The 922,746-nt window shown below is 64.4% G+C and carries 731 protein-coding genes, 10 tRNA genes, 3 rRNA genes, 2 pseudogenes and 1 riboswitch (2 of these 747 only partly in view); of the genes and pseudogenes, 418 read left to right on the forward strand and 328 right to left on the reverse strand.

Translation table 11 applies throughout. The features are described from left to right. From llg_RS08140 to llg_RS08195, 12 genes are all read left to right on the forward strand, one after another. Positions 1-791, forward strand: partial view of a hypothetical protein gene (locus llg_RS08140; protein WP_338289250.1) — the 3' portion only. Its footprint begins 67 nt before the window's first position; the window shows 791 of its 858 coding nt (coding positions 68-858); its start codon lies beyond the left edge, outside the window; its stop codon occupies positions 789-791. Beyond that, positions 788-1,552 (forward strand): NAD-dependent epimerase/dehydratase family protein, encoded by a 765-nt coding sequence (locus llg_RS08145; protein WP_338289251.1) that lies wholly within the window; start codon positions 788-790, stop codon positions 1,550-1,552. Before llg_RS08140 ends, llg_RS08145 begins: the two co-directional genes overlap by 4 nt. A 130-nt stretch (positions 1,553-1,682) precedes the next feature. Next, on the forward strand, positions 1,683-2,510 hold the full coding sequence (locus llg_RS08150; RefSeq protein ID WP_338289252.1) for a TIM barrel protein: 828 nt from the start codon (positions 1,683-1,685) through the stop codon (positions 2,508-2,510). Then, a complete protein-coding gene (locus llg_RS08155) occupies positions 2,507-3,625 on the forward strand; it encodes an FAD-dependent oxidoreductase (RefSeq protein ID WP_338289253.1) in 1,119 nt (372 codons plus the stop codon). The genes llg_RS08150 and llg_RS08155 overlap by 4 nt, the downstream gene beginning before the upstream one ends. A gap of 27 nt (positions 3,626-3,652) precedes the next feature. After that, entirely contained in the window at positions 3,653-4,651 is a 999-nt protein-coding gene (locus llg_RS08160; protein ID WP_338289254.1) for a glycosyltransferase, read from the forward strand. Then, positions 4,648-5,454, forward strand: coding sequence for a glycosyltransferase family 2 protein (locus llg_RS08165; RefSeq protein ID WP_338289255.1), 807 nt, complete (start codon positions 4,648-4,650; stop codon positions 5,452-5,454). The genes llg_RS08160 and llg_RS08165 overlap by 4 nt, the downstream gene beginning before the upstream one ends. Further along, a complete protein-coding gene (locus llg_RS08170; RefSeq protein ID WP_338289256.1) occupies positions 5,451-5,978 on the forward strand; it encodes a GtrA family protein in 528 nt (175 codons plus the stop codon). Before llg_RS08165 ends, llg_RS08170 begins: the two co-directional genes overlap by 4 nt. Before the next feature lie 43 nt (positions 5,979-6,021). Beyond that, positions 6,022-7,182 carry a glycosyltransferase gene (locus tag llg_RS08175; protein ID WP_338289257.1) on the forward strand — a complete coding sequence of 387 codons (1,161 nt, stop codon included), beginning with the start codon at positions 6,022-6,024 and terminating at the stop codon, positions 7,180-7,182. 43 nt (positions 7,183-7,225) lie between these two features. After that, positions 7,226-8,644, forward strand: a complete 1,419-nt coding sequence (locus tag llg_RS08180; RefSeq protein ID WP_338289259.1) for a sugar transferase — start codon at positions 7,226-7,228, stop codon at positions 8,642-8,644. A 25-nt stretch (positions 8,645-8,669) separates the two neighbouring features. After that, positions 8,670-8,927 (forward strand): hypothetical protein, encoded by a 258-nt coding sequence (locus llg_RS08185; protein WP_338289260.1) that lies wholly within the window; start codon positions 8,670-8,672, stop codon positions 8,925-8,927. Then, the gene (locus tag llg_RS08190) at positions 8,927-9,691 is read left to right on the forward strand and encodes a hypothetical protein (protein WP_338289261.1); all 765 of its coding nucleotides are present in this window, start codon (positions 8,927-8,929) and stop codon (positions 9,689-9,691) included. The genes llg_RS08185 and llg_RS08190 overlap by 1 nt, the downstream gene beginning before the upstream one ends. Beyond that, a complete protein-coding gene (locus llg_RS08195; protein ID WP_338289262.1) occupies positions 9,637-11,628 on the forward strand; it encodes an O-antigen ligase family protein in 1,992 nt (663 codons plus the stop codon). The genes llg_RS08190 and llg_RS08195 overlap by 55 nt, the downstream gene beginning before the upstream one ends. 27 nt (positions 11,629-11,655) lie before the next feature. Here llg_RS08195 and llg_RS08200 read toward each other — a convergent pair whose 3' ends face one another. The 3 genes from llg_RS08200 to llg_RS08210 all read right to left on the reverse strand — a co-directional run bounded on the left by llg_RS08200 (position 11,656) and on the right by llg_RS08210 (position 15,503). Then, the gene (locus tag llg_RS08200; protein ID WP_338289263.1) at positions 11,656-13,623 is read right to left on the reverse strand and encodes a glycoside hydrolase family 2 TIM barrel-domain containing protein; all 1,968 of its coding nucleotides are present in this window, start codon (positions 13,621-13,623) and stop codon (positions 11,656-11,658) included. 165 nt (positions 13,624-13,788) lie between these two features. Beyond that, complete coding sequence (locus llg_RS08205; protein WP_338289264.1) at positions 13,789-14,517, reverse strand: exosortase-associated EpsI family protein; 729 nt, start codon at positions 14,515-14,517, stop codon at positions 13,789-13,791. Continuing rightward, positions 14,514-15,503: an exosortase/archaeosortase family protein gene (locus llg_RS08210; RefSeq protein WP_338289265.1), complete on the reverse strand. Its 990-nt coding sequence runs from the start codon at positions 15,501-15,503 to the stop codon at positions 14,514-14,516. Before llg_RS08210 ends, llg_RS08205 begins: the two co-directional genes overlap by 4 nt. Positions 15,504-15,598: 95 nt before the next feature. Between llg_RS08210 and llg_RS08215 the strand changes: the two genes are divergently transcribed. From llg_RS08215 to llg_RS08270, 12 genes are all read left to right on the forward strand, one after another. Further along, positions 15,599-16,525, forward strand: coding sequence for a ribose-phosphate pyrophosphokinase (locus tag llg_RS08215; RefSeq protein WP_338289266.1), 927 nt, complete (start codon positions 15,599-15,601; stop codon positions 16,523-16,525). A gap of 194 nt (positions 16,526-16,719) precedes the next feature. After that, a complete protein-coding gene (locus tag llg_RS08220; RefSeq protein ID WP_338289267.1) occupies positions 16,720-18,267 on the forward strand; it encodes an FAD-dependent oxidoreductase in 1,548 nt (515 codons plus the stop codon). A gap of 167 nt (positions 18,268-18,434) precedes the next feature. Next, entirely contained in the window at positions 18,435-19,022 is a 588-nt protein-coding gene (locus llg_RS08225) for a 50S ribosomal protein L25 (protein ID WP_338289268.1), read from the forward strand. A gap of 99 nt (positions 19,023-19,121) precedes the next feature. Continuing rightward, on the forward strand, positions 19,122-19,361 hold the full coding sequence (locus llg_RS08230; protein ID WP_338289269.1) for a hypothetical protein: 240 nt from the start codon (positions 19,122-19,124) through the stop codon (positions 19,359-19,361). After that, positions 19,351-19,728: a type II toxin-antitoxin system VapC family toxin gene (locus llg_RS08235; protein ID WP_338289270.1), complete on the forward strand. Its 378-nt coding sequence runs from the start codon at positions 19,351-19,353 to the stop codon at positions 19,726-19,728. The genes llg_RS08230 and llg_RS08235 overlap by 11 nt, the downstream gene beginning before the upstream one ends. A 21-nt stretch (positions 19,729-19,749) precedes the next feature. Further along, on the forward strand, positions 19,750-20,334 hold the full coding sequence (pth, locus tag llg_RS08240) for an aminoacyl-tRNA hydrolase (protein WP_338289271.1): 585 nt from the start codon (positions 19,750-19,752) through the stop codon (positions 20,332-20,334). Continuing rightward, complete coding sequence (rpsF, locus tag llg_RS08245; protein WP_338289272.1) at positions 20,331-20,618, forward strand: 30S ribosomal protein S6; 288 nt, start codon at positions 20,331-20,333, stop codon at positions 20,616-20,618. Before pth ends, rpsF begins: the two co-directional genes overlap by 4 nt. 68 nt (positions 20,619-20,686) lie before the next feature. Next, positions 20,687-21,187, forward strand: a complete 501-nt coding sequence (locus llg_RS08250; protein WP_338289273.1) for a single-stranded DNA-binding protein — start codon at positions 20,687-20,689, stop codon at positions 21,185-21,187. 173 nt (positions 21,188-21,360) lie between these two features. Further along, positions 21,361-22,632 carry a hypothetical protein gene (locus tag llg_RS08255; RefSeq protein WP_338289274.1) on the forward strand — a complete coding sequence of 424 codons (1,272 nt, stop codon included), beginning with the start codon at positions 21,361-21,363 and terminating at the stop codon, positions 22,630-22,632. 102 nt (positions 22,633-22,734) lie between these two features. After that, a complete protein-coding gene (locus llg_RS08260) occupies positions 22,735-23,160 on the forward strand; it encodes an organic hydroperoxide resistance protein (RefSeq protein ID WP_338289275.1) in 426 nt (141 codons plus the stop codon). Positions 23,161-23,252: 92 nt separating this feature from the next. After that, positions 23,253-23,696: a hypothetical protein gene (locus tag llg_RS08265; RefSeq protein ID WP_338289277.1), complete on the forward strand. Its 444-nt coding sequence runs from the start codon at positions 23,253-23,255 to the stop codon at positions 23,694-23,696. A 268-nt stretch (positions 23,697-23,964) separates the two neighbouring features. Next, on the forward strand, positions 23,965-27,252 hold the full coding sequence (locus llg_RS08270) for a c-type cytochrome (protein ID WP_338289279.1): 3,288 nt from the start codon (positions 23,965-23,967) through the stop codon (positions 27,250-27,252). Positions 27,253-27,300: 48 nt separating this feature from the next. Here the strand turns inward: llg_RS08270 and llg_RS08275 are convergent, their stop codons facing one another. Together llg_RS08275 and llg_RS08280 are read right to left on the reverse strand one after the other, a co-directional pair. Further along, a complete protein-coding gene (locus llg_RS08275) occupies positions 27,301-27,729 on the reverse strand; it encodes a hypothetical protein (protein ID WP_338289280.1) in 429 nt (142 codons plus the stop codon). Positions 27,730-27,928: 199 nt separating this feature from the next. Then, the gene (locus tag llg_RS08280; RefSeq protein ID WP_338289281.1) at positions 27,929-29,242 is read right to left on the reverse strand and encodes a bifunctional UDP-3-O-[3-hydroxymyristoyl] N-acetylglucosamine deacetylase/3-hydroxyacyl-ACP dehydratase; all 1,314 of its coding nucleotides are present in this window, start codon (positions 29,240-29,242) and stop codon (positions 27,929-27,931) included. A 327-nt stretch (positions 29,243-29,569) separates the two neighbouring features. On the opposite strand from llg_RS08280, the gene llg_RS08285 reads away from it, so the two are divergent. Further along, positions 29,570-30,319 carry an RNA pseudouridine synthase gene (locus llg_RS08285; protein ID WP_338289284.1) on the forward strand — a complete coding sequence of 250 codons (750 nt, stop codon included), beginning with the start codon at positions 29,570-29,572 and terminating at the stop codon, positions 30,317-30,319. Positions 30,320-30,350: 31 nt separating this feature from the next. On the opposite strand, the gene llg_RS08290 is transcribed toward llg_RS08285, so the two are convergent. The 5 genes from llg_RS08290 to llg_RS08310 all read right to left on the reverse strand — a co-directional run bounded on the left by llg_RS08290 (position 30,351) and on the right by llg_RS08310 (position 35,475). Further along, positions 30,351-31,127 (reverse strand): SUMF1/EgtB/PvdO family nonheme iron enzyme, encoded by a 777-nt coding sequence (locus llg_RS08290; RefSeq protein WP_338289286.1) that lies wholly within the window; start codon positions 31,125-31,127, stop codon positions 30,351-30,353. A 26-nt stretch (positions 31,128-31,153) separates the two neighbouring features. Next, a complete protein-coding gene (locus llg_RS08295; RefSeq protein WP_338289287.1) occupies positions 31,154-32,038 on the reverse strand; it encodes an SUMF1/EgtB/PvdO family nonheme iron enzyme in 885 nt (294 codons plus the stop codon). 74 nt (positions 32,039-32,112) lie between these two features. Continuing rightward, positions 32,113-32,871: an SUMF1/EgtB/PvdO family nonheme iron enzyme gene (locus tag llg_RS08300; RefSeq protein ID WP_338289288.1), complete on the reverse strand. Its 759-nt coding sequence runs from the start codon at positions 32,869-32,871 to the stop codon at positions 32,113-32,115. 119 nt (positions 32,872-32,990) lie between these two features. Continuing rightward, positions 32,991-34,337 carry a caspase family protein gene (locus tag llg_RS08305; RefSeq protein WP_338289290.1) on the reverse strand — a complete coding sequence of 449 codons (1,347 nt, stop codon included), beginning with the start codon at positions 34,335-34,337 and terminating at the stop codon, positions 32,991-32,993. 70 nt (positions 34,338-34,407) lie between these two features. Further along, the gene (locus tag llg_RS08310) at positions 34,408-35,475 is read right to left on the reverse strand and encodes a hypothetical protein (protein ID WP_338289291.1); all 1,068 of its coding nucleotides are present in this window, start codon (positions 35,473-35,475) and stop codon (positions 34,408-34,410) included. A gap of 64 nt (positions 35,476-35,539) precedes the next feature. Here llg_RS08310 and llg_RS08315 point away from each other — a divergent pair, with 64 nt between their 5' ends. Both llg_RS08315 and llg_RS08320 read left to right on the forward strand, forming a co-directional pair. Then, entirely contained in the window at positions 35,540-36,307 is a 768-nt protein-coding gene (locus llg_RS08315; protein ID WP_338289292.1) for a Nif3-like dinuclear metal center hexameric protein, read from the forward strand. Positions 36,308-36,309: 2 nt separating this feature from the next. Continuing rightward, on the forward strand, positions 36,310-36,873 hold the full coding sequence (locus tag llg_RS08320) for a DNA-3-methyladenine glycosylase (RefSeq protein WP_338289293.1): 564 nt from the start codon (positions 36,310-36,312) through the stop codon (positions 36,871-36,873). Between the two features lie 109 nt (positions 36,874-36,982). On the opposite strand, the gene llg_RS08325 is transcribed toward llg_RS08320, so the two are convergent. Continuing rightward, positions 36,983-37,056 (reverse strand) — tRNA-Gly (locus llg_RS08325). 164 nt (positions 37,057-37,220) lie between these two features. Here llg_RS08325 and llg_RS08330 point away from each other — a divergent pair. The 16 genes from llg_RS08330 to llg_RS08405 all read left to right on the forward strand — a co-directional run bounded on the left by llg_RS08330 (position 37,221) and on the right by llg_RS08405 (position 59,909). Next, positions 37,221-37,291 (forward strand) — tRNA-Gly (locus tag llg_RS08330). Between the two features lie 46 nt (positions 37,292-37,337). Further along, positions 37,338-38,183, forward strand: a complete 846-nt coding sequence (locus llg_RS08335; RefSeq protein WP_338289294.1) for a hypothetical protein — start codon at positions 37,338-37,340, stop codon at positions 38,181-38,183. A gap of 45 nt (positions 38,184-38,228) precedes the next feature. Further along, complete coding sequence (locus llg_RS08340; RefSeq protein ID WP_338289296.1) at positions 38,229-39,575, forward strand: hypothetical protein; 1,347 nt, start codon at positions 38,229-38,231, stop codon at positions 39,573-39,575. A gap of 124 nt (positions 39,576-39,699) precedes the next feature. Then, positions 39,700-41,874 (forward strand): polysaccharide biosynthesis tyrosine autokinase, encoded by a 2,175-nt coding sequence (locus tag llg_RS08345; protein ID WP_338289297.1) that lies wholly within the window; start codon positions 39,700-39,702, stop codon positions 41,872-41,874. A gap of 31 nt (positions 41,875-41,905) precedes the next feature. Next, the gene (locus tag llg_RS08350) at positions 41,906-42,475 is read left to right on the forward strand and encodes a polysaccharide biosynthesis/export family protein (RefSeq protein WP_338289299.1); all 570 of its coding nucleotides are present in this window, start codon (positions 41,906-41,908) and stop codon (positions 42,473-42,475) included. Between the two features lie 52 nt (positions 42,476-42,527). Then, positions 42,528-43,238: a PDZ domain-containing protein gene (locus tag llg_RS08355; RefSeq protein ID WP_338289300.1), complete on the forward strand. Its 711-nt coding sequence runs from the start codon at positions 42,528-42,530 to the stop codon at positions 43,236-43,238. Between the two features lie 91 nt (positions 43,239-43,329). Further along, a complete protein-coding gene (locus tag llg_RS08360) occupies positions 43,330-45,585 on the forward strand; it encodes a carboxy terminal-processing peptidase (RefSeq protein WP_338289301.1) in 2,256 nt (751 codons plus the stop codon). A gap of 4 nt (positions 45,586-45,589) precedes the next feature. Next, a complete protein-coding gene (locus tag llg_RS08365) occupies positions 45,590-46,288 on the forward strand; it encodes a YggS family pyridoxal phosphate-dependent enzyme (protein WP_338289302.1) in 699 nt (232 codons plus the stop codon). A gap of 17 nt (positions 46,289-46,305) precedes the next feature. Continuing rightward, positions 46,306-46,614 carry a DUF971 domain-containing protein gene (locus llg_RS08370; protein ID WP_338289303.1) on the forward strand — a complete coding sequence of 103 codons (309 nt, stop codon included), beginning with the start codon at positions 46,306-46,308 and terminating at the stop codon, positions 46,612-46,614. Positions 46,615-46,623: 9 nt separating this feature from the next. Then, positions 46,624-48,636 carry an ATP-dependent DNA helicase RecG gene (gene recG, locus llg_RS08375; RefSeq protein WP_338289304.1) on the forward strand — a complete coding sequence of 671 codons (2,013 nt, stop codon included), beginning with the start codon at positions 46,624-46,626 and terminating at the stop codon, positions 48,634-48,636. A 201-nt stretch (positions 48,637-48,837) separates the two neighbouring features. Beyond that, positions 48,838-52,278 (forward strand): autotransporter domain-containing protein, encoded by a 3,441-nt coding sequence (locus tag llg_RS08380; protein WP_338289305.1) that lies wholly within the window; start codon positions 48,838-48,840, stop codon positions 52,276-52,278. A gap of 111 nt (positions 52,279-52,389) precedes the next feature. Continuing rightward, positions 52,390-52,941, forward strand: a complete 552-nt coding sequence (gene grpE / locus llg_RS08385) for a nucleotide exchange factor GrpE (RefSeq protein WP_338289306.1) — start codon at positions 52,390-52,392, stop codon at positions 52,939-52,941. A gap of 21 nt (positions 52,942-52,962) precedes the next feature. Next, positions 52,963-54,120 (forward strand): molecular chaperone DnaJ, encoded by a 1,158-nt coding sequence (gene dnaJ, locus llg_RS08390; RefSeq protein ID WP_338289307.1) that lies wholly within the window; start codon positions 52,963-52,965, stop codon positions 54,118-54,120. A 13-nt stretch (positions 54,121-54,133) separates the two neighbouring features. After that, on the forward strand, positions 54,134-54,844 hold the full coding sequence (locus tag llg_RS08395; protein WP_338289308.1) for an RsmE family RNA methyltransferase: 711 nt from the start codon (positions 54,134-54,136) through the stop codon (positions 54,842-54,844). A gap of 48 nt (positions 54,845-54,892) precedes the next feature. Continuing rightward, complete coding sequence (locus llg_RS08400; RefSeq protein ID WP_338289309.1) at positions 54,893-57,973, forward strand: hypothetical protein; 3,081 nt, start codon at positions 54,893-54,895, stop codon at positions 57,971-57,973. A gap of 52 nt (positions 57,974-58,025) precedes the next feature. Continuing rightward, complete coding sequence (locus llg_RS08405) at positions 58,026-59,909, forward strand: ABC transporter ATP-binding protein (protein ID WP_338289310.1); 1,884 nt, start codon at positions 58,026-58,028, stop codon at positions 59,907-59,909. An 84-nt stretch (positions 59,910-59,993) separates the two neighbouring features. Here llg_RS08405 and llg_RS08410 read toward each other — a convergent pair whose 3' ends face one another. The 6 genes from llg_RS08410 to llg_RS08435 form a co-directional block, all read right to left on the reverse strand. Next, positions 59,994-60,671: a pseudouridine synthase gene (locus tag llg_RS08410; RefSeq protein ID WP_338289311.1), complete on the reverse strand. Its 678-nt coding sequence runs from the start codon at positions 60,669-60,671 to the stop codon at positions 59,994-59,996. Further along, positions 60,668-61,921, reverse strand: a complete 1,254-nt coding sequence (locus llg_RS08415) for a C39 family peptidase (protein WP_338289312.1) — start codon at positions 61,919-61,921, stop codon at positions 60,668-60,670. The genes llg_RS08410 and llg_RS08415 overlap by 4 nt, the downstream gene beginning before the upstream one ends. Before the next feature lie 60 nt (positions 61,922-61,981). Continuing rightward, on the reverse strand, positions 61,982-63,286 hold the full coding sequence (locus tag llg_RS08420) for an aspartate aminotransferase family protein (RefSeq protein WP_338289313.1): 1,305 nt from the start codon (positions 63,284-63,286) through the stop codon (positions 61,982-61,984). 199 nt (positions 63,287-63,485) lie between these two features. Further along, on the reverse strand, positions 63,486-64,670 hold the full coding sequence (locus llg_RS08425; RefSeq protein ID WP_338289314.1) for a rhomboid family intramembrane serine protease: 1,185 nt from the start codon (positions 64,668-64,670) through the stop codon (positions 63,486-63,488). 12 nt (positions 64,671-64,682) lie between these two features. After that, positions 64,683-65,225, reverse strand: coding sequence for a preprotein translocase subunit SecG (secG, locus tag llg_RS08430; RefSeq protein ID WP_338289315.1), 543 nt, complete (start codon positions 65,223-65,225; stop codon positions 64,683-64,685). A 78-nt stretch (positions 65,226-65,303) separates the two neighbouring features. Beyond that, entirely contained in the window at positions 65,304-65,651 is a 348-nt protein-coding gene (locus tag llg_RS08435) for an aspartate 1-decarboxylase (RefSeq protein WP_338289316.1), read from the reverse strand. 198 nt (positions 65,652-65,849) lie between these two features. Here llg_RS08435 and llg_RS08440 point away from each other — a divergent pair, with 198 nt between their 5' ends. After that, positions 65,850-68,627 (forward strand): phosphoenolpyruvate carboxylase, encoded by a 2,778-nt coding sequence (locus tag llg_RS08440; protein WP_338289317.1) that lies wholly within the window; start codon positions 65,850-65,852, stop codon positions 68,625-68,627. Positions 68,628-68,936: 309 nt separating this feature from the next. Then, positions 68,937-69,587: an NAD(P)H-dependent oxidoreductase gene (locus tag llg_RS08445; RefSeq protein WP_338289318.1), complete on the forward strand. Its 651-nt coding sequence runs from the start codon at positions 68,937-68,939 to the stop codon at positions 69,585-69,587. Between the two features lie 141 nt (positions 69,588-69,728). Here llg_RS08445 and deoC read toward each other — a convergent pair whose 3' ends face one another. Genes deoC through llg_RS08460 form a run of 3 tightly spaced genes read right to left on the reverse strand, consistent with a single transcriptional unit; the run spans position 69,729 to position 71,624 of the window. Further along, positions 69,729-70,466 carry a deoxyribose-phosphate aldolase gene (gene deoC / locus llg_RS08450; RefSeq protein ID WP_338289319.1) on the reverse strand — a complete coding sequence of 246 codons (738 nt, stop codon included), beginning with the start codon at positions 70,464-70,466 and terminating at the stop codon, positions 69,729-69,731. Then, complete coding sequence (locus llg_RS08455) at positions 70,459-70,977, reverse strand: hypothetical protein (protein ID WP_338289320.1); 519 nt, start codon at positions 70,975-70,977, stop codon at positions 70,459-70,461. Before llg_RS08455 ends, deoC begins: the two co-directional genes overlap by 8 nt. 5 nt (positions 70,978-70,982) lie before the next feature. After that, the gene (locus llg_RS08460; RefSeq protein WP_338289321.1) at positions 70,983-71,624 is read right to left on the reverse strand and encodes an OmpH family outer membrane protein; all 642 of its coding nucleotides are present in this window, start codon (positions 71,622-71,624) and stop codon (positions 70,983-70,985) included. A gap of 266 nt (positions 71,625-71,890) precedes the next feature. Between llg_RS08460 and llg_RS08465 the strand changes: the two genes are divergently transcribed. Together llg_RS08465 and llg_RS08470 are read left to right on the forward strand one after the other, a co-directional pair. Then, positions 71,891-73,828, forward strand: coding sequence for a KUP/HAK/KT family potassium transporter (locus tag llg_RS08465; RefSeq protein ID WP_338289322.1), 1,938 nt, complete (start codon positions 71,891-71,893; stop codon positions 73,826-73,828). 103 nt (positions 73,829-73,931) lie between these two features. Further along, the gene (locus tag llg_RS08470; protein WP_338289323.1) at positions 73,932-74,534 is read left to right on the forward strand and encodes a hypothetical protein; all 603 of its coding nucleotides are present in this window, start codon (positions 73,932-73,934) and stop codon (positions 74,532-74,534) included. Here the strand turns inward: llg_RS08470 and llg_RS08475 are convergent. Then, positions 74,494-75,204, reverse strand: a complete 711-nt coding sequence (locus tag llg_RS08475; RefSeq protein WP_338289324.1) for a hypothetical protein — start codon at positions 75,202-75,204, stop codon at positions 74,494-74,496. The two genes, llg_RS08470 and llg_RS08475, sit on opposite strands and share 41 nt — an antisense overlap. A 50-nt stretch (positions 75,205-75,254) precedes the next feature. Next, entirely contained in the window at positions 75,255-75,776 is a 522-nt protein-coding gene (locus llg_RS08480) for a hypothetical protein (protein WP_338289325.1), read from the reverse strand. A gap of 112 nt (positions 75,777-75,888) precedes the next feature. Between llg_RS08480 and llg_RS08485 the strand changes: the two genes are divergently transcribed. The 5 genes from llg_RS08485 (at position 75,889) to hemB (ending at position 79,404) form a co-directional block, all read left to right on the forward strand. Next, entirely contained in the window at positions 75,889-76,194 is a 306-nt protein-coding gene (locus tag llg_RS08485; protein WP_338289326.1) for a hypothetical protein, read from the forward strand. A gap of 37 nt (positions 76,195-76,231) precedes the next feature. Next, positions 76,232-77,620 carry a cysteine--tRNA ligase gene (gene cysS / locus llg_RS08490; protein WP_338289327.1) on the forward strand — a complete coding sequence of 463 codons (1,389 nt, stop codon included), beginning with the start codon at positions 76,232-76,234 and terminating at the stop codon, positions 77,618-77,620. Positions 77,621-77,713: 93 nt separating this feature from the next. Next, positions 77,714-77,899, forward strand: a complete 186-nt coding sequence (locus tag llg_RS08495) for a hypothetical protein (RefSeq protein ID WP_338289328.1) — start codon at positions 77,714-77,716, stop codon at positions 77,897-77,899. 24 nt (positions 77,900-77,923) lie between these two features. Then, positions 77,924-78,364 carry a hypothetical protein gene (locus tag llg_RS08500; protein WP_338289329.1) on the forward strand — a complete coding sequence of 147 codons (441 nt, stop codon included), beginning with the start codon at positions 77,924-77,926 and terminating at the stop codon, positions 78,362-78,364. 50 nt (positions 78,365-78,414) lie between these two features. Continuing rightward, positions 78,415-79,404 carry a porphobilinogen synthase gene (gene hemB / locus llg_RS08505; RefSeq protein ID WP_338289330.1) on the forward strand — a complete coding sequence of 330 codons (990 nt, stop codon included), beginning with the start codon at positions 78,415-78,417 and terminating at the stop codon, positions 79,402-79,404. Between the two features lie 131 nt (positions 79,405-79,535). Here hemB and llg_RS08510 read toward each other — a convergent pair whose 3' ends face one another. From llg_RS08510 to llg_RS08525, 4 genes are all read right to left on the reverse strand, one after another. Beyond that, complete coding sequence (locus llg_RS08510) at positions 79,536-80,219, reverse strand: hypothetical protein (RefSeq protein WP_338289331.1); 684 nt, start codon at positions 80,217-80,219, stop codon at positions 79,536-79,538. Between the two features lie 773 nt (positions 80,220-80,992). Then, on the reverse strand, positions 80,993-81,322 hold the full coding sequence (locus llg_RS08515; protein ID WP_338289332.1) for a hypothetical protein: 330 nt from the start codon (positions 81,320-81,322) through the stop codon (positions 80,993-80,995). A gap of 26 nt (positions 81,323-81,348) precedes the next feature. Continuing rightward, positions 81,349-82,866 (reverse strand): proline--tRNA ligase, encoded by a 1,518-nt coding sequence (proS, locus tag llg_RS08520; RefSeq protein ID WP_338289333.1) that lies wholly within the window; start codon positions 82,864-82,866, stop codon positions 81,349-81,351. 121 nt (positions 82,867-82,987) lie between these two features. Then, a complete protein-coding gene (locus llg_RS08525) occupies positions 82,988-83,473 on the reverse strand; it encodes a DUF3592 domain-containing protein (protein ID WP_338289334.1) in 486 nt (161 codons plus the stop codon). A gap of 66 nt (positions 83,474-83,539) precedes the next feature. Between llg_RS08525 and llg_RS08530 the strand changes: the two genes are divergently transcribed. The 4 genes from llg_RS08530 (at position 83,540) to llg_RS08545 (ending at position 88,103) form a co-directional block, all read left to right on the forward strand. Further along, complete coding sequence (locus llg_RS08530; RefSeq protein ID WP_338289335.1) at positions 83,540-86,113, forward strand: S8 family serine peptidase; 2,574 nt, start codon at positions 83,540-83,542, stop codon at positions 86,111-86,113. A 104-nt stretch (positions 86,114-86,217) separates the two neighbouring features. Beyond that, on the forward strand, positions 86,218-86,892 hold the full coding sequence (locus llg_RS08535) for a hypothetical protein (protein ID WP_338289336.1): 675 nt from the start codon (positions 86,218-86,220) through the stop codon (positions 86,890-86,892). Between the two features lie 197 nt (positions 86,893-87,089). After that, entirely contained in the window at positions 87,090-87,410 is a 321-nt protein-coding gene (gene trxA, locus llg_RS08540) for a thioredoxin (protein ID WP_211630230.1), read from the forward strand. 327 nt (positions 87,411-87,737) lie between these two features. Then, a complete protein-coding gene (locus tag llg_RS08545; RefSeq protein ID WP_338289339.1) occupies positions 87,738-88,103 on the forward strand; it encodes a VOC family protein in 366 nt (121 codons plus the stop codon). Positions 88,104-88,598: 495 nt separating this feature from the next. Here the strand turns inward: llg_RS08545 and llg_RS08550 are convergent, their stop codons facing one another. The 12 genes from llg_RS08550 to hemL form a co-directional block, all read right to left on the reverse strand. Next, on the reverse strand, positions 88,599-89,987 hold the full coding sequence (locus llg_RS08550) for an NTF2 fold immunity protein (protein WP_338289340.1): 1,389 nt from the start codon (positions 89,985-89,987) through the stop codon (positions 88,599-88,601). A gap of 55 nt (positions 89,988-90,042) precedes the next feature. Further along, on the reverse strand, positions 90,043-90,543 hold the full coding sequence (locus tag llg_RS08555) for a metal-dependent hydrolase (RefSeq protein WP_338289342.1): 501 nt from the start codon (positions 90,541-90,543) through the stop codon (positions 90,043-90,045). 89 nt (positions 90,544-90,632) lie between these two features. Beyond that, entirely contained in the window at positions 90,633-91,688 is a 1,056-nt protein-coding gene (locus tag llg_RS08560) for a ferritin-like protein (RefSeq protein ID WP_338289344.1), read from the reverse strand. A 25-nt stretch (positions 91,689-91,713) separates the two neighbouring features. After that, entirely contained in the window at positions 91,714-93,546 is a 1,833-nt protein-coding gene (locus llg_RS08565; protein WP_338289345.1) for a hypothetical protein, read from the reverse strand. A 58-nt stretch (positions 93,547-93,604) separates the two neighbouring features. Next, positions 93,605-93,979, reverse strand: a complete 375-nt coding sequence (locus llg_RS08570) for a VOC family protein (RefSeq protein ID WP_338289346.1) — start codon at positions 93,977-93,979, stop codon at positions 93,605-93,607. A 140-nt stretch (positions 93,980-94,119) separates the two neighbouring features. Next, the gene (locus llg_RS08575) at positions 94,120-94,686 is read right to left on the reverse strand and encodes a DUF1287 domain-containing protein (RefSeq protein ID WP_338289347.1); all 567 of its coding nucleotides are present in this window, start codon (positions 94,684-94,686) and stop codon (positions 94,120-94,122) included. Positions 94,687-94,717: 31 nt separating this feature from the next. After that, positions 94,718-95,497 (reverse strand): SDR family NAD(P)-dependent oxidoreductase, encoded by a 780-nt coding sequence (locus llg_RS08580; protein WP_338289349.1) that lies wholly within the window; start codon positions 95,495-95,497, stop codon positions 94,718-94,720. Positions 95,498-95,542: 45 nt separating this feature from the next. Then, the gene (locus llg_RS08585; RefSeq protein WP_338289351.1) at positions 95,543-95,821 is read right to left on the reverse strand and encodes a hypothetical protein; all 279 of its coding nucleotides are present in this window, start codon (positions 95,819-95,821) and stop codon (positions 95,543-95,545) included. A gap of 60 nt (positions 95,822-95,881) precedes the next feature. Next, positions 95,882-96,295 (reverse strand): type II toxin-antitoxin system VapC family toxin, encoded by a 414-nt coding sequence (locus llg_RS08590; RefSeq protein WP_338289353.1) that lies wholly within the window; start codon positions 96,293-96,295, stop codon positions 95,882-95,884. 1 nt (position 96,296) lies between these two features. Then, the gene (locus llg_RS08595; protein WP_338289354.1) at positions 96,297-96,551 is read right to left on the reverse strand and encodes a type II toxin-antitoxin system Phd/YefM family antitoxin; all 255 of its coding nucleotides are present in this window, start codon (positions 96,549-96,551) and stop codon (positions 96,297-96,299) included. Between the two features lie 26 nt (positions 96,552-96,577). After that, entirely contained in the window at positions 96,578-97,603 is a 1,026-nt protein-coding gene (locus llg_RS08600; RefSeq protein WP_338289356.1) for a hypothetical protein, read from the reverse strand. A 72-nt stretch (positions 97,604-97,675) separates the two neighbouring features. Further along, the gene (gene hemL / locus llg_RS08605; RefSeq protein ID WP_338289359.1) at positions 97,676-98,965 is read right to left on the reverse strand and encodes a glutamate-1-semialdehyde 2,1-aminomutase; all 1,290 of its coding nucleotides are present in this window, start codon (positions 98,963-98,965) and stop codon (positions 97,676-97,678) included. 135 nt (positions 98,966-99,100) lie between these two features. On the opposite strand from hemL, the gene llg_RS08610 reads away from it, so the two are divergent. Beyond that, positions 99,101-99,865, forward strand: coding sequence for a hypothetical protein (locus llg_RS08610; protein WP_338289361.1), 765 nt, complete (start codon positions 99,101-99,103; stop codon positions 99,863-99,865). Between the two features lie 232 nt (positions 99,866-100,097). Here llg_RS08610 and tnpA read toward each other — a convergent pair whose 3' ends face one another. The 6 genes from tnpA to llg_RS08640 form a co-directional block, all read right to left on the reverse strand. Further along, positions 100,098-100,550 (reverse strand): IS200/IS605 family transposase, encoded by a 453-nt coding sequence (gene tnpA, locus llg_RS08615; RefSeq protein WP_338289363.1) that lies wholly within the window; start codon positions 100,548-100,550, stop codon positions 100,098-100,100. A gap of 196 nt (positions 100,551-100,746) precedes the next feature. Then, positions 100,747-104,613, reverse strand: a complete 3,867-nt coding sequence (locus llg_RS08620) for an FtsK/SpoIIIE domain-containing protein (RefSeq protein ID WP_338289365.1) — start codon at positions 104,611-104,613, stop codon at positions 100,747-100,749. Beyond that, positions 104,597-104,809, reverse strand: coding sequence for a hypothetical protein (locus llg_RS08625; protein WP_338289367.1), 213 nt, complete (start codon positions 104,807-104,809; stop codon positions 104,597-104,599). The genes llg_RS08620 and llg_RS08625 overlap by 17 nt, the downstream gene beginning before the upstream one ends. Continuing rightward, complete coding sequence (locus llg_RS08630) at positions 104,806-105,339, reverse strand: hypothetical protein (protein ID WP_338289368.1); 534 nt, start codon at positions 105,337-105,339, stop codon at positions 104,806-104,808. The genes llg_RS08625 and llg_RS08630 overlap by 4 nt, the downstream gene beginning before the upstream one ends. A gap of 28 nt (positions 105,340-105,367) precedes the next feature. Beyond that, positions 105,368-105,640 carry a WXG100 family type VII secretion target gene (locus llg_RS08635; RefSeq protein WP_338289369.1) on the reverse strand — a complete coding sequence of 91 codons (273 nt, stop codon included), beginning with the start codon at positions 105,638-105,640 and terminating at the stop codon, positions 105,368-105,370. A gap of 147 nt (positions 105,641-105,787) precedes the next feature. Further along, positions 105,788-106,753: a ThuA domain-containing protein gene (locus llg_RS08640; RefSeq protein ID WP_338289370.1), complete on the reverse strand. Its 966-nt coding sequence runs from the start codon at positions 106,751-106,753 to the stop codon at positions 105,788-105,790. A gap of 140 nt (positions 106,754-106,893) precedes the next feature. On the opposite strand from llg_RS08640, the gene llg_RS08645 reads away from it, so the two are divergent. Then, on the forward strand, positions 106,894-107,478 hold the full coding sequence (locus tag llg_RS08645) for a sugar O-acetyltransferase (RefSeq protein ID WP_338289372.1): 585 nt from the start codon (positions 106,894-106,896) through the stop codon (positions 107,476-107,478). A 4-nt stretch (positions 107,479-107,482) separates the two neighbouring features. Here the strand turns inward: llg_RS08645 and llg_RS08650 are convergent, their stop codons facing one another. Then, a complete protein-coding gene (locus tag llg_RS08650; RefSeq protein ID WP_338289374.1) occupies positions 107,483-109,216 on the reverse strand; it encodes a cation:proton antiporter in 1,734 nt (577 codons plus the stop codon). 92 nt (positions 109,217-109,308) lie between these two features. Here llg_RS08650 and llg_RS08655 point away from each other — a divergent pair, with 92 nt between their 5' ends. The 3 genes from llg_RS08655 to llg_RS08665 all read left to right on the forward strand — a co-directional run bounded on the left by llg_RS08655 (position 109,309) and on the right by llg_RS08665 (position 114,868). Then, complete coding sequence (locus llg_RS08655) at positions 109,309-110,154, forward strand: carbon-nitrogen hydrolase family protein (RefSeq protein ID WP_338289376.1); 846 nt, start codon at positions 109,309-109,311, stop codon at positions 110,152-110,154. A 321-nt stretch (positions 110,155-110,475) separates the two neighbouring features. After that, positions 110,476-113,886, forward strand: coding sequence for a hypothetical protein (locus llg_RS08660; RefSeq protein WP_338289379.1), 3,411 nt, complete (start codon positions 110,476-110,478; stop codon positions 113,884-113,886). A gap of 22 nt (positions 113,887-113,908) precedes the next feature. Beyond that, positions 113,909-114,868: a hypothetical protein gene (locus llg_RS08665; RefSeq protein WP_338289380.1), complete on the forward strand. Its 960-nt coding sequence runs from the start codon at positions 113,909-113,911 to the stop codon at positions 114,866-114,868. A 71-nt stretch (positions 114,869-114,939) separates the two neighbouring features. Here the strand turns inward: llg_RS08665 and nagA are convergent, their stop codons facing one another. After that, a complete protein-coding gene (nagA, locus tag llg_RS08670) occupies positions 114,940-116,082 on the reverse strand; it encodes an N-acetylglucosamine-6-phosphate deacetylase (protein WP_338289381.1) in 1,143 nt (380 codons plus the stop codon). A 110-nt stretch (positions 116,083-116,192) separates the two neighbouring features. Here nagA and llg_RS08675 point away from each other — a divergent pair, with 110 nt between their 5' ends. Further along, entirely contained in the window at positions 116,193-116,996 is an 804-nt protein-coding gene (locus llg_RS08675) for a CHAD domain-containing protein (RefSeq protein WP_338289383.1), read from the forward strand. Here llg_RS08675 and pgsA read toward each other — a convergent pair. Then, complete coding sequence (gene pgsA / locus llg_RS08680; protein WP_338289385.1) at positions 116,985-117,575, reverse strand: CDP-diacylglycerol--glycerol-3-phosphate 3-phosphatidyltransferase; 591 nt, start codon at positions 117,573-117,575, stop codon at positions 116,985-116,987. The genes llg_RS08675 and pgsA overlap by 12 nt on opposite strands. A gap of 98 nt (positions 117,576-117,673) precedes the next feature. Here pgsA and gnd point away from each other — a divergent pair, with 98 nt between their 5' ends. After that, positions 117,674-119,092: a decarboxylating NADP(+)-dependent phosphogluconate dehydrogenase gene (gene gnd / locus llg_RS08685; RefSeq protein ID WP_338289387.1), complete on the forward strand. Its 1,419-nt coding sequence runs from the start codon at positions 117,674-117,676 to the stop codon at positions 119,090-119,092. 80 nt (positions 119,093-119,172) lie between these two features. Here the strand turns inward: gnd and llg_RS08690 are convergent, their stop codons facing one another. Next, positions 119,173-120,150, reverse strand: coding sequence for a hypothetical protein (locus llg_RS08690; RefSeq protein ID WP_338289389.1), 978 nt, complete (start codon positions 120,148-120,150; stop codon positions 119,173-119,175). A 131-nt stretch (positions 120,151-120,281) separates the two neighbouring features. Between llg_RS08690 and llg_RS08695 the strand changes: the two genes are divergently transcribed. The 9 genes from llg_RS08695 to llg_RS08735 all read left to right on the forward strand — a co-directional run bounded on the left by llg_RS08695 (position 120,282) and on the right by llg_RS08735 (position 135,515). Further along, positions 120,282-120,797, forward strand: a complete 516-nt coding sequence (locus llg_RS08695) for a sigma-70 family RNA polymerase sigma factor (protein WP_338289390.1) — start codon at positions 120,282-120,284, stop codon at positions 120,795-120,797. After that, positions 120,794-122,329: a hypothetical protein gene (locus tag llg_RS08700; protein WP_338289392.1), complete on the forward strand. Its 1,536-nt coding sequence runs from the start codon at positions 120,794-120,796 to the stop codon at positions 122,327-122,329. Before llg_RS08695 ends, llg_RS08700 begins: the two co-directional genes overlap by 4 nt. A gap of 307 nt (positions 122,330-122,636) precedes the next feature. Beyond that, on the forward strand, positions 122,637-125,051 hold the full coding sequence (locus llg_RS08705) for a LamG-like jellyroll fold domain-containing protein (RefSeq protein WP_338289394.1): 2,415 nt from the start codon (positions 122,637-122,639) through the stop codon (positions 125,049-125,051). Positions 125,052-125,271: 220 nt separating this feature from the next. Next, the gene (locus llg_RS08710; protein ID WP_338289396.1) at positions 125,272-125,871 is read left to right on the forward strand and encodes an ECF-type sigma factor; all 600 of its coding nucleotides are present in this window, start codon (positions 125,272-125,274) and stop codon (positions 125,869-125,871) included. Then, positions 125,868-128,045, forward strand: a complete 2,178-nt coding sequence (locus llg_RS08715) for a serine/threonine-protein kinase (RefSeq protein WP_338289397.1) — start codon at positions 125,868-125,870, stop codon at positions 128,043-128,045. The genes llg_RS08710 and llg_RS08715 overlap by 4 nt, the downstream gene beginning before the upstream one ends. Positions 128,046-128,300: 255 nt before the next feature. Further along, entirely contained in the window at positions 128,301-132,566 is a 4,266-nt protein-coding gene (locus llg_RS08720) for an autotransporter-associated beta strand repeat-containing protein (RefSeq protein WP_338289398.1), read from the forward strand. Between the two features lie 194 nt (positions 132,567-132,760). Continuing rightward, positions 132,761-133,627: an AraC family transcriptional regulator gene (locus llg_RS08725; protein ID WP_338289399.1), complete on the forward strand. Its 867-nt coding sequence runs from the start codon at positions 132,761-132,763 to the stop codon at positions 133,625-133,627. A gap of 80 nt (positions 133,628-133,707) precedes the next feature. Beyond that, positions 133,708-135,003, forward strand: a complete 1,296-nt coding sequence (locus llg_RS08730) for a dicarboxylate/amino acid:cation symporter (protein WP_338289400.1) — start codon at positions 133,708-133,710, stop codon at positions 135,001-135,003. A 32-nt stretch (positions 135,004-135,035) separates the two neighbouring features. Then, the gene (locus llg_RS08735; protein ID WP_338289401.1) at positions 135,036-135,515 is read left to right on the forward strand and encodes a hypothetical protein; all 480 of its coding nucleotides are present in this window, start codon (positions 135,036-135,038) and stop codon (positions 135,513-135,515) included. Between the two features lie 63 nt (positions 135,516-135,578). Here llg_RS08735 and llg_RS08740 read toward each other — a convergent pair whose 3' ends face one another. The 13 genes from llg_RS08740 to llg_RS08800 form a co-directional block, all read right to left on the reverse strand. After that, entirely contained in the window at positions 135,579-136,490 is a 912-nt protein-coding gene (locus tag llg_RS08740; RefSeq protein WP_338289402.1) for a ThuA domain-containing protein, read from the reverse strand. A 47-nt stretch (positions 136,491-136,537) separates the two neighbouring features. Further along, the gene (gene speD / locus llg_RS08745) at positions 136,538-136,921 is read right to left on the reverse strand and encodes an adenosylmethionine decarboxylase (RefSeq protein WP_338289403.1); all 384 of its coding nucleotides are present in this window, start codon (positions 136,919-136,921) and stop codon (positions 136,538-136,540) included. A 31-nt stretch (positions 136,922-136,952) separates the two neighbouring features. After that, complete coding sequence (locus llg_RS08750) at positions 136,953-138,476, reverse strand: FAD-dependent oxidoreductase (RefSeq protein ID WP_338289405.1); 1,524 nt, start codon at positions 138,474-138,476, stop codon at positions 136,953-136,955. Further along, the gene (locus tag llg_RS08755; protein WP_338289407.1) at positions 138,469-139,998 is read right to left on the reverse strand and encodes a polyamine aminopropyltransferase; all 1,530 of its coding nucleotides are present in this window, start codon (positions 139,996-139,998) and stop codon (positions 138,469-138,471) included. Before llg_RS08755 ends, llg_RS08750 begins: the two co-directional genes overlap by 8 nt. A gap of 7 nt (positions 139,999-140,005) precedes the next feature. Next, entirely contained in the window at positions 140,006-140,218 is a 213-nt protein-coding gene (locus llg_RS08760) for a DUF350 domain-containing protein (RefSeq protein WP_338289409.1), read from the reverse strand. Positions 140,219-140,227: 9 nt separating this feature from the next. After that, a complete protein-coding gene (locus tag llg_RS08765) occupies positions 140,228-140,377 on the reverse strand; it encodes a hypothetical protein (RefSeq protein WP_338289411.1) in 150 nt (49 codons plus the stop codon). 7 nt (positions 140,378-140,384) lie between these two features. Beyond that, positions 140,385-142,292: a DUF4178 domain-containing protein gene (locus tag llg_RS08770; protein ID WP_338289412.1), complete on the reverse strand. Its 1,908-nt coding sequence runs from the start codon at positions 142,290-142,292 to the stop codon at positions 140,385-140,387. A gap of 139 nt (positions 142,293-142,431) precedes the next feature. Continuing rightward, on the reverse strand, positions 142,432-143,640 hold the full coding sequence (locus tag llg_RS08775) for a Wadjet anti-phage system protein JetD domain-containing protein (RefSeq protein ID WP_338289413.1): 1,209 nt from the start codon (positions 143,638-143,640) through the stop codon (positions 142,432-142,434). 83 nt (positions 143,641-143,723) lie between these two features. Beyond that, entirely contained in the window at positions 143,724-147,044 is a 3,321-nt protein-coding gene (locus tag llg_RS08780) for an SbcC/MukB-like Walker B domain-containing protein (RefSeq protein ID WP_338289414.1), read from the reverse strand. 33 nt (positions 147,045-147,077) lie between these two features. Beyond that, on the reverse strand, positions 147,078-147,713 hold the full coding sequence (locus llg_RS08785) for a DUF4194 domain-containing protein (protein WP_338289416.1): 636 nt from the start codon (positions 147,711-147,713) through the stop codon (positions 147,078-147,080). After that, the gene (locus tag llg_RS08790) at positions 147,710-149,188 is read right to left on the reverse strand and encodes a Wadjet anti-phage system protein JetA family protein (protein ID WP_338289418.1); all 1,479 of its coding nucleotides are present in this window, start codon (positions 149,186-149,188) and stop codon (positions 147,710-147,712) included. Before llg_RS08790 ends, llg_RS08785 begins: the two co-directional genes overlap by 4 nt. 67 nt (positions 149,189-149,255) lie before the next feature. Next, a complete protein-coding gene (locus llg_RS08795; RefSeq protein ID WP_338289420.1) occupies positions 149,256-150,314 on the reverse strand; it encodes a DUF3500 domain-containing protein in 1,059 nt (352 codons plus the stop codon). Between the two features lie 170 nt (positions 150,315-150,484). Further along, on the reverse strand, positions 150,485-151,216 hold the full coding sequence (locus tag llg_RS08800) for a superoxide dismutase (RefSeq protein ID WP_338289421.1): 732 nt from the start codon (positions 151,214-151,216) through the stop codon (positions 150,485-150,487). Positions 151,217-151,300: 84 nt separating this feature from the next. Between llg_RS08800 and folP the strand changes: the two genes are divergently transcribed. The 15 genes from folP (at position 151,301) to llg_RS08875 (ending at position 170,907) form a co-directional block, all read left to right on the forward strand. Beyond that, a complete protein-coding gene (folP, locus tag llg_RS08805; RefSeq protein WP_338289422.1) occupies positions 151,301-152,164 on the forward strand; it encodes a dihydropteroate synthase in 864 nt (287 codons plus the stop codon). A gap of 75 nt (positions 152,165-152,239) precedes the next feature. Next, positions 152,240-153,079 carry a hypothetical protein gene (locus tag llg_RS08810; RefSeq protein WP_338289425.1) on the forward strand — a complete coding sequence of 280 codons (840 nt, stop codon included), beginning with the start codon at positions 152,240-152,242 and terminating at the stop codon, positions 153,077-153,079. 41 nt (positions 153,080-153,120) lie between these two features. Then, positions 153,121-153,672: a hypothetical protein gene (locus llg_RS08815; RefSeq protein ID WP_338289427.1), complete on the forward strand. Its 552-nt coding sequence runs from the start codon at positions 153,121-153,123 to the stop codon at positions 153,670-153,672. A gap of 48 nt (positions 153,673-153,720) precedes the next feature. Beyond that, complete coding sequence (locus llg_RS08820) at positions 153,721-153,921, forward strand: hypothetical protein (protein WP_338289429.1); 201 nt, start codon at positions 153,721-153,723, stop codon at positions 153,919-153,921. A 53-nt stretch (positions 153,922-153,974) separates the two neighbouring features. Then, the gene (locus llg_RS08825) at positions 153,975-154,769 is read left to right on the forward strand and encodes a hypothetical protein (protein ID WP_338289431.1); all 795 of its coding nucleotides are present in this window, start codon (positions 153,975-153,977) and stop codon (positions 154,767-154,769) included. Between the two features lie 73 nt (positions 154,770-154,842). Continuing rightward, entirely contained in the window at positions 154,843-157,722 is a 2,880-nt protein-coding gene (locus tag llg_RS08830) for an ATP-binding cassette domain-containing protein (RefSeq protein ID WP_338289432.1), read from the forward strand. Positions 157,723-157,894: 172 nt separating this feature from the next. Continuing rightward, positions 157,895-158,806, forward strand: a complete 912-nt coding sequence (locus llg_RS08835; protein WP_338289434.1) for a radical SAM protein — start codon at positions 157,895-157,897, stop codon at positions 158,804-158,806. Further along, on the forward strand, positions 158,803-159,201 hold the full coding sequence (locus llg_RS08840) for a DUF6375 family protein (protein WP_338289436.1): 399 nt from the start codon (positions 158,803-158,805) through the stop codon (positions 159,199-159,201). The genes llg_RS08835 and llg_RS08840 overlap by 4 nt, the downstream gene beginning before the upstream one ends. Positions 159,202-159,210: 9 nt before the next feature. Further along, positions 159,211-163,512, forward strand: coding sequence for a hypothetical protein (locus llg_RS08845; protein ID WP_338289438.1), 4,302 nt, complete (start codon positions 159,211-159,213; stop codon positions 163,510-163,512). A gap of 125 nt (positions 163,513-163,637) precedes the next feature. Then, positions 163,638-166,862: a right-handed parallel beta-helix repeat-containing protein gene (locus llg_RS08850; protein ID WP_338289440.1), complete on the forward strand. Its 3,225-nt coding sequence runs from the start codon at positions 163,638-163,640 to the stop codon at positions 166,860-166,862. 349 nt (positions 166,863-167,211) lie between these two features. Further along, the gene (locus tag llg_RS08855) at positions 167,212-167,832 is read left to right on the forward strand and encodes a glycine zipper domain-containing protein (protein WP_338289442.1); all 621 of its coding nucleotides are present in this window, start codon (positions 167,212-167,214) and stop codon (positions 167,830-167,832) included. A 78-nt stretch (positions 167,833-167,910) separates the two neighbouring features. Then, positions 167,911-168,174: a hypothetical protein gene (locus tag llg_RS08860; RefSeq protein WP_338289444.1), complete on the forward strand. Its 264-nt coding sequence runs from the start codon at positions 167,911-167,913 to the stop codon at positions 168,172-168,174. A gap of 23 nt (positions 168,175-168,197) precedes the next feature. Next, positions 168,198-168,782: a hypothetical protein gene (locus tag llg_RS08865; protein WP_338289446.1), complete on the forward strand. Its 585-nt coding sequence runs from the start codon at positions 168,198-168,200 to the stop codon at positions 168,780-168,782. Positions 168,783-169,079: 297 nt separating this feature from the next. Continuing rightward, on the forward strand, positions 169,080-170,282 hold the full coding sequence (locus tag llg_RS08870) for a S41 family peptidase (protein ID WP_338289448.1): 1,203 nt from the start codon (positions 169,080-169,082) through the stop codon (positions 170,280-170,282). A gap of 358 nt (positions 170,283-170,640) precedes the next feature. Continuing rightward, entirely contained in the window at positions 170,641-170,907 is a 267-nt protein-coding gene (locus llg_RS08875; protein ID WP_338289450.1) for a GlsB/YeaQ/YmgE family stress response membrane protein, read from the forward strand. Positions 170,908-170,960: 53 nt separating this feature from the next. On the opposite strand, the gene serS is transcribed toward llg_RS08875, so the two are convergent. From serS to llg_RS08905, 6 genes are all read right to left on the reverse strand, one after another. Next, positions 170,961-172,241, reverse strand: a complete 1,281-nt coding sequence (gene serS, locus llg_RS08880; protein WP_338289452.1) for a serine--tRNA ligase — start codon at positions 172,239-172,241, stop codon at positions 170,961-170,963. 66 nt (positions 172,242-172,307) lie between these two features. Next, the gene (locus llg_RS08885; protein WP_338289454.1) at positions 172,308-173,333 is read right to left on the reverse strand and encodes a hypothetical protein; all 1,026 of its coding nucleotides are present in this window, start codon (positions 173,331-173,333) and stop codon (positions 172,308-172,310) included. Positions 173,334-173,388: 55 nt separating this feature from the next. Beyond that, the gene (locus llg_RS08890) at positions 173,389-174,603 is read right to left on the reverse strand and encodes a TlpA disulfide reductase family protein (RefSeq protein WP_338289455.1); all 1,215 of its coding nucleotides are present in this window, start codon (positions 174,601-174,603) and stop codon (positions 173,389-173,391) included. A gap of 53 nt (positions 174,604-174,656) precedes the next feature. Then, the gene (locus llg_RS08895) at positions 174,657-176,276 is read right to left on the reverse strand and encodes a hypothetical protein (RefSeq protein WP_338289456.1); all 1,620 of its coding nucleotides are present in this window, start codon (positions 176,274-176,276) and stop codon (positions 174,657-174,659) included. Then, positions 176,273-177,958: a hypothetical protein gene (locus llg_RS08900; RefSeq protein WP_338289458.1), complete on the reverse strand. Its 1,686-nt coding sequence runs from the start codon at positions 177,956-177,958 to the stop codon at positions 176,273-176,275. Before llg_RS08900 ends, llg_RS08895 begins: the two co-directional genes overlap by 4 nt. A 261-nt stretch (positions 177,959-178,219) precedes the next feature. Beyond that, a complete protein-coding gene (locus tag llg_RS08905; RefSeq protein WP_338289460.1) occupies positions 178,220-179,965 on the reverse strand; it encodes an ABC transporter ATP-binding protein in 1,746 nt (581 codons plus the stop codon). Positions 179,966-180,107: 142 nt separating this feature from the next. On the opposite strand from llg_RS08905, the gene llg_RS08910 reads away from it, so the two are divergent. From llg_RS08910 to llg_RS08920, 3 genes are all read left to right on the forward strand, one after another. Then, a complete protein-coding gene (locus tag llg_RS08910) occupies positions 180,108-180,875 on the forward strand; it encodes a hypothetical protein (protein ID WP_338289462.1) in 768 nt (255 codons plus the stop codon). A 39-nt stretch (positions 180,876-180,914) separates the two neighbouring features. Next, positions 180,915-181,724, forward strand: a complete 810-nt coding sequence (locus llg_RS08915; protein WP_338289463.1) for a hypothetical protein — start codon at positions 180,915-180,917, stop codon at positions 181,722-181,724. A gap of 71 nt (positions 181,725-181,795) precedes the next feature. Next, a complete protein-coding gene (locus tag llg_RS08920; RefSeq protein ID WP_338289465.1) occupies positions 181,796-181,987 on the forward strand; it encodes a hypothetical protein in 192 nt (63 codons plus the stop codon). A gap of 7 nt (positions 181,988-181,994) precedes the next feature. On the opposite strand, the gene llg_RS08925 is transcribed toward llg_RS08920, so the two are convergent. Next, on the reverse strand, positions 181,995-182,438 hold the full coding sequence (locus llg_RS08925; protein ID WP_338289467.1) for a 23S rRNA (pseudouridine(1915)-N(3))-methyltransferase RlmH: 444 nt from the start codon (positions 182,436-182,438) through the stop codon (positions 181,995-181,997). Between the two features lie 65 nt (positions 182,439-182,503). On the opposite strand from llg_RS08925, the gene llg_RS08930 reads away from it, so the two are divergent. Further along, complete coding sequence (locus llg_RS08930) at positions 182,504-182,812, forward strand: EF-hand domain-containing protein (protein WP_338289469.1); 309 nt, start codon at positions 182,504-182,506, stop codon at positions 182,810-182,812. Between the two features lie 11 nt (positions 182,813-182,823). Here llg_RS08930 and llg_RS08935 read toward each other — a convergent pair whose 3' ends face one another. Both llg_RS08935 and llg_RS08940 read right to left on the reverse strand, forming a co-directional pair. Next, positions 182,824-183,987: an ATP-grasp domain-containing protein gene (locus tag llg_RS08935; RefSeq protein WP_338289471.1), complete on the reverse strand. Its 1,164-nt coding sequence runs from the start codon at positions 183,985-183,987 to the stop codon at positions 182,824-182,826. A gap of 14 nt (positions 183,988-184,001) precedes the next feature. Next, positions 184,002-185,918: an ATP-dependent DNA helicase RecQ gene (locus tag llg_RS08940; RefSeq protein ID WP_338289472.1), complete on the reverse strand. Its 1,917-nt coding sequence runs from the start codon at positions 185,916-185,918 to the stop codon at positions 184,002-184,004. An 83-nt stretch (positions 185,919-186,001) separates the two neighbouring features. Between llg_RS08940 and llg_RS08945 the strand changes: the two genes are divergently transcribed. Further along, the gene (locus tag llg_RS08945) at positions 186,002-187,732 is read left to right on the forward strand and encodes a hypothetical protein (protein ID WP_338289474.1); all 1,731 of its coding nucleotides are present in this window, start codon (positions 186,002-186,004) and stop codon (positions 187,730-187,732) included. A gap of 142 nt (positions 187,733-187,874) precedes the next feature. Continuing rightward, positions 187,875-189,617, forward strand: a complete 1,743-nt coding sequence (locus llg_RS08950) for a protein kinase (RefSeq protein ID WP_338289476.1) — start codon at positions 187,875-187,877, stop codon at positions 189,615-189,617. A gap of 6 nt (positions 189,618-189,623) precedes the next feature. Here the strand turns inward: llg_RS08950 and llg_RS08955 are convergent, their stop codons facing one another. After that, a complete protein-coding gene (locus llg_RS08955; protein ID WP_338289478.1) occupies positions 189,624-190,808 on the reverse strand; it encodes a cysteine desulfurase family protein in 1,185 nt (394 codons plus the stop codon). 93 nt (positions 190,809-190,901) lie between these two features. On the opposite strand from llg_RS08955, the gene llg_RS08960 reads away from it, so the two are divergent. The 6 genes from llg_RS08960 (at position 190,902) to llg_RS08985 (ending at position 197,156) form a co-directional block, all read left to right on the forward strand. After that, positions 190,902-191,423: a DUF1697 domain-containing protein gene (locus tag llg_RS08960; protein ID WP_338289480.1), complete on the forward strand. Its 522-nt coding sequence runs from the start codon at positions 190,902-190,904 to the stop codon at positions 191,421-191,423. A gap of 92 nt (positions 191,424-191,515) precedes the next feature. Next, the gene (locus llg_RS08965; RefSeq protein ID WP_338289482.1) at positions 191,516-192,208 is read left to right on the forward strand and encodes a CerR family C-terminal domain-containing protein; all 693 of its coding nucleotides are present in this window, start codon (positions 191,516-191,518) and stop codon (positions 192,206-192,208) included. Continuing rightward, positions 192,205-193,191: a secretion protein HlyD gene (hlyD, locus tag llg_RS08970; protein WP_338289484.1), complete on the forward strand. Its 987-nt coding sequence runs from the start codon at positions 192,205-192,207 to the stop codon at positions 193,189-193,191. Before llg_RS08965 ends, hlyD begins: the two co-directional genes overlap by 4 nt. After that, complete coding sequence (locus tag llg_RS08975) at positions 193,191-194,912, forward strand: ATP-binding cassette domain-containing protein (protein WP_338289485.1); 1,722 nt, start codon at positions 193,191-193,193, stop codon at positions 194,910-194,912. Before hlyD ends, llg_RS08975 begins: the two co-directional genes overlap by 1 nt. Continuing rightward, on the forward strand, positions 194,909-196,036 hold the full coding sequence (locus llg_RS08980; protein WP_338289486.1) for an ABC transporter permease: 1,128 nt from the start codon (positions 194,909-194,911) through the stop codon (positions 196,034-196,036). Before llg_RS08975 ends, llg_RS08980 begins: the two co-directional genes overlap by 4 nt. A gap of 7 nt (positions 196,037-196,043) precedes the next feature. Next, the gene (locus llg_RS08985; RefSeq protein WP_338289488.1) at positions 196,044-197,156 is read left to right on the forward strand and encodes an ABC transporter permease; all 1,113 of its coding nucleotides are present in this window, start codon (positions 196,044-196,046) and stop codon (positions 197,154-197,156) included. Positions 197,157-197,270: 114 nt separating this feature from the next. Here the strand turns inward: llg_RS08985 and llg_RS08990 are convergent, their stop codons facing one another. The 5 genes from llg_RS08990 to llg_RS09010 are packed head-to-tail and all read right to left on the reverse strand — an operon-like array spanning position 197,271 to position 203,913. Then, the gene (locus tag llg_RS08990) at positions 197,271-198,500 is read right to left on the reverse strand and encodes a hypothetical protein (RefSeq protein ID WP_338289490.1); all 1,230 of its coding nucleotides are present in this window, start codon (positions 198,498-198,500) and stop codon (positions 197,271-197,273) included. A gap of 1 nt (position 198,501) precedes the next feature. Continuing rightward, positions 198,502-200,049 carry an MBOAT family O-acyltransferase gene (locus llg_RS08995; protein ID WP_338289492.1) on the reverse strand — a complete coding sequence of 516 codons (1,548 nt, stop codon included), beginning with the start codon at positions 200,047-200,049 and terminating at the stop codon, positions 198,502-198,504. A gap of 11 nt (positions 200,050-200,060) precedes the next feature. Then, positions 200,061-200,945, reverse strand: a complete 885-nt coding sequence (locus llg_RS09000) for an alpha-1,2-fucosyltransferase (protein ID WP_338289493.1) — start codon at positions 200,943-200,945, stop codon at positions 200,061-200,063. Then, positions 200,942-202,357 carry a hypothetical protein gene (locus llg_RS09005; RefSeq protein ID WP_338289494.1) on the reverse strand — a complete coding sequence of 472 codons (1,416 nt, stop codon included), beginning with the start codon at positions 202,355-202,357 and terminating at the stop codon, positions 200,942-200,944. The genes llg_RS09000 and llg_RS09005 overlap by 4 nt, the downstream gene beginning before the upstream one ends. Positions 202,358-202,362: 5 nt before the next feature. Then, positions 202,363-203,913, reverse strand: a complete 1,551-nt coding sequence (locus llg_RS09010) for an MBOAT family protein (RefSeq protein ID WP_338289496.1) — start codon at positions 203,911-203,913, stop codon at positions 202,363-202,365. Between the two features lie 213 nt (positions 203,914-204,126). Here llg_RS09010 and llg_RS09015 point away from each other — a divergent pair, with 213 nt between their 5' ends. Both llg_RS09015 and llg_RS09020 read left to right on the forward strand, forming a co-directional pair. Beyond that, positions 204,127-205,119: a glycosyltransferase gene (locus llg_RS09015; RefSeq protein ID WP_338289498.1), complete on the forward strand. Its 993-nt coding sequence runs from the start codon at positions 204,127-204,129 to the stop codon at positions 205,117-205,119. 159 nt (positions 205,120-205,278) lie between these two features. Beyond that, a complete protein-coding gene (locus llg_RS09020; RefSeq protein WP_338289500.1) occupies positions 205,279-206,007 on the forward strand; it encodes a hypothetical protein in 729 nt (242 codons plus the stop codon). Positions 206,008-206,460: 453 nt separating this feature from the next. Here llg_RS09020 and llg_RS09025 read toward each other — a convergent pair whose 3' ends face one another. The 3 genes from llg_RS09025 to llg_RS09035 form a co-directional block, all read right to left on the reverse strand. Beyond that, the gene (locus tag llg_RS09025; protein WP_338289502.1) at positions 206,461-207,663 is read right to left on the reverse strand and encodes a hypothetical protein; all 1,203 of its coding nucleotides are present in this window, start codon (positions 207,661-207,663) and stop codon (positions 206,461-206,463) included. Between the two features lie 11 nt (positions 207,664-207,674). Next, positions 207,675-209,255 carry a glycine--tRNA ligase gene (locus llg_RS09030; RefSeq protein WP_338289503.1) on the reverse strand — a complete coding sequence of 527 codons (1,581 nt, stop codon included), beginning with the start codon at positions 209,253-209,255 and terminating at the stop codon, positions 207,675-207,677. Positions 209,256-209,354: 99 nt separating this feature from the next. Next, positions 209,355-210,326, reverse strand: coding sequence for a rhomboid family intramembrane serine protease (locus llg_RS09035; RefSeq protein ID WP_338289505.1), 972 nt, complete (start codon positions 210,324-210,326; stop codon positions 209,355-209,357). Between the two features lie 170 nt (positions 210,327-210,496). Between llg_RS09035 and kdpF the strand changes: the two genes are divergently transcribed. The 9 genes from kdpF to llg_RS09080 all read left to right on the forward strand — a co-directional run bounded on the left by kdpF (position 210,497) and on the right by llg_RS09080 (position 220,313). Next, positions 210,497-210,700, forward strand: coding sequence for a K(+)-transporting ATPase subunit F (gene kdpF, locus llg_RS09040; RefSeq protein WP_338289507.1), 204 nt, complete (start codon positions 210,497-210,499; stop codon positions 210,698-210,700). A gap of 5 nt (positions 210,701-210,705) precedes the next feature. After that, a complete protein-coding gene (gene kdpA / locus llg_RS09045) occupies positions 210,706-212,493 on the forward strand; it encodes a potassium-transporting ATPase subunit KdpA (RefSeq protein WP_338289508.1) in 1,788 nt (595 codons plus the stop codon). Positions 212,494-212,598: 105 nt separating this feature from the next. Beyond that, entirely contained in the window at positions 212,599-214,620 is a 2,022-nt protein-coding gene (gene kdpB, locus llg_RS09050; protein ID WP_338289510.1) for a potassium-transporting ATPase subunit KdpB, read from the forward strand. A 2-nt stretch (positions 214,621-214,622) separates the two neighbouring features. After that, positions 214,623-215,204 carry a K(+)-transporting ATPase subunit C gene (gene kdpC, locus llg_RS09055; RefSeq protein WP_338289513.1) on the forward strand — a complete coding sequence of 194 codons (582 nt, stop codon included), beginning with the start codon at positions 214,623-214,625 and terminating at the stop codon, positions 215,202-215,204. 12 nt (positions 215,205-215,216) lie between these two features. Beyond that, positions 215,217-215,612, forward strand: a complete 396-nt coding sequence (locus llg_RS09060) for a potassium-transporting ATPase subunit C (protein ID WP_338289515.1) — start codon at positions 215,217-215,219, stop codon at positions 215,610-215,612. Positions 215,613-215,634: 22 nt separating this feature from the next. Continuing rightward, a complete protein-coding gene (locus llg_RS09065) occupies positions 215,635-216,336 on the forward strand; it encodes a transposase (RefSeq protein ID WP_338289517.1) in 702 nt (233 codons plus the stop codon). Positions 216,337-216,377: 41 nt separating this feature from the next. After that, positions 216,378-219,074: a sensor histidine kinase KdpD gene (locus llg_RS09070; protein ID WP_338289519.1), complete on the forward strand. Its 2,697-nt coding sequence runs from the start codon at positions 216,378-216,380 to the stop codon at positions 219,072-219,074. Beyond that, complete coding sequence (locus llg_RS09075) at positions 219,071-219,733, forward strand: response regulator transcription factor (protein WP_338289521.1); 663 nt, start codon at positions 219,071-219,073, stop codon at positions 219,731-219,733. The genes llg_RS09070 and llg_RS09075 overlap by 4 nt, the downstream gene beginning before the upstream one ends. Before the next feature lie 16 nt (positions 219,734-219,749). Beyond that, the gene (locus llg_RS09080; protein ID WP_338289523.1) at positions 219,750-220,313 is read left to right on the forward strand and encodes a DNA-3-methyladenine glycosylase I; all 564 of its coding nucleotides are present in this window, start codon (positions 219,750-219,752) and stop codon (positions 220,311-220,313) included. Positions 220,314-220,414: 101 nt separating this feature from the next. Here the strand turns inward: llg_RS09080 and llg_RS09085 are convergent, their stop codons facing one another. Beyond that, positions 220,415-220,975 carry a TetR/AcrR family transcriptional regulator gene (locus tag llg_RS09085; protein ID WP_338289525.1) on the reverse strand — a complete coding sequence of 187 codons (561 nt, stop codon included), beginning with the start codon at positions 220,973-220,975 and terminating at the stop codon, positions 220,415-220,417. A 144-nt stretch (positions 220,976-221,119) separates the two neighbouring features. On the opposite strand from llg_RS09085, the gene llg_RS09090 reads away from it, so the two are divergent. Then, a complete protein-coding gene (locus tag llg_RS09090; RefSeq protein ID WP_338289527.1) occupies positions 221,120-221,560 on the forward strand; it encodes a DUF5069 domain-containing protein in 441 nt (146 codons plus the stop codon). A gap of 90 nt (positions 221,561-221,650) precedes the next feature. On the opposite strand, the gene cls is transcribed toward llg_RS09090, so the two are convergent. Next, positions 221,651-223,093 (reverse strand): cardiolipin synthase, encoded by a 1,443-nt coding sequence (gene cls, locus llg_RS09095; protein ID WP_338289529.1) that lies wholly within the window; start codon positions 223,091-223,093, stop codon positions 221,651-221,653. A gap of 831 nt (positions 223,094-223,924) precedes the next feature. Here cls and llg_RS09100 point away from each other — a divergent pair. The 6 genes from llg_RS09100 to llg_RS09125 all read left to right on the forward strand — a co-directional run bounded on the left by llg_RS09100 (position 223,925) and on the right by llg_RS09125 (position 229,317). Further along, a tRNA-His gene (locus llg_RS09100) sits at positions 223,925-223,999 on the forward strand. Positions 224,000-224,032: 33 nt separating this feature from the next. Next, positions 224,033-224,653 (forward strand): HNH endonuclease, encoded by a 621-nt coding sequence (locus llg_RS09105; protein ID WP_338289530.1) that lies wholly within the window; start codon positions 224,033-224,035, stop codon positions 224,651-224,653. A 13-nt stretch (positions 224,654-224,666) separates the two neighbouring features. Then, positions 224,667-225,233: a GNAT family N-acetyltransferase gene (locus llg_RS09110; protein ID WP_338289533.1), complete on the forward strand. Its 567-nt coding sequence runs from the start codon at positions 224,667-224,669 to the stop codon at positions 225,231-225,233. Positions 225,234-225,241: 8 nt separating this feature from the next. Continuing rightward, positions 225,242-226,771: an RtcB family protein gene (locus llg_RS09115; protein WP_338289535.1), complete on the forward strand. Its 1,530-nt coding sequence runs from the start codon at positions 225,242-225,244 to the stop codon at positions 226,769-226,771. Positions 226,772-226,985: 214 nt separating this feature from the next. Next, positions 226,986-228,068, forward strand: a complete 1,083-nt coding sequence (locus llg_RS09120) for an alpha-hydroxy acid oxidase (RefSeq protein ID WP_338289537.1) — start codon at positions 226,986-226,988, stop codon at positions 228,066-228,068. 229 nt (positions 228,069-228,297) lie between these two features. Continuing rightward, positions 228,298-229,317: a TerC family protein gene (locus llg_RS09125; RefSeq protein WP_338290179.1), complete on the forward strand. Its 1,020-nt coding sequence runs from the start codon at positions 228,298-228,300 to the stop codon at positions 229,315-229,317. A 289-nt stretch (positions 229,318-229,606) separates the two neighbouring features. Here the strand turns inward: llg_RS09125 and llg_RS09130 are convergent, their stop codons facing one another. Further along, positions 229,607-230,563, reverse strand: coding sequence for a TIGR04222 domain-containing membrane protein (locus llg_RS09130; RefSeq protein ID WP_338289540.1), 957 nt, complete (start codon positions 230,561-230,563; stop codon positions 229,607-229,609). Further along, the gene (locus llg_RS09135; RefSeq protein WP_338289542.1) at positions 230,560-231,081 is read right to left on the reverse strand and encodes a hypothetical protein; all 522 of its coding nucleotides are present in this window, start codon (positions 231,079-231,081) and stop codon (positions 230,560-230,562) included. The genes llg_RS09130 and llg_RS09135 overlap by 4 nt, the downstream gene beginning before the upstream one ends. A 1,154-nt stretch (positions 231,082-232,235) precedes the next feature. On the opposite strand from llg_RS09135, the gene xseA reads away from it, so the two are divergent. After that, a complete protein-coding gene (gene xseA / locus llg_RS09140; RefSeq protein ID WP_338289543.1) occupies positions 232,236-233,639 on the forward strand; it encodes an exodeoxyribonuclease VII large subunit in 1,404 nt (467 codons plus the stop codon). 18 nt (positions 233,640-233,657) lie between these two features. On the opposite strand, the gene llg_RS09145 is transcribed toward xseA, so the two are convergent. Continuing rightward, positions 233,658-234,155 (reverse strand): hypothetical protein, encoded by a 498-nt coding sequence (locus tag llg_RS09145; protein ID WP_338289545.1) that lies wholly within the window; start codon positions 234,153-234,155, stop codon positions 233,658-233,660. 137 nt (positions 234,156-234,292) lie between these two features. Here llg_RS09145 and llg_RS09150 point away from each other — a divergent pair, with 137 nt between their 5' ends. The 8 genes from llg_RS09150 to llg_RS09185 all read left to right on the forward strand — a co-directional run bounded on the left by llg_RS09150 (position 234,293) and on the right by llg_RS09185 (position 245,795). Then, entirely contained in the window at positions 234,293-234,952 is a 660-nt protein-coding gene (locus tag llg_RS09150; RefSeq protein WP_338289546.1) for a hypothetical protein, read from the forward strand. Further along, entirely contained in the window at positions 234,949-236,079 is a 1,131-nt protein-coding gene (locus llg_RS09155; protein WP_338289547.1) for an AAA family ATPase, read from the forward strand. Before llg_RS09150 ends, llg_RS09155 begins: the two co-directional genes overlap by 4 nt. Beyond that, positions 236,076-236,801 carry a hypothetical protein gene (locus llg_RS09160; RefSeq protein ID WP_338289550.1) on the forward strand — a complete coding sequence of 242 codons (726 nt, stop codon included), beginning with the start codon at positions 236,076-236,078 and terminating at the stop codon, positions 236,799-236,801. The genes llg_RS09155 and llg_RS09160 overlap by 4 nt, the downstream gene beginning before the upstream one ends. Beyond that, the gene (locus llg_RS09165) at positions 236,798-239,215 is read left to right on the forward strand and encodes a hypothetical protein (RefSeq protein WP_338289552.1); all 2,418 of its coding nucleotides are present in this window, start codon (positions 236,798-236,800) and stop codon (positions 239,213-239,215) included. Before llg_RS09160 ends, llg_RS09165 begins: the two co-directional genes overlap by 4 nt. Beyond that, positions 239,212-242,142 carry a hypothetical protein gene (locus llg_RS09170; protein WP_338289553.1) on the forward strand — a complete coding sequence of 977 codons (2,931 nt, stop codon included), beginning with the start codon at positions 239,212-239,214 and terminating at the stop codon, positions 242,140-242,142. The genes llg_RS09165 and llg_RS09170 overlap by 4 nt, the downstream gene beginning before the upstream one ends. 128 nt (positions 242,143-242,270) lie before the next feature. After that, a complete protein-coding gene (gene sucC / locus llg_RS09175) occupies positions 242,271-243,452 on the forward strand; it encodes an ADP-forming succinate--CoA ligase subunit beta (RefSeq protein ID WP_338289555.1) in 1,182 nt (393 codons plus the stop codon). Between the two features lie 45 nt (positions 243,453-243,497). Next, complete coding sequence (sucD, locus tag llg_RS09180; RefSeq protein ID WP_338289556.1) at positions 243,498-244,394, forward strand: succinate--CoA ligase subunit alpha; 897 nt, start codon at positions 243,498-243,500, stop codon at positions 244,392-244,394. 153 nt (positions 244,395-244,547) lie between these two features. Beyond that, positions 244,548-245,795 carry a hypothetical protein gene (locus llg_RS09185; protein ID WP_338289557.1) on the forward strand — a complete coding sequence of 416 codons (1,248 nt, stop codon included), beginning with the start codon at positions 244,548-244,550 and terminating at the stop codon, positions 245,793-245,795. 309 nt (positions 245,796-246,104) lie between these two features. Here the strand turns inward: llg_RS09185 and llg_RS09190 are convergent, their stop codons facing one another. After that, positions 246,105-247,742, reverse strand: a complete 1,638-nt coding sequence (locus tag llg_RS09190) for an FAD-dependent oxidoreductase (RefSeq protein ID WP_338289558.1) — start codon at positions 247,740-247,742, stop codon at positions 246,105-246,107. Between the two features lie 163 nt (positions 247,743-247,905). After that, entirely contained in the window at positions 247,906-248,931 is a 1,026-nt protein-coding gene (locus llg_RS09195) for a glycosyltransferase (RefSeq protein WP_338289559.1), read from the reverse strand. 109 nt (positions 248,932-249,040) lie between these two features. Here llg_RS09195 and llg_RS09200 point away from each other — a divergent pair, with 109 nt between their 5' ends. The 6 genes from llg_RS09200 to llg_RS09225 all read left to right on the forward strand — a co-directional run bounded on the left by llg_RS09200 (position 249,041) and on the right by llg_RS09225 (position 255,117). Next, complete coding sequence (locus llg_RS09200; protein WP_338289560.1) at positions 249,041-249,640, forward strand: hypothetical protein; 600 nt, start codon at positions 249,041-249,043, stop codon at positions 249,638-249,640. A gap of 4 nt (positions 249,641-249,644) precedes the next feature. After that, the gene (locus llg_RS09205; protein WP_338289561.1) at positions 249,645-250,040 is read left to right on the forward strand and encodes an RNA-binding S4 domain-containing protein; all 396 of its coding nucleotides are present in this window, start codon (positions 249,645-249,647) and stop codon (positions 250,038-250,040) included. Positions 250,041-250,388: 348 nt separating this feature from the next. Further along, the gene (locus llg_RS09210; protein WP_338289562.1) at positions 250,389-250,664 is read left to right on the forward strand and encodes a metal-sensitive transcriptional regulator; all 276 of its coding nucleotides are present in this window, start codon (positions 250,389-250,391) and stop codon (positions 250,662-250,664) included. A gap of 5 nt (positions 250,665-250,669) precedes the next feature. Continuing rightward, complete coding sequence (locus tag llg_RS09215) at positions 250,670-251,815, forward strand: permease (protein WP_338289563.1); 1,146 nt, start codon at positions 250,670-250,672, stop codon at positions 251,813-251,815. A gap of 51 nt (positions 251,816-251,866) precedes the next feature. Next, positions 251,867-254,029 carry a CHASE3 domain-containing protein gene (locus tag llg_RS09220; protein WP_338289564.1) on the forward strand — a complete coding sequence of 721 codons (2,163 nt, stop codon included), beginning with the start codon at positions 251,867-251,869 and terminating at the stop codon, positions 254,027-254,029. Beyond that, positions 254,029-255,117 (forward strand): hybrid sensor histidine kinase/response regulator, encoded by a 1,089-nt coding sequence (locus llg_RS09225; protein ID WP_338289565.1) that lies wholly within the window; start codon positions 254,029-254,031, stop codon positions 255,115-255,117. Before llg_RS09220 ends, llg_RS09225 begins: the two co-directional genes overlap by 1 nt. Positions 255,118-255,185: 68 nt before the next feature. On the opposite strand, the gene llg_RS09230 is transcribed toward llg_RS09225, so the two are convergent. Then, complete coding sequence (locus llg_RS09230) at positions 255,186-255,773, reverse strand: EF-hand domain-containing protein (protein WP_338289566.1); 588 nt, start codon at positions 255,771-255,773, stop codon at positions 255,186-255,188. A 188-nt stretch (positions 255,774-255,961) separates the two neighbouring features. Here llg_RS09230 and llg_RS09235 point away from each other — a divergent pair, with 188 nt between their 5' ends. From llg_RS09235 to llg_RS09305, 15 genes are all read left to right on the forward strand, one after another. Then, positions 255,962-256,684: a response regulator transcription factor gene (locus tag llg_RS09235; protein WP_338289567.1), complete on the forward strand. Its 723-nt coding sequence runs from the start codon at positions 255,962-255,964 to the stop codon at positions 256,682-256,684. Beyond that, entirely contained in the window at positions 256,681-258,276 is a 1,596-nt protein-coding gene (locus tag llg_RS09240; RefSeq protein WP_338289568.1) for an ATP-binding protein, read from the forward strand. The genes llg_RS09235 and llg_RS09240 overlap by 4 nt, the downstream gene beginning before the upstream one ends. A gap of 885 nt (positions 258,277-259,161) precedes the next feature. Then, positions 259,162-260,699: ribosomal RNA gene (locus llg_RS09245) — 16S ribosomal RNA — on the forward strand. Positions 260,700-260,886: 187 nt separating this feature from the next. Further along, positions 260,887-260,962, forward strand: a tRNA-Ala gene (locus llg_RS09250). 29 nt (positions 260,963-260,991) lie between these two features. Continuing rightward, positions 260,992-261,068 (forward strand) — tRNA-Ile (locus llg_RS09255). A gap of 229 nt (positions 261,069-261,297) precedes the next feature. After that, a 23S ribosomal RNA gene (locus tag llg_RS09260) occupies positions 261,298-264,127 on the forward strand. A 230-nt stretch (positions 264,128-264,357) separates the two neighbouring features. Further along, positions 264,358-264,473, forward strand: a 5S ribosomal RNA gene (gene rrf / locus llg_RS09265). The 16S, 23S and 5S rRNA genes sit together here with 2 tRNA genes alongside, the layout of an rRNA operon. A 297-nt stretch (positions 264,474-264,770) precedes the next feature. Continuing rightward, complete coding sequence (locus llg_RS09270) at positions 264,771-265,418, forward strand: phosphopantothenoylcysteine decarboxylase (RefSeq protein WP_338289569.1); 648 nt, start codon at positions 264,771-264,773, stop codon at positions 265,416-265,418. Positions 265,419-265,434: 16 nt separating this feature from the next. Beyond that, positions 265,435-266,184, forward strand: coding sequence for an inositol monophosphatase family protein (locus tag llg_RS09275; RefSeq protein ID WP_338289570.1), 750 nt, complete (start codon positions 265,435-265,437; stop codon positions 266,182-266,184). Between the two features lie 28 nt (positions 266,185-266,212). Beyond that, positions 266,213-266,677: a 2-C-methyl-D-erythritol 2,4-cyclodiphosphate synthase gene (ispF, locus tag llg_RS09280; RefSeq protein WP_338289571.1), complete on the forward strand. Its 465-nt coding sequence runs from the start codon at positions 266,213-266,215 to the stop codon at positions 266,675-266,677. Positions 266,678-267,202: 525 nt separating this feature from the next. After that, positions 267,203-267,643: a hypothetical protein gene (locus llg_RS09285; protein WP_338289572.1), complete on the forward strand. Its 441-nt coding sequence runs from the start codon at positions 267,203-267,205 to the stop codon at positions 267,641-267,643. Further along, positions 267,643-268,854, forward strand: coding sequence for an FKBP-type peptidyl-prolyl cis-trans isomerase (locus tag llg_RS09290; RefSeq protein WP_338289573.1), 1,212 nt, complete (start codon positions 267,643-267,645; stop codon positions 268,852-268,854). The genes llg_RS09285 and llg_RS09290 overlap by 1 nt, the downstream gene beginning before the upstream one ends. 7 nt (positions 268,855-268,861) lie before the next feature. Next, positions 268,862-269,335 (forward strand): rhodanese-like domain-containing protein, encoded by a 474-nt coding sequence (locus llg_RS09295; protein WP_338289574.1) that lies wholly within the window; start codon positions 268,862-268,864, stop codon positions 269,333-269,335. 40 nt (positions 269,336-269,375) lie between these two features. Further along, on the forward strand, positions 269,376-269,702 hold the full coding sequence (locus tag llg_RS09300) for a pyrimidine/purine nucleoside phosphorylase (RefSeq protein WP_338289575.1): 327 nt from the start codon (positions 269,376-269,378) through the stop codon (positions 269,700-269,702). A gap of 95 nt (positions 269,703-269,797) precedes the next feature. Next, positions 269,798-270,544 (forward strand): DUF2459 domain-containing protein, encoded by a 747-nt coding sequence (locus llg_RS09305; protein ID WP_338289576.1) that lies wholly within the window; start codon positions 269,798-269,800, stop codon positions 270,542-270,544. A gap of 19 nt (positions 270,545-270,563) precedes the next feature. Here the strand turns inward: llg_RS09305 and llg_RS09310 are convergent, their stop codons facing one another. Beyond that, complete coding sequence (locus tag llg_RS09310) at positions 270,564-271,715, reverse strand: 3-dehydroquinate synthase (protein WP_338289578.1); 1,152 nt, start codon at positions 271,713-271,715, stop codon at positions 270,564-270,566. A 52-nt stretch (positions 271,716-271,767) separates the two neighbouring features. Between llg_RS09310 and llg_RS09315 the strand changes: the two genes are divergently transcribed. The 3 genes from llg_RS09315 to llg_RS09325 are packed head-to-tail and all read left to right on the forward strand — an operon-like array spanning position 271,768 to position 274,036. Beyond that, complete coding sequence (locus llg_RS09315; protein WP_338289579.1) at positions 271,768-272,286, forward strand: NUDIX hydrolase; 519 nt, start codon at positions 271,768-271,770, stop codon at positions 272,284-272,286. A 57-nt stretch (positions 272,287-272,343) separates the two neighbouring features. After that, a complete protein-coding gene (locus llg_RS09320; RefSeq protein ID WP_338289582.1) occupies positions 272,344-273,225 on the forward strand; it encodes a sugar phosphate isomerase/epimerase family protein in 882 nt (293 codons plus the stop codon). Between the two features lie 19 nt (positions 273,226-273,244). Beyond that, positions 273,245-274,036 (forward strand): tRNA threonylcarbamoyladenosine dehydratase, encoded by a 792-nt coding sequence (locus tag llg_RS09325; RefSeq protein WP_338289583.1) that lies wholly within the window; start codon positions 273,245-273,247, stop codon positions 274,034-274,036. A 285-nt stretch (positions 274,037-274,321) separates the two neighbouring features. On the opposite strand, the gene ykgO is transcribed toward llg_RS09325, so the two are convergent. After that, the gene (ykgO, locus tag llg_RS09330; RefSeq protein WP_211631125.1) at positions 274,322-274,486 is read right to left on the reverse strand and encodes a type B 50S ribosomal protein L36; all 165 of its coding nucleotides are present in this window, start codon (positions 274,484-274,486) and stop codon (positions 274,322-274,324) included. Between the two features lie 196 nt (positions 274,487-274,682). Here ykgO and ruvB point away from each other — a divergent pair, with 196 nt between their 5' ends. Continuing rightward, positions 274,683-275,720, forward strand: coding sequence for a Holliday junction branch migration DNA helicase RuvB (gene ruvB, locus llg_RS09335; RefSeq protein ID WP_338289584.1), 1,038 nt, complete (start codon positions 274,683-274,685; stop codon positions 275,718-275,720). Positions 275,721-275,741: 21 nt separating this feature from the next. Continuing rightward, positions 275,742-276,197 (forward strand): transcriptional repressor, encoded by a 456-nt coding sequence (locus tag llg_RS09340; RefSeq protein WP_338289585.1) that lies wholly within the window; start codon positions 275,742-275,744, stop codon positions 276,195-276,197. A 6-nt stretch (positions 276,198-276,203) separates the two neighbouring features. Here the strand turns inward: llg_RS09340 and llg_RS09345 are convergent, their stop codons facing one another. The 3 genes from llg_RS09345 to llg_RS09355 form a co-directional block, all read right to left on the reverse strand. After that, positions 276,204-277,010: a hypothetical protein gene (locus llg_RS09345; protein WP_338289586.1), complete on the reverse strand. Its 807-nt coding sequence runs from the start codon at positions 277,008-277,010 to the stop codon at positions 276,204-276,206. Between the two features lie 105 nt (positions 277,011-277,115). Further along, entirely contained in the window at positions 277,116-278,069 is a 954-nt protein-coding gene (tilS, locus tag llg_RS09350) for a tRNA lysidine(34) synthetase TilS (RefSeq protein ID WP_338289587.1), read from the reverse strand. A gap of 376 nt (positions 278,070-278,445) precedes the next feature. Continuing rightward, the gene (locus llg_RS09355) at positions 278,446-279,483 is read right to left on the reverse strand and encodes an agmatine deiminase family protein (protein ID WP_338289589.1); all 1,038 of its coding nucleotides are present in this window, start codon (positions 279,481-279,483) and stop codon (positions 278,446-278,448) included. Positions 279,484-279,624: 141 nt separating this feature from the next. Between llg_RS09355 and llg_RS09360 the strand changes: the two genes are divergently transcribed. Together llg_RS09360 and llg_RS09365 are read left to right on the forward strand one after the other, a co-directional pair. Further along, positions 279,625-280,827 (forward strand): metallophosphoesterase, encoded by a 1,203-nt coding sequence (locus llg_RS09360; protein WP_338289590.1) that lies wholly within the window; start codon positions 279,625-279,627, stop codon positions 280,825-280,827. Between the two features lie 39 nt (positions 280,828-280,866). Beyond that, entirely contained in the window at positions 280,867-282,951 is a 2,085-nt protein-coding gene (locus llg_RS09365) for a DUF5722 domain-containing protein (RefSeq protein WP_338289591.1), read from the forward strand. A gap of 133 nt (positions 282,952-283,084) precedes the next feature. Here llg_RS09365 and llg_RS09370 read toward each other — a convergent pair whose 3' ends face one another. Beyond that, complete coding sequence (locus llg_RS09370) at positions 283,085-283,423, reverse strand: DMT family protein (RefSeq protein WP_338289593.1); 339 nt, start codon at positions 283,421-283,423, stop codon at positions 283,085-283,087. Positions 283,424-283,767: 344 nt separating this feature from the next. On the opposite strand from llg_RS09370, the gene llg_RS09375 reads away from it, so the two are divergent. After that, positions 283,768-287,229 (forward strand): Calx-beta domain-containing protein, encoded by a 3,462-nt coding sequence (locus tag llg_RS09375; protein ID WP_338289595.1) that lies wholly within the window; start codon positions 283,768-283,770, stop codon positions 287,227-287,229. Between the two features lie 42 nt (positions 287,230-287,271). Here the strand turns inward: llg_RS09375 and llg_RS09380 are convergent, their stop codons facing one another. Genes llg_RS09380 through llg_RS09395 form a run of 4 tightly spaced genes read right to left on the reverse strand, consistent with a single transcriptional unit; the run spans position 287,272 to position 291,455 of the window. Next, positions 287,272-288,030 (reverse strand): hypothetical protein, encoded by a 759-nt coding sequence (locus tag llg_RS09380; protein WP_338289596.1) that lies wholly within the window; start codon positions 288,028-288,030, stop codon positions 287,272-287,274. A 46-nt stretch (positions 288,031-288,076) separates the two neighbouring features. Then, the gene (locus llg_RS09385; protein ID WP_338289598.1) at positions 288,077-289,201 is read right to left on the reverse strand and encodes a glycosyltransferase family 4 protein; all 1,125 of its coding nucleotides are present in this window, start codon (positions 289,199-289,201) and stop codon (positions 288,077-288,079) included. Beyond that, on the reverse strand, positions 289,180-290,097 hold the full coding sequence (locus llg_RS09390; RefSeq protein WP_338289600.1) for a mitochondrial fission ELM1 family protein: 918 nt from the start codon (positions 290,095-290,097) through the stop codon (positions 289,180-289,182). The genes llg_RS09385 and llg_RS09390 overlap by 22 nt, the downstream gene beginning before the upstream one ends. Next, on the reverse strand, positions 290,094-291,455 hold the full coding sequence (locus llg_RS09395; RefSeq protein ID WP_338289601.1) for a hypothetical protein: 1,362 nt from the start codon (positions 291,453-291,455) through the stop codon (positions 290,094-290,096). The genes llg_RS09390 and llg_RS09395 overlap by 4 nt, the downstream gene beginning before the upstream one ends. Before the next feature lie 143 nt (positions 291,456-291,598). Here llg_RS09395 and llg_RS09400 point away from each other — a divergent pair. Together llg_RS09400 and llg_RS09405 are read left to right on the forward strand one after the other, a co-directional pair. Further along, positions 291,599-291,670: transfer RNA gene (locus tag llg_RS09400), tRNA-Arg, on the forward strand. After that, positions 291,670-293,181, forward strand: a complete 1,512-nt coding sequence (locus tag llg_RS09405; RefSeq protein ID WP_338289602.1) for an RES family NAD+ phosphorylase — start codon at positions 291,670-291,672, stop codon at positions 293,179-293,181. The genes llg_RS09400 and llg_RS09405 overlap by 1 nt, the downstream gene beginning before the upstream one ends. Before the next feature lie 165 nt (positions 293,182-293,346). Here llg_RS09405 and llg_RS09410 read toward each other — a convergent pair whose 3' ends face one another. Beyond that, positions 293,347-298,713 carry a LamG-like jellyroll fold domain-containing protein gene (locus llg_RS09410; protein ID WP_338289603.1) on the reverse strand — a complete coding sequence of 1,789 codons (5,367 nt, stop codon included), beginning with the start codon at positions 298,711-298,713 and terminating at the stop codon, positions 293,347-293,349. A gap of 224 nt (positions 298,714-298,937) precedes the next feature. Continuing rightward, a complete protein-coding gene (locus tag llg_RS09415) occupies positions 298,938-304,337 on the reverse strand; it encodes a LamG-like jellyroll fold domain-containing protein (protein ID WP_338289604.1) in 5,400 nt (1,799 codons plus the stop codon). Positions 304,338-304,621: 284 nt separating this feature from the next. Here llg_RS09415 and llg_RS09420 point away from each other — a divergent pair, with 284 nt between their 5' ends. The 7 genes from llg_RS09420 to llg_RS09450 all read left to right on the forward strand — a co-directional run bounded on the left by llg_RS09420 (position 304,622) and on the right by llg_RS09450 (position 310,096). Beyond that, positions 304,622-305,710, forward strand: a complete 1,089-nt coding sequence (locus tag llg_RS09420) for a LacI family DNA-binding transcriptional regulator (protein ID WP_338289605.1) — start codon at positions 304,622-304,624, stop codon at positions 305,708-305,710. 48 nt (positions 305,711-305,758) lie between these two features. After that, positions 305,759-306,187: a hypothetical protein gene (locus llg_RS09425; protein WP_338289606.1), complete on the forward strand. Its 429-nt coding sequence runs from the start codon at positions 305,759-305,761 to the stop codon at positions 306,185-306,187. Between the two features lie 14 nt (positions 306,188-306,201). Continuing rightward, complete coding sequence (locus llg_RS09430) at positions 306,202-307,176, forward strand: glycosyltransferase (RefSeq protein WP_338289607.1); 975 nt, start codon at positions 306,202-306,204, stop codon at positions 307,174-307,176. 48 nt (positions 307,177-307,224) lie between these two features. After that, positions 307,225-307,800 (forward strand): DUF1080 domain-containing protein, encoded by a 576-nt coding sequence (locus tag llg_RS09435; RefSeq protein WP_338289608.1) that lies wholly within the window; start codon positions 307,225-307,227, stop codon positions 307,798-307,800. 184 nt (positions 307,801-307,984) lie between these two features. Further along, positions 307,985-308,284, forward strand: a complete 300-nt coding sequence (locus llg_RS09440) for a hypothetical protein (protein WP_338289609.1) — start codon at positions 307,985-307,987, stop codon at positions 308,282-308,284. 59 nt (positions 308,285-308,343) lie between these two features. Further along, the gene (locus tag llg_RS09445) at positions 308,344-309,210 is read left to right on the forward strand and encodes a DUF692 domain-containing protein (protein WP_338289610.1); all 867 of its coding nucleotides are present in this window, start codon (positions 308,344-308,346) and stop codon (positions 309,208-309,210) included. Continuing rightward, positions 309,197-310,096: a DNA-binding domain-containing protein gene (locus llg_RS09450; protein WP_338289611.1), complete on the forward strand. Its 900-nt coding sequence runs from the start codon at positions 309,197-309,199 to the stop codon at positions 310,094-310,096. The genes llg_RS09445 and llg_RS09450 overlap by 14 nt, the downstream gene beginning before the upstream one ends. Before the next feature lie 120 nt (positions 310,097-310,216). On the opposite strand, the gene llg_RS09455 is transcribed toward llg_RS09450, so the two are convergent. After that, positions 310,217-311,692 carry a class I SAM-dependent methyltransferase gene (locus llg_RS09455; RefSeq protein ID WP_338289612.1) on the reverse strand — a complete coding sequence of 492 codons (1,476 nt, stop codon included), beginning with the start codon at positions 311,690-311,692 and terminating at the stop codon, positions 310,217-310,219. Between the two features lie 95 nt (positions 311,693-311,787). On the opposite strand from llg_RS09455, the gene llg_RS09460 reads away from it, so the two are divergent. Then, positions 311,788-312,360 carry a hypothetical protein gene (locus llg_RS09460; RefSeq protein WP_338289613.1) on the forward strand — a complete coding sequence of 191 codons (573 nt, stop codon included), beginning with the start codon at positions 311,788-311,790 and terminating at the stop codon, positions 312,358-312,360. A gap of 4 nt (positions 312,361-312,364) precedes the next feature. Beyond that, positions 312,365-312,646, forward strand: a complete 282-nt coding sequence (locus llg_RS09465) for a hypothetical protein (RefSeq protein WP_338289614.1) — start codon at positions 312,365-312,367, stop codon at positions 312,644-312,646. Between the two features lie 19 nt (positions 312,647-312,665). On the opposite strand, the gene llg_RS09470 is transcribed toward llg_RS09465, so the two are convergent. The 3 genes from llg_RS09470 to llg_RS09480 form a co-directional block, all read right to left on the reverse strand. Next, positions 312,666-313,409: a fused MFS/spermidine synthase gene (locus tag llg_RS09470; protein ID WP_338289615.1), complete on the reverse strand. Its 744-nt coding sequence runs from the start codon at positions 313,407-313,409 to the stop codon at positions 312,666-312,668. A gap of 63 nt (positions 313,410-313,472) precedes the next feature. Continuing rightward, on the reverse strand, positions 313,473-316,001 hold the full coding sequence (locus tag llg_RS09475; RefSeq protein WP_338289617.1) for an alpha-N-acetylglucosaminidase: 2,529 nt from the start codon (positions 315,999-316,001) through the stop codon (positions 313,473-313,475). A 130-nt stretch (positions 316,002-316,131) separates the two neighbouring features. Beyond that, entirely contained in the window at positions 316,132-319,452 is a 3,321-nt protein-coding gene (locus llg_RS09480; protein ID WP_338289619.1) for an autotransporter-associated beta strand repeat-containing protein, read from the reverse strand. A gap of 128 nt (positions 319,453-319,580) precedes the next feature. On the opposite strand from llg_RS09480, the gene llg_RS09485 reads away from it, so the two are divergent. Continuing rightward, on the forward strand, positions 319,581-320,654 hold the full coding sequence (locus tag llg_RS09485) for a substrate-binding domain-containing protein (protein ID WP_338289620.1): 1,074 nt from the start codon (positions 319,581-319,583) through the stop codon (positions 320,652-320,654). A 5-nt stretch (positions 320,655-320,659) separates the two neighbouring features. Here llg_RS09485 and llg_RS09490 read toward each other — a convergent pair whose 3' ends face one another. From llg_RS09490 to llg_RS09505, 4 genes are read right to left on the reverse strand one after another with little or no spacing between them, the layout of a single operon-like run. Further along, a complete protein-coding gene (locus llg_RS09490) occupies positions 320,660-321,391 on the reverse strand; it encodes an amino acid ABC transporter ATP-binding protein (RefSeq protein WP_338289621.1) in 732 nt (243 codons plus the stop codon). Further along, positions 321,381-322,157 carry an amino acid ABC transporter permease gene (locus llg_RS09495; protein ID WP_338289622.1) on the reverse strand — a complete coding sequence of 259 codons (777 nt, stop codon included), beginning with the start codon at positions 322,155-322,157 and terminating at the stop codon, positions 321,381-321,383. Before llg_RS09495 ends, llg_RS09490 begins: the two co-directional genes overlap by 11 nt. A 6-nt stretch (positions 322,158-322,163) precedes the next feature. Next, on the reverse strand, positions 322,164-322,955 hold the full coding sequence (locus llg_RS09500) for a transporter substrate-binding domain-containing protein (protein WP_338289623.1): 792 nt from the start codon (positions 322,953-322,955) through the stop codon (positions 322,164-322,166). Between the two features lie 17 nt (positions 322,956-322,972). Then, positions 322,973-324,145 carry a GAF domain-containing sensor histidine kinase gene (locus tag llg_RS09505; RefSeq protein ID WP_338289624.1) on the reverse strand — a complete coding sequence of 391 codons (1,173 nt, stop codon included), beginning with the start codon at positions 324,143-324,145 and terminating at the stop codon, positions 322,973-322,975. A 149-nt stretch (positions 324,146-324,294) separates the two neighbouring features. Beyond that, a riboswitch (cobalamin riboswitch) is annotated at positions 324,295-324,433 on the forward strand. 35 nt (positions 324,434-324,468) lie between these two features. Between llg_RS09505 and llg_RS09510 the strand changes: the two genes are divergently transcribed. The 3 genes from llg_RS09510 to llg_RS09520 all read left to right on the forward strand — a co-directional run bounded on the left by llg_RS09510 (position 324,469) and on the right by llg_RS09520 (position 327,225). Continuing rightward, entirely contained in the window at positions 324,469-326,301 is a 1,833-nt protein-coding gene (locus tag llg_RS09510; protein ID WP_338289625.1) for a TonB-dependent receptor, read from the forward strand. Between the two features lie 256 nt (positions 326,302-326,557). Beyond that, positions 326,558-326,890: a hypothetical protein gene (locus llg_RS09515; protein WP_338289626.1), complete on the forward strand. Its 333-nt coding sequence runs from the start codon at positions 326,558-326,560 to the stop codon at positions 326,888-326,890. Beyond that, the gene (locus llg_RS09520; protein ID WP_338289627.1) at positions 326,887-327,225 is read left to right on the forward strand and encodes a hypothetical protein; all 339 of its coding nucleotides are present in this window, start codon (positions 326,887-326,889) and stop codon (positions 327,223-327,225) included. The genes llg_RS09515 and llg_RS09520 overlap by 4 nt, the downstream gene beginning before the upstream one ends. A 30-nt stretch (positions 327,226-327,255) precedes the next feature. Here the strand turns inward: llg_RS09520 and lpxK are convergent, their stop codons facing one another. Continuing rightward, entirely contained in the window at positions 327,256-328,467 is a 1,212-nt protein-coding gene (lpxK, locus tag llg_RS09525) for a tetraacyldisaccharide 4'-kinase (RefSeq protein ID WP_338289628.1), read from the reverse strand. Between the two features lie 107 nt (positions 328,468-328,574). On the opposite strand from lpxK, the gene rph reads away from it, so the two are divergent. Together rph and llg_RS09535 are read left to right on the forward strand one after the other, a co-directional pair. Next, positions 328,575-329,354: a ribonuclease PH gene (gene rph / locus llg_RS09530; protein ID WP_338289630.1), complete on the forward strand. Its 780-nt coding sequence runs from the start codon at positions 328,575-328,577 to the stop codon at positions 329,352-329,354. Between the two features lie 143 nt (positions 329,355-329,497). Beyond that, positions 329,498-330,199, forward strand: coding sequence for a type II secretion system protein (locus llg_RS09535; protein ID WP_338289632.1), 702 nt, complete (start codon positions 329,498-329,500; stop codon positions 330,197-330,199). A gap of 130 nt (positions 330,200-330,329) precedes the next feature. On the opposite strand, the gene llg_RS09540 is transcribed toward llg_RS09535, so the two are convergent. Further along, positions 330,330-330,884, reverse strand: coding sequence for a hypothetical protein (locus llg_RS09540; protein WP_338289633.1), 555 nt, complete (start codon positions 330,882-330,884; stop codon positions 330,330-330,332). Positions 330,885-331,031: 147 nt separating this feature from the next. Between llg_RS09540 and llg_RS09545 the strand changes: the two genes are divergently transcribed. From llg_RS09545 to llg_RS09570, 6 genes are all read left to right on the forward strand, one after another. Beyond that, entirely contained in the window at positions 331,032-331,349 is a 318-nt protein-coding gene (locus llg_RS09545) for a hypothetical protein (RefSeq protein ID WP_338289634.1), read from the forward strand. A 15-nt stretch (positions 331,350-331,364) separates the two neighbouring features. Further along, the gene (locus llg_RS09550; protein ID WP_338289635.1) at positions 331,365-331,943 is read left to right on the forward strand and encodes a hypothetical protein; all 579 of its coding nucleotides are present in this window, start codon (positions 331,365-331,367) and stop codon (positions 331,941-331,943) included. 126 nt (positions 331,944-332,069) lie between these two features. After that, entirely contained in the window at positions 332,070-332,879 is an 810-nt protein-coding gene (locus llg_RS09555; protein ID WP_338289636.1) for a hypothetical protein, read from the forward strand. 26 nt (positions 332,880-332,905) lie between these two features. Continuing rightward, positions 332,906-333,238, forward strand: coding sequence for a hypothetical protein (locus llg_RS09560; RefSeq protein ID WP_338289637.1), 333 nt, complete (start codon positions 332,906-332,908; stop codon positions 333,236-333,238). 12 nt (positions 333,239-333,250) lie between these two features. Beyond that, on the forward strand, positions 333,251-334,186 hold the full coding sequence (locus tag llg_RS09565; RefSeq protein WP_338289638.1) for a hypothetical protein: 936 nt from the start codon (positions 333,251-333,253) through the stop codon (positions 334,184-334,186). A gap of 3 nt (positions 334,187-334,189) precedes the next feature. Next, positions 334,190-335,161 carry a hypothetical protein gene (locus tag llg_RS09570; protein ID WP_338289639.1) on the forward strand — a complete coding sequence of 324 codons (972 nt, stop codon included), beginning with the start codon at positions 334,190-334,192 and terminating at the stop codon, positions 335,159-335,161. 51 nt (positions 335,162-335,212) lie between these two features. On the opposite strand, the gene llg_RS09575 is transcribed toward llg_RS09570, so the two are convergent. The 3 genes from llg_RS09575 to hflX form a co-directional block, all read right to left on the reverse strand. Next, positions 335,213-336,586: an alpha-L-fucosidase gene (locus llg_RS09575; RefSeq protein ID WP_338289640.1), complete on the reverse strand. Its 1,374-nt coding sequence runs from the start codon at positions 336,584-336,586 to the stop codon at positions 335,213-335,215. Between the two features lie 155 nt (positions 336,587-336,741). Further along, entirely contained in the window at positions 336,742-337,905 is a 1,164-nt protein-coding gene (locus llg_RS09580; protein ID WP_338289641.1) for a L,D-transpeptidase, read from the reverse strand. 13 nt (positions 337,906-337,918) lie between these two features. Beyond that, positions 337,919-339,220 carry a GTPase HflX gene (hflX, locus tag llg_RS09585; protein WP_338289642.1) on the reverse strand — a complete coding sequence of 434 codons (1,302 nt, stop codon included), beginning with the start codon at positions 339,218-339,220 and terminating at the stop codon, positions 337,919-337,921. A 161-nt stretch (positions 339,221-339,381) separates the two neighbouring features. Here hflX and recJ point away from each other — a divergent pair, with 161 nt between their 5' ends. Next, a complete protein-coding gene (gene recJ / locus llg_RS09590; RefSeq protein WP_338289643.1) occupies positions 339,382-341,073 on the forward strand; it encodes a single-stranded-DNA-specific exonuclease RecJ in 1,692 nt (563 codons plus the stop codon). Positions 341,074-341,082: 9 nt separating this feature from the next. Here recJ and llg_RS09595 read toward each other — a convergent pair whose 3' ends face one another. Continuing rightward, positions 341,083-341,862 carry a hypothetical protein gene (locus llg_RS09595; protein ID WP_338289644.1) on the reverse strand — a complete coding sequence of 260 codons (780 nt, stop codon included), beginning with the start codon at positions 341,860-341,862 and terminating at the stop codon, positions 341,083-341,085. Continuing rightward, positions 341,859-343,805, reverse strand: a complete 1,947-nt coding sequence (locus llg_RS09600) for a sigma-70 family RNA polymerase sigma factor (RefSeq protein ID WP_338289645.1) — start codon at positions 343,803-343,805, stop codon at positions 341,859-341,861. Before llg_RS09600 ends, llg_RS09595 begins: the two co-directional genes overlap by 4 nt. A 117-nt stretch (positions 343,806-343,922) precedes the next feature. Here llg_RS09600 and llg_RS09605 point away from each other — a divergent pair, with 117 nt between their 5' ends. From llg_RS09605 to llg_RS09645, 9 genes are all read left to right on the forward strand, one after another. After that, on the forward strand, positions 343,923-344,480 hold the full coding sequence (locus tag llg_RS09605; protein ID WP_338289646.1) for a GNAT family N-acetyltransferase: 558 nt from the start codon (positions 343,923-343,925) through the stop codon (positions 344,478-344,480). 76 nt (positions 344,481-344,556) lie between these two features. Continuing rightward, the gene (locus llg_RS09610) at positions 344,557-344,805 is read left to right on the forward strand and encodes an addiction module protein (protein WP_338289647.1); all 249 of its coding nucleotides are present in this window, start codon (positions 344,557-344,559) and stop codon (positions 344,803-344,805) included. Further along, a complete protein-coding gene (locus tag llg_RS09615; protein ID WP_338289648.1) occupies positions 344,805-345,116 on the forward strand; it encodes a type II toxin-antitoxin system RelE/ParE family toxin in 312 nt (103 codons plus the stop codon). The genes llg_RS09610 and llg_RS09615 overlap by 1 nt, the downstream gene beginning before the upstream one ends. Before the next feature lie 129 nt (positions 345,117-345,245). Next, the gene (locus llg_RS09620; RefSeq protein WP_338289649.1) at positions 345,246-346,916 is read left to right on the forward strand and encodes a serine hydroxymethyltransferase; all 1,671 of its coding nucleotides are present in this window, start codon (positions 345,246-345,248) and stop codon (positions 346,914-346,916) included. 185 nt (positions 346,917-347,101) lie between these two features. Next, a complete protein-coding gene (locus tag llg_RS09625; RefSeq protein ID WP_338289651.1) occupies positions 347,102-347,362 on the forward strand; it encodes an AbrB/MazE/SpoVT family DNA-binding domain-containing protein in 261 nt (86 codons plus the stop codon). Between the two features lie 5 nt (positions 347,363-347,367). Further along, positions 347,368-347,778 (forward strand): PIN domain-containing protein, encoded by a 411-nt coding sequence (locus llg_RS09630; RefSeq protein WP_338289652.1) that lies wholly within the window; start codon positions 347,368-347,370, stop codon positions 347,776-347,778. 255 nt (positions 347,779-348,033) lie between these two features. Continuing rightward, a complete protein-coding gene (zwf, locus tag llg_RS09635) occupies positions 348,034-349,566 on the forward strand; it encodes a glucose-6-phosphate dehydrogenase (protein WP_338289653.1) in 1,533 nt (510 codons plus the stop codon). 101 nt (positions 349,567-349,667) lie between these two features. Beyond that, positions 349,668-350,753, forward strand: a complete 1,086-nt coding sequence (locus llg_RS09640) for a glucose-6-phosphate dehydrogenase assembly protein OpcA (protein ID WP_338289654.1) — start codon at positions 349,668-349,670, stop codon at positions 350,751-350,753. A gap of 107 nt (positions 350,754-350,860) precedes the next feature. Further along, positions 350,861-352,579, forward strand: a complete 1,719-nt coding sequence (locus tag llg_RS09645) for a flavodoxin domain-containing protein (protein WP_338289655.1) — start codon at positions 350,861-350,863, stop codon at positions 352,577-352,579. A gap of 88 nt (positions 352,580-352,667) precedes the next feature. On the opposite strand, the gene llg_RS09650 is transcribed toward llg_RS09645, so the two are convergent. Beyond that, the gene (locus llg_RS09650; RefSeq protein ID WP_338289656.1) at positions 352,668-353,135 is read right to left on the reverse strand and encodes a hypothetical protein; all 468 of its coding nucleotides are present in this window, start codon (positions 353,133-353,135) and stop codon (positions 352,668-352,670) included. 96 nt (positions 353,136-353,231) lie between these two features. On the opposite strand from llg_RS09650, the gene llg_RS09655 reads away from it, so the two are divergent. Together llg_RS09655 and llg_RS09660 are read left to right on the forward strand one after the other, a co-directional pair. Further along, positions 353,232-354,545 (forward strand): hypothetical protein, encoded by a 1,314-nt coding sequence (locus tag llg_RS09655; protein ID WP_338289657.1) that lies wholly within the window; start codon positions 353,232-353,234, stop codon positions 354,543-354,545. A gap of 33 nt (positions 354,546-354,578) precedes the next feature. Then, positions 354,579-354,899, forward strand: coding sequence for a hypothetical protein (locus tag llg_RS09660; protein WP_338289658.1), 321 nt, complete (start codon positions 354,579-354,581; stop codon positions 354,897-354,899). A 98-nt stretch (positions 354,900-354,997) separates the two neighbouring features. On the opposite strand, the gene llg_RS09665 is transcribed toward llg_RS09660, so the two are convergent. Further along, positions 354,998-356,107, reverse strand: coding sequence for a glycosyltransferase (locus tag llg_RS09665; protein ID WP_338289659.1), 1,110 nt, complete (start codon positions 356,105-356,107; stop codon positions 354,998-355,000). A 90-nt stretch (positions 356,108-356,197) separates the two neighbouring features. On the opposite strand from llg_RS09665, the gene llg_RS09670 reads away from it, so the two are divergent. Then, positions 356,198-359,416, forward strand: coding sequence for an ExeM/NucH family extracellular endonuclease (locus tag llg_RS09670; protein WP_338289661.1), 3,219 nt, complete (start codon positions 356,198-356,200; stop codon positions 359,414-359,416). A gap of 110 nt (positions 359,417-359,526) precedes the next feature. On the opposite strand, the gene llg_RS09675 is transcribed toward llg_RS09670, so the two are convergent. Together llg_RS09675 and llg_RS09680 are read right to left on the reverse strand one after the other, a co-directional pair. Continuing rightward, positions 359,527-360,201 carry a hypothetical protein gene (locus tag llg_RS09675; protein ID WP_338289663.1) on the reverse strand — a complete coding sequence of 225 codons (675 nt, stop codon included), beginning with the start codon at positions 360,199-360,201 and terminating at the stop codon, positions 359,527-359,529. A 14-nt stretch (positions 360,202-360,215) separates the two neighbouring features. After that, complete coding sequence (locus tag llg_RS09680) at positions 360,216-363,578, reverse strand: hypothetical protein (protein ID WP_338289664.1); 3,363 nt, start codon at positions 363,576-363,578, stop codon at positions 360,216-360,218. A gap of 1,023 nt (positions 363,579-364,601) precedes the next feature. Here llg_RS09680 and rpsL point away from each other — a divergent pair. The 29 genes from rpsL to llg_RS09825 all read left to right on the forward strand — a co-directional run bounded on the left by rpsL (position 364,602) and on the right by llg_RS09825 (position 383,733). Further along, positions 364,602-365,012 (forward strand): 30S ribosomal protein S12, encoded by a 411-nt coding sequence (gene rpsL, locus llg_RS09685; RefSeq protein WP_338289665.1) that lies wholly within the window; start codon positions 364,602-364,604, stop codon positions 365,010-365,012. Between the two features lie 40 nt (positions 365,013-365,052). Further along, the gene (gene rpsG, locus llg_RS09690) at positions 365,053-365,526 is read left to right on the forward strand and encodes a 30S ribosomal protein S7 (protein WP_338289666.1); all 474 of its coding nucleotides are present in this window, start codon (positions 365,053-365,055) and stop codon (positions 365,524-365,526) included. 57 nt (positions 365,527-365,583) lie between these two features. After that, the gene (gene fusA / locus llg_RS09695) at positions 365,584-367,746 is read left to right on the forward strand and encodes an elongation factor G (RefSeq protein WP_338289668.1); all 2,163 of its coding nucleotides are present in this window, start codon (positions 365,584-365,586) and stop codon (positions 367,744-367,746) included. A 32-nt stretch (positions 367,747-367,778) separates the two neighbouring features. Next, complete coding sequence (rpsJ, locus tag llg_RS09700; RefSeq protein WP_211631202.1) at positions 367,779-368,087, forward strand: 30S ribosomal protein S10; 309 nt, start codon at positions 367,779-367,781, stop codon at positions 368,085-368,087. Positions 368,088-368,142: 55 nt separating this feature from the next. After that, complete coding sequence (gene rplC / locus llg_RS09705) at positions 368,143-368,778, forward strand: 50S ribosomal protein L3 (RefSeq protein WP_338289670.1); 636 nt, start codon at positions 368,143-368,145, stop codon at positions 368,776-368,778. Between the two features lie 39 nt (positions 368,779-368,817). Beyond that, complete coding sequence (gene rplD, locus llg_RS09710; RefSeq protein WP_338289671.1) at positions 368,818-369,426, forward strand: 50S ribosomal protein L4; 609 nt, start codon at positions 368,818-368,820, stop codon at positions 369,424-369,426. A gap of 23 nt (positions 369,427-369,449) precedes the next feature. Continuing rightward, positions 369,450-369,734: a 50S ribosomal protein L23 gene (gene rplW / locus llg_RS09715; protein ID WP_338289672.1), complete on the forward strand. Its 285-nt coding sequence runs from the start codon at positions 369,450-369,452 to the stop codon at positions 369,732-369,734. A gap of 44 nt (positions 369,735-369,778) precedes the next feature. Next, positions 369,779-370,621: a 50S ribosomal protein L2 gene (gene rplB, locus llg_RS09720; protein WP_338289673.1), complete on the forward strand. Its 843-nt coding sequence runs from the start codon at positions 369,779-369,781 to the stop codon at positions 370,619-370,621. Between the two features lie 34 nt (positions 370,622-370,655). Continuing rightward, positions 370,656-370,928 carry a 30S ribosomal protein S19 gene (gene rpsS, locus llg_RS09725; RefSeq protein ID WP_338289674.1) on the forward strand — a complete coding sequence of 91 codons (273 nt, stop codon included), beginning with the start codon at positions 370,656-370,658 and terminating at the stop codon, positions 370,926-370,928. 28 nt (positions 370,929-370,956) lie between these two features. Further along, positions 370,957-371,661, forward strand: a complete 705-nt coding sequence (locus tag llg_RS09730; RefSeq protein WP_338289675.1) for a hypothetical protein — start codon at positions 370,957-370,959, stop codon at positions 371,659-371,661. Between the two features lie 32 nt (positions 371,662-371,693). Next, entirely contained in the window at positions 371,694-372,125 is a 432-nt protein-coding gene (gene rplV / locus llg_RS09735) for a 50S ribosomal protein L22 (protein WP_338289676.1), read from the forward strand. A 36-nt stretch (positions 372,126-372,161) separates the two neighbouring features. Beyond that, positions 372,162-372,911 carry a 30S ribosomal protein S3 gene (gene rpsC / locus llg_RS09740; RefSeq protein WP_338289677.1) on the forward strand — a complete coding sequence of 250 codons (750 nt, stop codon included), beginning with the start codon at positions 372,162-372,164 and terminating at the stop codon, positions 372,909-372,911. 58 nt (positions 372,912-372,969) lie between these two features. Continuing rightward, positions 372,970-373,389, forward strand: coding sequence for a 50S ribosomal protein L16 (rplP, locus tag llg_RS09745; RefSeq protein ID WP_338289678.1), 420 nt, complete (start codon positions 372,970-372,972; stop codon positions 373,387-373,389). Between the two features lie 53 nt (positions 373,390-373,442). Further along, entirely contained in the window at positions 373,443-373,640 is a 198-nt protein-coding gene (gene rpmC, locus llg_RS09750) for a 50S ribosomal protein L29 (RefSeq protein WP_338289679.1), read from the forward strand. 32 nt (positions 373,641-373,672) lie between these two features. Further along, on the forward strand, positions 373,673-373,945 hold the full coding sequence (gene rpsQ, locus llg_RS09755; protein ID WP_338289681.1) for a 30S ribosomal protein S17: 273 nt from the start codon (positions 373,673-373,675) through the stop codon (positions 373,943-373,945). A 74-nt stretch (positions 373,946-374,019) separates the two neighbouring features. Further along, on the forward strand, positions 374,020-374,385 hold the full coding sequence (gene rplN, locus llg_RS09760; protein ID WP_338289682.1) for a 50S ribosomal protein L14: 366 nt from the start codon (positions 374,020-374,022) through the stop codon (positions 374,383-374,385). 26 nt (positions 374,386-374,411) lie between these two features. Next, positions 374,412-374,636, forward strand: a complete 225-nt coding sequence (gene rplX, locus llg_RS09765) for a 50S ribosomal protein L24 (protein ID WP_338289683.1) — start codon at positions 374,412-374,414, stop codon at positions 374,634-374,636. 60 nt (positions 374,637-374,696) lie between these two features. After that, positions 374,697-375,272, forward strand: a complete 576-nt coding sequence (gene rplE / locus llg_RS09770; RefSeq protein ID WP_338289684.1) for a 50S ribosomal protein L5 — start codon at positions 374,697-374,699, stop codon at positions 375,270-375,272. A 31-nt stretch (positions 375,273-375,303) separates the two neighbouring features. After that, positions 375,304-375,699 (forward strand): 30S ribosomal protein S8, encoded by a 396-nt coding sequence (gene rpsH, locus llg_RS09775; protein ID WP_338289685.1) that lies wholly within the window; start codon positions 375,304-375,306, stop codon positions 375,697-375,699. 28 nt (positions 375,700-375,727) lie between these two features. Then, complete coding sequence (gene rplF, locus llg_RS09780) at positions 375,728-376,267, forward strand: 50S ribosomal protein L6 (protein WP_338289686.1); 540 nt, start codon at positions 375,728-375,730, stop codon at positions 376,265-376,267. Positions 376,268-376,308: 41 nt separating this feature from the next. Next, positions 376,309-376,665: a 50S ribosomal protein L18 gene (gene rplR, locus llg_RS09785; RefSeq protein WP_338289687.1), complete on the forward strand. Its 357-nt coding sequence runs from the start codon at positions 376,309-376,311 to the stop codon at positions 376,663-376,665. 17 nt (positions 376,666-376,682) lie between these two features. Beyond that, complete coding sequence (rpsE, locus tag llg_RS09790) at positions 376,683-377,372, forward strand: 30S ribosomal protein S5 (protein WP_345789194.1); 690 nt, start codon at positions 376,683-376,685, stop codon at positions 377,370-377,372. A 32-nt stretch (positions 377,373-377,404) separates the two neighbouring features. Beyond that, positions 377,405-377,851, forward strand: coding sequence for a 50S ribosomal protein L15 (gene rplO / locus llg_RS09795; RefSeq protein WP_338289688.1), 447 nt, complete (start codon positions 377,405-377,407; stop codon positions 377,849-377,851). Positions 377,852-377,947: 96 nt separating this feature from the next. Beyond that, positions 377,948-379,450, forward strand: coding sequence for a preprotein translocase subunit SecY (gene secY, locus llg_RS09800; protein ID WP_338289689.1), 1,503 nt, complete (start codon positions 377,948-377,950; stop codon positions 379,448-379,450). Between the two features lie 9 nt (positions 379,451-379,459). Continuing rightward, complete coding sequence (locus llg_RS09805) at positions 379,460-380,110, forward strand: nucleoside monophosphate kinase (RefSeq protein ID WP_338289690.1); 651 nt, start codon at positions 379,460-379,462, stop codon at positions 380,108-380,110. Between the two features lie 43 nt (positions 380,111-380,153). After that, entirely contained in the window at positions 380,154-380,933 is a 780-nt protein-coding gene (gene map, locus llg_RS09810) for a type I methionyl aminopeptidase (protein ID WP_338289691.1), read from the forward strand. Between the two features lie 28 nt (positions 380,934-380,961). Beyond that, positions 380,962-381,819 carry a lysozyme inhibitor LprI family protein gene (locus llg_RS09815; protein ID WP_338289692.1) on the forward strand — a complete coding sequence of 286 codons (858 nt, stop codon included), beginning with the start codon at positions 380,962-380,964 and terminating at the stop codon, positions 381,817-381,819. A gap of 90 nt (positions 381,820-381,909) precedes the next feature. Next, a complete protein-coding gene (locus tag llg_RS09820) occupies positions 381,910-382,461 on the forward strand; it encodes a hypothetical protein (RefSeq protein ID WP_338289693.1) in 552 nt (183 codons plus the stop codon). Between the two features lie 78 nt (positions 382,462-382,539). After that, a complete protein-coding gene (locus tag llg_RS09825) occupies positions 382,540-383,733 on the forward strand; it encodes an FtsW/RodA/SpoVE family cell cycle protein (RefSeq protein WP_338289695.1) in 1,194 nt (397 codons plus the stop codon). 227 nt (positions 383,734-383,960) lie between these two features. Here the strand turns inward: llg_RS09825 and pbpC are convergent, their stop codons facing one another. Continuing rightward, complete coding sequence (gene pbpC, locus llg_RS09830; RefSeq protein WP_338289697.1) at positions 383,961-386,225, reverse strand: penicillin-binding protein 1C; 2,265 nt, start codon at positions 386,223-386,225, stop codon at positions 383,961-383,963. Between the two features lie 25 nt (positions 386,226-386,250). Then, the gene (locus llg_RS09835; protein WP_338289698.1) at positions 386,251-392,040 is read right to left on the reverse strand and encodes an MG2 domain-containing protein; all 5,790 of its coding nucleotides are present in this window, start codon (positions 392,038-392,040) and stop codon (positions 386,251-386,253) included. Positions 392,041-392,194: 154 nt separating this feature from the next. Here llg_RS09835 and llg_RS09840 point away from each other — a divergent pair, with 154 nt between their 5' ends. After that, positions 392,195-392,761, forward strand: coding sequence for a ribonuclease H-like domain-containing protein (locus llg_RS09840; RefSeq protein WP_338289699.1), 567 nt, complete (start codon positions 392,195-392,197; stop codon positions 392,759-392,761). Between the two features lie 192 nt (positions 392,762-392,953). Here the strand turns inward: llg_RS09840 and llg_RS09845 are convergent, their stop codons facing one another. The 8 genes from llg_RS09845 to llg_RS09880 form a co-directional block, all read right to left on the reverse strand. Then, positions 392,954-393,322 carry a glyoxalase superfamily protein gene (locus llg_RS09845; protein ID WP_338289700.1) on the reverse strand — a complete coding sequence of 123 codons (369 nt, stop codon included), beginning with the start codon at positions 393,320-393,322 and terminating at the stop codon, positions 392,954-392,956. A 9-nt stretch (positions 393,323-393,331) separates the two neighbouring features. Next, positions 393,332-394,081 (reverse strand): ethanolamine ammonia-lyase subunit EutC, encoded by a 750-nt coding sequence (gene eutC / locus llg_RS09850; protein WP_338289701.1) that lies wholly within the window; start codon positions 394,079-394,081, stop codon positions 393,332-393,334. Then, the gene (locus llg_RS09855) at positions 394,078-395,463 is read right to left on the reverse strand and encodes an ethanolamine ammonia-lyase subunit EutB (protein ID WP_338289702.1); all 1,386 of its coding nucleotides are present in this window, start codon (positions 395,461-395,463) and stop codon (positions 394,078-394,080) included. The genes eutC and llg_RS09855 overlap by 4 nt, the downstream gene beginning before the upstream one ends. A 108-nt stretch (positions 395,464-395,571) precedes the next feature. Beyond that, on the reverse strand, positions 395,572-395,934 hold the full coding sequence (locus llg_RS09860; protein WP_338289704.1) for a VOC family protein: 363 nt from the start codon (positions 395,932-395,934) through the stop codon (positions 395,572-395,574). Between the two features lie 43 nt (positions 395,935-395,977). Continuing rightward, the gene (locus llg_RS09865; protein ID WP_338289705.1) at positions 395,978-398,074 is read right to left on the reverse strand and encodes a hypothetical protein; all 2,097 of its coding nucleotides are present in this window, start codon (positions 398,072-398,074) and stop codon (positions 395,978-395,980) included. A gap of 37 nt (positions 398,075-398,111) precedes the next feature. Next, positions 398,112-400,163, reverse strand: a complete 2,052-nt coding sequence (locus llg_RS09870) for a hypothetical protein (RefSeq protein WP_338289706.1) — start codon at positions 400,161-400,163, stop codon at positions 398,112-398,114. Positions 400,164-400,202: 39 nt separating this feature from the next. Continuing rightward, a complete protein-coding gene (locus llg_RS09875; protein ID WP_338289707.1) occupies positions 400,203-402,197 on the reverse strand; it encodes a hypothetical protein in 1,995 nt (664 codons plus the stop codon). A gap of 27 nt (positions 402,198-402,224) precedes the next feature. Then, entirely contained in the window at positions 402,225-402,845 is a 621-nt protein-coding gene (locus llg_RS09880) for a hypothetical protein (protein WP_338289708.1), read from the reverse strand. Between the two features lie 48 nt (positions 402,846-402,893). On the opposite strand from llg_RS09880, the gene llg_RS09885 reads away from it, so the two are divergent. Further along, the gene (locus tag llg_RS09885; protein WP_338289710.1) at positions 402,894-404,483 is read left to right on the forward strand and encodes a SpoIIE family protein phosphatase; all 1,590 of its coding nucleotides are present in this window, start codon (positions 402,894-402,896) and stop codon (positions 404,481-404,483) included. Between the two features lie 50 nt (positions 404,484-404,533). Further along, positions 404,534-405,409, forward strand: a complete 876-nt coding sequence (locus tag llg_RS09890; RefSeq protein ID WP_338289712.1) for a YihY/virulence factor BrkB family protein — start codon at positions 404,534-404,536, stop codon at positions 405,407-405,409. Here the strand turns inward: llg_RS09890 and llg_RS09895 are convergent. Next, complete coding sequence (locus tag llg_RS09895; RefSeq protein ID WP_338289714.1) at positions 405,378-405,917, reverse strand: flavoprotein; 540 nt, start codon at positions 405,915-405,917, stop codon at positions 405,378-405,380. The genes llg_RS09890 and llg_RS09895 overlap by 32 nt on opposite strands. Beyond that, positions 405,914-406,516 (reverse strand): guanylate kinase, encoded by a 603-nt coding sequence (gene gmk, locus llg_RS09900; RefSeq protein WP_338289715.1) that lies wholly within the window; start codon positions 406,514-406,516, stop codon positions 405,914-405,916. The genes llg_RS09895 and gmk overlap by 4 nt, the downstream gene beginning before the upstream one ends. Before the next feature lie 96 nt (positions 406,517-406,612). On the opposite strand from gmk, the gene llg_RS09905 reads away from it, so the two are divergent. Further along, positions 406,613-407,227, forward strand: a complete 615-nt coding sequence (locus llg_RS09905) for a hypothetical protein (protein WP_338289716.1) — start codon at positions 406,613-406,615, stop codon at positions 407,225-407,227. A 68-nt stretch (positions 407,228-407,295) separates the two neighbouring features. Here the strand turns inward: llg_RS09905 and llg_RS09910 are convergent, their stop codons facing one another. After that, positions 407,296-407,934, reverse strand: a complete 639-nt coding sequence (locus llg_RS09910) for a hypothetical protein (protein WP_338289717.1) — start codon at positions 407,932-407,934, stop codon at positions 407,296-407,298. Between the two features lie 85 nt (positions 407,935-408,019). On the opposite strand from llg_RS09910, the gene llg_RS09915 reads away from it, so the two are divergent. Continuing rightward, entirely contained in the window at positions 408,020-408,709 is a 690-nt protein-coding gene (locus llg_RS09915) for a hypothetical protein (RefSeq protein ID WP_338289719.1), read from the forward strand. Positions 408,710-408,786: 77 nt separating this feature from the next. Here the strand turns inward: llg_RS09915 and llg_RS09920 are convergent, their stop codons facing one another. Further along, a complete protein-coding gene (locus llg_RS09920) occupies positions 408,787-409,440 on the reverse strand; it encodes an outer membrane beta-barrel protein (RefSeq protein ID WP_338289720.1) in 654 nt (217 codons plus the stop codon). 99 nt (positions 409,441-409,539) lie between these two features. Continuing rightward, positions 409,540-412,017: a DNA mismatch repair protein MutS gene (gene mutS, locus llg_RS09925; protein ID WP_338289721.1), complete on the reverse strand. Its 2,478-nt coding sequence runs from the start codon at positions 412,015-412,017 to the stop codon at positions 409,540-409,542. Positions 412,018-412,121: 104 nt separating this feature from the next. On the opposite strand from mutS, the gene llg_RS09930 reads away from it, so the two are divergent. Further along, positions 412,122-412,544: a cytochrome b562 gene (locus tag llg_RS09930; RefSeq protein WP_338289722.1), complete on the forward strand. Its 423-nt coding sequence runs from the start codon at positions 412,122-412,124 to the stop codon at positions 412,542-412,544. An 87-nt stretch (positions 412,545-412,631) separates the two neighbouring features. Here the strand turns inward: llg_RS09930 and llg_RS09935 are convergent, their stop codons facing one another. Both llg_RS09935 and llg_RS09940 read right to left on the reverse strand, forming a co-directional pair. Continuing rightward, positions 412,632-413,294, reverse strand: coding sequence for a L,D-transpeptidase (locus tag llg_RS09935; protein WP_338289723.1), 663 nt, complete (start codon positions 413,292-413,294; stop codon positions 412,632-412,634). 79 nt (positions 413,295-413,373) lie between these two features. Next, positions 413,374-415,854 (reverse strand): glycoside hydrolase family 31 protein, encoded by a 2,481-nt coding sequence (locus llg_RS09940; RefSeq protein ID WP_338289724.1) that lies wholly within the window; start codon positions 415,852-415,854, stop codon positions 413,374-413,376. Positions 415,855-416,050: 196 nt separating this feature from the next. Here llg_RS09940 and llg_RS09945 point away from each other — a divergent pair, with 196 nt between their 5' ends. The 6 genes from llg_RS09945 (at position 416,051) to llg_RS09970 (ending at position 424,990) form a co-directional block, all read left to right on the forward strand. After that, on the forward strand, positions 416,051-417,343 hold the full coding sequence (locus tag llg_RS09945) for a glycosyltransferase (protein WP_338289726.1): 1,293 nt from the start codon (positions 416,051-416,053) through the stop codon (positions 417,341-417,343). Between the two features lie 37 nt (positions 417,344-417,380). Next, positions 417,381-418,622, forward strand: a complete 1,242-nt coding sequence (locus llg_RS09950) for a glycoside hydrolase family 57 protein (RefSeq protein ID WP_338289727.1) — start codon at positions 417,381-417,383, stop codon at positions 418,620-418,622. Between the two features lie 75 nt (positions 418,623-418,697). Beyond that, positions 418,698-419,417: a PEP-CTERM sorting domain-containing protein gene (locus llg_RS09955; protein ID WP_338289728.1), complete on the forward strand. Its 720-nt coding sequence runs from the start codon at positions 418,698-418,700 to the stop codon at positions 419,415-419,417. 54 nt (positions 419,418-419,471) lie between these two features. Beyond that, complete coding sequence (locus llg_RS09960; protein WP_338289729.1) at positions 419,472-422,819, forward strand: sulfatase-like hydrolase/transferase; 3,348 nt, start codon at positions 419,472-419,474, stop codon at positions 422,817-422,819. Positions 422,820-422,864: 45 nt separating this feature from the next. Next, positions 422,865-423,422: a sigma-70 family RNA polymerase sigma factor gene (locus tag llg_RS09965; RefSeq protein WP_338289730.1), complete on the forward strand. Its 558-nt coding sequence runs from the start codon at positions 422,865-422,867 to the stop codon at positions 423,420-423,422. Then, a complete protein-coding gene (locus tag llg_RS09970) occupies positions 423,419-424,990 on the forward strand; it encodes a LamG-like jellyroll fold domain-containing protein (RefSeq protein WP_338289731.1) in 1,572 nt (523 codons plus the stop codon). Before llg_RS09965 ends, llg_RS09970 begins: the two co-directional genes overlap by 4 nt. Here the strand turns inward: llg_RS09970 and llg_RS09975 are convergent, their stop codons facing one another. The 5 genes from llg_RS09975 to tyrS all read right to left on the reverse strand — a co-directional run bounded on the left by llg_RS09975 (position 424,991) and on the right by tyrS (position 431,067). Beyond that, a complete protein-coding gene (locus llg_RS09975; protein WP_338289732.1) occupies positions 424,991-426,283 on the reverse strand; it encodes a DUF1552 domain-containing protein in 1,293 nt (430 codons plus the stop codon). A 20-nt stretch (positions 426,284-426,303) separates the two neighbouring features. Next, positions 426,304-428,643 (reverse strand): DUF1592 domain-containing protein, encoded by a 2,340-nt coding sequence (locus llg_RS09980; RefSeq protein WP_338289733.1) that lies wholly within the window; start codon positions 428,641-428,643, stop codon positions 426,304-426,306. Positions 428,644-428,706: 63 nt separating this feature from the next. Then, positions 428,707-429,537, reverse strand: a complete 831-nt coding sequence (locus llg_RS09985; protein WP_338289734.1) for an alpha/beta hydrolase — start codon at positions 429,535-429,537, stop codon at positions 428,707-428,709. A 77-nt stretch (positions 429,538-429,614) separates the two neighbouring features. Then, a complete protein-coding gene (locus tag llg_RS09990) occupies positions 429,615-429,866 on the reverse strand; it encodes a glutaredoxin family protein (protein WP_338289735.1) in 252 nt (83 codons plus the stop codon). Between the two features lie 13 nt (positions 429,867-429,879). Further along, positions 429,880-431,067, reverse strand: coding sequence for a tyrosine--tRNA ligase (tyrS, locus tag llg_RS09995; RefSeq protein WP_338289736.1), 1,188 nt, complete (start codon positions 431,065-431,067; stop codon positions 429,880-429,882). A 165-nt stretch (positions 431,068-431,232) separates the two neighbouring features. Here tyrS and llg_RS10000 point away from each other — a divergent pair, with 165 nt between their 5' ends. Then, positions 431,233-437,517 carry an autotransporter-associated beta strand repeat-containing protein gene (locus llg_RS10000; RefSeq protein ID WP_338289737.1) on the forward strand — a complete coding sequence of 2,095 codons (6,285 nt, stop codon included), beginning with the start codon at positions 431,233-431,235 and terminating at the stop codon, positions 437,515-437,517. 254 nt (positions 437,518-437,771) lie between these two features. On the opposite strand, the gene llg_RS10005 is transcribed toward llg_RS10000, so the two are convergent. Then, positions 437,772-439,343: an alpha/beta hydrolase gene (locus tag llg_RS10005; protein WP_338289738.1), complete on the reverse strand. Its 1,572-nt coding sequence runs from the start codon at positions 439,341-439,343 to the stop codon at positions 437,772-437,774. A 105-nt stretch (positions 439,344-439,448) separates the two neighbouring features. On the opposite strand from llg_RS10005, the gene llg_RS10010 reads away from it, so the two are divergent. The 5 genes from llg_RS10010 (at position 439,449) to llg_RS10030 (ending at position 443,450) form a co-directional block, all read left to right on the forward strand. Continuing rightward, the gene (locus llg_RS10010; RefSeq protein ID WP_338289739.1) at positions 439,449-440,075 is read left to right on the forward strand and encodes a hypothetical protein; all 627 of its coding nucleotides are present in this window, start codon (positions 439,449-439,451) and stop codon (positions 440,073-440,075) included. Positions 440,076-440,153: 78 nt separating this feature from the next. Further along, positions 440,154-440,228 (forward strand) — tRNA-His (locus llg_RS10015). Between the two features lie 63 nt (positions 440,229-440,291). Further along, the gene (rnc, locus tag llg_RS10020; protein WP_338289741.1) at positions 440,292-440,993 is read left to right on the forward strand and encodes a ribonuclease III; all 702 of its coding nucleotides are present in this window, start codon (positions 440,292-440,294) and stop codon (positions 440,991-440,993) included. A gap of 78 nt (positions 440,994-441,071) precedes the next feature. Continuing rightward, positions 441,072-441,563, forward strand: a complete 492-nt coding sequence (locus tag llg_RS10025) for a hypothetical protein (protein ID WP_338289742.1) — start codon at positions 441,072-441,074, stop codon at positions 441,561-441,563. A gap of 144 nt (positions 441,564-441,707) precedes the next feature. Next, positions 441,708-443,450 carry a LamG-like jellyroll fold domain-containing protein gene (locus tag llg_RS10030; protein WP_338289744.1) on the forward strand — a complete coding sequence of 581 codons (1,743 nt, stop codon included), beginning with the start codon at positions 441,708-441,710 and terminating at the stop codon, positions 443,448-443,450. A gap of 46 nt (positions 443,451-443,496) precedes the next feature. On the opposite strand, the gene llg_RS10035 is transcribed toward llg_RS10030, so the two are convergent. Continuing rightward, a complete protein-coding gene (locus tag llg_RS10035; protein WP_338289745.1) occupies positions 443,497-444,354 on the reverse strand; it encodes a sugar phosphate isomerase/epimerase family protein in 858 nt (285 codons plus the stop codon). Between the two features lie 99 nt (positions 444,355-444,453). Between llg_RS10035 and llg_RS10040 the strand changes: the two genes are divergently transcribed. Beyond that, entirely contained in the window at positions 444,454-445,230 is a 777-nt protein-coding gene (locus llg_RS10040) for a GYF domain-containing protein (RefSeq protein ID WP_338289746.1), read from the forward strand. A gap of 106 nt (positions 445,231-445,336) precedes the next feature. Then, positions 445,337-447,352, forward strand: coding sequence for a thioredoxin domain-containing protein (locus tag llg_RS10045; protein ID WP_338289747.1), 2,016 nt, complete (start codon positions 445,337-445,339; stop codon positions 447,350-447,352). Positions 447,353-447,359: 7 nt separating this feature from the next. Here the strand turns inward: llg_RS10045 and llg_RS10050 are convergent, their stop codons facing one another. Both llg_RS10050 and llg_RS10055 read right to left on the reverse strand, forming a co-directional pair. Beyond that, positions 447,360-448,511, reverse strand: a complete 1,152-nt coding sequence (locus llg_RS10050) for a hypothetical protein (protein WP_338289748.1) — start codon at positions 448,509-448,511, stop codon at positions 447,360-447,362. 124 nt (positions 448,512-448,635) lie between these two features. Then, positions 448,636-449,109: a nuclear transport factor 2 family protein gene (locus tag llg_RS10055; RefSeq protein WP_338289749.1), complete on the reverse strand. Its 474-nt coding sequence runs from the start codon at positions 449,107-449,109 to the stop codon at positions 448,636-448,638. A 186-nt stretch (positions 449,110-449,295) separates the two neighbouring features. Here llg_RS10055 and llg_RS10060 point away from each other — a divergent pair, with 186 nt between their 5' ends. From llg_RS10060 to rpmB, 3 genes are all read left to right on the forward strand, one after another. Next, positions 449,296-452,055, forward strand: coding sequence for a PD-(D/E)XK nuclease family protein (locus tag llg_RS10060; protein ID WP_338289750.1), 2,760 nt, complete (start codon positions 449,296-449,298; stop codon positions 452,053-452,055). Continuing rightward, positions 452,052-455,066 carry a UvrD-helicase domain-containing protein gene (locus llg_RS10065; protein ID WP_338289751.1) on the forward strand — a complete coding sequence of 1,005 codons (3,015 nt, stop codon included), beginning with the start codon at positions 452,052-452,054 and terminating at the stop codon, positions 455,064-455,066. Before llg_RS10060 ends, llg_RS10065 begins: the two co-directional genes overlap by 4 nt. 73 nt (positions 455,067-455,139) lie before the next feature. Then, positions 455,140-455,403, forward strand: coding sequence for a 50S ribosomal protein L28 (rpmB, locus tag llg_RS10070; RefSeq protein ID WP_338289752.1), 264 nt, complete (start codon positions 455,140-455,142; stop codon positions 455,401-455,403). Between the two features lie 273 nt (positions 455,404-455,676). Here rpmB and llg_RS10075 read toward each other — a convergent pair whose 3' ends face one another. Next, positions 455,677-456,957 carry a hypothetical protein gene (locus llg_RS10075; protein ID WP_338289753.1) on the reverse strand — a complete coding sequence of 427 codons (1,281 nt, stop codon included), beginning with the start codon at positions 456,955-456,957 and terminating at the stop codon, positions 455,677-455,679. A gap of 20 nt (positions 456,958-456,977) precedes the next feature. Next, positions 456,978-457,574, reverse strand: coding sequence for a Holliday junction branch migration protein RuvA (gene ruvA / locus llg_RS10080; RefSeq protein ID WP_338289754.1), 597 nt, complete (start codon positions 457,572-457,574; stop codon positions 456,978-456,980). Positions 457,575-457,874: 300 nt separating this feature from the next. Between ruvA and llg_RS10085 the strand changes: the two genes are divergently transcribed. The 3 genes from llg_RS10085 (at position 457,875) to llg_RS10095 (ending at position 458,983) form a co-directional block, all read left to right on the forward strand. Further along, positions 457,875-458,180 (forward strand): hypothetical protein, encoded by a 306-nt coding sequence (locus tag llg_RS10085; protein WP_211631289.1) that lies wholly within the window; start codon positions 457,875-457,877, stop codon positions 458,178-458,180. Between the two features lie 106 nt (positions 458,181-458,286). Continuing rightward, the gene (locus llg_RS10090) at positions 458,287-458,658 is read left to right on the forward strand and encodes an NADH-quinone oxidoreductase subunit A (protein WP_338289755.1); all 372 of its coding nucleotides are present in this window, start codon (positions 458,287-458,289) and stop codon (positions 458,656-458,658) included. Positions 458,659-458,665: 7 nt separating this feature from the next. Next, entirely contained in the window at positions 458,666-458,983 is a 318-nt protein-coding gene (locus llg_RS10095; RefSeq protein WP_338289756.1) for a Dabb family protein, read from the forward strand. A gap of 356 nt (positions 458,984-459,339) precedes the next feature. On the opposite strand, the gene llg_RS10100 is transcribed toward llg_RS10095, so the two are convergent. Next, a complete protein-coding gene (locus llg_RS10100; RefSeq protein ID WP_338289757.1) occupies positions 459,340-461,760 on the reverse strand; it encodes a DUF87 domain-containing protein in 2,421 nt (806 codons plus the stop codon). 164 nt (positions 461,761-461,924) lie between these two features. On the opposite strand from llg_RS10100, the gene llg_RS10105 reads away from it, so the two are divergent. Next, positions 461,925-462,233: a hypothetical protein gene (locus llg_RS10105; RefSeq protein ID WP_338289759.1), complete on the forward strand. Its 309-nt coding sequence runs from the start codon at positions 461,925-461,927 to the stop codon at positions 462,231-462,233. Between the two features lie 53 nt (positions 462,234-462,286). Continuing rightward, positions 462,287-463,435 (forward strand): alanine racemase, encoded by a 1,149-nt coding sequence (gene alr, locus llg_RS10110; protein ID WP_338289760.1) that lies wholly within the window; start codon positions 462,287-462,289, stop codon positions 463,433-463,435. A 105-nt stretch (positions 463,436-463,540) separates the two neighbouring features. On the opposite strand, the gene llg_RS10115 is transcribed toward alr, so the two are convergent. The 7 genes from llg_RS10115 to llg_RS10145 form a co-directional block, all read right to left on the reverse strand. Continuing rightward, a complete protein-coding gene (locus tag llg_RS10115; protein WP_338289761.1) occupies positions 463,541-464,035 on the reverse strand; it encodes an RNA-binding protein in 495 nt (164 codons plus the stop codon). A gap of 147 nt (positions 464,036-464,182) precedes the next feature. After that, complete coding sequence (gene hisF, locus llg_RS10120; RefSeq protein WP_338289762.1) at positions 464,183-464,962, reverse strand: imidazole glycerol phosphate synthase subunit HisF; 780 nt, start codon at positions 464,960-464,962, stop codon at positions 464,183-464,185. Positions 464,963-465,077: 115 nt separating this feature from the next. Then, positions 465,078-465,350 (reverse strand): type B 50S ribosomal protein L31, encoded by a 273-nt coding sequence (locus llg_RS10125; protein ID WP_338289763.1) that lies wholly within the window; start codon positions 465,348-465,350, stop codon positions 465,078-465,080. A 110-nt stretch (positions 465,351-465,460) separates the two neighbouring features. Continuing rightward, entirely contained in the window at positions 465,461-465,871 is a 411-nt protein-coding gene (locus tag llg_RS10130) for a hypothetical protein (RefSeq protein WP_338289765.1), read from the reverse strand. Between the two features lie 253 nt (positions 465,872-466,124). Continuing rightward, positions 466,125-466,508, reverse strand: coding sequence for a hypothetical protein (locus tag llg_RS10135; protein ID WP_338289766.1), 384 nt, complete (start codon positions 466,506-466,508; stop codon positions 466,125-466,127). An 88-nt stretch (positions 466,509-466,596) separates the two neighbouring features. After that, positions 466,597-467,511: a hypothetical protein gene (locus llg_RS10140; protein ID WP_338289767.1), complete on the reverse strand. Its 915-nt coding sequence runs from the start codon at positions 467,509-467,511 to the stop codon at positions 466,597-466,599. A 216-nt stretch (positions 467,512-467,727) separates the two neighbouring features. After that, a complete protein-coding gene (locus llg_RS10145) occupies positions 467,728-468,699 on the reverse strand; it encodes a KpsF/GutQ family sugar-phosphate isomerase (RefSeq protein ID WP_338289768.1) in 972 nt (323 codons plus the stop codon). Between the two features lie 83 nt (positions 468,700-468,782). Here llg_RS10145 and llg_RS10150 point away from each other — a divergent pair, with 83 nt between their 5' ends. Both llg_RS10150 and llg_RS10155 read left to right on the forward strand, forming a co-directional pair. Further along, the gene (locus llg_RS10150) at positions 468,783-469,775 is read left to right on the forward strand and encodes a hypothetical protein (RefSeq protein WP_338289769.1); all 993 of its coding nucleotides are present in this window, start codon (positions 468,783-468,785) and stop codon (positions 469,773-469,775) included. Between the two features lie 9 nt (positions 469,776-469,784). Further along, the gene (locus llg_RS10155; RefSeq protein ID WP_338289770.1) at positions 469,785-470,384 is read left to right on the forward strand and encodes a hypothetical protein; all 600 of its coding nucleotides are present in this window, start codon (positions 469,785-469,787) and stop codon (positions 470,382-470,384) included. A gap of 3 nt (positions 470,385-470,387) precedes the next feature. Here llg_RS10155 and llg_RS10160 read toward each other — a convergent pair whose 3' ends face one another. Beyond that, positions 470,388-470,948, reverse strand: coding sequence for a chlorite dismutase family protein (locus tag llg_RS10160; RefSeq protein WP_338289771.1), 561 nt, complete (start codon positions 470,946-470,948; stop codon positions 470,388-470,390). 45 nt (positions 470,949-470,993) lie between these two features. After that, positions 470,994-473,024: a polysaccharide lyase family 8 super-sandwich domain-containing protein gene (locus tag llg_RS10165; protein WP_338289773.1), complete on the reverse strand. Its 2,031-nt coding sequence runs from the start codon at positions 473,022-473,024 to the stop codon at positions 470,994-470,996. Between the two features lie 153 nt (positions 473,025-473,177). Between llg_RS10165 and llg_RS10170 the strand changes: the two genes are divergently transcribed. The 12 genes from llg_RS10170 to llg_RS10225 all read left to right on the forward strand — a co-directional run bounded on the left by llg_RS10170 (position 473,178) and on the right by llg_RS10225 (position 490,535). Beyond that, positions 473,178-473,981 carry a hypothetical protein gene (locus llg_RS10170; RefSeq protein WP_338289774.1) on the forward strand — a complete coding sequence of 268 codons (804 nt, stop codon included), beginning with the start codon at positions 473,178-473,180 and terminating at the stop codon, positions 473,979-473,981. 516 nt (positions 473,982-474,497) lie between these two features. After that, positions 474,498-476,375, forward strand: a complete 1,878-nt coding sequence (gene thrS / locus llg_RS10175) for a threonine--tRNA ligase (protein WP_338289775.1) — start codon at positions 474,498-474,500, stop codon at positions 476,373-476,375. A gap of 94 nt (positions 476,376-476,469) precedes the next feature. Continuing rightward, entirely contained in the window at positions 476,470-476,691 is a 222-nt protein-coding gene (locus llg_RS10180; protein ID WP_338289776.1) for a hypothetical protein, read from the forward strand. After that, positions 476,688-477,089 (forward strand): type II toxin-antitoxin system VapC family toxin, encoded by a 402-nt coding sequence (locus llg_RS10185; RefSeq protein WP_338289777.1) that lies wholly within the window; start codon positions 476,688-476,690, stop codon positions 477,087-477,089. The genes llg_RS10180 and llg_RS10185 overlap by 4 nt, the downstream gene beginning before the upstream one ends. A gap of 38 nt (positions 477,090-477,127) precedes the next feature. Next, positions 477,128-477,637, forward strand: coding sequence for a hypothetical protein (locus tag llg_RS10190; protein ID WP_338289778.1), 510 nt, complete (start codon positions 477,128-477,130; stop codon positions 477,635-477,637). A 174-nt stretch (positions 477,638-477,811) separates the two neighbouring features. After that, positions 477,812-483,763 carry an autotransporter-associated beta strand repeat-containing protein gene (locus tag llg_RS10195; RefSeq protein ID WP_338289779.1) on the forward strand — a complete coding sequence of 1,984 codons (5,952 nt, stop codon included), beginning with the start codon at positions 477,812-477,814 and terminating at the stop codon, positions 483,761-483,763. A gap of 458 nt (positions 483,764-484,221) precedes the next feature. Further along, positions 484,222-484,878, forward strand: coding sequence for a translation initiation factor IF-3 (gene infC / locus llg_RS10200; protein ID WP_338289780.1), 657 nt, complete (start codon positions 484,222-484,224; stop codon positions 484,876-484,878). Positions 484,879-484,920: 42 nt separating this feature from the next. Next, positions 484,921-485,577, forward strand: a complete 657-nt coding sequence (locus llg_RS10205) for an HAD family hydrolase (protein ID WP_338289781.1) — start codon at positions 484,921-484,923, stop codon at positions 485,575-485,577. A gap of 204 nt (positions 485,578-485,781) precedes the next feature. Beyond that, entirely contained in the window at positions 485,782-487,236 is a 1,455-nt protein-coding gene (locus llg_RS10210) for a M60 family metallopeptidase (RefSeq protein ID WP_338289782.1), read from the forward strand. 55 nt (positions 487,237-487,291) lie between these two features. Further along, on the forward strand, positions 487,292-488,374 hold the full coding sequence (gene pelA / locus llg_RS10215) for a pectate lyase (RefSeq protein ID WP_338289783.1): 1,083 nt from the start codon (positions 487,292-487,294) through the stop codon (positions 488,372-488,374). A gap of 88 nt (positions 488,375-488,462) precedes the next feature. Beyond that, positions 488,463-489,965 (forward strand): sulfatase, encoded by a 1,503-nt coding sequence (locus llg_RS10220; RefSeq protein ID WP_338289784.1) that lies wholly within the window; start codon positions 488,463-488,465, stop codon positions 489,963-489,965. A gap of 90 nt (positions 489,966-490,055) precedes the next feature. Further along, entirely contained in the window at positions 490,056-490,535 is a 480-nt protein-coding gene (locus tag llg_RS10225; RefSeq protein ID WP_338289785.1) for a hypothetical protein, read from the forward strand. Positions 490,536-490,687: 152 nt separating this feature from the next. Here the strand turns inward: llg_RS10225 and llg_RS10230 are convergent, their stop codons facing one another. Further along, a complete protein-coding gene (locus llg_RS10230; protein WP_338289786.1) occupies positions 490,688-491,839 on the reverse strand; it encodes a hypothetical protein in 1,152 nt (383 codons plus the stop codon). Positions 491,840-492,057: 218 nt separating this feature from the next. Next, positions 492,058-492,969 (reverse strand): AraC family transcriptional regulator, encoded by a 912-nt coding sequence (locus llg_RS10235; RefSeq protein WP_338289787.1) that lies wholly within the window; start codon positions 492,967-492,969, stop codon positions 492,058-492,060. A 114-nt stretch (positions 492,970-493,083) separates the two neighbouring features. On the opposite strand from llg_RS10235, the gene llg_RS10240 reads away from it, so the two are divergent. From llg_RS10240 to llg_RS10280, 9 genes are all read left to right on the forward strand, one after another. Beyond that, entirely contained in the window at positions 493,084-494,121 is a 1,038-nt protein-coding gene (locus tag llg_RS10240) for a TIM barrel protein (protein ID WP_345789195.1), read from the forward strand. 14 nt (positions 494,122-494,135) lie between these two features. Continuing rightward, complete coding sequence (locus llg_RS10245) at positions 494,136-494,963, forward strand: aldolase (protein WP_338289790.1); 828 nt, start codon at positions 494,136-494,138, stop codon at positions 494,961-494,963. A gap of 12 nt (positions 494,964-494,975) precedes the next feature. Further along, positions 494,976-496,358 (forward strand): FAD-linked oxidase C-terminal domain-containing protein, encoded by a 1,383-nt coding sequence (locus llg_RS10250; RefSeq protein ID WP_338289791.1) that lies wholly within the window; start codon positions 494,976-494,978, stop codon positions 496,356-496,358. Between the two features lie 65 nt (positions 496,359-496,423). Continuing rightward, on the forward strand, positions 496,424-497,698 hold the full coding sequence (locus llg_RS10255; protein WP_345789197.1) for a (Fe-S)-binding protein: 1,275 nt from the start codon (positions 496,424-496,426) through the stop codon (positions 497,696-497,698). Next, positions 497,695-498,846 (forward strand): Gfo/Idh/MocA family oxidoreductase, encoded by a 1,152-nt coding sequence (locus tag llg_RS10260; protein ID WP_338289793.1) that lies wholly within the window; start codon positions 497,695-497,697, stop codon positions 498,844-498,846. The genes llg_RS10255 and llg_RS10260 overlap by 4 nt, the downstream gene beginning before the upstream one ends. Further along, positions 498,843-499,916 carry a carbohydrate kinase family protein gene (locus llg_RS10265; protein ID WP_338289794.1) on the forward strand — a complete coding sequence of 358 codons (1,074 nt, stop codon included), beginning with the start codon at positions 498,843-498,845 and terminating at the stop codon, positions 499,914-499,916. Before llg_RS10260 ends, llg_RS10265 begins: the two co-directional genes overlap by 4 nt. A gap of 67 nt (positions 499,917-499,983) precedes the next feature. Then, positions 499,984-500,838 (forward strand): TIM barrel protein, encoded by an 855-nt coding sequence (locus tag llg_RS10270; protein ID WP_338289796.1) that lies wholly within the window; start codon positions 499,984-499,986, stop codon positions 500,836-500,838. Between the two features lie 30 nt (positions 500,839-500,868). After that, on the forward strand, positions 500,869-503,730 hold the full coding sequence (locus llg_RS10275; RefSeq protein WP_338289797.1) for a hypothetical protein: 2,862 nt from the start codon (positions 500,869-500,871) through the stop codon (positions 503,728-503,730). 752 nt (positions 503,731-504,482) lie between these two features. Further along, positions 504,483-504,893, forward strand: a complete 411-nt coding sequence (locus llg_RS10280) for a hypothetical protein (RefSeq protein WP_338289799.1) — start codon at positions 504,483-504,485, stop codon at positions 504,891-504,893. 214 nt (positions 504,894-505,107) lie between these two features. On the opposite strand, the gene llg_RS10285 is transcribed toward llg_RS10280, so the two are convergent. From llg_RS10285 to llg_RS10300, 4 genes are all read right to left on the reverse strand, one after another. Beyond that, positions 505,108-505,184 (reverse strand) — tRNA-Met (locus llg_RS10285). A 116-nt stretch (positions 505,185-505,300) separates the two neighbouring features. After that, positions 505,301-507,634, reverse strand: a complete 2,334-nt coding sequence (locus llg_RS10290) for a hypothetical protein (protein WP_338289800.1) — start codon at positions 507,632-507,634, stop codon at positions 505,301-505,303. Positions 507,635-507,711: 77 nt separating this feature from the next. Beyond that, positions 507,712-508,860: a glutathionylspermidine synthase family protein gene (locus llg_RS10295; RefSeq protein WP_338289801.1), complete on the reverse strand. Its 1,149-nt coding sequence runs from the start codon at positions 508,858-508,860 to the stop codon at positions 507,712-507,714. 53 nt (positions 508,861-508,913) lie between these two features. Beyond that, complete coding sequence (locus llg_RS10300; RefSeq protein WP_338289802.1) at positions 508,914-509,843, reverse strand: hypothetical protein; 930 nt, start codon at positions 509,841-509,843, stop codon at positions 508,914-508,916. 191 nt (positions 509,844-510,034) lie between these two features. On the opposite strand from llg_RS10300, the gene llg_RS10305 reads away from it, so the two are divergent. Beyond that, positions 510,035-510,910 (forward strand): hypothetical protein, encoded by an 876-nt coding sequence (locus tag llg_RS10305; RefSeq protein WP_338289803.1) that lies wholly within the window; start codon positions 510,035-510,037, stop codon positions 510,908-510,910. A gap of 64 nt (positions 510,911-510,974) precedes the next feature. On the opposite strand, the gene llg_RS10310 is transcribed toward llg_RS10305, so the two are convergent. Continuing rightward, positions 510,975-512,924 (reverse strand): beta-N-acetylhexosaminidase, encoded by a 1,950-nt coding sequence (locus tag llg_RS10310; RefSeq protein ID WP_338289805.1) that lies wholly within the window; start codon positions 512,922-512,924, stop codon positions 510,975-510,977. 149 nt (positions 512,925-513,073) lie between these two features. Here llg_RS10310 and llg_RS10315 point away from each other — a divergent pair, with 149 nt between their 5' ends. From llg_RS10315 to purB, 3 genes are read left to right on the forward strand one after another with little or no spacing between them, the layout of a single operon-like run. Next, positions 513,074-513,547, forward strand: a complete 474-nt coding sequence (locus tag llg_RS10315; protein ID WP_338289806.1) for a DUF6438 domain-containing protein — start codon at positions 513,074-513,076, stop codon at positions 513,545-513,547. Positions 513,548-513,598: 51 nt separating this feature from the next. Further along, positions 513,599-514,072 carry a hypothetical protein gene (locus tag llg_RS10320; protein ID WP_338289807.1) on the forward strand — a complete coding sequence of 158 codons (474 nt, stop codon included), beginning with the start codon at positions 513,599-513,601 and terminating at the stop codon, positions 514,070-514,072. 58 nt (positions 514,073-514,130) lie between these two features. After that, positions 514,131-515,549, forward strand: a complete 1,419-nt coding sequence (purB, locus tag llg_RS10325) for an adenylosuccinate lyase (RefSeq protein ID WP_338289808.1) — start codon at positions 514,131-514,133, stop codon at positions 515,547-515,549. Between the two features lie 106 nt (positions 515,550-515,655). Here purB and llg_RS10330 read toward each other — a convergent pair whose 3' ends face one another. Continuing rightward, on the reverse strand, positions 515,656-515,835 hold the full coding sequence (locus llg_RS10330; RefSeq protein WP_338289809.1) for a hypothetical protein: 180 nt from the start codon (positions 515,833-515,835) through the stop codon (positions 515,656-515,658). Positions 515,836-516,049: 214 nt separating this feature from the next. Next, the gene (locus llg_RS10335) at positions 516,050-518,254 is read right to left on the reverse strand and encodes a family 20 glycosylhydrolase (protein ID WP_338289810.1); all 2,205 of its coding nucleotides are present in this window, start codon (positions 518,252-518,254) and stop codon (positions 516,050-516,052) included. Between the two features lie 205 nt (positions 518,255-518,459). Between llg_RS10335 and llg_RS10340 the strand changes: the two genes are divergently transcribed. After that, positions 518,460-519,863: an Nramp family divalent metal transporter gene (locus llg_RS10340; RefSeq protein WP_338289811.1), complete on the forward strand. Its 1,404-nt coding sequence runs from the start codon at positions 518,460-518,462 to the stop codon at positions 519,861-519,863. A 28-nt stretch (positions 519,864-519,891) separates the two neighbouring features. Here llg_RS10340 and llg_RS10345 read toward each other — a convergent pair whose 3' ends face one another. Continuing rightward, positions 519,892-520,845 (reverse strand): DMT family transporter, encoded by a 954-nt coding sequence (locus tag llg_RS10345; RefSeq protein WP_338289812.1) that lies wholly within the window; start codon positions 520,843-520,845, stop codon positions 519,892-519,894. Positions 520,846-521,017: 172 nt separating this feature from the next. Continuing rightward, positions 521,018-521,824, reverse strand: a complete 807-nt coding sequence (locus llg_RS10350; RefSeq protein ID WP_338289814.1) for a LuxR C-terminal-related transcriptional regulator — start codon at positions 521,822-521,824, stop codon at positions 521,018-521,020. A gap of 293 nt (positions 521,825-522,117) precedes the next feature. Here llg_RS10350 and llg_RS10355 point away from each other — a divergent pair, with 293 nt between their 5' ends. Continuing rightward, positions 522,118-522,483, forward strand: a complete 366-nt coding sequence (locus tag llg_RS10355) for a winged helix-turn-helix domain-containing protein (protein ID WP_338289815.1) — start codon at positions 522,118-522,120, stop codon at positions 522,481-522,483. 440 nt (positions 522,484-522,923) lie between these two features. Here llg_RS10355 and llg_RS10360 read toward each other — a convergent pair whose 3' ends face one another. From llg_RS10360 to llg_RS10370, 3 genes are read right to left on the reverse strand one after another with little or no spacing between them, the layout of a single operon-like run. Next, positions 522,924-523,496: a hypothetical protein gene (locus llg_RS10360; RefSeq protein ID WP_338289816.1), complete on the reverse strand. Its 573-nt coding sequence runs from the start codon at positions 523,494-523,496 to the stop codon at positions 522,924-522,926. Beyond that, the gene (locus tag llg_RS10365; RefSeq protein ID WP_338289817.1) at positions 523,493-523,720 is read right to left on the reverse strand and encodes a hypothetical protein; all 228 of its coding nucleotides are present in this window, start codon (positions 523,718-523,720) and stop codon (positions 523,493-523,495) included. The genes llg_RS10360 and llg_RS10365 overlap by 4 nt, the downstream gene beginning before the upstream one ends. A gap of 39 nt (positions 523,721-523,759) precedes the next feature. Further along, positions 523,760-524,617, reverse strand: a complete 858-nt coding sequence (locus tag llg_RS10370) for a carbon-nitrogen hydrolase (RefSeq protein ID WP_338289818.1) — start codon at positions 524,615-524,617, stop codon at positions 523,760-523,762. Between the two features lie 109 nt (positions 524,618-524,726). Between llg_RS10370 and llg_RS10375 the strand changes: the two genes are divergently transcribed. After that, positions 524,727-524,855 carry a hypothetical protein gene (locus llg_RS10375; protein ID WP_338289820.1) on the forward strand — a complete coding sequence of 43 codons (129 nt, stop codon included), beginning with the start codon at positions 524,727-524,729 and terminating at the stop codon, positions 524,853-524,855. Between the two features lie 281 nt (positions 524,856-525,136). Here the strand turns inward: llg_RS10375 and llg_RS10380 are convergent, their stop codons facing one another. Then, entirely contained in the window at positions 525,137-526,504 is a 1,368-nt protein-coding gene (locus llg_RS10380; RefSeq protein WP_338289821.1) for an alpha-L-fucosidase, read from the reverse strand. A gap of 265 nt (positions 526,505-526,769) precedes the next feature. Between llg_RS10380 and llg_RS10385 the strand changes: the two genes are divergently transcribed. The 6 genes from llg_RS10385 to llg_RS10410 all read left to right on the forward strand — a co-directional run bounded on the left by llg_RS10385 (position 526,770) and on the right by llg_RS10410 (position 543,832). After that, positions 526,770-535,757, forward strand: coding sequence for a tetratricopeptide repeat protein (locus tag llg_RS10385; protein WP_338289822.1), 8,988 nt, complete (start codon positions 526,770-526,772; stop codon positions 535,755-535,757). A 146-nt stretch (positions 535,758-535,903) separates the two neighbouring features. Continuing rightward, a complete protein-coding gene (locus tag llg_RS10390; RefSeq protein WP_338289823.1) occupies positions 535,904-537,589 on the forward strand; it encodes a hypothetical protein in 1,686 nt (561 codons plus the stop codon). Between the two features lie 28 nt (positions 537,590-537,617). Then, a complete protein-coding gene (locus llg_RS10395; protein ID WP_338289824.1) occupies positions 537,618-538,598 on the forward strand; it encodes a MoxR family ATPase in 981 nt (326 codons plus the stop codon). Positions 538,599-538,668: 70 nt separating this feature from the next. After that, positions 538,669-539,541, forward strand: coding sequence for a DUF58 domain-containing protein (locus llg_RS10400; protein WP_338289826.1), 873 nt, complete (start codon positions 538,669-538,671; stop codon positions 539,539-539,541). Next, on the forward strand, positions 539,538-541,307 hold the full coding sequence (locus llg_RS10405) for a BatA and WFA domain-containing protein (protein WP_338289828.1): 1,770 nt from the start codon (positions 539,538-539,540) through the stop codon (positions 541,305-541,307). Before llg_RS10400 ends, llg_RS10405 begins: the two co-directional genes overlap by 4 nt. Positions 541,308-541,321: 14 nt before the next feature. Beyond that, positions 541,322-543,832 carry a VWA domain-containing protein gene (locus tag llg_RS10410; protein WP_338289829.1) on the forward strand — a complete coding sequence of 837 codons (2,511 nt, stop codon included), beginning with the start codon at positions 541,322-541,324 and terminating at the stop codon, positions 543,830-543,832. A gap of 192 nt (positions 543,833-544,024) precedes the next feature. Here llg_RS10410 and llg_RS10415 read toward each other — a convergent pair whose 3' ends face one another. Continuing rightward, positions 544,025-545,944 (reverse strand): alpha-L-fucosidase, encoded by a 1,920-nt coding sequence (locus llg_RS10415; RefSeq protein ID WP_338289830.1) that lies wholly within the window; start codon positions 545,942-545,944, stop codon positions 544,025-544,027. A gap of 97 nt (positions 545,945-546,041) precedes the next feature. Between llg_RS10415 and llg_RS10420 the strand changes: the two genes are divergently transcribed. Then, complete coding sequence (locus llg_RS10420; protein ID WP_338289831.1) at positions 546,042-547,409, forward strand: GH1 family beta-glucosidase; 1,368 nt, start codon at positions 546,042-546,044, stop codon at positions 547,407-547,409. A 100-nt stretch (positions 547,410-547,509) separates the two neighbouring features. Here llg_RS10420 and llg_RS10425 read toward each other — a convergent pair whose 3' ends face one another. From llg_RS10425 to llg_RS10485, 13 genes are all read right to left on the reverse strand, one after another. Beyond that, positions 547,510-550,836: a hypothetical protein gene (locus tag llg_RS10425; protein WP_338289832.1), complete on the reverse strand. Its 3,327-nt coding sequence runs from the start codon at positions 550,834-550,836 to the stop codon at positions 547,510-547,512. Between the two features lie 162 nt (positions 550,837-550,998). Then, complete coding sequence (locus llg_RS10430) at positions 550,999-551,556, reverse strand: NlpC/P60 family protein (RefSeq protein WP_338289833.1); 558 nt, start codon at positions 551,554-551,556, stop codon at positions 550,999-551,001. A 115-nt stretch (positions 551,557-551,671) separates the two neighbouring features. Next, positions 551,672-552,922, reverse strand: coding sequence for a hypothetical protein (locus llg_RS10435; RefSeq protein ID WP_338289834.1), 1,251 nt, complete (start codon positions 552,920-552,922; stop codon positions 551,672-551,674). Positions 552,923-553,072: 150 nt separating this feature from the next. Beyond that, the gene (gene sufD / locus llg_RS10440) at positions 553,073-554,374 is read right to left on the reverse strand and encodes a Fe-S cluster assembly protein SufD (RefSeq protein ID WP_338289835.1); all 1,302 of its coding nucleotides are present in this window, start codon (positions 554,372-554,374) and stop codon (positions 553,073-553,075) included. Positions 554,375-554,432: 58 nt separating this feature from the next. Continuing rightward, the gene (sufB, locus tag llg_RS10445; protein WP_338289836.1) at positions 554,433-555,869 is read right to left on the reverse strand and encodes a Fe-S cluster assembly protein SufB; all 1,437 of its coding nucleotides are present in this window, start codon (positions 555,867-555,869) and stop codon (positions 554,433-554,435) included. A gap of 21 nt (positions 555,870-555,890) precedes the next feature. Next, a complete protein-coding gene (dps, locus tag llg_RS10450; RefSeq protein ID WP_338289838.1) occupies positions 555,891-556,421 on the reverse strand; it encodes a DNA starvation/stationary phase protection protein Dps in 531 nt (176 codons plus the stop codon). A 30-nt stretch (positions 556,422-556,451) separates the two neighbouring features. Beyond that, positions 556,452-557,210, reverse strand: coding sequence for a Fe-S cluster assembly ATPase SufC (sufC, locus tag llg_RS10455; RefSeq protein ID WP_338289840.1), 759 nt, complete (start codon positions 557,208-557,210; stop codon positions 556,452-556,454). Positions 557,211-557,227: 17 nt separating this feature from the next. Further along, on the reverse strand, positions 557,228-557,665 hold the full coding sequence (locus llg_RS10460) for a transcriptional repressor (RefSeq protein WP_338289841.1): 438 nt from the start codon (positions 557,663-557,665) through the stop codon (positions 557,228-557,230). Positions 557,666-557,766: 101 nt separating this feature from the next. Further along, positions 557,767-558,117, reverse strand: a complete 351-nt coding sequence (locus llg_RS10465; RefSeq protein WP_338289842.1) for a hypothetical protein — start codon at positions 558,115-558,117, stop codon at positions 557,767-557,769. Next, positions 558,114-560,021, reverse strand: a complete 1,908-nt coding sequence (locus llg_RS10470; protein ID WP_338289843.1) for a hypothetical protein — start codon at positions 560,019-560,021, stop codon at positions 558,114-558,116. The genes llg_RS10465 and llg_RS10470 overlap by 4 nt, the downstream gene beginning before the upstream one ends. A 19-nt stretch (positions 560,022-560,040) precedes the next feature. Then, the gene (locus llg_RS10475; protein ID WP_338289844.1) at positions 560,041-560,445 is read right to left on the reverse strand and encodes a hypothetical protein; all 405 of its coding nucleotides are present in this window, start codon (positions 560,443-560,445) and stop codon (positions 560,041-560,043) included. 81 nt (positions 560,446-560,526) lie between these two features. Continuing rightward, a complete protein-coding gene (locus tag llg_RS10480) occupies positions 560,527-562,266 on the reverse strand; it encodes an ATP-binding cassette domain-containing protein (protein ID WP_338289845.1) in 1,740 nt (579 codons plus the stop codon). Between the two features lie 86 nt (positions 562,267-562,352). Beyond that, positions 562,353-562,832: an iron-sulfur cluster assembly scaffold protein gene (locus llg_RS10485; protein ID WP_338289846.1), complete on the reverse strand. Its 480-nt coding sequence runs from the start codon at positions 562,830-562,832 to the stop codon at positions 562,353-562,355. A 119-nt stretch (positions 562,833-562,951) separates the two neighbouring features. On the opposite strand from llg_RS10485, the gene llg_RS10490 reads away from it, so the two are divergent. From llg_RS10490 to llg_RS10515, 6 genes are all read left to right on the forward strand, one after another. Beyond that, entirely contained in the window at positions 562,952-563,416 is a 465-nt protein-coding gene (locus llg_RS10490; protein ID WP_338289847.1) for a hypothetical protein, read from the forward strand. 79 nt (positions 563,417-563,495) lie between these two features. Continuing rightward, a complete protein-coding gene (locus llg_RS10495; protein WP_338289848.1) occupies positions 563,496-564,995 on the forward strand; it encodes an FGGY family carbohydrate kinase in 1,500 nt (499 codons plus the stop codon). A 4-nt stretch (positions 564,996-564,999) separates the two neighbouring features. Then, positions 565,000-565,695, forward strand: coding sequence for a lysophospholipid acyltransferase family protein (locus llg_RS10500; RefSeq protein WP_338289849.1), 696 nt, complete (start codon positions 565,000-565,002; stop codon positions 565,693-565,695). Next, complete coding sequence (gene folD / locus llg_RS10505; RefSeq protein ID WP_338289850.1) at positions 565,692-566,573, forward strand: bifunctional methylenetetrahydrofolate dehydrogenase/methenyltetrahydrofolate cyclohydrolase FolD; 882 nt, start codon at positions 565,692-565,694, stop codon at positions 566,571-566,573. Before llg_RS10500 ends, folD begins: the two co-directional genes overlap by 4 nt. A 99-nt stretch (positions 566,574-566,672) precedes the next feature. Continuing rightward, positions 566,673-568,025, forward strand: coding sequence for a nucleotide pyrophosphatase/phosphodiesterase family protein (locus tag llg_RS10510; protein ID WP_338289851.1), 1,353 nt, complete (start codon positions 566,673-566,675; stop codon positions 568,023-568,025). Between the two features lie 172 nt (positions 568,026-568,197). Next, positions 568,198-569,082, forward strand: coding sequence for a metallophosphoesterase (locus llg_RS10515; RefSeq protein ID WP_338289852.1), 885 nt, complete (start codon positions 568,198-568,200; stop codon positions 569,080-569,082). A gap of 146 nt (positions 569,083-569,228) precedes the next feature. Here the strand turns inward: llg_RS10515 and llg_RS10520 are convergent, their stop codons facing one another. The 3 genes from llg_RS10520 to llg_RS10530 are packed head-to-tail and all read right to left on the reverse strand — an operon-like array spanning position 569,229 to position 570,719. Continuing rightward, positions 569,229-569,633, reverse strand: a complete 405-nt coding sequence (locus llg_RS10520; RefSeq protein ID WP_338289853.1) for a PIN domain-containing protein — start codon at positions 569,631-569,633, stop codon at positions 569,229-569,231. A 3-nt stretch (positions 569,634-569,636) separates the two neighbouring features. Further along, positions 569,637-569,879 (reverse strand): AbrB/MazE/SpoVT family DNA-binding domain-containing protein, encoded by a 243-nt coding sequence (locus llg_RS10525; RefSeq protein WP_338289855.1) that lies wholly within the window; start codon positions 569,877-569,879, stop codon positions 569,637-569,639. Positions 569,880-569,924: 45 nt separating this feature from the next. Beyond that, a complete protein-coding gene (locus tag llg_RS10530) occupies positions 569,925-570,719 on the reverse strand; it encodes a histidinol-phosphatase HisJ family protein (RefSeq protein WP_338289856.1) in 795 nt (264 codons plus the stop codon). A gap of 76 nt (positions 570,720-570,795) precedes the next feature. Here llg_RS10530 and llg_RS10535 point away from each other — a divergent pair, with 76 nt between their 5' ends. The 3 genes from llg_RS10535 (at position 570,796) to llg_RS10545 (ending at position 575,720) form a co-directional block, all read left to right on the forward strand. Then, complete coding sequence (locus llg_RS10535; RefSeq protein ID WP_338289857.1) at positions 570,796-571,869, forward strand: phosphate acyltransferase; 1,074 nt, start codon at positions 570,796-570,798, stop codon at positions 571,867-571,869. Beyond that, positions 571,866-572,690, forward strand: a complete 825-nt coding sequence (locus llg_RS10540) for a methyltransferase domain-containing protein (RefSeq protein ID WP_338289858.1) — start codon at positions 571,866-571,868, stop codon at positions 572,688-572,690. The genes llg_RS10535 and llg_RS10540 overlap by 4 nt, the downstream gene beginning before the upstream one ends. A gap of 72 nt (positions 572,691-572,762) precedes the next feature. Next, positions 572,763-575,720, forward strand: coding sequence for a hypothetical protein (locus tag llg_RS10545; protein ID WP_338289859.1), 2,958 nt, complete (start codon positions 572,763-572,765; stop codon positions 575,718-575,720). Positions 575,721-575,889: 169 nt separating this feature from the next. On the opposite strand, the gene llg_RS10550 is transcribed toward llg_RS10545, so the two are convergent. Further along, positions 575,890-576,111, reverse strand: coding sequence for a hypothetical protein (locus tag llg_RS10550; protein ID WP_338289861.1), 222 nt, complete (start codon positions 576,109-576,111; stop codon positions 575,890-575,892). A 107-nt stretch (positions 576,112-576,218) separates the two neighbouring features. Between llg_RS10550 and llg_RS10555 the strand changes: the two genes are divergently transcribed. Together llg_RS10555 and llg_RS10560 are read left to right on the forward strand one after the other, a co-directional pair. Then, positions 576,219-577,082 (forward strand): GH25 family lysozyme, encoded by an 864-nt coding sequence (locus llg_RS10555; RefSeq protein ID WP_338289862.1) that lies wholly within the window; start codon positions 576,219-576,221, stop codon positions 577,080-577,082. Between the two features lie 44 nt (positions 577,083-577,126). Beyond that, positions 577,127-577,570, forward strand: coding sequence for a DUF5069 domain-containing protein (locus llg_RS10560; RefSeq protein WP_338289863.1), 444 nt, complete (start codon positions 577,127-577,129; stop codon positions 577,568-577,570). A 146-nt stretch (positions 577,571-577,716) separates the two neighbouring features. Here the strand turns inward: llg_RS10560 and llg_RS10565 are convergent, their stop codons facing one another. Beyond that, complete coding sequence (locus llg_RS10565; protein ID WP_338289865.1) at positions 577,717-579,702, reverse strand: alpha amylase C-terminal domain-containing protein; 1,986 nt, start codon at positions 579,700-579,702, stop codon at positions 577,717-577,719. A 147-nt stretch (positions 579,703-579,849) separates the two neighbouring features. Between llg_RS10565 and llg_RS10570 the strand changes: the two genes are divergently transcribed. Continuing rightward, positions 579,850-580,275 (forward strand): hypothetical protein, encoded by a 426-nt coding sequence (locus tag llg_RS10570; RefSeq protein ID WP_338289866.1) that lies wholly within the window; start codon positions 579,850-579,852, stop codon positions 580,273-580,275. A gap of 61 nt (positions 580,276-580,336) precedes the next feature. Here llg_RS10570 and llg_RS10575 read toward each other — a convergent pair whose 3' ends face one another. Continuing rightward, complete coding sequence (locus tag llg_RS10575; protein WP_338289867.1) at positions 580,337-580,861, reverse strand: cob(I)yrinic acid a,c-diamide adenosyltransferase; 525 nt, start codon at positions 580,859-580,861, stop codon at positions 580,337-580,339. A 216-nt stretch (positions 580,862-581,077) separates the two neighbouring features. On the opposite strand from llg_RS10575, the gene llg_RS10580 reads away from it, so the two are divergent. The 3 genes from llg_RS10580 (at position 581,078) to llg_RS10590 (ending at position 583,032) form a co-directional block, all read left to right on the forward strand. Continuing rightward, entirely contained in the window at positions 581,078-581,830 is a 753-nt protein-coding gene (locus tag llg_RS10580; protein WP_338289868.1) for a 7-carboxy-7-deazaguanine synthase QueE, read from the forward strand. Positions 581,831-581,936: 106 nt separating this feature from the next. Beyond that, on the forward strand, positions 581,937-582,338 hold the full coding sequence (locus llg_RS10585) for a hypothetical protein (RefSeq protein ID WP_338289869.1): 402 nt from the start codon (positions 581,937-581,939) through the stop codon (positions 582,336-582,338). A 37-nt stretch (positions 582,339-582,375) separates the two neighbouring features. After that, positions 582,376-583,032 carry an HAD-IA family hydrolase gene (locus llg_RS10590; protein WP_338289870.1) on the forward strand — a complete coding sequence of 219 codons (657 nt, stop codon included), beginning with the start codon at positions 582,376-582,378 and terminating at the stop codon, positions 583,030-583,032. A gap of 174 nt (positions 583,033-583,206) precedes the next feature. Here llg_RS10590 and llg_RS10595 read toward each other — a convergent pair whose 3' ends face one another. The 7 genes from llg_RS10595 to llg_RS10625 form a co-directional block, all read right to left on the reverse strand. Continuing rightward, a complete protein-coding gene (locus tag llg_RS10595; RefSeq protein ID WP_338289872.1) occupies positions 583,207-584,616 on the reverse strand; it encodes an ATP-binding protein in 1,410 nt (469 codons plus the stop codon). Continuing rightward, complete coding sequence (locus llg_RS10600; RefSeq protein ID WP_345789198.1) at positions 584,613-585,263, reverse strand: response regulator transcription factor; 651 nt, start codon at positions 585,261-585,263, stop codon at positions 584,613-584,615. The genes llg_RS10595 and llg_RS10600 overlap by 4 nt, the downstream gene beginning before the upstream one ends. An 11-nt stretch (positions 585,264-585,274) precedes the next feature. Beyond that, entirely contained in the window at positions 585,275-586,492 is a 1,218-nt protein-coding gene (locus tag llg_RS10605; protein WP_338289875.1) for an ABC transporter permease, read from the reverse strand. Continuing rightward, entirely contained in the window at positions 586,489-587,220 is a 732-nt protein-coding gene (locus llg_RS10610; protein WP_338289877.1) for an ABC transporter ATP-binding protein, read from the reverse strand. Before llg_RS10610 ends, llg_RS10605 begins: the two co-directional genes overlap by 4 nt. Then, the gene (locus llg_RS10615) at positions 587,217-588,545 is read right to left on the reverse strand and encodes an efflux RND transporter periplasmic adaptor subunit (RefSeq protein WP_338289878.1); all 1,329 of its coding nucleotides are present in this window, start codon (positions 588,543-588,545) and stop codon (positions 587,217-587,219) included. The genes llg_RS10610 and llg_RS10615 overlap by 4 nt, the downstream gene beginning before the upstream one ends. Before the next feature lie 33 nt (positions 588,546-588,578). Continuing rightward, the gene (locus tag llg_RS10620; RefSeq protein WP_338289879.1) at positions 588,579-589,994 is read right to left on the reverse strand and encodes an efflux transporter outer membrane subunit; all 1,416 of its coding nucleotides are present in this window, start codon (positions 589,992-589,994) and stop codon (positions 588,579-588,581) included. A 132-nt stretch (positions 589,995-590,126) separates the two neighbouring features. Next, on the reverse strand, positions 590,127-590,987 hold the full coding sequence (locus tag llg_RS10625) for an RNA polymerase sigma factor RpoD/SigA (RefSeq protein ID WP_338289880.1): 861 nt from the start codon (positions 590,985-590,987) through the stop codon (positions 590,127-590,129). Between the two features lie 361 nt (positions 590,988-591,348). Here llg_RS10625 and llg_RS10630 point away from each other — a divergent pair, with 361 nt between their 5' ends. From llg_RS10630 to llg_RS10640, 3 genes are all read left to right on the forward strand, one after another. Continuing rightward, positions 591,349-592,371, forward strand: coding sequence for a quinone-dependent dihydroorotate dehydrogenase (locus llg_RS10630; RefSeq protein WP_338289882.1), 1,023 nt, complete (start codon positions 591,349-591,351; stop codon positions 592,369-592,371). Positions 592,372-592,469: 98 nt separating this feature from the next. After that, a complete protein-coding gene (locus tag llg_RS10635) occupies positions 592,470-592,727 on the forward strand; it encodes a glycine zipper domain-containing protein (protein ID WP_338289883.1) in 258 nt (85 codons plus the stop codon). Between the two features lie 129 nt (positions 592,728-592,856). Then, on the forward strand, positions 592,857-595,019 hold the full coding sequence (locus llg_RS10640; RefSeq protein ID WP_338289884.1) for a thioredoxin family protein: 2,163 nt from the start codon (positions 592,857-592,859) through the stop codon (positions 595,017-595,019). A 9-nt stretch (positions 595,020-595,028) separates the two neighbouring features. Here the strand turns inward: llg_RS10640 and llg_RS10645 are convergent, their stop codons facing one another. The 3 genes from llg_RS10645 to llg_RS10655 are packed head-to-tail and all read right to left on the reverse strand — an operon-like array spanning position 595,029 to position 596,762. Beyond that, positions 595,029-595,310: a Smr/MutS family protein gene (locus tag llg_RS10645; RefSeq protein WP_338289885.1), complete on the reverse strand. Its 282-nt coding sequence runs from the start codon at positions 595,308-595,310 to the stop codon at positions 595,029-595,031. Between the two features lie 2 nt (positions 595,311-595,312). Continuing rightward, a complete protein-coding gene (locus llg_RS10650; protein ID WP_338289886.1) occupies positions 595,313-596,002 on the reverse strand; it encodes a glycosyltransferase family 25 protein in 690 nt (229 codons plus the stop codon). A 10-nt stretch (positions 596,003-596,012) separates the two neighbouring features. Beyond that, complete coding sequence (locus llg_RS10655) at positions 596,013-596,762, reverse strand: glycosyltransferase family 25 protein (RefSeq protein WP_338289887.1); 750 nt, start codon at positions 596,760-596,762, stop codon at positions 596,013-596,015. Positions 596,763-596,844: 82 nt separating this feature from the next. On the opposite strand from llg_RS10655, the gene llg_RS10660 reads away from it, so the two are divergent. Then, a complete protein-coding gene (locus tag llg_RS10660) occupies positions 596,845-597,165 on the forward strand; it encodes a hypothetical protein (RefSeq protein ID WP_338289888.1) in 321 nt (106 codons plus the stop codon). 57 nt (positions 597,166-597,222) lie between these two features. Here the strand turns inward: llg_RS10660 and llg_RS10665 are convergent, their stop codons facing one another. After that, positions 597,223-597,846 (reverse strand): DJ-1/PfpI family protein, encoded by a 624-nt coding sequence (locus tag llg_RS10665; RefSeq protein ID WP_338289889.1) that lies wholly within the window; start codon positions 597,844-597,846, stop codon positions 597,223-597,225. A gap of 18 nt (positions 597,847-597,864) precedes the next feature. After that, positions 597,865-599,310, reverse strand: coding sequence for a hypothetical protein (locus llg_RS10670; RefSeq protein ID WP_338289890.1), 1,446 nt, complete (start codon positions 599,308-599,310; stop codon positions 597,865-597,867). A gap of 268 nt (positions 599,311-599,578) precedes the next feature. Here llg_RS10670 and llg_RS10675 point away from each other — a divergent pair, with 268 nt between their 5' ends. Next, complete coding sequence (locus llg_RS10675; RefSeq protein ID WP_338289891.1) at positions 599,579-600,019, forward strand: SRPBCC domain-containing protein; 441 nt, start codon at positions 599,579-599,581, stop codon at positions 600,017-600,019. Positions 600,020-600,121: 102 nt separating this feature from the next. Here llg_RS10675 and llg_RS10680 read toward each other — a convergent pair whose 3' ends face one another. Beyond that, the gene (locus tag llg_RS10680) at positions 600,122-601,105 is read right to left on the reverse strand and encodes an aminopeptidase (protein ID WP_338289892.1); all 984 of its coding nucleotides are present in this window, start codon (positions 601,103-601,105) and stop codon (positions 600,122-600,124) included. A gap of 260 nt (positions 601,106-601,365) precedes the next feature. Then, on the reverse strand, positions 601,366-602,736 hold the full coding sequence (locus llg_RS10685; RefSeq protein ID WP_338289894.1) for an IS4 family transposase: 1,371 nt from the start codon (positions 602,734-602,736) through the stop codon (positions 601,366-601,368). A gap of 152 nt (positions 602,737-602,888) precedes the next feature. Between llg_RS10685 and llg_RS10690 the strand changes: the two genes are divergently transcribed. From llg_RS10690 to llg_RS10705, 4 genes are all read left to right on the forward strand, one after another. Beyond that, entirely contained in the window at positions 602,889-603,884 is a 996-nt protein-coding gene (locus tag llg_RS10690; protein WP_338289895.1) for an FAD-dependent oxidoreductase, read from the forward strand. Further along, positions 603,884-604,480 (forward strand): class I SAM-dependent methyltransferase, encoded by a 597-nt coding sequence (locus llg_RS10695; RefSeq protein WP_338289896.1) that lies wholly within the window; start codon positions 603,884-603,886, stop codon positions 604,478-604,480. The genes llg_RS10690 and llg_RS10695 overlap by 1 nt, the downstream gene beginning before the upstream one ends. 30 nt (positions 604,481-604,510) lie before the next feature. After that, positions 604,511-605,509 carry a transglutaminase-like domain-containing protein gene (locus llg_RS10700; protein WP_338289897.1) on the forward strand — a complete coding sequence of 333 codons (999 nt, stop codon included), beginning with the start codon at positions 604,511-604,513 and terminating at the stop codon, positions 605,507-605,509. A 79-nt stretch (positions 605,510-605,588) separates the two neighbouring features. Beyond that, positions 605,589-606,506 (forward strand): alpha/beta fold hydrolase, encoded by a 918-nt coding sequence (locus llg_RS10705; RefSeq protein ID WP_338289898.1) that lies wholly within the window; start codon positions 605,589-605,591, stop codon positions 606,504-606,506. A 283-nt stretch (positions 606,507-606,789) separates the two neighbouring features. Here llg_RS10705 and ndk read toward each other — a convergent pair whose 3' ends face one another. Beyond that, a complete protein-coding gene (ndk, locus tag llg_RS10710; protein WP_338289899.1) occupies positions 606,790-607,224 on the reverse strand; it encodes a nucleoside-diphosphate kinase in 435 nt (144 codons plus the stop codon). Between the two features lie 140 nt (positions 607,225-607,364). Beyond that, positions 607,365-608,147, reverse strand: coding sequence for a hypothetical protein (locus tag llg_RS10715; RefSeq protein ID WP_338289900.1), 783 nt, complete (start codon positions 608,145-608,147; stop codon positions 607,365-607,367). 47 nt (positions 608,148-608,194) lie between these two features. Between llg_RS10715 and llg_RS10720 the strand changes: the two genes are divergently transcribed. The 7 genes from llg_RS10720 to llg_RS10750 all read left to right on the forward strand — a co-directional run bounded on the left by llg_RS10720 (position 608,195) and on the right by llg_RS10750 (position 614,076). Then, on the forward strand, positions 608,195-608,590 hold the full coding sequence (locus llg_RS10720; protein ID WP_338289901.1) for a DUF3147 family protein: 396 nt from the start codon (positions 608,195-608,197) through the stop codon (positions 608,588-608,590). A gap of 184 nt (positions 608,591-608,774) precedes the next feature. Continuing rightward, entirely contained in the window at positions 608,775-608,996 is a 222-nt protein-coding gene (locus tag llg_RS10725; protein WP_338289902.1) for a DNA-directed RNA polymerase subunit omega, read from the forward strand. A 25-nt stretch (positions 608,997-609,021) separates the two neighbouring features. After that, positions 609,022-609,492, forward strand: coding sequence for an SsrA-binding protein SmpB (smpB, locus tag llg_RS10730; protein ID WP_338289904.1), 471 nt, complete (start codon positions 609,022-609,024; stop codon positions 609,490-609,492). A gap of 525 nt (positions 609,493-610,017) precedes the next feature. Continuing rightward, positions 610,018-610,269: a 30S ribosomal protein S15 gene (gene rpsO, locus llg_RS10735; RefSeq protein ID WP_338289906.1), complete on the forward strand. Its 252-nt coding sequence runs from the start codon at positions 610,018-610,020 to the stop codon at positions 610,267-610,269. Positions 610,270-610,472: 203 nt separating this feature from the next. Continuing rightward, entirely contained in the window at positions 610,473-612,614 is a 2,142-nt protein-coding gene (locus llg_RS10740; protein ID WP_338289907.1) for a polyribonucleotide nucleotidyltransferase, read from the forward strand. Between the two features lie 136 nt (positions 612,615-612,750). Next, a complete protein-coding gene (locus tag llg_RS10745; protein WP_338289908.1) occupies positions 612,751-613,074 on the forward strand; it encodes a hypothetical protein in 324 nt (107 codons plus the stop codon). Between the two features lie 84 nt (positions 613,075-613,158). After that, positions 613,159-614,076 (forward strand): DUF2167 domain-containing protein, encoded by a 918-nt coding sequence (locus llg_RS10750; protein ID WP_338289909.1) that lies wholly within the window; start codon positions 613,159-613,161, stop codon positions 614,074-614,076. Between the two features lie 174 nt (positions 614,077-614,250). On the opposite strand, the gene llg_RS10755 is transcribed toward llg_RS10750, so the two are convergent. From llg_RS10755 to llg_RS10780, 6 genes are all read right to left on the reverse strand, one after another. Beyond that, the gene (locus llg_RS10755; RefSeq protein ID WP_338289910.1) at positions 614,251-614,796 is read right to left on the reverse strand and encodes a hypothetical protein; all 546 of its coding nucleotides are present in this window, start codon (positions 614,794-614,796) and stop codon (positions 614,251-614,253) included. A gap of 135 nt (positions 614,797-614,931) precedes the next feature. Further along, on the reverse strand, positions 614,932-616,740 hold the full coding sequence (locus llg_RS10760) for an acyl-CoA dehydrogenase family protein (protein WP_338289911.1): 1,809 nt from the start codon (positions 616,738-616,740) through the stop codon (positions 614,932-614,934). Further along, on the reverse strand, positions 616,737-618,701 hold the full coding sequence (locus llg_RS10765; RefSeq protein WP_338289912.1) for a 3-hydroxyacyl-CoA dehydrogenase NAD-binding domain-containing protein: 1,965 nt from the start codon (positions 618,699-618,701) through the stop codon (positions 616,737-616,739). Before llg_RS10765 ends, llg_RS10760 begins: the two co-directional genes overlap by 4 nt. 157 nt (positions 618,702-618,858) lie before the next feature. Next, positions 618,859-620,124 carry an acetyl-CoA C-acyltransferase gene (locus tag llg_RS10770; RefSeq protein ID WP_338289913.1) on the reverse strand — a complete coding sequence of 422 codons (1,266 nt, stop codon included), beginning with the start codon at positions 620,122-620,124 and terminating at the stop codon, positions 618,859-618,861. Further along, positions 620,121-621,587 carry an AMP-binding protein gene (locus tag llg_RS10775; protein WP_338289914.1) on the reverse strand — a complete coding sequence of 489 codons (1,467 nt, stop codon included), beginning with the start codon at positions 621,585-621,587 and terminating at the stop codon, positions 620,121-620,123. Before llg_RS10775 ends, llg_RS10770 begins: the two co-directional genes overlap by 4 nt. Beyond that, the gene (locus llg_RS10780) at positions 621,541-622,566 is read right to left on the reverse strand and encodes a patatin-like phospholipase family protein (protein ID WP_338289915.1); all 1,026 of its coding nucleotides are present in this window, start codon (positions 622,564-622,566) and stop codon (positions 621,541-621,543) included. Before llg_RS10780 ends, llg_RS10775 begins: the two co-directional genes overlap by 47 nt. 254 nt (positions 622,567-622,820) lie before the next feature. Here llg_RS10780 and pheT point away from each other — a divergent pair, with 254 nt between their 5' ends. Next, complete coding sequence (gene pheT, locus llg_RS10785) at positions 622,821-625,202, forward strand: phenylalanine--tRNA ligase subunit beta (protein ID WP_338289916.1); 2,382 nt, start codon at positions 622,821-622,823, stop codon at positions 625,200-625,202. A 643-nt stretch (positions 625,203-625,845) separates the two neighbouring features. Here pheT and llg_RS10790 read toward each other — a convergent pair. From llg_RS10790 to llg_RS10810, 5 genes are all read right to left on the reverse strand, one after another. Continuing rightward, positions 625,846-625,920, reverse strand: a tRNA-Gly gene (locus llg_RS10790). A gap of 39 nt (positions 625,921-625,959) precedes the next feature. Beyond that, on the reverse strand, positions 625,960-626,199 hold the full coding sequence (locus llg_RS10795; protein WP_338289917.1) for a hypothetical protein: 240 nt from the start codon (positions 626,197-626,199) through the stop codon (positions 625,960-625,962). Between the two features lie 75 nt (positions 626,200-626,274). Then, positions 626,275-626,538, reverse strand: a complete 264-nt coding sequence (rpsT, locus tag llg_RS10800; protein WP_338289918.1) for a 30S ribosomal protein S20 — start codon at positions 626,536-626,538, stop codon at positions 626,275-626,277. A gap of 111 nt (positions 626,539-626,649) precedes the next feature. Then, positions 626,650-627,255 (reverse strand): L,D-transpeptidase, encoded by a 606-nt coding sequence (locus llg_RS10805; RefSeq protein ID WP_338289919.1) that lies wholly within the window; start codon positions 627,253-627,255, stop codon positions 626,650-626,652. A gap of 3 nt (positions 627,256-627,258) precedes the next feature. Continuing rightward, positions 627,259-628,758, reverse strand: coding sequence for a cellulose synthase family protein (locus tag llg_RS10810; protein WP_338289920.1), 1,500 nt, complete (start codon positions 628,756-628,758; stop codon positions 627,259-627,261). 239 nt (positions 628,759-628,997) lie between these two features. Here llg_RS10810 and llg_RS10815 point away from each other — a divergent pair, with 239 nt between their 5' ends. From llg_RS10815 to llg_RS10825, 3 genes are read left to right on the forward strand one after another with little or no spacing between them, the layout of a single operon-like run. Then, the gene (locus tag llg_RS10815; RefSeq protein ID WP_338289921.1) at positions 628,998-629,831 is read left to right on the forward strand and encodes a hypothetical protein; all 834 of its coding nucleotides are present in this window, start codon (positions 628,998-629,000) and stop codon (positions 629,829-629,831) included. Then, entirely contained in the window at positions 629,828-630,679 is an 852-nt protein-coding gene (locus llg_RS10820) for an NAD(P)-dependent oxidoreductase (RefSeq protein ID WP_338289922.1), read from the forward strand. The genes llg_RS10815 and llg_RS10820 overlap by 4 nt, the downstream gene beginning before the upstream one ends. Further along, entirely contained in the window at positions 630,676-631,524 is an 849-nt protein-coding gene (locus llg_RS10825) for a hypothetical protein (protein WP_338289923.1), read from the forward strand. Before llg_RS10820 ends, llg_RS10825 begins: the two co-directional genes overlap by 4 nt. A gap of 570 nt (positions 631,525-632,094) precedes the next feature. Here the strand turns inward: llg_RS10825 and llg_RS10830 are convergent. The 8 genes from llg_RS10830 to llg_RS10865 form a co-directional block, all read right to left on the reverse strand. Further along, positions 632,095-632,943, reverse strand: a complete 849-nt coding sequence (locus llg_RS10830; protein ID WP_338289924.1) for a hypothetical protein — start codon at positions 632,941-632,943, stop codon at positions 632,095-632,097. A gap of 82 nt (positions 632,944-633,025) precedes the next feature. Then, complete coding sequence (gene bamA / locus llg_RS10835) at positions 633,026-635,395, reverse strand: outer membrane protein assembly factor BamA (RefSeq protein ID WP_338289925.1); 2,370 nt, start codon at positions 635,393-635,395, stop codon at positions 633,026-633,028. A gap of 70 nt (positions 635,396-635,465) precedes the next feature. Next, positions 635,466-636,173 carry a 16S rRNA (cytidine(1402)-2'-O)-methyltransferase gene (rsmI, locus tag llg_RS10840; RefSeq protein ID WP_338289926.1) on the reverse strand — a complete coding sequence of 236 codons (708 nt, stop codon included), beginning with the start codon at positions 636,171-636,173 and terminating at the stop codon, positions 635,466-635,468. A 43-nt stretch (positions 636,174-636,216) separates the two neighbouring features. Beyond that, complete coding sequence (lptE, locus tag llg_RS10845) at positions 636,217-636,723, reverse strand: LPS assembly lipoprotein LptE (RefSeq protein WP_338289927.1); 507 nt, start codon at positions 636,721-636,723, stop codon at positions 636,217-636,219. A gap of 27 nt (positions 636,724-636,750) precedes the next feature. Further along, positions 636,751-637,683 (reverse strand): tetratricopeptide repeat protein, encoded by a 933-nt coding sequence (locus llg_RS10850; protein ID WP_338289928.1) that lies wholly within the window; start codon positions 637,681-637,683, stop codon positions 636,751-636,753. A 57-nt stretch (positions 637,684-637,740) separates the two neighbouring features. Beyond that, the gene (gene proC, locus llg_RS10855) at positions 637,741-638,547 is read right to left on the reverse strand and encodes a pyrroline-5-carboxylate reductase (protein WP_338289929.1); all 807 of its coding nucleotides are present in this window, start codon (positions 638,545-638,547) and stop codon (positions 637,741-637,743) included. A 1,628-nt stretch (positions 638,548-640,175) separates the two neighbouring features. Beyond that, positions 640,176-640,907, reverse strand: a complete 732-nt coding sequence (locus llg_RS10860) for a HupE/UreJ family protein (RefSeq protein WP_338289930.1) — start codon at positions 640,905-640,907, stop codon at positions 640,176-640,178. Continuing rightward, entirely contained in the window at positions 640,904-641,515 is a 612-nt protein-coding gene (locus llg_RS10865; RefSeq protein ID WP_338289931.1) for a HupE/UreJ family protein, read from the reverse strand. The genes llg_RS10860 and llg_RS10865 overlap by 4 nt, the downstream gene beginning before the upstream one ends. A gap of 172 nt (positions 641,516-641,687) precedes the next feature. Between llg_RS10865 and llg_RS10870 the strand changes: the two genes are divergently transcribed. The 3 genes from llg_RS10870 (at position 641,688) to llg_RS10880 (ending at position 650,390) form a co-directional block, all read left to right on the forward strand. After that, entirely contained in the window at positions 641,688-648,479 is a 6,792-nt protein-coding gene (locus llg_RS10870) for an SUMF1/EgtB/PvdO family nonheme iron enzyme (RefSeq protein ID WP_338289932.1), read from the forward strand. 85 nt (positions 648,480-648,564) lie between these two features. Beyond that, complete coding sequence (locus tag llg_RS10875) at positions 648,565-649,401, forward strand: peptidylprolyl isomerase (RefSeq protein WP_338289933.1); 837 nt, start codon at positions 648,565-648,567, stop codon at positions 649,399-649,401. Continuing rightward, entirely contained in the window at positions 649,398-650,390 is a 993-nt protein-coding gene (locus tag llg_RS10880) for a HupE/UreJ family protein (protein WP_338289934.1), read from the forward strand. The genes llg_RS10875 and llg_RS10880 overlap by 4 nt, the downstream gene beginning before the upstream one ends. A 126-nt stretch (positions 650,391-650,516) precedes the next feature. Here the strand turns inward: llg_RS10880 and llg_RS10885 are convergent, their stop codons facing one another. Together llg_RS10885 and llg_RS10890 are read right to left on the reverse strand one after the other, a co-directional pair. Then, positions 650,517-651,161 (reverse strand): response regulator transcription factor, encoded by a 645-nt coding sequence (locus tag llg_RS10885; protein WP_338289935.1) that lies wholly within the window; start codon positions 651,159-651,161, stop codon positions 650,517-650,519. Positions 651,162-651,227: 66 nt separating this feature from the next. Further along, entirely contained in the window at positions 651,228-654,152 is a 2,925-nt protein-coding gene (locus llg_RS10890; protein WP_338289936.1) for a two-component regulator propeller domain-containing protein, read from the reverse strand. 207 nt (positions 654,153-654,359) lie between these two features. Here llg_RS10890 and llg_RS10895 point away from each other — a divergent pair, with 207 nt between their 5' ends. From llg_RS10895 to llg_RS10910, 4 genes are all read left to right on the forward strand, one after another. Further along, entirely contained in the window at positions 654,360-659,114 is a 4,755-nt protein-coding gene (locus llg_RS10895) for an autotransporter-associated beta strand repeat-containing protein (RefSeq protein ID WP_338289937.1), read from the forward strand. A gap of 193 nt (positions 659,115-659,307) precedes the next feature. Then, the gene (locus llg_RS10900) at positions 659,308-662,607 is read left to right on the forward strand and encodes an autotransporter-associated beta strand repeat-containing protein (protein WP_338289938.1); all 3,300 of its coding nucleotides are present in this window, start codon (positions 659,308-659,310) and stop codon (positions 662,605-662,607) included. A gap of 30 nt (positions 662,608-662,637) precedes the next feature. Beyond that, on the forward strand, positions 662,638-663,960 hold the full coding sequence (locus llg_RS10905) for a hypothetical protein (protein ID WP_338289939.1): 1,323 nt from the start codon (positions 662,638-662,640) through the stop codon (positions 663,958-663,960). Between the two features lie 152 nt (positions 663,961-664,112). Then, positions 664,113-668,492, forward strand: a complete 4,380-nt coding sequence (locus llg_RS10910; RefSeq protein ID WP_338289940.1) for a polysaccharide lyase family 8 super-sandwich domain-containing protein — start codon at positions 664,113-664,115, stop codon at positions 668,490-668,492. On the opposite strand, the gene llg_RS10915 is transcribed toward llg_RS10910, so the two are convergent. Together llg_RS10915 and llg_RS10920 are read right to left on the reverse strand one after the other, a co-directional pair. After that, positions 668,485-668,901 carry a DUF4279 domain-containing protein gene (locus llg_RS10915; RefSeq protein WP_338289941.1) on the reverse strand — a complete coding sequence of 139 codons (417 nt, stop codon included), beginning with the start codon at positions 668,899-668,901 and terminating at the stop codon, positions 668,485-668,487. The genes llg_RS10910 and llg_RS10915 overlap by 8 nt on opposite strands. A 2-nt stretch (positions 668,902-668,903) precedes the next feature. Beyond that, a complete protein-coding gene (locus llg_RS10920) occupies positions 668,904-669,473 on the reverse strand; it encodes a pseudouridine synthase (protein WP_338289942.1) in 570 nt (189 codons plus the stop codon). Between the two features lie 245 nt (positions 669,474-669,718). Between llg_RS10920 and llg_RS10925 the strand changes: the two genes are divergently transcribed. Continuing rightward, complete coding sequence (locus tag llg_RS10925; RefSeq protein ID WP_338289943.1) at positions 669,719-670,777, forward strand: helix-turn-helix transcriptional regulator; 1,059 nt, start codon at positions 669,719-669,721, stop codon at positions 670,775-670,777. A gap of 302 nt (positions 670,778-671,079) precedes the next feature. On the opposite strand, the gene llg_RS10930 is transcribed toward llg_RS10925, so the two are convergent. From llg_RS10930 to llg_RS10985, 12 genes are all read right to left on the reverse strand, one after another. Then, positions 671,080-671,622 (reverse strand): hypothetical protein, encoded by a 543-nt coding sequence (locus tag llg_RS10930; protein WP_338289944.1) that lies wholly within the window; start codon positions 671,620-671,622, stop codon positions 671,080-671,082. A 117-nt stretch (positions 671,623-671,739) separates the two neighbouring features. Then, positions 671,740-673,218, reverse strand: a complete 1,479-nt coding sequence (locus llg_RS10935) for a hypothetical protein (RefSeq protein WP_338289946.1) — start codon at positions 673,216-673,218, stop codon at positions 671,740-671,742. Continuing rightward, positions 673,215-674,261, reverse strand: a complete 1,047-nt coding sequence (locus llg_RS10940; RefSeq protein ID WP_338289948.1) for a cytochrome c — start codon at positions 674,259-674,261, stop codon at positions 673,215-673,217. Before llg_RS10940 ends, llg_RS10935 begins: the two co-directional genes overlap by 4 nt. A gap of 123 nt (positions 674,262-674,384) precedes the next feature. Then, on the reverse strand, positions 674,385-675,449 hold the full coding sequence (gene nagZ / locus llg_RS10945; protein ID WP_338289949.1) for a beta-N-acetylhexosaminidase: 1,065 nt from the start codon (positions 675,447-675,449) through the stop codon (positions 674,385-674,387). Between the two features lie 184 nt (positions 675,450-675,633). Then, positions 675,634-676,590: a phosphatidate cytidylyltransferase gene (locus llg_RS10950; protein WP_338289950.1), complete on the reverse strand. Its 957-nt coding sequence runs from the start codon at positions 676,588-676,590 to the stop codon at positions 675,634-675,636. Continuing rightward, complete coding sequence (locus tag llg_RS10955) at positions 676,587-677,192, reverse strand: lysophospholipid acyltransferase family protein (protein WP_338289951.1); 606 nt, start codon at positions 677,190-677,192, stop codon at positions 676,587-676,589. The genes llg_RS10950 and llg_RS10955 overlap by 4 nt, the downstream gene beginning before the upstream one ends. After that, positions 677,189-677,821: a CDP-alcohol phosphatidyltransferase family protein gene (locus llg_RS10960; RefSeq protein ID WP_338289952.1), complete on the reverse strand. Its 633-nt coding sequence runs from the start codon at positions 677,819-677,821 to the stop codon at positions 677,189-677,191. Before llg_RS10960 ends, llg_RS10955 begins: the two co-directional genes overlap by 4 nt. A gap of 60 nt (positions 677,822-677,881) precedes the next feature. After that, positions 677,882-678,292, reverse strand: a complete 411-nt coding sequence (locus llg_RS10965; protein ID WP_338289953.1) for a type II toxin-antitoxin system death-on-curing family toxin — start codon at positions 678,290-678,292, stop codon at positions 677,882-677,884. Next, positions 678,289-678,516: a hypothetical protein gene (locus llg_RS10970; protein ID WP_338289954.1), complete on the reverse strand. Its 228-nt coding sequence runs from the start codon at positions 678,514-678,516 to the stop codon at positions 678,289-678,291. Before llg_RS10970 ends, llg_RS10965 begins: the two co-directional genes overlap by 4 nt. Positions 678,517-678,562: 46 nt before the next feature. After that, on the reverse strand, positions 678,563-680,182 hold the full coding sequence (locus llg_RS10975) for a CTP synthase (RefSeq protein WP_338289955.1): 1,620 nt from the start codon (positions 680,180-680,182) through the stop codon (positions 678,563-678,565). A gap of 19 nt (positions 680,183-680,201) precedes the next feature. After that, positions 680,202-680,957 carry a 3-deoxy-manno-octulosonate cytidylyltransferase gene (kdsB, locus tag llg_RS10980; RefSeq protein ID WP_338289957.1) on the reverse strand — a complete coding sequence of 252 codons (756 nt, stop codon included), beginning with the start codon at positions 680,955-680,957 and terminating at the stop codon, positions 680,202-680,204. Between the two features lie 72 nt (positions 680,958-681,029). Next, positions 681,030-681,260, reverse strand: coding sequence for a hypothetical protein (locus llg_RS10985; protein ID WP_338289958.1), 231 nt, complete (start codon positions 681,258-681,260; stop codon positions 681,030-681,032). Positions 681,261-681,342: 82 nt separating this feature from the next. Here llg_RS10985 and llg_RS10990 point away from each other — a divergent pair, with 82 nt between their 5' ends. The 3 genes from llg_RS10990 (at position 681,343) to dnaN (ending at position 686,028) form a co-directional block, all read left to right on the forward strand. Then, on the forward strand, positions 681,343-682,959 hold the full coding sequence (locus tag llg_RS10990; protein ID WP_338289959.1) for a sodium:solute symporter: 1,617 nt from the start codon (positions 681,343-681,345) through the stop codon (positions 682,957-682,959). 321 nt (positions 682,960-683,280) lie between these two features. Next, entirely contained in the window at positions 683,281-684,678 is a 1,398-nt protein-coding gene (gene dnaA / locus llg_RS10995) for a chromosomal replication initiator protein DnaA (protein ID WP_338289961.1), read from the forward strand. Positions 684,679-684,927: 249 nt separating this feature from the next. Next, complete coding sequence (gene dnaN, locus llg_RS11000; RefSeq protein WP_338289962.1) at positions 684,928-686,028, forward strand: DNA polymerase III subunit beta; 1,101 nt, start codon at positions 684,928-684,930, stop codon at positions 686,026-686,028. A 75-nt stretch (positions 686,029-686,103) separates the two neighbouring features. Here dnaN and llg_RS11005 read toward each other — a convergent pair whose 3' ends face one another. Together llg_RS11005 and ftsH are read right to left on the reverse strand one after the other, a co-directional pair. After that, complete coding sequence (locus llg_RS11005) at positions 686,104-688,065, reverse strand: hypothetical protein (RefSeq protein WP_338289963.1); 1,962 nt, start codon at positions 688,063-688,065, stop codon at positions 686,104-686,106. 208 nt (positions 688,066-688,273) lie between these two features. Next, a complete protein-coding gene (gene ftsH, locus llg_RS11010; RefSeq protein ID WP_338289965.1) occupies positions 688,274-690,625 on the reverse strand; it encodes an ATP-dependent zinc metalloprotease FtsH in 2,352 nt (783 codons plus the stop codon). Between the two features lie 243 nt (positions 690,626-690,868). Here ftsH and llg_RS11015 point away from each other — a divergent pair, with 243 nt between their 5' ends. Continuing rightward, entirely contained in the window at positions 690,869-694,402 is a 3,534-nt protein-coding gene (locus llg_RS11015; RefSeq protein ID WP_338289966.1) for an ATP-binding cassette domain-containing protein, read from the forward strand. Between the two features lie 4 nt (positions 694,403-694,406). Here the strand turns inward: llg_RS11015 and llg_RS11020 are convergent, their stop codons facing one another. Next, positions 694,407-695,042: a hypothetical protein gene (locus llg_RS11020; protein WP_338289967.1), complete on the reverse strand. Its 636-nt coding sequence runs from the start codon at positions 695,040-695,042 to the stop codon at positions 694,407-694,409. After that, positions 695,042-695,833 (reverse strand): ParA family protein, encoded by a 792-nt coding sequence (locus llg_RS11025; RefSeq protein WP_338289968.1) that lies wholly within the window; start codon positions 695,831-695,833, stop codon positions 695,042-695,044. Before llg_RS11025 ends, llg_RS11020 begins: the two co-directional genes overlap by 1 nt. 108 nt (positions 695,834-695,941) lie before the next feature. On the opposite strand from llg_RS11025, the gene llg_RS11030 reads away from it, so the two are divergent. The 6 genes from llg_RS11030 (at position 695,942) to llg_RS11055 (ending at position 702,576) form a co-directional block, all read left to right on the forward strand. After that, positions 695,942-698,125 carry a DUF255 domain-containing protein gene (locus llg_RS11030; RefSeq protein ID WP_338289969.1) on the forward strand — a complete coding sequence of 728 codons (2,184 nt, stop codon included), beginning with the start codon at positions 695,942-695,944 and terminating at the stop codon, positions 698,123-698,125. A gap of 27 nt (positions 698,126-698,152) precedes the next feature. After that, positions 698,153-699,214 carry a PTPDL family protein gene (locus llg_RS11035; protein WP_338289971.1) on the forward strand — a complete coding sequence of 354 codons (1,062 nt, stop codon included), beginning with the start codon at positions 698,153-698,155 and terminating at the stop codon, positions 699,212-699,214. Positions 699,215-699,239: 25 nt separating this feature from the next. Next, entirely contained in the window at positions 699,240-699,830 is a 591-nt protein-coding gene (gene hisB / locus llg_RS11040; RefSeq protein ID WP_338289975.1) for an imidazoleglycerol-phosphate dehydratase HisB, read from the forward strand. Between the two features lie 2 nt (positions 699,831-699,832). Beyond that, positions 699,833-700,456 carry an imidazole glycerol phosphate synthase subunit HisH gene (gene hisH, locus llg_RS11045; RefSeq protein ID WP_338289976.1) on the forward strand — a complete coding sequence of 208 codons (624 nt, stop codon included), beginning with the start codon at positions 699,833-699,835 and terminating at the stop codon, positions 700,454-700,456. Positions 700,457-700,563: 107 nt separating this feature from the next. After that, complete coding sequence (locus llg_RS11050) at positions 700,564-701,322, forward strand: metallophosphoesterase (protein WP_338289977.1); 759 nt, start codon at positions 700,564-700,566, stop codon at positions 701,320-701,322. A gap of 51 nt (positions 701,323-701,373) precedes the next feature. Continuing rightward, positions 701,374-702,576, forward strand: coding sequence for a glycoside hydrolase family 27 protein (locus llg_RS11055; RefSeq protein WP_338289978.1), 1,203 nt, complete (start codon positions 701,374-701,376; stop codon positions 702,574-702,576). A 134-nt stretch (positions 702,577-702,710) separates the two neighbouring features. Here llg_RS11055 and llg_RS11060 read toward each other — a convergent pair whose 3' ends face one another. From llg_RS11060 to dusB, 4 genes are all read right to left on the reverse strand, one after another. Beyond that, positions 702,711-703,097, reverse strand: coding sequence for a VOC family protein (locus llg_RS11060; RefSeq protein WP_338289980.1), 387 nt, complete (start codon positions 703,095-703,097; stop codon positions 702,711-702,713). A 39-nt stretch (positions 703,098-703,136) separates the two neighbouring features. Beyond that, positions 703,137-704,771 carry a fumarate hydratase gene (locus tag llg_RS11065; RefSeq protein ID WP_338289981.1) on the reverse strand — a complete coding sequence of 545 codons (1,635 nt, stop codon included), beginning with the start codon at positions 704,769-704,771 and terminating at the stop codon, positions 703,137-703,139. 231 nt (positions 704,772-705,002) lie between these two features. After that, on the reverse strand, positions 705,003-705,500 hold the full coding sequence (locus llg_RS11070) for a hypothetical protein (protein WP_338289982.1): 498 nt from the start codon (positions 705,498-705,500) through the stop codon (positions 705,003-705,005). Positions 705,501-705,555: 55 nt separating this feature from the next. Further along, the gene (gene dusB, locus llg_RS11075) at positions 705,556-706,566 is read right to left on the reverse strand and encodes a tRNA dihydrouridine synthase DusB (RefSeq protein WP_338289983.1); all 1,011 of its coding nucleotides are present in this window, start codon (positions 706,564-706,566) and stop codon (positions 705,556-705,558) included. Positions 706,567-706,682: 116 nt separating this feature from the next. Between dusB and llg_RS11080 the strand changes: the two genes are divergently transcribed. Further along, positions 706,683-707,642 carry a phosphoglycerate dehydrogenase gene (locus llg_RS11080; protein ID WP_338289984.1) on the forward strand — a complete coding sequence of 320 codons (960 nt, stop codon included), beginning with the start codon at positions 706,683-706,685 and terminating at the stop codon, positions 707,640-707,642. 8 nt (positions 707,643-707,650) lie between these two features. On the opposite strand, the gene llg_RS11085 is transcribed toward llg_RS11080, so the two are convergent. Both llg_RS11085 and llg_RS11090 read right to left on the reverse strand, forming a co-directional pair. After that, a complete protein-coding gene (locus llg_RS11085; RefSeq protein WP_338289985.1) occupies positions 707,651-707,833 on the reverse strand; it encodes a hypothetical protein in 183 nt (60 codons plus the stop codon). A gap of 189 nt (positions 707,834-708,022) precedes the next feature. Beyond that, positions 708,023-708,454: a septal ring lytic transglycosylase RlpA family protein gene (locus tag llg_RS11090; RefSeq protein ID WP_338289986.1), complete on the reverse strand. Its 432-nt coding sequence runs from the start codon at positions 708,452-708,454 to the stop codon at positions 708,023-708,025. A gap of 194 nt (positions 708,455-708,648) precedes the next feature. Here llg_RS11090 and llg_RS11095 point away from each other — a divergent pair, with 194 nt between their 5' ends. Then, entirely contained in the window at positions 708,649-709,308 is a 660-nt protein-coding gene (locus llg_RS11095; protein WP_338289988.1) for a hypothetical protein, read from the forward strand. Here the strand turns inward: llg_RS11095 and llg_RS11100 are convergent, their stop codons facing one another. The 3 genes from llg_RS11100 to llg_RS11110 form a co-directional block, all read right to left on the reverse strand. Then, a complete protein-coding gene (locus llg_RS11100) occupies positions 709,309-709,788 on the reverse strand; it encodes a hypothetical protein (protein ID WP_338289989.1) in 480 nt (159 codons plus the stop codon). Between the two features lie 64 nt (positions 709,789-709,852). Continuing rightward, positions 709,853-711,724 (reverse strand): SulP family inorganic anion transporter, encoded by a 1,872-nt coding sequence (locus llg_RS11105; RefSeq protein WP_338289990.1) that lies wholly within the window; start codon positions 711,722-711,724, stop codon positions 709,853-709,855. Positions 711,725-711,736: 12 nt separating this feature from the next. Continuing rightward, positions 711,737-712,834, reverse strand: coding sequence for an LptF/LptG family permease (locus llg_RS11110; protein WP_338289991.1), 1,098 nt, complete (start codon positions 712,832-712,834; stop codon positions 711,737-711,739). 342 nt (positions 712,835-713,176) lie between these two features. On the opposite strand from llg_RS11110, the gene llg_RS11115 reads away from it, so the two are divergent. Further along, positions 713,177-713,803, forward strand: a complete 627-nt coding sequence (locus llg_RS11115) for a D-Ala-D-Ala carboxypeptidase family metallohydrolase (RefSeq protein WP_338289992.1) — start codon at positions 713,177-713,179, stop codon at positions 713,801-713,803. A 262-nt stretch (positions 713,804-714,065) separates the two neighbouring features. Here the strand turns inward: llg_RS11115 and llg_RS11120 are convergent, their stop codons facing one another. The 3 genes from llg_RS11120 to rplM all read right to left on the reverse strand — a co-directional run bounded on the left by llg_RS11120 (position 714,066) and on the right by rplM (position 715,849). Then, entirely contained in the window at positions 714,066-714,824 is a 759-nt protein-coding gene (locus tag llg_RS11120; protein ID WP_338289993.1) for an exodeoxyribonuclease III, read from the reverse strand. A 175-nt stretch (positions 714,825-714,999) separates the two neighbouring features. After that, complete coding sequence (rpsI, locus tag llg_RS11125) at positions 715,000-715,398, reverse strand: 30S ribosomal protein S9 (protein ID WP_338289995.1); 399 nt, start codon at positions 715,396-715,398, stop codon at positions 715,000-715,002. A gap of 19 nt (positions 715,399-715,417) precedes the next feature. After that, the gene (gene rplM / locus llg_RS11130) at positions 715,418-715,849 is read right to left on the reverse strand and encodes a 50S ribosomal protein L13 (RefSeq protein ID WP_338289996.1); all 432 of its coding nucleotides are present in this window, start codon (positions 715,847-715,849) and stop codon (positions 715,418-715,420) included. 262 nt (positions 715,850-716,111) lie between these two features. Between rplM and llg_RS11135 the strand changes: the two genes are divergently transcribed. Then, positions 716,112-717,266, forward strand: coding sequence for a metal-dependent hydrolase (locus llg_RS11135; protein ID WP_338289997.1), 1,155 nt, complete (start codon positions 716,112-716,114; stop codon positions 717,264-717,266). Between the two features lie 73 nt (positions 717,267-717,339). On the opposite strand, the gene glmS is transcribed toward llg_RS11135, so the two are convergent. From glmS to llg_RS11160, 5 genes are all read right to left on the reverse strand, one after another. Beyond that, positions 717,340-719,181 (reverse strand): glutamine--fructose-6-phosphate transaminase (isomerizing), encoded by a 1,842-nt coding sequence (glmS, locus tag llg_RS11140; protein ID WP_338289998.1) that lies wholly within the window; start codon positions 719,179-719,181, stop codon positions 717,340-717,342. Positions 719,182-719,234: 53 nt separating this feature from the next. Next, the gene (locus tag llg_RS11145) at positions 719,235-720,077 is read right to left on the reverse strand and encodes a hypothetical protein (protein WP_338289999.1); all 843 of its coding nucleotides are present in this window, start codon (positions 720,075-720,077) and stop codon (positions 719,235-719,237) included. A gap of 3 nt (positions 720,078-720,080) precedes the next feature. Further along, complete coding sequence (glmM, locus tag llg_RS11150) at positions 720,081-721,433, reverse strand: phosphoglucosamine mutase (protein ID WP_338290000.1); 1,353 nt, start codon at positions 721,431-721,433, stop codon at positions 720,081-720,083. A 209-nt stretch (positions 721,434-721,642) separates the two neighbouring features. Further along, positions 721,643-722,443 carry a glutamate racemase gene (gene murI / locus llg_RS11155; protein WP_338290001.1) on the reverse strand — a complete coding sequence of 267 codons (801 nt, stop codon included), beginning with the start codon at positions 722,441-722,443 and terminating at the stop codon, positions 721,643-721,645. A gap of 34 nt (positions 722,444-722,477) precedes the next feature. Further along, complete coding sequence (locus llg_RS11160) at positions 722,478-723,143, reverse strand: FHA domain-containing protein (RefSeq protein WP_338290002.1); 666 nt, start codon at positions 723,141-723,143, stop codon at positions 722,478-722,480. A 93-nt stretch (positions 723,144-723,236) separates the two neighbouring features. On the opposite strand from llg_RS11160, the gene llg_RS11165 reads away from it, so the two are divergent. Both llg_RS11165 and llg_RS11170 read left to right on the forward strand, forming a co-directional pair. Beyond that, positions 723,237-724,004, forward strand: coding sequence for an endonuclease/exonuclease/phosphatase family protein (locus llg_RS11165; RefSeq protein WP_338290004.1), 768 nt, complete (start codon positions 723,237-723,239; stop codon positions 724,002-724,004). A 51-nt stretch (positions 724,005-724,055) separates the two neighbouring features. Next, positions 724,056-724,376, forward strand: a complete 321-nt coding sequence (locus tag llg_RS11170) for a polymer-forming cytoskeletal protein (RefSeq protein ID WP_338290005.1) — start codon at positions 724,056-724,058, stop codon at positions 724,374-724,376. 66 nt (positions 724,377-724,442) lie between these two features. On the opposite strand, the gene llg_RS11175 is transcribed toward llg_RS11170, so the two are convergent. From llg_RS11175 to llg_RS11195, 5 genes are all read right to left on the reverse strand, one after another. Further along, positions 724,443-725,987 carry a pyridoxal-phosphate dependent enzyme gene (locus llg_RS11175; protein ID WP_338290006.1) on the reverse strand — a complete coding sequence of 515 codons (1,545 nt, stop codon included), beginning with the start codon at positions 725,985-725,987 and terminating at the stop codon, positions 724,443-724,445. Between the two features lie 37 nt (positions 725,988-726,024). Continuing rightward, positions 726,025-726,465, reverse strand: a complete 441-nt coding sequence (locus tag llg_RS11180) for a TA system VapC family ribonuclease toxin (RefSeq protein WP_338290007.1) — start codon at positions 726,463-726,465, stop codon at positions 726,025-726,027. Further along, positions 726,452-726,715, reverse strand: a complete 264-nt coding sequence (locus tag llg_RS11185) for a hypothetical protein (protein ID WP_338290008.1) — start codon at positions 726,713-726,715, stop codon at positions 726,452-726,454. The genes llg_RS11180 and llg_RS11185 overlap by 14 nt, the downstream gene beginning before the upstream one ends. Positions 726,716-726,823: 108 nt before the next feature. Continuing rightward, positions 726,824-727,924 carry a hypothetical protein gene (locus llg_RS11190; protein ID WP_338290009.1) on the reverse strand — a complete coding sequence of 367 codons (1,101 nt, stop codon included), beginning with the start codon at positions 727,922-727,924 and terminating at the stop codon, positions 726,824-726,826. Beyond that, positions 727,921-729,231 carry an amino acid permease gene (locus llg_RS11195; RefSeq protein WP_338290010.1) on the reverse strand — a complete coding sequence of 437 codons (1,311 nt, stop codon included), beginning with the start codon at positions 729,229-729,231 and terminating at the stop codon, positions 727,921-727,923. The genes llg_RS11190 and llg_RS11195 overlap by 4 nt, the downstream gene beginning before the upstream one ends. 113 nt (positions 729,232-729,344) lie before the next feature. On the opposite strand from llg_RS11195, the gene llg_RS11200 reads away from it, so the two are divergent. Then, positions 729,345-730,208 carry an alpha/beta hydrolase gene (locus llg_RS11200; RefSeq protein WP_338290011.1) on the forward strand — a complete coding sequence of 288 codons (864 nt, stop codon included), beginning with the start codon at positions 729,345-729,347 and terminating at the stop codon, positions 730,206-730,208. A 59-nt stretch (positions 730,209-730,267) separates the two neighbouring features. Continuing rightward, a complete protein-coding gene (locus llg_RS11205; protein WP_338290012.1) occupies positions 730,268-731,314 on the forward strand; it encodes a PA0069 family radical SAM protein in 1,047 nt (348 codons plus the stop codon). A 142-nt stretch (positions 731,315-731,456) separates the two neighbouring features. Here llg_RS11205 and llg_RS11210 read toward each other — a convergent pair whose 3' ends face one another. Both llg_RS11210 and llg_RS11215 read right to left on the reverse strand, forming a co-directional pair. After that, a complete protein-coding gene (locus tag llg_RS11210; protein ID WP_338290013.1) occupies positions 731,457-732,131 on the reverse strand; it encodes a DUF4198 domain-containing protein in 675 nt (224 codons plus the stop codon). Between the two features lie 19 nt (positions 732,132-732,150). Then, positions 732,151-732,654: a hypothetical protein gene (locus llg_RS11215; RefSeq protein ID WP_338290014.1), complete on the reverse strand. Its 504-nt coding sequence runs from the start codon at positions 732,652-732,654 to the stop codon at positions 732,151-732,153. A 139-nt stretch (positions 732,655-732,793) separates the two neighbouring features. On the opposite strand from llg_RS11215, the gene llg_RS11220 reads away from it, so the two are divergent. After that, positions 732,794-733,183 carry a hypothetical protein gene (locus llg_RS11220; protein WP_338290015.1) on the forward strand — a complete coding sequence of 130 codons (390 nt, stop codon included), beginning with the start codon at positions 732,794-732,796 and terminating at the stop codon, positions 733,181-733,183. Between the two features lie 108 nt (positions 733,184-733,291). Here llg_RS11220 and llg_RS11225 read toward each other — a convergent pair whose 3' ends face one another. Beyond that, positions 733,292-735,013, reverse strand: a complete 1,722-nt coding sequence (locus llg_RS11225; RefSeq protein WP_338290016.1) for a hypothetical protein — start codon at positions 735,011-735,013, stop codon at positions 733,292-733,294. Positions 735,014-735,237: 224 nt separating this feature from the next. Between llg_RS11225 and llg_RS11230 the strand changes: the two genes are divergently transcribed. Then, a complete protein-coding gene (locus llg_RS11230) occupies positions 735,238-736,389 on the forward strand; it encodes a hypothetical protein (protein WP_338290017.1) in 1,152 nt (383 codons plus the stop codon). Positions 736,390-736,551: 162 nt separating this feature from the next. Here the strand turns inward: llg_RS11230 and ilvN are convergent, their stop codons facing one another. Both ilvN and ilvB read right to left on the reverse strand, forming a co-directional pair. Continuing rightward, positions 736,552-737,094, reverse strand: coding sequence for an acetolactate synthase small subunit (gene ilvN / locus llg_RS11235; protein WP_338290018.1), 543 nt, complete (start codon positions 737,092-737,094; stop codon positions 736,552-736,554). Between the two features lie 118 nt (positions 737,095-737,212). Next, entirely contained in the window at positions 737,213-738,940 is a 1,728-nt protein-coding gene (ilvB, locus tag llg_RS11240) for a biosynthetic-type acetolactate synthase large subunit (protein WP_338290019.1), read from the reverse strand. A gap of 461 nt (positions 738,941-739,401) precedes the next feature. Here ilvB and llg_RS11245 point away from each other — a divergent pair, with 461 nt between their 5' ends. Continuing rightward, positions 739,402-745,614 (forward strand): autotransporter-associated beta strand repeat-containing protein, encoded by a 6,213-nt coding sequence (locus llg_RS11245; protein ID WP_338290021.1) that lies wholly within the window; start codon positions 739,402-739,404, stop codon positions 745,612-745,614. 134 nt (positions 745,615-745,748) lie between these two features. Here llg_RS11245 and llg_RS11250 read toward each other — a convergent pair whose 3' ends face one another. From llg_RS11250 to llg_RS11265, 4 genes are all read right to left on the reverse strand, one after another. Continuing rightward, on the reverse strand, positions 745,749-746,876 hold the full coding sequence (locus llg_RS11250; protein ID WP_338290022.1) for a substrate-binding domain-containing protein: 1,128 nt from the start codon (positions 746,874-746,876) through the stop codon (positions 745,749-745,751). Between the two features lie 138 nt (positions 746,877-747,014). Beyond that, complete coding sequence (locus llg_RS11255; protein ID WP_338290023.1) at positions 747,015-747,551, reverse strand: hypothetical protein; 537 nt, start codon at positions 747,549-747,551, stop codon at positions 747,015-747,017. After that, positions 747,548-748,828, reverse strand: a complete 1,281-nt coding sequence (locus tag llg_RS11260) for a TIGR03118 family protein (RefSeq protein ID WP_338290024.1) — start codon at positions 748,826-748,828, stop codon at positions 747,548-747,550. The genes llg_RS11255 and llg_RS11260 overlap by 4 nt, the downstream gene beginning before the upstream one ends. An 84-nt stretch (positions 748,829-748,912) precedes the next feature. Beyond that, positions 748,913-749,725, reverse strand: a complete 813-nt coding sequence (locus llg_RS11265; RefSeq protein WP_338290025.1) for a Rieske 2Fe-2S domain-containing protein — start codon at positions 749,723-749,725, stop codon at positions 748,913-748,915. A gap of 245 nt (positions 749,726-749,970) precedes the next feature. On the opposite strand from llg_RS11265, the gene llg_RS11270 reads away from it, so the two are divergent. Together llg_RS11270 and llg_RS11275 are read left to right on the forward strand one after the other, a co-directional pair. Continuing rightward, a complete protein-coding gene (locus llg_RS11270) occupies positions 749,971-751,860 on the forward strand; it encodes a hypothetical protein (protein WP_338290026.1) in 1,890 nt (629 codons plus the stop codon). 73 nt (positions 751,861-751,933) lie between these two features. Further along, the gene (locus tag llg_RS11275) at positions 751,934-752,557 is read left to right on the forward strand and encodes an NF038129 family PEP-CTERM protein (protein WP_338290027.1); all 624 of its coding nucleotides are present in this window, start codon (positions 751,934-751,936) and stop codon (positions 752,555-752,557) included. An 85-nt stretch (positions 752,558-752,642) separates the two neighbouring features. On the opposite strand, the gene llg_RS11280 is transcribed toward llg_RS11275, so the two are convergent. Together llg_RS11280 and llg_RS11285 are read right to left on the reverse strand one after the other, a co-directional pair. Further along, complete coding sequence (locus llg_RS11280) at positions 752,643-753,809, reverse strand: PQQ-dependent sugar dehydrogenase (protein ID WP_338290028.1); 1,167 nt, start codon at positions 753,807-753,809, stop codon at positions 752,643-752,645. Positions 753,810-753,900: 91 nt separating this feature from the next. Continuing rightward, positions 753,901-754,824 carry a sugar phosphate isomerase/epimerase gene (locus llg_RS11285; protein ID WP_338290030.1) on the reverse strand — a complete coding sequence of 308 codons (924 nt, stop codon included), beginning with the start codon at positions 754,822-754,824 and terminating at the stop codon, positions 753,901-753,903. A 109-nt stretch (positions 754,825-754,933) separates the two neighbouring features. Between llg_RS11285 and llg_RS11290 the strand changes: the two genes are divergently transcribed. Continuing rightward, a complete protein-coding gene (locus tag llg_RS11290) occupies positions 754,934-756,481 on the forward strand; it encodes a hypothetical protein (RefSeq protein ID WP_338290031.1) in 1,548 nt (515 codons plus the stop codon). A gap of 148 nt (positions 756,482-756,629) precedes the next feature. Here llg_RS11290 and llg_RS11295 read toward each other — a convergent pair whose 3' ends face one another. Further along, on the reverse strand, positions 756,630-757,157 hold the full coding sequence (locus tag llg_RS11295) for a hypothetical protein (protein WP_338290032.1): 528 nt from the start codon (positions 757,155-757,157) through the stop codon (positions 756,630-756,632). Between the two features lie 111 nt (positions 757,158-757,268). Here llg_RS11295 and llg_RS11300 point away from each other — a divergent pair, with 111 nt between their 5' ends. Continuing rightward, positions 757,269-757,595, forward strand: coding sequence for a hypothetical protein (locus llg_RS11300; protein WP_338290034.1), 327 nt, complete (start codon positions 757,269-757,271; stop codon positions 757,593-757,595). 52 nt (positions 757,596-757,647) lie between these two features. Continuing rightward, positions 757,648-758,115 carry an NUDIX domain-containing protein gene (locus llg_RS11305; RefSeq protein WP_338290035.1) on the forward strand — a complete coding sequence of 156 codons (468 nt, stop codon included), beginning with the start codon at positions 757,648-757,650 and terminating at the stop codon, positions 758,113-758,115. A 369-nt stretch (positions 758,116-758,484) separates the two neighbouring features. On the opposite strand, the gene llg_RS11310 is transcribed toward llg_RS11305, so the two are convergent. From llg_RS11310 to llg_RS11335, 6 genes are all read right to left on the reverse strand, one after another. Then, positions 758,485-758,628: a hypothetical protein gene (locus llg_RS11310; protein WP_338290036.1), complete on the reverse strand. Its 144-nt coding sequence runs from the start codon at positions 758,626-758,628 to the stop codon at positions 758,485-758,487. A 20-nt stretch (positions 758,629-758,648) separates the two neighbouring features. Continuing rightward, positions 758,649-759,887 carry a 16S rRNA (cytosine(967)-C(5))-methyltransferase RsmB gene (gene rsmB / locus llg_RS11315; protein WP_338290037.1) on the reverse strand — a complete coding sequence of 413 codons (1,239 nt, stop codon included), beginning with the start codon at positions 759,885-759,887 and terminating at the stop codon, positions 758,649-758,651. Between the two features lie 76 nt (positions 759,888-759,963). After that, on the reverse strand, positions 759,964-761,289 hold the full coding sequence (locus llg_RS11320) for a UDP-glucose/GDP-mannose dehydrogenase family protein (RefSeq protein WP_338290039.1): 1,326 nt from the start codon (positions 761,287-761,289) through the stop codon (positions 759,964-759,966). Between the two features lie 139 nt (positions 761,290-761,428). Beyond that, positions 761,429-762,814, reverse strand: coding sequence for a Gfo/Idh/MocA family oxidoreductase (locus llg_RS11325; RefSeq protein WP_338290040.1), 1,386 nt, complete (start codon positions 762,812-762,814; stop codon positions 761,429-761,431). Positions 762,815-762,977: 163 nt separating this feature from the next. Next, the gene (locus llg_RS11330) at positions 762,978-765,002 is read right to left on the reverse strand and encodes an FUSC family protein (protein WP_338290042.1); all 2,025 of its coding nucleotides are present in this window, start codon (positions 765,000-765,002) and stop codon (positions 762,978-762,980) included. A 148-nt stretch (positions 765,003-765,150) separates the two neighbouring features. Then, entirely contained in the window at positions 765,151-765,954 is an 804-nt protein-coding gene (locus llg_RS11335; protein ID WP_338290043.1) for an SIMPL domain-containing protein, read from the reverse strand. A gap of 154 nt (positions 765,955-766,108) precedes the next feature. Here llg_RS11335 and hrpA point away from each other — a divergent pair, with 154 nt between their 5' ends. Both hrpA and llg_RS11345 read left to right on the forward strand, forming a co-directional pair. Next, positions 766,109-769,759 carry an ATP-dependent RNA helicase HrpA gene (gene hrpA / locus llg_RS11340; RefSeq protein WP_338290044.1) on the forward strand — a complete coding sequence of 1,217 codons (3,651 nt, stop codon included), beginning with the start codon at positions 766,109-766,111 and terminating at the stop codon, positions 769,757-769,759. A gap of 71 nt (positions 769,760-769,830) precedes the next feature. After that, positions 769,831-770,640, forward strand: coding sequence for a glycoside hydrolase family 16 protein (locus llg_RS11345; RefSeq protein WP_338290047.1), 810 nt, complete (start codon positions 769,831-769,833; stop codon positions 770,638-770,640). Between the two features lie 125 nt (positions 770,641-770,765). On the opposite strand, the gene llg_RS11350 is transcribed toward llg_RS11345, so the two are convergent. The 4 genes from llg_RS11350 to nusA all read right to left on the reverse strand — a co-directional run bounded on the left by llg_RS11350 (position 770,766) and on the right by nusA (position 775,356). After that, positions 770,766-771,272, reverse strand: a complete 507-nt coding sequence (locus tag llg_RS11350) for a protein-tyrosine phosphatase family protein (protein ID WP_338290048.1) — start codon at positions 771,270-771,272, stop codon at positions 770,766-770,768. A 148-nt stretch (positions 771,273-771,420) separates the two neighbouring features. Continuing rightward, positions 771,421-771,786 (reverse strand): 30S ribosome-binding factor RbfA, encoded by a 366-nt coding sequence (gene rbfA / locus llg_RS11355; RefSeq protein WP_338290049.1) that lies wholly within the window; start codon positions 771,784-771,786, stop codon positions 771,421-771,423. 111 nt (positions 771,787-771,897) lie between these two features. Then, entirely contained in the window at positions 771,898-774,024 is a 2,127-nt protein-coding gene (gene infB / locus llg_RS11360; RefSeq protein ID WP_338290050.1) for a translation initiation factor IF-2, read from the reverse strand. Between the two features lie 69 nt (positions 774,025-774,093). Continuing rightward, entirely contained in the window at positions 774,094-775,356 is a 1,263-nt protein-coding gene (nusA, locus tag llg_RS11365; protein WP_338290051.1) for a transcription termination factor NusA, read from the reverse strand. A 193-nt stretch (positions 775,357-775,549) separates the two neighbouring features. On the opposite strand from nusA, the gene llg_RS11370 reads away from it, so the two are divergent. The 12 genes from llg_RS11370 to llg_RS11425 all read left to right on the forward strand — a co-directional run bounded on the left by llg_RS11370 (position 775,550) and on the right by llg_RS11425 (position 784,365). Continuing rightward, complete coding sequence (locus tag llg_RS11370; RefSeq protein WP_338290052.1) at positions 775,550-776,227, forward strand: HAD-IIIA family hydrolase; 678 nt, start codon at positions 775,550-775,552, stop codon at positions 776,225-776,227. A 65-nt stretch (positions 776,228-776,292) separates the two neighbouring features. Beyond that, positions 776,293-776,364: transfer RNA gene (locus llg_RS11375), tRNA-Lys, on the forward strand. 89 nt (positions 776,365-776,453) lie between these two features. Beyond that, positions 776,454-776,906 (forward strand): helix-turn-helix domain-containing protein, encoded by a 453-nt coding sequence (locus llg_RS11380; protein WP_338290053.1) that lies wholly within the window; start codon positions 776,454-776,456, stop codon positions 776,904-776,906. A 590-nt stretch (positions 776,907-777,496) separates the two neighbouring features. Beyond that, the gene (locus llg_RS11385) at positions 777,497-778,585 is read left to right on the forward strand and encodes a DUF5131 family protein (RefSeq protein ID WP_338287145.1); all 1,089 of its coding nucleotides are present in this window, start codon (positions 777,497-777,499) and stop codon (positions 778,583-778,585) included. A gap of 325 nt (positions 778,586-778,910) precedes the next feature. Then, on the forward strand, positions 778,911-779,645 hold the full coding sequence (locus tag llg_RS11390) for a hypothetical protein (protein WP_338287144.1): 735 nt from the start codon (positions 778,911-778,913) through the stop codon (positions 779,643-779,645). A 103-nt stretch (positions 779,646-779,748) separates the two neighbouring features. Next, a complete protein-coding gene (locus llg_RS11395; RefSeq protein WP_338287143.1) occupies positions 779,749-780,993 on the forward strand; it encodes a hypothetical protein in 1,245 nt (414 codons plus the stop codon). Positions 780,994-781,289: 296 nt separating this feature from the next. Further along, complete coding sequence (locus tag llg_RS11400; protein ID WP_338287142.1) at positions 781,290-781,664, forward strand: hypothetical protein; 375 nt, start codon at positions 781,290-781,292, stop codon at positions 781,662-781,664. Between the two features lie 134 nt (positions 781,665-781,798). Continuing rightward, on the forward strand, positions 781,799-781,975 hold the full coding sequence (locus tag llg_RS11405) for a hypothetical protein (protein ID WP_338287141.1): 177 nt from the start codon (positions 781,799-781,801) through the stop codon (positions 781,973-781,975). Positions 781,976-781,984: 9 nt separating this feature from the next. Beyond that, the gene (locus llg_RS11410) at positions 781,985-782,128 is read left to right on the forward strand and encodes a hypothetical protein (RefSeq protein ID WP_338287140.1); all 144 of its coding nucleotides are present in this window, start codon (positions 781,985-781,987) and stop codon (positions 782,126-782,128) included. Between the two features lie 101 nt (positions 782,129-782,229). Beyond that, positions 782,230-782,997, forward strand: coding sequence for a DUF932 domain-containing protein (locus tag llg_RS11415; RefSeq protein ID WP_338287139.1), 768 nt, complete (start codon positions 782,230-782,232; stop codon positions 782,995-782,997). Continuing rightward, positions 782,994-783,455 (forward strand): JAB domain-containing protein, encoded by a 462-nt coding sequence (locus llg_RS11420; RefSeq protein WP_338287138.1) that lies wholly within the window; start codon positions 782,994-782,996, stop codon positions 783,453-783,455. The genes llg_RS11415 and llg_RS11420 overlap by 4 nt, the downstream gene beginning before the upstream one ends. Positions 783,456-783,615: 160 nt before the next feature. Continuing rightward, complete coding sequence (locus llg_RS11425) at positions 783,616-784,365, forward strand: hypothetical protein (RefSeq protein ID WP_338290054.1); 750 nt, start codon at positions 783,616-783,618, stop codon at positions 784,363-784,365. 9 nt (positions 784,366-784,374) lie between these two features. Here llg_RS11425 and llg_RS11430 read toward each other — a convergent pair whose 3' ends face one another. Beyond that, positions 784,375-784,623 (reverse strand): helix-turn-helix transcriptional regulator, encoded by a 249-nt coding sequence (locus llg_RS11430; RefSeq protein WP_338290055.1) that lies wholly within the window; start codon positions 784,621-784,623, stop codon positions 784,375-784,377. A 202-nt stretch (positions 784,624-784,825) separates the two neighbouring features. On the opposite strand from llg_RS11430, the gene llg_RS11435 reads away from it, so the two are divergent. From llg_RS11435 to llg_RS11530, 20 genes are all read left to right on the forward strand, one after another. Then, positions 784,826-785,368 carry a DUF4339 domain-containing protein gene (locus llg_RS11435; RefSeq protein ID WP_338290056.1) on the forward strand — a complete coding sequence of 181 codons (543 nt, stop codon included), beginning with the start codon at positions 784,826-784,828 and terminating at the stop codon, positions 785,366-785,368. Between the two features lie 86 nt (positions 785,369-785,454). Beyond that, positions 785,455-786,420, forward strand: a complete 966-nt coding sequence (locus tag llg_RS11440) for a hypothetical protein (protein ID WP_338290058.1) — start codon at positions 785,455-785,457, stop codon at positions 786,418-786,420. Positions 786,421-786,983: 563 nt separating this feature from the next. Further along, entirely contained in the window at positions 786,984-790,493 is a 3,510-nt protein-coding gene (locus llg_RS11445; RefSeq protein WP_338290059.1) for a hypothetical protein, read from the forward strand. A gap of 39 nt (positions 790,494-790,532) precedes the next feature. Then, positions 790,533-791,219: a hypothetical protein gene (locus llg_RS11450; RefSeq protein ID WP_338290060.1), complete on the forward strand. Its 687-nt coding sequence runs from the start codon at positions 790,533-790,535 to the stop codon at positions 791,217-791,219. A gap of 260 nt (positions 791,220-791,479) precedes the next feature. Next, a complete protein-coding gene (locus llg_RS11455) occupies positions 791,480-792,328 on the forward strand; it encodes a sialate O-acetylesterase (protein ID WP_338290061.1) in 849 nt (282 codons plus the stop codon). A 59-nt stretch (positions 792,329-792,387) separates the two neighbouring features. Continuing rightward, positions 792,388-793,479, forward strand: a complete 1,092-nt coding sequence (locus llg_RS11460; RefSeq protein WP_338290062.1) for an ABC transporter permease — start codon at positions 792,388-792,390, stop codon at positions 793,477-793,479. Between the two features lie 23 nt (positions 793,480-793,502). After that, positions 793,503-794,498, forward strand: a complete 996-nt coding sequence (locus tag llg_RS11465; RefSeq protein ID WP_338290063.1) for a substrate-binding domain-containing protein — start codon at positions 793,503-793,505, stop codon at positions 794,496-794,498. A gap of 7 nt (positions 794,499-794,505) precedes the next feature. After that, entirely contained in the window at positions 794,506-796,002 is a 1,497-nt protein-coding gene (locus tag llg_RS11470; protein ID WP_338290064.1) for a sugar ABC transporter ATP-binding protein, read from the forward strand. Positions 796,003-796,204: 202 nt separating this feature from the next. Continuing rightward, entirely contained in the window at positions 796,205-797,560 is a 1,356-nt protein-coding gene (locus llg_RS11475; protein WP_338290065.1) for a hypothetical protein, read from the forward strand. Positions 797,561-797,951: 391 nt separating this feature from the next. Continuing rightward, the gene (locus llg_RS11480; RefSeq protein ID WP_338290066.1) at positions 797,952-800,813 is read left to right on the forward strand and encodes an autotransporter-associated beta strand repeat-containing protein; all 2,862 of its coding nucleotides are present in this window, start codon (positions 797,952-797,954) and stop codon (positions 800,811-800,813) included. A gap of 207 nt (positions 800,814-801,020) precedes the next feature. Continuing rightward, complete coding sequence (locus llg_RS11485; RefSeq protein ID WP_338290067.1) at positions 801,021-802,637, forward strand: glycoside hydrolase 43 family protein; 1,617 nt, start codon at positions 801,021-801,023, stop codon at positions 802,635-802,637. A gap of 108 nt (positions 802,638-802,745) precedes the next feature. Continuing rightward, positions 802,746-804,722 (forward strand): glycoside hydrolase family 97 catalytic domain-containing protein, encoded by a 1,977-nt coding sequence (locus llg_RS11490; protein WP_338290068.1) that lies wholly within the window; start codon positions 802,746-802,748, stop codon positions 804,720-804,722. Between the two features lie 165 nt (positions 804,723-804,887). Beyond that, the gene (locus llg_RS11495; protein WP_338290070.1) at positions 804,888-806,162 is read left to right on the forward strand and encodes a glycoside hydrolase family 43 protein; all 1,275 of its coding nucleotides are present in this window, start codon (positions 804,888-804,890) and stop codon (positions 806,160-806,162) included. Positions 806,163-806,234: 72 nt separating this feature from the next. After that, positions 806,235-808,649 carry a glycoside hydrolase N-terminal domain-containing protein gene (locus llg_RS11500; RefSeq protein ID WP_338290071.1) on the forward strand — a complete coding sequence of 805 codons (2,415 nt, stop codon included), beginning with the start codon at positions 806,235-806,237 and terminating at the stop codon, positions 808,647-808,649. Positions 808,650-808,666: 17 nt separating this feature from the next. Then, complete coding sequence (locus llg_RS11505) at positions 808,667-809,980, forward strand: SGNH/GDSL hydrolase family protein (RefSeq protein WP_338290073.1); 1,314 nt, start codon at positions 808,667-808,669, stop codon at positions 809,978-809,980. A 129-nt stretch (positions 809,981-810,109) separates the two neighbouring features. Further along, positions 810,110-811,252 carry an endo-1,4-beta-xylanase gene (locus tag llg_RS11510; RefSeq protein ID WP_338290075.1) on the forward strand — a complete coding sequence of 381 codons (1,143 nt, stop codon included), beginning with the start codon at positions 810,110-810,112 and terminating at the stop codon, positions 811,250-811,252. Positions 811,253-811,540: 288 nt separating this feature from the next. Then, positions 811,541-812,131 (forward strand): AraC family transcriptional regulator, encoded by a 591-nt coding sequence (locus llg_RS11515; protein WP_338290076.1) that lies wholly within the window; start codon positions 811,541-811,543, stop codon positions 812,129-812,131. Continuing rightward, positions 812,131-815,076, forward strand: a complete 2,946-nt coding sequence (locus tag llg_RS11520) for a glycosyl hydrolase 115 family protein (RefSeq protein WP_338290077.1) — start codon at positions 812,131-812,133, stop codon at positions 815,074-815,076. Before llg_RS11515 ends, llg_RS11520 begins: the two co-directional genes overlap by 1 nt. Before the next feature lie 33 nt (positions 815,077-815,109). Further along, positions 815,110-815,895, forward strand: a complete 786-nt coding sequence (locus llg_RS11525; protein ID WP_338290078.1) for an alpha/beta hydrolase family protein — start codon at positions 815,110-815,112, stop codon at positions 815,893-815,895. A 339-nt stretch (positions 815,896-816,234) separates the two neighbouring features. Then, complete coding sequence (locus llg_RS11530; protein ID WP_338290080.1) at positions 816,235-821,319, forward strand: glycoside hydrolase family 98 domain-containing protein; 5,085 nt, start codon at positions 816,235-816,237, stop codon at positions 821,317-821,319. A gap of 113 nt (positions 821,320-821,432) precedes the next feature. Here the strand turns inward: llg_RS11530 and llg_RS11535 are convergent, their stop codons facing one another. Together llg_RS11535 and llg_RS11540 are read right to left on the reverse strand one after the other, a co-directional pair. Next, on the reverse strand, positions 821,433-821,693 hold the full coding sequence (locus tag llg_RS11535; RefSeq protein ID WP_338290081.1) for a hypothetical protein: 261 nt from the start codon (positions 821,691-821,693) through the stop codon (positions 821,433-821,435). Between the two features lie 210 nt (positions 821,694-821,903). After that, complete coding sequence (locus tag llg_RS11540) at positions 821,904-823,430, reverse strand: glycoside-pentoside-hexuronide (GPH):cation symporter (protein WP_338290082.1); 1,527 nt, start codon at positions 823,428-823,430, stop codon at positions 821,904-821,906. A 622-nt stretch (positions 823,431-824,052) separates the two neighbouring features. Between llg_RS11540 and llg_RS11545 the strand changes: the two genes are divergently transcribed. From llg_RS11545 to llg_RS23025, 6 genes and pseudogenes are all read left to right on the forward strand, one after another. Then, positions 824,053-825,078: a LacI family DNA-binding transcriptional regulator gene (locus llg_RS11545; RefSeq protein WP_338290083.1), complete on the forward strand. Its 1,026-nt coding sequence runs from the start codon at positions 824,053-824,055 to the stop codon at positions 825,076-825,078. Between the two features lie 72 nt (positions 825,079-825,150). After that, positions 825,151-826,830, forward strand: a complete 1,680-nt coding sequence (locus tag llg_RS11550) for a glycoside hydrolase family 43 protein (RefSeq protein ID WP_338290084.1) — start codon at positions 825,151-825,153, stop codon at positions 826,828-826,830. 278 nt (positions 826,831-827,108) lie between these two features. After that, positions 827,109-830,726 (forward strand): autotransporter-associated beta strand repeat-containing protein, encoded by a 3,618-nt coding sequence (locus llg_RS11555; RefSeq protein ID WP_338290085.1) that lies wholly within the window; start codon positions 827,109-827,111, stop codon positions 830,724-830,726. 368 nt (positions 830,727-831,094) lie between these two features. Further along, a complete protein-coding gene (locus tag llg_RS11560; protein WP_338290086.1) occupies positions 831,095-836,122 on the forward strand; it encodes a glycoside hydrolase family 98 domain-containing protein in 5,028 nt (1,675 codons plus the stop codon). Between the two features lie 119 nt (positions 836,123-836,241). Beyond that, positions 836,242-837,765: pseudogene (locus llg_RS11565) on the forward strand (DNRLRE domain-containing protein); the annotation flags it as partial. A gap of 241 nt (positions 837,766-838,006) precedes the next feature. Beyond that, positions 838,007-838,288, forward strand: a pseudogene (locus tag llg_RS23025) (TIR domain-containing protein); the annotation flags it as partial. Between the two features lie 390 nt (positions 838,289-838,678). Here the strand turns inward: llg_RS23025 and llg_RS11570 are convergent. The 14 genes from llg_RS11570 to llg_RS11635 form a co-directional block, all read right to left on the reverse strand. Beyond that, entirely contained in the window at positions 838,679-840,196 is a 1,518-nt protein-coding gene (locus llg_RS11570) for an IS66 family transposase (protein ID WP_338290089.1), read from the reverse strand. A 51-nt stretch (positions 840,197-840,247) separates the two neighbouring features. Beyond that, the gene (gene tnpB, locus llg_RS11575; protein ID WP_338290090.1) at positions 840,248-840,601 is read right to left on the reverse strand and encodes an IS66 family insertion sequence element accessory protein TnpB; all 354 of its coding nucleotides are present in this window, start codon (positions 840,599-840,601) and stop codon (positions 840,248-840,250) included. Further along, positions 840,595-840,996, reverse strand: coding sequence for a hypothetical protein (locus llg_RS11580; RefSeq protein ID WP_338285800.1), 402 nt, complete (start codon positions 840,994-840,996; stop codon positions 840,595-840,597). Before llg_RS11580 ends, tnpB begins: the two co-directional genes overlap by 7 nt. A 13-nt stretch (positions 840,997-841,009) precedes the next feature. Then, positions 841,010-842,152 carry a hypothetical protein gene (locus tag llg_RS11585; RefSeq protein WP_338290091.1) on the reverse strand — a complete coding sequence of 381 codons (1,143 nt, stop codon included), beginning with the start codon at positions 842,150-842,152 and terminating at the stop codon, positions 841,010-841,012. A 224-nt stretch (positions 842,153-842,376) separates the two neighbouring features. Further along, complete coding sequence (gene modA / locus llg_RS11590) at positions 842,377-843,138, reverse strand: molybdate ABC transporter substrate-binding protein (protein ID WP_338290092.1); 762 nt, start codon at positions 843,136-843,138, stop codon at positions 842,377-842,379. Next, the gene (locus tag llg_RS11595) at positions 843,135-843,635 is read right to left on the reverse strand and encodes a hypothetical protein (RefSeq protein WP_338290094.1); all 501 of its coding nucleotides are present in this window, start codon (positions 843,633-843,635) and stop codon (positions 843,135-843,137) included. Before llg_RS11595 ends, modA begins: the two co-directional genes overlap by 4 nt. Beyond that, positions 843,625-845,598, reverse strand: coding sequence for a TonB-dependent receptor (locus llg_RS11600; RefSeq protein WP_338290096.1), 1,974 nt, complete (start codon positions 845,596-845,598; stop codon positions 843,625-843,627). The genes llg_RS11595 and llg_RS11600 overlap by 11 nt, the downstream gene beginning before the upstream one ends. Positions 845,599-845,646: 48 nt before the next feature. After that, on the reverse strand, positions 845,647-846,009 hold the full coding sequence (locus tag llg_RS11605) for a hypothetical protein (protein WP_338290097.1): 363 nt from the start codon (positions 846,007-846,009) through the stop codon (positions 845,647-845,649). A 13-nt stretch (positions 846,010-846,022) separates the two neighbouring features. Beyond that, positions 846,023-847,252, reverse strand: a complete 1,230-nt coding sequence (locus tag llg_RS11610; RefSeq protein WP_338290099.1) for a 4-hydroxy-3-methylbut-2-enyl diphosphate reductase — start codon at positions 847,250-847,252, stop codon at positions 846,023-846,025. Positions 847,253-847,292: 40 nt separating this feature from the next. Next, positions 847,293-847,985, reverse strand: coding sequence for a TIGR02206 family membrane protein (locus llg_RS11615; RefSeq protein ID WP_338290101.1), 693 nt, complete (start codon positions 847,983-847,985; stop codon positions 847,293-847,295). Between the two features lie 56 nt (positions 847,986-848,041). After that, the gene (locus llg_RS11620) at positions 848,042-848,587 is read right to left on the reverse strand and encodes a DUF4240 domain-containing protein (RefSeq protein ID WP_338290102.1); all 546 of its coding nucleotides are present in this window, start codon (positions 848,585-848,587) and stop codon (positions 848,042-848,044) included. Then, a complete protein-coding gene (locus llg_RS11625) occupies positions 848,584-851,196 on the reverse strand; it encodes a glucosidase (protein ID WP_338290103.1) in 2,613 nt (870 codons plus the stop codon). Before llg_RS11625 ends, llg_RS11620 begins: the two co-directional genes overlap by 4 nt. Before the next feature lie 3 nt (positions 851,197-851,199). Then, on the reverse strand, positions 851,200-851,610 hold the full coding sequence (locus tag llg_RS11630; RefSeq protein WP_338290104.1) for a hypothetical protein: 411 nt from the start codon (positions 851,608-851,610) through the stop codon (positions 851,200-851,202). A gap of 178 nt (positions 851,611-851,788) precedes the next feature. Next, positions 851,789-852,661 (reverse strand): SDR family oxidoreductase, encoded by an 873-nt coding sequence (locus llg_RS11635; RefSeq protein WP_338290105.1) that lies wholly within the window; start codon positions 852,659-852,661, stop codon positions 851,789-851,791. Between the two features lie 118 nt (positions 852,662-852,779). Here llg_RS11635 and llg_RS11640 point away from each other — a divergent pair, with 118 nt between their 5' ends. Next, complete coding sequence (locus llg_RS11640) at positions 852,780-853,541, forward strand: hypothetical protein (RefSeq protein WP_338290106.1); 762 nt, start codon at positions 852,780-852,782, stop codon at positions 853,539-853,541. Positions 853,542-853,800: 259 nt separating this feature from the next. Here llg_RS11640 and llg_RS11645 read toward each other — a convergent pair whose 3' ends face one another. The 4 genes from llg_RS11645 to llg_RS11660 all read right to left on the reverse strand — a co-directional run bounded on the left by llg_RS11645 (position 853,801) and on the right by llg_RS11660 (position 856,815). After that, positions 853,801-854,271, reverse strand: a complete 471-nt coding sequence (locus llg_RS11645) for a hypothetical protein (RefSeq protein WP_338290107.1) — start codon at positions 854,269-854,271, stop codon at positions 853,801-853,803. Then, positions 854,268-854,690: a hypothetical protein gene (locus llg_RS11650; RefSeq protein ID WP_338290108.1), complete on the reverse strand. Its 423-nt coding sequence runs from the start codon at positions 854,688-854,690 to the stop codon at positions 854,268-854,270. The genes llg_RS11645 and llg_RS11650 overlap by 4 nt, the downstream gene beginning before the upstream one ends. 6 nt (positions 854,691-854,696) lie before the next feature. Then, entirely contained in the window at positions 854,697-855,032 is a 336-nt protein-coding gene (locus llg_RS11655) for a zinc ribbon domain-containing protein (RefSeq protein WP_338290109.1), read from the reverse strand. Between the two features lie 130 nt (positions 855,033-855,162). Beyond that, positions 855,163-856,815 (reverse strand): ABC-F family ATP-binding cassette domain-containing protein, encoded by a 1,653-nt coding sequence (locus tag llg_RS11660; RefSeq protein WP_338290110.1) that lies wholly within the window; start codon positions 856,813-856,815, stop codon positions 855,163-855,165. 295 nt (positions 856,816-857,110) lie between these two features. On the opposite strand from llg_RS11660, the gene llg_RS11665 reads away from it, so the two are divergent. Next, positions 857,111-858,139 carry a serine hydrolase domain-containing protein gene (locus tag llg_RS11665; RefSeq protein ID WP_338290112.1) on the forward strand — a complete coding sequence of 343 codons (1,029 nt, stop codon included), beginning with the start codon at positions 857,111-857,113 and terminating at the stop codon, positions 858,137-858,139. Between the two features lie 6 nt (positions 858,140-858,145). Here llg_RS11665 and llg_RS11670 read toward each other — a convergent pair whose 3' ends face one another. Both llg_RS11670 and llg_RS11675 read right to left on the reverse strand, forming a co-directional pair. Then, positions 858,146-859,828, reverse strand: coding sequence for a HAMP domain-containing sensor histidine kinase (locus llg_RS11670; protein ID WP_338290113.1), 1,683 nt, complete (start codon positions 859,826-859,828; stop codon positions 858,146-858,148). Then, positions 859,825-860,478 (reverse strand): response regulator transcription factor, encoded by a 654-nt coding sequence (locus llg_RS11675; protein ID WP_338290114.1) that lies wholly within the window; start codon positions 860,476-860,478, stop codon positions 859,825-859,827. The genes llg_RS11670 and llg_RS11675 overlap by 4 nt, the downstream gene beginning before the upstream one ends. 160 nt (positions 860,479-860,638) lie before the next feature. On the opposite strand from llg_RS11675, the gene llg_RS11680 reads away from it, so the two are divergent. Genes llg_RS11680 through truA form a run of 3 tightly spaced genes read left to right on the forward strand, consistent with a single transcriptional unit; the run spans position 860,639 to position 865,146 of the window. Further along, positions 860,639-862,372, forward strand: coding sequence for an MbnP family protein (locus tag llg_RS11680; RefSeq protein ID WP_338290115.1), 1,734 nt, complete (start codon positions 860,639-860,641; stop codon positions 862,370-862,372). A 48-nt stretch (positions 862,373-862,420) separates the two neighbouring features. Further along, on the forward strand, positions 862,421-864,244 hold the full coding sequence (locus tag llg_RS11685; RefSeq protein ID WP_338290116.1) for a YHYH protein: 1,824 nt from the start codon (positions 862,421-862,423) through the stop codon (positions 864,242-864,244). 53 nt (positions 864,245-864,297) lie between these two features. Further along, positions 864,298-865,146, forward strand: coding sequence for a tRNA pseudouridine(38-40) synthase TruA (gene truA, locus llg_RS11690; RefSeq protein WP_338290118.1), 849 nt, complete (start codon positions 864,298-864,300; stop codon positions 865,144-865,146). 1 nt (position 865,147) lies between these two features. Here truA and llg_RS11695 read toward each other — a convergent pair whose 3' ends face one another. After that, a complete protein-coding gene (locus tag llg_RS11695) occupies positions 865,148-865,726 on the reverse strand; it encodes a biliverdin-producing heme oxygenase (protein WP_338290119.1) in 579 nt (192 codons plus the stop codon). Between the two features lie 45 nt (positions 865,727-865,771). Between llg_RS11695 and llg_RS11700 the strand changes: the two genes are divergently transcribed. After that, positions 865,772-867,667 carry a GAF domain-containing protein gene (locus llg_RS11700; RefSeq protein ID WP_338290121.1) on the forward strand — a complete coding sequence of 632 codons (1,896 nt, stop codon included), beginning with the start codon at positions 865,772-865,774 and terminating at the stop codon, positions 867,665-867,667. Here the strand turns inward: llg_RS11700 and llg_RS11705 are convergent. Both llg_RS11705 and llg_RS11710 read right to left on the reverse strand, forming a co-directional pair. Continuing rightward, positions 867,642-868,190 carry an NADPH-dependent FMN reductase gene (locus llg_RS11705; protein WP_338290122.1) on the reverse strand — a complete coding sequence of 183 codons (549 nt, stop codon included), beginning with the start codon at positions 868,188-868,190 and terminating at the stop codon, positions 867,642-867,644. The two genes, llg_RS11700 and llg_RS11705, sit on opposite strands and share 26 nt — an antisense overlap. 174 nt (positions 868,191-868,364) lie before the next feature. After that, positions 868,365-869,576, reverse strand: a complete 1,212-nt coding sequence (locus llg_RS11710; RefSeq protein WP_338290123.1) for a M14 family zinc carboxypeptidase — start codon at positions 869,574-869,576, stop codon at positions 868,365-868,367. Between the two features lie 188 nt (positions 869,577-869,764). Here llg_RS11710 and llg_RS11715 point away from each other — a divergent pair, with 188 nt between their 5' ends. From llg_RS11715 to llg_RS11725, 3 genes are all read left to right on the forward strand, one after another. Next, positions 869,765-870,313 carry a sigma-70 family RNA polymerase sigma factor gene (locus llg_RS11715; RefSeq protein WP_338290124.1) on the forward strand — a complete coding sequence of 183 codons (549 nt, stop codon included), beginning with the start codon at positions 869,765-869,767 and terminating at the stop codon, positions 870,311-870,313. Then, the gene (locus tag llg_RS11720) at positions 870,310-871,755 is read left to right on the forward strand and encodes a hypothetical protein (protein ID WP_338290126.1); all 1,446 of its coding nucleotides are present in this window, start codon (positions 870,310-870,312) and stop codon (positions 871,753-871,755) included. The genes llg_RS11715 and llg_RS11720 overlap by 4 nt, the downstream gene beginning before the upstream one ends. 262 nt (positions 871,756-872,017) lie before the next feature. After that, a complete protein-coding gene (locus tag llg_RS11725) occupies positions 872,018-876,340 on the forward strand; it encodes an autotransporter-associated beta strand repeat-containing protein (protein WP_338290128.1) in 4,323 nt (1,440 codons plus the stop codon). An 88-nt stretch (positions 876,341-876,428) separates the two neighbouring features. Here the strand turns inward: llg_RS11725 and llg_RS11730 are convergent, their stop codons facing one another. Then, positions 876,429-877,310, reverse strand: coding sequence for a LysR substrate-binding domain-containing protein (locus llg_RS11730; RefSeq protein ID WP_338290129.1), 882 nt, complete (start codon positions 877,308-877,310; stop codon positions 876,429-876,431). A 70-nt stretch (positions 877,311-877,380) separates the two neighbouring features. Here llg_RS11730 and ilvD point away from each other — a divergent pair, with 70 nt between their 5' ends. Further along, positions 877,381-879,060 carry a dihydroxy-acid dehydratase gene (ilvD, locus tag llg_RS11735; RefSeq protein ID WP_338290130.1) on the forward strand — a complete coding sequence of 560 codons (1,680 nt, stop codon included), beginning with the start codon at positions 877,381-877,383 and terminating at the stop codon, positions 879,058-879,060. A 243-nt stretch (positions 879,061-879,303) separates the two neighbouring features. Then, positions 879,304-881,919 (forward strand): alpha-N-acetylglucosaminidase, encoded by a 2,616-nt coding sequence (locus tag llg_RS11740; protein WP_338290132.1) that lies wholly within the window; start codon positions 879,304-879,306, stop codon positions 881,917-881,919. A gap of 62 nt (positions 881,920-881,981) precedes the next feature. Here llg_RS11740 and llg_RS11745 read toward each other — a convergent pair whose 3' ends face one another. The 7 genes from llg_RS11745 to llg_RS11775 all read right to left on the reverse strand — a co-directional run bounded on the left by llg_RS11745 (position 881,982) and on the right by llg_RS11775 (position 887,825). Next, complete coding sequence (locus llg_RS11745; protein WP_338290133.1) at positions 881,982-882,611, reverse strand: hypothetical protein; 630 nt, start codon at positions 882,609-882,611, stop codon at positions 881,982-881,984. Between the two features lie 125 nt (positions 882,612-882,736). Next, positions 882,737-883,675, reverse strand: a complete 939-nt coding sequence (locus tag llg_RS11750) for a TauD/TfdA family dioxygenase (RefSeq protein ID WP_338290134.1) — start codon at positions 883,673-883,675, stop codon at positions 882,737-882,739. 13 nt (positions 883,676-883,688) lie between these two features. After that, entirely contained in the window at positions 883,689-883,940 is a 252-nt protein-coding gene (locus llg_RS11755; RefSeq protein ID WP_338290135.1) for a phosphopantetheine-binding protein, read from the reverse strand. A 50-nt stretch (positions 883,941-883,990) separates the two neighbouring features. Beyond that, positions 883,991-885,451: an AMP-binding protein gene (locus llg_RS11760; RefSeq protein WP_338290137.1), complete on the reverse strand. Its 1,461-nt coding sequence runs from the start codon at positions 885,449-885,451 to the stop codon at positions 883,991-883,993. Continuing rightward, positions 885,448-886,593: an MBOAT family O-acyltransferase gene (locus llg_RS11765; protein WP_338290139.1), complete on the reverse strand. Its 1,146-nt coding sequence runs from the start codon at positions 886,591-886,593 to the stop codon at positions 885,448-885,450. The genes llg_RS11760 and llg_RS11765 overlap by 4 nt, the downstream gene beginning before the upstream one ends. Position 886,594: 1 nt before the next feature. Then, a complete protein-coding gene (locus llg_RS11770) occupies positions 886,595-886,741 on the reverse strand; it encodes a hypothetical protein (protein WP_338290140.1) in 147 nt (48 codons plus the stop codon). A 13-nt stretch (positions 886,742-886,754) separates the two neighbouring features. Continuing rightward, positions 886,755-887,825, reverse strand: coding sequence for an SGNH/GDSL hydrolase family protein (locus llg_RS11775; protein ID WP_338290141.1), 1,071 nt, complete (start codon positions 887,823-887,825; stop codon positions 886,755-886,757). Between the two features lie 547 nt (positions 887,826-888,372). Here llg_RS11775 and llg_RS11780 point away from each other — a divergent pair. The 5 genes from llg_RS11780 (at position 888,373) to llg_RS11800 (ending at position 910,481) form a co-directional block, all read left to right on the forward strand. Beyond that, entirely contained in the window at positions 888,373-907,437 is a 19,065-nt protein-coding gene (locus llg_RS11780) for an SdrD B-like domain-containing protein (RefSeq protein ID WP_338290142.1), read from the forward strand. Between the two features lie 23 nt (positions 907,438-907,460). Then, positions 907,461-908,153, forward strand: coding sequence for a PEP-CTERM sorting domain-containing protein (locus llg_RS11785; RefSeq protein ID WP_338290143.1), 693 nt, complete (start codon positions 907,461-907,463; stop codon positions 908,151-908,153). A gap of 40 nt (positions 908,154-908,193) precedes the next feature. Continuing rightward, complete coding sequence (locus llg_RS11790; RefSeq protein WP_338290144.1) at positions 908,194-909,129, forward strand: hypothetical protein; 936 nt, start codon at positions 908,194-908,196, stop codon at positions 909,127-909,129. Between the two features lie 90 nt (positions 909,130-909,219). Next, on the forward strand, positions 909,220-909,825 hold the full coding sequence (locus llg_RS11795) for a YdeI/OmpD-associated family protein (RefSeq protein WP_338290146.1): 606 nt from the start codon (positions 909,220-909,222) through the stop codon (positions 909,823-909,825). A 101-nt stretch (positions 909,826-909,926) separates the two neighbouring features. Then, a complete protein-coding gene (locus tag llg_RS11800; RefSeq protein WP_338290147.1) occupies positions 909,927-910,481 on the forward strand; it encodes a hypothetical protein in 555 nt (184 codons plus the stop codon). A gap of 261 nt (positions 910,482-910,742) precedes the next feature. On the opposite strand, the gene llg_RS11805 is transcribed toward llg_RS11800, so the two are convergent. From llg_RS11805 to llg_RS11820, 4 genes are all read right to left on the reverse strand, one after another. Continuing rightward, positions 910,743-911,171, reverse strand: coding sequence for a 6,7-dimethyl-8-ribityllumazine synthase (locus tag llg_RS11805; RefSeq protein WP_338290149.1), 429 nt, complete (start codon positions 911,169-911,171; stop codon positions 910,743-910,745). 178 nt (positions 911,172-911,349) lie between these two features. Next, positions 911,350-911,892 carry an ATP-binding protein gene (locus llg_RS11810; protein ID WP_338290150.1) on the reverse strand — a complete coding sequence of 181 codons (543 nt, stop codon included), beginning with the start codon at positions 911,890-911,892 and terminating at the stop codon, positions 911,350-911,352. A gap of 371 nt (positions 911,893-912,263) precedes the next feature. Beyond that, complete coding sequence (locus llg_RS11815; RefSeq protein ID WP_338290152.1) at positions 912,264-912,713, reverse strand: hypothetical protein; 450 nt, start codon at positions 912,711-912,713, stop codon at positions 912,264-912,266. A 42-nt stretch (positions 912,714-912,755) separates the two neighbouring features. Next, complete coding sequence (locus llg_RS11820; RefSeq protein ID WP_338290153.1) at positions 912,756-914,291, reverse strand: YifB family Mg chelatase-like AAA ATPase; 1,536 nt, start codon at positions 914,289-914,291, stop codon at positions 912,756-912,758. A 290-nt stretch (positions 914,292-914,581) separates the two neighbouring features. Between llg_RS11820 and llg_RS11825 the strand changes: the two genes are divergently transcribed. The 8 genes from llg_RS11825 to llg_RS11860 form a co-directional block, all read left to right on the forward strand. Then, a complete protein-coding gene (locus tag llg_RS11825) occupies positions 914,582-915,220 on the forward strand; it encodes a hypothetical protein (protein WP_338290154.1) in 639 nt (212 codons plus the stop codon). A gap of 77 nt (positions 915,221-915,297) precedes the next feature. Beyond that, positions 915,298-916,374, forward strand: a complete 1,077-nt coding sequence (locus llg_RS11830) for a hypothetical protein (RefSeq protein WP_338290155.1) — start codon at positions 915,298-915,300, stop codon at positions 916,372-916,374. Positions 916,375-916,469: 95 nt separating this feature from the next. After that, positions 916,470-917,438, forward strand: coding sequence for a hypothetical protein (locus tag llg_RS11835; protein ID WP_338290156.1), 969 nt, complete (start codon positions 916,470-916,472; stop codon positions 917,436-917,438). A gap of 206 nt (positions 917,439-917,644) precedes the next feature. Then, positions 917,645-918,337: a hypothetical protein gene (locus llg_RS11840; protein ID WP_338290157.1), complete on the forward strand. Its 693-nt coding sequence runs from the start codon at positions 917,645-917,647 to the stop codon at positions 918,335-918,337. Between the two features lie 93 nt (positions 918,338-918,430). After that, a complete protein-coding gene (locus llg_RS11845; RefSeq protein WP_338290158.1) occupies positions 918,431-919,471 on the forward strand; it encodes a hypothetical protein in 1,041 nt (346 codons plus the stop codon). Positions 919,472-919,594: 123 nt separating this feature from the next. Then, positions 919,595-919,807, forward strand: coding sequence for a hypothetical protein (locus llg_RS11850; protein ID WP_338290160.1), 213 nt, complete (start codon positions 919,595-919,597; stop codon positions 919,805-919,807). Positions 919,808-919,823: 16 nt separating this feature from the next. Continuing rightward, on the forward strand, positions 919,824-922,292 hold the full coding sequence (locus llg_RS11855) for a glycosyltransferase (RefSeq protein ID WP_338290161.1): 2,469 nt from the start codon (positions 919,824-919,826) through the stop codon (positions 922,290-922,292). A 48-nt stretch (positions 922,293-922,340) separates the two neighbouring features. Then, positions 922,341-922,746: the 5' end (the start) of a hypothetical protein gene (locus llg_RS11860; protein ID WP_338290162.1), read on the forward strand. The gene runs 731 nt beyond the window's last position; 406 of the gene's 1,137 nt are visible here — the first part of the coding sequence; the start codon lies at positions 922,341-922,343; its stop codon lies off the right edge, out of view.

The following is a 922,746-nucleotide window of genomic DNA, read 5'->3' on the forward strand; positions in this document are numbered from 1 at the left end:
TCGCGCTGCAGGGGTTGGTGGCGTTCGGGCTGGGGTGGAAAGCGACCAAGACGGAATCGAACTACTTTTCCTCGCTGATTCGCTTCCAGGCGGCGGCTTCTGGGCCGGCGGAGTTGACGGTGGTGGGCTCCTCGATCACCGGACGCCTGCCCGGTCGGGAGATGGGGAACCCGGATGTCGCCAATTTGGGGACGGATGGCGGATCGTCCGCCGACGGGCTCAGATTGTTATGTGACGGTCGCATGCGGACGGGCAAATGGGTGATCCTTGAGACGAACACGTTCCTGCGGGTGGTGCTGGACCCGCCTTCCACGATGTTGGATTCGGTGGGTGGCGCGGCGTTCCGGGCGGGCGCGGGAGTTCCCGCGCTGGGCTATTCCGCCCGCCCGACCGGGATGTTGTATGGGAAGCTGCTCAACCGAAAAGCCGGGGGGGGGGAGGTCCAGGTTTTTCCCCTGGCGGCGGACGCGGCTCCCGTGGCGGAGGCTCCCGTGGCCGGCCAGGAGGCGACCCGTTACGCCGGGCTGGTGGATATGATCGGCCAGCTCCAGGCGAAGGGGTGCCGCGTGCTGCTGGTCGAGTATCCGTCCGAACCGATGGCACCCGAGGTGCGGGCGATGACGGACCGCGGCGTGGCCTATGTGACGGCCCGGACCCGCGTTCCCTTCCTCGACCTGGCCAGGCAGATTCCGCGCGACCGCCTGACCTTCACGGACACGGTCCATCTCTCGCCCGGCTCCGCCCGCGATGTGCTGGAGAGCCTTAGAAACTTCCTCGTCACCCAACCATGACCACAGCCCTCATCGGATACAGCGGCTTTGTCGGCGCCACCCTGGACGCCGCCCTGTCGCCCACCCACCGCTATCGCTCCACCGACATCGATGAAATCCGCGGGAAGTCCTTCGATCACGTGATCTGTGCGGGAGTGCAGGCGAAGAAGTGGTGGGCGAACCTGCATCCCGAGGAGGATCTCGCGGGCATCCTCCGGCTGCTCGGAGCCCTGGCGGAGGTGGAGGCCGGGCGCTTCACGCTGGTTTCCACGATCGATGTTTATCCCGCGCCGCGGGGTGTGGACGAGGACTCTTCGATTTCCAAGGACGGGCACCATGCCTACGGGCTCAACCGGCTGCTCGTGGAGGAACGGGTGGCGGCGGCCTTTCCCCGGGTGGCGATCCTGCGCTTGCCGGGGTTGTTCGGACCGGGTCTGAAGAAGAACCTGATTTACGACATGATCCACGGCAATGAGATGCAGAAGGTGCATCCCGGCGGTGTGTTTCAATACTATGATACCCGTAGGTTGGCGGCGGATATCAACCGTACCTGGGCCGCAGGCATTCCGCTGTTGAATGTTTCGTCCGAACCGCTAGCCACTTCGGAGATTCGCGACCGCTTTTTCCCAGGAGCGGTCCTAGGGGAGGAGGGTGAGACCCCAGTGGGTTATGACATGCGTTCGAAACATGCCGCGAAGTGGAACGGGAGCGATGGCTACCTATATTCGAAAGCGCGGGTGCTGGAGGATCTCGGGAGCTGGCTAATGGACAGTGAGCCGTGATCGGCTCGAATGGGATCGTTAGGCTCGGTAAACGTGAACACAACCGTCGGCTCCTAACACAAACGGAAAGCGGTGCTGGGCAGTTTCGCTCTGCCGCACTACGAACCGGCAAGTCCGATCCCCGACTCCGATGACCGCCTTTTCACCCCTTTCGATCTCCCACATCGCTTGGTCTCCCGAACGGGAGGGTGCCCTATTGGACAAGGTTCTGGAGCTGGGTGTGGGGACGGTTGAGCTGGCGCCGCTGCGGGCGTTCGGGGATCCGTTGCGGGCGGACGAGAGGGCGGTGCGCGCCAAGGCTGGATGGTATGTGGAGCGCGGTTTCCGGATCGGGTCTTTCCAGGCGCTGTTGTTCGGGGCGGAGGGGGTGTTTCTTTTCGAGGACCAGGCGGCCCGGCAGCGGATGAAGGAATGGCTCATCGCGGTCGGGCAGGTGGCCGGATGGTGCGGCGCGGGGCCGATGGTGTTTGGGTCGCCGAAGAACCGTCTCAAGGGTTCGCGCTCGCACGCGGAAGCGATGAGGATCGCGACGGAGTTTTTCAGGGAGGTGGGGGATGCTTGCCATCGGAGCGGTTCGTGCCTGGTGATGGAGGCGAATCCGGAGGCGTATGGGGCGGATTTTTGCACCCGCCTGGAGCAGGCGGCGGAGCTGGTGGAAGCGGTGGATTCTCCAGGGTTCAGGTTGCATGTGGATGCCGGGGGGCTGGCGCTGAGCGGCGAGCATTTCGAGCCGGTGGTGGCGCAGGCGGCCGGGCTCATCGCGCACGTTCATGCGAGCCAGCCGAACCTCGGTGCATGGGATGTCCCGGACCCGGTCCATGTCCGGCTTGCGGGGGCCTTGGCGACGGCGGGTTACCGTGGGCAGGTGGCCATTGAGATGAAGGCCCAAGAGGAGGAGGTGCCCGCGGTGGAGACAGCCATCCGCAGGGTGAGGGATTGTTACGGTATCCGGAAATGAACGGCAGGGAACCCGATGTGGTGATCGCGGGCGGAGGTTTTTTCGGCTGCTCGATCGCGCAGATGCTGTGCCGCCGCGGATTGACGCCGCTGGTGGTGGAGGCTGGCCCGGAGCTATTGGGCCGGGCTTCCCGTGTGAACCAGGCGCGGGTGCATGGCGGTTACCATTATCCCCGCAGCCTGATGACGGCCTACCGGTCCAGGCACAATTACGAGCGGTTCCGTGAGACCTACCGGGAGGCGATCGTGGACACGTTCACGAAGGTCTACGCGGTGGGCCGGCTTTTTTCGAAGGTATCGGCGGGGCAGTTCGAGCTGTTCATGAAACGGATCGGTGCGCCGTTGAAGCCCGCTCCGGACAAGATCAGCCGGTTGTTCAATCCCGTTCTGACCGAGGCGTCGTGGATCGCGGAGGAGTGCGCGTTCGATTGCTCCATCCTGCGCCAGCGTTGCCAGCGGGACTTGGAGACAGCCGGCGTGCCGGTGAAGCTGGAAACCCGGGTGGTTTCGGCGCGACCGGGGGCTGACGGCTTGACGGAGGTGTGCCTGGGCGATGGGAGCGAACTCCGGGTGAAGCTGGTGATCAATGCGACCTACAGTGGCTTGAATGTGCTGACGAGCGGCAGCGGCCTGCCAACGATCCCGCTCAAGCACGAGCTGGCGGAGATGGCGCTGGTGGAGCTGCCGCCCGCGCTGGACGGGCTGTCGGTGACAATGATGTGCGGCCCGTTCTTCTCGTTCATGCCGTATCCCTCGCGGGGACTCACAACCCTGAGCCACGTGCGCTACACGCCGCACCTCCAGTGGTTCGAGAAACCCGGTGAGGCGGCGACGGATCCTTACCGGCGCTTTGAACAACTTTCCAAACACAGCCATTTCGAATACATGGTCGGGGATGCTTCCCGATACCTTCCGGCGCTGCGCGACGCGGTGCACCGGGATTCGCTGTGGGAGGTGAAAACCCTGTTGCCCCAGACCGAGGTGGATGACGGCCGGCCGATCCTGTTTCGCCGGGATCCGGAGCTGCCGGCGGTGATCCATGTGATGGGTGGCAAAATCGACAATATTTTCGACGTCGAGGACGAGCTGGACTCTGTATTGTCCCGCGCGCCCTGAGGCGCGGCTGCTTTTTCCCATTTCATCATGGATCCTCATACCGTCATCAGCGTGGTGGTGCCGCTTGAAAACGACAGCGACATCCTTGACGCGTTTCTGGCCGATCTTTCCCGGACGATGAGCGGAGGTTTCCGCTTTTACGAAATCATTCTGGTGGACGATGGTTCCACGGATGCCACCCGGCAGACGGTGGACCGTCTGCTGAAGGATGTCTCGCGGGTGCGTTACTTGCGGCTGTCCCGTTCCTTTGGTCGTGAGGTGGCTCTTTCGGCAGGCATTGAGTCCGCCATCGGCGACTACGTGGTCACGCTTGACCCCACGGGGGATCCGGTGGCCGCGATCCCGGAGTTGATCGCGGTGTGCCGGACGAACGGCGGGATCGTGCACGGGGTGGCGTTGAACCCGCGGCTGCGCTCTGGGGTGCGTGAGTTCCTCGGGAATTTGTTCCGCCGCTATTGCAACCGCCGCCTCGGGGTCGAGCTGAAGCGCGGAGCGGAGGATTTCCGGGCGATGAGCCGCCAGGCGGTGAACGCGTTGCTCCAGGTGCGGGTGCAGAGCCGCTATCTGCGGGTGTTGACGCTCACGCTGGGGTACCACCACGAGTTTTTCCCTTACCGCCGGGAGGAGCGTTTGGAGCGGCCGAAGCGCAGTTCTTTCACCTCGGAAGCGGCTACGGCGATCGACCTGCTGGCTGCGAACACGCGGCATCCGCTACGGGTGGTGACGCTGGCGGGCCTCACGGGGGCGGTGCTCAATTTGCTCTACGCGTGCTACGTGGTGTGGATCTACCTCGCGAAGCCGAATGTGGTGGCCGGTTGGACCACCCTGTCGCTCCAGCAGAGCGGGATGTTCTTTTTCATCTGCCTCATTCTTGCGGTGCTCAGCGAGTATGTGGGGACGATCCTCGGGGAGGTGCGCAGCCGTCCGCTGTATTTCATCGGCCATGAGGCGAACAGCTCGGTGCTGCTGGAGGACACCGTGCACAGCAGCATCGTGAAGGAATCCACCGAGGAGGTCGCATCGTGAGTGGAGAAGGGAATTTGAGGGGCGATGACGTGCGGAGCCCGCGTTACGAGGTCGCATGGGAGAGGCCGCGTGCGCGGCGGTGGGCGACCTGCGTGTTCGTGATCAACGAGGGCGAAAAGATCCGGAAGCAGGTGCGGGCGATGGCCGCGTATGCGCCGCTGGTGGACGTGATCGTGGCGGATGGAGGCAGCACGGATGGATCGCTCGATGGGGCGCTGATGGGAGACGCGGGGGCGAAGGCGTTGCTGGTGAAGCGCGGACCGGGCAAGCTCAGCGCCCAGATGCGGATGGCCTTCGATTATTGCCTGGCCGAGGGCTACGACGGGGTGGTGGTGATCGATGGCAATGGCAAGGATGGCCTGGAGGCGATCCCTTCGATGGTGGAGCTGTTGGAAAATGGCTTCGACCATGTGCAGGGCAGCCGTTTCATTCCGGGTGGCCACCATGAGAACACACCGCGGAGCCGTTACCTGGCGGTGAATTTCCTGCACGCGCCGCTCATTTCACTGGCATCGGGTTTCCGCTATACGGACACGACGAATGGCTTCCGTGCGTATAGCCGTCGACTGCTGACGGACCGGGAGATCGGGGTGTTCCGGCCATGTTTCGACCGCTACCAGCTGCACTATCATCTCGCGATCAAGGCGGCTGCGCTCGGTTACCGGGTGATCGAGACCCCGGTGTCGCGGGTGTATCCGGCCACGGGCAAAACGCCGACAAAGATCAAGGGTTTCGGCGGATTGTTCGCGGTGATGCGCCAGCTCGTCGAGACCTGTATGGGCAAATACGATACGGACGCATGAAAGGCTTGGCCCGCTATCCCTTCGATGCCTTGCGGGATACTGCCGAATTGGTGTCGGACGCTCGTGCGCGTGGGTGGCGTCCGGCCCTGGCAACGATCCTGAGCCCGGAGGCGCGGGGGAGCTGGCAGTTCACGAAGTACCTGGCGATCGGCGGAACGTCGGTGGTGGTCTTTTTCGCGGTGTGCGCGGTGTTCCGATGGGCAGCGGTGGCGTTGGGAGCCTCCTACGGAAGCCAGCGGTTGCTGTGGAATCTGGTGGAGATCACGGTGGGTTTCATTCCCACCAACGCGTTCACCTACGAGACGAACCGGCGCTGGGTATTCGTGGCGGGTCGGCATGCGCCGCGGAAGGAGTTCGTTCTGTTCACGGCGGCTGCGGCTGCTAGCTTTGTAGCGGGACAGACCGCGGCATGGTACCTGATCACGTACTCGCATGTGAACGATTTCCTGGTCAAGCTGGGGGTGATCGTCGTTTCGACGTTGATCAACTACGCGTTCCGGAAGTTTGTCGTGTTCCACTCCTGATGTTTCCCCGATGAATCCGCCCTCCCCCTCCGAGCGAACGCGCGTGGCATTGGTTACCAATATGGTGGCACCCTATCGTGTCAGCTTTTACAACGCTCTTGCTGAGCTGTGCGATTTGACGGTCGTTGTCGATACCGATAGCGAGTTCAACCGAAGTTGGAAACTGGATGAACGTCAGTTTAGGTTCACCCGACTCGTGATGAATTCGACCTCGGTTGTGGTGCCAAGAAAAAGGAAGGACGTTGCTTACGAGGAGCAGCGGCAAGTGCATTTCTCGCAACGCCTTATGGGGGTGCTTCGGGCTGTAAAGCCAGATGTCGTGTTGAGCAATGAGCTTGGCTTGAGGAGCTTTTGGAGCTTTTTATATTCGCGTTTGTATAGGTGTCCATGGTTGCTCGTATCAGAGGCGACCGAGCACACCGAAGGCTGGGTCGGCATTACGAAGGCCTACTTCAGGAAATTTTTGATCTCTCAAGCGGATGGTTTTTGGAGCAACGGTATCGAAACGACACGATTTTTAATCAACCGAGGGGCGGCCAGCATCGGAATTACGTCGGATATGACAGGGATTGCTACCCGGGAGTTCCGAGAAGAAGCGCTACGAGCGTTTAGGGATCGCCAAGGCTTGCGAAAGCTGTTAGGTCTTGATGGCATCGTGTTTTTGTTTGCAGGTCGGCTGGAAAGTGGGAAAGGAATACCACAGTTACTTCAGGCGGTAATGGAGCGTCGTGTGGAATTGGCCGGACGATGCAGCTTGCTTTTCGTGGGAGACGGTACGTTGCGTGAAGAGGTGGAGTCGTTTGGACGGGAATTGCGGAGCGAAATTCCTGTTTATTTGACAGGCTTTGTTCAACCGGAGAAGCTCCCACCTTTGTTCGCTGCGAGTGACGTTTTTGTCATGCCCACCTTGGATGACAATTGGCCTCTGGTAAATCTGGAGGCATTGGCAGCTGGGCTACCTCAGATTTATTCCATTTATAACGGAGGGGCAGCTGATTTGAATTCCGTTGCTGGCGTTGGGATGGCCATCGACCCTTGCACGCTAGGAGAGCTTGCTGCTAAGCTCGTGGAATGCGTGAATGTGTTGCCAAGCAGGGTGCAGGGCGCTGCGGCCATCCAGCGGTTGGTGCATTACTCGCCGGAAGCGCAAGCTCAGCGGGCATTGGATTCTATTAGTCGATCTTTGGGCAGTCATAGGGCCTAATCTAGGATTATTTACGTAAAGAAAGGACCCATTCTTCATCCCCGTGTCCGCCAACCGACGCCAATCCTTTTCGATCCAAGTTCTGCAGCTCGTGGACGCGATGCTGATCTGGGGGGCTTTTGCGATGGCCGCGTTGCTGCGCGGGCCGTTGATCGATTGGCTCAATGGGATCGGGGTGCACATTTTCAAACAGGACATCTCCGGGCTGAAGGAAATCACCTGGTTGTTGTTCATCGTGGTGCCGTTCGCGCCCCTGGCGCTGGAGTTGTTCGGCTTTTACCGCAATCCGCTTCGGCAGAAGTTCGCGCCAGCCCTTTGGCAGATCATCAAGGCGTTCACGATCCTGGCGGTGGCGATCAGCGTGATGGTGGTGTTCTTCCGCTTCAATGCCTCCAGCCGCGCGGTACTGGCGATGGCGATTCCGTGTGCGGTGTTGTTCCTGCTGTTGAGGGCGTGGTTGGTGACGGAGCACGCGCGCCGGGCCAGCATCACGGACAACCGAAAGGAGGCGATCGTGCTGGCGGGGACGCCGGAGGACATCGACCAGTGGCTGCGGGAGGTTCCGGAGGACGAGTCGATGCTGTGGCGGATCGTGGGTCGGCATGATTTGACGGGCGATGACTGGCTGGGATTCCAGCGCCTGCTGGAGGACGAGGCGGTGGAGCGGGTGGTGTTCGCGGCGAAGCACGCGGCGTTCGACAAACTGGGCACCGCGATCGAGATCTGCGAATCACGGGGCATCGAGGCCTGGGTGGCGGCGAGTTTCATCCAGACCCAGGTGGCGCGGCCGACGTTCGATACCATCGGCGGGCGCCCGCTGCTGGTGCTGCGGTCCACGCCGGATCTTTCCTGGGAGCTGCTCGCGAAGGGGGTGATCGATTGGATCGGAGGGATGACTTTGCTGATCCTGACCGCGCCGTTGTGGGTGGTGGTGGCGATCGCGATCAAGATCCAGAGCCCGGGTCCGGTGTTCTATTTCCAGGAGCGGGCCGGGCGGTATGGCAAGCCGTTCCGGATGTGGAAATTCCGGACAATGATACCGGACGCGGACCGGAAGCTGGAGGAGCTGAAACAGCAATCGGGCAACCAGATGTCGGGCCCGGTGTTCAAGCTGCAACATGACCCGCGCATTTTCCCGGTCGGACGCATCCTGCGGAAGTTTTCCATCGATGAGTTCCCGCAGTTCATCAACGTGGTGCGCGGGGAGATGAGCTTGGTGGGGCCGCGTCCGATGGCGATGTATGAACTTCCGAAGATCGAGAATTCGTCCCACCGGCGGAAACTCAGCGTGAAGCCGGGGCTGACCTGCATCTGGCAGGTGAGCGGGCGGAACGAGATCACAAGCTTCGACGAATGGGTGAAACTGGACCTGCAGTATATCGACAACTGGTCGCTGTGGCTGGACATCAAGATCCTGGCACAGACGATTCCGGCGGTGTTGCTGGCCAAGGGAGCCAAGTGACGGAAGAATCCACCTGGCCACGGACATGCGCAATCTCCTGAGAAACATCGGTCATTTCTGGATCAGCCGTTTCGGCTCGCCGATCCGTGACGAGGAAACGGGGGAACTGTTGGGGCGGGCGCTGGTGGTGGTGTGGCGCGGGAAAATCCACCTCATCGGATTTTCCGGTAGCATGGTCCTGAAGCCCGTGTTCTGTGTGCAGGACCGTGTCCGCTACTGGAGGCAGACGATCGGTTTCACGCGTCCGCAGGAGCCTGACTTTCCCAGCAAATATCCGGAGTGATGGATCGTCTTCCCCTTGTAGCAACCGTGCTGGTGACGCACGAGGCGCCGGACGCTGTCGCCCGGATGTGCGCCTATTGGCAGGAACGGGATCCGGATCACGCGGTGGTGGTGGCCTACGGGGGGACGGAGGAGAATTTCGCCGCCCTGGATGTGGGGCCGAAGGTGTTCGTGAGCGATCCATGGCTGCGCACGAAGGATCATCCCCGGGAGCGGCAGAGTTATCTAGGCGTGTTCCAGGCGGTGTTGCCGGTGATCCGCGCGCTGGACGTGACCCATGTGCACGTGGCGGAGTATGACGAGATTCCATTGGTGAGCGGGATGAACGCCCGCTTGGTCGGGATGCTGGAGCGGGAAAAGGCGGATGTGGCGGGGCACCGCCTGACGCGGCTGGATGAAACCGGGCATCCCCATTACACATTCCATCGCAGGGATCCGGCATTCCACCGTTACTGGCGGACGATCACGTGCCGGGAGGAGCCGGAGGTGGTGCTGTCGATGCTTGGATGCGGGTCGTTCTGGAAGCGGCGGGCTTTCGAGGCGGTGGCCTTGTTGGAACCTCCGCTGCGGATTTATCTGGAGTTGATGTTGCCCACGGCGGCGCACCACCTGGGCTTCAGGGTCCGGCCGATGGATGGCGCGGACCGCTTCATGGCACCGGAGGTGCTGAAGACGCCGGGGGATTTCGAGGAATTCCGCCGTCAGGGCGCGTGGCGGATCCACCCGGTGAAGGGCTACTGGTCGGAGCCAGGAGGTGGAGCGTGAACGCGGGGAAATGGTCCGCGGTGCTGTTGTCCATCGCGTTGGCGCTGGGGGTGGCATTCGCCTCCTCGCTTGAGCCCACGGCTCCCGGGCTGGTGTTGCTGGCGTTGGCTCCGGCCTTGGCGCTGGGCGCCTTCGCGGTGACGGATTCGAAGCGGCCGGTGTTGCTGGCGTGCTTGGTATTCCTTGGCGGCGGGTATTTCGCGTGGCGGGCCACGGGGGCGACCGTGCGGGATTTCGGCCGCAGCGACCTATTGTTGTTGGCGGGCGGGCTGGCGGCCTGTTTCTGGGCGGGCTGGCTGGTGGACCGTAGGGCCCACCGCTGGGCGGCGATCGGGCTGGCGGTGCTGGCGATGGCGAATGTGGCGGTGGCGCTGGTGCAGTGGCACGACCCCGCGTTCACGCCGATCTTCGCCGGCCGGAAGACGGCCTCGTATCCCTCCGGGTTTTACGGGCACTACAACCATTTTGCGAACTTCCTGCTGGCAGCGGGTTTCGTGGCCTCGGGGTGCGCGTTGCTGGGGGAGGAAAAGCGGCGGAGCCGGATTGCGTGGACGTTGGTCGCCTTCGGGTGCTTCGGCGGGATTTTTCTGAGCAAGAGCCGCGGGGCCTGGGTGGCGGCGGCGGCGGGCGGGTTGGTGTTGCTGTTGTGCTGGATGCTGGATTTAAAGCGCCGCCATGTGAAGTGGTTCGGGCTGGCGGCGGTGGCGGCAGCCTTCGCGTTGCCGGTCCTTGGATTCAGCGGCTGGTGGATGGCGCGCCAGGTGCTGGCGGACCGCGGGGTGACGGGGGACGGGGCCAGAATGCTGGATGACAGCGGGCGCTTGAATTTCGCCTCCACGGCGATCGAGATCGCCTCGAATCAGCCGGTTACGGGGGGCGGCAGCCGCTCGTTCACGTATGAGATCTTCAAGCATTGGAACCCCGAGCAACTGTGGGTGGGGTCCGGGGACATTGACTTCGTCCACAATGAGTTTCTCCAAGCGGCTACGGATTACGGGTGGATCGGGCTGGCGGTGGTGGCCGGATTGCTGTTCGTGATCGGCCTGCGGGGGCTGCTGGTGATGGCGGTGGAGCCGGACAAGGGGAATCCGGGGCCGAGTGCCGGATTGGCGGCGGGGGCGATGGCTGGGATCGTGGCGGTCTCGGTCCAGGGTATGTTCAGTTTCGTATTCCACATGATCCCGGATGTGATCGTGTTGGGATTGTTGGCCGGGATCGTGATCGCCCAGCCGTGGCCGTTCGGGAAGCTGGCTTCCCGGCAGGTCGCGTGGGCGCGGCCCGCGCCGTGGGTGGCGGCGGGTTTGGCGGTGGGGTTGGTGACCTTGGGGTGGCGGGATGCCATGGCATGGTGGATCGCCGCGCGGCCGGGGTCCGGTGGCATGGAGAACCAGGTGGCGGTCCGCTACGATGCCTTGAGGCGCGCGGTCGCGGTGCGGCCGGATTTCCGGCTGGAGCATGATGCGGCGGAGATGGCGGCACGGATGTCGAAGACCGAATCCCCGCCGGCCTCGAACGAGTGGGCGGACAAGGCCTTCGGCCATCTCCAGCGGGCGGTGATCCGGAATCCGTATGACCATGCGGCGCGGTTGAGCATGGCGCGGGTGCTGGATGAGTTCGGCCAGTTTTCGGAAGCAGAGGAGAACTACCGGAAACTGCTGCCGCTGATGGACCTTCGTGAGATGTTCTACCGGACGCGGTTCGCCTACGGCAGCCATGCGTTCCGGCGGGCCAATGCATTGTTCCATGCCCGCAGGCCGGCGGAAGCGCTGGCGTGGGCGTTGGAAGCGCGGAATCAGATGGAAGCCAGCAAGCGCTTGTGCGGCTACGGCACGCAGTCGCCGGAGGGGATCGAGGCCGCGAAGGTCCAGGAGTTCATCAAGTGGCTGGAGGAGGCCCGTTACACTCCGGCTCCGGACGTGGTGCCGCCGTCCCCGTAGGGACGTCGGGAGGTGAGGCGGAAAAGGTCAGTGGGGTTGGCCGGGAGTGGATGATGTTTCATCGACCACGTAGCCGGTGGGGGAGACGAGGCTGGCGGAGAGGGAGGATCCGGTGGTCCCGGCCTTGAGGGGCGCTTCCCATGGGGTGTCACCCGGCTTGAGCGCGGGGACGGGCAGGACGCCCTCTTTGAGCACTCGGCCGGAGGCGTCCTTGCTTTGCCACTTCACCTGATAGCCGCGGAGCGGGTAGCTGGGCACTTCGTCCGCGGAGCGCGGTTCGATGCGGATGCGATCGCCGCTGACCACGAGGGCGTGTACGGGCGAGAAGGCCTTGCGGACCTGCTGGTAGGCGGCTTTCGGGCGGCGGTTGGCATCGACCACGCCCCACTCGCGGTTGCCGGAGGCCGGGGTGCCTTTGAAGCCGCTGCGGTAGTCGTTGAAGGTCCAGAGGGACAGGCCGATGAGGAAGGGATGGCCGGAGACGGTTTCGGCGTAGCCCTTTTCGAAGTTCGGGATACGGGAGTCTGGATGTGCGCCGATCTGTGCGAAGCCCCACTCGGAGAAGAAGACCGGGCGGTCCGGCCACTGCTGGTGCACTTTCGCGACGCGGTCGCCGAAGACGCGGTAACTGTTGATCATCATGATGTCGCTGATGCCCGCGGGGTCCTGCGCGTTGCCGAGGTAGGCGGTGTTGCTGGCGTAGGTGAGCAGGCGGGTGGAGTCGAGATCGCGGCGGATGTAGTCGAACATCGACTGCACGTAGTTGCGATGGTTGTTGATCTCGTTGCCAGGGCTCCAGCCGATGATGCAGGGGTGGTTGTAGTCGCGCTGGATCATCTCGGAGAGCCATTGGCGGGTCAGCGGGTTGTCCTTCTTGACCTGGGCATCGTCCCAACCCCAGACCGGGATCTCGGCGATGATCATCATGCCCTTTTCATCGAGGTAATCGAGGAGGTTGGGGGCCTGGGGGACGTGCATGAGGCGGGAGAAGTTCGCCCCGGCGGATTTCATGAGGTCGATGTCCTGGCGGACGAGCGCGTCGGGCTCGGTGTTGCCGTACTGGTTGCTGTCGCTGACGCGGTTGAAGCCGACCACGCGGACTTTCTCGCCATTGAGCAGCATGCCATCGGGCCGGATCTCGATCTTGCGGATGCCGAAGCGGTCCGAGCGTTGGTCGAGAGCGGTTCCGGCGGCGGTGAGCCGGGTGGCGAGGGTGTAGAGGTTCGGATGGTCGAAGTCCCAGAGGCGGACGTCCTGTTTCGGGAGGACGGCTTCGGCAGTCACGGTTTCGGTGGTACGGGGCTTGAGGGCGAGTTTGGCGGTCAGGGTGAAACCGCGGACGCCATTGAGGCTGGAAGCCAGTTCCAGGGGGAGTTCCTTGTCCGATTCGTTGGCAATCCGGTATTCGACGCGGATCTTGGCGGTGCCGGCCTGAAGATCCGGGGTGGAGGTGATGTGCTGCCAGACCAGGCGGGCGTCGTTGTCCGCGACGAGGCTGACGCTGCGGCTGATACCGCCCCACGGCCACCATGCGCCCCGGGAGACGGTGTTGTCGGCCTGGACGAGGAGGGTGTTCTGGCCTTCCTGCACGGCGGTGGTGATGTCGAATTCGAAGGGCGTGTAGCCGCCCACGTGGGAGCCCAGCTCCTTGCCGTTCAGGGAGACCCGCGCCTCGTGGTTCACCGCGCCGAAGCAGAGGCGGAGGTGTTTGCCCTTCATCCCGGCGGGCACGGTGAAGGTGCGGCGGTACCAGCCTTGACCGCGATGGGTGGAGTATTGGGGCAGGGTGTCCCAGTTTCCAGGCACGGTGATGGAATCCCAGCCGGGTTGATCACCGGTGGTGAGGGCCGGGGCGGTAGTGAACTCCCACGCGCCGTCGAGCGAAAGGGCGGAGGCCTGCACGGAGGATGTGGCGGTGGCTGACGCGGGTGCGGCCTGCAGGGGCGCGGAGCATCCGAGCGCGAGCAGGGAGAGGGAAAGCAATTTGGCAGTCATGGGGTTGCGTGAGGTTCGAGAAGACGAAGCTACTCCATATGACGCGCTTTCACGATAAAATGTTTCAGAAATGCGCAGGGTTATTCTGAGCGCATGAATCCCGGATTGAAGAACGAGGTGTGGATCGCCGCGCTCCGGGGCGGATGAAAGGGGGCCGGGAGCCGGTCAGCGCTCGGCGATCCGGTTCCAATCGATGTTGGTGTCCGCCAGGTTCCCGAGGAACAGGCGGGCTTCCTTTTCGGCCTGTTCGCGGGTGCGGAAGCCGTTTTCACCGTTCTCGCTGAACCACATCGAGGCGGAGACGTAGGCCCAGCGCTGGTCCTGGCCGCGGAAGATGCGGTCGCCCATGTCGAGGGCGGTGCGCCACATGTGGTTTTCGGTGATCTGGTGCTGGCCGACGAAGAAGTAGTAGGTGATGCAGTGGAAGGTGGCGGTCTTCTCGCCTTTCGGGTCGAGAGGAATCGTCTGCATCGAGGTGAGTTCGCGGACCGGGAAGGTCTTGCCGCCCGGGGTGGTGATCGATTCGGACTTTGCGTCGTAGATCCGGTGGCCTTGGGCGGGCATGCACCGTTCGGGGCGGTGGATCGAGTTGTTGATGTCCGATCCGGAGAGAACCACGGAGAGATCGACGCGCTGCTTCAAGCGCATGCCATCCGGTCCGTAGACGCCGGGGATGGGAGCGAGGCAGACCGCCTTGCTGAAATCGGTGTCCTTGGCGAGGATGTCGACTTCCTTCTGGCTGGCTGGGATGATGTGGAACTCCCACTCGCCAAGATCCTCCGGCAGTTTCATCAGGATGGCGGACTGGGCGACCTTGCCGGCCTTCGGCAGGAACGCCACGCAGCCCATCACGGCGGCGAGCGCGACCGGGAGAATGAGCGGGCGCAGCGTCATGGCACGCGGGGGTCCGGGGTGGAAGAAGTGGCGGAGGTGTGGTTGGTGACCACCACGCGGCGGATCTCGCGGCGGGCGGTTTTTTTCCACGGCAGGCCGCCTTCGAGGACCGAGTGGACGGTCAGCAGCAGGAATAGCGAGAAGGGGTAGAAGAACACCAGCGGGGACCAGTCGTGCCAGGTGCTGCTGGCGAATTCGACGTTGCTGTATTTCGCGATGACAAAGATCGAGACCAGCCGCAGGGCATTGCCGAGGATGGCGATGGGGAAGGCGCTGAGGAACAGCAGCGCTTTCTTCCAGAGGGGGAAGCGGGCGACGTAGGTCCAGGCGGCGGCGATGAGCATCAGGGCCCACAGCGAGCGGATGCCGGAGCAGCCTTCATCGACATCGAAGCCCTTGCCATCGGCCAGGATGAGGGTGTTTCCCTTCACGATCGTTTCGACCCCGCAGAGCGAGGAGCCGAGGTGGGCGAGCTTGGTGGCGATGAGCTGGAGGCCGCCGGTGGCCTGCTGGAGGAAGCCCACGGGGATGGCGAGCCAGATCAGGGCGAAGGGGAAGGCCAGCAGCCAGGCGGCGCGGCGGCCCCACAGATACCAAACGGAGCCGGTGAGGAGGAAGGGCAGGCCGATGATCGCCACACGCCACTGGATGGTGCGGTAGGAAAGGAGGAACAGCAGCGCGCCGAAGAGCGCGGGGACCAGGCCGAGGTTTTCACCGTGGCCGCGGGCGGCGAGGATTTCCTTCCGCCGCCAGAACAGCAAGCCGGGCAGGAGGAAAGGGAAGATCCAGCCGTGTTCGAAATCGCTCTCCTTGTTCCAGGCGCGTGCCCACGTTTCGAGGGCGAACTCACCGCGCTGCGGGCCGAAGTGGCGGAGACCGATGTAGAAGAATCCAAGCACCAGAGCCAGAGCGACCCACGCGATCACCTCGCCGCGGCGGTCCGGCGGTGTCGCGGGCGAGAGGGGACCTTCATCGCTCGGTGTCATGATCGAGGGGACCGCCAACTCATTTTCGTCGCGGCGTTGCAAAGAGTTGCCGAGCCCGGCGCTGGTGTCAACAATCGGGGCCGCCGCTCCGTCCCATGAAAATCATCAGTGGAACCGCCCACCGGGCCCTAGCCGAACGCATCGCAGACGTCCTCGGACAACCTCTTGCCGATGTGCATGTTACCGCCTTCCCGGACGGTGAAACTTTCGTCAAAATCAACGAGAACATCCGCGGCGAGGACGTCTTCATCGTGCAGCCATCGTGCCCGCCGACGAACCACAACATCATGGAGCTGCTGATCATGGTGGACGCCGCCCGCCGCGCCAGCGCGGAGCGGATCACCGCCGTGATGCCCTTCTTCGGCTATGCCCGCCAGGACCGCAAGGACCAGCCGCGCGTGCCGATCACGGCGAAACTGGTGGCGAACCTGCTGACCTCCGCGGGCGTGAACCGGGTGCTGACGATGGACCTGCACGCGCCGCAGATCCAGGGCTTCTTCGACATCCCGGTGGACCACCTCTACGCGAAGTCCGCGCTCATCGGCTACCTGCGTGAGCGTCATCCGGACACCTCCAATCTCACCGTGGTCTCCCCGGACGTGGGTGGCGTGAAGATGGCCCGCGCTTATGCGGAGGCCCTCGGCGCCGACCTGGCGATCGTGGCGAAGCACCGCGTCTCCGCCACCAAGGTGGAGGCGATGAACGTGATCGGTGAGGTGGAAGGCCGTGACGTGCTTTTGGTCGATGACATGACGGAAACCGCCGGCACGCTCACCGCGGCGGCCGAGATTCTCCAGAAGCATGGTGCCAAGCGCGTGTTCGCGGGCGTTTCCCATGCCGTGCTGGGCGAACTGGGCCACGATCGGATCCGCGATTCGGTGATCGAGGAAGTGATCACCACCGACTCCGTGCCGCAGGCCGAGGGGCCGAAGGTGAGGGCGGTGGGCATCGCGCCGCTGCTTGGCGAGGCGATCCGCCGCATCAGCGGGGGCCAGTCAGTGACCTCGTTGTTCGAGGTGTGAAGAGGTGTAGCTGAAAGCCCTGCTTTCAGAGTGTCCCGGATGGCTCCAGTCATCCGGCGGAAGCGGTTTGTTCGTTCCGTCCGCCACCGCCAACTGGAGCTGGCGGAGACGATCCGAAGGCGGAGCCTCCGGCTACATGGGAAGATGGAATTTCCTGTTAGGGAGATGAGTCATGTGCTGGGATGTGGACCATCATGAACCGTGGTCGTGTCCCGCTTTTCCGTTCCCTGATCGACTGTCTCCGCGAGGCCCATGTGGCCAATACCGCCGGGGAGGGCTGGTCCCGCCGTGAATTCCTGCAGACGCTCGGTGCGGTCGGGGCGGCGGGTGCCTTGTCCGGGTGCGTGGCCGTGCCGACGCCGGGGCGGAACGTGCGCGGGCCGGTGGTCATCGTCGGCGGTGGGATCGCGGGGCTGACGGCGGCGCTGCGGCTGATGCAGCAAGGGGTGGATTGCGAGCTCTACGAGGCCTCGCCGCGGTTCGGCGGGCGAATGTTCACGAAGCGGGACTTCAACCGCGACGGGATGTTCTGCGAGCTGGGCGGCGAGCTGGTGGACACCAACCACAAGGCGCTGATCGATCTGGCGCGGGAGTGCCATATTTCCACCCAGCCGCTGAAGAAGGGCGAGAAGGGCCTCGATTTCTACCACATCGGCGGGAAGGTCTTCACGGACCGGGACCTGATCCCGGCGTTCCAACCGCTGGCGAAGCGTATCGCGGCGGACGCGGAAGGGCTCACGGACGCGCAGGACGAGTACACGGCGAAGGCGCGGCGGCTGGATGCGGTCAACTTGAAGCATTACCTGACCGGATCGCGGCATGACACGCCCGCGTGGTTGATCGAGATGCTGGATGTGGCGTATTGCTGCGAGTACGGCGTGGACACGGTGCACCAGAGCGCGCTGAACCTGGTGAACTTCATCGGCACGGACACGAAGGACGGCTTCGAGATGTTCGGAACCAGCGATGAGTCGATGCGGATCGAGGGTGGCAACGACCGGGTGCCGACGGCGGTGTACGGGAAGATTTCGAAGAAGGTGCGGACGTTTCCGGAGCACGAGCTGGCGTCGATCGCGCGGACGAAGGGCGGGCTGCGGCTGACCTTCCGCCACGGCAGCCAGCGGGTGGTGAAGGAGGCGGCCCATGTGGTCTGCGCGATCCCGTTCACGGTGCTGCGGAACGTGGAGGGGATCGATTCGCTGGGGCTGAGCGCGGACAAGCGGCGCGCGATCCACACCTTCGGCTACGGGGCGAACGTGAAGGTGATGTGGGGCGTGAAGGAGCGGGTGTGGCGCGAGGAAACCGGCGGCCGGGACTTCTACTGCAATGGCTCGGTGGTGTCCGACCTGCCGTTCCAGCAGTTCTGGGAAACCAGCCGCGGCCAGAAGGGGCGCTCGGGGATTCTGACCAATTTCATCGGCGGCACGCCGGCTGCGACCTGGAGCGCGGAGCGCCTGAAGGCATTCCCGGGCGAGGCGGAGAAGGTGTTCCCGGCGCTGGCGGGCCAGTGGGACGGGAACCGGGCGGTGATGAACTGGCCGAAGGTGAAGTGGAACCGCGGCAGCTACAGTGCGACGCTGGTGGGGCAGTACACGTGGGCCTACGCGGCTTCGGCGACACCGGAGCTGGACGGGGCGCTGGTGTTCGCGGGCGAGCACACCAGCCCGGATTTCGGCGGATTCATGAACGGCGGGGTGGAATCCGGCGAGCGGGCGGCGAAGGAGGTGCTGGCGAAGGCCTGAGAGGGCGCTTTTTTGCGATTTCCGGGGTCCGGAGGGGCACAACGCCTGTCGAGGGAAGGGTTTAAGCAACAAAATTTTGACAAACCCGCGTTCTCCCGATACAGACCGCCCCCCGGTCCGGGGGTTGGAACCTCCGGCGCATCCCGCAACATCCACCACTTCCTGTCATGGCCACCAAGCAGACACTCAAAGCCGCCCCGCGCGCGCGCACCGGCTCCGGCCGCCTCAACCAGATGCGCAAAGAGGGCTGGCTGCCGTCCGTCATCTACGGGCGCAACACCGAGAACGTGAACCTCAAGGTCGATGCGAAGACCTTCGCCGAGCTTCTCGCCCACAGCACCTCGGACAACATCCTGATCAACCTCGATGTCGAGGGTCAGGGCGTCCGCCTCGCTTTCCTCCAGTCCATCCAGCACGACGCCATCTCCGGCGCCGCCCTGCATGCCGACTTCCTCGCCATCGACGAGAAGACCGAAATCACCGCCCACATCCCGGTGCACCTCAATGGTGAGCCAGCTGGCGTGAAGGCCGGTGGCGTGGTGGAACAGTACGTCCACACGCTCGAAATCGTCTGCCTGCCGAACGACCTTCCGGACACCATCGAGGTGGACGTGACCGGCCTCGGCGTGGGCGCCTCCCTCCACATCTCGGAGCTGGGCCTGCCGAAGGGCGTGAAGGCCACGCACGCCGGTGACGTCGTCGTCGCCCACGTGGGTGTCCCGGGTGCCGGTCTCGAGGAGACCCCGGCCGCCTGAGCCAACTGATTTTTCCGAAACGCCCGGTCCGCGCTGCGGAGCCGGGCGTTTTTGTGTTCGGGACTTGCGGAAAAAGACATCCCCGACTAGTCATTTGGCATGAAGGCATCGGTGGTCGACCTACGGTACCGAACCAAGGAAATCCTGCACGCGCTGGAGACGGGGGAATCCATCGAGCTGACCCACCGTGGTCAGACGAAGGGGGAGATCGTGCCGGTGGCGGCGAAGACGAGGTCCTCGCTGGCGGATCATCCGGCGGTGGGGATGTGGCGGGACCAGGAGGAACCGGTCGAGGACATGGTGAAGCGACTTCGAAAGCCGAGATTCCATGTTGATTGATACCGATGTGTTGATCTGGTGCCTGCGAGGGAACCCGAAGGCGCTGGCGCGGCTCGATGGGCTCGCGGACTGCCGGGTTTCCCAGGTCACGCGGATGGAATTGATCGCCGGTTGCCGGGACAAGGCGGAGATGCGCCTGCTGAAGCGGTTTCTAGCCGACGGCGGATTCCGGGTGATGCCGCTGAGCGAGGAGATCGGTCATCGGGCGGACCTGTGGCTGGAGGAACACGTGCTCCAGCACGGTGCGGGGCTGGCGGATTGCTTGATCGCGGCCACGGCGTCGTTGGCGGGACTTCCCTTGTTGACGGGCAATCACAAGCATTTCAGACACTTTCCGGCGCTGGAGGTGGAGGAGTTCCGCCCCTAGTCCAGACGCTTCCCATTTCCCGTGGACACATTTTCCCTGATCATCGGCCTCGGCAATCCGGGGCGGCAGTATGAAGGCACGCGGCACAATGTCGGGTTCATGGTGCTGGACCGGCTGGCGGCGAAGGCCGGGGTGGCCTTCGAGAGCAAGCCGAAGTGGCAGAGCCACCTGGCGAAGCTGCCGGACGGCACGCTGCTGCTGAAGCCGCAATCCTTCATGAACCTGAGCGGGCGGCCGGTGCAGCAGATCCTGGCCTTCCACAAGTGGACGCCGGACCGGATCCTGGTGGTGTATGACGACGCGGCGCTGCCGCTGGGCTCGCTGCGGTTCCGGGAGAAGGGGTCCCATGGCGGGCACAATGGCATCCGCTCGCTGCTCCAGCAACTGGGGACGGACGTGTTTCCGCGGCTGAAATTCGGGATCGGCGGCAGCGCCGAGGGCGAAATGGTGGGCCATGTGCTGGGGAATTTCCGACCGGAAGAGCGGGACCTGCTGGAAAACACGCTTGCTTCCGCCGTTGATGCCGTACAGGTTGCGCGCTCCCAAGGCGTCGCCGTCGCGGCGAACCGCTTCAACACCCGCTCCAACTTACCTCCAACACCATGAGCCGCAAATACGAAGGCCTGATTATCCTCAACACCAAGGGTGTCGAAGGCAGCGTCGATGAGACCGTCGCCAGCGTCGCCAAGGAACTTGAAACCGAAGGCGCCAAGGTCGGCGAGATCAAGCAGATCGGCCGCCGCAAGTTCGCCTACAACGCGCAGCACCTGGAAGCCGGCCACTACGTGACCTACGTCTTCTCCGCCGAGCCGGCCGCGATCACCAAGATCCAAGCCCGCCTCGCCCTGAACGCGAAGGTGCACCTCCAGCACTTCCAGCGCGTCGCCTGAGCCGCGTTCGCTCTTCGGAGCGATCCGTCTTGCGACACCCCGGACTTTCTCCGTAGGTTCACGCTCACATGGCCAATTTGAACAAAGTTCTCCTGCTGGGGAATCTGACCCGCGATCCGGAGCTCCGCTACACGCCGAAGGGCACCGCCGTGGCGGACATCGCCCTGGCGATCAACCGGGTCTGGACGAACGAGCAGAACCAGCGCCAGGAAGAAACCACCTACGTGGACATCACCCTGTGGGGACGGCAGGCCGAACTGGCCCAGCAGTACCTCACGAAGGGCCGCGGCTGCTTCATCGAAGGCCGCCTGCAGATGGACACGTGGGAGGACAAGGCCACCGGCCAGAAGCGCAGCAAGCTCAAGGTCGTCGCCGAGAACCTCCAGTTCCTGCCGGATGGCAAGGGCGGCCCCGGCGGTCCTCCGTCCGGTGCCAGCCATGCTCCGCAGGGCAATGGTGGTGGCTACTCCCGCCCCGCAGGCGGTCCTCCGCAGCGCTCCGGCCCGCCGCAGGGTGGCTCCGCCGCTCCGGTGGAGGATTACCACGACGAGGACGACATTCCGTTCTGAAGCGGTCGCCGAACCGATGATTTTGAAAAACGCGCTCCGGGAACGGGGCGCGTTTTGTTTTTCAGGGATGAAGCCGCGGAGCGTATCCGGAGGAGCGTTCAGGAGGGGCCTGGTCGCCGTTGAGTGACAGGCCATCACCTTCCCGTCATGTTGATCCGGGTAAGAGGGAGGGGATGAAAGTTCGTGCGAATCTCTTGTTGGTGCCGGTCGCCGTGATGGCGGGGCTGGCTGGATTCCTCGCCGGTCGACAGGCGGAACGAGGTGGGTCCGGAGGAGGATCCGGGGTGCCTTCCTTGACGGCGGATTGGAATCCGGGTGCCACCGGTCGGGCGGGGCGCTCGGATGCGGGTGAGGTGGCTGGTTCCGCTGGAGGCCGGCGTTCGCGGCTTTCCTCCCTGGCGAAGCTGGGTCGGGAGCAGGTTCAGGAAAAGATGGGCGCCTTGATGCGGAGTCCGGATGCGCAGGACCGGGCGCGGGCGTGGCTGGATTTTGTGGACGGGCTTGAACCGGGGCAGTTCGAGCAGGTGGTGGCGGATTTCCGTTCGATGGGATTGTCCGGCTCGAACCTGTCGGAGTATGCCACGCTTTTGTCCGCGTGGGCGAAGCATGATCCGCTGGCGGCGCTCGATTTCGCGGAGAAGAACACGGGCAACGTGTTCGCCCGGCAGACGATTCTGGCGACATGGGCGAATTCCGACTTGGCCGGTGCGATCGGTTGGGCAAACGGTCATTTCCAAGGGACACCGGATCAGGGAAACCCGTGGATGGTGGGGGTGATCCGGGGCATCGCGGCGGGCGATCCGGCGCGGGCGTCGCAATTGATGCAGGAGATGCCGTTTTCGCGGGAGCGCGGGGACGCGCTGGTGGCGCTGATCCCGACGGTGATGGCGCGGGGGGCGACCGAGGCGATGGCATGGGCGGATGGATTGCAGGACTCGTCGCTGCGGGATCGTGCGATGCGTGAAATCGCTCCCCGTCTGGCGGAGAAAGATCCCCAGGGGGCGGCGAACTGGCTGGCTGCGGCGAACACGCCGGAAGCCGCCAATACGATCGACGATGTCATGACGGTGTGGATGAAGGCGAGTCCATCCGAGGCGGTGGGTTACTATGAAAGGCTGCCCGCGGGGGCGATGCGGACCGAGGCGCTGAGCAGCCTGGTCAGCTCAATGGCCTCCACCGATCCGGGGCAGGCGCTGGCGTTCCTGAGCAGCCACCGTGGCGAGGCGACGGATCCGATCTACGGGGAGTTCATCAAGAACTCGGCGGGCAGCCAGCCGGAGCTGGCGGTGGAGCAGATCGCCAACATCCAGGACGTGCAGAACCGTGACCGGACCTACCTGAAGACGATCGGGAAGTGGATGAAGCGTGATCCGGATGCCGCTCGCCAGTATCTGGCGAGCGGCCGTGTGCCGGCGAATGTGGTCCAGCAGTTGAACGGCGGCTGAACTTGACTGCGGCGGGGGCGGCGTTAGATCCCATGATCGTGGCAGGAGGGTGATCCCGGTGCCTGCCACGCCTTGAATCCCAACATCAACCCCTGTCATCCCATGCAAGTTCTCTATACAGCCGAGGCCACCGCGACCGGTGGTGGTCGTGATGGAAAGTCCGCCACCTCCGACGGCAAGGTCGATGTGGCGCTTTCGATTCCCAAGGAGCTCGGCGGCCCCGGCGGTCCGGGGACGAACCCGGAGCAGCTTTTCGCGACCGGCTACTCGGCCTGTTTCCTGGGCGCGCTGCGGTTCGTGGCGGGTCAGGCGAAGATCCACCTCCCTGCGGAAACCAAGGTCACCGCGCAGGTGGGGATCGGGAAACGGGACGATGGCGGCGGCTTCGGGCTGGAGATCGAGCTGACGATCCAGTCGGAGGGCTTCGACCGCGCGCAGCTTGAGGAGCTGGTGCAGAAGGCGCACGTGGTGTGCCCGTATTCGCATGCGACGCGTGGCAACGTGCCGGTGACGCTGACGGTGGCGTGAGGATCGGCAGGTAATCCGATTGATTTCGAGGCAGCCGGGGGGAGCGATTCTCCCGGCTGTTTGCTTTTCCGGCGGGTTTTCTTGGGAAAGGGATGCTGACGATTCCGGAATCGAGGGGATGGCTGAGGATACTGCGGCTCGGGCTGTTGTTCAGCGCCTGCGGGTGGGGCATTTCCTTTTGGTTCACCTTCGTGCCGTGGGACGAGGCCGCCGACCAGCTCCAGGGGATGGGCGCGCGGCCGCTGCGGTATGATCCGATCCTGGATTACTGGCTGAAGATGGCGTCGAGCGCGTTCGGGTGCATCGGGGTCGCCTCGGCGCTCGCGTGCTGGCGGCCTGGGGCGTTCGCGGGGTTGGTGAAGCTGCTGCCGGGGTTCCATTTGTTCGTGGGCACGACGCTGCTGGTGTCGTCGCGGTTGAACCATCTGAACCCGCACCGGCATCAGACGTTCATCGCGGACATCACGTTCTGTTTCGTGACGGCGGTGCTGATCGGGTTGCCGTTGCTGGCTCGAGGTGGGCGGAGATGTAGCTGAAAGCTCTGCTTTCAGAGTGTATCGGACGGCTCCAGTCGTCCGGTGGGGGTGGGCGTCGCTTGGCCGGTGGGCCACCGCCAACTGGAGCTGGCGGAGACGATCCGAAAGCGGAGCTTCCGGCTACGATGGGATGTGCATCGCGGTTCAGTGAATGTGGAATGCGTGTGCGGGCGCGGCCTTTTGGGTGCGAGAAAGGGGCTGGGTGTAGCTTTCCGACGCGGAATCGCTTAAAGCTACAAGCTGGGCCTGCAAGGGTGGCCGAATCCCCATGACGTTCCGTTCCATCCCTGTCGCCGTCCTGTTGGCCGGCTGGTTTTGCCTGCCCGCCCATGCCGAGAAGGCGCGCTGGGCGGATGCCTCGATCCCGTTCGATGACGGGCTGGAGCTGTGGTTCGATGGCAGCCGGGAGAACGAGGCGCGGGAGGCTCACTACATGAACCGGCTGGCGGACGGCCAGCGGATGGATCTGTGGCACGATTCGTCCGGGCACTCGCGGCACCTTGCGCAGTGGACGGATGGGGCGCGGCCGGTGTGGAAGCGCGGGGTGGTGGAGTTCGATGGCGGCGATTATCTGGCGGCCTTGCTCGCGCCGGGGATGAAGAGCGCGGAATCCACGATGTTCATCGTAGCAGCGCCGGAGCCTTCGAAGGGCGATTTTCCTGGGCTGTTCAGCGCGGCGCGGCGGGAGGAGAACGATTTCACCAGCGGGCTGTGCGTGGATCTCGGGAAGGAGGCGTCGCAGGGCGGCGGGATCGAGCATCTGAACGTCGAGGGCGGCGGCCAGAACGGCGAGCGGAACCTGGTCACTACGCCGCTGGCGGGCGGGCAGGGGCACTTGTTGACGATCACCAGCGGGCCGGGCGGCACGGAGTTGAGGGCGGATGGGCAGGCGCAGGGGCGGAGGGACCGTGGCACGGTGGCGGCGAGCGTGGACCGGATCGCGGTGGGGGCGCGGTTCGTGGAGCCCTCGATGCGGCACTTCTACCGCGGCGGGATCACGGAGATTTTGTTCTTCAACCGCCGGCTCGATGCCGGGGAGATCGGGAAGGTGGAGGCGTGGTTGCAGAGAAAGCACGCGGGGTTTCTGGCTCCGGCCGATCCGAACGCGCCGAAGGAAGTGGCGCTGGAGACAGTGAAGAACGCGCCGGTGGTGCAGATGCTGGTGCCGGGGTTCACGGTGCGGGAGCTGCCGGTGGAGGTGACGAGCCTGAACAACATCGAGTACGCGCCGGACGGGCGGTTGTTCGCGGGTGGCTACGACGGACGTTTCCATCTGCTGCGGGATACCGATGGCGACGGGCTGGAGGACCGCGTGGACACGTTCTCGCCGCAGGTCACCGACGACTATCCGCTGGGGATGGTGGTGAAGGACGGGATGCCGCACGCGCTGCTTTCGGACGAGCTGGTGCGTTTCCGGGACACGGATGGCGATGGCATCCCGGACCAGCGCGAGACGGTGCTGAAGGGGTGGGACGATCCGAAGCTGCGGGACGATCCGGGGCTGATGCACCGCCGGGTGGACAGCGCGCTGGCGCTGGCGGCGGGGCCGGACGGGGATTGGTATTTGACGATGGGCAGCGCGAACCCGGGCAACGGCTACTGGCAGAAGGCGGAGGGAGATGTCTGGGCTCCGGACGCGAAGAAGACCGGCGCGCCGGCGTATTCCCCGGACAAGCGGCGCGGGTGCCTGCTGCATTTCACGAGGGACGGGAAGGTGGAGCAACTCGCGAGCGGGCTGCGCTACATCATGTCGATGCAATGGGACCGCCACGGCGAGTTGTTCGCGACCGACCAGGAGGGGGCCACGTGGCTGCCGAACGGCAATCCCTTCGATGAGTTCCTGCACCTGGAGAAGGGGCGGCACTACGGATTCCCGCCGCGGCATCCGGGGCTGCTGCCGGGCGTGGTGGATGAGCCGAGCGTGTGGAACTATTCGCCGCAGCACCAGAGCGCGTGCGGGTTCCGCTTCAATGGTCCGGCGAAGGACCGGGCGCGGTTCGGGCCGGAGGCGTGGGCGTATGACGCGATCGTGACCGGGGAATCGCGCGGCAAGCTGTGGCGGACCTCGCTGGCGAAAACGGCGGCGGGTTACGTGGCGGCGACGCGGCAGTTCGCGAGCGTGGGGATGTTGGTCGTCGATTGCGCGATCTCGCCGCAGGGCGATCTGGTGATCTGCTGCCACGCGGGACCGCCGGACTGGGGCAGCGGCCCGGCGAAGACGGGAAAGCTCTTCAAGTTCCACTACCAGGACCCGGCGGCGGCGCAGCCGGTGGCGGCGTGGGCGGAAAGTACGACGAAGACCGTAGTGGCGTTCGATCGACCGCTGGACGCGGCGGCGTGGCAGGATCTGGCGGAACGGGTGCGGATCGAGGGCGGGCGTTTCGTCGGCGCGGCGGACCGTTTCGAGGTGATCCGTCCGGGCTACGCGGTGGTGGGGCGGCAGCAGCATGAACCGCGGTTCCGGATTCCGGTGAAGGCGGCGGCGCTGGGCGCGGACGGCCGCAGTCTGGTGATCGAGAGCGGGCCGCGTGTGGCGGCGGGCGGCTACGCGGTGACGATCGATTGTCCGCGGCAGGAGGCGGGGATTCCGCAGGCAGGAGCGATCGATCTGGCCCACGAGCTGACCGGTCTGGAGGCGGCGTGGCGAGGCAAGGATGGCGGGACGTGGAGCGGCTGGCTACCGCATCCGGACTTCGCGGTGGCGCGGGAGCTTTACCGTGGCGTGGAGCTGGCGGGGCTGGGGTATCTGAAGCGGCCGGGGACGCTGGTGCTGCGGGCGCGGCTGGATCTGGCGAACCTGCTGCAACCGGCGACCCAGCCGGGATCGAAGCTGGACTACACGCCGGAGCCGGAGGTGGCGACGGTGACGTTCAAGAGCGACGCGGCGCTGGCGCTGAAGGTGGCGGGCGGTGCCGCGGCCACCGGCAAGTCGGTATCATTTACGCTGAAGGTCGTACCTGGTGAATGGCCGGAGGTGGCACTGGAGGTGGCGACGCCCGCGACCACGCTGGAGGCGACCTTCCACACGGCGATCGATCCGCGCGAGCGGCCGCTGGACACGCGGCGGTTCCTGATGCCCTTCGCGGTTCCTCCGGCGGGGATGAGGGCGGACGCGGCGCGGCCGGAGCTGGCGGGCGGGAACCGGGAGAAAGGGCGGGCCTTGTTCTTCGGCGCGGCCTCGTGTTCGACGTGCCACACCTTCGGCGGCCAGGGCCACGCGGTGGGGCCGGATCTGAGCAACACGGTGCACCGGGAATACGCCAGCGTGCTGCGGGACATCGAGGACCCGGGCGCTTCGATCAATCCGGACGCGGTGGCCTACCAGGTGACGTTGAAGGACGGCGGCGCGGTGGTGGGCACGCGGGTGGGCGAGACGCCGGAGGAGACGAAGTTCGCCGCGCCGGGCGGGAAGGTCACGGTGGTGAGGAAGGCGGACATCGCCTCGATCGCGCCGCTGCCGGTGTCGCTGATGCCGCCGGGGTTGTTGGGAGCGTTGAAGCCGGAGGAGGTGAAGGACCTGATGACGTTCCTGCTGACGCCGGGGGAGAAGGAATGAGCGGGCGGAAATAGGTCCTATGGGACGTATAGGGCCTATGGATGCGGCTCACTTCAGTTTCCCATCGCGGATGTCCGCGGCGATCTGGCCGACGGTGGTTTCGAAGACCATGCACCCGGCGGCGGTGGAGACGGCGGCCTTCGAGTCCTTGAAGGCGGGGAAGGCTTCGTCGAAGGCCTTCGGGTCCTGGAGTTTCAAGCCGAGCAGGCCGTAGAGCTGTCCGGCGGGGGTGGCGGAGGCGACGAGTTTCTTGCACTCGGCCACGGCGTCGGCACGGGTGAGCAGGGCGCGGAAAGCGTTTTCAGCGGCGGACCTGGTGCCGGCGAAGCCGACGCCGCCGATGGTGAACTGGGTGGCGGCGCGGAGCTGGGCGGGGGCCTTGTCGGCGGGTTCCGCCTGGGCGGGTGGCGGAGCGTCCGCGGTGGCGAGGCCGGGAGCGAAGAGCAGGGCGATCAGACAGGACGCGATCCGATGCATGAGGAGATCATAGCGGAAGATGGCGCGGGAGCGATGGATTGTTTTATGGGGCGGGGGCGTTGAGGGGTACGGTTCCACCGGCTCCACGAACGAAAAAGCCTCCGGTTTCCCGGAGGCTTCGTGAAATGGAAAAGGGAAGAACGGGACAGGAATGTTTGCCTCCGGCTATGTCCGCTGCGCTCCCATTCGACTCCTTGGATCAGCGGTCCATGAGGGCGAACTTGAGTTCGCCTTCGGAGACGACCTCGCCGTTGACGAGGCACTTGCAGCGGGTCTGGCCGATGGAGCCGCGGATCTTGATGACCTCGGCCTCGATGAAAAGGGTGTCGCCGGGGAGGACCGGGCGGCGCCATTTCACGTCGTCCGCGCTCATGAAGTAGCCGATCTTGCCGGCGTTCTCGGGCTTGCGGAGCATGAGCACGGAGGAGACCTGGGCCATGGCCTCGAGCTGGAGCACGCCGGGCATGATCGGGTGGTCCGGGAAGTGGCCGGGGAAGAACGGCTCGTTCATGGTGACGTTCTTCACGCCCGTGCACTTGGTGTCGCCCTCGAAGTCGACGACGCGGTCGACGAGCAGGAAGGGGTAGCGGTGCGGGAGGATCTTGAGGACGTCGTGGATGTCCAGGACGGTCTCGCCCTTCGGAATCGAGAACGGCGGGATCATCGAGCGCATGCGGGAGTATTCGCCCTTCAGGGTGGCGGCCATCTTGGTGTTCGGGCCGTGGCCCGGCTTCACGGCGATGACGTGGCCAAGGATGCGCTTGCCGGAGAGGATGAGGTCGCCGATGACGTCGAGCGCCTTGTGGCGGGCGAACTCGTTGGTGAAGCGGAGGGCTTCCTTCGACATCACCTCGTTGCCGCGGATGACGACGGCGCTTTCGAGCGAGCCGCCCTTGATCAAGCCCTTTTCGAGCAGCGGCTTGACGTCCTCGTAGTAGACGAAGGTGCGGGCGGGGGCGATTTCCTTCTCGTACTTCTCCGGGGTGACCTCGGTGGAGAAGTACTGGGTGAAGCGGCCGTCCGGGCCGACATTGGTGACGGAAACGCGGAAGGTCTTGCTCGGGACGATGGTGATGAGGGTGCCATCGCCGGTCTCGAGGTGGATGGGCTCGCGGATTTCCCAGGTCTTGCGCGGGGCGGTCTGGGCGGCGATGCCGGCCTTCTTGATGAGCTCGACGAAGGGCTTGGACGAGCCATCGCCGATCGGCGGCTCGTTGGCGTTCATCTCGATGAGGGCGTTGTCGACTCCCATGCCGGTGAGGGCGGAGAGGACGTGCTCGACAGTGTGGACCTTCACGGAGCCCTCGGCGAGGGTGGTGGCGCGCTCGACGGTCTGGACCTTGTCGACATCCGCGGCGATGAAGGGCTGGTCCGGCAGGTCGATGCGGCGGAACTTGAAGCCGTGGCCCTCCGGGGCGGGCTTCAGGGTCAGGGTGACCTTTTCACCGGTGTGAAGGGAGGTGCCTTCGAGGGTGGCGGAACCGGCGAGAGTGTGCTGGACGTCGGCGGGCATGGGCGCGCAGTGGAAAGGCTGGAGGGCCTGCTGGCAAGGCGGAATCCAGCTCAAGGGCTTGTATCGCAAGGGAGAGCGTGGGCGGGCGGGTTTGCTCCAAACAGATGGAATTGAACCACGGATGGACGCAGATGGACACGGATAGGAGAGGAAGAGGGATGGACGCCAAAGGGAGACATCTCTCCCAATTCGTCCTGTCTTCCATCCGTGTGCATCCGCGTTCATCCGTGGTTGAAGCTCTTTCCTTCATGAATCCATGGAGATCCCGGCGCCACTTGATACGCATCAGGGCTTGGTTTTGAAGGCGGCGGAGGCGAGGTTGCGGGCATGGGTGTGCATGCGATCGCCGATTTCCAGGTCCTCGGGGAGAGTGATGACTGGATCGTCGTGGACAAGCCCGCGCCCCTGATCGTCCACCCGGCGAACGGCAAGATCGAACCGAACCTGCTGGGCGGGGTGGAGACGCTGCTGATGTTCGAGATGGAGAACGGGGCGGCGCTTTCGATCATCACCCGGCTGGACCGGGAGACGAGCGGGGTGGTGCTGATCGCGAAGCACCGGGACGCGGCGCGGGATCTTTCCCGGATCTTCGAGCGCCGGGAGGCGCGGAAGGAGTATCTGGCGATCGTCCACGGCTGGCCGGCCTTCGATACCTGGACGAACGATTCGCCGATCCTGCGGGCGGGCGAGGTCCAGGAGTCTCCGATCTGGCTGCGGCAGATGGTGCACCCGGAGGGACGCGAGTGTGAGACCGGATTTTGGGTGGAACGGCGGTTCGAACGGAACGGCCGCCCCTTCGCGGTGGTGCGGTGTTTTCCGAAAACCGGGCGGATGCACCAGATCCGGGTGCATCTCCAGCACTCCGGCCACCCGATCGTGGGCGACAAGCTCTACTCGGGCGAGGGCGCGGAGTATTTGGAATGGACGCGCACCGGCTGGACCCCGGCGCTGCAGGAAAAGCTGCTGCTCCAGCGCCACGCGCTGCATGCGGCGCTGCTGGGCGTGCCGTGGGGAGGCCACGAGGTGACGTGGCAGTCCGGGCTGGCGGCGGATCTGGCGGAGTTCGCGGCCGGGTGAGGTCACCGGCCGCGGGTGGCCGCGGATCCGGTCAGTTTTCGATCACGCAGCGGAAGCCGTTGTCGAAATCGTAGAGGGGGCTGGTGACGATGGCGCGCTGGTTGACATAGACTTTGTCATTGTCCGCCCAGGAGCCGCCGCGGAGGGCTCTGGACTCGCACCATTCCCACACGTTGCCACCTAGGTTGTGGAGGCCCAGGCCGTTGGTGGTGCCGCTGTCCACGGGGGCGGTGTAGAGATAGGGGTCCTTGAAGCCGGTGATGAGGCCCTTGGTCCCCTTGCCGGCGTTCGATTTCCACAGATCCTTGAGGTGGGCGAGATCGGCCGGGGAGGCATCCCGCCATTCCTGGCCACAGTAGTTGTAGAGGCCGCTGGCGGTGGCGGGGGGCCACTCCTCGCCCCACGGATAGGTGCTACCGCCTGCGGCGGCATTCCATTCCGCGGAGGTGGGAAGCCGGTATTTACGCCCTTCCTTGGCGGACATCCAATCGCACCACGCCTTGGCGTCGTCCCACTTCAGATTGGCAGCGGGGTGGTTATAGCCCTGATTGTAGAAGGGGGCGGGATAGCCGCGGCCCGCGAGCTGGTATTGCGCCACGCTGGTTTCCGTCGTGCACATCAGGACCTTCGTTCCCGGCACGGGCACGAATTTCATGCCGATCGAGTTCACGAAGGGAGAGGCCACGGATGCGGTGGAGGGATTTCCGGAACCACTGCCGGAGGAGGTCGGCGCGCACTGGGTCAGCAGCCCGAAGGCGGAGCAGGCCGCCACGGAGGCCAGCCGGGTGAGGATGGGTTGTGTTTTCATGGTCGGACGAGGAGGCGGGAGAAATGTTAGTGGACCAGCACACAGCGGAAGCCAGTGGTGGTGCTGTGGGCGAGGCTTTTGACCGGCCAATCGGAGCTGCCCAGCGAGCCGCGTTCGTGGTTGCGGATCGCGTAGGCATTCGCGCTCTTCCAGTTGCTGCCGCGGGTCACCCGCAGGCCGGTCATCTTGTCCACCCAGCCATCGCAGACTTCCGAGACATTGCCGACCATGTCATGGAGGCCCGCGGCGTTGGGGGCATAGCTGCCTACGGGGGCTGTGAACTTATGGTGGTCGGTATACCCGCCGATGGCCGCGAAGCTTTTCGAAGTCATCGCGTCCCGGATCGTGGCGAGTTGCTGCTGATCGTAGAAGGAGTGGCTGTTCGGAACGTTCTTGCTGAATTCGGTCTTGAGTTGAGTCCGTTCGGATTCGGAGCTGCCTTTGAGTTCTTGCCCAGCCAGGTTGCCAACATTGCTCGCTGGCGGCCAGGAACCGGGGGACTTGCCCGCGGCGGCCAGCCATTCCGTTTCGGTAGGCAGGCGGTAGGTATGCCCGTCCTTCCGGCTCAGCCATTCGCAGAACTTCACGGCGTCGCCCGCGGTCATGTTCACGACGGGGTGGTTGCCGCCCTGGGGATATTCGGAGCCTTGGAAGGGGAGCCCGGATTGCTGATACTGGGCCACGGTGGTTTCGGTCGTACACATCAGGATGTTCGTGCCTGGAACAGGGACGAACTTCATGCCGAGCGAGTTGGTGTAGGGGCTTTCCTTCGTTACGGATTGGAGGTTGGCACCGCTGGTGCCGCCGCCCGTGGAAACCGGGGTGGTCGCGCACTGGGTGAGAAGGCAAACGGCGGAACACGCGAGGACACGGGCGAAAAGCGATGGGATGGAGGGAGGAGTGGCTTTCATGGGGAGAGGTGGTGGGGAAAAATGATCTAAGAGAATGGGCGAATGGCAGGCACGGGGGCGGTTGTGGAAACGGCTCACCGTTCCACCACCAGACGGAGACCTGCCTGGGATTGCCCGGAGGTAGGATAGTAGGTCTCCAGCTCGCGCTTGTCGTCACCCGCGCTGTTGTTGCTGCCTCCACGGGTCATGGGACCATCACCGACCCATTCCGCCACGTTGCCGAAGAGGTCATGGATGCCGAGGGCGTTGGCCGGGTAGCTCCCAACCGCGGCACGGGTGGGGTTTCCGTCCTGGAACCCCTTGATAATCGGAAGCTTTTGAACGCCATTGCCTCTCAGATAACTTTTCATGTCATCGGTTTTACGTTCCTCCCCGGAGTAGTTGGCGAAGTTCGAGGGCGGCGGCCAAGCGGAACCCCATGGGTAGGGCGTGGAGGCTCCCACCGCGGCGGCGCTCCATTCGGCATTGGTTGGCAGGCGGTAGCGTCGGCCTTCTTTGAGGGACAATTGTTCGCACCATTTTTTGGCTTCATTCCATCCGGTGTCCCATTGGGGGTGATTCCCACTGTTGCCCCAGGAATCCAGAGGGGGCGCTCCACCTCCGGCTACCCATTGTTGCTCGGTCGTCTCCGTGGTGCACATCAGGATATTGGTGCCAGGAACGGGCACGAACTTCATGCCCAGCGAGTTCACGAAGGGGGACGAGGCGGTGGCCGCCGCCGTGGTCCCGCCACCGCCAGACGAAACCGGGGTGGGAGCGCAGTGGGTGAGGAGGCATACGGCGGAACACGCGGCGGCGCGTGCCATGAAGGAAAGGACGGGGGCAGATTTCATGAGCAGGGGGCAGGATAAAGGATTGTTAGATCTCCTTCATATCCTGCCGATCCGCCTGTCTTCAATCTGGAAATGGCGCTCCCGCCCGCTTGTCGGGGCACGGGAGGTTCGTCGCCTGATCAGGTGTCGATGAAGAAGTCGTCCTTGGGCTTCTTCGGGGCCGGAGCGGGTTTGCGCGGGGCCGTGGGTGTCTCCGCTTTGGCCTTGGGTTTCGGGGTGGAGCGTGGCGTTTCGTCGTCCACCGCGGCGGCGGTTTCCTTGACGCCGGCGATCTGGAGTCCGGCCTGGGTGGCGGCGTCCAGCTTGCCGGTGCGGGGCAGGCCGCTCTGGGCTTGGAAGTCGAGGATCGCCTTCTGGGTGCCGAGGCCCATGTTGCCGTCCGCGGAGCCGCCGTAGAGCTGGTGTTGCTTCAGTTTCTCCTGGGCCTTGCCGAGGATCTTCTTCTTCGAGGAGGCGTTGTAGCCGCTGTAGGCGGTGCCGTCGAAAAGCTGGTCCATCGCGAAGAACCCGTTCGCGGGAATGGCTGGAAGCGCGGGTGCCTCCGGCGGCGGGGCCGGAGTGGTGGCCGCGACGTTGCTGGCGGCGGGGGCGAAATGGAAGGTGCCGTAGAACTTGCTGTTCGACCACGGTTCCTGCTTGCCGTTGGTGGCCTTGGAGACGCGCGCGCCGACGTTCTTGAAGACCTTTTCGAAATCGATGCCGGGTTGGCCGATTTCCTCGAGGAGAGCGGCGGTGTAGGGGCTGTTCGCACCACCCCCATCCTCGGCGGTGGTGTCCGGGCTGGTGGCGAAGGCGATGAACATGCCGCGGGGGATGTCCTTCGGCACCGTGAGGCCGCCGGAGCCGATCGAACGGGTGGTGGAGCCGGCGGGAGATGCGGTGCCACCGGTCGCCTGGGTGTCGGTGTTGCTGGTTTTGGCCCGCAACGCGTTGAGGCGGGTGGCTTTCGCGTCGTCGTCCTTGGCGGCCGCGGCCTTGCCCTTCGAGAAGGGATCGTCCCGGCAGCAATCGAGCACCAGCATGTTGAGGGAGCTGCCGGTGCCTTCGAGGGTCTTCATGACGGTGTCCATGGGCAGGGTTTCCTCCGGGACCTTGTATTCGGAGGAAAGATCGGCATCGACCGGCACGAGGTAGTTGCGGCCGTTGATCTGCAAACCGTGGCCTGCGTAGTAGATGAGGCAGACGCCGTCCTTCGGCACCTTGGCGGCGAATTCCTCGAGGGTGGCCTTGAGGGTTTTCTGGTTCGCGTCGAGTCGCTCGGTGACCTGGAAACCGAGGGTGCGGAGCTTGGTGGCCATGGCGGCGGCGTCGCTCCGGGGATTGATCAGGATGCGGGTGTGTTGGTAGGCGCTGTTGCCGATGACGAGGGCCTGGCGGGATTCCGCGCGGGCATGGTCCGCCATTCCCACAAGAAGGATCGTGGCGGCCACGGTGCCGAAGACAGGGAAACGGAAGCGTGTTGTCATGGCAGGGGGAGAGGTGATGGAAAGGGAAGATAGGGAAGCCGGGACGGATCATCAAGATCGTCCGTCGGGATCAGGGGACGGCGAGGGTGATCGTGCCGGGCTGGCGGTTGCGGCGGATCCGGAAGGTGGCCTTGGCACCGGGGGTGCGCACGAGATCGAACATTGTCGCGAAGCTGGGCGGCGAGCCACTGCCGTTGAGCTCGAGGATGCGGTCGCCGTCCTGGAGTCCGGCGTGTTCACCCGCGCCGCCGGGGAGGAGTTTCACGCAGAGCGCCGTGGTGCGGTCCGGATCGGGAAGGAAGGCGGCCTGGAGGCGGTTCGGCGGTAGCGGCTGGTAGGCCGGGGCTCGCTCGGAGGGCTGGAAGTAAACGCGCTTGCCGGGGCCATCGACGACCATGGTGGTGGTGGTGAAGGTTTCCAGTCCGAGGAGGATGGAGGCGCCATCGTGGCCGGGATCGAAGAAGGCCTCGCCGACATTGGTGTGGCGGAACTGGAGCGGAGGGAGATCGAAGGCGATGTCGTGGGCGACGGGGTTCGCGAAGGCACCGCCGGGGCTGGCCGGGCTGAGGCCTTCGGAAAGGGTCAGCGGGGTGTCCGGATGGGCCTTCCGCCAGGCGGCCCAGCGGTCATTGGTGAGGCAGACGCCACGGCGCGCGCCACTGTCCAGGAAGACCTCGCCAAGCTGGGGATGGCGGATGGCGAGGCTGTCGCGCTCGGCGATGATCGGAAACGAGGCCCAGCCGCGGACGTCGGGGAGGGTGGTGGGGAATTCGTGGCGGCCGGTGGGGAGGTCGAGCTTCCACAGGCTGCCCTTCAGCAGCGGCCAGCCGAGGATGCCCTTTGCACCGGGGATTTCCGCGGCGAGGACGGTGGCGCTTTCGGTGAGCGGCGGCTGTTTCGCGGAGAGACGGAGGTCGACCGCGGCGGTTTTGCCGGTGGCGTCGGGCAGGGTTTCCGGGAACACCACCAGCGGCACGGACGAGCCGGTGTCGACCAGCAGCGGCGTGGCCTTGCCATTGAGCTGGAGGGTGACGAGCGCCTGGGACCGGACTTCCCGGGGCTTGGCGACGATCGGAGGAGGAGCAGCCCGGGCAATCGCGACGGCCAGCAGCAGCGGCAGGAAACGGAGGGCGGGCATGCCTCGCCATCAAAGGGGGCGAGGGAGGGCTGGGCAAGCCCGCGGCCATGGGCTAGAGAGCGGCATGGATGCGAGCGGTGTGAATCTGGCGGCCCTGACGGGCGTTCTCGATGCGGAGCTGCGGATCGGCGAGATCGCGGACTACTCCGGGGCGGTCAACGGGCTGCAATTGGAGAATGGCGGCGCGGTGCCGCGGATCGTGGCGGCGGTGGACGCCTCGCTGGCGGTGGTGGAGGCCGCGGCGGCGGGCGGGCCGGGCCTGCTGCTGGTGCACCACGGGATGTTCTGGCAGGGGACGCAGCCGGTGCGTGGCGCGTTTTACCGGAAGCTGAAGGTGGCGATGGACGCCGGGCTGGCGATCTACTCGGCCCACCTGCCGCTGGACGTCCATCCGGAGTGGGGGAACAACATTCTGCTCGCCCGCGCGATCGGTTTGCAGGATCCGGTACCGTTCCTGGATTGGAAGGGGCGTCCGATGGGGCTTCGCGGCGGCTGGCAGGGGACTCGGCAGCAATTGGTGGAGGCGACCGCAGCGGCGGTGGGCGGCCCGGTGCATGTCTGCCCGGGTGGCAAAGATTCCATTTCAAGCGTGGGCCTGGTCACCGGCGGGGCGGGCAGCGAGGTGGCGGCGGCCGCGGCCAGCGGGATCGATGCCTTCCTTACCGGGGAGGGTCCGCACTGGAGCTATCCGCTGGCAGAGGAGTTGGGAATCAACGTGTTGTATGCCGGGCACTACGCCACCGAGACCTTCGGGGTGAAGGCGCTGGCGGCGGAGTTGTCACGTCGCTATGACATTCCTTGGGAATTCATCGACCGCCCGACCGGGCTCTGAAGATGGAGCGGATCGGTCCGGAGTTTTTCCAGCGGCATCCCGTGGCCTGCGCCCGGGAGTTGATCGGATGCCTGTTCCACTGGCACGGTTGTGCCGGTAGAATCGTGGAAACGGAGGCCTATGCGGCGGAGGGAGACCCGGCCTGCCATACCTTTTTTCGGCCCGGCGCGCGGCGGTTCGTGGCATCCCATGAAGCCGGGGATGCATATGTCTATCTCAACTACGGCGTCCACTGGCTGTTTAACATTCTCGTTCGGGGAGGCGGCATGGACGGCTTCGTGCTGCTCCGGGCGCTGGAGCCGGTGGCCGGGCTGGAGGCCATGCGGGAGCGCCGGCCGGATGTCCGGGATGTGGATCTTTGCGCCGGACCGGGTAAGCTGACCAAGGCCCTCGGCATCGATGGCGGACATCATGCCGCGGCATTTCTTGATGATCCGCAGTGCTTGATAATCAGGAATTCGGCGAAATCGGTAATGGAAGGACCCCGGATCGGGATCTCGACAGCCGTGGACTTGCCTTGGCGCTTCGGGCTGGCGGGGTCGGTGTCGCTCAGCCGGAAATTTTAGAAATTTGCCGGGAGGGCAGGAAGTTGATCCCGGTGGGCGGGCAAGCGGCGTGGAATGATGCCTTTTGCTGGAACCGATTGGAAATGAATTGGTTGCTCTGCCCGGAAAGTGGTACGGGTGATGAGAATCGAACTCACGTATCGAGCTTGGGAAGCTCGCGTTCTACCATTGAACTACACCCGCGTTGGGCGGACCGGGAGCAGGGCTAGCCCACCGGTGGTCAAAGGCAATGCAAAAACGCCCGCAATCGTCGAAAAACCGGGGTTTTGCCATGCAAATTGCCCGTCGGAAATCCAAAAAAACTCTTGCGGGTATTTTGGGGTGCCTGTTAGTTTGCGTTCGTCAACGCGGGCATAGCTTAGTGGTAAAGCTCTAGCCTTCCAAGCTAGCTATGCGGGTTCGATTCCCGCTGCCCGCTTATTTCTCAGCCGGTATTTTCACATCAGGAAATTGACCCAGTCCCCATGAACAAGACTGCCCAGCGCGCTATCTTCGGCGCAGCCTTCGGCTTCCTCGCTTCCGTTTCCGCGAATGGCGCGGAGGATTGCGCGAAGCTCACTGCCTCCGTGAAGGAGGCTATCGCGACCAAGCCGTCCGATCTTCTTTCCATCGTTGAGCGCAACGTGGCCGCTCACTCCACCTGCGCGTGCGAGGTGGTGAAGGCCGCGATTGAAGCCTCGCAGGCCAATGCCGACACGGTTGCCTCCATCGTCCAGACCGCCTCCACCGCGGCTCCGGACCAGATGCGCCTGATCGCCCAGTGCTCGCTGGCCGCGGCTCCGGATGCCATCACCAGCGTGCAGGCCGTGATCGCTAAACTCGATCCGGGCACCGGCGGCGGTTCTTACAGCGCCAAGGAAGACACCGATTACCTCTGGGCGAAGAACACCCGCCTTGGCCGCGCCGTCCCGACCGACAGCGCCGAGCACTACAAGGTGGTGGACACCAATGGCGTCTACCTCGGTGACCTCAATGCCAAGGAAGGCATCGACACCCGCGTCCGCGCCACCGCCACCGGCGGCGGCAGCACCTGGGTTTACACCGCGCGTGTCCCGGTTCCGGGTGAAGGCTGGATCAAGGTGGCCGGCGGCTACCTCGCCCTCCGCAGCGCCGACAATCTCGACTTCTATCTCCAGAGCATCGACGAGGAGTTCAACCCGCTGAATTTCCCGGGTCAAGGCGCGGTCAATTTCGGCCCTCCCGGCACCCGTCCCCCGGGTGGTCTGCTGCCTCCCGGTCCTGGTGCTGGATTCCCGCCGATTCTGGAGCCCCCGTCCTCCACGGAGACGGAGTTCTCCAATCCGACCTGAATAGACCTACCCCCCCATTCTGTTCACCCGTAATTTCCAGCTCCGATGAAACGCACCCTTCTTGCCGGCGTCGCCGGTTTGTCCGCCCTGGGCTCCGCCTCCGGGGAAGGCCTTTATTACGCCGGTTCCGAAAGCCAGGAGAGCACTCCGCTCAAATGGACCGTCGGCATCAATTTCACCTACGACGACAACGTCAACCCGACCGCCACCCCGGTCATTCCCGACCCGAACAACCCCGGTGGGCTGCTGGCGAATCCCGGCTACAAGGAAGAGGCGTTCAGCGCGAATCCTTACGTCGGTCTGTCGTTCGTGTCCACGAATCCGCAGACCACGTGGGATGTCTATGCCCGCCTCGGCCTGATTTACTACTTCGACAAGCCGAGCGCTTCCGGTTCGGATGATCTTTACACCCAGGCCCGTGCCGGGGTGAACCTGACCCACCGCTTCAACGAGCGCCTTCGCCTGAGCAGCCGCAGCTTCGTTTCCTACGAGCTGGAACCGGATTACGCTTACGGCTACGCCACGTCCCGTCAGGTCGGCGAGTATTTCTACTGGGAAACCGACAACGCTCTTGGCTACCGGTGGACCGAACGCCTTGCGACCTACACCGGTCTGGCGCTGCGCGGCCTCTCCTACGATAGCAACGTTCCGAATGCGGACCGTTTCACGTGGGAAGCTTACAACCAGTTCCGCTACCAGGTCAGCCCGCAGGCTGTCGTGACCGCGGAGTACCGCTACGGTCAGACCACTGCGGACGGCCTCGCTTCCGACGCGACCGACCAGTATGCCTTGCTGGGCGTGGAATACCGTCTCAGCCCGAACACCATTTTCGTGGCGAAGGCTGGTGTGCAGCTCCACGACGTGGATACCGTGAGCGGTAACGGTGATACCACCAACCCGTATTTCGAAGCGGCTCTGAATTCGCAGATCAACTCCGCCTTCCGGGTGCGTGCGTTCGCCCGCTACTCCAATGAGAACTACGACACCGTTCGCACCGTGTTCGGCGCCATCAACGGCACCAACCAGTTCGACCTGTATGAGTTCACCTCCCGTGAGACCCTGCGCCTTGGCGTGAGCGCGGATTACACGCTCTCCCAGCGCCTGTCGCTGTTTGCCGGCGTGGATTACATCCCGGCAAGCTTTGACAACGGTCTGCTCCGGAACTCGGCTGCGCAGCCGCCGGCCCAGATTGGCGACGATTTCGGGGGCATTCCCGCGGCGGTCAGTGGCCTGAGCGAAGACATGTTCAACGCCTACATCGGCGTGTCGGTCAAGCTCACCGATCGCATCACCGGCGACGTGTCCTACAACTACACGGACTCCAGCTCGGACCTCTTTGCGAACACTTACAACCGGAACCGCATCAACGTGGGTGTCCGTGCCGAGTTCTAAGTCGGTTCACGCTGTTACAAAACGTCACGACATTTGACTTCCCCGGGACTCCCGCAATGATTCCATTGCGGGAGTTCGTCTTTTGAAGGGGATCGTCTTTCAGAATCCTCTCCCGTCCCAAGCCATGAATCCGCAGACTCCCACCCCCTCCGAGGCGACCCTGCACGCGGTCGACTACTGGCAGGTTATCAAGAACCGGTATGGTGTCATCCTGTTGACGCTGCTTCTGGTGTTCATGACGGCCGCGGTGATCACCTACGTGATGCCGAAGAAGTACGAAAGCACCGCCGTGGTGGAAGTGCGCCCCCCGTCGCCAGGTTTGACGGTGCTGGGCAAGGAAACCGCCGAATTGAGCACGGGGGTGGTGACCCAGCAGTTCTTCGCGACCCAGTTCGAAATCATCAAGTCCCGCAATGTGCTGATGAAGGTCTCCGACCAGCTTGAGTTGCCGAACCGCTGGTCCTACGACAAGGAGAGCGTCTTGCTCATCCTGAAGGGGATCATCGACGCCCAGAGCCGCCGCGGCACCGACCTGATCGACATCAAGGTCCGCCATACCAACAAGGAAGACGCCCGCGACATCGCCGACGAGGTGGCGAAGGCCTACCGCGCGTATCGCATGGAGGATGAGAACGCCGATTCCGATGCCGCTCTCAAGGAGTTGCGCCGACTGGTGCAGGCCCAGGAGGACCGGGTGGAGGAGAAGCGGAAGCTGCTGACCAACATCCTGCGCACCAAGCAGATCATTCTGACCGGTCAGGAAAGTGTGTATCGTTCCGACATCAACGAGGATGATCGGGGGGCTGCCAGCGCCCGGGACACCGCCAACAAGCTCGAGCAGGAGAAGATCCAGCTCGAGAGTCAGATCCAGACCCTGCTCAAGTACAACAGCGACCAGCTCCTGGCCTATGCCGCCGGGCTCAACCTGCCGGAAAACATCATCAAGACGATGTATCCGCAGTATCTCGAACAGCAGCGGATGCTTGGCACGCTGAAGACCCAGGGTCTCGGCGATCGCCACCCGACGGTGCAGGCCCAGACGCAGGCGCTGGAGAAGATGAAGCGCCAGCTCGATGACGGGGTGGTGAGCCTGCGCGACACGCTGCGGGCCCAGCTTGCTTTGGCCGAGGATCGTCTCGCCAAGGTCAAGATCCTCAGCGAGCAGAAGTTGGAAGGCGCGCTCGAGCGCTCGATCGATTCGACGGATTACGCCTCGGCGAAGCGGGAGCTGGAAAGCTCCCAGACGATGCTGGACTCCATGAAACTCAAACTCGCAGGGGAAGAAGCCCAGCGCAAGGTGACGAGCCCGTTCGTGAAGGTTCATGAAAACCCGGTGATCGCGAATGGTCCTGTGAGCCCGAACGTGACGCTGAACCTGATCCTCGGTGCCGTGGTCGGCTTGGTCTTCGGGGTGGGTATCGCCTTCTTCCTGGAGTACCTCGACACCTCGGTGAAGACCCTGGAGGACGTCGAGCGCTACCTCCAGGTGCCGGTGCTTGCGGTGGTGCCGAAGGACGTGGGCGTGCTGCACAAGCAGAGCGGCATGAGCCCGGATGCGGAAGCCTACCGTATCCTGCGCACGAACATCGAGTTCAACCGCAAGAATCCCGAGGACAATTCGATCACGGTGGTGTCCGGCGGTGCCGGCGAAGGCAAATCGACCACGTTGGTCAACCTCGCCTACATCTGCGCCCAGGGCGGCTACACCACCCTCATGATCGACGCCGACTTGCGTCGTCCTCGCCTCCACACCTTCTTCGACATCAACAACTCGGTGGGCCTGACCAACTACCTCACCACCGAGCTGATGCTGGAGGACGTGATTCTTCAGACCCCGGTCGACAACCTCTATTTCATGCCGTCCGGCATCCTGCCGGCGGATGCCGCGGGCATCTTGAACTCCCGCCGCATGTCCGAGCTGATCCAGGATGTGAAGCAGCGCTTCGACCTGGTGCTGGTGGACAGCCCGCCGATCCTCGGTGTGAGCGATGCCTCCGTGCTGGCGAGCGAAGTGGACCTTACCATGATCGTGGTGCAGCACCGCAAGCTGCCGCGTAACATGCTGATGCGCGTGAAGCGCGCGGTGGAAGACGTGGGTGGCCACGTCATCGGGGTGGTGCTCAACAACGTGGATGTCCGCAGCGACAGCCAGTATCAGTACTACACCAGCTACTACACGTATTACGCTCCGGCGGAATCCCAGCCGGTGGCATCGACCGCGTCGGCTCCGGCGGCGGGTGCGGTGGCTCCCGCTCCCCGTCCGCAAGCGGGCGGCAAGGGCGATTCCGAGCTGTATTGACATCGTGCCGATCACCAGCACCTTTAAAAACATGAACTTGAAGAGTATCGTTTTCACCCTGCTTGCGGGTCTCGGGCTCGTGGCGTCTGCCGCGGCGCAGACCACGATCAAGGCCGGGCAGGCCATCAAGATCGACATTCGCGGCGTACCCTCGGAGGAGGTCGCCCGCGTGAGCGGGGAGTATCCCGTTTCCGACGGGGGCACCGTGAACATGCCGCTGATTGGCCAGGTGGCGGCCGCGGGCCTCAGCCCGGCATCGCTGGGCACCCGGATCGAGGCGGCTTACAAGGCCGCCGAGATCTACAAGAACCCGACCATCCTGGTGATCGCCTCGTCCGCGGAAACACTGGCGAAGCAGGTCGTGCACGTCGGCGGTCATGTCCGCCGCACTGGCCAGGTCGAGTTCGTGCCCGGACTGACCATTTACCAAGCGATCCAGGTCGCCGGTGGCGCGGATGAGTTCGGCGCCATCAACCGGGTGCTGCTGACCCGGAATGGCACGGTCCGGAAGCTCGATTTGAAGCAGGACCAGTTCAAGCGTTTCGTCCTCGAGCAGAACGACACGATCGAGGTTCCCGAAAAGAACATCTGGGGCCAGTAAGGTTCCCTCCGGCACCGGTTCTCATGAGCCGGTGCCTTTTTCGTGTACGACCATGCGATTTCACCGCTCCAGCCGCATGTGCCTGCCGTCGCTCTTGCTGGCGATGGCCTGGGGCGGGGTGGGGCGGGCGGCCACGGGGCCCCCTCCGGCGGTGCTGAAGCAGCTCGGTGCGGAGGATTTCAAGGAACGGCAAACGGCGCAGGACGCGCTGCTGGCGTGGGGGCGGAAGACGCCGAAAACGGCTCTGGAGTGGCTTTATCTCCGGTCCTTGGGTGAGGTCGATCCCGAGATCCGGCGGCGCTGCACCAGCGTGCTGCGGGAACTGGTGCTGGACGTCTACCGGCAGGAAGGGGAGGGCTATGTCGGCATCCTGATGCAGGCCGTGGCGGTGGTGGTCCCGGGCGATCCGGGCAAGCGCTTCGGGGTGCGGGTGACGTTCGTGATTCCCGGGGGGCCGGCGGCCAAGGCCGGAATCGCGGCGGGCGAGCTGATTGTCGGGGCCGGGGACCGGGTTTGGCGGGACATGGAGGCGGTGCCGGATTTCCAACGCTGGATCCGCGGCCACAAGCCGGGGACCAAGGTGACGCTGAAGGCGCTGCGTGGCAACCAGCTCGCAGACGTGGTGGTCGAGCTCGACCGCCGCCCGCCGGAGGTCGAGCGGATGCTGCCATTCGGGGATGTGCCGGACGTTGGCAAGCTGAAGCAGGAGGCGGAGGACACCTATTTCAAGGAGTGGCTGGAGAAGCGGAAAGCCCGCAAGTAAGCCGCCTTCCCGGTCTTTTAATAAATCGACATCACGCGGGGTTGTGGCAAGGTGGGGGGACTCCGCAAACACGTCCATCGTGCCCCCTTCCATGAGTATCATCCGCATCCGCCGGTCGGTGCTGGCCGTTCTGGCCGCCGCAGTGTCGAGCACCGCATGCGCCCAAAAGGCCGATTTCAACGAAGTGGGGCGCCAGATGGCGATCCTGTTGCAGAACAGCCACTACTCGCGGCTGCCGTTCAACGCCAAGCTCAGCGAGCAGTTCCTGGACGACTACCTGCGGGATCTCGATTATGGCCGCGTCTATTTCACGCAGCAGGATGTGGACCGCTTCAAGGCCGCTTACGGGGACAAGCTGCATTCGATGCTGCTCCAGAACGAGAGCATGAAGCCGGCCCAGGACATCTACCACACCTTCCAGGCGCGGGTGGAGGCCCGGGTGGCGGAGGCGAAGACGATGCTCTCCGGTCCGGATTTCGATTTCAGCAAGGATGAGACCGTCCAGCGCTCCCGCAAGGACGCTCCGTGGCCGAAGGATGAGGCCGAGGCGAAGGTGATCTGGCGCCAGCAGATCCGCGAGGCGGTGCTGGCCGAGACCCTGCGCCGCGACATGCTCGTGAAAATGGCCGCGGACCAGGGCAAGCCGGACCCGACCAAGGGCGACCGCGAGCCGAAGGACAAGATCAAGCTCCGCTACGACCGTTTCCTTCACAGCATCAAGGACGATGTGGATGACGAGGAGATCGCGAACTATTTCCTCAGCGCGGTGGCGCGGTCCTATGATCCGCACACGGACTACATGAGCTTCCGGGAGATGAACCGGTTCAAGGACGGCATGAAGAACGAGCTCGTCGGCATCGGGGCGCTGCTCCAGGCCGAGGAGGACGGTGCCACCAAGATCACCGGCATCGTGGTGAACGGCCCGGCCGACCGCGAGGCGAGCCTCAAGCTCAACGACCGTATCGTGGGGGTGGACAGCGCCAACGGCGGCGAGATGACGGACATCATGTTCATGAAGATCGACAAGGTGGTCGATCTGATCCGTGGCAAGGAGAACACCACGGTGCGCCTGAAGGTGGAGCCGGCTGGCGGTGCCCGCGGCGAGACGAAGATCGTCACCATCACCCGCGGCAAGGTGGAGCTGAAGGACGAGCAGGCCAGCGCCGAGATCATCGAAATGAAGCAGCCGGGAGGAACCCCGCGCCGCCTCGGTTGGATTACCCTGCCATCGTTTTACGCTGATTTCGACGAGGGCACCACGCGCTGCTCGGTGGACGTCGAGCGCATCCTCCAGCGCCTCAACGAGGAGAAGATCGACGGCCTCGTGTTCGACATCCGCAACGACGGCGGCGGCTCGCTCGACGAGGTGCGCCGCATGACCGGCTTCTTCATCAACCGCGGCCCGGTGGTGCAGGTGAAGAACACGCTCGGCCAGGTGCAGGTGAAGGACGCGGACAACCGCAAGCCGCTCTACGAGGGCCCGATGGTGGTGCTCATCGACAAGGCGAGCGCCTCCGCCAGCGAGATCCTCGCCGGCGCGCTCCAGGACTACAACCGCGCCGTGATCGTGGGGGATTCCTCCACCTTCGGAAAGGGCACCGTGCAGCAGCCGATGGACATCGGCAAGATGCTGCCGTTCTTCGCCGCCCGGGATCGCGCGGGTTTCCTCAAGGTGACGATCCAGAAGTTCTACCGCCCGTCCGGTTCCTCCACCCAGCTCGAAGGGGTGGCCTCGGACGTGGTGCTGCCGAGTCTCGCGGACGCGGTGGAGATCGGCGAGGCGTTCCTGGACCACGCGATGCCGCACGACCGCATCCGTCCGGCCGGGGAGTTCAACCAACTGCCGAAGGCGGATTTGTTCCTGCCGCGGCTCCAGGAGCTGAGCAAGGCGCGCGTGGCCGCGAGCAAGGACTTCGCCTACATCACGGAAGACGTCACGAAGGCGAAGACCCGCATGGCCGAGAACAAGGTCTCGCTGAACATCGCCACCCGGAAGAAGGAACTGGAGGAGGCGGATGCCACCCAGAAGACCCGCAATCTGGAGCGCAAGGACCGTTTCAAGAAGCAGCAGGGCGAGGACTCCGGCCGCTTCAAGTTCTACAAGCTTTCGCTCGAGGACATCGAGAAGGGCGCGGACATCCACGCCTACGACCCGTCCGTGGAGGACGAGGGCTTCATGCGCAAGGCGAAGGACAAGACCGAGGATCTCGATGACACCCCGCGTTGGCCCAGCGGCATGGACCCGGTGAAGCGCGAGGGCTTGATGGTGCTCAAGGACTTGATCGACATCACTGAGAACGCCCGCATGGCCGGGATGATCAAGAAACCGTCGGGAGACGCCCGCTGAGCTGATGTCGGAGGTGGCGGAGCAATTGGCGGCCGTGGAGGCCCGCATCGCGGCGGCGTGCCGTCGGGCGTGCCGGGAGCGGTCGGAGGTGGGGTTGATCGCGGTGTCGAAGACCTTTCCCGCCGAGGCGGTGGCGGAAGCTGCGGCGGCCGGGCAGACCCTTTTTGGCGAGAGCCGCTGGCAGGAGGCGGAGCCGAAGATCGGTGCGCTGCCGGACACGCTGCGCTGGCATTTCATCGGCGGTGTGCAGCGGAACAAGGTCCGGAAGATCCTGCCCTTGTTCGAGGCCGTCCACGCGATCGATTCACTGCGGCTCGCCGCCTACGCCGACCAAGTGGCGTCCGAGTTGGGGTTGAAGCCGAAGGTGTTCTTCCAGGTGAATCCGGCGGGTGAAGCATCGAAAGGCGGCTTCGAACCGGACACGCTGCGTCGCGAGCTGGAGGAGCTGCTCACGCTCCGGTCGCTGGAGGTCCAAGGGCTGATGGTGATTCCGCCGGACGATGATGAACCACGGCGCTGGTTCGCGGGAGTAAGGAAACTGCGCGATGAACTCGCTGCCGCGTCCGGCCATCCGCTCGCAGGTCTGAGCATGGGCATGAGCGGGGACTACGAGGAGGCGATCGAGGAAGGGGCCACGCTGGTGCGGGTGGGTTCGGCGATTTTCGGCCGGCGTGCCTATCGGGTGGACGGCGAGCTGGGATGATTCATGCTCTGCCGCGCATGGCCGCCACCTTTGCCCAAGCCACCGTCATCGGAACCGAACTCGCGATCTCCTTCTCGGATGGGGAGGAGCTCTACCTCGCGCTGCCGATGCTGCGCCGCGCCTGCCCGTGTGCGAATTGCCAGGGTGAGCCGGATGCCCTCGGACGGGTGGTGAAGCCGGTGGTCGAGCACGGTCCGCGCGCGTTCGAACTGGTGAAGATCGACACCGTGGGCGGCTACGCGCTCCAGCTTGGCTGGGCGGATGGCCATGCCACCGGGCTCTATAGCTTCGAGTATCTCCGCCGTCTGGCGTTGCTGGGTGAGTAACCGATTTCCATGATCCCCGCCACCGCCGACCTTTCCACGCTGCCGGTGCTGCCGACCAAGGAGGTCGCGGCGTTGGCCGCGGCGGGCTTGCGGACGCCGGGGCAGGTGCTGGAGTGGCTGCCGAAGCGGCATGAGGACCGGCGGCGTTTCGATGCCTTTCCGGTTCAGGCGTCCGGAGTGCCGGTGTGCCTGCGCGGCACCGTGGTGGATGCCTCGCTGCGTGGCTTCGGCGGGCGGCGGTTTTATGAAGCGGTGGTGATGGATGGCACCGGCGGCCTGTTCGGCTCGGGCAAGGTGACCTGCCGCTGGTTCAACATGCCGTTCATCCACAAGATGCTCGCCAGCGGTCATCCGGTGATCGTCTACGGCAAGGTGAAGGATTCGAACGGGCGGCTGGTGATCGATCACCCGGAATTCGAAATCCTGCGGGAGGACGAGGGGCCTTCGATCCACCTCGAGCGGATCGTGCCGATCTACCGGAACGTGTCTGGCATTCCGCAGCGCCGCCTGCGCGAGATCATCCATCTGATGCTGCACCAGGTGGATGCTGCCTCGCTGGCATGGTGCCACGATGTCGATCCGGCGATGCCGCGAGCGGAGGCGTTCCGGCAGGTGCATTTCCCGGACTCGCTGGAGGAAACCGCGGCCGCACGCCGGCGGTTCGCGCTGGAGGAGTTCTTCGCGCTCCAGCTCAACGTGCTGTGGCGTCGGGCGCGCCATGACGAGCATTCCGGCCGGGTGCAAGGCATCCGCACGACCCTGCTGAAGCGCTTTTACGAAAGCCTGCCCTTCGATCTCACCGGCGCGCAGAAGCGCTCGATCAAGGAGATCGTGGCTGACCTGCGGTCGCCGCGCGCGATGAACCGCCTGCTGCAAGGCGACGTGGGCGCGGGCAAAACATTCGTCGCCATGGCGGCGATGCTACTGGCGGTGGATTCCGGCGCGCAGGCCGCGTTGATGGCACCCACCCAGATTTTGGCAGAGCAGCATTTCCTCACCTTCCGGCGCTGGCTGGAGCCGCTGGGCGTGCGCATCACCCTGCTCACCGCCGCGAAGGAGGAATCGACGCACCTCGCGATCGAGGGCGAGCCGCAGATCGTGATCGGCACCCACGCGCTGCTGTATGACAAGGTGGCGTTCCACGACCTCGGGCTGGTGGTGATCGATGAGCAGCACAAGTTCGGCGTCGCCCAGCGCGGGCGCTTGGTCGGCCAGGGTTCGATCCCGGATGTGCTGGTGATGACCGCCACGCCGATCCCTCGCACACTCACCCTCACCATCTACGGCGACCTCGATGTCTCGCTGCTGGACGAGAAGCCGCCGGGTCGCGGTAAGATCGTCACCGCCCTGCGTGCCGGGGCGAAGCAGACGGACGTGACGAAATTCGTCAAAAGCCAGCTCGATGAGGGACGGCAGGCCTACCTCGTCTATCCGCTGGTGGAGGAAAGCGAGACCTTGAAGGCGGAGTCCGCCACCGAGGCCTTCGAGAAATGGCGGAAGCGCCTGCCCGGCCGCGAGATCGGCCTGCTGCACGGCAAGTTGCCGCCGGAGGAAAAGGAGACCGTCATGCGGCGGTTCCGGGATGGCGAACTCGCCGTGCTGGTGGCCACCACCGTGATCGAGGTCGGCGTCGACGTGCCGAACGCCAGCGTGATGATCCTCCACCATGCCGAGCGTTTCGGGCTGGCGCAGCTTCATCAGCTCCGCGGGCGCATCGGACGCGGCGGGCACAAGGGCTACTGCGTGTTGCTCACCGATGGGAAAAGCCCGGAGGCGATGGAGAAATTGAAGGTGCTGGAAAGCACCGCGGATGGATTCGAGATCGCGGAGGCGGACCTGCGGCTGCGCGGGCCTGGCGATGTGCTGGGCACCGCGCAGAGCGGCATGGCGGATTTGAAGTTCGTCGATTTCCTTTCGGATATCCCCTTGATCCGGGAGGCCAGGGCGCTGGCGGAGCGGGTGATTGACGTGGATCCGCGGTTGGAAGGTGCGTTTGTCAAGCTGGCCGTCCTGATCGCCTGAGGCGTATGGCTTATCCCCCCACCGCTCGTGGATAAGTCAAAAGTCTCATTTTAGAGGCTTGGTTTTGTGAGGGTTGGGATAGGTGATGGACGATGCTGTGATGCCGTTTTGAGGAACTATCCCCAAAGGGTATCGCGGCATTTCCCATGCTTGGCCCTGCGGCCCTGTGGTGGCCGGGCTATCCCTTACCCTGAAGAAAACATGAAACCGAAGTTCCTTCGTTTGGCGAAAACCGCGCTCCCTGCGCTCATCGTATTTGGATCCGCTCAGATCCTCCATGGTGCCATCATCGTCCCTGACACCCCGGGCAACGTGTTCGTGCCGGGCAACTACAACGGCGGTTTGGCCGCGGCGGACTCGATCGCCGCGAGCGGAGGCACCACTCCGCCTTACACGGTGACGGTCGCCAACGGCGCGATCCTGACAGGCAATGCCGGTGGCGACGTGGTCGTCGTGACTTCCGCCAATTACACCATCAACAATGCCGGCCAGCTCACGGGTTCCGGTGGCCGGGGCATCGGCGCGGCCGGTTTCGGGATCGATGTGATCAACACGGGCACGATCAGCGGTGGTGCGGGTAACTCGGCCGTGTCCGCCGGATCCATTGGCACGCTCACGAACAGCTCCCTGATCCGCGGTGACAACACCGGCATCTTCGTCACCGGCAATGCCACGACGATCACCAATAACCTCGGCGGAATCATCCAAGGCGACTTCAATGCCGATGGCTTTGGCAATGGCATCCGCGTCGGTGGAGCCCTGAACTCGCTGACGAACCGCGGCACGATCTCCGGCGTCAGCGGGGTGGTGGTGGTTGGAAATGCCCTCATCGACAACTACTCCTCGATCACCGGCAATGCGGGTTTCGGCGGCGACGGTGTCAACGTGGGCGGGGATGCGCTTCTGACGAACTATCTCGGCGCCACGATCACCGGTGCGGCGAATGGCGTCGTGGTGGGTGCCAACTCGGACGTGCTCACCTATGGCTCGATCACCGGCAACGGCGGCAGCGGCGTGGTCGCCGGAAACGGTTCGACCGTCAATACCCTCACCACCTACGATGTGCTCACCTCGCTTCCCATCGCCGGCGGATCGATCACCGGCAGTGTCCACGGCGTCAGCGGAGGCAACGGTTTGATAGTCACCAACACCTCGCTCGGCACGATCACCGGCAACGGTGGCAACGGTATCCTCGCCTTGGATTCCGCGAACATCATCAACGATAGCACGGCCTCGATCACCGGCAGCGTCGGCGGCATCAACGCCCAGAATTCGCTGATCTTGAACAACAGCGGCTCGGTCACCGGCAACGGCGGCGACGGGGTCCACGCCCAGGACAGCGGTTCGGTGACGAACAACCTCGGGGCCACGATCAGCGGCACGGTCGCCGGCGTCTGGCTCGATGATTCCGCCACCGTCGTCAACAACGGCACCATCACCGGCGGCACCGGCGACGGCGTGCGCGTCAGCGACAACTCCACGGTGACGAACACCGGCTCGATCAGCGGCACCACGGGTATCCAGGCCTTCGCGGGCGGGGGCACGTTCTCGCTGACAAACTCCTCCACCATCACCGGCACCGGGGGCACCGCCATTGATGGCGCGATCAGCGGCATCGACACGCTGAACCTGAACTCCGGTTCCACGGTCACCGGCGCGATCATCACCCGCGGCGGTGCGGATATCATCAACCTGACCTCCGGGGCCTCCAGCTCGCTCGTCAACGGCGCGATCAACATGGGCCTCGGCAACGACACGCTCAACCTGATCAACGGCCAGACGGCGATCGGCGGCGCGACGATCCGGGTGACCGGCCTGGTTTCCTTCACCGAGACCATCAACAAGTCGAATGCCGGCGTCGCCTTCCTCAACGGTGGAGCCAACGTCAACACCGTGAACATCACCGGCGGCGGGCTCTACATCAACGGCCCGGTCGATGGCAACACCACCTCCCAAGCCACCATCAACGCCGGCGGTTCCGCCCTCGGCGGCACCGGCACCTGGGACGCGAACATCGCCCTCACCGCCGGCGGCTTCAGCGCGGGCAGCGTGCCGATCACGCTCGATGCCGTGCCGACCAACGCGATCGGCCAGCTCAATCTGACCGGCAACGTGACCCACAGCCCGGGATCGTTCATCCGCTGGGACGTGGCCCCGCAGACCGCCGTGAACAACGGTGTCAACAGCGACCTCATCGTCCAGACCGGTGCGAACACCTACAACGTGAACGGCGCGAACATCCGCATCGCCGCCACCAACATCAACCAGGCGATCGGCAACGGCACCTACACGGTGGTCGACAGCGCCTCCGGCATCGTGAACTTCGGCACGATGGGAGCGCTCGGCGTGCAGTTCAACGGCAACATCGTGGACAGCGGCCCGTTCTTCGCCAGTGAGAGCGGCGCGAACGCCACCACCACCGTGCTCACGAATTTCTTCACCACCGCCGCGCTGGCGGATGGCGGGACGAACATCGTGCTCACCGTGCAGCACAACTTCGCCGGCCTGCCGGGCATCACTCCGAACCAGGCCTCGCTCGGCGCGGCCCTGGACGCCTCGGTGAATACCCCGAACCCGCTGGTGCAGGACTTCATCGCGGCGCTCGATTACTCGAACCTCGCCACGGTGCAGGCCAGCCTCGCCGCGATCGATCCGTCCACCTACCTGGCCCTCACCGCCTCCGTGGTGAACAGCGATTACACGCTGCACCGCCAGATCGGCGACCGCCTCGCGGGCCTGCGGGACAGCGATGAAGGCGGCGGCCTCTATCGCACCCAGGTCAGCGCGAAGGGTGGCATGGCTCCCTCGGCTCCGGCGTCGGTTTCCTCCAGCGGTCCGTTCAATGTCTGGGGCGGCCTGTCCTATGACTGGCAGGACTACAGCGGCCCGACCTCGCTCTCGGATTACGATGGCAACGTCTCCGCGTTCACCGTGGGCATCGACTACCGCGTTTCGCCGAACTTCGTGATCGGCGCGCTGCTCAATGGCTCGAAGAGCGATCTCGATTACACCGGCGGCAGCTCGGATATCGACAGCCTGCGCGGCGCGATTTACGCCACGCTCGGCGGCTCCACCGGCTGGTACTCGGACGCGCTCGTCGGCTACGGCAATCACAGCATCGATGCCTCGCGCTCGCTCGGCGGCGTGCTGGTGGGAGCCAGCGGCGCCAACTTCGATGCCAACAGCGTGCAGGCGCTGTGGACCGTCGGCTACACCTTCGATGCTGGTTCCTTCAAACACGGTCCATTCGCGGGCGTGGAGTACCAGAACATCGATGCGGACGGCTTCACCGCCGGTGGCCCGTTCCCGATCGGCATCAGCAGCTACAGCGTGGACTCGCTGCGCGGGCTGATCGGCTACCGGATCAAGGGTGCCTGCGGGCGCTTCAGTCCCTACGCCTCGGCAGCCTATGCCCATGAGTTCGAGGACGGCGGGAACACCGCGCTGGCCACCCTGCCGAACGGTGCTCCGTTCTCGGTGGTGGGTCCGGAGCTGAATTCGGCGATCTTGCTGACGGCGGGCACGGGCATCAGCCTGACTCCGGCGCTGATCCTGGACATCGGCTACCGCGGGGAGATCTCCACGGAGAGCGAGGGCCTGGATAGCCACGGCGGTTCGATCGGTCTGAACTACAATTTCTGATCCAACTTCTTGGATTCGTGACACCGGCCGCCGTCCCGCGAGGGGCGGCGGCCTTTTTTTCAGTGCCGCCCGGGGGTTGACGCGGGGGCTGGCGTCGATACAGGTAGCGCCATGAATTCCGACAACGACAAGGCCGCAGCCGAAACGGAGGTCCTCGAAGACGCCCCCGCCGCGACCCCGGACGTCGCTGCCGAAGCGGCGGAGCTGGATCCCTGGGAGCAGCTCGAGGCGGAAGCCGCGAAGTGGAAGGAAGTGGCGGTCCGCACCGCCGCCGACCTGGAGAACTACCGCAAGCGCGCCGCCCGCGAGCGCGAGGACGCCCTCCGCTACGCCAACCAGCGCCTGCTGGAGGAGCTGCTGCCGGTGATCGACAACTTTGAAATGGGCATGATGGCCGCCTCCAAGGACCAAGGCTCGATGATCTACATCGGCATGGACATGGTGCGCCGCCAGCTCTCCGACTTCCTCGCCTCGCAGGGCGTGGAGGAAATTCCGGCGGAAGGGAAGGACTTCGATCCGAACCTCCACGACGCTGTCACCGAGGAGGAAAGCGCGGAGGTGCCGGAAGGCCGGGTGCTGCGTGTGACACGCCGCGGGTTCCGCCTGCGCGACCGCCTGCTGCGCCCCGCCAGCGTCGTCGTTTCGAAAGCCCCTAGCGCCTGAGGAGCCCCAGCCATGTCCACCATGTCCGATAAACGTGACTATTACGAGATCCTGGGAGTGGCCCGGGATGCCTCGCAGGAGGAGATCAAGAAGGCCTACCGCAAACTGGCGGTGAAATTCCACCCGGATAAAAACCCGGGGGACAAGGAGGCCGAAGACAAGTTCAAGGAGCTCGGCGAGGCCTACGAGGCCCTGAGCGATGTCGACAAGCGCGCCGCGTACGACCGCTACGGCCATGCCGCCTTCGGCGGTGGAGGTGGTTTTGGTGGCGGCGGCTTCGGCGGCGGTGGTGGTTTCCACGATCCGATGGACCTGTTCTCGCAGGTCTTTGGCTCCGCCTTCGGTGGCGGCTTCGAGGAGTTCTTCGGGGGTGGCGGTGGCCGCCGCCAGAAGGGCAGCAAGCAGCGCGGCAGCGACCTGCGCTACGATCTGGAAATCTCCCTTGAAGAGGCCGCCCGCGGCGTCGAGAAGGAGCTGGAGATCGAGCGTTTCAACGGCTGCGACACCTGCCACTCCACCGGTTCGAAGGGCAGCGGCGGCACCCGCCCGTGCACGACTTGCGGTGGCCGCGGCGTGGTGGCCCGCCAGGCCGGCATTTTCATCCAGCAATCGACCTGCCCGGAATGCCGTGGCGCGGGCGAGGTGGTGTCCGATCCCTGCGGTTCCTGCAAGGGCGAGGGCCGTGTCCAGCGGGACAGCCGGATCAAGATCCGCATCCCGGCCGGCGTCGACACCGGCACCCGCTTGCGTTCCTCCGGCAACGGTGACGCGGGCGTCCGCGGCGGCGCGGGGGGCGACCTCTACGTCTTCCTCCATGTGAAGGATCACGACGTTTTCGAACGCGATGGCTCCGACCTGTTCTGCGAGGTGCCGCTGCCGTTCAGCACGGCGGCGCTCGGCGGCGAGCTGAGAATTCCGACGCTCGATGGCCAGTCCTCGATCAAGATCCCCGCGGGCACGCAGGGAGGCACGGTGTTCCGGCTCCGCGACAAGGGGATGCCGGCGCTTTCCGGAGGCCGCCGTGGCGATCTCCACGTGAAGGCCCAGGTGGAGGTGCCGACGAGACTGAGCAGCGAGCAGCAGGACAAGCTGCGCGCATTCTCGGAGTCCATCGGCGAGCAGAATTCCCCGATGCAGGAGTCCTTCTTCCAGAAGGCCCGGCGTTTCTTTGATCTCTGATCCCGCCCCGGCCATGGCGCGCTTCTATCTTTCCCCGGACTCGTGGAACGAGGAGGCGTGGCTGGCCGGAGACGAGGCGAAGCATCTCTCGCAGGTGCTTCGCATCCGCGCCGGTGACACGGTGACGGTGTTCGATGGCCGTGGCCGCCGCGCCGAGGCCGTGGTCCGTGAGGTGGCCCGGGACCGGGTGGGCCTCGCGCTGGGTGAAACCCGGACCCTGCCGCGGATGCAGCCCGCCATGGTGCTGGCGATCGCCATTCCGAAGGGCAAGACGATGGACCTCGTCGTCCAAAAGGCCGTTGAGCTCGGTGTGGCCGCGATCCAGCCGCTGGTGACCCGGCGCACGATCGTCCAGCCAGGCGATGGCAAGGCGGACAAGTGGCGGCGGGTGGCGCTGGAAGCCTGCAAGCAGTGCGGCACCGACTTCCTGCCGGAGGTCGCCGAACCGTTGGATTTCATGAAGTGGCTGGCGGCTCCGCCGGAGGGGCTGCGCCTGATCGCCTCGTTGGCTCCGGGCGCTCGCGAGATGCGTCATGTGGTCCGTGGCGCGGGCGAGGTGCCGGTGGTGACCACGTTGGTGGGGCCGGAGGGGGATTTCACTCCGGAGGAAACCGCCGCCGCGCTGGGGGTCGATTTCAAGCCGGTCACGCTCGGGCCGACGGTGCTGAGGACGGAGACGGCGGCGCTTTTTGCACTATCTGCCCTCCGTTACGAGTTTGCCTGAAGGCCTAACTGCTATTGATTAGGCGGCTGCGACCTTCTAGAAGCCCGCATGAATTTCGTGCGCGGCGGATGGCTCGGATTGGCTCTGGGATTGGGGTGGATACCGGCGGCGCAGGCATGGACCGGCAATGGCGCGGCCCCCGGCACGGATGGCTATTCGGTGGACACCACCCAGCGCAACGACGTGGTGTCGTTCTGGCAGTCGGTCTACAAGGCGTCGGAGGGATATGAAAGCCGCATTGGTTGGACCGGTAGCTACACCACCGGCGCTCCCGGGACGGTGGCGGCGGCTTTTTCCGATGATGTCGAGAGGCGGGTGAACTTCGTGCGCGCCCTCTGCAAGGTGCCGGCTTCCGCCCAGCTCAATACTTCCTCCACCATCGCCTACACCGCCGGTGATGCCGCTGCCCCGTCCTTGAGCACGCTCAAGTCGACCGCCGCGCAGGCTTCCGCCATGCTCATCGCGCGGAATGGATCGAGCGCGATGAATCATTCGCCGGCTTCGAACCTGACCGGTTGGTCCGCGGTGGCATGGAATGGCAACCATTACGGAAACCTCGCCAATGGCTTCTTCGGCCCGGGTGCGATCGATGCCTACATGCGCGAGGATGCCGCTGGTGTGTCGACCTGGAACACGGCCGTCGGCCACCGCCGCTGGCTGCTCCGCGTGCAGTCCACGAATTTCGCCACCGGTGACACCCCGGGCCTGAAGACCGAGCAGTCCGGCGGTCCGAAGGCCCCCACCAATACCCTCTACGTCGCCCAGATTTCGGGGGAGTCCGACACCGGGGCCGCTGCCCGCTACGTGCCCTATCCGGCCGCTGGCTATTTCCCGGCACCACTGAACAGCCCTTACTGGTCGCTTTCGTATCCCGGCGCGACCTTCACGGCGCAGACCACCGTGCAGATGTATGACGCGAACGACGTGGAAATCGCGCCGGCCGCGGGCTGGGGTGTGTTCTCGATCACATCCGGCTACGGGGACAATTCCATCGTCTGGCAGGTGCCGGCGGCGGCCGCCGTGAAGGCGGTCAATTCCGACACCACCTTCAAGGTGAAGGTCTCCAACTTCGACATCCCCAGCGGGCATGTGGGCTCCTACACCTACTCGGTGACGCTCATGAATCCGGAGAAGCTCACGGATTCGCTGATCGTTTCGGGCTCGGCCACGCCACCGGCCACGGGATCCACCAACTACTTCTTCGCCCGTCCCGATTTTTCGGACGCAGTGGAGGTCGGCTGCTTCAAGGTCCAGCCGGCCACCTGGACGGAGGGGGCGGAGGACTCGCCCGCGCCGAAGGTGATCGACCGCACCACCAATGGTGCCGCCGCCCCGCTGATCGCGACGACCTATCACAATACTGGCGCGAAGTCCTTCCGCCTCACGATTCCCACGTCCTACGACCCGGTCGTGGGTGGGGCTCCGGACCAGAGCTTCGAGATCGACCGCGACATCGTTCTGGCTTCCGGCGCGAAGCTGAACTTCGCCTACAAGCGCGGGCAGATGACCGCGAACATGTTCATGAACGTCGAGACGTCCCTGGACGGGGGCGTGACCTGGAGCGTGCTCAACACGCTTCAATACAATGGCACCAACAACCTCGACGCGGCCTTCACCAGCGCTTCGCTCGACCTCCCGACCTCGGGCATCCTGCGGGTGCGGTTCCGGTTGTACTACACCCCCGCCACCGGCGGCACCATTTACACGGTGGGCAACACGCCGGGAACGACCACTGGCATCTACCTCGATGACATCAGCGTCACCAACTGCAAGTGGCCGGACAAGAGGGGAACCCTGTCCACGGTCTCGCCCGCCACGCAGGTGGCCTTCAGTTCCGCCACCGTGGGGGAAACCCTGGTGCCTGGCGACACCTGGTGGCTGCGCGCCCGCGCGATGATGGGCGGGCGGTGGATGGCTTACGGTGCCTACACCGCTGTGGTGCCGCAGCCGCCGCTGCCCTTGACCGGTCCCGCCGCGCCGCCGGTGGCCGGTGCCACCTACCTGTTCACTCCGGAAAATACGCCCACCAGCTACCAGCTCGAGGTGGCGCGGATCGGTGCCGGCACTTGGACGGAAGGGGCGGAAGACAGCCCGACCCCGCAGGTGATCGATGGCACGGGCATCTACGAGCTGCGCAGCTCGCGGAACAAGAAAACCGGCAGCAAGGCGTTCCGTCTCGGCGTGGATTCCGTCTCCGACACCCTGGACACCTTCACGATCGACCGGAACATCATCCCCACCGCGACGAGCAATCTGACGTTCCAGAGCCGCCGCGGGCCGATGCTCAAGACAAACTTCATCCACGCGGAGATCTCCGCGGATGGCGGCACTACCTGGACGTCGGTCTGGAATCTGCCCGGTCTGGCGGCCTCCACTGGGGTGAACACCGCGGACACGGCCTTCACGGCGCGGACCGTTTCTCTCGCGTCCTACGCCGGGCAGACGATCCGCATTCGCTTCGCCTTCCGGAATGACGTGGGCTCCGCGATCCTTTCGACCAGCAACCTCACCACCGGTACCTCCCGCGCCGACACCTCCGGCGTGTGGATCGATGACGTGGCGGTCAGCAATTCCACGGTGCTGTCCCCGATCACGGTGACCAGCCTGCCGGGAACGGCCGCTTCGGCCCGCTTGGACGCGACCTCGGCCGGGGAAACCCTCGTGGCCGGAGCCAGTTATCGCCTGCGGATCCGCGAGATGAACGGCGCGGTGCCGGGTGTGTGGGGCCAGGCCCTCACCGTGGTGCCGACCAATACCCCGGCCCTGACCGGATTCAACGCGTGGTTGAACTACGACTACCCCACCTTGATCGGCGTTCCGCTTACCACCGATACGGATGGCGACGGCATCCCGAATATCCTTGAGTATGCCCTTTCCCTCAATCCGTTGGTGAGGAACGTGTCGACCGACTCCATGGTCTACGATTCCGGGGATTCCTCGTTCACGATTTCCCGCCCCTTGCCGGTGGATCGCGCTGACATCACCTATGGAGCCGAGTTCTCGTTCGATATGGTGAACTGGACCACCTCGGGGGTGACGGTCACCAAAACCGGCGGCCAGTTGAAGGCCTCGGTCGTCACCGGATCGGCCCAGAGGCGCTTCCTGCGCTGGAAAATCACCAAATCCTGAGGGGTTTATTCCGGCTTGTTACCCGGGCGGGTGCCCCCGATGCTCCCGCCCGATGTTCGAACGCTTCCGTCCCTACTTCGCGCTGCTCGGCCGGGTCAAAGGCCGCTTTGTCGCGTCCATGATCGCCGGGGTGATCTTCGCGGCCGCCAGCGGTTTCGGCATGCCGTTCCTGCTCAGCACCGTGTTCCCGGTGATTTTCGGGCAGTCGCAGACGGTGCTGGATGCCCGGGACGCGTTGGCGAAGACCAATGGCGAGGAGGAGGCCACCCGGATCATCGAGAAGGCGTTTCCGGGGAAGCTGAAGACCGCCGAAAAACAGCAGGAAATCGCGGCCGATTTCGAAAAATACGCCGGCAAGGAGAACGCGGGCATCTGGCTGCTCATCGCCGCCTGTGCCATCATGCCCATCGCCTTCCTGATCCGCGGGGCCGCGGGCTTCCTCAATGTCTACTGGACCACCCAGTGCGGCCTCGAGGTACTGAAGGACATCCAGCAGAAGGTGTTCGACAAGCTCCAGCGCCTGCCGCTCGGGTTCTTCAGCGGCAAGAAGACCGGTGACCTGATCAGCCGCGTGATGGGGGACACCCAGATGATGAACATGGTCATCACCACGGTGGCGAACGACATCGTGAAACAACCGCTCACGCTGGTCAGCGCCCTCGGCTTCCTCGCCTACAGCAGTTGGAAGAGCAAGGAGTCGTTCTTCCTGCTGCTGTGCCTCATCAGCATCCCGATCTGTGTGCTGCCGATCCGTCTCGTGGGCAAGAAGCTGATGCGTCGCGCGGCATTGATGCAGCATACCCAGGGGGACAACACCGCCGTGCTCAGCGAGACGCTCGGTGCCGCCCGTGAGATCCGCGCGTTCAACCTGGAGGATCTGATGGCCGGGCGCTTCCTCTCCGGCCTCGCCCGCTGGACGAAGCTCCATCTGAAGGTCATCAAGTACCGCTTCCTCGCCCCGCCCGCCATCGAGTTCGTGTCCGCCATCGTGGTGTCCATCGCGCTCTTTTATGGCGCGCGCCAGCACCTCACCTTGGAGGCCTTCATCCCGCTCGTGGCGGCGCTCTACATGTGCTATGACCCGATGAAGAAGCTCGGCGAGGTTCACAACCGCCTCAAGCAGGGCGGCGTGTCGCTCGACCGTCTCGAAGAGATTCTCAATGCCCCGGAAAGCACGCCGGACCCGGTGGCTCCCGCCAAAATTTCGAATGTGAAGGGCGCGATCACGTTCCACGATGTGTCGTTCTCCTACGGCGATTCCCCGGCGTTGAAGGACATCAATGTCGAGATTCCCGCCGGACAGATCGTGGCGCTCGTCGGTCCGTCCGGCGCGGGCAAGACCACCTTCGCCAGCCTGGTGCCGCGCTTCTACGATCCGCTCGCGGGATCCATCCAACTCGATGGCACCGACCTGCGCGAGGTGCGGAAGAAGGACCTGCGCGACCACATCACGCTGGTGCCGCAGGAGGCCGTTTTGTTCTCCGATTCGATCGAGGCGAACATCCGGCTCGGCCGGGAAGGCGCGAGCAAGGAGCAGGTGCTCGAAGCCGCCCGCCAGGCGAACGCCCATGATTTCATCGTCAAGCAGCCGCAGGGCTACGATACCCCGGTGGGCGAGCGTGGCGCGCAGCTCTCCGGCGGCCAGAAGCAGCGCATCTCGATCGCGCGTGCCTTCCTGCGTAATGCTCCGGTGCTGATCCTCGATGAGGCGACCAGTGCGCTCGATTCCGAGAGCGAGGCGCGCATCCAGCAGGAGCTGGCGGACCTCGCCCGCGGCCGCACCACGCTCATCATCGCGCACCGTTTCAGCACCATCCGCATCGCCGACCGCATCCTCGTTTTCGACGGCGGCCGGATCGTGGGCGATGGCACCTTCGCCGAGCTGGAGAAGTCGCACGACCTCTTCCGCCTGCTGCTCGAACAGCAGCGGCATTGACTGGGAGTAGGGACATTCTTGTCCCGTTTGGAAAAGCCACCCAGCTTCGCTGGCAAATTCTGAAGAGACGGGACAGGAATGTCCCTACTCCTTGGCTAAAAACCGCCACTCCCCCGGCTTCAAATCCTCCGGAAGCCGGAACTCCCCGACGCTCACCCGATGCAACGCCGTGACGCGGTTGCCGATGCGGTGGAACATGCGCTTCACCTGATGGTAGCGGCCCTCGTGGAGGGTGAGCCGCGCCTGCCGCTCGCCGAGAATCTCCAGCTCCGCGGGCAGGGTGGTGAGGTCCTCGGTGTGGAAATAGAATCCGGCGGCGAAGGCGGCCACTGCTTCCCGTGGAATCGGGTCGCGGGTCTCCACCAGATAGACCTTGTCCACCTTGTGGGCCGGGTCCATCAGCCGCTTTGACCAATTGCCGTCGTTGGTGAGCAGCACCAGCCCGGAGGTGTTCCGGTCGAGGCGTCCGGCGATGTGCAGCGTGTGCTTGTCCGGGTCATCGATGAGATCGATCACGGTGGTGTGCTCGGCATCGACGGTGGCGCTGACCACGCCGACCGGCTTGTGCAACAGGATGCGGAGCCGGCGTTCCGGCGCGCGGACGATTTCATCCTCCAGCGTCACGCCGCTGAAGCGGTCGACCTCCTGGTCGTGGCGCGTGACCACCTCGCCATCCACCCGCACGCTGCCGCGCAGGATGCGGCGGCGGGCTTCATTGCGGCCCATCGACTGGTGTTTGGCGAGGAGGCGGTCGAGCTTCACGAGGTGGGCGCCATCGTATACAGCGCCATCGTCATGCACCAAGCATGACCGGCGGGCATGCGCTTCAGCTCGTGCCCGGCTCCCCACGAGTCCGAGTAAATGACCTCCTCGGTCTTGGTGTTGTAGCCGATGATCAGCCGCATGTGGCCGCCGTGGGTCTGGGGCAGACCGGCTTCCTGGAACATGCCGAGCTGGAGCGACCAACTCACCGGGATGCCCTTGTCGATGGATTCCTGGATACGGGCGATGAAGCGCTTGTAGCCGGATTGCTTCACCTTCGCGGCGAGGTAGATCTCCGGCTTCACGGCCTGCTGGAGGGCGGCGACGTCGATGACGTTCGGGTTCGGCTCGAATTTCTCGCCTCCGGCGCGCTTGGCCGCGGAGTTGTAATCGCGGACGTCCTCCTCGTACTGCTTGGCGTCGTAGTCGAAACGCTTGGTGGTGCTGATGTGGAGGCGGCCGGTGATGCGTTTCAGCGCCTCTTCCATCTCCGCCATGCTGGTGCCGTTCTCGCCGGTCTTCGCGACCTGGGCCATCTCGTGTTGATCGACTTCTAGGCCGTAGTAGCGGGCGACCCGTTCGGCGGTGGCGACGGCGCAGTAGCCTTTCTGGCCCTGGTCGACCATCGGCACGTTGTCGATGTAAACGTCGCCATTGTCCTTCTTCACGAGGTGCTCGGTGAGGCTTGCGCGCTTCGCCACCTGGGCCTTCGTCCCGGCGGTGTCGAGCGAGGCGAGGCGGAGCCGCAGGAACTCGGCCTGCGGAGCGCCGTCGCCACGGCTGATCGAGGATTCGAGCAGCCACGCGGCCTTGTCCTTCTTCCACATCCAGCCCTTGAGGTTCACGGCGCTGCGCTGCGAGTAAACCTCGCCGGGATTGCCGAGGCCGATGGTCAGGCGCTTTTTCCAATCCTCGAAACGCGCTTCCAGATCCTTTACGGAAATCTCGCCGTCGTCGCCACGGTTGTAGAGCGACACGCTCACGGAGCTGGTCTTGGTCTCATCGCCGCGGATCACGATCTCGCCGGTCTTTTCACCGAACAACGACCAGCGGCTGGCATTGGCGCGCAGTCCGTCCTTCTTGTCGCTGAGCCAGGCGAAGCCGCCGGTGGCGGGCATCAGGTCCTTGACCGGTTTGGTGAAAAGCGCGGCATCCGTCAGCGTGGCGTCGATCGGCGCGGGAGCGGGATCGGCGTGGACGGGCAGGGTCAGGAGGGCAAGTGCCAGCGCGAAGGGGGCGTGGGATTTCATGCGGAAAACGGACGTTACAAAAACAGAGTGTCTTCCTGAGAGCGCCGCCGGACAGCCGGGTCACCTATTTTTCCGCCGTAACCCGTTGCGAAGCAATTCCGTGACGCAGTCGATTTCCTCCGCGGTCAGGCCGAGCGGCGGGCTGAAAGCGAGCACGTGGCCGACGGGGCCCTCGGGCAGCAGGAGGATGCCTTCCTGCAGGAGTTCCTGCACCAGGGCGATGGCGAGGTCTCCGGCGGGGCGGCCGTCCGGGTGATGGAGTTCGATCGCCTGGAGCAGCCCGCGGCCCCGGATCGCGGTGACGAAGGGCTCGCCGGAAAGGGTGGAAAGCGCGGCGTGCAGGGCCTCGCCCTCGGCCAGCGCGCGGGCGGGGGTGGACGGTTTCGCATGCTCGTCGAGCGCGGCGACGGCCATCGCGCAGCCCATCGGATTGCCGAGGAAGGTGCTGGTGTGGAGGGCTTCGCCGTGGGTCTCCGGCCAGCGGTCCATCACCGCGGCCTTGCCCACGCAGGCGGAGATCGGGAAGCCGCCGCTGAGCGCCTTGCCGAGACAGACGAGATCGGGCACCACGCCGTCCCACTCGCAGGCGAAGGGCTTGCCGGTGCGGTTCAGACCGGTGAAAATCTCATCGATCACCAGCAGCGCGCCGTGGTGGTCGCACCACTCGCGCAGTTCCCGCAGGAATGCCGGTGGCGGGATCACGATGCCGCCGCGGCCTTGGATCGGCTCGACCAATACCGCGCCGATGTCCGTACCGTCGACCTCCGCGAGCGCGGCTCGGAAGGTTTCGAGGGCGGTGTCATCGGCGGGGAAGGGGAGCAGGGTGGTGACGCGGGCGAGCTGGCCCTCGAACGGTTCGCGGAACCATGGGATGCCCGCGCCCAGCAGCGCGCCATAACCGAGGCCGTGGTAGGCACCCTGGAAGGCGACGATGCCCTTCCGGCCGGTGGCGAGCGCGGCGGTTTTCAGCGCGGCCTCCACCGCCTCGAAGCCGGAGTTGCCGAGCAGGGCCTTGCCTTTTTCACCGGTCCAGCGTTCGAAGGTCAGGGCGCTGAGGCGTTCGCACAGTTCCACCTTCAGGCGCGCCGGGTGGACATCGCCCATGGCGTGGAGCAGGTGGTGGGACTGGGCGCGCGCGGCGGCAGCGGTGAAGCCGTGGCCCAGTGTGGCCACACCGAAGGCGCTGGTGAGTTCCAGGAAGCGGTTGCCATCGGAGTCCCACACGTTCACCCCCTCCGCGCGTTCCCAAAACACCGGCCATTCCGGCGAGCGGAAGGTGGTGTTCCGGCACTCCACCGCGCCGAGGCGGGCGGCGAGTTCTTGGGAGCGCGGGCCGGGGACCGGGGTGACTAGGGCGGGCAGCATGGGGGAGAGGAGTTGAGCCTTCAGGCGAGGAAGGTCTTCCGCGAGGCGGAGGCTGGGGAGATTTCAGCCGCAAAGCAGCGCAAAAATCGCAAAAGGAAGAGCTGGAGGTCTGTCAGTCTTCACTTCTTGAAAACTGAACACTGCAAACCAGCAAACTTTTAGGCCTCCGCCCCCGGGAAGACCTTCCTCGCCTAAAGGCTCAACTCCTTCCGAGGACCTTCCAGATCGCGAAGCCCACCGAGGCCAGGGTGGCGGCGAGCGCGAGGCCGCCCACCACGCGGTCGGTGAGCGTGCTTTGCGGCCGGTGCGGGGAGGAGGATTTCGGGAACACGATGATCCCGTAGATCATGCCCGCGAGCAGGCCACCGGCGTGAGCGGCATTGTCGATGAAACGGTAGCCGATAAGGCCGATCAACGCGGTGAGTGCCACGCCCGCGAGCAAGCGCCGTCGCGACGAGCGCGGGACCAACCGTGAGTGCAGGGTTTCGAACACCAGCAGGAATCCGAGCCAGCCCATCAGCCCGCCGGAGGCTCCGACCGACATGGTTTCGACAAACCGGGCCGAGGCTTCGCCGCCGACCCACGCGGAGAACAGGAACACCACCACCAGATGCGGCCAGCGGGCGAGGACCTCCAAGCGCCTGCCGAGATAGAGCAGTGCCCCCATGTTCATGAACCAGTGAAGTTCATTGCCGTGAAGAAAGGGGGCGGTGAAAAGACGCCAGGTCTCGCCGTGGAGGTAGGCGGATTTCACCAGACCGGCGGTGACGATGGAGCTGTGGCCGGCGGGTGAGAAGATCTGCGCCAGGCCGGTCAGCGTCATCAGGACGAGGAACAACCGGGTGAACGGAGCGCGTTGGAGATCGAGCCAGGTTTCAAACCGCAGTGGTGCCACCGCGGCGGTCATGCTCTCGGGGGTCCAGGAGTGGAGTTCGCGGCCGCGTTTCCATGCTTGGTACCACGGGATCAGCGCGAACATCACGAACAGCAGCAGCGCGATGCCGAGCGGGGTGGAGGTGAGCAGCGGCTGGTCCTTCCACCAAGCCATGGCCACCATGGCGGCAACCCCGGCTCCGAAAATCTTGAGCTGGCCGTGGGAGTGCTCCAGATCGGCGGCGGTCCAGCGCCGGCGGGCGTGGAAGAGCGCGTGGAACAGCTCGGGGATTTCCTCCGGCACCACCATCCGCGGGCTCGCGGGGGTCCAGACGAGGTCGATGGCGGAGGAACGGTCCTCCCGGATCGAACCCGCGAGCTCCTCCAGGGAGGAAACGGGGTGCTGACCGCCCTTGCGATCGGTCCACCCCCATCCGTCGGGAGCTGCGGGGAATGCCTCCGCGCGTGCCCACACCGGGGCATCGTCGGAGATCTCAGGCGTGGCGGTCACGCCGGAAAAGCGTCACTGACCGGCGGGTTTTTCTCCGCCATTGGCCGGAGCCGGAGCGTCGGCGGGAGCGGCCGGTTGGGCCGGGGCCGCAGGCTCGGCCGGAGCTTCCGTCTTGGGAGCCTCGGTCTTCGGTGCTTCTTCGGTTTTCGGAGCGGCGTCAGCCGGGGCCGGAGCGGGAGCCGGGGTTTCCACCGGGGCGGCGGGAACGACCGGAGCAGCCGGGGTCGGCTCGGCAGGGGCGATTTCAGCAGGGGCTTCCTTCGCATTCTTGTCGACCAGCGACATGGCGTTGTTGCGGTGGCCGAAGAGGATGGCGAGCGTGAGGGCCAGCACGAAGAAAGCGGAGGCGAGGTAAACCGTGCCGCGCTGGAGGACGTTGGTGGTGCGGGCACCGAAGACCTGGTCGGTCACGTTGGCACCGAACGCGGCTCCAAGACCTTCCTGCTTCGGACGCTGCATCAGGATCAGCAGGACCATCATCACGCAGACGAAGAAGAAGATCACCAGCAACAGGTTGATGCTGAGGTTAAGCCAAGGAATGTCAGCGAGAATCATGGGCGCGGGACTATGGGAGGCGGTCCCCACCTTGTAAAGCGGGGAGTTGTGGCGAAAAATCGGGGGTATCCGGGGCGGTCAGCGGCCCTGGCGGATGATTTCGTTGGTTTCGGAGAGGACCAGCTTTTGCGCGACCACCTGGGTCTCGGACAGGCAGAAGGCCATGATGGCGACCCGCTCCCCGACTTTGATGCGGTGGGCGGCGCCGCCGTTGATGATGATGTGGCCCAGTCCCGGAGGGCCCGGCTGGACGTAGGTCTGGAGGCGGTTGCCGGTGGTGATGGAGGCCACGAGGACCTTTTCGCCCTCCCACAGTCCGGCGGCCTCCATGAGGTCCGTCGGGATCTCGATGCTGCCTTCATAGTCCACGTCGCCGTGGGTGATCATGGCGCGGTGGATCTTCGATTTGAGGAACTGACGGAGCATGGCGCGCGGGAAGGAAACTCCCCCGGGGCGCGCCGTCAAGCGGCAAGCTGTGTTTCCACAGCCCCGTTCGGCCGCCGGAAGCGTTTGAAGGCGCATCGTTTACGACGATCCGGAGCCCCCGGGCGGGCGGTGGGTTTCCGGAAACCACAAGGCTTCGCTTTCCCATTCGGCCCGCTTCGTGCTTGAGTGGCCGCGCCCATGACCGGAACGGCCACCACGACCCCCACCCGCGAACAACTGCGACTCGAAGGTTTCGACCTGATCGATGAGACGCTTTCCCTTCTGATCGGCTGCCTCGGCGAGGCCCTCGAATCGACGGGCGAAACCGCGCTGCTGCCTTATTTGCCGTGGTCCGGCACCATCCCGAACGACGCCAATCCGCCCGCCGGGATTCCCCAGCTTTACTCGATCGGCTTCCAGCTCCTGAACATGGTGGAGGAGCGCGTGGCCGCCGCCATCCGCCGTGAGCGTGAGAACGTCCTCGGCGCGGAATCGATCCGCGGGCTGTGGCCGCAGGCGCTCCGCGATCTCCGCGAGCTGGGCCTGAAGCCCGAGCAAATCCTCGAAGTGCTGCGGGACGTGAATGTCGAGCCGGTGCTCACCGCCCACCCGACCGAGGCGAAGCGCTCCAGCATCCGCGAGCGCCACCGTGCGCTCTACGACGATCTCGTCCGCAACGAGTATCCGAAATACACGGACCGCGAGCGCGGCCGCCTGCGCCAGCACATGGTGACCACGCTGGAAACCCTGTGGCGCACCGCGGAAATCCATCTCGTCCGCCCGGACATCATCAGCGAGCTGCGGAATTCCATCCACTACCTCCGCGACCTGTTCCCGGACGCGGTGAACCGCCTCGACCTGAACTTCACCGATGCCTGGCGCGATGCCGGCCTGCCGCTGGAGGCGTTGCGTTCCGCCGGCAACATCCCGCGCCTGTCCTTCGGCACGTGGATCGGTGGCGACCGCGACGGCCACCCGCTCGTCACCCCGCAGGTCACCGAGACCGCCTTGGTCCAGCTCCGCCAGGCCGCCTTCGAGCTGCTCCACCGCGAGTTCGCGGCGCTGTCGTCGCAGCTCACGCTGTCCCGCCACCTCACGCCCGCGCCGGATGATCTCCAGGCCCGCATCGATGAGCTCTCGTTCGTGCTCGGTTTCGGCGCGGAGGACGCGGTGAAGGAAATCTTCGATCGCCATAGCGAGGAGCCGTGGCGCCAGCTCGCGGCCTTGGTCGCGCTGCGTCTCCGCCTCCAGTCGAAGGGCGATCTCGGTTACGTGTCCCCGGATCAATTGTCCGCCGATCTCGACCTGTTGGCGCGCACGCTGCAGGACGCCGGTTGCCACCTCCTGGAGGAGCAGTACATCCGTCCGCTGCGCCACAAGATCGAGATGTTCGGCTTCCACTTGGCCACCCTCGACATCCGCCAGAATTCCGAGTTCCACGACAAGGCGATCGCCCAGCTCCTCACTGCCGCCCACGTGCCGGACGGCGAGAACTATCCGACCTGGCCGGAGGACAAGCGCCTGGAGTTCCTCAATGCCGAACTCACCTCGACCCGCCCGTTCCTGCACGAGGGCATCGTCGCCGGTCCGGAGGCCGCGGCCGTGCTCGATTGCTACCGCGTGCTGGTCCGCCACCGCCGCGCGTGGGGGGATGCCGGACTGGGCGCGCTCATCATCTCGATGACCCGCCAGCTTTCGGACCTGCTCGGCGTCTATCTGCTGGCCCGCGAGGCCGGGCTGATGGAGGTCATCGATGGCGGCCTCGCCTGCCCGCTGGAGGTCGTGCCGCTGTTCGAAACGATGGATGACCTCGATCGCTCGCCGGACATCCTGGCGGCCTTCCTGGAGCATCCGTTCACGCGCCGCAGCCGCTCGTATCTGGTGGGCACCAATGAGTGCTTCACCACCCAGCAGGTGATGCTGGGCTACTCGGATTCCAACAAGGACTGCGGCATCCTCGCCGCGCAGTGGGCCCTCCACAAGGCGGAGGAAGCCCTCACCGCCACCGGCAAGGAGCATGGTGTCCCGCTGTGCTTCTTCCACGGCCGCGGCGGCACCATTTCCCGCGGCGCGGGTCCGACGCACTGGTTCATGGCCTCGCTGCCGCACGGCGCGATGTCCGGCCATTTCCGCATGACCGAGCAGGGCGAGACCATCGCCCAGAAGTACGCGAACCTCGCCAACGCCACCTACAACCTCGAGCTGCTGCTCGCGGGTGCGGCGGTTACGACCGCGCGCCACCGCTTCGGCGTGAAACAGCAGGATCCGTGCGAGCGCTTCATGCCGCGCCTCGCGCAGGCCAGCCAGCAGGCCTACCAGGCCCTCCTCCACGCCGAGGACTTCATCACCTTCTACCGCCAGGCCACGCCGCTTGACGCGCTGGAGCACGCCCGCATCGGATCGCGTCCCGCCCGCCGCACCGGCAAGCAGGGTCACTCGATCTCCGACCTGCGCGCGATCCCGTGGGTGTTCTCGTGGACCCAGGCCCGCTATTACCTGCCGGGCTGGTTCGGCGTCGGCTCCGGTTTGGAGGCACTCAAGAAGGAAGACCCCGCTGGCTTCCAGGAACTGAAGGCCGCGCTGCCGGATTCCACCTTCCTGACCTACGTGCTGACGAACGTGGAGACGAACCTCGCCTCCGCGAACCTCCAGCTCATGCACGAGTATGCGGCGCTGGTGACGAACGAGAAGCTGCGCGAGCGCTTCCTGGCGATCATCGATGCCGAGTTCGAGCGCACCCGCGTGCTGCTCGCCGAATTGTTCGATGGCGAGATGGCGGACCGCCGCCCGCGTATGGCGAAGACCCTCGATATCCGCGAGGCCCCGCTGCGCGTGCTGCACCACCGCCAGATCGTCCTGCTGCGGAAGTGGCGCGAGCTGCTGGCCGCAGGAAAGCACCACGACGCCGACGCGCTGTTGCCGGACCTGCTGCTCTCCATCAACGCCATCGCCTCGGGCCTGCGTACCACCGGTTGATCCGGGGGAGTTGAGCCTTTGGGTGAGGAAGGTCTTCCCGGGAGGCGGAGGCCTGAAAGTTTGCTGGTTTGCAGTGTTCAGTTTTCAGGAAGAGAAGATGGGTTTCTCCGCAGCGAAATCCGATCTCTTCCCTTTTGCGCCCTTCGTGCGTCTTTTTGCGGCTAAAATCTCCGGAGCCTCCGCCTCCCTCTGAAGAGCTTCCTCGGCTGAAAGCCTCAACTCCTTCAGAGGGCATGCCGTGGAGTATGGCTCAGCCCAACGAAGCGGCATTGGGCGGCGCGGCGGGTTTCTGCCTATCGTGCGGCCATCATGAAAACCGCCACCCGCGAGCAACTCATCGACCAACTCAACTGGCGCTACGCCACCAAGCAGTTCGACGCCGATCGCCAGATCGATCCCGCCGATTGGAGCACGCTGGAGGAGGCGCTCCAGCTTTCCCCATCCAGCCTCGGCCTCCAGCTTTGGAAGTTCGTCGTCGTCGAGGACCCGGAGGTCCGCGAACAGCTCAAGGCCGCGTCGTGGGGCCAGTCCCAGATCACGGACGCCTCGAAGCTGGTCGTCCTCGCGGTGAAGAAGAACATCACCGAGAAGGACATCGATGCCCATCTCCAGCGCATCTCGGAGGTCCGAGGCGTGCCGGTGGAAGCGCTCGCGCCGCTGCGTGAGATGTCCGTGGGCAGCGTGATCCTCGGCAAGGACGATGCCGCCCGCGATGTCTGGGCGAGCCGACAGGTTTACATCGCGCTGGGCAACTTGCTCACCAGCGCCGCCCTGCTCGGTATCGACGCCTGCCCGATGGAGGGATTCTCGCCAGCGGATTACGATCGCATCCTCGGCCTTGAGGAAAAGGGTCTCGGCTCGGTCGTGGTCGCCGCCATCGGCTATCGCTCGTCCCAGGACAAATACGCCGGCCTGCCGAAGGTCCGCTTCCCGAAGGAAGAGGTGCTGCTGCACGTGTGAGTTTCAGCAGGTCGTCCAACAGCGTGGAGGGACGCGACCGAATCTCTTCCTTTTGCGCTCTTCGTGCGCCTCTTTGCGGCAAAAAATCCCGGGAGCCTCCGCCTCCCTCTAAAGACCCTCCTCGCCTAAAGGCTCAACTCCTCAGATCTCCGCGATCAGGTCGTCCAACAGCGTGGAGGCCCCGATGCGGAAATTCGCGGCGGTGACTTCCGGGAAGAATTCCGCCGCGAGATCGTGGTAAGCGCGGGCGTCGCCGGTGTTCCGGATGCCGCCCGCGGGCTTCACGCCGATCAGCTTGCCAGTGGCGGTGGTCCAGGCGGTTGCTTCCTCCAGCAGAATACGGGTGTGGCCGAGGGTGGCGCCGTGCTTGCCCTTGCCGGTCGAGGTCTTGAGGAAATCGGTGCCGCTTTCGAGCGCGATCCGGCAGGCGGTGCGGATCGCGGCCTCGTCCGGGAGGTCGCAGGTTTCGAGGATGACCTTGAGATGGGCGGGGCCGCAGGCGGCCTTCATCGCGGCGATCTCCTCACGCAACTCGTCATGGCGGCCGGAGAGAAACAGCCCGCGGTGGATCGCGATGTCGATCTCGGTGGCTCCCGCCTCCACGGCGGCGGCGACTTCGGCGACCTTGACCGCGAGCGGCGATTGGGAAAACGGGAAGGCACCGGCTACGCACGCGACCTCCACACCGCTGCCCTTCACGGCGCGGGCGGCCGTGGCGGCGAAGTTCGGCCACACGCACACCGCGGCGCAGCGGATTTCCGGGTGGCCGGGCACGGGAGCAAGCGCCCGCGCGGCGAGCGCTTCGACATCGGCCTCCGTGTCGGTGGGGCCGAGCGTGGTGAGATCGAGCAGCCCGATGAGGCGCGCGGGATCAGCCATCGGTCTTGTCATCGGTGACCAGCAGCGGCGCGCTGGCGGTGGAGCTGGAATTGCCGAGACCCGGGAGCACGCGGCGGACGAGCTTCTTCAAGCCGGAGTCCGCTGCGGCGAGATCGGTTTCGGCCTGGCGGATCGCCTTTTCCCACGCGGGAGCGAACCCCGGAGCCTGCTCGCGCATCAGGCGCACGGCGGTCTCGTTGATCTGGAGCTGGCGCAGCTCGGCCTGGCCGGGCTTCTGCTGGAGGGCGGCGAGGTTGATGCGCAGCGTCTCGTTCTGCTTCTTCAGCTCGTCGAGCTCGCTTTGCAGGGTCTGGTTGCCGCTGGCGTTGATCTTGAGCTGGGTATTGAGGTGGCTGGTCAGGTCGCGGTGTTCGTCGGCGATGCGCTTGTTCTCGCGGACGAGCGTGCGCTTCGCGTGGAAGCCGGATTTCCAGATGAATCCGGCGATCAGCAGGCCCAGCAGCAGGCCCCAGGTGAAGTGTTCGCTCAGGATGGCTTTGAGTGTTTCCATGGCAGTCAGCGGACTGGTTTGACGGGAGGTTTCGAAGCCGGGGTGGCGGGCGCGGCAGGTGCGGCGGTCGGGGCTTCAGGTGGCGTGTTCTGGGAAGTTTGTCCGGACAGGGCGGCGAGCACGTCGGCGGTCAGGTCCGGGGCGTTCTTTGAGTAGAGAACGACAGGGAGCCCGGTATTTGTGTTTCCGGAGCTGTCGATCAGCCAATCGTAGCCCTGTTTCTCGGCCACCGCACGGGCTTGTTTGGTGATCCGGTCGAAGGAAACGCGCATGGTTTTCACCATCTCGCGGTTGATCTCCAGGTTGCGCTCGCTGCTGAAAGTTTCAAATTCCTGCTGGAGGCTCTTCATCGCGGAAACCTTGCTCTCGTAGTCCTTCAGGAGCTTCTGGCGCGTCGGGTCGGAAGCGTCGCCCTCCTTCTGGATGCTGGCCTGGAGGGCCTTGAGTTCCTCCACCAGCTTGCGGATCTCGTCGGCGCGGCGGTCTTTCAGGACATCCGCGCGCTGGGCGTCGAAGCCGGCGATCTCCGCCTTGGTGGAGGGCAGGTCCTTGTAGAGATCGGTGATGCGGACCAGGGCGATGCGGGGCGGGGCCGCGGCGGCCCCGAGCGTGCCCAGGGCAATGAAGGTGGCGATCAATCGTCTCATGGATCTGGCCCGAGGATGCACCTGGAAATGATCCCTGTCGAGCCCCCGCGGGACGGTTCCGGGCGGAGCGGCGGAAAACCTGTTAGGACGCTTGGAACAGCCGCGCACGCGAATCACCACGGGGCTCCAAAGTCACTTCTAATTTTGCAACCATTTTATAAGTAGTGGCTTGTGCAAATTCGCTTGCTTTTCCGGTTAGGTTGGCCGCTCATCGGCGCGTGTCCGCCCCCCAGCGGGTCGGACACTTTAAAGAACCAAACCGCCGAATGAGTCAGGCTGAATCTGGGACGACGTCGCGCTGGCCTGTGGCTGCCGCGTTGGGTGCATTGGGAGTGGTTTTCGGGGACATCGGCACGAGTCCCCTGTATGCCTTCAAGGAGTGCTTCCTCAGTGGGCACGGTGCGGAGGTCACACAAACCAATCTGGTCGGAGCGGCCTCGCTGATCGTCTGGTCGCTGCTGTTCATCGTGGGCTTCAAGTATCTCCGGATGATCCTGCGCCTCGACAACCGCGGCGAAGGCGGCGTGCTCGCTCTCGCGGCGCTGATTCGAAACGCGGTGCCCGGCGAGAAGAACCAGAAGTGGTTCTTCATGCTCGGTTTGTTCGGTGCGGCACTGATCTACGCGGACGGGATGCTCACCCCGGCCATCTCGGTGCTCAGCGCCGTGGAAGGTCTGAAGACGGTGAAACCGCTGGTGGAAGCGTTCCCGCAGATCACGAAAAGCGAGCACCTCATTCCGCTGATCGCCATCGTCATCCTCGTGGGCCTGTTCGCCATCCAGCGCCACGGGACGGAGAAGGTCGGCAAGCTGTTCGGCCCGATCGTGCTGGCCTGGTTCGGGGTGCTGGCGATCACCGGCATCGTGTCGCTGGCCCAGACCCCGAGGGTGCTGTGGGCCCTGTCCCCGACCACGGCGGTGAATTTCCTGATCCACGAGTGGAAACACGGCCTGCCGCTGCTGGCCGCGGTCTTCCTTGCCGTCACCGGGGGTGAAGCTCTCTACGCCGATCTCGGCCACTTCGGCCGCCGCCCGATCCGCATGGCCTGGTGGGGAGTTGTTTGCCCCGCCTTGGTGTTGAACTACCTCGGCCAGGCGGCCCTGCTCGAACGCCAGCCGGAGATCATGGCCGGCGAGAACGCCTCGCCGTTTTTCCACCTGATCGATCCCGATCGCTTTCCCGGCCTGAACATCCTGTTGGTGGTCCTCGCCGTGTTCGCGACCATCATTGCCAGCCAGGCCCTCATTTCCGGAGCCTTCTCGCTCACCGCCCAGGCGATCCAGCTCAACTGCCTGCCGCGCCTGCGCATCTTCCACACCTCGGTTACCGAAAAGGGCCAGATCTACCTGCCGATGGTGAATTGGCTGCTGGCCATCGCCTGCGTGCTGCTGGTGGCGATCTTCCAATCCTCCGAGGCCCTCGCCGCGGCCTACGGCATCGCCATCGCGCTGACGATGACGGCCACTTCGGTGCTGTTCTGGGCCGCCGCGCGCAAGATCTGGCAATGGTCGGTGGCGAAGGCCGCGATCCTCTCCTGCATCTTCCTGGGCGTGGACGTCGCCTTCCTGGCCGCGAACTCGCTGAAGATCCACGACGGCGGCTGGTTGCCGCTGGTGGTGGCCTCCGCCGTGATGTTCCTGATGACCACTTGGACCTGGGGCCGCAACCGCAGTGCCATCCAGTTCGCCCGCCAGCGCATCCCGCTCGGCGACCTGCTCGATCAGGTGGCCCGCGGCACGATTCCCCGCGTCCGTGGCACCGCCATCTTCATGACCGGCCAGGCCGATGCCGTGCCGGTGCCGCTGCTGCACAACCTCAAGCACAACGGCGTGATCCACGAGCGCCTCATCCTGCTCCACGTGCTCACGCTGGACGTGGCGGTGGCGGCGAAGGAGGAGCGCTTCGAGTTCAAGGACCTGGGTCAGGGCTTCCACAATGTCATCATGCGCTTCGGGTTCGCCGAGGAGCCGGATGTCCCGCAGGCGCTGAAGGAGGGCATGCCGCCCGAGATCGGCTACCATCCGGGCCGGACCAGCTTCTTCCTCGGCCGTGAAACCATCGTCACCGGCAAGGCCTGCACCTCGAAGCACCGCGTCCGTCTCGCCATCTTCGCCTCGATGCTGCGCAACGCGACCCCGGCCTCCGCCTACTTCAAGCTGCCGCCGAACCGCGTGGTGGAGCTCGGTGCCCAGGTGACGCTTTAAAGCCATAAGGCCCATAGGACGTATAGGCCCTATGGGGGCCGCCGCTCTAACGCACCGCCTTTTCGATTGCGCTGCCGGGGGCGGCGGCGCAACGTGCCGCACTGTGAAAGCGATCCCGCTCCTCGTGCTCCCGGTCCTCGCCGTGCTGGTGGTTTCCTGTGCCGACAAAAAGGAAACCTCCTCCTCCGGCACCCCGCGGCCGAAGACCATGTCCGCGCGCATGAATGAGAAGACCGGCTTCGCGCAGGATTCGGAGGGCAATTGGAAGCCGCTGGTGAACCGCCGCAGCTCCTTCGAAACGAAGGGCGACTCGCCTTATTTCAAGGGCGAGTACTCCGGCACCAACAAGCAGTACAAGACCGGCGACTATCAGAAGAAGTCCTGGTGGGGGAACAAGGAATACTCCCTCAAGGAATACTCCGGCAACACCGATGGCAGCCGGTTCCAGAAGGCCTCCCATTTTGGTGACAAAGCGGCGCGCGATGCTGACAAGATCGCGCGCGATGCCGGGAAATCCGCCCGTGAGGGCGGCAGCCATTTCGCCACCAAGGACGCCCGCGAGGCTTCCGGCAAGATCCTCGATCATCCCTCCGATGCCGAGACCGACGAGCGCCGCCGGGTCTATGCCTCCCCGTCCGTGATCGACTGGCAGGAGGAGCGGAAGCTCAACATCCAGGAGACGAAGGGGATTCTTGGGAAACAGTGAGTTCCCGGGCCGTCGCCACCAAGGTGTCGATCAGGTGCTTCTTGAGCTTTTCCCAGCGCCACGGCCGGTTCTCGAGGAAGAACGATTGGGACACCCGTAGCACGATCGCCGCATAGGCCGCGGAGCCGAAAAACAGGCGCAGCGAGGCGGCGCCGGCGGGCATCACGGGCACGCTCCGGGTTTCCACCCGCAGCGGTTCATCGGCCTTCCGGATGGCGCTCGACCACGCCGTGGCCCAGGCGGTCCCGGAGGCATCGTCCTCATGGGCCTCCAGGGCCACCACGGCGTCTTCGTCCGGGGTGGTGTGGATCATCACATGCACGACTTGCGGATCCCGGCGGATGGCTTCGGTGATCTGCGCCACCAGCATGTCATGGTGCTTCGTTTCATGGCGCTCCACCAGCTTGGTGTGCTGGGCGTCGGTGAGCTGGCTGGAAAAGCGGCTCCACCGGGCATCGCCCGCGGCGTCCAGGTCGATCAGCAGCCGGGTGACGTCACCGTACACCAGCGGCGTGCGGAATTTCATCGCGAAGCCCTGCGCCAGATTCAGCGCGCCGGGTTCCCAGCCTTCGGTGGAGGCGACGATCTCCTCGCTGCCACGGAAGAGGTCGCGCCAAGCTTCCGGAATGGCGCAGGTGGCGTTTTCGCAACTGAAAAGCAGGGGAACCATGATTGCTCGCGACGTTCCATGGCAGATTCCCGCCGCCATGCAATCCCGCTTCAGCCTTCGGCCTCAAGTCGCCGTGCCAGGTCGTCCTTGCCGCTGGCACGGGCCAGGCGGATGCGCAGGGCTTTCGTCTCCGGCAGATGCAGCTCGGCATCGTCCATGGCGGCCACGGCATCGGCCGCGGCCTGGAAATCACCGATCGCCAGCGCGCCCTCCGCCTGCACCAGCAGCGAGGGTTCCTCGCCGGGAAGAGGCTCGGTTTTGTAGATCGCCCACTTCGCCTGGTCCGGCAGATCCTTGGCCTCCGGCTCCTGGATCTGGTCGAGATACACGAACTCGTCGCCCTCCTTCTTCATCCGCCAGTGGTTGAGTGCCAGCACGATGAGGAAACCGATGCAGAAGAAGGAGATCTCCAGGAAGACCGGAGTCGAGAGCACACCGGTGATCATGCCGAAGAATTCACCCGCGAGGCCGGGCAGAAAACTGGCCGCGCGGATCGCCAGGCTGACTACCAGCACGCAGGCCAGGATGCCCGCCGCTATCATCACCTGCTTGAACCGTTCGTCCCGTGGCATGTCGATCACGGCGGAACGGTAGTCCTGATCCCGTCCCAGCCAATCCCAGAGTGGGGGAAATTATTTTAAATAAATTGATATTTTTTAAAAATTTCCTATTTTGCGACCGTTCATGGTTGCCCGGGCGTTCCATCCGATCGTTCTCGCCGGAGCGCTGGTGGCCTTGCCCGCCTTCGCGGCGCTCGGTCGTTCCCGGGAAACGAGATCCACGGCCGCCACGGTGCCGGTGGCGGAGATTCGGGTCAGCTCGCCCGCGCCGGTTCCCGGGCCGGATGGGGCGGTGATGGTGCCGATCGAGGTGGTGGATGCCGGTGCGCTGCCGGTGCGGAAGCTGGTGGAGATTCAGGCGGTGCCGGAGCCCTCCGTGCTGCTGTTGCTCGCGCCCTCGTTGTTGCTGGTCTTGCGTCGCCGCCGATGAGGCTTGCCCATTGGCGTTCCAATCCGTTGCATCGCGCATGCGGCTTTTCGACACCCTGAGCCGGAGCGAACGCGAGCTCCAGCCCCTGGACGGGTCCACCTTCCGGTTCTACTGCTGCGGCCCCACCGTCTACGGGCCCGCGCACATCGGGAACTTCCGGACCTTCGTCCTGCAGGACGTGTTCCGCCGCACCCTGGAGACCAGCGGGGTCCGCACCTTCCACGTCCGGAACATCACCGACGTGGATGACAAGACGATCCGCGATTCGCAGAAGGCGGGGAAGTCGCTCACCGAGTTCACCGCTTTCTGGACGGAGAAGTTCCACACCGATTGCGAAAAGCTCGCCTGCCAGCCGCCGCACGTGGAGCCCGGTGCCGTGGAGCACCTGCCCCAGCAGATCGCGATGATCCAGACGCTGGTGGACAAGGGCCACGCCTACGCGTCCGAAGATGGCTCGGTCTATTTCAACATCGCCTCCTATCCCGCCTACGGGAAGCTATCCCGCCTCGACCAGCGCGAGTTGGAAATCGGCAAGACCCAGAACTCCCGCTCCAGCTCGGACGAATACGAGAAGGAGAGCCTATCCGATTTCGTGCTGTGGAAGGCGCGCAAGCCCGAGGACGGCGAGAACTTCTGGGATTCCCCGTGGGGCCAGGGCCGCCCCGGCTGGCACCTTGAGTGCTCGGCGATGATCGCGGAGTACCTCGGTGATACCTTCGACCTCCACTCCGGCGGCGTGGACCTCGTCTTCCCGCACCATGAGAACGAGATCGCCCAGAGCCAGTGCGCCTGCGGCGGCCACTTCGCCGAGCACTGGTTCCACACCACCCACCTGCTCGTGGATGGTGGCAAGATGTCGAAATCGCTCGGCAATCTCTACACCCTCGACGACCTCGAAGCGAAGGGCTTCACCGCGATGGAAGTGCGCTACGTGCTGATCGGCGCGCACTACCGGAAGCCGCTGAACTTCACGCTCGATTCGCTTCACGGCGCGAAAGAGGCCCTCGCCAAGCTGGCGAAGGGAGCCCGCGCGCTCGCTGCCAAGGCTCCGGCCGAGGCCCGCTTCGACAGCGTCGATTTCGGCCCGTTCCAAGCGGCGTGGGATTCGCTCGCGAACGACCTCAATACCCCCGGCGCGCTCGGCGGGCTCTTCACCGGGCTCCGTGAGGCCGCCGCGCTGGAAGGCGAGGCCGCCGCCAAGGCGCTCGCCGGGTTCAACCGCGTGCTCCGCGCCCTCGGCCTCACGCTTCCGGAGGAGGAAGCCGCCGCCGAAGTGCCGGAAGACATCCGCTCCCTCGCCGAGGAGCGCTGGCAGGCCCGCCTTTCCAAGGACTGGGCAAAGTCCGACGAACTCCGCGCCAAGCTCACCGATCTCGGCTGGGCCGTGAAGGACGCCAAGGACTCCTACGAGATCAGCCCGGTCTGAAGGAGTTGAGGCTTTAGCCGAGGAAGGTCTTCCTGGGGGCGGAGTCTGGGTTGCTGATTTGCTCGTTACTCTCGAAATTCGAATAATCCGATCATGTCTGCGAAGGAAGCTGCTCTCGATGCGATTGGTCGACTGTCCGAGCAAGCGACATGGGAGGAGGTGGTGGAACGTATTCGATTTACGGCTGCCATCGAGAAGGGTCTCGAAGAGGTCGGGAATGGCAGTGTCGTTTCTCACGAGAAAGTCCGAGAGGATTTGCAGCGTTGGATTTCCGAATAATTGGTAGCAACCACGGCGACGAAAATGGCTTCAGACTCTCTATACGGCCGTGTGGCGATTTTGGCGGCAAAGCTTTGCTGGGAAGACCGTAATCCGAGAGCTGCATGGATAGAGGCTGCTGGAGAAGTCTGTTCCAACGAAAGTTCTAAAACGAAGCATTGCCCTCAAGGTGCGTTTCTGGGGCTTTGCGCAAAGGCGCTGTTTAAGAATAAGAAGATCCAACCAGACCCAAAGGCTAAGATCGGCGTCAACGGGGAATACGCAATCCAACTTGTGGCCAAGCTTCAAAAGGACCATTCGCTGGAAGAGCTATCTGCGTCCGATTTTTGGAACCTGTTAGGCCTCAGAAGTCGTGTGGATCCTTCCAAGAAGAAAGCGCACAACAGCCAAGCTCATGTCGTTCTGGCTCTGTGGCGAGCAGGGCTTATCGACGGCTCTCCTCATGCGGAGGCATCGTGTAAATAGCTCTTCTTCCCATTCGTCATTAGGATTTAGTCATTAGTCATTTCTTTCCCATGAATTTCCCGCTTCGTCCCCGCCGCAACCGCCGCACGCCCGCGATCCGTTCGCTGGTCCGTGAAACCACGCTGTCCGCTTCGGATTTCATCCTGCCGGTGTTCCTCCACGAGGACGCGGAGGACACGCCGATCGCTTCGATGCCCGGCGTCACCCGCTGGTCGCTGCCGGGGCTGGTGAAGGAAGTCGGCGAGGCGATGGCACTCGGTGTGAACGCCGTGGTGCTGTTCCCGAAGATCGAAGAATCCCTCAAGACGCCGCACGCCGAGGAAGCCTTCAACGACGACGGCCTGGTGCCGCGCGCGATCGAGGCGCTGAAGGAGGCCTACCCGTCGCTCTGCGTCATCACCGACGTCGCCCTCGATCCCTACAACTCCGACGGCCACGATGGCGTGGTCGCGCGCGACGGCCTCGGCGAGATCCACATTCTCAATGACGAGACCGTCGAAATCCTCGTCGCCCAGGCGATCTGCCACGCCCGCGCCGGGGCGGACATCGTTTCGCCGTCCGACATGATGGATGGCCGCGTCGCCGCGATCCGCGCCGCGCTCGATGACTCCGGCTTCGAGCACGTCTCGATCCTCAGCTACACCGCCAAGTATGCCTCGGCCTACTACGGCCCGTTCCGCGGCGCGCTCGATTCCGCGCCGAAGGATGGCGACAAGAAGACCTACCAGATGGACCCGGCCAACGCCCGCGAGGCGATCCGCGAGCTCCAGCTCGACGAGGCCGAAGGCGCGGACATGGTGATGGTGAAACCCGCCGGTCCCTACCTCGACATCATCTCCACGCTGCGCGGCAGCACCACGCTGCCCGTGGCCGCCTATCAGGTCAGCGGCGAGTATCTCATGATCAAGAGCGCCTGCGCCGCCGGCTGGCTCGATGAAAAGGCGGTGGTCCTGGAGTCCCTCACCGGCATCAAGCGCGCCGGCGCGGACATGATCCTGACCTACTTCGCGAAGCAGGCCGCGGCGTGGCTGAAGGAGTAGCGTAAGCATTCCTGCTTGCGAGTGGGAACGCTCCGCTATCAGGCAAAAGCATCAATCGGATCATTCCGGTGGAATGTGAATCCATCCGGCAACGAGCCGCGCACGCTCACAAGCAGGAATGCTTGTGCTACTTAGCCCCTCCGGCGTTCGAGTAGCACCAGCATCATGAACGAGAGGATCTGGTTCATCTCCTCGCGCGGGGAAAGATCGCCGAGCTTCTCGATCTGGAAGCGGCCTTCGAAGAACGCGGGCTGTTTGGTCAGGCGCATCGCGGGCTGGCCGTTGCTGCGGGTCGAAAGGTACTTCGGGTGGAAGAAGTAGCCGGTGAGCAGGCCCAGCAGCGGGATCTCGCCGAGCAGGGCGTCCATCACCTTCGCGCCGGGGTTTTCCTCCCGGATCGAGAAATCCGGCACCTCGTCGCCGGGGTTGAAGCTCTCGTAGTGCGCGCGCCAGATCGAGCGCCAGCCGCGGCGGCCGACGCTGCCGATCTCGCCGCCTCCGGCATCGGTGAACATGTAGCGGGCCGACCAGTCGATCACCTTGCGGGTCTTGATCTCGGCCAGCAGGGTGGAGCGGGTGTTGTCGGTGAAGATCTCCACGTGCTCGCGGAACTTGAAGAGCTTCTGCTTGGTGTAGAGCACGGTGCGGCCGGAGGCATCGGTCACGGTCGCCTGGCTGGCCAGGGCGAGCACCTTGAAGGAAAGCTGGAGCGGGTATTGGAGTCCCGTGAGCGCCTTCGTCACCTGGTCATTGGAGAGCGGTGGCGGCGTGGCGATCTGGGAGGGCGGGGTGGCGTAAGGGTCGAGAGTGGACATGACGGCGCGGTCTAACATCTCCCGGCGAGCCTGTCAGCCCAAAGCGGCTCTCATCTGTCGTAGCCGCGCTCGTGAGAGCGTGGGCGGGGAAGAGCTGCCCAGATGCTCCGGGATGTTTGGTCGAGGGCGATCCCGAGAGGGCGAATCTTGGTCCTAACCACGCCTTGCCGGTCTTCCGCTCCTTTCGGAAGGTGCCCACGTTTGGTCAATTCGAGTAAGTGTGCCGACCGCCTTTTCCCCTCGGCCGTCATCTCAAGCCGTGCGATGATTCGCGGAGTGGGTTTCATGCTTCGGGATCAGGCAGCTTTCGGATGTGGAAGACCAGTCTTCTCTCGACGAACCATAACGCCACCAGCACGGCACCCACGGCTCCCGCCTTCCAGGGACTGTCTTGGATACTGTCCGGGAAATAGCGGAACTGCCCGTGGGAAACGGCGAACGAAAGAGCCCACGGGGGCGGAGGAGGACTTGGCGAACCATAAGATTTGATTCCGCTGATCGGAGTGGCCATCAGCCAAGGCCACCACCAGAGCAAAACCACCAGTCCGCATACGAATGCCAGGACCCTGGCAGCCAGCAAGGCCCGTCCGAGAGGGGAATGCCATGCCTTCATCCAATCGTCTGGAAGCGCCGCCATGGGTGACGATCCTACCAGTTCGACCCCGGGAACAAAAGGTCCGATCCGTAGAAGGGATGTGCCCGCTCAAGTGAGAGCGCATGGCGAACGGAAAGTATGCATTCCCACAAGGACAGGAATGTCCTTGCTCCCTGGGCTACGCCAACCGGGCGTCGTCGAGATCCACTTGCGCCCGGTTTTCTCCGATCTGTAGATCCAGCCGGAAATCCCGGCCGTTCGCGTGCATGTCCGTGACCACCGCCAACAAGGGTGGTCTATCGCACGTCTTCGTGCTGGTGACATGCATGATGCCGGTGAATTCGATCTTCCGGGGATTGCGAATCTTGCAACGGAATTCCGCGGCTCCATCGAAGAAAGAATCCGGCGAAGGCGCGTCCATCAGCCGCAGGGCGATGAACTCGAAAATGAAACCGAGATCCTCCGCGTATGGCTCCATGCTTTCCCCCGCGAAGAGCGAGGGAAGCATGGCGCGGAAACGTTCGAGTGGGCTCATCAATAGCTCCGGCCCCAGATCGCGCGGGCGCGGGTCGGGACGCCGGTGAGCACGCAGGGCGCTTCCGGTTCGTTCTGCTTGTCGAGCGGCAGGCAGCGGATCGAGATCTTGTGCTTGCCGGAAAGCTCGTCTTCCTGCTCCGGCGAGGCGGCCCAGGGAGTGATCAGCCAGCCCGGGTTTTCCTGGCTCCAGTGGGCGTGGAAGGTGTCGATGGAATCGCAGGGGGTGATGTTCTCGTCGCGGAAGGCGGTGGCCTTCGCCAGCAACGAGTCGTGGATCTCCTGCAGGATGTCCGCGGCGCGTTGGATGAAGTCCTCCTTGTCGGCGAATTCCTTCGCGGACACGGCCTGGTCGCGGCGCTGGAGGCAGACCTTGCGGGTCTCGATGTCGCGCGGTCCGATCTCGATGCGGATCGGCACGCCCTTCTTGATCCACTCCCACTTCTTCACGCCGCCGTTGAGGTCGCGGGTGTCGACGTGGACGCGCAGCGGCTCGCCGTGGAAGGTCTGGTTCCGCAGCGTGCTGGCCAGCGCCTGGCAGGAGGCGAGCACCGCCTCGCGCGTGTCTTCCTTCGGCGTCACCGGCGTGATCACGATCTGCTGGGTGGCCACGCGCGGCGGCAGCACCAGGCCGTCGTCGTCCGCGTGGGCCATGATCAGCGTGCCGATCATGCGGGTGGACACGCCCCACGAGGTGGTGTGGGCGTGCTGGATCGCGCCATCGCGGCCGGTGAAGGAAATGTCCTGCGCCTTCGAGAAATTCTGGCCGAGGTAGTGCGAGGTGCCGGCTTGGATCGCCTTGCGGTCCTGCACCATCGCCTCGACGGTGAGGGTCATGTCGGCACCCGGGAAACGCTCGTTTTCGGTCTTCTCGCCCGGGATCACCGGGATCGCGAGGTGGTCGCGGAGGAATTCCTCGTAGAGACCGTGGATCATCCGCGTCTCGACGATGGCTTCTTCCTGCGTCTCGTGTGCGGTGTGGCCTTCCTGCCAGAGGAACTCGGCGGTGCGGAGGAACAGGCGCGGACGCATTTCCCAGCGCATCACATTCGCCCACTGGTTGATGAGCAGCGGCAGGTCGCGGTAGGACTGCACCCAGCGGGCGAAGGCCGCGCCGATGATCGTCTCGGAAGTCGGGCGGATGACGTACGGCTCGGCGAGCTCGCCGGTCGGGATCATCTTGGTCTTGCCGGTCACCTCGTCCTTCTGCGCTTCCAGGCGGTGGTGCGTGACCACGGCGCACTCGGTGGCGAAGCCCTCGGCGTGCTCGGCTTCCTTTTCCAGGTAGGAAAGCGGGATCAGCAGCGGGAAATAGGCGTTCTGGTGGCCGGTGGCCTTGAAGCGGCGGTCGAGCTGCTGCTGGATGAGTTCCCAGATGCCGTAGCCCCACGGCTTGATCACCATGCAGCCGCGGGTTTCCGAATTTTCCGCCAGGTCGGCGGCACGGACGACCTGCTGGTACCACTCGGGGAAGTCCTGGGCACGGGTCGGGGTGATGGCGGTCTTGTCGTTGGACATGGGCGACGGGGTTTTCGCCGGTTCGCCCCGGGGATGCACGCGAAATTTGCGTGGTGAAGGAGTTGAGGCATTTAGCCGAGGAGGGTCTTCCCGGGAGGCGGAGTCCTTGGATCGCCGGTTTCTAGAAAACCGACCGGCTGGCCCCGCCGATCCGGCGGCTCCGGCCCCACCAGCCCACTCCACACAGGATCGTCCCCAGCACCGCCAGCACCAGCGGCCCCAGCCACAGGTCCACGAAGCCGCCGAATTTCCCGCCCGCCGGATCGCCAGGCGGCACCAGGATCTTCACCGCGTCGCCGGTCTTGAAGCGCGGCGGCTCGGTGTGGGCCGGGGATTCCGCCTGATAGATCTTCCCGCCGACCTCATACTCCGCCAGCGGGTGCTTCACCGTGTGGTTCCGGCGGTCCTGCACGATCTCCCGGTAGCCGGTGATCCGGCCGTCCACCGTCGTCGCTCCCGCGACCAGCCGCGCGCTCGAGCTGCCCCACCCGGCACCGACCACCAGCGCGGCCCCGCCGAGGGTGAAGCAGAGCCAACTGAAAATCCGCGCGCGGGTGGCCGTGGTCATGCCCTCATCCTGCCGGAGATCGTGCAATCTGTCACTCATCCGGGATGATATCCCGCGCGAAACATGGGATTGCCCGCCGTGAGCGCGGCCCGTTAGGTTTCACGGGTGATTCCGAGATCCCCCTCGCTCGCCGCCACGCTCCTGCTCGCCGTTTCCTCCCTGGCCCAGGGTGATCCGGCCTCCGATGCCCTGCTCGGGGCCGCCCGCGCATCGGACGCCTCCCGGCTGGTGCTCGCCCTCGCCGAGGCGAAGCCCGATGTCCGCGATACCCAGGGCCGCACACCCCTGATGCTGGCCGCGCAGGCCGGGTCCTTCGAGTGCGCGAAGCGTCTGATCTGGGCCGGAGCCGATCCCCGGCTCACCGATTCCGCCGGGAAAACCGCGTTCGATTGGCTCGATACCTCTTCACCCGCCTACGGCCCTCTCAGCCTGTTGCTGCGCTGCCACGCCTTCTGCCGCCAGAACGGCCGTCCCGGCGGCAAGGCCCGGATTCCCCACCTCGCCTTGGTCAATGACACTTTCGTCGACTACACCCATCCGGCGCTCGCCGCGGCCTATCAGGTGAACTCCGCCGAGTCGAAGGGCCGCCGCGGCGTGGACGACGACCGCAATGGCTTCGTCGACGACGTCTACGGCTGGAACCTCAACAACGACCAGCCCGTCCGCGCGCCGATGCTCTCGCTCGACGACTCCGCGGAGAACCGGAGCTTCCTCATCGGGATGCTGAACGACTACCTGAAGGCCCAAGGCGGCGACAAGGTGATGGAGACGAAGCTCCGGACCCGCTTCAACAACCCCCTGGTCCAACAGATCGGCCTCCAGAACCTGCTCGGCCAGAACATCGCGCTCAACGACCACGTCTACGCCGAGATGTTCATGGCCGCCTCCCACGGCACCCACGTGGCGGGCATCATCAAGCGCTACAGCGGCGACAAGGCGAAGCTCACCTGCGCCACCATCGGGGCGGTGGTTTCGCCGAAGGTCTCGGTGGTGTTCGATGAGGACACACTCTCCGGCCTCGCGGAGGAATCCGCGGACTACGGGGCTTTTGTCCTGGCCGTGCTCGATCGTTACCGCGGCGAGGCGATCGCGAAGGGCCGTCGCGCCTCGGACTATCTCCGGGCCAGCGGCGCGGGCATCGCGAACATGAGCTGGTGTCGCCCGAAGTCGTTTTTCGCCGGTTCCGCCGCCCGCTTGAAGAAGATCTACAAGGACCACGGGGCCGATCCGGCCAGCGTTGACCGCGCCTACACCGGCCAGGTGGCCGAGCGCATCGCCGAACTGCCGCTCGAGCTCAGCATCGCGGACGCCGCCGCCTTCGCGCTCGCGTTCTACGAGAACCCGGACGTGCTCGTGGTGGTGTCCGCGGGCAATGATCACCTCGACAACGACACCGGCCTGCCCTCGCCGCAATATCTCTCCCGCTTCTTCCCGAACGTCCTCACCGTCGCCTCCACCGATGACCAGGGGAAACCCTCGTCCTTCACCAACTACGGCGTGCGCTCGGTCCAGATCGCCGCACCCGGCGAGCAGATCCGCTCGACCATCCTCGGCGGGCTGGAGGCACCGATGAGCGGCACCTCGATGGCCGCTCCGGTCGTCGCGGGCGTGGCCGCCGGCATTCGTGCTGATTTCCCGAAACTCGCCGCCGCGGACCTGCGCCGGATCCTGGAATACTCGGCGCGGAAGGACCCGCGGCTGGCGGACAAGGTGGCCACCTCCGGCTGGGTGGATGCCGATGCCGCCCGGCGGATGGCCTCCACCTGGGCTGGTGCCACCGGCGCGATGCTGCTCGCCGAGGTCGCCCGCGATCGCCGCCCCGGCCAGGACGGGCCGAAAATCACCGCGCCGCCTGCCGCTGCACCGAAGCTCGCCTCGCTGAAGCTCAATCCCTTGCCCAAACCCGCCGCGCCGAACCCGGCTCCCACTCCGGCACCCGCGCCCGCGGTGCCGAAACCTTCCATTGGAAAAGGCTGGCGCATCACCACCACCGGCGGTTTCGCCGATTCCTGGCGGGTCGTGATGTCGAAGGGCGCGCCCTACACCGAACAGTGCCACCTCGGCACCGGCGAGTGGCCGGCCGATCAGATCGAGTCCTATTGGAAACAGGGCTACCGCGTCACCTCCATCGCCGGGGATGGGGATGGCTGGAACGTGGTCATGAGCAAGGGCGTGCCCGGTGGTCAGCGCGTGCTGGGCATGGACTTCGATCAGGAGCAGCTCGCGAAGCTCTTCACCGAAGGTTGGCGCATCACCACCTTCGGCGGCTGGAAAAACCAGTGGGTTTTCGCCCTCGGCGACCAGACCGGTTACGGCCCCCAGCGCTACACCCTGCCCACGCCCCTCAATGACAGCCGTCGCGATTGGATCCAGAAACGCCGGGCGGAGGGCATGATGATCACCGCCGTGGCGGGGGACGATACCCCGGAGGACGCCGAGGATGGCTGGTTGTTCGTGGCCACCGCGAATTCCGGCTACACCGATCAGGTGATGGAGGGCCCGGGACCGTGGCCGGGCCTGTGGATCGCCGGGAAACTGCGGGAGGGCTACCGCGTGACCTCGATCGCCGGTGGGCCGGGGCGCTCGCTGGTGATCATGTCGAAGGGCGCGAAACTGGGCGAACAGGTGCTTTCCGACGGCTCCTCCTACCCGGCGGACTGGATCCAGGAGCGCTGGTGACCCGGCAGTGGTCCGTTTCCGGTGAAAAACCCGGTGATGGGGGTTTGACAGCTCCGCGCTGGTTCGTCTTAGTAGCTTTCTCAAATCCCAAAACCCGCGTCTGAATGAGCGAGAATGAAAACCAACCGCCGGCTCCGTCGAAGCAGACGTCGAGCGTTCCTCTGAAGAAGGAAACCGTCCGCGTGACCCTCAAGGCGGCCGATGCTCCTCCTGCCGCCACCCTTCCGGGCGGCGCTCCGGTGGTCCGTCCGCCCTCGCCGACCGCTCCGCCGGTGCCCAGTGGCCTCGGTGGCGGCCCGCGTCCGCCGGCTCCGGCCCCGACCATTCCGCTCCGCCCCGCCGGTGCTCCCACCGTGCCGGGTGCCCCGACCGCCCCGGGCGGTGCCCCGCGCCCGCCGGGCCCGGCTCCGACCATCCCTCTCCGTCCTGCTGGCGCGCCGACCCTGCCGCCCGCCGCCGGTGGTGCTTCCGCCGCTCCCGCTCCGGGACCGACCGTCGCCCTGCCGAAGGCCACCGTGCAGCTCCAGGCTCCGACCCAGCCGCTCGGCACCGCCGCCCGCCCGTCCTTCAGCCAGGCCGCCACGCTGCAGGCCGATGACGAAGAGGATTCCGCCGGTGGCGAAGGCATCGCCAACGCGCTCTCCGTGGTCGGCTTCATCGCCGCCCTCGCCGTGCTCGCGTTCCAACTGATGATCGCCAACACCTGGATCAGCGCCGAAGACAATCCGGAAGCCGGCTCGTGGGGCCAGCTCTTCTCGTCCTCCGCTGCCGCCGAGTAACCTCTAGTTTCCAAAAACCATGTTCCTTCCCATTCTCAACCTGATCCTCGCCGGCGTCGTCGCGTTCCTCGCCTACTCCGCCGGGGCTCTCCCGCTGGGCTGATCTCCGGATCTCCCGCCGTTTGTTTTCCAAGGGCTGTCCTGCCATCCGCAGGGCGGCCCTTGACGTTTCGGCCCCCTGCATCCAAGTTCCGCGCATGGCACTCCAACTTACCGAAGCCAATTTCCAATCCGAAGTCATCGATTCCGACCAGCCCGTGCTCGTCGATTTCTGGGCCGAATGGTGCGGCCCGTGCAAAATGATCGGTCCGGTGATCGATCAGGTCTCGGCTGAACTGGAAGGCCAGGCCAAGGTCGCCAAGGTCAACGTCGACGACGCCCGCGAGCTCGCTGTGAAGTACGGCGTCCGCTCCATCCCGCTGCTCCTGTTCTTCAAGAACGGCGAGGTGAAGGACCAGATCGTCGGCGCCAACGTCACCAAGGACCAGCTCAAGTCGAAGCTGCTCGCGCTTGCCTGATCCGCCTGCCAGATCCGATTTTCCCAAACCGGCCTTCCTTCACGGGAAGGCCGGTTTTGTTTTTGGAGGAGTTGAGGCTTTAGCCGAGGAAGGTCTTCCGGGGGGGCGGAGTCTCCAGAGATTTTAGCCGCAAAGAGGCGCAAAAATCGCAAAAGGAAGAGCTCCTTGTCGCTGAAACGATCTCTTCCTCTTCCTGAAAACTGAACACTGCAAACCAGCAAACTCTTCAGGCCTCCGCCCCCCGGAAGACCTTTCTCGGCTAAAGCCTCAACTCCTTCCGCAACGGAGCTTTGAGGGTGCCCGCGGATCTGTTAGTTAGGAACCACCATGAACAGCCCATCCACGGTGAAACCCCAGGCGGTCAAGATGGTGCTCATGGCCGCCGACATGGAGCGGGCGGTCGCGTTCTACCGCGATGTGATGGGTTTCGAGGAGAGCTTCATCACTCCGCACTGGTCGGAGCTTCGTTTCGGGGACGCGGTTCTCGGACTCCATGGCGGCGGCGATGGCTCGCGCGTTCCGACCGGGCTCTCGATCCAATACGCGGACGTGGCCCAGGCCTACGCGGACGCGCTCGCCGCGGGAGCCACGGCCATCCAGGCACCGGAGCAACGCGGGGGTGAACCGATCATCCTCGCCACTGTGGTGGATCCCGAGGGCAACATCATCATGCTCACCCAGTACGTGGGATGAGCTTCTCCCGGGACCAGAACCTGGAGAACAAAGGATGCCCGGAATGCGGCTCCACCCTTGAGTGCATTCGCCAAGGTGGGTCGCTGGTCCATCGTTGCCATTCAGCCTCCTGTGGCTGGGGGGCCGTCACCTCGTATCTCCCGCCGATTCTACGGGATGGTGGCCGATACATCCTCCGCGTGCCAGCGACCTGTGACCTTTCTCCCTCCCAATGGATCGTTCTCAACCGCAAGTTCACAGGCAGCATCGTGGAATTGCGCCGCCTTGTCGCCGAGGCCGGCCTTCGGGTGGTCGAAGGGTCGGCGCTTGAGATCTGGAACGAAAGCGGGAGCCTGAGAAAGGCTTCCATTCCTATGGAGATCGAGCCGCCCTATCCATTCGACTTCGATCGACCTGAGATGGCTTTTGGGCCTCCGGATGGACCGGTGGATGGGCCTAGCTGAATACTTGCTCCGGGACGTTGCCCCCGCCACATCGCCACGGTGCCCTGTCGGCTTACTTCCTGTGTGACAAGCTCCACACCCGGCCATCCGATTCGCCGATGATGGCTTTGGCCGAGGGCCTGCCGTCGGAGGGCGGAGTGCTGGTGACCAGCCAAACCCCTTCGTCGTGTACCGCCTTGTAAGGCTTTTCGTGGGCAATGGTCTTTTCTCCGTAAGCTGCCTTCCAAGCTTCTTGGGCGATGGCGATTGCTTCCATTTCGCTCGTCACCCGCCGTGGAATGGATGACGGCCGAGGCAGGAACTGTTTGAACTGCCATTCGCTGTCCCTCTCCCCGAAGGCGAGCATCCCGAAGCTCCGTGTCATGACGAACAAGTCCCCCTGCTGGCTGACGGTTGCGGTCTTGAGAAACTGGAGGGACGGATGTGGCTCCGGTCGTTGCGGGAGCGATAGCAAGGTCTCGAACCTCCCATCGTTCCATCGGTAGACCTCGCTCTTGGTGATGAGCAGCAGGCGTTGGTCGCTGCCCGCGTTGATGCTCTCGAGGGTATTCGCGATCGGCAGCGATACCGGTCCCTCGTTCCTGTCTCCGAACCCGCGAATCACGGTGTGCCATTTGCCCGAGGCATCGCGCCGATAGAGCTCGCGCGTATTCATGCCCATGTGATCCGTCCCGCTGGCTGTCCACAGCTCCTTCCCCAAGGGAAGCAGGATGGCAACGCCACCGGAGTCCTCGATCCCGGTATCATCACCGGGCTCTCTCCCGGTGACCATCTTCCAAGCTGGCTTGCGGGCGGAGAGATCCATGGCGGCTAGTTGGCAATCTCCTTCATCAAGCGACCACGAGGCGTGGAGGAGGGGCCTCTGAAAGCAGAGATGGGTGAAGATGATCCAGGATGGGCGAAGGCGATCCTGGATATCGGGAGGCATCGGCGCTTCAAACTTGAAGTGATGCCATTCCCTTTCGAACCACCAGAACGTGTCCCCGATCCGCATCGCCGGGAGATCGGATCTGACCAGCGAACAGCTGCTCAGATCGGGCAGCCACTCTTTTGGCACCGGTATCGACTTCCGGGTGCCATCGCGAGACTCGACGAGCAGCACGACATGGCTGGCCCGCATGCCGAAAAATAGCAGGCCATCCTTGATTCGTTCATAAGACCAAATGTGGTCGATACCTTCGACTCTGAGTGGCACCGGGGCGTTGGAATCGAAATGTGTGAACAACAGTTCGTTCTTCACGGTTTCCCCTGTGGAAGTAGTCACCCCGTCTTTTGTTTCGTCACTTGCCCAAAAGATCACTCCATTCCGATAGGGGGCGATACCAGTGATCCAAGCGTCATTGTGGATGGCTAGCTTCTCCGGTACCAACGCGCTCAAATCCTTCGCCGCGAGTGACACCAGCGGTAAAACACCCATGAGAGCCAGAAGGCGACCGATCATGCCACATCGGTAGCTACGCAAGGTTGGGAAGTCGCGCGAAAATGCGCTGCGAGGATTACTCCACCCCTCTCAACTCCCGCTCATACGCCCGTAATTCCAGCCGTTGCCGCCAGCGCCACAGCAGCCAGGCGGCGAGGATGAAGACGGCGTCGTAGATCGGCCAGGTGAAGGGTTCGAGGTAGTATTCGCCGATCGGCTCCTCGTTCCACGGGGCCAGCCAGGCGATACCGCCGGACACGGCGTCCGCGGCGAGGTGAAGCATCGCCGCGAGCCACATCACCACCGCCACACGCAGGCGCATGCCCTTCTCGAACCAGAGGACGATCATCCCGCACACGGGCACCAGCACGGCGAGGAACAGCAGCGTGTGGGAGAAGCTGCCGTGGCGGTCTTCCAGCGAGATGTGCGGCGAGCAGATGTCCGGCAGCACGCCGAACAGGGCCACCAGCGGCAGCGTCCAGTCCGGAAACACCCGCTGGTGCCGGAACCGCAGCGAAATTACCTCCGCGGTGAGACAGCCGGTGACCGGCATCATCGAATGGAAGCCTGCCATCATGACGCGGCCATTAGACCGCGCCTGCCGCAGGAGGAAAGAAGATCCGCCGCCACCCCGCCACCATGCATGGGCGGGGTGGCGGACCGGCATCAGCCCGGGTTGACCGGCTGGTATTCGAAGCTCGGTCCGATCGGGCCGGGCAGGTTGGTGCCAGCCATCATGTCGAGCGCCTGCTGGCGCAGTGACATCATCGCGCCGAGCGTGCGGCGGAAGGTTTCCGGCTGGCCGTTGAAGAGGTCGTGGAGGCCCTTCAGCAGACTGGTGTAGGTGTAGTTGAAGTTGTCCATCGCGTGGCGCTGGGCCGAGCCGCTCGGATAGTCCGCGGCCTTCGGGTTGGTCGGGATCTGGGCGACCGCGGAGGCGTTGTAGGTGATCGGGGCACCGCCGTAGTAGTACTGCTGGTCCGGCGGATCGGTGGGCTTCGCGTTCGGATTCGGGATCAGCGCGTGGCCGTAGTAGATCTCGGCGAACTTGTAGTAGTGGGCCAGCTCGCCGTCCTCGCCCGCCAGCGGGGTGGTGCCGGTGCCTTCGCCCTGGTCGATGATGATGTCGATCGCTTCCAGCGCACTGGTGAGGTCGGTCACGATGCTGCCTTCCGGAAACGGCGGCTGCACCTGGAGCGCGGGATCGCCGGTGAAGGCGCCCTCGCCGAGGGCGATGAGCTGCTTTTTGATCTCATCGTAGAACTGGCCGATGGTGACGCCCTGCTCGCCGTTCGCGGCGAAGAGCGTTGCGGTTTCCGGATAATCGTTCGGGTGCTGCGGCTCCTCGATTTCCATGAAGACGTTCTTCACCACGTCCAGCGTGAACGGGGAGAGGTTCACGATCAGGCCGCTTTCCACGCCGCCGGGCAGCGGGCCCGGGTAGTCCGGGGTGAACACCGGGGTGTCGATCACCGGGTGGCCGCCGATGGCGTTGAGGACGTTGCACGCCAGCGTCATGTGCAGCATTTCCTCCGCCACGATGCTGCCGATGATGTCCGCCACCACGGCGTTCTCCTCGCTCTGGCCGAGCGAGTACATGGTGTAGAGATACGGCGGGATGGTGGCGTGCTCGAGCTGGACGGCCTGTTGGAGCGCGGTCTGGACGGCTTGCTTGCTGCCGGTCGCGAGGTTCCGGACCAGGTTGGCTTTGAGAAGGATCATAAGGTGTGAAATGAGAGGTTCGGGATCAGGCGGGTTGTTTGCTCCACAGGCGGCGGGAGAAGGCGGCGGCCTTGCCGCCGTGGCTCAGTGCCTCGCTGTGGGCCGGCGGCGCGGCGGCCAGCACCTGGGTCTTGGCCTGGGGCGGCGGCGTGCCTTCCAGCGGGTTCTGGAGCCACTCGAGGATGGCCTTCCGTTTCGCGGGCGCGAGGTCGCGGGTCACGGGCATGGCGTTCGGGTCCTTCTCCGGCAGGCTGAAGGCGAGCTGGAGCATCTGCCGGTAGCTCACCACCTGGGCGTAATCGCCGAGGTCCACGAAGCGCTCCATCACCGGGTAGAGGTTGGCGTACTGCTGGAAGATCGGCTGCATGCTGCCGTACCAAGTGATCGGGTGATCCGGCACGAAGGTGTCGAACACGAGCACGCTGACGAAGTTCCAGATGTTGGACGGGTAGAGCGGGCCCTGGTCGGCGAGGCCGTAGCCGACGCCGTAGACCTGGCCGTCGATGTAGTGGCGCGGGTTGCCCGGGTTGGCGGCGGTCAGCGTGAGCGTGGCGGTGCCGGCCACCGCGTCGGTGGTGATGCTGGCCGGGAAAGTCAGCGCGCTGGTCGGGGTGCCCACATCGGGATCGGTGGGGCCGGCCTGGAGACCGTTGGTGTCGTAATCGAAGGTGATCTCCTGGTTGGTGTAGGGCTGGCCGTAGGCCGTGGCGTAGAAGGGCACCGCCTGGGTGTCGCCCGGGCTCATGCGGAACACGAACATGTCCGCGCGGACGTAGAGGCCGCCCTCCGGCTCGGCGGTTGGCGCGTCCGGGTAGTCGGACAGCACCAGCGACAGCGGGTTGCTGCCGATGATCGCGAGCTGCGCGGCGGTCACCGGCACTTCCACCACCCCGGCGGTGGCCTGATACCAGCCCGGCTGGGTGTAGGCGATCGTGCCCAGTTCGACGGGCGTGTCGTCCTGGATCACCGACAGCGTGAGCGTGCCGTTGTCCACCTGGGTGCCGTCGGGATTGATCTGGAGCGCGTTGCCGAGGTCCACCCGCACCACGCCAGCGGTCTCATCGACCACCGCGGCGCAGTAGTTGATGGAGGGATTGAGGTTCTGGGCGGCGGCTTCCGGGGCCATGAGCTGGCGGCCGAGGATGAAATGTTTCGGCTCGGCGGCGGAGGCCGGTCCCAGCGTGCCGACGATGCGGCCGCGGCAGAACTGGCTGCCGGGAGGCGTTTCCGCGGAAGCCTCGGTGGTCGGCCAGGTCATCGAGTAGCAGTCGACGTTGAACTTCATCGACAGCAGCCCGGTGTTCGCGTCGGCCGCGGCCTTCAGGTCCTGGAGGAAAGGGGAGTTCGAAAGGTCGCCCCACTCGGTGGCGGTCACCACCGACTGCCACATCGCGCCCATCGCGAGGTCGCCGCCGCCTCCGACGATCTTCAGCCACAGCTCGGTGAACGGGCCGGGATCGAAGAAACCGCGCATCAGCGTGTTGCCGTGGCCATCGGCGATGCGGACCTGGAGTCCGAAGATGGTGGAAACCATCTGCTGCTCCGGATCGAGGTCCACGATCTTGGCCGGAGCGCTGTCGTCGGAATCCGCGATCGAGCAGTTGTAGATCTCGTCGCTGGCGGCGGGAGCGGTGCCGTCCGCGTTGTAGGCGGCGGTGATGTCGCAGCCCAGCAGGCGCCACACGCCGTCGCCGTCCGGATTCCACCAGCCGTTCATGTGGATCCCGTCCTGGCGCTCTTGGTAGGAGGGCTTGAAGGTGGCGTTGTTGAAGTGTTTCACATCGTTGTTCACGGTGGAAACGCTGGCCTGGAACTTGCCCGCGAAGTGCAGTCGCAGGCGGCTGGATAGATAACTCATGGTGGTTGCGATGGGTTGCGGATGAATGGAAATCCGGATGGACTGCCGGGAAAGCGGGTCAGGACTTGAACGGCTCGATCAGCCCGAGGAGGTTCTTCTCCGGGTCCTCGAACATGCCGAAGACGTAGTGGTCCACGGGCTTGCTCGGGACGATGATGGTGGCGCCGAGCCGCTCCGCGCGGGCCAGGGCGTCCGCCACGTTTTCCACCAGCACGTAGAGTGCGGTGCCCTTTTCCCAGCCGGGAACCCCGGCCTTCGCCTTGCCGATCCCGCCCAGCATCGGGCGTTCCGCGGGCGGCGACGGCGGGAAATGGATGTAGCCGAACCCCTCCGGGCTCAATTCGACATGCCAGCCGAAGAGCTCCTGGTAGAAGGAGATCAGGCGCGTCTGGTCCAGCGCCATGATCTCGAACATCGCCACGGGGTGATTCATCCGCCGCATGGGCTATGAAATCACGTCAACCTCGCGCAATGATCTTTTGTGTTATCTATGAAGATTGGTGTTTGTGGCCGAAAAACACCCTGTTAGATATGCCTTTTTTCGGCCATAAGGCCCTCTTGATGAGACGCGTCTCATTTCCACCGGTAGTGGCCGGTGAGCGGGAAGACGAACAGCACGTCCTCCTCCTGCGCGCCGCGTCCGATGTTGTGGATCACCAGCGGGCGGCCGTCGGCGGTCTTCTTGTCGCTCACGATCATGATGTGCGGCAGGTTGGGCGGCACCGTGCAGGTCACCAGGTCGCCTGGCTGGTAATCGCCCGGCTCCTTCGTCACCGGCTGCACCAGGCCGCGGCGCTTGAAGAAGGTCTGGAGGTTCGGCACCCGGCGGTGGTCGATGTTCTTGTCGGTCTTCGAAAGGCCCCACTGCTTCGGGTAGGAGCCGAAGTTCGCCTTCATGTCCTCGTGGACCAGTTTCTGGAGATCGTTCGAAAGCCCGTCCCGGAATGCGCGCACCACCACGTCCGTACACACCCCGCGTTCCCGCGGCACGTCGCCGCCGGGATAGCCGAGCACCGCGTAGGCGGGATCGTAGGTCAGGGTGACGCCCACCTGCTTCCGCGCCGCCTCCACCAGCTTCGGGCCGGGCGTTTCCGCGTGCAGCGGCAGCAGCAGGAGAAGGGAGGCGAGGAAGGTGCGCATGAAGGCATTACGCCCGGACAGCTCCGGCTTTTCAAGTCGTCGCCAGCAACACCCCGCCGTCCACTCGCACCGCCGCGCCATTGGTGGCGGAGGCGAGCGGGGAACAGAGGAAGGCCACCGTGTCCGCGACTTCGTCGACCGTGGCGAAACGCTGGAGCAGCGAAGTCCCGCGCACGCTGCGGAAAAACTCCTGCTCGAACTGCTCCGGCGTCTGTCCCGCCTCGCTGGCGAGCTGGCTGACGAAATCGGTGACGCCCTCCGAGGCCGTCGGGCCGGGCAGCACGGCGTTCACGGTGACGCCGCTGCCCTTGGTGGTGCGGGCGATGCCGTTGACCAGCGCCAGCTCCGCGGCCTTGGTCATGCCGTAGTGGATCATTTCCTCCGGGATCTGGATGCCGCTTTCGCTGGAGATGAACACCACCCGGCCCCAGTTCCGCGTCAGCATGCCCGGCAGCAGCGCGCGGGTCAGGCGGATGGCGGACATCACGTTGACCTGGTAGAAGCGCTCCCAATCCTCGTCCGGGATGTCCTTGAACGGTTTCGGTTCGAAGATCCCGGCGTTGTTCACCAGGATGTCCACCGGCCCGGCCTGTTCGGCGAGGGCGGCACAGCCCGCGGCGGTGGAAACGTCCGCGGCGATCCCGCGGGCGCCGTTGCCGATCTGGTCCGCGGCGGCCTTGGCGGAGGCCTCGCTGCGGCCGTTGACGATGACGCTCGCTCCCTCACGGGCCAGGGCGCGGGCGATGCCGAGGCCGATGCCCTTGGTGGAACCGGTGACGAGGGCGGTCTTGCCCGAAAGTTGGAGATCCATGCCGTCCCCGTTAGCACGGGTCCCCGGCGGCGTCAAAAAGCCGTGTCAGTCTTCCAACCGGGTGAACTGCCCGCGCAGGTACTTGCAGCGGAACGGGGGGGCCGCCTGGTCCGGCGTCCAGCCCGCCTTGCGGCCGTAGTCGATCGCCGCCTCGATCATCGTCTGGTTCACGATCCGCGGCAACTCGGCGATCAAGGTCTGGCCGTTCACCGACGCGGTCATTTCGATTTGCAGCTCGGTCTTCCCCTCCTTGTGGCCCATGTACCACAAGTATTGGGTGTCCTTGTAGTTCTTGCGGGTGGCTTTGTTGCGGGGAAACGGCATGCGGAGGCCCCTTTCAATGCCACCGGGGGGAGACTGACAATGGAAATTCTTGCCGCGCCATCAGGCGTTCCACGGGTTGAGGGTCCGCACCTCCGCTGGAAAATCCCGCGTGTTGCGGGTGACCACGACGAGGTCATGGTGCAAGGCGGTAGCGGCAATCAGACTGTCCAGCACCCCCATGTTGAAACCCTTGGACTCGTGTTTGGCGTAGAACTTTCCCCAGACTCCAAAGACCGCGGCGTCCAACGGCAGGAGCGCATCACGGAAATCCCTTTCGACCCGTTCCGCCCAGGCGGCGATGGCGTTCTTTCGCTTCCCGGCTGGCATCAGGTGGATACCCTTGAGGATTTCGCCCAGGGTCACGGCGGACAACACGCACTCATGGGCGTGGGTTTCACACCAGGCCAGCACATGGGGATCCGGTTCCCGGGCGGTGGCCTCGCAGACGACGTTGGTGTCCAGCAGGTAGGTCATCTTACTCGAAGCGGATGTTCCGTGCCGGTTCCTTCGAGCGCGGCCCGATCCACTTGGACAGATCCTCCGGGCATTCCCGGAGCACGGCCACGAGGGATTTCTCCGGCTGGCGGAGGCGGCGGTATTCCTCCGCGGACACGATCACCACGGCGGGTTTGCCATGCTTGGTCACAGTTTGCGCGCCGTGCTCCATGGCCTGCGTGACCACTTCACTGAAATGGTTCTTCGCGTCCTGGAGTTGCCAGACCTTTTGCATGTTGGAACTCTATCGCGCAATTCTGGCTAGTCTAGACAGAATCCGTCCGCCCCTGTGCGCATCGATTTTAAGGTTTCTTCGATGCTCATAGGAAACGAGACCATTCCAAATTTCGAATGATCTTCACGATCCATCGGATTGAACGCGATCCTTAGAATTGAGTCTTTGTTGGCCAGATCCCGATTGCTTGGAAAATACAGCTTCTCGTAGCTGATTCGGCAGTTCGAGCCGCATCTTACAATAATCGCGACAGCATCGACTACCGGAGCTTCCAACCCTTCGAAATAGCTGCGGACAAGGGATGCTTCCTCGTCAGAAGAAATCGAACCTCCATGGTAGGCGGTGATGGCGAGCACATTTATCTCATCGTGTCGGCTTATGCCGAATGACTTCTCAGGGTTGTCGCCAAATAGGTAAGCCCTTTTTTTAAAAGGAGTGCAGCCAATGGTGCCTTTCCGATTTTTGACCTCCAGATTGATGGAAACCTGGTTGCCCAATACGGTAAACTTCCAATCCACCGAGCTTGGTTTCGGCTTTGCTAGATTCTCCTTTTTGCAGTCTACTGTTTTTTCGTGCTCGACTGACTCATCGTCTATTCCGAGCCACCTAGCGAGCCACCACACTTCATTGAGCGTGTCCAGATGCTGAGTGCCAAGGCGCAAGCCTTTGCGAAGTTGGGAGTGTGAGGGCCAGATGTGCGGTATAATGGTGTGTCCAATCTCAGAGACTTTGCTGAGGTAGAGAAGGCTCTCGCGGCTCAGGCTGGTCCCTTCCATTGCATCGACGTTCTTTCTGATCGTAATAGGATCTCCCGCTCGATTGATGTCATGATCGGTTTTACCGAATTTGTATTCAAGCAGTGGGAAGGGCAGTTGTCCGAACCAGCGCGGCACTCCGATTTCGAATCCCGGAATGGCAAGTGCTTCCAAATCAGACTCTAACCATTTCGCTCGCCGCAATAATACGTCTTCGCTTAAGATGCCCCGATTTTTTGATGCTCCGGAGGCTTCGCAAAGACGTTGGAACAAGAAATCGGCTGAAAATCGGGGCATGGTTTACATCCGGAAGTGCTCGAATGTTGGTTGGAGTATTAGCAAACGATCCAGAATGCGTCCACAAAAGCCTCAAATCCCCCGCAGTACCTCTTCAAACACCGTCAGCGTGTCATCGAGATCCGCCTCGGTGTGGGCCAGCGAGAGGAAGCCGGTTTCATACGGGCTCGGGGCGATGTAGATGCCCTTCTCCAGGCTGCCCCAGAAGAACTTCTTAAACAGCTCCAGGTCCTGCTTCATCACGTCGCTGACGTTCACGATCTCGCGGTCGGTGAAGAACAGGCAGAACATCGAGCCGACGCGGTTGATGCGGTGCGGGATGCCGCGCTCGGTGAAGACCTTGCGCAGTCCGGCTTCGAAATGCGCGCCGAGTTCCTCCAGCCGCGGGAAGCCGGAGGGCTTCGCCAGTTCCTTGAGCTGCGCCAGGCCCGCGGCCATCGCCAGCGGGTTCCCGGAAAGCGTGCCGGCCTGGTAGACCGGGCCGATTGGCGCGAGCATGTCCATCACCTCGGCCCGGCCGCCGAAGGCACCCACCGGCAGGCCGCCGCCGATCACCTTGCCAAAGCAGCTCAGGTCCGGCGTGAGGTTTTCGAGCCCCTGCACCCCGGCCTTGCCGAGGCGGAATCCGGTCATCACCTCGTCGAAGATCAACAGCGCGCCGTACTTCTTCGTGATCGAGCTGAGCAGATCGAGATAACCCGGTTTCGGCAGCACGAATCCGGCGTTGGCGGGATAGGACTCCACGATGATCGCCGCGATCTGGTCGCCCTGCGCGGCGAAGACCTTCTCCAGCGCCTCGGGATCATTGTAGGGCAGGACGATGGTTTTTTCCGCGAAAGCCTTCGGCACTCCGGCGGAGTCCGGTTCGCCGTGGGTGAGGGCACCCGATCCGGCCGCGACAAGAAGGGAATCGCTGTGGCCGTGGTAGCAGCCGTCGAACTTGATGATGTAATCGCGCTTCGTGAACCCGCGGGCCACCCGGATCGCGGACATCGTCGCCTCGGTGCCGCTGCTGGTCATGCGGACCTTCTGCACGGACGGCACCCACTCGGTGATGGTGCGGGCCATTTCGACCTCGAAGGGGTTCGGGATGCCGAAGGAGATACCGGACTTGGCGACCTCGTGGATGGTGTTCGTCACCACCGCTGGGGCATGGCCGAGGATGTTCGGGCCCCACGAGCCGATGTAGTCGATGTAGGTCTTCCCATCCACGTCCTGGATGCGGCTGCCCTTCGCGCTGCGGACGAAGAACGGCTCGCCGCCCACGTTGCGGAAGGCGCGGACGGGGGAGTTCACGCCGCCGGGGATGAAGTCCTTGGCGGTGGCGAAAAGCTTCTGCGAGAGCGGGCCGGGCGAATTCATGCGGGGAGGATGCCCGCCGCGCCCGCCGCGTCCAATCCCAAGGTGGACGAATTTTCCGTGAATGGAAAACCCGCCCGGTCCGTCCCACGAATCCGGCTTGGGCTTTTCCCCGCCCTCGCCTATCGTGCCAACACCATGAAACCCATCGTCTTCCGTTTTCTCACCCTGGCCGCGGCCTGCGGGCTTTGCGCCGGGCCCGCCGCCGCGCAGAGCGCGCGCTTCGGCGGCGTCGGCCGCAGCGACCGCGACCGCCAGTCGAAGCTCGAAATGGAGGCCGGGGTGGTCTATTTCAACGACCCGGCGAAGCGCCCCGTCGAGCTGACGATCATCAAGGAGGCCCCCGTGTTCTCGGACAAGGAGGGCAGCCACCGGCTCGGGTTCATCCAGGCTGGCCAAACGGTGAAGCTCGAGGCCATGACCGAGCGGGCCTACTACGTCCGCGGCAAGGGCACCACCGATGGCATCGCCGGTTGGGTGCCGCCGTGGGCCTTCTCCTCGAAGGACCCGAATTTCGTCGAGAACCTCAAGAAGCTCTACAGCCGCCAGATCGTGGTCCAGCGCCTCATCGCGAACCACCAGGTGGCCGTCGGCATGACCGTCTCCGAGGTCGCCACCTCTCTCGGCAAGCCGACCAAGACCGACCTCCGCAAAACCGGCAAGGGCGAGACCGGCCGCTGGGAGTACATCGATTACGAGGACCAGAAGAACTACGCCCTCGTCCGCGATCCCTACACCGGCAACCTCTTCCGTCAGCTCGTCAGCGTGACCCGGATCGAGAAGGGCAAGACCTCGGTCGAGTTCGACAACGGCTTCGTCACCGCCATCGAGGAAAGCGAGAACAACCGCCGCGGGGCGGGGGACGTGAGGCTCATCGTCCCGCCGATCGTGTTCGGGTGGTGATGTTGTCGGGGAGGATCGCCCTGTTTCCTACAGCATGCTTCCTCGATTCTTCAGTCGCGGAGCGACGCTTGATCGTAGCGGTGGGTTTCAACCCACGGGCCTTGTGGGGATGCGGTTCTCTGAAGTCGCGGAGCGACGTCTGATCGTAGCCGTGGGTTTCAACCCACGGACCTCGCGGCATTGTGGATTCTTGAGTCGCGTAGCGACGATGGAAGGGCGGCAGGACCGGGAATCAGTCCCATACATATCGCGGATCGAAGTCGATCTCGTGGCGCTGGAGAAACGCCAGATATTCCTCCTGGAAGGTTTTCACCCGATGGTGTTCGCGCTGGTTCCGGATGTATTCCGTCACGTCTCCAATGGAGGAGCGGCTCACCGTGAAAGCCCCGTAGCCATCCTGCCACTGGAAATCCTTCCGCTCCGGAAATGTTTTGCGAATCCACCCGGACGAGCCTCCTTTGATCAATTGGGCCATCTTGCTGAGGGCCATTGTGGCCGGCGCCCTCAGCAGGATATGCACATGGTCCTCCACCCCGCCGATTTGCAAGGCGGTCATCGCGTTGTCGCGGGCAATCGCGGCCATGTAGCTCCAGATGCGCTCTTCCAGCTCCCGCGTGATCCATGGTTCACGGCCCTTTGTGCCGAAAACCACGTGGTAATGCAGGGAGGTGTAGGTGTTGCCCATGGTGCTTGTCTTCGAAAATGGATGGAGCGCCGGATCTAACAAAAATCAAACATGGGAGGGGGAGTCGAGCCCGCTCCATCGTCGCTCCGCGACTCCGATCGACATCCCCACGGGGTCCGTGGGTTGAAACCCACGGCTACGATCAGACGTCGCTACGCGACTGGAGAGAAGGTGCCGACCGAATGGTGAAAACCTCCTACTCTCTGAACTTCGCTGCCGCCTCCTCCAGCCACTCCTCATCCGGCAGCGCGTAGGGCCGGAAGGTCTCATCGCTGCCGAGGTGCTCGTTGTGGAAGAGCGCGCGGTGCAGCCCCAGCGCGGAGGCCGCTGGGCCGTCGATGAGGTTCGCGGAATCGTTCGCACTCATCTGGAACAGCACCCGCATTTCGAACTCGGCCATCAGCTTGCGCGGAATCCAGCGGCTGACGTTGTTCCAGGTATCTGTCGAGGTGATCACGTGCATGCCCGCGGGTCCGCCTTCGTTGAGGAGATTGGAGAACACCTGCGAGGGATTCGCGGCCGAGGAGGCATCGTCGTCCATCGAGAACCGGAAATCGTCCTCGGGCCGAAGCGCCTTGAACCGTTGCAGATCGCGCACGATCACGAAGACTTCCGGCGCATCGGCGGAAGCTCCCGCGGCGCGGCTTTCCAGCGTCGCGTTCACCTCCGTCATCAGCGCGGCCACCTCCGCCGGGCCGCCGACGCTGACCTTGTGCGGGAGGAGTTTGGTGAGCGCTTGGAACGACTCCTCGCCCGGCAGCTCCGCCGCGTTCGGATCGAGGATCACGAACTCCGCTTGGCCCGCGGGATACTGCGAGGCCAGTGAAAGGATCGAGACCAGCAGCAGCGAGAACGTGCGCTCGCCGGACTGCCCCACCACCAGCAGGTGGCTGCCGCTCTGGCGTTGGAAACGCGCCTCGGTCGGGCCCTTGATCGAGTTCGGGGCACCCAGCCAGGCGCGGCCCGCGGCGGGGCGTTGGCTCGGGCGGTTCCGGAGCGCGGCGGCCAGTTCGACGTTGTCGCGGATCTCGGCCGGGGCATTGCCCTCGAACACGATCGGCACCGCGGGAAACTCCGCGCGTTGGCGGGCGAGCGCGGCCACCTCGTCGAGCAGCTTGTCCCGCTCCTGCTCGGCCAGCCACACGATCTGGAACGGGCTGTTCGCGGCGAGCGCGCCGGCCTGGTCGTTGTAGATGCCCTCGCCGGGACGGGTGAGCAGCCGCGGCGCGGGATTGTCCTCGTCCATGATCAGATGGGCGTCCGCCTCGTTGCACTGGAGCGCCACCCGGATCACCATCTGGCCGAGCGTCGCGCGGGCCAGCGTGTAGGCGCCGCCGAGCGTCTGCGAACCGAGGATCACGTGGATCCCGAAGGCACGGCCCTGGCGCACGATGCGATCGAGCAGCAGCGAGGCTTCCTGCGCCACCGCGTCGTCCTCGGTGAAGAACTCCTGGAACTCGTCGATCAACAGCAGCGTCCGCGGCAGCGGCGAGCCATTGCGGTTGTAGGAGGCCAGATCCTGTGAGCCTCCCTTGCGGAACAGTTCGCCGCGGCGGCGCAGCTCCTGGTCCACCTGCTGGAGCACGCTCAGCGCGAATTCGCGGTCGCTCTCGATCGCCACCACCCGCGCGTGCGGCAGGTGCTTCGAGCCGTAGCACTTGAACTCCACGCCCTTCTTGAAGTCCACCAGGTAGAACTCCACCTGCTCCGGGCTGCACCACAGCGCCAGGTTGGTGATGATCACGTGGAAGAGGGTGGACTTGCCCGATCCGGTCTTGCCCGCCACCAGCATGTGCTGGCGCGTGCCCTTGCCGATCGCGAGCATCTGGAGCTTCTTCGCGCCCGCGCGCCCGATCGGCACGCGCAGTTCCTCGGAGGTGTCCAGCGTCCAGCGCTCGGCCACCGGCGGGGTGATGTGGGAGAACGGAACCTGCACCCGGTTCGAGTCGATGCTCGCTTGGCCGATGCGGTGGATCAGCGTGCTCATGTCCTCGTCGGAAGGCGGCGTGTCGAACACCACCTCGTGGGCCGCGTGCGTGGGATCGGCGAGGTGAAACTTGCCATGGTCCAGCGTCACCCGCAGGCAGGCGCGGCGCAGTTCCTCGTCGAGCCCCGGGTCGATCGTCTGCTGTCGGAGATCGCACTGGATCAGCAGGTGCACGCCGCAGCGCGCGCCGCTGGCCGCGATCGAGCGCAGCCGCTTCGATGCCGTCTCGCTGAAGGCCGCCGGGAATCCGCCGATCACCAGGAAACGGTATTTCTCCGCCACGCTGCCGGCCTGCGCGTTGTAGTCGGCGATGGTGGCGTACTCGTTGCGGAGATACATCTGGATCACCTTCTCGATGTGCTCGCACAGCTCGGCGAGGCGCTCCTCGATCTGCGTGGTTTGCGTCCAGATGCGGTTCGTGATGAGCGTCTCCTCGTAGTCGGCGAGGTGCATCAGCCCGGCGAATCCGCGCCCGAGTCCCACCGGATCGATGAACACGAACGAGGCCCGGCCCGGCGGAAGGCTTGCGAACAGGCGCAGCGCGATGCCATTGATCGCGGCGATGGCGGTCGCCGGATCGCCGGTGGTCTCGATCATCAGCGAACCATGCTGCGGGAACCCGAGCGCCAGCGGTACCTGGAGCACCGCTTCGCCCGGCAGCGGCAGGCGTGGGGATTTCGGAATGCCGCCGTTCTGTTTCGCGAGATCCACTTGGAGGTGGCCGATGCGGATCGCGGCGGGCGTTTCCTCCGGCGGTGCCCAGCGTTCACATTGTTCCTGCGTCCACGCCGGATAGCGGGCCTCGGCTGGCGCGGCCAAGGCGTCCACCTCGGCCTTCAGTGGGACAACGGCGGCCTCCCAAGGCGGAACCAATTCGGAGATCGAGGCGTTGATGGCGCGTTCGATTACCGCCATCGCGTCGTCGCGTTCGTGGGAACGCGTTAGCGCCATCTCCGCGGAGTCCGAGTGGCTCATTCCCAGCGCGGCCTCGTGGCGGCGCTTGAGGTTGGCGAGGTTCCGCTGGTGGAGTTGGTCGTGTTTCGCGGGGATTCGGGCATGGCGTGCATCGACCTTCTTCATCGCTTCCACCGTTTGGGCCCGCAGTTCGGCGTCGGTTTGCCCGAATACCTCGCTGATCCGCTCGTTCTGATCGTGCTCCTCCTTCTCCACCCGCGTCTTCAGATCCGCGACCCGCGCGCTGGAAAGCATCCGGGCCGCCGCCGCGTGTTCCTTGGCCGCTAGAAGCGCCGCGACCGCCCGGCGTCCGGTCGACCACGAGAGGCCGAGCGCCACCAGCCAGGCCGCGGCGATCGCGCCCTCGGTGATGGCCAGCCCCGGCATCAACGGCGTGCCGGAGCGGGAAAGCCAGACGTGCACCGCCGCGCCGATCGCCGCCAGCACCACCCACGGCAGGAAACGGAACAGTTTCGCCAGCGGCAGCCGGTGCGCCGCGGCCACTGCCTCGCGGGCTTCCTCCAGATCCGCCACCACGGCCTCGCGCAACACCGCGGGTTCGCCCGCCGCCAGGGTCTTCACCCGGGCCTTGTCGATCTGGTCGACACCGCGGAGCAGCAGCGGAGCGAACGATCGCAGCGCCTTCTTCAGCGAAACCTTCAGCTCTTCCCGTGCCTGGAGATCGCCCGCCAGCACTTCCTTGAACGCCCGGTGGCCCTCCGCTGCCCGGGCGAGATCCTTCTGTCGCCGCTGGCGATCCGCCACCATCGAACCATGCGCGGCGCGCACCTTGCCGTCCTTCTCCTCCTGCATCCGCGCCGAGAGCGCCTTCCGGCTGGCGTGCCACGCGTTCTGGATCCACGTACGACGTTTCTCGTAGAGAGCCTGCTGCCGCTCGACCCTCCGCTCGTGCTCCCGCCGCAGTTCCTCGGTGCGGTTGGCGAGCGTCTGGCGGTCGTGGTTCTCCTTCGCGGACACATCCCGGATCACGCGCACGCGCTGCTCCTCGCGGGACTTCGCCAGTTCCTGTTCGCGGGCCACGGTCCTGCCGATCCCTTCCTGGAGACGGGCGAGTTTTTCCAGCACCTGGCCGGGGTCGATGGGGTCATTCACAATCGGCATGGACTTGGGAAAGGAGGCGTTCGATCTCCTCGATGACTTTCACGGTGGCGCTCACGCTCGACTCGAGGTCGGAGAGATAGGTTTCCTCGAACTCGAGCGCCTTGCGGTCGCGCCACGAGCCGCGGGTTTCCAGCCACCGCGCCTGGAGCTGGCCGGTGGCGCCGGTGAGGAGCCCTTTGCTGTTCGAGACGCTCATGAGGGGTTTGGGGGATCGGTCGGGGTTTCGGGAGCCGGGTTCGCGGGCTGCACCGGACGCTGGGTTTCGGCGTAGGCCTGGAGGGATTTGATGGTCTCTCCCAAGGAGAAAACCCCGCGCGGCAATTGTTGTCCCAATTGTCCGAACATCCGGTCCAGTTGGCGGACCAGCGGCTCGGCGCGGTTGTCGAATTGCTTCCGCCAATGCTGGACCACCCGCAGCCGCTCCTCCGCCTCCTCGACCAGCCGCTTGCACTTCTGGACGTTCATTTTTTGCAGCGCGTGGCTGCCCTTCGGGTCGGTGAGGGTGGCGCTGTAGAGCTCCTGCTCGGCCTGTTCCAGCCGCTTCGCCTGGCGCTTCACCTGCATCCCCCAGTGCTGGAGGCGGTCGGTGTCCAGCCAGGTCCGGGTGCGGCGCACGTCGCCCACCATCTCCTCCAGCGCGGACCGCGCCTGGTTGATGTAGCGGATCAGGTCCGCCCGGAAATGTTCCAGGGCTTCGATCGAGGCGATCCGGGCTTGGTCCGACATGGCGGGTGGGGAAGGGAACCGGCCGGGTTCAGCGTTGGTCGAGGTACTGCTGGATGCGCTCCGCCTTCCGCAGCAGATACGGCGTGTGGCGGTCCGACAGCTCCAGAAAGGCCTTCAGGGTCTTCATCAACTGGGTGAACTCGCCCGCGAACTTCTCCTGCTCCTGATCCTGCCACGTTTCACCCAGCGCCGTGAAGCGCGCCATCAGCGAGGCGGAGCGCTCGCGCAGATCTCCATTGAAACGCTTCAGCTCCGCCGCGAAACGACGGACCTCCTCGGGATCGATGATGGCTTGGGACATGACGGTGGTGCCATTCCGGCACTTATCCATCATTCAACGTCATCCTCTTCGCGGACGCCAGTTTCATTCTCGGTTCCCCCGCCTTCGCGTGAAAGAAAAAGGGCACCTCCCGCCCGGGGAGGTGCCCTTTGTAAAAGAGCGGTAAAATCAATGGACGGCAGCCGGTGCCGGAGCCCCCGCGGCGGCCGGTTTCGCGGCGGCGGCAGGCTTCGGTTCGACGTACGGCGGGTTCGTCATCGCTCCCGGCGCGGTCGCCTTGAGGTTCGGCGTCACGTCCGCCTTCACCTCGCCCAGCGCCCACTTCACGCCGCCGGTGAGGATCGATTGGAAGATCGGGTTCGTCCACACATCCTCGCGGTGGCCCATCGCCGTGTACCAGACGCGGCCCTTGCCCTCCTGGCGGGCCCAGGTGTTCGGGAAGGCGGGGCGCTTGTAGGGATCGCCCTTCATGGCGGGGGAGTCGATCACCGTCAGCACGTGGATGTCGGAGTTGAAATCCTTCAGCGAGTACCATTCCTCCGGGAACGAGAAGTCCTTCGGCAGCTCCGCGAAACCCGGGAACTTCGGATCGGCCACGGTCAGCTTCGCCGGCTGCTGGGCCCCGTGGAGGATGAACTCCGCGCCGATGAAGTGGACGTAGGGATCCGCCTTCGCGCCGTGGTTCACATAGCGCTCCGGGCCCTTCTTGCTCTCGTTGTCGGTGTGGAAGGTGTCGGTCGCCGAGTGGGTGCCGATGAAGCCGTGGCCCGCCCGCACGTAGTCGAACAGCGCCTGCTTGCCCGCCGCTGTCATCGCCGGCTGCTTGTCGGTGCCCTCGGTCAGCAGGTCGCCGGTGGTGTAGAAGAACACCGCGTCGAACTGGTTCAGGTAGTCCTTGCCGAACTTCGAGCCGTCCTTCGAGAAGGTGAACTCCCAGCCGTTCTTCTCCCCGAGCTCGAGGAGCTGCTTCTCCGCGAAGCTCGGCTGGCCTTTCTTGTAGGAGATCACGTCGTGCTCGAACCCGCTCGATTTCGAGAAGAACAGGATCTTCTTCTTGGCGGCATCGGCAGCGTGGCTGGGAGCGGCGACGAGCATGGCAAGGGACCCCAGGGTCAGGGCGATTCGTGGCGACATGGGAAAAGCCTACCACGGCTTTCGTTGTTGAAAAGCGCCGTCTGCATGCAACTTTCTGCGCGGTTCTCCCATACAGTTCCGGCGGGAAAAGAGGGGATTTTTCCGGTGGCGGGGACGCCATTCCCGCCCATCTTCCGGCCATGACCGAAAAGGAGAAGATGCTGGCCGGGGAACCCTATTTCTCCTTCGGCGAGGAGCTGGCGAACGAACGCCTCCATGCCAAGGAGGTGCTGTTCGAGTTCAACGGCATGGCCCCGTCCAAGGTGGACGAGCGCCACGCCCTGCTCCGCGGGCTCTTCGGCTCGGTCGGCAGCCGCTTCTACGTCGAGCCGCCATTCCGCTGCGACTACGGCTACAACATCCACTGGGGCGAGGGCAGCTACGCGAACTACAACCTGGTGATTCTCGATTGCAACCGCGTCACCATCGGCGACCAGGTCCTGATCGGTCCGAACGTGAGCATCTACACCGCCGGACACCCGCTCGACCCGGTGACCCGCGCGCAGGACATCGAGTTCGCGCTGCCGGTCACCATCGGCAACCGCGTCTGGATCGGCGGCGGCGCGATCCTCAATCCCGGCGTGACCATCGGCGACAACACCGTCATCGGCGCGGGCAGCGTGGTGACCAAGGACATCCCGGCGAACGTGGTGGCCGTGGGAAATCCCTGCCGCGTGCTGCGGGAGATCCGGCCGGAGGAGATCGGAAACGGGCCCCGCGGTTGACGGGTCACGCCTCCACCGTGCCAAACAGCTCGCGGCGGATGCGGTCGCGCTCGCGGTCGACCTGCTCGTCGGTCGCGCCGAAGTATTCGAGGATGTGCTCGGTCATCGACAGCGCCACCTCGCCTTCGCCGGAAAACACGCCGTCCGCGCCCTCGTTGAGCAGCTCGTCGGCCTCGCGCAGGTAGGCGGTGCGGGCCAGCACCCGGATCTTCGGGTTCTGGCTCTTCGCCTGCTGGATTGCCTCGTGGCCCATGTCCACGCTGGAGGCGCTGAGGATGAAAATGTCCGCGCGCTCGATGCCTGCCGCCTTGAGGATGTCCGGGTGGCTGGCATCGCCGTAGATCGCGGGGATGCCCTTTTCGCGCAGCTTGTGGACGGTGTCGACGTTCATTTCGATCACCGCGGGGGTGAAACCGTTGTCCCGCAGCAGCCGCGCCACCGTCTTGCCGACGGGTCCGTAGCCCACGATCACCGCGCGCCGTTCCTGGTCGTCGCCCGGCAGGTCGTGGTTGTCCGGAGCTCCCGTCGCGCGGGCCGCCAGGGCGCGCATGCCCGGCAGCCGGGACAGCCAGCGGTCGAGCGGCGTCACCGAGCGGTAGATCAGAGGGGACACCGTGATCGTGACGATCGCCGAGGCCACCAGCACGTTGAAGGCTTTCTCATCCAGCAGCCCGTATTGCCGGCCCATGGTGCCGACGATGAAGGAGAACTCGCCGATCTGGGACAGCACCGCGCCGACGCCGAGCGCGGTCTTCAGCGGGTAGCGCAGCAGCAGCGCGATCACGATCGCGGCCAGCGGCTTGCCGATCAGGATGATGCCGATGGTCGCCACCGCCAGCCACGGGGTCGCCACCAGACTGCCCCAGTTGAACAGCATCCCCACCGAGACGAAGAACAGCACGCCGAAGGCATCCTTCATCGGCAGCGCGTCGGTGGCCGCCCGGGTGCTGAAATCGGAGCGGGCCACCACCATTCCCGCGAGGAAGGCGCCCAGTTCCATCGAGACGCCGAACAACTTCGCCGCGCCCACCGCGATGCCGAGCGCGATCACCAGCACGCCCAGCGTGAACAGCTCCCGTGAGCCGGTGCGGGCGATCATTGTCAGCAGCCGTGGGATCGCCCAACCGCCGACCAGGAAGGTGAAGGCCACCAGCGCCACGATCTTGAGCGCCGTCCAGCCGATCGCCATCGCCAGCGCGCCGCCGCCGCTCACCGTGCCGCCGAACACCGCCGGGATCAGCACCAGCACGAACACCGTGAACAGATCCTCCACCACCAGCCAGCCGATCGCGATGTGCCCGATCGGCTTGTGCAGGTCGTTGTGGTCCACCAGTACCCGCGTCAGCACCACCGTGCTGGCCACCGCGATCGCCATTCCGAACACCGCTCCCTGCGTCCAGCTCCAGCCGAAGAACTGGTGCATCACCACCATGCTCAGCACCGTGGCCGCCGCGCTCTGGACCACCGCCCCGGGAATCGCGATCCGTTTCACCGCCAGCAGCTCCTTGAAGTGGAAATGCAGGCCCACCCCGAACATCAGCAGGATCACGCCGATCTCCGCCATTTCCTTCGCCAAGTCCTTGTTCGCCGCGAAGCCCGGCGTGTTCGGGCTCACCAGGATCCCGGCCAGCAGGTAGCCCACGATCGGGGACAGTCCGAGCTTCTGGGAGCCCAGGCCGAGCGCGAGCGCGGCCGCGAGGCCGCCTGTTAGGGTGAGGATCAGGTCGAGGTGGTTCATGAAAGCGCCGTTGGAGGATACGCAGGTAGCCACCCCCGTCCCGGAAAATTTGCTCGCCTGGCGGATTTTTCGCCCGATCAGTGGGCTTGTTCATGCGCACCGCCTCCATCCAGTGGGACATGCAGCGTCCCGCGTCCGCCGAAGCCTTCCACGAGCGCGCCGCGTTCTTCGTGGAAACGGCCGTCGCGGACTATGGTGCGCACCTGGTGGTGTTTCCCGAGTATTTCACGCTGCCGCTGCTCTCGCTGGGTCCCCGCCGCCGCGCCATGGACTCGATCCGGGCCCTAGCGGAAATGACGGACGGGGTGAACGTGGAAATGGCCCGCCTTGCCCGCGAGCACCGGGTCTGGATCGTCGCTGGCTCCCAGCCGGTGGTACGGAACGGGAAGCTGCTGAACATCGCCTTCATCCATGGGCCGGACGGCCAGCTCCACGAGCAGCCGAAGCTCCACATCACCCCCTGGGAACGCCATGCCTGGGATGTCAGCGGTGGGGATGAGCTCGTCACCGTCGATACCGGAGAGGTCGTTTTCGGCGTGCAGATCTGCTACGATGTCGAGTTTCCCGAGCCGACGCGTGCCCTCGCGGACCGCGGCATCGAGCTACTGGTGGTCCCGTACTGCACGGACGACCGCCGCGGCCACCTCCGCGTGACCCGCTGCGCCATGGCCCGTGCCGTGGAGAACCAGATCGGCGTGGTCACGGCCGGTTGTGTCGGCACGCTCACCCGCGTCCCGGCCGCGAACCTGCACTACGCCCGCAGCGGCGTGTTCACCCCCGTCGATCTTGGATTTCCCAACGACGGCATCGCCGCCGAGGCCGAGCCCGCGCTCGAACAGCTCCTCATCGCCGACCTCGATTTGGACGCCCTCCGCCGCTCTCGTGGCGAGGGAACCGTCACCCCGCTGAAGGACCGGCGGCGTGACCTTTTTGCATAACGCCAAAAATCAGGTCGTTTTTTGCCAATCCCGATTTGGAGTTATTTGGCATTTTTTGGACTAATTGTGTCCATATTCTTGGAATGGCGTCTGCTCTTCCAAAAGCATGCGTGCAACTACGAGTGTATCGCCTGTATTCCAAAAATAAACACAATTGGCATACGGAAGGCTTGTAGAGGGGTGTAGTTTGCGGCAGTTTATGCACGTTCCGTTTGTTGCACGTATTTAAGTAATCCGAAAATCATGAAAATGATTCTCCTCGTACCGGGGCCTCGTCGTGCCCGGACACCTGCTGGTTTCAGTCTGGTAATCACCATTCTGATGATGGTTCTTCTGAGCACTCTGGCCTTGGGGTTGCTGTCCCTCTCGTCCATCACCCTGAGATCCAGCGAGGCGGGTGCGGCCATGGCCACCGCCAAGGCGAACGCGAGATTGGCGCTCGCGATGGCGATCGGGGATCTCCAGAAGTTCACCGGCCCTGACCAGCGGATCACCGCGGATGGCAGCCGGGATTCCGACCAAACCCGGAAGCATTGGATCGGAGCTTGGAAAACCACCCGCACCCAGGGCGGGACCGAGGTTCCCGTGGTCAACTGGGATGCCGGCTCCTCGGCGATCCTGGATGCGAGGTCCACATCTGGAGTCGCGGCCAAGGACCTCTTCCAAGGCTGGCTGGTTTCCGGATGGCCGAATATCGGCAATGAAAAGGTGGCGCTGGTGAGTACCGGCTCGGTGGCGAATGCGACCGATTCCGTGAACGTGCCGCTGGTGGCCATTTCCGACGGCAACCGCCGTCTGGGGAGCATGGCCTACTGGGTGAGCGACGAGGCGGAGAAAGCGGCTTTCGGCGTGCCGGATTATTTGGTCGGCAAGCAGCCCGCCACTCCGGGAGACGATGGTTACAAACGCATGTTGATGCCGCAGAACGCCGGTATCGAGGTGCTGGCGGGGTTGGAAGCCTACGACAAGGCCACGGCGGCGAATTTGGAGAAGGCCTTCAACCCGAACCAAGCGGCGCTCGCAGGTGCCTGGGGCACCACTCCCCTCAAGAATTACTTCCATGCGGTTTCGGCCACTTCCCACACCCTGTTGGCGGATCCGGTGCGCAGTGGACTGAAGCGTGACCTCAGCGTGTATCTGGAGAATGGCTCGGCTCCCGCTCGCGACACCTTGCTGCCGCAGGTGGACGACACCACCGCCCTGTTGGAAGGGAGCAAGCGTCAGGCCCAGGGGCCGAAGCTCGGCACTTTCCGCGCGTGGACGAAACTGGCCGACGATGTCACCACGGACGGGACGATCGCCCCGCGGGGCTCGGCCAATACCGTGAGCATGGGTTACACCCAGGGTGGCCTGCTGGCCTACGGCAAACTGCCGAGCATGCAGGCGTCGAACATGCCGATCGGGCCGGTGGTGGCCTCGGTGCAGATGTACACCCGCTTCTCCTACGTCCGCGGCTATCTCGTGACGAACCTCTACCCGCGGATCGTGCTGTGGAATCCCTACAATGTGACGCTCAAGTCCTCTGCCTACTCAATGGATTTGAACTTTGCCTTCAGCGACGACGGCAAGGTGATGAAAGGTTCCACCACCTATCCGGAAACCTACGACTACACGCCGCGGGGCAACAAGGACATGCGGCCCCGCCTGAGCATCGAGGCCACGGAATTCGCCCCCGGCGAGGCACTCGTGTTCAGCCCGAAAATCAGCACTCCCAACGTGGGCGGCAATTCGATGCAGCTCGTGGGACGCACCGCCACCGGTGAAAACCTGATGAGCGCCAAGACGGATCCGGCCCTGATGTCGAACTTCTACGTCACCCTGCGGACCACTCCGGTCACCGTCGCCGACCTGCCCGCCACCTTCGACCACAACCAGGGCGGTTACTACTGGGTCGATGGCATGGACTGGTGGGAGAATAACACCGGGAACGGCATGAAGGTGAGCCTGCATCTGGGCTCGGCCACGAACTACACCAACATGATGGCCAACCCGGTGCTCCAGGTCGTGGACATGGACAACTGGAAGCGCGAGTACAGCGGACGCTTCAATCCCGGCCGCTGGCGGGTCGGAGGGCAGGAACCGCTCTACGACTACGAGACCACCCAGACGATGATCCCGTGGTCGCGCACTTGCTATGGCTTCCGCTACAAGTGGCCGGTCGAGGTGAATCCGTATGACTTGGCCGGCACTTCGGGAAACCGCTACTGGGAAGCCGCGGTCCAGTCCGACTACAACCTGCGTGCGCCATTCTGCTACCGCAGCCCGTATGACAACATCACGGACAACGGCGAGTCCCACCACTGGTACATGTGGGGGCCGTATGCGTCGGACAGCGTCCAGTCGCTGGACTACAATTCGTCCCAGCTCGCGGTTTGGAAGAATTCCAGCGGCTACTACCGTGGCAGTCCGTTCTTCGGGGCGGCGAAGGCTTCCGCGAGCCACGTCTATCCGAAGTACGATCTGCCCTACCACGACGAGCGGGTGGTGTCGCTAGGCTCCTTCCAGCATGTTCCGCTCACGCCCTTCGTGTGGCATCCGGCATACGCCGTCGGTTCCGGATGGGTTCCGGCGAACCTGAAAGACCGTGCCCGGACCGCGGATTCCACCACGGCTGGCCAGTGGACCTCCGAGATCAAGTTCCTGCCGACCTGGTACCGCCAGACGCTTGGCAGCGACGAGACCGTGTATGATCTGGCCTACGAGGCGAACCACGAGCTTTGGGACCGTTATTATCTCTCCGGGTCGAAGGCCGCCGAGCGTGCGGGCTTCATTTCCCAGCCGACCGTCAACCGCATGCCGAACTCCAGGCTCGTCCCGCGAACGGATGTGAAGCCCAGCGCCACCCGGATGAACGACTACTATCAGGCCGCCTCGGAGGTGATGCTGGCGGGGGGATTCAACGTGAACTCGATGAACGCCGATGCTTGGAAGGCTGTCCTCGCATCGCTCCGCGACGTCACGGTTCCGGCCCAGAGCGGCGGCTCCGGTGGGGCGTCCGGGACGTCCTTCAACCGGTTCCTGACTCCTCCGGGCGGGGACGTGTCCCCGGTGGATTCCTACAAGGCCGCGAGCTGGAATGGTTTCCGCAAGCTCTCCGATGCCGAACTTGGAAACCTGGCCACGAAGATCGTGGACGTTGTCCGGGAGCGCGGACCGTTTCTCTCGGTTTCGGATTTCGTGAACCGCCGCCTGGTGCCGACGGGCACTTCGAGTTCGTCCGACCAAGGTCTGATGGGCGCGTTGGATGATGCGATTGCCCGGGCCGGCCTCAACCAATCGCTCATTTCGGGGGACACCTCGTTCCGCATGAGTGGCTTTGGTGCGGCCAGCTACGAGCCTGGAAACAATGCGGCGGCATGGGGGGAAACCAGCCACGTCACGAAAACGGGTGGCAGCTCGACCGGTTTCAGCAAGGCCGCCGGTATGCCAACCTTCCTCCAGCAAGGGGACATCCTCCAGTCGCTGGGTTCCACCCTCACCGCCCGTGGTGACACCTTCCGTGTCCGGGCCTACGGGGAAGCCCGCGATGGTTCGAACAAGGTCATCGCCCGGGCATGGTGCGATGCGGTGGTGCAGCGCCTCCCGGACTACGTGGACGCCTCCAACGCGTCCGAAATTCCGGCGTTCGCGTCCACCGGCACGCCCAATCCAGCCGTCAGCACCGTTAACCGGCAGTTCGGCCGCCGTTATCAAATCGCGTCCTTCCGTTGGATGCTGCCTTCCGAAATCTGAACGACCTGACCCATTGCAAATCATGAAGAAAACCGTTTCCGTTTCGATGCTCGTGTCGGTGTTGGCCGCGGCGCGATTGATGGCTCAGGCACCTCCGCCGCCCCCGCCGCCGTCCGGTGGTGGTGACGGCCCGCCGCCGGGAGCCGGGCGTGATCTCAGCTCCGCTCCAGTGCCAGCAGCCGATAAAGCGGCGAAAGGGCTGGGACTCACCGATGAGGAGAAAAAGGCCGGCCTGGTGACGGTGTCGGTGATGCCGGTGGGATTCATCCCGCCTCCGATCATCAAGCTCGATGCCTCCGGCATGCCGCGTGAAACCTACCGTAATCCGATGGAGTTCCCGCCGGTGGTCTACAAGGTCAAGACCGCCAAAGGTGAGGTCAAGATCATCGGGGCCCAGAACCAGCTCGGTCCCTCCTCCGTGATTCCACGCCAGGAGAGCACGACTCTTTACTACGTCTCCCCTCCTGATCCGAAGAGCACCACGGAGCAGAAGGGCGAGGACCTGCGTCCGATCGGAAAGCTGGCGATTGCGCCGGATGCCACCCACCTGCTGGTGGTGATTTGGAAGGAGCCGTCCGAAAAGATGTGGAACTCCCCGAAATACAAGGTGATCGACGTTTCCCCGTCCAAGCTCGCGCCGAACAGCCTGACCGCCATCAATGCCTCGGAGGCGACCCTCACCATCCAGTCCGGCAAGGGGCCGTTCAAAATGGCCCCCGGTTTCATGGGGCGGGTAGAGCTGCCCCTGAACAAGCAGGGGGAGGTTCCGATGTACGTGGCGACTTCCGCCAATGGTGAACTGGAGCCGCTGTCCCAGACCGTGGTGTCCACCGCCACCGACTCCCGGATTTTCCTGGTGGCGTGGGAAGCACCGAAATCGCGTGCGACTCCCGCGGGGGTGATGATGACGGTCGGCTCGAAGCAACTGGTCCTGCCGACCTTGCCCCCGGACACGAGCCAGGCGGCGCTGGACCGGCCGTGATCCGGAAAGCCTGATCCTCATGAAAAGCCCGCGCCGGATGTCCGGCGCGGGCTTTTTGATGAAGGGATGGCTCAGCGTTCCTCGCCGCCGACCAGCGTCTTCCAGACGTTGAAGTCGGAATCGAGCAGCACGATGTCGGCGTGGAAGCCGGGCTCGAGCTTGCCGAAGCCCTCGAGGCCGAGCGACTGGGCCTGGTTCCAGGAGGTGGTTTTGACGATCTGGGACAGCGGCAGGCCGGTGATGGCGGCCACGTTCTTCACGCCGTCGTTGTAGAGCAGCGCGGAGCCGGCGAGCGCGCCGCCGTGCTTGAGGCGGGCGACGTCGTTTTCCACGACCACTTCGAGGCCGCCGAGCATGCACTCGCCGTTGCCGATCCAGGACGCGGCCATGGAATCGGTGATCATCAGGATGCGGTCGATCGGGACGAGCTTGAAGATGAGCTTCAGCATGTCCGGGGCGAGGTGGACGGTGTCGCAGATCAGCTCGATCTTGATCGAGTCGTCCATCAGGCCGGTGCCGACCACGCCGATCTCGCGGTGGTGGAGCGGCGTCATGGCATTGCCGAAGTGGGTGAGATGGGTCAGGCCGGCGTCCTTCGCGGCGGCGATGTGGGCCGCGGTGGAGGAGGTGTGGGCGGCGGAGCTGGTGATGCCGTGCGCCTTGGCCTCGCGGATCACTTCGAGCGCGCCCGGCATTTCCGGGGCGAGGGAGACGATCAGGGCCGGGGCGATGTCATGGAACGCCTTGAGCTCGGGGAAATTCGGCAGGCGCACGTATTCCGGGTTCTGGGCACCGGCTTTCTCCTTGTTGATGAAAGGGCCTTCCACGTGCACGCCCGGAGCGCGGGTGAATTCCGGGTTCGCCATGTATTCGGCGATCTTGCCGGCGATTTCCTCCAGCTTGTCCTGCGGCTGGGTGAGGGTGGTGGGCAGCCAGGTGGTGACGCCTTCCTGGAGCTTCTTCCGCGCGATGTGGCGGATGGCTTCCAGCGAGTTGTCGCAGACGTCGTGGCCGTCCGCGCCGTGACAATGGATGTCGAAGAAACCGGGCATCGCAATGCGGCCGGCGGCGTCGATCACGGTGTCCGCGGCGGGGAGCTCGGCCCCGGCTTCATAGACGGCGGCGATTCGGCCGTCTTCCAGCAGGAGCGCGCCGTTCTCGAGGTCCCGGTCCGGCGATACAATACGGGCGTTCTGGATCAGTGTTCTCTTCATGGACAAAAACAGACAAAGGTTACGCGCAATAGGATCGGGCCAATTTCCGTGCCTGACAAGCCGGGACCTTGCGGTTAGGGTCCGGCGTTTTTTCCAAACCAGTTTGATCGATGACCGGAGACTCCATGCCCACGCCCGCCGAGGTCCGGGAACGCCTGGTGGAGGACTGCTTGGCGATGGAGGGCGGGCTGCGGCACCTCCTTGATCCGAAGGCACGGGTGGCGGATGAAACCCACGCGTTGCGGAAGAAGGGGAAGTCGCTGCGGGGAGGGCTGGTGCTCCTGCGGGCACCGAAGTCCGCCGTCCGGGCGGTGGGCGCGGTCGGCCGGTTCCTCGGCGCACCGCGGGATTCCGTGTCCCGCCAGACCACCTGGCGGCGGCTGGATCTGGAGGAGGGGCCATACGCGGAGGAGCCCTCGGTGGCGGCGATCGGCGCGCTTTTGGACGTCCACGCCCACACCGCCACCCGGCGGCCTCCGCCCGTGGCGGTCGAGTGGGCGGAGGCCAGGCTGCGCCATGCCCGGGCCGCGCTGGTGGCGATTCCCGATGAGCACCTGGATCGCCGGGTGGAGAAAGGACGGCGGTTTTTAGCCAAGCGCCTGCGCAAGCGGCTGAAGGCGGTGGGCCACGATCCCGGCGCCGAGGAGCTTCATGAAGCCCGGAAGGCGATCAAGGCCTGGCTCGGCGCGCTCGGTCATCTGGGTGAGGCCGCGGAGCCGGGGCTGGTGGAGTATGCGGACCTGCTCGGCGACGTGAACGACCTGCACGTGTTGTCCTCGTGGCTGGCGGTTCACGGCTTTTCGCCGGAGCTCGCCCCGATCCCGTGGCGGGCAGTGGAGGAACGGCTCGCCGCAGTGCTGGAGGCGATCTTCATCTCCACCCCGGCGGTGTGGAAAATCGTCTCAGCCCGCTGAACCTTTCAGCAGATGGCGACCGCTCCAGAGGTAATTGCCGCCGGAAATCACCGTCAGGGCGACCGCCGCCCACAGCGAGACCTGGGCCAGCCAGCCGTCCGGGCGGCTCAGGTTCACCCAGAAGGTGGTCGAGGCTCCCGGATTTGCGACATCGGAAAACGTCAGCCAGACCAGCCCGGTGATACAGAAGGTGAGCTGGAAGGTGGTCTTCCATTTCCCGAGATTGTCGGCGGCCAGCACCTGGCCGGCCTCGATGGCGATCTGGCGCAGGCCGGTGACCAGGAACTCCCGGGCGATGATCAAGGAGGTCACCCACACCGGGCATAACCCTCTGGCGCAGAAGAAGACAAAGGCGGCGCAGACGAGGATTTTGTCCGCCAGCGGGTCGAGCAATTTCCCCAGCGGGGTCACCAGGCCCATCTTCCGGGCGAGGTAGCCGTCCAGCCAATCGCTGGCAGCGGCGATGCTGAAGGCGATCAGGGCCACGATGTGTCCGGCCAGGCCGGCGGCCCCGGTTCCGACCACGAAAACGACGGTCAGGACCAGGCGGGAGAGGGTGATCGCATTCGGCAGATTCACGGCGGCAATGTGGGAAATGCATCCGGAAAACGCAACAAGGGGTTGCTTGCAAGCAGCCGGTATCCTACACCCCCGCCGCCTCCTAACTCCATCACACCATGAGCAACAGCGATTTCGGACTTATTGGTCTGGCCGTCATGGGCCAGAATCTCGTCCTCAACGTCGAATCCCGCGGCTTCCAGGTCTCGGTCTACAACCGCACCACCGCCGTCACGGACGAATTCGTCGCCGCCCACCCGGACAAGAAGCTGGTTGGTTCGAAGTCCCTCGAGGAGTTCGTCCAGTCCCTGGCCTCCCCGCGCAAGGTCATGATCATGGTGAAGGCCGGTGGTCCGGTGGACGCCGTGATCGAGCAGCTCATCCCGCTCCTCGACAAGGGTGACATCATCATCGACGGCGGTAACTCGCTTTACACCGACACCGAGCGCCGCGACAAGTGGCTCGGCGACCTCGGTTTCCGCTTCATCGGCGCCGGCGTGTCCGGTGGCGAGGAAGGTGCCCGCAAGGGTCCGTCCATCATGCCGGGCGGCCCGCTGTCCACCTGGGACGTCATGAAGCCGATCTTCGAATCGATCTCCGCGAAGGTCGATGGCGAGCCCTGCGTGACCCACATCGGCCCGGGTGGCGCCGGTCACTACGTCAAGATGATCCACAACGGCATCGAGTACGGTGACATGCAGCTCATCTGCGAAGCCTACAACATCTTCAAGGCCGCCGGCTTCACCCCGGCCGAGCTCGCCACCGTCTTCACCGATTGGAACGAAGGCGACCTCGAGTCCTACCTCATCCAGATCACCTCGAAGATCTTCGCCCAGCAGGACCCGGAAACCGGCAAGGCGCTCGTCGACCTCGTGCTCGACACCGCCGGCCAGAAGGGCACCGGCAAGTGGACCATCATGAACGCCGTCGAGAACGCCGTCGTGATCTCCACCATCAACGCCGCCGTGGAAGCCCGCATCCTGTCCTCCATGAAGGACGCCCGCGTGGCCGCCTCCGCCAAGCTCCAGGGCCCGAAGGCCGAGATCTCCGCCGAGAAGGCCGAGCTGGTCAAGAAGGTGCACGACGCGCTCTTCGCCTCCAAGATCATCTCCTACGCGCAGGGCCTCGACCTGATCGCCGCCATGGGCAAGGAGAAGAACTGGGGCCTCGACCTCGGCAAGATCGCCGCCATCTGGCGCGGTGGCTGCATCATCCGCGCCCGCTTCCTGAACCACATCACGGACAGCTACCGCTCCAACCCGGAGCTCAGCAACCTGATGCTGGCCCCGTACTTCACCGACCTCCTCAACCAGTTCCAGCAGAACTGGCGCGAAGTCATCGCCACCGCCACCCTCGCGGGTATCCCGGTGCCGGCGTTCTCCGCCTCCCTCGGCTACTACGACAGCTACCGCAGCGCCGTCCTCCCGGCCAACCTGCTCCAGGCCCAGCGCGACTTCTTCGGCGCGCACACCTACGAGCGCACGGACAAGCCGCGCGGCGAGTTCTTCCACACCGAGTGGCCGGAAGTCATCGGCTGAGCCGGTGGCGGCGCTTTCCAAGCGCCCAGCCTCTGAATCTGAAAGGAGTCGTGCGCGAGCACGGCTCCTTTTTTATTTGGCTACTCGGCCTTCGCGTTCTTCTCCCACTTGTCCGCGGGGATGAGCACCGCCTTCGCGCCGGAGCCGTTGAGCCAAGCCTTGGCGTCCTTATCACCCTTCAGCTCCGTGTCCCAGAAGGCGGTGGTGAGGGCGAGGATGGCGCGGTGGTAGCGCGGGTCCTTCGGCGCGGCGCCGAGCAGGTCGCGTTCGCCGAAGGTCATGTGCACGCCCTTGTCGAAGACCACCTGCCAGGCGGGTGCGCTTTTGAGATTGGGGAAAACCTTGAGGCGGTCCTCGGCGGAGGTGTTGCCGATCGGGCTGGTGTCGCCGGTGCCGGTCATCAGCAGGCAGGGGACCTTGATCGAGGCGAAGGCCTTTGCTGGATCGCCCATGGCGGGCGGGCTGGGGCTCATCATCACGGAGGCCTTGATGCGCGGCTCCAGGAACGACATGCCGCCGAGCGGATAGGTCTGGCCGGACACCGCCTGGGTGGTCACCGCGCCGAAGGAGTGGCCGGACATGCCGAGGTGGGCGAGGTCGAGCCGGTCGTGCAGCGGGTGGGTCTTGTCCGCATTCCAAGCCGTGAGGGCATCGATCACGGCGGGGATGTCCTTGCCGCGGGCGGTGAGGTTTTCCAACGAGGCGGCCTTTTTCAGCTCCGCCATCCGGCCGATCACCGGCGCGCCCTTCCACACCGCCTCATCGCTGCCCGCGTGCTGGACGAAGACCACCACATAGCCGCGCCCGGCCCAGTGGTTGCCGAGATAGGGGTTGTTGTCGCGGGACCCGCCGAGGCCATGGGAAAACAGGATCACCGGCGCGGGTTTGGCGGTCGCGGGCAGATAGACGCGGACCGGGATGGCCCGATCGCGCTTGGCGTCCTTCACCTCGAAGGTCTTCGTGTCGATTTTCGCCTCCGGCACCTTCAGCGGATCGTAGGGCGCGGCCCCTAGGGTGAGGACGGAAAGCAGCAGGGCGGCCAGGACGCGGAATCTCATGCAGGAGGAACCCGCGGGAAAACGGGAAGTTGTGCGGCACTCCCCCCCTGTCTCCGTCCCCGCAAAGATTTCCTGCTAACCTTCCGCGGGTTCCAGTATTCCAGAAGAGGTCCATGGAATCGGATGCGGACATGCCCTTCGTCAAGCTGCTGACCGAGCACCAGAGCGTGATCACCTCGTTCGTGATCTCGCTCCTGCCCGGCGCACCGGGGGTGGACGATGTGATCCAGGAAACCAACGCGCTGCTATGGACGAAGCGGAACCAGTTCCAGCTTGGCACGAATTTCCGCGCGTGGGCGCTGACGGTCGCCCGATTCCAGGTTCTCGTCCATCTGCGGACCCTCAAGAAACAGCGGTGGGTCACGCTGGACAGGGACGTGGCGGACCTGCTGGCGGATGAGTTGGAGGCGCAACCCGATCCCGAGCCCATCGAGCGGCGGATCGAGGCGCTGCGGACCTGCCTGGACAAGCTGCGTCCGACCGACCGCGAATTGCTGATGCAGCGCTACTGGCACAAGGTCCGCTTGCAGGATTTCGCGGTGAACCGCGGGAGATCGCTGAGTGGATTGAAGGTGCAGCTCTTCCGGTTGCGGGTCGCGCTGAAGCGGTGTGTTGAAAGCCGGCTTGTTTCGCAATGGCAGTCATGAAATCCGGACCTTCCAATCCACTCCGCCTCGAACGGGTCCTCCAGGATCTGGAAGATGGCGTCGTCAGTGCGGAGGATCACCGTTGGTTGATGTCCCAGTTGCGGAAACACCCGGAAGCCCGCGAAGCTTATCGGAAGCATATGGCTTTTGCGGCCGCCCTGCATGGCATGGCGAAAGCGTGGGAGCCGGAGCACGAGCGGGAGGTTCCGGAGCCCGTCGTGATCGAGCCGTTCCGCTGGCAGCCGTGGGTGGCGGCCGCCGCGCTCATCGCCATGCTGGCGGTGGCGGCGGTGTTCGTGCTCGGACGCCGGGGGCCGCCCGCGAATGTCACGGCTGGATCGGGAGGATCATGGGCGTATGTCAGCGGGGGAATCGGCTCCGATGGGGAGTTCCGCCCCGGCACGAGCCTGCGGGTGGACCGCGGCAGCGTGGAACTCGTCACCCGCCAGCGCACCCGCGCCGTGGTGGAGGCACCCGCGCTGGTCACCATGGACACGGCCCAGCAGGTCAGCCTCGCCAATGGCAATGCCTGGTTCGAGGGAGAGCAGGATACCCCGCTCACCGTCGTGACGGGGCTGTTGCGGGCCGTTTCCTCCGGGGCGCGGTTTGGCGTCGCGATCACCACCGCGGGGCACCGGCTCCAGGTGAAGGCGGGCGAGCTGCGCGTGACCCCGGCATTCCCCGGGGCTCCCACCATCATCCTGGGATCCGGCCAGGCCGCCACCGTGGATGACAGCGGCCGGTGGACCTCGGACCTCATGGACGCGGGGCTGTTCCTCGATCGGCTGCCCCGTCAGGCAACCTACATCCACTGGAGCTTCGATGAGGCGAAGACCGGTGTTTTCCCGGCGTCCGGCCATGGCATGGGTGAGGATCCGATCAAGGTGACCGGCACGGACCTGCAAGCCGCCGCGCCGCGCCTCGTCGCCGGGGCGTTCGGCAGAGGCCTGGATCTGACCGGCGGCGATGTCTTCGCGGAGAGCCGCTTCGCCGGCATCTCCGGCGGTGGGCCGAGGACGGTCGCGCTCTGGATCAAGGGCAGTCCCATCATCCGGCGCACCACTCCCAACCGTGCGGAATACACGCCCTCCGTGGTCCAATGGGGGGACGAGTCCATCGATGGCGGGAGCTGGACGTTCCGGGCCCATTGCGCCACCGGCATCATTGGCTCCCAGTGGGGCCGGGGCGGGCTTCTCACCGCCGGAAAGATCGGCACCCGGAGCGTGCTTGATGAGCAGTGGCACCACATCGTTTCGGTCTTCACCGGCGAGGTCAACGAACTCGGCGAGGCGGATGTCCGGCACTATATCGATGGCCAGCGCGTGCCCACGACCAACCCGGTCATGCGCGACCGTATCGATACCCGGATCGGCACCAGTCCGGAGACCCGGCTGCGGGTCGCCTGGGATCCCCGGTCTTCGACAGCCAACGTGCCGGTGATGGTGGATGAACTCTTCATCGTCCGCGGCGCCTTGAGCGATGCCCAGATCAAGACCCTGTGGCAGGAAAACCGGATCGCGGAAGGGGAGTGAGGGAATTGCAGGAAATTTTTTCGGAATCCTGCTAACCGGAACCGGGTTCCTGCATTTCCTAGTGCCGGAGCGAAGCCGCCCGGTGCTTCGCCGATGAAACCCATTCTGCCGGGACTTGCAGTCCTGTGGGCATCCGCCCCGCGTCATGCGGAGGTCGATGTCCGCCACAGTGTTGATGCGGACGCTCCTGCTTCTTCCGGAAGCGGTCGCCGGGTCGTGTGGGTGGAGCCCGGCGTGGTCCCCTGATTCTCATCCGCCATCCAACCCTAAAAAACCTGTGAAGATCCATCATTGCTGCCTGGCAGCCATGCTTCTCGTGAGTTCCGCCCATGCGGGCGTCTGGGCTCACTATTCATTCGATACCGATTGCTCCGATGTTTCCGGCAACGCCCGGAATGGAACGCTGACCGACGTCGGCACCACCGGGAACAGCGGCATCATCACCACTCCCGGCGATTTCAAATTCGGAAACGGTGCCATCAACTTCAGCGCGGACCGCGATTACGTCGCGATTCCCTCGAAGACCTTCAGCTCGGGAACCGCATACACGATCGCCTTCTGGGCTAGGAAGACCGCGGGGGACACCGGCCAGGCCGCGGATTGGGACATGGCGATCGGCCAGCGGGATACGTCGACGTTCTTCATCGCGTTGAGCGATGTCACCGGTTCCGGCCTGCGCTGGCGTGGCAACTCGAGCGCGACGGACCGTCAGGCCGATTTCACGGTGACGAAGGACTACACGTGGCACCACTACGCGGTGGTCGCCTCCGGCACGACGATCACCCTGTATGTGGATGGCGTGTTCTCCAGTTCCGCCACCGGCAAGCAAACCGGCTTCACCGTGGATACCATCGGGGAGGCTTATCTGGCGGCCAATGACTTCGATTTCAACGGCCAGATGGACGAGGTCTGGATCTACGATGAGGCCCTCGGAGCCAGTGCGGTCAACGCGTTGTTCCAATTCAACGACTCCAATGCGACCCCGGCCTACACGGGATTCCATCACCGCTACGATGGCAATTTCACCGACAGCACCTCCGCTGGAAACGGCGGCACGCCGCAAGGTTCCGCCGGCATCACCTCCGATCCCTCCTTGACCGTCGCGGGCAGCGGGGCGTTGGCGCTGGATGGCGCGGATGGCTCCTTCGTGACGCTTCCTACGGTCGGGACCTACAGCGCCACCCAGCCGTGGTCGATCGCGTGGTGGGCCCGCCGCCAGAGTCTCGGCACGGACAAGGGGATGGTGATCGGCCGGGGCGACAACACCGCCGATTTCATCTGGTTGAACGATTCGTTCACCGGTCTGCGCTTCCGTTCCTCGAGCTCGGGCACGCTGGATTTCACCGTGGCGAAAGACATGAACCTCCACCACTACGCGCTGGTGGCGGATGGAGCCGGTCACCTTACCCTCTACGTGGATGGCCAGCAGGGCCAGACGTTGAACGGCAATACCGCCTTCGCCCTCGACTCCATCGGCAAGGCGTATCCGACGACTTCCCTCCATTACAATTTCCAAGGGACGCTCGATGAGATCCACGTCACCCCCTCGGCGATGGATGCCGCGCAGGTGTTGAGCCTTTATCAGCAGGAAAAACCGCCCGCCACTCCGGACGCCCTGGTGACGCGGGTGCGGGTGGTCTTGATCGGCGGGCAATCGAATGCCGATGGCCGGGCGGCGGTGGGTTCCCTTCCAGCCAGCCTCCAATCTCCGCAGAGCGATGTGGACCTCTACTGCCGTGCTGGCAGCGGGTCCCCTGTCTTCACCACGTTGCGTCCGGGATTGAGCGGAACCTCCCAGTTCGGACCGGAGGTGGTGCTCGGACGGCGCTTGGCGGACCTCTACGCGCATGAATCCGGCACCCGGGTGGCAATCATCAAGTATGCGCGCGGCGGCACCACCCTCAGCACCCAGTGGAAGGCCGGTGGCGATGCCACCACCACGGGCGATGGACCGGACTATGTCAGTTTCCAGCAAACCGTGACGGAAGGGCGGGCTGCCCTCGCCGCGAAATATCCGTCCGCCACGTTGGAGCTGGATTCCATGGTATGGATGCAGGGCGAATCCGATGCGGTGCCGGGCTTGGCGGCGCTTTACCAGACGAACCTCACCAACTTCATCGCCGACGTCAGGGTCACCTATGATGCTGCCCTCCCGTTCATCATCGGTCGCCTCTCCAGCCAGCAGACATCCCTCGACGCCGTTTCGTTGGCCACGGTGCGCGCCGCGCAGGACGCGGTGGCCGCGGCCGATCCCCGCACCGGGGTCTTCTCGACCGACGCGTTCGCCGTGAACGGCGACAATCTCCACTTCGGTGCGGCCGGGCAACAGTCCCTCGGCAGCGCCTTCGCGGACGACGCCATTTACTACCGGTGGATGATCGAGACTTTCGGCGCTGCCGATATCGACGCGGGCCGCACCGAGCCCGACGCGGACTTCGATGGCGATGGCCAGACGAACCGGTCGGAGTTTCTCGGTGCCAGCAATCCCATGTCCGCGCTCTCGCGTTTCAGCGCTTCGGTTCTGGTGAACAACGCCACGGCGGGCACTGTCTCCTACACTTCCCTGAGCTCGAGGTTGTATGCGGTGGAGCGCTTCGCCGAAGGCACCGGCAGTTGGGAGACGGTGCTCTCCTACAGCCAGGGCCAGGATGGGCAGACCACCCGGCCTCTGACCTTGTCCGGTTCCCGGGGGATTTTCCGGGTGACCACGAAGTTGCCGTAAGCGGGTCGTCACGTCGCGGGCATGGGACGCATGGACCGTGCCCGCGAGAGCTGCCGGGGGCAGGCATCTGAGGTCGCGGCTCGACTGCCCCTTCCGAAAAGCGTGGTTCCCGCTCAAAAGCCGACGAAAGATTTCCGGCTTCCGCGTTTGGAAGAAGGCATGGTATTTACCATGGAGGGTCGTCCCTATGGGCAGCGGCTGGTTGGTAGTCCAGTCCCCTGTGTGGAACCCTGTTCGCATTTACACCACGGTGGACGAGATTCGGAAGATCCTGGAAGTGACCCAATTGCCCAAGGGCCGGGTGTCGTCGGAATTGTTGCCGCTCGTCTATGACGAGTTGCGGGTGATGGCCGAGAAACGGCTGGCGGATGAAAGTGTCTGCCAGACGTTGCAGGCCACGGCCTTGGTTCATGAAGCTTGGATTTCGGTGGCGGGAAACGACGAGCGGATGTGGACCAACCGGACCCATTTTTTCCGCGCCGCGGCCTTGGCCATGCGGCATATCCTCGTCGACCGGGCCCGTGCGAAGGCGACCTTGAAGCGCGGGGAGAACCCGGAGCTGGTGGACATCGAAAGCCTCGACATCGCGGACGCGTCCATCGACGAGCGCGTGCTGCTGGTCGATGAGATGATGGTCCTGCTGGAGCGCGACGACCCGGAGAGCGTGCGCCTGATCACGCTGAAGTTTTTCGGAGGACTCACCAACAAGGAGATCGCCGTGATGGACGGAGTGACGGAACGCACCGTCGAACGCAATTGGTCGTTCGCCCGCGCGAAGCTCTTCCGGCTGATTCGCAAGGAGATGAACGAACGGGAATGACCTCGCCGATCGACAGGCTAATGTTCGTCGCCGTCTCGGGCATTGCTTCGCCCGAGGACCGCCGCGCGTTCCTGGATTTCGCCTGCCATGGCGATCAGGCGCTGCGGGAACTCATTGAGGAACTGCTGCAGATCGAGGGCGAGGCCGAGTCGTTCTTCGAGTTCGAACCGGCGATGACGCGGGTCGAGGTCCGGACGGACGGCGAGCAGGATGGCATCGGCGCGTGGATCGGTCCCTATCGTTTGATCGACCGCCTGGGCGCGGGGGGCTGCGGCGTGGTGTATCTGGCGGAGCAGGAAGAGCCGGTGCGGCGGAAGGTGGCCTTGAAGATCATCCGCCTCGGCATGGACACGGAAAGCGTGATCCACCGCTTCGCGATCGAACGCGAGGCGCTGGCCCTGATGGATCATCCGAACATCGCCCGCGTGCTCGATGCCGGAACCACCTTTTCCGGGCGCCCGTTCTTCGTGATGGAGCTGGTCGATGGGGAGCGGATCACCGACTACTGCGATCGCAAGCGGCTGGGACTGCGGGAGCGGCTGGAGCTGTTCGTGCAGGTGTGCGAGGCCATCCAGCACGCGCACCAGAAAGGGGTGATCCATCGCGACATCAAGCCCTCGAATGTCCTGGTCCGGGAGCATGACGGGCGGCCGGTCCCGAAGGTGATCGATTTTGGCATCGCGAAGGCGACGCTCGGGGGTACCGAGGGCGATGCGACCTACACGCGCTCGGGCCAGTTCCTCGGCACCCCCGCCTACATGAGTCCGGAGCAGGCGGAGGGCAGTGAGGACATCGATACCCGCAGCGACATCTACAGCCTCGGCGCGATGCTGTGCGAACTGCTGGCGGGGCGGCCTCCGTTCGCGCCCGAGGATTTCAAGAACCGGGGGGTGGATCAGATCCGCACCATGCTGCGGGAGCAGGAGACCGGAGGTCCGTCCACCTTGCTGCGGAGCATCGCGAAGGAGGACATGGAGAAGGTGGCGGAGCGCCGGGCGGTGGATCCGCTGCGTTTGCCATCCCAGCTCGCGGGAGACTTGGACTGGATCGTGATGAAGGCGACGGACAAGGACCGGCACCGCCGTTACGGGACCGCCAATTGGCTGGCGATGGATCTCCAGCGCTACCTCAGGGACGAGCCGGTCTCGGCCCGTCCTCCCAGCCGCAGCTACCTTCTTCTCAAAATGGTGCGGAGGAACCGCCTGCTCTTCGCCGCGGGTTGTGTTGCCTTGTCCGGCTTGGTCGCCGGCCTCGGGGCCTCCACCTACCTGTTCATCCGCGAGCGGAACGCCCGGACGATGGCGGAACAGGCCCGGGCCAATGAACAGCGGATGTTCCAGGCCTCCGAGTACGCGGACGCGGTCACGCAGGCGGCCGTGTTCGTACGCTACAGGAACATGGAGGAGGCGGACCGGCTGCTCGCGACGATTCCGCCCGATCAGGTTCCAGCCTCCCTGGAGGCCGCGAACACCCTCATCGCCGTGGCGAACGGGAATCTCAGGAAGGGCAATGGCAAGGCCGCGGCGGATCGCTTCCACGCCCTCGTCCATGTCCTCGCCCACGTCGACATGACCGACACCGAGGCCCTTTCCCGCGAGTGGATGCCGGCCGCCGCCGCCATCACCGAGTGGGGAACGCCCGCGCAGTATGAAGATCTCCGCCGTTTGGCCGTCCGGCGCTTCGCGGGCTCGACCAATGCATCGGTGGCGGAGCATTTGCTCAAGTCGACCCTGCTGGAGCCGGTCGATCCCGAAACGCTGAAGGCGCTGGCTCCTTCGGCTGCTGTCATGGAGGCCACCCTTTCCGGACCGAAGAGGGAGAAGGTCGAGAATCTCGTGGCCTGGCGGGAGTTCGCCCTGGCCCTGCTGGCCTACCGGCAGGATGACCTCGGCAAGACCGAGTTCTGGGCCCGCGCGAGCCTGAAGGCATCCGGCCACGAGCAACGGGACGGCTTGGACCACATCCTCCTCGCCATGGTCGCCTACCGGCAGGGGAGGGTGGATGAGGCGAAAGAAACCCTCAAGGCTGTCCGCGCGGACATGACGGAGTGGGAAAAGTCGCCCATGACCGATGCCACCCGCCATTCATGGTCGAACTGGGGGTTCGGCAGGCCGCTCCTCCGGGAGGCCGAGCACCTGGTGGGGATGGACGTCGCGGCGCCGGAGGCGAAATAGCGGGAGGGGAACTCCGGGCAAACGTCCCGGGGTGGGGGTATGCCTAGGGATCATGGAGAGCCGTGAGGGGGCTTGGATAATTTCATGAAATTTTTCGTTCCAGGCGAAAAAACGTGTCGGGTCGTCGGCGGGAACATCGCCCATGTGAGTAGGGGGCATCCATTGCCGCCCCCCTCCTCATCGATCGCATTACCCATGAAACCGAAGAAGACCCCCTTGTTCCTCCCTGGACGCGGCTCCCTCCTTGCTGTTGCCATGACCTTCGTGACCACGGCCCCCTTGGTCCACGCCGCCACCCGCACCTGGGACGGCGGAGCCACGGTGGCTGGCACCAATGGCGCCGGCGTGAACATGGGAACGGCGGCGAACTGGTCCGCGGACACGCTCCCGGTGGCGGGTGACACCATCGAGTTCACCGGTTTCGACAGCGCCACCACCGATCTGGTGATGACCTCCACGCTCGGCGGGAGCGGCACCGGCTCGGGGCTGGCGGCCTTCAATGTGAATCAGGCGAACGCCCTGTCCTTCTCCGGCTCGACCACCTCGTTCTACACCCGCTTGGCCAACGGGGGAACCTTCACCGTTTCGAGCGGCGCGGGTGCGATCACGTTCGGAACGAATGCCCGCATGATCTGCGGTGCCGGCAGCAGCACCACCGAGTCCTTCACCTGGACCAATGATTCCGCCAACGCGGTGGTCTACGCCGCGGATACCAACGTCGCGGGAATTCTCGGCGGCAGCGGCACCCGCAACATCACCTTCACCGGTGCGGGTGCCGGTGGCTGGACCTTCAACCAAATTTTCCAGCAGACCGGAGCCTTCGCCGTGAATCTGACCAAGGATGGGGCCACGCAGTTGACCCTGGCGGCGGCGAACGCCGCGACGGTCGCGGGTAGCACCTTCACCATGAAGGCTGGCAAGCTCAACCTGAACAACGCCACGGCCCTCTTCAATACGAACATGGCGCTGCTCGTCCAGGGTGGCACGCTCGACAACACCAGCGGCGCGGCCCTCACCCTCACCAGCAACAATCCGCAGACCTGGAACGGGGATTTCGCCTTCGGCACCGTCGATGGTACCGCGAACAACAGCCTGAACCTGGGAACGGGTGCCGTCACCCTGGGCACCACTGCCGGCACCTCCCGGACCATCACCGCCAATGGCGGCGGGACCTTCACCGTGCCCAGCGTCATCGCCAATGGCACCACCGCCAACGCCCTGGTGAAGACCGGCAATGGGATCCTGCGCCTGGATGCCGCGAACACCTTCAGCGGCGGCCTGACCCTCCAGTCCGGCCCCCTGCACTTCGGCGGTGCCACCGCCGCGGGACCCGGCACCCTCACCATCAACGGCGGTTCGCTCGTCGCGCGCAATGGCAGCAGGACCCTCGCGAACAGCGTGGCCGTGGGCGGGGACTTCACCCTCGATGACATCACGGTTCCGAACAACGCGCTCAATCTCAGCGGCGCGATCAATCTGGGCGGCAGCACCCGCGTGATCACCGTGGCGGACGCCTCCACCGGAGTCGATTCCACCATCTCCGGTGTCATTTCGAACGGCGGCTTCACCAAGGCGGGCGCGGGCAGCCTCACGCTCTCCGCGGCGAACACCTTTGCCGGGGCGACCTCCATCACCGGTGGCACGCTCACGTTGAACAATGCCAATCCGATCAACTCCACCACCGGGGTCTCGATCAATGGCAGTGGCGCGAAACTCGTCCTCGCCTCCGCCGCCTCGGTCTCCGCGCCGGTCACCCTCACCCAGGGCGGGCTCGATGGCATCGGCACCATCAGCTCCCTCACCGTCGCCAACTCCTCTGGCAACACCCTCGCCGCGGGATCCGGTGCCACCGGCGTGCTGACCTTCGGCACCCTCACCTTCCAGGGAGCCGCCACCCTGAACCTGCGCGTGGCCGGAGCCTCCCCGGATGAATACCTCCAGACCACGACCCTTGAGACGAATGCCGCGGCCCCTGTGACCGTGAACGTCTCGAACTCCTCCACCACCTGGTCGAATGGCACGGACTACACCCTCATCCAGTTCTCCAGCTACAGCTCGGCCGCGGATGCTTCCCACTTCACCCTTGGCACCGTTTCCGGGCTCGCCCCGGGCCAGACCGCCGCGCTGATCAACACCGGCACTGCCATCGTGCTCCGCATCACCAGCGCCAGCCTGATTTGGACCGGTCTTCAAAGCTCGGATTGGACCACCACCGCGGTGGGCGGTTCCATGAACTGGACCCTCGGCGGGATCGCCGCGGAGTTTACCACCGGCAGCTCGGTGTCCTTCGATGACACCGCTGCGAACCACCTGGTGAATCTCGTCGAAAACATCACCGCGGGCTCGGTCGTGTTCTCGAACACCGGCACGAACAACTACACCCTCTTCAGTGCCGGCGGCTTCGGCATCGCCAGCGGGTCCCTCGTCAAGAACGGCAACGCGAAATTGACCATCGCCACCCCGCAAACCTTCACCGGCACCACCACCATCAACGCGGGGACCGTGGAGATCATCGAAACCGGCTCCCTCGCCAGCAGCTCCTCGATCGCGAATGCCGGCAGCCTGGTGCTCAATCCCGACTTGTCCGCCGTCTACGCCAATCCCATCACCGGCACCGGCAGCCTCACCAAGCTGGGCGGAAACGCCCTCACCCTTTCCGGTGACAGCACCTTCACCGGCGGGGTCGACCTGGAAAACGGCCTGCTCAATCTGAACAGCGCCGGAGCTCTCGGCTTGGGCACCACGGCCCTAGTGCTGAACGGCGGCTCGCTGGACAACAGCAGCGCGGCCGATGTCTCGCTCTCTTCGTCCCGCCCCATCTCGTGGAACGTCGACATGGCCTTCACCGGTACCCACAGCCTTAGCCTCGGCTCCGGCGCGGTGACCCTCGGCGGTACCGGCTCCCGCACCATCACGGTGGTGGCGAACACCCTGGCCATCGGCGAGGTGAAATCCACCACCCAGGGCCTGGTGAAAGAGGGGCCCGGTACGCTGGTCGTGTCTGGCAATGGTGGGGGCGCGGCAGGCAGTGTGCTCGGTGGCGCCCTGGCGGTGCCCTCCGGCACCCTGCAGATCAACCGCACCGGTGATGCCGTCGGCGGGGATTTCACCGCGACCGGACTTTCGGGCACCGGCACCATCACCAACGGTGCCGCCGTGGTCCGTTGGCTGCTCGTCAACACCACCGGCACCGAGACCTTCAATGGCACCCTGGCCAATGGTGGCGTCGGCCCCCTGGGCCTGCAGAAGCTCGGCACCGGCACCCTCATCCTCACGGGCACGAACAGCTACACCGGAGTCACCACGTTGAGCGCGGGGGCCCTCAACGTGAGGAGCAACGGCGCGCTGGGTGCCAGCGCCGTCAGCGGGGTGTCCCGGAACGGATACCTCCAGTTGGAAGGCGGCATCGAGATTCCCGCCACTGTCACCTACACCCTGAGCAATGACGGCACCGGCATCACCCCGTGCGCGGTCCAGAACGTTTCCGGCGCCAACAAGATCGATGGCGTCGTCACCATGACCTCCGGCGGGGGCAACCCGGCCTTCCAATCGGACGCGGGCTCGCTGACCCTGGCGGGGAACATCACCAGTGACCAGACCCGCTCCCTCGTCCTCCAGGGCGCATCCACCGGGGCGAACACCGTCAGCGGTGTCATCTCCAATGGCACCGCCGGCACCAACGGCGTCATCAAGAACGGCGCTGGCACCTGGACCCTCTCCGGTACCAACACCTACACCGGCGCCACCGCCGTGAACGCCGGCACCCTCGCGATCACCGGAAACTCCTCTGCCGTCACCGGCGCTGTCACCGTCGCCAGCGGGGCCACCCTCGCGGGCGCGGGCAATCTCGGGGGAGCGGTGACCGTCGCCAGTGGTGCCCACCAGGCGATCTCCGTCGCCGCCACCTCCGGCGCGCAGGTCACCCGCGTCATCAGCGGTGCCTTGACCCTCACCGCCGGCAATATCCTGGACCTCACCGCCGGGGCTACTCCCGCGGATGGCACCTACACCCTGGTCACCGCCAATGGCGGCATCACCGGCACCCCCACCACTGTCAACCTCAGTGGCATTACCGGCACCGTCGTGGTGTCGGGCAACAGCCTCGTGCTCATCGTGGGATCGGGCTACGACAGTTGGGCGGCTTCCAAGGGACTCACTGCGGCGAACAATGGCCCGACCCAGGATCCGGATGGCGACGGGATCTCCAACCTCCTTGAGTTCACCCTCGGAGGCGAGCCCCTCACCTCCGACCGCTCCATCCTTCCGACGCAGACCGTGACTCCCACCGATTTCATCTTCACCTTCCACCGGGCGGATGAATCGGAAATCGAGATCACCCTGACCTTCCAATATGGATCGGACCTCGCCGGCTGGTCGAATGTCGCCGTCGGGGCGACCTCGGCGGGACAGGTCACGGTCACCGAAAACGGTGCCGCCCCTGATACCGTCGTCGTCACCATCCCCCGCAGCAGCGCCGTCGGCGGCAAGCTCTTCGGTCGCCTGCGCGGAACCAAGCCGTAATGGCCGTGGACATCACGCGCCAGCCGGAAGGCTGGCGCGTGCTTCCCGTTGGTGAACCGTGTTTCGAGAGATGGCTCTGGAGAGGTTGAGTGTGTGGATCGATCCCCATCGTATTCATGGAAGATGCAATCTCGTGCGCCGATGCGCCTTTCATGGCCTGTGCTCCGGCTGCCGATTTGCCTGAGCGGGGTTCCATGCTTCCCGCCGGAGAGCCGCCGGTTCCCCAGGTGAATCCCACCATCCAGATCCGGAGCTTCATCGCCCGCAGCCACCATGGGCCCGGCCAGTGGTCCGCGTCGCACTATCACCGGGAATGGGAGATCGTGTTCATCCAGAGGGGATCCGGCATCCGCTGTATCGGGGACTCCGTGGAGAAATTCACCGCGGGGGACCTGGTGATCATTCCGGGAGGACTCGCGCATGTCTGGCATTGGAACGCCGGGCAGAAGCCCCGCTGCACGGTGCTGCATTTCCTGCCGCAGGCGTGGGGAACCACGTTCTGGGAACTCACCGAAATCCAGGCCTTCCGCAGGCTCTGTGAGAAGGCCGGAGGGGGCGCGCGCTTCAGCGGCCGCGGGGTGGCACAAATCGGCGGCAGGATGGAAGCGCTTACGAAAACCGATTCCGCGACTTTGGCCTCATTGTCCGAACTGCTCGGCATCTTCTCACGGATGACGGATTTGGAATGCTATCCCTTGAACGCGCAGGGGGCGGGAAACGGGACGCGCCGGAACCCCCTTTTGGAAGATCTGCTGGCGTGGGTGGCCGCCAACCTGCGGGGCGGGATCACACAGCAGGAAGCCGCCGACCGGATGAAGATGAATCCGAGTTCGTTCTGCCGCTGGTTCAAGATGAATGCCGGGTGCTCCTTCAAGCGCTATGTGAACGAGATCCGCGTGGCGAAGGTCTGCGCCAGGATCACGCGGGGTGACCAGTCGATCACCGAGGCTGCCTTCGCGGCCGGGTATAACAACCTGTCGAACTTCAACCGGCACTTCCTCAACATCACCGGGGTGACTCCGTCGGCGTTTCGAGACCGTCATCGGAAATCCGTGGAATAGCGGCCACCGCCGTTCGGTTGGAGCCCTTTCCTTGAAACGGGGTGTTGTGCGCCGGGAGGCGGATCGGCATAGTCCGCCCCATGGTGCGGAAACCGCTCTATCGTTCGCTCTATTTCCAGGTCCTCGCGGCGATCGCGATTGGCGTGCTGCTGGGGCATTTCAATCCCGAGAAGGGGATGGCGATGAAACCGGTGGGGGACGGCTTCATCAAGCTGATCAAGATGATCATCGCGCCGGTGATCTTCTGCACCGTGGTGACCGGGATCGCCGGGATGGAGGACATGAAGAAGGTCGGGAAGACCGGCGGGCTGGCGCTGCTCTACTTCGAGATCGTCAGCACCGTGGCGCTCATCCTTGGGCTGGTGGTGGTGAACGTCGTCCGGCCGGGGGAGGGGATGAACGTGAACGTCGCCACTCTCAAGACCGATGGGCTGGAAGCCTACATCGGGCCGGGGAAGATGCTGAACACCACGGACTTCATCCTCAATGTCATCCCGAACACGATCTTCGACGCCTTTGCCAAGGGCGAGGTCCTGCAGGTGCTGCTGATCGCCCTCCTGTTCGGCTTCGCCCTGCACCGGCTGGGCGGGCGGGAAACGCTGGTCTATCAGCTCATCGACAAGACCTCGCAGGTGCTTTTCGGCATCGTCGGCATGATCATGAAGCTGGCTCCGATCGGGGCCTTCGGCGCGATGGCCTTCACGGTGGGCAAGAGCGGGGTCGGCACGCTGCTGTCGCTGGGCAAGCTGATGGGCTCGTTCTACGCCACCTGCCTGCTGTTCATTTTCGTGGTGCTCGGCCTGATCGCCCGGACGCATGGCTTCTCGATCTGGAAGTTCCTTCGCTACATCCGCGAGGAGCTGCTCATCGTGCTGGGCACCTCGTCCTCCGAATCCGCGCTGCCGCGGATGATCGCGAAGATGGAGAACCTCGGCGCGAAGAAGTCCGTGGTGGGGCTGGTGATCCCCACCGGCTATTCCTTCAACCTGGATGGTACTTCCATCTACATGACGATGGCGGCCGTGTTCATCGCCCAGGCGACGAACACCCCGATGGACCTCACCCACCAGCTCACGCTGCTGGGTGTGCTGCTGCTGACTTCGAAAGGTGCCGCGGGAGTGACCGGCGCTGGCTTCATCGTGCTGGCGGCGTCCATTTCGGCGGTCGGCCACATGCCGGTGGAAGGGCTGGCGCTGATCCTGGGGATCGACCGCTTCATGTCCGAAGCCCGCGCGCTGACGAACATCATCGGCAACGGCGTGGCGACCGTGGTGGTGGCGGGATGGACCGGGGATTTGGACAAGGACCAGATGGCCCGGGTGCTGGATGGCGGAGTGGCTGAAAATGCCGGGGACTTGGATGCAGAGCCGTCTTGAAAGGGATGGGCGTGGAAACAGGATGTGGCCACATGGAGCCGAGCATACGGGTGTTTCAGTTTTGGGGCGGGCTCTGCGTGGCGGCATTTTGCCGACACCACCGTTTTGGTCATCGGTTCATCGACGAGCTGGTGTATCATCATGTGGAGCTCCTGCGTGCCCCGGATCTCCCGGCATGGGATATTGCCGGCGCGAGACTCGCGATCACGGGAAGAGGGGATGCGCCTCCACAAGAGGTGCTTGGGATCATTCCCACGGAATTGGGAGACGACTTTCACCGGTTGATCGAATGTGCCACCGAGATCGGCATCGTGGATCTCTATGGTGCTGCCACCGATCACCCGTCACGATTCCTCCTGAAATGCCTGGAGGTTCTCGACAAGCATGGCATCCCGAAACCTCGGGAGATCACTTGCCCCTTGCCCGCGATCGTGGGTTTCGGCGAGGCGCTGGGAGAGGAGGCATTCCGGAATGCCGTCGGTCGAGATTCCCTCCCGGGTGACGAGGAATGATCGCAACAAAACGGCCGGGATTCCTCCCGGCCGTCATGGTTTCAGAATGGTGTAAAGGGGCGCTTACTTCTTCCCCTTCGGGTCGAGGTTGGCCTGCATTTCGGCGTCGGTCGGGGTCTTGGAGGGCACGCCCTTGGCCGGGACCTCGAGGCCGGAGATCCAGACGATGGAGTTCAGCACCACGCGGCGGAAGTCGTCGTTCTGCCAGTTCTTGTGGAAGTGGCCGCCGGTGAAGCCGAAGGAGCGGCCCTTGCCCACGGCGTCCGGGCGCTCATAGACCCACATCATGTGCTGCGGCTCCTTGCGCTCCAGCACGGCGGCACGGACTTCCGGGTTGCCTTCGTGCGGGCCGTCCTTGCGGGTGAGCGTGTCCGGACCGGGCAGGGCGGTGAGGATCGGGGTCACGCCCGCCATCTTGTCGCGGAAGCGCATGTGGTAGTACCACTCGTCGAGCATGCTGAAGTTGTTGATGCCGCGGGTGACGGCGTGCTTCGGCAGGGTGTAGGAGGCGTTCCAGTGCGGGTTCACCGACCAGTCGCTCTCGAAGTAGCCGCCGAGGAGGTCGAGGAACGTGTTGCCGGGCTCGCCCTTCGGGATTTCCACGGCGTAGTGGATGCAGCCGATGCCGACGCCGGACTTGGCGAAGGTCTTGAGGGCTTCGAGCTGCTTGATGGCCGGGTGACCGCCACCGCCGTCCGAGTAGATGACGATCGCGGAGGCTCCGTCGAAGACGGAGGCGTCCTGCGGCCAGCCGTTGTCCACGACCTTCGCCTCGACCGGCAGGCCGCTTTTGTTGAGCTGGTCGGCCAGCAGCATGCAGCCCGCGCGGTGTTCGTGCTCACCGGGAGGATGGCTGGGACGACCGGCGACGAAGACGATCTTCTTCTTGGCGTCCTCGGCCTTCGCCACGGTGGCGAAGGGGAGCAGCGCGGTGACCGCGCCGGCGATGGCGAGCAGGGAGTTTCTCAGGTGCATGAATGGAACTGGTATGGAGGAAGGATTACGTGGCAATTGGCGAAATATTACCCGACTTTTTGGCCGTATTCTGAAACGGTGCGGTGGGCATGCAGGCCTCGCTCCCGGGGATCGACCCGGCGGCCCTCCGCCTCCAGCCACTCGCCGAGGCGGGCAATGATGACCTCCTGATCGAGCGCGGGGCTGCACGAGAAAATGTCCACGGCGGCGAAGCGGTGCTCCGGCCAGGTGTGGATGGCCACGTGGCTCTCCGCGATCACCACCACCCCGCTCAGACCGTGGGGGCTGAACTGGTGGAAAATGTCCGTCACGTAGGTGCCTCCGGCGGTGGCGATGGCCTCCAGCATGGCCGTGCGCAGGCCGTCGCCATCGGTGAGGCGGGCGAGGTCGCACTCGTGGAAGTCGATCAGGGTGTGCCAGGCGAGGGTCATGGGAGAAGTTTCAACTATCAGATTTGGGATTTCAGACAGCCAGAATCCCGCGGGCGGCCTCGTTTCCCCAGTGGCAGGCTTCCTCGAAGATGGACAGCCCGCTCATGTCGCTGTGGGCGAAACGGATCCGGCCGAGCGGATCGCGCATCCGGGCACGGGCTTCGCCGTGGATCACGCCGGGGAGGGGGCGGGCCATGGCGTGGCCCCACAGCCAGACATCGAGGTGGGTGAGGTGGTCGCGGATCTCCGGGTGGGGGCGCTCGAGGTCATCGAGGATTCCCTCGCACCAGTCGGCGTAGGAGGTTTCCAGCGCCTCTTTGCGGGCCTCGGCGGGCGACAGGTGATCGAGCGGCTGGTAGTAGGTGATGACGGTGGGGCCCTGCGCCGGGTAGAGGCTCTGGTGGGTGGCCACCACGTAGCCGAGCGCCGGGCTGTCGCGGAGGACATTGTCCCAGGTTTCCGAGAGCGGTTGGCGGAGGGTGAGGTTCGCCACCATCCACGGGGAATAGTCGGGGACAGGGGAGGAGGCGAGTTCCGGGATGAGGTGTTTCGCGATGAAGCGCGGGGCGGCGCAGACGATATCCTTCGCTTGCCAAGCGCGGCGTGTGCCGGTGGCGGCCTCGATGGCTTCGACCCGGCCGTCCGGCGTGAGCCGGGTGACGAGGTGGCCTGTTAGAATGTCGCCGTCGAGTTGTTCCCGCAGGCGGTTCACGATCCAGCCATTGCCCTCCGGCCAGGTGAAAAGCTCCTGCGAATCCCGCGCAGCGAAATAGTGGATGCCCGCCCACGCGGAAACCAGTGCGATGCCCGCCCCGTAGTCGTCGCGGCAGCCGTAGTCGATGTGCCACAGCAGTTCGCTGCTGGTGAAGTCCTCGCGCTTCAACCACTCCGCCATGGTGATGCCATCGAACGCGGTGAACTCGGGATCGCGCGAGCTGTGTTCCACCGGAATGGCGAAGGCGCGCTTGCCGTCGCTGCCACGGCGGGACTTGTAGGTCTCCATCAGGGCGAAGAAGCGTTCGATCTGCTGGCGATCATCCGGGGAGATCCCATACGATGGCACGATGCCGTCCTGCCAATGGCCGCGGATCCACAACCGCTCGGAGGGATCGTGGCAGAAGGTTTCCTCCTTCCACGCGCCGGGGCGGCCAAGGCCGAGCTCCGCGAGCAGCGTGCAGACGTCGGTCATGTCCGCGGATGGCACCGGCACGTAGTGGGCGCCCCAAGGGTAGGCGGAGGTGGTATTGCGGCCGCTGGTGGCATTGCCGCCGATGTTGGCATCCAGCTCGATTACCTTCACGCGGCGCCCCGCTTGCTTCAACCGCAGCGCGGCGATCAAGCCGGACATGCCGCCGCCGGCGACGATCACGTCCGCGGTTTCGGCCTGCACCGGCGGTCCGGTCATCGCCTGTCGGAGCAGGTGACCGGTCTGGTGCGATGCGCCGACGATGCCGCCGGTCCATCCATTCCCTCCACTTGTCCGGGAACTCCGGCCGCACGCGCCGAGCGCAAGCGATCCGGCGAGAAACGCGCGGCGGCTGAAGCGGTTATTCATAGCGCCCCCATTCCTCCTCGAAGTGGCGGACCAGGACCTGGTTGTTCAGGCGGTTCACGCCCGCGGGCACCACCGACATGTCCGGCGGAAACCGGAAGCACTGCACCAGCGTGTCCGGCGTGAGATAGCGCAGGCCCTCCGGCAGCGCGTGCGGCGCGCCATCCGCCAGCGTCGCCGGTTCCGGAGAGGCGAGGATGAACCCCCATTCGCCGAACGACGGCACATAAACGTGGTAGGGTGCGGTGCCGTAGCCGCAGGCGCGCAGCGTTTCATCCACGCACCAGAACGACTTCCGCGCGGCTAGAGGCGAGGTGCATTGGATCGAGATCAGCGCGGAGGGCGAGAGCACGTTACGGAGCTTCTCGTAGAATGCGGTCGAGTAGAGCTTGCCGATCGAGAAGTTCGAGGGGTCTGGGAAGTCGATGATCGCGGCATCGAATTTCAATCCACGCTTAGCGGCGGTCTCCAGCCAGGTGAATGCGTCGGCGTTTTCGACGTGGAGTTTTGGCGAAGTGAGCGACCCGGCATTGAGCGCGGTGAGCACCGGCTGTCGGGAAAACAGCCGGGTCATCTCCGCGTCGAGGTCCACCAGCGTGATGCTCTCCACCGCCGGGTAGCGCAGGATCTCCCGCGCTGCCAGACCATCGCCGCCACCGAGCACCAGCACCTGTTTCGGCTTCTCGATCCGGGACAGCACCGGATGCACCAGCGTTTCATGGTAGCGGTATTCGTCGCGGGAGCTGAACTGGAGGTTGCCGTTCAGGTAGAGCCGCAGGTCGTCGCGATGGCGGGTGAGGATCAACCGCTGGTACGGGCTGCTGTGCGCGAAGATGATGTTCTCGTTGTAGGCGGAGCGTTCGGCCCACGCCTGCCAGCGGTCGGCCCCGGCGAAACCCGCGGCGAGCAACAGCACCGAGAGAATGCCGCCGAGCCACAGCATCCGCTGGCGCTCCAGGCTGGAGCGCAGGAAATGCAGCGCCAGCAGCCCGACGCCCGCGTTGAGCAGGCCGAACAAGAACGACGAGCGCACCAGCCCGAGCTTCGGCACCAGCACCAGCGGGAACAACAGCGAGGCGGCCAGCGCGCCGATGTAGTCGAGCGACAGTACCCGCGACACCAGATCCTCGAACTTCAACTGGTCCTTCAGCAGGCGCAGCAGCAGCGGGATCTCCAGCCCGACCAGCGCTCCGGTGAGAAACACCAGCCCGTAGAGCAACACCCGGAACGACGCCACCTGGTCGAACAGCGCGAACAACAGCAGCGCTGAAAATCCCCCGATCAACCCGATCAGGAACTCCACCCGGATGAAGGTGGCGAGCACCTTCTCCTTCACGAACTTCGACAGCCACGAGCCCACGCCCATGGCGAAGAGATAGACGCCGATCACCGTCGAGAACTGCGTGACCGAGTCGCCCAGCAGGTAGGACGCCAGCGTGCCGGCGATCAGCTCGTAGATCAGCCCGCAGGTGGCGATGGTGAACACCGACGCCAGCAGCAGCAGGCGCATGCCGCGCGAATCCATGGGCGGCTCAATGGATCGCCGCGGCGATGATGATGCAGATCCCCAGGCCCACGCCGGCGACGACGATGGCGAGCGAGAGATTCTTCTGCTCGATCAGCTCCTTCCAGAGATCATACGGGGTGAGCTTGTCCACGATGATGAAGGACAGGCAGAAGATGATGATGCCGATGATCGAGTAGAGCAGGGAGGCGACGACGTCCTTCAGGTTGATGAGGTCCATGGCGGGCGATTATTTGTGGTGGAAGCCGGAACCATGTCCGGACGAGGAAAACAGGCGGGCGGGGGACATCGTGTGGACGAGGCTCCAGCCGCGGGAATTGGCGACGAAGAGGTAACCGGCGGCGGCCGCCGACCAGGCGAGGTAGACGAGGTGTTTCATCGGCGGCTCATGAGGTGAAATCGCTTTCGCTCCAGCGGCGGTTCTCGAAGGAGAAATTCCGGAACTTCGCCCACAACGGCCACACCCAGATGGCCAGCAGGCAGAGGAAGAAGTTCGACCAGAACACGCCGCCGCGTTTCAGAGTGACGTGGAAGGGCATCTTCGCCAGCGCGGGATCGGCATCCGGCGCGAGCTGGAGGTGGTAGCGCCCGGGCGGCACGCCGGGGATGTCGCTGCCCGCTCTCTGACTGCCTTCGGTCCAGTTGCCATCGTCGTAGCCGTGGTAGTACTCCACCGCGATGTCGGCGGGATAGGCCTGGCCAGTGGCCTCGTTGACGAGATCGGCGTCGAGGCCGATCCATGAATTGTCCACCGCGGCCTCGGCTTCGATCCGGGCCGGGCTTTGGCCGCCATCGAGCTCGAACGACGGCGACACCAGCGCGGGCATCGGCGGCGCGCCCGCGGCGGGTTTCTCGTAGCTGAAGTCCTGGTTGAACACCACTTTCTGGCCTGCTCCGCGCATGCCGAGAACCTGGATTGCCACCAGGATGGCGGTGGCAATCAGGGCATAGCGGCTCAGCGCCGGGGCCCGCGCCGTCCACGGGTTCGGCTGGTTGAGATAGATGCCGGAGGCGGATGGCAGGTTCTTCATCCCGAACGCCGCGCCCACCTCGTCACTGGAAAGATACTCCCCCTCCGACCATGTCACCTCCTCAAGCTCCGGATAAATCTCGGAGGACAGGATGCGCGGCGGATCGACATAGTCCGCCACCGTCGATTTCTCGCCGATGCGCACCCGCCAGTAGAACTCGCCCGCCACCGCGACCACCATCGATTCCTCGCGGGAGAAGAGCTTGTAGCGACGGCCTTCGAACACCGGCGAAATCGCGTCCGGTGATTCCAGCACCCGGCGCATGAAATTCCAGTGGCCGTTCCATTCCGTCAGCCACGCGAAACCCTGCCACGGATTGTAGAGCAGCCCTTCGGTCCATTGGGAATACGGATCACGGCGCTTCACGCAGCCGAGGATTTCCCACTCCACGCCTTTCAACGTCCCACGTGTACCGAGCGGCAACGGCGGATTCTCCAACCGCGAGGCCGCGTCGATCTTCTGCGCCACCGCCACCTTGCTGCCCTTCGCATCGAGCAGCGTGCCGCAGTGGCCGCACACCAGGCTCTGGGTCAAGCCGGCGGCCTTCACCTGGATCACGCCGCCGCAGGCCGGGCAACCGACTGCCTCGGAATTGCGCTTCTCCACCGGCACTGGCTCGCCGTTCCAGCCCGGCACCGGGCGCAGGCCCTCCCACGTGATTTCCTCCGGCTGGGCGGACACGCCGAAGAAAAACCGCGTCTCGCCGTCGTCCTGCTCCAGCCCCGCGAACTTCCGCCCCGGCCCGGTCAGGTCGATCCCCACCCATTCGTCGTTCGGCTTCGCGACGAACGGCAGCTCGCCTTCCCCGGCGATCACGCGGGTCTTCTTGTGATCCGTCTTCCGGTAGGCGTCCTGCCCGATCGCGATCGTCGAGTCGGGCCCCAGCATCGCGATCTTGTCGAACTTGAAGCCCGGCGGCACCGGCGCGGCCTCCGAGATCAGGAAAAAGCCCTGCGTCTCCGCGATCCAGCCGTAGCGGTCGCCGCCGAAGTCCGCGTACCACTCGTTCCACGTGCCATCCGTCCAGCCGACGCGCAGCCGCCCCATCAGCCGGAATCCCCGCCCGTTGTGCGTGCCGCGCGCGCCGATCTGCAGCGGGGTCACGTCCGGCGGCAGCTCGGCCATCTTGCCGATCGTCTCGACCGACGCGTCCTTCCGCACCACCATCGACTGGCAATGCTGGCACACGGCGAACACCGCCCCCGGTGTTTCAAAGGGAACCGGTGCCCCGCACTGTGGACAATCGAACTGGCGCATTTTCATCCAGTCTGGAGGGTTTTTCCGTTAGGGCCAATGATAAAAGGGTGACCAAGGAGTAGGGACATTCCTGTCCCGTCTTTTTATATTAGCCAGCAAAGCTGGGTAGCTTTTCAAAACGGGACAGGAATGTCCCTACTCCTTGCTAGAGCGCAGCGGCCCGGTCCAAAGTCTCCTGCTCGAAATCCCCCTTGTCCCCGGACTCCAGCATCTCCCGCAGCACCGGCCGCACGTCCTCCAGCCACGGATCCTCCAGCAGCCTCGGCAACAACCTCCGGTCATAATCCGTGAGTGGCACCGGCTCCGCCTTCAGGCGGCGGTGCATCTTCCACGGCGTCACCTCCCGCGGCGCGATCGACCGCAGTTTCGCCAGGATGTGGAAACCCGCTGGATCCGTGTCGCCGAAATGGAACAACGGCAGCTCCGGCGGCAGCAGCTCCAGCACTCGCCGCAATCCACGCGTCGGAAACGCGCAGGCCGCCATCAACTCCCCACCCTCGGCATTCCGTGCTGCCAGCCGTCGCAGGGTCGTCTTCGAATTCTCGACCGTCAGGAAACGCGTGGCCGGAGTGGTGATCCGCTCCGCCCGAGCCAGATCCTCATCGAGATGATACGTGCCGCGAATGGCATCGATCGGCTGCGACGTCCCATCCGCGAAATGCAGGCACAACGGCCCCGCGAGCTGGACCCGGTTCTCCGACGCGATGATGCCGAGCTCGGTGAGCGCCATCGGCTGCCCGAAAAACGACGACACCGCGGCTTCGGCGACATGCTGGCGACGCTCGATCACTTTCGAATCAAATCCCATCGCCACACTCGCCTCGCGGATCAAGGTGCCCGCCGACCATTCACGCGAAGTCAGACCATGGGCGAGACACAGGATTTCCTCCACCGATTCCGGAGATCGCCAGCGGAACGGACGCGGTGATTTTCCTTCGGTGAAAGCCGCGGCGATGGACGCACACCATTTCGCCCACGCGTTGCGATCCGGATGGTCGAGCTCCGCAGCCCGGGCCACATGGGCCAAGGAGTTCGCCAACAAATCCCCCGGTGAGGCTGTGGAAAATAAACCGCGCAGCCACCCTTCCGAATTCAACGGCACGATCACGCGCTCGATGAAACGGGAACGGTAGTATTTCAGCGCCAGCCGTCCCGCCTTCACCAATGCCGCGGCCTCGCGTTCCGCCGTCGCCACATCCTCCCCCCGCCGGACGTCCGCATCCTCCAGCAGCTTGTTCCAATCCCGCGCGAACGGCCGCGCGCGCCCGCCCAGCCGTTTCCCCCGCGCCGCCAGCCATTGGCGGTGCAGCTCGATGAGCCAGGGAGAAGTGGCGTAAGTTTCCAACTTGCGCATGGGTGCGGCGGATTGTTCGGGACAGTTCGACCGTCCCATTCAATCTCCGCCGCTCCCGCCCACAAGCAGGAATGCATGTGCGACTACGCCAGCGCCTCCGCGAGCTTCTCCCGGTCCACCTTCACGCACCAGTTCTCGATGTTCGTCACGGTGCCGCTGCGGTCGTCGTAGGCCCGCTCGACACGTGCCTGCACCACGGTCTCCGCATGCTGGATCATCGTCGGCAGGCGGTCCTCCGGGAAGGCCATGATGAGTTGGAGTCCGAAGTTCCGCGCCAGCGCGAGGCAGGCGTCGATGCGGTCTCCGGACAGCTTCGAGAAGGCCTCGTCCATGATCACCACGCCGAGGTTGCGGCGCTCCTCCCTACGGCCGATGTCATAGACGCGCTGGAAGGCCGCGAGCATCGCCACGAAGAAGGGCGCCTGGTTCTCGCCACCGCTCTGCTTCTTCGCGCTCTTGTTGAGCGAAATGGCCGCGCCCTCGCCCTTGCCGGCGGGCATCGCCTGGATGTCCCAGTGGTGGTAGTAACGGTAGTCGAGGGCCTTCTGGTGGCGCGGGTCCTCGGCGTTCTCGATGGCGGTCATCAGCGCCTCCTTGGCGCGCTCGATGTCCTCCTTGCCGCCCGCGGCGAAAAGCTCCAGCCCGGGGTTGAGCCCCTTGTCCACCAGCGTCCAGATCGCGCTGTGACTGCGGTCCGCCCGCATCGAAAGCTGGTAGCGCCAGCCGCCGATGTCGTGGTCCATCGCGCGGTTCAGCTCGCGCTTGGTGCGCTCCGCCTCGTCGAGCTTCTCCTTGAGCACGTCGAGCACCTGGTGCTGGAGACGTTCCTCCCACTCGCGGCGGGCATCCTCCGCGGCGATCCGGAAACGTTCGAGCTCGTGCTCCTCCAGCTCCCTACGGCGGGCATCGTAGCGGTCGTTGGATTCGTCCGCGGGATCGAAGACCTCGGCGGTTTCCGGGTGCTTCTCCGCCAGCGCGCGGCGTTCCAGGTCGCGCAGGTCGCGGGCCTTGTCGGCGTCGTGGCGGCTGGTGTCCGCCACCAGGCGGGTGGCTTCGATCCGCTGCGACCACTTCGGGAACTGGCCGCACAGCGAGTCGATCTTCTCCGTGATCTCCGCCTCGCGGATACCCTCCAACAGTTCGCGGCTGAGCTGGCGCGCGTGCAGCACGGACCGCTCCTCCTCCTCCGCACTGGCGATGGAATCGAGCAGCTCGCGCTCCTGTTGCGAGAACTTCGAAAGCGTGGCGTCGAGACGGCCGATGCGCTCGATCACCCCGTGGAAGGTCTTCTCCAGCACGCGCAGCTTCTCCACCGTTTCCTCGCGCTCCGGCGTGGCCAGCAGGCGGATCGTTTCATCGAGCTGCTGCGCCTCCTTCTTCAGGCGCGGGAGCTGGTGCAGGCCGGAGGTGCCCGCCGGCGGGTCAGCCTTGTCGAGATGCCACTCCTGGCCGCGGTGCAGCCACATCCTCCAGTCGTCGCGCGAACGCTTCAGGCGGGACAGCTCCTCGCGGACTTCTTCAAGTTCATCCTCGCGCATCGACCGCAGGCGGCGCAGGCCTTCCTCGCCGATCGTGAATTCCTTCGAGGGCTGGAGGTGAACGCGCAGCGGCGGGTCCTTCAGCCAGCCATCCTTCGAAAACGCGCGCGGGTGCTTGTCGAGCTGCCGCGCTTTCTCCACCGCCACCAGATCGCCGAAGAGATGCTGGAGGTAGGCTCCGGCCGAGGTGTTCTGCGTCGAGAAAAGCTCCGCCACCGAGCCTGCCTTCGGGTCGCGCTTCGCACCGAGTTCGCTGAGGTTCACCACCGGTTCGTCGATGTGGCCGAGACGCTGCGCCTGGTCCCACGCCGCGGTGAAGTCCTCCGCGAGCACCGCCTGGCGGTTCGGCCCGAGCAGCGTTTCGAGCAGCGGCCACCAGGCTTCCGCCTCCGGCTTCACCTCGATCACGCGGCCGAGCGCGACCGCCCGCTGTCCGCGCGAACGCAGCGCGTCGAGCAGTGGCGATGGTGCGGCGCTGCCCTTGCGGTCGAGGTCGTCGAGATCGCGCTGGAGACGGGCCTCCCGCGCTTCGAGTTCACGAAGCCGTTCCTCCAGCGGACGGAGCTGGTCCATCCCTTCGTTCACCAGCAGTTGATAGATGCGCGTCATCCGCGCGGCGGCATCGAGCGCGGGCGCTTCGTCCACGCCCTGCATCTGGCCTAGCCAACCTTCCGCGGGTTCCGGTTCCTGCAAGCCGAGTTCGGTCGCGTGCTTCAGCCACAGCTTCCAATGCTGCGTCCGTTCGTGGAGGAACTGCCGGGCCACCTTCGCCGCTTCCTTGAGCGCGTCGATTTCGCGGGTGAGTTCGTCCCGGCGGCTGCGGTTCTGGGCGAGGTGGGCGATCTGCGAGTCATTGCCCGCCACCAGGCGCACGGCGGCGAGCTGTTGGTCGAGCTCGTTGCGCTCGGCCACCGCGGACTCGTAGTCGGCCTTCTGCTCGGAGTTCTGGAGCCGCAGTTGATCCACCTTGGTGCGGCGCGTCGTCAGCGTTTCCAGCTTCTCCTCGTGAAGGAGCGCGTCCTTCAGGTGGGAGAACAGGCGCGCCTCGCGCCGGGCCTCGTGATACGCGAGGTGCTGCTCGCAGATCCGGCTCAGCCGCTGGTGCTGGTCATGCATCGTCTCCAGCCGCTCCTGCGCGCGGCGGTGCGCGTCCACGCTGGAGCGGACCGTCTTCACGTCCGGCAATCCCGGCTCGAGCAGGTAGTCGCGGATGAATTTCTCGAAGCTGTCGACCGGCTGGAACGCCATCGAGTTCGGCAGCGTTTTGTTCATCTGAGGGCGGTCGAAGCCCAGGTGCGAACGCGATGCCATTTCCTCCAGGTAGCTCGCCTGGCGGTCCCACACCTCGCCCTCGAGATCGCGGCGGACGTGCACGCGGAATTCCTCCTCGGAGAGGAACGAGATCGAGTCATCCAACAATTGCTGGGCGAGGAAATCGTCCTTCTCCAGACGACCCGGCACAGTGAACCACAGCGTGCGCGGTTTCGCCGTCGGGCCTTCGTATTCGATGCGCGCGCCCCATGTCTCGCGGCGCGGTTCGTCCTCATCCGCCTTCTTCGGCCACGCGAACTCCAGCGCCGCCAGCGTCACGCCGCTCGGGCGCAGGAACCGCTCCTGGCCGTCCTTGCCCACCGTGTTGGTGTCGCACAGACAGTAGCCGCGCAGCGTGCGACCGCTGCCCGCGCCAGCGGCGGCCTTGTTGAAGCGGCTGAGCGATTCGCCCAGCATCACGAACTGAAGCAGGTCGAGCAACGCGCTCTTCCCGGAGCCGTTCGCACCGGTGATGAGCGTGAGGCCGGAGACGTCGATGAACTGGCGGTAGCCGTACCAGTTCACGGCGATGATGCGGCTGAGATGAACCCTCATGGAAAGAAATGACTAAGGACTAAATCCCAATGACTAATTGGAAGCGTCGGTGGCGGCAGGGGCAGGTTGATAGAGTTCCGTGCGGGCGAGCCAGGACTCGATGGAGTCGAAGGGGATCACGCGCGGCAGGCTGGGCAGGATCTCGATGAGCATCTCGCCGAGCTGGGTGAGGCCGTCCGGCTTGTGGGTGCGGACCAGGCGGTGGCGCTTCAAGCGCGCGAGGAGCTGGTCGAGGTGCGTCTTTTCCGGTGGCTCGATGTTCTCGAAGGTGGTGCGGAAACGGTTCCACAAATCGTCCACGGTGATCACCACCGATTGCGCGGCCTGGGTGGTGCGGTGGTCGTCCCACGCGCGCCACATTACCAGCAGCATCAGCGTCTCGTCCTTGGTGAACTGGCCCAGCAGCATGCACGTCTCCGGACGCGGGCGCGCCTGGAGCAGCAGGAAATCCTCGTCGATCACCAGTTCCAGCCCGAGCGGCGCGAGGTAGTCCGAGAGGTGGCCGCGGTAGTGGTCGCGCGCCAGCAGGAACAGGTCGCGTCCTCCGCCCTCGCTGCCGAGCAGGGTGCCGCGGCCCAGCAACTCGGCCAGGATTTCGCGCAGCGGCTGGCGGTCGGTCTCGGGCACGTCCGGCCAGAAACGCGGCCAGTTGGAATCGGAATCGTTCATGCGTGGCGGGTGATGGCGAAGCGCTCCATGCGCCAGCCGGCTTGTTCGTCGTGAGGAATGCTTTCCGGCTCCATGCCGGCTTGGCGGCGGGTGCCGTCCACCTTCCAGCGCACCGTCCGGCCATCGGCCGTGGTCGCGTGGTCGTAGGCCGCGGTCGCCAGCAGATCGAGCATCTCGTCCACCGAGGAGGCGGCGAACGACGAGGTGCAGGCCGAGCCCGCCACCTGGTCCATCAGGCGGGCCACCAGCCGTGCGGCGCGCTGCGGCGTGAGCGCCAGCCGTTGGCGTTCGCGCAGCGCGGCCAGCGTGTCGTCCTCGTCGTGCTCGCGATCGGCGGACTGGGAGAAGGTGAGGTCCGCGGGTGACTTCACCCGGCGCGTCCGTGCCAGCGATTCGACCCCGTAGAAACAGCGCATCTCCGGCACCAGCGGCTGGAAATCCGGCGCCGTGTCCCGCATCGCGCCGACCCGGCTGCCGGCGTGCATCGCGTTGAGCGCGTCGCAGTAGGCCTTGATGATTTCGGGCCGGCGTCCGCGCAGCTCGGTCTGGTAGCGGTAGCGCTGTTGGGAAAGCTGGTTGAAGCTCGCCATGCGCGCGTCGATCGCGTCCGCCACCAGCCGGATCGCGGCCAGGCGGCGCTCCAGATCGCGCAAGGATCGCTCGCCGCGCGCGTAGGCCTCGTCGTTCGGCCAGCCGTAGTGGTTCGCCAGCCCCTCGGCGAGTCGTTCCTTCACCAGCGGCTGGTCGCGGCAGTCCGCCACCTTCGTGCGCGCCATCTGGAGCCGCGGCAGCAGGCCGTTTCTACGAAGCGCATCGTAGCAGACCATGTGCTGGCCGGAGCCGAACTCCGCGTAGAGCAGCCGCAGCGTTTCCGCGGGCGATTCGCTGGCGCGCTGGCGCTGGTCGAACATCGAGATCAGCTTTTCCACCCCGTGGAGCTGGATCACCGCGTTCTCCAGGCGGGCGTTCAGGTCGGTGACGGTGGCTCGCAGCTCGTCCGGCTCCCGGAACCGCGGGTCGAGCACCTCGGAGTTCTCCAGGGTCTCGCACACCCCGCGCACCGTGTCGGCGAAGGTTGTCAGCTCCGCGATCTCGTCCTCCGCCAGTTCGCGCAGCAGACGGAGCAGGGGACGCAGCCCGGGCGACACCAGCGCCCAGCGCTCGTGCAGGCCGAGCTGCTGGTCCTCGATCCAGCGGGCGTCGCACAGCCGGTTGAAAATCTGTCCCGCGCGCTGGCGGGCATCGCGCAGCAGCGCCCCCTCGTCCTCATCGAGAAGGATGCCCGGGTGGGCCGCCAGCGTCTCGCGGATCACCGCGATCGCGTCCGCCTGCGGAATCCGCCCGGAGTCCCCGGCGGTGTCCGCGATCCGGTCCGCGCAGTCGATGTAAAGTGCCGCCGAGGCCCGCGACAGCGGACGGAAAAAATCCCGCGAAACCGAGTCGAGGAGGCGGTGGCTGAGGGAATCGCGGGTCATGCAGGGGCGGCTGGGAGGCGCAGTCTACCCCGCGCCGCCGCCCTGCCAAGCCCGGGACGAAATCCCTTTATTCTGCGTGGCTTTTATAGTGCTCCGCCAGCAGATCCCGGCCGAAATCGCCTTTGAAATCGCGCCACGTGGTGTGCATGTGGTTGGCGTTGTTCTGGACGTTGGCCGTCTCGATCAGGAAGGTCGGCCCCTGGATCCGGTAATAAAACGCCTCGCCGGGTTTCAGGCCACCCGCCCAGCCGAAGCGGACCTTGTCCAGCCCCGCGTCGCGGATCTCCTTCCATTCGGCCGCGGCGATCTCCGGGCGGTAGCGGTCGATGTATTCGCCCAGCAATTGCTGGAGAACGAGTTCCTGCGCCTCGGTCATGTCGGACGCCAGCACGCCGACCGGGTCGAGCTGCTTCACCTCGCGCTCGGCGGCGGTGAGGATCTCGGCCGGGGCCTTGTCGTTGAACACCACCGGCTTCCCGGCTTCCGCCAGCGCCGCGGCCAATTGGCGGCCCTTGTCCTCCTCCCCGGCCAGCGCGCGGGTGCCCTTCTTCGGGCCCTCCACCCGGACCTCGCCCGGATTCGAGCCCATGAAGGTCGGGGTGATCGCGGCCTTGCCGTCCGCCAGGCTCATGTTGATGGAGACATGGTGGCCTTCGAAGCGCCAGGCCCAGCCCTTCTTGTCGCCCGGGGTGCCGAAAATCGTCACGCAGTAGAGCCCGGCGTCGCGCTTCACCGGGTCGTTCTCGATCCCCGCCAGCACCGCCTCCAGCGACATGATGGTCTCCGCCTTGGCCATGCCCTTGTCGCTGAGCGCCGAGTGCAGCAACTCTAGAGCGGCTTTCTTCTGCGCCTCATCGAGGTCCTTGAAAGGGATGCCGTTGCGCGGCTTCGGGATGAAATGCCAGTTCAGCCGCTCGTCCGACTCCATCGGATAGGTCGCCTTCTTGGTTTGCTCCGGATTCAACAGGGCAAGGAAGGCCTTGGCGGCCTTCTCCATCCCCGGCTCGGCCGAGGCTTGGGCGGTTTCGGCTGGCTTGGCGGGAGCCGCCGCCGGTTCGGCGTGCGCGGAAACGGCCAGGGCCGCCACGCAAAGGACGGGAAGAAGGGTTTTCGACGGGAGGTTCATGGCAATGGAGTGCAATCGACCTCTATAGACGCGACCCACCGGCCGTTTCTAGCGGGAAGATTGGAAATGTCCTATGGGTCCTATTCCATTTTCCGCCCCAGCCCTGACTCTAACAAAAACGCCCGGCGGGTCGGCCGGGCGTTCTCAAAATCAGGGGCAGACAGTGCCGATCACACCGTCTTCTTGAACCGCTCGTTCACCTTCGACCAGTTCACCACGTTCCACCACGCGTTGATGTAGTCCGGGCGGCGGTTCTGGTAGTGCAGGTAGTAGGCGTGTTCCCACACGTCCAGACCCAGGATCGGCGTGCCTTGGTCGGAGGCCGGGACGATGCCCTTCATGTGCGGGTTGTCCTGGTTCGGGGTGCTCACCACCTTGAGCTTGTCGTCCGCGGTGACGATCAGCCACGCCCAGCCGGAGCCGAAGCGCTTGGTGGCCGCCTCGTTGAACGCGGTCTTGAAGGCGTCGAAGGAGCCGAAATGCTTGTCGATCGCCTTCGCCAGTTCGTCGGACGGCTTGCCGGACTTGTCGGCGGGCGCGAGCGTTTCCCAGAAAAACGAGTGATTCCAGTGGCCGCCGCCGTTGTTGCGCAGCGTGGTGCGCAGCGCCTCGTCGTTGAGGCTCGGCAGCGTCCGAAGCGTGTCGATCAGCGGTTCGGCCTTCAGCTCCTCGTTCTTGGCGAGGGCCTCGTTGACCTTCGCGATGTAGGCCGCGTGGTGCTTGTCGTGGTGGATCTCCATCGTCAGCGCGTCGATGTGCGGCTCCAGCGCGTCCTTGGGGTAGGGGAGATCGGGCAGAACGATGACCTCGGCGGCGGAGCTGAGCCCGGGAACCAGGGCGGTGGACGCGGCGGCGAGCGCGCCGAGTTTGACGAAAGTGCGGCGATTGAGTTCCGGAGTCATGGTCAGGCAGGCTAGCGCGCCTTCCCGGGCGCGCAAATGGAATCCATTCTCGGCAAGCGCCCTCCTGCCGGTTAGACCGCCCGCATGCTCTGGCGCCTGCGCGACCGCGAAATCCACTTCCCCCGCCGACCGCTGGTGATGGGGATCGTGAACATCAACGACGACTCGTTCTGCGCCGATGGCACCCTCGATCCCGCCGCCGCCCTGGAGATCGCCCGCCAGCAGCTCGCTGAGGGCGCGGACATCATCGACGCCGGGGCCGAAAGCGCCCGCACCAACCGCGCCGCCATCTCCGTCGACGAGGAAATCGCCCGCCTCCGCTCCTTCCTCGCCGGCTGGCCGGACCTCGTCGCCCGCAGCCAGCCGCGCGATTCCATCCAGCTTTGGCCGCCCGTCCTGTCCATCAACACCTGGCGGCCCGAGGTCGTCGCCGCCATCGTCACCGATCCCGCCGTCGCCCTCGTCAATGACATGGGCGGCCTCCCGGACGACCGCAATGCCCGCCTCTGCGCCGCCGCCGGGGTGGCCCTCCTCGTCATGCACAGCGTCGGCGAGCCGAAGGTTCCCCATTTCCACCAGCAGTGGGACGACGTCATGGGCTCGCTGGCCGCCTTCTTCGTCGAAAAGATCGCCCTCTGCGAGGCCGCGGGCCTTTCCCGCGAACGACTCATCCTCGATCCCGGCATCGACTTCGCCAAACAGAAGGATGACAACCTCATGATCTATCAGCAGTTGGATCAACTCCAGCGCTTCGGCTGCCCCGTTCTCGTCCCCGTTTCCCGGAAAACCGTCATCGGCGAAACTCTCGGCATCCCCGAGCCCGCCCGCCGCGATGCCGGCACCGTGGCCTGCATTTCCGCCGCCATGCGCCGCGGCGCGCAGGTCTTCCGCGTGCACAACGTCCCCGCCGCCTGGCAGGCCGCCGGCGTGCTATTTGCATTGAAGTAGCAAGGGTTTCGCGACGTTAGACTTACCATTTTGATCTTGCTTTGGATTGCCCGCCGGTGATATGCGCATCAGGCAATGAATTGGCGTTCTCTAACACCGGCGCTCGCCGCCGCGCTTCCCTGTCTCACCCTCATCGGCACCGTCCAGGCCCAGAAGGAGGAGTCCGGTCCGAAGAATCCCCCGATCGACATCAAGAACGCGGTCGACAAGGGCGTGGCCATGCCCACCCCGCTCGACAAGTTCCTCGCCCTCACCCTGCTGGTCAAAACCAAGGACATCGATTGGAACGGCACCTTCAACGCAGTCGCCGTCGACATCGACCCGGACAAGTTCACCGACAAGGAAGTCCTCATCCCCGAGCTCCTCGGCATCCGCATCGCGGACGGCGTGATGGCCATCCAGGCCAAGGACGCCGAAATGCTCGGCAAGGCCGCCTCCGACATCGAGAAGCTCGCCGACAAGCTCGATGAGAAGATCGACCTCGGCCGCGCCAAGCGCGTCCGCACCATGGCCAACGAAGGCAAGTGGATGGACGTCTTCCGCGAGCTCGGCTTCCTCCAGCAGGACATCATGAAGAAGCTCGAGGAAAAGCCGAACGATCCGCGCAGCTCCCTGCTCATGGTCACCGGCTGGATCCAGGGCAGCCGCTACTCCAGCAAGCTCATTTCCGCCCACTACAGCGATGCCAGCTCCAACATCCTGCGCGAGCCGCTGCTCGTCGCCGCCCTCCAGGCGAAGATCGACCGCCTTCCCGCCAATGTGAAGGCCGCCCCGTCCGTCGCCAAGATCGCCGCCGCGCTCCCGCGCATGAAGGAGATCGTCAACGTCGGCATCGACAAGCCCATCGCCAAAAAGAACGTCGACGAGCTCCAGACGCTCGCCACCGACTGCATCAAGAGCGTCCTCGCGAAGTGAGGGCCGCCCGCCTCGATCCTTCCCCGATCAAGAAGACTCCCATGAAAACCAAATCATCGTTGGCAACCCTTGCCTTGGGCCTCGCCGCCCTCATCCTGCCGACCGGCAAGCTGCTTGCCGATCCGGCCTCCGCCGAAGACGACGCCTACCAGATGGCCGTCAAATACACCCAGCGTGGCTACGCCATGGCTCCGACCAACACCAGCGGTGTGGGTGCCGGCGGCACGCTGATCCGGTTCATCGTCCCTGTCAGCCGCGGTCTGGACTACGTCTTCCTCGCCGGCATCGATGATTTCGTCCGCGACATCGACATCTACGTCTACGATGAAGTGGGCAACCTGATCCTCGACGACCGCCGCCCGACGCGCCGCGCCGGTGTCCAGTTCCGCTCCGGCTACAACGGCACCGTCCAGGTCTACCTGCACCTTCGCCAGACCAATGGAATGGGTGCCTACTCCGTGCTCGTCGGCCGCCGCGGCGCCGTCCGTGACAAGAACGAGACCACCAATCCGGATGGCTCGCTCGTCACCGATCCCACCCTCCCGGGCGGTGGCGCTCCCGCCACCACCAAGGAAACCCCGGCCGGCCCGTAAGCCACCGATCCCTCCTTCGTCTTCCGAATTTCCATCCAACCTACTTCGATGAAATACCTCACCATTCTCGCCTCCGCCGTCGTCGCCCCGATGCTCCTGACCTCCTGCCCGGAGCCCCGCCGTGACGTCGTCTACTACGTCCCGGTCCAGCCGAAGAAGACCACCAAGACCACCGTCGTGGTGAAGCCGAAGCGCGAGTCCGCCGAAGGCTTCGAGGCCGTCAGCAAGCCGGGTTCCTACTCGAACTGAAAAACAACTTTCCTTTGCCGGGCCTGCAAAGGCCCGGCATAGTTGTTTTTACCATGACCGCTTCCACCAAGATCGCGGTGCTCGCCACCGCCTGTGCCTGTGTCCTTTCCAGTTGCGATCGCCAGGGCGATCCCGGCCTCAAGGAACGGATTTCACTGCTGGAAGCGGAAGTTTCCCAGCGGGAGGATTCCCTGAAGAACCTCAAGGAGGAGATCACCGCGAAGGAAAAGGAATCCTCCGCGGCTTCCGAATCCGCGGCTCCCGCCGTCATCGATCCCGCCAAGGCCCGCCAGGCCTACCTCGCCGCCGTCGAGTCCATCCAGGCCTCGCTCGGCAAGGCCCTCGGCTCGGACGGCACCGTCCAGGGAGCCTCGATCTCCCCGGTCGTCGGCCCCGATCCGGACTACCCGATCTCCTCGAAGGTTGCCTTCACCATCGTCGCGAAAAACGGCCGCAAGGGCGAAATCGTCGTCCCGCTCGTCGCCAATGCCGCGGGCGAGTGGAAACAGCCCTCCGCCGACTCCATCGCCGCCGATTTCCGCAAGTCCCTCTCGTCCCTGCCCGCCGTCGCCGACAACACCGGCACCACCCCGGCCCCGCAGCCCCAGCCGCGCCCTCAACCGCAGCCGCAGGCCAAGCCCCAGCCCACCGACGTCATGGGCGCGAACCGCACCGTCCAGGTCGGCTGGGACGAACCCACCGCCGCCCCGCAGCCACCGGCCCGTGCGACCAATCCCGCGCCCCAGCCGCAGCCGACGCCGCAACCGCCCGCGTCGAAACCCGCGCCCCAGCAGCCGGTGAAGCCGATGCCCAGCAACCGCGACGTCATCATCGACTTCGACCGCTGACCTCTCTCCCGGCGGCGCTTCCCCGAAGCGCCCCGCCCCTTTCTTCTCCCAAGACCTCCGCGTCCCTCATTTCATGCTCGCACGGCTGATCGTCACCGACCCGAACGGCAACCGCATCGACGCGGAACTCCCCAAGGATCTCGCCACCCTCGGCAATACCCCCGCGGACAAGATCCGCGTCCCGGCCCTGCCGCCCACCCTCGGCTCGCTGCTCGAGTTCGCCTTCCAGCCGTCCCGCTCCACCTGGACCGTCCGCCCGCTGCCGAACACCGGCGCCGTCTGGCTCAATGGCAACGAGCTCCTGCCCTCGCCCGGCGGCATGCCCCTCCAGTCCGGCGATGAAATCCGCGCCGCCGGCATGCCCATCCGTTTCCAGGTCGCGCCCGCCTCGCCCCTCTTCAACGGCCAGCCCGTCACCACCATCCCCATGCCCGCGAAGGGCGAGCTGGTCATCGGCCGCTCCGCCGAGGCCGGGGCCGCCGCCTCGGCCACCCGTGTCGATCTCGATGCCGATGACCACCGCGTCTCCAGCGACCACGTCAAAATCCGCATCGAGGGCAAGGAAGCCGTCATCGAGGACGTCAGCCGCCTCGGCACCACCCTCAATGGCTCCGCCTTCTCAAAGGCCCCCCTCGTCTACGGCGACCGCTTCCAGATCGGCTACTACGTCTTCGAATACGACGGCCGCTCGCTCCGCTGGCTCGACGACGCCTCCTCCGGCACCATCGAGGCCATCGGCCTCGTCCGCCGCGCCGGTGGCCGCACCATCCTGAACAAGGTCTCGATGCACATCCGCCCCGGCGAGTTCGTCGGCATCCTCGGCGGATCCGGGCAGGGGAAATCCACCCTCCTCAATGCCCTCTGCGGCATCGTCCCCGCCTCGGAGGGCGAGGTCCGCATCAGCGGCCAGCCCCTCACCGACCGGAAAAGCATCCGCGACCTCGGCGTCGGCTACGTCCCCCAGGACGACATCGTCCACAAGGAACTCACCGTCGATGACGCCCTCCTCCTCAGCGGCCGCCTGCGCCTGAATCTCCCGCTCGCCGCCATCAAGGCCCGCATCGACCGCATCATCGAGCAGCTCGGCCTCCAGCCCCACCGGCACAAGCGCGTCTACATGCTCTCCGGCGGCCAGCGGAAGCGCGTCAGCATCGGCATCGAGCTCCTCTCGAACCCCTCCGTCCTCTTCCTCGACGAACCCTCCTCCGGCCTCGACCCCGCCACTGAGGAGAACCTGATGTCCCTCCTCCAGCGCCTCGCGCTCACCGGCATCACCATCGTCTGCACCACCCACGTCCTTCAAAAAGCCTACCTCTTCGACCGCCTCCTCTTCATCCAGGACGGCCGCCTCGTCTTCGCCGGGAATAGCGACGAAGCCCGCGCCCACTTCCTCGGCGGCGAAACCTCCCACCCCGGCCAGGTCGAGGCCCCGCTGGAGAAAATCTACGCCATCCTCGCCGATGGCGCCCACACCGGCGAGCAGCTCGAGCAGGCCTTCCGCCAATCCCCCTACGCCGCCTCCGTCGCCCCGCGCCAGGACATCGTCGCCCGCCCCGTGAAGCCGGACCAGGCCCGCAAGGTCCCCGCCCTCGTCTCCCTCTACATCCTTCTCAAGCGCCAGTGGAAGGTCCTCATGGCGGACCCGCTCAATCTCGCCTTCCTCCTCGCCCAGGCCGTCGTCATCGCCGTCCTCATCGCCTGGGTCAGCGATGACATCGGCATGCGGATGTTCCTCGCCGTCGTCGCCTCCATGTGGTTCGGCTGCTCGAATGCCGCCCAGCAGATCATCGGCGAGATCATGATCTTCCGCCGCGAGCGCGTCTGCGGCCTCGGCCTCCAGACCTACTACCTCAGCAAGGGCATGTTCCTCTGCGCCCTCACCGGCGTCCAGACCCTCCTCCTCTTCGGCTGCGCCCACCTCCTCGGCCACGTCTGGCACCCCGTCGATTTCAACCGCGCCGAGTTCGACCGCCGCCTCACCGAGCGCGTCACCGCCGTCGCCGGAAAGGAAGACCCCGCCCCCGCCAATGACGAGGACTTCGATGTCGTCGGCGGCGAGGAAGAAGGCGCCGCTGCCAAGAAAACCGCCGCCGCCCGGCCCGCCGGACCCGTCGCCCCCCCGCCGCCCAGCGAGGGCACGAAGGGCCGACTCGCCTGGGTCGCCAAGTCCTTCTACCTCGAGCCCAATATCGTCGAAAGCGGCCCCCGCGACCTCCTCCTCACCAATGGCGAGCGCGCCCGGGGCAAGGACGGGAAGCTCCTCACCTTCTCCGGCATCCCCATCAGCAAGGTCCTCTTCACCACCCTCGGCCTCCGCTTCGGCGGCCTCCTCGCCGCCGGCATGATCGGCGTCGTCCTCGGCCTCACCATCTCCGCCCTCGTCCGCAGCCCCACCCAGGCCGTCATGTGGGTCCCCCTCATCCTCATCCCCCAGATCCTCTTCGGCGGGTTTGTCATTCCCTTCCCGGAAATGAGCCCCTCCGCCCGCGGCTTCTCGCAGATGGTCCCCAGCTTCGCCGCCCAGCGCCTCATCGATGTCTCCCACGTCTTCGGCCGCGCCACCCCCTTCCTCGCCAACCGCACCAAGACCCCCGTCTTCCTCACCCCGGATGGCGCGAAGGAAACTGTCAAGTGGACCGCAACCGGCGGCGAAAAGAAGGACCTGAACCAGGACTACGACAAGATCTCGCCCTTCAACCGCTCCATGCAGAACCTCCTCGTCTACCCGGACATCCGCGGCCAGCACAAGCAGGAGGCCACCCCCGTCGCCGGCACCTTCACCACCATCCTCCGGGACTCCGTGAAGAAGCGGGACGACGTCATGTACCTCAAGGGCACCGTCTTCTCCACCGTCTGGCCCGCCGCCCGCGCCGCCATCACCCTCGCCGCCTGGGCCCTCCTCGGCTACATACTCACCGTCGCCGGCCTCGCCTTCAAGCAGTCCGGGAGCTGATAGTTCGCTGCCGGGGAGGATACTTGGGACGCCTAATGTCGTAGGGCGATGAATTACGCCAATTACTTTTCGAGATCAGGAAACGTCCATCGCAATAATTGCTATACATGAGGATGAATGGCACGGTCGCTAAAAATCACTTATCGGCGTGCCTGAAAGCAGATGATATCCTATGGGTAACAAATTTAAATTTCGAGCTAGCCCGGCTGGGGTTCATTTGTTCGATCGATCAACGGGCTTCAATGTGCTGATTGATGAGATAAGGCCGTCATCTCTCTTTTGGTCGAAAGCCCCTAGGCAAATATCAATCGCTTTAACGAACGCTTGTGATTTGTCGTGCCACTATTGCTATGCGCCAAAGCATTATTCAGTTGCGAATTTCGAATCACTCAAAAAATGGCTAATTGAATTGGATGAGAACGGATGTATGGGAGTCGGGTTTGGTGGTGGGGAACCGACGCTATATCCAAAGCTGCAAGAGTTACTCTCATTCGCTGCGAAAGAAACCCGCATGGCGATCACGATGACCACCCATGGGCATCAATTGTCTGATCGTATCCTTTCGGGCATTGCTGGAAATATCAATTTCGTCCGAGTAAGCATGGATGGTGTTGGTGAGACATACGAATCGATCCGAGGACGTGCATTTTGCGATTTGTTAAAGCGGGTAGAAAAATTAAAACAAATCACGTTGTTTGGAATCAACTATGTCGTGAATTCCCAAACAATGAAAGACCTTCCTAAAGCTGTCGAAATAGCATCTGATATAGGAGCCTCCGAGTTCCTGCTATTACCCGAAGAGCCAGTCAAATTGATGCCCGGCATAGATGAAGGGACAATGAGAATATTGATTGAATGGATTGAAAATTACAAAGGTTCACTCCCGATGTTCATCAGCGAAAGTCGAGCTGGATTCTTGAGCACTTGTGATCCATTGAAATCCGAAACTGCCTTAATGGCCTATGCTCATATAGATGCAGAAGGATGCATAAAAATCAATTCATATGAATCTCAGGGGGTTTTTATTGAAAAAACGGGAATTGTTGACGCGCTTCAAAAACTAAAATTCAATCTTGGGAAATGAAAATATGGAAAGCCTATGGGTCTGAGCATTCGATGAATCTTGTAATGGTTGGCCATTTCAAGAGCGAAAAGGATGCCGAAAAAACCCAAAAAATATTTGAGAATCTTGCTTCCGAATTAGCTGGAAAGGTCGACATTGGGTCGAATAATCAATATTTTGGGAGCGAAATATTGGATATAGTTGTCAAATTGGGATGTGGCATCTTAAGTCCCTCAGAACTGGAACATTTCTTGTATGACGTTGACACCCGAGTCGAAGGTGACCGCATTGTGATTACCACAGACGAAACTGAAGTCGCCGGGTTCTTTAAGGTAATGATTGATAATGGAGCCAAGGTAGAAATATACTCAGCCCATCATTATCCAGGAGAGCCTGAGAGTCAAGATGACAAGTAGAATGCTTTAATGACGACTCAACTGAATTGGCCTAAATTTCGCGAGCTTGCGGGTTCTTCTAGCCGAAATTTTGAAAATCTGTGTCGAGGTCTAATTCGATTGCACTTCGGGAGTTTTGGAGAATTTCGTGCTCTGAGAAATCAACCTGGCGTAGAGTTTCATCTTAAGCTCTCCCGCGATTGTCTAACACTTGGATCACCTCCTCGCTGGTGGGGTTGGCAGAGTAAAGTTCACGATTTGACGGTCGCTGGGCATATGCGAGCTGCGAGCAAGACAGATATCCAAGAATCGTTGAAGACGACTGAAAAGCATCTGCCATATTTGACCGACTGGGTGCTATGGACCCCTTATAGCCTTAGCAAGGAAGATCAGGAATGGTTTAGAGCTTTGGATACAAAAATGGAATTGCATCTCTGGTCGGAAGAAGAGGTGGATACCTATTTGAGTGGTCCTGGAATTGTCCTGAGAAATACATATTTTGGCGAGCTGATTGCAACCCATGAAGAATTAGAGATACGCCATCGACAATCCATTCAGCCGATAAAAGAAAGATGGTTTTCGCCAGTTAATCAAATAACAGAAACAGAAAGAAGCCTTCGCCGTATGCTGGGCGAGGCCGGATCGTGGGAACGGTTGATAGAGGTAGGCGAGCGATTACAAAATGCAGCCGAAAGAATCACTAAGTTTGTTGCATCCGCCGAATCGTTTCCAGAGGAAACCGTAGGAGATTTTTTGCAGTCGTGCGAGATGTTTGGCGAAGTTCTGCTTCAGTTCCACGAGCTTTTGTCAGATGGGGACCTTGAAATTATACAGCAACAGCTTCGTGATCGACAACTGCTTCTCAATGATGTAGTCAAATCGACTCCCCGCCGCCTACGGAATTTAAGAGCTTCCATTGCGCCCTATGCCGCAAATGCACTGCATGATATGCGGATTGCCCAAGTTCTTCTCGATGAGGTTCAAGATTTTCTGTCGGTAGGGCTTGTTGCCGTAATGGCGGAGGCGGGTGGGGGAAAGACCCAATTGGCGGCTGAAATTACATCGTCTAACACGAGGCCTGCTGGCATTCTTCTTCATGGGCGTAGTCTTCATCGCGGCCAAGATCTCAATGATCTAGCGAGAAACTATACGCTCAACGGTAGTCAGATTGATGGATTCGAACGAATGCTGGCAGCCCTTGACGCCGCCGCCAAGCGATCCCGTTGCCGTCTACCGATTGTCATCGATGGCTTGAACGAAGCTGAAAATCCCAAAGATTGGAAAGCTCCTCTTGCATCATTGAATGAGACCTTGAAAGCGTATCCCAATGTCATCGTGATTTGCACACTTCGAACAGGGGAGCGTAATCGAGATGATGCAATGTGGGACAATCGCCCACGGGCGAATGATCGAGAATCGTTCGCAGTTATGGCTCTACCTAATGAAATACGGCGAATAGAGAGTAATGGATTTGGTTCCGATACGGGAGAAGCGGTCAAAAAGTATTTCGAATACTTTAAGATTGAAGCTACAGACATCGAGATCCCAATTGAATTTCTCCAGCATCCACTTACACTCAGGATTTTTTGCCAAGTCACAAACCCCAATCGTGAATCGATTGTCGTAGTCGACTATTTCCCGGCGTCCCTTACTCCTCTGTTTGAGAAATACCTCGAAAACTCAGCCTTACGTATCGCCGAGTTGCCGAATCTCTTTCATCCATACACTACGCATGATGTGCGGGCAGCTCTGCATATATTTGGCGGAATGCTTTGGCGGCGAAAGACGCGGCACATTTCTGAAAAAGAGTTGAGAACAGAAATTGGAGACGCAAGTAGACCTTGGCAAAGCAGTATTGTAAATCTTCTTATACAAGAAGGTATAATTTTTCGTGATCCCGGAGATACTCCATGCGATTATGAAATTATTCCGGCCTACGATGCTTTGGGCGGTTTCGTTATAGCGAAATCGTTGCTTGAATCAAATGCTGGCGACATTTCGTTCAACTGGCTGAATGGGGCTGAGGTTGTTCCCGCGTTCTCAGGGGATGATAGCCACCAATTGGCGTTTGATATTTTTAAAGCGCTTGTGGCTCTTACTCCCATAATGATGAGGGGGTGCCAATTATGGCGGGTTGCCCCAGAAAACTTCAAATATGCAGCTCTTAGATTAACGACCGAACTTGATTCAGAATATTTGGATGACGAGACAATTGGCGCTCTGAAGTCACTATTTGCGTCTCATCTGAAGGAGCGGAATCGTTTCTTTTCGCGTCTGTATGCGACTCGGGCTGCATCAAACCACCCGTTAAATGCAGTGTTTCTAGATGATGTCATTAGGCCCATGACTCCAGTTGCAGAAAGGGACATGTCATGGACCGAATGGGTTCGGCAGACTAGAGGAGAGCGCGTTTCCGATGTTCTTGCTTTGGAAAACAGATGGAAATTACGGATAGTTGATCGGCCTAGGTCCGATGGCCTTCGAATGAAATGGCTCATGTGGCATCTAACGAGCACGGATCGCGAATTAAGGGATATTACGACTCGTGCACTTTATTGGTTTGGGCGAGGTAATCCTTCGGATCTCTTCGCAGAAACTATTAGATCTTTGGAAATAAACGACCCATATGTCCCGGAGCGGATGCTAGCGGCTAGCTATGGAGTGGCTATGGCTCTTTTTGGCGGGGATGACCGAGAAGCACTCGTGTCGAGCGGGTTTCTTGAATTCGCAAGATCGTTATATGAATCGATTTTCGCCTTGGGTGGAATGTTTCAAACGACCCATATTTTGCTTCGTGAGTATGCATTGCGAACTGTCGAACTTGCAGTTGTTTATGAGCCCTGCCTTTTCTCATCTGAAGAAAAAAGCAGGTTTAGTCCGCCGTTTCGGATGGAAAATGCTCCTGGATGGGGTATGAGAAATGAATCCGAGAGAAAAGAAGGGCATTTTCCTCCTTCTCCATTCCAGATGGATTTTGAAAACTATACGTTGGGAAGATTAGTTCCGGATCGCGGGAATTATGATTACGAGCATGAGGGGTATAAGATCACGAGATCTCAAGTTCTTTGGCGTATTGACCAGTTAGGATGGTTTGAGAATGATTTGAATAAAATTGATCTCGAAATAAGCCGAGCCCAAAATTGGTCAAGATCCGACAACGATCCCCGGAAAGTCGATAGATATGGGAAAAAATACTCATGGGTTGCATATTTTGAGATGTCCGGCTTGCTGCACGATAATGGAGTCATCGATAGAACTTATGATCGTGGCAGGACGTCAGATGTAGACATTGATCCGAGTTTTCCGGATAAAGTTTTGAAAGCCGTTTTCTTTGATGCTGATCTATTGGGAGCTCATGAAATGACAACGGCAGATTGGATCTCGGCGGGCGAAAAAATCGACATGGATCCTTACTTGAAAGCGCAAGCAATCGGAGGTCAAGAGGGGCCTTGGATTACACTGGATGGTTTTGTTGTTCAACAAGATGAAGGTCGAGGACGACGGGCATTTTGTTTTGTCAGATCCTTCATGGTGGAGGCGGCAACCTCAAAAGAGTTTTTAGATCATTTGACTCGGCAGAATCTCGAAGGACGGTGGCTTCCGGAGAAACCTTCAGTGATCTATACTTTCGGCGGGGAAATTCCGTGGTGCGCAACTTATCCGGGAAACGAACCAGTCGAATTCTCATTTGTCGAAGAGGAAAAGATCATCAAGGTTCAGAAGACTATGTCTGAATTTTATCTTGATGGTCAAAAAGTGAACTTTTCCCCCCTCGATTTAATGAGGCGGAAAATGTTCGGTTTGGCAAAGCATGCGGATAAGGAAGACGGGCTGTCTCAGGGTGATATTGAAAGAGTTGAAGTGAGGGAGGGCACGATGGAAGTGGAGGAGTTGCAGCAGAAATTCGTGGACTATATTGCAGCTATTCCCGTGTGCGATTTTGGGTGGGAAGGATATCATTCCGTAACCGGTAATGCTGGACACGCAGTTGCGCTCGAAAAGAAAATTGCTAACGATCTCGGGTTGGTTAGCCGCGCTCAAGAATTCGACTTGTTCTCGAAGGATGGCACTCGGGCGACCCTGAATATTTCGGATCATCGGGATGATTACAATAATCATCAATCCTTCTTTTTTCTTAAGGAAGATTTGCTGCGGTCTTATCTTGAAGAACGCGAACTGGTCTTAGTTTGGGCAGTCTGGGGTGAACGTGAGTATTCGGCAAAGCAAGTAGAAGCTTTGTTTCACGGCGCAAATCGTCCAGCGGTGACTCACGGGAACATAAAGCACATTGATTCATATAATAGTGATAGAGGACTAGGTGTTGATTTTTGACCCCAGTTTGCCGCAGGCACAGCGGTAAGCTCTCACCCCGCATTGACGCCCGCCGCTTCCCCCGGCTACGATCCCCACGCTAAGCCTGTGCTCTGGCCCCCGGCTTGCTTCACCCCACGCGCATCATGGTCCAACCCGGCGAGAAATTCGGCAACTACGAGGTCCTTTCCAACCCCACCGGAGCGGCGGACGTCCTCGGCTCCGGCTCGGGCGGCACCACGCTCAAGGTCAAGCACGTCCACCTCGACACCGTCGCCGCGCTGAAGATCCTGCGCCGCCGCGCCCAGGCGGATTCGCGGCAGGGCCAGAGCTTCCTGGCCGAGGCCCGCTCCGCCGCCTCGCTGACCCATCCGCACATCGCCCGCATCCTCGATTTCGGCGAGAACGCCGGGCTGCTCTACTATGTGATGGACCTCTGCGAGGGCGGCAGCCTGGAGGACTTCCGCACCGCCCGCGGCACCCCGCCGCCCGCCGTCGCGCTCGCCTGGTTCCACCAGTCCGCCGCCGCGCTGGCCCACGCCCACACCCAGAACATCCTCCACCGCGACATCAAGCCCTCCAACCTCCTCATCGCCAGGGAAGGGGACGTCGCCTCGCTGAAGCTCATCGACTTCGGCCTCGCCGGAAAAACCGATGCCGATGCCGGAAACGCTGCCAATGACCCGGTCATCGGCACCCCGCTCTTCGCCGCTCCGGAGCAGCTCCGCGGCCAGGCCGAGAAGGCGTCCGATGTGTTCTCGCTCGGCGCGTCGTTCCTGTGGCTGCTCACCGGAACCCACCTCGATACCGGCGATCTCGCGAAGGTCCTCGACCGCCGCCTGGCCGCGCAGACCTACGCGCCGCTGCTGGTGAACCTCCCGCCCGCGTGGCAGGAGGCCATCGGGGCCTTCCTCGCCGTCGACCCCGCCCAGCGCGCCACCGATGGCGCGGCCGCCGTGGCCGTGATCGAGCGCGCCTTCGCCGCCGATTTCCCGCTCCAGCCGGTGCCGTGGACCGCCGTCGGGGGCGGTGGCCCCGCGGCCGAACCCGCCGCCCCGGAGAACCCGGAGGAGGCTTGGGAAGCCGTCGCCTCGTCGGATTGGAAAGCCGTCTGGTCGCCGGTCGATGCACCCGGCGCAGATGGCTGCCGCACCTTGTTCAAGGCCACCTCGTCGAAAGAGGAGGGGACCTGGGACGTCCAGCTCTTCCAGGCCCCGGAGGCCGCCATCGCGGATCTCGTGGTGCCGCAGGGCCACCAGCTTCGGAAACTCGCCGCCGGTCTCGGCCTTGGCCGCGTCGTCCTGCACCGTGGCGAAGGCTGGCTGTCCGTCGCGTGGCCCGCGCTGGCCGGAAAGGACGCGCTCGATTGGCTGCGCCTCGGCGGCGTCCCGCCCGCGGCCGACCTGCTGCCGCGCATCCGCGCCCTCGCCTCCGGCCTCGACCTCGCCGCGCGCGAGGGCCTCGATGCCATGGAGATGCACCCGGCCCTGCTCCACCTGCTGGAGTCCCCGGAGCAGCCGGAGGCCAGCGGCTTCGCCATCGCCGTTTTCCTGCCCTCCGTGGCCGCCGAGAAAAGCTCGCGGGAAACCGCCAGCACCATCAGCGGCTCGGTCAATGCCCCGCTGCCGATCCGCTTCGCGGCCTGCCTTTACCACCTGCTCGGTGGCCGACCGCTCCCGCCCGCTGCCTTCCTGAACAACCGCGCCTACCCCGCGGTGCCGCGCCTCTCCGAGCGCTCGAACCGCTACCTCGGCCAGGTCGTCTCCGGCCTCAATCCCGCCGGGGCCTGCGCCGAGATCGTCGACCGCCTGTCGATGGAGGAGCGCCTCCCCGGCGTCACCGGCGTGGCCTCGGAAACGCTCAGCCGCTCGATGTACTCGCCCTCGGTGAGCATGTCCGCCGGAGCCAGCGTGGCCCGCACCATGGAGACGCTCGCGCGGCCGCCGCAGCTTCCCGCTGCCGGAGCCACCGCCGCGGCCTCGGTTTCCACTCCGCCGCCGGTTTCCTCCACGGCCACCCCGGCCACCGCCGCCGCCGGTCCGGCCAAGCCGAAGCCGGTGAAGCTGATCCTCGCCATCGCCGCCGTGCTGGTGCTCGGCGTCATGGGCGTCGGCGGCACCGCCGTCTGGTACCTCTTCCTGCGGAAGCCCGCGCCCCCGGCCAAGAAGGAGGTCGTCTCGAACACCCCGGTTTCCACCACCCTGACCACGCCCACCAAGGTCGATCTCCCGCCGACCCCGCCGCCGACCGCCAGCGACAACTCGCTGAAGCAGGTGAAGGTCCCCGGCCAGGCCGCCACCTTGGCGGAGGCCGTCGCGAAGTGCGCGCCCGGCGGCACCATCGAGGTCGCGGGCGGCACCTACAAGGAAGCCCTCGCCATCACCAAGCCGCTCACGCTTTCCGCCTCGGAGGGCGCGGTGTTGGAAAACGCCGCCGCCTCGAACAGCCTTGTCGCCATCAAGGGCAAGGTGGAGGTGAAGATCTCCGGGTTGGTGATCCGCGATGCCCGCCGCGAGGCCACCGGCAGCCCGGAATCCTCGCCGCCGCTGGTGCTCGTCGCCGATGGCGGCGTGATCACCCTCGACCGCTGCGTGATCGATGGCGGCATGGGCAGCGGCCTATCGGTCATCAACCGCGCCTCGGTCCGCCTTTCCGGCTGCCGCGTCCTGCGCCACCGCTGGTGCGGCCTCCAGGTCAGCGCCGGGGCCACCGTCGACATCGACCAGGGTTCCGTCATCGAGAACCGCTGCGGCATCATGACCACCGATCCCGGTTCCACCGTGCGCATCGGCTCCGGCTCGATCGTGTCCCGGAACAGCCGCAATGGCATCGAGGTCAACAACGGTGCCGCCGTCCGCCTCACCGGTTGCGAGGTGTCGAACAGCCAGTCCGGCTGCGGCGTGCTCGTCAGCGGCGAGGGTTCCTCGCTGGAGGCCTCCGGCAAGAGCTCGATCTGCGACAACAAGACCAGCGGCGTCGAGGTCGCCGAGTCCGGCACCGTGAAGCTCGAGGACTGCCAGCTCGAGCGCAACCGCGAGCACGGCCTCCACGCCGTGAAATCCGGTGCCATCACCATCACCGGCTCGCGTTTCGAAAACGACCTCACCGGCCTGTTCATCGATGGCGGCACCGCCCAGGTGAAGGTCGATCGCTGCGAGTTCTCGAAGCACGGCGATGGCGGCGTGGTCTTCGCCGGGGTCAAGGCGGACCTCACCAACAGCACCTTCACCGGCAACGCCGTCGCCGCCATCTTCTCCGATGGAGCCAGCGGCAGCGCCAAGGCCAACCGCGTTTCCCCCGGCCCCGTCGACGACGCCATCGTCCTCGAAAACGCCGGCCAAGTCACCCGCGAAGCCAACACCGCGGAGTGAAGTAGTAGCGCAAGTTTCCAACTTGCGGCCAGGGTCCACTCGCCCCGGTCCTCGCACCTCCAGTCCTTCTCGGCATCCGGGCTCCCTCCCGTAGCCGCGTTCGGGAGAACGTGGGTGGGGAAGATCCACGAACATCCCCACGCTTCCGGTTCCCTCGTTGGCCCCACCCAAGGCATCCCTTCTTCCATCTGTGTCAATCCGTGTCCATTTACGGTTGAATTCTCCTCCCCCCGTGACCATCCCGCATCACGAACGGAATTGACAAATCCTCACTCCATCGGACATAACCTACCGGTTTCTAACATATAAAACGATGAACCCGAAGAATCCTCTTGCCCGTCGCACCGTCATGTTGGGCGCCTCCCTCGTGAGCGCCACCTCGCTCCTTCTCACCAGCTGCGCTGACACCCAGGACGGCCGCCTCACGCAGGCCCAGGGCGCCGGCATCGGTGCCCTCGGCGGTGCCGCGCTCGGCGGCCTCATCGGTGCCGCCTCCGGCAATGCCGGCCGCGGTGCCCTCATCGGTGCCGCCCTCGGTGGTGCGGGTGGTTTCGCCTACGGCACCCACGTCGCCAACCAGAAGGCCAAGTACAAGTCCACCGAGGAGTGGCTCGATGCCTGCATCGCCGAAGCCGAGAGCAGCCGCCGCGCCGCCGTCGCCTACAACCGCAAGCTCGATGGCCGCATCGCCTCCCTCCAGGGTGAGGTCCAGCGCGCCAAGGCCAGCGGCAACAAGGGCGAACTCCAGCGCCTGAAGCAGGAAATCAAGCAGGAGCGCATCGAAGCCGAGAAGCAGGTCAAGTCCGTCAACGACGAGGTGAAGGCCCAGAACTCCGCCATCAGCCAGGCCGGCGGCGGTTCCCGCGTCAGCGCCCTCCGCTCGAAGACCAGCAGCGTCAGCGCCGAAGGTGCCGCCACCAAGCAGAAGGTCCAGCGCCTCGCCAGCCTCGAGAACCAGATCGGCGTCTAACCGCCCGTCATCGATCCTTTGGCCTCCCCGGACCCGCTCCGGGGAGGCTTCCCTTTTCAATCCTCTCCCAGCCATCCAATGAAACACACCATCGTCCGCCTCGGCCTGCTCTCCTCGCTGGTCGCTGGCTGTCTCGCCTCCGTGAGCTGCGAAACCACCGGCGATCCGTCCACCGGCGGTATCTTCTGGAGCGAGCGCAAGGCCCAGGCCCGCCTCGACGAGCGCCAGGCCCGCCTCAACCGCATCGAGGCCCGCACCGACGCCGCCCAATCCCGCGCCCGCGCCAAGCAGCGCGAGATCAACCGCCTCAAGAGCGAGAAGGCGGAAGAAGAGAAGCAGTGATCCTGCCCCGAATTTGACCGGCCATGAACGCCAGCCGTGAAACTTTGCTAGGTTGCGCGCTGGTTTGCGGCCTGCTCGCCTCGTGTTCCACCCGGGAAGAGCAGGCCGCCTATGCGCCCGTCACCGGGCGTGCGGGCGGTGCCGCCATCGGCGCGGGCATCGGCTCGATCTCCGGCCACGCCGGCACCGGTGCCGCCCTCGGCCTCCTCGTCGGTGGCCTCGGCGGCGATCTCTACCGCGCCCGAGAATCCTCCACCCGCCTCATCGACCCGGTCGGCACCGTCAAGGCCGCCCCGTCCACCATCCGCGAGGCCAGCCGCGTCCGCGCCACCATGGCCGAACGCCACCAGGTGCTCGCCGGCCGCATCGCCTCCGGTGATCCCAACACCGTTCTCATAGCCCGCGCCGAAGCCGCCCGCCGCGCCGACGAATGCCGCATGTGGCAGCGCCGCATGAAAGACACCGGCCGCGCCCTCGACCTCGCCGCCCAAGGCCGTCTCCCCGGCGCCGGTGGCGACCTCGCCACCCTCGACCGCAACCGCTCCTACGCCGGCGGCCTCGAATACGTCTTCGGCCAGCAAGCCAAAACCTTCGCCTCCCTGAAGTAAGAAGGCCGTCCACCCATCGGGTCCTATGGGTCCTATTCCGCCCGCGGCTCACCCTCACCTCTCCCGCCCCGGCAGGGGCATCAGAAATTAGCCGGTGGTGAAACCACCGGACCCCGCCGCGCAACGGAGATGCGCCCCGGAGGGGCGCGAGAAACGCCCGCTCACCCGTGACATCCTTTCTCTCCATCACTCCCCCAAACCCTCTCTTCCATCTGCGTCCATCCATGGTTGAAATTCTCTTCCTCTTCCGCCTTTCCCTTGGCTTGTCCCCTGCTTGACGCCTAACCTGCCGACGCGATGAAGCCATTCCTCCGCACCCTTCTCGCCGCCCTGCTGCTGCCCGTGCTCCAAGCTGAGCCCGCGGCCAAGGAAACGCCCGTCAACCAGCGCGAGACCGGCGTCCAGCTCTGGGAAGACTTCCAGAAAAACTACGCCGAGTACTCCTTCGCCCCGCTCGCCCCCGCCGATCTCGACCTCCACGCCCGCAAGGCCCTCCTCGGTGCCCTCGGCACCCGCTACCGCGCTTGGGAACCGGACAAGGCCCCGACCCTTCCCGAACTGGCCGACGCCATCTGCAAGAACGACCCGGCCAACACCACCTACGACCTCGTCGAAAAGGCCCTCACCGCCCTCCTGCCCACCATCGACCGCTTCGGCCTCTACGAATCCGGTGCCGAGATGGCCCAGCTCCAGGAAGCCGCCCGCCAGAGCGGCGGGCAGATCGCCATGATCGTCGAGCGCGACGACAGCGGCCGCCTGCTCTGCTTCCCTGAACCCGAGGGCCCCGCCTCCGAGGCCGGCGTGAACTACGGCTCCGAACTGCTGCAGGTCGACGGTGTCTCGATGGAGCGCAAGCGCCTCGCCGCCGTGAAGCTCGCCTTCATCGGCCCCTCGCCCTCCGTCACCGTGAAAATCCGCCAGCCGCAGGGCAAGGAGGAGACCCTCACCATCCAGCGCACCACCCAGGTCTTCCCCTCCGTCAGCGCGAAGAAGGGCCCCACCGGCCTCACCATCCGCATCCGCAAGTTCGACACCGGCTCCGCCGCCCGCTTCAAGGACCTCCTCAAGGAGAATCAACCCGTCACCCGCCTCACCCTCGACCTCCGCGGCAATCCCGGCGGCCTGCGCGATGAGGCAATGCTCGCCGCGTCCCTGTTCACTCCGGAAAAGACCGTCCTCGGCCGCCTCAAGGACGGCCAGGGCGAGCGCGACGTCAGCGATGGCAACGGCGTCTTCTGCGAGCCCCAGAGCATCCAGATCCTCCAGGACCGCCGCTCCGCCTCCGGCGCCGAGTTCCTCGCCGCCAGCCTCCGCGAGAGCCTCCCCGGCAAGGTCAAGATCTACGGCGAGCCCAGTTACGGCAAGAGCCACTCCACCGTGAAACTCCCGCTCTACGGCGGCGGCGTCATGACCGTCAGCGAAAGCCTCATGATGACCGCCAGCGGCAAATCCTGGGACAAGACCGGTCTCCAGCCGGACGTCCTCCAGAAGGCCAAGTAACCATTCCCTGAAAAGGGTCCCTGCGCCGCGGGGTCATGAGCACGTTGACACCCGTCGAACCGCGCACCCGCGGCGCAGGGAATGAAACCATCATGGCAGGCCGCGCGTGGAACACCGCTACGAACGGGCCGCTTCTTTCGAATCGGATCGGGGCGGTGGTCCGGCGCGGCTTTTGGACCGGCACCATCTCTCCCGGCCCGTGTCACCAGTTCAAGCAGCATCCCGAACTTCACATGAAATTCACAGATCCCCGGGATATTGGGTAATCTCCATTTTACCTAACTCCCTCCTCCCGCGCTCATCCCCCCCTGATTTCACCCGATTGCACCCCACCCAACCTCTGCTAGGTTGGAGGACCATGAGCACCTTCATCGCATGGATCCTACTTGGCCTGATCGCCGGCGGCTTGGCCAAGTTCCTGATGCCCGGCGACCAGAAAGGCGGCTGCCTGATGACCACCCTGCTCGGCATCGTCGGTGCCGTCATCGGCGGCTGGCTCGGCCGCTACGCCACCTTCCTGCCCGCCGAACCCATCGGCACCTGGCTGCCGTCGCTCGGTTCGATCATCACCGCCACCGTCGGCGCCCTCGTCCTGCTCTTGATCTTCCGCCTCGTGAGTAAATGAAAAGGCGACTCCCGTGAGGAAGTCGCCTTTCGAAGTGGGATGGGGAGATCGCCTCACCCGATCGTCTCCGCGCCGAAGTAGGGCACGAGGGCGGCCGGGATGCGGATCGTGCCGTCCGGCTGCTGGCATTGCTCCAGCAGCGCCACGTAGAGGCGCGGCAGGGCGGTGCCGGAGCCGTTCAGTGTGTGCGGGAAGCGGTTGCGGCCTTCGCTGTCCTTGAAGCGCAGTTTCATGCGGCGGGCCTGGTATTCCGCGAAGCACGAGCAGCTCGAAACCTCCAGGTACTTGCCCTGGCCGGGGGCCCAGACCTCAATGTCGTAGGTCTTTGCCGAGGAGAACCCGAGATCGCCGGTGCAGAGTTCGATCGTGCGGTAGTGCAGACCCAGCTTCTGGAGGATCGCCTCGGCGTGGCCGGTGAGCTTTTCCAACTCCTCGAAACCGTGGTCCGGGTGCACCACCTGCACCAGCTCCACCTTGTCGAACTGGTGCATGCGGATGATGCCGCGGTTGTCGCGTCCGGCGGAGCCCGCCTCGCGGCGGAAACACGGCGTGTAGGCCACCAGTTTCACCGGAAGCTGGTCCTCGGCCAGGATCGTGTCGCGGTAGAGGTTGGTCACCGGCACCTCGGCGGTCGGGGCCAGGAACAGGTTGTTCCGGCCGTCCTCACCGGCGTCCGTGCCGTACATGTCGTCCTCGAACTTCGGAAGCTGGCCGGTGCCTTCCATGCACTCGCGTTTCACCAGATGCGGGACATTCACTTCCTCGTAGCCATGGCTGGCCTGGGTATCGAGGAGGAAGTTGATCAGCGCGCGCTCCAGCTTCGCGCCCTTGCCGCGGTACACCGCGAAGCCCGAGCCGGCGATGCGGGTGGCGTCGTCGATCGAAACCAGGCCGTGCGCCTCGTAGAGGGCCACGTGGTCCTTCGGCTCGGCGATGTCCGGCTTCTCGCCCCACACGCGCACCACCGGGTTGGCGGCTTCGTCGGAGCCCACCGGACAGGCCTCGTGGGGCAGGTTCGGGATGTTGAGCAGCAGGTCTTCCTGCTTCGCGGCTGCGGCCTCGGATTCGGCGTCGAGGGCGGCGATGCGGTCGTTGATGCCGCGCACCTGGGCCTCGATGGCGGAGGTGTCCTCGCCCTTGCCCTTGAGCATGCCGATCTGCTTGGACGTCGTCTTCCGCTCGGACTGGAGGGCCTGCTTTTCGGTCTCGGCCCGGCGGCGGGATTCGTCGCAGGCGAGGACTTCGTCGATGAGCTTCCAGTGGTCCCCGCCGCGGGGCTTCAGGCGCTCCTGAACGGCGGCGGGGTTTTCGCGGATGACGCGGATATCAAGCATGGCGGGGGAGCCTTTAGCGGGTCCGCGGCGGCTTGTGAACCCCCGAATCGCCCCGCTGGCGGGTCGTCACTTGCCGACTTCGTCGTCCCCACCGGCACCGCCGAACATGTTGAGGAGGCCGCCGCCCTTGGTTTCGAGGTGGCTGCGGTACTGTTGGAGCTGGGTTTCGGACAGGTAGGGACGCAGGGATTCGACCTTGGCGTCGGTGCGCTGTTTGACCGTCGCCCGGAAGTTCTTCTGGATGTCGGCCATGGAGGTTTTCTCGCCGCCCTGCTGCTGTTGCATCTGGCCCTCCATCTGCTCCTGCATGAGGTCCTGGATGCCGAGTTCATCGTCGAACTGGATGCCCATGCCGTCGGAAAACAGGCTCATCATGCTGCCGGTCTTCTGGTTGTCCTCGCGGGTGGCGGCTTCGGTCATCAGGACCTGATAGACGTTGTCGCGCTGTTCGGCGGACAGGTCGAGGACGTTGGTGATGCTGCCGAGGTCCTTGAACGCCTTGGACTCGATGCGGGACTGGCGTTCCTTGCCCTTGAAGGCGGTGTATTGCTCCTTCTGCTCGTCGGTGAGAACGCCCTCGGTGGCCGTGTCGAGGCCGTCGGTTTTCATCAGCTCTCCGATCTCCTTCATGTGGGCGAGGTCGTTCGAGGAGTCTTCGTCGTGGGTCAGGAGCGAGCCGAAGGTCTCGAACCGCTTTTCCATGGCGGCGCGGATTTTGGCCTTCTGATCGTCGTTGAGGTTCAGATCGGCGGCCAGCTTGTCGAGGCGGGCCTCGAACTTCTTCCGCTGGACGTCGGTCATCCGCTTGGCCATCTGGTCTTGGGCCTTTTTGCCCATTTCCCGATTCTTGGCGTCGCGCTTGGCCTTGGCCTCGTCGTTGTCCGGCTTGGCTGGACGGCCCGTGGAGGTTTTGGCCGGGGCGGCTGCTGCGGCCTCGTTGGCCGCCACGGCGTCGGTCTTCGCGGTCTCCTTGGCTGGAGCGGCGGCGATGGATGCCGGGGCGGCTGGTGTGGCGGGGGTGGTCAGGGCGTGGGAGAACCAGCCGATGGCGATGCCACCGGCCACACAGGCGACGGGGATGAGGGGCTTCATGGGATGGGCGGTAGGTGGAAACCACGGCCGGCCGGCATGAGCCCGGCGGGGGTGGTTACTGATCTCCTGTCTTGGCGGGGGCGGCAGCGGACATCATTTCGCGCAGCCATGCCGTAACTTGGGCATCGGAGGGTAGTTCACCTTTCTCCAAGGCTGCCAGATAGTTCTGGAACGGGGCCGGATTGATGCGGGACCGGACGGCGGTGTCAGAGGTGGCGGCGGCCACGGATTTTTTCGCGGTGGCGATGGCGGCTTCCTTGTCTCCACCACGCCACTGGAGGCGGGAGAGGGTCAGGAGTTCCACCGGCCCGCTTTTGGTCTCCAGGGCCGGAGCCAGGATATCCGCCAGCGACTTCATGAGCGTGCCCGGAGCCTCGTCGTTCGGCAGCACCGTGCGGGCGACGTTGAAGGCGAACACCGGCCGGGTCGGCGATTCCGGCAGGGCCTTTACGGCGGCCTCCAGCGCGGGCCAGTCTCCCTTGGAGGCCAGCAGGATCATGTTGAAGTTGACCAGCGATTTGCTGGTGGGATCGAGGGCCTTGACGGTCTCGATGGCCTGGGTCATTCCGGCGATGTCCTTCTTCCGGGCGGCTTCGTTGAACGAACGTACCGCAGCGACGATCTGATCCTGTTTCGAATTGTCCTCACGGATCTGTTTCAGCGTCAGGTCCAGGGCTTCCCCGCCCTTGAGGAGACCTTCGATCACCTCGTCGGTGAGTTTCATGGGATGGCACATCAACACGATCTTCCCGTCCTTCACCACGAAGGTGTGGGGGATGCCATCCACGCCGGCGGCCTCCAGCCAATCCTTGGTGAAGGCTGCTTCCTTCGTGTTGTAGGACACGGGGTAGGACATGCCTTCGCCCTTGTTCTTCACAAAGGTCACGACCGGCTCCTTGCCTCCGCGCTCCCACACGTTCATGCCGAAGACGCGCAAGCCCTTGTCGGCGTATCTCTTGTGGAGGTCGTTGATGTGTGGAATCGCGGCGATGCACGGGCCGCACCAGGTCGCCCAACATTCGAAGACGTAAACTTTGCCCGGCTCCCAGCTTTTCGGGGCCTCGCCTTGGATCCACTCACCGGTGGCGAAGGCGTCCGGGGTCACGCTCGATCCGACGACCAGCGTCGGAGCAGGCTTTTCCTGCGGGGTCGCGGCGCTGGGCGGGTGGGGCACGACCGGCTTGGCGGGAATCGCGGCGGGCTTGGCCGGAGCGTCGGTTTCGGCGGCGGCGAGCGCGGCCGAGGCGAGGAGCAGGAGAATTGGTTTCACGCACCACAAACGCCACCGAGGCCGGGATTTGTCCGGGCAATCTCCCACGGCGCTCAGGGGAGCTTGGAGGCCAGGGACCGCTGTTGGCTGTGGGATAGGCCCGGGTCCGCCGAGATGCGTGAGCGAAGGGCGGCGGCGACAGTGTCGCGGGTGTCGCCTTCCGGCAGGCGGGCGATCCAAGCCACCGTCGCGCCCCGATCGCTTTCATACCAAGTTTCCGCGAGGGCTCCCGCGCGATCCGCGGTGGCGAGAATGGGATCCGCGAGCATGCGGGAGGCGGCGGCTCCGGGGTCCTGGCGGGCCCACTGCGCGAAGGCATCGTCGAGCAATCTCTCGCGGTTGATTCCTCCGGTGGGCTCAAGCAGTTCCACGGTGGCTCCGGGGTTTCGGGTGTCGATCACCAGAGTGGCCAGGCGATCGGGGAGAAGTGGGGTGTCTTCGTCGACGGCGTAAGTCCGGAACGCGGTCCATTGCTCCTTGTTCCACTCTTGGGAGACCCGGCTGAAATCGACGGGGCCTGCGGTGTCGTGCGGGAAACCCAGCCACCAATCCATGGCGGACACGGGGTCTGACTTCGCCCACGCCGCGGCCACCTTGGCGGCGGCGGCCTGTTGGGTGCCACCCGAGGGCAGGTCCGCCACCATTTCCCGAGCCCCGTCCGGATCGGTGCTGAAGCGGGTTGCGGCGATAGTGCCGATCGCCAGGGTCAACGGGTAGCCGGACAGCCGGGCGTTCGCCCATTCCAAGGCGGTGTCCGGTTGGCTGCGGGCGAGGGCTTCCACGTAGACCGGTCCCAGTCGGGCGACGTCGCCGGAGGGGGCGGATTTGGAAAGCCATTGCGCCGCCCAGGCGATCATCGGGCCCGCGTTGGGATCGTTCGAGCGGAAGGCGGTGGCGGCGAAGCGGGCTTCGAGTTTCTTCCGTGATTCAGGCGGGAGCGATTCCGACCACGTGGTGGCGGCGAGCCAATCACTCTTCAACCATCCATCGGCGATGCCCGCCCACAGGTTGTCCCTGCCGGTGGACGGGGGCAGGGACAACAACCGCGCCAGACAGCGGGTGCGCTCCGCTCCGGTCGGGCTGAGTTTGCCAGCCAGGGCCGGATCCTGGGCTACGAGAAGATCGAAGTGTCTCAACACCGCATCCGCGAGTGATGGATCTTCACCACAGAGGAAGTGGTCGAGAGCGGAGGAGACCACCGCACTCCGGTCGGATGGAGCCGGAGTCATCCGCAGCACATCGGGGAGGATATCGGGAGACCTTCGCAACCACTCGGTGAGGACGATGCGAGCTTGGCCGGGAGTCACCGAGGCTGGGCCGGAAATAAGGAAGCGCCAGGTGGCCTCCGGGGCCTCGGCGGCACAGGCCTCGATGACCTCGGCCGGGAAATCGCCTTGGGAAGCTCCGGACGCCCGGAGCCGCTCCAAAGTCGACAAGGAGGAGGTCGATTCAAGCGCCACCAGCAAGCGGCGGCGGGCGAGGCCGTGGAGGTCGCGGGCGTTCCTGAGGGTCTCGCCGGTGTCGGGAGCGCGGCTTTCACGGGGAGGTTCGGTGCTTCGGTCGGATGCGAGAACGTGCTGCCATTGCTTGCCGATCCGGGCTGCCCCGTAGACGGCACAGGCGATGGCGAGCGGCGGCAGGGTGGTTTTCAGGAGCGGATGGAGCCGGTTCATGGCGGAACCAAGGTTTGGCTGAGGGCGAGGAAATCGGCGGCGGAAAGGCCGGGGGCGGTGTCGAGAGCCGCGGCGGCCGCATCGGGATCGGCGGCCGCCCAGGCGGCGAAGGCTTCGCGCCGGGTTTGGCTGCGGAGGGTGGGGTTGGAGATCGTGCCCGCCCATTCCCAAGCGCTTTCCGGCTCGGTGTCCTTCAATTGGGCGACCAGTGGGAGGGTGGCGGCATCCCGGATGCTGCCGGGCGGCTGAGCGTCCAGCCAGACCGCGGCTCCGTTCGAATCGTGGTGGGCCCAGCCCTGGATGGCGCTGGCCACGCAGGCGGCGCGGGTTGGATTGTCCTTTTGCCTGCTTGCCCACTCGATGGCGGCACGGGGATCGAGCTGGCTCCAAGTGCCGGCCAAGCTGGTGACGGCGCGGAGCGAATCGGCCGACGGAGGCAGGTCGGCCAGGAAGGGGGCGAGATTTTCCAACCGGAGACTTTCGATCGGCGATGGACCGGCCTCGGTGATCCACTGGTCCATGTTTTCCAACGAGGAGGCGATGACCGCGCCCCGGTCTTCCACCGGGACATGGCGCAAGGTCTCGAACGAGCCGGTGGCCAGATCGCCGACCAATTGCCGGTACAGCGCCCGGCGCAGTTCCGCATCCGCCACGCCCTTGCCGAAATCCAGTGCCGCGGAAGGTTCGGTGGCGAACCACGCTTTCATGATGCCACTCATGGCGGCCATCTTGGCTCCGGAGTCCGGTTCACGGGCCACGGCTTCCGCGGCTCCACGGAGTTGGCCGGGCGGCAGGGCATTCCACATCCGGGAGAGCACGGCGGCGGGCACCGTGCCGTCCCCCGGCGAGATGGAATCGATGGCGCGGAACGCCGTTGCTGGATCCAGTTTGCCAGCGGCCAGCGCCATTCCGAAGGTGTCGACGAGGCTGTTGACCGGCTCCAGCGCCGGATACTTCCGGGCGAGTTCCACGAGGATCATCGGATCCTGTTGGCCTAGCAGGGTCAGGGCGTTGGGGCCGTTGACGAAATCGTGGGGTCCTTCGGAGTCGAACAGGGACCGCAGCCACTCCGGGGACTTGCCCTTGGCGAGCATGTCCAGCCGGTCGAGCGCGATCTGGGGCGATACCCGCGCCAAGGTGGCAAAAGCACCTTTTAGCGCCTGGACGCGATAGGGGTCGGGAAGGGATCGCGCCCACTTGAAGACCGCCTTGGAATCGGTTTCCGCCCGCGCCGCACCCAGCAGGGTGAACAGCGCGCCGGTCTTCGGATTCCAAATCGGCGAGCCATTGCGGGCGGTGGGGGAGAGTTCGAGAATTTTCAGCGCGATGGCCTGAAGCTCCTCAGGCTTCGCCCGTGCGGCAGCCAGCCAGGCCGGGCTTCCGGCGTCCGGTTGGCCGAGATGGCCCGGAGCGCGCCAGAACCACTGGACGAACAACGCCGGATCCTCGGTCAGCAGGCCGGTGCCCACCGTCCGCAGGTCGTCATCGACCTCGCGTCCGGGGTGGGCGGCGAGGTAGTCCCAAGCCGCGTCCAAATCCTCGATCGCCCATTCCTTGAGCAGCATCACCCGCGGAGCGGGATCGGTATTTCCACCGAGACTGGCGACGAAATCCAAGCCGTTAGCCGGGTCGATCTCGGCCCAGCGGGCGCAGATCAACTCGAGGGCGTGGGTTCGTTCCATGCCGGGCGGCTGTTTCAAAGCCGCCAGCAGCCGCTCACGCAGTTCCGCGGTGCCTGCCTTCTCCAATCCCTGTCCGGGAAGAGGAGTGGCTTCTTCCGTCCGAGCGGAAGGAGCCTTGGGATGAGATCTGGCGGACTCTTCCGGAAGCGGTGCGAAGGCCCCCCACCATGCGGCGACGGGGACGGTCAGCCACAGCAAATGCGCAGGTCGGAATGGCTTTTCCCGCATTAGGACAAACCATCGCCTGTCACGCGCCGGATGTCACTTCGAAACGTCCTCTCCCTCCTGGCCGAGGAATGATTTCCGGCACAGCTCGGCGTATTTGCCGTCCAGGGCGAGCAATTCCTCGTGGTTGCCTTGCTCGATCACGCGGCCTTGTTCGAGGACGTAGATCCGGTCTGCATTGCGGATGGTGGAGAGGCGGTGGGCGATCACGAAGGCGGTGCGGTTTTCCATCAGCCGGTCCAGCGCGTCCTGGATCAGGCGCTCGGTTTGGCTGTCCACCGAGGCCGTTGCTTCGTCGAGCAGCAGGATCGGCGCGTTCTTCAGCAGGGCGCGGGCGATCGAGAGGCGTTGCTTCTCGCCGCCGGACAGCTTTACGCCGCGTTCGCCGACGTTGGTGTCCAGAAGCTGCGGCAGCTCGCGGACAAAGGGATCGGCGTGGGCGGCTTCGAGGGCGGTCCACAACTCGGCATCGGTGGCATCCCGCTTTGAAAGCTGGAGGTTTTCCCGCACGGTGCCATTGAAGAGGAAGGCCTCCTGGGTCACGTAGGCGAGATGGTCGCGGAGGTTTTCCTTCGAAAGCTCCGCGATGTCCTGCCCGTCCAGCCGGATGGTGCCGGCGGTGGCTTCGTAGAACCGGGCCAGCAACGAAAGCACGGTGGTTTTTCCGGCACCGGTGGCCCCGACCAGGGCGATCGTCTGCCCCGGCAGGGCTTCCAGCGAGACCTCGTGGAGGGTGGGCTGGTCTTGGTAGGAGAACGAAACCTGCTCGAAGGCCACCGCGCCCTTCACCGGCACCGGCAGGGTTTTGCCTTCGCGGGCATTCGGTTCCTCCTCGGCATCGAGGATCTCGAACACGCGGTCCGCGGCGGAGCGGCCGGAGAGGAGCATCTGGTTGAGGCTGTTGAGACGGTCGATCGGTTCGTAGAAAAGCCCCAGCGAAAGGAAGAAGCCGGTGAAGTCGCCGAGCGTGAGATCGCCCTTCATCACCGCGTGGCCACCGAAGGCGAGCACCAGCACGTAGCCGGTCATGCGGACGAAGGACATCAGCGGCGAGTAGATCGCCCACCATCTCATCATCCGCAGGGTGGCCTGGCGCAGCAGGTCGGAGAAGCGGTTGAAGCGGCCGAGCTCCTCGGTTTCGGCGGCGTAGGCCTTGATTTGGCGGATGCCGGAGATGTTGTCGTGAAGGATGGCGTTCAGGTCGGAGGATGCCTCGCGCTGGTTCCGGTAGCGGTCGCGGCCCTTGGTGGAATAAAACCACGCGCCGATGGCGAGGACCGGCACGGGCAGGGTGGCCCACAGCGCCACCACCGGATTGAGGTAGAACAGGAAGGCTCCCACCCCCAGCACCTGGAGGGACGCGATCAGGCCCTGCTCGACGCCGTCGATCAGGACGCGTTCCATGTTCGTCACATCCTCGACGACGCGGGTCATGATGTCGCCGGTGCGGCGGGTATCGAACCAGCGCAGCGGCAGACGCTGGATTTTCGAGTAGAGGTCGGAACGGATGTCGTAGATCACCTTCTGCTCGAAGGTGTTGTTGATGAAGATCCGCAGTGAGTTCAGGCCGTCCTTGGCGAGGAAGCCGAACAGGGCGAGGCCGATCCAGAGCGGGAATTCCCCGTGTTTCGCGGGATTCGGCAGGATGTGGTCGATCACGTGGCGGGTCGCGTTCGGGAACACGAACACCGCCAGGGTCATCCCCACGGCGCAGAAAATCTGGGCGGAAGCGAGGCCCGGGTAGTGGCGGAGGTAGGAAAAAACGCGGGAAATGGAACGCATGGCGGGCGGCAAACCGTCACGCCGTGTGGGTGCTTTGTAAAGGCAAGCGGCAAAACCCGTGAAATTTGGGATTGCCGCCGCAAAACAGACCTTCCTAATGTCCGCTCACACGAGGAAACCCACCTTTTAAATCCCAAACCCTATGGCCAAAACATTCGGCATTCTGACCGCCATTGTTCTAGCGGCGTCGGCATTCGTCGGCTTCAAGAACAAGGAGAAGTACGACGCGGAAATCACCGCCCGCCAGACCGCGCAGACGAACCTCGACACGAGCAAGAAGCGCTTGGCCAAGGCCGAGAAGGAGCTCACCGAGACCACCGCGAAGCGGAAAGAGACCGAAGCCACGGTGGCGGCTCTCAACACCCAGAAGGCGGAACTCACCGCGGCCAATGCCAAGGTCAAGGCGGAGATCGACGAGAAGACCGCCCAGACCGAGGCCAACAAGGCCAAGCTGGATGATCTCAAGAGCAAGCTGGAGAACGTCGGTGACCTCGCGACCCTCGGGCCGAAGCTGAAGGCCACCAATGCCCAGATCGAGGAACTCAACCAGACGATCGCCACCAACACCGCGACGCTGGCCAACCTGACCGCCGATTCCGGCCGCCTCGACAAGGTGATCGAGAACTACCGCTCGATCAGCGCCCTCTACCCCGCCAAGAAATCCAATCCGGCCCTGAAGACCCGCATCAGCGCCATCTACCCGAACTGGGGCTTCGTGACCCTCGCTGCTGGCAATGCCGCCGGTGTGGTGACCAACTCGACGCTGGAAGTCGTCCGCGATGGCGAGACGATCGCCAAGCTCCAGGTGAGCGCCGCCGAAGCGGGCTCCGCCTCCGCCAGCATCGTGCCGGACTCGGTGAAGGCCGACACCGTCCTGATGGTCGGTGACACGGTGGTTCCCGCGAAATGAGCTGAGTAAACAATCCCGAAACCCACGATCCGGATTTCCATGAAACCCCTTTTCCACACTCTCGCGGTTCTTGCCACCGGCGGCGCCGTTTTCTTCTCGTTCCAGCTTTCGAAGAAGTTCGAAACGCAGCAGAGCGAGCGCCTCGCGGCGAACAAGGAGAACAAGGAAGTGACCGCCCACGCGGAAAGCACCGAGGCTGACCTCAAGAAGGAGCTGAACGCCCTCGCCAAGGCCCAGGATGAGCAGACCGCCGCCGAGCAGGCCGTGAGTTCGCTGAAGTCCGCCGGCTCCGGCCTGAAGCGCGACCTCGCCGCCCAGAACGCCCTGCTGGAAGAGCAGAAGGCCCAGTTCGCCGAAGCCGAGAAGGCCATCGAGCAGATCAAGGCGGCTCTTGCCGACCTCGGTGCCGATGTGACCCTTGAGAACCTTCCCGACAAGGTGAAAGAGCTCGAGAACAAGAAGCTCGACCTTGAGAAGAAGCGCGACGAACTCAACCTCCTCGTGGAGAAGGCGACCAAGCAGCGCGATGCGCAGAAGGACGAGACCGGTCGCTTGGCCGACGTGAAGGGCAAGCGCGACACCCGCATCCGCCGCAACTCGATGGAATCCGTGATCACCGCGGTGAACCAGGAGTGGGGCTTCGTGATGGTGGGTGCCGGCACCAACACCGGCTTCACCCCGCAGACCAAGCTGCTCGTCCTGCGTGACGGCCACTTGATCGGCAAGGTCCAGCCGACGTCGATCGAGCCGAACCAGACGCTCGCCGACATCGATTTCGACAGCCTCGCCGAAGGCGTCCGCCTCCAGCCGGGTGACAAGGTCATCCTGGCCGAGCCGGCCACCAACTGAGGTTTCTCCGAATCTTTTTTCCACAACCTCCGCGGGCTTGCAGCCTGCGGGGGTTGTTTTATGTTCGGCCCATGCGTTTGCTGTCGCTCGCCGCCGCCGTTGCCCTCACGGGCCTGCTTTGCCCCTCCTGCGTGAACAAGGAGCCGGAGAAAAAGCCGGTGCCGCCGCCGTCCTCCGCCAGCAAGATGCCATGGAACGTGCCGCAGTCCGGTCAGGGAATGGGCGCTTTCGGCATGATGCCGCAGCTCCAGCAGCGCCGCTGATTCGCCTTCACTCGCGGTGATACGGCGAGCCTGCCTTCATCGAGGCCAGGCGATAGAGTTGCTCCAGCAGGACTACCAGCGCGAGTTCGTGCTGGAGCGTGAGGGCGGAGAGGGACAGGACCATGTCCGCCTTCTTGCGGAGTTCCGGCGTGTGCCCGTCCGAGGCTCCGATGAGGAAGGCCACGCACTTCACGTCGCCGCGGTGTTCGAGCGCGTCGAAGCGCTTGTAGAGCTCCGCGGTGGTGAGGCGTTCGCCGCGCTCGTCCATGGCGATGCGGTACATGCCTTCGGATTTTTCCAGCAGCCGCTGGGACACTTCCTCCGATCCTCCGGCCTTCACCAGTTCCATCGTGACCTGGCTGTAGCGGCCGAGGCGTTTCAGGTATTCGGCGATTCCGTCCTTAGCGTAGGAGAGGGCGGGCTTGCCGGCGGCGAGGATGAGCAGGCGCATGCGGAAGGAAAGGATGGCGGAACCCGGCGTTGCTTTCGAGCCCGAATCCGCGATGGTGGTGTTAGATGCGATACACGTTCCTGCTCCTGCCCTTGCTGGCCGTTTCCTGCGGTACTCCCGACAACATCGTTCCCGAGAACCACCGGGAGAAGAAGATGTTCGCCTTCCTGGAGAAGTTCGACCGCTTCGACTACAACGGCGATGGCAAGCTGACGAAGAAGGAAGTCCGTCAGGGCCTGCGCGAGAGCGAGGTCCACGGCATCACCAACGAGGAGATCGACAAGGGTTTCGCCGAGTTCGACACGAACCACGATGGCGCGATCTCCTTCGCCGAGGCGCAGGGCGGCATGCGGCGCGAGTTTTCGGAACGTTGAGCGCGTTCGGATCAGAGCGGCGCATCCGGCAGCCGCTCGCCATTCCACTCCAGATCGTGGGTGGAGGCGTCCTTGATTTTCGCGCCGGGGCCGATCGTTTTGCGGATCCGCCGGAGTTCCTTGAACATCTCCCAGCCCGCGGCGTGGGGTAGCCGGTCGTCCGGGGCATTGACCACATCTTTGCCTCGGAAAAAATCCCGCCAGCGGGTGGGGCCGCGTCCGCGCTCGGTGAGCATGGCGAAGGTCACCATCCGGGGGGTGGGATCGGTGGGCCAGAGTCCCGGGCAGGCGGGATCGAGGTATTTGAAGGGATCATCCCGGGCCAGCAGGTGCAGGCCGCTGGTGGTGCGGGGATTGCACTCGATGACCTTGATGCCGTTCTCGCCCGCGATGAAGTCGAAGCAGATCTGGCCGGTGAAGCCGAGGTGCTCCACCACCGAGGAGCAGAACTCGAACAGGGGGGGAGAAGCCACCGGCTCGAAGAAGAACCCGGCCCCGTGGCCGACGCGGTGTTTCGGCTCGTAGGTGGAGTGAGCGGTGATCTTGCCGCCGATGGCGAGTGTGAAGGTGCACAGGGGCTTGCCCGGGGTGAACCGCTGCGCCACCCAGGGGTGTTCCGTGGAGGGCGAAATGCTTTTCCAACGGGACGGTTTCGGACGGATCAGCACCTCCGCGGCGAAGCGCGAGAACACCGGTTTCAAGACCCACTCCCGCAGGCCGGTGTGGGTGGAGGCGAAGGCTTCCAGCTCTGTCTTGGACCTCAGTTCATGCGTTTCCGGTGGTCGGATGGAAAGGCCGGGCGATGCATCGATGAAGGTCGCGAATTCGCCTTTGTGGTGCAGCCGGGCAAGCGTTTCGAAAGACGGCCCGAGGAACTTGGAAATGCCGGTGAACAGCTCGCGGTAGCGGGCGAGCACGAAGATTTCCTCACAGGTGGGGATGATCCATGCCGCCCCGCAGGCGAGGGCGGCATCCCGCACGGCGAGGGCATGTTCTAGCGGAGAGGTCCGCGGTGGGGGGACCGGGATGAAGTCGGTGAGATAGCGGGAGGCGCGGCATATCGGGCTCCGGAAGGAATCGCACGCGGTCACGCGGTGGCCTTCCCGTCCGAAACGACGGATCCAGTCCAGGGCGGCGAAGGCGCGCGCCCCGGTGACGAGAACGGAGGAGGGCATGGAGGGGGGAGAGACTACTGCGAACCGGCGATCGCCAACACCTCCGCGAAGGGGTAATGGGCGAAGAGTCCGAAGGCATCGTGCCGGGTGAGCTTTTCGCGCGTGGTGGCGGGACTGCTCAAGCCGCAAAGGAAGCGCGCGAGCTGGCGCGTGGTGCCCAGCGAGGCGTGACGCTCGCGGGTGAGCTGGCGGACCAGCTCCCAATCCCCGTCCGCGGGCGGAGCCGGGGTGGTGCGGGGAATGGAGGTGGCCGGGAGGCCTCGGCAGCGGTCGCAGTGACCGCAGGGGTGGGGGAGGGTTTCGCCGAAGTGGGCGGTGAGCGCGCCGGTGAGGCAGCCGGGCGCCTCGGCCAGCGCCACCACCTGGCGGAGCCGTTCGAGGTCGGCGTGCTCGCGTTGGCCGAAGCGGACATTCAGGCGTTCCGCCAGCGCGTGGAGGTCTCCCGGGTCCTTCAGCAGCCGGTAGCGCTGGCGGATGCCGGCCTTTTTCAGCGCCAGATCGCCCGCTTCCTCGAGGTGGACCAGCGCGCTGACGATGCGCTCGCGCGGTTCGCCGATGCGGGCGGCCACGGCATCGACCTCGAAGTTCGTCCACACCCGGCCTTTCGCGCCGGCGGCGAAGAGGCGGGTGAGGAAATTCTTACGGCGTTCATCGTAGCCCGCCAGCACCCGTTCGAAGGGGCGCAGCAGGTTCGCGGAGTAGGTGCCGTGGAACGAGCCGGTGGCTTCGATCACGCCCTCCAGTTCCAGGTAGGTCAGCACGGTGGAGACCACCAGCGGCCGGATGTCGCAGGACGAGGAGAGGTCGTATTGCGAGACATCGAAATTCTCGCCGAGCCGCAGCACGCGGTCGATCAGGTGGCGGATCGCCTGCGGGGTCGGAGTATCGCCGTAGATGAAGTTCTCCAGCACCGGCAGGTCGTCGCCGCAGGCCAGCCATTCGCAGATGGAGGGCTGTCCGTCGCGTCCGGCGCGGCCGATTTCCTGGGAGTAGTTCTCGAGGCTCTTCGGCAGGTTGTAGTGGTAGACGCGGCGGATGTCCGCCTTGTCGATGCCCATGCCGAAGGCGATGGTCGCGACGATCACGGAGGTGGTGCCGGTCATGAAGGCCTCCTGGGCATCCACGCGGAACTCATCCGGCAGCCCGGCATGATAGGCTCGGGCGGCGATGCCGTTTTTCTGGAGGAAGGTGGCGACCTCCTCGGCGGTTTCCTGGCGGGTGACGTAGACGATGGCGGGACCGGGGGCCTCGCGAAGCCGGTCGAGCAGCAGTGGCTTGCGTTCCGCAGGCAGGGCAGGGGTCACGCGCAGGTCGAGGTTCGGGCGGTGGAAACTGAGCTGGATGTGGTCGGCCTCGGTGATGCCGAACGCCTTGCGAATGTCCGCCGACACGGACGGGGTGGCGGTCGCGGTCAGGGCCAGCACCCGGGGGATGCGCAGGTCGCGGCACAGTTGCGCGAGCTTGAGGTAATCGGGCCGGAAATTGTGGCCCCATTCGGAAATGCAGTGGGCCTCGTCGATCGCGATCATGGCGATCCGGAGTTTCCCGAGGCGGTTGCGGAAGCCCTCGTTGGCGAGGCGTTCCGGGGCCACGTAGAGGAGGTTCAGCGAGCCATCGCGCAGGCGGTCGAAGACCTCGAAGGCTTCCTGCTGGCTGAGGGTGGAATCGAGGCGGGCGGCGGGGATGCCCTTGGCGACCAGCGAATCCACCTGGTCTTTCATCAGCGCGATCAGCGGCGAAATGACCAGCGTGAGCCCGTCCAGGAGCAGGGCCGGGAGTTGGTAGCAGAGCGATTTTCCGCCGCCGGTGGGGAACACGGCCAGGGAGGATCGTCCCGCCAGCAGGGTGCGGACGACCTGCTCCTGTCCGGCGCGCAGCGAATCGAAGCCGAAGCGGGCGCGCAGGGTGTCGAGGACGGGATCAGGGGGCACCCGGCCAGTGAACCCGGCGCGGAGGTGGGAATCAAGCAGGTGAATGCCCGATAAGGACGGCTTCCCGGGCCGTATGGGACAGCATGCTCCGTTTGTTTTCCGTGGTTCTCCTGATCGCCGGTGCCCGTGCGGAAACGGTGTGGCAGCCGGTTCTGGATGCGGAGGTGTGCGTTCCGGAGTTCCGACCGGATGGGATGTCGTTCAACGGCTACCGCCAGCCGTCGAACTTCGGCGGTGACCTCGGGTTCATTCCGGCAAAGCCAGCCCGGATCTCTTTCCGGGACGGTGCCATGGTGGTGCGCCCTGGAGCCGCGGCCGAGGGGCTGTGGGCGTCGCTGGCCGGGCCATCCCACGAGGTGGGCCGTACTTTCGATGCCGGGGATCTGCTCGGAGTGGGTGGTTTGCCCGCGAGCCGGGTGCCGGTGACCGCGGTGGCGGTGGATGCGAAGGGGAAGGGGAGGCTGCACGTGGAAATCGCCGATGCCAGACGCGTGGCGTTGTGGAGCGGGGATATGGCGGTGGAGTCCCGCGAGGTGGCCCGTCTCCGCCTGCCATTCGACGCGAAGCTGGCGGCCAAGGCGAAGTTCCTGTCCTGCACGGCGTCGCTGGATGGGGACATCACCCTGCGCCGGATCGGCTTCGAGGCGGAGAAACCGGACATCGAGCCGGCGGACTGGTTGTTCCGGATTTCGTGGGGGAAGCTCCGTCGTTGCCTGGACCCGTCGAGCGGGTTGGTGGCCGGTCGGGCGCATGTGAACCGAGGGCAGTTCCTGGCCCTGCCCGGGTCCGGGATGAATGCCCTGGCCACGGCGATCGCGGCGAAACAGGGGCTACTCGATCCCGCCCAAGCCGCCGCGGAGGTGCGTCTGACTGCCCGCACCGTGCTGGGCATGAAACACTCGCATGGGTTCCTGCCGCATTTCGCGAGCCGCCAGCCGGATGGCCGGGTGGTGCCCACGGAGAAGAGCGAGTTCAGCTCGGTCGATACCGCTTTGACGCTCCAGGCCCTGCTTCTGGCTGCGGATGTCTTGGAGTTGACAGACACTGCTGCGGCGGTGCGGGAGCGCATCCGGGCGATCGATTGGACCGGCATGGTCGATGAGAACGGGTTTCCGCATCACGGCTACTCCGCGGCCAGCGGCCAGGTGTTGTCCGGGGCCTACCGTGGCTGGGGCGGCGAGCAGGCGCTGACGGTGCTGCTGGAGGCGATGGGCCGCGGCGACCAGGCGCGGGGCAAGCTGGCGACCACCGGCAAAGTTTACCGTGGCGTGGGCTTCATCGCCGAGATCCAGAGCCTGTATCATCCCGACTTCGACCGCCCGGATCCGGACCGCCTCAGCGGGGTGGTCTGGCCGGAGGCGAGGCGGAAACTTCTGGTGGAACAGGCCGCCTATTTCACCAAGCGGAAGCCGGACTGTCCCGCCAGTAAGCTGGGCCTGTGGGGCTTATCCGCCGGGGAGGGCGGCATGCCGGGGGCGGCCTATGCCGCGAATGGAAGCGATTTGCCGGACCGCGAGTGGATTCATCCGCACTATCCGGTGATGGCGGCGATGGGTGATCCGGCGCGTTTGCCAGCGGTGATCCACTCGTTCGAGCAGGCGGGCTTGTTGTTTCCCCGTGGCTTGCCGGAAACGGTGTCCATCGACGGGGTGCTTTACAATCCGCTGCAATGTTCGCTGAACGCGTCCTTTGAAACCCTGGCGGCGTATCACGCGTGGAAGCGTCCCGCCGGGCAGGACGTGGTGGACCGGGCCAGCCGGGCGGATCCGATGATCCGCACCGCGATGGCCCGATTCTACGCGCCCATGCCCTAAAATAACCTCCGGAAAGCCAACAGCCGCCTTGATTTCCGCTCCGATGAAACGACAGAGTTTGGAGGACGTTTGATTGGCCGCACTTTCAGGGTTGCGTCAGCCCCCCTCAAACGGACAAGGTTTGGGATACGGTTAGGTTCACATGGACGAACGTTACGAAATACGCGGCAAAATCGGCCAAGGTGGGATCGGTGCGGTCTATCGTGCGTTTGACCAGCGCATGAACCGCGAGGTGGCCATCAAGCGCATCATTCCCGAGGGCAATGACGCCGACCACCAGGACGAGGCCACCAAGCAGCTCACCAAGGAGGCCGGTGCCCTGGCCGCGTTGCAGCATCCGCACATCGTGACCGTCTATGACGTGGGCGCGGACGAGGATGGGCCGTACGTGGTGATGGAGATGCTCACCGGCAAGTCTCTGGACGAGCTGGTGGAGAAGGCTCCGCTGACCGTGGGGGATTTCCGCGAGGTGGCGATCCAGACCCAGGAGGCGCTGATCGCCGCGCAGGACCTGCACATCGTCCACCGCGACATCAAGCCGGGCAACCTGATGCTCACCTGGCTGCCGTCCGGCAAGTTCCAGGTGAAGATCGTGGACTTCGGCCTGGCCAAGTTCACGCCGAAGCCTTCGAAGCAGACGCTCGACCAGCAGGACGCGGTCTACGGTTCGATTTTCTTCATGGCGCCCGAGCAGTTCGAGCGCGGCCTCGTCGATGGCCGCACCGACCTTTACGCGATGGGCTGCGTCTACTACTTCGCCCTGACCGGGAAGTATCCTTTCGATGGCGAGACCGGACCGCAGGTGATGGGTTCGCATTTGAGCCACCTCGTTAAACCGATCGGCGAGGTCCGCCCGGACCTGCCGCCGTGGCTGCGGGATTGGGTGATGTGGCACATCAACCGCGATGCGGCGGACCGCCCGGCCGACGCTCGCGAGGCGCTCCAGGTGTTCCTCCGCAACGAAGGCGCGGGAGCGACCATGCCCGCGCGGACCGTCGCGCCGCCTCCTCCGCGTCGGCCGGGGCTTGGCACCGGGCCTGTCCAGACCGTCACCGCCACCCAATCCGCGCCGCAGTCGCTGCAACCACCGGATGGTTCGCGGCCCAGCGTTCACACGACCTCGCACGTGCTCACGAAGGGCCCGGCCACCAGCTCGGTCCAGACGCACACGCGTCCGGTGACGCCCATCCCGCAGATCCCGAAGAAGAAGATGAGCAATGCCGCGAAGGCGGTGATCTCCGGCATCCTCGGCCTCGGTGTCATCATCGTCGGCATGACGATCATGAAGGGCGCGGAGAAGGAGAAGCAGGAGAAGGCTCTTCAGGCCCTGATCGACAAGGCGGCGGATCCCGCGAAGGAACTGGAAGTCACTTCCAAGCAGCTCAAGTCGTTGTTCGACAACCTGAAGGTTCCCAAACAGCTTGCGCAGCATGCGCCGACAATGAGGGCGATCCGGCTCGCGAAGTCGTCCAGCTTTGATGTGGATGCGGACATTGCCAAGTTCGTGACGTCCTCCGCCTTCAACAATGACGAGGATCTGCGTCAGATGTTCTTCCGCGATGTGGTGGGATACCGTGACAAGTTTTCCGCGATCGGTCCGATCATTGCCTATGCCCGCGCGGCGAAGGAGAAAAGCTCCGCCGATGCGGCGCTGGAATCGATCCGGCGCAAGGCGACGGACGACCATTTCGATGCCCTGCTCGAAACCATCGAGTCGGCCCAGTTGATCGAAACCAAGCGGGCGGCGGTTCGGGTGGCGACCGACGTGGTGACCCGTAGTTCGAACCGCGGGGTGCTGCGTGGAAAAATCGAGCAGCTGGTGAGCCGCGCGAAGGATGATATCAAGGGCGACCTTATTGGGCTCAAGAACGCGGCCAGCGATTGAGGTGCGTCATGGCGTGTAGACCGTCACCGGTCCCACGCCGCTGCCTTGCACGCGGCGGAGTTTCTCCACCGCCTTGCGCACCGCTTCGGCGGCCTGCATCGCCTCGGCCATGGTGTTGAGCCGGGAGAAGCCGAGGCGCAGGCTGCTCTTGGCCTTGGCATCGCTGAAGCCCATTGCCTTCTGGACATGGGACGGCTGCTGTTTGCCGGTCATGCAGGCGGAGCCTGCCGAACAGGCGATGCCCATGTCATCGAGCAGGATCAGCAGGCCCGCGGCCTCGCAGCGTTCGAAGGAGACATGGCTGGTACCGGGCAGGCGGTGGCCGGGATCGCCATTGATCTCGCACCCGGTGATGGTTTCCAACAGCTTCGCCTCGAAGGCATCGCGCAGGGCGCGGACGGAGCCGTCGCCGGAATCGAGGAGCTGTTTGGCCCGTTCGGCGGCCTTGCCGAAGCCGACGATGGCGGCGGTGTTTTCGGTGCCGCTGCGGCGGCCCTTTTCCTGGCCTCCGCCGCGGAGCAGCGGCTCGAAGCGGCAGCCGCTGCGGACGTAGAGCGCGCCCACGCCTTTCGGCCCATGGAACTTGTGCGCGCTGATCGAGAGGAAATCGACCGGCACCGCGCGGACATCCACCGGGATCTTGCCCACGGCCTGGATGGCATCGGTGTGGAAGGCGAGGCCGTGTTCCTTCGCGATGGCGCAGGCTTCGGCGATGGGCTGGATCACGCCGGTCTCGTTGTTCGCCCACATGATCGAGGCGAAGCCGCCGCCGTCCTTGGCGGATAGGCACGCGGCACGGAGGGCGTCGAGATCAAGGCGGCCGAAGTGGCTGACGCCGATGCGGTCGAGCGGATAGCCGACTTCCTCGAAGGTCTCGCAGGGTTTGAGCACCGCGCTGTGTTCGATGGCGCTGGTGATGGCCCGGCCGGCCTTCCGGCCGACGAGGCGGGCGAGCCACTTGAGCGCGGTGTTGGTGCTTTCGGTGCCGCCACCGGTGAAGACGATCTCGTCCGGCTGCGCGCCGATCAGCGCCGCGACCTGCTCGCGCGCCGTTTCGATCGCCTGGCGCGCCGCCTTCGCGCCCCGGTAGGAGGCGTTCGGGTTGTGGAAGCCCTCCGTCAGCCATGGCAGCATGGCATCGAGGACTTCCGGCAGCAGGGGCGTCGTCGCGTTGGCGTCGAGGTAGATCACGGGGGAAGAATAGGGTAGGCGGGCTCCATTTCCAGCCCCGTTCGACTTCCTGCCCGGGTGACAAAGCGGCCCGGGTGCGGCAGAATGCCAAGCATGCCCCGCTACGTCGCCTTTCTCCGCGCCATCAATGTCGGTGGCCGCAATGTGAAGATGGACGCCTTGAAGAAGATCTTCGAGGCGGACGGCTTCAAGAACGTGGCCACGTTCATCGCCAGCGGGAACGTGCTGTTCGATTCGAAGGCGAAGCCGGAGGGGCTGGAGCGGAAGATCGAGGCGCTGCTGCAGAAGGAGCTTGGCTACCGTGTGGACACTTTCCTCCGCTCCGTTCCCGAGCTGGCGGAGATCGCAAAGGCCAATCCTTTTCCGGACACGGAAGGCGGCACCACCCATGTTGGTTTCACCGCGGAACCGTTCGATCAGGAAGCCACCGCCAAGGTGCTGGCATTGAAGACGGACATCGATGGCCTCCACATCGCCGGGCGGGATCTCTATTGGCACTGCTCGATCCGCAGCAGCGATTCCACGTTCTCCGGCGCGGTGCTGGAAAAGCTCCTGAAACGCCCTGCCACCTTCCGGAACATCAAGACCGTCCGGAGTCTGGCCGAAGCCAAGTGACCTTCAGGGAAAAGGCCGTGAGGGACGACCCTTGATTCAAAAATTAATCATTCGTTTGACTTTTTTATGCGATCGTTTAATTTTTGGCCGTCATGCAAGCGGAGCTGTTTCCATCCACTTCCGGCAAGGGCGAGCAAGCCCGCCGCCGGTTGCTGCTGGCGGCGTTGAAGGCGGTCGGCGAAAAGGGCTACGAGAACGCCTCGGTCCGGGAGATCGCCGATGAAGCCGGGCAGAACGTCGCCGCGATTTCCTATTACTTCGGCAACAAGGAGAAGCTCTACGCGGAGGTGCTCGATGGCATCGGCGCGTTCCTCCGCTCGCTGATTGGGCCGCTGGCCGAGGACAGCCGCGCGCGGCTCGAGGTCGGGACGATGACACCCGCTGACGCCGTCGCGGCGCTCAAGAAGGTCCTCGGGCTGCTGCTCGGCCGCCAGCTTGCGGGCTCGGAGTTCGACAAGATCCGGCTGGTGATGATGCGGGAGCAGGCGAATCCCAGCGAGTCCTTCGACGTCCTTTACCAGAAGAGCCTGAAGCCGCTGCACCAGATCTTCTGCCGACTGCTCGCGGTGGCGGTGGGCGAGGAGCCGGAATCGATGAACGTGATCCTGCGCGGCCACGCGATCTTCGGCCAGGTGCTGGTGTTCACCGTCGCCCGCTCGACCATCCTCCGCCGCCTGGAGATCGACCATTTCGAGGCCCACCACGTTTCGGCCATCGCCACCATCATCGACCAACACCTCGACCGGCTCTGCTTGCCCGGTCCCTTCCCGAATCCCGCGTCATGAAAAAGATCATCCCTGTGATTCTCCTGCTCGCCGTGGCCGGCGGTGGTGTCTGGTACTATCTGGATCGTATCAAACCGGAGCACGAGCCGCTGCAACTGCACGGCAACGTCGACATCCGCGGGGTCGACCTCGGTTTCCGTGTCGGCGGCCGGGTGGTGGAGGTGCTGAAGGACGAGGGCGACCTGGTGAAGACCGGCGACCTGCTCGCGCGTATCGATCCCGCCCCGTATGAGCGTGCCCTGGAGCAGGCGAAGGCCGCGCTCGCTTCCGCCGAGGCCCAGGCCCGCTTGAAGAAGGCGGGCTATCGACCCGAGGAGATCGAGCAGGCGCGCGCCACGCTCGCCCAAAACCGAGTGGTGGCGGACAACGCCGAGCGGGCCTACAAACGCCAGGCCGATCTGGTGAAACAGAGCAGCGTTTCCAGGCAGGAATACGAGAACGCCGAGGCCGCCCGCAACGAGGCGATCCAGCGGGTGCGGCTCGCGGAGGCGAATCTCAACCAGCTCGAGGCGGGCTTCCGCACCGAGGAGATCGATGCCGCGAAGGCCGCCGTCGAGCAGGCCAAGGCCGCGGTCGGTTCGGCGCAGATCCAGTTGGCGGACACCACGCTGATGTCGCCTTCCGACGCGGTGCTCATCACCCGCGCCGTCGAATCCGGCGCGATCGTCCAGCCCGGCACCACGGTGCTGTCGCTGTCGCTGGAGAATCCGGTGTGGGTGCGGGCCTACGTGTCGGAGCCTGATCTCGGCAAGTTTCCGCCCGGCACCAAGGTGGAGCTGTTCACCGATGGCAAGCCGGACCACCGCTACCACGGCACGGTCGGCTTTGTCGCACCTTCCGCGGAGTTCACGCCAAAGTCGGTGGAGACGAAGGAGCTGCGAACCTCGCTGGTCTACCGCATGCGGGTGGTGGTTGAAGATTCCGATGGTTCCCTGCGGCAAGGCATGCCGGTCACGATCCGGCTGCCCAATCCCACCAAGTGATGTCGAAGATCGTGGTCAGCTTCGAGGGTCTGGTGAAGACCTTTCCCGGGATGGAGGCACCCGCGCTGGATGCCGTCTCGGGCGAGATCCGCACCGGCGTCATCACCGGGCTGGCCGGTCCCGATGGTGCGGGCAAGACCACGTTGCTGCGGCTGATCGCCGGCCTGTTGGAGGCGAAGGAGGGAACGGTGCGCACGTTGGGATTCGATCCCATCGCGGACGCCGCCGAGATCCGCGGGCGGGTCGGCTACATGCCGCAGAAGTTCGGCCTCTATGAGGACCTCACCGTGATCGAGAACCTCACGTTGCAGGCGGACCTGCGGAACGTGACCGGAGCGGAACGCGAGGAGGCCTTCGAGCGTCTGCTCACCTTCACCGACCTGAAGCGCTTCACGAAACGTTTCGCGGGCAAGCTGTCCGGCGGCATGAAACAGAAGCTCGGTCTGGCCTGCGCCTTGTTGGGGAAGCCGGAGCTACTGCTGCTCGATGAACCCGGGGTGGGCGTTGATCCGATCTCGCGCAAGGAGCTGTGGGGCATGGTCGAGGACCTCGTGAACCAAGGCATCGCGGTGGTGTGGAGCACCGCCTACCTCGATGAGGCCGAGTTGTGCGGCACCACGCTGGTGTTGAACGAGGGCAGGATGCTTTTCAGCGGCACGCCGCGCGAGATCGCGGAGCCGCTGGCGGGTCGCTGCTTCCATTTGAAGAACCTCCACGAAGGCAAGCGCCGCCTGCTCACGAAGGCGCTGTCGCGGCCCGAGGTGACCGATGGCACGATCCAGGGGCACAACCTGCGGCTGACGTTCCGGAAGGGCGCGCAACCGTTCGATCCGCAGGAAATCGGCGCGGGCTCCGAGGCTGCGTGGGCACCGGTGAAGCCTCGTTTCGAGGACGCCTTCATCGATCTTCTCGGTGGCGGTCCCGAGGGGGAATCGGTGTTGGCGAAACACACCCGGGAGATTCCGCGCGATGGAGCCACGGTGATCGAGGCCGCGAACCTCACCAAGCAGTTCGGCGATTTCAAGGCGACGGACGACGTCACCTTCCAGGTCGAGCGTGGCGAGATCTACGGCTTGCTCGGACCGAATGGCGCGGGCAAATCGACCACCTTCAAGATGATGTGCGGCCTGTTGGTGCCGACCGCGGGCACGGCGAAGGTGGTGGGTCTGGACCTCCGCCACAGCGCGGGCAAGGCGCGCCAGAAGCTCGGCTACATGGCGCAGAAGTTCTCGCTCTATGGCAATCTCACCGTCGCGCAGAACCTCGCGTTCTTCTCCGGCATCTACGGCCTCACGGGGAAGTTGCAGAGGGAGCGGACCGGAGACATGGCGGAGATCTTCCACCTGAAGCCGTTCCTGAACGCGCGCACCGATTCGCTTTCGCTCGGCTACAAGCAGCGGCTCGCGCTGGCCTGCTCGGTGATGCACGAGCCGGACATCCTGTTCCTCGATGAACCGACCTCGGGTGTCGATCCGGTGACGCGGCGCGAGTTCTGGACCCACATCAACGGGCTGGTCGAGCGCGGTGTGACGGTGATGGTGACCACCCACTTCATGGACGAGGCGGAGTATTGCGACCGCATCGGGCTCGTGTTCCGCGGCCAGCTCATCGCGAATGGCACGCCGGACGAACTCAAGGCGGGCGTCGCCACCGCGGACGATCCCGATCCCTCGATGGAGGATGCCTTCATCCGCCTCGTCACCGGAAAGGAGGAGACATGACGGGTCTTTCGCTCCGCCGCCTGCGCGCGCTGTGTTGGAAGGAAACGCTCCAGATCTTCCGCGATCCCAGCAGCAATCTGATCGCCTTCGTGCTGCCAGTGGTAATGCTGTTCATCTTCGGTTACGGCATCAATCTCGACGTGCCGAAGCTGCGGGTCGGCGTGTTGAACGAGGCGGGCGGAGTGGAGGCCAGCGGGTTCGACTCCGCGCTGGTGGCCTCGCCCTCGCTCGACGTGCGGCACTATCGGTCCCGCGAGGCGATGAGCCGGGACATGGTGGATTCCCGGATCCGCGGCTTCGTGGTCATTCCTCAGGATTTTTCGCGGCGGCTCCAGAGTCGCTCGGACACCGCCCCGGCGCAGGTGGTGGCGGATGGCTCGGAGCCGAACACCGCCCAGTTCGTCACCTCCATTGTCAGTGGCGTGTGGCAAACGTGGCTGCGCCAGAACGCGGCGGACCATGGTCGGGAGATTCCCGAGCAGGTCACGCTGGAACCGCGCTATTGGTTCAATCCCTCCGCGGAAAGCCGGAACTTCCTGATCCCCGGCTCGATCACGGTCATCATGACGGTGATCGGCGCGCTGCTCACCTCGCTGGTGGTGGCGCGCGAATGGGAGCGCGGCACGATGGAGGCGCTGCTCGCCTCACCGGTGACGCGGGCGGAGCTGCTGCTCAGCAAGATCCTCCCTTATTACGTGCTCGGCATGGTGTCGCTGCTGCTGTGCGTCGCGGCCTCGCGTTGGGTGTTGCACGTGCCGTTCCGCGGATCGCTGCTGGCGCTGGCGGTGGTGGGTTCGTTTTTCCTGCTGAGCGTGCTCGGCATCGGGCTCGCGATTTCCACCGCCACCCGCAACCAGTTCAATGCCGCGCAGGCCGCGCTCAACGCCGCCTTCCTGCCCGCGATGATGCTGTCCGGGTTCATCTACGAGATCGCGAGCATGCCGGTGTTCCTGCGTGGTGTGACCCACCTGATTCCCGCGCGTTACTTCGTTTCCTCGATCCAGACGCTGTTCCAGGCCGGCACACGCTGGAGCCTGCTGCTGCCGGACATCGGCATGCTGGTGCTCGCCTCCGCGTTCTTCCTTGGCCTGACCGCGAAACTCACCCGCCGCCGCATGGAGTGACCTCGCCATGAACTTTTTCCACCGCATCCACGCCCTCGTCCGCAAGGAGCTCCAGGCGCTGTTCGGCGATCCGTCGAGCCGCGCGCTGCTGCTGATGCCGGTCATCCTGCAAACGGTGCTGTTTCCCTTCGCCGCCACGCTGGACGTCACCAATGCCTCGATCGCGATCTACAACCGCGACTCGGGCCTGCCCGCCACCGAACTGGTCCAGCGCTTCGCCAGTTCCACGGCCTTCACGCACGTGATCCCGGTGACCAGCCAGCAGCAGATGACGGAGGCCATTGAGACCCGCGAGGCGCTGCTCGCCGTGAGCATCCCGGAGGATTTCTCGCGGGAGCTGGCGGCGGGGAAAGGCGCGCCGGTGCAGGTGCTGCTGGATGGCCGGCGTTCGAACAGCGCGCAGATCGCCTTCGGCTACCTCCAAGGGATCGTTGAAGGTTTCACCAAGGACCGCATGGCGGCGTCCGGACAGGTGCAGCCATCCGAAGTGGTCGGGCGGTATTGGTTCAATGAGAACCTGATCTACCGGAACTTCACGCTGCCGAACCTGGTGGCCGTGATCACCACCATCGGCGCGCTGGTGCTCACCGCGCTATCGGTGGCGCGCGAGCGCGAGCAGGGGACCTTCGACCAGCTTCTCGTGTCCCCGTTGACTCCCGAGATGATCATGATTGGCAAGGCCGTGCCCGCGATGGTGGTGGCGTTCTTCCAAGCCACGATCATTCTCTGTGCCGCGGTGTTCGCCTACCACGTGCCGTTCCGCGGCAGCCTGCTGCTGCTCTATGTCGGCATGTTCTTCTACGCCCTCTCGTTGGTGGGCGTGGGCTTGTTCATTTCCTCGCTGTGCGGCACCCAGCAGCAGGCGTTCCTCGGCGCGTTCTCGTTCATGATGCCGGCGATGATGTTATCGGGCTTTGCCGCGCCGGTGGAGAACATGCCGCACTGGCTTCAGATCGCCACCTGGCCGAATCCGGTGCGCCACTTCGTGGAGATCGTGAAGGGCGTGTTCCTGAAGGATTCGTCGCCGGAGCGGGTGCTTTCCTTGATCGTGCCGTTGATCGTCATCGGCTTCGGCACGCTCAGTCTGGCCGCAATCATGTTCCGTCGGAAGTCGGCGTAAGTAGCGCGAAGCTTGGCTTCGCGTGCTTCCAGCGCGGCATTCCGGTGAAGGGGTGCCCCGACCTTGCATCGAGCTCTCCACCGCACGCGAAGCTCAGCTTCGCGCTACGTCGGCTCACCTATCGAACTTCTCCATGTTCTCCTGCACCCACTTGTAGTCCTCGGGGTGCTCGAGCTTGTAACGCTCGTAACCGTCCGCGATGTGCTGGATGCGGGTGTCGAGCGTCGAGAGGTCGAGCTTCTCGCCGTAGTCCGCGCCCTTCGGGTCCTCCACCGGCCAGCCCATCATGCGGGACAGCATGGTCTTGCCCAGTGATGGCAGCGCGTGGGTGCCGTCCGCCCAATACTGCGCGAAGTGATCGCCGTCCGGCGGCAGCGGCTCGCAGTTGAGCGGATGGAAATCGTTGAAGTCCCACAGCTCCACCTTCGGGCCTTCCGGATGCGCGGCGGCTTCCTCGGCGAGGACGGTGGTGAAGGCGAGACGGTCGGTGCGGAAACACGGATCGGGATCGTGCTTCAGGCGGAAGCCGGTGAGGTAGGCCGCGTGGTTCGGCGGGATGCAGAGGATCAGCCGGATGTTCTTCTCGCGGCAGAGCTTGAGGATGCCGTGGAGCGCGTTGGTCTTCGGCGTCTTGACCTCCAACGAGGCCTTGCGCTGGCGGGTGAAGATGTCCACCCAGCGGAACGATTCCTTCTCCAGCACCTGGCGCAGCGGGCGCTTGTCGAGCTGGCGCACCCACTGGCCTTCGCGCGAGTAGGAGGCGAGACGCGGTTTCTTGCCGTAACGGTAGTTCAGGCACTTCACCGTCTGCACGAAGGTGGAAACACCGGAGATGTAGCGCAGCTCGCGTTCCACTTCGTCGTTGCTCTCGGCCAGCGGCGATTCCTCGAAGCCGGAGCCCGCCGGGATCGTGACCGGGTTGGTGACGTCGGCCAGGTCGATGCCGATGATGGCGAGATCGAGCTTCTGGTGGTTCGCGGCGTAGGTGAGCATGGCCAGGTGCTCGTTGAGCGTGCCGCCGCGCAGGGCGAGGTTCGCCACCTTGCGTCCCTGCCACTGCGGCAGCGTGGGATCGAAGGCGATGTCCACGCGCGAGGAGCCGAGCATGACGGTGTCCCAGGTGCCGGAGCGGACGATGCCTGCCTTGCCGGAGCGCGGGTACTTGTGGATCGGCTTGTAGTCGGCGAAGCCCGGATCGCTCCACGGCGCGGGGGTGAGCCACAGCGGGTTCACCCAGGTGTTCAGAAGGCTGACCAGCAGCATCACCACGGCAAACGGCACCGCCAGCCACAGGAAGTAGCGGCGGGACACCCGTCCGGCGGATCGTTGGGAAGGAGTGGCCACGTCAGAACTGGAAGTAGATGAACTCGCTGATCTTGTCGAATTCGCGGGCGGTCAGGTAGAGCATCGCCAGCGTCAGGCAGGCGAAGATGGGCGTGGGCCGCCATTCCCACCAGCGGCGCTTGCCGGGGTTCGGCTCGAATTCCAGGTAACCCAGCGCCGGGCGGTAGCGGCGGAGGATCTGCTGGGTGTTCGGCAGGAAGAAGACGGCGGCCAGCGCGGCGAGGATCGGCTTCCACACCCGCGATTCCTTCACGACCTGGATCGCCAGCTCCGGCAGGCCCTTGAAGCCATGCACGCCGACCATCGAGGACAGCATGGTGGCGGTGGCGTGGACTGCCTTGGAGGTGCTGCCGTTCTTGCCGTGTTCGTAGACGCCCGCCTTGAACGGCACCCAGGCGATCAACACGGCGAGGAAGGTGAGCGCGACGGACAGCGGTTTCACCAGCGGCTTGATGCCGTGTTTTTTCCGGAAGGCGAACCACGCGTGGTTCACGCACAGGTAGAGACCGTGGAGGAGACCCCACAGCAGGAAGGCGAAACCGGCGCCGTGCCAGATGCCGCCGAGCACCATGGTCAGCAGCAGGTTGATGTAGCGGCGGGCCTTGCCCTTGCGGTTGCCGCCGAGCGGGATGTAGAGGTAGTCACGCAGGAAGCGGGACAGGGTCATGTGCCAGCGGCGCCAGAACTCGACGACGGAGTCCGCCTTGTAGGGCGAGTGGAAGTTGAGCGGGAAACGGATGCCGAACAGGCGGGCCGAACCGATGGCCATGTCCGAGTAACCCGAGAAATCGAAATACAGGTGCAGCGCGTAGGCCAGCGCTCCGGCCCAGGCTTCCCCGAAGGTCGGCGGGCGTCCGCTGCCTGCCGCCAGGTCGAAGAAGCCGGAGGAAACCGTCGAGAGGTTGTCGCCCACCACGACCTTCTTGAAGAGACCGATCGCGAGGATGGTGAGGCCCACCGAGAGATCGAGCGTGCGGCCCGAGGCTTTCTTCCGCGCGAACTGCGGCATCATCTCCTTGTGGTGGACCAGCGGCCCCGCGATGAGGTGCGGGAAGAAGGTCACGAACAGGAGGTAGTCGGTGAAATGGTATTCCTCGGTTTCACCGCGATAGGCATCCACCAGGTAGGCGATCTGGAGGAAGGTAAAGAACGAGATCGCGAGCGGCAGGACGATGTGCGGCACCTCCGCGGGCCAGCCGGTGGCTCCCTTCGAGAGTCCCGCGAGGAACCCGGCGTATTTGTAGTAACCCAGCAGCCCGAGGTTCACCGCCACGCCGAGGGTGAGGATGCCCTTCCCCTTCGGGGTGTGCTTGTGGCCGGACAGGTAGCGCCCGAAGAAGTAGTTGCCGACACAGCTCCCGAGGATCAGCGCGATGTAGAACGGCGTCCACGGTTCGGACGGCTCCGGGTTCCACCAGCCGTAGAAGGCCAGGCTCATGAGCACCAGCCAGCCGAAGGCGACCCGGAGCGGCGCGCGCTGCAACAGCAGGAAACCGATCAGGGTGACCGGCAGGAACAGCAGCAGGTAGATGTAGGAATTGAAAAGCATCCGCGGGAAAATCAGCGCTCCAGATCGTTGGCGATCGCGGTCCATCCGGCCGCGGGTTTCACCGGCCAGCCGGGATCGGCGGGCGTCCACACCTGCTGGCCGGGGTGGTGGCCGAGCCACGCGCCCCACCACGAGAACGAGCTGTTCGCCACGATGGCGTGGCGGCAGCAGGTCATGAGGTGCAGGTCCTCGATTTCATCCGCGCCCACGCGGTCGAGGAAGCGCACCGAGGCACCCTCGAACACCAGGTGCTCGCGGGCCCACGCGAAGTCGTCGCCGAAGACGAAGAAGGTCGCGTTCGGGAATTGGTCGAGGCAGGCGGAGATGCAGTCGTTGTAGTACTTCTCGCCGAGCCGCGGCGTGTAGCGCTCGCGGCGGATGTGCAGCATCACCGGGGTGGCCGCGGAGAGGATCAGGCGGCGGGCCTCCAGGGCCGCTTCAGAAACCGGGACCGGCGGGGCCAGGTCCTTGCGCAGGCGGTCGGCGGCGTTGGCGAAATAGGCCTCGTCCTGCCAGTAGCCGTTGAGATAGGCGGGTTTGTCAGTGGACGGTGCGAGCCGGGCGAAGGCCACCGGCGTGATGCCTTCCTTTTCGGCGACGTAGGAGCGGGACTCCGGCTTGCTCCATTTCGAAAACGTGCGGGCCAGCTTGTGCGACCACGATCGGGTGTCGCCGCCGAGGCAGAGCTTTTCGGTGGCCTCCGTGGCGATGATCGGGAAACGGTTCAGCCGGTAGCTGCGGCCGTAGTCGTCACGCTGGAAGCCGGTGCGGACATCGAGCTGGAACTCGCGGCCCAACCGCAGCGCCAGGGCGCGGCCCGCGGCGTAGCAGAACATCTGGTTGCCGAGGCCGCCTTTGATCAGGGCCACCACCGGCGAGGTGGAAGCGGGTGTCATTGGCCGGGAGTCGGATTGTCCTGGTCCTCGCCCTCGGCGGCTCCCTGTTTCTCGGGGCCGACGCTGGCGTATTTGCTCATGATCTCCTCCACCCACTTGATGTCCTCCGGATAGGTTTTCCGGTAGGTCTGATATTGGGCGCGGATTTCCTTCAGACGGTCCTGGACGTTGTGGACATCGATCTCGCGGCCGTAGTCCGCTTCCTTCGGGTCATCGATCGGCCAACCGTTCATGCGCTTCAGCATGACATGGCCGAGGGTTTCCAAGGAGTGGGTGCCGTCCGCCCAATAGTGCAGGAAACCGGTCTTCGGATCCACCGATGACAGCGGCTCGGCATTGAGCGGGTGGAAATCGAAGAAGTCCCACACGGTCACCGGCTTCGCCTCCGGGTGGGCGGCATTCGCCTTCGCGACCATGTCCACGACCAGCTCGCGGACCTTCGAGAAGGACGGATCCGGATCGTTGTCGATATGGAACACGGCGAGGTAGGCCGCATAGTTCGGCGGCAGCAGCAGCTTCAGCTCCACACCTCTGGAAAGGCAGTTGTCGAGGATGTGGGCGAGGGCCTTGACCTTGTTGTCCGCGATCTTCTCCTGCTTCGCCTTGCGCTGGCGGATCATGCGCAGAGCGTGGGGGATGGAGTCGGTTTCAAGGATGGCGCGCACCGGCCGCACCGAGCGGTCCCGCAGCCAGTGGCCGAGACCGGTGTAGGGCGGGAGGTGCTTGTTGTCCATCGTGTCGCGGGTGCGGATGGCTTCCTTCAGGTGGGTGAGGAAGGAGGGATGGAGCTTTTTGTCCTTCTGCTCGTCCCCGGGGAGTTCGACCCAGAAGCGGGTCTTCAAGGTGCGGCTGGAGGCGATGAAGGAGGAAACGCCGGTGACGTAGCGCATCTCGCGCTCGACCACGTCTCCGGCGGGATTCATCGGGGACTCGTAGAAGCCGGCGTTCCGCGCCATGTCGGTGGCGTCGGTGAGGTCGGTGGGATCAACACCGAGGTAGATGGTTTTGACGCCCTTCTGCTTCTCGAAGATGTAGTTCACGAAGGCGTCCTGCTCGGTGAGCGAGCCGCCGCTGAGGCCGAGGTTCACGACCTTGTGATCGCCCCACTGAGGCATCGCCGGATCGAAGGCGATGGCGATGCGTGAGGAGCCGAGGAAGACGGTGTCCCACTGCTTCGAGCGCACCAAGCCGGCCTTCGCGGTGCGCAGGTCGCGGTAGATCTGGCGGCTGTCGGCGAACAGGTGGTCGCTGGTCCAGGGGGACGGGGTGACCCACAGCGGGTTCACCCACGTGTTCACGAGGCTGAAAAGCCCCATGACGCCCACGAAGCTCCCGACCATGCGGGTGAAATACTTCCGGTGTGCCCGGGAGGGGCCGCCGAGGCCGGTACGGATGTCGGTTGGAGTGGCCACGGCGATTAGAACTGGAAGTAGATGAACTCGCTGACCTTATCGAACTGGAACAGCGTCGCGAGCAGGAGGATCAGGGTGAAGGCGAACCACACCGGGGTGGGGCGCCATTGCCACCAGCGGCGGGGGCCGACCCGGTTGTCATCGAAACTGCCCGCATCCAGTGCCGGGGAATAGCGGCGCAGGAACTGCTGGGTGTTCGGCAGCAGCCAGCAGGCGAGGATGCAGAGGCAGGCGCGGAAGGCGTGGGTGTCCTTCGCCACGTAGGCGCTCTTGTCCGGCCAGCCGCCGAAGCCGTTGAGCCCGAACATCGCCGAGAAAACGTTCTTGGTGACCTGGATCGCCTGGCCGGTGGAGCCGCTGGTGCCGTGCTCGAAGGCTCCGGCGCGGAACGGCACCCAGGCGATCAGCACGGCAATGAAGGTCAGCGCGATGGCGAGCGGCTTCGGCAGGGCCTTGACGCCGTGCTTTTTCCGGAACGCGAACCACGCGTGGTTCACGCACAGGTAGAGGCCATGGAGGAGGCCCCACAGCAGGAAGGCGAAACCGGCGCCGTGCCAGATGCCGCCGAGTACCATGGTCAGCAGCAGGTTGATGTAGCGGCGGGCCTTGCCCTTCCGGTTTCCGCCGAGCGGGATGTAGAGGTAGTCGCGCAGGAAGCGGGACAGGGTCATGTGCCAGCGGCGCCAGAACTCGACGACGGAGTCCGCCTTGTAGGGTGAGTGGAAGTTGAGCGGGAAACGGATGCCGAAGAGGCGGGCCGAACCGATCGCCATGTCCGAGTAGCCGGAGAAGTCGAAGTAGAGCTGGATGGCGTAGGTCAGCGCCCCGGCCCAGCCTTCCAGGAAGGTGAGTTCGCGGTCGCCGCGACCGGCCAGGCCGAAGATCGCGTTGGCGATGGAGGCGGCGTTGTCGGCGATGACGACCTTCTTGAAGAGGCCCAGGATCAGGTAGGTCAGGCCCACCGAAAGGCTGGTCCACAGGCGGTGGCGGCAGGTGCCCTTCGTGAACTGGGGCAGCATCTCCTTGTGGTGGACCAGCGGACCCGCGATCAGGTGCGGGAAGAAGGTCACGAACAGGAGGTAGTCGGTGAAATGGTACTCCTCGGTTTCACCGCGGAAGGCGTCCACCAGGTAGGCGATCTGGAGGAAGGTGAAGAACGAGATCGCGAGCGGCAGGACGATGTGCGGCAGGTCGTGGGGGAAGCCGGTGGCGGCCTGCGAGAGCCCGGCCAGGAAGCCCGCGTACTTGTAATAGCCGAGGAACCCGAGGTTCGCGACCACCCCCAGGGTCAGGATGCCTTTCCCCTTCGGCGTGTGCTTGTGGCCGGAGAGGTAGCGGCCGAAGAAATAGTTGCCGACGCAGCTCCCGAGGATCAGCAGGACGTAGAACGGGCTCCAGGGTTTCGAGGGGTCCGGATTCCACCAGCCGTAGAACGCCAGGCTCATCAACACCAGCCAGCCGAAGGCGACCCGGAGTGGTGCCCGCTGTAGCAACAAATAGCCGATCAAGGTGATCGGCAGGAACAGGAGCAGATAGACGTAGGAATTGAAAATCATCGGGTCACGGTGCCGGCCGGCCGCTGCGTATCGCATGGTTGGGTCCGGGTGGTCAAGGCGGGTGCCGTGTCTCCGGCCCGGTGGCGGGCCCGTTTCCGGAAATGCACGGAAATGTCATCCGGCTGGGTAGGGCCGGGGTGCGCGCGGCTTGACCGCCGCCCGTTCCGCCCGGTTTAGTCGGCCCGCGCGGCCGCGGTGGCCGCCGGAATCCACATGAGCCAGCAACGCGTCGCCATCCTCGGGAAATCCCGCAGTATCCTCACGTGGTTCGATGACACGCTGGACGGGTTCCGGCAGCAGGGCTGCGAGGTGGCGGCGATTTCCTTCCAGGCCGACACCCCCGCCGAGCGGATTTCCCAGAAGCGCGGCGAGGGCAAGGAACTGCACAATCCGGAGGTGGTGCGCCGCAGCGCCGCCGAACTGGCCGCGTTTTCCCCGGATCTGGTCCTGGTGCTGAACAAGGCCGGGGTGCCCCAGCCTGCCGCCGAGGCTTGGAAAAAGGCTGTCCGCTCCGGCGTGCCGGTGGTCGGCTGGCTGTGCGATTGCATCAATCGCGTGCCCCAACAGCAGGTGCCGGCCTTCGACGGGGTCTACTACTTCGACAGCCACTGCGTCCCGGTGCTGGAGCAATTTTACGCCGCCCATGACCGCCCGGCCTGGTTGAAATACCTGCCGCTGGCGGTCAATCCGGCCCGCTATCCCTTTCAGAAGCCCGCGAAATCGGTGCCGAAGCTGGTGTTCGCGGGGAAATGCAGCCCGCACCGCCACCAGATCTTCGCCGAAATGCGGGCGGCCGGCATTCCGCTGGACCTCTACGGCCCCGGTTCCCGCAACTGGCTGAAACCGTGGCGGAACCTCCGCTTGTCCTCGGACACCATCGCGGAACTCTATCGGTCCCATGCCGCGGTGCTCAACCTGCCCCAGCCCGGCAATACCGAGCGAGGCCTGAACCTGCGGGCCTTCGAAATCCCCGCCGCCGGCGGCATCGGCACCTATCCGGATGTTCCGGACCTGCCGCTGTGCTTCCTGCCCGGGAAGGAGATCGTCGTCTACAAGGACGCCGCCGACCTGGCTGCCCGGCTCGCCGACCTCCGATCCGACCCCGCCCGGGCCGCGGCCATGATCGAGGCCGGGCACGCCCGCGTCCTCCGCGACCACACCTTTGCCAAGCGCGCCGAGACCGTCCTTGCCGATTGGCTTCGATAGCTTCGGTTCGATCTTCAAATTTTCACTGACCGCAGATTTCGCAGATGACGCAGATTGAAGAAAATTCTGATTCTTAAAAATCAGCGCAATCAGCGTAATCTGTGGTTTCTATTCCGAAGTCCGAACGATCCGCTCCGTTAGGAAGCCCGCCTTCAGCCCATGATCATCTCCCACAAGTACCGCTTCATTTTCGTCAAGACCGCCAAGACCGCCGGCACCAGCCTGGAGGTCTTCCTCGGCAAGCACTGTGGCGAGGATGACATCATCACCCCGACCTACCCGGAGGTGGAGGGCCACCGCCCGCGGAACTACGAACAGTCGTTCTGGCCGTTCCCGGAGCTGTTCAGCTTCAACTACCCGCGGGACAACTCGATCTTCTGTGAGCGGCGGTTCTTCACCCCGGTCCGCACCTTCAAGGACTGCTACAAGCGCCGCCGCTATCACGAGCACATCCCGGCCCGCGTGCTGAAGCAGCGCGTCGACCCGGAGATCTGGAACTCGTACCACAAGTTCTCCTTCGAACGAAACCCGTGGGAGAAGACGCTGTCCCACTACCACATGCAGCGGACCACCCGCGGCGGCACGATGACGCTCGACGAGTACTTCGACCGCGGCGATTACTGTCTCAACTACCCCTTCTACACCGATGAGAAGGGCGGGGTGATGGTCGACCAGATCATCAAGTATGAGAACATGAAGGAGGAGTTCGGCGCGTTCTGTGCCCGCTTCGGCATCCCGTGGGAAGGCTCCCTCGGCGTCCGCGCCAAGGCCGAATACCGCGAGGACCGCCGCCCCTACACCGAGGTTCTCACCCCGGAACAGGCCGACCGCATCACGAAGATCTTCAAGCGCGAGATCGACATGCACGGGTACCGGTTCGGGGGGTGAAAAACGAAAACCCCTTCCATGCGTGATGGAAGGGGCGCGTAAAGGCTCACTCAGTCCCTAAAAGTAGTGGTCGCGGAGTGAGCCGTCGTGTCTGCCGCCGCGGAGGCAGCAGTTCCGGAAATTTCCGGGTGGAACCGCACGGGCACGGATCGTTCCGGCCGAGCTTTTCCACGAGTTCCTTGTCGCCATGGACCACGCGGTGGCCGCGTTTCACATGGGTTTCGGAGGGGTAGCCCTTACGACGCTTGCTGGAGCGTTCGAAAAAAGGACCCGTTCTGGTGTTGCGTGTGTTTGGTCATACAGCCTCCTGGTTGGGGTTGGGGCGACCATCGCGGAATAGATCCGCGACGTCGAGCCTAACTGGGAGTAGGGACATTCTTGTCCCGTTTTCAAAAATACCCAGCTCTGCTGGCAAACATTCAAGAGACGGGACAGGAATGTCCCTACTCCCAGTCATTTTTTCGGCTGCACCTTCGGCTGGCTGTCGGCGGCCAGGGCCTTGCGCAGGCCTTCGCGTTCCGCGGGCAGGGCGGTCGCGGCGGCTTTGAAAAGCTGCTCCACTTTCGTGAGATAGGGCTCCGGCTGTGAGGGATCCACATGGATGCCCAGCGTCGGATCTTCCTGCGCGGTGCCCAGCATCAGGCCGGCGTAGCGGCCACCGGCGGCGGGGGTGAAATGGATCGGGTCCAGCCAGTTCTCCATCGGCGTCTTCCGGTCCGCCGGGAAGGGCTCCAGCGTGGCGGGGGAGGGGATATTGAGATCCCAGAGCTGGCACGGGTGTTCCGGGTGGGCTTGGTTGGCCTCCGCCACCAACGCGGCAATGGCGCGGCGCTCGGCGAGGAAATAGGGATCGGGAGCACCGCGCTCCTCCATGGCCTGGCACAGCGTGAGGTGGTTCGGCGGGATGGCGAGGATCGCATCGACTCCATCCTTGGCGCAGGCATCGAGCATCGCCCGGACCACGGTCAGCTTGTCCTGCTGGATGCCGAGGTTACGCTTCTGCACGTCCGCCAGAACCACCGCCCATGGCAGGTAGAACTTCTCCATGGTCTCGAAGTAGTCGAGACGCGGCGGCTTCTTCAAATGCAGGCCCAGCGGCGTGTAGTGCGGGGCCTGGTGCTTGGCCGCGAAGGTCAGCGTCACGACGGAGGAGTCCATCGCCCGCTGGCTGAAGACGTATTTCAGGTCCCGCTCCAGCGGATCGCTCTGCGCGAGCGGGGAGAACTCGAAATCGCTCTCGATCGGCATCTTGCCGGGGCGGGTCAGGTCACCCGCGTCCAGGAACAACAGCGCGCGCTTCGGCGCTTGATACTTGAGCGCGTGATCGAGCATCGCGCGGGTCTCGAACAGGTCGCCGCCGGGCATGCCGAGGTTAATCGCCTTGCCCCCGAAGACGGGCAGCGAAGGGTCGATGCCGGTGTTCGGGCGCGAGCTGCCGATGACCAGGACATCCCAAGGTCCACGCATCGCGAGGCCTGCCTTGCAGGTGCGGATCTCGGCGTCGATTTCCCGGTAGGGATCGAGGGATTTGACCTCGGTCTTTTGCGGGAGGACGCGCCATGGGTTGACGGCGACGTTGGTGGCGCCGGTGGCCACGAGACCCAGGGTCCCGAGGCCGAGCAGCCACTTCAGATGCCGTTTGGCGTGACGCGTCATGAGGGTGGGGATCAGCGCACGCGCTCAAGCAGCCAGGGCAGCAGCGCGTCGATCGCGATGCGTTCCTGCTCCATCGAGTCGCGGTGGCGGACGGTGACAGTGCCCTTCAGTTCCTCGCCGTTTTCGCCGATGGTGTCGAAGTCCGCAGTGATGCAGAACGGTGTGCCGACCTCGTCCTGGCGGCGGTAGCGGCGGCCGACGGCACCACCGTCGTCGTAGAAGACGGTCATCCACGGCTGGAGCTTTTCCTGGATCTCGCGGCAGATGCGGACCTGCTCCTCGTTCTTCTTCAGCAACGGGAAGATGCCGACCTTGACCGGGGCCATGCGCGGCACGAAGCGCAGCACGGTGCGGACGTCCTTGTTGCCCTTCTCATCGGTGAGTTCCTCCTCGTCGAAGGCCTCGCAAATGAGGGCCAGCACGGTGCGGTCGCAGCCGGCGGACGGTTCGACCACGTGCGGGAGGAAACGCTCCTTGGTTTCCTCGTCGAAGTACTGGAGCGGCTTGCCGGAGTGCTGCTGGTGCACGCCGAGGTCGTAATCGGTGCGGTAGGCCACGCCTTCCAGCTCCTGCACGCCGAAGGGGAACTCGTATTCGATGTCGTAGGTCTTCTGCGAGTAGAAGGCGCGCTCGCCATCGGGGATGTCGAGGATGTGCAGCTTCTCGCGCGGGATGCCGATTTCGCCGTAGAACTTGAGGCGGGCTTCCAGCCACTCGTCGGTCAGGCGCAGGCCGTCTTCCGGGCGGCAGAAATACTCGATCTCCATCTGCTCGAACTCCCGCGAGCGGAAGGTGAAGTTGCGCGGGTTGATCTCGTTGCGGAACGACTTGCCGACCTGCGCGATGCCGAAGGGCAGCTTCACGCGGTTGGAATCGAGCACGTTCTTGTACTGCACGAAGATCGACTGGGCGGTCTCCGGGCGGAGGTAGGCGATCGCGTTCGGATCGTTTTCGTCCGCGGACGCGCCCATCCGGGTCTGGAACATCAGGTTGAACTGGCGCGGCTCGGTGAGCAGGGAGCCGTTCTCCGGGTTGAAGGAGGTGGTGCCGGTGAGTTCCTCGCGGCGTTCTTCGATGAGCTCGAGCTCCTTCGGGGACACCTTCTTGTCCGGCATCAGCTCGCCGTAGAACTTGCGGGCGGTCTTGTGGGACTCGATCGGGTCCTTGCCCGGAGCCACGAGCACGGCGAACTGGCGCTCCACGCTCCAATCGGAGGCAGGGAGCTTCGCCCCGGAGAACCACACCGCGGTGCCGTCCTGGGCGGGCACCTGGTCGGCGCGCAGGCGGGCCTTGGAAAGGAGACAGTCGGACATCGGGTCCGAGAAGCTGCCGACGTGGCCGGAGGCGACGAGGACCTGCTGCATGGTGAGGATCGAGCCATCCATGCCCAGCACGTCATCGCGCTCCTGCACGGTCTTGCGCCACCAGTAGTCCTTGAGATTGCGCTTCAGTTCGGCACCGAGCGGACCGTAGTCCCAGCAACCGTTGAGACCGCCGTAGAGCTCGCCTGCTTGGAAAATGAAGCCGCGGCGTTTGCACAGGGAGACGATTTTCTCCATGCGGGCGGGGTCGGTATTGTCCTTGTTGGCCATGGTGCTGGGATTGGGGCGGGGATGGAACCAGCCCCGGGGCCGGGGGGCAAGGCGGGATTCTGGGGACGTTTCCCGGGCCCGGCTCCGGCGGATGGCGGCTCAGTCCCGCCTCGGCAGGTGGTCCCGGCAGTATTCCTGGTGGTCCTCGCCATCCACATAGAACTCCAGATGGGGGGAATCGCGTTCGGTTCTCCCGCAAACCGCGCAGTGGTGGAGGGCGTTGGTGCTCGAGGCCAGCGCCGAGCGGAACTGCTGGCGGCGCTTCAGGACGGACCAGCCGCCTGCCAGGAGGGCGTTCGTGGTTCCCGCGGCGGCTCCGGCCACCAGCCCCATCAGGTGGGCTGCGTTGGCGATCGGGCCGACAATGCCGGTGAAACACACCACCATCCAGACCAGCATCCCTGACACCGTCTCGCGGGTCAGCGCGAATTCCGGGCTCGGGTGCAGCTTGCCCCGCAGCCAGACGAACCCGAACAGGCCGTAGACGACCCCGGACATGCCGCCGAAGGCGGTGCTGCCGCTCCAGAAGGCCTGGCAAACGTTCGAGACCACCGCCACGAACCCGACCAGAGCGAGGAATCTCAGGGACCGGAAGCGGATCTCCAGGAGCATCCCGAGCTGCCACAGCCACATCATGTTGAAGGCGATGTGGAGGATGCCGAAGTGGAGGAAGATCGGGGTGATCAGCCTCCAGACCTGCCCCTTGCGGATGTCCACGAGCGGGTCGTGCAGCCTGGCTTTCAGCTCATCGAGCTGTCCGGCGCTCGCCAGCATCTCCCGCATCTGAGCTTCCGAGACCTCTTCACCGGCGTCCGGGGAATCAGGAATCATTGTTCTCAGCAGGCGGGCGAATTCATCCCGCGGAGCTTGGGATGAGAAATAGAGTACATCGGTTTTTCCTGGCTGCTCGTCCTCGCGGTCCTCTCGCTTCGAATCTTCGAGAAAGCCGAGCACGAACACCACCACCGAGGCGAGGATCAGCAGCAGCGTCGCCGGCATGTAGTGGGCGGCGGTCAAAAATCCGCCGCCGCGGGCGTTGCGGGGATCACGCGGCCAAGGGCGCATGGACATGGGTGCGGGGAATGGGGTGGTTGGGCGATGCACCGTGCATCACGGGGATTCCATCGTGCCGCTTCGGCTGCATGCAAGGACTTTCGGGTGACGGTGGGCGCTCCGTTTTAACGCCTTTTTAACGCTTCCGGCCGGGCCTTTGACTCCCCGATTCCGGGAACCGTGGGACCATGATTCCAACCTCCAATCAAGGCCATGACCGATCTCCTCTACATCGCCGCCACCGCCGGATTCTTCGCCCTGGCGGTGGGATACGCCCGGTTCTGCGACCACCTCTGAATCCTCCTGCCATGGAAACGATCCTCACCGGCGTCATCGCCTTCGCCCTCCTCGCCTACCTGTTCGTGGCGATGATCCACCCCGAACGCTTCTAACCGCCATGCAAACGACCGACTGGTTGCAGTTCTCCCTCTTCATCGGCCTGCTCGCCCTGATCACGAAGCCGATCGGGATCTATCTCCACCGGGTCCTCGATCCGGCTGGGAAAACGTTCCTCGATCCCGTGATCCGCCCGTTCGAGCGGCTGACCTACCGGCTGATGGGCGTGGACCCGGCCAGGGAGCACGATTGGAAGGGTTACACCTTCGCCATGCTGTTCTTCAGTCTGGTGGGGATGCTCTTCACCTACGCGGTGCTGCGGCTCCAGGACCTCCTGCCGCTGAACCCGCAGGGCCTACCGGGCCTGGGGCACGCGCTGGCGTTCAATACCGCCGCCAGCTTCACGACCAACACCAACTGGCAGAGCTACGGGGGCGAAGGGACGATGTCCTATTTCTCGCAGATGGTAGCGCTGACGATCCACAACTTCACCTCGGCGGCGGTGGGGATCGCCATCGCGGCGGCGCTGGTCCGCGGGATCGCCCGCCACTCCGCCGCCACGCTGGGGAACTTCTGGGTCGATCTGGTCCGGGTGACCTACTACCTGCTGGTGCCGCTCAGCCTGGTGTTCGCGGTGTTCCTCGTCTCGCAGGGGATGATCCAGAACTTCAAGCCGTATGACACGGCGAAGCTGGTCGAGCCGCAGGTGGTGGAAGTGGCGGTGACGAATGCGTCCGGACAGGGTGTTACCGAGAAGAAGACCCTCACCGAGCAGACCATCGTGCAGGGCCCGATGGCGTCCCAAGCCGCGATCAAGATGCTCGGTACCAACGGCGGCGGATACACCAATGCGAACGCGGCCCACCCGTTCGAGAACCCCACGCCGCTTTCCAACTTCGTGCAGATGCTTTCGATCTTCGCGATCGGCAGCGGTCTGACCTGGTATCTCGGCAAATGCACCGGCAACCAAGCGCACGGCTGGTCGGTGTGGGCGGCGATGATGATCCTCTTCACCGCGGGCACGCTCGCGTGTTGGTGGGCGGAGGCGAAGGGCAACCCGATCCATCAGTCGCTGGGACTCATCGCGGCCGATGGCAATTTGGAGGGCAAGGAGGTGCGTTTCGGCATTTTCCACTCCGCGCTCTTTGCCACCGTGACCACCTCGGCGTCGTGCGGCGCGGTCAATGCGATGCACGATTCTTTCACCGCCATCGGCGGGTTGGTGCCGCTGTTCATGATGGAACTCGGCGAGGTGGTGATCGGCGGTGTTGGCGCGGGGCTCTACGGCATGCTGGTGTTCGTGGTGCTGGCGGTGTTCATCGCCGGGCTGATGGTCGGCCGCACGCCGGAGTATCTGGGTAAGAAGATCCAGGCCTTCGAGGTGAAGATGGCGATGCTTTCGCTGCTGGTGCTCACCGCCACGATCCTCGGCTTCACCGCCTGGGCCGCCGCCTCGCCGTGGGGGCAGGCCGGATTGAACAACGCCGGACCGCACGGATTCAGCGAGATGCTCTACGCCTACAGTTCCGCCACCGCCAACAACGGCAGCGCCTTCGCCGGGTTGACCGCCACGCCGGCCGATGGCGATCCGCATTACAATGTGACGCTCGGTCTCGCGATGCTCATCGGGCGCTTCCTGATGATCGTGCCGATTTTGGCGATGGCTGGCTCGCTGGCGAAGAAGAAGTTCTCGCCGCCCAGCGCGGGCACCTTCCCGGTATCCGGCACGACGTTCACGGTGCTCTTGATCGGCACGGTACTGCTGGTCGGCGCGTTGAACTTCCTGCCTGCCCTCGCGCTGGGCCCGATCGTCGAGCACTTCCTGATGCTGAAGGGCGCGTTGTTCTAACGGCCCAGGGAGCAAGGACATTCCTGTCCTTGTTCAACCTCTCCGAGACTCACTTCGATTTCCGAACCTCAAGAAACAAGGACAGGAATGTCCTTGCTCCCAGTCATGTCCCATCAATCTCCATCCCTCTTTGACCGGTCGATCCTGGTGCCCGCGATTGGCGGAGCTTTCAAGAAGCTCGATCCGCGGCTCATGATCCAGAACCCGGTGATGTTCGTCACCCAGGTCGGCGCGGTGCTGACCACCGTGGCGGTTTTCACCTCGCCGACCGACCACGGGTTCATCCTCCAGCTCGCGGTGTGGTTGTGGTTCACGGTGCTGTTCGCGAACTTCGCCGAGGCCATCGCCGAAGGCCGCGGCAAGGCCCAGGCCGACAGCCTGCGCAAGGCGCGGAAGGACACCGTCGCGCGGCGCTTGAAAAACGGCCGCGAGGAACAGGTGCCCGCGCCGATGTTGGAAAAGGGCGACCATGTCGTCTGCGAAACCAACGACGTGATCCCCGCCGATGGCGAGGTGATCGAAGGCATCGCCAGCGTGGATGAGGCCGCCATCACCGGGGAATCCGCGCCCGTGATCCGGGAGAGCGGTGGCGACCGCAGCGCCGTGACCGGCGGCACCCGCGTGATCAGCGACCGCATCGTGATCCGCATCACTTCGGAAAAGGGCAATACCTTCCTCGACCGGATGATCTCGATGGTGGAGGGCGCGAAGCGGCAGAAGACACCGAACGAAATCGCGCTCACCATTTTGCTGTCCGCGATGACGCTGATCTTCCTGCTGGTCTGCATCACGCTGAAACCTTTCGGCGCTTACGCGGGCATGGAGTTCACCCTTCCGGTGCTGGTCGCGCTGCTGGTGTGCCTCATCCCGACGACCATTGGTGGCCTGCTCAGTGCCATCGGCATCAGCGGCATCGACCGTTTGATCCGCCGCAATGTGATGGCCACCAGCGGACGTGCGGTGGAGGCCGCGGGTGATATCGATGTGCTGCTGCTCGACAAGACCGGCACCATCACCATCGGCAACCGCATGGCCTCGGACTTCATCCCGGCTCCGGGCATCACCGAGCAAGTTCTGGCCGACACCGCGCAACTCGCCTCGCTGGCGGATGAAACGCCGGAGGGCCGCAGCATCGTTGTGCTGGCGAAGGAGAAGTTCAACATCCGCGGCCGCGAACTCCAAGAGCCACACGCCACCTTCGTGCCCTTCACCGCGCAGACCCGCATGAGTGGTGTCGATCTGGATGGCCGCAGCATCCGCAAGGGCGCGGCGGAGTCCGTGAAGCAATGGGTGGAGCAACAGGGCGGCGCTTATCCCACCGAGATTGCTCGTGCCGTGGAGGCATCCGCGCGCGCCGGACGTACGCCGCTGGTGGTGGCGGAAGGATCGAGCGTCCTCGGCGTGGTCGAGCTGAAGGATGTGGTGAAAGGCGGCATCAAGGAGCGCTTCGCCCAGCTCCGCAAGATGGGCATCCGCACTGTGATGATCACCGGGGACAATCCGATGACCGCTGCCGCCATCGCCGCCGAAGCGGGCGTGGACGACTTCATGGCCCAGGCCACGCCCGAGGACAAACTGAAGCGCATTCGCTCGGAGCAGGCCGCCGGACACCTCGTCGCCATGACCGGTGACGGCACCAATGACGCGCCCGCGCTGGCCCAGGCTGATGTCGGCGTGGCCATGAACACCGGCACCCAGGCCGCGCGCGAGGCGGGCAACATGGTCGATCTCGACAGCAATCCGACCAAGCTCATCGAGATCGTGGAGATCGGAAAACAGCTCCTCATGACCCGCGGCTCGCTGACGACCTTCTCCATAGCCAATGACGTGGCGAAGTACTTCGCGATCATTCCCGCGATGCTGATGGTGACCTTCCCCGCGATCTCGCCGCTCAACATCATGGGCCTGGTTTCGCCACAGAGCGCTATCCTCAGCGCCGTGATCTTCAACGCGCTCGTCATCATCGCGCTCATTCCTCTGGCGCTGAAAGGTGTGCCTTACAAGGCCATGGGCGCAGCCGCCGTGCTGCGCCGGAATCTTCTCGTCTACGGACTCGGCGGCCTAGTGGTGCCCTTTGTCGGCATCAAGGCCATCGACCTTCTCATCACCACCCTTCACTTCGCCTGATCATGAAAGCCATCGTTTCCGAACTCCGTGGCGCCATCGTCTCCACCGCCGTGCTCGCCGTGGTCTGCTGCGGGCTCTATCCCGCCGCCGTCACCGGCATCTCCCGCCTCTGCTTCAAGGCGAAGGCGGACGGCAGCCTGATCGTGGACAAGGACGGCACCTTCCGCGGTTCCGCCCTGCTCGGCCAGAGCTTCAGCGGGGAGAAATACTTCCAATCCCGTCCGTCCGCCGCGGGCAATGGCTATGACGCCTCCGCCTCCAGCGGCAGCAACCTCGGGCCCACCTCGCGGAAGCTGGCCGATCAGATCCAGGAGCGCGTGGCTTCGTATCGGGCCGCCAATGGTTTGGCCGCTGACCAGCCCGTTCCGGCCGATGCGGTCACCGCGTCCGCCAGCGGCCTCGATCCCCACATCAGTCCGGCCAATGCCGCGCTCCAGGTCGCCCGGGTCGCCAAGGCCCGCAACCTGCCCGCGGAAAAAGTCCGTGAACTGGTTGCGGCGAACACGGATACGGAGGACCTTGGCTTGCTGGGGGACCCCGGAGTGAACGTGCTGAAGCTGAACCTGGCTCTCGATAACCTCTAACCGCCACACACCATGAACCCGATCCGTCTCAAACTCGCCGTTGTTCTCGCCGTCGCCATCGCGTTGGTGGCGATCGGCTTGGTGCAATGGAAGCATCGGGATGGCCTCTCGATTCCGGATGAGAAGGTGGCCGGAGTGGAGTTGCTCGCAAAGACCCAGAGCGGGCCGGGCTATTTCCATGCCGCCAATGAGTCCACCGCCGAAGATGGTGGTCCATGGATCACCCCGGACGAGGCGAACGCGCAACTCGACCGCGTGGTGTCGGTACGGAAGCTCTCCGGGGCGGGGATGGAGAAGGTGAAGCTGCTCGTTTCCAAACTCACTGAACCGCATCCCTCGCGCTTGGTCGGCGGCGAGCGCATTCCGCTCGTGCGGCTCAATTTGGCTCTCGACGAGATCAAGGAGTGAGCCCCAGGGAGCAGGGACATTCTTGTCCCTGTTCTTCTGTTGGAAAAACGTTATGAATGGTTCCGCACGCTTCATGGAAACCACTCCCAAATTCTGGAATCCGAACGAGGAAATCGCCAGACACGGAGTCCATCTGCCGCATTGGCAGCAAGACCATTCCACATTCTTCCTGACCTTCCGGCTGGCGGACTCGATTCCCCAATCCAAGTTGGAGAAGTGGAAGGAGGAGCGGGTCGTCTGGTTGGAGATGCATCCGAAACCGTGGACCGAGGATGAAGAGCGGGAATACCACACCCGCTTTTCAAATCTGATCGAGCGATGGCTGGATGGAGGGGAGGGCGAGTGCCTGTTGGGGCGACCGGCAGCAGCCTCAGCCTTGAGGAAGGTGCTGCTCACCAAGGATCAGGAGCGCTATACCCAGCACTCCTTCGTGATCATGCCGAATCATCTTCATGTTCTGGCGTCGATTGGAACGGCTGAGACCCTTGAGGGCTTGGTGAAGATTTGGAAGGGAGCGTCATCGCGGAGAGTGAACGTGGCGTTGGCTCGTTCCGGGGAGCTTTGGCAGGCCAATTACTACGACCGCTTGATTCGTGATTCGGAGCATTTTTGGAACTGCGCCCGCTACATCCGACGGAATCCGGTCAAAGCGCGTCTTAGTGCCGGGCAATACGTGCTCCATGAATCAGATTGCGTGAGGGAGGCTTTGAATACCTTGAGATGAAGGTTTTCCGTTCAGATGACCCTTCAGACACAAGGACAGGAATGTCCTTGCTCCCTGATGGCCGTCCCGATCCCGATGCGCTGCTCGCGCAGGTCCAGCGTGAGGAAAACCAGGGCAAGCGCGGCCGCTTGTTCCTGTTCCTCGGGATGTGCCCGGGAGTGGGGAAAACCTACGCGATGCTGCTCGCCGCGCGCCAGCGTCGGAAGGAAGGACTGGAGGTGCTGGTGGGCGTGGTGGAAACCCACGGCCGCGTGGAGACCGAGGCCTTGCTCGACGGGCTGGAGGTGATGCCGCGCAAGAAGCTCTCCCACGGCGGCCACCTGTTGGAGGAGTTCGATCTCGATGCCGCGCTGGCCCGCCGCCCGGACCTGCTGCTGGTGGACGAGCTGGCGCACACCAACGCGCCAGGCACCCGCCACCGCAAGCGCTACCAGGACGTCATCGAATTGCTGGACGCCGGGATCGATGTCTGCACCACCGTCAACGTCCAGCACATCGAGAGCCAGGTGGACATCGTGCGTCAGATCACCGGCGTGGCGGTGATGGAAACGGTGCCGGACTCGATGCTCGACCGCGCGCACGAGATCCAGCTCGTGGACCTCAGCGTGGAGAAGCTGATGCAGCGCCTCGCCGAGGGGAAGGTCTACCTCGGCGAGCGCGCGCAGGCCGCGGCCGATGGATTTTTCCGTGAGGGCAATCTAACGGCCCTGCGCGAGCTCGCGCTGCGTTTCACCGCGGAGCGGGTGGACCGCGATCTCGAGGACATCCGCCGTGCGCGACGGGTGAGCAGCCCGTGGAAGACGAACGCGCGGTTGATGGTCGGCGTGGGCCCCTCGCCGTACTCGGAAAGCCTGATTCGCTGGGCCCGCCGCGCCTCGGGCCGGCTCGGGTGTCCGTGGCTGGCGGTGTGGGTGGAGCGCACCCAGCCGCTCACGCCGCAGCAGCAGGACCTGCTCGCGCGTGGACTCAATCTGGCGCGGAAGCTCGGCGGCGAGGTGGTGCATGCCACCGGCGACGACATCGCGGCCACGCTGTTGCAGGTGGCCCGCGAACGGAACGTTTCCCAGATCATCGTCGGCAAGCCGGACAAACGCTCGCGTTGGAAAGCCTCGCTCGCCGACCAGCTCATTGCCGGCAGCGGCGACATCGATGTGTGCGTGGTGAGGCCATTGGTGGGGCGCCCGCCTGCCGCCGCGAAGGCTCCGAAGGCCCCGCCGGTTCATGCCGCGGTGGAATATGGCAAGGTGTTGCTCGGTACCGCCATGCTCACGGCGGCGTGTTGGGGCCTGCGCTCGATCGGCGGCTACACCATGCCCGCGCTGGTGTTCCTCTTCGGGATCGTGATCGCGGCGCTGCGTTATTCGCGCGGCGCGGTGCTGCTGATGGCGGCGTTGTGCGCGCTGGCGTGGAACTACTTTTTCATTCCGCCGCGCTTCACCCTTCAGGTCCAGAAGCCGGAGGACGTGGTGATGCTGGTGCTGTTTTTTGCCGTGGCCACCGCCATGGGCCATCTTACCGCGCGCTTGAAGAAACGCGAGATCGCCGAGCGGCGGCGGCAGATGGAGACGGACGCGCTGCTGCGGGTCACCCAGAGCGCGGCGCTCGCACCGGAAACCGGCAAGGGCCTGGCCGAGGCGCTGCGGATCATCGATTCCGTGCTCGATGCGGACACCGCGCTGGTGGTGCGGCGGCTCGACCACACGCTGCCGTCCGAGGTCCATCCCGCGAGCACCTTCGTGCCGGAGGAGCAGGAGTTCGGCGTGGCGGCCTGGGCGTATGGTAACAAACAGACCGCCGGGCGTTTCACCGACACCCTGCCGCAATCGCAGGCCACCTGGTTTCCACTCCAGACGGCGACCTCGACGATGGGCGTGCTCGGCGTGAAGACCCGCGAGGGCGCGCTCGATTTCGTGCGGCGGCAGGCCATCGAGGCCTTCGCGCTCCAGCTCGCGCTGGTTCTGGAAAAGGAGCACTTCATCCAGGCGGTGAACCAGGCGGAGCTGATCGAGAAATCCGAGCGCCTGCGCCGCACCTTGCTCGACAGCGTTTCGCATGAGCTGAAAACCCCGTTGGCGGTGATCCGGGCCGCGGTGGAGGGCATCGGCGGGCCGACGAGCGATCCGTATATCTCGGAAATCGATACCGCGACCAAGCGGCTCCAGCGGCTGGTGGACGGGCTGTTGCAAATGACGCGACTCGAATCGCAGGTGGTGGAGCCGCAGCTCGAATGGACCGATGTGGTGGAGATGGTGGATGAAGCGACCTTTGCCGTGGGCGACCTTCTGAAAGCCCATCCGGTGGAGCTGCATCTGCCGGAGGATTTCCCGTTCGTGAAAACCGACCACGCGCTGGTGGTGCAGGCCCTGGCGAACATCCTTCACAACGCCGCCGTCTACACGCCAGCGGGCACGCCCATCGAGGTTTCCGCCCGCCACGCGGAGGGCCGCTTTCATCTCAGCGTGCGAGACCACGGCAAGGGGCTGCCTGTCGGCGAGGAATCGCGGGTGTTCGGGAAGTTCTACCGCGCGCCGGGTTCTCCCGCGGGAGGCACCGGCCTCGGCCTTTCGATCGCACGCGGCTTCATCCGTGCGCTTGGCGGCGACATCACGGCGTGGAATCATCCCTCCGGCGGCGCGGTCTTCGAAATCGCCATGGCCGCCGAATTCATGGATCCTGGGAGCCAGGACATTGCCGTCCTTGTTTCTGAAACCTTCAAAGGGTCTTCAGCCTCCTCATGACCGCCCTCATCATCGATGACGAAATCCAGATCCGCCGCCTGCTACGGCTGGCCTTGGAATCGCGTGGCTACACGGTGAAGGAGGCGGAGAACGGCAGGCTCGGCTTGCAGGAGGCGGCGTTCGCTCGTCCGGAGGTGGTGCTGCTCGATCTCGGACTGCCGGACATGGACGGGCTGGAGGTGCTCAAGGAGCTGCGCGGTTGGAGCGACGTGCCGGTGTTGATCCTGTCCGTCCGCGATCAGGAGGACACCAAGGTCGCCGCGCTGGAACACGGGGCCGATGACTACGTGACGAAGCCCTTCGGCACCGCCGAGCTGCTGGCGCGGCTCACCGTCATCCAGCGTCGCCGCCAATCCACCGAGTCGCCTGAGATCACCGTCGGCCCGCTGGTCATGCACCAGGACCGGCACGAGGCCGAGCTGGCGGGCGTGCCGATGAAGCTCACTCCCACCGAGTTCGCGTTCCTGCGCGTGCTCGCCCGGCATGCCGGAAAGATCGTCACCCAGCGCCAGATCCTCCGCGAGGTCTGGGGACCGCAGGGCGACGGGCAATCGCACTACCTGCGCGTTTACACCAACCATCTCCGGAAGAAGCTCGGCGACAAACTCATCATCCGCAACGAGCCGGGGATTGGTTATCGGTTGCTCGAATCGCCCTGATCGCCATGCTCGCGGCATGGAACCGAAGCGCTGTTTCTGGGTGCCCGTGGACAAGCCGCTCTATGTCGAATACCACGATACCGAGTGGGGCGTGCCGTCGCGGGACGAGCGCCATCTTTTCGAAATGATCTGCCTGGAAGGCGCTCAGGCGGGCCTCTCCTGGTGGACCGTGCTCCAGAAGCGCGAGCACTACCGCAAGGTGTTCCATCAGTTCGAGATCGCGAAGGTCGCGAAGATGACCGACGCCGAGCTGGAGAAGCTGGTGCTCGATCCCGGCATCATCCGCCATCGCGGCAAGATCGAGGCGTTTCGCCAGAACGCGCGTGCATGGATCGCGCTGCGGGAGAGGGAAGGGGATGTGGTGAAGTGGCTGTGGAGTTTCATCGGCGGGAAACCGCGTGAGCAGAAGGTGCGGTCCCGCGAGGACATGAAAGCGACCTCGCCCGAATCCGATGCCATGAGCAAGGCCTTGCGGAAGGCGGGGTTCAACTTCGTGGGGTCGACCACGATGTATGCCTTCATGCAGGCCACCGGCATGGTGAACGATCATGAGGCCGGGTGCCTTTGTCGGAAAAAATAGCTGGGAGCAGGGACATTCCTGTCCCGTTTTTCAAAAGCCACCCAGCTTCGCTGGCAAATTTTCGGAAAACGGGACAGGAATGTCCCTGCTCCCAGCCAGCATTACTCCCCGTGCAGCGTGAAGACCACGCGGGGTAGCATCGCCTTCGCGAGCTCCTCGGTGGTGCTTTGCGGATGGCGGCTCCATTCCAGGGCCGCGCCGCAGATCGACCAGCTCGCCATGGTGGCGCGGAGCTGGGTATCGGCGCTCGCGCCATGCTTCTGTAGCGGACCGGCCAGCAGGAAGTCCCGCACCATCGTCTTGATTCGCGTTTCCATGATCGGGTCGAACTGGCGCTGGTGCTTCTGGCAGCCGGCCGCCACCCGTGAGAAGAAATCGCACACCGCGAGGATGAGCTGGCGCAGGCCCTCCTGGCAGTTGCTGGCGTTGGCCAGCCGGGAATCGAGCATCTCCTGGAAATCGTCGCCGATCTTCGCCTCCAGCAGCGCGAACTTGTCGGTGAAGTGGCCGTAGAAAGTGGCGCGGTGGAGCGTCGAGCGCTTGGTGATGTCCGCCACCGTGATCGCCTCGAAGCCCTTCTCGGCCAGCAGTTCCATGAAGGCCGCGTACAGCATCTGCCGGGTCCGCTTCACGCGGGGATCCATGTCGGCAGGGCTCATCATGGCGCGACGCTACCGCCGGTGACGAAAAATCCGAGCGATTTTTCGCGACATCCGTTGACAAAGCGACAGGTGTAGCCAATCTCTCGGTGGCGATCCGAACGATCGTCGCGACAGTCAGACTCCCACTTAACCAACGAAACGACCATGAGTGCAGCCAAAGACCTGACCAAGGAAGCTCCCCGCAGCCCGCGCACCCGCCTCGGCGGCTACGTGATTCTCGCCCGCGCCATCGACAAGGGCCGCGCCTCCATCGCCGGCACCGTCGGCGAATACCACTTCGCCTGTCCGCTCGACATGATGCTCTTCGACTTCAAGGGCGTGAACCCGGACGAGGTGAAGAAGCTCCTTGAATCCGGAGCCAGCGACCAGGAGATCACCGCCTGGATCGAGGCCAACGGCCAGGCCAAGTCCGCGGAAGAGGTCAAAGGCTGGTCGGACGGCATCGAAGCCTTCCGTCCGTATGACAATCCGGAGAAGAAGGATTGGTTCGTCGGCGTCTGCGCCGAAGTCGGAATCGATCCGGCGGAGAGCACGCTCTTCGACTACCTCGATACCGATGACAAGCTGAGCTACGCGGCGGCTTGATTCGATTGACTGGGAGCAGGGACATTCCTGTCCCGTTCTTCGTCTTCAGTGAAGAGTAAGAACGGGACAGGAATGTCCCTGCTCCTTGGTTTACTGCACCGGCGCGAACAACCGTGCCGCACGGCACGCGGCGCGGAACCAGAACGAGCGCTTGGTGAAGTCGCTGACCCTCGCCTCGCGGGTCCCTTCGAAATCTTTTTCCAGCATCGCCTTCACCTCCGCCACGAACGCGGGATCGGGGGACAGCGCGCTGATTTCGAAGTTCAGCCGGAACGAGCGGTTGTCGAGGTTCGCCGTGCCGACGCAGGCCAGTCGGTCGTCGATGAGCATCACCTTCTGGTGCAGGAAGCCCTTCTGGTAGCGGTGGATTTTCACGCCGAAGGGCAGGGTGCTTTCGAGGAACGAGAAGGAGGACAGCCACACCAGCAGGTGGTCCGGCTTTTCCGGGATCAGGATCCGCACGTCCACGCCGCGGATGGCGGCGGCCTGGAGCGCGGTGAGCACGCCGCCGTCCGGCACGAAGTAGGGTGAAGCGATCCACAACCGGGTCCGCGAGGTATTCGCAGCCTCCGCCACCACCAGTTGCCAGGAGTCCGCGGGATCGGCCGGGCCGGTGGGGATCACCGCGGCCTGCGCGGTGCCGGCGTCCGGATCCGGGTCCCAATAGAGCTCCGGCATCTGGCTGCACGCCCAGTACCAGTCCTCCAGGAACACGAGCTGGATCGCCTGCACGGTGGGGCCCTCGATCTTCAGGTGGGTGTCCCGCCACGCGCCGAAGTGCTTGTCGCGGCCGAGGTATTCGTCGCCCACGTTGAGCCCGCCGAGGAAGGCTTCCTTGCCGTCCACGACGACGATCTTGCGGTGGTTGCGGAAATTGATCTGGAGGCGCGACCACCAATGGCGGTTGGTGCCGAAGTAATGGCACTCCACCCCCGCGGCGCGCAGTTCCCGGAGGTAGCGCCGGGACAGTTTGTGGGAGCCCATTTCATCGAAGAGGAAGTAGACCCGTACCCCGGCCTTGGCGCGTTCGATCAGGGCTTCTTTGAAGCGGGTGCCGATGCGGTCGTTCTTCACGATGAAGAAGTTCACCAGCAGGTAGCGTTCGGCCTTCTTGATCGAGGAAAACAGGGCCTGGAAGGTCTCCTCGCCGTTGATGAGCAGGTCGAGGCGGTTGCCGCGGGTGAAGGGCAGTCCGCCGAGGATTTCCGCGCCGCGGGCGAAGCCATCCTCCGCGGGCAGCTCGTAGGCACGGAGGCGCTTGTGCATGTCCTCCGCCAGCTTGTAGAGGTCCGCGTCCTCGCCGCGGCGGGCGCGCACGTAGCCTTCGAAGCGGTTGCGACCGGCGATCCAGTAGATCGGGATCGCGATATATGGGAAGGTCACCAGGCACACGATCCACGCGATCGTCCCCTGTGCGGTGCGGACGTGCATCAGCGCGTGGACCACGTGCACCAGGCCGAGGAGCTGGATGAAGAGCACCCCCGTGATCGCCAGCGACGTCTTCCAATCCACGATCCATTCGGCCACGGGCATGCGGCACTCTAGCAGATCCCCGGCGGACGGCAAAATCGTACTCCAATGTGGAGTGCGGCGAGCATCGCCGCTTTGGGCGCGGGAGAGAATCGACGGAGAGAAAATCGCATTCAGGGGAAAGGGTTTGGACCAGAGATGCAGGTGTTTTGGAACGTGGGAGTCGGTTGCCCCACGCAGGCCTTTTCACCGGCGATACCTCGCCTCCGCGCAAAGGCGGCGATTGCCCGCCGCACTCCACATCAGAGCAGGAATGATGGCCGAAGATAAAATAATTCGAAAAACCCGTTGACGCGTTGGACGCATCGTTATATCTGGAAAGCGTTCCCGAAAGCAGCGCCATGCGATACCCATCCACCAGCACCGGCCTGAAACCCTGCCTCTCGATTGAGGCGGGTGCGGTCAGCCAGTGGTCGGCGGGTAACGTCATTTGGAGCAAACGCTCCCATTCCACCGTTGGAATGTTTGCCGCCGCCGGTCATCGACCGAAGGGAAGCAGAACCGGGCTCGAAGGAGCCTGACAGCCGCAGAATCAAGGATTTGCCGCTACCCTGCTTCCCACCCGGAAGCGGGGTTTTTTGTTTTCCGCAAAAACCCCGGACCATCCCGAGCCAATTTTCCCACACGAATCCCACTCCATCCATCCACCCGGGCCTAGCCCGCTGAATTTCTCCCGACCGCTTTCCCATTTCCGTCCGACCGGGCGGATCCGCTTCCTGGATTCCTTCCTGTGATCCGAATGTCATGTCTCAGGCATGACGGATGACAGATATGTCTCTATCGGGCGGAGCTATGCCCGGATGACATGATGAAACGACCTCCAACCTTCCAATGGTGACCTTGGTGTAACGGCTAGCACCCCGCGTTGTGATCGCGGAAGCACCGGTTCGATTCCGGTAGCTCACCCCAGATTTCCTCCACCCCACAGCCTTCCTTTTTCCCATGAACGCGAACCTGCTCCACCAGACCACGGTGCTGGTGCTCAACCGGCACTGGCAGGCCATCGATGCCATCACGCCCGCGGAGGCCTTCGGCCACCTGGCGGCTGGCAGCGCGCGCGGCCTGTTGATCGAAGGGCCGCACGACATGCAGGCGCTGGAGTGGGAGGAATGGCGCGGCCTGGCCCCGGCGGAGGGCCAGGCCGCGATCGGAACCACACGCGGCCAGGTCCGCGTGCCCACCGTCATCGTCCTCACCCGCTACGACCGCGTCCCCATGGTCCGCCTGTCCTTCGGGCTGACAGGGCTTTGGGAGCGGGATGAGGGGCGGTGCCAGTACACCGGCCGGACACTCGCCCCGGCCGAGGCCAGCATCGACCACGTCCTGCCGCGCTCCCGCGGTGGGGAAAACAATTGGCACAATTGCGTGCTGTCCGACCGCCGGGTGAACCAGCGCAAGGGCAACCGCACCCCGGAAGAAGCCGGCCTCCGGCTGCTCTCCGTCCCGCGGAAGCCGCGGCCGATCCCCGCTTCCGCGCGGATCCGGAACCACCACCAGATCGAGGACTGGGACCACTTCCTCGAATCCCGCGGCGGGAACCGCCGTCCAACCCTTCAATCGTAGAACACTCACTCCCATGAACCCTCTTCACATTCCCACCCTTGAAACGGAGCGCCTCGTGCTGCGTCCCTTCGCGATCGCGGATGGGCCGCGCGTGCAGCAGCTCGCGGGTGACCGCCGTGTGGCGGAAATGACGAGCCAGATCCCTCACCCCTATCCGGACCGGATGGCGGAGATCTGGATCGCCTCGCACCCGATGCTGTGGCGGAACCGCAAGCTCGCCCCCTTCGCTGTCACCCTGCGTGGCAGCGGCGAATTGATCGGGGCGATCTCGTTGCGGCTCTTCGCCCAGGGCCCGCGTGCCGAACTCGGCTACTGGATCGGGGTTCCTTACTGGAACCGCGGTTACGCCACCGAGGCCGCCCGCGAGGTGCTCCGTTTCGGATTCGAGGACCTGGACCTGCAAGGGATCCAGGCCACGCACCTTCTCAACAACCCGGCCTCGGGACGGGTGATGGAAAAGCTCGGCATGCGCTACGAGGGAATCATCCGCCAGGGTGTCATCCGCAACGGCCGCCTGCTCGACATCGCCGATTACTCGATCCCGGCCGGGAACTTCAGGCCCTACCTGCGGGTGGCCTGAGCTCCTGAATGAAACCAATCACTGAACAAGACCTCATCGCCGCCGGATACGAGCCCGGCCCGGTGATCCATCAAATGCTCGAAACCGCCGCGGGCTTCGCTGCCCGCGGCATCCACGATCCGAAATACGCGCTCAAGCTCCTCGCCCGCGAGTTCGGTCCGCCCCCGCCCAAGGCGGTGCTGCGGGACAAGCCCGCGCCCTTTGCCGAAGCGATCCGCCACGCCAACCGCGAGGAGTATGAGAACATCGAAGCCGTGCGGCGGCAGATGCGGGACCTGCTGAAGGTGCCCGTCATCTCCCGCGGCGCGGTGATGCCGGACGCCTGCCCCACCGGGAAGGCCAAGGCAGTGATGCCCGTCGGCGGCGTGATCGCGGTGGAGAATGCCATCATTCCCGCCGCGCATTCCTCCGACATCTGCTGCTCCATGTTCGCCACGTTCTACCACGAGCGCAGCGAGGTGGGTGCGGAGCTTGACGCGCTGGAAACCTGCACCCGCTTCGGCCTGGGCCACCGTCACCTCGATACCCTGGTGGCCGATCCGGTCCACGACGAGGCAGTGTGGGACAATCCCTTCCTCAGTGGCTTGCGCGATCGCGCGCGGGTCCATATGGCGGACCAGGGTGACGGCAACCATTTCGCCTACATCGGCGAGCTGGATGTCGACGCCGGCACCGTCGAGGCCTTCCGCAAGGCCGGTCATCACGACCTCGCTGAGCGGTTGGCAGGGAAGGGCGTGTGTCGGGTGCTCGTCACCCACCACGGATCGCGCGGCCTCGGTGCCCATGTTTACAAGCGCGGCTACATCGCCGCCCTGAAGCACATGGCGAAGAAGGGGCTGCACATACCCGATGCCGGAGCCTGGCTCGATGCCAGCTCGGAGGAAGGCAAGGCCTACTGGGAGGCGCTGCAATACGTGTCCCGCTGGACCCGCGCCAACCACGCCTGCATCCACCGCCGGTTCCTCGAACGGATCGGCGCGCCGGAAATCGCCACGCTCGGCAACGAGCACAATTTCGTGTGGAAGCGTGGCGACACGTTCCTGCACGGCAAGGGCGCGACCCCGGCGTGGAACGATGACCGCTGCCGACCGCTGCCGGGATTGATTCCGCTGAACATGGCGGAGCCGATCCTGCTGGTGCTTGGCAAGGACAACGCGGACTACCTTTCGTTCGCGCCCCACGGGGCCGGGCGGAATGTGTCCCGCACCGCGCTGCGGCGGAAGTTTCACGACGAATCGCACCGCAAGGAAACGATCCGCCGCACCACCGAGGGGCTCGATGTCCGCTGGTTCTGCGGCAAGCCGGACCTCAGCGAGACACCGGTGGCCTACAAGGACGCGCGGAGCGTGAAGCAGCAGATCCGGGATTTCGGCCTCGCCGAGATCATCGGGGAAATCCGCCCGCTCGGCTGCATCATGGCGGGAGCCACCACTTCGTGGCGCGACCGCGAGGAGGAACTGACGCCGAAGCAGATCCGCCAGATCGCCCACCGCTCCGAACGGCGGCGGGTGAAACAGGACCTGCACGAGGAGTTCTGAAGGAGTCGAGCCTTTAGGCGAGGAGGGTCTTCCAGGAGGCGGAGGTCATCCGGCTTTCAAATCCAGAAAAGACCTCCGGTGAACATCGAGGCAGCCCGTGGAAACGCGGGCTGCCTTTTTGCGTCGGAGGCTTTTCCTGTAAAGGATTCCGCGAGACTCCGCTTCCCGGAAGACCCTCCTCGCCTAAAGGCTCGACTCCTCCTAAAGTCCGCCCATGCCGTCGCCGCCGCTCACCCAGATCCCATCCCACGTCGTGGCCCTCGAGGACTACGAGGCCTTGGCGCGCACCCACGTCAATGAGGCGGCCTGGGCCTACATTTCCGGCGGATCGGCGGACGAGCGCACCCTGCGAGAAAACCACGCGGCCTTCGAGCGGCTGAAGCTGCTCCCGCGTGTGCTCGGCGATTTCACCGGCGCGAACACCGCCGTCAGCCTGCTCGGCCGCACCTTGCCCCACCCGGTGATCATTGCCCCCACCGCCTTCCACCGGCTGATGCATCCGGACGGCGAGCTCGCCACCGTGCTCGGGGCCGCCGCGATGGAGGCCTGCACCGTGGTCAGCACCTCGGCCACCGTGTTGCTGGAGGACCTCGCCACCGCGGCGAAGGGCCCGCTGTGGTTCCAGCTCTACATGCAGCCGGACAGCGACCACACGCTGGATCTGATCCGTCGTGCCGAGCTGGCGGGCTACGAGGCCCTCGTCGTCACCGTCGATGCCCCGGTCAATGGCCTGCGGAACCGCGAGCAGCGCGCGAATTTCCAGCTCCCGCCCGGCCTCGAACCGGTGAACCTGCGCGGCCGCCCGGCCCTGCCGATGTGCGAGTCCGTGTTCGATCCGGCCTACATCGCGCACCTGCCGCAGTGGCAGCACCTTGTCTGGCTGCGGGAGCACACGAAGCTGCCGATCCTGCTCAAGGGCATCCTGGCTGCGGACGATGCCGCCCGCGCGCTCGATGCGGGCGTGGAGGGCCTGATCGTTTCGAACCACGGTGGCCGCACGCTCGATGGCGCGCCCGCCTCCATCGAGGCTCTGCCACGGGTGGCGGAGCGGGTTTCCGGGCAAGTGCCGGTGATCGTGGACGGTGGCATCCGCCGTGGCACCGATGTCTTGAAAGCCCTCGCCCTGGGCGCGGACGCGGTGATGGTGGGACGCCCGATCCTCCACGGCCTCGCCGTCGCCGGGCCGGTGGGCGTGGCCCATGTGCTGAAGATCCTGCGCACCGAGCTGGAGATCGCGATGCTGCTCTGCGGATGTCCCACGCGGGAGAGCATCACGAAAGAGGTGCTGTGGGGGTAGGGCCAGGATGTTGCCATATTGCAGCCCCAATTGGACCGCGGACTTCAGTCCACATCTTTGGTAGAGAAGACTGAAGTCCGCGGTCCAATTGAGGCCGTCGCTCCGTGAGGCCCGATTCTCACCCCGGGTGGAATCCGCCATGCCCTTTCCAATCGTCGCGCGGCGTGATTGGCGTCACGTTGTCCGGATGATTTGGGCTTGGCTTATCTTCATTGGATTCGTGCTCCTCATGCTGGCGCTCGACCTCGGCGTGTTCCACCGGAAGTCCCACGTGGTGGGCTTCAAGGAATCCCTCGGGTGGTCCGCCGTGTGGATCACCCTCGGTGTGGCGTTTTCCAGCGTCGTCTACTTCGCCTATGACCGCCATTGGTTCGGTCTCGGCATGGGCGTCGATGCCGTCGATGGCGTGATCAACAGCGGCAAGCTCGCCGCCACCAAGTACCTCACCGGCTACGTGGTGGAGAAGTCGCTGAGCGTGGACAACATCTTCGTCATCGCGATGATCTTCGGCTCGCTGGCGGTGCCGGCGAAGTACCAGCACCGGGTCCTGTTCTGGGGCATCCTCGGCGCGCTGCTGCTGCGCGGCTTGATGATCGGCGTGGGCTCCGCGCTGGTCGCGAACTTCCACTGGGTGCTCTACATCTTCGGCGCGTTCCTGATCTTCACCGCCATCAAGATGCTGGTGATGAAGGACAAGGAGGAACACCCGGAAAACAACCCGCTGGTGCGCTACTTGCGGAAGTTCTTCCCGGTGACCCGTGACTACCACGGCCAGCACTTCATTGTCACAGCCGGGGAAAAGGCGTCCGAGGAACCCGCCGTGGCCGGCGACCCCATTGTGACCGATCCGGTGGTGGCTGCCGCGCCGAAGGGCAAGCGCCTCCTCACCCCGCTGGCGGTGGCGCTGGTGCTGGTGGAGTTCACCGACGTGATCTTCGCCGTCGACTCGATCCCCGCGATTTTCGCGATCACCGCGGATCCGTTCCTGGTCTTCACCAGCAACGTTTTCGCCATCCTCGGCCTGCGCTCGCTCTACTTCGCGCTGGCGGGCATGATCGCCAAGTTCGTGTTCCTGAAGCCCGCGCTTTCGATGGTGCTGCTGGTGGTGGGGGGCAAGATGCTCGCCGCGAAGTGGCTCAAGGAGCTGCTCGGCGAGTCCTTTAACTTCACCATCCTCGGCGTGATTCTCGCCATCCTCGCGACCGGCGTGCTGGCCTCGCTGGTGGCCGGGAAGAAGCAGGAGGCGTGATGCCCCAACGGGGTTCCATCCCAAAGCCCAGGGTTGCGGCGCAGCCGCTACCCTGGGGGAACGGCGCGAAAACCCATTACCCGGAACGGGTTGCGTCCGAGCGAGAAGCTCGATGATGGGGGTTGCATGCAGGGGATTCGAACTTCTCCTCCGGACGCAACGCCTTCGGCGTAGGAATCGCTCTCGACTGCCACCCGGGGTAGCGGCTGCGCCGCAAACCCGGGCTTTGGGAGATAGTCCCGATGGGACAAAGAGCTTCCTTCCGGCGCTCGAACCGTGACGGAATGGGTCAATCCCCGCCACAGCCACCGCAGCCTCCACCTCCGCAACTGCTGCCACAGCCGCTGCTGCTGCAACCTGACCCACAGCCTCCACCCGAGGAATCTCCTCCACCGGCTGGATTCCTCGAAAGGTGGCGGTTGAGGGAGGTCGCCACCGCTTCGGCATCCGCGATGCCGGTGATCGCGTAGGCTCCCGCCAGCGCCACGCCGGTGGACCAGAGCGGGAAGTCGGGGGCGAACCCGCTTTCCCGCGAACCGGTGGCCTGATCCACGCGGAGATCCGCCAGCATGTCCCGTCCCGCGGCGGTCAGGATGCCGGAGCGGTTGATGAAGATCTGCATGAGGATCACCGTCACCATGAGGGTGAGGAAAAGGGCCACGATCAGGAAGCCGACAGGCTTGTCCCGGGTGAGGCCGATGACGAGCTTGAGGACTCCTATTCCCATCAGCAGGAACATGGGCCACGTAGCCCGCAGGCACGCCTTGTTCTTCTCCGCCATGGTCGGCCGGAGTCCGGCGGCGGCAAGCCGGGTTTCAATGGGGGCGATCGCCCCGCGGCAGCAGTTCATGGCCTCGCTCACGCTGATTTCCCTGCGGCCCAGCAGGTGGACGAACAATGCGGACTCCACCGGGTGGAGCGACTCGCGGGTCGGCTTGCCGGTGGTGGCCAGGTATTCGCCGGTCCAGCGCTTCCGCCACGAGATCAGCTCCAGCTTCAGCAGCCGCGCCACCGCGAGCTGGACGACGCGCGGGGTGCCTCCCGCCAGGAAGGCAATTTCGAAGGGATCGGTCGGCGGACGGGGATTCGGTGCCCCTTCGAAACGTTTGGCCAGTTGTCCGGAGCGGATGCTGGTCCAGATCAGCGCGCCGATGAAGGCCGCGAGGTAGAAGACGAGGAACTGCGGGCCCTTCCAATCGAGGATCGGAATCGTGGCGGAGTTCAGGGTCGTGGTCAGTGTTGTCATGCAAAAGGCGAATGCCCGCCGCGCCGGAAGGGCCAGAATTTCGGGACCAGCCAGAAGCGCGCGGGCTCGAACCAACGCGCCCCGCTGCTCCCGGACTTCTTCGCGCCGGGTGCCGGCCACAGGTCGGCCGGGGGATCTTCGTCAAAGTGAAAGCGGTAGCTCTCGAGCGTGCGGGAATACCAGTCGTGGAACTTCACGCGCTCGTCATGGCCGCCCTGCGTCGGCTCATGGTGGAGGTCGAATCCCAGCACCTCCCGGCACAACCGCTGCCAGTAGCTGCGGGTGTAGAGCAGGTGCAGGTGCCAGGCGTGGTCGACCGGCTCGGAAGGCGAGACGGGATGTCCGGCCACCGCGGCGAGGAACAGGAAGCGCTTGTATTCGCGGACCACGCGGGCGGTCTCGGCGTGGGTCCAGCCCTGTTCCCGCGCGAGACGGGCGGTGAAGGGGAGGCTGGCATCGGGTTCATCCAACCCGAAAGCCTCCAAGCGGCTCCACAAAGGCGAGTGCTCTTTCTGCACGCCGCTCGTCTAGCGGGACGCCCGCTTCCGAACAAGGGCCTGTTTTCCAAACGGATGGCGCTGTCTCCGCGGTTGACCGGGCGTGCTAGAAGGATAAAGTGAGCGTTCCTTCATGCGTCACTGATCTCCCAGCCCTGTCCGCCGTCGTTCCCTGATCCGGGAGCCAGCGGACCTGTGTCTGGCCAGCCTTCCGAAGCCAGTGCCCGGCCGCGCGTTTGCAGCCGCGGCGGAGTGACGCCCTTCCGCCACACGCATGCGGTGGTGCGTTTTCCGAGGGCCTTCGCGCACGCACATCGCGTCCTTTTCCCGCATGAACTCCGATCGATCCGAATCGTTAGACCACGCCCCCGTTTCGCGCGCGGGCTCCTTTGAATCCACCAACCCCACCCATATCCCATGAATCCAAATCGGAATCCCAAACATGCAGTGGAGAAAAAACTGCGTGAACTCGACCGCGAGCTACGCCGCTTGTGGCGGCTCAAATATAACGCACCCCTTGTTCCAATCGAAGTCCCTTATCAGAGGGGATGGGTCTGTTGGTTGGAGCTGTCCGAGGAGGCGATGCGGCGCCCCGATGCACACAAACTTCAAGAGGTGCTGCCATTCATCCAGAACCATGAATGGTCGCGATGGAGCGACTTTACCCGCTACGATCGAACGCGGCGGAAGAGGATGGACTTGAGGCACGGGCCACGAAAATTCAGCCTGAAGGAATTCCACGCGCTCCGTCTTCCCGAAAATCTGAGGGGGTATTTCGAGACCCATCGGCGCATTGCCCTGAATCTCCCCGGGTATCTGGCCGAATTGCGTTTGAGTGGTTGGGGCGGGTTCATCCGCTTCTGCTATCCCGAGTATCTCATTTCGCGGAAAGGTCCTAACATGGTCACCCACCAGAGGGTGGCGATGCCTGAGGTGGATGCCCGTATTGCTGAGATCGGCAGGTTTCTGGACCAACACGGAGGCCAGGGTAAAATCGATCACCTCTGTGGTCGCAGTAACCGATACTGGAAACGCCCTGAAAGGGACAGGCTGCGTGATCGTCTCCAGCATGCAGAAATGAGAGAGGCCAAGGAGCAATGGTTCATGGAACAAGGCGCGGCGCGATCCGCGCCTTTTTCTTTGCCCGCGTGGCGGCCCGGCGGCATCCTCGCGCCGTGGACGACTTGTTTGCCAAACCGAAACCCGCGGAGCCGAAGGCGCTTTCGGTCACGCAGTTGCTGCGGCGCATCAAGAACGTCATCGAGGTCCAGGTCGGCGAACTGTGGATCGAAGGCGAGGTTTCCAACCTCAAGAAACAGGCCAGCGGCCACTGGTATTTCTCGCTGAAGGACGAGGGCGCGCAGATCCAGTGCGCGATGTTCGGCGCGCGGAAGCGCCAAGGCCACGACGCACTGGAGGATGGCGCGAAGGTCCGCGTGTTCGCGGAGGCCAGCGTTTACGAGGCACGCGGCCAGCTCCAGATCATCGTCCAGAAGGCGGAGCGCGCCGGACTCGGCGACCTCCAGGCGCGGTTCGAGGCGCTGAAGCGGAAACTCCACGCCGAGGGCCTGTTCGACGCGAACCGCAAGAAGCCGATTCCGAAATTTCCCCGCGTGGTCGGCATCGTCACCTCCGACACCGGCGCGGCAATCCGCGACATTCTCAATATCCTCACGCGCCGCGCGCCGTGGGTCCAGCCGGTGCTGATGCCGGTGCGCGTGCAGGGCAAGGGCGCGGAGTTCGAAATCGCCCGCGCCATCGAGCGTATGGCGAACCCGGAGCGGCATGGCATCCCGCGCTGCGATGTCCTGATCGTCGGCCGCGGCGGCGGTTCCATCGAGGACCTGTGGTGTTTCAATGAGGAGGTGGTCGCCCGCGCCATCGCCGCGTGCTCGATCCCGGTCATTTCCGCGGTCGGCCACGAGATCGATTTCACCATCGCTGATTTCGTGGCGGACCTGCGCGCGCCCACTCCCAGCGCCGCCGCCGAACTGGCGGTGCCGGATGGCGAGGAACTCACCGTCCGCCTCGCCTTGCTCAAACGCCGGATGGGCCGACAGGTCATCGAGAACCTCCAAGCCGCCACCCGCGCGCTGGACGCCCTCAAGCGTGGTCCTCTCCAGCGTGGCGGCGAACGTCTTTTGCGCGAGCCTACCCAGCGGATCGATTCCCTGCGCACCCGGCTCGACCGCGCCGTGGCCGCGACCCTCGATGCGAAAGCGGCTCGTTTGGCCGAAGCCCGCGCCCACCACCGCGCCCACCACCCGGCGAAGGTATTGGAACGCCGGAGTGAGCGGGTGTCACTGCTGGGTAAGCAGCTCCAGCGGTTGGTCAGCGACGCCCTCGAATCCCGTCAGCGCAAGCTCGCCCACGTTGCCGGGCTGCTCCGCACCCTCGGCCCGGATTCGGCGTTCCAGCGCGGATTCACCATCACGCTGGATGCCGAGGGCCGCTTGATCCGCTCGGCCGCGGCATTGTTGCCGGGGGATACGCTCCGGACCCGCTTCGCCGATGGCGAGATCACCAGCGTGGCCGGCGCCACCGCGCTCCCCCCGGCGGCGGACCACCGGGAGGATTGAGATCGGGGGACGGCCGACTCAGTTAAGAGCAACGAGCTTCTGTTGAAGATCTGCCGGAAGTGAGTTGCGGTCCACGATGTTGAGCTTCTTGCCGAAGCCGTTGTCGATGGATGCCATCGGCTTGAGATCCGCATGGACGGTATCCGGCATTTTCCACATGGCACCCGTGGCCGGGTCCACGAACACCATCCCAATGAGGGCGCCACCGCCAAAAAGGAGATTGCCAAAATACCAACCGTTCACATCCGCCGACACTTGAACCGTCTGGGCTGGGCAGCCCTTTTTCGTGAACATCATCGTATAGCGCGCGGACCGGAAAAACCCGTCCGAGGATTTCAATGTCACCGTCGTCGGAGTGTTGGCTTCATGAATAACCGGGCCGTTCTGCTTCTTGATCACCACGTGCGCACCGGAGGGCTCGCTGGTGACCGTCACGGGCCAGTTCGACTTGCTGACGATGCTGGCGCAGCTCGCGAAAAAGAAGCAGGGGAGATAGACAAACAGTTTGGACTTCATGTCGCGCGGACGCTGTTAGGAGAAATCCGCGGCGGTCAAATGGATTCCGATACCGAGTCCGGTGATTCCCTTCACGATTTGTCTCTTGCCAAGACATGCGTCATCTGGACCTTGGTCCCAGGCCTGCCGCGTATTCCGTGATCCTCCGCTTCCTCACCTCCCTGCATGAAACCGGCCGCGCCGAGTTGGCGTTTCCCGGCCGGGTGCCCGTGGAGATGATCCGTCTCGCGGGCAGCGATCCGGAGGAACGGAAGGCGATCCACCGGCTGTTGCACGGTTGGTATGAGGAGGCGGTGCGGGATCTTCCCGGCCCGCCCTTGGCGTATCATGCGGCGGGGGCGGAATGGGGGGCCATCCGCCTGGTGCGGGCGGCATGTTTCCTCGGCTACCGGGATATCGAGGCGGAGGAGATTCCGAAAGGCTTGCCGGGTACGCCGCTGCCGGACGCGGAGCTCCCGGAGGCGCACTTCTCCGCGGATCTCGCGTTGCGTCATTTCGCGGATTTGTTTCGGATGGCCCGGGCGCTGTCCGAGGATGACCCGTTGTTGGCGGCGATGCAGGCGCTGGCGGTGATGGCCCCGCTGGCCGCCGCGGGAGTGCCGGTCACCTTGCCAGAGGATTCCCCGGTGTTCCGCCATGCCGGGCTGTGCCAGTTGCTGGCGGAGCGGGCGTATGGGCGGAAAGACCGCGCGTTGCTCGCCCACCCGCGCATCGCGCCGCTCGTGCGCACGAAACTCGGTGCCTATGTCACGGAGCTCGGCTCCGGATTGCTTTCACCTGTCGTAGTAGAATCATGAATGCGGATGCGATTCCCGATCTGGCCCGGCGTCTCGGGCAGGAAGTGCTCGACCCCCTGAAGCGCGCCTTCGTCGGCAAGGACGAGATCATCGATCTCCTCGGCGTCGCGCTGGCGGCACGGGAGAACCTGTTCCTCTACGGGCCTCCGGGCACGGCGAAGAGCGCGTTGGTCCACTCGCTGGCCTCGCGCCTCCACGGCCACACCTTCGATTACCTGCTGTCCCGTTTCACCGAGCCGAACGAATTGTTCGGGCCCTTCGACATCCGCCGCCTCAAGGAAGGCGATCTGGTGACGAACACCGAGGGCATGCTGCCGGAGGCGGACGTGGTGTTCCTCGATGAGCTGCTCAATGCGAACAGCGCGATCCTCAATAGCCTGCTGATGGCCTTGAACGAACGCGTCTTCCGCCGCGGCCGTGAAACCCGCTCGATCCCCGCTTTGTTCTTCGTCGGCGCGAGCAACCACCTGCCGGAGGACGATGCCCTGCGTGCTTTGTTCGATCGCTTCCTGCTGCGCGTGCGCTGCGGACCGGTGCCGGAGGACCAGCTTGGTCAGGTCTTGGCCGCAGGCTGGGAGCTGGAGCGCGCCGCCGAGGCCGTGGCCAGCGTGACCGCCGGGGAGCTCCGTGATTTCCAGCAGTGGGTCCGCCAGGTCGATCTTTCCGCGGTGCGGGAGCCTTATCTCGATCTGATCAAGAAGCTGCGCCACGCGGGCATGGATGTCTCGGACCGCCGGGCGGTGCGCCTCCAGCGTGTCATCGCCTCCAGCGCGTTGCTCTGCGGTCGATTGGCCGCCCGTGTTTCGGACCTATGGGTGCTGCGTCACATCTGGGATCGGGAGGAGCAGATCGAGGTGGTGGAATCGATCGTGGCCGCCGCGCTGGCCGCTGCGGAAGTGCAGGCCGCCGATCACCCGCAGGCACATGCGCGGCGACCGCCGGATCCGGAGTCGATTGCCCGCGGGCTCGACGAGGTGGAAACCCGTTTGACCGATGGCACCCGCGAGGCTGCCGGCGATGAATTGCGGGTACTGGCCAACCGCATTGAATGGCTCGAAGCGGGCACGGCGAAGGAGTCGCTGGCCCAGCGGGCCGATGCGCTATGGGAAAAGGTCGGACAACCGTGAGCGGCGCCCGCTTCATCGGCCTGATCGCGGCCACTGATCTTCAATCCCTCGCCTCGTGGCGGGCGGTGGGGTGGGACTTGTGCGCCGCGGCAGCGGACCGGTGGTGGCTGCGGGTGCCGCAGGACGACGAAGCGGTGTTCATGAAGCTGCCGCTGGCCGGGCGCTGGCACGAGGACGCCGATGGTTTGATGACCCGGCTGGGCAAGCGAGTGCCGGAACAAACGGCTCCTGCCACCGGGTGGGTGCCGCTGGCCACGCTGCTACCGGTGGGGCCGCCGCGGCGGGGAGCCGTGGCCATGCCGCCGGTGCCGGTGGCGTGGTCCTTGGAGGCGGACGATGCCGATCGACCAGCGGAGGCATTGATGTGCCGCTGGCCGGATTTCATGGCGTGGGCGCTGGCCGCCTTCGCCCCGCGCCTGGAATGCCTGTCGTTCGCGCGCTGCGATGACGACCGCGTGTTCGTCACCGGCCATCCGCTGCCACCGGTGCGCGGGCAGGGATATCATCGGGCGGGGCGCTTGTGGCTTCCTGGCGGCCACCGGTTGCCTTCCCATGTGTGGCCGGAGTTGTTGGAGGAGCGCCTGCGTCTCGGCACCAGCCGGTTTGCACTGCTGCATCCCGATGGCAGCCATGAGGAAATGGCGGAGGAGAATTTCGTGCGCGCCAGCCGTGCGGCGGTGCGCCTGACAGAGGGGGATCCCGTGTCATTCGAGACGCCATGAGCCAACTCGCCACCAATCAGTATGCCAATCCCGCGCCGGACTATTTCTGGTGCTGGAGCGGTGATGGCGCGGCGGCGGAGTGGCGAGGCCGGGGGAAAACCCTCGCGCTGTGGAGCGAACTGCATCCGTTGCTGCACCATCTGGCCGCGAATGGAGGACTGCCGCCGTTGGGCGCGTTGATGTTGTTGATCGCGGCGTGCCGGGACGAATGGCCGGAGCCAGAGCCACAACTACGTGACTGGATCCGGCGGGTGGGAGGAAATGCCAACCCGGCTGGTGAACAGGTGCTCACGGCCTTGGTGGCGGGTTTGATGGCAGTGCGTCGTTTGCCAGCCGATCTCCGCGTTTCACAGCAGGCGAAAGGCCTGTTGGCTGCGCATGTTTTTGAGGATCCGGCATGCCGGATGGATTGGGAGCAAAGCCTGACAGTGATCGGGCAATTGGTTTCCGGACCCCAGGTGTTGGGGCATGAGGAATCCGCGCAGGATGGCCGGAGGCAGTTCCTGCAGGACTCGAAGGCGCTGCTCACCGGTCTGGCAAAGCTGAACAAGGATTCGCTCGAAAGCCTTCTACGCACCGGCCTTGAACAACCCGAATTGTTTCGTCCGCTGCTGGTGGAAGCGGCTCCAGCGCTTCAGGAAAACCGCCCGCTGCTCGATGAACTCGCGGCCGCCGGCGGCGAGGAAGGCTTGGCCGCGGCGGTGGCAAAGCGGGCGATCGCGATGGTGAATTTCCCCGGTCGCTTCGGGATACCGAATGAGCTCCCCGTCGGCGGCATTTCCGACATCACCAACCGCGGCACGGTGGACCGCCTGCTGCCGGGCGAGCTGGCGTGGGATGATCTCGTTCTGGCCGCGCGGCTGGTGCACAACGAGGCTTTGTATTTCCGGCGCGAGGATCCGCCGCAGGACACGCCGCTGCGGCACACGGTGTTGCTCGACCGCGGTCTGCGGCTGTGGGGGCGGCGGCGAGTGCTTTCGCTGGGCGTGGCCCTCGGCCTGGCTCACCACCCGGCGCTGCTCCGTGAGGGCGGCGGGATCGAGGTGTTCGGTACCACGGCCTCGGATGTGGAACCGCTGGATCTCCAATCGAAGGCGGGTGTCGGTCAGGCGCTGCGGGCGCTGGTGCCTTCACCGGGGCCGGAGGCCGCTTTGGGAAAATGGCGCGATTCGGTCGCTGCCGCCACCGGAGCCGAGGATTTGGTGTTCATCACCGCGCGCGAGCACCTCGAAAGCCCCCGCTGCACGGCGATTCTCGGGGAAATCGCCATGCTTTTGGAATCACGGGCCGGGGCTTGCCGGGTGATCGTGATGGATCGCGAGGATGGATTGGAGATCCAATCCTGGTCCAGCGGTGGCAACCGCGTGATGTTCCGCGGCACGCTGGAGGAGCAGCAAATGTGCTCCCTGGAAGTCACCCCACCCGGTCCGGCCAAGCGGGTTTCTTCCCACACGCGGGCATGGCCGAAGCTGCGCCCGCAATCTCCCTTTCTATTCCCCGTATGCCCGCGACCCACCGCGTTTCTCTTCGACCCGATTTCCGGAGGAAGTCTCGGTTTCAGTCGCGACGGGCGGTTGATGCGCTGGCCTCAGGAGAACTGGGGAGCTCACCTCATCGCGGAGGTGCCCGGTGGCAGGAAGCAATGGATCGCCGAGGCGGAAGGACACATCTGGGTCATCACCTCTGCGAAAGTCCCGGGAGGTAAACCACAGGCCTACAAACTCGACGGGAACTATCTGCGAAGGATGAATCACGACGCGCCGAGCCATGCCTTCCCGCAGTTTGCCACGGTGCTGGGGAACGTGGTTTTCTTCTGCTACTCCGATCTCATCGAGGCGATGTCGTTGGAATCCGGTGTGCGGATCGCGGAGCTGCGGGGGACCAACCTGCCAAACAGGCCGCGGCTCGCGTTCAACGATGGGCGCATCGTGGTGCTGGGCTCTGATCACAAGCCGGATTCCGTCATCGAATCCAGGGAAGATCCGTTTATCGAGGGCATGCAGCCTGCACCGATTTCCATTTCGGTCGTGCGCGGTATCCTCAGGTTGAAATGCGAAAAGACGATCCGGACCTTTGACCCGGAGGATTTCAGTTGGAAGGTGGAAACCGGCGTGGCGGCTGGTCCGTTGACCCCTTTCAGGCCGGTGAGCAGCAATCCCGAGGACGGTCTCACCGCTGCCACGCAAACGCTGGTGGCGAGGTATGATCCCCGGGGCATCCTCCGGTTGCAGAAGCCGGGACAGGGGGTCCGGTGGGAGATTATGCTGAACCATGGCAAAACCAGTGTCCTCTACTCGCCACGAGGGCTCTTCAGCTTCGACCCACGGCTCGTGCTGCCCGCCCACGGAACTCCGCCAGCTTCCATCCGGCGGAAGCTCGTTGGATTTTTGAAAGCCATCTCATCCTTCCCTTGAATCCGCCCACTCCTCTCACCCTGGTTCGCTTGCCGGACGCCGATGCGGTCGTTTCGGCGGGATGGCTGGCATCCGCCGATCCAGTGGAATGGCTGCACGAGGTCGCGCATGCCCGCCGCCACGGCTGCGAGCTGGCACTCTATCCGGTGGCGGTCTCGCCCGCGGACCCGCGGGCGGCGGGGGTGTTCCTGCTGCCGCGGAAAGGGAAGGCTTCGTTCCGTACGCGGGTGATGGCCTTGGTGGAATCTCTCCCAGGCGTGCATGTTCCTCGCGACGCCGGATTGTCGGCGGGGCTGTTGCCGAACGAGAGGGCATTCTTCTTCCCCTATCCGCTGCATTTCCATCACCCGTCGCTGGGGCTGGTCGGTTTCGAGGCGAAGGACGAGCTGTCCCCGGCCGCACTGTTGGAGGTGAGGGCGCGGACGAACGGTTCGTGGAACTGGGCGGTGCCCGCTCCCGTGCCGCATCCGTCGTTCGTCGGACTGCGGGTGGAGGTTCCCATGGGCGATCCCGCCGAAATGCTGGCGGAAGGAGCCGGGGACATCGGGGTGGATGCGGGGAAGCGCCTCTCCGGGATGGCCGGGATCGGTGATCGGCTCGCAGGACTCGGAGATGGCGTGCTGAAGGCCTTCGGCTGGATCTTGGAAAAGATTCCCGGAGTCCTCCCTCGCGATGCGACCTCCGGTCCCGTGCTGGGTGGCTTGATAGGCGCGGTGTTCAAGGCCTGCCTGATTCTCCTGATCGTCACGATGGCAATCGGGCTCGTCGCTTGGCTGGTGAGCACCGGTGCCTCGGGCGGCAGCGGCTATTTCCCGTTTGTCCTGGTGGCCATCGTGTTGGCGCGACTTTTGGCCAGATTCGGCCTTCCTCGCGTGAGTGTCCGGGGCAGTGGCCCGCCGTTCAGTCAGCCCGCGCGTGGGAGGGGGACGAAAAGCGCAGCGGGAAACCCGAACCGTTTCCAGCAGTGGGCGCGGCGGAACCTCGATCGCATCCAATCCCGCCGGAACCGCGAGATCGATCGGCTGATGAAACTGATGGAGACAAATCCGGAGGAAGGCCTGCGCTACGCCCTGCCCCTCGCCAGTGAGGCCAGCCGCGGAGTCGCCCCGATCTCCTGGTCGCTCGGCCGGAACGTCCTTAGCTACCAAGCGGGCGGCAGCGGTCCGCGCGATGTCTGGGATGTCGACCCACAGGCCCGGCTCCAGCTCGAGAAGAAATACCGCGAGGCGGCCCAGCGCGAGATCGCCCTCGGCCGCCACGAACGCGCGGCCTACATCCTCGGCAAGCTTCTGGGCGATTGGAATGGTGCGGCGCAGGCGCTCGCCCAAGGCGGTCGGCATCATGATGCCGTCGCGATCTATCTCCAGAAGCTGAACAACAAGCCCGCCGCCGCGAAATGCCTGGAGGAGGGCGGTTTGCTGGCCCAGGCCGCGGACCTGTTCATCGAGCTGGAGTCGTTTGAGAAGGCCGGTGAATTGCACGCCCGGCTCGGGAACGATGCGGAAGCCCGCCGCCTCTGGCTCCTCGCGGTGGAGGCCCAGCCCGATCCTTTCGAAAAGGTGAGGATCCACCAACAGCGGTTGCAGGATCCGGACGCGGCGCTCGGAATTCTCGAGACACTGTGGAAGTCCGGCTCTCATTCAAGCCGTGCGCTCCAGGGGACGTTCGGCCTTTTGTCTGAAACCGGGCGCGATCCTCAGGCACTCGATCTGATCGGCAGGATGTTCCGGGAATCCCCGTCCTCCACCACTCTCGCCGAACTCACGAAAGTCGGCCTGGAGGAGCTGGAGCGGCGCGAACATGATCCGGCGTTCCGCGCGGTGCTGGAGGCGGAGGTTTATCCACGCATGGGCGAGGCGCTGACGATGGGGGCTCCGAACGATTCCGCGCTGCTGGCACTCCTGCCGCGTTTCGAACCCTCCGACCGGTTGCTGGCACGGGACGTGAAGCGCTACACCATTCCCCGCGCCAGGATCGAGTCCCCGGCGCGGAAGCGGGGCACGGGAGGCACCTGGCCCGGACGGGTGCTCCGGATTCCCATGGGCGCGAAGTGGCAATCGCTCGCCGAGCTGCGCGGCGGCGTGTCCATCGCCGGCCACGCCAATGGAATCCTGGCGGTCGCCCAGTTCCGCGATGGCCAGTGCCACACCTCGCCGCTCATGACCCGGGACAAGGTGGCTCCGAACGAAGCCGTGCGGCACCTCGGCATCGTCTCCGCCCGTTCCCATGGGCGGCTGTTCCATCTGCCACGCCAGGGCACTCTCCATTACCGGGCCCTCGACCGCGCCCGGACGCCCGCGGACGACAAGATCGGGGACCTCCGGAACATCCTGGCCGCCGGACCGCACGGCCAGCGGGATGAATACATGCTGCTGGAGCACACCTCCACCGGCTCCCTGTGCGTCCACGTTTATTCCGAGGCAGGGGCCTTGCAGCGGAGCCTGCCGCTCGACTACGCCCCGCCCACGGTCGCGGGGCTGGACTGGCATTGCGCCGGCCGGGACGGCCACTGGTGCTTCACCGCCGAGGGCTTCTGCACCTGGCGGCATCCGAATGGGGAATTCAGCACCTGCCAGATGGACGAGCATCCGCGCGGGCTGATGCTTTCGCCCGTTCATTCTTCGCCGGTCGCGCTGCTGCCTCGGAAGAACCACGTGCTGCTGGTCTTTCCAGGAAAACCCGGCGGGCCGCTCGAAACCGCCTACCTCTCGCCGTGGGAAGATGCGGTCGCTTGCTTCACCCATGACGGCCAGATCGTGGTCGCGAGCGAAGGTGAGGGGATGGTGTTCGCGCGGGACCACTACTCGGACCCCGTGGAGACCCTCAAGCTGCCCACCGACTCCGGGCGCCCGATCGCCGCCTGCCCGTTTGGTCCGGATGGTTTCGTTTTCCTAACGGACACCAGCCATCTGATGGTTTTCTCATGAGGCCGGGGGGCGATGTTCGCCGGTTCCCGTGGCTATGAAAAGGATTCCCGACAAGCGCCCTTTTCCGGGGTCCCTTTTCCTTGACCCGTCGGATGGGTCCCCTAGCGTCGCGCCGATTCCCGAAAGCCATGAACATCCACGAGTACCAGGCGAAAGAACTTTTCGACCGTTTCCAAGTTCCCAGCCCGAAGGGCCGGGTGGCATCCACTCCCGAGGAAGCGGCCGCCGCCGCCCGGGAATTCGCGGGCGCTCAGCTCGTCATCAAGGCCCAGGTCCACGCCGGTGGCCGCGGCAAGGGTCACTTCAAGAACGGCTTCCAGGGTGGCGTCCACCTCATCGAGTCGCCGGAGCAGGCCGCGGAGTTCGCTGGCAAGATGCTCAATGAAACGCTCGTCACCGTGCAGACCGGCGAGGCCGGCCGCCTGGTGCGGAAGGTGATGGTGGCCGAGGCCGTCGACATCACCCATGAATACTACCTCGCGATCCTGATGGACCGCGCCACCTCCCGCCCGGTGATCGTGGTGTCCACCGAAGGTGGCATGAGCATCGAGGATGTGGCCCACAACACCCCGGAAAAGATCGTCCGCCAGTTCGTCCACCCGGTGCTCGGCCTCCAGGCCTACGAGGTCCGCAAGCTCTCCGCCGCGCTCGGCCTTTCCGGCGACATCGCGAAGCAGTTCGCCAAGCTCCTCTCCAGCCTCTACAAGCTCTTCATCTCCTGTGACTGCGCGATGGTGGAGATCAACCCGCTGGTCACCACCCCGGACGGCCGCGTGCTGGCCCTCGACGCCAAGTTCGGCTTCGATGACAACGCCCTCTACCGCCACCCGGACATCGTCGCCATGCGCGACAAGGAAGAGGAAGACCCGCGCGAGGTCGCTGCTTCCGAGTATGACCTCAACTACATCGGCCTGGACGGCAACATCGCCTGCCTCGTGAACGGCGCGGGCCTCGCGATGGCCACCATGGACATCATCAAGCACTACGGCGGCGAGCCGGCCAACTTCCTCGACGTGGGCGGTGGCGCTTCCAAGGAACAGGTCACCGCGGCCTTCAAGATCATCCTGGCCGACCCGAACGTGAAGGGCATCCTGATCAACATCTTCGGCGGCATCATGGACTGCAACGTCATCGCCGAGGGCGTGATCGCCGCGGCCAAGGAAACCGGCCTGCCGATCCCGCTCGTGGTCCGTCTCGAAGGCAACAACGTCGAGAAGGGCAAGGAAACCCTCGCCGCCAGCGGCCTGAACATCGTCTCCGCGGACACCATGGCGGACGGCGCCCAGAAGATCGTCGCGGCAGTGGGCTGAAGCTCTTGCTGAAAACTGAAAACCAGCACCTAGCCAACTTTTCTTATGTCCATTCTCGTTGACGAAAACACCAAGCTCCTTGTCCAGGGGATCACCGGCAGCTTCGGCGCGCGCCACGCGTCGCTCTCGCTCGCCTACGGCACCAAGCTCGTGGCCGGCGTGACGCCGGGCAAGGGCGGCCAGAAGTTCGAGGACACCGTGCCGATCTTCGACACCGTCTCCCAGGCCGTGAATGAAACCGGCGCCACCGCGTCCGCCATCTTCGTGCCGCCGCCATTCGCCGCCGACGCCATCCTCGAAGCCGCCGACGCCGGCGTGGAGCTCATCGTCGCCATCACCGAGGGTATCCCGGTGATGGACATGATGCGCGTGAAGGACGCCCTCCGCGGCTCGAAGTCCCGCCTCATCGGCCCGAACTGCCCCGGACTCGTGACTCCCGGCCGCGGCGAGAAGTCCCACGGCGGCTGCCGCATCGGCATCGCTCCGGGCTATATCCACAAGCGCGGCAACGTCGGCGTGGTCTCCCGCTCCGGCACCCTCACCTATGAAGCCGTGTGGCAGCTCACCCAGCTCGGCTACGGCCAGAGCACCTGCGTCGGCATCGGTGGCGACCCGATCAACGGCACCAACCACCTCGACGTGCTCGAGATGTTCAACAACGACCCGGAAACCGAAGCCATCATCATGATCGGCGAAATCGGTGGCTCGGCCGAAGTGGACGCCGCCCGCTGGGCCAAGGAGAATTGCAAGAAGCCGATCGCCGGCTTCATCGCCGGTGCCACCGCACCTCCAGGACGCCGCATGGGCCACGCCGGTGCGATCGTCGGCGGTGAGGAAGACACCGCCCAGGCCAAGAAGCGCATCCTCGCCGAGTGCGGCATCGCCGTCGCCGAAACCCCGAGCGACATGGCGAAGACCCTGCTCGAGCGCTGGGGCAAGTAAGCTGACCTTTCCCGAAACGGGCGCGGCCGCGAGGTCGCGCCCGTTTTGTTTTGGGTTGTAGCGCAAGTTTCCAACTTGCGGATGGGTGCAGCCGCCAAGGCGGGGAGTGCTCCTTTCGCTTGTCGGGCGAATCCGCTCCTGCATGTTGGTTTCATGAAAGCCGCTTGGGTTGCCGTCGGTCTGCTGCTTCCGGGGATCCTGTCTGCCGCTGAAACACCCGAGGCCGTCGCGATACCGAAGGCGCTGCAACCGCCCGGCACCCCGGAGATCCCCGACGAACGCAACGCGGTGCTGCTTTTGCTGAAAGCTGTATCCTCCGTGAATCTGGGGGAGTTCGGGGATTGGTCGAAGGCTGTGGGGCAAATGCGGGTGGGCCGGATGCCGGAGGAGCCCGGCATGCTCGAAAAGGCCTCGGCCATTCATCAGGCCACACGCGGGCTGGCGGGTTCGGAGGGCCTGTTTCCCTTGGATGACCCCGCGGGCGGCAAGGGCCTGTTGGTGGTTCTCCGACTGGTGCAGTCCGAGGAGATGCTCGCCCGGGCAGCCCTGGTGAACGGCCGGAAGGACGAGTTTGAGCAACACTTGGCCACCTTGTTCGCCTGGGACAAGACGTTCCGGGGGGCTTCTCCGAAGTTGAGCAACCTGGCCCTCTGTGGGCTGACCGCTGCCACCTGCTTCGACCTCATGCTGGCCGATTGGGCGACGTGCAGTGAGCCGGATCGGAAGCTCGATGAGATCGAGGCCCGCTTGCGTGAACGGACATTCACCCGCGAGGCGCAGGTCGCGGTTCTCGGGAGGGAACACGAATGGGAGCGGACCTACGGGGCTCCGCCGAAGTTTCTGACATTATTTCCCCCATCGACTCCGGCGACTTTCTTGAAACCGCCTTTCGACGAGGTCGAGGTGAAGGAACTGCTGAAGCTCCCTTATGACGAGCAGGCATGGGTGGCCTCGAGCACGGAGGAGTTTTCCCGGATGGTCGCCGATCTTCGGTCGGGGAAACCCGCCAGGGAGTGGTGGCTGGTCACCCGGCGGATTCCGGCGCGGACCTTGGACGATTACCGGAAGATGCCGAATGGACTCACGCTGCTGCTTTCCGAGCAGATGGAGTCCGGATCCATCCTCCGGGTCCTGAACTCGATCTCGTTGATGCAGGCCCAGTTGGAAACCGCCATCCACTGGCTACGCGCCGAACGGGCCGGAAAGGAGTTCGCGGCGGGTGATCCCGGGATCGCGATCGACCCGATGAATGGCAAACCCTTGCAGGTGGATGTGGCCGCCCGGTTCATTCGTTCGACGGGAGTAAAGGGCAAGGTGGAGGGTTCCGAGGAGGTCCCGGGCTTCGTTGGGTTTCATCGGACCTTGGAGTGCCCGGCGCTCCGGCTGCCGACGCGGAGGTAAGGGTATTTTGCCGAAACGTCCGGGCGGTGGAGTTGGTTCGCGAGTGGGGCCCTCCCAACAGGCAGGTGCTGGGACATGCGGAAGGTCGCGCCCGTTTTGTTTGCCCGGTTGGAGCGTTCCGGAGGTAGGGTCGCACCGCCGGGGCGACCGGGTCTAACGGTTACGTCCGCTGCCACGAGCGGGTTCGATCCCTTTGTCCAATGGGACGGCGCGATTTCTGCGAACGACGTTCACCGCCCGGTCATCTCGGCGAGATGACCCTACCTCCGGAGGCGCGCCGCGAATGCAGCGGCACCCTACTACGCCACCTCACTCCAACGTCAGCTTCTGCCCGTCCTGCAGCAGCTTTTCCTTTAGCTTCGCATACGGCACCTCCTGCACGCCGGTTTTGCCATCGATCGCCAATGACGCCGCGGTGGCCGCGCTTTGCGAGAGCGCCATGAACACCGGTTCCATGCGGATCGAGCCGAAGGCAATGTGGGAGGCAGACATGCAGAAGGTCACCAGCAGGTTCGTGCATTCGCCCGGCTTCGGCACGATCGCGCCGTAGTCGATGCGGTAGGGCCGCGGCACCTTCACCTGCACGTCGCCCTCGTTTCGCACGAAGCCGTCGGTGCCCACATGCCGCTGCACGTTGTGGGAATCCATGCCGTAGGCCCCCATCGCCACGGAGCGCTCAAGGCCCTCTGACTTCGTCACCAGCGCCTGGGTCATCACGAAGTCGCTGGTCATGCGCCGCGCCTCGCGGACGTAGAGAGCGTGCGGCCAGTGGCCGGTGTCGGGGAACTCGTCCTTCGGCAGGCCCCAGGCGGAATACGCCTTCCGGATTGCCTCGGGGACCCGCGGGTGGTTCTGCAGCGTCCACACCAGCCCGCGCTGCCATTGCTCGTGGGCCTTTGCGATCCGTTCACGGGTGGCGTAGTCACCGTCCGGATAGGCATCGTCGAGAGTGGTGAGCAGGTCGGTCGAGATCCCGCCGGAGTTGTTGGAGTCGGTCTTGTGGTTGGGCAGGGGATCGAGCTTGAAGAAACCCTTGGTTTGCCCCGCTTCGATCGCGCGAAAGACCAGCTCGTAGTCCGCTTCGCGGTAGCCTGCCGGTTTTTCCACCGGCAGGCGGTTCGGCTCGTGGTTGGTGAGGCACATCCGGTAGCAGTAGGCCTGCACCCGCTTGTCGCCGCTGCCTTCCGCGCCGCCCGCTTCCGCGTTCACGCCGGGGAGCAGGCCGCTGGCGGGATCGCCGGGTTTCACGTGGGGATCGATGCTCTTGGGCAATTGGTTGCCGGTGGCGCGGGCGGTCTGGATGCCATTGAGCGTTTCCTGGTAGCGGCTGTTGGGCTCCCGGCCCACGGTGTAGGAAACCCCGGCCAGCGCCATCAGGTCGCCCTCATAGGTGGCGTCGATGAACACCTGCGCGCGGATCGTCTGGCCATCCTCGGTGCGGATCGAGGTGATGCGGCTGCCGTCCTTGGTCAGACCGGTGGCCGAGCGGTCGAGGCGACCGTGGATCACCGGGATCTGGTGCTCCTGGATCCAGCCGTCGAAAATCGCTTCCGCCACCTTCGGTTCGAATACGGACATCGTCCGGTTCACCTCGTTGATGGCCTTCGCGCCCTGACCCGCATTGCCATAGCGGGCACGTGGCTGGAGGTCCCATGCCTCGTCTTTCGAGTAGTGGTCGTGGACCTTCTGGTAGAAGGAGAGGCTCAGCCCGCCAAGGATACGCGCGTCGCCGAGGTCCGTCCACCCGAGTCCACCGCTGGTCAGACCGCCGAGGTGCTGGTCCGGAGACACGAGGATCACCTCCTTGCCGGACTTTTTCGCCTGGACCGCCGCCACCACCGCGCCGGAGGTGCCGCCGTAGACGCAGATCGCCGTCTCGCGAGGGGCCGGGGCCGCGGTCGCGAAACCGCTGAAAAGGAAAGGAAGCAGGAAGCGGGCGGGTTTCATCAGCCCTCCCATACGCCGGGAAGTAGCGCAAGTTTCCAACTTGCGGGTGGGACGAGCTGCGAAGTCCCATGCGTATGTGGGATTCCTAGGAGCGGCTCCCACGGGTGAACCGAGCCTGCGCGGAACTTCGTGAATCGTCCGGCTCGCAAGTTGGAAACTTGCGCTACATCACCTTCCGATAAACTTGAATCACCTTGTCGGTCATCGCCTCCAGCGTCACCTCGCTGGCCACCAGGTCGAACGACGGCTGGAGCCGGGTCTTGAGGCCAGGCAGGTCGGCGAGAGCGTGTTTCAGTCCGCGTTCCAGTTCATCCACCGAATACGGCTGCATCAGCGCCTCGTCCGGCAGGAACTCGGCGGCGAAGCCGACCCGCGTGGAAATGCACGGCACCTTCATGTGCAGCGCCTCGGCCAGCGTGTAGGGGCCGCCTTCGTTCCGGGAGGCCACCACGAACAGGTCCGCGCAGCCCATCAGGCCCACCGCGTCATCGCGGTGCCCGGCCATCCACACCCGGTCGTGGAGCGAGTGTTTCTCCAGCAGAGCGTCCAGCTCGGGGCGCTGCAGGCCATCGCCCACCATCCACAGGTAGAACCCCGGCACGCGGGCCATGGCCTCCAGCAGGAGGTCCATGCCCTTGGCGGGGACGAGCCGGCCCACGGTGCAGAAAACCGGCTGGCCATTGGGCGGGAAAGGGGGATTCGTCGCCATCGCCGCCTCGCGGGTGCCGACGGGCGGCGGGGCGATCGAGTTCCAGATCACCGTGGCGGGCAGGCCTTTCAGCGAATCCCGGACCTGGCCGCTGGCGGTGATGATCGCGTCATAGCCGCGGAACGGGCGGTTGGTGGACTTCGTGTTCTGGACGGTGGCCACCCGCTTGATGCCGGGCAGGAACCGGGCGATCGCCTTCACCAGTGCCCCGGCCTTGTTGGCGTGGGCGTGGACGACCTGCGGCTTTCGCGACACGATCTTGGCGCGCAGCTCCATCAGGTTGAACGGGTTGATCCGGCCGCGCCCCATCGCGTGGGGCACGAAGGCCACCTGCGGCGAGAAATGCGGGCGCATCGTCTCGTCCGCCACCACGGAAACCTCGTGGCCGATCGCGGCCTGGCGGTTGGCCAGTTCGATGACGTTTTTCTCAAGACCTCCTTTTTCGCCGACGCTGGCGAGCACATGGCAGACGCGGATCACGGGGAAAGGCTAGGGAACCCATCCGGCTTGCCAAGTTCCAACGCCACCCCGGAAATTCGCCGCCCGTTGGCACTTGATCCCCGCGCCGCCCCCGCCCACGCTGGTCGCCATGAGTCTGCTCCGCCGCTTCAAGGACTGGAACGAAATCCGCCGCTGGGAAAGCAAAGGCCGGCCTTCGCCGCCGCCGCACGCCATCAAGCAGCGGGTCCTCCGCGAGTTCAAGGAGCGCCACGGCCTGGAAGTCCTGGTCGAGACCGGCACCTTCAAAGGAGACATGATGGAGGCCATGAAGAAAGACTTCCGTCAGCTCTACTCGATCGAGCTCGCCCCGCATTTCCACGAGCGCGCCGTACAGCGCTTCGTCAGCGACCCGAACATCACCATTCTCAAGGGCGACAGCGGCAAGGTGCTGGAAACCTTGGTCCCGAAGCTCGATGGACCCACCCTTTTCTGGCTGGATGGCCACTACTCGAAGGGCGACACCGCTCGCGGCGACGAGGACACTCCGATCATGCAGGAGCTGGCGCACATTTTCGCCCGCCCGGAGCTGAAGGCGGTGATCCTGATCGACGACGCCCGCTGTTTCATGGGCCAGACCGAGCAGGTCTACCCGGCGCTGGAAAGCGTGCGCGAGTTCGTGGCGAAGCACCGCCCGGATTTCACCTTCGACATCGACACCGATTGCATCCGCATCGCTCCGAAGTCCTGAGCCGATGAGCGAAAACGTCCGCGCGGACAAGTGGCTGTGGGCGACGCGTTTCTTCAAGACGCGCTCCGCCGCGGCCAAGGCCTGTGAAGGCGGCAAGATCAAGCGCGCCGGCCATCCCGTGAAACCCGCCACGCCCCTGCATCCCGGGGACGTGCTGGAGGTGCCGTTTTTTGATGGCCCGGGCACCCGCACCATCACCGTGGGCGGCTTGATCGCCCAGCGTGTTGGCGCGCCCCAGGCCCAGGCCTGCTACACCGAGAGCACGCCGCCGGAGGTGATCGCCGCGAACAAGGAGTTCCTGAAGGAGAAGCACGAGCGCCGTCTGGAAGGCGGGATGCTCGGCCGCCCGACCAAGAAGGACCGCCGGGACATCCAGAAGTTCCGTGGTTTCTTCGAGTGAGGCGGGGATCTGCGTAGCCGCGCTCGGGAGAGCGTGGGCTGGGTGGATTTTCCCGATCCCATCCAGTGTCAGTCTCTGATTCCCGACCGACCTCTCTGAGCCCGGAGGGCGACGTATCCTAGCCGGTGGCGCGAGCCACCGGTATCAGACGGCCAAGAATTTTCAGCCCCGGGTAGGGGCGGCGCAAACGAAGTCCGGACGATATTCCAGATGGAGGATTGGGCCTGCGGGGGTGAGGGGGAATTCACCCCACCCACGCTCTCCCGAGCGCGGCTACACAGAGTCCGGTGAAAGCCCTGCGAAAAATTCCGGTTGCCATTATACCTATAGGGGGTATGGGTAATTGCGATGAAGCGTGACGAGACATCCCGCAAGCCCTTGCTGACCCGGGTGAACCGCATTGCGGGCCAGGTCCAGGGCGTGGCCCGTATGCTGGAGGAGGACCGCGATTGTTCCGAGGTCCTCAATACCATTTCCGCCATCCACTCCGCCCTCCGTGGACTGGAATCCACGCTGCTGGAGGATCACGTCCGCCATTGCGTGTGCGATGCTGCCAAGGACCCGAAGCGCCTGGAACAGCGCCTCGATGAAATCGTCACCCTCTACAAGCGCCGCCTCGCCTGACCGTTATGAAACCTACCTGCTGCAATCCCGAACCGGTGCCTTCCTGCTGCGGGGGCAAGCCCGCTGAAACCCAGGCACCCGCCTGCTGCGGCGGGGGCGGTGGCCATGAGCACGGGGACACACCGTCGTGCTGCGGCCCTGCGGAAAAGAAGCGCGTCGATTGGCTCTTGTGGGCGTCCCTGATCCTCGTCGCCATCGGTATGGCCGGTCACCTGTGGTTCCCCGCCGGGCCAAAGTGGTGGCACGAGTTCTCCCATGGCACCTACGACATGATGCTGAAGGCCTGGTGGGGCATCCTCGCCGGGATCATCGCCGTGGGCGTGATCGGTCGCCTGCCGCGGGAACTGGTGCTGGGCTTGCTCGGAAAGGGCGGCTGCTTCACTGGCATCCTGCGCGCCACCTTCGCGGGCACCCTGCTGGACCTCTGCAACCACGGCATCCTGCTGGTGGCCATGCAGCTCTACCGGAAGGGCGCGTCGCTGGGGCAGACCCTGGCGTTCCTGATCGCCAGCCCGTGGAACTCGCTGTCGGTGACGCTGTTGCTCGCTGCGATGATCGGCTGGAAGTGGACGGTGGCCTTCCTGTTGCTCTCAATGGTGATCGGCATCGTCACCGGCTGGATCGTCGACAAGCTGGTGAAAGCCGGACGTTTGCCCGCGAATCCGAATGCACACGAACTGCCGGCGGACTTCCGCTTCGGGCCCGCGTTCCGCACCGCGCTGCGCGATCTGAAGCCGACGCCGTCGAATCTCGGGCACATGCTCAAGGACGGTCTTGCGGAGTCGAAGATGATCCTGCGCTGGATCCTGTTCGGGATCACCCTCGCGGCGCTGATCCAGGCCTTCGTGCCGGATGAGAAGTTCGCGCAGTTCTTCGGCCCCAGCCTGGCGGGCTTGTTGCTGACCCTGCTCGCCGCCACCGTGATCGAAGTGTGTTCGGAGGGTTCCAGCCCGATTGCCGCGCAGTTGATCCTCCGGAGCTCCGCGCCGGGCAATGCCTTCACCTTCCTGATGGCCGGGGCTGCCACCGACTACACGGAGATCGTGGTGCTGCGCCAGACCACGGGCTCCTGGAAGGCCGCGCTGATCCTGCCGCTGCTGACCACTCCCCAGGTGCTCGTCATCGGCTGGCTGCTCAACCAAGGATGGTGACTATCAACTTGCGGCGGCAGCGGACCAGCGCCACCCTGTTAGCCTAGATTCATGCGCCGCGAATTCCGCCTCAAACACGCGCTCGCCAGCTTTGTGGCGGTCGCCTTGGTCGCGGGCATTGTCGGGACGTCGATCTACGGCACCCGGAGGAATCTCGATGATTTCTCCGGGATGATCCGCTCCCGCGAAACCTTGCTCCAAGTCCACCGCCTGCTGGTGTCCCTGCAGGACACGGAAACGGGCCAGCGCGGGTTCGTGATCACCGGCTCGGAGGAATACCTCGAACCCTACGAGCGCGGAAAGGGCGAGACCCTGTCCCGCTTGGACAAGCTTGAGGAAATGGTGTCGGGGGAACCGCTGCTGAGCGCCCGGGTTGCGGAGATCCGCCGGCTGGCCGTCCGCAAGCTCGGTGAGATGGGCGAAACCGTGGCGCTGCGCCGCTCGCGTGGCTTCGACGCCACCCGTGAGATGGTGGAAAGCGGCGTGGGCAAGGAGCTGATGGACCAGCTCCGCGAGGAGATCGCGGCCATGCAGACCGACCTCCAGACCTCGATGGCGGTCCGGCAGTTCCGCTCGATCCAGAGCCTGAAGCAGACGAACACGGCGATCATCGTCTGCGGTTTCGCGGCTCTTGCGGGAGGGGCGGTGTTTTCGTGGATGCTGTTCCTGTATCTCCGGAACCAGGAACGGCAGACGGAGCTCGCGGTGGAGAAGGAGACGGCCCAAAAGGCGGATCGCGCCAAGAGCGAGTTCCTGGCGATGATGAGTCACGAGATCCGGACGCCGATGAACGCGATCCTTGGCTTCGGCGAGCTGCTCCACGATTCCGCCGCCACCACCCGCGACAAGAAATTCGCCGAGGCGATCCTGAGCAGCGGCAATTCCCTGCTGACCCTCATCAATGACATCCTCGACATTTCCAAGATCGAGGCGGGCAAGCTGGAGATCCACAGCGAGCCGGTGCGGATGGGCGAACTGGCCCGCAATCTGGCGATGCTCTTTTCCTTCCGCGCCTCGGAAAAGGGCCTGGAGTACCGGGTGGAGATCGATCCCTCGGTGCCGCCCGCGCTGGGATTCGACCCCCTCCGTGTCCGTCAGGTGTTGTTGAATCTGGTAGGGAACGCAATGAAGTTCACCCGCGAGGGTTCGGTGGTGGTGAAGATTGGCCCGTTCCAAGCGGCGGGCGGAAGCGGTCGTGGCATCCTGCGGTTCCAAGTGGATGACACCGGCATCGGCATTCCCGAGGCTGAGCTGGAGGAGGTATTCCGGCCGTTTTTTCAGATCGATTCCAAGGAGCGCCGCGAGTTCCAGGGCACGGGGTTGGGGCTGGCGATCAGCCGTCGTCTGGCATCGATGATGGGCGGCTCGCTCAATGTCACCAGCGAGCTGGGGAAGGGCTCGCGATTCCGGCTCGAACTGCCGGTGCAGGTCGCCAGCGAATCGGAGACCGCGGAACCGGGCCTTTCACCCGAGGAAATCGATTTCGACCGCCTCGCCACGTCCAAGATCCTGGTGGCGGATGCGGGCGAGCTGGATCGCGAGGTGATCCGCGGCTATCTGGCTGGCAGCCATCACCAGGTCATGGAGGCCCATGAAGGCGAGGAGGTGGCCGCCACCTGCCGACGTCATCGTCCGGACGTGATTCTCCTCGACCTGTGGTCGCCGGGTTTCGATGGCCGGGTGATTCGCAAGCAGTTGAAGAGTCACGAGGAAACCCGCTCGATCCCGCTGGTCGCGGTGTCTGCTTCGCCCTTGCTCGATGAGGGAGCGGGTCTGCGCGTGCTTTTCGATGGCGTGCTGGACAAGCCGATCAGCCGCGCGGCCCTGCTTGCGGAGTTGGCGCGGGTGCTGCCGCCCAATGAATCGCTGATCCTCCACGGCCCCGGGCGACCGCTCCCGCCCAACAGCGGCGGCTGGCGCATCGATTCCCGTTCGCGGGCCGAATGGGAGGATCTGCTGGCCACCTTGCGCGGCGCATTCGGGCGCGAGGCCTCGCGGCTGGCGATCGTGGTGCCGATGCAAGCGTCCATGGACTTCGTGCGCCGGCTCTCCGTCCGCTCGGATGCCGCCACGCCTCCGCTTTCTGATTTCGCCGCCGAACTTCAATCCCATCTGGAAGCCTTTGAAACCGATGCGGCGGCCCGTTGCCTGCGGCGTTTTTCCTCGCTTGCGGACTCGCTGGAGAAAGCCCTTTCTTCCCATACTCCGCCGTGATGCGCCATGATCGTCCCGTCATTCTCGTCGTCGATGACGAGCCCAAGAACATCCAGGTGGTCGGTTCCCTGCTGCTGCGGGAGGGCTACGAGATCATCACCGCGCGAGGTGGGGAGGAAGGATTGGAGAAAGCCCGCGAGGTGCTTCCCGATCTGATCCTTCTGGATGTGATGATGCCCGGCATCAGCGGGGTGGAGGTGGCCTGCCGCCTGCAGGACGATCCGGATTGGCCTGCCGTGCCGATTATTTTCCTCTCCGCGGCGACCGACAAGACCTTCATCATCGAGGCTCTGTCAGCCGGTGGGGTGGACTACGTCACCAAGCCATTCCATGGTCCGGAGTTGCTGCGGCGGATCGAGCTGCATCTCGGCCTGCGCCGCACCAGCCGGATGCTGGAAGAGACGATCGCGGAGCAGAACCGCCTGATCGAGGTGCTGGCTCACGATCTCAAAAACCCGCTGGGTTCGGTGCGGTTCTCCGCGAAGCTGCTGGAGGAGCAGGCAGCGGGTCCGAAGGTGGACCGCCTCGCCGGGATGATCCTGGAAGGCACCGATCGTGCGATCGAGATCGTGGAGTCGCTTTTGGAAATCCGCTGGGTCGAGCACGCCAAATCCACGTTAAGTCTGGACGACTTGAACCTGAAAGAGCTGCTGAACGATGTCTGTAAGGGCTTCGCCAGCCGCGCCGATGAAAAGGGGATCACGATCCGCCGGGTGGATACTCCGGATCTCCCGAAAGTGCGCGCGGATCGCGGGTGCCTGCTGCGGGTGCTGGAGAATCTGATTTCCAACGCGCTGAAATTTTCCCCGCCCCAGACGACCGTGACGCTGGTCAGCGGTTGCGAGGCCGAATGGATCACCTTCACCGTGGAGGATGAGGGCCCGGGCATCCCGACCGGTGAAACGTCACGCTTGTTCCAGCGCTACGCCCGCCTCAGCAGCCGGCCGACCGGCGGCGAATCGTCGACCGGGCTCGGCCTGAGCATCGTGCGCGAGCTGGTTCACGCCATGGGCGGCTCGATTGCCTATCATCCGTCCAAGGCGGGCGGGGCGTCTTTTCAAGTGCAGTTGCCTGCGGCGGAAGCTTGAGAAAAAGAAAGACGCCTTGGCTCTTTGGGGGGACCAAGGCGTCTTCGAGCGTGCCTTTGGGGCGGAAATCAGCGGCTGCGCGGGGCGCGGGACTGGCCGCCGCGGTTGGCGGGCGGCGCACCTTCCTGGCCGTTGCCGTTCTCACGCGGCGGGCGGCCATTGGGGCCTCCGGGGCGACCGGGTGGCGGTCCGAGTTCATCGGGGGTCAGTTGTCCGTCGCCGTTCTTATCGAGCTGCTTGAGGGCTTCGGCGGCACCTTGGAGTTCCTCGGCGGAGATCACTCCGTCGTGGTTTTTGTCGATGACGGCGAACAGGGGAGGCGGCGGCGGTTTCGGACGGTTGTCTTCGCCGGAGGGCGCTTGGTCGTAGGCCTGGGGAGCGGCTTCATCGGTGGAATTGCCCTCCGGTGGTGGCGGCGGGGGCTGCACTTCGTCGATGGCGATGGAGCCATCGCCATTGGCATCCAGCGTGGCCAGTTCGGTGGCGGCATTGGCCAGTTCCTGGGCGCTGATGACATGGTTATCGTCGGCATCCAGGGCATGGAACAGCGGTCCCGGAGGGCCGGGCGGGGGAGGTGGCGGGCGACGGTCGGTGTCTTCCGCGTGGGCCGTCAGCGCGAGGGCCGCCAGCAAGGCGGCGATGGGTGATGTCTTCATGGTTCGATCGGGTTGGGCGGCCCTCATGGATCCGCTGAAGATGGAACCATCCCCTTGTTAAGGGACCATGTCCGTGATGGGGGAAAATTGTGAAGAGCGGGTAAAAAGCCGGGCGCGGATTTTTGTAAAGTTGGCGTAAATCGAATCGCCCGGAGGGGTGTTTTCCCATGATAGTCCCCATCATTGGCATGACTCCCCCCGAAACCCAAACTGGCAGGCCTCTTCTCCTGGTCGATGATGACCGCAAGCTCTGCGGCTTGATCCGTGACTACCTCACCCCCCTCGGCTGGAAGGTCGAGGTGAAGCACACCGGCCCGGAAGGGCTGGAGGCCGCGATGGGAGGAGAATACGAGGCGGTGATCCTGGATGTGATGATGCCGGGCATGGATGGATTCGATGTCCTGCGGGAGTTGCGGAAACGTTCGGATGTCCCGGTGCTGATGCTGACCGCGATGGGAGATGAGGCGGATCGGATCGCCGGGCTGGAAACCGGTGCCGATGACTATCTGCCGAAGACGTTCTCGGTCCGAGAATTGCTCGCCCGCCTCCGCGCGGTGACGCGCCGCCATTCGACCAAGGTGGAGAAGACCGAACCGAGCGAATGGACCGCCGGGGAGTTGCGCCTCTGCGAGCAATCCCACACCGCGGTGCTGGGCGACCGTTCTTTGGAGCTCACCGCGCTGGAGTTCGCGCTGCTCACCGAATTGCTGCGTGCAAAGGGCCGGGTGAAGACCCGCGAACAGCTCATCGAGCAGGTGTCCGAGCGCCGTTTCGACATTTTCGACCGGTCCATCGACGTGCATGTCTCCGCGCTGCGGCGGAAGCTCGGCGACGATCCGAGGGAACCGCGCTACATCCGAACCGTCCGGGGCGTGGGCTACGTGCTCGGCGATCCGGATTCCCGTTCATGAAAGCCTCGTGGCGACACTCCCTGCTGGCGAAGATGCTCGGCTGGCTGGCGTTGCACCTGCTGGTGCTCGCGGTCGCCTTCGGTGGCTTCATCGCCGTGCAGTTGAGGGTCGGCCTCGATTCCCTGCTTAGTGGCCGCACCGGTGATCGGCTGCGCGATTTGGGGGAATTGGTGGGTGGGCAATTGCGTTCCTCGCCGCGTTCGGACTGGCCCGCGATCCTGTCCCGGAGCTCGGCGAACCGGAAACTCCAGATCGACTTGTGGCGGCCGCCGGACCAATGGGAAGCGGGCGGCATCCGGGGCATTCCGAGGAATGTGATGGAACGCATGCGCGGAACCCGTTTGCCGCAGGGCGGGCGACAGCAGAGTCCGCCTCCGCTCCAGCGGCGTGCGGAGGATCGACCATTTCCGCCACCGCGGGCGCTGGATGGCGATCCGCTTGAGGATGGCCCGCCGCCGCTGGCGGATCATCCTCCCGGGGCTCCACCGCGGGATCAATCGGACGGGTTGCCGCCTCCGGGAGCCCGACCCTTGCCGGTGGCGGCCCCGGTGTTCCTGATGCGTGGGGATGAGGGAAATGGCTATTGGGCGGGAGTGGAAATCGCGCTGCGACCGAACCGGGAAACTGGCAATCCCCAGCACGCCCTGCTCGTCATACGGGCGGACGACCTCTCCGCGGACGGCTTGTTTTTCGAGGTGCGGCCTTGGATTTTCGGGGGCTTCGCGGTGCTGGCGGTGAGCGTGGCATTCTGGATCCCGTTCGCACTGGGCATCACCCGCTACGTCGGGCGGCTTACCCGGGCGACCGAGCGCATTGCGGAAGGGGATTTCCAAGTGGCAGTCGATGTCTCGCGGCACGATGAACTCGGACGGCTCGGGGCGGCGGTCACCGAGATGGCGGGCCGCCTGGATCGGTTCGTTTCCGGGCAGCGGCGGTTCCTCGCGGATGTGGCTCATGAGCTGTGCGCGCCCTTGGCGAGATTGCGCACGGGGATCGCCATCATGGAGCAGATGGTGCCGGAAGAGCACCAGCCGCGGCTGCAATCGGTCGATGACGATGCCGGGGAGCTGGCGCGGTTGATCGATGAAATCCTGGCGTTTTCCCGGGCGGGAGCGGGTCGACCCCAGTTGCGGGCTTGTGATCTGGAGCCGCTGATCGAGAGCGTCGTGGCCCGGGAAGGGGCGGATTTGAAGGTTTCGCTGAAGCTGGAGCCGGAATTGTCCGCGTTTGTGGATCCGCGGCTGCTGTCGCGAGCCTTCGGGAATCTGGTCCGGAACGTGCGGGTGCACGTTGGTGAAGGTGCGGACCTGTCCATTTCCGCTCATCGGCGGGAGGGACAGGTGGCCGTGGTGTTCCGGGACCAAGGGCCGGGGGTACCGGCGGCGGATCTGCCGCGCTTGTTTGAGCCGTTCTATCGGCCGGATCGCTCGCGTAACCGGGATACCGGTGGCAGCGGCCTGGGCCTGGCGATCGTCAGCACCTGCGTGGAAGCCTGTGGTGGCCGGGTGAGTGCCGATGTTCCGGCGGACGGCGGATTTGAGGTCACGGTGATCCTGCCGATGGAGGCCTCCGCGCTGCCGAAGGTGGATTGAGTGCGTCTCCCTCTTCGTAGCCGCGCTCGTGAGAGCGTGGGCGGGGTGGATCCACCCTTATCCCGACGCTTCCGAAGCTCACCCGCCTCCGAACGCGCCAAGTAGCGCGAAGCTTGGCTTCGCGTGTGGGGACGAGCCGCTTGATCGAGGGCGGATCGTTTGGCTTTCGGGCCGCCCACCGCACGCCGGGCCAAGCCCAGCGCTACTTCGGATGCCGCTCTCTAACAGACAGCATGTTGCGGTGTTCCGGTGGTCTTAGGGAGGGCCTGTTAGAGGCGGGTTGAATCGATGTGACCGGAGTGGGGGATGTGTATCGTAAATGATTTATCCACAATTCCTTATACGCTTCAAAATCGCTCCCGCCACCCGCTCTAACAGTCCTCTGTTAGCCATTCCGGCCGGTTTCAGCCCCATTCCGCCTCGAAACCTGCTTTTGGACCCCGTTTTGACCCCTGAATCGGCGGCTTCGGTGACCATTCCGTCAGAAAAAACCGGATTTCTTCCTGTTGATTTTGAATGGTTTGGGGTAATCTTGTGGGTTCGTCGTGAAAAAACATCACGAAAGGCATTGACCCGCGGGGTCCGTTCAGGGTAGCTTGCGCCCGTCGCCGCTACGAAGCGCGACACGAGAGACCGACAGCCGGTCGCGGTGGAAACACCCGATCGGCTTCTTAGTCCCCTCGAAACGGATCTTTGACAATGCGGCTCAGCACGAACGGTGCCAACACTCTGCAAAGAGTCTCTGGTGCGGCGGTTTGAGGCTGAGCGGAAAAGAAAAAGGCTAAATTGTGTGCTGCGCGCCTTGAGAGGTGCGCAGGCTGAACTAGGGAAACCTGGTCAGTAGGTCCAATTTAAGCAGGTTCTTTATAGAACCTAGCACTATATTTTACGGAGAGTTTGATTCTGGCTCAGAACGAACGCTGGCGGCGTGTTTAAGACATGCAAGTCGAACGGGGAGAATGAGTAGCAATATGATTTCTCTTAGTGGCGCACGGGTGAGTAACACGTGAGTAACATGCCCTTCAGTGGGGAATAACCCAGGGAAACTTGGATTAATACCCCATGGTCTCGCAAGAGTAAAGGCGGCCGCAAGGCTGTCGCTGGAGGATTGGCTCGCGCCCTATCAGCTAGTTGGTGAGGTAACGGCTCACCAAGGCAACGACGGGTACCTGGTCTGAGAGGACGATCAGGCACACTGGAACTGAGACACGGTCCAGACACCTACGGGTGGCAGCAGTCGAGAATAATTCACAATGGGGGCAACCCTGATGGTGCAACGCCGCGTGGAGGATGACGGTCTTCGGATTGTAAACTCCTGTCATCCGGGAGTAAGACCTGGCTGTGAATAGCAGACAGGGTTGATAGTACCGGAAGAGGAAGGGACGGCTAACTTCGTGCCAGCAGCCGCGGTAATACGAAGGTCCCAAGCGTTGTTCGGAATCACTGGGCGTAAAGGGTGCGTAGGCGGTTAGGTAAGTCAGATGTGAAATCCCGGGGCTCAACCCCGGAACTGCATCCGATACTGCTTGACTTGAGGACTGGAGAGGTGACTGGAATTCTCGGTGTAGCAGTGAAATGCGTAGAGATCGAGAGGAACACTCGTGGCGTAAGCGAGTCACTGGACAGTATCTGACGCTGAGGCACGAAGGCCAGGGTAGCGAAAGGGATTAGATACCCCTGTAGTCCTGGCAGTAAACGGTGTGCGCTTGGTGTGAGGGGATTCGACCCCCCTTGTGCCGGAGCTAACGCGTTAAGCGCACCGCCTGGGAAGTACGGCCGCAAGGCTAAAACTCAAAGAAATTGACGGGGACCCGCACAAGCGGTGGAGTATGTGGCTTAATTCGATGCAACGCGAAGAACCTTACCTAGGCTTGACATGCATCTCTAATCTCGTGAAAGCGAGTGACCCTTCGGGGGATTTGCACAGGTGCTGCATGGCCGTCGTCAGCTCGTGTCGTGAGATGTTGGGTTAAGTCCCGCAACGAGCGCAACCCTTGTGACTAGTTGCCAGCGGGTAATGCCGGGAACTCTAGTCAGACTGCCCAGATCAACTGGGAGGAAGGTGGGGACGACGTCAGGTCAGTATGGCCCTTACGCCTAGGGCTGCACACGTACTACAATGCCCAGTACAATGAGAACCGAGACCGCGAGGTGGAGGAAATCTATAAAACTGGGCCCAGTTCGGATTGGAGGCTGCAACTCGCCTCCATGAAGCCGGAATCGCTAGTAATGGCACATCAGCTACGGTGCCGTGAATACGTTCCCGGGTCTTGTACACACCGCCCGTCACATCATGGAAGCCGGTCGCACCCGAAGTGTTCGCGCCAACCGCAAGGAGGCAGAGCCCTAAGGTGTAGCTGGTAACTGGGATGAAGTCGTAACAAGGTAGCCGTAGGGGAACCTGCGGCTGGATCACCTCCTTTCTACGGAGAATCTCAAATGGCTAGTCCATCCCTGAGAAGGTCGACTCCCACCAGCATGCAAATGTTGGCTTGGGAGCGAGAAGCGAGCAATCGCCCTCACAACATTCAAATCCTTTAACCTGAGCAAACCAGCATGGTTCGCAGCATACGATTTGGCTTTTTTCTTTTCAATTCGCACCTCCAGAGAGGGGGTATAGCTCAGTTGGTAGAGCGCCAGCTTTGCAAGCTGGATGTCCAGGGTTCGAGTCCCTGTGCCTCCACCAACTTCAATTGGGCATGAGTCCAATACTTTGGGCCTGTAGCTCAGTTGGTTAGAGCACGCGCTTGATAAGCGCGGGGTCGCTGGTTCGAGTCCAGCCAGGCCCACCACCTCTTGCCTAGCAAAGGAACTGGGAGAAGCGAGTTTAGCATTGTAGAAGAGAGTCCGCTCTTTGACATCCGCATGGAGAAATAAGTTTTTCCTGACTGCATATTGATTGCTCATATGAGCGCTCTTTACGTGGTCTTGGAATACTCTAAATTCCCAATTAATGTTTATGGCAATTTTGTTGAACACTCAGAAATGAGTGAAGACTCAACGATGGCTGATTTCGAAAGGAATCAAGCTACGAAGGGCACACAGTGGATGCCTTGGTGCTAACAGGCGATGAAGGACGTGATAAGCTGCGATAAGCTTCGGGGAGCGGCAAATACGCTTTGATCCGGAGATTTCCGAATGGGGTAACCTGGTGGTGTTAATACGCCATCGTTTCTTTCTGAATCAAATAGGGAAGAAGACGCGATACCCGGTGAAGTGAAACATCTCAGTAACCGGAGGAAAAGAAAGAGAATCGATTCCGTCAGTAGTGGCGAGCGAAAGCGGAAGAGCCCAAACCGGGGACTTGTCCCCGGGGTTGTAGGACCCCGACGTGGGAGTGGTGACGATAGGAGAAGTGCATGGAAAGGCACGACACAGAGGGTGACATCCCCGTATCCGAAATCCGATCTGCCCCTAGGGTGTTCCTGAGTAACACAGCACACGTGGAACGTTGTGTGAATCTGCGCAGACCACTGCGTAAGGCTAAATACTAGTTAGCGACCGATAGTGAACCAGTACCGTGAGGGAAAGGTGAAAAGAACCGCTGTGAGCGGAGTGAAATAGAACCTGAAACCGTGTGCCTACAAGGTGTCAGAGCCCATTCGTGGGTGATGGCGTGCCTTTTGCTTAATGAGTCTGCGAGTTAGTATCTGTGGCGAGCTTAAGTTCTTCTGGAACGGAGGCGAAGCGAAAGCGAGTCCCAATAGGGCGAATTAGTTGCAGGTGCTGGACCCGAAGCGGAGGTGATCTACCCTTGGCCAGGTTGAAGCGTAGGTGATACTACGTGAAGGACCGAACCGGTGAATGTTGAAAAATTCTCGGATGAGCTGAGGGTAGGAGTGAAAGGCTAATCAAACCCCGTGATAGCTGGTTCTCCTCGAAATGCATTGAGGTGCAGCGTTATGTGCTGATGAGTGGGGGTAGAGCACTGAAAGGGCTAGGGGGCATACCCGTCTACCAAACCCTATCAAACTCCGAATACCACTCAATGGAGCATAGCAGTGAGACGGTGGGGGATAAGCTTCATCGTCAAAAGGGAAACAACCCTGATCAGCAGCTAAGGTGCCTAAATTACGCTAAGTGGAAAGGATGTGGAATTTCACAGACAGTGAGGATGTTGGCTTAGAAGCAGCCACCATTTAAAAAGTGCGTAATAGCTTACTCATCGAGAGATTCTGCGCCGAAAATGATCGGCGATAAGCGTAATACCGAAGCTCTGGGTGTCATTCTTTTGAATGGCGCGGTAGAGGAGCATTCTCAGTGCCTTGAAGCAGGAGGGCGACCGACTGTGGAGTGCTGAGAAGAGAGGATGCAGACATAAGTAACGATAAGACCGGTGAAATCCCGGTCCGCCGTAAACCCAAGGTTTCCAGGGCTACGTTTTTCGTCCCTGGGTTAGTCGGGACCTAAGGTGAGGCCGATGGGCGTAACCGATGGACAGCAGGTTAATATTCCTGCACTTGCGAACCTTAAGCTAGGATGACGCATGGATGGAGGTAACTAAGTAATTGAATTCCGAGGTGAGGCTACGGCCGATCCGCATTACCGAAGTCTGTGCCTAGAAAAGCCCTAGTGCATGCTAAGCAACCCGTACCGCAAACCGACACAGGTGGGTGGGTAGAGTATACCAAGGCGTAAGAGTGAACCCTGGTTAAGGAACTCGGCAAATTGGCCCCGTAACTTCGGGATAAGGGGTGCCTGATTTCCAGGCCGCAGTGAAATGGCCCAACCGACTGTTTAGCAAAAACACAGCATTGTGCCAAGACGTAAGTCTACGTATACGATGTGACACGTGACCAATGCGGAAAGATTAAGGTAAGAGGTTAGCCGCAAGGCGAAGCTTTGAGCCCAAGTCCCCGTGAATGTCGGCCGTAACTATAACGGTCCTAAGGTAGCGAAATTCCTTGTCGGGTAAGTTCCGACCTGCACGAATCGTGTAACGAGTTGGGCGCTGTCTCAACCAGGTGCTCAGTGAAATTGTAATGGCGGTGAAGATGCCGCCTACCCGCAGAAGGACGGAAAGACCCTATAGACCTTAACTGTAAGCTGTCATTGGTTTTTCGATTTTCATGCTCAGCATAAGTGGGAGGCTTTGATGTGGTCCTTTAGGGGATCGCGGAGCCGCCAGTGAGATACCACCCTTGGGTGTTGGAAGATCTAACCTCGACCCGTGAATCCGGGCGGGGAACAGTGTCAGCCGGTCAGTTTTACTGGGGCGGTATCCTCCTAAAGAGTAACGGAGGAGCGCGAAGGTGGGTTCAGCACGGTCGGTAACCGTGTGTCGAGTGCATAGGCATAAACCCGCCTAACTGTGAGGCCAACAAGCCGAGCAGATACGAAAGTAGGCCTAAGTGATCCGGCGGTAGAATGTGGAATTGCCGTCGCTCAACGGATAAAAGGTACCTTAGGGATAACAGGCTGATTTCGCCCAAGAGTTCATATCGACGGCGAAGTTTGGCACCTCGATGTCGGCTCGTCGCATCCTGGGGCTGGAGAAGGTCCCAAGGGTCCGGCTGTTCGCCGGTTAAAGCGGCACGCGAGCTGGGTTCAGAACGTCGCGAGACAGTTCGGTCCTCTATCCTCTGTGGGCGCAGGAAAATTGAGGGGTTCAATTCCTAGTACGAGAGGACCGGAATTGACGCACCTCTGGTGCACCAGTTGTTCTGTCAAGAGCATGGCTGGGTAGCTAAGTGCGGAAGAGATAAGCGCTGAAAGCATCTAAGCGCCAAGCTCCTCCCAAGATGAATTTTCCCTGAAGGATCGTGGAAGACTACCACGTTGATAGGCTGGAAGTGCAAGTGTAGTAATATATTCAGCTTACCAGTACTAATCATCCGTTCGGCTTGATTCCATCGGAATCGTTGCCGTTGTTGAAAGGGATTTGGATCCCGAGGCCATTGTGAGAGGCTCGAGTGGATCGGTTAAGTTAGGAAAATGAAGTTCTCCGTGTGGATGTCAGGGAGCGGACCGTGTTGAAGGTCCGCTGTTCTGAAGAAGATACTGAAATGACGAAGCTGAAGCTGTTCGTCCTCAGAGTCCCAGTTTTGATCATCGCCAATGAGCGATGAACCAAGATTGCCCTCTGGTGACCACAGCGCGGTGGAACCACCCGGTCCCATTCCGAACCCGGAAGTGAAACGCTGCAGCGCCGATGGTAGTTGGACGATAGGTCCTGTGAGAGTAGGTCGTCGCCAGGTATTTGCCCGTCCTTGTCGAAAGATGAGGACGGGCTCTTTTTTTGTTTGGGGGTGGGGTGTGTGGATGGGTGTGGGTGTGAGGTGGTTAGCGGCCCGTGGGGTGTGGCGGAGTGTTTTGGGGGATAGGACCTATGGGGCGTATAGGTCTTATAGGACCTATGGGACCTATGGGACCTATGGGAGAGACGTGTGGTGCGTGCGCAGGTGAGCGGACTGGCGGTGGTGGGATTCAGGCGGGTGTCCCCACTCACAAGCAGGAATGCTTGTGCTACTTGGGGTAGAGGCCAGACTTCGGGCGTGAATGTTCTTGTGACCGCGGGGCCGACGCGTGAGCCGATCGATCCGGTCCGCTACCTCAGCAACCGTTCTTCCGGAAAGATGGGCTATGCCCTGGCGCATGCGTTTGCCCATGAGGGCCATCGGGTATTGCTAATCTCCGGGCCGACTTCGCAGCCGCTGCCGGACCATGTCGATTATCTGCCGGTGACGACGGCGGCGGAGATGCACCAGGCGGTGTCGCGGCACATCGGGCGGATGGATATCGCGATTTTCGCGGCGGCGGTGGCGGATTACACGCCGGTCCACGCGGAGCCGCAGAAGATCAAGAAAACGGGCGACCGCCTGACCTTGGAACTGGTGCGGACGCCGGATATTCTCGGTTCCGCGCGGGGAGCATTCGGCTTCACGGGAACCTTGGTTGGGTTCGCGGCGGAAACGGAGGCCCTTGAAGAGAATGCCCGCAAGAAGCTAGCGTCGAAGGGCTGCGACCTCGTGATCGCGAACGACGTTTCGAAGCCGGGAATCGGGTTCGATTCCGATCGCAACGAGGTGCTGTTGGTCTATCCGGACCAGAGTGTGGCACTTCCGGCGGAGGACAAAGTCCACCTTGCCAATCACCTCGCCGAAGCCATCCTTGAACTCGCCGCCGGCAAGGCGGACCGCTGATTTCCCTCCTTTCTCCATGACCGATCTCGAACTCGCCGTCCACGCCGCTCTCGAAGCGGGCAAACTTCTCCGCTCCCACTTCGGCCAGGATGCCGTGGTCGATGAAGCCACCCACCACGACATCAAGCTGGCGCTCGACAAGCAGTCCCAGGAGCTCATCACCGAAATCCTGCTCGGCTCGCGTCCGGATGACGCGCTCTATGGTGAGGAAGGCCTGGCCGGAAACCAGGAGTCGTCCCGCCAGTGGATCGTCGATCCGATCGATGGCACGGTGAACTATTACTACGGCATCCCGCACTTCTGCGTGTCGATCGCGCTGCGGGTGAATGGCGAGATCACCGTCGGCGTGATCCACGATCCGATGGTCGGGGAAACCTGGACCGCGGTGAAGGGCGGGCCTCCGATGCTCAATGGCAGGGTGATCAGCTCCAGCCCGCGCACCGATCTGGAGGAGGCGATCCTCTTCGTCGGTTGTGGCAAGGACGGCGACGCGCTGACCATCGGTCTCGAGCGTTTCAAGAAGGCATCGCTGCGTGCACGCAAGATGCGCATGATGGGATCGGCCGCGCTGGGCATGGCCTACATCGCGTGCGGCCGCCTCGATGGCTACATCGAATCCCGGATCTCGCTGTGGGACATCGCGGCGGGCAAGCTGATCGTGGAAGCGGCCGGCGGCTCGGTGGATCTCAACCCGGTGCCGGGCAAGCCGGATGTGTGGTCGATCGTGGCCACCAACGGCAAGATCCCGATCGCGGAAATCCTCTAAGTTCCTCCATTCCGAACTCTCGCATCCCATGGTTGGCATCGGTTACGACGTGCATCGCTTCAAGGAAGGCCGCCCGCTGGTATTGGGTGGCGTGACCATTCCGCACACCCATGGCCTGGACGGCCATTCGGATGCGGACGTGCTGAGCCACGCCTTGGCGGATGCGGTATTGGGGGCGCTGGGGCAGCCGGACATCGGTTTCTTTTTCCCGCCGGGCGATCCGGCCTGCGCGGGAATCTCCTCGCTGAAGATCTTGGAGAAATGTCGGGAGCTGGCAGCGGAGGCGGGCGTTTCGATCATTAATGTCGATGCGACTTTGGTGGCGGAGGCGCCGAAGGTGCTGCCCCATCGCGAGGCGATGCGGGAAAACATCGCGGCGGCGTTGGGCATTCCAGCCCAGCGGGTGGGAATCAAGGCAACCACGAACGAAACGATGGGGTTCGTCGGGCGACGGGAGGGCATCGCGGCGATGGCGGTGGCCCAGGTGGCTTGACCGATTGTTCCACGGACGTTAACCTCCGCGCGTGTTCACAACGGCGAGAGCCAAGCAGCGGCCTTATTTCGAGGCCTGGCTCAGGCGCACCCGGCGGCAATTGGCCCCGAGTGGTCGCCTTACCGAAGCCGCGCTCATTCTGGCGCGGGAGGAAGGTGGTACGCACGATTCGTGGCGCCAGCGACTTCGGCAATTGCTTGATGGTGTGGAAGTTCCCACCCTTGAGCTGCTGACCCGGATCGACGCGTTGCTGGCGGCCGCGAAGCCGCGGGTGGCGGTGGCGGACAAGCAGGTCATGCTGCTTTGAGCAGTCTCCGGACGGCATCAATCCGCTATACCCTCATTGGCGGAAATGTATGGAGGGTGCGAATGGCACGTACGATGCTAGGATGATCAATGGCCTAGTTGCATTGTGCAACTCGTTGCCTTATCTTTTCAAAATTCACGGGTTGACGGAAAGCTAAGCTACTGTTGCTTCTAGCGCCTCCGTCGGCCCAATGGCGGAAACGTTTCAAAAAACCTTTCATGCATCGTCTTCCGTCACGTTCCAGTGTGTTGAGATTCCGGCTGGCATCGCTGCTGGTGTTCCTGGCGGCCGGGCTGTTGTTGGCCGCGGTGGGGGAGATTCTCTCCGGCATGTTCCGTGACGAGCGGTCCGAAGTGTTCATGGGCTTGTATCTTCTGGGCGGGGCCTTCGCGGTGTTCATCGTCCACTGCGTGGTGGCGAGCAAGGCGCGCTGCCCGTTGTGCACGGTTCCGCCGCTGTCGAAGCGGGGCTGCCAGAAGAGCCGGAAGGCGAAGCGTTTCTGTGGCAGCTACCGGCTGCGGGTGGCGGGTGGTGTCCTGTTCAAAGGGGCCTTCCAGTGCCCGTATTGCGGGGAGCCGACGAAGTTGATGGTGCGGGAGAAGATGTTGGGCGGGATTGACAGTCACTTGAGCGGCACCGAAGGTTCAGGCCTTCGCTGATGAAAAACGCCCGAAAGCTCGCAATCGGCGCGGCAGGCTTGCTCCTGGCCGCCTCTTCCCTTTCCCTCGCGGAACCCACCATGCCAGAAACTCCTGCTGACGTTAAAGCCGCTCCCGCCGAAGCCGAAAAGACCGCGTCCGGTCTGGCCTCGAAAGTTCTGACCAAAGGCACCGGCACCGAGCACCCATCTGCCTCGGACACCGTGACCGTCCACTACTCCGGCTGGACCACGGATGGCAAACTGTTCGACAGCTCCGTGAAGCGCGGCGAGCCGACCAGTTTCCCGCTCAATGGCGTGATCAAGGGCTGGACCGAAGGCGTGCAGCTGATGGTGGCCGGCGAGAAGCGCCGCTTCTGGATCCCGGCGGACCTGGCCTACGGTGAAAACCCCGGTGGTGGCCGCCCGGGCGGCACGCTGGTGTTCGACATCGAACTGATTTCCATCAAGCAGGCGCCGAAGGCTCCGAAGGACGTCGCCGCCGCTCCGGCCGATGCCGAGAAGACCGCGTCGGGCATCGCCACCAAGGTGACTGCCAAGGGCACTGGCAAGGATCACCCGAAGGACATCGACACCGTGAAGGTGCACCTGAACCTCTGGGGCGCCGATGGCCAGCTCGTTAACAGCACCTCCGAGCAGGGCGAACCGGCGGACATCCCGCTCGACGCGCTCCGCATCGGTGGCATGGCCGAGGGTCTCAAGCTGATGGTGGTGGGCGAAAAGCGCACCATCTGGATCCCGATCAAGGTGGCCTTCGGTGACACCCCGCCTCCGGGTGTTCCGGCAGGTGGCCTGGTGGTCGAAGCCGAACTGGTCGGCATCACCCCGGGTGTTGAACCGCCGGCGGCTCCCGCTGACGTGAAAGCCGCTCCGGCCGATGCCGAGAAGACCGCTTCCGGTCTTGCCTCCAAGGTGATCACCAAGGGCACCGGCACCGACCATCCGAAGGCCTCGGACACCGTGACCGTCCACTACTCCGGCTGGACCACGGACGGCAAACTTTTCGACAGCTCCGTGAAGCGCGGCACTCCCGCCAGCTTCCCGCTCACCGGCGTGATCAAAGGCTGGACCGAGGGCGTGCAGCTCATGGTTCCCGGCGAGAAGCGCCGCTTCTGGATCCCGGCGGATCTTGCCTACGGTGAAAACCCGGGCGGTGGTCGTCCGGGCGGTCTGCTCGTGTTCGACATCGAGCTGATCAAGATCGGTCAGTAATCGTCCCGTGACCGGACCGTCTTTCCGTCTCCTGGCTGCGGTCGCGGTGGCGTCCTTGGTGTCGTGTGGTCACAAGCACCGCCCGGCACCGAAACCGGTCGCCAAACCGGCTGCCGTGGTCAAGCCCGCCGCGCCCGCGCGCGGCCGGGTGGCGGTCATCGACATGAGTACCTTGTTCACGCTCCAGCAGGGCGGCAAGGTGCTCGTTTTCGATGTCCGGCCATCGTTCGTGAATGCCTTCGGGCACCTGCCCGGGGCCATCAACTGGCCGCGTTACTCGTTCGACGAGGCCTACGCCCGGCACGAGCCGGAGATCAAGGCCGCCCTCGCCGCGGACAAGATGGTCGTGCTCTACTGCACGGATGCCGCTTGTCCGGATTCCCGGGCAGTGGCCGAACGTCTCGCCGACAAGGGCTTCACCGTCTCCGTGCTGGAGGGCGGTTACAATGCCTGGAAAGACGCCGGTATGCCGGTCGAGTGACCGGCTCTTTTTCCCATCCCAACCTCCTCATCCCATTCGTATGTCCACCCCTTCCTTTTCCAACGTCACCGTCGATGCCAAGGCCAACGTTTACTTCGATGGCAAGGTCGTGTCCCACACCGTCCGTTTCGATGACGGCACCAAGAAGACCGTCGGCCTGATCTACGCGGGCGAATACCACTTCGGCACCGGTGCTCCGGAGCGCATGGAGATCATCGCCGGCGAGTGCTCCGTGGTGCTGGACGGCACCTCCGAGACGCTGAAAGTGGCGGCCGGTTCCCATTTCGACGTCGCCGGGAACAGCGGCTTCACCATCACCGTGGCCGAAGGCATCTGCGAATACGTCTGCTCGTTCCTCGAAGCGTGACAATCGGGCCGCCGGGTGATTCCGGCGGCAATTTCGCTGGCGCGGTCCCCGGATTTCCGGATGATCCGCGCCGTCCGATGTCGCGACTTCGATCCATGACCGCCGTTTGGGCCCTGTTGCCATGCGTGGCGCTGGCCTTCAGCTCCTGCATCCGTATTCCCGTCTCCACGGGCACGAAGAGGGTGGAGGTGGCGGCGGTTTCGGCCGCGACTCCGAAGAAGGTGGCCGCTCCGGCCCCGCAGCGCGACCCGGACGTTCTGGTCTGGATGATCGCGGACAATCTCCACACGGGGATGGTCTTTGAATACGACTGGTTGCTCGAAAACGGCTTCCGTCCACCGGTGGGATTCCCGAAGGCGAAGTATGTCACCATGAGCTGGGGCAACCGCGAGGCCTATCTCAAGAAGGCCTGGCTGACGCCTTGGCAGGCGGTGCGGGCGCTGTGCTGGCCTTCGCCCTCGGTGATGGAGATCATTCCCTTCAACTACAACGTGGTCGATGTCTGCCACTACCAGCACGTGTGGAAGAAGTTGGTGCCGCGGGACCGCGGACCGGCGGTGGCGGCGTTCCTCAACGGCTGCGTGAAGCAGGGCCCCGATGGCAACCCGATCGTGCTCGGCACCTCCAGTTGGGGGAAGGGTGTGATCGTCGAATCGCCGTGGAACTACAGCATCCCACGGGTGTGCAACACCTGGACCGTGCAGGTCATGGAAGCCTGCGGCTGCGAGGTGCATCCGTGGGGCGCGATGACCGAAGGCGGCGTGGTGAAGCAGGCGGAGAGCCGGAAGAACGGCTTCCAGAAAATCTGGGACGCCTACGACAAGGAAGACGGGAAGGAGTGAAGCGGGGGCCGCGCCCCGGTCAATGCCGGGCGGCGCAGCGTTCCTCCAGCTCCACCATGCAGGCGTCGAGCAGGGCTTCGTCCATCTCGTGGATGTCGATGCCCTTGCCCGGGGCGGTGAGCAGCAGGACGGTCAGGCGGCCGCCGAGGTGCTCGCGGAATTCCTCCAGGCCGTCGAAGACGCGGCGCTTGCCGCCAGGACCGCGGAGGTCCATCGCGGGATGATACAACGGGAGGCGTAGTACTTCCACCACGCGCAGCACGCGCTCGGCGGCTTCGGGCGCGAGCAGGCCGCGCTTCGCGGAGTAGAGGGTGTCGAGCGACAGGCCGATCGAGACGGCGCGGGCGTGGTCGAGCTGGTAGCCGCTGAGGGCCTCCAGCTTGTGGGCGGCCCAGTGGCCGAAATCGAGCGGGCGGCTGCTGCCGCATTCAAAGGGATCTCCGCCTTCCGCGATGTGGCGGGCGTGGAGCAGGGCGGAGCGTTCGACGCAGGTCTCGAGCACGGAGGGCTCGAGGGCGGCGAGGGCTTCGGCGTTCGTTTCGATCCAGTCGAAGAACGAGGCGTCCTTCACCAGCGAGACCTTGACCGCTTCGATCAATCCCGCGCGGCGGATTTCCTCGTCCTGCGAATGGAGGAAGGCGAAGTCGTTGACCACGGCGAAGGGCACGGCGAAGGCGCCGACCCAGTTCTTCTTGCCGAAATGGTTGATGGCGCACTTCACGCCCACGCCGCTGTCATCCTGGGACAGGGTGGTGGTGGGGAAGCGCACGAGGCGCACGCCGCGGTGGGCGGTGGCCGCGGCATAGCCGACGGCGTCGAGGAAGGCGCCGCCGCCCACCACGATCAGGTAGGAATGGCGGTCGATGTGGCCGGAGTCGACGAGTTCCCAGACGCGATGGACGAGCGCGTCGTCCTTTTTCACGGCCTCGCCGCCGGGGAGGATGTCCACGCCGCGGACATCGAGGCCGGTGGTGTCCAGGTAGCGCTGGATGTTCTTGGCGAGGCTCGGCCACGCGGCGGCGACGTTGGCTTCGATCACCGCGAGCACGCGGCGGCCGCCGCCTTCCGCCAGCACCTCCCCGAGTGCCGGGTTCTCCGGCGAGAACGCATCGCGGGTGAAGACGATGCGGTGCTTGAAAACGAGTGGGATTTGGAAATCGTGACGGGACATCGCCTGCGGAATGTTAGCGCCGTTACGATGGCACGCCACTGTTTCTTGCCCCATGAATACCCCTGAGACCCTTTTCACCACGCGCTGGCTGGGCGTTTACCGCATCGGCAAGTGGGATTTCGTGCGCCGTCCGCAGACGGATTCGTGCGTTGGCATTCTGGCGGAAACGCCGGAGGGAGAGATCGTCCTGATCGAACAGTTCCGGATTCCGGTGCAGTCTACGGTGATCGAGATTCCGGCGGGACTCGTTGGCGATGAAGAGGAATTCGCGGGCGAGGACCTCGCGGAAACGGCCCGCCGCGAGTTGCTGGAGGAGACCGGATACGATGCGGCGTCGGTGGAATTGCTGGTCCGCACGCCGACATCGGCGGGAATGACTTCGGAATTCACGCACTTGTTCCACGCCACCGGGCTGGTGAAGAAGCATGAGGGCGGGGGAGTGGCCGGAGAGAAGATCACGGTGCATCTGGTGCCGCGCGCGGAGCTCCGGGCCTGGCTGAAAGCGAAGGAAGCGGAGGGTTTCGTGCTCGATTTCAAGATCCACGCGGCGCTTTGGCTGGCGGGATTGTAATGCTCCGTAAGAACCCGTAGCCGGCGGCGCGTAGGAGGGGCGTTCCTTTCGTTCCGCATGCATCGTCGTCGTTTTCTCCAGACCAGTTGCCTGGCCTCCGTCGCCATGGCGAGTTCCCTGCGGGCTGAGCCCGTGGTGCCGCGCATCCGCATCGCCCTGAAATGCGGGATGGCCGCCTTCGGGAAGAATCTGGAGGAGAAGTTCCGGATCCTGAAGGAGATCGGCTACGATGGGGTGGAGCTGGATTCGCCCGGTGGGCAGGACAAGGCCGAGGCGCTGGCCGCTTCGAAGGCCACCGGCCTGCCGATCCACGGGGTGGTGGATTCGATTCACTGGACAGTCCGGTGTTCCGATCCCGCCGAGGAGGTTCGGGAGAAGGCGCTCCAGGGGCTGCTCACCGCGATCCGGGAGTCCCATACGGTCGGTGGTTCCGCCGTGCTGCTGGTGCCCGGCGTGGTGGATGGAAAGACGAGCCATGATGAGGCGGTGGAGCGCAGCATTCCGGTGATCCAGCGGGCGCTGCCCTTGGCGGCGGAGCTTGGGATCCGGGTGCTGATCGAGAACGTTTGGAACAAGATGTTCTATGACGAGAACGGCGGGGATGCCCAGGGCGCGGAGCGTCTCGCGGCCTACCTCGACCGTTTCGATTCGCCGTGGGTGGGTTCGTATTTCGACATCGGGAACCACCGGAAGTTCGGCAAGCCGGAGGAATGGATCCGCACGCTCGGCAAGCGGATCGTGAAGCTCGATGGCAAGGACTGGAGCCGTGAGAAGGGTTGGGTGGACCTCGGCGAGGGCGATATCGATTGGCCGGCGGTGCGCGCCGCGCTGGCGGGCATCGGCTACACCGGCTGGGCGACCGCCGAGGTGAAGGGCGGCGACCGCGACCGCTGCGCGAAGGTGCTGGAGGGCATGCGGCGTTGCTTGCTCGGCGCGTGATCGCGGGCTAGGTAGCCGCGTGTCCGATGACGATTACTCGCTCCGCTTCGGCGGGATAGGTCGCCTGTATGGCGTGGCCGCGCTCGAACGTTTCCGTGCCGCCCGCGTGGCGGTGATCGGGATCGGGGGCGTGGGGTCGTGGACGGTGGAGGCGCTCGCGCGCTCCGGCATCGGGCATCTCACGCTGGTGGACCTCGATGAGATCTGCGTGACCAACGTGAACCGCCAGCTCCACGCGATGGATGGCCAGGTGGGGCGGCAGAAGACCGAGGCGATGGCGGAGCGGGTGCGGGCGATCTCGCCGACCTGCGATGTGCAGGTGCTGCCGACCTTTTTCGGGGAGAAGAACGCGGCGGAGATTCTGTCGCAGGGCTTCGATTACGTGGTGGATGCCATCGATACGGTGCGGCAGAAGTCGCTGCTGCTCGCGGAGTGCAAGCAGCGCGGGATTCCGGTAGTGACCTGCGGGGCCGCCGGTGGCCGGCGCGATCCCTCGCGGATCCGGGTGGCGGACGTGGCGCACACGATCCACGACGCGCTGCTGATGCAGGTGCGGAAGCAGCTCCGCGCGAAGCACGGGTTTCCGAAGGCCGTCACCGGCAAGAAGGCGAAGAAGTTCGGGATCGAGGCGGTGTTCACCGAGGAGGCCGCCGTGTTCCCGCAGTGCGATGGCAGCGTGTCCACGGACAAGCCGCAGGGTTCGAACCTGCGACTGAGCTGCGAGAGCGGCTACGGCACCGCCGCGCCGGTGACCGCGACCTTCGGGCTGATCGCCGCGAGCCGGGTGTTGGAGGCGTTGGCGAGGAGTTGAGGCTTCAGCCGAGGAAGGTCTTCCGGGAGGCGGAGGCCTGAAAGTTTGCGGGTTTTCAGTGTTCAGTTTTCAGGAAGAAAAGATGGGCAACGCGGAACCCATTCCACGATATCCCACTCTTCCCTTTTGCGCCTTTCTTGCGCCTCTTTGGGGCTAAAATCTCCAGAGCCTCCGCCTCCCCCTAAAGACCTTCCTCGGCTGAAGCCTCCACTCCTTCCAACGCAAAAAGACGACCCGTAGGTCGTCTTCTTGGAAAACTGGATCAGGCCTTGAGGGCCGGGGATCTTACTTCACGCCCTTCTTGGAGAGGCGGGTGCCCTTGGTCGCACCTTGGCGAGCCTTGAACTTCGGGTTCGTCTTGCAGATGACGTAGAGCGTACCCTTGCGGCGCACGACTTGGCAGTCGGCGTGGCGGCGCTTCATCGAGGCGAGCGAGGAGAGGACTTTCATGACGGGAAAAGGTTGGTCCGGATTGGGCCGGGGCGCGGAGACTACCCGGCAGCGATCCCTTGTAAAGTGGTTTCTTTTCAAAAAATCCGGTCGCGCGGATGGGTCGGTTTGAAAAAGCCGCGGTTGGAGCAGGGCTGGCGGGCGTGCGATTTGGCGTGCCCCGGTCCTTCGGATGGTGCCAAATCCGGGGGCACCGATGCCCGAGACCTTCTACCAGAAAACCACCGCCGCGCCCGCCACGTCGTTCGACGTCTCGCTGCGGCCGCCCGCGTTTTCCGAGTTCATCGGCCAGGAGAAGGTGAAGGAGAGGCTGCTGCTCATGATCGAGGCGGCGAAGCAGCGCGGCGACGTGCTCGACCACGTGCTGCTCTCCGGGCCTCCGGGCCTCGGCAAAACCACCCTCGCGAACCTGATCGCCCGCGCCGCGGGGACCCAGCTCCACACCACCTCCGGTCCGCAGATCGAGAAGGCCGGGGACCTCGCCGGGGTGCTGACGAATCTCCAGAAGGGCGATGTCCTGTTCATCGACGAAATCCACCGCCTGCACCCGGCGATCGAGGAATACCTCTACCCGGCGATGGAGGACTACCGGCTGGACATCATCATCGATTCCGGCCCGTCCGCGCGCTCGATCCAACTCAACCTGCCAAAGTTCACGCTCGTGGGCGCCACCACCCGCTCCGGCATGCTCACCGCGCCGCTGCGTTCGCGTTTCGGGCTGGTGAACCGGCTCGACTACTACTCGCTGGAGGACCTGGCGAAGATCATCGAGCGCTCCGCCGGACTGCTGGACATCGCGATCGAGCCCGCCGGGGCCCGGGAAATCGGCAGCCGCGCCCGCGGGACGCCGCGCGTGGCGAATGCCCTGCTGCGCTGGGTTCGCGATTACGCCCAGGTGAAAGGCGATGGAGTCATCACCGGCCCGATCGCCGATGCCGCGCTGGCGATGATCGAGATCGATGCGGACGGCCTCGATGAAATGGACAAGCGTATCCTCGAGGCGATGATCTACAAGTTCGGTGGCAACCCGGTCGGCCTGAACTCGCTGGCGGTGGCCGTCGGCGAGGACGCAGCGACGCTGGAGGAAGTCCACGAACCGTTCCTCATCATGCAGGGTTTCCTCCAGCGCACCCCGCGGGGCCGCTTGGCCTTGCCCGCGGCGTATGGCAAGATCGGCGCTCCGCTGCCGGTGCCGCCCGCCCGTCCGGATGAACCGCAGGGTTCGCTCTTCTGATTGCCGTCGATCTTTCCGCCCATGGCCCACCATCACCATCCCGCGAAACCCGTCACCGTCACGGTCCAGGATTTCATCGACCGCTGCCGGGAGGCGGGGCTGCGCCGCACCAAGGCGCTGGAGGAGCTGATCGCCACGCTATTGGAGAGCGGTCGTCCCATGACGCTGGCGGAACTGGCGTCCTCGGAGCGGCTCACCAGCCAGTGCGACAAGGCGACGGTGTTCCGGCTGCTGCAGCGGCTCACGGAGAAGGGCTTCGTGCGGCGGCTCGGGCTGCACGAACGCGCGGCCTACTTCACCCTGCTCGTGCCCGGGCGGCACCAGGATTACCTGATCTGTACCGAGTGCGGCACCATCGAGCCGGTGAAGGCCCCGTGCCCGGTGCATGAGCTGGAGGAAGAGATCCGCGTGAAGACGGGGTACAAGAACCTGTATCACGAGCTGGAATTCTTCGGCGTGTGCCCGAAGTGCGCGTGAGGGATTTCAATGCTCCTTGGGATTCCGCCACGTGGTGAGGAAAATTCCCTGCCGGGTCTTATGGACCGCGGGCTCGAAGTTTTCCCAGACCATGGTGAGCTTGGTGGGGGATTCGACTTTCCAGCACTCCTTGTTGGGTGAGCAGAAGGTCATTTGCCAGCGCGGGTCGCGCTTTTGCGGTCCGTCCTCGAAGGCCAGATCGTCCACGGTCAAACCATCGAGGTTGAGAGTGAACTCGGCCCGCCCGATGGAGCCCTGCCAGATCGCGCCACTGAGCGTGGTGTAATCGAAGGTGTGGTCTCCAAGGACCGAACTTCCATTGTCGGCAATGTAGTCGCGCTCGATGATCACGTCCCGATCCGGGGGAAATGTGACCTCCATGGTATGGTAGGTGACCGGCTTGGGAGCGGGCTCTCCCTGGGGAACGTCACCGAGACCGCCGGATGGAGCGCTCCCCTTGCTTTGGAACCAACCCGTTTCCTTTTGGGTGACGACTTCCTTGCCGTCCACGCGGGTGGTCATTTGGGTGATGCTGCTGACATCGACGTAGTCATCCGAGACGGCGCTGGCGGGAAACCCGACGATCTGTTTGGCGGGGGCGTCCGGCTTGGTGCTGCGGAAGACGAAGCGGCAATGGACCTTCGACTGGTGCTTGCCGAAGGTGATGTCGATCTTCTCGGAGACCATCCGGATCACGGACTCCTCTCCCTTGATCGCGCCGAGGGGCTCGGGGCCGGGGATGGCGGGTGGTAGGCTGGTGTCGTTGGCGAGGGTGGTGCCGATGACGAAGGCGAGGGGCAGCAGATGTTTCATGGGCGGGTGACCAGAGTTTCGAGAAAGAGTGGAATGATCTCCGGGATGGATTTGCGACTTCTCCGGGCGGTGAAGTCATCACACTCACAAGCAGGAATGCTTGTGCTACTCGACCACCATCCGGCCGCCACGGCGGCGCAGGTGGCGGCCGCCGGGGAGATTGACGCAGGCGGATTTGTTTTCGGGAACCAGTAGCGCGGCGGCTTGTTTGAGCAACTCGCGGTCGAGGTCGCCGACGCCGTTGGAGTGGAGGAAACGGAAGATTGCGGCGCGTTGCAGGGCGGGCGGGAGCTCGCGCATCGCGGGGACGTGGAGGCGGCCCTGGGGATCGAGGACCTTGGCGCGCTCCAAGGCCCAGGTGAGGATCTCGTCCTGGTCCTCGCCGGCGTCGGCGGCGCGCCACAGTGAGGGCACGGCATCGCGGCCGCTGATGTGGGAGAGCTGCGGGATCGCCTCGTGGCGGAGACGGTTGCGGGCGGTGATCGGTTCGGCGTTGGTGGCGTCCTCGCGCCACGGCAGGTCGAGCTCGTGGAGGTGGCGGCGGAGTTCCCAGCGGCGTACGCCGAGCAACGGGCGGATCAATTCCAGCTCGCGGCCATCGACGGTGATCTTCTGGTGCTCGCGCATGCCCTTCGCTCCGTACGATCCGCGTAGTAGATTCCAGAGCACGGTTTCAGCTCGGTCGTCGGCGTGGTGGGCGAGCAGCACGCGCGGGCAGCGGTGGCGTTTCGCGCAGGCTGCGAAGAAGCGGTGGCGGGCCTCGCGGCCGGCGGTCTCGAAGGATTTCCCGGACGCCTCCGCCAGCGCGGCGACGTCCTGGGTGTCGATCTCGCAAGCCAGCCCGTGGGCGGCGCAGAGTTCGGCCACGAAACCGGCGTCGAGATTGGCGACCTGGCCGCGCAGGCCGTGGTTGAGGTGGCAGACGATGAGCTTGCGGAAGCCCGCGCCGAGCAGGAGGTGGAGGAGGGCAACGGAGTCCGCGCCACCGGACACGCCGATCAGGAACTTGTGGGCGTGCGGCGTTTCTTTCAGCCACGGGATCTCCGGCACGTAGGGCACGAGGTGCTTCCTAGCATGCGGCCTGGCGGAGGAACAGGGAAACGAGAGGCCGCGGGCGAGCGGGGGAAAGGGGGCCGAAGAGCCGCTCCGGTGTGCAAAGGCTGTCCATCAAAAGTCCGGAGCGGCACGATCTCTTCGGGGGGAGCACCAGCGTGTTTTCTGCTTTGGGACGGAAGCCGCGCTGGCGAAAAATCGGTGTCTCCCCCGGCTTCCGGGCCGGGCCGTCCGCTGCGGAGCGGGCGATCGAACTTGGGGTTGGGGGGAGTTTGTCGCGTTGGGGATCAACCGGGCGACAGGAGAAGACTACCACTTTTCCGGCCGTTGGATACCCACGCGATCGCGGGAAGGGGGAAGCTCAAATTTGAAATCTCAAATCTCAGAGGCCAGAAGCGGGCTGCTGCTGGGAAATGCAGTGCAGCGTGCCGCCTTCCTCGACGAGATCCAGGCAATCGATGCCGGTGACCTCGCGGCCGGGGAAGAGCTCGCGGATCAGGCCGAGCGCGCGGTCGTCGTTGCGGGCCTGGCGGAAGGTGGGGACGAGCACGCCGCCGTTCACGATGAGGAAATTCACATAGGACGCGGGCAGCACCGGCAAGCGCCAGCCGGGGACCTCGCAGGCTTCCGGCAGGGCGATTTCCACTACGTCGAAGCCGAAGGAATTCAGCCGGCTCCAGTTGTCCTCCAGCACCGGATAGTTCGGCGAGGAGCGGTCCTTTTCGCGGCAGGCGACGATGGTCTTCTCGTTTGCGAAACGCGCGAGGTCGTCGATGTGGCCGTCGGTGTCATCGCCTTCGATGCCTTGTTTCAGCCAGAGGATGTCGGACACGCCGAGGGTGTCGCGGAGCTTTTGCTCCATCTGCTCGCGGCTCAGGTGCGGGTTGCGGTTCGGATTGAGCAGCACCGCCTCGGTGGTGAGGAGCTGGCCGCGGCCATTGATTTCGATGGCACCGCCTTCGAGGATCATGCCGCCTTCGAAACGGCGCAGGCCGAGGGTGTCCGCGATCTGACGCGGGATCGAGTCATCGAGATCGTAGGGCGGAAACTTGCCGCCCCAGGCGTTGAAGCCCCAATCGGTCACGGCGAGTTCGCCGGTTTCATGGTGCTTCACGAAAATCGGGCCGTGATCGCGGCACCAGACGTCGTTGTGCGGGTGGTCGAACAGTTCGATATGCTCGGGCACCGCCTTGGCGCGGTTGCATGCCGCGCGGATCGCGGCATGGTCGGCGGCGGGGGCGTTGATCCGGCACGGTTCGTGGCGGGAAATCCCGGCGGCGATTTCGGCGAATTTCGCCCAGATCAGGTCGCGCTTGCTACCGCCCCAGTGGCGCGGGTCGTCCACGGGCCAAGACAGCCACACGGCTTGCTGGCGGGTCCATTCGGCGGGCATCGAGAATCCTTGGGCGGCGGCGGTCACGGCGGGAGATTTCCGTCCGGAGCGGCGGTTGCCAAGTTCCAACGGTGCCCGGATTGGCAGAACGCCCACGCTTTCTTTCAAAGTCGCAAACCCGCAAGAATGTTGGGGACGGTGACGTTTCAGACACGTAATTTTCCGATTATGAAGCGACGTGGATTTCTTGGCAGTGTGACGGGTGGAGTGGTGGCTGGAGCGGCGGGGTTGACCCGTGCGGCGGAAACTCCAGCGGCGGCGGAGACCCCGGCGCAGGCGCTGCGGACCACGGCGGCGGTTCACATGGCCCCGCGCGCGGATGGCCTGGAGGTGGTGTGGGCGGTGAGCCGCCTCGCCCGCGGTTGGGTGGAGTGGAAGGGCTCGGATGGCACCACCGGCAAGGCCCACGAGGATGCCTACGGCTTCGTGCCGCAGGGCGACCGCATCGTGCGGGTGCGCGTGTCCGGCCTGAAACCGGGGGCCACGTACCAGGTCCGCACGGTGACCGAGTCCGGCGATGCCGCGAAGACGCGCGACGAAAGCCCGTGGAAGAATTTCCGCCCGCTCGATGGCAAGGCCGCCACGACGAAGTTCGTCGTTTGGAACGACACCCACCAGAACGAGGAAACCCTCAAGCGCCTCCACACCGCCACCCCGGCCGCCGATTTCCTGCTGTGGAACGGCGACACCTGCAACAACTGGGACAAGGAAGAGTGGCTCGCGCCGACCTTGCTGAGCCCCGCCGGGCAGGACGTCAGCGAAGGCCGACCGATGTTCGTGGTGTGGGGCAATCACGACGTCCGCGGGAAGTGGGCGTTCAAGATGCCCGAGATCATCGCCACGCCGAGCGACCGTCCGTTCTACGCCTTCCGCAGTGGTCCGGTGGCTTTCATCTGCCTGCACACCGGCGAGGACAAGCCGGACGACCATCCCAGCTTCGGTGGCCGCGTGGCCTTCGAGCTGCTGCGGGTGCAGCAGGCGGAATGGATGAAGCAGGTGATCCAGCAGCCGGAGTTCCGGGACGCACCCTACCGGGTCGTGTTCTGCCACATCCCGCTACGCTGGACGAAGGAGAACCCGAAGGACTACGCGGGCGGTGGCTACGACGATTTCAGCCGCTTCAGCCGCGAGGCCTGGCATGACGTGCTGGTGCAGTGGAAGACGCAGATCGTGGTCTCCGGCCACACCCACCAGACCGCGTGGATCCCGGGCACGAAGGAGTTTCCGTATGCCCAGCTCGTCGGCGGTGGTCCGAAGCCACAGGCCGCGACGTTCATCGAGGGAACCGCGGACAAGAGCGCGCTCAAGTTCACGATGAAGGATCTCGATGGCAAGGTGCTCCAGGAAGTTTCGTTCAAGGCGCTGGCGTGATGGTTGAAATCCGGGCCGCATACGCCCCGTAGCCGCCGGATGCAGGTTTTCCCGGGTGTGCTCGTGATCGCCGCCGCGCTGTGCCTCACAGCGCGTGCGGCGGATGTGCCTTGTGCCATCGATCCCGCGAGCGCCCACCATCTGGCGATCACGAAGGCGGACGACGGCTCGTGGGAATTGCGGACCCAGGGCCACGATCCCTATGTGTTCCTCTCCGCCCTGCCGCCGGGTGCGACGGCGGAGGGGCGCACGGTGCTGGAGCTCGGGTATTTCAGCACCACCGGCACGGACCATTTCCAGGTGTTCGTGAATCCGCCGTGCCGGGAGGATACCAGCGTGCGAGGGGCAGGGATCGTGCCCGCGCAAGGGTGGTCCACGCAGTCGTTGGATCTCGCGCCCGCGTTGAAGAAGGCGGGGGCTCCGCCGAAGAACCTGCGCCTCGATTTCGGCACGCAGCCGGACAAGGTGATCCGGCTGCGCTCGCTGACACTGCGTCCGATGAACGCGGCTGAGATCGCGCGCCGCGATCAGGACGAGGAGAAGGCGCGGTTGCGGCAGCAGCTCACCGACCGGCTGAAGCAATACCTTGCCGCGTCTTATGCGTCGGTCATCGATCACGTGACCATCGTGGACCAGCAGGTGGTCATCGAGGGATACGTGGCCCCGGGGATCGCGAAGGTGGCGATCGCCGAGCTGCCGATGGAGCGTGAGGCTTATTTGGATCCGCCACCAGCGCCGGGCTTGGAGTTGCAGTTGGATGAGCGGCGTCGGTTTCATCTGGAGCTGCCGCGGATGGCAGGCGGTCTCGACCGGATGTTTTCGAAATGGCGGCTGGTCGGTGATGGCGCTCCGGTGTCCACCGCGCGCCATGCGGACAGCGTCGTGGCGGGCGACGCGCCTCCGGTCGAAATGCCAGTGGGCAGGAAGGGAATCGGCGGTTTCCATCATGGCGGACCGGTGGAGGACATCGCCGCGTTGGGGGTTGGCTCGGCCACGGTGAACCTGCCGCTCGGCACCTTGCTGCGTCTCACGCCCGGACCGGGGCGGACGGAGTTTCAACATGGCGGGAAGACGTGGTATGTGGATGACCGCACGGTGGCGGGATTCGATGCCACGTTGAAGGCCGCGGCGGATCGTCATCTCATTGTCTCCGGCATCCTGCTGCTGCCTCAGGTCAGGGGCTTCGCCGATCCCGAGGTGGGTCGGCGCATGGTTCATCCCGAGGCCGATCCGGCGGGCATCTACACGATGCCGAATGTGACCACCGCGGAAGGCGTGGCGACTTATGCGGCGGCCGTGGATTTCCTCGCCACCCGATACAGTCGTCCGGACAAGCGCTTTGGCCGCATCCATCACTGGATCCTGCACAACGAGGTGAACTCGGGATGGATCTGGACGAACGCGGGCGATCAGACGGTGGAGCGTTACACGGATCTCTATGTCCGCTCGATGCGGATCGTGCACCTCATCGCGTCCCAGCATGATCCGGCGTCGAAGGTGTTTGTCTCGCTTGAGCACGATTGGAACAAGCCGTATGGCCTGCACTGTTATCCGGGGAAGACGATGCTGGAACTCATCGCTGCGCTATGCCGGGCCGAGGGCGATTTCGAATGGGCGCTCGCGTTCCATCCCTATCCCTCCGACCTAATGGAGCCGAAGGCGTGGAACGACAAGGATGCCACCGCTTCATTCGACACGCCGAAAATCACCTACAAGAACCTGGAGGTGCTGGACGCATGGATGCGGCGTCCGGAGATGTTGTTCCAAGGGCAGCCGCGGGACATCCATCTCACCGAGCAGGGGGTGAATTCACGTGATTACTCGGAGGTCTCCCTGCGCGAGCAGGCGGCGGGGATGGCCTATGCCTGGAACAAGCTCAAGCCGCTCTCCACGATCAAGGTGTTCGATTACCACAACTGGATCGACAACCGCGCCGAGGGCGGACTGCGCATCGGCTTGCGGAAGTTTCCGGATGAACAGGGCGATCCGCTCGGCAAGAAGCCGGTGTGGGAGGTTTACCGCGCTCTCGATACTCCGGACGAAGCGGCCACCACCGGATTCGCGAAGCCGCTCATCGGGATCAGGGAGTGGAGCGAGGTGAAGATGGCGGCGCCGACGAGGTGATTGTAGCTGAAAGCTCCGCTTTCCCTCTTCGGGGGAGATACTTCGGCCTCCCTGCCCACCGCCAACTGGAGCTGGCGGAGACGATTCGAAAGCGGAGCTTTCGACTACATTGGCGGAGCAGCCATCATCGTCCTCACTTCCGGAACATGAAGAACACCGCGCCCGCGAGGCACAGGCCGGCGTAGGCGTAGTTCCAGGAGAGCTTCTCTTTCATGAAGAAGACCGCGAAGGGCACGAACAAGGTGAGTGTGATCACCTCCTGGATAATCTTGAGTTGAGCGGTCGTGAACACCTGCGAACCGATCCGGTTCGCGGGGACTTGGAAGAGGTATTCGAACAAGGCCACGCCCCAGGAAATGAAGGCCGCGATCCACCATGGCTTGCTCTTCAGTTCCTTCAGGTGGCCGTACCACGCGAAGGTCATGAAGACGTTCGAAATGCAGAGCAGCAGGATCGTTCGCAGGCCGGGCATGCGGGAGCGTTAAGACGCCATTGTCACTCCCGCAAGGAACGATGTGATCGACAAATTTAGCATGCCTGAAGTATGAGGCATTCATGAAAGTCATCCGGAGGGGGTATCCGTGGGTTTTCTTGGCGTTGTTGATCACGGCTGGCGGGTTGGTGGTTTTCCACCGCCCGGACCGTTCGCAAAAAACGCCGGAAATTGTGGCCGAAAATGCGACCGTTGAGCGGGCGATCGCGGCGGTAAGTTTGCAGGAATGGATGCAGGCGTCGGAGGGCGGATCGCCGCATGACGAGGCGCTTGCGCGGGGCATCGAGTTGGCTCGGCAGCGTCGGTTGGAGCTCTCCGCTCTGATGAAGAGCGATCCGTCCGCGGCGCTGGCGCAGGTTCTTTCCTACTCGCAACTTCAAGCGCTTCCCGCGGCGGTCCGTGCCGAGTGCGAGAAGCCCTGGAGTGCCACCGGCAGCATCGACCTGCGCTGGGAGTCGTCGCCCCGCGAGGCGGACCACGCCCACTGCGATCACCAGAACATCGCCTATGTGGGGAACGACCATTGGCGGATCCGCGGACCGGAGTTCATGGAGCCCCAATTGCCGCGGACGAACGCCCCGATGCAGGGCTATCTCATCGGCGACGAGCTGCTGCTGGAAGCCTCCGCGGTTCATCCGGTGGCGGGTGCGGAGCTGACGGCGGCGAAGGAGCTTTTCCCGGTGGGCAACCCATCGGTCGATCCGGTGGCCGGCGTGCAGGCCGATCCGGCGATCGCCGCGGTGGTGGGGGGAAAGCTCCACTACTTCGCGAGCACCGCTTCTCTCCAGACCATCGAGGATCGTTTGGCCCAGGCCACTCGGGACGCCGAGGCCACCAAGACCACCGCGCTCAACCACGGCATGGCGTTCCTCGAAGCCAGCTCCGGTTCGAGCGGCGGCAGCACGCCGGTCGAGGCGACGCCGTATCTGGGCAATGCCATCAACGTCCTTTTCATCCGCGTGGACTTCTCGGACTTTCCGGGTGAGCCGGTGAGCAAGTCCGCGCTCGAGTCCACGCTTTCGATCGTCAACGGCTACGTCAACAGCTACTCGTATGGCCAAGCCTCGGTGGCCTACACCGTCACGCCGACCTACTACCGCATGCCGGCCACCGGCGCGTCCTACGCGACCGCGGGCAACAACGACGGGCTCATGTCGGCGGCCAAGACGCTCGCCACCAATGCCGGCTACAACCTGGCGAACTACAGCGTGGTGGCGGTCTATTTCCCGAGTCTCTCCGGGGTGGCGAATTCCCAGATCACCTATGGGGGCCTGGCGTCCGTGGGCGGGGGCAACCATTGGATCAACGGAGCCAACGATGCCTCCACGATCACCCACGAGTTCGGCCACAACTACGGCCTCTTCCACGCGAATTACTGGGACCCGGACCACGATTTCAGCGGCATCGCCGACTACAACGATCCGGCTGGCAACAGCTACGAATACGGCGACCTCACCGACACCATGGGCTACGAGGCGAATGGTGCGAACGGCTACTTCAATCCCTTCGAAACCCGCCGCCTGGAGTGGATGCCGTCGAACAAGGTGGTGGAGCCCACCGGCACCGGCACGTGGCGGATCAGCCGCTTCGACGACCCCAGCGCGCTTTCGAACCAGACCTTGGCGCTGCGCGTGCCGATGGGCGGGAGCCGCTACTACTGGGTGGGATTGCGCAAGCGCTACACCACCCCGACCAATTTCCTGAACGCAGCCTACGTGGTGGCGGAAGGACTTTACGCGGGGCGCTCGAACCTGATCGACATGACGCCGAATTCCTCGGGCAGCGCGACCAACGACCGTCGCGACGCGGGCCTCATCGTCGGAGCGTCCTACTACGACAGCTCGGCCGGGGTGAAATTCGAAACGCTGGCCTCGGGTGGCACGGCCCCCAACGAGTGGATCGACGTGAAGGTCACCTTCGATCCGCGCATCTCCATCGTGGACACCACGCCGGAGGTGGATGAGAAGGCGGGTACGGCACTGGTCACCGTGCGCCGCAGCTACGGGGCCACCGCCGCGGCGAGCGTGGGCTTCGCCACCGCCAACGGCACGGCCACCGCGGGTACCGACTACTATACGGCCAGTGGCACGCTGACTTGGGCGGCGGGCGACAATACGGACCGCGTCATCCGTGTGCCGATCCGTCCGGATGCCTCCAACGAAGGCCGTGAGACCTTCACCGTCCAGCTCAGTGGCGCCACCGGTGCCACGCTCGATGGGGCCGCCAGCACCGCGACGGTGACGATCGTCGACGCGGGCAAACAGCTCCTGAAGTTCGCGCCCGGCTTCTTCAACCTCAAGGCCACCACGAATGCGCCGCTGCCCGATGGCAAGGTGCTCATCGGCGGCTTGATCAGCCCGGCTTCCGGCGAATACCAGGACGTCCACAATTTCACCCGCCTCAATGCCGATGGCTCGGTGGACACCTCGTTCCTCACCGGCAGCGGGTTTGATGCGGAGGTGTTGAAGATCGTGGTGCAGCCGGATGGCAAGATCCTCGTGGGCGGCCTGTTCACCACCTACAACGGGGTGACGGCGAACCGTCTGGTGCGCCTGAATTCGAATGGCACGCTCGACACCGCGTTCATGACGGCGATGGGGGCCGGGCCGAGCGGAGGGGTGAATGTGAGGGCCTTGGCGGTGGAGAGCACGGGGGCGATCCTGGTGGGAGGAGACTTCAGCAGTTTCTCCGGGACATCTACGGAAGGTCTGATCCGGCTGACTTCCACGGGAGCGCCCGATACCGCCACACCTCTTACCCTGCCGTTCGCCACCTCGTGGAACTCCGCCGTGTATGACCTTATCGCTCAAGACGATGGCAAGATCATGGTGGCAGGCTCCTTCTACATTGGACCGGGTGCTCCCTATCGGCCAGGGGTCGCGCGATTGAATGCCAATGGCTCCCGCGACACGACTTTCGATCCGGGCGCTGGTCCGTATGGTGCGACAGTGACCACGCTCGGAACTGTGACCTGCATCGCCAGGCAGTCCGATGGAAAGTACGTCCTTGGCGGTATATTTTCCAACTACGATGGGCACCCGGTCTCCAACTTGGTCCGAACCAATGCGAACGGAACGTGGGATTCCTCCTTCAGTGGTCCGACGTTCAACAGCACCCCGCAGGATGTGGTGGCTCAGGGCTCGGGGGGCATCGTAGTGGGTGGCTGGTTCACCTCGCCGGCCAACTATCTGATTCGCCTGACGTCCACAGGAGCCACGGACTCCAGTTTCCTGTCGGGCACCGGTCCGGGAGGGTCGGTGTACTCGGTGGTGGAAGGGCCGGATGGCGCTTTGTTTGTCGGCGGCAACTTCTTCACCTACGATGGCGTGACCTCACGCCCGATCGTGAAGGTGGCGGGTGGCACCAGCCCGTATCAACTGTGGGCGATCTCCAGCTTCACCGCCGCCCAGTTCACCGCGGGCCTGACCGATCCGGAGGACGATACGGATGGCGATGGCGTCCGGAATGGCACCGAGTTCGCGCTCGGCACCAATCCGCGGGTGGGCGGCACCGTCGCGGCGGGAACCACCACGCTGGCCACCAGCGGGCCCAACCGCTACCTCCAACTGAGCCTAGATCGCAGCGCTTCGGTCGGCGGTCTTTGGGCGGTCGCGCAGTTCAGCAGTGACCTCGTGACCTGGGCCCCCGCGGCGCCGGTGCCGGGCAGCAATGCCACCTACGACGTGATCGAGGACACCGGGGCGAAGTTCACGGTCCGCGACAAGACCGCCGTCTCCAGCTCGGCGAAGCGCTTCGGCCGGATCGTGTTCAAGATGCCGCAGTGAAAGGAAAAGGCGCGGGACCCATCGGTGCCGCGCCTTGCTTGCTCACATCTTCCAGTGCTCCGCCACCCACGGGGCGGGCAGCACGCGGTGGTGGATGCGCTTGCCCTTGTGGCCCTTCGGCGCGTCCACCGGGTCGGGGTGGCCATGGAAGACCAGGAACTTCGCGCCCTTCGGCTTGCGCGGGGCGATGAAGAGGTTCAGCGGGAAGGTCGGGCGGCAATGGCGCTTGAACGAGGCCACCCATTCGTCCGGCCACCAGTATTTCTCTTTCATCGCATAGGTGAGGAAGGCCTGCTCGGTCTGGAACTTCGAGCGGTCGTCGGCGTCCTCGATCTCGCGGATGAAGGTCTGGTAAATGTAGTCGGACTTGCCGGCCTCGAAGCGGAAGATCGACGAGTTCCCGATGTCCGGGCGGCCGCGGGTGATCTGCTTCCGGGCCTCGATCCAGTTGTGGATGATGCAGTTCTTCCCCGGCATGTAGTCGAAGAAGCAATCGATGTCCTCGAGGATCACCAGATCGAGATCGAGGAACATCGTCGGGCCTTCCAGGTTCGCGAAGCCGTCCTTGGTCATGACCAGCTTCATGAACACGTTCGGCCACTTCGCCTGCTTGATGCCCGGGTTCTCGGGAAACGGCACGGTCTCCACCTCCGGTAGCAGGTCGGTGGTGTCGTCGGTGATGCAGAGGAAACGGAACGGCCGCTTCAGGTGCCGCTGCAGCGAGCGGAACAGGATGTTCACGTAGGGCGCCGGGTAGCGGGTGCCCCATTTCATGCAGACGATATTGACGGGAGACGACACGGGAAAATGGACGGTTGGTGAGCGGGAGGGCCGGAGGCGGGCGGGGTCAGACCCGCGGGGTGGCGAGGAGTTCCTGATACACGCCGACGGTTTGGTCCAGCATGCGTTGCAGGGTGAAGGGATGGGAAGACGGAACCGCGGGCCGCCGGTCGAGGAATCCACGGACGATTTCCACGGCCCTGGTGGTGTCCCGCGGCGGAATCCGCCCTTCCGGGAAAAGCTCTTCCAATTGCTCGCCCACACCGCCGTGGTCGTAGCCCGCCACCGGCACGCCCAGCGACAGGGCCTCCAAGGTGGTGCGGCCGAAGGATTCCGGTTGGCGGGTGAGGGAAACCACCACGTCCGAGATCGCGAGGATGTTTTTCAGGTCAGAGCGGTTGCCGGTGAAGGTCACCTGGCGGCGGAGTCCGGAAGCATCGGCCAGCGCCTTGATTTCCGCGAGGTAGGCCTGTTTTTTGGGATGCGCGCCCCCGGCGATCACGCCGTGGACATGGGGATCATTGAGCGTGGCCAGGATTTTGAGGAAATCCTCGTGCCCTTTCAACCGGGTGATCCGTCCCGGCAGGGTCACCAGTTTCTTGCCCTTGGTATCGGGGAAATCCGTCTCGAATTTCTTCCGCCACTCCTCGGGAGGCTGCCAGCCGTGGGGGTAGTCCATCGGGTCGACGCCGCGGTGGATCACCCGCAGCTTGTCGGGTCTGGCCCGCGGGTAGTGGGAAATCACGAACTGCCGGATGCTGTCCGAGACGCAGATCACGCGCTCGCCGCAGGTCATGATCTCCGACCAGCGGTTCACCGAATTGAAGCCATGCACGGTGGTCACCAGCCGGGGCCGGGTCCGTGGGTCCATCTTCCGCCACGCGAGGTAGGCCACCCAGGCGGGCACCCGCGATCGCAGGTGGAGGATGTCCGGTTGTTCCTCTTCCAGCCATTTGCGGAGCTTCGGAACCAGCATCAGGGTGCACAGGCGCTTCCGGCCGATCGGCCAGGAAAGGTGCCGGGAGCCTTCGTATTCGAGGCTGTTCACCATCCGGCCACCGCCGGAAATCACCGTGGACTCGTGACCCGCGGTTACGAGGTGGCGTGCCAGTTCCAGCGTGCCGCGTTCGACGCCGCCACTGTCCAGCTCGGGTAGCAATTGGACGACCTTCATCTCGCCTGCGGGTACCATCGTTCCAAGATCAGTCCGGCGCAACGGTCTGCTTCACGCAGGACCTGGCCGGGCGGGGGAAGCACGCCGTCGTGCTTCCACGTGTCATAAGGGGTGGCGAATCCGTCCGCGACCAAGCGGTCGATGCCGCGGGCCACGCGGCCGGTTTTCTGGCGCGGCACCGGCAGCAGCCCGACCCGGGCCCCGCTGGTGAGGGATTCGTAGATCATCGAAATGCTGTCCTCGGTGACCCACGCCTCCGCCGCTGCCGCCAGCCGGTCTGGCAACCAGCCACGGTCGGTTTCCTCATGCGGAAACAGCTCGATGCGGGGAAAGCGCGAGCGGATCTTGGCGCGCACTCCCTCCGGCGTCCGGCGGGAGTCGGTGAGCGTCCAAGTGGCTTCCGGCGCGCTCGCCACGATGTCCGCCAGCGCGCGAAGCGTGCCCTCCGTGTCCCAGCCATGGGTCGAGGACGGGCCGCCGATCAGGATCATCCGGCCGGACTTCGGCGTGCCATCGGCCACGTGGACCCGGTTGAGCGCGCCGACGGTCGGGACGATGTTGCCGCCCGGCACACCGCGGAGGTCGTGCCGAGGCACTAGGCAGAGGTCGAAGAGGCCGGCGGGCAGGCTCGGTTTCATCAGCACCACGCAGGGGGTGCCGGTGCGGCGGGCCAGCCCGATCATCGGCACGTGGGTGGCATGGCCCGCGCCCACGATCAGGGACGGGGCCGGAAACTCCCGGCTCTGCCGGAATGTGCTCCGCAGCCGGGCGATCAGGCGCTCGCCGCCGGACAGGTCGATGCGGTGGACCGCGACCGGAATCCGCCGGCCGATCGCCTCGGCCAGCCCGAGCGATTGGTTCTCATGGCCCGGCTTTCCATCGCCGAGCTGCCAGATGACGAAAGGGGAATTCACGAAGCTCCCGAGGATGGCGTGGCCACCAGGGCGTCCGCAAGTTCTCTCCATCCCGCCTCACCGGTGGGGCGGGGGAAGGAGCGGGTGAAGGGCTTCCCGTTCGGTCCGCAGCCGATCACCGAGCGCAGGCCGAAACGCCGCGCCGCCTTGGCCAGCGCGCGGTTGCCATCGAGCAACAGCGCGAAATCCAGCGGAGCCGGGTGGTTGCCATCGCTACGCTCCAGCACGCCGGGATAGTGCTCGGGCGGGGCGTCGGAGGCCCACCACACCCGCTGGATGCGGTCGTCTTCCGGCAGCGGCGGCAGGTTGCCATCGTCCAGCACGTCGATTCGCGCGTCCGGCCGGACCTCGAGGATGCGGGTCAGCGCGGCTATCGCCTCCGGGGCGTCGGCGGGTAGGGTGGCGAGCAGGCGCGTCGGCACCGTCGCCGCCTGCGCGGGCTCGGTCGGCGAGGCCTTGGTGTAAAAACTCAGCGGCCGGGTGCGGTCCACCCGCCAGCGGTCGTGGAACCAGAACACGTCGGTGATCTGGTCGCGCATCGCCGTTTCCAAATGCTGCATCAGCTCCGCCGTGCCGACCTGCTCCGGTACCGGGCGCAGGGTCATCGTCCACGTGCCGTCATCGGCGCTGACGATCGAAAGGGTCACGATCCGGCTCCTTGCACGACGTGCGAGCAGGCTCGGCAGCGGGGTGCAGGACGAAAGCCGCCCGAAAAACGGGCACAGCTCGCCGTGGCCACCGGCGCGCTGGTCGCTCATCACGGTGACCAGGCCGCCCTCGCGGACGACCTTGGCCGGGCCCATGAAACCATCGTGCTTGCTGAACACCGCGGCTCCCTGGTTGGTGCGGCGCTCGACCGTGAGGGCATCGAGCAGTGGATTTTCCAGCGGGCGGTAGATCGGCCCCCCCGAGCGGTAGCGGCCGAGGTGAGAGTGGGCCTGCGCCAGCATCTCCCAGTTCCCCATGTGGGCCCAGGACAGCACCGTGCCGAGACCGGCGGAGGCGCGGTCCGCCAGATGGTGGACGCCCCGCACCCGCAGATAGGGGAACAGTTCCTCCGGCGTCATCATCGCGGAGCGCAGGCTGCCGAGCAGGTTCCGGCCGGCCCGGCGGAAGGTGTCCCGCACCATTCGTTCGCGCTCCGCTTCCGCGGGACGGTCGGCGGCCGTGGCGATCCGGAGATTCCGGGTCACGAGCTGGCGGTGCTTCCGCGAAACCAGCCGCACGCCGGTGGCCAGCACCTCGCCGAGGATGGTCACCACATCCAGCGGGATCTGGCCGAGCAGCCCCTCCATGCGCAGATACAGCGCGTACTCCACCCGGTGGGCGAGGCTGGGGCGCTTGGCAGATTCGGTCATGGGCCCGCGATCCTGCCGTCCGATCCCCACCCGGGCAAGCCCGTGATGCACCGGTCCCGGGAGCGGGTCCGAGCGGGATTTTCTTTCCCCGCCCCGCTCCCATCGGGTAGGAACCCGGCGCGGACTACCGGTCCGCACCGCAAGCTCCCATAGTTCAACGGATAGAACGAGGGTTTCCTAAACTCTAAATCTGGGTTCGATTCCCGGTGGGAGCATGTTAATAAAAAGCAATGAGTTGCGTGCTTTGGCCAGAATGCTTTCATCAAGCCAAGAGGCCATGAAACGAAACCATCGGGTCGACGGCGACCAGCATCTCTGCTGGATGTGCGTATCGGACAAATTCCTGAAGCAACGTATCAAACAAACCGGCCGGAGGTTTAGGTGCAGCTTTTGCGAACGACCTTCAGCCAAAACGGTTCCTCTGTCCCTGTTGGCGAACTGGATCGAGAAGGTTTTTGAAGATCACTTCGAGCGAACCTCCCCTGATCCATCAGACGATGATTATTGGCATCTTCGAAACTCAGAATGCGGTTCGTGCTGGTATCGTGACGGAGAGCCGCTCCCTGATTTGATCTGCGAAATCACCGGAGTTAACGCACTGGTTTCCGATGCACTGGTGGAAATTCTCTCCGATCGCCATTTTAGGCACGACTTGGCAGAAATGGGTGAAGAGTGTGATTTCGCGAAGGATTCAAGCTACAGTGAACGCGGGATAAGCCAGTATGGCCATCATCAAGAAGCGTGGCATAATTTCGAGCAAAGCCTGCATCGAGACAGCCGATTCTTCAATCGGTATGCCTGCGAAGTTCTCGACGAAATTTTTCAAGGAGTTGAAGATCTTGGTACTTACAAGGGTGAATGTCCCGTGCGAGACATTGGTCCCGGAACTGATATCGAGAATCTCTTCCGGGCTCGCGTTTTTCAATCGGCAGAAACTTTGGAAAGGGCATTGAAACGTCCTGATTTGGAAATAGCTCCGCCTCCAAATGAAAGAGCTGCTGCAGGACGCATGAATCCACATGGCGTATCCGTTTTTTACGGGGCTAGCACGCCGGCCACTGCACTTGCGGAAGTGCGTCCGCCGGTCGGCGCAGATGTCGTGATCGGCGAGTTTGAACTGCGGCGGAGCGTAAGGATTCTCGACCTCAGAAAGCTCCAAGAAGTAGTGGTGGAAAACAGCTATTTCGACGAAAATTGTCGAACCTTAATCGAGCGAGCCGCATTCCTCAGGGAATTGAGTTGTCGAATCGTTCAGCCTGCCATGCCCGAACGCGCGGATAGGGATTACCTTGTAACTCAAGTAATTGCTGACTACCTCGCGTCCCAACGTAATTTAGATGGCATCCTTTTTCCCTCAGTGCAAACAAGCGAGGGGTTCAATGTGGTTCTCTTCCCAAGGGCATCTCGGACGGAGCGGTTCGCACTTCCTGAGGGTGCTGACATTTCTGTCGGGCCTGCTGGGTATGACGACGACAGGCCATCCCGAGATTTTTCTGTGCATGTTTCCCTTCCTCCCACGGAAGAGGGGCAATGCGATTTGGGTGATGAGTCGATCGCTCCCTTTGCGTTTCCGAATGTTGATAATGACAGCAGGCAAACGACGTTGCGCCTCCGTCCCAGTAGCATTGTGGTCCATCGGGTCCGGGAGGTTCGGTTCGAAACGATTGCTGCGACCGTGATGAGAACAGAATTACCTCGAGGTCCTGACCTTTCTTGGATGCTATAGGGAAGGATTGCCCCTTTACGGAAAAAGGTCTCCCAAAGGGCCTGCTTTGGTTTGTGGGTTTTTCAAACCTTGGACACCGCTGCCTGAAAGGATGATATCGAAATAAGCGGCGAGATAGAAGGAAACGAAAGATGTGTATTCGTTTCCTCCCCCGCCATGCGGAACTCAGGGTTCCGCCACCTTGAAGCGGAAGAACTTCTTCGAGACGCCCGGGTCGAGCGGGATTTCCTCCTGGGTGTCGGTGTTTTTGTAGACGCCGGTGTTCTGCGGGACGTCCCAGGTGTTCCAAGTGAGCAGGTCGTCGCTGCTTTCGATCCGGTAGGTGCGGTAGGCCTTGCGGAGGAACTTCAGCTTCCCGGCCTTGGCGTCCACCGTGGCCTGCCAGTTGCCGTTCGGGGTGAGCGGCGAACTGCCGAGCAGATACTCCTGGTAGTTCGTCAGCCCGTCGCCGTCCGGGTCCTGGTCTTTCCCGCCCAGCGGGTTGCCGGGGGAGAAAAACTGGCCGCGCCAGGTGTCGTAGAGCGGGTGGTTCGGCAGCTCGGACTGGATCCACTCGGTGACCAGGTTGATGGCGTCCTGATCGAGGACGTTGGACGCCAGCGGGGGCATGCGGCTGTAGTTGTTCGTCACCGCCATGCGGCTGAGCACCGCGGAGTGCGGGGTGTCCGCCGGGACGATGAGTTCGTCGCCGGTGTTCTGGGGCACGGAAACGACGCCGTGAATGAGGCCGGTTTCCTCGAGCGTGAGCTTGGCGCGTCCGTCCCACGAGGGGCCGGCCCCACCGGCCTGGTGGCAATACGAGCAGTTCACGTCGAAGTAGGACCGCACGCGGGTTTCCACCGGTACGCTGGTGTCGGTGAGGGCGGGGTGGCGCGGCAGCGCTGCCGGGGAGCCGGGGCTGTTGTTGAGGTAGCCGTAGAGCTCCAGCAGGCTGAGCTGGTTGCCGGTGGTGCCGCCCATGGTGACGGTGCGGTTGAGCTGGCGGGTGTTGAAGGAAAGCGCGTTGCCATTGAGCGAGGTGTGGCAGCTCATGCACTGCGAGCGACCCGGGATGCGCCACTGCTGGGTGGTCGGCACGCCGTTGACGGTGACGGTCAACGGGAAATCCGCGCCGCCGTCATCGACCAGCGTGGCCTCGGTCTGGGCATCGTTCCAGCGGTAGCTCACGCCGTAGGCACCGGTGGAGTTCTTCACCAGCACGCGGGTCTCAAGGCGTTTCTTGGTCGCGGGGTTGCCGCGTTCCATTTCCATGTCGAAGTGCTTCACCCAGATCTGGCCGGCGGGGTAGGTCCACGCGCCGTCCTTCGACCACGTCATTTTGCTGCTGCCATCCGGGATCGAGAACCAGCGCTGCTTCACTGCGTGGTCGCTCCAGAAGGTGAGGTTCGGCGTGTAGGGAACCAGGCCCGGGGAGGGGGACAGGTCGGTGAGATCCGCGAACAAACCGGTGGCGCTGAGGGTGCCCGGGAAGCTGTCGGTCGGAGTGGAGGACGCGATGCGCATGATGCGGCCGCCGAAGTAATCGGACACCAGCACGTCGCCGTTCGAGGGATCGGTTCCGAAGTTCGAGAGGAATGCCTGGCCGCCGATGCGGGTCACCGTGACCGCTCCGCCCACCGCGTTTCCGGCGCGGGTGAGCGACCAGATGTTTCCGGAAACCTGGTCACCGAAAATGTAGGAACCCTTCAGGCTTGGGATGCGGTCGCCATGGTAAACCACACCGCCGATGATCGAGTTGCCCTTGTAATTGGAATCACCCGCCAGCGCGGCGTGGTTGTATTCCCAGATCGGATCGATCGAGGTGTAGTTCGCGGGCTTGGTCGGCCAACCGGCGTTGGTCACGGCGATGTCGTGCAGGCCCTCGCGGAAGACCCAGCCGTAGTTGCCGCCTTTGACGATAAGGTCGAGCTCCTCGTATTTGTCCTGTCCCACGTCGCCGAGCCAGATCTCGCCATTGGTGTCGAATGAAAACCGCCACGGGCTGCGCAGGCCGACGGCGAAGAACTCGGTGCGGACCGCCGCGGGATCGACCGTCTGGCCGAGGAACGAGGTGGCTCCCACCCACGGGTTGTCGGCGGGCACGGAGTAGCGGGCCACACCGTTGTCCCGCGGCACGGAAGCGTGGACGTTCGGATCAAGGTTGCCTGCCTTCTTGTCCACATCGATGCGGAACAGGCCGGAGAAGAAGTCCTTGTTGATCCGCTGGCTGTTGAGTCGCGTGTCGTTCGGGTTCTCCTCGTCGCCCACCGACCAATACAGGTAGCCGTCCGGGCCGAAATGCAGGTCGCCGCCGTTGTGGTTGGGGCCTTCGTCATACTGCTCGATGAGGATCAACTCCGAGGCCGGATCCGCCACCGGAGCCGCGGCGTTGATCTGGTTCTGCGGCATCGTGAAGCGTGAGACCCGCTCGTAGAACCCGGAGCTGCCCGCCTTGGTCGCCGAGTAGGCGATGTAAAAGTAGCCGTTGGTGGCGTAGTTCGGATGGAAGGCCAGGCCGAGCAGGCCGCACTCGCCGTTCGCTCCACCGGTGATGGTTTCCGCCGGGGTACGGGCCGGAGTGGCGATGGCGGTGGGTAGGTTCAGCACCACCGAGGAAGTGGCCGTGGCCGCGGTGACATCCGGAATCACCTTCAAGAGGCCACCGATCTCGCAAACGAAGAGCCGCTTGGTGTCACCCGGCGGTGTGACGAAGCACAGCGCCTTGGTGAAGGTGAGGCCGGGGAAGGCATTCACCACCGAGATCGAGGTTTCCGGCGGATCCTGCGGCATGGTGAGGTTCGGATTCGCGAAGCGTCCCGCGGTGGAAATGTTCACGGTGACCGTGGCAGCGGATGAGGTGCCGCCGACGCCCGACGCGCGGTAGGTGAAGGTGACGGGATTGGTCGAGGCACCCGCGTGGGTGTAGAGGATCTTGCCATTCTTCACCACGGCGGTGCCAGTGGCGGGGGCTTGGACGATTTCCAGGGTGGTGTCGATCGGTCCGCCGGTGTCGTTGGCGAGCACGTCGACGAGCACCTTTTGCCCGGGGGCGATCGTCACCGAATCGGCGACCGCCACCGGCGGCGGAAACACGGCGGCGGCTCCAGCGGTGTAGGCCGCCGTCACTTCGCGCGCACTGATGGCGCGGTCATACATCCGCAGGTCGTTGATCGAGATGTTCGAGTTGTTGTCCGCGGTCCACATCGAGCGGCCGATCCAGTTGTTCACGTCGGCCATGTCGGTGAGGCGGTAGGCGAGGTCCGCCGAACCCTGGAGCACCGCGTTGCGGTACCACTTCACCCGGCAGCCCGCGGCCCCGTATGCACCCACGCCATCGTCCACGGTCATCACGATGTGGTATTCGGTGCCGGCGGTGGTGGTGGTGGAAAGGTCGGTATCGACCGTGGTGGCGTTCGCGCCGCCGATCAGGCTCTCCAGTCGGTGGCTACCCAGCACCGCGTTCTTTTCGAGAGAGAGAAGCAGGTTGTCGTAGGATTGGGTGGCGCCCGGCGCGGTGCCGTCATCGAGGAGTTCGCCAGTGGCCGCGCCGGTGCCGTGGGTCAGGTTCGTGCGGCCGAAGTCGAAGATACGCTGCCAGGTTTTAGAGGACACCGGGGTCACCCAGGCTTCCCAAGTCTGGCTCGGGTTCGAGGAGATCAGGCCGTTCGGCAGATCGAGGTAGGCGGAGATGTTGGCGGCGGTCTGGTTGCCGGTGGTGGTGCCGGGGAGCACGATCTGGCCGTTGGACAAGGTCGCGCCGTTGCCGCGCAGGGTGGCTACCGTGCCCTTGCCGGCGGCGGCGAAAGGGGTGCCGGAGGCCACGTTGCCATTGGCCCCGTTGAAGTCCCAGCGGTTCACGGGAACCGGCGCGGCGACGGGAGGCTCGGGCGGGCCGGTCGAGGGATCGGCTCCCGCGTTGTAACTCGCCAGGATCTCGGAGGCGGAGATCGCGCGGTTGTAGATGCGCAGTTCGTTCAGGGCGAGGTTCGAGTTCGAGTCGCCCGTGTATTGGGAGCGGCCGATCCAGTTGTTCACGTCCTGCATCTGGCTGAGATGGAATGCCAGGCTCAGCGTGTTCTGGAGCACGCCGTTGCGATACCAGCGGGCCTGGCAACCGGAGGCGCCGTAGGTCCCCACGCCATCCTCGACCACCAGCACGTAGTGATACTCGGTGCCCGCGGTGGTGGCGGCGGCGGAGTCGGTGAAGATCGCCTCGCCGTTGTTGATCTGGCCTTCCAGGCGGTGGGTGCCCAGGTTGGCCGCCACGTTGAGCGACAGCACGAGGTTGTCGTAGCCCGCGCTTGCTCCAGGTGCCGCGCCGCTGTCGTTGATCTCCCCGGCCACCGCGTCGGGGCCGTTGGTGAGGTTGCCGCGTCCGAAATCGAAGAGTCGCTGGTAGGCTTTGGATGAAAGCGGCGTGGCCCAGGCCTCGAAGGTGACGCTCGGATGCGCGGACACGATGCCGTTCGGCAGGTCGAGGTAGGCCGAGATGGTGGAGGCGGACTGGTTGCCGGTGGTGTTGCCGGGGAGCGTCACGGCGCTGCCGGTGAGCGTCGCGCCATTGCCCTTCAGGAGCATCGGCGTGCCGCCGATGCTGTCGGTGAAGGTTTGACCGGCCACGGCTTCGGAGTTGGCCGCGGTGGTGAATGTCCACAGGTGGTCCGGGGTGGGAGGTGCCGTGGGATTGGCGAGTTGGTCCGGGCCCGCGGATGCGTGGGTATTGATCTCCGCTTGGGTCAGCACGTGGTTGTAGAGCCGGACCTCGTTGTAGGACGCGTTCGCGTTGTCGTCCGTCGTGTAAAGCGAGCGTCCCAGCCAGTTGTTCACGTCCTCGACCTGCGAGAGGTGGAACGCGACATCCTTCGTGGCGACCTGCGTGCCATTCCGATACCAGGTGATCCGGCCGCCGGAGGAGCCGTAGGTGCCCACCCCGTCCTCGAAGGTGAAGACGTAGTAGTATTCGGTGTTCGCGGTGGTCGCCAGGGTCGAGTCGATGTAGTTCGCCGTGCCGCCGTCGAGGCGGGCCTCCATCCGCTGCTGGTTCAGGCTGGTGCCGACGGCGAACGAGACCAGCAGGCTGTCGGACGAAGTGGTGGCGCCGGGCGTGGCACCGTTGCCAGTGACATCGATGATCTCGCCCGCGGCTCCACCGCCGTATCCCGCTCCCGTGACGCGTCCGAAATCGAACAGACGCGAGTAGTTTTTCGCCGAGTGCGGCGTGGCCCAGATTTCCACGCTGAGATTGGTCTTCGAGGAAATGATCCCGTTCGGCAGGTCGATGTAGCCGGAGATGAATCCGCCGGAGCGGTTGCCGGTGGTGGTGCCGGTCAATTTCACCGCGGTGCCGGTGAAGGTCGAGCCGTTGCCGCGGAGGGTGGCATTGGCACCGGAAATGCTGTCAGCCACGGTGGTGCCCGCGGTGATGTTGCCGGCGGCGTTGTTGAACGACCAGCGGTTCACGAGGTCGGCATGGAGGGGCAGGGTGCCGAGGCACGCTACCGCCAACACGCCACCGAACCGGAGGCGGGGTGCAAGGATCGAGGAGGGGTACATGGGTTTGAACGCGGCGGACGGGGCTCGCCGTTTGATCCGTCGGGTGCCGGACCGGGTAATGCGGGTTTAAACGGGAATCCCGCCGGGCATTGCTGCCACGGCGGGATTCGCCGAGAGTGCATGACTTTAAGGTGGTTCCGCCGGGTCGCTTGTATGTTTTGGTCGAACATGTGGCGGAACCCGTCATGCAGCGGAGCGGCGTTTGTAATGCCGCGCCATGGGTTTCAGCGCCGGATCAGGATCCGGTAGAAGCGCCGGGGCTCACCTGCGTTGACCGGCGCATCGAAATCCATAGCCGCGCCGGTGCCGGCCTGCACCGCGCCGATGGTGGTCCAGGTGCCGCCCGTCAGGCTGGTCGTGGATTGCAGTTCGTAGGTGTGGTCGGCGGCGGTGGTGGCGACCGTCAGCCGGTGGGTTGCGCCGACCTTGGCGAATGCCGGGGTCTTCAACTCCGTCGCCGTGAAGGCCGAGGTGGGCGGCAGCGAAATCGCCGACACCGAAGCGGAATACAGGGCCGCAACCTGGCTGGCGGAGAGCGCGCGGTTGTAGATCCGCAGGTCGTCGACCGACCCGTTCAGATACGGATCCGCGGCGAACTGAGAGCGGCCGATGTAGTTCTGCGTCGTGTTCCCGAGGCTGGAGGGCGTCAGCGTCATCGCGGTGTTGGTGCCGACCGCCACGCCATTGACATAGAGCGTCCCGGTGGTGCCGGAAAGGGTCACCGCCACGTGGGTCCAGGCCCCGGTGGGAAGCGCGGCGCTGCCGTTGATGATCTGCTCACCGGTGGAGGGCGTGCGGATCGCGAAGCGCACCGTGCCACTGGTATTGCTGTGGCGCGGGGTGAGGAAAAGGTAGTTCGTCGTGCCCGAGCCGAAGTCGAACACACGTGACCAGGTCGAGAGGCTGTTGACCTTCACCCAGGTGGCGATGGTGAAGTTCGAATACCCCGCCATCACGCCGGTGGGCAGGCTCGCATATTGGCTGCTGCCGCTCAGGTTGACCGCATTGTTGAACTTGCCGGCGCTGAAGGTGGCTCCGCCCGCCACGGTGCCGTTCCAACCATTGCCGGAGGAATCCGCCGCCACGGTGCCCGAGGTTTCGTCAAAACGCAGCAACACGCCGGGCGGTGGTTCCGCGGCAGTGGCGCTCACTTCGGCGGTGACCGCGCTCTCGACGGTGTCGTTGAGCGAGGAGACGACGTAGTAGTAAACCGTGCCCGGCACCGCGGTGGTGTCGGCGTAAGCGATCTGCGGCCAATCCGTCACGATCTCGGTGTAGGGGCCGCCGCTGGTGGTGGAGCGCTTGACCGAGTAACCGGTCGCACCGTTCGCGGTGTTCCAGCCGAGGTCGATCTCCGCGGGCATTCCGGCGGCGGTGAGGTTCGCGGGTGGCAGCAGCGGCAGGTTCACCGCCAGTTCGGTGGAGCCCGCGCTTTCGCCCGTCACGTTGCTGGCGGCGACCACGTAGTAGTAGGTGATGCCATCGGCGAGGCCCGTGTCCGTGAACCCCAGCCCGGTGGTGCGGACGATGGTGGTGTAGGGGCCGCCGCTGGTGGTGCTCCGTTTCAAGGCGTAGCCGGTGGCGCCCGAGACCGAATTCCAGCTCAGCGCGATCTGCCCGCTGGTCGCGGTGGCGGCGAGGTTCTGCGGCACCGGCAGCGGGGTTTGGAACACCGCGAGCTCGGCGGGGCTGAGGGCGCGGCTGTAAACGTGGAAGTCATCCACCGCGCCGTTGATCGTGGGATCGGCGGCGAACTGGGAATCGCCGATGAAGTTCAGGTTGGTGTTGCCGAGGTCGGAGGGCTTCAAGGTCAGCGCCGTGTTGGTGCCCACCGAGGTGCCGTTGATGTAGAGCGTGCCGGTGTTGCCGGAGCGGGTGACTGCCACATGGACCCACGAGCCGGTCGGCAGCGCCGCGGTGCCGTCGATGACCTGCTCCGCGACGGATGGCGTGCGGATCGCGAACCGCAGCTTGCCGTTGGCTCCGTTCTGCGGGCAGAGGAACATGTAGTTGGTGGTGCCCGTGCCGAAATCGAACAGGCGCGCCCAGTTGGCGTTGCTGGTGAGATTGACCCACGTGCAGATCGTGAAATCGCCGAGATTCTGTGCCACGCCGCCGGGCAGGTTCACCGACTGGGACGAAGCGCTGGCGAGTTGCACCGCGTTGCCGATGGTGCCGGTGGTCCAGGCGGGCGTGTTGACCAGCGTGCCGTTCCAGCCGTTGCCGGTGGAATCCGCGGCGGTGGTGCCGGTGGTTTCATCGAAGCGGAGGTGCACCAGCAGGTCCGAGGGCTGCGCGGAGCCCTCGGTTGAAACCCCGCTCTCGCCGGAGACGTTCACGGCGATGACCACGTAGTAGTAGGTCGTGCCCGCGGTGAGGCCGGTGTCGGTATAGGTCGTGGTCGTCAGGCCGGAGGCGACCGTGGTGTAGGGGCCGCCAGTGGCGGCGGCGCGTTTCACCGTGTAGGTGGTGGCGTCCGAGGAGGCGCTCCACGTCAGCTTCACCGCGCTGTTGGAAATGGGCGTGGCGCTGAATCCTCCGGGTACGCCGGGCAGCGGTGGGATCGCGGTCGCGGAGGCGGCGGGCGAGTTGCTCCCATCGCCGCCATTGTTCGCGGCACTGATGACGTAGTAGTAGGTGGTGCCGGTGGTCAGGCCGGTGTCGGTGAAGGTGGTGCCGCTCACCAGCGCCGCGATCGTCATGTAGGGGCCGCCGCTGGTGGTGGCGCGTTTCACCGTGTAGCTGGTGGCGCCGCTCACCGCCGGCCACGAGAGCGCGATCGAGTTTCCGATCTGCGCGGTGGCGGTCAGGCTGGTCGGAGCGCCGGGCACGGCCGGAGCGGCGGTGCCGGTGGCCAGCGTGTAGAGGTCACCGGTGGAAACGGCTCCGCGGTAGAGGCGGAAGTCGTCGATCTTCCCGTTCAGCAGCGGATCGGGATACTGCGACTTACCGAGGTAGTTCCGCGAGGTGGTGCCGCCGATCTGGTAGGGCTGGAAGGCCATGCCGTTGTTCACCCCCACCGCCACGCCATTGATGAAGAGCGTGCCAACCCGGCCCGCCATCCGCACCGCGACGTGTGTCCACTGGCCGGTGGGCAGCGCGGAGGGGGCGCTGATGTGCTGCTCGTTGTAGCCATAGACCGTGCCGGTGGTGAACCGCGCCACGCCGCTGCCCGCCTTGGTGGTGAGGAACAGGTAGCGCCCGTTCGAATCGCCGAAGTCGAAGAGCCGCGTCCAGGTGTTGTTCGCGTTCAGGTAGACCCACGCCGCGACGGTGAAGTCGGAGAGATCGGAGATCGATCCGGCGGGCAGGGTGGCGTAGGCGTCGGTGCCGTTCAGCGAAAGCGCATTGCCGGTCTTGCCCGCGGCGAAGGTCGCGCCGCCCGCCAGCGTGGCCGGGTGGGAGTTGCCGCTCGCATCCGCGGCGGTGGTGCCGCTGGTTTCATCGAAGTTCAGGCGGGTGTGGAAGGTCGCGGTCGGATTGGCCTGGATGGCGCTGGACAGCAGTTCGCTGGAGGGCAGGACCGCGCCGACCTTGTAGTAGTAGGTGCCCGCGCCGATTCCAGCATCGGTGTAGGTGGTCAGGCCGGTGAGGTTGGTGGCGATGGCGGTGAAGCCGCTGGTCGGGCTGGTGGAGCGGTAGACGTTGTAGCCCGTGGCACCCGTAGAACCCCACCAGTTGATCGACACCGCCTCCGGACGCTCGCCGATGATGGTGACCTTCGGTGATGCCGCCGCCACGGGATCACGGGAGAAGGTCAGCGTGCCGAAACCGAGTTGGTCGCCGTTGCCGCCATCGCCTTCCGGCTGCATCGCGGAGACCATGCTGCCGCACCACGGAGCGGCGAGCCCCTGGCGATTCACGTAGTGGTTGTAAACGAGCGCGAAGCCCGGGCGCATGCTGCCCCGTCCGGCCCACGAGACCGCGGTCTGGACCTGCCACGAACCGGATTGGCCGGTGCCCCAGGCATAGGGCCAGAACGGCACGTCCTGCCACAGGTTGTATTTCGCGACATACTCGGTGCCCGCCAAAATACGATTGTTGCCGTAGCTGTAGAAATCGAGGCCCTGGTTCCACGCCATCTCGCAGATCGGTCCCGCCAGCGCGACGCCGAAGGTGGTGTGCCCCTGGTCGCGGCCGGACTCCTGCCACTGACCGAGGTTGCCCGGGTGGATGTAGTAGACCGCCTTGTCGATCGCGCCGTTGCCGCCGCCCTTGTAGAAGTAATCGACCGCCTCGTTGTAGAGGTCCTGGCGGTCGCAGAACACGCCGATGGCCAGCACCGAGGCGATGTTGCACAGGTCCCAGTTCGCCCAATAGTTCGTGATCGCCGCCGAGTTGTGGTTCACGAGGAAATCGTGATTCATCGGATAGAAGACGTTCAGAAGCAGGGTCTGGAACTTCGTCACGTCCGCGGCCGCCCATCCGGGATAGGTGCGCATGATCTCGCCCACGTTCGCCCATTGGTAGCCGTAGATCCCGGAAGCGAGGAAGCGGTCCGAATTGCCGGTGAGGCCGGTCATCGTGTTCGACCACGCGTTGAGGAACACCACGGCCTGGTCGGCGTAGGCGGTGTCGCCGGAGACCTTCCAGCGCAGCGCCAGTTGGTAGGCTCGCGCGATGTCGATGTACATCTGCGCGAAGTTCTGACCGGTGCCGCCACGGATCACCGTTTGCAGCGGACGCGGCGCGGTGCCGAGCTGGGCGCGGCCGCTGGAGGTCAGCGCGCCCCAGCCGGAGGTCCACGGTTGTGCGCCCGCCGCGACCTTGGTGCGCATCCGCTCGAAGTCGGCATCGGTGTGCAGCAGGCCGGGGTGGACGAAGGTTCCCGGTGTGGGAGCCGTGTAAGTGGTCATGTCCACCAGGAAGGCACGCTCGCCGGACTGGGTGGTCACGGCGTTGCTGCCGTAGCCGTTCGCGCCGGAGGTGTAGGCCGTGCCGCCCGCGTAGGGGTTGCCACCGCTCGCCGCGCCGCGGATGCCGAGCATTTCGAAGTAATCGCCGGTGGTGCCGAAATCGAAGCCGTAGACGGTGTTCGGCGCGAGCACGATGGGCGCGCCAAGGGTGAAGGTGAGATAGGTGCCCGGGCCGTTGGCAGTGCCGCCCTGGCCGGGATTGCCGCTGCCCCCGCAGGCCGCGGTTTCCTGGGTGAAGGGCACAAACACCGAGCCATCGATGCGGCCGACGCGCAGGCGCAGCGCGGAGCCGGTGTCATTGAGATCGTAGCCGCCGATGTTTCCGCCGGAGGCGGTGTTGTTGGTGTAGCCCTGCATCCGCACGGTGACGGACGTGAGCAGGTAGCCACTGGCATTCGAGCCGGTGGTGAAGGTCTGACCCTGGACGGGACGGTTGCCGGCGACGTAGGTGGTGCCGTCGTTGGTGGCGCCGTTGTCGGAGCCGCCGTTGGCGTTCACGCCGGAGCCGCCGACGTTGTCGGCATCGAAGGTGGCGCCGGTCCAGCTGCTGATGGCGGCGGCCCCGCCGGTGGGCGCGGAAGTGCCGAAGGTCAGCGTGCCGGCGTTCAGCGCGGTGGCCGAGGAAACCAGGCAGGCCAGTAGGACGGCGCGCAGGGACGCACGGGGTGGTCCGCCGGGACAGGCGGATGATTGGGCAAGGGTTTTCATGGGTTCGGGCGGCCCCGGCCCGTGCCGGATCCCGTGGACCGGGTTCAGGAGGGCAAGGAGCTAGCCTATTTGCTACCTTCTGAAGTGCGCGGCTCCAAACGCCCAAAAGCTGATGCGGATCAGTCGCTTACGGTTTCTGGAAGAGTGTGGCTCATGTCGGATCGCTACAAGGATGAGACCGATGCATACAAGCGCTCCCGCCGCTTTCGGGTAGGATTCGAAACGGCCCCTTTCAACCACCCGCCTCATTGGCGGAAAGGAGCCGTCGCATGCACCCACCGGCCATGAACCATCCACTGCCGCACAACCGGATCACCCAGAAAGACGTGGCGCAGGCCCTCCGGCTTGCCCAATCCACCGTCTCGATGGCCTTGCGGGGCGATCCGTCGATCCCCGTCCAGACCCGCGAGGAGGTGCGCCATGCCGCGCTGGCCATGGGTTACCGGCCGAATCCCACCGGAGCCGCGCTCGCCCATTTCCGCGCCTCGTCCCGCCACCAGCCGGTCCAGGCCGCGCTGGCGTGGCTGAATTGCTGGGACGATCCCGCGCGGCTCCGAGGCTACCGTGAGTTCGACTGCTACTGGGAAGGGGCCTCCAAGGCCGCCCACGGGCTCGGGTACCGGCTGGAGGAGTTCGTCGTGAACCGGGAGCTGACCCTCGAGCGTTTCGGAGAAATCCTCCACGCGCGCAATATCAACGGGATCCTGCTGCCTCCGGGGCCGACTCCGCCGGGCTGGGAGCGCTTCGATTGGAGCGGGTTCTCCGTCGTCCGCCTCAGCCAACCCGGCCGCAAGTGCGATCTGGAGGCCTGTGCCGTCGCCGGTGACCAGACGCGCAATGGCATGCTGGCCTTCGATTCGATGCAGAAGCTCGGCTACTCCCGCATCGGCTACTGTGGCCTCCACTGGCAGGATCGCCTGTTCTGCGCCGGGTTCCTTTGGGGCCAGCAGCAGACGGAAGGGGAGGACCGCATTCCGCCGCTCCTCCTCTCCAGCGAGCAGCGTGCCGAATGGGATTCCCGGCTGGAAACCTGGCTGGAGGAGTGCCGCCCGGACGCGATCCTCACCGACCTTCCCGAAATGCCCGCCATGCTCGCGGACGCGGGTCTCCGGGTTCCCCAGGACATCGGCCTCGCCGCCATGGGCACGCTCGATTGTCCCATCGATGCCGGCATCCACCAGAATCCCCACGAGATCGGCCGCACCGCGGTGATGATGCTCGCCTCGCTCATCAACGACCGCATCCATGGCGTCCCGCTCATCCGTCAGACGCTCCTGATCGGCGGGAGTTGGGTGAATGGCTCGTCCTTGCCGGAAAAGCGGACGGCCATCAGCCGCGGACTCTCCGTGGTACCGATCGCGGCCGCGGTTTGAGCCGGTCCGGGCGTGCCTTTCCCGCGGGCACGTGCTGGAATCCGCGCGATGAACCGCCTCGCGCTCGCCCTGCTGATCCTGTCTGCCGTGTTCTACGGCGTGTTCATGGTCGTGCGGGTCGACGGCGAGGACCGCGGCTGGAGCGCCTGGGTGGAGGTGGCGGACCATCTTTCCTCCGGCGATTGGCAAACCGAAGAGGCCCGGAGCCACGATAACCTTCTGATGGGCGGTTTCGTCGTGACCTCGTTCCTGGCGGTCGGCGGACCGCTCCTTTTCCCGCTCGCCCGTCGGTCCCGGGCCTGCTGGTGGGTGATGATGACCTTGGCCTCCTGCGCCACCGTCACCACCGGCCTGCTGCTCTATTTCACCATCGTGGACGAGTATCCCGCTGGCTTGTGGTGGCTCGGTGCCGCCTTGTTCGCCCATCTCGGGGGCCTGGTGTGCGTGCGCGGAACTCGGAAGGAGCTGCCCGCGTGAAGGTCTCCATTCTCATGTCGTTTCACAACGCGGAGGCCACGCTGCGGGAAACCATGGCCAGCTTGCTCGGCCAGACGTTCCGGGAATGGGAGCTGATCGCCGTGGACGATGGCTCCACCGATGCCTCCGCCGCGGTGGTGGCCTCGTTCGCCGATCCGCGGGTCCGGCTGCTCCAGCCCCCGGGCCGCGGCCTTGTCCCGGCGCTCAACCACGGCGCCGCCGCGGTCGGCGGCGACTGGATCGTGCGGATGGATGCCGATGACATCTGCCATCCGGAGCGGATCGAGAAGCTGCTCGCATTCGCGGATACTCGCCCGGATCTCGACGTCGTCGCCAGCCAGGTGACCGTGCTGGATCCGCTGGGAGACGGGCTGGTGCGCTTCGTGGAGTGGGCGAACCAATTGCTCGACCACGACGCGATCTCGCGCGGCCGTTTCATCGAGAGCCCGATCGTGCAACCCAGCGCCATGATCCGGCGTTCCACCTTCGAAGACATCGGCGGCTACCAAGATCCCATCTGGGCGGAGGATCATGACCTCTGGCTGCGCCTGCTGGAAAGCGGCGTGCGTTTCGGCAAGGTCGCCGAGCCGCTGCTCCAGTGGCGGGATTCCTGGACCCGCCTCACCCGCACCCATCCCCGCTACGGGGACGATGCCCGCTCCCGCATGCGCGCCCGCTACCTCTCCCGCCTGCCCGGGGTGGGGGAACACGGCATCGTCGTCGCCGGGGCCGGGCCGATCGGCAAGCTACTCGCCCGTCATCTGCTGGACGAGGGGGTCACCCTCCGCGGCTTCTTCGACGTCCATCCCCGCCGCATCGGCGAGCGGATCCATGGCGCGGAGGTGGCGGACAACACCCGGCTCGGCAGCCTCTGGCGGGACGGGGTGCTCATCTCCGCCGTCGGCGTGCCGGGCGGGCGGCAGCAGGTGCTCGATCTGGCCCTCGGTCGCGGTTACCAGGAGGGCGGGGATTTCTGGAGCGTGTGCTGATCGCGGGAGGTTGAAATGTCGGCCCTGCCGGCGGAGTATCACGGAATCGTGAAATCCTTTGTCCTCCACTGTCTCGCCGGTGCCGCCTGTGTGTCCTCCGCCTTTTCCGAGCCGCTTTTCAACGGCAAGGACCTCACCGGTTGGAAACCGGATGGCGCGGACGTCTGGACCTTCGCCGACAGCGTCCTCACCGGTCAGAGCAACAGCAAGAAACAGGGCTCCGTCCTGTGGTCCACGGAGAAGTTCAAGGACTTCACCCTCGACCTCGATTTCCGTTTCTCCGGCGACGTCGATTCCGGCGTGTTTCTGCGCACGCCGAATGACCAGATCCAGATCGGCACCTCGCGCTCGCTGAAGCGGGACATGACCGGCTCGCCCTACATCGGCACCACCGGCAAATACGCCGTGGAGGCCCACGACGTGAAAGGCAACCTCAAGGAAGGGGAATGGAACCACTTTCGCATCACCGCCAAGGGCAGCCATTACACCGTCGAGTTGAACGGCAAGCAGGTGCTCGACTACTCCTCCGACACCGCCGCCAAGGAGGGCGGCATCGGCCTCCAGGTCCACCCGGGCGTGGACATGAAAATCGAGTTCCGGAACGTCGATCTGGTGAAGGGCTGAGTCCCGTCACCCCGCCCTTGCGGAAATAGTGGCGTTCCGCGCGGGCGTTGATAGGGTCATCAGTACCGGGTCCATAGGAATTGTGGAATAATCCGCCCGCATGTCGTCTCTTCATCGTGATGACCGCGGCGGCGTTGTTTGCGCCCGGCATCCGAACCACCATACCAAAACGAACCGAAATCCCATGAAACCGACCCAATCCCTCATCGCCGCCGCCATCGCCGGTGTCTTCGCCGCCGGTGCCGTGTCCTCCCACGCCGTCCAGATCGACTCCCCGGTGAACGCCGAGAAGGAAGGCTGCCCCGGCAAGGATGGCTGCAAGGGCAAAGACAAGGACAAGGAAAAGAAGGAAGAGAAGAAGGAAGGCCAGATCGTCGCCGAGGCCGACAAGGACAAGGAGAAGGAAAAGGACAAGTGCTCCGGCAAGTGCAGCGGCAAGGACGGCTGCAAGGGCAAGGAGAAGAAGGAAGGCCAGATCCTCTGATTTCCCATTCCGGTGGCGTGGGGCGGCTCCGTCCCCGCCACCGGTTTCCTTTCCTTCCCATGGCTGGCTCCCGTTTCACCGGAGGTGTGTCCCTTGGCACGGGCATCGGCCTGCGGGTGCCCCATTACCGCCACATCCTCGCCGAGAAGCCGGCGGTGGATTGGTTCGAGATCATTTCGGAAAACTACATGGTGGACGGCGGCCGCCCGCTCGAGGTGCTGGACCGCATCCTGGAGCAATACCGCGTCGTCCAACACGGTGTGGGCCTGTATCCGGGCAATGCCAACGGCCTGGATTTCGACCACCTGCGCCGTCTCAAGCGCCTGGTGAAACGCACCGGCACCCCGTGGCTTTCCGACCACCTGTGCTGGGGCAGCGTGGATGGCAGCATGAGCCATGACCTGCTGCCGCTGCCCTTTACCTTCGAGTCCGTCCGCAAGACCGCCGAGAATCTCCGCATCGCCCAGGACTTCCTGGAGGTGCCGCTGGCGGTGGAGAATGTCAGCTCCTATGCGGAGTTCCATGACGACGAGATGACCGAGTGGGAATTCCTCGCCGAGGTGGTGGAAGCCGCCGACATCGGCATCCTGCTCGACGTGAACAACATCTACGTCTCGTCCTTCAACCATGGGTTCGATCCCATGGACTACGTCAATTTCGTGCCGCCGGAGCGGGTCGCGCAGATCCACATCGCCGGGCACTCGAAATACGAACGCTTCATCATCGACACCCACGACCACGCGGTGGTCGATCCGGTGTGGCACATCTACGCCCGCGCCATCGAGCGCTGCGGTTCCGTGGCCACGCTCCTCGAGTGGGACGCGCGCATTCCTTCGTTCGAGGAAGTCTGGACCGAGGCGAAGAAGTCGGAGCAATGGCGCACCACTGCGGGCAATCCTGATTCCGGAGACCATGTCGCGGCTTGAGCATCTCCAGCGCGAGTTCTTCGCCTCGCTCCAGTTTCCGCTGCGCGGGCCCAGCCGCACGCTCACCGACCTGCCGCCCACCGATGCGCCGCATGCCGGGGAGTTCCTCGCCATCGCGGACGAGATCATCAAACCCGGGCCGCAGCTATCCTCCGGCGAGCGCTTGGAGCTTTACCACCGCCAATACTGGTATCGCCTGCTCGATTCCATCGGTGAGGATTTCCCGATTCTCATCCGCATGCTCGGTCAGGAGCGGTTTTGGAGCCTGATCGAGGACTACCTGCTCGTGCGTCCGTCCCGCAGTTTCACCCTCCGCCACCTTGGCGAGGGCCTGCCGGGATTCGTTGCGGATTGGGACAAGGCCACCGAGGCCGAGCGCCCGTGGCTGTATGCCATCGCGCGCATGGAATACGCTCACATGGAGGTCTTCGAGCGCGGCGAATGCCGACCGGTCCTGCCCGAGGAACTCGCCACTTGCGTGCTCGTGCTCCAGCCGCACGTCGTCCGTCTCAGCCTGCCTGTGCCCGCGGACCTGTGCGTGGAGTGGGAATCCTTCACGCCGCTGCCCTTGGAGCCGGTCGAACTCGCCGTCTGGCGTTCGGCCCACAGTCAACCCGCGCAGGCGCGGCTCCATCCCATCGAGGCGATCCTGCTCGATCGCCTCGCCGCGGGCGGGACCTTGGGGGAGATTTTCGAGCAACCGGTCGAACCCGCGCCCACCGCCGAGCAGGTGTCCGAATGGTTCGGGGCTTGGCACCAGCGCGGCTGGATCGCCGTGAAACCGGCCACGGAAGAGGTGGTGCCATTCGTTCGCGCGCTCGATGAAAGCGGCGACCTCGGCGAGGGCGTGGACAAGATGGGCTCGCAGAGCCGGGCGATGGAGTAGCGCGAGGCTCCTGCCAAGTAGCGCGAAGCTTGGCTTCGCGTGCAGGGTGGAGCGGTTTTGCGGATGGGGCGGGCGCGGTTCGAATCGGGCCGCCACAAGGACGTCGAGCGAAGCTCAGCGCTACTTCACGAACAATCCCCGCGCCGCCAGGTGCGCCAGCCATGCTCGCACGTCCAGACGTGGATGGTCCACATGGGCCAGCGCCGCCAGTTCCTCCACCGTGCGCGTGCCGTCCATCGCGCGGACCACCGTGCGACGGGAATCGGGCACGGTGCAGGGGGCATGGTAGATGTCCACCAGCGCTTGCTGCCGTTGCACCGCGAGCTGCCGCAGCGTGTCGAACTTCGGCGTCCGTGGGATGCTGCCATCGAACCGCACTGGCTCGATCCGCAGCTCGATCAGCTTCTGCCGCGCGGCGTCCATCACCAGCCGTGCGATCGGCGGCAGGCTCACGGTCGGGTCGAACTGGGCGGCCGGGATTGCCGCCACCCGTTCCAGAATCTCCTGCATCGGCACGGCTTCCGGAGAGGTTGCCGCGAGCGCGGAAAAGAACGCCACCGCCAGCGGGTGCTCGAATTGTCCCTGCTCCTTGCCCTCGTGGTCCACCAGTCGTCCGCCCTGCGGCGTCCGCTCGAAGGTGTGCAGGCCGCGCACCGCGAAATGCAGCGCCGTGGCCGTGGTCAGGCGGGTGTCCACCGGCGCGTCCGCGCGACATAGCAGCGAACTGCGGAAGGTCCGGTTGGTGAGCACGTCGATCGTCTGCTGGAGCATCAACGGATCGCCCGCCAGCGGTGCCAGCGCCTCGGCCGCGCCGGGAGGCAGCGACAGCGGGAAGTTCGCATGCAGCTCGGATTCCCCGAGGTAGCGCAGCCCGGCGGCATGCGTGTGCGAGATGAACCCGGTGAACGTCACCGGGTGGTTCACCGGCCCGAAATCGTCGAAGGCGAGGATGTCCGCGCTTTTCGCGAACATGTCGTGCAGCACGCTGTTGAGCTGGACCGCATCCGGCGAATCGCCCGCCGGGATGGTGGCGAGGTAGGCGAGGATGCCCGCCGGGTCCTGCCCGATGGTGCCAGCCACCGGCCGGGCCGCGAGCTGTCGCACCAGATCCACGACCGTCTGACGCTGCTTCCAGCCGGGCAGGGTGTTGTAGCTGATCGTCGCGATGCCTTCCGCCGTCAGATGCCGCGCGCAGAAGTCCACCAGCGCCTGGCGGATGTCCGCGGGCACCCACGAATAAAACCCGTGGGCCAGGATGAAATCGAAGCCGTCCTCGCCGGGATCGTAGTTCCGGAGATCCGCTTCATGGAACTCGATGTTTTCGATGCCCGCCAGTCTCGCCGTCTCGCGGGCCTGTTGGATCGCGGCAGGGGAGAAATCGATGCCGATGAATTGGCTGTCCGGCCAGCGCTGGGCCAGCGGCAGCAGGTTGTGGCCGCTGGAGCAGCCGATTTCCAGGATCCGCGCGCAGGAGGGCGGCGGCACGGTCAGCCCCGCCAGCTTCGCCGCCACCGCGGTCGTCGCCGGATCGCACGCCGGATGGCTCATCGCCGGGTATGAATGGGATTGGTAGAGATCGAGGACCGTGTCTGACATTGCCGTGCGGTCATAGGAACCGCTGCGGCACCGGATGGCACGGAAAATGCGCATGCTTGAATGTCGTGTCCCTGCTCGTCAGTAAATGTCTCCACATGATCCGTCGCTTCAACCAAGCGCTGGCGTTCCGGTCGCTGTGGGCGTTCTTCCTGTCCTTGGCGGGCTACGCCATGGCCGCTGGATTCGTGTGGCTGTTCCTCCTGCTGATGGGGGACACCCTGCACGTCCAGAACTGGTGGCTGCCCGCGGGCATCGTCGGCTTCTGGGGCGTGGTCACGTCCTCGGGCTGGCGGCGCTGGCGGTCCGGCCTGTCCTACTACGGAGCCGTGGACGCGCTGGGCTTCCTTGATCTGGATGAGTCCCATGGTGGTGCCCTGCTGGTCCAGAACCGTTCCGCGCAGGTCACCGGCATCGCCTATGCGCTCTCGCAGGTCTTCCTCTCCGGTCCGCTTCAGGCCCTGAAGGCCGTGTCCCTGCTCCGCGCCCGGTTGCCGGAGGACGTCCTCACCGAGGAACGCCTGAAGGACCTCCTCGAAGGCATCCGCGCCAAGGGTTCGTGGCACTCCATCGACACCTGGGCTGGCCGCGAAGGCGATGTCTCGGCGCTGATCCGCATGGGGATGGTCGAATTCAGCTCGACCAAAGGCCGCCTGCGGGCCAGTCCCTAGCGGCATGGAGTTGTCCGGGAATTGGAAACGCTGGCTGGCCCTGGTGGTGATCGTGGGCGCGTTTGCCGCGTTCAAGGGCTTCGTGCCGCCGCACCCGGTTCACCGCGGCTGGATTCATGCGCTCCTCGCGTTCATGGGCGGTGCCGTGTCCGCGACCGTGATCGATCATTGGGTCGGCAATCTCGATCGCTCGAACCTGCGCTGGGCCTATGTGGTGTTTGGCGTGCTGTTGATGGCCTTTGGCAGCCTCTGCCTCCATGCCTCAAAGGGGGGAGGGGTGCAGTAGGCCTCGGTGGCGATGCGTCTCACAGCTTCCGAACCCGCAGGATATCCCACAGCGCGCGATCCCTTCTTTGCGGAAACAAATCCTCCCACTGCCGCAGCGACCGTGCCGAAAGCACGTCGTCCCCTGCCACCAGCGTTTCATTGAGGCTTTGCGGCGTGGTCACGCTGCGCACCACCGGAAACGATTCCGCCAGCACGCGGCGCGAGTGCGATTGCATCAGCCGATGGCCCGCCCCCGTCACCAGATTGGCCGCCAACAGGCCGCCGGGTGCCACTGCGTCGCGCAAGGTATCGAGATGGCGGCTGTTCCACGCGTGCGGGCGGAACACGTCGGTCTTCCCCGCGAGATAGACGTCGTCGATCACCACATCGAAACGGCGCTTGTTCGTCCGCAGCCACTCGTAGGCGTCGCCGAGGTGGATCTCGATGCGGGTGGCATCCAGCTCCATGTGCTCGCGTGCCAGCTCCACGATGCCGGGATCGATGTCCACCGCTACCAGTTCCACCTGCGGCAGCAGGTGCCGGAGGATGCGGAACGCGGTTCCACCGGCGAGACCGAGCATCAGCACCGAGCGAGGCGGACCCTCCGGGCGCAGCAGCGCGGCCGCGGCCAGGTTGTCCCACGCCAGGCCGGTGAGAAGCCGGTCGCGCTGCCACCACGCGTGGATCGCCCCGGCCACCCTGAACTCCACCTGATGCTCCGATTTCCAGACTTCCACGCGCTGGAACGCGGTATCCACGGTGGCGATCTTCGAAAGGGGCATGCGGGCGGTTAGACGGTCCCCCTCATTAACTCCATCCCGGCCTTCCGGAGAAGAACAATCCCTTCACTCGCCCCACGTGATCTCCCCGGCGCTGTCCGTTCCAGCCATCGTCTCCACGCGGGCGATCACCACCAGTTTCCGTGCGGTGCGGGCGGAGGCGGGAACCGCGAGGGTGAAGCGGTTGGCGCGGTTCTCAAGGCCGGTCCAGCCTTCGTGCGTGTCCTGGCCGATGACCTTGCCATCCGCTTCGAGCGCCACCTCCTCGATGCGCAGGGCGTTCTGGCCGGACTTGTAGGAAAAGGTCACCGCCAGTTCGCCGCCCTTCACCGCCAAAGCGGGCACGGCGAGGGACAACCTCGCGTGGTTGCCGCCGCGGAAGTCGGCGGGTTTCCACGCCGGACCATCGAGCTCCACCCGTGGCAGAGGATCGATCGCGAGGATCGCCGCACCGTATTTCTGGAGCAATCGGCGTGACACCTCCACCGTGTCGCCCTTCGGTCGTGCGGCCAGGGTGGTCTTGCCCGAGTTGACCCACTCGGTTTCGAACTTCCCGCGCTCGCGGTTGTAGGTCGCCATGTCCGGGCGCTTGCCCGCGGCGAGCGCCATTTCCGTGGCATCGAGGAACATCTTCCAGCGTGGCAGGTAATACTCGCCCAGCAGCCCGTTCCACTCGCGATTGGCGTAGTCGGCCAGATCCGTCTGCGGGTTCTCCACCCAGGTGGTGACGATCATGCGCGCGATCCGGTCCATGTAGGCGGCGTCGGCCGGGGTCTTGCCCCACTTGCGGGCATCCGCCACCCACGCGCCCATCAGCCAGTCGGCGCGGGTGCCGGTCAGTTCGTCGAGGTCGGCGATGAGTCCGAGCAGGATCTCCTTGTTGCGTTTGAACGCGGGCAGGTCGTTCGCTTCCACCGCCGCCAGAAGGCGGTCGTAGATCGAGCGGGAGTAGTTGGTCAGCGTCTGGCGGCTGACGTCGGCGAGATCGTAGCGGTAGGTGTCCTTCCCGCCGAGTTCGGGCGCGGCCTTGAGCAGCGTGTTCCAGGCCTTCGCCAACTCGCGGTTGTCATAGGCCACCTTCGATCCCGGCGACCACGTGCGGCCGCGCAGGTTCGCGTCCCAGCGCGGGCGGGCGGTGAGGATCGAATTGATCGGGGATTCCGCGGGCTTGGTTGCGTAGGCCGTGGCGAGGATGCCTTTCCACGCTTCCTCGGCGGAACTACTGCGGACGCCGTAGCGGGCATGGAGGTAGAGGTTCACCCACGCGGTGGTGTCCGCGGGCGCGCCGCGCCAGGCCATCTCCGTCATGAGTTCATACATCAGTGGATTGGTGTGCGATCCCTCCGGAACCAGCGCCGTGCCGCTCAGGTTTTTCCGCGCCGGGTCGGCCAGGGTGCCGCCGAAGTCCGTGGCCAGCTTCGCCGGGTTCCCCTCCAGCGCCAGGTTGCCGCCGAAGTTGAACAGGAAGCACCACGTCCACGGCGTGCCGTCGTAGCCATTGGCCTTCCGCCAGAACGGGCGGTAGTCGCAGTTCAGGTCGAGGGCCAGCGATTGGTCCTTCTTCCCGGCGTCGAACATCTCCTTGTTCGAGGTCTGCCAGCACTGCTTCACCAGCGTGATCTTCGGGTCGAAGGCCAGCATCGCGTCCTGGATCTGCTTGTAGACCGTGCCGCGGTCCATGCCCTTCGAACTGCCGCCCTCGTGGAAGGGGTCGGCGGCGAGAAACGATGCGTCGCCGTAGATCTTCCGCTGCTCCTCCATGAAGGTCCGCGCGATCTTCGCGTAGAGCGGGTCGCTGGGGTCGAGCATGTCCGGGCGACGGTTGCCCCCGGCCCAGGTGCCCTGCGGGAAAATTTTCGCTTCCGGATGCTTCTTCGTGAAACCGGACGGCAGCATGCCGTAGTAGCCCTGGAGGATCGGCTGGATGCCGAGCTCCCGGCAGCGTGCCACGATGTGCTGGCCGGTCCTGGTGCGGGCGTCGATGACGGCCTGTGGCGGGGAAAGCACGCCCTCCATGTTCTGCATGAACTGCCATGGCTGGTGCACCGGCGAGCACAGCCACTGGCGCACCTCTTCCCGCGAATAGCCGAATTTCTCGAACGTGTTCTGCCACACCGCCTCCTGGCCCTCGGTGACGAGGATCAGGTTGAGGCCGTGCAACGCCAGCCAGTCCAGCTCGCGGTCCCACTGTGCCTCGTCCCAGAAGGGCATCGTGTAGCCGTGGGTGCAGTAGTTGTAGGCCATGCGGTGGACCACCGGCGAAACCACGCGGACCTTCTCCGGCACCGCGGGTAGTCCGGCGGGCACGGCGAGGTTGTCGCCGTTCCACGACACATGCGCGTGGCAGTAGTCCTTCAGGTAGTGGTAGAACGCCGAGGCCTGCGCCACGCCGGTATTGCCACGCAGGACGATCCGCCCGTCCTTCGCCTCGATCTCGTAGGCGTCCCTGCCATCCGCCGCCGGGATCGTTTCCACCGTGATCTTCCCGGCCTGCGCCGGAGCGTAGCGGGTGATCAGCCCGCGCACCGCGGAATCCGGTTCGGCGAACGAGGACAGCGACAGGGCGAGCAGGCAGAGGAAGGAACGGAGCGGCATGACAAAAAGGGCTTCCTCTTATTCCACCGAAATCCACTTCCTGACAGTAAATCCCGGCCCGGAGGACGCGAAAAGCCCGCTCCGGGGAACCGGAGCGGGCCTGCATTGCATTACCCCGAAAAGGCGTGGATTACTCGGTGACTTTCGCCCGGATGAACACCTTCGGGCTCCCCGCGGGATCGGAGCCGGGGATGTAGAAGGTGCGGTTGGTCCAGCCCGGCCCCGGAGCGGGAAGGGCGGATTGGAGGGCGGCCGCATCCGGGCCGGTGAGTTCCTGCACCGGAATGAAACTCCAGTTCTGGAGATCGACCGCCCCCTGGATGTGATAGACCACGCCATCGACGAGGGAGGAGATCAGCTCGCCGCCCGTGCTGGAGAAGATGGCTCCGTTGCGAACCGGCAGGCTGATGGTGAGAGCGGGCTGGCCGCTCACTTGGCCGATCTTCGCAAGGATGTTCCCTTCCTCCATGCCGGACATAGGCTGGCCGTCGAACGCGAACTCCCTCAGGTTGTTCTTTCCATCGCCATCGGGGTCCGCGGCGAGGCCGTCGTTCACCCCGGTGGCAAGACCGCGGGACGAGGCCCACGTTGCATAGGTCAGGGGGGATGTGCCGGTGGTGACGGTCAACGTGCCGGAGCCGGAGAAGTGAACGTCGTCGACATGCGTGGCTCCGGATGCGCTGGAGCCCCAGGTGCCTGACGCCTGCTGGGCTCCGCCGATGAAGAGCTGGTCCACGGTGTCCGATCCCGCGAAGTTCAGGTCGAGTTTCCCGCTGGCGGCGAGGTTCACTTTCGAGGCGTCCGCGAGGAAGGCGGTGGAGAACGACAGTGTGCCCGCGTTCACCGTCGTGTCACCGGTGTAGGTGTTCGCGCCAGAGAGGATGGTTTTGCCGGTGCCGCTCTGGGTCACGGTGCCGGAGCCGGAGATCACGGCGGACACGGTGAGATCGGAGGTGGTGTCGCGGTTGAAAATCAGCGCGCCGTTGTTGGTGATCACACCGGTGCCGGGGGTGCCTGCCGCACCGCCATTGCCGATCTGCACGGTGCCCGCGCTGATGGTGGTCGCGTTGTAGGTGCTGGCACCGGAGATGGTCAGCTTGCCCGTGCCGGTCTTGGTCAGCGAGTTGGTCCCGGCGATGCCGCCCTGGAACTCGATGTCGGAACGGACATCGTAGGTCTTGGGCGAGGCGTTGCCCGCGTTGCCGGTCTGGGTGAACGTCAGCTTGCCGGTGTTCACGCTGTCGCCGAACAGGTAAATGCCGGAGCTGTTGAAGACCATCGGGTTCGAGATCGTGCGCGGAGCGGTGCCGTCCGCCGAGATGCCTGCGCCCGGATTGAAGTTGAGCGTGCCGCCCGCACCGATCGAATTGGCCCCCACGCGCAGGTAGCCCGCGGTGATCGAGGTGCTGCCGGTGTAGGTGTTGTTTCCGGAAATCGTCCAGACGCCGGTGCCGGTCTTGTTCACCGAGGTCTTGTTGGTGCCGGAATTGTCCGCGATCACGCCGGACAGGACACCCGTGCCCGCGGTCGAGCCGGAAAGGGTGAGCGTCTTGCTGCCCGCGCCGGTGGCGGTGACGTTGCCGCTGATGGCGAGTGTGCCGGTGCCGGATTGGTCGATGGTGCCACCGCCGGTGGTGCCCGCGAGATTGAGGATGCGATTGGTGGTATCGCCGGTGCCGGTGTAGCTGAGCGTGCCGGCGGTGGTCAGCAGGCCCAGACCGATGGTTCCGTCCGCGGCGGTCGTGACATTTCCCATTGGGCTCGCTCCTCCGCCCACGGACTTGATCGAGGAAACGGAGAGGGTGCCGGCGGCGATGGCAGTTGGGCCGGTGTAGGTGTTCGTTCCCGTGAGGACGAGGATGTTGGTTCCCAACTTGGCGAGACCGAGCTTGTTGGCGCCGCTGTTGGTGTCTCCGACGAGACTCGCGTAGGTGAAGGTGCCGCCGGTGGCGTTGGTGGTGTCGATGCCGAGCGCTGAGCCGGGCAGGAAGCCGCCGGTGCCGTCACCGAGCGCCTTCAGCGTATCCAGCTCGGTGGCGGTGAACTCACCGGTGCCGCCGACATTCACTCCCAGGGTGCCGCCGCTGTTGACGATCAGGTTTGCGGTGGTCCAACTGGCCGGGGTGTTGTTGTAGAGGGAAACGAGCTTGGCGAACTGGAGGACGCCGGCGTTGACGGTGGTGGTGCCGGTGTAGCTGTTGGTGCCGCCGAGCGATTGCAATGCCGCTCCGGATTTCACCAGCGTCAACGGGCCGGTGATGTTACCGGTGGCAGTGAGGGACGCGGTGGTGGGGCTCAGCGTGAGGGTCGCGGCCTTGGAGCTCGTCACGTTCGTCTTGCCGGTGCCGGTATCCTTGAGACCCGCGATCGTCTGGTTGAACCCGGCCGTGTCCGCTTGGTCATTCAGGCGCAGCGTGCCCGTGCTGCCGGTGCTGCTGGTCACCGTGCCGGTGGGGCTCAGCGTGTTGGCCGCGCCCACGTAGACGATCGCGCCGTTGTTATCGATGCTCAGCGTTCCCCAGGTGTTGGACGCGTTGCTGAACTGCCAGCGGGCGGTGTCGAGCAGCTGGACGGTGGCGGTGCCCAGCGAAACCGAGCCGGTGATGTTGCCCCAGGTATTGGAGTTCCGCAGCGCCAGCGCGATGGTATTGGTGCCAGCGGTCAAACCGATGTTGCCGGACACGATCGAGGCGGTGGCGGCGCTGGTGCCTCCCGCGAGGATCGAGCCGAACCCGCCGGTGGGCGCGCTGGAGTTGTCCACGGTGATGTTGCCGCTCCAGGTGCTGCCGTTGCCCAGTCCGAGCACCGCTCGGGCGCTGCCGAGGTTGACGGACTTCAAGGTTAGGCTGTTGCTCACGGTCAGCCCCGCCGCGACGGTGATTCCGGCGCTGAACTGGTTGCTGCCGTTGAGAAGCACGCTGCTGGTGCCGAAACCCTGGGCATTCGTGAGGGCCACGCCGGTGGCCCCGTTGGCGAGGGTGCTGATCGTCGTGATGCCGCTGTAGGTGTTCGCTCCGCCGAGGGTGAGGGTGCCGTTGGCCCCGCCCGAGACGACATTGAGGCCGCCGTTGCCAGCGATGACCGAGGAAATGGTGGCGGTCTTGGCGGTGCCCAGCGCGTTGGTGGTGATGGTCGGCGTGCCGGTGGTGGTGGCCAGCGTCAGCGTGTTCGCGCCGGAGATCGTCCAGCCGCCCGCCGTGCCAACGGTCGCGTCGCCGAAGGTGAGGTTCCCGATCGTCCGGGCGGCCTCGAGGTTGATGATGCGGTCGGCGGTGATGTCCACCGTGAAGGTGGCGGTGGCATCCGCGCCATCGGCTACGGTGCTGCTGGTCCATTTGGTGGTGTCGCCCCAGTCACCGGCGACATCGGCAGTCCAGGTGCCGGAGCCCCCGAGAGCGGGGAGAGTCCCGAGCAGGGACAGGAGGGGGAGGTAATAACGACGAGCTTTCATGGGTAGATGCAGGTTGAGTGCAACTGCTGGTTTCCTCCCGCGGGCGATGAATCGCAATCGAACGGATGGGCACAAAACCGAGAGGAAAAACCACTCGGTTTCGGCAATCCGGTGGCTATCGTGCCGTCATGTGGCGCGGCAAAAGCGAACAGGTGGCGGATGCCCTCCGCGACCTCATCTCCTCTGGCGAATGGACCGAGCGCCTGCCCGGCTACCGGACGCTGGAACAGCGCCTCAAGGTCAACCGCGAGACCATCGAGAAAGCCCTGCGCCGCCTGGAAGAGGAAGGCTGGGTCAGCCCGGCGGAGCCCGGGAAACGCCGCGCCATCTCACCGAGGCGGACCCAGGACCGCGCGCCACGGGAGCACTCCCTGCTCGTGATCGCGCCGCGTGCCCTTCATGATTGTTCGCCAGTCCAGCGGATGCTTCTCACCCGGATCTTCCAGGAGGCGGAGAGCCGCGCGTGGCGGGTGATCTACCACCATTTCGATTTCGAGTTCCCGCGCCGGGCCGTGGCTGCGATCAAGCGCGCCGTGTCGGACCACCGTTCCGACCGGGTCCTGTTGGTCACGCCGAGCGAGCCGCTGGAGCGATGGGCCACCGGGGCCCCGGTGCCTTGCTTCCGCCTTGGCGGCAGTGGAACGGCGGATGGGTTGGGTCTCCCGGGAACCGGCATCTCCTTCAGCGGGATGGTCTGCGCGGCAGCGGGTATGCTGTGGGAAAAGGGCCACCGCCGCCTGATGATCCCGATCGTTTCAGGAAAGGATACGATGCGTGAGCGCACCATCGAAGCCGCCGCCGCGGGCTGGGCGAAGGGCGTGCCACGGGTGGAACTGGAGGCGATGTTTCCCGACCAGGGCGATTGGCTGCCGGATGTCCTGCGCGGTTTCTGGCCGCGCGAGTTCGCCCGCTTGAAGCCCACCGCCGTCATCGTGAAGGAGAGCAACGAGTTCCTCTCGCTGCTGAGCTACTGCCACCGCCAGCGCATCCGGATGCCGCAGGACCTGTCGGTGGTGCAGCTCGCGGGCGATCCGGCGAGCCTGTGGCTGGACCCGCAGCCGGACCGCTTCGAGTTTCCCGTGGAGGCGATCTGCCAGAAGACCATGCGCTGGCTGGAACAACCGCCCGCCAAGGACGGGACCTTCGAGTGGCTGGAACCGACCTATCAGAAAGGCGGCACGGTCGGCAGACCGCCAGCCTGACTTTCTCAATACCGCATCACCCGCGATAGGAACCGCTGGCACAACGCCGAACTCGGTTCCCCGAACAAGGTCGCGGGCGGTCCGCTTTCGACAATGCGACCTTCCGCCAGGAACGCCACCTGGTCCGCCACCGCGCGGGCGAAGCCCATTTCATGCGTGCTGAGGATGATGTTCTGACCTTCCTCGGCGAGTTCCTGGATCAGCTCCAGCACCTCGGCGGTCATCTCTGGATCCAGTGCCGAGGTCGGTTCATCGAGGAACAACACCTGCGGTTCCGAAGCGATCGCGCGTGCGATGCCCACCCGCTGCTGCTGGCCGCCGGAAAGCTGGGACGGCAGTTTGTCGGCATGGGCGAGCAAGCCGAAGCGGTCGAGCGCCTCGCGGGCGATGGCCCGTGCTTCGTCCGGTGTTTTGTCATGCACCTCCTCCAGGGGCAGCGTCAGGTTCCGCAGCGCCGAGAGATGGGGAAAGAGGTTGAACTGCTGGAACAGGAAGCCATTCCGCCGCCGGTGGGCGAGCAGGCCCGCGGCCGTGTGGGGGAGGGGAGTGCCGAGCAGGGAAATGCTGCCGTTGTCCGGCGTTTCCAGCCCGCCGAGCACGCGCAGCAATGTGCTCTTGCCGCCGCCGGAGGGACCGATCAGGCACAGCACCCGCGCGTCCGGGATCTCCAGCGCCAGCTCGTTCAGCGCCACATGCGGGCCGTAGGTTTTGGTGAGGCCGGTTACGCTAAGTTTCATCGCGGTAGCGGCGTTCCAGCCGGTGGGAAAGGTAGGCGATCGGGGCGGTGAGAAGCAGGTAGCCCACCGCCAGCGGCACATACGCTTCCAGGCCGCCGTAGGTCTTTGCCGTGTAAACCTTGGCCTGGTAGGCGAACTCCTGCACGCCGATCACGCTGAGCAGCGAGGAGTCCTTGATGAGCGAGACGAACTGCCCGGCCACCGCCGGTAGCACCCGCCGCAGCGCCTGCGGGAAAATCACGTGGCGGTAGACCTGTCCGGAGGTGAATCCCACCGCGCGCGCCGAGTCCCATTGCGCGCGCGGGATGCTGTCGACCCCGCCGCGCAGGATCTCGCCGAGATACGCACCCTCGAACAGCGAAAGCAGGAGGATGCCGATCACCAGCTTGTCGTTCCAGCCCCAGTCGTCGAGCGTGCGCGACATCAGCGGCGCGAAGATCACGAAATAGCCCACCAGCAACTGCACCAGCAGCGGCGTTTCCCGGACAAACTCCAGGAACAAGCGGCACGGCCACTTCAGCGCCACCAGCCCGCTGCGCTGCCCGAGCAACAGCAGCACCCCAACCAGCGTGCTGCCGACCAGCGCCCCCAACGACAGCAAGATCGTGGACAACCAGCCTCGGAACAGCAGCTCGCGGTACTGCCAGGTCTTCGACCAGTCCCAGCCCTTGAGGCTGCCAAACAATACCACGCCCACCACGGCAAGCGCGGCCAAGACCGCCGCACCGGCGATCAGGTTCCAGAGGATCCGGTGGGAGCGGGACATGCCGGGTCAGCGCAGGATGAAGGGCACGCCCTGGCTTTCGAGGAACTGCTTCTCGTCCGCCAGATACTGGTCGCCGAGCCTCGCGAAGCCGCCGTCCTTGCGGAATGTTTCGATGAACGCGTTCACCCGCCCCTTCAGCGCATCGTTGCCCTTGGCGATGCCCACCGCCCAGGATTCCTCGACGAAGGGCTTCAGCAGCGCGCGGGTGGTGGCCGCGTTGTTCTTCTGGTAGCGGTAAATACTAAGCTGGTCGTAGAGAAACGCATCGGCCCGGCCCTGCGCGACCTCCTGCACGCAGGCGGTCTCCTCGGTGAAGGCGGTGCGCTTCGCATCCGGCAGGTGCGCCGTGGCCCAGCTTTCACCGGTGGTCGAGGCCTTCACCGCCAGCTTGCGGCCGGGCTTCTTCAGGTCGTCGATCGATTGGATGTCGGAGTTCTTCCCCACCAGCATCGCCAGTCCGGTGAAGGCATAGGGCTCGGAGAAGTCGATCGACTGGCGGCGCTCGTCGGTGGCGGTCATCGAGGAAATCACCACGTCCACGCTGCCGGACTTCAGGGCCGGGATCAGCCCGGTGAACTCCATCGGCACGATCTTGACCGGGCGGCCCAGGTCCTTCCCCAGCGCTTCGGCGAGTTTCACGCCCACCCCGTCCGGATTGCCGGCGGCGTCCTGCATTTCAAAGGGCGGATAGGTCAGTTCCATCCCCACGCGCAGCGCCCCGCCGGACCCGCCCTCGGAGGCGGATTTCTGGCAGGCGGTCAGCAGCAGCGCGAGGACGAGGGTGAAGAGGCGGCGCATGCTGCCAAAGGAAGCAGTCAGGGTACCGGAAAGGCGAGACGGAAAGTCGTGCCGCCACCCGCCTTCGGCAGGCACTCGATCTGGCCGTTCGTCTGCTCGACCAGCCGCTTCACCAGCGAAAGCCCCAGCCCGGTGGAGTCCTCGCCATCGGTCGGCCGCGCGCTCAGCCGCGCGTAACGCTGGTAGAGCCGACCCAGATCCTCCTCGCTGAAACCCGGGCCTTGGTCGTGGATCTCGATGGTGACCCGGGACGGCGTGGCGGTGGCGTGGAGGGCGATCGCGCTGCCGGAGGGGCTGAACTTGATCGCGTTCGAAACCAGGTTGTCGAGGATGTGGGCCAGAGCCCAGTGGTCGATCTCGATCACCGCGTCCTTCGGCTGGAGCTCGGTGAAAAGCAGGATCCCCTTCCTGGTCAGCGCGGTGTGAAAGCGGTCGCCCGCGGCGGCGAAACACTCCGCCAGAGGGATGCGGCTGGGGCTCGAGGCCCGCGGATCGAACGGCCGCCGCGCCCGCCCGACCACCGAGCCGATCAATTCGAGCGCGCGGTGGGTGTCGCCGGTCAGGCTGGCCACCAGCGGTTGGCACCCGGCGGGCATTTCCGCGATCCGTTCCTGTAGCAGCCCGGAAATCATCCTCACCCCCGCCAGCGGGTTCTTCAGGTCGTGGGCCAGCACCTCGATCAGGTTGAAGAGCCGGCTCGAGGCCCGCCGCAGCTCGATCAGGTTCGCCACGATCGCCGCGAACTCCGCCACCGTGGCCTCCTCCTCCGCTGTCCACGCCCGCGGCCTGGTGTCGATCACGCAGAACGATCCCCACACCGTGCCGTCCTCGCCCGCCAGCGGGAAGCCGAGGTAGGCGATCACGCCCAGGTCCGGCACCGCGCCATTCTCCGCCACCCGCGGGTCCTTCCGCGCGTCGTCGATTTTCAGGCGCTGGCGGCTCGTCACCGCGTGTTGGCAGAAGGAATGGCTCAGCGGGGTCTCGCGCAGGTCCACGGGCAGGCCGGTGGCGCTCTTGAAGAACTGGCGGCTGTCATCCACCAGCGAAACCAGGCACACCGGGGCGTCCAGCGTCCGCGCGGCCAGCCGCGTGATCCGGTCGAATTCCTCTTCCGGCGCGGAATCCAGCAGGCCCGTGGCCTTCAGCGATTCCAAGCGCACGGGGTCGTTCAGGGGGGAGACGCAATGCATGGGGGAGGTCCTGTCTAGCGCACCGGGCCGGGAAAAGCGATGGATTCCGCCCCACGCGGTCGCGTCATGGACATGGCCGATTTTCCGCCTTGTCGAACCCCGGTGCCTTCCAGAAGCTCCGCGCGCCCCGGGATAGCCGGGGCCGTTTTCGGGAAGCCCGTGGCACGGGCATTCAATAGATGGGGAATCCGGTGCAATTCCGGAGCGGTACCGCCACTGTATGGAGGGCGCGGGTTTCAGAACCCGCCCGTCCGAGCCAGATCGCCAGCCCGGGACGTGGTTCGAACCGACCTGCGGAGTTCAGGTCACGGACATTTCGACACATGACAAAAAGACAATTCGCCCCGGCGCTCCGCCGCGGGCTGGTGACGTTCCCGCGCCTTTGCGCCTCGGGATTGGTGGCCGCGCCTCTGGCGATGGCCGATGTGGAAGCCGAGCCGGGTGACATGGTCGTCTCCGCCCTCCGATTCAAGAACGAGGCTGGCAAGACCACTTCCGCCGTGACCGTCCTCGATCCCCGCGAGCTTCAGGAGCGCGGCATCGATGATCTGATCAGCGCCCTCAACCAGTCGCCGGGGGTGATCGCCACCTCCACGGCCGGTCAAGGCGGTGCCGTTGGCTCCCTTTTCATCCGGGGCACGACCACCAACTACTCCCAGATCGTGGTGGATGGTATGCGCCTGAGCGATTCCACGGCCCCGCTCGGAAACTTCCTCGGCACCTCGCGGATCGACGATCTCGGCCGCATCGAGGTTCTCCGCGGCCCGCAGTCCGCCCTCTACGGCGGTGAGGCGGTCGGCGGCGTGGTTTGGCTGGAAACCGCACGCGGCGCGGGCAACCCTGGCGGAAACCTGCGCCTGGAGGCTGGCTCTTTCGGTTCTCTCTCCGGCTACGCCAGCACCAGCGGCAAGACCGGCGATGTCTCGTGGTTCCTCGGCGGTGGCTATGACACCACCCAGAACGACAGCGGGTTCAGCGATTGGGACCAGGGCCGCGGCGCGGCACGCATCGAATGGCAGGCCACGCCGGACCTCGTCATCGGCGGCACCTTCCGCGAAACCGATTCCCGTTTCGAAACCGGCGCGAACGGCACCGTCGACCACCTCGATGCCCAGCTCGGCACGCTTTACGCCGATTGGAAGGTGACCGATTGGTGGACCGCCCGCGTGCAGGGTGGCTACTACGCCGAGCGCTACGATGACGATTGGGCGCCTACGAACCCGTTCCCGATCTTCGGCAATGGCAACTACGGCACCGACCTCGAGCGCGCCGCGTTCTCGACCGACCATCTCTTCAAGCTCGACGACTGCAACCGCCTCCTGTGGGGCGCGTTCTTCGAGCGCACCGATTTCTCCAACACCATCGGCACCGACGAAACCCGGGACCGCTACGGCAGCTATCTCGGTTGGGAATGGACGCCGACGGACCGCATCACCACCGATGCGATCGTGCGCTGGGAAGATTACGATTCCTATGGCGACGAGGTCACGTGGCGCACCGCCGCGGCCTGGAAGGTGCCGGGCATCGAGACCACCGTGCGTGCCGGTGTCGGCCGCTCGTTCCGACCGCCGACCTACCTCGACCTCTTCGGCTCCGCCTTTGGCGCGGGCAATCCGAACCTGCAGGCGGAATCGTCCATCGGCTGGGATCTCGGCTTGGAGAAGGAATGGCTGCCGAACCACCATGTGGGCGTCACTTGGTTCTCCAGCGCGATCGAGGACCGCATCCGTTCGAACCCGGCACCGCCGGTGAACATTCCAGGCACCACCCACGCGGAAGGTGTCGAGGCTGCGCTGAACGGTTCATTCTGCGATGGCGTCTGGAACTACCGCCTCGCCTGGACGGTGCTGACGATGTCTCTCGCCGACCAGCCGAAGAACAGCGGCACGGCCTCCGTCGACTGGCGTCCGGACGACCGCTGGTTGCTCGGAGTCGGCGCCTTTTACCTGGGCGACCGTAGCTGGGGCGGCCAGCCGCTCAAGGAGGCCTTCGTGGCCCGTGTCTACGGCGAGTACAAGCTCACCGAGCACGTGACGCTGACCGGCCGCGTGGAAAACCTCTTCGACGAGGACTGGCAGCTTTCCCGCTTCCCGTTCTCCCCGGTGGTGAATGCCCCGGGCCTCGGTGCCTACGCCGGGGTGAAGATCGATTGGTAAGTTGCTGGTTTCCGGAGCCGGGTGGCGCATCGCCCGGCTCCGCTTGTCCCTTCCGGCCGCCGCGCCTTGGTTGCTGCGCGGAACATGGCCGGAGGAGGATTTTGCGGATATTCGTTAGGGATCATAAGATACCAGTACATCCGTGCCTCATATGACTTGATCGCGTGGGGTTATAGGGCATTGTTAGCCTATGCAAACGGGCTCCCCCCTCCTGTTGGCATCCATCGAATCCGTGCGTCCTGTGTACCTGATTGTGATGGGTGTCTCGTTGCTGATCTTCGCGTGGCGGTTGTCGCAGGCCGCGTCGAAGTGGTCCGCGCGCCTGCTCATGGCGGGGGCGATCCTGCTCACCACCGGCTATGCCCTCATCCTGCCGCTCTACGAAGCGGGCAAGATCGAGCGCTTCGGTCCGGGTTTGGCCTTGGCCGGTGATCCGGCCTCCGCCTTGGCCTGGCATGTGGTGAAGCTGGTGTCCATGAACGCCGGTTGGTTGTTGTTCGGCTGGGGTCTCTCGATCCACGCCGGTCTCTTCCACGTTCACAAGGCGAAGACCACTCCGCACGCAGTCCTCGTTCCCTCCCCCCGATGACCTCCATTTTTGAAACCATCTCCCGCGGCAGCCTGGTGCTGGACTTCGCGGGAGTGCTCGGCCTTGGCTTGCTCGCGCTGGCCGCCATCCGCTTGGCCCGCCGCGAGCATTCGTGGGGCGGCAACATGATGGCCTTCGGGGCCATGGCGCTGCTCATCGCCCGCGTGTTCGTGGTCGTCACCCCCTACGTGATGACGAACGAACGCCTCGCCAACATGGGGCCCTTCGGCTTCAGCGTGCAGATCGCGCTGCCCACCATCCTGCTCTCGCTCGGCCTCGCCGGCGTGGTATGGGGCCTGTGGGGGCACTCCCGCTGGCTGCACGACGAGCGTTGATGGGGGCCGGTGGGCATTCGCTCGCTTTCCTCACACCGGATACGATCCGCGGGACCGCATGATGTGGCCCTCCGTGGCGGGAGCGCGGCAAAGCCGGTCGATCAGGCGTTCCCACACGTCGTGGCCCTTGAGAATCTGGACCTCGATCCGTAGGAAGTAGACCGGCACCTCGATCTGGGCGGGGCGGGGGAAACGCACCGCGTCCTTCTCCGTGGTGACGATCAGATCCATGTCCCGCTCGGTGCAGCGGCTCAGGAACTTCGAGATTTCCTTCCGTGAGAACCGGTGGTGGTCCGAAAAGCGGCGGCGGATCTCCACCTTGGCACCCAGCCGCTCGACCTGGCGCTCGAAGTTCTCCGGCACCGCGATGCCGCTGATGGCGGCGGTGTATTTCCCCTCCAGGAACGACAGCGGCTCCCGCTCGTGGGTGAAGAGATTCTGGAGATACTTCGGGCCGTGGGTGCACTCGATGATTTCGGCCACCCGGTTGTATTTCCGCAGCCGCTCGATGAGCGCCTCGTTCGAGGAACCGTCACACTTGGTGATGAAGATGTAGCTGGCGCGGCGGAGGTTTTTCTTGGGTTCTCGCAGGGTGCCGCGCGGCAGCAGCGCCTCGGTGCCGAAAGGGGCGGTGGCGTCCACCAGCACGATGTCGATGCCGTGGGCCAGATTGAGATACTGCATCCCGTCGTCCAGTAGCAGCGTGTCCGCCAGTAGCTCGCGGATCGCGAAGCGGCCGCCCTTCACCCGGTTCTTGTCCACCACCACGGAAACCCCGTCGAGGTTGGACGCCAGCATGAACGGCTCGTCTCCGGCGAACTTCGACTCCAGGAGGATTGCCCGGCCGGTGCTCACCACCTTCGGCATCAGGTCGCCGGGGATCGGGGTGCCATCGGCTCGCTTCCACTTCTGCGGCTCGTCGAGCTTCTTGCTCTTGTAGCCGCGGCTGAGGATCGAAACGGTGCGGCCACGGTCGCGCAGGGTGCGGGCCAGCAGCTCCACCACCGGGGTCTTGCCGGTGCCTCCCACCGTGAGGTTGCCGATGCTCACCACCAGGGTGCCGAGGTGGTGCTGCTGCTTCCAGTTCTTCCGGAAAAGGCACAGCCGGGTCTGCACGATCAGCCGGTAGAGGCCGGACAATGCCAGCATGAGCATGCGCATCACCGTCGCGCGGAAGCCCTTGGCCCGCCCGAAGATGACGTCGGATCCCCAGCGTTCGAGCTCGTCGAGCTGCTCCTTCATCGGTCGGGCACAAGGTGGGGGGAGCGGCGGTTCCTTCCAAGGAGAAAGGCTCCAGGTCCGGCCCCGTTTCCCTTGCCACCGTAATCCCGATCCGGGATTCTCCCTTCATGACCCGCCCCGACGGCCGCCTTTCCGACCAACTCCGCCCGGTTTCCTTCATTCCGAACGTCGCCCCGCATGCCACCGGTTCGGTGCTGGTGTCGTTCGGAAACACCCGGGTGATCTGCGCCGCCACCGTGGAGGAAGACGTGCCGCGCTGGATGAAACAGCAGCGCAAGGAGGGCGGCTGGCTCACCGCCGAGTACTCGATGCTGCCGTATTCGACCCTCGAACGGAAGCAGCGCGACATCGTCCGCGGCAAGCTCGACGGCCGCTCGTCCGAAATCCAGCGCCTCATCGGCCGCGCCCTGCGCACCGCCGTGGATCTCACCAAGATCGGCCAGCGGACCATCTGGGTGGACTGCGACGTACTTCAAGCGGACGGCGGCACCCGCACCGCCTCCGTGACCGGTGGCTGCGTGGCCGTGGCGATCGCGCTGAACCGCTTGTTCGCCGCGGGCAAACTGAAGGCATTCCCGCTCAAGAAGCTCGTCGCCGCGGTTTCCGCCGGCGTCTATCAAGGCGAGCCGATCCTCGACCTGAACTACCCGGAGGACAAGGACGCCGCCGTGGACTTCAACGTGGTGATGACCGAGCAGAACGAGTTTGTGGAAATTCAAGGCAGTGGTGAGGAAGCGGTTTTCACCGAGGCCGAATCGTCCGCGATGCTCGCCCTGGCTCGCAAGGGGGTTTCGGAACTCATTGAACTCCAGAAGGCTGCCATTTTGGAGGCCGATCGCCCGAGCGCCGGGGATCTGGCCGCCTTGGCGAATGCCTTCGCTCGCTGATCGCGCGCGAGCTTTCCCCTTGATCTCCCGGATGGTGGCCATACCTTCTCCCGATCCTGAAGTGGGTGACCACGGATGGATTATACCAATACGGGGCGATTGCCCCACCATGACCCAAAACAAACCCGAAAACCAATAAACGCATGAAAACATCCATCAAGCGGCGCAAGGGCTTCACTCTCGTGGAGCTTCTCGTCGTTATCGCCATCATCGTGGCGCTCGCCGGCATCGCTACCCCGATGCTCCTGCGCCAGCAGAAGAAAGCCGCGTCCACCCAGGCGCTCAGCAATGCCCGCCAGATCGGTCTCGCGCTGTTCGACTTCGACTCGGACTACTCGAGCTTCCCGGACAAGAGCACCGCGGACACCGTGAAGGAAAACACCGGCAGCTCGCTCACGATGACGGGCAGCACCTCCAATGACTTCTTCCGCCAGCTCGTCGCCGCGGGGATCGTCACCTCCGAGGAAATCTTCTACGCGAAGCTTCCCTACACCAAGAAGCCGGACAACGTCATCACCGGTGAAAAGGCTCTCGCCGAAGGCGAAGTCGGTTTCGGCTACCTGATGAACGACACCACCGGTTTCAGCACCACCGGTAACTCCGGTCGTCCGATCGCCGCCGCACCGCTGCTCAACGCCAGCTCGGACGGCACCTTCGATCCCGATCCGTTTGACTCGAAGTGCGTGCTCCTGCGCCTCGACAACAGCGCCGTCTCCTACTCGATCAACCCGAACACCAAGACCGTGGTGATGCCGGGCGGCAAAGGCCTGCTCAGCACCGGTGAAGACACCGTCTGGGGCACCGACGTGACCCCGAAGATCTTGCCGCCGAGCAAGAAGAAGTAATTCTTCCCGCCGGAATCCGATTCCAACCGGAAGGCTCGCGAGGGCCTTCCGGTTTTTTTGTGCCCGGTCCCGGGGCACAAAAGAAGGCAGCCCGCAGGCTGCCTTCCGAAGTCGGGAGATGACGGGGAGATTACTCCTTGGCGGTGGATTTCGGCAGCCACTTCGTCAGTTTGTCGAAGTAGGCAGGCTCGTTGATGTCGGTGCAGAGCGCGCCGCGCTCGCAGAAGTAGCGCCACTCGTGGCAGCCGTAGCAGATCTGCAGGACATGCTCCTGGGTGCCGGTCTTCCAGACAAAGGCATAGTCCGGGTGGTAGTGGCACAGGTCCTTGGTGGACAGGGCCTGGTGGGAACCCGGCTCGGTGTAGAGGTGGAGCACCTTCTGGACCGTGGCGGCCGGGACATCGGCCGGTTTCGAGAAGAAATTGAAGCCGTGGCTGTAGAAGTGCGGGACGGTCTTGAGCTGGCGCTGGAAGAGTGCCTTCTCGTTCTGCGGGTGGGCCAGCCCGCGGTAAACGGTCACGTTGGTGGCGGCGCGGACCTCGGCCGCGGCGTGGGCCTGGGCCTCCGCTTCACCGCCGGAGCGGAGCGGGATGCCGCCTTCCCAGCAGCTCGGACCGGCACAGGATGGAAGCAGGGCGGCGGCGGCCAAGGCCAGCAGCGCTTTCGATACGACAGCAGGATTCATCGCGGTCATCCAAGCCTAACCACTCCACCTTGTCACGCGCCCTCGAAGCTTCCTTCAGCGCGGGATTGCATCGCTCCACACACCGGGCATGATGGTGGCGTGGATGTCGATGGATCTTGTTCCTGCCCGGCGCGGCGCGCCCTCCGGATGGCCGTGTGCGCGGGCCTGGGCTGTTTGCTGGTGGTCACCACCGGTTGCCGCCAGCGCGAGTTGGTCCGGAAGGCCAAGATCCAGCAAAAGGAAATCCAGCGTCTCCAAACGGAGCTCGATCAGGCCGAGGCCGCGTTGAAGGCAGGCCCACCGGATCGCACCCTGGAGCTGCCGGGTCTTCGGGAACGGCTGGCGGTGCTGGAGAAAAGCGCTTCCCGCGGCGGTCCCGATCTGGCGGGCTTGGAGACCCGGAAGGACGCCTTGGAAAAGGAGGCCCTCTCCTATCGGGCGCGGCATCCACTCAAAGGCAACTGAGACACGACCATGGGGATGCTTCAGGATATTTCGGAAAACGGGCGGGGCGGCTCGCTGGGTCTGGTGGGGGTGATCTCGTGTGCGTTCATCCTCGGGGTGTGCACGCTGTGGCACTTTCTGGTGGCGGACGACAGCCTCACCGCCGACGGCCGGGATGCCGGTAGCGTGGTGAGGCAGCAGGAGGAAAAGATCCGTGATCTCAAGGCGGATATCGAATTCGCCCGGAAACACCGCGCCGCCCGCGAGGAGACCGCCGCCGAGGCGGACGGCTTGGCCGGGCGCATCCGGAAGATCGAGGAGGATAAGGCTGCCCGCGCCAAGACGGCGGCGGAATTGACCGCCTCGATCGCCACTGCCGAATCCTCGCTTGCGTCCTATCAGGAAAGCTACCGCAGGCAGGCGTGGCAGGCCGCGGCCGGTGAAAAGCTGACCTCGCTGACTTTGAAGTCCGGGCGCAGCTATCAGGACGTGACCATTTCCCGCGTGACCTCCCAAGGCATGGAAATCACCCACCGCGACGGATTGGCGAGGATTTCACCGGCGGACCTGGACCCGGCCTGGCAACAGCGGTTCGATTGGCCGGTTTCGAGATAGGGGATTGCGGTCTGAAGTTATGGTGAGCGGATCAGTAACGGCTTGCATGCCAATCCGACTTGGTGCTTTCATGGTGCCATGAATGCGGCCAGCCAACTCTGTTTGGCACTCCTCCTGGCCTTGGTGATGCCTTCCTGCGATCACGCGCGTAATGAGGCGCGGGCGAATGCCCGTGCCCGGGAGGCCCGCCGCGTGGAGCTCGCGCAACAGCTCGAGATCGCCCGGATTCGCGCGGACCGGATGGAGCGTAATCGTGCCGAGCAGGCCGCAGGCATGGCAGCCGTGGCGGAGCTTTACGCCCGCCGGACTGCCCTGTTGGAGCGCCGCGGGAGTTTGGAGGCCGATATTGCCGGAGTGGAGGCGGAGATCGGAAAGATCGTCCGGGAGGCTCGTGAACTCGCCCGCCAGCGTGCCGTCGGGATGGAGATGCCGGTTCTGACGACCATCCGGGGCCGCAGTTACGAGGGCGTGCAGGTGCTCGGCGTCACGGACGAGGGTGTCCGCATCCGTCATTCCAGTGGATTGGCCACGCTCGGCACCGCGGATTTGGCGGCCTCTTTCCAGGAGAAGTTCGGCTTGGATGAAGCACTCCAGCGCGCGGCCCTGGCCAGCCGGGAGCAGGCGGAGCTGGCGTATTACCGGGGGCTGGACCAGCAGATGCTGTCCGTCCCGTCCCGCGTCCTTTCTCCCGCCGTGCCGGTGGTGCCGACCTCGCGGAACCCGGTTCCTTTGATGGCCTCGATCCCGCGGGAGCCCGCGTCGAATGCCTTGCTTTCGCTCGGATCGAGGTCCGGGTTTTCCGGTTCGACCTCCTTGAGTTCCTCCAACCGCCGCACCTATCAGGTGCGTTCCGAGCGGCCGCGCCGCACGGTTTACTGGATTTATTACTACACTCCTTCCAAGCCGGTGACTTCTTGTCCGGTCAAAAAGAAGTAATCTGCCCTCGCCCCTGTTCCCCTCCCATGACTCACCGCATCCTCACTGTTTTCGCCTTGGCCGCCGCGTCGTTCTCCGCGGTGTCGTGCAAGGACAACCCCGAATTGGTCCGCCAGCGCGACGAGCAGGCCGCCGAGATCAAGCGCCTCGAAGGTGAATTGGCCGTCTTGGACGAGAAAACCAAGGACGTCCCGCCGGACCGCACCAAGGACCTGGCCGAGGCGAAGGCCCGTGCCACGGTTCAGGCGGCGGAGATCGAGAGGCTGGAGAAAGAGGTCGCCACCATGGAGGCCCGGAAGCGCGAGCTGGATGCCACGTTCTCCGCCTATCGGGTGAAGTATCAGGTGAAACCTCTCTAACCACCGACCGCCATGGGATTGTTCGATGACATGATGTCCAGCGGCCGCGGGCCGGGGTTGATCGGCACCTTGCTCGCCCTGCTCGTGGTGGTGGGGTTTGGCGGCCTTTTTTTCATGGTGACCGATGAGGGGATGCTCGGTGGCGCGAAGTCCATCGAGTCCGTAATCCGGGACCAGGGCAAGAGGGTGGAGGAGTTGAAAAGCAAGATCCGGATGAAGGAGGAGTCTCTTCAGGTGTTGCCGGAGCGCCAGCGGATCGCGAAGGAAGAGGAGGTCATCTCCCGTCAGACCCGCCTCAACGAGGGCGAGGTCACCGGCCGCCGCGACCTTCTTCCCCGCATCGGGGGAGAAATCGCGGCCATGAACAAGGACTTCGAGGCTTACAAGCAGGCCTACCGCAACCAGGTTCGTGCCCAGGCGAAGGGTGCCACCTTCGCCGAGATCAAAACCCTCAAGGGACGGGTCTTTCGCAATGTGACGGTGTCTTCGGTGGATGCCGTGGGCATGAGCTTCAAATACGAGGATGGCTCGAGTCGCGCGGATTTCGTCGACCTGCCCGCGGAGATCCAGGAGCGCTTCCAATACGATCCGGATGAGCAGCAACTCGCCAAGAAGGCGGAAAGTTCCACCGTGATGGCCCACAACGACGAAGTGAACCGTGCGTTGGCCGATCAAGCTCAGAAGAATCGTGATACGGCGGATCGCAAGAAGGCCGACCAGCTGGTGAAGGACACCGCCGAGCTTGCCGCGCTGGAGGCATCCATCCAACCGATCGATCAGAAGATCCTGGAGACCCAGACAGCTTGGGACAAGGACCGGGCCCAGGCCCGCACCAGCGGCGGGCTGGTGGATTCCGCCCGGTACAGTGAGGCGCTCAATACCCTGAAAAGCAAACGTGCGGCCAACGTCCGCCGGATCGCCGAGCTGCGGGCCTCCACACGCAATTGAGCCATGCTCTCGGACGATAACTCGGGGATCTTCTGGGGGCTGCTCGGACTGATCGTGCTGGTGCTCAGTGGCGTGGGGATCTCGCTCGCCATGGACAAGCGGTCACACGCCAGCCGGAGCAACGCGACGGTGCAGACGGTCATCGGATACGACCGTGAGAAGCTCGATGCCTTGCGATTGCGGCTTGCGGCCAAGCGCGAGCGCTATGATGCCGAAACATCCGGATTGGTCGCCAAGGCCTCCGAGCTCCGCGAGGTGACGGCCAAGCTCGATGCCGGTGCCGCCCGCATCACGGACCTCAAGCACGCGCTCGAGACCGCGGTCGCGGGGATTGCGACCATGGAGACCACCTACAAGGCCTACGCCGCCGATTACCGCCGCCAGGCGTGGCAGAAGGCGGCGGGCGAGCAGGTCGCCTCGATCCAGCTTCGCTCGGGCCGACGTTATGAAAAGGTGGTCATCCAGCGGGTGACGCCCGCGGGTTTGGAGATCACTTATGCCGAGGGCCGGGCCCGCATCGATGCCGCGGATCTGGACGCCTCGTGGCAGGACCGTTTGCAATGGAGCCGCGAGGAGCGCCTCGCCGTGCTCGCTCAGGAACGCAAGGACTCGGATTCTCTGGCGTCTCGTCCGGTGGAAAGCTCGCCGCCGGCGCCCCCGGTGGTGACGCCTCCCGTGCCGGTGCCGGATGCTCCGCCGCCGGTGGATCTGGCCAGCCCGGAGGTGGCCAAACTGCGGGCGGATCTGCTGGCGTGGAACCTGAAGGTGTCCACGCTGCAAAGCCAGTATCTGGAGGCCTCCAACCAGGCCCGGGGCAACAGCCCGTCTGTGCCGGGGAAGCTGGAAACCTGGGAATCGCGCCGCTTGCGGCTGCAAAAGGATCTCAATCAGGCCCAGCTCGGGCAGGCCCAGGCCCGCGCCAAACTCCAGATCGCGGCGCCTCTCGATCCCGCTTTGTCTCCTCCCGCGCGTTGATGCCGCGACCGATCCCGCCCTGCCACCGGTGGCGGCAGGGCGCGGAGAAAGTCACTTCGTTCCGACGGTCACCGTGAACACGCTGTCGATCGCGTCCGGTGCGGTCAGCGGCAGGTCGATCAGGGTTTCGCCCTGGAAGCGGATGGTCTTCTCGCCCTCCGGCGTCATCAGCGTGCAGGACTTGATCGGGCCGGGCAGGCCCTTGAGCGCGAGCTTGTCGTTCTCCGGCCACTGGAAGGAGTGGATGAAGACGCGGTCGTCCTTGCGGGTGGCATAGTTACCCGCTGGCAGGGTGAGGGCGAGGCCTTCGGTGCCGTAGATCGAGGCGCCATTGCGTTTCATCCACTCACCGATCGGCTTCATGCGCTCCACGTCCTTCTCGGCGAAGGTGCCGTCTCCCTTCGGGCCGATGTTCAGCACGAAGTTGCCGCTCATCGCGGCGCTGCGGACGAGCATCTCGACGAGGGTCTTCGGCGTCTTGCGACCGGCGCCGGACCAAGTCTTGTGGTAGCCCCACGAGTTTTCCGGGATGGTCATGCACGCTTCCCAATCGAGCAGCGGCTGGGTCTTCGGCAGCTTGCGCTCGTAGCCCGAGTTGTAGTCGGCGAAGCTGTCATAGGCGCGGACGCGGTCGCCCAGCACGATGCCCGGTTTCAGCTCGCGGAGCCAGGCTTCGAGGCTTTTGCCGATGTCCGGGTGGTTCTTGTAGGACGCGTCCCAGCGGCCGTCGAACCACAGCCCCTTGATGTCCCCGAAATCGGTGAGCAGTTCCTTGAGCTGGCCCTTCATGAACTCCAGGTAGCGGGCGTAGGCGGCCTGGTCCTCGGGAGTCTTCGGATCGGCGGCGCGGTAGTCCGGGTTGTGCCAGTCGATGATGGAGTAGTAGAAATACATGTCCATGCCCTCGGCGCGGACGGCATCCGCCAGTTCCTTGAGCACGGCGTGCTTGGTCGGCGAGGAGCCGATGTCGTAGTCGGTGAGCTTGCTGTCCCACAGGCAGAAGCCGTCGTGGTGCTTGGTCGTGATGATCACGTACTTCGCGCCCATCTTCTTGATGTCCGCGGCCCAGCGCTTCGCGTCGAAGTTCTCCAGGGTGAATTGCTTCACCAGCTTGTCATACTCCGCGGACGGAATCTTGCCGCCGACCTTGATCCATTCGGCCGCGCCGGGGACCTCCTTGTCGTTCCACTGGCCTCCGAGGATCGAGTAAATGCCGAAGTGGATGAAGCAGCCGAAGCGGTTGTCCCGCCACTTTTCCATCGCCGGATCGCTGCGGCGCACCCAGCCCTTCAGGTCGGGCGTTTCGGAGTTGGCGGTGTCACCCTTCGATTTCGAGAGGTCCGCGCCACTGGTGCCGGACTCCGCCGCGAGCAGCAGCGGGGAACACAGGAGGGCGGGAACAAGACTGCGGAACAAACGGAGCATCCCAATAGGATCGCTCCGGTTGGCTGGGGAAGAAACCTGAAAATCCGTCCGAAACTGCCTAAGGCCGTGGGGCAACAAGGAGTAGGGACATTCCTGTCCCGTTCTTCATCTTCTCCCCCTATCAGAGACGGGACAAGGATGTCCCTACTCCTTGGTCACCGGATCTCCACCGAGGCACCGGGGCGGATCACGGTCGGGAGGCGGATCGCATCCCAGTTCGCGAGGCGGATGCAGCCGTGGCTGCGGGCGCGGCCGATCGTCTCCGGCTCGCCGGTGCCGTGCATGCCGATGCCCGGCTTGCTGAGGCCGGCCCACAGGATGCCCACCGGGCTGTTCGGGCCGGGCGGGATGTTGATCGATTCCGAGCTGCGCACGCCGGTTTCCAGCAGCGACTTGTCATAGCGCCAGTATGGCAGCTCCAGGCAGTTCTTCAGCTCCCAGATGCCATACTTGATGAACTTCGGCTGGCCCGGGGTGATCGGGAACGAGGCCACCAGCCCGCGGTTCGGGCGGCTGACCTTCACCGCGCCGTCCGGTTCCTTTTCGGAAACGACCAGCGCGGCCGGGGCGGCTTCGAAAATCCGCACCTGGTTGATCTTGGTGTCCACCACCACGTGGCGGGCGCTCATCGCGGGTTCGGCCTCGTATTTCTTGCCGGTGATCAGCTCGATGGCGAAGGGCTTCACGTTCGGCACCACCAGCGAATCGCGGGCCTTGAGGTTGTAGAGGTTCTTTCCGGGGTTGAGCACGGCCAGATACTCGTCGCTGGTGTGGTAGCGCTCCGCCATGAACTCGATCACGCTGCGGTAGCTCATGCGCTTCCGCTTGGCCTGGCCCTCGTGGTCGTTCGGCAGGGTGGTGTCCAGCCAGTCCTTCACCACGTCCGGCACCACCGCCACGGCGAAGGGGTTCGGCACGGTCTTGTGAGCCTCGGCCAGCACCGTGGTCCAATCCCCGATCGGGTGACCGTGGACCTCATTCCATGCCTGCATCGCCAGCTCGGAGAAGCGGCCCGGTTTGCCATCGATCACACCGGGACCGAACAAGGCCTGATCGAGGAAGATCTGCACGCGCACCGCGTCGTCGCCGGTCGGCTTGCCATCCGCCGAAGGTGGCGTGGGCGTGGTGGGCAGAGCGGGCAGCGGCTTGGCCGCGACCGGGGCGGGTGCATTCGGAGCGACCTTCTGGGAGGAGGGATCGACCTGCGGCAATTCCTCGATGTCCACGGGAATGGCCTTCAGCACCGGGCGCTCGGGCTCCTGGGCCGACAGTGCGGAAGACAGCAGCAATGGCAGAATGGCGGCGAAACGGCGGATCATCTGGGCGGGGAGGTTACGCGGGCAATTCGATGAATGATTCAAGCCGGCCGGCGATCGAGGCCGGAACCACGGCGGTCACGAGGATGTCGTTCCCCTCGTAGTCGGTGCTCAGCACCTTCGCGTCCCGGTGCAGCAGGCTCACCAGATCGGCGCGGTGCTGGGGGATGCGGTAGTGGCAGCGGCGGACGCGGTCGGAGAGCACCTCGCTGCATTTCTGGAGGAGCTGTTCGGTGCCCAGGCCGGTGGCGGCGGAGACGTGGAGCGAGTCCGGGAACAGGCGGTCGAGCGTGCTCAGGGTCTCCGGATCGGTGACGAGGTCGATCTTGTTCAGCACCGTAACCACCCGCTTGTCCTCGGCACCGAGCTCCTTGAGCACCTCCAGCGTGGTGGTGTGGAAGCGCTCGATCTCCGGCGCGGTGGCATCCAGCACGTGGATCAGGAAGTCCGCCAGCACGGCTTCTTCCAAGGTCGCCTTGAAGGCCTCCACCAGCCGGTGCGGCAGGTTGCGGACGAAACCGACGGTGTCCGTGAGCAGCAGCGGCTGGCCGTCCGGCAGCTCGATCTTGCGCGTGGTGGTGTCCAGGGTGGCGAAAAGCATGTCCTTCGAGAGGACATCGGAACCGCTGAGGCGGTTGAGCAGCGTCGACTTGCCGGCGTTGGTGTAGCCGACGATCGCGGCATGCGGGGTTTCCTGCTTTTCGCGCTCCTTGCGCTGAGTGGCGCGCTGCTTGCGCACTTCCTCCAACTCGCGGCGGGCGCGGTCGATCCGGACGTGGGCCATGCGGCGGTCCACCTCGATCTGCTTTTCACCCATGCCGCGGTTCGCGCCGCCGCCACCGCCACCTCCGGCCCCACCGCCTTCGCGGTCGAGGTGACCCCACATCCGCGCCATGCGCGGCAGGGCATACTGCATGCGGGCCAGCTCCACCTGGAGGCGGGCCTCCTTGGTCTGGGCGCGCTTCGCGAAAATATCGAGGATGACCTCCTCGCGGTCGATCACGCAGGTGTCCGCCTCGCGCTCCCACGTCCGCTGCTGGTGGGGGGCGAGCTGGTTGTCGAAGACGATCACATCGCACTCGTGGGCCTTGGCCAGCGCGATGATCTCCGCCGCCTTGCCGGTGCCGCAGATGTGCCTCTTGTGTTGCTGGCGGCTGCGCACCAGCACGGACTCGACGATGCCGATGCCCAGTGTGGACACCAGTTCCCCGAGCTCTTCCAGCAGCGAAGCCGACTCGTCCTCCTCGCGCGGATCGAAATAAATCCGCACCAGCAGGGCGCGCTCCACCATTTGCGGTTTCTCACGAACCTCGAACATTCCGGCGGGGGGATAACACCGGAAGCCCGCCCGTGCGACGGGAAAAAATACGGAGGTCTGTCGCCGGGGTCGCTTGGGTGCTCCGGAAGCCCTGCCGGAGCATCCGGTTCGAACTTGTCTTGAGTGCTTCGCCAAGTTGCGCCTAGATTCCCGTCCACAAGATGCGACCCTTGCCCAACCGCTGGATTCCTCGGGGCGAACCGTTCCAGGAAGGACGCGGCTCGTCGGGCAGTTTTCCGCCGATTTTAGAGCATCTGATCCTCCAGCGCGGCCTGCCCGGCGGCGCGGACATCGAGGCTTTCCTGAATCCCCGGCTCCGCGATTTGTCCGATCCCTTTCTGATTCCCGGCATGGCCGCGGCGGTCGAACGGCTCCAATTGGCCATCGATCGACGGGAAACGGTCTGCATTTTCGGGGACTATGACGTCGATGGTGTGACCTCGATCACCCTGATGCGGCGCATTTTGCACGCCTATGGAGTGGAGCCCCGCCATTTCATCCCCCACCGCGGGGGCGAGGGCTACGGCCTCAGCGATGCGGCCCTGATTCGCTGCATGGCGGAGGGCCCGAAGCCGGACCTTCTGATTACGGTCGACTGCGGCACGGTCTCGATCGATGAAATCGCGGGCTTGAAAGCGCAGGGTGTGGATGTGCTGGTGGTGGACCATCACGAGCCCAGCCCGCGCGGCCTGCCCGATTGCGTGGCGGTGGTGAACCCGAAGTGCGGGAACGATTTCACCTACCTCTGCGCCGCCGGCGTGGTGTTCAAGCTCGGCCACGCGCTGCTGAAATCGCGACCGACCGATCTCGATCTAAAGGAGCTGATGGACCTGGTGGCCGTCGCCACCATCGCGGACATCGTGCCGCTGATCGGGGAGAACCGCCTGCTGGTGCGTCACGGCCTCAAGCGCCTTTCGACCACGCTCAACCCCGGCCTGCGCGCCCTTCAGGAGGTCACCGGCATGAACGGCCACGCCACCTCGATGGACGTCGGCTTCCGGATCGGCCCGCGCTTGAATGCCGCCGGCCGGATGGACGCGCCGGAGGATGCCCTCGCGACCCTGCTCACCGATTGCCGCCGCCTGGCCTTCGATTTCGCCGAGAAGCTCGATCGCTACAACCGCGACCGCCAGCAGTATGAGACCCAGATCCGCCGGGAAGCGCTGGAAATGCTCGATGGCACCTTCGATCCGCAGCGGGACCCGGTGATCGTGCTCGGCTCGCGCTCTTGGCATCCGGGGGTGGTCGGGATCGTCGCCTCACGCTTGATGCGGCAGTTCCACAAGCCGACCTTCGTGATCGCGATCGACAGCGATGGCATTGGCAAGGGCTCGGGCCGCAGCATCGACGGGGTCTCGCTGGTGGATGCCATCCGCGAGTGTCAGGACCACCTGATCGCCGGTGGCGGCCACGCCATGGCGGCCGGTCTTTCGATCGAGGAAAGCCAGCTCGATGCCTTCCGCCAGCACTTCGCCGAGTATGTCCTGCGGACCACCGACGAGCAGCAGCGCCAGCCGACGCTGTGCTACGACGCGGAGATCACCTTCGCCCAGCTCTCACTCGATTTCCTCGCCAGCTACGATCTGCTCCAGCCCTTCGGGAATGGCAATCCACAGCCGGTGTTCATCAGCCGCGGCGTGAGCCTCAGCCGCCCGCCGGTGCACATGAAGAACAACCACCTGCGCTTCATGCTCCGCCAGGGCTACGCCGAGCAGGATGCGGTCTACTTCGGCGGCGGGGAAAAACCGCTGCCGGACCCGCCGTGGGACGTCGCCTTCACCATCGACCGGAACACGTTCCGCGGCCGGACCACGCTCCAGCTCGTGATCCAGGACGTAAGAGCGGCGGAGTGATTGTGTTCCTCACTTGCCGCCCGCCTTGAGGTAGGCCTGCTGCAATTGCTCCTTCTTCGCTCCGGGAGCGAGTGCGGCTACCCAAGCTCCCGCCGCGTCGGCGTCCTTGGCGATCCAGGCGCGCATCAGCTTGTCGGGGAAGCCAGCGGAGAACGAGCCGGGGCCACGGGCGTTTTCAAGGCGGTCGTAGTTCCTCGCCACCGCCGCCGGATCGACCTTCAGCCACTCGTTGGTCAGCTCCAGCGAGTGTTGCTGGCGGTTGCCGGAATCGGGGATGTTGTAGCACCAATCGAGAGCCTGGGGGGCGTTTGTCCGCACCCACACGGCGAGCACCGCGATGATGGCCTCGTTCATCTGCTGGAGGCCGAGCGGGGTCTTGGCGCGGACGTCCATGGCCCACACCGGATCGATTTCCGCCAGCCGGGTGAAGGCGCGGACGGTTTCCTCCACCGAGGGGAAGCCCTTGCGGGTGAGCATTTCCACCAGTTGGTCGCCCGAAAGGTCCTCGATCGCCTGATCGAGCACGGATGAGCAACGGTAGGGACTGCCGGTGCTCTGGCGCAGGCGGACCCGCTCGGACTGATACCACGCGGGCCGCTCACCCTCCGGCTGGCCCATCCGCTCTTCGATGAAGGATCGGAGAGCCGCGGTTTTCCGCACCGGGGCTGGGGGAGGGGAGGCCGCCTGTGGGGGAGCGGGGAGTTCCCGCCCAGGCAGGAAACGCGCGCCGGTGAACCCCGCTGCCAGTCCCGCCAGGATGGCAGCGATGGGAATCAGGAACCGCTTCATCGGCCCGCCCCCTCCTTGCGGGCAGGGTTGTGGCTGGCGGCCTCGGCGAGCTCGCGCTTGCGACCGGCGGGCAGGGTTTCAAGCCACCGCGCCGCACCCTCCGGGTCGCGGGTGAACCAGCGGTTGGCGAATTCCGAGTAGAGTTTCGAGCCGTTGGCGGTTTCCACGAAGGCATCGTCCACTTGGTTGGCTGCCTCCAGCGCGCCCTTGGGATCGTTCCACTGGATACCCGCCAGCGCTCCCTCGTAGATCCGTTGCCGCTGATCGTCGTTCGTTGTCATCCCGACGAGGACGGAGAGTTGATCGGGCCGGTTCACCATCATGCCTTCGGAGAATTTCCGGAGGTTCTCCGCGCTCCAATCGGTGCTGAAGCCGGTCTGCGCCAGATCCTTCATCATCCGGTAGCCGCCGCGGACCCCGGTCCAGCGCAGGGTATCGTTCAGCACGCTTTCGCGGCGCGCGGAATCGGAGATCGAGGCGGCGTAGCCGAGGGTCTTCAGGCCGCCGACTTCGCCGTAGGTTCTCACCAGTTGCGCCATCAGGTCGTCGCGGAGGGGTGTGTCCGGCACCTGCAGGATCCAATCGGCCGCCGCGCCGGAATCCTGCACGGCCCACTCCTTGACCACCGAGCTGTAGAGTTCCTTCTGTTTTTCAGGAAAGAGCTCACTCAGATGCTCCGCGGCGACCGCTGCCTGGGCCGGATCGGTGCCGATTTTCCAGCGCAGCCAATCCCGGCACAGGTCATAGCCGCCGGGTACCTTTTCCTCGTCCATCCACGCCAAGGCCTCCGCCTCGTCGAGGGTCGCCCAGGTCACGAAGGCTCCCCGCAGCGGCTCCTTGCCGAAGCCCTGGGTCGCCAGTGCCCGCTCGACCGCCGCCGGGCCGTCGATTTCCGCCCAACGCGCGAACAGGGAGCGGGCGATGCCGCCGAAGCGTTCCTTGCGGTGCATGCCCGCCAGCGCCTCCAGCACCTGCGGCAGTTCGTCGGCGTTCAGGGCGAACATGAGCTTCCGCAGCTCGGCTTCCCGCCAGCGTTCCGGCTCCGGTGCCTCATCGAAGCGGGCGAAGGCGCTGCGGATGGTTTCCAGATCGAACTTGCCGCTTTCCTTCCGTGGCGAACGTTCGTCGAGGCTGGAGCGGCTGATGGAAGGCGGGGTGGACGCAGCCGCCCGGTTTGCCGGAGGCCGTTCGATTTCCAGTTTCCAATAGAACGGCGCGATCAGGCCGATCACGAAACATCCCGTGGTGATGGCATTCATGGTGGTGATCCAGAGGACGGCTGGGCCGCCGGAGCGGCTGGCCTCGGTGAGAGCGGCTTTGGCGAGGGCCGGGGCGGCGGTCCAACCGGGGGCGGTGGCGAATTCCTTGCCCATCCAAGCCCCGAGCGTGACGGCGGGTACCACCACGCCGCGTTTCCGCAGCAGCGCGGTGAGCTTTTCGAGCGCCCGCGAGCAGCGCTTCCGCGCGGCCTCGGCGGTGGTCCGCAGGTGTGAGGCGGTTTCCTGGAACGTCCGGCCCTCGATGTAATGCAGGTGCAGCACCTCGCGGTCGTCGCTGGGCAAGGTGTCGAGGGCCTCGTCCACCTCCTCGTGGAGCCCCATCCACGCGGACGCCTCGCCGCAGGTGTCATAGGCGCGGAGGGTCGCGAGGCCTTTCCTCTCCCGCTGCCGGGTCCGCCAGACCTTGCGGCATTCGAACACCGTGACGTGGTGCAGCCAGGCGCCGAGCGAGCGGTCATCCGGTAGGTCCGCGCCTTTCCGGGCGAGGATCGTGAACACGACCTGCGCCACCTCCTCCGCCTCATGGCGATCGCCCAGACGGCGCAGCGCCACCGCCCGGATCATCTCCTGGTGCTTTTCCACCAGGTGCCGGAACGCCTCGCCGCAGCCGTCACGCGCGAACTTGCCGAGCCATTCCCGCTCGTCTGGTTCTCGATCGCTCATTCATCCCCATTGCTCCATTTTCGGGGAGAAAGCGGACAAAAAATTTCGACAAAGGGACTACCTGGGCGTGCTTGCTGAATTGCCTCTGCCCGAGGACCTCGCTTTCCTTCGGAGACCATGAAACTCGTCTGGCCCTCTTCCGACCATCTGCCCGGTCACCTCAACGCCTTGGAGCGCGGTTGGTCGCCGGATACGGTGCGCGGCGAGGAGGCGGCGCGGGAGATCCGTGACAAGATCGCCGCCAATGCCGCGGGATATCTCGCCTCGCTGGTGGACCGGGAGGCGAAGGGCGATCCGGTGAAACTGCCGGACAGCCGGGTGGTGACGAGATTGCCAGGCTATTACCGCTGGTTGTGGGATGGGGAGTTCTGCGGCTCGATCAATTTCCGCTGGCAGCAGGGAACGCCCGAGCTGCCGCCCACCTGTCTCGGCCACATCGGCTATTCGGTGGTCCCGTGGAAGCGCCGGAAGGGGTATGCCACCGAGGCGCTGCGGCAGTTGCTCCCCGAAGCGAAAGCCGAGGGGCTGCCTTACGTGGAGATCACCGCCAACGTCGACAACGTTCCCTCCCAGAAGGTAATCGTGGCGAACGGCGGGGTGCTGGTGGAGCGCGTGCCGAAGCCGCCGGGCTATCCGCCGGGGGAAATGGTGCGGTTCCGGATTGCGCTGACGTGAAGGGTGGGGGATAGCCGGGGCTTGCGAGCCTGGTCTGGATGCTTGCCCGCACGGAAACACCGGGTATCCTCATTCCATGACCCAGGCCGTTGCCCATATTCTGGAGGAGGTCGCACGACTCTCTCCCAGTGAGCGCGCCGAACTCACCGACCGGATGGTGGAAGGTCTGGTCCGCGATGTTCCTCCCGAAATCGAGAAAGCGCAGATCGCAGAAGTCCGGCGCCGCATCGCTCAGGTCGAATCAGGCGAAGTGACGCTCGTTCCCGGGGATGAGGCTCTCGCCCGGGTTCGCGCAATGGTGGCTGCCGCTCACAATCCCGGCTGATGGCATTCACCTGTGGATTCCATCCTGAAGCGATCGCCGAATATGCGGATGCCGCCGCGTATTATCTCCAGAATGCCTCGGCGGAGATCGCGGAGGATTTCGTGACCGCCGTTGAGTCTGCGGTGGCAGGTTTTACTGCTGCTCCCGACCGCTGGCGGATCGTGGAAGCGCCGGAAGTGCGGCGATGCGTCCTGAGGCGGTTTCCGTTCGTGATCTACTATCGGGCCGAACCGCGGGGGGAGCGTGTGACGATCTACGCGGTCATGCATTGCAGCCGGGAGCCGGGCTATTGGCAGCAGCGGCTCGACTGAGGGCTTGGGGAGGGGCTGATCCGGGCTCGGGGTCTTTCCCGCCGTCCTCCGCTCTCCGACGAAAAGGCGGACCAATCAGGCGTTGCATTTTCCCGGTTCACCGGTCATTTCCCCTGCCTGCCCCACACCATGAGTACCAAGCCCCTGCGCATCGCACTCGGCGCCGACCACGGCGGAGTTGACCTCAAGGACTCCCTTGTCGCCCACCTGAAGGCCGCCGGCCATGACGTCACCGACCTTGGCACCCACGGTCACGAGTCCGTGGACTACGCCGATTTCGCCAATGCCGTGGCCCGCACCGTGGCCGATGGCACCAGCGATTACGGCGTGCTCTGCTGCACCTCCGGCATCGGCGTTTCCATCGCCGCGAACCGCCACCGCCACGTCCGTGCCGCCGTCGTCCGCACCGTGGAGGAGGCCTCCACCACCCGCGAGCACAACGATTCCAACGTCCTCTGCCTCGGCAAGCTGACCGACGCCGCCACCGGGGCCGCGATCGCCGATGCCTTCCTTTCCACCGAGTTCGCCGGCGGTCGCCACGAGCGCCGCGTGTGCAAGTCCTCCGGCAGCCGCATCGCCGAGAACGACCCGGAACTCTATGCCGCGATCTTCGCCGAGGAACGCCGCCAGCGGAACAATATCGAGCTGATCGCGTCCGAGAACTTCGCCTCCCCGGCCGTCATGGAGGCGCAGGGCTCCGTCCTCACCAACAAGTATGCCGAAGGTTACCCCGGCAAGCGCTGGTACGGTGGCTGTGAGAACGTCGACGTTGTCGAGCAACTCGCCATCGACCGTGTGAAGAAGCTCTTCGGTGCGGACCATGCGAACGTCCAGCCGCACTCCGGCTCCCAGGCGAACACCGCCGTCTATTTCTCCGTGCTGAAGCCCGGCGACCGCATCCTGACCATGGACCTGGCTCACGGCGGCCACCTCACCCACGGCCACAAGGCGAACTTCTCCGGCCGCTTCTACGACGTGATCCACTACGGCGTCAGCGAGAAGGACGAGCACATCGACTACGACCAGCTCGAGCGCATGGCCCGCGAAACCAAACCGGCCCTCATCACCGTGGGCGCTTCCGCCTACTCCCGCGTGATCGATTTCGAGCGCATGGGCAAGCTGGCCCGCGAAGTCGGCGCCTACCTGTTCGTGGACATGGCGCACATCGCCGGTCTCGTCGCCGGCGGCCAGCACCCGAACCCGGTGCCGCACGCCGATTTCGTGACCTCCACCACCCACAAGTCCCTGCGCGGCCCCCGCGGCGGCGTGATCCTGTGCAAGGAAGAGTTCGCCAAGAAGATCGACTCCCAGGTGTTCCCGGGTATCCAGGGCGGCCCGCTGATGCACGTCATCGCCGCGAAGGCGGTGTGCTTCGGTGAAGCCCTCAAGCCGGACTTCCAGGACTACCAGGCGCAGATCGTGAAGAATTCCCGCGCCATCGCCGCGCGCCTGACGCACCACGGTTTCCGGATCGTCTCCGGCGGCACCGACAACCACGTTATGCTGGTGGACCTGCGTCCGAAGGGCCTCAACGGCGCGGACGCCTCCCACGCCCTCGATGAGGCGGGCATCACGGTGAACAAGAACGCCATCCCCTTCGACACCGGCACCCCGATGAAGCCCAGCGGCATCCGCGTCGGCACCCCGGCCGTGACCACCCGCGGCATGAAGGAGAAGGACGTCGAGCAGGTCGCCGACTTCATCCACGAGGCGCTGGAGAACTACAAGGACACCGCGAAGCTCCACGAGATCCGCGAGCGCGTCTTCGCCTTCAACCGCGCCTTCCCGATGCCGGTCTGATCCGCGCGTCCAGACCACGTTTCCAAAAACGGCCGGGGGATCTCCTCCGGCCGTTTTTCGTTTCAAGTGAACTCAAGGAGTAGGGACATTCTTGTCCCGTTCTTCGTTCCGGTCTCTCGGCTCCGACGGGTTGCCGCCTTGATTTTTGAAGGGAGTAAGGCAAAATATCGGAGCAAGGAGCTGCCATGACGCATTCCACCATCACCAGCAAAGGCCAAACCACCCTCCCGGTCCAGATCCGTGAGGCGCTGCATTTGAAGCCGGGAGATCGGATTTCTTATGAAGTCCAAGGAGATGCCGTCATCATCCGTCATCAGCCTGGGGCGATGGCGGTGTTCGGCGCTCTGAAGCCTCAGCCGGAGCAGACCGGGGTGGACTTCCTGGAAGCCCGGAGGAAATCCCGCGAGGCCTGGGAGGCGGATTCCGCCAAGGAGGGGCTCCGATGAAGTCGGTGCTGCTCGACACCAACACGATCGTTCGTTTCGTGACGGGTGAGCCTGAAAAGCAGGCGGCCGAGGTCGCTGGACTGGTGGTTTTGGCCGGAGAGGGAAAGATCCGCCTGACCATCCTGCCGATGGTATTGGCCGAATCGGTCTTCGTTCTGAACGGCTTCTACAAACATTCCCGCGCCGCGGTGGCGGAGGCTCTGTCCCATTTGATTGCCAGCCCCGGATTCCAATCTCCTGAACTCGATCGTCTGCAGCACGCGCTGAAATTGTTCGGAGTGGGAAAGCTCGATTTCGTCGACTGCTACCTGGCGGCTGCGTCGATCCTGGAGAAAGTTCCAGTGGTGTCGTTCGACCGGGATTTCGACAAGCTCCACGGCGTGGTTCGAAAGGCTCCGGGAAGTTTCGAAGCATAGCAGGCGCTCCACTCAAAAATCGGCGATCGGATGCCGATGTCGGCTTGTTCGCTCGGATGCTGGGATCGGAATGCCCCATTTTTGCCGAAATTCATGTCGCGATTCTCCGGAGCGAGTTCGCAAATGGCGAAAATGGCGCATTTCGGGGTGGCGGTCCATTCACGGCGTTGATGAATCCGATGCGTGCCATTCGTTTCACCGAACCCGATTTGCCTTTGCCTGCCGGGTCGGGTGAGGTGAAATCCCCGCCCGCTCATGACGAACCCCTTCCGCGAAGACCTCGTTTCCCGTGCGCAGCCGGAGCCTTGCTCCGTGGTGATCTTCGGTGCCACCGGAGACCTGACCCACCGCAAGCTCGTGCCGGCGCTCTACAACCTCGCCATCGACGGCGAGCTGCCGACCGGTGTGAAGATCATCGGCTTCGCCCGCCGTGAGAAATCGGACGCCGAATTCCGCGCCGGTCTGGAAGAGCTGAACCGCAAGGTTTCCCGCTCCGGTCATGACGACAAGGTCTGGGGTCCGTTCGCCGAGAACATCCACTACCACACCAGCGAGTTCACCGACGCCGCCGGCTACAAGAGCCTCGCCGAGCGCCTCGACGCGATCGACCGCGAGCGCGGTGGCAAGGGCAACCGCCTGTTCTACATCGCCAGCGCTCCGGAGTTCTTCGATGACATCCTCATCAACCTGAAGAACGCCGGCCTCAACCAGGCCGCGGAAGGCTGTTGGGCCCGCGCGATCGTCGAGAAGCCGTTCGGCACCGACCTCGCCACCGCCAAGCACCTCAACCAGGTGGTCAACGAGACCTTCCACGAGAAGGACACCTACCGCATCGACCACTACCTCGGGAAAGAAACGGCGCAGAACATCATGGTGCTGCGCTTCGCCAACGCGATTTTCGAACCGCTTTGGAACAGCCGCTTCATCTCCCACGTCCAGGTCACCTGCGCCGAAAATCTCGGCATGGAAGGCGGCCGTGGCGGTTACTACGACAAGGCCGGCGCGCTGCGGGACATGGTCCAGAACCACCTCCTCCAGCTCCTCAGCCTGGTGGCCATGGAGCCGCCGACCGATCTCTCCGCCGATGGCGTGCGCGACGAGAAGGTGAAGGTGATCCGCTCGCTCCGCCAGTGGGACACCCCGGAGAAGGTCGCCGCCAACGTGATCCGCGGCCAGTACCTGGCCGGTCACATCGATGGCAAGCCGGTCCCGGGTTACCGCGAGGAAGACCGCGTCGACCCCGAGTCGATGACCGAAGCCTACGTGGCCCTGCGCCTGAAGATCGATACCTGGCGCTGGAGCGGTGTGCCGTTCTACATCCGCGTGGGCAAGCGCCTGCCGAAGAAGTCCACCGAGATCTCGATCCACTTCAAGGACGCGCCTTGCGTGCTTTTCAATGCCCTTCCGGGCGGCGTTCCGGGCGGCAACGTGCTGGTGATCCGCATCCAGCCGGACGAAGGCATCTCGCTACGCATGGTTTCGAAGCTCCCCGGCACCAGCCTCCGTCTGGAGCCGGTGAAGATGGACTTCCACTACGCCACCAGCTTCGGCAAGGGCAGCCCGGAAGCCTACGAGCGCCTGTTGCTCGATTGCATGGCCGGCGACGCCACCCTATTCGCCCGCCGCGACGAGGTCGAGGAGGCCTGGAAGTTCATCGATAACATCGAGAGCGCCTGGCACAAGAGCGGCAATCCGCCGCCGATGGCGACCTTCACCGCCGGTTCGTGGGGCCCGAAGGAAGCCGACGACCTCCTCCAGGAGGACGGCTTCTCCTGGCGCAGGCTGTGAAGAAGTTGAGAGGTGAGAGTTGAGGGTTGAGAGTCAGACTCCGGTCCCAGCTCTTCTCTGGCTCTCAACTCTCAACCAACAACTCTCAACTCCATTCCACCATGTCCACTCTCTCCATGGATCCCGAACTGGGACAGGAAGTGCCCGTCGCTTCTATCGACAAGGAGCTGCGCAAGCTCTGGGAGGCGGATGAGGCGCGCACCAACGCCTCCCTGATCAATCTCGTCACCTGCTCCGAGGAAACCGGCTCGCTGCGGAAAAACTCCGCGATCATCCGCCACCTCACCCAGGAGCACGCCTGCCGCGCCATCCTGGTCGAGTTCGACCGCACGGTCGCCGAGCCGTCGATCCGCGCCTGGATCACCGCCCACTGCCATCTTTCCGAAGGGAAAAAGTCGGTGTGCTGTGAGCAGATCGCCTTCCAGTTCACCGGCCGCGTCACCGGCCGTTTCCGGAACACCGTCTTCGCCCACCTCAATAGCGACCTACCGCTGGTGTTCTGGTGGCAGGGTGAGCTCACCGAGGTCTTCACCGAGCGCCTTTCCAGCGTGATCGACCGCCTCGTGATCGACAGCGCGCCGTGGGCCGACCCGGTCGTCTCGTTCGCCCGCCTGCGGGAAGCCGTGGAGCACTCCGGTGACAACCTCGTGGTTCAGGACCTGGCGTGGACCCGCACCTGGCAGTTCCGCCTGTCGGTGGCCGCCCTTTTCGACGAGCCGGTGGCGCTCGACGCCCTCGCCGCGATTACCTCCGCCCGGATCGTCCATCACCCGGCGCACCGTTCCTCCGCCCTCCAGCTTCTGGCTTGGATCGCGGTGCAGGCGGGCTGGCGCACGGGTCGGGAACTCGATCTGGTCGTGGAGCGCCGTGCCGGTGCCAGCCAGTCGTTCTCGTTCGAATCGCCCTCCGGAAACGCCATCACGGTGACCGTGGAGGCGGATGAATCCGCCGCTCCGCTCGGCTTGCTGGAGCTGTCCTCGCCGCAGGCGACGGTCCGCGTGTCCCGTGAGGCCGGTGAGAGCCACCTGATCCGCGAGATCACCGTCAATGGCGTGACCCGCTCCGCGCTCGGCCCGGCCGATCCGGACGACGATGCCTTGCTCGTGGGCGACCAGCTCTCCCGCGGCGGCAAGAATTCGCTCTACCGCAAGGTGGTGCCACGCTTCCTGGAACTCCTTGGCAGTTGAATGCCAGTGATTTTGCCATCCTGACTGGCACGATCCGCGCTTGAACCCCTCCGACTTTTCTCCCATCTTCCGCGCCCCGAATTCCCCGGCGGCCATTTCTTGAGACCATGACCATCCCAGTGATTCCCGAAGACGCCCCATTCACGCCCGAACAGCGCGCGTGGCTGAACGACTTCCTCGGCAAGTTCCTTTCCGGTGCCGGCGCCCCGAGCGGTCCGTCCGTGCCCGTGACCGTGCTTTTCGGTTCCCAGACCGGCAACGCCGAAGGCCTCGCCAAGAAACTGGTCAAAACCCTCAAGAAGGGCAATTTCGAGCCGGAGATCCACGACATCGGCGCATACGACCGCAGCCGCCTGACCGGTGAAAAGAACGTCCTGGTCATCACCTCGACCTACGGGGACGGCGAGCCGCCGGACAATGCCGCGGATTTCCACGGCTGGATCCTCGGCGACAGCGCCCCGCGCCTGGAGGGTGTCAGTTTCTCGGTGCTCGCGCTCGGCGACACCAACTACCCGGACTTCTGCAAATGCGGCATCCAGTTCGACACCCGCTTCGAGCAGCTTGGTGCCAAGCGCTTGTTCCCGCGCGTCGACAGCGATGTCGACTATGACGCGCCTTTCAAGCAGTGGTCGGATGGCGTGATCGGCGTGCTGGCCCCGGCCGGTGGCGTCGCCCCGGTGAATGGCGCTCCCGCCGCCGAGATCGAAGCCGGTTACTCGAAGAAGAATCCCTTCCCGTCCGCGATCCTCCAGAATTTCAACCTCAACGGTGCCGGTGAGAAGGAAACGCACCACATCGCGTTCTCGCTCGATGGCTCCGGCCTCGAATACGAGGTCGGCGATGCCCTCGGCGTCTATCCGCGCAACCCGGAGCCGGTGGTGGACGAGATCCTCGCCAGCCTGCCGTTCAAGGGGGGCAACGTGTCCCTTTCCGATGGCAGCGAGGTCACCCTCCGCGAGGCGCTGATCGAGCACTACGACATCGGCACGCTCAACAAGTCGATCGTCCAGAAGTGGCAGGCCCGCAGCGGTTCGCCGTTCCTGCGCTCGCTGGTCGAGGCCGATGACAAGAAGGCCTGGGACGACTTCTGCTGGGGTCGCGACCTGATCGACCTCGTGGTCGACCACCCCGCCGACTTCACCGACGCCGAGGAATTCGTCTCGGTGCTCAAGAAGCTCCAGCCGCGCCTTTACTCGATCGCCTCCAGTCCGAAGGCCCATCCCGGCGAAGTTCACCTTTGCGTCGGCATCGTCCGCTACAACAGCTACGGCCGGAAGCGCGGTGGCATCTGCTCCACTTTCCTTTCCGACCGCTCGAAGGGCCTGCAGCCCGGCGTGTTCGTCCACTCGAACAATGCCTTCCGCCTGCCCGCAAACGGCGAGACCCCGGTCATCATGGTCGGCCCCGGCACCGGCATCGCGCCGTTCCGCGCCTTCCTCGAGGAGCGCAAGGCCACCAATGCCAAGGGCGCGAACTGGCTGTTCTTCGGCAATCCCTACAGCGCCACCGACTTCCTCTATGAAGGCGAACTGAAGGCCTACCAGCAGGACGGCACCCTCGGCCGCCTCGATGTGGCCTGGTCCCGCGACCAGAAGGAGAAGGTGTATGTCCAGAACCTGATGGTCCAGCACGGTGCCGAGCTCTGGCAGTGGTTCCAGAATGGCGCGGCCTTCTACGTTTGCGGCGATGCCACGCGCATGGCCAAGGATGTCGATGCCGCCCTCCACACCGTCGCCGAGCAACACGGTGGGCTTTCCAAGGAAGAGGCGGCGGCTTTTGTCAGCCAACTCAAGAAGGACAAGCGCTACCTGCGCGACGTCTATTGAGGCCTGCGGCCAGAGTCCGGACTCAAGACTCCAGAATCAAGAGAAGAGGGGATCGTCCGAGGGGACGGTCCCCTTTCTTGTGATGGGGTTACCGTTTTCCAGTCCGCTGCGGGTTTCCGGTGGTGGGGTGGGAGGTGCCTTTCGGGTGCATCTTGATCTCGGTGCGCCCGGTCTTGAAGTTGTAGGTCACGGTCTCGGGCTGCTGCCAGATCGCGCCGCTGGCGGTGTCCGCGGCGATACCGGAGCTGCCCATGCCGGGGGTGAAGATGACGTTCATCAGGACATAGTCGTCTTGGAACTTGCGGTCCCACTTGCCGGTTTTCTCGCCTTGGCCGGGGAGGGAGAAGGTCGCGGAGGTCGTTTTCTTCGAGACCTCCACCGTTGCCGGGGTTTGGTGCGTCGCTCCGTCCACGGTCACCGAGCCGCCGGATGGGACGGTCGCGAATTTCACCGCATCGGTTTTGCCCTGCATCACCGTCGCGCAACTGCCCAAAAGCAAGGGGGCGCAGACCGGGATCGCCATGAGAATGCCGCTGTTAGCCATGTTGGCCATCATGGCGCAGTTTCCATTGAAGGTCAATTCGATGGCTGCGTTTCCCTGCCTGAGAAGCTGCTTGCACCAATTGTAAATTTTGCTAAACTATCGGGTGCTATGAATCAATGGCGTTCCAGTCGTTTGATTCTGGTGCTCGTGGCGATGGTCACGGCCGCCTCGGCGATGAGCTACGGCCTGTATCGGATCGCGCGCCCGGAATCCCCCGCCCCCAACGCGGTTTGCGGGGCGATCGTGTTTCTCGGTGGCACCGAGCCGCTGGCCCGCTCCAGCGATCCGCGGGCGCGTGAGCGCTACCAGCGCATCGTCGCGCGGTCGGAGGCGTGGTGGCAGGAAACGGCAGCCCGCTATCCGGATCTGGTGTTGGCGTGCCGGGAGGTGACGCCGGAACGGAACGGGTTCCTGCGGTGGACCGAGTTTCAGATGAAACGCGGTGGCCGGGGGCTTGATCTGCCCGCGGCGTTGTCACCGTGGATCGCCGGTTCGGGGAAGTTCGACCGCTTCGAGGCAAAGCGCTGGATCGTGGACAACCGTCCGCTGCTCGATGAACTCAAGGCCATCGGGGAGCTGCCGGATCAATCGGTGAAGGACATTCCATTCGACCGCTGGAAGCTGGATGCCGGGCATTTCGCGGTGGCCTGCGCGGAGATGATGATGCTGGAAGCCCGCACGGCGGCGGAGGATGGCGATGAGGCGGCGGCGGCGCGGTGCATGCGCGCGGTGCAGGGATTCGCGAACCATTTCGAGAGGATCGAGGTGCCGGATGACGAGCAGTGGTCGGTCGCCGCGTGCATCGGTTCCCGGATGCGGTCGCGCATCCTCCATGAGATCATGCCCGCGCTTTCCAATGCCCGTGCCTGCCATCCGGAGACTTGGGACGATTTGCTCCAATCGCCTGCGGCTGCGCCGCGGGATTACGCCCGCCTGTTGCGAGGAGACTGGCAGATGACCCTACGCGAGTTCCTGCTGCCGACTTTGGGCAATCTCCGGGATCAAGGCCACGCTTCGGATGCCCAGGCGCTGGTGGATGCCTATTCCGAGCGGATGCGTTCCCAGATCGCCTTGTGCGAGCGCGCGGACGGTCTGACCGGGCTGCCCTCGTGGAACACGGTGATCGTGCCTCCGGCGAACCTTTCCCAGGAGTGCCGTGATTTGTTCCGGATCGCGATGGACGACCGCTGCTCCGGCAGCCGCGGTTGGGTGACCCGGCAGGTCCAGGGATCGCTGGATGCCGCGGCCTTTGACATCATGTGTGGCGGCCCGGTGCCGCGGGAACCGGTGTCCGGAAAGCCCTTTGCGTGGAATGAAACGCGCCGCGAGCTGGCGTTGCCGGACGCGCCTTGCCTCGCGCGGGTGAAAGTCCAGCCATTGAGTGTGCCCGAGGTGGTGCTGGCCCGTTCCCCGTTCCCTTGACGCGGCGGGATGGCGGGCGCATATCCTGTGCATATGAAATTCCGCGCGTGGTGCTCCCTTTCCGTTTTCGCTGCCGGGCTACTGCTGGCTTCCTGCGGTAAGAAGGAGAAGCCCGCGCCCGTGGAAGCGAAGCCCGCCGAAGTCGCGAAGACGGAAGCCCCGCCGAAACCGCGGCTCGATGAGCCCGTTGTCGCCGCCCAGCCGGCGGACGAGGACATGCCGGATGAGGAGGAGCCTTCGGTGCCGGACAATGAGGCGACCCCGCCGCCGAGCGAACCGGTGCCACCGGCTCCTGCCCAGGAAACGCCTGCTCCGGCGCCTCAGAACGGGAAGGTGAAGAAGAAGGCGAAGTGAGGTGATAGAGACGCGTGGCCGGGATGCGAAATGGGGACCGCTGGTGGCAGCGGACGTGACTTCACGACCCGGTCGCCTCGGCGAGGCGATCCTACCTTTCAGAGGCCGTAGACGTGCCGGGCCCAGGGGACTTGCTTCCAGGCGTTGTCCCGCGTCGTCAGCGCGGTGATGAAGTTCGCCACCGCGGTGCCGCTGTAGTCGCGGTGGTTGCGTTCCCAACCCTTGCGGGCGATGGCCACGCGTTCGGCCGGGTGGGTCGCGTAGTGGCGGATCTTGTCCACCAGTTCGTCGGTGCCTTCGAAGTAGACGATTTCGTCCTCGCCATAGAGTTCCTCCAGGCCCGCGCCGCGCGGGGTGAGGGTGAGGATGCCATTGCCCATCAGCTCGCCGATGCGTGAGGACGAGTAGAGCGAGACATCGGCGCGGCGGGAGAGGTTCAGCGCCAGCTTCGAGCGGCGGATGATCTGCTCCTTTTCCCAACCGAAGATCCCGGGGCGGTCGAGGCAACCGTAGATGCCGCTCTTGAGATCGGGTAGGCGGTGTTCCAGCTCCTGGAGCAGGGCACGGCGCGCGGGTTCGCCCTTGTCGCGGCCGAAGAACAGGAAGTCGTGCTGGTAATCGGCCTCCGGGGTTTCGAAGGCGCGGTGGCACTCGATGCCCAGGTCCACCGCCGTCGGAATGAAGGCGGCGGGGCAGTTGGGGCGGGCGAGTTCCTCCAGCAGCGCGCCGCCGGTGGAGCAGAAGAGGGCGTCGAGCACGTGCAGGCGCTCGCGCAGGTGCTCGGTCGCTTTTTCGTCCCACAGCGGGTCCACGTACCACAGGCCGATGCGGATATCGGGCAGGATGCGGCGGATCTCGGTGAGGGTTTCGGCGGTGATGTATTGAGCGTGCCCGAGGACGAGGAGATCCGGGTGGACGTTGCGGCAGGTGTCGATCAGCGCGCGGTTCGCGGGCTTCTTGCCGAGCGATTTCCCGCCGAAGGGCGAGAGCATGCGGGCGCGGTCGTTGATCGAAAACGGGTAGACGAAGTGCCCCAGCCGGACGAGGCCGTGGTGGATTTTCTGATCCTGGTTCCAGAGATGGGCGCCATCCTTGTCGAACTGGAGGTTGGCGGCGTGGACGATGCGCATGCGGCCCGCAGCTTCGGGTGCGGGGCGGCGGTGGTCAATGCCGCAGGGCACCGTGCCAGCGGATGGCGAATCCTTCACATGACGATAGTGGCACAGCGCGCGGCCTGCGGCCCCCGGTCCAGCCGCTAGGGAAGATGGTGACTGCGCATTTCAAAGCCTGCCCAAGCGATGAATCCTCCTCCTTCCTCCCTCCGCGGTGATCGATCCCGCGCCTCCCTCCTCCTGGCCCTGGCCGCATCCGCCGGGATGCTGCTGCCCGGCCTGGTCCACGCCCAGGTGTCCTACGCCGGGGGCACCTACAGCCAGAACTTCGACACGTTGCCGTCCACCGGCACGTTCACGTTCTCCGGTGCCGGTCCGTTCGCGTTGAACGCCGCGCCGGTGAGCGCCTCCGGCCTGAGCGGCTGGAGCTTCGCCAAGACCGCCGGAACCGGTGCGAACGCCCTGTTCAATGTCGGCACCGGCTCCAGCAACAGCGGTGCAGTGTATTCCTTCGGCTCGGCCGCGGGCGACCGCGCGCTCGGCACGCTGCTCAGCGGTGCCGTGGAATCCACCATCGGCGTGGTGCTGGTGAACAACACCGGTGCGACCATCACCTCCTTTGACATCGCCTACACCGGTGAGCAATGGCGGCAGGGCGGCAGCTCGGGCAACTTCGACAAACTGAAGTTCGAATACGCCGTCGGTGGTACCTCGGTGGTGTCCGGCACTTTCGTTCCCGCGACCGCGCTCGATTTCACCGGCCCGATCGCCACCGCCACCGGCGGGGCCCTCGATGGCAATGCCGCCGCGAACCGTGCCGCGGTGTCCGGAACCATCACCGGCCTCAATTGGGCCGCCGGGCAGACGCTCGTGATCCGTTGGACCGATCTCAACATCAGCGGTTCGGACTGCGGTCTCGCCGTGGATGACTTCAGCTTCACCGCGGGCACCGGCCCGGTGACCCCGGCGGTGGCCTCCACCGTGCCTGCCACCGGAGCGACCGCGGTCAGCATTTCCTCGCCGCTCACCGTGACCTTCAATACCGCGGTCACAGTGTCGAACGGCGGCTTCACCTTGACCGGCTCCACCAGTGGCACGCTCGCGGCGACGGTGAGCGGTGGTCCGACGACCTTCACCCTCACGCCGGCGTCCTCGCTGCCCTATAGCGAAACGATCACGCTCGGGGTGCTGGCCACCGCGGTCGCCGACCAGTCCACCGGCACGCTGCATCCGGCGGCCGACGCCACCGTGAGTTTCACCACCGAGAACGCTCCGGGGGCGGCCACGCCGATCCACACGGTGCAGGGCAATGGTGCCGCCAGTCCGTTGGTGGGCCAGCCGGTGGTCGTCGCCGGGATCGTGACGGGCTTCTATTTGAACAGCGATGGCTCCCGCGCCGGGTTCTACGTGCAAGCGGCGGATGCCGATGCCGACGCGGATCCGAACACGTCCGAGGGGGTGTATGTCTATGCGAACGGTTCGTCCGCCGTGACGACCGTGCTGGGGACCCTCGCCATCGGGGACACGATCAGCGTTTCCGGCACGGTGCGTGAGTTCAGCACGCTCACCGAGCTGGATACCCTCACCGCGCTCTCCAAGACCGGCACCGCTCCGCTGCCCACGGCGGCGGCGGTGACCCTGCCCTTCGCCAGCGCCACCGCCTTGGAGAAGCTCGAAGGCATGCGGGTGACGCTGCCGCAGACGCTCTCCGTGACGAACAACTACTACCTCGGCCGTTACGGCGAGTTCGACGTCTCCTCCGGCGGCGTGCTCCAGCAGCCGACCAACGTGGTGGCTCCGGGCGCGCCCGCGCTGGCCAAGCAGGCGGCGAACAACCTGAACCTGCTCACCGTGGACGATGGTTCCGCGAAGGAGGATCCGGACACCACGCCGTATCTCTTCGGCGGTGGCACGCCGGTGCAGAACACGCTGCGCACCGGCGACACGGTGGCCGGACTTACCGGGGTGATCACCTACCTCTCCGCGACGTCCTACCTGCTGGAACCCACCGTGGTCCCGGTGTTCACCCGCGCCAATCCGCGCCTCGGCCCACCGTCGGTCGGTGGCTCGCTGAAGATCGTCGGCGCGAACGTGCTGAACTTCTTCAATGGCGATGGCGCGGGCGGTGGTTTCCCGACCTCCCGCGGTGCCACCACGGCCGCCGAGCTGGTCCGCCAGCGCAAGCACATCGTCGCCTCGCTGCTCCAGATCAATGCCGATATCTACGGCCTCACCGAGATGGAGAACGACGGTTTCGGTTCCGCCAGCGCGGTGCAGGACATGGTGAATGCCCTCAATGCCGCGGCCCCGTCCGGTACCGTGTATGCCTTCTCGAATCCCGGTGTCTCGCCGATCGGCACGGATGAGATCACCTGCGCCTTCATCTACAAGACGAACACCGTGGCTCCGGTGGGCGCGGCGGTGGTGAATACGGCAGCGATTTTCAACCGCCCGCCGCTTGCCCAGACGTTCCGCCAGATCTCGACCGGCGAGAAACTCACCGTCTGCGTGAACCACTTCAAATCGAAGGGTAGCCCGCCGACCAGCGGCGTGGACACCGACCAGGGCGACGGCCAGAGCGCCTGGAACAACCGCCGCACCCAGCAGGCGACCACCCTCGCGAGCTGGTTGGCGACGAATCCGACCGGCGACGCCGATCCGGACATCCTGATCGTGGGCGATCTGAACGCCTATGCGAAGGAAGACCCGATCACCGCGCTGAAGAACGCCGGCTACACGAACCAGATCGAACGTTTCGAGGGCGAGGGCGGCTACTCCTACCAGTTCGACGCGCAGTTCGGCCACCTCGACCACGCGCTCGCCAGCCCAGGCCTGCACACCCAGATCACCGGTGCCCAGTCCTGGCACAACAACGCCGACGAGCCGGTGTTCCTCGACTACAACACCGAATACAAATCCGCCTTCGCGCAGACGGTGAACGACGGCGACACCCCGTGGCGTGCCTCGGACCACGACCCGGTGGTGATCGGCGTGAGCCTCGGTGGCTTCGGCCACTGGATCGCGGGTTATCCGCAGGTAGGTGGCCTGACGGGTTTCCGCGATGACTTCGACCACGATGGCATTCCGAACGCGCTGGAGAACTTCTTCGGCACCCATCCGGGCGTGGCCAACGGTGGATTGACCCTGGTGTCCTCCACCGGCACCGGTTGCACCTTTCGCCATCCGCGCGGAGGCTCGGTCGCGACCGATCTGAGCGGATCCTACGAGTGGTCCAGTAATTTGAGCGATTGGAAGGCCTCGGGCGCTTCCTTCGGCGGGGCCACGGTGGTGATCGGCGCGACCCCGGTGTCCGCGGACACGATGGAGGTGACGGCGAGCGTCACCGGCGGGAGTGTCCAGCAGTTGTTCCTCCGCGTGAAGGTTCAGGCGCCGGACGCGCAGTGATCCGCGGTTCATCCTCTTTCCAGACGAACGGGAGCGCCGCGGTCCGGCGCTCCCGTTTTTCGTTTTGGGGTAGCCACGCTCTTCCGAGCGCGGCTACGGGAGAATCTTCGTCACAGATTCGCCTGCGCCTTCTGGGTTTCCGGCGGTGGCACGAATTCGTCCACCGCGCGGTAATCCAAGCGGCCATTCGCGGGGTTTTTGAAGAAGAACACGTAGGCGCGGGAGTGGTCGTCGACCGGCCAGCGGGTGGTGCTGAGCACGCGGTTGCCAGTGTCCTGATGAATGCCGAAGCCGACGTCGTAGAACTTCTCGGCACGGGCGCCCTCAGGTTTGATGATCTGCCCCTTTTCGGCGGTGATGACGAACTTGGTGGTGCCGATGTAGCCCATGACCGTCTCGTCGCTATGGTTGTAGAAATAGACGTCGCCGGCCTTGAAACCGGTGCCGTCGGTGGGGATCACGATCGCCTGGTAGCCGCCCGCCTTTGCCGGGATGAGCAGGGACACGAAGGAATCTCCGGAATCGGGGAGCTGGATGTTCGCGATGGCCGCGTCCGGCTGCTTGCAGCGGAGCTGGAACGCGCGGCCGGGAACCTCGATGGGCTCGGAGAGGTGGTTCACGGTGAGATCGAAATCCACCGAACGTTTCTCGCCCGCGACCATCGCCACCTGGCCGGCGGCGGAGGGCGCTCGTTCGGCGAGGAAGCGGACGCGGGGATGGCCTTTCTCCTCGGCCGCGAGGCCGCAGGCGGAAAGAAGGAGCAGGAATAGGGCTGTACGATGCATGGTCAGGCTGGGGTTCAGACTTCGGACGGCAGCAGCCAGCGGAAGGACACGATCTGGTAACGGCGGCCGAAGAGCTGGTTGAGGGGGGAGAGCGAGGTGGTGGCGGTGGTGGATTTGTTGACCGGGTCCACCAGAGCGCTATCGCGGCTGACTTCGGCCTCGCACCAGGCGCGGGCGGTGACCTTGCCACTGCTGTCCACGGATTCGCCGTAGCCGCGGATCACGAAGGTATCCGAGCGGGCGGAGAGGTAGGGCGCGATCGGGGTGAGGATGTCGGCTTGCTTCACCACTCCGGGGATGCCGTATGCGGCCGGGCCGTTCTCCGCTTCCGGGAAGGCGTAGCCACGGCCGGTGGCCACCGCGGCGGCGCGCGAGCCGCTGTTGTAGGCCTTGTTGATCGAGACGTCGGCGGAATCCAGCGCGCTCTGGAGCGTGCCGGCCTTGGCGAGATCCTTGTCGCTGCCGGGACGGCGGTTGACGAAGTCGGCCAGCGACAGGAATGGGCCGCGCTTGCGGACCTCGATCACGATGGCGCGGGCGAGTTCATCGATTTCCTTGTCCTTGAGCACCCGGTGGCCGGTCCACTGCGGGGAGGAAACCACGGAGCCGAGATCATCGCCTTCGGCCACCACGTCTTCCGGATTCTGCAGACCGACGACAGGGGTGCCGTTGGCGTTGACGGCGGTGGCCGCACCGCTGGCGTCGCGCACGGCGACCTGCTGGTTGCGCAGGCCGGCGAGGAAGGTGCGCCAGGCCTCCACCGAGGTGGAGTTCACGTTGAACATGCCCTCCACGCGGATCGCGGAAGCGAACTCGGTGGCGGCCGCGGCGTTGGGCGTGTCACCGTCGAACCAGCGGCCGAGAAGGGCCTCGGGGGTTTCGCCGGTGTCGACGGGGGAGTAGAGATAGCGCGAGTTCGGCAGCGGGCGGATGCCCTTGAAGAACTGCTGGGTGACCTGGCGCTGGCCGATCTTCGCGGAGAACGAGTCGGCGGTCTGCGGCGCGGCGCTGGAGAGAAACCAGTCGTCCCACAGCGCCTTGTTCGCCAGATAGGAGTGGTCGGCGAGTGGCCGTGGGCCATCGAGTGAGGATTCGGTCTGATTCGATCCGATCACGGCGGGGGCGATCGAGTTGCCGATCGCGTGGCTGATCTGGGGCAGCAGGTAGGAGCCCTGCGAGAGCTGGGTGCCGCTCCAGGTGAAGCCATTGGCGAAGGCGTTTTGGAACGCGGCCAGCGAGGCGAGCGGTTCGCGCGGCACCGAGTGGGTGGTCACGAACGGGGTGCCGGACTGGGCGGTCACGCCGCCGCCGAAGTAGCTCTGGCCCGAGGGGGAGACCTCGAGGTTGCGGTTTCTCCACGAGTCGAGCGGCTCGACCCGGACCTCGAAGGGCAGGGTTTCCAGTTCGTCCGCGGACAGCGTCTGGAAATCGGAGCCAGCGCGGGGATTGTAGCGGGCCAGGAAGCGGCCCGGGCGGTCGGTGTCCTGTTCGGTCTTCGCAGTGAAGGAGAAGATCATCAGCGGTTCCTTGCGGCCGACCAGTTGCGAGGCGGTCAGCGGGCGGGTGGCGGAGGCCGGGACCTTGTCGAAGAACGGAAGGTTCTGGTTGGCGTACAGGCGGGCGCTGGGTTTGCCGCCCATGTTGTCGATCGACATCCCCGAGTTCAGGCCGAGGCTTTCGCCGCTGGCGGTGCGGTCCTCCTTGTAGAACGTATCGTTGGCAGTCAGGAACCAGGCTTGGGTGCCCATGCCCTGGTTGCCATTGGGCAGGACCTCGTATTTCAGCGTCTCGGTGGTATCGAGGTAGATGGCGGAGCTGCCGTTTTTCACCGGGATCGCCACGCCGCCGCCGAAGTTCCAGCCGGCTTTGGCCTGGATGGTGTTGAGGCCGGGATTGTAGGTCGTGGGGCTGGTGTTCGGGCCCTGTGAGAACATGACGACCTCGCCGGGGCGGAGCACGACGGGTTGGCTCTTGCCGATGACGAAGGTCAGGTAGTTCGCCGAGCCGCCCATCATGTTGGTCATGCTCAGCGTGAGGTCGCCGCTGGCGCGCTTCAGTTTGAAGTCATACGGGAGCTGCCAGAATTTCACCGAGTGGTAGGCCGGGGTGATGACCAGCGGCACGTCGAGCGGGTTCCAGTAGGTCACGATCGGATCGACCACCATGTAGAGCTGGACCTTTGCGGCTCCGGAGACCGTGGCCGGGATGCCGTAGAAGGAGAGGATGGTCTTCGTGCTGACGAAGGTCGGCTGCTTGTAGAGCGTGGAGGGATCGGCCTGGAGGGTGGCGAGATTGCCCGCGATCTGGAGGTAGGGGGTGTTGCTGCCGAGCGAGCCGCCGGTGGTGTAGGTGAAGCTGCCACCGGTTTTGAGCTGCTTGTAGAGGTTGTAGTAGAGCGAGAGTTCGCCTTGGTTGATGCCGTTGGCCCCGCCCGCGGTGTAGAGCGCGGTGTTCATCACCGTGCTCAGCGGCTGCTCGAGCTGCATCGAGAGGTCCTTGCGGAAACCACCGCTGCGGACGTTGGTCAGCAGGCCGGTGGAGCGCCCGGCGAGATCGTGGAACAGCGGTTTCGGGGCGTCCGGGGCGGAGGCGAGCAGCTCACCCTGTTTCCAGCCGGTGAGGTTTCGCACTTGGGTATTGGCGGCGGTGACGGTAGCGAACGGCTTTTCGCTGCCACCGGTGGTGGCCAGTTCCAGCGCGGTGCGCGGGGACGATTGCAGGCCTTGGCGGGTGGCGGCGAGATCCTTCGAGGTTCCCGGAGCGGGCGTGGCGAGCGGGGCTTTTACGCCTTGGTCGCCGACCCACCAGCCGAAGCGGGACGCTACCTTGCCTGAGGCCTGGCAATCGATCAGTGGGACTTCGACGAAGCCGGTGGCGGAAGCTCCGACGGTGCCTTTGCCGACGACCTCGACTTTCGAGCCGCCAGACGCCGACTTGGCGTAGGCCGGGTTGCGGGCGTCGGTTTCCGGAGCGGAGACCAGCCAGCGCTGAAACTCGGGGGTGGGGCGGTTGGCGGCGGTATCCGTCCACGATTTGTAGACGCCGGTCCAGTGGCTGCGGGTCGGTTGGGCCGCGGTGGCCTTGCCATCCGAGGAGGCCGCGAGCTGGTCGGCGGCGATGGTGATGCGCTGGTCGGGACCGGTTTGTTTCTGAAGCTCACCGATGGCGAGTTGCAGCGCCAGCCGCGCGTTGGCGCGGGCGATCGCCTGGTTGGCCTGGGATTGGGAACTCCGCAGAGTGATGGAGGACAAGGACAGCAGGCCGATGGCGAGCGTGGACAGCAGCACCATCATCAACAGGGTCACAAGCAGGCTGAAGCCGCGCCGAAGCCGACGGCGAGCCCAGCGGGAAAACACAAACGAACTCGGGCTTTTCATAATTCTAGGTCTAACGGATGGAACGGAAACTCGAATGTATGGCCTTTGTGCCTCAAAAGATTCTTATTGCGTGCAATGGGGTCGGTCGCATGAAAGAGGCTTCGAGGAAGCGGGGTATCAGACCCCGGGGGAAGGCCGGTCCGCTTGCCGACGGGGCAAGCAGGAGGGAGAAGGTGACGGGTAACGGTTCATGCAATGGCCCCCATCATGCGCCCGTTTGCGACATCCCGGCAGTCGGGTGTTCTGCCGACACGCCAAAATTCCCCCGCCAATTGCCAAGTGGGTGGGGAAAACCATCGTCCTGATCGCTGATGGGAGATGGCCTGTCGATGGGCCGGAATGATCCGTCCTCAGCCTTCTTTCCGGTGTCCGGATCGCGGCAGGCGTGGCGGACGCCGTCCTTTGGATTGGTGCTTTGCCTGCTTCGACCGCACGCCGCTGCGGGTGGAGCCGGGTTGCGGGGCATGGCCCGGCTGGTTGCCGCATCGTATGATATAGCGGTCTGGATCCCGATCCGGAGGTGGTGGGAGGCGCGAGTGGTGCCTCACCGGGGATGCCCGCGATCCGGCGGGGCTTCCGTCCCGGATGGGGGAGTGGCGGTGGAATGGCCGATTTCAGGAAAAGAAGTCCGGAAGGCGGGGAGGGTATTTTCGAACTTCCGGAGGCCCCAGATCCGGCAATTTTTTAAGGGCAAGGTGGAAAAATGCGGCCGAATCGGGGTGTTCAAGGGCCGAATCGGGGCCCCCTTGCCGATTCATTTCATTCATTTGCAGAAAGTTGCGTGGTTGGTGTGGGGGTGTGCGATGAAGTGCAAATAATTTCAAAATAGGGCTTGTCAGATTCCGGCGGATCACTAGATTCGCCGCCCCGCATTGCGACCTGAGCGCCTCAAAACGACAGCTCGCCTACATGGGATCAATTTTATCGGGTGCAGCTCCGGATAACAGGCTCCTGCGAGGATTCTCGCCGGCGCTCTGGTTTGCACTCGAAGCACGATGCAAATCCAGAACCACGCAGGATAACATGCCGACCATCAATCAGCTCGTTCGCAAAGGGCGCCTCACTCCGGCTGAAAAGTCGAAGTCGCCAGCTTTGGTGAACTGCCCTCAGCGCCGCGGTGTCTGCCTTCAGGTGATGACCCGCACGCCGAAGAAGCCGAACTCCGCGCTTCGTAAAGTGGCCAAGGTTCGCCTGACGAACGGCTACGAAGTCATCGCCTACATCGGTGGTGAAGGGCACAACCTCCAGGAGCACTCCATCGTCCTCGTCCGCGGTGGACGTGTGAAGGACCTTCCGGGTGTCCGCTACCACATCGTTCGTGGTTCCCTCGATACCCTCGGTGTCGACAAGCGCCGTCAGTCCCGTTCCAAGTACGGTGCCAAGCGTCCGAAGCCGGGCCAGGCCGCCGCTCCTGCCAAGGGCAAGAAGAAGTAAGCCTTCTTTCATCCGACTTTAACACCAACCACTTCCCGCCATGCCCCGCCGCAAGCGAGTTTTCACCAAGCCGGACCGTAGCGATCCGCGTTACGCCAGCCCCCTCGTCGGTCACCTCATCAGCAAGGTCATGCACGACGGCAAGCGCTCGCTTGCCCAGCGCATCGTCTACGCCGCGATCGACAAGGCCAACGAGGGTGTCGACACCGTCGACCCGCTCGAAGTCATCACCCGCGCGATCGAGAACGCCAAGCCGCGCGTCGAAGTGAAGTCCCGCCGCGTCGGTGGTGCCACCTACCAGGTGCCGCTCGAAGTTGCCGCCGACCGTTCCGAGTCGCTGGCGATGCGCTGGATCTGCACCTACGCCCGCAATCGCAAGGGCACCCCGATGCACGTCGCTCTCGCCAACGAGATCAAGGACGCCGCCAACAACCAGGGCAACGCCGTTCGCAAGCGCGACGACGTCCACAAGATGGCCCAGGCCAACCGCGCCTTCGCCCACTTCCGCTGGTAATCACAGCTTCGCAGACGCTCCAGGAAACTCCAACGCCCGCCGGTCTCCGGCAAGACGATGTCCGCCAACCCCAACAGTCCAAACCGCCAGTATACGCTGGAGCGCACCCGAAACATCGGGATTGCCGCTCACATCGATGCTGGCAAGACGACGTTGACGGAGCGGATCTTGTTCTACACGGGCATGATCCACAAGATCGGTGAGGTGCACGATGGTGCCGCCACCACCGACTGGATGGAGCAGGAGCGCGAGCGCGGCATCACCATCACCTCCGCCGCTGTCACCACCGAATGGTGGCAGCGCAACGAGGACGGTGTGATCAAGCTCTTCCCTGAGCTCAAGCAGCGCATCAACATCATCGACACCCCCGGCCACGTGGACTTCACGGCCGAGGTGGAGCGCTCGCTCCGCGTGCTCGATGGCGCGATCGTCGTGTTCTGCGGCGTCGCGGGCGTCCAGCCCCAGACCGAAACCGTCTGGCGCCAGGCCACCAAGTATCACGTTCCGCGGATCGTGTTCGTCAACAAGATGGACCGCACCGGCGCGAACTTCCAGAACGTCTTCAACGAGGTGAAGGAGAAGCTCGGTGCCCACGCGGCCCGCATCCTGATCCCGATCGGTGCCGAGGATCACCTCGTCGGCCAGATCGACGTCGTGAACCAGAAGGCCATCTTCTATTCCGACAACGATAAGTTCGGCTCCACCTACGAGGTGCGCGATCTTGACGACGACCAGAAGGTCGTCGCCGAAGAGGCTTACGCGGAACTTGTCAACGCCGTCGCCGATGTGGACGACGAGCTCGGTGAGAAGATCCTCATGGAGGAAGCCTTCACCAAGGCCGACCTCAAGGCTGCCATCCGCCGCGCCACGATCGCCAACAAGCTGATCCCGGTCGCAGGTGGTTCCGCTTTCAAGAACAAGGGCGTCCAGTATCTCCTCGATGCCGTTGTCGACTACCTCCCGAGCCCGCTCGACCTGCCGCCGGCGGTCGGCATGGATCCGGACGACCACGATCGCCACATCGAGGTCATCACCTCCGACAACGAGAAGTTCGTTTCGCTCGCTTTCAAGCTCTGGGCGGACAAGTTCGTCGGAAAGCTCGTTTTCTTCCGCGTCTATTCCGGCTCGATCAAGAAGGGCGACACGGTTTACAACCCGCGCACCCGTCGCTCCGAGCGTGTCGGCCGCTTGATCCGCATCCAGTCCAACGAGCACAAGGACGTGGATGTCTGTTACTCCGGTGACATCGCCGCCATGGTCGGCATCAAGAACGTCACCACCGGCGACACTCTCGCCGCCGAAGACCACGACGTGGTCCTCGAACCCCCCACTTTCCCGGAACCGGTCATCTCGATGGCCGTCGAACCGAAAACCAAGGCCGACCAGGAGAAGCTGGCGCTTGCCTTGGGCCGCCTCTCCGAAGAAGACCCGACTTTCATGGTCAAGACGGACGAGGAGACCGGCCAGACCATCATCGCCGGTATGGGCGAACTCCACCTGGAGATCATCGTGGACCGCCTGAAGCGCGAGTTCAAGGTGGAGGCCAACACCGGTGCCCCGCAGATCGCTTACCGCGAGACCATCACCAAGGGTGCCCTGGGTGACGGCAAGCTCGTCAAGCAGTCCGGTGGCCGCGGCCAATACGGCCACGTGCGCATCGAGATGCGCCCGAACGAAAAGGGCAAGGGCCTCACGATCGAAAACAAGGTCGTGGGTGGCGAAATCCCGAAAGAATACATCAACGCCGTCTACAAGGGCGTGAACGAGTCGATGACCAATGGCATCATCGCCGGCTATCCGGTGATCGACGTCCACGTGGACATCCTCGGTGGTTCCTACCACGACGTGGACTCGAACGAAAACGCGTTCACGATGGCCGCCATCTTCGCGATGAAGGATGGCTTCAAGAAGGCCAAACCGATTCTCCTCGAGCCGATCATGGCCGTGGAAGTCTCCACTCCGGACGACTACCAGGGCGACGTGATGGGCGATCTCAACCGCCGCCGCGGTCAGATCCAGAACATGGAAACGAAGGGCCGGCTGGCCGTGATCCACGCCAATGTCCCCCTCAAGGAAATGTTCGGATACTCGACCGACGTGCGCACCATCTCCTCCGGCCGCGCCTCGTATTCGATGACCCCATCGCACTTCGAGCAGGTCCCCAACAACATCGTCGACCAAATCGTCAGCGAACGCACGGGCTACTCGAGCCGCGACTGATCCACTCTCAAGCACCAACCCCTTCACACGTCATGGACAACCAGAAAATCCGCATCCGCCTGCGCGCTTTCGATCACCGCGCGATCGACCGCTCGGCCCAGGAAATCGTGGAAACCGCCAAACGCACCGGTGCCAAGGTGGCTGGCCCGATCCCGCTTCCGACCCGCATCGAGAAGTTCAGCGTGAACCGCTCCGTCCACGTCAACAAGAAGTCGGCCGAGCAGTTCGAGATCCGCACCCACAAGCGCCTCCTCGACATCGTGGACCCGACCGCCCGCACGGTGGACGAGCTCAAGAAGCTCAACCTTCCGGCCGGTGTCGACATCACCATCCGCATCTGAGTTGCCGTCCGGGTATCTCAAGTCTCCAATTTCAAATTTCACATTCTTCCACGCCATGTCTCTCGGACTCCTCGGCAAAAAAATCGGTATGACCCGCCTTTTCGACGAAAAGGCGCAGAGCATGATCCCCGTGACCGTCATCGACGTGTCCGGCAACACGGTGCTCCAGGTCAAGACTCCTGAAAAGGACGGCTACACCGCCGTTCAGGTCGGCTACGGCGACCAGAAGGAGCAGCGCGTCTCCAAGCCGGATCTCGGCCGCTTCAAGAAGGCCGGCTCCACGCCGAAGCGCTTCGTCAAGGAGTTCCGTTTCGCCGCTGGCGAGACTGCTCCGGAAACCCACCCGGGTGTTGAGCTGTTCGCCGCCGGCCAGTGGGTCGACGTGATCGGCACGAACAAGGGCAAGGGCTTCCAGGGGGCCGTCAAGCGCCACGGATTCGGTGGTCTCAAGATGACCCACGGCTCCATGATGCACCGCCGGACCGGCGCCATCGGCTGCCGCTCCACTCCGGGCCGCGTCTGGAAGAACCAGAAGATGCCGGGACACATGGGTGACGTGAAGAGCACCGTCCAGAACCTCAAGATCGTGGCGGTCCGTCCGGAAGACGGCGTCATCCTCATCTCCGGTGCGATCCCGGGCGCGAAGGGCAACTACGTGACCGTCCGCGCTGCCAAGAAGAAGTCCGCCTGATTCCGGGCCCAACGCAGAACCCCGTAACTGATTCCAGCCATGCCCGCGAAATCCTTCACCGCTGAAGACGCGCAAGCCGCCAATGTCGTCCTCGTCGAGGCCGACCGTGGTTCCCAGGCCGTGCACGACCTCGTGACCGCCTACCGCGCGAACCGCCGCTCCGGTTCCGCCAACACCAAGACCCGTGGCGAAGTCCGCGGCAACAACAAGAAGATCTACAAGCAGAAGGGCACCGGTAACGCCCGCCACGGCGACAAGCGCGCCCCGATCTTCGTCGGTGGTGGCGTGGTCTTCGGCCCGCGTCCGCGCGATTACTCGAAGAAGGTTCCGAAGAACGTCCGCAAGCTCGCGCTGCGCCGCATCCTCGGTGACCTCGTCCGCAGCGAGTCGATCCACGCCGTGGACACCTTCTCGATCGCCGACGGCAAGACCAAGACCTTCGTCTCCACCGTGGAAGGCCTCGTCTCCCCGGGCAAGGTCCTGATCGTCTCGAACTCCTTCGACGACGCCACCTACCTCGCCGCCCGCAACGTCGTCTGGGCCCAGCTCGTCACCGCGCTGGAACTCAACGTCGAGCAGCTCATCCTCGCCGATTCCGTCCTCCTGGTTGGTGACGCCGTGGCGACCCTCGCCCAGCGCACCGCCTGAACCCCGGACCCACCCGCACGACCATGAAAGACATTTACCAGGTCATCAAGAACGTCCACCTCAGCGAGAAGGCCACCCTTCTGCAGGAGACCAACAACGAGATCACCCTCCAGGTCGACCGCAAGGCGAACAAGCTCGAGATCAAGCGTGCCGTGGAGCAGCTCTTCGGCAAGAAGGTCGAAGGCGTCCGCACCGCCAACGTCACCGGCAAGCTGAAGCGCCAGCGCCGCGCCGACGCCGGCCGCACCGCCCACTGGAAGAAAGCCGTCGTCCGCCTCAAGCAAGGCGAATCGCTCGACCTCGTCTGATCGAGAGTCACTTACCCGCGAAAACTCGAAACTGAACGCGAGTCATGCCCCTTCACAATCTCAAGCCCGTCACGCCGTCCGCGCGTTACATGTCGCTTCCTTCCTTCGAGGAGGTCACCAAGACCAAGCCGGAGAAGAGCCTGCTCGAGCCGATCAAGCGCTCCGGCGGCCGTAACAACACCGGCCGCATCACCTGCCGCCACATCGGCGGTGGCCACAAGCGCCACTACCGCCTGGTCGACTTCAAGCGCCGCAAGTTCGACGTGCCGGCGACCGTGGTTGGCATCGAATACGATCCGAACCGCACCTGCCGCATCGCCCTGATCCAGTATCAGGACGGTCAGAAGTCCTACATCCTCGCCCCGGCCGGCCTCGAAACCGGTGCCACCGTGGTGGCCGGCGAGAAGGTCGCCCCGAAGGTCGGCAACGCCATGCCGCTCAAGAACGTCCCGCTCGGCACCTCGATCCACAACATCGAGCTGACCCCGGGTGGCGGTGGCAAGGTCGCCCGCGCCGCCGGCCAGCAGGCCGTGCTTTCCAACCGCGAAGGCGGCTGGGCCCTCATCAAGATGCCGTCCGGTGAAATCCGCCGCTTCAACGAAGAGTGCCTCTGCACCATCGGCGTTGTCGGCAACCGCGACCACATGAACGAGTCCTCGGGCAAGGCCGGCCGCACCCGCTGGCTCGGCGTCCGTCCGACCGTCCGCGGTATGACGATGAACCCGGTCGACCACCCGAACGGTGGTGGTGAAGGCCGCTCGAAGTCCGGTGGTGGCCGCCAGCACCTCCTCAGCCCGTGGGGTCACGCCAAGGGCCAGAAGACGCGCAAGAAGAAGAAGCCGACCAACGCCTTCATCGTCGAATCCCGCCACAAGGCGAAGCGCTAATCCGCCCTAGCATCCATCCGAACTTTACGACGTCATGCCACGCTCGCTCAAAAAAGGTCCGTTCGTTGACCAGAAGCTTCTCGAGAAGATCGACGCCGTCGCCGCCGCTGGCGACGACCGCAAGCCGATCAAGACCTGGAGCCGCAAGTCGATGATCACCCCCGACTTCGTCAGCCACAACTTCCTCGTTCACAACGGCAAGACCTTCGTCCCCGTCTACGTGACCGAAAACATGGTGGGTCACAAGCTCGGTGAATTCGCGCCGACCCGTATCTTCCGTGCCCACGGCGGCATCGGTAAGAAGTAATTCCGCCTAACCGCTCCCGCCGCCACCCATGGTCTCCTGTCTCCAACCACGCAGCCTCGCCGCGGTCCTCGGACTGCTCGGCACCGGGGCCTCGTGCCAGGGACAGGAGGACGCCCGGGTGGCGATGCTGGAGCAACGGGTCTCGGCGCTCCAGAAGAGCCTCACCGAGTCCAACCAGAACGAGAAGAAGGCTGTCGAGCAGCTCAACCAGGTCCGCGAGCGTCTCGAGGCCCTGGGCAAGAACCTGCTCGGCGGTGGCGACGACCGCCTGATCCAGGCCGCCGCCGACCTTCAGCTCGCGAACGAACGCCTCAAGGCCCTGCAGGACGCGTCCGGCCACCTTGCGGCTTCGATCAACGACTATCTCCGCCAGGCCGTGGTTTCCGACCCGGAAGCCCGGCTTCGTGTGGAAACTTCTCTACGCGAGCTTGACGTACAGCTTGGTTTCAAGGACAAGCCCCGCCCCGCACTCCGGACGGGCAGTCTCCAGCAGGCCAACATCGTCAGCATTGACCAGAAAAGCGGCCTGCTTGTCCTGAATGTCGGAGAAGCCCAAGGGGCCCGGATCGGCATGAGCTTCGTGCTCGTCCGCTCCAACCAGCCCTACGGAAAAGCCATCATCGCCGACCTTCGCAAGGATGTCTGCGGTGCGTTCGTCGAGCGCCTCGACCGCCCCTCAGAAACTGCCCGGCTTGGCGACTCCGCCACTCTCGAGACCCAACCAAATCGTTAATTTTTTCCCGAACCATCCACCTTTCACGACCGATGGAAGTCAAGAGCACCACCAAATACGTCCGTCTCTCGCCGAAGAAGGCGCGCGACGTCGCACGCGAAATCCAAGGCCTCCCTGTCTCGAGCGCCCTTGATATCCTGACCTTCACCCCGAAGAAGGCCGCGCACCTGATCGGCAAGACGCTCAAGACCGCCATCGCGGACGCCGAGCACAACTTCTCGCTCGATACCAGCACGCTGGTCGTGAAGGAAGCCGTCATCGGCATCGGCCCGGCGATCAAGCGCTTCAAGCCGCGCGCCAAGGGATCCGCCGGTGGCATCCGCAAGCCCACCAGCCACATCTTCATCACCCTCGTGGGCTCCGCCCCGGAGAAGAAGACCCGCGCCCCGCGCAAGACCGCTGCCAAGAAGGCTGACAAGCCGGCCGCCACCACCGAGGAAACCGCTGCCGAAGAGCAGGCCTGATCCGCACTCCCCGCAACCTTTCAACTAGCACCGACCATGGGCCAGAAAGTCAATCCGATCGCCTTCCGTCTCGCCGTCTCCAAGGACTGGCGCTCCAAGTGGTTCGCCACTGGCAAGGATTACACCACCAAGCTTCACGAGGACCTCTCGATCCGCAACTACCTCAAGAAGCGCCTCCAGAGCGCCGCTCTCGCGAAGGTCGTGATCGAGCGCGCCTGGAACAGCGTCCGCGTCACCCTCCACACCTCCCGCCCCGGCCTGATCATCGGCCGCCAGGGACGTGACATCGAGATCATGACCCGCGACCTCAACGCGCTCTGCAACGGTGCCCAGGTCAAGATCGACATCCTCGAGATCCGCAAGCCGGAGCTCGACGCCCAGCTCGTCGCCGAGAACGTGGCCGTCCAGCTTGAGCGCCGCATTAGCTTCCGCCGCGCCATGAAGCGCGCGATCCAGACCGCCATGGACTTCGGCGCGGAAGGCATCCGCCTCCGCTGCGCCGGCCGCCTCGGTGGCGCCGACATCGCCCGCTCCGAGTGGTACCGCGAAGGCAAGGTGCCGCTTCAGACGCTCCGCGTGCCGCTCGACTACGGCTTCGCCGAAGCCCGCACCCTTTACGGTGTGATCGGCGTCAAGTGCTGGGTGAACAAGAAGGAAGAGGAGAACCGTCCTTCCCAGGGACGCGGCGAGCGCGGTGAGCGCGGCGACCGTGGCCCCCGTGAACCACGTGGCGACCGCGGTCCGCGCGGTGACCGTGGCGACCGCCGCCCGCGTAACAACGGATAATCCGATCCGACCCCTAATTTTTTCCCGCAACCCGAACTTTTCCAAGGAGGACTGAGCCATGCCATTGATGCCCAAACGAACCAAGTTCCGCAAGAGCCACCGCGGCAGCCGATCCGGCAACGCGACCAGCGGAACGACCGTCGCGTTCGGCGATTTCGGTCTGCAGACCGTTGATCGCGGCTGGATGACCAACCGCCAGATCGAAGCCTGCCGTATCGCCATCAACCGTTTCCTGAAGCGTAAAGGCAAGGTCTGGATCCGTATCTTCCCGCACAAGTCGGTGACCGCCCGTCCGCCGGAAACCCGAATGGGTAAGGGCAAGGGCTCCGTCGAGTTCTGGGTGGCCGTGATCCGTCCCGGCAACATGCTCTTCGAAGTCGCCGGTGTGCCGGAATCCCAGGCCCGCGAGGCCATGCGCCTGGCTTCCTACAAGCTCGGCATCCGCACCCGCTTCGTTGTCCGTAACCCGCACGCCTGACGCCAGCCGCGTTCCGTTGCGATCCACTGAAACCAATCAAGATCACCGTTTCCATGGCAACCAAGACCAAGGACATCAAGGAGCTCACCGTCGCCGAGCTCCAGAACCGCCTGCGCGAACTCAAGCAGGAGTCCCTCAACCTCCGTCTCCAGAAGGCCACCGGCCAGCTTGAGAATTCCGCCCGCATCCGCACCATCCGCCGCGAGTCCGCCCGCGTGCAGACGGCCCTTTCTGCCAAGCGCAACGCTTGATTCCGGAACGCAACGCACCACCTCCACTCACCATGAGCGAGACCACCACCACGGACTCCACCCCGCAGCTTCGCAAGACCCGCGTCGGCGTTGTCGTTTCCACGAAGATGGACAAGACCATCGTCGTCGAGCACGTCGCCCGCGTCCCGCACCCGAAGTTCAACAAGATCGTCAAGCGCTCCAAGAAGTACTACGTGCACGACGAGAAGGGTGAAGCCGCCATCGGCGACCGCGTCCGCATCGTCGAGACCCGCCCGCTGTCCAAACTGAAGCGCTGGAACCTCGAGAGCATCCTCTCGCACTGATCCAGTCACCTCGGTGACCGGACGTGCCGTCCGGATCATCCACCACTCCAGAAGCTCCTACTTTTCTTCCCGCCATGATCCAGATGGAAACCAAGCTGACGGTCGCCGACAACACCGGTGCCCGCAGCGCGAAAATGATCGGTGTGCTCGGCAAGCGCACCCGCATCGCCAATGTCGGCGACGTGATCACCGCCCACATCCGCGACTCGATCCCCACCGCTTCCGTGAAGAAGGGCAGCGTCGTGAAGGCCGTGATCGTCCGCACCGCCGCCCCGATCCGCCGTCCAGACGGTTCGGTGCTCCGCTTCGATGGCAACGCCATCGTGATCATCGACAAGGACAACAATCCGCGCGGCACCCGCATTTTCGGGCCTGTCGCCCGCGAACTGCGTGAAAAGCAGTTCATGAAGATTGTTTCGCTTGCACCGGAGGTCCTCTGAGTCCACTTCCAGCCCCGACAATTTCCATGAAGACTCACGTTAAGAAAGGCGACGAAGTCGAAATCATCGCCGGCAACCACAAGGGCAAGCGTGGCACGGTCCTGTCCGTGAACGCCGCCAAGGGCCAGGTCGTCGTCGAAGGCGGCCGCAAGGTCAAGAAGGCGACCCGCCGCTCCGAAAAGAATCCCGATGGTGGCCTGATCGAATCCGACGGCCCCGTTCATATCTCCAACGTCAAGAAACTGGGCTGAGACTCCGGTCTCCGCCCGCGCTTAAGCGTTACAAATACAAAGCGCTGACCCGCTGAAACAATGAGCACACCTAAGCTGCAACAGCACTACAAGGAAAAGGTCGTGCCGGCTCTCAAAGAGAAGCTCGGCTACGCCAACCCGCACCAGGTCCCACAACTCGAGAAGATCGTGGTGACCTCCTGCATGGGCAAGTCCCCGGACCGCAAGCTCGCCGTCGATGACGCCGTCACCGAAATCGGCAAGATCACCGGCCAGAAAGCCTCCATCTCCTTCTCGAAGAAGGCCGTCGCCAACTTCAAGCTCCGCGAGGGTGAAGCCCTCGGAGCCCGTGTCACCCTCCGTGGCACCCGCATGTGGGAGTTCCTGGACCGCTTCATCAACCTGACGGCCCCGAACATCCGCGACTTCCGCGGTATCCCGTCGAAGTCCTTCGACGGCAGGGGCAACTACGCCGTGGGTATCCCGGACCAGTCCATCTTCCCGGAAATCGAGATCGACCAGATCAAGCGCCAGATCGGTTTCGACCTGATCTTCGTGACGACCGCCAAGACCGACAACGAAGGCCGCGAGCTGCTCCGCGCGCTCGGCCTGCCGTTCCGCGACAACAAGAAGGCCGAAGAAGGCGCCGCTGCCTGAATCCAGAACACCTCAAGAAAGACCTGACATTATGGCAGTTCTCACCGACCCGATTTCCGATTTCCTGACCCGCCTCAAGAACGCTTGCCGCGCGGGCAACGAGGAATTCTCCGCTCCCCACTCCAAGATCAAGGCGGACATCGCCCGGATCCTCCAGGAGGAAGGCTACATCTGGAACTACGAAGTCGTCACCGGCGACCGCACCGAAATCAAGGTGAAGCCGAAGTTCATCGACGGCCGCCCGGTTCTCACCGACCTCAAGCGCGTTTCCAAGCCCGGCCGCCGCACTTACGTGGGCTCCGGTGAAATCCCGCGCGTCATGTCCGGCCTCGGCATCGCCATCCTTTCGACCTCGAAGGGCGTGGTGACCGGCGGCACCGCCAAGCGTCAAAACCTCGGCGGCGAACTCCTCGCCATCGTTTGGTAATCCTCCAACTTAGAAAGGAATCCATCCCATGTCACGAGTTGGCCTCAAGCCCATTTCGCTTCCCGAGAAGGTTGCCGTCAAAATCGACGGTGGCCAGGTGACCGTCGAAGGTCCCAAGGGCAAGCTGAGCTTCGCTCTTCCGGAAGGCATCGCGCTCACCACCGAGGACGGTGGTGTCACGGTGACCCGCGCCACTGATTCCCGCCAGCACAAGGCTCTCCACGGCACCGCCCGCAGCTTGATCAACAACATGATCATCGGCGTGTCGAAGGGCTTCGTCAAAGACCTCGAAATCCAGGGCGTCGGTCTCCGCGCCGCCGTCAAGGGTTCCGAAATCGACCTTTCGCTCGGCCGTTCCCACCCGCTTCTCCACCCGATCCCGTCCGGTCTCACCGTCACGGTGACGGACAACACCAAGATCAAGGTGGAAGGCATCGACAAGCAACTCGTCGGCCAGTTCGCCGCCGAGGTCCGCGGCTACTACCCGCCGGAGCCGTACAAGGGCAAGGGCGTCCGCTACGTCGGCGAATACGTCCGCCGCAAGGAAGGCAAGAGCGTCGGCAAATAACGCACGCAAGACGAAAGAAACCACGAACCGATCAACTGCAAATGAGCAAGATCAACCGCAAGGAAATCCGCCGTCGCGTGCACGCCCGCATCCGCAAGAAGGTTGCCGGCACGACCGAGCGCCCGCGCCTCGCCATCCATTACTCGAACCAGCACATCTACGCCCAGGTGATCGACGACACCGTCGGTCGCACCCTCGCCGCCGCGTCCACCATGGACAAGGAAGTGGAGAGCGCGTCCTCGAACGTCGCCTCCGCCCAGAAGGTGGGCAGCCTGATCGCCGAGCGCGCCAAGGCCGCCAACATCGGCACCGTGGTCTTCGACCGCGGTGGTCACCTCTACCACGGCAAGGTCAAGGCTCTCGCCGACGCGGCCCGTGAAGCCGGCCTCCAGTTCTAATCCCCAGACCGATCAACGTGAGCAACGACAATACTCAACCTCAAGCAGGCGCTCCCGCCCCCGGCGGTAACTTCCGTGGCGGCCAGCGTGGCGGTCCTGGTGGACAGCGTGGCGGTTTCGGCGGTGGCCCGGGCGGCCAGCGTGGCGGTTTCGGCGGTGGCCCTGGTGGCGACCGTGGCCGTGGCCGTGGCCCGCGCCGTGACGACCGTGCCCAGCAGGAGTCCGATGGACCCCAGCTTGCTGAAAAGGTCGTCTTCATCAACCGATGCGCCAAGGTCGTCAAGGGCGGCCGCCGCTTCAGCTTCTCCGCGCTCGTCGTTTCCGGCGACAAGGAAGGCAAAGTGGGTCTCGGTTTCGGCAAGGCCAAGGAAGTCGCCGACGCGATCAAGAAGGCCAGCGAGATCGCCAAGCGTTCGCTGAAGCCGATGAGCATCGTGGATGGCACCATCCCGCACGAAATCGTCGCCGAGTTCGGCGGCGGCAAGGTGCTCCTGAAGCCCGCCTCTCCGGGTACCGGCATCATCGCCGGTGGTGGCGTCCGCGCCGTCTGCGAAGCAGTCGGCATCCGTGACGTCCTCGCCAAGTCGATGGGCTCCTCCAACCACGCCAACGTGGTGCAGGCCACCCTGAAGGCTCTCTCCCAGCTCCGCACCCGCGATCAGGTCCTGTCCTCCCGCGGCAAGAAGAAAAAGGAAAAGGCCATCTGAGCCGGATTTCCCATCCCAACTTCCACTAGGAAATGAAACTTCACGAACTCAAGCCGAACAAAGGTGCCAAGCACCGGGTCAAGCGCCTCGGTTGCGGCGAAAGCTCCGGCCACGGCAAGACCTCGGGCAAGGGCAACAAGGGCCAGCGTGCCCGCTCCGGCGGCTCCGTCCGCGTGGGCTTCGAAGGCGGCCAGATGCCGATCCATCGTCGCCTTCCCAAGAAGGGCTTCAACAACTACGAATTCCGCGACGTCGTCGCGGTGGTGAACCTCAACGACCTCGAGGAGAACTTCGATGATGGCGCCGTCGTCACCGAGGAAGTCCTCCGCGCCGCGGGTTTCATCAACGGCCGTTATGACAAGGTGAAACTCCTTGGCACCGGCACTCTCACCAAGAAGCTCACCATCACCGTTTGCGCGGTGAGTGCTTCCGCCCGTGAGAAGGTTGAGAAGGCCGGTGGCACCGTCACGGTTGCCTGAGGCGTTCCCGCATCACATCCTGTTTCTCTCCGGTGAGGAAGCGCTTGCGCGCTTCCTCATCGTATTTATAAACCGCGCGTCCATTTTCCCCTGCCCATGATTTCTGCGTTTGCCAACACCTGGCGGATCCCCGAGCTCCGCGACCGCATCCTCTTCACGCTGGCGATGATCATCATCGTCCGTCTCGGCGTCCACATCACCCTTCCGGGGGTGGATGGCACCGTGATCAAGGCCTACATGGATGCGCAGAGCAAGGCGGACCCCTCGAACCCGGCCGGTGGCCTCAATGCCATGTTGGCGGTGTTCTCGGGTGGTGGCCTGCAACAGGCGGGCGTGTTCGCGCTCGGCATCATGCCTTACATTTCCGCCTCGATCATGATCCAGCTCATGACCGCGGTGGTGCCGAAGCTGGCCCGCCTGTCCCGTGAGGACGGCGGCCGCCAGAAGATCACCCAGTTCACCCGCTACATGACGATCGTCATCGCGCTGGTGCAGGGTTTCTTCGTGGCCCGCACGCTGACGCATCCGGCGTCAATGCCCTACCTGAGCGGCATTGAGAAATACGGCGTTCTGGTCCGCGACCAGTCCATGTTGTGGTACGCGCTGGTGACCGCCACGGTGGTGGCCGGCACCATGCTGCTGATGTGGATCGGCGACCAGATCACCGACCGCGGCATCGGCAACGGGACCTCGGTGATCATCACCGTGAACATCGTTTCCTCGCTGCCCGGCGCTCTGATCCAGGCATGGCACTTCTTCGTCACCGGCAAGGACGTGAGCCCCTTCAACTCGTGGAAGATGCTGCTCATGATCGTCATGCTGCTGGTGGTCATCGCGGGCACCATCGCCCTGACCCAGGCCCAGCGCCGCATCGCGGTGCAATACGCGAAGCGGGTTGTGGGCCGGAAGCAGTTCGGCGGCCAGACCCAGTATCTCCCGCTGAAGGTGAACTACGCGGGGGTGATGCCGATCATCTTCGCCACGGCGGTGCTTTCGCTGCCGCCGATGATGCTGAAGTGGATGTTCCCGACTCAGAAGTGGTCCCTCAAGATCTATGAGGCCCTGACCGGCGGTGGCACCTGGTACTACGTCCTCGGTGCGATCTTCATCTTCTTCTTCTCCTACTTCTGGGTGGCGACCATGTTCCAGCCGTCCCAGATCTCCGAAGACCTCAAGCGCAACGGTGGCTACGTCCCGGGCGTGCGCCCCGGCAAGCCGACGGCCGAGTTCCTCGACTTCACGATGACCCGCCTGACCTTCGCGGGGGCGATCTTCCTCACGTTGATCTTCATCCTGCCGGTGGTGGTGGGCGCGGTGGTGAACCTCCCGCCGAGCTCCCCGGTGCTGCACTTCTTCGGCGGCACCAGCCTGTTGATCCTCGTCGGCGTGGTGCTGGACGTGATGCGCCAGGTGGAAACCCACCTGATCCAGAAGCACTACGACGGCTTCCTTCGCAAGGGCAAGATCAAGGGTCGCTACGACCGCCTGGCCCAGACCGGTGCGGCTGCTTCCAAGGTGGCGCTGGTTTACCTGTGGACGGTAATCGCCGTGCTGGTGGTCTTCGGCACCGCTGTCTGGATCTACAACCGGGGTCACTGATCCAAGGTTATGCCCCTCCGTGTTGTGCTCCTCGGTCCTCCCGCCTCCGGGAAGGGGACCCAGGGGCGCAGGCTCGCCGAGGCCGCCGGAGTCGCTTACTTGAGCACCGGTGCGCTGCTGCGCGAGGCGGTGGAGGAGTTGACTCCGCTGGGCCTCCAGGCGAAGCCGATCCTCGACCGGGGCGGCTATCTGCCGGACGACCTGATGTGCGGTATTCTCGGCGAGTGGCTGGCTCGCCACCCCGATGGCTGGGTGCTCGACGGGTTTCCCCGCAGCGTTCCCCAGGCCGAATTCCTCGAGCGCTGGCTCGGCGACCACGATCAAGCCCTTGACCGGGTGATCGCCCTCGACGTGCCGATGGAGGAACTGCTCCACCGAATTCAGGCCCGGGTGGAGTGCCCCGAGTGCCGCTGGAGCGGCCAAGCGACGCAGGCTTCCGGCGACCGTTGCCCGGTGTGCGGTAGCACGGTTTCGCGCCGCGAGGACGACGATGAGGAGAACTTCCGCAGCCGTCACGCCGCCTACTCGCGCTACACGTTGCCGCTGGTGGATTTCTATGACCAGCGCGGCCTCCTGAGCCATCAAAACGCCACGGCTTCCGCCGACGAGGTGGCCGGAGTGATTCACCGTCTCTTTTTCCCTTCCGCAGTGTCCGGTTGAATTTCCGGGCGCTCGCCTCCATTCTTTTCCACGACCTTTTCCCATGGCCCGCCACAACCGCATTCCGATCAAGTCCGCCCGCGAAATCGACAAGATGCGCGAAGCAGGGCGAGCCGCCTCCGAGGTGCTTCAGGAGCTGGCGAAAGCGATCGAGCCTGGACGTACCACCGGTGAGATCGACAAACTGGCGGCCGATCTGATCGCGAAGCAGGACGGTCGTAGCGCTTTTCTTGGCTACCGTGGTTTCCCGGGCCAAACTTGCATCTCGGTGAACGAGGAGGTTGTTCATGGTATCGGTGGCGCACGCCGCATCCAACCGGGTGACATCGTCAAGATCGACGTAGGCGTCATCAAGGGCGGCTTCATCGGCGACAATGCCACCACCGTGATCGCCGGAGACGTCCCTGCGGAAACCAAGCGCCTGCTGGCCGCGACCGAGCAATCCCTTTACGAAGCGATCGCCTGGGCCCGCCCCGGCAAGCGCCTGTTCGACCTCTGCGGTGCGGTGGAGGATTACGTGAAGCCGCTGGGATTCACGGTGGTTCGTGAGTTCGTCGGTCATGGCGTGGGGCGAAATCTCCATGAGGAGCCCCAGGTCCCGAACTACCGCCCGAACGGCAAAAGTCCGATCCTGATGCCAGGCATGACTCTCGCCATCGAGCCAATGGTGAACGCCGGGCGTCCCGGCGTGCGCTACCTTGAGGACGGCTGGACGGTGATCACCGAGGATCGCTTGTTGTCCGCTCACTTTGAGCACACCGTGCTCATCACCGATGGTGAGCCGGAGATCCTCACTTGGCGTCCACGCGAGACCTTCGTGTGATTGGAATCAAAGCGGGCCACCTCAGGATGTGAAGGCATTCGCGTTGCTGCTGGTTTGTTTCGTGGTCGCCGGGGCCTCTCCGGTGAAGGCGCTTGAATGGCCGCTCAAATATGAGGTGGAGGAGGGCACCGTCTCGCCTGATGGCCGTTTTGGCATTATCGTTTTTCACGGGGAAATTTCGCCGGATGGTGAAATCGAGGGGCTGGACGAAGCCAATTATCTCGCCGACTTGAAAACGCGGCAGGTGGTGGGCAGGATCCGCGGGTCGTCTTACTTTTGGCCTCACAACCGGGTTTCCTTGAACGCGGTGTGGTCGCCGGATTCCTCCCGGTGCGTGGTTCTCTATCATCGCCGGTGGTGGTTCGAGGGCATTGAATTGCTGGAGATCGGGCCTTCGCGGATGAAACAGACCAATCTTCGGGGCGAGGTCAGGGACAGTTTGCTCAAGGCGGGCAAGGATCTCGAGGGAGGAGCAGTGGCCCACTTTGACGGGTGCCTCGTCCGGATAGGCTGTTTGGCGGACGACAATCCCAAGGCGTTCGAAGACCGTGAGACCCATCGCGTGTTTTTCACCGGAACATACGATTGCAAGGCCCGTGGCTGGCTTTCCGCCGATGTTCGACCGGTGACATTGAGTCAGTTCGATGCTCTGTTGGAAGTGGTGTCTTCATGGCAAACCGGTCCGGAAGAGCAGTCGTTCACGCCGGATCAACGGTTGAACGCGGTGTATCAGGCCCTGAGGGCGATCGGGCCCGTGCGGCGATTTTCCACGCTGAGGTCGCAGCAACGCGCATGGCTCGCCAGCGTGGGCCCCCCGGAGAAGAGGAGACGCGTCCAAGTGGAAGCCCGGATCGCGGCGCTGGAGAGGAGCCTTTGGACTCGTTGATTTCTCAACCGGGTACAGAGGTGTCCCATTGGAAACCGCCTGCCATTTCCCATTTGCCGGGGGGAGAGTGGGTCGTTAGACAAATGGCCCATGTCGATTTCAAATTGGATGTCCTGGGAGGGTGGTGTGGATCTGGTGGCCGTGACGGATCCGTCGCTGGCGATGCCGAACGTGATCGTGCATGTCGCCCGGGTGGTACACACGCCGGTGGGTTCCGCGCCGGCGGGCATGATCTTCTGGCAGCCGGATGCGAATGCCGCTCCGGTGGTGATGGGCTTCATCAGCCCGAACCCGGTGGTCGGCGCTTATTTCGGTCCGAAGATTTTCGCGGGCACGCCGTTCGAGCAGGCACCGGTTCTCGATGCCGAGATCACGGTGCGCGGCGAAGGGGACCAGGCGACCGCCCGTGTGGTGGTGGGCGGTCACGTGTTCGAAACCGCCCTCGGCGGGCTCGGTGAGGCGGAGCTCATCTCCCGTGACCCCGCTCCGACCGCGCCCTTCCATCAGCAGGGACTGGAGCGGGTGGCCGCGACGGCCACGCTGACGGTCGATGGCAACGAGGTGAATGTGATCGTCCCGCCGGTGGGCATTTCCGGCGGTCCGGCGGCGGTCTTCTCGCCGAACGGGCTCTACGCCCGCTGATTCGAAATTCCCGCGGAATGTTTCCACGCCCGCCTTGCGTTGGCGGGCGTGGCCGGTATCGTGGCGCTCCCGCCCACGATGACACCGTTTCTCCGCAAATTGCTCGGTATGAACTGGGTGCTCGTGCTGGTCATGTACGGGCTCCTGATCTTCGGCCTGTTCATGGTCGAAAGCGCCGCCCGCCACCTGTCCTATCCGGCGGCGATGCATGACAAGTTCGCTCACGCCGGGCTGTACTACGCCCACATGGACAAGCAGTGGATCGCGATCGGCAGCGTCGCGTTCTTCGCCGCGGCGTTCGTGAATTACCGCTGGATCCGCTGGCTCGGCATCCCGGTCTACATGGCCAGCTTGGTCCTGATGCTGGTGGCCATGAAGCAGGAGACGGCGGTCCACCAGATCACGCTCGGGCCGCTGACCTTCCAGCCCGCCCAGCTCGGGATCTTCTCCGGTATCCTGATGATCTCGTGGCTGATCCAGGATCTGCCGAAGCTGCACCGGATGTTCGCTTCACCCATCGCACGCATCGGCATCATCGGCATCGTCTCGGCGATTCCGTTCCTGCTGGTGATGAAGATGGGGGACATGGGGTCCGCGCTGGTGTGGATCCCGGTGATCGTGGTCGCGCTGGTGGTAGCCGGGGTACCGTTCCGCTACCTGTCATTCATGACTTTCGTCAGCCTCGGGCTGTTGCCGATGATTTACTTCGTCGCGCTGCCGCTGGTGTCGAAGCGCGGTCCGGAGCGTATCGATCTCTGGCTGCGGATGCTTCAGGGCCGCGAGGTCGACAAGAACGGCGACGCCTACGCGCCCTACTACGTCTCCATGGCGATCGGCAAATCCGGCTGGAAGGGCGTCGGTTGGAACGCCACCGCCGACAAGGGCTCGTTGCACGCCCGCAAGCTGATCCCCTGGGAAACGGCCCACAACGACTACATCTTCGGCGTGATCGGGGAGGAGCTCGGTTTCCGCGGCAGCCTGCTGCTGATCACCGCCTTCGCGCTGCTGTTGATCCAGTGTCTATTCATCGCCTTCTACAGTAAGGACACCTCCGGGCGGCTATTGGTGTGTCTGGTGGTCGCCCTGTTCTTCTCCCACATCTTCGAGAACATCGGAATGGACGTGCTGCTGCTGCCGATCACCGGCATTCCGCTGCCGCTGGTCAGCTACTCCGGCACGTTCGTGATCATCTGCATGTTCCTGCTCGGTCTGGTGCAGAGCGTCTGGATCCACCGCAACGACGGGGTCGAGGAAGAGCCGGTGGAGGCTTGAACCTCTTGGGGAGTTGAGCCTTCAGGCGAGGAAGGTCTTCCGGGAGGCGGAGGCCTGAAAGTTTGCTGGTTTTCAGTGTTCAGTTTTCAGGACGAGAAGACACGCGTTCGCCGATCGGATGCAGCAAACTCGCGCTCTTCCTTTTTGCGTATTTTGCGCCTCTTTGCGGCTCAGATATCGAGGGCCTCCACTTCCCGGAAGACATTCCTCGCCTGAAGGCTCTACTTCTAGAGCTTCTTCACCCGGATCGTGATCGAACGTTGGGTGCCGTCGCGCGGATCGGTGGCGGTGAGGACGTGGGTGCCGGGTTGGAGGACGACGGCGGGTTCGGGTGAGGCCGGTTCGAGCGTGAGGGTGGGGGACGACCAGAGGGCGGTGCCGGGCAGGTTGCTGGCGACGCGCAGGCGCTTGCCGCCGGAGGGGAGCTCAGGATCGAGCAGGCAGGTGATGCCGTCCGATGGCGCGAGGATGCGCAGCGGCTCGCGGGCCGGGCGGGAGGTCTCAAGCGCGAAGTCATTGCGGCGGCGGTTCTCGGTGCTGGTGAACCATTCCTGATAGGTGGCATCGAGGACCACGTGGCCGTCCGTGTCGTAGTCGGCGGTGGTGGCGGGCAGCGGTTGGCGGCTCGCGAGGCACACTTCCATTTTCGGTGCTTGGTCCGGGCGGGCGTCGGCCAGCACGTGTCCGGTGCGGGGATCGACGGGGACTTCCACCACGCCCTCCGGTCGCGGCAGCCACGCTGGAGCGGTGTCGCGCTGTACCCGCAGCATGGTGCGGTGGAAGATCGGTCCGGCACCGGCCACGCCGGAGAGGCCCTTGATCGGCGTTTGGTCGAAATTGCCGGCCCACACGCCCACGGTGAAATCGCGGGTGAAGCCGAGGCACCAGTTGTCGCGGAAATCGGAGGAGGTGCCGGTCTTCGCCGCGCACTTGAAGGGCATCTCCAGCGGACCATGGCGACCGAACGACGGCGCACGGGCATCGGGATCCGAGAGGATGTCCGAGACCAGCCACGCGCAGCGGGAGTCGAACAAGGTCCGCGGGGCCACATGCGCTTGGGACGAGAACAGGCGGGGAGGAATGCTAGTGCCGCCGCGGGCGAGCGTGGCGTAGGCATTGGTCAGCTCCAGCAAGCGGACCGGGGCGTTGCCGATGGTCAGGCCGAGCCCATAGTGGTCCGGTTGCTTGCCGAGGGTGGTGAGGCCTAGGTTCACCAGCAGGTCATAGAGCGGCTGCGGGCCGCCGAGATCGTTCAGCTCGCGGATCGCGGGGACATTGAGCGAGCAGCCAAGCGCGGTGCGGATCGATACCGGTCCGCGATGGGTGCGGTCGAAATTGCCCGGCAGGTTCAGGCCCTGCTCGGTGCGGAAACGGGTTGGGATGTCCGCCACGATCGCGCCGGGGTAACGGCCGGTGGTTTCGAACGAGAGCAGGTAGGTGAAGGGCTTGAGCGCGGATCCGGGCGAGCGCGGGGCGAGCGTTCCATTGATCTGGCCGCCGCGTGGGTCGTTCCAATTGCCCGAGGTCACCAGTGCGAGGATGTCGCCGCTGGCATTGTCGATGACCACCACCGCGGCGTGCCGCAGGTTTGCCCCGCGCAGCGCGGCGAGTTCCTCGTGGACGATGGTTTCCACGTCGCGCTGGAGCGGGAGGTCGAGGGTGGTGCGGAAATCCGTGGCGGATGGGTCCGGCACGAGCGCCAGCCACGGCGCGGTTTCCTTTTCGGTGAGCGGACGAAGGTCGGGTGTTTCCGTCAGGGCGGATTGGATACGGGCAGGATCGATCGCCCCGGCTTTGGCCAAGCGGGCGAGCACCAGGTTGCGGCGCGCGAGCGAGGCCTCCGGGCGCTTGAGCGGATTGAGCCGGGTGGGGGCCTGCGGCAGTCCGGCAAGCAGGGCGCACTCGCCGAGCGACAGGTCACCGAGGGGTTTCTGGAACAAATGGCGCGCGGCCTCGGCCGGGCCTCTACGACGGTTGCCGTAGTCGAGACGGTTCAGGTAGGCGGTGAGGATGCGCTCCTTCGACCACGTCATTTCCAAGCGCCGGGCACCGAGGGCCTCGCGCAGTTTCGTGGCGAGACCGCGTTGCGAGGAGGGCGACGAGATCTTCACCAGTTGTTGGGTGATGGTGGAAGCACCGGAGACGACGCGGCGGTGGGTGATCCAATCGCTTGCCGCGCGGGCGGTGGCGAGCAGGTCGATGCCGCCGTGCTGGAAGAACCGCTTGTCCTCCGCGGCCAGCGTGCACGCGATGAAGTCGGGTGGAAGGTCCGCGATCCCCACCGGTTCGCCGCGCGAGAAATCCCCGAGCGTCAGCCGCCGGATCGGCTCGCCGTGGCGATCCAGCAGAACCGGCGAGGCCGGGACCTCCGTTTCCAGGCCCGCGGGCAGCGGGACCAGGAACGGCAGCCCGAACCAGCCGAAGGCCCACAGCGCCGCCAGCGCGAGCGGGATGGCCACGCGCTTGCGGCGGAGATGACGGAACACTTTCACGGACGATGGATCGAGGGCGATCCGGTCATTTCGTGCGGATCAACTGCGAGGCGGAGAGCGCGAACTTCTCCGGATCGTACATCGACTCCACCTTCGCGGCCGGCGCGGTGGCTTCGCCGGCCACCGTGCAGCGGGCGAGGTAGGTCACGTTGTAGGTGCCGCGCCGCCAGACCTGGTCGAAGTAGAACACCGCGCGGTCGCTGCGCAACTCGCTGTGGGACATCGACCAATCGTTTTGGCTGGTCCTGCCGCCGTTCGCCGCGGCCTGGCTGGCGAAGTCACTGTTCACCGTTTCAAAGACCGAGGGCAGCAGGTCCTCGACCACAAGGTAGCGCGTGTCGTCCTTCGGGAGCGTCACCCGCAGCGTCACGCGGACCAGATCGCCCACCGCGGGGCGGTCGAGAGGCTCGCTCTTGCCGTCGGACTTCAGACGCTCGTAGAAGCGGGTGATCTCCAGGCCGTTCGAAGCCACCGGCTGCTGCGGCTGGATCTTCGGCTTCGAGGCGAGGTTCACGCGCAGGAAGGCGGGCGAGGTCGATTTCACCGAGAGCTTCTTCGCGAGCGCCAGGGAGAACGCGCGGGTGGCGGTCGGGGATTCCGCACCCAGGACCATCGGGTCGGCGCCGTTCTCGGTGGCGAGAGTGACGGTCACCTGTCCTTCGCGTTTCGGCTCGGTGGTGGCATAGGTCGAAAGCGCCAGCAGACCCCAGCCGTTCATCCACGTGGTACGCCATTCTCCGTAGGGATTGCGGTCGCGGAGCAGGCGGTCGATCGAGCGCATCGTTTCCGGCGAGGACGGATCGATCTTTGCCCACGCCAGCACATCGAGCGCTGCATCCGGATTCCACGGCATCCACGAATCGTCGCGGGCCTTGAACGGCTTGGCGCTGTTGAGCACGGCGATGGCCTCGGCTTTCGCGTTGTCGGTGCCGGAGGCGGCGATTGCCAGCGCGAGGAAGCGGCGGGCGCGCGGTGGCACGCCCTCGATGCGGTCGCGGAGCAGGTTGTGGTAAGCCTGTTGCGGTTTGCCCGCGAGCGAAAGCACCCACAGCGAGCGCGCGGCGCTTTCCATGTCCCACGCCGAGCGGATGTCGGAGAGACCGCGCAGGGACGTGATGAGGTCGTTGCAAAGTCCTTCGATGGCATCCTCGGGCACCGTGGCACCGGCTTGGTCCGCCAGCACCAGGCCGAGTCCGGCGTAAGAGGAAGCCCAATCGAGACGCTCACGACAGCCCGGCCAGTAGGTGAAGCCGCCGCTGGGAAGCTGCATCGAGAGCAGGCGGTCCGCGCCCGCTTGGATCGCCTTCTTCACCTTTTCATCGGGGACTTTCTCAAACTGCGGCACCACCGGCCGCAGCGACTTCACCGCGAACCACGGCATCAGCGACGAGGTCGTTTGCTCCACGCAGCCGTGGGGATATTGGAGCAGGTAATCGACGGACGGACCCGCTTCCAGCAACAGCGAGCGGGAGAACTCCAGCTTCAGCTCGCCCTTGCCATCCAGCAGCGCCGGGTCGAGCTGGCTTCGCAGATCGAGATCCGCTCCGGGGCCGGAGAGCTTCACCAGCTTCGATTGGCGGAGCAGCGGCATCGGGTAGTTCACGGGGAAGCGCGTTTCCACCGCGTCGCCGAGCTTCCGCGCCAGCACCGGGGTCAGCGAGACGCCTTCGACGGAAACCGGTTCGGCGCGGAAGGTGAGCACCGCCTCGCCGGTGGTTTCCACCGCGATCGGGAAGGGCACCACCGTCGAGCCACCGGAATCGATCGTGACCGTCTGGGTGGTCTGCGACAGCGCGCGGCACACCGGCGTGCCGCTGGCCCCGTGCGGATTGAAGGTGATCTTCCAAGTGCCCTTGTGGCCGGAGGCGTTCTGGACCAGCACCTGCGGCGTCACCAGATCCGCCTCGTTCGCGAACCGCGGGGCCTTCGGTTCCAGCATCAGCGGCTTGTTCACCACGATGTCGGTCTTGAGCGCGCCGAAGCGGGTGGCTCCCTCGGTGGCGACGGCCAGCACACGGTAGCGGGTGAGCGTGTCCGGCACCTTGAAGGTGTGTTTGAACTTGCCCTGCGCGTCCGCGACCAGCGTGGGAGCCCAGGTGGCGCACGGGTCGAAGTTCTTGCGCAGCAGCTTGTCGAGATTCTCGTTCAGTTCATCGCCGCCGCCGACGAAGAAGCCCTTGTTGAAGAACTGCTGGTTGTCGGGGTTCTCGGAAATGAAGTGGTCCAGCGAGGTGCCGGAGCGCACGGCCAGCTCGCGCGGGTCGTGGAAGAACGCCATCGGGTCCGGGTTCTCGTAACCCATCACCGCGAGGGTTCCCTCGTCCTCCGCAAACAGCGTGACCTCCGCGCCGGCGGCGGGCGAGCCATCGGCCTTGGTCACGGTGCCGGCCAGGATCACCTCGTCGCCGGGCCGGTAGGTGGCCACCTGCACGGTGGAGCCGCCGGTGGTCACGGGCAGCGTTTCAGTCGAGTTCTCGGCGGCCACCTTCACGGCCAGTCGGTCACGGACGTTCTCGACGGTCAGCTCGCAGTAGCCGAGGCGGAGCTGCGGTTCCTTGAAGTCGCGGGCGGAATCCTTCGATCCCTTGATGACCAGAACGGAGACGAAGGCGTTGGGCGCATCGTCCTCGTTCAGTGGGATCTCGATCACCGGCTTGTCCGCCTTGAGCGGCACGGTGAACGAGCGCAGCACCGACTCGCGCTCGACGGTGACCAGCGCGGTGCCCTCGATCGGGGACAGCACCAGCACGCGGGCGATATCGCCGGGGCGGTAGGATTTCTTCTCCGCCACCAGCTTGATCTTCATCCCCTCCTCGTAAGCCCACGGGTATTCATTGCTACCATAGACCCAGTAGGTGGTGGTGGTGGCGAAGGCGTGGCCCTGCGCGTCCTTGCCCTTGAAGGTTACGAAATGGCGGCCCGGCTGGCTGGAGGTGAACTCGTAGGTCGTGCCGTCGCGCTCGTTGCCCGCCGGGTTGATCGTGGCGGTGCCGGTGGACACCGGTTCCTCATGGGCGTCGTTGCGGGTCACCGTGTCGCCGTCGTCGTTGCGGGTCTTCGATTGCTCGTTCACCTCGCGCACGGTCACGGTCTCGATGGCGAGCGGCTTGTCGTAGGGTTTTCCGTCGGGAGTGATCGCCACCAGTTTCAGCGGCACGCGGTCGCCGACCCGGACGAGCCGGTCGGTGCGGGACACGCCGACGTAAACGGACGCCGGGTGCACCGTCACGCTGCTGCTGGCGGTAAGCGTCTGGTTGTTTGCGTCGGTCACCTCGGTGCTCACGCTGATCTCGCGGGTGGTTGGGATGTCGCCCTGCGGCAGCGTTACGCCGAAGGTGGCCTTGCCGCTGGCGTTGAGCTGGGCCTTGCCGTTGTCCGAGGTGCTGCGCTCGTCATCCTCGCTCTCGCTTTCACGGTAGTTGAAGTAGTGGAACCAGTAGCGCCAGTCCTCCTGACGGTGGTTGCCGAAGAGGAAGTCCTGGTAGCGCTCCGGATACAGGTTCACGTCCGAGACGCGGGTGTAATGCTCGGCATTGCCCGCGGCCACCGGCTGGCCCTGGTAGTAGGTGGCGGCGAGGTCCACCTTCACGGCGTCCGCTCCCGGCGCGGGTTCGGCGATCTTCTGCTCCACCTCGAAGGCGTTGCGGCGGAATTCCTCGACGCGGAACTGGAAGAAGAACGTGGAGTTTCCACTGATGCGCTCTTTCTCCTCCTCGTCCTCGCTTTCGTCGGCCTGCTTGACCTCGTCCTTGTAGACGAGCTTCACCGAATAGTAGCCCGTTTGTTCCTCGGGGGCCTTGTAGGTGAAATCGAAGGCCCCGTTGGGCGAGAGCTTCACTTCCTGGTCGACCACCTCCTTGTCGGTCGGGTCGGAGATGACGAGATGCGGCTTGGCCTCGTCGGCGGCTTTGATCGCATTGCCCTGCTGGGTGCGGATGATGCCCTTGAGCCGCACCGTTTCGCCGGGGCGGTAGAGCGAGCGGTCGCTGAACACCAGCACGCGGCGGCGGGAGTCCGGTTGCTCGTCATAGGAATAGCGCACCGGGAACCGCCACAGGCTCACGGTGTCGAGCGTGTTGTCGAAGGCGGTGATGTAGGTGTCATCGCCGAGGCTGGCGCGGAGATGGCGGACGTCCTCGCCGCGCGCGACCTTCGCCACGCCATTGGCGTCGGTAGCCACGCTGGCTAGGGACTTCGCGTCCTCGCCGAAAATCTCGATCTTCACCCCGGGCAACGCCTCGCCGCTGGCGCAGGAGAAGGCGTAGAGCATCGCGTCGTCCTTCGTCAGCTTCCAGGCCAGGCCGATGTCGGTGAGCTGGATGAAAGCCTGGGCGGACGGGCGGCCGTCGTGCGTAATCCCGTCGGTGAGCGTGCCGGTGGCTTCCAGGAAGAAGATGCCGTGCTTCGGCGCGTTCTTGAGGACCTCGTCCCACTTCAGCGTCACCTCGCCGGAGGTGTCGATGCCATCGCCGATGTCGAAATCCTGATCCAGCACGGTGGTGCCCGGGATCAGCTCGTAGGGCACCGGCGCGGTCGGTTTCACCTCCGTACCGTCCGGGCCGGAGCCGGTGTAATGGCGGTAGGCTTGGAACGCGCGGACCAGCGTGTCCCCGCTGAGCTGGCGGGCGCGAACCCCCACCTTCGCGACGTTGATCGTCTGAATGCGGTACTGGCGGCTGCCGGCGGCGAGCTGCGCCTCCTCGGTGCTGGGCAGGACCAACTCCGGATCGAGGTGCTCGAAGACCAGCTTCTTCGCGGCGGGCGCGACCAAGGCGCGGCCGTCGTAGGAAGCCAGCGGCTGGTTGACGCGCACCTCCCACTCGTCATCGGTGAAATCGCCTTTCAAGCGCAGCTCGTTGCCCTCGACTTCCGCCTTGAGGTTCTCCGGCTCCGGAGTGATGCGGACCGCGGATTTCAGCACGTTGTCCGCGATCGTTTTCGGCAGCGCGAGGTTGAAGCCGATCACGATTTCCCGCGGCTCGTCGGCCGTGGTCACGGCGTTCATCGAGGTCACCTTGAGCGGGTCGATGTTGCCGAGCTGCTGGCTGTTGTTGTCCTTCACCTTCGCGTTGTTCGCCGCGTTCGGCAGCCCGGCCAGCACCGAGAGCTTCCAGTCCTGGCCGACGGGCAAGGGGGTCACCGGCGACACGATCAGGCCTTGCACGAAGGGATCGTTGGCCGGACGGGTGGCGTTCGGATCGACGGGCGTCTTCGCCTTCATCCGGGTGAAACGCTGGCTCCATGAATAGGTGTCCAGGCTGGTGGCCCCCGCCTGCCCGGCGGTGGCGCGCACCGTTTTCGCCGCCACACGGCCGCCGTCCTTGCTTTCGAACGAAAAGAACGGGGCCGCTGCCACGGGATCGACGTCGTCATTGAACTTCAGCAGCCACGACGCGGTCCGCGGCGAGAACCCGTCCGCATAGCGGTTCAGCGCCGAGGTCGTCTCGATCCGGAACGCGGTGCTCTCCACCGTGGCGATCTGCCCGGCTGGCACCGGCGTCTGGTCGATGTGCTTGTGGCCGCCGCGCACCGAGAACTTGTAGGTCATCCCGAGCGCGGGCACCTGGTCGGGCAGGAATTTCGCCACGTTCGGTGCCTTCCATTCCAGTTTCCCGGGCAGGGCGGGTTCGATCACCAGCCAGTCGTTGACGGCGGGCTTTCCGACGGACTCGTCCGGCACCACGGCGCGGTCGAGGATCAATTCGATCCCGCTCTCAGGGATGAGCGTGGGTGTCGAGACGAACAGACGCGGCGCGGCCCATAGGCCGCTCGTGCTGGAAGCAAGGGCCAGCACGGCGAAACGGAGCGTTTTCATGGGGATCAGGGAAATGTGCCTGATAGGAACGCTATACGTATTTGCCCCTGTTTTCCTACACCGCCGTGATTCCGGGACGGGAAAATTTTGTAACCGCTTTTTCCGATCCGTCCCGGGCTTGCCGCCCGCCGCATTCCCCGGTTAGCTCTCGCCCGTGGCTGGCAGAAACATCGTCTATTTCGACCTCGAAACGCAGCGCAGCTTCGGCGACGTCGGCGGATTCTCGAACAAGGGCAAGATGGGGATTTCCATCGCCGTGACCTACAGCACCGCCCGCGGGACCTATGAGATCTACCGCGAGTGCGAGCTGGACAAGCTGGGCGAGGAGCTGTGCCGCGCCGATCTCGTCGTCGGCTGGAACCACATGCAGTTCGATTACCCGGTGCTACAGCCCTACATCTTCCCGACCTTGGCCGACCAGACCATCAACCTGGACATGATGCTCGACCTTGAGCAGCGGCTGGGCTTTCGCCTGAAGCTGGATTCCGCCGCCTCCGCCTCGCTGGGCGTGGGCAAGACGGCCGACGGCCTGGATGCCCTGAGATGGTGGCAGGAGTACAAGAAAACCGGCGATTTCAGCGTGTTGCGGAAAATCGCCGAATACTGTGCCTACGATGTGAAGGTCACCAAGTGCGTCCACGAATACGCCCTGGAGCACGGGCACCTGAAATACGAGGACCGCGCCGGCCAGTTGCAGGAGGTCGCGGTCGACTGGAAATGAGGCCCGCGGCGCTTAGCCGACGTAGCCCATCAGGTGCAGCACCGTGTAGACCGCCCAGACGAAGGTGCAGAAAAGGGCGAGGATGAAGAGCTTGGCGCAGGCTTCGATGGACTTGCGGGTCATGGCGGCGGGGTTTTAGGGACTCTCCGCCCGCCCGCCAAGGCGAAATCTGTCCGTTGCGGCCGGTTTTGGTTATCCCGGGACGTTCTCGAAGAAGGTCAGCCGGTTGCCGAAGGGGTCGGTGAGCCGCACTTCCAGCGTGCCCCAGTCGGTTTTCTCCAGTCCGGGGCGGGCGTGCTTGTAGCATTTGGCCAGCAGGGCAGTCTGGAAATCGGTTACTCCAGCGGTTTCGATCCGCACCGCGCTGCCGGGGCAGGCGTCCCCGAAATGGCCGGAAAGATGCAGGATGCAGCCGTCCCGCGACACCTGCTGGTAGAGCGGGGCGTTTTCATCGAAGCGGTGCTGCCAATCGACCTGGAAACCGAGGAAACCGACGTAGAATTCGTGGGCCTTTTCCTCGTCGAAGATGCGCAGGATGGGCGTGACGGGGCCGAGGTTCATGGCGGCTTTTTATAACAACTCCGGGCCTTCCGCCAGCAACGGTGTGTCATCTTTCAGCCCGATCCCGCTCAGGCCGAGCCGGTAGGAGGCGGTCAGTAGGGCGTGGAGTTTCCGCGCCGCCAGGTCCGGGGCGAGTCCCTCCGGACGGATGTTCGAGACGCAATTGCGGTCGGCGTCGGTGCGGCCGGGGCGGGGCGAGTGGGTGAAATAGGCGCCCAAGCTGTCCGGCGAGCCGAGACCGGGCCGCTCGCCGAGCAGCATCAGGCTCAGTTTCGCTCCCAGCAGGCCGCCGACCTCGTCCTGGATGGCCACCCGGCCGTGGCGGACGATGCACAGTGGAGCGATGATCCAGCCGTCCTTCACCAGCAGCGGCAGCAGGGCGGAAAGAAGCGGCACTGCCTGGTCCATCACTGCGCGGGTGGAAAGCCCGTCCGAGAGCACGATCGCGAGGTCCGCGCCGCGGTCGACGTCCGCCAGCAACTCATGCGAGTGCCGGGACAGCGCGCGCCCGTAATCCGGCCGCCGCAGGTAGGTGGCGCGGTCGAGCGCCCGGCTTTCCAGCACCAATGGGTGACCATGCAGGCCGTGCAATTTCGCCGCGAGGTCCAGTGGGTCGAAGGGGGCGAGCACGGCGTCCTTCGCCCGTGCGTGGGACAGCCGGAAATCGAGCAGGGGAGCCGTTGGAAGGCTTCCGCCCGCTCTCCCGAGCGCGATCCTCGCCGCGGTGAATCCGCGCAGGTGTTGCCACGGATCGTTCATGACGCCACCTCCCCGCTCAGCAGCAGCGCGTGGCGCTCACCCACCGGCAGAAGGCGCTGCGAGGCATCGGCGATCCGCATGTGCTCCAGCCACGCCTCGAACTCCGGGGCCGCCCGCAGGCCGAGCACCTGACGGATGTAGCGGCTGTCGTGGAACGAGGTGGACTGGTAGTTCAGCATGATGTCGTCCGCGCCCGGCACGCCCATGATGAAGGTGCAACCGGCCACGCCCAGCAGCGTCAGCAGCGTGTCCATGTCGTCCTGATCGGCGTCGGCGTGGTTGGTGTAGCAGATGTCGCAGCCCATCGGCACGCCGAGGAGTTTCCCGCAGAAATGGTCTTCCAAGCCCGCGCGGATAATCTGCTTCCCGTCGTAGAGGTATTCCGGCCCGATGAAGCCGACCACCGTGTTGCAGAGCAGCGGCGAGAACTCCCGCGCCACCGCGTGCGCCCGCGCCTCCAGCGTCTGCTGGTCCACCCCGTGGTGGGCGTTCGCGGATAGGCAGGAACCCTGGCCGGTTTCGAAATACATCACGTTGTTGCCCACCGTGCCGCGGTTCAGTTCGAGGCCCATGCGATGCGCCTCGCGGAGCAGGTCGAGCGAGATGCCGAAGCTCTGGTTCGCCGCTTCCGTGCCCGCGATCGATTGGAAAATCAGGTCCACCGGATCGCCGTTCTCGATGCAGCGCATCGTGTTCGTCACGTGGGTGAGCACGCAGCTCTGGGTGGGGATGGCGTATTCGGTGATGAGCCGGTCCATCAGCCGCAGCAGCACCCCGCAGGCGGCGGGATTGTCGGTGGCGGGGTTGATGCCGATCGTGGCATCGCCGCAGCCGTAGAGCAGGCCGTCGAGAATGGAGGCCGCGATGCCGCGAGCGTCGTCGGTCGGGTGGTTCGGCTGGAGCCGCACGCTCATCCGGCCGGGCAGGCCGATGGTGTTGCGGAAACGTGTGACGACCGTCGCTTTCTTCGCGGCGAGGATGAGATCCTGGTTGCCCATGAGCTTGCTCACGGCGGCCACCATTTCCGGCGTGAGGCCGGGAGCCACGGCGGCCAGCTCCGCGGAGGTCGTCTGGTAGTCCAGCAGCCACTCACGGAATTCCCCGACCGTGAGACCGGACACCGGTGAGAAGGCCGCGCGGTCATGGCGGTCCGCGATCAGCCGGGTGACCTCGTCGTCGTCATACGGGATCACCCACTCCTCCAGGAAGGTCGCCAGCGGCACCTCCGCCAGCCGCATCTGCGCGGCCACCCGCTCCTCCGCGTTTGCCGCCGCCACGCCCGCGAGCTGGTCGCCGGAGCGCAGCGGCGTGGCCTTCGCCAGCAGCGTTTTCAGATCCGGGAACGAGTGGAAATCCCGGCCGAGTTGGAAGTGGTAGGACATCGCGGGTATCGATCGGAAGCATCATCCATTCCGGTCCGGGGCGGGGGCGAGGGAAATGCGCCGATTGCCCGGAAGTCTGGCGATCTTGCAAAGAAGAGAAACGGCGGGTCAGGTTTTCGCATCGGCCTCCCGTCCGAACGCCACCAGGTTGCCGTCCGGATCCTCGATCACGAAATCGCGCATGCCGTAGTCGTAATCCCGCGGCGGGGCTTGCGCGCGGGCTCCTCTCGCGGTGACCTCGGCGTGGTAGCCATCGACGTCATCGCAGAAGACGTAGAGGCTGCCCTGGCCGGTCTGGCGCTTGTTCGTCGCCGCCGGTCCGGAAAGGTGGATCTGCACCTCGCCGTGCGCCACGCCCGCGTAATCGCCGAAACGGAAGCGCTCCGAGAACCCGAGCACCTCCGTGTAGAATCGCAGCGCCGCCCCGACATCGGCGACATGGAAGGTCGTGGCGCTGCCGTGGGTCTGCATGATCTTCGTCTTTAGCGGATATCGTTCAAGGGTGCGAGGTTCTTCAGCGATCCGGTGTCAGGGGGCGGAGGATCTTGAGGTTCTCTTCCTTCATCCGGGCGATGATTTGTCCTTCGTAGGTGGTCAGGCTTGGGCCGGGCGCCAACAGACTGTCGCGTGAAATCCAATAACGCTCCTGAAGCTTGCAAAGGGGAATGAGCAGCGCCACCGGGAGAAGCAGGAAGATCCATGCGGGCACCAGCATGCGGGAGACCACTTGCCTGCCGAGCGCCCGATCGCGGTGGGTGAAGATCGCCCGTGTGAGAGCGGCGAGCCACCATAGCAGGAGCGGCAACAGCATTGCCACGGCCATCGCCGGCGCGTCCATCCCCGAGGGCAGCTTGTAGGTGCCTTCAAAAAATTCCACTTCGATGGGGGGCTCCGGATGCGGATGCAGGTAGTAGATGCCAGCGATGCAGGAAGCGAGATAACCGAGTGAGGCAAGTATACCCAAACCCAGCGGGCTGCGGTTTGCGATCGCGAGGCCGGGTAGACGGTAACGTAACCGCCAGCGGGCCGCCACCACCGGGGAGGCCATCGTGAGGAGGAGCCAAGCTGTCAATTGTACGATCTTCGTCACAATGCCCGGATTGAAATATCCCCAGTCTCTTCCGCCCAAGGGAGTCCATCCGTAAAGGATTGCCAGATGGGCTGTGGGCAGAACCGCGGCGGCAAAAAGCCATGCCCAGTCGACCGGTTTCAAGGTTTGTATCAATCGGGCAGACAATCGGCGCAACAGGCTGCCGGACCGGAAGCGGTAGATTGCACAGGCACCGCAGAGGATGAGAACGACGGGGAACACGGCCACCCCGGCGATGCGGTGGGCATTGGCGTGGTCGACCATGCGCCCGGGGTTCAGATCGGAGACCGTCGGCACGGGAGCGTTGTCCACCATATTCGACATGAGAGCGATCGTTTGGTCTGCGAGGGCGCTACCGTGGTCGGTCACCGCTTTTTCCGCCGCGGATGAAGGAGCTCGATTCCGCCGCGCGTCGTTATTGGCCCATGCCTGTTGACTGGCTTCCTTGAGACGGGCTGCCTGCTCGTTGAGGTCGAGTCGTTCGGCTCCGTCGCTCAGATTCGATAGCGTGGTGGCAAGGCTGCCTTGCAAGATAAGGTGTTCGAGCATGCGGTCGCTCGATTCGGTTTGCAGTCGGGCCAGGAGCGACCAATCCGCCATCAGGTGTTGGAACTCGTCCTTCTGTCCTTGGTTGGCCAGCCGCCAGCTCTGGGCCGCGACCGCACGGGAGAGGGGCTGGAAGGTGAGGGCCGCCAAGGATCCGGGGGCAGTGAACGAAAGATTTCGCATCCGTTCCGCGGAATCGGTGGCGGGAGGGAGGAGGGCCTGCCGCTCCGCGGCGAGCCGGGTCGAGTAGGATTCGAAGCGGGGCTGGGTGACCGCCTGATGCAGCAGCGCCATGCATTCCGCTAGCCGGGGCTCGTCCAGAACATCCCATTCCTTCGGAGCATGCGCGAGGGTCTGGGCCTTGCTCTGCTTTCTCGATTCGACGGTTTTGGCCGATTTCACTGCTGCCGCGAGGGCGGGGAACCAGGCGTTGCCCGGGTCAATCTTTTCCGCGGTGGCGAGGAAGTCGGTGGGCAATGCCGACCGCTCCGAGACGTGGATAGATGCATACTGGGCGTAGTAGTCGGGGCGGTCTGGGAATCGTTTCCAAAGGGCTTCCCACCGCCCGGCCCGGGTCTTGGAAGGGGTGCCGAAAAGGATCAGCCGCTGCTCATCAGAGAGAGTTCCGGCGAGCTGTTGCTGGAAATAGGGTTCATCGAAATCGTCCTCATGAAACCTCCCCATGAAGGGGTCGGAACCCAGGTGCTGGAACTCGACTGTTTCCTGGATCAGGGGGGCCAGACAGGCCAGGGAACCGAGCAGCACCGAGCCCCACAGCCACCATCTCCAGCGTCTCCGCAGGAGGCTGCCATCCTGTCGCCGGAGTTCTTCCGAAGCCGTCTCCCAACAAGTCGCGTCCGCGGACGACGGATCGATCCGCTCCTCCAATGCCCGCCGGGCGTGGATTTGGAGTTCCGCGTTGTCGGCGAAGGGGCGGACGACGGCGTCGAGGAAACGTTCGGCGGGAGAGGACATGGCGGGTGGATCAGTAGGCGCTTTTGCGGGCCGAAGTTCAGCGAATCTCGTTCAAGGGGGCGAGGATCTCAAGCAGCTCGGCTTTGCGGACCTTGGCGACTTCGTATTCGAACTGTCCCATCGTTGGCTTGCCCGGCTCGATTTGCATCAGAGTGTCCCGGCCAAGCCAGTATCGCTCTTCCGCCCGGGACACCATCGCCGTCACCGCCAGCGCGAGCATGGCGGTGGCATAGGCTGCGGCCACCATGCGGGCGGTGGTTTGCCGTCCCAAGGCGTTTGTCTGGCGGGTAAAGATCGCTCGTATGGCGGTCACGATCCACCACAGCTCACAAATGGAGAAGGCCACTCCCCAGGCGATCGCCCAAGGTTTGCCAAGATCGAGTGTGGCGAAGAGACCTGAGAGCGGCAGGAGCACGGTGCACAGGGCGAGAATGATCCATCCCAGCCATGGCCGCGGATGATAGACCCCCAGGGCGTGGGTTCGGATGCCGATGCGCCACCGGGCAATCACGATCGGAGCGATCACGGATAGCGCGGCCCATGCATTGATCTGATGAATGGGTTTTGTTTTGAGGACGTAGACCAGATTCCAATTCCGGATGCCGAGCGGCGTGAGATACTGGACGGCTTCGTATACCAGCAGAGGACCGCAACCACCCGCCACGAGGACCCACAGCCAATCGGCGGGTGTCATCATCGCGCTCAACCGGCTGGAGAGGAGGCGGGTCAGGCGACCATGACGAAAGCGGTAAAGGGCGGCTGTGGCACAGGCGATTCCCACGAAGCCAAAGGCGCAGAGACTCAGGAGTCTGCCTGCCCAGGCGTGATCCACCAGACGCATGGGCTTCAATGCCGCTTCGTCGATTGGCGGAGGGGCAAGGGCTTGCCGGGACACCATCGGCAGCGCGATCCCCGCCAGCATGCTGCCACGTTTTTCGATCAGGTCGCCAAGGGGCTGATCATCGATGGCTTTTCGTTTTTGAGAGTCGGCTTCAAGAGCTTGGCTCAACGGATCGAATATTCCGATCTCTTTGGTGAGTTCCAGCTTTCGCGTGGCCTCCTTGAAGATTCGAACGGAAGCGCTGGTGACCGCATGGGCCACCAGCGTTCCCACGAGGTCCTTGCTGTCCATGAGCAAGCGGGAGGTGAGGTCTTTCCAGATCAGGATAAACGCTTGGAGCTCCTCGCGTTTCCCTTCTTCCGTGAGTCTCTGGGCATGGGCCCCGATGACCTCGACGAGTTTCTGCATCGCAGGGCTGTTCGGAGATATGCCAGTGGCCATCACGGTGCGGGTGATGTATGACGGGAAATCGGTTGCAGGTGGAACGAGCGAAATCCGCTCATCAAATCGCTTGCCGTCGTAGGATTCGAATCGAGGCAGCGTGCTGGCTTTCACCAGAAGTTCCACCGCGTGATCGAGCCCCGTGGGATCGAGGATCTTCCATTGTTTGGGCTTTCGCTCCTTCTTCTCTTCCTCGGTGCGGGGCAGGGCCTCGACCGACCGACTGCCGAGGGTGACCGCCGCGAAGGTGGGAAACCATGCGTTGTCCGGGTCGATCCGGTTCGCCGTGTCGAAATAGTCCGGCGGGAGTTTCTTGTGCTTCGAAGTGTAGGCCAAGGCGTAGGCGGCGAAATAGGAAGGATTGTCGGGATGGCGCTCCCAAAGTTCTTCGCCGGAAAGTTTGTTGGAGTTCTCCGACGAGGAGCCGAACAGGATCAACTTCTGATCGGCATCAAGACCGGCGGATAAACGCTCTCTCGTTTCGTCAGGAGTCCCCACTCCCTCGATGAAGTCAGGTCCCAGGCGGGAGAGTATTTTCGAGGCGGTGAGCAGGCTCGCCAATCCCGGATAGTAGCAGGCGAAAAAGGCGGTCAGGATGAGAACCAGGAAGAGCAGGGGAAGCTTTCCGTTCCATCGTTGCCTGTCCTGTCGCTCCAGTCGTACGGCTGCCCGCTCCCATTCGGGATCGCTTGCGGATGCTGGATCGATGAGGTCTTCCAGCTCCCGCCGCGCGTGGATCTGGAACTCCGGGTTGCCCGCGAAGGGGTGGATGGCCGTGTCGAGGAAGCGTTCGGCGGGGGAGGGCATAGTGGAATAGCTCGGAGGGAATTTTTGACAGGCCGAGGGTCAACGGAGATCGCTCAAGGGTGCGAGGATTTCGAAGCGTTGGCTCCGTTGCTTTTCCAGCGTCTCGTCAATCGCTTGAATGGGGGGATTGGCCACCACTTTGTCTCGGGAAACCCAATATCGTTCCTGTGCGCGATAGACCGGTCCAAGCAGGAACAAGAGCGTGGCGCTGAAAAAGTAAGCGGGCACCACGAGCCGGATGAACGTCAATGAGCCCAGGGCATGGTGACGGCTGCACAAAGCCACCAGCAGGTGCAGAAGCCACCAGAGCGCGGGAATGGCGATCAGGATCACACCCGCGGTTTGCCAGGTCGAGGGCCCCTCCATTACGAAACCGAGGCCGGTGACGGGCATGGCCAACACGGCGGCGGCCAAAGCCACGTATCCCGGGCTCGTCCATTTGGAGGCGATGCCTGCCATAGGCAGGCGTTTCTTCAAACGCCATTGGAGCACGAAAAGGGGGGCGGTGACGAGGAGGGCGATCCAGGCATAGATCTCTCCCCAAACAACGCCTCCCCTCACCGCATAGCTCCACTCGCGTCCACCCAAGGGTGTGACGTGATACAGGAGTTGCTGCCCCAGGACCGGAGCCAGGCAGCCCGCGCCGAGCAGCCACATCAGATCGGTTGGATGCAGCAGCGCAGTCATTCTCGCGGACAATCGGCGCGGCAAGGTGCCATGGCGGAAACGGCATGCCGCGAAGGCACTGGCAAGAACGAGCAATCCGGTGGCGATCCCGACGGCTGCCACCCAACCACCTACGGCGTGATCGGCCAATCGGCCGGGGGTAGGATCTCCGGTCGGGATGGAATTCCCGTTGGCGATGTTCCATCCGGGGTAACCTCTCGCCACGCTGCCGCGGACCAGCGATTCCGCGTGGGTATGTTCCGGCTTCCGCTTTGCCAAAATGATCAATTGGGATACCTCGCGGAGCTTTCCTGCTTCCGCGGGCATCCCGAGGCGGTCGGCGGTTTGGATCAGATAGGCCAATTGCTGGGAAGCGTGCTCCAGCGTGAGCAGGCTTTGGTTGTCCTGAAGCACCGTGGACCGCCACTGGATCAGCAGTTCTCTAAAGCCAGGGCGGTCTCCCCGGGTGGCGAGGATATTCGCCTGCGCCATGACCGCATTTCCCAGGTACGCGCCGCCGAGATAGGAAGACTGGATCACGCTCTCGGAGACGGAGATCCGTCTCAAGAGCGCTGGATAGTCGGTGGTCCGGGGTAGAAGCGCGGATACTTCAGCCTGTCTTGCCGCTTGATAGGAATCATGGCGGGGCCGCTGGGCCGCCTGGGCCAACAGATCCAGGGCCTCTTGGAAAGCGAAGGGATCTTTCATGGCGAAATCGGGAGTTGGCGGACTTCCTTTGCGCCGTGGGGAGTAAACACGATTCGCCTTGGCCTTGTGTGCCGCCGCCTGGGCGGCGGCCAGGGGAAACCAGCCGTTGTCGGGATCGAGACGAGCTGCGGTCGTCAGGAAATCCGGCGGCAAGGTGGCGTGCCGGTAATAATGGGCGACGGCATATTGGGCGTAGTAGGAGAGATTGTCGGGATAGCGTTGGCTCAGCGCGGCAAGCTGTTCCCACGGGACCGGTTTCGACGTGTCACCAAGGAGAACGAACTTTTGTTCAGACGAAAGCCCTTTCCCAAGCCACCGGGTGATTTCAGGAGCCTCTGGTTCGGGCAGATGGGGCACCTGCGGCGGCAGGGTTGAAAAACAACCTCCGATGCGCAGACCCTGGATCAGGTCCATGCCGGTGCCAAGGCAGGCCAATATCGCGAGGGTAGCCCCCGCTCCTACGACCCATCTCCAGCGCCGGGCCCACCAGCTCTTATCGTGCAGCCTCAGCCTGTTCGCGGCTTCGGCCCAGAACAGATCACCTGCCGCGGACGCATCGATCTGCTCCTCCAGTTCCCGCCGCGCGTGGATCTGGAGCTCCGCGTTGTCTGCGAAGGGGGAGACGGCGGTGTCGAGGAAACGTTCTGCGGGCGAGGGCATGGGGAAGGCTCAACTCCTTGCTGGGAATCACTTCTCCTCCACCACCAGGTTCTTGAACTCGCCGAGGTCGTCGAAGGAGCCGATGCCGATCTTGCCGTGGTCGAGGGTCTTGTCCTTGGCGGTGAGGACGGGTTTCTCCATGTCGTCGAAGAAGACGGTGATGTCGCCGGTGGCGGTGTCGTGGACGAGCTTCACCTTGTGCCAGGTGCCGGGTTTCCACGGGATGCCGGTGCCGCGGGTGGCGGTGATGGCCTTGCGGTCGGCGTGGTCGACGAGGTGGATCTGGTCGTGGACGTCATCGGCGCGGACGCCGAGGTGGGCGTAGTAGAAGCGGGTCTCGTCCTGTTTCGCGAAGGCGATGCAGAGGTCGTTGTTGGTCTTGTCGAACTTGGTCAGGCGGGCGTCGACCGTCAGCGTGAAGGACTTGAATTCCTTCGGGGTGAACCAAGCGAGGTTGAAGGGGCTGCGGACCTTGGGTTTGAAGTTCGAGGGCGTCTTGAGCGTCAGCACGGTGTCCGCGCCGTCCTTGCCCCAGACCCAGGCGGCCTTGTCGCCGAATTCCCAGCCATCGGGTTTGTCGAGCGGGCGGGTGGTTTCACCGGCGAACGCCGGCAGTGCGAAAAGCAGCGCCAGGAATGGGATTTTCATCGTGAAACGGGTTGCCGTAGGGATGGCGTTCGGTCAATGCTGCATTCGATGAGCAAGGATGGTCAATCGGCCCCCGGCGAGGTGGCGGAGCGGATGGTGCTCGCCCTGAAAGCATCCAACGAGGGGATCTGGGATTGGTACGTGGGGAAGCGGGAGATCTATTATTCCCGCCGGATCATCGAGTTCCTGGAGTGCCCGGAAATGGCGGCGCCGAACCTGTTCCTGGCCCCCTACGACCATGTCCACCCCGAGGAGCGGACCGCCTTCGAGCGCGCGGTGCTGCAATCGTTGGAAACCGGCGGGCCGGAGAAGCTGTCGGTCGATTGCCGCGTGCGCTCGGGCAGCGGCACCTGGCGCTGGCTGCGTATCCGCGGCACCGTGGTCCGGGACCGCGAGGGCCACGCCACCCGCATCGCCGGCTCGATGATCGACATCAGCCTGCGGAAGGGGGCGGAGGCCCAGCTCGAGGAGGAGCGGCATTTGCTCAAGCAGCTCATCGACCACGTCCCGCTGCAAATTTATTTCAAGGACCTCGATTCCCACTTCGTGCTCGCGAACCGGAAGATGGGGGACTGGATGGGCGTGGGCGATCCCACCGACCTGTTGGGAAAACACGACCGCGATTTCTTCAATGAAGCGCACTGGGGTCCCGCGGCCTACGACGAACGCCAGATTCTCGAAACCGGCCAACCGATCACCGACAAGCTGGAGCGCGAGACCTGGCGGGCAGGCGAGGAGACCTGGGTGCAGACCTCGAAGTTCCCGTGGCGCGACCGCCTCGGCCGGGTGAAGGGCACCTTCGGGGTGTCCGGCGATGTGACCGACCTGGTGGTGGCCCAGAAAAAGGCGGCCAAGCTGGCCTCCGCGCTCTCCGTGCGGAACCAGGCCTACGAGGAAGAGCTGCACCTCGCCCGCGAGATCCAGCAGGCGCTGGCCAACGGCCAGTTCCCGACCGTCGACAACTTCGGGTTCGGCGCGCGTTACGTGCCGATCTCCGGGCTGGCCGGGGATTTCTTCGAGGTCGTGCCGGTGTCCGATCGGGCGGCGGGGCTTCTGATCTGCGATGTGATGGGCCACGGCGTGCGCTCGGCGCTGATCGTGGCGATGCTGCGCGGGTTGTTGGAAAAGCAGCGCAGCCAGGCGGCGGATCCCGGCTTGTTCCTGCACGGGCTGAACGAGGGCCTGTGCTCGATCCTCAGCCGTGCCGGGGCCACCATGTTCGCCACCGCCTTCTATGCCGTGGCGGACCGCACCACGGGCACGCTCACCTACGCCTGCGCCGGTCATCCCGGTGCGGTGATCTCGGGCCGGAACGGCGTGCGCCAGCTCGCCACGGAGAAGCCGGAGCGCGGTCCCGGCCTCGGCCTGATCGCCACCGCCAGCTATCCGGTGGGCAGCGTGCCGCTGGAGGATGTGGACCGGCTGATCCTGTTCACCGATGGCATCCTCGAGGCCCAGAACGGCAGCGGCGAGGCCTTCTTCGAGCAGCGCCTGATGGAGATCGTCGGCGCGTCCTGCGGTCAGCCGCTGGACGCCATGCTCGATGCCATCCTCGGCAGCGTGCTGGCGTTTTCGGAGAGCCGCCATTTCGACGACGACGTGTGCCTGTTGGGCATGGAGGTCGGGGTGGAAAAATGACGCCGCGGCCTTTCTTCCGCGGTGTGAGGTGTTAGACTGCCGATGGTCGCATGAATCCGATCCCGGTCATCGTCGCGTGCAGGTCCATAGCCCGGCTGTGGGAACGCCACCGCCATACGGACAATGCCGCGGCGCTGGCGTTCTACTCGCTGGTTTCGCTCGCGCCGCTGCTGCTGTTCGGGGTCAGCGCGGCGGGCGTGGTGCTCGGGGAGAAGGCGGCGCACGGCGAGCTGGAACGGCAGCTCAATGCCGTCATCGGCCCGGACGCCACCGGGATGGTGGAGGGCATGCTCCAGACGGCGCGCATCGCCCCGCGCTCGCAGCCGCTGGCCTTCGCCGTGGCGATGGTGACGCTGCTCTACGCCGGATCGCACGTGCTCACGAAGCTCCGCCTGTCACTCAATCTGGTGAACGAGGCCGCGCCCGCCGATCCGGCGCGGCGGTGGCTGGGGAAGCTGCTGGCGCGCGGGCTGTGCGCCTCGCTGATCCTGCTGTTCGGCGTGCTGCTGGTGGCGGGCAGCGCGATGGAAGGGCTCGCGGGCTACGTGACCAGCCATGTCGATTCGCCGTGGGTGGCGAAGTTCAATCTCCAGCAGGAATCGCGCTGGTTCACCACCTACCTGCTGCTGACTTTCGCCTTCACGCTGGTGCTGAAGATCCTGCCGCGGCGGCGTCCGCTGTGGCGGCACGCCTTTGTGGGCGCGGCTTTCGGGGCGCTGGCGGCGGTGACCTTGAAGGGACTGCTCGATCTCTACCTGCGCCACACGCTGTGGGCCTCGTTGATTGGCAGCGGGCTCACCGTGCTGCTGTTTCTGTTCTGGCTGTTCTTCACCATCCAGGCGTTCCTGGCGGGAGCCGAACTGGCGGCGTGGCTGGGGCGGCGGGCCGGGAAGATCAGCCAAGCGCAGGAGACGCCACTGCCCTGAGGATCTCCTCCACCGGGGCCATGCGGCCGATGCCCTGGTAGCCGCAGGCGAGGTCGCCGGTGTCCGGGCCCACGAATTCGCAGCCGTCGGCGCGCAATTGCGCCACGTTGCGCTGGGTGGCCGGGTGCAGCCACATCTTGCCGTTCATCGCCGGAGCCAGCAGCACGCGGGTGGTGTGGGGCAGGGCGAGGTAGGCGGAGGAAAGGGGATCGGGCGCGAGGCCGTGGGCGAACTCCGCCAGCACGTTCGCGCTCAGCGGGGCGACGAGGAACAGGTCGGCCGAGTCCGCCAGCTCGATGTGGCCGGGTTTCCACGACTGCTTCTCGTCCTCCAGCGTCACCAGCACCGGTTGGCGGGTGAGGGTCTGGAGGGTGAGCGGCGTGATGAATTCGGTGGCGGCGCGGGTCATCACCGCGTGCACCTCATGGCCGGCCTTCACCAGTTGGGAGGCGAGGTCCGCGGCCTTGTAGGCGGCGATGGAGCCGGTGATGCCGAGCAGGATCTTCATGGCTTGAGGTGCCGGGCGGCACGCAGGCGCTCGGCGAGGAGCAGCGCCTTGAACCGCAGGTAATCTTCCTCGTGGGTGCCGGAGTGCAAGTGGAAGGTGTACTCGTGCTGGTGGGCGATTTCCTCCAGCGCGTTGCGCATCCGCAGGGCGATCACGTCCGCGCTGTCGGTGCCGCGGCCGGAGAGGCGGTTGTGGAGTTCCTCCTCCGTGGGCGGCATCACGAAGATGTCCACCAGCGAGGCGCGGATCGCCGGGTCCTCGCAGGCGCGGACCTGGGCGGCGCCCTGGACGTCGATGTCCATGACCACGTCGGTGCCGCTGGCGAGGTAGCCCAGCACCTCGGACTGGAGGGTGCCGTAGCTGTTGCCGTGGACGGTGGCGTGTTCCAGGAACTTCCCGGCGGCCACACGGCGGGAGAATTCATCCGGCGTGAGGAAATGGTAGTCGCGGCCGTTCACCTCGCCCGGGCGCGGCGCGCGGGTGGTGCAGGAGATCGAGTAGTGGGCCTCGTTCTCGCCAGACAGGCGGCGGCAGAGCGTGGTCTTCCCGGAGCCGGAGGGGCCGGAAACAAGCAGCAGGATACCGGTGCGGGCGGGCATGGACGTGGGGCTAGGGAAGGGAGGGGCGGGGGGCTGGGGCAAGGATAAAGACGGCTCTTTCTTGATCGGGCCGCCCACGATGGCAAGCTCACGGGAATGGATGACGAACCGCCAGAGGTGGGATTGGAGAAGCCGTCATGGTGGGTGCGCCGGGACAGCGTCCGCCGCCTGCTTCTTGTTTGCCTGGCCCTGATTGGCGGCTCGGTGGCCCTGTTGCAAATGCTCGGATTGTCCAGCGTGGGCCATGGGCATCGATCTCCGTGGCTCACCAAAGACCATCTGACGTCCATCGAGCGGGCGATCACCGCCTTCTACAACGAGTATGGCTACATGCCCGATCCATGGGGCGGGCTGTCTCCCGTGGATGCCCGTGTCGATACCTCCGATCCAGTGGGGCAGGCTCTGCTGAACATCCTGTTGGGGCGGGAATCCGGCCCGGTCATGCAGAATCCGAAACAGATCGCGTTTCTCACCCTTCCCACCGGGACGAAGAAGAAGGGCGGGCTGGTGTTCGACGCACATGGGAAGGTGAAGGGCGCGTTCGATGCCTGGGGGCGCGGTTACCAGGTGCTCATCGACTATGATGGCGATGAAACCTTGAGTCCGCCATCCGACAGCGGAAGGTCCTCTCCCTTGCACCGCTGCCGTGCCGCTGGCTATTCGCTCGGGCCGGATGGCACGGGTGGCCGGAACGCGATCCGTTGTTGGTGACCGTGCAAACGAAAAAGCCGTCCGCGGATCGCACGGACGGCTTCTTTTCGTTGGGGTGAAGTTTGTCGTTAGAAGTGGTAGCGCATGCCGAGTTCGATGAAGGCCTGGCTGTCGAAGTCGAGGCCGCTGCTGCCGAACGGAGCCGGGAGCGTCGGGGCTTCGAAGTCGACGTAGATCCAGCGGGCGCCGCCGTAGACCTGGAAGTCTCGGCTGACGTTGTAGGTCAGGCCGGCGAAGATCTGCGCGGCGAACACGGTGTCGCTTTGCTTGATCTGGGCAACCAGCGAGTGGGACTCGAACTCCGTGAAGGCCACGCCGAGACCGCCGCCGATGAAGACGTTGAGGTTGTTGGTGATGGGGCGCTCGAGCTTGAAGTTGAGGGTCAGCGGAATGACCTGCAGTTCCTCATCGAAGTTGATGAACACCTGTCGCTGGAGGTCGACGATGCGGTTCTCGCTCTTGTCGGTGTAACCGAGCTCCAGATAGGCGGCGGTGCACCACCCCCCGAGATTCATGGGCAGGTCCCGTCCGAACTGGGCGGTGTACATCGGTTCCTCGAAGTCGATCAGGTAACCGGCGCTGGCGCCGACGAACCAGCCGTCGAGACAGGATTCCTGGGGTTGGGAGATGGGCGCTTTGGCCGAGTGGACTTCCCCGGCCCAAACAGGACCGGCCAGTGCAAGAAGCAACGGAATGGCTTTTTTCATGACAAATCGCACGTTAGAAGAGGTGGGTGGCAGAAGGCAATTCCTTTCTTGATGTCCCATCTCCAACAGGCAGTATGCGAACGCCATGAGTAACATGCCGCCGCCTCCTCCGCCCGCACCGGTTCAGAAGAAGGGTCTCCATCCGATGGCCTGGGTCGGCATCGGCTGCGGAGGCATCGTGATTCTCGGCGTCGTCGGGGTCGTGTTGTTGGGGGGATTCATCTTCAGCAAGGCGAAGGACGCGATGAAGAACCCGGGCAAGGCTTCGGCCGAGCTCATGGTCCGGGCCAACAAGGATCTCGAGAAGGTGTCCGAGAATGAATCCACCGGCGAGATGACCGTCCGCGTGAAGAGCACCGGCGAGGAGGTCACGCTCAAGTACGACGACCTCGCGAAGGGCCGCTTCACGGTCAAGGGCAAGGACGGCAAGGTGATCCAGCTTGGCAACGGTGACCTGGCGAAAGTGCCCGCGTGGGTGCCGCGCTACCCGGCGATCACCGATGAGGCCTCCGCGCTGCAGGCCGAGGACGCCACGCAGAGCACGGGCATGCTCACCTTCACCACAGCCGATCCGCTGGAGGACGTGAAGCTCTTCTACAAGGCCGAGGCCGACAAACTCTCGCTCTCCTCGTCCAGTGATTCCTCGTTCGAGCTGAATGGCGAGAAGAACCTCTCCCTCCACTACAGCGGCGGCAAGCGGGAGATCACGATCAATGCCTTCGGGAAATCGGGCGAGCCGCTGAACGTGCAGACGTTCTACACCGAGAAGAAATAACCGGTCCGCCGGAACGCGAAACAGCCCGCCGGGATGGCGGGCTGTTCTGTTTCCAAGGGATTGGCTCCGGGCTTCGGTTAGAAGGTGAAGCGCGCGCCGAGTTCGAAGTCGAAGTCGCTGTCGAAGTCCACGTCGAGTCCGGACGGGATGTTGTTGCCGGAATCGATGTAGATCCAGCGGGCACCGCCATAGACCTCGAAGTTCGGGGTGAAGTTATAGATCAGACCCGCGAAGAGCTGTGCGGCGAACACCGTGTCATCCTGGGAGACATTGATGCTTGGCACCGGGCCGGGCGAGAATGCCGCGCGGGCGCTGAAGTCGGTGAAGGCCACGCCGATACCGCCGCCGAAGTAGGCGTTGAGGTTGCCGGTGAGCTGGCGCTCCAGCTTCACGTTGAAGGTGAGTGGAATCACCTCCAGCTCCGCGGTGAGCGGGGTGCGGACGACGGCCACGACCACGTTCGGGTCGATGACGGAGGTCGTCTGGTCCTTGTCGGTGTAGCCGGCTTCCAGATAGAGGGCGACGTCCCAGCCGCCGACCTTCCACGGCGTGTCCACGCCGATGTGGCCGGTGTAGAGCGGCTCCTCGAAGTCCACGAGGTAACCGGCGCTGCCGCCGATGAACCAGTGCCAGAGATCCGGCTCCTGCGGCGGTGGAATGGGGGCTTTCGACGAGGTGCCGGCCCATGCGGAACCGGTCAACGCGAGTGCGAGTGCAAGGGATTTCATCATAGCATCCCTAACGTAGAGGAGGTTAGGGGCTCGAATCAATCTCTTAGTGATTGCGGAAACGTCGCTCTTTGCAACGTGATCGAGGCGCGGAACCGCCTATCAGAATTCCCCGAAAAGATCCATCTGGGGAGGGTTCGCGGCGGGCATGTCGGTGGCCTGGCGGGTGTTCTTCGCCTTCGGGCCGCGGGCTTTCGCCTCCGGTTTCACCGAGTGGAGCTCGAGGTGGGAGAGGATCGCCTTCGCGCGCTCGAGCACCGGCTTCGGCAGGCCGGCCAGGCGCGCCACCTGGATGCCGTAGCTCTTGTCGGCTGCGCCGGGCAGGATCTTGCGCAGGAAGATGATCTCGTCGTTCCACTCGCGCACGGCGACGTTGAAATTCGCCACCGCCGGGCGGGTGGCCTCCAGGTCGGTGAGCTCGTGGTAGTGGGTGGCGAAGAGCGTGCGGCAGCCGGTGATGTCGTGCAGGTGCTCGGCCACCGCCCAGGCGATGGACAGTCCGTCGAAGGTCGCGGTGCCGCGGCCGATTTCGTCGAGGATCACCAGCGAACGGTCGGTGGCGTGGTTGAGAATGAGCGCGGTTTCGTTCATCTCGACCATGAAGGTTGATTGGCCGCGGGAGAGGTCATCGGAAGCGCCGACGCGGCAGAACACGCGGTCCACCAGGCCGACGATTGCGTTTTCGGCGGGGACGTAGGCACCGATCTGGGCCATCACGGTGATCAGTGCGACCTGGCGGATGTAGGTCGATTTACCCGCCATGTTCGGGCCGGTGAGGATCTGGAGGCGGGAATCCTCCGGTTCCATCGCGGTGTCGTTGGGCACGAACTTCTCGCCCTGCAAGGTCTGGTCGAGCACCGGGTGGCGGCCGTTGACAATCACCAGGCGGTTGGACTCCTCCAGCACCGGGCGGCAGTGGCGGTGGAGCTGCGCGGTTTCCGCCAGCGCGCACAGCACGTCGATCTCGGCGATCGCGGCGGCTGTCTGCTGGAGCGCGTCGAGGTGGGTGACGACCTGTTTGCGGAGATCGAGGAAGAGCTCGTATTCGAGCTGCTTCGAGCGCTCCTCGGAGCCCAGCACCTTGTGCTCCATGTCCTTGAGGCCGGGCGTGATGTAACGCTCGGCGTTGGCCATGGTTTGCTTGCGGATGTAGTCGTCCGGTACCTTCGCGAGATTGGTGGTGGTGATCTCGATGAAGTAGCCGAAGACGTTGTTGAACTTGATCTTCAGCGAGTCGATGCCGGTGCGCTGGCGCTCGTCCTCCTGCATGCGGGCGATGAAGCCCTTGCCGTCGCGGGAGATGGCGCGCAGCTCGTCGAGCTCGGGCGACCAGCCGTCGCGGATCATGCCGCCCTCCTTGAGATTGGCGGGCGGTTCCTCGGCCAGCGCGGTGGCCAGCAGGTGGGTGAGGTCGGTGAAATCGTGGAGGCGGCCGGCGAGCTCCGGCTGTGCGAGGCTGGTCACGTCGTCGCGCAGCGCGGGCACGTGGCCGAGCGAGATCGCCAGCGCGGAGAGGTCGCGGGCGTTTCCGGAACCCTGGGCGAGGCGGCCGGTGGTGCGCTCGATATCGCGGATGCCCTTGAGGGATTCGCGGCACTTCGAGAGCAGGTAGGGTTCGGCCAGGAAGGAGGCGATGCAGTCCTGGCGGGCGACCAGCGTCTCGCGGTCGCGCAGCGGGTGGAGGATCCAGTCCCGCAGCAGGCGCGCGCCCATCGGGGTGGCGGTGCGGTCGAGGGAGCCGAGCAGGGTGTGGACCTTGCCGGAGCGGGATTCCACCAGGTCGAGGTTCCGCTGCGAGGCGGCGTCGATCAGCACATGGCAGGTGGACTCGCGGACCCGCAGGTGGCGGATGTGGTCGCAGGACCGGCGGAGCTGGTGGACCAGGTAGTGCAGCACGGCCCCGGCCGCGCCGGTGGCGGCGTGGAGATTGCCGCAGCCGAAGCCGTCCAGCGAGTGGACGCTGAAATGATCGCGCAGGAACTGTCCAGCGTGGTCGGGCAAGAAGGCGTAGCCGTCGTAGGCCAGCGAGTTCGTCAGGCCGGTGAACTCCGCGAGCTGGTGGTCCGGCAGGAGGAGCTCGGAGGGCTGGATGCGGGCGAGTTCGTCGGAGAGCTGCCCGGCGTCGTCGAACTCGGCCACGGTGAACTCGCCGGTGGTGTGGTCCACGCAGGCGAGGCCGGACTTCTTGCCCTGCCGGAACACGGCGGCGAGGTAGTTCGGGCGCTGATCGTCGAGCAGGCTCAGGTTGTCGATCGAGCCGGCGGTGAGGATGCGGGAAATCTCGCGTTCGACCAGCTTGCCGGGTTTCGGATCGGAGGTCTGTTCGGCGATGGCGACCCGTTTCCCGGCTTTGAGCAGGCGGGCCAGGTAGGCCTCCGCCGCGTGGTAGGGCACCCCGCACATCGGCGTGGTGTGGCGCTTGGTCAGGGCGACATTGAGGATCGGCGCGGCGGTCTTCGCGTCCTCGAAGAACATCTCATAAAAGTCCCCGAGCCGGTACATCAGCAGGACATCCGCGGGCAGGGTGCGCCGCATGGCCTGATACTGGGCCATCATCGGGGTGAGGGTGTCGCCGGACATGGGGCGAAGCCTCCCGGCACGGCCGGAATCAGGCAAGAGGGAACGCGTTCCGATCCCTCATTTTCGGATGGGCAAGCGGCCCGCTTGCGTGCAAATGACAGCCGATGAAACTCCACGCGATCTGCGCAACCCTCGCCGCCGCCGCCCTGTCCCTCCAAGCCGCCCGTGCCGCCGACAAGCCCGAAACCGAGCTCGGCAAACAGATGGAGGCCGCCAACGACGCCCTCAAGGCGATGAAGAAGGAAACCGACCCGGCCAAGGGCGCCGCCCTCGCCCGCGAGGTGGAAGCCGCCCTGGTGAAGAGCCTCGGCGAGGTCCCCTCCACCCTTGAGAAAACCCCGGAGCCGGAGAAGGCCAAGGCGCTCGCCAATTACCGCACCCTGATCGCCAAGACCTACGTCACCGTCAGCCAGATCGAGGAAGCCTACCTCGCCAACGACCTGGAAAAGGTGAAGACGCTCTCCGAGTCGCTCCGCCCGGACAAGAAGGAAGGCCACGAGAAGTACAAGCCGAAGGACGAGAAGTGATTTCCCAGGCGCCTCCCGCCGCCTGAACAAAAAAGCCCCGGACGAGCGCTCGTCCGGGGCTTTTGGTTTAAAGGAGTTCGGCGGGGTTCAGTCCTCGACCTTCACCGTGGTGCCGACCTTCACCTTCGAGTAGACGATCGGCATCACCGCGCTCGGGCCGCGCACGCAGGCGTGGGAGGCGGGGCGGCGGCGGACCGGACCGATGTGGTGTCCCACGCCATCCCAGGTCAGGCGCATCCAGTAGCGCATTTCCGCGCCTTCGAAGCGACCGCCTTCCGGGATCGGATCGAGCTGCACGTCGGCGTTGCCATTGGTCACTTCACCGGCGGCGTCGAGGATCTTGCCGTAGCGGTTGGACTTCTTGTCCACGACCTTCTCGAGGATGTTGTAGGTCCCCGGAGGCGTCGGGCGGCTCGGGATGCCGGAGCAGATCGGGTAGTCGATCGCCACGTCCTCGCCGTTCATCAGGTAGCCGCGTTGCTTCGAGAGCGAGATCAGGACGCGGGAGTTGCTTTCATTGGTGCGGGAAAGCACCTCCTCGTTTTTCCAAACCGACTTCCAACCGTCCTTGGCGGCCGGGTTCTTCAGCTCGGCCTGGAAGTATTCGTAGGTCCCGGGCTTGTTGGGATTCACGAACTGGCCTTTGGCATCGGTCGTGGGTTTGGGTTTGCCGGGCTGGTTGGCGCAGCTCGCGAGGAACACGGCGGCCAGGGCTGCGGCGGCGGTCGTGAGGAGTTTGGCTGGATTCATGAGAATGGCTGGGGCGGGACCCTTACGGTATTTCCGTAGGGATGGCAATGCCCACATGCGGGGGTTAGAACGGTGAGGATCAGATGGTTGCGGCGGCCGGCTCCGGAGTCTCCTGGACTTCGCGGACCTTCCACACCGCCAGCAGCGATTTGAAGTTCGGGGGCACCTGCGCCACCGGGTGGCCGTCGGCGTTGAGCGTGGTGGCGACGGAGCTGCCATCCACCTGCAGGACCAGCGCTTCCCAGCCCTTTGGAAGGCCGCGCAGCACCAGCGACATTTTCCCGTAGCCGGGCTTCCACGAGCCGGTCCACTCGCGGGTCAGTTGCAAGGTGCCCGACGAGCCCTCGACCTTGAACGTGGAGTCGCGGTAAACGCCATCCTTCCACGCCTGACCGTCGCCATCGTCCTCATACCAGCGGCTCGTTTCCGCGCCGTTCTTCCACCACACCCGCAGCTCGGGCTCGGGGTGGGGGATTTCACCGACGTACTGCTGGAGCGGCCAGTGCGGAAGCACCGCGCCCGCGTGCACGAACACCGGGATACGGTCGATCGGGCAATCGACCCAGATGTCCTTGCGGACGGACTTGGGCTTGAGATCGTCGTGGTAGCAGAACCAATCGCCTTCCGGCAGGTAGAGGAAGCGGCCTTCCTCGCCCTCGCGGGTCATCGGGATCACCAGCAGGTGGTCTCCGAAGAAGAACTCGGTGCTGCGCCAGTAGGCGTCCGGATCGCGGTGCGCCACCAGCGGCATCGGCCGCAGCATCGGCGTGCCGTCGCTCACGTATTGCCAGAAGGCGCTGTAGATCACCGGCAGCAGGCGGTAGCGCAGTTCGATCGCCTGCTTGACCAGGCTGGTCGTGTCCTCGCCGAAGGACCAGGGTTCCTGATCGCCGTGGTCGCCGGAGGAGTGCGTGCGGAAGAAGGGATGGAACACCGCCATCTGCACCCAGCGGAGGTAGAGCTCCGGAGTGGGGGTCTCGATGAAGCCGCCGACGTCCGAGCCGATGAACGACATGCCGGAGATCGCGAGGCGCTGGCATTGCAGGCTGGCGATGTGCAGGTGCTCCCAGGACGCAACGTTGTCCCCGGTCCATGCGCAGGCGTGGCGCTGGGTGCCGGCGTAGGCCGAGCGGGTGATGGAAAAGGTGCGCTTGCCGCCGCCGAACCGGCGCAGGCCTTCCTGGGTGGCACGCACCATCTGCATGCCGTAGACGTTGTGCGCCTTCCGGTGCGAGCACGGGTGGCCGTCGTAATCGTGGCGGACGTCGTGGGAGAACGTGCCGTCCTCGAACACCGCGGGCTCGTTCATGTCATTCCACACGCCGCGCACGCCGATGTCCTCGACGAGGCCCTTGAACTGCTCCGCCCACCATTCGCGGACGTCGGGGCGGGTGAAATCCGGGAAATGGCACAGGCCCGGCCACACCGAGCCCTTCGCCAGGTTTCCGTCCTGGCGGCGGCAGTACATGTCCTTGTCGATGCCGTCCTGCCACACCGGGTAGTTCGGATCGATCTTCAGGCCGGGGTCGATGATGACCACGGTCTTGAAGCCGTCCTTCTCCAGGTCGGCGACCATGCCCTTCGGATCCGGGAATCGCTCGGCGTCCCAAGTGAAGCAGCGGTAGCCGTCCATGTAGTCGATGTCCAGGTAGAGGGCATCGCAGGGGATCTTGCGGTCGCGGAAGCCCTTGCCGATCGCGCGGAACACAGCGTCCGGGTAGTAGCTCCACTTGCACTGGTGGTAGCCCAGCGCCCACAGCGGCGGCATCCCGGGCCGGCCGGTCAGGCGGGTGTAGGCGCGCACCACGTCGAAGGGCGCGTCACCGTGGAAGAAGTAGTAGTTCATCTCGCCGCCCTCCGCCGAGAAGGCGGTGCGGTTCGGCTGCTCCGCGCCGAAGTCGAAGCGGGAGCGGAAGGTGTTGTCGAAGAATATGCCGTAGGTGCCGCCGCGGTGCATCCCGATGTAGAACGGGATGTTCTTGTAGAGCGGGTCGCTGTCCGGGCCGAAGGCGTAGGTGTCGCTGCCCCACAGGTCGAAGCGGCGGCCGCGCAGGTTCAGGTCGCAGGATTTGTCCCCCAGTCCGTAGAAATGCTCTCCGGGCTGATAGGTTTTCATCATCTTCACCACCTCGCCGCCGAAGGTCTTGTTATCCTGCCAGTGGAATCCCTTGTCATCCTGGCACAGCGGCTTGCCCGTGCGCGCGTCGGAGATGGTGGTCTTGAGCCCGTTGCGAGATACACGGATCGACAGCGCCGCGGTGCGGATCGCCACGCCATCCCCGAACTCGACCACCTCGTGCGGCGGCAGTTCGGGTTTGAAATCCGGGTCGACGGCGTAGGAGAAATCGCTCTCGAAACGTCCTTCCGGACTGAAGCGGAACCGCACCATTCCGGCCTCGATGACCTGGATGCGCAGCAGCACTTGGTTGTCCGTCAGGATGTCCACCACGCCGTCCGAGGGGCGGCTGATGGTCCGGATCGTGCCTGGGAAAAGGTCCGCCCACCCTTCGGAGGTGCGGTGCTTTTCCATGTAGTTGCCGGAGAATTCGTCAGAAGCCATGGGAGAGAGGTCAGCGGGACTATTAAACCGGGTAGCGTCCAGCGTGCCAAGCTTGCGATTTCGCGTGCGTGACGACTCCGGCACCGTTGGAGAAACGATCCTTTCTCGACATTGGCCCGCCGTTTGCTTTGGGTGTTGGCGATCGCCCGCACGTTTGAAAATCAACGAACTGCGTGTTAGGTCGATCTTCCTCCATATGAAGCGGTTGCGTGTCTTGAAGCTGGGTTGGGAGTTTCCTCCATTGATCAACGGAGGCTTGGGAATCGCTTGCCTGGGTTTGTCCCGGGCGCTTTCGAAGCATGTCGACCTCCGGGTCGTGGTGCCCCGCACCGCTCCCGAGGACCACTTCGATGGGTTCACCCTGACCGGCCTGAACAACCTGCGGGTCGAGGACCTCCAGAGTGTCGAGGGCCGCTACCGCTACGAGAGTTTCTCGAAGGTCCAGCGGGTGCCCATCCACCTCGATCCGTATGAGGACGGGGAGACCACGATGGAGACCCTGGAGCACATCCCGGGAGGAGAGATCCGCTTTTCCCAGACCACCCGCCGCCAGCTTGAGCAATTCAAGATGGGGGAGTTGTATGGGGAAGATTTGGGTAACAAGGTGATCGAGTTTTCAAAGATCGCCGCGAAGCTCGCGCTTCAAGATGACTTCGATGTCGTCCACGCCCATGACTGGATGACTTTTTTGGCGGGCGTGGAGGTGAAAAAAGCCACCGGAAAACCGCTGGTGATCCATGTCCACGCGTCCCAGTACGACCGCGCCGGCGCCGATGCCCGCGGTTGGATCTATGATATCGAGAAATACGGTATGGAGGAGGCTGACCGGGTCATTCCGGTGAGCAACTACACCGGACAGGTGGTGACCGGCCACTACGGCATCGATCCGGGCAAGGTGCGTGCGGTCCACAACGGTGCCGATCCGGTCGAGGTTTTCAGCACCCACAAGAAATTCCCGGAAAAACTCGTGCTCTTCCTCGGCCGCCTCACGGCGCAGAAGGGGCCCGAGTTCTTCCTGGAAATCGCCGCCAAGGTGCTCGCCGTAAACAAGGACGTCCGCTTCGTGGTCGCCGGCACCGGTGAAAAGCTCCGTCCGCTGATCGAAACCGGGGCGTTCCACGGCCTCGGCGGTCACTTCCACTTCACCGGCTTCCTGAACAAGGAGAAGGTGAACGAGCTGCTCTCGATGACCGATGTCTACTGCATGCCCTCCGTTTCCGAGCCCTTCGGGCTCTCGGCGCTGGAGGCCGCGCAGTTTGGCATTCCCGCCGTCATCTCGAAGCAGTCCGGCGTCGCCGAAGTCCTGAGGGGTGCGCTCAAGGCGGACTTCTGGGACGTCGACCTGATGGCCAAGCACATCATCGACCTGATCACCGACGACGAACTCCGTGAGAAGGTCGTGGAGCAGGCGAAGCGCGACATCGAGGCCTCCACCTGGGACGCCGCCGCCGAGAAGGTCGTTGAGATTTACCGGGAACTCGTTCCTTGATCCACCGGGGAATTTTCCCCACGCTCCCCAGTTCCCGATGCCCGACGTTTGCCTTTATTTCCAGGTTCACCAACCGAACCGGCTCATTCCGTACGATTTCTTCCGGATCGGCGAGCACGCCTTCTATGAAGACGACCTGCTCAACGCCCGCATCCTCTCGAAGGTGGCGGAGAAGTGCTACCTGCCCGCGAACAAGATGTTCAAGCGCCTCATCGAGCGCAGCGAGGGCAAGTTCCGCATGGCGCTCTCGATCAGCGGTACGGTGATCGAACAGATGCAGCACCACCGCCCGGACGTGCTGGAGTCCTTCCAGGAGCTGGTGGCCACCGGCGGCGTGGAGCTGCTGGCGGAGACCTATTACCACTCGCTGGCGATCGTCCATTCCCGCAAGGAATTCGAGCGCCAGGTGGAACGGCACCTCGATCTCCTGGAGGAGGTCTTCTCGGTGCGGCCGCGGGTGTTCCGGAACACCGAACTGATCTACAACAACGCCATCGCCGCCCAGGCGGAAACGATGGGCTTCGACGGCATCCTCGGCGAGGGGGTCGAATGGGTGCTCAACGGCCATTCGCCGAATTTCCTCTACCGCGCTCCGCATGTCAGCCGGCTCAAGACGCTGCTGCGGAATCCCGGTCTCTCCGATGACCTGGGCTTCCGTTTCTCCGACAAGAACTGGACCGAATACCCGCTCTCGCCGGAAACCTTCGCCGATTGGCTGGTGAAGTCGAAGGGCGACGTGGTGAACCTGTTCATGGACTACGAGACGATCGGCGAGCACCAGTGGGGCGACACCGGCATCTTCAAGTTCTGGGAGCAGCTTCCCGAAACGCTGCTCGAGCTCGGCGGCCAGTGGATCACGCCTTCCGAGGCCGTGGATCTCCACCGGGCCTCGAAGGAATACGATTGCCACTGGCCGACCTCGTGGGCGGACGCCGAGCGCGACCTCACCGCGTGGATGGGCAACGTGATGCAGCAGGAGGCGATCGCGAAGATCCATCGGCTGGAGGAAGAGGTGCTGGCCGCGAAGGACCCGGACCTCACCCATGTCTGGGCGAAACTCCAGACCTCGGACCACTTCTACTGGATGTCCACCAAGGGCGGCACGGATGGCGGGGTGCACTCGTATTTCTCGCCCTACGGCGGTCCCTACGACGCCTACATCTACTTCATGAACTCGCTGGCGGACCTCCAGATCCGGCTGAAGCGGCTCAAGGAGGGCGTGAACGGCGTGCCCCTCGCGGTGGCGGCAAGTGCGGGCGGGCTGAAGAATTTTTCGTAATACTCCCCGGGCCGGGGTCATGGGCATGGCAACAGGCGTTCCGTCGATGGGGCGTCTGGTTGCATTGCCCATCGCATGAAAATCCTAGCCCCCTTGTTCCTCGCGCTCGCGGCTCCGGCCGGTGCCGCGATCCTGCTCACGACCGGTTTCACCGGCGTCACCAGCACCGGTGCCACCCTCAATGGCATCACCTGGACCGGTGACTCCCGCCTGACCGGAGCTTCCTCCACCACGGTTGGCGGTGCCGCCAACTATCTGGCGACGCCCCTCACGGCGGGCCGCGTGGTGCCGAACGTGAATGTCCAGCTCGCCTCCGGTACCGCGCCGGTGGCCGTCTGGACCACCGATTACGTGGTGAGCTACACGTTCAGCAATTCCGGGGACTCCCTGGTGCTGACCACCGTCGATCTGACCGGGTTTGCCTACAATTCCACGTCCGCGATCCAGACGGCTGCCCGCACCACCCGCTTCTCCGCGAGCATTCTGGATTCGTCCCTCACCACCACCTTCGCGACGGGCTCGCTCCAGCAACTGATCGCGGCGAATGCCAGTTCCGGCATGGCGTTCTCGATCACGCTGGCCGGTGACACCACGCTCGATGCCGCGGATCTCGGGGGCACCAGTGGCACCTTCGTGCTGCGCATTACCGGGGACAAACCGACCGTGACCGAGGGCGGCTCTTACGGCGGCATCGACAACCTGACGCTCAATGGCAGCTACCAGGCCGTGCCGGAGCCGTCCGCCGTCCTGCTCGGTGCCTTGGGGATGGTCGCCCTGCTGCGCCGCCGTCGTTGATCTTCACCCGGGCCGGGGTGAAGTGCCCCGGCCCGTCGTTTCCCGCCCGTCACGATGAAGCGCCTGTTTTCCATTCTGTCCGTCCTCCTTTGCTCCGCCTTGTTCGCGGCCGGAGCCGCCCCGAAGCCGAATGTCATCTTCGTGCTCTGCGATGACCTCGGCTACGGGGACATCGGGGTGTTTTACCAGAACCTGCGGAAGGCGAACAACGACCGTGCCGAGCCCTGGCACTTCACGCCGAACCTCGACACCGTGGCGGGCGAGGGCCTGCAATTGCCGCACCACTACTGTCCGGCGCCCGTCTGTGCGCCGTCCCGTGCCTCGCTGCTGCTCGGTGTCCACCAAGGCCACGCGAACGTCCGGGACAACCAGTTCGACAAGGCGCTGGAGAGCAATCACACCCTTGCCAGCGTGCTGAAGGGGGCGGGTTACGCCACCGCCTGTGTCGGCAAGTGGGGTCTGCAAGGCTCCGGCACGACTCCGGCCACCTGGCCCGCCTATCCCACCAAGCGCGGGTTCGACTACTATTACGGCTATGTCGCACACGGCGACGGCCACGAACACTATCCGAAGGAAGGCACCTATCAGGGCGCGAAGCAGGTCTGGGACATGGACACCGAGGTCTCGGCCGGGCTGGCCAAGTGCTACACTGCCGACCTGTGGACGGCCCGTGCGAAAAAATGGATCGTGGACCAGCACGCGGCCTCCCCGACCCAGCCGTTTTTCCTCTACCTCGCCTATGACACCCCGCATGCGACCTGCGAGCTGCCCACCATGGCCTATCCGGCAGGGAAGGGGCTCACGGGCGGGTTGCAATGGAATGGCACCGCGGGTTCGATGATCAACACCGCCGGTGGCACCGTCGACAGCTACATCCACCCGGATTATGCGACCGCCACTTACGACAATGACAAGACTTCGATCGGGCCGGAAGTGGCTTGGCCGAATGTCATGAAGCGCTACGCCACATCGGTGCGCCGCATCGACGATTGCATGGGCGACCTGATCCAGACGCTGAAGGATCTGAATATCGACGACAACACGCTGATCGTTTTCACCTCGGACAACGGCGTCAGCGATGAGTCCTATCTCTCCTCGGCCATGCAGCCGTATTTCTTCAACAGCTTCGGTCCGTTCGATGGGATCAAGCGCGATTGCTGGGAAGGCGGTGCCCGTGTTGGCGCGCTGGTGCGCTGGCCGGCGGGAATCCCCGCGAACCGCGTCAGCAACCTGCCGAGCCAGTTCCACGATTGGATGCCCACCTTCGCGGAGCTCGCGGGGGTGCCCGCGCCGGCCCGCGCGGACGGGGTTTCGCTGGTGCCCACCCTGGAAAACATTGCGGGTCAGAAGACGCCGCAAGTTTACATCGAGTACTACTACAACGGCACCACGCCGAACTATTCCGAGTTCGATGCCGCGAAGCGCGGGCGCTCCCGGCAGCAGATGCAGATGGTCCGCATCGGCGACTATGTCGGCGTGCGCTACGCCATTCCCGCGCAGTTGAACGATTTCGAAATCTACAACGTCGTGACCGACCCGAAGGAGTCGAACAACCTCGCCGTGGGCATGACCGACCTTCAGCAGCAGATGAAGGACAAGGTGCTGCGGATGCGTCGTCCGGATAGTAGCGCCGCGCGGCCGTATGATTCACAGCAGGTGCCCTCCCTGCACACCGGCTCGGTCACCACCGGCCTCGAATGGAAAGCCTACACGAACGTCTGGTCGGGATGGCTTCCCGATTTTTCCAGCCTCACTCCGGCGTCGAGCGGCACTTCTTCCGTGCCGGATGTCTCCCTGCGCACGGGGGATTCGAATGTGGGCCTGTTGTTCTCCGGTTACCTGAATGTCCCGGCCGACGGTACCTATACGTTCTATTTGAACGCGGACACCCGCGCCTTCCTCCGCATCCACGATGCCTCGGTGATCGATGCCGATTCCGGCTACACCGGCGGCACCGAGAAGAGCGCTTCGATCAACCTGAAGGCGGGCAGGCATCCCTTCCGCCTGTCGTGGTCGCGCGCCACCGCGGGCACCCCGGCTCTGTCGATCCAGTGGAGCGGCCCCGGCATCGCGAAGCAGGCGATGGCCGCCTCGGCGTTCGTCCGCGACGGGATCGGCACCGGTGCTCCCCCGACCGCGAACGACGACACGGTGACCATCCTCAAGGACACGGCCACCACCATTTCCGTCCTCGGCAATGACACCGACGACGGATCGCCCCAGCCGCTTGCGATCAGCTCCGTGAGCCAGCCGTCGGCGGGCACCGCCGTGATCCAGGGCTCCAATATCCTCTACACCCCGGCCGCGGGCTTCCTTGGCGAGGATTCCTTCACCTACACCTGCACCGATGGCGACCAACCCGCCACTGCCACCGTGCGGGTCAGCGTCGCTTACGCGGATGCGGACTACTGGTTCCCGCTGGATCAAAGTGCCGGCCTGACCACCACCGAGGCGGGTGGCTACCGGTCCGCCACCTTGAACGGCTTCACCAGCGATCCCACGCAGTGGGTCACCGGCCGGGCCGGTCGCGCGCTCCTGTTCGATGGCGTGAACGACTACGTGAGCGTGGATGGTTTCAATGGCATCACGGGCACCAACGCCCGCACCTGCTCGGCATGGGTGAAGACCACCGGCACCGGCCAGATGCCGGTCATCGCCTGGGGGCCGAACTCGACGGGCAACAAGTGGACTTTCCTCGTCCAGAGCGGGCAGCCGCGCATCGAGGCCACCGGCGGCGCGCTCCAGGCGAGCCACACGGTGAACGACGGCCAGTGGCACCACATCGCCTGCACCTTCGCCAACGACGGCACGCCCACCGTGACGGACACCAAACTCTATATCGATGGCGTGCTGGAAACGACCTTCGCGTCCAGCACCTCGGTGGCGATCAACACCACCGCCAGCCAGGTGAAGATCGGCAGCGACGTGCAAAGCCGCTTCTTCACCGGCACGATCGATGACGTCCGCATTTATCCGCGCGCGCTCAGCGCCGCCGAGGTATCCACGCTCGCCACCGAAACCCAGACGTCGGCGCTCGCCTGGCACCGGCGCTACTTCGGTGGCGATGCCGTGAACTGGTCGGTGGACGATGATGGCGACGGCCGCAGCCGCCTCAGCGAATACGCTTTCGGTACCCGTCCCCGCGTTGCCGATTACACGCCGATCACCAGCGCGGAGTGGATCGACGGCGAATACCGCATGACCTACCCACGCCGCCGTGGCGGACCGTCCACGCTGGTGTATCAGGTGCAGTCCTCGTCCGATCTCGTCAACTGGAGCAGCCTTCAGGTCTCCGAGGTGTCGGTGTTCCCGGAGGGGGACTTCGACGAGGTCACCGTGGAGTCTACCGCTCCCGAGACCCCGGAGAAGTTGTTCCTCCGGGTGCGGGCCACCGGCCCCTGACGCTTCAAACCGCGACCCACGCCGAGCATCTTCTTTCCCCTCCGGATGAAACCTGATTCCATTGCCTCCACTCCCGCCATGGAAGAACTCCGGATCGAATACCTGCAACTGGTGACCCGCCACCAGCCGGCGATCTACGGCTACATCCGCAGCCTCGCCCCACAGGCGGACGTGGAGGACATCCTTCAGGAAACGAACCTGGTGCTGTGGAACAAGGCGGACACCTTCGAGCCCGGGACCAATTTCAAGGCCTTCGCCTTCCGCATCGCCCACCTCAAGACGCTCGAGGCCCTGCGCTCCGACAAGCGCCGCCAGTGGCTCGTCTTCGACAGCGACCTGATGGAGCAGATCTCCGCGCGTAGCTCGTCTCCGGAGTCCCTTGCGGATGGCCAGCAGGCCGCGCTCCGCGAGTGCATGAAGCAGCTCGAGCCCGGCGACCGCGAGCTGATCCACACCCGCTACGTGGTCGGTCGCACGGTCCGGGACATGGCGCGCGATCTCCGGAAAACGGAGGGCTCGCTCCAGCAGTGGTTCTTCCGCATGCGGAACCAACTGCGCGATTGCGTCGAGCGCCGAAACCGGGTGGAAGGAGGTGTCGCATGAACCGCGAGACGATGGAATGGATCGATGCCTTGTTGGAAGGCTCGCTCGCGCCCGAGCATTTCGCGGAACTCCAGCGGCGCATGCGGGAGGACCCGGTCGCCATGGAGCACTACTGCATCCAGGCCGAGATCCACGGTCGCCTGGAATGGGAGCTTCGCGATGCTGCCCGTGAGGCGGATGTGCCCGCGACGAAGGTCACGCGCTTCCCCGCGTGGGTGCGGAAACTTCCCGCCGCCGCGGCCCTGGTGGCCTTGGGCGCGGGAATGGGCATCCTTTTCAAGCCCGCGAAACAGATCATCCAGGTGGTGGAAAAGGAGCGGGCCGGTGGCTCCGGCGCGTTCGTCGCCCGCATCACCCAAGCCAGCGACGCGAAGTGGAAGAGCGGCCAGCCCCTTGTGGGTGAATGGATCTCCACCGGCATCATGGAACTCACCGAGGGCTCCGCGCAGATCACCTTCGATTCCGGCGCCAGCGTGCGGCTCCAGGCTCCCGCCCGCCTCGATGTGTCCTCGCCGAACCGTGCCCGCCTCGAACTCGGGAAATCGATCGTCGACATCCCCGATCAAGCCGGCGGCTTCGTGATCGAAACCCCCACAGGTGAACTCCGCCACCGCGGCTCGCGTTTCGGCGTGGCGGTGGAGGAGGACGGCCATGCCGAGGTCCACGTGCTCGCCGGGGAGGTGGAGCTCAATCCCAAGCGCGGCGTCCGGGATTCGCTCAAGATCGCCAAGTCGAAGTCCGTTCGCCTCGCCGACTCCGGGGTTCTCAATGAAGCGCCCCGCTATGAGCCTGGCGACTTCGGCAAGGTGGCGCGCACCGACAGCGCGCTGATGCCGACGACCTACCTGCACTGGAGCTTCGACGCGATGAACAATGCCGATGGCACCTTCGATGAGACCGGCGTGCGGCCGGAGGGCCAGGCGCCTTTCGTGGCGCGGATGGTGGAGTTGAAGGACGTCACCCATCCCTCGCTGGTGCCGGGGAAATTCGGCAACGCGGTGAAGCTCGATGGCTTCGCCACCGTGATCGGCACCGGCTTTCCCGGCTATGCCGGAAACCAGGCCCGCTCGGTGACCTTCTGGGTGATGGTCCCGCCTGGCACCCCGGATACCTTCTGTTATTCGATGCTGTCGTGGGGGCCTTCCACGCCGGGCATGGGACGGAAGTGGCAGGTCGCCTGGAACAACGGCACCGACAACAACGGCACCAAGGGCGCGATCCGCGTGGAGGTGCAGGGCGGGGCCAGCATCGGATCGACCGACCTGCGCGATGGTAAGTGGCACCATGTGGCGGTGGTCTTTCCTGGCGGCCCCCACAGCAGCACCAACGACATCCGCTACTACATCGACGGCCGCCTGGATCCCTCCACCTACGTCAAAACGCGGGAGGTGGACACCCAGATCGATGGGCCGAATGCCTTCCCTCTCACCATCGGCCATCGGGTCGACAACGAATCCAGCTACTCGTTCCGCGGCAGCATCGACGAGCTGTATGTCTTCCCGGTCGCGCTGCTGCCGGAGACCATCGAGGATCTCTATCAGCGCAACGCACCGCCCGGGCTGCGTTGATCAGATCCCGGAAAGCTCTCCCTGCGAGTCACCGAGCCGCGCGGCCTTCACGCCCATCCGGTCCAGCATCGAGAGATACAGGTTCGTCATCGGCGTGCCCTTCGGGGCTTCGATCACTCGGCCTTGCTTGAGGGTGCCCTTGGCGTGCCCGGCCAGCAGCACCGGCAGGTCATCGTGGTTGTGGCGGTTGCCATCGGCGATGCCGCCGCCGTAGACGATCATCGAGTGGTCGAGGAGCGTGCCATCGCCGTCCGGGATCGATTTCATCTTCTCCAGGAACCACGCGAACTGCTCGACGTAATAGCGGTCGATCTCGCCGATGCGGCGCAGCGTCTCTGGATCGCCTCGATGATGGGAAAGACCGTGGTGCGCGTCGGGGATGCCGATCTCGGGGAAGGTCCGGTTCGAGCCATCGTGCGCCAGTAGGAAGGAAGCGATGCGCGTGCTGTCCGTCTGGAAGGCCAGCGCCATCAACTCGTACATCAGCCGGATGTGGTCGCGGTAGATTTCCGGCACGCCGTTCGGGCGCTTGTCCTCCGGCACTTCCTTGCGGAATTGCTCGGCGCGCGAGATGCGCGTTTCCACGTCCCGCACCGAACTGAAGTACTGGTCCATCTTGCCGCGGTCCTCGTGGTCGAGGCGGCCTTGCAGGCGCTTGGCATCCTCCAGCACGAAATCGAGCACGCTCTTCTCGTAGACGCGGCGGCGCGCGTCCTGCTTCTCATCGCCGGAGCCGAAGAGCTTTTCGAACACCATCCGCGGATCACGTTCCGCCGGGGCGGGGATGTTCTCGCTGCGCCACGAGAGGTTGAACTGATACGCGCAGGAATAGCCGGAGTCGCACTCGCCCGCGGCGCGCGGCGGATCGGTGGAAAGTTCGAGCGAAGGCAGCCGCGTGAGGTGGCCGATCTCGTTCGCGGCGAGTTGGTCCACGGAAATGCCGAGCCGGATGTCGGAGCCGGCGGTCTTGCGCGCTTGGCAACCGGTCAGGAAAGTCGCGTTTGCCCGCGCGTGGTCGCCCGCGCCATCGCCGTTCGCGGCGGCCTTGTGCTGGTCCAGCCCACGGAAGACCGAGAAGTGCTCGCGCAGCGCGGCCAGCGGTTGGAGGGTGGGGGAAAGCTGGCTGCCGGCCGCCGGTCGCCACAGGTCGAGGTTCACCCCGTTTGGAATGTAAACGAATCCCATCCGCAGCGGGGATGCGGCGGCCGCGGTCGTCGCGGCCTGCGCGGACGGCAAGTAGGGCAGCGCGCAGGTGGCGGCGAGTCCTTGCAGGAAGCGGCGGCGGGGTGTCATGGCGGCGGGGTGTCGGGGTTTCAGGAAGACCGGCGGTATTGGAAGGGCACGGAGTCGATCACGGCGCGGATGAAAGTCTGGAAGCGACCGTTGTCCTTCGCGGCTTTCGCGGTGATCGCGTCGATCGCCGGGCGGTCGTACCAATCGGTGCCGCGGCCCAGCGCGTAGGTGAGCAGCTTCGACGCCAGCGCGCGCTGGAACTCCCCGCCGTGCTTGGTGAGGATCAGCGCGCGGAGTTCGTCGACGGTGGTGAAAGCCGTGCCGTCGGAGAGCTTGCCCGCGGTGTTGATCGGGTTGCCGCGGTCGTCGTTGCGGAAGGATCCGACGGCATCGTATTGCTCGTAGGCGAAGCCGATCGGGTCCATCAGCGCGTGGCAGTTCGCGCACGAGGGATCCTTGCGGTGGATCTCCATCTGCTCGCGCAGCGTGAGGTTCTGGCCGTGGTTGCCGCCGAGTTGCGGGATGTTCGGTGGCGGGGGTGGCGGAGTGAGGTCCAGCAGGTTCTGGAGCACATACTTGCCGCGCAGCACCGGCGAGGTGCGGGTGGGGTAGGAGGTCACGATCAACACCGCGCCTTGGCCCATCAGGCCGCGCCGCGGCGTGCCCGCCAGCGAGACCTTGCGGAATTCCTTTCCGTCCACTCCGGGGATGCCGTAGAAGCGCGCCAGGTTGCCATTGAGGAAGGAGTAGTCCGCGTCCAGCAGCGTGGTGATCGGCTGGTTGGAGTGGAGGGTGTCGGAGAGGAAAAGCTCGGTTTCCTTCCGCATGTCCCGTCCGATCGCGCGGTTGTAGTTGGGGAAGCGCTTCTCGTCCGGCGATGCGGACGCGAGGTTGCGGAGCTGAAGCCACTGGCCGCCGAAGTTCGAAATGAAGCGTTCGGATTTCGGTGACCCGATCATCCGCGTGATCTCCTCGTCGAGGTGCTTGCGGAGCTGGCCGGCGTCCGCGAGATCCAGCAGGCGGTCGTCCGGCATGCTGCTCCACAGGAAATACGAGAGCCGGGAGGCCAGCGCGTGCTCGCCGAGCTGGACGATCTTGTCCGCCCGTCCGCCGCCCTGCACCGGCTCCTCGCGGAACAGGAACGAGGGCGACACCAGCATCGCCTCCAGTGCCAGCCGGATGCCGTGCTCGATGCCCTGGCCCTGCGAGCCCGCTACATCGACGAAGCGGAGGTAACGCTCGACCTCGCCCGGATGGGGCGAGCGGCGGAAGGCGTGGCGGGCGAACTTCGAGAGCACGCCCAGCGCGTAGGCCTTGTCATCCTCGCCGCTACGGCGTTCCCCGTAGATCGCGCGGTGGGTCTCCGGCTTCGGTGGCAGCGGTCCGTCCAGCGGGCCCTCGATCTCCACCCGGTTCACCATCAGGTTCCGGTCGCGCCGTGCCGGGTCCTTGATTGATTCGTCCCAGAAATCGTTCGGGAAGGTCACGCCGATGCGGTGCTCGCCTTTCGCCTCGATCTTCACTTCGGCGGTGTACCACTTCGGCGAATCCATCGGGTTCTTCACGTCCCAGGTGGACACCAGGTTGCCATCCAGCCGCAGCTCCATCTTCGGCGGATCGTTGCCGCCCCAGGTGCCCGCGGCGACCACCTTCAGCTTGTAGCGGCCGGCGGTGAAGTAGGGATGGCAGGTCGCCTCCCCGGCTTTCCAGAGGTAGTGCCCGTCCTCGGAGCGCAGGCCGGGTCCGTCCATCGTCGCCCCCGCGATCTTGCGCTCGGGCCGCGGCATCGGATCGGGATGCACCGCCTTGTCGAGCGCCTGCCGCGCCGCGGCCAGGTAGCGCTCGATGTGCACTGGCGAGAGCGTCAGCACGTCGCCGATGTTGTCGAAGCCGTAGCCGGAGTCATCCGGCGGCAGCACGTTTTCCACCGCCACCTCCACGCCCAGCAGGTCCTGGATCGTGTTCCGGTATTCCTCCCGGTTCAGGCGGCGCAGCGGGATGCGGCCGGGATCGGGGCGGGCGGGGTCGACCGGGAACACCGCGTCGTCGATCCACGAGAGCAACTGCTTCCGCTCCTTGTCGTCCGGTTGGTCCTCGTCCGCCGGCGGCATCAGCTTGTAGCCGATGTGCTCGCGGATCCGTTTCCAGACCTCGCGGTTGCCCTGCATCGCGGCGATGTCCTTGAAGGAATCGATCGCCAGCTCGCCCTTGTGGGAGCCGTCGCCGTGGCAATCGTAGCAATACGTCACCAGCAGCGGCTCGATCTCCTTCTTGTAGCGCGCCGTCTGGTCGACCGCCGGTTTGGCCGCTGGAACCGAGGCAACCGGTTCCCCGGACGCACGCGTGACCGGCCAGGCAAGCCAACCGCCTGCCAGGCCGAGTCCGAGGGAAAGAATGCTGCCGCTGATCCGCCGATCCATTCAACCGGTTCCTACGCCGGGATCGGGGAATTGCTTGCACAAAGAAATGTGCTTCCCGGATAGCTACTTGCGCATTCCCTTTAACCAGGCGGCCGCGGCATCCGGCCACAGCGAGCTCGGCTTGTCGGGATTGGGCTCGGAAATGCCGAAACCATGGCCGCCGGAGGCATAGACGTGCAGCTCGGCTTTCACCCCGGCTTCAGTCAGTTTTCGCCAAAGCTGGGCGCTGCCGTCCGCCGGATACTTGTCATCCGCGGCGTGGAAGAAGGCGGCGGGCGGCGAGTCCTTGGTCGGCGCGAACTCCGGCTTCAGCTTCCCTTCCTTGTCGGTCAGATAGGCCGGGTAGATCGCCACCACGAAATCCGGGCGCTCCGCCCCGGCGGGCATCGGTCCGTAGGCCGACTCCAGCACGAGGTGGCCGCCGGCGGAAAATCCGAGCACGCCGGTTTTGCCGTTGAACCCCTTCGCCTTCATCTCCGCGCGCACCTGGCGCAGTGCCTCGGCCAGATCCTGGCGCGGGCCCGCGTCGGCGGCATCGGTGTTGGCGGCAGGCACGCGGTAGTGCAGCACCGCCACGGTGATGCCTTCCTTGGCGAAACGCTCGGCCACCTTGTCGCCCTCCTTGTGGATCGCGAGGATCTTGTAGCCACCGCCGGGGCACACGATCAGCGCGCGGCCGTCGGGCTTTTCGGGATGGAACCACGTCAGCGTCGGCGCCGCCACGTCGGTCATCCGCTCGTCATCGTTCATCTTCCCGGTCGGCGCGGCTCCCTGTTGGACCGCGGGCAGCTCGCCGGGCGGCGTGCCTTTCCACAAGGGCACTTCGGGAGCGGCGTGGAGAACTCCAGCCGCGAACGGCCAGGCCAGGAGCAAAGGACGGAGGTAAAGAGGCATGATGGGCATGCATACACCAAGCCCACGCCCCTTCTAGCAAATTGCGGGTAGTCCAAATGGGGTCCCCGCCTGCGGGGTCACACCACCCCGCGCTTCCGGAGGAACGGCACCAGCTCGTCCACGCCGAAATCAGCCAGCACCTCGCCGTGCCAGTCCATCGTCGGCGCCTTCGACTGGCCGGAGAGATCCACCATCTCCTGCATCGCCTCGCGGTTGCCGCTCACGACGATCGTCTCGACCTCGATCTTCTTCTTGTCGAGGTATTCGATCACGTCGTCGCACCACGGACAGCCGATCTTGACGTAGAGGATGGGAAGTTCGGAGGACATGGAATGAGGCGGGTTAGATGAAGCGGACCGCGTGCTTCTTCGAGAGCTTCAGCACGTCGCCCGCCTGCACCGATACGGCGGCGGAGGGGTCCGTCAACTTCTCGCCATTGAGCTGCACCGAGCCGGTGGTGATGAACTGCTTGCGCAGCTCGCCGTTGGACTTCTCGGTGTCGAAGGCGGCCTTGAAACAGTGGGCGGAGAGCACCAGTACGGTCGCTTCCGCCGGGAGATCGGCGAGGGCCAGCTCCGGCAGGTCGGCCGCGGCCAGGTCCTTCTTCGAGAAGCGGGTATCCCAGTCCGCGCGGGCGGCGGTGCCCGCCTCCGCGCCGTGGTAGCGTGAGGTGAGTTTCTCCGCAAGGGCCTTCTTCGCCTCCATCGGATGGACGTCCGGGGAAAGGGTTTCCCCCAGCAGGAGCTGGTAGTAGCGCGCCATCAGGGTGTCGGACACGCTCATCAGCTTGCCGAACATCTCCTGCGGCGCGTCGTTCACACCGACGTAGTTGCCGTAGGACTTCGACATCTTTTTCACGCCGTCGAGGCCCTCCAGCAGCGGCACGACCATCACCACCTGCTGCGGCTGGCCTTCCTCCTTCTGCAGGTCCCGGCCCACGAGGATGTTGAAAAGCTGGTCGGTGCCGCCGATCTCGACGTCGGCGCGGATCTCCACCGAATCCCAGCCCTGCATGATCGGGTACTGGAGCTCGTGCAGGCGCACTTCCTGGGCGGAGTCGAGGCGGGTGCGGAAGTCCTCGCGCTGGAGCATCTGCTGGAGCGTCACGCGGGAGTTGAGCTTCAGGACCTCTTCAAAGGTCATTTTCCGGAACCAGTCGCCATTGTAGACGACCTCGGTTTTCTCGGGATCGAGGATCTTGAACGCCTGGGTGGTGTAGGTCTCGGCGTTCGCCAGCACCTCGTCGCGGGTGAGCGGCGGGCGGGTCACCGAGCGGCCGGACGGGTCGCCGATGGTGGCGGTGAAGTCTCCGATCAGCAGCACCGCCTGGTGGCCGAGTTCCTGGAACTGGCGGAGTTTCTCGAGCGCCACGGTGTGGCCGAAGTGGATGTCCGGCGCGGTCGGGTCCACGCCCAGCTTCACGCGCAGCGGGCGGGCGAGCGCGAGTTTGTCGGCGAGTTCCTTTTCCGAGAGCACCTTGGCGGTGCCGGCGGTGAGCAGGCGGAGTTGTTCGGCGGCCGGGAGCGACATGCGCGGGACGCTAGTGGGGGCCGCTGGCGGAGTCCAGAGCGCAGACGCGGCGAGTTTCCGGCCCCCTCCCGGCGGGTGGAAACGCCCCCGCAAAACGTGGATTGCAAATTCTCCAACAGTCAGATACAACGATACTCCCCCAAAATCCTTTAACCCCGCTTTCCCATGAAGACGAAGTTCGTTGGTCGTGGTTTGTGGTTTGTTTCTCCGGCCATTACGGTGGCCTTCTCGCTGGTCCTGCCCCCCACCGCCAGGGCCGTGAATGTCGTCAAGGCGAACAACACGACCGCCTTGAACGCGACCGGCAGTTGGTCCGGTGGAGTGGTTCCTGGCACCGGTGACACCGCCCTCTGGAATTCCACGGTCGCCTCCGGCAACGCAGCCGTGTCGATTGGCGACAACCTGGCCTGGGGAGGACTCCAGATCGGTGATGGCACCAATCCTGGCGCGAACATCACCATCAATGCCACCACCGGCAAGGTGATGTCTCTCGGGTCCGCCGGAATCGTGCTCAACACCACCGGCACCAGTCCGCGCAGCCTCACCGTCAATGCCGACACCGACCTGTCGGCGAGCCAGGTTTGGAACGTCGGGGGCACCCTTTTCTTCAACCAGACCGGTGCCCTGTCCGGTGTGAGCGGCTTGCTCCTGACGAAGTCCGGCACCGGAGCGGCCACCCTGGCGTCCCAGACGTCCACCTATGCCGGCAAGTTCCTCGTCAATGGCGGCGTGCTCGGCATTAGCGGGGATCTCGCGTTCGGCCCCGTGCCCGGAGCCGCCCAGGCGGATTACCTGACCCTGGACGGGGGCGTTCTCGCGAACATGACGGTGGCGACTTCCAGCACTGTCTTCACCTCGGGCTTCGATGTGAGCCTCAATGCCAACCGCGGCATCACCTTGGGTGCCGGCGGCGGCACCATCCAGACCGGCTATGGTCGAACCGTGACCATTGCCGGGGCGATCACCGGCGCGGGCAATCTCATCAAGACCGACATCGGCACCCTCGTGCTGGCCGGGGCCAGCAACTACAGCGGCACCACCACGGTGAACTCAAACGCCGGCACGCTGAAGATCACCGGTTCGCTCACCTCGGATGTCACGGTGAACCTGAATTCCACCATCACCGGCTCGGGTTCCAGTTTGGGCTCCCTGTCGCTGCTGAACAACTCCACCTTGTTGGTGGGGTCCTCGATCCTGACTTTCAACACCGTCAGCGCCGCCGGCACCGTCAATCTCGTCCTCGCCAATCCATCCCCCACCGTCGGCACCAAGACCGTCGACCTCATCAAATACGGGGTGGGCGTTGCCATAGGCACCGGCAGCTACAACATCGCGGGCTTCCGGAATTCCTCCATCACCAACGATCTGGTCAATGCCAAGCTGGTTCTGCAGTACGACGTCTCGTTGCTCACCTGGGACGTGGCGAACACCACCTGGTCCACCAGTGCCAATTTTGCCGCCGGCCCGATCACTTTCCAATCGGGCGACTCGGTCATCTTCGACACTGCCGACGCGGTCACCATCTCGGGGATCGTCTATCCATCCGCGCTGTTGGTGAACAACACCTCCGGCACCGTGTCCATGACCGGGACCGGGGTCATCGCCGGTGGCACCACGGTGACCAAGGAGGGGGCCGGCACCTTCCTCCTGTCCACGCCGAATACCTTCCTGGGGCAGACCTTGGTCAACGCCGGTATCCTGCAACTGGGCAACGCCAATGCCCTGGGGGCATCCGGCATCGGGAACGAGACGCTTGTGGCCACCGGGGCAACCCTGGACGTCAACGGCCAGTCGCTGAACTCCGCGACCATTTCGGAAATCATCAAGATCGAGGGCGATGGTGTCAGCAGCCTCGGGTCATTGGTCAACAACGGCTCGAGCCAGATCAACGCCCTGAACAACCTGACGCTGACGGCCAACGCCTCCGTTGGCGGCACGGCCCGGTTCGACATCCGCAGCGCGAACGGAGCCCCCACCTCTTTTCTGGAAATGGGGAATTTCACCCTGACCAAGATCGGTGCCAACCAGGTCAGTGTGGTCGGCACGCCGATTTCGCAGGGGAATATCGTCATCAACGCTGGCACCCTCAGCTTGGAAAGCACGACCTCCACCGCGGGCACCGGCACCATCACCATCGCCGCCACCGGCACACTGGGCATTTATGCAAACGTGGCTGGCGGAGTCACCTGGCCCATCACGTCGAATGGCGGCACCATCAACAACCTGGGTTCGGCGGCCACGCTCAGCAGCACCATCGCTCTCGCCACCGGCACCACCACCACGATCACCGGCTCCGCCGGCACCACCTTGCCCAGCGCCATCACCGGCACCGGGGACCTGCTCAAGACCGGTTCCAGTTCCTACACGTTTGCCTCCACGAAGGCCTTCACTGGCAAGATCACCGTCAACCAAGGCACCCTCGTCCAGGATGCGACGGGCAACCTCGGCGGCACGCCTCCCAGTTTTGTCGCGGACGGTCTGACGCTCAACGGCGGCGCGATCAGCAACTCCGGCAGCCAGATCGTCGGGGTCACCATTCCCGCGAACCGTGGGGTAACCCTTGGCGCTTCCGGAGGCACCATCATCGGGGACAGCACCAGCGGCAACTTCGGCATCACCGTGTCGAGTGTGATCACCGGGTCCGGGTTGCTCACGAAATCGGGTGGGGGTTACGTCCAGTTGAGCGGGGCGAACACCTACACCGGTGGCACGACCGTCTCCAACGGCTCCGCGACCTCCGCCACCCACGGGGCCATCGACCTGAACAACGCCAGCGGCCTCGGCACAGGCAACCTCACCTACACTCACACCGGCAGCATCACCGGCCTTCGTTTCCAAGTGGATGCCACCCTCGCCAACAACATCACCTTCAGCAGCAGCGCCGTCACCAACCGCTTCCTCCTCGATGCGTCCCGGAACATCGTGCTCAACGGTGTTCTGGCCGGCGGCAACGCCGGAGGCACCTGGCAACTCGACATCAACGCCACTTCCACCCTGACCCTGGCGGGCAACAGCACCTACATCGGGACCACCAAGCTGAACTCCGGCAAGCTGATCGTGTCGACGTATGACACCGCGCTCGGTACCAGCACCCTCCAGTTCGCGGGCAATGCGACCCTCGCCACCGGGGGCGTCAGCGCCGCCCGGACGCTTGCCAACGCGATGACGATCAATTCCGGCATCACCGCCACCCTCGATGCCAGCGTGGGGGCGCTCACGCTGAACGGGCCAATTGGAGGAAGCGGCAATCTGATCCAGACGGTCAACGGAGTGGTCACCCTCGGTGGGGCGAATACCTACACCGGCACCACGACCTACAATCTCGGGCTCCTCACCCTGGACTACACCAACCAGAACAACTCCAAGCTGGCGGACGGGGCGTTGCTGACGCTCAACGGCAGCGCCGTCATGCTGAACGGTGGCTCCCACACAGAACTCACGGGAGGCACCACTTTCAGCGGGTTCACCAGCATCGGCCGCAGCAGCGGCAGTTCGAGGATCGCACTGGGGGCCATCACCCGCATCAATGGCCAGCTCGATATTGCCCTCACAACCCCCACCAGCCTCGCGACCACCTCCACGGCCAATGTCAACGGGCTCCTGCCCGGGGTGATCCTGGGAGGATCGAGCCTGGCGATGAACGACGGCAGCGGGAACATCGTGCCTTACACCGGGTTCGCGGACCTCGTCCGCCTCGGAGGGGTGGTCGCCAACAACGGCACCCTCAACCAGCGGATCGTCGAGGGTGGTGTCTCGGGCAATGTCACCCTGGCGGCGGCCACCACCGACACGAACACTTTGACCGTCGGCACGACTTCCGCGCTCGCCACCATCAGCGGTGCCACCACGCTCCGGCTGGGGTCGCTCGGCTCCCTGGTGGCCACCTCCAGCAGTGGGGGCCTCTCGGTCACCGTCTCGACCCTGACCGCGGGTGGACCCACGATCGACATCGCGGGCGAGCTGGTGCTCAACAATTCCCAGGCCTCCGTTCCCATGAGCATCAGTTCGGTGCTGGCGGACAACGGCACGGGGGTCGTGAGTGTGACCAAGGTGGGCGCGGGAACCACGGTGCTGACCGGGATCAACACCGCCTCCGGCGGCTACACCGTCGGCGCGGGTATCCTCCAGGTCGGAGATAGCTCCACCACCGGCGCGACCGCCACCCTCGGGATCAATGCTTCCGTGACCATGCAGTCGGCCACGATGCTGATTCTCAACGACCGCGTCGCGACCAGCAGCAACGTTGACTGTGTGGGAGCCATCGGGGGAGCTGGCAGCGTCACTTACAATGGTGTCAACGGACCGGCTCCGAACGGCGGTCTGAGTGCTTACACGGTCAACAACGCCAGTACCTACACGGGTGGCACCACGATCAACAACGCCCGTGCCAACGCGAGCAGCGCCACCGCCTTTGGCACAGGAGCCGCGACGGTCAATGCGGGCGGCCAGATCTATGTGTCCACGAACAGCCTGACCTTCGCCAACAACCTGGATGTGAAAGGCAACGGGTGGTATGAGAACGCTGGCACCGTGCAAAACGGGGCGATCCGGGTGGACGGAAACTCGGTGGTCTTCTCGGGGGCCGTCAATCTCTCCGCGGACACACGCATCGGTGCTGGGTCCGGTGCCTCTCCGGGGCCGGTGTTCTCCGGCCCGATGACCGGAAACGCGGGACTGGAGATCAATGGTGCCACCAATGTCAGCGGCACCGTGATCCTGTCCGGTACCAACAGTTACACCGGCCTCACCAAAATCACCACGGGTATCCTGCAGATCGGAAACGGCGGAACCACGGGCACCCTTGGCACCGGTAGCGTGACGAACAATGCCGCCCTGCGTTTCAACCGAACCAATGCCTCCATTGTGGCGAACAACATCGGGGGCACGGGCACGGTGACCCACACCGGAACCGGCACCACCACCTTGACCGGCACGAACAATTACACCGGTGGCACCACTCTCACGGCCGGCACGCTCTCTCTCGGATCGACCGACGCGATCGGCACCACCGGCACGATCAGCTTCGGCGGAGGGACTCTCCAGTTCACTGTCGCCAACACCACCGACTATTCGAGCCGCTTTTCCCAAGCTTCGGGCCAAACCTACCGGTTGGATACCAACAGCCAGCTCGTGTCGATCGCGACGGCCCTGACCGGGCCATCCGGCAGCCTGATCAAGATCGGCCAGGGGTCGCTGGTGCTCACCAATGCCGCCAATACCTTGCCCTCGGGCATCACGATCGCGGATAATGGTGGAACGCTGCTGGTGATGACCCCGGGTGCCCTGGGGACGGGTACGGTGACCTTCAGCAAGACCGGGGTCAATACCGGCACCTTGGCATTGCAGCTCACAGGCTCGAACACCCTTTCCACCACCTTCAACGCCGCGTCCTCCACCAGTTCGTCGGCCGGTGGTACTCCCAATATCCAGAATGTGAGCGGGAACACCAAGCTCGTCGGCAACCTGACGGTGACCGGCACGGGCGGCAATGGGTTCAATATCCAATCGGACGCGGGAGTTGGGAACTTCCTCGAACTGGCAGGCACGCTCGGCGTCGGACCGGCCCTTACGACCGGCAGGACCAACACCCTGACGGGAGCGGGAAATGGGTTGGTCAGCGGGGTGATCCAGGACAGCACCACCAATCCAGCCGCCACCATGGGCGTGACGAAGGATGGCACCGGCACCTGGACCCTCACCGGCACGAACACCTACACGGGGTCGACGACCGTGAACGGCGGCATCCTGTCCCTCGTCACAGCGTATCTGGCGGATACCTCCACCGTGAATATCGCGGCCACCGGAGCGACCTTGAACCTCAACTACGTGGGCACCGACACCATCAACCAGCTCAACTTCGGAGGAGTGCTGCAACAGGCGGGAACCTGGGGTTCGCCGTCATCCGCGGCCGCCCACAAGACCACCCGGATCACCGGCACCGGCATCCTCAATGTGCTCACCGGAGCCCCGTCCACGCCTTATGACACATGGATGAGCCTTTATGGGCTCACCTACGGCCTGAATGACGGCAAGGGCCAGGATCCGGACAACGACGGTTCCAACAACCTGGCGGAATTCGCCTTCGACGGGAATCCGTTGTCCGGAGTGAGCAGTGGCAAAATCCGGGTCAAGGTGGCGACCTTGGGACCGGATCAGGTGCTGACCTTGACGCTGCCGGTGTTCACGGGAGTGACCTTCAGCTCGCCGGATGGAATGGAGATGGTCTCAACGGCCGCGGTCAACGGGGTGATCTACCATATCCAGGGTTCGGCGGACCTGGGGACCTTCGAGCTGTCGGTTTCCGAACTCAGCCCCGGGGACTCGGCCGCGGTGCAGGCGACCTTGTCGCTACCGGTTTTGGACGCCGGATGGACCTACCGCACCTTCCGCACGGCGGGGACTGTTGCCTTGGACACCAAGAACTTCATGCGCGCCAAGGTGAACGAATGATGGCATGGACCACCTAGGCCGCTCATTGGCGAATTGACCAAAAAAAGTATGCAGAAAAGTGGACAAATGTTGGTTGCAACATCGTTAAGCCGGTGTAGTAATTGTCGGCAATTGGGTTGCGCGCAATAAATCGTGCGCTCCCGGTGTCTCATGAGGCACCCACCAGCTTTCTTGGGTACATGCAATGAACGAAAGAGACCGGACGGGAAACCGTCCGGTCTTTTTTTGCTCGATGGGATCTGACGAATTGAGAATCAGTGGATTTTCGCGTGGAGGCGGAGGATCCGGATGACCTCATCGGCGGCTTCCGCGTTGTCCGGGACACTGTGGCCGGAAGGGACGATCTTCTCGCTTTCGACGTGGTCGAGGTGGGAGGACCAATAGGGCACGATGCCGTCGCTGCTGTTCGGAGTGTCGCCGCGGCCACGGTCGCCGATGATCGAGTGGAGGTGCAGCTTGGGGATCAGACGGGTTTTTTGGAGAGCCAGCACGCTCGGATCGTTCGGCGCGAGATTGTCGATGGCGGTGGGGAGGTGGCCGGGATCGGGGAGGAGGATGTCCCCGGCATTGCGCAGGGTGATGTCCACCATCTCGACGGTGAGGGTCTTCGGCAGCCGCACCAGACGGGAGAGCCAGGTGAAGATGACGCGCTCGGCCAGCGGGCTGCCCTGGTGGGGCACGGCCATGAACACCACGCGGTTCGGGAAGGTGACGGGTTTATAGAGGAGGCCGTTTTCGATCATCTTGCGGCCCTCGGGAGAGAGATTGAGTTGGTTGAGCGGCTTCTTGAAGTAGCAGTCGTAGAAGCAGGTGCCGGGTTCGCTCATCGCGGTGCGGGTGATGAGGCCGCCCATCGAGTGGGCGACGATCACGGTCTGGTTGAGATTGCCATGGTCGCCGTGTTCGCGTGCGAATTTGGCGGCGGCGTTCATGTGGCTGCGGAAGCGGGCGGCGCTGAGAATCCACGGGTTGCCGGTCGGGTAGTTGAAGAACCAGACCTGGTATTTCTTGCGGAACCATTCCTGGCCGGCGAGGGCGTTGATGACGTGCTTGAAGGCCGCCGGGCTGGAATTGATGCCGTGGATGAAGACGATGGGAATGCGGTCGGGATCGTAGGGCTGGCCGAAGTAGAGGCCGGTTTCCTCGTTGAAACGGGCGGGGACGATGACCTTGAGCGCGTCGAAGTCATCGAGGTCGCTCATGTGCCAGTAGAAGGCGTGGCTGGCGGACCAGTCGGCCTGGAGCTTCACGCTGCGGCCGGCGATTTCAGTGGTGTCCTTCTGGAGAGGCGCGGTGAAATGCCAGGTGGGCTGGGAGCCGCGGTCGAACCGCAGGACGGCGGTGACGTTGAACGGCTGGCCGGTGGGCGGCACGAAGGGAGCGCGGGTGCGGCCTTCGGAGGATTGGGTGTGCCAGCCGACGAGCGGCACGCCGATGCCCGCGGTGGTCTGGCGGGGGCCGACCGGATCGGTGTCGACGAGGCTGGAGGGAAATAGGTCCTGGATGTCCTTCAGGTGGGCGTCATCCTTGCCCTGGGGCTCGATGCGGGTGCCTAGGGCGGCGGCGGCCTCGTCCCACGGACGTTGCGGACAGCGGAATTGATCGAACAGCTTGGCGACCGCGGCATTGTAGCTGGCCTGGGCGGCGGGCCACTGGGCCTTGCGCGCGGGATTGGCGAGGATGTCCCAATCGGCCCGGGCCTCGGCGATCAGCGCGGCGGAGGGCACGCGGGATTCCTTGGGGACGCTGGAGCAACTCGGGGCTTGGGGGACGCCGCAGTGGGTGAGGACCAGGACGGTCAGGGCGAGCGGGATGAATCGAATCATGGAGGCTGCGTGGGGGATCATGGAGGACCGCGGGGAGCTGCCAAGTTCCGAAATCGGGACCGGTCACGGCTGGACAAGAGGCGGTCGATCCGGTGCGATGCCATCATGCCCGAGGAATCCTCTCCCTATGCCCCGTCGTTCGCTCCGCCGCCTGTTCCAGCAGAGGCTCCATTGGACCGCCCTCCGGGTCAGATCAAGGTGTTTGGCATCCTGCACCTGGTGTTCGCGGCGATCGGCACGCTGGGAGTCCTGGCGTCCGTGGTGATGAAGCCCGTCACGGAGAAGATGTATGAGGCTCAGGAGAAAATGGGCGGGCAGCAGGAAATCCAGGCACGCATGTCCCGGGAGCTGGTGACGTCGATGGAGCCGGTGACGTATTTCCAATACGGGGCGTCGGTGTTGCTGACCGTGTTGCTCGTGCTTGCGGGGCTCGGCCTGCTGAAGCGCCGCGCGGGCGGACTGAAGTATTCGAACGCCTATGCATGGACCGCCATCGGGCTGAGGCTCCTCACCGTGGTGCTGGCCTTGGTGTACGTGCTGCCGCGGATGAGCGCCGCCATGGAAGGAGTGATCAAGGGCAGCGGCGCGGGCAAGGAAACGGAGACCGCGCTGGCGATCACCAAGTTCTCGATGATGGCGGGCATCGTGATTGGCCCCCTCATGTACTGCATCTATCCGGTGCTGGTTTTGGTCTTCCTGAACCGGAGATCCGTGAAGGCCGCGCTGGGCTGAAGTTTTTTGGACGATTTGTCGTTTTTCACTTCCCAAAGCCGGCGGGGGCGCGTAGTTCTCCCGCCCGCCGATAAAATGGTGGCCGTAGTTCAATGGTAGAGCCCCAGATTGTGATTCTGGTTGTTGCGGGTTCGAGTCCCGTCGGTCACCCCACTTTTCTCATCGGGTAGCGGCAAGCGTCCGGGTGAGGAGAGAGGAAACCTCGACCGCGTGACCATGCAGCCCCTCGAAAGCCGGATCGGCTACAAATTCCGTAACTCGTTCCTTCTGGCAGAAGCGCTCACCCATCCGAGCCTCGCCTACGAGTCCCAGCGGCCCCATTTCGACAACCAGCGGTTGGAGTTCCTGGGCGATGCGGTGCTGCAACTCATCCTCACGGAGGAGCTTTTCAAGATGTTCCCGGACTTTCCGGAAGGCCGTCTCACCAAGCTGCGCTCCCGCGTGGTCTCCCGCCGGGCGCTGGCGCGCTTCGCGATGACGATCCACCTTGGGGATTATGTGCTTCTCGGCAAGGGGGAGGAGTCGACGGGCGGCCGCCGCCGTTTGTCGACGCTGGCCGATGCCTTCGAGGCGCTGATCGGCGCGGTGTATCTCGATTCCGGCGTGGCGGCCTCGCGTGAGCTGGTGCTGCGCCTGCTCCAGTCCGAGATCGGTGGTCTTGCCGCGAGCCCGGAGGAGCGGAATCCGAAAGGCGAACTCCAGGAATGCCTGCAATCTCTGTGTCCCCAGGCTCCGACCTACCGGATCATCGGGGAAAGCGGCCCGGACCACCGCCGCGTGTTCCAGGCCGAGGTCGGTTGGCAGGGTCTTGTTCTGGCCACCGGCAAGGGCAAGAGCAAGAAGGAGGCCGAAGCGCGCGCCGCCTCCGAAGCCCTCCGCGCCCGTGTCTGGGAGCGCGAGGAGTGGAAGAAGGCGTGAGTTTGCGCCCGCCACGCGGGGTGTGAACCGGATTGTGTCCGGGGGGCGGCGTGGCAAGATCGCGGCGTGACTCATTTCATGCGCGCCGTCGTCCTGGGTGTCGTGCTGGCTGCGGCCGGTTGCAACAAGCCGCGCCCCGGTGGCAGCATGGCGATCGTTCCGGCTGCCGTGAGGGAGCCGGACTATCATCCGGGGGATCTCGATGCCGCCGGGAAGCTGGTGTTCTGGACGGTTGATGCGTTTGATCACCAGGCACCCTTCATTCTCCGCGGGGAATGCGGGGTGGTGCTGGCGAATGCCGGGAATGAAACGCATCCCAGGCCCCGGTTCATCTTCGCGCGGCAATCGACGCGGGAGATCGTGGATACGGAGGATCCGGCGGTTTTCCGGGCGGTGTTGGCGAAGGTGCCGGCGGGTACCGCGGTGCTCCGTTACGAGACCTGCTCGGTGCCGAGGTGTTTCGGCCTCAGTGAGGGGCAGGTCGGGGACTTCACGCAGGCGATCACGGATGCTGGCCTCGCGTTGGAGTCGGAGGTGGAGACCGTCTGCTACTGCCCCGATCATGGTTGAGGTGGATGGGAGCGCCCGGTGTTCACCGCGTTTCGGATGTGGCATGTGATATGATCTAACCGTGTAAGTTGCACGGATGGATGAATAAACTTGAGCGGTGTTGGAGATAGGCGCACGGGAGGAGCGTCTCCACCCTGTTTCTTCATGAAGATCTCCCGTCTTCCGCTCCCCCTTTCCTCCGGTGCTTTCGTGGTCCTGCTGATGCAGGATGCGGGGGCGGTACAAGATACCAATGCCAACGGCCTCGGAGACGTATGGGAGCGCCGGTTCAATGGCGGGAGCTTGTTTTCCGCTTCCAATCCCAATCATGCGGCAACGGCTGATCCGGACCGCGATGGCTGGACGAACGAGGAGGAGTCGCTTGCGGGCACGGATCCGTTCAGCGCGGCCGGGCCTGCCGGGCGTGTCGACCTGAAGATCGGCCGGACGCCGCCCCCGGATGGCTTTTTCCAGTTCACCTGGCCGACGCAGGTGGGGAAGGTGTATCAACTCGAGACGTCCGCCGGTCTTGCCACCTGGACAAACTCCGGGGCAGCGATCGACGGGACGGGTTCGGATATCCAATTGACGTTGGGTGGAGTGGGTGCGGCCAAGCGCTACTGGCGGGTGAGGGTCACGGACTCGACCGCGGACCCGGATGGTGACACGCTCAACGCCTGGGAGGAAGCGGCGCAAGGGACGAATCCGCAACTGGCGGACACCGACGGAGACAATCTGGCGGACAACGTGGACCCCTATCCGACGGTGAATGCGGGCTTGTCCGATCCGGACGGGACGAGCGTGGCCGCGTCGATCGCCACCGGCTTGCGGGGTTTCTGGGATTTCGAGTCGATCCAGGGTTCGACCTTCTCCGACCGCTCGGGGTCGAACCGGCACGCGACTTCCTTTTCCGGCGGTCCCGTGCGGTTCGGGATGCCCTCGCGGGGCGCGAACATCGGCACCGGCTACATCACGATCCCGCCCGCCACGGTGCAGAGCCAGGCGGCGTGGACGGTGAGCGGGTGGTTCAAGCTCGGGAAGAATAGCATTGTAAACGCGAACGGCATCAACCGCGCGATCTTCTCGCTCTACGATCTCCAGGGCACGGGGCCCGCGCCGCAACTGGCGACGCTCGCGCAGGGGACGTGCCTGCTGGTGCGCCATGGCGCGACCGAGCAGTGGTTCTTCGGCGGCTATCACCAGTATGCGTCCAATGGCTCGGGTGGATCGTCGGTGGGCGATCCGATGACCGAGTTCAACGGCTACAATTTCACGCGTCCGCTGGGCACCACGGACGATGGGAAATGGCACCACCTCGCGGCAACCTACGCTGCCTCCGGAAACGGGCAGAAGGTATACATCGATGGCACGCTGATGATCGAGGGCAACGGCTTGTCCTACCCGGTGGCATACGACGCAACGACGACATTCACCTTCGGCCGCCTCTACCCCGCGCACACGCCCAGCGCGCTGCCGGACGCGATGCTGGACCGGCTGCGGGTGCACAACCGCGTGCTGACGGCCACCGAGGTCGGGGACCTGTATCGTCAGGATACGGATGGCGACGGCCTATGGGATCTCACCGAGGCCGGGACGGTGAATTGGGTGGACGCCAACTCGAACGGGGTGGTGGACGCGGGGGAATACACCTACGTGTCCTCGCCGTATCTTTGGCAGGCGGCGTCCACCGACCATGACGGCGACGGTCTCACCGACCTGCAGGAGCAGACGAAGGGAACCGATCTCACCAAGGCGGACACGGACGGCGACCTGATGCCGGATGGGTGGGAGTCAACGTATGGCTTGAACCCGCTGAGCGCGGCCGATGCGACCGCGGATGCCGATTTGGACGGGAAGACCAATCTCTACGAATACCAGCACGGTACCAATCCGAAGGTGGCGAATTGACCCGGGCGGCACGAGCCGCCTGCCCGGGATGGATGGCCGGAAGGGGTCAAGCCTTCAGCTTCGAGTAGGCGCGGAGGTAGCCGACGCACTGGGAGATTTCCGGGACGGAGGTTTCCCAGTTGTGCTCGTATTCGATGCTGACATTGCCGGCGAAGCCCTTGGAGCGGGCTTCATCGAGGATGGCCGGGAGATTGATCACGCCGGTGCCGAAGGGGCGGTCGTGGGTCCACTTTTCGATCGATTCGCGGTCCTTGAAATGGAACGAGCGGATGCGGGTGGAGATCTTCTTTACGATCTCGAGCGGCTCCCAGCCGGAGGAGGCGAGGTGGCCCACGTCACAGCAGAAGCCGACGTTCTCGTGGCGGTCCTTGATGGCCTCCAGGGTCTTGAGGGGGTCGCCGAGCTTGGTGCCCTTCGGGTGGTTGTGGAAGCAGACCTTCACGTCGTATTCCTTCGCCAGCTTCTCGATGGTGTCGAGGGCCTCGAGGGACTCGGTGGTGAGGCCGTAGAGGCCGAGGGTCTTCGCCATCTCGAAGGTGGCGCGGGCCTTGGTTTCGTCCTTCGGGATCTCACAGACGCCGAAGTTGACGGCGACGAGACCGTTCTTCGTGAGATGCTCCAGCAGGGATTGGTAGACCTCGGGCTTCAGATCGGGGCCCATCTTCAGGTCGCCGTGGGGGCCGCCGAGTTTCTGGCCCGGATAGAGTTCCACGGAGCCGGCTCCGGTGGAGGCGGCCTTTTCGATGGCTTCCCAGAGGGTGTATTTGTTGAAGGACCAGCACTGCACGGCGATGGAGAACCCGGCGGCGGTGAGTGCGGGCTGGGGAATCGGTTTTCCGTGGGAGCGCATGGCGAAGAGCACCGAAGCGGCGGGAACCATCGTGAGCAAGGAGCGGCGTTTCATCTAATACGAAAGTTAGGGAGCAGACGCGGCAAGGCGAGGGATTCTTTCGAAGCGCGGCGGGTTTGACGATCAACCTCCCTTGAGGTATTCCCGGGGGCGATGAGCGAAGTGCCGCAGGACGCCTGGTTTTTCTCCAAGGACGGGAAGCAATACGGCCCTGTGGCAATGGAGGAGCTGAAGTTCGTGGCGAGCAACGGCCAGCTCCACCCGCGCCAGGACCTGGTGTGGCGGGCAGGCATGGAAAGCTGGCTTCCCTCCGGCGAAATCGAGGGGCTTTTCGAAAAGGTGGTTCCGACCGAGGTGGAGGTTCCCGCCATGGCCGCCACTCCGGACTTGAGCACCGACGTGGAGGAGGACAACGCGCGGGAACTGATGGCTCTCCAGAAGAACTGGGTGGGCGTCGGGCGTGCAGGCTATTTCATCGGCACGATCGTGCTGTCGGCGGTGGGCACGTATGCGCCGGGGTTGATCCGGCCGCAGATCGCGAGCCTGATCGAGGGGCATGAGAACGTGATGATGGCGGTTCCGGTGCTGGTGGTGATTGGCAATATCGTGCTGGGCGTGAAGCGGCTGCGGAACGTGGGCATGAGCGGCTGGTGGTTCCTCGGACATCTGGTGCCATTTTTGAACCTGTGGGTGGGATACCGGGCGTTCGCGTGCCCGGGCGGCTACAATTTCCACCGGAAGATGGACGGCGCGGGGATTTTCCTGGCGATCATCTACTGGCTGCTGGTGCTCGCCTCGTTGGTGGCCGCGGTCGCGGTGATCATGATCGCGGCCGGGTTGCTGGGCTCGCCGGAGGTGCATGACAAGCTGCAGGAGATCCAGCAGGAGATCCTGCGGGGGGCTCAGGGGGCTTCCGCACGGGTGAAGTGAGGGTGCCCTCCCGGGAGGTTGGGAAGCCTCGCCAGGGGAATCCGTGTGCCGATGATGTGGGTTGGGCATTGTCCCGAAGCGGGCCGCGGTGTTTCCTGTTTTCCCGATGCCGAATGCCCTGATCCACGAGACGTCTCCCTATCTGCTGCAGCACGCGCACAATCCGGTGGATTGGGTGCCGTGGGGCGAGGAGGCGTTCGCGCGGGCGAAGGCGGAGGACAAGCTGGTGTTTCTCTCGGTGGGTTACTCGACCTGCCATTGGTGTCACGTGATGGAACATGAGAGCTTCGAAAACGAAGCAATCGCGGCGCGGATGAACCGGAACTTCATCAACGTGAAGGTGGACCGCGAGGAGCGTCCGGATGTCGACGCGACCTACATGGCCTTCGTGCAGGCGACGACGGGGCAGGGCGGCTGGCCGATGAGCGTGTGGCTGACGCCGGAGGGCAAGCCGGTGGTGGGTGGGACGTATTTCCCGCCGGAGGACAAGTATGGCCGGGCGGGATTCACGCGGCTGTGCGAGGAGATCGGGCGCCTGTGGCAGGACGATCGCGCGCGGATGGAAGGCAGCGCGGAGAAGGTGATGATCCACCTGCGGGCGGAGGCCGATGTCGGCGCGGTGATGCAGGGCCTGCCGGACCCGCGGGTGTTCGGCGATTTCATCGACCGCTGCGAGGCGATGTTCGATCCGCAGGAAGGTGGGTGGGGGAACGCGCCGAAGTTCCCGCGGCCGGTGGTGCCGGGCCTGCTGTTGCAACTTTCGGAACGCTACGGCGTGGAAAGCGAGGAAGGCGCGGCGTGCCTGCAGATGGTGGAGCGCACGCTCGATGCGATGCAGGCCGGTGGCATGCACGACCAGCTCGGCGGCGGATTCCACCGCTACTCGGTGGACCGCTACTGGCATGTGCCGCACTATGAGAAGATGCTCTACGACCAGGGCCAGCTCGCGATGGTGTATCTGGACGGCTGGCAGGTCACCGGAAAGGCGGCGTACCGCGAGACGGCGGAGGGCATCTTCCGCTACGTGTTGGATGAATTGAAGGACGCCAGCGGAGCGTTCCACGCGGCGGAGGATGCGGATAGCCTGCCGGCGGCGGATGCCGCGAAGAAGCGCGAGGGCGCGTTCTGGACCTGGGAAGCGGATGAGATTTTCGAGCGGCTGGACACGCGGTCGGCGCTGGTGTTTTGCGCGGCCTATGGCGTGCAGGCGGAAGGAAACGCGCGGCCGGAGAGCGATCCGCATGAGGAGCTGGCGGGGCAGAACACGTTGTTCCGCGCGGGTTCGGTGGAGACGCTGGCGGCGCGGTTCGATCTGGGGGTGGACGAGATCCGGGCGATCCTGGCGGAGGCACGCGGAACGTTGCTGGCGGCGCGGAAACAACGGCCGCTGCCGCACCGGGACGACAAGCTGGTGACGGCGTGGAACGCGCTGATGATCGGCGCGCTGGCGCGCGGCGGGCGGGTGCTGGAGCGGCCGGATTTGTTAGAGGCGGCGAAAGGGGCGGCGGCCTTCCTGAAGAAGCGGCTGTGGGATGGGGCTCGGCTGTTCCGGAGCTACCGCCAGCGGAGCAGCGGGATCGCTGGCTTCGCCGCGGATTACGCGTTCTTGATCGCCGCGCTGATCGAACTGCATTCGGCCGATGGCGATGGGGCGCATCTCACCTGGGCGCTGGAGCTCCAGGCGGCGATGGACCGGGACCACTGGGATGGCGACCGCGGCGGCTACGTGATGAAAGCCGAGCTGGGCGGCCAGCCGCTGCTGGTGATGCGGGAGGATTACGATGGCGCGGAGCCTTCGCCGGGACACGTGTCGGCGGTGAATCTCTTCAAGCTGGCGGTGCTGGCGGAGCGGCCGGAGTTCGCGGTGCAGGGCGAGGCGATCCTGCGCGCGGAGGCGCGGGTGGCGGCGAAGCAGACCTTCGCGGTGCCGGTGCTGCTGGCCGCGTGTGACCTGCGCGAGCGCGGGGTGGTGAAGATCGATGTCCGCGGTGGGATCTCCGCGGCCCGGGCGAAGGCGCTGGCAGCGAGCTACCTACCGCGCGCGGTGTTCGTGCGGTCGGAGGGACCGGGTGAGATCATCGCGTGCGAGGGGCAGGTGTGCCGTCCGTGGTCGCCGGAATGAGAGTCGGTCAGTGGCTGAGCGCCGATCGCACGGCGCTCCGTGAAGCTCCTTCCGGGATCGCCAGGAGAATCCGCTCCACCTCGCTGGTCATGCCGCGGGCCTGGAGTTGCTGGCAGGCCTGGATGGCGGCGGAGGGCAGGAATGGCGCGGTGGGATTGCGTTCGAACCATTCGGCCAGTTTGGCGGGATTGCGTTCGACTGCGTTCGAAATGGCCTCCGGCAGCATCGTGGGGGCATCCGCCTGATCCTGGAGCACAGGGCCGCGTGAGAGCTCCGCGAGGAGGTCGAGACCGCCGGTCGGCCCGCCGAAATGATCCATGGCTTGGGCGATGCGGGCGTCGTCGACCTTGAGGAAGGCGTGGATCTGCTCCATGCGGGCGGCCATGTCGGCGGGGGTGCCGTTGCTGGTCACCTTGTTGAAAACCTCGTTGGTGACGGATCGGGCATAGGGTCCCGGGTTGTCGCCCGAACCCTGGGTGACCTCCTTCATCCAGTTCATGGCTTGGTCGAGCCCCCCGTTCTGGACGATGTTCCAGGTGGCGTGACCGACACAGTTCCGGCGCTCGTCCTCCGGCAGGGACTCCATCAAGCGGATGCCCTCCTGGGGATCCATGAGTGTGGCGCCCGCGGCGAGGGCGGGCAGGAGCCGGTGCCACTGGCTGGGATCGCTCTCCCGGAGTTGGTCGAGCCATTTCAAGGCTCCCTTGGGATCGGTGGTGGCCCAGCCGTACATCGCGTTCCACGATTCGGTCGTCTTGTTCTTCAGCCCGTCGCCCTTGAAGGCATTCATGGCTTCTTCGCCCGCGACCTGACCGGCGCGGAACAGGCAGCGCTCCCATTCCTCGCGGTGGGTGCGGCCGGTTTCACGGGTGATGTTCCAGTATTGGCCCAAGCAGGTTTGCCAGTTGGATGCGTCCATGGCGGCCAGGCACTGGGCCACGAGGGCGCCGCGCTCGTTGGGATCCGGGCATTCCAGCGAGCGATAGAGCACGCCGGGCAACTGGCTGGCCGAGGCATTCCGGATTTCCCGCTGCATGGCGCTGAGGCGGGTGCCCGTGGTGGCGCGGGAATCGTCCTCCCGGCCCGAGGCTCGGGCGCTGCGCCGGGTGTTCGCGGTTTGATCGGAATCGGGCGCGGGGGTGGATGAGGGGGCGGTCAACCGGCCAAGAACGGCTCCGGTCAATAGACATGCCGCCATGATCCAAGTCCTCCTGATCTCCATAGATAAGCCATCTATCTGGAGATAGGGGGAAGTCAATCTGCAAGCGACCCGCCGCCGCGGTTCACCGCTGGCGGGGCTGGTGGAACGCCGGCTCGGGAGTGATGCAGGCGACCTTCAGACGGCGGTGGAAGAACCGCAGCAAACCACCGAGCAGCGGGATCTCGCCGTAAACGCAGAAGGTGGCGTCCCAGTGATCCTGCTGATGGGCGATGCGGCCGTCGCTGGCGAACTTCACATGGCTGGTGCCGCTGACCGAGCGGTCCTTGCCGCGGTAATGATAGAAGAGGGTCCAGAGGATGAAACCGCTGTGCTCATCTCCCTGGGCATCGATCACTTCCATGGAGCAGTTGGAGAGGTTGTTGAACATCTCCTGATAGATGCTGCGGAGCCCGGCGATTCCGCGGGCCTCGCGGATGGGATCGAGGAAGTGGACGTTGGGGGAATAGACGTCGCCCAGACGCTCGAGTTTGGCGGGGCTGAGTTTCTCGTAATGCGCCACGATGGCGGCAAGTGGCTCGGGGCAGGCGATGGACATGGTGAACGAAGGGCGAGCGATAGCACCGCGGACGGGCCTCGCAAGCCTCTGAAAAAACTGTTAGATCCGGCTACGGAAAACACGTGCGGGAAAACACGAGGATGGGGATGCCGGAGGGCCGGAAGGGTCGTGGATTTACGAACTTTTCCTTCCGTGGGGCTGGTCCGCAGGGCATGAATTCCGGAAATGGTTGCGCGCGATTTCCTGGGCTGGGGCCAGCCGTTCCTGAATGTCCTGACGGCGTGGCTGGTGGAGCGGCGGGAGTCGCTGCCGGGCATGCTGGTGGTGGTGCCGACCGCGCAATCGGGACGGCGGCTGCGCGAGGCGCTGGCGGAGGCTGGCGGCGGGCTGGCTCCGCGGGTGGTGACGCCGGGGCATTTCCTGAAAACGGAGGGCGCGGCCCCAGCGGCGGTGGAGCAGCTGGCGTGGACGGAGGTGTTCGAGGGGATCCGGGACTGGTCGCCGTATGAAGCGGTGTTTCCGGTTCCGCCGGGTGAGGGCGAAGAGCGCGGTTGGGCGCTGGGGCTGGCAGGGGCGATGAGGTCTCTGCGGGAAGGGTTGCAGGAAGGCGCACTGACCATCGCGATGGCGGCCCGCATGTTGGGTGAAACCGTGGAAACGGAGCGCTGGCAGGCACTGGCGTCCTTGGAGGGCAAGGTGGAGAAGCTGCTGGCGCGTTGGGGGTTCGTCAGCCGCAGCGCGCTGCTGGCGCGTGGCGGGCAAGCAGGCTGGGAGGGGGCGAGGGAGATCGTGTTGGCGGGGGTGCCGGATTTTCCGATGGCGATGGAAGCCGTGCTTGATAGGTGCCCGTTGCCGGTGACGGCGCTGGTGGGGGCTCCGGAGGAGGAGATCGGGGCCTTCGATGAATTCGGCAGGCCACGGGCGTTCAAGACGAAGGAGGAATTGGAGCCCAAGGAGAAGGAACCGGCACCATCGACCATCTGGACCGCCCGCGTGCGTCCGTGGCCGGAGGAGGGCCGGGGAAGCGTGACGCTGACGGCCGATCCACGGCAGCAGGCGGCGGAGGCGGTGCGGCTGGCGGGGAGCGCGGGCACGCCCTCGGATGATCTGGCGCTGGGCTCGGCGGACGAGGAGACGGCGGGAGAGCTGGTGCGGGCGTTCGGCCGGGCGGGCTGGACCTTGCACGATCCCTCGCACCTGCCGCCGCGGCCGGTGATGGCATGGCTGAGGGCGTGGCGGGAGTTTCTGAAGACGCCCACCACGGCGGCGGCGATCGATTTGCTGGGGTTCGCTCAGACCGGCCGTTTGGTTGGAGGAAAGCGCGCGCAGCGCGTGAAGGCGCTTTCGGTGGCGCGGGACAAGTGGCTGGCGAAGGAGGGCGCGGACCTGAAGCGGGCGCTCGAGCTGACGAAGCGGGATTCCGAGAAGGAGGCGCTGGCATTGACGTTGGAGACCTTCACCGTCCTGGAGAAACGCCGTGGGGTTTTCCTGTGGGAGGGCTTCCATGCCGGGTTGCCGCGCTTGTTGGAGTCCTTCGATCCGGGGCATGCGGAGACGGCGGAGCTGCACGCGTGGGTGGAGTCCACCGCGGCGATGGCGGGTCGTGTGGATCGCGACGCGGGATTCTGGATCGACCTGTTGCTGGCGAACGGACCGGAGGCGGTGGCGGTGCCGCCGGAGGACCGGGTGCTGGACGTGCAGGGCTGGCTGGAGCTTTTCCATGAGCCGGGAAGCCACCTGATCGTGTGCGGCTGCAATGAGGGCAAGGTGCCGGGTCGGGCGAGCAGCGACGCGTGGTTGCCGGAAAGCGTACGGCGGATTTTGAAGCTGGCGACCGATCACACGCGGACAACGCGTGACGCCTATCTGCTGACGGCGATGCTGGAGGCGCGCCGGGGCGAGGGGCGGGTGGACCTGCTGTTGGCGAAGTCGGGAGCGGGCGGCGATGCGTTGCTGCCGTCGCGATTGCTGCTGGCGGCGGAGGAGGGCGAGTTGCCGCAGCGGGTGAAGACCTTGTTCCGCGAGATCGAACCGCCGGACGCAGGGCTGGCGTGGACGCTGGAGGATGAATGGAAATGGCGGCCACGGGTGATCCGGGACACGCCGCGGTTGAGCGTCACCGCGTTTGCCGATTACCTCGCGTGTCCGTTCCGTTTCTATTTGAAGCACGTCGTCGGCATGCAGTCGCCGGAACCGGAGCGGGTGGAGTGGAACGCGCGGGATTTCGGCAACATCGCCCACAACGTGCTGGAAAACTGGGCGCGTGATGAGGACGCGAAGGAGTTTTCGAAAACGGAAGCGATCGAGGAATGGGTGCATGCCGATCTCGACCGGCAGGTGCGCGAGCGCTTTGGCCCGCGTCCGCCGCTGGCGATCCGCATCCAGGTGGAGTCGCTGCGGAGAAGGCTCTCGTGGTTCTCCCGCATCCAGGCGTGCGAGCGTGCGCAGGGTTGGCACATCGAGGAGGTGGAGAAGAAGTTCGAGGTGCCGATTGGCGACATCGTGCTGATCGGTCGGGTGGACCGTATCGAGCGCCACGACGATGGCCGCCGACGCGTGCTGGATTACAAGACCGGGCACGTGGATTCCATCGAGTCCGCGCACCGCGTGGCGATCACCGCGAAGACGGTGCTGCCGGTGCATTTGCAACAAGTGTCCGCCGTGCTCCACACCACCGCCGATGGCAAACAGAAGCGCTGGAAGAATCTCCAACTCGCGCTGTATGCCGCCGGTTTAAAGGATGTGGACGAAGTGGGCTATTTCAAGCTCGGCGCGATCGAGGGCGATGTGGGCCTCTCGGTGTGGGACGGCTTCTCGCCGGACGATTCGGACTCGGCGCTGCGCTGCGCGGAGTGGGTGATCGGACAGGTGGCGGCGGGTGTGTTTTATCCACCCGCGGAGAAGGTGCCGTGGGACGATTACGAGGCGCTGTCGTTCGGGCGCGAGCTTTCGGAAACGATCATGATGGAAGGAGGTGCGGCGTGAGTGCGGACCGGATCGAGATCCTGGCGAAGCACCTGATGATCCTGGCTTCGGCGGGATCGGGGAAAACCTTCCAGCTTGCGAACCGGGTGATCGGCCTGGTGGGCGCGCAGGGGCGCGAGCCTGAAAAAATCGTCGCTCTGACGTTCACGCGGAAGGCCGCGGGTGAGTTCGCGGACTCCGTGCTTTCGCGGCTGGCGACCTGCGCGCTGGAGCCGGCGAAGGCGGGGGAACTGCACGCGCAGATCGGCGCGGAGTTCGATGTCGGGCCGGTGCTGGGCCGGGTGGTGCGCGCGCTGCCGCGGCTCCAGTTTGGGACGATGGACGGGTTCTTCGCGCGGATTGTTCGAGGGTTCCAGTATGAGCTGGGGCTCACGGGCGGGACGTTCGAACTGATCGAGGGACCGAAGCTGGATGCCGCGATGGCGGACATCCTCGGCGCGGTGCTGGGGGACGCGCTGGACGAAGGTTCGGCGGACGAGTTCCTGCATGCGTTCCGGCGGGCGACATTGGGGAAGGAGGGCCAGGGCGTTCTGCGCTCCGTCGAGCGGTTCCTCGGTTCGTGGCACGGCTGGTGGAAATCCGGCCGGGCGCTGTCGGGGTGGGGTGGCGAGTCCTTGTTCACCGGCCTGCCGGAGGTGGAGGCGTGGGAGCGGGACAAGTTCGCGCTGCTGTCCGCGCTGCGCCGGAGCGAGAGCCACGAGGCGGTGCTCAAGATGATCGATCATTTCGAACTCCACACGGTCGGCAGCGGCCGGGTGTCGAAGGCGGGCACTCTGTTCGAGCGGCTGCTGGAGGCGGTGCCGGGACACGGCGAGATCGAGCTGCCCTACAACCGCAAGGTGATCCGTTTTTCCCTCCCGGTCTCCGATCAATGGCGGGATGTGGTGCGGCTGCTGGCGGCCTGCGAGCTGGCGGCGGCGGTGGCACGGACCAAGGCCGTGGCGGAGCTGGTGTCGCGGTTGGACGCCGAGTGCGAGCGGCGGCTGCGCAGCAGGGGACTGCTGGGCTTCGATGACGTCAAGGTGCTGATGGGGCGCTGGGCCGCGGACGAGGAATCGCGGACGCGGCGGCAGGCGGTGGATTTCCGCTTGGACGCGCGCTACGACCACTGGCTGCTCGATGAGTTCCAGGACACCAGCGCGGCGGAGTGGACCGGCGTCGTGCCGCTGCTGGACGAGGTCGTGGACCGGGACGATGGCACCTTGTTCGTGGTGGGTGACCGCAAGCAGGCGATCTACGGCTGGCGCGGGGGCGAGGTGACTTTGTTCGACGAGGTCGAGCGGCGCTATCAGGCGCAGCATTTGGAGACGGCGACCATGCCGGAGTCCTGGCGGTCGTGCCCGGCGGTGCTGGAACTGGTCAATGGCGTGTGTGGCGATCTGGCCTCGATCCGGGATCTGTTCGGAGCGGAAATGACCCGCCGCTGGGTGTGGGAGGACCACGTTTCGGCGAAGCCGTCCGTGACCGGTGCGGCCACGGTCGAAGTGGTGGCCAGCGAGGATCGCGACGAGCGGCTGGTGGAGCTGCTGCGGGAGACCGGCATCGGCGAGCGCGCGCTGAGCTGCGGCGTGCTGGTGCGGACGAACTCGCAGGTGCGGGAGGTCGCCGCCCTTTTGCGCGAAAACGGGTTCGACGTGATTGAGGAAGGCCGCCGCCATCCGGTGGAGGACAACGCGGTGGGCGTGGCGCTGTTCCACCTCGTGAAATGGCTGGCCGATCCGGCGGATGCTTACGCCGGCGAGGTGGTGCGGATGTCGCCGCTGTGGAGTGTGGTCGAGGCGAGGTTCGAGGGCGGTTGGTATGCGATTTGGGAAGGCCTGCTGCTGGAGGCGCAGGCGGAGGGATTCGCGGCCATGGCGGGGAAGGTGATCGAACCGCTGTGGGCGGGTCTATCCGAGTTTTCCCAGCGCCGCGCCGGGGACGTGATCGGCGCGCTGGCGGAGTTCGACGCGGGCGGGACCTCCACCGTGCGGGAAGCGGCGCGCTGGCTGGCGGATCTGGAGATTGCCCAGAGCCCCGGCGCCGCGGCGGTGCAGGTGATGACGATCCACAAGTCGAAGGGCCTCGGGTTCGATGTCGTGGTGCTGCCGGAGGTCGAGGACAGCCAGGTGCCGGACCGAGGGAATTTCGAGGTGGCCCGCGGGGCCCATGCCGGGACGGCGTGGCTGCTGGAGCCGCCCGCCCGGTGGGTGCGGGATCTGGTCGCACCGCTGAGGGAGGCCGAGGAGCGCTGGGCCGATGACCAGCGCTACGAGACCCTGTGCATGGTTTATGTGGCGCTGACCCGGGCGAAACGCGGCCTGCACGTGCTGCTGCCGCAAGTGCCAAAGAGTCGGAAGAATGCCGATGACTGGACCTCGCCCGCCAATTGGATCGCGCGCTCGGTGGGCGTGGAGTTCCAATCCGGCGACCCGCGGTGGTTCGAGGCTGTGCCCGCCCGGGAAACCAAGGCCGTGCCGGAGATTCCCGCGCTGGGGGCGGCGGTGCCGCGCCGGGAGCGCTTGAGCCCGTCCGGAGCGGGCGGGCACGCCGGTGGTTCGCCGGAGGCCCTGCGGTTCGGCACGGCGGTGCACGCCGCGTTCGAACGGGTGGGCTGGATCGATGAGGCGGAACCCACCTTGCCACCGGACGAGGGCGGCCGGGCGGTGGCCGCCTTGCTGGAGAGTCCGGAGGTGGCGGCCCTGTTCCGGCGGGACGGGCGGACGGTGGACTTGCTGCGGGAGCAACCGCTGGAGGCGATCGTCGGCGGTGCCTGGATGAGCGGGGTGATCGACCGGTTGCATGTGTTTCGCGGCCCGGAAGGGCGGGTGGAGGCGCTGGAAATCCTCGATTTCAAGACCGACGGGGTCGAATCGGCGGCCGAACTGGTGGCCCGCCACGGGTTTCAGATGGCGGCTTATCGAACTGCCTTGCAATCGCTGTACCCCCACGTTAGCCTCCGCTGTATTTTGGTTTCGAGCCACCTCGGCGTTGCCGTCGAATGCCCTGAAACCCTTGCCCTCGGAAATTGAAACAGGATTTCCCTTGACCAAAAGGCCTCCGGAGTCAGACTCCGTGCCCCGCAATCCCTTTCCGACCACGACCATGGCACGTATCTGCAGCATCCGAGGAACCCGCGTCCGCTCCGGTGGTAAAATTCACCGCTCCGGCCTCGCGAAGAAAAAAGGTGGTATCGGCCGCCACGTCACCAAGGTCGTGAAGCGCACCGTTTCGCCGAACCTTCAGACCAAGCGCATCTGGGTGCCGGAGCTGAACCGCTTCGTGCGCGTCAAGCTGAGCTGCCGAGCGCTCAAGACCGTCAACAAGAACGGTGCCTACGCGACGCTCAAGGCCGCTGGCCTCGTCTAAAATTTTCAGACCCCTTCCACGTCGAGGTTTCATGACGTAAGCGGTCCGGACGAAAGTCCGGGCCGTTTCCTTTTGTAGGGTAAGCTCTGAGTAGCCGCGCTCGTGAGAGCGTGGACGGGGTGAATCCTCCCGATTCGGTGCGGTTCCGGTCCCGGGTTCGGCACCGACGCTGCGATCCCTTTGGGATCAAGAGTTCTCGCGGGTGAGATTTTAGAGCAATCGCGGCGGCAGGTGAGGGCGGGATTGCCCAGCCGGAATTGGAACCAGTTCCAACTACCCCACCATCACCGGCACCAGCACGCCGTCGGTCATGCCGTGGATCTTCTTCTTGTCCGCGGGGACGAGGGTGGCGAGACAGCCGGCGAAGGTGGTTTCCCCGGCGTCGTCGGTGAAGAAGTAGGGGCACAGCCGCGCCCGGCCGCGCATCATTTCCACCGAACCATCGGCGGCGAAGACGGGATGGTCGATCAGGCGGCCTTCGCGGAATTCCTGGAGCAGCCACGGTTGCTCGTCGGCGGAAGCGAGGGCCTCGTCGATGCGGGCGCGCCATTCGCTGCCGGGCAGGTCGTGGCCGATGTGGACGCCGCGGGAACCCCAGGCGGTTTCGTGGAAGCCGCTGATTTTCAGGACGAGCTGGCGTTCCTTCTGGCTGAAGGCGGCGACCTCGTCCCATGAGTTCACGTCGAGTTTCGGCAGCGCCGCGTGGGGCGGCAGCGGGGTGGGATCGAGCACCCAGCCGAAAGGCACCAGCTCGCGCAGGCGCGTGAGGTGGTTCTGGCGCATCGATTGGTCCCAGATCTTGCGCAGGCCGGGAGCCCACAGCAGGGCGAGCCAGAGCTTGTCCTCGAGGTGGGGCTTGAAGGGCGAGGAGAGCGTGATTTCCCCCGCGCTGGCCTTTTCCGCGAGGCGGCGGGCAGCGGGGATCGCTTCCCAGTCGAAGAGCTCGAAGAAGCGGTAGAGCGTGCGACCGTCAGGCTCGTATTCCTCAGCGGAGATCACTTCCCAGGCCGCGCCGAGTTCCCCGGCCAGCCACTGCATTTCCGGGCGATAGTCACCGGCTTCCTCGGACACGAGGATCGCGCCGCCCTCCGGCATCAGGGACCGGAAACCCTCGATCATGCCATCGCGGCCGCCGAGCACGTCGAATCCGGCGTCCGCATAGACGCGGGACAGCCAGGCGGTGGTGCCGATGCCGCCGGGCACGCTGTCCAGCTCGGTGACGGCGAAGCCATCGTGGCCGAGGATCAGGTCGGGGCGGATCACGCGTGGCAATTGGTCCGCGGTGCCGGGGTGGCGTTGCTGGCGGACCATCCACTCCGGCTTGCCGACATCGAGCAGCTCGGCGATCCAGCCCGGCAGCTTGCCGTTCGCGCTGCGGCGGTAGATGGCGTCGCTCGCCTTCTGGAACTGGGCCAGCGGGTAACCCAGCCGGGTGATCGCGCGGGCCTCGGTCGCGCTGAGCTTCAGCGGTTCCGGCGACCAGCGCCACGTGCCACCGCCGAACAGGCCGCCCTTTGGCAGCGCGGCCTGGAGTTGGGAAAGGGTCAGGGACATGCGGGGAGGAAAATCTCGGCTCAGCCTTGGAGGTGGCGCAGCGCGCCGCGGACGAGGGCCTCGGTGGCGGCACCGGGCTCGGCATCCAGCACCTTGCGGACCGCCTTGCGGGCATCCACCTGCTTGTAGCCCAGCGCGATGAGCGCCAGCTCGGCATCGGCCGCGCCCGCGCTCATCTGGCCGGCGGCGGCGTCTTGCCAAGTATCGACCACACCGACCTTGTCCTTGAGTTCCAGCACAATACGCTCGGCGGTCTTCTTGCCGACGCCCTTCACCCGGGACAGGGCGGTGACGTCGTTCTGCACCACGGCGGTCTTGAAAGCCGGGACCGGCATGCCGCTGAGGACGGCCATCGCGATCGCCGGGCCGATGCCGCTGACGCGGTCGATCAGCAGCAGGAACACGTCGCGCTCCTCCTCCGAGGAGAAGCCGTAGAGCGTGTGGGCGGTTTCGCGGATGTGAAGGTGGGTGCGGAGATCCACCGGCAGTCCTTCCGCGGCATGCAGACGGTCGAAGGTGGAAAGCGGCACATGCACCTCGTATCCCACCCCCTGCACATCCACCACCAGCCGGTTCGGATAGGCTTCCAGCACTGTTCCGCGAAGTCGCGCGATCACGAGGTCACCTTGGCGAGGGGTCTCTAACCGTCAATTCCCTTCTCGCGATTTGCACGGGATGAAGTATTTTATGACCGGTCCGGACCCGCCCAAACCCACCTTGACTCCGGCGCGAACTTTTCACCCAAACCCACAATCCAAAGGCTTGCAGCAGATTATGGAGATGGCTCCTGCGTAAAAACCGCCCCCATTACAATCCAGGTTGAAATTTAAGTCTTGTAAATTATTTTAAATAACACTGGATCGGAGTTCATTTTTGGGGTCGCTTTTGTGACAGAGGGGTGGTATTATCGCGCCGTTATGGCAACCACCACGAAACGAACTCGATTCTCGCGCCGTCTCCCTGACCATGTCACAGACGAGCTCGTGAACGTACTTTCTGAGAGCAAGGTGTTTGGTTTCAACGACCTCTTCGAACGGGTCTTCGAGAATCTGAAAGTTCGGAACGCGGTCAGCGGCGGCGAGGAAATGCTCCGTTTGCGCGCGTATGAAAAGCTGCAAAACCTGGTGACGCGCGGTCTCGTCGAGAAGATCGGTAAGGAATACAAGGGCACTGCCCGCGTGCGCGAAGCGTCCAGCGAATATGCTGCAGCCCAGGAGGACTGAAGCCGCTTGCCATTCCCTGTTTTTTAAAACCCGCATCGGTCTCCGGTGCGGGTTTTTTTTCTATCCATCCGGCACAGCGGCCGACAATATCCGGACACTCACCGTCATGCTGCAGGACTACCTTCCGATCTTCTTCCAGATCCTCATCGCGCTCGGCTTCGCGGCGGTCACGCTGACCCTCAGCGTGGTGCTCGGTCGCTCCGCGAAACGCAATGCGACGAAGGACAGCGCCTACGAGTGCGGCATGTTGCCGGTGGGTGACGGTGCGCCACGGTTCTCGGTGAAGTTCTACCTCGTGGCGATGCTGTTCGTGATCTTCGATATCGAGGTGGTTTTCATGTATCCTTGGGCGGTCCAATTCCGGGACCTGGTCGCGAACAGCCCGACGGCGCTGGTGAGCATGGCGGGATTCGCCGGTGTGCTGGCCTTCGCCTACGTCTACGCGCTGAAGAAGGGTGCTCTGAACTGGAAGTCCTGAACCACCGATGATCCTCCACGTCGTTTTTTCCCAACTGAAGCCCGAAGTCGATGACGCCAAGGTGGAGGACATGGTGCGTACCACGCGCAGCCTGCTCCTGAAAATCCCCGAGGTGCTGAGCGTGAAGTCCGGCCGCAATGTGGACGAGGCCTCCGAGTGGCAGTTCTTCTACGACGTCGAGACCGAGTCGCGGGAGAAGCTGAAGATCACGCTGGAGGATCCGTTCTACCTCAAGTTCATGGAAGCGGTGATCAAGCCGAACACCGTGAACCAGTTCGCGATGGACTTCGAGCTCGATCCTTCGAAGGACCTGCGGTACTCGTGACGGTCCGGACGTGACCTTGATGCGCATCCCGCGCTGGTCTGCCGCTTACCTTCCGACGCCATCGCTCTGGGCGTCGCCGAAGGTGTCGTCGCCGAGGTTCCTCAACCACCGGCTACTGGGGCTATCATCCCTTCGGGATAGCAGATCGAGGTGTCGTATAAAGGTCAGGGTGCTGACCATGCGAGCGTGCGGCATCGCTGTGAGAAGGTGGCCGGACCACCGGAGTGATCCGGCCACCTTAGCTCTGTTCATTGCATCATATTACCCGGGAAGTCCGCGGCCGAAGATCGACCATCGGCATGCTACGGATTTTCCACGGGATGCGGTAGTGGGCAAAACTGCCTACACCCCGCCGGTTACCAGGCGCGGTCGCCGCGTTCGTCGTAGGGCAGCCAGAGCAGGGCGATGGCCTGGACCTTGATGTCGGTCTTGCCGGGTTTGAGCGACTTGGTTTCCAGCGCCAGCCCCTCCGGAGTGAAGCTCTGGTCGAGGGCGGCGATCTGGTCGGTGATGGACTGGTTGATCGCGTCGATCTCGGACTGGATGCCTTCGACCTTGGTCTCGGCATTGGTCACATCCTGGTGCTGCTTGTAGGCACCGGTGGCCTTGCCGAAGGCGGAGGTGCCGGTGCGGGTCAGGCCGCTGATGCCGCTCTTCCGTCCGAGCACGGCCCCGAGGATACCGCCGAGCACGGACACCCCGGCTTGCATGACGGCGGACTGGGACTCGGCCTTCTGCTTTGCGAGCTGGCCTTCGGCGGTGGTCTTCTTGCTCTCCAGCGAGGCGATCTTCTTCGCGGCATCCTGGCGGATCTTTTCCACGGCGGCATCGCGGGCCTCACGGCCTTCGTGGGCGAGGCGCTGGCGGAAGTCGGCTTCGGCCTCGCCGGGTTTCGAAATGCCCTCGGGCGACCCGCAGGTGAAGATGTCGAGGCGTTCGTTGCGGTAGAGTTCGTCGGCGAAGTCCTTCTCGACCTGCTTGTAGTTCGCCGCGTTCATCGCGTAGCCGGGTAGCGGCGCGAAGCCGATGCCGGGCGCGGGATCGCCGCCGAGGTTTTCCGGCTTCAAGGGCGGCGGCAGCGGGGTGGGCGAGGGGCCCTTGTCGGTGAGTTCATTGAGCCGCCGCACCGAGCGGGCGAAGTCGCCTTCCTTGGTGGTGAAATGGACCGCGCCGACCTTGAGCAGGTTGGGGCGGTAAACCATACCGTCCTCGTCGCGGGATGCGGGCGCGAATTTCTCGTCCACACCGACGCCGACCGCGGGGCGGCTGCCCGCGGCATCGGCGGCCGGGCGGGGCGCGGCCATCGGATTGTCCGATACGGTTTCGGCGGCCCCGCCGGCGGCGAACTCACCGCGTTTCGGATCCATCAGCGTCTTGATCTGCGCCCGGGTCAGCGGGCCGGTGAGGTAGCTCATCGCCCAGCGGACCTGGAGCAGCACGGGGTGGTCCTCGTGGACGTTGTTCATCAGGAACACGCGGTTGCCGAGGGACGAGAGGAGCTTCTCCATCTCGTCGCGGTCGAACTTCGCGTTCTGCGAGCCCGCGGCTCCTTCCAGTCCATCGAGCACGCGGAGCTTGTCGCGCTCCGTTTGCAGGCGGCCGAGGAACCAGGTGCCGATGTTGGAGAGCGCCTTGTAGTCGAGGTCGACCGGGTTCTGGGTGGCGAGCAGGCAGCCCAGACCGAAGGCGCGGCCTTGCTTGAGCAGGGTCATCAGCGGCTTCTTCGACGGCGGGTTTGCGGTCGGCGGCAGGTAGCCGTAGATCTCATCCATGTAGAGCAGCGCGCGCAGCGAGGTGGTGCCGTTCTGGGTGCGCATCCAGGCGAGCGTCTGGTTGAGCAGCAGGCTGACGAAGAACATGCGCTCGGCATCGCCGAGGTGGGCGATGGAGAAGATCGAGAGGCGCGGCTTGCCGCTGTCCGTGCGAAGCATCTGCCCGATGTCGAGCGGCGGGCCCTCGAGCCACGAGGCGAAGCCGGGCGAGGCGACGAGGTTGTTGAATTTCAACGCGAGCGCCTGGCGGGTCTTCTGCGGATAGAACGATTCGAGGTCGATCACGCCGACCTTGTCGAAGCCGGGTTTCTGGACCAGCGCGATGAGGCCCTCGAGGGTGACATTGCGGCCGTTCTTCCACTCGTTCTGGAAAATGGCGGCGAGGAGCACGGCTTCCGGGCTCTGGATCGGATCGGCATCGATGCCGACCAGCGAGAGCAGCGAGAGCACGGTGCTCTCCACGCGTTCACCGTAGATCTCGGAGTCTTCGAGCACTTCCTCGGACGGGGCCTCCAGCGAGGCGAGGATGGAAACGGGGATGCCGGCCTTGCTGCCGGGGGTGAAGAGGGTGATGTCGACCTTGTCGCGGAGCTGCTGGATGCGCTCCGGAGTCTGGCCCCAGTCGGCGAGGCCCTTCCTCCACATCTCCGCGGTCTGGGCGGCGAACTCATCCGGAGTCACGCCCTTCTTCGCGGCGTCGTCCTCGTTGATCCACGGGCGGAAATCCTCCGGCGCGAGGTTCGGGAACGTCAGCAGGAGGTTGGAGATGTCGCCCTTCGGATCGATGATGATGGCGGGGATGTTGTCCATCGCGGCCTCCTCGATGGCGGCGAGACAAAGGCCGGTCTTGCCGGAGCCGGTCATGCCGAGGACCACGCCGTGGGTGACGAGATCCTTCGAATCGTAGAGGACGAGGTCGTCCGTGGCTTTCTTGCTGGTCTGGTCGTATTCGCGACCGAGGTAGAACTGTCCGAGTTTCTCGTAGTCCGCGGAAGAGATGCTCATGCGGTTTCACTGTGGTGGCTGGAGCCCGATTCTTCCAGTGTGAAGAAGGGGAATGTGGATACTCCTGTGGCTTGTCGGAGCGGTTCTCCCGGTTAGATTGGGCCGCGATGGCGATTGGGAAATACAGGTTGGCCCGGATGATCCGAGGCAGATGCTTCTTCGCCTTGGTCCGGCTTTCCATCGAGCCCGCTGGGAGAAACACGATTTCTTTCGCGCGATGTGTGGCGCCGGGCGGGAAGCCGGATCCCGAACCCTATTATGCGGCCGCGGTGACTTTTGGAATCCGGAACGCGTTGAGAAAAGTGAATGGCCGCCATCAAGTCGACGTGTTGGAAATCATGACCACCTATGCGGATTCGACTGACGCCGCCGTTGCGTTCGCGGCCAGCCAAGCGGTGTTCGAGGCATTGGAGCTTCCCGGCGACGCGATGATCCTGGATGTGGAGAGTGTGGAGATCCGCATTCCGATGTAGAACCGGCGGCACCTGCACAGCGTGGTGGAAATCCGGCCTGAACAGTGGTGCCCATGCTTGCCCGCGGCGGGGCGCTCATTACGGTGGCGGGCGTGAGTGTTTCCGTTCCTGCTTCGCCGCCCCGTGCGTGGGCGGAGGTCGATTTGTCCGCCCTCCGGCACAATCTCGGCGTGGCCCGCGAGGCCTGTGGCTGCCACCTGATGCCGGTGGTGAAGGCGGGTGCCTACGGTCACGGCTTGGAAGAAGTGGCGCGGGCCCTGGAAGCGGAGGGGATCGAGTTTTTTGGCGTCGCCAATGTCGGTGAGGCGCGGCGCATCCGCCATGCGGGCGTGAAGACGCGGGTTTATCTGCTGGGTGCGACCTGGGCCGAGGAGCGTGCGGAGATCGTGGCGCAGGATTGGACGCCGTGTTTGTCCTCGATGGAGGAGGCCCTACATTTCAACGAGCTGGCCGCGGACGCGGGCGTGCGGCTGAAGGTGCACATCTCGGTGGACACCGGCATGGGCCGCGGCGGCTTCGTGGCGGCGGGTCTGCCCGCGTTGCTGCCGGAGCTCGACACACTGGAGCACCTGGTCATCGAGGGGCTGGGATCGCATCTGCCATCGGCGGACGAGGACCGGGAGTTCACGTTGAAACAGTTCGCCGTGTTCGAAGGCGTGCTCGGGGAATTGGGCGGCGTGGAGCGTTTCCACTGGCGCCATCTTTCCAGCAGCGCGGGGCTGCTCGGCTACGACAACCACGCGTGCAACCTGGTGCGGCCGGGACTGCTGCTCTACGGAGTCTCACCCCTGCCGGAATTCCAGGACCGCTTGAAGACGGTGATGTCCCTGAAATCCCGCATCACGCTGGTGCGGACATTGCCCGCGGGCCACGGGGTTTCCTACGGCCGCGATTACATCACCGACCGGCCGACTCGGGTCGCCACGATCGGGATCGGCTACGGCGACGGCTACACGCGCCATCTCTCCAATCGCGGCACCGAGGTGTGGATCCACGGCCAGCGTTGTCCGCTGCTCGGGCGTGTGTCGATGGACCAAATCATGGTCGATGTGAGCGCCGTGCCGGAGGCGGCGGAGGGAGATGAGGTCGAGTTGTTCGGGGCTTACATCCCCGTCGCCGAAATCGCGAAAAAGGCGGGCACCATCCCGTGGGAGATCTTCACCGGCATCACGCCGCGGGTGACGCGGGTGTATCGGGGCTGAGGTGACACCCTTCTTTCTGCTGTCCTTGTGGGACAAAACAAAACACCCGGCCTCTTGCGAAGCCGGGTGCCTTGGGAAAATGTTTGATAGGATCAGGCGTGGGGATTAGTCCCAGCCGCCGCCGCCACCCTTGTAGCCGCCGCCGCCACCGCCACGGCGATCGCCGTAACCGCCGCCGCCGCCGCCCTTGTAGCCGCCGCCACCACCGCCACGGCGTTCGCCGTAACCGCCGCCGCCGCCGCCACCCTTGTAGCCACCGCCGCCGCCGCCACCTTTGTAGCCGCCGCCGCCACCACCTTTGTAGCCACCGCCGCCACCGCCCTTGTAGCCACCGCCGCCACCACCGAAGCCCTTGTTTTCCTTGGGCTCGGAAGCATTCACGCGGAGGGCACGGCCCTGGAGGTCATAGCCGTTCAGGGCCTCGACAGCTGCTTCGATCTGGCTCTGATCGCCGAGGGTCACGAATGCGAAACCCTTCGAGCGACCGGTTTCACGGTCGGTGATGATTTTGACCCGATCAACCGGGCCGTACGAGGCGAAGAGACCAGTGATGTCTTCTTCCGTCGCGGTGTAGGGCAGGTTGCCCACGTAGATGTCCATTTGCTTCAATTCTCAGATTACGCCATCACGCTGAACACTTCCTGAGACCATGGCGTGGGAGACCAGACGAAGCGCGTCCCTACCAGGCAAGCCCGGAGGACCGCACATGCATAAGCGTGGATGTGTTCGGCTGGCAAGTAATTATTTTCAAGCGCTTGCGTGCCGGAAGGGTGGACGGACCGGGATCCCTCGTTCGGCGAAATGACGCTTCGCCTCTCCCACCGTGTGTTTGCCGAAGTGGAAGATGCTGGCGGCGAGGACGGCGTCCGCCTTGCCTTTTTCGAGAACGTCCACCATGTGATCGAGATTTCCCGCGCCACCGCTGGCGATCACGGGGATGCCCACGGCTTCGGAAACGGCGGCGGTGAGGCCGAGGTCGTAGCCGGCCTGGGTGCCATCGGCGTCCATGCTGGTGAGCAGGATTTCACCGGCGCCGCGGCGCCAGACTTCCTTCGCCCACTCCACGGCATCGAGACCTACGGGCGTGCGGCCACCGTGGGTGTAGACGCCCCATTTGCCCGGGCCCTCGCTCTTCGCATCGATCGCGACCACGATGCACTGGCTGCCGAAGGCCTTGGCTCCGGCGTCCACCAGGCCGGGATTGGTCACGGCGGAGGTGTTCACGCCGACCTTGTCGGCTCCGGCCATCAGCATCTCGTGCATGTTCTCCACGCTGCGGATGCCGCCGCCCACGGTGAGCGGGATGAAGCAATGCTGCGCGGTGCGGCGGACGACATCGACCATGGTGCCGCGGTTGTCGGAGGAGGCGGTGATGTCGAGGAAGACGAGCTCGTCGGCCTGTTGGGCGTTGTAGGCCATGGCCGCTTCCACGGGATCGCCGGCATCGATGAGGTCGACGAAGTTGACGCCCTTGACCACACGGCCATCGGTCACGTCGAGACAGGGGATGATGCGTTTCGCGAGCACGCGGGGAGCAAAGCGCCGATGAGGCCCGCCGCCAAGCAAAACGCCCGGCCGCAGGCTGCGGACGGGCGTTTCGTGGAAAACCTTGCTGTTACCGGACGAGGTCCGGCGGAGGTCATCAGGCGCCGAGTTTCGGCTTGCCGACGCGGCGGACGGCACCGAAGCGCTTGGTGAACTTGTCGATGCGGCCTTCGGTGTCCACGAACTGCTTCTGACCCGTGAAGAACGGGTGGGAGTCCGAGGTGATACCCATGGAGATCACGCTGTGTTCGACACCGTCGATGACTTCCTTCTTCTCGGAGGTCTTGGTGGAGCGGGTGACGAAACGCGCGCCGGTCGTCATGTCGACGAACACGACCGGGTTGTACTTGGGATGGAGATCCTTTTTCATGGCGGAGAGGTCCACCACGTTTCCGACGCGGCGGGGCGGGGAGAATGCCGGAAAAGGTCGGCCTGTCAAGGGGGGAGGTTGGGAAGAGTGCGGAAGGTCCAGGTTCGCGCTCACTTCGCCTTGAAGAGTCCGGCCGGGGCGGGCTGCTTTTTCGGGTCGTTCTTCGGGTGGTACATGTCAATGTAGAGCTGAAGTTTCCGGCCGGTGCTGGTCTGGAGGTCGTAGAGGTCGAGGATGTGTCCGTCCTTGCCAGCGCCGACACTGCCGGAGCGGGAATAGGCCACCGGTTTGCCCGCTTCGTCGCGGAGGGTGTCGAGATATTCGCGCTCGGCGGCCGGGCCGCCGTATTCGTCCTTCGAGCCGGTCTGGACCGGATTGTCCTTGGAAAAGCCGTAGGTGGCATCGGCCGAGGTGAGTTTCGGATTCACGCCTGCGGGTGGCTTGGCGGGAGCGGGGGCCGCGGGTTCGGCGAACGCGACACCGAGGGAGCAGGCGATGCAGACAAGGATGGGGATTTTCATGGCAAGCCGGCAGCCTGCCAGATCCGCGGGCGGGAATCCATGGGGAATCGACCGTGGCGGCGGAGCCATCCCCTGAAAAACAAGCGCCGGACACCCGGCATCGGCGTGAACCGATACCCGATGCCCGGCGGCCTGGAAAAAGCGGTCAGGGTTTAAAACCGGGGGTGACGGGGATCGCGGGGGCGGTCAGGGAGGCCGGGCCATCCCCGTCATCTGCGGTTTCGGTGCCGTTTTTCCAGTGGTCGGGTGCCCTTTAGAGGCGGAGGGACCAGAGTCCGGCGGTGTCCCGTTCCTGCCAGGGCAGGCGGCGGGAGATCGGATCCTGGAGGGTTCGGCGGACCTTGCGGCCGCCGGCGAACACGAACGAATCGGCTTCGATCGTGATGACTTCAAGGCCCTGGTAGTAGGTGTCCTTGAGGGTGGTCACGGCTTCCTCGCCGAACGCTTGGGCGAGGTGGCCGCGGAGTAGTCCGGCTTCCTTTTTCCCGAGGAACAGGAAGGCCGGGGTTTCGCCGTGGTTGGACTTGGAGCGGATCAATCGTGCGATCGCCTCCGAGTCCCAGACGGTTCCCATCCGGGCTTCGGTCGGAACCAAAGCCTGGTCGGGGATCGGGGTGTATGGGGTCTTGGCACTCATGTTAGCGGTCAACGACCGCGACCCTACTACACCGCTCCCCGGGGGCATCTTTCGCCGAGTGACAATTCCGTTGACTTGACAGTCAAAATCAGATTATGCGGCCGGTCTTGACCCAGGACCACAGGGCCTCGCTCCAGACGGCGGCATGGCGCACCCATTCGTGGGCGAATGCCTTGGCGCTCGGCCACGGGTGATCCGCGGCCAGGCAGAGCAGGGCCACCAGCACCAGCAGGTTCGCCAGATAGATGATGACCAGCGAGAGGAAGGTGCCGTTTTCCTTCAGGTCCGGCTGGTCCCGCGGGATCATCCAAAGCGTCCACGCGAAGTGGAAGGTCCAGGTGGCACCGGTGGCGGCGAAGAGGATCTTGTCCGCGTAGGGCGGCAGGCCGGTGGTGTGCCGGAAGAGCAGGTAGATCGCGACCACCACCGCCGACCAGAAGGGCACGAAGTAGGGCGAGAGCGCGATGATGATGTTCGTCTTGTTCGTCGTGATGTAGCCGCCTTCCAGGCTGACGTGGAAGCCGGTCACCTTGCCGCGGCAGAGGTAGACGAAGATTGCGTGGGTGAGCTCGTGGCCGAGCACGTAGAGGTAGAGGAAAACCGATTGCAACAGGCCGGAGAGGAACCAGCCCGCCATCAGCAGGGCCCCGGTGGCGAAGTACCAGAAGGCGGAGGTTTGCCAGAAACCGCGATCGAGCGCGGCGTGGGAGAACTGCGAGAAGAAGGTCCAGGTGGTGACCCAGCCAATGGGTAGCAGCGCGAGCCCGGCCAGCCAGCGCATCATCCGGTGGCCCAGCGAGACATCGAAGTCGTCATCCGCCACCGGGGCGGTGGCGGCGATCGCGGCTTGGATCGATTTTTCGCCGCGGCGGCCGAGGCGGCGGTTCGCCTGGTCATGGGCGCGCTGGTTGGCGGTGCGCATCATCTCCCCGAACGTCGGGCGGTCCCGGCGACGGTTCTTCGCCAGTTTGTCGGAGAGCTTGAGTGGACGCGACCGGGCCATGCGGAAGTGTGGCCTTGATAGTCTGGCGGTCTTAAGGAATCAAGATCGGATTCCGGGAAATGGTGGTTTTTTGAACAGCTAAGTAGCGTAGGCATTCCTGCCTGCGGGCGGAGAGACTCCGCCCTCAAGCAAGGGTTCGAACTGGAGCCCTGAGAGGGTTTGTGAATCCACCCGGGAACGGGCCGCGCCCATTCACAAACAGGAATGTTTGTGCTCCTAAACGATCTTCAGCCGGGCGAGGTCCTGGCTGTCGATCAGGCCCACCGGGCGGCCTTGGGGGTCGAGGACCACCACGTCGTCGACGCGGTTGTGGCCGATGGTTTTGACGGCCTCGGCGGCGAGGGACTCGGCCTGCACGCTGATCGGGCGGCGGGTCATGAAGTCGGCCACCGGGCGGTCCGCGATGTGGGCGTCCTGCTGGAAGCAGCGGGCGAAGTCGCCGTGGGTGAAAATGCCGGCCAGGGAGCCGTTTTCCGCGAGGATCAAGCAGGCGCCGGAGCGGGCGGCGGACATGGCCAGCAGGGCCTCGCGGACGGTTGAGATTTCCGGCACGGTGGCCAGTTCCGTGCCGCTGCGCATGATGTCGGCGACCTTGGTGAGCAGGGCGCGACCGAGCGAGCCGCCGGGATGGAAACGGGCGAAGTCCTCCTCGGTGAAGCCACGGGCCTCCAGCAGCACCATGGCGAGGGCGTCGCCCATCACCAGCATGGCGGTGGAGGAGGAGGTGGGGGCGAGATTCAGCGGGCAGGCCTCGCGTTCCACGGAGGTGTCCAGCGTGACATCGCTGAACTCGGAAAGGGTGGAGGAGGGCTTGCCGGTGAGGGCGATCAGGCGAACGTCGAAGCGCTTGATGAAGGGCAGCAGGTCGAGCAGCTCGCGGGTTTCGCCGGAGTAGGAGAGGGCGATCACGGCGTCGCCGTCGGAAAGCAGGCCGAGATCGCCGTGGAGGGCGTTCTGGGAATTGAGGACCACGGCGGTGGCGCCGGTGGAGTTCAGGGTGGCGGCGATCTTGTGGCCGATGTTGCCGGATTTGCCGACGCCGATGACGACGATTTTCCCGCGCTGGTCGAGGGTTTCCTTGAGCAGGGACACGGCGCGGGAAAAGCCCTCGTCGAGCCGGCTGGCCAGCCGCTCGAGCGAGTCGGTTTCGATCCGGATGACCCGGCGGGCTTTTTCAATCGCGTCCATGTGGCCGGGAGCATGAACGGCCGGCGGCGATCGTCCAACATCGAACATTGCGGGGTGTCGCAATTGACCTCCACACTGGCCGCGTGAACGAGGAGGAACTCCAACGGCTGCGCGTGGGCTCGAAGCAGGAGATGCAGCAGGGGATCGCGCTGCTGGGGCAGGGGGAATGGCGGGCGGCGCTCGGCCATTTCGACCGCGCGGTGGCGTTGCGGGAATCGTTCCCGTGGCGGGAGGACGGAGAATCGGCGTGGTTGCTGGCGGCGGCGTGGATCAACCGCAGCGACGCGCTCCGGCAGCTCGGCGACGAGCGTTTGCTGCCGGAGGCGATCCGTTCGCTGGACCGGGGCATCGAGGCGATGGGCCACGTCCCCCTGGACGGCGATCCGATGTTCGCGGAACGGCTGATCCTTGCCTGGATCAACCGCGCCACGGCCTGCGGCGATGCGGGCCGGACGGAGGAGTCGCTGGCCGGTTTCGCCGAGGCGGAGAACGTTTTGGAAACACATGGCCGTGACGTCACGCCGACCCGCCGCTTCTTGGCGGCGATGGCGACGATCAACCGGGCGCGGGTGCTGCTCGATGCGGGCCGGGTGGAGGACGGCTGGCGGGAGGCCGCCGCCGGAGTGGCGGCGCTGCGCCCGCAGGAGCCGGGGGATGGCCTGATCGCGCAGACAGGTATCCGGGCGCGGGCGGTGCTGTGCCGGGCGCTGGCCCTGCTGGCGGAGACGCCGGAGGGTACGGCCTCGGCGGGCGACTGGATCGCCACCGCCACGGATGCGGCGGAGGAGGCACTGGCGATCGTGAAGCGTAGCGGCCTGCATGATCCGGCGGTGCCGGACCTGGTGCGCTATGGCGCTCGGATTTACCGGGTGTGCCAGCCGCAGTTCCTGGCGGAGTTCATCCACGAGTGGGTGGGGGCCGAGGGGCCGCTGGCCGGGGACCCGGGGCTGCGGGAGGAAATGCAGGGCGTGATCCTGCTGGCGCGGGCCGAGGCCGAGACCCGCCTGCGGACCGCTCCCCACGACGACGAGGTGGCACAACGCGAGCTTCGCATTCTCCGGACACTGGAACTATAATCGCCCCCGATGAAGAGCCGCTTTTTGATGTGGTGTATTTCCGCCGGTGCGGATGGCGAGTCCGCGGGCTTGCTGTGGCTCGATCTGGGCAGCCGCTACTGCGAGCCGCACCGCCACTACCATACGCTCGACCACATCGGAGCCTCGTTGGCGCATCTGGACGGGGTGGGGGTGAATCCTATCGTGGAGGGCGCGATCTGGTTCCACGACGCGATCTACGATCCGACCCGTGACGACAACGAGTTACGGAGCGCGGAGTATTTTCTGGAGGTGACCAAGGACTGGATCGATCCCGCCCGGGCGGAGAACATCCAGCGGTTGATCCTGGCGACGGATTTCCGGACGGAGTCCGGGGACGACCCGGACGTGCACCTGATGCTGGACATCGATCTGGCGGTGCTTTCGGCTCCGGCGACGGACTACGATGGATACCGTGACGCGATCCGGCGGGAATACGGGCACGTGCCGGACGAGGACTTCCGAAAGGGCCGCGCGGCGGTGGTGCGGCGCTTCCTGGAGAAACCGATCTACCGCACCGCAGCCTACCAGCTCCGCGAGACGGTGGCTCGGGAAAACATCCTGCGCGAGCTGGCGATTCTGGGGGGATAGGCTCTAACCGGCGGCGCGCACGAGGCGGATGTCGACTTCCCGCTCGACGTATTGCCACTCCGCGGTGGTGCGGAGGGTGGCGACGAGGTCCTCGAAGGCGCTGGCGTTTTCCGGGGCGTATTCGAACCACGTCAGGAAATCGAACGGTTCGCCGAGGTCGCGCGAGTGATGGAGGCGGCGGGCGATGGCGGGGAGATAGCGCAGGCCGGTGGCGGTGTGGGCTGAGCGGTCTTCGAAAATCTCGCGCCGTTCTTCCTGGGTGAGGGCCCACCAGGCGGCGTTTTTCCGAATCGGGATCAGCGCGGCGAGCGTGGCCTCCGGGCGGCCGAGCGTGGGCTGGATGGCGGCAAGGGACGCTTGCTCGGAGCGGGTGACGTAGCGCTGGTGGCTGGTCACGCCGCGCAGCACCCAGGTGGAATCCGCGGGAGGGGACAGCAGGTTGGCGTTCCGGATGTCGAGGTGGGTCGGCGTTTCCAAGGTGTCGCCGAGATAGGGGCTGACGCGGGTCACGCGCCAGGGCCCCGCAGGGCCGCCGCTGAAGCTGTAAAAGCGGGATTCATCCATCGCGCGGCGGACTGAGCAGGCGGCGTTCCAGTTGCCGTGGATGACCTACTTCACCACCACGGCGGTGCCCGCCCGGCCTCCCGAGGGCAGGTCCACGGTGCGGGCCGCACTGCCGAGGGTGACTTGCAGCGAGGTGAGTTTCTGGGTCGGATCGGCCACGCGTAGCTCGCGTTTCGCGGTATCGAGGAGGGCCACGCAGGGCTGGCCGACGGTCACCGGCGCGCCGGACGGGGTCTTGAAGGTGCCCGCTTTCCAGAAGGCCAGACCGGTGAGGTCCGGGGTGATCTGGACGGCCTGGAGGTCGTCGGAGTTCGCCAGCAGCTTCATCCGCGGGGCCTCGCCCGCCGGGGAGAGGGCGTAGGCGTAGCGGGCGTTTTTCGGCTGGGAACCGTGGTCGAGCGTGAGGAGGAAGAGCGGCTTGGTGACATCGGCCTTCGGCGTGCCCGGGTTCCGGAAAACGCGGCTCCAGTTTCCGGTGGCGGGTCTGGAGGCGAGGGTGAGCGGGGCTTTTTCCAACAGGCTGTAGCGGAAGCCGCCGTGCTCGATCCATTCGAGGCCGGAGAGGGTGCCGGACACGGGCGTGGTGGGGCGGCCGTCCTGTTGGCCGTGGGGTGGTCCTTGGAGAAGGGATTGCTCGAGGGTGGTGACGACGTTCTCCTTGCCGTTGCCGGTGATGGCGGCCCCGAGGCAGACCACCGTGGTGTCGTTGAAAAACCACGCTTTGCGGGCGCTGGCACCATCGCGGGCATAGTCCATCACGGCGAGGCCTTGGCCGCCGTTCGAGAGGCCGCCGATGAAATCGCGCGGCACCGCCGAATGGCCGAGACGCGGGAGATCGTTCTGAGCGCAGGTGGTGCCGGGAAGTTTCCGCCAGTCCCAGACCGGGAAGATGTCCCGGTATTCGCCGCCACCGCGGTAGAGCAGCAGCATGCCATCGCCGAGGTGGTAGCCGGAGAGGTTCTCGTCGTTGACGATTTCCGCGCCGATCACGCGGTTCGATGACATTTTCAAGGTGGCGCACCAGTCGGCATTGCGCTGCACCATGCCATCGGAGCGCCAGAAGAAGCGGTTGCCAGTGAGGTCGTTGGGCGCGCCGGGTTGGTTGCGTTTCGCGGCGGCCTGATAGGCGGGAGCGCTGTCCCGGTCGAACTCGGCCGCGCACCCGAGGGCGCTGGTGATGGTGGACGCCTTGCTCTCCGGCGCGCCGGGGCGGAACTGGCGGCCGCAGGCGCCGATGTCCATTACGCCGCGCCAGCAGATCCATGCCTCGCCATCGAGGAGGAAGTGCCGGTAGGCCTCCAGTTTCGTGGCCGGAAGGGCCCACGGCGTGCGGGTGAGCATGATCGCCCAGCGGCCGATCTCCACGGCGAAGGCCAAACCGTAGTTGCCAAACTGCTGCTGCGGCCCGTGCTGGTGGAAGCTGTGGTCCGGCTGGATGCCTTCCTTTTCGGTGACCTGCACCTCGTTCCAGATCACTCCGGAGGCCTCGCCCACCACCGCCTCATCGCGCTTGAGCAGGCCGAACATGAGGGTATTTCCCGCCAGCCACTGGCGGTTCTGGCCGGTCATGGCGATCTTCGAGCGCGGCATCAGCACCTCGGTGAGGAACCGCTTTTCCTCCGGCAGCAGGTCCTTGCCGAGCAGCAGACCGCAGGTGGCGAGCTCCTTCGGGATGCCGATGTTGTTGTACCACCAGTTCGGGCACTGGAGGTCGGCTTTGATCCAGAAGGCGAAGGCGCGGTGGACCGCGGCGAGGGTTTCGGCGCGGTTGCCTTCATTTTTGGCCACCGATCCGACCATCGCCCGCAACCGCCCCACGTGCTCGGCGGGTTGCCAGGCGGACCGGGCCTTGCCACCGTAGTCGATGTCCGGCCAGGAGCCATCCGGTTTCAAGCTGCGGATGGAGCGGTCCACCTTGGCGTCCGCGGGGCGGCCCTCGTTGGTGTCCTGCATCCCGGCTGCCGCCTTGCCCAATTGGAAATTCCGGAATTGGGCGATGGCGCGGTCCAGATCCGCTTCTGCGGCAGGGCAGACGGACGCGACGCAAATCCACAACAACGACAACCAACGGAGCATGCGTGATCCATAACGTAGGGCGGCATCGGATTTTTGCAGGCAATTTTTCAGGAGTGGCGGCGGGAATGGCCCGCCTTTCTAACAGCGGAAGTGGAAACCGCGGTGGATTTGCCAATCGCCGCGGGGCGTCGATCCGGTCATGGTGTTTCCGAGATGAAATCCTCCATTCTCCTTTCCGCCCTCCTCGTCACCGCCGCCACCGCCGCCGAGCCGACGGTCAAGCTCGCCGGTCTCCAACTCGTCTGGGACGAGGGCGGCCAGTTCGGCATGTTCAAGACCCTGAACAGCGAGAAGGGCGCCACCGCGGTGCTGATCATCAGCTCCGACAAGCAGATGGTCGGCGTGAACACCGACAAGATGGCGGTGAAGTTCGGCGGAGCCACCGCCCAATCGCGGTTCTTCAACGCCGACAACTCGTTCACCAAGGATCACAAGTCCCTGCGCCTCGAGTTGAAAGCCACCGGGGCTTGGCAGGCCGCGGCGGACGGCACGGTGAAAATCACCGGCGAGATTCCGGTCGTTTATGCCACCGGCAAGGACGAGACCAAGAGCGAGGTCCTGGTGCCGAAGGAGGGCGCAGCGATCGCATTCCCCGCGGACAAGGCCGCCCAGTTGCCGACCCTGAAGGTGAAGTCCGCGGAGGTCCAGTCCGCTGGCTCCGGTTCGAGCGGTGCCTTCTTCGGCGGCGACAAGCATGCCTATGAGCTCACCCTGACCACCAACCGCAAGCTCGATGAGTTCGCGGGCATCCGGTTCCTCACCAAGGACGGCCAGCCGATCGAGGCGCGCCAGACGATGAGCTCCTGGATGGGCGGATTCGGTTCGGGCTCGGGCAGCATCACGTGGTCGTTCAAGGTGGTGCCGACCGAACTGGTCGTAGTGGTGGAAAGCTGGACCGGCCGCGAGGAGGGCAAGATCAAGGTCGACGTTTCCGCCGGAGCGGGCGGTCAGAAATAACGGTCGGCGGGTTGCCTGATCTTTATGAGTGTCAACGGGGAGGTTCTGGATCCCGAAGGGATCGCAGCTTCAGTAGCCGGTGGTTGAGGAGCCTCGGCGACGACACCACCGGACAGCCCGGATCAGGAATCGCACCCCGAAGCGGGTGCCAGCCACGTGCCCTGGCTCCGAGGGTGGAATGGGAGATGGAATTCCGCAGGCCTCCGAACCCGGCTGCGATCCCCTTCGGGATCAAATGATCTTTCCGCCTGAACCGGAGGTGTCGCCGCCGAGGCTCCTCAACCTCCGGCTACTGGGGCTGTCATCCCTTTCGGGATGCAGAGTTCAAGAGGCGTATAAGGTCCAGGGCTGGTAGGGGGCAAATAAGGAGGCGTTCCGGAGAAAATTCCCGAAACGCGCGCGGTTTTCTGCCGCTGGGACCGGGGGCGGGGGAATCCCGGCTCTCTCCCGCCGCCACCCGATGGGTGGCGGGTTTGCCTTGAAAATCGGGCCGCGGGGTGTTTCATCCGCCGTCCCATGTCAGCCGAACGGAAGACCCTCGACGAGCGCCAGCAGATGACGGACCTGGAGCGCCTGCGCCACTCCTGCGCCCACGTCATGGCCACCGCCATCCTGCGGATCTGGCCGGACGCCCAGTTTGCCTACGGTCCGCCGATCGAGACCGGCTTCTATTACGACTTCGAGATGAAGCACCGGATCACGCCGGATGACTTCGAGAAGATCGAGGCGGAGATGAAGAAGATCGCGAAGGAGAACCAGAAGTTCGAGCGCCGCGTCATTTCCCGAGAGGAAGCCAAGGCGATGGCCGAAAGCGGCCGTCTCGGCGGTCTCTCCGAGCGCCCGGGCAACCCGAGCCGCTTCAAGCTCGACCTGATCGACAAGATCCCCGAGGGCGAGGAGATCTCCTGCTTCCAGAACGGCGAGTTCATCGACCTCTGCGCAGGCCCGCACGTGGGCTACACGGCGAAGTGCAAGAACGTGAAGCTGATGTCGGTGTCCTCGTCCTTCTACCTGGGCGATGAATCGAAGGGCAGCCTGCAGCGCCTCTACGGCACGGCTTTCGAAAACAAGGAACTCCTCGAGCAGCACCTGGTGCGTCTGGAGGAGGCGAAGAAGCGCGACCACCGCCGCCTCGGCCGCGAGCTGCACCTGTTCCATATCGATGAAGAAGTCGGCCAGGGCCTGATCCTGTGGAAACCGAAGGGTGCGCTCATCCGCCGCTCGCTCCAGGACTTCATCACCGCCGAGCTCGACAAGCAGGGCTACTCGCAGGTGTTCACGCCGCACATCGGCAAGCTCGATCTCTACCGCACCTCCGGCCACTTCCCGTATTACCAGGAAAGCCAGTACCCGGCGATCGCCGAGCGCGACGTGCTCGAAAAGCTCGCCGACGAGGACGCGACCTGCTCGCAGCTCATCAACGGCCTCTCCGACGGCACGTACGAAGGCTACATGCTGAAGCCGATGAACTGCCCGCACCACATCAAGATCTTCGCGAGCGAACACCGCTCGTATCGCGATCTGCCGGTGCGCCTGGCCGAGTTCGGCACGGTGTACCGCTGGGAGCAGTCCGGCGAGCTCGGCGGCATGACCCGCGTCCGCGGCTTCACGCAGGACGATGCCCACCTGTTCTGCACGCCCGACCAAGTGGCGGAGGAAGTCACGAAGTGCCTCGACCTCGTGAAGAAGGTGCTCGGCACCCTCGGCATGGGCGACTACCGCGTGCGCCTTTCGCTCCGTGATCCGGAGTCCGACAAGTACGTCGGCAAGGCGGAGAACTGGGACAAGGCGGAGAACGCCCTGCGCAGCGCCGTGCAGGTGCTCGGCGTGGAATACACCGAGGAACTCGGCGAAGCCGCGTTCTACGGACCGAAGATCGACTTCGTGGTGAAGGACGTGATCGGCCGCGACTGGCAGCTCGGCACCGTGCAGGTGGACTACAACCTGCCTGAGCGCTTCAAGCTTTCCTACATCGGCGCGGACAATACCCAGCACACGCCGGTGATGATCCACCGCGCGCCGTTTGGCTCGCTGGAGCGTTTCACCGGCCTGCTCATCGAGCACTTCGAGGGCAAGTTCCCGGCGTGGCTCGCTCCGGAGCAGGTCCGCGTGCTGCCGATCTCCGAGAAGACGCTCGAAACGGCGGAAGCCGTGACCGCGAAGCTCGCCGACGCCGGCATCCGCGTCACCATCGACCGCGATTCCGACAAGATCGGCGCGAAGATCCGCAACGCCCGCCTCGAGCGCATCCCCTACATGCTGGTCATCGGCCAGCGCGAGGAGGAGGAAGGCACCGTTTCCGTCCGCCACCGTGACAAGGACGACCTCGGCTCGAAGCCCGTCGACGAGTTCCTCGCCGAGCTGAAGGCGGAGATCGCCGAGCGGCGGTTGTGAGGCCACAGCTTGATTTCAAGCCCGCCACGGATCGCCGTGGCGGGCTTTTTTATTCGGGGTTGCGTGTATATCTAAGTCGGTATATACATCCCTCATGGAAACGCGGGTTTTCAAAAGCGGCAACTCCCTTGCCGTCCGGCTGCCGAAGGAATTCGAGCTGCCTTGCGGGCGGGTCTCGATCCACCGGGAGGGACGTCGTTTGGTCATCGAGGAGGTCTCCGAGAATGGCTGGCCGGAGGGGTTTTTCGACAGCATCCGGATTTCCCGGAAGGACTTCGGCCGTGAAACGCCGACCTACCGGGAGAAGTCGCTGTGAACCGGCTGCTCGATACGAATGTCTGCATCGACGTGCTGCGGGGCCGGAAGAACGTGGTGGCGCGCATTTCGGCCTGTTCGCCGAAGGAGTGCTTCATCTCCGTCATCACGGAGTTTGAGTTGTTCCAAGGGGCCGCCCGGGCTCCCGTGGAGCGGCGGACCGATGAACACGCCAAGGTGGCCCGGCTGGTGTCGTGCCTTCCGATTGTTCCTTTCGATTCCGAGTGTGCAAGGATCGCGGCCCAGGTGAATGCCGATCTGCTTCATGCGGGGACGCCGGTCAGCATCACCGATGTGTTTATCGCGGCCACCGCGTTGCGGCATGGTTGGCCGGTGGTGACGAACAACAAGCGCGACTTCCAGCGCATTTCCGGTCTGACATTGGAAGACTGGCGTTGAAATCCCGCGGGATTCGCGCAAGCTCCGCATCCCAAGCCATGCCCTCCTTCACCGATATCTGGGAAATCACGCCGGAAACCGCACATGAGCGGGCGCGGCAGCTTGTCCCGGTGGATTCGTTCGTGTGGGATTTCGGCGACGAGGATTCGCCGCTGGGCAATGACATCGGCGCGGATACCTTCGCGGCGTATCTCGATTTCCGTAAGGAACAGCCGAAGGGCAAGGTCCAGGATTTCATCGCCAACCTCTTCGACGTGTTCGAGCTGGAGGACGCGGACTGGGACCTGCTCGACCCGGAGGCGCTGCAGGAAGCGCTGGATGAGGACGAGGGCTTCAGCGTGGTCACGCGCGATGAATTCATCCTCGGGCTGGCCTTCGCGCAGTTGCTGGTGGAAGGCGAACTGGACGAGGTGGTGAAGACCCGCGCGATGCTGGCGCTCAAGCGCCAGTCGAGCGATGTGCTGATGGAATTCCACGAGGAAGAAGACACCGCGCCGATGCGCCGCGAGCAGCTCGATGAGCTGGCGGTGATCCTGGGCCGCGCCTGAGCTGGGCGGGTTTTACCCGCCTGCCACAAGGGATTCCGGCGTGATAACGCGCTGGGCTCCATGAGCTCTGCCTAACGGAATAGGGCAGAAAAACGCACGGAGGGCCCGTTGTGCCAACCGGGGGAATGAGTCAATCGAATGCTACCTATTTGTTGCATTCATTTTGACAAGCCCATGAAAACCCCTCGTTTCTCTTTGTTTGCCTCTGTTTTCGCGCTGGTGATTTCCTCCCCCGCCCATGCCACCGACATTGTCTGGAATGGCAGCCTCGGAGCGGGTCCTTCGGTCTGGAACCTGACCACCAACTGGACCGGCAGCGTCATCCCCAACAGCAGCACCGACCGCGGTGACCTGCGGAAGGATTGGACCGCGGCCCCGACGTTGAATCTGACGGCGGCCACCACGGTGAATGGCATCTTGTTCGACGACACCGGGGCGTCCGGGGACGTGGCGATGACGCTCTCCAACAACTCGGTGGCGGGCAACACGCTGACGCTCGCGGGCACCACGCCGTCGATGGATGTCACCGGCTCGCTCTCGATCAGCGGCGTGCTCGCGGGCAACACCGCCTGGACGAAGACGGGCACGGGCACGCTCAACCTGGCCAACGTCGCCAACACCTCCACGGCCGGAGTGTCGGTGACCGGAGGCACCCTCCAGCTTGGAAGCCTCACGACCACCCAGACCTATGCTTTCGCGGGTACTTCGCTTTCGTTGGCGAGTGGCACGACCTTGTCGCTCGGGGGCAGCAGCGGAGGCACGATCACACACACCTACAATTTCGCAGGGCTGGGCACCAATCCGATCAGCGTGACCGACGCGACCCTCAGCTTCACATCGACCAACGCCACTACCAAGGCTTTCAACGCGGCGCTGGCGTTCACGGGCACCAACACGATCACCTACACGGCATCGAGCTTCACCCACTCCCTCAATCTCAACAAGGCGATCACCGGCAGCGGCACGCTCAACTTCAATTTCAGCGGCGGCGGCACCCGCTCCGTCAACATCGCCACCGGCCTGACCAACAACTTCACCGGCGCGGTGGTGCTCAATACCGGTGCCGCGACCACCACCTTCAATCTGGGCAGCGCGCTCGGGGCTTCCTCCTACGAGGTTCGGAACGGTTGGAACCTGGTCAATGGCGTGGCCGGAGGCCTGAACAGCGCCAGCTCCATCTCGCTGGTGAACAGCGGTTCCGCCATCACGCTCAACAATCCGGTGGTGAATGCCGCGGCCACCCTCACCCAGGCTGCGAGCACCACCGTGACGGTGGGCACCGGCGCTTCGACGGTGGGCACGCTGACGGTGAACGGTGCCGCCACGGTGACGGGTACGACCGGCTCGTTGGCGTTCACCACCGCGAACCTCAATGCGGGATTGTCCGGCACGGGTACGCTCGCTCCCGCGGTTTCCGGCACGATCACGAATGCCGCCGCCACGGCCACGCTGACGGTGGCCAACCCGATCGCGTTTTCCACCAGCGGGGTTTCGGTGGCGGTGTCGGACGTGTCCGCGGACGCCAATGCCGACCTGATTTTCAGCGGCACGCTGAGCGGCACCACCGGCTTCGCGAAAACCGGGGCGGGCACCTTGCGCTTCGCCGGTTCCGGCAACTTCGGCGGCCAGGTGGCGGTGAACAATGGCAAGATCGAGTTCCTCAGTTTCTCTCCGACCGGGGTGACCGGGGGCTTCAGCGGCACCGGCAACATCGACGTCAAAGGGACGTCCGTGGTCACGCTGGGCGGAAGCTCCACCGGCTACACCGGCACCGTGACGGTGGCGGATGGGGCATCGCTGGGAGGAGAGGCGGTGCTGGGCGGTCCGCTGGTGGTGGGAACCTTGAATGGCGCGAAGCTATGGCCGGATGTGTCCACGCCGACGGCGGCGCTCACGGCCACCGATGTGACGTTGAACGGACTGACGCCGATCCTTTTTCCCACGCCTCCCGCGCCGGGAACCTACACGGTGCTGAACTACACCGGGACCCTCAATGGCTCGGCAGCGAATCTGGCCGCCAACTATCGCGGAGCCTCGCTCGACATGGGCACCGGCACGAACAGCGCCATCACCCTGACCATCGGGCTGCCGGTGTCGCTGTTCTGGATGGACATGGCGGGCAACCACACCTGGGACACGGGCACGTCCGCCAGTTGGTATCATGCCGGGGATGCGGATCGTTTCTACACCGCCGATGTGGTGGTCTTCAATGATTACCCCGGCGTGATGCAGGACGTGGTGGTGGCGACAGAAGGGGTGGCTCCGGGGAGCATGACGGTCAGCAACAGCTCGGTGGACTACTCGTTCAATGGCGGGCCCATCAGCGGCGTGACCGGAGTGACGAAGGATGGCAATGCCTCCGTGACCTTCTCCACGCCGAACACCTATACCGGCAACACCGTGTTGAACGGCGGCTCCATCCGCGTGGGGACGACCGGCGCGCTCGGCGCCGGGACCTTGTCGCTGGCCACTGGGGCGCTCACGACCGCGGGCTTGTCGGCGGTTTCGATTTCCAATCCGGTTTCCGTCGATGGAAACGTCACCCTTGGCAGCCCGACCTACACCGGCGCGTTGACCTTGTCCGGAAACGTGGCGCTCACCGCGAGCCGCACGGTGACGGTGGAGTCTCCGGTCACCCTTTCCGGTGTCGTCGGCGGGGCCTTCAATCTCACAAAGGACGGCGCGGACACGCTGACGCTGACCGGCACGAACACCTATGGCAACACGACGGTGGCGGGCGGTACGCTGCAGGTCGGAGCGGGCGGAGCGGCCGGGGTGCTGCCTGCGGCGGCGAGCGTCAACAGCGGGACGACGCTGCGCTATTTCCGGAGCGATACCCCCACGCTGGCCAACGTGTTTTCCGGCAACGGCACGCTGGCGTTCAAAGGGACGGGTACTTCCGCGCAATCGTCCTACAGCTTGACCGGCGCGAACACGATCACCGGCACGGTGGCGGCGGAAAACGGCGCGCGCGTCCAGGCGGATAACAGCGCGGGCACGCGCTACGGCACGGCGGTGGTCCAGGTGCAGTCCGGCGGGCAGGCGTATCTCTCCGCGGGCACCTTCGCCAATGATTTCAACATCGTCGGCAATGGCTGGACGGAAGGTTCGGGGCAGCTCGGCGCGATCCGGGTGAACGCCACCATCACCGGCTCGGTGACCTTGTCTGGCCCGGCGCGCATCGCTCCGTACTCGGGCACCGGCACGATCAGTGGGGCGTTGATCGGCACCGATCCTCTGGAGATCGGCGCGTCGACGTCCGCGAGCTTCACGGGCACCCTGAACTACTCCGGCAATGGCATGGGCTACACCGGGCTGGCCACCGTTTCGCAGGGGACGCTGAACCTGACCGGCACGCTGGGCGGGAGCCTCGCCATTTCCAGCTCCACCTACGCGGCGACGCTGGCGGGCGAGGGTTCGGTGGCAGGGAACCTGACGCTCGGCAACGGCTCGATCGGGTCGAACGTGACCATCGATCCGGCCACGCCGGGTGCGTTCACGGCGGGCAGCACGCTCACCGTGCTGAACACCGCCACGGTCGGCTTCACCAACATCCCGGCCGCGGGTGGCACGTTCACGGTGCTGAGACACGGCGGCACGACGGCCACGCCTTCGAACTTCGCGGTGGCGGGTTCAGCGGGTTACCGCACGGCTCCGGTGTTCGACACCACCACCGATCCGACGGCGGTGACCGTGCAGGTCACGCCGGGCTCCGCCATTACTTGGAAGGGCAACAGCTCGGCGGTCTGGGACGTGAACACGACCGTCAACTGGCTGGGAGCGGGTGCGGTGGCGGAGAAGTTCTACACGCTCGACAGCGTGACCTTCGATGACACGGCGACGGTTTTCGCACCGACCCTGGCGGTGGCCGTTTCCCCGGCCAGCGTGACCTTCAACAACTCGGCCAATGCCTACACGCTGACCGGCGCGGGCTCGATCGGTGGCACCGGCGGCTTGGTGAAGAGCGGCACGAACTCGCTGACGCTCTCCACCGCGAACACCTTCACCGGTGACGTCGCGATCAATGGCGGCAAGCTGGTGATGGGCAATGCGGCCGCGCTCGGCAACGCGACCATCAAGAACGTCACCGTGGCCAATGGCGGGCAGCTCGACCTCGCGGGCTTCTCGCCGGGCACCACGCGCAGCTTCACCTACAAGATCGCGGGCACCGGCGCCGATGGGAACGGCGCGCTGACGAACAGCACGACGACCTCGATCGCGGGGAACTCCGGCATCTTGAATCTGGAACTCACCGCGGATGCCACCGTCGGTGGGGCGGGCCGGTTCGACATCGGCGGCACCGCGGGCACCGGCATCGTGACTGGCAACGGACACACCCTGACCAAGGTCGGGGCGAGCCAGATCCAGTTGCGCGGCGATGCCACCGGCACTCCTATCGCGATTGTGGTGCAAGCCGGCACGCTGGGCGCGGAAAACGTCGATACCGCGTTCGGTGGTGCCACGGGTTCGGTGAGCGTGGCGAATGGCGCGACGGTGGGCACCTACGGGGCCCGCACGATCGCCACGCCGGTCAGCCTGGCGGCGGGGGCCACCCTTACGAATCTCGGCACCGGCACAGGCACCTGGACCGGGCCGATCTCCGTGGCGGGTGATGCCACGGTGAATCCCGCAGGTCAGATCATCAACCTGAACGGCGTGGTTTCGGGGGCTGGTGGCATCACGGTGCTGCCGAACGGTGGCACGCTGAATTTCGCCGGAGCGAACACCTTCAGCGGCGGCCTGTTGATTGGCACGACCAACACCACCGCCACCACGGTGAACATCGCCACGGGCTCCACGTTCACGGTGGCCGCCGGAAAACTGGTCCAGCTCGGCAACAACTCGGGCACCGGCAGCTTCTCCAACCAGACGCTCACAGTGAGCGGCGCGGTCACCAGCGCGGGCACCTTGTTCATGGGGCGCGCCGGCACGGTGACCCTGAACTCGGGCGCGACCTGGGATCAGTCCGGAGACGTGGCGGCCAATGCCCAGGGGGGCTACCCGGGGACGCTGAACGTGAACACCGGCTCCACCTTCACCTACACCGGCTCCACCACCGTGAAGGTCAATGGCGGCAGCACCGGCATCGGCACGATCTCCATCGGCGGCTTGTTCGTCACCAGCATGGGCTTCGAGCAGAATCTGACCCCCTCCGGCAGTGGCTACGGCGTGGTGACCCTGGCGGGCGGCACGGTCCGGCTCACGGCGGACGTGCCCCAGCTCACCACCTCGAACCGATTCACGCTCGGCTCGGGTGGCGGTACCATCGACACCAATGGCCACAATGCCAGCCTGAGCTATGCGATTAGCGGAGCGGGCAATGCCCTGACCAAGGCCGGTGTGGGCCGCCTGACCCTCACCGGGGCGTGCACCTACAGCGGGGCGACCACCGTGACCGGCGGCACCCTGGCAGGCACCGGCTCGGCCAGTTCGGCGGTGACGGTGAACAGCGGCACCCACCTCGCGCCGGGCACGACGACGGGCACCTTCAACTGCGCGGGCGCGGTGCTAGCCAGTGGCTCGACCCTGGACATCGAGATCAGTAGCTCGGGCGGGACGGCGGACAAGGTAGTCTCCACCGGCGATGTGACGATCACCGGAGCGAACGCCACCTTCACCGAGATCGGCACCGGCGCGCTGGCCGGGGGCACCAAGCTTGTGATCCTCGATTACACCGGCAAGACGCTGACCGGCACCTTCAACGGGCTGGCGGAAGGCGCGACCGTGACGGTGGGGGCGAACTCGTTCACCCTCAGCTACACCGATGCCTCCCGCATCACGCTGACCGCCGCGGCGGGCGCGGGCTATTCCGGCTGGGCTTCCACCAACGCGGGCGGCCAGGCGGCGAACCTCGATTTCGACGGGGACGGCGTGAAGAACGGCGTGGAGTACCTGATGGGGGCCACCGGTTCCTCCCAGACGGCGAACCCGGGTGTGGTGAACGGCAAGATCATCTGGCCGAAGGAGCCGTCCGCGGCGGTCACCTGGGCGGTGGAAACCTCTCCGGACCTGAGCGTCTGGACGGCGGCCACCAGCGGGGTGACCGACCTCGGCACGTCGATTGAATATGTGGTGCCGACGGGGGCGGCGAAGCGCTTCGTTCGCCTGCGGGTGACGGCTCCGTAAGCTTCGGGTTGTGCATGATATCGCGCGGTCGGCGGGAGGTTCCCGTCGGCCGCGTTCGTTTTCCGGGGATGGAGGGGGCTTGGCTTTCGAAGATTCGCCTTGATTGACACGGCCTAAATCCCTTATAGCCTGCGCCCAGCAAGCTCGTCGGATCCGGAAAGCTGCGGTTTTCCTCCCGTTCCCGACTTTGCCCGCGGCTCCCGCCGCCGTTTCCGCCTTTCATGATTTCCCAGGAACGATACGAGATCCCCTCCGCAACCGGTCGAGCAGACCGGCCCAGCGGTCTCTCCACGCCCGTATGATCCGGTGCCAGTGTCATCGTTCCGCATTCTTCTTCGCAACGGGGTTGCGCGCCGGATTCGTCCGCCCGCGTGGTGCCGTCGCGTCGCAGCCACCCATCGGAGGATAAAGCCATAGCCAAGCCATCCAGAGACCAAAACAGGGGTCGTTACCGCGATATGACGCGGATCAACGACCGAATCCGCGCCCCGCGCGTCCGCGTCGTCATGGCGAACGGGGACCAGCTCGGCGTGATGAGTTCACGCGAAGCCCTCGCCAAAGCCCAGTCGCTCGGCCTCGACCTCGTCGAGATCGCCGCGCAGGCCGATCCGCCGGTCTGCAAGATCGTCGACTACGGCAAGTACAAGTACGAGCAGGCGAAGCTGAAGAAGAACCAGAAGTCGAAGAACGCCAGCCGCATGAAGGAAGTGAAATTCCGCGTCGGCACGGACACCCACGACTACAACATCAAGATGGGCCGGGCCGAGGGCTTCCTCGACACGGGCCACAAGGTTCGCTTCATCCTCCAGTTCCGTGGTCGTGAAAACGCCCACAAGGACCTCGGCTTCGTGGTGATGAAGAAGATCGTGGAGGATCTCAAGACGATCGGCCAGGTGGACCAGGAGGCCCGCCTCAATGGCCGTGCCATCGGCATGACCCTCTCGCCGCTGCCGCCGCACCAGCGGAAGCGGAAGTTCCAGCTTTATCACGGCGAACTCCTCGAGGAGGACGACTTCGACGACGATCACGAGGACGATTTCGACGAGAGCGTCGGCGACGACGGTGACGAGGGCGAGACGGAGGAATCCGTGGCGTCCGGCGAATCCGAATCCTGATTCCGAACCGGGCTTTCCTCCTCCGGGAAAGCCCGCCGTTTCATGGCTGACCTCTGGCTATTCGACATCGACGGCACCCTGGTGGACACCGGGGGTGCCGGGATGCGGGCCTTGCAAGAGGCGGCCACGCTTTGTTTCGGTGGCGAAGGGCCGCCGCTCGATCTGGCCGGTAGCACCGACCTCGGGGTGGTGTACGGCATTCTCGAGCACTTCGGCTTGGAGCCGGAGGATGAGGCGATCGATTCGTTTTTCCGCACCTATCTGGAGCGGTTGGAATGGAACCTGGCCCACGGCGGCTATCCCGGGCGCGTCTTGCCCGGCGTGGTGGCCCTGCTGGAGCGGCTGCATGCGGATGAGTCCGTGCACCTCGGGCTGCTGACCGGCAATATCGCCGGAGGCGCGGCCGCGAAGATGCGGCACTACGGGCTCGACCGGTTTTTCCCCTTCGGAGCCTACGGCTGCGACCATGCCGACCGGAACCTGTTGGGACCGGTGGCGGCGGAACGGGCCGCGAACCACACCGGGCGTTCGTTCACGCCGGACGAGATCGTGGTGGTGGGGGACACGCCGAAGGACATCGCTTGTGCCAAGGCGCTGGGGGCTCCGTGCATCGCGGTGGCGACCGGGAAGTTCACCGCCGACGAGCTGCGTGCCCACGGGGCGGAGCGGGTGGTGGAGACGCTGGAGGAGGTCCAGTAGGTCCCTGGCAGCAGTCGTTCGCCAACCTAGCGATACGGCGCGGTTTCCGCCGGGTTTTCCGGGGCCGGGTATTTTGTGAAATATAGATCGTGGCTGCGTGCGGGCGGTGATTTTGCCATTGCCGCGGTCTCCGGAGTTGCCCATGGCTATAGGGTGAAATTCCGTTTGTTGGTAGGTTGGATGATGGCTGGAGTACCGTGCCTGATGGCGGCTCCAGAGGTGGCTCCCACGCTCAAGCAGGTTCCCGAATGGGTGGCGGAGCTCGAGCAGGCGACTCCCACGGAAGCGAAGAAGCTGGCGGTTCCGAAGGACAATGCCGAGCTCCGCGAGAAGTGGAAACGCTGGGTGAAGGACTACGCCGAGCTGCCGGTGGAGCTGGTGCGGGCGAACCCCGCGGCCGCCGCGTTTCCCGGGGTGGTGAAGCCGGGCACGAAGCCGGTGACCGATTTCCGCTTCAGCGTGGACATGAACCAGCCGCGCTGGCAGTTCACCGGGCTGTATGCCGCGCCGGGCGAGATCGTCACCGTGGCGCTGCCCGCGGAGGCGACGAAGCGCGGGCTGAAGGTGCGCATCGGCTGCCATACGGACAACATCACGAAGCAGGAGAAGTGGTCGCGGTTTCCTTCGATCTCGCGCGCCACGGAATTGAAGGAGCCCACCACCCGCATCGCGAATCCCTTCGGCGGGCTCGTCTACATCGAGGTGCCGCGGGACAAGGATCGCGGCGGCATCGAGATGAAGACCTATGGCGGCTATATCTGGCTGGATGAAAAGGTCGACAGCGCCCGCCCGCCGGTGGTGGACGCGCGGATCACCGGGGGCGTGGCCGCTCCGAGTTATCGCCTTGGCGTCACCAGGCCGGAGCAATGGTCCGCCCAGCTCGCCGCCACCGGCGCGCCCTGGGGGGAGATGGCGGGGAAACGTTTCATCTTCTCCCTGCCGATCGACATTCTCCGCACGGTGAAGGACCCGGAGGCGGTGATGCGCTATTGGGACAAGGTGCTCGATGATGCGTGGAAATTCGGCGGCTGGCGGGGCGAGCGCCATGTGCCCGAGCGCTTCGTGCCGGACATCATGATCAGCGCGGGCTACCTCCACTCCGGCTACCCCTTCATGGGCCACTACGTCCACGCGAAGGAGGTGGTGGATCTGGAGACCCTGAAGACGAAGGGCAACTGGGGCTTTTTCCATGAGCTGGGCCACAACCACGAGGGTCAGGCCTACACCTTCGATGGCTTCGTGGAGGTGGTGGTGAACCTGCACACGCTTTACCTGATGAAGTCGATGGCGAACCTGGACGCCCGTCAGGCGCGGCCGGGCTGGAAGCCGGAGGAGGAGCTGAAGAAGGTCGTGGGAGGCAGCGAGGATGCCTTCGCGCGGCTGGCGCTCTACGTGCCGCTGATCGATGCCTTCGGCTTCGAGGCGCTGACGAAGACGTTCCAGACCTATTGGGCGAAGGATGGCCTGCAGGGCGTGGGCACGGGGAACCAGCAGAAGATCGATGCCTTCGTGGAGCGCTACTCGACCACCGTCGGGAAGAACTGCGCGGACTACTTCGCGCTGGTGCACCTGAAATGCTCGGAGCCGGTGGCGAAGAAGCTTTCGAGCCTGCCGCGGTTCATGCCGGCGGGGCTGGAGCAGGCACCGGCGGCGAAGTGAGCCGGTGACGCAATCCGGGTGATCGTGGCCATTGCCTCCGTGGCGTATGAGGGCCATGGTCACCCGATCCGTGGAAAACTCCCTCCCGTCTTTCCTGCGCGCCGTGGGCCTCGCCTTGGCGCTCCTGGCACCCGCCCCCGTGATGGCGGCGGGCGGCGGCACCGCGCCGTATTTGAAGAAGCCGGACGCGTGGTTCGCCACGGCGGAGGCGAAGCAGGTGGCGGAGGTGATCCTGTCCTACCAGTCCGACCTCGGCGGTTGGCCGAAGAACACGGACACGGTGGATGCTCCCTACAGCGGCGATCGCAAGGAGCTGCACCCGACCTTCGACAATGGCGCGACCACCGGCGAACTGCGGTTCCTGGCGCGGTGTTTCGATGCAACGAAGGACGAGCGGTATCGGGCGGCCTTCCAGCGCGGGCTCGGCTACATCCTCAAGGCGCAGTATCCCACCGGCGGCTGGCCGCAGTTTTATCCCCCCAGCACGCAGTACCACCGTCACATCACCTTCAATGACGACGCGATGGTGCGGCTGCTGGTGTTCCTGCGCGAGGTGGCGCACACGGATGCTTACAAGTTCGTGCCCGAGGCGGACCGGAAAGCGGCGGACAAGGCGTTCGCGGACGGCATCGCGTGCATCCTGAAGTGCCAGATCCGGGTGAATGGCAAACCGACGGTGTGGTGCGCGCAGCACGATGAGATCGACTACAGCCCGCGTCCGGCTCGGGCCTTCGAGCTGGCCTCGTTCAGTGGCTCGGAGTCGGTGGCGATCACGGAGCTGCTGATGAGCCTGGAGCATCCCTCCCCGGAGGTCATCGCCGCGGTGGAGGGGGCCGTGGCGTGGTTCGAATCGGCGAAGGTCACCGGCATCCGCCTGGAGAAAAAGCCGGATGCGGAGGGCAAGAAGGGTGTGAACCTGGTGGTGGTGCCCGATCCCGCCGCGCCGCCGCTGTGGGCGCGTTTCTACGATTTGAAAACCGGCAAGCCGTTCTTCTGCGACCGCGACGGTGTGCCGAAGGCGACCATCGCGGAGATCGGTTACGAGCGTCGCAACGGCTACTCGTGGTACGGCACGTGGCCGCAGGGGATGATCGAAAAATCGTATCCGGAGTGGCGGAAGCGGAACCGCTTGAAGTGACGGGTAAACCGCACTGCTGAAGAGCGCGGTGGAAAAGGGCGGGTGACGGGAAGATTGGCGTGGAGGGGAGGCGTATGATTCCCCTCCCATGGTGAAGTCCCCGATCCTGATCCGCGTCCTGCTCGTGCTGGTGGCGTGCGTGGCCCCGCTTTCCGCCGCCGGGAAGCCGAACATCGTGCTGTTCGTGACCGATGACCAGAGCCCGATTGCGGGCTGCTACGGTTCACCGGTGATCCAGACGCCGCATCTCGATGCGCTGGCGAAGGACGGCACCTTGTTCACGAACGCCTATGCCACCACGGCCTCGTGCTCGGCCAGCCGCTCGGTGATCCTCACCGGCACCCACAACCACGCGAACGGGCAATACGGCCACGTCCACGACTACCACCATTTCGAGACCTATGCGAATTGCGCGGCGATCAGCCTGCCGCTGCAATTGAAGCTGCTCGGCTACCGCACCGCGCACATCGGGAAGAACCACGTCGCGCCGGATGCGGTCTACCATTACGACCGCGAGTTGAAGACCACCGGCGCGCACGATTCGCCGAACTGGGTGAAGAACTGCGAGCCGCTGTTCAACGAGAAGGCGGACCAGCCGTTCTACCTCGCCTTCTGGACCCACGATCCACACCGCAGCGGCGAGGAGCAGGAATCCGTGCCGGGGGATCTGAAACCGAACGCCTTCGGCAATCCGCAGGTCGGGAAACAGTATCCGGGCATCGAAGAGGTGGTCTACGATCCGGCGAAGGTGGTGGTGCCCTCCTGGCTGCCGGACACGCCGGAGTGCCGCGCGGAGATCGCGCAGTACTACCAGAGTGTCGCCCGTACCGACAAGGCGCTGGGCGCGCTCGTTATGGCACTGAAGCAGGCGGGGCAGTATGACAACACGATCATCCTCTTCACCGCCGACCACGGCATGGCGTTCCCCGGCGCGAAGACCACGGTGTATGAAGCGGGCCTGCGCGTGCCCTTCGTGATCCATCTGCCCGGCGCGAAACCCGGCGTGGTGAACGACGCGATGATCTCGCACCTCGATCTCACGCCGACGCTGGTGGATGCGGCGGGTGGCCTGGACCGCGCGACGAACGGCCCGAAGCAGCTCGCGCCGGTGGAGAAGGTCGGCACCGGCGAGAACCCGGGGAAGAAGTTCACCCGTTACCAAGGGCGCTCGTGGCTCGGCCTCGTCGGGCAGGAGCACGGCGAGGGATGGGATGAAATCTCCGCCTCGCACACCTTCCATGAGATCCAGATGTATTACCCGATGCGCGCCATCCGGGACCGGCATTACAAGCTGATCTGGAACATCGCGTCACCGCTGCCGTTCCCCTTTGCCTCCGATCTGTGGGCGGCCTCCACCTGGCAGGGCGCGTGGCGGCAGGGCCCGCAGGCGCTGTATGGAAACCGCACCGTGGACTCCTACATCCACCGCCCGCCCTTCGAGCTCTACGACATGGAGCAGGACCCGGCGGAAACGAAGAACCTCGCCACGGACCCGGCGCACAAGGACCTGCTGGAAGCCATGAAGCAACGGCTGAAGGACATGCAGAAACGCACCGACGACCCGTGGCGGCTCAAGTGGGAGTATGAGTGAAGCAGTTCATGCGTCTGGCATCAACGTGCATCGCGGCTTGAGAAATCGGATGGAAGATCGACGCTGTCCTTCGTGAATGAAGGAGCCTCGATGAGTCTTGCGAACCTCCGGTTGCCCGCCCATTGGAGTGGAAGGGAGAAGGCGTTCGTTCTTTTCATCAGGGAACTAGTGATGCTGTCGTGGGAAACGAGATCGCTTCATGACGACGGCGGGAGAGCCAGTTACATCCGGCGCTTCTTGTTGGGGCTGCGTGTCCATTTGGGGAGCTGGGAAGAATGTATCGAGGGTCGGGAGTTCTTCGAAGAGACAGGCCTCCTTGAGTGGATCTCCCGTGAAGGCGTGCTCGATTGTTTCGAGATCGGGGAGGCCGGGGTCCGCGTTTCCCGGAGAGGGCTTCGAAAGAGCGTGCGGCGTGCAGCGGACGATCTGGCGGCGCTGGTGATTCCCGTCTTCGTGCATGGCACACCGATGAACCGATTCGGCTTCCAGTGGCGAAGGCTTGTGACGCGGTGGCGGGATTTCGGTGAACGACGCCGGGCGCAGAGGCTGCGCCGGTTGTTGGAGGAGTAGCCACGAAGCCGTGGCAGCTTTTAAAAGGCGAAGGCCGCGGACCCTTTCGAGTCCGCGGCCTTCATCGGTTGCGGGAGGAGGATTTGAACCTGCGACTTACAAGAGGCTGCCTTGTAGGGCACTTGGAATCGGGTCGATTGAAAAAGTGATTGTCATTGATCGGACAGGCCCTTGAGGCTTTGGCCCTCAAGACGATCAATCGCTTGTTGCGTTTGCTGGATGACCTTTGGATCCTGGATCTCCGAAAGAATCCTCCGGGCTTCGGCGAAATCCAGATCACCAGCGATGTGAATGGAACGTGCTGCCTGAAGGGCGTCATGGACAGCTCCTGTGGTGGAGTCCACGGAAAGGTTCAGCCATTCCTCGGCCTTTCGCGAGTCCTTCAGGAAAAACCTCGTCATGCAGTCGGTGATTAGAAATGGATCTATCTGGCTGGCATTTTCGGATTTGAGCTTCATGGCATAGGCCATGCCTTCGGCGGGATTCATGTCGATCTCGCTGTAAAAGCATGCCTTCAACGCCTCGTTCCGCACGCCCGGAGATTCGCTCAGATTGGCGAGGCAATATTCCGCCACTCCCTTGCTATTTTTGATGGCAATCGATTGCAGAAACTCGGTGAGCCTCTTGGAGCTGAGCTCCGGATCGGAAGAATTCAGCAACCGGACTCCTTCTTCAAGAGAGAGCGACTTCCCCTTCACCAGCGACTCAACCGTATAGCTGTAATCCAATGCCTCCGCTTTGGTCAGAGGCAGGAAGCTTTCGAAATCGCCCGCTGTCGCTCCCTTGAACTCCATCAACTGCAAGACTCCCGCCAGCGCGAATTGCCGTTCTTCGGGGCTGCCCGCAGTCTTGGCTAGGGCCACCAGTTTGTCATACCCGGCATTCTTGTCGGCATAATTGAAGGCCAGCATCAGCAATAGGTTTCTCGCCTCGCCGGGACCGAAAATCTCAGGAATATGGGCGAAGACGTATTCGATTCCGTAACGGCCCACAAATGCCTGGACCAGCGCCTCTTTGCGTTCGGTCTTTTCTCTCCGGCTGAGGGCTCTATTGGAATCGATGATGTTCCATTTCTCCCCGAATTCCAAAGGTCCGGAAATGGATGGAGCGCGCACGCCGCGGGTCTCCGATTTTTGCTGTTTTCTCGAATCTGGAGAGGGGGAGTTGCTGGTGTCCCCCGTATTTCTCCCCTGGCTCGCCGCTCCGGACAAGGCTGCTTTGCTGCGGACGGCGTCGAACAAGCGTGGCCCCAGCAGCAAGCACAGAGCCAGACCGGAGATGAAAGCGATCCCTTTTTTATTCATCTTAAGGGTGGCTCTACGTGCTTGAGGCGGAGAAAATAACAAGGATCACCCGCCCCCTTTGCCTTTCTTGAGGCAAGGGGGCGGGTGATTAAAAAATTGAGAGCCCTGTAACAATCTCCATGGATGGGTGTGAGAGCGGCGTTCTCAAACGCATCGGCTTCAATGAACCGAATCTTCCGGGTGTAAAACCGGCCTTGGGTTCATCGAGTGAGATGGTCCTATTTTCGTCCCTTCTTCCTGGAGCGGGATTTCAAACGATATTCGGTCGGGTTGCATTTCATCTCCCGGCGGAACAACCGGTTGAAAAACGAAACGTGCGGGAAACCGCACGCCAGGGAGATGTCCAGAATGCCCCGTTCGCTGTTTTCCAACTCGCGACAGGCGGCCTGCACCCGCAGCCGGTTCAGGAAGCCGCTGTAGGAATGCCCGGAGTGTTTTTTAAACTGCCGGGCGAAAGTCGGGCGGGTCATTCGTGTCAGGGACAACAAATCCTCCAGTTTGATTTCCTCGCGGAAATTCGCCACCAGATGCCGCACGGCTCTCGCCATCGCATCTTGGTAAGGCGACTCGTTCGGAAGATTGAATCCTCTTTCCGAGAGCCGCTTCAGGTCCCTGGCAGGTGCTTCGCTCAGCCGTGCGAGAATGATGAGGAGGATGCCGAGCTGTGCCGCTCCTGCGTTCTTGGCTAGTTCCTGCATCAGGGATGAAATCACCTGGGCGGTTTTTCCGGAGATGGACATACCGTGACCGGCGAGCTGAAAAAGGCGCTCCGCAGGCGAGTTCTCCGGGAAGCCCCAGAACGGATGATCCTGTGGAAAATGGAACTGCACCGAGATTCCTTCGGATGGCCCCTTGGTATGCCAGTAGTGAGGCAGTCTTTCCCCGAGCAGCACCAAGTCACCGTCCGCAAACGGACCGATGTGATCACCCACAAACTTCGTTCCCTGGCCACGGAGGAACAGGGTCAGCTCCATCTCCGTATGGAAATGCCAGCGGTTTCCAGAACCTGCGATGCGGATGGAGCGATCCGGTGCGATAACCGATTCCACCTCATCAAGGCTTCGATCCCATTTGATCAGGCGGAACGAGTGTCCGCCCGGTGGAAGGATTTTCTCACGAATGCCACGCATTGGGATGATGATGGCACGATTTTTGGAATCGGTAAAGATGGGGTGAGACAATCATCGCAGGGGTGGAGATCGGAATCGTAGAGAAGAAGCGGCCGATCGGGTTTGCTGTGGCCGATGAACAGCAACTACCGGTTTTCTTTCGGGCCTTGGAATATCAGTGAAGGGGCCGATCCCTTCGGACCCGAAGTCCGCCCGGCATTTCCCCACGAGGAGAAATTCGCCCTCTACCGGCCTCTTGGGTTCGAGGGAGTCCAATTTCACGACGATGATGTGGTGCCGGACATTGACAACCGGACTCCGGATCAGATCGGCCGCAAGTGCGCCGAGGTGAAGGCCATGCTCGGCAACCAAGGGCTGGTGCCGGAGTTCGTGGCTCCGCGCCTCTGGTTCACGCCTGAAACGGTGGATGGCGGCTACACCTCCAACACTGAAGCGCACCGCCGCTATGCCTTCGATCGCACGATGCGCACGATTGATATCGCGCGTGAGATCGGATCGAAGGCTGTTGTCCTCTGGCTGTCCCGTGAGGGCACTTATATACGCGAAAGCAAGAATCCCCGTGTGGCCTATGAACGCATTCTCGCGACGCTCAATGCGATGCTGGAATACGACAAGGAGATCGAGATCTGGATCGAGCCAAAGCCGAACGAGCCCACCGACCATGCCTATGTCCCGACCATCGGCCATGCGGTGGCCCTTGCCTATGCGTCCACGGACCCGAGGCGCGTCAAGGGATTGATCGAGTCCGCTCACGCACTTCTCGCCGGACTCGACCCCGGGGACGAGATGGCGTTCGCCCTCGCTCATGACAAGCTGGGAAGCGTCCATCTCAATGACCAGAACGGCCTGAAGTATGACCAGGACAAGAACTTCGGCGCGGCCAACCTGCGGGCGGCTTTCAACCAGGTCCGGGTGCTTGAAGAAGCGGGCTATGGAAACAAGGGCGAGTTCATCGGTCTCGATGTGAAAGCGATGCGCACCCAGGCGGGGAATTGTGTCACCGAGCATCTCACCAACAGCCGCGCGATCTTCCTCCATCTGGTGGACAAGGTCCGCACTTGGGACCGTGAACTGGAGAGGCAGTTCGTGGAGGCCCGCGATTACGAGGCACTCGAATTCGCGGTGATGAAGCACCTCATGGGAGTGAAATGAATCCAGCAACGACCATGAAATCCTATCGCCTCAACCGGCTTTTCAACGCGAAGTCCGGCAGATGTTTCGATGTGGCCGTGGATCACGGCTTCTTCAACCAACCCGGATTTCTCCAAGGCATCGAGGACATGCGGGAGGTTGTGAAGACCCTCGTGGATGCCGGACCGGATGCGATCCAACTCACTGTCGGGCAGGCCCGGCATCTCCAGGGCTTGCCGGGGCGGCAGAAACCCTCGTTGGTTTTGCGGACGGACGTCGCGAATGTCTACGGGAAGGAGCTTCCTGCGTCCCGCTTCAGCCTCATGATCGAGGAGACCATGCTCCAGGCGGTGCGCCATGATGCAGCATGCGTCTGTGTGAATCTTTTCCAGATTCCCGGGGCTCCCGAGGTCCATGCCCAGTGCGTGGAGAACATCCTGCGTCTCAAGCCCCAGGCCGATTACTACGGCATGCCGATGATGGTGGAGCCACTTGTTTTCAGACCGAATCACGAAGCCGGAGGCTACCAGGTGGATGGCGATGTGGTGAAGATCATCCACCTTGTGCGGCAGGCGGTCGAACTGGGGGCGGATGTCATCAAAGCAGACCCGACCGAAGAGGTGGCTGCCTACCATCAGGTGATCGAAGTGGCGTCCGGTATCCCGGTATTGGTGCGCGGCGGGGGACGCGTGAGTGATCGCGAGATCCTGGAGCGCACCGCGGGCCTGTTGGAGCAGGGCGCATCCGGTATTGTTTACGGGCGCAATGTGATCCAGCACCCGAGCCCGGCCGGGATCACCCGCTCGCTGATGGCGATGGTTCATGACGGTGCCGGAGTGGATGCGGCATTGGCTCTCATTTGACCCCCCTGCCTCATGCCATTGAAAGAATCCATTTTCAGCGAACTGCGTGCCTGCCTCGGCGGGGAACATGTCCTGACCAAACCGGAGGACACCCTGCCGTATGGGTTCGACGGCACCGCAGCTTTGAAGCAATCGCCCGGGGCGGTGGTGTTTCCAGCGGACACGCTCCAGGTGGCGGAGTGCGTTCGCATTGCCACGAGGCACGGTGTTCCGGTGGTTTCCCGTGGATCGGGCACGGGTCTGAGTGGTGGAAGCGTACCGGTCACGGAATGTCTGGTGCTCTGCCTGATCCGCATGGACCAGGTGCTTCAGGTCGACCCGGCGAACCTCACGCTGCGGGTGCAGCCGGGAGTCACGACTCTGAAAGTGGATGAAACGGCGGCCCTCCATGGGCTCTTCTATCCGCCGGACCCGGGTTCCATGAAGATCAGCACGATCGGTGGCAATGTGGCTGAGAATTCCGGTGGCCTCCGTGGTCTCAAATATGGCGTGACCCGCGATTACGTCATGGGTCTGGAGGTGGTGCTGCCGGACGGAAGCATCGCCCGGCTGGGCAATGCCTGCGTGAAGGATGTGGCGGGCTATTCGCTGAAGGATGTGTTCATCGGGTCGGAAGGCACGCTCGGTGTGATCACCGAAATCCTGCTGAAGCTTCTGCCACGTCCCAGGGCGCGGAAGACCATGCTCGCCGTCTTTGATCGGATGGAGGATGCGGCGGAAACCGTTTCCGCCATCATTGCGGAGAAGATCATTCCCTGCACGCTTGAGTTTCTGGACCAGATGACCGTGCGCTGCGTGGAGGACTTCGCGCGCATCGGTCTGCCTGTCGACTGTGGTGCCTTGTTGCTCATGGAGACGGACGGGCATCCCGTGGTGGTGGAGGAAGAGGCGGTCCGCATGGGGGATATTGCGAGCCGCCATGGAGCACGGGAAATCCGCACGGCAGCAGACGCCGCGGAAGCCCAGCAACTGGCGACCGCGCGTCGCAGCGCGTTCTCGGCGCTCGCCAGGATGCGGCCCACCACCATCTTGGAAGACGTCACGGTGCCGCGTTCTTCGCTCGCGGAGATGGTCGGATACATCGCCGGAATCGCCGCGAAACACCGGTTGATGGTCGGCACTTTCGGCCACATGGGGGACGGCAATCTCCATCCGACCTTCCTGACCGACGAGCGTGATGCGGAAGAGATGGAGCGGGTGCATCAAGCCCTGGACGAGATTGTGGAAAAGACCTTGGCGCTTGGCGGCACCATCACCGGAGAACACGGGGTGGGCCTCGCCAAGAAGCCATGGCTGAGGCGGCAGATGGGAGATGCCAGCTACGAGCTGATGAAGACGTTCAAGCGCGCCCTCGATCCAGCGGGCATCATGAACCCCGGGAAGATCTTCGATTGAGCGCCATGGAAACCTCCCTTCATCAGATCGATTACTCCATTCTCCAGCAGTGCATGCATTGCGGGATGTGTCTGCCCACATGCCCCACCTATGATGCCACCCGGCGCGAGCGGAACAGCCCCCGTGGTCGGATCTCCCTCATGCGGAGTATTGCGGATGGGGAGCTGGAAATGGGCGAGGAGTTTGCCGCGGAAATGAGCTACTGCCTTGGCTGCCTCGCATGTCAAAGCGCCTGCCCTGCTGGAGTGGACTATGCCCGCCTCTTTGAAACGGCACGGGCCGACATCGAGCAACAGGGCATCCGGGATACCCCGTCACGGATCTTCTGGCGCACGCTGGTGCTGCGCGTGTTGTTCATGCGGCCGCGGCTTTTGAGATGGATGGGCCGTGCCCTGCATCTTTATCAGAAGACCGGCTTGGATCGTCTGGTGCGCCGTCTCGGGCTGACCCGACTGCTCCCTGCGGATCTGCGGCGGCTGGAACCCCAGACGCCACGGATCGAATCGAAGTTCTCCAGCGATCTGATCGCTGCGGCGGAGGAGCCAGCCACGCACGCAAGGTGCCGCGTGGCGCTCCTGACCGGATGCATCCAGGATCTCGCATTCAGTTCGATCAACCGGGATACAGCGGATGTTCTGCTGGCCAATGGCTGTTCCGTGCACACGCAGGAGTGGCAGCCATGCTGCGGTTCCCTGCACGCGCACAATGGCGAACTCGGAATGGCGGCTTCACTCGCCCGCCGGATGATCGATCTGATTCCGCCCGGAGACTATGATGCCATCATCACCAATGCCGGTGGCTGTGGCTCCCACCTTCGCCACTATTCCACCCTCCTTGCGGGGGACCACCGGTATGCAGATCGTGCGAAAGAGTGGGACCGGAAGGTGAAGGACATCCACGAGTGGCTGGTGGACATTCATCCACGGATACCCACGGCATCACCCTTCGAAACCGAGACCTCGGTTACCTACCACGATTCCTGCCACCTTGCCCACGGCCAGAAGGTGGTCAGCCAGCCGAGAGCGATTCTGAAGCTCATTCCCGGTTTGCGTTACATCGAGCTTCCGGAGGCTTCGTGGTGCTGTGGCAGTGCGGGTGTCTACAGCATCACGCAACCTGAGCAATCGGCACGGCTGCAGGAACGGAAGATCGGCCATATCGCGGGCACCGGTGCCTTGATCGTGGCCACCTCCAATCCCGGCTGCCACCTGCACATCGTCTCCGGCCTGCGGGCTGCGGGAATCAATGTCGCCGTGGAGCAGCCCGTCACGCTGCTCGCCCGTGCCTACCGGCGGGAGAAAAAGCCATCCGGCAGCATCGAATCCACCTATCCCTCATGAAAGACATCCATATTGGCATCATCGGCGGCGGTCTCATGGGCCGTGAAATGGCGAGCGCCTTCGCACGCTGGTGCGCGCTTGCCGACGTCACTGTCCGCCCCGTGCTCTCGGCCGTGGCCGACCTCAATCCGGCGACTCTCGAATGGTTCGACTGCATTCCGTCCTGCACGCTCAAGACGACCGACTACAAGGAGCTTCTGGCTGATTCGAGGATCGATGTGGTCTACGTGGCTGTTCCCCACCATTTGCACGAGAGGATTTATCTCGATGTGCTCGCATCCGGAAAGGATCTGTTCGCGGAGAAACCCTTTGGCATCGACCTGGCTTCCGCGCGCAGGATTCTGGATGCGGTCCGGAGCAGTGGCAGATTCGTGCGCTGCAGCTCGGAAATGCCGTTCTTCCCAGGAGCTCAACGGGCGGTGGAAATGGCGCGCGGGGGCAGTCTCGGCCGCATTCTGGAGATCACCTGCGGCTTTCATCACAGCAGCGACCTTGATCCCCACAAGCCTGCGAACTGGAAGCGGATCAGCGCGACCTGCGGAGAGGGCGGCGTGCTCAACGACCTCGGGATGCACGCATGTCACATCCCGCTACGCCTTGGCTGGATGCCCCGCCTGGTCTTCGCCCAGCTCCAGAAGGGATGGCCCCGCCGTCCTGATGGCAGGGATGGCATGGTCGAGTGCGATACCTGGGACAACGCGGTGATCCATGGATGGACGATGGCGGAAGGGCAGGAGGTGCCGCTGAGGTTGGAGATGAAACGGATGGCACCCGGCGCGACCAACACGTGGTTCATCGAAGTCCTGGGCACCGACGGTGGTGTCCGCTTCAGCACGGCCGAGCCCAAGACCTTGCACGTTTTCGAACGCGCCAAGGAACAATGGTGGAAGAGGACGGACCTGGGATTCTCCACCCAGTTCAAGACGGTCACCGGAGGCATCTTTGAGCCGGGATTCCCTGATGTCATCCAGCAGATGTGGGCGGCTTACCTGATGGAGCGGGAAGGGGATTTGGGTAACCGCTTTGGCTGTGCCACGCCGGAGGAGGCGGTGGCGTCGCATGAGATTTTCGCCGCAGCCCTGGAAGCTCATGTTCAGGGCTCCGTCGTCTGTTTGGCAAAATCACCCCAAGCAGCTTCCAGGGTATGAGTTCCAAACGCAGAGGCATCTTCGCCGCCGGGAACTTCATCGTGGATCACGTGAAGATCATCGATTCGTTCCCGGAACAGGACACTTTGGTTCATATCCTCAGCGAGTGCCATTCGAATGGGGGAGGTCCCTACAACATCCTGAAGGACCTCGCGGCAATGCAGGTGGGTTACCCGCTCCATGCCTGCGGCATGGTCGGGGACGATGCGGATGGGCGATGGATTATCCGCGATTGTTCCGCCCATGGAATCGATGTCGGCCAGCTTCGGATCTCCTCATGCCAGCCAACGTCGTATACCGATGCGATGACCGTCCGTGACAGCGGCAGACGCACGTTCTTCCATCAAAGGGGAGCCAACGATCTCTTCGCGGTGGATGAACAAGAGATTCGGGCCAGCAAGGCCTGCATTTTTTATCTCGGCTACCTCATGTTGCTGGCGGGGCTGGATACATTCGATGATTCCGGAAGAAGTGGGGCTTCCCGGCTGCTGGAGGCGGCGTCCTCCGCGGGCATGATCACTGCTGTGGATCTCGTCAGCGTCGACCACTCTTCCTATCGTGAGCTGGTCCTCGCTTCCCTGCATTATACCGATCATCTGCTGCTCAACGAATTGGAGGCATCCAAGGTGCTCGATGCTTCATTGTCGGCGGACAGTCCGGAGCAGATGATGTCTGCGGCGATGGCCATCTTGAAATTGGGTGTCAGATGCACGGTGACGATCCACTCCTCCAGAGGAGCCGTATGCGCATCGAGCAATGGAGAGACGGCCACCCAGGCCGCCTTGCGTCTTCCCCCGGATTTCATCGCAGGTGCCACCGGAGCGGGGGATGCCTTCGCCGCAGGGTTCCTTCACGGCATTCATGAGAATCTGGCGATCGGGCGCTGCCTTCATATTGCCACATGCACGGCCGCCGCATCCCTTGGTGATCCTTCTCCCTCCGCCGGGCTGCGTCCGGTGGATGAATGCGTCGAGCTCGCCGAGCGATTTGGATTCGTACCGTTCGGCTCGGAAAATTCCGTGAGACAATCATTGCAGGGGCTGATCTCGGGGTCGCAGAGAACGGCCTGAAGCATCCCGTAGACTCTACTACTACACCATGATCCATAATCGTACATCCACCTGCGTTCCTCCCGTCATGACGCGCGGCCGATTCCTGGCGATAATCGCCAGCGGGCTGGCAGTTTCGGCCGGTGCCTTCGGAGCTGATCCTGTCGGGGAAAACGCAGAAGTGAAGATCGGCTGCCAGAGCTACACCTTCCGGCTGTTCTCTATTCATGAGGCCATCGAGAAGACGGCCGAGGCCGGAGGGAACTCCATCGAATTGTGTTTGGGTAAAAGCCTGGGTCCGCAGGATTCAACTCCACTGGATGCAAACATGAGCGAGGAAAAAATCGCGGCATTGGTGGAGCACATCCGGAAGAGCGGCATCGTCAACATCAGTTGTTTCACTGCGATTCCGAAAGACGAGGGCAAGGCGCGAACCCTCTTCACATTCGCAAAAAAAATCGGAGCCCGGTCCCTGACCACCGAGTCCGTCGAGTCCTTGGACACCATCGAGAAGATGGTGAAGGAGTTCGATTTCCGCGTTGGTTTCCACAATCATCCGAAAAAACCCGGTGACCCGAACTACAAGCTGTGGGACCCGTCCTATGTGAAGGACCTTGTGAAAGACCATGATCCCCGCATCGGCTCGTGCTCCGATATAGGCCATTGGGCGACCTCCGGGCTGAATCCGGTCGAATGCCTGAAGACGCTCGAAGGCCGGGTCATCAATCTGCACATCAAGGACCGGACCGCCATCGGCAAGGCGACTACCGATCAGATTCTCGGTCGCGGGGTGCTCGACATTCCGGCTGTGCTCGGCGAGCTCAAGCGGCAGAAGTTCCAAGGATGCCTCTTCATCGAATATGAAACGAATTGGGAAAAAAGCGTTCCCGACGTCCGCCAGAGCGTCGAGTTCGTGCGTAAGACGGCTGCAACCTTGAAGTAAGATTTTCTTCCCCCTGCCAGAGCCACATTCATGAGATCCTCTCCTGTTGATTCACTCGTTTTGACCGCGTGCGCCTTGCTCATCCCGATGGCAGGGGTGTGCGCGGGTGCGAGTGCCTATGAGGCACTGTCGCTGCGAAGCGATCTGAGCCCACTTCCCTACTACGCGACCAGCGGTGGTCGTGAAGGAAAGCGTTTCACTGAAGCTGCCGTGAACCGCTACCGGATCTACGATTTCTATGCCCGGCAGGGGGACTATTATCTCACCAATCCCTCCGACAAGCCGGATGTCCTGCCTCCATTTCCCGAGTTGGATGGCGGACGTCGCGGCCATTGGGGCGGAACCAACGACCGTGATTCCGGTGCATACGACCGACCGAAGGGGCCGGACTTCACCGCTGTCACTTCGCGTCTGGGCAAGGGGTTGTTTCATGTCCTGGCGGGTCCCAGCGATGATCCGGCGGTGATCGTGTTCAATGGGCTCACGGATTCGTTCGAGGGTTTTTACCCGAAGGCGAAGCTGTCCGTTCCACGGCACAATTTCGGATTCGCCGTGGATCGATTCGGGTTTCGATTGGATGTCACCGGCAAAGCGACACTGGCTGCCTCCGGTGGAGATTGGCTGAAGGATGGCAAGAAAACGGGCCGATTTGCCGGCTACTATGTGCAGGGATCATCCGCCGTCTTCCGTTCCGAGGTGGCAGGCGCGCAACTTCTGGAGCGTCCCTCTGTGGTTCTTTCGAAGGATGGTTCCCAGCGGTTTCTTTCCCGTGATTTCGAGTTCGTGTCGGCCACACAGGGGGGGATGGAGTTCCGGTTGCCGCAGATCGCCGATCTGGCCAAAGGAGCCGCGGTGAAGTGGAGCGCGGAGACGGGAGGGGGAACCGGCGAGCAGTTCCTGCGCTGCCAAGCCGGAGATGTGGTGGCTCTCTATCGCCTCATCGTGGGCAGTGGCCTCTCGGTCGATGCACGGAACGAGAATGGCAGCCTCCTTTTGACAGCAGCACCGGTCGGCGCGCGGCTGCTGGTGATGAGCTGGAGTGGTGTGGAGAAAGAGGTGGCGGTGGCCAAGGAGGCGCTCGCGGCGATACCGATGCCAATGAAGAATTCCGCTCCATTCTCCTGTCTGGGAGGTGGTCCGTCGCGGTTTCCGCAGACCATCACCGTCTCAGGCAGACTTGATGCCGATCCTGCAAGCCGCGGCGGCGCGTATGTCATCGATGACATTCCACTGCCGATGGAGAACAACCCCTATCGCACGCCGATGACCCTCAGCGGCATCGCTTTTGCGGAGGATGGAACCGCCTATATCTCGACCTTGGTCGGAGACGTGTGGAAGGTCACTGGCTTGGAAGGCGACCTCAAGAACGTCGTTTGGAAGCGCTATGCTTCCGGATTGGATCTACCGATGGGGGTCGTGGTGGTGGACGGTGTGCCCCATGCGAGCGCGCGGCACTTCATCTTCCGTTTGGTGGATCTGAATGGCGATGGCGAGGCGGACTACTATGAACGGTTCAGCCGCGAGGACATCCCGTATGCGGATGAATGTGGCCGGGACCTGCAGCGGGATGCGGCGGGCAATTTCTACTTCAATTCCAGATCGGGAATCTTCCGCCTCGCGGCGGATGGCACCGGCCTTGCGAAGGTCGGTGAGGGATCTCGGAATCCGCTGGGAATGGCGGTTCGCAAGGATGGGCTGGTGCTCTCGGATTCATCCGAGGGAGACAGCAACAATGGCACCTGCACGATCTTCGAGTCCGAGCATGTGGAGAACAAGAACACCACCGCCAAGCGTCGGCGCATCATGTATCTGCCACGGGGCGTGGACAATTCTCCCGGCAGACGTCTATTCATGGAGGAGTCCCGCTTCGGGCCGTTGGGGCAATCCCTTCTGGGCGTCAGCTACGGGACCGGCACGTGGTACTACATGGTGCGTGATGCGGCGGAAGGAACTCCCCAGGCGGCCTTGGTGCCCATGCCGGGGAATTTCTCCAGCGGAGCATGCCGGGGTGCCGTGCAGCCACGCGATGGGCAGGTGTTTGTCGCGGGACTGGATGGGTGGGGGGACTATGCGACCAGTGAAGGATGCCTCCACCGCGTCCGCTGGACCGGCCGGGATGCAACCGTGCTCACGGGCTGGAAAGCGTGCCGGAACGGGCTGTTGTTGACGTTCAATCACGGACTCTCCGGCAAGCTCCCCGCGCCCGATCAATGGTTCGTGCAGGAGTGGAACTACCTCGACACGCCCAGAACCTATGGTTCTCCCGAATACTCGGTGAGAAATCCGGACAAGATCGGTCATGACCGCCTCGCGGTTCGTTCCGTTCATCCGGTCGGTGATGGATCGGTGTTTCTGGAAATCCCCGATCTGCAACCCGCCATGTGCCTCCAGGTGCATGCGAGGCTGGAAGACGCCAAGGCGCAGCCGCTTCCTCTCGATGCTTATTTCACCCTCAACCATCTGATGGCGGATCACTCCGCCGCGCCTGTTGCGCCAGAAGGAAAGAGCGTCACGCTGGTGGTCCCGGAGCGCGATTCGAACGGGGATACCTATCAGAACATTGTCACCTATTTCGATCAATTGTACGGTCGCGCTACGGCGGATCGTCCCGTGAGCGCGCCGCTTTCCTATCGCCGGGAGGATCTTACCTACACGTGGCTGAAGAAGAACCTCATCGAGGTCCAGTGCATGCCCTGCCACGGCTCCGGCACCCAGCACGACTTCACCACCTATGAGGGGCTGATGAGGAAGGTGGATCTTCAGAACCCCGACAAGAGCCCTATCCTTGGAATGCTGAAAACGAAGAGCATGCCACCCTATCCTCTGCCCTCGGTGCCCACCGCCACATGCGATGCGATCAAGGAGTGGATCAAGCTGGGAGCTCCGAAGTGAGAGCGCCGTCACTCTGACAAACACCAGAAACCGAAAAGATGAAATCCTGCCGCAACCATGGTCCGGTTCCTCTCGGTGATCTCCGAGCCATCCGTGATCAATCAGGCTAATTGGCGGCTCGCTCCGAAGGGCAACTACCGAGCGCGGCTGTGACACTCCATGATTTTGCATGGAGCACTCACGGAGTGCTCATGGAGATTTAGTCCATGGTGCCGGTGTAAAGGCCGGTCCGTTGGGTGAGGTGGCTAGCGCCAAAGCCTCCGCTGTTTACAAACGAACTCTGCTTGCTGCCACCAGAACCGATGGGCAAGAAGCGCTGCCCGAAAGTATGGCATCGGTCTTCCTTGCTCCCACCCTTCCCAGGTTCTTTTAGAGACGCCAGCGACTTTACAGGATTCGCTCCAATTGTGCTCCCGTAGGTCATTGAGCCACTCCCTTTGCGCCATCTTCCAGCATTCTTCGAGGAGCTCTCCGATAGCTGGCATGTTTTCTTTCCCGCCCGACTCCAAGTCCACCCACCTACACAAACCGTCTGTAGACGGCAGCACTCCGGATCGAGGGCGATTGGCAATAGGGATAGGAAGGTAGCCAGCGGGAATCCCCCTAGGGTCGATGGGTGAGCCGGGGACTCCGCGCCAAAGCGTCATACGCATAGAATGCGTATGGCGCTTAGCGAGGTTCAAGAATATTTCGCTAATTATCAGTATGTTGTGAAATAATTTGCCTCAGGTTTTTGACGCCATAGTAACTGTATGGCCGAAACCATATACACCCAATTGTCATTGTTCGGTGAGGAGATCGCTATCGACATTCCCAAACCTCTAGCTTGTGCCTTAGCGAGGCCCTCCGGGACGGAGATTCTGGCCGCACTTCAGCTCAGCAGCGAACTGGTGAAGATCCTCCAGAATGGGGCCCTTCCCGGCAACGATGTTGCAGCATCGACTGCTCGCGGTCTCTTCGGAATCCAATTTACAAATAGCATTCGAGCACCACTTCGCGATCTGTCGCTGGGAAACCTGTTGGCCGGGAGCTTTCCCGAAAGGGTTCGACCCGAGGCAAGAAGCGTAAGGGCTGCCAAACGTCGGTGGGCGGCCCATCTTCTGAAACGATGGCCATCGGTGGAAATTCACCTGCGCGAGATCGCTCAGGGAGAAACCTTCTAGCGGACCAATCCCCCGATCTAGTGGATGAGGTTTGATAGCATCCGGCATCAACCGGGCGATGCTTCAGTGGAGCATTAGCCCGGATTTTTCCGTGCAACACTCCGTGCAATAGAATCGCCAAAAGCGCGCATTTTGGTGCATTTCGCTGCATTTTGGGATCACCGGTCCTAAAAGGCGAAAGCCGTTGAACTCTTTCGAATTCAACGGCTTTCATTGGTTGCGGGAGTAGGATTTGAACCTACGACCTTCAGGTTATGAGCCTGACGAGCTACCGGGCTGCTCCATCCCGCGATTCCATTTGGTCACCCCTTGCGGGGCGGGGCGGGAACCTAGTCGGGCGGAGCCGGGTTGTGCAAGAGGAATGTGAAGGATTTTGCGAAATTCCCGCGGTGGTGGCTATCCCGTGGTCAGGGGGTGACGGGGGCCAGGCGCATGAAGTGGTGGGCGGCGCCTGCCGGGGCATCGAAGATCAGGCCGGTGCGGAAGGCATCGCCACGGATCGAGAGGCCTTCCACCAGGGGGAAGGAGGCGAAGTCGGCACCGATGCGGAACAGGGAGGTCCATGCGGAGAGATCGGGCGAGGATTGCAGGACGATGGGCCGCCAGTAGGGTGCGGTGTCCAGATTCATGCTGAAACGGTGGCGTCCTTCCGGCGTCACGGATAGCAGGAGCGCCAGGGCGGCTGGCTCGGGATCGGGGAGGCTGTTGTGGCAGGCGAGCAGGGTGGTGCGGGAGTAGCTGCCCCGTGTTTCGTTCCGGGTTGCGGCGAGGGTCAGGCCACCGCGGGAGTCCGCCGCGAGTTTGATTTGGGAGCCGAACTTCGTGTTGTTGGCCACTGGTGTGATGAAGCGCTGCCGCCAGCGATTGCCCACCTTCTCGGCATGGACGAGCACATTGCGTGTCAGGCCGTAATCCAGAAGACGGCGGTAGATCACCATCGGGCGGTTGCCGGCCATGGCGAAGCCGATCTGAGTGGAGAGCACGTCCACGTAGTCCAGCTTGCCGAGCGTGTAGCTGCCGTTTTTCCCGGCGAGTGAGTAGAGCCAACCGTTGTTGCAGAATACGGCGTGAACCATACCATCGCTGGCGATGCCGAGGCCCGGGATCTTGCAGTTCGTCGCCGCGTATTCGTGGACCCAACCGGACGCGCCACGTCGGAAGAGCCCTTTCTCGGTGAACATCCACGAAACGCCTCCGGGATCCAACGCGAGAGCACATTGCTGGCCGGATGACCCCGTCGAGGTGACGGTCTCTACGGTCCATGTGCTGCCGGTCTTCACGGCATACATGATGGCTGCGGAAGAGGTGCCCATGCCGGTGTAGAACCCGACATGCGGCCGCTTGGCGCCATCGATCGCGAGCGCATAAACATTGTCCGAGCTGGAGGAGGTGACGGATACGGGCAAGCTGCTGATTTGCATTTTTCCATCGCTGCCCGGGGTGGCGTATTTACCGGTCGCGCCGTTGAAGGCTTGGAGTACGCCCAGATTGTCATAGGCATAGTTCCATCCCGGGCTGGGCAGGTCCACCACAGCGGACTGCCACAGACCGCCGGTTTTGGAAAACTTCAGTTCACTGGTCAGCCAGGCGAAGAGTTTGGGATCGCCCGCTGGATCGAGTGCGAGGGAATCGAGAGTGGCGCTGCCCTGTTCATAGGTGGTGAGGTCTTCGGGGGTGTCCCAGGTCTGCGGGATTAGGGTTTCGTAGCGCAGGAGGGATTGGTCCTGCCCGAGGAGATGGAAGGCGCCATCGGCATCCGCCAGCACCTGATAGGAAGAGGGGCATGGCGAGATGCTCCACACGCCATTGATGCGGGAGATCAGGTTTCCAAGCTGGGTGGCGCGGATGGTGCCATCCGGGGCGGTGGCTGCACTGCTGACGTCGAGGTTATCGCCGGGGATCGGGACGGCCACGCCGCTGCCGTCCGGGAGGAGCGGCAGGAATACCGGGGGATAGTTCATTCCCGGAGTGCCGATCAGGTATGGCTCACCGGAGGGGCCGGCGAAGAGCGCGCCGAGCGTGCCTGCACCGGTGGCGGCGAGCCGGGTCCACTGGCTCCCGGCCTTGACCGCGTAGTAGGCTTGGGCCGCGTTCTGGTCCGTGACGGATGCCCATGCGATCGTCACCGCATCGCCGGGTGAGACGAGGAGTGCGATTTTCCCAATGGAGCCCGTTTGCTGGAGCACGTTTTCCTCGGTCCATGCCGAGCCCTGGTGTTTCAGGAGTTTCACCTGGGTGGAGCCGAAGCCGGTCCCATCCTTCGTGACCACCACGAACGGTTCGCCGTCGGAGGTCATGGCGAGGTCCCAACTGGTGGAGAGCGAGTTCGAGAATACGATCTCCGGCGTGGTCCAGCCGGTGGCGGTGCGGCGCGAGCAGAGGATGGTCCGGTAGGTATTGCTGTAGTAGGCCCACGCGACGGCGATGTGGCTGCCGCTCGAGACCACACGGAGCGTGTCGATTTCAGTCGGCAGAGTGAACATCAGATCGTCCCGGCGGTTGCCGTTCTCCCAGACCACGCTCCGCAGGCACGGTGCGGCGGTCCGGTCGAGATAGACGACGAAGGGGTTGCGTCCTTCGGTCAGTACCATGCGCGCCCAATCCCCGGAGTAGCTCGCGGAATTGGTCCACGTGGTTTTGTCCGCCAGGGTTTCGCTGCCCCAGGTCATGCCGGAGGAGCCTGCATGCGCCTGGAGGATGAGGCTGAAAAGGGTGAGGATAATCAGGTGAAGTCTTATCATGGGCGCGGCGAAAATGTGGCGACGCGCGGAGGATGCGAGGAAAATTCCAGCTCCCGGGGAGCGCCGGGCACTCAGGCTCACCCTTCCAGGGCGTGGGCGAGGAAGCGGCTGGTGTTGCGGGTGATGGGGCCGTCGTCCTCGCGGACGGAGAGGCCGCGGCAGGTGTCGCCGACCATCCAGGCACCCCAGACGCAGGAGCGGTGGCCGTCCTGGAGGAGGTCGGCCTTTTGCTGGTAGACGAGCGGGCTGTCCGTGTAGTCGCCGCCGGAGTCCGCGGTGATGCGGCCTTGTTCGAAGATGCGGACGTTGGCGCCCTCGCGGCCGAGCAGGGGCTTGGCGACGTAGCGGTCGATGCCGGCGCGCTGGAGATCGGCGAAATCGAGCGAGGCGGGCAGGAGCAGCGGGTGGCCGGGATTGAGTTCCCAGAGGATGGGGAGGAGGCCCTTGTTCGAAAGGAGCATTTTCCAGATCGGCTCGGTGAAGAGGGCGCGGTGCGCGGGGACGTGGCGGAAGGAGTCCTCCGCGGCCATCCATTCCCAAGGGTAGAGCTTGAAGAGGCGCTGGATGCGGCGTTCCTCGAGGTCGGTGAAATAGCCGTCCGGGTGGACGCCGAGTTCGTGCATGCCAAGCATGACGGTTTCCTTGCCGGCTTGTCCGGCGGTTTCGGCGAGGTAGGCAATGGTCTGGCGGTCCTCGTGGGAGTCCCAGACGCAGGCGAAGTGGATGAGGGGCTCGGGGAAGAGGGACCAGCGTTCGACGAGGGCCTCGTGGAGGGAATTGAGCTGGTCGAGGTGCGGGGTGGTGTCCTCCAGCCATTGCCATTGGATGACGGCGGCTTCGAGCAGGGAGGTGGGGGTGTCGGCGTTGTATTCGAGGAGCTTCGGCGGGCCTTGCCCGTTCCAGGCGAGATCGAAGCGGCCGTAGAGCGGAACATCGCCGGCGCGCCAGGATTCCTCGATGAGGGGAATGGCGGCGGCGGGGAGGGCGAGGCGGTCCCACCAGCCGCGGGCGATGATTTCCTCGCAGGCGTGGAGGCAGAGCCGGTGGAGTTCGTTGGCGGCGTCCTCGAGGACCTCGGCGGCGGCGAGGGAGAGGGTGACGTGGCGGCCTTCGGCCCAGTAGGGCTGGCCGTCCGCGCTGTGCCAGGTGAGGCCGGCTTGTTCGACGCGTTCCTTCCAGTTGTGGCGGCGCAGGCGTTCCTGGATGCGGATGGGGTGATCGGGCATGGAGGGAAAATGAAACCGCGAATCAACGCGAATCGACGCGAATGGAGAGGGGATCAGGAAGAGGAGGAGCTGCCGCCGCTGCTGCCGAAGCCGCCGCGGGAGGAGGGCGAGGAGCTGGAGGAGGAGTGGGTGCTGCCGGATGAGGTGCTGCCCGAGGAGGAGGAGGCGTGGCTGCCGCTGGTGGTGGACGAGGAGGAGCCGGAGGAGGGGCGCGAGGTGGTGCCGGAGGATGAGTGGGAATCGCTGCCGCCGCTGTCGTGGGAGGAGCTGGAAGAGGTGGTACTACTGCGTGAGCCGTAGGAGGAGCCGGAGGTGGTGGTGCGGGAGGAGCTGCCGCCGCCGTAGCTGTAGGAGGAGGTGCGGGCCTGTTCGTCGCGCTGGCGGCGGTAGTTGCTCTCGAAGAGCGGGGCGCGCTGGCTGAAGCTGGAGAAGCCGGGGCCGGGGGAGTAGGAACCGCGGTTTCCGGAGAGGAGCCAGTACATGGCGAGGGCGGTGCCGAGGCCGGGGCCGGAGGAGTGGCTCTGGTTCTGGTATTGGACGGCCTGCTCGGCGGTGGCGTCGAGTTTCTGCTGTTGTTTGGCGAGGGCGTCGTCGACGCGCTTCAGGGCCTCGGGCGAGGGGCGGCTGGCGGGGACGTCTTCGGGGCCGGGGGCTTCGGCCCAGGTGTTGTTGACGAACCATTTTCCATCCTGCTGCTTGTTGTAGGAGTGCTCGTAGAAGTCATGGGAGGCGGCGTGGTAGTAGCCGACGTCGTCGATGCGGAAGTTGTTCGGCACTTGGCCGGAGAGGAGCTGGTCGCGCTGGTCGTCGAGCTCGGCGATGAGGCGCTTCGACTCGGACTCGTAGTTGGCCTGGGCCTGGCGGGCCTGGCGTTCGGAGGAATCGCAGCTCGTGAGGGTGAGGGTGCTGCCCGCCAGGATGATCCAGGTGGAAAGTTGCAGGATGCCGCCGCGGGTGATGGGAAGGGAGGAGGCGCGTTTCATGGCGAGCGTCGAAGATAGGGGCTTTCCGCCGGGCCAGTCAATGCAGGTTCGATTCCAAAGGCGGCGCTTGGTTCCAATCGGAGAAATGATCAGTCAGCAGTGATCAGAGAAGAGGCGGACCGGGGGATCTCATCGTTTGGGATTTTGGATTTCGTGCTTAGTGCCAGGGCGAAGCTGTGCTGGGTTGGGGCATGGTCACTGACGCGCCTGCTTTCCTGTCCGCCGCCGCCTGGCGGGAGCGGGAGCGCGCGCACCGGGCGCGGGCGGAGCGGTGGACGCTTCCGGCGCGGGAGCGGAGGGGACGGCGGGTGCCGCACCCGATCGATGATTTCCTGTTCGTGTACTATCCGTTTTCCTTCGGGAAGCTGGAGGCGTGGCATCCGGGGATGGGGACGGCGCTGGAGGTGGGGGAGGAGGTGCCGGAGGCGTTCACGCGGGAGCCTTACCGGGTGACGGGCGGGGTGGCGTTCCTGGACGCGGGGCTGCTGGTGGAGAAGGACCGGCAGCGGCTGCGGTGGACGCTGGAGCTGCTGGAGGCCACGCGGGACCGCGCGCCGAACTTCGCGTGCCACGGGCTGCACGAGTGGGCGATGGTGTATCGCGGCAAGGAGGTGCGCCATGAGAAGACGACGCCGCTGCGGCTGCCGCAGGAGGAGATCGACGCGGTGGTGGAATCGCGGCCGGTGGTGTGCTCGCATTTCGACGCGTTCCGGTTTTTCGCGCCGGAGGCCCAGCCGCTGAACCGGCTGCAGCCGACGCTGATGGATCGCCCGGGCTTCGAGCAACCGGCGTGCATCCACGCGAACATGGACCTCTACAAGTGGGCGGCGAAGTCGATGCCGTGGATCGGCGCGGAGCTGCTGCTGGATTGTTTCGAGCTGGCGGTGAAACTGCGGGACCTGGACATGCGGGCGAGCCCGTATGATCTCGGCGCGTGGGGCCGGGTGCCGGTGCGGATCGAGACGCCGGAGGGGCGGCGCGAGTATGAGGGCGAGCAACGCGCGCTGGCGGCGGAGGCGGCGGTGCTGCGTGGCCGGTTGATCGCGGCGCTGGGGTGGGTGCGATAGACGCAAAACGACCGGCAAGGAGTGTCCTCGCCGGTCGTTTCGATAGGGGTGGGAGAAAAGGCGGTCAGTCCGCCTTGCGGAAGTTGATGGAGCCGGTGGAGTCGGTGGAGTCGGTGCCTTCGTGGCTGTCCGCGGTGGCGCGCAGCGTGAGCTTCGCGGTGGCGGGGACGGCGGATTTCACCTCCAGGGTGTAGGCGGCGTTTTTCGGTTGGCCACCGGTGAAGCCGCGGTGGGCGTCGGTGGCGATGACCTTGCCATCGGCGAGGAGCTCGATCTTGTCGAACCACAGGCCGAAGCCGCCGCTTTCATAGGCGGGGGTGGCGGTGTAGGTGCCGGGGGCGAGGGGGCCGGCGAGCGGGCCTTCCAGGGTGACGTCGGTGCGGGCGGGGCTGAGGGCGGCCTTGTCCCACTGGACGGGTGGCAGCGGCTCGAGCTTGCGGTAGTTCACCTTCATCGCGTCGAGGCGCTTGGCGTGGACGGCGAGGCGTTGCTGGAAGCTCTTGAAGTCCTTGTTCGCGGCGATCGTCCAGGTGGTTTCGCCGAGGGCGACGGCGCGCGGGTAGGCCTGGTATTCGACGTGTTCGGGCTTCGGCATCAGCTCGGTCCAGAGCTGGGCCTGGGCACCCCATAGGTTCTGCTTCTTGTCCGCGGCCACGTTGGGCAGGTCGCAGTTGAAGTTGTAGACGGAGCGCAGGGTGATGGGGCCTTTGTAGAGCGCCTGGTTGTCGCCCGGATCGCTGGTCTGGTAGGAGTCGAAATAGAGCGGGCCGACGGGGCAGAGGATGACGGGGTTGCCCTCGTTGGCGACCTTGGCGGCGGTGCCCATGGAGAGCCAGGGCATGACCACGGCGTTTTTCGGCGTGCCACCGTGGGTGATTTCCTCCCAGCCGACGGCAACGCGGCCTTGCTTCGCGACGTGGGCGGACATCTGCTCGAAGAGCCAGCTCTGGAGGGCGTTCTCGTCCTTCAGGCCGAGTTCCTTGATGCGCTGCTGGATGTATTCGCTCTGTTTCCACTGGCCCTTCGGGGCTTCGTCGCCGCCGAAATGGATCCACTTGCCTGGGAACAGGGCCATCGTTTCATCCAGGATGTCCTTGAGGAAGTTGAGGGACTTTTCATCGACATTGATGAGATCCGGCGAGTGGTTCGACTTCACCACGGGGGCCTTGCCGGTGGTGGAGAACTCCGGATAGGCGGTGAGCATGACCATGGCGTGCGCGGGGAACTCGATCTCCGGCATGATGGTGATGTGGAGCTTCGCCGCGTGCTCGACGACTTCCTTCACGTCCTCCTGGGTGTAGAAGCCGCCGCCGTGGAAACTGCCGTAGTGGAACTTCGCCTTCACCGAGTGGTCGGTGGGGTCCTCGCCGGGATAGGACGCGGGCTGGTCCTGGCCGACCTGGGTGAGCTTCGGGTACTTCTTGATCTCCAGACGCCAGCCTTCCGAGTCCACGATGTGCCAGTGGAAGCGGTTCATCTTCTGGGTGGCCATCACGTCGAGGTACTTCAGGACGAACTCCTTCGGCATGAAATGGCGGGCGGTGTCGAGGTGCAGGCCGCGCCACGGGAAGGCGGGGGCGTCCTCGACGGAGACGCAGGCGAGATCGGCGGCCACCGGCTTGTTGGCGGCGTCATTGCCATAAACCTGCGGTGGCAGGAGCTGGAGCAGGGTCTGCACGCCGTAGAAGACGCCGGCGGAGTCGCCACCCTCGATGAGCGCGCCCTGTGGGGTGACCTTGAGGCGGTAGCCCTCGGCGGGCAGGCCGGAGGCGATGGCGAGCTTGATCGGGCCAGCCTTGTCGAGGGACACGGGGTGGCCGAGGCCGTTCTTCAGGCGGGTGCCGAGGTAGCTGGCCTCGTTTTTCAGCTCGTCCGGGGCGCTGATGCCGACGGTGGCGGGGAGCTTGAAGGTGCCGTCCGCCCGCTGCACGGAGCGCGGTTGCGGGATGAGCGGCAGGGATTCCACGGCAAAGGCGGTGGCCGACAGGGCGATGGTGGTAAGCAATAGACGCATGACAGACAAAAGGACCGGCCCCGATACGAGCAGGGCGTGCGGGTTCTGTCGATGGGGGAGGGGGTGGTCGGGGGAGGAGACCTCCAGCGGGGGATTGCGGAGGGATTCGCGGATTGAAGGCGGGGGGCTGTTTCCGCTATCCTGCCACGATGAGAAAGGCGCTGCTCCTCGTCATGGCGATGCTGGGGCTGGCGGGATGCGGGCGGCGGAATACGGCTGAAGTGGCACGAACGCTCGCGGCTCCGGTGGAGAAGATTCTGCTGCGCCGGACGGCATGCTTCGGCCGATGCCCGGTCTACACGGTGAGCTTTTGCCGGGACGGGCGCGCGGAGTTGCAGGCTGAGGCGCATCTGTCTCGGCGTGGGAGCTTCACGGGACGGATTGAGGCGGCGGCTTTCGCGGAGTTATCCGAACGGATCGGGAACGGGAAGTTCGATCGTTTCGCGCCTCGCTATGATGCCGCTTACACGGATGCCCCGTCCTGTACGGTCACGGTCTTGCGGGCGGATGGGGCGGGAAGCTCGGTTTATGAATACGGCAGCGAGGGGCCGGACGGGCTCCATGTGATCCAGAAGGCGATCGACGCGGCGCGGGACGGCATCGATTGGCAGCCGGTGAAATGACGTGCAGGCTTTTGGCTCGCCAGCGTCACCAGCCTGCCCCGACTCTGGGCCATGTCCGCCATCGATCTCGAACGTCTCACCGCCTACCACGAGGCCGGGCACGCCGTGATCGCGCTGTCGCAGGGGCGGATGCTCCAGGAGGTCAGCATCGTGCCGAAACTGCGGCGGCTGGGGCACTGCGAGGTGAAGAAGGGCACGGCGAAAAAGCTCAAGGACACCCTTGAAACCGATCTTCTCATTCTGCTCGCCGGGATGGCGGCGGAGGCGCGGCTCACCGGGCGCTACCACCTGTCCGGCGCGGCGCAGGATTTGGAAATGGCGCGGCGGCTGGCGGAAATGCGGGCTCCGAACCCGCGCCAGGGCGAGCGCCTGCTGGAGCGGACGCTTGCCAAGGTGGAGCACCTGCTGGAGGACGCCGGCACCTGGGCCGCGGTGGAAGCGGTGGCGGAGGAACTGTGCAAGTCCCGGAAAATCAGTGGTCGCGCGGCCCGGCATTTCTACGAGCTGGCCATCGCCCGGCGGTGAAGCCGGGGTGGTCCTCCGGGGCTTGCGCTGTTCGGCCGGGTTTCCTACGGTCCGCCGCGTGATTCCCAACGTCCTCGCCGAACGCTACGCCTCCTCCGCCACCCAAGCCATCTGGTCCGCCGAGGGCCGCATCGTGCTGGAGCGGGAATTCTGGATCGCGGTGATGAAGGCCCAGCGCGATCTCGGTCTGGACATCCCGGCCGAGGCGATCGCCGCCTATGAAAAGGCGAAGGACAGCGTGGACCCCGGCTCGATCATGGCCCGCGAGCGGATCACCCGCCACGACGTGAAGGCCCGCATCGAGGAATTCAACGACCTCGCCGGCCACGAGCACATCCACAAGGGCCTCACTTCCCGCGATCTCACCGAGAACGTCGAGCAGCTCCAGGTGTTCCGCTCGCTGGAAGTCATCCGGGACAAGGCGGTGGCCACGCTCAAGCGCCTGCGCGTCCGCTCGGAACAATGGGCCGATGTGGTGATCACTGCCCGCACCCACAACGTCGCCGCGCAGCCGACCACGCTCGGCAAGCGCATCGCGATGTTCGGCGAGGAGTTGCTCGGTGCCTTCCACGCGCTGGAGGACGTGATCGCCCGCTACCCGGTGCGCGGCCTGAAGGGCGCGGTCGGCACGCAGATGGACCAGCTTTCCCTGTTCGAAGGCGATGCCGCGAAGGTGGCGGACCTGGAGAAAAAGGTCGTCTCCCACCTCGGCATCCCGGCGGTGTGGACGAATGTCGGCCAGGTTTATCCGCGCTCGCTCGATTTCCGCGTGGTGTCCGTGCTCACGGACCTCGCCAGCGGCCCGTCGTCGTTCTCGAAGACGCTGCGTCTGATGGCCGGCCACGAGACCGCCAGCGAGGGCTTCGCGCCCGGCCAGACCGGATCGAGCGCCATGCCGCACAAGATGAACTCCCGCTCGTGCGAGCGAGTGAACGGCTTCCACGTGATCCTGAAGGGCTACCTCGCCATGGCCGGCGGCCTCGCGGGCGACCAGTGGAACGAGGGCGACGTGTCCTGCTCCGTGGTCCGCCGCGTGATGCTGCCGGACGCGTTCTTCGCGCTCGATGGCCTCTTCGAAACCTTCCTCACCATCCTCGATCAGATGGACGCCTACCCGGCGGTCATCGCAAAGGAGAACGCCCACTACCTGCCGTTCCTGATGACCACCACCATCATGATGGAAGCGGTGAAGGCCGGTGTCGGCCGCGAAACCGCGCACAAGGCGATCAAGGAGCACGCCGTGGCCACGGTGAACGACCTGCGCGTCGGCAAGACCACGGTGAACGATCTGGTCGTCCGCCTCGCGGGCGACGAGCGAATCCCGCTCACCGGCGAACAGCTCGCCGCCATCGTGGCGGAGGGCGAGAGCAACGCCGGTGCCGCGCGCGCCCAAGTGGCCGCCTTCGCCGCCGCCGTCAGCGCGATCGAAGCCGCCCACCCCCAGGCCGCGGCCTACGCGCCGGGATCGATTCTGTAAGTAGCACAAACATTCTTGTTTGTGGGTGTGGGGAGCGGACCGTTTTGATGGCCCGTGCGTTCCCCACACGCTCCGCTGCGAGGGCTCACAAGCAGGAATGCGTGTGCTACAGAACGTCACACAGGTTCGCGTAGCCGGGCAGGTCCGCGGATTGTTCGTCATTGGTGAGGATGACGAGGCCCATTGCCGCGTGGTCGTCGGTGGCCAAGGCTTCGGCGAATTGGGCTCCGGCGGTCGTGGCGGAGGGCGAGAGCAACGCCCCGTCAGCGCGATCGAAGCCGCCCACCCGCGGGCCGCAGCCTACGCGCCGGGATCGATTCTTTGATCAAGGAGTAGGGACATTCCTGTCCCGTTCTTTGAACTCTTGCCAGCGAAGCTGGGTATCGATTTGAAAACGGGACAGGAATGTCCCTGCTCCTTGGCACGGATGGCTCGCTCGGCTGATTCGAGCGAGCCCCCCGTGCTCCGCCGCGAGGGCTCACAAGCAAGGAATGCTTGTGCTACTGAGCCTTCTTCAACAACACGACCCCGTTGGAGTCGCTGCCTTCGTCGCCGTAGATGGCGGCGCGGATCTTGAAGGCGGCGCCGGTTTCGTAGCGGTCGATCTTGAGACGATAGACGTTCTTGTCGTTCGTTGCGCCGGTGGTGCCGTGGTGGATGTCTTTCGCCACGCTGTCCTGGTTGAGGAAGACCTCCACCGAATCGATGTCGAGGCGCTGCTTGCCGCCGGTGAACTGGAAGGTGACCTCGTAGGTGCCCGCCTGGTTGATCTTGCCGGTGGCGTCGAACTCGACGGTGAGCGGCTTGCGGTCGCCGACCTTGCCGGACTTCCACTCGCCGATGGGTTCGCCGGATTTCGCGAAGCGGTTGTCCGCGGCCTTCGCTTGGAACGGCAGGCTGATGTGGCCGTCCGAGTTCACCGCCACGGCGCGGAAGTCGGATTCCTTCTCCACGGTCACGGGCTTCGTGTAGGCGGGGGAGTAGGCGAGCGGCCAATTGCCATCGGTGGTGTAGCGGATGCCGCCGCCTTCCACCTGGGAAACGGCGGTGGCGGTGAGCTTGCCATCGCTGCCTTTGGCGAAGGTCACCTGCGGGATCGGCAGGCGGTGGTTCCATCCGGCGGCGGCGTAGCGGGCATACTGGCGGGCCATGCGGGCGGAGAAGTCCTTCCAATCGCGGCCGGCCTTCGGCGTCCACGTCACTTCGGCCAGGGCGGCGGCGCGGGGTAGCATGAGATACTCCAGGTAACGCGCCGAGCGGTTCTCATCGAAGGGCGTGGTATCGGCGAGGAAGGGCTTGTGCAGGAACTGGTCGCTCCACAGGCAGCCCTCGGCACCGAGCACGGTCTTTTCCTGCTGCGGGGTGAGGCCCGCCGGGGTGGGGTGCCAGTCGTAGGCCTGCTGGAGGGAAATCGGCGGCAGCCAGCCCGCGCCGGGCACCTCGCCGGGCTCCTTGCTTTCCGGCACGTCGAAGTAGCAGCGGTCGGTGAGCGCGAGCACCAACGGGTTGCCCCGCTTCGCTCCTTCGGTCACGGCCTTCGGGTCGTGCCACGGCATCAGGCCCGCGGTGGTGGACACGCCGCAGCCGAGGATCTCGTCCCAGCCGAGGATCTGGCGGCCTTTCTTCTTCAGGTAATTCTCCACCTCGGTGGTCATCCAGCCCTGGAGCTCGTGTTCGCTCTTCAGCCCGAGCTCCTTCATCTTCTTCTGGCAATCCGGGCAGGACTTCCACTTCGGATACTTCGCCTCGTCGCCGCCGATGTGGATGTAGGTGGAGGGGAAGAGCGTGCACATCTCGTCGAGCACGTCGTGGAGGAACTGCCACGTCGTCGCCTTGCCCGCGCAGTAGAGGTCGTCCGAGATGAAGTGGACGGCGGGAACCTTCTGCTCCTTACCGGTGCAGGACAGCCACGGGTAGGCGGCGATGGCAGAGAGCGTGTGGGCGGGCAGCTCCAGCTCCGGGACCACGGTGATATTACGATCCGCGGCGTACTTCACGATCTCGCGGATGTCGTCCTGGGTGTAGAAGCCGCCCTGGCGGTTCGGCCCCTCGCCGCGGAAGGCTCCGATCTCGGTGAGCTTGGGATACTTCTTAATCTCCAGCCGCCAGCCGGCGTCGTCGATCAGGTGGAAGTGCAGCACGTTGAGTTTGTGCGCCGCCATGATATCCAGGTAACGGAGCACGAAGGCCTTGTCGAAAAAGTAGCGGGAGGAATCGAGCATCATGCCGCGCCACGGGTAGGACGGCTGGTCGTCGACGCGCACCGCCGGAATCGTCCACGCCTGGCCGGTGACCTCATGGTCCGAGTAAACGGCGGGCGGCAGGAGCTGGAGCAGCGTCTGCACGCCATTGAAGACGCCCGCGTAGGCCGGGGCGGTGATGGTGGCTCCGGCGGCGGTGACGGCGAGCTTGTAGGCCTCGTTGCCCGGGGCGGCGGAACCTTCCACGCGCAGGGTGATGGCGGGGCCGGTGGCCTGCGGCTGGATGGCGAGGCGCTGGCCGGTGGCCTTGAAGAGCTGGGCCGCGAGGATCTTCGCCGCCGGTTGGCTGGCGGCGTCCGCCACGATCACCGTCTGCGGGGTGAGGGTGAAGTTTCCGGTGTCCCGGGTCAGGGCCACCGGTTTCGGGATGACCAGCGGAGAGGGATCGGCGGCGAGTCCGGGCAGAACGGTGGCAAGAACGAGGAGTGGGAGTGCAAAACGCATGACGAGAAGGCGGTGATACAAAAAAGGAACGGCCACCAAACGGAGCAGCTGCCGCGGTCATTTCAACCTCTTCTTCATGGGCAATTCTGCCGACAAACGGGAGGAAAGAGGGGCTCGGTTCTCCTTTCCTCGGTTATGAATTTTAGCTTCGGCTAAAATATGGGGTTGATCCGTAAATTTTCAGGGGTAAGAAGTCCCCAGCGTCATGTCCGATCCGGCCGCCACCTTCGACACCGATTCCACCAGTCGTGAAGATACCCCGTGCCGAGGCCGGGGCTGGCGCCATCAGGGCCGGGAGAGCTTGCCGGAGGTCTTCCGCTCGATCCGCGTGCCGCAGAACGCCTCGTGGTGGCGGAAGTTGCTCGCCTTCGCCGGTCCGGGTTTCCTCGTTTCGGTCGGCTACATGGACCCGGGCAACTGGGCGACCGACCTCGCGGGCGGCGCGAAGTTCGGCTACACGCTGCTCTCCGTCATCCTGATCTCGAACCTGATGGCGATCCTGCTCCAGCACCTGTGCGTGAAGCTGGGCGTGGTGACGGGCCGCGATCTGGCCCAGGCCTGCCGCGACCATTACCCGAAGCCGGTGGCATGGGCGCTGTGGGTGCTGTGCGAGGCCGCGATCGCCGCGTGTGACCTGGCGGAGGTGATCGGTTCGGCCATCGGCCTGCAATTGCTCTTCGGCATCCCGCTGGTGACGGGCTGCGTGATCACGGTCGCGGACGTGATGATCGTGATGCTGCTGCAGAACAAGGGCTTCCGCTACGTGGAGGCGCTGGTCATCACGCTGATCCTGACCATCGGCGGCTGCTTCGCGGCGGAAATGATTTTCTCGAAGCCGGACCTCGGCGGCATCGCCCGCGGGTTCGCGCCCTCCGCCGAGCTGCTGCACAACAAGGAGATGCTCTTCGTGGCCATCGGCATCCTCGGAGCCACGGTGATGCCGCACAACCTCTACCTCCACAGCGCGATCGTACAGACACGCGATTTCCAACGCACTGACGAGGGCCGGGCGGAGGCGATCAAGTATGCGACCATCGATTCCACCGGCGCGCTGATGTTCGCCCTCTTCATCAACGGCGGCATCCTCATCCTCGCGGCCGCGGCCTTCCATTCGAAGGGCATGCACGAGGTGGCGGAGATCCAGGAGGCCTATCAGTTGCTCAGCCCGGTGCTGGGCGTCGGGGTGGCCAGCACGCTCTTCGCCGTGGCGCTGCTCGCCAGCGGCCAGAACTCCACGCTTACCGGCACGCTCGCCGGGCAGATCGTGATGGAGGGCTTCCTCAACATCCGGCTCAAGCCATGGGTGCGCCGCCTGATCACCCGCCTCATCGCGGTGGTGCCGGCCGTCGTGATCATCGCGATGTTCGGCGAAAAGCAGACGACCAACCTGCTGATCTGGAGCCAGGTGATCCTCTCGATGCAACTCGGGTTCGCGGTGGTGCCGCTGCTCATGTTCACCGGCGACAAGGTGAAGATGGGGCGTTTCGCCAATCCGCTGTGGATCAAGGTCCTCGCCTGGGTGTCCGCGGCGATCATCATCGTGCTGAACGTGAAGCTGCTGGTCGATTTCTTCGTGCCGGAGGCCTGGCGCGCGGCGATCGGGCTGTAGGTAGCACAAGCAGGAATGCTTGTTACTACTAAGGTGCCGGCGCGATCGACGGATCGTGCGGCGGGCGTCTCCACTGCATCAGCACGTTTGCGGCGAGGATCAGGGAACCGCCTGCCACCAGCGAGAAGGTCAGCGTTTCATTCGGATAGGAAGCCCCCACGAACCCACCGAGCCACGCGGGCAGCGCCAGCGCATAGCCCGCGGTGAAGACCGGCTCGATGGTGTAGATCAGTCCGGCCTCGGTGGCGGAAACGCGCGGCTGCCAGATATTCATCAACAGGTAGGCGCCCACCGAGCAGAACAACGCCAGTACCGCCACCAACGCGAACGCGGGCCACGAGGCTCCCGCGGCGATCATTGCGCCGGACGTGGGGGCCAGCAGCCACGCGATCGGGATGAACAGGAGGGCGATGGCCGTGCACATCACGAAGGTCACGGGCAGCCCGCGGTTCCCGTCGTAGCGCGGGTTTTCCAGCGTCAGGATCTGGAAGGTGAAAATGCACGCGCCCACCAGTGTCTCGATCTCGCCGCGTCCCAGCCGCAGGTCCCCGGGCTTCAGGCCGGCGAGGATCGCGCCGCCGATCATCACCAGCACGGTGGCCCCGACCACCCGGAGGGTCGGCCATTGGCGCAGCCGCAGGCACGCCCACAGCGGTAGGATCACGCAGTAGGCCTGCGTCAGGAAGGCGGAGGTGGAGGCGGCCGTGTAGGCCAGCCCATCCGCCTGCACCGCCATGCCAAAGCCGCCCCACAGCGCGAGCAGCAGCCCTTGGCGGAGTTCCCGGCGGGTCGGCCGCACGCGGTGGAGCAGCGGCAGCAGGATCAGCGCGCCCAGCCCGAACCGCCCGACCTGCATCCAGGCCGCGAGGAAGGCGCTCGAAGCCTCCGGAATGCGGAGCGTCTGCTCATAGTGCAGCGCCTTCACCACGGGGAAACTCAGGCCCCACAGCGCGCAGGCGACGATCAGGAACAAAACGGGCATCTCGGCCCGAAGGTAGGCCTGCCGGGGAATGCTGGCCAGCAACATCCGGAAGCCCGCCGCCTTCCCCCGACCCGCTGTCTGTCATGAGCACCGGGCCGGAGGGTTTCGGCGGGTCACTCGACCTGCGTGGGTGGAACTACCGGGAACCGCCGGGATCGCCAATTCCCCAAAACTAGGGGGTATCCCGGCCATCTCCCACCCGGAAGCGGGCAAGCAGTTCCGGCGTGGAGCGCACGCCAAAGTGGGAGAACAGCGTCTTGATGTAGTCGTTCACCGTGTGCACGGAGAGCGTGAGATCCGCGGCGATCTGCTTTCGCGAGCGGCCATGCAGGAGGTGCGAGAACACCATCCGGCAGCGAGGGGAAAGGGCCGGCAGCGACCGGGATTCCTCCACCGGCAGCCCCTCGATGTGCAGCCAATCGACCTCCGAGAGCAAGATATGCGCAATCTTCGATTCGCGCTGGGTGAACGCCGGCTGATCCAGTTTCCGATAGATGCCCACCGAACTCATCGCCCCGCGTTCCAGCGGGCGGAACGAGAGGATCAGCGGGCCGAGCCCGGCGTCTTCCCATAACTGGCCGACCGACGAGCCGCGGAAGCGCTCGTCCGAGACGATCTGTTGGCGATGGCGGGTCAGGTGGCCGCCACCGGCCTCCAACTCCAGAATGAAGGGCATGGTCATTTCGCCGCTTTCCGGATGCTCCACCGCCATCAGATAGGGTGGCAACTGGTCCGGGCGGAGACCACCCGTCTGGTGATAGAGATAGACCGGCTGCTGCCCGGGGATCTGGGAGGGTGCGGCGGCCCAGACCCAGGCCTGGGCCTCGATCATGCGGCACAGCCCTTCCATCAGGCGCTCGCGCTTGCGGTTCACCGGCCCTTGATCCGTCGCCACTTCCGCCAGCAGACGGACAATGGCACGCACATCCCCGTCGTCCAGCGGTAGATCCGGGTTTTCAGGATGTGAGGATGTATCCACGGGCGGGACCGTGTGCTAAGGATCAATGTTTGGGGAAATGTTTTTGTGCATGTGATGACAACTTTTTTCGGTCTGCGCTGGAGGTGGTTTTCTGAATAGCTTGGGGATTGGGTTGTGATGTTGATTTTCAGTTTGTTGTGGTTGTTTATTGGTAATCCAATAGTTACCGATCATAGGCAATTGAATAGGTAAAACAGCGATTACGGGAGATGCATGCTGCATCTAATATTACTCATCGCGGTTACGGTATTGCCAAGTCAGGTGATAACACCTAGCCTTTGGGGAGAGTGGAGATGAGCGGTACGAAGACCAGATTGCGGGCAGGCTTGAAGGAGCAGGGAAAGGCGATTGCCGGTGCCCGCAAGCCGCTGGCCCTCGGCCATCCGGTGCGCTGGGCCCTGATTCGGGAAATCGCCACCCATGGGGCGCTGCCGGTGAAGGAGCTGGCGCTGCGCCTCGGTGTGGACCGGCCGGCTCTTTCGAGCCATCTACCGCAGTTGCTGGAATGCGGAATCGTGGACGTGTTTCCTGATCCAGGTGGCGACGCGCGTCGCCGCTGCATCGGCCTCGCCGCCACGGCGGTCTGCCATCAGAACGGCCACGGCCTGGAAGTGGACTTCGGCGAAATGGTGGTGCGCTTCGGAGAGAAGGAGGGGTGAGGTTCCTGCCCCGTCATGTCACGGTGTTCCGATTCCTTCGTCGCCGTGCCACTTCAAGGAAGGCGATCCCTGCGAGAAATAACGTGGTGATCAGCCAATGGGGTACGAACAACGAAGCCCAATTGGAGCCCAATTGAACTGAGCAACCTCCCAACCATGGAAAGCCGGTCATGTGGCGTGAGACGATCGTGTCTTGGTCCCAAGTGAGATCGTCTTCGGGCAAGCAACGGCTGGTTCCTGCCCTCCAAGCACTCGGTGGAAGCGACAACATCTTCGCGTAAAAGCGGCAGTCCACCTGTCCGATTGTGAGATGGGTTCGGCCGATTTGCATCCACGCACACGAATCCATCCGGATGGAGTCCCACCAGCTTCCGAGCAGGCAAGCGAGGACCACCAGAAGTAAGAGACCATGGCGGGATTGATGAGGCTGGAGCACGTGGTCAGTCCTCCCAGGCCGGTGCGGCCTCGGTCTTGGCCTCGGCAAGGACATCGAGGGTGCCGTGTTCCGCGCACCATTTCTCGATGTAGGACCAGTCGAGGGCGGTTCCTTGGACTTGCAGCACCGCGACGGCATCCGCGAAGTCCTTGGGGCGCTTTGCGCCGTTGGCCCAGCGCAGCTTCTGAACGATCACGTCCTCGGCGGTGGGTAGCCAGACGCTTGATCCGGGGAAGATTTCGATGAAACGACGGCGTTCGAAGCGCGACTGGTCGTGGGCGTCATTGCTGAGATGGAACAGCTCGATCTGAAACAGGCTGTCCTTCACCCGGAGAAGTTCCTTGCGGGTGGATGTCACCATTTCGAAGCCCATCTGCTCTTCCATCACGATATGAGGAGGGAGCACGCCCGGTAGCTGTGCCCAGCCCGAGGAGGGAAGGTGGAGAACGAGATCCGCGTCCTTGGTGGATCGAGGAACGCCATAGAAATTCGACGAATAGGAGCCCACCACCATATAGGGGATCGCGGCTCCGTCGAGAGCCGCGGTGAGTGCCAGCAGGGCGTCGGTGCCGCTCATGCCGAGGCCTTGTTGGCAAGGTCCAAGCGGCGGCGCAGCTCCTTCATGCGGCCAGCTTCGTCCAAGTCCGGTCGCTGGTGGGCGATGCCCGCCAGTGTCCACAGGCAGGCTTCTTCAAACAAATCGCCCCCTGCCCGGAATTTCATGCCGGGTGGCATCAGCCGGGCCTGTCGGACTTTGGCCAAGTCGGCGGCACGGGCATCGGTTGCGATAGAGATGCTCATCGATGGCAACATAGATCACCGGATGGGGGATGCAATCCCTCAGCTCCGCCAGCGCTTGGTCAGGTCGCCGTAGGCGTCGATGCGGCGGTCGCGGAAGAACGGCCAGATGCGGCGGAAGTCCTCCACCTGCTGGAGGTCCACGTCGTGGTAAAGGATCTCCTCGTTCTCGGTGGAAGCCTTGGCAACGATTTCGCCGTAGGGATTGGCTACGAACGAGCGGCCCCAGAACTCGGTGTTGTCCTGGCTGCCGGTGCGGTTGACGGCGGCGAGGTAGCAGCCGTTGGCGACGGCGTGGCCGCGCTGGACGGTTTCCCAGGCGCAGTGCTGGGCATCGCCGAGGGTTGGCTTTTCCTCCGGCAGCCAGCCGATGGCGGTGGGGTAGACGAGGAGCTGGGCGCCGCCGAGGGCCATCAGGCGGGCGGCCTCCGGATACCACTGGTCCCAGCAGATCAGCACGCCGAGCTTGCCGAACTTCGTGTCCCACACCGGCCAACCGGAGTCGCCGGGGGTGAAGTAGAATTTCTCCTCGAAGGCCGGGTCCTGCGGGATGTGGGACTTCCGGTAGAGGCCGAGCAGCGCGCCATCCGCGTCATGGATGGCGGCGGTGTTGTGGTAGAGGCCGGGTCCGCGTTTTTCGAAAAGGGAGGAGACGAGCACGATGCCCAGTTCCTTCGCCAGCGCGCCGAGACGGTCGGTCAGCGGGCCGGGCAGGGGATCGGCGAGGTCGAAGAGGGCTGGATCCTCCACCGTGCAGAAATAGGGCGTCAGGAACAGCTCCTGGGTCACCACGATGTTCGCGCCCCCCGCCGCGGCCTCGCGGATCAGCGTCTCATGGTGGGAGTAGGCTTCCTCCTTGGTCGGGAACGTCTTGGACTGGAGCAGGGCGAGGCGCGGCATGGCGGGAGAACCTGAACATGGTCACCGCGGCGATCAACGTCGAACATCGGGGCGTGAAAAATCCGCCAGCCGTGCTTGGGTTTCCCGCATGGAGAGCGATCCACCCGCCGTGAAAGCCGAGCCGCAGCCGTGTCACCTCTGCGGACAGGAGGCTGCGATCGTGATCGAGGGCGAGGCGTGGTGCGCGGGTTGCCTGCACGCCCAGGGTTCGTGCTGCGGGGAATCGGAGATGGAGTGAGTTGAGCCTTCAGGCGAGGAGGGTCTTTAGGTAGAGGAGGGCGGAGGCCTGAAGAGTTTGCTGGTTTGCAGTGTTCAGGAAGAGAGGACGGGCGGTCCAGAGCCCATTCCTCGGCCTCCAGCTCTTTCCTTTTGCGATTTTTGCGCCTCTTTGCGGCTAAAATCTCACTAGCCTCCGCCTCCCTCTAAAGACCCTCCTCGCCTGAAGGCTCAACTCCTTCAAAAAGCCGCCGTGTTCCCACGGCGGCCTTTGATTGAAAACCAGTCTGTTATCCGGTTCCCTCAATCCACCTTGATCACCGTCGCGATCGGATCGGCGAGGGTTTCCGGCAGGGTAATGGTGGTCTGGTCGCCCTCGGTTTTCAGCTCCAGGGCCTTGCCGCCGTCGAGCAGGGTGGCCTTGGCGGCCTTCACCGGCAGCACGATGGTGCCGGTGTCCGGGCGCTTGAAGACATGGAGGTAGAGGGTGGAGCCCTTCTTGGTCACGCGGCCGTCGAAGGGGACCTTCTCGAACGGGTTGGCCTTGGTGCCGTAGATTGCCTCGCCGTTCTTCTTCAGCCACGTGCCCATGGCCTCCATGCGCTCGATGCTTTCCGCGGGAATGGTGCCTTCGCCGGTGGGACCGACGTTGAGCAGGTAGTTGCCGCCCTTGCTGGCGATGTCGATGAGGTTGCGGATGAGCTTCTCGGTGGACTTCCACTTGTCGTCGTGGTCGGAGAAGCCCCAGGTGCCGTTCATGGTCATGCAAGTTTCCCAGTCGACGCTGCCGAGGCCGTTGGCGGGGATGTTGTTCTCCGGGGTGACGAAGTCGCCGTACTGCGGGTCCATGCGGTCGGTGACGTTGTGGGTGCCCATGCCGCTGAAGCCGGCCTCCGGACGGCGGTAGAGGCGGTTGTTCATGATGATGCCCGGCTGCTTGGCGCGGACCTCCTTGATCAAGTCGGCCGCGCCCCAGGCCGCGTCGCCGTCGAACTGGGTGGAGCTGTAGTCCCACCACAGCACATCCACCTGGCCATAGTGCGACATGAGTTCGTCGACCTGGCCGTGGAGGAACTGGATGTATTTCGCGTGGTCGCGCGGCCCGGTGGCCTTGGCCGCGGCCTGCTTGGGATAGGGCAGGCCCTTGGCCGCCTTGAAATCGTAGTCCGGGTGGTGCCAGTCGATGATCGAGTGGTAGAAGCCGACCTTGAGGCCCTCGGCGTGGAGGGCATCCACGATCTCCTTCACCAGATCACGGCCGGTGACGTCCTTGCCATCGTAATCGGTGAGCTTCGAATCCCCCAGGAAGAAGCCCTCATGGTGTTTGGTGGTGAAAACGACGTACTTGCAGCCGGCGTCTTTCGCCAGCTTCGCCCATTCCTTGGCGAAGCCGGGTTTCGGGGCGAACTTCGGCTTGGCCGTCTGCGCGTAGGTGTCGGTATCGACCCCGGCGAGGCTCTGCAGCCACTCAACGCCGCCGCCGTAGGGCTTCCCGTCCCAATTGCCGGCCAAGCCGGAGTAGAGGCCCCAGTGGACGAACATGCCGAAGCGGGCCTCCCGCCACCATTGCATGCGGGCATCGCGCTGCGGTTCGGTTTCGGCGGCTCGGGCGGGCATGGCTTGGAGGGTGGTGAGGGCGGCGGCCAGGGCGAGGGCGGTTTTGCGGATCATGTGAATGGTGGGAATGGTGGGAATGCTTGGGAAATTTGGGGAATGGTGGAGAGGGAGACGTCTGCTGGCGATGGGGAATTTCGACAGAGTGGGGTTGCAAACTGCCAAGTTTCGTTTTGCAGCGGCGGATTTCACAAGTGATCGCAGACAAATCTCCAGCGGCGGGGTGTTGGAAAATGAGTTGTCCTTTCCAATGCCGGTTCATGATTTTCGGCGGGACAGGCTGACTAGGATCTGAAAGGGATTACGCGCAATCTTCCCGACCATGTACCCCCGCTCCGTCTTCCTTGCCCTCGTGCCCGCGTCCTTGGTGGCTGCCGTTCCGGAAGCCCCGCCGGAAAAGGCGTTGAAATACCATGAGGCGCTGCTGAAGCGACCCCACAACACGGCGTTGTTCGACCGCTTTTTTGGCGCGTGGATCGACGAACAGCCGGTCGAGGCACTGGGTGCGTTCTTGACCGACCGGGCGGAGAAAAACGGTGGCCAGGATTGGACGGTGTTGGCGCTCTATCAGTTACGTCGCGGGCAGGAGGATGGCGCGCTGGCGTCCTTGGCGAAGGCGATCGAGGCAGTGCCGGGTGATCCGGCGCTGGCGATGGACCGGGCAAAGCTGCGGCTGCGGAGGATGGAGTTCGCCGCGGCGCGGACGGATCTGGCCGCGGTGGCGGCGGGCAAGGACGACGCCCTGGCGTTGGAGGCGGCGAAGCTGACCGGCAAGTCATGGCTGCGGGAAGGCCGTTCCGAGGAGGCGATCAAGGCGTGGGACGCGGTGCTGGCCAGCCATCCCGGAGATGAGGATTTGCTGGAGGATCTGGTGGAAACGGCGGCCGCGGAGGGAGAGACGGCGCAGGCGTTGACTTATGTCGGCAAGTTGATCGAAGCGAGCAAGGATCCCTATCAGAAGACGCTGCGCGGGCTCCGCCGCGGCGACCTGCTGGCCCAGTCCGGGAAGAACGACGAGGCGGTGGAGGCCTACGCGGCCACGCTCGGCCAGGTCGGCGAGGGTTCCTGGCTGGAGAAGGAAGTACTGGCCCAGATCGAAAAGGTGTTCCGGAAGCAGGATCGGCTCGATGAGCTGGCGGCCCAGCTCGCCAAGCTGGCGGAGGCCAATCCGCGACGGCTGCTCATCCACCGCCAACTGGCGAAGCTGGAGGCGGCGCAGGGCAATGCGGACGCCGCGATCGGGCGTTTCCGCGAGGTGCTGAAGCGTTCGCCGGGCGAGCGCGAGCTGCGGGAGGAATTCGTGCGCCTGTTGGTCGATGGCGAGCGGTTGGACGATGCCGCGGTGGAACTCGAAAAGCTCATCGAAACCGCCCCGACCGAGAGCGCCCTGTATCTCCAGCTCGCCGCGCTGCGCAGCCGCGAGAACAAGACGGACGCGGTGCTGGCGGCGCTCAAGAAGGCCCACGAACTGATGGGCAAGGACGAGGGAGCGGGCATCCGCATTTCCAGCCTGATGTTGCAATACGGGCTCAATGAGCCGGGAGAAGCCCTGCTGAAGCAACTGGTGGCGGCGTCCGGCGCAGGACCGGCCCCGGCGGAGGCGCTGGCGGCCCAATACGGCCGGACCAACCGCAAGGCGGAGGCGGTGGAGCTGCTGAAGAAGGTTGGCGCGGCCGATGACGTGGACGTGGTGATCCGGGCGGCGGGCGCGATCTCGGCGCTCGGCGAAAGCGCCACAGCCCACGAGGTGCTGACCGGCAAGGCGGAGAAGTTTTCCGCCGAGCCACGGTTCCTGGTGGCGCTGGCCCAGGCGGCGCTGGCGGCCGGCAAACCCGCGGACGCGGTGCCCCCGGCGGTGAAGCTGGTGCGGCTGGCGAAGCAGACCACCGAGCTGGCGGAGTCCGTGGGGCTGGCCGGTCGGGCGATCGCGGCGGCGGACAAGGGCGAGGAGTGGCGGAAGACGCTGGAAGGGCAGGCGAACCGCTCGGCGAGCGAAACCTGTCTGCTGGCCAGCTTGATCGAGGCGCAGGGCGATTTCGCGGCGGTTACGAAGCTGCTGGAAGCCTCCACCGATCCCCTGGTGGTGCATTTCCACGCGGCGCTGCTCGACCGCCGCGGCGATTTCGACACCGCGATCGTGGTGATCTGTCGTCTGGCGGACACCGACGAAGGCCGGAAGGCGGCGTATTTCAAGGATCTGGCGGAACTCCAGCAGCGCGCGGGCAAGACCGCGGACGCCATCGCCACGGTGGAGCGCTGGAAACAGAGCGCGCCCGGGGACAAGACCGCGTGGACGATGTCGAGCCGCCTGCTGCGGGAAAGCGGCAAGCCCGAGGAAGCGGTGAAAGTGGCGCGCCAGGCGGCCTCGCGTTTCGAAGGGGACACCGATCTCGCCGCGGGCTTGGCGCTGCTCCAGGATGAATCCGGCCAGTGGGCGGATGCCGAGGCGATCTACTGGCGGCTTTACGATGAGTCGCAGAGCGCGACGGATCAGGCGCGGTGGGCGACCCAGCTCGCGCAGCTCGCGTTGAAGAACGGCCGGACCGACGAATTGGACGAGAAATTGCGGGAGCGGGCGAAGGGGAACCGTCGCTCGCTGGGGCCGCTCCTGGCGCAGGCGGAGCTGGCGCGGGTGTTGCAGAACGAGGACAAGCGCCGCGACCTGCTGCTGGAAGCCGTGCGTGTCCAGCCAAAGGATGTCGACCTGCGGCTCCAGATTTCAGCTTTGGAGGACAAGGCGGGCAACGCCGACCGGGCGGTGGCGGTGCTGGAGGAGGCGCTCCCTTACGATAATGCGAACCGGGTGCGTGCGGCGCTGGCCCAGGCGTATCTCCGTCAGGGGCAGGCGTTGAAAGGCCTGCGCGAGATGCGGGCGATGTCCGGCAAGAAGGCTGGAGACCCGCGTGCCACGGAGGACAGCGCGGCCTCTTTGGCCGGCGCGAGTCTGTATGACGAGGCGATCCGTTTCATGCGCGAGGAACTGCCGGATGGCGGTGACTGGCGTTCACGTTACTTGTTGGCGGTGATGCTGGAGGAGGACGGCCGCGAGAACGAGGCGTTGCCCCTGTTCGTCGCGCTGCTCCAGGCCCAGGGCGAGATCCCGGGGCTGGTGGCTCCGAACACGCCGGGCAGCCAGCAGATGCGGGCGCGTTACGACATGTATGGCGAGGACGTGGCGAAGCTGTTGGAATACGGAGCCGCCGCGCAGACCGCTTACATCCACAAGCAGGCGAACCGCGGTCGCGGCAGTTATTTCGGCAGCCAGGGAACCATGACGGGACCGTTCCGCCTGCCGGACACCCCGGAGTTGGTCCAGAGTCTGGCGTTGGTGCACCTGTGCAAGCTGGCCCGGAAGGAGGGCGCGCTCGATCCGAAGTTGGCTGGGCTGGTCCGGGCCGCGGGGGTGACCAACGTCGATTTCATGGCGGACTTGTTCGATGTCTATGCGAGCGGAAACGGCGATTTCCTTCCGCTCATCGAGAAGTATCCGGAGGCCTCCGGGTTGTTCGAACTCGTCGGTTTCTACGGGCGTGGCACAACCCCGGCGTTGGCCCGCAAGGTGCTCGAACGGGCGGACAAGCTCAGCCCGCTGGCGCGTTTCAACGCCTGGATGCGGGTGGTGTCCGAGGATGCGGCGGATGACAAGGCCTGGGATGCGTTCATCTCCGCGGCAGGTTCCGCGCTGGAAATGAAGAACGACCAGATGCGCTCGATGATCGGCTACCAGGTGATGTCGCTGCTCAATCCGTCGGACCGCCCGCAGCGTGGTGCCGCGCAGGCGTCCAAGGTGCCGGATTCCAAAAAGGAGGCCCTCAAGAAGATGGTGATCGAGACGCTGGTCACCAAGCAGGAGGCCGAGCCCGAGTACCTGCCGATGCGGCTCAGCGCGCTGGCCATCGCCGGAACCCAGGACCAGTGGATCGCCGCGGTGAACACGGGCTTGAAGGAGTATCACAAGCAGCCCCCTGCGAAGAAGGCGGGCAACGTGATGAACGGCCGCAACGGCTACTCGCGGATGATGCAGTACAGCCGCTACAACGGCAGCAGCTACAATCCCTGGAACTCCTCTGAGACACCGTTCGAGCTGCCGAAGCTCCAGTCGGTGCCGTTCCTTTCGCTGCCGCAGGCGGTCATCAGCCAGTTCAAGCTGCCGATGGACGAGCGCTACGGGTATAGCATTCCCTATGGCGGTGGCGTGGAGGTGGCGGATGCGATGAAACAGATCGACCGCTTCGAGTCTCCGCTGCTGCGGGCGTGGATCGCGATGCTGGCGGAAAACGACGCGGCGGCGGCGAAGGCCCTGGCCGCCAAGCCGGAACCGGACGAGGCCGCGGATTTCGCGGTGCTGGAGGCGGTGAAGGCGCTCAAGGACAAGAAACCGGCGGCGGCCTACGCGGCCCTGGAGCAGGCACGCGCGAAAGGAGCCGCGGACCGCGATTTCGCGATGTGGGTGAATGTCTCGCTGGTGGCCGTGGCGGGTGAAATGTCCGCGGAGGAACGGGTCAAGATCACCGATTCCCTGCAGGCCACGTTGGTGCAGTGCCGCCAGACTTTCGGCCCGCAAGCGGCCGCGGCGATGGGCGCGATGGCGACGAAGCTGGGTCTCGATGAACTGGCGAAGCGGCTCCAGCCTCCGGTGTTGCCCACGGGTGGCGGTAATCGCGGGATCACCGGCCCGGCGGGCTTTTCCATCCATTCCGGCCGTTCCTCCTCTTCCGGGGGCACGAGTACGGCCACGATCGAACGGATGGCGAAGTTCTCGCAGGAGCGGAAGTTCGAGAGCGCGGCCCGTGAGGCCCTGCAGGTGATCCGAGCCCAGCGCACGAATCCATACGGCTACAGCAGCTACGAACTCCGGAACTTCAAGGAGAAGCTCGGTGAGGAAGGGGTGAAGGAGTTGCTGAAGCTGGCCGACCCCGGCGATTCGAAGAGCTTGGTGAAGCGTCTGGAATACGTCGACGTGTGCGCGCGGCTCGACCTGAAGGAGCCCATGCTGGCGATGCTGGAGAAGCTCCATCAGGAACGCCCGGACGATGCCTCGGTGGCCGCGCGGATGGCTTTCTCGCTGCCCGATTCGCGCAAGGAGGAGCGGAATAAATTGATGACCACCGCCGCGAAGAGCGATGAATTCGTCACCAGCGCGGTCGAGCGCCTGGAGGAGTTCGAGCGCGGCAACACCGACGTCCGCGGCATGGTCGAGTTCTACGATGGCATCGTCTCTTGGTTGGAATCGGCCGATCCCTCGACGTTGGAAAAGGCGAATCTCACGTGGGTCTCGTACTACGGGAAGCAGTTCTTCGAAATGAGTTCCGGGAGCGGCATCCAGAGCCTGGCGATGGCGCCGCGGAAGCCCAGCGGCAAGGAGGGCGACAAGGAGCGCGAGCAGAACCAGCTCGCCGAGCGCCGGACGGCGGTGGCGAAGCGGATGGCGCTGGTGTTGCTCAAGAACCCCTCGGTGTCGGAGGAGGGATTCCGGCTGCTGTCCGTCTCGAAGTGCTGGGAGATCCCGGCCTCGGAGATGGACGGTTACGCCCGCACCGCGTTGATGACCTCGCCGGTGGCAACCACCGGTGGCTACGGGGATTCCCGCTATTTCATCCTGCGTCGTGGCAATGGTAGCTCCAGCAGCGGCGAGGACCTGAAGGAGAACAGTTCGGTGAACTGGCTGGCCGGTCGGTTGGGCCAGGTGAAATCCACGGAAGAGGTGTTGCCCGCCGCGTATCTGGACGGACTCAAAAAGAAGGATGCCAAGCTCGGCGGCTTGGTCGCCACGCTTGCTTCCATCAAGACCCTCGACCAGCTCAAGAAGTTCTGGGCGGATGACGCGCTGGGTTCCGATGCCGGGCGGGCCGGGAGCATGGTGCAGGTGGCGGTGCTCACCCGTGCGGCGACGATTCCCGGGGCCACCGGCTTCTTCGTCGATTGCCTTTCGAAGGTGAAACCGAACACGACCCGCTACAGCACCGGCGACGACGCGAAGGAGCGTTTCCTGATCCAGGTGGCGCTGCGGGCCGCGGCGGTGGCGGAGAAGGAGGAGGAGCGCGAGGCGCTCTGCCGGGCGGTTGGCAAGGCAGTCTATGGCGAGAAACCCGACTGGGAGAAACCGGCCGATCCGCAGGTGGTCTATCAGCAGGTCAACCTGTTCGAGGAGTCGTTGCGTGAGGGCGCGCTCGATCATGGGCCCGCGATGAAGCTCTGCCGCACGCTCAACCGGCTGAAGCTGCCGGTGGGGACGAGCGAGTATTCGATCGGCAGTTCCCTGCAGGCCCCGCGGATGGCGAAGGCGGAGGAGGCGGAAGCCTACCTCGCGGAAGCCGGGTTGCTGGGCGATGCGGAGACCTGGAGCCCGCTCGCGGCGTGGGTGGCGCGTTGGGAGGGAAGCGGTTCGCGTTCGCAACAGATCACGATGAAGCAGGTGTTCCTCTTCGACCGCGTGTTGGGCTCGCGGGAGTTTTCATCCTCCGATCTGGTCAAGCGGCTGCAGGACCGGAAGCAGGGGCGTTTCGGCTCGCTATTGTTCGCGGCGGGCATGACCTCGGGCAAGCAGCGGGAAACCCTGGCGATGCAGGCGTTCACGGAATCCGCGGCGGCGCTGGCGAAGATGCCGGAGGCGAAGCTGGAAGTGTTCGCGCCGGTGATGGAGTGGCTGCCCGCGGATGCCGCGGACAAGCTGCCGCCGGTGCTACGTGGGAAGTTCAAGGGCGCGGACGATAAGCGGCGGGCGGCGCTGGTGAAACAGGCCGACGAGTTCCTGAAGAACAAGCCGTCGGGAACCTCCTCGTCCTCGTATTACAACGGCAGCAATGTCACGCAGATGGTGCGGCAGTTGTTGCCCGCCGATCCGGACAAGGCGCTGGAGGTGTTCCTTGAATCCGAGCGACGCTACACGGCGGCGATTGCCCAGGGTTCGCGCGTTTCCCGGTCGACTTACAACGACTACGAGATCAGCGAGCGGGACAGCGCGCTGGCCTCGATGTTCGAATCCAGCTCGGAGTCCACCGTGGACGCGGTGCGGATGCTGCGCTTCGTGGCGAAGGTGCAGGCGTCTCCGGAAGGAGGGCGCTTCAGTTACAGCCCGCGCTACGCCGGGGAGTCGTCGGGCGGGGTGTTGCCGCGGATCGGCGAACTGATCCGCCAGCAGGTGCGGACGGCGGGTGGTCGCAACGATGTGCCGGAAACCCAGAAGATGCTGGAAGCCGCGGTCGCGATGGACGCGGAGGTGCGTGCGGATGCCTTCGCGGCGGTGCTGTGCCAGAAGCTGGATGAAACCCGGAATGGCTCGGGGAACGTGGCGGCGGAGCGGAAGAAGGTGGAGGCCGCGCGGCAACCGCTGGGGCCGGTCTACCGCTACTATCAGATTTCGCTCGGACTCCAGGGATGGAAGAGCGACACGCCGGAGGAACGCAAGGCGACCACCGCGGTGTTGGCCGAGGTGCTCGCGGATGCGGCGCTGCGCGAGCCGACGAAACAGGCCATCGCCTTCCGTGCGGTGACGCGGGTGCCGGAGCTTCTGGACGATCCCGCTCTCACCGATTTGCTGACGGGTTCCTATGAGCGCTACTGCGCCGAGGAACGCAGCGCGGTGAACGGATGGGCCGGGGCCTTGTTCGCGAAGCTGTCCCGCTATGAAGGAGGTGAAGCTGGCGCGGCCGCGGTGAAGCGGTTCAGCGAGGCGTTCTGGAAAAACGCGCAGGCGTCGAAGGCCGCAGGCCATGCCAATATCCCGGCCTCGCTCGCCGGGGATCTGATGGTGGTGTCGGCGCGGGTCGGCGATGGTGCCGGGGCGAAACGGCTGCTCTCGATGAGCCAGGGCACGCTGGTTGGCAATCTGTCCGTGATCGCCTCGCTGGTCTCCGCCCAGCAGTATGACCTCGCGAAGCAGTTGCTGCCGGCGCGCGGCGTTCTGTATCCGCGGGGGGAGACCCTGCCCGTGTTCACACGGAAGCTGGAAGAGCGCATCGAGGGATTCCGGGCGGCGGTTCCGGACGCGGAGCTGGTGACGCGTTTCGAAGCGAAGCTGCTGGCGTGCAAGGATGGCTCCGGGGACGAAGCCCCGAAGGAGAATATCCAGCAGCGCTCCGAGCGACTGGCGAAGGCCTACGGTTCCCATCCGCCGAAGGATCGCGCGGCCCAGCTCGAGATGATGCACATCATCTCGCAGACGAACCAGCTCTCCGCGGTCATCCTGCGGCCGGAGCTGGCGGCGTGGGTGAAGGATCTCGATTACAAGGCGAGCATCGATACCTGGCTGTCCTCCGCGGATACCAAGGTGGGGAATCTCCACCGCTATCAGTACTCGATGATGGAGGGCGAGATGTTCCAGGCTGCATCGCTCGCGGCGATGTTGCAGGGCGATACGTCGCTCTTGGAAAAAATGACCGGCATCCTCAAGGCCGCGCCGGTGCTCTCGAAGGAGGACGCGGAGAACGAATACTACGGCAACACGCAGCATGTGGTGAGGTCCTGCCAGGTCGGGCTCATGGATCGCGCCGCGTTCTGGGTGTGGCTTGGCGTCGCCCGTGGCGAGACGTCCGGGTTCGAGAAGGCGCTGGCGTGCTTCGAGGACCTGGCGCTGAACACGGACGGCCGTTACGAGTTCTCGCAGGAGGAGGTGAACAGCTCGCTGGCGGTGTGCCAGTTCGTGTCCCACTGGATCGGCCAGCCGCAGCGCTTCGCCGCCCTCCAAGGCAAGATGCAGAAACGCCAGGACCTGGCCAAGAAGTTCCCGAAAAACGAGTGCCTGGTACCGATGGCGAATGCGGCGGCGCGTTTCGGTGGCTGGAAGAGCGCCTACTTCGCCCCGCTGCGGAAGACCGCGGTGGAGAAGGTGTTCGCGAACCCCGGCTTCGCCCCGCTGTTGTCGCGGGATGGCGGTTGGCTCGATCGGTTGGAGGGACCCATCCCGGCTGACGTGCTGAAGGAGATCGCGACCCTGCCGCCGGAGAAGATCATTCCGGTGGTGCGTCCCTCGCTGTTCGAGTTTCGCGGCAAGAAGATGGCCGGAGCGAAGCAGTGGGAGGAATCCGCCATCGCGTTCAAGCGGTCGCTCGCCGAGATGCCGCCCGCGGCGGAGTGGAACGACATCCGCGGCGCGGTGAAGGTCGCGCTCGCCGAGGTGCTGGTGGAGCAACAGAAGAAGGACGAGGCGAAGGAGTTGATCGGCGGGATGCCGGTCGAGGAAGTCGGATCGTGGATCAAGGGGCGCTACAAGAAGATCGCCCCCACGCTCGGTGTACCGGATTTGACGGCGGCCAAGACTCCGCCCGCGTCGCCCCAACCCACACCGGAGAAGAAGGAGGAGAAGCACTGAACCGGTGGAAATTTTCCAAGGATTCCCACGCGGATTTGTCGGGACAGGAGACAAGGGTTCTGAAAGGAAATGATGTCATCACTAGGTAGTCTGAATCTGGTGTCGACGGGTCCCGTGATGATTTCCCCCTGCTAACTGATATCGCCATGGTTACCCGCCCTGAAATCGAACGGTTGATCCACCAGGTGGCGCGTCGGCACGATGGTCGCCTGGCCCGGAATCTGGTGTTCCGTGTGCTCGGGATCGCGGCCGCGGTGTCGTCGCTCGCGTCATTGGCGTGGGTCGCGCGTGGCCATGCGGTGCCCGCGGCGGTGCCGTTGGGCCTGCTTGCGGTGGCCGTGGTGGCGGGTGTCATCTGGTGGACGATGAAACGGATGCGCCCGGCCGCCGCGGTGCGGGAGGCGGACCGGTTTTTTGATCTGAAGGATGCCATTGCCAGTGCCCGCCATCTGGCGGCGACCCGGCCGGAGGATCCGGCCACCGAGTTGCAGTGGGAGTGGCTGAAGCCGCGTCTGTCCACGTGCGACGCGCGGGCGATGGTGTCGCCGTTTCCGCGGCGTGCGGCGGTGATTGCCACCTGCCTGCTGGCCGCCGCGGTGTGGCTTGGCGTGTTGCCGCCTTCGCCCGCGGTGCGCGCTGCCGAGCAGGCCGCGCGGGAGACCCGCGAGCGGGTGGCCGAATCGAAGCAGGAGATCGAAAAACTCATCGAGGAACTGGAGAAGGACATCACCGCGCCGGAGGAAAAGGAGGCGCTGAAGATGGACGAATACCGGAAGATGGTGGAAGCCATCAGCGAGACCGGCGACAAGGCGGAGGCCGCCAGGCAGTTCGCGCGGATCGAGCAGAAGATCCGTGATGCCAGCCGCGCGCTCGATCAGCGGCGCGACGAGGAGACGCTGCATCTCGCCGCCAAGGAGCTGGCGAAGGCCGAGGAAACGCAGGCACGGCAGCTTGGCAAGAAGCTCGAGGACAAGGAGCTGAAGGAGGCCGCCGAAATGCTGGAGAAACTGGCGGGCAAGAAGCTCGACCCGAAGGATCTCAAGAACCCGGAGGAGAAGAAAAAGAAGCTCGATGAGGCGAAGCAGGAACTGGCGAAGATGCGCGCGATTTCGAAACGCCTCGCCGCCGCGGGGAAGCAGCGCCAGGGAGCCCGTCAGGCGCAGGGCCAGCAGAATGCCCAGAACGCGCAGGGCCAGGGAGCGGATGGTGGGGACCAGGGCCAGAACTCCGAAGCCGGTGGCCAGCAGGCGGAACCGCTGGAGGACCTGATGGCGGAAATCGACGATGCCGCGGCGGAAGCCGAGAAGGAACTCCAGGAGCTGGAACTCGATCCCGATGCGGAGAAGGGCGACGGCGAGGCCATGGAGAAGGCGAATGGCGCGCTCGGCAAGATGGGCAAGCACATGAAGGGCATGCACGGCAAGCGCCTCGCCAAGGGCAAGCTCGACCAACTCCGCGACGGTCTCGCGCAGGCCGGGGCGATGCAGGGCCAGTCGCAGATGCTCGGCCTCGCGCAGGGCCAGGGCGGCCGGAAGGCGGGCGAGGGCACCGACCAGACCCGCCGCAACGAGAAGGATGATTCGCAGAAGAACGGCCAGCTCGCCGAACTGAAAGGCCAGCATGGCGAAGGCCCTTCGCTCAGCGCGGTGGAGGAAGCGGACAGCGGCACCGGGGTTTCCGGCCGCCGCGGCGAGGCGAAACAGCGCGAGTTCGCCCGCCAGACCGAGTCCTTCGTCCAGCGCGATGACGTCCCCGAGTCGCTCAAGCTCGGCGTCCGCAACTATTTCGAAAACCTCCAGTCGGCCCAACCCGCGGCCAAGGAAGACAAGTGATCCGATCCCTCTCCCAGACCCACCGTTCATGACCGCCACCGCCGAACCCGAAGTCGCTCATTTCAAGGAAACCTTCGACCGCATCCGCGGTGCCGTCTCCACCTTCATCGTGGGACAGCAGGAAATCATCGAGGACGTGCTCATCGCCATCTGCTGCGGCGGTCACGTGCTGCTTGAAGGCGTGCCCGGCCTGGGCAAGACCTCGCTGGTCAACACCATCGCGCAGGCGATCGACGTGCAGTTCAAGCGCATCCAGTTCACGCCGGACCTGCTGCCGAGCGACGTGGTGGGTACCCAGGTGCTGATCGACCGCGACGGCCGCCGTGAGCTGGAGTTCCAGCGCGGTCCGGTGTTCTGCAACCTGTTGCTGGCGGACGAGATCAACCGCGCCACGCCGAAGACGCAGTCCGCGCTGCTGGAGACGATGCAGGAAAAGCGCGTCACGGTGGCGAACCACACCCACAGTCTGGCGCTGCCGTTCTTCGTGATGGCCACCCAGAACCCGATCGAGAACGACGGCACCTATCCGCTGCCGGAAGCGCAGCTCGACCGTTTCTTCTTCAAGCTCGAGGTCGGCCTGCCGTCGCATGACGAGTTCAAGCAGATCCTCGACCGCACCGGCGGCAACGCGAAGCCGCACGTGCCCGCCGTGGCCCACGGCGCGGACATCCTGCGCATGGGCGAGACCCTGCGCGAGGTGCCGGTGGCACCGGAGGTGCAGGACTACCTTGTCCGCGTGGTGCGCGGCACCCACCCGAACGAGAACGCGCCGAAGTCGGTGAAACAGTTCGTCCGCCACGGGGCCTCGCCACGCGCCGGTCAGGCGATGCTTGCCGCGGCCCGCGCTCGCGCGTTGCTGGACGGCCGCTACCACGTCGCCCGCGAGGATGTCGATTCCGTGGCGCTGCCCGCGCTGCGCCACCGCCTGATCCTCTCCTTCGAAGGTGAGGCGGAAGGCGTGAAGCCGGACCTGCTGGTGAAGGACGCCCTCGCCGCCGCGAAGGGTTGAAACGGGACCTGTTGCCTGTCGTTCCGCTCGTTCTGGATTCTTGATTCTGGTCTCTGGATTCTAACACCCCGTGTCCTCCTCCCTCACCGATCCCGCGTTCATCCGCCAGCTCGACGCGCTGAACCTGCTCGCCCGCCGCGTGCTGCGCGGGTCGTTGCAAGCGGACCGCCGCACCCAGCGCCGCGGCACCGGCATCACCTTCGCGGACTACGCGCCGTATAACTTCGGCGATGACTACCGCGCCATCGATTGGAAGATCTACGCGCGCACCGAGGAACTGCTGATCAAGCTGTTCGAAATCGAGGAGGACACCACCGTTTACATCCTCTTCGATTGCAGCCGCTCGATGGCGTCGAAGTTCGACTACGCGCGCAAGCTCGCGGCGGCCATCGGCTACATCGCGCTCAATGGCATGGACCGGGTGATGGTCTATGGCATGGCGGACAAGTTGAACACGATCGTGGAGTCCGCTCGCAGCCGCAGCCAGGTGTTCCCGTTCCTGCGGGACCTGGAGGGCGCTCAGACCTTCGGCGTGGACACGGATTTCAGTACCTGCGCCCGCACCTTCCAGGCGCGGAAGGGGAAGAAGGGCGTGGTGCTGGTGGTGTCCGATTTCTTTTTCCCGAAGGGTTTCGAAGAGGGCCTGCGGTTCCTTCAGTGGTCGGGCCACGACGTGTTCGCGCTGCAGGTGCATGATCCCGCGGACCTCGAATGCCCGTGGCTTGGCGACCTGGAAATCGAGTGCGTGGAAACCTCCGCCACCCAGCGGGTGACGATCAGCGAGAAAGAGGCGAAGCAGTATCGCGAGGCGATCGCCGCATGGAATGACAGCTTGAAGAACGAGTGCGCGCGCCGCGGCGTGGGACTCGCCAGCACCACCTCGGACGTGCCGTTCGACGTGGTGATCCAGTCGATGCTGCGGAAGGGAGGGCTGGTCGCATGACGTTCGGCTTCCCGATGTTCTTCTGGGGCCTGGTGGCGCTGGTGCCCCTGGTGGCCGTCTATTTCATCCGCACCCGGCCGCGCCGTCAGCCGGTGAACGCGTTCTTCCTGTGGCAGCAGGTGTTCCAGCAGCGGGCCGCGAGCTCGTTGTTCCAGAAACTGCGGAACCTGCTCTCGCTGCTGCTGCTGGCACTGGCCTTCGGTGCGGCGGTGGTGGCGCTGGCGAGGCCACGCTTCGACGACGGCAGCGCGCCGGACCTCCTGATCGTGATCGACCGCTCGGCTTCGATGCAGGCGGTGGAGGATGGCAAGCCGCGGATCGAGCGGGCGAAGGAGCTTGCGCATTCCTGGATCACCGCGCTGGGCGGTTCGCAGCGCGCGGCGGTGGCGGACGTGGCGAAGACGCTGGAATACCGCGCGCACCTGACCAATCACGCGCGTCTGTTGAAGGATGCGATCGACGGGATGGCGGCCTCGGACCAGGCGCTCGACCCGCATGCGCTCGATGAGCTGGCGCTGCTGTCCTCGGCGGCAGGTGGCAATACCGGCAAGACCCGCATCCTGTTCCTCACCGACCGCCATTCCGCGCCGATGAAGTTGCCGGAGGGTGTGGAGGTGGTGGCGATCGGCGGCCAGGGTGGGAACGCCGGCATCGATGCCGCGGACCTGCGCTGGGAGTCGCCCGGTCGGGCCTCGCTCTTCGTTTCCCTGGTTTCGGATTTTCCGGAGGACCGGGATGTGGAGCTCGAACTGGTGTCGGCGGCGGATGGTGCGCTCGCCCGTCTCTTCACCGTCCACCTTCCTGCCCGCGGCACGGCCAGCGAATCGATCGCGGTGGACGCCATCGAGCCGGGCAACTGGCTGCTGAAGCTACGGGGCAAGGACGCGCTCGATGCGGACAACATCGCGCCGCTGGGGCTCAACGCGCCGCAGCCGATTCCGGTGCAGGTGTCCGCGAAGAATCCGTATTTCTTCCAGCAATGCATCACGGCGTTCTCACGCGCGGATGCTTTGTTCGAACCGCTCGAGGGATTCGCGCGGTTGTCGCTGGCGGTGGGGGGCGCGCCGGACACCGAGTGCGCGATCGTGTTCGCCCCGGTGGGGGATTCGCCGTTCTGGAAGAACGTGGGAGATGAGATCCAGCCCGGTCCGCCCGAAATCGTCTCGAAGGATCATCCGTTGGTGGCTCGGTTGGACCCGGCGCTGCTGGGGTTCGATGGCGCGCGCAAGCTGGCCGCTCCCGCGGGTGCGGTGGTGGTGCTGGCCCATGCCGATGGCACGCCGCTGCTCTACACCTGCTCCGCGGGCGGCAAGAGCGCGGTGGTGTTGAACTTCGATCCATCGCGCGAGGAGTTCTATCTTTCGCCGTGGTTCCCGGTGCTGGTCCATGAGGCGGCGGTGTTACTCACCGGTCGTGAGAACCAGTTTCCGTCCGCGGTGGCCACCGGCAGCCGCGTGGAGGTGCCGGGCACCGAGGAGGTGAAGAACGCGAAGGTGGAGATCGCCGGGAAGTCCGAGCCGGTCGCCGCCGCCATGCCCGCCCCGATCGAGCGGGTGGGGAACTACTCCTTTTCCCGTAATTCGACCGACTGGCACCTCGGCGGCGCGGTGTTCTCCGCCGGTGAATCCGGAGCCGCGCCCGCGGGCACGCCGCCGCCGGAAGTGAAGCTGGCCACCGGCTGGCCGCTGGCGGGTTGGTTCCTGCTGGGTGCGATCGGCGTCGTGCTCGGCGAGGAGTTTCTCTACCACCGCCGCAAGGTCGGTTGAACGTTTTCCCTTTCATGCAGTTTTCGTCCTTCCTGCCCCTCTGGTTGCTGCTCGGCTGCGCCGCCGCGAGCGTGTTCGCGTGGCGCCGTTCGCTGGTCGATCGACCGCCGGTGCGCAAGTGGCTGGCCCACGGCCTGCGCCTGCTGGGCGTGGTGTGCCTGGTGCTGGCGCTGTGCCGGCCCTATTGGCTTTCGCAGAGCGACAACCTCCACGTGGTCTACCTGGTGGACGTTTCCGAGTCGGTGGATCCCGGCGCGGTCCGCACCGCGGCGGCTGAGATCGAGCAGGCGGCGGGCGCGCTGCGCGGCTCGGACCGGGCGTCGGTGTTGTCATTCGGCACGAAACTGGCCCCCTCCGATCCCGTCGCCCTGCGCAAGCTGGCGGACGAGGCGGACAAGGGCACGGCGGAGGCGTCGCTGCGCGATTCCACGCGGATGTCCGAGGCGTTGCTCGGATCGCGGCTGGTGTTCGATGCCGGGATGGCCCGCCGCCTGGTGGTGTTTTCCGATGGCGCGCCGACCACGCCGGGCGTGGCGGATGCGATCAAGACCTTGGAACAGGAGGGCGTGGACGTTCGTTTCCGCCAGCTCGATGGGCTGAAGCGTCCCGAGGCGGCGATCGTCGCGCTTGAACCGATGACCAAGGTCGCCTACCGCGGCGAGATCGTGCGCATGCGCCTGCGGATGCGGGCGAACGAGGCGATGATCGCCACCGCCCGCGTGCTCCATGGCGGGGTGGCCGTTGCCTCCACGCCGGTGAAACTGGAGGCCGGGAAGGAAACCGCGGTGACCCTCGATGTCGCCATGACCGCCACCGGCGAGAGCCGCTGGGAAGCGGAACTCCAGCCGGAGAAGGACTGGTTCCCGGTGAACAACAAGGTCGCCACCACCATCACGGTGAAGGGCGAGCCGCGCCTGCTGGTCCTCCATCGCGACGAAAAGCAGATGCGGCCGCTGGCCCGCGCGCTGAAGAAGCAGGGGATCGAGCTGGAACTGCGCGGCGAGCGTGGCCTGCCCGACACCATGGCAGAGATGCTCGCTTTCGATGGCGTGGTGCTGGCGGACGTTCCCGCCACCGCGATGAACCTGCGCCAGATGGAGCTGCTGAAACGCTACGTGTCCGATTTCGGTGGTGGTTTGGCGATGCTGGGCTCGGAGGATTCGTTCGGCCTTGGCGGTTACTACCGCACGCCGGTGGAGGAGGCGCTTCCGCTGACCTCGCGTTACGAGAAGGAAAAGCAGAAGCCGAGCCTCGCGATGACGCTGGTGATCGACAAGAGCGGCTCGATGAGTGGCGAGCGCATAGCCTTGGCGCGTGCCTCCGCGAAGGCCGCCGCGGAATTGCTCGGTGCGCAGGACCTGATCGCCGTGATCGGTTTCGACAGCCAGCCGCAGGTGATCCTGAACATGACCAGTGCCGCGGACCGCGGTACCGTGCTCAACGCGATCGATTCGCTGGAAGCCGGTGGTGGCACCGATGCCTATCCGGCGATGGTGAAGGGCAAGGAGCTGCTCCAGAACTCGGTGGCGAAGGTGAAGCACATGATCGTGCTCTCGGACGGTGAGACGCCCGAATACGACTTCCCCGGCCTGGTGCATGACATGCGCGCGCAGGGCATGACCGCTTCCGCGGTGTGCCTCGGCGAGGGCGGAGCCACCGAGCTGATGAAGATGATCGCCCGCGAGGGTGGTGGCCGTTACTACGAAACCAGCGAGGCGGCGAACCTGCCACAGATCTTCACCAAGGAGACGATGCAGGCGTCCCGCTCGGCGATCAAAGAGGATCTCTATGGCACGGTGGTCACCGGCGACCATCCGATCCTCTCCGGCTATGAGAAAAGCCAGCTTCCCTTTGTCCTCGGCTACGTGATGACCCAGCCGAAGCCCTCGGCGAACCTGCTGCTCGCCGCGGAAACGGGCGATCCCTTGCTGGCCGTCTGCCGTTACGGCCTTGGCACCGGCCTATGCTGGACCTCCGACCTCACCGAAAAGTGGGGCGGCGAGTGGCTGGGCTGGGGCAATGGCGGCGCGTTCTGGGCGCAAGTGTTCCGCGGCATTGTCCGCAAGGAGCAGTCGGCCGGACTCGCGGCCTCCGGCTCGGTCGATCACGAACGCTGGCACATCGATGTCACCCGCCGCGATGAACAGGACCGCCCGGTGGACCGCGTGAAGTGGGACGTGAAGGCGATCGATGCGAACGGCGGCGATGTGCCCGTGTCCATCCGTCAGACCGGCGTCGGGCGTTACCTCGCGGATGTGGATCTCGCGGGTCGCGACCGGGTGAACGTCAGCCTGCGCGATCCCGACCACGCCCTGATGAAGACGCTCGGTTGGCAGCGCGATTACCCGGCGGAATACCGGCTCGACCGTGAGCCGGAGCCCGCGCTGGCGGCATTGGCCCGCTTCGATCCGGCCTCCGTGCGCGCGCAGATGCCGCGCACGGCGGTTTACCAGGACATCGCCCACTGGTTCGTTTACGCCGGGTTCGCCTGCCTCATCGGCGGCGTGGCGGTGCGGCGGATTTGAGGGAGGCGGCGCCGCTTCGAAATGTAGCTGAAAGCTCTGCTTTCAGAATGTATCGGACGGCTCCAGTCGTCCGGCGGGATGGAGCGTGTTTGGCCCAACCAGCCACCGCCAACAGAGCTGGCGGAGACAATTCGAAAGCAGAGCTTTCGACTACAATCAGGTGAAGATTGAGCCGCGAATATGCTGTGTGTGCTACTTCACCACCACGCCGATCTCGGCCAGCGTGACGTTGTTCTTCTCCAGCACGTGCAGGGCGGTGAAGCGCAGGTAGCGCGCGCTGGTGCCGACGGGGAGATCGACGCGTTGCTCGATGGGGTTCGCGCGGATGTTCGAAAACTCGCCTTCCAGAGGCTTGCCCCAAGTCTGTCCGTCGTTGCTCCACTCGATGCGATAACGGTCCACCACCGCGTGAGCCGAGCCGTCCTGGCGGGGCAGGAAGGTGGCGGCGGACAGGTTCTCGGTCTTGCCAAGGTCGAGCGTGAGCGATTGCGGCGGTCCCTGCTCTCCTTGCACGGAATCGTGGGTGCACCAGAAGGTGGAAGGATTGCCATCGATGGCGGCGGCCGCGGGATGATCCTTGGTTTCGAAACTGGAGGTCACCTTCCAGTCCTTCTTCATCGCGGCCGCGGGATCGACCTTGGCGAGCGAGTCGGGCACGTCGTCCGGCATCTTCCACAGTGAAACTTCCGCGAGGCAGGGCGAAGCGGCGCTTTCGAGGATGCGCACCCGCACGCCATCCGCGGTCACCGGCTTGCCGGTCAGCAGCACCTGGTGGCCGATGCTGGAACCGGTGCCGATCCACTCGCTCCACGTTCCATTCTGACGCACGTCGACGGCGAACTTCCGCACGCGCTGGCCGAGCTGGATCGGTTCGCGCAAACGGATCACGTCGAAGGTGCGCGTTTCCGGCAGCGTGAGTTCGAGCGTGGCGGTCTTCGCGTTGTCCGGCGCGGCCCAGTAGGTGGCCTTGTCCGCATCGAGGACCTTGGCGGCTTCGAAACCTTCGCCGCGGTTCTGATCGGCCGTGGCCTTCGCTCCATCGGCGAAATTCTTCGAGAACAACTGGTCGAGTGCCTTCTTGTATCCTTCCAGCGCGGCGACATCGGCGGCATGGAGTTTGCCGCGACGGTCCGGCGGAATGTTGAGCAGGAAGGTCGCGCCATGACCCACCGAGTTGAAATATAGGTTCAGCAGGTTCTTCGGGCTGCGGACCCTGGCGTTCTCGGACTCATGCCAGAACCAGCCGGGACGGATCGAAACGTCCACCTCGCCGGGGATCCACGCCGTGCCATCCGGTGTGCCGGTGCCGAGGTCCTTCATCGGCATCCCCGGGCCGGGCTTCGAACCATCCTTGGTCGCCGGGGTGTAAGTGGCCCAGCAGGGATAGCCCGCGATGCCGCGCTCGTTGCCGATCCAGCGGGTGCCGGGGCCGACGTCCGAGAACATCGAGGCTTTCGGCTGGAGCTTGCGGACCAAGGCCCAGGTGTTCGGCCAATCATAGTAGGTCGTGCGGTCGATGCCGCGCTTCTCGCGCTTGCCACCGTAGAAGCCATCGCCGCCATTCGCGCCGTCGAACCACACCGCAAAGAGTTCGCCGTAGTTCGTGAGCAGCTCGGTGAGCTGGGCGCGGTAGAGCGGGATGTATTCGGGCGTGCCGTAGGCGGCGTTGTTGCGGTCCCAGGGAGAGAGATAGACGCCGAACTTGATGCCCGCGCGCTTCGCCGCCTCGGAAAACTCCTTCACCATGTCACCGTTGCCGTCCTTCCACGGAGTCTTGGAGATGTTGTGGTCGGTGGTCTTCGTCGGCCACATGCAGAAGCCGTCGTGGTGCTTGCAGGTGAGGATCACGCCTTTGAAGCCGGCCTTGGCGATCGAACCGACGATCTGGTCGGCGTCGAAGTCGGTAGGATTGAAGATCGACGGGCTTTCGTCGCCATAGCCCCACTCCTTGCCGGTGAAGGTGTTCGTCGTGAAATGGACGAAGGCGTAGGTCTCCAGGTCCTGGATCGCCACCTGCGAGGCATCCGGCAGGGCACCGTAGGGGGCGGGAGGCGGCACGGCCTGGGCGAGACCGAGCGACAGGAGGGCGGGGATCAAGAGACGGGCATTCATGGACAAAAACGAAGGAAACCGCAGAAATATCACGGCGAATTACCCGATGGTGCGAGGAAAACTTTCAGAGGATTCCGGCTGTGTTAGGCTGCCCGCGATGCCATCCGATCCCGTGTTTCCAAAAGACTTCGTGTGGGGAGCCGCCACCGCCGCCCCGCAGATCGAAGGGGCCGCCGCTGTCGATGGCAGGGGCGATTCGGTGTGGGACGTGTTCTGCCGCGAGCCTGGACGGGTATTCGGTGGCCACACGCCGGGGACGGCCTGCGATTTTTACCGCCGCTGGCCGGAGGACGTGGCGATGATGCAGGCGGCCGGGCTGCCCGCGTTCCGGCTTTCGATCGCGTGGCCGCGGGTGCTGCCGGAGGGCTCGGGCCGCGTGAACGAGGCCGGGCTGGCGTTCTACGACCGGCTCATCGACGGCCTGCTGGCCGCGGGCATCCGCCCTTACGCCACGCTGTTCCACTGGGACCTGCCGGAGGCACTGCAGGATCGCGATGGCTGGGCGAACCGCGACATCGCGGGATGGTTCGCTGACTATGCGGAGGTCGTGACGGCGAAACTCGGCGACCGGGTGAAGGACTGGATCACCTTCAACGAGCCGCAGATCTTCCTCGGCTTCGGCCACCGCGCGGGCACCCATGCGCCGGGCCTGAAGCTCTCCGAGGCGGACGTGCTGCGTTGCGCCCACCACGTGAATCTCGCCCACGGCCGGGCGGTGGCGGCGATCCGGGCGAACGTGGCGGACGCGAAGGTGGGCATGGCCCAGGTGGCGAACGTCGGCATTCCCGCGGACCCGGGGGATCCGGCGTCGGTCGAGGCGGCGCGGCGGATCACGCTGGAGCCGGAGTGGACCGGCGATGCCTCGACGTTCCTTGGCTCTTGCTGGTGGTCGCAGCCGATGTACCGCGGGGCCTATCCCGTGTCGCTGGCGGAGCGGCACCCGCGGTTCCTCGAAACGGTGGTGAGGGAAGGGGACCTCGCGGAGATTTCACGTCCGGTGGACTTCCACGGGTTCAACTACTATTTCGGTCGTAGGATCGCGGCGGACGGATCGGTGGTGAAGGCTCCTCCCGGTGAGCCGCGTACTGCCTTCGGCTGGCCGCTGCACGCGGAGGGGCTGTATTGGGCAGCGCGTTTCTACCAAGAGGCGTGGGGGCTGCCGCTGTATATCTTCGAAAACGGCCTGTCCTCGATGGACTGGGTGGACGTGAACGGCCGGGTGCCGGACACGATGCGGATCGACTTCCTCACCCGCTACCTGCGCGAGCTCCGCCACGCCATCGGCGATGGCGCGGACGTGCGCGGCTGGTTCCACTGGTCGTGGATGGACAACTTCGAATGGGCGGACGGCTACAAGGAACGCTTCGGCCTCGTGCACGTGGACTACGAGACGCAGCAGCGCACGCCGAAAGACTCGCTGGCGTGGCTCAGCGAAGTGATTCGAACGAACGGAAGCAACCTCTGAACGGAATCACGAAAGGACACGAAATCAGAGCAGGCTTCCGGCGTTCGCCTTCATTTCGTGAATCTTCGTGTCTTTCGTGGTTTGAACCAAACCGAGCGGATCAAGGCGTCTTGATCTCCAGCAGGTTCTTGTCCTCCTTCAGCAGCGCCGCGAAGGCCGCGGCATCCACGGAGAATCCTCCACGGCGATACGGGTGCGGGGTTTCTGTCGTCTCGACATCCTTGCCATTGAGGCGCACCGCGGGCGAGCCACGGTGGAACACCACCTTCAGCGGCTTGCCGTCCCAGGTCAGTGAGACTTCAAGGCCGTTCGCCGCTTCCGGCAGGATCGGGTCGAGGCAGACGCGGTCGTAGTGGCGGCGCAGTCCCAGCACCCGCGTGCGGACGATGTGGCAGAACAACCCCGGGCCGCTGGAGTAGAGACGCCAGCCACCTCCCACCGGAATCTTGCCCGCGACGATGTCTTCGTAACGGTCGGCCGCTTCGTAGCGGTCGTTCACGGCTGCGTCCGAGCTGCTGAAATACAGGTTCGCCTGGCGCGGCAGCGCGTGCGGCACCGACCGCTGGATGCCCACCGGATTGACCTGTTGGAGCCCGTGCCACAGCGCGTCGCGCTCGCCGAGGATCGAGAGCATTTCCAGGTACCGCAGATGGGCATGGGAATAGAACACGCCGATCTCCCGCGCGAACGCGGCGGAGCTTTCCGCGCGCTCGAAGACCTTGCGCGGTCCACCGCGATAAGGGGCGGGCCGGTCCATCAGGCGCGCGCCGTCGGCTGCTAGCAGCTTTTCCCGGATGATCGCGAGGTGGTGCTCCGCCTGCTCCTTCGAGAACAGCCCGGAAATGATCGCGCGCTTCATCGGCAGCAGGCGGTAGTGGATGCCGGTTTCGGTGTCCTGCGGGTGCAGCAGCGGATGACCCGCCTTGCCGTCCTCGTCGAAGACGAAGAACCCGCTCGCGACGCCATCGACCACCAGCCAGCGATGGAAATCGGCGTGCACCGCATCGGCGAATCCGGCGACGCCCGCGAGGGTTTTGCCGCTGCGTTGCTCCAGCTCCTCCAGACGCCGCAGCACCTGGTAGGAAAGCGCGACGGTCCAGGTGCTGACCATGTGCTCGCGCAGCTCCGGGCGCGCCGGTTGCAGGGAGTCGTCCCAATCGCCTTCGCCGTAACGCAGCAGCGCGGTGCCGGGGAAACATTGCTGGCGCATCCACGCCACCGCCGCCTCGGCGTGCGCGAGGACGGTCGATGGCTGGCCTACCGGACGTGCGGTATTGGCATCGGTCCAATCCACCAGCTCATCGAGGAAGGCGAAGTCGGACGTGCTTTCCAGGTAGTCGCACAGCGCCTTGAGCGGCCACAGCGGGATATCGCCGTGCATGTGGCGCTGTTGGATCCAGCCGAAGGGATCGAGCATGAACCACTGCGGCCAATCGCCGCTGCCGAGATACTGATGGCTGAAGACGCCCGTCAGCGTCTCGCGCACCGCGTCGTGGCGGTCGATCGCGAGCAGCAGCTCCACCGAACCCTGGGTCACATCGCGGGTGCCCCACGCACCGCCGTTCCACTGCTCCAGGCCGTGCGGATCGCTGTAGTGGATGATGCCGTTGTGAATGAACCACGGCAGGATGGCGTCGAGCGCCTCCACCTCGGGAAGATCGACGCCGGAAACGCGCAGCGCGCGGGTGGCGGCCTGCCACACCGGCTGCACCTTCGGCCGCTGCACATACGTGCGGGTGAAACCGCTCAGACGCAGGCCGAACTCCTTCACCGCCACGGTTTCATACACGAGGTGCGAGGTCGCCGCGTGCTCGAAGCCCAGCAACTCCGATCCACCGGCCTTCTGGAACGCCGCGGGATCGAGCGCCTCAACGGTGAACTTCGCGTCCGGGAAATGCTTCCGCGCCAGTGAATCCGGCCCGGCTTGCACCGTTGCCGTGAAGCCATCGAGCGTGACCGAGGCATCCTCCTCGCCCTCGCGTTCGCCGCCCACCAGCCCGTGGCTGATCACGAACTCAGCGGGCTTGCCCGCTTCCACCACCAGCGAGGTGGTTACCTCCGGCGCGCCGCTGGAAACTTCCGCCGTCACGCGGATGCGGCGGCCATCGAGTTGATAGATCCATTCGCAGGACGTCAGCCCCATCACGAAGGCCGAGGGAATGCCTAGCCACTCAAGGCCATCCGCGTCGCGGAGACCGATGCGTTGGCCGGAGAACCGTTGCAGCCCGAAGCGCTCGCGCACCGGGCTGAGCAGGCGGTGGAAACTCGGATGGCCCACCGCCAGCAGGCTCTGGAAGACGCCCGCCATGTGGCAGGTGGTGTCGAGCAGGTCGTTCACCGCGTCCACGCTCGAACCGCTGCGGAGGATCAGCGCGTGCGGACGCGTGACCGTTTCCTCCTTCGCCCGCGTCACCACGTGGCGGCGCTCGTCGCCATGGAAGAACGATCCGATCCGGCCATCGGCCAGCGTTTCCACCGCGCCCCATGCGCCACCGAACCAGCTTTCCAGCTCCGCCTTCGAAACCTCCGCGCCGTGGATCACCCGCTCGGGCGCGCGTGCCGTTTGCAATTGCGGCGGCACGGGGAACTCCATGGCCTGGAGGTCCTCCACCGCCGCGTGAAGGCACGCTACGTCGGCCGGTCCGCTGGCGGCGGGATGATCGGCGCGGTATTGAGCGATGAACCGCCGGAGGATCACGCCTCCGGGCGCGACCACCGCGGGCTTCGAATACAGGGCGGGGTAGGAGGTTTCGTCCTGCCGCACGCGACCCGGTGCCGGCGCGTTCAACAGGCCCTTGGCGACATCGCCTCCGGTTCCTTGCGAGCCGAAAAATTCCGAGGCGTCCGTGCTGAAGCCGGAGGTGCCCTCGATCCACGATTGGATCAGCCACGGATACCGGCCGTCCACCGCCAGGTTCTGCCGCGACGCGATCACATGGCCGAAGGCCGGATCGACGATCTCATGATGATCGACGTACTGGCTGGTGTAGGACTCGTTCAACCGCGCCGCGAACTGGGTGGTGAGCCCGAGATCCATCCCGTGCACCGCCTGCACGATCACCGGATGCGGTTGGTGGTTGGTCGCGGTGACCTCGATGATCCAGCCGTCCTTGATCGGTTGCAGCACGGCGGTGGCCTCGATGCCTTCCACCTCGGTTTCCCAGCAGGCGGAATGTTCGTCCGCGGAGAAGAGTCCCCCGCCCGGGCCCGCGAGCGGGACGCTCCGATGACCGTGGGCGTCCGCCACGATGAGCGCGATGCGGTGCAGCGAGCCACCCACCGGGCAACCGAGCAGCAGGTTGAGCAGGATGTTGTCCGCCCGCAGCGCGTGCAAGGTCCCGTCCGGCAGGAATTCGAAGACCGGTGAGGTGCCGGTGCGGATCAGCGGAAGATTCGAGTGACGGAGTAGCGGACGCGGCTCGGACATTTGCCCTCATTCCAGCGATTTCCCCAAAGTAGCACAAGCATTCCTGCTTGTGATCGAGGGCGGCGCGATCTCTCAGAAAAAGCCTCGAATGAACGGTTGGGGTCGCTTGCAAATCTCCCCGTGGGATGGCGCGTCCCCCACTCGCAAGCAGGAATGCTTACGCTACCTCTTCCACACCGGCGGCCCATACCCTAACAGCTTCTTTGGCGATTCCGCATTCGGCACCTTGAAGTCCACGATGTCGAAACCGTCCTTCTTCACCCCGCGGTAGGAGCGCCCGTCGCTGGAACCGATCATGACGCGGCGGCCGTCCTTGGCTTCCCTGCCCAGATAGATCTGCACGTGGGTGACGCGCGCGGCGCCATCCGGATCGAGCGTGCCCCAGAACAACAGATCACCCGGCAGCAGCGCTGCGAATGCGATGGCATCACCCTCGCTCACCGTGCTGGAAAGCGGCGTCAGCGTGCTCTCCTTCCTCACCCAGTCATACTGGGCCTGGGCGGAGCGCGGCGGATCGATGCCGATCTTTTCCAGTAGATAAAACACCGCCCCCGAGCAGTCCATGCCGCCATCCTCTGGCGACGATCCGGAGTAGCGGTAGGGAATCCCCGGATGCGCCTCCAGCTCCTTCAGGGAACGCTCGATCAACTCACGGCGCTGGGGACGCAGGCGCTCGACTCCTTCCAACACCGGCTGGGCTGCACCGGTGACGGCGGACACGACAAGGATGATGGGTAGTCTCCATGTCATCCCACATCCTAACACCGGACCGGCTGCTTTTCCACATTCCAGCCAAAATTGGACCGCGGACTTCAGTCCGCTCTTTCTTCTCCACTCACCACGAAACTTCCGCCGTGTACACCAGCCGCGGATCGCCCCGCGACTCCAGCGTCTTCACCACCGTCGCGAGATTGCGATTTGCCACGCCGTTGAAAACCTCCTTGCCATTGAGGATCACCTTCACCGGTCGATCGAGATCCACCAGCGTGTCATCGAGGAACACCTTCCCCTTCAATCCGGCATCGGCTTGCAGCGTGATCGTGTTGTCCTTGATCGCCGCATCAAGCTTCGCGGGCAGGGTGGACGGTACTTCATCCAGAGCCAGCCAATTGTTCCGCAGGTCGAGCGTGTTGTGCAGCTTCTGCACGGTCCACGTGATTGTCTTTGGCCGCGGATCACGCGTGTATTTCACCATCCACTCCGGGCCGGGCTTGTAGTCGATGCCGTGGCCGCGGTTCGCCTGGGTGTCGAGGTGATGCACATAATGGCCGGCATCGTCCTTTTGCAAGGCATCGAGCCGTTCGAAGTAACGCCGGGCCAAGCCGATGCGGTCGAACATCGTGTCATTCTCCCCGATTCCGCAGCGGAATGGCAGGTTGCGGAGGTTCTCCGGCGGCGCGTTCTCCATCGGCTCCGCGGCGGCCATCGCACAGGCGGCGGCGAAACGGTCCGGTCGGTTCGCTGGCAAACGGAACGCGGTGTAGCCGCCCTCGGAAATCCCGGTGACATACACCCGGTCCGGATCCACATCCCGGAACAGGATCGCGCGGCGGATCACTTGGTCGTAGAACGTCTGGCAGTAGTCGTAGTACCAGCGGCCGTCGTTGTCATCCGCCATCCGCGGGATGAAGTACATCGCGTCGCCCGGATAGCTCCGCTCGAAGAGCGCCATTTGCGCCTGCCATTCCTGCGTGTTCACCGGCCAGGCGTGGGGGTCCGTGAGCTTCTGCTGCGTGCCCCCGCCACCGTGGAGCGCGAGGATCAAGGGCCAACCCTTCTCCGGTTTCCGACCCTTCGCCACCAGGAAGTAGGGCATCGTCTTGCCATCGACGGTCAGCTCGGACGGCTTGAACTTCGGCCGCTGGTCCTCGGGCATCATCTTGAGCTCCTCCAGCGTCGCGGGTTGGGGTGCGATCTTCCGGTCCTCACCCCGGGCCTTCGCTCCCTTCTCATACGCTTTCCACACCAGGTCGACCGCGGCCTCCGCCTCCTTGGCCGAGCCATAGGTGGTTTTCGCCCACTCCGGGGAAGGCGCTCCGGGAGTCTCCGCGGCAAAGCGGGTTTCCACACCGGCGGGGAGCGTCATCTCCCCATGGGCAAGACCGGCCAACAACACACAACCGACAAATCGAAACATGAGGCAGGCTTGGCAGCTCCCATCGTCATGGCAAGACACGAAAAAAGCGGCGGGCACCACTGGTGCACCCGCCGCTTGGAATGGTTTCCGGGAAAAGGATCAGGCGCCGCCGCCGGCGATGTGGGCGAACTTGTCGTCCACGAAGCGCAGCACCAGTTCCTCCACCTTCTCGTCACCGAGGCGCTCGATCACCTCCACGGAGAAACCGCGGGCGATGAGCTGGCGGGCACGGGTCGGGCAGATGCCGCGGGCGCGGAGGTAGAAGATCTCCTCGTCGCTGATCTGGCAGGAGGTGCTGCCGTGGGAGCACTTCACGTCGTCGGCGTTGATCTCCAGGCCGGGCATGGAGTTCGCCTCCGCGTCATCGCTCATGAAGAGGTTGCGGCAGGTCTGGTAGGCGTCGGTGCGGTGCGCGCCCTCGTCCACGAAGATCAGGCCGGAGAAAATGGTACGGGCCTTGTCGTAGAGCGAGTTCTTGTAGAGCAGGTCGCTGAAGGCTCCCGGCGAAACGTGGTGCTGGAACGTGCGCTGGTCGTACTCCTGGTCGCGGGCCGGGATGCTCACGGACAGCATGTCCGAGCGGGAGCCCTCGCCCTCGAGGCGGCTGAGCGATTCGTTGCGCGCCCAGGTCGCACCGGTGTTGAGGATGAAGCCGGTGGCGGAGGCATCCTTGGCCACGCCGGTTTCGTTCACCTGGATGACCTTGGTGTGCTCGTTGAAGGCCTGGATGGCGACGTAGTCGAGCTTCGAGCCCGGGCCGGCGATCAGGTCGTTCACCGCGATCGCGAGACCGGTGGACGTTTCATCGGCGGACTGGAAATAGTCCACCACGCGCACCTTGGCGTTCGCTCCGGTCACGATGAGCGTGTGCGGGAAGATCGCGGTGTTGTCCCCGGCGATCCAGTGGAAGACCTCGATCGTGCCCTCGACCTCGACGTTGGCCGGGACGTGGACGAACAGGCCGTTGCGCAGGTTCGCCTCGTGCAGGGCGGTCCACTTCGCGGAGCCCAGGCGGGTCTCCTGCTTCATGAAATGCTTCTCCACCAGCTCGGAGTGGGAGATCAGGGCCTCGGCCAGCGGCAGGCAGATCACCCCTGCGGGGAGATCGGACTCGGAGTGGAGCAGTTCGTCGTTGCCGAACACGAACTTCGCCACCGGAGCTTCAAGGCCCGTGGAACGGGAAGCCAGCAGGGTGGCATCGGCACCGCCGTTGGCGGGACGGAAGTCGGCGAAATCGAGTTCCTTCACCGACGAGAAACGCCAGGTCTCGTCGCCGCGCTTCGGCTGCGGGATCTGGAGGAAGCGCTGCCGCGCGGCACGCTGGCGCTCGGCGAACCAAGCGGGGAACGTGGCCGGAGTGACCGGAGCGGAGTCGAGGAGAGAGGCGGGTTGTTCGAGCACGGCGGGCATCGTAGACGGGAGAATGATACGTGGTGGGGAGGAGGTGCCGGATGGCGGATCAGCCGACGGAGCCTTCCATTTCGAGGTCGATGAGGCGCTTGAGTTCCACCGAGTATTCCATCGGGAACTCGCGGACGAGGTCGTTGATGAAGCCGTTCACGGCGAGGGACATCGCGGCCCCCTCGCTGATCCCGCGCTGCTGCATGTAGAAGAGCATTTCCTCGGACACCTGCGAGACGCTGGCCTCGTGCTGGGTCGCGTGCTGGTTGCCGCGCACCGTGATCGCCGGGTAGGTGTCGGTGCGGCTGCGGGTGTTGATCAGCAGCGCGTCGCACTCGGTGTTGTTCTTGCAGCCCTTGAGGTGCTTCGGGATGTGGACCTGACCGCGGTAGGTCGAGCGGCCCTCGCCCACGGAGATGGATTTGGAAACGACGTTCGAGGTCGTCTCGTCGGCGGCATGGATCATCTTCGCGCCGGTGTCCTGGTGCTGGCCGGTGTTGGCCAGCGCGATCGAGATCACCTCGCCGCGGGCGCGGCGGCCCTTCATGATCACGCCGGGATACTTCATCGTCAGGCGGCTGCCGATGTTGCAGTCGATCCAGCGGACTTCGGCGTCCTCCATGGCGAGGCCGCGCTTGGTGACCAGGTTGAAGACGTTCGAGGACCAGTTCTGCACGGTCACGTACTGGATCTTCGCGCCCTTCAGCGCCACCAGCTCCACCACCGCGGAGTGCAGCGTGGAGGTCTCGAATTTCGGCGCGGTGCAGCCTTCCATGTACATCACCTCGGCACCTTCGTCGGCGATGATGAGGGTGCGCTCGAACTGGCCGAAGTTCTCGGAGTTGATGCGGAAGTAGGCTTGCAGCGGCTGCTTCAGCTTCACGCCCTTCGGGATGTAGATGAAGGAGCCACCGGAGAACACGGCGCTGTTCAGCGCGGAAAACTTGTTGTCGGCGGTCGGGATCACCTTGCCGAACCACGGGCGGAAAATTTCCTCGTGGTGCTTCAGGCCTTCCGTCGAGTTCACGAAGATGACGCCCTGCTTGGTGAGCTCCTCCTTCATGTTCGAGTAGGCCGCCTCGGAGTCATACTGGGCTTCCACGCCGGCGAGGAACGCGCGTTCCTGCTCGGGGATGCCGAGGCGCTCGAAGGTGCGCAGCACGTCTTCCGGCACATCCTCCCACGAGCGCTTCGGCTTCTCGCCGTCGGACAGGTAGTAGCGGATGATGTCGAAATCGATGTTGTTCAGGTCCTTGGTCGCCCAGTTCGTGGGCATCGGCTTGTCGCGGAAGACCTGAAGCGCCTTGTGGCGGAAGTCACGGACCCACTGCGGGTCGTTCTTCACGTCACAGATGTAGTCGATCGTCTTCTCGGTCAGGCCGCGGCCGGCGTCGAACTTGTGGCGCTCGGGGAAGCTGAAATCGCCCTTGGTGCGGTCGATGTCGATCGCTTCGCGGGTTTCGGCGTCGAGGGTGCTGGAGGCTTCGTAGGACATGGAAATCGGGAAAGTGGGAAATCAGAGCAGGGGCGTGTCGTCGCCCTCTTCGGGATCCTCGTCGGTGAATTCCGGTTCGAGGTGGGATTCGAGGAACCAGAGGTTCTTGTCGATGGCGTGCGTGGTGGAAATCAGCAGGTCGGCGGTGACCTCGTCGTCCACCACCTGCGCGTGGTTGATGCCGATGCCGAGCACGGCGGAGACCGCGGCGTAGCGTTCGGCCAGCAGTTCGAGCAGGTCGAAGCTGCCGGTGGCCTCCGGTGGCAGGGGCGGCAGCGAGGTCACGCTGCCGATGCCAGGCAGGGTGCCAAGCGCGCGGCCGCCGAGGGCGACGGCGCGCTCCGCGAGTTCGTCGGTGGCTTCGTCGAGCTGGTCGACGAACCCATCGAGCATCTCGTGGATGGCGATCATGTTCGAACCCCGCACGTTCCAATGCGCCTGCTTCACCTGCAGCCGCAGGTCGATCAACACGGCAATGGTGTCGTTCAGAAGCTGCACGACTTTGGTGCGGCTCTGGGCATCGAGCGGGTGGCGGCTGGGGCGGAGGTTCATGGGGGACGTCGGGGTTGGAGTGGCTCTGGATCAGGCCGTTGCGAATTCCTCGTCCTTGAGGAACTCGTAACCGGACTTCTCCAGCTCAAGAGCAAGTTCCGGGCCGCCGGAGCGGACGATCTTGCCCGCGGCCATCACGTGGACGTAGTCCGGGCAGATGTAGTCCAGCAGGCGCTGGTAGTGGGTGATCATCAGGATGCCGCGCTCGGGCGAGCGGGTGGCATTCACGCCGCGGGCCACGATCTTGAGCGCGTCGATGTCCAAGCCGGAGTCGGTTTCGTCGAGGATGGCGTACTTCGGCTCCAGCATCAGGAGTTGGAGGATCTCGTTGCGCTTCTTCTCACCGCCGGAGAAGCCCTCGTTCACCGAGCGACCGGTGAACTTCCGGTCCATCTCGAGGAGGTCCATCTTCGAGTAGAGGTTCTTGTAATAGGCCACCGCGTCGATTTCCTCGCCCTGCGGCAGGCGGGCCTGGAGGGCGGCGCGGATGAAGTTGGCGTTCGAGACACCCGGAACTTCGGAAGGATACTGGAAGGCGAGGAAGATGCCGGCGCGGGAGCGCTCGTCGATGCTCATCTCGAAGATGTCCTCGCCATCGAGCGTCACGCTGCCGCCGGTGACGACGTAGCCCTCGTGGCCGGCGATGACCTTGGAAAGGGTGGATTTCCCGGAACCGTTCGGTCCCATGATGGCGTGGACTTCCCCGGCGGGGATTTCAAGGGTCACGCCCTTGAGGATTTCGGTGCCGTCTTCGAGCGTGGCGTGGAGGTCTTTGATGACGAGGGACATGGCGTGGGAGTCGGGAATCAGTGGGAAGAGGGGGAGGGGAGCTCGCCGCGGAGCGTGATCTCGACGTCGCTGATCACGGCGCCGGGCGGCAGGTCGAGGAGGTCGGCGAGATTGACGCCGGGTTTGAAAGTCACGTCGTGGATCGCGCCGGTGGCCTTGTCGTGGAAATGGCCGTGCTCCTCCAGGTTCGGACAGAACCGGGACGGATTGCGGTCGAAGTTCACCTGGCGCACGATCCCGTGCTGCACGAGGGCTTCCAGGCAGTTGTAAACCGTTGCCAATGAGATGTTTGGCAGGGTGTCCTTGACCCGCAGGAAGACGTCGTTCGCGGTCGGGTGGTCGCGGGTTCCCATCAGCACGCGATACACCTCCCGCCGCTGGCGGGTCATGCGCAGGCCCTCGATTTCCTCGGGGATCGGCGTTTCGGCGTTGCTGTCTGACAGATCGTGGACCATTCCGGCGCGGCAAACTACGGCCCCGGAATTCGATAGCAAGAATTATTCTAAAAAGGCGCTAACAGCTTTTTTCTCCCCGGATTTTGATTTTCGGGTGCCAGTTACTGGTGGCCGCCGAACAGGGCCATTGTGATGGTGAACAAGTAGAAGAGCGCGAAGTGGCTCATGTTGAACCAGTAACGTAGCGGTGTGGCGTGGCGCGTGTAGGTCCCGTGGTTGGTGTCGATGGTGCGTCGCAGCCAGACGTGCCAAAAGCCGAACCCCGCCCCCGCCCCGAGCCAAGCGGGGGCAGCCACGCCCCATTCATGCGACGACAGCCCCCGCCACAGAAAGGCTGCCACCGGAGGGAGCTCCAATGCCACCAGCCACGGCCAATGCCGCTGGAGCAATTGGCCGAAGCTCGATTGGGTGTCCGGACGTTCGTCCGGCAGGCTGTAGCGGCCGCGTCTCAACGCGAGCTCGAGGTGCTGTCCTCCGGCAGGATGTCGTTGAGCACGCGCTTGATACCGTCCTCGGCGAACTTGCTGTTCGGGAAGATCTTCTTCGCCTTCAGGTACCAGGCCAGCGCGGAGCCGGGCTGCTTCTGGTCGGCGCGGTCCTCGAACTGGTGGGCGCGGTCGAGGGCCTTGGTGAAGTCCGCCACCTTCGGGGCCAGCAGCTCCAGCTCGCGGCCCAGCTTCGGATCGTCCGGGAACGATTCGCGCAGCTCCGCCAGTTGCTCGTAGGCGGCATAGGGCTGGTTCATCTTGGTGAACTCGGCGGCTTTGCCGAGCGAGGCCTCGATCTTGGTGAGGTTGCCGATGATCTGCTTGAAGGCGTCTTCGCGCGTGGCGTCGCCCTGGATCGCCGGGGCGAACTCATACTGGCGGCGGAAGATCTCGCGGAAGTTTTTCTCCGTGATCAGGCGGTCGAAGTCGTTGCGGGCGGCCACCAGCGGCCCGGCGCTGCCGATCATCTGGCGGAACTCGGAGAGCTTCGGGTTGGTCGGCCAGATCTCCGTGGCCGCCTTGATCTTCTCGGCGGCCTTGTCGTTGTTCTTGGCGAGGAGCTGGGCCTTGGCCTCTTCGATCGCGAGGTCGGAGGCCAGCGTGTAGCCGGCGATGGCGCTGTCGACTTTGGAGGACGGGAAATCCTTCACGGTGCCCTTCAGCTTGTCGGCCAGCGTCTTGGCGCGGACGTAGTCACGGGCCTGGAGCGAACCGTAGAGTTCGTGCAGGTCGCGGACGTAGGCCGCCACCCGCAACTTCTTCTCCATCGAAAGCGTCGCCACCGGGCCGAGATACTCGCCGATCGCGTAGGCCTCCATCAGCCGCTGCGAGGCGGAGTGGAGCTCGTCGCGGGACAGCATCAGGTTGAAAGCTTCGATGTACTTGTCCACCTCGCGGATCGCGTCGCTGGAAAGCGAGTCCAGCGAGGAAACGGTCGGGTTCATGCCCACCGACTGGGTGAAGAGCTTGCTGACGTCCGACCCCTTGTCGATGCGCAGGGCGGAATCGCCGTCTTTCCAGATCTGGTTGTAGAACCGGGAGGCCATCAGCACATGCTCGTAACGGCGCTGGGCGAACCACTGCACCATGTTCACCTGATACTGGGTCTTGGCCTGGAGCGTCTGGGCCTCGGTCTGGAGAATGTTCTTCTTCTTGAGCGCCTCGATCTCGACGATGCGGCGCAGCGCGTCCTTGTATTCCAGTGACTTGGTGCCGGTTCCCTCGCGCTCGGTCTGGGTGGTGGTGGCCTGTCCCGGGCGTCCGCCACGGCCGCCCTGGCCGGTGGTGGTTTGCTCCAGCATCTTCTCCCGGTTGTGGGAGACTTCCCAATCGTGCTTGGCGGTGAGGTCCTTCTTCTCCTGCTCGATCGAATCGTTGAGCTTCTTCAGGCCGTTGACGTCCTGCTTCGCCAGCATCGCGACGTAGATGGCTTCGGCCAGCGAGCTGCAGATGTTCGCGTCACCCGGGTAGGAACCGGCGCTCGGGAGCTTCTTGAATGCCTCGTAAAGCTGCGGACCGCCCTGGCGCAGGGGCGAGATGGTGCCCAGGATGTCCTTGATGGTGGCGCGGTATTCGTTCGCCTCGTCGGAGTTCTCCGGCGGCTGGCTCAGGTACTTTTCAAAGCGCGCCTTGAGGATGCGGTTGTCGCCCAGCGGGATCGTGATGCCGCCGATGGTGATGGTCTCCGCGGAGGGGTCGAGCATCGGCAGCTCGTTGCCGAACGGGGATTTCTTTTCCTCCGGTGGCGGGCGGGTGACGGTCGTGTCCTGGCTCGGCGGCGGAGTGGGAGGCGCGGGCGGCGGGGTGAAAACACCACCTTGGCCGGCGGCAATGCCCGAGAGCAGCAGGAGCGTGTAAAAGGGTTTCATGGCGTGCGCGGGAGGAGGTTCAGAGGCGGTTGATGCCGGTGGCCACGGGGATGCCGCCCTGGCGGAACTTCACTTTGAAGGAATAGCGCTGTTCGCGCTCGATGTTGCGGTTGTTGAACTCCGGCGGCACCTCGATGCCGATCATTTCCTTCACGCCGCCCGAGTCGACCACCACGCTGACCACTTGGCCGCGGTCCGGCGTCCAGCGCAGCTTTTCGTCGACGGTGCCCTCCACCACGTACTCGCTGCCGCGCAGGCTGTTGCCGTTCTGGAGGAAGGCCTCCATGTTCAGCTTCGTGACATCGCCGAACCCGGAGGACTTTTTCCCGGTGAAGGACTTGCCGACGAAGAAAAGGACGGCGACACCGGCGACAATGCCGAGGATCAGGCCGGGATGGAGATTGGAGCTGGCGCGGCGGGGCATGGGATGGGTCTTGGGAAAACGGGGAACTCAGGGATCAGTGGAGCGATAGCATGGGAAAGACGGCCTTGGAATGGGGAACTTTCAATCCCATTGGTGCCGCCGGGTGCCCAGCCACGCGGCGAAAAGCGCCACGCCGACGTGGGCGGCCAGCGTGTAGAGGCACGCGCTGCGGGTCGAAAGGGTGGTGTCGATCACCGACTTCACCGCGTCATGCACCTCCGTTTGGAGGCCCTCCACGCTCCCGGACCATCCCCAATACGAGGAGATGAACGGCCGGGTGTAGGTCTCCACCGCATCGGGCAGGGCCAACACCGCGCCGGAGAGCGGAAGCTGGAAACCCACCAGGTAAATGGATAGCAGCGAGGCCTGCTCGGCCGTCCGCATCAGCGAGGAAATCGCCAGGCACACCGCGGTCATCGCCCCGTTCACCAGCAGCAGGAAGCCCGCGTGCTGGACGAAGTCCCCGCGGAACGGCCCGAAGAAGTTCACGAAGAACGCCATCCACAGCGACTGGGCGATCACCAGGCAGGACAGGAACGCGATTTTGCTCGAAAGGTAGGCCAGCGGGCGCAGGCCGCCGAACTTCTCCTTCTCGTAAATCTGACGCTCTCCGGCGATCTCTCGCGCCGAGTTGTTCGAGCCCATCAGCGCCAGCAGCACCACTTGGAACATGATGACGCCGGACACCGCCGAGCCGACCTTGAGCTGGCCCGCCCGCACGTCCGAGATCTCCTGCACTTCCTCCTGCACGTCGGCGCGGTGGGTGTCGGAGAACTTCGGGATCGGTTCCTTCGCTTTGTCGCTGAAGAGGATCACCAGCAGCGGGAAGCAGACCATGATCGCGAACTGGAGCAGCACCTGACCGCGGTCGCGGAAAAAGATTCGCCAGCGCCGGGACAGCAGGGTGCCGAACTGGCTGAAGAACCCGGGCAGCTTGGCCGCCGGATGGGGATCCGCTTCCTCGCCCTCCACCTTCGCGGGCGGCAGGCTCAGCGCGCCGGAGGCCACCGAGCGTTCCCGGTTCTTTTCCAGCATCTTGTAGTAGGACGCGCGGTGCTTCTCCCACGAGGTTTGCCAGCGGTCGGACGGTTGTCCGGCGAGGCGAGGATACACCTCCTCGGTGTCCTTCACGGAGAAATAGTGCGTCAGTTGATCGGGCGGGCCGTGGTAGGCCACCCGGCCCTCGTGCAGGACCAGGATCGAATCGTAGAGTTCCAGGTGCGCCAGCGAGTGGGTCACGGACAGCACGATCCGGCCATCCTTGCGGGAAAGGTCGTGCAGCAGCCGCACGATTTCGCGTTCCGAGCGCGGGTCGAGGCCGCTCGTGACCTCGTCGCACAGCAGCAGCTTCGGATCGGACACCAGCTCCATTGCCAGCCCGAGACGGCGCTTCTGGCCGCCGGACAGCACCTTCACCGGCCGGTCCGCGATCGGCGCCAGTCCGGTTTCCTCCAGCACCCGGTCGATCCGCTGGTCCAGCTCCGCGTGGTTCTTCGTCTTCACCCGCAGCCGGGTGGCGGCCTCCACCGACTCGTCGACGGTCAGCGGATCGTAGGCGATCGAGAATTGCGGCACGTAGCCGATCTCGGAGGGCGAGAAGTCACCTTCCTTCGAAAGGTCCCGGCCATCCCAGATGAGGGCCCCGCCGGATTCCGGATTCAGACCGGCGATGGTCTTGAGCAGCGTGGTCTTGCCGCAGCCCGAAGGTCCAACGATCGCCATGAAATGCCCTTTCGGGATCTGGATGGAGACCTTGTCGACGAGATTAACATCCTCGCCGTCTTTGCGGATGGTGAAGCAAACGTCCTGGAGTTCGAGCACGGGGAAACTGGAAGGGTTTTACGGAAACTTAGCTAACGCGCCGAAGGGATCATTCCTATCCAGCGCGTGCAATAAACACGCGGGACTCAGGATGGTTGCTCGTCGTCGAGGGGAACAATCCGGATTTTGCCAGCCGGGCGCTGGAATCCTCCCGAGAGGGTCGGGGCGCTGGCTGGCGCGGGAAGCGGCGCGGCGGGCGTCTGGTCGAGCGCGCTTTTCAGCGCCCCTTCCACGAGCTGGCCGCAATGGATCTTCATCGGCGGCAGCGGGCCGAGGTCACCGGTCAGTTCGGAGGCGGACAATTCCCGGGCCTCCTCGGCGGTCTTGCCTTTCAGCAATTCGGTGGCCATCGAGGCCACGGCGATCGCCGTTTGGCAGCCGAATGCCTGGAACGAGGCGCGGTCGATCACCCGCTTGCCGTCCTTTTCGGTGAACTTCAGCCACATCCGCAGCATGTCGCCGCAGTCCGGCGAGCCCACCGTCCCCACGGCGTCGGCGTCGGCCAGTTCGCCTTGGTTCTGAGGGTTGGCGAGGGCATCGCGCACCTTCGATTCGAAATCGTCCATGCCCGACCTTGGTCGCGGACGGGCACGGTTGCCAGTACGCATTTGTCAACTTGCCGTAAGGCAGGGCGGGGACGTTTTTCTGAAAAGTGGAAGATCAAACCCGGGTAGCTATCGTTGCCATGTCTCTCCTCCGCCGTGTCTTCCATTGGTTCGAGGTCTCCGCTCCGGGGAGCCCGTGTCCGGTGACCGGGTGGGAGGAGGTGACCACCGCCCAGTGGCGGGAATGGGAGGCGGACACCCGCTTCGCCTTTCCCCTCCATCGCATGGAGAAGGATCTCCACCAGCACCTCGTGACCACCATTCTGGCCGCGGCCGAGCGCTCGTCCGACCGGGTGAAACTCATGCAGGCGCTGACGGAAACGTTCGGGCTGAATCCACACGATGCCTTCCGGGCGGTCGAGCGGGTGCTGGGTGGGGTGGTCCGGGCCGCGACAGGCTTGGAAAGTCCCAGCACCGAGACGGATCCGCTGGCCGCCCGGGCTTTCACACTGGCATGGCGGGACCGTCCGCTGGTGCCTGCCATCCGCGCGCAATGGGCGGCTTGGAAACCCGGGGATTGGCTGCCGGGAGCATGCGATTGGTGAGGTGCTCCAAAAACGATTCGTTCAACTTTGGAACTTGGCAGCGACCGAAGCCGGTTTAGAACTGGAGAACTTTCATCCCATGTATTTTCTAGGCATTGAGATCACCCCCGCCGGAACCCGCGTGGTGGCGCTCGATCTCGAAGCGGCGGAGGTCGCCGCGGAAGCCCACGCCCCCCACGCCTGGATCGAAGGACTCCCACCCGGCTACCGCGAACAGGACCCCGCGGGCTGGATCAACGCCGTGGATCACGCGGTCCGCGAGTGCCTCGCCGCCCTCGGCGAACGCCGTGCCCGGGTCGCCGCCATCGGAGTGGCCGGACCGTTGCGCGGCTTCGTGGCGTTGGATGTCGCCAGCCGCATCGTCCGCCCCGCGAAGCTCGCCGGTGACCAATCGTCCCGCCGCCAGGCCGAGGAAATCTCCCGCGTTTTCGGCGGGGCACCGGGCCTTCTGGAGCTGCTCGGCCAAGTGCCCGGCGTGGATTCGCTGGCGGCCGAGTGCCTGTGGCTGAAACAGCAGGAGCCCTACCACTTTCAAAAGACCGCGTCCTTCCTCTCGGCGCAGGATTTCATCGCCTACTGGCTCACTGGCGAGCGCGCCACCGAGTCGGGTAGCGCCTCCGCTACCGGGCTGTTCGACATCCGCACCCGCCGCTGGTCGGAGGAGCTCGTCCATGCCATCGACCCGGCCTTGGCCGACCGCCTGCCACCCTTGCAGGCGCCCGGCGCGGCGCGCGGGAGCCTCCGTCCGGCCTTGGCCCACGCCTGGGGGCTCTCCGAGTCCGTGCAGGTCGGCGCGGGAGGTTCCGCGCCTCAACTCGCGGCCCTTGCCGCCGGCTGTGTCACGAATGGCACCATCGCCGTGGAACTCGGAGCGTCCGGCACCATTGTCGGGGTCCAGGATTCCCCGGTCATTGACCTCCGCGGGGAAATTTCCGCTCTGTGCAGTGCCACCGGCGGCTGGCTGGGGCTGGCCACCACGACCAATGCGGTGACCGCCATCGAACTGGTCCGCCGCCACTACGGTTGGACGCCGGAGCAGTTCGATCAAGCCGTGGCCTCGGCCCCGGCGGGGGCGGATGGCCTGTTGTTCCTGCCCTACCTCACCGGGGAATCCCTGCCGCGCCTGCCGGAAGGCTGCGGCGTGCTCCATGGCATGACCCTCCAGAATTTCAGCCCCGCCGGGTTCGCTCGCGCCGCCGCGGAAGGCGTCGCGCTCGGCCTTGGCTATGGGGTCAGCCGCCTCGCGGATCTCGGCTTCGAGCCGGTGGAAATCCGCCTGCTCGGGGCCGCCGCGGTCAGCCGCACCACCCGCCAGCTCCTCGCCGATGTCTTTGGCATGCCGGTCGTGCCGGTCGGCAGCCGTCAGGGCGCGGCCATCGGTGCGGCGATGCAGGCCGCGGTCGCCTTTTTCCGGGAAAGTGGTGAATCGCTTGGCTTCGGGGAGATCGCCAGCTACCTCGTCTCGTCCGAGGCGCACGGCCGCTGCGAGCCAGACCCCGACCGCCACGAGCTCTACCAACACCTGATGTCCCGCCAGCAGTATCTCGTCGATACCCTCCAGCCGGCCGGATTCCTCTGAACGCATGGCCGACGCCGCCTCCCGCCACGAAATCCGCAAAAGCCGGAAAACCGCCATCTTCGGCACCCTCGCGGGCGGCCTGATGCGGCTGTGGTGCGCCACCCTGCGCTACGAGATCGTTGATCGCTGCAAGCTCGGCGTCCCCGAAGGCATCCCCGGTCCGGTGATCTACGCCCTCTGGCACAACCGGCTGTTCTCCGTGCCGAAGGCGTGGAAACGCCTGTGCGGGAAACACCGCCGCGCCGCCGTGCTCACCAGCGCCAGCCACGATGGTGACGTGCTGTCCCGCGCGATGGGGGCCTTCGGCATCGGGGCCGTGCGCGGCTCCAGCTCCCGCCGCGCCATCGCCGCCCTCGTCGGCCTGAAGCGCGCCCTGGTCGAGGGTGTGGACGTCTGCCTCACGCCGGACGGTCCCCGCGGCCCGCGCTACAAGCTCCAGGGCGGCCTCGTGAAACTCGCCCAGACCACTGGCGCGCCGGTGATCCCGGTCCACGTCGAACTTTCCTCCTGCTGGCGACTGAAATCCTGGGATCGCTTCATGATTCCGAAGCCCTTCAGCCGCGTCCGCATCATCTTCGATCAGGCGCTTGCCGTCCCGGCCTCGCTTTCCGACGATGCCTTCGAGACCGAGCGCGCCCGCATCGAGTCCGTCCTTCTCGCCGCCACCCACGATTCCGAACCTGCCACTCCAGCCCCATGAGCGATTTCAAGATCATCGACGGGAAAGCCGTCGCCGCCACCGTCCTCGATGAAGTCCGCGCCGAAACCGCCGAACTGAAGGCGAAGGGCGTCACCCCCGGTCTCGCCGTCGTGCTGGTGGGCGAGGACCCGGCTTCGAAGGTCTATGTCGGCGCGAAGGACCGCACCTGCCGCGATCTCGGCCTTTATTCCCGCAAGATCACCCTGCCAGCCGAGACCACCCAGGAAGAGCTCCTCGCCGTGGTCCACGAGCTGAACGCCGATCCGCTCATCCACGGCATCCTCGTCCAGTCCCCGCCGCCGAAGCACATCAACGAGGAGGAGATCATCCGCGCCATCGACCCGCGCAAGGATGTCGACGGCTTCCACCCGCAGAACGTCGCCAAGCTCGCGCTGGAAGACCCCTCCGGTTTCGTGCCCTGCACGCCCGCCGGCAGCATGCGCCTGCTCGCCTCCGCCGGCGTGCAGACCAGCGGTGCCGAGGCCGTGGTCATCGGCCGCTCGATGATCGTCGGCAAGCCGATGGCCCTCCTGCTGATGGCGAAGGGCTCTGACGCCACCGTCACCGTCGCCCACTCCCGCAGCAAGGACCTGCCCGCCATCTGCCGCCGCGCGGACATCGTCATTGCCGCCGTCGGCCGCCCGGAAATGGTGAAGGCCGATTGGATCAAGCCCGGTGCCGTCGTGATCGATGTCGGCATCAACCGCGTCGAGGACGCCTCCGCCAAGAACGGCTACCGCCTCACCGGCGACGTTGCCTACGACGAGGTCGCGCCGAAATGCGCCGCCATCACCCCGGTCCCCGGCGGTGTCGGCCCGATGACCATCGCCATGCTGATGAAGAACACGCTGCAGGCGGCGCGTCAGCTCACGGCGTGAGTAGGTTAAATGTGATTCGTTAAAGGTTATTGGAGGAAGAATTCCACTTCACGTCTTCTTCCCCAATAACCTCTAACCATTAACTTCTAACCCTCTCTCATGCGCCTCGCCGTCATCAATGTCGTCGGTCTCTCGAAGTCGCTGCTCCCGCACGCGCCGTTCCTGAAGGCGTTCGCGGAGAAACACGGCCTCCAGAGCTTCCGGCCCGCCTTTCCGGCGGTGACCTGCACGGCGCAGTCGTCGATGCTGACCGGCACCACGCCCGCGGAGCACGGCGCGGTGGCCAATGGCTGGTATGACCGCGAGTCCGCCGAGGTTCGTTTCTGGAAGCAGAGCAACCACCTGGTCCACGGCGAGAAGGTTTGGGACACGCTCCGCCGCGAGGTCCCCGGCTTCACCTGCGCGAAGCTGTTCTGGTGGTACAACATGTATTCCACCGCGGATTGGTCGATGACCCCGCGTCCGCTCTATCCGGCGGATGGCCGCAAGGTCTTCGACATCCACACCCAGCCGATGGGCCTGCGCGAGGAAGTGAAGGCCGATCTCGGCCCGTTCCCGTTTCCCGCGTTCTGGGGCCCGGCATCCGGCATCGCGTCTTCCGAATGGATCGCGAACTCCGCGAAGTGGACCGAGAACAAGCACAGCCCGACGCTCAGCCTCGTTTACCTGCCGCACCTCGATTACTCGCTGCAGAAGGTCGGGCCGGACGATCCCTCGATCCCGTCGGAAGTCGCCGCCATCGATCGCGTCGTCGCGGACCTGGTGACCTACTACGAATCCCGTGGCGTCAAATCCTTGATCCTTTCCGAATACGGCATTTCGCCGGTCCACCAGCCGGTCCACCTCAACCGGGTCTTCCGCGAAAAGGGCTGGCTGTCGATCAAGGAGGAACTCGGTCTGGAGACCTTGGATTGCGGGGGCTGCAAGGTCTTCGCGGTCGCCGATCACCAGGTCGCGCACGTTTACGTGAACGACCACTCGCTGCTCGGCGAGGTCAAGGCGCTGCTGGCGGCCACTCCGGGCGTCGACGAGGTCCGTGAGGTCGAGGGCTCCGGCATCGGCGCGGAGCGGGCGGGGGAACTCGTGGCCATTTCCAAGCCGGACGCGTGGTTCACCTACTACTTCTGGGTCGATGATGCGAAGGCCCCCGACTACGCTCGCTGCATCGACATCCACCGCAAGCCCGGCTACGACCCGGTGGAGTTGTTCCTCGATCCTGCCCTTCGTTTCCCCAAGCTGAAGATCGCGAAGTTCCTGCTGAAGAAGAAGCTCGGTTTCCGTGGCCTGATGGACGTCATCCCGCTGGACGCCACGCTGGTGAAGGGCTCGCACGGCCGCGATATCGTGCCCGAGAACGAACAGCCGGTGTTGCTCGGCTCCTCGTTCCCGGTTCATGGTGCCGAGGATGTTTTCCAGGCCATCCGGGCTGAGTTCCAAGTAGCGCGAAGCTGAGCTTCGCGTGTGGTGATAAGCCGCGATGAGAGTAATGGGTGCCCCTTTTCCTCAAAGGGCTGCAACCCGCACGCGAAGCCAAGCTTCGCGCTACCTCAAGATCGCCAAATCGCCCACGACTTCGGCGGTTTCGCCCATAGGTGGCCAGCTCCGTTTCCGTTAAGTCAGGACGATGTCACACCCGTCCCTCAACCGCCGCGGCTTCCTCACCCTCGGGGCCGCCACTGCCGCTTCGCTGCCGATGGGCACCTTGGCCGCGCCTGCTCCCGGTGCGCCCCTCACCATCCTCCACCTCACTGATATCCACCTGCGTCCGGAGCACGACGCGCCCTCACGCTGCCGGAAGATCCTGCGAGCCATCCGCCAGAAACACCGCGACATCAATCTCGTCGTCAACACCGGCGACAGCATCTACGCCGCCGACTACAAGAACATCACCCGCGAGCGGGTCGAGGAGCAGTGGAAGCTCTGGGACGAGGTGGTCGTGGCGGAGCTCAAGGGCCTGCCCATGCTCCACACCGTCGGCAACCACGATCCCTGGTGGGCCGCTCCGGAAGGCGATCCGATGCGCGGCATTCCCTATGTCTGCAAGCGCCTCGGCATCGCGGAGCCGTATGGCCACACGAAGCAGGGCGGTTGGGAGATCATCACCTTGGAAAACTCCGGCGGCTCGCTCGGCAAGCCGCAGCAGGACTGGCTGTTCCAGAAACTCGACTCGCTGCCGAAGAGCGCCCCGCTCCTCCTGGCCGGCCACCTGCCGCTGCTCTCCCTCGCGGGCGACTACGACGGCGGCAACATGGGCGGCGCGAAGGCCGTGATCGACAAGCTCGCCGCGCGCGAGGCTCCGGTCGTCGCCCTCAGCGGCCACATCCACATCCAGAGCAGCGAGGCGCTCTGGAACATCCGCTTCCACTGCAATGGCGCGCTCAGCGGCTCGTGGTGGGAACCCGGCGACCGCAAGGACGGCAGCTACAAGCGCACCCCCATGGGCTACGCCCTGCTCAAGCTCTGGCCGGATGGGCGCAGTGAATGCCGCTACCTGCCGCTGCCAGCGTAGCTGAAAGCTCCGCTTTCAGAATGTAGGGGGAAGCTCCAGCTTTCCCTCTGTGGGGTAGGAGATCATTTGGCCTAACCGCCCGCCGCCAACTGGAGCTGGCGGAGACAATCCGAAAGCTGGAGCTTCCGGCTACAACGCCGTCATGCTCACTTGGCCAGATCCCGTGTCTTCACCAACTTGCCCGGGATTTGGCTCATGTGTTTGTCGCGGTGCACCAGTGTTGCGTCGCGCGAACTGGCGGCAGCCGCAATGAGCGCATCCGCCAGCGGCAGCCGGCCGGGAGTTTTCCGCCCGATTTCGAATGCCTCCCACGCGATCGCATCGTCGATGGAGACGACTTCGGAAAAAATGAGCCGGTAGTTTTGCAGGGCGGTGCTGATCTCGGACTCTGAAGCTCCCAATTCGACCATGCGCCGTGCGAACTCCGCCACCGTCACGCTCGCAATGATCAAGGACGCGTCGGTGTTTTCGAAAAGCTGGTGAACGGCTTCCCAGCCGGCTTCCTGGCGGTAGTGGGCCAGCAAGGCAGAGGTATCGAGCAGGTAGGTCATCGCTCAACCTTCGGTTGCCCGTTCCTTGACCAGTTCCGCCACCGCGTCCCGTTTGGGCGAATGCTTCTTTCCTGCTCCCAGCAGGCGGCGCGCAAGTTCCGTGCGGTCTGGAATCACCCGGACGAGGATTTCGTCGCGCCCCTCCACCGCCTCCCAGTCCAGCTTGAAACCGGGCTTGATGCCAAAAACCCGGCCCACCTCCGCCGGAATGGTGACCATGTTTTTCTGGGTGACGGTCGTGATCATGGAATCCACTCTAGTCATGGATTTCCGGAAATCAAGGAGTGGCGGTTACAACGCCTCGCTCCGCCGCTTCCGCCCCTCGAACAACAGCGTCTCCCGATATCCCGCCGCCTTCGCCCATTCGATGGCCTTGGGGAAATCCCGCGCCACTTCGGATGGGTGGTGCGAATCCGAGGAAATCACCAGCGGGATGCCCGCCGAGCAGGCCAGTTCCAGGAACCGCGGGGCCGGGTAGGCCTCCGCGCAGGGCTTGTGCCAGCCGGCGGTGTTCAGCTCGATGGCGCAGCCGGAGGCGGCGATGGCGTCGATCGCCGGTTCGTAGAAGCGGTCGAGGTCGCCGCCCGGGACGTGGGCGAACTTTTTCACCAGGTCCGCGTGGCCGAGGATGTCGAATAGTCCGCTCTCCGCCATCTGCGCGTAGGTGTTCCAATAATGGCTCCACACCGCGTCCACGTCGGATTCGGCCCAGCGGCCCAGCCACTTGGGATTGTCGAAGTCCCAGTCTCCCAGATAGTGGACCGATCCGATCAAATAATCCCAGGCGTAGCGCCCAGCCAGATCCTCGATCCAGCCCTCGCAGCCGGCCAGCCAATCGCACTCCAAACCCGCCCGGACGGGGATCCGCCCGGCGGCACGGGCCCGCGCGCGGTCCAGCCACGAGAAATATTCCGGCAGGTCGGCCACCGCCATCCGCCAGTCGTCGAAGGGCTCCGGGACGGCCGGGGCGTGGTCGGAAATGCCGTATTCCGTTAGGCCAGCGGCGATCGCGGCGTCGATGTAGGCTTCCGGTTCGCCCTCGGCGTGGTGGCAAAGGGGCGTGTGGGTGTGGTAATCGGCTGGCACTCTGGCGGATTCGGGGTTGAAGGACTTTCAGCAGGGATACTAGAGTAACGGCACGGTGCAAGAGCACCGAATTCTCATGTCGACCCTTTCCTCTGAAGCACCCGCCGGCAACGCCTTCACGCGCCACCTGATCGAAGCCCTCCGCCGGCACCCGAAACGCATCGTGTTCACGGAAGGGGAGGATCTCCGCGTGCTCCAGGCCGCGGAGCGGCTGGTGGCCGCCGAGGCCGTGGCCCCGATCCTGCTGGGCGACAAGGAGCGCATCCGCGCCCTGGCCGGGGACAACGGTGTGAAGCTCACCTTCATCAACATCATCGACCCGCCGAAGTCGTCCGATTTCCAGCTCTTCTGCCAGCGCGTCGACAACATGGCCCGCTACCGCAACATGCAGGTCGGCGATGCCGCGGAGATCGTCGCCCGCCCGCACTACTTCGGCGCGCTGATGACCCAGTATGGCCAGGCGGACGGTCTGGTCGGCGGTAACAAGGCCCTCCCGGCCGCGCTGTTCCGCGCCCTGATCAACACCATCAAGCCGCTGCCCAACGTGCCGAAGATCTTCGGCGCGATGGTGCTCGTCGGCGACCACCTGAAGCACGTCGGCGGCAGCGGCGTGCTGTTCATGGCGGATTGCGGCCTGATCCCGCAGCCGTCCGTCGACCAGCTCGCGGCCATCGCCATTGAAACCGGCAAGGTCGCCCGCCATTTCCTCGGCCGCACCGCCAAGGTCGCCCTGCTCAGCCACTCGACGAAGGGCTCCGCCGTGACCGACGAGGCGCGCAAGATGATCGCCGCCACCGCCATCGCCCGCGATGTGGTGCAGAAGGAGTACCTCGATCTCGACATCGATGGCGAACTCCAGGCGGACGTCGCCCTCGACCCGGCCGCCGCCGAGGTGAAGCTGCCGGACGCCAAGGTCCGCCAGACCGCCGATGTGCTGGTGTTCCCGAACCTCGATGCCGGCCACATTTCCCTGAAACTGCTCCAGCACGTCGCGGGGGCCCAGGGTTACGGCCAGCTCATCCTCGGCCTCGCCCGCCCCGCCGCCCAGGTGCCGCGGACGGCCTCGGTCGAAACGATCTTCGGCACCGCCGCCGCGGTGGGCGTCGAAGCCATCAAGTCCCATCAGGTCTTTCCGGACGGCGAGGTGTGAAAACCATCGGCGCGGCCCGGCACTACGACACGCTCGACGTGTGGTACCGCGCGCTGTGGGGTGACCACCTGCACCATGGGATCTGGCATCCGGAGACGCCGGACCGGGCGGAGGCGAATGCCAACCTGCTCCGCGCCGTCGCGCAGGCGGCCGGGCTCCGGCCCGGCATGCGGGTGTGCGATGTCGGCTGCGGCTACGGCGGCCCGGCGCGGTGGCTGGCCGGCCATTTCGAGGTCGAGGTGACCGGGGTGACCATTTCACCGGTCCAATACGAGGCCGCCAAACGGCGGACCCGCGATCCCCGCGTCCGTTACCTGTTGGGCGATTGGCTGGGGAGCGGCCTGCCGGAAGGGGAGTTCGACGCCGTCGTGGCCATCGAATCGGTCTTTCATTTCACCGAACCGCGGGCGGCGTGCCGGGAAATGATCCGGGTGGTGAAGCCCGGCCACCGGATTGTCATCGCCGGGTGGATCATCGGCGACCTCGTGCCCGCGTGGGCGCGATGGCTGTTGATCGAGCCGATCCGCGCTGCGGGCGAGATGCCGGGGTTGGCCGATGAGTGGACCTGCCGCAGGCGGTTCGAGGAGGAGGGGGCGGAGGCGGTGTCGATGACGCGCCTGGGCATGCTGGTGGAGCAATCGTGGTCCGATGCGATGGGCCGCGCTCTGCGCGGGTTGCTGCGGAATCCGGTGTTGAGATGGGAGGCGCTGCGGCACCCGGTCCAGACGCTGCGTCTGGCGGTGAGTTCGCTGCGGATCTGGACTGCCTACCGCTGGGGGTTTCTCGATTACTTGATTCTGGCGGTGGAGCGGAACCGGTGAGCGAGGGTTTTTGTGGGAAAGAATCGGGAATTGTGTGCGTAGATTGCGCGTAAATTTTTTGTTTTCTTGGTCATGAAGCGTTTTCGACTCTTGGGTTCCGGATGGGTGTGGATGTCTCTGGTGTGTTCGGCGTCGGCCGCGCCGGAGACGTTGAAGATGGGTAACGATCTGGTGCAGCGCGAGTTGACCTTCGATGGCAAGGCATGGCGGACCACCCGGTTCATCGCCGGGACCGAATCCCTCGAAACGCAGAGCGATGAGTTCCACATCCGGATGATGGATGACGCGGAGTTCACCGTTTCCGATTTCGTCGCCGCCGGGCAGCCAGTGGAAACCAAGGATGGCGGGACCTCCGTGTGGACGATCCGCTACCAGCGCCCGGCTGGCCTGAAGGCCGGTCCCTCGATGCCGGTGGCGGTGACCGTCCGCTATTCGGTGGCCCCGGGCGAGCGCTGGACGCGGAAGGCGGTGGCGCTGGAATTTCCGGACGAAGCCACGGTCGACCGTCTGGAGGTCGAGCGTTTCTCCGCGCAGGGCGTTGCCACCCGCGGGGGGCGCGGTGAGCCGGTCTTCCTCGGTGACCGCTGGTTCTTCGGGCTCGAATACCCGGCCGGTCACAGCCGCCACACCGATGGCAATACGCCCGAGCCGGACAAGCACCACTACGAGCTGGTGGGGAACTACAGCTTCGTGGATCTGGAGGGGCACGACAAGGATGCCCACCCGCGTCCCGGGCTGATCCGCCTGTTCCATTTCCCCGGCTACGCGGTGAAGGATGGCGGCACGTGGAAGGTGGCGAGCAAGACCGCGGTGGCGGGCGGCGGCGCGTCCGCTCCAGTGACCGGCCAGTTCCAAGGCTACCTGAAGACCATTCAGAAGGCGGACCGCAGCTTCACCCACTACAACAATTGGTTCGATCCGGCGGGGAAGTCGCTGAAGGTCGATAGCTTCACCGCCATCTACCGGGACTTCGCCAAGGCGGTGAAACCGTATGGGGTGAAGATCGACGCGATGGTGCCGGACGATGGCTGGCAGAACCGCAAGTCGGTGTGGGAACCGACGCCGCGGGATTTCCCCGGTGGTTTCCCGGATCTGGTGGCGCTCAGCGAGGCGCTGCGGAAAGAGGGAACCGAGCTGGGGCTATGGCTGGCGCTGGACGGAACCAACACGGACGTCAAGTGGGGCGAGAGCCAGGGCTATCCACGGGCGAAGGCAAACAAGTATTTCTCCCGCTACTTCGCCCACTATTCACTGAGCCATCCGGCGTATCAGGAGTTGCTGCGCAAGCAGCTTGTCCGCCTCGCGGGGGAGGGGAAGGTCGGCTACTTCAAGCATGACTTCAACCACCTCTCCGATGTGGGAGAGGGCAACGGCCACCCGCCGACCGACCGCCACGGCCACGAGGCGAACGTGGACGCGATGATCTCGCTGCTGAAATCCACCCGCGAGGCGAACCCGCGGGTCTATCAGAACCTCACCAACTGGATGTGGTTCTCGCCGTGGTGGCTGATGCACGGCGACGCGCTGTGGATGCTGGCGGGCGACGACGGTGCGAACGGCAACTGGCCGGAGCTTTCCGTGCGGAACATGGCTACCACCGACCGCGACACCTTCCTGTGGCGCATGTGGGGCGATCCCAAGGATCGCCCGCTGGTCCCCGTTTCCCGCCTGATGACCCACGGTATCATCCTCAACGAGCGCCACCAGCTCGAAGGACCCGGCGACGGCGTCCGGGAGTGGGCGGACCACGTGATGATGTACTATGGCCGTGGTATCCAAATGAAGGAGTGGTATATCACGCCGAAAACCTCCACGCCGGAGCACTGGAAGGCGCTCGGGACCATCCACCGCTGGGCGGAGAAGAACTTCAAGGCGCTGGCGAAGACCGACTACGTCGGCGGCCGTCCGGACGAGGGCCATGTTTACGGCTACATCGGCTGGGACGGCGGCCACGGTGTGCTGGTGACGCGGAATCCCTCCGCGGAAACGCAGGTGCTGGAGATTCCGTCCGCGCCGTTGCCCGGCGGGGGCTCCTCGCGGGTGGTGTTCCCGTACCATGGCGCGGCTCCGGTTTCCTGGAGCGGCGGCACGATCCGGGTGGAGGTGCCCGGTTACCAGACCCTCGCGCTGGAGGTCGATGCGGGCCCGGCGAAGCGGGACGCCGCCTTGTCCGCCGTGCCGGTGAAGGTGTCCGGCAAGGAGTCCGCGGCGATGCTTCCCTCGGACACCAAGGGCCGCGCGGAGGTGCTGGTCATCGGTTATCCGGACCTGCCGGAAGTGAAGATCAATGGCCAGGTGGCCACCCCGCTCCGCACCAGCAAGGCGAAGCTCAATCCCTTCCCCGGCTACGCCCGTGCCGGTATGCCGAGCGACAAGGCCCGGGCTTGGACGATGGCGTCGTTCGACGTGAAGGCTTTGGTTGGGAAAGAACTCAAGGTCTCGCTGGGGGGGACGGAGGGTAGTGAGGCCACCGCCGAGGCCTGGCTGTTGGTCGAGCGCGCGGGCAAGGACGCGTCGTTCCCCGAGGACACCGTGCCGTGGGCGATCGATGCCGGGTTGCGCCGCCAGACGGTGCGCTTGATTGCGGAGGCCCCGGTGGCCGCGACCGCCCTTGAAACCCGCGCTCTCACCCCGGCGGAGTTTGCCGGCGTGAAGGCCGCGAAGCTGACGATCGGCCTGTTCGGTGTGAACGACCGCAAGTCCGGGGAAAAGACGCTGTGGTTGAACGGTCGCAAGCTCGCCGAACTGCCCGCGGGCGGTGACCAGTGGCAGACGAAGTCCCTCGATTTGGATGCGGAAGCGGTGAAGGGCTTGAAGGCGTCCAATGCGATCGAGGTCCGCCGCTCGACCGCCGAGGACAAGTTCAAGTTCCGCGCCGCCCGCCTGCGGGTGCAGCTCGCGGACGGAATCTGGGTCCAGTCCTCCGCCCAACCGGCCGCTCAAACCACCGACAAGGATTGGGCTTTTTTCGAGGGTTCCGCATTCACCACCCAGGAGGCCTCCGCTCCGGTGACGCTGGAGTTCAAGTGACGCCGATGTAGTCGAAAGCTCTGCTTTCGAATTGTCTCCGCCAGCTCCGTTGGCGGAGGCCGGTTGGGCCGGGCGATCTCCACTCCCAAAGGGAAAGCTGGAGCTTCTCCCTACATTCTGAAAGCGGAGCTTTCAGCTACATTGTGGCGTGGGGCGGAGGTCGCGTGAATCACTTCTGCTTCACGCCCACCACGGTCAGCAACACGCCCACACCCAGCACCGCCCAGCCGATGATCGGGGGCACGTGATGGTGCTCCTGGACATCCGCCTGCACCTTGATCGGGCCGGCGTCGATGATGTTCTCCCGTTTCGTGGTCGTGAATCCGTCGTAAGCGAGCAGGATCGCGCCGACGATGATGAGAATCACTCCGATGAGGGTCTGGCCTTTCATGGTTCTCTAACATCACCCCGATCCGCCCGGAATCCAGTGGAAATCCGTTTCCGCTAGGTTTCGACTTCGACAGGAGCCGGGCCCTGGGGCAGGATGGGCTCAAACGCATGAAAAAGCTCCTGCTGCTTCTCCCTCTCGTCGGCCTGCTCACCCAGTGCGGTGGCGGTGGTTCAGGAATCCCGTCGCCGCGGCGGCCCCAGGTCATCAATGTCTCCGGCTACGATCCGAAGGAAAAACAGCGGGCGGGCCGGTCCTACTCCGAGCACGACGTTTCCGCCCTCCGCGCGAACGGGGCCCAGGGCCTGATCGCCCGCTGTGGCAAGGGCGGCGTGCTCGACACCAAGTGCGCCAATTTCCTCGCCTCCGCCGACCGCGCCGGGATGCTGGTGGGGGCCTACTACCGCCTCCAGACGCACGTCGATGCCGCGGCCCAGGCCGACCAGTTCGTCACCCGCATGCAGCAGATCGCGCGATCCCGCTCGTGGCGCACCGGCCGCCTCCTGCTGTGCGGCGATTTCGACGCGAACTCCCGCCTCTCCGACATCACCCGCTTCATCGACCGGGTCGAATCCCGCACCGGCGTCACGCCCGTGATCTACCTGGAGAACAGCGAACACATGAAACTGATGCTGCGCTCCGCCGACTCCGCCACCAAAGCGAAGCTACGCCGCTCCCCGTACTGGGTGGCCCTCTATTCCCACTCCAGCGGCGCGGGCCGGATCTTCCCCGCGCCCGGCAACCCGGAGGGGCTGGTGAAGCAGTATGACGTCTGGCACGATTGGACGCTGTGGCAGTACGGGGGCGTCGATTGGCAGCACGGCCGCTCGATCCCGAAGCACTATTCGCACGGCCGTTTCCGCTCGGGCCCGTATTTCGGCAACCTCGACCGGCCGGTGGAGCGCAATGTCTTCAACGGCAGCTCCGGCGAGCTGTCCTCGTTCTGGGCCCGCCACGGGATGTCGGCGAACTGATGGAGTTTGAACGGCGCGCCGGGCTGTGCTTGGTTGGGGACGCCATGAACAAGATCGTCCCTCTCATCAGTTCCGGCGTCGCCGGGCCGCTCGGCGTGCTCCACTTGCCGCGTCTTTGGCTGAAGGTCTCCCTCGCCTCCGTGGGCAAGCTCGCCGACGGCTACCCGGCCATCGGCAAGGGCTTCGACAAGATGGTCATCGATGCTCTCGGCCTGACCGAGGATGCCGTGACCGGATACATCGACGAGCACCATCCCACCTACCCGCAGTTCGAGGAGTGGATTCTCGAACAAAAGGGCTCGAAGACCGACGCCGCCACCATCGAGAAACTCAACCGCGCGATCCGTGGCTACAACCACGGCGACGCCACCCGCCAGTCGATCCTCGTCGAGGCCGGCATCGACGAGGACAAGCCGCCGTTCCTCGACGCGATCAACCTGAACAACCTCGACGACTGGGCCACGTTCCACGACGCGGAACTGGATTGAGGAGTAGCACAACTTTCCAAGTTGTGAGTGGGATGATTCGCGAACGCCCATGCAGGTTCAGTCCGTCTTTGAGTGGGCCACTCGGAGGCGGACTGAACCTGCATGCGACTTCGCGGATCTCTCGACCCGCAAGTTGAAAACTTACGCTACTTGGCGAACACCAGCGCCGTGCGTGCCGGGGTGTAGACGCTCAGCTTGCCCTCCTCATCGACCGGATAGGCGATGGTTCGGTCGATGCGGCCCTGGCCGCCGTATTCCGCGGCATCGGTATCGAGCACCACGTGGTAGTCGCCGGTGCCGTTGACCGGCAGGCGGTAGTCCGGGATCGAGCGGTCCACGGACAGGTTGATCACGAAGATCAGGTTGCCGCGCTCGGCGCAGATCACCTGGTTGGTCAGATCCAGGTTCAGCACCTGCGCCTGTGGGGTGGCGAGGAGGTGGTGGTAGTCGGCGAGTCCGACCAGCGCGCGGTCGAAGGCGGCCAGCCACTTGTATTTCAGGTCAGGATGGTCGACCAGCGACCACTGGCGGCGGCAGTGGTGGAACGACCAGCCATTGCCCTCGCGCGGGAAGTCGAGCCACTCCGGGTGGCCGAACTCGTTGCCCATGAAATTCAGCCAGCCCTCGCCGCCGAAGGAGAGGGTGATCAGGCGGATGAGCTTGTGCAGCGCGATGCCGCGCTCGATCACCGGATTCGGGTCGGTGAGCGCCATGTGCCAGTACATGTCCTTGTCCATCAGCCGGAAGGCGATCGTCTTGTCGCCCACCAGAGCCTGATCATGGCTCTCCGCGTAGGCGATGGTCGGCTCGCCATGGCGGCGGTTGGTGACCACGTTCCAGAGCTGGCCGAGGTCCCAGCTTTCATCGGGGACCTCCTTGAGCAGCTTGATCCAGTGGTCGGGCAGGCCCATCGCCAGGCGGTGGGTGAAGCCGACGCCACCTTCCTCCACCGGGCGACACAGCCCGGGCATACCGGACATGTCCTCCGCCACCACCAGCGCGCCCGGTTTCAGGCGGTGGATCAGGGTGGTCGCGAGCTGGAGGTAGAGGATCGCGTCCTCCTCGGCATCGCCGCCGAAGTAGTCGTCGTAGCTGTTGAAGGCCTTGTTGCCGTGGGAGTGGTAGAGCATCGAGGTCACGCCATCGAAGCGGAAACCATCGAAATGGAACTCCTCCAGCCACCAGCGGAGGTTGGAGAGCAGGAACTGGCGGACCTCCGGGCGGCCGTAGTCGAAGCACTTCGAGTCCCACGAGGGGTGGTCGCCGCGGTCCCCGGCGTGGAAATACTGGTTCCCCGAGCCATCGAAGTCATTGAGACCCTCCGCCATGTTCTTCACGGCGTGGGAATGGACCACGTCCAGCAGCACCGCGATCCCGAGCCCGTGGGCGGTATCGACCAGGTGCTTCAGGTCATCCGGCGTGCCGGAGCGGGACGAGGCGGCGAAGAACGAGGAGACGTGGTAGCCGAAGGAGCCGTAGTAGGGATGCTCCTGCACGGCCATCAACTGCACGGTGTTGTAACCGGCGGCTTTGATCCGCGGCAGCACCTGCTCGGCGAACTCGCGGTAGGTGTGGACCCGGCCTTCCTCGCCGGACATGCCGACGTGGGCTTCGTAAATGAACGGGCTCTTGACCGTGGCGGGATCGAAGCTGTGCTGCCAGGCGTAGGGGTTCGGCGGGCTCCAGATCTGGCCGGAGTAATCGTGGGTCACCGGGTCCTGCACCGCGCGGCGGATGCAGGCGGGGACGCGGTCGCGGCGGGAACCATCGGCGCCGACCACGTGGAGCTTCACGCGCTGGCCGTGGCCGAGGGTGTCGGCGGGCAGCTTCAATTGCCAGATGCCGCCGGTCGACTGAACCAGCGGGTGCGTGTCGCGGTTCCAGCGGTTGAAGTCCCCGATCAGCGACACGGCCTTCGCCTTGGGAGCCCACTCGCGGACGATCCAGGACTTCGAGGATTCCTGCCAGTGGATGCCGGTGAACTTGTGCCCGGTGGCGTAGGCGGCGAGCGAGCCTGTTTGATGCTCAATGCCTTTGAGCGTTTCGCGGAAGCGGTTCAGACGACGGCGGATCGCCTCTTCGTGGGGTTGCAGCCAAGGGTCGTTATGAACCAACAGCGGGATTTCGCTCATGCGCCTTCACTCTTGCTCATCCCGTGCCACAAGAAAGACGAAACGCCGTATTTTTACGGACTGTCACAGGGCTTGTTGAATTCAATCCTGAGTATCTGGAGTAGAAAAATCATCAAAATAAACATTAGTGAATTGACAATGTTAGTCATGAAGTGCATCCAAGGGGCGTGCCCCACGGGCGCACAGACGAAAATGAACGCGAAGTCCTACCTGCTGCCAGACACGCGCAGCCTGGAACCAGAGCTTTCCTTCGAGGGAGGCTGGGATTCCCGGGCGGTGTCCGATCTCATCCGTAGCAAGAGCACCCAGGATCGCACCCCGGCTTGTCTGTTCCTTGGCCGCAAGGAGGCCGCGCTGCTGCGCGGGCACCTCGCGCAGGCCTTTGGAGCCAATGCCGTCGCGACCCTCCGGAGCACCTACTACATGGGTCTCGAAGTGGTGGAGATCGATTGCGACTCCTTCGTCTACGTCGGCGGCCGGAAGACCGTCCGCACGCTGCAGGATCCGATCGCGCGGCGCCCGGCGTGGCGCGATCAGGACGACGCCAGCCTGTGGCGGCTCCGGCTTGCCTGACCGGCTCCTTTTATCGGTGGTTCGTTGGTGGCGGTTCCTGGCGGGACCGCCACCGCTTTTTTCAGCTCACTCGCGCGAGGATCCAGAGCAGATCGGAGAGGCGGTTGAAATAGAGCCTCACTTCCCGCGGCACCTCCTCGCCGGATTCGTGAAGGGCCAGCACCGACCGCTCGGCGCGGCGGGCGATGGTGCGGGCGAAGTCCATGCCGGCGCGGGCCAGCGAGCCCTCCGCTCCCGGCCGGGCCCAGCCGGTGAAACGCACGCCTCGTGCCTCGTGGTCCTTGGCGAGGGTTTCGAGCGCAGTCACGTCCTCGGCGTGGATGGCGGCGTAGCCCTTTTCCCGGTAACGCTCCACATCCTCCGGCAGGCAGGCGAGCTGGCCCATCAGGCCGATCAGCTTTTCCTGGATGCCATCGAGGATCGCGAGGGACTCGTCAGTAGGACCCGCGGCACGAGCGAGACCGAGGGCGGCATTCAGCTCATCGACCAGCCCCAAGGCCTCCATGCGCAGGGAGGTCTTCGCGATGCGCTTGCCGAACAGGAGATCGGTCTGCCCTTCGTCGCCGCGGCCGGTGATGATGCTCATGGGTGATTGTTAGGGAGGAGGAAGGGTGAGGGGCAACCGCGAATGAACGCCAATGGACGCGAATGGGGGAAGAGGGGCCGCGCAATTGAAGGAGCTCCGGAGACCCCGCCCCCGGAAGACCTTCCTCGCCTAAAGGCTCAACTCCTGAAAATTCGCGGCCATTGGCGTTCATTCGCGGTTCCCGTGGCGAAGGTTGCCGCCTACAGTCCTCCGCGGATGAAACTGGCGAAGCTGAACGATGGACCGGAACTGTTCTTCACCCTGCAGGGCGAGGGCGTGTCCGTCGGGCTGCCCGCGGTGTTCGTCCGTTCCTCGCGCTGTAATCTCCACTGCCATTGGTGCGATACCGACCACACCTGGAACTTCGAAGGCACGGCGTGGACCCACGAAAAGGACGGCACTCCGGGCTACAGGAAGCACCGCAAGGAGGACGTGACCTTTGAAATGGCCCCGGAAGCCATCGCAGAGCGGGTGGCGGCGTTTCCCTGCCGCCGGGTGGTGCTCACCGGTGGTGAGCCGCTGATCCAGGAGGCGGGGTGGCTGGAGCTGATCGCGGCGCTGCGGCGGCGGGATCCAGCGTATGTCTTCGAGGTGGAAACCAACGGCACCTTGGCTCCCTCCGAGGCCTTCGTGGAGGCGGTGAACCAGTTCAACGTCTCGCCGAAACTTTCGAATTCCGGCATGGCGGCCGCGATGAGGTTGAAGCCGGACGTGCTGCGGCTTCTCGTCGGGACGGGCAAGGCGTGGTTCAAGTTCGTGGTCGCCACCCCGGCGGACTTGGACGAGGTGCTGGCCCTGGTGGAGGTGATGCCGCTGCCGAAGGACCGCATCCTGCTGATGCCGGAGGGACGGACCCCGGCCGAGCTCGACCAGCGTGGTCCGTGGCTGGCGGACCTTTGCCGGGACCAGGGTTTCCGCTTCTGCGACCGGCTCCACGTGCGGCTGTGGGGGGACAAACGCGGGGTCTGAATCCTTGGATTTCAGGGTGTTTGGAAGCCAGGGGTTGATTTTCGGCCAAATTTTCCGCAACCTGCGGGCCGTGCCGGGGTTTCTCCCGGTGAATCGCCTCCCCGCCATGAACCGTAACCCGCTGCCCGAAGACGAAAACTGGGAATCGGACGCCGTCTGGAAGCTTCTCGATGAAGCCCCGCCGGTCTCCGCCGGGCCGCGCTTTGCGGACAACGTGATGCGGGCGATCCGTCTCGATGAACCGCCCGCTCCCTGGTGGAAGCGCTGGGCCCTGCCCGCCTCGATCGGTGGTCTCGTGGCCGCGACCGCGGCGATCGTGCTGACGGTCCAGGCCTTTGTGGCCCATGCTCCTGCTGCCAAGTCCGGTCCGGTGGCTGGCAACCCGCCTGCCGCCACGGAATCCTTCGACGCGGTGCAGGACATCACCGACTCCGAAGTGCTCGTCGCCGCCGCGGACCATCTGGACCGCTACAGCGATACCGAGCTGGTGAGCCTGATCAGCTTCTGATCTTCCCATCGCGGGCCGGTCCCGGCAGCCTCGCGGCGTGCCAAGCGGACTGATTTTCGATCTCGATGGAACCCTCGTGGACTCGTTGCGCGGCATCGCCGCCGCGCTGAACCGCACGCTCCACGAGCACGGCCGGGAGATTCACGACCATGCGGCGGTGCGACGGTTCATCGGAAACGGCGCGCGCGACCTGCTGCGCCGCGCGGCCGGTGGGGAGATCACCGAGGGCGAAATCGACGCGCTGGAGGCGACCTTCAAGGTCCACTACGCCGCCGCCTGGCGGGAGGGGACGGACATTTACGCGGGCATCCCGCAGATGTTGGAGAAGCTCGGCGCGGCCGGACACCGGCTGGCGGTGCTGTCGAACAAGCCGCACCCGTTCACCGTGGAAATGGTGGCCGTGTTGTTTCCGGGCACGAAGTTCGATCTGGTGCTCGGCCAGCGGCCGGAAGTGCCGCGCAAACCCGACCCGGCGGGAGCCTTGGAGATCGCGGCGGCTTTCGGGTTCGAACCTGCGGCCTGCGCGATGATCGGGGATTCAACGATGGACCTCGATACCGGCAAGCGCGCGGGCATGCGGACGGTCGCGGTGACTTGGGGCTACCACGATCGCGAGGCCCTGGTGGCCGCGGGAGCCGATGCGATGGCGGAGGACGTCGGGGAGTTGGGCGGGCTGTTGTTGGAGTCTGTGTAGCCGCGCTCGTGAGAGCGTGGGTTGGGTGGATTCTCCCTTATCCTCGCACGTGAGGCCTCTACCGAGCCGCCCCTCCGGGCTCAGAAATCTGGAACGTGAACCGGGAACTGGAGCTGCGTGGGAGCGGGTGGATTCACCCGGCCCACGCTCTCCCGAGCGCGGCTACGTCAAATCCTACACTGCCACCGGCAGGGTCACCGTGAAGGTCGCCCCTTGGCCGGGTTCGCTGTGGACGGTGACGGTGCCGTGGTGGCGGTCGACGATGGCCTTCACGATCGCGAGGCCGAGGCCGGAGTGACCGCCGGCGGAACCGCGGGCCTTGTCGGTGCGGTAGAAGCGGTCGAAGAGATGGGGCAGATGCTCCGGCGCGATGCCCGGACCGGTGTCCGAAACCTCCAGCACGGCATGGCCATCCTTGGTGGAGACGCGCACGTTCACGCTTCCGCCCGAGGGTTGGTGGTGGATGGCGTTCGAGATGAGATTGGCGGTGACCAGCGGCAGCGCGCGGGGATCGCCGTCCACCGTCGCGGGCTGGAGATCGGCCTCGATGCGGATGGCGTGCGCCTCGGCGAGGGGCTTGAGCAGGTTCAGCGATTCGCGGGCGATGGCGCTGAGATCACAGGGCTCGGACTGAAGCTGCCCGGAGGTGTCGTCCTGGCGGGCGAGGGTGAGCAGCGATTCGACCAGGGTGCGCATCCGCTCGGAGGCGAGGTGGCAGGTGTCGAGGATGTCCTTGTATTCCTGGCTCGGGCGTTCGCGTTTCAGGCCGCGCTGGGTTTCGCAGAGGATCACGGAAACCGGCGTGCGCAGTTCGTGCGAGGCGTCCGCGATGAACTGCTTCTGGCGATCGATGGCGGTTTGGAGCCGGTCGAAGGTTTCGTTCAGCACCTGGCTGAGGCGGCCGAGCTCGTTGTCGGTGTCGGCGATGTCGATGCGCTCGGCGAGGTTGCCATTGGCGATGCGGGAGGCGGTGCCGGCGATGGCGGAGATCGGCTTGATCGCGCGGCCGGCCAGCCACCAGCCACCGATGAGGCCGAGCGACCAGATGCCGCCGCCGCAGAGCACGAGCTTCCAGGTGAGGCGCGCGAGTTCGTCGCGCTCGCGGCCGAGTTCCTTGCCGATGGCGATGCCCGCGTTGTCCGGCATCATGCGGAACCACTCGCGGCGGCCGTTCTCGGTGCGGATGAACTCGTAGCCGTCCTTGCTGCAACCGGGGGCCTTGAGGTCGTCGGGCGCATTGGCGGAGCGGAAGACCTCGGCACCCTGCTCATCCCAAGCGACACAGTAGGGCTCGCCGGATTCGCCCTCGCGGAAGAGCGCCTTGAGCACCTCGGGCATCGAGCCGTCGGGTTTCAGATTGCGCAGCCGTTCGCGGATCACCTCGGGGCCGACGGGGGCCTGGTTCGAGGTGAGGTAGCGGAACATCGTGCGATCGAAATAGCGCAGCTCGCGGTCGACGCGGCGGGTGCGTTCCTCCTGCGCCACATGGTGGACCACCAGGCACAGCGCGGTGATCACTGCCAGCAGGATCAGCGCGTGCCAGAGCTGGAGACGCCAGCGCACGGATTGGACGATGCGCCTCATTCGATGCTGTAGCCGTGACCGCGGCGGGTGGAGATGAAGGAGTGACCGAGCTTCTTGCGGACGTTGGAAACGTGGACGTCGAGCAGGTTGGAGAGCGTGTCGTCGTCCTCGTCGAAGAGGTGGTCGTAGAGCTCGGCACGGCTCACCACCGACCCGCGGCGCAGGATCAGATACTCGACCAATGCATACTCGCGCGCGGTGAGGGGAACCTCTTCGCCCGCGCAGGTGACGAGGCGGGTGGCGGTATCGAGCACCACGTCCCCGACCTCCACCCGGCACGAGGCCTGGCCGCCGGTGCGGCGGATCAGGGCGCGGAGGCGGGCGAGCAGTTCGTCGAAATCGAAGGGCTTCGTGAGGTAGTCGTCCGCGCCGGAATCCAGGCCGCGGATGCGGTCCGGCACGCCATCGCGGGCGGTGAGCATCAGCACCGGGACCTTGTGGTCCGGACGCAGCCGCTCCAGCACCTCCCAGCCATCGAGCCCGGGAAGCATGCCATCGAGCACGATGCAGTCGTACTCCGCGGAAGTCGCCTTCGCGAGCCCGTCGATCCCATCCATCGCGGTGTCGACCGCGTAGTTCTCCTCGCGCAGGCCGGTGGCGAGGCTGCGCAGGAGCTGGGGATCGTCCTCGATGAGAAGCAGGCGCATGGTGGGAAGGTTCATTCGTGGCGGAGCGCGTCGATCGGGTCAAGCGACGCCGCCCGGCGCGCGGGCATGAAGCCGAAGAGCACGCCGATGGCCGCGGAGAACACGAAGGCGATGATGTTGATCTTGGGATCGAACAGGAACGGGAGCTGCGTGAGTTTCGCGATCAGGCTGCACAGGCCGGCGGCCAGGACGATGCCCACCACGCCGCCCACGGAGGACAGGGTGATCGCTTCCACCAGGAACTGGAGCAGCACCTCGCGGGCGCGGGCGCCGATCGCGAGGCGGATGCCGATCTCGCGGGTGCGCTCGGTCACGGAAACGAGCATGATGTTCATGATGCCGATGCCGCCGACGAGCAGGCTGACCCCGGCGACCGCCCCGAGCAGGGTGGTCATGACCTTGGTGCTGGAGCTCACGGCGTCCGCGATCTGGCGGGTGTCGACGACGGAGAAATTGTTCTCCTCGTTGCGCTGGAGTCCGCGGCGGTCCCGCATCAGCGAGCTGATGTCCGCGACCAGTTCCTCGCTGTCGGTGCCATCGGCCCCGGAGATCATGATCTGGTCGATGTTCTGCTTCGAGGCGCGGCCGGTGATGCGCAGCCGCAGCGTGCTCATCGGCATGATGATGGTGTCGTCCTGGTCCTGGCCGAAGCCGGTTTGGCCTTTCGGGGAGAGCAGGCCGATCACTTCCACCGACGAGTTTTGAAGGCGGAGCTTCTGCCCGATCGGATCGGCATTGCCGAAGATCGCGTTGCGCACGGTTTGGCCGATCACGCAGACGGCGGCGCCGGAGTGCTCCTCCTGCTCATTGAAGAAGCGTCCGCTCACCAGGTTCCACTTTCCAATCTGGAAGTACTCCGAGGTGGTGCCGGTGATGTTGGTGTTGCGCGCGGCCTGGAGGTGGACGGTGCTGACGTTCTTCTGGCCGACCGGGGCGATCCACTGCACGCCGGGGATCTGGGCGCGGATCTGTTTGACGTCGTCTTCATTGAAGAGCGGGACGCCGGCGGAGGACGAGCGCGGGCCGAAACCCTGGCCGGGGCGCAGCACCAGCAGGTTGCTGCCGAGGCCGGAGATCTGCGACTTCACGGCCTCGGTGGCGCCGCGGCCGAGCGTGACCATGGTGACGACCGCGGCCACGCCGATGATGACACCGAGTACGGTGAGGAAGGCGCGGGTCAGGTTGCGGCGGATTTCGCGCAGGGCGATGACGAAGGCGTTCCAGATCACGGTTTGCGGGGCGTGCGCGAGGGGTTCATGACGTCGGACTCGATGAGGCCGTCCACCACGCGGACCACGCGCTTGGCGTAGGCGGCCACGTCGTCCTCGTGGGTGACCATCAGCACCGTGATGCCGAGGTCGTCGTTGAGCTTGCACAGGAGTTCCATCACCTCGTGGGTGGTGGTGGAATCGAGGTTGCCGGTCGGTTCGTCCGCGAAGAGGGTGCCGGGTTCGGTGACCAGGGCGCGGGCGATGGCGACGCGCTGCTGCTGGCCGCCGGAGAGCTCCGCCGGGGTGTTCCGTTCCTTGGTCGGCAGGCCGACGCTGGCCAGCGCCTTGCGGGCGCGGGCGTGGCGCTCGTTGCGGGTCACGCCGCGGTAGAGCAGCGGCAGCTCGACGTTCTCCAAAGCCGAGGTGCGGGCCAGCAGGTTGAAGCCTTGGAAAATGAACCCGAGCGCGTGGCGGCGGAGCAGCGAACGCTGGTCGGGATTGAGCGTCTCGACCGGGATGCCTTGGAACCGGTAGCTGCCGGAGGTGGGGGTATCGAGGCAGCCGAGGATGTTCATCAGCGTGGATTTCCCCGAGCCGCTGTGGCCCATCACCGCCACGAACTCGCCCTGCTGGATCTGGAGGTCGACCCCCTTCAGCGCCTGGAACGCGGCATCGCCCTTGCCGTAGGTCTTGGTCAGGCCGCGCAGCTCGATGAGCGGCGAAGTACTGGAGTCACCGGAGTTCATGACGCGGTCGCGGTTTCGGCGCGGATGATGATGGCATCGCCCTCCTTGAGTTCCGGTGAGGTGATTTCGGTGCGGCTGCCATCGGTGAGGCCGGTTTCCACCGTGATCTCCTCGGGCTTGCCCTCGCGCAGGACCCAGACGTGGGATTTCTCCTTCTCGGCAGAGGGCGGGCGCGGGCCCGGCTTGCCGCCATTGCGCTTGCCGCCACCTTGGTTGAAACCGCGGCGCGGCGGGCCCGGCATCAGGCTCTGGACGAAGGACTTCTTCTGTCCGGCATCGGCCTGGGGAGTGGTCTCCTTGTTCGCCGTGAAACGCAGCGCGGCATTCGGGACGACGAGCACATCCTTGCTGGAGGCCACGGAAATGTCGGCGGTGGCGGTCATGCCGGGGCGCAGGCTGAGGTCCGGGTTCGGCACTTCCAGCTCGGTGTCGTAGGTCACCACGTTGTTGGTCACCTTCGAGCCGTAGGCCACCATGGTGACGCTGGCGGAGAAGTTGCGGTCCGGCCAAGCGTCCACGGTGAACACGGCCTTCTGGTTCTTCTCGACGCGACCGATGTCCGCCTCGGCGACGGCGACCTGGAGTTCCATCCGTTCCAGGCTCTCCGCGATGACGAAAAGCTCGGGCGCGGTGAACGACGCGGCCACCGTCTGGCCGGGCTCCACGCTGCGGGTGAGCACGATGCCATCGATGGGCGACTTGATGACCGCCTTGGAAAGGTCGGTTTCATTCGTGCGGACGGCGGCTTCCGAAGCCAGGGCGGAGGCCTTCGCGGACTGGAGGTCGGCCTGGCCGCGGTCGCGGGTGGCGCGGGCGGTGTCCATCTCCGCCTTCGAGGGCGTCTTGCCACCGCTGAGCTGGTGGAGTTCCTCCAGGCGTCCGAGGTTGGCTTCGCTTTCCTTGGCGGTGGCCTCGGCCTGTACGACCCTGGCCTGGGCGGAGGCGAGGTTCGCCTTGGTGCTGGCGTTGGTCTGCATCAGCTTGGTGGTGTCCAGCTTGGCGACGACCTGGCCCTTCTTCACCTGGTCGTTCCGGTCGACAAGGACCTCGGCTACGGTGCCGGAAAGTTCCGAGCCCACGCTGACCTTGTTGGTGGGCGCGAGGTTGCCGGTGGCGGTGACCTCCAGGGAAATCTCGCCGCGCTTCAGCGGCTCGGTGACGTAGGTGGGGCCGGCATTCTGATCCTCGAGCCGCTGACGGTACCAGAACCAGCCGCCGACGCCGATGGCGACGAGCAGTCCGCCGATGATGAGATAGCGCCACGAGCGGCCTTTGCCCGCGTTGGCGACGATGGTCGCAAGATCCTGCGATGCGTCTTGTTTCATTCGATGAGTCGGGTGGGAGAGTGGAAGGGGGGCTTACCAGCCGCCGCCGAGCGCCTTGTAGAGCTGGACGTAGGCGGAGGAGCGATCGGTGCGGGCGGAGATCAGGCTTTCCTCCAGGCTGAGTTCGGTGCGCTGGGCATCGAGCACGGTGACGAGGTCGACGACCCCGGCCTTGTAGCGCTGTCCGGCGAGAACCGAGGCCTCGCGGGCGGAAACGGTGGCGCGTTCCAGCACCGCGATGCGTTCGCCGGAGCGGCGGCAGGCGATCAGGGAATCCTCCACGTCCGAGAGGGCCTGGAGCACGCTGGAGGAGTAGGCGAGCAGCGCCTGTTCCTCGGCCTCGCTCTGGACCTCGATGTTGGCGCGGATGCGGCCGGCATCGAAGATCGGGCCGGAGAGACCGGCGACCAGACCCGCGGTGGCGGTCTGCGGATTGAAGACCTTGCCCACGGTGGCGGCATTGATGCCGAGCGAGCCGGAGAGATTCAGGCTTGGCAGGCGCTCCAGTTTCGCGGCGCGGGTCTTGTAAACGGCGGCGACCCACTGGTAGGCGGCGGAACGGACGTCCGGGCGCTGGCGCACGGTGTCGGCGGGGATGCCGACGGCGAGGCCGGAGGGCGGGGTGGGGATGTCGCGGCCCTTCGAGGCCAGCAGGCCATCAAAGGCACCGGGCGTCTGGCCGCCGAGGAGGGCGAGCCGGTTTTTCGCCTGGGAGATCGATTGCTCCAGCGAGGGAATCGAGGCCTTGGCCTGCTCCAGGCTGGTCTCGGCCTGGCGGAGATCGAGCTGGTCGATCTGTCCGGCCTTCTGGCGCCAGACGGTGAGCTGGTAGGTTTCCTCGCGGCTCTTCAGGCTGTCCCGCACGATCTGGAGGCGGGCCTGGGCGGAACGCAGATCGAGGTAGGCGAGGGCCACTTCCGAGGCCAGCGACGATTGGACGGTGTGGAGGTTTTCCACCGCGGCATTGATGCTGGCGCTGGAGGCGAGCAGCGAGGTGCGGCGCTTGCCGAAGAGGTCCACTTCCCATGAGGCATTCAGGCCGGTCGAATAGCTGATGCTGCGGCTGTCCGCCGCGTTGTCGCGGAGGGTGGTGCTGGCATTCGAGCCCGCGGAACCGGAGAGGCTGGGGAACAGCGAGCTGGCCTCGGACTCGCGGCTGGCGCGGGCCTGGCGGACGCGGGACATCGAGGTTTCCACGTCGAGGTTGCTGGAAAGCGAGCTGCTCACCAGCTTCGTCAGCACCGGATCCCCGAAGCGTCCCCACCAGCGGGAAAGGTCCTGGGAAGGCGCGGCGACCTTGAAGCCGGCGGCATTCTGCCAATCCCGGGGCAGCGCCACGGAGGAGGTGCCGGGTTTGCCGAAATCGACGCAGGCGGTCAGACCCAGCGCGGCGAGCACGGGCGCGGCGGTGAGCCGCAGCGGGGAGGAGCGGAAAAGTCGGGTGGCCATGACGATGCCGCCACCGTGCCAGAGCAAACCTTTAGAAAAGGTGAAGGCGGGGGATTTTCCATCAAATGACAAAAAAGGCCGCCGCGGATTGGCTCCCGCGACGGCCTTTGACACACATGAAGTGGAAGGCTCTCAGGCCTCGGCCGGGGTGGCCCCGAGGGGCTTCGGCATCGGCTTTTCCTTCTTGCGAAGGGCCCGGCGCATCTTGTTGAGGGCCGAGTTCTGGAGCTGGCGGATGCGCTCGCGGGTCACGCCGAACTGGCGGCCGACTTCCTCGAGCGTGAGCGGCTTCTTGCCGGTGAGGCCGAAGCGTTCGTCGATGATCTTGCGTTCGCGCTCGTCGAGCACGGACAGCAGGCCGTCGAGCTGGTTGTGGAGGTTCTTGTCGGCGAGCATTTCCAGCGGGTTGCCGGCACGCTCGTCGCCAATGATCTCGCCGTATTCCGTCGCTTCCCCCTCGTTGATCGGGGCATCGAGCGAGGTCGGGCGCTGCGAGGCCTGCTTGAGCATGGCGAGCTTGCGGCGGGGCAGGCCGATTTCGTCGGCGAGTTCCTCCTCGGTGGGCTCGCGGCCCAGCGCTTCGGCCAGGATCGTCGAGATGCGGCGCATCTTGGCGATCTTGTCGACCATGTGGACGGGCAGGCGGATCGTCTTGGATTGGTTGGCCAGCGCGCGCTTGATGGATTGCTTGATCCACCAGGCGGCGTAGGTCGAAAGCTTGCCGCCCTTCTTCGGGTCGAAACGCTCCACGGCCTTCATCAGGCCGATGTTGCCTTCCGAGATGAGGTCGGAGATCGGCAGGCCGTAACCCGAGTAGTCCTGGGCGATTTTGACGACCAGGCGCAGGTTGGCGCGGATCATGTGGGACCGGGCTTCCTTGTCCCCCTTCTTGATGCGCTTCGCCAACTGGATCTCCTCTTCAGGCGTCAGCAGCGGCGTCTTGGAAATCTCCCTCAGGTAAAGTTTCAGGCTGCTATCGGATTCGTAGGCCATGGTCGTGGATGGTGAGGTGTTATAAGTACAACGCCCGGAGGATTGGAATTATTCTAATTTTCTTCCGGTTTCTTTTGTAGCTACCATGTGGATTCGAAAAATGGACAATGCCAATTGTCGGAGCCGGATGGTTTGACCGTTGCCAAACTTCCAGCAAGCGTCGTGCCGCGAAAAACCGCGTCTGCAACTCACTCATTTTCAACAAAACCGTTTGACAATTGGCGCGAGCTGAACCGTGCAAGTGACAACTTGCCGTGCAAAGTGCGCCAATTTGTCAACTCCCTGCGTCATTTGGGGTAACTCTGGCACGCCCTGAAACGCGGGATTCGACATTCCCGGAAGGCTTTTTCATCCTCTCGGCGTGTTCGACGCCTACTCCCTGCTCCGCCCGCTGCTTTTCCGTCTCGATGCCGAAACGGCGCATCATTTCAGCATGAATGCCCTGCGTCTCGCCGAGCGCAGCGGGTTGTTGCAAATTGCATTTCCGAGCGAGGAGTTCGCGGCACCGGTGGAGGTGATGGGGCTGAAATTCCCGAACCGGGTGGGCCTCGCCGCCGGTCTCGACAAGGAGGGCAACACGATCGACGCGCTGGGACGGCTCGGTTTCGGGTTCGTGGAGATCGGCACGATCACGCCGCGCCCGCAGCCGGGCAATCCGAAGCCGCGCCTGTTCCGCTTGGTTTCCCATGAGGCGATCATCAACCGGATGGGCTTCAACAACCCGGGGATCGAAGCCGGGGTGGCGAACGTGCGGGCCACGCGGAATTTCCACGGCGTGATCGGTTTCAACATCGGCAAGAACAAGGACACGCCGAACGAGAACGCGGCGGACGATTACCTGGCGTGCCTGAAGGCGGCGTACTCGGTGGCGGATTACATTGTTGTTAATTTGTCCTCCCCGAACACCCCCGGCCTGCGCGACCTGCAGGGCGAGGAGGCGTCCGCGCGGCTGCTGGAAACGCTGAAGCGCGAGCAGGAGAAACTTTCGATCCAGCACGGCAAGAAGGTGCCGCTGCTCTTCAAGGTGGCGCCGGATCTGGAGGAGGCCCACATCCAGGGGCTGTCGCGGGTGTTCCTTGAGGGCGGCCTCGACGGCCTGATCGCGACCAACACCACGCTCGACCGGGCCTTGGTACAAGGGCATCCGCGGGCCAACGAGGCGGGCGGCCTGTCCGGCAAGCCATTGACGAACCGCAGCACGGAGGTGATCGCGGCCTTCGCCTCGCAGTTCGGCGGGCGCATTCCGATCATCGGGGTGGGGGGGATTTCCACCGTGGAGGACGCGCGGGCGAAATTGCGTGCCGGAGCCTCGCTGGTGCAGATCTACAGCTCGTTCATTTTCCGGGGTCCGGAACTCGTGAAAGAATTGGTGAAGAAAATTTGATGGGTTACCGTCTCAGATGGCAGAACGCGGATGAAATTCCCTTGAGGACTTCTCCAATGCGTCTAACGGTAATGATGTCCAACCAACCGACTCGAATCATGAAAAAGATCCTGATCACCACTCCCGCCGTCATCGTCGCCATGGCTCTCTCGAGCTGCGCTGACGCCGGCCCGAACACCCAGCGTGGTGCCGCCACCGGCGCGCTCATCGGTGCGGGTGCCGGTGCCATCATCGGCAACCAGTCCGGTCGCGCCCTCGAAGGTGCCGCCATCGGTGCCGGTTCCGGTGCCCTCATCGGCGGTGCCTACGGCAACGCCCGTGACCAAGAGCAGCGCCGCTACTACGGTGGCTACTAATCCCGGTTAAACCGGGTGATTTACTCACCTTCCAACAGGGCGTCCGATTTCGATCGGATGCCCTTTTTTTTGGATGAAATTGGGGGTCGGTGGCGTCTTAACTGCACGAAATTCAGTCACCGATCCGTCATGCTCCGCTTTTTCGTTCATTTGTTATCGTTGGCCCTCGCGGTCGTTTTACCCGCCCAAGCGCAGTTCCAACTCGGTGGCTACGGAGGCATGGGCGAGGGCGAGACGCCGACCTCGGCGAGCCTGGTGTCGGAAGTTTCCGCGATCGCGCCGGGCAAGCCGTTCACGGTGGCGCTGCAATTGAAGCACCCGGCCGAGTGGCACAGCTACTACGTGAACTCGGGCGGCGTGGAGAAGGCTCCGGAATTCAAGTGGACGCTGCCCGAGGGCTTCACCGCGGGCCCGGTCCAGTGGCCGCTGCCGGAGGTGAAGGACGGCTTGTTCGGCAAGAGCTTCGCTTTTTCCGGCAGCCCGGTGTTCCTGGTGGACATCACGCCGCCCGCGACCCTGAAGGCGGGCGAGCACGCGAAGCTGGCCCTGGCGGCGAGTTGGCAGATCTGCAAGGAGACGTGCAAGGACGAGAGCGCGAAGCTCTCGCTCGATCTCACGGTGGCCGATACTCCGGCGGCGGATCCGGCGAAGGCCGCGTTCTTTGAGAAGGTGAGGAAGGCTCATCCGCGAGCGTCCACCGCGTGGACCTACAGCGCGGAGAACAAGGGCGACACCTTCGAACTGCGCCTCACTCCGGGCAGCGGTGCGGCGGCGGATCTGGACAAGGCGGGCCTTGAGTTCGTGCCAGCGGTGCCGTTCGTGCAGGCGCTCTCCGATGGCGGCACGCTGAAGCACGACGGGTCGGACTGGGTGTTGACCTTGAAGCGGAAGGCGAAGGACGCGCTGGAAAGCGAGATCCCGGTGGGCAAGTCGATCTCGGGGATTCTCTCGGCCAAGGGGCCGCTCGACACCGCGACGAGTGCGGGCGCGCTGGTGGTGACGGACGTTTCATTCGGTGGCAAGGCGACGGCCGCTCCAGCGGCGGCGACGAAGAGCGGGCTGCCGTTGGGGAACCTGTTGTTCGTGCTCGGTTCGATGGCCCTGGGTGGTCTCATTCTGAACCTGATGCCGTGCGTGTTTCCGGTGATCGGGCTCAAGATCATGGGCTTCGTCCAGCAGTCGGGTGAGGATCACCGGAAGGTGGTGGTGCACGGACTGGCGTTCACCGGCGGCGTGCTGATTTCGTTCTGGGCGCTGAGCGGCGTGTTGTTCGCGGCGCGGGCGGCGGCTTTTGCGAAGACCGGTTCCGCGGAAACCATCGGCTGGGGCTATCAGCTCCAGAATCCGTATGTGGTGCTGGGCTTGCTGCTGCTGATGTTCGTGCTCGCGTTGAATATGTTCGGCGTGTTCGAGATCGGCGCTTCGGCGACCTCGATCGGAGGTTCGTTGCAGGCCAAGCAGGGGACCGCGGGTGCGTTCTTTTCCGGGGTGCTGGCCACGCTGGTGGCGACCCCGTGCTCGGCTCCGTTCCTCGGTGCCGCCATCGGCACGGCGATCGGTTTGCCGGCGGTGCAGTTCTTCCTGTGCTTCACCGCGATGGCGGTGGGCCTGGCGTTTCCCTACCTGCTGCTTTCGATCTTCCCGAAGCTGGTGCGTTACCTGCCGCGTCCGGGGGCGTGGATGGAGAGCTTCAAGCAGGCGATGAGTTTCCTGTTGTTCGCCACCGCGGGCTACTTGCTGTGGGTGTACGTGGGCCAGATCGCGCTGGAGAACATGCTGGGGCCGATTTTTGGCCTGAGCGCGATCGCGCTGGCCGGGTGGATCTACGGTCGCTGGCACCTGCCGCACCGCACGGCCCGCTCCCGTGGCACCGCGGTCGTTCTGACCCTGCTGTTCGCCCTTGGCGGGGTTTGGCTGTGCAAGCCGCCGAAGAAGAGCGGCCTGGTGTGGGAGCATTGGTCCGAGGAACGGGTGCGGGAGCTGGCGAGGCAGGGCACGCCGGTCTATGTCGATTTCACCGCCCAGTGGTGCGCTACCTGCCAGTTCAACAAGAAACGGGCCTACACGCCGGAGGTCATCAAGCTGCTGAACAGCCGCGGCGTCGTGACCCTGAAGGCGGATAAGACCAATCCGGATCCTGCCATCGAGACGAAGCTCCGCGAGCTGGGCCGCAGCGCGATCCCGGTGAACGTGCTCTACGTGCCGGGCAAGGAGCCCGTCATCACGCCGGAGGTGCTTTCCGCCAGCTATCTCACGGAACTGATCGAGGGGAACGTGCCGGCGAAGAAGTAGGCCGGTTGTTCACCCATGCGACCTGAGGAAAACCCAGGTCGCGCCCCAGCCGCCGGAGCCTTCTCCGGCGGGATACTGGAAATCCCGTACTTGGGGTAACTTCCGCAGCAGGGAATGGACGCCCTCGCGCAGCGCGCCGGTGCCCTTGCCGTGGATCACCCGCACCGCGGGAATCCCGCGCTCGATGCAGCCATCGAACCACTCCGGCAGCAGGTCGCCGAGGTCGGAGGGGCGGAACGTGTGGAGGTCCAGCTCCGGGCCCGGCTCGATGGGAATGGCGTCGTCGTCCATGCTCAGTTCGTGTTTGAGCGTTTGAGCAAGCGCCGCAGGCCGCCCCGCCAGTCGCGCCTCGCCCTGGGTGCGCCGTTGATGTTGGAGGGTGCCTCCGGCAAGATGTTCACCAGGCAGTCCACGGTGTCGTGGAAGCCGAAACGGCCCTGCAGTTCGCGGCTCAACTGGATGTAGAGGTGGTCGATGGGGCGGCGCGGCTCCGCGTGATGGGAGAGGATGTGCTCCGCCAGCCGACGTGAGATTACATAGCCCCAGGAGCCGATGCTGGTGGGCCCCACGCGGTTGAAACGCTCGCCGGGTTCCAGGCAGCGGTAATCGTCGTAGAACGGGAACTTCAGGTTGTGGAGCTGCACGTGGTCGGCATCCCGCGGCAGGTGGGCCCATAGGTTTCCCAAGGTCATCACCGCGCCGTGATCGAGCACGCAGTCGTCTTCCAGCACGATGGCGTGGTCGAGCCCGTAGTCGACGACACGCTGGAGAACGCCGAGGTGGGACCGGTAGCAGGCGACCTGAGTCAGCGTGAGTTCCCAAGCGTCCAGCGGGATCATGAGATGACCCGGCTTGATGGTGCGGCCGTCCACGGCATCGACCACCTCGAAATCCCAGCCGGTGGGCAGCAACTGCGAGAGCAGGTGCATCCGGCGCGCGCGGGCGTGCGGCAGGGAGATGGCGAAGATGCGGGTGCGGATCACGTCCGCCGCATCATGCCCGGTTTGGTGAAACTGACAAGCGGCCGGGCAGCGCGAGCCGGGCCTGCTTGTGGCCGCGGAAATCCTTCCAGCAGCGGATCATCAGGCTGAAACTGCGTGGAGCGGGGATCCAGCGGTTGATCGACGAGGGATGGCCCCAGTGCGTGTCCACCAGCCGCTCCACGGTGTCGAAGAACCCGAACTGTTCGCGGTGCGTCCGGCTGAGCTGGATGTAGAGGTCGTCCATCGGCTTGCGCGGGACCGGATGGTGTTCCAGCACGTATTCCGCCAGCCGCCGGGAGACGATGTAGGCCCAGCCGCCGGTGTTGGTGGGGCTCACGCGGTTGAAGCGTTCGCCGGCCTCGATCATCCGGTAGCCGCGGAATTTTTCATCACGGACATTGTGGAGCTGGATGTGGTCGGCCCCAGGAGGGAGGTGGTTCCAGACGTTCGCCAGCGTCGTCATGGTCCCGGCCACCAGCTTGAAATCGTCCTCCAGGATCAGGCCGTAATCGAGATCCCGCGAGACGATCCGCCGCAACACCTCCAGATGGGAGTGGTAGCAGGCGACCTCACCGATGAAGAGATTCAGCCATGCGTGCATCGGGACGACCAGCTCCCGGCGCCGGGTGGCGAGCGCGTCGAGCCCGTCCACGACCTCGAAATCCCAGCCGGTGGCGGCGAGCTGGCGGAGGGAGCGCTCCCGCCGCTCCGCCTGCCTGGGCAGCGAAATCAGGAAGATTCGTGTCCGGGGAGAGGGCATCAACGCGTATTTTGCCCGTTTCCGGGGACGTCTGCAAGTTCTCCGGGGTTGGCAAGCGCCCGTGATCCGCTACACCGGGGGCATGGAAGAACCGACACGCGACCACGGCACGCAGCCGCTCGACCGGCTGATGGAACGCTGGAAGCTGGGCAATCACGATCTGGTGGATGCCTCCACCGAGCAGCTCAACCACAAGCAGGTCCAGAAGGCACGCAAGGGCCGCCAGCTCACCCTGCACCTGATGCAGAAGGTGGCCCGCGCCCTCAATGTGGCCGTCTGGAACCGCCTGCCGAAGGAGCAGAAGGAGGTCTATTTCGAATACCTGCACCGCCACCTCTTCGATTACGCGAAGGGCTACGACGCGGCATGGCAGGATCCGAACGAGGCGCTGATGCCGGAGTGAGCGGCGATTTTGGTCTCCGATCACAAGGGTGACCGGAGACCGATGGTAGGCCGGGGCTCAGGCCCCGCGCTTGTCCGCCTCGGCCACGATCGCCTGGAAGTAGGCGTCGAGGTCGGCGGCGGAGCGGGCGGTGACGAGGTCGTCGTCCACCACCACGTGGCTGGGGGCTGGAACGAAGGTCGCGCCCGCGTTGAGGATGTCCGCGAAAACCACGGTGTGGCAGATCACCTGGCGGCCCTTCAGAAGGTCCGGACGCGGGGTGAGGATCCACAGGCCGTGGCACATCGCCCCTTTGAGGATGCGCTTGTTCTCCATCGCGCTGGCGTAGAAACGCACGGCGGGCGGGGTGGCGATCTCCTCCGGCGAGCCGAGGCTGCCCATCGGGAGGATTTCGCGCAGGCGCACCGCGCAGTAGTTCGCGGCCATGATCACGATGTCGTAGTCGTCGGCGCTGGCGTCGGCCACGTCCTTGTCCACCACCAGCGTGCGGACGTCGTGGATCTTGTCCGGGTTGTCGATGTCCGCCACCAGTGTCCGGGAGGGTTTCCCCCACAGGTAGCTGAGGAGGTCCACCTGCGCGCCGAGCGCGGGGAACTGCTTCAAGTAGTAGTCGATCTCGATCGGGATGAACTCGGTTTCGACGAGGACGGCGACGCGCTTGCCTGCGAGTGAAAGGGCCATGGTGTCGGGGCGCCGGGGTTAGTGGATGGTGGTGAAGGACACCTTCTGGCGTTTCGCGCCGCCGGAGGTGGTGGTTTCGTCGATCTTCTCCACGGTGGCTTGGTAGAAGTAGGGGCAGACCGTCCGCTTGCGCGGCTCTTCCTGCCAGGCGAAGTGGAGTTCCGCCGGTTCGCCGTGGAGTTCGCAGGCGAAGATGTAGCCGATCAACGCGTGCTCGAAGCTGTGCAGCGCGTTCTTCCATGAGTGCTGCTTGGGAATGCCCTCCACCGGCTGGTTGGTCGCGCCGCTCAGCATCGGCCAGATCTCCTTGTCCTTGTGGTCCACGAAATACTTGAACCAGTAGTCGTAGGTGCGGACGACGTAGCGGAGGTAGGCGGGATCGTTCAGCGCCAGAGCGCCCGCGACCTGGTCGAGCTCGCAGTGGATCCACCATTCCTTGTCGTCGTCGAGGGTGCCATCCGGCTTGAAGCGGCGGGCCCACGAGCCGGAGTCCTTCAGGTAGGCGAGGTCGACGATCTGTCCCGCGCGGCGCTGGGCGCTGACGAACATTTCGTAATCGCCGGTGATGGAGCCGATCAGCGAGATCAGCCAGAAGGTCTTCACGCTGTGGCCGAAATCCGTGTGCGGCGTGCTCCAGCGCTTGTCGGCGGTGCGGGTGACGGAGCCCCAGAACATCTCCGTGCGCGGCGAGTAGAAGCGGTCCATCATGATGTGGGCCAGCTTGATCAGGCGCTCCTTCCACACCACCTGGTGCTCTTCCGGCAGGCAGGGGGTGAGCAGCATCATGTAGCCGTAGACCTGGTCGAGCTGGGCCACGAGTTCGAGCTGGTTGCGGCTGTCGCCATCGGGCGAGTCCTCCAGCACCCAGCGGAACATGTCCGCACCGGAGTCATAGTAGGTCAGCCAGATGTGGTCGTGGATCGTGAGGTTCTCCTGCAGGAGCTGCGGATCGCGGGTGAGGTAGTAGAGGAAGCCCGGGCCGGCGAGGCAGTAGGCGAGGTCCTGGCTGGTGCGGTAGGAATGCTCGGGGCCGGGCGTGCCGTCCTTGGCGGAGAAGTAGCTGAAGGCCCCGCCATTGACGCGGTCCACGGCGTGCTTGAGCAGGTAATCCACCCCGGCCTTGGCGTGGTCGAGATAGGTCTCATCGCCGGTCATGTGATAGGCCACACCGTAGGCGAAGCATTGGCGGGACTTGGCGCGGACGTGGTCGCGGTCGAGGAAGACGATGCCGTCGATGAGATGCTTGAACTCCGGCTTCAGGTGGTCCGGATCGACCAGCGAGCCATCGTTGTTGCGGTAGGTGGGGAAGTTCCCGACCGGATTGCCGAGCGCCGTCGGCTGGGACCAGAAGGGGAGGAGGTCCTCCTTGAGGTGCTGCAGCCAGCGTTCCCCGCGCGGCAAATCGCGGAGCAGGGTCTCGATGTCGAAATACTGGAGGGCGGTCGGGGTGTCGTTTCGGGTCATGGGGTGACGGGTGAACAATCGGTTTCCCGCCTACCTGTCTGTTAGATCATCTGCAATGACAAAAGTTTATGTTGGTGTGACCAAAGTGGAACTTTGATTGAAGTGTGAATGAGGGTGTTTCATGAAATCTTGGAAGATGTGTTATTTGCTTGTCGAGTGGCCGGAATCGGCTCAAATTCGGCCAGATCCGGTCGATTTGAGTGGGCTTTCGTTTCGCGAAGGGGAAGCTGTGACGGATCATTGCCATCGCTCTATCGGGGAAATCGTCATGAATGCCCTTCCGACCGTGAAAATCGTCCGTCGTTACCAAGCTCCCGCCGAGCAGGTGTTCGATGCCTGGCTGGACCCGGCGCTGCTGGGGCGCTGGATGTTTGGCCCGGAGGTCCGGGACGAGGAGATCGTCCGGCTTTCGGTCGATGCGAAGGTGGGCGGTTGTTTCTCGTTCGTAGTGCAGCGCGGCGGCCAGGAGATCGATCACGTTGGCCGGTATCTCGAGATCGACCGGCCCTCGCGCCTGAAGTTCACCTGGGGTCTCGTCGGGATGTCGGTGGACGAGAGCTGGGTGACGCTCGACATCGTCGCGGATGGCGAAGGGTGCGAACTGACGCTCACCCATGAGCTCGATCCCGCCTGGGCCGATTATGCGGACCGCACCCGGCAGGGCTGGACGATGATGTGCGGCAAGCTGGCGGAGGTGTTGGAGAAGTAGAGCAAGTTTCCAACTTGCTCATGGAAAGGCGTCCGCTTTCGGGAGGGTTGCGGGTGTCTGAGGACGTGGCGACCGCGAGAAGCGGCAAGTTGCAAACTTGCCCTACTTCTTCAGCTTCCTCACCTCGGTCCAGAATGTCGGAAAATCGCCGTGGCAATCGTGCAGCAGCTTGGTGAACCGCGGCACCTGGTCCTCGTAGGTGGTGAAGGAATTGAGGCGGGCGTTGTTGATCGGATCGTTGATCCACGAGGTGAGGCCGCCGCCCCATTGGCCGCGGAGGGAACGGAGTTCGGTCTTGAGGCGGGCGTATTCGCGGGCCTTGCGCTGGCGTTTCACGGCATCGCCCGCGTCGCTGTCATAGATCGTTTTCAACCGCTCGGACGTGGTGCTGATAGCGGTGCGGGCCTGGGCCAGGCGGCGGAGGCGTTGCTCGTAGTAGGCGACGATGTCGGGCCTGCCGTTCGCGGTGAACCAGCGCCGCACGCTTTCGCGGGCGACGGCTTCGGCCATGCCCTCGTTGAACTTGGTGTCCCCGGTGACGTGGTAGCGGCGGTGGGACAGCTCGTGGAAGATCAGCTCGGCGAGCTCGAGTTCGTCGCGGTCGATGAAGGTGTTCAGCAGGGGATCGCGGAACATGCCGAGGGTGGAGTAGGCGTCGATGCCATCGCACCACGTTTCATAGCCCTGACGATGAAGCTTGGCCTGCTCGGCGTTGGCGTCGGCCTCGTTGAAATAGCCGCGGTAGCTTTGCTTCCCGATCACCGGATACCACCACTGCTTCGCCTCCATCGAAAGCTCCGGCGCGGCATGGATCACCCACACCAGGTGCGGGCGCTGGAGATCCGCGTACATCTCGTAGGCGCCGCCGGAGGGCATGTCGAGGTGGTCGCGGGCGAAGGCGAGGAGCCGGGTGGTGAGCTCGAGTTTCTTCCGCAGCTTCTCGTCGGTGCTGGCGTCGGCTGCGAGACGGCTCACCGGCTGGCGGCGGATCATCACGTCCGCCTGCCCCGCCACGGCCTGGGTGTAGAACTGGATCGTGCTGCACGAGGCCAGCAGGAGCGGGAGCAGGGCGAGGAGAAGGCGCACGGCGTCCACTCTAACCTCATTTTGGAAGACGCCAAGGAGGAGGCGTTGAGCCTTTAGGCGAGGAGGGTCTTCCGGGAGGCGGAGGCTGGAGAGATTTGAGCCGCAAAGAGGCGCAAAAATCGCAAAAGGAAAGAGCTGGAGGCCGTGGAATGGGCTCCGGACCGCCCGTCTTCTCTTCCTGAAAAACTGAACACTGCAAACCAGCAAACTCTCCAGCCTCCGCCTCCCGGAAGACCCTCCTCGCCTAAAACCCAATGCCGTTAAGGATTGTCCAGCGAGATGCTGTAAATCAATGGCATCGAGGTGGGCGTTCTCATTTTGGGCCAGTCTTTGACCGGTTGTCTCACCGCCCGCTGGCAACTCCGTGGCTTGCGTTTCGGGATCACCGCCGTTTCGGCCAGTTGCGCCAACAGCCGCCGCGCCCATTCCTCCCGTTGGGGATTGCCGATCAGGTCATGGCTCAGTTCAAAGGCCCGGCTCAGCGCCATCGTCCCCTCCAGCACCTGCGCGTAGCTGATCCGCAACACCTCCACTCCCGCGTGATCCGCCACCGCGGCCCGCTGCGCGGCGATCAACGACGCCCCCATCAACCGCGCCAACACTTCCTGGGCCGCGCTTTCCGGCGTCTGCGCGTCGAGCGCCTTGCCGCGCGGGCCCAACGATTCCTTCAGTTCGCGGAAGAACAGTTCCTGCTCCCAGCGCCGGGCGTAGAGCTCCACGAGTTCGAGGGCCGGATACCGTTGCTCGTCGAGCAGCGAGGTCCACAACCGGATCTTCACCGACTTGCCTCCCGCCGCGAGAGTCAAGGTCGCGCGGATCTCCCGGGCTGCCAGATATCCCTGTTTGCGACGGGTGGCCGGGTCTCTCACCGGCAGATCGACCAGGCTCGAGCCATCGGCCAGACGGTCCTTCACCACCACCTTGATGTTGTCCTTCACCCGGACCAGGTAGTGGCTGCCGGCGGACTCAAGCCGCGGCTGCAGGTCCCACAGCAGCCAGGGAGAGCCGAACAGACGGTCGGCCAACAGCAGCGAACGGGCAGGCAATTCGCGCGAGGCGAAGAGTTCCCGGGCCAGCGTCATCTCTCCTTCGCCTTGCCATCCGAGGGTGGCGGCCAGCGGTTGGTGCTGGCCGAGTTCCACTAGGACGACGGCGAGGAGCTGGGCAAAGGCGGGCTGGCCGTTGCCCTTGCTGTTCCTCCGCTTGTGTGCCTCGCGGTTGATCGCTCCGGTGTTGCGCAGGTTGAAGCGGGTGCCATCCACGGCCACGAGGCGCAGGCCTTGGTGGAAGGCCTCGGGATGCCGCTCCTTCTCGGCGAGTGGCCGGAGGATGGCGGGAAGGGCCTCGGCGAGGAGCTTCCAGCCGATGGATTGGCCGCGCTGGCTCAGGGCGCTGTCGGAGAGGGAGATGCCGGTGATCTGTTTCACGTGGGTGGCGAAGGTTCCAGCCCGGGCAAGCGCGTGGTGAACGCGCGCCATGAGCCACTGCCACGAGGAGAGCTTGCGGGCTCCGCGGCGACGAGGCCCATGTGCCGCGAAAAGCCTGAAGCAGGCCTCCGGCGGGAACAGCCACTTGAAGTGCTCCTTGAAATCACCCGTGAATGGGACGCCGGAGAGGGATGGGTTTGGCACCGGGGCAGACAACCCGCTTGCTCCGGGCCGTACAGTAAAATCGAAATCCAAGGACTTACATCGATTCACTTAACGGCATTGGCCTAAAGGCTCCACTCCTCGACAGGACCGGCTTGAAAATGTCCTTAGTGGCGGCGAACTTGCCGTTCCTCATGAGCGCGCCCCACCGGATCATCGGCCAAGGCCTCGCCGGCACCTGTCTGGCGTGGGCTTTCCACGACCGCGGCGTACCCTTCGAAATCGTCGATCGCGAGAACGGCGGTAGCTCGCGGGTGGCCGCGGGGATGATCAATCCGGTGACCGGGAAGAACTTCCAGCCGTCGTGGCGGATCGCGGAATTCATGCCGGAGGCCGTGGACTTCTACCAGCGGTTGGAAGTGCGGCTCGGCGGGGTGTTCTGGCATCCGCTGCCGGTGTTGCGCCTGGCGTCCAGCGCCGCCGATTGGGACAAGATCCGGGGCAAGCTGGAGGACCCCGAGGTATCGCCGTGGGTGGCGGGTGAGGTTCCGCCGCCGGACGACCGCTGGGTGGCCGCGGTGGAGCTGAAAGGTGGCGGTCGCCTCGATGTGCCCGGTTTTCTCCAGGCCTCCCGGGAGTTTTTCTCTGCGCTGGGGGTTTATCGCCAGGCTGAGGCCGATCCTGCCTCGCCGGAGGATGCCCGTGGTATCTGGTGCGAAGGGGCGACCGGCTTGATCGCAGGCCGCCCCGGCCAACATCGTTGCGCCAAGGGCGAGATACTTACCCTGCGGGCCGATGGTTGGGATGAGCCTCATATCCGTGTCGCGGACGGCGGGTGGCTGATCCCGCTGGGCGATGGGATTTTCAAAGCGGGCGCGACCTACGTGTGGGACGTGCTCGATGCCACGCCGACGGAGAAGGGGCGGCGGCAGGTCGAGGAAATCGCGCATCGGCTAGCCCCTGGGCCGTTTGAGGTGATCGGCCACGATGCCGGGGTGCGACCGATCCTGCGTCGCAGCCAACCCCTGATTGGACCGCTGGGTGAGGGCTGGTTTTTCAACGGCCTGGGGTCGAAGGGTTCGCTCTACGCGCCGGGAGTCGCTCGGCGTCTGGCGGAGTGGATACTGGATGGCGTGGAGCCCGATCCGGATCTCGACCTGCGCCGGTTCCTCGCCTCCGTGAAACATTGATGACGACTCCCGATCATGCGTCCGGTTGGGCGAACCCGCCCCGACCGACCGAGCTGGCCCACCGGCTGTTGGAGGGCGTATTGAAGCCGGGCGACCACGCCATCGACGCGACCTGTGGCAATGGCCACGACACTTTGTTTCTCGCCCGTCAGGTGGGAGCTGCCGGACGAGTGCTGGCCTTCGATGTGCAGGCGGCCGCGATCGGATCGGCGCGGCATCTGGTGGAGGAGTATGGCGTGGGCTCGCAGGTGTCCTTTGTGCTCGAATCCCACGCCCGCTTGGCGGAGCACACGGCTCCCGGTGCGTGCGCTGCGGTGATGTTCAACCTCGGCTATCTGCCCGGTGCCGACCGGGAGGTGATCACCCGCTCGGAGGAAACGCTGCCCGCGCTGGCGGCGGCCACGGTCGCGCTGCGGCCGGGCGGTTGGCTGTGTGTCGTTTGCTACCCCGGCCATCGCGGCGGGGACGATGAGGCGGCGGAGGTCGAGCGCTGGATGGAGGGATTGACGCCTTCCGGTTGGCGGGTGGCCCGCTACGGCATGCTCGGCACACGGAAACCCGCGCCGTTTCTGTTGGTGGCGGTGAAGCCGGGTTGACGGGCGGTCGCGGGTCGGGAGAATCGCGTCATGTTTCGTTTGTGCTGGGTCTTCGGGAGTTTGGGGCTGGCGGGAATCTGCCGCTTGTCCGCTGGGAATGCCGTGCCTGCGGCGGGTGAGGTCGTTTCCTTTCCGTGGCAGAAGGCGGGCTCGCCTCCAGCGGAGATCCAGGCCGCGTTCGTGGCCCCGGAGACCTTCCTCGATGAAGAGCACCCGGCGTGGCGTGCGGAGATGCTGCGGCGGTTTGCCCCGGTGGTGAAGGACTGCAAGACCCGGCGCGAGGCGATCCTGGCGGTGGCGGAGCAGGCGGCGAAGGTGTGCGGTACCCGCTACACCACCGAGCGGCGGGCCCCGAATCAATCGGCGATCGAGTCGATGGAATCCGGGAAAGCCAGTTGCACCGGGCTTTCGATCCTGCTGGCCGCGGCCTATCGATCGGTGGGCATCCCGGCCCGGCTCGCGGGGGTGGGGGAATGGGGCGACCGCCCCGGCAACCACACGTGGGTGGAGGTGTGGGACGACGATGGCTGGCACTTTGTGGAATATTACCCGGACAAGAAGGGGCTCGATGCCGGTTGGATTCTCGATCCCATCCTGCGGCTCGACGCGAAAAACCCGCGCTCGCGGGTGATGGCGGTGGACCCGACGGGTGGGCTGAGTTTCTTCCTGGCGTGGGATCCATCCAACCAAGCGATCCACGCGGTCGACCGCACCGCGGACTATCTCAAGATCGCCGAGCGTCAGGGGCTGGTGAAGAGCGAGTCGGTGACGGACTGCTCCGCGGCGACGGCGGTGTTCGAGTGCCGGGACAAGGCCGGAACCCGGGTGGCGGTGGCGTTCAAGGTGATGGAGGGCGACCGCGAGGTGTTCTCCGGCAAGACCCCCGGTCCGCTCGATGACCTGAACAACGCGCCCCGCACCGGCCTGACTCCCGGTCATGCCTATACGGTTACCTACGCGGACGATAAGGTGCTCCCTCTCACCCCGAAGGTGGGTCCGCCAGCCACCGTGGTGCTGTCGTTGGAATAACGGGTCCGGTTTCCACCGGGGGGAGCGGGTTGACGGGCAGCGGGAAAGGCGCATGATGTCCTTTGTGCGTGCAATCCGGATGTTGGCCGCTTGGGCGGTGGGAATCGCCCCGTTGCTGGCGGCGGATCCCGCGCCGCGCCCGCAGCCGAAAAGTCCGCGCGAACTCATTCATGAGTTGAGCCGTGATCCGAACGGCGATTGGGCGACCGTGGCCCGCGCCTTCCTGGGCAAGAATGGCGGCAACTCGCTGTTTTACTACCCCACCCGGGATACGGCGGAAACCCCCGCCACCTGGGGCTGGAAGTTCGAGAACGTGTGGTTCAAGTCCGCCGATGGCACCCGGCTGCACGGCTGGTTCCTCCCGGCGGGAGGCAAGACCACGAAGGGCACGATCGTGTTTTCCCACGGCAATACCGGTGCGATGGGCTACCACCTCGGCTTCGTGTCGTGGCTGCTGCCGGAGGGCTTCAATGTGCTGGTGTTCGATTACCGCGGTTTCGGCAGCTCCGGTGGAGTGCCGGTCCGGCATGGCATGATCGAGGATGTCCGGGCCGCCTTCGACTATGTGCGGACCCGCCGCGATATCGACGTGAACCGGATCGTCTCGATGGGCCACAGCCTGGGGGCCTCGAAATCCATCACCGCGTTGGCGGAAAAGCCGATTCCGGGGGTGCGGGCGATCGTCAGCGACAGCGGATTCGCCTCCTACACCGGCATGGCGGATGCCATCGCGGGCAAGGTCGGCACCGGCGTGGTCAGCGATGAATGGTCGCCGAAGGACTGGGTCGCGAAGCTGGCGCCGCTGCCCTTGCTGGTGATCCATGGCACCGATGACGAGGTGGTGCCGTTTGCTCAAGGGCAGCAGCTTTTCGCCGCCGCCGCGGCCCCGAAGACCATGTTCACCGTGCAGGGCGGACACCACGGCAATTCGCTGTGGCGGAACAACGGCGAGTACCGGAAGAAGATGCTCGAGTGGCTCGCCACGGCCATGAAGTGAAGGAGTTGAGGCTTCAGCCGAGGAAGGTCTTCCGGGAGGCGGAGGCCTGAAAGTTTGCTGGTTTGCAGTGTTCAGTTTTCAGGAAGAGCAGACGAACTTTCGTCGAGCCTCTGCCCGGACTCCCAACTCTTCCTTTTGCGATTTTTGCGCCTTTTGCGGCTAAAATCTCTCCCTACTCCGCCTCCTCGGAAGACCTTCCTCGCCTAAAGGCTCCTCTCCTTACGCAAAAACGGCGCACGGGAAACCCATGCGCCGTTTGCTGGAAAAATGAACCGGAGGCGGATCAGGCGATCACTTCGCCTTCGTTGAAGAAGCGCTTCAGCTCGGCCTCGGCGGCTTCGACGGAGTCGGAGGCGTGGCAGACGTTGCGCATCTTGGCGTCGCTGTCCTTGAAGCCGAAGTCACCGCGGATGGTGCCGGCGGCGGCCTGGGTGGAATCGGTCGGGCCGAGGAGGTCGCGGACGCGGGCGATCACGTCCTCGCCTTCGAGGGCGAGGGCGACGACCGGGGCTTCCTGCATGAACTCGCGGACGGACGGGAAGAACGGCTTGTCGGCGATGTGGGAGTAGTGCTCGGCGAGGATCTCATCGCTGAGGGCGAGCACCTTGAGGCCGCGGATGCGGAAGCCTTCCTTCTCGAAACGGGAAAGAACGGTGCCGACGATCTTTTTCTCAACGGCGTCGGGCTTGAAAAGAATCAGTGTGGTCTCAAGAGACATGCGGGGGAGTTAGGAGCCGGAGTCCTGACTGACAAGCATTTAAACCAGAATCCCAAGTCCCTGATCCTCTTTCGGGCGGAGGCCCTTTCTCTTGTCTGGGTTCTGGACTCTGGAATCTGGGCTCTCGGCATGGCCGTCCATTACAGCGGCCGCCCGTAGGTGTCGCAGCGGTTGTGCCAGCCTTCCTTCCAGCGGACCTCGCCGCGGGCGGGCGGGGAGTTGGCGATGCGGCGGTCGAGCACGCGCTTGGCGGCGGCGGCGAATTCGCTGGCAGAGGCCGCGCCACCGCCGGTATCGCGCATCTCACCAAGCACCTGCATCAGGCCCCAGCCGCGGCCGTTGTAGCGTTCGGAGGTGTTGATGCCCTCGCCCTTGAAGTTCACGTAGTCGATCAGGGCGTAGGTGCCCTGGCCGGTGGTGGCGACCTTGTGGTAGTTCGCCTCGATGCGGGCGCGCTCGCTGGCCGGGGCGGAGGCGAGGATCTTGCCGAGCGCGGCCTTCGAGCGGGAAATGATGAAGTCGGTCTGGAGCGGGACGTTGCCGGTCAGCCACTTGCGCAGGGTGGAGAGGCGCTCGCCGCGGAAATCGGCTTGGAACTGGGCCTTCGAGTTCCACGGGCAATCGGCCAGGGTGGCGACGGCGGGCGGGGTCACGCCGCGGCCCTTCGCGTAGGCGATGAACTGCGGCCAGGTCTCGTTGAAGCGGCCGTTGAAGCCCGCCGGATACCAGATGAAGTGGCCGATGCCGAGGGAGGGGAATTCCTCGCCTGCGTTCCAGGTGGTCAGGCCGTCGACGGTGCCCGCGCATTCGTTTTTCCAAATTTTCTGGCCGATGGCGGCCTTCTGGCCGGCGGTGAGGTCGGCGGAGGCGATCCCGGCGGTGAGGGAAAACACGAACAGGCACAGGGCACGGGCGGCTTGCATGGGCGCACGCTAGATGGTTCTTCGGGGGGCAGCAAGTTCACCCTGCCATGAGTCGATTTCCCTGGGACAAATTCCTCTCCTTCACCCCGATGGATCTGGTGAAGCTCATCGTCACCGCCTTGATCATCGTGGTGGTCACCAAAATCCAGGTCGTAAACGATCGCCTCTCCGCCCTGTTGATCGCGCTGCCCTTCACCTCGCTGGTGGCGATGTGCTGGATGCAGGCGGAAAAGCAGGGGAACACCCGCATCGCGAACCACTCCGAGGGCACTTTCTGGTTCGTGCTGCCGACCCTGCCGATGTTCCTGATCCTGCCGTGGATGTTGCGCAGTGGCTGGAACTTCTGGCTGGCGCTTTTCGCGAACTGCCTGCTGACCATCGGTTTCTTCTGGCTCACGGTGGTCATCCTGCGCCGTTTCGGGATCGATCTGATGCCGAAATGAACCACTGGGGTGGAAAGCCTGATAGAGATTGGGCTTGTCAAAGACCCCGTTTTCTGGTTCATCCCGCCCTCCGGCTGCTTGCCGGATCCATTTTCAATCGAGCGAACACGACCGCGGAATGACTCCGGACAACATCATCCCTTTCGAGTCGCCGCGTCCGCATTCCCGATTCCCCGGCCTACCCATGAAAAGCGACCTTGTCGACAAAGCTGCTGAGATCGTGACCGATCCCCTCGTTCTGGTGAACCTCGTTTCCCAGCGCGTCCGCCAGCTGAACAGCGGCCGTTCGCCGCTGATCCCGACCCGCCCGAGCATGGGTGCCGCCGATATCGCCCTCCAGGAGATCATCGAAGGTAAGATCAAGCTCGGCGAGAAGAAGAAGGAAGAGGAAGTCATCGCCGAGTGAACCGCGGCGCAGGCTGCTTGCGATCATGAGCGTGCGCGGGAGCGGGGAAATCTCGACCAACCGGAAAGCCGGGCGGGATTTCCATATCTCGGACAAGTTCGAGGCTGGCATCGAGCTGAAAGGCACCGAGGTCAAATCGATCCGTGCCGGGAAGATCAACGTTTCCGACGCCTTCGCCCGTGTCGAGAAGGGCCAGGTGTTCCTCTACGGTTGCAATATCCAGCCTTGGGAGACCGCCGCGGAGTGGTTCAACCACACCGCCCAGCGCCCCCGCCGCCTGTTGCTCCACAAGCAGGAAATTTTCAAACTGGAGCAGGCGATGGCCCTCCAGGGCTGCACCCTGCCGCTGCTGCGGATGTATTGGAAGGACCGCCGCGTGAAGGTGGAAATCGGCATCGGCAAGGGCAAGACCCACTCCGACCAGCGCCACGACCTGAAGAAGAAGGTCGAACTGCGCGAGGCCCAGCGCGAGATCCAGCGGTTCAATCGGAAATAAGTTTGCGGGTTGCTGGTTTTCAGTTTTCAGGGAAGGGTCGCTGTGCGACTCCTTTGATATGAGTGGGTCGCGGGCCATGTTGGTGTCGTTGTCGATCGTGGGTCTCGCGATGGCGGTGGTCGCGGGGCTGGGAAATCCATTCGCGGAATTCTGCACGACCAAGGCCTACGGATGGCCGTTTCCCTGGCGCATCGACTATTGCCCATGTGAAGGCGGGAAGACGGCCTTTCCGGTTTCCAGTGTGGTGGGGAATGCCGGGGTATTGTTGGTTGGCGGATTTTTGGGTGCGTGCGCCATTAAGGGCCGCGGGTGTCGCAGCGGGCATTGACCAAGGAGTAGGGACATTCCTGTCCCGTTTTCCAAATCCACCCAGCTTTGCTGGCAAGAATTTCCAAGAACGGGACAAGAATGTCCCTACTCCTTGGGGCCGAAAGTACTTGCCAAGTCCCCCTGCGAGCGGTTACCTCCCCGCCCGAACTCCAACGAGGACGGCCCGGCATCCGCTGGACCCATCCGTTTACGATCATGAGCACCATCAATCTGAAGGACTATCAAGTCCACGACAAAGACACCGGCAGCGCCTCCTATCAGGCCGCCCTCCTCACGCAGCGCATCCAGCACCTGACGATCCACCTGAACGCCAACACGAAGGACTTCTCGTCCCGCCGCGGCCTTCTGAAGATGGTGTCCCAGCGCCGCAAGCTTCTGGACTACCTCAAGGGTGAGTCCGAAGAGCGTTACCAGCAGGTCATCCAAGGCCTCGGTCTCCGCCGCTAACTTTCGCGCCAACAGCCACCCGGGCAACCGGGTGGCTGTTCCGCTAAACAGGGCTGGCACCACAAAGAAAACGCCGCCCTGCCCGGACAACGATCCGCTCCCAATCCGCCATCCGCGGAACTTCCCGGGAGCCGTCCGGACCCAAGACCCCCGCGTGGCACGGTGCCCCGCGGGTTTGATGCAAAAAGAAGAAACGAACGAATATGAATATTCACTCCATCACGGCCGAAGTCGGCTCCAACCCGATTACGATCGAAACCGGCAAACTTGCCAAACTCGCCGACGGTGCCGTTACCGTCCGCTCCGGTGACACCATCATCCTCGTCACCGCCGTCTCCGCCACCAAGGTGAAGGACGGTCAAACCTGGTTCCCCCTTTCCGTCGAGTATAAGGAAAAGGCCTCCGCCGCCGGCGTGTTCCCGGGTGGCTACTTCAAGCGTGAAGGCCGTCCGACCGAGAAGGAAATCCTCACCTGCCGCATGACGGACCGCCCGCTGCGTCCGCTGTTCCCGAAGGGTTACTTCTACGACACCCAGATCGTCGCCATCCTCCTCAGCGCGGACGCGATCAACGACGCCGACATCCTCTCGATGAACGGTGCTTCCGCCGCCCTCTGTCTTTCCGACATCCCGTTCGCCGGCCCGATCGGCGCGGTGCGCGTCGGCCGCGTCGATGGCCAGTTCGTCATCAACCCGACCTTCGACGAGCGCGAGAACAGCGATCTCGACCTCGTTTACGTGGGTAACAAGACCGACGTGATCATGATCGAAGGTGCTGCCGACGAACTTCCGGAAGAGGAGTTCGTGAAGGCCCTTCACTTCGCCCAGGAAGCCGTCCAGAAGCTGGTGGCCGTCCAGGAAGAGCTCGTCCGCCTCGCCGGCAAGCCGAAGCGCGATTACACCCCGGTGCTCGCCAAGGAGAACCTCCTCGAGATCGCCTACGAAATCGCCGGCGACCGCATCGAAGGTGCCATCTACGCCCCGACCAAGGTCGAGCGCGCGAAGAAGGTCGGCGCCCTCCGCGACGAAGTCGAAGCCGCGATCAAGGAGCGCGCTCCGGAAGCCACCGCGTTCGACGTCGAGCAGGCGTTCGAATACCTCCAGAAGAAGGCCTTCCGCATCTCCATCATGGAGAAGGGCCTCCGCGCCGACGGCCGCAACCCGAGCCAGCTCCGCAACCTGTATGCCGAAGCCAACGTGCTGCCGCGCGTCCACGGTTCCGCCATCTTCTCCCGCGGTGAGACCCAGGCCCTCGCCATCGCGACCCTCGCGCCGGGCGATGAGAAGCAGTTCATCGACAACTACGCCGGTGGCGAGAGCGAGAAGCGCTTCATCCTTCACTACAACTTCCCTCCGTTCTCCGTCGGTGAAACCGGCCGCATGGGTGGCCTGAACCGCCGCGAAATCGGCCACGGCGCGCTCGCCGAGCGCTCGATCCAGCCGGTGCTGCCGCACCCGGACGAGTTCCCCTACGCGATCCGCGTGTCCTCCGAAGTGACCGAGTCGAACGGCTCGACCTCGATGGCCACCGTGTGCTCCGGCACCATGTCGCTCCTCAGCGCCGGTGTCCCGCTCATCCGCCCGGTCGCCGGTATCTCCGTGGGTCTCGTCACCGAGTTCAACGAAGCCGGTGCCATGGAGAAGTACATCCCGCTGCTCGACATCATCGGCAGCGAGGACTTCTACGGTGACATGGACTTCAAGCTCTGCGGCACCAGCCACGGTGTCACCGGCTACCAGCTCGACCTGAAGCTCCCGGGTATCCCGCTCTCGATCCTCGCGGAAGCCGTGACGATCGCGAAGAACGCCCGCACGCCGATCCTTGAGAAGATGGCCGAGGCCATCCCGGCCCACGGCGAGCTCAGCCCGCACGCCCCGCGCATCGTCTCGATCAAGATCCCGGCGGATCGCATCGGCGAGCTCATTGGGCCTGGCGGCAAGAACATCAAGGGCATCCAGGCCGAGTCCGGCGCGGAAGTCAGCATCGAAGACGACGGCACCGTGCGCATCTACGCCTCCAAGCAGGAAGGCCTCGACCGCGCGAAGTCGCTCATCGAGCGCATGTTCCAGGAAATCGAAGTCGGCAAGGTCTACACCGGCAAGGTCGTCAGCATCACCGCCTTCGGCGCCTTCATGGAAGTGCTCCCGGGCAAGGACGGCCTCGTCCACGTCTCCGAGCTGGCCGAAGGCCGCACCGAGAACGTCGAGGACATCGTCAAGAAGGGCGATCTCATCACCGCCAAGTGCATCGGCGTTGATGAGAAGGGCCGCGTGAAGATGAGCCGCCGCGCTTACCTCCGCGACCAGAAGGCCGAGCAGGTTGAAGCCGCTCCGGCCGAAGCCTGATCGCTTCTGATCCATTGATTCCCACGAACGCCCGGGCCGGAAACGGTCCGGGCGTTTTGGTTCGTAGGAGGGCGATTGGAATGGAGGGCGTGTATTGCACTGTTCCGGCCATCATCCCGCTGGATAACGTTTCCTCATGATCCGCTGTGCCGATCAACTCATCGCCTCGCGCAAGCAAGAGATGAAGCGGATGATTCCGTTCATCCTCCTGTTCATCGGGGTGACCCTGGTGTTTCCCAAGGCCGGGCCTTGGGTGATAATTCCGATGATGGTGGTGGCGGGCGGATTCAGCCTGGCCCGGCACAGGGAGATCGAGAGGATTCCCTGCCCGTCGTGTGACGGGCCATGCCGCATGGAGACGGACCGGGCGTCGGTCATGAAATTCACCTGTGAGGCCTGCGGTGAAACCCATGACTCCGATTGCGTATACTACCGTGGTGTGCCGCGGCGGAGATTCTGATGTGACGAAGCCGTCGCGATGCAATTCGCATGACATGACTTCCGAGGCTTCCCAAATCCGTGGGGGACTGCTAGGTCGCGGCGCATGATGAAACGTTTGCTCACGTCCTTGGCCGCGATGGTCCTGGGGTGCATGATGGTGTCGCAGGCTGGTGCGCAGGAGCCCGGTGCCGGGGGAATGTCCGAGGCCCGCAAGAAAGAGATCCTCGCGTGGCTGGACGGGGTGAAGTTCCAGACCGGTGAGATTCCGGTCGGCACGGTGGCGAAGGCGAAGGTGCCGGAGGGCTACAAGTATCTGAACCCCACGGATGCCGGGAAATACCTGACCTATCTGGGCAATCCTCCCGCGCCGGTGCTCGGGATCCTTTTGCCGAAGGGCTCGGAGTTGTTTGGCGAGGACGGCTGGTTCGTGGTGCTGGAGTATGAAAAGGACGGCCACGTGAAGGACGACGACGCGGCGAAGATCGACTACAGCGATCTGTTGTCGGACATGCAGAAGGGCACCCGCGAGCACAATTCCCAGCGGATCAAGGAGGGTTATCCGGCGGTGGAGCTCGTCGGTTGGGCGGAGCCGCCCCACTACGACGGGTCCAGCCACAAGCTCTACTGGGCCCAGGATCTCAAATTCCAAGGTGCCGAAGGGGAGAATTCGCTGAACTATAACATCCGCATGCTCGGTCGTGAAGGGGTTCTGGTGGCGAACGCCGTTGGCGGCATCCACGATCTGCCAGCGATCAAGGCCGCCACTCCGGACATTCTCTCGATGGTCGATTTCACCCCGGGCAACCGTTACGAGGACTACAACTCGAAGACCGACCACACCGCGGAATACGGCATCGCCGGCCTGATCGCGGGTGCGGCCGGTCTCAAAGTGGCGGCGAAGCTCGGGATTTTCGCGTTGATCGCGAAGAAGGCCGCGGTGCTGTGGAAGCCGATCGCCATCGCCCTGGCCGCCATTGCCACGCGCTTCAAGAAGCTCTTCGGCCGCAAGAGCGAGGCTTGAGGAGTGCATCCTCATTCCGCGCGCGTCCGTGGAGTAGAGGAACTGGTGACAGTTCCGGCTGGGCAATCGCGCCATTATCTTCCGACTTTGTTGCTTTGGAGCTATCCGGGGGAGATTCTGGATCCCGAAGGGATCGCGGCTACCGGGGCTGTCATCCCTTTCGGGATGCAGAGTTCAAGAGGTATGAGACCCAGGGTCGTGGACCCTGGGCTGGTATGGGCCGTCCCGTTGGGACGGAGATGGGAGCCTCCGGGTTCCCCGCAGGGGAATGAGTCCGCAGGCCTCCATTTCCAATGGAGCCGCCGCGTAGCCTTCCGTGAGGCACTCGAAGAGATAACGCCGCAGGAAGGGCGCGATGCCGCCGAGTCGCTCGAACTGCGCCACGTGGTGCAATTCGTGGCGGATCAGGTCCATGGACTGATGGGTGGCGAAGATGCCATGGCCCAGCGTCATGCCGGTGGGTTCAAACACCGGCAACCCACACCGACGGGCGAGCCGCACCATCCAGGGCGGCACCGGCGCGGGGATCGGATCCAGGTGGAGGATGCGCACGCGATCGGGACGGATGACGCCCAGTTCCGCGGCCATGGCGTGCTCCGGTGCGCTGAGTGGTCGGCCTTCGCGCAGGATGCGGCGTTCCTGGTGTGCGGCCCACGGCGTCACCGCCAAGGTGAGGGCGTCGGCGAGGACGCGGGCGGGGAGGTGTTGGGGAGTTGGCACAGTGTAGCCGGAAGCTCCAGCTTTCGGAATGTATCCGCCAGCTCCAGTTGGCGGTGGCGGATAGGCCGAACGATCTCCACTCCCGCAGAGGGAAAGCTGGAGCTTCCCCCTACGTTCTGAAAGCAGAGCTTTCAGCTACCCCAGCAAACTCTTCGCCAGCGCGTAGCCGCGGGAGTCCGTTTCCTGCGCGTGGCCGTGCAGCAGGATGCCCACCCGCTGCGCGCCGCGGGTGCAGATGTAGTCGGCGGTGGCGATGGCTTTCGAGGCCAGCGGGTGCGTCGGATCATCCTTCACCGCGTGGGCGTAGCCACAGGAGCAGGCCATCGCCAGCAGCTCGGCTCCGGCATCGACGAGGCGGGCGAGCAGCATCTGCTTCTTCTCCAGCTTCGGCCCGTTGAGGATCATCGCGTGGAAGATCGAGCGGCTGAGGCTGCGGCTGAGCGAGGCGGTTTTGCGGAGGTGGTAGCGCAGTTTCGGATCGAGGTCGTGCGGCAGCGGGCTGTGGATCGGCAGCAGGCGGCCCGTGTACCAGCCCGCGTAGAACACCCCGGCCTTCGCGGCCACGGTGAGTCGTTCACCGATCGGCTTGCGGCTGTCGATCGCGTCCGCGCCGCGGCGCAGGTGAGGGTCGAGCATCTCACGCGCGATAAAGAGGTGCATGATCTCGGTCGAGCCCTCGAAGATCGTGTTGATGCGGCTGTCGCGCAAGAAACGCTCCACCGGCTCGGCGGGCTCACCCCGGTTGCGGAGCGAGTCGGCGGTTTCAAAGCCGCGGCCGCCGCGGAGCTGGAGCGTCTGGTCGGCGGCGCGCCAACCGGCCTCGGTGCCCCACAGCTTTGCCAGCGCGGCCTCGAGCCGGATGTCGGCGGAATGGTCGGCATCGACCAGCGCGGAGGCGTAGCGGACCAAGGCCTCGGTGGCGAAGGCATCGGCGGCGATGTCGGCGAGCTTTGCGGCGATGGCGGCGTGTTTGCCGATCACCTGGCCCCATTGCTCGCGGGTCGAGCACCACTGGCGGGAGATTTCCAGCAGCCGGTACATCATCCCCGCGCAGGCGGCGGGCAGGGTGAGGCGGCCGGTGTTGAGCGTGCTGAGCGCGACCTTCAGGCCCTTGCCCTCGCCGAGCACGATGTTCTCCGCCGGGATGCGGACGTTGGTGAAACGGATGATGCCGTTGTAGAGCGCCTTTAGGCCCATGAAACGGCAGCGCGTGACGATCTCCACGCCCGGCCAATTCGATTCCACGATGAAGGCGGTGATCGCGCCCGGTTTCTCCGGCGTGGGTGTCTTTGCCATCACGATCATGTGACCGGCTTTCAGCCCGTTGGTGCACCACAGCTTCTCGCCATTGAGGATGTAGTGGTCGCCGTCGCGTTTCGCCTCGGTCTTCATCCGCGCGGGGTCGGAGCCGACATCGTGCTCGGTCAGGGCGAAGGCGGAAACACCGCCGTGGGCGCAGCGCGGGAGATACTTCCGCTTCTGCTCTTCGCTGCCGAACATCAGCAGCGGCTGCGGGATGCCGATCGATTGGTGGGCGCTGAGCAGCGCGGTGAGATTGCCACAGTGGCCGCCCAGCACCATCGCGGCGCGTGAGTAGTTTGTTTGCGAAAGCCCGAGGCCGCCATACTCGGTCGGGATCTTGATCCCGAAAGCGCCGAGGCGCGCCAAGCCATCGAACACCTCCTGCGGGATCTCGCCCTCGCGGTCGATGGCGTCCGGATCGGTGTGGTGCTTCAGGAAATCGCGGAGCGGATCGAGGAAGCCGTCGCCGCGGATGCGATCTTCGCGCGGCTGCATGGGAAACGGGCACACCGGGCTGAAGTCCGCCTTGCCGTCGAAAATCGAGGCGGCGAACCCGCTCAGCTCGCGGGTGTCGCGTGACGATTCGGCGAGTTCCATGGCGGCGCGTTGGCCGCTGCTCATCTTCGAGGTGTCGAGGCTCATGGCGTGATCGGGTTGTCGCGGTGTCGCAGGGGGCCGCCGCGGAAGGGCGGGTAGCCGGTGCCCAAAATCATCGCGAGATCGATCTCGTCCGCGCTGGCGGCCACGCCCTCATCGAGGCAGCGCGAGGCTTCCTCGGTCATGCGGTTGGCGAGGCGCAGCGGCAGCCCTTCCGGGAGGGCGGTGGTGCCGGTGCGGAGTTTGAGCGCGTCGGGGTTCGGCGCGGTCTTCTTGCCTCCATAGGTGTAGAAGCCCGCGCCGCTTTTCTTGCCGAGCAGCCGCTTCTCCACCATCGCTTCGAGAATCGCCGGGACCTTCATGCGGTCGGGGAAGGCAGCGGCCAAGGTTTTCGCCACGTGCAGCGCGACATCGAGGCCGACCTCGTCGATCAGGCGCAGCGGCCCCATCGGCATGCCGAAATCGAGCATCGCCTTGTCCACCACCTCGGGGTCCGCGCCGTTCTCGAACAACACGCCCGCGTCCACCAGGTAGGGCAGCAGGATGCGGTTCACCAGGAAGCCGGGGCGGTCCTTCACCAGCACCGGGCTCTTCGCGATCTGCCGCACCAGCGCGAAGGCGGTGGCGATGGTTTCATCGGAAGTGGTCTCCGCGCGCACGACCTCCACCAGCGGCATGCGGCTGACGGGGTTGAAAAAGTGCAGGCCGACGAGCCGGGCAGGATGGTCAACCACCTCCGCCAGTTCGTGCACCGGCAGTGCCGAGGTGTTTGTGGCCAGCAGGCAATCGGGCCGCACGCGCGACGAAAGATCGCTGAACACGCGGCGCTTGATGAACAGGTCCTCCACCGCTGCCTCGATCACCAGATCGCAGCGGGTGAGCGGAACGCTGCCGCGCACCGGGGTGATGCGGTCGAGCGTGTGCTGTGCCTCCACGCGGGTGATCACATGCTTCTGCACCGCCTGGGAAAGCAGCTTCTCGATCGCCTGCATGCCGCGGGCGAGTGCCGCGTCATCGATGTCCTGGAGCAGCACCGGGTGGCCACGCGAGGCGAGCCAGTGGGCGATGCCGGAGCCCATCACGCCCGCGCCGATCACCGCGACCTGCTCGATGGGTTTCGGCGTGGCGGCCACCGGTTGGTCCTTCTTCGCCTTCTCGTTGAGGAAGAACAGCCGGATCAAGTTGCGTGTCTGCGGCAGCGGCACCAGTTCGAGGATGGCGGCGCGTTCGCGGTCCATGCTCTCCTCGGGCGTGCCGCTGGTGGCGGCGCAAGCCACGGCGAGGGCCTTGGTGGCGCCCGGGTAGTTGCCGCGGGTTTTTTCCTGAAGCGTCTGGGTGGCCTTCTTCGCGATGTAGGCGCGCACCGGCGGCGAATGGAGGAAGGGATAGTGGGCGGCGTGGCGCTTGCCCTTCGCGATGAGTTTCCACGCCTGTTCGACCAGCACCTCCTTCGGCACCACGGCGTCGACGAGACCCTTTCGTCGCGCTGCCTCCGCGGCGTGGAGCTTGCCGCCGAGGATGACGTCGAGCGCCTTGGGCAGCCCGATGCGATTCGGCAGCCGGGTCGAGCCACCCCATGCCGGCAGGATGCCGAGCTGGGTTTCCGGCAGGCCGATCTTGGTGGCCTTGGCGTTGCTGGCGATCCGCCAGTCGCAGGCGAGCGCGAGTTCGTAGCCGCCGCCCGCGCAGGCGCCGTGGATGGCGGCGCAGGTGGGAACGCGCAGCCGCTGGACGCGGTTGAAGACCGATTGGCCGAGGCGGATCAGGCCGTCGAATTCCTCGGGCGAGGCTTTGAGGAATGCGTTGAGGTCCGCGCCCGCGATAAAGATCGACGGCTTCGCCGAAACGATCAGCAGGCCATCCCACGGCGGGCTGTTCTCGACCTCGGCGATCAGGGAGTCGAGTTCGCGGAGCGTGGCAGCGTCGAAGATGTTCGCGGAGGAGCCCTCGCGGTCGAAGGTCAGGATGGCCCGGTCGCCGTCGCGTTGGAGATGGAGGTTGGGCATGGAGATTCCTGTTAGAGTGAAAGGTGTCTCTGGCGGAGGTCGACGATCTGAGGACAGAATTTACAGAATTGTTCAGAATTAACGGAAGACTTGGGCAAGGCTCTCAGCCCGGAATTCATCCATCCGTAAATTCTGCAAAATTCTGTAAATTCTGTTTTCATGGCCGTTCCAACCAAAGCGCGGCACCCTGTCCGCCGCCGACGCAGAGGGTGACCAGCGCGCGCTTGCCGCCGGTTTCGTGGAGTTGGTCGAGGGCGGTGAGAACCAGGCGGGAGCCGGTCGCGCCGACAGGGTGGCCGAGGGCGATCGAGCCGCCGCGGCGATTGAGTTTTTCCAAGGCGATCTCGCCGAGGGCGTGGTCGAGCCCGGCCAGTTTCGCGGCGGCGGGATCGCGGAAGGCTTTCAGGACGGCGAGCGCCTGGGCGGCGAAGGCCTCGTTCAGCTCGACGATGTCGGCCTCGGCGGGGGAGGGCGCACCGCCTTTCATCGCCCGCGCGCTGGCGAGCACCGGGCCGATGCCCATCCGCGCCGGATCGCAGCCACTATAGGCATAGTGGGTGAGTCGACCCATGGGGACGAGCCCGATTCGGGCGGCGGCGGCTTCGGTGCCCACCAGCAGGGCCACCGCACCGTCGCTGACCTGCGAGCTGTTGCCTGCGGTCACGCCGCCCCATTTCGGTTCGAAGATCGGCTTGAGTTTCGCCAGCTTCTCCGGCGTGGAGTCTTCGCGCGGGCCGTTGTCGGCGGTGATCGCTTTCCCTCCCAGATGCGCGGCGGCGATCTCGTGGTTGCGGGTCTCGGTGGCGGCGAGCGCCTTCAGGTGGGAATTGGCGGCGAAGGCGTCCTGCTCCTCCCGGGTGATGTGGTATTCGCGCGCGAGCAGCTCGGCGGTCTCGCCCATGATCATGCCGGTGTAGGGATCGGTGAGGCCGAGCTTCAGGCCGATCCGCGGCGCGAAGTCCTTCGGGCGGAACTTGGCCAGTGCCGCGAGTTTCTGGAACGGGCTGCGGGCCTTCGCCATCAGGCCGAATTTCTTCATCGCGCTGTCGCTGTAGAGCAGCGGATAGCGGCTCATGCTCTCCATGCCGCCGACCAGGAACAGCTCGCCGCGTCCCGCGGTCATGCGCTCATAGGCGCTGGTGATCGATTCGAGCCCGGAGGCGCAGTTCCGCTGCACGGTCGCGGCGGGCACGCTCTCGGGAATCCCGGCGCGCAGCGCGGCCACCCGCGCGACGTTCGCGGCGTCCGCCGGTTGGCCCACGCAGCCGAGGATCACCTCGTCGATCGCGCCGGGGTCGACCCCGGTGCGCGCCAGCAGCGCGCTGATCGCCATCCGACCCAGGTCCGCCGCGCCGAGCGGCTCGAACTGCGTGCCGGCACGCAGGAAGGGTGTTCTCACACCGGCGAGGATCCAGAGGTTCATGGCGATGGGGAGGTTGGGCGGTGGTCGACGATCTTCTGTTCCTTCAACTCGCGGCCGACGCCTTGCAGTCGCCGCATTTCGTCCCAGTCATGGAGCACCACGTTGTTCGGGGAAAACTCCGCCTTCTCGCGGAAACGGCGCATCACCAGCTCGCGCAGGGCGTCGGGTGAGAGGCCGTTCATCGGCACGGCGTGGACGATCACCTCGTCGCACTCCAGCGGATCGTCGTTGCGTTTCCGCAGCTCGATCTGCCACGCGCCGATCTCGCGGGTGTCGTCGAGCAGGTGCTCCAGCTCGCTGAAGTCGACGAGCGTGCCCTTGAGCTTGTCGATGTTGAGCTCATGGCGGTCGGTGAGGCGGGAGACATTGCCGGTGATGCGCGGGCAGGTGCGGCCGCAGGCCGGGCAGCGTTCGCGGACGATGCCGCCATCGGTGACGTCGCCGGTGCGGTAGCGCAGCACCACCGTGCCGCGGGAATCGAGCGGGGTGAACACGATCTCGCCGGGCATGCCGTCCGGCACCCGCTTGCCGGTTTTCGGGTCGACGATCTCGATGATCCCCATGTCCGGGTAGAGGTGGAATCCGGTGGGCGACTTGTCCTGGCCCACCCGGCACTCGGTCCATGCCATCTTCGCCTCGGTGAAGGCATAGGTCGAAAGCACGCTGACGCCGGCGGACCCGAGCTGCTCGCACAGCGCGGCGATCTTCTGGCGCATGCCCTCCGGCACCTTCTCGCCGCCGAGCACGATCCGTTTCAGGTTCTGCCACCGGCTGCCCCCGGCCGCAGCCTGTTGCAGCAGGTGATAGAGGAAAGTCGGCATCGCGATCAGGGCGTCCGGATCGACGCGGTCGATGAGCCGGATGTTGCCCTCGGTGCCGAGCGCCTTGCCGCCGCCGGTGGAGATCATGAAGGCATTGAAGCCGAGCGAGGCGTGGTGGCCCTGCCAGAACGCCAGGTGCGGGGCGAAGGGGAAGGCATTGACGTGCCGGAACGCGGGATCGGACTGAGCGATTTCCATCATCCGGCGACCGGCCATCGACAGCCGGTCGAGATCGTACTGTGTGTAGAAAAATGGAACCGGTGACGCGGCCCGGCCGGTGGTGCTGGTCATCAGCACCGGACGCCACTCCCGTTCGAGGAGTTCCTTGGTGGCCTCGGTGCCGCGGAGGATCGCGCTGGCGATGGTGGTGCCGCGTTTCCGCAGCACCGCCGAATCCGGCTGGAGGATGAAGTCGCGCGGGTTCACCAGATCCTTCTTCGACGACAGCGGCAGCAGGTCGAGGTCGTCCACCGATTGGAAATCGCGCCAGTCGAGTCCGCGCTGGTGGAACGTTTCGCCGTAGTGTGGCGAAAAGGGCACCACCGCCTCGCGGAGGAATTTCCGCAGGTGGAGGCCTTGCAGGTGGTGCTGCTCGTCAGGCGACGCGTTCTCCCACCACCACGTTGTCCGGGTTTGGCTCATTGGGTTTGGGTTCCGGGATGGGCAGGCCCGCGAGGGCGCGGATCTCGTTCAAATGGTCCCGCGCGATGCGGCGACCGGCCTCGATGAAGTGCTCGAAGCGCGCGTACTCGTGCCAGCGGGCCGCGACGTAGGGTGGGTGCAGGCACAGGTCGGCGCGGCGGCAGGCATCGTCCGCCAGGCGGATCTGGGCGGCGCGGATGCTCTTGCGGAAGGTGTCGCCGATGTTGCCCGGGGCGAGGGGATTGGTGCGGCGGCTGAAGGCCTCGGTGCCGCGCCGCCACCACGAGGGGTTCGCCTCCTCCTCGGGGCGGCAACACCCGGCCTCGACCTCGGCGAGGCTTGGCAGGGTGGACACCGCGATCACCCGGTCCACGTCGCCGAAACGCCGCAGCGCCCCGACCGGCACCGGATCGACCACCCCGCCATCGGCGCAGCGCCGGCCCTTGAAATTCACCGGCGCGACGACTCCCGGCATGGCGCAGGAGGCGTGGACGGCGTCGGCCAGGCTGCCGCTGCGGACCACCAGCCGCTCGCAGGTGTCGAGATCGAAGGTGATGACCATCAGGCGGCGTTCCAGATCCTCGATCTTCAGGTCGCCGATGGAGCGGGAGAGGTGCCTTTTCGCCTTCTCGCCCTTGAAGAGCCCTTTCAGTGGCGGAATCAGCGGGTCGGCCAGCTTCCACATCTGGCGGCTGTCGTTCATTTCCGCCGCGAGGTTTTCGAGCTGTTTTCCGGAGAACCCGGCGGCCCACAGCGCGCCGACGTAGGCCCCCATGCTCGATCCGGCGATGGCGTGGATTTCGATCCCCGCCTCCTCCAGCACCTCCAGCACGCCGACGTGGGCCAGGCCGCGGGCTCCACCCGAGGAAAGCGCCAGTCCGATCCGCGGTTTCCACGCCGGTTGCTCCGCCAAGGGGCGTCCCGTGCGGGTGTCCGCGGACGACCGCTTCCAGAAGGCCAGTTTCGAGAGGGTGAACATGGCGGTTCTCCGGCAAGCCCTCCCCAACGGAAATGAGGAGCAGGCGATCTAACATGACACATGCGCTAAACAAATGCAAGGAGGCTCCCGCTGTTAGCCCCCGGCTTTCCGGTATTCGGGAGCTGCCAGGCGCTCCGCTCCGCCGGGTGCTCCCATCCGGGTGTTTTTCAGGTGGAAAATCTCGGTTCCCGGCTCCGTTCGCCCCCCGTCCTTGACAATCCCCGGCCGGTTCGCGATCCCCTGCGGGGCCGATCATGAACGTTTCCCTCAACTGGCTTTCGACGCACGTGGACCTGGGTGGCAAATCCCCGCAGGAACTGGACGATTTGCTGACCTTCGCCGGCATCGAGGTCGAGGGCATCGAGATCGAGGGCGTTTCCTCCGACAAGGTCGTGGTCGCCCAGATCATGGAGGCCGTCCAGCACCCGAACGCCGACCGCCTCAAGGTGACGCAGGTGGATGCGGGCGAGGGCCAGCTCCGCCAGATCGTCTGCGGCGCGCAGAACTACAAGGTCGGCGACAAGGTGCCGTGCGCGCTGCCCGGTGCCGCGCTGCCTGGCGGTTTCACCATCGGCGAGACCAAGATGCGCGGCGTCGAGTCGAAGGGCATGCTCTGCGCGTCCGTGGAAATCGGCCTGCCAAAGGGCGAGGACGGTCTGCTGATCCTGCCCTCCGATTCCCCGATCGGCCGCCCGGTGAAGGAACTTTTCGAATCCGATGTCCTGCTGGAGGTCGAGGTGACTCCGAACCGTCCGGACCTGCTCAGCCACCACGGCATGGCCCGCGAGCTGGCGACCCTGCTCAAGCAGCCGCTCAAGCCGCTGGAAATCCCGGCCCGCGACACCGCCCCGGCCGGGGAGTCGGTGAAGCTGGAAGCCGCCGACGGCTGCCCGTTCTACACCGCGGTGAAAATCGAGGGCGTCCAGATCAAGGAAAGCCCGGCCTGGCTCCAGCGCCGTCTGGAGTCGATCGGCCTGCGCCCGATCAACAACGTGGTGGACGTGACCAATTTCGTGCTCCACGAGACCGGCCAGCCGCTCCACGCCTTCGATACCGCCAAGGTCAACGGCGCGCTGGTGATCCGCCGCGCCACGGACGGCGAGGCGTTCAAGGCGCTCGATGACGCCACCTATACTCTTCAGGATTCCGACCTCGTCATTTCCGACGATTCCGGCGCGGCCCTCGCCCTTGGTGGCGTGATGGGCGGCGCGGACTCCGGCGTGACCGAGTCCACCACCTCGATCCTGCTGGAATCCGCTTGGTTCGAGCCGTCCGGCATCCGCCGCACCTCGCGCCGCACCGCCCTGTCCTCGGATTCCTCCTACCGCTTCGAGCGCGGAGCCGATCCGCAGGCCGTCCTGCCCGCCTCCGCGCTGGCGGTGAAGCTGATTCTCGAAACCGCCGGTGGCGCCGCCGCCGCGACCACCGCCGTGGCCGGGGAAGCTCCCGTCCGCGTCCAGCCGGTGACGCTCGATTACGCCCGTCTCGACCAGCTCATGGGCCGCTCGATTTCCCACGAGGCCGCCGATGAGATCCTCACCCGCCTCGGCTTGGTGAAACAGGACGGTGGCCAGTGGGTGGTGCCGTCGTTCCGCGCCGACCTCCAGCGCCACATCGACCTCGTCGAGGAAGTGGCCCGCGTCCACGGCCTCGACAACGTGCCATCCCGCTTCCAGGGGGCCTTCGTGGCCTCCAGCGCCGTCGATGCCGCCTACGACGCCGATATGGCCCTGCGCCGCGCCCTGGCCGCCCTCGGCTTCCACGAATCCCAGACGATCAAGCTGATCGCTGACAACCAGGTGGCCGACTCCCTGCCGCTGCGCCCGCTGCAGGACGGTGACCTGATCCGCGTGAAGCTCCCGCTCAGCGAGGACCACGCCGTGATGCGCCCGAGCCTCGTGCCGGGGCTGGTGGCCTCCGCCGCCCGCAACATCCGCCAGGGCACCAAAGCCCTGCGCCTGTTCGAACTCGGCCGGGTGTTCCGCAACGCCGGCGGCGGCAAGGCCAAGGATCTCGAAAGCGACGGTCTCGCCATCCTGCTTTCCGGCCCCGCGGTGCCCGCCGGTTGGGCCCAGGCCGAGCGCGCCAGCGACCTCTACGACCTCAAGGCGATCGTCGGCGCCATCGTTCCGAACGCCAATGTCCAGTTCGTGCCGAAGGAGCGCGATGGTTTCGCACTCGGGGCCGACATCCAGGCCGATGGCCAGTCGATCGGCAACTTCGCGCGCCTGCTGCCCGCCCGCGAGCGCGAGCTCGACCTCGGCGGTGCCGTGTTCGTGGCGGAATTCGACCTTGCGAAGCTCCGCAAGCTCCGCTCCGGTATCGCCCACGCCGAGGAGCTGCCGCAGTTCCCGGCCTCGTCCCGCGACGCCGCCATGGACGTGCCGGTGACGCTGGCGAACCTGGAGATCGAGAAGACCCTGGCGAAGCTTCAGGAGGCTCTCCTGATCTCCTTCGAGTGCTTTGACGTCTTCCGCGACCCGTCCGGTGAAAAGCTCCCCGCCGACCGCAAGTCGGTGGCCTACCGCTTCGTCTACCGCGACTCGGGCCGCACCCTGAAGGCCGAGGAAGTCGACGCCGCCCACCAGCGCGTCCTCGATTCCCTGGTGAAAGGGCTGGGTGTGAAGTTCCGCTGAGCCCAGGGCTCCTTTTGCGTGTTACTCGCATCCGCAGGCGCACGCTACGTAGCCGCGTTCGGGAGAACGTGGGCGGTGTTGCCGCCGCGCTTCTTGCGCTCCTTCTTCCTCTGAGCCCGGTAGGGCGACGCTCTTCTAGCCGGGGTGCGCAAGCCCCCGGGAATCGGCCGCGAAGAATGTCCAAGTCCCGCAAGGGACGACGCTGCCCGAGCTCTTTCAGCGGAACCACCATTCGAATCTCTCCGGATGATTCGGCGCTCTTTGAGCATCGGGCGCAGGGTTCCGTCTGGAAGGTCATTCGGCCTGCGTTGCGTCGCCTCTTGCCGGGGCTTGGAACTCCACCACCGCTCGTCACCGGGGGCTAGAGCGCCCCGGCTGGAAGAGCGTCGCCCTGCCGGGCATGGAAAATAGGTGTCGATCGGATGAGGATGGGACCTGCGAGGGAGGTCGTGAACCCGCCCAACCCACGCTCTCCCAAGCGCGGCTACGGGCGGATGGGGGTAAAGGACAGAGCAAGCCTGGTGTTGGCGTTGGGGGCGATCCGGCCTGCGCGCCCCTTCCCGCACGCAAGGCGGGAGTCTCGTGCGACATCTTGGAAAACAAAAAGGACGCCTTTGGGAGGCGTCCTTTTTGTTTGGGAAAATGGAGCGGGCGATGAGATTCGAACTCACGACATCCACCTTGGCAAGGTGGCGCTCTACCACTGAGCTACGCCCGCGTTGCGGGGCGGCGTTTTACGCCGAACCCCACGAAAAGATCAACTGATATCTTCGGCCGTGACCGAACTTTGTTCGCGTGAGCCCAAAAAGAGCGCCTGCTTCACGACCCGGTCCGAGGTGACGTCGAAGCGGAAGCTGTGGCAGTTCGGGCAGAGCGCGGCACCGGCGCCCACGATCGAGTCGCAGCCCTCGCACACCTTGTAGGCGGACGGGTTGGCGGCGATGCGGGCGGCCTTTTGCTCGCGCGTCGGATCGGGGGTGGGTGATGGCTTGGCCATGGAGGTTACTTTACACGAAAAAAGCGGCACCGGAATACCGGACCGCTTGTTTTCGTTGTCCGGGGAACCGGTTTATCAGGCGATCGCGGCGATCGCCTTGGCAGCCTTGCTCTTGAGGTTGGCGGCCTTGTTCTTGTGGACGAGGTTGCGCTTGGCGGCCTTGTCGACGGCGGAGGAGAACTCGCTGACAGCCTTGGCGGCGGCTTCCTTGTCACCAGCGGCGATCGCGGTGAGGGCCTTCTTGCGGAGGGTCTTCACGCGGCTCTTCTCAGCGCGGTTGCGCTCGGTGCGCACGATGGTCTGGCGGCTGCGCTTCTGGGCGGACTTGGTGTTGGCCATGGTAGTGAAAAAATCTGGAGGTTTGCCCCGGACGGGCGGGGCGCGAAAGATAGTTACAAGGGCGAGCCTGTCAAGCTTCTGCGTCGGGAAATCCCTCGGCGAGCTCCGGGCTCAGTGGGTGGAGGCGACGGAAGCGTAGGATTTCACCGGCTGGAGGGAGTCCAGCGAGTCGCGCATGACGTGCACGTCCGCTCCCACGCCGAGGCGCTTGTAGAGGTCGATGACGTCCTTCGAGCCCATCCGGATGCAGCCGTAGGAGGCCGGGGTGCCCAGACGCCATTCCTCGGCGGTGCCGTGGATGTAGATGCAGCGGCCGAAGGCGTTCTTGTTGGCTTGGTCGGTCCCTTTCAGCCACATGATGCGGCTGACGATCGGGTCGCGGCCCGGGGCGTTCGGCTTGAGGATCTCGCCGGTCGGGCGGCGGCTCTTGATCACCGTGCCGGACGGGAAATTGTCGCCGATCTTGGAGGCCACCTCCATGTGGCCGAGCGGGGTGCAGTTGCTCCCCGGCTTGTCCCCGATGCCGAATTTCGACGTCGAGACTTTGTACGTCTTCACCGGCTTTCCGTCCTGCATCAGCATCATCTTCTGATCGCGGACGCTGACCAACACCTTGTTATGGGTGTCCTTGGACGTGGTTCCGCAGCTCGAAAGGCCGATCGCGGCGAGCAGGGAGGAAAGGGGGAGTAGTGTGGATCTCAGCAGTTTGCCATACATGGTTCAAGGATCGTTGCGGGACACGTTTTGTGTTTCAACACGGCCTTGGGGAAGCAGGCGGGCGAGGGACGACAGAGATGTATAGAAGAATCCAACCGGGAATGGAAGCAGAAGAATCGTGGACGACCAATTTCCCTTCACGGCGGCCTCGACGACCACGAACAGGAAGAAGAAGCCGAACAGGAGCTCGATGACCGGGGTGAGGGTCTTCATGGCCTTGTAGCTGCTCTTTTTCCAGTCGGTCTTCTTCTGCTGGTCACCGTATTTCGGGGTGCGGATGAAGGCGGACTCGTGGTTGAAGATGGCTTCCAGCACGGCCTTGGCGTTGCTGATGGACATCCCGATGCCGAGGGCCAGCAGGAGCGGGAGATAGGGGATTTCCTTCCACCAGGAGCCGGGGCGGAGCGCCTTCTGGGACATGAAGTAGAAGAGGGCGACCGAGACGGAGGAGAAGAAGAAGATCGAGCCATTGACCACATAGTAGCCGATCGGGCCGAGGTGGTTCACGCCGTGCTGGTTCGGGTAGATGAGGAAGCACAGGCAGATGAGCATCAGGTAGGCGAAGTTCGAGGTCAGGTGGGCCGTGGCCTCGAGTTTCACCGGCAGCGGGACGTTGCTGCGCCAGATGGCGGGCAGGACCTTCTTGCAGACCTGGATGGAGCCCTTCGTCCAGCGGTGCTGCTGGCTCTTGAAGCCGTCCATGTCCACCGGCAGCTCGGCCGGGGTCTCGACGTCGTTGAGGAAGATGAAGCGCCAGCCCTTGAGCTGGGCGCGGTAGCTGAGGTCCATGTCCTCGGTGAGGGTGTCGTGCTCCCAGCCGCCGGCGTCGGCGATGCAGCCCTTGCGCCAGATGCCGGCGGTGCCGTTGAAGGTGAAGAAGCGGCCGCTGCGGTTGCGGGCGGTCTGTTCCAGCTCCAGGTGGCCGTCCAGGAACATGGCCTGGATGCGGGTCAGGACGTTGAAGGTGCGGTTCAGGTGGCCCCAGCGGGTCTGGATCATGCCGATCCGCTCGTCGCTGAAGAAGTGGATGGTCTTCTGGAGGACGTCCGGATTCGGGACGAAGTCGGCGTCGAGGATGAAGAGATACTCGCCCTTGGCGAACTGGGTGCCGTGTTCGAGCGCGCCGGCCTTGAAACCGGTGCGGTCGGTGCGGTGGATGTGCTCGATGTCGAAGCCCTGGGCGCGCATGCGCTCGGCACCGGCGGCGCAGATGCCCACGGTTTCATCGGTGGAGTCGTCCAGGATCTGGATCTGGAGCTTGTCCTTCGGGTAATCGATCGCCGCGACCGCGTCGAGCAGGCGGTCCACCACGTACATCTCATTGAAGAGCGGAAGCTGGACCGTCACCAACGGAAGCTCCGCGAAGGGCTTCTTCGGTTGCGGTTTGTTCCGGGAGTGCTTCAGGTAGAGATAGACGATCGTCAGGCGGTGGAACCCATAGCCGGAGAGGCCGATGAGGACGATGAGATAGCTGGCATACCAAAGCGGAGAGGTCCAATCCATGACGTGTGGGCGATTCTACGGAGGAAATTCGGGGAACGTATCAATGACGGGCCTGGAGGCACGCCCGGGGACGCGGATACGGAACGGACTGGAAATCAATCTAGGCCGCCCTGCCGCAGGCCACCAGAACCACGGGCCGGGGTCAAGCCTCGAAACGCCCGGCCCCCGGATGGGTGGCGGGCAACCGGTGCCCAGCATTGCCGATTGCGGAATGCTTCGTGCGGTGGCAGCATCGCCTTGTGAAATTACCGATCGCATTGCTGGGAGTTCTGGCGGCGCTGTGCCTGCCGGCGTCCGCCGAGGAGGGGGAAAAGGACGGCAAGAATCCCATTCCGGCGGATCTCGTGGATGATCCACATGTGCGTGAAGAATTGGGAATCAATGAGTTCACGGCTCCGTCCATCGGCAAGCTGTTCGATACACTCAATGGTCTCGCGCCGCTGCCGGTGAGCGACTCCGTCCGCAAGCAAGCGGCTCGCATGCCATTGGACCGCGCCGATCTGGCGATGGAGCTTGGGTTTCTGATCGCGGATGGCTTCCTGATCGTCCAAGCCGGGCAGATGGACAAGGTGGAGGATCTCGCCAAGGACCTGACCCGCTACGGCAAGGCGTTGGGCGCGGGCGACCGGGTGAACCGGCATGCCGCCAGCCTGTTGGAGAGCGCCAAGGACCAGAAGGTCGACCAGCTCAAGAAGGAGTTGGCGGCGACCCAGAAGGACGTGGAGCGCGAGCTGGTGGCCCTGCGGGATGCCGATCTCGCTCACCTCATCTCGCTCGGCGGGTGGGTGCATGCCCTCGATGTCTCCGCGACCGCGGTGGACAAGCAGTTCACCCCCGAGCGCGGCAAGCTGATCATGCGCGAGGACATCGCGGACTACTACACCGAGTCGATCGCCTCCTTGGAGCCGCGGATTTCGGAACGTCCGAACTATCTCGCGATGCGGGACATCCTCTCCGGCCTGCGCCATGAGATGGTGCTGGGCGAAAAAGAGGCTCCGACCGCTGAAAAGGTCGCGGAAATCAAGAAGCAGGCCGCCAAGCTGGCTGAACTCGCGCTGCAACGTCAGAAATGAGCACCGTGGAGTTGGAAAAAGCACCCGCGGCGGTGCTGGGGCTTGGGATCATCGGCTCGCGCGCCTACGGGCGGCTGCGGGATGCCGGTTGGGGCGTGAAAGCGTGGAACCGCACGCCGAAGGGGCTGCCGGGCGAGGTTTCGTCGGCCCTTGAAGCGATCGAGGGCGCGCGCTGGATTTCGATCTACCTGAAGGACTCCCCGGCGGCGCGTGCCACGGTGGAGGCCATCGTGCCGGGACTGAAGCCGGGCATGGTGGTGCTGAATCACTCGACGCTCGATGTGGAGACGACCCGCTGGATCGCGGCCCAAGTGGCTGCGACCGGGGCGGACTTCCTCGATGTGCCGTTCACCGGCAGCAAGGTGGCCTCGGAAAACGGCCAGCTCGTCTATTACACGTCCGGTGATCCGGCGCTGCTGGCGGAGGTGGAGCCCTACCTGCGGGTGACGGCGAAGGATCTCATTCCCTGCGGGGAAGTCGGCGCGGCGACCATCGTGAAGCTGGCGACGAACCTGATCTCCGCCTGCACGGTGCAGGCGCTGGCGGAAGCGCTCGCGGTCGCGACGGCCCACGGCATTTCCGCGGAGAACTTCATCGGCGCGGTGTCCAAGAACGCCTGTGCCTCGGTGCTTTCCGGAATGAAGCTGCCGACCATGGCCGGTGGGGATTTCGACACCCATTTCTCGCTCGGGAACATGGAGAAAGACAGTCGCTACGTGCGCGCCCTGGCCGCCGAAGCGGGATTGGAAACCCCGGCGATCGATGCCGTGTCCGCCCGCATGTCGGCGCTCTGCGCCGATGGCCTGGCCGACCTCGATTACTCAGCCCTCGCCAAAGCCTACCAGTGAGCGATGTCACTCCGCGTCGGCTGGAATTGCCCGCGCCCGTCTTGTTGGAAGTCCGCGGGCCGGATGCCCGGCGCTATCTCAACGGCCAGCTCACCCAGGATGTGCGTTTGGTGGCGGATGGCACGAAGGCGCTGTATGCCTGCGTGACGGATGCCAAGGGTAAGCTCCAGTTCCGGGTAACGCTGCACGGGCGACCGGATGGAGCACTGCGGGTGGCTTGCGACCACGAGGGCGGGGAGGATCTGCTCGCCCGGCTCGACCGCTACCTGATCTCGGATGATGCCGAGATCGTGGACATTTCCGCGGAGTGGAAACGGGTGCATGTGACCGCGCCCGAGGCTCCGGCTGTGGAGGGCGGGAGCCACGCGGTGGCGATCGATCGGATCGGCGTTCTTGGTTGGGACGTATGGATTCCGGCGGGTGAATCGCATGCGGCGGAAGCGCTCCCCATCTGGCCGGCTGACGAGGTGGAGGCGGCGCGCATTGCCGCCGGGATTCCGGCATGGGGGCGCGAGCTCGAAGCTGGGATGCTGCCTCCCGAGGCAGGTCTGGAGCGGACGGATATTTCCTACTCGAAGGGTTGCTACATCGGCCAGGAGGTGATCTCGCGGATCAAGTCGGCGGGGAAGGTGAACCGGCGGCTGACCAAGCTCTTGGTGCCGGAGTCCGCAGCCTGTGAGGCCGGGGCCTCCCTGCGGACTGCGGAGGGCGCGGAAGCCGGGGTGATCACCAGTGTTTCTCCTGTGGTATCCGATGGCCGGAGGGTGCTGCTGGGATACGTGAAGCGTTCCGCGGAGGGGCAGGAGCTGCGGTTGGCGGATGGTGAGCCGGTGGCGTGCGGTTAGGTTGAATCGACCTTCAAAAAGCCCCAACGGGGCGGAATGTCGTGGCGGGGGGGCGTATCCCCTCTTCATCCCGCCCTTTCAGGGCTCGTTACGAAGTCCGCGCTTACCCAGGGCGTTGTCCTGATCCTGATACACATCTTGAACTCTGTATCCCCGAAGGGGATGGCAGCCCACGTAGACGGAGGTTGAGGAGCCTAGGCGACGACACCTCCGGTTGGGGCGGAAAGGTCATTCGATCCCGAAGGGGATCGCAGCCGAGCTCGGAGGCCTGCGGAATTCCATTTCCCATTTGTCGCGCGGAGCCGGGGCACGCTTCTCGCACGCCCTCCGGGGTGCCTGTCATGATCCGTGGGTCACCCGGTGGCGGCGTCGCTACGCTCCTTGCCGACCGGCTAATTTCTCCTGCCCCTACCGGGGCGAAAAAGCGCTCACTCTCGATAGACGGTGTGTAGAAGAATCAGGGCGTTGCCCTAGAAGCTATCTTATCCCGCCCCGTTGGGGGCGCTATCTGTTCGCGAGTCTTCCCATGAATCCGCTCGGCGGTTTCTCGCGGTTGAATGTCGATTTGCTCTAACGACCCTTTTTTGAAAGTTGGGCCGCTGTTTTTTCGAGTGGCTCGGCGGGGGCGAGCAGATGGAGATGGCGGCGCGAGGTCTCGTCGTCGGGAGCTTGGAGGATGGTGAAATCTTTTTTGGCTGGATCCCAATGAACCAGAAATTGGCGACGTTCCCGATCGGTGCGGGCATTGCTGGGGCCGAATGACAGGACCGGGACGCCTTCTTGATTCCACTGATCGCAGGTGAGGGTCCACGCATCCGCGGGCGCTGGGTCGTCGGGCCGGCAATCGAAGGCGATCCGTGTGAGGATGCGGGGCTCGGCTTCGATCGTGGTGACGGTGGCGTAGCTGAGGTGATAGGCGCGGCCTTCGACCTGGACGGCTTTGGTTTCGATGCAGGCGAGGTCGAGGGTGTCGTCGTTGTTGAAATCGCAGAGATGTCCCTCGATCAAGGGTGGCAACCGCTTCCAGGCGTCCGGGGTGTTGCCCTCGCGGTCGAAGACGCGGACCTTGGCTCCTGCCAACGGGGCGAGCCTGGGGCGGCTCAGGCCGGGGATCTTTCCCGCCTCGTGATCTTCGTCGATGGGAGTGAGGGAGCTGCCGGGTAGTGGTGCGGCAGGGGTGGTGTCGGATTGGCTGTTCGCGGCCAGGACGATCAATGGCGGTGCGCCCTTGAGCTGCGGGCTCCAGTGAAGGCGGTAGGAAGTCAGGGTTTCGGCTTCGGGGAGTGCGAGCACGCGGCGGATCTCGGCCTCCTGGGTGTCCGGGTCGATCAGCTTGTCGACCTCCGGCTTCACCGGTTCCGCGGCGGGGGCGGAAGCCGTGAACAGGAAGAGGAGGAGGGAGATGAACCGTTTCACCATTGCCCGAGGGAATCGCGGCGGCGTCGGGCGGACAATAAAAAAGCCGGTTCCCAGCGGGAACCGGCTTTTGGTGAGACTTTCCTCAGAACTGGCTCTGGAGGGAGAAGTTGAACTGACCGCCCTTGTCGGCCTTCTGGTCCGGGACCTGCACCGGGATGGCGTAGTCGAGGGCCAGCGGCAGCGGGCTGATCGGCAGCTTCACGCGGATACCGATACCCACGTCGCTGTAGAGGTCGTTCGGGCTGACATCCCACGAGCCGGAGTTCACGAAGCCCATGTCGTAGAAGACCGCGGCGCGGACGTTCTCGATGATCGGGATGGTGTATTCGGTGTCGATGTAAGCCAGCGAGCGACCGCCGATGACTTCGCCGGTGGCGGCGTCGCGCGGGCCCACGTCACGGAAGTCGAAGCCGCGCAGGGTGCGGCCGCCGCCGAGGAACATGCGGTCGAAGATCGGCACGTTGCCGCTGAGGGCGTCGGCGAAGGCGAGTTCGCCGTTGAGCGAGAGGATGCTGTCACCCCAGAGGTTCCAGTATTTCTGGCCCTGGAAGGAGGTGGAGACGATGTCCACGTCGCCGCCGAGGCCGGCGACGGTGAGGCTGGCGCTGAGCTTCTCACCGCTGCGCGGCTGGAGGTTGCTGTCGCGGCTGTCGTAGACGTATTCACCGGTGATCGCGCTGCGGATGAAGTCGCCCTGTTCGGCGAGGAACTGGGACGGCGGGCCGCCGGCAAGCACAGACTTGGCGGAAAGCACGGCCACGCTCGGATCGAGGTCGATGGAGACCTGCTCGAGGCGGTATTCGACCTTGAGCGCACCCTTCTCGCCGAATGGGCGGCGGAGGAACGTGGAAACACCGATGTTCTTCTGGTCGTAGTAGTCGCTGTAGTAGTTCGAGTCGTGGTAGAACAGCTCGCCGCCGAGGGAGAGCTGGCGGTCCATGAACCACGGTTCGACAAGGGACAGGCTGAAGTCGGTGCGGCTGCTGCCGAGGCGGAGGTTCATGCCGAAGCGCTGGCCGCCACCGGTGAAGCTCCAGGGATTGAAGAGGTCGAAGTTGGTCTGCTCCAGGTTGATGAAGCCGACGATGCTGTCGATCGAGCTGAAGCCGACGCCGACGCCGATGGAGCCGGTCTTCTTCTCCTCGACGAGGATGTTCACGTCGCGGTAGCCGTCGCGGCCCGGCACGCCGGTGGCCTGGACGTCGGAGAAGTACTGGAGGTTCTGGAGGCGGGCCTTGGTGACATCGAGATCCACCGAGTTGAAGTATTGGCCCGGCTTGAGCGGGACTTCGCGGCGGATGACCTTGTCCTTGGTCTTGGTGTTGCCCTCGATGTGGACGTCACCCACGCGGAAGCGGCTGCCTTCGGTGACGTGGTAGACGATCTTGACGCGGTTCGGGCCGGCGTCGCTGATGTCCGGGGTCACGGTGGCATCGGCGTAGCCACGGGAGCCGTAGTAGCTGCGGATCATCGTGATGTCCGCGCGCATTTTCTTGGAAGAGTAGGCGTCGCCACCGTTGAGGGTGAGGGCCGGGTAGAGTTCCTCGGGCTTGAAGACGCTCATGTGGCCGAAGCCGACACCGGCGACGGTGTATTTGTCGCCCTCGACGATCGGGATGACGATGTCCACTCGGCCATCGCCGACGGGGTCGCGGCGGACGCCCGGGCTGCTGACGCGGAGGTAGCCGTGGCTGCGGTAGTAATCGAGGACGGATTCCATGTCCTCGTCGAGCTTGCCGGTTTCAAAGCGGCCGGACTTGGTGAGGAAGGAGAGGAGACCCTTCTCCTTGGTCTTCATGTTCTTCCGCAGCTCGCTCTCGGTGAAGGCGGTGTTGCCCTCGAAGCGGATCTTGCGGATCTCGTTCTTGGCACCTTCCTCGATCACGAAGATCAGGTCCGCCACGCCGGACTGGGCGGTCGGCTGCATGCGGTAGGTGATCGCGACGTCCGGGTAGCCGTAGCCCTGGTAGTATTTCTCCAAGTTGCGCTTGGCGTCGACGATGGAGGAATCGCTGAGGATGCCACCGGACTTGAGCTTGGTTTCCTTGGCCAGCTTGGCGTCGGAGAAGATGGAGTTTCCGACGAAGCCGACGCCGCCGATGGTGGAGCGGGTGCGGACCTCGGCGATGAGCTTCACGCGGTCACCGGCGGGTTCGGCGAGGAAGCGGACGTCCTCGACGAGGCCGGAGTTGTAGAGGGACTTGATGTCGCTGTCGATTTTCTCGGTGCGGTACTGCTGGCCCGCGGAGGTGGACATCGAGTTGCGGAGGCGGGCTTCGTCGATCGTTTTCGGGCCGACGTAGCGGATGGAGACCTCGCTGATGGTCTTGCCTTCGAAATCCTGCGCGCGCAGGGCGGTGGTCGTGAGAGCCGCGGCCGCGAAGGTGAGGGGCAGTACCAGACGGGCGGAGCGGGCCGCGCGTTGCAAACCGGAGCTGTGGGAAGACGACATGCTTGTGGGAGTTGCCGCATAAGACCCGGCGACCGCCCCTAACGTCAAGGTCCAATAGCGCGCCCAACGGTTAGGCGGGTCCGTGCAAAAGCAGGACGATTTCCCCCTTCGGTGCGTGGGTGGCGAAATGCGCGGAAAGCTCGGTGGCGGTTCCGCGGTGGTAGGTTTCGAATTTCTTCGTCAATTCGCGGGCCACGCAGACGCGGGCGTCCGGCGAGAAAGAGGCGAGGAGTTCCAGCGTGCCGGCCAGGCGGTGCGGGGATTCGAAGAAAATGGCGGTTTCTCCGGAGGCGACGGCTTCCTCCAGCGCCTGGCGGCGGCGGCCGGACTTCACCGGCAGGAAGCCGCCGAAGCGGAAGGCGTGGCAGGGCATGCCGGAGCCGACCAGGGCGGTGAGCACGGCCGAGGGGCCGGGCAGGACCTCGTGGGGCACGCCGGCCTCGATGCAGGCGTGGATCAGGCGGTAGCCGGGGTCGGACACGCCGGGCATGCCGGCATCGGTCACCACGGCGATGGTTTCGCCGGCCTGGGCGGCGGCGATCAGTTCGGGGATCCGGCGGATCTCATTGTGCTCGTGGAGCGAGACCAGCGGCTTGAAGGCGATCCCGTGGTGTTGGAGGAGAGGGGCGGAGTGCCGGGTGTCCTCGCAGGCGATGCGGTCGCAGGTCTTTAGGACCTCCAGGGCGCGCAGCGTGAGGTCATCGCGGTTGCCGATCGGGGTCGGCACCAGGATCACGCGTCCGCCGCTGCCGGGGGTGGGAGTATCGGATTGTTCCATCGGGGTCGCGATCCCGCCCCGTCCGTGGAAGGGGCGGCGGGGCTCAGTAGCCGTTGGCGAGCTTCGAGACCAGGGAGTCCGCGGCGCGTTCCAAGGCGTCGGAAAGCGCGTTGTTGCGGGAGGTCTGGAGATTGGCGTCCACGAAGAACTGGCTGTGGCCCACGGCGTTGCCATTGGCGAGCACCTTGGTGGGGTCCTTGGCATCCTTCAGGGTCCAGGACAGGGTGACGGTGTTCTGGAGCTCCTGGGGGCGAAGGGTGTCGAGGCGTTCACCGCGGATCTGGAGGTAATCGATGCGGCGGATGCGGCCCTCGAGGACGGCGTCGGCCTTGTCGAGGTTCGAGATCCGGTAGGTGCCGTCCTGGGCCAGGGCGCTGGCCACGGCGGAGGTGGCGATGGCCTCGGCGCGCGGGTGCTGGGTGTCGTTTCCGAACATCGGCACCTGGATGGTCTTGATCCGGGCGAGCGAGGCGGGCTTCACCCCGCCGAGCTGGTAGCCAGCACAGGAACTCAGGGCGACGGCGGCGGAAACGGCGAGGAGGCGCATCATGGCAGGCAATCGGGATCCGGATTCAAATCAATGCTCGCCCAGTTCGGCGAGGCGGCTCTTGGCCTTCTGGCCCAGGGAGTTGGTGCCGGCGCGGCGGACCACCTCGCGGTAGTAAACCTTGGCGGACTCGTATTCCTTGGTCTTGAGGTAGAACTCGGCGACGTCGAAGGAGCGCTGGACGCTTTGGCCGCCGAGGTCCGCCATCAGGCGGCGGGCTTCCCCGGCGCGGTGGTGGTTCGGATACTGGTTGAGGTAGTCCTGCAGGGCCTCGCGGGCGAGGTTGATGGTCGCCTGGTTCTGGTTTCCGCGCTGGGCCTGCTGGATGTAGACCTGCGCCACGCGGAACTGGGCTTCCGGGGCTTCCGGGCGGTCGGGATAGTCGCTGACGACCTTCTTGTAGGCTTCGACGGCTTCCTTGTCCTTCTTCTGTTGCTGGTAGAGCTGGCCGAGCGAGAGCTGGGCGGCCGCGGCGGCGGAGGATTTCGGCGCGCTTTCGCGGACCTGCTCGAGCATGCCGACGACCTTGTCGCGGGACAGGCCGGACTTCAGGCCGAGGAAACTGGTCTTGATGTGGCCGTTGGCGGCGGTGTTCGCGATGGAGATCTGGCGGTCGAGGGCCTTGGTGTAGTAGCCGCTGCCCTGGTAGCCGAGGATGAGCTTCTCGTAGGCGTCGAATGCCTCCGGCAGGTCGCCCTTCTGCTCCAGAAGCTGGCCTTGGCGGAAACGGGCTTGGGCGGAGTTCGGCGCGGTCGGGGAGGCTTCGGCGGATTCCTTGTAGAGCTTGATCGCCTTTTCGCGGTCGCCCGAGTCATCGGCCTTCTTGGCCTGCCAGTAGAGGCCTTCGCTTTCGGCCTTCGACTTCGGGGCGTGGGAGGCGAGGGGAGGCCCCTCGTTTTTCGAGCCGCAGGAAGCAAGCAGGGCGGCGGAGCCGGCGAGCACGATCAATGACCTCGGGGACATGGCGGGAGAATAGGAACGGGGAATGAGAGCGGGAAAGCGAAATCCTATCAGGATCTATCAGGAACCTCCGAGTTCGGCGGCGCGGCGGACGGCGGCATCGACCGCCCCGATCATGGCGGCGCGGACGCCGTGCTTTTCCATTTCCGCCAGGGCGGCGATGGTAGTGCCGCCGGGGGAGGTGACCATGTCCTTGAGCACGGCCGGGTGGAGGCCGGTTTCCATGACCATGGCGGCGGCGCCGAGGACGGTCTGGGCGGCGAGCTTGATGGAGTCGGCACGGCCGAGCCCGGCCTTCACGCCGCCATCGGCGAGGGCCTCGATGATCAGGTAGACGTAGGCGGGGCCGCTGCCGGACAGGCCTGTGACGGCATTCATCAGGCGCTCCGGGACCTCGATGGCGTGGCCCACGGCGCTCAGCAGGCGCAAGGCGGTTTCGGCGTCCGCCGGGGTGGCGTGGGTGCCGCGGCAGAAGGCGGTGGCACCCTGGCCGACCATGGCCGGGGTGTTCGGCATGGTGCGGATGATGCGGAAGGTGTCCGGGGCGCTGCCTTCCAGGGTGGTGAGGGTGAGGCCGGCGGCGATCGAGATCACCAGCCGCGGCTGGCCGTTCGCGCCCTTGGCGGCGAGCTTGAGGGCGGCGGCCACGTCGTGGGGCTTGGTGGCCAGCAGGATGGTGTCGCAGGACGCGCCGATGGCGGCGGCATCGGCGGCGGTGGCCGCGCCGGTGGCCTGGGTGAAGGCGTCGAGTGCCGCCTGGACCGGATCGCAGCCGGTGATGTCCGCGGCGGACACCGCACCGGCCTTGAGGGCTCCTTCCACCAGGGCCGTGCCCATTTTTCCACATCCGATGACTCCGAGCTTCATGTCCCGTGATCTAACGCCGCGGGACCGCCGCGTGCCAGCGTCATTTTGTTGGACCGGGCCGGGGGCGGGCGGCATCGTCCCGCCATGATCCGCTGGATTCCGACTTTCCTCCTGATGCCGGTGCTCGCGACGGCGGCCGGGGAGCCCGCCCCTGCCAAACCCGGCAATCCCGAGGTAGCGGCGATGATTCCCGCCGCGGTGGCGGCGATCGCGGAGCCGGGCCTGCATGAATTCCAAGGAGGCCTGAAAATGGCGGTCACGGCGGCGGATCAGGAAACCCAGGCGCATGTGGTGGAGGGGCTCGACCACCTCCACGGCGGCTGGGAGTTCGAGGCGGCGCGCCATTTCGCGGCGGCGGCGAAGCGGGATCCGAACTGCCTGTTGGCGCACTGGGGGATGGCGGTGGCGTTGATTGCCCCGAATCCGGAAACGATTTCGCAGCGGGATGCGGCGGTGGAGCGGATGCTCACGCTGGTGGACGCGGGTGTGGGCAACGAGCTCGAGCGCGGCTACGCCTACGGGCTGATCCAGTATTTCAAGGAGGGCCCGGCCGGTGCGGCGGACGCGTTCCGCAAGTTGTCCGAGCGTTTCCCGAACGACCTCCAGGCCAAGATGTTCGCGGCCCTGTTCGGCCGCGGCGGTTATGACGAGTTCGACAAGCCGACCGAGGACCAGGAACGATCGGAAAAGATCCTGTCCACCCTGCTGGACCGTTATCCGGACAGCACGGTGTTGCTCAACGCCTTGCTGACGATCCGCGCGGAGGGCCCCGACCTGGAGGCGTCGCTGCCGTTGGCGCGCAAGCTGTGCGAACTGGCGCCGAACTACCCGCCGTATTTCCAACTGCTCGGCCACTATGAGTGGCGCACCGGCAACCACGCGAAGGCGGCCGCGGCGTTTGCCCGCGCGTCCACCTTGTTCGAGGAGTGGATGAAGAACGCGAAGGTGACGGCGCTCGATTGTCCGGCCTGGGTTGCGGCGGAGAGCTACCGTGCGGTGGCGTTGGCTTCGAAGGGGGATTTCGACACGGCGTTGGCCGCTGCCACCGCGTTGGCCGGGAAAAAAGTGCCGGTCGAGCGCGCGGCATCTCCCGGTGGCCGGATGTTGCTGTGGGAGGCGAAGACCCTGCCCGCGCGACTGCTGATGAGCCGTGGGGCCAAGGGCGATGCGGCCAAGGCGCTGGCCAGTCTGCCGAAGGCGGAGGAGATCGCCACCTACAAGGACCGCTCGCTGGCACGGTGGTATGTGGATGGGCTGCGAATCGATCTCGATGGCCTGCGCCAGATCGATGAAGGCAAGCTCGGCGAGGCGGCCAAGGTGTCCGAGGCCTTCAGTCACCACGGCGAGACGTTCGCGCAGATCCAGAAGGTGTCGCAGGTCAGCGGCGAGCGTTCGTTCTGGAACCGTTCCTTCCGCGCGATGGAAGTGCTGGCCAGCGAACTCCGGGGGCGTCAGGCGCAGGCAGGTCCGAAGGCCGGGCAGGGCTCCGCTTACAACTGGTTCCGCGCGGCGGCCGATCGCCAGAGTCGTGCGACGATGCTGCTGCCGCCGGCGGTGTTGACGCCGATGGCGCTGCGGGTTGGTGATTTCCAGATGGCCACCGGCAAGCCGGCGGACGCGGTGGAATCCTATCGCGAGGCGCTGAAAGCGTTTCCGAACGACATGGCCTGCCTCAAGGGGCTGGTGGCGGCCTGCGAAAAGGCCGGGTTGGCCGAGGAGGCGACCAAGGTTCGGGGACAGATCGAGGCATTGTCCGCGCCCTGACGGGATTTGGGTGGGTGTAGCCACCAGCCGGTCATCAGCAGGCCGGTGGCGGCGAGCCAGCTTCCGAGGACCCGCACCACGATGCGGGTCCAGGCGGGCTTGAGCGCGAGCACGAGACCGGAGGCGAGGAGAAAGAAGATGGCGGCGACGACCGCTCCTCCGAGGGTGGCCATCGTGCCGCCGCCTTCCGTCCGCAGGTCGAGGCCCTCGATCCAGCCGTGGAGGGCGGTGACGATGGCGGCAAGACCGGCGACGAACGCGGGCTTGAGTTTGCAATCGGTCGCAATCAGGAGGCCGAGGACGAGGAAGGTGGCCGCGGCGAGGGGATAGCCGGGAGCTGTGCCCCAGGTGAGGCCGAGGTGGCCGCCGATGAGCCAGGCGACGGGGATGATAAAAAGGGCCTTTCGGGCTGCTGCCGCGCCGCGGAGGCCGGCGAAGAGTCCGATGGCAGCGAGGGGCACGCAGGTTTCCGGTGAGAGCGCGAAATGGCTCGCGCCATCGTAGAGCGGCCCTAGGCCGGTCGTGACCACATGGGCGTTCGCGGCGGCGGTTCCCAGCAGGGAAACGAGGGCGATGGGAAGGAGGCGGCGTTTCATGCCAGCGCTTCCTTGGCGAACCAGAACCCCGCCAGCGAGATTGCGATCCCGGCTCCCCGCAGCGAGATCCGGCCGCCCTTCCACTTGTGGATCAGGCCGATGGCGATGCCCACGCCGTGGAGGCAGCCGGTGGCGATGACGAAACCGAGGCTGTAGAGCAGGCCGTTCTGGCCCTCTGGCAACTCGGTGCCGTGGGCGTGGCCATGGAAGAGCCCGAAGATGCCGACCAGCACGGCGGCGATCCACAGCGGCGGGCGGGCTTCGAAGGCGACCATGCCGCCGAGCAGGATGGCGGAAAGCGCGATGCCGATTTCGGTGCCGGGAAGGGGAGCGCCGATCAGGCCGAGGAAACCGCCGATGGCCATGACCAGCGGGAAGGCGACCGGCAGCACCCACACCGCGGGCGCGCGGAGTTGGGCTCCCCACAGGCCCACGGCGATCATCGCGAGGATGTGATCCCAGCCGGACCACGGGTGACCGAAGCCGGTGGCGAATCCCGCGGCCTCGCCATGGGCGGCATGCGCATGGGCGGGGCACGCCAGCGCCAGCAGGAGCAGGGCGACGGGAAGGGCCGTGCGGCGGGGTGAAGGCGCGGGATTTCGGAGCATGCGTTTCCGGGATACGGGCCATCGGCCCCAATCGTGTCCAGCTTTTCGTGGTGACGGAGCTGGGGCAAGGGGATTGCGTTTCCCTCAAGTACTCTTGCCGTGGAGCCATTGTCGTCACGGCCGGGATCAGAGGAGGATGCGAGGGTAGTCTTCCCGCTCCCGCGTTTTCGCCATGCCTCGCCCCGCTTTGTTCCGTCCGTTCGTCTCCGCCGCCACGCTGTTCGCGTGCGCCGGTCTCTCCCAAGCCGCCCAGTTGAAGGGCTATTGGGAATTCGCCAGCCCGGCCTCGGGCGGTAACTTCTCCGGTGTGACGGTGGGTGGTGCCGCCGCTCCGAATCTGGTGATCGAGGGCACGGCTCCCACTTACAGTGCCACATTGGCAGATGACGCGACACCCACGCCGGTGACGACGCTCAATGGCGTGGTCACCACGGTGGCTGGAGCGGCCAACCGGCTCAAGCTCACCCACGGCATCACGCCGAACGGCGGCAGCACGACGGTGGTGAACAAATACACGCTGATGTTCGACGTGTTCTCGCCGAGCGCGAGCCGCGGCACGTGGCGCAGCTTTTACCAGACGAACCCGGTCAACAACGACGACGCGGAGTTCTTCATCAAGAACGCCAGCACCGCGGAAACCCTCGGCATCGCCGAGATCGGTTACTCCGGCGCGATGTCGGCCGGGAAGTGGCACCGCGTGGTGATCTCGGTGGACCTCGGGACGAGCATCGTGAGCTACGTGGATGGAGCCCTCTTCAAGACCCACAGCGCGGGAACCTTGAACGGGCACTTCGCGCTCCAGTCGTCGATCCTGCTCTTCGGGGACAACAACGGGGAAAACAACCCGCTCAACGTCGGGGCCGTCGCGATCTGGGACGGGGCGATGACCGCCGCCGAGGCCACCGCGCTGGGCAAGGCCGGGGTGGCGGTTTCGACCGTGCCGCCGGTGAACCATGCGCCGGTGATCGCGCAGGGTGCCACCACTTCGCTGGATGCCGTCAAGGACGGGGCAGCGGTCGCCACGACGTTCAACGGCAGCGATTCGGATGGCGATGCGATCACCTGGAGCGTCACCACGCCTGCGTCGCACGGCGCGGTCCAACTCACCGGCAGCAACGCGACCTGTCCGCTTTCCTACACGCCGGCGGCAGGCTATTCCGGCACGGATTCGTTTGTGATCCGGGCCAGCGACGGCACCGATAGTAGTTCCACTACCGTCTACGTGGTGGTCACGGAATCCTCCGCCACGCCGCGGTTGACCGGTTTGTGGGAGTTCAACAACGCGGCCAACCGCAACCAAGCGACCATCGGTTTCGACCTGGAGCCGATCGGCAGCGGATTCAGCACGGTGACCGGCATCGATGGCGCGGACGGCGCGGTGCAGGTGGCCGTGGGCAGCTATTACAAGGTCACGCACGGCGTGCAGCCGAACGGCGGTGCCACGGCCAAGCGTGCGAACCAGTATTCGCTGGTGTGGGACATCAAGATCCCCACCGCCAGCGCGTCGATCTACAAGAACCTCCTCCAGACGACGCTCGGCAACAACGACGACGGCGACCTGTTCATCAACACGACCAACAACATCGGGGTGAATGCCGGACTCGGCGGCTATTCCGCGTCCGCCATTTCCACCAATGCCTGGCACCGCGTGGTGCTCACGGTGAACAACGGCACGGGCCGCAACGTGTGGGTGGATGGTGTGAAGGTGCTCAGCGGTTCGGTGGGGGCGCTCGATGAAACCCGCTACGGCTTGCTGGGCCAGATACTGGCCTTCGCCGACGATGATGGGGAAGACGGCGCGATCGCGGTTTCGTCCATGGCGTCGTTCAATGGCGTGCTGTCGGACAACCAGATCGCGCTGCTGGCGGGCGCGGGCACCCCGATGGATGTGGCGCTGCCGCCGAAGCCGGCTCCATACGCGCTGTGGCAGTTCGATGAGCCGACCCGCCCGGAGGCTCCGACGGTGGGAAGCAGCCGCCTTGTTCGCAACGGCGCGATGTTCAGCCAGGTGGCCGGTCGGGCCGCGGGCGATGGCGCCATCGAGATCGGCGCGGGCAGCCACTATCTCGTGCCGCACGGCGTCGCGGCCAATGGCGGCGGCAGCAAGGTGAACGAGTATTCCATCCTGTGGGATGTGAAGTATTCGAACGCGGGAACCACCAAATCGCTTTATCAAACCACGCTCGCGAACAGCGACGACGCCGAGTTGACGGTGGATGCCACCGGCAAGGTGGGCCACGCCGGATTGGGGGGGATATCCTCGCAGTCGACCTCCGCAAGCACGTGGTGCCGCGTGGTGATGGTGGTGAAGAACGGCACGGACCGCAGCCTCTACGTGAATGGCTCGCTGTGGGTTGACGGCAATGCGGGCGTGGTGGATGACAGCTACGCGCTCGATCCAGCGGGCTTCTTGGCTTTCGCCGATGACAATGGCGGCGACGACACCATCGATGTCACCACGCTCGCCGTGTGGGGCCGCGCGCTGACGCCCGGCGAGGTGCTGGTGCTGGGCGATGCCTCCGTGGCCGCCGCCGACGGCGTCACGCCGGTGAGTCCGAACCATGTGCCGGTCATCACCGAGGGCGAAACCTACACGCTCAACGCCACCAAGAATGGCGGCGCGGTCGCGGCCACTGTTCACGCGACGGATGCGGACGGCGAGGCTCTTTCCTGGATGGTTTCAACCCCGGCCACCAGCGGCACGGTCAATGTTGCCGGTGCCAACACTTCCGCCGGGGTGAGCTACACGCCCGCGAATGGGTTCTCCGGGTTGGACTCGTTCGTGGTCCGGGTGTCGGACGGTTGGTCCACCGACACGATCACGTTCAATGTGACCGTCACCAATCCCTTCGCCGATCCGGTGCTGACGATCATGTCGGCCCACGGCACGCCCGCGCCAGCGGTTGGCACTTATCCGAATGCCCGCGGCACGGTGTTGAACAACAGCGTGAGCGACGAGGCCACCGCGACGTCCCGTTACCACTGCATCGGCTGGTCGATGGTGGGGGATGGCCCGCACAGCGGCACCGCCTCCTCGATGTCGATGACGCTGACCCGCGATTCCACGCTCACGTGGCTGTGGCAGACCGAATATCGTGTCGAGCTCGCGATCAGTGGTTCCGGCACCATCAGCGCGTCGAGCGGCTGGTATGAGGCGAACCGTCCGGTCCAGATCACCGCCACCCCGGCGGCAGGTTACTATTTCGCCGGTTGGAGCGGTGACACCACCGGCTGCACGATGGGAGGAAAGAGCATCGTGGTCCCGGTGAGCCGCGCCCACGCGACCATCACCGCGAACTTCGCCGCGGTGGAGAATTTCACCGTCGTCGGCCTGCCGGACACGCAGAACTACTGCAACGCGGCGAACGCCTCGCTCGGCATTTACGACAAGCAGACGCAGTGGGTGATCGACAACAAGGAGACGCTCAACATCAAGTTCCTCACCCACCTCGGCGACATCGTCGACAGCGCCACCAACACCGGCCAGTGGAACATCGCCACCGCCGCCATGGGCAAGCTGGACACGAAGCTTCCGTATGGCGTCTGCACCGGCAACCACGACCTCGCCAACGGCTCCACCCACTACCTCGACCGCTTCGGGCCCACCCATCCGCGCTGGGTCGATCCCGCGACCAGCCAGGTTTACAACTGGTATCAGGGGGCCTCGCCGCGCGGCTACAGCTCGTTCCAGGTGATCACGGTGAACGGCCGGGACTACATGTTCCTCCACATCGACTGCGATTGCCCGGACTCCGACATGGCCTGGGCCGCCACCGTGCTCAGCCAGCACCCGCGCACCGTGACCTTCCTCACCACCCACGACTACCTCGCGGAAACGGGGGCCTCCAGTTCCTCCGGCAGCGGCACCGGCCAGCGTGGCCGCGTGAACTGGCCGACCGGCTACATCAGCGTCGGTCCGGACCGCAATCCCGTCACCGACATCTGGAACACCCTGGTGAGGCCGTTCAACCAGGTCTACATGGTGATCTGCGGCCACAATTTCGCGCAGTACAACGTCGATGACACCAACGCGGCGGGCAAGACGGTCCACCAGGTCATCGCCGACTACCAGACGCTGCCGAACGGCGGCAACGGCTTCCTGCGCATCATGGAATTCCGCCCGGCGCAGAACCAGATCTACAACACAACCTACTCGCCGCATCTCGGGCGTTACATGTCGAACACCGGCAGCCCGTCCGCGCAGCTCACGTCCGACAACACCGGCATGCTCGACCTCACCGACAAGAACGGCGGCGAGTTCCTGCTGACCACCGACTTCGACACCCGCTTCAACCACAATCTCACGATCGTTTCGGCGCAGCCGACCGTTTCGCCCGCCGTCGGCACGGTGAGCATCGAGGAGGGCACACCGGTGGTGGCCAGCGCGGCCGACAACGTCATTGGCACCACGCGCTACAAGTGCACCGGCTGGACGCTCACCGGCGGCCAAACCGGAGCGGGCTCGGGCAAGACGGCGTCCTTCACCATGGGCGGCGACGCCACGCTCACGTGGAACTGGGCGACCGAATACTATCTCGATACCCAGGCGACCGGCCGCGGCATCGTCAGTGTGAACAGCGGCTACCAGTCCGCGGGGGCATCCGTGACCATCCTCGCCCAGCCGGACGGCGGTGCCTCGTTCCTGCGCTGGAGCGGGGACATCGCGGGTTGCACCGTGGATGGCACCTCGATCACCGTGCCGATGACGCGCGGCCGCGGTCCGGTGACGGCGGAGTTCACCCCGCTGGTGCCGACCTACAACGTGGTGGTCGTTTCGAGCTACCCAAGCGTGACGCCGACACCGGCCAGCTATCCCTTCGAGCAGGGCACCACCGCCAGCTTCTCCGCGCAGGACTACACCGATGGCAATGTCCGCCATGTCTGCACCGGTTGGGCCACCACCGGCGGCGTGACCCAATCCGGCAGCGGCAAGAGCACGCAAATCACGGTGACCGGGGACTTCACCTTCACCTGGCAGTGGAAGACGCAGTATCTCCTTCAGACCGGAGTAAACGGCTCCGGCACGGTGACTGGCAATGGCTCGTGGATCGATGAGGGCACCGGCGTGCAGGTCACGGCGAACGCGGGTTCCGGCGCAGGCTTCACCGTTTGGAGTGGTGACACCGCCGCGGGCACGAGTGCCGGGAATGTCTTCACGATTGCCAGCATGAGCCGTCCGGTCGGTCCGCTCATCGCGAATTTCGCCACGGGTTATCACACGCTCACGGTGGTGTCGGATCAGGTGAACACGATCCCGGTGCCGGGCTCGTATTCCTTCCCGCATGGCTCGCAGGTCAACTTCTCCGCCCAGCCGGTGGAGAACGGTCGCAGTCGTTTCGTGCCTACCGGGTGGACGCTGGGCAATGGCACTTCCGGGGAGTCCACATCGGGCAGCTTCACGATCAATGCCGACACCACGCTCACGTGGAGCTGGAGCCCGCAGGTGGTGCTGGAGATCGCCGGTGGCTCGGAAGGTTCGATCCTGCCGACCAATGCGGGCGGCTGGCACACGCTCGGCACCACGGTTACATTGCATGCGCAACCGGCGTCCGACTTCGGGTTCGCCGCGTGGCGCGGGGATGTGAATGGTGCACCGGTTTCGCCGGACCTCACGCTTACGCTCGACCAGCCGCGCACAATCGCCGCGGACTTCAAGGCGGTGGCCGCTCCCGGAGGCACGCCGAAATGGTGGCTGGAGCGCCATGGCAAGGTGACCGGCGGCAACCTCGCCGCGGCGGAGCAGGCCGATGCCGATGGTGACGGCAAGACCGCCGCCGAGGAGTTCGTCGCGGGCATGGACGATCTCGATGCCGCGAGAACGTTCGGCGTGACCGGCCTTCAGAAAACCGCGGCGAACAAGCTGGCCCTGAGTTGGCCGGGCGCGGCGGGCCGCAGCTACGGCATCTGGTCATCTCCCGACCTGCAAACGCCGTTCACGCTGGTGCGGGATGGCATCCCGGCGACCGAACCGTTGACCACCGCCGATGTCACCCTGACGGGTGGCGCCAAGGCGTTCTACAAGGTGAAGGCGGATCTGCTTCCCGGCTCCACTTTGGATCCTGATTCGCTGGCCACCTCCGTCGCGCCCAAACCCGGCAGCCTGGTGCGCGTGATGAAGTTCATCCCCGCCGGCGCCTTCACGATGGGTGATGACAACGGCGGCGAGCAATCGGCGATGCCGGCCCACCCGGTGCAGGTGTCCGCGTTCTACATGGACAAGTTCGAGGTGACGCTCGGCGATTGGAAAACGGTCGCGACCTGGGCGCTGGCGCACGGTTACGACATTCCGCTCAATCTCACCTTCAATCCGCCGCTCGATCATCCGGCCCCGGCGGTGTCGTGGTATGATGCGGTGAAGTGGTGCAACGCCCGCTCCGAGATGGAGGGCCGCGTGCCCGCCTACTACACCGATACGACCACCACCACCGTCTATCGCACGGGCACGGTCGATCTGGTTTCCGCCAACGTGAACTGGGCGGGCAACGGCTACCGCCTGCCGACCGAGGCCGAGTGGGAGCGCGCGTCCCGCGGTGGCCTGGAAGGGAAGACCTACAGTTGGGGCAACGAGCCGCTCAATGGCCGCACCAATGGCTGGCAATACCAGCAGGCCATCGATCACACCGAGGCACCCTATCCGCTCAGCACGCCGGTCGGTTACTTCGATGGTCACCAGGCCGTGCCGGGGCCCGACATGGCGAATGGCTTCGGGCTCTACGACATGTCCGGCAACGTCTGGGAATGGTGCTGGGACCGCTACTCGGACTACGAGAAGCCGAAGCTCTTCGATCCGAAGGGGCCGGACACCGGCGGCACCCGCCTGACCCGTGGTGGGAGCTGGTGGAACAACGAGGCGGACATGACCAACGCACACCGCTATCCATTCCCTCCGGTCGGGGAGACGATCTACGGCCAGATCGGTTTCCGCACCATCCGTGCCGCCGCGCCGAACGAGATCCCGCATTGATCCATCCCGGGAACGGGCAGCTTGTGACAGGACCGTTGCTTTCCCGCGCTGGTTTTGCCTTGCTTGCCCGAACCTCTTCTTCCCGATGTCCGTTGATCCGCCTCCAGCCCCGGCCCGCCGGGGGGTGCCCGCCTTGTTGAAGGAGCCGCTGCTGCATTTCCTGATCGCCGCCGCGCTGCTGCTGGTGGCGTGGCATTTCTTCGCCAAGCCGGAGGTGAAGCTGTCGCCTCAGCTCATCAGCGGGATGGTGAAGGAATACGAAAGCGCCCTCGGTCGTGCCGCCACTCCGGACGAGGTGAAGAAGATCACCGACGAGTACATCGAAAGCGAAATCCTCTACCGCGAGGCGCTACGGACCGGCTTGATTCAGGACAACCGGGTGCGCGGGCTGTTGGTGCAGACCATGCGCACTTCTCTGCGGCCGATCGTGCCGCCGCCGACCGAGGCAGACCTCGTGGCGCTGCGGAACCAGACGCCGGAGATCTACCGTTACCCGGCGAAAGTGGGCTTCGAGCACGTTTCGTTCTCAGACGCCAAGGCGGTGCCGGAAGGTCTGCTGGAGAAACTCCGCGCCGGAACGCCGCCGCAGGGTCTCGGCGATCCCACGGTCCGCCTCGCGAATCCCTTGCCTCCCACCTTCAGCACCCAGCTCAACCACCTCTTCGGCCAGGCGTTCACCGAGACCCTCTTGAAGTGCGAGAAGGGCGTGTGGTCCGGTCCGTTCACGTCGAACCGCGGCGTCCACTTCGTAAAGGTCCTGTCGTCCGAGCCGGAGCAAGACATGCCGATGGCCGAGCTGCGGCCGACTCTCACCGGCAAGTGGACCGGCCTCAAGGAGGCCGAGGGTATTTCCCGGAAGGTCGAGGAAATGAAGAAATCCTACAGAGTGGTGCTGCCGCCCGTCACCCCGGTGAAGCCATGAACCCGGGCCGTTGGATACTACTCGTCCTGCTGTGCCTGATGGTGCCGCTCCGCGCCCATCAGCTCGGCGTGGACACGGTGAACCTCGAGGAGTTCGAGGGGAACCAGTACCGCCTTTCCTATCTGGCGTCTCCCGGCAGTGCGGAGGCGCAGGGCCGTCCGATCCTGCCGCCGGGCAGCCAGTGGAACGAGGAATCGGAAGGCGCGGCCTCTGGGGCGATTGGCCTGAACTTTACCTCGGGCGACCGGCCGTTGTCATCGGAGGACAAGATCCTGCTGCCATGGAAGCGCAATGGCGTGCTGTTCACGGTGTATTGGAAGAACGGCACACAGGCGCGGCAGTTCTTCACCAGCGGTGGGGAAGGCATCCTCATCGACATGGGCATGCTGAAAGCGGGCTCGGGCAATTCATTCCAGACAGCGAAGCGTTACGTGGTACTCGGCATCGGGCACATCCTCCGCGGGTTCGACCACCTGCTGTTCGTGCTCGGCTTGTTGCTGCTGGTGAAAGGGCGGAAGCGGCTGGTGATGACGATCACCGCCTTCACGGTGGCGCACAGCATCACGCTGGCGATGTCGGTGCTGGGGCAGTTGCAGTTGCCGACGCTGCTGGTCGACACGATCGTGGCCTTGAGCATCGTCTTCCTCGCGGTGGAGAACGTACACGCGTGGCGCGGGAAGAAGACGCTCGCGGCGAACTACCCGTGGCTGGTGTCGTTCGGCTTCGGTCTGGTGCATGGCCTCGGTTTCGCGGGTGCGCTCAATTCACTGGGGCTGCCCACGGCGGAGATCCCGGCGGCGCTGTTGTTCTTCAACTGCGGCGTGGAAATCGGTCAGCTCGTGTTCGTGGTCGGGTGGCTGGCATTGGCCGGAGCGGTCCGGGCGTTGCAGATCGACGTGCCGCGGCGCGCGGTGTTGGGATCGATCTACGCCTTGGGCATCGTCTCCGCGTGCTGGTTCCTGGATCGCACGCTGGAGATGTTTCGGTAGCACAAGCATTCCTGCTTGTGAATGTGCGCGGCACGATTCAGGAAGAGGCTCCAAGCCATTCGTTAGGATCGCTTGTGAGTCTCACGTGAAGCGGACTTTGCCCACTCACAAGCAGGAATGCTTGTGCTACTTGATGCCCAGGTACTTCATCACCGCGTGGGAGCGGGAGTGCACGTGGAGCTTCTCGTAGATGCGCTCGATGTGCGTCTGCACGGTCGAGTAGCTGATGCCGAGGTCGGCGGCGATCTCCTTGTAGGCGAATCCTTTCGCGAGGCGGTCCAGCACTTCCGTTTCCCGCGGTGAAAGGCCCTCGGCTTCGTTGGCGGCCGGGGCATGGTGATTGAACGATTGCACCACCTTGCGGGCGATCAGGCTGGTCATCGGCGCGCCGCCGGTGAAGACGTCCCGCACCGCGGCGATCAGCTCGGACGCACGCGGGGGTTTCAGCAGGTAGCCGCTGGCGCCCGCGGCCAGGGAGTTGAAAATCACATCGGCGTCCTCGTGCACCGTGAGCATCAGGATCTGGGTGCCGGGGACTTTTCCGGAAAGCTGCCGCACACAGTCGACGCCGGTCATGCCGGGCAGGTTCACGTCCATCAGCAGCACCTTCGGCTTCAAGGACGGCAGCTCCATGAGCGCTTCCTCGGCGCTCGGGAATGCCCCTACGCAGCGGATGTCCTCCTCCTGGGCGAGGATGGTGGTCAGGCTGCGGCGGATCCGCGGATCGTCCTCCACGAGGGCGACGGTGATCGGAATGGTGGCCGTATTCATCAGGGCGGGAGCGGGTGCAGGATATAATTGACCGGATTGATCAGGCTAGTCGGTAAAACTGCCGACTCACGGCGGCGGATCGAGCGGGACGTTCATTTCGACGCGGGTTCCTTCGCCCGGCCGACTGTCATAGACACATGTGCCACCGATTTGCTGCAAGCGCTCCTGGAGATTTGGCAGACCGTCGGCCCCGCCGGGGGAGGGCGTTTGGGCGGGGACCGATCCGCGGCCATTGTCCTCCAGCATCAACCGGAACGAGCCGGGCTGGAGGGATAGCGAAAGGTGGACTTCGGTGGCCCAGGCGTGTTTCACCACGTTGTGGAGGATCTCCTTGGTCGCCAGATAGACGTGGTGGCGGATCGCGGAGGACAGCGGCAGCGGCGGCAGGGTGGCGGGCAGGTCGAGACGGGCGGCGAGGCCGGCGGAGCGGGTGTAGTTCTGGACGAAGGCCCCGAGGAAGGTGACGAAGCTCTCCAGCGTGTCGTGCGCCGGGTTCACCGCCCACACGATTTCATCGAGCGAGCGGGTGACGTCCTGGGCGGTGGTGAAGATCTCATTGATGTGGGCGCTGGCGCGCTCCGGTCGCTGGGTGAGGTCGCCCTGCGCCAGCTCGCTGAGCAGGGCCACCTGGGTGAGGCTCGCACCGACGTCGTCATGGAGATCGCGGGCGATGCGGGCGCGTTCGTTCTGGATCGCTTGCTCGCGCTTGAGGGCTTCGATCTTGCGCTGGGCGCGCATGCGCTCGCGGCGGCGGACGATCCAGCCCACCAGCGCCAGGGCCGAGATCACGACCAGCGCACGGAACCAGCCGGTTTCCCAGAAATGAGGGGCGAGGTTGATTTCGAGAATCGCGGGAGCCTGGCTCCAGAGGCCGTTGCCGATCGTGCCGGAAAGCTCGAACCGGTATTTGCCCGGCGCGAGGTTGCGGTACTCCACGCGGCGCTCGGTACTGGCGTCTCCCCAGCCGTTTTCCAAGCCCGCGAGGCGGTTGCGGAATTTCAGGCGTTCGGGCGCGCCGAAGTGCAGGCCGGTGAAATGGATCTCAAGCCGCTCGATGCCCGGTGGCAGTTCGAGGCTGCCCGCCACCGGTTCGACCAGCTTGCCGTTGGCATAGACCTCCTCGATGAAGACCGGCGGCGTGCGCGTGTCGCCCTGGAAATCGGAGGGCTTGAGCAGGACGAATCCGTCGTTGGTGGCGAAGGCCATCCGGCCATCGCTGGTGCGGATCGGCGGGGTGATCGTGCATTCTTCGGAGCGGAGTCCGTCGGCGCGGTTGATGAAGAGCGGATGGATCTCGGCGGCGCGGCCCTCGCGCAGGGCCGCGGTTTCCTCGGCGGTGAAGACGGCCATGCCTCGGTTGGTGCCCACCCACAGGCGTCCGGTGTCGTCGACGGTGATCTGGGAGACCACGTCGTCGGGCAGGCCCTCGCGGGTGGAAAAGGTGCTGAAGCGGTCGCCATGGCGGACGACCAGGCCGCTGCCCGCGGTACCGACCCACAGCGTGTCGTTGCGGTCGATGTGTAGCACGCGGATGACGGCGTCCTTCGGCATTCCCTGTTCCACGCCGAAGCGCTTCGATTCGCTCCCCACCAGCCGGTAGAGGCCGTTGTTGCCGCGGGTGCCGATCCACAGCGCGCCTTTCTTGTCCACGGCCAGTCCCTTGATCGGATCGAAACGGCCGCCGTAGCCGACCTCTTCGATTTTTCCTCCGGCGATGTGATAGAGCACGCCTTGCCCGGAGCCCGCCCACAGACTGCCGGGCCGGTCTTCGCAGAGGGTCCACACGTCGGGGATCAACCGCTCCGGTTTCTGGGGGCGGACCAGCTTGCCGTTCAGATACTCGTAAACGCCGCCGGAGCCGCCCGCGAAGACGCGGCCCTGGATGGTGCGGATCGCGGCGTTGCCGAAGGTGTTGGCCTTGATTTCGACATCGCTTTCCATCGGGAGTGCCGTGCCATTACGCCAGAGATAGTAGCCGCGGCCCTGCGAGCCGATGAGGAACTCGCCCGGCGCCACCTCCAGCAGCGCGCCGATGAAATTCGCGCCCGGACCCGCGGTGGACTCGTCGACGATGCCGAGCTCGACCTTGCGCGGCGTGAGTGCGAACAGGCCTCGGGTCGACGTGCCGACCCAGAGCTGGCCATCCGGTGAAACGAAGACGGTTTCCGCGATGTCGAGGAACTTCGCTCCTCCGGGAACGGGCGTGACAAAGGTGTCGTCCTTCCAACCGCAGATCCCGCGGCGGTACATCGAGATCCACACCGTGCCATCGGGCGCGGCGGCCATCGTGTTGATGTCGCCCGTGAGGATGGGCAGGGGGCGCGAACTCCAGGTGCCTTGTTCGAGACACCACAGCCGCCGGGTGCTGTCTCCGACCCACAGCCGTCCCTTCAGATCCTGGCAGAAGGCCTGCGCGCTGGTGGGGCCACCTTCGCTGCCACGGATCCACTGGCCTGCTTTCCAGCGCCAGATCTCGTTGTTCTGGAAACCCACCCACAGCGTGCCGTCGCGAGCATGGAACAAGGTCCGCGCTACTTGCCGGGGATTGCTGGAAGGGACGTCGAAGGGGACGAAGCTCGCGCCTTCCAGCCGCACCAGTCCACCCAGCGTGGCGACCACGGGATGGCCGGAGTCGTCCTCCGCGATGCCCAGGATCGAGTTCGATGGCAGGCCGGCTCCCAGGTCGTAGGTGCGCTCGATCTTGCCGTCCCGCACCCTGCTCACGCCGCCGCCCTGGGTGCCGACCCACAGGGTGGAGTCCAGGCTTTGATAGAGGCACAGCACGGTGATCGCGCCGAGGCCATCGTGCATGCCGAAGGCCTTGAAGCGCACGCCATCGAACCGTGCCAATCCGGCGTCCGTGCCGAGCCACAGGAAGCCATCGCGGGTGCCCGCCATCACGCGGATGTGGTCCTGCGGCAGGCCTTCGCGCGTCCGCCAGTTCCGATAGAGCATGTCCACGGAAACGGGCTCCGCCGCACCTGCGGACACGAGGATGGAGGCTAGCAGATGGAGCGCGAGAAGGAGCCGGGGAAACACCCGTCGACGCTCTCACAATCAGCGCCTTCGGACAAGATCGCGCTTCGTCGGCAGAATACCCGACTACCGCCGATTCGCTGCTCGTGAAATTGTTACGTGCAATCCGCTCCCTTTGTTTCCGCGCCTTTTCTTCCCTCCACACTCATCCGCAAAACCCGCATGTCTCCCCATTTCCGGAACCCGTTTCTCCGTCTGACGGCCGTCTTCGGTATCGTCTGCCTCTCCTTTTCCGCCCACGCCGCCAACCTGTATTGGGATGGCAATGACACCACCACCGGAGCCGGTGCCACGCCGACCGGCACGTGGGGATCGAGCACCTTCTGGTCCACCGATTCGACCGGTGCTACTGCCACGACCGGCTGGATCGACGGCAACACCGCGGTGTTTTCCGCGGGCACCGATGGCACCGGCACCTACACGGTGACGGTAACCGGCACCCAGAGCCCGGCGGGCCTCACCTTCGAGGAGGGTGTGGTGACCCTCAGCGGCGGCACGGTTGCACTCACGTCTCCGAACGTCGTGACCACCGCGGCGGCCACCATTTCCTCGGCAATCGGAGGCACTGTGGGGCTGACCAAGACCGGTGCGGCCACGCTCACGCTATCGGGCACGAATACCTACTCCGGCACCACCGCCGTCAACGCCGGCACCATCACCGTGACCGGCAACCAGTCCGCGGCCAATGGAAGCTGGGTGCTGCTCGGCAGCGATGGCACCACGCCGAACACGAACGCCACGACCGTCAACTTCAACACCGGCAGCACGATTTCCATCGCCGCCGCCAGTCAGGTGCAGGCCGGCAACAGCGCGCCTTCGGGCGGATTCGCCGCCCAGACGATCAATGCCAACGTGGCGGTGACCAATGCCGGTGCCCTCAATCTCGGCCGCGCCGGGGTGTTGAACATCGCCAACACGTGGACCCAAAGCGGCTCCGTGGCCATCACCAGCCAGGGCGGGGGAACGGCCAACGTCAACGTCAACAGCGGTGGCTCCCTCGTCTACACCGGTGCCGCGGCGTTCGGCCTGAACACCTCGACCTCCAACACCACGACCACCGGCCTGACTGTCACCGCCGGCACCTTCACGACGGGCAAGGAGATCCGCAACAGCCAGGCGACGGTCGCGACCGGAGCGCAGGCCAGCGTGATCCTCAACAATGGCGGTGTGCTGAAAATTTCCGCGGACATCGCGGACCTGATCACCACCGCGGGTGGCACGGCGAACGTGCAGGTCGGTGCCACGGGAACCGGCGGCACCATCAATACCAACGGCTTCAGCACCACGCTTTCCCGGCCGATCATCAACGTCACCTCGCAGGCTGGCAAACTGGTCAAAACGGGCAGTGGCACCCTCACGCTTTCCGGCACCAGCACCTACACCGGCGGCACCACCTTGAGCAATGGCGGCGGTGTGCTCGCGCTGACCAATGGCTCGGCGCTCGGCACCGGGGCGGTGGCCATGACCAAGACCGGAGTCGACACCGGTGGCATCGCCCAGCTCAGCGGCGGCATCACCGTGGCGAACGCGTTCAACTTCTCGTCCGCCACCGGATTGAACGGCGGCGGTACCGCCCACATCCGCAATGCGTCGGGCACGAACATTCTCTCCGGCGCCCTCACGCTCACCGCGGGTGGCGGCAACGGCATCAACCTCCAGTCCGACGCGGGCATCCTCACCATCAACGGCAACATCGCCAGTTCCGTGGCGGATGCCTCGCGCACTCAGGCGTTCGGCGGCGCGGGCAACGGCATCGTCAACGGGATCATCTCCAACAACAGCTCCACCAACAAGGTGGCGTGGGACAAGCTCGGCACTGGCACCTGGACGTTCAATGGCACCAACACGATATCCGGCAACGGCACGGTGCGGAACGGAACCCTCCTGCTCGGCAACAACAGCGCCATGGGCGGTAGCGCGGTGACCATCGGCGCATCCACCTCCGGCGGTGCGGTGCTCACCAACGGGGCGTTCACCATCGCGAACTCGATCCAGTTCAACGCCAACCCGTCCGTCGGCACGAACTCCATCGGCGGCAACACCGACAACAATTCGACTTTCTCCGGCGCGATCCTGATGGCGGGCAACGGCACCATCTCGCAGGTCGCCACCACCGGTGCCAACGCGCTGAACCTCACCGGCGGCGTGGGGTCGAACAACACCGGCACGCGCACCCTCACCTTCGCGGGTCCCGGTGCGATCAAGGTTTCCGGCAGCCCGATCACGAACGGTTCCGCCGGTGCGGTGGCGGTCACGGTGACCGGCGGCGCGGTGACGTTCTCGGCGGCGAACACCTACACCGGCGACACCCGGGTGGAAGGCGGCTCCCTTACCTTGTCCGCGAACTCGCTGCTCGCGGATGCCTCGACCGTGGAGGTCCATGCCGCGGCCACGCTGGCGCTCAACTTCACCGGCACCGACAAGATCAAGACGCTCACCTTCGATGGCGTCACCCAGTCCACCGGCACCTGGGGTGCGATCGGTTCGGGCGCGGACCACACCGACGCCCGTATCACTGGCACCGGCATTCTGCTGGTCGTGCCGACTTTGCAATGGAACTCCACCGGCGGCGATGGCCTGTGGTCCACGGCTGGAAACTGGGACATCCTTTCCACTCCGCCCGCGGGTTCCGTCTTGCTCTTCCCGGGCGGTGGAGTCGATTCCACCCTCGCCAATGATCTGGCGGCGGGGACGACCCTCGACACGCTGCGGTTCCTTTCCGGTGCCGCGGCCTACACCATCGGCGGTACGAACAAAATGATTCTGACCGGTGGCATCGAGAATCTCTCCACCGCCACGCAGTCGATCGGGTTCCCGATCGAGTTCGGGGCGAATGTAACGCTCACCGCCAGCACCGGAAAAATCGCGCTGTCCGGAGATCTTTCCGGTGGATTCGGATTCACAAAGGCCGGCACCGGAGCGCTGGAGCTTTCGGGGACCAATACCTACACCGGCACCACCACGCTGGCCGCGGGTTCGATCAAGGTGCTCACCGCGAATTCCCTGCCCGCCACCACCACGCTGGCCTTCACCAATACCACCAACGCGGTGACGCTGGATCTCACCGGCGTTACCCAGACGGTGGCCGGTATGACGTTCGGCACTCAAACCAGCGGGACGAACACGGTTTCGATCCTCGGGGATTCCACCACTTCGCTGACCACCACCGGGGCCACGCTGGCCTTTAGCCCGCTGAACACCGCGAACAACCTGACGGTGGACATGTCCAGCCTCGGGGCCTTTGCCTACAACAATGCCTCGGGCTCCATGCGTCTCGATGGCGGCGTGCAGGTCAGCGGTTCGGCGGGGCATTTCACCACGCTGTCGCTGTCGGCGGAATCGAACACCATCACCGCGGCCAACTTCGTTGTGGGCAATCTGGGTGGCAGCAACGGCGTGCCCCTCTCGACCCTCAATCTCGGGCGGAACAACACGCTCAACGTCGCCAACATCGGCATCGCGGCGAGCCTCTCCCGCTCCTCGGGCATCGTGCAGTTCGGCTCGTCCGTGACCGGCAGCAAGGCGTTGACGATCCGCGGGACGGGCGGTGGCACCAGCACCGCGGACATGAACCTCGGCTCGGGGAACTCGTTCCAGTCGTCGGACGTGGACAACGCGACCTTCGACACCAGCGCGGGTTCACTGGACGCGATGTTCGGCACGGTCACAGTCGCACGCGCATCCACGACCGCCAGCGGCCGCGGCACCACCGTGAACGGCACCTTCAAGATGGGAGCCGGCACCATGAGCGCGAACAGCGTGATCCTGGGAACGGTCGATGGCACCGGCACCGGCAGCACCGAGATCGCCACCGCGCTGCTGGATCTCAATGGCGGCACGGCGGGCATTTCCACGCTCACCTTCGCCACCAACAGCCTCGCCTCCGGAAACACCATCACCGTCAACAGCCAGGTGAACCTCGGCGGCGGGGCCGCGCTCAATGCCACCACCATCCAGCAGGGCACGGTGGCGAACATCGGCACCCTGACGACCCGGATCAATTGGAACGACGGCACCATCGGCAACCTCTCCGGCACGGACCTCGCCATCGGCGGGGTTTCGATCGTGCTCGGCAGCGGCACCCACACCTTCGCGATTGGCGCGGGCCACACGGGCACCGTGTCGTCGGTGGTCAGCGGCACGGGTTCCCTCACCAAGTCCGGGGCCGGCACGCTGGTCTTGGGAGGAGTGAACACCTACACCGGAGACACCGTTGTTACCGAAGGCGTCGCCTCTCTCTCGACCGCCTTCCTCGCGGATACTTCCACCGTTTCGGTGACGACCGGCGGCAAGCTGAACCTCAATTTCAGCGGCAATGACACGGTGGCTGTCCTCCTGATCGACGGCCTGTCCCAGACCGGCGGCGGCACCACTTACGGCGCGACCGGTTCCGGGGCCAACGTGATCGACGACGTGCACTTCTCCGGTGCCGGCAAGATTCAGGTCGGCGTCTCGCCCGATCCGTTCACTCCGTGGATGGATGGCTTCACCGCCCTCAGCCTTCCGGCTGACAAGGCCAAGTCCGCCGATCCGGATCACGACGGTCTCAGCAACCTTGCCGAGTTCGCCCTCGATGGTGACCCATCCAGCGCCACCAACACCGGCAAGGTGCGGGTGGCGGTGGCCAATGTTTCCGGCGACAACGTGCTGACGATCACCCTGCCGGTCCGCCTTGGGGCGAGCTTCACCGCCGGCGGCGACCTGGTGTCCGCCGCGGTGGATGGCGTGGTCTACAAGATCCAGGGCAGCACGGATATGGTGGACTTCACCACCACGAACGTCACCGAGGTGACGCCCGCGTTGATCTCCGGCATGCCGGGGCTCACCAGCGGGTGGGAATACCGCACCTTCCGCCTGCCGGGCACGGTGACGGCGAATCCGAAGGGCTTCCTCCGCGCGGCGATCGCCGAACCCTGATCTGCGCATGGAAGGTTCGGAGGCACCGTGGCCAGGGCCCGGTGCCTCCGTCTCCCAGCATCGGTCGGCAGAATTGCCGACTACCGGAAAAGGCCCCGGCGTGGGACCTTGGTAACGTCTGTTTCCGTCGTTTGTCTCCCCGTTTGGAACGCCGCCGCGTTCCTGGTCATGCGTCTTCTTCCGCCTCCGAGCCATGCTCCCTCTTGCCCCCCGCCGTCTCCTCGCTTCCGTTTGGATTTGGACCTTCGCGGCACCCGCCCTCCACGCGGCGAACTCGTATTGGGACGACAATGGCGCAGCCTCCGGCACCGGCGCGACGCCCACCGGCACCTGGGGCAGCAGCACCTTCTGGTCCACCAGTTCCGCAGGGACCTCGGCCACCACCGGCTGGACTTCGGGAGACACCGCGATCTTCTCCGCGGGCACCACCGCCACCGGGACCTACACCGTCACCGTGAGCGGCACCCAGACCGCCGCGGGCCTCACCTTCGAGGAAGGGCTCGTCACCCTCACCGGCGGGACCATCACCCTCACCGCTCCGACGATCACCGCCACCGCGAACGCGATCATCAACAGTGCCATCGGCGGCACCGTGGGCCTCACCAAGGCCGGTGCGGGCACGCTCACGCTCGGCGGGGCGAACAGCTACACCGGCACCACGACCATCAACGCGGGCACGCTCGCGGTTTCCAGCGGAGCCTTGCCCAGCGCGTCCACCGTCGCATTCACCAACACCACCGGCACGGCCACCCTGGACATCACCGGCGTTTCCCAAACGCTGGCAGGCCTCACCTTCGGCACGCAGACGACCGGCACCAACACCGTCACGATCGCGGGCAACGCCGCCAGCTCGCTCGCGATCAACACCGGCAACCTCACCTTCGCGTCGGCCAATGTCGCCGCCGGCACGCTGGGAGTGACCATGGCCACGCTCGGCTCGTTCACCTACAACAACACCGCGGGCACCCTCGCCGTGCAGAACGGCGGAGGCAGCAACACCAGCGGAAACCAGACGCTCACGCTTTCGGCCACCACCAACTCGATCACGGCGAATTCGCTCGCCATCGGCGGTGTGGGCGGTGCCTCCGGCAGCACCGGCAAGAGCATCCTCAACCTCGGCCTCACCAACACGATCTACGCCAACAGCATCGGCGTCGGCAATTCCTCCAGCCGCTCCGGTGGCACCCTCCAATACGCCACCGGCCTCGGCACCGGCGGCTCGTTGGTGATTCGGGATGCGGCCGGTACCGGCGCGGCCAATATCACCGTCGGCAAGAACTCGTCGTTCAGCGGCGACAGCACCGCCTACACCTCGTTGTTCGACACCACCGGCAACGGGGCCACGCTCGATGCCCTGGTTGGCACCCTGTTGATCGGCAATGCCAACTCCGACGGCGCCACCGGCCGCCAGGTGAACAGCAACGGCACTTTCAAGATGGGCGCGGGCACGCTCACCGCCACCTCCGTGGTCATCGGCCAGATCAGCGGCACCGCCACCACCGGCACCAACAACTACACCGCCACCGGCCTGCTCTCGCTCACTGCGGGCGGCACGGCCACCATCGGCACCGTCACCATTGGCAACGACGCGCTGGCCACCATCGGCGGCACCACCAACATCAATGGCCAGCTTTCGCTGGATGGCAGCGGCGGCACCACCGCCCTCCGCGCCACCACCATCCAGCAGGGCGCCGTCGTGGCCGGGGAAACGTCCCGCATCGCGCGGATCAACTGGACCGATGGCACCATCGGCAACATCTCCGGCGGCAACCTTGCCATCAGCGGCGTCTCGATCGCACTCACCGGCAGCGGTTCCCATGTCTTCGATATCACCGGCAGCCAGACCGGCACCGTGTCCTCCGTCATCAGCACGGCGTCCGGCACCACCGCGTTGACCAAGACCGGCACCGGCACCCTCATCCTCAGCGGGGCGAACACCTACAACGGTGCCACCACCATCAGTACCGGCGTCCTGCAGCTCGGGGCCGCGGGCGTGATCCCGGACGGCAGCAGCGTGACCGTCAATGGCACGCTCGATCTCAATGCGAAGAACGAAACGATCGCCGGCCTCGGCGGCACCGGCACCGTCGACACCACCACCGGCTCCGCCACCCTCACCATCGGCTCGGGCAACGCGAGCTCCACCTTCTCCGGCGTTATCCAGAACACCTCCGGCGCCCTTTCGCTCACCAAGACCGGCTCGGGCACTATCACGCTGACCACTGCCAATACCTACAGCGGCACCACCACCGTCAGCTCCGGTGGCGGCACGCTCGCCATCACCGATGTCGGCGCGCTTGGCACCGGCAACATCAACCTCGCCAAGTCCGGCACCGCCACCGGCACGCTCGCGCTCCAGCTCACGGGCACCAACACGCTCTCGAACACCTTCGGCGGATTCAGCTCCACCACCTTCTCCGGTGCCACCACCCAGGCCAACATCGACAACGTTTCCGGCACCAACACCATCACCAGCGCGCTGACGGTGACGGGCACCGGCGGAAACGGCGTGTATGTCCGCTCCAGCGGCGGCTTCATCACGCTGTCGGGAAACATCGGGCAAACCGTCGGCACCACCCGCTCGCTCGGCCTCGGCGGCGCGTCGAACGGACTCGTCTCCGGCAACATCCTCACCGGCGCCGGTGGCATGAGCGTGATCAAGGACGACGCGGGCACCTGGACGCTCACCGGCTCGAACACCTACAACGGCGGCACCACCATCAATGGCGGCGTGCTGGAGATCGGCAATGGCGGGGCGACCGGCACCCTCGGATCGTCCAGCGTCACCAACAACGCCACCCTGCGGATCAACCGCAACAACGCCTACGCCGTGGCCAATGCGATCAGCGGCACTGGCACCCTCGTCCAGGCGGGCAGCGGCACCACCACGCTGAGCGCGACCAGCACTTACTCCGGTCAGACTCTCGTCAGCGCGGGCACCTTGTTGGTGAATGGCAGTCTCGGCAACACGTCCGCCGTGAACGTCGCCGCCGGTGCGACCCTGGGCGGCAGCGGCGGCTCCATCAACAGCGCCGCCGTCGTGACGGTGAACGGGCGCCTGGCGCCGGGCGCGTCCATCGGCACGCTCGGGACCGGCTCGGTGGTGTTCCAGGATGGCTCGACCTTCGGCAGCGAGATCGACACCACCGCGCTCGCGGGAGACCTGCTGAATGTCGATGGCAGCCTGGATTTGAACGGCACCGTCGTCCTCGATCTCACCGACCTCGCCACCGTGGCGCTCGCGGAGAACACGAAGTTCACCCTCATCAGCTACAGCGGGGTTTGGAACACCGGCACCTTCGATGGTCACGCCAATGGCTCGACCTTCACCGTTGGGGCCAACGCCTGGCAGATCAACTACGCCGATGGCAGCGCCGGTCTCAACGGCGGGGCCTTCGGGAATTACGTCACGCTCACGGTCGTGCCCGAACCGAAGGCCGCCCTGCTCGGGGGCCTCGGCGTCATGCTGTTGCTGCGCCGTCGCAAGGGCTGATCCCGTCTTCAACCTCCACCTCTTTTTGTCATGTCACTCGATACCCATCCGGACTCCCACCCGTCCCGCGCCACCACGGGAACCGTTTCCTTCTGGCGGAAACTCGGGGGTGGATCGCTGTCCATCTCGATCATCGTCCACGCCGTCCTGCTGGCGATCGGCGTGTTCTGGATCTTCCAGATCATCCCGGAAAAGAAGCAGGAGGTCGACTTCATGCCGAAGGGCGGGGGAGGCGGATCGCCGGGCGTGAAGGAGGTGAGCAACAAGAAACAGCGCGCCACCATGACCACGCCGAACACACCACGGATGGCGGCGAAGGGCGTGGCCAGCTCGTTCACCCTGCCTGAGCCGGATGCGGCCTCCGCGATGTCGTCGGTGGGATCCCTTTCCTCCGGAGGCTTGTCCGGTGGTCTCGGTGGCAGCGGTTCCGGCGGTGGCCGTGGCGATGGTCATGGCACCGGGTTCGGCTCCGGCATGGGACCGGGTCTCGGCGGAACGGGGTCGGGTGCAAGTCCGTTCGGCATGCTGCCCACCGCGGGTGTCGAGGGCATGGCCGGTGCCTTCTACGATATCAAGCAGACCGACAAGGGCAAGGACACCGGCGTGCAGCCGTCCGGCATGCCCGCCATCATCCGCAAGTTCGTCGAGGGCAGTTGGCGCGACAACGACCTGCGCGACTACTACGAGGCGAAGCAGAAGCTCTCGCAAACCAAGCTCTACATCCCGCGCATGTCCGCGGACAACGCGCCCGCCGCCTTCAAGTGCCAGGACGAGGTGAAACCGAGCCGCTGGATCGTCGTCTACCGCGGACGGGTGACTCCGCCGAAGACCGCGAAGTACCGCTTCGTCGGTGCGGCGGACGATGTGATGGTCGTCCGTTTCAACCACAAGCTGGTCCTCGACCACGGTTTCACCTCGGGCACCACCGGCCTGTCGATGATGAGCAGCCACAATCGCGACGTGATGACCGGCGCGGCCCAGGACGATGGAGTGAAGAAGAAGCTCCAGGAGTCCTATCCCGGCAAGCTGCCCGTGACTTTCTACAAATACTCCACCCTCAGCGGCTGGAACAATGCCATCGGCGGCCTCGCCGTGGGTGCCGAGTTCGAGGCCCGCTCCGGCAGCTCCTACGATATGGAGATACTCATCAGTGAGATCCCCGGCGGCAGCTTCGGAGCCTGCCTCCTCGTCGAGGAAATCGGCGCGACCTACGAGAAGGATTCCACCGGCGCGCCGATCCTGCCGCTGTTCCGCTTGGACAACACCTTGCCTGAGCGTCAGGGCGAAGCGCCTCCGTTCGCCAAGGATTCCCCGGTCTGGAAACTGAGCGGGAAGGGGCGCCCCGAGATCTAACGTCCTTTGCTCCGGCTACTGTCGTCCGATACATTCCGAACGCTTGATTCCCATGTCGATCCATTTGCCTTGATCCGATTCCCCTGAACCCGCACCGCACGTCCCCCCGTTCGTTTGCCGGAGGCTTCCGCCGTCTGATGGAGGCCGCGCGGATGTGCGCGCTCGTATGGTCCGCGGTGGCGATGCTGGGGTCGGCGTGGGCTACCGACATGGAAACCGTCGAGGCGCGGCTGCGGACGCAGATCCTTTCGTCGACTCCGTCCGTTTCCACGATCCAGGGCTACCAGACCTCGATGCTCTCGACCGGCCTGTGGTCGGATATCAATTACACGGACCACAGCCAGACGGTGTGGGCCCCGCAGACCCACCTCACGCGCCTGCTGGCGATGGCGCAGGGCTACTCGAAATCCGGCGGCGCGCTTTATCAGGATGCCACCCTGAAGGCGGCCATCTTGAAGGCCTACGACGCGTGGTTCGATATGAGCCCGTATCCCACCAGCACGAACTGGTGGTTCGGCACCATCGGCAGTGCCCAGGCGATCGGCAACATCATGGTGATGATGAAGGCGGATCTCACCTCCGCCCAGATCACCAAGGGTGCGGCGAAGATCACCGGCAATCCCGCGTCCTACACCGGCCTCAATTGCGTCGATGTCGCCATCGCCAAGATCTGCCGCGGCATCGCCCAGAACGACACGGCTTCGGTCAGCAGCGCGTTCGCCTCCATCGGCGGAGTCATCACCGTCACCATCGACGAGGGCATCCAGCGCGATGGCTCGTTCCACCAGCACGGTCCCCAGCTCTACAACCAGGGCTACGGCTCCGGCTACATCGCGGAGGTCCTCACCTGGGCGGTGGTCGGGGCGGACACCGCGTTCGAGATCACGGAGGCGCAGCAAAAGATCCTCGTCGATTTCATTCTCGATGGCTCGCAGCAGATGGTGCGCGGCGAGGCGCTTGATTACACGGCTTCGGGTCGCGGACTGTCGCGGATGAATTCCTCGGCGAATGGAAACGGGTTGATCGCCCCGGCGAACAACGCGTTGGCCCTGGGCTCGTACCGCGCCGCGGAACTCCAGGCGCTGGTGGCCCGCCAGAACGATTCAAAGACGAATCACACCGCCAATCCGGTGCTGGCGCTGACCGGCCACCGCCATTTCTGGCGCTCCGATTTCACCACCCACCAGCGTCCGGCGTTCTACACCGGCGTGAAAACCTCGTCCACCCGCACCTACCAGCCGGAGAGCGGGAACAACGAGGGATTGAAGAACCTCTACCTCGGCGATGGCGTGACGCTGATCATGCGCACCGGCAACGAGTATGACGACATCATGCCGGTCTGGGACTGGCGGCGTCTGCCCGGCATTACCGTGGAGCAGGATACCCGCTCGCTGAAGCCCTCGGCGGACTGGGGCGTCTACGGCACCAGCACCTACGCCGGCGGCGTGTCGGACGGCCGCTACGGGGCCGCCGCCTTCAACTACAGCCGCTACCGCGTGGCGGCGAAGAAGGCGTGGTTCGATTACGACGATGGCTTCGTCGCCCTCGGCGCGGCAGTGAACGCGCCGACCTCCACCGCTCCGGTCTACACCACGCTCAACCAGTGCCTGCTCAATGGTCCCGTCACCTACAAGGCGGGCGGCAGCGTCCAGACCCTCGCGTCCGGAAGCGTCACGCCTTCCGGCCTCCAGTGGGTCCACCACGATGGCACCGGCTACCTGTTTCCCACCCCGGCCAGCAACGCCACCATCCAGGCCATCACCCAGTCCGGGGCATGGTCCTCGATCAACAGCGGCTCGGGCTACTCGACCACCGCCATTTCGAAGGATGTCTTCTCGCTCCACGTCAGCCAGGCCGCGGGGTCGAGTGGAGGCTCCTACGGCTACATCGTCGTGCCCGGCATCACCGCCGCCGGGATGGATGCCTACGTGGCCGCGAATCCGGTCCAGGTGCTGCGGAACGATGCCAACGTGCAGGCCGTGGACATCGCGGCGGCCGGAGTGACCCAGGCCGCGTTCTACGCCGCGGATAGTATCACCCTTGCTCCGGGAAAAACGCTCGCCGCGAACGACAAGGCGGTGGTCCAGTTCCGTCGCCAGCCGAACACTCTCCAAGTCACCGCCGCCAGCCCGGAGGCCCGCGGCATGACCCTCCAGCTCACCACCGCGAACCTCGGCCTCTCCGGCGGAAACCCATCCACCTGGTTCGATGCCTTCGGCTCCGCGGTCTCGACCCTGACCTTGCCGGAGGGCGAGGAATACGGTGGCTCGTCGGTGGGATTCACGTTGTCCCACGATGGCGCCGCCTCCCCGAAGGTCACGCTCGCCAATACCATCGGCACGTCCGCCATCACCTACAGCCTTCCCTCCACCGCGCCCGAGCTGGCCCTCCCGGGAAACACCACCCTCGAGCCGGATGCAGGCGACACCCTTGAGCTGGGAAATGCGGTTTCCGGTGGCTTCTCCCTCATCAAGACCGGTGATGGCATCCTCGACCTGTCCGGCCCCAATACCTACACGGGCGGAACGAACGTCTCGGCTGGCATCCTCAATGTCTCCGGGAGCCAGGCCGCGGCCACCGGCGGCTGGATGTTTGGAAACGCCGTGAACTCGACTCCCGTTACGGCCTCGTTCCAGTCCGGGTCCCAGGTCGCGGTGGCTGCTGGAAACGCGATCACGCTCAATCAAAGCGGGGGCTCTCCGGGGGCTGCCACCCTCAATGTCGCGGGCACGGTGAGCAATGGAGGTGCACTCACCGTGGCCCGTGCCGCCGCCGTGAACCTGAACAGTGGCGCGAGCTGGACCCAGTCCGAGGCCATGACCCTGTGGCCCGGCGCAGGTACGAGCTACGGCAGCTCGCTCACCGTGAACAGCGGGGCCGCGTTCACTTATTCCGGTCCCTCGGCCATCACGCTGCGGTCGTCCTCCGGTTCGGGAAATGCCTCGCTCACGGTGGCAGGCGGGACGTTCACCACCGCCCGCGGATTCAGCAATGCCACCACCTCCGGCACCGGCGCCGCCAGCGTCACCCTCCAGGGCAGTGGCATCTTGAAGCTTTCGGCCAATGTCCCGGTCCTCGCCACCACCGCGGGCAGTCCGTTCAATTTCCAGATCGGCACCGGCGGTGGCACGATCCACACCAATGGCTTCAGCGCCACGTTGGGAACACCCTTGTCCGGCAGCGGAACCCTGACCAAGGCCGGAGCGGGCACCCTGACCCTTGCCGCTGCCAGCAACCATTCCGGAGGTGTCACCATCCCATCCAATGGCGGCACGCTCGCCATCACCCATCCCGCCGCATTGGGCACCGGTCCGGTGACACTTTCGAAATCCTCCACCGCCACCGGCACGCTGGCCCTCCAGCTCACCGGCACGAATACCCTCACCAACACCTTCAACGGCTTCGCCTCCACCACCTTCAGCGGCGATGCCACCCAGCCCTGCATCGACAACGTCTCCGGCACCAACACGCTCACCAGCCCGCTGACCGTGACCGGCATGGGCGGCAACGGGCTGTATGTGAAATCGAGCGGCGGCTTCCTCACGCTCTCCGGAACCATCTCCCACACCGTGTCCTCCATCCGCTCGCTGGGGCTCGGTGGGGCGGGGGATGGCCTCGTCAGCGGTCCGATCCTCAATGGCACCGGCGGGTTTCCACTCAACAAGGACGGCACCGGCACCTGGACGCTCACCGGCGCGAACAGCTACAGCGGGGTGACCACGATCAGCGCTGGCACCCTGCAGATCGGGAACGGCGGCACCACCGGCACCCTCGGCGTTTCCAGCGTCACGAACCATGGCACGCTCGTCATCCACCGCTCGAATGCCGTCACCCTTTCGAACGCGATCTCCGGCAGCGGCCGCTTCATCCAGAAAGGCACCGGCACGACCACCTTCGGCGGCGCGAACTCCTACGCCGGGGAAACGCGCGTGGAGGCAGGCGGTCTGGTGGTGCCCACCGCGATGCTGGCGGATGGCGCGCCCGTCGAGATCGCCGCCGGGGCCGTGCTCACGCTCGGCTTCGAGGGCTCCGATACGGTCGATAGCCTCACCTTCGGCGGCCAACTCCAGCTCGCCGGCACCTGGGGCGGCATCGGCTCTGGCGCGGAGCATGAAACCGACCGCATCACCGGTTCCGGTCGATTGCAGGTGGTGAATGGCCTCGATCCCTTCGCCGCATGGATGAACGGCTTCGCTGGCTTGTCCGCCGCCGAAAAAACCGAAACCGCCGACCCGGATCGCGACGGCCTCGTGAACGTGGTGGAATACGCGCTCGGTCTCGATCCCACCGCCGCCAGCAAGCTCCCGCTGCCCCTGAAGACCGGCAAAGTGGTGAAGTGGACCTACCCGGTGAGGGTTTCCGCCGCGAACGTCACCGTCATCCCGGAGTGGTCCACGGATCTCTCAAGTTGGCATCCGGAAGGAGTCACCACCTCGCCTCGGGGAGACGATGGTGACGTCCGGACGATGGAGGCCACGGTGCCGTTGGGAGAGGATCCTCGGCAATTCCTGCGGCTGCGGGTGGTCAGGTGAATTTCAGGGCGTCCGGCCGGGTCACGCTCAGGGTCACATGGACGTCGAACCCGGCCAAAACCCGCATCACCGCGGGGGATAGCTCGCCACCATCGTGGGGACGATCGCTGGTGACATCGCAGCCGAGCTGGAAGGTCGCCCGGTCCTTGATGCGAACGAGAGAGTCACGCCGTTCATCGAGGAGGCGGCAGAACCATTCCAAATGGCCGACGGAGGTGGTCGAATCCGGGAGCGGGGAATTCAATACCCACAGGTGGCCCGGCACCCCGGGAGGATCGTTGGAGAAGGGCTCCGCGTCCTCGATGTCTGCAGTTCGGTCCGGCTTGCAGCCGAAGGCCTCCGATATGAACTCGAGGTCCTTTTCACGCGTGGTGACGAGCAGGAAGGCCGTGGTGAGTCGTTCGGGCATGGCTACTTTTTCCAGATCAGTTCGCGTTCCCGGGTGTCAAGCTCGCGCCACGTCCCCGGTTCCATTCCACCGAGCTCCAGCTTTCCAATCGTCACCCGCACCAGCCGCAGCGTCGGGAACCCCACCGCCGCGGTCATGCGCCGCACCTGACGGTTCTTTCCTTCCGTGAGGGTCAGTTCCAGCCACGCCGTCGGGATCGACTTCCGGAACCTCACCGGCGGATCGCGCGGGGGCAGGTCCGGGGCGGCCTCGCGGAGACTGGCCTTGCACGGCAGCGTGCGATGGCCTTTCAGATCGATGCCCCCGCGCCGCAGTGTTGCCAGAGCTTCCGCGGTCGGAATGCCTTCCACCTCCGCGAGATACGTGCGCGGGTGGGCCGCGGTGGGATCGAGCAGCTTGCTGTTCATGCCTGCCTCGTCACTCAGCAGCAGCAGACCTTCGGAGTCCATGTCCAGTCGACCGAGCGGATACACCCGCGGCGGAAAACCGAAGTCGGCCAGCGTCTTCTGGCCGGGTTGATCCGGGGTGAACTGGGTCAGCACCCCGTAGGGTTTGAAAAAAGCGAGCAGCATCGCGCCCTCGTGCTAATCTGCCGCCGGGCGCACGACAAGAACCGCGCGAAAAACGACGGCCCGCTGGCGAACCAGCGGGCCGTCTCCCCCAAAGAAAACATCACCGCCAGCAACTGGCGCCACTGTCGGTGACGTGGCGAAAGTGACACCAAACGCCTGTTTTAGCCATTCGTGTTCCTACTTGCGTAGTTCTTCGTAGCGCAAGGTTTGACAGATGGCCTTATCGGCGGCATAGAGCTTGCAAAATGCTTGGCGAATCTTTCTTCGAAACCGGCCATGAGCTGGTGAAAGCCACTGGCTTCAACCGGGTCTCGGAGTTGCTTTTCGGAGAGCTTCGTTCGCAAATCGGGGCCGTCGAGGTCGTGCTCTTCGACTTTTCCTCCGACCTGAGCGTGATCAACGTGATCGGGGATGGCGTCGCCGCGGGACTGCTGCGGCAGGATCTGGAAGGCGTGCGGGCTTGGATTTCCGAACATGACCGTCGCAGCCCGGAGGATTCATCGGTCCTCTGCAGCGGCCCGAGCGGCGAGGAACTCGCCGAAATGCCGGATGTGGCCGAGTGGTTGAAAGGCATCGGCTGTGCCGACCTCGTCGGCGGACGCCTGATCCGCGGCAAGTATCGCTGTGGCAGCATCGCCGCCTTGAAGAAGGACGGCCCCTTCACCCAGGACGAGCGTGAGCGCCTGCAGGCCGCCGTTCTCGTTTCCCGCAGCGTGCTTTCCCGCCTGATCAACGATCACTACGAGCGCCGGGTGCTGGAGCGTCTGATGCACACCCGCAAGGAGAACACCAACGCTGTGTTCCTGCTGCGTGGCAATGTCGCCATTCCCTACAATCCCGGTGCCGTGGCCTACGCCGACGCCTGCTGGGAAAAGGACGAGGTGGAGCACGCCGTGTCCGCTGAAATGGTGGCTACGCTGGAATCGGCGATTTGCGCGGCCTGGAGCAGCCCGGTGGACAGCCACTGGGTGGAACTCGATTTCGACCTCGGCGGTGGCCCGGTGAAGGTCGGGGCCATGGCCCGTCCGGACAGCGGCATCGTCATTCTCTTCTCGCCGCCGCCGCGCCAAGTGACCTCCGGCGGCACCGTGCCGATGCTCACCCGCCGCCAGTGCGATATCATGGACTGGATCGCGGAGGGCAAGACCAGCGCCGAGGTGGCCATCATCCTCGAGATCAGCCCCCGCACCGTCGAGAAGCACCTCGAGGCGGTCTTCCAGCGCTTCGGCGTGGAAAACCGCGTCGCCGCCGTCCGCAGCTATCTGGAGGCGAAGGGCGGCCTGATTCCGGGGCAGGGGGCGTGAGCCGCCTGCCGGTGCGGACTAGGCCGAATCGACATTCAGAAAGCCCCAACGGGGCGTCATGTGACAGCCCGGGGCAACGCCCCGGGTGGTGGAGTCGGAAGGAGTCGAGCCCCGAAGGGGCGGAATGTCGGGGCAAAAGCCGCATCCCTTCCTCATCCCGCCCTTTCAGGGCTCGTCCCAAAACACACGCTCACCCAGGGCGTTGCCCTGGGCTCTCTCATTCCGCCCCGTTGGGGCGCTACCGGTTCGCAACTTTCCCATGAATCGGCTTGGCGGTTTCTCGAAGCTGAACGTCGCTTCACCTAGCGGCCGAAGATGATCACCCCCACGAGGGCGAGAACGGCCACGGCGAGGATGATCAGCACCGCGATCGTGACCTTGGAGGTTTTCACCTTCACGTGCGGGGTCGCCGCAATGATGCGTTTGTAGTCCTCGCTGAAGATCGTCTTGCTCGGGTTGCTCCAGAACGCGGAAATGATCAGCGCGTTGATCAAGGTGCCGATGGGGAACGCCAGCAGGCCGACGCAGGCTTGGAGCGTGGCGAGGACCCGGGCCCACGGTTTCAAGGCTCGGAGACCGGTGCCATTGGCCAGACCGAGCAGGGAAAGCGCCACACAGAACAAGCCGGTCCAAACAGAGGTGGCCCGAGGCGAGGCACCGGACTGGGATATCAAGCTCGCGCCGGCGATCAGACCGATGACGCCACCCAGAATGTAGAGCGCGCTCAGCGTCCGGATGGTGGATTCGCGGTTGATGCACTGGCGGCGGATCTCCTCGTCGGAAGAAAGCCCGGTTTCCAGCGGGGTCGCGATGGTGGTGGGTGCAAGGTAAGGGTTCGGTTCCATAGCGCCGGACATCTGCCATCTCATATCTCGATTGGCGAGCTTGGATCGCCGGGAGATAATAGGAACGGCGGCCCGGAGGCCGCCATTCAGGATTCAGATCATGGTGGAGCCACCGCCTTATTTAGGCAGCTCGTTCGCCGTGTAGTAGAACAGGCGGTTCTGGAGCGGGGACTTGTCGTCGGTGGATTTCACGTCCGGCAGGTTGAGCTGATAGACGCGGCCACCACCTTCGAAGCCGGAGAGCTTCACCTCGATGCTCCGCTTGCCATCGCGCGCCACCGATTGCACGGCGTGGTCGCGCTTGTCATCCGGCTCGGAGCCGTAGGTCCACTTCGGCTGGTAGGTGCAGGATGAGAACTTCCATGCCTCCGCCTTCGCGAGGTCATCCGGGATGTCCTTGGTGAAGGTCACCTTGAAGCCCGTCTTCGTGATGTGGAACGCCTCGATGTCGAACGGCACGCCGCCCAGCGAGGTGATCCGCTGCAGGCCCTCGGCCGGGGTGCCCCAGCCGCGCACCGTCGCGCCCACGTAGAGCTGCTTGCCATCCGCGGAGAACCGCAGACGGTGGTTGCCCGAGCGCAGGCCGTGGCCGTTGATGAAGTGCGTCGCCGCGCCCTGGAACTTGCCGTTCACCTTCTCCAGCATCACGCGGGAGATGCGGGTGCCGTTGTTGTCCGGGATCAGCAGTTGTCCGGCGAAGGGGCCGAAGCTGCCGTTGCGCGGCAGTTCCATCGGCTCGCCCGCGGAGCGGTTGATGTCCTTGTTCGGCAGCTCCACCGTGGCCTTCGTGCGCGCCTTGTTGTAGGCGTCCAGGTCGTCGCGGAAGGTCTGGAGTGGATCCTTGCCCGCCCACGCCGGGTCCCAGTTCAGACTGCTCGGGTGGCCGTAGAAGTTGCCCTTCTGCACCAGGTAGAGCGGCGTGACGGCCTTCCAGTCGCCCTGGTTGTCGCCGCACCAGACGTTGCCGTCCGGATCGCGATAGATGCCGTTGGCCATGCGAAAGCCGCTGGCGATGGGCGTGAGCTGGCCGTTGGCGTCGCAGTGCAACACCCAGCCGCGCCATTTCACGGACGAGAAGTTGCGGCCGCGGTGGCCTGCGGCGGAGAACTCGTTGAGCACGTGGGTGAACACCGGGCCGGCGTGCGAGGCGGTGCCCAGCGAGAAGTAGTAACCGCCCTGGCCATCGCGGGTCAGCGAGTTCGTCTCGTGGTAGTTTCCGCTCAGGCCCCAGCCGGAGGAGAAGCGGGTGTAGGAGTCGGCCTTGCCGTCACCGTCGGTGTCCTCCGCCTCGGTGGCATCGGACATCTGGATGACGCGGATCTTCGTGGGCGAGATCACGTCGAGGCCGCAGCCGTTCTGGAAGCCGGTGGCGAAGAGTTCCCACTTGAATCCATTCGGATCGGACGTGGGTGTGGCCTTGATCACGTCGCCGCGGCGCAGCGCCACGAAGAACGTGCCATCCGGGGCAAAATCGATCGCACCGACTTCGGGCGGCACGCCCTCCGGCAGCTTGATGGTTTCAACCTTGTAACAATCGTCGAAGCCGGTGGCGAAAGCGATGCCGGCGAACAGGGGTGCGAACAGCAGCGTTTTCATTCGGGCTTGGGAAGGGATTGGATGTAGAGGACGAGGGACTTCACTTCGACGTCCGGCAGGGCGGCGAACGGCGGCATGTAGTTCGGCGGATAGCCCTTCACGATCTTCGCGTTGGGATTGCGGATGGCTTCCAGCAGGTATTCGGTGTCGGCCTTGGCGGTCGCGCCGCCTTCCAGTTCCACCGTGCTGTTGGCCAGACCGGCCAGTGTCGGCCCGTGGCCGCCCGCGCCATCGGTGGAGTGGCAGGTCGCGCAGCCGTAGTTGCCGAACAGCGCGTTGCCCGCCTTCACGTTCGGCTTCGAGAGATCGAGTTTCACCTGATAGCCATTGAAGTCCGCCAGTGACTTGCCCTTGTAATCGAACTCGACCTTGCCGTCGCCGGAGGCCGTGAAATCGCCTTCCTTGTAGACCAGTTTCGCCGGTGGCTCGCTGCTCCACTCGTAGTGGCAAGACAGCGGCTCCTTGCCCGGCGTGATCTTCACCTTCAGCAGGTGCTTGCCGGACTTCACCGTGAAACGCGGCACGCCCTTCTCCAGCTTGTAGCCGACGTATTGCAGCGGGCCGTCCGCGTCGGCGGCCTTGTCGTCGATGCTGATCGGGTGGCCCCCGGAAGCCTTCTGGAATACGGTGCCCACCAGGCGCGGCACGTAGTCGAACGACACCCGCGAACCGCGGACCACGTCACCCCAGTAGGGCGTGAAGTCCAGGAAACCGCCCTGCCAAGCGTAGAGCGGGCGGCACTCCACCGTGTCGAACACGTAGGAAAGGTCCTTGCCGAAGTTCACCGCCAGTGCGGCGGGCACACCGGGAATCGGGGATTCGTAACCGGGAAGGTCGACACCTTTTTCCGGGCTGTACTTCCGCACCGCCTCGCCAACGTGGTGGTGGGCGAACACCGCCGGGTCCAGGCTGGGGTCCGGCAGGTAGGTGCTGATCAGGAGAGGGGCGTCAGCAGTGCCCAGCGGCCGGTTCTCATAGGTGAGAAACGGATCCGCGTGCAGCGGCGATGCAGCCGCGACGAGGAGAGGTAATAATAATTTCATGCAACAGTGCGACTGTAGAACGTCACATGGTGGCGATTTCTATCCCACCGTCGACTAGTCTTTTTCGACTAGTCCATGGATACGCCTCGGAAGGACGGTTTTTTCCTTCTCAAACGGAGGCCCTCAGTAGTCCGCCACCGGGCTGCCGCTCTGGGTGGCGGCCGCTGGAACGGTGGCCGCGAGCTTGGCAATCGCATCGCAGGTCTCCTGCCATTTCTTCTCACTCCAGGTGATCGGAGCCACCATCTTCTTCCGCAGCTTGGTGACCCGCTTCAGCGATTCATCGATGACATGGATCGGCAGGGTCTTGAGCGCCTCCACCGCGGTGTCCGCGGTCTCGATCTGGTGGCAGATCATCGCCAGGTCGTTACCCGCTTCGATCGCACGCCGCACGTCCTCGCCGCGGCCGTAGCGCTTCGTGATCGCGCCCATGTCGAGGTCGTCGGTGAGCACCACGTGCTTGTCGAAGCCGAGTTGGTCGCGGAGGAAGCCCGTGATGATCCGCTTCGACATGGAGGCCGGATGCTCCGGGTCGATGTTCGGAAACTCGACGTGGGCCACCATGATCGAGTCCAGCTCCGGCATCAGCGCGGTGTAGGGGAGAACGTCTTCCCGCAGCAACTCGGCCAGCGTGGCATCGGAAGAAGGAAGGTCGTGGTGGGGATCGGAAAGCGCGCGCCCGCAGGCCGGGAAGTGCTTGCCGCAGGACTTCACCGAACGCTTCCGCAGCCACCGGTTCCACATCCCGGCGTGGTCGATCACCCGCTGCGGATCACGGCCCCAGCAGCGCCCGCGCAGCGAGTTCTGGACCTCGGGGTGGTGGTCGAGGTCCAGCACCGGCGCGAAGTTCAGGTTGAAGCCCAGCAGGCGCAGCAGGTCGGCGGTGAAGGCTCCCGCGTTGGCGATGGTCATCGGATTGCCCTGGGCCGCGAGATCGGCGGCGGAGGGCAGGGCAGGGGCGATCTCCTTGGTGCGGGTCACCCGGCCGCCCTCCTGGTCGATGGCCAGGATCGGATCGTCGTAGGAAAGCGCCCGCAGGTCGTCGGTCAGCTTCCGCGTCTGTTGCGGTGTGACGATGTTCCGCGTGAAGAGGATGTAGCCAGCGGGCTGGAGGCGCTTGAACAACGCGGCTTCGTCCGGAGTGAGTTCAGGACCGGAGACACCGAGAAGGAGAAGCGAGCCGTGCATGGAGGGACGATAGCGGCAACCGCTTCGTTGGGAAGTCAAGGAGTGTAGCTGAAAGCTCTGCTTTCAGAGTGTAGGGGGAAGCTCCAGCTTTCCCTCTTCGGGGAAGGAGATCGTTCGGCCTGCCCCCCCCCGCCGCCAACTGGAGCTGGCGGAGACGATTCGAAAGCGGAGCTTTCGACCACACTCACGTGAAAAACCACCGGGTCAGGTGGAAAAACACCGGTGCGGCGAAGCACAGCGAATCGATGCGGTCCATCACCCCGCCATGGCCGGGAATGGAGGCTCCGTAGTCCTTCACGCCGCGGTCGCGCTTGATCGCGGACATCACCAGCCCGCCGCAGAAGCCCATCACCACGATCGCGGCGGACATGCCCGCCGCCTGCAGGAAGGTGAATGGCGTGCTCCACCACAGGCCCGCGCCGAGCAGGGTCGCGCTCAGGCCACCGCCCACGAAACCCTCCACGGTCTTGTTCGGGCTGATCTTCGGCACGATCGGGCGTTTGCCGAACAGCTTGCCGAAGACGTACTGCATCACGTCCGAGATCTGCGTCACGAAGACCAGGAAGAACAGCAGCTTGGCGTTGTTCGCCGGGTTCTGGTCGGAGTAGCCGGGGATGCGCAGGAACCACAGCAGGGCGGGGGCGTAGCTGGTGAAATAGACGCACACCATCAGTCCCCACTGGATCTTCGAGGTCCGCTCGAGGAAGCGCTCGGTTTCCCCCGCCAGCGCCGCCCGGATCGGGATGAACAGGAAGGCGTAGATCGGGATCAGGATCACGAACAGCCCGTACCAATACGAGGCCAGTGTCCAATACTGGAGCGGCAGGATCAGGAAGAAGGCCCACGTCAGCGCGCGGTGGTCGCCCTGCCGCGTTGGCGTGAGCGTGATGAACTCCCGCAACGCCAGGAACGAGGTGAACCCGAACATGAACACCGGCGCGAGTCGGCCGATTGCCAGGGCCGTGCCGAAGACGGCGCACATGATCCACCACGCGCGGATGCGGGCATTCAGGTTCCGCACCACCTTGCGGCGGCTCAAGCAGGTGACCCGGGCATGGAGGGTGCCGCCGATGATCGAGGCGATCGTGAGGATGCCGATCATGCCTCCGAAGAGCCAGAGTGTCTCGCGGTCCAGGTTCATAGCGGTTTCAGGGCGAGCACGGCGTTGCGGGCACGGAGCATGAAGTCGGTCTTGGTTTCCTCCGGCTGGAGGAACAGCGGCTTGCCGAAGTTCACCGAACACAGGATCGGCACCGGCAGGATCTCGCCCTTCGGCAGCACCCGGTTGAGGTTCTCGATGAACACCGGCACCAGTTCCACACCCGGGCGTTCCTTCGCCATGTGGTAAAGGCCGGGCTTGAAGTCGCCGATCTCGCCGCTGGGGTTGCGGGTGCCTTCCGGGAAAATGATCAGGGATGAACCCTCGGCGAGCGCGTGGAGCATCGGCTCCAGCGGGTTGTTCTCGCGGCTCACCTTCTTGCGCTCGATCAGCACCGCGCGGAACACCCGGTCCGCCAGCCAGCGCCGGAGCGGATCGCTTTTCCAGTAGTCCTGCGCCGCTACCGGTCGCGTCTTGTGGCGGATCTCGTCCGGGAACGAGGCCCACAGCAGCACGAAGTCGAGATTGCTGGTGTGGTTGGCGAAGTAGATGCGCTGCTTCTCCTCGTCCGGCTCGCAACCGCGCCAGTGCGCGCGCGCGCCGGTGAAAAGCCGGGCAAGGGAGGCGATGGCGGAGGCGATCATCGGGATTTCTGATACATGCGGCCGATCCGCAGCACGGCGGTGATGGCGGTGAGCGCGGCGATCAGCCACAGCGCCCATTCAAGCACCGGCCACGCCTGTTTGCAAAGGAGCACCACCGCTTGCGAAACGAAGCCCACGGTCAGCAGGAACATCCGCTGCGGCTTCGCGCAGGGGCCACCGAAATCCTGGCCCTGTCCGAGCGAGGCGCCGAAGGCCCGCAGGTAGGCGACGAACACCGCGAGCAGCGCGCACAGCCACCCGACCGTCGGGCAACCGCAGGCGTAACCCGCACCGACGAGAAACAGCGAGTCCTCGATGCGGTCCGGGATCTCGTTGAACAGGTCGCCGCCCTTCGATTTCAGCCCGCCCTCCACCGCCACCAACCCATCCAGTAAATTGCACATCAACCGGGCCTGCACGCACAGCGCGGCCAAAATCAACGCCACCCACGCGGGCAGGCCGGCGCGGTGGAACCACCACAACACCCCGAACGCCGCGGCCGCGAACCCGATGCCGGTGGCCGAGATCGTGTTCGGCTTCACCTTGGCCTTCACCAGCGCGCTGGCGAGGGTCTGCACCCATCCCAGCGAACGGGATTTCAACGGGCGGCGGTCTTCAGCGGGTTCCATGGACGGAGCATGCTAACAACTCCTGCCGGGCATGGAAACAAAATGGAAAGCACGCGCTTTTCAACCGGGCTCCTCGGATAACAGGTTACGCAGTTTCTGCGTGGCAGCAATCCGATCGATTTCTCCGGCAGCGACGCTCATGGTGAGGTCTTCCCATTCCTGGCCATCTCCCGAAGTGGTGTAGCCATTGATTCGAAGAAACACGATGCAAGAGCCGAGGGCGACACGCTTGTTCCCATCAATGAAGGGATGATTGCGGCAAAGATAGAAGAGGTAGGCTCCGGCAACGTCCACGGTGTCTTCGTAAACGGATTTACCTCCGAAGCCCGCCTGTGGGGCCGCCGCTGCAGATTCCAAGAGAGCGATATCCCGGATGCCAGTCGCTCCTCCGAATTGGGTGATGGCTTCGTGATGAATCTCCAGAATGACCTCAACCGGCAGATGGAAGCACTGGTCTGCGTTGGAGTTCATGCCAATCGCTTCATTGTGCGGGCGTAGTCCTTCATCGTCTGCTTGACGACAGCGGAGACGTCCTCTTGCGATGGAGCATTGCGGATCGGGGTCAGCGTGATGGTGCCCCCCGCATGCACTTCCAGATTCATCGAATCGCCTACTTTGAGATGGGCGAGTTCCATGATGGCGTTGTCGAAAATAACGCCTTGGGAATTTCCGATTTTGGAGACGGCCTTCAGCATGCGGTAAAACTACGTTTTACCGCATGAAATGTCAAGAAACGGAAGCTCAAGCCTCCGCCAGCGCCTTGTCCAGCGCGCCCTTCACGAAGCCCGAGAACAGCGGATGCGGCTTGTTCGGCTTCGACTGGAATTCCGGGTGGAACTGGCAGGCGACGTAGAACGGATGGTTCGGCAGCTCGACGATCTCGACCAGACCTTCCTTGGCGGAAACCGACGAGATCACGAGGCCCGCGTCCTGAAGCTGCTGCTGGTAGTCGGAATTGACCTCGTAGCGGTGGCGGTGGCGTTCGTGGATGCGGTCGGAGCCGTCGTAGAGATCGCTGGCCTTGGTGCCGGCGAAGAGGATCGATTCGCAGGAGCCGAGGCGCATCGTCGCGCCCATATCCTCCACGCCCTTCTGCTCCTCCTGGAGGCAGATCACGGCGTGCTCGGCGTTCTTGTCGAACTCGGTGGAGTTCGCTCCGGCCAGACCGCAGACGTTGCGGGCGAACTCGATGGTCGCGATCTGCATGCCGAGGCAGATGCCGAAATACGGGATGTTGTTCTCGCGGGCGTACTTCGCGGCGAGCACCTTGCCCTCGATGCCGCGGTCGCCGAAGCCGCCGGGAACCAGGATGCCGTCCACCTCGCCGATCACCTCGGCGGCGCCGCGTTCCTCGATCGCCTCCGCTTCGACGCGGACGATCTGGACCTTGGTGTCGTGGTGGGCACCGGCGTGGATGAGCGATTCGTAGATCGATTTGTAGGCGTCCTGCAGCTCGATGTATTTGCCGGCCACCGCGATCGTCACCTTGTTCTTCGGATGGATCACGCGCTGGACGAACTTCTCCCAGTCCTCGAGGGCGGGCGGCGGCGTGTGACCGAGGCCGATCTTGTCGACCACCAGGCGGTCGATCTTGTCGCGGCGCAGGTCGAGCGGGCACTCGTAGATCGAGTGGTCCACGTCGCGGAAGGCGACGACGTTCTTCTTCTCGACGTTGCAGAACATCGCGATCTTGCGGCGGTTGTCCTCGTCGAGGTCCGCCTCGGTGCGGCAGATGATGATGTCCGGCTGGATGCCCAGCTCGCGGAGCTTGGCGGCGGATTGCTGGGTCGGCTTGGTCTTCACCTCGCCCGCGGCCTTGATGTAGGGCAGCAGGGTGACGTGGATGAAACAGACGTTCTCGCGGCCCACTTCCAGCGAGAACTGGCGGATGGCCTCGATGAAGAGCAGTCCCTCCATGTCGCCGACCGTGCCGCCGATCTCGGTGATCAGCACGTCGACGTCCGGATTGTCCTTCGAAACGGTGTGGATGCGCTCCTTGATCTCATCGGTGACGTGCGGGATGAACTGCACCGTCTTGCCGAGATACTCGCCGCGGCGCTCCTTCTTGATCACCGAGTCGAACACCTGGCCGGAGGTCAGGTTGTTCATTCGGGAAAGACGGCCGCTGGTGAAGCGCTCGTAGTGGCCCAGGTCGAGGTCGGTTTCCGCGCCGTCGTCGAGGACGTACACCTCACCGTGCTGGTAGGGGGACATCGTGCCCGGGTCGACGTTGAGATACGGGTCGAACTTCTGCATCAGCACCTTGAGGCCGCGGTGTTCGAGCAGGGCGCCGATGGAGGCGGCTGCGAGGCCTTTTCCGAGGGAGGAAACGACGCCGCCGGTGACGAAGATGTATTTCATGGCAGAAGTGGGACGGAGATCAACGTGAGGAGAGAAGAAGGGATTCGACGAGCGGGGCCTGTTCGGGGGTGTCCAGGCCGATGGAATCGTCTTCGGTGATGAGCACCTTGATGCGCGCACCGTTTTCGAGGGCGCGGAGTTGCTCCAGGGACTCGGTTTGTTCAAGCACCGATGGAGGCCAGGTGACGAAGCGTTCGAGGAAATCGCGCTTGTAGCCGTAGAGCCCCTTGTGCCGGTAGACGGCGAGCCCCGCCGGCACGGTGCGGCGGTAGGGGATCGGGCTGCGGGAGAAATAGAGCGCGTGGCCGGTGGCATCGAGCACCACCTTCACGACGTTCGGGTCGGAGATCGCCTCCTCATCCTCAATGACATTCGCCGCGGTGGCCATCGGCAGCTCCGGATCGGCGATCATCGCGGCGGCGAGGTCGTCGATCAGCGCGGGGTCGATCAGCGGCTCGTCGCCCTGGATGTTGATCACGTGGGTGGCCTGCGGCAGCGCCTTCACGGCCTCGGCGAGGCGGTCGGTGCCGGTCGGATGGTCCGGCGAGGTCATCAGGACCTTGCCGCCGAAGGAAAGCACCGCGTCGCGGATGCGGTCGTCATCGGTGGCCACGTACAGCTCGTCGAGCTTGGTGCAGCCGAGACAGCGCTCCCAGACATGCTGGATCAGCGGCTTCCCGGCGAGAAGGTGGAGGGGCTTTCCGGGGAAGCGGGAGGACCCCCAGCGGGCTGGGAGGATGCCGACAAGATGGAGGCCGGAAGAGGAACGGTTCACGCGGGACGCGGGAAACTAGCCGGGGGGGGAGGGGCCGGACAAGAGTGGTTTGAAAAAAACGCTCCAGCCAGCCTAGGACGGGGGATTGTCGATGTGCGCCAGCGCCTTCTGGTAGCTCGCGTTCGCCAGGAAATGGCGGAGCTGCGGGTCGATTTCCGTCCGGTGGGCCGCCGTCCAGGCGGTGATCGCCTCGGAGGCCTCGCGCAGCGCGTCGAGGTGGGCCGCCGGGTCGCGGTCGCGCCAGGCGTGGTCGTTGATCACCGCCAGCCGGTGGAGCAGCAGCGTTTGGAGTTCGGATTGCATGGTGCGAACGTGGACGAAACCGGCCCGCCCGGCAACTGCGGCATCGACGCTCGCCGGATCGGCCGCTAGAGCCCTGTTGGAAATGGGTAATTACTGGATCGATGGCCTGGTGCTGCTGGCGTATTTCGCGCTCATTCTCGGCATCGGCCTCTCGCAGCGGAGCAAGAGCGGCAGCATGGAGGGCTTCGCGCTCGGCGACCGCCAGATCGCGTGGTGGGCGGTGCTCGCCTCGATCCTCGCCGCGGAAATCAGCGCCGGCACCTTCTTCGGCGCGCCGGGCGAGGGCTACGCGTTGCGGAACTTCACCTACGTCCAGCTCATCGTCGGCTACCTGCTCGCCCGCGTGGTGGTCAGCGCGGTGTTCATCCCGGCTTTTTACAAACACAACGTTGTCAGCATCTACGAGTTCCTCGGTCAACGCTTCGGCCCGGTGACCCACCGCGTTTCCTCCGGCGTGTTCCTCGTCACCCGCCTGCTCGCCAGCGGCACCCGGCTGTGGGTGCCCACCATGATCCTGGTGCTGATGTGGCACCTCCATCATCCGGACCAGGGCATCTCGCCTTCCACCGAGTTCTGGCTCACCGCGGTCGCGCTCGTCTTCGTCACCCTCGCCACCGCCATCTACACGACCGTGGGCGGCATCCGCGCCGTGATCTGGACGGACGTGATCCAGATCATCGTGCTGGTGTGCGCGCTCGGTTTCTCGCTCACCTACCTGCTCGGCCACATCCCCGGCGGCTGGGACGGCGCCAAGGCGGTCCTCACCGGACCGAAGGACCTGGAGGTCTGGGACACCGGCCTGAAGGCGGGAGCCGGTTTCTGGGAAAACGTGAAGGGCGTGCTCGAGCAGGAATACACGCTGTGGGCCGCCTTCCTCGGCTCCACCTTCGTGACCATGGCCACCCACGGCACCGACCAGGACATGGTGCAGCGCATGCTCACCGCGAAGAACAAGCGCCAGAGCGCCGTGGCCACCATCCTCTCCGGCCTCGCCGACGTGCCGATCACCCTCGTCGTGCTCGGCATCGGCATCCTCCTCTACGTCTTCTATCAGCAGCATCCGGACCCGCTCATGCCGCTCAATGCGAAGGGCGAGGTCTCGCCTAACAAGGTCTTCCCGCACTTCGTTCTAACAGTGATGCCCGCGGGCCTGCGCGGCCTCGTCGTCGCCGGCGTGCTCGCCACCACCATGGGCTCGCTGAGCACCGCATTGAACTCGCTGGCGACGAGCTACGTGAAGGACTTCCACTTCCGCTGGTTCGGTGAACCGGCCGATGACAAGGGCAAGGTCCATGCGCTGCGCCTGGGCACCGTGATCTTCGCCGTGCTGCTCATTTCCGTGGCCCTCGCCACCGCATGGGTGAGCGCGCACAACCCGAACCTGCGCATCCTGCCGATCATCCTCGGCATCTTCGGCTACACCTACGGCTCGCTGTTAGGCGTGTTCATGACCGGCCTCTTCACGAAGACCCGCGGCAGCGATCAAGGCAACGTCATCGCCATGCTCGCGGGCTTCATCGTGGTGGCGTACTTGTCGGGTCTCGATACCGATGTCGCCGCGTTGTTTGGTGCGAAATCGGTTACGCGTCCCGCGTGGATGCCGGTCATCGAATTCCCGTGGCGCATCATGTTTGGAACCCTCGTCACATTCGCCGTTTCGGTCGCTTTCCGGACCCCGGAAAGGGCCTCAAAAATTTGAAACGGATTCGTCACGATTCATTCCGTTTGTTTCCAAGGGGATGCGTAAAATCCTGGGTTGGAGAGCTCTGGTGATAGTTCGGCGATGCGAAATAACGGGCCGGTCAAGTTCTAAAAAATTTTCGCCGTGGAACGCTTGTGGAAAGTGAAAAGCGGCATCCATCGGTTGGAGGGTCGTAAAATTTTTATCCAACAGGGCGCCGGATCAGGTCATGGTCTCCAAGCGCGGCGGTTGCCAGCCACGGGGTTGGAACCGGGCCGCGCGAAACAGTGAGACACCCGACACGACGACAACATGATGGCACAGGAGGCAGTGGAAACGATGCATGAAGGCGCAACCGAAACGTTCACGGAAAGCCACGATGGTGGAGCCTGGGACCTCATTTGCGGTGACCTGCAATCCATGGTCAGCCGCGATGCCTTCCAGCGTTGGTTCCGTGCCGCGCGCATGACGTCCTGCGAGGACGGTGTCGTCACCATCGGTGTCCCCGGTGAGATCCACCAGGTGTGGATCGAGACCAACTATCTCCCCGAGCTGACCTCCGCCGTCTGCGCCCGCATCGAGGGCGTGCACGAGGTCCGCGTGACCATCGGCACCGAAGAGGTCGCCCCGGCCGAAAAGGAAGCCGCCAGCGATGAGCCGGCCGCCACCTACACCCGCCCGGACGAGCCCGGCGCGTTCGAGAAGCGCATCAAGGCCGCCGGCCTGAATCCGAACTACACCTTCGAGCGCTTCGTCGTCGGCAACAACAGCCAGTTCGCCCACGCCGCCTGCGAGGCCGTGGCGAAGCGCACCGGCGTCGGCTACAACCCGCTCTTCATCCACGGCGGCCCGGGCCTCGGCAAGACCCACCTGATGCAGTCCATCGGCCAGGAGTGGCTGCGCCGCTACCCGTCCTCACGCGTCGTCTATCTCACCTGCGAGAAGTTCACCAACGAGTTCATCGACGCCGTCCGCCGTGGCGACATCGAGAAGTTCCGCCGCCGCTACCGCAGTGCGGACGTGATGCTCATCGACGACGTCCAGTTCCTCGCCGGCAAGGAGCGCTCCCAGGAGGAGTTCTTCCACACCTTCAACACCCTGCTCGATGGCCGCCAGCAGGTCGTCCTGACCTGCGACCGCCCGGCCTGCGAGATCAAGAACCTCGAGCCGCGCCTCGTCTCCCGCTTCGAGTGCGGCCTCGCCGTCGAGCTCCAGCCGCCGCAGATGGAGACCCGCATGGCCATCCTCCGGAAGAAGTCCGAGGAGTGGAAGGTGAAGGTCGATGGCTCGATCCTCCGCTTCCTGGCCGAGCGCATCGGCACCAACGTCCGCCGCCTGGAAGGCGCGCTCATGCGCGTCGCCACCTTCGCCTCCCTCGCCGGGGAAAGCGTCAGCGTGGACAAGGTCGAGCACCTGCTCCGCGACCTGCTCCGCGAGGAGGCCAGCCGCCAGATCAGCATCGATTCCATCCAGAAGGCCGTGGCCGAGCACTTCGACGTGCGCCTCGCGGACATGACCAGCCGCCGCCGCCCCGCCAGCATCGCGCTGCCCCGCCAGGTGGCCATGTATCTGAGCCGGAACCTCACCAAGGGCTCCCTGATGGAAATCGGCGAGGCCTTCGGCGGCCGCGACCACGGCACTGTCATCCACGCCTGCAAGAAGATCAACGACCGCATCGGCAAGGAACCGGGCATGCGCGAGACCATCGCCCGCATCGAATCCCAGCTCCGGCGCTGAAGCCGGCCGGAAACCCGGTTCGGAGGCCTCCGGTGGAAATCACAAAAATTTCCGCCGGGCGCGCGGTTTCCGGGGCTCCTTTCCGCCCCGGCGGCGCTGGAACCCTGATCCTGCAATCCCTTAAAATTTTGTGAATTCCGGAGCAGGTCCGGGAGCGATCTCCAACAGGTCCGAATCGCTCACAGAAGTCTTGCAAACGGATGGCGAAATCGGAAACGTGTCCCCCAACACGCCCGGTTTCTCCCGATCATGAAGTTCCGAATTTCCAAGGAAGCGTTCCTCGACGGCCTGCAGAAGGTTCAGCACGTCGTCAGCACGCGCACCACGCTGCCGATCCTTTCGAACGTTCTGCTGGTCGCCAGCAACGGTCGCCTGCAGTTCACCACCACGGACCTCGATGTCGGCATCACCGGCTCGGTGGAAGCCCAGATCGAGCGGGACGGTGCCACCACCCTCCCGGCCAAGCGCCTGGTGAACATCGTCCGCGAGCTCCCGGCCAGCGAGGTCGAGGTCTCCGTGGACGCCAAGAACGTGGCCTCCATCCAGAGCGGCCCGTCCTTCTTCAAGATCATCGGCCTCAGCCAGGATGAGTTCCCGCCGCTGCCGGACTTCGGCGGTGCCAAGGAATTCCGCATCCCGCAGATCGTCCTGCGCGACGGACTTCGCAAGACCTCCTACGCGATCTCGACCGACGAGACCCGCTACGTGCTCAACGGCATCTTCACCTCCTTCCGCGAGGGCAAGCTCACGCTCGTCGCCACCGACGGCCGCCGCCTCGCGATGATGGAGAACGACCTCGAGTTCCCCGCTTCCCACGAAACCGACGTCATCATCCCGACCAAGGCCGTGCAGGAACTCCAGCGCCTCCTCGGCGATGCCGGCGACGTGCTCGTCCGCCTCAGCGAGAGCCAGATCTCTTTCATCGTCGGTGAGAGCCTGCTGGTCAGCAAGCTGATCGAGGGCAACTACCCGAACTACCGCCAGGTGATCCCGGGCGACTCCACCGAGCGCGTGCCGCTCAACCGCGAGGCGATGCTCGAAACCGTCCGCCGTGTTTCGCTGCTGTCCTCGGACAAGTCGAACTCCGTGAAGCTCGTCTTCGGCGAGAATCAGATCGAGGTCACCGCGAACTCGCCGGACGTCGGTGAAGCCCGCGAGTCCATGGACGTCGCCTACACCGGCAAGGCCATGCAGATCGCCTTCAACCCGGACTTCCTCAAGGCCCCGCTCCAGAATCTCGACGCGGAAACCGTCTACCTCGACCTCATCGACGAGATGAGCCCGGGCGTGATCCGCATCGACGGCAGCTTCCTCTACGTGCTCATGCCGATGCGCGTCACCGGAGGCTGATCCCCGGCCCATCGAACTTCAGCGAAAAGCCCGGTCCACGCGAGTGGCCCGGGCTTTTTGTCGGGGCTGTCCTTGTTAGAACGTCACCTCGTGGGCCTGCCCCTGTGGCTTGCGGCCTTGGTAGATCGTCTTGCCCGCCGTGTCGGTGGCGGTCACCTCGATGTCCTGTCCCTGGCGGCGGACCGTCAGGTTCCACAGTCTCCCGGACGAACGGACCTTTTCCAGTGATGCCTGTGGCCACGCCGCCGGGAGCTGCGGGGTGATGAGGCACTTGTTCAGCCCGGTCGGGCGGATGCCCAGCACCCCCTCGGTGAAGATCCGGCAGTAGAGCGCGGACTCGGCGGCGAGGTGACTCTGCCCGGCCTCCGGCCAGGCCTCGATCGGGTAGGGGGCATGCGGTCCGAGCAGCCGCTGGCGCGTGTAGCGGGTCAGGTAGTCCAGTCCGCGGGCGGTGTCCCCGGCGATGAACGCGCCGCGGAGTCCGTACAACGTACTGCGGTCCCAGTAGGTTTTCGTGCCCGCTTGGGTCAGGAGGCCGTCCTGCGTCCACAGGCGGTCGGAAAACAGGGCCTTCAGCGTGCCTTCCCGCCGCTCCGTGATGCCGCACACCAGCGGCACGCAGATCCACGAGCGCAGTACGTCGTTGCCATCGTAGTAGCGGTAGGTCTCGTAGCCTTCGACGGTCGCGCCGAAATAGCGGTTGGTCGCTTCCTTCAGGGCCGCGGCTTGCTTCACGTACGTCGTGGCCATTTCCGCCGGTTTCCCGAGATCGCGGGCGAGCGCCGCCGAGGAGAGCAGGGCGTCGTGATAGAGGGAGGCGGTGCACAGGTTGGCCTTGCCGGCGGGGAAGCGTCCTTCGAGCTCGTCGCTATCGGATTTCGGCACGCCTTGCTCGTTGAGCTGGCGGCGGGTGTATTCCAGGCACCACTCGATCAGCGGCCACACCTCCTTCGCCTGCTCGGGATCGCCGCAGGCCAGTGCCCAGCGGGCCGCGCCGTAGGCGGTCATCGCGGCGTCACCCCGGTCGCCCGCGCCGTCCCAGATGTCCCGCCCTTCCGCGATGATCGACGATGGGAGCCGCTTGTAATCCGGATTGAGGAACTTCGCGTAGAGGGCGAAGCAGTTGCGCGCGCTCTCCCGGGCGGAGGGATCATCGAGGAACGCGAAGAACGGGTTCGCATACTCGTTCTGATCGTTGCACCACAGCGCCGCCAGGAACTTGTTGCGTCCGCCCGGGCCGTGCATCAAGCCGCCGCGGGTGGCGTAGATGCTCTCGGTGGTCCGGTACTTGGCCTGCCGGAACATTTCATCGAGCGCCGGATCCGGGGTCTTCAGGATCATCAACCCTGCCAAGCGATCCCGCATCGATTCGCGGGCCGCCTTCTCCGCGAACACATCCGGAAACGGGAATGGCTCGCCGTCCTTCACCGCGGTGATGCACAGCCCGCCACGCGCGGTCTCCCCGGGTGCCAGCAAGGTGGTGCCGGCCCCGATCCACTGGCGTTTTACCTGATAGACGCCCCACTTGCCCTTCTTGCCATCGGTGGCGGTCTGCTCGCTCCAGTTCGGCTGGGTCAGGGTGACCGCCTTGGCGGAGCGGTTCGTCCACTCGTAGGTCTCGATCATCGAGGGTTGCTCGTTCGACGCGAAAAGGGTGCGGCTGAGCTCCAGCGGTCCCTGCCTGCCGTGGAAGGTCACGATGCCGTCGATCGAAACGCGGTCGATCACCGCGGTCGGGGCCGGTGCACCGTCGAGAGTGATGGTCGGCTCCTTCCCGGTGCCCAGGTCCACCTGCAGGGCGGCGTGGGTGTTGTCGGGCAGCGTCCGGAGCATCGGCCAGCGCACGCTGCGCGTGAGTTTCAGGTGTCCTGTGGCATCGAGGTCCCAGTTGGTGATCGCGTCCACGGCCTTGCCGCTTTGCTCGATGTGGTCGCCGAACGGAAGGTGGCCCGGCTGTACTTCCCAAACGAGGCCGCCCTTCGGCGAGAGGGTCCATTGGGGAGCCGCCCGCGCGGTGGAAAGCGTGAGCAGGGTCATGGCAAAGAGGTGGTGGGGCCGGGGCATGATGCGGGTCGTATTCGGGGAATCAAAGCGGACCGCGGCACGGGAGGGAAACCCACACATCCGGGTGTGTCTCCTAGCCGATCGGGTCCGAGTCCGTCACTGGATACGTCCCGGCAACGCCGGACCCTCGCACAAAAAAGCGGCCGAGGGGATGCCTCGGCCGCTTGGGGTGATTCTGGTTTCAGGCGGGGGCTCCCACCACCGCGCCGGGCAGGGGTCCGTCTTCGTCGGTGGAGCTGCCATCGGGCCGCTTCGGCGCTTCCTTCTTCCGGTATTCATCCGGGATGGAGGGCGGCTTCGGCGAGGACGGCGGATTCTTCATCGAGCCGCTCTCGATCAGGTCCTTGATGTGCTCGGCGTCGAGGGTCTCGTATTCCAACAGCGCTTGGGCGATCAGCTCGAGCGTCGTGCGGCGGTCCACCAGCAGGCGCTTGGCGTCGTCGTAGGCATGGTCGATCAGGCCCTTCACTTCGTCATCGATCAGCTTGGCGGTGGCGCCGCTGTAGCTGGAGCGTCCGCGGGACATGAAGGAATCACCTTCCGCCTCGCCGTATTCCACCATGCCCAGCTTGTCGCTCATACCCCACTCGCACACCATCTTGCGGGCGATGTGGGTGGCCATGCGGATGTCGCCGACCGCGCCGTTGGTGACGTTGCCAAACACGATCTCCTCGGCCACGCGACCGCCCATGGCGACCACGAGTTGGTCGAGCAGCTCGGCCTTGCGGTAGGTGAACTTGTCCTCGGTCGGCAGGAACATGGTCGAGCCGAGCGACGGGCCACGCGGGATGATGGTGACCTTGTGGAGCGGATCGGTGTGCTCGAGGATCTCGTTGAGGATCGCGTGGCCGGCTTCGTGGTAAGCGGTGTTCTCCTTCTCCTTGTCGGAGAGGGCGAGCGAGCGGCGCTCGCGGCCCCAGCGGACCTTGTCGCGGGCTTCCTCCATTTCGGCGAGCGTCACCGCGGACATGCCCTTGCGGGCGGCCAGCAGCGCGGCCTCGTTGATCAGGTTCGCCAGCTCGGCGCCGGAGAAACCGGGCGTGCCGCGGGCGATCACGCCGAGGTCGGTGTTGGCGGCCAGCTTGATCTTCTTGATGTGGACCTTGAGGATCTCCTCGCGGCCCTTGTAGTCCGGCAGCGAGACGGTGACCTGACGGTCGAAGCGGCCCGGGCGCAGCAGCGCGGGATCGAGCACGTCCGGACGGTTGGTCGCGGCGATGATGATCACGCCTTCCTGGGTGTCGAAGCCATCCATCTCCACGAGAAGCTGGTTGAGCGTCTGCTCGCGCTCGTCGTGGCCACCGCCCATGCCGTGTCCACGGTGGCGGCCCACGGCGTCGATCTCATCGATGAAGATCAGGCAGGGCGCGTGCTTCTTGCCCTGCTCGAACATGTCGCGGACGCGGGAGGCTCCCACGCCGACGAACATTTCGACGAAGTCCGAACCCGAGATCGAGAAGAACGGCACATCCGCCTCGCCGGCGATCGCGCGGGCGAGCAGGGTCTTGCCGGTGCCCGGAGGGCCGACCATCAGCACGCCCTTCGGAATCGAGCCGCCGAGCTTCTGGAACTTGCGCGGATCGCGGAGGAAGTCGACGATCTCCCACAGCTCTTCCTTGGCCTCCTGGATGCCGGCCACGTCCTTGAAGGTGACCTTGTTGCGGTCCATCGTCAGCAGGCGGGCCTTGCTCTTGCCGAAGGACATGGCGCCGCGGCCGGCGGCCTTCATCTGCTGGCGGAAGAGGAAAACGAGCAGCAGCACCACCAGCAGCACCGGTAGGAAGGTGAAGATCGCGCTCTTGAGGATGTCCGGGTCGGTTTCGTAGGTGCCGTAGGACTTCACCAACTCGGAAAGGTCGTCGCCGAGCAGGGCCACCAGCGTGTTGACCTCGAACTGGCGCGGCTCTTGGACCTTGCCGTCGATTTTGGCGATCTCCCAGTTCTTCACTTCCTTGCGGATGCCGGTCAGCGCCGCGTTGCCGCCCACGGTGGCCGTGGTGAGGGTGAGCGGGCCGTTCGGATCGTTCGGCGCGATTTCACCCAGCGAGAAGGCCTTGCGGAACTCGGCGAAACTGAGCACGCGGGTAGCCGGGTCCTCGGCTTGTGCGGGTACATCTCCGGTGACCCGGCGCATCGGCACATGGTCGCTCTTCAGCAGCTTGAGGTCGCCCTCATCCACCGTCTGGTTCGCGAGCACCTTGAAAGCGTAGTCCTCGGTCTGGGCCTTCTCCGGGCGGACCAGTTTCGGCTGCATCCAGCCGGTAATCAGCGCGTTGGCGTAGGACTCCTTGGTGACGATCTTGAAGGGGTACTTCTTCTGGTCGTTGAGGATCACGCGGCCCTGGTCCCAGGCCTCGCGGAATTCCGGATAGGCGATCGTGCGCGAACTGCCCCCTAGATTCGGGTTCAGGAATGCGACGCCCAGGATCAACAGGGCCACCGTCAGGAAAATGAGCAGCTTCCAGTTGAAACCGGTCGGTTCACCGGGGCGGTTCGGGCCCTGCGGTGGTCGGGAGTTCTGAGGATCGGACATGATTGGGCGTGGGAGCGCGGCCTCTCGTGGCCGGGTTCGCGTGATAGTAGCACGTACCTGGCCGGGTGCAAAAGGCGCGACAGGGTAAATCTACGGTTGCAAAAGGAAATCCCTTTTTTCCCGCCCGGAATCGGGCCTCCGGATGCGGCAGGCTTGCCCTCCCCGCGGACTCCGTCGAGCATCCACCGCGTGGAACCGAATCAACCGCCCGGAAGGGACCCCCGCAGCGCCGCGACCGGCTGGATGCGGTGGACCCGTTGGCTGCGGGTGATTCCCGGCATCGGGCGGCTCCGCTCGCTGCGCCCCGGTACCGGGGCCCACGTGGGCGTGCTGGTCGATGCCTTCGCCGCCTTTGCCACCCTGGATGACGAACTCAGCACGCTGGAGGCCGATCTGGTGCTCGATCTACTCCGCAGCGCCTTCCCGGATGTCGACCACGGCTGGCTGGCCCGCCGCCTCCAGCGCGCGGTGAAGAGCCCCACCCCCCTGCACACCATCGCCGGGGAGATGAAGAATTTCCTCGATGACACCGGGAAACTGGCCGTCGGCCTGCAATTGTTCACCTTGGTGGACGCCGCGGGCCGCTCCGAGCGCAGCCGCGCCAGCTTCGAGCGCTTCATGCGCCGTCTGGGCCGGCCGGACTATGGCCTCGCCATTCTCCGGGAAATGCGCGGCACCGAGTTCGCGGACCAGCCGCCGTTCGACCGCCTGGTGTTCGGTGGGGAAGGGGCGGACGTGGTGCTCCCCCCGGCCGCGCGGGACCATTCGTTCCGCGTCTACCGCACCGGTGACCTGATTCTGGTGAGAAACATGGGGCCCGCTCCCCTGTGGATCCGGGGCCGCTCGTTGGAGCCCGGGGCCTTCCTGCGGATGCGCGAGCGCCAGCCGCTGGTGATCCCCGGCTGGACCCTCACCCATGAAGACCTAGTGTTTTTCCTGGATGTGGGCCGCACCGAGAACCCGCCGTCGATTTTCATCGAGGCCCACGACGAGGGCTTCGCCGCCGAGCGCACCCGCAGCCGCCAGAGCTTGGTGCGCGTCCGGTTCGGCTTGAACGCCGAGGTGGAGGCCTTCCGCGACACCACCCTCCACGCCGGCAGCCGGGGAGCCCTGACCAAGGGCGATGTCATCCATTGTCAGAACCACGAGCGTCTCAGCGACGACAAGGGGTTCAGCGTGTCGATCGACGAACTCCGCCGCCGTGCCATCCATGCCGGCCGCCGCTTCCGTCTCGCCAGCGACCGTCAGGAATACCTCGTTTCCAATGACCCGACGGCCCTGTCCCGTGGCGACCTCCTGTTGGGGCCGAAGCTGGCGCCCCGCGTGGTCATGTTCATCCGTTTCGATGAACAGCGCGCCGAGGGCATGTTGGAATTGCGGGAGTCCGAGGGGCCGGTCTCGGTGGACGGCATCCCGGTCCGCGGCAATGCTCCGCTCAACGATGGTTCGCTGATCCGCCTCTCCGGCAGCCAGGCGGTGCGCTGCCGCTTCAGCGAGGGCTTCCTCGACGAGGAAAGGACGCAGATCGAATCGCTGGTGGCGGAAGACGTGATCCACGACTTCGGCCCCGGCTCACGCGCGCTGGACAATGTCAGCTTCGATATCCGCCGCGGCGAGATGCTTTGCATCATCGGTCCCAGCGGTAGCGGCAAGAGCACCTTGCTGTCGGTCCTTTCCGGCCAGTTGGAGCCTTCGCGCGGACACATCCGCATGAACGGCATCGACCTCTACGAGCACCGCGAGCGCCTGGTGCCGTTCGTGGCCCACATGCCGCAGGAGGAAGCGCTCAATCCCCAGCTCACCGTCCGCGAGCAGCTCCGCCACGCCACTACGGTGCGGCGGCCCGCGCTTTCGCTCGCGGAGCACGAGCGCCGTGTGGACAGCGTCCTCGCCGAGCTCGGTCTCCAGCCGATCGCCCGCCGCCGTGTCGGCTCTCCCGGCGAAAAGACCCTTTCCGGTGGCGAGCGCAGCCGCTTGAACCTCGGTCTCGATCTGGGCAGCCGGGCGGAGATCTTCCTCTTCGACGAGCCGATTTCCGGCCTGTCCTCGAAGGACTCCGAGCATGTCGCGGAAACCCTGCGCTCGCTCGCCCGCGACAAGATCGTGGTGGCGTCCCTGCATCGCCCCGGTGCCACCGTGCTGCGGTTGTTCGACAAGGTGCTGCTGCTGGATAGCGGCGGCCGCATCGCCTTCTTCGGCACCCCGCAGGCGATGGTCACCTATTTCCGCGAGGCCTGCGATGAGCTCGCGATCTCCCATCCGGCCGTGATCGCCCGCACGCCCCTTGGCGCGGATTTCGTCTTCGACGTGTTGGAAACCCCGCTCAGCGCCATCGGTGGCGGCTTGAACCCGGTGGCGGCCCGGCGTTTCCCACCTTCGTTCTGGCAGGAACGCTTCGAAAGCCTCGCGCTGGTCAAGTCGCTGGCTCCGGGCGAAGGGGCGCCGCAGCGCCTTGGCGATGCTCCCTCGCCCGACCTGCTGCCGGTCCCGCCACGGCCCGCCCGCCGGTTCCAATCGCTTGTCGCGCTCTTCGCCACCCATTTCCAGCGCTCCCTGCTCTCGAAGATCCGGAACCGCGGCACGCTCTACTCCACCTTCCTCGAGGCTCCGTTGCTGGCGATGCTCATCGGCATCACGCTGCGTTCCTCTCCGAAAGGCGGATACGAGTTCAACACCGCGCTCCACATCCCCGCCTATCTGTTCCTGAGCGCCACGGTGGCGATGTTCCTGGGGTTGACGAATTCCGCCACCGAGATCCTGCGCGACCGCCCGCTGCTGCGGCGCGAGCGGAACTGCCAGCCCGGCGCGGGCCTCTATATCTCCGCGAAGCTCTGCGCGCTCGGGCTCGTGGCCGCGGCCCAGTGTCTCGCCTACCTGCTGATTGCGAACCCGATCCTCGGCATCCGCGGCATGCTTTTCGACCACTGGTTCTGGCTGACCCTTACCGCGTGGACCGGCACGGGCCTCGCGCTGGTGGTGTCCGCGCTGGTGAAAACCGAGCGCGCGGCCCTCACCTCCGTGCCCCTGTTGCTGGTGCCCCAGATGCTGTTGGCCGGCGCGCTCGTGCCCTACCGGGAAATGAACCGCGGGCTCTTCTGGTCGAATGCTCCGGCCGCCCCGGTGGTCTCGCAATCGACCGCCCCGGGCAAGGACGGTGCGGATGACGATGTCACTTCCGATAAATACTCCACCCGCGAACGCGGCGGCGCTCCGGTGCCCGCCATGTTCATGCCCCTGCGGCATTCCTACGAGGCGCTGGTGGTCGATCAGGCCACCCGCAATCCTTTCGAGTTCGAGCGATACCGCCTCCAGCGGCGCATCGAGATCATGAAGGACTTCGACAAGTCACTGCCGAACGACGTGGCCGACCGTTTCGACCTCATGAAGGAAGGCCTGCGCCGCCTGTTGGCGGCCGGCGCGCGGAATCCCGACGAGGCTGCCGACTTGCTGTCCCGCATCACCCGCATGGCGAAATCGGGCACCCGCTTGGAAGTCCAGACCATGAAAGTGTGGCCGGATGACGACACCGGTGTGCGTCCGGCGTCGGAATTCTTCGTCAACGAACGGATCGATCTCCTCGTCCGCGAGGCGGAAACCTTCCGCAACGACTACCGCAACAAGACCGACCGCAACGTCTTCCTCGCCCTGAAGAAGCCGGTGTTCGGCGCGCTGGTGGACACGCTTGATTTCTCCGCCGCGCTCCAGCTCCTGATCGTGTTCGGGTGCGGTACCGCGGCCTCGCTGATCCTCGCCGCGCAGAACCGTCGGACCCGCTGACCGATCAGGCCTGTGGCGAGGCCACGGACTTCAACGCCTCCATCACCGCGGCCACCGCCGGTGGCTCCAGCGGAGCGGGCACCACCGCGCCGAGAACGAGGCAGCCATAGGGCGTGTCCACGGGAATGACTTCCAAGGTCGCGGCCGCGCCGACTTTCACGTGCACGTTGGCCGCGGCACCGCCGGGGCGGCGCGAGGCCACCGCCAGGCTGCGGGCCAGGAAGTGGAGCTTGCCGTGGCCGCTCTCGTCGAAAATCACCGCGCCCTCGCGGTCCAACAGGAAAATGCCCGTGGCGGCGAAATGGCGGTGCAACCAGTCGCGGAAACGCCCGACTCGGTCGAGGAACGGCCCGCGGACCTCGGTGCGCGGAGCGGGAGGCTCCGGGGCAGGGGGCTCCTCTTCCACGACCGTCGCCTGTGGCAGCGGAGCGGGAGCCGGTTCCGGTGCTGGAACGGGAGCAGTCGGCACCGGGGCCGGTGGCGCCTGGATGTCCAAGGGCGAAACCGGAGAGTAGCCGACGAATTGCTCACCGAATCCGGCCTCCATCACCTGCACGGCAGGCTGTTGGACCGGCTGCAGCAGCCGTTCGGCCAGACGCCGGACCTCGATCGGGTCGAGCCATGGATGCACCGGGTCCATCAGCCGAATGCGGGAGAACGGTGGCCTTGGAGATCGAATTTCGATTCGATTTCCGAGCGCAGCGAGTCGAACACGGCCTGGGCGCCGCCGCCATCCTCCAGCACCCCCACGGGCAGACCGCGGGCGCTTGCGCGCACGAAAAGGGCATCACGCGGCACCACCGTCTGGAACACCAAGTCCTGCGGCAGCAATTGGCGCAGGGCGTGGCCGGCCTCGAGGCTCTCGGCGAGCTCCTGTTGGACCATGGTCAGCACCACTCCCAGGACGGACAGCCGGGGATTCATCACCCGCAGCCGGTTCAGGCCTTCGAGAAGCTTCGGCACCGAGCGGATGCCCAGCGGCTCCGCCTGTTGGGGAATCAGCACCGCATCACTGGAAGCGATCACGTCGCCGGTCACGCCGAACAGGCCGGCCGCCGTGTCCAGGATGCAAAGGTCGAATCCGCGGGCCGCGCTGGCACGTAAGAAAGCCCGGACGCGGGCCAAATAGGAACCCGCCACCCCGCCGCCGGACTCGTAGTCGCTGGCCTGGCCGCTGGCCACCAGCGAGAACGTTTCGAGGCGCGTCGGCACCACCAGCCGGTCGAGCGGAATCCCTGGGTCCGCCAGGAAATCATAAAAGCCAGCCAACAAACGTGACTGTCTTGTCAGGGATAGGCCGACGGATCCCTGCGGATCGGCGTCCACCAGTAGCGTGCGCACGCCCGCGCGGGCAAACGCGTGGGCAAGGTTGATCGACAACGTGGTTTTGCCCACCCCACCTTTTTGACTGGAAACTACGAGACTGGTCACGCCGCTATGGGAAATCCGCAGCCACCGTAGCTTCGGCTTGTAACAGCGGAAGCCTTTTCTTCAAGATACGGACACACCCGGCAGCGCCGGGGCCTGCCCCTCGTCCCCATGCGCTCCCCTTCCGCGTCCTCCCGTCTGGCGCTCGTCGCGACCGCCCTCGGCCTCGTTGTCGCGCTGCCCTCGTGCCGGAAGCCGGTCCAGGCTTCCGCCTCCACCGCGGTTCCCGCCGAAAGCGTTCCGGAACTCCGCTCCAACCAACTGTCGGACAGTCCGTCCACTCTCCTCGCCGACCAGTCTGCCTCGCCGGTGCGCTGGCAGCCGTGGAACCAGCGGACTTTTGAACGGGCCGGCCGAGCCAACCGGCTGGTGTTCGCGGTGTTTGCGCTGCCACACCAGATGGAGAGCGCGGAAGTCATGAAGGCCCTGAACTCCGAAAACGGATTGATCCGTGATATCAACGAGAACTTCGTGCCGGTGCTGGTGGACAGCGATGCCTGCCGCGAGACCGGCCTGCTGGCAGCGACCCTCTGCGCGGAGCTCAAGAGTCCGTTCTCGATGCCGCTGTTCGTGTGGCTGACTCCGGAAGGAAATCCGGTGGCGTGGATTCCGGCCAAGGCCCGGAAAGGCGGGTTCCGCGAGCTGTTCGATCAATCCAGCGGCTTGGTCTCCCGGATGTGGACCGAGAACGCGGAAAGCCATTCCTACGTGCTCTCCAATAGCAAGACCGACAACGCGAACCGTGCCGTTCAACTCGCGAAGCAAGGTGAATGTCCGCCTTCCAGCCCCAATCCGGACAAGGACGTGCTACGGGCGGTGCGCCAGCTCTCATCCTACTACGATGCCGGTTCGCATTCGTTCGACAACGCGGGCGGCCTTTTTCCCGCTTCGGCGCTCGAGGTGCTGTCCTCGGTCTCCCTCATGCAGGGGATTCCGGCGGATGTCGCCGGCCGGTGCCGCGCCGCCGCGGCCGGTCTGGCCGTGGATCTGTCGTCCAGCGCCATGATCGATCCCTTGGACGGCGGGGTTTTCTCCGCGCGCCGCGGCGGTGGCTGGGATCTCCCGCAGTTTACCCGGGATTGTTCCAGCCATGCACGGGCCTTGGTCTCGCTCGCCGAGGCCGGCTATGTGGCGAAAAACCCGGCGCTCGTAGCCCAGGTTTTGTCCGGTATCGAGTTCGCGGAAAAGAATTACTCCGCCTCGAACGGGCTGTTCGCCTTCGGAAGGCAAACCGTGTTGCCCGCGGACAATTGGCTATGGAGCATGGAGGAGCTGGAAAAGGTCTTGTCGTTGGATGAGATGAAGGTCCTCGGCGCGGTTTGCGGGTTGAAGGGATTGGGAAACATCCCCATTGAGAGCGATCCCAACCGCGAGCAGTTCCGCCGCAACAGCCTGGCGGTGAAAACCCCGCCGGAGAACGCGGCTGCCCGTCTTGGCATGGAGCCCGCCGCGGCCCGCGGCCATTTCGAATCGGCGCGGAAGAAGATCCTGAAACTGCGTCAGGAGCGGACGGGGGACGTGCCCGAGGACAGCCGGCCACATGCCATTGCATCCTTCCGGATGGTGTCCGCCTACGCCGCGGCCTATGCGGTCACCGGCGATCCGGCTTTGCGGAAGAAAATGACCGAGACCTTCGGGCGGGCCCGCGAGGTGTTCTCCAGCGGTTCCGAGCTTTTGTCCTTTCCCGGTGGCGATGACACCCTCTGCAGCGCCCGCGCCTTCCTCTACGGGATCGCGATCCAGGCCGCCCTGGACGTGGCGGAGGTGTCCTTCGATCCGGAGGCGGCGGCGTGGGCCGGGGAGTTGTCCGCCGCCGCGGCCGGGCGGTTCATGGAGGGCACCCGCCTGCGGGAGGCCACCGACGGACAGAGTTTGGTGAAGGTGCCGATCTCGGACCGGACCATGATCTACGACGATTCCAGCGCCGGGCTGCTCTCCGCGGTCGAGGCCCGCCTGTCGAAGCTCGGCCAGCCGGTCACCGCGGCGTATGCCGCGGCCGTGGCCAGCCTGCCGACGGAAGCCATCGACAAACCCATCATCCACGCGGATCTGGTGCAGGCGGCCCTCATCCGGCACCAAGCGCCGCTCGTGCTGCTCGCCCCGGACGCGTCGGCGGCGCTGCGCGAGGCGGTGGCCCGTCTTCCACTGCGGACCGTGTCGCGGAGACTGGCCACCCCCGCCGATTCCGTCCCCTCCGGGCAGGCGAAGATCGTCCTCGCGGACGGCACTTCCTCCGTGGCGTCCTCCTCCGATATGCTCGGTCCCCTGATCTTGGCTGGCGGTCTGCCCCGCTGAGTGCTTTCTTCCGGCTTTCCCAAAAACATGAAACCCACCCGTTCCATCTTGATCCTCCTCTCCGCCGGCCTTCTCGGCAGCGCGGCCGCTGAAACCATCCGCCTGAAGGATGGGACCAAACTCGAGGGGAAAATCCTCAAGGAAGACACCGAATCCTACGTGGTGGATGTCCAGGTGACCCGCTCGATCCGCGAGGAAAAGACGATCAAAAAGGCGGACGTGGCCGGCGTGGACCGCGAGCAACTCGATGAAAAGGCCTTCCTCGCCATCAAGGGCTTGGTCCCGACCCCGGACCTGCTCACCGCCGCGGATTATGACGCCCGCCTCGCGAAGGTTCGCGAGTTCGTCCAGACCTACCCGACCAGCCCACAGGTGAAGGCCGCCAAGGAGATCTCGGCGACCCTGGAGAAGGAGCGTGAGTCGGTGAACCAAGGGGGCGTGAAGCTCGGCGGGCATCTCATCACGGATGAGGAACGTTCTTCCAACAAGTTCGACGTCGATGCCCGCATGATCGAGGTGTCCATCCGCAGCCTCGCCAAGGACCTGCGCTGGGCCGCCGCCCTGCGGGAATTCGAGAAGCTGGAGAAGGAGTATCAAACCAGCGCCGCCTACAAGGAGGTGCTGCCGTTCGTGAAGGACGTCATCCGCCACTACCGCTCGGAAGCCTCCGAGGCGGCGTCCACCTACGACGCGCGCTTCAAGAAGCAGCAGACCGGCCTGGAACTCCAGAAGGCAGAGGACCGCGCCGCCAGCGCCTCGGCCATCGCCGACCGGGATGCCCAGATCAAGGCCCAGTATGACGCGGAGAAAAAGGCGTCGGTCAAGTGGATCACCGCGAACCCCTATCTCAAGGTCTCCCTCGACGAGGCCGTGAAATACGCCGACCAGGAGCTGAAGCGCCTCGATGCCGTCAAGCTCGACACCCTGCCCGATGGCGGCAAGGCTTGGCGCGAGGCGTGGACCGCCGTCCACGCTGGCGGTGACCTGAAGTCCTCCAACTCGCTCATTTCCGCAGCCCGCACCGCCAAGCTCCCGGACCGCTACGTCAAGGAGCTCGAGGCCGCCGCCAAGGAAGCCGGGGGCAAGTGACCCGCGCCTGATTTCCATTTCCATCATGCAAGCCCGCACCGCCAGCCGCTCCCGCAAGACCGCCGAAACCGCCATCGAGCTCAAGATCGACCTCGATGGCAGTGGCGTCTCGACCATCGCCACCGGCATTCCCTTCTTCGATCACATGCTCGTGCTTTTCTCGAAGCACGGCTTGTTCGACCTCGACCTGAAGGTGGATGGCGACATCGAGGTGGACTACCACCACACCGTGGAGGACACCGGCATCACCCTCGGCGAGGCGATGAAGGAAGCGCTCGGCACCAAGGAAGGCATCAGCCGCTACGGCATGGCCTACCTTCCCATGGACGAGACGCTCGTCCGCGTGGTGGTGGATCTCAGCAATCGCCCCCACCTGGAATTCCACGCGCCGGTGAACACCCCCTCCGCGCCGAACATGCCGTTCACGCTGGTGGAGGAGTTCTGCCGCGCCGTGGCCTCGAACCTGCGGGCGAACATCCACATCGAGCTGCTCTACGGCCGCGATGGCCACCACATCGCGGAAGCGATCTTCAAGGGCCTCGCGCGTGCCCTGCGCGCGGCCTGCGAACGCGATCCCCGCGTGAAAGGCATCCCGAGCACCAAGGAAGCGCTGTGAGCATGAAGGTCGTTCTCATCGATTACGGCGCCGGGAACATCCGCAGCGTCGCCAATGCCCTGAACGAACTCGGCATCCAGCCGGAGATCGTCGCTGATCCCGCCGGTCTGGACGGTGCCACCCACCTGGTGCTGCCTGGTGTCGGTTCGTTCGGGGATTGCATGGCCCGCTTGGAAGAGCGCGGCCTCGCCTCCGCCCTGCGCGAGCGCATCGCCGCGGGCACTCCGTATCTTGGCATCTGCCTCGGCTACCAGATCCTGTTCGAGACCAGCGAGGAAACCTCCGCCGGTGTCGCCGGTCTCGGCATCTTCAAGGGCAAGGTGAAGCGCTTCGAGGACCAGCCCGGTCTCAAGGTGCCGCACATGGGCTGGAACTCCGTCGTGCCCCGCCAGCCGGACTCCGGCTTCTGGCAGGACCTCGGCAGCGAGCCCTACTTCTACTACGTCCACTCCTACTTCCCGGTTCCGGCGGATGACTCGATCATCGCCGCGGAAACGACCTACGGTTCGGAAACCTTCGCCGCCTCCATCCAGACGGACAAGATCCTCGCCGCCCAGTTCCACCCGGAAAAGAGCCAGGACGCCGGCCAGCAGTTGCTGAAGAACTTCTTCGCGCTCACCGCCTAACTGGCTGGGAGCAGAATGGAAGCGGAGCGGACATAGCCGGAGGCAAACATTCCTGTCCCGTTCTTCATTCCCATGCATGGCGGCCCTTCCTCCGCCATGTCCCCCTCATGCGCATCCGCATCCTCAGCGACTTGCACCAGGAGTTCGGTCTGACGGAGATTCCCCGGACCGAAGCCGATCTTATCGTCCTCGCGGGGGACATCTCGACCAAACTCAACGCCCTGCCGTGGATCCGGGAGTTCTGTGGCACCACACCCGCCGCCTACCTCTGCGGAAACCACGAATACTACGGCGATCAACTGCCGAAGATCGCCGATAAGATCCGGGCCGCGCTTGTCGGATCGAACATCCGCTTTCTGGAGAACGATCATTTCGATCTCCACGGCTGGCACATCTACGGCTGCACCTTGTGGACGGACATGGCCTTGCTGGGACCATGGGAGGCTGGTGCCGCCGAGGCGGGGGAGTGGATGAATGACTACAAACGGATCCGGAATTCCGCCAACCACCACCGCAAGCTTACGCCCCGCGACACCCGCCTGATCCACCAGCGGTCGCTGGAACGGATGGGCGAATTCCTCTCCAACCACGACCCGGCGAAGACGATCGTCGTCACCCACCACGCGCCTTCGATTCTCTCACTGCCGGAGGTGAAGCGGACGAACCCGTTGAGCTGCGCCTACGCGTCCGATCTCACCGCCTTCATCGAGCGTCACCAACCGCGGCTGTGGATTCACGGGCACATCCACAAGAGCGCCGACTACCACATTGGCCGCACCCGCATCGTCTCCAATCCTCAGGGCTACCCGGATGATCCGAATCCCGGCTTCAAGCCGGACTGGGTGCTGGATCTGGACTCCGTCTAATCCATTCGGAAGATGGACGTCGGTCCGGCGGGAGATCACCATTCCGGGGTCATGTTCCGTTCTTTGCTTTTCCTCTCGTTGTCCGCCGGTCTTGTCCACGCGGAAGCTCCGCCCCGTCCCCTTGTTCCCATCATGGGCTGGAGCAGTTGGAACCATTTCCGCGTGAAGATCGATGAAACGATCATCCGCGGCCAGGCCGATGCCATGGCGGCCAACGGGATGAAGGAGGTCGGCTACCGGTTCGTGAACATCGACGATGGCTTCTTCGGTGGCCGCGATGCGAAAGGAAACCTCCTCTACGACGACGGCAAGTTCCCGTCCGGCATGAAGGATCTCGCCACCTACATCCACGGCAAGGGACTGAAGGCGGGCATCTATTCCGACGTCGGCGCGGACACCTGTGGCTCGCAGTATGACAAGGACCAGAAGGGATTCGGATCGGGGCTCTTCGGCCACGAGGAGCAGGACCTCAAGCTCATGCTGAAGGACTGGGGCTTCGATTTCATCAAGATCGACTGGTGCGGCGGCCGGAAGCAGAAGCTCAAGGAACAGGAGAGCTACACGAAACTCTCGAAAACCATCCGCTCCATCCGTCCGGACGTCGTCTACAACGTTTGCCGCTGGCAGTATCCCGGCGATTGGGTGAAGGACGTCGCGGACTCCTGGCGCATTTCCTCGGACATCAACGCGCGCTTCGATTCCATCATGGCCATCGTGGACAAGTGCGAGCCGCTTTGGCCCCACTCGGGTCCCGGCCACTTCAATGACATGGACATGCTCCAGGTCGGCCGCGGCATGAAGCCGGAGGAAGACCGCGCCCATTTCACGATGTGGTGCATCATGGATTCGCCGCTGCTCGCCGGGAACGACCTCCGGAGCATGTCGAAGGAAACGCTGGAGATCCTCACCAACAAGGAAGTCATTGCCCTGAACCAGGACCCGCTCGCGTACCAAGCGCGCCGCTTGCGGGACGATGGCGATCTGGAGTTCTGGGCGAAACCGCTCGGTAAGATTGATGGCGGAGATGTCGCCGTGGTGCTTCTCAACCGCTCGGACAAATCCGCGGACATCGCCTTCGATCTCTCTGCCGCCGGGATCGATCCCGCTGCCGGCTACGCCCTCCGCGATCTTTGGAAACACGAGACTCAAACCGGCCTCAAGGACGCCACCCTCCGGCGCGAGGTCCCTGCCCACGGCGTGGTCGCGCTCCGCATCAAAGGCAAGCCAGCCGCGGCAAATCCCTTCGCGAAGTAGGAAAGGGGGGCTCTTTTTTCGTAGCGCGAAGCTTGGCTTCGCGTGCGGGTTGCGGATCGTTGCGGAAAACGGGTGCCCGCGATTCTCTTCGTGGCTCTCTCCAGCACGCGAAGCCAAGCTTCGCGCTACTTTGCTCAGACCTCGTAGAGCTCCAGCGGCAGCCCGTCCGGATCGGCGAAGAACGTGAACCGTTTCCCGGTCAGCGGATCGATCCGGATATCCTCCACGGCCAGGTCCTTCGATTCCAGCTCGGCCTTCACTCCCGCCACATCCGGCGTCGCGAACGCCAGATGCCGCAGACCCAGCGCCTCCGGAAACGAAGGCCGCGGCGGCGCTCCCGGCATCGAGAACAACTCGATCCGGGTTCCGTCCGGCAACCGCAGGTCCAGCTTGTAGGAGTTTCGTGCCTCCCGGTAGCTCTCCTCGATCACCTCGAACCCGAGCAGCTCCGTGTAGAACGCCTTCGAACGCGGATAGTCCGAGCAAATGATCGCGACATGGTGTTGGCCGGTGAGGTTCATCCGTCGCTCTTCTCTTTCTGGATTCTGGGCTCTTGAGTCTTATACGCACACCGGACACTCGTTGATCTTCTTGAAGAAGTCGTTGCCCTTGTTGTCCACCAGGATGAAGGCCGGGAAGTTCTCCACGGTGATCTTCCACACCGCTTCCATGCCGAGCTCCGGCCAGGCGACGACTTCCTGGGACTTGATGTGGTCGCGAGCCAGTAGCGCGGCGGGGCCACCGGCGGAGCCGAGGTAGAAGCCGCCGTGGGCCTTGCAGGCGTCGGTCACCGCCTGTGAGCGGTTGCCCTTCGCCAGCATCACCATCGAGCCGCCGTGGCTCTGGAACAGGTCGACGTAGGAATCCATGCGGCCCGCGGTGGTCGGGCCGAAGGACCCGGAGGCCATGCCCGCCGGCGTCTTCGCCGGGCCGGCGTAGTAGACCGGGTACTGCTTGAAGTAATCCGGCAGGTCGCCGTTCGCTTCGAGATACTCCTTCAGCTTCGCGTGCGCGATGTCGCGGGCGACGATGATGGTGCCGGTGAGCGAGACGGCGGTGGTGACCGGGTATTTCGAAAGGGTGGCCAGCGTTTCCGGCATGCCCTTGTCGAGGTCGATCGGCACGCCGGTGAACTTCCAGTCGCGGTATTTCTCCGGAATGAAGCGGCCGGGATCCTTCTCCAGCTTTTCGAGGAAGATGCCGTCCTTGGTAATCTTCGCCTTGGCCTGGCGGTCGGCGGAGCAGGACACGCCGATGCCCACCGGGCAGGACGCGCCGTGGCGCGGCAGGCGGATCACCCGCACGTCGAGCGCGAAGTACTTGCCGCCGAACTGCGCGCCGATGCCGATCTCACGCGCGGCGGCGAGGAGTTCCTTCTCCAGCTCCAGATCGCGGAACGCCTGGCCGTGCTCGTTGCCGGAGGTCGGCAGGGCATCGAGGTAGCGGGTGGACGCCAGCTTCACGTTCTTCAGGCAGGCCTCGGCCGAGGTGCCGCCGATCACGAACGCGAGGTGGTACGGCGGGCAGGCCGCGGTGCCGAGCGAGCGCATCTTCTCGATGCAGAATTCCTTCAGCCGCTTCGGGTTCAGCAGCGCCTTCGTCTCCTGGTAGAGGAAGGTCTTGTTGGCGGAGCCGCCGCCCTTCGAGACGAACATGAACTTGTAGGCGTCGCCCTCGGCCGCGTAGAGGTCGATCTGCGCCGGCAGGTTGGTCTTGGTGTTGACCTCGTCGTACATGTTTAGCGGAGCGGTCTGCGAGTAGCGCAGGTTCTCCTCGGTGTAGGTCCTGTGGATGCCCTTCGAGAGCCACTCGGCGTCGTCCACACCGGTCCACACCTGCTGGCCCTTCTTGCCGATCACCGTGGCGGTGCCGGTGTCCTGGCAGGCGGGGAGGATGCCCTTGGCGGCGATCTCCGCGTTTTTCAGGAGCATCAGCGCCACCATCCGGTCGTTCTCGGTGGCCTCCGGGTCATCCAGGATGGCGGCCACTTGGGCGAGGTGGGAGGCACGCAGCGTGAAGTTGATCGCCTTCATCGCCTCGTTGGCCAGCAACGCCAGCCCCTCCGGCTCCACCTTCAGCACCGGCTTGCCCTCGAACTCCGAGACCGAAACGTGCTCGGAGGAGATCTTCTCATACTCGGTGGCGTCCGGCCCCAGCGGGAAGGGGTCCTGGTAGTGGAATGCTTTCTCGGCCATGGTTGCTGGCCAAGGAGGTAGAGGGGAACGGGCGGGGCGTGAAGGGAGAAGTGCGGCAAGTAGCGCTGGGCTTGGCCCGGCGTGTTGGGAAGGTTCGCGAAGTCGCTCCGAGATTCAGTCCGCCATCAAGTGGCCGGTAGTCAGCAAAGAGGGAAAAGAGCCCGTCGCGGGTTCCCTTCTCTTTTCTGATCACTGCTGACTTGGCACTTCGCCCCAAGTTGGAAACTTGTGCTACGCCTTCGTCAGCCGCGCCGGCCCCTGGGAAGGGGAGGGGATGTGCAGCATCTGCTCGAAGTCGCCCTTCTCGCAACAGCGCACGAAGCTCTCCGTGTAGCTCTTCAGCTTGTCCCAGCCCTCGCGGATGTCGGAGGCTTCTTCCCCCGTGATCGAGTGGTCGACCGCCGCGGTCGAGATCCGGCTCAGCAGTTCGGAGAACTGGCCGATGATCTCCTGGGTGGCGGGCAGGATGCCCTTGTTGAAGTGCTTGCCGTCCGGATTCGGTACGAAATAGCCGCCGACCTGCTGGCACAGCCAGCCGATGATCCGCTCGTCGCCGCTCAGCTCGATCACCTTCAGCAGGCGGTCGAGCGGGTTGCGGCTGCCGGAGCCGTCCTCGGACTGCTTCTCGGCCCACTTGTAAACCAACGAAAGCGAGATCCCCAGCTCCGAAGCGACCGCTTTCGGGCTCGTTTTCTGAAACGCTTGTCTCAACACCTCGTGGCTTTCCATGGGCGGCAGACTAACAGGTTCGAACGGGATGAAAAGCCGGAGTTATGATCCCCGGTCATTCCTCCGGGAGGTCCTCATGACCGGCGTGCGCCTGAGCGATCGAAAATTCCGCCAGCTCCTCCACCTGGGTGACGCTCGTCACCTGGCAGAGCCGCTGCCGCAGCTCCTTCGCGCCCGGGAACCCCTTGCAGTAGGCCATCAGGCGGGAGCGCATGCCGATCAGCGTCTGGCGCTCGTCGCCATTCTTTCCGCCCGCCACCACCAGGCGGCAGTGGCGAAGGATCAGTTCCCAGCGTTCCTCCACTGGCGGCGGTTCGAGGATGCCACCGGTTTCAATGTAGTGCTTCGCCTGGCGGAAGACCCACGGGTTCTGCATCGCCGCCCGGCCGATCATCACCCCGGAAACCGCGGTCTCCCGCTTGCGGCGGGCCACGTCCTCGCCATTCGAAATGTCCCCGTTGCCGATCACCTGCACCGGCACGGCGCGCGCCACGGCGTCGATCGTGTTCCAGCAGGCTTCGCCGGTGTAACCTTGGGCGCGGGTCCGGCCATGCACCGCGATCGCCTGCATGCCGCAGTCGACCAGGATCTTGCCGACCTCGACGGCGTTGACGGTCTTTTCGTCCCAGCCGATGCGGATCTTGGCGGTCACCGGCACCTGGTCGCCCACCGCCTTCGCCACCCCGGTGGCCACCGAGGTGAGCAGCGGGCAGTCCTTGAGCAGCGAGGAGCCGCCGTTGCGGGCCACCACTTTGTTCACCGGGCAGCCGAAGTTGATGTCGATGAAGTCCGGCCGCTTCCAGTCGATGATCTTCTTGGCGGCCTCGCCCATGCGCTCGCCATCGGCCCCGAAGAGCTGCACGCCCACCGGCCGCTGCTCGTCGCTGAACTCGGTGTATTTCCGCGTTCGATCGTCGCGCTGGAGGATGCCCTCCGCCGAAACGAACTCCGTGACCATCACGTCAGCACCCAGTTCCTTGCAGATCTGCCGGAACACCACGTCCGTCACCCCGGCCATCGGCGCGAGGTAGAGCGGAAACTTGCCATCTGAAAACCACGGAAGCACGCGGCACCCATACGGCGTAAATCCCGGAAGCTGAACCCCCGAATCCGGGAAAATTTTGATGAATGCAATTTTTTGCGCTTCACACCCGCAGCGGGTTGCTTAGTGAAGTGGCCACCATGCGAGTCCTCCTGACCACCTGCAGTTTCCAAGACACTCCCGGTCCCCACCACGCCCTCCTTGAGTCGCAGGGCTGGGAAATCGTCCGCGAGCGCGGCCCGCTCTCCGAGGCCCGCATGCTGGAGCTGGCCGGCGACTTCGATGCCTTCCTCTGCGGCGATGACGACATCACCCGCGCCGTGCTGGACAAGTCTCTGCCGCGCCTCCGCGTGATCTCGAAATACGGCATCGGTTTGGACAAGATCGACGTCGCCTCCACCAAGGAGCTCCAGATCCCGCTGCTCTTCACCCCCGGGGTGAACCACGACACCGTGGCCGAGCACACCTTCGCCCTGCTGCTGGCCATCACCAAGAACCTCATTTTCAGCGTCGATGCCACCCGGGCCGGCCGTTGGGACCGCAAGACCGGCAACGAACTGTATGCCAAGCGCATCGGCCTGATCGGCCTCGGTCGCATCGGCCAGGAAGTGGCGAAGCGGGCCGTCGCCTTCGGCATGGAAGTCCACGGCTTCGGCAACTACTGGCCGGATGACATCGCCGCCCAATACGGCATCAAGCGCCACGAGACCCTGGATTCCCTCTTTGCCTCGGTGGACATCATCAGCCCGCACACCAAGCTGGGTCCGGACACCCACCACTGCGTGAGCGCGGAGCGCATCGCGCTCATGCCGGACGGCGGCTGGATTCTCAATACCGGCCGCGGTGAACTGGTGGACGCCGCCGCCGTGATCGCCGCGCTCGATTCCGGCAAGCTCGCCGGCTACGCCACCGACGTCCTCGACCAAGAGCCCCCGCCAGCCGATCACCCGCTGCTGCATCACCCGAAGGTGATCGTTACGCCGCACATCGGCTCCCGCACGTTCGAAAGCGTGCCGCGCCAGGCGATGAAATCGCTGGTCAACCTGGTCAATGCCCTGGCCGGGGAAGGCGAGATCGCCTGTGCCAACGGCGTGATTTGACCGACCCGTCAGGGGGCGATCCGCTTTTCCAGCTCGGCGACCCGTTGATTGAGGTCGCCGATGCAGTGGAACAGGCCGCGGATGACGTTGAGGAGTCGATCAGCTCCTTCGGCACCCAGGGCGGCCAGTTCTTGCTCCAGAACTGGAGACAGCGGTGGAAGATCCAAACCTTCGATACGGGATTCGGTCATGGTGAAGTTGGGGGAGTTCACCTTTTCTTTACAATTCAAGGCAGGTCATTATAAAGTACAAAATCGGCCATATTGCAAATTGCATTATCTGCTGATATAACTCTATCGGGATGCAAAAAGCCTCCGACCGGATCTCCGGCGGAGGCTTTTGAAGTTTTGGGAAGGGGGTGGGTTGTCGACGAGGATCGCTCAGGACTCCTTTTTGCCGAGAACTTCGAGCTTCACGGAAGTGACACCACGCGCCGCGAATCCGAGGCGCTCGGCGACACCGAGGGTCACGTCGATCACCCGGCCGCGCACGAATGGGCCGCGGTCGATGATCGTCACGATCTCGGATTTTCCGTTGTTCATATTGACCACACGCACTTTGCTGCCAAGCGGCAGGGTCTTGTGAGCGGCAGTAGCTGCCGAATTGGTCAGACGTTCACCGCTGGCGGTACGGGTGCCGCCGTTGGTTTTAACCGAGTACCACGAAGCCTGGCCGTGTTGGATCGCAGCGATCTTCCACGTGTCAGGGGCGTCGGTACCCGACGAGGCAGTGCTGGTGGTAGCACAGCTCGGGAGTGTAATGACTCCGGCGATTGCCAGGGCCACGGACTTGTATTTCCGGGTCATGTTCATCGTCAGTAGGTCCCTTGCGGGGCGGCCTACCTACGGGCTAGCCGTTAGCCCCGGCAAGGGAAAAAGCCTACGTAACAACACGTATTGGCTTGGTTTATCAAGGGTTTGCGATGTTTATAGTAAGGAATTCCGTAGTATTTTCTCGCCCGTTTGGCCTCCGTTTTGCTATCTTGATGGGTATGAGGGGATCATGGATGCCTTCGAGCAGGGACCGCTTCCGGGCGGCCGATTTCACCTTCCTCAGTGACGTGCTGGCCCCCATCGACGGGCGCTGCCACCTGAGCCGTCTCTGGGATGATCCGCAGGCCCTGCGGGAAATGCTGGATCTCAAGGAGGTCTTCCGCGCGGTGCTCGATTCGCCCTCCGCGCTCCAGGTGTCCGCCCCGTTCTATTTCTACGTGCTGGTGCGGCATGTGTTCCTGCAGGCCGGCCTGACGGATGCCGATCTGGCGGACTATGTGGCCGGGGTGCTGGCCGAGCGGGTCTTGGCCGAGCCGGGCGATTCGCTGCGGGATGTCGCACGCGGCATCACCCATGCGGCGGATTTCCTCTCGATCTTGGAAACCTCCAGCGGCCGCCTCCGGTTCCATCTCCAGCTCGCGGCGGGCAACCAGTTCCTGGTGCTCACCGGGATGTATCCGGGCTTCCTCCACCACCGGGCGATGCGGCGCGGGGCTCCGGACGTCGAGTTCTACGAGGCCTTCGCCTGTCGGGCGTTCCGCGGTGCCGCGGACAATCCGGAGGCACCGGCTAGCACGCCGCGTCATTTGCTCGGCGCGCTTTCCGAGGTGCTGCCGACGGCCCGCCGTTCGCTCAACCGCATGGCCGAGGAATTCGTGTTCCTCGGGGAGTGATCAGCGTTTGTTCTCCCGCCAGACGATCGTCGTCACCTGCCAGCCATCCTTCGTCTTGTTCCAGACGAAGGTCGCCTCGCCGGGGCCGTCGGCCGGGCGGTAGGAATTCAGGTCCACCAGTGCATCAAGGGTGGCGGAGACGGTGGCCTGATCGTTGGTGAGGGTGATGGAATTGAATTTCTGGATCGAGAAGCGCGTTTCCTTGGCCATGCCGCAGAGGGCGTGGAAGCCGGATTCGACGTCCGCACGCCCGAAGCTCCCGCTGGCGTCCGGGGCTTCCGGAACGTCGACCTCCAGCCGCGGTCCGATCAGGCCGGTGAGTTTCAGCGCGCCGAGCTCCCGGTTCGCTTTGGACGTGCCGGGGGCCAGGGTGAAGACGCCGAGCAGTTCCTTGGTGCGGCGTTTCACGACCTGCTCGGGGGAAAACCACCAGAACAAGCCACCGGTGAGGGCCAGAAGCAGGACGAGGGGGAGAAGCATTCGGCGCATTCCCGTAGCTTCGTCGATCCGCGGAGGCTGGCCAGCGGGGAATGATCGCGGGGCCTCACTTTTTCGACGGATCGTAGAAAATCCGGATGTCGGCCTTTTCGCCCCCGAGCAGCTCCTGGGCCCGCTTCAAGGCATTGCGGGTCGAGACGTTCGGGTTCTGGGCGGAGTGGATGAACAGGTTGCTTTCCCCGGCCTTGCGGTCCGCTCCCTCCTGGAGGGTGGCGAGGATACCGGATTGCTTCAGCACCCGGTATACCTCGCGGGTGGCACCGGAGACGATGATGTGGCGTTCATGGGCCCGGGTGAAACGGATCAGATCCTCCAGCGCCATCACGCTGGTGGCGTCCAGGTGGCGGGCGTTCTTCAGGCGCAGGATGATGATCTTCAGCGTGGGATCGGTGACCGTTCGCTGGATCTGGGTCCGGAACAGCTCGGCGGCCCCGAAGAACAGGTCGCCTTCGACGTGGACGATCGAGATCGCCGGGATCGGGCGGGGGCGCTTTTCCCCGCGCTCGCGCAGTTCCCCGGCGTCGTCGAACTCGTACTCCACCAGATACGGCTTGCTCGCTTTCCGCAGGAACAGGGTGATCGAAAGGGCCACCCCCACGAAGATCGCCACATGCAGCGGCATCAGCAGGGTGGCCACGAAGGTGACAATCAGCACCGCGGCATCGTCGGGCGTCGAGCGCAGGCAGATCCGGATGTGGCGCGGGTTGAAGAGCGCCAGGGCCAGCGCGATCACCAGGGCGGAGAGGGCGGCCTTCGGCAGGAAATCCACCAGTGGCACTCCGATCCGGGGCGAGAGCGCGATCAGGATGGCCGCCGCCAGGATATAAATACCGGCGAAGGTCGAGGCGAAGCGGGTGCGGGCACCGGAGGCGAAGTTCAGCGCCGAGCGGGTCAGGGAACCGGAGGCGGGCATGCCGCCGGCGAAGGCGCTGGCCAGGTTCGCCATGCCCACGGAAAGCATGTCCTGGTTCAGATCCGGGTGGTCGCCGCTGCGGGAGGCGATGGTCTTGGCCATCAAGGTGTTTTCCAGCGCGGAGAGGAACGCGATCGCGAAGGCCACTCCGACCAGCATCGAAATGTCGTCGAACAGGTTCTTGCCGCCGAAGCCGGGCATCTTCGGGGACAGGTCTTCCAGCGTGAAGGTCTTGAAATGCGGCACCGCGTGCCAGACCTCGGGGCCGAACCGGATCAGCGACCCGAACACCGCCGAGGAGAGCACCAGCGAGATCGCGAAGTTCGGCCAGCGCGGGCGGAATTTCTGGAGCGCCAGATAGACCCCGATGGTCGAGGCGGAGATCGCCAGCGTCGGCCAATGGGAGTGGGGGAGGGCCCGGATAATCGCGGCGACCAGGCTGGCGAAGGTGCGGGTGCTGTCCGCGCCCATCGCCGCGCCGATTCCGAGAGCCTCCTTCAACTGGGTCACGATGATCAGCACCGCCGCCCCGGAGGAATAGCCCACCAGCACGCTGCGGGAGATGTATTGCAGCAGGTCGGCGACTTTCAGCAGCGCCCCGGCGATCAGCAGCAGGCCGGACATCAGCACCAGCAGCGGCACCAACTCGGACTCCCGCGACATCAGCGCCGGACTTCCGGCGAACAGGCTGAAAAGCATGAAGGCCGTGGCATTGGTCGGCCCCAGCGAAGTGTGGCGGGAGCCCGCGAACAGCGGAGCCACCAGCGGGGCGACGATCGCGCACAGCACCCCGAAGATGATCGGAAGCTGGGCGATCGAGGCGAAGGCCATCGCCTGCGGGATCGCCAGCATCGTCACGTTCAGCGCCGCCCGCGCGTCCTGGCGGGCCTTCGGCAGATCATAGCGGCCGAGGCTGGCGGTGAAAGGAAAGGCTTGCACCCGTCCGGCGGAGAAGAAACCTCCGATGTCCCGGAGTCTCCTCGCCAGCGTGCGTTGCCACTTCATATTCCGGCCAGCTTACCTGAAGCGGGCGCGTCGGAACAACACCAGACCGAGAATCACGCACAACACGTTCGGGGCCCAGAGCGCCGCTTTCATGGCCTCGAGGGTGCGGAATTGGTCGGCCACGAAGGTGGAGAGGAAATAGCCGGCCGCGATCAGCATGCTGAGGATCAGTCCGGTGGAGGTGTCCTGGCGACGGGCTTTCAGGCCGAGCGGCACCCCGACGAACGCGAAGGCCAGGCAGGCCATGGAGAACGAGTAGCGCTTGGTGATGTCCGCGAGGAAGGTTCGCTTCGCCTGTTCCGGGATCTTCGGATTGGTATCGAGGAACGCGTGGATCTCGTCCTCGGTCATGGTGCCGGAACGCGGCTTCTTCGGCCGGGAATCGGAGAAGTTCAGGAACCAGTATTTCGCGTCCTCGGTGAAGGCCGGTTGGTATTCACCCTTGTCGTTCTTGGTTTCGAAATAGGCGCCGTCGAGCGTCAGCGCGAACTGCTGGCGGGCCTGGTCGACCTGGAAATCCACGCGGCGGGCGTGGATGTAGGCCGGGGTCGGGCCGTTCGGATCGTTCGGCTTCCGGGTTTGGTACATGTGGAAGCCCACCAGCGCGTCGCCATCCTTCGCTTCCACGAATACCTTCTGGTTGCTGAAGCGGGACTGCACCGCGCCGGGATCGAGCAGGGCCTTCGGATCCCGCATCACCTCCTTGTAGATCATGTCGTCGAGGGACGCCTTGGCCTTGGGAGCCACCCTCACGTTCAGCCACATGCACAGGCCGGAAAGCGCCAGCGCCAGGACGAACACCGGGGCCGAGAGCCGCGGCAGACTGATGCCCGCCACCCGGAACCCGGTCAGCTCCTGCTCCGAGGACAGGCGGCCGAAGACCAGCAGCACCGCGGAGAGGAAGCCCCACGGGATCGTGAACATCATCGAGAACGGCAGGATGTTCAGCGCGAAGCGGCCGACCATGCCGAACGGAATCTTTTGCTCCACCAGCAGCGGGCGGATCTGTTGAAACAGGCTGCCCAGCACCAGCACCAAGGACAGCACGATGATGGCGAAAACCGTGCTCCACAGCACCTGCTTGCCGATGTAACGATCCGAGATCCGCATGAAGATGCGGAAGCTTGGGACCGGCAGATGCCGCTGTCGAGGCGGGAGATGGGTAGCTGCCGGAGGCGGGGTTTCCATCCCGGACGGACGCAAACGGCGGTTATTTTATTCGATCCGGTGTTTTTTGAGAATGATTAAGAACGATTTACAACCTGCTGCAAATCCATTGGAGGAGCGGCAATCCGGCTCCAGCAAAGGAATCCAGCCCGCTAACTGTTAGTCAGTGGCGGGCCTAATTTCCTTGTCCCCCCTCCCCCCCGGCAGGGTATCACATGGGCAATCTCGGATGCTTAGGCAGTGCGCTGTCACGTACTGCAACCGGCACCACCCACCCGAAAACCCGTGACTGAACACACCGAAGTGCATACTGGCTCCCCCCAGGACCCGATGCTGACGCGTCGGAAAACCCTCGCCACTCTCGGCTTCACTGGCCTCGCGCTCGCGGCTTCCGCCAGCCCTCTCAAGGCGGCGTTCTTCCAAAAGCTCGGGTCGAACATCGATCTCGCCGATCTCCCGCCTGAATGGTGCGCCCATCAAGGCAGCCTGCTCGGCGAATACGCGGCCTTCCTGGCCGGTCTCAAACTCACCCGCATCACCCCGCGTCAGGTGATCGAATCCCACGCCAAGGAACACCAGGGCGTGTGGAACGGCATCCCGCCGAAAGTCTACTGGCGCCAGATCGTCCCGACCCTCCAGGTCGTGGACCGTGTGGCCGCCGAATTGAACATGCCGCTCAAGGAACTGGTCTCCGCCTACCGGAGCCCGGCCTACAACGCCCGCTGCCCGGGAGCGAAGAGCTCGTCCTGGCACCAGGCGAACGTCGCCTGCGACATCGTTTTCCCCACCTCCGCCTATCAGGTGACCGCCGTGACGCGGAACCTGCGCGACCGCGGCCTGTTCAAGGGCGGCGTCGGCAGTTACCCCGGCTTCACCCACGTCGACACGCGCGGCGTGAACGTGAACTGGTGAGATGGATTTCCAAGGCGCGCGGGGCATCGCTTCGCGCGCTTTTTTGCGCCCCGGTGGCGCGCCGGACCGGCGGCCCATTTGAGCGTTCCCCCTGAAAACACCGCTGGCACCGGAGGGGGAGACTCCCGGTGCCGAGGGGAAAGCGGAAGGGGATGTGTGTTGGGAACAGAACCAGGGGAACAGCAATTCCCTGACGCCGCGACCTTATCAAATCCAACGGGTTCCACCATTCCGCCATCACGTAGGCGGGATCGCGGAGGCCTCAACCCAGGGTGATGCCCACCGGGCAGTGGTCGGAGCCGTGGACGTGCGGCAGGATCCAGGCGTCCTTCACGTTCCCCATGAAGGCTGGGGTCGCGCCGAAGTAGTCGATACGCCACCCGACGTTGTTCTGGCGGGCGTTCGCGCGGTAGGACCACCACGAATAGTGACCGGGTTGGTCGGGGTGGAAATGGCGGAAGGTGTCGGTGAAGCCGGCACCGAGGAGTTCGGTGAAGCTGGCGCGCTCCTCGTCGGAGAAGCCGGGGTTCTTGCGGTTCGAGGCCGGGCGGGCGAGGTCGATCTCGTGGTGGGCCACGTTCAGGTCGCCGCAGAAGATGACCGGCTTGTGTTTGGCGTGGGTCAGCAGGTGGTTCCGGAATGCGGCGTCCCATTCGAGACGGTAGGGGAGACGGCGCAGCTCGTCCTGAGCGTTCGGGGTGTAGACGTTCACCAAGGTGAAATCGGGATACTCCAGCGTCAGCACCCGGCCCTCCTTGTCATGGTCCTCGATGCCCATGCCTTCGTGGACATTGAGCGGCTCCTCGCGGGTGAAGACCGCCACGCCGGAGTAGCCGGGCTTCTGGGCGGAGTTCCAGAACGCGTGGTAGCCTGCGAGCTCCGGCGGCACGGTGACCTGCTCACGGCGGGCCTTGGTTTCCTGGAGGCAGAGGATGTCCGGTTTCTCCGTGCCCACGAAGTCGCCGAAGCCCTTGCCGAGCACCGCGCGGATGCCATTCACGTTCCATGAGAGGAGTTTCATGGGGAGAAGAGGACGCGGGATGGGGCGGCTGGGAAAGCGAAAAGCGCGCTTCCTCTGATATGACCTATGGGTCCCATAAGTCCTATAGGACCCATATCTCTGGGAGGCGGCTTTCCCTCCCAACAAAAAAGCCGCATCCCGTGAAGGATGCGGCTTTTTCCAAAGTGCGATTCGCTTAGCGCTTCGAGAACTGGAAGCGGGCGCGGGCGCCGGGCTGACCGGACTTCTTGCGTTCCTTCATGCGCGGGTCGCGGGTCAGGAAGCCGAGCGGCTTGATCAGCTTGCGGGTTTCCGGGTCGTGCAGGTTGAGGGCACGGGAAACCGCGTGGCGGATGGCGACGGCCTGGGCCGGGGTGCCACCACCCTTGACGACCACGTTGAGGTCGAACTTGTTGACAAGCGCGGCGGCCTGGAAGGGAGCCAGAACGGAGTTCTGGAGCTCGACGGTCGGAAGGTAGTCTTCGAAAAGGCGGCCGTTGATGGTGATCTGGCCGGTGCCTTCGGTCATCCAAACGCGGGCGACGGCGGTCTTGCGTCGGCCGGTGGCGCTGTGCGTGGTGGCGGTGGTGGACATGTTGAAAAGTGAGCTGGGATTAGCGGACTTCGCGAACGGCCGGCTGCTGGGCTTCGTGCGGGTGCTCGGCACCGGCGTAAACCTTGAGCTTGCCGAACTGGCTGCGGCCGAGGCGGGTCTTCGGGATCATGCCCCAGACGGCGTTCTCGACAAGCAGAACCGGGCGGCGCTTGCGGATCATGCGCGGGGTTTCCACCTTCTTGCCGCCGACGTAGCCGGAGAAGCGGGTGTAGATCTTGTCGATTTCCTTGGTGCCGGTGAGGCGCACGTGCTCGGCATTGATCACGATGACGAAATCGCCGGTGTCGACGTGGGTGGTGAAGATGGGCTTGCCCTTGCCGCGCAGGAGATTGGCGGCCTCGACGGCGACTTGACCCAGGACCTTGTCCTTGGCGTCGATCACATACCACTTGCGCTCGACTTCGTGAGGCTTGGCGGAAAACGTTTTCATGGCGAATCGTGAAATGCCTCCGGGGATCGCAACCGGCTTGCTCGCGGGCGGAGGGGCGCGCAATCTAGGGACCACCCTCGGGGGTGTCAACCGGGAAATCGCTAAAAAGAGGCGGGTTGGCCATGGTTCGAGTGCCGATGGACTCTAAAAAGAATCCGTCCCCGAGGATGGGGGACCCGGCGGCGGCAGGCAAATTTGAAATTCCCGGGCCCCGGCGGCTCGGGACTTGACGCTGCCGGGCGGTGCAGGGTCCGGTGGGGCCGTGGATCTGGTGACTCACGCAGTGATGGGGGCGGCCATCGGGGAGCTGTTGCTGGGCAGGAAGCTCGGCAACCGGGCCTTGGCATGGGGAGGATTGCTGGGAGCGCTTCCAGACCTGCTCGACGCCCTGTTGTGGATGTGCTCGAGCGAGGCGTGGTTTGTCACCTTGCACCGCGGGATCAGCCATTCCCTGCTGCTGATCGGGATCGCGGCATTCGCGCTGCCGCTGTGGTTGGTCCGGCTGTGGAAGAAGGATAAGGTTGAGCGTGGCCGGGCGACGGCCTTCGTGGCCGTGGGGCTGGGAGCCCATGTCTTGCTGGATTGCCTCACGGTGGAGGGGGCGAAGCTGCTGGCTCCGTTTTCGGATCTGCCGGTGGCGCTCAATTGCCTCTTCGATCCGGACCTGTTCATCACGGTGCCGGTGCTGGTGACCGTGCTGTGGCTGGCGTTTTTGAAACGGGAGATCCCCAAGCGGCCGAGGAAGGGCAGCAAGGCAGCGGCCGCCAAGGGTCTGAAACTCACGGCCCGGGAGAAGCTCGCAGCCCGCGGCTTGGCGGTGGCGGTCATCTACATGGCGCTCGCGGCCGGGCTGAAAGGCTGGGTGTCGTCCGGGTTCGATGCGGATCTCCAGCGCCGTCAGGCGACCTTCTCACGCCGGATGGAGGCACCCACGCCTTATAATATCCTCCTCTGGCGGTCGGTGGTGGACCGCGGGACCGAGCTCTGGATCGGCTACAAGTCGGTGTTCGAGAGCCGGGAGACCCCGGTCCGGTGGGTGGTGGTGCCGAAGGGGCGCGAGTATGCCGCGCCTTTCGCCGAAGAAGCCGGGGTCAAGGCTGTCAGCCGTTTCAGCGACGGCTGGTGGGTGGCCCGCCCTGTCGCGAAGGGCGTGTGGCTCGCCGATCTCCGGTTCGGGGAAACCCGCGGCTGGGAGCGGAAAGCGACCGTCGACCTGCGGCCGACCGTGCACTGGCAGTGGTCGAAGGCCGAAGACAAGGCCACGCTGCGGAAAATCCAGTCCGGAGCCCGCAATGTCCCCGAGTCCCTGAAACGCCTGGTCTTCCGGATTTTCGGAAACCGCACGGACTGGGAAGGCAATCCCCGCCTCACCGGCAACCCCGGCAGTTTGCCCGAGGTTCTGGAAGCGGTGGAGTGAGGCTCGATTCCGTGAAGGTCCAAACGCTGCGCGCGGCTTGGGAGCAAACCGGCGCAGATCGTTGAGGGTGGGGTTACTCCACCGTCACACTCTTCGCGAGGTTGCGGGGCTGGTCGATCTCGCAACCGCGGGCATTGGCCACGTGGTAGGCGAAGAGCTGGAGCGCCACGGCGGCCGGGATGGTGGCCACCAGCGGATGGGTGCGGGGGATCTCGATCACGTCGTCCATCACCGCGGCGGCCTCGTGGTCGCCCTCGGTGATCACGCCCAGGATGCGGGCACCGCGGGCGCGGCATTCCTCGACGTTGCCGAGGGTTTTGTCCTTGCCCGGAATGTCGCAGGCCAGCGCGATCACCGGCGTGTCCTTTTCCAGCAGGGCGATCGGGCCGTGCTTGAGTTCCGCGGCGTGGTAGCCCTCGGCGTGGATGTAGGAGATTTCCTTGAGCTTCAGCGCGCCTTCCAGCGCCACCGGATACATCGGGCCGCGGCCGATGAAGAACGAGTGCTCGTTCTTCGCGTAGCGTTCGGCGATTTCCTGGATGTGGTCGCTCTGTTGCACGGTGCGCTCGACGAGCGCCGGGATGGACTCGATCGCCTTGGCGAGCTGCATGCCGTCCTCGCGGGAGAAGCGTCGGCCGCGGCCGAGCTTGAGCGCCATCATCAGCAGGATCGCGACCTGACAGGTGAAAGCCTTGGTGGAGGCCACCGAGATTTCCGGACCGGCGTGGAGATAGACGCCGCGGGAGGTTTCGCGGGCGATGGTGGAGCCGACGACGTTGCAGAGGCTCATCACGAACGCGCCCTTCTGGATCGCCTCGCGCACGGCCGCCAGGGTGTCGGCGGTCTCGCCGGACTGGGAAATGGCGACGACGAGGTCGTTGCGGCTGACGATCGGATTGCGGTAGCGGAATTCCGCCGCTTGCTGGACCTCGGCCGGGATGTTGGCGAGGTCCTCGAAGGCGTATTCGCCCACCAGACCGGCATGCAGCGAGGTGCCGCAGCCGACCAGCACCACGCGGGAGATTTCAGCCAGTTCGCGCGGCGAAGTGCCCATGCCGGAGAGCACGGAGGTGCCGAGATTGAAATCGAGGCGGCCGCGGATCGCGTTGGCCAAGGCATCCGGCTGCTCGTGGATCTCCTTGAGCATGAAGTGCTCGTAGCCGCCCTTCTCCGCCGCGGTGGCGTCGAAGCCGAGCTCGGCGATCTCGCGGGTCACCGGCACGTTGTTCAGGTCGCGGATGTCGATGGAGTCCGCGGTGACCGTGGCGATGTCGTTGTCGTTGAGATAAATGACCCGCTGGGTGTGGGAGAGGATCGCGGAGGCATCGGAGGCGATGATGGTTTCGCCCTCGCCCACGCCGATCACGATCGGGCTGCCGCGGCGGGCGGTCACGATCTTGCCCGGCTCACGGGAAGACAGCACGGCGATGCCGAAGGTGCCTTCCACCTGGTGGAGGGCATCGCAGACGGACTGGAACAGGTTGCTCTTGTAGCAATCCCCGATCAGGTGGGAGAGGACTTCGGTGTCCGTGTCCGAGAGGAACAGGTGGCCCTTCGCCTCGAGGCGGGCGCGCAGGGAACGGTAGTTCTCGATGATGCCGTTGTGGACCAGCGCGATGTCCCCGGTCTGGTCGAGGTGCGGGTGGGCGTTCGCCTCGGTGGGCGGGCCGTGGGTGGCCCAGCGGGTGTGGGCGATGCCGGTGCCGCTGCGGGTGAAGCGCTCGGCCGGCCATTCGGCGCGGGCCTTGTCGCTCAGGGCCGAGACTTTTCCCGGGGCCTTGGTGACGACGATCTTACCATCGTCCAGCAGGGCCACGCCCGCGGAATCATAGCCGCGGTATTCGAGCCTTCTCAATCCGTTGATGAGGACGGACGCCGCGTCCGCTTTTCCGAGGTATCCGACAATGCCGCACATGGTGGGGAAATGACTAATGACTAAATCCTAATGACTAAACGAGGAGGAGCAGATCAGTCCGAGATCTTGTCCTTTTGAATGATATCGCCCGGGCGGGTGGAGACGCCGGGCCAGAGTTTGCGTCCGCAGTAGATCGAGGTGTGGATGCCGGTGTGGACGCCGTCGCCGACGATCGCGCCGAACTTGCGGCGGCCGGTGTCGACCAGCACGCCATCCACCATCGAGTGGTGGTTTTTCCCATCGTGGCGGAAGTTCGAGACGATGGTGCCCGCGCCGAAGTTCACCTTCTCGCCGATGATCGAGTCGCCGACGTAGGAGAGGTGGCCGATGCTGGCCTTGTTGAGGAGGATGCAGTTCTTGATTTCGACGGCTTGGCCGATGTGGCAGTTCTCGCCGATCGAGGTGTTGCCGCGGATGTAGCAGTTCGGGCCGAGCTTGCTGTTCAGGCCGACGATGACGTTGCCCTCGATGTAGACGCCGGGCAGGATGCGGGCACCGGGAGCCAGGTGGAGGATGCCCTCGACCACGGCGGACGGATGCAGGTCGCCTTCGATGCGGGATTCGAGCAGGCCGCCGACGAGCTGTTCGTTCGCGCGGAGCAGGTCCCACGGGTAGCGGATCAGGAACGATTTCGCGGCGGTGCGCGCGGCGTCGAAGTCCGGGGTCTCGCCGACCCATGCCAGCGCCCCGCCGTCTTCATCGAGCAGGGTCCTCACCGCCGGATCGTTGAACAGCGAGGCATCCTCGCCCGCGATCCACGCGTGCGGGTGGATCGTCGCGCCGGGCTGCGGCCAGGAGGCGCGCAGCAGGTCGTGGCGGGCCCGCAGCGGCAGGTTGCCGATCGGGAAGTCCTCGATGTCCCGGGTGAGGGTGATGGGGTGGCAGGTGGTGCTCATGGTTCAGCCGATTTCCTCGCGGATGGCCGCGGCGAATTTGCTCACCCACAGGCGGGCGCTCTCGATCTCGCGGTGCTCCACCAGCACGCGGATTTTCTTCTCGGTGCCGGAGTAGCGGATCAGGTGGCGGCCGTCCGAGCCGAACTCCTTGGTCGCCTGCTTCATCAGCTTGGTGAGCTTCGGCAGGGTCTCGATCGGCGGCTTCTGGTTCACCGGGATGTTCGCGAGCTGGTTCGGATACTCCTGCATGATCGAGGCGAGCGTCGCCAGGGTGGCGTTCTTCTCGCGCATCATGCGCAGCACCTGCAGGGCGCTCAGGATGCCATCGCCGGTGGTGGCGTGCTCCGAGAAAATGAGGTGGCCGGAGTTCTCGCCGCCGAAGGTGAAGCCGCCCTTGCGCATCGCCTCGATCACGTGGCGGTCGCCGACACCGGTGGTTTCCACCTTGATGCCCTGCTTCCGCATGGCCTCGTGCAGGCCGAGGTTGCTCATGGTGGTGCAGACCAGCGTGTCGTTTTTCAGGCGGCCCTGCTCCTTCATGGCGATGGCGGAAAGGGCGAGGATGCGGTCGCCGCTGACGACCTGGCCGTTCGAATCGGTGAAGATCACGCGGTCGGCGTCGCCGTCGAACGAGATGCCGAGATCCGCGCCGTGGCGGCGGACCAGTTCACCGGCGTTCTCCGGGTGGAGCGCGCCGCAGCCGTCGTTGATGTTGGTGCCATCCGGGCTGATGCCGGCGGTGATGACCTCGGCTCCGAGTTCCTTGAAAATGAGTGGGGCGATGAAGTAGGCCGCGCCGTGGCCGCAATCGACCACCACCTTCAGGCCGTGGAGCGAGACGTTGTCTGCGGTGTGCTTGGCGAACTCGATGTAGCGGCCGCGGGCGTCCTCGATGCGGTGGGCCTTGCCGATTTGGCGCGGCGGCAGCGGTGCGCCCTCCGGTTCCTCGCCGAGGATGTGGCGCTCGACGATGGATTCCAGTTCGTCGGAGAGCTTGTAGCCGTCCGGGCCGAAGATCTTGATCCCGTTGTCCTCGTAGGGATTGTGGGACGCGGTGATCATGATGCCGGCGGCGGCCCCCATCGACTTGGTGAGGTGGGCCACGCCGGGAGTCGGCATCGGGCCGACCATGAAGACGTCCATGCCCATGGAGACGAGGCCGCTGGTCATGGCGGTTTCCAGCATGTAGCCGGAAATGCGCGTGTCCTTGCCGAGCAGCACGCGGTTCCGGTTCGGGCCGGAGGAGCGCAGCACGCGGGCGACCGCCTTTCCAACGCGGAGGGCGACTTCAGCGGTGATGGGAAATTCGTTTACGCGGCCACGGATGCCGTCGGTTCCAAACAATCGGGTGCTCATGAAAATAGGGAGTCAGCTTCTGACAAAACAGTCGGACGGGGATAGGAAAAACGCGTTAATTTCGTCGCATTTTTACCTCTGCGGGCGGTGGCAATCGGCTACCGCTCTCCTCTCACTCCGGCTCAGGGCCGCACCTACGGAACGAGGGGGTTGTGCCCCCCGTGGCGGAAAAACACAAGCACAAGTCCGTGTTTCCGTCCCCACCCGTTCTATTCCAATACCGCGCGCTGGATGCGGCCGGGGGATTTTTTCAGGAACTGGCGGGCGAGGGCCTCGAATTGTTCCGAAAGGTCGGTGAGGTGGATCGTGAGGCTGCCGTCCTGGGTTTCCGGGGCGAGCAGCTCGAGGCGGGTCAGCTCGCGCTTCAGGTGCTCCGCGCAGGTGGTGGCGGAGTCCACCAGCCGGACCTCCGCCGGCAGTAGCTCGCGCAGCACCGGAATCAGCAGCGGGTAGTGGGTGCAGGCCAGCATCAGGGTGTCGATGCCCTTGTCCACCAGCGGCTGGAGGTAGGCGTCCAGCACCAGCCGGATCGCCGGGTGGTCGATCCAGTTTTCCTCGATGAAGGGCACGAGCAGCGGCGTGGCCTGGCCGTGGATGATCAGGCCGGTCCGCCGCTGGGCCAGCGCGTGCTGGTAGGCATGGGAACGGATGGTGCCCTGGGTGGCGATGATGCCGACCCGCTCGGTGGTGGGCTCGGCCAGGGCGGCCTCCACCCCCGGTTCGATCACGCCGATGATCGGGGTGCGGTACTGGGCCAGCAGGCTCGGCAGGGCGTGGGCGGTCGCCGTGTTGCAGGCGACCACAATGGCCTTCACGTGTTTCCCGAGCAGGAAGCGCACGTCCTCATCCGCGAACTGGCGGATGGTCTGGGGGCTTTTCGAGCCGTAGGGCAGGCGCGCGGTGTCCCCGAGGTAGATGATGTCCTCGTGGGGCAGGAGCTGCTGGACGGCGCGGACGACCGTGAGGCCGCCGACGCCGGAATCGAAAATACCAAGGGGTGCGCTGGACACGCGGGGAAAATGGCAGGCCGCCGGAAAGACGCAATTACTTCGCGGGCTCGGTCGTTTCCGGAGCGGCGGGAGCCGGTGCCGGAGTGGTGTCCGCGGAGGGCGCGGGGGCCGGGGAGGCGTCCGCCGGAGCCGCGTCGGCAGGGGCGGGTTCAACCTTGGCCGGGGCCTTTTTCGCGGGCTTCTTGCTGCCGAGGTCGTCGAGCAGCGAGCGGCCGGTTTCCTTCTGGTGGCGGATCGCCAGACCGACCCCGAAGGCGGCGAGGGCCAGCACGATGAACAGCAGGACCATGGTGCCGCTGGAGCGGCCTGCCACCGGTGCGTCCGCCAGCGAGCGGGCGGGGGCCTTTTCCTTTTGCGGCGGCAGGGCCTCGATCGGCGATTGGGTGCCGAGTTCGGCCTGTTCTTCGTCGCTGAGCTGGAAATCGAACGAAACGTCGCCAAGCAGGACCGTCGTTCCGGAATGGAGCGGGATGGTCATCCGGCGCTGGCCTTCCAGCTTCGTGCCATTGGTGGAGCTCAAGTCCCGGATTTCGTAGCCCGCGTCGGTCCGGACCATCTCGGCGTGCTTCACCGAGACGGAGGAGCAATTGATCTGGATGTCGTTCTCGCTGCCGCGGCCGAGGGAAACCTTCCGGCGGTCGAGTTGGAACCGGTAGGGCTGCGGGGTGGTATCGGGAACGGTGATGGTGACGCGGGGCATAGGGCCAGAACGAGGGTTTCACGCGGGTTCTAGCGTGGAAATCCGTAGGGATGCACGGAAATTTCCGGCAATTTCCCAACGTATCGGGCGGTGATGAAAGTGATTTTGACCCTTCTGACCCCCTTGCTGCTGGCCGTTCCGTGCCGCGGCGCCGAGGGATCGAAGGCGCTCCGGGTGGTCAGTTGGAACCTCCACCACGGCGAAGGAAGCGATGGAAAGCAGGATCTGGCCCGCATCGCGGCGGTGATTCAGTCCCAGGAGCCGGACGTGGTCGTCCTCCAGGAGGTGGACAACAAGTGCAAGCGCAGCGGCGGGGTGGACCAGGCCGCCGAGCTGGCCCGCCTGACGAACCTGCAATACGTTTTCGGCAAGGCGATGGACCACGATGGCGGCGAATACGGCCAGGCGATCCTGTCCCGGTTCCCGCTCTCCGACCTGAAAATCCACAAGCTCCCTGGCGAAGGTGAGCCGCGGATCGCGATTTCCGCCCGCACGGAGACCCCCTTCGGTCCGCTGACGGTGGCGGGCGTCCACCTCGATTACGGCGACCCGGCCCGGCAACTGGTGCAGGCACAGGTTGCCTCGGCCGCCCTGCTGGAGGTGTCCACCGGTCCGATCGTGCTGGCCGGGGATTTCAATGCCACGGCGGAATCCAAGACACTGGCGGTGTTTTCCCAGGCCCCGTGGATCGTGGTCCCGAAGTCGGGGAGCGCGGCCACCGAGCCCGCGGTGAAGCCGGACAAGGAGATCGATTTCACGGTGGTGAAGGGTCTGCGGCCGGTGAAACCGACCGTGGTGGTGGCCGAGACGGCCGCCTCCGACCACCGGCCGATCGTGACGGCGTTCGCAAAGCCGGAGTGATCCGGGTTTCCATTTGCCAAGAGGCGGTTCCTTTGCTCCATTCCGGACGTTATGGCCAATCCGACCAACGTTCTCGCCAGCGGCATCGAAATCACGGGTTCGATCCGGTTTTCCAACGACATGATCATCGACGGCAAAATCGAGGGTGAGATCACCTCGGACAAAGGCCGCGTGACCATCGGTGAAAACGCGCTCGTGAAGGGCGACGTCACCGCCGGGGAAGTGAAGGTCTACGGCAAGGTGGAAGGCAAGATCACCTCCCAGCGCTGCGAGCTGAAGGACAAGTCGAAGATCAGCGGCGACATCAAGTCCAAGGTCTTCACCATGGAGGAAGGCGCCCAGCTCTCCGGCCGCACCGAAATCGGCGGCTGAGCCTAGCGACAACGTTTTTGGAGAAGGGCGGGCCGTGTGGTCCGCCTTTTTCGTCCCTGCTCCCAGTTAGGCTCCCAGGATCCGCTTCTGGGCGGCGGCGTCGAGGGGGGTGCAGAGGCGGTAGCCTTCACCGCGCGGCGGGAGGGTGGCGGTGAAGGCGTCGCGGGCCTCGGGAGTGTCGAAATCGAGGCCGATCAGGGCGCGGCCGATGCGTTCGCCGGACTGGCGGTAGTTGAAGTAGAAGAAGCTGGCGCGGCCGCGGATGATCTTGTCGAGGAAGTCGTGGAGCGCGCCGCGGCGCTCGTAGAAGTCGAGGCGCAGGAACAGCGGGCTGGTGAGCAGTTCCTCGCGCAGCGGGATGGCGCGGAAATTCACGTCCACGGCTCCGGAAAGGTCCTCCCACTCGTAGCCACCGGCGGCGAAGCGGTCGGGGAGGGCGGCGAGCTTGGAGTCATCGTCCGCGGTGACGGTGAAGACCGGCCAGGCCTCGGTGGCGTGGTACTTGCCGTATTGGAAATCGGTGATGTTCAGGCCCTCGAAGCAGCCGTCGAGCAGGGCCAGCATGGTGCCCGGCCGCTCCGGAATGCGGACGCGCAGGGTGCGGCTGGCGGTGGCGGAGGCTCCTTCGGATTGGGCGATCAGGCCGAGCTGGAGGAAGTCGATGTTCGCGCCGGTGACGACGACGAGGACGCGCTTGCCGACGAGTGCCTCGCGGTTCTTCAGCACGGCGGCGAGGCCCATCGCGCCGGAGGGTTCGGACACGCAGCGGAGCGTTTCCCAGAGCACGCGGATGGCGCGGCTGACCTCGGTGTTGCTGACGGTTTCGACGCGGGAAAGGGTGCCGCGGCAGATCTCGAAGGGCAGGGAGCCCGCCTTCCGGACGGCGGTGCCGTCGCAGAAGATGTCGACCTTGTCCAAGGTGACGGGCTCACCGGCTTCGAGCGCGGCCTTCATTGAGGCCTGGCCTTCGCCTTCCACGCCGATGAGTTCGGTGTCCGGCCAAAGCATGTTCAGCCAGCAGGCCGCCCCAGCGGCCATGCCGCCACCGCCGATCTGGAGGTAGGCGGCATCGAAGGGGCCGTGGCCGGAAAGCACGACTTCGTCGGCCAGCGTGGCCTGCCCGGCCATTACCTGGAGGTCGTCGTAGGCGTGCAGGTAGACCGCGCCGGTGGCGCGCTCGTCCTCACGGGCGGCGGTCACGGCCTCGTCGTAGCTGTCGCCGGAAAGGAGGATCTCCACGCGGTCGCCGCCATGGAGTTTCACCGCCTGTTGTTTCACGCGGGGCGTGGAACGCGGCATGTAGATGCGCGCCTGGATACCGAGTTGTTTGGCGGCGAGGGCCACTCCCTGGGCGTGGTTGCCGGCCGAGGCGGTGACCACTCCGCGGGCGGCCTCCTCGGGCGTGAGCACGGCCATGCGGTTGCAGGCGCCGCGCCACTTGTAGGCCTTGATGGGCGAGAGATCCTCGCGCTTCACCCAGATCTCCGGGCCGGGGCCGGGGAGGATCAGGCGCTCGAGGGGAGTGGGCTGCCCGAAGCGATACACCCGCTCGCGGGCGAACAGGGTTTCCTGCCGCAGGCGGCGGTCGAGGGGCAGCGCGTCACGTTCCATGCCCTTGGTTTCGGGCAGGGGCGGGTGGCGTGCAAGGTTAGATCGGCGGGCGCTCTCCCTTGAGATGGAGGAATCGCAGGCCGGGAAATCTTTTGAAATCGGAATCGAATGAGACCAGCCGGCACCCGGCTTCCATGGCCAACGCCGCCAGATAGGCATCCGTCCAGAGCGGCGGGGTGACGATGCCCTGTTGGACCCAGGATTCCATCTGCCCGTCTTCGATCCCTGTGTCCGGCAGGAACCGCACCTCCGGCAGTGCTAGGAAGGACTGATAAGCCTCCCACGCTTCCTCCACCGAAAAAGGCTGTCCGGCCATCGCCTTGGAGTTGGTGGCCAGCCGCAACAATCCGAGGACAGTCACCCGGCAGAAGAGGAGTTCCTCCGCGCCGCCGGTTTCCCAGTAGTGGCGTGCTGCTTCATGGTGCTGGTGGTTCTCGTCGCAGAGAGCCAGCCAGACATTCACATCAAGAAGGTCCATGGGCACGGGCGGCGTCTTCTTCGTCGAGGAGCTTCCGGGCCCGCGCGTTGCTGAGGGCTGGGATCACCTTGCCGGTTGCCTTGCGAGGGAGGGGAAGCGGGCTGCGCCGGGTGGAAATGTGGGCCGCTCCCCCGTAAAGCCCTGCCTCCACATATTGGGTGAGCAGCTCTTTCAAGGTGACTCCGTCCCGGGCGGCTTTGGTCTTCAGATCCCGGAAAACCGGATCGGGAAGGTCCAAGGTGGTTCGCATAAACGCATATTCACATCAAAATGGGCCCGCGTCAATCCACCTCACGAAAGAGGCAGGCCTTGGGCTGGCCTGCCTCTCCGGATGACAAGGGTATCGTGTCGCGAAGCCTCAGCGCTTGAAGAGCTGGAGGTTCGCGTTCGAGCCGCGGACCTGGTAGCCGGAGCCGAAGGGGACCTGGGGCACCGGACCGGCGGCGGCGTAGGCGGCGCGCAGGTCGGCTTGGCCATGGTTGGCGAAGAGCTCGATCGGGGTGTCGTAGGAGCCGAAGAGTTTCGTCTGCCAGCCGCTGTAGTAGCGGAACGGGATGCCGGAGTCGTCCTGGACGACGGCGTGGCAATTGCTCAGCACGAAGTTGCGGATGCCGGAGAAGCCATCGTCGTGCATCAGGTAGGAGGCGGCCTTGAAGTAGGCCACCGAGCCGCCGTAGGACGACAGCCACGAGCGGTAGCCGCCATTGAAGCCGCTGTTCGAGAGGTCGCCGGAGACGTAGATGACGCGCTTCGAACCGCTGCCGGGGATGCGGAAGTCGATCTGGACGGCGGGTTTACCTCCGGCGGAGAGCGATTGGATGTTCTGCACCGTGCCGTTCATCAGGCCGATGGTGGAGAGCAGGATCGGGGTGACGCCCTGCAGCGGACCGTTCGCGAGGTCGCCGCGCATGTCCTTGGTGATGAAATAGCCGACCTTGAGCTGGGTATCGACCGAGCGGGAAAGCTGCGACAGCGCGCCGAGCACCGCGCCCGGGTCCTGGCCCTCCAGCATCGGCAACGAACCGGCGGGCTCCAGTCCGAGCAGGACATAGGTGGAGGTGTGCGGGAACATGCCGATGGCATGCAGCAGGTCCGGCCCGCCGAAGGGATAGAGGAGGGTGCCCGGCGAGCCGATGGTGGGCGCGAGGTTCTCATCCGACCACATGCTCTGTTTCAGCGTGCGACGGGAGGCATAGTAGCGCCAGCGGTAGCGCATGCTGTCCGAGTAGGACTTGTAGTTCGCCGTCATCTGCATCTGGGAGAGGGAGGCACCGTGGTGGACGGCCTTGCCTGCCAGGAACAGGGTGATGTCGTTCACGTCCGCGGTGCCGGAGGCGGGAGCGAACACGGGAGGCGGTTCGGCGGCGGCCGGATCGCCGGTGGTGATGATCGGCTTCGACGGCGTGGGCGAGCAACCGGCGAGAGCCAGGGAAAGCAAAAGGACGGAGGCGCGTTTCATGGGGATTTGCGGTTGAGTGGGAACCAGAGAAGAGCGCAGGCGAGGGCGGTCAGCAGGCCGCAGAGGGTGGGAAAGGAGGCGAGGTGGTAACCGTCGGCGGGAGCCGGGCGGGTGAATTCCTTCACGAGGGACTGAAGGATCACGAATCCCGCCATTCCGATGAAAATCAAGGAAAGGATGAGGTGCGGGGCGCTCGCCTGGCCGCGGCGGCGCAGGATGAAGATCCCGGCCACGGCGAGGGCGGAGCAGAGGGTGAGGCCGGACTGGGTGTAGTTGACCAGGGTGTCGAGCTGGCCGAACCAGACGAAGGCCAGCGCGAGGACGGTTTGGAAGACGAGAGCGTTGAGCGGGACGCCATCCTTCGGGGCGAACCAGCGCAGGGCCGCGACGTCCCTGCCCATCGAGCCGAGCACCCGCGGGCCGGCCCACAGCAGCGCGCTGACGGAGGAGAACAGGCCGATGGCGAGCAGGCCGGAGGTCCAGCGGGCGGCGGCCGGGCCGAACAGCGAGCGCGCGGCGGCGTCCGCGATTTCCTCGTTCGCCGCCAGATCGGCGACCGGCGCTGCCTTGAGGAAGGCGGCGTTCAGTCCGATGTACAGGAACATCACCAGCAGTGAGCCGCCGATCAGGGCACGCTTCACAGTGCTCTCCGGGCGCTGCCATTCCTCCAGTCCGTAAACGGCGGCGTTCCATCCGGAGTAGGCGTAGAAGACGAACATCAGCGCGGTGGCGAAGGCCGGATTCCAGATCGCCTTCGCGTCGCCCGCTTCCGGCAGCCAGCGGATGTCGCCCTTTCCGGGCAGCACGACCGCGGCGATGAGGAAACCGACGATGAGGGTGAGCTTGATGCTGGTGGCGGCCACCTGCACGCGACCGCTGGTGCGGGCGCTCATGGCATGGGCGAGGGTGCCGAGGATGATCACCGTGTAGGCGGCGACATCCGGTCGCACCCAGTCCTGGCTGCTGTGGAGGTAACGGCCGAGCGCCAGCGCGGAGATCGCGGTGGGGGCGGCGAAGCCGACCACGGCGGAGAGCAGCCCGGACATGAAACCGAGCGAGGGATGATAGAGCTCGGTGAGGTAGTGGTACTCGCCGCCGGATCGGGGCAGGGCTTTGGCCAGCGTGGCATAACAAAGGGCACCGCAGAGTGAGATCAGGCCGCCGACGATCCAGAGGAGGAGGATCGGCGGGGCGGCGTGGAAATCGAAAAGCTGGTAGTGCAGCGAAACGAACACGCCGGTGCCGATCATGTTCGCGACCACCAGGGCGACGGCGGAGGCGCTGCCAGCGTGACTTTTTTCCGACACACCCCTTTGTCGCGCCGATTCCGTTAGAGTGCAAGACATCGCCGGAGCGGCGGGCGAAATTGTCGCGGGAAATTTCTCCCGGTCGTGCGTATGGTGCGGCAGCGATGGCGGGAATGGACGAGCAATACTGGACCGGGCCGGAAGGGCGGCGGTTGTGTTATGCCGAGTACGGCGATCCGGCCGGGAAACCGCTGCTGTTTTTCCACGGCTGGCCGAGTTCCCGGCTGCAAGGGTGGATCCTCGACAAGGAGGCGAAGCGGCTGGGGCTGCGGGTGATTTCGCCGGACCGGCCGGGGATGGGGCGCTCCGATTTCGCGGGCAAGCGGACGCTGGCCCAGTGGCCGGAGACGATCCGCGGCCTCGCCGGGCATCTGGGGCTCGAGGAGTTCCGCGTGATGGGGGTTTCCGGTGGCGGTCCTTACGCGCTGGCCTGCGCCGCGTGGCTGCCGGATTTGGCGAAGCGGGTGGCCGTGGTCTGCGGGGCTCCGCCGCTGGTGGAGTTCGCGGATCACTCCGATCTGATGTGGACCTACCGGCTGCTTTTGAAAATCCGCCGCCATGCTCCGGGAGTGCTCGGCCGGGTCATCGGGTTGTCCCGTCGGATTTCTGCGATGCCTTCCGACCGCCCGCCGATGAGCTGGATCCTCAAGTCGGTGCCACCGGAGGACCGCGACGCCATCGCGGGCGCGGGCGGCTACGACACTTTCATCGGCAGCTTCCACGAGGGCATCCGCCAGGGAGGGCCCGGCGTGGTGGCCGATGCGGATGTTTATCTGGATGATTGGCAGCTCGATTTTGCCTCGATCCGGATTCCCGTTACCTTCTGGCACGGGGCGCTCGACCGCAACATTCCGATTCGGATGGCGCGGGAGGTAGCGGCGAAGGTTCCCAACGCCGCGACCCGCTGGTTCGACGACGAGGGGCACTACTCGCTGCCGTTGCGGCAGCTCACGCCGATCCTCGAAGATTTGGTGTGAATGTGTTCAAATGAACATTTTTGGTGGCGCTGCGGGCAATCCGGGAGCAAGGTCGTTCCATGGCCGAGCGTGGGCGCGGGGCGGACGGAAATCCGCTCAACCGGTTCGACCGTTTCCACGTGGAGACGGACGAGGACGCGTGGGTGGATGACGACCCGCGGCCACTGAAGACGGTGTTCCTGGGGGATGACTCGCAATCGATCCTGACGAAGAACGACGCGGAGGATCTGGCCTTCGAATACGGGCTGAATCCCTACCGCGGCTGCGAGCACGGCTGCGCTTACTGCTACGCACGGACCTACCATGAATACCTCGGGTTTTCGGCGGGGTTGGATTTCGAGTCGAAGATCGTGGTGAAGCGGGATGCGCCGGCGTTGCTGGAAAAGGCGCTGGCGAAGAAGACCTACCAGCCGGGGCTGCTCGCGATCTCCGGGGCGACCGATTGCTACCAGCCGGTCGAGCGGAAGCTGGGGATCACCCGTGGATGCCTGGAGGTGTGCGCGCGGTTCCGTCAGCCGGTGCTCATGATCACGAAGAACACGCTGGTGACGCGGGATCTGGATCACCTCACGGAGCTGGCGCGGCATCAGGCCGCGGCGGTGTTCCTGTCCGTGACCTCGCTCGATCCGAAACTGGCTCGGATCATGGAACCCCGGGCGGCATCACCGCGGGCGCGGCTGGAAACGATCCACGCGCTGGCGGAGGCGGGAGTGCCCGCCGGGGTGAGCGCCGCGCCGATGATCCCGGGGCTGAACGATTCCGAACTGCCTGCGATCCTCGCGGCGGCGAAGGAGCACGGCGCGAGCTTCGCGATGTACTCGATGGTGCGGCTGCCCGGCAGCGTGGCGCAGGTGTTCGGAGCGTGGTTGGAACGCCACTTTCCGGATCGGAAGGAGAAGGTGCTCGGAAGAATCCGCGCGGCGTACGAGGGTGAGCTGAACTCGACGGCACCGGGATTGCGGAACCGCGGGGCGGGAGCGGCGGCGGGGCAGCTTCGCGCGCTGTTCCACGCGAGCTGCCGGAGGATCGAGCTGGCGACGCGGCCGCCGGAGTTGTCGCTGGCGGCGTTCCGAAGGGTGACGCCGGGGCAGGGGGAGTTGTTTTGAGGGGGCTGCCTCCGACCTCCGCCCTGCGGAATCTGGAAACGTGGTTCGCGAATCGATGGACTGGGCGTGCATGGGAATAGGGGCATCCACCCAACCCACGCTCTCACGAGCGCGGCTACGCAAGAGACGGCCACGGGCCGCGTTAGGGCTTCGCGGCGAGCCAGCTCAGGGAGGCGTTGTGGCTGACGATGGTGTAGGGTTTGCCACCGGCGAAGCCGGGCAGTTCCTCGCTGTGGCCGGGCACGGTGAGGACCCAGCGGCCCGGTTCGGTGCAGGTGAATTTCACGAGGCCGTTGTCGTCGGTCTTCAACGGGGTGTGGCTGCCATCCGGGGCATTGAGCTGGGCCTTCGCGCCTGCCAGCGGCTTGCCGCGGAAAAACACGCGGGCCTCCCCCGGGGTGCCGGTGGGGACGATGTCGAGGGTGAGCGCCGGTTCCGCGGCAACCTTGTCGGCTCCGGCGGGCAACCACCGGCCGTAGAAGATGGGGCGTCGGGCGGGCTTGCCCTCGGCGGCCCGCACGGGGAAGGGGACTTCCGCCACCAGGGCCTGGTCCGGCTTCGCGCCGCCGAGCGTGTAGTGGTCGGACATCTTCAGCGATTCCAGCGGCTTGGTGTCCTTCGTCACCGGAAGTACGACGCCCGCTGGAGTTCCCAAGGAGTCGAGCGGGCCGGGGGATTTCTCCACCTCGGCATCGAATTCGCCGAAGCGGACGACGAGGGTGCCTTCCGGGCCCGGTTCCACCCACACGGAATGGGCGAGGGCGGCGGGAGCGAGGAGACAGGCGGCAAGCAGGCCGAGGCGCAGGGAGGGTTTCATGATGGGGATGCGGGCGGGTTCAGGCGGCTTTCTTCAACTGCGGCAGGATGCCGGCCTCGATGGCCTTTTTCGCGGCGGCCTCCGGGTCCTTTTCCCAGGTGGCCTTGGCCTTGTCGTTGAAGAAGTAGACCTTCGTGCCGTGGTAATCGACCGAGGGGCTGAAGGGGGTGATGAGCGACTTCCGGTTGATCGGGCAGTAGCGCTGCGGCAGGAGCTTGATGGAGTCGAGGCCGAGCGCCTTTTCCTTGCCCTTGAACTGCGGCAGCAGGCCGAGCTCGGTGGAGACCTTCACGTAGTAGGCGGCGGCCTGCGGGTTCGCGTTCCAGAGGCGCTCGCATTTGCCGCAGCAGAGGGCGACGGGGGTGCCCTTGAAATCGACCTGATGATCGGACTCGACCTCGTCCTCGGTCATCATGGGGCAGTGCGGATTGGCCGGGGCTTCGGCGGAGGCGAGGCCGGTGGCCAGCAGGGACGCGCCGAGGACGAGGGCGCGGATCGGAAGCAGGGACGCGAAGAGGTGCATGGTTGGATGGAGGGTAATGGTGTCGGGTGGATTTGGATCGTGGGCGGTTGCGTCATTTGGACGCCGGGTTGCCATTCGGGGGAGTGGTTCGGACGGGAAAAGGATTGCGTGGTGCCGCCGGGCGTGGGGATGTTAGGGGATGATGGAACCGACGGAGTCGTTGAAGCGGTGGGATGCGCTGGGCACCGTGATCTCCGCGTTGATCCTCGCGGGCGGCGGGCTGCTGATGGCGTTCGGCGTGTGGGTGGTCGGCAAGTGCAAGGAGATGTTCGCCGAGGTGGGGTTGGAGGGTTTGCCGTGGTTCACCCGCAGCGTGTATTTCCTGCAGAAGGTCCATGTGCTGGAATTGGCGGCCGTGCTTTTGCTGGGGCTCGGGGTGGTGGCGCTGGCGGTGGTTCCGGAGCGGCCGCGGGCGAATCTCTATGGCGGGTTGGTGGGTGTGCTGCTCGCGTTGTGCGGCGCGGCCACGCTGGCGACCTCGATGATCCCGCTGGTGTATATCATCAATACGTTTGGGCAGCAGTCGTGAGGAAGGATCCGGTTGTCCGGCGGGTGGAAGGTCGCCCGGCCTATCCGCCACCGCCAACGGAGCTGGCGGAGACAATCCGAAAGCGGAGCTTCCGGCTACGATGGGCGGCTAACGGAACAACGACTCCACGCCCATCGCGGACTTTCGCATGAACTTCGGGATCGAGTTCGGGCGGTGGCGGTGGAACCAGCGGAACAGCGGGCCGAGCACGTTCAGGGTGAAGAGGTGGTCGATGATGCGGTAGCCGCGTTGTTTCCGCAGCAGCAGCGCGGAGGCGAGGCCGAGCGTGCGGCGCTTGGTGTGGAACTCGCCGAAGTCGAGCTTGATGCGGTAGCGGGCGCGGATGGATTTCGGCCAGCGTTGCTTGTAGGCTTTTTTCGCGGCGCGGAGGTCGGCGGTGAGTTCCTCGTCCGGCGGCAGGAAGTAGAAGCGGCGGGCGAGCAGGATGAGGTGGAAGAAGTCGCGCATGTGCTCGAGGTCGTCTGCGGGCAGGCGCGCTTGTTCCGCGAGCTCGATCATGCGCGGGAACAGGGTGAACGCGGCCTCGCCGGTGCGGAGGGCTTGGCCGGTGTCCTTCACGAAGTGGCGGAGGATCTCGCGGACGGCGTTGTTGATGAACAGCGAGTCCCAGTAAACGTGGAGGAGCGGGGGGATGCGGACGCGGCGGAAGAAGAGCTTCTGCGCGGCGAAGTCGCCGACATAGAGCAGGTCACGGATCACGGTTTCGGCGTGGCGCAGGAGCTCCAGCGCGGCGATGGCGCGGTCCTCGCCGAGGATTCCGGCGATGGCCTGCTCGACGGTCTGGTGGTCCTTGAAGATCCGCAGCGCGCACAGCGTGTTGAGACGGATCCAGACGTCGCGGTCGTTCGGTTCGAGGAACGCGAGCCGTCGGAACCGATGCCAGCCGCCGGTCTGACACCACACGGAAAGCCCGGCGACGTTTTCCGCCGCGCCCAGCTCGTGGGCGAAACGCTCGTGGTCCCAGCCGGTGAAGGAGGGATATTCGCCCGCGCCCTCGTATTCCTTGCGGGCTTGGAGTTCGAGGATCTTCGGCTGCTTGACGGTGAAGAAGGCCTGGTTGAGCGGCAGGTAACGGAAGAAATCGCTCTCGCCGTGTTTCATCGAGACGATGAAGTTCGGGGAATCGATATCCTTCAGCGTGGTGGCGAGCGTGCGGCGGTGCCAGATGAGATCGCCGATGCGGTGAGCACCGACGGTCCAGGTGCGGAGGATGAGGGTCTTGTTCCGCTTTTCGAACTCGGGCAGGAGCTGGTGGAGCAGGCGGTTCGCGTCGGCCGGGGTCTTGAGGTGGAGGTGGGTGCGGATCGGGTCCTTCACGTCCACGCCATCGCTCTCGCCGATGCGGAGGATGAGGCCGTCGAGCTGGGGAAAATCATCGAGCACGCCGCGGATCAGGCAGCGATAGTAGGCATCGAGTTCGGCGGGCTTGGTGCCCAGCTCGGCGACCACGGCGGGGGTGGTGGGGATGACGTCCGAGGTGAGCAGGATGCGGAGTTTCGACTCGCGCTTCACCCGGTCGAAGAGACGGGTGAACTCCTGGCGATAGACTTCGATCTTCGCGGCCACTTCCGGTTCATGGGCGGGGTGGGTGGCGAGGTGGGCGAGATCGTCGAAGGTGATGGTGTTGAACCCCGCGGCCTCCACCTCGCGGCAGAAGACGGAGAGGTCGTCGGCGATGCGGTCCCAGTGCGCGCGGCGTTCCGGGCCATCGGTGGGGAGGGCGTTGAAGGGGATCTTCGACCAGTTGACCCGTTTCTTTTCGTAGCCCCGGAAGAACGGGCCGATGCCGTCGATGATGAACCACTCCATGGCGGAATTCGGGCCAGCGTGTCCGGTCCGTCACCGGAGGCGAGGGGGGATGTTTGACAGGATTGTCACAAGCGGGGCGCTGGAGCCGGAGTTCGGGCCGGGAGTATGGGGCGATTCGCGGCTGGTTTGAATAGATCCTTCCAGCGGCCGGTCATAGCTGTTAGAACGGCAGGCTAGGACGCCAAGGTGGCAATCCATGCCGTGGCCGTTCGCCCCCAGAAACCATGAAACCCCCATTCCGTATCGCCATCATCGCCGCCCTCGGCGCCTCGTATCTGTGTCTCCATGCTCCGCACGCGCGGGGTGAGGACAAACCGGCCGACGCCAAACCAAAGCAGGAAGCCAAGAAGCAGCCCACCGCCGCCTCTCTGGTGGCCGACATGGGCAAGTCCGTCGCGTTCATCGCGCATGCCGCGAAGGACAAGATTAGCACCAAGTCGAAGGAGGCCCGCCCGTTCTGGAGCGCGCTCCGGGATTGCAGCAAGGCCATCGACCAACTGGAGGCCGGCGTGAAGGCCAACGACGAGAACACGCTCAAGGGGCTGGATGCCCTCGGTGTGAGCGTGCATCAGCTCGCCGCCGCATGGGGGGTGCTCAGCGGTTCCCATGAGGGTGTCGAAGTCGGACCTGGCCTGAAGTCGCTCTCGAAGTCCTATGAAACCTTCCTGTTTCACTTCGGCCCGTCGGTGGCGCGGAAGAAGATGGGCGGCGAGGTCACCGAAGCCGAGAAGGCGCAGCTCGTGGCGGCGCGGGCCGAGGTGAAATCGATCAAGTCCCAGTTGAAGGTCATCGAGGGCAAGGCCAAGCCGAAGTCCTACCAGCAGCGGTTCGTCCACGACATCGTGGGGCTCTGCGACGAGGCGGACAAGGTGACGGGCAACGATTTGAACGCCTACTGCACTTACCTTTTCCAATACAACCGGCTGAAGTACACGGCGCTCGCCTACAATTCGCTGGTCGACGACTGGTTCCCGGATTTCTCCAAAGACTGGAGCACCGTGGCCAAGGCGAAGCAGGCCCCGGGTGCCGGCGAGTTTTCCGAGGCTGCCGTCACCTACTACAAGGATTGGAAGTATGCCAGCCAGCCGGTTCACAAGGCAGGGGACTACTACGAGGTGACCGCCTGCGTGTCCGTGATTTCGGAGTCCGAGGAGGCGACGTATGAGTCCTACACGGAGTCCTATTCGGAGGAAACAGCCACCGAGGAATCCGCCGAGGAGCTGGCCCAGGTGACCGAGGAGGTCTCGATCGACGAGGACGACCACGAGTCCTTCGCGGATGAATCGGACGGCACCGACACCGACGAGAGCATGGAGGATGGAGTTGCCGACGATGATGGCGGTGGGGATGACGACGGCGGTGGCGAAGACGAGTAAGCCGCCCGCGTTTGCAATGTGAAAGCCCCGCTTCCGTTTCCGGAGGCGGGGTGTTTTTCAAAAGACGGGACAGGAATGTCCCTACTCCTTGTTGCTTCTTGGATACGAAAACGCCCCGCCTTCCATCGGAAAGCGGGGCGTTTCGGAAAACGGGATTCCGGATCAAGTGGGCTGTTCGCCGCGGGCCATCACGACCTTGCCGGTGCGGACGGTTTCGATGATCTGGAACTGCGAGAACATGGTGACCGCGGCGTCGATTTTCGGCGAGTCGCCGGTGATCATGACGATCATCGAGGCCGGGGTGAGGTCCACGGTCTTGCCGTCGAAGTGGCTGGTGATGTGGAGGGCCTGGGAGCGCTCGGCTTCGGCGCAGGCGATCTTGATGAGGATCATCTCCTTGGTCACGGAATCATCCGAGGTGTGCTCGAAGCAGTGGATGACGTCGATGAGCTTGGAGACCTGCTTGATGATCTGGTCGAGGCCTTCCGGGTTGCCGCTGATGCCGATGGTCATGCGCGAGAAGTTCGCGTTGCGGCCTTCGGAGACGACGAGGGAGTCGATGTTGAAACCACGGCGGGAGAACACCTGGCAGATGCGCATCAGGACGCCCGGCTCGTTGTTCACGAGGATCGAGAGGGTGTGCATGGCGCCGCGGCGGATGGCGGGAGCGGCCGCGGGCGTTTCGGTGGTGATGATGGAGTTCATCGGATCAAAGTGGGAAGTGATCAGTAATCAGTGATCAGTGGTAAGAGAGGGAGAGGAAGCCGGGTGACAGCGAGCAGTGGAATCGGATCACTGCTCACTGATCACTCGGCACTGTGGATCACGTGGACCCGATGGGCTTGGCCATCTTCTGTTTCGGGGCCTCGGTGATCATGTCCTCGAGGGCGGCGCCGGCCGGGATCATCGGGAAGACGTTGTCGGTCTTCACGCACTCGGCGTGGATGAGGATCGGACCGTCGTTGTAGGCGAGGGCCTTCTCGAGCATGCGGGTGACATCGGCCGGGCGCTTGATGTGCACGGACGGGATGCCGTAGGCGGCGGCCAGCTTGCAGAAGTCCGGGTTGCCGATGAGGTCCACGCCGCTCTCGCGGTTGTCGAAGAACAGCTCCTGCCACTGGCGGACCATGCCGAGGTAGTGGTTGTTCAGCACCACGATCTTGATCGGGAGCTTGTGGATCTGGGCGGTGGCGAGTTCGAACAGGGTCATCTGGAAGCCGCCGTCCCCGGAGATGGAGATCACGGTCTTCTTCGGATGGGCGAGCTGCGCGCCGATGGCGGCCGGGAAGCCGAAGCCCATGGTGCCGGCACCGCCGGAGGACAGCCAGTGGAAGGACTCGCTGTTCTTGTAGAACTGCGCGGCCCACATCTGGTGCTGGCCCACGTCGGTGGAGACGATGGCCTCGCCCTTGGTGAGTTCATAGAGCTCGTCGATGACCTGCTGCATGCGCAGGCCGCCCTGCTTCTTGTAGCTGAGCGGGTACTTCTTCTTGTAGCCGTCCAGCTTGGAGATCCACTCGGAGGTGGGAAGCGGGTTGATGTGCTCGTTGAGCGCGGCCAGCGCGGCCTTCGCGTCACCCACGATGCAGATGTCCGGCTTGATCATCTTGTTCATCTCCGCCGGGTCGATGTCGATGTGGATGATCTTCGCGGTGGCGCAGAACTTGGACGGATTGCCGATGATGCGGTCGTCGAAGCGGGAGCCCACGTTGATGAGCAGGTCGCACTCGATCATCGCCTTGTTGGCGTAGGCGGTGCCGTGCATGCCGAGCATGCCGAGCGAGAGCGCGTGGGTTTCCGGGAACACTCCCTTGCCGAGCAGGGTGGAGGTCACCGGAGCGTTGAGCGTTTCCGCGAGGTAGCGCAGCTCCTTGTCGGCGCGGGCGATCATGGCGCCCTGGCCGGCGAGGATCACCGGGCGCTTGGCCTGGGAGATCAGGGCGGCGGCTTCCTCGATGGCGGTGCGGTCGATCTTGAAGTCGCTGGACGGATCGTAACCCGGGAGGTTGAAGGGAGGATTCAGATCACCGGTGAAGGCGGCACCGGACACGTCCTTCGGCACGTCGATGAGCACCGGGCCGGGGCGGCCGGTGGTGGCGATGTGGTAGGCCTCGCGGGCGATGCGCGGCAGCGAGTTGGTGTCCTTCACCAGGTAGTTGTGCTTCACCACCGGGATGGTGATGCCGAAGATGTCGGCTTCCTGGAAGGCGTCCTTGCCGAGCATCCAGGTCACGGTCTGGCCGCTGATCACGATCATCGGCACGGAGTCCATCATGGCGGTCATCAGGCCGGTCACGGTGTTGCCGGCGCCGGGGCCGGAGGTCACCAGCACGGCGGCGGGCTTGCCAGTGGCGCGGGCATAGCCATCGGCCATGTGGACGGCACCCTGTTCGTGGCGGACGAGGACGAACTTCAGCTTGGTCTTGATCGTTTCGAGCGCGTCGAAGATAGGAATCGCCGCGCCGCCGGAGTAGCCGAACATGTATTCGATGCCGAGCTCGTCGAGCGTCTTGATCAGGGCTTGTGCACCGTCGAGTTGTTGTGTGCTCATAAAAACAGGGGTCTGGGCGGCGAAAGTGCCACCTTGTCGGGCTAAGGCAACTCGAAAATCGGGAAATTTTGTTCAAAATCGGCCAATTGTGCTGATGGGTTGCTCGAAAATTGCCGAATTGGTGATAAATTCGGGAAATTGTTGGGGCGGGGATTTGGAAATGGTGGGTTCCGGGATGAGTGGGTGGAGTGGCCCCTTTTTGGGGGCGTGGTTCCTTTTTTGGGAATCGAGGGGGCTTGTCTAACGAAGATCTTCCGCCCACGCTGAGGTGTTCATTTTGTTCTGCGTATGTACTCCGAGAAATTTTCCCCCAGTTGCAAGGCTCATTCGGGTTTCCGCCTCATGCCTGATTCGTCAGGCGCGGTGACGTCCTGAAGCCATCCGCTGCCGCCTGTTCACCCGGCACGGTCGTGCCGTGGAGGCACGTGTTTTTTTCGTTCATTCATTGTTCTCCCTCCCAGATGAAACCCCGTTTCAGCCGGTATCTTCCGGCATTCCTCGGCAGCTACATCGCGCTCAGCCTCGGCGGCCATGCCGCGATCCAATGGTGGGACACCAATGGTGCCACGACCGGATCCGGCAATGTCGACGGCACGTGGGATGCGGCCACTTCCAACTGGACCACGGACGCCACCGGAGCCTCGGCGGCGGGGACGTGGGTGGCGGGCAATACCGCGGAGTTCGCGGCTGGCACGGATTTCACCGGCACCCGTATCGTGACGGTGAGCGGCACGCAATCGCTGGCGGGGATCATCGTGGACAGCGAGGTGGTCAATCTCACGCTCACGGGCGGCACCTTGGATTTCGGGGCCAGCCAGGGCTCGATCAACACCTCGGCCTGGGGCACCACCACCGGGAAGACATTCACGATTAACTCGACCCTCACCGGCAGCGGCGGTCTCACGATCGCCTCGAACGGTGACCTCAGCGCCAGCGGCGGCGGCAACAGCTCGGTCACGAAGCTCGGAGGAACCAACACCTTCACCGGGGACGTCACGATCACCTCGGGTCTGGTGGCCTATGGTTCCAACGCGGCCTTCGGCAACGCGGCCAACAAGATCATCCTCAACGGCGGCGGTCTGCTCGATCCGAACCTGAGCCTCACCCTGAGCCGGGACATCCAAGTGCAATCGGGGGGCGGAACGTTCCGCTTCTACGGGTCATCGAACTCGACGTTCTCCGGGGCGATCACCGGTAGCGGCAATCTCAACCGCACCGATGGCGGCACGCTGAACCTCACCGGCAGCCTTTCCGGCTACTCCGGCACCTATGACAACCAGTCCGGCACCACCGTGGTCAACGGCACGGATGCCGCGGGCGGCAACTGGAAGGTCAGCGGCGGTGTCATGAGAATCGGGGCCAACGGAATCAACGCCGCGGGCACCCTGACCCTCAACGGCGGCACGCTTTCCTCCAACGCGGCCTCGGGCGCCGGCAACCGCACGATCGCGAACGGCACCACCATCGGTGGCAATGTCACCCTCGGGGACACCACCAACACCGGGGTGCTGTCGTTCACCAATGGCGTCGATCTCAATGGCGGCACGCGCACGCTGACGGTCAACTCCGCGGTGGGCATCAGCGGGGCGATCTCGAACGGCGGACTGACGAAAGGCGGGGCCAGCACGCTCACCTTGTCCGGAGCCAATACCTACACGGGTGCCACTTCGATCACCGGTGGCACCCTGGCGCTGGATTATTCCACGTCCAATACCAGCAAGCTCGGCGATGCGGCGGCCCTCACGCTGGGCGGCGGCACCATCAGTCTCAATGGCGGGAGCCACCTTGAGGCCGTGGGTTCCACGGTGGTTTCGGCCGGGGCCAACACCATCAGCCGTCCCAGCGGAACGTCCAAGCTGGCGCTGGGCAATCTTTCCCGCACGTCGAACAGCGCCACGCTCAACGTCGCCGGCGGCAGCATCGCCACCACCACGTCCGCCACCGCGGTCAACGGCGTCCTGGGAGGAACCTGGCTCACGATCAACGGCACCGATCTCGCGACCGTATCGGGCGGCAACATCGTTTCGGTCACCTACACCGATGTTCCCTTCGCCGGGACGATCACCAACAACGCCGCCAACCACATCCGGTTCACCGGTGGCACTTCCGGAAACGTGACGCTTGGCGCCACCGTCACCGATGTGGCCAGTCTCACCCAGGCTCAGACCGGTGCGGTCACGGTGGACACCACCTCGAAGACCCTCCGGCTCGGCGCGCAGGGCTCCGTGTTGCTGCCCTCCGGGAAGGGCGCGTTGACGATCGGCACCTCCGCCAATGCCGGTGTGCTCACCGCGGGTGGATCGGACAATCAGTCCGGAGTTCTGGATTTCAACACCACGGGGGCCTCGATCACGGTCAACTCCACCATCACCAACAACGGCACCGGCGTGGTTTTGCTGACCAAGATCGGCGGCAACGATCTCCTGCTTTCGGGGACGAACACTTATTCCGGCGGCACCATTCTTTCCGGCGGCATCACCCGCGTCCGCGGTACCAGCGGGTTCGGCACTGGCTCGATCCTGATCGACACCAGCTCGACGATCGCATCCCAGAGCGGCGGCGGAGCCACGTCGTTCTCGAATACGGTCAACCTCGCCAGCGGCACCACCCTGAGCATCGACAGCGGCTACGCGGGTGTCACCCTGGCCGGCACGGTGGCCGGGGCCGGCGGGCTTTCCACCACGTCCTCAGGCACCACGGTCCTCAGCGGCAGCGGGGTGTTCACCGGTGCGACCACCGTGGGCAGCGGCAATACCCTCTCGGTGTCCTCCACCGGCTCGATCCTCAATACCTCCGCGGTGACGGCCACCGGCACGCTGTCGAACGCCGGCACGGTCTCGTCCTCGTCGTTCACCATCAACTCGGGCGGCACCGTCAACAACTCCGGGACCCTCACCAGCTCCGGGATCACGGTGAACGCGGGTGGCACGTTCACGAATTCCGGCACCGCCACCATCCTCGGCAGCGGGGCCAGCGACGATGCCTCGTCCGCGGTGTCCCTGGCGGTGAAGGGCACCACCGGGGTCTTCAACCAGACCGGCGGCACGCTGACCCTCGGCTCGCTGGGAGCCAACGGCACGACCAACATCTCGGGCGGCACCCTCAAGGTGCTTGGCAATTTCTACATCGGCGAGCAGACCACCAATCCCGGCACGGTGAACCAGACGGGCGGCACCGTCATTCTCAGCAACACCACTGCCGATGTGATCCGCCTCGGCCACTGGGGCAATGCCACCGGCGGCACCTACAACCTGAGCGGTGGCACGCTTGACGCGACGAACTCGACCTCGGCCTTCAACATCGGTTGGGACGGCAAGGGGACGATGACCGTGGGCGGCGGCGCGGGAGCTGCCACCTTCCGGGCGCGGGCGATCCGCCTCGACCAAGGCACGGCGAACAGCTACACCGACACGCTGACCATTTCGAACAATGGCACCGTCGAGGTGGGAACCGGCGGGATTTCCAGCGCGGCGGCCACCGACGTGGTGATCCTCAACAGCGGCACCCTCCGCGGTGCCGCGACCTCCACCTGGTCCGCGGGAGTGAATGCCAATACCTCCACCACCTCCACGGTGGACATCGTGGCCGGGCAGACGGCGACGCTCAGCGGTGTGGTCGGCGGGGCCGGGACGATCAACAAGACCGGCCCGGGCACCTTGGTGCTGAGCAATGCCGCGAACACCCATTCCGGCACGATCAACGCCAACGCCGGCACCACACTGGTGACCGGAACATTCACCAATGCCGCGGCCGCGCTCTCCGTGAACACGGGCGGCCTTGTTTCCGGCACGGGGACGCTGAAGGGCGTCACGCTGGCCGGTGGCACGCTCACCGCCGGGGCGACCGGCGCGGCGAGCTCGATCGGGACGCTCAATGCCAGCAGCCTCACGATGAACAGCGGCCTGCTGCGCATCGACATGGGAGCGTCCACCAGCGACGTCATCGCCGTCACCGGCACCGCGACTTTCAGCGGTGGCTCGATCCTGCCGGTGGTGACCGCCACTCCCGGGGCGAGTCCTTATACTTTTCTCACCTCCGGCGGCCTCAGCGGAACGGCGACGCTCAGTTCCCTGGTGACCGGCGGGAACTCCGGCTACAATTTCGCGCTCGGGACTTCCGGCAACAACCTGACGCTCACCGTGACCGGTGCGGCCCGCAGTCTGGTGTGGAACGGGGTGACCGATGGCGTGTGGGACCTGAACACCGCTTCACGCTGGCAGCAGACCGCATCCGAGGATTCGACCTTCAAGACCTTCGACGCGGTGTCGTTCACCGACGCGGCGACGAACAAGAACGTGACGCTCACCGGAACCCTGGCCACCGGGGTGATCACGGTGAACAACTCCAGCGGAAACAACTACACCTTCGGCGGCAGCGGCACGATCCTGGAAGGCTCGCTGGTGAAGCAGGGCACGGGCACGCTGAGCATTTCCACGGCGAACTCGTTCACCGGCGGCACCACGCTCGCGGCCGGCGGACTGCGGGTCGGCAGTGGCACGGCGCTGGGCACGGGGGCGATCGCCGTCACCGGTTCGTCGAGTCTTGGCACCGCCACCGGCGCATCGGCCACGTCCCTGGCCAATGATGTTTCGGTCGCGGCTTCCACCACGCTGACCCTTGATAGCAGCAACGCGGCGCTCACGTTGAATGGTGCGATCACGGGCTCCGGCAACCTCGCCACGACGGGTTCCGGCACGACCACGCTCGCGGGCAACAACACCTACAGCGGCACCACCGCGGTGGCCTCCGGCACCACTCTTCAGGTTGGCACCGGCGGTGTGACCGGTGGCCTCGGCACCGGTGCCGTCAGCGTGGCTTCCACCGGCATCCTGGACATCAATCGATCCGATGCGCTCACCAACTCCGCCGCGGTGACCGGCGCAGGCACCCTGCGGACGAGCGGCACCGGCACGCTGACGCTGAACTCGTCCACCACCACCTTCCTGCCAACCAATCTCACGCTGAACGGGGGGACGGTCATCATCACCACCGGCTCCTTCGGCGGCGACCGCATGACCGGTTCCGGCCAGGTGACGGTGAACACCGGCGCGACCCTGGTGCTCCAGGGATCGGACCATGCGCTCGGCGGCAGCAATGCCTCGATGGGGGAAAGTATGACTGTCGCCGGCGGCACACTCACGGTCAACAATGCCCAGTACTTCAACAATCTCACGCTCACCGGCGGCACCGTCAACGGCACGGCCGACATGCGGGCCGCGAACTCCACCAACTGGCAGGTGACCGGCTCGACGGTCTCCACCATCTCCGCCGCGGTGTCGCTGGGGAACACCTCGAACAACGTCGCGAACTTCACGGTGGCGGACGTCACCTCATCCTCGTTGACGGATCTCCTGGTGTCCGGGGTGGTGCAAGGAAGCGGTGGCGGTGTCACCAAGGCGGGCGCGGGCACGATGACCTTCACCGCCACGAATACCTACAACGGCACCACGGTCATCAGTGCCGGGACGTTGCAGGTCGGCAATGGCGGCACGACGGGCACGCTTGGTTCCGGGGCGGTGACCAACAATGCCACGCTCGCCTTCAATCGGGCCGACGCCGCCACGGTGGCGAACGCGATTTCCGGCACCGGCACTCTGGTCCAGTCCGGTGTCGGCACGACGATCCTCACCGGTGGCAATTCCTACGGCACGACCACCATCTCGGCCGGCACGCTTCAGGTGGGCAACGGGGGAACGAGCGGCACGCTGGGCATTGGAACGGTGACGAACAACGGATTCCTTTCCTTGAACCGCAGCGATGCGGTGAGCGTCTCGAACAACATCGTCGGCACCGGCACGGTGGTGCACGCCGGCACGGGGACCACCACGCTCCTCGGATCGAACACCTACGGCGCCACCGTCATCAATTCCGGTGTCCTCCAGATCGGCAATGGCGGCACCGCGGGCACGCTGGGCTCCGCCAACGTGACCAACAATGCCACGCTTACCATCAACCGATCGAATGGTTACGCGGTCTCCAACTACATCTCCGGCTCCGGCTCGCTGGTGCAGGCGGGAGCAGGCGTCACCACCCTGACGGGCATCAATTCCTACACGGGTAGTACCTCTGTCACCGGCGGCACGCTGCGGGTCAATGGCAACAGCTCCGCGGTGACGGGCGCGATCGGCGTGGCCTCCGGTGCGACATTCGGCGGCACCGGCCGGGTCGGCGGAGCGGTGACGGTGGACGGTACCTTGTCGCCTGGAGCATCGGTGGAGTCCCTCGTGACAGGAGCCGTGGCTTTCAACAACGGATCGACGTTCGAGGTGGAGCTGGATTCCTCGGTGGCGACCTCGGTGGGTTCCGATCTGCTGGTGTCCAATGGTGATTTTGTCATGAGCGGAGTGGTGAACCTGACGCTCACCGATCTCGCCACGTTGTCTCCGGCGGCTCCGTTCGCGGAGGGCACCGTGTTTTCCATCGTGAACTACACCGGCACCTGGAACGGCGGGCTGTTCACCTACTCCGGCAACGAGCTGTCGGAAGGTGAGCAGTTCAACGCGCTGAACAACACCTGGGTGATCAACTACCAGAACACCTCCGGTGGAGTGAACTTCACCGGCGACTACGCCGGAAGCCAGTATATCACGCTCACCGCGGTGCCGGAGCCATGCGTTGCCTTGATCGGTGGTTTGGGAATGCTGTTGGTCCTGCGGCGCCGCCGGGCCGCGTGATGCCGAGCCAGGCTCAATCCATATTCAGATCAGCCCTGGGCTATCGCATGTTGACCCGTTGGGGCTTTATGCACGCATTCTGGAGGACTGCAGGATTCACACCGATCGGGAATCGGACGACGAATGGCGTCAGTCTATGCGTCCCGCCGGCACTGGCGGGGAGTGATGCCGCGGTGTTTGAGGAATACCCGGCAGAGGTTCTTCGAATTGCCGAAGCCGGTCTCCGCGGCGATCGCTTCCAGCTTGAGGGTGGATTCCGCGAGCAATTGCTCCGCGGCCTCGAGCCTCAGCCGCAGGATTTCCTGATGCAGCGAGGGGCAGGCTTCCTTTGCGAGGATCTTGTGGAGGCCACGGGTGGTCAGGCCGACATGGCCGGCGACCGATTCCGCGGTCAAGGGGCTGCGGAAGTGGGTCCGGATGTAACGCATGGCCTCATCCGCCTTCGGGTGGTGGCCGTGGAAGGTGGCGGTGGATTGGCGGCTGACGACCTGCCGGGCGGGGATGCGGATCGGGGTTGCCGGAGGGCTTTCACCTTGGCTGAGCCGGGCGGCGAGATCGGCGGCCTGATAACCCACGCTCCACAGGTCGCTGTCCACCGAGGAAATACCGATGGGGGACGCTCCGAGGAGGAGGCGGTTGTCATCGACTCCCAGGATGGCGAGGTCGGTGGGCATAGCCAAGCCCAGTCGACGGGCGGTCTGGGCCAAGGCGAGGGCGAAACGATCGTCTTCCGCCATGATCGCGGCCGGGAGGGGGATCGAGGCGAGCCGCTGTTCCAGCCAGGACAGCCAGAGATCGCGGGGACTGGCCTGGCCGATGGGGATCTCCGGGTGATCGGCCCGGAAATCGAGGAGGAACGGATTTTTCCCCGCAGCCCGCATTGTATCCAAGAAGCCTTGCTGGATGGCGCGGGCATCCGCGGCAGCGGTGTGGCAGTAGAATCCGTAGTGCACATCTCCGAGAGTGAGGAGGTGGTGGGCTCCGGCGTTTCCGGCGGATGGATGGTCGCATTCGACTTTCGGCAGGTGGCGGACCTGGCTTTCGAGTGCGGGGGATACAGCTTCCAGCATCCGGACCACGGGACGTTCGAGGGCCAGCAGCCACTCCGCCACTTCCAGGCGATCCACGGTGGCGACCACCGCCTGCCAGATGCCGCAGTCCGGCAGATGCCTCCGTGAAAGGAGCGAGGTATCCAGCTCCCAATCGTGCGCGCGCGCCCACGCCGCGATGCCCGCATGCACGGAGACATCGTAGTATCCCATCGAAAGTAGAAGGGTGGGAGGCGGGGTGCGTGCAGCGGTTCGCGGAACCATCGGATCAGCTTATGATCCGGATTCACAAGGTTCCAGAGGGAAGTGCGTGATCGGAGAAAAGGGGCCGATGGCTTTTCGGGGCATTCCTCAATCGTCCGCCGCGCCACTCAGGAGGTCGTCGATCTGCCGCGGCGTGAAGGGCGAGGCGCGGAGCTCGGCATCCGAGAACGATCCGTGGCGGCGGCCCATTGCGTAGATTTCGAACAGGGTGTGATCACGATCGGGCCCCTCGTCGAGCAGCTCCGCCCATTTCAAGGCTTCCGCCGGTTGGCCGGAGGCGGAGATGTCCTGGGCGATCTGGATCAGCACCGGTTGCAGGCGGGCGAAGCTCGGCTGGGCATCCAGCCACTCGCGCATGGCGGCTGGATCGGCTTCGAACCAGGATCTCGCGGTCTTTTGAAGGCCCACGACGTCTCCCGTCTGCATGAGGTGGGTGAGCTTCGAGGCGGGGTCGCGGGCCGGACGCGGGTCATGCGCGGCGGTTTGAGCGGACACCGTGGCTGCCTTCACCGCCGGAGTGGTTGCGGAAGCGAGGGATGGAGTCCGAGGGGCTTCGCGGTGGAGGGACAGGAAGGTGGCCGCGGCTCCCACTAGCACACAGCCGAGGATGAGCGCAGGCCTCATGGCACCACCGTCACGCGACCGAACACGCCATCCTGCTCCTGATTGGGGCCGGCGGTGTAATAGAGCGACTTGGCGTCTCCCAGGCTCACGCCGTTGCCGAAGGTGAGACCCCAGATGCCATCGAGCGCGAGCGGCTTGCCGTCGCGGTCGCGGAGGTAGTCATGGAAGGCACCGGTGGTGGTGTTGTACGCGGCGATGGTGCCATCGCCGAAGTTCGCGACCAGCAGGTCGCCGCCGAATTTGCCGAAGCCATCGGGGGCGAGGGTGACGCCCCAGGGCGAGTTCAGTTTGCCCTGGTCGTCCATCGCCTTGAGCAGGCGTCCGTTTCGATCGAAGAAGGCGACGCGGCCGGAACCTTCGCCGGGGAGATCTTCTCCGGGTTCGTCGGCGGCGCGGTTGATCACGGCGTAGGTCACGCAGAGTTTGTCGCCGAGCCACTGGATATTATAAGGGCTGTATTCCTCGGGCAGGCCGGGCGGACGTTCGAAGGGAACCTTGTCCGTGATTTCCTCCCAGCGGTTGTTGAAGACCTGGATGCGGGCGTTGTTGAAATCCGTGACGTAAAGACGGTTGTCCGCGATGGCCTCTCCATTCGGCCCCTTGGTGAAGGAGTCGGTGGTCATGGCCACGCCGGTGAAGGCGGGGAGGTAGGGTCTCGAAACCTGGTCCTTCCCCTTGTCCGAGAAATCCTTGATGATCACCGCGGTGTCCATGCTTTCGGCGGTGCCGGCGCGCCAGGCGTTGATGGTGCCGTCGGTCGTCACGAACACGAACTTCGTGGCTCCCGAGCGTTCGCCCAGGGGCACGGCCTTGCCGCTCGTTAGATCGCTCGTCGGTCCCTTGACCGGGAATTCGATGGGCTGGCCCGGGACATCGCTGGCGGCGTTGTAGACCTGGCCGGTGACGTTGCTGAGGCCGTCCTCGTAGGAAATGAGGGGGCCGTCGATGGTCACGACCTTCAGTCCGTCTTGACGGAGCGGTTGGCCGTTGGCATCGCCGATGTAAAGGGTGGTCGAGGCGTTGCCGGCGTTGCTGAGCCAGATGTGTCCGCCCTTGCCCGGCGGGCGGAGCGCGATGCCCCAGGGATTGATCACCCGCTCGTCGACGAAGGCGGTGGGGTGATACTCGGCGCGGTTCGCCACCAGGATGGTGTCCTCGAATTGGTTGCCGGGCTGGCCCGGGCCCGCGGCGGTGGTTTCTTTTCGCGAGCAGCCCGTGGCCGCGGCGAGGGCGAGCAGGAGAACCGGAGCGAAAGGGCGGGCAAGTGGATGTCTCATCGGAGCAGTGGGACGATGCCCGCAAGCAGGGAGCGGGACTGAAAGGGTGTCCATGACGCCCCTGTCACAATTTCGCCCCAACGATTAGGGCGGGACGTCTTCCAAGATCAGGCCGACCACGAAGAAGCCGGTGGAGCCCGTGGCATCGACATACACGGTGACCTCGCCGCTCGTCGTCGGGGACAGGGTGGTCTGGTTGGCCGGGCCGGTCGGAGTGGCGGAGAACGGAACGGGGCTGAAGGGGTCTGTTAGATCGGTCCGGTGTTTGATCTCGTAGCTCGAATACGCGGTGACGGGGATGACCAGTTTCAAGCGGACGGTTTCGCCTGGCTCCTGCCGGTGGACGCTGATGGAGCGGACGTGCAGGGCGAGGTCCGGGATCGTGATGGAAACGATCCCGGTCGCGGCGTCGTAGCGGGTCTCGAATTGCCGGAGGTCCGCCTTCGCCGGTTCGGTGGATTGTCCGCTCGCGTCGCGGTAGACACGGCCTTCGATGTCGTAGCGCGAGCCGTGGCACGGGCACTTCATCAGGTTCGCGAGGATGGGCACCGGTGGATTCACGCTGTTGTCCGTCCCCACGATCCGTTCCTTGTAGCGCCCGACGATGCAGCCGAAGTGGGTGCAGACGGAGTCCAGCGTCACGAAGCGCTCCGTCGTCACACGGTTCAGGGTGAAAGGGTGGATGCCGGTGTTGAATCCGTACTGCACTGATCCGCCCGGGGCCGCCAGCACGGGGATGTCCGCGATCTTCAGGCGGATCACCGCGGGGCCGGGACCGGTGGAGGTCACCTCGGCGAGGACCTTGCCGCACCACCGCGGGCCGGACAGGGCCGCGACCGAACCGAGCACGAATTGCTTCACCCACCTGCGGCGGGAGCTGGTCGTGAGGGAATCCATCGGTGCGTTCATCGGGGGAGGGGAGGGTTCGCGGGCGTGCACCCAATTCGACGGGTTATGGATATCCGCTCCTAACAGGAAATGGCGACGGCCCCGATGCGACGAAATCGGAACACGATGATCATGGCCGGGAGCGAGGCCAACATGGAGTCATGAAACCAAGGTGCTTTCCGGGGCACGCGTTCCCGGAGTCTCCACCCGCCACTTCAGCCCAACCAAGTTCCATTCCCCCTCATTCCCAACCCATGAACAAGCAACCGCTATTCAATCGTCCGCTGGGCCTGCTCGCAGTGCTCACCGTGGCGAACACGGCCTCCGGCCAGATCCAGGGACCGAGCACCGCCTCGACCCCTTACGTGCTGCCGACCCTTCCCAGCTACTCGACCACCTCGCTGCTCACCGTCGACAACACGGGCGCGAATCCTGATGACGTCGTCGGCAGCTACGGCATGACTGGTATTCCCGATGGCCTCGGCGCCTTCGACAACGGTGACGGCACCTTCACCCTGCTGATGAACCAGGAGCTCGGCAACACGCTCGGCGCCGTCCGCGCGCACGGCTCCGTTGGTGCGTTCGTTTCCAAGTGGATCATCGACAAGAACACGCTCCAGGTCATCTCCGGCAGCGACCTGATGACCTCGGTTTACGGCTGGAACACCGCCGCACAGGCGTCGAACACTACCGCGGGCACCTTCGCGTTCAGCCGCTTCTGCTCCGGCGACCTGCCGCCCGTCTCCGCCTACTACAACGCCGCCACCGGCCTCGGCTCCCAGGCGCGCATCTACATGCACGGTGAAGAAGGCAGCTCCACCGGCTGGCAGCAGGCCACCGTGGCTACCGGCACCGATGCGGGCAAGAGCTACAGCCTCGGCAAGTTCAACCTCACCACCAATGGCAACACCGATGGTCTCACCGGCGTGGGCGCGTGGGAGAACGCGCAGGCCGCTCCGTTCGCGCAGGACAAGACCGTTGTCATCGGAACCAACGACGGCGGCACGGGCATCATGAACAACGCCCTTTCGGTGTACGTCGGCACCAAGCTGTCCACCGGTTCGGAAGTGGACAAGGCCGGCCTCACCAACGGCACGCTCAAGCATGTCCTCGTGGCCGGCAATCCGCTCGAGATCCCGGCGGCCAACACGACCTCGCGCGTGACGAACATCGTGAACGGCACCCGCTTCAGTCTGAGCGCCACCGCTTCCACCACCTTCTCCCGTCCGGAAGACGGTGCCTGGGATCCCTCGAACCGCAACGTGTTCTACTTCGTGACCACCGACCGCCTGGACCAGGTGTCCGACGGCCTCGGCGCGCAGATCGGCAGCACGCGCCTGTGGCGCTTGACCTTCGATGACATCACCAATCCCGATGCGGGCGGCGTGGTCGACATCCTCATCGATGGCCGCACCGAAGGCGGCGAGAAGGTCAACATGTTCGACAACCTCTGCATCAACGCGAAGACCGGCCACATCATCCTCCAGGAGGATGTGGGCGGCGCGGCCCACAACGGCAAGGTGTGGGACTTCGATCCGGCCACCAACGTGCTGAAGAAGATCCTGAAGCACGACCCGGCCCGCTTCGGCGACCGCGTTGGCGGCGTGACCACGGCGGCCACCTCGCCGTTCAACAACGACGAGGAAGCCTCCGGCATCATCGACATCACTCCGATCATGGCGACCAGCACCAAGTTCAAGGGCAACCCGAACGAAGCCTGGTATATCAGCTCCGACCAAGCGCACTACACCACCGGCATCACCGCCGCCCAGGTGGAAGGTGGCCAGATGTTCGTGGTCCAGGACCTCGCTCCGCTGAACAACGCCGCCGTCAAGCTCGGTGGCATCGTCCGCGACCGCCGCACCGGTCTCTACGCGCAGCAGGTGACCATCACCAACAACAACGCCGGTCCTCTCGCCGGTCCGTTCTTCCTCGCGCTGGACGGTCTCAGCGCGAACGCCTCGCTCAGCAACGCCGGTGGCACGACCTCGGTGTATGCCCCGCTTGGCGCTCCGTACATCGCGGTTCCCGGCAGCACCCTGGCTCCGGGGGCTTCCGCTATCGTCAGCCTTCAGTTCACCAACCCGAGCAACGGCGCCATCACCTACACGGCCCGTTTGCTGAACAGCGCCCCGACTCCCTGATCCCTCCCCGGGTCCGCGCCGGGACTGAAACGTTCCGGCGCGGCCTCCTTCATCAGGCAACCTATTCAACGACATGAAAAGCAATCCACTCCTCCTCCTGGCCACCGGGCTCCTGCTGTCCGTCGGCTCCGCCAGCGCGGCGCTCTACCACGTGTCCATCGACACCAGCGCGCTGACCCTTCCCGCGAACTCGGGCAGCGGCCCGTTCTCGCTCGACTTCCAGTTGAACAGCGGTGCGACCACCGGCAACAACACGGCGACCATCAGCAACTTCAACTTCGGTGGTGGCGGTGGCCCGTTCGATACCGCCACCCTCATCGGCGGCGCGAGCGGCAGCCTCCCCGGCACCATCACGCTCACCGACACGAACGCGTTCAACGAATTCTACCAGAGCTTCACCGCGGGTTCGGTCATCAGCTTCGACCTGAATCTGACCGAGAACATCGACTCCGGCGCGATCCCGGACTCGTTCTCGTTCTCGATCCTCGACGGCAGCCTGGCCAACATCCCGACGACGGGATTCGGTGACACGCTGCTCCAGGTGGACATCGCGGCTGGCTCGAACGTCAACCTTTCGTCGGCCACCGGTTCCTATGCCGGGGTCAGCGTGACCGCGGTTCCGGAGCCGAGCTCCGCGCTCCTCGGCCTGGTGGCCGTGGCGGGTGGCGTGCTGCGCCGCCGCCGTCGCTCGGCCTGATCAGTGCCTGGCTGTGTTTTGACTCATGCTTCGAAAAAAAAGCCGGCCCCGGAGACGGGGCCGGCTTGCTCTTTGGAGCCTTTGATCACTTCGAGACGACGCGGTAGATCGGGCCCATGTGGTCCACGATGTAGAGGTTGCCCGCATTGTCCTCGCCGAAGGACGAGATCAGGTTGATGCGGCCGCCTTGTGGCTGGAGTTCGTCGGTGAGGTCCTTGAAGCCGGTGGCCTTGCCGCCCTTGAGTTCGAACGACCAGATACGAGGGTTCTGGTAGTCACCGAAGACGTAGCGGTCCTGCAGTTCCTTCACCGGGCCGTGGTAGACATAGCCGCCGGTCACGGACAGGCCCTGGTCCTTACCGCCGCCGTGCTTGTAAACGTGCACCGGTTCGATCGCCTTGTCCGGGGCCGGGCCGCCGACACCTTTCTTCGGGTTCTCGACGTCGCCTTCGCGAAGGCGCCAGCCGAAGTTCGCGCCGGAGGCCTTGCCCTTCGGCATGTAGTCGATTTCCTCCCACACGTTCTGACCGACATCGCCGATCCAAAGGTCGCCGGTCTTGCGGTCGAACGAGCAGCGCCACGGGTTGCGCAGGCCCCACGACCAGATCTCCGGCTTCGCGCCGTCGGTTTTCAGGAACGGGTTGTCCGTCGGCACGGTGTAGCCCTTCGCGCCGGAGACATCGAGGCGCAGGATCTTGCCGAGATAGCTGCCGAGGTTCTGGGCATTGCCCTGGGGGTCGTCGCCCGCGCCGCCGTCGCCGGTGCCGGTGTAGAGCATCTTGTCCGGGCCGAAGTCGATCCAGCCGCCGTTGTGGTTGCGGAAGGGCTGCTCGAAGGAAAGCAGGAACTCCTTGGTGCCTGGATCGGTGGTGGACAGGGTGGCGGTGTCCGCGGTGAAGCGCGCGATGCGGGTCATCGCCTTGCCCGGGGTGCGGTCCGTGTAGTTCACGTAGAACCGGCCGGTGGTCTTGAAATCCGGCGCGAAGGCGAGGCCCAGCAGGCCCTCCTCGTTGCCGGCGCGGCTGACGTCACTGACGATGTCGAGGAACGGCTTTTCCGTCCGCTCGCCGGTCTTGGCGTCGACGATCCAGATCTTGCCCACCTGTTCGATGACCCAGAGCTTGTCGTTGATCCCGGCGGGCTGACCGACCCAGACGGGGCGCTCGAATTTTTCGGTGACTTTCTCCACCGCGATTCCGGCCAGGGCGGGAACGGTTAGAGCGGCGGCCATGAGGAGGGTTTTGGCAAGCATGATGGTGGACTATGGAGAGGTGATAGGTGCTTGCAACGCAAGGTTGCGCGAGTTTCTTGCGAGCTTGTGCGATTACGACATCCTTCGCGGATCAGCGGTCCGGGAACATCCGTTGCCAGATCGCCAGCGAATCGCGGATCTCCGCGGTCTCCCGGGTGGGGGAGAGTTCCCACACCAGCGGGCAACCGGCGGGGAAATGGCGCAGCAGGTCGGTGTAATCGAGGGTGCCGGTGAAGGGCGTGCGGTGGTCGCGGGCGGGCCATTGCACGTCGTGGACATGGCCGCCGATCAGGTGCGGCGAGATCCGCTCCAGCCACTGGCCGTGGTCGAGCAGGCCGAGGTTGTGCTTGAGCTGGACGTGGCCGAAGTCGTGCCAATAGCCGACGGCCGGGTGATCGGCGAAGGCTTCCTGGAGGCGGACCATCTCGCGCTCGGTCGGCATGTCCTCGAAGCGCGAGCGGGATTCCACGGCCAGCTTCACGCCAAGTTCGGCGGCGCGTTCCGCCAGGGTGGCGAGCGCCTCGGTGGCGCGCTGGTAATACAGCGGGGCGATCTTCTCGCGCTTTTTCACGAAGGCGATCTTCTCCCTGGCATACTCCGGGGTGAGCTGGTGGCCGGCCTCGACGCTGGCGGTGAGTGGCTTCGTCCATTTCGCGGACTTCAGCGGCACCGAGCCCATGTGCAGCACCACGTAGCGGGCCTCGAACTCGGCGGCCAGCTCCAGCGTTTTCAGGGTCATGTCCATCGCCCGCTGGCGGTCGGCGGGGCGGTGGGAGGTGTATTCGTAGGCGTCCGGGGCATCGATCATCACCTCCACCGGGGAGGGGAAGTAGTTGTGGACGCCGGAGCAGGTGAAAAGGCCGCGGGCGTAGGCCTTCCGGATGCCGGGGAGCTTCGCGATGGTCATGCCGTGCGAGAGCTCGATGTTCCGGAAACCGAGGGCCACGATCTCCTCGATCATGGATTCACCGTCCGCGTGGCGGCTGTTGTTCCAGCAGGTCGAGAAGGCAAGCATGGGGCGTCGCGAAGAGTCCGGCATCCCCGGGCTGGAATCAAGAGAAGAGGCGTGCGGGTCCCTTCCTCTGGACTCTTGCCGGACGGACGGCATCCGCTACGTTTCCACCATGAGTAGCCGGAGAGCGAGAAAACGCCGTGGGGAAACGAAGGCCGGATGGATGGGCCGCGCGGGCGCGGTACTGGGCGTGGGTGCGTTCCTGGTGCTGGTGGGCGGCTACGTGGGCGTGCGCCGCTACCTTCACAGCGAGGGCTTCCGGGTGCTGCTTTCCGAGCAGGCCAGCCGCGTGCTCGGCGTGCCCGGGCAATTCGCTCCCTTCAAATGGGAGGGGCTGCGGGTCGATACCCCCTCGTTCGAGGCCGGAGGCGAGGGCGGGTTCCAGAACCTGCGGGCGGACCGGATGCACCTGGAGGTGGGTCTCAAGGGGGTGACCAGCGGTGTGTGGCACGTGCGCGGCGCGAATGTCGGCCGCGTGGACGTCACCTACGATGCTCGTTCCACCACGCCGACCCGCCAGGAGGCGAAGGAAACGCATCCGCCGGTGAACGAAGGGACGGCCGAGGCCAAAAAGAACGGCTGGCTGCCCTCCGAGGTGATTCTCGACGATCTGATCCTGCAGGAAGTGAACGGCCGGGTGCTGCTGGACGGCGGCACGGCGTCGCTTTCCGGGATGGAGGTGAAGGTGAAGGCCGGGGACGCGAAGAACGTCTACGATGCCGAGGTGCAGGGTGGAAAGGTGGTCGCCCCCTGGAAGTTCGTGCCCCCAATGACGCTGGACCGGATGAAACTGCGCTACCGGGACAAGGAGATCTTCATCACCCAGGCGACCGCCACGGTGGGCAGCCGCGGCCATCTCACCGCGGATGGCGAGTGGAGCGGCCTGACCAAGCGATACACCCTCGGCGGCAACGTCACGGATCTGGCCTGCGCCGATATTCTCAGCGACACATGGGTGAAGCGACTCAACGGGACGATTTCGTCCAGCTTCGCGCTGGAGGGTGGTGGTCCGGACTTGCAGGCGCAGGGGCGGCTTTCGATCCAGCAGGGCGTGCTCACCGCGCTGCCGTTTCTCGATGTGCTGTCGGCCTACGCCGATACCCGTCGTTTCCGCGTGATCCAGCTCACCGAGGCGCATGCCGATTGGAAGTGGACGAAGGAGGCCACGGACTTCGACAAGATCGTGCTCGCGAGCGAGGGGCTGGTGCGGCTGGAAGGTTCGATGAAGATCCGCAAGGGCGCGATCGACGGCCAATTCATGCTGGGGTTGGCTCCCGGCACGCTGGGCACGATCCCCGGCGCGGAAACGGTGGTGTTCCAGCCGGGGCCGAACGGCCTGCTGTGGGCTCCGCTGCATGTCACCGGCACGCTCGAGGATCCGAAGGAGGACCTCAGCGACCGGCTCATCGCCGCGGCGGGCATCCGCATGATCGAGGTGCTGCCGGAAACCGGTGAGAAGGTGCTGAAGTTCACCCGTCAGGTCATCGGCGACGATCCCTCGAAGACCGCGCGGAAGGTGGAGCACGCCGTCGAACAGGGCGTGAAGGCGATCGACAAGGCCAGCGACGTCGTCAACCAGGCCAGCGGACTCCTCGGCGGGCTATTGGGAAATGATCCGCCGCCGCCACCTCCGGAGAAGAAGGAGCCGGAGAAGAAGTAGGGGCCACAAGGAGCAGGGACATTCTTGTCCCGTTCTTCAATGGCCCGTGAAGGGAAGGGGGACTTCGTTCTCTTTCCTGGCTCGGTATTCGAGTGATATCGAGGCTCGTGGCAGAACGGGACAGGAATGTCCCTGCTCCTTGTTTGCCTCACTTGATCGAGAACTTGCGGCCGCGGCCGGATTCCCAGGCGTCCTTCACGCTCTTGAGCAGGGCTTGTAGCTCGTCCTCGCTCTGGAGGCGGAACTCGATGCACTTGGCGTGGGTGGTCTCGGGGAATTTCTTCAGCACCATGTTCTGGGCGTCGGTGGTGCCGGCGCGCTTGGTGGTTTCATCGAGCAGTTGCTTCGCGCGGTCCACGGCATTGCCGACGGTGCTGGAGCCGGTGGCGGGCGGCTCCACGAAGTAGAAGCGGGCGAGCGCCTGGCCGTTGGTGTCCACGTTCACTTCGTGCACGACCACGGTGCCATCGACGAGGTAGGTCTGCTCGCTGATCGAGGTGATGCGGTCGAGCGCCACCATGTAGCTGCCGCCGGGAAGCGCGGCCTGCCAGAAACGGCGGGGACCATCGGCCTCGGTGCCCTTGCTGGAGTCCTGGCCGGTGGTGTCGGTGTTCTGGGCGTGGAGCGGAGCGGAAACGAGAAGCGCGAGCAGCGGAAACAAAGCGAGGGCTTTCATGACAGTGGAAACCCTGTCACGGGCCGTTGGTTTTGGCCAGCACTCCGGTATTTTCGGAAGCATCTTGCCGCCGGTGGCGCGCGCGGGCAGGGGTAGGGCATGCAGGCACCGGTGAAAGGCAGGCTGGCGGCGGGCTTGGGCCCAGCGGGAGAGGAGACGTTCCATCCGTTGGTGGAGCGACCGGGCCTGCTGCTGGAGGAGATCGTCTCGCGGGGCCAGCCGACGCCGGAGGGCGAGTGGTATGACCAGGAGCGGGACGAGTGGGTGTTGCTCGCGAAAGGCCGCGCGACCCTGGTGTTCGATCCCGGCGGGCCAATGGAGCTGGAAACCGGTGAGCATGTGCTCATTCCCGCGCGCCTGCGGCACCGGGTGGAGCGGGTCTCGGTGGATGCGGTGTGGCTGGCGCTGCATTTCGATCCGGCGCTACGGGATTCCTGATGTTCGCTTTTGGGGATTGTTTCGCCGGTAGGGCGACCTCATGCTCAGCGGCATGGTGCGTTTCCGTCCGAACGTGGCGGCTTTGATGGTCCGCCCGGAGCAAGGCCAGCTTTTGATTTGCGAGCGATCGACTCTCCCCGGAGCCTGGCAGTTTCCGCAGGGCGGGGTGGACGCGGGTGAGTCGCTGGAGGCGGCGTTGTTCCGCGAGGTGCGGGAGGAGATCGGGCTGCTGCCGCGTCACTATCAGGTCGTGCGGATGCTGGATGGCTACCGCTACCTCTACCCCGCCGAGGTCCGGGGGAAGAAGCTGAAGAAGCACGGCTTCCACGGCCAGGCCCAGACCTACTTCCTCTGCCATGTCCACCCGGATGCTCCAGCGGTGAACGTGGACCAGAAGCCGCGCGAGTTTTCCTCCTACCGCTGGATCGATCCGGACGAGTTCGAGCTGGAGTGGTTGCCCGCCTTCAAGCGCGACGTCTATCGTCAGGTTATGCGGGACTTCTTCGGAGTTCTTTTGTAAATCCGTAAATTTTATAGATTCGGTATTTAGGGGTTGCCACACCGGAAATTTTAGGGAACTTTACAAACATCCTCGAACCGGGAAGGTTTGGAGTCCAATGTCTGGGGGGAGATTGGAATCCGCTTTGACCTTCCCTGTTCCTTTGGGGGGATAGTGATTGAGGCGCGGGTTCAGCAATGGGCCCGCGCCTTGTTCATCTCCGGGCGGAGGGGAAAAGAACGGCTCAAAAAGGCACGCGTCTTTACAAAACTTTCGTGCAAAAGGCATGTTGAGGGGCGCTTTGTAAACGCGGTTCTCCCGTGAAGGATTGCGTTTTGAGCGGGCAGCTGCTCCCAGGCCTCCTAAAGGAGAGGCATCTAACAAGGAATGTTACTCCGCGCGCGCGGGAGCGGCGGCGGGCAGCTCCTTGCGGGAGAACTCGGTGTTGGCATTGAGATACCAGACCAGCCCGGCGCTCCCCAGCACCGCGAGGATGACGAGGACGACCAACAGCATGCCGAAGCAGGATTTCATGCGGGAGGGATCTTCGGCGTTCAGGCGGAAGTTTCAAGCCGGGCGGCGAAGGCGCCGTCGGTTCCATCGCGGAAAGGCAGTGCCTGGCGGGTGCCGGTGAGCTTTACCTCCGGATGGGCGGCCACGAAGGCGGCGACCTGGTCCTCGTTCTCGTCCTTCTCGATCGAGCAGGTGGAGTAGATGAGGCGACCGCCGGGCTTCAGGCAGGGCAGGGCGTTTTCGAGGATCTGTCGCTGGATCCGGAGCAGGGCCTCGATGTGGTCCTGTTGGAGGCGCCAGCGGACGTCCACGCGGCGGCGGATCACGCCGGAGTTCGAGCAGGGGACGTCGAGCAGGATGGCATCGAAGGCCCCGTGCCACTCGGTCGGAGCGGGCTTCGTCCAATCGTGGACGGCCACTTCGGAGGGTTCGCAGCCGAGGCGTTCGAGGTTCTCACGCAGGCGCGGCAGGCGCTTTTCGTTGGAATCGGTGCAGACCAGCGAGCTGCCGCCTCCCTGGGCCGCGGCGATGAGGAAGGACTTGCCGCCGGGAGCCGCGCAGGCGTCGAGGATGCGTTCGCCGGGCTTCGGATCGAGCAGCTCGACGGAATGGCGGGTCGCCGGGTCCTGGATGTAGATCTGGCCGGCGGCGAGCAGGGCGGACGGTGGCGCGCCTTCCAGCTTGAAGAAGCCGGTGGCTCCTTCCACGGGAGTGCCGGGCATTTCCTCCGGAGCGGGGCGCAGCGGGTTGATGCGGGCGAAGGTTTCCGCGGGCTGGTTGTTCCACTCCATCAGGGCCAGGGTGTTGGCCTTGCCGAAGGCGGACTTCCAGCGGTTGTAGAGCCAGTCCGGATGGGAAAGCGTGATCGCCGGGGCGAGGTCGGCCAGGTCGTCCATCAGCCGCTTCTTCGAAGTGGTGGCGCGGCGCAGGACGGCGTTGATGAGGCCGCGGACGTTGGCCTTGCCGACTTCCACCGTCTCATGGACGGCGGCGTGGTCGGGCAAACCGAGGATGAAGAGCTGGCACAGGCCCACGCGCAGGATATCGCGGGTGTCCGGATCGAGCTTGCCGTTGCGGAGCTTGCCGATCCAGTGGTCGATCACGCGGCGGTTCCGCAGCACGCCGAGGAGGATCGCCTGCAGCAGCCCGCGGTCCTGGGACGAAAGCTGGCGGCGGTGGGCGTGGCGCTCCACCAGCGTCTCGGCGTAATCGTGGCCTTTCGCCCACGCGCGGAGGGCGGAGACGGCGGCTTGGCGGACGTGGTAGTTCTTGGCGGGCATGGCGGCGGAGGCACGCTATGAGCCCTCCGGACCCGGCGGACAATCCTTTTCCGGGACCAAAGGGCACGTAACTTCCTCAGCCAGCGGTCACCACCGGCCGGCCGACCGAGTGGTACTCCAGCCCGGTGGCGGTGGCCGCCGCGGGGTCGAGCAGGTTGCGGCCGTCGAAGACCAGCGGCGTGCGCAGGCGCTTCTTGATCTCGGTGAGGTCGGCGTTCGCGAAGTGGGACCACTCGGTGGCGATCACCAGCGCGTCCGCGCCATCGAGGGCGGAGAGCATGTCCGGGGCGTATTCGATGCCGGATTCGATGCCGCTGAAACGCTTGGCGGTTTCGATGGCCTCCGGGTCCCAGGCGACGAGCGTGGCCCCTTCCTCGATCATCTTCTTGGCCAGGCGGATCGCCACGGACTCGCGGACGTCGTCGGTGTTCTGTTTGAAGGCGAGGCCCCACAGGGCGATCTTCTTCTCACGCAGCACCCACAGCTTCTCGCGGATCTTGGCGATGAAGCGGTCGAGCTGGGCGGTGTTGATGCGTTCGACCTCCTTGAGCAGGCCGAAGGGCGAGCCGAGGGATTCGGAGATGGCGATGAAGGCTTTGACGTCCTTCGGGAAGCAGGAGCCGCCGTAGCCGAGGCCGGCGTTGAGGAACTGGCGGCCGATGCGCTTGTCGGTGCCGATGCCCTCGGCGACCTTCTCGACGTCGGCACCGGAGGCCTCGCAGATCGCGGAAACGGCGTTGATGTAGGAGATTTTCAGCGCCAGGAACGAGTTCGCGGCGTGCTTGATGAGCTCGGCGGAATTGATGTCGGTGACCAGCACCGGAGCCACGAAGGGCTCGTAGATCTTGTGCATCAGGGCCAGCGCGCGGTCGTCGTTCGAGCCGATCACGATGCGGTCCGGGTTCAGGAGGTCGTCCACGGCGCAGCCCTCGCGGAGGAACTCGGGGTTCGAGACCACGCCGAACTCGACGCCCTTCGGCGCGTAGCGGCGGACGGTTTCGGCGACCTTCTCGCCGGTTTTCACCGGGACGGTCGATTTATCCACGATCACGCGGTAGCCGAGCTCCGGGGTCAGTCGCTCGGCGATCTCGCGGGCAACCTTTTCGATGAAGGAGAGGTCCACCGAGCCATCGGGCTGCGGCGGGGTCGGCACGGCGATGAAAATGACGTCGCTGTTCGCCACGCCCTCGTCGGTGGAGGTGGTGAACTTGAGGCGGCCGGCGGCCACGTTTTTCTTCACCAGTTCCTCGAGGCCCGGCTCATAGATCGGGATGCGGCCCGCGAGCAGGGTTTCGATCTTTTCCGGGTTGTTGTCGACACAGGTCACGTGATGACCCACTTCCGCGAAGCAGGTGCCGGTGGTGAGTCCGACGTAGCCGGTGCCGATGATGGTGAGATTCATGGAGTTGGAAAAGCGGGATGGCCCGCGGCGGGATAGCAGGGATGGCGGGGCGTGACAAGACTGGTTGGTCACGAGTCCGTCACAAATGAAAAACGGCGGCAGGCCGAGCCTGCCGCCGTTGAGAGAGAAGAAGCCGGGATCAGGCGATGACGCCCAGCGGCTTGGTGGTCTTCCAGTTGCCGCGGGTGAAGTCCGGGAAGGCCTGGGACGAGCCGTCCTCGGCCACGGATTTCTCGCTGAGCGGGCCGACCGCGGACCAGAAGGCGCCTTCGTAGACGTTCTGGTCGAGGGCCTCGCCCTTCTGGAGGCATTCGATGATGCGATAGAGCATGAGGAAGTCCATGCCGCCGTGGCCGCCCATCTTCTTGCCGAGCTCGCCCATGCGCTTGAAGTAGGGGTGCTCGTATTTGGCGGCGATTTCCTCCCACGCCTCGTTTTCGGCCCACTCGTGGTAGGTCTTGGTGACACCCTCGATGGCCATGCGGTTCGGGAAGCCGGCGATGGTGCCCTTGGTGCCTTGGATCAGGTTGTGGCGGGAGTACGGGCGCGGGGAGGTTTCGTCCCACTGCACCATGATGGTGCGGCCGAGGGTGGTCTTGATGATCGAGGTGTTGATGTCGCCACCTTCGAACTTGAGGTTCTTGAACTCCGGGTTGGAGAGCTTGGTGGACTTCTGGGCGTAGAGCGCGCGGCCCTTGGCGGGTGAGGAGAAGGACACCAGGCGGCCGAAGTTGTCGTCGCCGCGGCCGAGGTTCATGTACTGGGCCACCGGGCCGAGGCCGTGGGTCGGGTAGAGGTTGCCGTTGCGCTTGGCGTACTGGAACGTGCGCCAGGAACCGGTGGAGTCACCGTTGTCCATCTGGCCGCGGAGTTCGTGGATGTAGGCGGCCTCGCCGTGGAGGAGTTCGCCGAGCACGCCCTGGCGGACCATGTTGAGGTAGATGAGCTCCTCGCGGCCGTAGTTGACGTTCTCCATCATCATGCAGTGGCGGCCGGTGGCCTCCGAGGTGTCGATGATGTCCCAGAGGTCCTTGAGGGTGTAGGCCATCGGCACTTCCGTGAAGGCGTGCGCGCCGGCCTTCATGGCAGCGATACACATCGGCGCGTGGTGGTCCCACGGGGTGGCGATGAAGACGGCGTCCGGCTTGGTCTCGGCGAGCATGCGCTGCCAGTCGTTCTCGTCCTTGCCGTAGAGCTTCGGCTTGTGGCCCTTGTTGGCGGCCAGGACGTTCTTCTCGGCGTTCTGGACCTGCTTTTCGCGGAGGTCGCAGATGCCGACGAAATCGACGCCGTCGATGGTGGCGAGCTGCTTGGCATGGCCGGAACCACGGGCTCCGACGCCGATGATGGCCACCTTCACCTTCTCCAGCTTGGGAGCGGCGAAGTCACCCATGTATTTCGCGCCGGAGGCACGGGACGGGGCATTGGCGGAGCCCTGGGCCGACATCAGGGTCGGCAGGGCGGCGAGGCTGGCGGTGAGACCACCGATGGCTTTCAGGAAGCCACGGCGCTGGGTCGAATTCATATCGGATGGATTCATAAAACAAATACTGTGAAACAAACAGAACGACGGACGAACGATTCCTAGTGCCCGATCCTTTCACTGGCAACCCGGGAAGTTACCCGAAACGACGGGGGAAATTCCCTAGAACAGTCCACAATCCGGGCTTTCCGCGCAAGATCGCAGCTCAGGAGGCGTGGGGAGCGGCTACGGGCTCGGCCTTCCGCCAGCTCTCCAGGCAGCGGGAAACGGCCAGGATCGCTCCGGCAGCTTGGTAGCGGGACGAGGTGGCGGGGCTGTCGAGGGCCAGCAGCCGGTCGGCGAACACCCAGAGTTCGTGGATCGGCAAGGGGCCGGTGGCGGGGGTATCGGCTCCCATCCAGCGGAGTGCATCCTGCACGATGGGCCGCTCGATGGCATCCAGGCAGTCCGCGCCGAGCAGTCCGCGCAGGCGCAGGATTTCCAGTCCCATGTCGAGGCCCAGCAGGCAGTGGCGGAGGCTGTTGCCGCAGGCTTTCGAGCCCGCGGTGGCGAGACCGGATTGGTAGAGGCGGTCGTAGAGGGTGGCCTCCCACTTGTGGCGGTGGGGCTGCCAGCGGCCTTGGGCGAGGCGGCGGATGTCGCCGAGGATCGAGGCAGCCAGCCGGGCCTCGCGGCGGGATTCACGGTCGGGCGTCCACGCGAAGGCGGCGTAGGCGATGCCGAGACCGGCCAGCAGTTCGAACCCGGAGAGGAACGCGCCACCGACGGTGGTGACGGCGGCCGAGGGTCCGAGCATGAGCTGGGAGACGTTGGCGTTGTAGTCCATGCCCGGCTGGACGTTGTTTGCGAGGGCGATGGCTCCGAGGAAGGTCAGGGCGATGACCACTCCGATGGTGGTGCCGAGGGTGGCGGTCACCGATACGGGCAGGAGTTTCCAGATGATGAACGTCAAGGCGGCGGCTCCCACGCCGGTGGAGAAACGGCGCATCCCGGCGGTGGGCAGCGGGTGGTTGCTGAAAATGGCGGTGGCGAGGGCGGTGAAGATGAAGGAGATGGCTCCACCGTGCCAATCGAGGCCGATCCACAGGCTGCCGGTGACGAGGCAGGCCAGCAGCGTCCGCCAGCCCGCGCTGAAGGCCTTCCGCCAATCGCGATGGAACACCAGAGGCGGGGCGGGATGGCGGGTCTTCGGACCCATCCGGATCACGTCGAGCTCGGTGGCGATGCGGTCGAGCCCGTCCGCGATTTCCTCCAACCGGTCGCGTTTCCACGCGGTCTCGACGGCGGTGTGTGGATCTTCCGGGGGCTCTTCCCAGGGCATCAGATGGCGGAAGGCGATGGCCTGGCCGCTGGGGATGTCATCCTTGCCGATCAATTCGGCCGCGGCCTGGAGCAGGCGGACGGCCTTTTCGCGGCGCTCCAGATCGGCGGGGGCGTTCAGGCGCTCGACCGCGCGGGTGGAGGAAACCAGGGCGAGCACGGCCGAGACCAGTCGTCGGATCGCTCCAAGCCGCTGGCGGATGGCGGAGGATTCCACGGCAGCGTTTTCGCAGAAGGAATTGAGGTCCGCGATCTGGGCGAGCAGGCCGTGGTTGTAGGCGAGGGGTTCCTGGCCGGATTTTTCGAGGACCTTGGCCGACCAGGCGACGCCTTGTTTGGCGAGCGCGCGGGCCTCGACCTCGACGTCGCGGGGCTGCACGCGCTTGGAAAACAGCAGGGTCACGATGGCGGAGGCGGCGATGCCGAGCAGCACGCAGATCACGCGTTCCTTCGCGATCTCCTGGATCGAGCCGACGTGCCCGTAAACCAGCACTGCCACGATCGGGGCGGTGAATCCGGCGAGCTGGGCGACGTAGGCCTGGTAGTTCCGGAACAGGTTCGCCGTGCCCGCGCAGAGGGCCACCCAGGCGGACATCAGCAGCATGAAAAGCACCGGCTCGCTCTCCAGGGGCAGCATCAGGAACGCCATCGCCGCGCCGATGAGGGTGCCGAGCACCCGGTAGAGCGATTTGGTCAGCACCATGCTGCGGCGCGGCAGGGCCAGCACCCAGACGGTGATGGGGGCCCAGGCGATCTCCTTGTAGCCCAGCGCCAGCACCGCGCCGAGCGCCAGCACGGAGGCCGCCACCGCGCGGGAGGCGAAGGCGATGGATCGGCGCGATGGCTGGAATGGAACCAATACCCGCGATAGGGTTTTCCATGCCACCGGCGTCACCTTGCCTCCACTCATGCCGGGGCATTTTCCATGGGAATCGCTGGCGGCGCAATGGTTTCGAGCGAGCTGGATGATGATCCCGGTGTCACCCGACGTGTGGGGCGCACCGGTTTCCTTGCGGCCGCTCCCCACAAGGACAGGAATGTCCTTGCTCCCTGGGGGCTCACTTCACCTCGTACTCGGCGTGGACGATGGTGATGATGTCCTTGTCGCGCGAGGTGGTGTCGTTGTTGCCCTCGTTCGAGGTTTCGGTGGAGTTGGCGGCATTGATGTTGATGATGCCCATGTCCGCGTAGACCAGCTTGCCGACGCCGGTGTTGCCGGCGGAGCTGAGGATATTCTCGGCGCGGGCGCGGGCGTCCTTCGCCGCTTCCGCGAGCATCTCCAGCTTCAGCTCCCCGAGGCGGGTGTAGTAGTAGTTGGGATCGTGCGAGGCGACGTCCACCCCCTGTTCGAGCAGGGTGGTGATTTCCCGGGAGGCCTTTTCGACCTGCGGGATGTTGGTGGAGCTGATGGTGACCGTCTGGCTGGCCTTGAAGCCCTTGGACTCCTTGCGCTCCGAGCGCATCGGGACGTTGGTGCCGGGCAGCACCTTGTCCTCCTTGATGACGTCGAATTCCTCCGTGATGGAGGCGGACCCGGTCTGGAGTTCATCCGGCTTCACGCCCTGGGCGCGGAGGAAGGCGACGGCCTTCTCGGTGCCGCCCTTCAGGGCAAGGTAGGCGGCAGTGCGGTCGGCGCCCTGGGCTTCCACCGTGGCGGACCATTCGATGAGATCCGAGGTGATCCGCTTCCGCGCCGAGCCGGTGATCCGGATGTTGTTCTTGTCCGGCTTCTTCCGGACCTCCTTCCAGGTGTGGGACGCGATGAAGGTCGATCCCGCGAGTCCGAGCGCGATGGCCACCGCGCTGAGGAACGGAAGGGAAACTCGACGGACGGACTTGGTCGGCACGGGCTCGGTGCTCATGGCATGTCGGTGGGGTCGGGAAGTTATACGAAAGGACCAATGGATCTTCTATCGGAGTCCGTTCGGTCCGGCGAGATGAATCGGGCGCTTCGGGCTTGAGAAAAGGGCCCGCCGCGGTTACCCCGTCCGGCCCGTGGCGGAACATCATCCAGCCTTGAACTACCCGGCGGCGCTGCCGGTGGTCGCGCACCGCGATGAGATCGTGGCGGCAATCCGTGCCCATCCGGTGGTGGTGGTGGTCAGCGAGACCGGTTCCGGCAAGACCACCCAGCTTCCGAAGATGGTGGTCGAGGCGCTCGGCCAGGACCCGCGGCGGATCGGCTGCACCCAGCCGCGGCGTCTGGCGGCGGCGAGTGTGGCGAAGCGCGTGGCCGAGGAGCTGAAGGTGCCGCTCGGCGGGTTTGTGGGCTATCAGGTCCGTTTCGAGGAGAAGATGTCCCGCGAGACGCGGATCAAATTCATGACGGACGGCATCCTGCTCGCGGAGACGCAGGGCGACCGCTCGCTGAAGCAATACGGCGCGCTGATCCTCGACGAGGCGCACGAGCGCTCGCTGAACATCGATTTCCTGCTCGGCTATCTGAAGGGGCTGCTCGAAACGCGGAGGGACCTGAAGCTGGTGATTTCGTCCGCCACGCTGGACGCCGGGGCGTTCTCGGAATTCTTCGGTGGCTGCCCGGTGATCGAGGCTCCCGGCCGGACTTTCCCGGTGCAGGAGGTCAGCCTGCCGGGCGACGAGGATGAGGAGCTTTCGAGCCAGGTGGTGCGCGGAGTGGAGTGGCTGAACGACGTCGATCCACGCGGTGACGTGCTGGTGTTCCTGCCCGGCGAGCGTGAGATCCGCGAGTGCGCGGATGCGCTGGTGGGCCAGCGTTATCCGAACACGGAGATCCTGCCGCTGTTCGCGCGGCTCGGTCTCGCGGATCAGCAGAAGGTTTTCAATCCCGGTCGCCAGCGCCGGATCATCCTCGCCACCAACGTCGCCGAAACCTCGCTGACGATCCCGGGGATCGTGTGCGTGATCGACTCCGGTCTGGCGCGCATCAGCCGCTGGAGCCCGGGCCGCGGGGTGCAGCGCCTCCAGGTCGAACCGGTCAGCCAGGCCAGCGCCCGCCAGCGCAAGGGCCGCTGCGGCCGCGTGCGCGAGGGCATCTGCGTGCGGCTCTACGATGAGTCCGATCTCACGGACCGCCCGGAGTTCAACGACCCGGAGATCCGGCGCAGCTCGCTGGCGGGGGTGATCCTGCGGATGAAGTCGCTGGGGCTGCCGCCGATCGAGGAATTCCCGTTTCTCGATCCGCCCGCGCCGAAGGCTATCTCCGAGGGGTATCGTACGTTGCGGGAGGTCGGCGCGCTGGACGAGGACAAGGAACTCACCGAGGCGGGCCGTCAGATGTCGCGCCTGCCGGTGGATCCGCGCCTGGGCCGGATGTTGCTGGAGGCGCGCGAGGAGGGTTGCTTGGCGGAAATCCTGCCGATCGTGTCCGGGCTGGAATCGAACGACCCGCGCGAGCGCCCGCCCGAGAAGGCGAAGGAAGCCGACCAGGCGCATGCCCGTTGGAAGGATGACCAGAGCGACTTCACCGGCATGCTGCGCCTGTGGATCGACGTGAACCGTTTCCGCGAGGGACGGAACTGGAAGCGCAATGCCCTGCGGAAATACTGCAAGGACGCGTTCCTCAATTTCCGCCGCGTGACCGAGTGGGCGAACGTCCACGACGAGCTCGCCGAGCTGCTGACGCGTGAGCTCAAATGGAAGCTCCAGCCGCTGGCGGCGACGGTCGAGAAGGCGGCGACCTATCCCGCGATCCATTGCGCGCTGCTGTCCGGAGCCCCGCGCCAGTTCGGCCTGTGGGACCGGGATTCGAAGTCCTACAAGAGCGCCTCGGGCGGATTCTTCGCGATCTTCCCGGGCTCCGGCCTGTTCGGCGGGAAACGCTGGGAGTGGGTGATGGGCATGGAACTCGTCGAGACGTCCCGGCTGTGGGCCCGGCGCGTGGCGCGCATCGATCCGGAGTGGATCGAGAAGGTCGCGCCGCACCTGTGCCGCAGCCGCTATGGCGAGGCGTATTGGGATGAACCGCATGGCGTGGTGTATGGCAAGCAGACGGTCATCTGCGGCGGCCTGCCGATCATCGTGGGGCGGCGCGTGCACTACGGCCGCGTGGACCACAAGGCGGCGAGACAGATTTTCCTGCGCGAGGGCCTGATGGCCGGGAAGCTGCGCCGCAAGGCGGAGTACCAGGCGCGGATGGAGGAACTGCGGGAGGAGATCGGCGCGATCGAGCAGAAGCTGCGTCGACCCGGTGGCCTGTGGAGCGAGGAGGCGGTGGAGGCGTTCTTTGAAAAGGCGATCCCGAATGAGATCGCCACCGCGTCCGCCTTCAACAAGTGGGCGGACAAGAACGGCGAGGCGCTGATGCTTTCCACCACCGACGTGGTGCTGGAGGATCTGGACGATCTCGGGCTGGAGTCGTATCCGGACTCGATCCAGCGCGATGGCGAGGAATACACGCTCTACTACCACGCCGCGCCCGGCGAGCGGGACGATGGGGTGACCATCGGAGTCCACATCGACCAGCTCCCGCATCTCCCGGACTGGTTGCCGGCGTGGGGCGTGGGCGGGGACCTGCGTGAGCGGGTGGAGATCCTGATCCGCTCGCTGCCGAAGGACCTGCGCCGTGTTTGCCAGCCGGTGTCCGAGATGACGGACAGCTTCACCTGCCTGTGGCAGGACGCGCCGCCGGACGATGCGCTCGACAAGGTGCTGGCCGCGCATCTGCGCGAGCGCACTCGCTATCCGATCGAGCCGAAGGATTTCGATTTCAGCAAGCTGCCGCCGGAACTGGTGACGAAGGTGTGGGTCTGCGATGACGAGGGCCGTGAGATGGCCTTCGGCACCGACGTGGCCGCGCTGAAGATGAAGCTGGCGGGTCGACTGAAGTCCCGCTTCGAAGCCGCGGCGAACGAGTCGTGGGAACGCCGGGGGATGAACGCGTGGGACGGCGAAGCGCTGCCGCTGCGTTCCGAAACGTCCGCCGGGGTCGCGTATCCGGCGCTGGTGGACGAAGGCGGATCGATCGGCGTGCGGGCGTTTTCGAACGAGGAGGAGGCGTTCCAAGCTCATCGCGGCGGCTGCGTGCGGTTGCTGCACCTCGCCCAGGCCGACCAGGTGAACCATTTGCGGAAACGCTTCCCGCTGGGGATGGTCGCGAAGATCGAGCTGCCGCGCCTCGGGGTGGGCGGCACCGCCGTCGAGGACCTGATCGCACTGGCCGCGGAAGGGGCGATGGGGCGGGTGCTGCCGCGTTCGCCCGCGGAGTTTCACAAGACGGCGCAGAACGCCCGCGGGCTGTGGCACGATGCGGCCGCGAAGATCGGCCACGCGCTCGATGAGATGCTCGTCCATTTGCCAGAGATCCGCCGCTGGCTGGACGCCCATCGCGGCAACCGGAACTACGACGAGATCGTGCGGGATGTGGACGAGGAGCTTTCGTGGCTGTTCCGCGCTCGGTTCGCGTGGCGGGCGGGGTTCGCACGCTTCCTCGATTATCCACGGCGCTTGCGGGCGATCCGGTCGCGGCTCGGGCGGGTGGATTCGTTGCCGCTGGTGAAGGATCTGGAGAAGGTGGACCGCTTTGTGAAGTTCTGGGACCCGTGGATGAACCGTTGGGTGGCCAAGCCGGAGGACCCGCGGCTGTGGGACCACGGCTGGCAGTTGGAGGAGTTCCGCGTCTCGCTCTTCGCGCCGGACGTGCCGGTGCTGGCGAAGGTGTCGGAGAAGAAGCTGGCGGAGTTTGTTTGAGAGCGGGCGATTGTCGGCAGGACTGCCGATTGATCCGTGGAAATGTCCACGTATGCTGGCGGAGTCTCCTTATGAAACCGCTCTGCCTTCTCCTCGCCCTCACGCTTTCCGCCCAAGCTGCTCCGTGGCGTCTCGCCTGGTCCGATGACTTCAACCAGGCCGGGGCTCCCGATCCCAAGAAGTGGACTTACGAGAAGGGCTTTGTTCGCAACCAGGAGCTCCAGTTCTACACCGACAATCGCCGCGAGAACGCGCGGGTGGAGGGTGGCAACCTGGTGATCGAGGGTCGCAAGGAGGCATTTCCGAATCCCGCCTTTGTGGCCGGAGCGAAGGACTGGCAGAAGTCCCGGAAGGACGCCGAATACACCTCGGCCTGCCTGATCACGAAGGGGCTGAAGAGCTTCCAATACGGCAAGATCGAGGTGAGGGCGAAGCTGCCGGAGGGCAAGGGCGTGTGGCCGGCGATCTGGATGCTCGGCGATAGCCGCGGCCCGGTCCGCTGGCCGATGTGCGGGGAGATCGACATCATGGAGTTCGTGACCCACGAGCCGGGGACGATTTTCGGCACGCTGCATTTCGCGAAGCCGGGCACGACGCAGCACCAGTCGGTGGGAGGCAAGATCAAGTCCGACGATATCCACAAGAACTTCCACGTCTATGGCGTGGAGTGGAACGAGAAGACGCTGACGTTCCTCTTCGATGACAAACCCTACAAGACCGTCGATCTGGAGGTGGCGGGAGTGGGGGAAGACAATCCGTTCCGCAAGCCCTTCTACCTGATGCTGAACCTCGCCATCGGCGGCTCCTGGGGCAAGGACCCGGACCCGAAGGTGTATCCGCAGAAGTTCGAGATCGATTGGGTGAAGGTGTGGGAGAGGTAGTCGCACAAGTTTTCAACTTGTGAGCGGGGGCGGTCCGCATCCCTTTGAAGATCCAAGTCGTCTGCCAGGATGGTTTGCAAGATCTCATCGAGGTGACGCCACCCCACTCACAAGGAATGCTCGTGCTACTTTGCCCACCGCCGGACGTAGTCGAACTGCACCGGCGTTTGGGGGGAGGTGGGCGTTGAGAAGCGCTCGGACTTCGGCATCGTGGAGTAGAGCTTCTGCACCGCGTCCAGAGCTGCATCGCCGCCGAGCCCTTGCTCACGGAACCAGCATCCGGCGACGGTGCCGGTGCGGCCGATGCCACCCCAGCAGTGGAAATAAACCGGATGGCCCGCTGCGGTTTCCTCCGCGATCCGGTCGAGGATGCCGCGCATGACGGCAGGGGAGGAGGGGATGCCCATGTCCGGGATCGGGTGGCGGAAATAGCGCAGGCCGGGCATGACCTCCGCCAACTGCTCCTCGTAGGGCTCGAGGGGATCTTCCACCGGTGTCAGGTCGAGGAAGGTGCGCACGCCCTCTTCGGCGAGGCTGGCGAGGCGGGCCAGTGAGGTGGCGGGGTTCGGGTGGCCCGGAAACTCACCGGCAAAGAGTTTGCCGGGAACGAGGGTGTAGTGTTCGACGAGCATCGGTGGATGCTAACATCGGATCACGCGAAGGGTAGCGGGAAGCTCCTGCTTTTCTGCGGGATGGATGGCGTTCGGCCTGACAAGCCACCGCCAACTGGAGCTGGCGGCGACGATTCGAAAGCGGAGCTTCCGACTACGATGTTCCGGCTCAGGCTTCTTCCGTCGGCTCGTCCTTGGCCTTCGGGAGCTTGTCGACCTCCTGGAGGAGGTTGACGATGTCCACGCCGCGTTCGGCGGAGCCATCGAAGCGGAAACGCAGCACCGGCGTCGATTTCAGCACGATGCGTTTCATGATCTTCGATTGGATCGCGCCGTGGTCGTTGTTGAGCTTCTCGATCACCGGCTCATGGCTGCCGCCGAGCACGCCGATCCAGACCTTGCCCTCCTTGAGGTCCTGGGTGACCTCGACGTCGTTCACGGTCACGAGCTTGCCGTGCCATTCATAATCCTTCTGCACCACCGCGCTGATTTCGCGGCGGAGCAGTTCGTTCACCCGGTCGAGTCGTTTGGACATGGAAAAGTTTGTCAGTTTTCAGTTGGCAGTTTTCAGGAAGAACCAGAGACGGCTCCTTTTCAGTTTCCAGCACTCTTGCTGAAAACTGAAAACTGAAAACCAGCAAACTTCTCAGAGCGTTTGCGCGATCTTCTCGAGCGTGTAGCACTCGATGACGTCGCCTTCCTGGTATTCGTTGAACTCGCCGAGGCGGATACCGCACTCGTAGGCGTTCTTGACCTCTTCCACTTCCTCGGTGAACCGGCGGAGGGTGGACATGCGGCCGTCGAAGACCGGGATGCCGCCGCGGATGACGCGGGCGTGGGCCTTGCGGTGGATCTTGCCGTCGGTGACGTAGCTGCCGGCGGCGCGGCCGCGGGAGAGCTTGAACACCTGGCGGACCTCGGCGTGGCCGATGATCTTCTCGCGGGTGAGGGGATCGAGGAGGCCGAGCATGGCCTCGCGGACCTGGTCGATCAGCTCATAGACGATCGAGTAGAGCTTGATCTGCACGTCTTCGGCCTTGGCGGCCTTCACGGCCTTGCCCTCGACCTTCACGTTGAAGCCGAGCACGATGGCATCGGTGGAGCCGGCATACTGGATGTCGGACTCGGTGATTGGACCGGCCGCGGACGTGATGAACACGCACTCGACCTTCTTCGATTCGATGGCGAGGACGGCCTTCTTGATGGCCTCCACGGAACCCTGCACGTCGCACTTCAGGATCAGCTTGAGCTGGGCCTTGCCGCCGCCTTCGTTGACCATCGCATAGAGGTCTTCCATGCGGGCGCGGTGCTGCGGGGTCAGACGCTGGCGACGCTGGGTCTCCTGGCGCTCCACGGCGAGGGCCTTGGCCTCGCGCTCGTTCTTCATCTCGGAGAGGTGGTCGCCCACGTTCGGCAGTTCGTCGAAGCCGATGACTTCCACCGGCATGCCCGGAGGGGCCTGCTTGATGGCTTCGCCGCGGTCGTTGAACATGCCCTTCACCTTGCCGTAGAACGGGCCGCAGATGAACGGGGCACCGACCTTGAGGGTGCCGGACTCGACGATGACCGTGGCGGAAGCGCCGCGGCCCGGCACGATGCGGGCCTCGATCACGGCGGCACGGGCATTGCCCTTCGGATTCGACTTCAGTTCGAGCACCTCGGCCTGGAGGGCGATCAGCTCGAGCAGGGTGTTCATGCCCTCGCCGGTGAAGGCGGAAACCTCGGCGAATTCGGTGTCGCCACCGAAGTCCGTGGTCTGGAGGCCGTTTTCGGCGAGCTGCGTTTTCACGCGCAGGATGTTCGCGGAGGGCAGGTCGATCTTGGTGATCGCGACGATGGTGGTCTTGTTCGCGGCCTTGGCGTGTTTGATCGCTTCCAAGGTCTGCGGCATGATGCCGTCGTTCGCGGCCACGACGATCACCACGATGTCGGTGATGTCCGCACCGCGGGCGCGCATGTCGGAGAAGATGGCGTGGCCCGGGGTGTCCAGGAAGGTGATCGGATGGCCTTCGTGGACGATCTGGTAGGCACCGACGTGCTGCGTGATGCCACCGGCTTCACCGGCCGCCACGCGGGCATTGCGGAACTTGTCGAGGAGGGTCGTCTTGCCGTGGTCGACGTGGCCCATGATCGTGACGATCGGCGGGCGCAGCTTGAGCTGGTCTTCCGGCTCCACCTTCGGGGCTTCCGGCTCCTTGATGACTTCCTCCACCTTGTGGACGCCGCCGCCCTTCTCGCGCTTCTCGCGCTCGAAGCGGAACCCATGGACCTCGCACACCTTGGCGGCGACTTCCGGATCGATCGGCTGGTTCGGGGCGACGAAGACGGAAAGCTTGATGAGATCCGCCATCACCTGGAACGGCTTCAGCCCGAGGCGGGCGGCCAATTCGCTGACGAGGATCGGGGGCTTGATGACGACCAGCTTCGGATCGTCGATTTCCTCCTGGGCGACCGGAGCGGGTTCCGGCGCGGCCACCACCGGGGCAGGGGCCGGAGCGGGTTCCGGTTCCGGAGCCTTCGCGGGAGCTTCCTCTTCGCTGAGGAGCTTGGAAATGGTCGGAAGGATCGTCTTGCCCGACTGGCTCGTCTTGCGGACCTTCGGCTTCTTCTCCTCCGCGAATAGATCGAGGGCCTCCCGCTTCGCGTCATCGACGGTCTTCACCTGCGAGGCTTCCTCGCGCTGGCGTTCACGACGCGACGGCTTCTTCGGTGTCTCGATCAAATCGAGCACCTTCGGTTTTTTCTCGGGAGTCTTGTCGCTATCTTTAGGCATCAAAGGGTCCTACTGGTTCTGCTGAGGTCGGAATCGGGCGGGGAAGGAAAAGGGAATGCGTCTTTCAGATCAGGCACCGGCGAGTTCGCGGGCCTTCTCGAGGATGGTCTCGGCCTCGTCGTCGGAGATGCCGAGCGCGCTGGCGATGTAGTCCGCCGGCATGTCGATGACCATCTCGGCGGTGGCGCCGCCGGCGAAGGTGAGTTTCTCGGCGAGTTCGTCGGTCAGGCCGAGCTGTTCGCCCAAGGTGTGGGCGGCCCCGCCGATCTTGGCCTTGAGCTGCTCCTCCTTGGTCTCGTCCTTGCGGACCTGCACGTCCCAGCCCATCAGGCGGGAGGTGAGGCGGGCGTTCTGGCCCTTGCGGCCGATGGCCTTGCTGAGGTCGGCTTCATCGACGGTGACGTGGACCACCTTGCCGGTCTCGTCGACCGAGATGGAGCGGATTTCCGCGGGCTTGAGGGCTTCCTTCACGAACTCGCGGGGATCCTCGCTCCAGCGGATGATGTCGACCTTCTCGTTGTTCAGCTCGCGGACGATGTTCTTCACGCGCGCGCCGCGCAGGCCCACGCAGGCACCGACGGGGTCGACCTTCGTGTCATTGCTCCAGACGGCGATCTTGGTGCGGAAACCGGCTTCGCGGGCCACGCCGCGGATCTCCACGGTGCGGTCGGAAATTTCGTTCACTTCGGCTTCGAACAGGCGGCGGACGAAGTTCGGGTGGCTGCGGGAGAGGATGATCTCCGGGCCGCGGCCTTCGTTTTCCACCGCCAGCACGTAGGCGCGGATGCGGTCGCCGATGTTGTAGTCCTCGCCCTGCACTCGCTCGCGGTTCGGCATGATGCCCTCGAACTTGCCGAGGTCGATCATGACGTCGTTGCGCTCGAAGCGGCGGACGGTGCCCGAGACGATGTCGCCGGCACGGTCCTTGAACTCCTCGTAAATCATCTCCTTCTCCGCCTGGCGGAGGCGCTGCATCATCGTCTGCTTCGCGGTCTGCACGGCGATGCGGCCGAAGTCCTTCGGCGTGACGTCGAATTCCATCAGGTCGCCGGCCTGCGAGCCCGGCTTCTTCTTCTCGGCGAGCTTCAGCGGGACCTGGTTGAACTTGTCGCTGTATTCCTCATCGGTGACCACGGCGAGGCTGGCCCAGATGCGGGTCTCGCCCTTGCGCGTGTTCACATCGGCGCGCAGCGTCTCGATCGCCTCGGCCCCGGGGACCATCTTGCGGTAGGCGGAGATGAAGGCGTACTCGAGCGCGGCGACGACCTTGTCCCGGTCGATGCCTTTTTCCTTCTCGTAGTAGTCGATGAGGGCGACGATGTCGTTGGTCATGGCGGGCGGTGATGGAATCGGCGCTTGAGACACCTCTAGACGCAAAAGAGTGGGTGAAGACCCACTCCTTACTCACGTCAGAAGCTTGTGCGGGCACCCGCATAGCTTGGAAATCCTTGACATGCAAGTGGAATCTAGGCTTGAGCGGGAAGGGGGATTGGCGCGCGGCCCCGCTTGCGCTAGGGCTGGCGGGGTGATCCGAACGATCTTTTTCGATGCCGCAGGCACCCTGATCGAGCCCGCCGAACCGGTCGCCGCGGTCTACGTGCGACATTTCGCCGCGGCTGGCTGGGAGGTGTCCGAGGCTGCCGTGAAGGGGGCCTTCCGGACCGTCTTCGCCACCCTGCCGCCCCCGGCCTATGCCGCCGCCGCGGACGGAGACTCCGCCGAGCGAGCCTGGTGGCGATCGGTGGTCGAGGAAACCGCGCGGGCCTCCGGGATCGAGGCGACCGGTGGGGAGTTCGATGCCTGTTTCGCGAACCTGTTCGCCCACTACGCGAGCGGCGAGGCATGGACGGTGTTTCCGGAGGTCCGGGAAGTCCTCGCCCGGTTACGGGAGGAGGGATGCCGGCTCGCCGTGGTGTCGAACTTCGATCGCCGCCTGCACGGCATTCTCGCCGACTTTGGCTTGGACCGGGAGTTCGAGGTGGTGGTCACCTCGGCCGACGCGGGAGCGCGCAAGCCTGATGCCGCCATCTTCCGGCACGCGCTCGCGGCGATGGTGGCCCGGCCTTCCGATACCGTCCACATCGGCGACCACGGCCTCGCCGATGGGGAGGGGGCGGCGGCGGTGGGGATCGAGGCGTTCGTGCTGGATCGACCGCGGACCACGTTGATTGACGCTTTGGGGTGGCTGCGGTTGAAAAACTGAGCGAAAATATCTTGCCAATTCGGTCCGGGTCCCATACTCCGGCGCCCGCCCGAAGCGGAAAACCTGCGAGGATAGCTCAGCGGTAGAGCAGTTGGCTTTTAACCAATTGGTCCTGGGTTCAAATCCCAGTCCTCGTACTTTTAATTTCAGTGATTTGTGGATTTCGGGTTTCCCCGCGCTGCCCGAATCCTGCCTGAATCAGCCGAACCTAGGCATCTCCAGCGTAATGGATCCGTCGGCTTCCTCTTCAGCGCTCAAGACCGCGACCGAGATCGCGGCCTACTTCAACGTCGATCCCCGCACCATCCACTACTGGGCAGCGAACGGCACGATCCCGGTGGCCTTCCGCAAGGACAAGGTGGTTCGCTTTCGCTTGGAGGACGTCCTCGCGTCAAATCAGGCACCTCCCATGCAAATGGCTGTGGCGCTCGCTACTCGTCCTGATGAAGAGCGGTCTGTTGAACTGGTTATCCTAGCCCTAAGCCTGGTGCTTGGTCCCGAGTTTCCACGGATTCCTGCGGTGGACCTCGATGGCTTGACCATGGGCGAAGTCGAAGAGATCCAAGCTCATTGCTCCGCTTTCCAAACCGACTTGAGTGGCTTGGCAACGTTCGAAGAAAGGGCGCACTACGCCGAGGGCATCATCGAAGGGGCTAGAGCCGCTGCATCAGTGCTCTAGGTGAGGCCTCTAGGAGGCCGCTTGCCTCCGGTTGCTTTCGCCGCCCTTGGGAAGCTGCGCTCTGGAGTCCGGGCAGCCGATTTTCGGTGATTTGGCGGCTTCGTCACCGTGCGACACCAAGAAAGAGTCGAGGTGCCTTCTTCGCATCCTGTTGATAATGAGTGGTCGTTTTTCGATGTGTATCAAAATGGAGCTTTAGCAAGAGGGGGGTCAGTCTAGATTTTTGATACACAATTTGGGTTGTTTATCAATGGGTTACGTCGAAATCGTGTATCACAAAACCTTCGTGGCTTTTGATACATGGGGGGCTTGAACGAAATCGTCTCGATTTCCTAGGCGGGCGGGGGCGTGCGACTCCTGCGCCACACACGGAGCACCCAGGCTTCAAGAAGGCCTCACGATTCCGCCGAAATCTGCTGCGACTCTTCCAAACGGCCCAGCTTGAGCCCCGCGCGCGAAAATTTTTTTCTGCCAGACCAACTACCCGAGGAAGTCCCTGGATGCCCGATGAGGTTTGGGCGTTGTTTGTGTAATATATTGGTTGTGAAATAATTATGGACTTGGCGGTGGGCGTTGGTAGCAGAAGCCGCATGTCCAAAACCAGTATTCAGTGGTGCGATGATTCGTCGAATCCCGTCATGGGCTGCGAAGGCTGCCCGCTTTTTCCAACGCCCCAGAAGGTCGCCGCGGCGGTGCTCAAAGAGCTCCTGGTCTTTGATCTGCCTCGCCAGCAGTTGAAGGAGTTGGTCGACGGGGAGTTTGGTGGGCGGCCCTTGTCCCGCCTCTACACGGATCGACGTCAGATCGCGGTGAAGATCGTCAAGCGTTTGAAGTCCCTTGGTGCCACCCTCAACGGGCTACGGGACATCATCTGGCGGGCCATCGCGTCCGCGGTCCGTTGCTACGCCGCAAACCTGCACTTGCGGTGGAGCTCCAAGCCCGATGGCCGGCGTGGCAACCCGGGCTTCGCGCCTTGGTTCGAGGAGCTGACCCTGTTCCCCGGCCGGATGGCGAAGACCGCCAAGCAGCCTTCCTTGAAGGGAGGCGCTCGACCTTCCAAGCCGTGGCTGGATGGGATGCCTCGGCTGGTCTTCGTCTCGGATATGGGAGATGCCCTCTCCAAGGGGGTTTCGTTCGACTACCTCAAGGCCGAGATCATCGATGCCGTGGTGAGCCGCGAGGGACGCAGACATGTGTGGCTGTGGCTGACGAAGCGACCGAAGCGCATGGCCGCCTTCGCCGCCTGGCTGCGGCTGCGAGGAATGGAGTGGCCCGAAAACCTGGTGCCGATGACTTCGGTCCTGGATGCCAAGATGGCCGTCCACGTGAAGTACCTCCGCGAGATTCCCGCCAAGATCAGGGGCCTCAGTGTCGAGCCCTTGTGGGGGCCGGTGGAGTTGGATTTGAGGGGGATCGATTGGGTCATCGTCGGGGGGGAATCCGGGCCTTATGCCAAGGAGTTCCATCTGGAGTGGGCCAGGGCGCTCCGTGACCAGTGCCGCCGCGAGGGCAAGGCCTTCTTCCTCAAACAACTCGGTCGTAGGCCTGTGGACGGTGGCAGTTCCCTGAGCCTGAAGGATCCCCATGGAGGGGATTGGTCCGAATGGCCGGAGGACCTCCGGATTCGCGAGATGCCTCCGGGCTTTCACGACATGGAGGAAATCCAGATCGAAATCTGAAACCGGACGGGCGGACGCTCGTGGCGCGATCAGGGAGTCCGTGTGGTGGGAACCCGGGTGTCGGGTTCCTCCGCTCGGGCTTCTTGTCTCTTTCCCTGATACCGCAGCCGTGTTTGAAGGCCACCAGCGGATCCTCCGGGTAGAACTTTACAGGGCGATCGGAGGTGGCCAGCCAGCCGCCGGGAGTCTTGAGTGTTCCTGTCCCGATCAAGTGATCAGGGGCCTGCCGCACAGACCCCAAGCGGAATCACGAACTGCACCGCGCCCATATTTCCAAGTCGAACCAGTCGCAACGCACATGTTCACTCACCCAAGACTGCCTCATATGATCGGCCTTCCCCCGAAGGGGCGGGCCTGCCCGCTCACCGGGCTTCCTCGGACCTCGTTGGAGACGTTGGTCAACCCGGCAAAGGCGGAAGGGAAAACGTGGATGGCGGGAGGACATCGGCGGATTGATCTCCGCTTTCTTCTCCGGTTTTTGCTCAAGCACGGTGTGGCGCGCGGTGGGTTTAAGACGGAGCTTGAGGCCCTATGTGCGGCGGAGTCGGTGTTTTCGCCCGTGCCTGCGGATATGTCCCGATACGAATCCGGTGCCACTCCCAGGGACAACGCGATGCCCCTCTTCGTGCGCATTCCCGGGCGTGGCGAACCCTGTCCGGTTTCAGACTTTACCAAGACCAAGATGAATCAGCTTCTCGCCGACGTGGGCGAGCCGATCTCTTCGCTATCGATTTCCTTGGCTGGAATCGGCACGACGGGAGGCGGAAAAAGAGGCACCCGGTTGATCAGCACCTATTCGCTGCTGAAATACCAGTTGCAGCCTGGCAGGTTGCCCTTTCCGACCGTTGAGCAGTTACGATCCCAGCTTGCAAGGCACCCGGTGGATGTCGCGATACGGGAGGGAGCCAAATCCACCCGCAAAATGGAGAAATCCGGGTTGGCTCCAGTGGGAGAGCTGCAGGTGATCCTCACCCCTCATAGTCCCAGCGACGAGAGCTGGATGGATGCTGAAACGTTGGCTGCCATCGAAGAGCATCTAGGGTCGGGAGAAGTGGACTGAAGACCCAGTTTTCCGGGTTGTAGTAGTAGTTACCCGAGGATGAGTGGTTTTTTCCGCACGCACCCGCTTCAAGCCGTATCCGAAGTCACCCCTGACCCCGATCATGGACCAAGCCGTTATTCATACCCCCCGCCTGCGTGTCCGCCCGGAGGTGGTGTCCCGCCATCCTGAGTTCACCGACACGTTGGCGGAGGTGGGCAGGTTCCAAGTGACCAGGAACGAGGAGGCAGGATCGGAGTGGCTGAACGTGAAGGTGGGTCCCGGCATCGGGGCCCGCCTCAACGTGAAGCAGGTGAGGGGCGACTTTCATTGCAATGAGATCCACCTGTTCACTCCGCATTGGATCTACGGACACAACTGCGGGGTGATTGCCGATCACCAGACCCTCCTGCTCGCTCTCCACCGCTACCACCGGGTGGTTTCCTCTCTGGTCGAGGATGGGGCCGAGCATCGGGTGCTGCCGGGGCTAGGAGAGGACAACGACAGCCATTGGCAGATGGTCGAGTTCCCGATGCACGTCGCTGACCCCGGATTCCGGCTGCTCAGGGCGTTTGAGCGGATTTCCCACGACAATATCCAAGGCTCTCCGTCGGTCACTCCGGGGTACCTGGTTGCGCTGAATGGAACGGATCTGAGGATCAAGGCCTACGACAAGGTGGCCCAGAAGAGCGGGGCGCGGAGCGTGGGACCGGACCCGGTTCTGAGGATCGAGGTGATCTGGCGCGAGAGCGTCCTGGCGGGGTATCTGGACGCTGCCCAGCGGGGCAAGGAGAAGGCGGGACGCCCTTGGGAGCCATGGGCGCAGGGATTCTCCTTCGAGACCCTGTATCGGGCGTTCCGGAAGGTGCTGCTGGAGTCACGGGGCGTGTTCATTCCGATGTATCCGGAGGAGCCCACGGAGAAACTGTCCCGCGTGCTGGCGAAGGTGCATTCGGTGACCGGCCTGCCGCTCTCCCAAATCGAGGAGATGCTGAGGGTGGAGGATGGTTCCAAGGGCGGCCGCACCACCCGTGACAACATGAAACGGATCCGGGAGTTGGTTGCCCGGGAGACCCGTCTGCAACTTGAAGATTTCCTGCCGGAGGGAGGTGTCATGGATCCTCCCGTCATCCAACTGCCCCGGGAGGACGCAAAGTTCCGGAAGCTCCAGATGTCCATGGGGCATATCGACCCGCGCATCCGGCAGGCGTACCACGATGGCAATTGCAGGGACTCGGCCAACTGGCAGCCCTTGCCGAATGATGGGGCGTTCCTTTGGACGGGGCCCCGCGGCGACAAGTATTTCGATCACCCTACGTCCCAGGTGGCGAAAGGGGCCCCCAAGGAGTCCACTCGGAACCGAGCGTAGCGCGCAGCGAAGCAAGCGCGAAGCGATGGTTCCCGCCGCAGCCCCCGAGCGCGTAGCAGTCGCGTCGCGGTCGTGCGTGGGGACGGGGAGGTTACGCGCAGCGTGAGCTCCCCGGCTCACCGCACAAGCGCTGGCCCCGAAGGGGTGAACGACAGAGAACGCGGATGCAGTTGCGCTATCGGGCTGCGGTAAACCGGACTCCAGGAGGGCCGGGAGGGCCCGCAATTCCACTGCTCCCGGTGTCATCAGGATTTGGAAGGGCGGCTTTTATCGCCCTGATCAGACCCTGAATAACCATGTTCATCACACTGACTGCCTCCCACTTCCCGCCCGGTGACGACGAGTCCCCGCCGTGGCTCATCGCGACGATTGAAACTGACGTCGACAGCCCGGAGGACCTGCGGGGCGAGATCCGCCACCTCCTCGAACTCCTCGGCGCCGCGGTGGAGGAGGCCTTGCTCACTTCAACCCATCCGCAGCCGGATGACCCATGTGCCTGTGGACACGGCCAACATCCTTTCGGTGGCCTCAGCTTTGCTCCCGGCACTCCGGAGAGAGAGGACTTGATGGCCCGGCTCCTCCATGAGTTGCTGGCTCCCGTCCGCCGTGCAGGCGGGTATGACCCACTACCGGGGGATGTGTTTCATTTTGGGGAAGGGGGTGGCCGTTGAGCCCGGTGGTCTCCTCGATGCTGGCGCGGCTCTCCTGCGTCCGGACGCGCCCGCCGCACCAACCGCTGCCGACACCCGCGCCAGCGGAGTGCGGCAAGCGGAGTGGTGCATGCCGGCGGCCCATTCGCTGGCTGGTGATTGCGCTCGGCCTGCTGGTGCTGGCCTGCCGTGAGGAACCGGCCCGGGGCCTGCCCGGGGTGAACCTCAACCTCGGCGAGGTCGGCGACGGATTGAAAACGATCGGCTACTCGGTCCTCGGCGCCGTAGTCGTTCTCGCTCTCGCCGGTCTAGCGCGCTCTTCCCGCTACTGATCCTCCTGCATGGAACCCATCCACTTCATCTACGCGTTCGGCATCATCGCCATGGTGGGGCTCATCCTGCTACTGCCCAAGTCCTTCCTGTGGCTGGCGGTCGCCGCCGTCATCGTGGCGCTGCTGGTCTTCAACCTCTGCCGCCGCCGCTGACCTTCCAGGGTAATGGGATCGTAGCCCAGGCCCCGCCATCCGAGGTTACTGGCCGGATGGCGGGGCCAAACCTTTTTGAACCTTCACTTACATCCACCTTCATGGAACTCCTCCTTCCTCCCGCCCCGGCCCCCGTGCCGGGCCTTCTGCTCCACCGCGGCGGTGTCACCGCCACCCGTGACGACGTCTTCACCGTCGAAACCCCGCCTCCCACCGACACCTGGTATCCGCTCTCCCACCGCTCGCTGGTGCAGGAGATTCAGTCCGGACTGGTGGGCTGCGGCTTCCGCGTCGAAGGCGAAAGCCACGCGCTCTCACACGAGGGTGCCCGCTACTTCGGCGTGTTCGCCATCTCGCTGCCGTCCCGGCCGGAGAACGGCGTCGGCTGGGTGGTGGGCGTGCGGAACTCCCACGACAAGCAGTATCCCGCCGGCCTCGTGGTGGGGACAACCATCACCGTGTGCGACAACCTGTGTTTTTCCGGCGAGGTGCGTTTATCGCGCAAGCACACCCGCCACGCTGCCCGGGACCTGTCGTACCTCATGAGCCGCGCCATCGGCGAGCTCGGTGGCAAACTCCGCAAGCTCGACGACCGCATCGCCGCCTACCGCGAACACGCACTGGAGGACCGCGAGGTCCACGACCTGATCGTGCGCTCGATCGACAACCGGGTGATCACGCCCACGCAAGTCCCGGATGTGCTCCACGAGTGGCGCCAGCCCCGGCACGAGGAATTCCAGCCGCGCACGCTGTGGTCGCTCTGGAATGCCTACACCGAGGTCTTCAAGGGCGGGAATCCCCACATCGCGGTTCGGCGCGGCCAGGCTCTCCACGGGCTCTGTGAAGGCGTGCTGGGCCTGGCGTCATGAACCCGGCTCGCGACTCCATCGGCCAGTTCCGCGTCGCGCGGGTGCGGGAGGACACTCCCGGACCCGTGCGGAAGCTCGATCATCCGGAAGCGGTTGTCGCCGCGTGGCACGACGAGATCGCCTCCGCGCCTTGGTTCGACCCGGCCAAGGAGCATGTGGTGGTGTTCGTCCTCGATACCCGCATGCACCTGGTGGGCTGGAATCTGGTGACCATTGGATTACTCAATGAATCGCTGTTCCATCCCCGCGAGGTGTTCCGCCCGGTGATCGTGGCGGCGGGCTACGGCTTCGTCGTGGTCCACAATCATCCCTCCGGCGATCCCTCGCCCAGCGGGGCCGATGAACGGGAGACACGCCGCCTGCGCGAAGCCGCGGAGCTGCTCCACCTGGCCTTCCACGACCACGTCATCATCGGCCGCGATGCCCACCACTCCTTTCGTGGTTCAGGTGCGCTATAACCCACGACTGCAACAACAACCCGACAGGGCGGCCCGGCCATCGCCGGGCCGCCCTGTTTGCTTTTTACCCTTCGACCTCTTCTTCGTGAATTCCTCCCTCTCTTTGCTTCTTGATGTTCCGTCTCCCGATCATCCCCGGAAGTCCGTCCATGATCCCGGAATGCAGCGGCTCCTGCCTTGCGAACCCTTCACGCCCATCGACGAAGCCGGCGCGATGGAGCTGATCCAGTCTTCCGATTGGTGCGCCCAGGAAGAACTCGACGGCGCTCGGCTGCGGTTACATGGCGCGGGTGGCCGGATCACCGCGTGGGATCGCCTCGGCAAGGTCGTGGCGATCCCGGGCCGACTGAAGTTGTCCGCCCTCGCGCTGGGCTTGGACTGCCTCCTCGATGGCGAATTGGTGGACGACACCTTCCACGCCTTCGACCTGTTGGAACTCGCCGGAGGCGACCTCACGGCGCTGCCACTGCGACAGCGTCTCGACCGGCTGAGCGATCTGCTTCACGGCCGGGACCGTTGGTCGATTTGTCAGGTGGCGACCGCCCGGCTCCGCTGGGAGAAGGAGACGCTGTTCGAGGTGCTGCGTGGCGAGCGCCGCAAGGGCATCGTGTTCAAGCCCCTCGGCGAGCCCTGCTGGAGCGGGGAAGGGGAGCGGGCTCCTTCATCCCGGAAGCTGTCGTTCCGTCCTTCGATGACCGGTCGGGTGATCGGGTTCGCCGGTGCACGTCGGATCGTCGTGAAAGGACTGTCCGAGCACGGAAGGCCGGTGAGCTGCACGGTGAAGATCCCGGACGACCATCACCTGCCGCCGGTGGGGACGATGGTGGAGGTTGGCTATCGAATGGCTGGTAATGTTGGCTTGATCGATCCGACCTTTGTGCGAAGGAGAGACGATTGGGCTGTCGCGTGAATGCTTCCGTTACTTGCCCGGAAGTCCTTTCTCGGCGCGGCGGATCAATGTACTCAGCGGGACACCCAAGCCTGCTGCCATCGCGACGCAGATCACGATGGTGGGGGCTCGTTCTCCACGCTCGAACATGATTACCCCTGTTCGGGAGACACCTGCGATCTCTGATAGCCGGTTGCGAGACAGGCCCTGCTTTTCACGCTCAAGCCTGAAAACCTCGCCCAATTTGCGGTTGAATTCAGACAGATCTTCGGCCTTCACGGCCTAATCGGCTACCAAGGCAATGGCGTGGTCATTCATGTCCTAATTAGGACATGTTGCGTTGACGATCACGGTTGCCCTGGCCTTAATGGGGGCGATGCCCCCGGAGGTCTCGCAGCCAATCAAATTCCACTGTCCTCACTGCCACACCCGGATCTGCAAGGGCACCGGCGTGTTCCGCATCCCCTAACCCGAACCAGCCATGAATCTTTCGCGACTGCTTCCGATCTTTCTGTCGTTCTTTTTCCTCTGTGGCTCCGCGCAGGCGGCACCCTCTGGCCAAGCTCTCCGTGCTATCGGGGAGGAGATCACCCTCTGGATAAGGGGCAGCCAGGCGGCAAAAGGGACCTACAACCGCATGGACCAGCAGGAGAAGTCCTCCGGTTACGGCAAGGTCTTGGTGGTCGTCATGATCGCCTGTCTGGGAGTCGCCTTCCTCAAGACACTCACCAAGCCTTCCCGCAAGGCAGCCGCTCGCCGGGTTCCTGCCGCTCCACCCCAGTCAGCACAACCGCCGCCGTTTCCGGTGGCGGTCGCTCCCTCGGTGAGCCCGCCGCCACAGGCCAACCAACCTCCCAGCCTCTTCATCGGCAAGGATGGCAAGCAGGCGGGGCCATTCACCACCGACCAGGTGGGCTCCATGTTGCAAGGCGGCCTGCTACTGCCCTCCGATCTCGTATGGCACGAAGGGCGGCCCGATTGGATTCCGCTGTGGCAGTTCTTCGGCATGGCTTCGCCGACCTGACGGTCCTCGTCGCTGGTGTGTCACGAAGCTCCGTTGCCTGTACGCGGCCCGCGGTGGCCGCGTTTCATTCTTACCCTCATTTCACCATGATCCGTTTCTCCTCATTCCTCTTCATCCTCAGCCTGCTGCCGGTCGCCTGGGCCGAGCCGCAGCCACCGAAATCCGAAACCGAACTGGTCACCCGGTTCCTCGACTCGCGCGGGCAATTCGACCGCCTGCTCCGCACCAAGAAGGATCAGGCTTCGATCGACACCCTCTGCGACCAGTATGGCACCGCTTTGAAGGGACTGGGCACCGCGGCGACCTCCGCGCCCACCCTCGCGCCCTTGATCGAAGGCGAGTCCACACGGCTTGCCGAGGTGCGGAAGAACTTCCTGCAACGGCCCTCGGACTACGCCCGGATCAGCCTCGATCCCGGCTGGGCCGACAACAAGGAATACAAGAACGCCTCGGAGGACCTAGCCACCGTCCTTCGACCGGTAATGGCAGGTGTGGGAACGTGGAAGTTGCCGCCGCACGCCCAGGCCGATTTCGGCAACGGCAGTAACCTCCTCTTGCAGCCCTACCTCACGGCCCTCCCCGCGTTCGTCGACGCGGTGCCGCAGTTGAAGGGCCTCAAGCCCGCCAAGGCCCGGGTGCCGGTTGGCATGCCCGGGTTCCCGAAGAAGAGCTTCTACTACCACTCTTACGATGGCTCGTTTGACTTCCCGAGCGGGTTGAGCGGTGTGACCTTCAACCGGCTTTACGTTGTGACGGACCCGCTCGACCAGGTGGTGGCGCTGCAATACTGCTGCGAAGCCCCGCCGAACCATTCCGTCCGGGACATGGGGATCGGGATCTTCAACTTCGTGCAGTTCCGCCGCAAGGGCAGTACCACCGCGCGGGTAGAGTATGAAACCAAGCCGCAGAAGGACGGCTCGGCGCTGGTCATCACCAAGCTCGGCGTGGAAGAGCGCCGCGGTTCCAGCTCGGCGACGTGCAAGGAGATCAACGTGCTGGTGCTGCCGAAGCCCACGCTCCAGTTGATCGACTACGTGCTGCAGCAGCCGTAATAGAGCCTCGGATCGCCGAGATCGAATACCCGCTCATTCCGCCGGAGGAAACTCCGGTGGGATGAGCGTTTTTTTACCTCGGTTGTAGGACTAACTTGGCAGAGCCGGCGAGGAATGGTGCGATCCATTCGCGGCGACACGCCGAGTGCTGGGCTGCGTATCGTTCCCTTTCCTTGGAGGTAAAAATTAATCATTTAATTTTTTTCTTGATTGGGATAGCCCAAAATTTACACCTCGGCAAGTCAACCTCAGAAATCCAATTCATAATATCCGAAACCTTGGCCGGACCACTTAAATTTAAAAGAGTCCCAGGGGGCCAACCTGCGCGTGGTCCTTTGGCCCAAACCGTGGAAGCGAGGGTGGGATCGGCTAGGTGGTGGTCGTTGATTCGAGAGGAGTGGAGTCTAATTGCGGGCTACTTCCTCTGAATTAGAGAATTTTCGTATTCGCATTTTAAATAACGCGGGCTGCTTTGTTTTGATGAAAATTAATCGTTTAACTCAATACTCCGGAAGCAGCCGTCGATCCTGAATCCAACCCGGAATTGTCCCCCACAGACCCCAATGAAACCCCGAACTCAGTTTCCCGCCTTCGGCAAGAAACCCGGCCTGCGCCGCCGGGGCTTCTCGCTCATCATCACGCTGCTGATGATGGTGCTGCTTTCGACCATCGCCCTCGGCCTGCTGGGGCTCTCCGGCATCACCCTGCGCACCTCCACCCGCGGTGAAGCGATGCAAATGGCCCGCGCGAACGCCCGCATGGCCCTGATCATGGCCATCGGCGATCTCCAGAAGACCCTCGGTCCGGACACCCGCATCAGCACCACCGCCGACCAGATCCAGGGCGATTCCGTGGACGAGTCGAAGCCGCCCGTCGCCCAACGCAATTGGGTGCGTGCCTACAAGTCCTGGGCTACCGGTAAACCCGGTGATCCCCGCGTGGCCCCTGAGTTCCAGCAGTGGCTGGTGTCCGGTGATCCCACCCAGCTCAAGAACCCCGACTTTGCCGTGTCCGCGGTGACCGGCGATTCCGTGGAGATCGTCACCGCCAACACCGTGGGCAGCACCGGCCAGCCCGTGCGCGTGCCGCTGATCACCCGCAAGGACACCACAGCCGCCAAGAACAACGATCGCCTCGGCTGGTGGGTTAGCGATCTGGGAACCAAGGCCCAGGTGGCTCCCGCCGCCAAGACCCCGAGTGCCCTCGCCGAGGTCCGCTCCGACCAGCAGGCCGCCCCGGCCTACGCGCTGAAGAACGCCGGCACCGGCACCACCAAGCCCTTCGCCGCGGTCACCACCACCGATCCGAAGCTCGGCCGCCTGCCTACCTGGCAGAGCAGCGCGCTCATCGCGGACAAGCCGGAGAATACCCGCGGCCTCTACCACGACTTCGCCACCCAGAACCGCGGCCTGCTCACCAACGTCCGCACCGGCGGCTTCCGCAAGGACCTCTCAATGGAGTTGGAGCGCGCCCCCGGGCAAAAGCCAGACTCCACCAGCACTGCCCTTTACCAGGTCGGCGGGGAGACCGGCATCAACCTCCAGGAGCTTTGGAGCTACTACAATATCTACAAGCAGCTCAAGCGTGGTGGCTCCTACACCTACACGACCGGCGGCACCTTGTCTTCCAACGCCCCCTACCTTCTGGTGGCCGAGGATGCGACGAAGTGTGCCGATGATGAGAACTTCTACCTGAAGCAGCCGGTCATCACCAGTTACCAGATGGCGCTGTCGTTCAAGACCATGCCCGTCACGGTCAGCGGAGCCACGGTCAACCGCCTTCACCTCTACGCCGATCCGATCATCACCCTCTGGAACCCGCTGGATGTGCCGGTGGTGATCCCGGCCAAGAACTACATAACGGTGAAGTACTGGCAGATCCCCTATGACATGGTGATCTCCAAGGGGGGGACCATCTTCAGTTGTCCGCTGGCTGCGAGTCTCTCCGATGCCACCACTACCTCCGATGGAGACTCGAACTTCCTCAGCATGCGCATGGGCGTCCTCCAGCAGATCGTGCTGAAGCCCGGCGAGGTGGTGAAAATGTCCCAGGTCGGCGCGGCCATTCCCAAATCCTCCGTCGGTAGCAGCGGCCACCAGCTCGATGCCAACAAGGGCTTCAACTACGGCGGCGGCGTCTACATGCCGGTGCGCACCCGCGCCGGCCAATACGTCGACGTCGCCGCCACCGACTCGATCAGCTATTCGTTGCAACCGAACGAGTTTACCGCCGGAGCCACCTCGCAAAGTGGCCACACGGTGAACAGTGGTGGCACGAGCCACAGCCGCCACTTCTCCTTGACCCACCACGAAGTTTACATGGGTGAGGATCGCGGTACCCCCAGCCTTGGCTACGGCAACATGACCATCGATTGGGACTTCGGCGACCGCCGCCTCAAGCCCACCGATCAGAACCGCGCTGATTTCGGCCCCGGCACCAAGAAGCCCGCCGAACGCCTTTACGCCAACGTCTCCCGCCTCAGCAGTATTTTCCGCACCATCACCGGCCCCTCGGAAACCCGCAGCCTGTCCTTCGCCTCCTTGAATTCCCAGAAGCAGCCCTTCGTCCTCTTCTCCTTCAATGCCAAGACCGAAAAGGGCGGCGACCGCGGCACCCGCAGCCTCGCCCGCTTCAACCCGAAGGCCCTCCACGTCGACTTCTACGACCTCACCGACAAGGAGCGCGACCTGCTGCCCTACGAATACACCGTGGAACCTCTGCTGAGCTGGAAGAACACCAAGCTCGAGGTCAGTTCCTCCGGCAACGGCTACTTCGGCGGTGGCATGGATGCGGCCAGCGGCTGCAGCACCGTGATCACCCACTCGATCCCGCGGGAGCCGCTCGTTTCGCTCGCCGCTTTCCAGCACTCCTTCGCCAACGGCTTCGACATCGTCAAGCCCCGCTACGGCTACGCTTCCCTCAACACCCGCGAGCCGATGCTGCCGCAGATTTCCCACGCGATCGGCAACTCCGCCGCCACCCCGGTTCTGCCTGCCAACAAGTCGGAAGGAACCCTTTCCGGCAATCGCCCGCTGGCCGACCACTCCTACCTCGCCAACCAGGCGCTGTGGGACACCTGGTTCTGCTCGGGCATCGCACCGCAAACCGTCGACGGCTACTCCCGCAGCCGCACCCAGAAGCAGGTCGCTCAGGAGTTCTTCACCGGCACCACCCCGCTGCCCGTGGCCGCCTACAAGGCCGAGCTCCGCGGCCAGAAGGCCGATACCCTCGTCTCCACCTACTTCTCCGGCACCACGCCGTCCCCCAATGCTACCGCCATCATCGCCAGCCTCATCCGCGTGGATGGCATGTTCAACGTGAACTCCACCTCCGTGGAGGCGTGGAAGAGCCTGCTCGGCGCTCTGCGCGACCGCCCGGTGGTCGTGGCTGACGCCAGCGGCCGGGAATCCCTCAAGACCGAGAGCGGCACCACGCTCGTGGCCGGCCTGCGCGCGCCGCAAGACCTACTCATCAACCCGTCCAGCGATGTTCAGGCCGCCGATCAATGGTCCGGTCGCCGCACGCTCACCGACGAACAGATCGAGGCTCTCGCCCGCGACATCGTCCGTGAAGTCCGCAAGCGCGGCCCCTTCCTCTCGTTGGCCGATTTCGTGAACCGCCGCGTCGGCTCCAACGAGGAGATCGCCCGCAGCGGTGCCATCCAGAGCGCACTGGACTTCGGCTCGAACACCATCAACAGCCCCTACCGCCAGAGCCGCGCTGTCTCGTCCGCCGTCTCGGGCCGCTTCGCCTTCCCGAAGGCCGAGGATGGCCCGATCTCCACCGGTGCCCCGGGCGTGGTCAGCCAGGCTGACATCCTCACCCCGATCGCCCCGGTGCTCTCCGCCCGCTCGGATTCCTTCGTGATCCGCGCCTACGGCGACCGCACCGACGCCGATGGCAAGGTGATCGCCCGCGCCTGGTGCGAGGCCGTCGTCCAGCGCTCGCCCGAGTTCGTCGATCCGGTCGACGCCGTCGACAAGGACTACACCAAGATCAGCTCGCTCAACCAGCGCTTCGGCCGCCGCTTTGAGATCGTCTCCTTCCGCTGGATCGATTCCCGCGAATCCTAAGCCTCTCCGGTCGCCCGCCTTTTGCCCACCTCCCACGCCATGACCAAACGCCTCTTCGGATTCCTCCTGCTGGTGCTCACCCAACCGCTCGCCGCCCAGGATCATGCCCCCGCCACGCCTCCGAAGAAGGACGAAGGCCCGCAGGTCCGCTTCCTCGCCGAACGCGTGCCGCCGAACCTTGGCGACGTGGTCATGCAGGTGGGGGACAACAAGTCCACCGCCTTCACCCTGCCGGTCAACCAGCTCTCCGAACCGCAGGCCGCTTCCGGGCGCGCCTTCACGCTGAAGACCGCGGACAAGGGCACCCCGTTATGCCCGGTGACCTTGCCCGAGGACGGTAAGTCCTTCGCCGTGATTCTCGTCCTCGCCCCGCCCTCGGCCTACGCGCCGGTGGTGGTGCGCACCGATGATCCCGATTTCAAGTCCGGCGACGTGTTCTTCATCAACCGCTCGGCCCAGCCGGTGCTCGGCAAGGTGGGCGACACCAAGGTCGGGCTGCGTCCCGGTGAGTCCCGCAAGCTGCGCCCGACCAATCCGGTGAACAACACCTACTACGACGTGGCCTTTGGGGTGCAGGAAGGCGACAAGAACCGTGTCATCAGCACCACCCGCTGGCCGATCGACAACCTGCAGCGCAGCTACGTGTTCTTCTTCACCTCCACGGACGGCACCACGACCTTCCGCGCGGTGGACGAGTTCCTGCCCGCACCCATGGAGAAGCCGTGAGGGAGAGGTTCCATCGGCGACGGATGCTTCTCCTACCTGAAGGTCTCTGCCCGCTGGATCCAACTGGCGATTGTCCTCCTCGGAAGGCATCATGGTTCTCTATTCCGATGGTGAGGGTGACCGTATGGATAGGATTTGGCACCACGAGGTGCCATCGCGCAGATTGCCTCAGGCTTGGCTCGATCGAATGTATCGGCAGATGAGAATCGCCGAAGTCACCAGTGATTATTCTCCCCCATTCCACTAACGATAAAAAGTTCATGAAGTCATTGATGCTTGCTCTTGCCGCCGTTTTCTTCCTCTGCGGCAACAGCCGTTCCGAGGACTCCAACCGCTATATATTCCTTTGTTTTGGCCAATCGAATATGGAGGGATTTCCTGGAATCGAACCCCAGGACAAAGGGCCGGTGTCTAAAAGGTTCCAAGTGTTCGCTGCTGTGGATTTTCCGGAGTTGAAGCGAGAAAAGGGGCGCTGGTACCCGGCGACTCCACCGCTGTGCCGCCCCAATTCCGGAATTTCTCCTGCGGATTATTTCGGTCGTACGCTCGTGGCTGGATTACCAGGGAACATCAAGGTCGGGGTGGTGAGCGTCGCTGTTGCTGGCAGCAAGATAGAGGTGTTCCAGAAGGACTCGTTTCAATCCTACGTCGAATCCGCTCCGGATTGGCTGAAGAGCACTGTTGCGGCCTACGATGGCAATCCGTATCAAAAACTCGTCGGAATGGCGAAACTGGCGCAAAAGGACGGCGTCATTAAAGGCATCCTGCTGCACCAAGGCGAATCGAATGCTGGCGACAAGGAGTGGCCTGCCAAAGTGAAGGGAATTTACACCAATCTATTGATCGATTTGGGTCTCAAGGCTGAAGAGGTTCCCTTGCTTGTGGGCGAACTCGTGGATGCGGAGCACAATGGCGCGTGCGCGGGCATGAACGAGATCATCAGGAATTTGCCCAATGCAATTCCTACAGCTCACGTCGTTTCGTCAAAGGGCTGCGAGGGGCTGCCGGATCGCCTGCATTTCACGCCCGCCGGATACCGTGAGTTGGGACGGCACTATGCGGAAATCATGTTGCCGCTGCTTGCCCGTGGCGCTTCTGAACGAAAGTAAGCCGAAGTGCATTCGCCTCCGTCCTTCGTTCCGGGCGGGGAGAGAACCCCTTCCGTACCATGAATCCCATGCCAACCGTGGCCACCATTGAAAAACCCTCGCCCGCGCGCGCGGGCATGTTGACATCCATCAGGCGTTCGCTCGGCCAGGAGCTGGGGCTGCTGCTGGTCGTGCTGTTGATCGGCACGGTCCTCGGCATCCACGGCTGGAACGATGCCGCGCCCGGCCGTCCGAACACCTTCCTCAATGCCGACAACCTCATCGACGGCATCGCCACGCCGATGTCCTACTATGCGATCATGGCCGTGGGCCTCACGCTGGTGATCATCACCGGCGGGATCGACATCTCGGTGGGTTCGGTGATGGCGCTTTCCGCGCTCGGCACGGCGGCGGTGCTCCAGCGGCTGCCCGCGGATGCCCCCGCGATCCAGGTGCTGCCGCTGGCGGTGTGCGTGCCGCTCGGGATCGGCCTGCTGTGCGGGTTGATCAACGGAGGCCTGATCGTGGGCCTTTCGCTGCATCCCTTCATCGTCACGCTCGGCACGATGAGCATCTTCCGCGGACTGGCGAACGTGTTGCCCGCGGAGAAGACCCTGCCGGCCGCGGGCAAGCGGTTGCCGCAGGCGTTCACGACGGACTTCATGCGCATCGAGGTCGGCGGTCTCCAGCCGATGCCGCTGGTGATCATGCTGGTCTGCATCGTGGCGGGCGCGTTCTACCTGCGGATGCTGGTGGCGGGCCGCGAGACCTACGCGATCGGCGGCAACGAGGAGGCGGCGCGCTTCAGCGGCCTGCGGGTCGGCTGGATCAAGCTGCGCACCTACGCGCTGGCCGGGCTATGCGCGGGCATCGCCGGGATGGTGTCGGTGGGCCGCTTCGGCACCGCTTCCACCAGCACCGGCACCGGCTACGAGCTGACCGTGATCGCGGCGGCGGTGGTCGGTGGCGCGAGTCTCCTGGGCGGGCGCGGCACGGCGCTTGGCGCGCTGCTGGGCACGCTGGTCATCGCGCTGATCGAGAACGGCATCATCATCCTGCGCCTGGCGCAGGAGTATCGCCTGGTGATCATCGGTCTGGCCATCATCGTGGCCGTCTCGCTCGACCGCCTCGGCTCCCACCTGCGCGCGCGCCGCGCCTCCGCCAAACACTGAACCTCACTCCCATAAACCCCACCATGATGAACACCAAATCCCTTATCGCCTGCGCGATCGTTGCCGCGGGCTGTCTCACCTTCACCGGCTGCACCAAGAAGGCCGCCACCGGCGAGGGCGGCAAACGCAAGGTCCTCATCGGCTTCATTGGCAAGAGCCTGACCAACGATGTCTTCCAGGCCGCGCAGACCGGAGCCAAGGACGCCGCCCGTGAATACTCCGCCAGCCACGACGTGGAGGTGGAGATCGAGATCCGCACGCCGAACGACGAGGACGCGACCAAGCAGGCCGAGGCGATCGAGGCGCTGGTCCGCCAGGGCGCGCAGGGCATCGCGATCTCCTGCTCCGAGGCGAACACCGTGCAGCCCGCGATCGACAAGGCGGTGGCCAAGGGCGTGGCGGTGATGTGCTTCGATTCCGATGCTCCCGGCAGCAAGCGCTTCGCCTACTACGGCACCGACGACAAGTCGTGTGGCGAGCGCACCGTGGACGAACTGGCGAAGGCGATGGGCGGCAAGGGCACCATCGCGATCCTCGGCGGCAACCAGAGCGCGCCGAACCTCCAGAACCGCGTGGCGGGCGCCAAGGCGGCGCTGGCGAAGTATCCGGAGATGAAGCTCAATGAACCCGGCGTGTTCTACCACGTGGAGACTCCGGAGAAGGCGGCGGAGGCGGTGCAGTCCGCGCAGAACGCCAACCCGGGCATCCAGGGCTGGGTGTTCATCGGCGGTTGGCCGCTGTTCACCGCGGACGCGCTGAAGTGGCCCGCCGGTTCGATCAAGGTGGCGTCGGTCGACGCGCTGCCGGCGCAGCTCGGCTACCTGAAGTCCGGCCACGTGGAGGTGCTGCTGGCGCAGGATTGCTACGGTTGGGGCACGAAGTCGGTGGGCATCCTGCTCGACAAGGTGCTCGACAACAAATCGCCCGCCGACGCCCGGGTGGTCGATCCGCTCACGAAGGTGACGAAGGAGAATGTCGATGGGTTCGGCAAGAACTGGGAGAAGTGGCTCGCCAAGTGATTTTGCCATGAACGACTCCGGCTTCATCCGTTTCGACGGCATCACCAAGGTCTTCGGCGGGGTCACCGCGCTGAAGGACGTTTCCCTCGCGATCGGCCGCGGCGAGTGCCACGGCCTGATGGGGGAGAATGGCGCGGGCAAGTCCACGCTGGGCAAGGTGCTGGCGGGTATCCACCGGCCGGACGGCGGCGGGCTGGAGATCGACGGCACCGCCCATGCCTTCTCCTCGCCGCGCGACGCGCAGGCGGCCGGCGTGGCGATGGTCCACCAGGAGCTGGCGTTCTGCCCGGACCTGAGCGTGGCGGAGAACCTGTGCATGGGCCGCTACCCGCGCCGCCGCGGGGTGCTGGACCGGGCGGCGATGGCGCGGGAGGCCGCGCGGCTGCTCGGCGACATCGGCATCGAGCTGGACGTGTGGCAGCCGATGCGCAGCCTTTCCACCGCGCAGGAGCAACTGGTGCAGATCGCCGCGGCGGTGGGCACGAACCCGCGCATCATCGTCTTCGACGAGCCGACCAGCTCGCTGGCGGAGCCGGACGCGCAGAACCTCTTCCGGCTGATCGAAAGTCTGAAGGACCGCGGGATCACGACGATCTACGTCTCCCACCGGATGCCGGAGCTGTTCCGGCTCTGCGACCGTATCAGCGTGCTACGGGACGGGCAGTACGTGGGGACGCTGGCGAAGGCCGAGATGACGCACGACGCGGTGGTCTCGATGATGATCGGGCGCAGCGTGCAGGACTACCTTCCCGCCCACGGTGACCGCCGGGTGGGAGAGGTGGTGCTGAGCGTGCGCGACCTGAGCTCGCCGGGGAAATTCCGCGGCGTGTCGTTCGACGTTCGCGCGGGCGAGATCGTGGGCTTCGCCGGGCTGGTGGGCGCGGGCCGCAGCGAGATCGCGCAGGCGATCTTCGGGCTCGATCCACGGGCGACCGGCACGGTGACGATCGGCGGCGAGACGCTGAAGCTCGGCTCGATCCGGGCCTCGCTCGCGGCCGGGGTGGGGCTGGTGCCGGAGGACCGGAAGCGCCAGGGCTGCGTGCTGGGGATGTCGTGCCGCTCGAACATCGGCATGGCCATCCTCGACCGATTGCGGCGTTTCGGCGTGCTCGACCACGCGGGCGAGAAGCAGGTGGCGGAGGAGTATTTCGCGAAGCTGCGGGTGAAGGCGGCGTCGCTGGACGCGCCGGTGAACTCGTTGAGCGGGGGCAACCAGCAGAAGGTGGTGCTGGCGAAGTGGCTGGCCCGCGGTGGCCGGTTCCTGATCGTGGACGAGCCGACGCGCGGGGTGGATGTCGGCGCGAAGGCGGCGATCCACGCGCTGGTGGACGACCTGGCGCAGCAGGGGCTGGCGGTGATGCTGGTGTCCTCGGAGCTGCCGGAGCTGCTGAACCTTTCGACGCGGGTGCTGGTGATGCGGGAGGGCGACCTGGTGGGCGAGCTGCGGCATGAGACGGCGACGCAGGATACCGTGTTGCGCCTGATGGCGGGCGTGGCGGCGTAGGAAGAGAGCTCGGAGAGAAAGCGATGTGCCCAACAGGTCGCGCGATCATGCTCTGCCGATAGTCTAAAGATCACAAGATCTGATATAAACATACAAATTAAACGATTGATCTTGGTTTCTCTCAGATCTCACGGGAACTCTGAAGCTGTTCATTGCAGCCCTGCGAGGCCGCGATTGTGATCCACTTTCAAACTCCTTCACGATGGATAGCGACCAGAGCCAAGATCAAATGGCCGGACAGGGAACCCGGCGGAAGCGAGCAGGCATTTCGATATGGAAAAAAATGGGTGGAGGCTCCCTTTCCATTTCTATTTTCGTGCATTTGGCTCTTCTGATTTTCGGAGTGGTTTGGATCTTTCAGACCATTCCGGAAAAGAAAGTGGAGGTCGATTTCATGCCCAAGGGGGGCGGTGGCGGGACTCCGGGAGTCAAGGAGGTCAGCAATAAAAAGCAGCGGGCATCGATGACCATGCCGAACACGCCGCGGATGGCAGCCAAGGGAGTGGCGAGCGCATTCACTCTTCCTGAGCCGGACGCAGCCTCGGAGATGTCGTCGGTGGGCTCGCTGAGCGCGGGCGGACTTTCCGGTGGTCTCGGAGGCAGCGGTTCCGGGGGAGGGCGGGGTGACGGGAAGGGAAAAGGTTTCGGCAGTGGGATGGGGCCAGGGTTGGGTGGTGGTGGTGGTACGGTGAATCCGTTCGGCATCGTTTCGCCCGGTGCCGCAGGGTTGATTGGAACCTTTTACGATCTCAAACAGGATCCGAAGCGGCGTCCCACATCACTTGGGGAGAAAACCAGTTGGAGTGAAATCATGGAAGGGACGCGCGACATCATCCATGGATTCGTGTCCCGTGGATGGAACGAACGGACCTTCGAGGCTAGCTACTATAAATCCCCGCAAAAGCTGGTGCAGACGAAGATTTATCTTCCGCAGATGAGCGCCGACGATGCTCCGAAGGCATTCAATTGCGAGAAAGAGGTGTCGGGCTCCCGGTGGGTGGTCATTTACCGCGGGGTGGTCAAACCGCCGCATACGGGCCGGTTCCGCTTTGTTGGAGCAGGGGATGACATCGTGGTGGTTCGATTTAACAACCGCAACGTTTTCGACTACGGCTATGAAGGCCCGACCGCGAACGTGAAGCTCGCGGGACATGCTGACCAACTGACTGGGAAAGTGGAGGATCGCGAATTCGAACGGGCACGCAGGGATCTGGCCATGCCCAAGCCATTGACCATCTATTCATACGAGGCCATGCCGTCCCGGGCGAAGACGGACATTCGTGGATTGGGAGTGGGATTGGAATTTGAAGCCCGGGAATCCGCTGAGTATCCCATCGATATTTTGGTGAGCGAGGTGCCAGGTGGACTGTTTTTGGCCTACCTCATGATCGAAGAGGTGGGTGTCACGTACGAAAGAGATCCTGCTGGTTGCCCGATTTTGCCGGTCTTCCGTATTGATGATGGAAAGCCAGCTCGCGGGCCAGGTCCGCCCTATGACCTTTCGTCTCCCGCCGCCACGCCCTGGAAACTGGTCTCCGGAGCCCGCCCGGGGATCTAAGGGAGCCTCGTGATGTCCCCGTTCATGCGAAGGAATCTGCAGATGCAGCCGGACTTCTCTTTCGATTTCACTCCCTGTGGAAGGGGCGCCGTTCCCAGGGCTCCAACGGGCTTCTGGGATAAGGTAACAGCCCGGTGGTCGGTGGCCTGGTGCCGCCGGCCACCATTTGGAGGCCGCGTAGGTAAGGTCGACCGTTTGGCCGACCCGGAATGCCGTCTCATCCGAGCTTCGGCGCCGGTGATTGATCATGCTAAAAGTCAAGATATTTAAATTAAACGTTTCATTTTCTGCTTGCGGACCCGTGAATGGGTGCTACTGATTCAACCAACCCTTAATAAAACATTTAATTTGTCGAATGTAGGCATACCGCCGACACGACGTTCTCCTCATCATGAAACCAAAGTTCACTGGCCCAAACGCCTCTCCCCTCGGTAACTTCCTCGTTTTCTGCCTCGGTATCGTTAGCGTCGGAACGTTCCTTTGCTTGGATTCCGCTCATGCCGCGAATCAGACTTGGGATGGTGGTGCCTCGGCGACAGGGACGGATTTTGGCACAGCGGCGAACTGGACCAACGATACACTCCCGACGACGGCGGGGGACACGGCCATCTTCGACGGTCAGGTGGCGGGCAATCTGGTCCTTTCCTACACCAATACCAATTTCGGGGGCGGAGCGGGGCAGGCCGGATTGGGGGTGAGCTTGACCGCCAATCAAACCGGCAGCGTCAGCATCGACTCGTCCGGAAACCAATTGCGCCTCTCCGGGATTTCCAATGCCTCCAGTTCCGCGGCATTCGCGCTGGGAGACGGGGCTGGCTCGAATTTCAATGTGATCATGGGCAACGGAACTCCCCATGCGTTCTTGAACAATTCGTCCGGTTTGGCATCGATTGGTTCCGAAGTGGTGTTCAGTGCCCTTGGGGGCGGGGGAGCTCATGCCTTTGCTTTTGATGGGACAGGCAATTGGGCATTGAATGGAACCATCTCGGTTGGCGGAGTCGCCATCACGAAATCGGGCACCGGAACTTTGACAATCTCCAGCACCGCGAACAATAGCGGTGGTGCGACAGTGAACGCCGGAATCGTTGCCATAGGGGGGGCTGGCAAACTTGGGGCCACAACCAGCACGTTGGCGCTGGCGGGTGGCTCCCTCAATCTCGGAGGCACCACCCAGACCGTTGGTGCGGTCACCGTCAGCGCAGGAGCTGCAAGCGGTGACACCATTTCGAATGGTTCGCTTTCCGCGACAACATTGGCGATCTCCAGTGTTTCCGGTAGCGTGACACTTTCCTCCGCGATTTCAACCAGCGGAGCACTGTCCAAGAGCAACGCCGCAAATGCCGTTTTGACCGGCAACAACGCCGTTACCGGTGACCTGACCATGAATGGCGCGGGCAACCTGACCCTTTCGGGAACGAACACCGTCGGTGGAAATTTCTCCCATACCGGCGGCAATGGATTCGCAGTCGTCAGCGCGGGGAGCACGACGGTCACTGGGAGCATCCAGTACCTCGGCACGGGCAGTAATTTCAGGGTGTCCGGCGGCTCTCTTGCCGCCGCTGGCGCGACGACCAGTGGTAATAGCGCCTTCCGAAACCTCGAATTCAATGGCGGAGAACTCCGCCTGAATGGGGATGCTTTCACCGGTAGCGCGGCGGTCGCATTGATCTTCAATGGCGGCACGCTCAAGAGCGGAAGCGCCACGGGCATCACCATCTACGACGCCGACAATACTTTCGACGTCAATGCAGGCGGGGCGATCTTCGACACGACCATCGGGGACATCTCCACCGGGTCGAACGTGAACTCCGCGAACATCCGCAGGTTGAACGGAACAACAGGTGGTTCCGTGACGATCAAGGGGGGCAAGACTCTCCACACTCCCGTCACCAATACCGGCATCATCGTCCTTCAAGATGGTTCGGTATGGGACACGAACGGCAGCAATTCGACGGTCGGTGGCCTTTCGGGAACCACCGGCACCATTGGAAGTTCGGGGACTCTCCAAACGGTGACCTTGAACGTCGCTGCCGGATCGCTCGCCTATGGCGGAATTGTATCCAGTGGAGCCACCCTCACAAAGGCAGGCGTGGGAACTCAGAGCCTCGCGGGCAACAATGCAATTTCCACGAACGCTAACGGAACCTCCGCGATCCGGGTGGAAGCGGGGACGCTCGCGCTGGGCGGTAATAACGCGATTTCGGCTGTCGGTGCCGCGACCAGTGCGGGCAACCTCATCAACGTGGTAGGGGCCGCGACCGTGGAACTGACTGGACACAACACCCTCACTCCGGCCAACGGCGTTGGTATCACCGTCGGTGGCGGCGGGGTCCTCAGTGTGAACTCGATCGCCAACGCCTTGTCCGGTGCCACGCAGGTTAATCTCGGCGGCAACACGAACAGTGGACGGCTGCTGTATACGGGGGCTGGCGAGACTACGGCTTTGGTCATCGGCTCGACCGCTGGAACCAGTTCGTCTGCCATTGTAGACCAGTCGGGAGCAGGAAACCTGAAATTCAGTTCGAACACGGCATTGTCCGGCGGGATCCAAAGCCTGACCCTGCAAGGGAGCACCGCAGGAACCGGTGAGTTCGCAGGCATCATCGCCAATGGGGCCTCCACCGGGATGCAATTGATCAAGACCGGTACCGGCAAATGGACGTTGTCCGGTGCCAACACCTATACGGGCGACACGAACGTCCTTGGCGGGGTTCTGGCGGTCAGCGGGAATTCGATTCCCGACGCTGGCAAACTGGTAATCGACGGCGGCAAGATCGCTGCAACCGGCACCGAGGTGGTGGCCACCCTTTATTTCGGAACCATCCAGCAGCCTGGTGGTACTTGGGGCGCTACTGGCTCGGGAGCGACGCATATTGATGATACCCACTTCAGTGGCACCACCGGCGTGGTGAGCGTGGCGAGCGGGCCAGCCAACACCTACTCCGTTTGGGCTGCGACGAACGCCGGTAACCAGTCCGCTGACATGGACTATGATTCCGACGGAGTGCGGAACGGGGTGGAATACTTCATGGGACAGGGAGGGAGTTCCTTCACTGCGAACCCCGTGCCGGTGAACGGCACAATCACATGGCCGAAGGATCCTTCGTTCAGTGGCCTTTATGAGGTGCAGACTTCGAGCGATTTGATCAATTGGACGCCGGTTACGGTTGCCGATAATGGTACATCCGTGTCCTACACCCTGCCAACCGGCCAGGGAAAACTGTTCGCGCGCCTCATTGTCCTTCCAAACTGAGACGAACTTACCGGAGCTGGATCGATCGAAAGAAAATCCGGCTCCGGACCGTCCCGGTCATCGGTTCCGACCATCAATGACCTGCAAGGTAGGATATTGGCATACCGGTTCGTTTTGAACCCATTCCTGTATCTGGACGCCTTCCACTCCCTGTCAACCGAGCCGCGAACCGTGCGGGCCCGGATAATAGTTCGAAAAATTTCTACCGTGATTGCAAAACTCCCTCAATTTCCCGGGATCGCGCCATCGGATGTTTCAGATGCAGTCCGGGCAATGATTGTGCGGATCATTATGGTGATGGCTCTGGTCTGCAGTGTTGGCACCTTGGGTGCCTGGCAGGCTGACAATGGAGACGGAACGTTCACGAATCCGCCGCTCTACGCGGACTATCCCGATCCGGACGTCATTCGGGTGGGGAATGAATTTTATATGGCGACCACCACTTTCGCCAACTCGCCGGGGCTGCGCCTGCTACATTCTAGGGATTTGGTGAATTGGGAGTTTTGCTCCCACGTGATGCCTCGGCTTGAGGGCCGGAAAGAATACGATTTGAACGGTGGTAACGCCTATCGCGGCGGCGTCTTCGCTCCGAGCCTTCGTTACCACAAAGGCACGTTTTATGTCGCCGTTACTCCGAACGGATCTGGAGAGAAAACCCGGATTTACCGAGCCAAGGATCCGCGGGGCCCGTGGTCTGTCCAAATTCTGGATCGTGCGGCCTTCGATCCGGGACTGTTCTTTGACGACGATGGCAAGGGGTACATCGTGACCTCCGGAGGTTGGGACGGCACGGTGACGCTCCTAACCCTTAGCGATGATTTGACCAAGGTGGTATCCGATCAGAAGGTGCACTTCAACAAGGGCGCCGAGGGGTCGAAACTGGTCAAACGGGGCGAATGGTATTATTTGTTCAATGCGATTCCAGGGAAGCTGGCGTTGACAGTGTCACGGGCGAAGAATCTGAAGGGACCATGGGAAACCCGTCCTCAGATCGATGACAAGACAGGGGGACATCAAGGGGCCATCGTGGATTTGCCGGATGGGAGGGATTTCGGGTTCGTCATGATTGACGACCGGTTTGCCGGTCGGATGACCAACATGAGCCCGATTTTCTGGGAGGATGGCTGGCCGGTATGGGGAGAGAAGGAAGCGCCGGGAAGGGTTCCAGCAACGGCAAGGAAGCCGGTCCAAGGAGTGCCGATCATGCAGCCGGCGACCAGCGATGATTTCAGCCGGACCGCTCTCGGGCTCCAATGGGCCTGGAACCACAACCCAGATGACACTCGTTGGTCTTTGACTGAGCGTCCGGGTTTCCTACGACTCAAGCCAACCAAGTCGGATGGATTCTGGACGGCGAGAAACACACTTACTCAAAAGGGGCAGGGACCCTGGAGCCGCGGCGACGTCAAACTTGACCTGAGAAATCTCAAGCCGGGAGACATCTGCGGATTTGGAACCTTGGGGAAATACAATGGCCACATTGCCGTGAATTGTCAGGCCGACGGCAGACTTTTCCTCAGCATGGAAGTGATCGAGGATACTGTCGGGGAAAGCCGTCGGGCGGAACGCGTTTCTCACGAAGCATTTGAGGGTAAGGACCTCTATTTGCGTACTGAACTCGATTTTAGGGGAGGTAGGGCTCGCTGTGCTTACAGCGCCGATGGAACGGCGTGGCGTCTGCTTGGAGGAGATTTTCCTGCTACCTACGATTGGCGGACGGGGACCTTTCAAGGGCCGCAATATGCGATATTTTGTTACAATTCGTCGCCAGGTCCGGGTCTTCTTGATGTCGATTATTTTCGGTTCTCCGATAAGCCGGAGTAGATATGTGATGAATATTCGGGATCGGTTGCAAAATCGAATTGTGGCTTTTCCATTGCTGCCGATGAAGATGGTCGATTCCGAGGTCCGTTTTTTGATAATTACATGAGAATGTCGTATAACGTTATCGAGGTCTTCGCGGGCAAGCGGCGCGCAGGCTTACCCGGCCTCCTTGCTGCCCTGTTGACCTGCTGGTGTGGGACTGCTGTGGCGGAAAAAGCAACTAGCCCGGATGGATTGATCGCGGTGCAGATCGAGCTGATGGATGGCCGACCAACGTTTCAGATCAGCCGGAACGGCGCGGTTTTTCTGGAGCCATCCCCGTTGGGGTTGGAGACGAGTATCGGCAGCTTTTCTTCAGATCTAAAGGATGCGGGAGTTTCGTTTAAAGATCTGGGTGATGACTACGAGCTGCCCCACGGTAAGGTGCGCAAAGTCCATTATGCGGCGAGAGAAATGACCAGCCGGTTCACCAATGCGAAAGGCGACTCGATGGATGTCATTTGCCGTGTTAGCAATCGGGATGTCGCATTCGCTTATCGGCTTTCTTCAAAGGACCGGACACACGTGGTGATTCAACGGGAAGCAACAGGTTTCCGAATCCCGAAAGACGCGAAGGCTTTCGTTTCCCCGCAGGCACGGGCAGGTGGTGGATTTGCCGCTACCAAGCCGAGCTACGAGGAAGGGTATCTCATCGACGAGCCCGTGGGAAAGAAGTCGGGCTCCGGCCTCGGCTTTACATTCCCGGCGTTGTTTCGCGTGGGGTCGTCGGGATGGATGTTGCTTTCCGAGACCGGTGTGTCGTCGGGCTATGCCGGCACTCGCTTGAGTGATCCGACTCCAGAAGGTCTATACTCCATCGCGTTTCCCGAGCCGGCTGAGAATGGGGGATCGGGCGATGCGACGGTGAATGGAGCGTTGCCGTTCCTCACATCATGGAAAACATTGACCTTGGGGTCGAGCCTTGCCCCCATCGTGGAGACCACGGTGTCCACCGATGTCGTCAAGCCGCTCTATCCCGCGTCTCAAGACTACCGGCCTGGTCGAGCGTCATGGAGCTGGTTGATCTGGCAGGATCCGAGCATGAACCTCGATGACCAGCGGAAGTTTGTCGAGATGGCCGCTCGTATGGGGTTCGAGTATATCCTGGTTGACGCCCTGTGGGATAAGAACATTGGCCGGGAGAAGATGGCCAGCCTGGTGAAAGAGGCTGCATCGCATTCAGTCGGGGTGCTGCTGTGGTACAATTCCAATGGCTCCTGGAACGATGCTCCCCAGACACCGCTCCATTGCATGGACACGGCACCGGCACGGATGCGCGAAATGTCATGGATGAAATCCATCGGGGTGAAGGGAATCAAGGTGGATTTCTTCGGAGGGGACAAGCAGACCACGATGAAGCTCTATGAGGACATTCTCACGGATGCCAACGCGTTCGGGCTGATGGTGAACTTCCACGGCACGACGCTACCCCGAGGGTGGGAGCGAATGTATCCCAACCACATGACGAGCGAGGCGGTCACGGCTTCGGAAAATCTGGTGTTCAGCCAGGGTTTCGCTGACAGGGAAGCATTCAATAGCACCGTATTTCCGTTTGTTCGCAATCCCGTGGCTGCCATGGACTACGGCCCGGTGATCTTGAGCCGCCGGTTCGCACGTGATGGAAGTCGGGGCACGCTTCGTCGTACGACCGATACCTTCCAGCTAGCCACGGCCGTCCTCTATCAATCGCCGCTGCAGCATTTTGGATTGGTTCCTGATAATCTGGCAGAACAGCCAAAATTCGTTCTCGATTTTCTCAAGAAGGTGCCCTGCGTTTGGGATGAAACCCGCTATGTGGACGGCTATCCTGGGCAATTTGCCGTGATCGCCCGCCGGTCGGGCGGTCGATGGTACGTCGCCGCGACTCATGCGGGCAAGGAACAGAGGGAGCTATCCTTCTCCTTGCCCTTTCTCAAAGGCAAGGCGCTCCAACTTCTTTCCGATACGCCGAGCGGTGGCACCGAGCTCTCAACCGTGAGAATCGGAGATGACGGGATGGTCCGCTGTAAACTCGAGGCGGGCGGGGGAGCGGTCTTGTTTGAATAACGGGCTGTAACGTCATCCTCCCGGTGCCTGCCGAGCAGGCTCTTCCTGGCCTGTTTGCGCCATAATGAAAATCCTCTTCAATCAACTCACATGAAATCCTGCAAACTTCCGATTCTTCTCTGCTTTGCGGCATCTTCCTCCTCTCTGATCGCCGACTATCCTCTGGTGTCCCATCGCTACTTGGCAGATCCTTCGTCGCTGGTGACGAAGGACCGGGTCTACCTCTATTGCTCGGACGACGATGAGAGTCCGGTCCAGGGTAGCTATGTGATTCCCGACGTGGTCTGTGTTTCATCCAGCGACATGAAGAACTGGACGGATCACGGGACCGTGTTCCGGGCGGAGAAGGAAACCACCTGGGCGAAGAAGACCTGGGCTCCTTCCGCGATCGAGCGGGACGGGAAGTATTTCCTCTATTTCGGAAACGGTGGTGGCAACATCGGGGTGGTGGTCGCGGACAACCCGCTGGGGCCCTTCAAGGATGTCCTGGGAAAATACCTCATCGATGGGCGGACGCCCGGCGTGCAACCGGCGAAGAACATGTGGCTTTTTGATCCCGGGGTTTTCATCGACGACGACGGCCAAGCATTCATCTATTTCGGCGGGAACGGCGACGACAACGTGCGGGTGGCCAAATTGAAGCGGGATATGATCACACTCGACGGGGAGGTGATGAAGATGAATGCCCCGAACTTTTTTGAGGCATCGTGGATGTTCAAACGCAAGGGCGTCTATTACTTCGCCTACTCCAGCAATCCGAAGGCGGGAATGAGAATCGACTACATGACCGGCGGCAAGCCGACGGAAGGATTCACCTACCGGGGGACCGTGGCGGACCAGCCTCCGATCAACAACGACAACAATCACGCCGCGGAGTTCGAGTTCAAGGGGCGCTGGTTCCATGTCTATCACAACCGCGTCGTCGCGAAAGAGGCGGGTATTCCGACCGGATTCCGCCGAAATCTGGCCCTGGAGGAATTTGGTTTCGAGGAGGATGGCGCGATCCGCAAGGTGGTATACACCACAAACGGGGTCGCCCAAGCGGGGAATCTCAATCCCTACACAAGGGTGGAAGGGGAGACGACCAATGCACAGCACGGAGTCGAAACGGAGAAGTGCAGCGAAGGAGGAATGAATCTCTGCTGCCTTGATCAAGGGGACTGGGTGCGCGTGGTTGGGGTGGATTTCGGTGGCAAGGGGGCAAAGAAATTCAGCGCCCGGGTAGCCAGCGCGGAAGAGGGAGGCAACATCGAGCTCCGGTTGGGCGGAGCGGATGGTAAACTCGTCGGAACCTGCAGGGTGGAGAACACGGGTGGGTGGCAGAGTTGGAAGAGCGTCTCCTGTGAGGTCGCTGGTGCTGCGGGCGTGCAGGACTTGTACTTGAAATTCACCGGTGGGCAGAAGCCGCTGTTCAATGTGGACTGCTGGAAATTCGAATAATGCGGTCGGACCGCCGTTGCCGGTGGAAGCCGGGGAATTGCCACCGCGAGGAACCAGAATATTTCGGGAAAGGTGAAACAAATAAAACGTTTCATCGTAATCGAAGTATTCGGGCTCCCGTTGTCTCGCCAGGGAGAGTGGCTGCCCGTGGATCGAAGAAAACCTGTTCAATCGATGATGATGATCGACCGTATTCGTAGCATCGCTGTGGCCATGTCGGCGATCCTGTTGGCGGTATCCAACACCGTGTCCGCTGACGAAAGTAGTCTGCTTTGGTACGACAAGCCGGCGCAGAAGTGGACGGAGGCTTTGGCGATCGGGAATGGGCGGGTGGGGGCGATGGTGTTTGGCCAGCCAGCCAACGAGCGCCTTCAGCTGAACGAGGCCACCCTGTGGGCGGGTGGGCCCTACAACCCGGTGAACCCTGAGGCGAAGGGTGCCCTGCCCGAGGTGCGGAAGCTCGTTTTCGACGGAAAATTTCGTGAAGCCGGGCAGTTGGTCAATGAGAAGGTCATCGCCAGGCCGAAGAGCCAGATGGCGTTCCAGACGGTGGGGGATCTGCTGTTGTCCTTCCCTGCGGGTGTGGTTCAGGACTACCGCCGCGCCCTCGACCTCGATACCGCCATCGCGACGGTGAGCTACACGAGCGATGGCGTGAAGTATACCCGGGAGATGTTTGCGAGCGCGCCGGACAATGTGATCGTGGTGCGGCTCACAGCGGATCAGCCGGGGAAAATATCCTTCACGGCCGGTATGAAATCCCCGATGAGGGACACCACGGTGGAGACCGTGGACGGGGATTCCCTGGTGATGCGTGGGAAAGGCGGCAACGGAGCCGGTAATATTGCTGGAGCGCTCAGCTACCAGGCCCGGGTCCGGGTCATTGCCAGCGGCGGCAGCGTGACTTCTTCTCCGGCTGGCATTGCCGCGGACAAAGCTGATTCGGTCACTGTTCTGGTGGCGGCGGCCACGAGTTACAAAAATTACGAGGATGTGAGCGGAGATCCCGAGGCGATCGTAAGGAATCTGATCGCTGCCGCCTCGAGGAAGAATGTCGATTCGCTCCGCGCCGGCCACCTGAAGGACTATCAGCCCCTGTTTCGCCGCGTTACCCTGGACCTGGGGCGAAGCGAGGCGATGAAGCTGGCGACGGACGAGCGTATCCAGAAGTTTGGAGAGGGAAATGATCCTCAGCTCGCGGCGCTCTATTACCAGTTTGCCCGCTATCTCCTAATCAGCTGCTCACGCCCGGGAGGCCAGCCGGCGAATTTGCAAGGCATGTGGAACGACAGCCTGAATCCTCCGTGGCAGAGCAAGTACACGATCAACATCAACACCGAGATGAATTACTGGCCCGCGGAATCGGGCAACCTGGCCGAATGCGTCGAGCCGCTCATGGCGATGGTCGGAGACCTGTCGGTGACCGGAGCGAGGACGGCACGGGAGATGTATGGCGCGCGGGGATGGGTGACGCATCACAACACCGACCTGTGGCGGGCCACGGCGCCGATCGACTTTGCCGATGCCGGCATGTGGCCGACGGGAGGGGCTTGGCTGTGTCTCCACCTTTGGGACCGCTACGAGTATAGCGGCGACCAACAGGTGCTGAAACGCATCTACCCGATGATGAAGGGGGCTGCGCAGTTCTTCCTGGACACTCTGCAGGAGGAACCGGAGCACAAGTGGCTCGTCACGAATCCCTCGATCTCCCCGGAGAACGGACACCCCGGAGGCGCGCTGAGCGCGGGGCCGACGATGGACAACCAGATACTCCGTGATCTGTTCTCCAACACGATAAAGGCCGGGGAGATTCTCGGTGTGGACCCCGAGTTCCGCAAGCAACTCGTATCCGCGCGTGGACGTCTGGCTCCGAACCAAATTGGAAGTGCCGGCCAATTGCAGGAATGGATGACGGATTGGGACATGAAGGCGGGCGATCTCCACCACCGCCACGTTTCCCACCTGTATGGGCTCTTTCCCGGGCGGGATATTTCGCTGCGGGGCACTCCCTCCCTGGCCGCGGCGGCGAAGAAGTCCCTTGAGATCCGTGGAGACAAAGCCACGGGGTGGGCCACTGCCTGGCGTATTTGCCTTTGGGCACACCTCGGCGGCGGAGACCACGCGTTCGACATCATCAAGCTCCTGTTGGCACCCGGCTTGACGTATCCGAACATGTTTGACGCGCACCCGCCCTTCCAGATCGATGGAAATTTCGGCGGTGCGGCGGGCATCGCCGAGATGCTGGTGCAGAGCCGTCTCGGGGAGATTGAATTCCTGCCGGCGCTGCCGAAGTCCTGGCCCTCTGGATGCGTGAAGGGCCTGCGTGCCCGGGGCGGCTTTGAAGTGGATGTGACCTGGAAGGATGGCGCCTTGGTGGAAGCGAATGTCCGTTCGATCGCCGGGAGTTCCACCCGTCTGGTTTGCGGACAGGCCAAGCGCGATCTCAAGATCCCGAAGGGAGGGAGCTTCCGTTGGAATGGCCAGTAAGCGACAATGCCCGACCTTTGATCTTCGAAAAACCACCGATCTCTGAAGGAAGTATGAACGAATCATCATTCAATGGAATGGCTGCCTTTCCGCGGACGGCCGGATTCCCGGCGCAAGCGGTGAAAGCATGCCTCGGGTTCCTCGGCATGGCGATATGGGGCGCCGTTCTTGCTATCGCCGGAGCTGCCGATACCCCATGGATCACAACCTGGGGATGTGCCCCACAGGTCACGGATGCCGGGAACATGCCGCCGGTGCCCCTCGCCGACAGCGTATTGCGCCAATTCGTGCACACTTCGGTCGGAGGCAAAACGCTTCGCCTTCGCCTGTCGAATGCCTTTGGCAAGGAGCCGGTGGTGGTGAAGGCAGCCCATGTGGCACGAGCCGCGGCGATGGGCAGTGCGGGAAACGGCGACATTGATCCTGCCACAGATCGGGCTCTCGCGTTCCAGGGAAGTCACGAAGTGGTCATTCCTCCCGGTGCGGCGGTGGTGTCGGACCCGCTGGCTTTCGACCTTCCCGTTTCCGCGGATGTTGGGATCAGTCTCCAGTTCGGCCAGGTTTCGGAGACGGCGCTCAGCGGGCATTCCGGCTCGCGCACGACCTCGTTCATTGCTCCCGCCGATGCGATTTCAGCGGCGACCTTGCCGACGGCAACCAAGACCCAGCACTGGTATATTCTTTCCGGCATCGAGGTGGAGGGCGGTAAAGACCGTGGCTCGATCGTGATTCTCGGTGATTCGATCACGGACGGGAGAGGTTCCACCACGGACGGCAACGATCGCTGGACGGACACGTTTGCGAAGCGCTTGAGCTCCCATCCGCCGACTGCCGGGCTTGGGGTTGTCAACATGGGGATTGGCGGCAACGGGATCTTCGGAGGCTTGGGGCCTGCGGCGGAGAAGCGTTTCGAAAGGGATGTGACCGGGCAATCCGGAGCCCGCTATTTCATCCTCTTCGAGGGCGTCAATGATATTGGTGGGGCCCGCGGTCCGGCCGTGGCCGATCTGGCAGGCCGTCTGATCAAAGCCTATACCGAATTTGCGAAGCAGGCACGCGCCAGGGGCATGAAGGCCTATGCCGCCACGATCACGCCTTTTGGCGGGCACTCCTATTTCAGTCCGGAGCGCGAGGCTTGCCGCCAGGACGTGAACAAGTGGCTGCGGGAGAACAAGGTGTTCGACGGGGTAATCGATTTTGATGCCGTGGTGCGGGATCCCGCGAATCCCGATAAACTTCTACCAGCCTATAGCAGCGACGGGTTGCACCCGAATCCGGCCGGTTATCAGGCCATGGCGGCTGCAGTGGATCTGAAACAGTTCTCTCCATGATTCTCCAGTGCGGCAATAGAATGGGCTTGGACGATTTCAGGCAGCGAAGATCGCGTTGGAATCCATCCAATCCGTCCGCTGAAAGGCGAAACCCCGTTGTCTCTCTATCAACCGAACCTCATCCGAACGATGTTCCCTAAAATCCTGAACTTTCTACCACCCGCCTTGGTCGCCGGAATTCTGACCGCATCGGGTGTCGAGCCGGCTGCCCCAACGCTCCGAAGTGCTTACAACGGCAGTTTCCTCATCGGTGTGGCGCTCAATGGCCGGACGGTTTCCGGAGGGAACACGAAGGCGGCGGAAATCGCTTCGCGGCAGTTTTCGTCCGTCACTCCGGAAAACGATATGAAGTGGCAATCGCTGCATCCCCAACCGGAGCGGTACGATTTCAAGGCGGCGGATGCCTACGCGGATTTCGCGAAAGCGAATCAGATGGCATTGATCGGTCACACCCTGGTTTGGCACAGCCAGACGCCCCAATGGGTGTTCCAAGGGGACGGTGGCCAGCAGGCGACCCGGGAAGTGCTCCTGAAGCGCATGCGCGACCATATTCATGCGGTGGTGGGCCGCTACAAGGGACGGGTGAAGGGGTGGGACGTCGTCAACGAAGCGCTTTCCGATGGAGGGCCCGATGTGCTCCGTGATTCGCCGTGGAGGCGAATTATCGGCGACGATTTTCTCGATCAAGCGTTCCGCTTTGCAAAGGAAGCCGATCCGAAGGCAGAACTGTATTACAACGACTATGGCTTGGAAAACGAGCGGAAGCGGAGCAACTGCGTGAAATTGCTCCGGGGAATGCTTGATCGCGGGGTGCCAATCGACGGCGTCGGGACCCAGTCCCATTTCCAACTGGAGAAGCCGTCACTCGATGAGGTCGAGAAGACGATCAAGGCGTTCTCCGAGCTCGGCTTGAAAGTGATGGTGACCGAGTTGGATGTAGACGTTCTCCCATCCCGGGGGAATCCATCCATTGCCGACATCAATCGGCGCGAACAGGGAGACGCGTCCCTGGATCCCTATGTCTCTGGATTGCCGGCGGAGATGCAGCAAAAACTGGCCAAGCGTTATGCTGATCTCTTCAGTGTGTATCTCCGGAACCGCAAGTCGGTTGCCCGGGTGACCTTGTGGGGTCTGGATGACGGCCAGACCTGGCTGAATGGGTTTCCTATCCGCGGACGCACCAATCATCCCTTGCTGATTGACCGTGATTTGAAGCCGAAGCCCGCGTTTTTCTCGGTTCTAGGCAGTGCCAAAGAGCAACGAAATCGTTGATCAAGCGGGCGAAATTGCGAACGAAGTTTCAAAATTAACCGTTTAATTTTTTCTTGCAATTTTTCATCAGATGCCGATTCTTGGCCTCAAGAGCAGATTGGTCATTTCGCTAAGATTGAGGCCATTTACTGCATCTAAGAATTTATTTGGGTAATGCAATAGACACAGAATGAAGATCGGGTGACCCACGCCCGGTCATCTGATCCGAGTCTCCCGCCCTGACCACAATGCCTCGTGCCAGGGTGGGGGATGAGGATCGATGTGGATATTTTCGAAATTGCTCCGATCATGTATTCCACATTACAACGACCGCTTTTTGGTATGGATCACATGGAAGTTCCGTCGAAAACGATTCCACCGGAGCTGCTACAGCTATTGGCCGACAATCTCCCCAGGGAGATGTTTACTACCGATGGATCGTTGGATTTTAGTAAGGTCGAAAAGAGAGATTTTTGGGGACGAATGGATCGAAATCAAGATCTAGCATCGGAGGGACTGAATGCCTTGGAAGAGTCGATTGTGCGCCCATTTGTCGTGATGGCGAAGATAGCCGAATACTTGCGGAGGAATTATCGGACTCCACTGGGTCTCACCGCCATAGCGGACCAATTTGGAATGAAGCCCGTAAGGCTTCGGCGGTCGTTCAAGAAGATATTCAAGATGGCACCCTTGGAATACCTGATGAACGTGAGGATCGAAAACGCAAAAAAGCTACTGGCGTCAACCACGAAGGGCATTAACGACGTTGCCGTCGAGGTTGGGTTTTATGATCATAGTGCGCTGACGAAACAATTTCTGAAAATAACCGGTGAGAATCCGTCGGCATATCGATCAAAGAAACGGGAGGAGATATTTGATATGCTGGTGAAGTTCGGTTGATGCTGAATTCTATTTTAATCTATTTCCAAAAACCCATTTCGAATTATTCTCCGATGATTTTATGCCGAGCGATCGCCGTGTTTTTTATCGCGATGTCCATTTCGATTGCTGGGCCTAGCTTGGGCCTCGGAATCGATTTCGTGGAGAATCGCTATAGTCCCGGGGACTTTCCCTTGGTGCATGAGGGACAGGCGGCTCCACTGATATTTGACGCCGCTGATTACGCTGGCGTCTTGCTGGCTGGCAAGGATCTGCAGGGCGACATTGAGCGGGTCACAGGCAAGAAGCCGGAAATTTCGAAGACCTTGGGGTCGAATTCGAAATCCGTTATCATCGCGGGCACCCTTGGGAAGAGTGCAGCGATCGACGCCTTGGTAAAGGCGGGAAAGATCAATGTTTCGCCGATTGTAGGGAAGTGGGAGAGCTTTCTGATCACGGTTGTGCGAAATCCGGCTCTGGGAGTTGATTTGGCACTGGTGATCGTGGGAAGCGACAAGCGGGGGACGATTTTTGGTCTTTATGAGATGTCGGAGCAGATTGGCGTCTCACCTTGGTATTGGTGGGCTGATGTGGCGGTTCCGCATCAGGACGAGATTTGCATCCGAAGCGGAGAATATCTGCAGGGGCCGCCTGGAGTGAAGTACCGGGGCATTTTCCTGAACGACGAAGCACCAGCCCTCTCAGGGTGGGCGAAGGAGAAATTCGGTGGCTTCAACAAGGAGTTTTACAAGAAGGTCTTCGAACTCATTTTGCGCCTCCGAGGTAACTACCTCTGGCCTGCGATGTGGGGAAACGCGTTCAACGAGGACGACCCCGCCAATCCGCAACTCGCCGATGAATACGGCATCGTGATGGGGACTTCCCATCACGAGCCAATGTTGCGGGCCCAGGCGGAATGGAAGAAACATGGAGTGGGCCCTTGGAACTATGCCACGAACCAGGCGGTGCTGAAACGCTTCTGGGAGGCAGGTATCGAGCGGAACCGAAAGTTCGAGAGCATCGTGACGATCGGGATGCGAGGCGATGGCGATGAACCGATGGTCAATGGCGGGGACATGTCCGCAAACTCACAGCTGCTGGAGCGGATTATCCGCGATCAACGGGGGATACTCTCCCGTCACGTCAATCCAGACCCAACAAAGGTTCCCCAGCTATGGGCGCTCTATAAGGAAGTGTTGGAGTATTATAACCATGGGCTTCGGGTGCCGGACGATGTCACCCTGCTTTGGTGCGACGATAATTGGGGCAACATCCGGCGGTTGCCCACGGCGGAGGAGCGCAAGCGTTCCGGTGGTGCGGGAGTCTATTACCACTTCGACTACGTGGGGGGGCCACGAAACTACAAGTGGATCAATACCAATCCTCTTCCGAAGGTCTGGGAACAGATGAATCTCGCCCACCAATATGGTGCCAACCGCATATGGATCGTGAACGTCGGTGACCTCAAGCCGATGGAGGTCCCGATGGAGTTTTTCCTGCGGATGGCGTGGAATCCCGGTGCCTTGTCCAAGGACGACGTTTCGAAATACACACAGCGCTGGGCCGCACGGGAGTTCGGCCGTCAGCGTGCGGTGGAGATCGCGGAGGTGGTTGCGACCTATGCCAAATACAATGGCTGGCGGAAGCCTGAGCTCTTGTCGCCAGAAACGTTCAGCCTGATTCACTATCGCGAGGCGGAGCTCGTTTCCAAGTCGTGGAACGATCTCTTGGCGAAGGCCGAATCGATCGACCGGGACCTGCCTGAGGTGCAGAAAGCTTCCTTCTACCAGCTTGTCCTCCACCCGGTGAGAGCATCAGCGACGGTTGCGGATCTCTACATCGCGCTCGGCCGAAACAAACTCTATGCCAGCCAAGGGCGAGCCAGCGCCAATGTGGAAGCCGCGCGAGTGCGGGAATTGTTCGAGCGGGACAAGGAGATCACCGATCACTACAACCGGAAGATTTCCGGAGGAAAGTGGAACCATTTGATGGATCAGACTCATATCGGCTACACCGGGTGGCAGCAACCGGCGGTCAATATCCTTCCCGAGGTGACTGAAAACCAGCTTTCCGAGAATTCCAGTTACGGAGTAACCGTCGAAGGCTCCGTCGACATGTGGCCCGGATGCAATCCGGATCCGTCCTTGCCGCGATTCGATTCCCTTGGTCGCCAGAGATCCTATGTGGAGGTCTGCGCTCTCGGCACCGGGCCTGTCGATTTCAAGTTCCACGCGAGCCACCCTTGGATCAAGATTTTGCCGGACGTGGAGAAACACCAGGACCAGCGGCTGTGGGTGGACATTGACTGGGGGACGGCACCGATTGGCGAATCCGAAGGATATGTTTCAATCGAGGGAGGTGCCGGGACCGTGAAAGTCCACCTTACCGCGCTGAGAGCGACTGCCGATCAGGAGCGGGAAGCGAAAGGATGTTTCGGTGGACTTTCGGGACCGATCGCGATCGCGGCGAAGGATGCCGTGAAGAGCGTCGCGGTGGGGCAGGTCCATTGGGATCTAATTCCCGACTACGGCCGGGCAAAAGCCGGCGTTTCGGTTTTCCCGGTGACGGCGGCCAGCATCTTGCCTCCTGCCGCGGCACCCTATCTGGAGTATCCAGTGTATTTGGCCAAGGCCGGCAATGTCGATGTCGATGCGATCATTGGATCGACATTGGATTTCGTTCCAGGACGTGGATTGAGATTGGCGGTTTCCATTGACGACGCCCCGCCGGAGGTGGTCGACGCGTTTCCCGGGAAGGAATCCGAATCCCGGTGGGGGAACGCCGTGAAGGACAACATCCGGATCCTGCGGTTATCCCATGTCATCGACCGGCCGGGGCGGCACGTTCTCAGGATTGCCATGGTGGATCCCGGGGTGGTCCTGCAGAAACTGATCATCCACCAGGAGCCTTTGCCTCCCAGCTACTTCGGTCCGCCGGAGGTCGGTCTCAACGTCGCGTCCCGTTGAAACAACCAACCCAGCCATTCACCACTGACAACCATGATGAGAAAAACCCTATTCTTACTGACCCTGTTGCTGACCCTCCTCACCGGAACGATCCACGCGGCTGAAAAATTCACCTACGTTATCGTCCACGGTGCCACCGCCGGTGGCTGGGAGTGGAAGAAGGCAGCCAAATTCCTCGAGAGCGATGGCCACGAAGTTCATCGTGCCACGCTCACCGGGCTTGGTGAACGGATGCATCTCGCGACCAAGGAGGTCGACCTTGAAACCCACATCAATGATGTGGTGAATACGATTCTCTTCGAGGATCTCCACGATGTGGTGCTGACGGGGCACAGCTACGGTGGGATGGTCATCACGGGCGTGATGGACCGGGTTCCCGATCGCATCCGGCATGTGGTGTTTCTGGATGCGGCTGTGCCGGAAAATGGGAACAGCATGTATGATCTGGTGGGTGGTCCTCCGAAGAACTCGAAAGTGGTCGATGGGCTCGTGCAGTTTTCGTGGTATGACGCGAACGCTCCGTTTCCCCATGGGGTTCCACAGCCTGAGAAGACGTTCAGCCAGCCGGTGTCCTACAAGAATCCAGCCGCTCTCGTGCTGCCCGTGACCTACGTTGCATTCCTTCCTGCCGGACAGCCCGCCGAGAGCAGGGCGGCCAGCGACAAAGGTTGGCAACGGGCGGTCAAGAGAGGGTGGTCGATCCGCACGTTTGCCGGGACCCATGTGGCCCACCAGGAGGATCCTCGCGGCCTCGCAACGCTCCTTGAAGAAGCAGTAGGCGACAAGAACAAGGCGGTGGAACAAAAGCCCGCTGAATAGCCTGCGCGCTGAAATACCGATGACCGGCAGTTCTGGATATTTCCGCACTGGAGGCGCGCCAGGGGACGGGAACAAGGAGCTGTAACCCGACGGATTGTTGAAGAGCTCGAACCCGAGCCGCCAGAAAGCGGTGAGCCATCTTCAACGATCGCCAGCCAGCGGGGATCAGGGACCCGATTTCGAACCTGTCCATCCCTTGCCCGGCACTTGATTGGCCAAGCCCATTGGTTGGCTGGAAAGCCCGGAGGAGTCTGCTCTCGGACTCCTCCTTGATGATTGCTGTTGATTCTCCAAACCCAAGCCATGAAGACGTTCATAAAAACCCACCTACATGTTGTCATGCTGCTTCTGATCATGGTCATTTCGCACCCCGGTGCGAGTGGCCAAACTGCTTCAGCGATGCGGCGGCCGATTTCCCCCCAGCAGCCGATGTGGCTCGTTCACATCGATACATGGAACTATCCCGATCCTCAGAAGATCATCGCTCTCATCCCGCAGGACATCCGTCCGTATGTGGTGATGAATATTTCTATCTCGATCAGCCATAATACCACGACAGGCCAGTTCCAGGTTGCTGAATATGGATATGAGGTGGCGAAGTCCTGGATGAGGGCTTGTGCGGAAAATGGGATGTGGACGATGATCCAGCAATCCAGTGGTGGCCTTCATCAGTTCCCCGAGAGCGATCTCACCATCTACGAGGAGTTTTTTCGGGATTATCCCAATTTTCTCGGGTTCAACTACGCTGAGCACTTCTGGGGCTTCGATGATCCGAATGATCCAGCTTCAGCGCCTTGGACTGCACGGATGACGCATTTGGCGAATCTTTTAAATCTCACTGCTAAATACGGCGGCTATCTCGTGATGAGTTGGTGCGGGAACCAGTATTCTCCGAATATCAATCCGATTGGGATGTTGAAGCGTAGTTCCGCGTTTGCTCAAGCTTGCCGGGATCATACGGAAAATTTCATTCTTTGCGAGAAGTATACTACTGTGGCCTACCAATTCGACAAGGAGAGCACCTGTCTGGGTGCCTACCTGTCGGGTTATAGTGGGCAGTATGGTGTCCGTTACGACAATAGCGGCTGGACGGATTACCAGGGCAACAACACCAATTTGACTGAGGATCAGAAATTCACTCTCGCTTCGGGTGGCGCTCCTCATCTTGAGCACATGATGCTAACCGGCGAGACGGTGATCGATGGTCCCGAGATCATCTGGATGAATTGTTTCAAGGAACTCAGTAGCACATCGATCGACAACGGCTACACCGCGCGGCGGTGGGGGACTTTTGCGTGCTTCGACAATGTCATGGTGGATATGTTCCGCAAGGTTTTGGATGGAACCGTTCGCATTCCCTCTCGCCAGGAGGTTATTGACCGCACGAAAGTCGTGGTCGTTAACAACGTGAATTCCGGCGGCAACGATGCCATTTACAGCTCGCCGGACACCCTCTTCGAAGGACTTTACCGAATGGAGGGGGATGGCGGCTACCTCGATGGCAACTACCAGAACAATAAAAGCTTCTTCAAGAAAACGGGGCGCTACCCCACCATTCCGACAGTCTACCTGCTGGACGATGCGGCGGCCAACTCCTTCCAGGTCAAGATCAACAAATCGACCTACGCGACCCGCTGGCCGACGATTGCGGCCAAGCAGGCCGAACTCAACAGCTTGTTCCCCTCGGAATACACGGGCGACCTTTACGCAGGACGCCTCGAGAACGGATGGGTAACCTACAACCCCTACAAGACCAATCAAAGCGCAAGCGGGTCCATTCCCTTCAAATACAACACCTGTGACCACATGGACCTGACCTATTCCAGGTACACGTCCGGAGTCATCAAGGAATACGCGAACAAGGTGACGTTCTACCTCACCAACTACCAGAACGAGATCGATACCAGTTTGAAGACGGACACGATCAAGATCTACGGGGCCACATCGGAGCCGACCTGGTCCTATACGGACCGGGCTAGCCACCAGGCCAGTGTGGTGACCAAGAGTTGGACTGGGGGCATACTGACGCTGACCGTTCAGCATAATGGCGCGCTCGATTTAACGGTCAATTGTTCTGGAGCCGGGACGGGCCGTTTGACTGCTTATACCCCAGCCGTGCTCACCCCGCCTGCCGCGCCTCTGGCCTATCCGGGCATCCGTCAGTATGAGGCGGAATGCTTCGACTACAAGAACATCACCGGGATTACGACCAGTGCGTACGCGGGTAGCATCCGCAACTACACGGGGCAGGGATACCTGCAATTCGGCAACGGCTCCACCGCCGCTGTGCGCGATGCCGTGACCGCTCCGAAGGCTGGCACTTACCGGCTCGAGACCCGCTATGCGGTGACAACGGGCAATATCGGTTCCGTCGACCTCTACGTGAACGGAACCAAGGTGGCGACGCCCCTATTCAACCAGACCGCGACGTTGAGCGATTGGGCTGTCCACAAGCAAGCCATCACGCTGAATGCCGGCTCCAATACCATCGAGTTTCGAGCCAATGCCACCGGAGGAGGATCGTTGTACTTCGATAGCATCGCTATTGTCCCGACGGCGTATGACGGTGGTGTGGTCATCCAGGAGAACAAGACGGGATTCGTTGGAGTGGATGGCACGGTTGACAGCGACAACGCCGGTTTCACAGGCGATGGGTTTGCCAATACGATCGATGCGGCAGGGGCCGGGATCGACTGGAGCGTTTGCCTTGATGGATCGCCGGTAAAGGCGTTCCGGTTCCGCTATGCGAGCCTGTCGGATACGACCGCCGACCTGTCTGTGAATGGAAGCAACGTTGCTTCATCCATTCAATTTCCGGCCACTGGATCACTTTCGAGCTGGGATTATGTCACAGTCCATGTCGCAGCAGGGGAGGGGATCTCCAATGTGCGGCTTCAGGCGACCACCAGCACGGGACTGCCGAACATCGATTACGTGGAGGTGATCGGAGGCGGAACGACCCCGATTCAGAGTATTGAACCGTCCGCCGATGCATACGTGAGAGCGGGAGGCGACGCCGGCAGCAATTTCGGCACGAGTGCCGAGCTGGTGGTGAAGAATGCTGGCTCGGCTGGCTCCAATTTGAATCGCAACACGTTTTTGAAATTCGACGTACGCGCGCTTGCGAACGCGCAAAGCGTCAAACTGAAATTGACGCCCACCAAGGTCGATGGGCCCGCCACGCTGGCTTATGAGTTGGTCAAGGACGACAGTTGGACGGAATCGGGGGTGACCTGGAACAATCAACCCAGTGTGTCGGGAACGGTCATCGCGAACGTCAATGGGTATGCAGTTGGCCAACCGATTGTTATCGATGTGACCAGCTTGGTCAGGAACGAAGCCTTGGTTGACGGCACGCTCTCGATACGGATTTCCGACCCCAATGCGGCTGCAAATTACATCGGATTTGGTTCCCGGGAAACCGCGGGCGCGGGGCTGAGGCCTGTATTGGAGTATACGCTGGTTCCAGGGGTGCCTGAGCTTGGGAAGCTCGTGCAGTTGCGGTTTGACGAAACAACCGGCACGACGGCCTTCGATTCGACTGGGCACGGTTGGAACGGGACGTTGCTCAACGGTTCCAACTGGATTTCGGGAACCGATGCGAAACTCAATGGAGCCGTAGCTCTCAATGGGACCAATGGAGGTTTCGTGTCCTTGCCAGCGGGAGTGGTGAATGGGGTAAACGATTTCACCGTGGCGTTTTGGGTGAAATTGAACACGATTTCCACTTGGAGCAGGGTGTTTGATTTCAGCACCGGGAGCACGCAAAACAGCATGTATTTCACACCGCTGACCTCCGGAGGACGTGTTCGCTTTGGTCTGCGAGTCAATGGGAACGCTCAAAATCTGGAGACCCCCGCCGGCTTTCAGTTCCCGACTGGAGCCTGGACCCACGTGGCCGTCACACTGTCGGAAAATACGGCCACGATGTACATTGACGGAGTGGCGGTAGCGACCAATGCCGCCATGACCAACCGTCCTGCCGGGCTGGGATCAACCACTGTGAATTCACTCGGGAAATCCGTTTCTTCGGATCCCTACCTTGATGGCTCGATCGATGAGTTCCAGGTTCATAATATTGCTTTGAGTCCAGCCTTGGTCGCCGCCCTTGCGGCGCCTATTGCCGCTCCAACAAACCTCTTTGCCTCTCCATCTGATTCCAAGGTGGTTTTGACGTGGGATGCGGTGGAAGGAGCAATCAGCTACACGATCAAGCGTGCGACGACAAGCGGAGGACCGTTTGCTGCATTGGGATCAACCGGAACCGCTTCATTTGTTGATACGTCCGCTGTAAATGGGACCAGCTACTATTACGTGGTGACCGCGAACAATAGTGTCACCGAGAGCGCCAATTCTATAGAGAGGTTGGCAATTCCAGCTCCGATGCGCGCGTATTTGCGCTTTGACGACGGGAGCGGGATCACGGCGCTGGACGCTTCTGGAAATGGCTGGCAGGGAACCGTGGTGAACACTCCGATATGGGTGGCTGGCAACGAGGCGAAGATCGGTGGCGCGTTGAAGCTTGCCGCAAGCAGCAACCAGCACGTGACGTTGCCGTCCGGGGTGGTCAACGGTCTCACCGATTTCACCGTCGCCTGCTGGGTCAATCTCAACAGCATTTCAACTTGGTCACGCATTTTTGATTTCAGCACAGGCTCGACGCAAAACAGTATGTACTTGACCCCACGTACGTCGGGAGGAGTTGTGCGGTTTGGTCTCCGGGTCAACGGAAACGCACAAAATATCGAAGGGCCGGCCCCACTGGCGAGTGGCAGGTGGACACATGTAGCGGTTTCCCGTTCGGGAACGACGGCGACGCTTTACGTGGATGGTGTTGCCGTGGCTTCAACGAATTCGATGAGCTTTACCCCTTCCTCTCTTGGCATCACAACGGTCAATTACATCGGACGATCGGTGTCGGCGGATCCATATTTGGATGGGGCCGTGGATGAATTCCGAATTTACGGCAGCGCGCTGAGTGCCCGGGAAATCGGGGCTTTGGCCAATTTGTCTTCTTCCCAACTTGGTGCCGCCGCACCGACGTTTGCCCAGTGGTTGTCCGCTTCTTTCCCGGGGCAGTCTGATTCCTCGATCGTGGGGCCGATTGCAGACCCAGACCATGACGGACAAGTGAATCTCCTGGAGTATTACTTTGGTGGTAATCCTGGGGTAAAGAGCGCCCCTGAGGTCATGAATGGAATGGTGGATGGGAGCGGGAACATTGTCCTTACATACCGGCGATCCAAGAACTTGAGCGGAGTGACGGCGAGCGTGCAAGCATCCGCAGATTGTGTGACGTGGATCGATACCGGGGTGTCTCCTGAGATTGTCAGTGATGGAGGTAGCTACCACGTCCTCCGGGCAACGGTCCCTATGGGAGCGGCAAAGCGGAAGTTCCTGCGGCTCGTGGTGCACAATCCATAGCCTGGAACCGGAGCTGGGTTTGGTTCTTCTTTTCGGTTGCTTGTGAGCACTGGATGCTCACAAGCGGCCTGGGGGGAGGTCCATGTGACAGCCATTGACGGTCCTCTGCCCTTTCAAGACGCAGCTTGAATCCGCTCAAGGATCGTCGCTGGCTTACAGTTGGCTGGCAACAGAGCGGCCATTTCCCCGGCTTTCGTCCCGGGGGAGGCGAGCACGTCCCGTAGGTCGGCATACGATTCATGGCCGCGGTGTATGGCGATTTCCAACAGGGTATGGATCACCGCGCTGCTGGCTCTTGCGACCTTGCCGAAGAGCCAGTTCTTTTTGGCGATCGACGTGGCGTGAATGGCATTTCCGGTGAGGTTGCTATTCACCTCGACTTGGCCGTAGTGGACGAAGACTTCCGCTTGGGTCGGAGGGCGAGGATGTAATCGATCTCGTCGAGTAAATTCGCCGGAACTTCAGGCGTGATGAGCCCGAGGCCGATAGCGGGCAGCCGCTGCGGTTGGCGTTCTTGCTTGGATTCGAGGGGGAAAGCGACAGAGTCAGGCGAAGCCGCTTGCGACAGCCGGTCCCGAATTTCCTTATGCAGCAGCGGAAGCTGTTGGAGAAGCGCTTTTACGGCGTCGGCCCGCCAGCTCGTCCGCCATTTCCAGCGTGGCACGCTTGTTCAGCCTGTAGGCCAGCAGCAGTGCGGTGCAGAGCGCGAACATCACGCCAACCGCGAGGGTGGAGGTCACGTGGTAGCCGGTCACGGCGTCCGCGGCCTCTGGGTGCTTCGTGTCGTAGTGGAAGACCCCGGCCATGATCCACAGGAACGAGGCTGAGCCGAGCGCGAGGCCCGCCTTCAGGCAGAAGCCGATCGTCGCGAACACCATGCCGGTGAAACGCCGGCCGGTGATCAGCTCCGAGTAGTCGGCGACGTCCGCATAGATCGCCCAGATCAACGGCACCGTCGGCGCATAGACCAGCGAGCCCAGAACCGTAAGCGCCAGCATGCCGGTGACCTGGTCCGGCTTGAGCAGGTAGAACGCGAAGGCGTTCACCGCGGAAAGCGCGAACCCGGCCACGGCCACCGCCTTCTTTCCGAAGCGGCGAGCGAAGGAGGCGGAGGCCAGGATGCCGAGGATCATGGTCAGGGTGCCGATCATGTTCGCGAGGCTGTTGAAGACGTCGGCGATGTTCGAGGCGGCGAGGTTGTCGCGGGTGCCGTGGACGATGTAGCCCAGCGATTCCAGCAGGCCGCCGGGTTTCGGCGCGCCCTCCGCCAGCGCGGGCGCGGTCAGGCCGAGCCGCGCCAAGAAGTCGAACATCGCCGCCTTGTCCGTGAACTGGTGGTAGTAACTGTAGAGCGCGCCGCCGCGGAACGAGAGGATGGCGAAGTGGACCAGCGTCATCAGCGCCATCACCCGCCACGGGCCGTTCCTGAGCAGGTCCACGAAGTCCTGCTTCGGCGGCGTGTGGGTTTCCGCCACCGGCTGGATGCGCTCGCGGGAGGTGAAAAATGTAACCAGGAACAGCACCAGGCACACCACCGCCCAGATCGTCATCGTGACCTGCCAGCCGTGCTGGCGGTCATGGCCCTCCGAGAACCGCGCCACCAGTGGCAGGGTGAAGCCGCCGACGATGAACTGGGCGATGTTCACCGCGATGAAGCGGAACGAGTTCAACTTCGCGCGCTCGTTCAGGTCCGCCGTGATCACGCCTCCGAGCGCCGAATACGGCATGTTGTTCATCGAGTAGAGCGTCATCAGCAGCATGTTGGTGATGACGGCGTAGGCCACCAGCGGACCGGCCTTCCAGCCGGACGGGGTGGTGTAGGCCAGCACCATGACCACGGCCCACGGCACGGCGGTCCACAGGATCCACGGCCGGAACTTCCCCCAGCGGGTGTTCGTCCGGTCCGCTAGCACGCCCATGATCGGATCGAAGATCGCGTCCCACAGCCGCGGCCACAGCAGCACCGAGGCGGCCGCGCTGGCCGTGAGCCCGAACACGTCCGTGTAGAAGTTGAGCTGGAACAGGATCATCGTCATGAAGACGAAGTTCGCGGCGGCATCCGCCGCGCTGTAGCCGGCCTTCTCGATGAAGGTGAGTTTCGGGGTGCTCATGCGTGGTTTTTTGAGGGTTTTTCGTGAGATTGGCAGGAGGGGTAGCGCCGCGGAGGGGGCATTGGGTCCAAGTGGAGGACTGGATTTCGGGGCGCGCGGCGAGCCGGCATTTATCGAGGGTGGAAATCGTCGGAAGGCAGGTCTGCTGCAAAGGTGATTCGGAATTTAGCGCGTCCTAGGCAAGCTGGAAATGAAACGGTTAATCAGGCGAGCCCATATTTGACACTCGTTCGAGCTCAAGGAGGATAAATAGGGGTGGCGAAGTTTACCTCTTTTGGGGATATTTTGGGTCCATTTTGCGAATCCCCAAGAGCGGTGAAGCTTGGGAGCTGTATTAATCGTTTGATTTTCGGCTTGTGCCGGGAGGCTGAAAAAGGCAATGGTCTGGAGGTGGCCGATGGCAACACCACAGCATGCGCGTATGATGGAATGGCGGAGATTCTCTTGGGCCATTGAGAAAAAGAGCGCGGGATGTTGGGGTGGCGCTGACGCCCCCTTCCCGGAGGGTTAGGCGAAGTCGCCTGTCCCACTGGATCTCCCCAAAGCCGGAACGGTCCACTTTTCAATACGCGTAATCAGCTCACCTTCTCTGTTGATTTTGGCAATGAGTTCCTTTCGTCGAGTGACCATCAAGGACATCGCGCAGAGCGTGGGGCTCAGTACGGCGGCCGTGTCGCAGGCGTTGCGACCTCATCCGAATTCGAACATCAAACTACAGGCCGAGACCGTGGAGCGGGTCAAATCCGCTGCAGAAAAGCTGAATTATCAACCGCATTCCGGAGCACGTTCGATCAGGTCGAATAGTTTCAATTCGATTGGCTATTTCACCGCGAAAACCGGTCAGTTTACCAATACCCCGCAAGGATACATGGCGGGTGTCCACGACGTGGCTGAAGAACAGGGATTTCGGATCACAATGATCCGGTTGCCCCGTACTCTTGATGACATCAGCCAGGCGATGCCGAGTGTGTTCACCGAGCGGAACCTCGATGCCCTGGTCATCGAGAGCTACAACGAACTCGCCGATCAGATTTACAAGCGCATTCAGGCCAGCAATATGCCGGTCGTCTTTGTCAATGATCGCCACGAGACGAATTCGGTGTACGTGGACGATGAGTGGGGTGCTATTCAGCTCACCAACTACCTCATATCGAAGGGCTACAAGAGGATCGCCTTCATCCAACGCCAGACTCTCGGCGGGCCGCCCACGGAGCGGATGCATCATAGCGCTGTTGATCGGGAGGCTGGGTACCGCAAGGCGATGACCGAGGCCGGACGTCGTCCCGTCTACCACACGGTTCAAACAACCGATGTCGTGGGACTCGATGTGGAGCTCACGAGTGAGGATTGGGCGGTGATCATGCGGCACGATGCCGTCATTGCCTACGACGACGATTTGGCCAATTTGATTTGTCGGACAGCCTACGACCGCAATGTGCGCGTCCCGGACGCCTTGGCGGTTGCTGGGTTTAACGGCGATTACGCGTCATTGTGTGCGTGGCAGAGGCTCACCACCATGCGAATTCCCTCGTACGAGATGGGGCGGAAGGCGGCGGAAATGACTTTTGAACTGGTGCGTGGAGGTCCCGACATCAGTCGTCCGTCGGTTGCGGTCCGCCCCATTTTGGTTCCTGGCCAAACAGCCTGATGTTCTGACCTAGAACGCTCTCTCCTACACAAGCATTTGCTCTATTTCTAATTAAACGTATCATTTATCAGTATGCAGCAACACCCTGCCACGATTCACAATCCGGTTCTCCGCGGCTTCAATCCAGATCCTTCGATCCTCCGGGTGGGCGATGACTATTACATTGCCACTTCGACCTTCGAATGGTTTCCAGGGGTCCAGATTCATCATTCGCGCGATCTCCAAAACTGGCGGCTACTGACCCGAGTGCTCGACCGGCCTAGCCAGCTTGACATGGTGGGGAATCCGGATTCCGGGGGCATATGGGCACCCTGCCTTACCTTCGCCGATGGGCTATTTCACCTCATTTATACGGATGTAAAATACTGGAAACGTGAGCCTTACAAGATTGCATACAACTATATGGTGACGGCTGCCCAGATCACCGGCCCTTGGTCCGATCCGGTGTTTCTGAACAGCAGCGGATTTGATCCTTCACTCTTTCACGACGACGATGGGCGCAAGTGGCTCCTCAACATGGTTTGGGACCACCGAAAGCGGAACAATCGCTTTGCTGGAATTTTGCTCCAAGAATATTGCATGGAATCACGGTCGTTGGTCGGCCCAATTAAAAATATTTTCACCGGCACCGATCGGGCCTTGGTTGAAGGCCCTCACCTTTACAAGCGCAACGGGTGGTATTACCTCCTCACTGCGGAGGGGGGGACCGAATATCAGCATGCGGCGACGCTGGCTCGCTCCCGTACCATCGATGGGCCTTATGAACTCCTTCCAGGCAAACATCTTCTTAGTTCCTGGGGGCACCCCAAGCTGGAGCTGCAGAAAGCTGGTCACGGCTCGCTGGTGGAGACTCAGCACGGGGAATGGTACCTGGCCCATCTCTGCGGTCGCCCCATCGATGGCAAGCATTGCACCCTAGGCCGCGAAACCGCTCTCCAGAAGTGTGTGTGGGGAGACGATGATTGGCTGCGTTTGGAACAAGGTGGCATGCTGCCGGCGCTTGAGGTTTCTGCTCCGCGAGGCCTTGATCCCGTGCCGTTCGAGCTTCCCGACTGGAACGGTCGCTTTGATACCCAGAAGCTGGACATCCACTTTCAGAGTCTCCGGCGTCCGATTACCGAAGATTGGCTGAGTCTTGGCGAGCGCCCTGGCTTCCTTCGACTCCAAGGGGGGGAGCCCACTGTCAGCACCTTCCGGCAAAGCCTCATCGCGCGCCGGGTGCAGGCCTTCGACATCCGGGCGGAAACCTCCGTGGACTTCCAACCCCAGAGCTTTCAGCAGATGGCGGGTCTCATCGCCTACTACGATACCGAGAACCATTACTATCTCCGCCTCAGTCACGACGAGCACCTCGGGCGAACCCTCAACATCATCGCCACCGATTCCGCGGAAAGCCGCGAACTACTGGAGAACGATCTCCCTGTTCCTGCGACGGGCGAGATTGGCATGCGTTTGACACTAAAGGGCGCGCATCTTCAGTTCGAGTACGCTTTGCCGAACGACGAATGGCTGGTGATCGGGCCGGAGCTAAACGGCGCAATCCTTTCGGATGATCACTCCCACCTCGGCTTCACGGGGGCTTTTGTGGGCCTATGCTGCCAGGATTTGACCGGCCGACGACTGCATGCCGATTTTTCGCATTTTGTTTATTCCGAATTGCCGTCAAGTGGACCTCGGGCAAGTGCCAAGGGCGCGGTGGAGGGCGAGCAATGTCAGTCTGCTCTTTCAGTGGGGGAGAACTGTTTTCCCTGAGGCGTGAAACCGGGCTTAGGCGCATTACAGCCACCAATTCCTCTCCGAATGCAGACCTCCACCTGATGTCTAGCTCACCCCCGTTTGCAGAGTGGGGAGCGACCTCTTGGAGGCTTGGAGCCAGAATCAACCGACGGGAAAATGGATCGATTATGAAAATTAAACGTTTCATTTTTGACTTGCGGCGGTACCTGCCGGGTTTTAATTAAACGAGTAACTTTCGGGAAAATCATCGCATTCTAATTCCCGATTTCCAAACCCCCAAAAAACAAAACCCGATGAAGCTACGCCTGCGACCCGTTCCGTTCCTCCTTGTTCGTCTCGTTGTAATGGGGGCGGCGGCGGTGAATACCATTCATTTTGCCCAAGGAGCCAATGCGAGTTGGGATGGTGGTGCCAGCACGGTGAACCTGGGGGATGCTGCCAACTGGACGGGGGATACCACCCCCGGCGGCAACGGCGATATTGCCACATGGAATGGCACCGTGGCTGGCAACCTTGTTCTGTCGTGGGGTGGAGGTTTCGGGAGTTCACCCAACGGAACCAATTTTTACGTTACCTCTACGAATACCGGCAGCTTGACACTTGATGGGACCGGCAATCTTGCGTTTGGCAATTTGACCATCGAGAGCGGAGCGGGTGCCGTCTCGTTTGGGGATGGCTCCGGGACTGCGGGCTTCGTCTTCCGCAATCCTGGGGGGAACACCAGCAACACCCTGATCAACAATAGTGTAAATACGGCAACCTTCAAATCGGACCTCTCGCTGAACAGCGGCTCGGGCGCGGGCAGAACGGTAACTTTCGATGGAGCAGGCAACTGGCAGGTCGATACTTCACTGAAGCCAGCGGGAGCCGGAGGGTTCAATGTCACCAAAAGCGGGACGGGCATCCTGACTCTCACCAACGCGAATACCGGAGGCAATTCTCCGTTCATCATCAGCGGTGGCACGTTGAGGATCGGAGGCGGAGGCCAATTGAATGGTGGCAGCTTTTCCCAAACGATCACAAACAACGCGACTTTTTCTTACAACAGCTCTTCAAGCCAGGCGATCTCAGGGGTGATTTCCGGCACAGGCACGGTGATTGTCGGAGCGGGAACCCTCAGTCTCTCAGCCGTGAACACGTATGGAGGAGGGACTACGATCAATGGAGGCACGCTCACGGTCAGCGGTTCCGGATCGATCAATTCCACAAGCGGCATCACGGTGGATGGCACGGGTGCCAAATACCTGCATGACAGTTCCACTGCGTCAACGCGTAACATCACCCTCACCCGCGGTTTCGTTGCGGGCACGGGAACGATAGGCGCCGTCACGGTGGGCAATGGAACGGGCGGGGTGGTCGCCAATGGCAACGGAAACTCAATCCCTCTAACGGTCGGCAGTCTGAGCTTCAACGGTGGTGCGGCCATCAGCATCACGGATGATGGTAATCCTGCAACTTCGGGAATCATTGTCTCCAACGCCCTCTCCACCGTCCCAGCCAACGGCCAGGTCATCATCAACGCATCGAACTCGTTTTGGAACAGCGGGGTAACCTACAATCTCGTTAGTTGTGGCAGCTTTGGTGGTGCGATCTCCAATTTCACCAAAGGCACCATCGGTGGCCTGACCAGTCGCCAAAGTTCGGTTCTGGTGCTCAACGGATCCACGATTGGACTTCAGATCCTGGGCGATTCACCCAAATGGACGGGTTTGGATAGCAGCAATTGGAAGCAGGGCAGCACGGGGGCGAATGGCAATTGGCAACTCGTCAACGGAGGAAACCAGACCGATTACGTCGATGGCGATGTGGTCCTCTTTGACGATACGGCTGTAAACACCACTGTTTCGATTTCCGGTGCGAGTGTGAACCCGTCCGTCGTCAATTTCAGCAATAGTTCACAAACCTACTTTTTGAGCGGTGATTTCGGGATTGCTTCCGGCTCATTGAACAAGAATGGCGCGGGCGCTCTCATCATATCTGCACCCAATAGCTACAGCGGTGGTACCACCATGAATGCCGGTACGATTGCCCTCTCTGGCAACGGCACCCTCGGCTCCTCCAGCAATCCTCTCACTTGTGGCGGCGGCCTGCTGGATCTGGGAGGACTCAATTGCTCGGTAGGGGCTTTGACCATCAGTGGCGAAGTTGTCATCCAGCAAGGGTCTCTTACCGCGACCGGATTGACTGCATCCAACTCGGTCGCTGCCGCGACTATTTCGGCCAATCTGACGTTGGGAGCAGGCAGCATCACCAAAACTGGCGGCGCCTCCTTGGGGTTGACCGGATCGACGTCCTATTCCGGGGCAACGAACATCAATGGGGGAACTCTTGCCCTCGGGGGAGCAGCCAGCATTGCGGGAAGTAGCGCAATTGCGCTCGGGGGAGGGGCCTTGGATCTTGGCGGAAGCAGTCAGACATCCAATGCCATTACCATCGCAGCCCCTGCCGCCACCGGGGCCACAATTTTGAATGGGACCATTTCGCCGTCTGCTCTGAGCGTCACTACGACGGCGGGCATCGCGATCATTTCTGCCAATATCACGGGTACCACGGGCATTGCGGTCAATGGCGGTGGGGGCACCCTCAGCCTTACCGGCAACAACTCGTTCAGCGGAGCGTTGAACTTCACTGCCCCGGCAACAGTGACGATTGACGGTGGGGTCAATACAGGTGGCGGAGCGATCTCCTACAACAGCTTCGGAACCACCGTCACGATCAATAGCGGCTCCTATGTCACGAGCGGCATCACCTCAAACGGTCTGAGCGAATTCAGGTCCTTGAATCTGAATGGAGGCACTCTCCAGGCCAATGGCAACCTCTTTGCAGATACCTTGGCCGTCTCCATCAACTTCAATGGTGGAACCTTGAAGAGTGGAAATGCCGCCGGCATCGCCCTTTTTGACTACAACAACCTGATCCAAATCAATGGAAGCGGCGGTACTTTCGATACCACTGGAGGACCAATCACGGTGGGAAACAATGCTGACATGATAGGGGCGGGGAATGTCCATGTCCCCACCGTGAACCAACCGAAGATCAGCGGTACCGCAGGTGGCATCATCACCTTGATGGGAGGGAATACCTTGGTCGCGGGCATCGGGAATACAGGGATGCTCGGAATCCAGGACAGTTCCACTTGGAACCTCAATGGGATAGCCTCGTCGGTCGGGGGGCTTAGCGGAGGGGGGACGGTCACGAGCACTCCCGGTAGCGCAGCGCTTACGATCAACTTTGGTTCCGCCAACGGTCCCTATACCTACTCCGGCGCTATTGCCGGGGCAGCGAATATCTCGCTCATCAAGGCCGGAGATGGAACCCAGATTCTCGCTGGTATAAATTCCTACACGGGCGATACGACAGTAACCGGCGGCATTCTCGCTGTCTTGGGTAATTCCCTTCCGGATACGGGGAAGGTCGTGGTCGACGGGGGACGCATCGAAGCCAATGGAATGGAGGTGGTGGGTACGCTCTATTTTGGAGCCACCCAGCAAGCAGCAGGTACTTGGGGGGCCACCGGTTCGGGAGCGGAGCACATTGACGACGCTCGCTTCAGCGGTGTCAGCGGATTTCTCCTCGTGACCGCTGGCCCCGGAGGATATGCCACCTGGGCAGCCGCGAACGCCGGCGGTCAGGCTGCGAACTTGGACTACGACCATGATGGAGTCAGTAATGGCGTGGAGTACTTCATGGGGCAGAGCGGATCATCCTTCACTGCCAATGCTGCGCTTGTGGGTGGCACGGTCACGTGGCCCAAAAGCGCGACTTTCAGTGGCACCTACAAGGTTCAGACGTCGACGAATCTCACGACATGGACTGACGTGACTGCGACTGACAACGGAACCTCGGTGTCTTACAGCCCACCAAGCGGGCAGGGAAAACTGTTTGTCCGATTGCTCGTGACTCCCAATTGATATTGTTGCCACCGGCCTCCCTTGCGGCTTCTAGCCGCAAGGGAGGCCCACGCTGAGCGCGAAGAACTGATCTTTCATTTTTTACGCAGGCGAAAGCTGTGTGAAGCCAACTCTCTCGTCCATCGCCGCCGAAAGGTGCTTCCTTCTCGGCCTGAATCCGTACGAATCCAGGCCGCGGAAAATGGCAATGGGCTGGAAACGACGCTTCGACTCTTCGGACGGCATGAGGGTCATCGTTGCCAAAATCCAATCACATTCGCGACGATGACGGTGCGGTTGCCTACTTGGACGTAGGGACGAAAGCACTTGGCCGAAGAAGGTTAGCCAAAGCTAAAGGCGAATTGAATCCATATCTCGGAAAACCCACCATGAAAAACCTCAGTTCCGGAAAACAGCTTCTCCGGTGTCTGATCGCGCCACTTGTTGTCCTAGCCCTTCTGTTGGCGAGCGTTCGAACGGATGCCGCGCCGCTGCGGCGGCCGATTTCTCCGAACCAACCGATGTGGCTGGTTCACATTGACACGTGGAACTACCCTGATCCGCAAAAAATCATCGCCCTCATTCCTCCGGACATCCGGCCGTATGTGGTGATGAATATTTCATTGTCGATTAGCCACAACGAGACGACAGGCCAGTTCCAAGTGGCGGAGTATGGCTACGAGGTTGCCAAATCATGGTTGCGCGCCTGCGCCGAACAGCGGATGTGGGTCATGGTCCAGCCGTCGAGCGGAGGCTTCAGCCAATTTTCAGACTTCGACCTTTCCGTATACGAGGAGTTTTACCGGGACTACCCGAACATGATCGGCTTCAACTATGCGGAGCAATTCTGGGGCTATGATAGCCAGACCGATCCGCTTTCCGCAAAATGGAGCGACCGCATCAATCATTTCGCGAACCTGCTGGCACTGAGTAACCGCTACGGTGGCTATCTGGTCGTCAGTTGGTGCGGAAACCAGTGGTCGCCGAGCATCAATCCGATCGCGATGTTGAAGCGCATTCCAGCATTCGCCGCTGCTTGCCGGGACTACACGGAGAACTACATCCTGTGCGAAAAATACACCCAGCAATCCTACCAATCCGACATGGAAAGCATTTGCCTGGGTTCGTGGTTGTCCGGCTACACAGGTCAGTATGGCATGCGCTACGATGATACCGGCTGGACGGACGTCAGCGGGAGCCATGAGAATTTCACCATGGCGACGCAGGGCGCGCCATTTCTCGAACACGTGATGCTCACCGGGCAGACAGTGTTCGATGGTCCCGAGCTAATCTGGACGCAATGCTTTCGTGAACTGTCCGCGGCCGCGACAACCGATGGCTACACCATGAGGCGGTGGGGGACCTATCCGCAGTTCGACAACGTCAGCATCGACCTATTCCGCAAGGTGGTGGATGGCACCGTGCGTATCCCGGGCCGACGGGAGGTCATCGATCGCACAAAGGTGGTCATCATCAACAATGTCAACACCGGCGGCACCGACACCATCTACAGCTCGCCCGATACCCTGTTCGAAGGTCTCTATCGCATGGATGGGGACGGCAACCTGCTGAACAACAAATCATTTTTCAAGAAAACCGGACGCTACCCCACCGTGCCGACCGTCTATCAGCTCGACGATGCCGATGCGAATGCGTTCCAGATAAAAGTCAACCGATCAGCCTACGCGACCCGCTGGCCAGCGGTCTCCAACAAGGTAAACGAATTCAACAGCCTGTTTCCCCAGCAGGCCACCGGCGACCTCTACGCCGGGCGTCACGAGAACGGGTGGGTAATCTACAATCCCTACAAGACCGGCCAAACAGCAAGCGGGAGCATTCCATTCCAGTACAATACCTGCGACCGGATGGCGCTGACCTGCTCCCAATACACTGCAGGGGTCGTGAAGGAATTCGCCGACAAGGTGACCTTCTATCTCAGCAATTACGACAACGTGATCGATACCGGTCTCAAGACCGACACGATCGCGATCCACGGAGCCACCGCCGAGCCTACCTTTACTTGGGCCGACCGTGGCAGTCATCTGACCAGTGTGGTGACGAAAGCCTGGTCGGGTGGTGTTTTCACTCTCACCGTTCAACACAACGGACCGCTCGACATCACGGTGAACTGCGCCGGCACCGCGACCGGAAAACTGGTCCAATTCACTCCCGCTGCCCTCCTTCCTCCAGTTCCCCCGCGGGCCTTCGCCGGGCCACGGCAGTACGAAGCGGAGTGCTTCGACTACAAAGGCATCGCCGGCACGACGAACGGCGGCCAAAACGGCAGCATCCGTAATTATCGTGGGCAAGGCTACCTGAATATCGGCACCAGTGCCACCGCTGCCATCCGGGATACGGTCAGCGTGCTCTCCTCCGGCACCTATCGACTTGAGACGCGATACTCCGTCGTTGGCGCGGACATTGGCACCGTCGATCTTTACGTGAACGGAACCAAGGTGGCGACGCCCGCTTTCACGCAAACACCAACCCTGAGCGATTGGGCTATCCACAAGCAGAACATCTTGCTCAATGCTGGATCAAACATCGTCGAGTTCCGTGCCACCACCACGCGGCCCAGTCCGCTTTACTTCGATGGCATCACAGTGATGCCGACCACATACGGGAACGGTCTGGTGATTCAGGAAAACGAGGCGGGTTTCGGTGGGGTGGATGGCACCATCGAAAGTAGTCGGCCAGGATACACGGGTGCCGGCTTCGCCAACACACAAAATGCCGCGGGAGCAGGCATCGACTGGTGGTTGGATTTCTCGGCTGCGGATACCGCCTCCCTCACTTTCCGCCATTCAGGCGCGGAGCAAAGGGTCGCCGACCTCTACATCAACGGCCTCAAAGTCGTCTCAAGCATCCAATTTCCCGCCACCGGCTCCCAGTCCGCATGGGACCTTGTCACGGTCCACGCGCCGGTGACCGCGGGGTTATCCCGCATAAGGCTTCAGGCGGTGTCCACCTCAGGACTGCCTGAAATCGATTTCCTCGGCGTGGGCGGCGATCAAGCGGCCGGAGAGATCGCACCGCTGGCAGATACCTATGCGCGCGGTGGTAGTTCGGCGGGGATGAACTTCGGAACGGCGACCCAATTGGTGGCGAAATATGATGCGGCCGATGCGAACTTCAGCCGTGTCTCCTACATGAAGTTCGATGTCAGCGGCCTGGCGAATGTTGAAAGCGCCAAGCTCAAGCTCGTGCCCTTCCAGGTGGATGGAGCGACGAATCTCAATTACGAGCGGATCACCGACGATAGTTGGGGCGAAACCCCAATGACATGGAACAACCGCCCCACCGCCGCCGGAACGCTGGCCGCAACCGTGGGCGGATACACGGTCGGCCAGCCGATAGCGGTCGATCTGACAAATGTCGTGAAAAGCGAGGCTGCGGGTGACGGCATCATTTCGTTGCGGATCTCCAACGAAGGCTGGAACTTCGTCGGGTTTCATTCGCGCGAAAGCACCACGGCCGCCTATAGGCCGGTGCTGGCCTATACCGCTGTTCCCACGGTGAGTCCCGGCGCGGTGAAGATGGCTCACCTCCTTCTCGACGATGGCACCGGCCTAACCGCGGCGGATTCCACCGGCAACGGCTGGAACGGAGCACTCGTCAACGGCCCCGCGTGGGTGAGTGGAAGCAACGCGCGGATCAATGGTGCGCTCGCTCTCGGCGGCGGCAGCCATGTCGTATTGCCGTCCGGCATCACGGGTGGTGTCACGGATTTCACCGTCTCGTTCTGGGTGAAGCCCGGCACGCTTTCCAACGGTGCCCGCGTCTTCGACTTCAACGACGGCAGCACCCTGAATCGTATGGATTTCACGCCGCATACGGCGACCGGTACAATGCGATTCGCGCTCACCGTGAATGGCACGACGCAAACGATGGAAGCAACATCCGCTCCGCATTTCACTGTCGGCGTATGGACGCATGTGACCGTAACCTTACGAGAAAACTCCGGAAAGATCTACATCAATGGGTCGGAGGTGGCCGCCAATCCAGCAATGACCATTCGGCCATCGCAACTCGGCGTCACGCCTAACAACTTCATCGGTAAATCCATCGCGTCAACCGATCCGGCCTTCTCCGGAACCGTGGACGATTTCAGGATCTACAAGGGGGCACTCAACGCCTCGGATGTCGGCAAACTCGCGTGGCCGCCTGTGGCACCGAACCTGGCGGCGACGGCTTCCAACGCGAAGGTCACCCTGAGCTGGAATGCGGCAAGCGGTGCAAGCGGCTACATCGTTCAGCGCGCCACCTCCAGCAGCGGGCCCTTTGTCGTGGTCGGCTCTCTGACCGGCACGTCTTTCATCGACACCGCCGTCGTGAATGGCACCTCCTATCACTATTTCGTCACGGCGGGCAACGGCATCAGCGACGGCAGCGCCAGCGCAATCGTGAGCACCACACCCAAGGCCTATCAGGAAACAGGCGGCGTCGTTTCGATGGAAGCGGAGAACGGCAAACTCGGCAACCGCTGGCGTACCACCGCCAACGCCAGCGCGTCGAACAGCGCTTATCTCGAGGTCATTCCCACCTATAATAACATCGGCACCGCCCCTGATGGCGAAACGGGCGAGTTCGTCGCGTCCTACGATTTCAGCATCGCGGCCACCGGCAACTACCGATTCTGGTTCCGCGTGTTCGCCGCCAATGCTGACGCCGATTCGTTCTTCTGGCGGATCGACGGCGGCAACTGGGTGATGGAAAACGGACGCGCTGGAAACGGCACATGGTACTCCGTCGACAGCTCGATTCTGGACAATCTCGCCGCAGGAGGGCACCTGCTGGAGATCGCTTACCGCGAGAATGGTACCGGCCTCGACAAGTTCGTCATCCAGCTCGATAGCCTGGCCGCTCCGATTGGATCCGGCCCTGTCGAGACCATTGTGCCAGCCATCCCTGGAGGCTTGACTGCTATGGCCATGTCGTCCTCGCGGGTGAACCTCGCGTGGGCACCTGCGGCAGGCGCAGCCAGCTACACCGTAAAACGCTCCACCATCAGCGGTCCCAGTTACATCTCTCTGGCCAGCGGTGTGACGGCGACCTCTTTCGACGACAATACGGTTACCGCAGGAGTGACCTACCACTATGTCGTTACGGCAAGAAACGTCATCGGCGAAAGCGGTGCCTCCACACAGGCCAGTATCACACCATCGGCTCCGCCTGTTTCCCCGGAGGAACTGAAGGCGCCCGTCATCGAACTCGCCGGGGGAAATGCTCGCCTAAACTTGGCCCTGTCCGTCATCGGCCACTCCTATCAGCTCCAATACAACGACAACCTCGCCGTCGGCGCTTGGTTAAACCACGGGCCGTCCCAGGCGGGGAACGGAGGTTCCCTGAACTTCTTCATGCCTGTCGATTCCGCCGCGCGACGCCGGTTCTACCGCCTTCTCATCCTTCAGCCATGAGTTCTTTCCTCTGTTTTTACCGTCTCCTTCGTGCCCTTGTCACCGCCACTGTCGTGTTGGTGCTGCCGACTGCATGGGCGGAAACCGTGAACCTCACGGTGGGATCAATCTCGCGGAACATGATCATTCATGCTCCGGTTGGGATCGAGGCGAACCGGCCACTGGTCATTTCGCTGCACGGCCTCAACCAGAATGCCGCCTATCAGCAATCCCAGGCCGCGCTCGATCCCATCGCTGACACCGAGCGCTTCCTCGTCGCCTATCCGAACGGTCTCAACAGCTCATGGAGTCTCTCAGGCACCACCGACATCGATCTCATCCTAGCCGTCATCGATTACATGGCTGGTCGCTACAACATCGACCGCAGCCGCGTTTATCTCTCCGGTTTCTCGATGGGCGGCATGATGACCTATTACGCGGCCACCCGGATCGCCGACAAGATTGCCGCCTTTGCCCCCATCAGCGGCTATCCCATCGGCGGGCCGAATACCACCAGTTCGAGACCGATTCCCATCATCCACACCCACGGTACCGCGGACGATGTGGTGGGTTACGGCAACGTGCAGTCCCATATCAATGCCTGGGTGCAACGCAATGCTTGTCCCAGCGTGCCCGTTGTCACGGATCCCTACCCGTCCAACAAGCCCAACTCGATTTGCACGAAGTATTATTACGGTCCGGGAACGAACGGTGTCGAGGTTGTGTTGATGTCACTGGAAGGGAAGGGGCACTGGATTTCCAACGACACCGCGAATGGCATCCATACCAGCCAGGAAATCTGGAACTTCTGCAAGAACTACACCGTCAACGGGCCGATCGTCGGCAACGGCGGGATCGTTTTTCAGGAAAACCAGGTGGGCTTCGTCGGAGTGGATGGAACCGTCGACAACAACAATGCGGGATTCACCGGATCGGGTTTCGCCAACACCGCCAATGCCGTCGGTGCGGGCGTTTCCTGGAAGATGAGATTTCCTTTTGCTGCAACCAAGTCGTTTGCGTTCCGCTACGCCTCCACCGATACCCGGATGGGGAAGTTGGTCATCAATGGAACGGCCGTCGGCAACGTGTCCTTTCCGGCCACCGGCTCGTGGGGCGTCTGGAGCACCGTCACCGTTTCGGCCCCGGTTGGCGAGGGGGGCGCAGATGTTCGCCTGAGCGCCGTTTCCGCTACTGGCCTGCCGAACATTGATTACCTCGAAGTCAGTGGCGGCGAGACCCTCGCCAGATCGCCCCTAGCGGACGCCTATGTGCGCGAGGGCTCAGGCAACACCGGGAGCAATTTCGGAACGAGTCCGCAACTCGTGGTGAAAAGCGACGGATCTGCCGGTTCGAGCTTCAACCGGAGAAGCTATCTGAAATTCAGCGCCGTTGGGCTGGCCGATGCCACCCGAATTCGCCTTCGGCTTGTGCCGTTCCAAGTAGACGGGTCGGCGAGCCTCGCCTACGAGGCGCTTTCCGATGACACTTGGACCGAGGCGCGCCTAATCTGGAGCAACCAGCCAGCGGGGGGCAGTATGATCCTCGCCACTCTGGGAGGTTATGCGGTGGACGTCGCGACCACCGTGGATGTCACGGCGGCGGCGAAGAGCGAGGGCGGCGATGGCGTTCTCTCGCTACGTATTTCCGATCCGGTAAATTCCAACACTCTCATCGGCTTCCATTCCAAGGAAGCCAGCACCTTGGAAAAGCGGCCGCTGCTCGAAGCCATTTATCCTGCCGCCGTGCCGGTTGCGACCGCGGTGGCGCACCTGCGTTTCGACGAGGCCGACAGCATCACCGCGGCTGATTCCACCGGTAATGGCTGGAACGGCTTGCTGTCCGGCGCCTCCTCCTGGGTGGGGGGCGGGAGCGCGGTGAGAAATGGGGCGTTGCGCCTCACCGGCGGTTTCCCAGATGTTGGACAGCGCAGCGGTGGCGTTTATCGTACTTACGGCGGAGGACGAACAGGCCGATGGGAAGGTTCACGCGCGGATGAACGTGATTCACGAAGCTGGACTTTTCCAAGGGCGTCTGGGTTTCGAGAAGGCAATTTTGCTCATTGAGGAGGGATGCGAAGAGTTCTCGAATATACAGGGGCTTGGGCAAATCCGATTCCCAACCGGGAATATTGCAGCGAAATTCGAGGAGATCCGCCTAGTGCTTGAGCGGGAAGGCCTTGTAGAGTAAGGCAATGCTGAGGTTGTGCTCGTCGACCGACTTGGATGCCGTCATGTTGCCGATCTCCCTAAGCTGAAACCGTATGGGTGCGGTTTCATCGCGGCCAGTGGCATGACGAGATGGGCTTGGAGTAGGTCGGTAATGTTTGTTGGCTTTGCAACGGCAGAAAGTAAATCATGTGGGTGAATTCGGCTCTATTGACCATACTTTGCCCGCTTCGATTTTACTGATTGCTCCGACGTAGTGGGACTTGAGGACTGCGGCACCACCTGAATGGCCGAACTCAAAGGTGAGGGTCTCCAATGGCTTCCCTAGCGCAACCATGACGGAGGCGTGAGTGTGTCGGAGAGTAAGCGCTCCATGCGGCCTCTCTTGACCGAGGATGCATGAAGCCGCTTTTCAGGACGCAGCTTGGATCGGCACGAGCACCTCGTTCGTAGGCTGCCAGTTCTTCGGGAGCAAGGCGTCGATCTCCGAGGCCTTCATCCCGGGCAGGCGTTCGAGAACGTCCCGCACGTAGGCATACGGTTCGTGGCCGTGTCGCTTCGCGCTCTCGATGAGCGTGTAGAGGATGGCGCTGCGGTCCCCGGTGTCCTCGCCTCCGACGAACATCCAGTTCTTCTTGCCCACCGCCGTCGGACGGATCGCGTTCTCGGTGAGGTTGGTGTCGATTTCCGCTTTTCCGTGGCGGACGAAGGTTTCGAGCTTCTGCCACAGCGCGAGGGTGTAATCGATGGCTCGTCCCAGCGGACTCTTCGGCAACACGGACACGTTGGCACGCAGCCGCTGCAGGTCGAGGCGGAAGCCTTCGAGGATCGGGATGCTTTGCTCCCGACGTATGGCAGCCCGTTCCTCTGGCCCTGCCCGGGTTTGGCGTAGTTCCTTTTCGATGGCGTAGAGGCCGCCGATGGCTTTGAGCGGTCCGGCCGCGAGGGTCTGCCCGCTTTGATACGCTTCGTGGAACTTGCGCCGGGCGTGGGCCCAACAGGCGGCCTGCGTGATCTCCGGATGCCGGGCGGCGTAGGTGTCGTAGGCGCGATACCCGTCGCTCTGGAGGATGCCGCTGAACCCGACGAGCAGATCATTCAGGCAAGCGCTGCCGCGGCTGGTGCGCCACTGGTAGAGGACATCGCCGCCAGGGCGGTGCAGGGTCCAAAGATAGCCGAGACCGGTTTTGCCGGTGCCGGGGGCGAGGTATTTGACCGGTGTCTCGTCGGCCTGGAGGTAATCGCCCGCGAGCAGGTCTTCATGGATGTGCCGGTAGAGCGGCTTGAGCCAGAAGGCGGCGAGTTCCGCCCAGCGACACAGCGTGTTGCGCCCGATGGCGACGCCATGTCGACGGGCGAGGATCTGTTCCTGACGGTAGAACGGCAAGTGGTCGCAGTATTTCGAGACGAGGGCGTGGGCGATGAGCGCCGGCGTGGCCGTGAGGCCGTCCTGAAGCCGCGGCGGGAGTTTGGCGGTGACGGGGGCCGCATCGCGGTCGGCGACACGGACGTAGGTGGGCCGGATCAGGCGGCGGATGAAGATCCGGCCGGGCTGGTAGTCGAGCTGGTCGCTGCGTTCCTCTCCGATCCTGCGCCAGGCATCGGGGCAGGCCTTGACCGGTTCGGGCAGCAGCACTTCTTCCACGACGGGAAGATGCTCGGGGATGCGCCCGCGGCGCGGCTTGCAATCAGGACGGGCGACGCTTGCTGCGCTGGCCTCCACCACCGGTGCGTCGCCGAAGGTCGGGGAGGCCGGGGCTTTTCCCGGCGGTTCACCCAGCAGGAGTTCGAGCTGGGCCGGGTCGAGCGCCTCGCTGCTCTTGCCGAAGAGTTTTCTCAGCACCAGATCGAGCTTCTGGCGCAGCAACGCGTTCTCCTGCTCCAGGGCGGAGATCCGTTCGAGATGCTGTTGTTCGCGCTCGGGCGTCATCGGACGCGCGCATGCTACGATGGTTGGAGTAGGCCCCGGCAAGCCGGATGTTCACTCCCGTTCATACCACGGGCGCATCCTCGCGCCCTTCAGGTCGATGCCGTCGGTGAGCAGAGCGAGCGCCTCCGGGGCGAGCTTGAGCTTGCCTCCGCGGCCATCCGACGGCTTCGGCCACGAGAAGGTACCCTTTTCAAGCCGTTTGGCGTGAACCCACAGGCCGGTGCCATCCCAATGGAGGAGCTTGATGCGATTGCGCGAGCGGTTCGAGAAGACGAAGACCGCGCCGCTGCGCGGGTCCTCGCCGAGCTGGCCTGTGACCAGCGCGTGGAGGCTGTCGAAGGACTTCCTCATGTCGCACGGCTCCAGCGCCAGGAAGACGCGCAGGCTGCCGGAGAGAGTCAGCACGGGCGGGTGGAGGTAAGATGGCGGAGCAGCTCCGCCACCCAGGCGAGGTGCTTGCGGTTGGCCACCTCGATGCGGGTGCCGTCGGCAAGCGTGACGCGCAGGGGCTCGGCGACGGCTGCCTGGACCGAAGGCTCCATGGGCGCGTCCACCACAACTTCGGCAAAGGAGTGTTGAACGGGTTCCGGTTCCTGCTGATCCCGGCGACGCTTCTGCACCCAGGTGGCGAAGGTCGAATACTTCAAGCCGTGTTGGCGGCAGAAGGCCATCGCCGACTGTCCGCCGCGCTCGAAGGCATCGAGCAGGGCCTCGCGTTGGGAGGGCTCGATCAGCACGCGGCCGCGGGAATCCGATCGGATCAAACCCGGCCCGCCACCGGGATCTACGATAGAGGTCATTCATGCCTATGTATCACCTATATCGTAGGTCCGGGAACGGGGGGCGTGTGGAGCGCTTACGGTTGGCCGGGGGAGTGGCGGGCTGCACCAGATCACTCCAGACCTTCCAGCCCGCCAGTCGGCGTATGGCCTTCTCTTTCCTTGTCCAATTTGCGGGAAGAACCGAGCTGCCGAGAGGGTATGCTGCGAGCCACTGTTCCAAAGGCATTGGAAAATGGATGAATCTTCTCCGCCCCGTTTTGGCAGAGGCGGCGTGGATCACGATACCCTCCTCGGTGAAGTCAGAGACTTCAAGGCGTTCGAGTTCGGCCCGGCGAATGCCTGTGAACAGGCTGATTGCAAATCCAGGAACACATTCCGGGTAGTGGCTTTCGGCCGCTTGGAGCAATTGGCGGCATTCCTCGTGTGTCAAGATGCCGATGGGGGCTCGGCGCACATCTTTCCTCTCTAAGACATCGATTAAGCGTGAGTCGCACCATGTTCGCGGCGCTTTTGCACACCAACGCCAAAAGGTCCTAATGGTCTCGGCTCGCCGATTGAAGGTGGAGTCGCGCCCGGTGGTGGCTTCCACGTGGTTTAGGAGTTCCTGGCCGGTAATCGTCGAAAGTTTACGGCCCGCAAATTCGCCCGCAAGGGCTGCCCGCATGTGCTCGTAGGCACGGACCTGAGCTTCACTTTTAGCCTCTTTGGTGAGGACGAATGCTGCCAAGGCAATTTCAACAAATTCGCTTCCAATCTTGGCTTCTTCGATGCCGACGGCGATACGCGCGGCGTCGATAAGAGAAAGCCCGACGGGGGCGAGCATCTCCGAGGCCTTGGTGGCCTCCTCTGCCAAAGCGGGACGAATTGCCGCAGCGTTTTCCCCGTGAGCCTGGCGCTTCGCCCTGAGGTTGGCGGCGTGTGCTTTGGCTTGGTCGCGGGTCTTGAAGAAGGCGCGTTCCCTCTTTCCTGACGCGGACAAGCTTGCGGGGATTTCGACCTTCCAACCGTCCTCGGTTTGGGCGATTTTGAATGATGGTGGGCGGCCCATGGAGTGTAGCTCGTAGCTGCCCGAATTGCCTAAAAAAGTCGAGAAATACCCGAAATGGCCGGATCTGAAGAAATTTATCGATTGGTTATTAGATTGTTGTGAAAAGATTTGTGGGCTTTTAACCAATTGGTCCTGGGTTCAAATCCCAGTCCTCGTACTTTCGCTCACCTACTTCCATTTGGAAGTGGATGGCTGTTTCCACCGAAGTCGTTCAAAGGATCGATAGGTGGCTCCCCTTTTCGAACTGTGGGACACGCTGGGATTTCCAGGTGGACCCCGCGCGCAAAAAAGCCGCGACACCCGTGGTGCCGCGGCTGTGGTTTCGCCCGGAGGCGGATTGTTGAAACCGGTTACTTGGCGGCGGGAGCGAGCACGCCGAAGCCGCGCTTCTTGAAGACCTCGGAGGCCTTCTCCGATTGGAGGAAGGCGATGAACTGTTTGGCCTCCGCGGCATCGTGGGACTCCTTGCACACCGCGGCCGGATAAATGATGGCCGGGGTTTCATTGGAGGGCACGGTGAAGGCGATCTTCACCTTCTGCGAGATGGCGGCATCGGTGCGGTAGACGATGGCGGCATCGGCATTGCCCGCTTCCACGGCGGCGAGCGCTCCGCGCACGTTTTCCGCGCCGACGGTCTTCGGCTGGACTTGCTCCCAGAGGTTGAGCTTGGTCAGCCAGGTCTTCGCGTAGACGCCCGCAGGCACCGCGGCCGGGTCGGCGATCGAGAGGCGGTCGAGCTTCGCGAGATCCGCGCCGGATTGGATCGTCTTGGTGGAGTCGGTGGGGATGACGACCACCAGCGCGTTGGAAAGCAGCGGCACCACGGCCTCCTTGGCGATGTGGTCGGCCTTCACCAGTCCGTCCATGGTCTTCTCATCGGCGGAAATGAAGACGTCCACCGGTGCGCCGGATTCGATCTGGCGGGCGAGCACGTTCGAGCCGGCGAAGACCGGGGTGACGGTGGTGCCGGGGTGGCTTTCCTGGTAGAGCTTGCCGATCTCGGTGATCGATTCGGCGAGGCTGGCGGCGGCGGCCACGCGGAGTTCCCCGCCACGGGCGAAGGGGGCGGTGAGCAGGAGGCCGAGGGCGAGGAGGCGAGGGATGGACGTCATGGTTTCCGGGGTTCGGGGAGGGCGGTTCGGATGAGGGCGATTTGTTTGACCTGGCGGATCCAGCGGGAGTGACGGAGATCGTCCACGGCCAGGATCATGAGCGGGCCTTCGAAGGCGGTGAGGGCGGCATCGTCGACCCGGTCCACGAGGATCACGCGGGAGCGGGTGAAGGCAGGGTCGAGTTCGGCGAGCGAGAACACCACCTTGTAGTTGTCGGCGGCGGAGAGCAGCACGGCGCGGTTCATTTCCTGGCCGCGCAGGGCCTCTCCGGAGGGCGCGCCGAAGCGCTTCGCGATCTCGATCAACGGAACGCCGGAATAGCGGTGCTCGGTGCCATCGCGGCCCTTCGCGGTGGCTTCGACGCGGGGCAGTTCCTTCCACGCGGCTTCTTCCAGCGGCTTCCACGCGGTGCCGTCATGGACGTCCACCACCGGGCCGGCGTGGAGGGCGGTGCAGAGCAGGGCGGCGAGGAGGCAGGAGAGGAGGTTAGAACGCATAGGTCAGGTCCACGTAGAGGGTACGGCCGGCTTCAGGGAAGCCTTCGGCGAGCTGTTGGTTGCGGTCGAGGAGGTTGGTGGCTCCGAGGCCGAGGGTGACGTTGTCGACGACATCCAGCTCGGTGCGGAGGTCGATGCGCGAGTAGGCACCGGTGCGGATGCCATTCGAGGCGGAATAGCGGGAGTCCGCCCAGCACCAGGAGGGGATCACGCGCAGCTTCTCCAGCGCGGACCAGCGGGCGTAGACGAAGGACTGGAGCGAGGGTGTGCCGATCGGGAAGATCGCGGGATTGCTGCGATTCTCGACTGAGATCCACGAGCCGCTCACGCCGGTTTCGAACTTCGGGGTCCAGGCCATGCTGGTGGAGAGTTCCACGCCGGTGTGCTCGGCCTTGCCGACGTTCTGGAGCTGGAACAGGGGTGCGCCTCCCGGGGTGAAGGCCACGCGATCCACGCGTTGGATCGCATCGTCCACCCACGAGCGGAAGACGGAGGCGGACCAGTGGAAACGCTGGTCGAGCGCCTTGCCCTCGATCTCCGCCTGGAGGTGGGTGGCGGTTTCGGTCTGGAGGTTCGGATTCGGGATCGCCTGGCCGAGGCGGTAGGAATAGCGGTCCTTGATGGTCGGGAAGCGGCTCTTCCGGCCGATGCCGATGCTGGCGTTGAGATCGTCCGGCAGCTTCGCGGACAGGATGGCCTGCGGGTTCCAGGAGTCGGCGTCGCCGCCGTTGATCGGGTTGCCGGTGTTGGTGTCCACGGCGCGGCCGATGTCCCGCCAATCGTGGCTGATGCCGGCGGCGAGGGTGAAGATGGAATTGAGCTGGTGCTCGGCCTCCAGCGCGGCGGACCAGGTGGTGTCCTCGAAGACGTAGTGCGGGAAGCCCACGTTCATCTCGTCGTGGTGGTCCAGCTTGCCATCGAGCGAGGCCTTCACCGTGGTGCGGTCGCCGAACCGGTGGTCGATCCCCACGGAGCCGCCGACCGTGTAGTCGTCATAGATGCTGGTGAAGGAGGATGGCTTGAGCTGGGTCAGATAGCGCGCGTCATCGTAGGCCTTCAGGGTGTTGTCGAACTTGTCGTAGTAGGCCTTCGTGTGGACCGTGGTGTCCGGATCGAGGGTGGTCTTGGTGAGCAGGTAGACCGTGCTCTTGTCCCACTCCGGCCACTGCCAGTAGCGTGGCTTCATGGTCTTGTCGTAGCCGGTGTAGGGCGGATTGCCCTTCTCGCCGCGCTGCACCCAGAAACCGAGGGCGTATTCATCCTCCGCGGTGGGAGTCCAGGCGATGCGGCCGGAGGCGCGCCAGTCGGTGTGATAGGAGTTGTCACGCGCGCCGCCCTTCTCGGTCGGGCGGGGCAGGAAGTCATCGGACAGCGGGATCGAATCCTGCTGGATCCACGAGGTGGAGAATTGCCAGTAACCGTGCTCCTCGCGGCCTCCGGCGCTAAGCGAGGCCTTCGCGCCACCGTTCTCGAAGGCCCCAATCTGGGCCTGGCCCTCCAGGGGTTTTTCCGGTCGACGGGACACGATGTTCACCACGCCGCCGAGCTGGTTCGGGCCGCTGCCCACCGGGCCGAGGCCCTTGAACACCTGGATCTCGTCCACGCCATCGGTGGAGAAACGGTTCAGATCGGCGTAGCCGTCGTAGGGAACGTAAACGGGGATGCCGTCGATGAGAACGGGGACCTGGCGGAGGTCGAAGCCGCGCACCGAGAGACCGGCCTCATTGCGGGGGCCGGTGGGGTGGTAGTCGACGCCGGGCAGCAGATCGAGCGCCTGGGCGAGGTCCTCGCGGTGGAAATCCTCGATGGCTTTCTTCTCGATCACGCCGCCGGTAAGATCGGAGCGGGGAACCAGGCCTTCCACCACCAGTTCACCCAGATCGGCGGGCGTTTCCGCCGTGGCGGTGGGAAGGAGGGGGAGGCAGGGTAGGATCAGCCAGCAAGGCAGGGAGGAGCGGTGCATCGGCCCCGACCCTAACGATCCGATCTATTTTTTAAAGTATAACGAGATTCAGCCGCGTGAATCCGGTTCATCGGGGGCGAGGAACTCCCGCATGCGCTCGAGGGTGGGGCGGGTGGCTTCCTCGGCGGCGGCGACGGCCTGGAGGTAAAGGTCCAGTACTTCCAATCCCAGCGGGGTCAGACAGGCGCCGCCACGCTGTTCACCGCCGCGGCTGAGGGTGACGATCGGTTCACGGAAGCGGGAGTTGAGGCCGCGGATCATCTTCCAGGCCTTCATGTAGGACATCTCCATTTCCGCCGCCGCGGCATTCAGGCTGCCGGTGCTCTGGATCCGCTCCAGCAGCTCGGCCTTTCCCGGGCCGAAGGCCAGCGGGCCGGACAGAAGCAGGCGGATGGGGCTGTCCGGTGTCATGGGAGGAATGGCGTCAGGCGACCACGAGCTGTTCGCGGGACACGCCGCGGAGTTCGAAGACCTTGAGGATGGTGTCCTCGATGAGGTTGTTCGGGCAGGAGGCCCCGGCGGTGATGCCGATGGTCACCGGCTGGTCGCCGAGCAAGAGCTGGGAATAGGAGCTGCTGATCTCCTCCTTGTGATGGATGTCGTAGTGGACGATTTCCTCCAGCGACCTCAGGCAGGAGGCATCCCGGATGAAGAAGGTGGGGAGATGCTCCTCGCCGATCTCCACGAGGTGGGTGGTGTTCGAGCTGTTGTAGCCGCCGACCACGAGGAGCAGGTCCATCTGCTTGTCCAGCATCTGGAAGAGGGCGTCCTGGCGCTCCTGGGTGGCTCCGCAGATGGTGTCGAAGACCTGGAAATTCGCGGCGTCGCCATCGCGGGTGACCATGGCATCGCGGACGCGGCGCTGGATCTCCTCGGTCTCGCTCTTGAGCATGGTCGTCTGGTTCGCCACGCCGACGCGGGTGAGATGCTGGTCGGGATCGAAGCCCGGGGAAATGGCGTCCGCGAACTTCGCGAGGAAGGCGGCCTTGTCGACCTTGCCGCGGATGTAGTCGCAGACGTAGTCGGTGTCGGCGAGGGTGAGGATGATCAGGTAGTGACCGAGGCCGTTTTCCCCCTGGGCGCGGGAGGCGGTGGCACGGGTTTCCTCGTGGCCGGCCTTGCCGTGGATGATCGAGGTCACGCCTTCCTTGGCGTAGCCGCGGACGCGCCGCCAGACCTTCATCACATCGCCACAGGTGGTGTCGACGACGTAGCAGCCCTGCTGCTCGATCTTGTCCATGAAAGGGGTGGGGGCACCGAAGGCCGGGACGATCACCACGTCGTCCGCGGTGAGGTCGTCGTAGCTGCCGTTCATCTCCTGCCACGGCAGGGACACGATGCCCATGTCCACGAGCTGGCGGTTGACCTCGGGATTGTGGATGATTTCCCCGATCAGGAAGATGCGGCTCTCCGGGAACACGCGGCGGGCGGCGTAGGCGAGGTCGATGGCGCGCTCGACGCCGTAGCAGAAGCCGAACTGCTGGGCGAGGCGGACGGTGGTGGTGCCCACGGTCAGCTCGCCGCTGTGGTTGCGGATCTTCTCGACGATGCTGGACTGGTAGTGGCGCGCCACCTCGGCGGCGACCAGTTCCATGACCTCGGGACGGCGGACATTGACCCGGGGGCGTTTTGATTTCTCAGCGGCGTCGCTCATTGCTGCCGGGGATATAGACCCGCCCGGGCGGGTGACCAACTCATTTTCCGCCGGGATTCCGCCGGAGGAAGGGCAGGGACAGGAGCAGGAAGAGCAAAAAGGCAATCCCTTGGAGGGAAAGGAGATACCACGGCCAGGGTCCGAGGTGGTCCAGCAGGCTGGGATTCGAGGGCTTCCGCGAGGCGAATCCGAAGTTCGAGCCCAGCCAGGTATTCACCCCCAGGGCGCAAACGATGTAGACATTCGCCCACAGCCAGGCCCGGGCCGGACTGCTCCACCACGGGCTGCGGGGCCGCCAGCCGTCCGCCAGTGGCAGGAACAGGGCGGTGGTGACGATGGCGAAGTGCTGGATGAAGAAGACGACGAATGGCCAGGACGGGAACCCGGCCTGGAGGGCGGGCGTCAGCAGGGCCTGGGTGGTGGCGGCGAGGCCCCAGAAATAGGTCAGGTCGCGGAGCGTGCGGCGGCGGGTCAGCAGCGCCAGCCCGGCGAGGATGGCCGCCAGGTCGCAGAGCTGGAACGGCAGCATGTTGTCGATGCCGGGATCGGCGTGGCCCTTCCATGCCAGCCGGACCATCACGTAGGCGGAGAGATTGAGGGTGGCGAGGAGGCCGATGGCGATGCGCTTGGGTCGACCGCCTTTCCGTCCGGCGAGGATCAGGATGGCACCGATCACCGCCCCGATCGCGAGGGCGATGAAGTGCTGGGCGGTGAAGGGGTGGAAGACGGGCACTATGCCTTAGAGGAAGGAATCATGGCCGGAATGGCAATCCTCCAGAGCTTAGGGCGTCAGAAGATCTTCCACCAGGGCTGTTTGGTGTCCGGGGTTTTTGCTTTCCGGTAGGCGATGACGCTTGTGGCGAGTAACGGGAAAAGTTCATCCACGGCTTCTTCTTCCCATGGATCGCCGGATGGCTCGTCCGGAAGTGGAATCCGGTGGACGGGAGGGCGGCCGAAGACGGACTTGGCCACCATCGACGGAACGTATTGAAATCCTTCGTAGCAGGGGTTCCCGTTGTGAAAGCGGACGGTCGCGAGTGTTTCCGGATCCCGGAGGGCATTCTCGAAGGTTGTCTGCCCCATGGAAATCAAGGTGGCCCGGAAGTCCGAGAATGAATCGTCGGAGCAACCTCCGTTCAGGATGTAGGCGGCGGCCCACAACGGCCAACTGTAGGCATATGCATCGGCTTGGTCGAAATGATCCGTGAAGCTGTCCAACTCCTGTTGGCTGAGTTTGGAGAGAAGATCATGTAGGATTTCGCATTTCCGCTCCATGTCTCCGCCGGACCGTGCGTGGGATGTTTCAACGATTTTCCAAAAGGCATCCTGGTTCATGAGGGCGCTTGTATCGGGGTGGGCGATCCTTGGCACAAAAACCGGGTCACCAGGGCGGTCCAGCCGGTCTGGTGGCTGGCGCCGCAGCCGCGGCCGGTGTCGCCGTGGAAGTATTCGTAGAACAGGACGAGGTCCCGCCAGTGGGGATCTTCCGCGTAACGGGCGTCCCCGCCGTGGCACGGGCGGTGGCCATTGGCATCCGGGAGGAACAGGGAGGCGTGGCGGCGGCCGAGGTCGTCCGCGATCTCCTGGAGCGTGTGCATCGCGCCGGAGCCGGTCGGATACTCCACTTTGAAATCGTCACCGTAGAAGTGGTGGTAGCGTTCCAGTGCCTCGATGAGCAGGTAGTTGATCGGAAACCACACCGGCCCGCGCCAGTTCGAGTTGCCGCCGAAGACGTGGGTGGTGCCCTCGGCCGGGGTGTAGTCCACGCAGTAGGTGCTGCCGTTCTGGTGCAGGACGAAGGGATGGTCGCGGTGGATGGCGGACATCGAGCGGATACCGTGGGGCGAGAGGAATTCCGCCTCGTCCAGCATGTAGCGCAGTGTGCGGGTCAGGCGTTCCTGGGAGGGGATGGCCAGCAGGCGCTCCTTCTCGTTCCCGCACATCGGGCAGAGCGTGCTCTGCTGGACCAACTCCGGGTGGTGGTCGATGAACCACTGCATGCGCTTGGAGAAAGCGGGTAGTTTCCGGAGCTGCGCCTCCTCCAGCACGGTCACGGCGATGATCGGCAGCAGGCCCACCAGCGAGCGCACGCGCAGCGGGATGCTGTGGTCGCCCATGTTCAGCTCGTCGTAGTAGAAGCCGTCCTGCTCGTCCCACAGTCCCTTGTCGTCGAAGTTGTTGATCGCCTCCGCGATGTGGACGAAGTGCTCGAAGAACTTCGAGGCGAGGTCCTCGTAAACCTGGTTTTCCTGCGCCAGCTCCAGTGCGATCGAGAGCATGGTGATGCAGTAGAAGGCCATCCACGCGGTGCCGTCGGCCTGGTCGATGTAGCCGCCGCCGGGGATCGGCTTCGAGCGGTCGAAGACGCCGATGTTGTCGAGCCCGAGGAAACCGCCTTGGAAGAGGTTGTTGCCCTTCTCGTCCTTGCGGTTCACCCACCAGGTGAAGTTCAGCAGCAGCTTCTGGAACACGCTTTCGAGGAAGGCTCGGTCGCGGTTGCCCCTTTGGCCGGTGATCTTGTAGACCCGCCACGCGGCCCAGGCGTGGACGGGCGGGTTGACCGCGTCGAAATCGTATTCGTAGGCGGGCAGCTCGCCGTTCGGGTGCATGTACCATTCCCGTAGTAGCAGTCCGAGCTGGCGCTTGGCGAAATCCGGGTCGATGTCCGCCATCGGGACCATGTGGAAGGCGAGGTCCCAGGCGGCGAACCACGGGTATTCCCACTTGTCCGGCATCGAGAGCACCTCGTTGCAGAAGACGTGGTCCCAGCCGCAATTGCGGCCCTTGAGCCGTTCGGCGGGCGGCGGCGGTCCGGCGGGGTCGCCCTTCAACCAGTATTCGACAACGTAGTGGTAGTACTGCTTGCTCCACAGCAGGCCGGCGTAGGCCTGGCGGGCTTCGGCTCCGGCCTGGGCGTAGAATTCATCGGCCTCGCGGAGGCGGTCGGCGAAAACGGCTTCCGCCTCGGGGGCGGGCTCGCCATCGCGGGTCAGCCGCAGGTGGACGACGCGGGTTTCCCCGGCGGCGAGATCGAGGCGGAAATGCGGCGCGCACTTGGTGCCGGTGTTCGCCGGGTTCACCGCGCCGGGGTCGCCGTCGATGACGTGGCGGTGGAAGGCGTCCTTCACGTAAGGCGAGTCATTGGGTTGCCCCCACAGCCGCTGGTGGTTGGTGTCGTTCTCGGTGAACAGCACCGGCGCGCCGGTGTCGAAGGTGAAGCGGTAGTCGCCGAGTTCGGCATGGGTGGCGCGGACCACGCCCGGGCTTTCCAGCCACAGGCCCGGCTTCGGCGGTGGTTCCTGCCAGCCCCAGCTCCAGACATTGCGGAACCAGAGCGTGGGCAGCAGGTGGAGCGTGGCGGGTTCCGGTCCGCGGTTGGCGAGGGTGATGCGGATGCAGAGGTCGTCCGGACCGCCCTTCGCGTATTCCACGAACACGTCGTGGTAGCGGTTGCTGTCGAAGACGCCGGTTTCAGTGAGCTCGTATTCGCGGCGCACCAGTTCATCGCGGCGGCGACCGTTTTCCTGGATGAGCTCGGAGTAGGGGAAGGGGGCGTGGGGATACTTGTAGAGCGCCTTGGCGTAGGAGTGGGTGGGGGTGGAATCGAGGTAGTAGTAGCACTCCTTCACGTCCTCGCCGTGGTTGCCCTCCAGGCCGGTGAGGCCGAACAGGCGCTCTTTCAGGATCGGATCGCGGCCGTTCCACAGCGCGAGTGCGAAACACATCCGGCACTCGCGGTCGGCGAAGCCCAGCAGGCCGTCCTCGCCCCAGCGGTAGGCGCGGCTGCGGGCGTGGTCGTGGGGAAACGAATTCCACGCCTCACCATCGGCCGAGTAGTCCTCGCGCACGGTGGCCCACTGGCGCTCGCTCAGATAGGGCCCCCAGCGCTTCCAGTTGTGGAGGCGTTCCCGGTCGGCATCGAGGCGGGTTTGTTCGGAGGGCATGGCTCAGTGGGGATAGATCAGCAGCACGATCCACAGCGCCAGGAAGATCGCGGGGATGAAGACCGGTGCGGCGAGGCCGAGCCAGCGGATGGCCGCGTGGTTGAGCACCGGCAGGTCCTCGTCGCCGCAGACGTTGTTCGCCTCGCGGCGCAGGATGCCGAGCGACCAGATCGCGCCCCACAGGGTGAGCCACAGCAGTCCGATGCAGGCGATGGCACCGAATGGAATCACGCGGACGAGCAGGTGGTTCGCCTCCAGGTAGCCGCCGCCCGCGAACTCCTTTGGCGCGTTGAGTGAAATGGCGAAGGCACTCAGCAGGAAGGCCTGCGAGCTGACGAGCCAGGACAGGCGCTGGTTGATGAGCGTGTGCTCGTTCTCGATGCGGCGGCGGATGGCTTCGAGCTTGGGGTTCATGAGAGGGGCATCAGAGAGGGAAGGGCATGCTCGCCGGAGTGCGATGGGATGACCGCTGATTACGCTGATTTCGCAGATTAAGAAAATGGTTCGAATCCGTTCTCTTCTAAATCTGTGAAATCAGCGTAATCAGCGGTCATTCATCCGATGGAAAGGAAGCGCGAATTCGCGGGAGCTCTCAACCCCCGGTTTCGAATCCCGGATAGAGGGTCATTCCGCCATCGACGAACAGGGTGATGCCATGGATGTAATCGGAGTCATCGCTGGCCAGCCATACGGCGGCCCGGCCGATTTCCTCGGGCTCGCCGATGCGCTTGTAGGGCACCAGTTTCATGAGCGCGGCGTAATGCTCCGGTGTGTCCCAGGCGGCGGTGTTGATCGGGGTGCGGATCGCGCCGGGGGCGATCGAGTTGACGCGGATGCGCCATGGCGCGACCTCCTGGGCGATGCTCTTCATCATGAGCATCACGCCGCCCTTGGAACTGGCGTAGTTCACGTGTCCGGCCCACGGGATGACCTCGTGGACGGAGCTCATGCAGATGATCTTCCCGGCGGCGCAGGAGATTTCCGGGCGCACGCCGCGTTTCTTGAACTCGCGCACGGCCTCGCGGGCGCAGAGGAACTGGCCGGTGAGGTTCACGTCGATGACCTTCTGCCATTGGGCGAGCGTCATGTCGATGAATGGCGCGTCGACCTGGAGTCCGGCGTTGTTGACCAGGATGTCGAGCGTGCCGAACTCGGCGCGGATCGCGTCGAACATCGCCAGCACCTCGTCCTCCTTGGAAACGTCCGCCTTCACGGCGATGGCGCGGGCGCCGGCGGCTTCGATTTCCTTCACCACCTCCAGGGCGGCGTCCGCCTTCGAGGAATAGTTCACAGCGACATTCGCGCCGGCCTGGCCAAGCGAGATGGCCACCGCCCGCCCGATGCCCGAGCTGGCCCCGGTGACGAGGGCGGTCTGCCCTTCAAGGTGCCGCCGCGGAGGAATGGCGGGGATCACCGCCTGTGGATAGTCCTGATGGGGCGGCGGGGTGGATGCTGGATCCGACATGCGGCACCCCTACACACGGAGGGCGGGAAAAGCGAGGAGGGTTTGGTTAGGGAGATGTCAGATTCGGCAATTGTCTCCGGATGGGGATTGGTGGATTTTTCGATCCACCCGCCAGGCGATGAATCCCACGCATGAACCAACCATCGGGCCACCGGAATGGCTCGCGCTTCTTTTCCCCCCTGACCGGTGGGCGGCAACCGGGTGTTTCCGCAAGCGGATCGACGAATCGATGCTCCGGGAAATCGCGGGGGCGGATTACCAGCAGGGTGCCGAGAGGCACCTGGAGTCCCTGATGCCGGTGTGGCAGGGAGAAGAGTGGGATGAGCTGGACCATTGGTATCCGCAGGAGGTGTTGGAGCTCATCCGTTGGTCCGAGCCTGATGTGGAGGAATGGAAGCCTGGCGGCAAGGGGGTGAGGGGGCATCGGATGCGCGCGTTTTCATGCGCCGTGTTGTTGGCGACTTCCAATCACGCGGCCACCAACGAAACCGTGATCCAATTGCTGGAGTCGGCGTTGGTCGTGGGGCCGGAGGCTTTGGCCGCCTTGGCTGGATTTCTTCTTTGGAAGATTCCCCGGATCGGGAGAGGGGATGACCGGCCGTTTTTCGTGTTGGCCGTGGTCGCGATCGCGCGCTTCGTGGTTCCGGATTTGACGGAGACCCGTGAAGAAGAGTTGGCCCGGTGGCTGGCTGAAGAAGAAGCCGCTGAACGGAACTATCTGGCCGGATTCGACAACGAAGAGGTCGAGTCACCGTGGCTCTTCGGATTGTCAGTCAATGAAATGAGAAAACCGAAGTGGGAAGCCCTGCTCAGGCGATTGCAAGCGGAGTATCCAGAGAGGCCCTTGGCGCGGCTGATGGCCCGATGTTGGAATCCGTGACGACAGGGGCGTTTCGCTGGAACGAGCGGGCGATGGAAATCGGTTGCTGGAAGTGCATTGTCCTAACAGGAACCGGAGTGCGATGGCTTGCCTCCGCCGGGGGCTGAGGGAGCTTGCTCCCGGAAGGTGGAGCGCTTTCGCTTTGCAGGGCTGGTCCCGTCCTTCTCCCGCGGGCAAGCCCGCAGCGCCTTGGGTGGGAGCAAGCTCCCGCACTCCGGCTTCTGTTGCGGAAGACCCGGCGCTCTCGGCGAGAGCAGTCCTACCTCCAGCGGCGAGCGGCAGGGAACTTAACCAGCCGGGCTTCGATATCGGCCAGCGTTCCGTAGATATCGGCGTTGTCGCTGACCACCAGCGCATCGTCGTCGAGAAACACCGGCACACGGGAGATGCCGCTGAGAAACTGCTGCATCCGGCAGGTATCGTCGAGCAGGGCATCTTCCCGACAATAGACGACGATGAGCTGGTGATCTCCCCGGCGGGCGATGCGGCCCCGGAGGAAGCCTCCATACTCGGGTTCATCCTTCAGGATGTGTTCGTGGCCCTTGGGGATGTTCCGGATGTGGGCGTCTTTCGCATCGAACAGCCTGCCGTCCGGGTAGATCCAGAACACGAAATCGGGATCGATGTGGGTGAAATCGTGCAAGGCCTTGCGCCTTCCGCGGAAATGTTCCGCGAGGAAATCGAAGCGGTCGGTGGCCTCCGTGCGCGAAATGGAACCGGTGGTGATCATGGTTCGGAGGGGGACAGGTTCAGATACCAGTGGTCATACCAACTGAAGGCATCATCCGGTTCACGGGGAATGAACTCTTTGGGGACGAAAATTTGGTAGTCGTCCGCGAGGGTGATCCAGAGGCTGCCATCGGGCTGGGCTTCGATTTGTTCGAAACGGCTTTCCCGGATCGGGGCGAACCGGGACGTCCAGTGGGTGAAGCCTTCCTTGTCGCCTTCGAAAGGGTAGCTGGCGGAAGATTCGATGATTTCTCCGTCCTTTCCGAATTGCCAGGGAGGATCGATCCAAAGGTAGATGCCTCCCTTCTTGTCCGCGTCGATGTGGAGCTTCAGCGAATTGGTGGCGAGGGTGAGAAAGCACCTCCGGCCGATCAATTGCGGCACGTCGGCTCCATGGTTTTCAAAATCCGTGGCGGACATCGTCGATCAGCCGAGAATGTAGGTATCCGTGCCCACCTTCATTCCGCAGGAATAGCAGGCCTTCGCGTCGCTGGCGATGAGCGTGCCGCAGGACGGGCAGTGCAGGGTGTGTTCGGCGTCCTGCTTCGGATGTTCTTTGGAAAGCTGGTCGAGGAACGCCTGCGGGGAGAGGTTCACGTGGTCCGCGAGATATTCGACCAAGGCGCGGTTGAGGGCGCGCAGGTGCTCGACCTGGGTTTCGAGGCTTTGGATTCGGCTGCCGATATCCGTCAGATCGGGCGCGGCCTGGCTGACCCGGATCTGGTTGTAGATGTCGGTCAGGGAGGGACGGAAGATCTTCATACCCATGAGTCGATCATGACAGGGCGACCGAGGCCCGGCAATGGGAAGGTGGGCCGTGCTTTGGAAGGGGCGGCACGAAAAAGGCCCGGAGATACTCCGGGCCTTTCGAAGGTGGGTTGGATGATGGACCTCAGGCCGTCACCGCGCCGCGGTCGTCATTGAGGCCGCTCTTCTCGAGGAAGTAGTCGTAGCCGCCGGCGTAACGGGTGACGGTGCCGTTGTTGATGTGCAGGGTGGTTTCCGCGAGGGTGCGGATGAAGTGCACGTCGTGGGAGATGAAGACCAGGGTGCCCTCGTAGTTCTTGAGCGCGTTGACCAGCGAGTCGATGGAGAGGATGTCCAAGTGGGTGGTCGGCTCGTCCATCAGCAGCAGGTTCGGCGGGTCGGTGAGGAACTTCACGAGGTTCAGTCGCGATTTCTCACCCCCGGAGAGGACGCCGCAGCGCTTTTCCACGTCGGTGCGGCGGAAGAGGAAGGAGCCGAGGATCGAGCGGGCCTCGTCCTCGCGGAGGGTCGGGCAGGAGGACATCACTTCCTCCAGTACGGTGTTGTCCTCGTTGAGGGCCTCGGAGCGGTGCTGCGAGTAGTAGCCGAGCTTGGTGGCGTAGCCGACGTCGCGCTTGCCGCCATTGATCGGCAGCACGCCGGCGAGGATCTTGATGAGGGTGGACTTGCCCGCGCCGTTCGGGCCGACGAGCACGATCTTCTCGCCGCGTTCCAGCGTGAGATCGAGGTCCTTGTAGATCTGCTTCTCGCCGTAGGCTTGGGAAACCTTCTGGAGGTCCATGACCTTCTGGTTCGAACGCTGCGGCTGCGGGAAGGCGAACTTGAAGGGCTTGCGCGGGGCGCGCGGCTTCTCGATGCGCTCCAGCTTCTCAAGCTGCTTTACACGGCTCTGGACCTGGGCGGCCTTCGAGGTGACCTGGCGGAAACGGTCGATGAATTCCTGGGTCGCCTCGATTTCCTTCTGCTGGTTCCGGTAGGCTTGGAGCTGCTGCTCGTAGCGCTGCTCGCGCTGTTCGAGGTAGCTGGAGTAGTTGCCGGTGTAGGTGATGAGCTTGGCGGCGTCCGGGTCGATCTCGACGACGCTCTCGACGAGTTCGTCCATGAAGTCGCGGTCGTGGGAAATCATCAGCACCGCGCCGGAGTAGTTCCGCAGGTAACGCTGGAGCCAGAGCAGGGAGAGCAGGTCGAGGTGGTTCGTCGGCTCGTCCAGCATCAGGAGATCCGGCTCCATGACGAGGAGGCGGGCGAGGTAGGCGCGCATGATCCAGCCGCCGGAATACTCGCGGGCGGGCTTGTGGAAATCGGTCTCCTTGTAGCCGAGGCCGGCGAGGATCTTCTTCGCCTTCGGTTCGAGCTGGTAGCCGTTGAGGTGGGTGAACTGGTCCTGGGCGGCGGCGTAGTCCGGGTGGCCGTGGTCGTTCTTCGCCTCGTGCTCGCGCATGGTGCGGAGGATGTTCACCATCTCCGGGGTGATGCCCATGGCGATCTCCAGGATGGTCTCATCGCCCGGGTCGCCCGCTTCCTGTTCCAGGTAGCCGGTGATGGCGTATTCATCGCGCTCGATCGTGCCTTCGTCCTGGCTGTCCTCGCCGAGGATCATGCGGAAGAGGGTCGATTTGCCGGCGCCGTTCGGACCGACGAGGGCGACGCGTTCGCCCCAGTTGATGGTCATCTCGGCTCCACGGAGCAGGGTGCGTCCGCCGAGGGTCTTGGTGAGCTTGTGAATGCTGAGCACGGCGCGGATGTAGGGCCGGACGGGGCGGGTGCCAAGTTTCAAGTTCCGCCGTGAGAAATCCGCATGGGATTGGAAATCAGTTGTCGTCCCATCGCTCGGACCTCCGGGTATAGGGATCGGACGGATCTGGGAGCGATAAGAAGAGATCGCCCACGGATCCAACGATTTCGAGGACGATTTCCAGCAGAAGATCCAGCCACATGACGGTTTCGTTTCTATCCCGGGGAACGCCGTGGAACCATTGGAAATCCGGGCCGGGATTCCACAGCCGTCTCACAGTTAGGCGGTCGCGGCAGATTTTGGATTTCCATCCGGCCTCCAAATGCCAAGATGGGGGATGCAGACACGTCGTGACTGGTTGAAACTCACGGGAGCCGGACTTTTCAGCTCGCTGGTCGGGGCCGTTCCGGCGTGGGGCGCGTCCGGCGGGGGAGTCGCCGGGCTCCAGCAGGTGGCCACCCGCAACGGGGCCAAGGGCTGGGCGCTGTGGGAAGGCCGGTCGAAGGTGGCGAGCTGGAATGCCGACGAACGCAGCGGCTCGCTCAGCATCACGAAGACCCTCGCCGGGCTGGCGGTGACCAAGGCCGTGTCGCAGGGCAAGGTGTCGCTTGATGAACCGCTCTACCTCACGCTCACGGAGTGGAAGGGCGACGCGGCCAAGCAGCGGATCACCCCGCGGATGCTGCTGCAGCAGGTTTCCGGGCTCGAAAACGGCGGCAACGCCCTCTACCGGGCCACCGTGCCGGACAAGGGCAAGAGCGCGCTGGCGCTGCGGGTGGTGAACTCACCCGGCACGTTTTTCCGCTACGGTGCGTCCCATTGGGAGGTGCTGGCGGAGTATCTCAACCGGCGTCTCGGTGGTGGCAATGCGCTCGAAAAGCATCTCACCCGCCACGTCCTGGGGGCCATCGGTCTCGATTCGCCGGAGTGGCGGTCCGATCTGAAAGGGCGCTTCTATCTCTCGACCGGCACGAAACTCACGGTGGAGGACCTTGGTCGGCTCGGCCGGACCTTGTCCCACCTGCTGCGTGGCGAGAGCGCGGATGGCTTCGATGCCGGGGTGTTCGCGAACGTCACCCGGCCCTCGGCCGCGAATCCGATGTTCGGCGGCGGCCTGTGGCGGAATGTCCAGGTCCAGCGTGGCGGCGTCCACGGCATCGAGGTCGAGGATTCGATCGAGCCCGCACCGGCGAGCGGTTTCTGGGCAGGCGCGTGCCTGTCCACCCAACACCCGGCGGATCTGGTGGCCCTCGTCGGTTCGTCCGGCCAGCGGGTGTTCATCTGGCCCTCGAAGAACCGGGTGTTCGCGCGCCTCGGCGGTTCCCGGAGCTGGAAGGACCGGCCGTTGCTGGAAACGCTGGCGTAAGGCCCCTTACGGCTTCTGCATCGGGACGCGCAGGGTGAAGGCCGTGCCCATGCCGACCACGCTCTCCACGGTGAGCGTGGCATTGTGGGCGTCGGCGATGCGTTTGCAGATCGCCAAGCCGAGGCCCGCGCCGCCGGTCGAGCGGTTGCGGGATGTATCGGCGCGGTAAAAGCGGTCGAAGAGATGCGGGAGATGCTCGGCGGGAATGCCCGGGCCGTTGTCGCGCACCGAGACCACGGCGAAATCGCCCTCCACCCGGGTCACGGCGCGGACTTCGGCTCCCTCCGGGCTGTATTTCACCGCGTTGGTGAGGAGATTCATCAGAATCTGGCCGATCTGGTCGGGATTGGCGTGGCAGGGGGCGGGCGAGAGTTCCTCGCGGAGGCGGATGTTTTTCTCCGCCGCCACCACCTGCATCATGATCGTGTGGTCGTGGGTGAGCTCGGCGAGGTCGCAGAGGCGGACGTCCGTTTGATGCGGGGCGGCATCGAGCACGGAGAGCTGGAGCAGGGACTCGATCAGGCCGTGCATGCGCTTGGCGGCGCGCTGGCAAATTTCAAAGGCGGCGCGGTAATCTCCGGGGCTGCGCTCCTTGGAAAGGGCGAGCTGGGCTTGGCCGAGGATGATGGACACCGGCGTGCGGAGCTCGTGGGCGGCGTCGGAGGTGAAACGCGCCTGTTCGTCGAAGGCGGTGTCGAGGCGCTGGAAGGTGTCGTCGAGGAGGGTGGCGAGCTTGCCGAGCTCGCTCTCGGTTTCCTCAGTGCGGATGCGCTCGTCGAAGTGTCCGGCGGCGATGCGGGTGGCGGCGGCGCTGATGTCGGAGATCGGGCGCATGGCGCGGGAGGCGATCCACCAGCCGATGGCGAGCCCTGCGACCAGTACGCTGCCGCCGATGCCGGCCAGCTTCCAGGCGAAGTCGGTCATGTCACCGTTGATGCCGGCCAGCGAGCGGCCGACCAGCAGGCATTCGCCGGGCGGGGTGAATAGGAAGGCCTCGCGGACGCCATCGCGGGTGCGGATGCCCTTGGCGAAGGCCGGGTCATCACCAGGGGGACGAGGCACATTGGCGGGTGCTGCCGAGGAGGCATCCAGCAAGGTGTTCCGCCGGGTCCAGGTGACGTAGTAGTAGGGCTCGGGATCCTTGGTGTTGAAGAACGCCTTCATCTGGTTGCTGCTGAAGCCGGGAGGCGGGCCTTGGGGCGGCGGAGCCTGGGCGGAGCCGCTGCGGCCGGGGCCGTCGCCAGGCATCGGGCCGTTGCCCCCCTGCGGCTCATCGAAGAGCTCCTCGAAGTCGCCGAAATCGTCCGGTGGCAGTTCGTCGTCTGCGGGGCGGCCTTGGTTGGCGGCGACGTAGCCGCCGTTAGCCGGGCGGCCGGGCTGGGCTCCTCCGGCGCGCTGGGGCCGCCCGTTGTTGCCGCCCGCTCCGCCGGGATTGCCCCGATTGCCATTGGGAGGGCCTCCGCCGGGATTGCCGTAGGGCGGTGGACCGCCTGCGGTGGAGCCACCCGCGCCCTGGGTCAGCGCGGCTCCGATGGCGGTGAGGCGGATCTCCAGCTCGTGGTCGGCCATGCGGAGCTGGTTGGCGTGCTCCAACCGGTAGGAGGTGATGCAAAATCCCCCGATGACGGCGAACAGCAGCAGGCCGTGCCACGACTGGATGCGCCAGCGGATGGATTTTCTCAGACTCATGCCTCGATGCTGTAGCCCTGGCCGCGGAGGGTGGTGATGAAGGTGGAGCCGAATTTTTTCCGGAGGTTGAACACGTGGACGTCCACGAGGTTGGACATCGGCGTGTCGTTCTCGTCGTGGAGGTGTTCGTAGAGGTCGGTGCGGCTCACGATCTTGCCGCGGCGGGACACCATGAACTCCAGCAGCGCGTACTCGCGGCCGGTGAGGGGCACGGCTTGTCCGGCCTTGCTGGCCTTGCGGGCGGAGGTGTCGACCTCGACATCGCCGACGCGAACCAGGTGGCTGGCATCACCCTGCGAGCGGCGGATCAGGGCGCGGACCCGGGCGGCGAGCTCCTCGAGATCCACCGGTTTCAGGATGTAATCGTCCGCGCCGCTGTCGAGGCCGTGGATGCGGTCGTTCACTTTGGTGCGGGCGGTGAGCATCAGCACCGGGGTCTTCTTTTTCGCACGCAGGCGCTTGAGTACCTCGAAGCCGTCGAGGCGGGGCAGCATCACGTCCAGGATGATGGCGTCGTAGTCCCACTCGATGGCCTTGTAGAGGGCTTCCTCGCCATCGGCGGCCTCGTCCACGGCATGGCCTTCCTCCCTCATCGCCTGGACCAGGGTGCCGAGGAGGTCCGGTTCATCTTCAACAACAAGCACTCGCATTCGGGGTGACCGTAGCAGGCCGTAGATTAAGGCACGATGAATATGTGGTCACGGGTCACGGCGGTTGGGTGCATTTCTTCACTCGTGACCCATGACCCGTGGCTCATGACTCAATCATTCACGCTGGCTTAATGATCGGTTTGGCAAGGTGGCGGCGTCCGTGAAAACCCTCTCCCTCCTTTTCACCGCCATCCTCGCCGGGTTGAACTGCGCGGAGGCCCAGCACCGGCTCGACGTGGAAGTTCTGCCGTGCTTCGGCCCCGCGCCGCTCGCCTTCGATACCCTGGGTCTGGAAACGGGGACACGCAGGAGCGTTTCCGTGACCCGCTGCGACCTGCTGCTCTCCGCGGCCGCGTTGCAGCGCGAGGATGGCGGCTGGATCGGGGTGGAGAAATGGTCGGCCTACCTTGGTCTTCGGGACGGGCGCAACCACTTCGCGCTGGTGAACGCGCCGGACGGGAAGTTCACCCGCCTGCGTTTCCACATCGGCGTGCCGCCGCAGATCAACCACGGCGATCCCTCCCGCTATCCGCCGCGTCATCCGCTCAACCCGCTGGTCAATGGCATGCACTGGGGATGGCAGGGCGGCTACGTGTTCGCGGCCTTGGAGGGGCGCTGGCGCGGGCCGGATGGCACGATGGGAGGGTATTCCTATCACCTCGCGAACGATGAGCACCTGATGACGGTGGAGCTGCCGGTGAACCTCGATCTCTCCCGCGACCAAACGCTGCATCTCAAGCTCGACCTCAAGCCGGTGTTCGAAGGCATGGAGATCGGCGAGACGAACGCGTCCACCCACTCGCGGCCCGAGGATGCCTTGGCCGGGGAGCTGTGCGCGAAACTGGTGGCTGCCTTCCGCGTGGAAAGCGTGGCTCCCACCCCGAGCCGAGCCGAGGTCGCGGCGAAGGTGAACGCGCGCATCGCGCCCGGTGCCACGCCGTATCGTTTCACCTATCCCGCGGGCTTCCCGCGTCCGGACCTGCCGGCGGACAATCCGCTCACCAACGAGGGCGTGGCGTTCGGCCGCCATCTGTTCCAGGACACCCGCCTCAGCGGAAACGGCACGCAGTCGTGCGCGTCCTGCCACGTGGCGGACCAGGGGCTGGGGGATTCGCGGCGTTTCAGCGTCGGGGCGTTCGGCGACACCGGCACGCGCCAGGCGATGCCGCTGTTCAATCTCGCGTGGAAGTCGTCGTTCTTCTGGGACGGCCGCGCGCCGACGGTGCGGGCGCAGGTGCTCCAGCCGATCGAAAACCCGGTGGAGATGCACGCGGCCCTGCCGGAGGTGGTGTCGCGGCTTTCTGCGGACCCGAAGTGCCGGGCGATGGCCGCTGCCGCGTTCGGATCGGAAGAGATCGACAGTGACCTGGTCGCGCGGGCGCTGGAGCAGTTCCTGCTCACGCGGGTATCCGGAAACTCGAAGTTCGACCGGGCGATGCGTGGCGAGGATTCGCTGAGCGAGGAGGAGGCGCGGGGCGAGCGCTTGTTCAACACCGAGTATGATCCCGCCCGCGGCCTGCGCGGGGCGGATTGCTTCCATTGCCACGGCGGGCCGATGTTCCAGAGCCTGGCCTTCGCCAACAACGGCCTCGATGCCGAGCCGGAGGACGCCGGACGCTCGGCGGTCACCGGCCACGCGGGCGACCGCGGGAAGTTCGCCGTGCCGACGATGCGGAACATCGCGCTCACCGCGCCCTACATGCATGACGGTCGCTTCGCCACGCTCGAGGAGGTGGTCGACCACTACAGCGGCGGCGTGAAGCGGAGCGACACGCTCGACGCGAACCTCGCGAAGCATCCGGCGGGCGGGCTCAACCTTTCGCCGCAGGACAAGCGCGCGCTGGTGGCGTTCCTGCGCGCTCTAACCGATGAGGATTTTCCAACAGGAAACTGAGGCCATTCACGCTGGCTTAATCGTCCATCTGCCACGCTCCACGACAGCATGAAAGCTTCCCTCGCCACCGCCATCCTCGGTTTCACCACGCTGGCCGCCCATGCCGATCCGCAGCTCACCTCGTGGATCACGGCGTATTCCTCGAAATACGCCCGCATCCACCGCACGGACGCCGAGAAGCTCGCCGGCACCACCTACACCACCTGGACGAACGGGCGGAACACGCAGAGCCAGCCGGTCTACTGCGGTATCCAGACGATCACCTATTCCGCGAGCTGGATCTATTTCAACAGCTCCGACCTCGGTCCCTACACGATGGGGCCGTGGTATGACAACGCGGCCCGCACCACCGAGTTCGTCAATCTGCCGGTGAACCAGAACCTGAACTACCGGATTCCTCGTACTTCCACGCTCACGACGCCTCCCGCGACCAAGTCGAACACCAAGGGCATGGAGGATTCCATCGGCTTCTACGTGGACGGCGTGTCCATGTTCGATCCGACGGACGGGTTCTCCTACTCCAATGGCACCGAGGCCAGCCCCGGCACCGGCCAGTGGCACCGGGATGCATATTTCAACGAGGGCATCACCTTCGATCCCGGCAACACCCACCAGCAGAACACCGGCAAGTATCACAACCACGCCAATCCGATCGCCCTGCGCTACCTGCTGGGCGACCACGTCGATTTCAACTCCGCCACCAAGACCTACTCGGAATCCGCCGCCGCGCCGACCAAGCACTCGCCGATCATCGGCTGGATGCGTGACGGCTATCCGGTCTACGGGCCGAACGGATACTCCAGCGCGCTGGATCCGAACAGCGGCATCCGCCGGATGGTCGGCGGCTTCGTGAAACGGGATGGGGCCACCACCGGTGTGGACAACATCACGAACACCGGCCGGTCGCTCCCTGCCTGGGCCACCCGCAACAACGGCAACATCTCCGCCACCGGCCCGGCCGTTTCCACCACCTATCCGCTGGGCCGCTACAACGAGGACTGGGCCTACCTCGGTGATCTCTACAAGGCGGGCTCCACGAAATACGCGCAGGGCACCGACTTCGACCTCAATGAATACAACGTCCGCTACTGCGTGACCCCGGAGTTCCCCGGCGGCACCTACGCCTACTTCCTGTGCCTGAATGCCGCGGGTGTGCCGCAGTTCCCCTACAACTCGACGCTCTACTTCTTCGGCAATCCCACCGGCGGCACCGCGACGGCATCGGAAACCGTGACCTCCTACTTCAGCAACGGCGGCGCGAACCTCGTGGAAAAAGCCGCCTCGCCGGCGGTGAACGGTGGCAATGGAAACGTGACCCTCACCTGGACCAGCGTGGAAGGCGGCACCTACAAGGTGGACGCCAGCGATGACCTGCTGGCGTGGACGACCCTCACCTCCGCCCAGGCGGCGGCCAGCGCGGCGATCAACACCAGCTACGTCGAGAGCGGTGCGGCCAACGATCATCCGAAGCGCTTCTACCGCGTTACCCGCACCGCGCTCGCCAGCTACGACGGCGGCACGGGCACTGGGACCGGAACTGGAACCGGGAGCACTGGAACAGGAACCGCCACCGACGGTCTCGCCACGGTCTCGCCCGCCAGCGGCACCCACGGGACCCAAGCCACGCTCACGGTGACGATGAACAACTCCTACAACCCGGCTCCGCCGCCTGTGAACGTACAGCCGACTTCGGCCACGCTGACCCGCACCGGCGCGACCACGATCACGGCTAGCAGTTACACGCGAAACACCACCACCGGCGTGGTCACCCTCGTTTTTAATCTCCCCGCCAATGCCACCGGCACCTACGCCCTGAACGTCACCTTCGGCCCGAACATGTGGTCGATGGCCAGCGGTTTCACGGTGAATTGACCGCCGATCTTCCCCCGGTTCTCCCCCCCAGCTCCGGATCAAGGACCCACGCGATGGTGAGATCGCGCCTTGGTCCGGAGCGTCGGCGGCACTTCGGCATGGGCAAGAGCTTGTGGGCGTGGTTTGAAGTCCGTGTGGACGCCCTGAAATTCAAACTCACCCTCGCCTTCGACGGCGCCGCCTACCAAGGCTGGCAGTCGCAGCGCTCGGGGAAAGGCGTGCAGGATTTTCTGGAGGCTGCGCTGGCCAAGTTGTTCCCGAGCGCCCCGCGGGTCCAGGGATCGAGCCGCACCGATGCGGGCGTGCATGCCTTCGGGATGGTCGCGCATTTCGAGATCCCGCCGGATGAGTTCAAGATGCCCGCGCGGCATCTGGTGCTCTCTATCAATGCCTGCCTGCCGGACGACATCCGGGTGAGGTCGGCGGTGAAGGCGGATCCGTCGTTCAACGCCCGCTTTGACGCGACCGGCAAGCAGTACCGCTACCATGTCTGGAACCACGCGGTGATGAATCCGCTGTTGCGATCGCAAGCGTGGCATGTGCCGCGTTCCTTGGACCTTGAGGCGATGCGCGAGGCTGCCGCGCTTTTCGTGGGCCGCCACGATTTCCGTTCGTTCACCGCGAACCGCGGCGACGTGCTGGAGGACGCGGTGCGGACGCTCACCCGCTGCGAGGTGAAGCGCTCGGGCTCCAAGGTCACCTTCACGATCGAAGGCGAGGGGTTCCTCTACAAGATGTGCCGCGGCATCGTGGGCACGCTGGTGCAGATCGGTAACGGCAAGTATCCGCCGGGAGAGGTGAAGGCGATGCTTGCCAGAGAGGACCGCCGCGTGGCCGGAATGAATGCGCCGGCGCACGGGCTGGTGTTGTGGAAGGTGTTCTACGGACCGGAGTCGCACTGATTCACTCGTTTCCAGAGACGACCCAATCGAACATGCCGTCGAACCATTCGAACGCCGACTTCGCCGCCCCGATCGCGCGGTCGCAGTCGGCGGAATCGGTGAGGACTTCATCGAGCTTCGGGATGAAGCCGCGCCACATTGTCATCAGCTCCGGGCCGTAGGAGGCGTAGAACGACAGCGCGCCGGGGAAGGGGAGCCGCTTGGCCAGATGGGAGCCGCCCATCGTCGAACCCTCGGCGACATAGGTGAACCCGGCCATCGCCGCCGCATCGTCTGACCAGGCGGGCACGGGGAGGTCCGCGGGCGTTTTGTTAGGTCCGAAATGCGACAGGTCATTTTGCAACCACGTTGACTTTTCGAAACGCCCGGAGCCGAACTTTGCAACGAGATCCGGGTGCCTGGTCTTCATATGGGCCTCCCAGGGGCCAAACCATGCAAAATACCCTCTGAGCAAACGCACATAGGCATCGGCAGGGATCTCCGCCTCCAACAAACATTTCATGAGCCCATGCCGGTCCAAGCTTGTGTGGGCATCGGATGTTGCTGATCTAAGTTTCTCGCGGGCCGTGGGGGCGTCCATCGCCGAGACCTATTCCATGCGTCCCCTTCCCCCACAACTTGAATCATGAGCTCCTCTTCCAACATTTCTGACATCGAGGAGGCTCTGCGGTATTGCGCCGAAGAGCCGATCCATCTGATCGGCCAGGTTCAGAACGGCGCTGCCTTGCTGGCGATCGACGTTGCCTCGTGCAAGGTCACCCACGCCAGCGGCAACGTGGCCTCTCTGTTCGGTGAGGCGCTCGCCCGGGAACTGTGGAGTCTAACAGCGAGCGAGCTTTTTCCGGAAGGCGGTTTCGAGACCTTGTTGGGGCGCCTGCACCTGTGGCGTGGCCGCGGTCCGCGTTTGCTCGATGTGACTTTCAGTGGAAGGAGCCCGATGCCATGCTGGCTGCACCTGCGGGACACGCACCTGGTGATCGAGCATTTCCTCGATGAGACCTTCGCCCCGCAGCCGGGCTACGATGCGGACGAGCGGGACAGCATGCTGGCCGATAGCTTCAGCCGCATCGAGGGCTGCACCGATCTCGAATCGAAGCTGGTGACGATCGCCGAGGAGGTGCGCCGCCACACGGGATTCGACCGCGTGATGATCTACCGCTTCCACTCCGATGGCTCCGGCGAGGTCGCGGCCGAGCAGCGCCGCGGCGATTGGGAGCCGTTCGATGGCCTCCGCTATCCGGCGAGCGATATCCCGAAACAGGCGCGGGCGCTTTTCATGATCAATGACGTCCGCTTGATCCAGGACATCACCTTGCCGCCCGTGCCGATCGTCGGCAATCCGTCGTCGGGTGGCGGGCCGCTCGATCTCTCGCTGTGCCGCTACCGCCAGCCCGCGGCGATCCATGTGGAGTATCTGCGGAACATGGAGGTGCGGGCCAGCTTCGTGTCCGGCGTGGTGGTGGATGCGAAGCTGTGGGGCATGATCTCGTGCCACCACGGCAGCCCGCTGCCACTGCCGCCGAAGGTGCAGGTGCAACTCGCCTCGCTGACGAACCAGCTCGCGCTCGACCTCGCGGCGATGGCGCGCGAGAGCCGCCTGCGTGCGGAGCTCGATTCCGCGCGTCTTTCCAACAAAATCATCCAGGCTTCCACCGTGATCCAGTGCGTGACCCGTGAGCAGGACTGGATTGGCACGATGATGACCATGGCGGGCGAGATCTGCGTCACCATGGGGGCGGACGGCATGTGCCTTTACTACGACGGCCGCTATGAAGCGCACGGCCTGGTGCCGGACGCGGAGTCCGTGAAGCGGCTCGGGGAACTGCTGATGAAGCAGGAGGACATCCAATCCCTGGCGACAAACCGCGCGGGCGCGGCCTTCCCGGAACTGGCGCTGCCGGAGTCCGTCGGCGGCTTCCTGGCGATCCCGCTTTCGAAGTTCCGCCCGGACATGCTGGTCCTTTTCCGCGGCGAGGAGGCCGAGCAGATCCGCTGGGCCGGCCAGCCGCAGAAGAACGTCGAGATCACGCCGGGAGGTGCCCGCCTGCATCCGCGGAAATCCTTCACGGAATGGAAGGAAACGGTGCGCGGCCAATCGAAACCGTGGACCGATGACCAACTTGCGATGGGCGAGGTGGTGTCCGGCACCATCGGAGACCTGATCCTGACCGCCCACTACATCCGCAAGGCGCTGGGATCCCAGGACGCCTTGCGGCTCCGGCTCGCTCACGAGGAGTCGCCTCATCCTGTCGCTTTGGCGGATGAACTCGGTCTGATCGTGTTTCTGAACCGCGCAGCCCGCGAAGACCCGATTTTCAGTTCGCTGCGGTCGATGGATGACATCGTCCGGATCGGGGGCGAGGTGTTGCGGCATTCGCTCGCGGCCCTGGCCCGCACCAAGCAGCGCTTCAACTTCATCCCGGTGAACGAAAGCGGGACGTCGGGCCGCCGCTACGAGGCGGCGTCGTTGTTGGAGAGCAACAAGTTCGTCGGCTTCAGCCTGCGGGTGGTCGCGGGTTGAGGGCATCCACCAGTTCCTCCAGGGACGAGCGGGTGAGTTCACAAAGCATCTCGTCCGCCAGGATTTCCGCGCGTGTGATCCGGCTGCCCGGCAGGGGGATCCGGATCGAGGCCGGGGCTACCACGCGTGCATCCATGGTCGCGAGGATCTCGATGAGGGACTCGTGTGCGTGCCGTGAGGCATAGGAGGTGTTGGGCGCGGCGACCGGTTTGCTGGAGAACTCACCGCTGGCCACCACCCAATCGAGGGCGTTCTTCAGGCAGCCGGTGATTCCGTGAGCGTATTCCGGGCTGGCGATCCAAACCGCGTCGGCCGCGGCGAGGCCCTGTTGGAACCGAGCCACCACCGCGGGGACTTCCGTGACATCCGGTCGGAACAACGGCAGATCCCCGAGCCCATCGTGGATGATGAAGCTCACTCCATCCGGAGCCAATCCGGCGGCGACTTCCAGAAGGGCCCGGTTCGAGGAGCCTGTCCGCAGGCTGCCGCAGAGACCGAGAATTCGAACGGGTGGCGTGTGCACGTGCGTTTCCTATCGTCCCATCGCCGCATCCTCCAGCGTGGGATGAGGACATTCACGTGAGGGGTAGGGTGCTCCCGCTGCGAGGCATCGCCGTTGTCGACGGGCAACAAGTTGGTTGGCTTCAGGCTGCGGATGGTCGTGGGTTGAGCAACCTTGCCCGACGCGATTGGCGGTTCATCGGGTGGTTTTGGAGTTTTCTTCCAGCAGCAGCGTCATCATGCTTTCGGCCGCTCCCTGGCTGACTTGGCGAATCAGTTTCCGGTCCGTCGAATAGCCGAGTTCATAGGTGATGGCCGGGATGCCGAAGGTTTGGTGGGCCCAGCCTTTGGAGGTCGGCACGCCGACGTTGTGCGCGTCCTCGCGCTTGAATTTGTAGCCGGGAAAGCGAGCGCGGATGTCCGCCAGCCACCGGCTGGTGAACGCGGGCAGGGAAGTGGGCTCGGAATCGGGTTGGCAGTAGAACACGTCCTTGCCGGTGGAGTGGAAGTCGAGGAACAGGCACGGCTTCGCTCCGGGTGCCTTGCCGAGGCGGACCAGAGCCCCGCTCACCGCACGGGTTTCCGGTTGGCTGAACTTTTTCCAGTCCCGGTTGGTGTCCACTCCGCCGAGGTTGGAACGCCAGTGCCCGTGCTCGATGCCGTCCGGATTGACCAGTGGGATCACCACCGTCTTGAAGCGGCCGCGGTAGCGGCGGGCCAGGGCGGTGTCCGCGGTGAGGGTGTCGACGAAGGTCATCAGCGCGAGGCTGCCGGTGACCTCCGGCGGGTGTTGGCGGCCGAGGATGAAGACGTACTGGGCCCGGTCCGTTTCGCTGAAGGTGAGGCTCCGCAGCGGCCGTCCTTCGATGGATTGTCCGATGGGCGCCTCGCGGGCGAAGGGCAGTGCGGCCTTGCGGTCCATCCAGCCGTTCAAGGCGGAGAGGCCGACCAATTCCTGCGCTGCCACCCACACCGGCCGGGGACCTGTCTGAAGGGTGACCCATGCATCGTGGGTCGCGCGGTTGGCGGTGAAATCCTCCTTGGGAATCAGCCGCCAGGTTTTCCCGTCCGTGCTCAGGCGCGGCCGCAGCACCGATCCATCCGCGGTGAGGACGAGGTGGAGCCTGAGTTGCCGTGGTTGCTCCGACCGGACCTGGAAGGCATACCACGGGCTGGGATTGATCGGTTTGTTTTCCGGGGAGATCGTCAGATGGAATTGATCGGGACCGGTTTGTTGGCACCCGTTCAACCGTCCCTGGGAAAACTCGTCGTGGAAGGTGACGCCGGATTCCGGAAACCGCCAGGTATGGCGGACATGGGGCGCGATGGTGGCGGGGTGTCCGCTGTGGCAGGCGGAAAGGCACAGGCTAGAAAGCAGGCCAAGGAGCGCGGTGACGGGCGTTTTCAAGGAGGCGAAAGGATCGGTTCGAGTAGGGGGGAACGGAGTGGGAGGCGAGGTTCTTGCCGATCGCAGTGGGCAAAGCGCTGCCCTCCACTCCAGTACGGTTGTGGGGAAGCCGGGAAGATGTCGGAGTGCGGCGCGTGCTTTCCGCTAATTTCTGGTCAGCTTCCCGGGATTCGGGGAACATCCCCATAGTGAACCCCGATCCGGTCGAGCCCCAGGGCCTGCCCAGGGACGAGGCGGAGCTGGCGCACAGGATTGCCGCCCTCCGCATCTCCCTGCGCGGCTACGTGCTCTCGATTCTGCCGCACAGGGCGGCCTGCGATGACGTGGTGCAGGAAACCATGATCTTCCTGTGGGAGCGCCGCGAGGAATACCGTGAGGACACGAACCTCCGGGCGTGGGCCTTCAAGGTGGCGTGGTTCAAGGCCATGGGCCACCGCCGTGACCGGATGCGGGAGGAGCGGGTGGTCTGTTTCTCCGAGGACAGCCTGCACCGCATCTCCGGCGCGATGGAGGAGATCCTGGAGGAGGCCGAGCCGCGCATGGAGGCGCTGCGCCGGTGCCTTTCCCAATTGGACGCCGAGGAGATCCGTCTCCTGCGCCTGAAGTATGTGGACCGTGGTTCGCTCACCGCCGACGCGCAGGACCGCGCCGAAAACCCGAACCGCGTCCAGAAGGCCATCTCGCGCCTGCGGCTGCGGCTGCGCCACTGCATCGAATCGAAACTTTCCCTGCCATGAAGCCGCCATCCCCCGAGCTCCGCCAGCTTGTCGATCAGTTGCTCGACGAGCGCGAGATGAGCAAAGTCGACACCAGCCGTCTCGAGGACCTCATGCACGATGAGGACGCCCTCCGCTATTACTCGGAGATGGTCACCCACGAGGCGATGATGGCCGAGGCGCTGGATGGCATCACCGGCGTGGAGAAGAAGCCGCGCAACGTGATCGCTTTCCCAGTGAAGGTGGCGCTCGGAGCGGCGGCCGCGGCGTTGTTCTTCGCACTCGGCTTCCTCAGCCGCCGGCCGGAGGTCATGGAGAAACCCGTCGCCACCGTGCCTGCGGACGGGCTGCCTGCCCGCATCACCGGCCTGATGGGCGTGGAGTGGTCGGAGGGGCACGAGCCGGACCTGCTCGGTTCCCAGGGCAAAACGCGGCGGTTGTCCATCCGCACCGGGCTCGTCGAGCTGACGTATGGCTCCGGCGTGCGGGTCACGCTGGAGGGACCGGTCGATTATTCGATCGTGAACGATACGGCTGGCAGTCTCACGGTTGGCAAGCTGGTGGCCTACGTCCCGCGCGGCGCGGAGGGATTCCACGTGGATTACGCGAAGGGCCGTGTCGTGGATCTCGGCACGGAGTTCGCGATGGACGTCCATCCGGATGGCAAGACCGAGCTCGGCGTCTTCGATGGCAAGGTGCAGCTCCATGTTCCCGGCCAGGACGTGCGCCTGCTGCAGGTGAACCAGGCGCTGATGCACGACGACACCGCGGAAGAATCCGTTAGCTCGATCCCGCTGGACCGGGAGAAGTTCGTGCGCCGCATGCCCGCGCGCGATTTCCGCTGGGAACTGAAGTCCGCCGTGCCGAGGCAGGTGGAGTTCGATGTGACGCACCTCATCTGGAAGTCCGGCACCTACCGGCCGGTGTTCAAATGGATGCAGGGACCTGCCGACGTGTCGGTGAAGGACGTCATGCTGCTCCGCAATGGAGTGGTCGTCTGCCGCGATCCCCGCACCGGAGCCACCGGCCGCCGGGCCTCCATGGTGGATGACAACCTGTTCACCCTGCCGGTGACGGGCGACCGGTATGAGCCCGGGCGCTGGACGCTGCGGGCCACCCTTCAGCCACTCAGGGGAGGCTCGAATGCCACCGGCATCGTCCAGTTCGAGGAAGGTCTCATCACCACTGCCACCGAGGCGGATTTCATCGGGACCTGGCGCTACTTCTACGGTGGCCTGGAGCACAAGCGCCAGTTCCTGCCGGACGGGACGATGCGTTTCTACAAGGGCGGCCGCCTCGCCACGGAGAACTTCGTCAACGGCCACTGGCACGTGAAGGACGGCATCCTCTATCAGGATGTGCCGGAGGGGAGCTACGTGGAAACCCACGCCCTGCGGAACAAGGACACGCTCATCTTCGTGAACCGCCCCTACGACAACGCGGTGCGGGTGAAGGATCCGTGAGGCGATGTAGCTGAAAGCTCCGCTTTCAGGATGTAGGGGGAAGCTCCAGCTTTCCCTCTGGGGGACGTCGTTTGGCCTCCCAACTTCCGCCAACTGGAGCTGGCGGAGACGATTCGAAAGCGGAGCTTTCGACTACATTCGCTCTCGGATCAGGCCCAATCACGTTCCGCGGGAATCTTCGTTTTTCTTGGTCAGGTTTTGAAGCGCGGTGGCACTCCCCACCGAGGCGCATCGTGCCGCCTGTTTCCAAAACCCCCGATCCATGAAGAAGAAAGCTCTTTTCACCGGTTGTTTGCTGTCGGTTTCGCTGTGCGGCCTGTTGCGGGCGGCGGATGTCACTTGGGATATTTCGCCCGGCACGGTCGGGGCGGGGGACAGCGCGGTGACCGGTGGTGCGGGCACGTGGGACACGGCCACGGGCAATTGGACCACGGACGGCGGTGTCACCAATGTCGCGTGGATCAATGCCAACAATGACACGGCGGTCCTCGGTGGTGCCGCGGGCACGGTCACGCTCACCACCGCCACAGCAGGCGGGCTGACGTTCAGCACCACCGGTTACACCATCGCCAGTGGCACGCTCACGCTCGCAGGCAGCCCGGTGATCAACACCGGCTCCTTGAACGCCACGGTGAATTCCGTGCTCGCGGGCAGCGGCGGTTTCACTAAATCCGGCACCGGCTCGCTCACGCTCGGGGGCTCGAACACGGTGACCGGCGCGGTTTCAATCGGTGGCGGCACGGTGGTGGCGAACCACCTTTCGGCGCTCGGGGCGGCCGGTGCGGCGAACCAGGCGTCCATCCAATCGGGAGCCACGGTGCAGCTTCCACTCTCCGGCACCTACGCGAAGGCGATCCGTCTGAACGGCGGCACCCTCCAGGCGAACAACGGCACCAGCACGGCAACCACCGCCTCCGGGGCGTTCACCTTGGATGGCGCGATGAACTCCATCGTCCTCAACGCGGGCTCCAGCACCACCGTCGCCCTGGCCATCAGCGGCAAGATCAGCGGCAGCGGCGCTCTGGACCTTTCCTCCACCTCCGGCACCGCCCGCAACATCCAGTTCACCGGGGCGAACGACTATACCGGCGCCACCTCCATCGGCGCGGGCGTGCGCCTGAACCTGAACAACACCACGACCACCGCCGGCACCGGCAAGGTGACTGTGGCGTCCGGCGGCCAGCTTTACTTCGGGGGCAGCGGTTTCACCACCGGCTCCGGCTTCACCAACAACATCGACATCGCCGGAAACACCTGGAGCGGCGATGGTTCGACCACCCGCGGGGCCATCCGCCTCGGCACGAACACGATCCTCTCCGGTACGATCACCACCACCGCCTCGGCGGCCATCACCGGTGGCAGCGGCACGATCTCCGGCGTGATTGCGGGTTCGTCCGCGCTGAACTTCGGCAGCAACGCGGGCGGCACCTTCACCCTTTCCGGAAACAACACCTACACCGGCGCGACGACCATCGGCACCGGCACCACCACGATCACCGGCACCAACCAGAGCACGGCCTACACCGTCTCCAGCGGCACCACGCTCAACATCGGCTCCGGTGGCACCGCGGGCAGCATTCTTTCCTCCGCCACCGTGGCGAACGCGGGCACCTTCCGCTTCAACCGCAGCGATGCCATCACCGTCGCGAACAACATCAGCGGCGCGGGCACCGTGATCCAGGTGGGCACGGGCACCACGACCCTCACGGGCACCACCGTGTGGACCGGTGCCACCACCATTTCCGCCGGCACGCTCCAGATCGGCGATGGCACCGCCGCGGGCCGCCTGGGTTCCGGGGCCGTCACGAACAATGCCGCGCTGGTGTTCAACCGGCCGGACGCGATCGCGGTGGCCAATGCGATCTCCGGCACCGGTAGTGTCACCCAGTCCGGCACCGGCACCACGACCCTCTCCGGTGCGAACACCTACACCGGTGCCACGGCGGTGAACCAGGGGGCCTTGATGGTCAATGGCTCGGTCGCCAGCGCCTCGGTCACGGTGGCGTCCGGAGCCACGCTGGGCGGCACGGGCACCATCACCGGCACGGCCGCCGTCGCGTCCGGCGGCAAGGTTTCCACCACCGGTGTGCTTACGCTGGGCGGTTTGGCTTTCGCGGGGAATGGCACTCTTTCCTACGGTGCCATCAGTACCTCCTCGTCCGCAGTGAACCTCGGCACGGGTGCTTTGTCCGCCGCCGGGGCCGCGGGTTCGGTGGCCATCGACCTGTCCGGTGCCAGCATTGGCGGGGAGGGAACCTATCACCTCATCCACCATGGTGGCGGCGCGCTTGCGTCCGCGGATTTCGCGGCCTTCACCGTTTCCGCCACCTCGCTGAGCGCCCGCCAGACCGGCGCGCTGGTGAACAACGTGGACTCGCTCGACTATGTCGTCACCGGCGAGACGCCGCGCTGGACCGGCACCGACAGCAGTGTCTGGAAAACCGGTGCCACCGGAGCGGCTGGAAACTGGATGTTGCCCCTGGGGGCGACGGCGACCGATTTCATCAGCGGCGACGTCGTGCTGTTCGATGACACGGCGGCGAACAAGGTGGTGAATCTCTCCGCGGAAGATGTCGCTCCGACTTCGGTGACGTTCAACCACTCGACCGGCAATGACTACTCGCTCGGCGGTGCGTTCGCGATCACCGGCACCACCTCGCTGCTGAAGTCCGGCTCCGGCACACTCACCATCTCCAATGCGAACGCTTACAGCGGCGGCACGTTCCTCAATGCCGGGACGCTCGCCCTCGCGAATGCCGCGGCGCTCGGCAGCGGAGCGGTCACGCTGAATGGCGGCACGCTCGCGATCGGCGGATTGACCATTCAAAATGCCCTGACCGGTGCGGGAGGCTCTCTCTCTGGCAGCGGTACCTGGGGCGGTGCGATCAGCGGTGCGCTGGTGTTCAACAGCCCCGGAGACACCCTGATCCTCACCGGCACGAATGGGAATGCGTCCACCGTCCTCACCGCTGGCACGCTTCAGATCGGCGCGGGCGGCACCGCTGGCACGCTTGGCAGCGGTCCGATCGCGAACCAGGGAACGCTGGCCTTCAACCGCAGCGATGACGTGGCCTTCAGCTCCGCCCAGGTGATCTCCGGCACCGGGGCCGTGGTGAAGAACGGCGCCAATGTCCACACGCTCGCCGCTCTGAGTAGCTTCAGCGGCGGCACCACCGTGAACGCGGGAACGCTGCGCCTCACCACCAACGCGGGCATCCCGAACAGCACCACCACCATCGGCACCGGTCCGCTCACGATCCATGCCGGAGCCACCGTCACCACCACCATCGCCTTCTGCATCGATGGAAACAACACGGCCGTCAACAACCGCGTCATCAATCTCGATGGCGGTGCGATATTGAACATCGCGGGCAGCGAATATCTCAAGACCATCAATCTCACCGCCTCCACGGTGAATGCCCCCACCGCCACCAACGATTATCTGCGTGCGTCGGGCAGCGTGCTGACCCTCCATTCCGTGGCCGCCGCGGCCACTTCCACCATCAACAATCGCGTGGACATGACCATCGCGAACATCACCGCCGAGGTGGAGGATGGTGCCGCCGCGGTGGATCTGGCCATCACCGGCCCGATCTCGCAGAACAGCGGCGCGGGCAGCGGCAACAAGTCGATCACCAAGACCGGCGCGGGTCTGCTGTCGCTATCCGGTGCGAGCACCTTCGCGGGTGGTGTGACCGTCAATGCCGGCACCCTGGTGGTGGCAAACACCACTGGCAGCGCGACTGGCAGCGGCGCGGTTACCGTGGCCGCCGGAGCTATCCTTGGCGGGACGGGCACCATCACCGGTGCCACCACGGTTTCCGGCACCCTGGCTCCGGGGGCGGGCATCGGCACGCTCAAGACCGGAGCGCTGACGCTGGACGCCACCTCCATTGCCGTGGTGGAGCTGAACAGCGCCAGCGCCACGGCCGATGCCGTGCAGGTCACCGGCAACGTCACGCTCGGTGGCGGACCGCTTTCGCTCACCGATGTCGCCGGCGCGCCTGCCAGTCTCGCGGATGGCACCAAGTTCACGCTCATCACCTACACCGGCACGCTCAGCGGCACCTTCGCCGGATTGCCGGACGGCGGGGCGGTCACGGTCGGTTCGAATCCCTTCATCCTCCGCTACAACGACGGCGGCGCGGTCACCCTCACCGTGGGCGTGCCAAATGCCTTCACGACGTGGGCCAGTGCCAGGGGATTGAGCGGAGCGGATGCCACCCGTGACGCCGATCCGGATCATGACGGGATCAAGAACGTGCTCGAGTTCATTTTCGGCAGCGAACCGAATCCTGCCAATCCCGGTGCGGCTTCGCAGGCCAGCCTGCCGGAGACCACGCGTGACGAAACGGCGCTGTATTTCACCTATCGCCGTCGCGCGGATTCGACCCCGCTGTTTACTCCCGTGGTGCAATACGGTTCGACCCTCAGCGGCTGGACGAATGCCGCCAACGGCGTGGACGGGGTCTTCGTCCTGGAAACGCCCGACTACTATGGCGCGGGCCTCAACCAGGTGACCACCATGATCCCGTTGTCGAAGGCGGTGAACGGCAAGCTCTTCGTGCGCCTCGCGGTGCCATGACGAGGTTTCCTGGGTAATGAATGCAATGAACGACCGGATGGCGGCCGCGGGGGATTTCCCCAGTGGCCGCCATCACGGGCGTGATTTCTCAGCCCTTCAGGATCTTCAGTAAATCGGCCAGTGGGCCCTGGGCTTTGCCCGTGCGGCGGGCGAAGACGTGGGTGATCTTCGGCTGGCCCTTCAAGGGGATCGCCGCCACCGCGCTTCCTGCGAGCTTCTCCAGGGCGGCGGGGAGAATGGCGATGCCCGAGCCTGCGGCCACCATCACCGCCACCGCCTGGGCGCGGGAGGATTCGAGGATGATCCGCGGCCGGAAGCCTGCATCCCCGCACAATCGGTTCACCAGGGTGGCGAACGCGGGTGCGGCGTCGTGCGCCACGGCGACGAATGGTTCCTTGGAGAGCTCTTTCATCGCGACCTGCTTCCGCGTGGCGAGCGGATGATCCGCGGCCACGAAGCAGTATAGCGGTTCCCGATGCCATGGCGTGACTTCGATTCCGGCCGCATCCGGTGGTGCTTCGATGCCCACGAAGCCGCCATCCAGCCGACCCTCGGCGATCGCCTTCAACAGGTCATGCGGCGGCGCATCGTGGAGGAGGATCTGGACCTGCGGACGACCGGTGCGGAAGCGTCGCAGGATTTCCACGAGGTTATCGTTCATCACCGCGCTGACGAAGCCCAGTCGTAGCCGCGCGGTTTCACCGGCGGCGTTCCGCTTCACCGCGTCGCCCGCCCGTGCGAGACGGCGGGGGATGGTCCGGGTTTCCTCGTAGAACAGGTGCCCAGCCGGGGTGAGCGAGACCCCGCGCGGTCCGCGCTCGAAGAGGGCCGCGCCGAGTTTTTCCTCCAGGATGCGGACGTGCCGGGAGAGCGGCGGCTGGGCGAGGTTCAGCCGCCGGGCCGCGCGCGTGAACGACAGTTCCTCGGCCACGGCGAGGAAGCATTCCAGTTCCCGGAACGAGTAATCCATACCGAATTGGTATCATGGTGCGACCAATCAAGTCATTCCAATATGAGCGATCTTTTCGCACCTTCCGACCATGGCTCTCAGCGACACCGTTAAAAAAGGAGCGATCCGCGCGCCCCACCGCAGCCTCTTCCGAGCCACCGGAGCGATCCGGTCGGAAAGCGATTGGGAAAAGCCCTTCATCGCCATCGCGAATTCCTTCGTCCAGGTCATCCCCGGCCACGCCCATCTCGACGTGGTGGGGCGCAAGGTCCGCGAGGCGGTGCGCGCCGCGGGCGGGGTGCCCTTCGAGTTCAACTGCATCGGCGTGGACGACGGGATCGCGATGGGCCACGGCGGCATGCGTTACTCCCTGGCTTCGCGGGAGATCATCGCGGACAGCATCGAGACCATGCTCCGTGCCCATTGTTTCGATGGCGTGGTGTGCATCCCGAACTGCGACAAGATCGTGCCCGGCATGATGATGGGCGCGGCGCGGGTGAACATCCCCACCGTGTTCGTGTCCGGCGGGCCGATGCGTTCCGGCCGGAATCCCACCACCGGGGAATCGTTGGACCTGGCCTCGGTGTTCGAGGCCGTGGGGCGGCTTTCGACGCAGTCGATCACGGAAGACCAGCTCGGCGAAATCGAACGCCATGCCTGCCCGACCTGCGGTTCGTGCTCGGGCATGTTCACCGCGAATTCGATGAACTGCCTGTGCGAGGCATTGGGACTCGCCCTGCCGGGCAATGGCTCGATCCTCGCCACTGATCCTGCGCGCGACGCGCTTTTCGAGAGGGCGGGGAGGACCATCGTGCGTCTGGTGCGGGATGACGTGAAACCCGCGGACATCCTCACCCGCGGCGCGTTTGCCAATGCCCTGGCGCTGGACATGGCGATGGGCGGATCGTCGAACACCGTGCTGCACACCATCGCCGTGGCACACGAAGCAGGAATCCCGCTGAGCATGCGCGATTTCAACGAGATGGCGGCGCGGGTGCCGCACCTCTGCAAGGTCGCGCCCTCCGGGAAACACTACATGGAGGATATCGACCGGGCCGGTGGTATTTCCGCGATCCTCCGAACACTGGCGGAGATTCCGGGCCTCCTCGACCTGGACGCGTTCACCGTGAGCGGGCTTACGCTCGGAGAAACGATCTCGGTGGCGGAGGTGATGGACTGCGACGTGATCCGTCCACTCGACAAGGCTTATTCTCCGCAAGGTGGACTGGCCGTGCTGCACGGCAATCTCGCGCCCGATGGCTGCGTGGTGAAGACGGCCGGGGTGAGTCCCACCATGATGACCTTCGCCGGCCCCGCGGTGATCTTCGAGTCCGAGCAGGAAGCCTCCACCGGCATCCTCACCGGCCGGGTCAAGGCCGGTGACGTGGTGGTGATCCGCCACGAGGGGCCGAAGGGCGGTCCCGGCATGCCGGAAATGCTCGCGCCTACCTCGGCCATCGCTGGCCGCGGTCTCGGGGAGTCCGTGACGCTCATCACCGACGGGCGTTTCTCGGGTGCCACCCGCGGTGCCGCCATCGGACACATTTCCCCGGAGGCGGCCGCCGGTGGTCCGATCGCTTTGGTGGAATCGGGGGATCTTATCGAGATCGACATTCCGAATCGGTCGATCCACCTGCACGTTTCCGCGGAAACGTTGGCCGAACGTCGGACCAAGTGGACTCCACCCGAGCCGAAAATCCGCAGTGGTTACCTCGCCCGCTACGCGAAACTGGTCACCAGCGCGGATACCGGGGCGGTGCTTCAAGTTTGAGAATAGGCAGGGATCAGGAATTCAACCGCAGATGGACGTGAATGGACGCAGATGAGAGTGAAGAAGATGAATGCGAAAGCGCATGATTTGCCATGTCATCCCATCTTCCATCCGCGTTGATCCGTGTCCATCTGTGGTTGAATTTCTCTTCTTGCGGCTGAATGCGAAAATTTCCGGTCAGGTTCGGTGCCTTCGTGGCACATTCCGGAGTCTGCGTCTTTTTTGCCTCCATTCCGTCGTTCCATGAATCGCCGCCAGTTCCAGAAACTCCTCGCCGCCACCGCGGCGGCCGCCTTTGCCCCCACGGCCCATGCCGCCGCCACCGGGACTCCGTTTCCCGCGGCGGACGCGCTGGTGAAGCGCCTCCTCGGGGCCGCCGCGGCGAAGATCCGCTGCGAGAAGATCGAGGCCGAGGTCGATACCTACACGATCGACCGCGATGGGGGCACGCTGGTGCTGCGCGGCAGCTCGCCGATCGCCATCGGCGCGGCGCTCAATGACTGGCTCCGCCATGACGCGAAGCGGCAGCTTTCGTGGACCGGCGAGAACCTGATTCTGCCCGCGACCCTGCCGCTGCCGGAGACGCCCCGTTCCGGAAAGGCCGCGCTGAAACACCGCGTGGCCTACAATTTCTGCACCTTCGGCTACACCATGGCGTGGTGGGATTGGGCCGAGTGGGAGCGGGAGATCGATTTTCTGGCGCTGATGGGAGTGAACATGCCACTGGCGATGGTCGGGCACGAATGCGTGTGGCGCTCGGTGTTCACGAAGTTGGGCATGAGCGACCTGGCGATCCGCTCGTTCCTGTGCGGTCCGTGTTTCCTGCCGTGGCAGTTCATGGCGAACATCGAAAGCTGGGGCGGGCCCATGCCGGTGTCGTGGCTGGAGAGCCACCAGGCGCTTGGCCGCCGGATCCAGGACCGCATGCGCGAGCTCGGCATGACGCCGATCGCGCCGGGCTTCACCGGCTACGTGCCGCTTGCGCTCCGCGAGCTGAAACCGGACGCGAAGATCCTCCAGAAGAAACCGTGGTTCGGGTTCCCGCAGGGGACTGCCCAGCTCGATCCCACCGATCCGCTTTATGCACGGCTCGCCTCGATGTTCGTGGAGGAACAGCAGCGGTTGTTCGGCGAGGCGCATTGGTACGCCTGCGATGTCTTCCATGAGAGCAAGCCACCCTCGAACGATCCGGAATATCTCGGCGCGGTGGGCAAGATGCTCATCGACGCGCTGATGAAAGCCGACCCGAAGGCGAAGATCGCAATGCAGACGTGGACGCTCTACGAGCCGGTGGTGAAGGCGATTCCCGAGGATCGCTTGCTGCTGCTGGACCTCGATGGCCGCCGAAAGGATTACTGGGGCCGGGCCTTCGTGTCCGGGGTGATCCACAACTTCGGCGGCCGGGTGTATCTTGGCGGCAATCTCAAGAAGTCGCTGGAGTTCGACCGCCATGCCACCCGCGACGATTTGAAGAACGTGCAGGGCCTCGGGGTGTTCTGCGAGGGCAGCCGCGCGAACTCACCGATCTACATGGCCGCGCTGGAAGGCACCTTCCGCACGCCCGGTGCCGGTGAAGACGCGAAGGGCTGGCTGCGCGAGTGGGCGGTGTCCCGTTTCGGGGTTGAGGAAGGGCCGGCCATCGAGGCATGGGTCTCCACCTGGGACCACGTCTACGCTCCCGGCAGCAGCGCATCCTACCAGTCCGGGGAAAGCCCGCTGTGCGCGCGGCCGACGCTCAATGGCAAGGCCAGCTCGCCTTCCGCCGGTTCGTTCTCGCGCAGCTACGCGCTGGAAAAACTGTGGGACGCGTGGGCCCTGCTCGCCAGCGATGGCCAGCGGCTCGGCACGGTGGACACCTACCGCTACGACCTCGTCGACTGGGGGCGCCAGGCGCTCGCCGATCTTTCGGTGACGCTGCGGAAGAACATTCTCACTGCCTACGAGGCCGGTGATCGCGCCGCTTTCGACAAGTCCAGCAAGCAGTTCCTCGATCTCGGCCGGGACCTCGACCGCCTGCTCGGCACGCGCCTGGAGTTCCGCCTCGGCACTTGGCTGACCACGGCCCGCCGCTGGGGCAAGGACGCCGCGGAGAAGAAGCTCCACGAGCGCGCCGCGCGCCTGCTGGTGACCCTGTGGGGGCCGAACCGCCAGGCCCAGGTGAACTTCGATTACTCGAACCGCCAGTGGCACGGCCTGCTCGGCTCGTTTTACCTGAAGCGCTGGGAAAAGTATCTCGTCTTCCTCCAGTCCGAGATCGGGAAGCCCAAGGAACAGCGCCTCGATGACAAGACCTTGCTCAAGGTTTACGGCCGCCCGGGTCCGGACAACCATCCGTTCTTCAAGGAGCTTGCCGAATGGGAATGGCAGTGGGCTGACCAATGCCTGGGCACCTTCACCGCGGAAACCGAAGGCGATTCGTTCGCCATCAGCCGCGAGCTGATCGCGAAGTACGCGGCGCTGGTTCCGCGTGCCGCGAAAGGACCGGTCCGGCCGGCCATTCCCGAGGATGCCTTCGCGCTTGGCGATTGGAGCGGTGGCAAGCTGGCGAAGGAGTGGAAGAAGGTCCGCTGGTCGGTGGAGGGCAAGTTCTCGGACTCCGGCAAGTTCGGCGTGATCTTCCAATCGAATGGCTCCGAGGCCACCCGCGTCCGCAGCGTTACTCTCTATCAGAACGGCAAGGTGGTTTCCTCCGATCCGCACGAGGGCCGCACCGGGGCCGGGCAATCTGACAACGTCTGGACGCTGGTGTTCCCGGATGTGACCCAGGCCGAGGGGCTGGAGATCGAGGCGGAGATCGCCACCGAGGACCCGGTGAAATCGTCCGGCGTGATCTTCGCGAAGCGGACCGCGGCGAAGTGATGGAAAACAAAACGGGTGGCATGTCAGACATGCCACCCGTGGGAAAGAGTTTGTCGCGGAACTCAGGCGCCGGTCTTGACGCCGTTGTATTCGTCCTCGGTGAGGAAGCCGTCGTCATCCAGGTCCTTCTTCTCGAAGCCGCGGAGGACGTTGGTGAATTTCACCTTCGGCGAGACGAGGTAGCCGAACTCCTCGGGGCTCAGGACACCGTCGCCATCGAAGTCCGCCAGTTCGAAGCGGGACAGCGTGTGGTCCTTGGTCTTCTTGCCGAGTGCCTGATAGGCGTTCCATTCGTCGAGCGAGATCAGGCCGTCCGGAATCGGGTCGCCCTTGAGCGGTTCGCCGGTGTTCGGATCGGTGGCGATGACGGGCTCGCCGGTGTTGGGATCGAGCACCGGCTCACCGGTATTCGGGTCGGTCTGATAGACCGGCTCGAAGGCCCCGGCGGTATCGATCGGGAGGAAACGGGCGCGGACTTCCACCAGCGGGGTGCCCGGGCCTTGGGTCGAGGCGAACTCGAAGATGTCGAGGAAGCCGTCGTCATTGGCATCCGCCTTTTCGAAGGCGGCCTGCTGCTTTTGCTCCTTCGTGGGCTTGGGTGGCTTGGGACCTTTCGGAGCCGCCTGCGCGATCCCGGAGAACGCGCTCACCCCCAGGGCGACGCTCACCGTCAACAGTTTGTGAAGTTTCATGGCTTTTCTCAAATGCGTAACGGGAGGAGCACGCAAGGGGTAAGGCCTGACAATCCGGCTGTCCAAAGAAAACGTGAACTGTTAGGGTGGCTTCCGATGTGCCTTTTGCACGCCGTGCCGCTGGGTCAACCGAGGGCCACGTAGACCTTCCGTTCGCCGGTGTAGCTGCGGCGGCCGTGGGACACGAGGAAGTTGTCGCAGATCAGGACATCGCCTTTCTGCCAGGGGAACTCGGTCATCTCCTCGCGGACGATGGCGCGGACCAGTTCGAGTTCGGCTTCGTCGATCGGGGTGCCATCGCCGAAGGTGACGTTCATCGGGAAATCCTCGACCGCCAGCACCCGTTCGAGCTTCGAACGGACCTCGCCGCGGAGGCCCGAGGGATGCCAATGGTCGGCTTGGTTGACCCACAGACGTTCGCCGGTTTCGGGGTGAGGGAGGAGGGCCTCGCAGCGGAGGGCGGTGCGCAGGCCGCCTTCGGGTTTCCATGTCCACTCGTAGCCGCTGTCTCGGAGCTGGGTCTCTACCTCCTCGCGTCTTTCGCTCTGAAACTGGGCCTGCCAGCTCTTCCCGAAGCCGAAGCCATCGGGCAGGTTGTTGAGGTAGAGCAGGCCTTTTTCGAGGAAGCGGGCCTTGAGTTCTTCTGGCAAACGGGCGGTCACCCGGCGGGCATCCGCCAGCGGGGTCTGGCCGCCGGTTTCAGACGGTTGGCCACAGAGGAAGCCGACGATGGCGGGCATCGCGGGCGTGTAGGCGCTCTCGTGGTGCTGGGAAATCTCGTAGTGCGCGGCCATGTCCGTGGAGGTGTAGACCATGCCCTCGACCTTGCTGCGCTGGGAGGCTCCGCCCTGGTAGGTTCGCAGGGTGGTGAAGGCCGCGACGAAATCCTGGAAATCCTGCAGCGCCTCGAAGCCGAATCCGCGGAACAGCAGCGCGCCATGGCGGAGCCGGAGCTCGCGGACCGCGTCTTGGTTCGCGATCACCCAAGCGGTGAGGGCCGCTGGATTGCCGCCGGTCTCCGCGTCCGGCGTGATCTGGAGCGGCAGTGCGTGGAGGCGTTCCATGGCTGTGGGGCTGTTAGAGGGACGGGCCGCCGAGGAACCCGGCGATGCGCTGGGGCGTGTCGAGGTTCTCGAGGTTGATGTCACCGGGCTTGATGCGGCGTCCGGAGACCTTTTCGAGCACGGCGATGAGTTCCACGAGGTGGAAGGAGTCGAGGAGTCCGCTGGAGAACATGGCGGTGTCGTCGCCGAGTTCCGCGGGTGGGAGATCGAACTTGTCCGCGATGAGGTCCCGGATGCTTTCCGGACTGGGGTGAGAGGTGGACATGTCGGAAGTTAGGTGAAGGCGGGAAGAGTGGAACAAGGCAAAAAGTCAGGTCAGCCGTGCGCGAGCCAATCGAGGATACGTGCGCGATCGAGCTTCCCATTCGGGTTCAATGGCATCTTTTCCGGCCATACGCGGAGGACATGCGGTTGCTGGTGGCTGGCCAATGCGCGGCGCAGCGATGAGCGGGCGGCATCGAGTAGTCCGTCGTCGCCGGACTCGGTTTCGATGGCCGCGACAATCTGCTGTCCGAGTCCCTCGTCCGGCACGCCGCCGACCACCGCGTGGACGACGCCGGGCACTGCGAGCAGGGCTTCCTCGATGACGCTGGCGCTGGTGCGGTAGCCGCCGGTCTTGATCAGATCGTCGGTGCGCCCTTCGAACCACAGGTAGCCCTCTGCATCGCGCCGGACGAGGTCGCCGCTGTAGTGGACGGGGCCATTTCCGAGAAAGGCTTCATGGCCCGGACGGATGGCGAAGACCTCACGGGTGAGTTCCGGTTGCTGCCAGTAGCCGTGGGTGACGCAGTCGCCGAGGTGAACGAGTTCGCCGGGTTCGTCGGTTTCCGCGGAGGTGCCATCGGGCTGGAGGATTTCGATGCGGACGCCGGGACAGGGTTTGCCGAGGGAGCCCTTGAGCCGGTCGAAGTCGGAAGCGGGGAGGACGGTGGTTCGGAAGGCTTCGGTGAGGCCGTAGGTCATCCACACTTCCGCATGGGGAAACACGGCGTGGAAACGGTCGAGCACCCGCCGCGGCAGCGCGCCGCCGGAGGTGGTGATGTAGCGTAGTCCGGGGAGGGTTTCCTGGCGGGAGTCGAGGTAATCGACGAGCGCGACCCAGGTGGGCGGCAGGGCGGCCAAGCCGGTGACCTCGGCGGCGCGGAGGGTTTTCACCAGTTCCGAGGCCATGGCCACGACGGGCGGCAGCACGATCCCGGCTCCCGCTTGGAGGGCCATCCGCCACTGAAGGAGGCCCCAGGGGGAGCTGAGCGGCATCAGCGACAGCAGGCGATCATACGGTGTGTGGCGTAGATAGGCTTCGATGCGCTGGACGGCCCCATCCAGATTGGCGTGGGACACCATCACGCCTTTCGGTCGACCGGTGGAACCGGAGGTGTAGCACAGGGCGGCGAGGTCGGGGTGGGAATGATCCGGTTCCCCGGCAGGTGGGGAGGAAAGAAGTTCAGGCCACTCGATCCACGGGCCATCGCCGAGACGGGATCGATCCCGTGGGCCGCAGATCGAGAGGGTTGGGGAGGCGTCGGCGAGCATTTCCCTCACCTGGGGTGCGGCCAACCGGCGGGGCACGCTGACCCAGACGGCCCCAAGGTCCCAGATGGCCTGGCAGAGGGCGGCCTCCTCCCAGCCACGCGGCAGCCAAGCGAGCACGCGGTCGCCGGGAGCCACACCCTTTTCAAGTAACGTCGCGCGGAGGCTGGAGACCTGAGCGGCCCATTCCGCGGCATCGAACCGGCGGGTGCCGGTCGGGTCGATCACGTGGAAGGTGGCGTTCATGGCGGCCATCCGAACATGCGGAGGAGCAGGCCCAGCGAATCGCGCACCGGGACGGTTTCGCCATGCAGCATGAACACGTAGCTGGCGACGACGAAAGTCTGCGTGAAGGCGATGCTGGCGAGTTTCCAGCCGCGGCCGGTGCGCCAGGTGCCCGGCTTGGGTCGGCCGAGGCGTTTTTGCCAGGTGATGAACACCAGCAGGCCGGCCACCTGCCAGCAGGCCCAGGCGACGCGGTTCCAGCCGAGGCCATGCCAGAGACCCATGACGATGAAGCTCGCGAGCATCGGGATCCACACGCTGCGCATCAGGCCCATCACCGGCAGGTAGACGCAACTGGAGCACCACTGGGCGATCGAGATGTGCCAGCGCCGCCAGAAGTCGGCGGGGGTCGAGGCGATGACGGGCCAGTTGAAGTTCTCCATCGGCCGCCGTCCCCACAGCAGGGCAGCACCCACGGCGATGTCCGAGTAGCCGCTGAACTCGGCGTAGATCTTCAGGTAGGAATAGGCGCAGGATTGCCACACCGCGGCGGCACCGGGATGGGCCCCCATGGCCTCGGGAACGGTCCAGCCGGTATGATTGGCGATGGCGGGGAGAATGAGGTCCGCCACGTAGATCTTTTTCAGCAGGCCGATGACGATCCGCCAGATCCCGGTGGCAATGCGGGTGCCGGAGGCGCCTTCAGCCGGTGTTTCCCAATGCCCCCAGCGCTCCAGCGGTCCGGCCACGAAGAGGGCGGGGGTGAACAGGAAGTGGAGGAACTCCATCAGCTCCGGCGAGCGTTGCCAGGCTTTGCGGCGGGCATCGACCACCACCTGGATCAGGCGGAACACCAGGTAGCTGATCCCCAGCGGAGAGGCCCAGGAGCCATTGCCGTATTGCTCGGCGATCTTGCTGGCGAGGAGGCCCGCGGCGAGCGCGGTGATGGTGAGGGCAGCGGTGAGATAGCCACCTCCACGCCGCACCAGCGTCCACACCGCGAGGGTGGCGGCCAGATAGATTCCGGCGGCGACCGGATCGTGATTCACCACCAGCGCGAACGCCAACAGGGCCAGGCCCGTTTCGCGCCAGCGCGCCGGGACGAACGACGCCCACAGGGTGCCGAGTCCGAGGACGAGCCAGTATGGGAAGCCGCCGAGCACGTTAGAATCCCCCGTAGCGGAACGTCAGCTCGGTGCTGTTGCGGAGCAGTTGGATCAGCACGGCGGCGGCGGCCAGCGCGAGCACGACCGCTTGCACGAGCCGGCCGAGGTGGAAGGCTTTCGAATGCCCGGATGAGGGTGGCGTCATGGCGGGGTGAGATCTAACGGGAAAGGAGTTGGCGGGTGACGGTTTCGAGGAATTCGCGTCTCAACCGGTCCGCGCCGATGTGGCGGGAATCGGCGAAATCCGCCGGGGTGGCCTGGAATTCCATCGGCGATTGAATCCACGGGACCGCGTGAAGTTGCGACCATTCCCGCATGGCCCGCTGGTAGGTGGCTTCGTCCTCCTGCCATGCGGGGGTGTGCATGTCGGCCATGAACGGGTCGACCCACGGGGTTTCCACCAGGGCCACCCGCGCCGGGCCGGAGGCGCGGAGCCGGGTCACCATGCGTTCCAGCCATTTCAAGTGATGATCGAGGCAGGCCGCATCGAGGCGGTTGACGCCGGCGTGGACCGTGCCGGTATCGATGGAGGAGGTGGCGAAGAACGGGTTGTAGGCGTTGGGTCCTTGGATGGATGGGGCCAGGCCCAGTTTGGCTTGGAGGTAGAAAGCCCGGTGGTCCCAGAGATCCCAGCCGGTGCGGGGTTCCTGGGGATTGCCGAACCAGACGGCATCCTCGCGCAGGACGCCCGATTCGAATCCCAGCACCCGCGATTCCTTGCCGTGGAATTCCCGGTCGGCGGTGCTGGGTTCGCGACCCAGGGATTGGCGGTTCACCCCGAGCACGAACCAGCCGTCGAATCCCGCTCCGAAACGCTCGACCAAGGCGGCGGTCATGGCCGGGCTCTGCTTGTTGCCGCACAGGGAAAGGGTCCGCACGGGTCTGCCTACGGCCGCGGAGGCGATGGCTCCGGCGTCATCCGGGTGCGGCAGCCAACAGCGGAGGGCGGAGGGGCCGACGAAGACGAGAGCTGGCGTGTCGGGCGTGGTTTCGAGGCGGGCCCCGCGGACGGCCAGAATGGACGAGCGGGTGTAGTCGTCGCTGAAACCCTGCCACTGGATCTCACCCGCCTCGACCTGATGGCGGAAATGCCGCGCCTGAATGGTGAGTGCCACAAGCAGCAGCAGCAGGAGAACCGCGGCCATCTTCAGGACGCCGGCGGAAGGAGTCGTCAGGCCGCGCCAGAAATCGCGGATGACGGGGTGCTCCGGGGCGCGGAAAAACTTCATGGTGTGGCGGTGCGGACGAATAGTGCGTATCGCAATGCGATGAAAGCCCATATTGCGGTCGTCGGACTGTTGAGAAAAGGTGGTGATCGCGAGGAGAAAGCGGGGATTTGGGAGAGATGGGAATTCGCGGATTGCAATGCGGAATGATATGTCCGATTTTGCTCCTGAAGATGTGGCCGAAAAAGTTCCTCCGACATCGATGCTGCTGTTAGGAATGCGGGCTTTTCAGTGCGTTTTGCAATACGCTGCAAGGGTTTTGGGGCTTTGGCCGTTACGAAATGCAATGCAATGGGTGGCGAAATCGTTTCGCTTATAGGGTTATGGTGGGCGGTGTTTTTTTGCGAATTGGGATGAGTTGACATATCCCCGGCAAGAGCTCTAAAAAGGCTCCGATCACTCACCGCGCCAGCGGTTCCTCCCGGGGCAATCAACGCTGTCATCACCCCATCTGCCTTCCCGGGAGGATCGTAGGAGTCCGCGAGGATTTCCGATCGTGGAGTCATGCCCACGGACGAGCCCCTTTCAGGAGGGCCGCCGCCCATACCCCATGACCTTCCGACCCGCTCTCCAAGGATTGCGTGCCCTGATTCACCCCGTTCTCGCGCTCGCGGGACTGGCGGCCGCGTATTCCCAATCGATCGTTCAGGAATATTATGTGCCGATGCCGGAAGCTCAGATTCGGCAGACGTTCCTGGCGCTGGCCAGCAACACGGGCACGACGATGGACTCCACCGTCTCCATGGTGGCGGCGGTCAGTGGCACCAAGATCGTGTATGACCACTGGGAGGATGGCTATGAGGTGAACCTCGACAGCCCGACCCAATCCACGACCGAGATTTGGGGCGACGGCAATGATGCGAACGGCAAGCCGCCGGGCTTCGCGAACGATCCGAACGGGCTGCCGGCGGGCACCGTGATCGCGCTGCGCAACCAGATCGCGCTGCCGCGGAATCCCTCGACGTTCCTTTACGATGGTCGCGACCGCGTGGGGGCCACCCGCGGGATCGTGATGACCCGCGCCTCGTGGGCGACCACGCCGGGGGCGGTGCTGGCGGGGGCCGCGGCGATGCCGTCCACACTGGACTGGGGCACCAGTTTCGTGATCCCGGTGGGGGAGAACGAGATTTATCCGACGCCGGTGACGAGCTCGATGTTCGAGCTGACCTCGCTGTTCGTGCAGGCCTCACAGCCGGGCACGCAGGTCCAGATCGACAAGAACGCGGACGGGGTGGTGGACACCACCGTCACCCTGGGGCAGGGGGAAAGCTATTACGTGGACCGCGGGGTCTACCGGGGAGCCACGGTGGTGGCCTCGAAGCCGGTGCAGGTGAACATCATCACCGGGGACATCGGCGGCAACTACGAGAACCGCTGGTACTCGATTGCGCCGACCGCGCAGTGGGGCACCCGTTATTACAGCCCGGTGGGGACGGCTTCGAACGGCAACGAGACCTTCGTGTTCCTCTACAACCCGGACAGCGCCGCGATCACCGTGAACGTGACCACGCGCGTGGGGGCCAGCTCGGTGAGCATCCCGGCGAAGAGCAACTACATCTACCAGATGCCGCAGGACTCCGGTGCGAGCTTCATCAATACCGCCGGGAAGAACTTCTACGCGATCGCGACGGTGGGGGCGAAGCCGACCGCGAACAACGTCTATGACTGGGGCTTCAGCCTGGTGCAGGAGGCGGACCTCACGACCAGCCTGTCGCTGGGCTGGGGACCTGGCAGTTCCGAAACCACGCCGACGGTGAATGGCAACCCGGTGTGGGTCACGGCGGTGAAGAACACCACCGTTTACGTGGACTACAACGGCGACCGCGCGGGCAGCGTGACCGACCCGCTGGGCGGCAAGTGCGATGCCTCGTTCCAGGTTTCGGCCCTGCAGGTGTTGAAACTGTTCGATCCGGACAAGGACCAGACCGGCATGCGCGTTTACACGGTGGACGGCACCTTGATCGCGGGCGCGTGGGGTGAGGATCCCGCCACCGCCGGTTCGGGCAATCCCTACCTCGACGCGGGCACCACCATCCCGGCGTTCCCGGTTCCGGTGGTCCGCAAGGCCTCGGCCATCGCGATCGACGCGAACACCGCCGGCCTGAGCATCGGCGACACGCTGGAATACACGATCACGATGGACAACGCGGGCCTTGTCGCTCTCGGCAACCTGCTCGTGCTGGATGCCCTGCCGGCTCAGGTCACCTACGTGGCGAACAGTACCACGCGCGACGGTGTCGCGATCGCGGATGGTACCACCGGCACGCCGTTCCCGCTGGATGGCAGCGGGGTCAACGTGCCCGTGCTGCAGCGCGGCCAGACCACGTCGTTCAAATACCGCGCCACCATCACCTCGGCGGGATCGATTTCGAACACGGTGTCCACCTCCTACGCGGGCGTGACCTCGAACAACACGGTGTCCGTCCCCGGCGGCGGCACCGCGGCCACGGCGTCCTTCAGCGTGGCGGCGGGCACAACCACCACCTCCTACGCGGTGGGAGATGGGGTCTACGTCACGGTCACCGATCCGGATGCGAACACCAGCACCACCACGGTGCAGACCTTCACGGTGATCGTGAAGAACACCAGCACGGGGGATTATGAAACGATCACCCTCACCGAGACCGGGGTGAACACCGGGATTTTCCGGAACACCACGGCGCTGCCCTCGTCCTCGACCGCGGGCCTGGGACCGAACGACGGCACCTTGAATGTGTTCTCCGGCAACGCGTTGACCGTGAGCTACACCGATCCGATCTACGGGGAAACGGCCACCGCTTCGGCGACCATCGCGGCGGCGACGCCGACCAAGATCCTCTATTTGAGCACGGACGGCGTCGGCAGCCCGGACCAGGACCTGGACCGCATCGATCCGGTCACCTCCGCGGACAGCTCGACGGCAAGCACCGCGACGATCACCACCGGCACGGCGACCGTGGCCGCGGCAGCCACGACCAGCGGCGGTTCGCTGGGGCCGTTCTCCTCACTCACCGTAGCCCACACCACCGGCACCGGCACCAACCGCCTGATGATGGTGGCGGTCAACTACGAGGATGACGATGTCGCAGGGATGTCGATCACGGGCGTGACCTACGGAGGTGTCGCCCTGACCCGCCTTGCCACCCAGCTTTCCGGCCAGGAGGCCTCGACCCAGGTCTGGTACCTGGTGAATCCGGCGAGCGGCACCGCCAATGTGGTGGTGAATGCCACCGGCGTGCAGGCGGCGGACACCATGCACGTGGGGGTCACCACCTTCACCGGGGTAAGCCAGAGTGCGCCGTTCGGCACGGCGGTGACCGCCACCGGCACCGGCACCACCGCCAGTGTGACGGCGGTTTCCGCCACCGGTGAACTGGTGTATGCGACGCTGGCGCTCGATGACGCGCGTGCCGCGACGACGACCTCCGGCCAGACCGAGTTGTTCAACACCACCGTCGGCACCGCGAACTCGGATGGCATCCGCAGTGCCGCGACCACCAAGGCGGGCGCACTGGCGACGGTTTCGAGCTGGACCACCGGTTCGGACGCCTGGGCGTGCATCAGCGTGCCGATCAAGCCCGCGACCACCACCGGTTCACTGACCTTCACCCAGACGCCGGTATTGGCGGAAAACCTGGTGATCCCTTCCGGCTCGGTGCTCGGCGCGCAGGCCTATTTCACCGCCACCACCGGCACCATGCCGGCCTCGCCCGCGGTCACGGCGACCCTGCGCTACGGCTCCACGACCATCGCCACCAGCAGCTCGGCCAGCTCCAGCGGCGGCATTCTGACCTTCACCTTCCCGGCTCTTTCGAGCGCCGTCACGGTGCCGTCCGGCCAGTCGATCGCCCTCGACATCACCACCGCGGTGGCCGGAGTGGTGTTCCGCATCGACTACGACAGCACGACGAAGCCCTCGCGCATCACCTTGCCGACCAGCACGGTGATCCACGTCGATTCGGTGGGCGTGTATGATGCGCCGTATCCGAACGGCACGCTGGTTTCCGCCCCGGCGAACGGCCAGGTGCTCTACGTCCGCACGGTCGCGGGCGACCCCTTCGGTGCCTACGATATCACCAGCCTGCCGTTGTCCATCGACGGTCCGGGCACGGCGGGGGATATCTCGACGACGCTCACCGACACGAACGTGGTGGCCTCCACCGCTTCGTCGAAGACTTACGAATACCAGTGGCGCACCGGCTCGACCACGGGTGCCTATTCGATCGTGGCGACTGCCAAGGAAGGCCTTGAGAACACGATCCAGGCCCAGCGTTCGACCTCGGTGAATCTGGCGAACCTCGATGTGGGCACCCCGTCGACGGTCGAGTTCTTCACCACCGGCGGTGCCAGCACGCTGACCTACGCGGCGAACGAGTCGATCGTGGTCCGCGTGACCGATCTCGATGAGAACAAGAACGCCGCTGCGGTGGAAACCGTGACCGTCACCGTGACCAGCAGCAGCGGGGACAGCGAGACGATCACGCTTACCGAAACCGGCGTGAACACCGGCATCTTCACCGCCACCCTGCCCGCCAGCGCCACCACCGTGGGCACCAGCAACAACGGCACGCTCTACGCGCCGACCGGCAGCGCGCTGGGTGTCACCTACGTCGATCCGAACGACTCCACCGACGTCTCGACGGATTCCGCCACCGTGCCCGCCGCCACGGCGGTCGACGGCGTTTCGATCACCAAGACGCTCATTTCCCCGGCGGACGGCCAGGCGATCGCGGGCGAGGCGGTGCAGTTCCGCCTGCGTGTCCTGAACACCGGCGGCACCACGCTTTCCACGGTCTCGGTCACCGACACCTTCCCGACGGCGAACCTGACCTACGTTTCCGCCACCACCACGCCGACCGGGATTTCCGGCGGAACGATCACCTGGTCGAACGTCGGTCCGCTCACGCAGGGGCAGGCCGCGGAGATCTACGTGAACTTCACCGCGAACGCGGCGGGCGGCACGGTGACGAACTCGGCCGCGGTCACTGCGGGTACCGCCAGCTCGAACAGCTCGGCGAACCTCACCATCACCCGTCCGCGCGTCACCGTCACCAAGACGGTGGTGAGCCCGGCTTCCGGCACGGCGGGCAAGGGCGACAACGTGGTCTTCAGTATCGCGATCCAGAACTCCGGCACCACGGCGATTCCAACCCTGCCGCTGGAGGACCTCTACAGCGGCGATACCTTCGAATACGTTTCCTCCAGTCTCACGCCGAACGCCACCGGCAACGGCACGATCCTGTGGAACGACATCACCGGTTCAGGCAGCCTCGCGGTCGGTGCCACCCAGACGCTCACGGTGACCCTCAAGGTAAAGGGTTCTGCGAACCCGGCGACCAACACCGCCGCGGTCAACTACGCGGTCGACGCGAACAACGACTCGGTGCCCGCGACCAGCGGCAGCGCCACGCTGGTGACTTCCGCGGCCAGCATCAGCGGCTTCACCTATGAGGACAAGGGTGTGTCCGGCTTCGGCGGCGACATCGCCTTGCCCGGCGTCGCGCTGACGCTCTACACCGACCCGAACGGCGACGGCAACCCGTCGGACGGCACGGTGCAGGCCATCACCACCTCGCTGTCGGATGGCAGCTACGAGTTCCTCAACCTCGCGCTCGGCAACTACGTCGTGGTCGAGTCCGATCCCACCGGCTACTCGAGCGTGACGGACATCGACGGGGTGAATGACAACCGGATCAAGGTGACGCTCACCACGCTCACCGCCACCACCGGCCGCAACTTCCTCGATCTCTACATCGATCCGGCGCTTTACGGCACGATCAACGGCCAGGTCCGCAACGACACCGACGGCGACGGCGATCTGCTCGACGCCGACACCGGCATCAGCGGCGTGACGGTGGATCTCTACACCGACCCGAACGGCGACGGCAATCCGCTCGACGGCACCATCTACGCCACCGCCACCACCAACGCCTCCGGCAATTACAGCTTCACGCTGGTGCCGCCGGGCACCTACGTGGTGGTCGAAACCGACCTTTCCGGCTACGCCAGCACCGCGGACAAGACCTTGCCGAACGACAACCGCGTGCCGGTGACGATCGCGGCCTCGCAGACCTCGGCGGCGAATGACTTCCTCGACTCCAACAACCTGACGCTGCTCGGCACGATCGGCAACACGGTGTGGAGCGACGTGAACAACAACGGCCTGCTCGACAGCGGCGAGGCCGGCATCGCGAACGTGGCGGTGCAGCTCTACAAGTCGACGCAAACGCCGGGCACGGACACGCCCTACCGCACCACCACCACCGATTCGAGCGGCGTCTACTCGTTCGCCTACGTGCCCGCGGGTTCGTATGTGGTGTATCTGCCCGCGGCGAACTTCGCCACCGGCGGGGCCTTGGTTTCCGCTCCGCTGTCCTCGGACTTCACCGATACGGCGGACAACCAGGAGAACAACGACGACAATGGCATCCAGACGGCGTCCGGCCAGCCGGTGCGCAGCCCGGTGATCGCCATCGCCGCGAACGAGACGGACAACACCGTGGACTTCGGCTTCGTGCCGAACACCAGTCTCGGCAGCATTTCCGGCACGGTCCTGGAGGACACGAACAACGACAACACCGGTGACACCGGCATCGCGGGCGTGACGATCACGCTTTACAGCGATCCGAATGGCGACGGCAACCAGGCCGATGGCGTGGTGAAGGGCACGGCCGTGACGGCCGCGGACGGCTCCTACAGCTTCACCGGCCTGCCGCCGGGCAGCTACGTGGTCGTGGAAACCCAGCCATCGGGCTATCTCAATGTCACCGACACGGACGGCGGCGTGGACAACAAGGTGGCGCGCACGCTCACAGCGGGTGGTTCGCTCGCGGCCTCGTTCGTCGAGGAACGTCCGGGCACGGTCACCGGCCATCTTTACATCGATACCAATGGCAACGGCACGCAGGACTCCGGCGAGCCGAACCTCAATGGCGTCACGATCACCATCACGGATTCCGCGAGCGGCACGGTTACCACGACCACCGGCACGAACGGCAACTGGAGCGCCAGCGTGCAGCCGGGCAGTGCCTCGGCGAAGGTCGACACGGCCAGCGCTCAGATCCCGGCGGGCGCGGTCCGCACCGAGGGCACCGACCCGACGGTGGTCACCGTCACCGGCGGCGGCACGGTCAGCGCGGGCAACGACGGTTTCTATCAGTCGGCCACCCTCAGCGGCCTGGTCTATCGCGATGTGAACGGGAACGGCGCGCAGAACGGCGGAGAGCCGGGCCTGAGCGGCGTGAAGGTAAGGATCACCGACGTTCTCGGCGTGGTGCGGGATGTCACCACCAATGCCTCCGGTGTCTGGACCGTGACCCTGCCTCCGGGCTTGGCGACGGTCGACGTGCTCGAACTCGATGCCACCTTCCCGAGCGGCGGCGTGCATGGGGAAGGCACCGATCCGAACACCGTGACCGCGGTGGCCGGGACGACCACCAACGGCGGCACCGATGGCTACTATTTCCCGGCCACGGTGACCGGCCACCTCTACATCGATACCAATGGCGACGGCACCCAAGGCGCGGGCGAACCCTCGCTGGCGAACGTGGACGTGGTGATCACCGCCAGCACCGGCGCGACCCAGCGGGTGGCGACGGATTCCTCGGGCAACTGGACGGCCAGCGTGCCGCCGGGCACCACCATCGCGGACATCGATGAAACCGATCCGCAGTATCCCGCAGGCGCGACCCGCACCCAGGGCGACGACCCCACGACCTTCACCGCGGTGGCCGCCCAGTCGACCTCCGGCGGTATCGACGGCCTCTACATCCCGGCCACGGTGACCGGCCACCTCTACATCGACCGCAATGGCAACGGCACCGAGGATTCCGGCGAACTCCCGCTGGCCGGGGTCGCCCTGGTGATCACGGATAGCCGCAGCATCACCCGCAACGTCACGACCGACACCAACGGCAACTGGACCGTGAGCGTGCCGCCGGGCACCACCATCGCGGACATCGTTGACGCCGATCCGAATATCCCGAGCGGCGCGGTCCGCACCGAGGGCACCGATCCCACCACCGTGACCGCGGTGGCGGGCGTGAGCACCAGCGCGGGCAAGGATGGCTTCTATCAGGCAGCGACTCTGACCGGCCATCTCTATATCGACACGAACGGCAACGGCACGCAGGACGGTGCGGAAACCGGCCTCGCCAATGTCGACGTGAAAATCACCGACATTCTCGGCGTGGTACGCGTGGTCAGCACCAATGCCAGCGGCAATTGGACCGTGAGCGTGCCTCCGGGTTCCGCCACGGTGGACGTGGACAACAGCGACCCGCAGTTCCCGGCGGGCGGCACCATCAGCCAGGGCAGCGATCCGCAGACGGTCACGGCCGTGGCGGGTGCCAGCACGCCAGCGGCAACGGTGGGCTACCGCATCCTCGGCCTGGTCACCGGCCACCTCTACGTGGACGTGAACAACAACGGCAACCAGGACGCCGGTGAGCCGAACCTTTCGAACATCGATGTGTTGGTCACCAACTCGCTGAGCCAGACACAGACGGTGTCGACGGACGCCGCGGGCAACTGGGTGGCCAGCGTACCGCCGGGCTCCACCACGGCGGGCATCGACAACGCCGATCCGCAGTTCCCGGCGGGCGCGACCCTGACCCAAGGCAGCGATCCGGTCACTGTGACGGCGGTGGCCGGGTCCTCGGTGCCGACCACGGCGGTGGGCTATTACATCTCCACCTTGGTGACCGGCACGGTGTTCGTGGACGTGAACCACAATGGCGCGCGCGACAACGGCGAACCCGGCTTGGCCGGGGTGAGCGTGGTGGTCACGGATTCCAACAGCGTGGTGCGCACGGTGGTGACGAACTCGCAGGGCGTGTGGTCGGCGAGCGTCGCTCCCGGTGCCACCACCACCTCGATCACGGAAAGCGGCCCGGCGTTCCCATCCGGTTTCGTGCGGACAGCGGGCTCCGCCACCGGCTCGGTGACGGCGGTTGTCGGCACGCCGGTTTCGGTGGGCTCCACGGGGTACTACTTCCCGGGCACCCTCAGCGGCCACCTGTTCTCCGATACGAACGGCAACGGCGTGGAGGATCCCGGTGAGCCGGGCCTGGCGAACATCAGTGTCCTGATCACCGACAGCTTGGGGAATACCCAAACGGTGGTGACCGGTTCCAATGGCAACTGGACGGCCACGGTGCCGCCGGGCTCGACGGTCGTGGACATCGACAACAACGATCCGGATCTTCCGGCGGGTTCGGTGCGCACCGCGGGCGTCGATCCGGTGACGGTGACCGCGGTTTCCGGCCAGAATACCAGCGCGGGCAGCGGCACGGGGTTCTATCAGGCGGCAACGGTGGCGGGTCACCTCTACCGTGACACCAATGGCAACGGCACGCAGGATTCGGGCGAGCCGGATCTGGCGAACGTGAACGTGTTCGTGACCAGTTCCACCGGTGCGACCCAGACGGTGGTTTCCGGGATCAATGGCAACTGGACGGCCAGCGTGCCGCCGGGCACCACCACCATCGATGTGGATGAAACCGATCCGCAGTATCCGGCGGGGGCGACCCAGACCCAGGGCGTGGCCTTGACCACCGTGACGGCTGCGGCGGGCACTACGGTCCAGAGCGGCGCGCAGGGTTTCTTCGTCCCGGCGGTCGTGACCGGTCATCTCTACTTGGATCTCAATGGCAACGGCCAGCAGGACTTCGTCTTCCATAATCTGGCGAACGTCGATGTGGTCGTGACCGACAGCCTCGGCAACACCCGCACGGTGTTCACCGATGCGAACGGCGACTGGCGCGCGATCGTGCCGCCGGGTGCCACCACCGCGGTGATCAGCTCCTCCGATCCGGAGTATCCGGCCGGCTCGGTGGTGACGCAGGGCAGCGTGAGCACGAACTTCACGGCGATCGCGGGGGCGACGACGGGCAGCACGCCGGTCGGCTTCTTCTTCCCGGCCACGGTGAACGGCCGCCTGTATGTGGACACCAATGGCAACGGCGTGCAGGACTCCGGTGAACCGGGGCTGCCGAACGTCGATGTGCTGGTGACCAGCGCGATCAATAACACCCAGCGCGTGACCACGGACGCCTCCGGCAATTGGACGGCGACGGTGCCGCCGGGGACGACCACGATCGACATCGACAACGCCGATCCGCAGTACCCGACCGGTTACCAGCAGACGCAGGGCACCGACCCCACGACGGTCACCGCGGTGGCGAGCACCACCGTTTCCGCGGGCAGCGCGGGCTTCTATCGCTCCGGCACGGTGAGCGGCCACTTGTTCGTGGACACGAACGGCAACGGCGTGGAGGACTCCGGTGAGCCGGGCCTGGCGAACGTCGACGTGCTGGTGACGGACGTGAATGGCAACACCCAGACGGTGACCACCGATGCGAACGGCAACTGGACGGCCACCGTGCCGCCGGGTTCGACGCTGGTGGACATCGTTGACACCGATCCGCAGATCCCGGCGGGTGCCACCCGCACCGCGGGCAGTGATCCGGTGACAGTGACCGCAGTTGCGGGTGCGAACACCCCGGCCGGTGGCGGCGCGGGCTACTACCAGGCCGCGACCCTCGCGGGCCTGCTGTATGCGGACACCAATGGCAACGGCACCCGTGACGCGGGCGAGCCTGGCATCGCCGACGTGGATGTGGTTGTCACCGATTCGCTCGGCACCGTGCGCCGCGTGGCCACGGATGTGAATGGCGCGTGGACGATCAATATTCCGCCCGGCAGCGCCACGGTCGACATCGACAACGCCGATCCGCAGTTCCCGGCGGGCGTGACCCAGACCGAGGGCACCGATCCCACCACGGTCACGGCCATCGCTGGTCAGACGGTGAACGCGGGCAACGACGCGTATTATCTCCCGGCGACGGTGACCGGTCTGGTCTACCGCGATGTGAACGGCGACGGCAGCTTGAACGGCAGCGAAGCCGGTTTGGCCGGGGTGAAGGTCCGCGTGACGGACTCCCTCGGTGTGGTGCGGGTGGCGACGACGAACGGTTCCGGTGTCTGGACCGTGAGCGTGCCGCCGGGCGACACCATCGCGGATGTGCTGGAGCTCGATGGCACCTTCCCGGATGGCGCGGTGCACCGCGAGGGCACCGATCCGAACACGGTGGTCGCGGTGGCCGGTTCGTCGGTCGACTCGGGCCGCGATGGCTACTATTTCCCGGCCACGGTGACCGGTTTCGTGTTCCTCGATGCGAACGGCAACGGCGTGAAGGACGCGTCCGAGGCGGGCATCGCCGATCTCGATGTAGTAATCACCGATAGCAACGGTGCCGTGCAGACGGTGACCACGGATGGCTCCGGCAACTGGACGGCCACCGTGCCGCCGGGTGCCACCCAGGTGAAGGTAAGCGAGAGCGATCCGCAGTATCCGGCGGGTTCCCAGCAGACCGTCGGTGCCGATCCAAACACCATCACCGCGGTGGCGAACCAGTCGGTGTCCGCGGGCACCGATGGCTTCTACATCGCGGCCACGGTGACCGGCGTGGTGTATCTCGATGCCAATGGCAACGGCACTCAGCAGAACGATGAAAACGGCATCGCGGGTGTTTCGGTGACGATCACCGACAGCCTCGGCAATCCGCACGTGGTGACCACCGGCGGCGATGGCCGCTGGACCGCCAGCGTACCACCGGGCGTGGCGATCGTGGATGTCGATCAGGCGTCCGCTTCGATCCCGAGCGGTTCCGTGCAGACGCAGGGCACCGATCCAAGTCCCGTTACCGCGGTGGCCGGGGTCAGCTCGGACGCGGGCAAGGACGGCTATTTCCAGCCGGCTGTGGTCAGCGGTCACCTCTATGTCGATGCCAACGGCAACGGCGTGCAGGATGGCGCGGAAACGGGACTCGCCGATGTGGACGTGACCATCACCGACAGTCTCGGCGTGGTCCGGGTGGTGAGCACCGATGCGAATGGCAACTGGACGGTGAGCGTGCCGCCAGGTTCCACGCTGGTGGATGTGAACCAGGCCGATCCGCAGTTCCCGGCGGGCGGCACGATCAGCCAGGGCTCCGATCCGCAAACGGTGACCGCCGTGGCGGGGAGCAACACCCCGGCCGGAACGATCGGCTACCGCATCCTCGGCATGGTCACGGGCCATCTCTACGTGGACGTGAACAACAACGCCACGCAGGACCCCGGTGAGCCGAACCTTTCGGGCATCAACGTGACCGTCACCGACACCCTGGGCAGCCAGACGGTGGAAACCGACGCGCTGGGCAACTGGATCGCGAACGTGGCCCCGGGCTCCGTCACCGCGGATGTCGACAACGCCGATCCGCAGTTCCCGACCGGCGCGACCCTCACGGAGGGCGTGGACCCGGTCACCGTCACCGCGGTGGCGGGCACCTCGGTGCCGACCGGCAACGTCGGCTACTACATTTCGACGCTCGTGAACGGTACGATCTTCGTGGATGTGAACCACAATGGCACCCGCGAGCCGAATGAACCCGGCCTGGCCGGCGTGAGCGTGGTGGTCACCGATTCCAACAATGTCGTGAAGACGGTGGTGACGAACGACCAGGGCGTGTGGAGCGCGGGGGTGGCACCGGGAGCGGTGACGACCACGATCACCGAAAGCAGTCCGCTGTTCACCACCGGCTTCGTCCGCACCTCGGGTTCCGCCACTGGTTCGGTGACGGCCACCGCGGGCACGCCGACGACGGTGGGGGCGACCAGTTACTACTTCCCGGGCACTGTCAGCGGCAGCCTCTATTTCGATACCAATGGCAATGGCCAGAAGGACGGTGTCGAGTCGTTCCTGGCGGGAGTCGATCTCGCGATCACGGACAGCAACGGCGACCTCACCATCGTGACCACCGATGGGAACGGCGCGTGGTCGACCACGGTCGCGCCCGGATTGGTGCACATCGATGTGGACGAGAACGATCCGCAGTTCCCGGCGGGCGCGGTGCAGACCCAGGGCGTGGATCCCACGGTGGTGACCGCGGTTTCCGGCCAGAATGTGGACAGCGGCACCAGCGGCTTCTACGTCTCCGCGCTGGTTTCGGGTCATCTCTATCGCGACACCAACGGCAACGGCACGCAGGATTCCGGTGAGCCGGATCTCGCGGGCGTGAACGTGTTCGTGGTTGATTCCACCGGTGTGAACCGCACGGTGGTCACCGGCGCGGACGGCAATTGGTCGGCCAGTGTGCCGCCGGGCACCACCCGCATCGATATCGATGAAACCGATCCGCAGTATCCGGCGGGCGCGACCCAGACCCAGGGTGTGGCGTTGACCACGCTCACCGCGGTGGCGGGCAGCGAGGTTTCCGCGGGAGCGGCGGGCTATTTCGTCCCGGCGATTGTCACCGGCCACCTCTATCTGGACCTGAATGGCAACGGCCAGCAGGACTTCGTTTACCACAACCTGGCCAACGTCGACATCCTCGTGACCGACAGCCTCGGCACCACCCGCACCGTCACGACCGACCAGAACGGCGACTGGCGCGCCTCGGTGCCACCGGGCACCACCTTCGCGACGGTCGACTCCACCGATCCGGAATACCCGACGGGCTCGGTGGTCACCCAAGGCAGCGCGACGACGAACTTCACGGCGATCGCGGGGGCCACCACGGGCAGCACGCCGGTGGGCTTCTTCTTCCCGGCCACGGTGAGCGGCCGCCTGTATGTCGATACCAATGGCAACGGCCAGGCGGATCCGGGCGAGCCGGGACTGGCGAACGTCGACGTGCTGGTGACCAGTGCGATCAACAACACCCAGCGGGTGACGACGGATGCCAACGGCAACTGGATCGCCACCGTGCCGCCGGGCACGACCACGATCGACATCGACAATGCCGATCCGCAGTTCCCGACCGGCTATCTCCAGACGCAGGGCACCGATCCCACCACGATCACCGCGGTGGCGAGCACCACGGTTTCGGCTGGAGGCGCTGGCTTCTACCTCTCCGGTTCGGTCAGCGGCCACCTGTTCGTGGATACGAATGGCAACGGCGTCGAGGACTCCGGGGAGCCGGGCCTCGCGGGCGTCGATGTACTGGTGACGGACTCGAACGGCAGCACCCAGACGGTCACGACCGATGCGAACGGCAACTGGACGGCCATCGTGCCGCCGGGCAGCACCACGGCGGACATCGTCGACAGCGATCCGCAGATTCCGGCGGGTGCGATCCGCACCGCGGGCAGCGATCCGGTGACGGTGACGGCGGTCGCCGGGGTGGATACGCCGGTGGGCGGTGGCGCGGGTTACTTCCAGCCGGCTCCGCTGAGCGGCGTGGTGTATCTCGATACCAATGGCAACGGCACCCGCAATGCGGATGAGCCGGGCATTGCCGATGTGGATGTGATCGTCACCGATTCGCTCGGCACCGTCCGTCGCGTGGCGACGAATGCCAACGGCGGTTGGTCGATCAGCGTGCCACCCGGCACCACCACGGTGGATGTCGACAACGCCGATCCGCAGTTCCCGGCGGGCGTGACCCTGACCGAAGGCATCGATCCCAACACCGTGACCGCCATCGCCGGTCAGGTAGTGAACGCGGGCAACGACGGCTACTTCCTCCCGGCGACGGTGACCGGTCTGGTCTATCGCGATGCGAATGGCGACGGGCTCCAGAATGGCGGTGAACCGGGACTCGCGGGCGTGAAGGTCCGCGTGACCGACATCCTCGGCATTCCGCATGACGTGACGACGGACTCCAATGGCAATTGGACGGCCGTGGTGCCGCCGGGCTTGACCAACGTGGACGTGCTTGAGTTCGACACCACCTTCCCGGATGGCGGCGTGCACCTCGCGGGCAACGATCCGAATTCCATCATCGCCGTGGCGGGCACGACCGTGAATGGCGGCACCGATGGCTATTACTTCCCGGCCACCGTGAACGGACACCTCTACCTCGATGTGGATGGCAATGGCACCCAGGGAGCGGGCGAGCCGCCGCTGCCGAACGTGGACCTGGTGCTCACCACCAGCACCGGCGCGATCCTGCGGGTGACCACCGACACCAACGGCAACTGGTCCGCCAGCGTGCCGCCCGGCACCACCTTGGTGGATGTCGATGAAACCGACCCGCAGTTCCCGGCCGATTCCACCCGCACCCAGGGCACCGACCCGACTACGGTCACGGCCGTGGCCACCCAGGCGGTTTCCGGAGGCACGAATGGTTACCACGTGCCGGCTGTCATCACCGGTCTGGTCTATCTGGATGTGAACGGCAATGGCAGCCGCCAGGTTGGCGAGCCGGGCGTTGCCGGTGTGGCGGTCTTGTTGACCGACAGCCTGAACAACACCCGCACGGTCTACACCGCCGCGGATGGCACCTGGGTTGCCAGCGTGCCGCCGGGCAGCACCACGGCGGACATTTCCGCCGCCGATCCGAACCTGCCGTCCGGCGTGGTCCGCACCGAGGGTACGAACCCCACCACCGTCATCACGGTGGCGGGCACCGGCACCAGCGGCGGCCGGGATGGCTTCTATCTCGCGGCCACCGTCACCGGCCATCTCTACGTCGATACCAATGGCAATGGGGTGCAGGATTCCGGTGAACCGGACCTCGCTAACGTCGACGTAAGCATCACCGACAGCAACGGCACCGTGCAGGTGGTCAGCACCGACTCCAGCGGCAACTGGACGGCCAGCGTGCCGCCGGGTGCCACCGTGGTGGATGTGAGCCAGGCCGATCCGCAGTTCCCGGCAGGTGGCACCATCAGCCAGGGCACCGATCCGCAGACGGTCAATGCCGTGGCGGGCGCGAGCACTGCGGCCGTGCCAGTGGGCTATCAGATCCTCGGCACGGTCACCGGCCACCTCTACGTGGACGTGAACCACAACGGCGCGCAGGACACGGGTGAACCGGATCTCTCCGGCATCGACGTGGTGGTCACGGATTCCGCGGGCAACCAGCAGACGGTTTCCACCAATGAGCTGGGCGTCTGGACGGCCAGCGTTCGCCCGGGCAGCACCACGGCGGATGTCGATGGCTCCGACCCGCAGTTCCCGGCGGGGGCTTCGATTAGCCAGGGCACCGATCCGGTCAGCGTCACGGCGGTGGCGGGCACCACGGTGGCTTCCGGCGACCTCGGTTACTACATCTCCACCCTGGTGACCGGCACGGTCTTCGTGGATGTGAATCACAATGGCACCCGCGACAGCGGCGAGCCCGGCTTGCCGGGTGTGAGCGTGGTGGTCACGGATTCCAATGGCGTGGTGAACTCCGTGCTGACCAACAACAACGGCCTGTGGGCGGCGAGCGTGGCCCCGGGTGCGGTCAGCTCGGTGATTTCCGAAAACGGCCCGGCGTTCCCGTCCGGCTTCGTCCGCACCGCGGGCTCGGCCACCGGTTCCGCCACGGCGGTCGGCGGCACTCCGGCCTCGGTGGGCTCCACCGGCTACTACTTCCCTGGTATCATCAGCGGCCACCTGTTCTCGGATACCAATGGCAACGGCGTGGAGGATCCCGGTGAGCCGGGTCTCGCGAACATCACCGTCGTCATCACCGACAGCCTGAACGACCCCCACACGGTGGAAACCGATGCCAACGGCAACTGGACGGTCAGCGTGCCGCCCGGCACCACCACGGTGGAGATCGACACGGCCGACACCGACATTCCCGCGGGCTCGGTCCAGACGGCTGGCACGAATCCCACCACCGTCGCCGTGGTGTCCGGCCAGACGACTCCGGCGGATGGCAGCGCGGGCTTCTATCAGCCTGGCACCGTCGCGGGCCATCTCTACCGCGATACCAACGGCAACGGCATCCAGGATTCCGGTGAGCCGGATCTCGCGGGCGTGAACGTGTTCGTCTCGGATTCCAACGATGTGACCCAGATCGTGGTCACGGGCGTGAATGGCAATTGGTCGGCGCAGGTGCCACCGGGGGCGACCCAGATCGATGTGGATGAAACCGATCCGCAGTTCCCGGCGGGAGCGGTGCAGACCCAGGGCACGGTGCTCACCACTGTCAATGCGGCGGCGGGCACCACCTTCCAGACCACGCCACAGGGCTTCTTCGTCCCGGCGATCGTGACCGGCCACCTCTATCTGGATCTCAATGGCAATAGCCAGCAGGACTTCCTGATCCACAACCTCGCCAACGTCGACGTGCTCGTCACCGACAGCCTCGGCAACGTGACCCGCGTGACCACCGACCAGGACGGCAACTGGCGCGCCACCGTGCCGCCGGGTGCGACCTCGGCGACGGTGGATTCGACCGATCCGCAGTATCCCACGGGCTCGGTCGTCACGCAGGGCAGTGCGACCACGAACTTCACCGCGGTCGCGGGTGTCACGCTCGGCAGCACGCCGGTGGGCTTCTTCTATCCGGCCACGGTTTCCGGTCGCGTGTATGTGGACCGGAATGGCAACGGCGTGCAGGACTCCGGGGAACCAGGTATCGCCGATCTCGACCTGCTCGTCACCAGTGCGATCAACAACACCCAGCGTGTGACGACCGACTCGAACGGCAACTGGACGGCCACCGTGCCGCCGGGAACGACCTCGATCGACATCGACGACCTCGATCCGCAGTTCCCGACCGGCGCTCTGCGCACGCAGGGCACCGATCCGACGACGGTGACGGCGGTGGCCAGCATCACCACCTCCGCGGGCAGCACCGGCTACTATCGTCCGGGCACGGTCAGCGGCCACCTCTTCACCGATGTGAATGGCAACGGCGCCGAGGATTCCGGAGAACCGGGCCTCGCGGGCGTCGACCTGATCATCACCGATGTGAACGGCGCGACCCAGACGGTGACCACCGACACGAATGGCAACTGGACGGCCACCGTGCCGCCGGGTGCCACCCTGGTGGACATCGTCGACAACGATCCACAGATCCCCGCGGGTGCGATCCGCACCGTGGGCAGCGACCCGGTGACGGTTACGGCCGTGGCGAACACGGACACACCGGTGCCCGTGGGCGTGGGTTACTTCCAGCCCGCCACCGTGCGCGGCTTCGTGCGGGTGGATCAGCAGAACGATGGCACGCCGGACCGTGGCGCGGCCGGAGTGACGGTCCGCCTGATCGGCGCGGGCAATGTCACGCTCGCCACGACCACCACGGGCGCGGACGGCAGCTACACTTTCACCGGCGTGGCTCCCGGCAGCGATCTGGTGCGGATCACCCTGCCGGGTGGTTACCTCAGCGTGCTGGATACCGATGGCGGTGACACGCTGGTGATCGGCGATGTGACTCCGGTGGTGGTGACCGCCGGTGCCACCGTTTCGAACCAGGACTTCCTGCTGCGTCCGCTGAAGGAACCGAACCGCTTCGCCGGTTGGCAGGCCGCCCATCCGCTGGGTGGCCAGAACGGCCCGGCGGACAATCCGGACGGCGACCTCTCCAACAACCTCATCGAGTATGCCTTCGGCATCGATCCGGCCAGCGGTGCGGGCAATCCGTTCTGCCTGGTGAAATCGAACACCAATCCGAACGCCATCGACGCCGTCTACACCCGCACCGCGGGCGGCGCGCTCGACGTGACCTATCGCCTGGAGTCGCTCTCCGACCTCACCCTGGCACCGGGCGGATGGACACCGGTGACGGTGCCGCCGGGGAGCATCCAGATCACGGACAACGGTGACGGCACGGAAACCGTCCGCATCCTCGATCTGGAAAGCGTGACCGGCCTCGCCGGTGCCGGTTTCGTGCGCCTCCACGTCTTCCTCGATGCCAACGGCGATACCGTGCCCGAGGCCGATGCGGTGACGGAGGTCGGCGGTTGGGTGCAGTCGAACTGGGGAACGGCCTGCCGGACCTACAACAACGCCTTCGTCTCGTGCCCGCCGTTCTCCGGCGTGATTGATGCGGTGAACGGCCAGCAGCTCGACCTCACCACCTCCGCCGCGGGCGTGAACCTCGCCACGGTGCTGGTACCGGGATCGGCCTACTACCTTGAGGTGGTGTCCGGCGATTGGGCGGGCCACCGCTTCGACGTCACCGCCGTGGGCACGGGTGTGCTCACGCTGGCCAGCGACAACAACCTCTTCGCCGCGAGTCCGCCGTTCAACACGGTGGCGGGCGCGCTGCCGTCCACGCTGGCGGGCGACCGCTTCGTGATCCGCGTCCACCGCACGCTCAACCAGGTCTTCCCGCCGGAGGCCTTCACCGCCACCAACGCGCAGGATACCGCCGACCAGGTGCAGACCTACGTGGCCGGCGCCTTCACCTCCTACTGGCTCTACCTGAACGGTGGTTCGCCGAAGTGGGTGCGGGTGGACGATGGCGCGCTGGCCGACCAGGGCAATGTCATCATCCCGCCGGGGCAGGGGACCTTCATCAATTGCCTCGGAGCGCCGGGTTCGCTGCTGGCCTATGGCAAGGTCCGCCAGAACGACTTCGCGCTGCCGCTGGCCGCGGGCAACAACCTGGTGGCGGGCGGCTACCCGCTGGCCGAATCCCCGCTCTCCCGCGGCATGACGATCCCGAACGGCTTCGACGGCGACCGCGATTACAAGAAGGCCGACCAGTTCTTCCTGTGGCGCGGCGACGCGCTCACCGGCCAGACCGGTTACGACACCTACTTCCTGCTCGATGGGGCTCCGGTCCAGCCGGCCCTCCGCCGCTGGGCGAAGGTGGGGGATGCCGCGGTCACGCCGCGGGACACCACCACGCTCTTCAAGCGGGACAACAGTGCCTTCCTGAAACTCAACGGACCGTTGCCAAGCCACAAGGTCGCCCTCCCCTGGTAAGCCCCCAACACGCCATTCAGATCATGCAACCGCTTTTGAAAAACGGCCTCTCCGTCCTCGGCAGCGTGGCCATGCTCCTGGGCCTCGGTTCCTCCGGGGTGATCGCCGCCACGGTGACCTGGGGGAGCGACTACGCCAGCCAGATCTCCACCAGCACCGGAGATGGGGTGGACTCCAGCTACACCATCGAGATGGGGGTCTTCGTCAATGGCTTCGTGCCGACGGTCGACAACACCACCGAGTGGGCTGCCAACTGGCGGACGCTCGATACCGCCGAATACGATCCGATCAACGGCTACTTCACCGGCACCTTCGACATCCAATCGGATGGCAGCAGCACCGGCACGGGTGCGGACAGCGGGGTCGTGTTTTCCGGGATGATGTCCTACGTGTGGGTTCACAGCAACGGCCCGGAGGATACCTACCCCGAGTGGTTCCTGGCCCGCAGCGGGAGCTGGGTGGTCCCGGATGCACCGGCACAGGATTGCTGCGACAACACCCTCCCGGTGCAGTGGGCGATCAGTGATCTCGGCAATGGCGACACGCCGGTGATCGGGGCGCGTGGCAATTCCATCGGCGGAGGCGTGGCCTCGGAGCCGGGGAACTACGATCTCCAGACCTACCTCGTGCTCACCGTGCCGGAACCCAGCAGCCTGGTCTTGTCGCTGGTCTCGCTCGGCCTGCTGCTGCGCCGCCGCCGCCCTTCCCATGATTGAGGTTTCCCGTCGGGGAAATTTCGAATCACCTTCGTCCCCGATGCCTCATACTGGAGTTGCCTGGGTTCCCTGCTGCCGCCTCATCGCCGGGGTAGTGGCATGGGTGTTGATCGTCTCCTGCGCCAGCGCGAGGAACATCCGCTGGTTCTGCAATCCGCTGACGACGAACCTCACCAGCACGGGGGCGACGATGGATGGCAGTTTCCGGTTCGAACTCGGGGTTTTCGCCAACGGCTTCACGCCCACCGCTGGAAACACCGCCTCCTGGGCGGCCAATTGGGTGCCGGCCCAGCGGACGCTCTACAATGCCACCAACCGGCTTTTTACCGAGGAATACACGGTGGTCGACAACACCGCGCCGTTCGCCGTCGGGGCCGTCGCCTACGTCTGGGGATTCGGTGGACCTACCGGCAGCGAGTGGATTCTCTTCCGCGCGAGCACCTGGACCTGGCCGCAGGCGGATCCTTTGAATCCGATCGCGCTGAGCTGGAATGCCTCGTCCGCCACGCAGGTGATCGTGGGCTCGATCAATGCCACCACGCCTCCTTCGCTGATGCGTTCCGCCGCGGTGTCGAGTAGCGCGCCGCCTCCCACCCCTTGGCCGCAATGGCAGGGCGAGATGCTCGTGGGCACGTCCCAGAATGGTCCCAACGACGACCCCGATGGCGATGGCGTGCCCAATGCGTTGGAGTTCATCCTCGGCACCGACCCGCAGCTCCCGGACCGTGGGTCCGCGATCACCACGGCGATCGTCGAGGCGGGCGGCCAGAATTACCTCCAGCTCGGCCTGCCCCGCCTCTCCGACCGCACCGCCACCGTGGTGCCGGAGGTTTCCACCGATCTAATCCTCTGGTCGTCGGGAGGCTCCGTCACCTCGGTGATCGCCGCCACGCCCTCGTTGCTGACCGTCCGCGTGCTGTCACCGGTGGTCGCTGGAACTACGCGGCAATTCGTGAGATTCCGGGTGGTGCCGTGATGGAATGGCTGGGCCAACTTCGCGTGGTGTTCGCTTGCGTCGGGCTGCCTCCGCGCCGAATCATTCAATGCCGAGCATCCGAATGATCCCATGAGCGCGCGACCGAAAACGACCGGTGTGAATCCCAAGGTGGACGAGTTCCTGAATGATGCCACGAAATGGCGGGAGGAGTTCGAGCGTCTGAGAAAGATCGCCCTTGGCTGTCGGCTCACCGAGGACCTCAAGTGGGGCCAGCCGTGTTACACGCTCGATGGGAAGAACATCGTCCTGATGCACGGCTTCAAGGACTATTGCGCGCTGCTGTTCTTCAAGGGCGCGCTGATGAAGGACCCCGCGGGCATCCTCATCAAGCAAACGGAGAACGTGCAGGCGGCGCGTCAGATTCGCTTCACCAGTGTCCGGGAGATCGTGAAGCTGGAACCCACGTTGAAAGCTTACATCGAGGAAGCCATGGCGGTGGAGAAGGCCGGTCTGGAAGTGGACTACAAGAAGACCTCGGAGTTCGAGATGCCGGAGGAATTCCAAACCAAACTGAAGAGCGACGCCTCCCTGAAGGCCGCGTTCAAAGCCCTGACCCCGGGCCGCCAGCGGGCCTACCTGCTCCACTTCTCCTCGGCCAAGCAATCGAAGACGCGGGAATCACGGATCGCGAAATGCATCCCCCGGATACTCGAGGGCAAGGGGCTGGATGATTAGTTTCTTTGGAGTGCGGGATTGTCATTCCAGTTTGATGGGGAAATCCAACAATTCGTGACGTTTTAAAGCAACCCGAAGTCTGGGCCATTTGAGTTACATTCATGAGCGCGTCATTTCTGGAATACGTCCGCTTTGGTCGGATTGAGGGTCTCCAGTTGGGGCTAACCCGGACTGAAGTCTCCGAGAAGCTGGGGCCGCCAAACAACTGGATTGGGAAGCCGCCGATGTTTGGACCCATCGTGCCTACGGCGGAAGAGGCGGATGTGTGGCTTTACTATCATGATGCCGCGGGGATTCGGTTCGATGAGCGCGGGGTTTCGGACTGTGTTAATGTCTATCCGGAGAGTATTGATCTGAGCTTGTATCCGTTTTTGGGCTGGCCGTTTGGAGCTGGTGCGAAAATGCTGGATGTTCGGAGATGGCTGATTGGGAATGGGGTGTCGTTCTTGGATGGGCATTTGGGGGATGAATATTATATTTTGGCTGAGAGGCGTTGCCTTGTGGTGTGTTTCCCGTATAAAGACGGACAATCGGTTCCCGATTACTTACGGAAAATAGTGATGATGTTGGTTGTGGCGGATGAGGCTGATTTGCCGGATTTTGTAAGGGAGGAGCTGGAAATTACCGGAGGGAGGAATGGTTACGGGTTGAGTTGACGTCGTGCCGGATGACCGGCTTTCTGTCGGGGGATTCGATACTGGTCAGCGCTCTTGTTTCGACGGGCCGATCGTGCTCTTCGGGAAAAGGCCTCACCCATGCGGCGGCTGGAGCGTCCCCCTGAAGAACTGGACAGGGTATCAGGCCTCTCTTACGCCAACAGATTCCGGTCCAGCGCGCGGTATTGGACGGCTTCCTGCACGTCGTCCGGGCGGATGTACGCGCTGCCCCGAGGTCCGGATTCCGAGGCTGGGCAAAAACTACGACCGAGCAGATGCCAGGGCCTCCAGCATCCTCAGACAGGCATTTCCCACCTCCCGGCCCTTGAGGGCGAGGTGATCGCGGAAGAAGGAGAGGCGCTCCTCGCTTTCGTCAAACTGCACCGGAGTGAGGACGCAGGAGAAAATAGGGACGCCGGTGTCGAGCTGGACACGCATCATCCCCGAGATCACGGCGTCCGCCACGAACTCGTGCCGGTAGATGCCGCCATCGACAATCAATCCGATGGCGATGATCGCATCGTAGCGACTCGTCTTGGCCAGCGTCTGTGCCATCAGCGGGATCTCCAAAGCCCCGGGAACCGTGAAGGCCCTGGTCGCCACGTCCTTTCCCAGGGCTTCCATGCAGGCATCCTTGGCGATCCCAAGCAGATCCGCGTGCCAGGTGGCGGAAACAAACGCGATGTTCATGGGGTGGATGGAATCACGCGAACAGGTTCCGGTCCAGCGTGCGGCGAGTCATCCTGCCCTTTACCCGCATCTTTCCGGGTCCTGAAGGGACCGCTCATCAAAGCCTGGGACGAAGTCCCAGGTTGGTCATTGGCTGGGGATCGCGTTCTGAAGGAACGCCTCATGTGCGGGGAGGTCCTCATCGGCAGGACGGGCTCGCGAGGGACCTGTTGGCGTCCCCCGCCACGGAACGCTTGAAACTCGGAGAATCCCTCTCGGCCCCTGCCGGGGCAAAGAAGAGCGAACCTCCGGAAAGATGTGGGTAAAGGGCAGATTGGATCGCCCCAGCACGTCGTCCGGGCGGATGTGGTCGCTGCCGCCGAGGGGGGCGGGCGGAGAAGTTCATCTGCTCCATCGCTTGCTCCAAGTAACCCGCACCGACGCCGTCGAGCTTGCAGTGCTCTCGCACGAGGCGGGCTCCCATTGCGGAATTGGTTTGGGTGGACTTGTTCTTGAAGCGCCGAAGTTGGACCGCGCGGGCGCCCTGGACACGTTCGCGGATAGTGGCGGAGGATTCGCCGCCGTTGGAGGTGGAGGATAGCTCACGGTAATCGACCAGCGGCACATCCACGTGCAGGTCGATGCGGTCCAGCAAGGGGCCGCTGATGCGCTGGCGATAGGTTTCGATCTGGCGGCTGGTGCAGCGGCACTGGCGTTTGCTGTCCCCGTAGTAACCGCACATGGACGGGTTCCGTTCAGGGAGACGTCCGGCATGAATTCATTCTGGGACGCTCGGCGGCGCGCTTACGCTGGTACCGCAGCCCATGCCGGAGAAGCCATAAGAAGCGGCTGAATTGGAGCAAAATGCACCTCCACATCAGCCGCTGACTGCCACGTCCCCGAATCAGCCATCCAGATCGTTTCTTCGACGCCAGAACTCAAGGTAAGAGCCCGGCGCGGTAATACCGCCCGCCGGGATTTGTGCGGGGGCAAACCCGAGTCCCTGCCGCGACTTGTTTACCCTGATCCATAAGAGCCGGATATCCGACACCTACGGCACGCCGTTACAAGTGCCTACCAATGGCGGTTCGGACTACGGATACGATTTAACATTTAGCCCCGAATAGTTTCCGCTTCTTTTTGATATCGATCCCAAGTTTCAGCCGCTCTTGGAATTATGTTTTTCATCCTTGAAAAGAATTCCACAGCGCCACGCTTCATAACCGAACGGAAAACCATCGAATCAACATAAGCGCTTCTGTTGCCTATCGTGATTTTTGTGTTTTTTCGATCAATGGATTCCAGTCGAAGTCGCAATGGTTGATCTGGAAAGAATGATTCATAGATCAGCCCTTGATCTAATTTCCGAAGACCTTCAACGATATGGGGCCATAGCTGATCAACCAAATCCCATTGATCCATCCTCAAGATTTCGCATCCATCAATTACACAAAAAATCGCGCCCTCAATGTAACTTTCGTCAGGAAGCTTCCCCGAAAATTGCTCCACTGGAACAAATCTTTCATCGATTCGAAAATAAGTTTCAATCACTATGTTAGACATGGGTGGGTGGGGTCATTCCTCGCATATTAACATGAGGTTCATTCACGCGAACAAGTTCCGGTCCAGCGTGCGGTATTGAATGGCCTCCAGCACGTCGTCCGGGCGGATGTGCTCGCTGCCGCCGAGGTCGGCGAGGGTGCGGGCGACCTTGAGGATGCGGTCGTGGGCGCGGGCGGAGAAGTTCATCTGCTCCATCGAGTGCTCCAGGTAACCGGCACCGACGCTGTCGAGCTTGCAATGCTCTCGCACGAGGCGGGCTCCCATCGAGGAATTGGTCTGGGTGGACTTGTTCTTGAAGCGCCGAAGTTGGACCGCGCGGGCGGCCTGGACGCGCTCGCGGATGGAGGCAGAGGATTCGCCGCTGTTGGAGGTGGAGGAAAGCTCGCGGTAGTCGACCAGCGGCACATCCACGTGGAGATCGATGCGGTCCAGCAAGGGGCCGCTGATGCGCTGGCGGTAGGTTTCGATCTGGCGATTGTTGCAGCGGCATTGGCGTTTACGATCTCCATAGTAGCCACAAGGGCACGGGTTCATCGCCGCCACCAGCATGAAGCGGGCGGGGAAGGTGAGGGAGCCGACGGCGCGGGAGATGGTGACGTTGCCGTCCTCCAGCGGCTGGCGCATGACCTCCAGCGTCTGGCGGCGGAACTCGGGAAGCTCGTCGAGGAACAGCACGCCGTGATGGGCCAGCGAGACCTCGCCGGGGCCGGGGTTGGTGCCGCCGCCGAGCAGGCCGGCATCGGAAATGGTGTGGTGCGGCGAGCGGAAGGGGCGGGTGGTGAGGAAGGCGCGCTTGGGATCGAGCAGCCCGGTGATCGAGTGGATCTTGGTGGTTTCGATCGCCTCGTCCTCGGTCATGTCCGGCATGATGGTGGCCATGCGCTTGGCCAGCATCGACTTGCCGGTGCCGGGCGGACCGACCATGAGCAGGTTGTGCCCGCCCGCGGCGGCGACCTCCAGGGCGCGCTTCACGTGGTGCTGGCCCTTCACCTCGTCGAAATCGACCTCGTAGCGGCGGTGGGATTCGAAGAACGCCCGGCGGTCCAGCGTGAAGGGGGCGATGGCTTCCTTCCCGATGAGGAAATTCCAGGCCTGGTGCAGCGAGCGCACGCCGAAGACCTGCACGCCTTCAATGATCGCGGCTTCCGGGGCGTTCGCCTCCGGCACGAGCAGGCGGACACGGCCATGGCGCTTCGCCTCCAGGGCGATGGAAAGCACGCCCTTCACCGCGCGCACGGCCCCATCCAGCGCGAGCTCGCCCACGATGCAGCAATCGTCCGCGGCAAGCGGGAGATTTTCGCTGGCGGAAGCCATGGCCAGGGCGATCGGCAGATCGAACGACGGGCCTTCCTTCTTCAGGTCGGCGGGGGCGAGGTTCACCGTCTTGATCCCATCCGCCAGGTAGAGGGCGGAGGCACCGATGGCGGAAATCACCCTCTGGGAGGACTCGCGCACGGCGGCATCCGGCAGGCCCACGACGATGACCTGCGGCTTGTCCGAGCCGCGGACATTGACTTCCACCTCGACCTCCTGGGCATCCACCCCGCGCAAGGCCGCCGAATATAGACGGGTAATCATTCGAACAGCATTCCAGCGGTTGCCGTTTGTCCCGGCAAGGACAAATCCTTGAGGCACCACGGCGTATCATCCCGTCGTTGCCATCGGGATTGTGAACTGAGCGGGGAGTGGCGTCGGATTCGACAATTGAAACCGATGGGGATCGTGGGCCCTATCGGTCATGGCCCGTGACTTGGTGGAGTTTGGATTACCTATCATGATGGGGTTCGCTGGAATTTCGGGGTGATTCTCCAATTATCTTGATGGTTAAACTGGTGTTGCGTAAGGCGTCATTTGTTAGAAAAACTGATATGTCTTCCGAATCACGCCGCAATTTCGTCAAGAAATCCCTCGTCGCGTCCATCCTCGCCGCCCAGCCGACCATCATGGCGGGTCTGGTGAGGGCCAGCGGCGGCGGGGATGAAACCACCACCGCCCCCGAGACCACCGTTGATCCATGGGAAACGACCGGAGCCACCACCGTCGACCCGTGGGAAACCACCGGTCCGGTCACCACCGATGAGGGCACGGACACGACCGTGGATCAGTGGGAGACCACTGCCGTGACCACGGAAGAAACGACCGAAGTCACGACCGAGACCACGGACTATTACACCACAGCCCGCAAGCTCGCCATCCTGTGGCAGAAATCCTCCTGGGGCAATGCCCAGACCATCACCGCCGGTGAGTATGCCACGGCGGACGAAGCGGTGGAGAAGCTGCAAGAGAAGCTGCGCCAGCAACTCCTGAACACGAATGTGACGTCGAACTCCGGCATGGTGGATGTTTCCGGGCGCAGCCGGGAAGTCACCGTCTATTACCAAGGGGCGGGTGGTCAGTGGATCGGCCTTCCTCCGGGGGTCACGCAAGGCAGCAACGGAAAATGGACGGCCACCGTGACGATTCCGGCCGGCACGATTTTCACCAAGTTCTACAGCGGCTCCATCTAACTGGAGTTTGATCTTGCCGGTTCCCTCCTCCGGGGGGAGAACCGGCTTGATCCTGTTGAGTTGCCACGTTCGATCCGATGTCCCGCAAGGCTTATGGTTTGGTTGCCGTATTGGCTGGAATCGCCGGTCTCCTGGTGTATGCCACCCGGACCCCGAACGCGGGGGCTTCCGGGGCCGTCCGTGCCGAGGAGGTGAGCCCGCCGCGGGCCGACGCCCGCCCGCCCCGTCAGGCGGTGGTGCGGAAAGAACGTCCGGCACGGCCTCCGCTCGACGTGAACAACATCCCCCTTCTGAAGCAGGAATACTCCAAAGAGAAGGAGCTGCTTGAGAATCTGGAGTTTCCGGCTGGAGATGCCGAGTTGCTCGATCTGATGGCGGAGGAGCTGGATGCCATCGGAGCTTTCCCCGGGCCATATGACTTCATGCTCTGGGAGGTGTTGTCCGAACGCCTGTCCTTCTGGCTGGTGGGACGAACGGACCAGGATCCGGAGCGAACCTTGTCGAAGCTCGAGCTCCTTTCCAAGCTCTTGGCCGGAAAGCAGGTGGGAGCGAACTCGCCCGCGCTGGATCATTTGATCAAGAACATCGCCGGGAAAGTCACGGGAGACGGCCTGGCCGACCACTACCTGGCACGGCTCGCGCAAGAGGGGGCCACGGGAAGCTCCGCCGCCCTGATGTTGAAATCCGGCATCATCGGAACCGACATCAGCAGGAGCCCCGGCTCGATTCTGGCCAAGCTGGCGGAAATATCCGATCCCGCGGTCAAAGCTGGCGTGGAGAGAATCGCCCTGAAGAACCTGGAACTCCTCAATCCGGATTCGGCCATCGATTACTTCTTCAGCAGTGCCTCCGTCTGCACCCGGGCCCCGGATCTCCTCGCGAGCCTGTTCGGGAACGACTTCCATCTCCGGCAGGACGAGGTTCTCAGGCGGATCGCCGATGCCGCGCCAGGAGCCCACCGCGATTGGGCCATCTGCGAGGTTGTTGGGAAGATCCCTCAGGACAATCCGGATTTGGCAAACTACTGGGTTTCCCAGATTCAAGACCCATTGGTCCGGAAGGAGGCGATGGAGAACGTTAGAAGCGCCGCATCACGGCCGCGGACCACCAAACCCAAGGACGCCTCTCCTTCGGACTTCCCGCCCGGCCTCTGAGGCTGAGGCTTGGGCGGCCATCCCGTTTTCGCAAAGCCATCAGATTCCCGATTATGGTCCGGCGATTCGCTCTTCCTTTCCTGCTCCTCGCCTCAGTGGCTGCCATCCTGATGCTCCAAGCTTCGCGGCAAGGTGGTCCCGAGGTCAAAGACGCCCCAGACCCCCGGTTAAGCAAACCGGAAACTGCCAGTTCATCTCCCATCGGTGGAAGAGTGGAGGCGCCCCTGACGCGGAGGGTGGAGACCCCCGGCTTCGGAAACCTGTCTTCCACGGCAAAAACCGAAAATCTCCGGAAGCGCTTCACTTCCCTGCGATCGGATCTCGCGACGAGCGCCGATCCCGCATCGATCCTCACGGATCTCTGGAGGGACCTCAAAGGACTGGATGCCTTCGGTCAGATGGCATTCAGATCCGTGGTGGAAAATGAATTGGCGAAGTTGGACGACGGTTCTCCTGCCAAATTCGAATGGCTGGCATCGATCTATCCCAAGATAGCGTCAAGTCTCGAGGCCAATTCCTACGATGGGCAGACGTCACGCCAGCACCTCTTCGACATGCTGGTCGCCAATGCAGCCAATGCGGGGATCGATCCTTATCAAGAAGCGCTCAAAATCCAAGACCCCGATGCGAGAGATGCTCTCGTATGCGGAGTCCTGCCGGAAAAAATCATTACCCCTGATGACCTGAGCAGGTATCAAGGAATCATTGACGCGCTTCCTGCAGGTTCAAAAACCAAAACTTACCAAGGGATATTGGATAATTCGGTCTTTGACGATGCATATCGCTCCGTTGCAATTGACGTTTATCTCCAGGGGCTGGGGAGCACGGGGCTGCAAAGCAATGTCGCATCCCATTGGTTCGCCGATGTCGATTGGTTTTCGAAAAAATCCGGTGAGGTTTCACAAATCATCGAAAGATCGAAAGCTGGCCCACGCCGGGATCTCCTGTTGGAGAAAATGGCGATGTTGATTGTCCGAAGCGATCCCGATGCCGCGAGGCAATGGGTGGGCTTGATTTCGGATCCAACCACCGCTTCCCGAGTGAAGTCTCAACTTCCGCAGTGATCGCCGCGTGGCACGGTATGGCTGCCGGTGCAGTCGTTCACAAATGCCCGCCGGGAAGGGGACATTTTCGGCCATAACACCGATTTCCGTTAGATGTGAATTACGCATCATACGTATATTCCCTGGAAAGGAGGAGATGATTCGCCAATTTTCTTGCCGCCCCAACAGATGGTCCCTAAAGCCTCGGACGCTACCGACGCACTCTTATGTCTTCTGAATCACGCCGTAATTTCGTCAAGAAATCCCTCGTCGCATCCATTCTCGCCGCCCAGCCGACCATCATGGCGGGCTTGGTGAGGGCCAGCGGCGGCGGGGATGAAACCACCACCGCCCCCGAAACCACCGTCGATCCGTGGGAGACCACCGCGAACACGACGGCAGATCCGTGGGAGACCACCGCGAACACGACAGCAGATCCGTGGGAGACCACCGGTCCCGTCACGACCGAGGAGAACACTAACACGACCGTGGACCAGTGGGAAACCACCGTCGGCCCAACGGAAGCCACCACCGAGCAGACCACGGATTACACGGAGACCACGCACACCACCGAATTTATCGCCGATCTGATATCCATCACGAGGGATCTCCAAGCCTATGATATTGAGGGGGACGTGTGCGATAATGAGGCGGATGCCTTGAAAACGTTCCAGGAAGCCTGGGAGGTGTTTGTAACGAGTCGGAGCAAGGGTAACAACCCCACTGGCACCTATGCCGACGTCACGGGGCTTACCAAAAATGTCACGATCACCGTGAGTGGCTCGAATTCGACATCCGCCCCCCAGCCTGTTGCCAACCTCCCGTCAGGAAAATTCCAATACCACCTCAATTTGGGGGCGGTCAAGGTGACCACCACCTTCTACGATGTTGGAAATCGGCAGACTTACGTCATGCCCTGATTTCCGGGGTCGATTTCCACTTGCGAAACAGGGGGGATTTGAGGTTGGTTGAAGCCTCCCGAATCCCTTCCGTTTTGCCCAACCTCTTTCCTGGTGATCTCGAAATCGTCGAAGACGTCCATTGCCGTAGCCGCCATTCTCGTGGTGTGCAGCGCGGTGTTTGTGGGTTTCAAAGGATCACCAGGCAGGGACGGGGAGTCCGGGCTCCAGCCGCAGAACCGCTCTCGATCATCCAGTCATGACGCTGAAGGTTCGAACATTGCGAACCGGCCTCCTAGGCCACGTTTGGATCGAAAGAGCTCTGGTTTCAGCGCCACCTTCGAGGCTGAGAGAAATCGTATCGCCGGGCTGGAGTTTCCCGGTGAAATAGCTGGCTTACGGTCTGTCTTCGAAGAGGAGATTGCGGAAATTCTCCGCTATCCTCCTTTGGAGCAAAAGATACTTTGGAAGGACTTCAGGAAGAGGCTGGGTGATTGGATCATATCCGGCGGAGGCGCTTCCCCCGAAAGGACCATGCTTTGCTTGAAAGGTATTTCGGATTCCCTCGGGAGAGACGATGTGGTCGTGGGTGGGGTGGTGGTGTGGAAGGATTTGCTTGAGGATGTAACAAGGGGCATTTCATTTCAAAATCAGTCGGATTCCTATCTGCGGTTTCTGGAAAAGCTGGACGGTGGCGACCGGCCGAAATGGGTTGATTCCATTCAAGGCTCGGTCTTGGGAAGGATGCTGAGCCGGGATTCCACAACGGCTTTGGAAAGCATGAAAGGGATCGATAATATGGCGGTCCGAGCGGAGGCGGAGAAGCTTCCGCTGCAAAATATGGCACGCGTCAACCCGGATGCGGCATCGGCCTTTTATCTGAGTTCAGAATCCTTTTGCGCCCGGGACGCCGAGACCATCCATGCGCTTTTCCCGACTGTGAATGGAGCGGTTTCAGAAAGAACCATCGGTTACATAAGTTCGGCGCCGCCGAGCATTCGGCGCGATTGGCTGGTTTGTCAGGTTGTTCAAGATGTTGCGATCCGTGATCCGGATGCGGCTTTGGCGTATTTGGATTGGATCGGGGATGAGGGTGTGAAAAAAGATGCTGCCGCCATTGTGGCTCGGGAGCGAAAGCTTGGTAGGAGTGAGTGATGGGGTTCGGTTTGATATTTATCTTGCCGGTGCTCCTCCCAGCCGGGGAAAGCCGGATGTCCTTTGGAGACCTGGATTTTCATTCAATGTCCCGAAAGGCCTGCTTTCTAATCCTCTGAAGAAATGGATTCCAATGAATTGAATCCCGAACCTCGCTTCATCGCCGTATTTAACATGGATTCGAATGTGAATCGCAATGGGTTCGGGTTTTCTGATTTGGCATTGTCGATGTGCGCCAGCGGTGCCGAAAGGCCGGTGTGTCTATTGGAAAATGGCCGGAAGCGGGATTGCGAACAAGGGGTGATGATGGGGTGGCGCAATTGGAATTTTGTTTGAGCAAACACGAGCATAAATGATCAAGATCGTTCTTTCCTCCGACCAACGCGGTCTTCCCTACAACGCGACGCTGATCGGCAGCGTGTTGCGACGGACCACTGCCAATGTCCACGTGCGTTTCTATACCCGCGGCTACCGCCGCGAGTCGTTCACGAGCGGCCGTCTGAAGGTGGATTTCATCGAAACGGACGAGGCGGTGACGGGCCGCTACCCGGGCCACGTGAACCTGGCGGTGTTCGACCGCCTGCGTGTGATCCGGGATTTCGATGACTGGGACCGTTGCCTGATCCTGGATCATGACATGGCGGTGTTGTGCGACCTTGCGCCGTACTTCGCGGAGGATTTCGAGGGCAACCTGCTGATGGGCCGTCTGTTCGGGCCGGGGAATACCCTGGGCCTGCAGATGAAGTCCCGCGGCGGACTGCCGGAGGACTGGCAGCACTGCGAGGACCACCCCTATTTCTACATGGGGCCGATGATGAACCTCGCCGCGATGCGGGAGGCCGGCACCTGGGAAAAACTGCTGGCGGCCCACGAGGCGATCGGCCAGGACGAACAGCTTTCCCTGACAGCTGCCACGGATGGCCGGGTGAAGGGCGTCGACAAGAAATACAACCTGGTCCCGCAATGGGACGGCCTGGAGTCCGTGGCCGCGCGCGCCGCGAAATCGGGTTCCGAGGTGTATGTGGAAAACGGCATCACCTGGCGGAACGGGGTTCCGGAGGGGATCATCCACTGGACCGGTTTCGGCAAGCCATGGCACTACAAGACGCGGGTCTGGCGCGCGGATCTGTGGGAGGCGGAGAAGACCTCGTGGGAGCACCTGCGGATGGGGTTGTGGGACAAGCCGGTGTCCGTGGAAGTGGGTGCGACGAACGGCCACGCGATGCGGGCCTTGGCGAGGCGCGGTTGGAAGGTGAAGGCCGTGGGGCCGAAGTTCGATCTCGCCGCGGACCGCTACCATGTCCCGTATGGCGACCTGGAGCTGGTGGAAGCTCCTGAGGAAGCAGCCCCGGCCTTGCTGGGCACGCTGGGAGATGGTGTGGACATGTTCCGTTTCGGGCCGGATTCCCAGCCTTCCGGCTGGCTGGCGGGTGACACGATTCGCCCGAAGCATTGTGTCCTCAGCGGCCCGATGGAGGCCGGGGAGGTGGCCAAGCTCCGGGATTTCGGTTACCGTGCCGAGTTCCGCATCGCGCGCCGCGAGTGGCCGCAGGGTGGGCCTCACCCGAAGGTGTTGGAGTATGCGCTGGCCCCGGAGGCGCTGGCGGTGGGCGAGGAGGAGGAGCTGTATCTTTCCCGGGATCTGGAGGCGGCCCTGCCGTTGGAGCGTTGGGGACGTCCCGCGACGCTCGTTGAAACGGAGGCCCCGGAACTGGCGGAGGATCTGGTGGCATTTCTCGAATCCGATTGGATCAGCCGTTTGGCCGCGCCTTCGTTCATCTTCTGCGCCGGCTCGCCGGCGGTGACCGTGCGGTTGGCAGGCCGTTTCCCGGGCGCGCGGATCGCCGCGGTTTCGGATTCGGCCCGGATCGCCACCCGTTACAATGGGCATCCCCAGATCGAGCCGGTGCACGCGCCGGTGTCGCCGGGAGTGCCATGGTACGACCCAACGAAGCTGGATTTGGAGCCGATCGACCTGGTGGTGGCTGGCGATGGCGCGCGGCTGCGCGACGGTTGCCAGTCGCTGGGGCCGTGGTTGAAGCCAGGTGCGATCGTGCTGCTGGACAGGATTTCCTTCACCGAGGAAAAGGATCCGCTGGAGCACTGGCGAAGCGGAGGCTGGAGTGAGATCGCGCGCGGGGAATCCTTCGTGGCGTTCCAACAGCAGCCCTCCGGCCCGCGGGTGGTGCCGGGGTGGGATGTTTCCGCGCCCACCCGGGCGATGGCGGATCTGGCGGAGCGCTTTTATCTCATCGCGACTCCGGAGCAGGCGGCGTCCACCGTTTCCTCCACGGCCATGCTGTGGCCCGGTGTGCCGTGCGAGACGATCCTGCAGGAAACACCCGCCGATGCGGAGATCCGCTGGCAGGAGATGAAGGGGATGGAGGCGCACGGTAGCCCCGGCAACCTGCGAACGGGCTATGTGCCCACCGCGGTGGGAGAAAAGCGCGCCGGCATCCGGGCCTTGGAGGCGTTCCTCGCCAGCGGCGCGGACACGGCTTTGATTTGCCTGAGCCGCTGCCAGTGGCGGGAGGATGCCGATGCGATCCTCGAGCGCGCTTCCCTGGAGCTGCCGGAGGATTGGGACCTGCTCTACTTGACGGCCAGCCCGCGCGCGCGGCACCAGCCATGGTCACCGCATCTCGTGCGGTTGCGTGGTGCCCGCCAGTGCACCGCCATCCTGTGGACACGCCGCGCCGCGGAACGCCTGTTGCCGGAGCTGGCGGCGGCGGACTGTGAATGGGATGTCTTCATGGAGCGCTCGCACGCCGCCGTGAATGCCTATTGTGTGATTCCCATGCCAGCTTCGCTTGACAGATGACATGTCGGGAAGTCAGACCATGTGCCGTTGTTTAAGTTGAATCTGGGTATGCAATTCCATCGTCCGTTTTTATTGTCCGGAGTTTGCGCGGTCGCCTTGGCGGGAGCGCTGTCCTCCTGCAAGTCGGAGAAGAAGGATGTGACATCCTTGTCCTCGGAGGGTGCCGTCAAGGATGGCGCGAAGAAACCCGAGCCGCCTCGAGACCCGGCGGTCGAGAAAGCCCGGGTGGCGTATCAGGATCTGGCGAAGCAATTCAAAGGAGAGGATCTCAACAACCGCCGGATCGTCTCTCTCCGTGAGTCGGTCCAGGGGCTGGACGAGCGCCAGACCCAGCAGCTTTTCGACACGGTGCTGCCGACCGCCGATCCCGGGGTGGTGCAGGCGGCAGCTTATGCGGCGGTGCCGAAGCTGCTCGCGGACCCGGCGCGCCTCTCCAGCGTGGAGGGCTGGATCC

Source organism: Luteolibacter sp. LG18, from assembly GCF_036322585.1.
Classification (GTDB): Bacteria; Verrucomicrobiota; Verrucomicrobiia; order Verrucomicrobiales; family Akkermansiaceae; genus Luteolibacter.

What these genes read in the sequence shown, in the direction of transcription:
- llg_RS09520 (WP_338289627.1), top strand. Translation starts at nt 326,887, where the DNA reads ATGACCTCCATTTTTGAAACCATCTCCCGCGGCAGCCTGGTGCTGGAC.
- rpsJ (WP_211631202.1), top strand. Translation starts at nt 367,779, where the DNA reads ATGGACAACCAGAAAATCCGCATCCGCCTGCGCGCTTTCGATCACCGC.
- rplD (WP_338289671.1), top strand. Translation starts at nt 368,818, where the DNA reads ATGCCCGCGAAATCCTTCACCGCTGAAGACGCGCAAGCCGCCAATGTC.
- llg_RS10830 (WP_338289924.1), bottom strand. Translation starts at nt 632,943, where the DNA reads ATGGTGAAACGGTTCATCTCCCTCCTCCTCTTCCTGTTCACGGCTTCC.
- llg_RS10925 (WP_338289943.1), top strand. Translation starts at nt 669,719, where the DNA reads ATGCTTGGCGAATCTTTCTTCGAAACCGGCCATGAGCTGGTGAAAGCC.
- sufB (WP_338289836.1), bottom strand. Translation starts at nt 555,869, where the DNA reads ATGTCCTACGAAGCCTCCAGCACCCTCGACGCCGAAACCCGCGAAGCG.
- glmS (WP_338289998.1), bottom strand. Translation starts at nt 719,181, where the DNA reads ATGTGCGGCATTGTCGGATACCTCGGAAAAGCGGACGCGGCGTCCGTC.
- rplF (WP_338289686.1), top strand. Translation starts at nt 375,728, where the DNA reads ATGTCACGAGTTGGCCTCAAGCCCATTTCGCTTCCCGAGAAGGTTGCC.
- llg_RS11650 (WP_338290108.1), bottom strand. Translation starts at nt 854,690, where the DNA reads ATGTCCGCCACGGATTTTGAAAACCATGGAGCCGACGTGCCGCAATTG.
- llg_RS09165 (WP_338289552.1), top strand. Translation starts at nt 236,798, where the DNA reads ATGAGCCAACTCGCCACCAATCAGTATGCCAATCCCGCGCCGGACTAT.
- llg_RS11460 (WP_338290062.1), top strand. Translation starts at nt 792,388, where the DNA reads ATGAATCCCATGCCAACCGTGGCCACCATTGAAAAACCCTCGCCCGCG.
- llg_RS08235 (WP_338289270.1), top strand. Translation starts at nt 19,351, where the DNA reads ATGTTGATTGATACCGATGTGTTGATCTGGTGCCTGCGAGGGAACCCG.
- llg_RS10255 (WP_345789197.1), top strand. Translation starts at nt 496,424, where the DNA reads ATGTGTCTGCCCACATGCCCCACCTATGATGCCACCCGGCGCGAGCGG.
- llg_RS11225 (WP_338290016.1), bottom strand. Translation starts at nt 735,013, where the DNA reads ATGGAGTGGTTCATCATCGACGGCATCGGCCCGTTCTTCCGGGGCTAC.
- llg_RS10565 (WP_338289865.1), bottom strand. Translation starts at nt 579,702, where the DNA reads ATGAGCGAAATCCCGCTGTTGGTTCATAACGACCCTTGGCTGCAACCC.
- llg_RS11805 (WP_338290149.1), bottom strand. Translation starts at nt 911,171, where the DNA reads ATGAACATCGCGTTTGTTTCCGCCACCTGGCACGCGGATCTGCTTGGG.
- rplN (WP_338289682.1), top strand. Translation starts at nt 374,020, where the DNA reads ATGATCCAGATGGAAACCAAGCTGACGGTCGCCGACAACACCGGTGCC.
- llg_RS09460 (WP_338289613.1), top strand. Translation starts at nt 311,788, where the DNA reads ATGATCCGTCGCTTCAACCAAGCGCTGGCGTTCCGGTCGCTGTGGGCG.
- llg_RS09510 (WP_338289625.1), top strand. Translation starts at nt 324,469, where the DNA reads ATGACAAAAAGACAATTCGCCCCGGCGCTCCGCCGCGGGCTGGTGACG.
- llg_RS08160 (WP_338289254.1), top strand. Translation starts at nt 3,653, where the DNA reads ATGGATCCTCATACCGTCATCAGCGTGGTGGTGCCGCTTGAAAACGAC.
- llg_RS09490 (WP_338289621.1), bottom strand. Translation starts at nt 321,391, where the DNA reads ATGAAACTTAGCGTAACCGGCCTCACCAAAACCTACGGCCCGCATGTG.
- llg_RS10130 (WP_338289765.1), bottom strand. Translation starts at nt 465,871, where the DNA reads ATGAAAATCCCCATCCTTGTCTGCATCGCCTGCTCCCTCGGTGTCGCG.
- llg_RS09075 (WP_338289521.1), top strand. Translation starts at nt 219,071, where the DNA reads ATGACCGCCCTCATCATCGATGACGAAATCCAGATCCGCCGCCTGCTA.
- llg_RS08455 (WP_338289320.1), bottom strand. Translation starts at nt 70,977, where the DNA reads ATGGAAACACTCAAAGCCATCCTGAGCGAACACTTCACCTGGGGCCTG.
- llg_RS10000 (WP_338289737.1), top strand. Translation starts at nt 431,233, where the DNA reads ATGAAGACGAAGTTCGTTGGTCGTGGTTTGTGGTTTGTTTCTCCGGCC.
- llg_RS10485 (WP_338289846.1), bottom strand. Translation starts at nt 562,832, where the DNA reads ATGGACGATTTCGAATCGAAGGTGCGCGATGCCCTCGCCAACCCTCAG.
- llg_RS11770 (WP_338290140.1), bottom strand. Translation starts at nt 886,741, where the DNA reads ATGACGCCACCCTCATCCGGGCATTCGAAAGCCTTCCACCTCGGCCGG.
- llg_RS11540 (WP_338290082.1), bottom strand. Translation starts at nt 823,430, where the DNA reads ATGAGCACCCCGAAACTCACCTTCATCGAGAAGGCCGGCTACAGCGCG.
- llg_RS08295 (WP_338289287.1), bottom strand. Translation starts at nt 32,038, where the DNA reads ATGAAAGCCACTCCTCCCTCCATCCCATCGCTTTTCGCCCGTGTCCTC.
- llg_RS09935 (WP_338289723.1), bottom strand. Translation starts at nt 413,294, where the DNA reads ATGAATCCAGCCAAACTCCTCACGACCGCCGCCGCAGCCCTGGCCGCC.
- llg_RS11515 (WP_338290076.1), top strand. Translation starts at nt 811,541, where the DNA reads ATGTATTCCACATTACAACGACCGCTTTTTGGTATGGATCACATGGAA.
- llg_RS08510 (WP_338289331.1), bottom strand. Translation starts at nt 80,219, where the DNA reads ATGTCCACTCTCGACCCTTACGCCACCCCGCCCTCCCAGATCGCCACG.
- secG (WP_338289315.1), bottom strand. Translation starts at nt 65,225, where the DNA reads ATGATTCTCGCTGACATTCCTTGGCTTAACCTCAGCATCAACCTGTTG.
- llg_RS08370 (WP_338289303.1), top strand. Translation starts at nt 46,306, where the DNA reads ATGGCCGCCACCTTTGCCCAAGCCACCGTCATCGGAACCGAACTCGCG.
- llg_RS08965 (WP_338289482.1), top strand. Translation starts at nt 191,516, where the DNA reads ATGCAAGCGGAGCTGTTTCCATCCACTTCCGGCAAGGGCGAGCAAGCC.
- llg_RS10470 (WP_338289843.1), bottom strand. Translation starts at nt 560,021, where the DNA reads ATGAAACCCTTTTACACGCTCCTGCTGCTCTCGGGCATTGCCGCCGGC.
- llg_RS10340 (WP_338289811.1), top strand. Translation starts at nt 518,460, where the DNA reads ATGTCCGATCCGGCCGCCACCTTCGACACCGATTCCACCAGTCGTGAA.
- llg_RS10870 (WP_338289932.1), top strand. Translation starts at nt 641,688, where the DNA reads ATGCCTCGCCCCGCTTTGTTCCGTCCGTTCGTCTCCGCCGCCACGCTG.
- llg_RS11700 (WP_338290121.1), top strand. Translation starts at nt 865,772, where the DNA reads ATGAGCTCCTCTTCCAACATTTCTGACATCGAGGAGGCTCTGCGGTAT.
- llg_RS10520 (WP_338289853.1), bottom strand. Translation starts at nt 569,633, where the DNA reads ATGACCTACCTGCTCGATACCTCTGCCTTGCTGGCCCACTACCGCCAG.
- llg_RS08585 (WP_338289351.1), bottom strand. Translation starts at nt 95,821, where the DNA reads ATGCCGTTTCCCCGCAACAAAGCCACCCGCAAGAACTACAAGGACACC.
- llg_RS10500 (WP_338289849.1), top strand. Translation starts at nt 565,000, where the DNA reads ATGGCCGACGCCGCCTCCCGCCACGAAATCCGCAAAAGCCGGAAAACC.
- llg_RS09835 (WP_338289698.1), bottom strand. Translation starts at nt 392,040, where the DNA reads ATGAAAACGCTCCGTTTCGCCGTGCTGGCCCTTGCTTCCAGCACGAGC.
- trxA (WP_211630230.1), top strand. Translation starts at nt 87,090, where the DNA reads ATGGCACTCCAACTTACCGAAGCCAATTTCCAATCCGAAGTCATCGAT.
- llg_RS10420 (WP_338289831.1), top strand. Translation starts at nt 546,042, where the DNA reads ATGCCATCCGATCCCGTGTTTCCAAAAGACTTCGTGTGGGGAGCCGCC.
- llg_RS08350 (WP_338289299.1), top strand. Translation starts at nt 41,906, where the DNA reads ATGAACTTGAAGAGTATCGTTTTCACCCTGCTTGCGGGTCTCGGGCTC.
- llg_RS09970 (WP_338289731.1), top strand. Translation starts at nt 423,419, where the DNA reads ATGAACCGCGAGACGATGGAATGGATCGATGCCTTGTTGGAAGGCTCG.
- ispF (WP_338289571.1), top strand. Translation starts at nt 266,213, where the DNA reads ATGGTTGGCATCGGTTACGACGTGCATCGCTTCAAGGAAGGCCGCCCG.
- llg_RS10320 (WP_338289807.1), top strand. Translation starts at nt 513,599, where the DNA reads ATGTCCGCCATCGATCTCGAACGTCTCACCGCCTACCACGAGGCCGGG.
- llg_RS11760 (WP_338290137.1), bottom strand. Translation starts at nt 885,451, where the DNA reads ATGAACGCCACCTTCCACGTGATCGACCCGACCGGCACCCGCCGGTTC.
- llg_RS10715 (WP_338289900.1), bottom strand. Translation starts at nt 608,147, where the DNA reads ATGCAAGCCGCCCGTGCCCTGTGCCTGTTCGTGTTTTCCCTCACCGCC.
- llg_RS11120 (WP_338289993.1), bottom strand. Translation starts at nt 714,824, where the DNA reads ATGAAACTCCTCTCATGGAACGTGAATGGCATCCGCGCGGTGCTCGGC.
- cysS (WP_338289327.1), top strand. Translation starts at nt 76,232, where the DNA reads ATGCGGCTTTTCGACACCCTGAGCCGGAGCGAACGCGAGCTCCAGCCC.
- llg_RS09485 (WP_338289620.1), top strand. Translation starts at nt 319,581, where the DNA reads ATGTGGCGCGGCAAAAGCGAACAGGTGGCGGATGCCCTCCGCGACCTC.
- llg_RS09290 (WP_338289573.1), top strand. Translation starts at nt 267,643, where the DNA reads ATGAAAAACGCCCGAAAGCTCGCAATCGGCGCGGCAGGCTTGCTCCTG.
- llg_RS11400 (WP_338287142.1), top strand. Translation starts at nt 781,290, where the DNA reads ATGTTCATCACACTGACTGCCTCCCACTTCCCGCCCGGTGACGACGAG.
- llg_RS08825 (WP_338289431.1), top strand. Translation starts at nt 153,975, where the DNA reads ATGACCGCTTCCACCAAGATCGCGGTGCTCGCCACCGCCTGTGCCTGT.
- llg_RS09550 (WP_338289635.1), top strand. Translation starts at nt 331,365, where the DNA reads ATGCTTCAGGATATTTCGGAAAACGGGCGGGGCGGCTCGCTGGGTCTG.
- llg_RS08415 (WP_338289312.1), bottom strand. Translation starts at nt 61,921, where the DNA reads ATGAAATCCCACGCCCCCTTCGCGCTGGCACTTGCCCTCCTGACCCTG.
- hisH (WP_338289976.1), top strand. Translation starts at nt 699,833, where the DNA reads ATGAAGGTCGTTCTCATCGATTACGGCGCCGGGAACATCCGCAGCGTC.
- llg_RS10670 (WP_338289890.1), bottom strand. Translation starts at nt 599,310, where the DNA reads ATGACCCGAAACGACACCCCGACCGCCCTCCAGTATTTCGACATCGAG.
- llg_RS09060 (WP_338289515.1), top strand. Translation starts at nt 215,217, where the DNA reads ATGAACCCGATCCGTCTCAAACTCGCCGTTGTTCTCGCCGTCGCCATC.
- llg_RS11520 (WP_338290077.1), top strand. Translation starts at nt 812,131, where the DNA reads ATGCTGAATTCTATTTTAATCTATTTCCAAAAACCCATTTCGAATTAT.
- llg_RS09825 (WP_338289695.1), top strand. Translation starts at nt 382,540, where the DNA reads ATGACACCGTTTCTCCGCAAATTGCTCGGTATGAACTGGGTGCTCGTG.
- sufC (WP_338289840.1), bottom strand. Translation starts at nt 557,210, where the DNA reads ATGTCCCTCGTCATCAAAGACCTCCACGCCACGCTCGAAGACGGCACC.
- llg_RS11685 (WP_338290116.1), top strand. Translation starts at nt 862,421, where the DNA reads ATGAAAGCTTCCCTCGCCACCGCCATCCTCGGTTTCACCACGCTGGCC.
- llg_RS08340 (WP_338289296.1), top strand. Translation starts at nt 38,229, where the DNA reads ATGAAACGCACCCTTCTTGCCGGCGTCGCCGGTTTGTCCGCCCTGGGC.
- llg_RS09945 (WP_338289726.1), top strand. Translation starts at nt 416,051, where the DNA reads ATGAAGCGGTTGCGTGTCTTGAAGCTGGGTTGGGAGTTTCCTCCATTG.
- grpE (WP_338289306.1), top strand. Translation starts at nt 52,390, where the DNA reads ATGAATTCCGACAACGACAAGGCCGCAGCCGAAACGGAGGTCCTCGAA.
- llg_RS11290 (WP_338290031.1), top strand. Translation starts at nt 754,934, where the DNA reads ATGAGTAGCCGGAGAGCGAGAAAACGCCGTGGGGAAACGAAGGCCGGA.
- llg_RS08785 (WP_338289416.1), bottom strand. Translation starts at nt 147,713, where the DNA reads ATGAACGATTCCGATTCCAACTGGCCGCGTTTCTGGCCGGACGTGCCC.
- llg_RS10125 (WP_338289763.1), bottom strand. Translation starts at nt 465,350, where the DNA reads ATGAAAAAGGATCTCCATCCCAAGTACAACCCGGTCGTGTTCGTCGAC.
- llg_RS09500 (WP_338289623.1), bottom strand. Translation starts at nt 322,955, where the DNA reads ATGCGCCGCCTCTTCACCCTCGTCCTCGCGCTGCTGCTGACCGCCTGC.
- llg_RS08630 (WP_338289368.1), bottom strand. Translation starts at nt 105,339, where the DNA reads ATGTCGGACCAAGCCCGGATCGCCTCGATCGAAGCCCTGGAACATTTC.
- llg_RS09115 (WP_338289535.1), top strand. Translation starts at nt 225,242, where the DNA reads ATGAAACCAATCACTGAACAAGACCTCATCGCCGCCGGATACGAGCCC.
- llg_RS09090 (WP_338289527.1), top strand. Translation starts at nt 221,120, where the DNA reads ATGAGTGCAGCCAAAGACCTGACCAAGGAAGCTCCCCGCAGCCCGCGC.
- llg_RS11480 (WP_338290066.1), top strand. Translation starts at nt 797,952, where the DNA reads ATGAAACCAAAGTTCACTGGCCCAAACGCCTCTCCCCTCGGTAACTTC.
- rbfA (WP_338290049.1), bottom strand. Translation starts at nt 771,786, where the DNA reads ATGTCCAAACGACTCGACCGGGTGAACGAACTGCTCCGCCGCGAAATC.
- llg_RS09300 (WP_338289575.1), top strand. Translation starts at nt 269,376, where the DNA reads ATGTCCACCCCTTCCTTTTCCAACGTCACCGTCGATGCCAAGGCCAAC.
- llg_RS09890 (WP_338289712.1), top strand. Translation starts at nt 404,534, where the DNA reads ATGAATCCGATCCCGGTCATCGTCGCGTGCAGGTCCATAGCCCGGCTG.
- llg_RS09315 (WP_338289579.1), top strand. Translation starts at nt 271,768, where the DNA reads ATGAATACCCCTGAGACCCTTTTCACCACGCGCTGGCTGGGCGTTTAC.
- llg_RS09145 (WP_338289545.1), bottom strand. Translation starts at nt 234,155, where the DNA reads ATGAAGTCCAAACTGTTTGTCTATCTCCCCTGCTTCTTTTTCGCGAGC.
- llg_RS08855 (WP_338289442.1), top strand. Translation starts at nt 167,212, where the DNA reads ATGTTGGGCGCCTCCCTCGTGAGCGCCACCTCGCTCCTTCTCACCAGC.
- llg_RS08265 (WP_338289277.1), top strand. Translation starts at nt 23,253, where the DNA reads ATGCTGACGATTCCGGAATCGAGGGGATGGCTGAGGATACTGCGGCTC.
- rplM (WP_338289996.1), bottom strand. Translation starts at nt 715,849, where the DNA reads ATGAAAACGTTTTCCGCCAAGCCTCACGAAGTCGAGCGCAAGTGGTAT.
- llg_RS09340 (WP_338289585.1), top strand. Translation starts at nt 275,742, where the DNA reads ATGGCCCACCATCACCATCCCGCGAAACCCGTCACCGTCACGGTCCAG.
- llg_RS08700 (WP_338289392.1), top strand. Translation starts at nt 120,794, where the DNA reads ATGAAATCCGGACCTTCCAATCCACTCCGCCTCGAACGGGTCCTCCAG.
- llg_RS08690 (WP_338289389.1), bottom strand. Translation starts at nt 120,150, where the DNA reads ATGAGATTCCGCGTCCTGGCCGCCCTGCTGCTTTCCGTCCTCACCCTA.
- llg_RS08830 (WP_338289432.1), top strand. Translation starts at nt 154,843, where the DNA reads ATGCTCGCACGGCTGATCGTCACCGACCCGAACGGCAACCGCATCGAC.
- llg_RS08405 (WP_338289310.1), top strand. Translation starts at nt 58,026, where the DNA reads ATGTTCGAACGCTTCCGTCCCTACTTCGCGCTGCTCGGCCGGGTCAAA.
- nagZ (WP_338289949.1), bottom strand. Translation starts at nt 675,449, where the DNA reads ATGCACGGCTCGCTTCTCCTTCTCGGTGTCTCCGGTCCTGAACTCACT.
- llg_RS08480 (WP_338289325.1), bottom strand. Translation starts at nt 75,776, where the DNA reads ATGCCACGGGACGAACGGTTCAAGCAGGTGATGATAGCGGCGGGCATC.
- llg_RS11060 (WP_338289980.1), bottom strand. Translation starts at nt 703,097, where the DNA reads ATGAACCTCACCGGCCAACACCATGTCGCGATCATTTGCTCGGACTAT.
- llg_RS09905 (WP_338289716.1), top strand. Translation starts at nt 406,613, where the DNA reads ATGGATGACGAACCGCCAGAGGTGGGATTGGAGAAGCCGTCATGGTGG.
- llg_RS10045 (WP_338289747.1), top strand. Translation starts at nt 445,337, where the DNA reads ATGCCGAATGCCCTGATCCACGAGACGTCTCCCTATCTGCTGCAGCAC.
- llg_RS11605 (WP_338290097.1), bottom strand. Translation starts at nt 846,009, where the DNA reads ATGACACCGGACAGCCCCATCCGCCTGCTTCTGTCCGGCCCGCTGGCC.
- llg_RS09865 (WP_338289705.1), bottom strand. Translation starts at nt 398,074, where the DNA reads ATGTCCTCTCCCGCCGAACGTTTCCTCGACGCCGTCGTCCGCCCCTTC.
- hflX (WP_338289642.1), bottom strand. Translation starts at nt 339,220, where the DNA reads ATGTTCGAGGTTCGTGAGAAACCGCAAATGGTGGAGCGCGCCCTGCTG.
- llg_RS08550 (WP_338289340.1), bottom strand. Translation starts at nt 89,987, where the DNA reads ATGATCGGTCGCCTTCTGGCTCTCATGGGTGTTTTACCGCTGGTGTCA.
- llg_RS10030 (WP_338289744.1), top strand. Translation starts at nt 441,708, where the DNA reads ATGAAGATCTCCCGTCTTCCGCTCCCCCTTTCCTCCGGTGCTTTCGTG.
- llg_RS09370 (WP_338289593.1), bottom strand. Translation starts at nt 283,423, where the DNA reads ATGCCCGGCCTGCGAACGATCCTGCTGCTCTGCATTTCGAACGTCTTC.
- llg_RS11145 (WP_338289999.1), bottom strand. Translation starts at nt 720,077, where the DNA reads ATGAGCACCACCTGCCACCCCATCACCCTCACCCGGGACATCGAGGAC.
- llg_RS11840 (WP_338290157.1), top strand. Translation starts at nt 917,645, where the DNA reads ATGTCTTCTGAATCACGCCGTAATTTCGTCAAGAAATCCCTCGTCGCA.
- rsmB (WP_338290037.1), bottom strand. Translation starts at nt 759,887, where the DNA reads ATGCCCGCCAAGAACTACCACGTCCGCCAAGCCGCCGTCTCCGCCCTC.
- llg_RS09975 (WP_338289732.1), bottom strand. Translation starts at nt 426,283, where the DNA reads ATGACACCCCGCCGCCGCTTCCTGCAAGGACTCGCCGCCACCTGCGCG.
- llg_RS11475 (WP_338290065.1), top strand. Translation starts at nt 796,205, where the DNA reads ATGGATAGCGACCAGAGCCAAGATCAAATGGCCGGACAGGGAACCCGG.
- llg_RS08570 (WP_338289346.1), bottom strand. Translation starts at nt 93,979, where the DNA reads ATGAATCACCCCGTGGCGATGTTCGAGATCATGGCGCTGGACCAGACG.
- rpsH (WP_338289685.1), top strand. Translation starts at nt 375,304, where the DNA reads ATGGCAGTTCTCACCGACCCGATTTCCGATTTCCTGACCCGCCTCAAG.
- llg_RS09855 (WP_338289702.1), bottom strand. Translation starts at nt 395,463, where the DNA reads ATGTCCTACCACTTCCAACTCGGCCGGGATTTCCACTCGTTCCCGGAT.
- llg_RS11190 (WP_338290009.1), bottom strand. Translation starts at nt 727,924, where the DNA reads ATGAAACGCGCCTCCGTCCTTTTGCTTTCCCTGGCTCTCGCCGGTTGC.
- tnpA (WP_338289363.1), bottom strand. Translation starts at nt 100,550, where the DNA reads ATGGGCAACACCTACACCTCCCTGCATTACCACGTGGTTTTCGGCACA.
- llg_RS08185 (WP_338289260.1), top strand. Translation starts at nt 8,670, where the DNA reads ATGCGCAATCTCCTGAGAAACATCGGTCATTTCTGGATCAGCCGTTTC.
- llg_RS10475 (WP_338289844.1), bottom strand. Translation starts at nt 560,445, where the DNA reads ATGCCCCGCCGCGCCAGCTCCAATCTCCATCCCGGCCTGATCCTCGGC.
- llg_RS10880 (WP_338289934.1), top strand. Translation starts at nt 649,398, where the DNA reads ATGAACCCGGGCCGTTGGATACTACTCGTCCTGCTGTGCCTGATGGTG.
- llg_RS11175 (WP_338290006.1), bottom strand. Translation starts at nt 725,987, where the DNA reads ATGGAACGTGACGCGCTGCCCCTCGACCGCCGCCTGCGGCAGGAAACC.
- llg_RS08635 (WP_338289369.1), bottom strand. Translation starts at nt 105,640, where the DNA reads ATGTCCCAAGCCATCATCGATCCCGAGGAGGTCCGTCGTTTCGCGGCG.
- llg_RS08445 (WP_338289318.1), top strand. Translation starts at nt 68,937, where the DNA reads ATGAAAACCGCCACCCGCGAGCAACTCATCGACCAACTCAACTGGCGC.
- llg_RS09880 (WP_338289708.1), bottom strand. Translation starts at nt 402,845, where the DNA reads ATGAAAATCCCATTCCTGGCGCTGCTTTTCGCACTGCCGGCGTTCGCC.
- llg_RS08560 (WP_338289344.1), bottom strand. Translation starts at nt 91,688, where the DNA reads ATGATCCTTCTCAAAGCCAACCTGGTCCGGAACCTCGCGACCGGCAGC.
- llg_RS10970 (WP_338289954.1), bottom strand. Translation starts at nt 678,516, where the DNA reads ATGCTGAAGGCCGTCTCCAAAATCGGAAATTCCCAAGGCGTTATTTTC.
- deoC (WP_338289319.1), bottom strand. Translation starts at nt 70,466, where the DNA reads ATGGCTGATCCCGCGCGCCTCATCGGGCTGCTCGATCTCACCACGCTC.
- tyrS (WP_338289736.1), bottom strand. Translation starts at nt 431,067, where the DNA reads ATGTCGCTCCCGGCCGCCGAACAACTCCGCCTGCTCACCGCCGGCACC.
- llg_RS10580 (WP_338289868.1), top strand. Translation starts at nt 581,078, where the DNA reads ATGAAACTGGCGAAGCTGAACGATGGACCGGAACTGTTCTTCACCCTG.
- modA (WP_338290092.1), bottom strand. Translation starts at nt 843,138, where the DNA reads ATGACGTCCATCCCTCGCCTCCTCGCCCTCGGCCTCCTGCTCACCGCC.
- llg_RS09275 (WP_338289570.1), top strand. Translation starts at nt 265,435, where the DNA reads ATGACCGATCTCGAACTCGCCGTCCACGCCGCTCTCGAAGCGGGCAAA.
- llg_RS10615 (WP_338289878.1), bottom strand. Translation starts at nt 588,545, where the DNA reads ATGAAACAAGACGCATCGCAGGATCTTGCGACCATCGTCGCCAACGCG.
- llg_RS10635 (WP_338289883.1), top strand. Translation starts at nt 592,470, where the DNA reads ATGAAAAAGATCCTGATCACCACTCCCGCCGTCATCGTCGCCATGGCT.
- llg_RS11265 (WP_338290025.1), bottom strand. Translation starts at nt 749,725, where the DNA reads ATGGATTCCCTCACGACCAGCTCCCGCCGCAGGTGGGTGAAGCAATTC.
- rplV (WP_338289676.1), top strand. Translation starts at nt 371,694, where the DNA reads ATGGAAGTCAAGAGCACCACCAAATACGTCCGTCTCTCGCCGAAGAAG.
- llg_RS09000 (WP_338289493.1), bottom strand. Translation starts at nt 200,945, where the DNA reads ATGACACCCGCTTCCACCTCGCCGGTGGTGGCCCTGATCAAAGGCGGC.
- llg_RS11080 (WP_338289984.1), top strand. Translation starts at nt 706,683, where the DNA reads ATGCGAGTCCTCCTGACCACCTGCAGTTTCCAAGACACTCCCGGTCCC.
- llg_RS10290 (WP_338289800.1), bottom strand. Translation starts at nt 507,634, where the DNA reads ATGATAAGACTTCACCTGATTATCCTCACCCTTTTCAGCCTCATCCTC.
- llg_RS08720 (WP_338289398.1), top strand. Translation starts at nt 128,301, where the DNA reads ATGACCTTCGTGACCACGGCCCCCTTGGTCCACGCCGCCACCCGCACC.
- llg_RS10575 (WP_338289867.1), bottom strand. Translation starts at nt 580,861, where the DNA reads ATGAGCATCATCACCGGCCGCGGCGACGAAGGGCAGACCGATCTCCTG.
- llg_RS11665 (WP_338290112.1), top strand. Translation starts at nt 857,111, where the DNA reads ATGCAGACACGTCGTGACTGGTTGAAACTCACGGGAGCCGGACTTTTC.
- llg_RS10035 (WP_338289745.1), bottom strand. Translation starts at nt 444,354, where the DNA reads ATGAAACGCCGCTCCTTGCTCACGATGGTTCCCGCCGCTTCGGTGCTC.
- llg_RS11525 (WP_338290078.1), top strand. Translation starts at nt 815,110, where the DNA reads ATGATGAGAAAAACCCTATTCTTACTGACCCTGTTGCTGACCCTCCTC.
- llg_RS09605 (WP_338289646.1), top strand. Translation starts at nt 343,923, where the DNA reads ATGAAACTCGTCTGGCCCTCTTCCGACCATCTGCCCGGTCACCTCAAC.
- llg_RS09085 (WP_338289525.1), bottom strand. Translation starts at nt 220,975, where the DNA reads ATGATGAGCCCTGCCGACATGGATCCCCGCGTGAAGCGGACCCGGCAG.
- llg_RS09930 (WP_338289722.1), top strand. Translation starts at nt 412,122, where the DNA reads ATGAAACTCCACGCGATCTGCGCAACCCTCGCCGCCGCCGCCCTGTCC.
- llg_RS09955 (WP_338289728.1), top strand. Translation starts at nt 418,698, where the DNA reads ATGAAAATCCTAGCCCCCTTGTTCCTCGCGCTCGCGGCTCCGGCCGGT.
- llg_RS11530 (WP_338290080.1), top strand. Translation starts at nt 816,235, where the DNA reads ATGCTGCTTCTGATCATGGTCATTTCGCACCCCGGTGCGAGTGGCCAA.
- llg_RS08900 (WP_338289458.1), bottom strand. Translation starts at nt 177,958, where the DNA reads ATGGAACGAACCCACGCCCTCGAGTTGATCTGCGCCCGCTGGGCCGAG.
- llg_RS10545 (WP_338289859.1), top strand. Translation starts at nt 572,763, where the DNA reads ATGAAGCGTTTTCGACTCTTGGGTTCCGGATGGGTGTGGATGTCTCTG.
- llg_RS10960 (WP_338289952.1), bottom strand. Translation starts at nt 677,821, where the DNA reads ATGGAACCCGCTGAAGACCGCCGCCCGTTGAAATCCCGTTCGCTGGGA.
- llg_RS10160 (WP_338289771.1), bottom strand. Translation starts at nt 470,948, where the DNA reads ATGGATGAATCCCGCTTTTACAGCTTCAGCGGCGGCCCTGCGGGGCCC.
- llg_RS08145 (WP_338289251.1), top strand. Translation starts at nt 788, where the DNA reads ATGACCACAGCCCTCATCGGATACAGCGGCTTTGTCGGCGCCACCCTG.
- llg_RS09465 (WP_338289614.1), top strand. Translation starts at nt 312,365, where the DNA reads ATGGAGTTGTCCGGGAATTGGAAACGCTGGCTGGCCCTGGTGGTGATC.
- llg_RS09410 (WP_338289603.1), bottom strand. Translation starts at nt 298,713, where the DNA reads ATGTACCCCTCCTCGATCCTTGCACCCCGCCTCCGGTTCGGTGGCGTG.
- llg_RS09080 (WP_338289523.1), top strand. Translation starts at nt 219,750, where the DNA reads ATGGAACCGAAGCGCTGTTTCTGGGTGCCCGTGGACAAGCCGCTCTAT.
- llg_RS08280 (WP_338289281.1), bottom strand. Translation starts at nt 29,242, where the DNA reads ATGCCCGCCGACGTCCAGCACACTCTCGCCGGTTCCGCCACCCTCGAA.
- llg_RS08660 (WP_338289379.1), top strand. Translation starts at nt 110,476, where the DNA reads ATGATGGTTCTTCTGAGCACTCTGGCCTTGGGGTTGCTGTCCCTCTCG.
- rsmI (WP_338289926.1), bottom strand. Translation starts at nt 636,173, where the DNA reads ATGGAACAATCCGATACTCCCACCCCCGGCAGCGGCGGACGCGTGATC.
- llg_RS10895 (WP_338289937.1), top strand. Translation starts at nt 654,360, where the DNA reads ATGTCTCCCCATTTCCGGAACCCGTTTCTCCGTCTGACGGCCGTCTTC.
- llg_RS08650 (WP_338289374.1), bottom strand. Translation starts at nt 109,216, where the DNA reads ATGAACCACCTCGACCTGATCCTCACCCTAACAGGCGGCCTCGCGGCC.
- llg_RS08275 (WP_338289280.1), bottom strand. Translation starts at nt 27,729, where the DNA reads ATGCATCGGATCGCGTCCTGTCTGATCGCCCTGCTCTTCGCTCCCGGC.
- llg_RS11630 (WP_338290104.1), bottom strand. Translation starts at nt 851,610, where the DNA reads ATGAACCCCAAGCTCGAAGCCATCCGCCGCCGCATCGAGAACGAGCAC.
- llg_RS10140 (WP_338289767.1), bottom strand. Translation starts at nt 467,511, where the DNA reads ATGGCCCGGTCGCGTCCACTCAAGCTCTCCGACAAACTGGCGAAGAAC.
- llg_RS08755 (WP_338289407.1), bottom strand. Translation starts at nt 139,998, where the DNA reads ATGGATTCGCGCGGCATGCGCCTGCTGCTGCTGGCGTCGGTGTTCACC.
- llg_RS08915 (WP_338289463.1), top strand. Translation starts at nt 180,915, where the DNA reads ATGAAACCCCTTTTCCACACTCTCGCGGTTCTTGCCACCGGCGGCGCC.
- llg_RS11730 (WP_338290129.1), bottom strand. Translation starts at nt 877,310, where the DNA reads ATGGATTACTCGTTCCGGGAACTGGAATGCTTCCTCGCCGTGGCCGAG.
- llg_RS08655 (WP_338289376.1), top strand. Translation starts at nt 109,309, where the DNA reads ATGCGCACCGCCTCCATCCAGTGGGACATGCAGCGTCCCGCGTCCGCC.
- llg_RS11580 (WP_338285800.1), bottom strand. Translation starts at nt 840,996, where the DNA reads ATGACCTCTATCGTAGATCCCGGTGGCGGGCCGGGTTTGATCCGATCG.
- llg_RS09655 (WP_338289657.1), top strand. Translation starts at nt 353,232, where the DNA reads ATGAATCAATGGCGTTCCAGTCGTTTGATTCTGGTGCTCGTGGCGATG.
- llg_RS09450 (WP_338289611.1), top strand. Translation starts at nt 309,197, where the DNA reads ATGTCGCGGCTTGAGCATCTCCAGCGCGAGTTCTTCGCCTCGCTCCAG.
- llg_RS08620 (WP_338289365.1), bottom strand. Translation starts at nt 104,613, where the DNA reads ATGCCGATTGTGAATGACCCCATCGACCCCGGCCAGGTGCTGGAAAAA.
- rplP (WP_338289678.1), top strand. Translation starts at nt 372,970, where the DNA reads ATGCCATTGATGCCCAAACGAACCAAGTTCCGCAAGAGCCACCGCGGC.
- rplX (WP_338289683.1), top strand. Translation starts at nt 374,412, where the DNA reads ATGAAGACTCACGTTAAGAAAGGCGACGAAGTCGAAATCATCGCCGGC.
- hlyD (WP_338289484.1), top strand. Translation starts at nt 192,205, where the DNA reads ATGAAAAAGATCATCCCTGTGATTCTCCTGCTCGCCGTGGCCGGCGGT.
- llg_RS10410 (WP_338289829.1), top strand. Translation starts at nt 541,322, where the DNA reads ATGCAGTTTTCGTCCTTCCTGCCCCTCTGGTTGCTGCTCGGCTGCGCC.
- llg_RS11020 (WP_338289967.1), bottom strand. Translation starts at nt 695,042, where the DNA reads ATGGACCCGGTGCATCCATGGCTCGACCCGATCGAGGTCCGGCGTCTG.
- llg_RS11820 (WP_338290153.1), bottom strand. Translation starts at nt 914,291, where the DNA reads ATGATTACCCGTCTATATTCGGCGGCCTTGCGCGGGGTGGATGCCCAG.
- llg_RS09110 (WP_338289533.1), top strand. Translation starts at nt 224,667, where the DNA reads ATGAACCCTCTTCACATTCCCACCCTTGAAACGGAGCGCCTCGTGCTG.
- llg_RS11720 (WP_338290126.1), top strand. Translation starts at nt 870,310, where the DNA reads ATGAAGCCGCCATCCCCCGAGCTCCGCCAGCTTGTCGATCAGTTGCTC.
- rpsS (WP_338289674.1), top strand. Translation starts at nt 370,656, where the DNA reads ATGCCACGCTCGCTCAAAAAAGGTCCGTTCGTTGACCAGAAGCTTCTC.
- rpsC (WP_338289677.1), top strand. Translation starts at nt 372,162, where the DNA reads ATGGGCCAGAAAGTCAATCCGATCGCCTTCCGTCTCGCCGTCTCCAAG.
- llg_RS11745 (WP_338290133.1), bottom strand. Translation starts at nt 882,611, where the DNA reads ATGAAACTTCACAAACTGTTGACGGTGAGCGTCGCCCTGGGGGTGAGC.
- llg_RS10955 (WP_338289951.1), bottom strand. Translation starts at nt 677,192, where the DNA reads ATGATCGCCTCCGCCATCGCCTCCCTTGCCCGGCTTTTCACCGGCGCG.
- llg_RS11030 (WP_338289969.1), top strand. Translation starts at nt 695,942, where the DNA reads ATGCGCTCCCCTTCCGCGTCCTCCCGTCTGGCGCTCGTCGCGACCGCC.
- nusA (WP_338290051.1), bottom strand. Translation starts at nt 775,356, where the DNA reads ATGACCAACGACATCGTCGCCCTCATCGACTACTACGAGAAGGAAAAA.
- llg_RS11810 (WP_338290150.1), bottom strand. Translation starts at nt 911,892, where the DNA reads ATGTGCGGTTACTACGGGGACAGCAAACGCCAGTGCCGCTGCACCAGC.
- llg_RS10570 (WP_338289866.1), top strand. Translation starts at nt 579,850, where the DNA reads ATGAAGTGCATCCAAGGGGCGTGCCCCACGGGCGCACAGACGAAAATG.
- llg_RS08850 (WP_338289440.1), top strand. Translation starts at nt 163,638, where the DNA reads ATGGTCCAACCCGGCGAGAAATTCGGCAACTACGAGGTCCTTTCCAAC.
- llg_RS09820 (WP_338289693.1), top strand. Translation starts at nt 381,910, where the DNA reads ATGTCGATTTCAAATTGGATGTCCTGGGAGGGTGGTGTGGATCTGGTG.
- llg_RS11245 (WP_338290021.1), top strand. Translation starts at nt 739,402, where the DNA reads ATGAAACCCCGTTTCAGCCGGTATCTTCCGGCATTCCTCGGCAGCTAC.
- pheT (WP_338289916.1), top strand. Translation starts at nt 622,821, where the DNA reads ATGAACGTTTCCCTCAACTGGCTTTCGACGCACGTGGACCTGGGTGGC.
- llg_RS10990 (WP_338289959.1), top strand. Translation starts at nt 681,343, where the DNA reads ATGGGTAATTACTGGATCGATGGCCTGGTGCTGCTGGCGTATTTCGCG.
- llg_RS11455 (WP_338290061.1), top strand. Translation starts at nt 791,480, where the DNA reads ATGAAGTCATTGATGCTTGCTCTTGCCGCCGTTTTCTTCCTCTGCGGC.
- llg_RS08810 (WP_338289425.1), top strand. Translation starts at nt 152,240, where the DNA reads ATGAATTGGCGTTCTCTAACACCGGCGCTCGCCGCCGCGCTTCCCTGT.
- llg_RS11105 (WP_338289990.1), bottom strand. Translation starts at nt 711,724, where the DNA reads ATGAAGTGGCAACGCACGCTGGCGAGGAGACTCCGGGACATCGGAGGT.
- llg_RS10170 (WP_338289774.1), top strand. Translation starts at nt 473,178, where the DNA reads ATGAAATCCTCCATTCTCCTTTCCGCCCTCCTCGTCACCGCCGCCACC.
- llg_RS10940 (WP_338289948.1), bottom strand. Translation starts at nt 674,261, where the DNA reads ATGAAATTATTATTACCTCTCCTCGTCGCGGCTGCATCGCCGCTGCAC.
- llg_RS09475 (WP_338289617.1), bottom strand. Translation starts at nt 316,001, where the DNA reads ATGCCGCTCCGTTCCTTCCTCTGCCTGCTCGCCCTGTCGCTGTCCTCG.
- llg_RS11170 (WP_338290005.1), top strand. Translation starts at nt 724,056, where the DNA reads ATGGCCAATCCGACCAACGTTCTCGCCAGCGGCATCGAAATCACGGGT.
- llg_RS11445 (WP_338290059.1), top strand. Translation starts at nt 786,984, where the DNA reads ATGAAACCCCGAACTCAGTTTCCCGCCTTCGGCAAGAAACCCGGCCTG.
- llg_RS09600 (WP_338289645.1), bottom strand. Translation starts at nt 343,805, where the DNA reads ATGAGCGATCGAGAACCAGACGAGCGGGAATGGCTCGGCAAGTTCGCG.
- llg_RS08205 (WP_338289264.1), bottom strand. Translation starts at nt 14,517, where the DNA reads ATGACGCTGCGCCCGCTCATTCTCCCGGTCGCGCTCGCCGCCGTGATG.
- llg_RS09625 (WP_338289651.1), top strand. Translation starts at nt 347,102, where the DNA reads ATGACGCATTCCACCATCACCAGCAAAGGCCAAACCACCCTCCCGGTC.
- llg_RS10535 (WP_338289857.1), top strand. Translation starts at nt 570,796, where the DNA reads ATGTCGACCCTTTCCTCTGAAGCACCCGCCGGCAACGCCTTCACGCGC.
- lptE (WP_338289927.1), bottom strand. Translation starts at nt 636,723, where the DNA reads ATGATGCGCCTCCTCGCCGTTTCCGCCGCCGTCGCCCTGAGTTCCTGT.
- kdpB (WP_338289510.1), top strand. Translation starts at nt 212,599, where the DNA reads ATGTCCCATCAATCTCCATCCCTCTTTGACCGGTCGATCCTGGTGCCC.
- llg_RS10245 (WP_338289790.1), top strand. Translation starts at nt 494,136, where the DNA reads ATGAAATCCTATCGCCTCAACCGGCTTTTCAACGCGAAGTCCGGCAGA.
- llg_RS09375 (WP_338289595.1), top strand. Translation starts at nt 283,768, where the DNA reads ATGAAGAGCGATCCGTCCGCGGCGCTGGCGCAGGTTCTTTCCTACTCG.
- llg_RS11620 (WP_338290102.1), bottom strand. Translation starts at nt 848,587, where the DNA reads ATGAACCAGGATGCCTTTTGGAAAATCGTTGAAACATCCCACGCACGG.
- rplB (WP_338289673.1), top strand. Translation starts at nt 369,779, where the DNA reads ATGCCCCTTCACAATCTCAAGCCCGTCACGCCGTCCGCGCGTTACATG.
- llg_RS10600 (WP_345789198.1), bottom strand. Translation starts at nt 585,263, where the DNA reads ATGCGCCTGCTTCTCATCGAGGACGATCCCCAGCTCCTGCGCAGCCTC.
- llg_RS11330 (WP_338290042.1), bottom strand. Translation starts at nt 765,002, where the DNA reads ATGAGTGGAGGCAAGGTGACGCCGGTGGCATGGAAAACCCTATCGCGG.
- llg_RS09920 (WP_338289720.1), bottom strand. Translation starts at nt 409,440, where the DNA reads ATGATGAAATCCCTTGCACTCGCACTCGCGTTGACCGGTTCCGCATGG.
- llg_RS10235 (WP_338289787.1), bottom strand. Translation starts at nt 492,969, where the DNA reads ATGCGTGGCATTCGTGAGAAAATCCTTCCACCGGGCGGACACTCGTTC.
- rpsG (WP_338289666.1), top strand. Translation starts at nt 365,053, where the DNA reads ATGCCCCGCCGCAAGCGAGTTTTCACCAAGCCGGACCGTAGCGATCCG.
- llg_RS08590 (WP_338289353.1), bottom strand. Translation starts at nt 96,295, where the DNA reads ATGACCTACCTGCTGGACACCAACGTCGTCTGCGAGGCCACCGCCCGG.
- llg_RS08780 (WP_338289414.1), bottom strand. Translation starts at nt 147,044, where the DNA reads ATGAGGGTTCATCTCAGCCGCATCATCGCCGTGAACTGGTACGGCTAC.
- llg_RS09305 (WP_338289576.1), top strand. Translation starts at nt 269,798, where the DNA reads ATGACCGCCGTTTGGGCCCTGTTGCCATGCGTGGCGCTGGCCTTCAGC.
- sucD (WP_338289556.1), top strand. Translation starts at nt 243,498, where the DNA reads ATGTCCATTCTCGTTGACGAAAACACCAAGCTCCTTGTCCAGGGGATC.
- llg_RS11435 (WP_338290056.1), top strand. Translation starts at nt 784,826, where the DNA reads ATGAATCTTTCGCGACTGCTTCCGATCTTTCTGTCGTTCTTTTTCCTC.
- llg_RS09965 (WP_338289730.1), top strand. Translation starts at nt 422,865, where the DNA reads ATGAAACCTGATTCCATTGCCTCCACTCCCGCCATGGAAGAACTCCGG.
- llg_RS11100 (WP_338289989.1), bottom strand. Translation starts at nt 709,788, where the DNA reads ATGCTTCTCCCCCTCGTCCTGCTTCTGGCCCTCACCGGTGGCTTGTTC.
- llg_RS08920 (WP_338289465.1), top strand. Translation starts at nt 181,796, where the DNA reads ATGCGTTTGCTGTCGCTCGCCGCCGCCGTTGCCCTCACGGGCCTGCTT.
- llg_RS09200 (WP_338289560.1), top strand. Translation starts at nt 249,041, where the DNA reads ATGAGTCTGCTCCGCCGCTTCAAGGACTGGAACGAAATCCGCCGCTGG.
- nagA (WP_338289381.1), bottom strand. Translation starts at nt 116,082, where the DNA reads ATGAAGAGAACACTGATCCAGAACGCCCGTATTGTATCGCCGGACCGG.
- llg_RS11780 (WP_338290142.1), top strand. Translation starts at nt 888,373, where the DNA reads ATGACCTTCCGACCCGCTCTCCAAGGATTGCGTGCCCTGATTCACCCC.
- llg_RS10655 (WP_338289887.1), bottom strand. Translation starts at nt 596,762, where the DNA reads ATGCCCTCTCCCCGGACACGAATCTTCCTGATTTCGCTGCCCAGGCAG.
- llg_RS09620 (WP_338289649.1), top strand. Translation starts at nt 345,246, where the DNA reads ATGAGTACCAAGCCCCTGCGCATCGCACTCGGCGCCGACCACGGCGGA.
- llg_RS09870 (WP_338289706.1), bottom strand. Translation starts at nt 400,163, where the DNA reads ATGCCCTCCCCCGCCGAACGCTTCCTCGACACGGCCATCCACCCCTTC.
- llg_RS08190 (WP_338289261.1), top strand. Translation starts at nt 8,927, where the DNA reads ATGGATCGTCTTCCCCTTGTAGCAACCGTGCTGGTGACGCACGAGGCG.
- lpxK (WP_338289628.1), bottom strand. Translation starts at nt 328,467, where the DNA reads ATGAAGGAGCAGCTCGACGAGCTCGAACGCTGGGGATCCGACGTCATC.
- llg_RS10595 (WP_338289872.1), bottom strand. Translation starts at nt 584,616, where the DNA reads ATGAGGCGCATCGTCCAATCCGTGCGCTGGCGTCTCCAGCTCTGGCAC.
- llg_RS09445 (WP_338289610.1), top strand. Translation starts at nt 308,344, where the DNA reads ATGGCTGGCTCCCGTTTCACCGGAGGTGTGTCCCTTGGCACGGGCATC.
- llg_RS08960 (WP_338289480.1), top strand. Translation starts at nt 190,902, where the DNA reads ATGCCCCGCTACGTCGCCTTTCTCCGCGCCATCAATGTCGGTGGCCGC.
- llg_RS11395 (WP_338287143.1), top strand. Translation starts at nt 779,749, where the DNA reads ATGGACCAAGCCGTTATTCATACCCCCCGCCTGCGTGTCCGCCCGGAG.
- llg_RS08725 (WP_338289399.1), top strand. Translation starts at nt 132,761, where the DNA reads ATGCTTCCCGCCGGAGAGCCGCCGGTTCCCCAGGTGAATCCCACCATC.
- llg_RS08985 (WP_338289488.1), top strand. Translation starts at nt 196,044, where the DNA reads ATGAACTTTTTCCACCGCATCCACGCCCTCGTCCGCAAGGAGCTCCAG.
- llg_RS08230 (WP_338289269.1), top strand. Translation starts at nt 19,122, where the DNA reads ATGAAGGCATCGGTGGTCGACCTACGGTACCGAACCAAGGAAATCCTG.
- llg_RS11410 (WP_338287140.1), top strand. Translation starts at nt 781,985, where the DNA reads ATGGAACCCATCCACTTCATCTACGCGTTCGGCATCATCGCCATGGTG.
- llg_RS11755 (WP_338290135.1), bottom strand. Translation starts at nt 883,940, where the DNA reads ATGTCCACCTCTCACCCCAGTCCGGAAAGCATCCGGGACCTCATCGCG.
- llg_RS08565 (WP_338289345.1), bottom strand. Translation starts at nt 93,546, where the DNA reads ATGAGTTATCTATCCAGCCGCCTGCGACTGCACTTCGCGGGCAAGTTC.
- llg_RS10005 (WP_338289738.1), bottom strand. Translation starts at nt 439,343, where the DNA reads ATGATTCGATTCATCCCGCTCGCCCTGACCGTCCTGGTCCTCACCCAC.
- llg_RS10555 (WP_338289862.1), top strand. Translation starts at nt 576,219, where the DNA reads ATGAAAAAGCTCCTGCTGCTTCTCCCTCTCGTCGGCCTGCTCACCCAG.
- llg_RS09555 (WP_338289636.1), top strand. Translation starts at nt 332,070, where the DNA reads ATGCCTTCCTGCGATCACGCGCGTAATGAGGCGCGGGCGAATGCCCGT.
- llg_RS10935 (WP_338289946.1), bottom strand. Translation starts at nt 673,218, where the DNA reads ATGAAAACGCTGCTGTTCGCACCCCTGTTCGCCGGCATCGCTTTCGCC.
- llg_RS11325 (WP_338290040.1), bottom strand. Translation starts at nt 762,814, where the DNA reads ATGAATTCGACCCAGCGCCGTGGCTTCCTGAAAGCCATCGGTGGTCTC.
- llg_RS10805 (WP_338289919.1), bottom strand. Translation starts at nt 627,255, where the DNA reads ATGTATGGCAAACTGCTGAGATCCACACTACTCCCCCTTTCCTCCCTG.
- llg_RS09360 (WP_338289590.1), top strand. Translation starts at nt 279,625, where the DNA reads ATGAAGCGACGTGGATTTCTTGGCAGTGTGACGGGTGGAGTGGTGGCT.
- ilvD (WP_338290130.1), top strand. Translation starts at nt 877,381, where the DNA reads ATGGCTCTCAGCGACACCGTTAAAAAAGGAGCGATCCGCGCGCCCCAC.
- llg_RS09020 (WP_338289500.1), top strand. Translation starts at nt 205,279, where the DNA reads ATGATCATCTCCCACAAGTACCGCTTCATTTTCGTCAAGACCGCCAAG.
- llg_RS10775 (WP_338289914.1), bottom strand. Translation starts at nt 621,587, where the DNA reads ATGAGCCAAACCCGGACAACGTGGTGGTGGGAGAACGCGTCGCCTGAC.
- llg_RS09470 (WP_338289615.1), bottom strand. Translation starts at nt 313,409, where the DNA reads ATGCCCCTTTCGAAGATCGCCACCGTGGATACCGCGTTCCAGCGCGTG.
- llg_RS09730 (WP_338289675.1), top strand. Translation starts at nt 370,957, where the DNA reads ATGGTCTCCTGTCTCCAACCACGCAGCCTCGCCGCGGTCCTCGGACTG.
- llg_RS10370 (WP_338289818.1), bottom strand. Translation starts at nt 524,617, where the DNA reads ATGCCGCGCCTCGCCCTGCTCCAGTCCAAGACGTTCCCGACCAAGGAG.
- llg_RS08910 (WP_338289462.1), top strand. Translation starts at nt 180,108, where the DNA reads ATGGCCAAAACATTCGGCATTCTGACCGCCATTGTTCTAGCGGCGTCG.
- llg_RS10380 (WP_338289821.1), bottom strand. Translation starts at nt 526,504, where the DNA reads ATGATCCGCAAAACCGCCCTCGCCCTGGCCGCCGCCCTCACCACCCTC.
- llg_RS11490 (WP_338290068.1), top strand. Translation starts at nt 802,746, where the DNA reads ATGTCGTATAACGTTATCGAGGTCTTCGCGGGCAAGCGGCGCGCAGGC.
- llg_RS08865 (WP_338289446.1), top strand. Translation starts at nt 168,198, where the DNA reads ATGAACGCCAGCCGTGAAACTTTGCTAGGTTGCGCGCTGGTTTGCGGC.
- llg_RS11005 (WP_338289963.1), bottom strand. Translation starts at nt 688,065, where the DNA reads ATGACCCTGCTCACGCTTTCCACCGCGCGGGCGGCTCCCCAATGGACC.
- llg_RS10405 (WP_338289828.1), top strand. Translation starts at nt 539,538, where the DNA reads ATGACGTTCGGCTTCCCGATGTTCTTCTGGGGCCTGGTGGCGCTGGTG.
- llg_RS10390 (WP_338289823.1), top strand. Translation starts at nt 535,904, where the DNA reads ATGGTTACCCGCCCTGAAATCGAACGGTTGATCCACCAGGTGGCGCGT.
- llg_RS11645 (WP_338290107.1), bottom strand. Translation starts at nt 854,271, where the DNA reads ATGATCACCACCGGTTCCATTTCGCGCACGGAGGCCACCGACCGCTTC.
- llg_RS08905 (WP_338289460.1), bottom strand. Translation starts at nt 179,965, where the DNA reads ATGCGTTCCATTTCCCGCGTTTTTTCCTACCTCCGCCACTACCCGGGC.
- rplC (WP_338289670.1), top strand. Translation starts at nt 368,143, where the DNA reads ATGTCTCTCGGACTCCTCGGCAAAAAAATCGGTATGACCCGCCTTTTC.
- llg_RS10415 (WP_338289830.1), bottom strand. Translation starts at nt 545,944, where the DNA reads ATGAATGCCCGTCTCTTGATCCCCGCCCTCCTGTCGCTCGGTCTCGCC.
- llg_RS10885 (WP_338289935.1), bottom strand. Translation starts at nt 651,161, where the DNA reads ATGAATACGGCCACCATTCCGATCACCGTCGCCCTCGTGGAGGACGAT.
- sucC (WP_338289555.1), top strand. Translation starts at nt 242,271, where the DNA reads ATGAACATCCACGAGTACCAGGCGAAAGAACTTTTCGACCGTTTCCAA.
- kdpA (WP_338289508.1), top strand. Translation starts at nt 210,706, where the DNA reads ATGCAAACGACCGACTGGTTGCAGTTCTCCCTCTTCATCGGCCTGCTC.
- llg_RS11180 (WP_338290007.1), bottom strand. Translation starts at nt 726,465, where the DNA reads ATGGACCTTCTTGATGTGAATGTCTGGCTGGCTCTCTGCGACGAGAAC.
- llg_RS09215 (WP_338289563.1), top strand. Translation starts at nt 250,670, where the DNA reads ATGAAACCTACCTGCTGCAATCCCGAACCGGTGCCTTCCTGCTGCGGG.
- llg_RS08420 (WP_338289313.1), bottom strand. Translation starts at nt 63,286, where the DNA reads ATGCTGCCCGCCCTAGTCACCCCGGTCCCCGGCCCGCGCTCCCAAGAA.
- llg_RS11830 (WP_338290155.1), top strand. Translation starts at nt 915,298, where the DNA reads ATGTCCCGCAAGGCTTATGGTTTGGTTGCCGTATTGGCTGGAATCGCC.
- llg_RS08695 (WP_338289390.1), top strand. Translation starts at nt 120,282, where the DNA reads ATGCCCTTCGTCAAGCTGCTGACCGAGCACCAGAGCGTGATCACCTCG.
- llg_RS10280 (WP_338289799.1), top strand. Translation starts at nt 504,483, where the DNA reads ATGGCCGAAACCATATACACCCAATTGTCATTGTTCGGTGAGGAGATC.
- llg_RS11305 (WP_338290035.1), top strand. Translation starts at nt 757,648, where the DNA reads ATGGTGCGTTTCCGTCCGAACGTGGCGGCTTTGATGGTCCGCCCGGAG.
- rpsT (WP_338289918.1), bottom strand. Translation starts at nt 626,538, where the DNA reads ATGGCCAACACCAAGTCCGCCCAGAAGCGCAGCCGCCAGACCATCGTG.
- llg_RS09515 (WP_338289626.1), top strand. Translation starts at nt 326,558, where the DNA reads ATGGGTGTCTCGTTGCTGATCTTCGCGTGGCGGTTGTCGCAGGCCGCG.
- llg_RS08575 (WP_338289347.1), bottom strand. Translation starts at nt 94,686, where the DNA reads ATGCGCACCTTCCTCGCCTCCCTTCTCCTGCTGCTGCCGCTGCACGCG.
- llg_RS09560 (WP_338289637.1), top strand. Translation starts at nt 332,906, where the DNA reads ATGACTCACCGCATCCTCACTGTTTTCGCCTTGGCCGCCGCGTCGTTC.
- llg_RS11350 (WP_338290048.1), bottom strand. Translation starts at nt 771,272, where the DNA reads ATGCTCGTCGAACACTACACCCTCGTTCCCGGCAAACTCTTTGCCGGT.
- llg_RS08440 (WP_338289317.1), top strand. Translation starts at nt 65,850, where the DNA reads ATGACCGGAACGGCCACCACGACCCCCACCCGCGAACAACTGCGACTC.
- llg_RS08400 (WP_338289309.1), top strand. Translation starts at nt 54,893, where the DNA reads ATGAATTTCGTGCGCGGCGGATGGCTCGGATTGGCTCTGGGATTGGGG.
- llg_RS11695 (WP_338290119.1), bottom strand. Translation starts at nt 865,726, where the DNA reads ATGGACGCCCCCACGGCCCGCGAGAAACTTAGATCAGCAACATCCGAT.
- kdpC (WP_338289513.1), top strand. Translation starts at nt 214,623, where the DNA reads ATGAAAGCCATCGTTTCCGAACTCCGTGGCGCCATCGTCTCCACCGCC.
- hemL (WP_338289359.1), bottom strand. Translation starts at nt 98,965, where the DNA reads ATGAATTCGCCCGGCCCGCTCTCGCAGAAGCTTTTCGCCACCGCCAAG.
- llg_RS10165 (WP_338289773.1), bottom strand. Translation starts at nt 473,024, where the DNA reads ATGCTCCGTTGGTTGTCGTTGTTGTGGATTTGCGTCGCGTCCGTCTGC.
- llg_RS08250 (WP_338289273.1), top strand. Translation starts at nt 20,687, where the DNA reads ATGGCCAATTTGAACAAAGTTCTCCTGCTGGGGAATCTGACCCGCGAT.
- llg_RS11090 (WP_338289986.1), bottom strand. Translation starts at nt 708,454, where the DNA reads ATGAACATGACCCGGAAATACAAGTCCGTGGCCCTGGCAATCGCCGGA.
- rplW (WP_338289672.1), top strand. Translation starts at nt 369,450, where the DNA reads ATGAAAGACATTTACCAGGTCATCAAGAACGTCCACCTCAGCGAGAAG.
- llg_RS10525 (WP_338289855.1), bottom strand. Translation starts at nt 569,879, where the DNA reads ATGATCACGACCGTCACCCAGAAAAACATGGTCACCATTCCGGCGGAG.
- llg_RS09120 (WP_338289537.1), top strand. Translation starts at nt 226,986, where the DNA reads ATGCCGTCGCCGCCGCTCACCCAGATCCCATCCCACGTCGTGGCCCTC.
- llg_RS10665 (WP_338289889.1), bottom strand. Translation starts at nt 597,846, where the DNA reads ATGGCCCTTTCACTCGCAGGCAAGCGCGTCGCCGTCCTCGTCGAAACC.
- llg_RS09650 (WP_338289656.1), bottom strand. Translation starts at nt 353,135, where the DNA reads ATGATGGCCAACATGGCTAACAGCGGCATTCTCATGGCGATCCCGGTC.
- llg_RS09010 (WP_338289496.1), bottom strand. Translation starts at nt 203,913, where the DNA reads ATGATTTTCAATTCCTACGTCTATCTGCTCCTGTTCCTGCCGATCACC.
- llg_RS09220 (WP_338289564.1), top strand. Translation starts at nt 251,867, where the DNA reads ATGCGCCGCGAATTCCGCCTCAAACACGCGCTCGCCAGCTTTGTGGCG.
- llg_RS08545 (WP_338289339.1), top strand. Translation starts at nt 87,738, where the DNA reads ATGAACAGCCCATCCACGGTGAAACCCCAGGCGGTCAAGATGGTGCTC.
- eutC (WP_338289701.1), bottom strand. Translation starts at nt 394,081, where the DNA reads ATGAACGATCCGTGGCAACACCTGCGCGGATTCACCGCGGCGAGGATC.
- llg_RS08315 (WP_338289292.1), top strand. Translation starts at nt 35,540, where the DNA reads ATGGATGCGAGCGGTGTGAATCTGGCGGCCCTGACGGGCGTTCTCGAT.
- llg_RS10295 (WP_338289801.1), bottom strand. Translation starts at nt 508,860, where the DNA reads ATGCCCGATCACCCCATCCGCATCCAGGAACGCCTGCGCCGCCACAAC.
- llg_RS08840 (WP_338289436.1), top strand. Translation starts at nt 158,803, where the DNA reads ATGAAAATATGGAAAGCCTATGGGTCTGAGCATTCGATGAATCTTGTA.
- llg_RS11185 (WP_338290008.1), bottom strand. Translation starts at nt 726,715, where the DNA reads ATGCGAACCACCTTGGACCTTCCCGATCCGGTTTTCCGGGATCTGAAG.
- dps (WP_338289838.1), bottom strand. Translation starts at nt 556,421, where the DNA reads ATGAACCTCCGCCCCAGCCGCCACCCGCTCGATGCCCAGAGCCGCACC.
- llg_RS10345 (WP_338289812.1), bottom strand. Translation starts at nt 520,845, where the DNA reads ATGCCCGTTTTGTTCCTGATCGTCGCCTGCGCGCTGTGGGGCCTGAGT.
- llg_RS09535 (WP_338289632.1), top strand. Translation starts at nt 329,498, where the DNA reads ATGAAAACATCCATCAAGCGGCGCAAGGGCTTCACTCTCGTGGAGCTT.
- llg_RS11015 (WP_338289966.1), top strand. Translation starts at nt 690,869, where the DNA reads ATGCGGTGGACCCGTTGGCTGCGGGTGATTCCCGGCATCGGGCGGCTC.
- llg_RS10265 (WP_338289794.1), top strand. Translation starts at nt 498,843, where the DNA reads ATGAGTTCCAAACGCAGAGGCATCTTCGCCGCCGGGAACTTCATCGTG.
- llg_RS10585 (WP_338289869.1), top strand. Translation starts at nt 581,937, where the DNA reads ATGAACCGTAACCCGCTGCCCGAAGACGAAAACTGGGAATCGGACGCC.
- llg_RS10700 (WP_338289897.1), top strand. Translation starts at nt 604,511, where the DNA reads ATGTTTCGTTTGTGCTGGGTCTTCGGGAGTTTGGGGCTGGCGGGAATC.
- llg_RS11750 (WP_338290134.1), bottom strand. Translation starts at nt 883,675, where the DNA reads ATGGAACGCCTCCACGCACTGCCGCTCCAGATCACGCCGGACGCGGAG.
- llg_RS10155 (WP_338289770.1), top strand. Translation starts at nt 469,785, where the DNA reads ATGAAGAGCCGCTTTTTGATGTGGTGTATTTCCGCCGGTGCGGATGGC.
- llg_RS09345 (WP_338289586.1), bottom strand. Translation starts at nt 277,010, where the DNA reads ATGAAACATCTGCTGCCCCTCGCCTTCGTCATCGGCACCACCCTCGCC.
- llg_RS10625 (WP_338289880.1), bottom strand. Translation starts at nt 590,987, where the DNA reads ATGGCCTACGAATCCGATAGCAGCCTGAAACTTTACCTGAGGGAGATT.
- llg_RS10865 (WP_338289931.1), bottom strand. Translation starts at nt 641,515, where the DNA reads ATGCTCCGAAATCCCGCGCCTTCACCCCGCCGCACGGCCCTTCCCGTC.
- llg_RS08150 (WP_338289252.1), top strand. Translation starts at nt 1,683, where the DNA reads ATGACCGCCTTTTCACCCCTTTCGATCTCCCACATCGCTTGGTCTCCC.
- llg_RS11640 (WP_338290106.1), top strand. Translation starts at nt 852,780, where the DNA reads ATGAATCCCACGCATGAACCAACCATCGGGCCACCGGAATGGCTCGCG.
- rpmC (WP_338289679.1), top strand. Translation starts at nt 373,443, where the DNA reads ATGGCAACCAAGACCAAGGACATCAAGGAGCTCACCGTCGCCGAGCTC.
- llg_RS09105 (WP_338289530.1), top strand. Translation starts at nt 224,033, where the DNA reads ATGAACGCGAACCTGCTCCACCAGACCACGGTGCTGGTGCTCAACCGG.
- speD (WP_338289403.1), bottom strand. Translation starts at nt 136,921, where the DNA reads ATGACCCTCGCCTGGCACACCCTGATCGACTTCCACGAGTGCGACCTC.
- llg_RS10385 (WP_338289822.1), top strand. Translation starts at nt 526,770, where the DNA reads ATGTACCCCCGCTCCGTCTTCCTTGCCCTCGTGCCCGCGTCCTTGGTG.
- llg_RS08930 (WP_338289469.1), top strand. Translation starts at nt 182,504, where the DNA reads ATGCGATACACGTTCCTGCTCCTGCCCTTGCTGGCCGTTTCCTGCGGT.
- hisB (WP_338289975.1), top strand. Translation starts at nt 699,240, where the DNA reads ATGCAAGCCCGCACCGCCAGCCGCTCCCGCAAGACCGCCGAAACCGCC.
- rpmB (WP_338289752.1), top strand. Translation starts at nt 455,140, where the DNA reads ATGGCACGTATCTGCAGCATCCGAGGAACCCGCGTCCGCTCCGGTGGT.
- llg_RS10315 (WP_338289806.1), top strand. Translation starts at nt 513,074, where the DNA reads ATGAGAAAGGCGCTGCTCCTCGTCATGGCGATGCTGGGGCTGGCGGGA.
- llg_RS10095 (WP_338289756.1), top strand. Translation starts at nt 458,666, where the DNA reads ATGATCCTCCACGTCGTTTTTTCCCAACTGAAGCCCGAAGTCGATGAC.
- llg_RS09575 (WP_338289640.1), bottom strand. Translation starts at nt 336,586, where the DNA reads ATGCTCCGTTTGTTCCGCAGTCTTGTTCCCGCCCTCCTGTGTTCCCCG.
- llg_RS10720 (WP_338289901.1), top strand. Translation starts at nt 608,195, where the DNA reads ATGAGTCGATTTCCCTGGGACAAATTCCTCTCCTTCACCCCGATGGAT.
- llg_RS09675 (WP_338289663.1), bottom strand. Translation starts at nt 360,201, where the DNA reads ATGCATCGTACAGCCCTATTCCTGCTCCTTCTTTCCGCCTGCGGCCTC.
- rplE (WP_338289684.1), top strand. Translation starts at nt 374,697, where the DNA reads ATGAGCACACCTAAGCTGCAACAGCACTACAAGGAAAAGGTCGTGCCG.
- ilvN (WP_338290018.1), bottom strand. Translation starts at nt 737,094, where the DNA reads ATGAACTCCATCATCACCACCGAAACGCCCGCGGCCGCTCCCGCCATC.
- llg_RS11310 (WP_338290036.1), bottom strand. Translation starts at nt 758,628, where the DNA reads ATGAAATCCTGCTTCGGCATGCTGTTGGTCGTCCTCGTCATCCTCGCG.
- llg_RS10055 (WP_338289749.1), bottom strand. Translation starts at nt 449,109, where the DNA reads ATGTCCATCGCCTGCCCCGAGCCACTTGCCGCCATCGTGGCGCATTAC.
- llg_RS09455 (WP_338289612.1), bottom strand. Translation starts at nt 311,692, where the DNA reads ATGTCAGACACGGTCCTCGATCTCTACCAATCCCATTCATACCCGGCG.
- llg_RS08770 (WP_338289412.1), bottom strand. Translation starts at nt 142,292, where the DNA reads ATGAAAATGCGCCAGTTCGATTGTCCACAGTGCGGGGCACCGGTTCCC.
- llg_RS08290 (WP_338289286.1), bottom strand. Translation starts at nt 31,127, where the DNA reads ATGAAAACACAACCCATCCTCACCCGGCTGGCCTCCGTGGCGGCCTGC.
- llg_RS11070 (WP_338289982.1), bottom strand. Translation starts at nt 705,500, where the DNA reads ATGGAAAGCCACGAGGTGTTGAGACAAGCGTTTCAGAAAACGAGCCCG.
- llg_RS10745 (WP_338289908.1), top strand. Translation starts at nt 612,751, where the DNA reads ATGATCCGCTGTGCCGATCAACTCATCGCCTCGCGCAAGCAAGAGATG.
- llg_RS11220 (WP_338290015.1), top strand. Translation starts at nt 732,794, where the DNA reads ATGATGGAACCGACGGAGTCGTTGAAGCGGTGGGATGCGCTGGGCACC.
- llg_RS10690 (WP_338289895.1), top strand. Translation starts at nt 602,889, where the DNA reads ATGAGCGCGCCCCACCGGATCATCGGCCAAGGCCTCGCCGGCACCTGT.
- llg_RS10810 (WP_338289920.1), bottom strand. Translation starts at nt 628,758, where the DNA reads ATGGATTGGACCTCTCCGCTTTGGTATGCCAGCTATCTCATCGTCCTC.
- llg_RS09545 (WP_338289634.1), top strand. Translation starts at nt 331,032, where the DNA reads ATGGCCGTGTGCGCGGGCCTGGGCTGTTTGCTGGTGGTCACCACCGGT.
- llg_RS08435 (WP_338289316.1), bottom strand. Translation starts at nt 65,651, where the DNA reads ATGCTCCGTCAGTTCCTCAAATCGAAGATCCACCGCGCCATGATCACC.
- llg_RS09155 (WP_338289547.1), top strand. Translation starts at nt 234,949, where the DNA reads ATGAATGCGGATGCGATTCCCGATCTGGCCCGGCGTCTCGGGCAGGAA.
- llg_RS11510 (WP_338290075.1), top strand. Translation starts at nt 810,110, where the DNA reads ATGTTCCCTAAAATCCTGAACTTTCTACCACCCGCCTTGGTCGCCGGA.
- llg_RS09130 (WP_338289540.1), bottom strand. Translation starts at nt 230,563, where the DNA reads ATGACAACACTGACCACGACCCTGAACTCCGCCACGATTCCGATCCTC.
- llg_RS09615 (WP_338289648.1), top strand. Translation starts at nt 344,805, where the DNA reads ATGGCATTCACCTGTGGATTCCATCCTGAAGCGATCGCCGAATATGCG.
- llg_RS09580 (WP_338289641.1), bottom strand. Translation starts at nt 337,905, where the DNA reads ATGATCCGCCGTTTCGCCGCCATTCTGCCATTGCTGCTGTCTTCCGCA.
- llg_RS09660 (WP_338289658.1), top strand. Translation starts at nt 354,579, where the DNA reads ATGAAATTCCGCGCGTGGTGCTCCCTTTCCGTTTTCGCTGCCGGGCTA.
- llg_RS09565 (WP_338289638.1), top strand. Translation starts at nt 333,251, where the DNA reads ATGGGATTGTTCGATGACATGATGTCCAGCGGCCGCGGGCCGGGGTTG.
- rpsO (WP_338289906.1), top strand. Translation starts at nt 610,018, where the DNA reads ATGAGCACCATCAATCTGAAGGACTATCAAGTCCACGACAAAGACACC.
- llg_RS10695 (WP_338289896.1), top strand. Translation starts at nt 603,884, where the DNA reads ATGACGACTCCCGATCATGCGTCCGGTTGGGCGAACCCGCCCCGACCG.
- llg_RS11275 (WP_338290027.1), top strand. Translation starts at nt 751,934, where the DNA reads ATGAAAAGCAATCCACTCCTCCTCCTGGCCACCGGGCTCCTGCTGTCC.
- llg_RS10675 (WP_338289891.1), top strand. Translation starts at nt 599,579, where the DNA reads ATGAATGCCCTTCCGACCGTGAAAATCGTCCGTCGTTACCAAGCTCCC.
- llg_RS11285 (WP_338290030.1), bottom strand. Translation starts at nt 754,824, where the DNA reads ATGCTTGCCTTCTCGACCTGCTGGAACAACAGCCGCCACGCGGACGGT.
- proS (WP_338289333.1), bottom strand. Translation starts at nt 82,866, where the DNA reads ATGTCCAACGACAAGACCGCCATCACCCCGACCCGTGCCCAGGACTTC.
- llg_RS11655 (WP_338290109.1), bottom strand. Translation starts at nt 855,032, where the DNA reads ATGAAGATCTTCCGTCCCTCCCTGACCGACATCTACAACCAGATCCGG.
- llg_RS08555 (WP_338289342.1), bottom strand. Translation starts at nt 90,543, where the DNA reads ATGATGGCAGGCTTCCATTCGATGATGCCGGTCACCGGCTGTCTCACC.
- llg_RS09980 (WP_338289733.1), bottom strand. Translation starts at nt 428,643, where the DNA reads ATGGATCGGCGGATCAGCGGCAGCATTCTTTCCCTCGGACTCGGCCTG.
- llg_RS11725 (WP_338290128.1), top strand. Translation starts at nt 872,018, where the DNA reads ATGAAGAAGAAAGCTCTTTTCACCGGTTGTTTGCTGTCGGTTTCGCTG.
- llg_RS10090 (WP_338289755.1), top strand. Translation starts at nt 458,287, where the DNA reads ATGCTGCAGGACTACCTTCCGATCTTCTTCCAGATCCTCATCGCGCTC.
- llg_RS11055 (WP_338289978.1), top strand. Translation starts at nt 701,374, where the DNA reads ATGTTCCGTTCTTTGCTTTTCCTCTCGTTGTCCGCCGGTCTTGTCCAC.
- llg_RS11790 (WP_338290144.1), top strand. Translation starts at nt 908,194, where the DNA reads ATGCCTCATACTGGAGTTGCCTGGGTTCCCTGCTGCCGCCTCATCGCC.
- llg_RS11785 (WP_338290143.1), top strand. Translation starts at nt 907,461, where the DNA reads ATGCAACCGCTTTTGAAAAACGGCCTCTCCGTCCTCGGCAGCGTGGCC.
- llg_RS09310 (WP_338289578.1), bottom strand. Translation starts at nt 271,715, where the DNA reads ATGTCCCGTCACGATTTCCAAATCCCACTCGTTTTCAAGCACCGCATC.
- llg_RS08220 (WP_338289267.1), top strand. Translation starts at nt 16,720, where the DNA reads ATGAACCGTGGTCGTGTCCCGCTTTTCCGTTCCCTGATCGACTGTCTC.
- llg_RS08155 (WP_338289253.1), top strand. Translation starts at nt 2,507, where the DNA reads ATGAACGGCAGGGAACCCGATGTGGTGATCGCGGGCGGAGGTTTTTTC.
- llg_RS08790 (WP_338289418.1), bottom strand. Translation starts at nt 149,188, where the DNA reads ATGACCCGCGATTCCCTCAGCCACCGCCTCCTCGACTCGGTTTCGCGG.
- ndk (WP_338289899.1), bottom strand. Translation starts at nt 607,224, where the DNA reads ATGTCTCTTGAGACCACACTGATTCTTTTCAAGCCCGACGCCGTTGAG.
- llg_RS08215 (WP_338289266.1), top strand. Translation starts at nt 15,599, where the DNA reads ATGAAAATCATCAGTGGAACCGCCCACCGGGCCCTAGCCGAACGCATC.
- llg_RS08845 (WP_338289438.1), top strand. Translation starts at nt 159,211, where the DNA reads ATGACGACTCAACTGAATTGGCCTAAATTTCGCGAGCTTGCGGGTTCT.
- llg_RS11280 (WP_338290028.1), bottom strand. Translation starts at nt 753,809, where the DNA reads ATGCTTGCCAAAACCCTCCTCATGGCCGCCGCTCTAACCGTTCCCGCC.
- llg_RS08975 (WP_338289485.1), top strand. Translation starts at nt 193,191, where the DNA reads ATGTCGAAGATCGTGGTCAGCTTCGAGGGTCTGGTGAAGACCTTTCCC.
- llg_RS10300 (WP_338289802.1), bottom strand. Translation starts at nt 509,843, where the DNA reads ATGAAACGCGCCTCCTCCCTTCCCATCACCCGCGGCGGCATCCTGCAA.
- llg_RS08300 (WP_338289288.1), bottom strand. Translation starts at nt 32,871, where the DNA reads ATGAAATCTGCCCCCGTCCTTTCCTTCATGGCACGCGCCGCCGCGTGT.
- llg_RS08260 (WP_338289275.1), top strand. Translation starts at nt 22,735, where the DNA reads ATGCAAGTTCTCTATACAGCCGAGGCCACCGCGACCGGTGGTGGTCGT.
- llg_RS08835 (WP_338289434.1), top strand. Translation starts at nt 157,895, where the DNA reads ATGGGTAACAAATTTAAATTTCGAGCTAGCCCGGCTGGGGTTCATTTG.
- llg_RS08935 (WP_338289471.1), bottom strand. Translation starts at nt 183,987, where the DNA reads ATGCCCTCCTCCGTTCTCGTCACCGGGGCGCGCGCCTTCGCCGCCCTG.
- zwf (WP_338289653.1), top strand. Translation starts at nt 348,034, where the DNA reads ATGACGAACCCCTTCCGCGAAGACCTCGTTTCCCGTGCGCAGCCGGAG.
- llg_RS10250 (WP_338289791.1), top strand. Translation starts at nt 494,976, where the DNA reads ATGCCATTGAAAGAATCCATTTTCAGCGAACTGCGTGCCTGCCTCGGC.
- llg_RS09320 (WP_338289582.1), top strand. Translation starts at nt 272,344, where the DNA reads ATGCATCGTCGTCGTTTTCTCCAGACCAGTTGCCTGGCCTCCGTCGCC.
- llg_RS11555 (WP_338290085.1), top strand. Translation starts at nt 827,109, where the DNA reads ATGAAGCTACGCCTGCGACCCGTTCCGTTCCTCCTTGTTCGTCTCGTT.
- llg_RS11390 (WP_338287144.1), top strand. Translation starts at nt 778,911, where the DNA reads ATGATCGGCCTTCCCCCGAAGGGGCGGGCCTGCCCGCTCACCGGGCTT.
- llg_RS09645 (WP_338289655.1), top strand. Translation starts at nt 350,861, where the DNA reads ATGACCATCCCAGTGATTCCCGAAGACGCCCCATTCACGCCCGAACAG.
- llg_RS09990 (WP_338289735.1), bottom strand. Translation starts at nt 429,866, where the DNA reads ATGTCCTCCGAACTTCCCATCCTCTACGTCAAGATCGGCTGTCCGTGG.
- llg_RS08285 (WP_338289284.1), top strand. Translation starts at nt 29,570, where the DNA reads ATGGGTGTGCATGCGATCGCCGATTTCCAGGTCCTCGGGGAGAGTGAT.
- llg_RS11425 (WP_338290054.1), top strand. Translation starts at nt 783,616, where the DNA reads ATGCAGCGGCTCCTGCCTTGCGAACCCTTCACGCCCATCGACGAAGCC.
- llg_RS10985 (WP_338289958.1), bottom strand. Translation starts at nt 681,260, where the DNA reads ATGCAATCCGAACTCCAAACGCTGCTGCTCCACCGGCTGGCGGTGATC.
- llg_RS09860 (WP_338289704.1), bottom strand. Translation starts at nt 395,934, where the DNA reads ATGCAGACCCACGGCAGCGCCACGACCTTCCATGTCGCCGATGTCGGG.
- llg_RS10040 (WP_338289746.1), top strand. Translation starts at nt 444,454, where the DNA reads ATGAGCGAAGTGCCGCAGGACGCCTGGTTTTTCTCCAAGGACGGGAAG.
- llg_RS08860 (WP_338289444.1), top strand. Translation starts at nt 167,911, where the DNA reads ATGAAACACACCATCGTCCGCCTCGGCCTGCTCTCCTCGCTGGTCGCT.
- llg_RS08945 (WP_338289474.1), top strand. Translation starts at nt 186,002, where the DNA reads ATGCTCCGTTTGTTTTCCGTGGTTCTCCTGATCGCCGGTGCCCGTGCG.
- gmk (WP_338289715.1), bottom strand. Translation starts at nt 406,516, where the DNA reads ATGCCCGCCCGCACCGGTATCCTGCTGCTTGTTTCCGGCCCCTCCGGC.
- llg_RS11160 (WP_338290002.1), bottom strand. Translation starts at nt 723,143, where the DNA reads ATGCCCCGCGTCACCATCACCGTTCCCGATACCACCCCGCAGCCCTAC.
- llg_RS09225 (WP_338289565.1), top strand. Translation starts at nt 254,029, where the DNA reads ATGCGCCATGATCGTCCCGTCATTCTCGTCGTCGATGACGAGCCCAAG.
- llg_RS11420 (WP_338287138.1), top strand. Translation starts at nt 782,994, where the DNA reads ATGAACCCGGCTCGCGACTCCATCGGCCAGTTCCGCGTCGCGCGGGTG.
- llg_RS08270 (WP_338289279.1), top strand. Translation starts at nt 23,965, where the DNA reads ATGACGTTCCGTTCCATCCCTGTCGCCGTCCTGTTGGCCGGCTGGTTT.
- llg_RS09210 (WP_338289562.1), top strand. Translation starts at nt 250,389, where the DNA reads ATGAAGCGTGACGAGACATCCCGCAAGCCCTTGCTGACCCGGGTGAAC.
- llg_RS09640 (WP_338289654.1), top strand. Translation starts at nt 349,668, where the DNA reads ATGTCCACTCTCTCCATGGATCCCGAACTGGGACAGGAAGTGCCCGTC.
- llg_RS11210 (WP_338290013.1), bottom strand. Translation starts at nt 732,131, where the DNA reads ATGAAACCCTCCCTGCGCCTCGGCCTGCTTGCCGCCTGTCTCCTCGCT.
- llg_RS08885 (WP_338289454.1), bottom strand. Translation starts at nt 173,333, where the DNA reads ATGAAGCCCCTCATCCCCGTCGCCTGTGTGGCCGGTGGCATCGCCATC.
- llg_RS08465 (WP_338289322.1), top strand. Translation starts at nt 71,891, where the DNA reads ATGAGTCAGGCTGAATCTGGGACGACGTCGCGCTGGCCTGTGGCTGCC.
- llg_RS08675 (WP_338289383.1), top strand. Translation starts at nt 116,193, where the DNA reads ATGACCGGAGACTCCATGCCCACGCCCGCCGAGGTCCGGGAACGCCTG.
- llg_RS10640 (WP_338289884.1), top strand. Translation starts at nt 592,857, where the DNA reads ATGCTCCGCTTTTTCGTTCATTTGTTATCGTTGGCCCTCGCGGTCGTT.
- llg_RS10660 (WP_338289888.1), top strand. Translation starts at nt 596,845, where the DNA reads ATGGAAGAACCGACACGCGACCACGGCACGCAGCCGCTCGACCGGCTG.
- llg_RS09440 (WP_338289609.1), top strand. Translation starts at nt 307,985, where the DNA reads ATGAAACCGACCCAATCCCTCATCGCCGCCGCCATCGCCGGTGTCTTC.
- llg_RS11385 (WP_338287145.1), top strand. Translation starts at nt 777,497, where the DNA reads ATGTCCAAAACCAGTATTCAGTGGTGCGATGATTCGTCGAATCCCGTC.
- llg_RS11450 (WP_338290060.1), top strand. Translation starts at nt 790,533, where the DNA reads ATGACCAAACGCCTCTTCGGATTCCTCCTGCTGGTGCTCACCCAACCG.
- bamA (WP_338289925.1), bottom strand. Translation starts at nt 635,395, where the DNA reads ATGTCGTCTTCCCACAGCTCCGGTTTGCAACGCGCGGCCCGCTCCGCC.
- llg_RS10645 (WP_338289885.1), bottom strand. Translation starts at nt 595,310, where the DNA reads ATGGACGACGACGCCATTCCCATCGAGCCGGGCCCGGAGCTGGACCTC.
- llg_RS10910 (WP_338289940.1), top strand. Translation starts at nt 664,113, where the DNA reads ATGTGCGCGCTCGTATGGTCCGCGGTGGCGATGCTGGGGTCGGCGTGG.
- llg_RS08525 (WP_338289334.1), bottom strand. Translation starts at nt 83,473, where the DNA reads ATGAGTGACAGATTGCACGATCTCCGGCAGGATGAGGGCATGACCACG.
- llg_RS09805 (WP_338289690.1), top strand. Translation starts at nt 379,460, where the DNA reads ATGCCCCTCCGTGTTGTGCTCCTCGGTCCTCCCGCCTCCGGGAAGGGG.
- llg_RS10965 (WP_338289953.1), bottom strand. Translation starts at nt 678,292, where the DNA reads ATGAACTCCAACGCAGACCAGTGCTTCCATCTGCCGGTTGAGGTCATT.
- llg_RS08495 (WP_338289328.1), top strand. Translation starts at nt 77,714, where the DNA reads ATGTCTGCGAAGGAAGCTGCTCTCGATGCGATTGGTCGACTGTCCGAG.
- llg_RS11775 (WP_338290141.1), bottom strand. Translation starts at nt 887,825, where the DNA reads ATGAAGTTTTTCCGCGCCCCGGAGCACCCCGTCATCCGCGATTTCTGG.
- ftsH (WP_338289965.1), bottom strand. Translation starts at nt 690,625, where the DNA reads ATGTCCGATCCTCAGAACTCCCGACCACCGCAGGGCCCGAACCGCCCC.
- rpsL (WP_338289665.1), top strand. Translation starts at nt 364,602, where the DNA reads ATGCCGACCATCAATCAGCTCGTTCGCAAAGGGCGCCTCACTCCGGCT.
- llg_RS11260 (WP_338290024.1), bottom strand. Translation starts at nt 748,828, where the DNA reads ATGAGACATCCACTTGCCCGCCCTTTCGCTCCGGTTCTCCTGCTCGCC.
- llg_RS08460 (WP_338289321.1), bottom strand. Translation starts at nt 71,624, where the DNA reads ATGAGACGATTGATCGCCACCTTCATTGCCCTGGGCACGCTCGGGGCC.
- proC (WP_338289929.1), bottom strand. Translation starts at nt 638,547, where the DNA reads ATGAAGCTCGGAGTCATCGGATGTGGAAAAATGGGCACGGCCCTGGTG.
- llg_RS10490 (WP_338289847.1), top strand. Translation starts at nt 562,952, where the DNA reads ATGTCTCTCCTCCGCCGTGTCTTCCATTGGTTCGAGGTCTCCGCTCCG.
- llg_RS09985 (WP_338289734.1), bottom strand. Translation starts at nt 429,537, where the DNA reads ATGCCTCTTTACCTCCGTCCTTTGCTCCTGGCCTGGCCGTTCGCGGCT.
- folD (WP_338289850.1), top strand. Translation starts at nt 565,692, where the DNA reads ATGAGCGATTTCAAGATCATCGACGGGAAAGCCGTCGCCGCCACCGTC.
- llg_RS11670 (WP_338290113.1), bottom strand. Translation starts at nt 859,828, where the DNA reads ATGAGTCTGAGAAAATCCATCCGCTGGCGCATCCAGTCGTGGCACGGC.
- llg_RS10305 (WP_338289803.1), top strand. Translation starts at nt 510,035, where the DNA reads ATGGTCACTGACGCGCCTGCTTTCCTGTCCGCCGCCGCCTGGCGGGAG.
- llg_RS10360 (WP_338289816.1), bottom strand. Translation starts at nt 523,496, where the DNA reads ATGAGCGGCACCGACGCCCTGCTGGCACTCACCGCGGCTCTCGACGGA.
- llg_RS10355 (WP_338289815.1), top strand. Translation starts at nt 522,118, where the DNA reads ATGAGCGGTACGAAGACCAGATTGCGGGCAGGCTTGAAGGAGCAGGGA.
- llg_RS10610 (WP_338289877.1), bottom strand. Translation starts at nt 587,220, where the DNA reads ATGAACTCCGGTGACTCCAGTACTTCGCCGCTCATCGAGCTGCGCGGC.
- llg_RS09425 (WP_338289606.1), top strand. Translation starts at nt 305,759, where the DNA reads ATGAACCGCCTCGCGCTCGCCCTGCTGATCCTGTCTGCCGTGTTCTAC.
- llg_RS08750 (WP_338289405.1), bottom strand. Translation starts at nt 138,476, where the DNA reads ATGAATAACCGCTTCAGCCGCCGCGCGTTTCTCGCCGGATCGCTTGCG.
- llg_RS09910 (WP_338289717.1), bottom strand. Translation starts at nt 407,934, where the DNA reads ATGAAAAAAGCCATTCCGTTGCTTCTTGCACTGGCCGGTCCTGTTTGG.
- mutS (WP_338289721.1), bottom strand. Translation starts at nt 412,017, where the DNA reads ATGTCCGGCGACACCCTCACCCCGATGATGGCCCAGTATCAGGCCATG.
- llg_RS08705 (WP_338289394.1), top strand. Translation starts at nt 122,637, where the DNA reads ATGCTTCTCGTGAGTTCCGCCCATGCGGGCGTCTGGGCTCACTATTCA.
- llg_RS10240 (WP_345789195.1), top strand. Translation starts at nt 493,084, where the DNA reads ATGAACAGCAACTACCGGTTTTCTTTCGGGCCTTGGAATATCAGTGAA.
- llg_RS08360 (WP_338289301.1), top strand. Translation starts at nt 43,330, where the DNA reads ATGAGTATCATCCGCATCCGCCGGTCGGTGCTGGCCGTTCTGGCCGCC.
- llg_RS08800 (WP_338289421.1), bottom strand. Translation starts at nt 151,216, where the DNA reads ATGACTCCGGAACTCAATCGCCGCACTTTCGTCAAACTCGGCGCGCTC.
- llg_RS08320 (WP_338289293.1), top strand. Translation starts at nt 36,310, where the DNA reads ATGGAGCGGATCGGTCCGGAGTTTTTCCAGCGGCATCCCGTGGCCTGC.
- llg_RS09070 (WP_338289519.1), top strand. Translation starts at nt 216,378, where the DNA reads ATGTCCTTGCTCCCTGATGGCCGTCCCGATCCCGATGCGCTGCTCGCG.
- llg_RS08870 (WP_338289448.1), top strand. Translation starts at nt 169,080, where the DNA reads ATGAAGCCATTCCTCCGCACCCTTCTCGCCGCCCTGCTGCTGCCCGTG.
- llg_RS11110 (WP_338289991.1), bottom strand. Translation starts at nt 712,834, where the DNA reads ATGCGGATCTCGGATCGTTACATCGGCAAGCAGGTGCTGTGGAGCACG.
- rpsQ (WP_338289681.1), top strand. Translation starts at nt 373,673, where the DNA reads ATGAGCGAGACCACCACCACGGACTCCACCCCGCAGCTTCGCAAGACC.
- llg_RS10075 (WP_338289753.1), bottom strand. Translation starts at nt 456,957, where the DNA reads ATGTCCCTGACCCTTTCCCAACTCCAGGCCGCGCTGCCAAAGGGCGGC.
- llg_RS10365 (WP_338289817.1), bottom strand. Translation starts at nt 523,720, where the DNA reads ATGAGCATCTCTATCGCAACCGATGCCCGTGCCGCCGACTTGGCCAAA.
- recJ (WP_338289643.1), top strand. Translation starts at nt 339,382, where the DNA reads ATGCGACCCTTGCCCAACCGCTGGATTCCTCGGGGCGAACCGTTCCAG.
- llg_RS08310 (WP_338289291.1), bottom strand. Translation starts at nt 35,475, where the DNA reads ATGCCCGCCCTCCGTTTCCTGCCGCTGCTGCTGGCCGTCGCGATTGCC.
- llg_RS11295 (WP_338290032.1), bottom strand. Translation starts at nt 757,157, where the DNA reads ATGAAAGCCCTCGCTTTGTTTCCGCTGCTCGCGCTTCTCGTTTCCGCT.
- llg_RS10085 (WP_211631289.1), top strand. Translation starts at nt 457,875, where the DNA reads ATGGCAACCACCACGAAACGAACTCGATTCTCGCGCCGTCTCCCTGAC.
- llg_RS09885 (WP_338289710.1), top strand. Translation starts at nt 402,894, where the DNA reads ATGAGCAAGGATGGTCAATCGGCCCCCGGCGAGGTGGCGGAGCGGATG.
- llg_RS10220 (WP_338289784.1), top strand. Translation starts at nt 488,463, where the DNA reads ATGGTGAAGTCCCCGATCCTGATCCGCGTCCTGCTCGTGCTGGTGGCG.
- llg_RS09895 (WP_338289714.1), bottom strand. Translation starts at nt 405,917, where the DNA reads ATGAAGATCCTGCTCGGCATCACCGGCTCCATCGCCGCCTACAAGGCC.
- llg_RS08820 (WP_338289429.1), top strand. Translation starts at nt 153,721, where the DNA reads ATGAAATACCTCACCATTCTCGCCTCCGCCGTCGTCGCCCCGATGCTC.
- llg_RS11855 (WP_338290161.1), top strand. Translation starts at nt 919,824, where the DNA reads ATGATCAAGATCGTTCTTTCCTCCGACCAACGCGGTCTTCCCTACAAC.
- rph (WP_338289630.1), top strand. Translation starts at nt 328,575, where the DNA reads ATGACCCGCCCCGACGGCCGCCTTTCCGACCAACTCCGCCCGGTTTCC.
- llg_RS09670 (WP_338289661.1), top strand. Translation starts at nt 356,198, where the DNA reads ATGAATCCTCCTCCTTCCTCCCTCCGCGGTGATCGATCCCGCGCCTCC.
- llg_RS08795 (WP_338289420.1), bottom strand. Translation starts at nt 150,314, where the DNA reads ATGAACCTCCCGTCGAAAACCCTTCTTCCCGTCCTTTGCGTGGCGGCC.
- llg_RS11050 (WP_338289977.1), top strand. Translation starts at nt 700,564, where the DNA reads ATGCGCATCCGCATCCTCAGCGACTTGCACCAGGAGTTCGGTCTGACG.
- llg_RS11825 (WP_338290154.1), top strand. Translation starts at nt 914,582, where the DNA reads ATGTCTTCCGAATCACGCCGCAATTTCGTCAAGAAATCCCTCGTCGCG.
- llg_RS10905 (WP_338289939.1), top strand. Translation starts at nt 662,638, where the DNA reads ATGTCACTCGATACCCATCCGGACTCCCACCCGTCCCGCGCCACCACG.
- llg_RS10900 (WP_338289938.1), top strand. Translation starts at nt 659,308, where the DNA reads ATGCTCCCTCTTGCCCCCCGCCGTCTCCTCGCTTCCGTTTGGATTTGG.
- llg_RS11465 (WP_338290063.1), top strand. Translation starts at nt 793,503, where the DNA reads ATGATGAACACCAAATCCCTTATCGCCTGCGCGATCGTTGCCGCGGGC.
- llg_RS11570 (WP_338290089.1), bottom strand. Translation starts at nt 840,196, where the DNA reads ATGACGCCCGAGCGCGAACAACAGCATCTCGAACGGATCTCCGCCCTG.
- llg_RS09235 (WP_338289567.1), top strand. Translation starts at nt 255,962, where the DNA reads ATGACTCCCCCCGAAACCCAAACTGGCAGGCCTCTTCTCCTGGTCGAT.
- llg_RS10795 (WP_338289917.1), bottom strand. Translation starts at nt 626,199, where the DNA reads ATGGCCAAGCCATCACCCACCCCCGATCCGACGCGCGAGCAAAAGGCC.
- llg_RS09185 (WP_338289557.1), top strand. Translation starts at nt 244,548, where the DNA reads ATGAAAGCCGCTTGGGTTGCCGTCGGTCTGCTGCTTCCGGGGATCCTG.
- llg_RS11215 (WP_338290014.1), bottom strand. Translation starts at nt 732,654, where the DNA reads ATGCACCTCTTCGCGTCCCTGCTTCCGATCCGCGCCCTCGTCCTCGGC.
- llg_RS10510 (WP_338289851.1), top strand. Translation starts at nt 566,673, where the DNA reads ATGCGCCTCGCCGTCATCAATGTCGTCGGTCTCTCGAAGTCGCTGCTC.
- llg_RS10820 (WP_338289922.1), top strand. Translation starts at nt 629,828, where the DNA reads ATGAGCACCGTGGAGTTGGAAAAAGCACCCGCGGCGGTGCTGGGGCTT.
- truA (WP_338290118.1), top strand. Translation starts at nt 864,298, where the DNA reads ATGGTGAGATCGCGCCTTGGTCCGGAGCGTCGGCGGCACTTCGGCATG.
- llg_RS09385 (WP_338289598.1), bottom strand. Translation starts at nt 289,201, where the DNA reads ATGGTACCCGCAGGCGAGATGAAGGTCGTCCAATTGCTACCCGAGCTG.
- llg_RS10270 (WP_338289796.1), top strand. Translation starts at nt 499,984, where the DNA reads ATGACGCGCGGCCGATTCCTGGCGATAATCGCCAGCGGGCTGGCAGTT.
- llg_RS08895 (WP_338289456.1), bottom strand. Translation starts at nt 176,276, where the DNA reads ATGAACCGGCTCCATCCGCTCCTGAAAACCACCCTGCCGCCGCTCGCC.
- dnaJ (WP_338289307.1), top strand. Translation starts at nt 52,963, where the DNA reads ATGTCCGATAAACGTGACTATTACGAGATCCTGGGAGTGGCCCGGGAT.
- llg_RS08305 (WP_338289290.1), bottom strand. Translation starts at nt 34,337, where the DNA reads ATGACAACACGCTTCCGTTTCCCTGTCTTCGGCACCGTGGCCGCCACG.
- llg_RS10195 (WP_338289779.1), top strand. Translation starts at nt 477,812, where the DNA reads ATGAAAACCCCTCGTTTCTCTTTGTTTGCCTCTGTTTTCGCGCTGGTG.
- llg_RS09430 (WP_338289607.1), top strand. Translation starts at nt 306,202, where the DNA reads ATGTCGTTTCACAACGCGGAGGCCACGCTGCGGGAAACCATGGCCAGC.
- glmM (WP_338290000.1), bottom strand. Translation starts at nt 721,433, where the DNA reads ATGAGCACCCGATTGTTTGGAACCGACGGCATCCGTGGCCGCGTAAAC.
- llg_RS08995 (WP_338289492.1), bottom strand. Translation starts at nt 200,049, where the DNA reads ATGCTTTTCAATTCCTACATCTACCTGCTGCTGTTCCTGCCGGTCACC.
- llg_RS08170 (WP_338289256.1), top strand. Translation starts at nt 5,451, where the DNA reads ATGAAAGGCTTGGCCCGCTATCCCTTCGATGCCTTGCGGGATACTGCC.
- llg_RS09285 (WP_338289572.1), top strand. Translation starts at nt 267,203, where the DNA reads ATGCATCGTCTTCCGTCACGTTCCAGTGTGTTGAGATTCCGGCTGGCA.
- llg_RS09595 (WP_338289644.1), bottom strand. Translation starts at nt 341,862, where the DNA reads ATGAAGCGGTTCCTGATTCCCATCGCTGCCATCCTGGCGGGACTGGCA.
- llg_RS10100 (WP_338289757.1), bottom strand. Translation starts at nt 461,760, where the DNA reads ATGAGCATCTCTTCCGCGGACTACGAGAAACTCGGACAGTTCTACCTC.
- llg_RS08980 (WP_338289486.1), top strand. Translation starts at nt 194,909, where the DNA reads ATGACGGGTCTTTCGCTCCGCCGCCTGCGCGCGCTGTGTTGGAAGGAA.
- llg_RS09570 (WP_338289639.1), top strand. Translation starts at nt 334,190, where the DNA reads ATGCTCTCGGACGATAACTCGGGGATCTTCTGGGGGCTGCTCGGACTG.
- llg_RS09610 (WP_338289647.1), top strand. Translation starts at nt 344,557, where the DNA reads ATGACCCAGGCCGTTGCCCATATTCTGGAGGAGGTCGCACGACTCTCT.
- llg_RS10950 (WP_338289950.1), bottom strand. Translation starts at nt 676,590, where the DNA reads ATGAACCTGGACCGCGAGACACTCTGGCTCTTCGGAGGCATGATCGGC.
- llg_RS10850 (WP_338289928.1), bottom strand. Translation starts at nt 637,683, where the DNA reads ATGTCCCCGAGGTCATTGATCGTGCTCGCCGGCTCCGCCGCCCTGCTT.
- serS (WP_338289452.1), bottom strand. Translation starts at nt 172,241, where the DNA reads ATGCTTGATATCCGCGTCATCCGCGAAAACCCCGCCGCCGTTCAGGAG.
- llg_RS11255 (WP_338290023.1), bottom strand. Translation starts at nt 747,551, where the DNA reads ATGAGGCCTGCGCTCATCCTCGGCTGTGTGCTAGTGGGAGCCGCGGCC.
- llg_RS10425 (WP_338289832.1), bottom strand. Translation starts at nt 550,836, where the DNA reads ATGTCCGAGCCGCGTCCGCTACTCCGTCACTCGAATCTTCCGCTGATC.
- llg_RS09505 (WP_338289624.1), bottom strand. Translation starts at nt 324,145, where the DNA reads ATGCATTGCGTCTCCCCCCTGAACGACCCCGTGCGCTTGGAATCGCTG.
- llg_RS08950 (WP_338289476.1), top strand. Translation starts at nt 187,875, where the DNA reads ATGGACGAACGTTACGAAATACGCGGCAAAATCGGCCAAGGTGGGATC.
- llg_RS09415 (WP_338289604.1), bottom strand. Translation starts at nt 304,337, where the DNA reads ATGAAAACCCTTGCCCAATCATCCGCCTGTCCCGGCGGACCACCCCGT.
- infC (WP_338289780.1), top strand. Translation starts at nt 484,222, where the DNA reads ATGACGCGGATCAACGACCGAATCCGCGCCCCGCGCGTCCGCGTCGTC.
- llg_RS10135 (WP_338289766.1), bottom strand. Translation starts at nt 466,508, where the DNA reads ATGAGTGCCAAGACCCCATACACCCCGATCCCCGACCAGGCTTTGGTT.
- secY (WP_338289689.1), top strand. Translation starts at nt 377,948, where the DNA reads ATGATTTCTGCGTTTGCCAACACCTGGCGGATCCCCGAGCTCCGCGAC.
- llg_RS11795 (WP_338290146.1), top strand. Translation starts at nt 909,220, where the DNA reads ATGAGCGCGCGACCGAAAACGACCGGTGTGAATCCCAAGGTGGACGAG.
- llg_RS08200 (WP_338289263.1), bottom strand. Translation starts at nt 13,623, where the DNA reads ATGACTGCCAAATTGCTTTCCCTCTCCCTGCTCGCGCTCGGATGCTCC.
- llg_RS11550 (WP_338290084.1), top strand. Translation starts at nt 825,151, where the DNA reads ATGCAGCAACACCCTGCCACGATTCACAATCCGGTTCTCCGCGGCTTC.
- llg_RS11800 (WP_338290147.1), top strand. Translation starts at nt 909,927, where the DNA reads ATGAGCGCGTCATTTCTGGAATACGTCCGCTTTGGTCGGATTGAGGGT.
- llg_RS08595 (WP_338289354.1), bottom strand. Translation starts at nt 96,551, where the DNA reads ATGCAAAAGGTCTGGCAACTCCAGGACGCGAAGAACCATTTCAGTGAA.
- llg_RS11205 (WP_338290012.1), top strand. Translation starts at nt 730,268, where the DNA reads ATGGCCGAGCGTGGGCGCGGGGCGGACGGAAATCCGCTCAACCGGTTC.
- llg_RS08255 (WP_338289274.1), top strand. Translation starts at nt 21,361, where the DNA reads ATGAAAGTTCGTGCGAATCTCTTGTTGGTGCCGGTCGCCGTGATGGCG.
- llg_RS08515 (WP_338289332.1), bottom strand. Translation starts at nt 81,322, where the DNA reads ATGCTTCCCTCGCTCTTCGCGGGGGAAAGCATGGAGCCATACGCGGAG.
- llg_RS09495 (WP_338289622.1), bottom strand. Translation starts at nt 322,157, where the DNA reads ATGTCCCGCTCCCACCGGATCCTCTGGAACCTGATCGCCGGTGCGGCG.
- llg_RS10495 (WP_338289848.1), top strand. Translation starts at nt 563,496, where the DNA reads ATGTATTTTCTAGGCATTGAGATCACCCCCGCCGGAACCCGCGTGGTG.
- llg_RS11200 (WP_338290011.1), top strand. Translation starts at nt 729,345, where the DNA reads ATGGACGAGCAATACTGGACCGGGCCGGAAGGGCGGCGGTTGTGTTAT.
- llg_RS10190 (WP_338289778.1), top strand. Translation starts at nt 477,128, where the DNA reads ATGCCCTCCTTCACCGATATCTGGGAAATCACGCCGGAAACCGCACAT.
- llg_RS11470 (WP_338290064.1), top strand. Translation starts at nt 794,506, where the DNA reads ATGAACGACTCCGGCTTCATCCGTTTCGACGGCATCACCAAGGTCTTC.
- llg_RS10460 (WP_338289841.1), bottom strand. Translation starts at nt 557,665, where the DNA reads ATGGTCCACGATCTGTCAGACAGCAACGCCGAAACGCCGATCCCCGAG.
- llg_RS10975 (WP_338289955.1), bottom strand. Translation starts at nt 680,182, where the DNA reads ATGAAATACATCTTCGTCACCGGCGGCGTCGTTTCCTCCCTCGGAAAA.
- llg_RS09190 (WP_338289558.1), bottom strand. Translation starts at nt 247,742, where the DNA reads ATGAAACCCGCCCGCTTCCTGCTTCCTTTCCTTTTCAGCGGTTTCGCG.
- llg_RS10210 (WP_338289782.1), top strand. Translation starts at nt 485,782, where the DNA reads ATGGCGGCTCCAGAGGTGGCTCCCACGCTCAAGCAGGTTCCCGAATGG.
- llg_RS10010 (WP_338289739.1), top strand. Translation starts at nt 439,449, where the DNA reads ATGCCCGAGGAATCCTCTCCCTATGCCCCGTCGTTCGCTCCGCCGCCT.
- llg_RS11595 (WP_338290094.1), bottom strand. Translation starts at nt 843,635, where the DNA reads ATGCGTTCTAACCTCCTCTCCTGCCTCCTCGCCGCCCTGCTCTGCACC.
- llg_RS10875 (WP_338289933.1), top strand. Translation starts at nt 648,565, where the DNA reads ATGTCCGTTGATCCGCCTCCAGCCCCGGCCCGCCGGGGGGTGCCCGCC.
- llg_RS08815 (WP_338289427.1), top strand. Translation starts at nt 153,121, where the DNA reads ATGAAAACCAAATCATCGTTGGCAACCCTTGCCTTGGGCCTCGCCGCC.
- llg_RS08600 (WP_338289356.1), bottom strand. Translation starts at nt 97,603, where the DNA reads ATGCCCCGATTTTCAGCCGATTTCTTGTTCCAACGTCTTTGCGAAGCC.
- rplO (WP_338289688.1), top strand. Translation starts at nt 377,405, where the DNA reads ATGAAACTTCACGAACTCAAGCCGAACAAAGGTGCCAAGCACCGGGTC.
- llg_RS11560 (WP_338290086.1), top strand. Translation starts at nt 831,095, where the DNA reads ATGAAAAACCTCAGTTCCGGAAAACAGCTTCTCCGGTGTCTGATCGCG.
- llg_RS08485 (WP_338289326.1), top strand. Translation starts at nt 75,889, where the DNA reads ATGGTTGCCCGGGCGTTCCATCCGATCGTTCTCGCCGGAGCGCTGGTG.
- llg_RS08640 (WP_338289370.1), bottom strand. Translation starts at nt 106,753, where the DNA reads ATGTCGCCACGAATCGCCCTGACCCTGGGGTCCCTTGCCATGCTCGTC.
- llg_RS11085 (WP_338289985.1), bottom strand. Translation starts at nt 707,833, where the DNA reads ATGACCGAATCCCGTATCGAAGGTTTGGATCTTCCACCGCTGTCTCCA.
- llg_RS09015 (WP_338289498.1), top strand. Translation starts at nt 204,127, where the DNA reads ATGAGCCAGCAACGCGTCGCCATCCTCGGGAAATCCCGCAGTATCCTC.
- llg_RS11440 (WP_338290058.1), top strand. Translation starts at nt 785,455, where the DNA reads ATGATCCGTTTCTCCTCATTCCTCTTCATCCTCAGCCTGCTGCCGGTC.
- llg_RS11095 (WP_338289988.1), top strand. Translation starts at nt 708,649, where the DNA reads ATGCCTTCGAGCAGGGACCGCTTCCGGGCGGCCGATTTCACCTTCCTC.
- llg_RS08355 (WP_338289300.1), top strand. Translation starts at nt 42,528, where the DNA reads ATGCGATTTCACCGCTCCAGCCGCATGTGCCTGCCGTCGCTCTTGCTG.
- llg_RS08610 (WP_338289361.1), top strand. Translation starts at nt 99,101, where the DNA reads ATGAAACCCATCGTCTTCCGTTTTCTCACCCTGGCCGCGGCCTGCGGG.
- llg_RS08875 (WP_338289450.1), top strand. Translation starts at nt 170,641, where the DNA reads ATGAGCACCTTCATCGCATGGATCCTACTTGGCCTGATCGCCGGCGGC.
- llg_RS11625 (WP_338290103.1), bottom strand. Translation starts at nt 851,196, where the DNA reads ATGCCCTCCGAACAAACCCGCCTCGATGCCGACCGGGAACGCCTCCAC.
- llg_RS08475 (WP_338289324.1), bottom strand. Translation starts at nt 75,204, where the DNA reads ATGGTTCCCCTGCTTTTCAGTTGCGAAAACGCCACCTGCGCCATTCCG.
- llg_RS11035 (WP_338289971.1), top strand. Translation starts at nt 698,153, where the DNA reads ATGAAACCCACCCGTTCCATCTTGATCCTCCTCTCCGCCGGCCTTCTC.
- llg_RS10550 (WP_338289861.1), bottom strand. Translation starts at nt 576,111, where the DNA reads ATGAAAGGCCAGACCCTCATCGGAGTGATTCTCATCATCGTCGGCGCG.
- llg_RS09405 (WP_338289602.1), top strand. Translation starts at nt 291,670, where the DNA reads ATGTTAATAAAAAGCAATGAGTTGCGTGCTTTGGCCAGAATGCTTTCA.
- llg_RS08380 (WP_338289305.1), top strand. Translation starts at nt 48,838, where the DNA reads ATGAAACCGAAGTTCCTTCGTTTGGCGAAAACCGCGCTCCCTGCGCTC.
- llg_RS11345 (WP_338290047.1), top strand. Translation starts at nt 769,831, where the DNA reads ATGAAACCGCTCTGCCTTCTCCTCGCCCTCACGCTTTCCGCCCAAGCT.
- llg_RS11815 (WP_338290152.1), bottom strand. Translation starts at nt 912,713, where the DNA reads ATGTCTAACATAGTGATTGAAACTTATTTTCGAATCGATGAAAGATTT.
- llg_RS08335 (WP_338289294.1), top strand. Translation starts at nt 37,338, where the DNA reads ATGAACAAGACTGCCCAGCGCGCTATCTTCGGCGCAGCCTTCGGCTTC.
- ykgO (WP_211631125.1), bottom strand. Translation starts at nt 274,486, where the DNA reads ATGAAAGTCCTCTCCTCGCTCGCCTCGATGAAGCGCCGCCACGCCGAC.
- kdpF (WP_338289507.1), top strand. Translation starts at nt 210,497, where the DNA reads ATGATTCCAACCTCCAATCAAGGCCATGACCGATCTCCTCTACATCGC.
- llg_RS08760 (WP_338289409.1), bottom strand. Translation starts at nt 140,218, where the DNA reads ATGGACCTCATCAACCTGAAGGACGTCGTCGCCTCCCTGCTCTACTCG.
- llg_RS10335 (WP_338289810.1), bottom strand. Translation starts at nt 518,254, where the DNA reads ATGCGTTTTGCACTCCCACTCCTCGTTCTTGCCACCGTTCTGCCCGGA.
- ilvB (WP_338290019.1), bottom strand. Translation starts at nt 738,940, where the DNA reads ATGAGCACACAACAACTCGACGGTGCACAAGCCCTGATCAAGACGCTC.
- pelA (WP_338289783.1), top strand. Translation starts at nt 487,292, where the DNA reads ATGGTCACCCGATCCGTGGAAAACTCCCTCCCGTCTTTCCTGCGCGCC.
- llg_RS11635 (WP_338290105.1), bottom strand. Translation starts at nt 852,661, where the DNA reads ATGTCGGATCCAGCATCCACCCCGCCGCCCCATCAGGACTATCCACAG.
- llg_RS08665 (WP_338289380.1), top strand. Translation starts at nt 113,909, where the DNA reads ATGAAGAAAACCGTTTCCGTTTCGATGCTCGTGTCGGTGTTGGCCGCG.
- llg_RS10760 (WP_338289911.1), bottom strand. Translation starts at nt 616,740, where the DNA reads ATGAGCCTCGACACCTCGAAGATGAGCAGCGGCCAACGCGCCGCCATG.
- llg_RS10225 (WP_338289785.1), top strand. Translation starts at nt 490,056, where the DNA reads ATGAGTCTTGCGAACCTCCGGTTGCCCGCCCATTGGAGTGGAAGGGAG.
- llg_RS10115 (WP_338289761.1), bottom strand. Translation starts at nt 464,035, where the DNA reads ATGGACATCTACGTGGGCAACCTGCCCTACACCGCGACGGAAGAAGAC.
- llg_RS09030 (WP_338289503.1), bottom strand. Translation starts at nt 209,255, where the DNA reads ATGGCCAACAAGGACAATACCGACCCCGCCCGCATGGAGAAAATCGTC.
- llg_RS11320 (WP_338290039.1), bottom strand. Translation starts at nt 761,289, where the DNA reads ATGAATCTCACCATCATCGGCACCGGCTACGTCGGACTCACCACCGGC.
- llg_RS11165 (WP_338290004.1), top strand. Translation starts at nt 723,237, where the DNA reads ATGAAAGTGATTTTGACCCTTCTGACCCCCTTGCTGCTGGCCGTTCCG.
- llg_RS10145 (WP_338289768.1), bottom strand. Translation starts at nt 468,699, where the DNA reads ATGGACGCGATTGAAAAAGCCCGCCGGGTCATCCGGATCGAAACCGAC.
- llg_RS08395 (WP_338289308.1), top strand. Translation starts at nt 54,134, where the DNA reads ATGGCGCGCTTCTATCTTTCCCCGGACTCGTGGAACGAGGAGGCGTGG.
- llg_RS10740 (WP_338289907.1), top strand. Translation starts at nt 610,473, where the DNA reads ATGAATATTCACTCCATCACGGCCGAAGTCGGCTCCAACCCGATTACG.
- dnaA (WP_338289961.1), top strand. Translation starts at nt 683,281, where the DNA reads ATGCATGAAGGCGCAACCGAAACGTTCACGGAAAGCCACGATGGTGGA.
- map (WP_338289691.1), top strand. Translation starts at nt 380,154, where the DNA reads ATGGCCCGCCACAACCGCATTCCGATCAAGTCCGCCCGCGAAATCGAC.
- fusA (WP_338289668.1), top strand. Translation starts at nt 365,584, where the DNA reads ATGTCCGCCAACCCCAACAGTCCAAACCGCCAGTATACGCTGGAGCGC.
- llg_RS10780 (WP_338289915.1), bottom strand. Translation starts at nt 622,566, where the DNA reads ATGTTCACCCTCTCGAAACTGGCCTTCTGGAAGCGGTCGTCCGCGGAC.
- llg_RS08625 (WP_338289367.1), bottom strand. Translation starts at nt 104,809, where the DNA reads ATGAGCGTCTCGAACAGCAAAGGGCTCCTCACCGGCGCCACCGGCCAG.
- llg_RS11675 (WP_338290114.1), bottom strand. Translation starts at nt 860,478, where the DNA reads ATGCGAGTGCTTGTTGTTGAAGATGAACCGGACCTCCTCGGCACCCTG.
- llg_RS11065 (WP_338289981.1), bottom strand. Translation starts at nt 704,771, where the DNA reads ATGGCCGAGAAAGCATTCCACTACCAGGACCCCTTCCCGCTGGGGCCG.
- recG (WP_338289304.1), top strand. Translation starts at nt 46,624, where the DNA reads ATGATCCCCGCCACCGCCGACCTTTCCACGCTGCCGGTGCTGCCGACC.
- alr (WP_338289760.1), top strand. Translation starts at nt 462,287, where the DNA reads ATGCTTGCCCGCGGCGGGGCGCTCATTACGGTGGCGGGCGTGAGTGTT.
- llg_RS10180 (WP_338289776.1), top strand. Translation starts at nt 476,470, where the DNA reads ATGGAAACGCGGGTTTTCAAAAGCGGCAACTCCCTTGCCGTCCGGCTG.
- llg_RS08365 (WP_338289302.1), top strand. Translation starts at nt 45,590, where the DNA reads ATGTCGGAGGTGGCGGAGCAATTGGCGGCCGTGGAGGCCCGCATCGCG.
- llg_RS11610 (WP_338290099.1), bottom strand. Translation starts at nt 847,252, where the DNA reads ATGAGCGACGCCGCTGAGAAATCAAAACGCCCCCGGGTCAATGTCCGC.
- llg_RS09230 (WP_338289566.1), bottom strand. Translation starts at nt 255,773, where the DNA reads ATGAAGACATCACCCATCGCCGCCTTGCTGGCGGCCCTCGCGCTGACG.
- llg_RS11740 (WP_338290132.1), top strand. Translation starts at nt 879,304, where the DNA reads ATGAATCGCCGCCAGTTCCAGAAACTCCTCGCCGCCACCGCGGCGGCC.
- llg_RS08345 (WP_338289297.1), top strand. Translation starts at nt 39,700, where the DNA reads ATGAATCCGCAGACTCCCACCCCCTCCGAGGCGACCCTGCACGCGGTC.
- llg_RS09845 (WP_338289700.1), bottom strand. Translation starts at nt 393,322, where the DNA reads ATGAACCTCGGCCCCGTCACGCCCATCCTGCGCATCTTCGACGAGGAA.
- llg_RS09875 (WP_338289707.1), bottom strand. Translation starts at nt 402,197, where the DNA reads ATGCCCTCGCCCGCAGAACGTTTCCTCGACACCGCCGTCTCCCCCTTC.
- llg_RS09480 (WP_338289619.1), bottom strand. Translation starts at nt 319,452, where the DNA reads ATGAAAGCTCGTCGTTATTACCTCCCCCTCCTGTCCCTGCTCGGGACT.
- llg_RS09950 (WP_338289727.1), top strand. Translation starts at nt 417,381, where the DNA reads ATGCCCGACGTTTGCCTTTATTTCCAGGTTCACCAACCGAACCGGCTC.
- llg_RS09915 (WP_338289719.1), top strand. Translation starts at nt 408,020, where the DNA reads ATGAGTAACATGCCGCCGCCTCCTCCGCCCGCACCGGTTCAGAAGAAG.
- llg_RS08225 (WP_338289268.1), top strand. Translation starts at nt 18,435, where the DNA reads ATGGCCACCAAGCAGACACTCAAAGCCGCCCCGCGCGCGCGCACCGGC.
- llg_RS11600 (WP_338290096.1), bottom strand. Translation starts at nt 845,598, where the DNA reads ATGCACCGCTCCTCCCTGCCTTGCTGGCTGATCCTACCCTGCCTCCCC.
- dnaN (WP_338289962.1), top strand. Translation starts at nt 684,928, where the DNA reads ATGAAGTTCCGAATTTCCAAGGAAGCGTTCCTCGACGGCCTGCAGAAG.
- llg_RS10725 (WP_338289902.1), top strand. Translation starts at nt 608,775, where the DNA reads ATGAAAAGCGACCTTGTCGACAAAGCTGCTGAGATCGTGACCGATCCC.
- llg_RS09395 (WP_338289601.1), bottom strand. Translation starts at nt 291,455, where the DNA reads ATGACCGAATCTGCCAAGCGCCCCAGCCTCGCCCACCGGGTGGAGTAC.
- cls (WP_338289529.1), bottom strand. Translation starts at nt 223,093, where the DNA reads ATGCCCGTGGCCGAATGGATCGTGGATTGGAAGACGTCGCTGGCGATC.
- hemB (WP_338289330.1), top strand. Translation starts at nt 78,415, where the DNA reads ATGAATTTCCCGCTTCGTCCCCGCCGCAACCGCCGCACGCCCGCGATC.
- llg_RS08535 (WP_338289336.1), top strand. Translation starts at nt 86,218, where the DNA reads ATGAGCGAGAATGAAAACCAACCGCCGGCTCCGTCGAAGCAGACGTCG.
- llg_RS10770 (WP_338289913.1), bottom strand. Translation starts at nt 620,124, where the DNA reads ATGAACCTCTGGATCCTCGCCGGTGTGAGAACACCCTTCCTGCGTGCC.
- folP (WP_338289422.1), top strand. Translation starts at nt 151,301, where the DNA reads ATGCTCTGGCGCCTGCGCGACCGCGAAATCCACTTCCCCCGCCGACCG.
- llg_RS08735 (WP_338289401.1), top strand. Translation starts at nt 135,036, where the DNA reads ATGGAGCCGAGCATACGGGTGTTTCAGTTTTGGGGCGGGCTCTGCGTG.
- llg_RS10915 (WP_338289941.1), bottom strand. Translation starts at nt 668,901, where the DNA reads ATGCCCGAACGACTCACCACGGCCTTCCTGCTCGTCACCACGCGTGAA.
- llg_RS10705 (WP_338289898.1), top strand. Translation starts at nt 605,589, where the DNA reads ATGTTGGCCGCTTGGGCGGTGGGAATCGCCCCGTTGCTGGCGGCGGAT.
- llg_RS08740 (WP_338289402.1), bottom strand. Translation starts at nt 136,490, where the DNA reads ATGCACCTGAGAAACTCCCTGCTCGCCATCGCCGGCGCGGTCACCGCG.
- llg_RS10930 (WP_338289944.1), bottom strand. Translation starts at nt 671,622, where the DNA reads ATGGAACCGAACCCTTACCTTGCACCCACCACCATCGCGACCCCGCTG.
- llg_RS08715 (WP_338289397.1), top strand. Translation starts at nt 125,868, where the DNA reads ATGACCTCGCCGATCGACAGGCTAATGTTCGTCGCCGTCTCGGGCATT.
- gnd (WP_338289387.1), top strand. Translation starts at nt 117,674, where the DNA reads ATGAGCAACAGCGATTTCGGACTTATTGGTCTGGCCGTCATGGGCCAG.
- llg_RS08775 (WP_338289413.1), bottom strand. Translation starts at nt 143,640, where the DNA reads ATGCGCAAGTTGGAAACTTACGCCACTTCTCCCTGGCTCATCGAGCTG.
- rpsF (WP_338289272.1), top strand. Translation starts at nt 20,331, where the DNA reads ATGAGCCGCAAATACGAAGGCCTGATTATCCTCAACACCAAGGGTGTC.
- rplR (WP_338289687.1), top strand. Translation starts at nt 376,309, where the DNA reads ATGAGCAAGATCAACCGCAAGGAAATCCGCCGTCGCGTGCACGCCCGC.
- llg_RS11380 (WP_338290053.1), top strand. Translation starts at nt 776,454, where the DNA reads ATGGATCCGTCGGCTTCCTCTTCAGCGCTCAAGACCGCGACCGAGATC.
- llg_RS10230 (WP_338289786.1), bottom strand. Translation starts at nt 491,839, where the DNA reads ATGAATAAAAAAGGGATCGCTTTCATCTCCGGTCTGGCTCTGTGCTTG.
- smpB (WP_338289904.1), top strand. Translation starts at nt 609,022, where the DNA reads ATGAGCGTGCGCGGGAGCGGGGAAATCTCGACCAACCGGAAAGCCGGG.
- llg_RS09940 (WP_338289724.1), bottom strand. Translation starts at nt 415,854, where the DNA reads ATGGCTTCTGACGAATTCTCCGGCAACTACATGGAAAAGCACCGCACC.
- llg_RS11250 (WP_338290022.1), bottom strand. Translation starts at nt 746,876, where the DNA reads ATGGGATACTACGATGTCTCCGTGCATGCGGGCATCGCGGCGTGGGCG.
- llg_RS10515 (WP_338289852.1), top strand. Translation starts at nt 568,198, where the DNA reads ATGTCACACCCGTCCCTCAACCGCCGCGGCTTCCTCACCCTCGGGGCC.
- llg_RS11270 (WP_338290026.1), top strand. Translation starts at nt 749,971, where the DNA reads ATGAACAAGCAACCGCTATTCAATCGTCCGCTGGGCCTGCTCGCAGTG.
- llg_RS10765 (WP_338289912.1), bottom strand. Translation starts at nt 618,701, where the DNA reads ATGCCCAACCTCCATCTCCAACGCGACGGCGACCGGGCCATCCTGACC.
- llg_RS09125 (WP_338290179.1), top strand. Translation starts at nt 228,298, where the DNA reads ATGCTGGCGCTCGACCTCGGCGTGTTCCACCGGAAGTCCCACGTGGTG.
- llg_RS10395 (WP_338289824.1), top strand. Translation starts at nt 537,618, where the DNA reads ATGACCGCCACCGCCGAACCCGAAGTCGCTCATTTCAAGGAAACCTTC.
- llg_RS10920 (WP_338289942.1), bottom strand. Translation starts at nt 669,473, where the DNA reads ATGCTGCTCGCTTTTTTCAAACCCTACGGGGTGCTGACCCAGTTCACC.
- llg_RS08580 (WP_338289349.1), bottom strand. Translation starts at nt 95,497, where the DNA reads ATGGATCTCCAACTTTCGGGCAAGACCGCCCTCGTCACCGGTTCCACC.
- llg_RS10275 (WP_338289797.1), top strand. Translation starts at nt 500,869, where the DNA reads ATGAGATCCTCTCCTGTTGATTCACTCGTTTTGACCGCGTGCGCCTTG.
- infB (WP_338290050.1), bottom strand. Translation starts at nt 774,024, where the DNA reads ATGCCTAAAGATAGCGACAAGACTCCCGAGAAAAAACCGAAGGTGCTC.
- llg_RS10860 (WP_338289930.1), bottom strand. Translation starts at nt 640,907, where the DNA reads ATGAAACGCCGCCTCCTTCCCATCGCCCTCGTTTCCCTGCTGGGAACC.
- llg_RS09365 (WP_338289591.1), top strand. Translation starts at nt 280,867, where the DNA reads ATGCAGGTTTTCCCGGGTGTGCTCGTGATCGCCGCCGCGCTGTGCCTC.
- llg_RS11415 (WP_338287139.1), top strand. Translation starts at nt 782,230, where the DNA reads ATGGAACTCCTCCTTCCTCCCGCCCCGGCCCCCGTGCCGGGCCTTCTG.
- llg_RS09025 (WP_338289502.1), bottom strand. Translation starts at nt 207,663, where the DNA reads ATGACGCGTCACGCCAAACGGCATCTGAAGTGGCTGCTCGGCCTCGGG.
- llg_RS11335 (WP_338290043.1), bottom strand. Translation starts at nt 765,954, where the DNA reads ATGAGCACCGAGCCCGTGCCGACCAAGTCCGTCCGTCGAGTTTCCCTT.
- llg_RS09205 (WP_338289561.1), top strand. Translation starts at nt 249,645, where the DNA reads ATGAGCGAAAACGTCCGCGCGGACAAGTGGCTGTGGGCGACGCGTTTC.
- llg_RS09420 (WP_338289605.1), top strand. Translation starts at nt 304,622, where the DNA reads ATGAACCATCCACTGCCGCACAACCGGATCACCCAGAAAGACGTGGCG.
- llg_RS10310 (WP_338289805.1), bottom strand. Translation starts at nt 512,924, where the DNA reads ATGCGTCTATTGCTTACCACCATCGCCCTGTCGGCCACCGCCTTTGCC.
- llg_RS08500 (WP_338289329.1), top strand. Translation starts at nt 77,924, where the DNA reads ATGGCTTCAGACTCTCTATACGGCCGTGTGGCGATTTTGGCGGCAAAG.
- llg_RS11230 (WP_338290017.1), top strand. Translation starts at nt 735,238, where the DNA reads ATGAAACCCCCATTCCGTATCGCCATCATCGCCGCCCTCGGCGCCTCG.
- llg_RS09680 (WP_338289664.1), bottom strand. Translation starts at nt 363,578, where the DNA reads ATGAAAAGCCCGAGTTCGTTTGTGTTTTCCCGCTGGGCTCGCCGTCGG.
- llg_RS09960 (WP_338289729.1), top strand. Translation starts at nt 419,472, where the DNA reads ATGAAGCGCCTGTTTTCCATTCTGTCCGTCCTCCTTTGCTCCGCCTTG.
- llg_RS08730 (WP_338289400.1), top strand. Translation starts at nt 133,708, where the DNA reads ATGGTGCGGAAACCGCTCTATCGTTCGCTCTATTTCCAGGTCCTCGCG.
- llg_RS10620 (WP_338289879.1), bottom strand. Translation starts at nt 589,994, where the DNA reads ATGGCCACCCGACTTTTCCGCTCCTCCCCGCTGCGGCTCACCGCCGCG.
- llg_RS10060 (WP_338289750.1), top strand. Translation starts at nt 449,296, where the DNA reads ATGGTTGCGCGCGATTTCCTGGGCTGGGGCCAGCCGTTCCTGAATGTC.
- llg_RS10205 (WP_338289781.1), top strand. Translation starts at nt 484,921, where the DNA reads ATGGCTGACCTCTGGCTATTCGACATCGACGGCACCCTGGTGGACACC.
- llg_RS09035 (WP_338289505.1), bottom strand. Translation starts at nt 210,326, where the DNA reads ATGTCCATGCGCCCTTGGCCGCGTGATCCCCGCAACGCCCGCGGCGGC.
- rnc (WP_338289741.1), top strand. Translation starts at nt 440,292, where the DNA reads ATGCAGCCCCTCGAAAGCCGGATCGGCTACAAATTCCGTAACTCGTTC.
- llg_RS09240 (WP_338289568.1), top strand. Translation starts at nt 256,681, where the DNA reads ATGAAAGCCTCGTGGCGACACTCCCTGCTGGCGAAGATGCTCGGCTGG.
- llg_RS10260 (WP_338289793.1), top strand. Translation starts at nt 497,695, where the DNA reads ATGAAAGACATCCATATTGGCATCATCGGCGGCGGTCTCATGGGCCGT.
- llg_RS08925 (WP_338289467.1), bottom strand. Translation starts at nt 182,438, where the DNA reads ATGCGCCTGCTCATCCTCGCCGCCGGCAAGCCCGCCCTCTCCTACGCT.
- ruvB (WP_338289584.1), top strand. Translation starts at nt 274,683, where the DNA reads ATGCCCGAGACCTTCTACCAGAAAACCACCGCCGCGCCCGCCACGTCG.
- llg_RS10560 (WP_338289863.1), top strand. Translation starts at nt 577,127, where the DNA reads ATGAACAAGATCGTCCCTCTCATCAGTTCCGGCGTCGCCGGGCCGCTC.
- llg_RS10750 (WP_338289909.1), top strand. Translation starts at nt 613,159, where the DNA reads ATGATGAAACGTTTGCTCACGTCCTTGGCCGCGATGGTCCTGGGGTGC.
- llg_RS11850 (WP_338290160.1), top strand. Translation starts at nt 919,595, where the DNA reads ATGGATTCCAATGAATTGAATCCCGAACCTCGCTTCATCGCCGTATTT.
- llg_RS10025 (WP_338289742.1), top strand. Translation starts at nt 441,072, where the DNA reads ATGCGCGCCGTCGTCCTGGGTGTCGTGCTGGCTGCGGCCGGTTGCAAC.
- rpsI (WP_338289995.1), bottom strand. Translation starts at nt 715,398, where the DNA reads ATGTCCACCACCGCCACCACGCACAGCGCCACCGGCCGACGCAAGACC.
- llg_RS10435 (WP_338289834.1), bottom strand. Translation starts at nt 552,922, where the DNA reads ATGACGCTCCCCGCCGGTGTGGAAACCCGCTTTGCCGCGGAGACTCCC.
- llg_RS09540 (WP_338289633.1), bottom strand. Translation starts at nt 330,884, where the DNA reads ATGAATCCTGCTGTCGTATCGAAAGCGCTGCTGGCCTTGGCCGCCGCC.
- llg_RS08645 (WP_338289372.1), top strand. Translation starts at nt 106,894, where the DNA reads ATGACCGAAAAGGAGAAGATGCTGGCCGGGGAACCCTATTTCTCCTTC.
- thrS (WP_338289775.1), top strand. Translation starts at nt 474,498, where the DNA reads ATGTCAGCCGAACGGAAGACCCTCGACGAGCGCCAGCAGATGACGGAC.
- llg_RS08765 (WP_338289411.1), bottom strand. Translation starts at nt 140,377, where the DNA reads ATGAAACACCTCGTCTACCTCGCCTGGTCGGCGGCCGCCGCCGGTTAC.
- llg_RS08210 (WP_338289265.1), bottom strand. Translation starts at nt 15,503, where the DNA reads ATGACACCGAGCGATGAAGGTCCCCTCTCGCCCGCGACACCGCCGGAC.